At 60.3% G+C, this 922,746-nt stretch carries 744 protein-coding genes, 21 tRNA genes, 12 rRNA genes, 1 other RNA gene, 6 pseudogenes and 2 riboswitches (2 of these 786 only partly in view); of the genes and pseudogenes, 463 read left to right on the forward strand and 321 right to left on the reverse strand.

From position 1 onward, the window contains the following. Window positions 1-744: the 5' portion of an SIS domain-containing protein gene (locus tag OIL77_03490; protein HJI44482.1), read on the reverse strand. The gene continues 249 nt to the left of window position 1, outside the view; 744 of the gene's 993 nt are visible here — the first part of the coding sequence; it begins with the start codon at window positions 742-744; its stop codon lies off the left edge, out of view. Window positions 745-949: 205 nt separating this feature from the next. Between OIL77_03490 and OIL77_03495 the strand changes: the two genes are divergently transcribed. Further along, entirely contained in the window at window positions 950-1,672 is a 723-nt protein-coding gene (locus tag OIL77_03495) for a GntR family transcriptional regulator (protein ID HJI44483.1), read from the forward strand. A 21-nt stretch (window positions 1,673-1,693) separates the two neighbouring features. On the opposite strand, the gene OIL77_03500 is transcribed toward OIL77_03495, so the two are convergent. The 23 genes from OIL77_03500 to OIL77_03610 all read right to left on the reverse strand — a co-directional run bounded on the left by OIL77_03500 (window position 1,694) and on the right by OIL77_03610 (window position 28,393). Then, window positions 1,694-2,284, reverse strand: a complete 591-nt coding sequence (locus tag OIL77_03500) for a GNAT family N-acetyltransferase (GenBank protein HJI44484.1) — start codon at window positions 2,282-2,284, stop codon at window positions 1,694-1,696. A gap of 77 nt (window positions 2,285-2,361) precedes the next feature. Next, window positions 2,362-3,387, reverse strand: coding sequence for an aminotransferase class V-fold PLP-dependent enzyme (locus OIL77_03505; protein ID HJI44485.1), 1,026 nt, complete (start codon window positions 3,385-3,387; stop codon window positions 2,362-2,364). A gap of 45 nt (window positions 3,388-3,432) precedes the next feature. Continuing rightward, window positions 3,433-4,296: a phosphatase PAP2 family protein gene (locus OIL77_03510; GenBank protein HJI44486.1), complete on the reverse strand. Its 864-nt coding sequence runs from the start codon at window positions 4,294-4,296 to the stop codon at window positions 3,433-3,435. Window positions 4,297-4,352: 56 nt separating this feature from the next. Further along, window positions 4,353-7,985, reverse strand: a complete 3,633-nt coding sequence (gene mfd / locus OIL77_03515) for a transcription-repair coupling factor (GenBank protein ID HJI44487.1) — start codon at window positions 7,983-7,985, stop codon at window positions 4,353-4,355. Between the two features lie 157 nt (window positions 7,986-8,142). Next, window positions 8,143-8,808: an endonuclease III gene (gene nth, locus OIL77_03520; GenBank protein ID HJI44488.1), complete on the reverse strand. Its 666-nt coding sequence runs from the start codon at window positions 8,806-8,808 to the stop codon at window positions 8,143-8,145. Between the two features lie 63 nt (window positions 8,809-8,871). Beyond that, window positions 8,872-10,674 carry an ABC transporter ATP-binding protein/permease gene (locus OIL77_03525; GenBank protein ID HJI44489.1) on the reverse strand — a complete coding sequence of 601 codons (1,803 nt, stop codon included), beginning with the start codon at window positions 10,672-10,674 and terminating at the stop codon, window positions 8,872-8,874. A 127-nt stretch (window positions 10,675-10,801) separates the two neighbouring features. Beyond that, window positions 10,802-12,157, reverse strand: a complete 1,356-nt coding sequence (gene rmuC / locus OIL77_03530) for a DNA recombination protein RmuC (protein HJI44490.1) — start codon at window positions 12,155-12,157, stop codon at window positions 10,802-10,804. Between the two features lie 124 nt (window positions 12,158-12,281). After that, the gene (locus OIL77_03535; GenBank protein ID HJI44491.1) at window positions 12,282-12,716 is read right to left on the reverse strand and encodes a hypothetical protein; all 435 of its coding nucleotides are present in this window, start codon (window positions 12,714-12,716) and stop codon (window positions 12,282-12,284) included. A 465-nt stretch (window positions 12,717-13,181) separates the two neighbouring features. After that, on the reverse strand, window positions 13,182-13,814 hold the full coding sequence (locus OIL77_03540; GenBank protein HJI44492.1) for a hypothetical protein: 633 nt from the start codon (window positions 13,812-13,814) through the stop codon (window positions 13,182-13,184). A 278-nt stretch (window positions 13,815-14,092) separates the two neighbouring features. After that, window positions 14,093-14,632: a rubrerythrin family protein gene (locus OIL77_03545; protein ID HJI44493.1), complete on the reverse strand. Its 540-nt coding sequence runs from the start codon at window positions 14,630-14,632 to the stop codon at window positions 14,093-14,095. Window positions 14,633-14,746: 114 nt separating this feature from the next. Then, complete coding sequence (locus tag OIL77_03550; protein HJI44494.1) at window positions 14,747-15,652, reverse strand: adenine glycosylase; 906 nt, start codon at window positions 15,650-15,652, stop codon at window positions 14,747-14,749. A gap of 21 nt (window positions 15,653-15,673) precedes the next feature. Continuing rightward, window positions 15,674-16,159, reverse strand: a complete 486-nt coding sequence (locus tag OIL77_03555; GenBank protein ID HJI44495.1) for an Rrf2 family transcriptional regulator — start codon at window positions 16,157-16,159, stop codon at window positions 15,674-15,676. A gap of 358 nt (window positions 16,160-16,517) precedes the next feature. Beyond that, window positions 16,518-16,595 (reverse strand) — tRNA-Asp (locus OIL77_03560). A 211-nt stretch (window positions 16,596-16,806) separates the two neighbouring features. Then, entirely contained in the window at window positions 16,807-17,274 is a 468-nt protein-coding gene (locus OIL77_03565) for a YfcE family phosphodiesterase (GenBank protein HJI44496.1), read from the reverse strand. A gap of 95 nt (window positions 17,275-17,369) precedes the next feature. Continuing rightward, window positions 17,370-18,086 carry a response regulator gene (locus OIL77_03570; GenBank protein ID HJI44497.1) on the reverse strand — a complete coding sequence of 239 codons (717 nt, stop codon included), beginning with the start codon at window positions 18,084-18,086 and terminating at the stop codon, window positions 17,370-17,372. Between the two features lie 72 nt (window positions 18,087-18,158). Then, complete coding sequence (locus OIL77_03575; GenBank protein ID HJI44498.1) at window positions 18,159-19,502, reverse strand: histidine kinase; 1,344 nt, start codon at window positions 19,500-19,502, stop codon at window positions 18,159-18,161. Continuing rightward, the gene (locus OIL77_03580) at window positions 19,499-20,686 is read right to left on the reverse strand and encodes a glycosyltransferase family 2 protein (protein ID HJI44499.1); all 1,188 of its coding nucleotides are present in this window, start codon (window positions 20,684-20,686) and stop codon (window positions 19,499-19,501) included. Before OIL77_03580 ends, OIL77_03575 begins: the two co-directional genes overlap by 4 nt. A 171-nt stretch (window positions 20,687-20,857) precedes the next feature. Continuing rightward, a complete protein-coding gene (locus OIL77_03585) occupies window positions 20,858-22,117 on the reverse strand; it encodes an MFS transporter (GenBank protein ID HJI44500.1) in 1,260 nt (419 codons plus the stop codon). Window positions 22,118-22,218: 101 nt separating this feature from the next. Further along, window positions 22,219-23,163, reverse strand: a complete 945-nt coding sequence (locus OIL77_03590; protein HJI44501.1) for a zinc dependent phospholipase C family protein — start codon at window positions 23,161-23,163, stop codon at window positions 22,219-22,221. A gap of 92 nt (window positions 23,164-23,255) precedes the next feature. After that, window positions 23,256-23,990, reverse strand: a complete 735-nt coding sequence (locus OIL77_03595) for a response regulator (protein ID HJI44502.1) — start codon at window positions 23,988-23,990, stop codon at window positions 23,256-23,258. Window positions 23,991-24,028: 38 nt separating this feature from the next. Next, a complete protein-coding gene (locus OIL77_03600) occupies window positions 24,029-25,420 on the reverse strand; it encodes a histidine kinase (protein ID HJI44503.1) in 1,392 nt (463 codons plus the stop codon). A 112-nt stretch (window positions 25,421-25,532) separates the two neighbouring features. Next, window positions 25,533-26,810: an amidohydrolase family protein gene (locus OIL77_03605; GenBank protein ID HJI44504.1), complete on the reverse strand. Its 1,278-nt coding sequence runs from the start codon at window positions 26,808-26,810 to the stop codon at window positions 25,533-25,535. A 131-nt stretch (window positions 26,811-26,941) separates the two neighbouring features. Continuing rightward, on the reverse strand, window positions 26,942-28,393 hold the full coding sequence (locus OIL77_03610) for an APC family permease (protein ID HJI44505.1): 1,452 nt from the start codon (window positions 28,391-28,393) through the stop codon (window positions 26,942-26,944). Between the two features lie 565 nt (window positions 28,394-28,958). Here OIL77_03610 and OIL77_03615 point away from each other — a divergent pair. From OIL77_03615 to OIL77_03630, 4 genes and pseudogenes are all read left to right on the forward strand, one after another. Continuing rightward, complete coding sequence (locus OIL77_03615; protein HJI44506.1) at window positions 28,959-29,348, forward strand: hypothetical protein; 390 nt, start codon at window positions 28,959-28,961, stop codon at window positions 29,346-29,348. A 24-nt stretch (window positions 29,349-29,372) separates the two neighbouring features. Next, on the forward strand, window positions 29,373-29,789 hold the full coding sequence (locus OIL77_03620; GenBank protein HJI44507.1) for a C39 family peptidase: 417 nt from the start codon (window positions 29,373-29,375) through the stop codon (window positions 29,787-29,789). A gap of 470 nt (window positions 29,790-30,259) precedes the next feature. After that, a pseudogene (locus OIL77_03625) lies at window positions 30,260-30,580 on the forward strand (IS110 family transposase). 337 nt (window positions 30,581-30,917) lie between these two features. Beyond that, window positions 30,918-31,301, forward strand: a complete 384-nt coding sequence (locus OIL77_03630) for a transposase (protein ID HJI44508.1) — start codon at window positions 30,918-30,920, stop codon at window positions 31,299-31,301. 496 nt (window positions 31,302-31,797) lie between these two features. On the opposite strand, the gene OIL77_03635 is transcribed toward OIL77_03630, so the two are convergent. From OIL77_03635 to nifJ, 7 genes are all read right to left on the reverse strand, one after another. Next, on the reverse strand, window positions 31,798-33,252 hold the full coding sequence (locus OIL77_03635; GenBank protein HJI44509.1) for a family 1 glycosylhydrolase: 1,455 nt from the start codon (window positions 33,250-33,252) through the stop codon (window positions 31,798-31,800). A gap of 1 nt (window position 33,253) precedes the next feature. Then, window positions 33,254-34,603 (reverse strand): PTS transporter subunit EIIC, encoded by a 1,350-nt coding sequence (locus OIL77_03640; protein ID HJI44510.1) that lies wholly within the window; start codon window positions 34,601-34,603, stop codon window positions 33,254-33,256. 9 nt (window positions 34,604-34,612) lie between these two features. Then, complete coding sequence (locus OIL77_03645) at window positions 34,613-34,906, reverse strand: PTS sugar transporter subunit IIB (GenBank protein ID HJI44511.1); 294 nt, start codon at window positions 34,904-34,906, stop codon at window positions 34,613-34,615. Window positions 34,907-34,952: 46 nt separating this feature from the next. After that, entirely contained in the window at window positions 34,953-35,279 is a 327-nt protein-coding gene (locus tag OIL77_03650; GenBank protein ID HJI44512.1) for a PTS lactose/cellobiose transporter subunit IIA, read from the reverse strand. A 119-nt stretch (window positions 35,280-35,398) separates the two neighbouring features. Next, window positions 35,399-37,294, reverse strand: a complete 1,896-nt coding sequence (locus OIL77_03655) for a BglG family transcription antiterminator (protein ID HJI44513.1) — start codon at window positions 37,292-37,294, stop codon at window positions 35,399-35,401. 433 nt (window positions 37,295-37,727) lie between these two features. Then, the gene (gene arcC, locus OIL77_03660) at window positions 37,728-38,690 is read right to left on the reverse strand and encodes a carbamate kinase (protein HJI44514.1); all 963 of its coding nucleotides are present in this window, start codon (window positions 38,688-38,690) and stop codon (window positions 37,728-37,730) included. Window positions 38,691-39,345: 655 nt separating this feature from the next. After that, entirely contained in the window at window positions 39,346-42,885 is a 3,540-nt protein-coding gene (gene nifJ, locus OIL77_03665; GenBank protein ID HJI44515.1) for a pyruvate:ferredoxin (flavodoxin) oxidoreductase, read from the reverse strand. 464 nt (window positions 42,886-43,349) lie between these two features. On the opposite strand from nifJ, the gene OIL77_03670 reads away from it, so the two are divergent. Continuing rightward, window positions 43,350-44,651, forward strand: a complete 1,302-nt coding sequence (locus OIL77_03670) for an IS30 family transposase (protein HJI44516.1) — start codon at window positions 43,350-43,352, stop codon at window positions 44,649-44,651. A 345-nt stretch (window positions 44,652-44,996) separates the two neighbouring features. Here OIL77_03670 and OIL77_03675 read toward each other — a convergent pair whose 3' ends face one another. Next, window positions 44,997-45,470: an FHA domain-containing protein gene (locus OIL77_03675; GenBank protein HJI44517.1), complete on the reverse strand. Its 474-nt coding sequence runs from the start codon at window positions 45,468-45,470 to the stop codon at window positions 44,997-44,999. 516 nt (window positions 45,471-45,986) lie between these two features. Here OIL77_03675 and OIL77_03680 point away from each other — a divergent pair. The 3 genes from OIL77_03680 (at window position 45,987) to OIL77_03690 (ending at window position 47,928) form a co-directional block, all read left to right on the forward strand. Continuing rightward, window positions 45,987-47,345 (forward strand): SPASM domain-containing protein, encoded by a 1,359-nt coding sequence (locus OIL77_03680; protein HJI44518.1) that lies wholly within the window; start codon window positions 45,987-45,989, stop codon window positions 47,343-47,345. A 169-nt stretch (window positions 47,346-47,514) separates the two neighbouring features. Next, window positions 47,515-47,718 (forward strand): hypothetical protein, encoded by a 204-nt coding sequence (locus OIL77_03685; protein ID HJI44519.1) that lies wholly within the window; start codon window positions 47,515-47,517, stop codon window positions 47,716-47,718. Window positions 47,719-47,748: 30 nt separating this feature from the next. Then, window positions 47,749-47,928: a hypothetical protein gene (locus OIL77_03690; GenBank protein ID HJI44520.1), complete on the forward strand. Its 180-nt coding sequence runs from the start codon at window positions 47,749-47,751 to the stop codon at window positions 47,926-47,928. An 886-nt stretch (window positions 47,929-48,814) separates the two neighbouring features. Here OIL77_03690 and OIL77_03695 read toward each other — a convergent pair. The 6 genes from OIL77_03695 to OIL77_03720 form a co-directional block, all read right to left on the reverse strand. Further along, on the reverse strand, window positions 48,815-50,467 hold the full coding sequence (locus OIL77_03695) for an ABC transporter ATP-binding protein/permease (GenBank protein HJI44521.1): 1,653 nt from the start codon (window positions 50,465-50,467) through the stop codon (window positions 48,815-48,817). A gap of 1,265 nt (window positions 50,468-51,732) precedes the next feature. Continuing rightward, window positions 51,733-52,671, reverse strand: coding sequence for an FHA domain-containing protein (locus tag OIL77_03700; GenBank protein HJI44522.1), 939 nt, complete (start codon window positions 52,669-52,671; stop codon window positions 51,733-51,735). A 3-nt stretch (window positions 52,672-52,674) separates the two neighbouring features. Continuing rightward, window positions 52,675-54,516, reverse strand: a complete 1,842-nt coding sequence (locus OIL77_03705) for a hypothetical protein (GenBank protein HJI44523.1) — start codon at window positions 54,514-54,516, stop codon at window positions 52,675-52,677. Then, window positions 54,516-55,421 carry a hypothetical protein gene (locus OIL77_03710; protein HJI44524.1) on the reverse strand — a complete coding sequence of 302 codons (906 nt, stop codon included), beginning with the start codon at window positions 55,419-55,421 and terminating at the stop codon, window positions 54,516-54,518. Before OIL77_03710 ends, OIL77_03705 begins: the two co-directional genes overlap by 1 nt. A 245-nt stretch (window positions 55,422-55,666) precedes the next feature. Continuing rightward, complete coding sequence (recR, locus tag OIL77_03715; GenBank protein ID HJI44525.1) at window positions 55,667-56,263, reverse strand: recombination mediator RecR; 597 nt, start codon at window positions 56,261-56,263, stop codon at window positions 55,667-55,669. Window positions 56,264-56,276: 13 nt separating this feature from the next. Then, entirely contained in the window at window positions 56,277-56,597 is a 321-nt protein-coding gene (locus OIL77_03720; GenBank protein HJI44526.1) for a YbaB/EbfC family nucleoid-associated protein, read from the reverse strand. Between the two features lie 339 nt (window positions 56,598-56,936). Between OIL77_03720 and OIL77_03725 the strand changes: the two genes are divergently transcribed. Continuing rightward, on the forward strand, window positions 56,937-57,410 hold the full coding sequence (locus OIL77_03725; GenBank protein HJI44527.1) for a hypothetical protein: 474 nt from the start codon (window positions 56,937-56,939) through the stop codon (window positions 57,408-57,410). 21 nt (window positions 57,411-57,431) lie between these two features. Here the strand turns inward: OIL77_03725 and dnaX are convergent, their stop codons facing one another. Then, window positions 57,432-59,930 carry a DNA polymerase III subunit gamma/tau gene (dnaX, locus tag OIL77_03730; GenBank protein HJI44528.1) on the reverse strand — a complete coding sequence of 833 codons (2,499 nt, stop codon included), beginning with the start codon at window positions 59,928-59,930 and terminating at the stop codon, window positions 57,432-57,434. A 115-nt stretch (window positions 59,931-60,045) separates the two neighbouring features. Here dnaX and OIL77_03735 point away from each other — a divergent pair, with 115 nt between their 5' ends. The 7 genes from OIL77_03735 (at window position 60,046) to pknB (ending at window position 71,051) form a co-directional block, all read left to right on the forward strand. Then, window positions 60,046-60,762, forward strand: a complete 717-nt coding sequence (locus OIL77_03735; GenBank protein HJI44529.1) for a hypothetical protein — start codon at window positions 60,046-60,048, stop codon at window positions 60,760-60,762. 144 nt (window positions 60,763-60,906) lie between these two features. After that, the gene (locus OIL77_03740; GenBank protein HJI44530.1) at window positions 60,907-62,760 is read left to right on the forward strand and encodes a serine/threonine protein kinase; all 1,854 of its coding nucleotides are present in this window, start codon (window positions 60,907-60,909) and stop codon (window positions 62,758-62,760) included. Next, entirely contained in the window at window positions 62,757-63,767 is a 1,011-nt protein-coding gene (locus tag OIL77_03745) for a DUF3662 and FHA domain-containing protein (GenBank protein ID HJI44531.1), read from the forward strand. Before OIL77_03740 ends, OIL77_03745 begins: the two co-directional genes overlap by 4 nt. 6 nt (window positions 63,768-63,773) lie before the next feature. Continuing rightward, complete coding sequence (locus tag OIL77_03750; GenBank protein HJI44532.1) at window positions 63,774-64,190, forward strand: FHA domain-containing protein; 417 nt, start codon at window positions 63,774-63,776, stop codon at window positions 64,188-64,190. After that, the gene (locus tag OIL77_03755) at window positions 64,187-66,085 is read left to right on the forward strand and encodes a Stp1/IreP family PP2C-type Ser/Thr phosphatase (protein ID HJI44533.1); all 1,899 of its coding nucleotides are present in this window, start codon (window positions 64,187-64,189) and stop codon (window positions 66,083-66,085) included. The genes OIL77_03750 and OIL77_03755 overlap by 4 nt, the downstream gene beginning before the upstream one ends. A gap of 16 nt (window positions 66,086-66,101) precedes the next feature. Next, window positions 66,102-68,972, forward strand: coding sequence for an FtsW/RodA/SpoVE family cell cycle protein (locus tag OIL77_03760; protein HJI44534.1), 2,871 nt, complete (start codon window positions 66,102-66,104; stop codon window positions 68,970-68,972). Window positions 68,973-69,104: 132 nt separating this feature from the next. Further along, window positions 69,105-71,051 (forward strand): Stk1 family PASTA domain-containing Ser/Thr kinase, encoded by a 1,947-nt coding sequence (pknB, locus tag OIL77_03765; GenBank protein ID HJI44535.1) that lies wholly within the window; start codon window positions 69,105-69,107, stop codon window positions 71,049-71,051. A gap of 493 nt (window positions 71,052-71,544) precedes the next feature. Here the strand turns inward: pknB and OIL77_03770 are convergent, their stop codons facing one another. The 5 genes from OIL77_03770 to OIL77_03790 all read right to left on the reverse strand — a co-directional run bounded on the left by OIL77_03770 (window position 71,545) and on the right by OIL77_03790 (window position 76,851). Continuing rightward, window positions 71,545-72,417 (reverse strand): PfkB family carbohydrate kinase, encoded by an 873-nt coding sequence (locus OIL77_03770; GenBank protein ID HJI44536.1) that lies wholly within the window; start codon window positions 72,415-72,417, stop codon window positions 71,545-71,547. Between the two features lie 99 nt (window positions 72,418-72,516). Next, on the reverse strand, window positions 72,517-73,485 hold the full coding sequence (locus tag OIL77_03775) for an SIS domain-containing protein (protein ID HJI44537.1): 969 nt from the start codon (window positions 73,483-73,485) through the stop codon (window positions 72,517-72,519). Window positions 73,486-73,585: 100 nt separating this feature from the next. Continuing rightward, a complete protein-coding gene (locus OIL77_03780; protein ID HJI44538.1) occupies window positions 73,586-74,443 on the reverse strand; it encodes a sugar phosphate isomerase/epimerase in 858 nt (285 codons plus the stop codon). Window positions 74,444-74,455: 12 nt separating this feature from the next. After that, window positions 74,456-75,919: a YfcC family protein gene (locus tag OIL77_03785; protein HJI44539.1), complete on the reverse strand. Its 1,464-nt coding sequence runs from the start codon at window positions 75,917-75,919 to the stop codon at window positions 74,456-74,458. Between the two features lie 197 nt (window positions 75,920-76,116). Further along, window positions 76,117-76,851: a GntR family transcriptional regulator gene (locus OIL77_03790; GenBank protein ID HJI44540.1), complete on the reverse strand. Its 735-nt coding sequence runs from the start codon at window positions 76,849-76,851 to the stop codon at window positions 76,117-76,119. A gap of 780 nt (window positions 76,852-77,631) precedes the next feature. Here OIL77_03790 and OIL77_03795 point away from each other — a divergent pair. Further along, a complete protein-coding gene (locus OIL77_03795) occupies window positions 77,632-77,952 on the forward strand; it encodes a hypothetical protein (GenBank protein HJI44541.1) in 321 nt (106 codons plus the stop codon). Between the two features lie 24 nt (window positions 77,953-77,976). Continuing rightward, a pseudogene (locus tag OIL77_03800) lies at window positions 77,977-79,177 on the forward strand (iron-containing alcohol dehydrogenase). 89 nt (window positions 79,178-79,266) lie between these two features. On the opposite strand, the gene OIL77_03805 reads toward OIL77_03800, so the two are convergent. The 7 genes from OIL77_03805 to OIL77_03835 form a co-directional block, all read right to left on the reverse strand. After that, window positions 79,267-79,342: transfer RNA gene (locus OIL77_03805), tRNA-Arg, on the reverse strand. A 229-nt stretch (window positions 79,343-79,571) separates the two neighbouring features. Continuing rightward, complete coding sequence (locus tag OIL77_03810; GenBank protein HJI44542.1) at window positions 79,572-79,970, reverse strand: DUF956 family protein; 399 nt, start codon at window positions 79,968-79,970, stop codon at window positions 79,572-79,574. Between the two features lie 120 nt (window positions 79,971-80,090). Next, a complete protein-coding gene (locus tag OIL77_03815) occupies window positions 80,091-81,011 on the reverse strand; it encodes a PTS system mannose/fructose/sorbose family transporter subunit IID (GenBank protein HJI44543.1) in 921 nt (306 codons plus the stop codon). Window positions 81,012-81,027: 16 nt separating this feature from the next. Next, a complete protein-coding gene (locus OIL77_03820) occupies window positions 81,028-81,846 on the reverse strand; it encodes a PTS mannose/fructose/sorbose transporter subunit IIC (GenBank protein HJI44544.1) in 819 nt (272 codons plus the stop codon). A gap of 18 nt (window positions 81,847-81,864) precedes the next feature. Further along, the gene (locus tag OIL77_03825; GenBank protein ID HJI44545.1) at window positions 81,865-82,854 is read right to left on the reverse strand and encodes a PTS sugar transporter subunit IIB; all 990 of its coding nucleotides are present in this window, start codon (window positions 82,852-82,854) and stop codon (window positions 81,865-81,867) included. A 337-nt stretch (window positions 82,855-83,191) separates the two neighbouring features. Beyond that, window positions 83,192-83,620: a hydrogenase maturation nickel metallochaperone HypA gene (locus OIL77_03830; protein ID HJI44546.1), complete on the reverse strand. Its 429-nt coding sequence runs from the start codon at window positions 83,618-83,620 to the stop codon at window positions 83,192-83,194. A gap of 197 nt (window positions 83,621-83,817) precedes the next feature. Continuing rightward, a complete protein-coding gene (locus OIL77_03835) occupies window positions 83,818-86,595 on the reverse strand; it encodes an FAD-dependent oxidoreductase (GenBank protein ID HJI44547.1) in 2,778 nt (925 codons plus the stop codon). A gap of 188 nt (window positions 86,596-86,783) precedes the next feature. On the opposite strand from OIL77_03835, the gene OIL77_03840 reads away from it, so the two are divergent. The 3 genes from OIL77_03840 (at window position 86,784) to OIL77_03850 (ending at window position 90,251) form a co-directional block, all read left to right on the forward strand. Continuing rightward, entirely contained in the window at window positions 86,784-87,446 is a 663-nt protein-coding gene (locus OIL77_03840) for a TetR/AcrR family transcriptional regulator (GenBank protein HJI44548.1), read from the forward strand. A 63-nt stretch (window positions 87,447-87,509) separates the two neighbouring features. Beyond that, window positions 87,510-88,517 (forward strand): DUF5692 family protein, encoded by a 1,008-nt coding sequence (locus OIL77_03845; GenBank protein ID HJI44549.1) that lies wholly within the window; start codon window positions 87,510-87,512, stop codon window positions 88,515-88,517. Between the two features lie 237 nt (window positions 88,518-88,754). Further along, complete coding sequence (locus tag OIL77_03850) at window positions 88,755-90,251, forward strand: hypothetical protein (GenBank protein HJI44550.1); 1,497 nt, start codon at window positions 88,755-88,757, stop codon at window positions 90,249-90,251. A 73-nt stretch (window positions 90,252-90,324) separates the two neighbouring features. Here OIL77_03850 and OIL77_03855 read toward each other — a convergent pair whose 3' ends face one another. From OIL77_03855 to clpB, 3 genes are all read right to left on the reverse strand, one after another. Beyond that, window positions 90,325-91,677, reverse strand: a complete 1,353-nt coding sequence (locus tag OIL77_03855) for an ATP-binding protein (protein ID HJI44551.1) — start codon at window positions 91,675-91,677, stop codon at window positions 90,325-90,327. 245 nt (window positions 91,678-91,922) lie between these two features. After that, on the reverse strand, window positions 91,923-92,117 hold the full coding sequence (locus OIL77_03860; protein ID HJI44552.1) for a hypothetical protein: 195 nt from the start codon (window positions 92,115-92,117) through the stop codon (window positions 91,923-91,925). A gap of 131 nt (window positions 92,118-92,248) precedes the next feature. Next, window positions 92,249-94,876, reverse strand: coding sequence for an ATP-dependent chaperone ClpB (gene clpB / locus OIL77_03865; protein ID HJI44553.1), 2,628 nt, complete (start codon window positions 94,874-94,876; stop codon window positions 92,249-92,251). 624 nt (window positions 94,877-95,500) lie between these two features. On the opposite strand from clpB, the gene OIL77_03870 reads away from it, so the two are divergent. Beyond that, on the forward strand, window positions 95,501-96,148 hold the full coding sequence (locus tag OIL77_03870; GenBank protein ID HJI44554.1) for a hypothetical protein: 648 nt from the start codon (window positions 95,501-95,503) through the stop codon (window positions 96,146-96,148). Window positions 96,149-96,559: 411 nt separating this feature from the next. Here OIL77_03870 and OIL77_03875 read toward each other — a convergent pair whose 3' ends face one another. From OIL77_03875 to dnaK, 5 genes are all read right to left on the reverse strand, one after another. Continuing rightward, window positions 96,560-98,860: a hydratase gene (locus OIL77_03875; protein HJI44555.1), complete on the reverse strand. Its 2,301-nt coding sequence runs from the start codon at window positions 98,858-98,860 to the stop codon at window positions 96,560-96,562. 378 nt (window positions 98,861-99,238) lie between these two features. After that, the gene (locus OIL77_03880) at window positions 99,239-99,655 is read right to left on the reverse strand and encodes a helix-turn-helix transcriptional regulator (GenBank protein HJI44556.1); all 417 of its coding nucleotides are present in this window, start codon (window positions 99,653-99,655) and stop codon (window positions 99,239-99,241) included. Window positions 99,656-99,727: 72 nt separating this feature from the next. Next, on the reverse strand, window positions 99,728-100,693 hold the full coding sequence (locus OIL77_03885; protein HJI44557.1) for a DnaJ domain-containing protein: 966 nt from the start codon (window positions 100,691-100,693) through the stop codon (window positions 99,728-99,730). A 108-nt stretch (window positions 100,694-100,801) separates the two neighbouring features. Next, window positions 100,802-101,644, reverse strand: a complete 843-nt coding sequence (locus tag OIL77_03890; protein ID HJI44558.1) for a nucleotide exchange factor GrpE — start codon at window positions 101,642-101,644, stop codon at window positions 100,802-100,804. Between the two features lie 2 nt (window positions 101,645-101,646). Then, a complete protein-coding gene (gene dnaK / locus OIL77_03895; GenBank protein HJI44559.1) occupies window positions 101,647-103,539 on the reverse strand; it encodes a molecular chaperone DnaK in 1,893 nt (630 codons plus the stop codon). A gap of 662 nt (window positions 103,540-104,201) precedes the next feature. Between dnaK and OIL77_03900 the strand changes: the two genes are divergently transcribed. Beyond that, on the forward strand, window positions 104,202-104,453 hold the full coding sequence (locus OIL77_03900) for a 4Fe-4S binding protein (GenBank protein HJI44560.1): 252 nt from the start codon (window positions 104,202-104,204) through the stop codon (window positions 104,451-104,453). A gap of 190 nt (window positions 104,454-104,643) precedes the next feature. On the opposite strand, the gene OIL77_03905 is transcribed toward OIL77_03900, so the two are convergent. The 5 genes from OIL77_03905 to nadA form a co-directional block, all read right to left on the reverse strand. Further along, complete coding sequence (locus tag OIL77_03905) at window positions 104,644-105,861, reverse strand: IS3 family transposase (GenBank protein ID HJI44561.1); 1,218 nt, start codon at window positions 105,859-105,861, stop codon at window positions 104,644-104,646. A gap of 95 nt (window positions 105,862-105,956) precedes the next feature. Then, window positions 105,957-106,502: a transcription repressor NadR gene (locus OIL77_03910; protein ID HJI44562.1), complete on the reverse strand. Its 546-nt coding sequence runs from the start codon at window positions 106,500-106,502 to the stop codon at window positions 105,957-105,959. Beyond that, window positions 106,502-107,362, reverse strand: a complete 861-nt coding sequence (nadC, locus tag OIL77_03915; protein ID HJI44563.1) for a carboxylating nicotinate-nucleotide diphosphorylase — start codon at window positions 107,360-107,362, stop codon at window positions 106,502-106,504. The genes OIL77_03910 and nadC overlap by 1 nt, the downstream gene beginning before the upstream one ends. A gap of 3 nt (window positions 107,363-107,365) precedes the next feature. Continuing rightward, on the reverse strand, window positions 107,366-108,742 hold the full coding sequence (locus OIL77_03920) for an FAD-binding protein (GenBank protein HJI44564.1): 1,377 nt from the start codon (window positions 108,740-108,742) through the stop codon (window positions 107,366-107,368). 53 nt (window positions 108,743-108,795) lie between these two features. Next, window positions 108,796-109,821, reverse strand: a complete 1,026-nt coding sequence (nadA, locus tag OIL77_03925) for a quinolinate synthase NadA (GenBank protein ID HJI44565.1) — start codon at window positions 109,819-109,821, stop codon at window positions 108,796-108,798. A 293-nt stretch (window positions 109,822-110,114) separates the two neighbouring features. On the opposite strand from nadA, the gene OIL77_03930 reads away from it, so the two are divergent. Both OIL77_03930 and OIL77_03935 read left to right on the forward strand, forming a co-directional pair. After that, complete coding sequence (locus tag OIL77_03930; GenBank protein ID HJI44566.1) at window positions 110,115-110,837, forward strand: LytTR family DNA-binding domain-containing protein; 723 nt, start codon at window positions 110,115-110,117, stop codon at window positions 110,835-110,837. Then, window positions 110,837-112,114 (forward strand): GHKL domain-containing protein, encoded by a 1,278-nt coding sequence (locus OIL77_03935; GenBank protein HJI44567.1) that lies wholly within the window; start codon window positions 110,837-110,839, stop codon window positions 112,112-112,114. Before OIL77_03930 ends, OIL77_03935 begins: the two co-directional genes overlap by 1 nt. Window positions 112,115-112,174: 60 nt before the next feature. Here OIL77_03935 and OIL77_03940 read toward each other — a convergent pair whose 3' ends face one another. Beyond that, the gene (locus tag OIL77_03940; protein HJI44568.1) at window positions 112,175-112,750 is read right to left on the reverse strand and encodes a hypothetical protein; all 576 of its coding nucleotides are present in this window, start codon (window positions 112,748-112,750) and stop codon (window positions 112,175-112,177) included. 136 nt (window positions 112,751-112,886) lie between these two features. Between OIL77_03940 and trxA the strand changes: the two genes are divergently transcribed. The 8 genes from trxA (at window position 112,887) to OIL77_03980 (ending at window position 120,380) form a co-directional block, all read left to right on the forward strand. Continuing rightward, window positions 112,887-113,207 (forward strand): thioredoxin, encoded by a 321-nt coding sequence (gene trxA / locus OIL77_03945; GenBank protein ID HJI44569.1) that lies wholly within the window; start codon window positions 112,887-112,889, stop codon window positions 113,205-113,207. Between the two features lie 221 nt (window positions 113,208-113,428). Next, complete coding sequence (locus OIL77_03950; protein ID HJI44570.1) at window positions 113,429-113,677, forward strand: hypothetical protein; 249 nt, start codon at window positions 113,429-113,431, stop codon at window positions 113,675-113,677. Window position 113,678: 1 nt separating this feature from the next. After that, window positions 113,679-114,203, forward strand: coding sequence for a nickel-responsive transcriptional regulator NikR (gene nikR, locus OIL77_03955; protein HJI44571.1), 525 nt, complete (start codon window positions 113,679-113,681; stop codon window positions 114,201-114,203). 103 nt (window positions 114,204-114,306) lie between these two features. Then, entirely contained in the window at window positions 114,307-117,000 is a 2,694-nt protein-coding gene (gene hypF, locus OIL77_03960; GenBank protein ID HJI44572.1) for a carbamoyltransferase HypF, read from the forward strand. Between the two features lie 131 nt (window positions 117,001-117,131). After that, a complete protein-coding gene (locus OIL77_03965; GenBank protein HJI44573.1) occupies window positions 117,132-117,392 on the forward strand; it encodes a HypC/HybG/HupF family hydrogenase formation chaperone in 261 nt (86 codons plus the stop codon). Next, a complete protein-coding gene (hypD, locus tag OIL77_03970; protein ID HJI44574.1) occupies window positions 117,392-118,504 on the forward strand; it encodes a hydrogenase formation protein HypD in 1,113 nt (370 codons plus the stop codon). The genes OIL77_03965 and hypD overlap by 1 nt, the downstream gene beginning before the upstream one ends. Before the next feature lie 47 nt (window positions 118,505-118,551). Beyond that, a complete protein-coding gene (gene hypE / locus OIL77_03975) occupies window positions 118,552-119,586 on the forward strand; it encodes a hydrogenase expression/formation protein HypE (GenBank protein HJI44575.1) in 1,035 nt (344 codons plus the stop codon). Window positions 119,587-119,711: 125 nt separating this feature from the next. After that, entirely contained in the window at window positions 119,712-120,380 is a 669-nt protein-coding gene (locus tag OIL77_03980; protein ID HJI44576.1) for an HAD-IA family hydrolase, read from the forward strand. A gap of 317 nt (window positions 120,381-120,697) precedes the next feature. On the opposite strand, the gene OIL77_03985 is transcribed toward OIL77_03980, so the two are convergent. The 6 genes from OIL77_03985 to OIL77_04010 all read right to left on the reverse strand — a co-directional run bounded on the left by OIL77_03985 (window position 120,698) and on the right by OIL77_04010 (window position 126,455). Then, on the reverse strand, window positions 120,698-121,255 hold the full coding sequence (locus OIL77_03985) for a hypothetical protein (protein HJI44577.1): 558 nt from the start codon (window positions 121,253-121,255) through the stop codon (window positions 120,698-120,700). Window positions 121,256-121,571: 316 nt separating this feature from the next. Next, window positions 121,572-122,042, reverse strand: a complete 471-nt coding sequence (tnpA, locus tag OIL77_03990; protein HJI44578.1) for an IS200/IS605 family transposase — start codon at window positions 122,040-122,042, stop codon at window positions 121,572-121,574. Window positions 122,043-122,339: 297 nt separating this feature from the next. After that, the gene (gene tnpA / locus OIL77_03995; protein HJI44579.1) at window positions 122,340-122,810 is read right to left on the reverse strand and encodes an IS200/IS605 family transposase; all 471 of its coding nucleotides are present in this window, start codon (window positions 122,808-122,810) and stop codon (window positions 122,340-122,342) included. Between the two features lie 213 nt (window positions 122,811-123,023). Continuing rightward, on the reverse strand, window positions 123,024-123,560 hold the full coding sequence (locus OIL77_04000; GenBank protein ID HJI44580.1) for a PTS glucose transporter subunit IIA: 537 nt from the start codon (window positions 123,558-123,560) through the stop codon (window positions 123,024-123,026). A gap of 266 nt (window positions 123,561-123,826) precedes the next feature. Beyond that, window positions 123,827-125,275, reverse strand: a complete 1,449-nt coding sequence (locus tag OIL77_04005) for a glycoside hydrolase family 1 protein (GenBank protein ID HJI44581.1) — start codon at window positions 125,273-125,275, stop codon at window positions 123,827-123,829. Window positions 125,276-125,447: 172 nt separating this feature from the next. Further along, entirely contained in the window at window positions 125,448-126,455 is a 1,008-nt protein-coding gene (locus OIL77_04010) for a helix-turn-helix domain-containing protein (protein HJI44582.1), read from the reverse strand. A gap of 115 nt (window positions 126,456-126,570) precedes the next feature. On the opposite strand from OIL77_04010, the gene OIL77_04015 reads away from it, so the two are divergent. Next, window positions 126,571-129,171, forward strand: a complete 2,601-nt coding sequence (locus OIL77_04015; protein ID HJI44583.1) for a glycosyl hydrolase — start codon at window positions 126,571-126,573, stop codon at window positions 129,169-129,171. Between the two features lie 42 nt (window positions 129,172-129,213). Further along, window positions 129,214-130,068, forward strand: coding sequence for a MurR/RpiR family transcriptional regulator (locus tag OIL77_04020; GenBank protein HJI44584.1), 855 nt, complete (start codon window positions 129,214-129,216; stop codon window positions 130,066-130,068). 138 nt (window positions 130,069-130,206) lie between these two features. Here the strand turns inward: OIL77_04020 and OIL77_04025 are convergent, their stop codons facing one another. Then, window positions 130,207-130,788, reverse strand: a complete 582-nt coding sequence (locus OIL77_04025; protein ID HJI44585.1) for a helix-turn-helix domain-containing protein — start codon at window positions 130,786-130,788, stop codon at window positions 130,207-130,209. Window positions 130,789-131,275: 487 nt separating this feature from the next. Beyond that, window positions 131,276-131,959 carry an orotate phosphoribosyltransferase gene (gene pyrE / locus OIL77_04030; protein ID HJI44586.1) on the reverse strand — a complete coding sequence of 228 codons (684 nt, stop codon included), beginning with the start codon at window positions 131,957-131,959 and terminating at the stop codon, window positions 131,276-131,278. Window positions 131,960-132,397: 438 nt separating this feature from the next. Here pyrE and mgtA point away from each other — a divergent pair, with 438 nt between their 5' ends. Next, window positions 132,398-135,166, forward strand: a complete 2,769-nt coding sequence (mgtA, locus tag OIL77_04035) for a magnesium-translocating P-type ATPase (GenBank protein ID HJI44587.1) — start codon at window positions 132,398-132,400, stop codon at window positions 135,164-135,166. Window positions 135,167-135,335: 169 nt separating this feature from the next. Here the strand turns inward: mgtA and OIL77_04040 are convergent, their stop codons facing one another. The 8 genes from OIL77_04040 to OIL77_04075 all read right to left on the reverse strand — a co-directional run bounded on the left by OIL77_04040 (window position 135,336) and on the right by OIL77_04075 (window position 143,897). Beyond that, window positions 135,336-136,013, reverse strand: coding sequence for a hypothetical protein (locus tag OIL77_04040; protein ID HJI44588.1), 678 nt, complete (start codon window positions 136,011-136,013; stop codon window positions 135,336-135,338). 35 nt (window positions 136,014-136,048) lie between these two features. Continuing rightward, a complete protein-coding gene (locus OIL77_04045; protein HJI44589.1) occupies window positions 136,049-136,804 on the reverse strand; it encodes a hypothetical protein in 756 nt (251 codons plus the stop codon). 74 nt (window positions 136,805-136,878) lie between these two features. Next, window positions 136,879-138,441, reverse strand: a complete 1,563-nt coding sequence (locus OIL77_04050) for a hypothetical protein (protein HJI44590.1) — start codon at window positions 138,439-138,441, stop codon at window positions 136,879-136,881. 17 nt (window positions 138,442-138,458) lie between these two features. After that, window positions 138,459-138,746, reverse strand: a complete 288-nt coding sequence (locus tag OIL77_04055) for a hypothetical protein (GenBank protein HJI44591.1) — start codon at window positions 138,744-138,746, stop codon at window positions 138,459-138,461. A 310-nt stretch (window positions 138,747-139,056) separates the two neighbouring features. Further along, a complete protein-coding gene (locus OIL77_04060; GenBank protein HJI44592.1) occupies window positions 139,057-139,344 on the reverse strand; it encodes a helix-turn-helix transcriptional regulator in 288 nt (95 codons plus the stop codon). After that, on the reverse strand, window positions 139,283-140,602 hold the full coding sequence (locus OIL77_04065; GenBank protein ID HJI44593.1) for a hypothetical protein: 1,320 nt from the start codon (window positions 140,600-140,602) through the stop codon (window positions 139,283-139,285). Before OIL77_04065 ends, OIL77_04060 begins: the two co-directional genes overlap by 62 nt. Before the next feature lie 342 nt (window positions 140,603-140,944). Continuing rightward, on the reverse strand, window positions 140,945-142,258 hold the full coding sequence (locus OIL77_04070) for a DUF4038 domain-containing protein (GenBank protein ID HJI44594.1): 1,314 nt from the start codon (window positions 142,256-142,258) through the stop codon (window positions 140,945-140,947). Between the two features lie 211 nt (window positions 142,259-142,469). Next, complete coding sequence (locus OIL77_04075) at window positions 142,470-143,897, reverse strand: PTS transporter subunit EIIC (GenBank protein HJI44595.1); 1,428 nt, start codon at window positions 143,895-143,897, stop codon at window positions 142,470-142,472. A 491-nt stretch (window positions 143,898-144,388) separates the two neighbouring features. On the opposite strand from OIL77_04075, the gene OIL77_04080 reads away from it, so the two are divergent. The 6 genes from OIL77_04080 to OIL77_04105 all read left to right on the forward strand — a co-directional run bounded on the left by OIL77_04080 (window position 144,389) and on the right by OIL77_04105 (window position 152,120). Then, window positions 144,389-145,726, forward strand: a complete 1,338-nt coding sequence (locus tag OIL77_04080) for a prolyl oligopeptidase family serine peptidase (GenBank protein HJI44596.1) — start codon at window positions 144,389-144,391, stop codon at window positions 145,724-145,726. A gap of 264 nt (window positions 145,727-145,990) precedes the next feature. Then, window positions 145,991-147,502, forward strand: a complete 1,512-nt coding sequence (locus tag OIL77_04085) for a DUF1593 domain-containing protein (protein ID HJI44597.1) — start codon at window positions 145,991-145,993, stop codon at window positions 147,500-147,502. Between the two features lie 326 nt (window positions 147,503-147,828). After that, a complete protein-coding gene (locus OIL77_04090) occupies window positions 147,829-148,566 on the forward strand; it encodes a DUF4428 domain-containing protein (protein ID HJI44598.1) in 738 nt (245 codons plus the stop codon). Window positions 148,567-148,590: 24 nt separating this feature from the next. Next, a complete protein-coding gene (locus tag OIL77_04095) occupies window positions 148,591-149,913 on the forward strand; it encodes a hypothetical protein (protein ID HJI44599.1) in 1,323 nt (440 codons plus the stop codon). Between the two features lie 48 nt (window positions 149,914-149,961). Next, window positions 149,962-151,197 carry an SPFH domain-containing protein gene (locus tag OIL77_04100; protein ID HJI44600.1) on the forward strand — a complete coding sequence of 412 codons (1,236 nt, stop codon included), beginning with the start codon at window positions 149,962-149,964 and terminating at the stop codon, window positions 151,195-151,197. 80 nt (window positions 151,198-151,277) lie between these two features. Then, complete coding sequence (locus OIL77_04105; protein HJI44601.1) at window positions 151,278-152,120, forward strand: hypothetical protein; 843 nt, start codon at window positions 151,278-151,280, stop codon at window positions 152,118-152,120. A gap of 109 nt (window positions 152,121-152,229) precedes the next feature. Here the strand turns inward: OIL77_04105 and OIL77_04110 are convergent, their stop codons facing one another. From OIL77_04110 to OIL77_04125, 4 genes are all read right to left on the reverse strand, one after another. Then, window positions 152,230-152,850 (reverse strand): response regulator transcription factor, encoded by a 621-nt coding sequence (locus OIL77_04110; GenBank protein ID HJI44602.1) that lies wholly within the window; start codon window positions 152,848-152,850, stop codon window positions 152,230-152,232. Further along, window positions 152,847-154,340: a hypothetical protein gene (locus OIL77_04115; protein HJI44603.1), complete on the reverse strand. Its 1,494-nt coding sequence runs from the start codon at window positions 154,338-154,340 to the stop codon at window positions 152,847-152,849. Before OIL77_04115 ends, OIL77_04110 begins: the two co-directional genes overlap by 4 nt. A 2-nt stretch (window positions 154,341-154,342) precedes the next feature. Then, complete coding sequence (locus OIL77_04120; GenBank protein HJI44604.1) at window positions 154,343-156,226, reverse strand: hypothetical protein; 1,884 nt, start codon at window positions 156,224-156,226, stop codon at window positions 154,343-154,345. Between the two features lie 141 nt (window positions 156,227-156,367). After that, the gene (locus OIL77_04125; protein HJI44605.1) at window positions 156,368-157,798 is read right to left on the reverse strand and encodes a 6-phospho-beta-glucosidase; all 1,431 of its coding nucleotides are present in this window, start codon (window positions 157,796-157,798) and stop codon (window positions 156,368-156,370) included. Window positions 157,799-158,254: 456 nt separating this feature from the next. Between OIL77_04125 and OIL77_04130 the strand changes: the two genes are divergently transcribed. Beyond that, a complete protein-coding gene (locus OIL77_04130; GenBank protein ID HJI44606.1) occupies window positions 158,255-159,361 on the forward strand; it encodes an ATP-binding protein in 1,107 nt (368 codons plus the stop codon). A gap of 195 nt (window positions 159,362-159,556) precedes the next feature. On the opposite strand, the gene OIL77_04135 is transcribed toward OIL77_04130, so the two are convergent. From OIL77_04135 to OIL77_04200, 14 genes are all read right to left on the reverse strand, one after another. Beyond that, the gene (locus OIL77_04135; GenBank protein ID HJI44607.1) at window positions 159,557-160,201 is read right to left on the reverse strand and encodes a DUF4867 family protein; all 645 of its coding nucleotides are present in this window, start codon (window positions 160,199-160,201) and stop codon (window positions 159,557-159,559) included. A gap of 135 nt (window positions 160,202-160,336) precedes the next feature. Then, complete coding sequence (locus OIL77_04140; protein ID HJI44608.1) at window positions 160,337-160,825, reverse strand: S-ribosylhomocysteine lyase; 489 nt, start codon at window positions 160,823-160,825, stop codon at window positions 160,337-160,339. A 271-nt stretch (window positions 160,826-161,096) separates the two neighbouring features. Then, on the reverse strand, window positions 161,097-162,056 hold the full coding sequence (locus tag OIL77_04145) for an ROK family protein (GenBank protein ID HJI44609.1): 960 nt from the start codon (window positions 162,054-162,056) through the stop codon (window positions 161,097-161,099). Between the two features lie 5 nt (window positions 162,057-162,061). Continuing rightward, complete coding sequence (locus OIL77_04150; GenBank protein ID HJI44610.1) at window positions 162,062-162,370, reverse strand: hypothetical protein; 309 nt, start codon at window positions 162,368-162,370, stop codon at window positions 162,062-162,064. Window positions 162,371-162,511: 141 nt separating this feature from the next. Next, window positions 162,512-163,999, reverse strand: coding sequence for a glycerol kinase GlpK (gene glpK, locus OIL77_04155; protein ID HJI44611.1), 1,488 nt, complete (start codon window positions 163,997-163,999; stop codon window positions 162,512-162,514). A gap of 56 nt (window positions 164,000-164,055) precedes the next feature. Beyond that, window positions 164,056-164,997: a transketolase family protein gene (locus OIL77_04160; GenBank protein ID HJI44612.1), complete on the reverse strand. Its 942-nt coding sequence runs from the start codon at window positions 164,995-164,997 to the stop codon at window positions 164,056-164,058. Continuing rightward, window positions 164,990-165,826, reverse strand: a complete 837-nt coding sequence (locus OIL77_04165; protein ID HJI44613.1) for a transketolase — start codon at window positions 165,824-165,826, stop codon at window positions 164,990-164,992. The genes OIL77_04160 and OIL77_04165 overlap by 8 nt, the downstream gene beginning before the upstream one ends. A 2-nt stretch (window positions 165,827-165,828) precedes the next feature. Continuing rightward, window positions 165,829-167,229 carry an L-fucose/L-arabinose isomerase family protein gene (locus OIL77_04170; protein ID HJI44614.1) on the reverse strand — a complete coding sequence of 467 codons (1,401 nt, stop codon included), beginning with the start codon at window positions 167,227-167,229 and terminating at the stop codon, window positions 165,829-165,831. Window positions 167,230-167,487: 258 nt separating this feature from the next. Beyond that, window positions 167,488-168,498 carry a LacI family DNA-binding transcriptional regulator gene (locus OIL77_04175; GenBank protein ID HJI44615.1) on the reverse strand — a complete coding sequence of 337 codons (1,011 nt, stop codon included), beginning with the start codon at window positions 168,496-168,498 and terminating at the stop codon, window positions 167,488-167,490. A 182-nt stretch (window positions 168,499-168,680) separates the two neighbouring features. Next, complete coding sequence (locus OIL77_04180) at window positions 168,681-170,099, reverse strand: 6-phospho-beta-glucosidase (protein ID HJI44616.1); 1,419 nt, start codon at window positions 170,097-170,099, stop codon at window positions 168,681-168,683. Between the two features lie 146 nt (window positions 170,100-170,245). After that, window positions 170,246-171,694: a PTS transporter subunit EIIC gene (locus OIL77_04185; GenBank protein HJI44617.1), complete on the reverse strand. Its 1,449-nt coding sequence runs from the start codon at window positions 171,692-171,694 to the stop codon at window positions 170,246-170,248. Window positions 171,695-171,764: 70 nt separating this feature from the next. Then, entirely contained in the window at window positions 171,765-172,604 is an 840-nt protein-coding gene (locus OIL77_04190) for a PRD domain-containing protein (GenBank protein HJI44618.1), read from the reverse strand. A 249-nt stretch (window positions 172,605-172,853) separates the two neighbouring features. Beyond that, the gene (locus OIL77_04195; protein HJI44619.1) at window positions 172,854-173,828 is read right to left on the reverse strand and encodes a nucleoside hydrolase; all 975 of its coding nucleotides are present in this window, start codon (window positions 173,826-173,828) and stop codon (window positions 172,854-172,856) included. A 30-nt stretch (window positions 173,829-173,858) separates the two neighbouring features. Continuing rightward, window positions 173,859-174,821 (reverse strand): ribokinase, encoded by a 963-nt coding sequence (locus OIL77_04200; GenBank protein HJI44620.1) that lies wholly within the window; start codon window positions 174,819-174,821, stop codon window positions 173,859-173,861. Between the two features lie 187 nt (window positions 174,822-175,008). On the opposite strand from OIL77_04200, the gene OIL77_04205 reads away from it, so the two are divergent. Next, window positions 175,009-177,225, forward strand: coding sequence for an acyltransferase (locus OIL77_04205; protein HJI44621.1), 2,217 nt, complete (start codon window positions 175,009-175,011; stop codon window positions 177,223-177,225). Between the two features lie 543 nt (window positions 177,226-177,768). On the opposite strand, the gene OIL77_04210 is transcribed toward OIL77_04205, so the two are convergent. The 8 genes from OIL77_04210 to OIL77_04245 all read right to left on the reverse strand — a co-directional run bounded on the left by OIL77_04210 (window position 177,769) and on the right by OIL77_04245 (window position 186,998). After that, window positions 177,769-178,965, reverse strand: a complete 1,197-nt coding sequence (locus tag OIL77_04210) for an Nramp family divalent metal transporter (protein ID HJI44622.1) — start codon at window positions 178,963-178,965, stop codon at window positions 177,769-177,771. A gap of 74 nt (window positions 178,966-179,039) precedes the next feature. After that, window positions 179,040-180,884: a CBS domain-containing protein gene (locus OIL77_04215; protein HJI44623.1), complete on the reverse strand. Its 1,845-nt coding sequence runs from the start codon at window positions 180,882-180,884 to the stop codon at window positions 179,040-179,042. A 328-nt stretch (window positions 180,885-181,212) separates the two neighbouring features. Then, window positions 181,213-182,619, reverse strand: a complete 1,407-nt coding sequence (locus tag OIL77_04220) for a polysaccharide deacetylase family protein (GenBank protein HJI44624.1) — start codon at window positions 182,617-182,619, stop codon at window positions 181,213-181,215. A 72-nt stretch (window positions 182,620-182,691) separates the two neighbouring features. Then, window positions 182,692-183,447, reverse strand: coding sequence for a PRC-barrel domain containing protein (locus tag OIL77_04225; protein HJI44625.1), 756 nt, complete (start codon window positions 183,445-183,447; stop codon window positions 182,692-182,694). Further along, window positions 183,447-183,836, reverse strand: coding sequence for a YtxH domain-containing protein (locus OIL77_04230; GenBank protein ID HJI44626.1), 390 nt, complete (start codon window positions 183,834-183,836; stop codon window positions 183,447-183,449). Before OIL77_04230 ends, OIL77_04225 begins: the two co-directional genes overlap by 1 nt. A 136-nt stretch (window positions 183,837-183,972) precedes the next feature. Next, window positions 183,973-184,806 (reverse strand): hypothetical protein, encoded by an 834-nt coding sequence (locus OIL77_04235; protein HJI44627.1) that lies wholly within the window; start codon window positions 184,804-184,806, stop codon window positions 183,973-183,975. 24 nt (window positions 184,807-184,830) lie between these two features. Further along, window positions 184,831-186,204, reverse strand: a complete 1,374-nt coding sequence (locus OIL77_04240) for a hemolysin family protein (GenBank protein ID HJI44628.1) — start codon at window positions 186,202-186,204, stop codon at window positions 184,831-184,833. 110 nt (window positions 186,205-186,314) lie between these two features. Next, entirely contained in the window at window positions 186,315-186,998 is a 684-nt protein-coding gene (locus tag OIL77_04245; GenBank protein HJI44629.1) for a hemolysin III family protein, read from the reverse strand. Between the two features lie 186 nt (window positions 186,999-187,184). On the opposite strand from OIL77_04245, the gene OIL77_04250 reads away from it, so the two are divergent. Then, window positions 187,185-188,150 (forward strand): alpha/beta hydrolase, encoded by a 966-nt coding sequence (locus tag OIL77_04250; protein ID HJI44630.1) that lies wholly within the window; start codon window positions 187,185-187,187, stop codon window positions 188,148-188,150. Between the two features lie 163 nt (window positions 188,151-188,313). On the opposite strand, the gene OIL77_04255 is transcribed toward OIL77_04250, so the two are convergent. The 6 genes from OIL77_04255 to OIL77_04280 form a co-directional block, all read right to left on the reverse strand. Next, a complete protein-coding gene (locus OIL77_04255; GenBank protein HJI44631.1) occupies window positions 188,314-189,510 on the reverse strand; it encodes a DUF362 domain-containing protein in 1,197 nt (398 codons plus the stop codon). 109 nt (window positions 189,511-189,619) lie between these two features. Further along, window positions 189,620-192,286, reverse strand: a complete 2,667-nt coding sequence (locus OIL77_04260; protein HJI44632.1) for an ABC transporter permease — start codon at window positions 192,284-192,286, stop codon at window positions 189,620-189,622. Window positions 192,287-192,294: 8 nt separating this feature from the next. Beyond that, window positions 192,295-193,008 carry an ABC transporter ATP-binding protein gene (locus OIL77_04265; GenBank protein HJI44633.1) on the reverse strand — a complete coding sequence of 238 codons (714 nt, stop codon included), beginning with the start codon at window positions 193,006-193,008 and terminating at the stop codon, window positions 192,295-192,297. 325 nt (window positions 193,009-193,333) lie between these two features. Next, window positions 193,334-194,539, reverse strand: a complete 1,206-nt coding sequence (locus OIL77_04270; protein HJI44634.1) for an ABC transporter permease — start codon at window positions 194,537-194,539, stop codon at window positions 193,334-193,336. Further along, window positions 194,526-195,713 carry an ABC transporter permease gene (locus OIL77_04275; GenBank protein ID HJI44635.1) on the reverse strand — a complete coding sequence of 396 codons (1,188 nt, stop codon included), beginning with the start codon at window positions 195,711-195,713 and terminating at the stop codon, window positions 194,526-194,528. The genes OIL77_04270 and OIL77_04275 overlap by 14 nt, the downstream gene beginning before the upstream one ends. A gap of 9 nt (window positions 195,714-195,722) precedes the next feature. After that, window positions 195,723-196,661 carry an ABC transporter ATP-binding protein gene (locus OIL77_04280; GenBank protein HJI44636.1) on the reverse strand — a complete coding sequence of 313 codons (939 nt, stop codon included), beginning with the start codon at window positions 196,659-196,661 and terminating at the stop codon, window positions 195,723-195,725. Between the two features lie 197 nt (window positions 196,662-196,858). Here OIL77_04280 and OIL77_04285 point away from each other — a divergent pair, with 197 nt between their 5' ends. Together OIL77_04285 and OIL77_04290 are read left to right on the forward strand one after the other, a co-directional pair. After that, the gene (locus OIL77_04285; GenBank protein ID HJI44637.1) at window positions 196,859-198,004 is read left to right on the forward strand and encodes a histidine kinase; all 1,146 of its coding nucleotides are present in this window, start codon (window positions 196,859-196,861) and stop codon (window positions 198,002-198,004) included. After that, window positions 198,001-198,630 carry a response regulator transcription factor gene (locus OIL77_04290; GenBank protein ID HJI44638.1) on the forward strand — a complete coding sequence of 210 codons (630 nt, stop codon included), beginning with the start codon at window positions 198,001-198,003 and terminating at the stop codon, window positions 198,628-198,630. The genes OIL77_04285 and OIL77_04290 overlap by 4 nt, the downstream gene beginning before the upstream one ends. 607 nt (window positions 198,631-199,237) lie before the next feature. On the opposite strand, the gene OIL77_04295 is transcribed toward OIL77_04290, so the two are convergent. The 13 genes from OIL77_04295 to OIL77_04355 all read right to left on the reverse strand — a co-directional run bounded on the left by OIL77_04295 (window position 199,238) and on the right by OIL77_04355 (window position 218,572). Next, the gene (locus OIL77_04295; GenBank protein HJI44639.1) at window positions 199,238-205,603 is read right to left on the reverse strand and encodes a hypothetical protein; all 6,366 of its coding nucleotides are present in this window, start codon (window positions 205,601-205,603) and stop codon (window positions 199,238-199,240) included. Between the two features lie 48 nt (window positions 205,604-205,651). Further along, window positions 205,652-205,849 carry a type II toxin-antitoxin system RelB/DinJ family antitoxin gene (locus OIL77_04300; GenBank protein HJI44640.1) on the reverse strand — a complete coding sequence of 66 codons (198 nt, stop codon included), beginning with the start codon at window positions 205,847-205,849 and terminating at the stop codon, window positions 205,652-205,654. A 46-nt stretch (window positions 205,850-205,895) separates the two neighbouring features. Further along, a complete protein-coding gene (locus OIL77_04305; GenBank protein HJI44641.1) occupies window positions 205,896-206,951 on the reverse strand; it encodes an IS1595 family transposase in 1,056 nt (351 codons plus the stop codon). A 72-nt stretch (window positions 206,952-207,023) separates the two neighbouring features. Next, complete coding sequence (locus OIL77_04310) at window positions 207,024-207,962, reverse strand: VWA domain-containing protein (GenBank protein ID HJI44642.1); 939 nt, start codon at window positions 207,960-207,962, stop codon at window positions 207,024-207,026. A gap of 491 nt (window positions 207,963-208,453) precedes the next feature. After that, window positions 208,454-208,795: a 4Fe-4S dicluster domain-containing protein gene (locus tag OIL77_04315; protein HJI44643.1), complete on the reverse strand. Its 342-nt coding sequence runs from the start codon at window positions 208,793-208,795 to the stop codon at window positions 208,454-208,456. 7 nt (window positions 208,796-208,802) lie between these two features. After that, window positions 208,803-209,891, reverse strand: a complete 1,089-nt coding sequence (locus tag OIL77_04320; GenBank protein ID HJI44644.1) for a nickel-dependent hydrogenase large subunit — start codon at window positions 209,889-209,891, stop codon at window positions 208,803-208,805. Window positions 209,892-209,896: 5 nt separating this feature from the next. Further along, the gene (locus OIL77_04325) at window positions 209,897-210,616 is read right to left on the reverse strand and encodes an NADH-quinone oxidoreductase subunit C (protein ID HJI44645.1); all 720 of its coding nucleotides are present in this window, start codon (window positions 210,614-210,616) and stop codon (window positions 209,897-209,899) included. Further along, window positions 210,616-211,215, reverse strand: a complete 600-nt coding sequence (gene nuoB, locus OIL77_04330) for an NADH-quinone oxidoreductase subunit NuoB (GenBank protein ID HJI44646.1) — start codon at window positions 211,213-211,215, stop codon at window positions 210,616-210,618. Before nuoB ends, OIL77_04325 begins: the two co-directional genes overlap by 1 nt. 12 nt (window positions 211,216-211,227) lie before the next feature. Next, on the reverse strand, window positions 211,228-214,110 hold the full coding sequence (locus tag OIL77_04335; protein ID HJI44647.1) for a proton-conducting transporter membrane subunit: 2,883 nt from the start codon (window positions 214,108-214,110) through the stop codon (window positions 211,228-211,230). A 285-nt stretch (window positions 214,111-214,395) separates the two neighbouring features. Then, entirely contained in the window at window positions 214,396-214,791 is a 396-nt protein-coding gene (locus tag OIL77_04340; GenBank protein HJI44648.1) for a transposase, read from the reverse strand. 449 nt (window positions 214,792-215,240) lie between these two features. Continuing rightward, on the reverse strand, window positions 215,241-217,271 hold the full coding sequence (locus tag OIL77_04345; protein ID HJI44649.1) for an FAD-dependent oxidoreductase: 2,031 nt from the start codon (window positions 217,269-217,271) through the stop codon (window positions 215,241-215,243). Between the two features lie 556 nt (window positions 217,272-217,827). After that, a complete protein-coding gene (gene tnpA / locus OIL77_04350) occupies window positions 217,828-218,298 on the reverse strand; it encodes an IS200/IS605 family transposase (protein ID HJI44650.1) in 471 nt (156 codons plus the stop codon). 197 nt (window positions 218,299-218,495) lie between these two features. Next, window positions 218,496-218,572 (reverse strand) — tRNA-Met (locus OIL77_04355). A 175-nt stretch (window positions 218,573-218,747) separates the two neighbouring features. On the opposite strand from OIL77_04355, the gene OIL77_04360 reads away from it, so the two are divergent. Then, the gene (locus OIL77_04360; protein HJI44651.1) at window positions 218,748-219,542 is read left to right on the forward strand and encodes a type III pantothenate kinase; all 795 of its coding nucleotides are present in this window, start codon (window positions 218,748-218,750) and stop codon (window positions 219,540-219,542) included. An 85-nt stretch (window positions 219,543-219,627) separates the two neighbouring features. Here the strand turns inward: OIL77_04360 and OIL77_04365 are convergent, their stop codons facing one another. From OIL77_04365 to OIL77_04380, 4 genes are all read right to left on the reverse strand, one after another. After that, window positions 219,628-220,824, reverse strand: coding sequence for an ATP-binding protein (locus tag OIL77_04365; GenBank protein HJI44652.1), 1,197 nt, complete (start codon window positions 220,822-220,824; stop codon window positions 219,628-219,630). A 250-nt stretch (window positions 220,825-221,074) separates the two neighbouring features. Continuing rightward, complete coding sequence (locus tag OIL77_04370; protein HJI44653.1) at window positions 221,075-221,776, reverse strand: hypothetical protein; 702 nt, start codon at window positions 221,774-221,776, stop codon at window positions 221,075-221,077. Continuing rightward, on the reverse strand, window positions 221,777-223,513 hold the full coding sequence (gene folP / locus OIL77_04375; GenBank protein ID HJI44654.1) for a dihydropteroate synthase: 1,737 nt from the start codon (window positions 223,511-223,513) through the stop codon (window positions 221,777-221,779). Window positions 223,514-223,607: 94 nt separating this feature from the next. After that, window positions 223,608-224,360, reverse strand: coding sequence for an NAD-dependent protein deacylase (locus tag OIL77_04380; protein ID HJI44655.1), 753 nt, complete (start codon window positions 224,358-224,360; stop codon window positions 223,608-223,610). 113 nt (window positions 224,361-224,473) lie between these two features. Between OIL77_04380 and OIL77_04385 the strand changes: the two genes are divergently transcribed. After that, window positions 224,474-225,292, forward strand: a complete 819-nt coding sequence (locus OIL77_04385; GenBank protein HJI44656.1) for an exodeoxyribonuclease III — start codon at window positions 224,474-224,476, stop codon at window positions 225,290-225,292. A gap of 148 nt (window positions 225,293-225,440) precedes the next feature. On the opposite strand, the gene OIL77_04390 is transcribed toward OIL77_04385, so the two are convergent. Genes OIL77_04390 through OIL77_04400 form a run of 3 tightly spaced genes read right to left on the reverse strand, consistent with a single transcriptional unit; the run spans window position 225,441 to window position 228,689 of the window. Beyond that, window positions 225,441-226,154 (reverse strand): ECF transporter S component, encoded by a 714-nt coding sequence (locus OIL77_04390; protein HJI44657.1) that lies wholly within the window; start codon window positions 226,152-226,154, stop codon window positions 225,441-225,443. Between the two features lie 4 nt (window positions 226,155-226,158). Then, a complete protein-coding gene (locus tag OIL77_04395) occupies window positions 226,159-227,751 on the reverse strand; it encodes an ATP-binding cassette domain-containing protein (GenBank protein HJI44658.1) in 1,593 nt (530 codons plus the stop codon). A gap of 50 nt (window positions 227,752-227,801) precedes the next feature. Continuing rightward, the gene (locus OIL77_04400; protein ID HJI44659.1) at window positions 227,802-228,689 is read right to left on the reverse strand and encodes an energy-coupling factor transporter transmembrane protein EcfT; all 888 of its coding nucleotides are present in this window, start codon (window positions 228,687-228,689) and stop codon (window positions 227,802-227,804) included. 199 nt (window positions 228,690-228,888) lie between these two features. On the opposite strand from OIL77_04400, the gene glmU reads away from it, so the two are divergent. The 5 genes from glmU to gltA all read left to right on the forward strand — a co-directional run bounded on the left by glmU (window position 228,889) and on the right by gltA (window position 234,951). After that, window positions 228,889-230,301, forward strand: coding sequence for a bifunctional UDP-N-acetylglucosamine diphosphorylase/glucosamine-1-phosphate N-acetyltransferase GlmU (gene glmU, locus OIL77_04405; GenBank protein ID HJI44660.1), 1,413 nt, complete (start codon window positions 228,889-228,891; stop codon window positions 230,299-230,301). Between the two features lie 192 nt (window positions 230,302-230,493). Beyond that, on the forward strand, window positions 230,494-231,480 hold the full coding sequence (locus OIL77_04410; GenBank protein HJI44661.1) for a ribose-phosphate pyrophosphokinase: 987 nt from the start codon (window positions 230,494-230,496) through the stop codon (window positions 231,478-231,480). Window positions 231,481-231,722: 242 nt separating this feature from the next. Continuing rightward, on the forward strand, window positions 231,723-232,352 hold the full coding sequence (gene pth / locus OIL77_04415) for an aminoacyl-tRNA hydrolase (GenBank protein HJI44662.1): 630 nt from the start codon (window positions 231,723-231,725) through the stop codon (window positions 232,350-232,352). 359 nt (window positions 232,353-232,711) lie between these two features. Beyond that, window positions 232,712-233,551 carry a sulfide/dihydroorotate dehydrogenase-like FAD/NAD-binding protein gene (locus OIL77_04420; GenBank protein ID HJI44663.1) on the forward strand — a complete coding sequence of 280 codons (840 nt, stop codon included), beginning with the start codon at window positions 232,712-232,714 and terminating at the stop codon, window positions 233,549-233,551. Continuing rightward, a complete protein-coding gene (gene gltA, locus OIL77_04425) occupies window positions 233,542-234,951 on the forward strand; it encodes an NADPH-dependent glutamate synthase (protein ID HJI44664.1) in 1,410 nt (469 codons plus the stop codon). The genes OIL77_04420 and gltA overlap by 10 nt, the downstream gene beginning before the upstream one ends. Window positions 234,952-235,278: 327 nt before the next feature. On the opposite strand, the gene OIL77_04430 is transcribed toward gltA, so the two are convergent. Continuing rightward, a complete protein-coding gene (locus tag OIL77_04430) occupies window positions 235,279-236,763 on the reverse strand; it encodes an LPXTG cell wall anchor domain-containing protein (protein ID HJI44665.1) in 1,485 nt (494 codons plus the stop codon). A gap of 215 nt (window positions 236,764-236,978) precedes the next feature. Between OIL77_04430 and OIL77_04435 the strand changes: the two genes are divergently transcribed. Beyond that, window positions 236,979-237,755, forward strand: coding sequence for a LuxR C-terminal-related transcriptional regulator (locus tag OIL77_04435; GenBank protein HJI44666.1), 777 nt, complete (start codon window positions 236,979-236,981; stop codon window positions 237,753-237,755). A 165-nt stretch (window positions 237,756-237,920) separates the two neighbouring features. Here OIL77_04435 and OIL77_04440 read toward each other — a convergent pair whose 3' ends face one another. The 14 genes from OIL77_04440 to OIL77_04505 form a co-directional block, all read right to left on the reverse strand. After that, on the reverse strand, window positions 237,921-239,036 hold the full coding sequence (locus OIL77_04440; GenBank protein ID HJI44667.1) for an AAA family ATPase: 1,116 nt from the start codon (window positions 239,034-239,036) through the stop codon (window positions 237,921-237,923). Window positions 239,037-239,222: 186 nt separating this feature from the next. Continuing rightward, window positions 239,223-239,846 carry a cytidylate kinase-like family protein gene (locus OIL77_04445; protein ID HJI44668.1) on the reverse strand — a complete coding sequence of 208 codons (624 nt, stop codon included), beginning with the start codon at window positions 239,844-239,846 and terminating at the stop codon, window positions 239,223-239,225. 171 nt (window positions 239,847-240,017) lie between these two features. Then, on the reverse strand, window positions 240,018-240,656 hold the full coding sequence (locus tag OIL77_04450) for an amino acid ABC transporter permease (protein ID HJI44669.1): 639 nt from the start codon (window positions 240,654-240,656) through the stop codon (window positions 240,018-240,020). 3 nt (window positions 240,657-240,659) lie between these two features. Further along, the gene (locus OIL77_04455; GenBank protein HJI44670.1) at window positions 240,660-241,406 is read right to left on the reverse strand and encodes an amino acid ABC transporter permease; all 747 of its coding nucleotides are present in this window, start codon (window positions 241,404-241,406) and stop codon (window positions 240,660-240,662) included. 25 nt (window positions 241,407-241,431) lie between these two features. Continuing rightward, entirely contained in the window at window positions 241,432-242,307 is an 876-nt protein-coding gene (locus tag OIL77_04460) for a transporter substrate-binding domain-containing protein (GenBank protein ID HJI44671.1), read from the reverse strand. Between the two features lie 8 nt (window positions 242,308-242,315). Beyond that, the gene (locus OIL77_04465) at window positions 242,316-243,038 is read right to left on the reverse strand and encodes an amino acid ABC transporter ATP-binding protein (GenBank protein HJI44672.1); all 723 of its coding nucleotides are present in this window, start codon (window positions 243,036-243,038) and stop codon (window positions 242,316-242,318) included. A gap of 347 nt (window positions 243,039-243,385) precedes the next feature. Further along, window positions 243,386-243,856, reverse strand: coding sequence for an IS200/IS605 family transposase (gene tnpA / locus OIL77_04470; protein ID HJI44673.1), 471 nt, complete (start codon window positions 243,854-243,856; stop codon window positions 243,386-243,388). A 217-nt stretch (window positions 243,857-244,073) separates the two neighbouring features. Further along, the gene (locus OIL77_04475; GenBank protein ID HJI44674.1) at window positions 244,074-244,517 is read right to left on the reverse strand and encodes a GatB/YqeY domain-containing protein; all 444 of its coding nucleotides are present in this window, start codon (window positions 244,515-244,517) and stop codon (window positions 244,074-244,076) included. A gap of 54 nt (window positions 244,518-244,571) precedes the next feature. Further along, entirely contained in the window at window positions 244,572-245,795 is a 1,224-nt protein-coding gene (locus OIL77_04480) for a peptidylprolyl isomerase (GenBank protein ID HJI44675.1), read from the reverse strand. 224 nt (window positions 245,796-246,019) lie between these two features. Beyond that, entirely contained in the window at window positions 246,020-246,487 is a 468-nt protein-coding gene (locus tag OIL77_04485) for a PTS sugar transporter subunit IIA (protein ID HJI44676.1), read from the reverse strand. A 30-nt stretch (window positions 246,488-246,517) separates the two neighbouring features. Next, complete coding sequence (locus OIL77_04490) at window positions 246,518-247,984, reverse strand: putative DNA binding domain-containing protein (protein HJI44677.1); 1,467 nt, start codon at window positions 247,982-247,984, stop codon at window positions 246,518-246,520. Window positions 247,985-248,259: 275 nt separating this feature from the next. Further along, complete coding sequence (purN, locus tag OIL77_04495; protein HJI44678.1) at window positions 248,260-248,958, reverse strand: phosphoribosylglycinamide formyltransferase; 699 nt, start codon at window positions 248,956-248,958, stop codon at window positions 248,260-248,262. Beyond that, window positions 248,948-250,051 (reverse strand): phosphoribosylformylglycinamidine cyclo-ligase, encoded by a 1,104-nt coding sequence (gene purM / locus OIL77_04500; protein HJI44679.1) that lies wholly within the window; start codon window positions 250,049-250,051, stop codon window positions 248,948-248,950. Before purM ends, purN begins: the two co-directional genes overlap by 11 nt. 156 nt (window positions 250,052-250,207) lie before the next feature. Continuing rightward, entirely contained in the window at window positions 250,208-251,878 is a 1,671-nt protein-coding gene (locus OIL77_04505) for an amidophosphoribosyltransferase (protein ID HJI44680.1), read from the reverse strand. Between the two features lie 285 nt (window positions 251,879-252,163). On the opposite strand from OIL77_04505, the gene OIL77_04510 reads away from it, so the two are divergent. Further along, window positions 252,164-253,393 carry a putative ABC transporter permease gene (locus tag OIL77_04510; GenBank protein HJI44681.1) on the forward strand — a complete coding sequence of 410 codons (1,230 nt, stop codon included), beginning with the start codon at window positions 252,164-252,166 and terminating at the stop codon, window positions 253,391-253,393. 107 nt (window positions 253,394-253,500) lie between these two features. Here the strand turns inward: OIL77_04510 and OIL77_04515 are convergent, their stop codons facing one another. The 9 genes from OIL77_04515 to OIL77_04555 form a co-directional block, all read right to left on the reverse strand. Continuing rightward, window positions 253,501-253,917 carry a molybdopterin biosynthesis protein gene (locus tag OIL77_04515; GenBank protein ID HJI44682.1) on the reverse strand — a complete coding sequence of 139 codons (417 nt, stop codon included), beginning with the start codon at window positions 253,915-253,917 and terminating at the stop codon, window positions 253,501-253,503. Window positions 253,918-253,972: 55 nt separating this feature from the next. Further along, on the reverse strand, window positions 253,973-254,971 hold the full coding sequence (locus tag OIL77_04520; GenBank protein HJI44683.1) for a sortase: 999 nt from the start codon (window positions 254,969-254,971) through the stop codon (window positions 253,973-253,975). A gap of 36 nt (window positions 254,972-255,007) precedes the next feature. Beyond that, on the reverse strand, window positions 255,008-255,472 hold the full coding sequence (gene purE / locus OIL77_04525) for a 5-(carboxyamino)imidazole ribonucleotide mutase (protein ID HJI44684.1): 465 nt from the start codon (window positions 255,470-255,472) through the stop codon (window positions 255,008-255,010). Between the two features lie 613 nt (window positions 255,473-256,085). Continuing rightward, window positions 256,086-256,994, reverse strand: a complete 909-nt coding sequence (locus tag OIL77_04530; GenBank protein HJI44685.1) for an ROK family protein — start codon at window positions 256,992-256,994, stop codon at window positions 256,086-256,088. A 24-nt stretch (window positions 256,995-257,018) separates the two neighbouring features. Next, entirely contained in the window at window positions 257,019-258,506 is a 1,488-nt protein-coding gene (locus OIL77_04535; protein ID HJI44686.1) for a family 1 glycosylhydrolase, read from the reverse strand. An 85-nt stretch (window positions 258,507-258,591) separates the two neighbouring features. Continuing rightward, window positions 258,592-258,933, reverse strand: a complete 342-nt coding sequence (locus tag OIL77_04540; protein ID HJI44687.1) for a PTS lactose/cellobiose transporter subunit IIA — start codon at window positions 258,931-258,933, stop codon at window positions 258,592-258,594. 2 nt (window positions 258,934-258,935) lie between these two features. Next, window positions 258,936-259,232, reverse strand: a complete 297-nt coding sequence (locus OIL77_04545; GenBank protein ID HJI44688.1) for a PTS sugar transporter subunit IIB — start codon at window positions 259,230-259,232, stop codon at window positions 258,936-258,938. 48 nt (window positions 259,233-259,280) lie between these two features. After that, window positions 259,281-260,543, reverse strand: a complete 1,263-nt coding sequence (locus OIL77_04550; GenBank protein HJI44689.1) for a PTS transporter subunit EIIC — start codon at window positions 260,541-260,543, stop codon at window positions 259,281-259,283. Window positions 260,544-260,727: 184 nt separating this feature from the next. Next, entirely contained in the window at window positions 260,728-261,531 is an 804-nt protein-coding gene (locus OIL77_04555) for a ChbG/HpnK family deacetylase (GenBank protein ID HJI44690.1), read from the reverse strand. A gap of 252 nt (window positions 261,532-261,783) precedes the next feature. Here OIL77_04555 and OIL77_04560 point away from each other — a divergent pair, with 252 nt between their 5' ends. Further along, a complete protein-coding gene (locus tag OIL77_04560) occupies window positions 261,784-262,605 on the forward strand; it encodes a MurR/RpiR family transcriptional regulator (GenBank protein HJI44691.1) in 822 nt (273 codons plus the stop codon). 20 nt (window positions 262,606-262,625) lie between these two features. Here the strand turns inward: OIL77_04560 and OIL77_04565 are convergent, their stop codons facing one another. The 3 genes from OIL77_04565 to OIL77_04575 all read right to left on the reverse strand — a co-directional run bounded on the left by OIL77_04565 (window position 262,626) and on the right by OIL77_04575 (window position 265,971). Further along, complete coding sequence (locus tag OIL77_04565; GenBank protein HJI44692.1) at window positions 262,626-264,014, reverse strand: glycoside hydrolase family 1 protein; 1,389 nt, start codon at window positions 264,012-264,014, stop codon at window positions 262,626-262,628. Between the two features lie 362 nt (window positions 264,015-264,376). Continuing rightward, the gene (locus OIL77_04570; protein ID HJI44693.1) at window positions 264,377-264,625 is read right to left on the reverse strand and encodes a hypothetical protein; all 249 of its coding nucleotides are present in this window, start codon (window positions 264,623-264,625) and stop codon (window positions 264,377-264,379) included. Between the two features lie 203 nt (window positions 264,626-264,828). Continuing rightward, the gene (locus tag OIL77_04575; GenBank protein ID HJI44694.1) at window positions 264,829-265,971 is read right to left on the reverse strand and encodes a PDDEXK nuclease domain-containing protein; all 1,143 of its coding nucleotides are present in this window, start codon (window positions 265,969-265,971) and stop codon (window positions 264,829-264,831) included. Window positions 265,972-266,091: 120 nt separating this feature from the next. On the opposite strand from OIL77_04575, the gene OIL77_04580 reads away from it, so the two are divergent. Next, on the forward strand, window positions 266,092-266,982 hold the full coding sequence (locus OIL77_04580; protein ID HJI44695.1) for a DMT family transporter: 891 nt from the start codon (window positions 266,092-266,094) through the stop codon (window positions 266,980-266,982). Here the strand turns inward: OIL77_04580 and carB are convergent. Together carB and carA are read right to left on the reverse strand one after the other, a co-directional pair. Next, complete coding sequence (gene carB, locus OIL77_04585) at window positions 266,913-270,227, reverse strand: carbamoyl-phosphate synthase large subunit (protein ID HJI44696.1); 3,315 nt, start codon at window positions 270,225-270,227, stop codon at window positions 266,913-266,915. The two genes, OIL77_04580 and carB, sit on opposite strands and share 70 nt — an antisense overlap. A 1-nt stretch (window position 270,228) precedes the next feature. Beyond that, on the reverse strand, window positions 270,229-271,668 hold the full coding sequence (gene carA / locus OIL77_04590; protein HJI44697.1) for a glutamine-hydrolyzing carbamoyl-phosphate synthase small subunit: 1,440 nt from the start codon (window positions 271,666-271,668) through the stop codon (window positions 270,229-270,231). Between the two features lie 249 nt (window positions 271,669-271,917). On the opposite strand from carA, the gene OIL77_04595 reads away from it, so the two are divergent. Beyond that, the gene (locus OIL77_04595; protein HJI44698.1) at window positions 271,918-272,973 is read left to right on the forward strand and encodes an IS1595 family transposase; all 1,056 of its coding nucleotides are present in this window, start codon (window positions 271,918-271,920) and stop codon (window positions 272,971-272,973) included. A gap of 46 nt (window positions 272,974-273,019) precedes the next feature. Further along, a complete protein-coding gene (locus tag OIL77_04600; GenBank protein HJI44699.1) occupies window positions 273,020-273,217 on the forward strand; it encodes a type II toxin-antitoxin system RelB/DinJ family antitoxin in 198 nt (65 codons plus the stop codon). Window positions 273,218-273,304: 87 nt separating this feature from the next. On the opposite strand, the gene OIL77_04605 is transcribed toward OIL77_04600, so the two are convergent. The 10 genes from OIL77_04605 to rpsF all read right to left on the reverse strand — a co-directional run bounded on the left by OIL77_04605 (window position 273,305) and on the right by rpsF (window position 283,139). Beyond that, on the reverse strand, window positions 273,305-274,270 hold the full coding sequence (locus OIL77_04605) for a hypothetical protein (protein ID HJI44700.1): 966 nt from the start codon (window positions 274,268-274,270) through the stop codon (window positions 273,305-273,307). 19 nt (window positions 274,271-274,289) lie between these two features. Beyond that, on the reverse strand, window positions 274,290-276,062 hold the full coding sequence (locus OIL77_04610) for an ABC transporter ATP-binding protein/permease (protein ID HJI44701.1): 1,773 nt from the start codon (window positions 276,060-276,062) through the stop codon (window positions 274,290-274,292). 247 nt (window positions 276,063-276,309) lie between these two features. After that, window positions 276,310-277,005 carry an NUDIX hydrolase gene (locus OIL77_04615; protein HJI44702.1) on the reverse strand — a complete coding sequence of 232 codons (696 nt, stop codon included), beginning with the start codon at window positions 277,003-277,005 and terminating at the stop codon, window positions 276,310-276,312. Between the two features lie 21 nt (window positions 277,006-277,026). Next, on the reverse strand, window positions 277,027-278,331 hold the full coding sequence (purD, locus tag OIL77_04620; GenBank protein ID HJI44703.1) for a phosphoribosylamine--glycine ligase: 1,305 nt from the start codon (window positions 278,329-278,331) through the stop codon (window positions 277,027-277,029). 121 nt (window positions 278,332-278,452) lie between these two features. Then, complete coding sequence (locus OIL77_04625) at window positions 278,453-279,739, reverse strand: adenylosuccinate synthase (GenBank protein ID HJI44704.1); 1,287 nt, start codon at window positions 279,737-279,739, stop codon at window positions 278,453-278,455. Between the two features lie 93 nt (window positions 279,740-279,832). Continuing rightward, window positions 279,833-281,230: a replicative DNA helicase gene (dnaB, locus tag OIL77_04630; protein HJI44705.1), complete on the reverse strand. Its 1,398-nt coding sequence runs from the start codon at window positions 281,228-281,230 to the stop codon at window positions 279,833-279,835. Window positions 281,231-281,450: 220 nt separating this feature from the next. Next, window positions 281,451-281,990: a 50S ribosomal protein L9 gene (gene rplI / locus OIL77_04635; protein ID HJI44706.1), complete on the reverse strand. Its 540-nt coding sequence runs from the start codon at window positions 281,988-281,990 to the stop codon at window positions 281,451-281,453. A 15-nt stretch (window positions 281,991-282,005) separates the two neighbouring features. Then, window positions 282,006-282,272: a 30S ribosomal protein S18 gene (gene rpsR / locus OIL77_04640; GenBank protein HJI44707.1), complete on the reverse strand. Its 267-nt coding sequence runs from the start codon at window positions 282,270-282,272 to the stop codon at window positions 282,006-282,008. A gap of 72 nt (window positions 282,273-282,344) precedes the next feature. After that, the gene (gene ssb, locus OIL77_04645) at window positions 282,345-282,797 is read right to left on the reverse strand and encodes a single-stranded DNA-binding protein (GenBank protein HJI44708.1); all 453 of its coding nucleotides are present in this window, start codon (window positions 282,795-282,797) and stop codon (window positions 282,345-282,347) included. Between the two features lie 48 nt (window positions 282,798-282,845). Continuing rightward, window positions 282,846-283,139, reverse strand: coding sequence for a 30S ribosomal protein S6 (gene rpsF, locus OIL77_04650; protein ID HJI44709.1), 294 nt, complete (start codon window positions 283,137-283,139; stop codon window positions 282,846-282,848). Window positions 283,140-283,643: 504 nt separating this feature from the next. Here rpsF and OIL77_04655 point away from each other — a divergent pair. From OIL77_04655 to OIL77_04675, 5 genes are all read left to right on the forward strand, one after another. Further along, window positions 283,644-283,734, forward strand: a tRNA-Ser gene (locus OIL77_04655). A gap of 48 nt (window positions 283,735-283,782) precedes the next feature. Continuing rightward, a tRNA-Ser gene (locus OIL77_04660) sits at window positions 283,783-283,873 on the forward strand. Between the two features lie 417 nt (window positions 283,874-284,290). Then, on the forward strand, window positions 284,291-285,298 hold the full coding sequence (locus tag OIL77_04665; protein HJI44710.1) for an endonuclease domain-containing protein: 1,008 nt from the start codon (window positions 284,291-284,293) through the stop codon (window positions 285,296-285,298). A gap of 222 nt (window positions 285,299-285,520) precedes the next feature. Continuing rightward, complete coding sequence (locus OIL77_04670) at window positions 285,521-286,192, forward strand: TRIC cation channel family protein (GenBank protein ID HJI44711.1); 672 nt, start codon at window positions 285,521-285,523, stop codon at window positions 286,190-286,192. 107 nt (window positions 286,193-286,299) lie between these two features. Then, window positions 286,300-287,445, forward strand: coding sequence for a polymer-forming cytoskeletal protein (locus tag OIL77_04675; GenBank protein HJI44712.1), 1,146 nt, complete (start codon window positions 286,300-286,302; stop codon window positions 287,443-287,445). A gap of 127 nt (window positions 287,446-287,572) precedes the next feature. Here OIL77_04675 and typA read toward each other — a convergent pair whose 3' ends face one another. The 14 genes from typA to OIL77_04745 all read right to left on the reverse strand — a co-directional run bounded on the left by typA (window position 287,573) and on the right by OIL77_04745 (window position 302,799). Then, complete coding sequence (gene typA / locus OIL77_04680) at window positions 287,573-289,411, reverse strand: translational GTPase TypA (GenBank protein ID HJI44713.1); 1,839 nt, start codon at window positions 289,409-289,411, stop codon at window positions 287,573-287,575. 117 nt (window positions 289,412-289,528) lie between these two features. Further along, on the reverse strand, window positions 289,529-289,978 hold the full coding sequence (locus tag OIL77_04685; GenBank protein ID HJI44714.1) for a hypothetical protein: 450 nt from the start codon (window positions 289,976-289,978) through the stop codon (window positions 289,529-289,531). Window positions 289,979-290,008: 30 nt separating this feature from the next. Next, complete coding sequence (locus OIL77_04690) at window positions 290,009-290,398, reverse strand: hypothetical protein (protein ID HJI44715.1); 390 nt, start codon at window positions 290,396-290,398, stop codon at window positions 290,009-290,011. Beyond that, a complete protein-coding gene (locus tag OIL77_04695) occupies window positions 290,399-290,899 on the reverse strand; it encodes a bifunctional nuclease family protein (protein ID HJI44716.1) in 501 nt (166 codons plus the stop codon). 183 nt (window positions 290,900-291,082) lie between these two features. Beyond that, window positions 291,083-291,159: transfer RNA gene (locus OIL77_04700), tRNA-Ile, on the reverse strand. 4 nt (window positions 291,160-291,163) lie between these two features. Then, window positions 291,164-291,239, reverse strand: a tRNA-Ala gene (locus OIL77_04705). Between the two features lie 67 nt (window positions 291,240-291,306). Next, window positions 291,307-291,383, reverse strand: a tRNA-Ile gene (locus tag OIL77_04710). Between the two features lie 300 nt (window positions 291,384-291,683). Next, on the reverse strand, window positions 291,684-294,164 hold the full coding sequence (gyrA, locus tag OIL77_04715; protein ID HJI44717.1) for a DNA gyrase subunit A: 2,481 nt from the start codon (window positions 294,162-294,164) through the stop codon (window positions 291,684-291,686). 416 nt (window positions 294,165-294,580) lie between these two features. Further along, window positions 294,581-296,611 (reverse strand): DNA topoisomerase (ATP-hydrolyzing) subunit B, encoded by a 2,031-nt coding sequence (gene gyrB / locus OIL77_04720; GenBank protein ID HJI44718.1) that lies wholly within the window; start codon window positions 296,609-296,611, stop codon window positions 294,581-294,583. A 105-nt stretch (window positions 296,612-296,716) separates the two neighbouring features. After that, entirely contained in the window at window positions 296,717-297,280 is a 564-nt protein-coding gene (locus tag OIL77_04725) for a DUF721 domain-containing protein (GenBank protein HJI44719.1), read from the reverse strand. Beyond that, a complete protein-coding gene (gene recF / locus OIL77_04730) occupies window positions 297,267-298,373 on the reverse strand; it encodes a DNA replication and repair protein RecF (protein ID HJI44720.1) in 1,107 nt (368 codons plus the stop codon). The genes OIL77_04725 and recF overlap by 14 nt, the downstream gene beginning before the upstream one ends. 9 nt (window positions 298,374-298,382) lie before the next feature. After that, window positions 298,383-299,486 (reverse strand): DNA polymerase III subunit beta, encoded by a 1,104-nt coding sequence (gene dnaN, locus OIL77_04735; protein HJI44721.1) that lies wholly within the window; start codon window positions 299,484-299,486, stop codon window positions 298,383-298,385. Between the two features lie 238 nt (window positions 299,487-299,724). After that, complete coding sequence (locus OIL77_04740; GenBank protein HJI44722.1) at window positions 299,725-301,431, reverse strand: DnaA/Hda family protein; 1,707 nt, start codon at window positions 301,429-301,431, stop codon at window positions 299,725-299,727. Window positions 301,432-301,446: 15 nt separating this feature from the next. After that, entirely contained in the window at window positions 301,447-302,799 is a 1,353-nt protein-coding gene (locus OIL77_04745; protein HJI44723.1) for an ATP-binding protein, read from the reverse strand. 345 nt (window positions 302,800-303,144) lie between these two features. Here OIL77_04745 and rpmH point away from each other — a divergent pair, with 345 nt between their 5' ends. The 9 genes from rpmH (at window position 303,145) to OIL77_04790 (ending at window position 308,182) form a co-directional block, all read left to right on the forward strand. Next, window positions 303,145-303,279, forward strand: coding sequence for a 50S ribosomal protein L34 (gene rpmH, locus OIL77_04750; protein ID HJI44724.1), 135 nt, complete (start codon window positions 303,145-303,147; stop codon window positions 303,277-303,279). 20 nt (window positions 303,280-303,299) lie between these two features. Further along, the gene (gene rnpA, locus OIL77_04755) at window positions 303,300-303,638 is read left to right on the forward strand and encodes a ribonuclease P protein component (protein HJI44725.1); all 339 of its coding nucleotides are present in this window, start codon (window positions 303,300-303,302) and stop codon (window positions 303,636-303,638) included. Then, window positions 303,635-303,859, forward strand: a complete 225-nt coding sequence (gene yidD, locus OIL77_04760) for a membrane protein insertion efficiency factor YidD (protein HJI44726.1) — start codon at window positions 303,635-303,637, stop codon at window positions 303,857-303,859. Before rnpA ends, yidD begins: the two co-directional genes overlap by 4 nt. Before the next feature lie 29 nt (window positions 303,860-303,888). Next, entirely contained in the window at window positions 303,889-304,659 is a 771-nt protein-coding gene (locus OIL77_04765) for a YidC/Oxa1 family membrane protein insertase (protein HJI44727.1), read from the forward strand. A gap of 44 nt (window positions 304,660-304,703) precedes the next feature. Then, a complete protein-coding gene (locus OIL77_04770; GenBank protein ID HJI44728.1) occupies window positions 304,704-305,273 on the forward strand; it encodes a KH domain-containing protein in 570 nt (189 codons plus the stop codon). Between the two features lie 101 nt (window positions 305,274-305,374). Further along, window positions 305,375-306,106 carry a 16S rRNA (guanine(527)-N(7))-methyltransferase RsmG gene (gene rsmG, locus OIL77_04775; protein HJI44729.1) on the forward strand — a complete coding sequence of 244 codons (732 nt, stop codon included), beginning with the start codon at window positions 305,375-305,377 and terminating at the stop codon, window positions 306,104-306,106. A gap of 133 nt (window positions 306,107-306,239) precedes the next feature. After that, window positions 306,240-307,040: an AAA family ATPase gene (locus OIL77_04780; GenBank protein HJI44730.1), complete on the forward strand. Its 801-nt coding sequence runs from the start codon at window positions 306,240-306,242 to the stop codon at window positions 307,038-307,040. Further along, entirely contained in the window at window positions 307,033-307,938 is a 906-nt protein-coding gene (locus tag OIL77_04785) for a ParB/RepB/Spo0J family partition protein (protein ID HJI44731.1), read from the forward strand. Before OIL77_04780 ends, OIL77_04785 begins: the two co-directional genes overlap by 8 nt. Continuing rightward, a complete protein-coding gene (locus OIL77_04790) occupies window positions 307,928-308,182 on the forward strand; it encodes a hypothetical protein (GenBank protein ID HJI44732.1) in 255 nt (84 codons plus the stop codon). Before OIL77_04785 ends, OIL77_04790 begins: the two co-directional genes overlap by 11 nt. A 192-nt stretch (window positions 308,183-308,374) precedes the next feature. On the opposite strand, the gene rlmN is transcribed toward OIL77_04790, so the two are convergent. Continuing rightward, complete coding sequence (gene rlmN, locus OIL77_04795) at window positions 308,375-309,427, reverse strand: 23S rRNA (adenine(2503)-C(2))-methyltransferase RlmN (protein HJI44733.1); 1,053 nt, start codon at window positions 309,425-309,427, stop codon at window positions 308,375-308,377. A gap of 85 nt (window positions 309,428-309,512) precedes the next feature. Here rlmN and OIL77_04800 point away from each other — a divergent pair, with 85 nt between their 5' ends. Both OIL77_04800 and OIL77_04805 read left to right on the forward strand, forming a co-directional pair. Continuing rightward, window positions 309,513-310,478 carry a D-alanine--D-alanine ligase gene (locus OIL77_04800; GenBank protein HJI44734.1) on the forward strand — a complete coding sequence of 322 codons (966 nt, stop codon included), beginning with the start codon at window positions 309,513-309,515 and terminating at the stop codon, window positions 310,476-310,478. After that, window positions 310,472-313,366: an exonuclease domain-containing protein gene (locus OIL77_04805; protein ID HJI44735.1), complete on the forward strand. Its 2,895-nt coding sequence runs from the start codon at window positions 310,472-310,474 to the stop codon at window positions 313,364-313,366. The genes OIL77_04800 and OIL77_04805 overlap by 7 nt, the downstream gene beginning before the upstream one ends. On the opposite strand, the gene OIL77_04810 is transcribed toward OIL77_04805, so the two are convergent. Together OIL77_04810 and OIL77_04815 are read right to left on the reverse strand one after the other, a co-directional pair. Beyond that, a complete protein-coding gene (locus OIL77_04810) occupies window positions 313,363-314,280 on the reverse strand; it encodes a WYL domain-containing protein (GenBank protein HJI44736.1) in 918 nt (305 codons plus the stop codon). The two genes, OIL77_04805 and OIL77_04810, sit on opposite strands and share 4 nt — an antisense overlap. Next, window positions 314,267-315,322 carry a WYL domain-containing protein gene (locus OIL77_04815; GenBank protein HJI44737.1) on the reverse strand — a complete coding sequence of 352 codons (1,056 nt, stop codon included), beginning with the start codon at window positions 315,320-315,322 and terminating at the stop codon, window positions 314,267-314,269. The genes OIL77_04810 and OIL77_04815 overlap by 14 nt, the downstream gene beginning before the upstream one ends. Window positions 315,323-315,486: 164 nt before the next feature. Here OIL77_04815 and OIL77_04820 point away from each other — a divergent pair, with 164 nt between their 5' ends. Together OIL77_04820 and OIL77_04825 are read left to right on the forward strand one after the other, a co-directional pair. Beyond that, window positions 315,487-318,576: a hypothetical protein gene (locus OIL77_04820; GenBank protein ID HJI44738.1), complete on the forward strand. Its 3,090-nt coding sequence runs from the start codon at window positions 315,487-315,489 to the stop codon at window positions 318,574-318,576. Between the two features lie 21 nt (window positions 318,577-318,597). Continuing rightward, entirely contained in the window at window positions 318,598-318,816 is a 219-nt protein-coding gene (locus tag OIL77_04825) for a hypothetical protein (GenBank protein HJI44739.1), read from the forward strand. 61 nt (window positions 318,817-318,877) lie between these two features. Here the strand turns inward: OIL77_04825 and OIL77_04830 are convergent, their stop codons facing one another. Next, window positions 318,878-322,309 (reverse strand): SpaA isopeptide-forming pilin-related protein, encoded by a 3,432-nt coding sequence (locus OIL77_04830; GenBank protein HJI44740.1) that lies wholly within the window; start codon window positions 322,307-322,309, stop codon window positions 318,878-318,880. Between the two features lie 297 nt (window positions 322,310-322,606). On the opposite strand from OIL77_04830, the gene OIL77_04835 reads away from it, so the two are divergent. The 19 genes from OIL77_04835 (at window position 322,607) to rrf (OIL77_04925) (ending at window position 347,617) form a co-directional block, all read left to right on the forward strand. After that, a tRNA-Gly gene (locus OIL77_04835) sits at window positions 322,607-322,681 on the forward strand. A gap of 293 nt (window positions 322,682-322,974) precedes the next feature. Next, on the forward strand, window positions 322,975-324,321 hold the full coding sequence (gene purB / locus OIL77_04840) for an adenylosuccinate lyase (GenBank protein ID HJI44741.1): 1,347 nt from the start codon (window positions 322,975-322,977) through the stop codon (window positions 324,319-324,321). Window positions 324,322-324,459: 138 nt separating this feature from the next. Next, on the forward strand, window positions 324,460-325,296 hold the full coding sequence (locus tag OIL77_04845; GenBank protein ID HJI44742.1) for a transporter substrate-binding domain-containing protein: 837 nt from the start codon (window positions 324,460-324,462) through the stop codon (window positions 325,294-325,296). Further along, on the forward strand, window positions 325,293-327,092 hold the full coding sequence (locus OIL77_04850) for a GGDEF domain-containing protein (GenBank protein ID HJI44743.1): 1,800 nt from the start codon (window positions 325,293-325,295) through the stop codon (window positions 327,090-327,092). The genes OIL77_04845 and OIL77_04850 overlap by 4 nt, the downstream gene beginning before the upstream one ends. A 113-nt stretch (window positions 327,093-327,205) precedes the next feature. Further along, window positions 327,206-327,469, forward strand: coding sequence for a TIGR03905 family TSCPD domain-containing protein (locus OIL77_04855; GenBank protein HJI44744.1), 264 nt, complete (start codon window positions 327,206-327,208; stop codon window positions 327,467-327,469). After that, window positions 327,469-328,680, forward strand: coding sequence for a twin-arginine translocation signal domain-containing protein (locus tag OIL77_04860; protein ID HJI44745.1), 1,212 nt, complete (start codon window positions 327,469-327,471; stop codon window positions 328,678-328,680). The genes OIL77_04855 and OIL77_04860 overlap by 1 nt, the downstream gene beginning before the upstream one ends. 153 nt (window positions 328,681-328,833) lie before the next feature. After that, a complete protein-coding gene (locus tag OIL77_04865; GenBank protein HJI44746.1) occupies window positions 328,834-329,556 on the forward strand; it encodes a response regulator transcription factor in 723 nt (240 codons plus the stop codon). A 12-nt stretch (window positions 329,557-329,568) separates the two neighbouring features. Then, window positions 329,569-331,134, forward strand: a complete 1,566-nt coding sequence (locus tag OIL77_04870) for a HAMP domain-containing histidine kinase (GenBank protein HJI44747.1) — start codon at window positions 329,569-329,571, stop codon at window positions 331,132-331,134. Between the two features lie 118 nt (window positions 331,135-331,252). Next, entirely contained in the window at window positions 331,253-332,131 is an 879-nt protein-coding gene (locus OIL77_04875; protein HJI44748.1) for a phosphoribosylaminoimidazolesuccinocarboxamide synthase, read from the forward strand. After that, window positions 332,132-332,707 (forward strand): hypothetical protein, encoded by a 576-nt coding sequence (locus OIL77_04880; protein HJI44749.1) that lies wholly within the window; start codon window positions 332,132-332,134, stop codon window positions 332,705-332,707. It begins immediately after the preceding gene. 89 nt (window positions 332,708-332,796) lie between these two features. Beyond that, window positions 332,797-334,077 carry an aminopeptidase gene (locus tag OIL77_04885; GenBank protein HJI44750.1) on the forward strand — a complete coding sequence of 427 codons (1,281 nt, stop codon included), beginning with the start codon at window positions 332,797-332,799 and terminating at the stop codon, window positions 334,075-334,077. A 28-nt stretch (window positions 334,078-334,105) separates the two neighbouring features. Continuing rightward, window positions 334,106-334,181: transfer RNA gene (locus OIL77_04890), tRNA-Lys, on the forward strand. A gap of 772 nt (window positions 334,182-334,953) precedes the next feature. Beyond that, window positions 334,954-336,459 (forward strand): 16S ribosomal RNA (locus OIL77_04895). A 400-nt stretch (window positions 336,460-336,859) separates the two neighbouring features. Continuing rightward, window positions 336,860-339,835: ribosomal RNA gene (locus OIL77_04900) — 23S ribosomal RNA — on the forward strand. Window positions 339,836-339,986: 151 nt separating this feature from the next. Continuing rightward, window positions 339,987-340,102, forward strand: a 5S ribosomal RNA gene (gene rrf / locus OIL77_04905). The 16S, 23S and 5S rRNA genes sit together here, the layout of an rRNA operon. Window positions 340,103-340,348: 246 nt before the next feature. Then, window positions 340,349-342,043, forward strand: coding sequence for a phospho-sugar mutase (locus OIL77_04910; GenBank protein HJI44751.1), 1,695 nt, complete (start codon window positions 340,349-340,351; stop codon window positions 342,041-342,043). 425 nt (window positions 342,044-342,468) lie between these two features. Then, a 16S ribosomal RNA gene (locus OIL77_04915) occupies window positions 342,469-343,974 on the forward strand. A 400-nt stretch (window positions 343,975-344,374) separates the two neighbouring features. Continuing rightward, window positions 344,375-347,350, forward strand: a 23S ribosomal RNA gene (locus OIL77_04920). 151 nt (window positions 347,351-347,501) lie between these two features. Then, a 5S ribosomal RNA gene (gene rrf, locus OIL77_04925) occupies window positions 347,502-347,617 on the forward strand. Between the two features lie 133 nt (window positions 347,618-347,750). On the opposite strand, the gene OIL77_04930 is transcribed toward rrf (OIL77_04925), so the two are convergent. Then, a complete protein-coding gene (locus OIL77_04930) occupies window positions 347,751-348,218 on the reverse strand; it encodes a hypothetical protein (protein HJI44752.1) in 468 nt (155 codons plus the stop codon). A gap of 277 nt (window positions 348,219-348,495) precedes the next feature. Here OIL77_04930 and OIL77_04935 point away from each other — a divergent pair, with 277 nt between their 5' ends. Next, complete coding sequence (locus tag OIL77_04935; protein HJI44753.1) at window positions 348,496-348,927, forward strand: Hsp20 family protein; 432 nt, start codon at window positions 348,496-348,498, stop codon at window positions 348,925-348,927. Window positions 348,928-349,009: 82 nt separating this feature from the next. Here the strand turns inward: OIL77_04935 and OIL77_04940 are convergent, their stop codons facing one another. Next, the gene (locus OIL77_04940) at window positions 349,010-349,819 is read right to left on the reverse strand and encodes an MBL fold metallo-hydrolase (protein ID HJI44754.1); all 810 of its coding nucleotides are present in this window, start codon (window positions 349,817-349,819) and stop codon (window positions 349,010-349,012) included. Window positions 349,820-349,963: 144 nt separating this feature from the next. Here OIL77_04940 and tilS point away from each other — a divergent pair, with 144 nt between their 5' ends. The 5 genes and pseudogenes from tilS (at window position 349,964) to OIL77_04965 (ending at window position 356,606) form a co-directional block, all read left to right on the forward strand. Continuing rightward, window positions 349,964-351,409, forward strand: coding sequence for a tRNA lysidine(34) synthetase TilS (gene tilS, locus OIL77_04945; GenBank protein ID HJI44755.1), 1,446 nt, complete (start codon window positions 349,964-349,966; stop codon window positions 351,407-351,409). Between the two features lie 147 nt (window positions 351,410-351,556). Beyond that, on the forward strand, window positions 351,557-352,105 hold the full coding sequence (gene hpt, locus OIL77_04950; GenBank protein HJI44756.1) for a hypoxanthine phosphoribosyltransferase: 549 nt from the start codon (window positions 351,557-351,559) through the stop codon (window positions 352,103-352,105). Window positions 352,106-352,184: 79 nt separating this feature from the next. Then, window positions 352,185-354,245: pseudogene (ftsH, locus tag OIL77_04955) on the forward strand (ATP-dependent zinc metalloprotease FtsH). 189 nt (window positions 354,246-354,434) lie between these two features. Continuing rightward, on the forward strand, window positions 354,435-355,619 hold the full coding sequence (locus OIL77_04960) for a pyridoxal phosphate-dependent aminotransferase (protein ID HJI44757.1): 1,185 nt from the start codon (window positions 354,435-354,437) through the stop codon (window positions 355,617-355,619). A 165-nt stretch (window positions 355,620-355,784) separates the two neighbouring features. Continuing rightward, window positions 355,785-356,606, forward strand: a complete 822-nt coding sequence (locus OIL77_04965; GenBank protein ID HJI44758.1) for a phosphatase — start codon at window positions 355,785-355,787, stop codon at window positions 356,604-356,606. 79 nt (window positions 356,607-356,685) lie between these two features. Here OIL77_04965 and rlmD read toward each other — a convergent pair whose 3' ends face one another. Further along, window positions 356,686-358,134, reverse strand: coding sequence for a 23S rRNA (uracil(1939)-C(5))-methyltransferase RlmD (rlmD, locus tag OIL77_04970; GenBank protein ID HJI44759.1), 1,449 nt, complete (start codon window positions 358,132-358,134; stop codon window positions 356,686-356,688). A gap of 341 nt (window positions 358,135-358,475) precedes the next feature. Here rlmD and OIL77_04975 point away from each other — a divergent pair, with 341 nt between their 5' ends. From OIL77_04975 to OIL77_04990, 4 genes are all read left to right on the forward strand, one after another. Further along, window positions 358,476-359,336: a transporter substrate-binding domain-containing protein gene (locus OIL77_04975; GenBank protein HJI44760.1), complete on the forward strand. Its 861-nt coding sequence runs from the start codon at window positions 358,476-358,478 to the stop codon at window positions 359,334-359,336. A gap of 153 nt (window positions 359,337-359,489) precedes the next feature. Further along, window positions 359,490-360,128: an amino acid ABC transporter permease gene (locus OIL77_04980; protein HJI44761.1), complete on the forward strand. Its 639-nt coding sequence runs from the start codon at window positions 359,490-359,492 to the stop codon at window positions 360,126-360,128. 7 nt (window positions 360,129-360,135) lie between these two features. Next, window positions 360,136-360,885 carry an amino acid ABC transporter ATP-binding protein gene (locus OIL77_04985; protein ID HJI44762.1) on the forward strand — a complete coding sequence of 250 codons (750 nt, stop codon included), beginning with the start codon at window positions 360,136-360,138 and terminating at the stop codon, window positions 360,883-360,885. A gap of 310 nt (window positions 360,886-361,195) precedes the next feature. Continuing rightward, the gene (locus OIL77_04990; protein ID HJI44763.1) at window positions 361,196-363,271 is read left to right on the forward strand and encodes an elongation factor G; all 2,076 of its coding nucleotides are present in this window, start codon (window positions 361,196-361,198) and stop codon (window positions 363,269-363,271) included. A gap of 114 nt (window positions 363,272-363,385) precedes the next feature. Here the strand turns inward: OIL77_04990 and OIL77_04995 are convergent, their stop codons facing one another. Together OIL77_04995 and OIL77_05000 are read right to left on the reverse strand one after the other, a co-directional pair. Next, complete coding sequence (locus OIL77_04995) at window positions 363,386-364,366, reverse strand: DNA/RNA non-specific endonuclease (GenBank protein ID HJI44764.1); 981 nt, start codon at window positions 364,364-364,366, stop codon at window positions 363,386-363,388. 129 nt (window positions 364,367-364,495) lie between these two features. Next, window positions 364,496-365,506 (reverse strand): LacI family DNA-binding transcriptional regulator, encoded by a 1,011-nt coding sequence (locus tag OIL77_05000; GenBank protein ID HJI44765.1) that lies wholly within the window; start codon window positions 365,504-365,506, stop codon window positions 364,496-364,498. A gap of 415 nt (window positions 365,507-365,921) precedes the next feature. Here OIL77_05000 and OIL77_05005 point away from each other — a divergent pair, with 415 nt between their 5' ends. From OIL77_05005 to OIL77_05030, 6 genes are all read left to right on the forward strand, one after another. Beyond that, window positions 365,922-367,394 (forward strand): fructose-specific PTS transporter subunit EIIC, encoded by a 1,473-nt coding sequence (locus tag OIL77_05005; protein HJI44766.1) that lies wholly within the window; start codon window positions 365,922-365,924, stop codon window positions 367,392-367,394. Window positions 367,395-367,538: 144 nt separating this feature from the next. Further along, on the forward strand, window positions 367,539-368,813 hold the full coding sequence (locus OIL77_05010) for a class II D-tagatose-bisphosphate aldolase, non-catalytic subunit (protein HJI44767.1): 1,275 nt from the start codon (window positions 367,539-367,541) through the stop codon (window positions 368,811-368,813). A gap of 125 nt (window positions 368,814-368,938) precedes the next feature. After that, window positions 368,939-369,622 carry a fructose-6-phosphate aldolase gene (gene fsa, locus OIL77_05015; GenBank protein HJI44768.1) on the forward strand — a complete coding sequence of 228 codons (684 nt, stop codon included), beginning with the start codon at window positions 368,939-368,941 and terminating at the stop codon, window positions 369,620-369,622. Window positions 369,623-369,685: 63 nt separating this feature from the next. Then, window positions 369,686-370,516, forward strand: coding sequence for a transketolase (locus OIL77_05020; GenBank protein ID HJI44769.1), 831 nt, complete (start codon window positions 369,686-369,688; stop codon window positions 370,514-370,516). After that, window positions 370,516-371,454, forward strand: coding sequence for a transketolase family protein (locus tag OIL77_05025; protein ID HJI44770.1), 939 nt, complete (start codon window positions 370,516-370,518; stop codon window positions 371,452-371,454). The genes OIL77_05020 and OIL77_05025 overlap by 1 nt, the downstream gene beginning before the upstream one ends. Before the next feature lie 12 nt (window positions 371,455-371,466). Then, complete coding sequence (locus tag OIL77_05030) at window positions 371,467-371,919, forward strand: PTS sugar transporter subunit IIA (protein HJI44771.1); 453 nt, start codon at window positions 371,467-371,469, stop codon at window positions 371,917-371,919. 805 nt (window positions 371,920-372,724) lie between these two features. Here the strand turns inward: OIL77_05030 and OIL77_05035 are convergent. After that, the gene (locus OIL77_05035) at window positions 372,725-373,603 is read right to left on the reverse strand and encodes an ATP-dependent sacrificial sulfur transferase LarE (GenBank protein ID HJI44772.1); all 879 of its coding nucleotides are present in this window, start codon (window positions 373,601-373,603) and stop codon (window positions 372,725-372,727) included. 173 nt (window positions 373,604-373,776) lie between these two features. Between OIL77_05035 and OIL77_05040 the strand changes: the two genes are divergently transcribed. Continuing rightward, on the forward strand, window positions 373,777-374,427 hold the full coding sequence (locus tag OIL77_05040; GenBank protein HJI44773.1) for an HAD family phosphatase: 651 nt from the start codon (window positions 373,777-373,779) through the stop codon (window positions 374,425-374,427). Between the two features lie 113 nt (window positions 374,428-374,540). Here OIL77_05040 and OIL77_05045 read toward each other — a convergent pair whose 3' ends face one another. Next, entirely contained in the window at window positions 374,541-375,653 is a 1,113-nt protein-coding gene (locus OIL77_05045; protein HJI44774.1) for a LacI family transcriptional regulator, read from the reverse strand. Window positions 375,654-375,970: 317 nt separating this feature from the next. On the opposite strand from OIL77_05045, the gene glmS reads away from it, so the two are divergent. Continuing rightward, window positions 375,971-377,818 carry a glutamine--fructose-6-phosphate transaminase (isomerizing) gene (glmS, locus tag OIL77_05050; protein ID HJI44775.1) on the forward strand — a complete coding sequence of 616 codons (1,848 nt, stop codon included), beginning with the start codon at window positions 375,971-375,973 and terminating at the stop codon, window positions 377,816-377,818. Window positions 377,819-377,935: 117 nt separating this feature from the next. On the opposite strand, the gene OIL77_05055 is transcribed toward glmS, so the two are convergent. Further along, window positions 377,936-378,637, reverse strand: coding sequence for a GntR family transcriptional regulator (locus OIL77_05055; protein HJI44776.1), 702 nt, complete (start codon window positions 378,635-378,637; stop codon window positions 377,936-377,938). A 193-nt stretch (window positions 378,638-378,830) separates the two neighbouring features. Between OIL77_05055 and OIL77_05060 the strand changes: the two genes are divergently transcribed. From OIL77_05060 to OIL77_05070, 3 genes are all read left to right on the forward strand, one after another. Beyond that, window positions 378,831-379,865, forward strand: a complete 1,035-nt coding sequence (locus OIL77_05060; GenBank protein ID HJI44777.1) for a YeiH family protein — start codon at window positions 378,831-378,833, stop codon at window positions 379,863-379,865. A gap of 265 nt (window positions 379,866-380,130) precedes the next feature. Then, window positions 380,131-381,348, forward strand: a complete 1,218-nt coding sequence (locus tag OIL77_05065; protein ID HJI44778.1) for a hypothetical protein — start codon at window positions 380,131-380,133, stop codon at window positions 381,346-381,348. Between the two features lie 240 nt (window positions 381,349-381,588). Further along, entirely contained in the window at window positions 381,589-382,008 is a 420-nt protein-coding gene (locus OIL77_05070; GenBank protein HJI44779.1) for a hypothetical protein, read from the forward strand. A gap of 228 nt (window positions 382,009-382,236) precedes the next feature. Here the strand turns inward: OIL77_05070 and OIL77_05075 are convergent, their stop codons facing one another. Continuing rightward, window positions 382,237-382,758 carry a nitroreductase family protein gene (locus tag OIL77_05075; GenBank protein HJI44780.1) on the reverse strand — a complete coding sequence of 174 codons (522 nt, stop codon included), beginning with the start codon at window positions 382,756-382,758 and terminating at the stop codon, window positions 382,237-382,239. Between the two features lie 294 nt (window positions 382,759-383,052). On the opposite strand from OIL77_05075, the gene OIL77_05080 reads away from it, so the two are divergent. The 4 genes from OIL77_05080 to OIL77_05095 all read left to right on the forward strand — a co-directional run bounded on the left by OIL77_05080 (window position 383,053) and on the right by OIL77_05095 (window position 387,751). Further along, window positions 383,053-383,343 carry a CDP-alcohol phosphatidyltransferase gene (locus tag OIL77_05080; GenBank protein ID HJI44781.1) on the forward strand — a complete coding sequence of 97 codons (291 nt, stop codon included), beginning with the start codon at window positions 383,053-383,055 and terminating at the stop codon, window positions 383,341-383,343. A 181-nt stretch (window positions 383,344-383,524) separates the two neighbouring features. Continuing rightward, window positions 383,525-384,025 carry a MarR family winged helix-turn-helix transcriptional regulator gene (locus tag OIL77_05085; GenBank protein ID HJI44782.1) on the forward strand — a complete coding sequence of 167 codons (501 nt, stop codon included), beginning with the start codon at window positions 383,525-383,527 and terminating at the stop codon, window positions 384,023-384,025. Continuing rightward, window positions 384,025-385,749, forward strand: a complete 1,725-nt coding sequence (locus OIL77_05090; GenBank protein ID HJI44783.1) for an ABC transporter ATP-binding protein/permease — start codon at window positions 384,025-384,027, stop codon at window positions 385,747-385,749. The genes OIL77_05085 and OIL77_05090 overlap by 1 nt, the downstream gene beginning before the upstream one ends. Before the next feature lies 1 nt (window position 385,750). Beyond that, window positions 385,751-387,751 carry an ABC transporter ATP-binding protein/permease gene (locus tag OIL77_05095; protein ID HJI44784.1) on the forward strand — a complete coding sequence of 667 codons (2,001 nt, stop codon included), beginning with the start codon at window positions 385,751-385,753 and terminating at the stop codon, window positions 387,749-387,751. Window positions 387,752-387,861: 110 nt separating this feature from the next. Here OIL77_05095 and cysE read toward each other — a convergent pair whose 3' ends face one another. Then, window positions 387,862-388,566: a serine O-acetyltransferase gene (cysE, locus tag OIL77_05100; protein HJI44785.1), complete on the reverse strand. Its 705-nt coding sequence runs from the start codon at window positions 388,564-388,566 to the stop codon at window positions 387,862-387,864. Window positions 388,567-388,789: 223 nt separating this feature from the next. Between cysE and OIL77_05105 the strand changes: the two genes are divergently transcribed. Further along, window positions 388,790-389,428, forward strand: a complete 639-nt coding sequence (locus tag OIL77_05105) for a VTT domain-containing protein (protein ID HJI44786.1) — start codon at window positions 388,790-388,792, stop codon at window positions 389,426-389,428. A gap of 297 nt (window positions 389,429-389,725) precedes the next feature. Continuing rightward, complete coding sequence (locus tag OIL77_05110; protein HJI44787.1) at window positions 389,726-390,778, forward strand: branched-chain amino acid aminotransferase; 1,053 nt, start codon at window positions 389,726-389,728, stop codon at window positions 390,776-390,778. A 479-nt stretch (window positions 390,779-391,257) separates the two neighbouring features. Here OIL77_05110 and OIL77_05115 read toward each other — a convergent pair whose 3' ends face one another. Continuing rightward, entirely contained in the window at window positions 391,258-391,809 is a 552-nt protein-coding gene (locus tag OIL77_05115; GenBank protein ID HJI44788.1) for a LemA family protein, read from the reverse strand. Between the two features lie 211 nt (window positions 391,810-392,020). Here OIL77_05115 and OIL77_05120 point away from each other — a divergent pair, with 211 nt between their 5' ends. Continuing rightward, entirely contained in the window at window positions 392,021-392,605 is a 585-nt protein-coding gene (locus OIL77_05120; protein ID HJI44789.1) for a TetR/AcrR family transcriptional regulator, read from the forward strand. 3 nt (window positions 392,606-392,608) lie between these two features. Here OIL77_05120 and OIL77_05125 read toward each other — a convergent pair. Further along, window positions 392,609-392,698: transfer RNA gene (locus OIL77_05125), tRNA-Ser, on the reverse strand. Window positions 392,699-392,749: 51 nt separating this feature from the next. Here OIL77_05125 and tadA point away from each other — a divergent pair. Beyond that, window positions 392,750-394,531, forward strand: coding sequence for a tRNA adenosine(34) deaminase TadA (gene tadA, locus OIL77_05130; protein ID HJI44790.1), 1,782 nt, complete (start codon window positions 392,750-392,752; stop codon window positions 394,529-394,531). 226 nt (window positions 394,532-394,757) lie between these two features. On the opposite strand, the gene OIL77_05135 is transcribed toward tadA, so the two are convergent. Beyond that, a complete protein-coding gene (locus OIL77_05135) occupies window positions 394,758-395,996 on the reverse strand; it encodes an IS110 family transposase (GenBank protein ID HJI44791.1) in 1,239 nt (412 codons plus the stop codon). A gap of 493 nt (window positions 395,997-396,489) precedes the next feature. Here OIL77_05135 and OIL77_05140 point away from each other — a divergent pair, with 493 nt between their 5' ends. Together OIL77_05140 and ffs are read left to right on the forward strand one after the other, a co-directional pair. Continuing rightward, complete coding sequence (locus OIL77_05140; protein HJI44792.1) at window positions 396,490-397,809, forward strand: IS256 family transposase; 1,320 nt, start codon at window positions 396,490-396,492, stop codon at window positions 397,807-397,809. 252 nt (window positions 397,810-398,061) lie between these two features. Next, window positions 398,062-398,157, forward strand: an RNA gene (gene ffs, locus OIL77_05145) — signal recognition particle sRNA small type. A gap of 403 nt (window positions 398,158-398,560) precedes the next feature. Here ffs and OIL77_05150 read toward each other — a convergent pair. The 3 genes from OIL77_05150 to OIL77_05160 all read right to left on the reverse strand — a co-directional run bounded on the left by OIL77_05150 (window position 398,561) and on the right by OIL77_05160 (window position 400,389). Continuing rightward, window positions 398,561-399,826, reverse strand: a complete 1,266-nt coding sequence (locus OIL77_05150) for a DUF4143 domain-containing protein (GenBank protein HJI44793.1) — start codon at window positions 399,824-399,826, stop codon at window positions 398,561-398,563. Between the two features lie 144 nt (window positions 399,827-399,970). Next, on the reverse strand, window positions 399,971-400,093 hold the full coding sequence (locus OIL77_05155) for a helix-turn-helix transcriptional regulator (protein ID HJI44794.1): 123 nt from the start codon (window positions 400,091-400,093) through the stop codon (window positions 399,971-399,973). 41 nt (window positions 400,094-400,134) lie between these two features. Then, window positions 400,135-400,389, reverse strand: a complete 255-nt coding sequence (locus OIL77_05160; protein ID HJI44795.1) for a hypothetical protein — start codon at window positions 400,387-400,389, stop codon at window positions 400,135-400,137. A gap of 59 nt (window positions 400,390-400,448) precedes the next feature. On the opposite strand from OIL77_05160, the pseudogene OIL77_05165 reads away from it, so the two are divergent. Next, a pseudogene (locus OIL77_05165) lies at window positions 400,449-400,733 on the forward strand (ATP-binding protein). A gap of 46 nt (window positions 400,734-400,779) precedes the next feature. Here the strand turns inward: OIL77_05165 and OIL77_05170 are convergent. Continuing rightward, window positions 400,780-401,007 carry a hypothetical protein gene (locus OIL77_05170; GenBank protein HJI44796.1) on the reverse strand — a complete coding sequence of 76 codons (228 nt, stop codon included), beginning with the start codon at window positions 401,005-401,007 and terminating at the stop codon, window positions 400,780-400,782. Between the two features lie 410 nt (window positions 401,008-401,417). On the opposite strand from OIL77_05170, the gene OIL77_05175 reads away from it, so the two are divergent. Beyond that, window positions 401,418-402,152, forward strand: coding sequence for an ATP-binding protein (locus OIL77_05175; GenBank protein ID HJI44797.1), 735 nt, complete (start codon window positions 401,418-401,420; stop codon window positions 402,150-402,152). A gap of 214 nt (window positions 402,153-402,366) precedes the next feature. Here the strand turns inward: OIL77_05175 and OIL77_05180 are convergent, their stop codons facing one another. From OIL77_05180 to OIL77_05195, 4 genes are all read right to left on the reverse strand, one after another. Continuing rightward, window positions 402,367-403,380, reverse strand: coding sequence for an LPXTG cell wall anchor domain-containing protein (locus OIL77_05180; GenBank protein HJI44798.1), 1,014 nt, complete (start codon window positions 403,378-403,380; stop codon window positions 402,367-402,369). A gap of 28 nt (window positions 403,381-403,408) precedes the next feature. Beyond that, a complete protein-coding gene (locus tag OIL77_05185) occupies window positions 403,409-404,152 on the reverse strand; it encodes a hypothetical protein (GenBank protein HJI44799.1) in 744 nt (247 codons plus the stop codon). A 63-nt stretch (window positions 404,153-404,215) separates the two neighbouring features. Next, complete coding sequence (locus tag OIL77_05190; protein HJI44800.1) at window positions 404,216-405,535, reverse strand: IS256 family transposase; 1,320 nt, start codon at window positions 405,533-405,535, stop codon at window positions 404,216-404,218. 101 nt (window positions 405,536-405,636) lie between these two features. Further along, window positions 405,637-405,966 (reverse strand): hypothetical protein, encoded by a 330-nt coding sequence (locus OIL77_05195; protein ID HJI44801.1) that lies wholly within the window; start codon window positions 405,964-405,966, stop codon window positions 405,637-405,639. A gap of 177 nt (window positions 405,967-406,143) precedes the next feature. Between OIL77_05195 and OIL77_05200 the strand changes: the two genes are divergently transcribed. From OIL77_05200 to OIL77_05220, 5 genes are all read left to right on the forward strand, one after another. Continuing rightward, entirely contained in the window at window positions 406,144-407,985 is a 1,842-nt protein-coding gene (locus OIL77_05200) for an ABC transporter ATP-binding protein/permease (protein ID HJI44802.1), read from the forward strand. Next, window positions 407,986-409,845, forward strand: coding sequence for an ABC transporter ATP-binding protein/permease (locus OIL77_05205; GenBank protein HJI44803.1), 1,860 nt, complete (start codon window positions 407,986-407,988; stop codon window positions 409,843-409,845). A 493-nt stretch (window positions 409,846-410,338) separates the two neighbouring features. After that, window positions 410,339-411,532, forward strand: a complete 1,194-nt coding sequence (locus OIL77_05210) for an ATP-binding protein (protein HJI44804.1) — start codon at window positions 410,339-410,341, stop codon at window positions 411,530-411,532. Window positions 411,533-411,986: 454 nt separating this feature from the next. Further along, on the forward strand, window positions 411,987-412,538 hold the full coding sequence (locus tag OIL77_05215) for a flavodoxin family protein (GenBank protein HJI44805.1): 552 nt from the start codon (window positions 411,987-411,989) through the stop codon (window positions 412,536-412,538). 873 nt (window positions 412,539-413,411) lie between these two features. Next, window positions 413,412-417,428, forward strand: coding sequence for a fibronectin type III domain-containing protein (locus tag OIL77_05220; protein HJI44806.1), 4,017 nt, complete (start codon window positions 413,412-413,414; stop codon window positions 417,426-417,428). Between the two features lie 685 nt (window positions 417,429-418,113). Here OIL77_05220 and OIL77_05225 read toward each other — a convergent pair. Further along, the gene (locus OIL77_05225) at window positions 418,114-420,414 is read right to left on the reverse strand and encodes an LTA synthase family protein (protein ID HJI44807.1); all 2,301 of its coding nucleotides are present in this window, start codon (window positions 420,412-420,414) and stop codon (window positions 418,114-418,116) included. 214 nt (window positions 420,415-420,628) lie between these two features. On the opposite strand from OIL77_05225, the gene OIL77_05230 reads away from it, so the two are divergent. The 5 genes from OIL77_05230 to OIL77_05250 all read left to right on the forward strand — a co-directional run bounded on the left by OIL77_05230 (window position 420,629) and on the right by OIL77_05250 (window position 426,393). Beyond that, the gene (locus OIL77_05230; protein ID HJI44808.1) at window positions 420,629-421,486 is read left to right on the forward strand and encodes a nitroreductase family protein; all 858 of its coding nucleotides are present in this window, start codon (window positions 420,629-420,631) and stop codon (window positions 421,484-421,486) included. Window positions 421,487-421,645: 159 nt separating this feature from the next. Then, window positions 421,646-423,673 (forward strand): KUP/HAK/KT family potassium transporter, encoded by a 2,028-nt coding sequence (locus tag OIL77_05235; GenBank protein HJI44809.1) that lies wholly within the window; start codon window positions 421,646-421,648, stop codon window positions 423,671-423,673. A gap of 69 nt (window positions 423,674-423,742) precedes the next feature. Beyond that, window positions 423,743-423,937, forward strand: coding sequence for a hypothetical protein (locus OIL77_05240; protein HJI44810.1), 195 nt, complete (start codon window positions 423,743-423,745; stop codon window positions 423,935-423,937). Between the two features lie 112 nt (window positions 423,938-424,049). Beyond that, a complete protein-coding gene (locus OIL77_05245) occupies window positions 424,050-425,675 on the forward strand; it encodes an ATP-binding protein (GenBank protein ID HJI44811.1) in 1,626 nt (541 codons plus the stop codon). Window positions 425,676-425,679: 4 nt separating this feature from the next. After that, on the forward strand, window positions 425,680-426,393 hold the full coding sequence (locus OIL77_05250; GenBank protein ID HJI44812.1) for a response regulator transcription factor: 714 nt from the start codon (window positions 425,680-425,682) through the stop codon (window positions 426,391-426,393). 94 nt (window positions 426,394-426,487) lie between these two features. On the opposite strand, the gene rlmKL is transcribed toward OIL77_05250, so the two are convergent. Then, window positions 426,488-429,055: a bifunctional 23S rRNA (guanine(2069)-N(7))-methyltransferase RlmK/23S rRNA (guanine(2445)-N(2))-methyltransferase RlmL gene (gene rlmKL, locus OIL77_05255; GenBank protein HJI44813.1), complete on the reverse strand. Its 2,568-nt coding sequence runs from the start codon at window positions 429,053-429,055 to the stop codon at window positions 426,488-426,490. A 75-nt stretch (window positions 429,056-429,130) separates the two neighbouring features. Between rlmKL and OIL77_05260 the strand changes: the two genes are divergently transcribed. Beyond that, complete coding sequence (locus OIL77_05260) at window positions 429,131-429,958, forward strand: HAD-IIB family hydrolase (protein ID HJI44814.1); 828 nt, start codon at window positions 429,131-429,133, stop codon at window positions 429,956-429,958. A gap of 193 nt (window positions 429,959-430,151) precedes the next feature. Next, a complete protein-coding gene (locus OIL77_05265) occupies window positions 430,152-430,856 on the forward strand; it encodes a transaldolase (GenBank protein HJI44815.1) in 705 nt (234 codons plus the stop codon). Window positions 430,857-431,238: 382 nt separating this feature from the next. On the opposite strand, the gene OIL77_05270 is transcribed toward OIL77_05265, so the two are convergent. The 4 genes from OIL77_05270 to OIL77_05285 all read right to left on the reverse strand — a co-directional run bounded on the left by OIL77_05270 (window position 431,239) and on the right by OIL77_05285 (window position 437,110). After that, complete coding sequence (locus OIL77_05270) at window positions 431,239-433,386, reverse strand: RNA-binding transcriptional accessory protein (protein HJI44816.1); 2,148 nt, start codon at window positions 433,384-433,386, stop codon at window positions 431,239-431,241. Between the two features lie 411 nt (window positions 433,387-433,797). Then, the gene (locus tag OIL77_05275) at window positions 433,798-434,838 is read right to left on the reverse strand and encodes a Gfo/Idh/MocA family oxidoreductase (protein HJI44817.1); all 1,041 of its coding nucleotides are present in this window, start codon (window positions 434,836-434,838) and stop codon (window positions 433,798-433,800) included. Between the two features lie 67 nt (window positions 434,839-434,905). Continuing rightward, window positions 434,906-436,162, reverse strand: coding sequence for an MFS transporter (locus tag OIL77_05280; GenBank protein HJI44818.1), 1,257 nt, complete (start codon window positions 436,160-436,162; stop codon window positions 434,906-434,908). Window positions 436,163-436,228: 66 nt separating this feature from the next. Beyond that, a complete protein-coding gene (locus tag OIL77_05285) occupies window positions 436,229-437,110 on the reverse strand; it encodes an SDR family oxidoreductase (protein ID HJI44819.1) in 882 nt (293 codons plus the stop codon). Window positions 437,111-437,343: 233 nt separating this feature from the next. On the opposite strand from OIL77_05285, the gene OIL77_05290 reads away from it, so the two are divergent. Both OIL77_05290 and OIL77_05295 read left to right on the forward strand, forming a co-directional pair. After that, complete coding sequence (locus OIL77_05290; protein HJI44820.1) at window positions 437,344-438,222, forward strand: LysR family transcriptional regulator; 879 nt, start codon at window positions 437,344-437,346, stop codon at window positions 438,220-438,222. 63 nt (window positions 438,223-438,285) lie between these two features. Next, window positions 438,286-439,434: a GGDEF domain-containing protein gene (locus OIL77_05295; protein ID HJI44821.1), complete on the forward strand. Its 1,149-nt coding sequence runs from the start codon at window positions 438,286-438,288 to the stop codon at window positions 439,432-439,434. A 180-nt stretch (window positions 439,435-439,614) separates the two neighbouring features. Here OIL77_05295 and OIL77_05300 read toward each other — a convergent pair whose 3' ends face one another. From OIL77_05300 to OIL77_05310, 3 genes are read right to left on the reverse strand one after another with little or no spacing between them, the layout of a single operon-like run. Next, window positions 439,615-441,534, reverse strand: coding sequence for an ABC transporter ATP-binding protein/permease (locus OIL77_05300; protein HJI44822.1), 1,920 nt, complete (start codon window positions 441,532-441,534; stop codon window positions 439,615-439,617). Then, window positions 441,527-443,341, reverse strand: a complete 1,815-nt coding sequence (locus OIL77_05305; GenBank protein ID HJI44823.1) for an ABC transporter ATP-binding protein/permease — start codon at window positions 443,339-443,341, stop codon at window positions 441,527-441,529. The genes OIL77_05300 and OIL77_05305 overlap by 8 nt, the downstream gene beginning before the upstream one ends. Further along, the gene (locus OIL77_05310; GenBank protein HJI44824.1) at window positions 443,334-443,840 is read right to left on the reverse strand and encodes a MarR family winged helix-turn-helix transcriptional regulator; all 507 of its coding nucleotides are present in this window, start codon (window positions 443,838-443,840) and stop codon (window positions 443,334-443,336) included. Before OIL77_05310 ends, OIL77_05305 begins: the two co-directional genes overlap by 8 nt. 501 nt (window positions 443,841-444,341) lie before the next feature. Between OIL77_05310 and OIL77_05315 the strand changes: the two genes are divergently transcribed. From OIL77_05315 to OIL77_05325, 3 genes are all read left to right on the forward strand, one after another. Next, entirely contained in the window at window positions 444,342-445,166 is an 825-nt protein-coding gene (locus OIL77_05315; protein HJI44825.1) for a PfkB family carbohydrate kinase, read from the forward strand. Next, a complete protein-coding gene (locus OIL77_05320; protein ID HJI44826.1) occupies window positions 445,159-445,488 on the forward strand; it encodes a TIGR04076 family protein in 330 nt (109 codons plus the stop codon). Before OIL77_05315 ends, OIL77_05320 begins: the two co-directional genes overlap by 8 nt. A 182-nt stretch (window positions 445,489-445,670) precedes the next feature. Further along, window positions 445,671-447,032, forward strand: coding sequence for an ATP-binding protein (locus OIL77_05325; protein HJI44827.1), 1,362 nt, complete (start codon window positions 445,671-445,673; stop codon window positions 447,030-447,032). A 95-nt stretch (window positions 447,033-447,127) separates the two neighbouring features. On the opposite strand, the gene OIL77_05330 is transcribed toward OIL77_05325, so the two are convergent. Further along, window positions 447,128-447,574, reverse strand: a complete 447-nt coding sequence (locus tag OIL77_05330) for a low molecular weight phosphotyrosine protein phosphatase (protein ID HJI44828.1) — start codon at window positions 447,572-447,574, stop codon at window positions 447,128-447,130. A 308-nt stretch (window positions 447,575-447,882) separates the two neighbouring features. Next, window positions 447,883-449,145, reverse strand: coding sequence for an MFS transporter (locus tag OIL77_05335; GenBank protein ID HJI44829.1), 1,263 nt, complete (start codon window positions 449,143-449,145; stop codon window positions 447,883-447,885). 250 nt (window positions 449,146-449,395) lie between these two features. Here OIL77_05335 and OIL77_05340 point away from each other — a divergent pair, with 250 nt between their 5' ends. The 27 genes from OIL77_05340 to OIL77_05470 all read left to right on the forward strand — a co-directional run bounded on the left by OIL77_05340 (window position 449,396) and on the right by OIL77_05470 (window position 482,666). Next, window positions 449,396-450,235, forward strand: coding sequence for a hypothetical protein (locus tag OIL77_05340; protein ID HJI44830.1), 840 nt, complete (start codon window positions 449,396-449,398; stop codon window positions 450,233-450,235). Between the two features lie 77 nt (window positions 450,236-450,312). Further along, the gene (locus OIL77_05345) at window positions 450,313-451,206 is read left to right on the forward strand and encodes an aldose 1-epimerase family protein (protein ID HJI44831.1); all 894 of its coding nucleotides are present in this window, start codon (window positions 450,313-450,315) and stop codon (window positions 451,204-451,206) included. 306 nt (window positions 451,207-451,512) lie between these two features. After that, window positions 451,513-452,439 carry a transporter substrate-binding domain-containing protein gene (locus tag OIL77_05350; GenBank protein ID HJI44832.1) on the forward strand — a complete coding sequence of 309 codons (927 nt, stop codon included), beginning with the start codon at window positions 451,513-451,515 and terminating at the stop codon, window positions 452,437-452,439. Between the two features lie 9 nt (window positions 452,440-452,448). Beyond that, window positions 452,449-453,597 carry an amino acid ABC transporter permease gene (locus OIL77_05355; protein ID HJI44833.1) on the forward strand — a complete coding sequence of 383 codons (1,149 nt, stop codon included), beginning with the start codon at window positions 452,449-452,451 and terminating at the stop codon, window positions 453,595-453,597. Between the two features lie 22 nt (window positions 453,598-453,619). Then, a complete protein-coding gene (locus OIL77_05360; GenBank protein ID HJI44834.1) occupies window positions 453,620-454,405 on the forward strand; it encodes an amino acid ABC transporter ATP-binding protein in 786 nt (261 codons plus the stop codon). Between the two features lie 57 nt (window positions 454,406-454,462). Beyond that, window positions 454,463-455,890: a M20/M25/M40 family metallo-hydrolase gene (locus OIL77_05365; GenBank protein ID HJI44835.1), complete on the forward strand. Its 1,428-nt coding sequence runs from the start codon at window positions 454,463-454,465 to the stop codon at window positions 455,888-455,890. A gap of 343 nt (window positions 455,891-456,233) precedes the next feature. Next, window positions 456,234-463,319, forward strand: coding sequence for a SpaA isopeptide-forming pilin-related protein (locus OIL77_05370; protein HJI44836.1), 7,086 nt, complete (start codon window positions 456,234-456,236; stop codon window positions 463,317-463,319). Between the two features lie 298 nt (window positions 463,320-463,617). Further along, a complete protein-coding gene (locus OIL77_05375) occupies window positions 463,618-464,916 on the forward strand; it encodes an ATP-binding protein (GenBank protein ID HJI44837.1) in 1,299 nt (432 codons plus the stop codon). A 231-nt stretch (window positions 464,917-465,147) separates the two neighbouring features. Further along, window positions 465,148-466,215 (forward strand): peptide chain release factor 1, encoded by a 1,068-nt coding sequence (gene prfA, locus OIL77_05380; protein HJI44838.1) that lies wholly within the window; start codon window positions 465,148-465,150, stop codon window positions 466,213-466,215. Between the two features lie 671 nt (window positions 466,216-466,886). Next, window positions 466,887-468,161 (forward strand): peptide chain release factor N(5)-glutamine methyltransferase, encoded by a 1,275-nt coding sequence (locus OIL77_05385; GenBank protein ID HJI44839.1) that lies wholly within the window; start codon window positions 466,887-466,889, stop codon window positions 468,159-468,161. Between the two features lie 221 nt (window positions 468,162-468,382). After that, window positions 468,383-468,877, forward strand: coding sequence for a type II toxin-antitoxin system HicB family antitoxin (locus OIL77_05390; protein HJI44840.1), 495 nt, complete (start codon window positions 468,383-468,385; stop codon window positions 468,875-468,877). Between the two features lie 109 nt (window positions 468,878-468,986). After that, window positions 468,987-469,382 carry a type II toxin-antitoxin system RelE/ParE family toxin gene (locus OIL77_05395; protein HJI44841.1) on the forward strand — a complete coding sequence of 132 codons (396 nt, stop codon included), beginning with the start codon at window positions 468,987-468,989 and terminating at the stop codon, window positions 469,380-469,382. Continuing rightward, window positions 469,369-469,671, forward strand: a complete 303-nt coding sequence (locus OIL77_05400; GenBank protein ID HJI44842.1) for a helix-turn-helix domain-containing protein — start codon at window positions 469,369-469,371, stop codon at window positions 469,669-469,671. Before OIL77_05395 ends, OIL77_05400 begins: the two co-directional genes overlap by 14 nt. A 148-nt stretch (window positions 469,672-469,819) precedes the next feature. Next, a complete protein-coding gene (locus OIL77_05405; GenBank protein HJI44843.1) occupies window positions 469,820-470,563 on the forward strand; it encodes an L-threonylcarbamoyladenylate synthase in 744 nt (247 codons plus the stop codon). Window positions 470,564-470,576: 13 nt separating this feature from the next. Next, entirely contained in the window at window positions 470,577-472,118 is a 1,542-nt protein-coding gene (gene glpK / locus OIL77_05410; protein HJI44844.1) for a glycerol kinase GlpK, read from the forward strand. A 122-nt stretch (window positions 472,119-472,240) separates the two neighbouring features. Then, a complete protein-coding gene (gene upp / locus OIL77_05415; protein ID HJI44845.1) occupies window positions 472,241-472,888 on the forward strand; it encodes a uracil phosphoribosyltransferase in 648 nt (215 codons plus the stop codon). A gap of 280 nt (window positions 472,889-473,168) precedes the next feature. Then, the gene (locus tag OIL77_05420) at window positions 473,169-473,480 is read left to right on the forward strand and encodes a hypothetical protein (GenBank protein ID HJI44846.1); all 312 of its coding nucleotides are present in this window, start codon (window positions 473,169-473,171) and stop codon (window positions 473,478-473,480) included. Between the two features lie 3 nt (window positions 473,481-473,483). Beyond that, the gene (gene atpB, locus OIL77_05425) at window positions 473,484-474,287 is read left to right on the forward strand and encodes a F0F1 ATP synthase subunit A (protein HJI44847.1); all 804 of its coding nucleotides are present in this window, start codon (window positions 473,484-473,486) and stop codon (window positions 474,285-474,287) included. Window positions 474,288-474,411: 124 nt separating this feature from the next. Then, complete coding sequence (locus tag OIL77_05430; GenBank protein HJI44848.1) at window positions 474,412-474,606, forward strand: ATPase; 195 nt, start codon at window positions 474,412-474,414, stop codon at window positions 474,604-474,606. 15 nt (window positions 474,607-474,621) lie between these two features. Further along, window positions 474,622-475,224: a F0F1 ATP synthase subunit B gene (gene atpF / locus OIL77_05435; GenBank protein ID HJI44849.1), complete on the forward strand. Its 603-nt coding sequence runs from the start codon at window positions 474,622-474,624 to the stop codon at window positions 475,222-475,224. Next, complete coding sequence (locus tag OIL77_05440) at window positions 475,214-475,690, forward strand: F0F1 ATP synthase subunit delta (protein HJI44850.1); 477 nt, start codon at window positions 475,214-475,216, stop codon at window positions 475,688-475,690. Before atpF ends, OIL77_05440 begins: the two co-directional genes overlap by 11 nt. Beyond that, entirely contained in the window at window positions 475,690-477,288 is a 1,599-nt protein-coding gene (gene atpA / locus OIL77_05445) for a F0F1 ATP synthase subunit alpha (protein ID HJI44851.1), read from the forward strand. The genes OIL77_05440 and atpA overlap by 1 nt, the downstream gene beginning before the upstream one ends. 5 nt (window positions 477,289-477,293) lie before the next feature. Further along, complete coding sequence (gene atpG, locus OIL77_05450) at window positions 477,294-478,202, forward strand: ATP synthase F1 subunit gamma (GenBank protein HJI44852.1); 909 nt, start codon at window positions 477,294-477,296, stop codon at window positions 478,200-478,202. After that, on the forward strand, window positions 478,202-479,656 hold the full coding sequence (gene atpD / locus OIL77_05455) for a F0F1 ATP synthase subunit beta (GenBank protein HJI44853.1): 1,455 nt from the start codon (window positions 478,202-478,204) through the stop codon (window positions 479,654-479,656). Before atpG ends, atpD begins: the two co-directional genes overlap by 1 nt. 3 nt (window positions 479,657-479,659) lie before the next feature. Continuing rightward, on the forward strand, window positions 479,660-480,052 hold the full coding sequence (gene atpC / locus OIL77_05460; protein ID HJI44854.1) for an ATP synthase F1 subunit epsilon: 393 nt from the start codon (window positions 479,660-479,662) through the stop codon (window positions 480,050-480,052). Between the two features lie 88 nt (window positions 480,053-480,140). Then, window positions 480,141-481,424, forward strand: coding sequence for a UDP-N-acetylglucosamine 1-carboxyvinyltransferase (murA, locus tag OIL77_05465; GenBank protein HJI44855.1), 1,284 nt, complete (start codon window positions 480,141-480,143; stop codon window positions 481,422-481,424). A gap of 96 nt (window positions 481,425-481,520) precedes the next feature. Further along, window positions 481,521-482,666, forward strand: a complete 1,146-nt coding sequence (locus tag OIL77_05470; protein HJI44856.1) for an LCP family protein — start codon at window positions 481,521-481,523, stop codon at window positions 482,664-482,666. Window positions 482,667-483,001: 335 nt separating this feature from the next. On the opposite strand, the gene pepT is transcribed toward OIL77_05470, so the two are convergent. Next, on the reverse strand, window positions 483,002-484,249 hold the full coding sequence (gene pepT, locus OIL77_05475; protein ID HJI44857.1) for a peptidase T: 1,248 nt from the start codon (window positions 484,247-484,249) through the stop codon (window positions 483,002-483,004). A 120-nt stretch (window positions 484,250-484,369) separates the two neighbouring features. On the opposite strand from pepT, the gene OIL77_05480 reads away from it, so the two are divergent. The 17 genes from OIL77_05480 (at window position 484,370) to OIL77_05560 (ending at window position 510,870) form a co-directional block, all read left to right on the forward strand. Further along, window positions 484,370-484,792, forward strand: a complete 423-nt coding sequence (locus OIL77_05480) for a metal-dependent transcriptional regulator (GenBank protein ID HJI44858.1) — start codon at window positions 484,370-484,372, stop codon at window positions 484,790-484,792. Between the two features lie 10 nt (window positions 484,793-484,802). Continuing rightward, a complete protein-coding gene (locus OIL77_05485; protein HJI44859.1) occupies window positions 484,803-485,696 on the forward strand; it encodes a homocysteine S-methyltransferase family protein in 894 nt (297 codons plus the stop codon). A gap of 158 nt (window positions 485,697-485,854) precedes the next feature. Beyond that, window positions 485,855-487,255 (forward strand): phosphoglucomutase/phosphomannomutase family protein, encoded by a 1,401-nt coding sequence (locus tag OIL77_05490; protein ID HJI44860.1) that lies wholly within the window; start codon window positions 485,855-485,857, stop codon window positions 487,253-487,255. Between the two features lie 405 nt (window positions 487,256-487,660). Beyond that, window positions 487,661-489,166 (forward strand): 16S ribosomal RNA (locus OIL77_05495). A 397-nt stretch (window positions 489,167-489,563) separates the two neighbouring features. Then, window positions 489,564-492,538: ribosomal RNA gene (locus OIL77_05500) — 23S ribosomal RNA — on the forward strand. A 151-nt stretch (window positions 492,539-492,689) separates the two neighbouring features. Continuing rightward, window positions 492,690-492,805 (forward strand): 5S ribosomal RNA (gene rrf, locus OIL77_05505). 846 nt (window positions 492,806-493,651) lie between these two features. Continuing rightward, window positions 493,652-495,157: ribosomal RNA gene (locus tag OIL77_05510) — 16S ribosomal RNA — on the forward strand. A gap of 398 nt (window positions 495,158-495,555) precedes the next feature. Further along, window positions 495,556-498,530 (forward strand): 23S ribosomal RNA (locus OIL77_05515). 151 nt (window positions 498,531-498,681) lie between these two features. Next, window positions 498,682-498,797: ribosomal RNA gene (gene rrf / locus OIL77_05520) — 5S ribosomal RNA — on the forward strand. 174 nt (window positions 498,798-498,971) lie between these two features. Continuing rightward, window positions 498,972-499,511, forward strand: coding sequence for a holo-ACP synthase (acpS, locus tag OIL77_05525; protein ID HJI44861.1), 540 nt, complete (start codon window positions 498,972-498,974; stop codon window positions 499,509-499,511). Next, complete coding sequence (locus OIL77_05530; protein HJI44862.1) at window positions 499,512-501,128, forward strand: NAD(P)H-hydrate dehydratase; 1,617 nt, start codon at window positions 499,512-499,514, stop codon at window positions 501,126-501,128. A 2-nt stretch (window positions 501,129-501,130) separates the two neighbouring features. Continuing rightward, on the forward strand, window positions 501,131-502,276 hold the full coding sequence (gene alr / locus OIL77_05535) for an alanine racemase (protein ID HJI44863.1): 1,146 nt from the start codon (window positions 501,131-501,133) through the stop codon (window positions 502,274-502,276). 8 nt (window positions 502,277-502,284) lie between these two features. Next, window positions 502,285-502,905 (forward strand): uracil-DNA glycosylase, encoded by a 621-nt coding sequence (locus OIL77_05540; GenBank protein ID HJI44864.1) that lies wholly within the window; start codon window positions 502,285-502,287, stop codon window positions 502,903-502,905. A gap of 12 nt (window positions 502,906-502,917) precedes the next feature. Continuing rightward, on the forward strand, window positions 502,918-503,424 hold the full coding sequence (gene tsaE / locus OIL77_05545; GenBank protein HJI44865.1) for a tRNA (adenosine(37)-N6)-threonylcarbamoyltransferase complex ATPase subunit type 1 TsaE: 507 nt from the start codon (window positions 502,918-502,920) through the stop codon (window positions 503,422-503,424). Next, window positions 503,411-505,795 carry a tRNA (adenosine(37)-N6)-threonylcarbamoyltransferase complex transferase subunit TsaD gene (gene tsaD, locus OIL77_05550; protein ID HJI44866.1) on the forward strand — a complete coding sequence of 795 codons (2,385 nt, stop codon included), beginning with the start codon at window positions 503,411-503,413 and terminating at the stop codon, window positions 505,793-505,795. The genes tsaE and tsaD overlap by 14 nt, the downstream gene beginning before the upstream one ends. Window positions 505,796-506,604: 809 nt before the next feature. Beyond that, window positions 506,605-508,494, forward strand: coding sequence for a carbon starvation protein A (locus OIL77_05555; protein HJI44867.1), 1,890 nt, complete (start codon window positions 506,605-506,607; stop codon window positions 508,492-508,494). 183 nt (window positions 508,495-508,677) lie between these two features. Continuing rightward, entirely contained in the window at window positions 508,678-510,870 is a 2,193-nt protein-coding gene (locus OIL77_05560) for a hypothetical protein (GenBank protein HJI44868.1), read from the forward strand. A gap of 741 nt (window positions 510,871-511,611) precedes the next feature. Here the strand turns inward: OIL77_05560 and OIL77_05565 are convergent. The 4 genes from OIL77_05565 to OIL77_05580 all read right to left on the reverse strand — a co-directional run bounded on the left by OIL77_05565 (window position 511,612) and on the right by OIL77_05580 (window position 516,325). Beyond that, window positions 511,612-511,686, reverse strand: a tRNA-Gln gene (locus OIL77_05565). Window positions 511,687-511,724: 38 nt separating this feature from the next. Next, on the reverse strand, window positions 511,725-512,630 hold the full coding sequence (locus OIL77_05570) for a peptidoglycan-binding protein (protein HJI44869.1): 906 nt from the start codon (window positions 512,628-512,630) through the stop codon (window positions 511,725-511,727). A gap of 138 nt (window positions 512,631-512,768) precedes the next feature. Continuing rightward, on the reverse strand, window positions 512,769-513,794 hold the full coding sequence (locus OIL77_05575; GenBank protein HJI44870.1) for a polyprenyl synthetase family protein: 1,026 nt from the start codon (window positions 513,792-513,794) through the stop codon (window positions 512,769-512,771). Window positions 513,795-513,907: 113 nt separating this feature from the next. After that, window positions 513,908-516,325 carry a PTS transporter subunit EIIC gene (locus tag OIL77_05580; protein HJI44871.1) on the reverse strand — a complete coding sequence of 806 codons (2,418 nt, stop codon included), beginning with the start codon at window positions 516,323-516,325 and terminating at the stop codon, window positions 513,908-513,910. A gap of 262 nt (window positions 516,326-516,587) precedes the next feature. Between OIL77_05580 and OIL77_05585 the strand changes: the two genes are divergently transcribed. From OIL77_05585 to ugpC, 5 genes are all read left to right on the forward strand, one after another. Continuing rightward, complete coding sequence (locus tag OIL77_05585) at window positions 516,588-517,307, forward strand: GntR family transcriptional regulator (protein ID HJI44872.1); 720 nt, start codon at window positions 516,588-516,590, stop codon at window positions 517,305-517,307. A gap of 306 nt (window positions 517,308-517,613) precedes the next feature. Continuing rightward, a complete protein-coding gene (locus tag OIL77_05590) occupies window positions 517,614-518,930 on the forward strand; it encodes an ABC transporter substrate-binding protein (GenBank protein HJI44873.1) in 1,317 nt (438 codons plus the stop codon). Between the two features lie 87 nt (window positions 518,931-519,017). Next, entirely contained in the window at window positions 519,018-519,872 is an 855-nt protein-coding gene (locus tag OIL77_05595) for a sugar ABC transporter permease (protein ID HJI44874.1), read from the forward strand. Beyond that, window positions 519,872-520,711, forward strand: a complete 840-nt coding sequence (locus tag OIL77_05600) for a carbohydrate ABC transporter permease (protein ID HJI44875.1) — start codon at window positions 519,872-519,874, stop codon at window positions 520,709-520,711. The genes OIL77_05595 and OIL77_05600 overlap by 1 nt, the downstream gene beginning before the upstream one ends. Window positions 520,712-520,779: 68 nt before the next feature. Next, entirely contained in the window at window positions 520,780-521,979 is a 1,200-nt protein-coding gene (gene ugpC / locus OIL77_05605) for a sn-glycerol-3-phosphate ABC transporter ATP-binding protein UgpC (GenBank protein HJI44876.1), read from the forward strand. A gap of 457 nt (window positions 521,980-522,436) precedes the next feature. On the opposite strand, the gene glgP is transcribed toward ugpC, so the two are convergent. The 3 genes from glgP to galE all read right to left on the reverse strand — a co-directional run bounded on the left by glgP (window position 522,437) and on the right by galE (window position 527,622). Further along, window positions 522,437-524,704 carry a glycogen/starch/alpha-glucan family phosphorylase gene (gene glgP / locus OIL77_05610; protein HJI44877.1) on the reverse strand — a complete coding sequence of 756 codons (2,268 nt, stop codon included), beginning with the start codon at window positions 524,702-524,704 and terminating at the stop codon, window positions 522,437-522,439. 129 nt (window positions 524,705-524,833) lie between these two features. Beyond that, the gene (malQ, locus tag OIL77_05615; GenBank protein HJI44878.1) at window positions 524,834-526,339 is read right to left on the reverse strand and encodes a 4-alpha-glucanotransferase; all 1,506 of its coding nucleotides are present in this window, start codon (window positions 526,337-526,339) and stop codon (window positions 524,834-524,836) included. A gap of 221 nt (window positions 526,340-526,560) precedes the next feature. Further along, the gene (gene galE / locus OIL77_05620) at window positions 526,561-527,622 is read right to left on the reverse strand and encodes a UDP-glucose 4-epimerase GalE (protein HJI44879.1); all 1,062 of its coding nucleotides are present in this window, start codon (window positions 527,620-527,622) and stop codon (window positions 526,561-526,563) included. Between the two features lie 266 nt (window positions 527,623-527,888). On the opposite strand from galE, the gene OIL77_05625 reads away from it, so the two are divergent. Continuing rightward, window positions 527,889-529,094: a hypothetical protein gene (locus OIL77_05625; protein HJI44880.1), complete on the forward strand. Its 1,206-nt coding sequence runs from the start codon at window positions 527,889-527,891 to the stop codon at window positions 529,092-529,094. A 218-nt stretch (window positions 529,095-529,312) separates the two neighbouring features. Here OIL77_05625 and murB read toward each other — a convergent pair whose 3' ends face one another. Further along, window positions 529,313-530,275 (reverse strand): UDP-N-acetylmuramate dehydrogenase, encoded by a 963-nt coding sequence (gene murB, locus OIL77_05630; protein HJI44881.1) that lies wholly within the window; start codon window positions 530,273-530,275, stop codon window positions 529,313-529,315. 183 nt (window positions 530,276-530,458) lie between these two features. Here murB and OIL77_05635 point away from each other — a divergent pair, with 183 nt between their 5' ends. The 5 genes from OIL77_05635 to OIL77_05655 all read left to right on the forward strand — a co-directional run bounded on the left by OIL77_05635 (window position 530,459) and on the right by OIL77_05655 (window position 536,631). Beyond that, window positions 530,459-531,487 carry a LacI family transcriptional regulator gene (locus OIL77_05635; protein HJI44882.1) on the forward strand — a complete coding sequence of 343 codons (1,029 nt, stop codon included), beginning with the start codon at window positions 530,459-530,461 and terminating at the stop codon, window positions 531,485-531,487. Window positions 531,488-531,691: 204 nt separating this feature from the next. Then, complete coding sequence (locus OIL77_05640; protein ID HJI44883.1) at window positions 531,692-534,220, forward strand: phosphoketolase family protein; 2,529 nt, start codon at window positions 531,692-531,694, stop codon at window positions 534,218-534,220. A 418-nt stretch (window positions 534,221-534,638) separates the two neighbouring features. Beyond that, on the forward strand, window positions 534,639-535,127 hold the full coding sequence (locus tag OIL77_05645; protein ID HJI44884.1) for a hypothetical protein: 489 nt from the start codon (window positions 534,639-534,641) through the stop codon (window positions 535,125-535,127). A gap of 38 nt (window positions 535,128-535,165) precedes the next feature. Beyond that, window positions 535,166-535,933: a GntR family transcriptional regulator gene (locus OIL77_05650; protein HJI44885.1), complete on the forward strand. Its 768-nt coding sequence runs from the start codon at window positions 535,166-535,168 to the stop codon at window positions 535,931-535,933. Next, window positions 535,918-536,631, forward strand: coding sequence for a GntR family transcriptional regulator (locus OIL77_05655; GenBank protein ID HJI44886.1), 714 nt, complete (start codon window positions 535,918-535,920; stop codon window positions 536,629-536,631). The genes OIL77_05650 and OIL77_05655 overlap by 16 nt, the downstream gene beginning before the upstream one ends. 151 nt (window positions 536,632-536,782) lie before the next feature. Here OIL77_05655 and OIL77_05660 read toward each other — a convergent pair whose 3' ends face one another. Then, window positions 536,783-536,980, reverse strand: a complete 198-nt coding sequence (locus tag OIL77_05660; GenBank protein HJI44887.1) for a type II toxin-antitoxin system RelB/DinJ family antitoxin — start codon at window positions 536,978-536,980, stop codon at window positions 536,783-536,785. A gap of 46 nt (window positions 536,981-537,026) precedes the next feature. Further along, window positions 537,027-538,082 carry an IS1595 family transposase gene (locus OIL77_05665; protein ID HJI44888.1) on the reverse strand — a complete coding sequence of 352 codons (1,056 nt, stop codon included), beginning with the start codon at window positions 538,080-538,082 and terminating at the stop codon, window positions 537,027-537,029. 171 nt (window positions 538,083-538,253) lie between these two features. On the opposite strand from OIL77_05665, the gene OIL77_05670 reads away from it, so the two are divergent. From OIL77_05670 to hisE, 27 genes are all read left to right on the forward strand, one after another. Next, window positions 538,254-539,369, forward strand: a complete 1,116-nt coding sequence (locus tag OIL77_05670) for an SIS domain-containing protein (GenBank protein HJI44889.1) — start codon at window positions 538,254-538,256, stop codon at window positions 539,367-539,369. 60 nt (window positions 539,370-539,429) lie between these two features. After that, entirely contained in the window at window positions 539,430-540,491 is a 1,062-nt protein-coding gene (locus tag OIL77_05675) for an SIS domain-containing protein (protein HJI44890.1), read from the forward strand. A gap of 46 nt (window positions 540,492-540,537) precedes the next feature. After that, window positions 540,538-540,957: a PTS fructose transporter subunit IIA gene (locus OIL77_05680; GenBank protein ID HJI44891.1), complete on the forward strand. Its 420-nt coding sequence runs from the start codon at window positions 540,538-540,540 to the stop codon at window positions 540,955-540,957. Window positions 540,958-541,014: 57 nt separating this feature from the next. Then, window positions 541,015-541,497: a PTS sugar transporter subunit IIB gene (locus OIL77_05685; protein HJI44892.1), complete on the forward strand. Its 483-nt coding sequence runs from the start codon at window positions 541,015-541,017 to the stop codon at window positions 541,495-541,497. 58 nt (window positions 541,498-541,555) lie between these two features. After that, the gene (locus OIL77_05690; protein ID HJI44893.1) at window positions 541,556-542,329 is read left to right on the forward strand and encodes a PTS sugar transporter subunit IIC; all 774 of its coding nucleotides are present in this window, start codon (window positions 541,556-541,558) and stop codon (window positions 542,327-542,329) included. Further along, the gene (locus tag OIL77_05695; protein HJI44894.1) at window positions 542,310-543,143 is read left to right on the forward strand and encodes a PTS system mannose/fructose/sorbose family transporter subunit IID; all 834 of its coding nucleotides are present in this window, start codon (window positions 542,310-542,312) and stop codon (window positions 543,141-543,143) included. Before OIL77_05690 ends, OIL77_05695 begins: the two co-directional genes overlap by 20 nt. Window positions 543,144-543,234: 91 nt before the next feature. Then, entirely contained in the window at window positions 543,235-544,449 is a 1,215-nt protein-coding gene (locus tag OIL77_05700; GenBank protein ID HJI44895.1) for an MFS transporter, read from the forward strand. Between the two features lie 170 nt (window positions 544,450-544,619). Then, window positions 544,620-545,681 carry an SIS domain-containing protein gene (locus OIL77_05705; protein ID HJI44896.1) on the forward strand — a complete coding sequence of 354 codons (1,062 nt, stop codon included), beginning with the start codon at window positions 544,620-544,622 and terminating at the stop codon, window positions 545,679-545,681. A 46-nt stretch (window positions 545,682-545,727) separates the two neighbouring features. Then, window positions 545,728-546,147: a PTS fructose transporter subunit IIA gene (locus tag OIL77_05710; protein HJI44897.1), complete on the forward strand. Its 420-nt coding sequence runs from the start codon at window positions 545,728-545,730 to the stop codon at window positions 546,145-546,147. 57 nt (window positions 546,148-546,204) lie between these two features. Next, window positions 546,205-546,687 (forward strand): PTS sugar transporter subunit IIB, encoded by a 483-nt coding sequence (locus OIL77_05715; protein ID HJI44898.1) that lies wholly within the window; start codon window positions 546,205-546,207, stop codon window positions 546,685-546,687. 58 nt (window positions 546,688-546,745) lie between these two features. Then, the gene (locus OIL77_05720; GenBank protein ID HJI44899.1) at window positions 546,746-547,519 is read left to right on the forward strand and encodes a PTS sugar transporter subunit IIC; all 774 of its coding nucleotides are present in this window, start codon (window positions 546,746-546,748) and stop codon (window positions 547,517-547,519) included. Continuing rightward, window positions 547,500-548,333, forward strand: a complete 834-nt coding sequence (locus OIL77_05725; protein HJI44900.1) for a PTS system mannose/fructose/sorbose family transporter subunit IID — start codon at window positions 547,500-547,502, stop codon at window positions 548,331-548,333. The genes OIL77_05720 and OIL77_05725 overlap by 20 nt, the downstream gene beginning before the upstream one ends. Before the next feature lie 88 nt (window positions 548,334-548,421). Beyond that, window positions 548,422-549,312 carry a DMT family transporter gene (locus OIL77_05730; GenBank protein HJI44901.1) on the forward strand — a complete coding sequence of 297 codons (891 nt, stop codon included), beginning with the start codon at window positions 548,422-548,424 and terminating at the stop codon, window positions 549,310-549,312. A gap of 225 nt (window positions 549,313-549,537) precedes the next feature. Further along, window positions 549,538-550,311, forward strand: a complete 774-nt coding sequence (locus OIL77_05735) for a PTS sugar transporter subunit IIC (GenBank protein HJI44902.1) — start codon at window positions 549,538-549,540, stop codon at window positions 550,309-550,311. Then, on the forward strand, window positions 550,292-551,125 hold the full coding sequence (locus OIL77_05740; GenBank protein HJI44903.1) for a PTS system mannose/fructose/sorbose family transporter subunit IID: 834 nt from the start codon (window positions 550,292-550,294) through the stop codon (window positions 551,123-551,125). Before OIL77_05735 ends, OIL77_05740 begins: the two co-directional genes overlap by 20 nt. A gap of 91 nt (window positions 551,126-551,216) precedes the next feature. Continuing rightward, complete coding sequence (locus tag OIL77_05745; GenBank protein ID HJI44904.1) at window positions 551,217-552,431, forward strand: MFS transporter; 1,215 nt, start codon at window positions 551,217-551,219, stop codon at window positions 552,429-552,431. A gap of 170 nt (window positions 552,432-552,601) precedes the next feature. Continuing rightward, on the forward strand, window positions 552,602-553,663 hold the full coding sequence (locus OIL77_05750) for an SIS domain-containing protein (protein ID HJI44905.1): 1,062 nt from the start codon (window positions 552,602-552,604) through the stop codon (window positions 553,661-553,663). Between the two features lie 73 nt (window positions 553,664-553,736). Then, window positions 553,737-554,573 carry a sugar phosphate isomerase/epimerase gene (locus OIL77_05755; GenBank protein HJI44906.1) on the forward strand — a complete coding sequence of 279 codons (837 nt, stop codon included), beginning with the start codon at window positions 553,737-553,739 and terminating at the stop codon, window positions 554,571-554,573. A 169-nt stretch (window positions 554,574-554,742) separates the two neighbouring features. After that, on the forward strand, window positions 554,743-556,458 hold the full coding sequence (hisG, locus tag OIL77_05760; GenBank protein ID HJI44907.1) for an ATP phosphoribosyltransferase: 1,716 nt from the start codon (window positions 554,743-554,745) through the stop codon (window positions 556,456-556,458). Window positions 556,459-556,563: 105 nt separating this feature from the next. Then, window positions 556,564-558,000, forward strand: a complete 1,437-nt coding sequence (gene hisD, locus OIL77_05765; protein HJI44908.1) for a histidinol dehydrogenase — start codon at window positions 556,564-556,566, stop codon at window positions 557,998-558,000. Window position 558,001: 1 nt separating this feature from the next. Further along, on the forward strand, window positions 558,002-559,117 hold the full coding sequence (gene hisC, locus OIL77_05770; GenBank protein ID HJI44909.1) for a histidinol-phosphate transaminase: 1,116 nt from the start codon (window positions 558,002-558,004) through the stop codon (window positions 559,115-559,117). Further along, the gene (gene hisB / locus OIL77_05775) at window positions 559,118-559,705 is read left to right on the forward strand and encodes an imidazoleglycerol-phosphate dehydratase HisB (GenBank protein HJI44910.1); all 588 of its coding nucleotides are present in this window, start codon (window positions 559,118-559,120) and stop codon (window positions 559,703-559,705) included. Between the two features lie 79 nt (window positions 559,706-559,784). Then, window positions 559,785-560,480 (forward strand): imidazole glycerol phosphate synthase subunit HisH, encoded by a 696-nt coding sequence (locus OIL77_05780; GenBank protein ID HJI44911.1) that lies wholly within the window; start codon window positions 559,785-559,787, stop codon window positions 560,478-560,480. Then, window positions 560,477-561,220, forward strand: coding sequence for a HisA/HisF-related TIM barrel protein (locus tag OIL77_05785; GenBank protein ID HJI44912.1), 744 nt, complete (start codon window positions 560,477-560,479; stop codon window positions 561,218-561,220). The genes OIL77_05780 and OIL77_05785 overlap by 4 nt, the downstream gene beginning before the upstream one ends. 3 nt (window positions 561,221-561,223) lie before the next feature. Beyond that, window positions 561,224-562,006: an imidazole glycerol phosphate synthase subunit HisF gene (gene hisF / locus OIL77_05790; protein ID HJI44913.1), complete on the forward strand. Its 783-nt coding sequence runs from the start codon at window positions 561,224-561,226 to the stop codon at window positions 562,004-562,006. A gap of 142 nt (window positions 562,007-562,148) precedes the next feature. After that, window positions 562,149-562,478 carry a phosphoribosyl-AMP cyclohydrolase gene (gene hisI, locus OIL77_05795; GenBank protein HJI44914.1) on the forward strand — a complete coding sequence of 110 codons (330 nt, stop codon included), beginning with the start codon at window positions 562,149-562,151 and terminating at the stop codon, window positions 562,476-562,478. 45 nt (window positions 562,479-562,523) lie between these two features. Continuing rightward, a complete protein-coding gene (hisE, locus tag OIL77_05800; GenBank protein ID HJI44915.1) occupies window positions 562,524-562,841 on the forward strand; it encodes a phosphoribosyl-ATP diphosphatase in 318 nt (105 codons plus the stop codon). Between the two features lie 29 nt (window positions 562,842-562,870). Here the strand turns inward: hisE and OIL77_05805 are convergent, their stop codons facing one another. Further along, the gene (locus OIL77_05805; protein ID HJI44916.1) at window positions 562,871-563,782 is read right to left on the reverse strand and encodes a PHP domain-containing protein; all 912 of its coding nucleotides are present in this window, start codon (window positions 563,780-563,782) and stop codon (window positions 562,871-562,873) included. 342 nt (window positions 563,783-564,124) lie between these two features. Here OIL77_05805 and OIL77_05810 point away from each other — a divergent pair, with 342 nt between their 5' ends. From OIL77_05810 to OIL77_05835, 6 genes are all read left to right on the forward strand, one after another. After that, the gene (locus OIL77_05810) at window positions 564,125-564,610 is read left to right on the forward strand and encodes a LarC family nickel insertion protein (protein ID HJI44917.1); all 486 of its coding nucleotides are present in this window, start codon (window positions 564,125-564,127) and stop codon (window positions 564,608-564,610) included. A 55-nt stretch (window positions 564,611-564,665) separates the two neighbouring features. Beyond that, the gene (yfcE, locus tag OIL77_05815; GenBank protein ID HJI44918.1) at window positions 564,666-565,214 is read left to right on the forward strand and encodes a phosphodiesterase; all 549 of its coding nucleotides are present in this window, start codon (window positions 564,666-564,668) and stop codon (window positions 565,212-565,214) included. 2 nt (window positions 565,215-565,216) lie between these two features. Beyond that, window positions 565,217-566,077, forward strand: a complete 861-nt coding sequence (gene mazG / locus OIL77_05820; protein ID HJI44919.1) for a nucleoside triphosphate pyrophosphohydrolase — start codon at window positions 565,217-565,219, stop codon at window positions 566,075-566,077. Window positions 566,078-566,268: 191 nt separating this feature from the next. Then, window positions 566,269-567,558 (forward strand): phosphopyruvate hydratase, encoded by a 1,290-nt coding sequence (eno, locus tag OIL77_05825; protein HJI44920.1) that lies wholly within the window; start codon window positions 566,269-566,271, stop codon window positions 567,556-567,558. A gap of 196 nt (window positions 567,559-567,754) precedes the next feature. Continuing rightward, complete coding sequence (locus OIL77_05830) at window positions 567,755-568,513, forward strand: hypothetical protein (protein ID HJI44921.1); 759 nt, start codon at window positions 567,755-567,757, stop codon at window positions 568,511-568,513. A gap of 28 nt (window positions 568,514-568,541) precedes the next feature. After that, window positions 568,542-569,543, forward strand: a complete 1,002-nt coding sequence (locus tag OIL77_05835) for a hypothetical protein (protein ID HJI44922.1) — start codon at window positions 568,542-568,544, stop codon at window positions 569,541-569,543. A 345-nt stretch (window positions 569,544-569,888) separates the two neighbouring features. Here OIL77_05835 and OIL77_05840 read toward each other — a convergent pair. Both OIL77_05840 and OIL77_05845 read right to left on the reverse strand, forming a co-directional pair. Beyond that, window positions 569,889-569,973, reverse strand: a tRNA-Leu gene (locus OIL77_05840). A 31-nt stretch (window positions 569,974-570,004) separates the two neighbouring features. Beyond that, a complete protein-coding gene (locus OIL77_05845) occupies window positions 570,005-570,628 on the reverse strand; it encodes a hypothetical protein (GenBank protein ID HJI44923.1) in 624 nt (207 codons plus the stop codon). Between the two features lie 163 nt (window positions 570,629-570,791). Between OIL77_05845 and OIL77_05850 the strand changes: the two genes are divergently transcribed. Beyond that, window positions 570,792-571,079 carry a PTS sugar transporter subunit IIB gene (locus tag OIL77_05850; protein ID HJI44924.1) on the forward strand — a complete coding sequence of 96 codons (288 nt, stop codon included), beginning with the start codon at window positions 570,792-570,794 and terminating at the stop codon, window positions 571,077-571,079. Between the two features lie 11 nt (window positions 571,080-571,090). After that, window positions 571,091-571,465 (forward strand): VOC family protein, encoded by a 375-nt coding sequence (locus tag OIL77_05855; GenBank protein HJI44925.1) that lies wholly within the window; start codon window positions 571,091-571,093, stop codon window positions 571,463-571,465. Between the two features lie 76 nt (window positions 571,466-571,541). On the opposite strand, the gene OIL77_05860 is transcribed toward OIL77_05855, so the two are convergent. Genes OIL77_05860 through OIL77_05870 form a run of 3 tightly spaced genes read right to left on the reverse strand, consistent with a single transcriptional unit; the run spans window position 571,542 to window position 574,167 of the window. Beyond that, window positions 571,542-572,837, reverse strand: coding sequence for a HAMP domain-containing histidine kinase (locus tag OIL77_05860; GenBank protein ID HJI44926.1), 1,296 nt, complete (start codon window positions 572,835-572,837; stop codon window positions 571,542-571,544). Then, window positions 572,821-573,606 (reverse strand): response regulator transcription factor, encoded by a 786-nt coding sequence (locus OIL77_05865; protein HJI44927.1) that lies wholly within the window; start codon window positions 573,604-573,606, stop codon window positions 572,821-572,823. Before OIL77_05865 ends, OIL77_05860 begins: the two co-directional genes overlap by 17 nt. Before the next feature lie 18 nt (window positions 573,607-573,624). Then, window positions 573,625-574,167 carry a DUF4342 domain-containing protein gene (locus OIL77_05870; protein HJI44928.1) on the reverse strand — a complete coding sequence of 181 codons (543 nt, stop codon included), beginning with the start codon at window positions 574,165-574,167 and terminating at the stop codon, window positions 573,625-573,627. A 558-nt stretch (window positions 574,168-574,725) separates the two neighbouring features. Here OIL77_05870 and OIL77_05875 point away from each other — a divergent pair. Beyond that, window positions 574,726-574,965, forward strand: a complete 240-nt coding sequence (locus OIL77_05875; protein ID HJI44929.1) for a hypothetical protein — start codon at window positions 574,726-574,728, stop codon at window positions 574,963-574,965. 85 nt (window positions 574,966-575,050) lie between these two features. Then, complete coding sequence (locus OIL77_05880) at window positions 575,051-575,776, forward strand: metallophosphoesterase (GenBank protein HJI44930.1); 726 nt, start codon at window positions 575,051-575,053, stop codon at window positions 575,774-575,776. A gap of 15 nt (window positions 575,777-575,791) precedes the next feature. Here the strand turns inward: OIL77_05880 and gluQRS are convergent, their stop codons facing one another. Beyond that, the gene (gluQRS, locus tag OIL77_05885) at window positions 575,792-576,811 is read right to left on the reverse strand and encodes a tRNA glutamyl-Q(34) synthetase GluQRS (protein HJI44931.1); all 1,020 of its coding nucleotides are present in this window, start codon (window positions 576,809-576,811) and stop codon (window positions 575,792-575,794) included. A 514-nt stretch (window positions 576,812-577,325) separates the two neighbouring features. Between gluQRS and OIL77_05890 the strand changes: the two genes are divergently transcribed. Beyond that, window positions 577,326-579,272, forward strand: a complete 1,947-nt coding sequence (locus tag OIL77_05890; GenBank protein ID HJI44932.1) for a DUF2207 domain-containing protein — start codon at window positions 577,326-577,328, stop codon at window positions 579,270-579,272. A 138-nt stretch (window positions 579,273-579,410) separates the two neighbouring features. On the opposite strand, the gene OIL77_05895 is transcribed toward OIL77_05890, so the two are convergent. Beyond that, complete coding sequence (locus OIL77_05895; protein HJI44933.1) at window positions 579,411-580,052, reverse strand: GNAT family N-acetyltransferase; 642 nt, start codon at window positions 580,050-580,052, stop codon at window positions 579,411-579,413. A 277-nt stretch (window positions 580,053-580,329) separates the two neighbouring features. Here OIL77_05895 and purH point away from each other — a divergent pair, with 277 nt between their 5' ends. The 6 genes from purH to OIL77_05925 all read left to right on the forward strand — a co-directional run bounded on the left by purH (window position 580,330) and on the right by OIL77_05925 (window position 586,414). Further along, a complete protein-coding gene (gene purH, locus OIL77_05900; GenBank protein ID HJI44934.1) occupies window positions 580,330-581,937 on the forward strand; it encodes a bifunctional phosphoribosylaminoimidazolecarboxamide formyltransferase/IMP cyclohydrolase in 1,608 nt (535 codons plus the stop codon). 81 nt (window positions 581,938-582,018) lie between these two features. Beyond that, window positions 582,019-582,750 carry a hypothetical protein gene (locus OIL77_05905; protein HJI44935.1) on the forward strand — a complete coding sequence of 244 codons (732 nt, stop codon included), beginning with the start codon at window positions 582,019-582,021 and terminating at the stop codon, window positions 582,748-582,750. Between the two features lie 179 nt (window positions 582,751-582,929). Next, window positions 582,930-583,601: a response regulator transcription factor gene (locus OIL77_05910; protein HJI44936.1), complete on the forward strand. Its 672-nt coding sequence runs from the start codon at window positions 582,930-582,932 to the stop codon at window positions 583,599-583,601. Between the two features lie 9 nt (window positions 583,602-583,610). Beyond that, a complete protein-coding gene (locus OIL77_05915) occupies window positions 583,611-584,654 on the forward strand; it encodes a sensor histidine kinase (protein ID HJI44937.1) in 1,044 nt (347 codons plus the stop codon). 186 nt (window positions 584,655-584,840) lie between these two features. Further along, window positions 584,841-585,122 (forward strand): helix-turn-helix domain-containing protein, encoded by a 282-nt coding sequence (locus OIL77_05920; protein HJI44938.1) that lies wholly within the window; start codon window positions 584,841-584,843, stop codon window positions 585,120-585,122. Then, window positions 585,122-586,414, forward strand: coding sequence for a HipA domain-containing protein (locus OIL77_05925; protein HJI44939.1), 1,293 nt, complete (start codon window positions 585,122-585,124; stop codon window positions 586,412-586,414). Before OIL77_05920 ends, OIL77_05925 begins: the two co-directional genes overlap by 1 nt. A gap of 197 nt (window positions 586,415-586,611) precedes the next feature. On the opposite strand, the gene OIL77_05930 is transcribed toward OIL77_05925, so the two are convergent. Next, entirely contained in the window at window positions 586,612-587,049 is a 438-nt protein-coding gene (locus OIL77_05930; GenBank protein ID HJI44940.1) for a universal stress protein, read from the reverse strand. A gap of 248 nt (window positions 587,050-587,297) precedes the next feature. On the opposite strand from OIL77_05930, the gene OIL77_05935 reads away from it, so the two are divergent. Beyond that, entirely contained in the window at window positions 587,298-588,272 is a 975-nt protein-coding gene (locus OIL77_05935; protein HJI44941.1) for an undecaprenyl-diphosphate phosphatase, read from the forward strand. A gap of 356 nt (window positions 588,273-588,628) precedes the next feature. Next, entirely contained in the window at window positions 588,629-591,523 is a 2,895-nt protein-coding gene (locus tag OIL77_05940) for a UvrD-helicase domain-containing protein (GenBank protein HJI44942.1), read from the forward strand. A 281-nt stretch (window positions 591,524-591,804) separates the two neighbouring features. Here OIL77_05940 and OIL77_05945 read toward each other — a convergent pair whose 3' ends face one another. Continuing rightward, complete coding sequence (locus OIL77_05945; protein ID HJI44943.1) at window positions 591,805-592,737, reverse strand: class I mannose-6-phosphate isomerase; 933 nt, start codon at window positions 592,735-592,737, stop codon at window positions 591,805-591,807. A 74-nt stretch (window positions 592,738-592,811) separates the two neighbouring features. Then, window positions 592,812-593,531 (reverse strand): GntR family transcriptional regulator, encoded by a 720-nt coding sequence (locus tag OIL77_05950; protein ID HJI44944.1) that lies wholly within the window; start codon window positions 593,529-593,531, stop codon window positions 592,812-592,814. Between the two features lie 304 nt (window positions 593,532-593,835). Here OIL77_05950 and OIL77_05955 point away from each other — a divergent pair, with 304 nt between their 5' ends. From OIL77_05955 to nhaA, 7 genes are all read left to right on the forward strand, one after another. Next, on the forward strand, window positions 593,836-595,236 hold the full coding sequence (locus tag OIL77_05955) for a glycoside hydrolase family 1 protein (GenBank protein ID HJI44945.1): 1,401 nt from the start codon (window positions 593,836-593,838) through the stop codon (window positions 595,234-595,236). Window positions 595,237-595,356: 120 nt separating this feature from the next. Continuing rightward, a complete protein-coding gene (locus OIL77_05960; GenBank protein HJI44946.1) occupies window positions 595,357-596,700 on the forward strand; it encodes a PTS transporter subunit EIIC in 1,344 nt (447 codons plus the stop codon). 161 nt (window positions 596,701-596,861) lie between these two features. Then, the gene (locus tag OIL77_05965; protein ID HJI44947.1) at window positions 596,862-597,164 is read left to right on the forward strand and encodes a PTS sugar transporter subunit IIB; all 303 of its coding nucleotides are present in this window, start codon (window positions 596,862-596,864) and stop codon (window positions 597,162-597,164) included. Window positions 597,165-597,173: 9 nt separating this feature from the next. Then, window positions 597,174-597,506 (forward strand): PTS lactose/cellobiose transporter subunit IIA, encoded by a 333-nt coding sequence (locus OIL77_05970; GenBank protein HJI44948.1) that lies wholly within the window; start codon window positions 597,174-597,176, stop codon window positions 597,504-597,506. A gap of 241 nt (window positions 597,507-597,747) precedes the next feature. Continuing rightward, window positions 597,748-598,701, forward strand: a complete 954-nt coding sequence (locus tag OIL77_05975; GenBank protein HJI44949.1) for an ROK family protein — start codon at window positions 597,748-597,750, stop codon at window positions 598,699-598,701. A 147-nt stretch (window positions 598,702-598,848) separates the two neighbouring features. Then, entirely contained in the window at window positions 598,849-599,772 is a 924-nt protein-coding gene (locus OIL77_05980; protein ID HJI44950.1) for a manganese-dependent inorganic pyrophosphatase, read from the forward strand. Window positions 599,773-600,039: 267 nt separating this feature from the next. Continuing rightward, the gene (gene nhaA, locus OIL77_05985; protein HJI44951.1) at window positions 600,040-601,398 is read left to right on the forward strand and encodes a Na+/H+ antiporter NhaA; all 1,359 of its coding nucleotides are present in this window, start codon (window positions 600,040-600,042) and stop codon (window positions 601,396-601,398) included. A gap of 373 nt (window positions 601,399-601,771) precedes the next feature. On the opposite strand, the gene OIL77_05990 is transcribed toward nhaA, so the two are convergent. Further along, window positions 601,772-602,026 carry a hypothetical protein gene (locus tag OIL77_05990; GenBank protein ID HJI44952.1) on the reverse strand — a complete coding sequence of 85 codons (255 nt, stop codon included), beginning with the start codon at window positions 602,024-602,026 and terminating at the stop codon, window positions 601,772-601,774. A gap of 150 nt (window positions 602,027-602,176) precedes the next feature. Between OIL77_05990 and OIL77_05995 the strand changes: the two genes are divergently transcribed. The 7 genes from OIL77_05995 (at window position 602,177) to OIL77_06025 (ending at window position 609,147) form a co-directional block, all read left to right on the forward strand. Next, window positions 602,177-603,481, forward strand: a complete 1,305-nt coding sequence (locus OIL77_05995) for an aminotransferase class I/II-fold pyridoxal phosphate-dependent enzyme (GenBank protein HJI44953.1) — start codon at window positions 602,177-602,179, stop codon at window positions 603,479-603,481. A 51-nt stretch (window positions 603,482-603,532) separates the two neighbouring features. Next, on the forward strand, window positions 603,533-603,847 hold the full coding sequence (locus OIL77_06000) for an STAS domain-containing protein (GenBank protein HJI44954.1): 315 nt from the start codon (window positions 603,533-603,535) through the stop codon (window positions 603,845-603,847). A gap of 153 nt (window positions 603,848-604,000) precedes the next feature. Then, window positions 604,001-604,588, forward strand: coding sequence for a twin-arginine translocase TatA/TatE family subunit (locus OIL77_06005; protein HJI44955.1), 588 nt, complete (start codon window positions 604,001-604,003; stop codon window positions 604,586-604,588). Then, window positions 604,588-605,382, forward strand: coding sequence for a twin-arginine translocase subunit TatC (gene tatC, locus OIL77_06010; protein HJI44956.1), 795 nt, complete (start codon window positions 604,588-604,590; stop codon window positions 605,380-605,382). Before OIL77_06005 ends, tatC begins: the two co-directional genes overlap by 1 nt. A 6-nt stretch (window positions 605,383-605,388) precedes the next feature. Continuing rightward, window positions 605,389-605,745, forward strand: coding sequence for a hydrogenase maturation nickel metallochaperone HypA (gene hypA / locus OIL77_06015; GenBank protein ID HJI44957.1), 357 nt, complete (start codon window positions 605,389-605,391; stop codon window positions 605,743-605,745). A gap of 54 nt (window positions 605,746-605,799) precedes the next feature. Further along, the gene (gene hypB / locus OIL77_06020; protein ID HJI44958.1) at window positions 605,800-606,483 is read left to right on the forward strand and encodes a hydrogenase nickel incorporation protein HypB; all 684 of its coding nucleotides are present in this window, start codon (window positions 605,800-605,802) and stop codon (window positions 606,481-606,483) included. 54 nt (window positions 606,484-606,537) lie between these two features. Next, window positions 606,538-609,147: a DNA topoisomerase I gene (locus tag OIL77_06025; GenBank protein ID HJI44959.1), complete on the forward strand. Its 2,610-nt coding sequence runs from the start codon at window positions 606,538-606,540 to the stop codon at window positions 609,145-609,147. A gap of 151 nt (window positions 609,148-609,298) precedes the next feature. Here OIL77_06025 and OIL77_06030 read toward each other — a convergent pair whose 3' ends face one another. Further along, a complete protein-coding gene (locus tag OIL77_06030; protein ID HJI44960.1) occupies window positions 609,299-610,279 on the reverse strand; it encodes a zinc-ribbon domain-containing protein in 981 nt (326 codons plus the stop codon). A 240-nt stretch (window positions 610,280-610,519) separates the two neighbouring features. Between OIL77_06030 and tmk the strand changes: the two genes are divergently transcribed. From tmk to OIL77_06095, 13 genes are all read left to right on the forward strand, one after another. Further along, complete coding sequence (gene tmk, locus OIL77_06035; GenBank protein HJI44961.1) at window positions 610,520-611,203, forward strand: dTMP kinase; 684 nt, start codon at window positions 610,520-610,522, stop codon at window positions 611,201-611,203. Between the two features lies 1 nt (window position 611,204). Next, on the forward strand, window positions 611,205-612,332 hold the full coding sequence (locus OIL77_06040) for a DNA polymerase III subunit delta' (protein ID HJI44962.1): 1,128 nt from the start codon (window positions 611,205-611,207) through the stop codon (window positions 612,330-612,332). Beyond that, entirely contained in the window at window positions 612,323-614,023 is a 1,701-nt protein-coding gene (gene ricT, locus OIL77_06045; protein ID HJI44963.1) for a regulatory iron-sulfur-containing complex subunit RicT, read from the forward strand. Before OIL77_06040 ends, ricT begins: the two co-directional genes overlap by 10 nt. Before the next feature lie 102 nt (window positions 614,024-614,125). Further along, window positions 614,126-614,932, forward strand: coding sequence for a phosphoribosyltransferase family protein (locus tag OIL77_06050; GenBank protein ID HJI44964.1), 807 nt, complete (start codon window positions 614,126-614,128; stop codon window positions 614,930-614,932). A gap of 11 nt (window positions 614,933-614,943) precedes the next feature. Continuing rightward, complete coding sequence (locus tag OIL77_06055) at window positions 614,944-616,053, forward strand: hypothetical protein (GenBank protein ID HJI44965.1); 1,110 nt, start codon at window positions 614,944-614,946, stop codon at window positions 616,051-616,053. A gap of 752 nt (window positions 616,054-616,805) precedes the next feature. Continuing rightward, window positions 616,806-617,813 carry a transporter substrate-binding domain-containing protein gene (locus OIL77_06060; protein ID HJI44966.1) on the forward strand — a complete coding sequence of 336 codons (1,008 nt, stop codon included), beginning with the start codon at window positions 616,806-616,808 and terminating at the stop codon, window positions 617,811-617,813. A gap of 317 nt (window positions 617,814-618,130) precedes the next feature. After that, window positions 618,131-618,715, forward strand: a complete 585-nt coding sequence (raiA, locus tag OIL77_06065; GenBank protein HJI44967.1) for a ribosome-associated translation inhibitor RaiA — start codon at window positions 618,131-618,133, stop codon at window positions 618,713-618,715. A gap of 80 nt (window positions 618,716-618,795) precedes the next feature. Further along, the gene (locus tag OIL77_06070; protein HJI44968.1) at window positions 618,796-619,749 is read left to right on the forward strand and encodes a DegV family protein; all 954 of its coding nucleotides are present in this window, start codon (window positions 618,796-618,798) and stop codon (window positions 619,747-619,749) included. A 98-nt stretch (window positions 619,750-619,847) separates the two neighbouring features. Next, entirely contained in the window at window positions 619,848-620,927 is a 1,080-nt protein-coding gene (locus OIL77_06075) for an NAD(P)-binding domain-containing protein (GenBank protein HJI44969.1), read from the forward strand. 5 nt (window positions 620,928-620,932) lie between these two features. Further along, window positions 620,933-621,361: a hypothetical protein gene (locus OIL77_06080; GenBank protein ID HJI44970.1), complete on the forward strand. Its 429-nt coding sequence runs from the start codon at window positions 620,933-620,935 to the stop codon at window positions 621,359-621,361. A gap of 15 nt (window positions 621,362-621,376) precedes the next feature. Beyond that, on the forward strand, window positions 621,377-622,075 hold the full coding sequence (locus OIL77_06085) for a hypothetical protein (protein HJI44971.1): 699 nt from the start codon (window positions 621,377-621,379) through the stop codon (window positions 622,073-622,075). Between the two features lie 6 nt (window positions 622,076-622,081). Then, window positions 622,082-623,167, forward strand: a complete 1,086-nt coding sequence (locus OIL77_06090) for an isocitrate/isopropylmalate family dehydrogenase (GenBank protein HJI44972.1) — start codon at window positions 622,082-622,084, stop codon at window positions 623,165-623,167. A gap of 126 nt (window positions 623,168-623,293) precedes the next feature. After that, window positions 623,294-624,379, forward strand: coding sequence for a hypothetical protein (locus tag OIL77_06095; protein ID HJI44973.1), 1,086 nt, complete (start codon window positions 623,294-623,296; stop codon window positions 624,377-624,379). Between the two features lie 112 nt (window positions 624,380-624,491). On the opposite strand, the gene OIL77_06100 is transcribed toward OIL77_06095, so the two are convergent. Continuing rightward, window positions 624,492-624,704 carry a helix-turn-helix transcriptional regulator gene (locus tag OIL77_06100; protein ID HJI44974.1) on the reverse strand — a complete coding sequence of 71 codons (213 nt, stop codon included), beginning with the start codon at window positions 624,702-624,704 and terminating at the stop codon, window positions 624,492-624,494. Window positions 624,705-624,737: 33 nt separating this feature from the next. Beyond that, window positions 624,738-625,376 carry a DUF2975 domain-containing protein gene (locus OIL77_06105; protein ID HJI44975.1) on the reverse strand — a complete coding sequence of 213 codons (639 nt, stop codon included), beginning with the start codon at window positions 625,374-625,376 and terminating at the stop codon, window positions 624,738-624,740. Between the two features lie 701 nt (window positions 625,377-626,077). Here OIL77_06105 and OIL77_06110 point away from each other — a divergent pair. The 8 genes from OIL77_06110 (at window position 626,078) to nagA (ending at window position 632,769) form a co-directional block, all read left to right on the forward strand. Further along, window positions 626,078-626,521 (forward strand): PTS fructose transporter subunit IIA, encoded by a 444-nt coding sequence (locus OIL77_06110; GenBank protein HJI44976.1) that lies wholly within the window; start codon window positions 626,078-626,080, stop codon window positions 626,519-626,521. Further along, on the forward strand, window positions 626,521-626,802 hold the full coding sequence (gene yajC / locus OIL77_06115) for a preprotein translocase subunit YajC (GenBank protein HJI44977.1): 282 nt from the start codon (window positions 626,521-626,523) through the stop codon (window positions 626,800-626,802). The genes OIL77_06110 and yajC overlap by 1 nt, the downstream gene beginning before the upstream one ends. Before the next feature lie 36 nt (window positions 626,803-626,838). Beyond that, a complete protein-coding gene (gene agaV, locus OIL77_06120) occupies window positions 626,839-627,321 on the forward strand; it encodes a PTS N-acetylgalactosamine transporter subunit IIB (protein HJI44978.1) in 483 nt (160 codons plus the stop codon). A 90-nt stretch (window positions 627,322-627,411) separates the two neighbouring features. Beyond that, window positions 627,412-628,212, forward strand: coding sequence for a PTS sugar transporter subunit IIC (locus OIL77_06125; GenBank protein ID HJI44979.1), 801 nt, complete (start codon window positions 627,412-627,414; stop codon window positions 628,210-628,212). After that, window positions 628,202-629,284, forward strand: a complete 1,083-nt coding sequence (locus OIL77_06130; protein ID HJI44980.1) for a PTS system mannose/fructose/sorbose family transporter subunit IID — start codon at window positions 628,202-628,204, stop codon at window positions 629,282-629,284. The genes OIL77_06125 and OIL77_06130 overlap by 11 nt, the downstream gene beginning before the upstream one ends. Window positions 629,285-629,469: 185 nt before the next feature. Continuing rightward, the gene (locus OIL77_06135) at window positions 629,470-630,201 is read left to right on the forward strand and encodes a GntR family transcriptional regulator (GenBank protein ID HJI44981.1); all 732 of its coding nucleotides are present in this window, start codon (window positions 629,470-629,472) and stop codon (window positions 630,199-630,201) included. Between the two features lie 114 nt (window positions 630,202-630,315). Beyond that, window positions 630,316-631,482 carry an SIS domain-containing protein gene (locus tag OIL77_06140; protein HJI44982.1) on the forward strand — a complete coding sequence of 389 codons (1,167 nt, stop codon included), beginning with the start codon at window positions 630,316-630,318 and terminating at the stop codon, window positions 631,480-631,482. 117 nt (window positions 631,483-631,599) lie between these two features. Beyond that, window positions 631,600-632,769: an N-acetylglucosamine-6-phosphate deacetylase gene (gene nagA, locus OIL77_06145; GenBank protein HJI44983.1), complete on the forward strand. Its 1,170-nt coding sequence runs from the start codon at window positions 631,600-631,602 to the stop codon at window positions 632,767-632,769. A 75-nt stretch (window positions 632,770-632,844) separates the two neighbouring features. Here nagA and OIL77_06150 read toward each other — a convergent pair whose 3' ends face one another. Beyond that, window positions 632,845-633,429: a hypothetical protein gene (locus OIL77_06150; GenBank protein HJI44984.1), complete on the reverse strand. Its 585-nt coding sequence runs from the start codon at window positions 633,427-633,429 to the stop codon at window positions 632,845-632,847. A 156-nt stretch (window positions 633,430-633,585) separates the two neighbouring features. Between OIL77_06150 and OIL77_06155 the strand changes: the two genes are divergently transcribed. The 4 genes from OIL77_06155 to OIL77_06170 are packed head-to-tail and all read left to right on the forward strand — an operon-like array spanning window position 633,586 to window position 636,140. Further along, on the forward strand, window positions 633,586-634,467 hold the full coding sequence (locus OIL77_06155) for an aldose 1-epimerase family protein (GenBank protein HJI44985.1): 882 nt from the start codon (window positions 633,586-633,588) through the stop codon (window positions 634,465-634,467). A 59-nt stretch (window positions 634,468-634,526) separates the two neighbouring features. Next, complete coding sequence (locus tag OIL77_06160; protein HJI44986.1) at window positions 634,527-635,462, forward strand: hexose kinase; 936 nt, start codon at window positions 634,527-634,529, stop codon at window positions 635,460-635,462. 31 nt (window positions 635,463-635,493) lie between these two features. Beyond that, window positions 635,494-635,634, forward strand: coding sequence for a hypothetical protein (locus OIL77_06165; protein HJI44987.1), 141 nt, complete (start codon window positions 635,494-635,496; stop codon window positions 635,632-635,634). A gap of 32 nt (window positions 635,635-635,666) precedes the next feature. Further along, a complete protein-coding gene (locus tag OIL77_06170) occupies window positions 635,667-636,140 on the forward strand; it encodes a YhcH/YjgK/YiaL family protein (GenBank protein ID HJI44988.1) in 474 nt (157 codons plus the stop codon). A gap of 150 nt (window positions 636,141-636,290) precedes the next feature. Here OIL77_06170 and OIL77_06175 read toward each other — a convergent pair whose 3' ends face one another. Both OIL77_06175 and OIL77_06180 read right to left on the reverse strand, forming a co-directional pair. Beyond that, the gene (locus tag OIL77_06175) at window positions 636,291-636,656 is read right to left on the reverse strand and encodes a hypothetical protein (GenBank protein ID HJI44989.1); all 366 of its coding nucleotides are present in this window, start codon (window positions 636,654-636,656) and stop codon (window positions 636,291-636,293) included. A gap of 429 nt (window positions 636,657-637,085) precedes the next feature. Beyond that, a tRNA-Thr gene (locus OIL77_06180) sits at window positions 637,086-637,161 on the reverse strand. A gap of 157 nt (window positions 637,162-637,318) precedes the next feature. Here OIL77_06180 and OIL77_06185 point away from each other — a divergent pair. Further along, window positions 637,319-637,801, forward strand: coding sequence for a PTS sugar transporter subunit IIB (locus OIL77_06185; GenBank protein HJI44990.1), 483 nt, complete (start codon window positions 637,319-637,321; stop codon window positions 637,799-637,801). Between the two features lie 326 nt (window positions 637,802-638,127). On the opposite strand, the gene OIL77_06190 is transcribed toward OIL77_06185, so the two are convergent. Beyond that, a complete protein-coding gene (locus OIL77_06190) occupies window positions 638,128-639,180 on the reverse strand; it encodes a galactose mutarotase (protein HJI44991.1) in 1,053 nt (350 codons plus the stop codon). A 205-nt stretch (window positions 639,181-639,385) separates the two neighbouring features. Here OIL77_06190 and OIL77_06195 point away from each other — a divergent pair, with 205 nt between their 5' ends. Beyond that, complete coding sequence (locus OIL77_06195; protein HJI44992.1) at window positions 639,386-640,150, forward strand: DeoR/GlpR family DNA-binding transcription regulator; 765 nt, start codon at window positions 639,386-639,388, stop codon at window positions 640,148-640,150. On the opposite strand, the gene OIL77_06200 is transcribed toward OIL77_06195, so the two are convergent. The 3 genes from OIL77_06200 to OIL77_06210 all read right to left on the reverse strand — a co-directional run bounded on the left by OIL77_06200 (window position 640,151) and on the right by OIL77_06210 (window position 645,423). Then, window positions 640,151-641,407, reverse strand: coding sequence for a putative DNA binding domain-containing protein (locus OIL77_06200; GenBank protein HJI44993.1), 1,257 nt, complete (start codon window positions 641,405-641,407; stop codon window positions 640,151-640,153). A 740-nt stretch (window positions 641,408-642,147) separates the two neighbouring features. Beyond that, window positions 642,148-643,569 carry a 6-phospho-beta-galactosidase gene (lacG, locus tag OIL77_06205; GenBank protein HJI44994.1) on the reverse strand — a complete coding sequence of 474 codons (1,422 nt, stop codon included), beginning with the start codon at window positions 643,567-643,569 and terminating at the stop codon, window positions 642,148-642,150. Window positions 643,570-643,644: 75 nt separating this feature from the next. Continuing rightward, the gene (locus OIL77_06210; protein HJI44995.1) at window positions 643,645-645,423 is read right to left on the reverse strand and encodes a PTS lactose transporter subunit IIBC; all 1,779 of its coding nucleotides are present in this window, start codon (window positions 645,421-645,423) and stop codon (window positions 643,645-643,647) included. Between the two features lie 284 nt (window positions 645,424-645,707). Here OIL77_06210 and OIL77_06215 point away from each other — a divergent pair, with 284 nt between their 5' ends. Next, complete coding sequence (locus tag OIL77_06215) at window positions 645,708-646,709, forward strand: LacI family DNA-binding transcriptional regulator (protein HJI44996.1); 1,002 nt, start codon at window positions 645,708-645,710, stop codon at window positions 646,707-646,709. 252 nt (window positions 646,710-646,961) lie between these two features. Here OIL77_06215 and OIL77_06220 read toward each other — a convergent pair whose 3' ends face one another. Beyond that, the gene (locus OIL77_06220) at window positions 646,962-648,722 is read right to left on the reverse strand and encodes a PTS lactose transporter subunit IIBC (protein HJI44997.1); all 1,761 of its coding nucleotides are present in this window, start codon (window positions 648,720-648,722) and stop codon (window positions 646,962-646,964) included. A 176-nt stretch (window positions 648,723-648,898) separates the two neighbouring features. Further along, entirely contained in the window at window positions 648,899-650,341 is a 1,443-nt protein-coding gene (gene lacG, locus OIL77_06225) for a 6-phospho-beta-galactosidase (protein ID HJI44998.1), read from the reverse strand. A gap of 350 nt (window positions 650,342-650,691) precedes the next feature. Between lacG (OIL77_06225) and OIL77_06230 the strand changes: the two genes are divergently transcribed. Beyond that, window positions 650,692-651,720, forward strand: a complete 1,029-nt coding sequence (locus OIL77_06230; protein ID HJI44999.1) for a substrate-binding domain-containing protein — start codon at window positions 650,692-650,694, stop codon at window positions 651,718-651,720. Window positions 651,721-651,996: 276 nt separating this feature from the next. Here OIL77_06230 and lacG (OIL77_06235) read toward each other — a convergent pair whose 3' ends face one another. Beyond that, window positions 651,997-653,436, reverse strand: a complete 1,440-nt coding sequence (lacG, locus tag OIL77_06235) for a 6-phospho-beta-galactosidase (GenBank protein ID HJI45000.1) — start codon at window positions 653,434-653,436, stop codon at window positions 651,997-651,999. Window positions 653,437-653,502: 66 nt separating this feature from the next. Then, window positions 653,503-655,278 (reverse strand): lactose/cellobiose PTS transporter subunit IIB, encoded by a 1,776-nt coding sequence (locus tag OIL77_06240; GenBank protein HJI45001.1) that lies wholly within the window; start codon window positions 655,276-655,278, stop codon window positions 653,503-653,505. A gap of 357 nt (window positions 655,279-655,635) precedes the next feature. Between OIL77_06240 and OIL77_06245 the strand changes: the two genes are divergently transcribed. From OIL77_06245 to tnpA (OIL77_06280), 8 genes are all read left to right on the forward strand, one after another. Next, window positions 655,636-656,640, forward strand: coding sequence for a LacI family DNA-binding transcriptional regulator (locus OIL77_06245; protein ID HJI45002.1), 1,005 nt, complete (start codon window positions 655,636-655,638; stop codon window positions 656,638-656,640). Window positions 656,641-656,854: 214 nt separating this feature from the next. Further along, window positions 656,855-657,193, forward strand: a complete 339-nt coding sequence (locus OIL77_06250) for a PTS lactose/cellobiose transporter subunit IIA (protein HJI45003.1) — start codon at window positions 656,855-656,857, stop codon at window positions 657,191-657,193. A 286-nt stretch (window positions 657,194-657,479) separates the two neighbouring features. Continuing rightward, entirely contained in the window at window positions 657,480-658,502 is a 1,023-nt protein-coding gene (locus OIL77_06255) for a hypothetical protein (GenBank protein ID HJI45004.1), read from the forward strand. A 307-nt stretch (window positions 658,503-658,809) separates the two neighbouring features. Next, window positions 658,810-659,238, forward strand: a complete 429-nt coding sequence (gene lacA, locus OIL77_06260) for a galactose-6-phosphate isomerase subunit LacA (protein HJI45005.1) — start codon at window positions 658,810-658,812, stop codon at window positions 659,236-659,238. Window positions 659,239-659,301: 63 nt separating this feature from the next. Continuing rightward, window positions 659,302-659,826, forward strand: a complete 525-nt coding sequence (gene lacB, locus OIL77_06265) for a galactose-6-phosphate isomerase subunit LacB (protein HJI45006.1) — start codon at window positions 659,302-659,304, stop codon at window positions 659,824-659,826. A 119-nt stretch (window positions 659,827-659,945) separates the two neighbouring features. Next, the gene (locus tag OIL77_06270; GenBank protein ID HJI45007.1) at window positions 659,946-660,827 is read left to right on the forward strand and encodes an aldose 1-epimerase family protein; all 882 of its coding nucleotides are present in this window, start codon (window positions 659,946-659,948) and stop codon (window positions 660,825-660,827) included. 53 nt (window positions 660,828-660,880) lie between these two features. Next, a complete protein-coding gene (locus OIL77_06275) occupies window positions 660,881-661,816 on the forward strand; it encodes a hexose kinase (protein ID HJI45008.1) in 936 nt (311 codons plus the stop codon). Window positions 661,817-662,075: 259 nt separating this feature from the next. Beyond that, a complete protein-coding gene (gene tnpA, locus OIL77_06280; GenBank protein HJI45009.1) occupies window positions 662,076-662,534 on the forward strand; it encodes an IS200/IS605 family transposase in 459 nt (152 codons plus the stop codon). A gap of 286 nt (window positions 662,535-662,820) precedes the next feature. Here tnpA (OIL77_06280) and OIL77_06285 read toward each other — a convergent pair whose 3' ends face one another. The 3 genes from OIL77_06285 to OIL77_06295 all read right to left on the reverse strand — a co-directional run bounded on the left by OIL77_06285 (window position 662,821) and on the right by OIL77_06295 (window position 667,258). Beyond that, window positions 662,821-664,122 (reverse strand): AAA family ATPase, encoded by a 1,302-nt coding sequence (locus OIL77_06285; GenBank protein HJI45010.1) that lies wholly within the window; start codon window positions 664,120-664,122, stop codon window positions 662,821-662,823. Between the two features lie 311 nt (window positions 664,123-664,433). Beyond that, on the reverse strand, window positions 664,434-666,062 hold the full coding sequence (locus OIL77_06290; protein HJI45011.1) for a UDP-glucose--hexose-1-phosphate uridylyltransferase: 1,629 nt from the start codon (window positions 666,060-666,062) through the stop codon (window positions 664,434-664,436). Then, window positions 666,053-667,258 (reverse strand): galactokinase, encoded by a 1,206-nt coding sequence (locus OIL77_06295; GenBank protein HJI45012.1) that lies wholly within the window; start codon window positions 667,256-667,258, stop codon window positions 666,053-666,055. The genes OIL77_06290 and OIL77_06295 overlap by 10 nt, the downstream gene beginning before the upstream one ends. 383 nt (window positions 667,259-667,641) lie before the next feature. Here OIL77_06295 and OIL77_06300 point away from each other — a divergent pair, with 383 nt between their 5' ends. Continuing rightward, window positions 667,642-668,628: a LacI family DNA-binding transcriptional regulator gene (locus tag OIL77_06300; GenBank protein ID HJI45013.1), complete on the forward strand. Its 987-nt coding sequence runs from the start codon at window positions 667,642-667,644 to the stop codon at window positions 668,626-668,628. 129 nt (window positions 668,629-668,757) lie between these two features. After that, window positions 668,758-669,918, forward strand: coding sequence for an FprA family A-type flavoprotein (locus OIL77_06305; protein HJI45014.1), 1,161 nt, complete (start codon window positions 668,758-668,760; stop codon window positions 669,916-669,918). Between the two features lie 74 nt (window positions 669,919-669,992). Here the strand turns inward: OIL77_06305 and OIL77_06310 are convergent, their stop codons facing one another. Next, window positions 669,993-670,796 (reverse strand): DeoR/GlpR family DNA-binding transcription regulator, encoded by an 804-nt coding sequence (locus OIL77_06310; protein ID HJI45015.1) that lies wholly within the window; start codon window positions 670,794-670,796, stop codon window positions 669,993-669,995. Between the two features lie 334 nt (window positions 670,797-671,130). Here OIL77_06310 and OIL77_06315 point away from each other — a divergent pair, with 334 nt between their 5' ends. Further along, window positions 671,131-671,988, forward strand: a complete 858-nt coding sequence (locus OIL77_06315) for a class II fructose-bisphosphate aldolase (protein ID HJI45016.1) — start codon at window positions 671,131-671,133, stop codon at window positions 671,986-671,988. A 430-nt stretch (window positions 671,989-672,418) separates the two neighbouring features. Here OIL77_06315 and OIL77_06320 read toward each other — a convergent pair whose 3' ends face one another. The 4 genes from OIL77_06320 to OIL77_06335 form a co-directional block, all read right to left on the reverse strand. Beyond that, window positions 672,419-673,042, reverse strand: a complete 624-nt coding sequence (locus OIL77_06320) for an HAD family hydrolase (GenBank protein HJI45017.1) — start codon at window positions 673,040-673,042, stop codon at window positions 672,419-672,421. A 56-nt stretch (window positions 673,043-673,098) separates the two neighbouring features. Continuing rightward, the gene (locus tag OIL77_06325) at window positions 673,099-674,028 is read right to left on the reverse strand and encodes a helix-turn-helix domain-containing protein (protein ID HJI45018.1); all 930 of its coding nucleotides are present in this window, start codon (window positions 674,026-674,028) and stop codon (window positions 673,099-673,101) included. A gap of 497 nt (window positions 674,029-674,525) precedes the next feature. After that, window positions 674,526-674,654, reverse strand: a complete 129-nt coding sequence (locus OIL77_06330; protein HJI45019.1) for a very short patch repair endonuclease — start codon at window positions 674,652-674,654, stop codon at window positions 674,526-674,528. A gap of 33 nt (window positions 674,655-674,687) precedes the next feature. After that, complete coding sequence (locus OIL77_06335; protein HJI45020.1) at window positions 674,688-675,512, reverse strand: NUDIX domain-containing protein; 825 nt, start codon at window positions 675,510-675,512, stop codon at window positions 674,688-674,690. Between the two features lie 163 nt (window positions 675,513-675,675). On the opposite strand from OIL77_06335, the gene OIL77_06340 reads away from it, so the two are divergent. Next, on the forward strand, window positions 675,676-676,446 hold the full coding sequence (locus tag OIL77_06340) for an ABC transporter ATP-binding protein (GenBank protein HJI45021.1): 771 nt from the start codon (window positions 675,676-675,678) through the stop codon (window positions 676,444-676,446). Beyond that, window positions 676,436-678,637, forward strand: a complete 2,202-nt coding sequence (locus OIL77_06345) for an ABC transporter permease (GenBank protein HJI45022.1) — start codon at window positions 676,436-676,438, stop codon at window positions 678,635-678,637. The genes OIL77_06340 and OIL77_06345 overlap by 11 nt, the downstream gene beginning before the upstream one ends. A gap of 182 nt (window positions 678,638-678,819) precedes the next feature. Here OIL77_06345 and OIL77_06350 read toward each other — a convergent pair whose 3' ends face one another. The 4 genes from OIL77_06350 to OIL77_06365 form a co-directional block, all read right to left on the reverse strand. After that, window positions 678,820-679,851, reverse strand: a complete 1,032-nt coding sequence (locus tag OIL77_06350) for a 3-deoxy-7-phosphoheptulonate synthase (protein HJI45023.1) — start codon at window positions 679,849-679,851, stop codon at window positions 678,820-678,822. A 578-nt stretch (window positions 679,852-680,429) separates the two neighbouring features. Next, window positions 680,430-682,286 (reverse strand): ABC transporter ATP-binding protein/permease, encoded by a 1,857-nt coding sequence (locus OIL77_06355; GenBank protein HJI45024.1) that lies wholly within the window; start codon window positions 682,284-682,286, stop codon window positions 680,430-680,432. Beyond that, on the reverse strand, window positions 682,286-684,652 hold the full coding sequence (locus tag OIL77_06360; protein HJI45025.1) for an ABC transporter ATP-binding protein/permease: 2,367 nt from the start codon (window positions 684,650-684,652) through the stop codon (window positions 682,286-682,288). The genes OIL77_06355 and OIL77_06360 overlap by 1 nt, the downstream gene beginning before the upstream one ends. Continuing rightward, entirely contained in the window at window positions 684,649-685,098 is a 450-nt protein-coding gene (locus tag OIL77_06365; protein HJI45026.1) for a winged helix DNA-binding protein, read from the reverse strand. Before OIL77_06365 ends, OIL77_06360 begins: the two co-directional genes overlap by 4 nt. 550 nt (window positions 685,099-685,648) lie before the next feature. Here OIL77_06365 and pflB point away from each other — a divergent pair. The 13 genes from pflB to OIL77_06430 all read left to right on the forward strand — a co-directional run bounded on the left by pflB (window position 685,649) and on the right by OIL77_06430 (window position 700,411). Further along, window positions 685,649-687,700: a formate C-acetyltransferase gene (pflB, locus tag OIL77_06370; protein HJI45027.1), complete on the forward strand. Its 2,052-nt coding sequence runs from the start codon at window positions 685,649-685,651 to the stop codon at window positions 687,698-687,700. A gap of 85 nt (window positions 687,701-687,785) precedes the next feature. Then, window positions 687,786-688,037, forward strand: a complete 252-nt coding sequence (grcA3, locus tag OIL77_06375; GenBank protein ID HJI45028.1) for an autonomous glycyl radical cofactor GrcA3 — start codon at window positions 687,786-687,788, stop codon at window positions 688,035-688,037. A 300-nt stretch (window positions 688,038-688,337) separates the two neighbouring features. Further along, window positions 688,338-689,348: a LacI family DNA-binding transcriptional regulator gene (locus tag OIL77_06380; protein HJI45029.1), complete on the forward strand. Its 1,011-nt coding sequence runs from the start codon at window positions 688,338-688,340 to the stop codon at window positions 689,346-689,348. Window positions 689,349-689,532: 184 nt separating this feature from the next. Next, on the forward strand, window positions 689,533-690,915 hold the full coding sequence (locus OIL77_06385; protein ID HJI45030.1) for a family 43 glycosylhydrolase: 1,383 nt from the start codon (window positions 689,533-689,535) through the stop codon (window positions 690,913-690,915). Between the two features lie 45 nt (window positions 690,916-690,960). Further along, window positions 690,961-692,412 (forward strand): PTS transporter subunit EIIC, encoded by a 1,452-nt coding sequence (locus tag OIL77_06390; protein HJI45031.1) that lies wholly within the window; start codon window positions 690,961-690,963, stop codon window positions 692,410-692,412. A gap of 101 nt (window positions 692,413-692,513) precedes the next feature. Continuing rightward, complete coding sequence (locus OIL77_06395) at window positions 692,514-693,956, forward strand: glycoside hydrolase family 32 protein (protein HJI45032.1); 1,443 nt, start codon at window positions 692,514-692,516, stop codon at window positions 693,954-693,956. A gap of 276 nt (window positions 693,957-694,232) precedes the next feature. Further along, the gene (locus OIL77_06400) at window positions 694,233-695,087 is read left to right on the forward strand and encodes a DegV family EDD domain-containing protein (protein ID HJI45033.1); all 855 of its coding nucleotides are present in this window, start codon (window positions 694,233-694,235) and stop codon (window positions 695,085-695,087) included. 173 nt (window positions 695,088-695,260) lie between these two features. After that, window positions 695,261-696,079 (forward strand): pyruvate formate-lyase-activating protein, encoded by an 819-nt coding sequence (pflA, locus tag OIL77_06405; GenBank protein HJI45034.1) that lies wholly within the window; start codon window positions 695,261-695,263, stop codon window positions 696,077-696,079. A 503-nt stretch (window positions 696,080-696,582) separates the two neighbouring features. Further along, window positions 696,583-697,527 carry a class A beta-lactamase-related serine hydrolase gene (locus tag OIL77_06410; protein HJI45035.1) on the forward strand — a complete coding sequence of 315 codons (945 nt, stop codon included), beginning with the start codon at window positions 696,583-696,585 and terminating at the stop codon, window positions 697,525-697,527. Window positions 697,528-697,592: 65 nt separating this feature from the next. Next, on the forward strand, window positions 697,593-698,333 hold the full coding sequence (gene mtnN, locus OIL77_06415) for a 5'-methylthioadenosine/S-adenosylhomocysteine nucleosidase (protein HJI45036.1): 741 nt from the start codon (window positions 697,593-697,595) through the stop codon (window positions 698,331-698,333). Window positions 698,334-698,371: 38 nt separating this feature from the next. Further along, window positions 698,372-698,962, forward strand: coding sequence for a ribosome biogenesis GTP-binding protein YihA/YsxC (yihA, locus tag OIL77_06420; protein ID HJI45037.1), 591 nt, complete (start codon window positions 698,372-698,374; stop codon window positions 698,960-698,962). Window positions 698,963-699,063: 101 nt separating this feature from the next. Next, entirely contained in the window at window positions 699,064-699,747 is a 684-nt protein-coding gene (locus tag OIL77_06425; protein HJI45038.1) for a DUF3990 domain-containing protein, read from the forward strand. Window positions 699,748-699,778: 31 nt separating this feature from the next. Then, window positions 699,779-700,411, forward strand: a complete 633-nt coding sequence (locus OIL77_06430; GenBank protein ID HJI45039.1) for a helix-turn-helix transcriptional regulator — start codon at window positions 699,779-699,781, stop codon at window positions 700,409-700,411. 1,243 nt (window positions 700,412-701,654) lie between these two features. Here OIL77_06430 and thrB read toward each other — a convergent pair. Together thrB and thrC are read right to left on the reverse strand one after the other, a co-directional pair. Continuing rightward, on the reverse strand, window positions 701,655-702,536 hold the full coding sequence (gene thrB / locus OIL77_06435) for a homoserine kinase (GenBank protein HJI45040.1): 882 nt from the start codon (window positions 702,534-702,536) through the stop codon (window positions 701,655-701,657). A gap of 203 nt (window positions 702,537-702,739) precedes the next feature. Continuing rightward, window positions 702,740-704,257, reverse strand: coding sequence for a threonine synthase (thrC, locus tag OIL77_06440; protein ID HJI45041.1), 1,518 nt, complete (start codon window positions 704,255-704,257; stop codon window positions 702,740-702,742). Between the two features lie 103 nt (window positions 704,258-704,360). Between thrC and OIL77_06445 the strand changes: the two genes are divergently transcribed. From OIL77_06445 to OIL77_06455, 3 genes are all read left to right on the forward strand, one after another. Beyond that, the gene (locus OIL77_06445; protein ID HJI45042.1) at window positions 704,361-705,749 is read left to right on the forward strand and encodes an aspartate kinase; all 1,389 of its coding nucleotides are present in this window, start codon (window positions 704,361-704,363) and stop codon (window positions 705,747-705,749) included. A 173-nt stretch (window positions 705,750-705,922) separates the two neighbouring features. Further along, on the forward strand, window positions 705,923-706,948 hold the full coding sequence (locus tag OIL77_06450; protein ID HJI45043.1) for an aspartate-semialdehyde dehydrogenase: 1,026 nt from the start codon (window positions 705,923-705,925) through the stop codon (window positions 706,946-706,948). Between the two features lie 428 nt (window positions 706,949-707,376). Then, the gene (locus OIL77_06455; protein HJI45044.1) at window positions 707,377-707,928 is read left to right on the forward strand and encodes a methylated-DNA--[protein]-cysteine S-methyltransferase; all 552 of its coding nucleotides are present in this window, start codon (window positions 707,377-707,379) and stop codon (window positions 707,926-707,928) included. A 144-nt stretch (window positions 707,929-708,072) separates the two neighbouring features. On the opposite strand, the gene OIL77_06460 is transcribed toward OIL77_06455, so the two are convergent. Then, a complete protein-coding gene (locus tag OIL77_06460; protein HJI45045.1) occupies window positions 708,073-708,267 on the reverse strand; it encodes a hypothetical protein in 195 nt (64 codons plus the stop codon). Between the two features lie 539 nt (window positions 708,268-708,806). After that, window positions 708,807-709,445, reverse strand: coding sequence for a GyrI-like domain-containing protein (locus OIL77_06465; protein ID HJI45046.1), 639 nt, complete (start codon window positions 709,443-709,445; stop codon window positions 708,807-708,809). Between the two features lie 271 nt (window positions 709,446-709,716). On the opposite strand from OIL77_06465, the gene OIL77_06470 reads away from it, so the two are divergent. Both OIL77_06470 and OIL77_06475 read left to right on the forward strand, forming a co-directional pair. Next, on the forward strand, window positions 709,717-710,418 hold the full coding sequence (locus OIL77_06470; protein ID HJI45047.1) for an ABC transporter ATP-binding protein: 702 nt from the start codon (window positions 709,717-709,719) through the stop codon (window positions 710,416-710,418). Window positions 710,419-710,423: 5 nt separating this feature from the next. Further along, window positions 710,424-713,189, forward strand: a complete 2,766-nt coding sequence (locus OIL77_06475) for a hypothetical protein (protein ID HJI45048.1) — start codon at window positions 710,424-710,426, stop codon at window positions 713,187-713,189. 514 nt (window positions 713,190-713,703) lie between these two features. Here the strand turns inward: OIL77_06475 and OIL77_06480 are convergent. From OIL77_06480 to OIL77_06490, 3 genes are all read right to left on the reverse strand, one after another. Further along, complete coding sequence (locus tag OIL77_06480; protein HJI45049.1) at window positions 713,704-714,624, reverse strand: helix-turn-helix domain-containing protein; 921 nt, start codon at window positions 714,622-714,624, stop codon at window positions 713,704-713,706. 392 nt (window positions 714,625-715,016) lie between these two features. Further along, complete coding sequence (locus tag OIL77_06485; protein HJI45050.1) at window positions 715,017-716,096, reverse strand: 6-phosphofructokinase; 1,080 nt, start codon at window positions 716,094-716,096, stop codon at window positions 715,017-715,019. Window positions 716,097-716,235: 139 nt separating this feature from the next. After that, on the reverse strand, window positions 716,236-717,321 hold the full coding sequence (locus OIL77_06490; GenBank protein HJI45051.1) for a linear amide C-N hydrolase: 1,086 nt from the start codon (window positions 717,319-717,321) through the stop codon (window positions 716,236-716,238). 161 nt (window positions 717,322-717,482) lie between these two features. Here OIL77_06490 and OIL77_06495 point away from each other — a divergent pair, with 161 nt between their 5' ends. Both OIL77_06495 and tnpA (OIL77_06500) read left to right on the forward strand, forming a co-directional pair. Further along, window positions 717,483-718,868, forward strand: coding sequence for a M18 family aminopeptidase (locus tag OIL77_06495; GenBank protein HJI45052.1), 1,386 nt, complete (start codon window positions 717,483-717,485; stop codon window positions 718,866-718,868). 405 nt (window positions 718,869-719,273) lie between these two features. Continuing rightward, entirely contained in the window at window positions 719,274-719,732 is a 459-nt protein-coding gene (gene tnpA, locus OIL77_06500) for an IS200/IS605 family transposase (GenBank protein HJI45053.1), read from the forward strand. Window positions 719,733-719,855: 123 nt separating this feature from the next. Here tnpA (OIL77_06500) and OIL77_06505 read toward each other — a convergent pair whose 3' ends face one another. The 3 genes from OIL77_06505 to OIL77_06515 all read right to left on the reverse strand — a co-directional run bounded on the left by OIL77_06505 (window position 719,856) and on the right by OIL77_06515 (window position 722,765). Further along, on the reverse strand, window positions 719,856-720,803 hold the full coding sequence (locus tag OIL77_06505) for a D-2-hydroxyacid dehydrogenase (protein HJI45054.1): 948 nt from the start codon (window positions 720,801-720,803) through the stop codon (window positions 719,856-719,858). 133 nt (window positions 720,804-720,936) lie between these two features. Further along, window positions 720,937-721,824 carry a type I methionyl aminopeptidase gene (map, locus tag OIL77_06510; protein ID HJI45055.1) on the reverse strand — a complete coding sequence of 296 codons (888 nt, stop codon included), beginning with the start codon at window positions 721,822-721,824 and terminating at the stop codon, window positions 720,937-720,939. A gap of 164 nt (window positions 721,825-721,988) precedes the next feature. Beyond that, window positions 721,989-722,765 carry a radical SAM protein gene (locus OIL77_06515; GenBank protein ID HJI45056.1) on the reverse strand — a complete coding sequence of 259 codons (777 nt, stop codon included), beginning with the start codon at window positions 722,763-722,765 and terminating at the stop codon, window positions 721,989-721,991. 175 nt (window positions 722,766-722,940) lie between these two features. On the opposite strand from OIL77_06515, the gene OIL77_06520 reads away from it, so the two are divergent. The 8 genes from OIL77_06520 to OIL77_06555 all read left to right on the forward strand — a co-directional run bounded on the left by OIL77_06520 (window position 722,941) and on the right by OIL77_06555 (window position 729,869). Continuing rightward, window positions 722,941-723,747 carry an alpha/beta fold hydrolase gene (locus OIL77_06520; protein ID HJI45057.1) on the forward strand — a complete coding sequence of 269 codons (807 nt, stop codon included), beginning with the start codon at window positions 722,941-722,943 and terminating at the stop codon, window positions 723,745-723,747. Window positions 723,748-723,949: 202 nt separating this feature from the next. Continuing rightward, window positions 723,950-725,830 (forward strand): response regulator, encoded by a 1,881-nt coding sequence (locus OIL77_06525; protein HJI45058.1) that lies wholly within the window; start codon window positions 723,950-723,952, stop codon window positions 725,828-725,830. 24 nt (window positions 725,831-725,854) lie between these two features. Beyond that, window positions 725,855-726,211: an Hpt domain-containing protein gene (locus OIL77_06530; GenBank protein ID HJI45059.1), complete on the forward strand. Its 357-nt coding sequence runs from the start codon at window positions 725,855-725,857 to the stop codon at window positions 726,209-726,211. 251 nt (window positions 726,212-726,462) lie between these two features. Beyond that, window positions 726,463-727,002 carry a hypothetical protein gene (locus OIL77_06535; GenBank protein ID HJI45060.1) on the forward strand — a complete coding sequence of 180 codons (540 nt, stop codon included), beginning with the start codon at window positions 726,463-726,465 and terminating at the stop codon, window positions 727,000-727,002. Between the two features lie 8 nt (window positions 727,003-727,010). Beyond that, on the forward strand, window positions 727,011-727,340 hold the full coding sequence (locus tag OIL77_06540; protein HJI45061.1) for a helix-turn-helix domain-containing protein: 330 nt from the start codon (window positions 727,011-727,013) through the stop codon (window positions 727,338-727,340). Between the two features lie 144 nt (window positions 727,341-727,484). Beyond that, entirely contained in the window at window positions 727,485-728,246 is a 762-nt protein-coding gene (locus tag OIL77_06545) for an ABC transporter ATP-binding protein (GenBank protein ID HJI45062.1), read from the forward strand. Beyond that, window positions 728,243-729,067, forward strand: coding sequence for a hypothetical protein (locus OIL77_06550; GenBank protein HJI45063.1), 825 nt, complete (start codon window positions 728,243-728,245; stop codon window positions 729,065-729,067). Before OIL77_06545 ends, OIL77_06550 begins: the two co-directional genes overlap by 4 nt. Continuing rightward, a complete protein-coding gene (locus tag OIL77_06555; GenBank protein ID HJI45064.1) occupies window positions 729,051-729,869 on the forward strand; it encodes a hypothetical protein in 819 nt (272 codons plus the stop codon). Before OIL77_06550 ends, OIL77_06555 begins: the two co-directional genes overlap by 17 nt. A gap of 110 nt (window positions 729,870-729,979) precedes the next feature. Here OIL77_06555 and OIL77_06560 read toward each other — a convergent pair whose 3' ends face one another. From OIL77_06560 to OIL77_06585, 6 genes are all read right to left on the reverse strand, one after another. Continuing rightward, a complete protein-coding gene (locus OIL77_06560; protein ID HJI45065.1) occupies window positions 729,980-730,789 on the reverse strand; it encodes a gamma-glutamyl-gamma-aminobutyrate hydrolase family protein in 810 nt (269 codons plus the stop codon). Between the two features lie 54 nt (window positions 730,790-730,843). Beyond that, window positions 730,844-731,572, reverse strand: coding sequence for an amino acid ABC transporter ATP-binding protein (locus tag OIL77_06565; GenBank protein ID HJI45066.1), 729 nt, complete (start codon window positions 731,570-731,572; stop codon window positions 730,844-730,846). 72 nt (window positions 731,573-731,644) lie between these two features. After that, a complete protein-coding gene (locus OIL77_06570) occupies window positions 731,645-732,478 on the reverse strand; it encodes an amino acid ABC transporter permease (GenBank protein ID HJI45067.1) in 834 nt (277 codons plus the stop codon). After that, window positions 732,475-733,134: an amino acid ABC transporter permease gene (locus OIL77_06575; protein ID HJI45068.1), complete on the reverse strand. Its 660-nt coding sequence runs from the start codon at window positions 733,132-733,134 to the stop codon at window positions 732,475-732,477. The genes OIL77_06570 and OIL77_06575 overlap by 4 nt, the downstream gene beginning before the upstream one ends. Window positions 733,135-733,272: 138 nt before the next feature. Further along, window positions 733,273-734,268: a glutamate ABC transporter substrate-binding protein gene (locus OIL77_06580; protein HJI45069.1), complete on the reverse strand. Its 996-nt coding sequence runs from the start codon at window positions 734,266-734,268 to the stop codon at window positions 733,273-733,275. A gap of 376 nt (window positions 734,269-734,644) precedes the next feature. Then, on the reverse strand, window positions 734,645-736,426 hold the full coding sequence (locus tag OIL77_06585) for a 1-deoxy-D-xylulose-5-phosphate synthase (protein ID HJI45070.1): 1,782 nt from the start codon (window positions 736,424-736,426) through the stop codon (window positions 734,645-734,647). Window positions 736,427-736,654: 228 nt separating this feature from the next. Here OIL77_06585 and OIL77_06590 point away from each other — a divergent pair, with 228 nt between their 5' ends. The 10 genes from OIL77_06590 to OIL77_06635 all read left to right on the forward strand — a co-directional run bounded on the left by OIL77_06590 (window position 736,655) and on the right by OIL77_06635 (window position 749,710). Beyond that, window positions 736,655-737,212, forward strand: a complete 558-nt coding sequence (locus tag OIL77_06590) for an HD domain-containing protein (GenBank protein ID HJI45071.1) — start codon at window positions 736,655-736,657, stop codon at window positions 737,210-737,212. A gap of 3 nt (window positions 737,213-737,215) precedes the next feature. Continuing rightward, the gene (locus OIL77_06595) at window positions 737,216-738,235 is read left to right on the forward strand and encodes a putative ABC transporter permease (protein HJI45072.1); all 1,020 of its coding nucleotides are present in this window, start codon (window positions 737,216-737,218) and stop codon (window positions 738,233-738,235) included. A 198-nt stretch (window positions 738,236-738,433) separates the two neighbouring features. Next, window positions 738,434-739,711 carry an ammonium transporter gene (locus OIL77_06600; protein HJI45073.1) on the forward strand — a complete coding sequence of 426 codons (1,278 nt, stop codon included), beginning with the start codon at window positions 738,434-738,436 and terminating at the stop codon, window positions 739,709-739,711. Window positions 739,712-739,923: 212 nt separating this feature from the next. Continuing rightward, window positions 739,924-740,262, forward strand: a complete 339-nt coding sequence (locus tag OIL77_06605) for a P-II family nitrogen regulator (protein HJI45074.1) — start codon at window positions 739,924-739,926, stop codon at window positions 740,260-740,262. Between the two features lie 74 nt (window positions 740,263-740,336). Continuing rightward, entirely contained in the window at window positions 740,337-740,999 is a 663-nt protein-coding gene (locus OIL77_06610) for a TetR/AcrR family transcriptional regulator (protein ID HJI45075.1), read from the forward strand. Window positions 741,000-741,099: 100 nt separating this feature from the next. Further along, window positions 741,100-742,362 carry an MFS transporter gene (locus OIL77_06615; GenBank protein HJI45076.1) on the forward strand — a complete coding sequence of 421 codons (1,263 nt, stop codon included), beginning with the start codon at window positions 741,100-741,102 and terminating at the stop codon, window positions 742,360-742,362. Between the two features lie 115 nt (window positions 742,363-742,477). After that, complete coding sequence (locus OIL77_06620) at window positions 742,478-743,335, forward strand: Cof-type HAD-IIB family hydrolase (protein HJI45077.1); 858 nt, start codon at window positions 742,478-742,480, stop codon at window positions 743,333-743,335. Window positions 743,336-743,806: 471 nt separating this feature from the next. Then, window positions 743,807-743,932, forward strand: a complete 126-nt coding sequence (locus tag OIL77_06625; protein ID HJI45078.1) for a hypothetical protein — start codon at window positions 743,807-743,809, stop codon at window positions 743,930-743,932. Window positions 743,933-744,206: 274 nt separating this feature from the next. Further along, window positions 744,207-744,917, forward strand: coding sequence for a TetR family transcriptional regulator C-terminal domain-containing protein (locus OIL77_06630; protein ID HJI45079.1), 711 nt, complete (start codon window positions 744,207-744,209; stop codon window positions 744,915-744,917). 11 nt (window positions 744,918-744,928) lie between these two features. Then, window positions 744,929-749,710, forward strand: a complete 4,782-nt coding sequence (locus OIL77_06635) for a 2-hydroxyacyl-CoA dehydratase (protein HJI45080.1) — start codon at window positions 744,929-744,931, stop codon at window positions 749,708-749,710. A 345-nt stretch (window positions 749,711-750,055) separates the two neighbouring features. On the opposite strand, the gene OIL77_06640 is transcribed toward OIL77_06635, so the two are convergent. Then, a complete protein-coding gene (locus tag OIL77_06640) occupies window positions 750,056-751,012 on the reverse strand; it encodes a LysR family transcriptional regulator (GenBank protein ID HJI45081.1) in 957 nt (318 codons plus the stop codon). A gap of 540 nt (window positions 751,013-751,552) precedes the next feature. Between OIL77_06640 and OIL77_06645 the strand changes: the two genes are divergently transcribed. From OIL77_06645 to OIL77_06670, 6 genes and pseudogenes are all read left to right on the forward strand, one after another. Beyond that, complete coding sequence (locus OIL77_06645; protein ID HJI45082.1) at window positions 751,553-752,812, forward strand: radical SAM protein; 1,260 nt, start codon at window positions 751,553-751,555, stop codon at window positions 752,810-752,812. Continuing rightward, window positions 752,790-754,364, forward strand: coding sequence for an ABC transporter ATP-binding protein/permease (locus tag OIL77_06650; protein ID HJI45083.1), 1,575 nt, complete (start codon window positions 752,790-752,792; stop codon window positions 754,362-754,364). Before OIL77_06645 ends, OIL77_06650 begins: the two co-directional genes overlap by 23 nt. Continuing rightward, window positions 754,348-754,947 carry a hypothetical protein gene (locus OIL77_06655; protein ID HJI45084.1) on the forward strand — a complete coding sequence of 200 codons (600 nt, stop codon included), beginning with the start codon at window positions 754,348-754,350 and terminating at the stop codon, window positions 754,945-754,947. The genes OIL77_06650 and OIL77_06655 overlap by 17 nt, the downstream gene beginning before the upstream one ends. Before the next feature lie 39 nt (window positions 754,948-754,986). Further along, window positions 754,987-755,133: a hypothetical protein gene (locus OIL77_06660; protein ID HJI45085.1), complete on the forward strand. Its 147-nt coding sequence runs from the start codon at window positions 754,987-754,989 to the stop codon at window positions 755,131-755,133. A 541-nt stretch (window positions 755,134-755,674) separates the two neighbouring features. Then, window positions 755,675-756,485: pseudogene (locus OIL77_06665) on the forward strand (transposase). A 538-nt stretch (window positions 756,486-757,023) separates the two neighbouring features. Further along, on the forward strand, window positions 757,024-757,473 hold the full coding sequence (locus OIL77_06670) for a hypothetical protein (protein HJI45086.1): 450 nt from the start codon (window positions 757,024-757,026) through the stop codon (window positions 757,471-757,473). A 122-nt stretch (window positions 757,474-757,595) separates the two neighbouring features. Here OIL77_06670 and OIL77_06675 read toward each other — a convergent pair whose 3' ends face one another. Together OIL77_06675 and OIL77_06680 are read right to left on the reverse strand one after the other, a co-directional pair. Next, entirely contained in the window at window positions 757,596-758,735 is a 1,140-nt protein-coding gene (locus OIL77_06675) for a DUF389 domain-containing protein (GenBank protein HJI45087.1), read from the reverse strand. 215 nt (window positions 758,736-758,950) lie between these two features. Next, window positions 758,951-760,654 carry an OPT/YSL family transporter gene (locus tag OIL77_06680; protein HJI45088.1) on the reverse strand — a complete coding sequence of 568 codons (1,704 nt, stop codon included), beginning with the start codon at window positions 760,652-760,654 and terminating at the stop codon, window positions 758,951-758,953. Window positions 760,655-760,929: 275 nt separating this feature from the next. Between OIL77_06680 and OIL77_06685 the strand changes: the two genes are divergently transcribed. From OIL77_06685 to OIL77_06740, 12 genes are all read left to right on the forward strand, one after another. Beyond that, window positions 760,930-761,781 (forward strand): type III pantothenate kinase, encoded by an 852-nt coding sequence (locus OIL77_06685; protein HJI45089.1) that lies wholly within the window; start codon window positions 760,930-760,932, stop codon window positions 761,779-761,781. A gap of 82 nt (window positions 761,782-761,863) precedes the next feature. Continuing rightward, the gene (locus OIL77_06690; GenBank protein ID HJI45090.1) at window positions 761,864-762,388 is read left to right on the forward strand and encodes a dCMP deaminase family protein; all 525 of its coding nucleotides are present in this window, start codon (window positions 761,864-761,866) and stop codon (window positions 762,386-762,388) included. Window positions 762,389-762,563: 175 nt separating this feature from the next. Beyond that, complete coding sequence (locus tag OIL77_06695) at window positions 762,564-762,842, forward strand: NifU family protein (protein HJI45091.1); 279 nt, start codon at window positions 762,564-762,566, stop codon at window positions 762,840-762,842. Between the two features lie 109 nt (window positions 762,843-762,951). Then, window positions 762,952-763,773, forward strand: a complete 822-nt coding sequence (lgt, locus tag OIL77_06700) for a prolipoprotein diacylglyceryl transferase (GenBank protein HJI45092.1) — start codon at window positions 762,952-762,954, stop codon at window positions 763,771-763,773. 143 nt (window positions 763,774-763,916) lie between these two features. Then, window positions 763,917-766,100: a DUF6020 family protein gene (locus OIL77_06705; GenBank protein HJI45093.1), complete on the forward strand. Its 2,184-nt coding sequence runs from the start codon at window positions 763,917-763,919 to the stop codon at window positions 766,098-766,100. A gap of 165 nt (window positions 766,101-766,265) precedes the next feature. Further along, on the forward strand, window positions 766,266-767,072 hold the full coding sequence (locus OIL77_06710; GenBank protein HJI45094.1) for a YebC/PmpR family DNA-binding transcriptional regulator: 807 nt from the start codon (window positions 766,266-766,268) through the stop codon (window positions 767,070-767,072). 166 nt (window positions 767,073-767,238) lie between these two features. Next, a complete protein-coding gene (locus tag OIL77_06715; GenBank protein HJI45095.1) occupies window positions 767,239-767,784 on the forward strand; it encodes an alkaline shock response membrane anchor protein AmaP in 546 nt (181 codons plus the stop codon). Continuing rightward, entirely contained in the window at window positions 767,777-768,154 is a 378-nt protein-coding gene (locus OIL77_06720; GenBank protein ID HJI45096.1) for a DUF2273 domain-containing protein, read from the forward strand. Before OIL77_06715 ends, OIL77_06720 begins: the two co-directional genes overlap by 8 nt. A 44-nt stretch (window positions 768,155-768,198) precedes the next feature. Continuing rightward, window positions 768,199-768,714, forward strand: coding sequence for an Asp23/Gls24 family envelope stress response protein (locus OIL77_06725; GenBank protein HJI45097.1), 516 nt, complete (start codon window positions 768,199-768,201; stop codon window positions 768,712-768,714). Between the two features lie 208 nt (window positions 768,715-768,922). Further along, the gene (locus OIL77_06730; GenBank protein ID HJI45098.1) at window positions 768,923-769,945 is read left to right on the forward strand and encodes a YitT family protein; all 1,023 of its coding nucleotides are present in this window, start codon (window positions 768,923-768,925) and stop codon (window positions 769,943-769,945) included. Window positions 769,946-770,095: 150 nt separating this feature from the next. Then, window positions 770,096-771,334 (forward strand): DUF4013 domain-containing protein, encoded by a 1,239-nt coding sequence (locus OIL77_06735; GenBank protein ID HJI45099.1) that lies wholly within the window; start codon window positions 770,096-770,098, stop codon window positions 771,332-771,334. Window positions 771,335-771,344: 10 nt separating this feature from the next. Continuing rightward, the gene (locus tag OIL77_06740; protein ID HJI45100.1) at window positions 771,345-771,518 is read left to right on the forward strand and encodes a hypothetical protein; all 174 of its coding nucleotides are present in this window, start codon (window positions 771,345-771,347) and stop codon (window positions 771,516-771,518) included. Between the two features lie 140 nt (window positions 771,519-771,658). On the opposite strand, the gene OIL77_06745 is transcribed toward OIL77_06740, so the two are convergent. Then, the gene (locus OIL77_06745) at window positions 771,659-773,122 is read right to left on the reverse strand and encodes a M20 family metallopeptidase (protein HJI45101.1); all 1,464 of its coding nucleotides are present in this window, start codon (window positions 773,120-773,122) and stop codon (window positions 771,659-771,661) included. Between the two features lie 162 nt (window positions 773,123-773,284). On the opposite strand from OIL77_06745, the gene OIL77_06750 reads away from it, so the two are divergent. Continuing rightward, window positions 773,285-774,928, forward strand: coding sequence for an amidohydrolase (locus OIL77_06750; GenBank protein ID HJI45102.1), 1,644 nt, complete (start codon window positions 773,285-773,287; stop codon window positions 774,926-774,928). A gap of 72 nt (window positions 774,929-775,000) precedes the next feature. On the opposite strand, the gene OIL77_06755 is transcribed toward OIL77_06750, so the two are convergent. Next, window positions 775,001-775,222, reverse strand: a complete 222-nt coding sequence (locus OIL77_06755; protein ID HJI45103.1) for an IS3 family transposase — start codon at window positions 775,220-775,222, stop codon at window positions 775,001-775,003. Between the two features lie 283 nt (window positions 775,223-775,505). On the opposite strand from OIL77_06755, the gene OIL77_06760 reads away from it, so the two are divergent. From OIL77_06760 to OIL77_06815, 12 genes are all read left to right on the forward strand, one after another. Then, on the forward strand, window positions 775,506-776,231 hold the full coding sequence (locus OIL77_06760; GenBank protein HJI45104.1) for an amidohydrolase family protein: 726 nt from the start codon (window positions 775,506-775,508) through the stop codon (window positions 776,229-776,231). A 493-nt stretch (window positions 776,232-776,724) separates the two neighbouring features. Further along, window positions 776,725-777,018 carry a co-chaperone GroES gene (gene groES, locus OIL77_06765; protein HJI45105.1) on the forward strand — a complete coding sequence of 98 codons (294 nt, stop codon included), beginning with the start codon at window positions 776,725-776,727 and terminating at the stop codon, window positions 777,016-777,018. A gap of 96 nt (window positions 777,019-777,114) precedes the next feature. Then, window positions 777,115-778,752, forward strand: coding sequence for a chaperonin GroEL (gene groL / locus OIL77_06770; GenBank protein ID HJI45106.1), 1,638 nt, complete (start codon window positions 777,115-777,117; stop codon window positions 778,750-778,752). A 367-nt stretch (window positions 778,753-779,119) separates the two neighbouring features. After that, window positions 779,120-779,312: riboswitch (FMN riboswitch) on the forward strand. A 5-nt stretch (window positions 779,313-779,317) separates the two neighbouring features. Continuing rightward, the gene (locus tag OIL77_06775) at window positions 779,318-779,908 is read left to right on the forward strand and encodes an ECF transporter S component (GenBank protein ID HJI45107.1); all 591 of its coding nucleotides are present in this window, start codon (window positions 779,318-779,320) and stop codon (window positions 779,906-779,908) included. Beyond that, window positions 779,905-781,809, forward strand: a complete 1,905-nt coding sequence (locus tag OIL77_06780; GenBank protein ID HJI45108.1) for an energy-coupling factor transporter ATPase — start codon at window positions 779,905-779,907, stop codon at window positions 781,807-781,809. Before OIL77_06775 ends, OIL77_06780 begins: the two co-directional genes overlap by 4 nt. Further along, on the forward strand, window positions 781,809-782,609 hold the full coding sequence (locus OIL77_06785) for an energy-coupling factor transporter transmembrane protein EcfT (protein HJI45109.1): 801 nt from the start codon (window positions 781,809-781,811) through the stop codon (window positions 782,607-782,609). The genes OIL77_06780 and OIL77_06785 overlap by 1 nt, the downstream gene beginning before the upstream one ends. Window positions 782,610-782,639: 30 nt before the next feature. Next, on the forward strand, window positions 782,640-783,086 hold the full coding sequence (locus tag OIL77_06790) for a pyridoxamine 5'-phosphate oxidase family protein (GenBank protein ID HJI45110.1): 447 nt from the start codon (window positions 782,640-782,642) through the stop codon (window positions 783,084-783,086). A gap of 44 nt (window positions 783,087-783,130) precedes the next feature. Next, window positions 783,131-783,541 carry a pyridoxamine 5'-phosphate oxidase family protein gene (locus tag OIL77_06795; GenBank protein HJI45111.1) on the forward strand — a complete coding sequence of 137 codons (411 nt, stop codon included), beginning with the start codon at window positions 783,131-783,133 and terminating at the stop codon, window positions 783,539-783,541. A 257-nt stretch (window positions 783,542-783,798) separates the two neighbouring features. Continuing rightward, a complete protein-coding gene (gene argC, locus OIL77_06800) occupies window positions 783,799-784,869 on the forward strand; it encodes an N-acetyl-gamma-glutamyl-phosphate reductase (GenBank protein ID HJI45112.1) in 1,071 nt (356 codons plus the stop codon). Between the two features lie 135 nt (window positions 784,870-785,004). Further along, window positions 785,005-786,273: a bifunctional glutamate N-acetyltransferase/amino-acid acetyltransferase ArgJ gene (argJ, locus tag OIL77_06805; protein ID HJI45113.1), complete on the forward strand. Its 1,269-nt coding sequence runs from the start codon at window positions 785,005-785,007 to the stop codon at window positions 786,271-786,273. Window positions 786,274-786,354: 81 nt separating this feature from the next. Beyond that, complete coding sequence (gene argB / locus OIL77_06810) at window positions 786,355-787,335, forward strand: acetylglutamate kinase (protein HJI45114.1); 981 nt, start codon at window positions 786,355-786,357, stop codon at window positions 787,333-787,335. Window positions 787,336-787,404: 69 nt separating this feature from the next. Further along, window positions 787,405-788,688 (forward strand): aminotransferase class III-fold pyridoxal phosphate-dependent enzyme, encoded by a 1,284-nt coding sequence (locus OIL77_06815; GenBank protein ID HJI45115.1) that lies wholly within the window; start codon window positions 787,405-787,407, stop codon window positions 788,686-788,688. Window positions 788,689-789,301: 613 nt separating this feature from the next. Here OIL77_06815 and OIL77_06820 read toward each other — a convergent pair. After that, window positions 789,302-789,377 (reverse strand) — tRNA-Val (locus OIL77_06820). A gap of 187 nt (window positions 789,378-789,564) precedes the next feature. Between OIL77_06820 and asnB the strand changes: the two genes are divergently transcribed. The 13 genes from asnB to lysS all read left to right on the forward strand — a co-directional run bounded on the left by asnB (window position 789,565) and on the right by lysS (window position 801,602). After that, window positions 789,565-791,445, forward strand: a complete 1,881-nt coding sequence (gene asnB, locus OIL77_06825; GenBank protein HJI45116.1) for an asparagine synthase (glutamine-hydrolyzing) — start codon at window positions 789,565-789,567, stop codon at window positions 791,443-791,445. 112 nt (window positions 791,446-791,557) lie between these two features. Beyond that, window positions 791,558-793,120 (forward strand): UDP-N-acetylmuramoyl-L-alanyl-D-glutamate--2,6-diaminopimelate ligase, encoded by a 1,563-nt coding sequence (locus tag OIL77_06830; GenBank protein ID HJI45117.1) that lies wholly within the window; start codon window positions 791,558-791,560, stop codon window positions 793,118-793,120. A gap of 107 nt (window positions 793,121-793,227) precedes the next feature. Next, window positions 793,228-794,139, forward strand: coding sequence for a Cof-type HAD-IIB family hydrolase (locus tag OIL77_06835; GenBank protein ID HJI45118.1), 912 nt, complete (start codon window positions 793,228-793,230; stop codon window positions 794,137-794,139). Between the two features lie 51 nt (window positions 794,140-794,190). Then, on the forward strand, window positions 794,191-795,075 hold the full coding sequence (gene murI, locus OIL77_06840; GenBank protein HJI45119.1) for a glutamate racemase: 885 nt from the start codon (window positions 794,191-794,193) through the stop codon (window positions 795,073-795,075). A 54-nt stretch (window positions 795,076-795,129) separates the two neighbouring features. Next, on the forward strand, window positions 795,130-795,855 hold the full coding sequence (rph, locus tag OIL77_06845; GenBank protein ID HJI45120.1) for a ribonuclease PH: 726 nt from the start codon (window positions 795,130-795,132) through the stop codon (window positions 795,853-795,855). A 141-nt stretch (window positions 795,856-795,996) separates the two neighbouring features. After that, window positions 795,997-796,638, forward strand: a complete 642-nt coding sequence (rdgB, locus tag OIL77_06850) for an RdgB/HAM1 family non-canonical purine NTP pyrophosphatase (GenBank protein ID HJI45121.1) — start codon at window positions 795,997-795,999, stop codon at window positions 796,636-796,638. 3 nt (window positions 796,639-796,641) lie between these two features. Beyond that, on the forward strand, window positions 796,642-797,088 hold the full coding sequence (dtd, locus tag OIL77_06855; GenBank protein HJI45122.1) for a D-aminoacyl-tRNA deacylase: 447 nt from the start codon (window positions 796,642-796,644) through the stop codon (window positions 797,086-797,088). 183 nt (window positions 797,089-797,271) lie between these two features. Next, window positions 797,272-797,568, forward strand: a complete 297-nt coding sequence (locus tag OIL77_06860; GenBank protein ID HJI45123.1) for a Veg family protein — start codon at window positions 797,272-797,274, stop codon at window positions 797,566-797,568. 2 nt (window positions 797,569-797,570) lie between these two features. Beyond that, window positions 797,571-798,467, forward strand: a complete 897-nt coding sequence (gene ispE / locus OIL77_06865; protein ID HJI45124.1) for a 4-(cytidine 5'-diphospho)-2-C-methyl-D-erythritol kinase — start codon at window positions 797,571-797,573, stop codon at window positions 798,465-798,467. A 49-nt stretch (window positions 798,468-798,516) separates the two neighbouring features. Beyond that, window positions 798,517-798,593: transfer RNA gene (locus OIL77_06870), tRNA-Pro, on the forward strand. 112 nt (window positions 798,594-798,705) lie between these two features. Further along, the gene (gene tatA / locus OIL77_06875; protein ID HJI45125.1) at window positions 798,706-798,981 is read left to right on the forward strand and encodes a twin-arginine translocase TatA/TatE family subunit; all 276 of its coding nucleotides are present in this window, start codon (window positions 798,706-798,708) and stop codon (window positions 798,979-798,981) included. A gap of 106 nt (window positions 798,982-799,087) precedes the next feature. Further along, window positions 799,088-799,558, forward strand: a complete 471-nt coding sequence (gene greA / locus OIL77_06880) for a transcription elongation factor GreA (protein HJI45126.1) — start codon at window positions 799,088-799,090, stop codon at window positions 799,556-799,558. Window positions 799,559-799,637: 79 nt separating this feature from the next. After that, window positions 799,638-801,602: a lysine--tRNA ligase gene (gene lysS / locus OIL77_06885; protein ID HJI45127.1), complete on the forward strand. Its 1,965-nt coding sequence runs from the start codon at window positions 799,638-799,640 to the stop codon at window positions 801,600-801,602. Between the two features lie 548 nt (window positions 801,603-802,150). Here lysS and OIL77_06890 read toward each other — a convergent pair. After that, the gene (locus OIL77_06890) at window positions 802,151-803,263 is read right to left on the reverse strand and encodes an IS110 family transposase (GenBank protein HJI45128.1); all 1,113 of its coding nucleotides are present in this window, start codon (window positions 803,261-803,263) and stop codon (window positions 802,151-802,153) included. Window positions 803,264-803,540: 277 nt separating this feature from the next. Between OIL77_06890 and OIL77_06895 the strand changes: the two genes are divergently transcribed. From OIL77_06895 to OIL77_06920, 6 genes are all read left to right on the forward strand, one after another. Then, a complete protein-coding gene (locus OIL77_06895; protein ID HJI45129.1) occupies window positions 803,541-805,109 on the forward strand; it encodes a threonine/serine exporter family protein in 1,569 nt (522 codons plus the stop codon). A 313-nt stretch (window positions 805,110-805,422) separates the two neighbouring features. Continuing rightward, a complete protein-coding gene (locus OIL77_06900) occupies window positions 805,423-805,971 on the forward strand; it encodes a DUF2798 domain-containing protein (protein ID HJI45130.1) in 549 nt (182 codons plus the stop codon). 281 nt (window positions 805,972-806,252) lie between these two features. Then, window positions 806,253-810,692, forward strand: coding sequence for an acyl-CoA dehydratase activase (locus tag OIL77_06905; protein ID HJI45131.1), 4,440 nt, complete (start codon window positions 806,253-806,255; stop codon window positions 810,690-810,692). Beyond that, window positions 810,676-811,365, forward strand: a complete 690-nt coding sequence (locus tag OIL77_06910; GenBank protein HJI45132.1) for a TetR/AcrR family transcriptional regulator — start codon at window positions 810,676-810,678, stop codon at window positions 811,363-811,365. Before OIL77_06905 ends, OIL77_06910 begins: the two co-directional genes overlap by 17 nt. A gap of 192 nt (window positions 811,366-811,557) precedes the next feature. Then, on the forward strand, window positions 811,558-814,200 hold the full coding sequence (locus tag OIL77_06915; protein ID HJI45133.1) for an ATP-dependent Clp protease ATP-binding subunit: 2,643 nt from the start codon (window positions 811,558-811,560) through the stop codon (window positions 814,198-814,200). Between the two features lie 214 nt (window positions 814,201-814,414). Continuing rightward, entirely contained in the window at window positions 814,415-815,872 is a 1,458-nt protein-coding gene (locus tag OIL77_06920; protein ID HJI45134.1) for an aminoacyl-histidine dipeptidase, read from the forward strand. Window positions 815,873-815,952: 80 nt separating this feature from the next. Here the strand turns inward: OIL77_06920 and OIL77_06925 are convergent, their stop codons facing one another. Further along, window positions 815,953-816,531: a manganese efflux pump MntP family protein gene (locus OIL77_06925; GenBank protein ID HJI45135.1), complete on the reverse strand. Its 579-nt coding sequence runs from the start codon at window positions 816,529-816,531 to the stop codon at window positions 815,953-815,955. Between the two features lie 347 nt (window positions 816,532-816,878). Here OIL77_06925 and disA point away from each other — a divergent pair, with 347 nt between their 5' ends. The 6 genes from disA (at window position 816,879) to OIL77_06955 (ending at window position 822,367) form a co-directional block, all read left to right on the forward strand. Continuing rightward, a complete protein-coding gene (gene disA, locus OIL77_06930) occupies window positions 816,879-817,946 on the forward strand; it encodes a DNA integrity scanning diadenylate cyclase DisA (protein HJI45136.1) in 1,068 nt (355 codons plus the stop codon). Next, window positions 817,946-818,674 (forward strand): 2-C-methyl-D-erythritol 4-phosphate cytidylyltransferase, encoded by a 729-nt coding sequence (gene ispD / locus OIL77_06935; GenBank protein HJI45137.1) that lies wholly within the window; start codon window positions 817,946-817,948, stop codon window positions 818,672-818,674. The genes disA and ispD overlap by 1 nt, the downstream gene beginning before the upstream one ends. Further along, window positions 818,664-819,158, forward strand: coding sequence for a 2-C-methyl-D-erythritol 2,4-cyclodiphosphate synthase (ispF, locus tag OIL77_06940; protein ID HJI45138.1), 495 nt, complete (start codon window positions 818,664-818,666; stop codon window positions 819,156-819,158). Before ispD ends, ispF begins: the two co-directional genes overlap by 11 nt. Window positions 819,159-819,161: 3 nt before the next feature. Continuing rightward, window positions 819,162-820,628, forward strand: coding sequence for a cysteine--tRNA ligase (gene cysS, locus OIL77_06945; GenBank protein ID HJI45139.1), 1,467 nt, complete (start codon window positions 819,162-819,164; stop codon window positions 820,626-820,628). Between the two features lie 143 nt (window positions 820,629-820,771). After that, window positions 820,772-821,686 carry a 23S rRNA (guanosine(2251)-2'-O)-methyltransferase RlmB gene (gene rlmB / locus OIL77_06950; protein HJI45140.1) on the forward strand — a complete coding sequence of 305 codons (915 nt, stop codon included), beginning with the start codon at window positions 820,772-820,774 and terminating at the stop codon, window positions 821,684-821,686. A 3-nt stretch (window positions 821,687-821,689) separates the two neighbouring features. Continuing rightward, window positions 821,690-822,367 (forward strand): NYN domain-containing protein, encoded by a 678-nt coding sequence (locus OIL77_06955; protein HJI45141.1) that lies wholly within the window; start codon window positions 821,690-821,692, stop codon window positions 822,365-822,367. Between the two features lie 27 nt (window positions 822,368-822,394). Here the strand turns inward: OIL77_06955 and OIL77_06960 are convergent, their stop codons facing one another. Further along, a complete protein-coding gene (locus OIL77_06960) occupies window positions 822,395-823,777 on the reverse strand; it encodes a DNA-binding protein (GenBank protein HJI45142.1) in 1,383 nt (460 codons plus the stop codon). A 182-nt stretch (window positions 823,778-823,959) separates the two neighbouring features. Here OIL77_06960 and OIL77_06965 point away from each other — a divergent pair. The 11 genes from OIL77_06965 to rplA all read left to right on the forward strand — a co-directional run bounded on the left by OIL77_06965 (window position 823,960) and on the right by rplA (window position 829,099). Further along, window positions 823,960-824,034, forward strand: a tRNA-Thr gene (locus OIL77_06965). 683 nt (window positions 824,035-824,717) lie between these two features. After that, window positions 824,718-824,799, forward strand: a tRNA-Tyr gene (locus tag OIL77_06970). A 10-nt stretch (window positions 824,800-824,809) separates the two neighbouring features. Then, window positions 824,810-824,885: transfer RNA gene (locus OIL77_06975), tRNA-Thr, on the forward strand. A 3-nt stretch (window positions 824,886-824,888) separates the two neighbouring features. Beyond that, window positions 824,889-824,965: transfer RNA gene (locus tag OIL77_06980), tRNA-Met, on the forward strand. Window positions 824,966-825,061: 96 nt separating this feature from the next. Continuing rightward, the gene (gene tuf, locus OIL77_06985; GenBank protein ID HJI45143.1) at window positions 825,062-826,252 is read left to right on the forward strand and encodes an elongation factor Tu; all 1,191 of its coding nucleotides are present in this window, start codon (window positions 825,062-825,064) and stop codon (window positions 826,250-826,252) included. A gap of 279 nt (window positions 826,253-826,531) precedes the next feature. After that, a complete protein-coding gene (rpmG, locus tag OIL77_06990) occupies window positions 826,532-826,681 on the forward strand; it encodes a 50S ribosomal protein L33 (protein HJI45144.1) in 150 nt (49 codons plus the stop codon). A gap of 13 nt (window positions 826,682-826,694) precedes the next feature. Continuing rightward, window positions 826,695-826,770 (forward strand) — tRNA-Trp (locus OIL77_06995). A 76-nt stretch (window positions 826,771-826,846) separates the two neighbouring features. Further along, entirely contained in the window at window positions 826,847-827,185 is a 339-nt protein-coding gene (gene secE / locus OIL77_07000) for a preprotein translocase subunit SecE (protein ID HJI45145.1), read from the forward strand. Window positions 827,186-827,188: 3 nt separating this feature from the next. After that, complete coding sequence (gene nusG / locus OIL77_07005) at window positions 827,189-827,725, forward strand: transcription termination/antitermination protein NusG (GenBank protein ID HJI45146.1); 537 nt, start codon at window positions 827,189-827,191, stop codon at window positions 827,723-827,725. Window positions 827,726-827,845: 120 nt separating this feature from the next. Beyond that, a complete protein-coding gene (gene rplK, locus OIL77_07010) occupies window positions 827,846-828,274 on the forward strand; it encodes a 50S ribosomal protein L11 (GenBank protein HJI45147.1) in 429 nt (142 codons plus the stop codon). Window positions 828,275-828,391: 117 nt separating this feature from the next. Continuing rightward, window positions 828,392-829,099, forward strand: a complete 708-nt coding sequence (gene rplA / locus OIL77_07015) for a 50S ribosomal protein L1 (protein ID HJI45148.1) — start codon at window positions 828,392-828,394, stop codon at window positions 829,097-829,099. Window positions 829,100-829,224: 125 nt separating this feature from the next. Here the strand turns inward: rplA and OIL77_07020 are convergent, their stop codons facing one another. From OIL77_07020 to OIL77_07065, 10 genes are all read right to left on the reverse strand, one after another. After that, entirely contained in the window at window positions 829,225-829,935 is a 711-nt protein-coding gene (locus OIL77_07020; GenBank protein ID HJI45149.1) for a metallophosphoesterase family protein, read from the reverse strand. Further along, window positions 829,932-831,848, reverse strand: coding sequence for a BMP family ABC transporter substrate-binding protein (locus OIL77_07025; protein ID HJI45150.1), 1,917 nt, complete (start codon window positions 831,846-831,848; stop codon window positions 829,932-829,934). The genes OIL77_07020 and OIL77_07025 overlap by 4 nt, the downstream gene beginning before the upstream one ends. Before the next feature lie 91 nt (window positions 831,849-831,939). After that, entirely contained in the window at window positions 831,940-832,707 is a 768-nt protein-coding gene (locus OIL77_07030) for a mechanosensitive ion channel family protein (GenBank protein ID HJI45151.1), read from the reverse strand. 128 nt (window positions 832,708-832,835) lie between these two features. Continuing rightward, window positions 832,836-834,863, reverse strand: a complete 2,028-nt coding sequence (locus OIL77_07035; GenBank protein ID HJI45152.1) for a 5'-nucleotidase C-terminal domain-containing protein — start codon at window positions 834,861-834,863, stop codon at window positions 832,836-832,838. A gap of 158 nt (window positions 834,864-835,021) precedes the next feature. After that, window positions 835,022-835,816 (reverse strand): ATP-binding cassette domain-containing protein, encoded by a 795-nt coding sequence (locus OIL77_07040; protein HJI45153.1) that lies wholly within the window; start codon window positions 835,814-835,816, stop codon window positions 835,022-835,024. Continuing rightward, window positions 835,809-836,732, reverse strand: coding sequence for an ABC transporter permease (locus OIL77_07045; GenBank protein ID HJI45154.1), 924 nt, complete (start codon window positions 836,730-836,732; stop codon window positions 835,809-835,811). The genes OIL77_07040 and OIL77_07045 overlap by 8 nt, the downstream gene beginning before the upstream one ends. A gap of 204 nt (window positions 836,733-836,936) precedes the next feature. Continuing rightward, window positions 836,937-837,917, reverse strand: coding sequence for an ABC transporter substrate-binding protein (locus OIL77_07050; protein ID HJI45155.1), 981 nt, complete (start codon window positions 837,915-837,917; stop codon window positions 836,937-836,939). A 160-nt stretch (window positions 837,918-838,077) separates the two neighbouring features. Continuing rightward, window positions 838,078-838,863: a hypothetical protein gene (locus OIL77_07055; GenBank protein HJI45156.1), complete on the reverse strand. Its 786-nt coding sequence runs from the start codon at window positions 838,861-838,863 to the stop codon at window positions 838,078-838,080. Window positions 838,864-839,121: 258 nt separating this feature from the next. Continuing rightward, window positions 839,122-840,525 carry an asparagine--tRNA ligase gene (asnS, locus tag OIL77_07060; GenBank protein HJI45157.1) on the reverse strand — a complete coding sequence of 468 codons (1,404 nt, stop codon included), beginning with the start codon at window positions 840,523-840,525 and terminating at the stop codon, window positions 839,122-839,124. A gap of 181 nt (window positions 840,526-840,706) precedes the next feature. Further along, a complete protein-coding gene (locus tag OIL77_07065) occupies window positions 840,707-841,270 on the reverse strand; it encodes a PTS glucose transporter subunit IIA (protein ID HJI45158.1) in 564 nt (187 codons plus the stop codon). 243 nt (window positions 841,271-841,513) lie between these two features. On the opposite strand from OIL77_07065, the gene OIL77_07070 reads away from it, so the two are divergent. From OIL77_07070 to OIL77_07080, 3 genes are all read left to right on the forward strand, one after another. After that, window positions 841,514-842,413: an alpha/beta hydrolase gene (locus tag OIL77_07070; protein HJI45159.1), complete on the forward strand. Its 900-nt coding sequence runs from the start codon at window positions 841,514-841,516 to the stop codon at window positions 842,411-842,413. Window positions 842,414-842,835: 422 nt separating this feature from the next. Continuing rightward, window positions 842,836-845,247, forward strand: a complete 2,412-nt coding sequence (feoB, locus tag OIL77_07075; GenBank protein ID HJI45160.1) for a ferrous iron transport protein B — start codon at window positions 842,836-842,838, stop codon at window positions 845,245-845,247. Between the two features lie 120 nt (window positions 845,248-845,367). Further along, window positions 845,368-846,564, forward strand: coding sequence for an MFS transporter (locus OIL77_07080; GenBank protein ID HJI45161.1), 1,197 nt, complete (start codon window positions 845,368-845,370; stop codon window positions 846,562-846,564). Window positions 846,565-846,777: 213 nt separating this feature from the next. Here the strand turns inward: OIL77_07080 and OIL77_07085 are convergent, their stop codons facing one another. Genes OIL77_07085 through OIL77_07100 form a run of 4 tightly spaced genes read right to left on the reverse strand, consistent with a single transcriptional unit; the run spans window position 846,778 to window position 853,851 of the window. After that, window positions 846,778-847,134: a hypothetical protein gene (locus tag OIL77_07085; GenBank protein ID HJI45162.1), complete on the reverse strand. Its 357-nt coding sequence runs from the start codon at window positions 847,132-847,134 to the stop codon at window positions 846,778-846,780. A 4-nt stretch (window positions 847,135-847,138) separates the two neighbouring features. Next, window positions 847,139-847,828 (reverse strand): HNH endonuclease, encoded by a 690-nt coding sequence (locus OIL77_07090; GenBank protein ID HJI45163.1) that lies wholly within the window; start codon window positions 847,826-847,828, stop codon window positions 847,139-847,141. Then, a complete protein-coding gene (locus OIL77_07095; GenBank protein HJI45164.1) occupies window positions 847,828-851,259 on the reverse strand; it encodes a DUF87 domain-containing protein in 3,432 nt (1,143 codons plus the stop codon). Before OIL77_07095 ends, OIL77_07090 begins: the two co-directional genes overlap by 1 nt. A gap of 9 nt (window positions 851,260-851,268) precedes the next feature. Continuing rightward, on the reverse strand, window positions 851,269-853,851 hold the full coding sequence (locus tag OIL77_07100; protein HJI45165.1) for a dynamin family protein: 2,583 nt from the start codon (window positions 853,849-853,851) through the stop codon (window positions 851,269-851,271). Window positions 853,852-854,183: 332 nt separating this feature from the next. On the opposite strand from OIL77_07100, the gene OIL77_07105 reads away from it, so the two are divergent. Both OIL77_07105 and OIL77_07110 read left to right on the forward strand, forming a co-directional pair. Beyond that, the gene (locus OIL77_07105) at window positions 854,184-855,560 is read left to right on the forward strand and encodes an alpha-amylase family glycosyl hydrolase (GenBank protein ID HJI45166.1); all 1,377 of its coding nucleotides are present in this window, start codon (window positions 854,184-854,186) and stop codon (window positions 855,558-855,560) included. Window positions 855,561-855,563: 3 nt separating this feature from the next. Then, window positions 855,564-856,127 carry a uracil-DNA glycosylase family protein gene (locus tag OIL77_07110; GenBank protein ID HJI45167.1) on the forward strand — a complete coding sequence of 188 codons (564 nt, stop codon included), beginning with the start codon at window positions 855,564-855,566 and terminating at the stop codon, window positions 856,125-856,127. Between the two features lies 1 nt (window position 856,128). Here OIL77_07110 and OIL77_07115 read toward each other — a convergent pair whose 3' ends face one another. Beyond that, window positions 856,129-856,791: a hypothetical protein gene (locus tag OIL77_07115; GenBank protein HJI45168.1), complete on the reverse strand. Its 663-nt coding sequence runs from the start codon at window positions 856,789-856,791 to the stop codon at window positions 856,129-856,131. 93 nt (window positions 856,792-856,884) lie between these two features. Here OIL77_07115 and OIL77_07120 point away from each other — a divergent pair, with 93 nt between their 5' ends. From OIL77_07120 to OIL77_07155, 8 genes are all read left to right on the forward strand, one after another. Then, window positions 856,885-858,021: an aminotransferase class I/II-fold pyridoxal phosphate-dependent enzyme gene (locus tag OIL77_07120; protein HJI45169.1), complete on the forward strand. Its 1,137-nt coding sequence runs from the start codon at window positions 856,885-856,887 to the stop codon at window positions 858,019-858,021. Window positions 858,022-858,528: 507 nt separating this feature from the next. Then, a complete protein-coding gene (rplJ, locus tag OIL77_07125; GenBank protein HJI45170.1) occupies window positions 858,529-859,050 on the forward strand; it encodes a 50S ribosomal protein L10 in 522 nt (173 codons plus the stop codon). Window positions 859,051-859,152: 102 nt separating this feature from the next. After that, window positions 859,153-859,530 carry a 50S ribosomal protein L7/L12 gene (rplL, locus tag OIL77_07130; GenBank protein HJI45171.1) on the forward strand — a complete coding sequence of 126 codons (378 nt, stop codon included), beginning with the start codon at window positions 859,153-859,155 and terminating at the stop codon, window positions 859,528-859,530. 314 nt (window positions 859,531-859,844) lie between these two features. After that, window positions 859,845-860,753 carry a UTP--glucose-1-phosphate uridylyltransferase gene (locus OIL77_07135; protein ID HJI45172.1) on the forward strand — a complete coding sequence of 303 codons (909 nt, stop codon included), beginning with the start codon at window positions 859,845-859,847 and terminating at the stop codon, window positions 860,751-860,753. A gap of 287 nt (window positions 860,754-861,040) precedes the next feature. Beyond that, window positions 861,041-864,532 carry a DNA-directed RNA polymerase subunit beta gene (locus OIL77_07140; protein HJI45173.1) on the forward strand — a complete coding sequence of 1,164 codons (3,492 nt, stop codon included), beginning with the start codon at window positions 861,041-861,043 and terminating at the stop codon, window positions 864,530-864,532. A 6-nt stretch (window positions 864,533-864,538) separates the two neighbouring features. Continuing rightward, complete coding sequence (locus OIL77_07145; GenBank protein ID HJI45174.1) at window positions 864,539-869,014, forward strand: DNA-directed RNA polymerase subunit beta'; 4,476 nt, start codon at window positions 864,539-864,541, stop codon at window positions 869,012-869,014. A gap of 248 nt (window positions 869,015-869,262) precedes the next feature. Then, entirely contained in the window at window positions 869,263-869,781 is a 519-nt protein-coding gene (locus OIL77_07150) for an RNA polymerase sigma factor (protein ID HJI45175.1), read from the forward strand. Continuing rightward, on the forward strand, window positions 869,732-870,808 hold the full coding sequence (locus tag OIL77_07155) for a DUF4179 domain-containing protein (GenBank protein HJI45176.1): 1,077 nt from the start codon (window positions 869,732-869,734) through the stop codon (window positions 870,806-870,808). Before OIL77_07150 ends, OIL77_07155 begins: the two co-directional genes overlap by 50 nt. A gap of 666 nt (window positions 870,809-871,474) precedes the next feature. Here OIL77_07155 and OIL77_07160 read toward each other — a convergent pair. Further along, window positions 871,475-872,587 carry an IS110 family transposase gene (locus OIL77_07160; GenBank protein HJI45177.1) on the reverse strand — a complete coding sequence of 371 codons (1,113 nt, stop codon included), beginning with the start codon at window positions 872,585-872,587 and terminating at the stop codon, window positions 871,475-871,477. 304 nt (window positions 872,588-872,891) lie between these two features. Here OIL77_07160 and rpsL point away from each other — a divergent pair, with 304 nt between their 5' ends. The 4 genes from rpsL to rpsJ all read left to right on the forward strand — a co-directional run bounded on the left by rpsL (window position 872,892) and on the right by rpsJ (window position 876,304). Next, window positions 872,892-873,269, forward strand: coding sequence for a 30S ribosomal protein S12 (rpsL, locus tag OIL77_07165; protein ID HJI45178.1), 378 nt, complete (start codon window positions 872,892-872,894; stop codon window positions 873,267-873,269). Window positions 873,270-873,342: 73 nt separating this feature from the next. Beyond that, the gene (rpsG, locus tag OIL77_07170; GenBank protein HJI45179.1) at window positions 873,343-873,816 is read left to right on the forward strand and encodes a 30S ribosomal protein S7; all 474 of its coding nucleotides are present in this window, start codon (window positions 873,343-873,345) and stop codon (window positions 873,814-873,816) included. 19 nt (window positions 873,817-873,835) lie between these two features. Continuing rightward, window positions 873,836-875,935, forward strand: coding sequence for an elongation factor G (gene fusA / locus OIL77_07175; protein ID HJI45180.1), 2,100 nt, complete (start codon window positions 873,836-873,838; stop codon window positions 875,933-875,935). A 60-nt stretch (window positions 875,936-875,995) separates the two neighbouring features. Continuing rightward, complete coding sequence (gene rpsJ, locus OIL77_07180) at window positions 875,996-876,304, forward strand: 30S ribosomal protein S10 (GenBank protein ID HJI45181.1); 309 nt, start codon at window positions 875,996-875,998, stop codon at window positions 876,302-876,304. 116 nt (window positions 876,305-876,420) lie between these two features. Here rpsJ and OIL77_07185 read toward each other — a convergent pair whose 3' ends face one another. Beyond that, the gene (locus OIL77_07185; GenBank protein ID HJI45182.1) at window positions 876,421-877,197 is read right to left on the reverse strand and encodes a biotin--[acetyl-CoA-carboxylase] ligase; all 777 of its coding nucleotides are present in this window, start codon (window positions 877,195-877,197) and stop codon (window positions 876,421-876,423) included. Between the two features lie 176 nt (window positions 877,198-877,373). On the opposite strand from OIL77_07185, the gene OIL77_07190 reads away from it, so the two are divergent. The 27 genes and pseudogenes from OIL77_07190 (at window position 877,374) to OIL77_07320 (ending at window position 898,327) form a co-directional block, all read left to right on the forward strand. Further along, window positions 877,374-878,333: a ketoacyl-ACP synthase III gene (locus OIL77_07190; protein HJI45183.1), complete on the forward strand. Its 960-nt coding sequence runs from the start codon at window positions 877,374-877,376 to the stop codon at window positions 878,331-878,333. Window positions 878,334-878,384: 51 nt separating this feature from the next. Next, a complete protein-coding gene (locus tag OIL77_07195) occupies window positions 878,385-878,621 on the forward strand; it encodes an acyl carrier protein (protein ID HJI45184.1) in 237 nt (78 codons plus the stop codon). A 2-nt stretch (window positions 878,622-878,623) separates the two neighbouring features. After that, window positions 878,624-879,568 (forward strand): enoyl-[acyl-carrier-protein] reductase FabK, encoded by a 945-nt coding sequence (gene fabK, locus OIL77_07200; GenBank protein HJI45185.1) that lies wholly within the window; start codon window positions 878,624-878,626, stop codon window positions 879,566-879,568. Continuing rightward, window positions 879,556-880,482: an ACP S-malonyltransferase gene (locus OIL77_07205; GenBank protein HJI45186.1), complete on the forward strand. Its 927-nt coding sequence runs from the start codon at window positions 879,556-879,558 to the stop codon at window positions 880,480-880,482. Before fabK ends, OIL77_07205 begins: the two co-directional genes overlap by 13 nt. Before the next feature lie 30 nt (window positions 880,483-880,512). Beyond that, entirely contained in the window at window positions 880,513-881,286 is a 774-nt protein-coding gene (gene fabG / locus OIL77_07210; protein HJI45187.1) for a 3-oxoacyl-[acyl-carrier-protein] reductase, read from the forward strand. A 39-nt stretch (window positions 881,287-881,325) separates the two neighbouring features. Continuing rightward, complete coding sequence (fabF, locus tag OIL77_07215; protein HJI45188.1) at window positions 881,326-882,573, forward strand: beta-ketoacyl-ACP synthase II; 1,248 nt, start codon at window positions 881,326-881,328, stop codon at window positions 882,571-882,573. A gap of 3 nt (window positions 882,574-882,576) precedes the next feature. Next, complete coding sequence (gene accB / locus OIL77_07220; protein ID HJI45189.1) at window positions 882,577-883,053, forward strand: acetyl-CoA carboxylase biotin carboxyl carrier protein; 477 nt, start codon at window positions 882,577-882,579, stop codon at window positions 883,051-883,053. Window positions 883,054-883,062: 9 nt separating this feature from the next. Further along, on the forward strand, window positions 883,063-883,485 hold the full coding sequence (fabZ, locus tag OIL77_07225; GenBank protein HJI45190.1) for a 3-hydroxyacyl-ACP dehydratase FabZ: 423 nt from the start codon (window positions 883,063-883,065) through the stop codon (window positions 883,483-883,485). A gap of 10 nt (window positions 883,486-883,495) precedes the next feature. Then, window positions 883,496-884,839: an acetyl-CoA carboxylase biotin carboxylase subunit gene (locus tag OIL77_07230; GenBank protein HJI45191.1), complete on the forward strand. Its 1,344-nt coding sequence runs from the start codon at window positions 883,496-883,498 to the stop codon at window positions 884,837-884,839. Further along, window positions 884,832-886,550 (forward strand): acetyl-CoA carboxylase, carboxyltransferase subunit beta, encoded by a 1,719-nt coding sequence (accD, locus tag OIL77_07235; protein ID HJI45192.1) that lies wholly within the window; start codon window positions 884,832-884,834, stop codon window positions 886,548-886,550. Before OIL77_07230 ends, accD begins: the two co-directional genes overlap by 8 nt. A gap of 40 nt (window positions 886,551-886,590) precedes the next feature. Continuing rightward, window positions 886,591-887,805 (forward strand): hypothetical protein, encoded by a 1,215-nt coding sequence (locus OIL77_07240; protein ID HJI45193.1) that lies wholly within the window; start codon window positions 886,591-886,593, stop codon window positions 887,803-887,805. Between the two features lie 150 nt (window positions 887,806-887,955). After that, complete coding sequence (locus OIL77_07245) at window positions 887,956-889,110, forward strand: cation diffusion facilitator family transporter (protein ID HJI45194.1); 1,155 nt, start codon at window positions 887,956-887,958, stop codon at window positions 889,108-889,110. A gap of 39 nt (window positions 889,111-889,149) precedes the next feature. Continuing rightward, window positions 889,150-889,776: a histidine phosphatase family protein gene (locus tag OIL77_07250; protein HJI45195.1), complete on the forward strand. Its 627-nt coding sequence runs from the start codon at window positions 889,150-889,152 to the stop codon at window positions 889,774-889,776. 451 nt (window positions 889,777-890,227) lie between these two features. Continuing rightward, window positions 890,228-890,848, forward strand: coding sequence for a 50S ribosomal protein L3 (rplC, locus tag OIL77_07255; GenBank protein ID HJI45196.1), 621 nt, complete (start codon window positions 890,228-890,230; stop codon window positions 890,846-890,848). Window positions 890,849-890,894: 46 nt separating this feature from the next. After that, window positions 890,895-891,521 carry a 50S ribosomal protein L4 gene (gene rplD / locus OIL77_07260; protein ID HJI45197.1) on the forward strand — a complete coding sequence of 209 codons (627 nt, stop codon included), beginning with the start codon at window positions 890,895-890,897 and terminating at the stop codon, window positions 891,519-891,521. After that, on the forward strand, window positions 891,522-891,809 hold the full coding sequence (rplW, locus tag OIL77_07265) for a 50S ribosomal protein L23 (GenBank protein ID HJI45198.1): 288 nt from the start codon (window positions 891,522-891,524) through the stop codon (window positions 891,807-891,809). Window positions 891,810-891,988: 179 nt separating this feature from the next. Further along, window positions 891,989-892,819: a 50S ribosomal protein L2 gene (rplB, locus tag OIL77_07270; protein ID HJI45199.1), complete on the forward strand. Its 831-nt coding sequence runs from the start codon at window positions 891,989-891,991 to the stop codon at window positions 892,817-892,819. A 32-nt stretch (window positions 892,820-892,851) separates the two neighbouring features. Then, complete coding sequence (gene rpsS / locus OIL77_07275; protein HJI45200.1) at window positions 892,852-893,112, forward strand: 30S ribosomal protein S19; 261 nt, start codon at window positions 892,852-892,854, stop codon at window positions 893,110-893,112. A 14-nt stretch (window positions 893,113-893,126) separates the two neighbouring features. Next, on the forward strand, window positions 893,127-893,498 hold the full coding sequence (gene rplV / locus OIL77_07280; protein HJI45201.1) for a 50S ribosomal protein L22: 372 nt from the start codon (window positions 893,127-893,129) through the stop codon (window positions 893,496-893,498). A gap of 6 nt (window positions 893,499-893,504) precedes the next feature. Next, entirely contained in the window at window positions 893,505-894,215 is a 711-nt protein-coding gene (gene rpsC, locus OIL77_07285) for a 30S ribosomal protein S3 (protein ID HJI45202.1), read from the forward strand. Next, window positions 894,215-894,628: pseudogene (gene rplP / locus OIL77_07290) on the forward strand (50S ribosomal protein L16). Before rpsC ends, rplP begins: the two are co-directional and overlap by 1 nt. Window positions 894,629-894,717: 89 nt before the next feature. Next, the gene (gene rpmC / locus OIL77_07295; GenBank protein HJI45203.1) at window positions 894,718-894,933 is read left to right on the forward strand and encodes a 50S ribosomal protein L29; all 216 of its coding nucleotides are present in this window, start codon (window positions 894,718-894,720) and stop codon (window positions 894,931-894,933) included. A gap of 16 nt (window positions 894,934-894,949) precedes the next feature. Beyond that, the gene (gene rpsQ, locus OIL77_07300; GenBank protein HJI45204.1) at window positions 894,950-895,210 is read left to right on the forward strand and encodes a 30S ribosomal protein S17; all 261 of its coding nucleotides are present in this window, start codon (window positions 894,950-894,952) and stop codon (window positions 895,208-895,210) included. Window positions 895,211-895,328: 118 nt separating this feature from the next. Beyond that, complete coding sequence (gene rplN / locus OIL77_07305; GenBank protein ID HJI45205.1) at window positions 895,329-895,697, forward strand: 50S ribosomal protein L14; 369 nt, start codon at window positions 895,329-895,331, stop codon at window positions 895,695-895,697. 13 nt (window positions 895,698-895,710) lie between these two features. After that, entirely contained in the window at window positions 895,711-896,016 is a 306-nt protein-coding gene (gene rplX, locus OIL77_07310) for a 50S ribosomal protein L24 (GenBank protein ID HJI45206.1), read from the forward strand. A gap of 481 nt (window positions 896,017-896,497) precedes the next feature. Then, complete coding sequence (locus OIL77_07315; protein HJI45207.1) at window positions 896,498-897,577, forward strand: Gfo/Idh/MocA family oxidoreductase; 1,080 nt, start codon at window positions 896,498-896,500, stop codon at window positions 897,575-897,577. Between the two features lie 3 nt (window positions 897,578-897,580). Continuing rightward, on the forward strand, window positions 897,581-898,327 hold the full coding sequence (locus OIL77_07320) for a DeoR/GlpR family DNA-binding transcription regulator (GenBank protein ID HJI45208.1): 747 nt from the start codon (window positions 897,581-897,583) through the stop codon (window positions 898,325-898,327). Between the two features lie 377 nt (window positions 898,328-898,704). On the opposite strand, the gene OIL77_07325 is transcribed toward OIL77_07320, so the two are convergent. Then, complete coding sequence (locus OIL77_07325; GenBank protein HJI45209.1) at window positions 898,705-899,364, reverse strand: RluA family pseudouridine synthase; 660 nt, start codon at window positions 899,362-899,364, stop codon at window positions 898,705-898,707. Between the two features lie 15 nt (window positions 899,365-899,379). Next, entirely contained in the window at window positions 899,380-901,872 is a 2,493-nt protein-coding gene (locus OIL77_07330) for a U32 family peptidase (GenBank protein HJI45210.1), read from the reverse strand. Window positions 901,873-902,251: 379 nt separating this feature from the next. On the opposite strand from OIL77_07330, the gene OIL77_07335 reads away from it, so the two are divergent. Then, the gene (locus tag OIL77_07335) at window positions 902,252-902,629 is read left to right on the forward strand and encodes a RidA family protein (protein ID HJI45211.1); all 378 of its coding nucleotides are present in this window, start codon (window positions 902,252-902,254) and stop codon (window positions 902,627-902,629) included. 112 nt (window positions 902,630-902,741) lie between these two features. On the opposite strand, the gene OIL77_07340 is transcribed toward OIL77_07335, so the two are convergent. Next, window positions 902,742-903,398: a PAS domain-containing protein gene (locus OIL77_07340; GenBank protein ID HJI45212.1), complete on the reverse strand. Its 657-nt coding sequence runs from the start codon at window positions 903,396-903,398 to the stop codon at window positions 902,742-902,744. 352 nt (window positions 903,399-903,750) lie between these two features. Here OIL77_07340 and OIL77_07345 point away from each other — a divergent pair, with 352 nt between their 5' ends. The 5 genes from OIL77_07345 to xdh all read left to right on the forward strand — a co-directional run bounded on the left by OIL77_07345 (window position 903,751) and on the right by xdh (window position 913,127). Continuing rightward, the gene (locus OIL77_07345; GenBank protein HJI45213.1) at window positions 903,751-905,145 is read left to right on the forward strand and encodes a purine/pyrimidine permease; all 1,395 of its coding nucleotides are present in this window, start codon (window positions 903,751-903,753) and stop codon (window positions 905,143-905,145) included. Window positions 905,146-905,341: 196 nt separating this feature from the next. Next, window positions 905,342-906,697, forward strand: coding sequence for a putative aminohydrolase SsnA (gene ssnA / locus OIL77_07350; GenBank protein ID HJI45214.1), 1,356 nt, complete (start codon window positions 905,342-905,344; stop codon window positions 906,695-906,697). A 149-nt stretch (window positions 906,698-906,846) separates the two neighbouring features. Next, window positions 906,847-909,846 (forward strand): putative selenate reductase subunit YgfK, encoded by a 3,000-nt coding sequence (gene ygfK / locus OIL77_07355; protein HJI45215.1) that lies wholly within the window; start codon window positions 906,847-906,849, stop codon window positions 909,844-909,846. An 11-nt stretch (window positions 909,847-909,857) separates the two neighbouring features. Then, a complete protein-coding gene (locus OIL77_07360; GenBank protein HJI45216.1) occupies window positions 909,858-910,337 on the forward strand; it encodes a 4Fe-4S binding protein in 480 nt (159 codons plus the stop codon). 12 nt (window positions 910,338-910,349) lie between these two features. Then, window positions 910,350-913,127, forward strand: coding sequence for a selenium-dependent xanthine dehydrogenase (gene xdh / locus OIL77_07365; GenBank protein HJI45217.1), 2,778 nt, complete (start codon window positions 910,350-910,352; stop codon window positions 913,125-913,127). A 344-nt stretch (window positions 913,128-913,471) separates the two neighbouring features. Here xdh and OIL77_07370 read toward each other — a convergent pair whose 3' ends face one another. Further along, a complete protein-coding gene (locus tag OIL77_07370) occupies window positions 913,472-914,470 on the reverse strand; it encodes a hypothetical protein (protein ID HJI45218.1) in 999 nt (332 codons plus the stop codon). A gap of 1,133 nt (window positions 914,471-915,603) precedes the next feature. After that, window positions 915,604-916,713 (reverse strand): IS110 family transposase, encoded by a 1,110-nt coding sequence (locus tag OIL77_07375; protein ID HJI45219.1) that lies wholly within the window; start codon window positions 916,711-916,713, stop codon window positions 915,604-915,606. 441 nt (window positions 916,714-917,154) lie between these two features. Between OIL77_07375 and OIL77_07380 the strand changes: the two genes are divergently transcribed. Next, window positions 917,155-917,889 carry an exonuclease domain-containing protein gene (locus OIL77_07380; GenBank protein HJI45220.1) on the forward strand — a complete coding sequence of 245 codons (735 nt, stop codon included), beginning with the start codon at window positions 917,155-917,157 and terminating at the stop codon, window positions 917,887-917,889. Between the two features lie 103 nt (window positions 917,890-917,992). Here the strand turns inward: OIL77_07380 and OIL77_07385 are convergent, their stop codons facing one another. The 3 genes from OIL77_07385 to OIL77_07395 form a co-directional block, all read right to left on the reverse strand. After that, window positions 917,993-918,415: a hypothetical protein gene (locus tag OIL77_07385; GenBank protein ID HJI45221.1), complete on the reverse strand. Its 423-nt coding sequence runs from the start codon at window positions 918,413-918,415 to the stop codon at window positions 917,993-917,995. Window positions 918,416-918,423: 8 nt separating this feature from the next. Beyond that, window positions 918,424-918,514, reverse strand: a riboswitch (SAM riboswitch). A 233-nt stretch (window positions 918,515-918,747) separates the two neighbouring features. After that, the gene (locus OIL77_07390; protein HJI45222.1) at window positions 918,748-919,773 is read right to left on the reverse strand and encodes a hypothetical protein; all 1,026 of its coding nucleotides are present in this window, start codon (window positions 919,771-919,773) and stop codon (window positions 918,748-918,750) included. 95 nt (window positions 919,774-919,868) lie between these two features. Further along, on the reverse strand, window positions 919,869-920,522 hold the full coding sequence (locus tag OIL77_07395) for a helix-turn-helix transcriptional regulator (protein ID HJI45223.1): 654 nt from the start codon (window positions 920,520-920,522) through the stop codon (window positions 919,869-919,871). A 277-nt stretch (window positions 920,523-920,799) separates the two neighbouring features. Here OIL77_07395 and dpaL point away from each other — a divergent pair, with 277 nt between their 5' ends. Next, window positions 920,800-922,014, forward strand: a complete 1,215-nt coding sequence (dpaL, locus tag OIL77_07400; protein ID HJI45224.1) for a diaminopropionate ammonia-lyase — start codon at window positions 920,800-920,802, stop codon at window positions 922,012-922,014. Between the two features lie 72 nt (window positions 922,015-922,086). Beyond that, window positions 922,087-922,746: the start of a YgeY family selenium metabolism-linked hydrolase gene (locus OIL77_07405; GenBank protein ID HJI45225.1), read on the forward strand. The gene runs 726 nt beyond the window's last position; only the first 660 of its 1,386 coding nucleotides appear in the window; the start codon lies at window positions 922,087-922,089; its stop codon lies off the right edge, out of view.

A 922,746-nucleotide genomic window follows, 5' to 3' on the forward strand; every position in this document is an offset into this window, starting at 1 on the left:
GAGCTGGAACAGCGAGGTGCGCTTGTCCAGGATCTCGAAGGGGCCGTGGAAGAAGTCGCAGGTGTTGATGGTGCAGGAGTCGATCTGCAGCATCTCCTGCACGTTGCAGATGCTAAAGACGTAGGCGGCACCAAAGAGCGGACCCTGAGCCATCACGTTGATGCAGGGCTTGTCGGCGTTTTGCTCGGCCCACTTGGCGGCGAGCGGACGGGTGTACTCGACGGCCTTGCGATAGATGGGGTCAACCAGGTCGAAGGCGGCCATAGCGGTCTCATACTCGGCATAGCCCTCGGTCTGCTGCGTAAGCTCCATGGCGATCATGGTCACGACGGCGGAGTTGGTACGGCCCATGCAAGACTCGTCGACGGCCAGGCTGTCATACTGAATCTTGTAGTCGCAGACCTCGGTGAGGCCGGACTCATCGACATAGATGGCGATGGTGCTGGCGCCGTGGTCCTTGGCGACCTGGGCGGCGACGATGGTCTCCTTGGTGCCGCGCATGGACACGACGACGGCCAGGGTGTTCTCGTTGACATAGGCGGGCGTGGCGTGCACGAACTCATTGCTGGTGTAGCTGGAGCTCACGACCTGCGTGGCCTCGTGCTCCATAAAGTACTGGGCAGGATAGTTGCCGCCGTTGGATCCGCCGGCGCCAATCCACACGACGCGCTTGATGCCGCCCTTGTCTGCCTTGTCGGCCAAAACCTGGGAGACGACGTCCTTAACCTGTTCCTGAGTAGTCATCGTGCATCAGCCTTTCTTCTCGTTTGATGCTCTCGATGGCATACAAGTTACATACATGTTTTGGTTATGTCGACTAGTTGTATGCTATATTTGTCTTAAAAAATTTGCTGATACGGTTTTCGATAACTTGATACCAGCGGTTTTGTTGTTGTATTGAATACATGCTTGATTAGATACGCATACAGGTTAGATACAGGTTGATCGCATGAACGCTTCATCTAAAAAGAGACTGACCCAATACGAGCGCTTGGCGGGCATGCTGCGCGACCGCATCGCCTCCGGCACCTACGCGCGCGGAGACAAGCTGCCGTCCGAGATGGAACTCATGGACGAATCGGGGCTGTCGCGCAGCACCGTACGCCACGCCCTTAAGGTGCTCGTTGACGAGGGCCTGGTGCGCACCGAGCGCGGGCGTGGCGCCTTTGTGGCCGACACGCCGGCACTCCACGAGAACAACCTGGTGTTTTCGAGCTACACGACACAGGTCCAGGGTCAGGGTATGAAGCCCACCACGCGCACGGTGGACTCGGGCTTTGCCAAGGCCGCGGGCAATGCGGCCAAGTTCTTCGATGTCGCCGTGGGCAGCAAGCTCGTCAAACTTGTCCGCCTGCGTTATCTGGACGATGCGCCGCTGTGCCTGGAGACCACCTATCTACCACCGAGCTTTGAAGCACTCATCGATCGCGATATCAACGGTTCGCTCTACGCCACGCTGCGCCAGGAATTCCATCGCGCGCCGGCACAGGGACATAAGACCTTTGAGGTGTGCTATGCCTCGCAAAACGAGGCGTTTTTGCTCAACGTTGGGCGCGGGCAGGCGCTGATCCTGATCACCGACTACGTGTACGACACCGACGGCCGACCGCTCCATGTCTCCAAGCGCATCCAGCGCACCGACCGTGCCAAATACACCGAGCCCATCGGCTAACCTGCCAAAATAAACCTGTCCCTAAATGGTAGGTTTGAGGAGGTCGGGGAACCAGGTTGGTTTGGGTTGGTTGGGGACGCGCTCGGCTAGGACCAACTCCATCCAGCACATGTCGTACCAGCGGCCGAACTTTTGGGCGCAGCGATCGAAGGCGCCCACCAGGCGATACCCCATATGGGCATGGAAGTCCTGGCTGTTGTGCGTCAGGTACTCATCGTCCTTGTCGTGCGGCACGGCGATGAGGGCGCACATGTTGGTGATACCCATCGCGATCAGGCATTGCTTAAGCGCGTCATGCAGCTTGCGGCCCAGCCCGCCGTGGCGCACATCACGCGCCAGGTAGATCGATGTCTCGACCGACCAGTCGTATGCCTCGCGGCTGTTGAGCGGACTCACATAGGCATAGCCTACCGGACGCCCGTCCAGTTCCATCACCAGATACGGATAGCGCTTGAGCGTGCGCTCGATGCGCCCGGCGAACTCCTCAACGCTCGGCACCTCGTATTCGCAGGTAATCGCCGTCTGGCGCACATACGGCTCATAGATGGCAAGCAACGCCGGCGCATCATCGGGCGTCGCCAGACGAATCGTCGGATCGGACATCTCGGTCATACAACCCTTCCCCCTCAAAAACAAAGGCCACCTTGCGCCAAACCCAGCGCAAGGCGGCCCCTTGTCATTACATCAGGCTACAGAACAGCCGCCAACGCGTCGATGTCCTCCTGCGTCGTGGCCCAGCTGGTGCAAAAGCGCACCACCGTGTGAGTATCGTCGTACTTTTCCCAGTACTCGATCGAGGCATGCTCGCGAATGCGGGCCATATCCTCGTTGGGCAGAATCACAAACTGCTGGTTCGTGGGCGTCTCCAAAAAGAACTGGTAACCGCGCTCGTGCAGCACACGACGTAGCGTCTGGGCCGTCTCGATCGCCTGTCGACCAATCTCAAAATACAAGCCATCGGTAAAGAGTGCCTCAAACTGCACGCCCGTCAGGCGGCCCTTGGCCAACAGCGCGCCGTGCTGCTTAATGCGCGGAATGGGATGTGCCGGAGCGTGCATGCCGCAGAACACCACAGCCTCGCCGCAGAGCGCGCCGCACTTGGTGCCGCCGATGTAGAACACGTCGCACAGCTGCGCCAGCTCGGGCAGGGTAATGTCGCACTCATCGGCCGCCAGCGCATAGGCCAGGCGAGCACCGTCCACAAACAGCGGAATCTCGCGCTTCTGGCATACCGCATGAATCGCCGCGAGCTCGGCCTTGGAGTACAGCGTGCCGTACTCGGTCGATAGACTCACGTACACGGCGCCCGGGAACACCGTGTGCTCGTAGCTCTCGTTTTCGTAGAACACCTGGATATAGTTCTCGAGGTCCTCGGCGTGCATCTTGCCCTCGTAGCCGGGGATGGTGAGCACCTTGTGGCCACCAAACTCGATGGCGCCCGCCTCGTGACAGGCGACGTGGCCAGTCTCGGCAGCAACGACGCCCTCGTAGGGCGCAAGCAGCATATCGATCACCGTCGCATTGGCCTGCGTGCCGCCCACCAGAAAAAACACGTCGGCATCGGGGACCTGACAGGCCTCGCGGATAAGCTGCTTGGCACGCTCGGTGTGTGCATCGGTACCGTAGCCGGGCTGCGGCTCCATGTTGGTGTCGACGAGCGCCTGCAGCACTGCCGGATGTGCACCGTGGGAATAATCGTTGTTAAACGCGAGCATGGCAATCCTCTCTTACCGGGTATCGGCCAGATGATTCAAACGGAGCTATTGTACGCCGTTGGGATAGGCAATGCGCGCGGCAAGGCACTCAAGCGCCAGCACCAGGGCAAAGCCGCAGCTCACGTCACTCAAAAAGTGCGCTCCGATCACGATGCGGCCAAAGGCGACGAGCGCCGCGACCATAGCCGCCGTCCAAAAGACCACCCGGCGGCGCGACGGTTTTTCCTTAAAGGCCGCCGCGGGAAGCCCGGCGAGCATAAGGCCGATCGCCGCATGCGCCGTGTGTCCGCTCGCAAACGACTTGAAGCCGTCCTTGATCACGCCGGCGGCGATAAAGGCCCACTTGTCGGGGTTGCCAATCACCCACCACGGCTGAAAATCGAGCCCCTGCGTCACCTCGATCACGCGCATGCGCGGGCGCGACCACAGCGGCTTAACAATGACGTTGAGGATGATGGCTTGAGCGGCCCACACGGCCAGCACCATCAACGCCCAGCGCATAAGCTCGTCGGGCGCGGTGTCGCGCGTGAGACGATAGACGATAAAGTTAGCAGCAATCACCAGCACAAACGTCAGCACCAACTGAGCCGCGATGAGTTTGCCGCCAACCCTCAGGGACGAAACGATCTCGTAGCCGGTCAGGCCAACGTTGACGAGGATGCCGAGCACGGCGAGCCATTTGCTCCCCCTGGAGTCGGGACGCACCGCGCGCACGAGCATAACGCCCGCGATGCTCGCCGTCAGCTCGAACGGCAGCTCACCGGCCGCCTCGACAAAGCGACCGTACATGCTGCCGATATTGAACAGCGCGCTCGAGATCTGATAATCGAAGAAACTGCCCACGCCCAGACAAAGACACAGGACAACCGCGATAATGGCGACATCTTTCTTATAGATGTATCCGAACATGCTTTCCTTTCGATGGAGCCAGAGTGCCCAAATGGGGTGTTTGCAGCGTCGACTCGCTAGTCATCATCACTAGCGCCCAGCTGTTGCAGCAGCATGAGCGCCGCGGCCACCGGGCCGGTGCCGTCGTTGGCGTCGAGACCGCGACCCAGGCCGCTGCCCGCACCGGCGCCTGCCTTGTAGGGTACCGACAGCTTGCGGCTCTTGGGGAAGTTCACCGCGCCATAGCGGGTCTTAAGCTCAAAAGCCACCTTCTTGGGCACGTCGACGCCCAAAAACGTGATGCGACCGCCACTGAGCGTGACGCTCTCGAGCCCCAGGCGCTCGCCGCGAATGCGGATTCGTGCGCGATTGAACAGGTTGAGTCCCGCCAGCGGCAGCTCGCCATGCGCAGCCTCGGTCTCCTCCTGCACCTCATCGATGCTCTCCAGGTCCTCGGCCGCTGCAAGCTTACGGTACACGAGCACGCGCTGATCCACCGCCGGCAGGTACTCCTCGGACAAGAAGTAGTCGGCCGGCAGGTTAATACCCACGCTCGCCGCCTCCACGCCGGCATCGTCATCGCCGCGCGCCTCGGCCACGGCCTGTCCCAGCATCTGCGTAAACAGGTCAAAGCCCACGCTCGACAGGTTGCCGTGCTGCTCGGCGCCCATAAGCGAGCCGGCACCACGGATCTCCAGGTCGCGCATGGCGATGCGCATGCCGCTGCCCAGGTCCTGGAACTCGGAAAGTGCGGTCAGGCGCGCCGTCGCCTCCTCGGTGAGAGGCAGCTCGCCCGGGAACATAAAGTACGCGTAGGCCTGCGTGGCAGAGCGGCCCACACGGCCCTTGAGCTGGTAGAGCTGTGCCAGACCCAGGCGCTGCGAGTCCTCGATGATCAGCGTGTTGGCGGTCGCGTTGTCTATGCCGCTCTCCACGATGGTCGTGGCGATGAGCACGTCGATCTTTTTGGTCGCGAACTCGATCATCACGTCCTCGACCTCGCGCGGGCTCATCTTGCCGTGCGCCACGCCCACGCGCGCCTCGGGCGCGGCCTCATGCACGCGCGCCACGGCGTCGTCGATGGTCTTGACGCGGTTGGACACGTAATACACCTGACCGCCGCGGCCCACCTCCAGGCGAATCGCCGCGCTCACCACATCGGGGTCGTACTCCCCCACGTGCACGATCACGGGACGACGCCCGGTCGGCGGCGTCGTGATCAGGCTCATGTCGCGCACGCCACTCGTGGCCATCTGCATGGTTCGCGGAATGGGCGTTGCCGAAAGCGTGAGCACGTCGATCTGCTCGCGCAGGTTCTTGAGTTGCTCCTTGTGCTGCACACCAAAGCGCTGCTCCTCGTCGATGATCACCAGGCCCAGGTTCTTGGGGTTCACATCGGCCGAAAGCAGGCGGTGCGTGCCGATGAGCACATCGATCGTGCCCTCGGCAAATGCCTTGAGCGCGCGCTTCTGCTGCGCCGGCGTGCGGAAGCGGCTGAGCACCTCAACCTCGAGGCCAAACGGAGCAAAGCGCTCAAAGAACGTCTCGTAGTGCTGCTGGGCAAGAATGGTCGTGGGGCAGAGCACCATGACCTGGCGGCCGGAGTCCACGCACTTAAACGCCGCGCGCAGGGCAACCTCGGTCTTGCCGAAGCCCACGTCGCCGCACAGCAGGCGGTCCATGGGCTTGGGCGCCTCCATGTCGGCCTTAATGTCGGCGATGGCCTCCAGCTGGTCGCGCGTCTCGTCGTAGGGGAAGCTCTCCTCCATCTCAATCTGCTCGGGCGTGTCGGGCGGACAGGCGATACCGGCAATCGACGAGCGGCGCGTATACAGGTCGACCAGATCAAACGCCAGCTTTTTGGCGTTCTTGCGCGCCTTGTTGGTGGCACGCGTCCAGTCGGCGGTATTGAGCCTGGTCAGGCGCGGCTTGTCGCCGTCGGGGCCAACGTAGCGCGTGATGCGGTCGACCTGCTCGAGCGGCACGTAGAGCTTGTCGCCATCGGCATATTCCAGCAAAAAGTAGTCGCGTTCCTTGCCGCCCACTTCCTGGCGCGCGATCTCGCTAAAGAGCGCGATGCCGTGGGTAGCGTGCACCACGTAGTCGCCCGGCTTAAACGGGAAGGTGATCTGCGTAATGTCAACCTTGCGGCGGCTGCGCGCGCGGTTGGCATCCATGCGGGCATTGAGGTCGGCGATCGAGAACACGGCCAAATTGGCGTCGGGCACCACCACGCCCTGCGGCAGGGCAGCGTCCACAAAGGTCACGCGCCCGCGCGAGATGGTGGGCACGGCAGCGCCGGCGGCAGCCTGCGCGGCGCCCGCCTCGAGCGAACGGGCGTTGAGCGCGTCGGCCTTACGCTCGCGAATGGAAGCATGGGCCTCCTGGCGTGCGGCACGGTCGGCGGAATCCGCCGCCGCCACGCGCACACGGTCGCCGATAACACCAGCGTTTTCGGGGGCGGACGTCAGCGACTCCTCAAAGGTAATGCCCTCGTCGCCAAAGGTGAGCTCCATCGACTCGCGCGCACCGCGGTCGGGAATGGCAAACACGCAGGCGTAGCGCTTGCCCACGACTTCCTGAATGCGCGTCATAAAGCGATTGTCCGAGCCCGCAATGGCCGGCTGCTCAATCTTGAGCTCCGCCGTCACCGCGCCGCCGGCACGGATGAGGCTCACGTAGTTCAGGCGCTGCTGGGCACCAAAATCGAGCTGCTGGGCACGTACATACAGGCCATCCAGCCGGTCAATCCCTGCCTCGCCAGCACGCGCCTCGATATCCTCGTAGGCACGCAGGCAATCGTCGAACAGCGAGCGCGGCTCGGACAGCACCACGAGCGCCTTGCCGCTCACGTGCGCCAGCGGGCTCACGGTCTGGCCGTACATTACCGGCAAAAAGCGGTCGAGCTCGGGTGTAACGATGCGCGCATCCACCATCTCGAGCAATGCGGCCAGCTTGTTGTCGTCCTGGCTAGCGCGATAGAGCGCCACATGCATGTTGTGGACGGCCTCGTCGGTAAGCGCCAGCTCACGGCAGGGGAAGATCTCGATGCTGTCTTCGTTACCGATGGTCTGCCCCGTTGAGCTCACCATGCGACGGATGCGGTCGATCTCGTCGCCAAAGAACTCAATGCGCACGGGCGCTTTTTCCTGCGCGGGAAACACCTCGACGGTGTCACCGTGCACGCGGAACAGGCCGGGCGCGTCGGCGGCGCCGGCATTGGTGTAGCCCATGCCCACCAGACGCTGCGGTACCTCATCAAAAGGAATCTCCTCGCCCACTGCAAAAGTAGTGGACTCCCAGTAGCGACTCTCGACCGGCGGCACGCAGCGCAGCAACGCGCGAGCCGAGGCAACCATGATGCAGTTGTCCCCGCGCACGATGCGTCCCAGGGCCTCGCATCGCTGCGCTACCACGGCGTCGTCGGGCGCCTGCTCGCGCCACGGATAATCCTTGCGCTCGGGGAAACGGCACACATGCGCCAGGCCCACGTAGGCGGCAAGGCTACGAGCGGCGCGATCGGCCGCATCCTCGCCGCTCACAACGTAGACCGTCGGGCGCGGACGGCGCGCAAACTGGGCGGCCGCCATAAGCGTGCGACCCGACTGCGACACGGCCAGCGTCACGTCCTCGCCGGCATCGAGTCCGGCCTCGACGGTCTGCAGCGTCTCGGCAGTGTAGAGCTGCGCGGCTATACGGTGAATGAGCATGCTGTTCCTCCGGCATCGCAACGCCAAAAGCCCGCCGGGGCAAGCTCGGCGGGTCGTACGTCAAATACATTGTCTGTCATGGTAGCGCATGGAGAGGACTCCGGCTCAAGGGCAAGCCCAGCCCCGCAAAAAACGCCAGACGAAAATGCGCTCCGCCCTACCCCGCTACGCGCACGCTGGGGCACAAATCTGCCAGCGGACACTCGTCACACTTGGGTTTGCGGGCGTCGCAGATCTCGCGACCGAAGGTGATCCACTGATGGTTGACCGACTCCCAATACTCGTGCGGCAAAATCTTGAGCAGATCCTGCTCGGTCTTGAGCGGCTCCTTGGCATGCGTCTTGGGACTCAGCATCAGGCGGTGCGCAATGCGGTTGACGTGCGTGTCCACCGCAATGCCCTCCACGATGCCATACCCCACGTTGAGCACGATGTTCGCCGTCTTGCGTCCCACGCCCGGCAGCTTCACGAGTTCCTTCATGTCGGCCGGCACCTCGCCGCCATAGTCGGCGACGATCATCTGCGCGGCCTCGACGGCATGCTTGGCTTTGCTCTTGTAGAAGCCGAGTGACTTGATGGCGTCTGCCACGTCAGCCACGCTCGCCCCGGCCATGGCCTCGGGCGTGGGCCACTGGGCAAACAGCTTCGGCGTCACCTTGTTGACCTGCGCGTCGGTCGTTTGCGCCGAGAGCAGCACCGCGATCAGCAGGCGGAAGGGATTCTCGTGGTCCAAAAAGCACTCGACCGGGCCATAGCGACGGTTGAGGCGCTCACACACCTCAACGGCGCGCTCGCGTTTGGCGGCATTGGTCTCGCGTGGCATAACGGCTCCTCGGCTCAACGGCACAATAAACTTATGGGCACAATTGTCCCACGTCCGAGACGCTTACGCCTCCAAGAATGCGCCGGTCTGACGGCTCCACAGGCTCGCGTACTCGCCACCCGCCTCGACGAGCTGCGCATGCGTGCCGTCCTCGACAATCTCACCATCGGCCAGCACCACAATGCGGTCGAGCGCCGCCACGGTGGACAGGCGGTGCGCCACCACAATGGAGGTGCGCCCGCGCATCAGGTTCTCGAGCGCCTCCTGCACCAGCGCCTCGGACTCGCTGTCGAGGGCAGAGGTCGCCTCGTCGAGCACTAGAATCGGCGCGTCGGTTAGGATGGCGCGGGCGATAGCCACGCGCTGACGCTGGCCGCCCGAGAGCTTGACGCCGCGCTCACCCACCATGGTGTCAAAGCCACGGGGCAATCGGTCGATAAACTCCAGGGCATTGGCCAGGCGCGCGGCTTCGCGAATCTGCTCATCAGTGGCGTTGGGACGACCGTAGGCAATGTTTTCGCGAATGGAGCGGTGGAACAGCAGCGCCTCCTGCGGCACGTAGGCAACCTGGCGGCGCAGGCTTTGCTGCGTGCAGCGCGAGACATCCTGACCGTCCACGAGCACGCGGCCGCCCTGGACATCGTCCAGGCGCAGCAGCAGCTTGGTGAGCGTCGTCTTACCCGAGCCCGATTTGCCCACCAGGCCCACGCGCTGGCCCGCCGCCACATGAAGTGTCAGGTCATCGAACACGTTCTCGCCCGCCGCAGCGTCACGGTACGCAAAGCTCAGGTGCTCAAAATCAATCGCGCCCTCGGTTACTTTGAGCTCAGGGGCGTCCGGGTCGTCTGCCACCAAACGCGGCTCGTCCAGCACGCGCGTCATCTCGGCCGCATCGCCGAGCGCGCGGTTGATGCGCTGCATCATGGAGCTTACGTAGTTCAGGCGCATGGTGAGGTTATAGGTGTAGGTAAAGATCATGACGAGCGAGCCGGCCGAGATGCCAAACCACGCGTTGCCGCCCGCCACGAATACACTCACCACGGCCATGGTAATGACGATAAGGCCCGAGGTCGTAAAGTTGCGCTGCATCATGGCGTGCATCGAGACTGTCTCGGCATCGCGCGCGGCACGATCGGCGGCGTCGAACAGATCGCGTTCAAAGTCCTCGCGCCCGCAGGTCTTGACGGCCAAGATGTTCGTGACCGCGTCGGAGAGCACACCCGAGAGCTTGTTCTGCGCGGCGGACGTCGCGGCCGAAAGCGGCATGATGCGTTTGTACATAAGCCAGACAAACGCGATGTAGACGACCATGATGCACACCAGGATCACGGTAAACGTCGGCACCACCGGGGCGAGTGCGGCCACGGTGCAGATGACCGAGGTGATGGTGGGGATGAGCGAATACACCGTCACGTCGACCAGACCCGTGTAGCCGCTCATAAAACGGCTCGTCTGGCTCACGAGCGATCCGCCAAAGCGGCTGGTGTGAAATGTCATGGATTGATTGGAGAGCGTGTCGAAGCACAGGCGCGCCAGGTGATAGTTGCCCGCAATCTCGAGCTTGTAGACGGTGTAGTCCTGCAGCTTGGAGAGGATTTGGCCCACCAGGTTAACGAGTACGAGCGCCAGGATATAGGGGCCGAAGACCTCAAACACCTGATCACCCGCCACGGGACCGGCTTGAACGCGGTCGACAATGAGGGCCATCACATAGGTATTGGCAAACGTCAGCAAAAAGATGTAGCCCGCCGACGAGAACACCGAGAGAAAGACAATCAGCGGCTGCGTACGCGTGACACCCCAAAACCGCTGCAGCGTGCGGCGCACGGTGGAGCGTTTCAGCGGACTGGTGTTTCTCTGAGACATGGGCTTCCTTTCGCGTCTGATAGGGCGAAACGCCATTGTTGCACACTAAAGCGCACTTCAGGCAAGCGCGATGTGAAAGGCAGCGGGGTGCCCGCGTTTGCGCCGGTGCCCCGCTGCCTTGTTGCAATTAGTCCTCGTCTTCTTGGTCTGTGGAAAGGCCCGCGGGCGTGAGTCCCAAGATCTCATCGGCTTGGTCGGCGTCTTCCAGCGCGTCGATATCCTTGAGTTTGCGCTCCATGACGTTGGTGCGCGTGGTGATAATGCCCTCGACCGTTTTACCCGCGGTCTCGATCTGCTGCTGGGCGCGGCGCAGCGCCTTTTGATAGCGCGGCAGCTCGGCCTTGACGGCGGAGAGCACTCGCAGTACATCGTCGGTGCGTTTTTGCAGCCTAAACGTCTGGTAGCTCATCTGCAGGCTGTTGAGAATGGCCGCCATGGTGCTGGGGCCGGCAACGTTGACGTGATAGTCGCGGCCCAGGGTCTCGATAAGCCCGGAGCGGCTGACGACCTCGGCGTACAGCCCTTCAAACGGCACGAACATGATGCCAAAGTTGGTCGTTGCCGGCACACTCAGGTACTTTTCGCAAATGTCCTTTGCCTCGCGCTTGACCATGGTGTCGAGCGTCTTGCGCGCAGCCGCCACGGTCTCCGCATCGCCCGACTCCTGCGCGTCGAGCAAGTGCTCGTACGCGTCGCCCGGGAATTTGGAGTCGATCGGCAGCAGCACGGGATCGCCCTCGTCCACCGGCAGCTTGACGGCAAACTCAACGCGCTCCGAGGCACCGGGCTTGGTGGCGACGTTTTCCAGATACTGGTCGGGCGTAAGGATGTCCGCCAGAATTGCACCCAGCTGCACCTCGCCCAAAATGCCACGCGCCTTCACGTTGCCCAGCACGCGCTTAAGGTCGCCCACGCCGGTGGCGATAGATTGCATATCGCCCAGGCCCTTGTACACGGCCTCGAGCTGGTCGCTCACCTGCTTAAACGATGCCGACAGTCGGTCGTTGAGCGTGCGGGAGAGCTTCTCGTCCACCGTCGCACGCATTTGATCGAGCTGCACGTTGTTGTCTTTGCGGATGGCGCCCAGCTGAGCATCGACCGTTTCGCGCACCTTGTCCAGGCGATGCTCGATACCCTCGCGGTTGGCACCGAGCTGTTGGGCCGTCTCGCGGCGCAGGTCATCCATCCGGTCACCAGCTTGCGAGAACTCGCGTGCGATGGTCAGGTAACGTTGCTGCTCCACGGCCGCATCTGTCGTCTGCTGCTGCGCGATGGCATTGGCCGTGCGGCGAGTTTCGGCCAGCGCGACGTTCAGGGCATCGAGCGCGTTGTTGGCCTGCTCGAGTGCTGCCAGCGTTTCCGCGCTACTGTCGCCACGCTCCCGCAACTCGGCACGCAGGCTCTTGAGCTGGAGGGCGCAAGCCACAGCAACCCCCACCGCCACCAAGGCGATCACAACAAGCACGATATCAATAGCAGACATAGACTCCGCCCAACAAACTCAATCGGTCATCAATCAAAACCGCGATCAATCTTACCCCGCCACACACACGGATCACTCACTGCCTTGCAGACAAATTTCTCTTAGAGCCGCGGACGCTAAAACGCTAGCTCTCCCAGCCGGTGCGGATGGTTGTTATGACGTCGCCTAGGTGCTGGCCCAGGGCTGACAGATGTTGGAGCACCTCGTTGGGCGATGCGCCGTTGAGGATGCACGTGAGGGCATACGACGCCAGAAAGATGGCCGCAAGCCCTAACGGGATGAGCACGATCATCGCCAATATGCGCAAGCGCTGGCCCACACGGCGACGACGCGCACGACGCTTGTCGAACGCGAGCTCCTGCGCATATGAATCTTGCTGTACGGAATAGGCCTCTGGCGCCGATTTACACCCGGGCACAGCTGCAGGTACAGCAGCGGGCACGACATTTTGCGCAAAGGGCTGGGCTGCCGCCCCTTGCATTTGCATCTCCATGAGTCGTTGCTGCTGACGCAGCATGCGCTCAGCTTGTTGCTGCGGAGTCTCAAGAAACAGGTCCATGTTGGCCTCCAAAGTCGGAGCATTCGACGCTTACGACCAGCATCCCGCACCGCCATGACCGCGACAACGCAATCGCCGGCAATAGCCACAAAGTTTCTTTTGCTCAAAAGCTGTCGAAAAGCTCAACAACACCCCTACCAGCACTTTCTCTGAGCTTTTTTCGCCAGCAATCTTTTGGCCTTCCGCCTTTACGCCAACTGACCAAAATCTAACCAAAAGCTTGACGAAAATTGTGAAGACAGGGACCCCACACAAAAACGTGCCGCCCCAAAAGGGGCGGCACACAAACCAATCTATTAGTCAAAACTCGTTGGCAAGCTCGCGCCGTCAGACCCGCGGCGTATGTCTTTGCCTCGCGCGACCCTGCGAAGCCGTGAGCGAGAGGGAAAGGGATGCGCCGCGGGTCTGACGCCCGGAGCGGTAAAGCCAGCAGTTGCCCCGCGCTCCGCAGTCGGTGATAGCAGGCTACATGCCCGCGAGACCTCGAGCTGCGGTGGCACACATAAACGCCAGGACTAGGATCACGAGTGAGCCCGCGATGTCGACTAGCACGCCCATTGCGCGACGCTCAAACAGCCAGCTCTCAAAGTGCGGAGCAACATTGCGCCAAACACGCCACAACAAGATGCCCATGCCGATGACGCCGGGAATATTGAGCAGCAAAATCTCGGAGCACAAGAGGCCAATCAGGTTGCCGGCGGCAAAGCCCGCATCGCCCTCGCAGTATTTGCGATAAATCATGTACAACATGTATGCCACAAACGGCTGCAGGCACGCAGAGATAAACGTAACCACCATCGAGGGGTCCTGAGAAAAGACATCGGTGAGCTTATCCACGCTCGTGGCATCCTTAGAGGCCAGGAACAGGCCAATGACCACCACGGGCACCACGCCCAAGATGACCTCGACCAGAGTAAATAACTTGGCAGTCAAATCCTCACTAGCCGAATTCAAATAAGGCGCCCACTCAGGATGAGCATGCGCGCCGACCTTCTTGTCTTTCTCGGCACGATCGGCCTTTTTACCCTCGGCAACCCGACGGCCAGGATCCTTGCGAGTTCCCGCCGCAGCCACCCGAGCCCGAGACTTCTTACCCATACAAAAACACCCCATCAGGTAGTAGATAAACTAAAAGTCGCTACCCAGTGTACCCCACCCATGAACGGTGCCGTCCCAACCAGCCCCCATACAAAAACGTGCCGCCCCTATCGGGGCGGCACACAAACTTCTTATCAGCTTTTCTGTATCGAGCACGCGACGACCCAAAGCGGGCCGGGAGGGCCGGACTACCTTCCCTCAACGCGACCCTGCGAAGCCGTGAGCGAGGAGGGAAGGTAGTCCGGCCCTCCCGGCCCAGCTCACGCTAGCGCCACGCGCTAGTAGTTCACCACCTGCTCCTCAAAGTACGCCTTGGGGTGGTTACACACCGGGCACACCTCAGGCGCCTCGGCACCCACATGCAGGTGCCCGCAGTTCAGGCACTTCCACACCTTCACGCCCTCACGCTCAAACACCTCGCCCGACTCGATGCGCTCGACGAGCTTGTTGTAGCGCTCCTCATGGGCCTTCTCGACTGCGGCGACACCACGGAACTTTGCGGCAATCTCGGCAAAGCCCTCTTCCTCGGCGGTCTTGGCAAACTCGTCGTACATCGTGGTCCACTCGTAGTTCTCACCCGCGGCGGCATCGCGCAGATTGTCCAGGGTATCGGGGACGGCGCCATCGTGCAGATACTTAAACCACAGTTTGGCGTGCTCGGACTCGTTGCCAGCCGTCTCGGCAAAGATGTTCGAGATCTGAACGTAGCCGTCCTTCTTGGCCTTGGAGGCATAGTAGCGATACTTGGTGTGTGCCTGGGACTCACCGGCAAAAGCAGTCTCGAGGTTCTTCTTGGTTTGGGAGTTCTCAAAATCCATAGGTGTACTTCCCTTCAACGCATACCGCCCGTAGGCTTCGAGCGGCCTCGTCTTTAGGATGCCCTCATGCCGGAAATCTAAACCTTACAATCCTGTTCTTCAGATTTGCACAGGCTAGATGCTCAGCCAGCGATCGCCCTCGGCTCGGCAAAAGCCCTCACGCTCCAGGTCGGCTAGAATGCCCGCGACAAGCTCGCGCTCGACCGGTCCACGCCCAGCCGCCGCTTCCATCTCGTTAACGCCCACCACGACATCAGCAAGCGTAATCCCCGCCGGCTGGCCATCGCGCGCTGCCAGCAACATGCGCACGATATGCGCGCGCTTTTGGCGACGTGAGCCCTCAAACTTTGACTGACGGCTATAGCCCGCCGAACGCCTAGACGGATTGGGCAACGTCTTTTTTAGATATGCGCCGTAATCCAGCAACGCGTAATACCACGCGCGCGGCGTGTCGGCATCATCGAGCGGCACGGCAAAGGGAGCGGTCTCGTCCGCCAACGCACCAGGGGCCGCCGGACAGGCCGCCTGAATCAGCGGCACCAGCTCGCGATCGGGAACAGCCGGTACATCGGGAAAGAAATGATGCAAAAAGACCGTGCGCACATTGGTCTCTAGATACACGCCTGGAAGATCAAACGCAAACGAACGGATGCCCTGCGCCGTTGCCGGGCCAATGCCGGGCAGAGCGACCAAGTCACGCGTCTCACGCGGAAACTCCCCGTCCCAGTCCTCTACAACGCGCTGAGCGGCCCCATGAAGCGCCAGAGCGCGTCGGTTGTAGCCCATGCCCTGCCAAGCGTCCAAAACATCGGAAGGCGCGGCCTGGGCAAGCGCCTGCACAGTCGGAAAACGATCGAGCCACGCCGGCATGCGCGTCTCCACGCGCGGCACCTGTGTTTGCTGCAGCATGACCTCGGAAAGCCAAATGATGTACGGATCGCGCGTGCGGCGCCACGGAAGGTCGCGATAACGCAGGACCCCTTCCGAACGAATCATCGAACGAAAGGGGTCCTGAATCATATCTATGCTCCTTATGCGGCGCTATTCCTCCCGGCAAGCACATGCACAGGCGGCGTACTCGGGAAACGCGTCGCGGTCGGCGAATTTGGAATCGACGGCCGGGAACTGGCGGTGAGCGACGATGTCGCCGAGCGAAACGGAATCGAGGTAGTCGCGCATCAACGCTTGAGCTCCGGCCCACAGGGGATGATAGCAGCACGTGCCCATGCGCGCACAGTCACCATCGGGCGCGGTGCAATCGTTCATAACCATAGGGCCCTGAACGGCCTCGACGACCTGGCGGATAGTAACATCGTCCGGACTGACCTTTAGACGCATGCCACCGTGGACGCCACGCAGGCTCTCCACAATACCGGCCTGGACCAAACCGTGCTGAATCGAGCGGGCAAACGAATACGGGACATTGACCTCTTCGGCAGCGGTGCGAACAGAAAGCAAACGCTCCGGATCCTCGGCAAGCATCGCCAGCATGCGAAGGGCGTAATCAGTCTTCCTCGATATGTCCATTTTTCCCCTTTCAAGGAATACGAACAGCTCGAACGAGCTCCGGGGCCGAGCTTGTGTCGAGACGCTAAATGACCGCAGGACATCCAAATGGTAAATCGGATATCCACTGAGTGCCGCGCTTGGAGCGAAATGCATCAGATGCGGCCTACAGTGCAATTTAGTATAACCTAACCCCCTGTCTCGTTGAACAGGTGTTGCGCAACAAAGCTGTTGTTTAGACAGATATGCTTATTAGATTTTACTTGCGTTCCTGAAGGGGCGGGGATTCTGGGCGAAGATGCGCTAGGGCGATCGTTCTACCGAAACAAAGTGCATCAAACGCAAAAAGCCACGTCCGAAGACGTGGCTTTAATTGCGTTGGCGGGAAGTACGGGGCTCGAACCCGCGACCTCCGACGTGACAGGCCGGCGCTCTAACCAAACTGAGCTAACTCCCCAGACAGTCGTTCGCGTTTGTTTCCGCTCGCGTGCGCTGCGGGGATTAGTATACACAGAAGTCTGTCCGGTGCGCAACAACTTTTTTGAAAAAATTTTTGGGCCCTCCGGGAGGGTCTCCGGGGCGGGGTTTGTCTAAGGATCTTGCTGAAGCTCCGCCTTTGGCTCAAATGGAAACGAGGGACGCATCTGCATCCCCCGTTTTTGTTGCGGTTACTCCAAGTCAATAAACTTGGTGCTTAGGATCTTGCCGTCTTTTACTAGCATTCTGGCCATGGTGGGACCTCTGCTGCCTCTGGGGTAGCTGGCGCTGCCCGGGTTGAGGACTAAGCAGCGGCCTACTTGGGCTTCTTTGGTTACGTGGGTGTGGCCGTTGATGGCTACGTCTACGGATCCCACTGGGAGGTCTTCGCGGTAGTGGGCTACGGCGAACTTGAGGCCTTCGTAGGTGAAGAGGGCCAGGCGATCCACATCGGGGCCGTAGTCGCGGTAGTAGTCGTTGTTGCCCAGAACCGCTCGCACGGGGGCGATGGTGCATAGGTGCTCGTAGTCCATCTCGGATGTGAGGTCACCGGCGTGGATGATCAGGTCTGCGCCCTTAAGCTCGTCCAGGAGCGCAGGCGAAAGATAGCCGTGGGTGTCCGAGATGATGTCGATGCGCTTGGCGCTTGCACTGTTCATGGGATCCCTTCCGCAAAAAACGATTCGGCAGATACATACAAAAAGGCCCCACGGCTCCGCAGACGATGGGTCTACAGGGCTGCGGGGCCAGTGTGCTAGAGACTCAGAGCCTTCTTGAGCGGCACGACGCGGCGGCGCGAAACCGGCACGCGTTCGTCGACGCCCGTAATGCCCAGCTGGATGGCACCCGAGGGCACCGTCTCAACGTCCGTGACGCACGCCAAGTTGACGATATAGCGGCGGTGAACACGGAAGAAGCCAAAGTCGCAGAGCTTGGCCTCAAACTGCGCCAGCGAGGTCGTCGACAAAAAGCGATCATCGACGGTATAGATGCAGGAGTAATCGTCCTTGGCCATGATAAAGCGGATGTCGTCCACGGGAATGAGTACCTTGCGGCCGCCCTTTTCCACCGGGATTCGCTCGATGGTCACCTTGCTGTCCGTAACCGGCTTGGCGCGTTGCATGACCTTCTCGATCGCGCGATCCAAGCGAGCTTCCTCGACAGGCTTCATCAGATAATCGACGGCATCCACGTCGAATGCCTCGACCGCATGGTCGCTATACGCAGTCACAAATACGATCGCCGGCGGATTTTTGAGCTTATGCAGTGCCTCGGCAAGTTGCAGGCCCGAGGCACCGGGCATCGAGATATCGAGAAACACGACATCCACGCGACTTTCCATAAGCATCTCGATGGCGGAGCGGACGCTCGACGCCTCCGTGATCGTGCCGATCTTGCCCGTTTGCTCGAGCAAGAAGCGAAGCTCCGAGCGAGCCGGCGCCTCATCATCCACAATCATCGCACGCAGCATAGGGATAAAACCTTTCGTCAACTAACTACGCCGGGCATCCGTCGCATGACGTTGAGCCCGTAGCCTTTTATTCTACTCTTGAATGTCAAAGATGCTCTCTGACAAATCAAGATGAAGGAGCACTTTGGTGCCCTTGCCCGGCGCCGATTCGACACGCGTATAGGAGTGCGGCCCATAAAAGCGATGGATGCGCTCCGAAATATTGTGCATGGCCACACCGGCGCCGCCACCCTGGGGAGAGCTGGCGTCGGGACGGGCAGAGCGCTCGTCAAACAGTCTGGCGGCGGTACCCTCATCCATGCCCACGCCATTATCGGCCACGGCAATCAAGATTGCATCCTCGCCGTCTTGGTGAACGGTCACGTCGATCCTCAGGGCGTCGTCATCGCCCATACCATGACGTACGGCGTTCTCGACAATCGGCTGGATCACGAACGCCGGCACCAGCGTATCTTCCACGTCCTCGGACACATCGAACGTCGCAAGCACGCGGTCCTCGCCAAAGCGGGCCTTCTCAAAGGTAAGGTAGCGCTTGGTCTGTGCAACCTCGCGCGAGACCGGAATAAGCGATCCCGAGTTGTCGAGCGTGGCACGATAGAACGATGAGAACTCACGAAGCAGTTCGCGGGCCCGCAGCGGGTCGGTGCGCGTAAACGATGCAATGGTGTTCAGCGTGTTGAACAGGAAGTGCGGGTTAATCTGCGCTTGCAGCGCACGCACCTCGGCGCGCGCCGTGAGTTCCTTTTGCACCTCGAGCTCGTGGATGGCGAGCTGCGTGGACAAGATCTCGGCAAAGCCCGAGGCAAGCGCGTACTGGGTACGGTCGACGGCGCGCGGGGTCTTGTAGTAGAACTTGAGCGTGCCGACGGTACGATCGCCCACCTTGATGGGGGCGATAATGCCGGCGGGGACTTGGTTGTGCGAGCCATCCGAGCCCACGACATTCACCATACGGTTGAACGACTGCACGATGCCATGTTCGATAACGTAGCGTGTGGCAAGCGTGTGGATGGGAGAATCTGGCAGTAGTTTTTCCTCAAACTCGCCTGCGCAGGCCAACACGTTGCCCTCGTCGGTGATGGCCACCGTCATGGCGCGCGTCTCGGGCAAAATGCGCCGGCACACCAAACGCGCCGACTCCTGCGTCAGACCGCCCTTAATGTCCTCAAGCATGGCCGAGGCCACCGAGAGCGTCTCCTCGGTGTACTGGGAGCGCACCGAATCGGGATTGAGCGTCAAGAAGATAAAGATGCACAGAAAGATGCACAGCAGCGCGCAGGCAATCACCGTGGGGATCGGCTCGATACCGGTCACCAAGGCAAAAATAAAGTACACCAGCACGCAAATGGCGCAGGCAACGGCAATGATGCGAAAGATTGATATTGAACTATCGCGCTGGGCGCGGCGGTCGATCATTCGGCCCCCTCCAGGATACTGATCAGTTGTGCGTCACGCCAAAGCCCGTCCATGATCTTGGGCCAAAAGCTCTGGAAACGCAGGTAGCTTGCAGCGTTTTGGCGCGCATAGGCCTTTGCCTCGTCGATACCATGGCGCCAGATGCGCAGGTAGCCCTCATGCTCGCGGGTAAACACGCTGCGGACCATAGCGGTCTTGCGCACGCGGTCGTCGAGCTCGCGCGAAATCCACGGGCCCGGGTAGGGCATGAGCGATGCCGCCGTAACGGGAATGAGCTCCTTTTGATGCGCGGCGAATGTCAACTTTGCCCTTTCGTAGTACCAACGGTATACATCCTGCATAAAGCGCGGTGAGCGCTTTTCGGACTCCGGAGGCAGATGGCGCACGGTCCACTCGTTATCGAACCACACGTCGTAGCCAAACATGCGCATGTTAAAGAGGTAATCCAAGTCCTCGCCACGGGTGATAAACGGGTCGAAGGCCACACGGGTAAAGGCGCGGGCATGCAGGGCCATCAGGCCACCGCACACGTAGTTGGAACGCGAGATGCGGGTACCCGAAAGCGCCTTTTTCATCCAGCGATTGAACTCGATGCGCTTGGTCCACCAGCGATGACAGATACCCGCCTTGTCCGTAGGGGCCAGCGGCGATCCATCGCGATCGTAGAAGTAGCCGCTTTTGACCAAGATCGGCAAGCCCTGGCGCGTCTGCTGCCCCAGTGCATACGTCGCACGCTTCATAAAGTCGGCGTCGATGACGGTCTCGTCGTCATCCAAAAAGACAACCGCATCGTGCCCCAGCACCGCCGCGCAGGCAAGGCCCATGTTACGGATGGCACCGTAGCCTCGCAGGCTCACGCACTCGCCCGAACCCTTGGGCGCAATCTGCGCCACTCGGTCGGCGATACGCGATGCCTGAGTATTGGTGACAACGGTGACCTTGAGCGTAGGATGTGCGTTGACGATATCGTGCACGCGCAACGACACATCGGCTGTGGCAGAAACGGGGCAAACCACCAGCAAGATAATACGTGGAATGTCGCGCACCTGCTCGAGCGAGGTCAGGCAGCGGTCGAGTTCGGGATTGTCGGCGTTGAGTCGCGTCGAATGATCATAGGTGCCAGGGGCGTTTGCGCAAGCGTCATCGCCCGCCCAATACGTTGGAATCACGACCGTGGCGTTCATGCCTTACCCTCCCTGCAACACAAAAACGGGACGCCGCCAAACACAGGCGACGCCCCGCGACCTAGCTGATTCCATCATACCCACTTGGGCAAATCATTGCTCGCAAGTCGCAATGTTTATTGCGGATAACCCCAAAAGAGTACCGTGGACAGGCACAATAGCCGCTCGCTCCTATGCGGCATGCTCTGCCGCCCGAGTCATGCGGGACAGGCGGACCAGCAGCATAAAGCCAACGATCAGCAGCACGCCAATGGAAAGGACGCCCAGCGACGGGTTGCCGGTCAGCGAGGTGACGACCGACACCAGGAAGGTGCCCATAACGCTTGCATAACGACCAAAGATGTCAAAGAAGCCGTAGTACTCGTTGGACTTTTCCTTGGGGATAATGCGGCCAAAGTAGCTACGGCTGAGCGCCTGCACGCCGCCCTGGAACAGGCCGACCATAATGGCAAGCACCCAAAACTCAAAGGCGGTCTTTAGGAAGAACGCGGCGAACAGCACAATGCCCATATAGGCGGCGACTGCCACCAAGATCATGTTGAGCGTGCCCACGCGGCCGGCGAGCTTGCCGTAGATGATGGCGGACGGAAAGGCCACGAACTGCGTAACGAGCAGCGCCAGGACCAACTGGGTCGAATCGATGCCCAAGGCCGATCCGTAGCTGGTTGCCATGGAAATGACCGTGTGCACACCGTCGATATAGAAGAAGAACGCGATCATGTAGACCAGCACGGTCTTGTTGTGGGCGATCTCGCGCATGGTGTGTCCGACCTCGGAGAACACACCGCCCACGATGTGGCCGATAGTGTCCTCGGGACCGCGCTCGCGACCGTACTTTTGCTTATAGGTGCGAATGAGCGGCAGGGTAAAGACGAGCCACCAGGCACCAGTGATGATAAACGACAGACGCGTTGCCAGCATGGTAGGGACGCCAAGAGCGGGGCCACCCATGATGAGCGCCAGGCAGATGACGAACGGCACGGTGGAACCGATGTAGCCCCAGGCATAGCCCGAGCTGGACACGGCGTCCATGCGCTCGTCGGTGGTAATGTCGGGCAGCATGGCGTCGTAGAACGTCATAGAAGAGTTAAGGCCGATGGTGCACAGCACGTACACGGTCAAAAATGCCATGGCGGACATTGGGATAGCCTGCGCCAGGCAAAGCACCAGGCCCGTGAGGAAGAAGCCCAAGAAGAACTTGATCTTGTTGCCGGCGTAGTCGGCAAGCGCGCCCAGAATGGGCATGAGCATGGCGATGACCAGCGAGGCAATCGTCTGCGCATTGCCCCAGGCGACCACCAGGTCGGCCGAAGAAGCGCCGGTATTGATGGCGTTAAAGTAAATGGGCACCACCGAGGTATTGAGCAGCACGAGGGCCGAATTGCCCACATCATACATAACCCAGTTACGCTCGAGCTTGGTGTATTTCATGGACAGGGACCCTTCGTATTCGCCCGATATGCAGTTAGTTCATCGTACCCCAATTGTCCAGAACCGCCGGTAAGGATTCGGCAAAGGGGCACGCACGGGCCCTATTCCTCGCGGTCGAACTCCTCATCGGCATTGAGCACGCGACCGCTGTAGTTGACGTGACTGGTCACGGCATCCATGTCACCGGTCTCGATAAAACGTGCGACCGTGCACTCGTAATCGACCAGCGCGCGATCAAAGACCTCGGGGAAACTCTCGTTCGAGACCTCGTCGGTAAAGGGATTCTTCCATGTCAGATGGCCCAGGTTACCGGTGCGCTCGGGCAGCTCCGTCGTCACGCGATGGGCAAGGCCGTCGAGCAGCGAGTAGTCGTGCACCAAGCCCTCAACCAGCGAGATCGCGCGCGTCTTTGCGGAGCCGGCCGGCTCAATCGCGCGGTAAAGTCGCTGCATATTGGCAACGGCAGCACCGTACTCCCCCGCCGGAATGTCAATGCCGTACACGCGTCCGGCAACATAGCTCATCAGCACGCCGGCCACGCGATTGATGCGATCGGTAGTGACGATCTCGCCCGCCGGCGGGTAATCGTCGACCGTAGCGCCATCGCGTTTAAGCTGCAGCATCAGTACATCCAGGTCGCTCTCGATCACGGCATGGACCTGACTGCTCGAATCCTCAAGCTCTGAATCGGACTCCACGATGCCAAACTGCTGCTCATAGACAAAGGGATGGGCGTTGCGGTCGAGCACGTAATGAGACAGCAGGCCCAGCGCAAAGGCGCGACCCAAGCTGGCGTCGCGCGGCAGCAGATGCGACACGCCGTCGCGCAGGCACGCGAACTGGCGAGACATACGCGACCGATGCATGACCTGCGCCAGCAGCGTGCAGTCGGAAACACGCGGTGTCAGAATGTGAAAGAAAAACGGGTCGGGGCCTTGGTTGCCCAAGATAAAGGCAATGCGCTCTTCATCGGACGTGATGACGCCCTGCGGAAGACGGTCGATGCTTTCCTCGCCAAACAGATGATGGGTGATAAGCGCGGGCATAATGATCCTTTCGATTTCATTCGATGCCACCCATTATGCCCACCGCGCGCCCATGCCAAACCTGCGATGGTAAACGACGGCATGCAGACCGTCTACGCAAGCCCCAGGTGCGACTTGACCTCGGCGGCACGACGACGGGACACCGGTACCGTCGAGTTCACGCGGTCGAGCCTGAGCTCCATCAACCCCGTGGAGCCAATCTCAACATTGTGCACGTCTTCCAAATTGACCAGGTAGCTGCGATGAACGCGAATAAAGCCCTCGGAGTCCAAGCGACGCTCGAGCGAAGAGATCGACTCATTGATCAGGTACGTTCCCTCGGCGCAGATGGCGTTGCAAAAATCGGCGCGCGCCTCAAAGTAGCAGACGTCTGCGGCGGGAATGAACACCTTTTTGCCCCCGCGGTCCACCGTCAGACGCAAAGGTTGGCGCGGAGCATGGATAACACGACGGGCACCCAAGGCTGCCTCGATCTTGTCGAGTGCCTTTGACAGGCGTGCGTCCTCGACCGGCTTGACGACATAGTCGACCGCATCGAGGTTATACGCATCGGCGGCAAATTCGGCAAACGCTGTCACAAACACAACCACCGGCGGCGTCTTTAGGTTCTGCAGCGTCTCGGCAAGCTCAATTCCCGAGCGACCGGGCATGGTAATGTCTAAAAACAGCACGTCGGGCTTGTTCGACAGAATCGACTCCACGGCTTCGGTGACATTGCCCGCCTCGGCAATCTGACCCACACGCGCATCCTTTTCCAACAGATAGCGTAGCTCAGCCCTAATGGGAGACTCGTCATCAACCACCAAGATGTTCCAGCCTTCGGACATATGTGCTTCCCCTCTTTTTCTCTCAATCCAACCGCGTGCTACGCCGTCAACGGCGCCGGCTCATGCGGCTCGCCGTTCAGCTCGACGATGACCTGCGTGCCAACGCCCTCCTGGGACTTCACGCGCATGCCAGAATCTTCTCCGTAAAAGAAATGGATGCGCTGAAGCACGTTGAAGAGCGCCAAGCCGCAGCCTCGTTTGATGGAGCCGTCGGCGGTAATGCTCTCGGGCTCCTCTCGGCGATGCTGCTCAAACAGATGCGCGCAGACTTCTTCGCTCATACCGATGCCATCGTCCTCGACGATGATCTCCAAACCGTCATCGGTCTCGAAAGCCCTAACATGAATAGAAAGCGGCTCGGTCTCGCGCTGCGCGTGCTTGATGCAGTTTTCGAGCAACGGCTGCAAGATAAACGGCGGTACCATGCAATCGCGCACCTCAAAGTCGATATCGACCGAGACGCGCAGACGACCGTCGCCATAACGAGCCTGCATAAGATTGATATAGCGAGTGCCCTGTTCCACCTCGTGCTCGAGCGTTGTGAGGGTATCGGAATCAGAAAGCGTCTGACGGTAGTAATTGGAAAAGTCAATCAGCAGCGACCTGGCCTTGTCCGGCTCGGTACGTACGAGCGACACGATGGTGCTGATGGTGTTAAACAGAAAATGAGGATCGACCTGCGATTGCAAGGCGCGCAGCTCCACGCGGGCCGTAAGCTCGTCCTGGCGCTCAAGCTCAAAGCTCGCAAGTTGCGTGGAAATGAGGTCGGCAAAGCCCGAGGCAAGCGCCGTCTGGCGCATATCGATGCTGCTCAGACGGGGATAATACAGCTCGAGCGTGCCCACGCAATGCCCGCGCACGGTAAGCGGTGCGACAATACCGGCGCGCAGGCGCGGAAAGTAGCCACCCGTCTCGGTCGAGGCATCGCGCGAGAACACGCTTTGCTCGCCGCTGTTGATCACGTTGAGCGTAGTCCGCAGTACCACCGGGGTGCCCGCGGGGCATTTTGCCGAGTCCTCGCCCCAGCTCGCCAACACCTGCTTGCCGTCGGTAAAGCAGATGGCAGAGGCGATAGTTTCAGACAGGATGATCTTAGAGGCGCCCAAGGCAGCTTCGGGCGTAAGGCCGCGCGACGTATAGGCGAATATTTTTGAAGCGATGGCGAGCGTGCGGTCGGTTGCGCTCGATGTGAGGTCGTCGGGAACGACAAAGACGTACGAGAAGAAGAAGCACAGCATGACCAAGCCGGCAATGACGACAACGGCCGGAACGGGATTGGGATTATCGGTTAGATCCCAGATGAGCAGCAGGATAAGCAGCGGGACGACAATACCGAGCAAGATGGCTTGAACCACATGCTGAGCGGTACGAAAGACCTTGGTAGAGTTGTAGCTCTTGCCTAGAATCAGCCTATTGAGATCCACCGTCATCTCCTTCTTACTGACGCACCCCATAGCAATAAAGAGGGCCGCAAGCGACCCTCTCCATTGCATTATGCAATCAAATACTGTGTTTTACATCAAGCCATCGACAAACGGTATCTTAGGCGCTGTACTTGTTTGCCTCGCCGAAGGTGCCGGCCTCGACAATCCAGCCGTCCTTCATGATGACGTCCATGTTGTCAGTGTTGAGCACGTGGATGTCGGCAGCGACGTCACCGTTGACGACCAGCAGGTCGGCGCACTTGCCGGCCTCGATGGAACCGGTCTCGTCCTCGATGTGGCACATCTTGGCACCGTTGAGGGTTGCACAGGTGATGGTCTCGACCGGGGTGAAGCCGATCTTGTCGACGAACTCGTACATCTCCTCGATGGAGCAGGTGCCGTACGGGGTGACGAAGGAGAAGGAGTCGGAGCCGATCGTCATGACGACGCCGCGCTTCTTAGCCTCGCGCAGGCAGTCGTAGTTGCGCTGCAGCTCCTTCTCGACCAGGGTGCCCTCGTACTTGTCGTGCAGCTCGGGGACGTAGACGGGCGGATAGGTGGCGTACCAGGTGGGCAGGAAGGCGATCGTCGGGGTGAAGAAGGTGCCCTGCTCGGCCATGAGGTCCATGGTGCGCTCATCGATATCGAAGCCGTGAATCAGCTGCTCGCAGCCAAAGCGAACGGAATCGTAGGCAGCGGCGTGGTTGTTGTAGCAGTGGCTCCACACGGGGATGCCGACCATCTTGGCCTCTTCGACCACGGCCTGAATCTCCTCGGAGCAGTAGTGCTGGTCGCGGCCGGAGTCCCAGCGCCAGATGCCGCCACCGGTAGCCCAGATCTTGATGGCATCGGGGTTCTCGCGCAGGCGACGACGGACGGCCTTGCGCAGATCCCAAGGACCGTCGACCTGATCGCCCCAGGGGTGCGATTCCTTGTTGAGCTCCTGGCTGCAGTGGTGGGAGTCGCCGTGGCCGGCAACGCGGCAGAAGCCAAGGCCGGTGGCCAGAACGCGCGGGCCCTTGAAGACGCCCTTGTCGATGCAGTCACGGATCTGGATACCAAAGCGGCCGATCTCGCAGACGGTGGTGAGGCCGTGGGTGAGGCAGTCATAGGCCTGCTTGACGGCGACGGCCTGCTTCTCGAGGAGCGGCTGCATGACCCAGTCGGTGTCATCGTCAGTCAAGTTGCCCGAGAAGTGCAGGTGGGTGTCGATCAGGCCGGGAAGGACAGTCTTGCCGGCGGCGTCGATAACCTCAACGCCCTCGGGAAGGTCCTGCATAGCACCGGCGTACTCGATCTTGCCGTTGTCGTCGACGAGAACGAGGGAGTTCTCGACCGGCTCGGCACCGGTACCGTCGATGAGCTTACCGCCAACGATTGCATACTTAGTGGACATGGTTCCTCCTTATGGATCCATATAGTGGGCGAGGCCGTGTTGGGTTAAGGCCTCACAAAGCTACCCAAGTGGCGCCGGGTTCGGTGCGCGGAAGAGAGAATTCCGCGCACCCGATCCGCCCCGGCTAGGCGTTACTTTTTGCGGGAATTGGTGAAAGCCATGAGGGCCAGGCCAATAGCCAACCAGCCGATCACGATGCTCCACTCCACCATGTTGAGGGAGGCGGGAGAGAACGGGATCACGAGCAGGCCAATGATGGTGCCGCAGGCAACGATAGCGAGGCTGATGCCAAACTTGCCGCCGGGCACCTCGTAGGGACGAGGCAGGTCGGGCTCGGTGAAGCGCATGCGCAGGCAAGCGAGGGCGACCATGCCGCAGGAGAAGATGAAGGCGAGAGCCGACACGTTGGTCAGAGGGATGAGCATGTTCTTGCCCAGGAACGGACCGACGACGGTGATGACGCCCAGAACGACGCAGGCGAGCTTGGGAGCGCCGGACTTGGGATCGACCTCGGCGAACTTCTCGGGCAGCTGGCCCTTTCGGCCCATGGCGAGCATGATGCGGCTCGTGGCGCCGTAGAAGGAGTTCATCGGGCCCATGGGTCCAAGCGTGGCGATGACGAGCATGGCCAGGTACAGGAGCATGTTGATGCCCTTGAGGCAGGCAAGCGCGGGAACCGGGCTCTTAACGAACTCATGCCAGTCGAGGATGGTGCCGAACGAGTAGATGCAGACCATGTAGAAGCCGCCTGCGGCCAGCAGGGCCAGGGAGATGATCTTGCCGAACTTGTTCCAGTTGAGGCCCTCGGCCGCTTCCTCAGCCTGCTGAGGAATGGTGTCGAAACCGGCGTAGAAGAACGGGGTCAGAACCAGGACCGAAACGATGCCTGCGAACAGGCTGGTGCCCTCGGTAGCAGGCTTGCCGCCGCCAGCACCGGTGACCTGGGAGAACACGGGCATGGCGTTGTCCGGCGAGCCGGTGAACAGCGAGACGCCCATGGCGAGCAGCATGCCGCAGAGCAGGGCCTTGGTCAGGAAGGCCTGCAGCTTGGCGGCCGAGCTGGCACCGCGGAAGTTGAGGAAGATGACGTAGGTTGCAAAGCCGAGCGCGATCAGCGTCGGGAACAGGTAAACGTCGGCGCCCAGGATGGTATAGAGCTTGACGGCACGCAGCCACTCAAGACCGGGCAGGCTGCCGAACATCTCGGACACGAGGGTCGAGATAGCGATTGCCTCCCACGGGCACAGGATGCCGTTGCCCAGGGCCAGGAGCCAACCGGTGATATAGCTCAGCGTACGGCCAAAGCTACGATCGACATACTCGACGATGCCGCCCGAGATGGGGATAGCAGCCGTGAGCTCACCGAAAACAGCTCCGACGGGCACGAGAAAGATTGCACCCAAGAGGAATGCGATCATAGCGGGAACGGGACCGCCGCCCACGACCATCCAGTCGCCGACCTGCAGAACCCAGCCAGTTCCGATGATGGCACCGAAACCGATGGTGAAGAAGTTCCAGAGCGAAAGCGTTTTCTTCATGCCGCCGTTACCTTCGACTGCAACTTCTGCGTTCTTGTCCGCCATTGTTCCCCTCCTTTCCTTATTGACGCCTCTTTGGCGTCACCCCTTGCGCGGTCTGTTTTGCCGCGCGCTTTTATTTCATGGCTTTAAGATACGGCCTTGGCACAGCAGCGCCGCTTGTGGCTCGACCGAAGGCAGAACTGCAAAACGAGCGGCGCCGTTTTTGGGACGAACGGCACGGTTTGCCGCTCATTGTTGTCGCCCGTCCGACGGGCGTACGCTCATCGGACGCATATAGAGATGTTTTTGAGGCCGTGTGTTTTGCGCCTTTCGTACCGTTTACCGAGCTTTTGACGCGCGGACCCATTTGTTGCACATCTTTTTTGTAGGATAGACAGGTTATACATGAGACAAGGCGGTACGAATGGCATACGGATACAACGACGGTGATCAACGGCGACAAAGCGTTCGCCTTGCTGGCCGCACCACGCCGACGCCCAGAAGTGCCACGAGCAGCAATCCGCAACGCCCTCAAGAGCAACCCAGGCCTTCGTCTCGGCAGCAGACAAACAGAACACGGCAGAGTGGCCGTCCGAGCACGGGCACAAGCGCACAGCAAGATAGCCGCTTGGGCGCGCGCACTCGACAGCGCCAAGCCGAGGTTCCGCAACTGCGCCGCAACGGCGCACGTCAGCCCGGCAGCCATATCAACCGCTTCTTTTCGCATCCCCAAGGCGGACGCGACGGCAAGCCCTACCGCTCGACATCGTACGTGAATGCCCCCGCCCTGCCGGCTCGTCGGCTTTGCCTCGCACTGTGCTCTATCCTCATCTGTCTGGTCTTTGTGCTTATGAGCTCCTGTATGTCCCACGGCTCGGCCGGTCTCGAGCCCACCGCCGAGGACAAGCTGCTCAAGGCCCCCGTCGCGCCCGGTTATTCTTTCGCCTTTTCGACCCCGCGCTCGCAATGGCAAGCCGGCACGATGCCCCATATCTATCAGATCGACCCTGCATGGTAGGAGCTGCCTTACGCCGGCGGTACCATCCGCCAAAATGCCTGCGGGCCTACGTGCCTCACCATGGTCTATATCTTTAAGACGGGACGCACCGATATGACCCCCGTCAATATGTGCGCGCTTTCCGAGGCAGGCAATTACGCCCCCACCGGTGCAACCGAATGGTCGTTTATGACGAGCGGTGCGTGGCAGTTGGGACTTAACGGAACGGAGCTTCATAACAATCGCGACTCGATGACTCAGGCGCTGCGTTCGGGAGCGCCCGTCATCGCCGCCGTTCGGCCGGGCACCTTTACCAACGTGGGCCACTACATTGTACTTTACGGTATTGACGACGCCGACCAGATTGAAGTCTTCGATCCCAACTCGGCCAGCCGCAGCGCCCGCCGCTGGGGCGTCGTAGAGGTCCTCAACGAAGTCGAAGCCATGTGGGCCTACTACTAGTCGTTGGGGACAGACTTAAATGAGTGGTCTCTGGTTGCCCGGAACTGCTGGCACGGAAAATGCATCCCGCTTTGAAGTTCGATAGCGAGATGCACTTTCCGCGCACGGCCTGTTTGGGAAACTACGTTCCACTTTCCGGCAACATTCCGGGATGTATTTTCCGGTTGAGGCCCTCAAGGGAAACCATGTCCCATGTTGGACGCTCATTCTGGGATGCGCTTTCCGCAGTTGATTGATGCGGGCTTTAAGGACTGTTCCAAGCTGCCGGCAGAGACGATATGAGCAGGACATAAAAACATTGAGAGCCCCTGCTGCATGAAAGACCGCGGATTAGGCCGACAATGGTGAGTGTCTAATTCAGCCGCGGCGGCCACGCCGCATTCATGGAAGGGGCTCCCATGCTCGATACTACCACCTTCGTCGGCCTCGACGTCCACGCCCGTTCGATAAAGGCCGTCTCCCTCGACGTCATGACCGGGGAGGTGCGCTGCGCGACCTTCGGCTACGACGCCGGCGCCGTCGCGGGGTGGGTCCGCTCCGTGGACCCTAAGGCCAGGTGCGTGTACGAGTCCGGGGTCACGGGATTCGACCTGCAGAAGAGGCTCTCCGGCCTTGGGGTCGACTGCGTGGTCGGCGCCGTCTCGAAGATGATCAAGCCCAGCGCGGACAGGCGCAGGAAGAACGACCGCAACGACGCCGAGTTCCTCGCCCGCATGCTGTCGGTCGGCAACGTGGTCGAGGTGTGGGTCCCCGACGACGAGTGCGAGGCCGCCCGCGACCTGACTAGGGCGCTCGAGGACGCGAGGGACGACCTCTCGCGCTCGAAGCAGCGGCTCTCCAAGTTCCTGCTCAGGCACGGGCTCGTCTTCGACGAGAGGACGCCCACCGGCCGCAGGAAGGGCAACTGGACCCGGGCGCACTGGTCCTTGGATCGAGTCGATAAGGTTCGCGGAGGGGGCCGACAACGAGGCGCTCGCCTACTACGTCGACGCGGTCAGGCGGGCGGCGGAGGACAAGGCGCGGCTCGAGGGGCTCGTCGAGGCCGAGACCCGCAAGCCCAGGTGGAGGAAGAGGGTCGACTCCCTGCGCTGCCTCAAGGGCGTCGACACCGCGACGGCCGCCGACCTCGTGTTCGAGGCCGGCGAGTTCTCGAGGTTCAGGAATGCCCGGTCGTTCGCCGCATGGGTCGGCTTGACGCCCTCCGAGCACTCCAGCGGGGAGAGCGACCGCAGGGGCGCGATCACCAAGGCGGGCAACAAGCACCTGAGGAAGGCGCTGGTCGAGGCCGCGTGGCACTACCTGACGTGCTCCGCGCGGCCGAAGGAGCCCGCCAGGGGCCAGGCCCCGGACCCGGGCGCCCGCAGGCATGCCGCCAAGGGCGTGCGGAGGCTGGTCGAGAGGCGCGGGGCCCTGCTCGCGCGCGGGGTCCACAACAACAAGGCGAACGTCGCCACGGCGCGCGAGCTCGCCTGCTGGGTGTGGGCGGTCGGTCTCATGGCCGAGGAGGCGTAGGGGGAGGCTCCCCCGCACATAAGCCGATCACCCCGGAAGCGGTTGGATCCGAAGCCGTTGAGGCGAACCTCAGGTCCCTTTTCTGCGAGCGCCCAGGGCGCCACACGCGTGCACAGACTGTCGGTTCGACGAAGAAGCCTCAGCCGTAGCAACGGATTGCCCAGCGAGAGATCGCCACGGGCGGATATTAAACTGCAAAGACGAGCGTCGGGAAGACACGCCGAGGTCGCCGCGGACGGGTTGATATAGGGAGAGGGCCTGACCCCATATCGTTGGGGCCAGGCCCGATTTTGCCTCTTGACAATGTCCTGCTCATATTAAAAGGAACGTCCCCAGGTGCCGGGTTTCCGCAGTCATTGGGGACAGACTTAAATGACTAGTCGTTTAAGAACGTCCCCAATGACTACCCACAGAATGAGGGTCTCATCGGGGACTAGGTAAATAGCAAAAGCCCCCGCGGCCGAAACGGGCCGCGGGGGCAGCAGGCTTGCAAGGGTTAACTCAAGTCCTCGCCATTTGATGCAATGACCTTTTGATACCAGCAGAAGCTGTCCTTTCGGTAGCGATCGAACGTGCCTTTGCCCATATCATCGGCATCAACATAAACAAAGCCATAGCGCTTCTTCATCTGCCCCGTCGAGGCCGACACCAAATCGATACAGCCCCACGGCGTGTATCCCATCAGGTCAACACCGTCCTCGACAATTGCATCGCGCAGCGCAAGAATATGCCTTCGCAGGTAATCAATATGATACGCATCGTGGACTTTGCCGTCTTCCAGCGCATCGAGTCCGCCCACACCGTTCTCAGCGATAAAGAGCGGAAGATGGTAACGATCGTGGTAGCCGGCAAGCGTCACGCGCAAACCCAGCGCATCGATCTGCCATTTCCAGGCAGTCTCTTTATCCTTGAGGTACGGATTGCGCAGCGTCGGGAACACGTTGCCCTCCGCCTTCTCGGCGATCACCTGATCATCGGCGCACACCAAGCGCGAGCAATAGTACGAGAACGAGATGAAGTCGACCGTATGCTCTGCCAGATACTCCGTATCGCCCGGCTCAAAGGGCACGTGAACACCCTCTTTCTCGAGTGCACGCAGCTTCCAAGCAGGATAGGCGCCCGCAGCCATCACGTCTGTGTAGAAGTAGCGGCCGCGGTCCTCCTCATACGCAAGCCATACGTCCTCGGGCGCACAACGGTACGGATAGGTCGCACCGGCAGCGACCATGCAACCCACCTTGTTTGCAGGATCGATCTTGTGCAGAATCTCGACAGCGCGAGCGCTCGCCATAAACATATGGTGCGAGAACGCCGCGGTCACGGCTGCACGGTCACGCTCATCCTCGAGCGTGACACCCGCGTTGAGATAGGACAGCGCCACGCTGTTGATCTCGTTGAACGTAAGCCAATAACGCACGAGGCCCTGGTACGCGCGTCCGACGGTCTCGACGTAGTGCGCATACCGCTCGATCATCTCTCGGCTTTGCCAGCCACCATAGCGCTCGACCAGAGCCAACGGATAGTCGTAGTGCGACAGCGTCACAAGCGGCTCGATTCCATGCTCGCGCAGCGCCTCGAATACCTGACGGTAAAACTCCAAGCCCTCGCCGTTGGGCTCGGTCTCCATCCCTGTGGGAAAAATACGGCTCCAGCAAATTGAAAGACGCAGGCACTTAAAGCCCATCTCGGCAAAGAGCTCGACATCCTCGTGCCAATGATGGAAGAAGTCGTTGCCCCAGCGGCATGGATACAGCCTGTCCGGATCGTCCACGGGCTTTTGCCTGCCAAACATTACATCCCAGCGGTCGGAACCCTGTGGGATCAGGTCGGAGTGCGACATGCCGCGGCCGCCCTCGTTCCAGCCCCCTTCGGCCTGGTTGGCGGCGAGGGCACCACCCCACAAAAAGCCCTCGGGCATACCGGCGGCAGACGTTCTGTCAAAGTAACTCATGCTACTCAGCATCCTCGGCAGAAGCTGCCGCGGCGTTCTCCTGCTCCTGAGCCAGGAGCTGGTTATCGTACACCTTAAAGAACGGGTACCAGACCACAGCCATGACCACGATCAAAACGATCGTAAACACCCAGATGCGCGGGTCGAGGCACTGGACAAAGCCCTGAACGAAGATGGGGAACGTGCCGCTCACCAAGATGTAGAAGTTAGAGACAAGACCCAGTGAGACCGCACCCCAATACAGCAGGGCCGAGATCATGCCGCCTAGCACAAACGGAATCATGAGGATCGGGTTGAAGATGATGGGCGCGCCGAAGATCGCGGGCTCGGAGATACGGAAGAAGCTCGGCACGATCGATGCCCTGCCAAATGCCTTGAGCTGCTGCGACTTTGCCCTAAACGCGCAGAGCGCCACAAAAGAGAACGTATTACCCGTGCCGCCGATGAGGTTGATGGCCAACGACATGAGCGCCGGGTGGAACTCAAGCGGCTGCCCGGCAGCATAGAGCGAGGCGTTGGCGGCAAAGGCGGCAAGCGTGACCGGGGCGGTGATGGGCATTACGATCATGTTGCCGTGGACGCCAAAGCACCAAAACAGCAGCGTCATGAAGCAGATAAGCAGTGCGCCGGGCACAGAGTCAACTGCGACGGAAAGCGGGGCAGCGAGCAGCTTCTCGATAACCGAGGGGATGGACAGCGCGGGATCGATCATCTGGATCAGCAGGTTGCCGCCAAAGAAGATGAGGATGTTGGCGAGCATAGGTACGATGGCGCCAAAGGTTTCGGACAAAAACGGCGGCACGCCATCGGGCATCTTGATGGTGATGCCCTTGGTCTGGCAGAAGCGCGTGACCTCGACGGAGACCAAGGCAACGATGATGGCGGTAAACAGGCCCTGCGCACCCAGATAGGTGCAGGGGACCGCCTGGAGCACGGACTCGTCAGCAAGCTGGTAGTAGGACGACGGCGCCGCGGCGATCAGGAACATCACCAGCGAGGTCATGCCGGCGTTAAGCTTGGGCATCTTGTAGGTGCCCGCCAGGTTATAGGCGATTGCGAACGTCACGATCACCGACAGTATGCCCATCGTCATGTTGAAGGGAATGAGCAGCGTGAGCTTATTGGCCGTGGCAAAATCGAGCCAAGGGCCAAAGACGGACCAGAACCCGCCCTGCGCCACCAGGTCGGCCGTGACCGGCGGGTTGGCGAGGATCATAAAGACGGCAGATACCAAGATGAAGCTGATCGCGCTCATAAAGCCCTTTTGCATGGAGGCAAAGTGGCGCTCGGTGCCGCAGAAATTGGCGATAGGGGTCAGTTTTTCCTGAAGCAGGGTCATGAACTTCTCCATGGTTGCCTCCTAACCCAACAGCGACTGGGCGAGTGCCAGCACGTTGGCGGCGTTGCCCATGCCGTAGTCCTGTGCGGGGATGACCGCGGTCGGCTTACCGCTCCCCTGCTTGACGGTGTTGAGCTGGTAGGACACCTGCGGCCCCAAGAGCAGCACGTCATAATTGGCGCACGTCTCCTGATACTCGCCGATACCCACCGCATCGATATCGAGCTCGATGCCGTTTTGCTCCGCATATTTCTCGAGTTTCTTCATCAGAATGCTTGTAGACAGACCAGCTGCGCAAACAAGAAGGATCTTCATAAGGGATTCCCTTCGCATTGATTGGTTGGATAGTCACCGCACGCCGCTAGGCGTTCTTGGTTGCAGTGCGCTCATACAGGCAGATCAGCTCCTGCACGAGCTCCTGAGCAAGCATGGAGCACATGAGGTGGTCCTGAGCATGGACCAGCAACACATCCACCGACAGATGCTCGCCCGCTGCCTCAGTCGAAAGCAGCTGCGTTTGGATGTGGTGAGCCTTGATTCCCGCATCCTTTGACTGCTTCATGAGTTTGGCGGCGGCGTCAAAATCCCCCGCCTTTGCCTTTTCAAGGGCTTCGAAGGCAAGGCTGCGTGCCTCTCCCGCTGCAGCGACCAGCTGAAACGAAACCATCTCGGTTCCCTGATCGTCCATAACGGTCTCCTCTCCCGTGATGTTTGGTTTGTACTTGAATATTCGAAACGCCTATCTCCCGCCCGCAATCCTCGAGGTTTATTGCAGGTAGACTGACAGGGTCATCGACAAAAGAAGTCTTAAGCCGTATGCGCTTGCACAAGCGCCATCAGCTCATGCCAGGACCGGCGCTCGCGTAGGCGCTCGACCCCCTGGCGGTCCATAAAGATCTCGGCGAGCAGTGAGCTCAAGATCCGCGCCTCATCGCCGCCCGACCGGGCAAACGACACCATAAAGACGATATCGACCTCATGGCCGTATTCGTCCCAAAGAATGGGATGTTCGAGCAGGCCCACGGTAACAAAGGCCTCGGCGCTCAAGGGATGCATCCCATGGGGCATGGCTACCCCATTGCCAAACGAGGTGGCGCTCGCGCTCTCGCGCTCGGCGACCTCTTGGGCAAACTGGGCATCGACACGGCCGCTCTCGACGGCGCGCTCGGAGAGATATCGGAGAACGGCCTGCTTCGACGACGCCTCAACGCGGTTGAAGAACAGGGCACGGCTAAAGAAAGAGCTCACGGAGTCCGATTGCGCAGTGTCGTCGCTCAGCACCTTGCGGATAGCGTTGACATCGCTCGTCTCCAAGAAGAAATCGGCCTCGCGGACGGGCACGGGCAACTTGACGTTGAGCGGCACCGTTGTGAACACGTAGTCGATATGCGAAAAATCGAACGTTCCCACGCGGGCGACATCGCATGTCTCAATCGAATCGATATACATGCCAAACTGCCTGCGGTACTGGTGCTCGAGCATACGGGCGCTTCCCGCTCCCGAGGCGCACACGATCAGGATGCGTTTGCGACGCGGCTGGTCGGCTTGCTGCTCGAGGGCCAGGGCAAATGCCATGGCGATGTAGCCGAGCTCTTCATCAGAGGGCTGGCTGCCAAAATGACGCTCGAGTACCTGCGAGGTGCCAGCTGCCATCGAATAGGCCAACGGAAACCTCGTCTTGATATCGGACAGCATGGGGTTATCCATATGCATGTGATATTCAAGGCGATAGCCCAGAGGGCCGATATGCCGAGCAAGGTTCATGCGAAGTTCAAGATCGCCGCTAAAGTCAAACCTAAACTCATCGTTGACCGCACGTACCATCTCGGAAGCAATCTCCCACATCTCGTCCGAGATAACGGCAGAGCCCTTCTCGGGCACGCCCGTGCCCCTGCCGAGCAAATGGATTGCGATAAAGGCAACCTCTTCTCGGGGCATGCTCACGCCCAGGGCATCCTTGATGTTTGCGGCAATCTGGAAAGCCGCGGCGTATTCGCGCGTTCCCTCCAGTTTTTGAACGTCCGATTCTGCAGCTGGGACATAGCAGCCCTGCTCGATGCGGCCAAGAGCAATGTAAAGATGCATGATGAGATTGCGGGATGCCAGCGAGCTCACCGTGACGGGCGAGGCCGTCAGAGCATCGTCCACACATGCGGCGATGGCCCGCAGGCGCTCGGCGAGCTTTGCATCGTCGGTGTCGGGCAACACGGGCCTCACCAGCGAGGCCAGGCACAGGCGCCGCTGCGACTCCCCGCCCGCAACGCGGATTCCGTAGCGTGGGCGCTTTTCGAGCGTTAAGTCAAATTGGGCGAGTTTCTGCTCTACCAGACGCATGTCATTGGACAGAGTTCGCGCCGAAACGTAGAGTAAATCCGCATACTCCTCAATCGTCACCCACTGGGACCGCATGAGGAGGTCGTTAAGAAGGAAGGACACACGGCCGTCGCGCGTATCAGGAATGCCCGGATGGGCCAGAGCCGCACCGTCTAGCAAGCGAGCAAGCTCATCTGCACGTGCAACATCGATACGATACTGCCCCTTGCTGCCAACGATGCGTGCAACCCCTGCAAGGTTGTCGTTTGCGCGATGGATATAGTTTCTCACGGCGCGCTCGCTTACCTCGAGACGCTTGGCAAGTACCGCGACAGCGACAGGCTGAGCGTCCTCGATCATATTTACAAGCTGCTTGACGCGAGCATCCATGTCCTCCTCCTTTCCCTGCGTCTAGTCTAACGCGGTAAAGAATGACACTCCACGTCACGCTCGTTCCGCCAACTCGGAACAGGTTGCGGGGAGTCCAGCTGAGCTATGGAGAGCCTGGGGAGAGGGCCCGAAGGCAATGCGTCGGTGTGGGATGCGCCTTCCCAGCCATTGGGCAGTCATTGGGGACAGACTTAAATGAGTAGTCGTTGGGGACGTTCTTGTTTGGCTAGTCGTTTAAGAACGTCCCCAATGACTATTAAGGACTGTCCCAAGCTGCCGGCAGGAAAGGACCGTCCCCAAGTGCCGGGTTTGTCCCCAATGACTAGGTGAATAGCAAAAGCCCCGCAGCCGGAGCGGACTGCGGGGCTCATGAAGAGAGGCTAGTTTGTGGGCGCTTTGCCTGGCGCCCACGAGAGAGGCAACAGAGTAGAGACTACTCGTGGATGCGGGTACCGGAGAGACCGGCCATGGTCTCGGCGGCCTTGTCCAGAGCACCGATGATGCAGGTGCGGCCCTTGCGGGAACGGGCGAACTTGATGGCAGCGCGGACCTTGGGCTCCATGGAACCCTTGCCGAACTGGCCCTCGTCGGCCAGGCGCTCGGCCTCGTCGGCGGTGAGGTCCTCGAGCTCCTCCTGGTTGGGCTTGCCAAAGTTGATGGCGACATGCTCAACGGCAGTCAGCAGGAACAGAACGTCGGCGTCGCAGTCCTCGGCCAGCAGCTCGCCGCCCAGGTCCTTGTCGATGACGGCGGGAACTCCCTTGTAGCAGCCCTTGTTCTCGTAGTCGCGGACGACGGGGATGCCGCCGCCACCGCAGGCGATGACGATGAACTCGTTGTCGAGCAGGTTAAGGATGGAGTCAGCCTCGACGATCTTCTTGGGATCGGGGGAGGCGACGACGCGACGCCAGCCGCGGCCGGAATCCTCGACGAAGACCTTGGAGGGATCCTCGGCCATGAACTCCTTGGCCTGCTCCTCGGTGTAGAAGGGGCCGATCGGCTTGGTCGGGTTCTTGAACGCGGGATCATCCGGATCGCACTCGATCTGGGTGACGACGGTGGCGGCGTGCCAACGCTTATAGCGCTTGTGCATCTCGCGGCCGATGCCCTGCTGCAGGTGATAACCAATGTAGCCCTGGGACATGGCGCCGCACTCGGGCAGCGGCATCTCGGGGGTACCGATGGCATCGTGGGCAGCGGCGAAGGCGTTCTGGATCATGCCGACCTGCGGGCCGTTGCCGTGGGTGATGATGATCTCATTGCCCTGCTCGATGAGACCGAGGAGAGCGTGGGCGGTGTTGCTCACGGCCTCGATCTGCTCGACGGGGTTGTTGCCGAGGGCGTTGCCGCCAAGGGCGACGACAATACGATCGGGCTTGCCAAGAGGCTTAGACATTGCTGGAATCCTTTCTGTAAAAGGCCTACAACCCATTAATAACCCGCGTCCGTGCGATACGCGAGTTTATTAAGGTTTATATTCTCTTTATCGCTCATTTTATTCATTTTGAAAATAGCGGAACGGTGAACGGTCGTTTTTGTCCGCTCAGCGTACAGAACTCCAGCTCAGACATATCTACGTAATTTACGTGCGACTTTATTTAAATGAAGCGAGGATTATGTCGGATTATGCAAACTACATCTCTGCTAAACACAAAACGGACAGCGCAATATCTTACTCGCGCTATACGAGATTCTATGCACTTATAAGTCGAGTATGCACCCCTGCAAAAACAAGGGGCTTTTCATCCAGCAAAAGGAATAAAGAAGCGCTCCGAAAAGGCGGCAACAGCCAAGTCCCCCATCCATCCCCAAAGTGGCGCGAGGTTTCGCGGCAAAGCCGCGAAACAGCGAAAGGGACGGAATACCCGGCCAACTACGTCCTTCATCCGCCCACACAATCTGAGGACGTAGTCGTAGCAGGATCTGAGGGCTGACCTTCGCGGACACTCCGCAGGACGAAAGAACCCCCGCCGCACGTAGTGCGCAGCGGGGGTTCTTTCATGTCCGAGGACGTCCGCGAAGGTTAGCCCTCAGATCCTGCGGTGGGAGACTTAGGCCTCGTTGTACACCGTCTTGAGCTTCAGCAGGTGCTGATAGCGGTCCATAGCGGCCTGCTCATTCTCCTTGAAGAGCTCCTCGGCGCGCTCGGGGAAGGAACGCGTCAGCGAAGCGTAACGGGCCTCGTTCATCAGGAACTCCTGATAACCGCCCGCGGGCTCCTTGGAATCGAGCGAGAACTTCTTGCCGGCAGCAGCCTCGGGGTTGAAGCGGAAGAGGTTCCAGTAACCGCACTCGACGGCCTTCTTCATCTCGGCCTGGCAGTTCTGCATGCCGCCCTTCTTGATGGAGTGCATCTCGCAGGGGCTGTAGCCGATGATGAGGGACGGGCCGTCGTAGGCCTCGGCCTCGTGGATGGCCTTGAGGGTCTGAGCCGGGTTGGCGCCCATGGCGACCTGCGCCACGTAGACGTAGCCGTAGCTCATGGCGATCTCGGCCAGGGACTTCTTCTTGGTCACCTTACCGGCAGCGGCGAACTGAGCGACCTGACCCAGGTTCGAGGCCTTGGAGGCCTGACCGCCGGTGTTGGAGTAGACCTCGGTGTCGAAGACGAAGACGTTGACGTTGTGGCCGGAAGCCAGGACGTGGTCCAGGCCACCGAAGCCGATGTCATAGGCCCAGCCGTCGCCGCCGAAGATCCAGAAGGACTTCTTGGTGAGGTAAGCCTTGTCGGCGAGGATCGCCTTGGAGGCGTCGCAGCCGCACTTCTCGAGCTCGGCAACGTAGGCGGCGGCAGCGGTCTTGGAGGCCTCGGCGTCGTTGACGGAGTCGATCCAAGCCTGGCCGGCAGCCTTGAGCTCATCGGACGGACCATCGGCAGCGATGATGTCCTGGGTAGCGGCGATCAGCTTCTTCTGGACGGCCTCATAACCGACGGCCATGCCCAGACCGTGCTCGGCATTGTCCTCGAACAGGGAGTTGTTCCACGCCGGGCCGTGACCGTCCTTGTCCTTGCAGTAAGGAGCGGTGGCAGCGGGGTTGCCCCAAATGGAGGAGCAGCCGGTGGCGTTGGAGATGAACATGCGGTCGCCGGCGACCTGGGTCACCAGACGTGCATAGGCGGTCTCGGCGCAGCCGGCGCAGGAGCCGGAGAACTCCAGGTAGGGCTGCTTGAACTGGCTGCCCTTGACGTTGGCCGCGATGAGCTCCTTCTTCTCGGAGACGTTCTCGACCATGTAGTCCCAAACGGGCTGCTGGTCCATCTCCTGCTCGGTGGGAACCATCTCGAGGGCGCCCTTGGGGCAGACCTTGACGCAGTTGGTGCAACCCATGCAGTCGAGCGGGGACACAGCCATAGTGAACTTCATGCCCTTGGCCTTGGGGCCCATGGCGTCGAGCGTGCGGGTAGCCTCGGGCGCGGCGGCAGCCTCGTCCTCGGTCATCGCGAACGGACGGATGGTGGCATGCGGGCACACATAGGCGCACTGGTTGCACTGGATGCACTTGGTCTCGTCCCAGTGGGGAACGACCACGGCGACGCCGCGCTTCTCGTATGCGGAGGCGCCCAGCTCAAACTGGCCGTCGGCGCAACCGACGAAGGCGGAAACGGGCAGGCTGTCGCCATCCATGCGATCGATGGGCTCGAGCAGGTTCTTGACCTGCTGGGCGATGGCGGACTTGGTCTCCTCGGAGAGCTCGACGGGAGCGGCATCCTCGGCGGTAGCCCAGTCGGCCGGAACCTCGAACTTACGGAAAGCGGTAGCGCCGGCATCGATGGCCTTGTGGTTGGCGTCGACGATGGCCTGGCCCTTCTTCATGTAGGACTTGGTGGCCGCGTCCTTCATGTACTGCAGGGCGTCCTCGGCGGGCAGGACCTTGGCCAGCGCGAAGAAAGCGGACTGGAGCACCGTGTTGGTGCGCTTGCCCATGCCGACCTTGGCAGCCAGGTCGATAGCGTCGATCAGGTAGACGTTGACGTTGTTGTTCGCGATGTAGCGCTTGGCCACGGCGGGCATGTGCTCGGCGAACTCCTCGTCGCTCCACTGGCAGTTGACCAGGAAGGTGCCGCCCGGCTTGACGTCGCGGACCATCTTGAAGCCCTTAACGATGTAGCTGGGGTTGTGGCAAGCGACAAAGTCGGCCTTGGTCACGTAGTACGGCGAACGGATCGGAGAATCACCAAAGCGCAGGTGCGAGACGGTGACGCCGCCGGTCTTCTTGGAGTCGTACTGGAAGTAGGCCTGGACGTACTTGTCGGTGTGGTCGCCGATGATCTTGATCGAGTTCTTGTTGGCGCCGACGGTACCGTCGCCACCCAGACCCCAGAACTTGCACTCGATGGTGCCGGGGGCTGCGGTGTTGGGCGCATCCTCGGCCTCGGGCAGGCTCAGGTTGGTCACGTCATCGACAATGCCGATGGTGAACTCGCGCTTGGGCTCGTCCTTCTTGAGCTCCTCGAAGACAGCGAACGCGGACGCGGGAGGCGTGTCCTTGCTGCCCAGGCCATAACGGCCGCCGACGACCTTGATGCCCGTCTTGCCGGCCTCGTAGAGAGCGGAGACGACGTCCTGGTAGAGCGGCTCGCCGATGGAACCCGGCTCCTTGGTACGGTCCATGACGGCGATCTTCTGGACGGTCTCGGGGAGAACGTCGACGAAGTGCTTGATGGAGAACGGACGGAACAGACGAACCTTGACCAGGCCGACCTTCTCGCCGTGAGCGTTGAGGTAGTCGATGACTTCCTCGAGCACGTCGCAGAAGGAGCCCATGCACACGACGACGCGGTCGGCATCGGGAGCGCCGTAGTAGTTGAACAGGCCGTAATCGGTGCCGAGCTTCTCGTTGATCTTCTTCATGTAGCCCTCGACGACGGCGGGAAGCTCGTCGTAGACCTTGTTGCAGGCCTCGCGGTTCTGGAAGAAGATGTCGCCGTTCTCGTGGCTACCGCGGGTGTGCGGGTGCTCAGGGTTGAGCGCGTGGTCGCGGAAAGCCTGAACGGCGTCCATGTCGCACATCTCGGCCAGATCCTTGTAGTCCCACATGGCGACCTTCTGGATCTCGTGGCTGGTGCGGAAGCCATCGAAGAAGTTAAGGAACGGGGTCTTGCCCTCGATGGCGGCAAGGTGAGCCACCGGCGAGAGGTCCATGACCTCCTGGACGTTGCCCTCGGCGAGCATGGCGAAGCCGGTCTGGCGACAGGCCATGACGTCGGAGTGATCACCGAAGATGTTCAGGGCGTGGGAAGCGACGCAACGCGCGGAGACGTGGAAGACGCCCGGGAGCTGCTCGCCCGCGATCTTGTACATGTTCGGGATCATCAGGAGCAGACCCTGAGAAGCCGTGTAGGTGGTGGTCAGAGCACCGGCGCCCAGCGAACCGTGAACGGTACCGGCTGCACCTGCCTCGGACTCCATCTCGACGACCTTGACCGGGGTGCCGAAGATGTTCTTGCGACCCTGGGCCGCCCACTGGTCGACATGGTCGGCCATCGGGCTGGACGGCGTAATGGGATAGATTCCCGCTACCTCGGTGTACGCATACGAAACATATGCGGCCGCCTCGTTGCCGTCCATAGACTTAAACTTACGCGCCATATACCCCTCTCCTCTCATATAGGTATACAGGCCCCGGCGATCGCCGGGATGTTGGCGTGATGGGATTTACGCTGTTGCTTCCAATCATCTGGCAGGCAGGCTCAGCAGCAGGTACGTGGCGTGGAGAGAAGACATGCCGAGGCGAGGGACAGCTGATGCGCCCCACAGACCCGACCGCCCGTCTTGCACATGACCGAGCGCCGCAAAGGCCGCATGCCGGATGCTCCCGGGCACGCCCCGGCGATGGGAAGCGCCCGCAACGGAAATCCGCATGCGGGTTTATTGTACCCCGCCGTTAAGTGTAATTTCGACAAATATAGGCGGGCGGTAAAGGTTTACCTCGGGTCCTTGAATATCAACTTCATCCGAACACCTCCCATATTCATCCGTACATGTACGGATGAATATGGGAACCCGATACCCTGAGGGCCGGATCGGCCGGCCCCGGGAGATCGGAGGACGTCATGTCCGGAAAGAGCGGAAAGAGCGGGAAGGGCGCCGCGAGGGCGGTCCCGAGGGCCTACGGCAGGCTCACGAGGCACGAGCGGGACACGGTCCAGAGGATGCTGGAGCGCGGGGCCTCGTGCAGGGAGATCGCGAGGGAGCTGGGCAGGTCGCCCTCGACGGTGAGCGCCGAGGTGGCGTCGCACAGGTTCGTGACGGCGCCGAAGCCCAGGCGCGGCGAGCGCGTGGACGCCTCCGCCGACCTGTCGGCGGCCTGCCCGCGCCTGGCCGCGTGGCCGCGATGCTGCAACGGCTGCGGCCGGTACCGCGCGATCGGCTGCAAGCGCCGCCCCCACGTCTTCTACGAGGCCCGGGCCGCGCAGCTGTGCGCGGACTCGGTGCTCGTCTCGTCCAGGCGCGGGATCGACGCCGACGAGCCGGCCGCGGCGGCCAGGCTGGAGGCCATCAGGGACTGCCTGCGCCGGGGGCTCTCGCCCGAGCAGATGGCCGCATGCAACGGAGGGCCGGTGGACCTGTCGCCGTCGACCATCTACCGCTGGGTCGCGGCGGGCTACGACGGCATGACCAACATGGAGCTCAGGCGCAAGGTCGGCTACAGGCCGAGGAGGCGCGCCGCCGGGCGGGCGGCCACGCGCCACTCCGCCCGCAGGTCGCATGCCGCGTTCCTCGCCCTCGGGGAGGACGCGTGCGCCGCGGCCTGGGAGATGGACACCGTCGAGGGCGCCCGGGAGGACTCGGCCTGCCTGCTCACGCTGCTCCACCGCCCCAGCAGGCTCCAGCTGGCGCTCCTGCTCGGGGAGAAGACCTCCGGGTGCGTCGCGGCCGCCCTGGAGGGCGTCCGGGCGGTCCTCGGCGCAGACGGGACGCGCCGCGTGTTCCGCGCCGTGCTCACCGACAACGGCGCCGAGTTCTCCGACGAGGGCGCGATCGCCGCGCTCCTCGGCGAGGGGCCCGGCGAGACGAGGCTGTTCTACTGCGACCCGCGCCGCAGCGACCAGAAGGGCGCCTGCGAGCGCAACCACGTCGAGATCAGGAAGCTGCTGCCCAAGGGCGCCGGGCTCAGGTTCGACCGGCTATCCCCGGCCGACATGGCGCTCGCCATGTCGCACGTGAACTCCGAGCCCCGCGGCGCGCTCGGCTTCTCGACGCCCGCGCGCGCCTTCAGGGCGATGCTCGGGGACGACGCGGCGGCGCTGCTTGACGCCTACGGCGTGGAGGATGTGCCTCTGGCCGAGCTCGACCTGACGCCGGGACTCATCGAGAGGGCGCGCGCAGAGAGGGGCGATGCCCCGCTGTCCTAGCCTGAAGGGAAAAAAGGAATAGGCGGACCGACCGTCCGGCTGAGTCTGGGAAGAGGCGCCGGACGGAGGGCGGAGCATGGCCACCGGACCCATCGAAACACATCTCCACCGTTCCTTCAACTGGGAAAATGCCGCCCCCGGGGCCCGCGAGGGGCCTCGGGGGCGTTCGGGTAGCTGCGGGAACGGCCTGTCCGCCTAATGTGTTCGGCTGAGATCGGAAATCAACCGTTTACCTCGGGTGACCGCCAAAGGCCAGAATGGTCCCTCCATCCCCGGACGACTGGCTCTGACGCGCCAAGGAGTGTCCCCAAGTACCGGCAGGAAAGGAACGTCCCTAACTGCCGGCTAGAGGGCGCCGAGCAGGATGGCGTAGGTGGTGGATTCGCCGAGTTTGAGCTCGTCGCCGGGGTTGAGCTGGGCGGAGCGGCCGGGCTCTACTTGAATACACACACTCGTGGCCCCGTTTACCACCACGGTGCCGTTAGTGGACGACAGGTCCTCGACAAACCATGCGCCAGACTCGTCGCACCAGATATGGGCATGGCGGGCCGAGACGTCGTCGGTGATGCCGCCCTCCCCCGTTGCCAGCGCGCCGATCTCAACGCCTTCCTCACTCGGCTGAATCCAGCGCGGGACGCTCACCACGTAGCCGTTTTGCACGCACAGCAGTCCCAGCGGATGCGCCGGCGCGACCTCGTGCTCGCCCGCGACCGAAGATGTGCTCAGCGAGCGCGGCGTCGACGTGTCGCCGCCACGGGTCGCATGAGCGCGGCGGCTCGCCCGACTTGGAACTAAGGCGGGCGTGAGAGCAAACGGCATAGGGAACGAATCTTGCGGATGTACTCCTCGACGTCAGGCAGGTAAGCCCCACGAAGTCACCGGGGAGGCCCAAGCGGCCCGGCACCACTTCCAGATTCTGACCAGGGCGAGTCGTTCGCCGGTGGCTGAAGGCTCGCTCCCACCCAAAAGGGGAGATTCGCGTTGTTCCCCAATCGCTCTCGCATCTTTCATTTTGCTCGAGGTGGGCTATAAAAACTTTCCTGGTGAAAGGCGGCGATTGGTTTCCTTTCTTTCTAGAGGAGCGCGCCTGTAATCTGTTTTCATCCTAAATCAAGTTAAGATCGGACCTTCCAGAGGCAAGTCGACTCAAACTGCGAGGCTCCATGTTGGAATAAAGAGCGCTGTCGAAGTGCCAACAACACAAAGCTTGCCAGTCTCAAATAGAACCTTTTGGGAGTCCGATTGGGCCGCACACCGAATCCCCGCTGGTGGTTTTTTATAGCTGCGCAACAATAAACAAGGTTAGTGCCAGTCCAGCATGAAATTGAGGAACGTATGCATTTTTTCTCAGTAAGTGATCGTCGTTACTGCTTCGATGAGGTCACTCGCAATTGCTTTCAGGTTGACCAAGCATCAGAAGATGCGCTTCGCATATTTGAAGCATCGGGAAGAACGGTCAACTCGAAGTTGCTAACAAAGTCACTTGCTGCGAAAGGCTACGACCAAACGACCATAGCAGAACTTGAAGACGACATTGATGAGTATCAACGATTGTCTGAGCGGACTTTCTTAACAAAAGACACGCCTCGACAACTCAGATCCATCGAACTCCACGTTTCACATGCATGCAACCTTGGTTGTAGTTACTGTTTTGCCGGTAAAGGAGATTATGGAACGTCTCCTCTGCTGATGACAGACGAGATAGCCTTCAAGGCGGTCGACTACCTCGTCGCAAGTTCATCGGAAAACGAAACGCTTGCGATCGTCTTTTTTGGTGGGGAACCCATGATTAACGAGCCGCTGATATGGAAAACGGTCGACTATTCAAAAAGAATATACCCCAATAGAAACTTTACCTATTCTATTACGACCAACGGAACGCTTTTGAATGACACTGCTGTGAATTCTTTCAAGGAGCACGGGTTTTCTGTTCTGATTAGTCTCGATGGTACAGGATGCAAGCACGATGCATCGCGCCCGTACAAGACGGGAGGCGGCTCTTTCTCCGATATCGACAAAAACGTTCGTCGTTTTTCCGAGTCGTTCCCCTTCGGCGCAAGAGCGACCTTAACAAATAATAACTGTAACCTTGTTGAAGACTATCTTCAGTTTAAAGAGATGGGCTTCAGAAGGATTTACTTCTCGCCCGTGAGCTCATTCGATGAGAATATCAAACTCGACGAACACTCATTAAACAAAATCAGGGCGGGCCTAATAGATTTGGCGGATCAATATCTCAAACAGATTGATCAAAGGGAAAAGCCCTTGTTTAGAACATTGAAAACTGCAGTTGATTTGATTATGAGCAACAGGATCGCCTTTGTCGGATGCGGGGCTGGCAGGCGTTTTATTTCCGTGACTCCCGAAGGGGACGTATACCCCTGTCACAGGTTTGTCGGGATGATGCGATTCAAAATGGGCAACATCGTCACCGGAATTGACGAAACTAGGTATATTGAAAACTGGAGTCAGGGTGTCGAAAAAAGAATTGACTGTACGGACTGTTGGGCTCGGTCTTTCTGTGGTGGGGGCTGTAGCTGGGAGGCTGCAGACGAGCACGGCTACTTGCCCAAGAGTCTACACCCTGCATCATGTGAATATAGAAAAATGTGCTACGAGATGGCTTTTGACCTTATTTCCCGCCACTCATCTTCGCAGGAGAAAAATCAACGAGAAGCTACTGTATCGGAATAAGCGGTTCAGCGCATTGCTGTCACCATTGTGGAGGTGTTCGTTCTTCTGATTACCGTCTGCGAAGCTTATTGCTACGTTCGCCGAAACCATTCTAGAAATATGGTGAACTAGACATCTTGGTTTGTTATACACAATATTGAGGTTTTTCTGCACTCAAAGGGAGGTAGTCGTGAAGCATATTCATCCGATTAATCCAGGAAGTGGCAACGAGGCAGGCGTGAAGCCGATGTCTTTTGACTGCCTCTTGGGCATTACTGACATCTGTACTGTTTATGATAAAGCAGATGGCTGTGGTGCATACGATTACTGCGACTATGACATGGATGGCGGCAGCATCTGCGTTGTAGATCACTGTGGCATTGATCAAACGTAGTCTCTAATTGGATTAAGGTGAGGAGCTGTTATGAAGCATATCCATCCTGTTGGTTCAAATGAACATCCTCCCGTTGAGCCTTGTTGTCTTGGAGTTGATATATGCAATTTTTACGACATCGCCGAGTGCCCTGTTGCGGATTGGTGCTATGTCGATAAAGAATCAAGCTGTGTTTTGCCAGCAGATTGGTGCGATCCAGTTGACGAGTAGTTTTGTGGCTAGGAACTACTTGGTCCAAATCAGAATAAGATGGGAACAAATACCAAAATCTCGTGTCTGGGAGGAGTTATGCCATTATTGCAAGGTCTCGTTGGATTAGCCTTTATACTTGCGTTATATCTGGCACCTTTTTTAATTCTATTCTTCATTATCCGACTCTTTCTTCGGAGAAAATAGGAGTGTCACGCAAACATTAGCGTAGCTTTCTTCCAATATGAGCCGAGCATTGGCAAGTGGAATAAGAAGCCCGACCGTTCGCCACATGAAAGTGATCGGACGGGCTTCTCTATTTAACCCGGGCCGCCACCCATAGCGGCTTTCCAAGCGTATTCTCAGTGCAAAGCAATCGTCAGTTTAATCCTATGCGCTGATACCGCATTTCATTTGTTCGGCTCGAATTCTACGGCCTGGCAACCCTCGCACTCTCCGGCAAATGGATTGAACGCGAAGGCAGAGATGATGTGTGCGTGGACATCGAGGCTGCTGTAGGCAACATACTGGGACATGGACCCCCGCTGCGCGTGGTATGCGGCCCGGCATATTCATTGCCGTCCAACCCCGTGTAGTTGCAGCAAAGGGTGGAACCTCAATGCTCAGCTCATGTTGTCCGTGGGACACGAGAATCGTAAGTACACTTTGGTGCGATTCTCACGCTGATACTGAGCCACCTGGAATAAGATACGTCGCGACAACACTTCGCTTCACCTCTGTCTCGACAAGATGACGTAGACTAAAGTTTCCTTTAGTAAGAGAACGAGAACTATATCTGAAAGCGTTGCGATGGCGTGAAGGCACCGAGTCCGAACCGCCTGAATGCTACGTGCATCTGCATCGCCTTTTTGTTATCTCTGCCAGTTGGGTAGCACTACACTTGTCATCATTTACCCTGGTACATGCTGCCTAAATCCACTACCCCTTCTACCGCGCCGACCATCTCGTCATCGTGAGAGACAACGATGATCAGCTGGCTTTGCTTGTTGCGCTTAACATAGGCCGCAAGCTCGGCGCGGCTTACAGCGTCTAACCCAGTCGTGGGCTCGTCGAGTACCAAAACTGACGACTTGCGTGAAATCGCCGACCATAAGTACACTCGGCGCAGCTCACCGCCCGAAAGCGCGGAGCAACGCTTCCCGAGCAACTCCTTCACGCTGTTTTCCAGCGAAAGTAGGCCATCTACACCCCGGTGATAGGAAGAAAAGGGCGTGTCGAAATACTCTAACAGCTCTTTCACCGTTTCGTCCGGCGCGAAGCACGACTGTGGGCAGCACGATATCTCTCTCGCACGTATGTAATCCAAGTCGCATTCTTCGATTGGCACGCCGTTGTATTTTACTTTGCCTTTCGATGAGTATAGCCCGAGCATCAAGTAAAGAAGTGACGTCTTGCCTCTTCCGTTTTCCCCAACTATGCAATATGTACCAGGACCGGAAAACTTGAAAGAAAACCCGCCGAGGACCTCTCGGACAGATCCGTCTGGAAGGGCAACCGAGAATTCCAAATCAGATACCGAAATGTCATTTATTTCATCGAGTTTAGCTAAATCGGTCCGATTCCACCCCGATCTCTCCTTTTCTCTCGTCGCGATAGCCGTCCTATCCCATGATGCTTTGGCATCTTGATAGGATTTGAACAATGACATCATACTTTTCAAAGTCTTAAAGAGAACCGCGAAGTATGTACCGATGATAGTGTACTCGCCTATTGACATAGTTCCGTTAATGATTCGTACTCCGGAAACAACAAGTATCACCGCTTGAAACAACGCTGCGAAAAGACCATCGAGCGATGTCAGAGAATATGATAGCTTTCCGGAGCGCAAAACTTTGGGAAAATAGCTCTTAAACCCAGCGTCGAGCGCTTGTTCGCTCTTGCCGTACGAAGATGTCAGTTGAATGTTGAGAATCTGATTAAGCTGCGATGCAATTGCGGCGTAAAAGGCGCTGTCCGCCTCTTTCTTCTCATACGTGACCCTATACAAAAGTTTCCTCAACCCAGTAATTACACAGAAATACACGATGAGGAGAATGATGGAAAACACCGCGAGAGTTGAATCAATTGACCATATGATAAGCAATACGATGGGAATGGCTACAATGGACAGCGGCGCACTGATAAAATTCGCCAAAACGAAGGATGAGACCACGCTGGAGTCGGAAATAATCCGTTGCGTTGTATAGGCTGGATCGATGGTCCGACTCACCAAGTAATCGTCTCTTTCAAAACGCAAGACGGCCTCCCTGAGAAGATCAAAGGAAAGTCTCGTGGTTATGCGAATGGAAAGTGTTCCTGCAAAATAAGTAAAGAGGGTGGAGAAAACTCCTATTGACGCAACCAGGAGCGCGAAGAGTACGGCGTCTCTTTCGCTGCGGTTACCGAGAAGAAAATCTAAGAATTTCCCGTTCACGTATGGCATGGCATAGGAGAGAGCGGTTCCAATCACCGTGATAGCAATGAAGACGAAAGCCCCTTTTGCTCTGATGAACCTCGAGAGAACGCATCGAATCAAGGAAGGCCCCAATCTACCCGCCACAAAACATCAATCACTGATACCTTACACCTCAACACAACAGGAGCGAAGATTTGCCAATGAGACTGCTTTAAGATTGCCTTGGGCCAATACGATCTCAAGCTCTTCCTACAAGAGAGTCGGAATCGGACATCTCCTCCGACGAACCTGGCAATCGGGCGGTTGAAATATCTTTTTCAACCGCCCGATTGCCACAATAGATTTGAGCATCCGCCCACAAACGTCCGCGTTTTATACCCATCAAATCCTTTGCCTTTTGTCGTCTAGACTAGAAAAATCGCTCGAAATAACGCAACCGGCCTGCTCGCTTGAAGAAACCTAAGCCCGTAACGTAGATGTGCAAACTTCCGAAACGCCTTGCGCGGCATAGTGCGTATAAACTTCGTCAACCGCCTCAGAAATATCTGAGTATCGCGCCGGGTCAAAAGCATACGATGTCGCAGCTATACCCTGCACCCATTCGGAACGCGGATTAATTGAATAGCCACACAGCATCATCATACATGCATCTAGACCTGATTTCCCAAGTATCCGACGTATTGATGAGAGCATCGCGGGTCGCCCCTGCACCATCGTCGTCACCCCTATTAGCAGTATTTACCGTTTTTCTCTAAATGCGTATCGCCACCCTTAAGAATACGAAGTGTTTTATCCAGACCCGATTGTCCTCCATCTCAAACGAAGGGATAAGGAATCTCATCCGGAATCGGCAGTAACGGAGGATTCACAACGACAAGCGAAAAACATGAGTCATCTCTCAGAGGGGAGTAAAGGCTCCCCTCAAGCACCCTAGTTTCGTCATCCAAAGAGTTGATGGCAGTGTTTTTCTTACAAAGGTCGACAACAAAAGGGTTGATTTCTACAGATGTTACATCCATGCCACAGTTGGTAAGTATCAGGCCCTGTATTCTGGGGCCAGAACACAAATCGAGAGCCTTCCGTGCGCTCTGCGGTGTAAGGCGCCAATCTCAGCAAATCTGTCCCACAATACTGCGCTGAAGAACAAGACGGAACCCCTGAGCCAAACTCCCCTATACCTTATTAGGGCTAAGACAGGCAAGTTCACGCACCCGGCATATTCCAGAATAACATCCTATTGTTTTAGATGCTCTACAAGCATGAACAGCCGCGAATCGGAAAGATCTTCTAGTTTCGCCCCGACTGACCGCCAAGGGCCAAAATGGCCCCTCCATCCCCGGGCGACTGGCTCTGGCGCGCCGAGGAGTGTCCCCAAGTGCCGGCAGAAAAGAAACGTCCCTATCTGCCGGCTAGAGAGCACCGAAGAGGATGGCGTAGGTAGTGGATTCGCCGAGCTTGAGCTCGTCGCCGGGATTGAGTTGGGCGGAACGGCCGGGCTCGACCTGAATGCAGACGCGCGTGGCCCCGTTTACCACCACGGTTCCGTTGGTGGACGACAAGTCCTCGACGTGCCAGATATTTTGAGCATCGCACCAGATATGAGCATGGCGGGCCGAGACATCGTCGCCGACGTCGGTAATATCGCCCTCACCAGTGGCCAGCGCGCCAATCTCAACACCCTGCTCGCTCGGCTGAATCCAGCGCGGGGCGCTCACGACAAAACTGTTTTGTACGCGCAGCAAGCCCAAGGGGTGCGCCGGGGCGGGTTCGCGTTCGCCCGCGGTCATCGACATGCCAAGCGAACGCGGCGTGGAGGTGCCTCCGCCACAGGTCGCGTGCGCGTAGTCGATGGCATAGTTCACCGAGGACCGCACATCCGCCGAACAACCGACGGCGACAAACAGCACCAGCACGGCCTCGGCGCGCTCGGCGGGCATGAGTTCCGCCGCCTGGGACAGGCGATCGAGCGCGTTGCGATAGAGATTCGTGTCCTGGTGGCACTCTTCGAGCGCGCGTACCATCGGTTCACCTGCAGGACCGCACACCATATTGATCACAGCCGTGGAGTCCATGGGATTTCGCTGGCGCAGGGCCAGTTGCGACATAATACGCGCAGCCGAGGTACCGTATTCGGCAAAGTAGCGATGCTGAAGCGTGCCGACCGGCGCGCGAACGATAAAGCGGGAAACCCAAGAGCGATCGGCGGCTCGGCTCTGCGGGCTGCGGCCGTCGGCGAGCGGACGGGACGAAAGCACCAAGCCGCACAGCTCGATATGGCTCAGATGCGCCGCGCGCTTAAAGATGTCAAACATGGCCCCGCATGGGGTGAGCTCAACTTGAGATGCCATGACCTAGGCCTCCTTGGTCGTAGAAATAGAATCGGACGATACTTCGACAGGTCCGCCAAAAGTACGGGCAGCTGCGGCTCCACCGGCAAGCGGAGTCGCCATCTGGGCTTTTGTGCGTCGCGGTGCCGAAACGGGAAGTTCAAAGGCAAAGCCCATCGCAAGCAAAAACCACGTAAGCGTATAGGTTGCAACCAGAGCGGCAACAAGGCCGCCCGTCACGGCGCGTTGGGAAAATACGCTACATGCAGCCACAACCAGCACCGGAACCTCGCAGGCAGAAAGCGCAAGCACACCCTGCAGGAACCCCGAGCGCCGATCGCGCGCAAGTGCCCCCGCGGCAACGCCGGCTATGCCTGGCAGCGCCAACGCCAGTGCGGCAATAATACCCGGTAGCGATCCAGACCACACGAGCGATCCCAAAGTCGCCGTCACGCGAGCGCCCGACGCCAGCAGCGCTGCCGAAACCACGACCACAGCCCAAACCACGCTGCAAACGACCGCCGCACCGATCATCGCCGCGCGACGAACCGCGCGGCCAGACGCATCCATGGGGCACGGCGTGAGCGGCTCGCCGCGAAGCGAACGACCGACATTTTGCGCATAGTGGTCACAAAACGCCGAGAGCGCCGCCTCGACCGCCGCCGGCTCGGGACGATCTTTTTGATGGCTGGACAGACAGGTCATCACCACGTCGAACAGCTGGGCATCGACAAACGCCAGCGCATCGCGTAGCTCTTCGGAATCCGGCTCAAGCCCCAGCTGCTGGGCCTGCTCGGCCGCGGCGAGCGCCACATCGGGCTCACGACGAAGCAGCTGAGTCAAATCGCAACCGGGCGCATGGGCACCAATGGGATAGTCGGGCCGCGTGTCCATCTTGAGACGGTAGGGGCTCGCGATGTCGCGCGTCTTTTTGCGCGAACCCGAGGTGCCCGAAGTGCTCGGCGCGGCTTCGTATGGTGCGACGCCGACAATGAGCTCGTAAACCGTGCTTGCCGCGGCATAGACGTCAATCGCCGGCGACATACGCAAAGCGCGCAGGTCGGGAATATCGTCGGTGAGCATCTCGGGCGGGGCATAGGCAACCGTCGCGCGACGCAGCGTGGCATAACGCTCCGTAAACGACGCCTTGCCGCCGGTACCGGCCACGGCCGACGCAGGCTCGAGCGCCAGCGACGAGCCAAAGTCGATCAGGCACAGGTTAAAGGTGCCCTCGGCAAGCTGCCGATCAAGCGGCAGACGCGCCGTACGCACCATAATATTAGCGGGCGAGATATCGCGATGGACAAAGCCCTCGCCCACCAGGCTCATACGGCAGAGCAGATCGAACAGGTCGCGACCCAGACGCGCCGCCACAAGCGGCGACAGGCGTCCGGCATCGTCCACGGCGAGTCGCGAACGCAAGCGGGCAAGTGTCTCGCCCTCGACCCATTCCATGACAATTGCAGGCACACCGTCGACCTCGCCCCAGCCATAGAGGCGGGGAAAGCCCTTAAGGCCCGAAAGGGCGCGATGGCATTCGTATTCCTCGCGAAACGCCGCCTTGAACTTGGCGACCAGCGCCTCGTGAGCGGCATCGTCATCAAACTCATCGCGCGTCGGCAAGATGAGCTGCTTGAGTGCCACTGCCTCGCCTTGGGCGTTGACGGCACGCGTCACGCGGCCGATACCGCCACGGCGCATGGTGGCATCGTCGGCAAACAGCATCGTAAAACGACGCAGATAGGTAGGCAGTTCGTCCTGACCGAGCGCAATGGCCGGCTCAAACCCGTCGACACGCGCCAGGCGCAGGCCGACCATGGGATCGCGACCGAGCGATTGTGGTGTGGTGGATGCAAGATCGGTCATCATAGGGCAAGCGCCGCCACGTTATTGTTGAAGTTACCGAGCGCGACGTCATCATCGCCGTAATGGCCGACCCATTGACATAGGTTGGTGTAACAGCCCCACAGATTGGCATACTGCTGATACCACCTTGACCGGGGCGAGAATGTCTGACGACCGAACTCGGCTCGAATGACAAACATCTCCCCGACCAGGCTGTCGCACGGCCTGGGATCTCCCGTAGAGTTATAGGTCGAGACCACGTCATTGGCACGAGAAACATAGCCGTCGAGCATGTTGTACTTGGTCACAAGCCAACTGTGAATGCTCTCTTCCTCAGCAGCGGAAAGGCCGCCGGAGTTTGCATCGTTGTCAGTGTTGCCGCCCGTCGAGCCGCCGTTTCCAGGCCCTCCGGTAGAGGAACCCGACCCAGAGCCGCCGCCCGAACTCGATGAATCCGAGCCGGAGCCAGAAGTATCCGAGCTACCGGGCTTTCCGGACTGCTGGGCGTCCTGCTCCTTTTGCTGCTCGACCTTATTCACCGTTGCCGCCACGCTATTGTTGGACAATCGATCGATGATCTTGGTGTTGGTGAGCACGATGGTTTTGCCATTGGCAAGCGTGACTTCGTTGTCCGGGGCCTCGGCGCCGTCCGCATCGTCGGTGCCAAACACAATATGCCCGACCACACTTGCCCAAGCATATCCAGTCGTGGTGCCCAGATCGCTTTTGACCTCATGCCCCACGCGCGGCTCGCGTGCGGCATGCGCCTGCATCATGGACGGCACGGTCATGCCATAGGCAGAAACGCCAGCTATGACCAGCACCAGCGAGCACGACAGCAGTGCGTACGCCCGCGGTGCCAAGCCCAGTCGGCGTCGCATGCGCACCGCGGCGCCGCGCTTTATCTGAGTGCCACCGGGCCGCATGCGTTCTCCTCCAACAAAAACACGCCGCTCGGGAGCGGCGCATTCATTCGAATCCATATTTGAGTGTATCAGCGAACCCAAAAGGTTGCGCAACGAATGGGCAAATTAAGGATGCGAGCGGAAGCATCCATGCGATAAGCGGATACGAAGCATCTTTGTTGCACAACAAACTCACAGTCGCACGGGGAAATTATGACTACCCCGTGCATCGCGAGGAAAACATACGGCAGGAGCAGGCTCGCCACCTAAATCGTGCGACGGGCCTCGATGGCGCGCCCAAGCGTAAGCTCGTCGGCATACTCCAGGTCGCCGCCCACGGGAAGGCCGCTTGCCAGACGCGATACCTCGACGCCCAGCGGCTTGATAGTGCGGGCCAGGTAGCTCGCCGTGGTCTCGCCCTCGATGTTGGGGTTGGTGGCGATGATGACCTCGTGGATGTCCTCGTGGCCCAAGCGTGCCAGCAGCTCTCGAATGTGCAGCTGCTCGGGGCCAATCTTGTCCATGGGACTGATCACGCCGCCCAATACGTGGTAGAGGCCGTGGTAGCTGCCCGTGCGCTCGATCGCCTGGACATCGCGCGGCTCGCCCACCACGCAAATGCGAGTGGTATCGCGCATCGGGTCCTGGCAGATGGAGCACTCGTCGGCCGTGGCGTAGTTAAAGCAGCGGCTGCAAAAGTGGACCTCCTGCTTGACCTCCAGGATGGCCTCGGCCAGGCGGCGCGCCTCCTCGGCGTCGGCCTCCAACAGGTAATAGGCGATGCGCTGGGCCGACTTGGGACCAATGCCCGGCAGACGGCCCAGCTCATCGAGCAGTTTTTGCAGACTGTGGTTGGCACTCATATATATGCGTGTCTTAGAACGGCATGCCCGGGATGTTGAGGCCGCCGGTGATGGCGCCCATCTGCTTGTTGGCGAGCTCGTTGACGCCGCGGACGGCCTCGTTGACGGCAGCCATGATCATATCCTGCAGCATATCGACGTCCTCGGGATCGAGCGCATCGGGATCGATGGTGAGGTTGACGAGCTCCATCTCGCCGTTAACGGTCACCTTGACCATGCCGCCGCCGGCAGAGGCGTCGACGGTCTGGGACTTGAGGTTCTCCTGCGCGGCGGCAAGCTGCTCCTGCATCTTGCGAGCCTGCTTCATCATCTGCTGCATGTTCATACCGGCCATGATGGCTCCTTTACGTGCGGCCGCACGCCGAGCTGCAAGGGCAGCCGGAGCACGGCGGGACTTTCAAACTCAAAAATCGTACCACGGCGCGCGGCGAGAGAGCGGGGCGGACGTGTTACCTCAGTCGATATACATGTCCTCCAATACAAACCGCACTCAAAGATTATGCAAGGTCGAATTATGCAAGGTTGCATAATATCGCACACTCAATCTAGTAGAGCCGAATCCGGCATTTCATGTGCGCCACTAAATAGCTAAATGCCGAACCGCTGCTCGAGGCGGCGCACATGGCGGCAGGGTATAATTTGATTGCCATAGATAGTAATTTGGAGGTGCCCCATGAATGCCCCCAACGCGCTCCAAAACATCCGCTCAAAACACCCCGTTGCATATGTGGTTCTCTATCTCTTTGTCGGCTGGGCATTGCTGGTTGTCATCACCCATGCCATAGCTTTTGGAGCAGAACTGCTGATAGCCAGCTCGGACCAGCCCGTCGTCAAATGGGAGACGACCGATGAGTGCACCGACGGAACCCGAACCGTCTACTACAACAGCCCGTCCCTCTATCAAGAGTTCAAGGTCAAGATAAAGGACTTCAAGATTGTCGATGCCGAGCTAGGCGTTTATTTGGCAATCGGAGCAACCATTAACGCCGAGCAAGTCGAGTACACGGACAGCCATGCGACGTATCGTATCGACCTCAGCATCCTAGGCCGACCGTCACGCACCTGTCTGCTCAAATGCGACATACGCGGCACCACACTACACATGTCCGAAATACAGATGCGCCCGGACAAGGGGTCCTCTTCTTGAGCAGTATACCCGCCTGCGCAGCTACTCCACCGGCTTGAAGATGGTGGCCTGGCCAAAGACGCTGCGGATGAGGTCTTTGGCCTCGTCCTCGGTCTGCGGGATGCTCGGGGCTGCGCCCTGGTGGCCGAAGGGGCTGCCGGCGCCGGGGTTGGACTCCCAGGGAGCTGCAGAAGCGTCCTCCTCTTTGGGGGCAGCTACAGCGGACTTGGGCGCGGGCGTCGCACCCGGCACGTCGAACGGAGGAAGATCGTCCCCGCCAGCATCGGCAGCAAAGCCGCCGACCATGGCGTCGTCGTAGGGTACCTGCTCGGATTCCCACGGCGCGGACTGCGCGACAGGCTGAGCCTTGGGGGCAGCCGAGCGCTCGGGCGCACGGGGTGCGGGCTCGGTCGGGAGCTTACCCGTGGCAGGAGCACCGGCGGGGTTGTCGGAGCGTAGCCAGGGGGCTTTGCCCAGGTCAGACGACTTGGGCGCGGGCGAGACGGGCTTGGGCGCGGGTGTCGGAGCAGCCGGTTTGGGCGCCGCGGGCTTAGGCGCCGACGGGGTCGATGCCGCTACCGGTGCCGTTTGCTGCTGCGGCGCGCTGGCGCTCGAGGATACAGGGGCCGCCGAGGACACGGGTTGCGGGTCCGCAGATGCCGCAGCCCGTGCAGATGGAGAATGCTCCTCATGTTGAGGAGCCGGCGTGCCACCCCCATCCAGGACATAGTCGACGGTACGACGACCGAAGACCGCGCAGACCGTCGGCAGGACCACCGACTGCGTATCGGCGCGACCGAGCATCTTAATGGCAAAAGTCGAACCCGCGGGGAACGAGACCGTGAGCTTGGAGCCGTCGTCGGCCGTGGCGCGGGCGTTGAGCAAAAGCCCTGCGTAGGAAGCCTGACGTGCCTTGACACGCTCGACAACCTCGGCCCATTTGCGCTGCAGCTCTCCGGCATCCTCGACCGCGGGCGTCTCGGCAGCACCGGCGACGGCAACCTGGGCGGCATTGTTGGACTGGGGCTTAGGTGCCGGAGCTATGGCAGGCGCGGGGGCCGCAACGGGCTGAGGCGTCGGAGCCGGCGCAGGCTGAGGTGCAGGCGCAGGCTGAGGTGCAGGCGCTGCAGGCTTGGAAGCTGACACGGACGCAGAACGGGGCGAAGGCTGGGCAGCCGGAACAGCAGCACCACGGTCCCAAGGCATACCGCCCTGGCGCGCGGACGTAGCAGCGGGGGCAGCGGATGCCGCCGGGGCGGCAGCGCGGGCGCCCGAAATGAGCGTCGGCTGTTGGGCAGCAGCGGGTACGGATGCTGCAGGCGCGGCGGCCTGAGCAGCAGCCACGCTCGCCGGCACGGCGGCGTTGGCAACCATGGCCTCCAGGCGTGCCACGCGCTCGGCCAATGCCTCAATCGTTAAATCAGCCTCGGGACGCGCCAGACGCGTGCAGGCAATCTCGAGCACCAGGCGCACGTCGCTCGCGCCCCTCATCTCCAGTGCGGCATCGTCGAGCACTGTCAGCACACGAGCCAGGCGGTCGGCAGGATGCTCGCCAAAGGCAGCGGCCTCGGCAGCAAGCGCCTCGGCCTGCTCGGAGCCGCCCTCAAACAACTCGGCACGGGCACCGGTAACGCAGGCAACATACACGTCGCGCGCGTGCGCCACCAGGTCGCGCGTCAGCTCCAGCAGATCGTTACCTTCCTCGACCTGCGCGCGAATAAGCCCATACAGCTCGGCAACATCGCGATCGGCAATGGCGCGGGAAAACTCGCCCAGAATCTGGTCCGAAACCTCGCCTAAAAGCGAGCGGGCGTCGTCCGCATGCACAGAACCGTTGCCAAAGACGCTCAGCTGCTCCAGCGTGGACAACGCGTCGCGCATGCCGCCCTTTGCATGGCGCGCCACGATAGCCAGCGCCTCGTCGTCGTAATCGAAGCCCTCCTGCTCGCACACGTATGCCAGGCGATGCTCGATATCCTCGTTGCCGATGCGATGGAAATCGAAACGCTGGCAGCGTGAGAGGATGGTCTCCAGAATCTTTTGCGGGTCGGTGGTGCACAGCACAAAGATCACGTGTGCCGGCGGCTCTTCAAGCGTCTTGAGCAGCGCGTTGAACGCCGCCGTCGTGAGCATGTGGACCTCGTCGATGATATAGATCTTGTACTTGCCGCGCACCGGGGCAAAGTTGACGGAGTTGATGATCTCCTCGCGCACATTGTCCACGCCCGTGCGGCTTGCGGCATCGAGCTCGTAGACATCCGGGTGGTTGCCCTCGGCAATGAGCTCGCACTCCTCGCAAGTACCGTCGGGCATGCAGCCGCTTGCACCCTCGGCGCGCGCTGCCTCGGCATTACGGCACAGCAGCGCCTTGGCCAGAATGCGCGCCATGGTGGTCTTGCCCGTGCCGCGCGGTCCGCAGAACAGGTACGCGTGGGACAGGCGTCCCTCGGTGATGGCGTGCTCGAGCGTCGAGACGATATGCTGCTGGCCCACCACGGAGTCGAAGGTGAGCGGGCGATACTTTCGGTACAACGATTCCATGGGTGCTCCCCCGGGTATACTGAGTCTTGTTGCCGCGACGGCCATGCGGTCGCACGGCATACTGCATTCATAATAACCCGTACGGCGAGCCCGCCGCGATAGGAGTCCAAAGAGCATGGCAGACGCAGAGAGCAACCTCGTTCCCTCCGAAGCAGCCGACCAGGTCGAGGTCGCGCTCGAGGAGCAGGCCGCAGCCGATGACGGCATCCTGTACCTCAACGAGTACCAGTACGAAAACGACCTGGTCACCGACTTCGCCCGCCTGGTCGCCTCGCCCAGGCGTCGCGGCTCGCTGTATGTCGCCGCGGCAATTGCCGCGCTCATCGGCATCGGCATGCTGGTGGCCGGCGGCAACTGGATCAAGTTTGGCGTCGTGTTGATCGTGTTCGGCGCCTTTTTGGCCTGGTGGAGCAAAAACCTGCACCACACCCTCGCCCGCGACTTTATCGATTCCGTCGAGGCCGACGAGTCCATGGGTGGCCGCTATCGCCGCGTCGCCGCCAACGAGGACGGCCTGATGGTTTGGGGCAAGAGCGGCAAGTCGCAGTTTTTCCCGTTTGAGAAGCTCGACCACGTGCTCGACGGCGAGCGCATCTTTGTGGCCATGTTCGCCGACCAGGGCGTGACGATCCCTAAGGACACCTTTGTCCGCGGCGATGCCGAGCAGTTTGGCACCTTCCTTAAGGCGCGCATCAACAAAAAACTCCGCATCGAGACCAAACGCAAGAAGATGAAGGCTGAAAAGGCCGCCGCCGAGGCCAAGCAGGGCGACAAGCCCCAGGAGACCAAGGGCAAGCAGCGCAAGCAGAAGAAGAACAAGAAGAAGCGCTAAGGCCAAGACAGACAGGCAGCCTCGCATCCCGTTATCCTCGCCATCCGCCCGAGCGTGCTACACTAGCAGCATCTATGCCACCGCGAATGGCTCGGCCCCGCGCCCGCCGCTCGCAAACGAACTTTAAACGCACGAGGGTTGGCCATGCCGCTTTTCCCGCAACATACCGCCCGGTTCTCGCCGGACGTTCCTTTGGAGGGCACCAGCTCTCGCGAGCTGCTCAAGCGGTACCAGCCGCTCGAGACACTTGCGACCGGCGGTTTTGGCTCCATCGAGATCTGCCGCGACACGCACCTGCGCCGCCGCGTCGCCATTAAGCGCATCCCCCTTATCAACGGCGCCGGCATGCCCGCCAGCGACATCATGGATGTCCTGCGCGAGGCACACACCGCCGCCATGCTTCAACATCCCAATATCGTGCAGGTTATCGACTTTACGCACGATACCGCCTATGCCTACCTCGTCATGGAATATGTCGACGGCATGTCGCTCGCCGACTTTTTGCATCGCGTGGACGGCCATTCGCTCACCTTTGACGAGGCCGCGGCAATTGCCGACGCGCTGGGCCAGGCGCTCACCTTCGCCCATAGCAACGGCGTGCTCCACCTGGATATTAAGCCCGCCAACGTGCTCATCGACCACTCGGGCAACGTAAAGCTCACCGACTTTGGCATGGCGCGACTGTCGTCTGCCGGCGGCTTTGGCGGCTCGCGCGGCGGCACCATCGGCTACATGCCACCCGAGCAGCTCGATATCGAGACCGGCACAGTCGACGAGCGCGCCGATGTCTTTGCCCTCGCCTGCGTGATCTACGAGGGCCTGTGCGGCAGCGCCCCCTTTATGGCCGCCACGCCCGGCGACTCGCTCGGCCGTATCATCGGCGGTGCCACCTACCCCAGCGAGCTCATCCCGCACTTTCCCCCGGGAGCCGAGGCTGCGCTCATGAGCGCCCTCTCCCCCATGCCGCAAGACCGCCCCAACAGCATCGAGGCATTTTGCGACCAGCTGCTCGCCGGCTTGGGCAGCGTGCGCGAGGGCCGTCGCAGCCTGGAGCAGATGGTGGGCGAGCTGTCGGATGACGAGCGCGCGGCAGACGATATCGAATCGTTACCCTATGAGGACGACACCATCGAGGTCGACCCCGCACTCGGCTGGGCCGGCACGCGCTGGAGCCACGCGCGCGATTACACCATGCGCGCCATCTCGGCGCTAACGTGCGGTGCCTTTAGCTTTTTGATCATGCAGACGGCTGGCGTCGCGGCGCTTCCCGGACTTATTGCCGCGGCCATCGCAATTGGGGCGGCCGCCGGCCTGGCCCCGCAAATTGGCTCGGCCATCTCGGCCGTGGGCTTTTTGGTACTTATGGCCAACGCCACCATGCAGACGCAGGGCATCCTGTCGATGCTACCCGTCGCGGTGCTCTTTGCCGCCACCATGTCCGGTTGGTGGATCGCCTGGGGCCGCACCGAGGCTGCCGCGAGCGCCGCGCTCACCTGCGCGGTGGCACTTGGCTGTCTAACGGGCGACGCCCTCCTTGCCGCCGGGGTCGCCGCCGGCATCGCTGCCTTTTGGCTCGACCCGGCAAGCGCCGCGGCCGCCACGGGGATGGGCGCACTTTTTGGCCGCCTGGCTACGGTTGCGCTTTCCGCCGGAGGCGTGCTGGGGCTCGGCAATGTTGCCGCGGCGCTGGGAGACATGCTCTTCTGGGCTGCCGTTGTGCTTGTCGCGGCGACAGCTGCACTGACATCTCTGCTGCTCAACGCCCATGCCAGGCGTGCCGAGCAGGGCTCGAACCTGGCTGCAATCGCTGCCATCGCCGGCTGCGGAATAGGCACCGCGGCGTCGCTCTGTCTTGCACACCATATGGAAATTGCCAGCCTTGCGGCCGCGGTCGTCGTCAAGGCGGCGGTTGCGGGAACCCTATCCTCTATAATCGTTGGGATATGCCTATATTTGCTCGGATACCAAAGAACCTATACGGAGAGTGATCTTTCGTGAACTTCCTGAACATCTTCGAGGACCACGTGGCCGGCATCTTCGGTGCCACCCGTGCCCCGTTCTCCTTTAAGAAGCTTGCCAAGCAGGCCGCTCGCGACATGGAGGATCAGACTCTGGTGATCAACGGCGTCAACACCGCGCCGGCACTCTATACCATCCTGATCGCCGCCGACGACGATCCCATGCTCGCCCCGTTCTACCCCGAGCTTTCACGCGAAGTCCGCGAGTTTGTGAAGGCACAGGCCGAAAAGCGCCGCTATGTGTTTGTCGGCGAGCCCCTCGTTCGCTTTATGATCGACCCGCAGCTGCGTGCCGGTAAGTTCTCGGTCTTTGCCGAGAACGTCGACGCCCCCACGCTCGGTCGTCTGTACGAGGAAGAGCGTGCCTACCAGAATGGCCTGGGCCAGAACAACTCTGCCGCAAGCCGCGCCGCCAGCGCTCCCCGCGCCGGCAAGCAGCAATTCGCAGCTCCGCAGCAACAGCACCCCGCCGCCATGCCCCAGCAGCCGACGCCCCGTGCCGCCGCTCCCGACCCGCTCGCCGTGGCCGATCCCTTTGCGCCCAACGCCCCCGACCCCGCCGCCGCGCCCATCCCCGTGCCGCAGACCGTCTCTCGTGACGCCCTCGCCGGTATGGGCGGAGCCGCCGCGACCGGTGCCGCCGTGGGCCTTGGCGCCGCGGCCGGTATTGCCTCCAACATGGCGAGCACCCGCGCCCCGCAGCGCCCGCTCGCCCAGCTCGTCGATGTCGTGAGCGGCGAGAGCCACAGCATCACTTCCGCGCAGGTGACCATCGGTCGCGAGCGTTCGGTTTCGGACATCGCCCTGCGCGACCCCAACGTGTCGCGCCGCCACGCCCAGCTCACCTTTACCGGTTCGGACTGGTCGATCGAGGACCTCAATTCCACCAACGGCACGCTCGTCAACAACCGCCGCATCACGCGCTGCCCGCTGCGCAACGGCGATCTGCTGACGTTTGGCCTGAGCACCTTTGAATTTAGGGGATAGTCGCTTATGAACATCGATATCGTCCTTTTTGCAGGCCGCATCGTCCTGGTCGCCCTGCTCTACATCTTCCTGTTCGCCGTCATGAAAACCGGCGTGGGACTCGTACGCGGCCAGCGCCGCGACTCCGCTATCTGGACGATCGATGTGGACAAGGGTCCGCGCGGCATCCGTGGCATCCATGTAGACATGCTCGGCCCCGTCATCGTTGGCCGCTCGCCGTCCTCGGACATCTGCATCAACGAACCGTTTGTCTCGGCCTCGCACGCACGCTTTTCGCTGCAGGGCCCGGCACTCATCATCGAAGACCTCAACTCTTTGAACGGCACGCTCGTTAACGGCCGTCAGCTGGTGGAGCCCGCAACGCTGCGCGAGGGTGACGAGGTCCAGATTGGCGACGTGGTCATGAAGGTGAACCGTCGATGATCGACGAGGAGAACAAGTCCGCAACCATGCCCGAGACGCCAACTGTCCCCGCAGCTGCGCCGGCTCATGCCGCTCCGGCGCGCCCTGCGACCGTGGAGCCCGAGGACACGGTGTTCTCCCTGCCTCTTTCGCATGTAACTCAAGAATATCCGGCACTCGTCGATGACGAGGACGCCGGCACCGAGCAGCTCGACGCCCCCATCGGCGCGCACGCTGCCGAGCAGCCCGCGGAACCGGAGCCAACGCCCGCACCGGCTCACTTCGCCGAGCCCGTCGCCGAGGCGATTAACGAGAGCGCTGCCGTGTTTGCAGCCCCCGAGCCTGCCGCGCCGGTATTCCCCGTCGCCCCGGCAAGCGAGGCGGCACCCGCATCTGCAACGCCTGCCGAAGTCGAGCAGCCCGTTGCCGCGCCCGCCGCAGCTCCCGAGCCCTCTGCTCAACCCCAGAGCACGCCCGCGCCGTCGCACTTTGCGACGCCCGAGCCGACGGCTGTCGAGCCGCAGCAGGACGGCGACCCCGCCGACCGCGTAACCGAAGATCTCAACCTTCCGGACGTCTCCGATGCCGAGTCGGGCAACGATGCCGACACCGTCTCCCCCGGCGACACCGCCGAGATCGATGTCGCCGCCGTGGAGGCAAAGCTCAAAGATCCCGGCTCGACCATGAGCTTTGAGCCGCTGACCGACGAGCGCATCGAGACCGACTCGACCTACGACGCCGGCACCACCACGCAACTTATGTGGGGCGCCCGCTCCGACGTCGGATGCGTACGCCCGCACAATGAGGACTCCTATCTGGTGCAGTCGCCGCTCTTTTGCGTGTGCGACGGCATGGGAGGACACGCCGCCGGCGAGGTGGCATCCTCCATCGCCGTCGAGACCATCGCCAAGACGGCACCGCAGTCCGCCGACGCCGCGCGCCTGGCCGCAGCCGTCGAGGCCGCCAACGCCGCCGTGATCGAAGCCGCCCTCAACGGCCTGGGCAAACCCGGCATGGGATGCACGGCCACCTGCGCCTACATCGAAAACGACACGCTCGCCATCGCCCATGTGGGCGACTCGCGCGCCTACCTGCTCCACGAGGGCACGCTCATCCGCGTGACCCGCGACCACTCCTACGTGGAGGAGCTCGTGGATGCCGGCGAGATTACGGCCGACGAGGCCCGCGTCCACCCCAACCGCTCGGTCATCACCCGCGCGCTGGGCTCGGATCCCGCCATGTATGCCGACCACTTTACCCTGCACATCGAGGAAGGCGACCGCCTGATTCTGTGCTCCGATGGTCTTTCGAGCATGATTCCCGATAGCGATATCGAGAACATCGCTACGCAGTCCTCGAGCGCACAGATCTGTGTCGACAACTTGGTGGACGCGGCGCTCGCCGCCGGCGGCCACGACAATGTGACCGTGGTGGTCGTCGACCTAGTCGACGACGGCGTCATGCGCGAGGCAAAACGCGTCCGACGCCGCAATGTCACCATCGCCACCGTCTTGGCCCTTGTCTTTGTGCTGGTAGCAGGCATCTGGGCATACACGGGCGTCACCGGCTCCTATTACTTGGGAACCTACCACGGCAATGTCGCCGTCTGGCGCGGCCTGCCCGGCAAGACGCTCGGGGTCGAGCTCCACTGGCTCGAGAGCGAAACCAGCATCAAGCTGTCCGACCTGCCCGAAGACACGCAAAACCGCCTGAAGGCAGGCATTCCGCAAACGAGTGTCGACGATGCGCAGGACACCATTTCCAAGTACCGCCATCAGATTGACGAGGAGCAGACCCGTCAGGTGATTGACGCGCAAACGATTCGCAACAACACCGATCAGGAATCCACCTCCGAGTCAGATTCCGAGAAAACCGCCGAACAGTCAGCCGAGGCCGAAGCCTCTGATAAGAATTAGAAAGGGAGTGCCGCTTATGAGTCGCCGCAACACCGAACTGCTCTTGCTCATCGCCTCGGCGTTCCCCGTCATCCTGCTCTATGCGATGTACGTGCTCACCGCGGGTGCCACGATTTCCTTTGAGACGCTCGCCGTGCCGATCGGCCTGTTCGCCGCCTTCGCCGCGGCGCATATCGCCGTGCGCATCCTGGCGCCCGGCGCCGACCCCGCCATCCTGCCCATCGTCTTTGTGCTCTCGGGCATCGGCATCACATTCGTGACGCGCCTGGCCCCCGACCTCGCCATCTCGCAGCTCATCATCTTGTTTGTCTCGGTGGCGCTCATGGTGGGAACGCTCGCACTGGTCAAGAACCTCGACGTGGTCATGCGCTACAAGTACACCTTTGGCATTATCGGCATCATCCTGCTGATGCTGCCGATCTTTATCGGCACCACGATCTCGGGCTCCAAGCTGTGGATTCGCATCGCGGGCTTCACCATCCAGCCCGGCGAGTTCGCCAAGGTCTTCATCGTCTTGTTCCTGGCAGGCTATCTGGCCGAGAACCGCGAGCTGCTCTCCATCTCCAACCGCAAGATCTTGGGCCTCAAGATTCCGCGCTTCCGCCTGCTGCTGCCGCTGTTTGCCGTGTGGGGCGTGTGCCTGCTCATCGTCGTCTTCGAACGCGACCTGGGCTCGGCCGTCCTGTTCTACACCATCTTTTTGCTGATGCTCTATGTTGCCACGGGACGCTTTTCGTACGTCATCATCGGCCTTGCGCTGCTGGCCGTTGGAGCCGTGGGCGCCTACAAGTTCCTGTCTCACGTGCAGGTGCGCTTTCAGGTCTGGGTCGATCCGTTTAAGGACGCCCAGGGCCAGGGCTACCAGATTGTCCAGTCGCTCTTCTCGCTCGCCGACGGCGGCCTGGTTGGCGTCGGCATTGGCAACGGCATGGCAAACAACATCCCCGTCGTCGAGTCCGACTTTATCTTCTCGGCCATCGGCGAGGAAATGGGCCTTTTGGGCGGCGGCGCCGTGCTCATCCTGTTTATGCTTTTTGCCGTGCGTGGCCTCACCACGGCCGCCCGCGCCAAGTCCGACCTTGCCGCCTTTAGCGCGACCGGCCTTACGGCGGCCATCAGCTTCCAGGCATTCTTAATCGTTGGCGGCGTAACCCGCCTGATCCCGCTGACCGGCGTCACCCTGCCCTTTATGAGCCAGGGCGGCTCCTCGCTGCTGGCGAGCTTTATCATCGTCGCGCTGCTGCTGCGCGCCGGCGACGAGGCAACCGGACGCGAAGCCGAGCTCACCGGCACCGGCACCATGGCCGCCATCACCGATGATCAGGTCGCATCCGCCGCTGCCCCGACCGGTACGCGTTTTGCCAACGCACCTTCCTACAGCCACGGCAACCACTCTGCGGGTTCTCGCATGCGTCGTCGCCTGCTCGACACGCCAGAGTCCGGCGTGCTCGGCCGCGTTGCACTTGCCAACCGTCTGACTCGTGCCGTGTTTGCTTTCACGGCGCTGTTCGCCATCCTTATCGGCAACCTCACCTATGTCCAGGTCATCAAGGCGAAGGACTATCAGGACATGCCGACCAACAACCACACCATCGCCCGCTCCAAGTACATCCAGCGTGGCTCCATCATCACGTTCGACGGCGTGACACTAGCCGAGTCGCTGCAGCAGGAGGACGGCACCTACGCCCGCTCCTACCCCAACGGCAACATGGCCGCGCACGTGGTGGGCTACGTGAGCCAGCAATACGGCACCGCCGGCATCGAGAGCGTCATGAACGATACGCTCACCGGCTCCAAGGATTACTCCAGCTGGAACAACGCCATCGCATCGCTCGCGGGGCAGACCCAGCCGGGCAATACCGCCAAGCTCACCATCGACTCGCGCATCCAGACGGCTGCCGAGCAGGCGCTCAAGGGCTTTAAGGGCGCTGTGGTGGTCATGGATCCGCGTACCGGTGCGGTCCTCGCGTGCGCGAGCTCGCCCACCTATGACAACACCAACATCGATGCCCTGATGCAGTCGGGCGGTGGCGAGGACGGCTCCATGTACGACCGCGCCATGGACGCGCTCTACACCCCGGGCTCGACCTTTAAAGTCGTCACGCTCTCCGCGGCGCTCGAAACCGGCACCGCCAGCCTTACCAGCACGTACCAGGCGCCCGGCTCCATGGATATTGGCAACGCGCCGGTCACCAACGATGCCAACGAGAGCTACGGAACCATCAGCCTGCAGCAGGCCTTCGCCGTGTCGTCCAACGTCGTCTTTGGCCAGGTGGCCAACGAGGTCGGCGCCAACTCGCTCGTCCAGTTTGCCAACGCCTTTGGCTACGGTCAAAAGCTCGGTCAGGATCTGACCACCGCGGCTTCCATCATGGCCGACCCGTCGCTTATGACCGAGTGGGAGACCGCTTGGGCAGGCGCCGGCCAACCCGTCGGCATGGACCACACACCTGGCCCGCAGACCACCGTCATGCAGAATTGCGTGATCGCTGCCGCTATCGCCAACAGCGGCGTGGTCATGAACCCGTTCTTTGTGTCCCAGATACTCGCCCCGGACGGAACCGTGGTTAAGACCACGCAGTCCCGCTCGCTGGGCCAGGCTGTCAGCTCTGCCACGGCCGACCAGGTCAAGCAGGCCATGCTCGCCGTCGTCCAGTCCGGTACCGGCACCGATGCCCAGATTCCGGGCGTCAAGGTTGCCGGCAAGACCGGTTCGGCCGAGACCGGCGGCACCAACGTCAACTCTATGTTTGTTGGCTTTGCGCCTTACGATTCACCCACGGTTGCCATCTCGGTGGCCCTGGAGGATTACGACAAACACGACGTCGAGGCGGCCAAGATTGCCGGCATCGTCCTGACCGCGGCGCTCGCCGCACAGGGAGCGTGATGCCCGTGATCAAAGCGGATACTTGGGGCGCGCCGCGGCCGATGAGCTAGCGGCAACGCGCCACACGGCCCCAGCGGCCACACATTTGGTACTACACACATCGTTGAGCGAATAGTTATGTTAGGAGCAGGAATGGAACAGAGGGTCCTCGGGGGAAGATACCTCCTCAAGGATAAGGTGGGAACAGGCGGCATGGCGACCGTCTACCGTGCACAGGACCAGGTCCTCGACCGCACGGTAGCCGTCAAGATCATGCTGCCGCAGTATGCTGGCGACGCAACCTTCGCCGCACGCTTTAAGCAGGAGGCCCAGGCAGCAGCCGGTCTCTCCTCCCCCTATATCGTGGGCGTCTACGATTGGGGCAAGGACGGCGACACCTATTACATCGTCATGGAGTACTTGCGCGGCACCGACCTTAAGAGCGGCATCAAGAGCCACGGCGCCCTCGACCCCAAGAAGGTCGCCCAGATCGGCTCGCAGATCAGCTCCGCGCTTTCGGTCGCCCACAAGCACGAGATCATCCACCGCGACATTAAGCCGCAGAACATCATGGTGCTGCCCGACGGCAACATCAAGGTGATGGACTTTGGCATCGCGCGCGCCAAGAACAGCCACCTCACGCAAGACAACAACGTGCTGGGAACCGCCCACTACGTCAGCCCCGAGCAAACCCGTGGTCAGGACCTCGGCCCCACCTCGGATATCTACTCGCTGGGCGTCGTGATGTATGAATGCGCCACCGGCCGCGTTCCCTTTGACGGTGACGACGCCATTTCGGTCGCACTCAAGCAGGTCAACGAGTTGCCTATTCCGCCGAGCCAGATCAACTCCGGTGTCGACGCCGACCTTGAGCGCATCATCCTCAAGTGCATGGAGAAGGACCCGGCAAACCGCTTCCAGACCGCCGACGAGCTGCGTCAGGTGCTCAACAGCTACCTGTCGGGCCGTGCCGTCAACGTCTCGGAGCCCACGCGCATCATCGGTGCCCCCGGTGAGCTGGGCGCTACCCAGACCCGTGAGCTGTCTGACTCCACGCGCGCTATGGTTCGCCCCGTATCGGGCGTAAGCGGACAGACCAACCCCCGCAGCGCCGTCTCGGGTTCCACCGGTTCCTACGAGGTCGATCAGCCCAAGTCCAACAAGAACAAGATTATCGCCGCCGTAGTCGCCGCAATCGCCGTGGTTGGCGTTGTGGTGGCCTTCGCCACCGGGCTCTTTGGGGGCGAGCAGGTTACGGTGCCCGATGTGCTTAACAAGGACCAGCAGACCGCTATCGAGCTGATCAAGGAGGCCGGCCTTGAGGTCGGAACTGTCGACCAGAGCTATAACGACGATGTCGACGAGGGCAAGGTTGCCGAGCAGACCCCCAACGGCAACACTAAGAAGCCCAAGGGCTCCAAGGTGAACCTGGTGATCTCCAAGGGCCCCAAGCCCTCCGAGAAAGTTGAGGTTCCGCAGCTCGTCGGCCTGACCAAGGACCAGGCCGAGGCCGCGCTGGCAAGCGTGGGCCTGAAGGGCAACGCAACCGAGGAGGCCAACGAGGCCGACGAAGGCCAGGTCTTTGAGCAGGGCACTGATGCCGGCAAGGAAGTCGAGAAGGGCACGACCATCTCGTATAAGGTCTCCAGCGGTCCTGACACCACCTCCGTCCCCGATCTGACCGACATGACCGAGGCCCAGGCACGCAACGCTCTCGACATGGCTGGCTTTGGCGTCGACGTGAGCTACCAGGAAAACGACTCGGTTACCGAGGGCACCGTAATTAGCTGGAACCCTAGCGGCAAGCAGAAGCCCGGTGCCACGATCACCGTCGTCATCGCCAAGAAGTCCGGCAAGGCCAGCGTCCCGGGTAACCTGTACGGCAAGAGCATCTCCGCCGCCGTCACCGCGCTCAACAACGCCGGTTTCTACAACATCGCATTCTGCGATCAGAACGGCAACCCCGTGAGCGGCAACGAAAACGCCACCGTTACGGGCGTCTCCCCCACCGGCAAGCAGTCCACCGACAGCACGATCACGCTGACGGTTTCGCTTTCTGGCTCTGCCTCGGGTGACGATTCCGACACGACGACTAACTAGTCGACAACCCATCACCTGCAGCGGCTATGGCCGCAAACATATTCGCTCAACGGCGCCCGCTTGCTCCCCAGCAAGCGGGCGCGTTATTTATCGACAGGCCAGGGCTCCATAGCAACGCAAAGAGGCCCGCAAAAGCGAGCCTCTCAGGTAACAACAGATATGTGATGCAGTAATTACTAGCCGCAGAACTTCACCATGGTCTCGACCATGGACTCTTGCCTATAGACAAAATGTCCAGAAGCAAGGAGATGAAAGAGTAAGGACAACGCCCTCTAAAAGAAGGCCGTATATGAAGATTGCATATCCCTTTTGCCTTCATATACTCAAGAAGCACCCCTCGAAGCGCTCCTGAGAGGCCCCCTTGGATGCAACCCAGGGGATCCAGATTCTGGTAGACATCGGCACAGCAAAATCCTGCCGCGCAGGCACGAACGGACATCTTGACTCCCAACGCAATGCGGGGCGCCCCAAGACACCCCGCCACGACAAAAAACTAGTTCTCGTAGACCAGCGGGTGGCCCCAACTGCCCTCGATCTTGCAGGTCTGCGCTGCAAAACCGGCAGCGAAGTCCAAGCTCTCGCGAATTGCGGCCTCGCCGCACTCGCCGGCCTTCTTCTTGGAAAGATAGGTGACCAAAAACGCCGTCAGCAGTGAATCGCCGGCCGCCATAGCGTCTTTGAGCTCCTCGGGCGCCACGGGCTTGATGCCCTGCTCGTAGAAGTTTTCGCCGTCATAGGCGACGGAGCCCTTGCTCCCGCGCGACGCGCATACGATTTGAGGGCCAAGGGCCTTCACCCACTCGAGCTTCGCCTTGATATCCTCCAGGGAAGCGTCGCCCATGGACATAAAGGCGTACGTCACAAATGGCGCAATCTGCTCGAAGTACTCGTCGGTGGAGTCATCGGAGAAGTCGAAGCTGATAGGCACGCCGGCAGCCTTGATCTTGGGGAGCTCGCGCTCGGTGAAGCAGTAGTTGCCGCTGTGCACCAAATCGAAGCCGCTGACGTACTCGGCGGCGAAGCGGTCTATCACGTAGCGCATGTCGCCACGTATGCCGCCTTCATTGGAGCCCAGGAAGATACGGTCCCCGGTCTCGTCAACGGTCACGCGAGCGGCGCCGTTGACGCCCAGGACCTGCTGGCAGCGAAGAAGCTCGACGCCCTCGTCCTCGAGCGATGCTATAACGTGCTCGGCCTCCTCATCTGATCCGAAGATTCCCATGTAGGCGCTGCGATCGACGCCGAGCTTCTTGGCGAAGACGGCGAAGTTAACTGCATTGCCGCCGGGATACATGGTCTTGATGTGCTCGTACTTATCGACAACGTTGTCTCCAAAGCCAAGCACGCTTATAGGATAGGCTGCCATGGTTATCTCCATTCAGGTAAACCGCCGTGGTTACGGCGAGCAGACGGGGCGCGAGGGATTCGCACGTCTCAACGCGCCTCGCGCCCCGTTTTAAAATCGCTAGTACTTCTCGATGCCCATGTAACGACGCACGTCCGGGTGATGGTCGAACACCTTGCCGCGAGCGGAGCGCAGCTCACAGTTCATCGCGTAGAACAGGATTGGATCAAGGAACGCGCGAACGCTCGCCGGTACTTGGTCCATGCCGTACTCCATGGCGTCGAGCACCATAAGAGTGTCGGTATGGGTCTCGAGGAATGCGAGGGCGCGCTCATCCATGGCTCGGCACTCACTAGAAGACATCTGCAGGAAGTAGAAGACTCCGGGCTCGGTCACCTCGAAGGGGCCGTGGAAGTACTCGCCGGAGTGGATATAGGCGCAGCTCTGCCACTGCATCTCCATAAGCGAGCAGATAGCGAAGCCATAGGCCTGGCTAAACACGGGACCGGACCCCAAGATATACAGGAACTTGTGGTCCTGGCACAGGGCGGCAAAACGGTCGCAGAGTTCGGCGTTGACCTTCTCGCGAGCTGCAGGCAGGATCTGGTCCATCTTGGCGATGCCTTCGTACATGTCGGCAAGGTCGGCATAACCTTCCTGCTGATCCAGGAGCTCGGAAGCGAGAGCCAAAGAGATGCCGGCGGGCACCTCCGCCTGCGGAACTCCCTCGCCCCACGGATATACCCAGCACGTCCACTCACCGTTATCGATGCCGGAACCCGCGTTGTCCGTCTGCACGATAACGGTCGCGCCCGCCGCCTTGGCGATCGAGCACGCATCGATTACCTCGGGGGTGTTGCCGGAGTGGCTGCAAGCGATGACAAGGGACTTTTCGCCCAGGCGCTTGGGACGCATGATATCGAACTCGCGGGCGGTATACGCCTCGCTGGCAAACGTAGTCGCCTCGCGCTTGAGCAGCTCGTGGGCGGGCAGCAGGTCGATGAGGGAGCCGCCGCAGGCAACCCAGAAGACGCTATCGAAACCGCCCTTTTCAGCGATTGCGTCGGCGATAAGATCATGTGCGTTCATTGTTATTCTTCCTTTCGATACGGCGGACGAATCCGCCAACGTTTACTGCGAGTCTTCTCGTCAAGCGTGTTGACTTCCCCACGCGAATGGGAGCTACGCGCTAGTCGACAAAATACCTCTCGAAGGCGTCCATGTTGTGCCGGTCCGCTGCTGCGGGATCATCGAAATACCTTCCATCGGTGATCTCCTGACCAAGATAGCCCTCGAACCCATGCGCGTTGAGGACGCGTACGAAATCGTCCATACTGTGCTTTCCATCGCCCCAAACCAGATGGCCATATGGGTCGCCATCAATGAAGCGCATGTTCCTTATGGCACCATCGCCAAACTCAGCAAACCACTCTTCAAGGCTCTCGCCGGCGACTCCCATAGCGGTAGTGTCCACCATTGGAGTAAGGTGCGGGCTGGCTACTTGGTCAAGCATGCGCCTGGCGTCCGCGAGTGTAACCACCAAGTTGCTCTCTTCCGGCCTCAGGCTCTCCATGCAGAGGGTCACGCCGTGCTCGCCGGCATAGTCCGCAAGAATCGCCAAGTGCTCGGCAGAGCGCTTCCAAGCCTCCTCGCGGTCCTCGTCCCAATCGCCCCAACCGGAGTTGATGGACATATACGGGGCGCCGAGCACCTCGGCGAGCTCGATGCCGTGCTTAAAGTAAGCGAGGCTCCGCTGCGCGTGGAGGGGCTTTCTGGCAGCGTACTGCCACGGATACACCACGTTCTCCGGACACAGGGAGCTCACGGAGAGTCCGCGGGACTCGATCTTGCGGCGAAGCTCGTCGGCCTCGAAATACCCCGTGTGGTCCAGCGTCACGTGCGGCTCGGCCGCCCAAAGCTCGATGGTTTTGAAGCCAAGGCGCTGCTGAGCATCAAGGAAGTAATCGAGCGACCACATGATGTAGTGAATGTTCATGCCGGCGACCTGCTCGCGACGCAGACGGGGTGTGGAAGCGCTTAAATCCATGCTGGGCACCTCCTACATCGGCAGTAGGCCGGAGATCACAGTCGCGACCAATCCGAACAGAACCATGAAGATAAAGAACTTCCAGATGGTCTTCCACCATTGCCCGAAGGAGATCTTCGCCACGGCAAGACCCGCGACGGTCATGCCCGCAACGGGGCTGATGGTGTTGACGGTCTGGTTCGCGAACTGCAGAGCGGTGACGGCAGCCCCGGGATTGAGGCCCATAAGCTCGGTCAGCGGGCCCATGACGGGCATGGTGAGTGCAGCGAGGCCGGAGCTGGAAGGAACCAGCAGCGAAAGCAGGCCGAGGACGATGTACATGAAGGTGGTATAGATGAAGGACGGAGCGCCCGCAAGGAGTCCGACGAGCCAGTTAAGAATAGAGTCGATGATCATTCCGCCCTCTGCGACGACCAGGATGCCGCGGGCAATGCCGATGATGCAGGCTGCGTAGGCGAAGTCGGCGATTCCGCGGACGAACTCCTCCGCAATGGTCTTCTCGTCCAGGCCGCCGAGTATGCCGGCAAGAAGGCCCATGGCCAGGAACACCATGGAGATCTCGTCCATATACCAGCCCTGGGTAACGAGGCCCCACACGATAACGCCCATGCCGACCGCGAAATCAATGAGGACGAGCTTGTGGCGAAGCGTGAACTCCTCTTCGATAGAGGCATCGGTGACAGAGAACTCGATGCGCTTCTGCTTATCGTCCTCATAGGTGATGGAGGACTTGGGATCGAGCTTGACGCGGCGCGCGTAGCGCATGGCCCAGAAAATGCCCGCGGCGGTGAAGATGACCCACAGGATGGCGCGGAGCCAAAGCTGGGGATTTCCCTCGATGCCGATAACGCCCTGGGCGATCAGCACGTTGAAAGGATCAATAGTGGATGCGCAGTAACCAAGGTTGGGGCCGAGGAAGCAGATGATGAACGCGGTCATGGAGTCATACCCGATGCTCAGCATGATGGGGATGAAGATCGCGTAGAACGGCAGCGCCTCCTCGGACATGCCGAACGTGGTGCCGCAGATCGAGAGCAGGATCATGGAGATGGGGATGATCAAGATGTCCTTGTTCTTCAGCTTCTTGATCACGCGGCTCATGCCGGCGTTTAGGGCGTTGGTCTTGGTGACGATGGCGAACGATCCGCCGATCAGCAGGACGAACGCGACGACATCGGCCGCAGCCTGAATGCCCTTGGCGGGAGCCTGCAGGACGGCATCGATGCCCTGTCGCAGATCGACGGTCTCCCCCGTCTCCGAATCGGTGTAGACCTTGTCGACCTCTTGGTACGTTCCGGCTACGGCGACTTCTCGCTCGCCCGCGGCCGTCTGAATGGTCTGGCGGTCGAACTGACCCGATGGGACGATCCATGTGAGCACCGCGAAGAACACGATCAGCATGAACGCGATGGTGTACACATGGGGAAGCTGGAGATGGAATCTGCGCTTGGGCTTCTCCTGTTTGGCATCCGGCATTCTTAACCTCCTGCCAGAGCAACGATGCTTGCCAAAAATCCTTCACGTATAGGCAAACATCTTAGGTTGTTCTATGTATAACCTGCATGAAGGCGTCGGTCAAGAAACATATTAGGTTGTTCTATAAGTGGTAACTTTTACGCGCTAAACGGACCTGCCGCGGCAATACGAGAACAGCGCTGTGTGAGACAGAGCCGCTAGATATCGAAGCTGTAGCGCGAACCCACGTAGTACTGTCTGCCATAGCAGAAGCGCTCTCCGTTGGAATCGAGAAAGCCCGCGTTCATGAAGAACAGCGGCTCCCCTACTGGGACCTTGAGCTCGCGGGCGGCATCAATTCCCGCACGGGCGATCTCCAGCCTGCAGGGATCGGACGAGCAGGGATACCTACCCGTACGCTCCCCCACGGCCTCGAATATCGAACAATTGGAGAGACCGATATCTTTGAGAAATTCGAATCCATCGACAGGATAGTAGTTGTTCTCGAACAGGACCGGCACGCCGTCTGCGGTACGCACGCGTGAGACCAAGATGAGGTCAGAGCCTTCATCCAAGCCAAAGAAAGAAGCGAGGTCGCGATCGGCGGCAACGGTCTTGCGGGCAACGACGCGAGCGCCCGCCTTCATGCCGTTTTCAGCGCATGCTTGGGTAAAACTCTGAACATCGTCCTTCTGATGCACCTTGCGAATTATCTTTGTCGCGGTCACAAACGTACCACGCCCCTGCCGCTTGGTGAGATACCCCTCGCCCACAAGCTCCTCTATTGCGCGGCGAACCGTGACCCTTCCCACGCCGTACATCTTAGAAAGCTCAAGTTCCGTTGGAATCTGCGAGTCAACGGGATATGTCCCCTGTTCGATATCGCTCTTAAGCAAATCGAGCACCTGTTGATACAGCGGGGCGGAAGAGCCCCCATCCAGATGCGCATCCACAAAAACTCTCCCTTTAAGGCGTTCGCGATCTCAACGACTCCATTCTACCGCACACGGAAAAATGAGGTTAAACACATAGGGGCCCTGCATGTTTGAGCGTATCGGGAATCTGGTCGCTGATTTCGTCCGCATTTGCTTGCGAAAAACCAAAACGCTCCTCGCGCTTGGCGAACACGGTGAGGCCCGCCGCCTTGCACGCAGCGATCGATGATGCTCGTGTGATGTTGGCTTCCTTCCTTTGCTTGCGAGGCGCGTCACTCGTCCTGCTGAGCCGCGGGCCCATCGTTCGGCGTGGCCTGCCTGCGCGGGGCATGCCGGGAATTGATGTAGTCGTATGCGTAGGCGATCTCCGTGACGGGGACCTCCACGTGGTAATGGGCGGAAATGTCAGAGAAGCTCGTGCGGAATGCGATCGAGGTAGGCTCTGTGTCTCGGGGATGTTCATGCGGCTGGTCCTCCTTTCGCCACACACCTTACGGGCGGGGTGGTGCGCGGAACGGGTTGGCGCCAGTGTTTCGTCACGGGCGCGTGCACTTCGGCACTCCATGCTACATCTGAGTGGCATATGGCGACTTCTCGACACTCGCGCTCGACACAGCGAGCGGAAATGGCGCTGCCTGCCGAGCGCCTCGCGGGCGCATCCCGACCGCAGAAGTGAGCGCGAAGGCTCGTCGAAGTGCTGGGTGGGGGACCGGCGGTCTGGATACGCGGTTTCGTTCGGCGAAGGCGGCGAGGCGAATGGCATGGCGAACGTACGGGTTTGACGTGAACGGGTTGCCCGTGGCGGCGTGGTATCGGGAGGAGACGGTCGAGCAGGTGCTCGCGCCGCTGCTCGCCCGTCTCGCGCGCTCGCATCAGGAGAAGGGGTCGCAGGCCCATCTCGGCAACCCGGTGCGCATACGCTATTGCGACCGGGACGGCCACGTGTCGCGAACGGATATCGTCCGCCAGGTGGACGTCGCGCCGCGAAATGCAGACTCGCCTCAATCGTCGGTAAGGGGTGCCGCGGGCGATACGATGGAATCCACGGACCGCACCGCGCCGCCGAGATTGCGACGCGAACGCAGGCGATGCGCCCGAAAAACTCCTCCGCGCATGTAGGGCGAAACGCCAGATTGGAGCTCCATGAACGATTTCTCCTTCTACTCCCCCACCCGCTTTGTCTTTGGGCGAAAAGCGACCGACAAGGTTGGGGGACTCTGTCCGCCTCCGGCTACCGCTGAGCGCTCATTGTCTACGGCAGGGGTTCCGCAGTTCGCTGCGGAACGCTCGTCCGCGTGAGGGCATCGCTCGATGCCGCGGGCGTGGAGCACATCGGGCTTGGAGGGGTGCGTCCAAACCCCGAAATAGGCTTGGCACGAGAAGGCGTCGAGCTCGCACGGGCAAACGACGCCGACATCATCCTGCCCGTGGGCGGCGGCTCCGTCATGGACTGCGCGAAGGCCATCGCACTGGGGCGGTATACGACGGCGACGTATGGGACTTCTTCCGCAAGCGCGCCGTTCCCGCCGACCGCATCGACGTCGCCTGCGTGGTGACCATCCCCGCATCCGGTTCCGAGGCCTCTAACTCCTGCGTTATCAGCAACGACGAGGAGCACCTCAAATGCAGCATTAACACGGACCTCAACCGCCCGGCCATCGCCTTCCTCGACCCGGAGCTGACCTTCAGCCTGCCCGCCTGCCAGACCGCCGCGGGAGTGACCGACATGATCGCCCATATCATGGAGCGACTCTTCTCCGGCGAGCCCGCCGTGGGCGTAACCGACAACATCGCCTGCGGGCTAGTGCGCGCCGCGAGGGAGGCGGCGCCCAAGGTGATGGAGAACCCCGATGACTACGACGCCCGCGCCGAGATCATGTGGGTGGGTACGCTCGCCCATAACGCCCTGCGCGACGGCGATTGGACCTGCCGCGGCCTTGAGCACGAGCTATCCGCACTGGACACCAAGATCACGCACGGCGCCGGCCTCGCCGTCATCTTCCCCGCCTGGATGCGCTACGTATGGCGAGAGCACCCTGAGCGCTTCCTGGAGTTCAGCGCCCAGGCCCTTGGCATCGAACCCATCGATTCGGACGCGGACGAGCTCGATGTGGAGGTAACCCCCGAGCAGGCAATCGAGTACGCGGTCGAAGCGACCATCGACGAGCTGCAGGATTTCTTCGTCTCGCTGGGAATGCCGCGCGCGCTATCGGAGTTCGGAGTCACCGAGGACGATATCGAAAAGATGATTCCGGGCCTCAAGATCAACCGCGGAGAGCTCTTCGGCAGCTTCAGGAAGCTCACGCTGGACAACGCGAGAAAGATTTACCGCAGCGCACTCTAGGAAACAGATGCCAGTCCCCCACGGGCGAGCAGCACGGCGGCCCCCGCAAACCAGAAACGGCGCCGCTCCCGCGACGCCGTCATATTCCCTGGTGCCCCCGGGCGGATTCGAACCGTCGACACCCGCTTTAGGAGAGCGGTGCTCTATCCCCTGAGCTACGGAGGCATGTTGTACTAGTGTAGCAGATTTACCCCTTTGCCATGTAGCGCATGGCCACTCATCGAGAAGGCTCTATAGCGAATAGTTTCCGAGGGCAATCCTCAATATCGGAAAGAATAACCCGGAATAACGCGAAATAATGGGACAAGCTTTCCCAACTGGCCCTCAAAAGGAAAATGCATCCCGGAATGAGAACAAATTCCGGGATGCATTTTCCGCCATCTATCGCCAACGATTAGCTGTCTCTGTGGAAAAGGCTCTTGATGGCAGCGGGGATGCTCTTGGCGCCCTTGGTCGTTACGTCGATAAAATCGGGCGAACGCACGAGCTTATCCTCATCGACGTACTTACGGACCGCACGAAGCGTCTCTTTGTCATCGCGCGTCGTAAACGTAAAGTGGCCGTTATCCTTGGTAAAGATGGCAAAACGCGTGATCTTCTTGGTGCCGCGCAAAACCTCGGCGGCAATATAGTCGACCTCGTCCCACGGGATTTGAATATAATCCTCGGGATTGCGCTCGTTATAGTACTCGAACGCCTTATTGCCCACCATCACGTTACCGTGGCTGGTAAGCCCCATCAGGCAGGTTGCCGGCGTTGCCAGATCGACCGTGCTGTTCTGAGATTGCGCCATACGCGCCTCGCCCTCCAATTAAAACAATCGGACCGCATCCAGTGTACCCACCGGGTGCGGTCCGTTTCAATGGCTCAAAAGCCCTTACCTAGCAACTCTCGGTCTTAAGCCGAAGCGTGCTTACATGAAGCCGCAGAAGCGACCGATGATGCCGACGGCGAAGAGAGCCAGGATGATGACGATCGGGCTAACCTTCTTCTTGAGGAGCTTGCAGACCAGCAGGGTCAGGCACACGGCGGCAAGGCCGGGGATGAGCTGATCGAGGTTGGCCTGAAGCGTGGTGACCTTCATCTGATCAAGGGCGGTAGCACCGACGGAGTTGTACATCGTCAGCGCTTCCTTGATACCCTCGGAACCGGAAGGCAGGCTAGCCCAGTCGATAAAGGCGCCAGCAGACTGCTTGACCGTGGAGACGATCGGGGTGAAGGAAATGGACACCCAGCGCTCGACCAGGGCGCCGATGATGAACATACCCAGGATGGAAGCGCCCTCGGTGACCTTGCCCATCAGACCGCCGGAGAGGTCCTTGGCGATAGAGGAGCCGACCTTGTAGCCAAACTCCTGCGTGTACCACAGGAAAGCGTAACGGATGATGTTCCACGCGAAGAAGAACAGCAGCGGACCGACGATGCTGCCGGACATGGCCAGGGAAGCGCCCAGAGCGCCCAGAATCGGGCGAAGGGTGAACCAGAAGACGGGGTCACCGACGCCGGCGAGCGGACCCATCATACCGACCTTGACGCCCTGGATGGCGACGTCATCGATCGGAGCACCGTTGGCGCGCTCCTCCTCGAGGGCGAGGGTAACGCCAATGACGGGGGCGGAAACATAGGGGTGGGTGTTATAGAACTCCAGGTGGCGCTTAAGCGCGGCAATCTGGTCATCCTTGCTGGTGTAGAGCTTCTTGATCGCAGGGATCATTGCGAAGCACCAGCCGCCGTTCTGCATACGCTCGTAGTTCCACGAGCCCTGAAGGAACTGATGACGGAAGCAAACCTTCTTACGGTCAGCCTTGGTGAGCTGAATCTTGTTCTCTGCCATATGTATCACTCCCCTCCTACTCGTAATCGTTCAGAATGTCGCCGAGCGGGTCGCCGGAGCCACCGCCCGTGCCGCCACCCTGCTTGGCCAGATCCTTAAGGCCAAGGTAGATGAGGGCAAGGGAGATGCCGATGAGGCCAAGGGCGATCAGCGTGAGCTGAGGGATGGCAGCAAGGACAAAGCCGAGGATGAAGAACGGCCAGGTCTCCTTGGTGGCCATCATGTTGATGACCATGGCGTAACCGACGGAAGCGACCATGCCGCCGCCGACGGCCATGCCGCCGGACAGCCAGTCGGGCATAGCGTTAAGCGCGTTGGTAACAGCCTCGGCCGGGATAACGCACAGAAGTACTGCCGGGATGGCGATACGAAGGCCCTGCATGAGGATGGCAGCGTACTGCCAGCGCTCGATGCCGGAGAAGTCGCCCTTCTCGGCGCAACCGTCCATGGCGTGAGCGATAGCGGTAGCAATGGTACGGCAGATCATGGTCAGGAACAGACCAGCGACCGACAGCGGGACGGCGACGGCGATGGCCGCGGTAACGGCCTTGGCCGAATCAGTGGCGCCACCGTTGAGGGCGAGCACCATGATGATCGAAGAAGCGACCGAGGCCAGAGCGGCGTCAGGCGCGACGGCGGCGCCGACGTTAGCCCAGCCAAGGGCCATCATCTGGAGCGAACCGCCCAGGAGGATGCCCTCCTGAAGGTGACCGGTTACGAGACCGATAAGCGTGCATGCCACGAGCGGCTGATGGAACTGGAACTCATCCAGAATGCCTTCCATACCGGCAAGCAACGCGACAATCGCAACAAGCAGAATAGTGATTGCAGACATGTATCGGACCCTCCTTTACTATGCTTGAGCGGCCAGTTCGGCCTTAGCTTTCTTCAACATGGCGTCGAGATCCTCGGAGGAATCCGAAGGAACCTTGCGGACCTCGAACTTGACGCCCTTGGCCTTGAGGGCCTCGAGAGTCTTAACGTCGTCATCGCCCATGGCGACGGCGTTGGTGACGACGACCTTGCCCTTGGAGTGAGCCATGGAACCGATGTTGACTTCCTTGATGTCGACGCCGGCCTCGATGGCCTTGAGCAGATCCTGCGGGTTCTCGAAGAGCAGCATCGCCTTGGTGTCACCAAAGCGCGTGTCCTTGACGACCTCGGCCATCTTCTTGATGGGCACGACGTTGGCATGGACTCCCGGAGGGGCAGCCTGCTCGATCATGGTCTTGCGGAGCTCGTCGTGAGCAACGCCGTCGGAAACCACGATAATGCGGTTGGGGTTGATCTGCTTGGTCCACGTGGTGGCCACCTGACCATGAAGCAGACGGGTGTCGATACGGACATGGGCAATCTTGATGTGCCCATCGCCGATGACCGTTCCCGGAGGAATGGCGCCTGCAGGAGCAGCGGCGGCCGCAGCCGGCTTCTTCTCCTCGGGCTCCAGAGACTCGGGCTTGACGCGCACGCCAGCCTTAGCCTCAGTCACGAGATGTTTTGCGATCGCATGTGCAGTGTTCTTTGCGTCAAAGCGCTGCGAATATGCCTCGATGAGCATAGGCAGGTTGACACCGGTGACGATAGCCCAGGAATCGTGGCCCTCGATGAGCCCGCTGATCTGGTTGAACGGCGTGCCGCCCCACAGATCAACGAGGAAGAGCACCTGCTCCTGGTCCTCGAAGGAAGCGACTGCTTCCTCGACCTTGGCGCGGAAATCGTCGGGGCCCATGCTCGGCTCGAGCGAGACCACGGCAACAGACGGCTGATCGCCAAAGACCATCGAGCCCGTCTGCTTGATTCCAGCTGCCAAGTCCCCGTGGCTAGCAAGAACAATACTTACCATCACATAACCTCCTTTTTGTCTACGTATTTCCTACACGACATGAAAGGAGTATACCTGTTTGGATTGTGGAATTATAGCTAAATTCGCAAAAGGTTGGATTATTTGTTTAAACGTCTAAGTTTGTTACAAATTGATTACATTGCTGGTTTACAGCTCATTGCCTGATAAAACGTGATTTGCCGATTGTTTCCAAAGACATATACAGGCGCACTGTTCGTTAAAACCGCTTTTAGGTGGATCCCAATGCGCCTGCGTGCCGCCATTTTGTTTAAACAGACATGACTTGACTAACCGAAGCAAATATGTTTAGAACTCTAGCCCATGCAGTCATTGGATGTTAGGCGATGTGGAGTGGGTTGGCGGCGTCGACGGCATCGGGTGCGTCGGAGAGGCCGTCAGGAGCAGCGTCTGCCGGGTCCTCGTCGGGAGTCTCGATCTGTTTGATCATTACCTCTTGGCCCTGCAGCAAATAGGTCTCGCCGCTACCGCAATGGGGACAGGTCTTGCCGTGCTCGACCGTCGCGTAGTCGCAGCCGCACGCCTCGCAATGTGTCACGGCCTCGACGGGCTCCACGATAAGCTCCGCGCCCTGCGCGATAGGCTTTTTATCTGCTGCCCAGCGCCAAGCGTCGAGCAGCAAGTCGGGAACGACGCCCGAGACCTCGCCCAGTAGCAACGTCACGCTCGAAACGCGACGCACGCCATGAGCGCGCGCCACATTCTCGACATCGCGAATGATGTGGTAAACGATTCCCAATTCATGCAAGGTAGAAACCTTTCAACAACGGTTGATGCGATGTCAGCCAAACGTCAGCGAGCGGCGATCCAGGTGCCCCAGGTTGCCCCGAAACAAGGCGTCCGCTGGGCTTTTGCCCGCGGCGCCGAAGTTGAGGGGCAAGATGGGGTGCTTGGGCGCCGCGCAGCGTCGGCAGTGCCGCCGTTCGTTAGAACGGCGGAACCTCATTACTTGCGACCGAACTTGATTTTGATTGCACGCTTTAGAGCGTACTTGCCGAGGCTTGGGAGCTTTTGCTCGTATTTGACCATCGTGGAGCACTCGGGGCGGTCGCGATCCAGATGGATGGCGTCAAACGCGCACTTGGTGGTGCACAGGCCGCAGCCAATGCACTTGTTGGGGTCGACGATCGAGGCGCCGCAGCCCAGGCAGCGGGCGGTCTCGGCGCGCACCTGCTCCTCGGTAAAGGTCTCAACATACTCGCTAAACGGCGCAGCCTTCTCGCGTTCGCGGTCCACATGCGCAACCTCGCGGCTCGCGTTGTCGTAGCTCTCGAGCACAACGTCGTTGCGGTCGAGCGCGGTGTAGCGGCGCTGGTTGCGGCCGATGGTGAGCGTGGAGCCCGGCTGCACAAAGCGATGGATGGACACGGCGGCCTCGTGGCCGGCGGCGATGGCATCGATGGCAAAGCTCGGACCGGTGTAGACGTCGCCTCCCACAAAGATGTCGGGCTCAGCGGTCTGATAGGTCTGGGGATCGGCAAGGGCGCCCTGGCCGCGGCCAAGCTCCACCTTGGAGCCAGCCAGCAGGTCGCCCCACACAATGGACTGGCCAATCGACATGACGACGCGGTCGGCATCGACACGGCGCAGATCGTTCTCGTCGTACTCGGGCGCAAAACGGCCCTCGTCGTCAAAGACACGCGTGCAGCGCTTGAAGGTGATACCGCACACACGGCCGGTCTCGTCCAGATGGACCTCCTTGGGGCCCCAGCTGCAGCTGATGTGCGCGCCGTCCTCGATGGCCTCGCGACGCTCCTCCTCGCTCGCGGGCATCTGGGCCTCGCTCTCCAGGCAGAACATCTCAACGTGCTCGGAGCCCAGGCGGCAGGCGTTGCGGGCCACGTCGATGGCCACGTTGCCGCCGCCCACCACGATGGTGCGGCCGGGCAACGCGTCGATCTTGCCACTGTTGACCTCGCGCAAGAAGTCGACGGCCACGGTCACGTCCTCGGCATCCTCGCCCGGAATACCGGCAAGGCGGCCACCCTGGCAGCCAATAGCCACGTAGAAGGCCTTAAAGCCCTGCTCGCGCAGCTCGTCGAGCGTCACATCGCGACCGACCTCCACGCCATAGCGGAACTCGGCGCCCATCAGGCGAATGACCTCGACCTCCGCCTCGATAACATCCTTCTGCAGCTTAAAGCTGGGAATGCCGTAGGTGAGCATGCCACCCGGGCGCTCGTTTTTCTCGAACACGACGGGTTTATAGCCCTTCTCGGCCAGATAGAAGGCGCAGGACAGACCGGCCGGACCGGCGCCGATGATGGCAATCTTCTGATCGAAGCCGCCGGCGCGCGTCGGCGTCACCACGGGCGGAACGTAGCGGGTCGCGGCGTCCAGATCGCGCTGGGCGATAAACTTCTTGACCTCGTCGATAGCCACGGCGGCGTCCACACGGCCGCGGGTGCAGGCATCCTCACAGCGGCGGTTGCACACACGGCCGCAGATAGCGGGCAGCGGGTTCTCGCGCTTAATGAGTGCTAGGGCCTCGTCATAGCGACCCTGAGCCGCGAGCTTCAAATAGCCCTGAACGGCAACGTGCGCGGGGCAGGCCGTCTTGCAGGGAGCGGTGCCGGACTCATGCGTCTCGATGCGGTTGTCGTTGCGGTAGTTGGGCGACCACTTGGTGTGATCCCATTTGGTGGCATCGGGCAGCTCCTGGCGCGGATACTCGGGCACGCGGCCGCCGGCCTTTTTGCTGCAGAGCTTCTGGCCCAGTTTGGCGGCGCCGGCCGGACACACCTCAACGCAGCGACCGCAGGCCACGCACTTGTCCTTCTCGACCTTGGCGACATAGGCCGAGCGCGACAGGTTGGGCGTGTTGAACAGCTGCGAGGTGCGCAGGGCATAGCACACGTTGACGTTGCAGTTGCAGATGGCGAAGATCTTGTTCTCGCCGTCAATGTTGGTAATCTGGTGCACAAAGCCGTTGTCCTCGGCCTGGCGCAGGATGTCGTAAACCTCGTCGCGCGTTACATAATGGCCGCGGTCGGTCTCGACCACGTAGTCGGCCATATCGCCCACGGCGATGCACCAATCGGCCGGGTCGTCGGCGCAGCCCTCACCCATCACGCGACGGCTCGCGCGGCAGCTGCAGGTGCTAGCGGCATATTTGCCATCGTATTTGTCGAGCCAATGCTCGATATGCTCGATCGGCACCGAGGTGCTCGAAGCATCGATAGCCTTCTCGACCGGAATGACGTGCATGCCGATACCGGCGCCTCCGGGCGGCACCATCGGCGTAGCCTTGGACAGCGGGCCTTTGGATGCCTGTTCAAAGAACTTGGCGTAGACCGGGTGCTCTTCGAGCTGGCTCACGCGCATGTTGAGGAACTCGGCAGAGCCCGGCACCAGCATGGGCAGCACCCACTGCTTGGCGCGCTCGGGGTTTTCCCAGTTGTACTCGAGCAGACCCGTGTAGCTCATGTCGTCGAGCATCTTCTCGATATCGGCCTCGGGCATGCCGGTGAGCTTGACCATCTCGGGCAGCGTATAGGGACGGCGCATCTTCATCTTGCAGAGCACTTCGGCCTGCTCGTCGGTTGCGGCCTCGGCAAACGACCAGTACTCGTAGCCCAGCAGCTCGTCGCGATGCAGCAGACGGTTGGTGCAGTGCTCACACAGTTTGACGATTGCCTCGCGCGGATGCTCCGGCAGCGGCGGCACGAACTCCGAACCGATGTCGGGCTCGGTGTAGCTAATTCCCGGTCCGTTGAGAATCATGTTTGTCCCTTCTCTTGCCGCAGCCCGACGAGGCCGCAGCGCCCCTCTTTTTTTGCAGGCCGGGCATGCCCCATGCCGTTCACCCGCCATTGTTGACATTGTGTCAAAAATAGTATTGACGAACCGTCAACAATATTCAAGACTGTTAGGCGAACGGTCAGGCAAAAGAGGATGAAAGGCGGCAAAACATGGGCAACAACACAGCAGGTACCTCTGTAGTCAATGCCGTCCCCGCATCCGATAGCGCGGCAAAGCGCCTGACGGGCGACGAACGCCGTCGCGAGATCCTCGATGCCGTGCGCACCGTAAGCTCCGAGCTGGGCGTGTCCCACCTATCGGTATCGGCCGTGACCAAGCGAGCCGGCTGCACGCGTTCATTGTTCTACCACTACTTCGCCGACATGGACGCCGCCGTCACCGCCGTCATGGACGAGGCGATCGACGGTTTTATCTCCGAGCTCGAGCAGTGGAATGCCAACCGCATCGTCGGTGATATCGAGGGCGCACTCGACACCGTCGCCCCGCTCTTTAAGCGCCTGGTCGCCAGCGGCCACGAGCTGCCGAGTACGCTCACCTCAAGCAGCGGCGCGCTCTACGGCGGCTTTTTGCACAACGTGGTCCAGCGCGTGGCGCAATATATCTGCGACACCACCGTGGTGGACTTTGTCGCCCATCATGAGCTACGCATCGACCATGTCTACGAGACGTTCTACACCCTCATCATGGGGTTGTTGATGTATATCCGCACGCACCCCGATGTGCCCGACGAGACGGTCAAGGAAATCATCGCCTCGACACTCCACATCGAGGGCTATACCGCCAAGTATCCGGAGCGCAAGCCCCAGAACTGACGACATTTGGCCAAACTGCCCGCGATCAGAAGAGGGGCCGCGGGCGTGTGAAAGGAGAGCAGCATGCTGTTCGATGTTTGGGGTAGCGATACCCTTATCCACTGGGCCGGCTGGGCCATAGTCTTTATTGGCCTGATCGTGCTCAACGAGGTCGGCCGCCGCACCAAGCTGGGCGCAGCAATCATCTTTGGCGTGGCTCCGCTGGCCATGACCATCTACTGCGTCGCCATCGCCGTGGGCGTTTCGCAGGGTGCCGAGTGGGCGCTCACCAACCCCACCCATGTGTACCAGAACAGCTGGTTCCACTACGCCAAGGTATACGCGGCGCTCGCCGGTTGCTGGGGCTTCATTGCCATTAAGTACCAGTGGGGAAAGATCGGCAAGGCGCATTGGTTCCGCGCATGGCCGTTTGTGATCGTCGCCATCAACATCATGATTGCCGTCGTGTCCGACTTTGAGAGCGCCTATCACTTCTTTGTCCTGGGCGAGTCCACCTGGGTCACCTCCGAAGGTGCTACGCAGCTGGCCGGCTGGAACAACGTGTTCAACGGCATCGCCGGTATCATCAACATCTTCTGCATGACCGGTTGGTGGAGCGTCTACGCCTCCGAGGACAAGACCGACATGCTGTGGCCCGATATGACCTGGGTCTACATCATCGCCTACGATATCTGGAACTTCTGCTACACCTACAACTGCCTGCCCACCCACTCCTGGTTCTGCGGCTTTGCACTGCTGCTGGCGCCCACCGTCGCCGCCTTTATCTGGAACAAGGGCGGCTGGATCCAGAACCGCGCCTTTACGCTGGCCATTTGGTGTATGTTTGCCCAGGTGTTCCCGTACTTCCAGGAGGAGTCCATCTTTGTGACCCACTCCACGCTCGACCCCGGCGCCGCTACCGCGGTCTCGATCGCCGCTCTGGTCGCCAACGTCGCCGCGATCATCTACATCGCCTACCGCGCCAAGAAGCTCGGCCGCAATCCCTACAAGCAGGATGTCTTTGAGGGCACCAGCGATTGGGAGAAGGCTACCGCTCGCCGCGCCAAGGTTGATTACGCGCACGCCGAGTAACATGTTTATTCCGTCCACATTTGGATGTAGGCAAACTTAGCCGATGCCGCAATCGCGCGTCATGCGCAGCCCCGGAAAGCGATTCGTCCGCTTTCCGGGGCTTTTTGTTGTTGCGCGCATTCACGCACATATGCAAAACCTCTCTCACAGATAAAATCAGATTTCCAACCGCCTGACAGCTCTATGTGACCCCAATTTTGGGTACATTGTTGTCCCGATATTGAGCTTGGGGGATGTATGAATGATGAGACGATGGGCCAAGAGGATGCGGCCCAAGATGCAGAAGCTTGCGCTGAGGCCTTGGAGAGCTTAGACCGGATTTCACTCGATGAGATTGCGTTTGACGATTCGGGCATTGATGTGCAGGATGAGCCAGAAGCCGAGGCGCAGTCCGATGATCAGGATGCAGGCGACGTTGAGCCTGCTGAAGATGAGGCAGGTCACGAAGACACCGAAAGCGAGGCCGGCAATCAGCCCGAATCCGACACGGGCGAGGAAACCGTCTTGCTCGACAGCTTGCCGGCCGAGGATTCGCTGACCCGCGAACTTCCTGGCCTGGGCTCTGCGCCTGCCGTGGACGAGACCATCGCCATGGGCGATATCCCCCTACCGTCCGTTCCCTCAGCACGCGAGGCCGAGGTTCGCCATCGCAAGATGTCGCCCAAGCGCCGCAATCTGATGGTCGCCAGTGTCGTGGCCGTCGCGCTCGTCGCCGGCGGCGCAGGCTATGCCGCCTGGAACGGATATCAGCAAGAGCAGGCTGCCGCTGTCGCCGCCAATGCCCACACGATGATGTCAGTGCAGATTGGCGTGCATGCCGCGGGCCTCGACTGTTCCACCGGCTCCAAGATTCCCGTACAGGTAAGCGGTCAGGACGCTGATGGCTCCTCCGTGAGCGAAACGCTCTATGTTGACGAGCACGGCCGCGGCATCAAACTGCTGCCCGGCGATTACACGCTCTCCATCGCCGCCTCCCCCATCGCGGCCGACGGCACCATCTATACCGTCCCGACCACCAAGACGCAGGTCACCGTTAAGAGCGATGGACAGGATTTAAGTGCCCAGGCCACCTTTAAGCTCAAGGTGCCTTCGGCCGACACGGTGACTGACGACCAGATCGATGCCGCCGCCAAGTATGCCGAAGAGGGCGGTGCGAGCTCCGCCGCGGCTGCCAAAGTGCTCCAGCAGGCAGCAACCGCGCGGCGCGACGCCGCCGTCAATGCCGTGAGCGCGCAAAAGGCACAGGCATCCCGTGATGCTGACGCTCGCCACAAGGCAACCGACCTTTACCAGCTCGATATCCCCGTCGAGTGGTACGGCAAGGTCGAGACTTGGCAGAATGGCAGCACACTATGCATCTATCTTGCCGGCGACAGCGATACGCCGATCGTGACGCTCGTCGCGGTGCGCGAGGGCGAGAGCTTTACGCCCGATGAGGGCGATACGGTTTTGGGTGCGGCCAATCTAGGCAACGGTTATACCGTCTATGCCAGCGGCCCCGTCTATCCGTACGTGGTGCCCCAGACTATCAACGGGCGCACCCAGGATCCAGTGTCGACCTACCCCATGGACACGGCCATTGAGCTTGTCGAGCTCACGACCGGTAACCGCTACACCTATAGCCAGATCAAGAACGTACTGGTCGGCAAAGACGGCAAGGCAGACGCCGCGACCAAACTCGAGACCGACTACCTCGCCCAGATTCTCCTGCCGAGCATCAAGGCCCAGGACTAGCCTGGCGCAGCAAGGTGCACCCCAACCGTGATGAAGGAGCCAGGAGGTCCTGACCCCACAGGTCCATAGATGATTAGGCAAGGAGCCACTTCCATGCGGGCATAACGTGTACCACACCGTGCTCGCATGGAATATCGGTCTGTTCATCCATGGTAACGATTGCCGACTCGCCAAGATCAAACTGGGCCATCGAGGCATCAAGCGCGGCAATTTCGCGCTCGCGCGTTTTCTCACCTGCCATATCCGTACTCACCTGAATCAGGCTATAAGCCCGCATGAGAAGCGCGTCCCCAGCCACAAAGTCCACCTCATGGCTTTTGCTCTTCTCTTTGATTAGCAGGCGGCAGACCGAGCCGGTCCTCACCGCGGGAGTCCTTCTTCTTAGCGCATTGAACACTGCGGTCTCGAGCCTCTGGCCCTGGTCCAATGCCGATGCGGGAGAGAATGCTCCAAACATCGCAGGGTCGACAGCGTAGACCTTAGACGCAGACCGCATGTTATTTGCCAGTGAACGCGTGAACTCCGGCACAGAAAATAACAGGTAGGCGTCCTCATAATACTCAAGTAAATCGCTGAGCGAATTACGACTGACGGGTATCTGTCTGCTCTTGAACTCGTTGTACACTTTGTTCACTGACAGCTCTCGTCCCGAAGATGCCATACACCGCGTCAGAAACAGCGATGCCAGGCGAGGGTTCTTGACGTCGTAACGTTCAACGACGTCCATGGCGACCGTTCGCGAAGCATATTCCTGTAGCAGCTGAATCGCGTCTGCAGGCGTCTGCTCAAGTGTCGCGATGAATCCCCCTTGTTCAAGATACCCGATCAGATGATGTCGAAGCAGCGCTGCATCGCTCGGGGAAAAGGTCGCATCTGGCTCGGGAACGCTCCCCGTCTTATATCGAACGTATTCCGAAAAACTCAACGGAAAAAGCTCTCGCACAAGAGAACGACCCCTGAACTCGCTCTTAAGTTCTGAGGACAGCATCTTGGAAGAAGATCCCGTCACATAGACGGTCGCTTTCTCCGTATCGACTACACGCCGCAGAAACGCACCCCATTCGGGAATTTCCTGGATCTCGTCAAAGAAAATGTAAGCGCCCTCGGTTCGAGCAACAGGATACAGCGCATAGAACGTGTCGAGCACGTCCGCCAGCAGCGATGGCTCATACGGGCGCAAGCGCTCATCCTCAAAATTGAAGTAAAGCATCCGGTCAAGCTCGACGCCCCGGCTCTGAAGCCGCCGCATCTCCTGATACAGGCGATACGTCTTTCCACAACGGCGGGCCCCCACAATCACATTTACGATGTTGTCGCGCTTTGGCTCCTGTGGGTTTCCTAGATCAAGGTCTCGCTCAAAGACCTGCGGAACCCCCTGTTGTTCAAAGTCCTTTATTTTTTGGGCCACCAAGTCGTTGAATGCCATGATTCTCCAATCTTGCTCTCTTGCTAATCAAGATTATACTGCCTCTTGATTAGCAAGAGAGCAAGATTGCGTGTAACTTGATTAGTAGATAATCAAGTTTTTCTGCTGCAAAGCATCAAGGCCCAGAGCTAGTCGCCCGCGACACCCAGGACAGTCTTTTGGGACGGGGCTCTTTTAGCTACTTTGAGGATGGGCAGGCAAGACGGCAAAAGTAGTTAAAAAAGCCCCGTCCTAAATTAGCTACTTTAGCGCCAGGGATCGGCTTCGAACATCGGCTCGCGCTCGGGGCGGCGATCGCTGTAGGGATCGTAGCCGTCGTCGTCCTCGTTCTCGGCACGAATGAAAGGGTCGCGCGGCTTGGGTGCCGGCTTAGGCGCAGGCTTGGGTGCGGCGGGCGCAACATCGGTCGTCGGCACGTTCGTCTCGTTCTCGTTTTTCATCTGCATATCTCCTTGCCATGTGCTCATGTTCAACATCATCGATTGTCGCACGAAAAAGGGCGGCAGACCCAATTGGATCCGCCGCCCTTGGCGTTTTGCGATGAGGGGCAATTTAAAGCCGGCCCCAAAATCTACTCGGCGTCGGGGACCTCGTAGGTGGCCGCCGGCGTGTTGTCGCACACGACGGTAAAGCCGCCGTCCTTGTCGACATCGACCGTCACCTGATCGCCCTCGCGCACCGTGCCGTCGATAATGGCGGCCGCGATGGCATCCACGACCTCGCGCTGGACCAGGCGCTTGAGCGGACGGGCACCAAACACGGGGTCCAGACCGCCCACGGCGAGCATCTGCTTGGCCGCCGGGGTGATGGCAAGCGTCATGCGCTCCTTGGCCAGACGCGCGCGGACGTCGGCAAGCTGGATGTCGACGATCTTCTCGATCTGCGCCATGTCGAGCGGATGGAACACCACGATGTCATCGATACGGTTGAGGAACTCGGGGCGGAAGGTCTGAGCCATGGCCGCGTCGACCTGATGGCGCATCTCCTCCTCGTCCTTGCCGGAAAGCTCGGCGATAGCCTTGGAGCCCACATTAGACGTCATGATGATGATCGTATTCTTGAAGGACACTTGGCGACCCTGGCCATCGGTCAGACGGCCGTCGTCGAGCACCTGCAGCAGCACGTTAAAGACATCCGGATGAGCCTTCTCCATCTCGTCGAGCAAGATCACGGAGTAGGGCCTGCGGCGCACGGCCTCGGTGAGCTGACCGCCCTCGTCGTAGCCCACGTATCCCGGAGGCGCACCAATCAGACGCTGGACGCTGAACTTCTCCATGTACTCGGACATGTCGATACGCACGAGCGCGCGCTCGTCATCGAACAGGCACTCGGCCAGCGCCTTGGCGAGCTCGGTCTTGCCCACGCCGGTGGGGCCCAGGAAGAAGAAGCTGCCGATGGGCTTGTCCGGATCGGAGAGGCCCGCACGGCTGCGGCGCACAGCTGCGGCGACGGCGGAGACGGCCTCGTCCTGGCCGATGACGCGCTTATGCAGCTCGCCCTCCAAGCCCTTCAGCTTGTCGAGCTCGCCCTGCATCATCTTGGACACGGGCACGCCGGTCCAGGCGCTCACGACCTCGGCGATCTCATCGGAGGTCACCTGTTCGTTGAGGCCCTCGCCGTCCTGCTGCTTTTGTGCCTCGAGTGCGGCCTCGGAATCCTGAATCTGCTGCTGCAGGCCCGGAATCACGGAGTAGCGCAGCTCGGACGCACGGCCCAGGTCGCCGTTGCGCGTCGCACGTTCCTCCTCGCTCTTGGCCTCGTCGAGCTGTCCCTTGAGCTCCTGCACGTGGTCGATGGCGTTCTTTTGGTTGAGCCAGCCGGCCTTTTGCACATTGAGCTTTTCCTGGACCTCGGCAATCTCTTGGCGCAGGGCCTCCAGACGCTCCTTGGAGGCGTCGTCGGTCTCCTTCATGAGCGCCTGCTCCTCGATCTGCAGCTGGGTGAGCTGACGCGTGGTGGCGTCGATCTCGACCGGCATACTGTCGAGCTCCATGCGTAGGCGGCTTGCCGCCTCATCGACCAGATCGATGGCCTTGTCGGGCAGGAAGCGGTCGGCGATGTAGCGATCGGAGAGGTCGGCGGCGGCCACGAGCGCGCTATCGGTGATGTGCACGCCGTGGAAGATCTCGTACTTTTCCTTGAGGCCACGCAGGATCGAGATGGTGTCCTCGACGGTGGGCTCGCTCACCATCACGGTCTGGAAACGACGGGCGAGCGCCGCGTCCTTCTCAATGTACTTGCGGTACTCGTCGAGCGTGGTCGCGCCGATCGCGTGCAAGTCGCCACGGGCAAGCGCCGGCTTCAGGATGTTGCCGGCGTCCATAGAGCCCTCGGTGGCACCCGCGCCCACGATGGTGTGGAGCTCATCGATGAACAGGATGACCTTGCCCTCGGATTTTTGCACTTCTTTGAGCACGGCCTTCAAGCGGTCCTCGAACTCGCCGCGGTACTTGGCGCCAGCGACCAGCGCGCTCATGTCGAGCTCGATAAGGTCGCGGTCGCGCAGGGTGCTCGGCACGTCGCCGGCCACGATACGCTGGGCGATACCCTCGACGATGGCCGTCTTGCCGACGCCTGGCTCGCCTATGAGCACGGGGTTGTTCTTGGTGCGGCGGGACAGGACCTGAATAGTACGACGAATCTCGTCGGTACGGCCGATGACCGGGTCGAGCTTGCCGGCGCGGGCCAGATCGCAGATGTTGCGACCGTACTGCTCCAACGCCTCAAACTGAGTCTTGTCCTCGGCAGACGTCACGCGGTCATCGCCGCGCAGCTCCTCATAGACCTGCTCGATGCGCTCCTTGGTCACGCCGGCGTCGCGCAGAACGCGGCCGGCCTCGCCCTTGTCCTCGGCAAGTGCCATCAGCAGATGCTCGGTCACCACAAAGCTGTCGCCCATCTTGGTGGCCTTCTTCTCGGCCTTCTCGATGACGCGGACGAGCTCATTGGAAAGACCCATCTGCTGACCCTCGCCCGAAACCTTAGGCGCGTGGTCGATGGCGTCCTGCGTGGAGCGTGCGAGCTGGGCCGGGTCGGCACCGATGCGCTCGATGATCACGGAGATATTGCGCTCGCCGGCACCGAGCAGGGCAGACAGCAGGTGAATCGGCTCTACCGCGCCGGCCTGCGCATCGGCAGCCGTGCTCATGGCGGTTTGCAGCGCCTCGCGCGACGTCATTGCTAGCTTATCGATTCTCATGGAATCACCTCTCTTGGGGCGGCCGCCCTACGGGGCGGCTTCACGTTGTTCGAGAAGTATTGTTGCCAGCTTTGCGCGATCTTATACACAAATCTAAGTCTCTATATATAAGATTTTATGAGTGCTCTCATGACATGCAAACCACCACAAAGGGGACAGGCACCTTTGTGGTGGTCCAGAGAAGAATCAGCCCCGATTAAAAGAGGCGACATCAAGCCCAGTCTACGTTTGGCGATCCCAAGATCCAACGAGAACACAGCGACAAAATCGAGAGCCACCGATAGCCCGTTCGCGCAGATATAGATGGAGATTCAAGACAAGGATGCCGGCTTAAACGGCTTGGTTATCGTACGCCACAATACTCTCGTCATCGTCCCTGTCGTTTTTATAGTGCTTATAGTGAAAATAGCGGGTTTAGTGAGAATAGTATTGCGCAAAACTCGTGAACTCAATTTTGACCCCTCGCCCAGAATGAGTGGGGCAATTATTTCTATTAGAGGTCAAATCGAAGCCCAATAGGGCCTTTTAGCCCTCTCATTCCGGGCGGTCGCTTTCTTTTGAATATTGTCGTAAGCTTGTATCATCTATCTTAATGATTGCATATTGCATGAGAGGTGCCCCACCGTGAAACGCTCCACCTATATCGGCCTGCTCGTCTTAGCGTTTGCAATTACCGCAGTCGGCGTGGGCATTATCTATCTCGCATTTCTCCCTGCCTCGGCAACGCAGGCGGCGGTTGAAACCGTAAGCTACCCCATCGAAATCCTCACCGATATCGTCAAACCCGATTCAATCACCGTCGATTTCGACGGTACGCCCGCAGCGCTTGGGGTCAGTAACTATCCCCGAATCGAACTTGGAGCCACGCGCTATACCCAAGATGAGCAGCTTATCGGCAAGGCAACCAGTTTACTCAAAGGCAAGACGTTTAAGCGATGGTACGGCGCCGCAATATATCGAGCCAAGAAAGGCCAAATGAATGGCGGGTATTATTCGACCCTTGAACTCGATGCGGCAAACGGGAGCAGACTGTGCAACGTTTCATACGACCCCGGCTACGTGGACAACGAAGGGCCGGGAGTCTATATCTCGGATGGCAACGTGATCTACGTCATGGAAGGCGACCAGACGGCAGTCGTCGATTTTATGGATCGGTGTACCGAGGATGCCTACGAACAAACTTGCGAGCCCGATCCACAGACAGCGCGCGACAGTGGCTCAGCACGCACTTGGCTATTTGACGATGAAATAACCTGGGCCCCATCGAAATAAGGACCCGCCAGGCAGGCACCTTTGTGGTGGTTTCGGTTCCGATGTTCCACTGTCTCGATCTGTAACATCTAGCGGCCCTTTTCAATCCTAGATGTTACAGATCGAGATGAAATGATCGGCGGCGATTGTTTGTCTCAATCTGTAACAGCCGCTCGTCAAATAGGGGCCCAGATGTTACAGGTCGAGACAAACGGAACCACCGCAAAGGCACCTACCCCTTCATGGTGGTTTTCGACAAAAGAAGCCGCCCCGATAACAGAGGCGGCATCAAGCAAGTCTATTTTTTGCGTCCCTCAAGGCTCAACGAGAACGCAGAAATGTAGCCCGGGGCTTACCCTTTGCCGAACGCGACCCTCGCGAAGCGCGTGAGCGGACGGAAAAGGGTAAGCCCCGGGCGGACAAGTATGTGCGTTACTCGGCAGCGGCCTTGAACTTGTTGTAGTTGATCAGGCAGCCGGCCTTGACGATGGCACGCTCCTCGGCCGTCATATCGGCAATATAGAGCTCAATCTGCTCGACCGCACCGTCGGCGCGCACCACGTAGGCAGCAATGTTCTTGAGGTCGCCATCGAGTGCGGCACGGATACCCGGCACAAAGACGTAGTCGCCCACCTCAAAGTTGGGCTCGGCCTCCATCTGGAAGGGCACCATGCCCCAGTTCATCACGTTGGAGCGATAGCGCTTGGTGGCGTACTCGTGGACGATGTTGGCCAGGCCGCCAATTACGCGCTGGCAGCTCGCGGCCTGCTCGCGGGCAGAACCGTCACCGGGCTTCTTGGCATAGAGCATGGAGCCGTACTCAGTCGCCTTGGCATCGGCCGCGACGCCCGCGCCGGTCAGCGCCTCAAACACACCGGCAAGCTCGGCATCGAGCGCGGCCAGGTCACCCGCGGCCTCACCGGCAACGCGGCGCTTCTCCACGGCGTCGACCTCCTTGGAGCGGCCCACGTAGGCAGGATCGCGGCGGCTGAGCGTAAACTCGGCCAGACCCAGCGGGTTGGAGCGGAAGGAACTCGTCTCGCCCGAGGGAATGAGCTCGTCGGTCGTGGTGACCGGGTCCATGATCTTGGAGCACGCCTTGAGCAGGATGTCGTCGCCGAGAGGCTCCATCGCGGGCCATGGCTTGATGTTGGGACCCTCGACCAGCTCGTCGGCCGGCTCAGCCTTGCCAAAGCCCCAGTACACGCGCTTTTTGTACGGCGCGTCGTCAAAGGCGTACTCGCAGGCCTCGTCCCAAGTCTCCTCGGGCAGGTCGGTCGCCGACGTCAGGACGCCGCCGTTGGCAGCCGTCGCCGCAATGGAGCGGGCGTCCATCAGGGCCACGGCGCTCAGCTGGCCATTACCCGGCTTGGAACCCTCGCGGTTGGGGAAGTTGCGCGTGGTGTGGCGAATGGACAGGCCGTTGTTGGCAGGCGTGTCGCCGGCGCCAAAGCACGGGCCGCAGAATGCCGTGCGCACGATCGCGCCGGCCTCCATAAGGTCGTAGATATAGCCGCGGCGTGTAAGCTCGAGCGCCACGGGCTGGCTCGTGGGATAGACCGACAGCGAGAACTCGCCGCAGCCGGTGTTGGCGCCCTTGAGCACGCGGGCAGCCTGGACCACGGAGTCGTAGTTGCCGCCCGAGCAGCCGGCGATAACGCCCTGCTGCACGTGCAGCTTGCCGTCGACGATCTTGTCGAGCAGGCTAAAGTGCGTCTTGCCCTCGCCGATCTTGGCGGCCTCGAGCTCCACCTCGTGAAGGATGTCCTCGAGATTCTCGTTGAGCTCGTCGATCTCAAAGCCGTTGGAAGGATGGAACGGCAGCGCGATCATGGGCTTGATGCTCGACAGGTCGACCTCGACGCAGCCGTCGTAGTAGGCGACATCGGCGGGCTTGAGCTCGCGGTAGTCGTCGCCGCGGCCGTGCATGGTCAAAAACGCGTGCGTGTCCTCGTCGGTTGCCCAGATGCTCGACAGGCAGGTGGTCTCGGTGGTCATGACGTCGACGCCGTTGCGATAGTCAGTCGTCATGCTCGCGATGCCGGGGCCCACGAACTCCATGACCTTGTTCTTGACGTAGCCCTTGGCAAAGACGGCGCGGATGATGGCGAGCGCCACGTCGTGCGGGCCGACGCCGGGGCGCGGGGAACCCGTGAGGTAGATGGCGACGACGCCGGGATAGGCGACATCGTAGGTGTCGCGCAGCAGCTGCTTTGCCAGCTCGCCGCCGCCCTCGCCCACGGCCATGGTACCCAGGGCACCATAGCGGGTGTGCGAGTCGGAACCCAGGATCATCTTGCCGCAGCCCGCGAAGTTCTCACGCATAAAGGAATGGATGACCGCGATATGGGGCGGAACGAAGATGCCGCCGTACTTTTTGGCAGCCGAGAGGCCAAAGACGTGGTCGTCCTCGTTGATGGTGCCGCCCACGGCGCACAGCGAGTTATGGCAGTTGGTGAGCACGTAGGGCAGCGGGAACTGCTCCATGCCCGAGGCGCGCGCCGTCTGGATGATGCCGACAAAGGTAATATCGTGGCTCGCCATGGCATCGAAGCGAATCTTGAGCGCCTCGGGGTCGCCGGACGTATTGTGTGCCTGGAGGATCGAATACGCGATGGTTCCGCGCTTGGCATCCTCAGGCGTCTGCGTAATGCCGCGCTCAGCAGCCTCGGCCTCAGGCACAACCTCGCTACCGCCGCGCAGGTAGATGCCGTCCTCGTACAGCTTAACCATACTGTCTCCCACTCTGCCCGAAAGGCTCGGGCGCATAGCATACATTCGTTCAATATCGTGCCATAGAACGGTTGCGAGTGGGTTACGAATCTACACGTTCACTTTATCTCAGTAAAGCACAGGACGAGCCCAGCGTGGGGTCGGCAGATCTGGCGCAAGAGTGTCCCTTTCGACTAGTCATTTAAGAACGTCCCCAATGACTACCCATAACAACGTCGATGTTTTGGCGCGGACAGCGAAAGCCCGCCAGAGCGAGCAAGGTGCCTTGAAACAAGGCGGCATTGATCTTTTGATCATGCCGCCGAAGTTGAAAGGCAGATTGCCGCTCTGGCGGGCTTGCAGCGTCGACTGGTTACGCGGTTTGATAAAACCGCGTAACTACAAATCCCCGCCGGCGCCCAAAAGTTTGCGCATGACTTGCTCGGGGTTGACTGAGCCGTCGCGCGGGGCCAGGGCGGTGATCTTCTTCTGCATCTTGTACTCGTGCAGCTCGTCCTCGAGCTGGCGCACGCGAGCACGGAGCTTTTCGTTCTCGCGCTCGCGTTCCTCGGCACGCTCCTTCATATCGAGGATGCGCACCACGCCGGCAAGGTTGATGCCCTCGTCGGTCAGCTGGTTGACGAGCTCCAGGCGCTCGATATCGGCACGCGAATACAGACGCGTGTTGCCGCCCGAGCGCTGGGGGTTCACCAGGCCCTTGGACTCGTAGACGCGCAGAGTCTGCGGATGCATGCCGGTCAGCTCGGCCGCCACGCTGATCATGTACAACGGTTTGTTCCTATTGTCCTCGGCCATGCTACCTGACCCCTTTCCGTCTCGTTATCGTCCATCATAAGCCCGCGGGCGCGGTCGTGCGTCACGACCGCCCTAGTACGTCGCCTTGTAACGGTTGACCTTCTCGCGGTAGTCGCGCGTGTCGGCCTCGCGCAGCTTGGTCATCGCGTCGCGCTCGTCATCGGATAGGTTCGTGGGAACCTGCACCTTGATCTCGACGAGCAGCGCACCCGTGCGGCCACGATGCTTAACGTCGGGCGCACCCATCTCCTTAAAGCGGAACTTCTTGCCCGTCTGGGTACCCGCGGGCACCTTCAAACGGACCGTCGCACCGCCGGGCGTGGGCACGTCCACCGTGCAGCCGAGCGCCGCCTCGTAGACCGAGACCGGTACCTCCATGGTCACGTCGGCACCCTTACGCTTAAACAGCGGATGCTCCTCCACGTGCGTGGTCACGACCAGGTCGCCGCGCTCGCCGCCGGCAACGCCATACTCGCCGCGACGTTTGTAACGCAGCTTACCTCCGTCGACCGCGCCCGCAGGCACCGAGACCGTAATGGTCTGCTGCTCGCCCGTCGAGGGAATGCGGTAGGTAACCTTGTGCGTCACGCCGCGAAACGCGTCCTCGGCCGTCACATCGACGGTCAGCGACAGGTCGCCGCCCTTGCGTGCGCGGTTGCGGCCCGCGCCCGCACCGGCAGCACCCGCGGCACCGGCAAAGCCCGAGCCCCAGTCGCTGCCCCAGGCGCCGTTGCCGCTGAAGATGCTGTCGAAGATATCGCCCCAACCGCTCGCGCCGGCACCGGCGCCGTAGCCACCGCTATACGCGCCGCCCGCGCCCGGCATGCCGCCGAACATGAGCATCTGGTCGTACTCTTTGCGCTTCTTCTCGTCCGAAAGCGTCTCGTAGGCCTCGCTAATCTCCTTAAACTTGGCCTCGTCGCCGCCGGCATCGGGGTGATATTTTTGCGCGAGCTTGCGAAACGCGCTCTTGATCTCTTTGTCGGAGGCGCTCTTGGATACGCCCAGGATGTCATAGAAGGTTTTGCCTGCAGCCATCGTAGCTCCTCTCCTGTTACGTCCGCCGCCCATGCAGACGACGGCTCATGCTTTCATATGGCACTAGGCCAGAAAGGGCCCCGGGTGTTGCCCCGGGGCCCTTCTCAATTACTCCTCGGTGCTCTCGGCCGTATCGGCCGTAGCATCCTCGGGCGCCGCTTCGGGCTCCGGTGCGGGGCGCTTCTCGCCACCGTAGGTCACCGTCACCATCGCGGAACGCAGGATGCGATCCGCCATGCGGTAGCCCTTCTGGTACACATCGTTGACGGTCTCGTCATACTGCGATGCGTCCTCGACGCGACCCACGGCCTGATGCTCGAGCGGATCGAACGCCTCGCCCTTGGGATCGATGGGCTCAACGCCCTCGTGCGCAAACACATCAAGCAGCTTGGCATGAACCGCATCGACGCCGTCGACGAACTGCTTAAAGTCGTCGGAAAGCTCTTGGCTGCGGGCATGGTCGATCGCGCGCTCGATATCGTCGATCACCGGCAACAGCGCGGTGACAAGCTTCTCGGTCGCGCGCTCGCGCTCGGCGATACGCTCGTTTGCGGTGCGGCGACGAAAGTTCTCCCAGTCGGCCTGCAGACGGGCGGTGCGCTCGGTGGCGTCCTTTGCCTTGTCCTCGGCGGCCTTCTGAGCCTCTGCCGCAGCATCAAGCTCGTTGCGCACGTCGGTAAGCTCCTTCTGAGCCTGCTCGAACTTAAGCTTAAAGTCGTTGTCGGCGGCTTCCTCACCGGCGCGGATAGCGGCTTCCACCATCTCGTCCTCGGTCATCGTCGCCTCCTTGTTGGAATCCTCTACCTGGTTCTCGGCAGCCTCGGCGGCCTCGGCCTCGTTGGCCTCGGTATCGTCGACGGCCTCTACGGGAATCTTCACGTCCTTCTCCTCAGAGTCAACGGGGGCGGCGCCAGCGGCAGCCGCCTCCGTGCGAGCTTTACGGGCGGACATGATTACTTGTCCTCGTCGTCCACAACCTCGTAGTCGGCGTCGACGACGTCATCGTCGGCAGGCTGGGCACCGGCGGCACCGTCGGTCTGCTGCTGAGCGTCGGCGTAGACAACCTGAGCCAGCTCGTAGGCCACAGACTGCAGGGACTCGCCGGCGGCCTTGATGGCCTCGACGTCAGAGCCCTCGAGCGCCTTCTTGGCGTCGGCGATAGCGGCCTCGGCCTTGGACTTCACGTCGGCGGAAACCTTGTCGCCCAGCTCGTTGAGGGTCTGCTCGGTGGAGTAGCACAGGCTGTCGGTCTGGTTGCGGACCTCGACCTCTTCCTTCTGCTTCTTGTCCTCCTCGGCATGAGCCTCGGCGTCCTTGACCATACGATCGACTTCGTCGTCGGACAGAGCAGTGGAGCCGGAGATGGTGATCTGCTGCTCCTTGCCGGTGCCCTTGTCCTTAGCGGAGACCTTGACGATACCGTTGGCGTCGATGTCGAAGGTGACCTCGATCTGCGGCACGCCGCGGCGGGCAGCCGGGATACCGGTCAGCTGGAACTTACCGAGCGACTTGTTGTCGCGGGCAAGCTCGCGCTCGCCCTGGAGCACGTTGATCTCGACGCTGGTCTGGTTGTCGGCAGCGGTGGAGTAGACCTCGGTCTTGGAGGTCGGGATCGTGGTGTTGCGGTCGATCATCTTGGTCATGATGCCGCCCATGGTCTCGACGCCCAGCGACAGCGGGGTAACGTCGAGCAGCAGGATGCCCTCGACGTCGCCGGTGAGCACGCCGCCCTGGACGGCAGCGCCGTCGGCAACGACCTCGTCGGGATTCACGGACATGTTGGGCTGCTTGCCGGTCATGGTCTTGACGAGCTCCTGGACGGCGGGCATACGGGTGGAGCCGCCGACGAGGATGACCTCGGTCAGATCGGAGAGCTTAAGCTTGGCGTCGCGCAGGGCGTTGGTGACAGGCTGCTTGCAGCGCTCGAGCAGGTCGCGGGTGATCTTCTCGAACTCGGCGCGGGTCAGCGTGTAGTTGAGGTGCAGCGGGCCGGACTGGTTCATGGTAATGAACGGCAGGTTGATGGTGGTCTGCTGGGCGGCAGAGAGCTCCTTCTTGGCGTTCTCGGCGGCCTCCTTCAGACGCTGCAGGGCCATGGGGTCCTGACGCAGATCGACACCGTTCTCCTGCTGGAACTTATCGGCCATCCAGTCGATGACGCGCTGATCCCAGTCGTCGCCGCCCAGGTGGTTATCGCCCGAGGTGGACAGAACCTCAAACACGCCGTCGGCGAGGTCGAGGATGGAGACGTCGAAGGTGCCGCCGCCCAGGTCAAAGACCAGGATGCGCTGGTCGGTGCCCTGCTTGTCCAGGCCATAGGCAAGAGCAGCAGCGGTCGGCTCGTTGACGATACGCTTGACGTTGAGGCCGGCGATCTTACCGGCGTCCTTGGTGGCCTGACGCTGGGCGTCGTTGAAGTAAGCCGGGACGGTGATGACGGCGTCGGTGACGGTCTCGCCCAGATACTTCTCGGCGTCGGCCTTCATCTTAGCGAGCGTCATGGCGCTCACCTGCTCGGCGGTGTAATCCTTGCCCTCGATGTCGACGACGGCACGGCCACCCTGGCCCTCCTTGACCTCATACGGCACGGTCTTGATCTCGGAGGTGCACTCGGAGTACTTGCGGCCCATGAAGCGCTTGATGGAGAACACGGTGTTCTTGGGGTTGGTGACAGCCTGGTTCTTAGCGGCCTTACCCACGACGCGGTCGCCGTCGGCACGGAAGCCCACGACAGACGGCGTGGTGCGGTCGCCCTCGGCGTTCACGATGATGGTCGGAGAACCGCCCTCGAGAACGGCCATTGCGGAGTTAGTAGTACCAAGGTCGATACCAAGAATCTTACTCATTAGAAATTCCCTCTCTCTTGTGCGTTTGCACCGACTCGGCGGTCTGCCGCGCGGTGTTTCGGCTTGTCTTTCAGGATGTAGTGTATCCCCTTATGGGCCGGAATATACAAAATCTAAGTCAATTCATATAAGATTTCTTATCTCTGAGAGTTTAGGTTCGTAAAGGCGCAGGTAGACGGCTTGTTTGAGTTCTCGATAGATCTATTGAGATCTATGTAGAGTTGGCTGAGGTTTGAGCTTGGAGCCGCGCAGGAGACTTTGGGGCGACCCCGGGGAAAGCGCGTCCCGTTTTGAGCGGCGATTCTGGGATGCAGCTTCCGCTTGAAGGCTCAACCGGAAAATGCAGCCCAGTTTGAGCGTAGATTCCGGGACGCAGTTTCCCGCGGAGCGCTCAACTGGAAACTGCATCCCGTTTTGAGAGCGAATTCTGGGACATAGTTTCCGCTAAACGTCCATCGGGAAAGCGCGTCCCAGTCTGAGCGTCAATTCCGGGTCGCGCTTTCCGTAAGCACGCTCAATCGCCCTATATTTCAAGTCACCTTTAGCTAACATTTGCGCAGCTCAACGGCCCCACCTGCGTGTTTTTTAGTAAGCCGTGGCATACTCGGCGAACGGTATGAAGATGCCGGTCAGAGGGTATTGCAAACGGTCGCTCCCGTGGTATGTTTTTGCCCGAATCAAACCGACGCGCATCGCCTGTAGCGTCGGTCAACAGAGAGGAAACTACCATGGCTCATCCCGTAATTGATGCCGACGAGTGCATCGCTTGTGGCGTTTGCGTCGACTCCTGCCCCGCTGGCGTTCTGGAGCTCCAGGACGTCGCTACCGTCGCTGACGAGGACTCCTGCGTCGCCTGTGGCGCTTGCCAGGACGCTTGCCCCGCTGGCGCGATCACCGAGATCGTCGAGGAGTAATAACTCCCCCACTTGCACACTCAAAAGTACACCGTGCACAAAAAAGGAGGCCTCCGCATCGCCGCGGAGGCCTCCTTTTGCTTATATGGGCAGCTAATTTGGAGCGGGACCCTTGGCAGTTGCGGTGGAATAGTTCCTGTTTTATGTCTTGGATGCCGATTGGGGGTGCGGACGATTTCTTGGACCGCGCCTAGGCGTATCCAAGCTTCCTGCGGTACTCCATCGGGCTCAGCCACCCGAGGGACTTCTTGATCCGCTCCTCACGATAGTACACGAGGTAGGCCTCGAGCCTTCCCATGAACTCCTCGGCCGTCACGCCCTCCCAGTCCCTGTAGTGGAAGAACTCGTTCTTGAGGCGCCCGAAGAAGCCCTCGCAGGCCGAGTTGTCCGGGCTGCAGCCCTTCGCGGACATGCTCCTGATCAGGCCGTTCTCCTCGCAGATCCCGATCCACTCCGGCCAGCGGTAGTGGCCGCCCCGGTCCGAGTGGATCGTCGTGCGCGCGCCCGCCGGCCTCGCCGCGCAGGCCTTGAGCAGGCTCGAGTTCGCGAGGCGCTTGTCGGGGTGCAGCCCGATCGACCAGGCGACGGGCATCCCGTCGAAGCAGTCGACGATCGGGCTCAGGTAGACCTTCTCGCCGCCCGGGAGCCTGAACTCGGTGATGTCGGTGAGCCACAGCCGGTTGGGCTCGTCGGCGTGGAAATTCCTGCTCACGAGGTTCTCCGGCGCCTTGGAGACCTCGCCGGCGTAGGAGCTGTAGCCCCGGGCGCGCCTCTTGTTGTAGACGACCTCGAGGCCCTCCTCGCGCATCACGCGGGCCACGCGCTTCTCGCTGGCGCGGACCCCCTCGCGGCGCAGGCGCGCCCAGACGGTGCGGTACCCCCAGCACCCCGAGCCCTCGCGGAAGATGCGCACCACGCGGTCGCGTATGTCGGCGTCGCGGTCGCGCGGCGCGGCGACGCGGGGCCTCCAGTACTCATAGGAGCTCTTCGATATCCTCAAGAAACCTGTGATCGAGCGGAGGGGCAGGGCGGTCGCCCGCCTCAATCTCTCGCCGAGCTCGCACTTGCTCCTGTTCGAGATCGAAGCCGGGTCCCACCCTTCCGCTTTTAGGTCGGCCAACACCGCCCTGAGCAGCAGGTTCTCTATCTGGTCCTCGTTGAGCCCGGCGAGCGGGCCGGTCGCCGGCGGGGCGTAGGTCGACTTGTCGGGGCCCAAGCTGGCCTCCTTCCGTGGCGGTTTCCTCGCCCCGATTCTACAGCGCGCCCCGGTGTAGCTGTGCGGGAGGTGCCCCGTCGCCCACTTCTTGGCCGCGCCCACCGAGACCCCCGCGAACTTCGCGGCGGCGGTCGGCCCCATGCCGTCCTCCGTCGCCAGGAGGAAGAGCTCGACCTTCTCCCTGCTGTACATGCGAACCTCCAGTCCGGACCGCTTCACGGTCCAACTTTCTGTCCGCACCCCCATTTTAGGAACTATTTCACCGCAACTTATAGATGCGGCGTCGACTAGGACAAATCGTCTTCGTAGGGCATCAGGTCTGCCAAGTAGCCTTTCTCCTTGAGCATAGCCTCGATCTCGTCGAGGGTTTGCTCGTCCTCTGCCGCAATGCGATGGAAGTGATAGCCGCTCGTCACCGTTAGTAGTGGAAAGCTCTTGCCGCTCTCGATATCGTGCAGGTAGCGCTCAACATCGCGACGGTTGCGAATGTCCAGATCGGCTGTGATCTTGCCATACACGCGGTGGTTGACGATTACATTGAGCACGGCACCGCCCACGTCGACGATACTCGTGAGCTCATCACCTGCCTGCTCCACGCTGTGGCGAACCTTGACCAAGCGCGTGGGCACGGCGGGGCTGCTGGGGGCCTCCTGCAGCACATAACCACGGTTGGTCGCCACGATATCGTGCCCATCGGCGCGCAGCAGGGCGATGTCTTGCACGACAATCTGGCGGCTCACACCCACCTCGCGAGCAAGCGCGCTGCCCGAAACGGGCTCCGTGGCCCCCTCGAGCACGCCCATGATGGCACGGCGACGCTCGCGGGCGTCCATTATTTACCGTCCAGCAGACGCAGGTGCTTGAGCGAGAGGTCGAGAATCGGCGCAGAGTGCGTCAATGCCCCCGAGCTAATAAAGTCAACGCCCAGGTCGGCGAGCGCGCGGATATTGCTGACATCCACATTACCCGAGCACTCGGTCTTGGCGCGGCCGGCGATAAGCTCAATCGCGGCAGCCATGTCGTCGTGGGTCATGTTGTCGAACATGATGATATCGGCACCGGCCTCCACGGCCTCGCGTACCATGTCCAAGTTCTCGCACTCAATCTCGACCGTCGTGGTAAACGATGCGTGGGCACGTGCCATCTCGATCGCACGCGTCACACCACCGGCGGCGTCGATATGGTTGTCCTTAAGCATAACGGCCGTCGACAGGTTGTAGCGGTGGTTGCTGCCGCCACCGATCTCGACCGCGGCCTTCTCGAAGACGCGCATGCCCGGCGTGGTCTTGCGTGTGTCGACGAGCACGGTCTTGGTGCCCTCGAGCGCCGCGGCCATCTGGTGCGTATAGGTGGCGATGCCGCTCATGCGCTGCAGGTAGTTGAGTGCCACGCGCTCGCCCGAAAGCAGCACGCGCGCGTCGCCGCGCACCTGGCCCACATGGTCGCCGGCGTGCACCTCGTCACCGTCGGCAACATCAAACAGCACCGAGCTCTGCGGATCCAGCAGCTCAAAGGTGCGAGCGAACACGTCCAGGCCCGCGATGATGCCGTCGGCCTTGGCGATGAGCTCCACCGTGGCGGGACGCGCCGTGGGGCACACGCTCGCCGTGCTCACGTCCTCAAACGTAATGTCCTCGCGCAGAGCCTGCAGAATCAGATCATCGACGACGAGCTTCATGGTAATGGGATTCATGGTCTACTCCTCCACGGCCTGCGTACCGGCGGCACGGGCCAAATCATCGATTGCCAGGGAGTCGGCGCTCAGGGCGCGATGACGGCCATCAAGCGCGGGCTCGCCCGCCTGCTCCACGGCAAGCGACTCGCCGGTGCGCATACGCCAAGCGGCGCGACGGCCCCAAACCAGGGACTCGAGCAGACTGTTGGAAGCCAGGCGGTTTTTGCCGTGAACGCCGTTGCAGGCCGTCTCGCCCGCGGCGTAGAGCTCGGGCATCGAGGTGCGGCCGTCCTTGTCGACCCATACGCCGCCCATAAAGTAGTGCTGCGTAGGCGTGACGGGAATGGGCTCGTCCAGGATGTCGCGGCCATCCTCCAGGCAGCGCGCGCGGATATTGGCAAAGTGTCCGGTCACCACGTCGCGATCGACGGGGGCAAAGCTCAGCCATTCGTGCTCGGTGCCGTCCTGCTTCATCTGCTCGCGGATGGCGGCGGCAACAACGTCGCGCGGCTGCAACTCGTCGGTAAAACGCTCGCCGGCGGCATTGAGCAGAATCGCGCCCTCGCCGCGGCAGCTTTCGCTGATCAGAAACGTGCGACCCGGCTGCGGCGAGAACAGGCCCGTGGGGTGAATCTGCACGTAGTCCAGGTGCTCCATCGTGATGCCGTGCTCCTGCGCGATATAGCAGGCGTCACCGGTGAGCTGCGGGTAGTTGGTCGAATGGTCGTACACGCCACCGATACCGCCCGTTGCCCACAGCGTATGGCGGGCATGGATCTTAAACGGCTTACCGGTATGCACGTCCTTAGCGGCATTTGCCAGCTCGTCGGCGGGGCGAGCTGAATCGTCCTCGTCCACGGCGACGGCGACGACGCCGGTGCACACCGTGGCGCCATCGCGCTCGGCAGTCAGGATGTCGGTCATGGCAACGTGTTCGAGAATCTGCACGTTGTCCAGTTTGCGGACAGCCTGGAGCAGCTTGGTCGTAATCTCCTTGCCCGTAATATCGGCATGGAAGGCAATGCGCGGGCGGCTGTGCGCGCCCTCGCGGGTAAAGTCGAGGCTGCCGTCGGCCTTGCGCTCAAAGTCCACGCCCATGGCCAGCAGGTCGTTGATGACCGAACGGCTCGAGCGGATCATGATGTCGACGCTCTCGCGGCGGTTCTCGTAATGGCCGGCGTGCATGGTGTCCTCAAAGAAGGCATCGTAGTCAGAACCCTCGGGCAGCACGCAGATGCCGCCCTGCGCGAGCATCGAATCGCACTCATCGACGGCGCCCTTGGAGAGCATGATTACGCGCGCGCTCGTCGGCAGATTGAGAGCCGCATACAGGCCCGCCACGCCGCAACCGGCAATGACGACGTCACACTCCATATCGGGGTATTGTTTGGTTTCCACAGGAATCCTCTCCCTTGAATGTGACAAAGGGACTGTCCCTTTGTCACATTGTTTTAGCGCGCTGCGTACTCGAGCATGCGGTCGAGCGTGAGCTTGGCCTGGTCGGCGGCCTCGTCCGAAACGCCGATCTGCACCTCGCCCTCGCCCGTCTCCAGGCAGCGCACGAGCTTTTCGAGCGTGATGAGATCCATGTTGACGCAGGTGGGCTGTACCGCGGGGAAGTAGAACTTCTTGCCGGTACCCTGGCAGCGGCGCTCGAGCTCGTAGAGCACGCCACGGACCGTCACGATAATGAACTCGCTCGCGTCCGACTCCTCGGCGTACTTGATGATGCCGGCGGTGGAGCCGATGTAGTCGGCCTCGGCCAGGACATCGGCCTTGCACTCGGGGTGCGCCAGCACGAGCGCGTCGGGGTGGGCCTCCGTCGCGTCGACAATCTGCTCGACGGTGATGATGTGATGGCGCGGGCAGTAGCCGTTGTTGAGGATGACGTGCTTTTGCGGCACCTGCTCGGCTACGAAGCGGCCCAGGTTTTGGTCGGGAATGAACAGGATATGCTGCTGCGGCAGCTCAGACACGATCTTGACGGCGTTGGAGCTGGTGACGCACACGTCGCTCCAGCTCTTGATCTCGACCGTGGAGTTGACGTAGCAGACGACAGCCAGGTCGTCACCATACTCGGCGCGGGCGGCGTCGACCGTCTCGCGCTTGACCATGTGAGCCATGGGGCAGTCCGCGCCCGGCTCGGGCAGCAGCACGGTCTTAGTGGGATTGAGCAGTTTGGCGCTCTCGCCCATAAACTCCACGCCGCACAGCACGATGGTCTGCTGCGGCAGGCTTTTAGCGAGCTTAGCCAGGTAGAAGCTGTCGCCGACGTAATCAGCCACGGCCTGCACCTCGGGCGCCACGTAATAGTGCGCCAGGATCACCGCGTCGCGTTGGATTTTTAGTTGCTGAATGGCCTCGACGAGCTCTGCGGGCACCAGTGCCGCGCGCTCCGTTGCCGTCGTTGCCGATGCCAGGCCGGCCGCGATATCGCGTGCAAGCTCCGACGCATCCATGTTCGCGCTCTGTGCCATCAAGGCCCCTCTCTTTTGGCGAATCTTGGGGCTTTAGTATGACACCTAGGTTTACAGCTGACAAGACAGCTGTAAACCTAGGTGTAAAGTTGAAATAAAGATTCGATCTTGGGTCGGGTCCATTTTCGAACTGGCAAGCTGAGAATAGCCGAGCTCTCGATAGCGCAGGAGGCATCTTTCGCCACCGCAATACCGCTCGGCGCGAGTTGCGCGACGTGGGGCGCAAATGGGACACGCCTCCGCGAGCGGTCCGCACCCAATGTGGCAAAATCGAACTACTAAGGGGGCTCAGAATGCTCAAGATTATTGCCTGCGACGACGACGTCGCTTTTCTAGATAGACTGCACCGGATGATCGACCGTTGGTCGAGCGAGACGGACACGGCGGTCGATGTTGCGCTCGTCACGCGCGGCGAGGACCTGCTGGCCCGCCATGCCGCATCGCGCGCCGACATCATCCTGCTCGACATGATCATGCCGCTCGTCAACGGCATGGACACCGCGCGCGAATTGCGCCAGGCCGATACCGCCGTGCGCCTGGTGTTCCCCACCTCGTCGCCCGAGTTCGCACTGGAGTCCTACGAGGTCCGTGCCTTCGACTATCTGCTCAAGCCCGTGACTTACGAACGCCTGGCGCAGTTGCTCGACGAGCTTTCGAGCATGCGCCCGGCGGCAACCGACGAGCTCGTGATCAAAACGTCCTTTGGCTACCACGCCCTGCGCCTGTCCGACATCGAATATGCCGAGGCGCGCAACAAGCACGTGGTCTTCCACCTGCGCGACGGACGCGATATCGAAGCACTCGAGTCGTTCCGCAGCGTCGAGGACCGCTTGGAGCAAAACGCAGGCTTCTTTAAATGCCACCGCAGCTACCAGGTCAACCTGCGCAATATCGATCACTTTGACCGCACGGACATCGTCATGCGCTCGGGTGCGTGCATCCCGCTTTCGCGCAGCTGCAAGCAGGGATTCCAAGACGCCTACTTTGCGGTGCGCTTTGGGGGTGGGAGACACTGATGGTCTCCTCGGTCGAAATGGTCCTTTGGGCAATCCACCACGCCACGACGCTGCTCTTTGGCGTCTTTGCCTCGGCGGCGCTGTGCGGTGTCGAGATCAACCGGCGTCATGCGCTTGAGCTGCTGGGGGTCGGCGTCGTGACCGGTGCCGCCTTCTCGATCGCCAATGCCGTCGGCGGCGAGCTTTTTGCCCGCCAGGTATATCCACTCGTCGTGCATCTGCCGCTCGTCATCTATTTGTGCGCGCGCTACCGCCTGAGCCCGCTGCTTGCCGTGCTCGGCATTACGAGTGCCTATCTGAGCTGCCAGTTCAGCAATTGGATGGGCATCGCCGCATTTGCCGCAACCGATTCTCAGATCGCGTACTATCTGGCGCGCATCGCGACCACACTCGCCGTCTTTGCCGTCCTGTTGCATTGGGCCGGCGACATCGGTCCACGCTTGGCGATTAAAAGCACCACCGAGCTGGGCATCCTTTTAATCCTGCCGCTCGTCTATTACGTCTTTGACTATGCCACCAACGTCTACACCACGCTGTTCCACTCGGGCTCGGTGGTAACGGTTGAGTTTTTGGCATTTGCGCTCTGTGCCTTCTATCTTATGTTTCTTGCCGTTTACCTGCGCGAATACGAAGAAAAGGAAACCGCCGAGCGAGAGCGCTGGATGCTCGAAACCCGCGACAACGCCGCCATCAAAGAGCTCGAGGCTTGGCGTCAATCTGGGCGCGAGCTGTCGATTCTTCGCCACGATATGCGCCACTTCCTACGCGGCCTGGCCGCTTTAATTGAGGAGGGCCACACCGACGAGGCGCTCAAACGCATCGATGAACTCTGCGAAGCCGGCGATCGCACCGCCGTACGCCGCTTCTGCGCCAACGAGACCGTAAACATCGCGCTTTCGTCATTTAACTCGGATATCAATAGAAACGGCATTACCGCCAACCTGCGCGCCGCCGTACCCGAAACCATCCACGTAGGTGACGCCGACCTGTTTAGCGTGCTCTCAAATGCCTTGGAAAACGCTATCACCGCCGCAAGCGCCGCACCCCAAGGAAAGCGATTCGTCGACTTTGACCTGCGATTAGAGGACGGCCAGCTGCTGCTGTTAGTTTCCAACACGTTTGACCGCGCGCCGCGCATGGTCGATGGCATGCCCGTGACCCGGCATGCGGGCCACGGCTTTGGCACCAGGAGCATCAAACTTGCCGTGGAGCGCATGAACGGCAACTGCCAGTTCCGCATTAACGGCGATCGGTTTGAGCTGCGTGCCGTGATGTAGGGACGCGACAAGCTGCCGGCATGCTCGGCCCGCCGGGGCCACCTTGCCAGCGCCGGTCCGCTACAGCGGCGCGGCGGCCGGAGTCAGCTGTTTAATGTAGGCCCACATGCGCTGCTTGGCGGCCTTGTCGGTGAGCGCCGCCTCAAAGCCGTCGAGCGCGAGCACGCGGCGCCCTTGCACATGGGCGACCAGGCCGGGCTTGAGCATGGCGGTGTCGAAGTCGTCGATCGCCACGAGCATATCGGCATAGGTCTCGCGCATGGTATCGGCCGCACGATCATCCAGCAACAGCACCGCCTCGGGGTCCAGCGCCTCGAGCGCCTCGCGGAACAGCTCGCACGGCAGGGCATGGCCCACCGCCACCGTTCCGTCGCCCGCACCGGCGACGCTTGCCAGCACGCAAAAATCCTCGGGCGCATAACCGATGGCCCCGAGCGCCTTACGCAGCGCCGCGCCATCCGCGCCTGCGGCAAGCTCGCCGCCCGAGCGCTCGGCCTCATCCAAATCGCCTTTTACCAGCACAATCGGCGAGCACGCGTTGCCTGCGATGCGCACGCCACGACCCGCAAGCGATGCGAGCTCCTGCTCGGCCGCCTGGGCGATGGCTTCTTTTTTCTGGCTTTGTGACATAGGTATGCGCTCTCCAATCGTTTGCGTGGGCACCATTATATAAAAGAGCCGCCCGCGAGTGGTTGCTTTGCGGGCCGCTGGGTATAAGCACGGTCGTACTGAGTTTTACGCGGCCGAGCCGCGTCGCATTATGGAGGTCACCATGGCTGACATTAAGCAGATTACCCCCGAGAACTTCGACGCCACCGTCAACGGCAGCCTTCCCGTGCTGGTCGATTTTTGGGCTCCCTGGTGTGGGCCCTGCCGTTCGCTGTCGCCCATCGTTGACGAGGTTGCCGATGAGCTGGCGGGCAAGCTTGCCGTTGCCAAATGCAACGTCGACGACAACCAGGACCTGGCCATGAAGTATGGCGTCATGAGCATCCCCACGCTGATTGTGTTTAAGAACGGCGAGGAGATTGACCGCTCGGTTGGCGCTCTGCCCAAGGCGAGGCTGCAGGCGCTGCTGGAGAAGCATCTGTAATACGCTTGTTACTTACCCGCCGTCCATGAGCGCTTTTGCACCGCTCGCCGGACTGCCGGGCGCGGCGCGGACGACCACGGATAGTATGGTAGTTACAAACAGCCCCCAGTGAACGGGTGCGAGTCACACAGACTCGCACCCGTTTTCTTATGCAGCTGCGCACAGAGCGGGCGTAGTAAAATCTGAACCACTGAACTGCCCCATACAAAAGGAGATTTTCCATGCATGATGTTGGAATGAACATGAGCCAGCTTGCCATGAGCGTCAAGCAGGTCGACGACACCATCGAGCTCGCTCACGAGTGGAGCCATCAGCTGCTGCATGCGACCGAGAACTTTGACATGGAGCGTATTGGCGCCAAGCTCGAGGCCGCCATGGCTGCGCTGCACGAGGCGCATGACGCGCTCGAGGGCTACGAGGACGCCATCGAGGCCGACCATAACTCCGTCGGCTCCGTGAAGCTGGTGTAGCGTGACCGAGCACGAGCACGAGCACGAGCACGGCTGCGACCACAAGCACGAGCATCCGCACGGTCCGGCCGACCAGGCGAGCTGCCGTTGCGCCGGCTCCAGCTCCGAGCTGGTCCGCTTTTCGGTGACCGCGCCCGACGATCTGCTGCGCCGCTTTGACGAGCAGATCGCACGCCGCGGTGACGTGGCCAACCGCTCCGAGGCCGTACGCGACCTGATTCGCGCCTCGATCGCGAAGGAGCAGATGCGCACGCCCGACGAGCAGGTCATCGGTTCACTCACCATGATCTATGACCACCATACCGGTGATCTGACGCGCCGTCTGGACGAAGTACAGCACGACTACACCGACGAGATCGTATCGACCATGCACGTGCATCTGGATCACCACAACTGCTTGGAGATTCTGGCGCTCAAGGGTCGCGGCGAGCGCGTCTACGAACTAGCCGACCGTCTGCTGGGACTGCGCGGTGTTAAGCACGGTGAGCTCACCTGCGCTGCCACCGGACAAAGCCTAGGACTGTAGCGGGATTTCCCGCAGCGCACCTGCCAAAAAGGGACAGGTTTGTTTTGGCGGGTTTAGAAGTTTTACCTACCAAAATAAACCTGTCCCTTTTTGGTCGGTTTTGATGAGGGAGAGCCGCATGCGGCATGTGCATATTCATGTGACGGGCATTGTGCAGGGCGTTGGCATGCGGCCGTTTGTGTATCGCGAGGCCATGGCGCATGGCATCTGCGGCTGGGTGCTCAACGCAGGCGACGGCGTGCATGTCGAGGCGCATGCCTCGGGTGCGGCCGTCGACGGCTTTGTCGCCGCGCTGTCGGAGCACGCACCCGCGGCTGCCCGCGTGGAGCGCGTCGACGTTGCGGATTTGGAGCCCGGCACTTGGGATGACGCCAATGAGCAGGACTTTCGCATTGTGGCGTCACAGGATAAGACTGCACATACGACGCTCATCTCGCCCGATATCGCCACCTGCGACGACTGCCTGCACGAACTGTTCGACCCCGCTGATCGACGCCACCACTACCCCTTTATCAACTGCACCAACTGCGGACCGCGCTTTACCATCATCCGCTCGCTGCCTTATGACCGAGCGGCCACCTCTATGGATCGCTTTCCCATGTGCCCCGAATGCGCCGCGGAGTATGCCGGCCCACTTGACCGGCGCTTTCATGCGCAGCCCGATGCCTGCTTTGACTGCGGGCCGCATATTACCTGGCGCGAGGCGGCAGGCGGCATGGTGCTCGAGAGCTCAGAGGCGACGCCGGCTGTCGGCGACACGCGCGAGTCTAGCGACGCTATTATCGAGCGCTGTGTCGAGCTGCTCGAGGCCGGCGGCATTGTTGCCATCAAGGGCCTGGGCGGATTCCATCTGGCTTGCGACGCCGCCAACGAGCAAGCAGTAGTCGAGCTGCGCCGTCACAAGCGCCGCAGCAACAAGCCGCTTGCCGTTATGGTGCGCGACCTTACCGATGCCGAGCGCCTGTGCCGTGTCAACGACGCCGAGCGCGACTTGCTGGCCGGCAGCATCCGCCCCATCGTGCTGCTGCGCCGGCGTGGTGTTGGCATGGGAGATTCCTTCGATGCTCTCGAACTTGCGCCGTCCGTTGCGCACGATCTGCCCGAGCTCGGCGTCATGCTCCCCTATACCCCGCTTCAGCATCTGCTGCTTGCCGCGGCAGAAACGCATGGCATGCACGCGCTGGTTATGACCAGCGGAAACTTGAGCGAAGAGCCCATCGAGACCGATGACGATCTTGCCTGGGAGCATCTCGTTGCCGCCGGCATCGCCGACGCGCTGCTCGGCAATGACCGCGCGATCCTCTCGCGCTACGACGACTCCGTGGTACGTGTGGTCGACGGGGTCGTTATGCCCGTGCGCCGCGCTCGCGGGTACGCCCCGCAGCCGTTGCCGCTGCCGGCACTCGCCAGCGCCGCGCCCTGTGTGCTCGCCTGCGGCCCGCAGCAAAAGGCCACGATCGCACTCACGCGCGAAGACGCGAATGGAACGTCGGCCTGTTTTGTGTCGCAGCATATCGGCGATGTCGAAAACGGTGCGACTTTCGATGCGTGGAATGCGGCACGCACGCGACTGGAAGACCTTTTTGACCTAGCGCCCGCCGCGCTGGCCTGCGACTTGCACCCCAGCTACCTATCGAGTCAGTGGGCACGCGAACAGGCGCGCGAGCGCAATCTGCCGCTTATCGAAGTCCAGCACCATCATGCGCATATCGCGAGCGTGATGGCTGAGGCTATCGCCACAGGACAGCTTGCACCCAATGCGCGCGTACTTGGCATCGCCTTCGATGGAACGGGCGCTGGCACCGACGGAACCATTTGGGGCGGTGAGTTTCTTGTCGCCGGCCTCGCCGATTTTGAGCGCACCGCGCACCTGCGTACCTGGGCACTCCCCGGTGGCGCCGCATCTGTGCGCCACGCCCGCCGCAACGCCTTTGCCCTGCTGAGCGAGCTCGACCTGCTCGAGCACCCAGGCGCCGCTCGGCTTTTGGACAGCCTCGACGAGCAAACGCGCAGTATCACGGCTACGATGATCGAACGGAATATCAACAGCCCGCGCACGAGCAGCATGGGCCGCTTGTTCGACGCTGCGGCCGCGATCCTGGGCATCTGCGGCACCGCAACCTACGAGGGCGAACCCGCCATCGAGCTCGAGGCCGCCGCTTGGCGCGCTCTCAACGACGAAAACAGCCATTTCACTGACAATCAAGCGGGTGTATCCGCATCCGCCTCAACATCGCTGGACAGTTTGTTCAGATACGTATTAACTACTGACCCCCTATCCCGCATTTTTGCCTCAGATTTGGCCAAAAAAGGCTCTCCAGACACCCTATTTGCGGCAAATATGTCTGCCGAACACCCCAAATCAACCCATTTGGGATCATCGCAGACGGCTTTTGCCACCCAGAACCCATCACAAAAATACGTATCTGAACTAACCGTCCAGGCGGCCTCGGACAACCCCCTCATTTTGGATCCCAAACCGCTTTTTGAGGCGCTTTTGAGTGGAATCGAGGCCGGTGTGCCGGCCGACAAGCTCGCGCTCGACTTCCATATCGCCATTGCACGCGCATCGGCACGTATCGCAAGCGAAATCTGCGCTCGCGAAGGCATCGACATCGTCGCGCTCTCGGGCGGCGTGTTCATGAACCGACTTTTGCTTCGGCTCCTCACGCGCGAGCTCAAAGACGCCGGTCTTGCCGTCTTGGTTCCCCACACCGTGCCCGTCAACGACGGCTGCATCGCCTACGGCCAGGCGGCGGTCGCCCGCGCTCGCCTCACGCAGATCGCATCGCGGTAGGCTGCTTGGCCAGCCCATGCGCCGCCGTCTCACAGGTGTAACGCGTTTGCCCGCAACCCCCGCGAGCGCTACCATCAACTGATGGATTATTAAGCGCCCATCCAGCGCAAAGCGTATAAAAGGGAAACATTATGTGCCTTGCCGTTCCCGGTAAAGTGGTCAAACGCGACGACGACCTAAAGGCGATCGTCGACATGATGGGCATCGAGCGCCCCGTATCGCTGCGACTTGTGCCGACGGCACAGGTGGGCGACTATGTTCTCGTACACGCCGGCTTTGGCATCCAGATTGTCGACGAGCAGGAAGCCCAGGAGACGCTCGAGCTGGTCAACGCCATGACCGAGCTGGTCGAAGAGGACCAGCTCGCCACCAACCCGGCCGAGGCATACTAGTGGCGGCGGCGCAACCGGTTCACTCCGGTATCGACTTTTCGGCATTTCGCGACCCACGGCTCGCTCGCGAGCTCATCGACCGCATTCATGAGCTTGTCGGCGACCGCACCATCAACCTGATGGAGGTCTGCGGTACGCATACCGTGAGCATTGGCCGCTATGGTTTTCGCTCCATTATGCCGGCGGGGCTCAAGCTGTTGAGCGGCCCGGGCTGCCCCGTCTGCGTTACCGCAAACCGCGACATCGACCACGCAATCGCACTCGCCAAGATGGACGGCGCCATCATCACTACCTTTGGTGACATGATGCGCGTGCCCGGATCGTCCACCTCGCTTGCCGCGCAAAAGGCAGCCGGACGCGACATCCGTATCGTCTACTCGCCGCTCGACGCGCTCGATATCGCCAAACACAGCCCCGACCGCCCGGTCATCTTTATGGGCGTGGGCTTTGAGACTACGACGCCCACCATCGCCGCCGCCATCCTGGAGGCCGATGCACGCGGACTCCAGAACTTCTCGGTCTATTGCGCCCACAAGACCACGCCACCGGCGCTGCGCGCGATTGCCAACGACCCCGAGACCACTATCGACGGCTTTATCCTGCCGGGCCACGTCGCCACCATCACAGGCCTGGTACCCTTTGGCTTTTTGGTCGATGAGTTTAGGACCCCAGGCGTGGTCACGGGATTTGAGCCGGTCGATATTCTGCAGGGTATCTGCATGCTGGTGCAGATGGTCGTTGAGGGGCGGCCCGCGATCGACAACGCGTACCGTCGCGGCGTCAACGTGGACGGCAACCCCGTGGCGCGCCAACTGGTCGAGCAGGTGTTTGAGCTGTGCGATACCACATGGCGCGGGCTGGGACCGATTGCCGCCTCGGGCCTTTCCATCCGCCCCGAGTTCTCGCGCTTTGACGCCGGCGCCCGCTATGACGTGCCCGTTGAACCGACGGTCGAGCCGCGCGGATGCCGTTGCGGCGACGTGCTGCGCGGGGCCATCGCACCGAGCGACTGCCCACTTTTCGGCCACGCCTGCACGCCCGGGCATCCTGTTGGCCCGTGCATGGTGAGCTCGGAAGGCAGCTGCGCTGCGTACTTTAGATACCAAATCTAGCCCGAACGCCCCCACGCACCAGACGCACCACGATTGGAGTTTTCGATATGTCCCATAGCGTCACCGATAGCACTGTCCTGCTGGGCCACGGCTCCGGCGGCCAGATGATGAAGCGCATTATCGACGAGGTCTTTCTGGATGCCTTTGGGTCGCCCGAGCTGCTCGAAGGCAACGATGCCGGTGTCGCCGCCCTGCCCGCGAGCGGGCGCATCGCCATGTCGACCGACAGCTTTGTGGTGACGCCGCAGTTCTTCCCCGGCGGAAATATCGGCAGGCTCGCCGTGTGCGGAACCGTCAACGATGTTGCGACCTCGGGTGCCAACGTGCGCTTCCTTTCGTGCGGCTTTATCCTCGAAGAGGGCTATCCTATGGATAAGCTGCGCCAGATTGTGCAGACCATGGCCGAGACGGCGCGCGAGGCGGGCGTCAAAATCATCACCGGCGACACCAAGGTGGTCGAGCGCGGCGGAGCTGACGGCGTCTACATCAACACCGCCGGCGTGGGCGAGGTTCCCGCGGGCGTGACGCTCAGCGGCGCCAGCTGCCAGCCCGGCGACGTCGTCCTGGTCTCGGGCACGCTAGGCGACCACGGTATCGCCATCATGAGCCAGCGCGAGGGCCTGGCGTTCTCGAGCAGCATCGAGAGCGACGCCGCGCCGCTCAACCACCTGATTGCCGACGTGCTGGCCGCCGCCCCCGACACGCGCTGCTTCCGCGACCCCACGCGCGGAGGCCTGGCCTCCACGCTCAACGAGTTTGCGCAGGCCAGCGGCATTGCCATGGAGATTGACGAGGGCGCCGTACCCGTGCGCCCCGACGTGCAGGCCGCCTGCGAGATGCTCGGCTACGACGTGCTGCAGGTTGCCAACGAGGGCAAGATGGTCGCCGTGGTGCCAGCCGAGCAGGCCGACGCGGCGCTAGCGGCCATGCGCGCCGCCCGCTACGGCAAGAACGCCGCCATCATCGGTCGCGTGATGCCGCTTGCCGAAGGCGCTCGACCCGCCGTTCGCGTGCGCACCGGCTGGGGATCGACCCGCATCCTCGACATGCTCGTGGGAGAGCAACTGCCCAGGATCTGCTAGCGGCAAAGGCTTGCGCTGGCGCGATGCGCCCCGATGCCGTTAAAGATGTTCAGATTCCAAACGCGCCCGACACGCAAGCCCAGTATCATGGGGTGCGCTTTACAACTCAAACGGCAGGAGCACCCATGGCAGCAGCCTATTCCCATGTGATTTTTGATCTGGACGGCACCATCCTCAATACGCTCGAGGACCTGGCGGCAGCCGGCAACCATACCTGCGAGATGCACGGCTGGCCCACGTTTGCCGTAGACGAGTACCGCTACAAGGTGGGAAACGGCATGCTCAAGCTGGTCGAGCGCTTTATGCCCGCCGAGTATGCGGGCGACGGCCGCATGTTTGAGCAGACGCTTGCCGAGTTTAGGGCTTATTACGGCGAGCACAAGGAAGACCACACTGCACCGTACGCCGGCACGATCGAGATGCTCGACCGTCTGCGCGCCGCGGGCGTGCAGCTTGCCGTACTCACCAACAAGGACCATGTCTCGGCCGCTCCGCTTATCGAGAGGTATTTTGGTTCCGAGCGCTTTGCACTGGTGCAGGGCCGCGTCGATGCGTTTCCTCCCAAGCCCGAGGCGCCTGTTACGCTGCATGTGATGAAAGAGCTAGGCGCCGACCCGGCAACCACACTCTATGTGGGCGATTCCAATGTCGATATCCTGACCGGTCACAACGCCGGCCTTAAGAGTGCGGGCGTCAGCTGGGGCTTCCGCGGCCGAACAGAGCTCGAAGCCGCCGACGCCGACTACGTAGTGGACACCCAGGACGAACTCGCCGCGCTGATCTTGGGCGAGTAGCGAGCCGCCCACCAATAAGTTGCGGTGAAATAGGGACTGATTACCGGCCTACTGCCCCCAAACAGTCCCTATTTCACCGCAACTTAGATGGGCACGGGGTAGCTAAAAGAGCCCCGTCCCAAATTAGCTACCCCTCAACAATGGCGACACCACAGGTAGAGGACGGACAGCGAGCGACGTCCAAGCCGAACAAGTTGGCATAAAAAAGGCGAGGCATAGACCTTCTGGTCATGCCTCGCCTTTTGAATGACAAATTGTCGGCTTGGGCGGCGCGCAGCGTCAACTGGTTACGCGGTTCGTAGAACCGCGTAACTCCCCTAGCTCAGCATTGCATCCATCATCTCGGAGTTGACGGAGTCGTCAGCAGACCACTCGCCGTCATCGTTGCAGGTGTACTTGAAGATAACCGTGGTCTTCCTGGGCTCGGTGGCCTTGGTCACATCGACCATCACCTGGCCGGCCATCTTGTACAGCTCGTCATCGGAAGGAACCGTGTCAAGCGCAGCGACCTTCTCCTGATACTGGGTGGAGAAGTCCTCGACGATCTTGTTCATAGACTTGCAGGTGATGGAGACCTCGGCGGTTGCAACGCCCTTGTCCTCGTCGACCGTCACGTCGCCGATCTCGTAATCAAAGCCCTCGAGATAGGTCTTGGCATACTCCTTGGGATCGATGCCCAGCTGCTCGAACTCGTCGCCCGAAGCCTCTTCCAGACCAGAGAGGAAATCGTCGCCACCGTTTTTGACCTCATCGAACTGAGTCGTAAGGTCCTCGGTGATGAGCTCTTCGATCGAGGGGCCTCCGCAGCCGGAAAGCACGACCACACATGCAACCAAAACGGCCATGAGGGGCGCAAGCAGCAGCTTCTTTTTCATGATGTTCCTCCCAATGAGCGGCACCGCGCTTCCCAGACACGGCGCACGTTGTGATAGTAAGCACATACTATCCACTTATGAACACCCTCGGCAGCACGAAGGCGCGGTCGGTTCGTTTTAACGTCCGAACGGTCTGCGAGTCCGCTCAGCGTGCAATAAAACGCATCCGTACCGTGCAATCAAAACCACCCCTAAAAGGGGTGGTTTGCTCTTAGGGTATAACCCTTGGATTTCCGGCACGCGTCTAAAGGCGCCGGCCCTCACGGGGTTCGGGCCGCACTGCAGATTGACCCGTGGCGGGCCGGTCAAACCGGCGCTATTTACGCCCCGGCCCCCTGCCGAAGGGGTCCTCGTACTCCTTGACGCTCAGCCGGTCGAGCGCGATGTCGGCCTTCTCCTGCTCCCGGATGTACTTCGCGATCGTGGCCTCGTTCAGGCCGACCGTGGACACGTAGTAGCCCTCGGCCCAGAACTTCCTGTTGCCGAACTTGTACTTCATGTTCGCGTGCTTGTCGAATATCATCAGCGAGCTCTTCCCCTTCAGGTAGCCCATCACGCTCGATACGCTGTACTTCGGCGGTATCGCCAGCAGCATGTGGACGTGGTCGGGCATCAGGTGCCCCTCGATGATCTCTATCCCCTTGTACTGGCAGAGCTTCCTGAAGATCTCCCCAAGGTCGGACCTTATTTGGTTGTAGATGACTTTGCGCCTATACTTCGGCGTGAACACGACGTGGTACTTGCACATCCACTTCGTGTGCGACAGGCTGTAGGCCTTCTGGGCCATACGCCACCACCGCCCTCTCGACTCGGATTCCTTGCGGCCTGAACAATCGCAAGTGTCCGGCGAGGGGGCGGCTTTGTAAAGCCGTTTGGCCCCACCCGCATAGCGGGTGGTTTCTGATGCGGCGCGCTGCGCGCCCCGCACAGGCTAAAGCCTTTAATCATCAAAACCACCCCTAAAAGGGGTGGTTTGCTCTTAGGGTATAACCCTTGGATTTCCGGCACGCGTCTAAAGGCGCCGGCCCTCACGGGGTTCGGGCCGCACTGCAGATTGACCCGTGGCGGGCCGGTCAAACCGGCGCTATTTACGCCCCGGCCCCCTGCCGAAGGGGTCCTCGTACTCCTTGACGCTCAGCCGGTCGAGCGCGATGGCGGCCTTCTCCTGCTCCCGGATGTACTTCGCGATCGTGGCCTCGTTCAGGCCGACCGTGGACACGTAGTAGCCCTCGGCCCAGAACTTCCTGTTGCCGAACTTGTACTTCATGTTCGCGTGCTTGTCGAATATCATCAGCGAGCTCTTCCCCTTCAGGTAGCCCATCACGCTCGATACGCTGTACTTCGGCGGTATCGCCAGCAGCATGTGGACGTGGTCGGGCATCAGGTGCCCCTCGATGATCTCTATCCCCTTGTACTGGCAGAGCTTCCTGAAGATCTCCCCAAGGTCGGACCTTATTTGGTTGTAGATGACTTTGCGCCTATACTTCGGCGTGAACACGACGTGGTACTTGCACATCCACTTCGTGTGCGACAGGCTGTAGGCCTTCTGGGCCATACGCCACCACCGCCCTCTCGACTCGGATTCCTTGCGGCCTGAACAATCGCAAGTGTCCGGCGAGGGGGCGGCTTTGTAAAGCCGTTTGGCCCCACCCGCATAGCGGGTGGTTTCTGATGCGGCGCGCTGCGCGCCCCGCACAGGCTAAAGCCTTTAATAAAAAAGGGTGGCCGGATAATCCGACCACCCTTAGACATTATGCGATGCCGCGATTTACTTGCGGACAACCTTGACGATGGCATCGCCGGCGGCGACAGCGGAATCAGCCTCGACGGCGAGCTCGACATCGGCGAACTCGGCGGTGTTGGACACGGCCACGACGACGCAGTCCTTGTAACCGGCAGCGGCAATCTTGGCGCGGTCGATCTTGAGCATGGGCTGGCCGGCCTTCACGACGTCGTCGGCCTTGACGAAGCCCTCGAAGCCGTCGCCGTTCATGTTGACGGTATCGACGCCAACGTGCACCAGGACCTCGATGCCGCTATCGGACTGCAGGCCCACGGCGTGACCCATGGTGACGGTCACCTTGCCGTCGCAGGGGGCATAGACCAGATCGTCCTCGGGCCACACGGCGCAGCCCTTGCCCAGGACCTCGCCACCAAAGACGGGATCGGGCACATCGGCCATCTTGATGACCTTGCCCTTGACGGGCGAGCACAGCACGTCGGCGCCGGCAGAAGCAGAAATGGAGGCAGGAGCAGCGGCAGCCGCGGGCTCAGCCTTCTTCTTGAACATGTCAAACAGACCCATACGTTTTCTCCTCTTGATTAAGCGCAACGTAGTGCGCATGCCTATGGTGATTATAGTGCCAATTGGACCAAAACTAAGGTGGGGAGTCGAATCGAAAACTCTGCCGACGTCTTTGTCCATCGGCACCCGTTTTGTTGATTAACCCTCGATGAGCCCCAGGCGCACGAAGGCGTTCCAGATGCCGTCGTCGTCGACATTCGTGGTCACGAAATCGGCCGCCGGTCCGGCGTTCGTCAGAACGCCGGAACTCAATCGCCGGAACTCAATTACTCCAAGCCCTCAGCGCCGTTGGACTTGATAATCTTCTGGTATGCGAAGAAGCTGTCCTTGCGGCGGCGCTCGTAGGTGCCGGTGCCGTCGTCGTACTTGTCGACGTGGATGAAGCCGTAGCGCTTGCGCATCTCGCCGGTGCCGGCGGACACCAGGTCGATGGGGCCCCACCAGGTGTAGGCAATCAGGTCGACGCCGTCGGCAACGGCCTCGCCCATGGCCTTGATGTGACTCTGCAGATAGGCGATGCGGTACGGATCGTGAATGGAGCCGTCCTCCTCGACCTCGTCGTAGGCACCCATGCCGTTCTCGACCACCATCAGCGGAATCTCGTAGCGGGCGTAGATCTCGTTGAGGGCGATACGCAGGCCCAGCGGGTCGATCTGCCAACCCCAGTCGGTGGACTCCAGGTAGGGGTTCTTGCCGCCAAAGGTCATGTTGCCCTCGGTCATCTCGTGGTCCTTGTGGGTGCCCACGGTACCGGACATGTAGTAGCTAAAGGTGTAGAAGTCGACCTTGCCGTCGGCGATATCCTGCAGGTCGCCGTCCTCCATTGCGAGCTCGACGCCGTTCTCGGCCCAGAAGCGCTTGGCATAGAACGGGTACTTGCCGCGCACCTGCACGTCGGAGCAGTACCAGTTCATGGAGTTCATCTGCTGCTGCGTGGCGAACACGTCGACCGGATCGCACGTAGCGGCGTAGGAGAGGATGAAGCAATCCATGTTGCCCATCTTGAACTGCGGATAGTGCTCGTGGGCGTAGCGCACGACGCGGCCGCTGGCCACGAACTGGTGATGCAGGGCCTGGAAGCGCTGCTGGGCGGTGGTCTTGATGGCGCTCGCCGGGCCCTCGAATCCCTGGATCAGGCCGGTCTCCATCATGGCGCCCATGTCCATGGTGCCGCAGTTGATCTCGTTGAAGGTCAGCCAGAACTTCACCTTGTCCTGATAGCGGTCAAAGACGGTCTGGCAATACTTCTCAAAGAAGCCGATGGGCTCGCGGCTTGCCCAGCCGTTGTACTTCTCGACCAGGTGATAGGGCATCTCGTAGTGCGAGAGGGTCACGAGCGGCTCGATGTTGTGAGCGCGCAGGCAGTCGAAAACGCGGTCGTAGAAGGCGAGGCCGGCCTCGTTGGGCTCAGCATCGTCGCCGTTGGGGAAGATGCGGCTCCAGGAGATGGACATGCGGAACATGTTGAAGCCCATCTCGGCGAACAGCGCGATGTCCTCCTCGTAGTGATGGTAGAAGTCGATGCCGTCATGGTTGGGGTAGAAGCGGTTGGGATCGATGTCGATCGTGATCTGGCGCGGCTCCTTGTAGCTGCCGCCCAGGAAGTGGTCGTCGACGGAAGCGCCGCGGCCGTCCACGTTCCAAGCGCCCTCAAACTGGTTAGCGGCGGTGGCGCCACCCCAATAGAAACCCTCGGGGAACTTGATGTTTGCCATGAGCATCTCCTTTGCATCGTGGGTCGATAAGCCGAGTATCGCCCACGCGCGGGGAATGCGGGAGCGGCCGCGCCAAACCCGACACTTCTTTTCGCGCCCGCGGCCTGCCGCCGTCCCGCCCCTGACACTTCCTGATACCCGCCAAAAAGGGACAGGTTTATTTTGGTCGGTTTTATCTGGGCAAACGCTGACGATGGGCCGCCGGCGTGCAGCCATAGCGCTCGGCAAACTTTTTGTAGAAGAAGCTCATGTTGGCATAGCCCGCCTCGTGCGCTGCGACCTCCGCGGTGGCGCCGGCGTCGAGCAGCGTCGCCGCGCGCGCCAGGCGGCTCTCCTGCACGAGCTGCATAAACGTGCGGCCTGTCTGACGCTTGAGTAGGGCGCTTGCGTAGTTGGGGCTCAGGTGCAGGTGGCGGGCGAGGTCATCGAGCGCGCAATCGCAGGCGTGACGCTCGATATAGCCCATAGCAGCCGCGACCTGCGCCGATGGCAGCGCGGGTGCGTCCGTTTGCAGCAGGCCGGCTTCGTAGCTTTGCATGAGCTCAACCAGCAGCAGCTCGAACAGCCTCGAGACAATCTGGGGGCTCGCCGGCGTGGGGTCCAGGCGCTCGCACAGCATCTCCTGCATATAGCGGCGCACGCGACGGCTACCGCCCGTGTGGAAATGAACGTGGCCGCGGTGGTCGGTTTCATCGTTGAGGGCGTTGAGCAGGAACCGCGACACCGCGCTTGCGGGCGAAAGGCTTTGCTCCAGGCTACGGCGCAGCATTGGCCGCGAGATGATGACGCTCAGCATTATGTCGTGCTCACCGAGCTCGCCAACAGCATGCGGGCAGGCGGCATCGAGCAGGAGGACCTCGTTTTGAGCGAGCATGAGCGGCGCGCCGTTGACGATCTGCGGCGCTCGTCCTCGATAGACATAGCTGATTTCGACATAATCGTGGACATGTTCCGGCACGGGATTGAAGCGCGAGTTGCGAACAATCGATAGCCCCTCGGGCATGCTTTCTTGTCGTAGGACGAGCGTTGGGTTGCCGATTTTACGAATGTATCGGCCATCAATATCTGCTTGACTACCTTGACCGAGTGCATCGCTCCAGTCGTAATGGGCGCCCGCGCGATAGGCTCGCTCACTGTTGGTCAGCTCGAGCAGAAGGTTGTCCAGCCGTGCGATATCCATTACATCACCATCGTTGATTCGGTCATATTCTGCCGTGGTTTTGATATTAGCAGGGCTGCGCGCTCGGCGTACTCTGACTTCAATGAATTTGAAAGGCTGTTTTGGAGGAGCGTATATGGCGGCGTATTTTGAGCAGGTGCTTGGCGGCATCTACGACAACCACGTGCTTCCGTTCTTGTGGCTCAAGGGCGAGGCGCGCGAGACGATCACCGAGTATCTGGAGCAGATCGCTGGGGCGGACATCCGCGAGGTCTGCCTGGAATCGCGCACGCATCCCGATTTCTGTCGCGACGGCTGGTGGTCTGACCTGCGCTTTATCATCGGCGAGTGCAAGCGCCTGGGGTTAAAGATCTGGCTGCTCGACGACGCCCACTTCCCCACAGGCTATGCCAACGGCGCGCTTGCGGGCGATGGCGTCGACCCCGCGCTCAAGAAAACCGTGCTCAAGCATCGCACGATTACGGTCGTTGGTCCCCAGCCGTCCACGACTATCAAGCTCGGTAATCTCATGGACCCCACCGAGCGCTTTGTGGGCGCAGCGGCTTTTGATGCCGCCGGTGCGCCACTCGATCTTGCGCTTGCTGTTGAGCATGGTGACGATGGCGCACCCGCCCGCCTGCGTTTTGACGCCCCCGCCGGCGTCACCACGATCGAACTCTACATCACCAGCCAAAAGACCGGCTTTCGCGATGAGTACATCAACATGGTCGACGCCGCCTCGTGCCACGTGCTCATCGACGCCGTCTACGAGCCCACGTTTGAGCATCTGGGCGACGAGTTTGGCAAAACGATCTTGGGCTTCTTTACCGACGAGCCCGGCTTTATGAACGAGAAGGGCACCACGCTCGACGATGCCTCTACCAGCAGCTTTATCGGGCGAAACGACTTGGCGCTGCCGTGGTCGGACGAGCTTGCCCGCCGCCTACATGATGCGCTTGGCGAGAATTGGCTTACCAAGTTGCACGGCCTTTGGACGCGCGAGGCAAACGGCGCCCAGGTTCGCCACGCCTATATGGACCTTGCTACGCAGCTCTACCGCAGCTGCTTTGACGAGCAGATTGGCGATTGGTGCCGCGCGCACGGCATTATGCACATTGGCCACGTGATCGAGGACAAGAGTTGCCACACGCGCCTGGGCCAGGGCGCCGGACATTACTTCCGCGCGGTCGCGGGGCAGGGCATGGCTGGCGTGGATGTGGTCATCAACCAACTTGCCCCCGGAATTGACCGCGGGCGCTACAGCTACTTCCACGGCGCATGGAACATGGAGTTCTTTACGTACGCGCTCGCCAAGTTGGGATCTTCGGCAGCGCGCCTCGACCCCAAAAAGCAGGGGCGCTGCATGGCCGAGGTCTTTGGCGCCTTTGGCTGGCACGAGGGCCTGCGCGAGATGAAGTGGATCGCCGACCATATGCTCGTCCGCGGTATTAACTGGTTTACGCCGCACGCGTTTAGCATGGCGCCCTTCCCCGATTGGGACTGCCCGCCGCACTTTTACGCGCACGGCAACAACCCGCAATGGCCGCACTTTGGCCAGCTCATGCGCTATATGAATCGCACGGCGACGCTCCTTTCGGAAGGCGCTGCCGCTCGCCCCGTCGCCATTCTGTACCATGCCGACGCCGAATGGGCCGGCAACGCCATGCCCGTCGAGCGCGTGGCGGCCGAACTCACGCGCGCGCAGATCGACTTTGATTTTGTGCCGGCAGAGGCTTTTGAGAATGAGGAGCGTTACGAGGTTTCGATTGCCGATGGAATGCTGGCTGTTAACGGCTGTCGCTACCAGGCGTTTGTCATGCCAGGCGCCTCGTTTATTGGCGCGGCTACAGCGGAAGAGGTGAGGCGCATGATGGCCGCGGGTGTCACGGTGCTCGCTGCTGACGAAGTGCCCGGCGCTCTTTATGACGCGGATGGCGCAGCCGATCTGGACGGGCTTACGGCAACGCCACTTGCCGATGTGGCGGACGCGCTGGCAGACGCGGGGCTGCAGACCGTTGTGACCGATAGGCCACAGCCCTGGCTGCGCGCACTTCGCTACGAGCGTGCCGGCGAGACCTACGTCATGTTGGTCAACGAGCACCCACGTGAAAGCATTTGCTGCACGGTTTCGCTTCCGCAAGACAAGTGTCTTTGCGGAACGCGCCTCGACCTGCTGAACAGCACCAAGCCCGTTGCGCTTGACGGCGTGCTGGAGCTGGCGCCTTACGAGAGCTGCGTTGTTGTTCTGGAGGCAAGCGGCGCAATCGAGCCCGCGGACTGTACCGACACGAGCACACGTGCAACGCTCGCCCTCGACATCAGCCACCCCTGGACCGTTGCCCTCTCCCCTGCCGGCAGCGATGGAACCTTTGGCGAGCCGCAAAAGCTCGAGCAGCTGTGTGACCTCACGGCCGAGCAGTTCCCCGGCGTATGTGGTACGTTCCGCTATCGCACGTCGTTCGAGCTGGCCGACGACCTCGCCCACACCGTCATTGACCTAGGGGATGTCTACGAAGTCGCAACGCTCACGCTCGACGGACAAACGCTCGGCACGCGCATCTGCCCACCCTATCGCTTTGCGACAGGCACACTTGCCGCCGGCACGCACGAGCTCACCATCGATGTCATCAACACGCTCGACCATGCGATTCCCGACATCTTCGCCCTCACCGAGCCCGTCGCGCCCAGCGGTGTCCTCGGCCCCGTTACCCTTCGCGGGCAAAACCTGCCAAAATAAACCTGTCCCTTTTTGGCAGGTTTGGCGAGTGCGGGAGTTCGAATGGATATCAAACGCAAGATTACCGAGGCGCAGGGCCTAACCCCTACCGAGCAGCAGCTCGGCATCTCGGCCCTTGCCATGGGCGGGGAGATCCGTGGACTACCCATTAAGGAGTTTGCTGCCCGCACCAACGTTTCGGTCGCGAGCGTGCACCGCTTTTGCAAAAAGCTCGGCCTCGAGGGCTTTAAGGACCTCAAGGTCGAGCTCATCCGCCTGGCGACCGAGGCGGGCAACCGCCGCGACGTGGATATCAACTTTCCCTTCGATGCCACGTCCACGCCTGCACAGGTTATGGAACGCATGGAAGGGCTCTACCAGACCACGCTGGCCGAAACACAGGAGCTGCTCGACCCCGCGCAGCTCGACCACGCCGCCAAACTGATCGCGAAGGCACGGCAGGTCGATATCTACACCGGCTCGCACAACCTCTATCCAGCGGGGATGTTCCACGACCGCTTGCTTTCGTCCGGCAAGAGCGCCACATGCTACAGCAGCACCGAGGCCCAGGTGCGCACGGCGCTCGCCTCGGATTCCGGCAATGTGGCGATCGTAATCTCCTACAGCGGCCTTGCGCCCAACCTCAAGGAAATCTTGCCGATCCTCAGCAGCCGACATGTTCCCGTCATTGTCATCGGCACACCTTATTGTGCGCGCCTGCACCCCGGCTTTGCCGCCTACCTCACGGTGAGCGACCACGAGAGCATGACGCACCGCATCACGCAGTTCGCCAGCCACATCGCCGTGCAATACGTGCTCGATTCGCTCTACAGCAGCTACTTTGCCAAAGACTACGCCCGCTGCGCCGAGTTCCTAGAGCGCTCGTTCCCCTACACCCGCCTCCCCGGCCTCAAATAACAATCCGGCCCCACCGCGCCTCCAATCGCCCTCCTAAGTTGCGGTGAAATAGCTCCTGTTTAGGCTCTAAACCAGCACTTTCAGGAACTATTCCACCGCAACTCGTTGGCGCAGGGGCATCGGGCGGACAGCGGGCTTTTACTTGCGAGGCGTCGGCAAAACAAAGAGTCCGTGCTGGTTGCAGTAGAGGTACATTCTGCCGCGTCCGGTGATATGAAAACGCGGTTGCACCGATTGCTCTGGATAGAGCTTCTTGAGGCAGATGCCATCCATAGTCGCATATGCCACAAAGCTAATGTAATGATCCTTGGTCATGGGATGGTCGAGCGTGACGTACCAATCGTCCTCGATGCGCTCGATGGAAAAGGCGTGGTCCGCGTCCGGCTCTTCGGCCTCCTGGGGAAACATCGTGGAGCCGCAGCAGCTAAAGCTGCCTTCTCCGAGCGCGTGCACAACGTTTCCGCAGATAGGGCAAACGTAAAAGACGCCTTTGAGCATATTGCCTGCACGGTTGGCGTTGGCCCGAATGTCACCAGCCAAAAGCTCAGCCACGCTTATGCCGAGTCTCTGGGCCAAAGGCTCAACGAGGGAAATGTCGGGAAGGCCGCGGCCGGACTCCCACTTGCTGACGGCTTTATCGGTCACGCCAAGGCTTTCCGCCAGGGCGCGCTGGGTGAGGCCGCGATCTTCGCGCAGCCGCTTGATGGCATGTGCTGCCAAAAAAGTATGGGGGACATTGCTTTGCGGTGTCTGGTTCATGAGATGTCCGATCAGATTGGAAGAATGGAGCGAACCGGTTCAAGAGCCAGTATCCATTTGAAGACAGCCCTCGACAACCTACGCTGCGTAGACATGCACCGACCAAACGAGCGTGGATTTTCAGACACTAACCTAACGAGCGTGGATAATCTCCCACTTTGAGACCGTCACCGAGCCAAAAACGGGAGATTATCCACGCTCATTTCAGACTGATCATTGGGGACGTTCTTAAACGACTAGTCAAACAGGAACGTCCCCAAGTGCCGCATTTGGAGCAAGATGACGCCGCAGGTAGAGGACGGACAGCGAGCGACGTCCAGAGCGAACAAGTTGGCATGAAAAAGGCAAGGCATAGACCTTCTGGTCATGCCTTGCCTTTTGAATGACAAATTGTCGCTCTGGGCGGCGCGCAGCGTCGAGCCGTTACGCGGTTTGGAAAACCGCGTAACTACTCCCGGGCTCCGTACTGCTCGTAGTAGGCGTCGATGGAGGCCTTGAGCTCGTCATCGATGACGACCTTGCCGTCGATCTCGTGGTTGTAGAGGGTCTCGACGACCTCGGCCATGGAGACGATGCTCGCGACGGGGAAACCGTACTTGGCCTCGATCTCCTTCTGCGCGGTGGTCACGCCACCCTTGCCGACTTCCATGCGGTTGAGGGACACAATCAGGCCCTTGATCTCGACATCGGCAGCAGCCTTGACCTTGGGATAGGTCTCGTCGATGGACTTACCGCTGGTGGTGACGTCCTCGACCATGACTACGCGGTCGCCGTCCTGGGGCTCGTAGCCCAGCAGGTTGCCCTTGTCGGCGCCGTGGTCCTTGGCCTCCTTGCGGTCGCAGCAGTACTTGACCTCCTTGCCGTACAGCTCGTGGTAGGCAATCGCGGTCACGACGGCCAGGGGAATACCCTTGTAGGCAGGCCCGAACAGCACGTCAAAGTCGTCGCCAAAGTTATCGTGGATGGCCTGGGCGTAGTACTCGCCCAGCTTCTTGAGCTGATAGCCCGTCACGTAAGCGCCGGCGTTCATAAAGAACGGGGACTGACGGCCGCTCTTGAGCGTAAAGCTGCCGAACTTAAGAACGTCGGACTCGACCATAAACTTGATGAACTCTTGCTTGTAAGCCTCCATGCGGGCTCCTCTCGTAATCGCGTACGTGCTTCACAGTTTAGCGCAGGTAGGACGTCGATGCGGGCGCGCTTTGAAGCCATGGCGCTCTGTAAGGGCTTTGTCAGGGGCGATGATTTTCCGAACAATGGGGTTGACACGGCAAACCCCCTCGTCAAAAATACCGGCGGATTGAAACGGGTACGAGATACCCAAAGCGCGCTGCGCCCGGCCTTAAGGAGGTGTGCCATGGAAGGCAGCCATAGTCGAAAAACCTGCATGTCGCCCTCGGCACGCCGCGAGGATTCCGCGCACGCATAAGCGCCAACAGTCGATCACCAAAACCACCACAAAGGTGCCTGCCCCCCTTGTGGTGATTCGCGAGCATGACGTGAGCGACATCTAGGTTTTTTGCAATTCAATACGACACGTACGCTAACTCCCTTTAACAAGGAGGACCCTATGCTGATGCTCAAAACCGCCACGGTACTCGAAGTCATCTCCAAGCGCCGCCGCACGGCGCGCCCTGCCGCTCACGCCGGCCTTGCCAAGAACACCATCTTTGCCGCAACCCATAGCGCCGAGGACTCCCTCGTGCTGCTCGACGCCACGGCTGACGGCCTCACCGCCGGGCAGGCCGCCGAGCGCCTGGACGCCGCCGGTCCCAACACCATCGAGGCGCCGACCAAGACACTTGCCCGCCGCATCGCCGACGCCTTCATCGACCCCTTCGCCGGCATCCTCGCCGCGCTCGCGCTGGTCTCGCTCTACATCGACGTGCTCGCCGTGCCCGAGCCGCAGCGCGACCCCTCCACGGTCATCGTCATCGGCATCATGCTACTGGTATCGGGCGGCATGAAGTTTATCCAGGAAGCACGCAGCGGCAATGCGGCAGAGGCCCTCAAGGACCTGGTCTCCAACACCTGCACCGCCCTGCGCGACGGCAAGCGCATCGAGATACCCTTCGATGAGCTCGTCCCCGGCGACGTGATCCGCCTCTCCGCCGGCGACATGGTGCCGGCCGATGCCCGCATCATCACCGCACGCGACCTGTTTGTGATCGAGTCCGCCCTCACCGGCGAAAGCGAGGCCGTCGAGAAGACCGCCGTCGCCACCGTCGTCGAAGGCGCCGACAGCTCCACGCTGCCGCTCTCCGCCTGCAAGAACATCGTCTTTACCGGCACCTCCGTGCAAAACGGCACCGCCATGGCGCTTGTCGTGGCCACCGGTTCGGACACCTACCTGGGCGGCATCGCCAAGATGCTCAACGGGCGCGGCGAGAAGAGCGCGTTCGACCGCGGCGTCTCGAGCGTCTCGATGCTGCTGGTGCGCCTGATGCTCGTCATGGCGCCGGCAGTCTTTGCCATCAACGCCGCCACCAAGGGCAACGTCATCGATGCGCTGCTGTTCGCCACGAGCGTGGCCGTGGGCATCACGCCGCAAATGCTTCCCGTCATCGTGACCACGAGTCTGTCGCAGGGAGCCAAGGACCTCGCCCGCCGCCAGGTCATCGTCAAGGAACTGTCTGCGATCCAAAACCTCGGCGCCATGGACGTGCTGTGCTGCGACAAGACCGGCACCCTCACCGAGGACCGCATCGTGCTCGAGCGCTACCTCAACACCGACGGCAACGAGGATACGCGCGTGCTGCGCCATGCGTTCTTGAACAGCTTCTTCCAGACCGGCCTCAAGAACCTCATCGACCTGGCCGTTATCGACCGCGCCGATGTTACGCTCTCGACCGTCGTGCCCGATTCCATGCTGGGCCAGAGCCTGCGCGACCGCTACGCCAAGGTCGACGAGGTGCCCTTCGATTTCTCGCGCCGTCGCCTGAGCGTAGTTGTCGCCGACGCCCAGGGCAAAACCCAGATGGTCACCAAGGGAGCTGCCGAGGAAATGCTCGAGATCTGCTCCTTTGTCGAGGTCGATGGTGCCGCCCAGCCGCTCACCGAAGAAAAGCTCGCCCAGATTCGCAAGCAGGTCGCCGGGCTCAATGCCGAGGGCCTGCGCGTGATTGCCGTGGCGCAGAAGACCAATCCGCGCTGCGTGGGCGAGTTTGGCATCGCCGACGAGTGCGACATGGTGCTGATGGGCTTTTTGGCCTTCCTCGATCCACCCAAAGCAAGTGCCGCGGGCGCCGTCGCCACCCTCGAGGCCAAGGGCGTAGCCGTTAAGGTCCTGACCGGCGACAACGACCGTGTCGCCGCCACCGTCTGCGAGCAGATCGGCATCGACGCGAGCAACGTCTTGCTAGGCTCCGAGATCGATGCGCTCGACGACGCCGAGCTTGCCGAGCGCGCCGAGAACACCTACCTCTTCGCCAAGCTCTCGCCGCTGCAGAAGGCGCGTCTGGTGCGCGTCATGCGCGAGCTGCTCGGCCACACCGTGGGCTTTATGGGCGACGGCATCAACGACGCCGCCGCCATGCGTGCGAGCGACTGCGGCATCTCGGTCGATTCGGCCGTCGACATCGCCAAGGAATCCGCCGACATCATCTTGCTCCAGAAGGACCTGGGCGTGCTCGAGCGCGGCATCATCGAAGGCCGCCGCACCTACGGCAACCTGCTCAAGTACCTCAAGACCACGGTGAGCTCCAACTTTGGCAACGTGCTATCCGTGACCGTCGCGAGCCTGTTCTTGCCATTCTTGCCCATGAGCGCTCTGCAGCTGGTGCTGCTGTCGCTGGTCTACGAGATCGTATGCATCGCGCTGCCGTGGGACACCGTCGATGACGCCTGGACTGTCCGTCCGCGCGCCTGGGATGCCGCGTCCATTAAGGGCTTTATGCTCGAGTTGGGTCCCGTGAGCTCACTGTTTGATATCGCGACTTTCGCCGCGCTCTTCTTTGTGGTGTGCCCCGCCGCCGTGGGCGCAAGCTGGGCAGAGCTTGCCGCTGTAGGCGACGTCGCAGGCATGGCGGCCTTTACGGCGCTCTTCCAGAGCGGTTGGTTTGTCGAGTCCATGTGGTCGCAGACGCTCGTGGTCCACATGCTGCGCTCCCCGCGCCTGCCGAGTCTGCGCGACCACGCTGCGCCGGCACTGTGCGCCCTCACCGTGTTGGGTCTGGTACTCGTCACCTGGCTGCCGGCAAGCCCCATCGCCGATGCGCTGGGTCTCATGCCGCTGCCGCCGAGCTTCTTCGCGCTGCTCATCGGCATTGTCGCCGCCTACATCGCGCTCACCCAACTGGCCAAGCGCCGCTACATCGCCCGTCACGGTGAGCTGCTGTAACAGACAGCCCGAGTCCACCACGGCAGCCGTTTCCACAACCCGTCCCCTCAGCAGTTGCGGTGAAATAGTTCCTGTTTTAAGACCCCCAAGCCTTATTCAGGAACTATTCCACCGCAACTTATTGAACCACCACAAAGGTACCTGTCCCCCTTGTGGTGGTTTTGGGGCGTTACGAGGCGTTGGTCAGGCGACTCCAGAGCTCATCGATATCGATCTGGTCGCCGCCGCTCAAGTAGCCGGTTCGAATAAAAGCCTCATTGTAGATATAGATGTCATGAGCGCTATCGCCATCGTCTTCGGTGTCGTTGGCCATAATCACGTAGCGGTGGCCGTCAAGCGCCTTGACCAGCCAATACTGGGTATCATCGATCGTGCATTTCTCCTGCACCATCGCCGCATCGCCAATCGCGCCGATGAGCGCCCGCTCGCCCTTCGTATAGCCGCCCACCGAGAGTAGAATCGCGACGTTTTCGTCTCCGCCGCCCGGTTCAAGCTCCTCGTACTCGGACTCCGAAAGCGGTATCGCGCTGTTCGCAAGTTCGTCCACATCGTCCGAAACCTTGGAAAAGGTAAAAGCGAAAAATCCCGCGTCATCGACGGCGCCGTAGCCCACGTTCTCGCCTTGCCACTCATTATTTTGATGTTTGAGCAGGCGCACCATATCGGCACCCGCCAAGTTGATCGCGGCATAGACCGTCACGTTAGCATTGTCGTCCACGCAGGCGGCGTCCGCCGTGCTCGCTGCTTTGGCGCCGCCCGTTGTGCCCGAGCAGCCAGCCAGCGCGCAAGCCGCCGCGCCCGCGCCCGCCACAAAGACCGCACGGCTCATCGTCATCTCGTTCATCATGTTCGTCCCTCGCTATGCTATTGGCCGCATCGCACTTAGCCGAGCGCGCGCCCGGTCTTCTCCTGCCAAAATTCGTTAATCGTGGGGGCACCGCCGCCTTGGGTAAACGTACCGGTTTTGATGGCCTCCTCGGTAATGAGGTCCAGGCGGTAGTCGCCGTTTTCCATTGGGCTCACCATGGCAACGTGACGCGCCATGTTGGAACCGTAGACGCACGCAATCCACGAGCCCGAGGTAATCTGCGCGCGGTCCTCAACCGGAACGGAAAAGCCCGCGATAACATCCTCGCAGCTCGAATAGCCCGCAAGCTGCAGCGTAAACATCACGGTACTCCCGGTGCCGCCCTTGTCGAGCTTTCCGATTTCATCCTCGCCGAGCCATTCGGTTGCGCCATCCTTGCTGATATTGCAGACGCTGAGCACGCGACCTGCCTCGTTCTCGTACATCTCGAGCGCATCTTGCCAGGTATAACCCTGTTGCGACGCAAACTCCTGCAACTGCCAGCCCCTAAGCTCGAGCAACGCTGTGATGCTGATGTTGCGGTGCGCATCCCAGCAGTCATCCGACCACGTATCGAACGCGTCCGCCGAGCCGCTGTCTGTGTCCGCACCGCCGCCCGCATCACCGGAATCACCCGATGACGAGCCCGCATCCATCTTGTCCTTTACCGGGCGATCGTCGTTAAAACCCGTCGTGTCCTGCGCCTGCTGTCCGCCGCATCCCGCAAGCGTCAGCAACGCCGTTCCCGCCGCCGCGACAAACGCCGTGCGCGAAATAACCGTCTCCCTCATCGTTGTTCCTTTCCCGTTTCTTATCACAGCGCCGAGCAACGCCTCGACACCGATCCTCCCGTAGCCCACTCACGCTATTGACGGGGCAGCTCCGTCCAGCCAAAACCGGGCTCAAAGCCATCGCGCGTGCCGATCACGTCGCCCAAGCCGTTCACCCAAGCTTGATCCGCCATCACCGAAACCTCGACATCGGTACCGTCGGGCCTGGTGTAATGGTTGACCCCGCGGATGGCATCGGAATACGACGCCGCGCCCGTTCCCACACCTGCACTGGAGAAATTGGCCGCGCTGGCGGCCATATTCGCGGCGTGTTGACGATCGCTGCGCTCAAACCAAGCCTGCTGGTATCTGTCGAACGCCGCCTGCTGCGAGGCATGCATCTGCTGCCAGGCCGCGAACTGCTGTTGCTGCTGGGCGATGTTCATCTGCGTGCGCTGACGCTGCTCGAGCACCATCTGCTGCTTTTGAGCGCACGCTTCGCGCGCAATCGACGGGTTGAGCCGCAGAGTCGACGCCATTGAGGCAAGCGCCGTGGAGGCCGCCTCGTCCAGACGGCCTTCCGGCGCAACCAGGCAGAAGCTGTCCCTGATACGCCACTGCAACAGGTCTGCCGCGCCCAGCTTGAACGGCGCCCCGTCTGGGCAATCGCCTTGATCCGGAGCCTGATCTTTCGCGGCGCGCTGACCCGCCGCCGCAGCCGCCTGGCGCTCGCGCAGGCGCTTACCCAGAACGCCACCGATCAGTCCGCTCGAAAGGCCCGCGCCCAGCAGCGCCTCGGCCCCGGCGGCAACGCCTTTACCCACAGAACCCGCGACTCCACCGATCGAGACTACATAGCCCTCGACCTTTGCCGCCACCGCAAGCTCGGTAGGCGCCGGGACGCCCGCGAGCCGATATCGACGCATGCGGCACTCATAGACCACATCGCTCGGTTCCATCGAAAAGCCCTGAATCGCAAAGTCGTTTGCAGCCTCGCGCTTTACGCGAGCACGCTCATGTTCAATATCGCCTGCCGCGCTCGACGGATAGGGTTGCTCGGCCACAACCTCCGCCCGTGCGCCCAATTGCGCCGCGCAGGCTTGAGCTAACTCGTCGCACGCCGCCTCCACGTGCACAAACGCCTTGCGCTCGGTTTGCGTGGGGATACGCTTGGCAACGGCGCCCGCGTCCACGTAGCAGAGCTCGGAGCGATACATGATGCGTTCGCCCGCCGGGCCTGCCGCCGTCACGCCAACTGAAATCGGGCAGTCGAAACTACTGCTGCGCTCAAGATGCGCCTCTTCGATACGCCAACCCCGCGGCAGCGCCACTTGCGCGAGCGCTTGGCCGCCAGAGGCATCGCATGCGGTGTGGAGTTCAAGGTCGCCGACGCGGGGAGCATCCGCTGCGGCCACGTCGCGGACCGGCGACGCGGCGTCGGCATCCTGCATCGGCACATCGACCGGCGCGTTCGCGCTCGGCTCACAACCTTCGCCCGCGCCATCATCGGCAGCCGCCCCATTTGCGTGTTCCGCGACACCCGGGTCATCCTCAACGCTCTCAAGCCGAACACCGCAGCCCGGGCAAAATCGCACCGGCACGCCGGCGACCCGCGGCAGCTGCATCCCGCACGCCGGGCAGAATCTCAAATCACTCATCCCGTACACCCCTCATTTCATTGGCTGTTCTTGATGGCGACTAGCTGTCGCCACAGTTCATCGGCACCGTCAAGGCGATATGCCGTCTTGTCGAGCACAATATTCCCGCCCTCGAACTCCACCGATTGCTCCGAGCCGTCTTCATAGACAAAGACGAGCGTGCGACCGGCATCGCTCATCCGCTCATCCACCGCACCTCCCACGGTGCAATCGTCGAGCGCGGCAAAAGTCGATGCGACCAGCTCGGCATCGTCGGTCTCATAGATCGTCCGCGCCTCGCCGTCCTCGATAAGCTTGACTGCCACCGGATCGGCAGCACAATCGTTCAGCAACGCTTGCGCGGCGTTCTTTCCCTAGTCGGCACGGGCACCAAAGCCGTATGCCCGCACAAGCGTCACCGCCGCAGCAAGGACCACCACGGCGATAAGCGCGCCCGCAATTTTATTAGACGAGCAACCACGAGACGCCATAGGCCCACCCCTTCCGCTCTGCTCCGCTCAACATCACATTCATATGCCTTTGAGCGCCAAAACGGCAGGTGACAAATGTCTCATATTCATATTTTTGCAGGTAAAACCACCACAAAGGTGCCTGTCCCCTTCGTGGTGGTTTTGGCTAGTCTTGGGGCGTCCAGGACCAGAAGAAGTTGATGAGGGCCACGCGCGAGGCGGCACCGGTCTTTTTGTTGATCGAGGCGATGTGGCGATAGAGCGTAGAGCGCGAAAGGAAGAGCGCCGCCGCTACGTCCTGCACGCTGTCATCCGAAACGACCAACGCCTCCAGCACATCGCGCTCGCGCTTCGTAAGTCCAAAGGCGGCTACAAAGCCGTCGAGTCGATCGTCAAACGAAAGCTCCGGCGTCTCCAGGGGCACCGCATCGGCCTGATCGGGCGCACGGCTCACGCCAAGATCGTCGGTGGCAAACGTCAGCCCCCCTGTGACCCGCTTCGTCCTCAACGCCTTGTCCAAACTGCCCCAGCAGCGAGATCGCAATGCCGACAAACAGCACGAGCACGACGCCCACCGCCATCAGCACGTTTTGACTCGAGATAATCGCCACCGCCGGAGCCGTCACAAGCATTGAGCAAATGTTGTTGATGGCGCGGCCCATGCACGGCCACAGATACGACCAGCGGGCATACATCGAAATCGCGGCGAACTTCGCGGTGAAGAACACCACGAAAAAGCCCGTGCCCAGGTAAAAGATAATCGTGGCGGCGAGCGCATTGCCGCCGTTGCCATCGGTGATAAGCACAAAGAACGAGAGCGTGGACAGCATGGCGGCGCACGTCATGATGATATTCATATACGAGCGTCCGCGCAGGTCATACAGGGCGCCGGCAGCAAGCGCACTCACAACCAGCAGCAAGCGCGGCCAGTCACCCAGATCGATAGCGCCGGCGGCATGCGAGGTCGTAAGACCGGCATTGAGAGCCGCGAATACGCCGGTGAGGCAGGCGGTCGCCACCGTCAAGCGCACTACGGCACCCTGGAAGGCCGCCTTTGCCTCGGGATTATCGCGCCACTTGGCGCCATGCTCCGACGCATCGACCGATAGCTCGGCAATCTCGGCTTCGAACTCGGGCGCGGACTCATCGCGTAATTTAGCTCGGCGGGTACCGTGAAGCAGCCCAACCAGCGCAATCGCACAGGCAATAAGGACAAACTGTTGAGGAATGCCCGCAGGCATCACCATATGGTTGAGCACCTGTACCAAAATGCCCGCAGCATAAGAAACCGCCACGGCACGTGCCAGACAAGGCGTCTGCGCAAAACGCCGCGCCAGATTGGCATGAGCGGTCGATCCGCAGTAGCCCAGGGCGCAGCACGCCACCAGACCGCCCGCAATCACAACCTGAAACTGCGCCGCCATAATCAGCAGCAGCAATGCCGACACCAGCAGCACGCCCGTCATATCGCTCGTTGCATCGATTGTCTGGGGACGGCGATAGTACAGGAGAGGACGCACAAAATAGCCGATCACGCTCGCGCCGACGACGATGCTCTCGTAGATAACGACCTCGTTCGCTGGCACAAACTCGGCCACGCGTACGTCAAAGAAGTACTCGCCGGCCAAAAACGTGAAAAAGAAAAGCGCCAGGCACAGAATCTCCCGTATGCCCCGGCGCAAGTATGCGGTTGTGTCTCCCAGGTCCCTCATGGTAACCCCCACTCGCTTAGATGTCCGGAGAACCATTTTAATAGAGAACGGGTCTTACTACCCACGCAATAGCCGAAGTGTTACGCAATTGCCCTCAACCGCCCTCAACACAAGTTGCGGTGGAATACGGACTGTTTACAGCCAAAAAGGCTGGATTTAGACCGTATTTCACCGCAACTAAAGGAGCCCTTCTCCGATCGCACGCTCAGTTGCGGTGGAATAGTTCCTGTTTGTCCGGCTGGGGGTGCTTTTTAGGAACTATTTCACCGCAACTTATTGAGGGACTGGGTTGCGTGCGATGGAGAAGGGGATGGAGGGATCGGAAGTGTTGGAGCTCGGGCGTTAGTGCTCGGGCGTCAGGATCACCAGGGCGTCGTGCTCAAAGGAATGCTGAGCCACGCGCACGGTGCCGTCGCCATTGTCGCGAACGGGCAGCTTGGCGATACGCTTGGCCTCCATGTCGAGGGCCGTCGCCGACCAGCCGCGCGCACTATCGAGCTTAAACGTAAGTGCCGTGGTGCGCGGCAGATAGGTGACGACACGCTCGCCAATACGCGCCACACGGATGGACTCGCGCGCGTCATCGAGCAGCTCCTGTGCCGGGATAACGGCGAGAGCGTCGTCGCTAGCCGTGGCACCCAGGCCGGCAAGCACGTGCTCGATGGCGGCAAAATCCCACACGCCCGCAAACTGCAGACACTCCTGCCAGCGGAACGGCATGTCAAAGCCCTCGCCCAGCACCGAACCCTGGCTGCGCGATGTCTGCCAGTTCCAAACGCCGTGGGCGCCGTAGGTCACGCCCGCGCTGGCGCCGGCAAGGATCGAAGACCACACGCTCGCGCGACAGTCCTGCGCGGTAAAACGCCAGTACACGTTGCGCGACGCACCCATCTGCTCGTAGCAGGGCTCGGAGTTGACCATCGGCTTTTTGGGATAGCTGGCGATAAAGTCCTGCGGCAGGTGCCAGGCCTCGGGCTGGCCTTCGTAGTTGTGGCCGGGCTGGAACATATAGAAGTCCAGGCGGTCCAAATACTGCGCGGGAATCGTGCGGTTACCGCGATTGATGTGCATGGTACGCAGGGCCTCGGGCGCGCGCTTCGCAACCTCGTCGAGCGCATCCTCGTAATAGGCAATCGCCTCGTCACCGGCAAAGTCCGTGTCGCCCGTCACCACATAGACGGGATCGAACTCGCCCAGGTTCTCGACGACGCGGGCAACGTGGGCACGGACCTCCTCGCGCGGCATAACCTCGGCACCGCAACGCTCGGCGATCTTAGCGCCCCAGGTACCGGGCACGTAGTTGCACCACATGAGCACGAGCGCCGGACGAATGCCGTGCTCGACGGCAGCGCGGCACATGGCGGCGGCGCGATCCCAATACGCCTGGTTGGGTTGAGACCAATCAAAGCGCACGCCATCCTCGCTGGCATAGGGCCAAATGCCCAGATCGGGGCAGCAGCGATCCCACTGCGGCAGCGTGTTGATCTGCAACACGTTCATGCCCTGCTCGGCGCGGCGGGCCAGATAGTAGTCCCAGTCGGCCTCGGGGATGCTGGTAAACGCACTCCAGCACGTGTCGGCAAACCAAAAGAACGGCTTGCCCTCGCACAAAAAACCGTCATGACGACCGTTGACGGTCAGTTTTCCCAAACTCATCTGCATGTCCTTTCGCTCGATAAAGGAATTGCGAACCGGCAGAAGCTTTCGCGGTAACCCCTGATGCGAAAGCCCCCGCCGTTTAACAAACCCCTGCGGGCGGACACCACTTGCCCACTCCAGTCTACCTTGCAAGAAGGGCCCCGCCGGGCTTGCGCCTGACGGGGCCCTGTCGTGTAGGTAAGGTCGTATGCGACCGAATGGCTTGGCCTTAGGCCTCCATCTCGGCGAGCTCCTCCTTGGAGAAGCCGGCGACGAAGACGACGGCAGCGGCGATGACAAAGGAGATTGCCATACCGACGATAGCCCAGACGGTGTTCATCTGGCCACCCTGCAGGTAGTTGGTGAAGACCAGGAAGTTGGAGGCACCACCGGCGAGGTAGTAGGTAACACCCATGAGGCCGGAGAACACGGCGCCGATGGCACCGCCGATGAACATACCGAACATGGTGCGACGGAAGCGCATGAGGATACCGAAGAGCGCGGGCTCGGTGACGCCGCCGGCGATGGCGGAGATGACGTAGCCCAGGGCGAGACCCTTCTCGTCGGGGTTCTTCATCTTGAGGAAGGCACCGAAGGCGCAGCCCCAGACAGCGGCCATAGCGCAGTTGGTGGAAACGAAGACGAAGGGATCGTAGCCGGCAGCGATGATCTGAACCTGAGCGAGCAGGATGACGGGCATGTGCATGCCGCAGACCACGAAGAGCTGCCAGAAGGCGCCGAGGACGGCCATGACGATCAGGATACCGACGCCACCCATGTCAGCGAGACCGAAGAGGGCGTTAGCGATGAGGCTACCGATCTCGTTGCCGAGCGGGGCGAGGACGATAAAGGCAATGGGGATGGTGACGATCATGGTGCAGAACGGCGTGAAGACCGTGGAGAGCACGTCGGGCATGACCTTCTTAAAGAACTTCTCGACGAAGTAGAGGACAGGCACCGAAAGGATGATCGGCAGGACGGACTGCTGATAGTTGGCAGCGGCGATCTGAATGCCGTAGACGGAGATGATTCCGCCGCCATCCTGGGTCGCGACACTCACGACGGACGGGGCCATGAGGGCGCCGCCGAGGAGCATGCCCAGAACCGGGGAGGCGCCGAGCTTCTTAGCGGCGGCATAGCCCAGGTAGATGGGGATAAAGGTGAACGTGGCCTCGTACAGGGTGGTGTAGAGGAACGTGTAGGTCGGATCGGTGTCAGAGAGAACGCCGAGCATGGTGGGACCGAGGACCGCAGCGATGGTGCGGAACAGACCGCCGGCCATGAGCAGCGGGATCAGCTGGGTCATGGAGCCCGACAGATAGTCGAGGATGATGTTCGGCAGGTTCTTGAGCTCGAACTTCTCCTTGGGAGCATCGAGGTTCTCGTCGACCGCGGCACCCTGCTTGACGCCGGACATGGCGACGAACTCGGCGAGCACCTTGGGCACGTTCTGGCCGATGATGACCTGGAGCTGGCTGCCGGCGAACTGGCAACCCAGAACACCCTTGACCTTCTTGATCTTCTCCACGTCGGCCTTGTTGTTGTCCTTGAGCGTCAGACGCAGACGCGTCATGCAGTTGGTGGCGATGGTGACGTTTTCCGCACCACCCACGAGCTCGAGGACATCGGTGGCAATCTGCTTGTTATCTACTGCCATGGGACCCCTCCCCATATCTTCGTGTGCCCGATTACCTAGATGCGGGCACGCCTTTGGCTCGGCGACTATAACCCCTTACGGTTGCCGAACCCTTGGACACGCTGTCGTAAACAAGGTGTTTACTGAACGTTTATGGGCTTTAGTTTACACGGAACGCCTAATTTGTGGCAATTTTGCCGTCTATAGTCCGGTGAACGGTAGGAAATCGGGGGTGAACGTATCTAAATGGATGAGGACCGTCTCTTTGCCAACGTTTAGCTATATGGCTGTTTACGTGGGTTTTTCCTTTAACTAGCACCTCATAGCCTTGTTGATGTCTTAACAAAAGCCCTGATAGACGATAGTAAACATACGTTTAGTAGTTCATTGGGTGTTCAATTCGACCGTTTACCGAGTTCATCTGCCTGTTCTGAAGCTCTGTGTTAAACTAAACATGTTTAGATTGTATTGCCGCAGATGTTTACCGCTCGCGGCGCAAAGGAGGCCGCCTCATGGAACTCAAATCGTGCACCTACGCAACCGTCACCACGCTGGGAGACTTTGGCCCCTGGATCAGCAAAGTCGTGCTCGACCTGCCGTGCACCGTTCGCGCCAACGATATCGATGCGCGCACCTTCCATATATATGTAGAGCGCCATGAACGCACGGGCGAGATCCTGATGCGCAAAGAGCGCGGCGCCGACCACGCCGCACCTTCCGTAGGCTATGTCGACGTCCTCGCCGCCTATCCGTGCGATGAGTGCGGACGCAAGCTCGCCTTTGGCACCCATGTGGCGCTCGAGATCGCCGAGCAGCGCCTGACCAAGAAGATCGAGGGCAGCGTGATGGGCTCGCGCTTGCTCGACGACCAGCTGCGCATCACGCAGCTCGCGGCCCTTCCCGGCAATGACGGTGACGATCCAACCTGCGGCCTGGTCTTTGACACCTGCCGCGGCGACATCTGTCCCGCGCTCAAGGGCTGGAGCAATGCCACGCAAAAGACCGCCGTCAACGGCATCGCGCTCGAGTACGGCTTCTTTGAGCCCAGCTTTAAGGCCGAGGACTCCGCCTGCTTCAACCCCTTCGCGCCCGAAACGACAGTCGTGCCCCAGAAGGCCCCGCTCGTGGTGTACCTGCACGGCGCTGGCGAGGGCAAGGGCGCTACGCAAGGCGAGGGCGCCACGCGCGCTTATATCGGCAACCGCGTGACGGCCATCAGCCAGGCGCAGATCCAACGCTACTTTGGCGGCTTTGCCTGGGTTCTCGTGCCGCAGTCGCCCACGTTTTGGATGGACAACGGCACTGAGCAGCTCGGCCACTCCAACCAGAGCATCTACTCCCCCGTCATTAAGGCGCTCATCGACGAGTTTGTCGCCGAGCATGCCGACCGCATCGACACCGACCGCATCGTGGTCGCTGGCCTTTCCAACGGCGGCTTTATGACGCTGCGCCTGTGCGCCGACTACCCCGAGTTCTTCGCCGCGGGCCTTCCCTGCTGCGCGCCGTGGTACAACGCCACGGACGAGGACGTTGCTGCCCTTGCCAAGACACCGCTGTGGTTTACGCACTCCAAGGGCGATGAGCTCGTGATACCGCAGGAGACCGTGCTGCCGCTCACGGCTCGCCTGCGCGCTGCCGGCGCCAACGTGCATCTCACCTACTTTAGCCATGTCGAGGACCTGACCGGGCGCTACCGCGAGGCCGACGGCTCGCCCAAGAAGACGTTCAACCATGGCGTGTGGATCCACCAATTCAACGACCTGTGTTATCAAGACTTCGACGGGGGCAACGTACTCATCGACGGCGAGCCGGTGGGCTGCTGGGAGTGGTCGGCCAGGGTCGACAGGTAATCTATCCCATCACGGGGCCGAGGGCTTACCTCTGAAAATGTCCTCGGGCATGCGGCCCGGTTGCACCACGCGCTTCGCGCTGTGCAACCGGGCCGCCCCCTGCGGAATATTTTCAGAGGTAAGCCCTCGGCCCCGCTGCGTTTCCGTTGCTGTTGACCCTGGGTGAGCGCTTCCGGCGGGCCGCCGGGTTGACGGCGATGGGGACGTGGGTCCCGTCTTGCCTTGCGCGTAACTGGCTGAAATGATTTTGGTTGGAGCTTTCTTATGACTCGCGATTTAACTCGGGTGATTGTTACTACTGATATGGAAGTCGATGATATGAACTCGCTCGTTCATTTGGCTCTGTATCTTAACTTGCTTGATGTGCAGGCTGTGGTGTATACGGCTTCGCAGTATCACTTTCTTGGGGATGGCGTCCATACGCTCGGCGAGGTGAATCCGCATTGGCGGACTAAAGGGCGTCGCTCTTATGAGTGGAATGTTGTGCCCCATGAACCTGATCCCACGGCTGGGGAGCTTCGTGAGTATCGACCGTTTCCTGAGCATTGGATCGAGAGCCTCTGGAGCAATGAATATGCCCAGGCTTGGCCTCAGCTGCAGGCTAATGCGGCCGCTGCCGGTGAGCCGCCGTTTCCTTCGCCGGCTCAGATGATTGAGCGTACCTTTGTGGGCAACGTTGCCTTTGAGGGCGATGTGCGTGAGGAGACTGAGGGTTCGCGCGTGATTGCTCAGGCAATCTTGGATGATGACCCGCGTACGCTTTGGCTGCTCAGCTGGGGCGGCATGAATACCATTGTTCGTGCGCTCATGAGCATTGCTGAGCGCTATCGTGATACGCCCGAATGGCCTTCTGTGCAGCAGCGTGTCTATCAGAAGGTGCGCGTGATGGGCGTTGCCGATGGCGTGGGGCAGGACAATTCCTGGCTCGACCATGGGCATGAGCTCTTCCCCGATCTCATCTTTTGGTGTGTGCCCTATATGTATGGCGGCTATGTCGATGCCAAGATGGCTCAGCCCGATACACTGCCGCTGTTCCAGGCTCCCTGGCCCGAACAGAATCTCACGCAGGGCAACGGTCCCCTTATGGCGCGCTATATGCTCTATGGCGATGGCAAGGTGTACGAAAACGAGCCCGAGCGCTTTCAGTTTGGCAAGCATGCGCGCTTGGACTGGGGCCTGGAGGGCATGCCTGCGATGCAGTTTGAGCGCGGCGACTTTATGGCCGAAGGCGACTCAATGACCTATATCCCGCTGCTGCCGTTTGGCCTGCGCGGCATCGATAACCGCGACTTTGACACGTTGCTCGGCCGCATGTTCCTCGACGGGCATCCCGACTCGGACGCACCTGCCGGCTTTGCAGCCATAGGCACGCCCGTCGATGGCAATCCTAATCCCCATCTGCGCGCCTATCAGGAAGACTTCGCCGCTCGTGCGCAGTGGTGCGCCCATGGGCCCGCGGATTGCTCGCATCCGGCGTATGTTGCCGAGGTCACGGGCGACATGAGCGCCGCGGCCGGCGAGCGCGTTGCTCTTGCAGCGACCATCGTCGACCCCGATGGTAGGGGCTTCGACGCGCACTGGGATGTCGCCGTGGAGCCGTCGCGCTATGCAGGCGCTCAAGATCTGTCGCTGTGGCAGGAATGCGCGACGAACGCCACGTTCACCGTACCCACCGATGCACAACCCGGTGACCGCATCGTGCTCACCCTCGGCGTGCAGACGCGCGCCGAGCGTCCCTGCACCCGCTACGCCCAGGTCGCCATCACCGTCGCGTAGCAAGCGGCGGCACCCACATTCGGCACGGAGTGTCCCCAACCGCCACTCATTTAAGTACGTCCCCAATGAGTGGCCGAAGACTGCCCCCAACGACTAGTCGTTTAAGAACGTCCCCGATGACTACCCAGAAGTTGCGGTGGAATAGTTCCTGTTTGGCCTTCTATGGCCCACATTTAGGAACTATTTCACCGCAAGTTATTTGGGGATGAAAAATGGGCCATGTGTCCCAGTTGTGGAGACCTCTTGAGCCGTCTGGGTATCGTGAAAGGTTGCCTGCTCCCCCATCATCAAAAGTGACACACGCTACCTGTTGATGGGAGGCAGCCATGGGCTTCTTTGACAAGATGTTCGAGAAGAAAGAATGCGCGATTTGCGGTACCGAGCTGGGACTTCTAGGTAAGACCAAGATCAACGAAGGCTACCTGTGCAAAGAATGCGTCGGCAAGCTCTCTCCCTTCTTTGGCGGTTATCGCTCTAGCACCGCGGACGACATTCGCGAGCAGCTCGCCTATCGCGAGGCTAACGCCGAGCGCCTGGCATCGTTCAACCCCACGCGCACGCTCTCGGCCGGGCGCACCAATATTATGCTCGACGAGGACGCGGGCCTGCTGATCATTACCTCGCAGACGCGCTGGCGCGACGCCAACCCCGACATCATCGAGTTCTCGCAGGTGCTCGGTTGCGATATGGATATCGACGAGCATCGCACCGAGATCTATCGCGAGACCAAGGACGGCGAGCGCGAGAGCTACAACCCGCCGCGCTACGACCTGGATTACGACTTTAATCTGACCATCCACGTCAACACGCCGTACTTTACCGAGATCAACCTGCGCGTGAACGACTCCACCATCGATCAGCGCGGATCCATCGAGTACCGCGAGGCCAAGCGTCAGGCAACCGAAGTCCGCGACGCGCTGGTGCAGCTGCGTCAGGAGACGCGCGATAGCGTCGTTGCCGCCAAGGCCCCCAAGACCGCGGTGACCTGCCCCTTCTGCGGCGCCACCACCATTCCCGATGCCAGTGGGCGCTGCGAATACTGCGGCGGCGCCATCGGCGCATAGCCCTCGGCACGGAAAGGACCGATCATGGCCTTCGAAAGCGTTAACTATCAGTGCCCCGCGTGTGGCGGCCCGCTGCATTTTGCCAGCGCCGAGCAAAAGCTCGTCTGTGACTACTGCGACTCGCGCTTTGAAGTCGAAGAGGTCGAGGCTCTCTATCGCGAGCGCCAGGACAAGGCAGATGCCAAAGCCGATGCGGCGGCCGCAACATCCAAGCCCGCATCCGACGATGCGGTGCAGGAACTGGCCCAAAACGCCGGCTATATCTGCTCGTCATGCGGCGCCGAGCTGATCTCGGACGGCACCGTCGCCGTCACCACCTGCCCGTACTGCGGTAACCCCGCCGTGGCACCTGGCCAGCTCTCAGGCGACTTCTCACCCGATCTGGTGATCCCGTTTAAGCTCGGGCGCGACGATGTCATGGCCGCGCTCAAGGAACACTACAAGGGCAAGATCCTGCTGCCCAAGAGCTTTGTCACCGGCAACCATATCGACGAAGTCCAAGGTGTCTACGTGCCGTTTTGGCTCTACGGTGCCCACGTGGACGGCGAAGTGCACTTTGATGCGACCAACGAGACCGTGACTGAGGAATCCGACCGCACCGTCACGACCACCGACCACTACGACGCCTACCGCAAGGGAAACATCTCGTTTAAGCGCGTGCCCGTCGACGGATCCTCCAAGATGCCCGACGGCCACATGGACGCCATCGAGCCGTTTGACTACGACGCGCTGCGCCCGTTCTCGGTCGCCTATATGCCCGGCTACATCGCCAACCGCTACGACGAGGACTGCGAGACCTGCAAGGCGCGCGCCGAGCGCCGCATGGAGGAGAGCACGATCTCGGCCCTGCGCGAGACCGTCGTCGACGAATACGACGACGCCACGGTCGAAAGCAAGCAGCTCGACTACACCTGGGAAGACAGCGACTACGCCCTGTTCCCCGTGTGGATGCTTTCCACCTCGTGGAACGGCAAGAGTTATCTGTTTGCCATGAACGGCCAGACCGGTCGCATGGTCGGCGAGCTCCCCTGCTCCAAGCCCAAGCTCGCCATCGCCTCGGTGCTGTTCTTTGTGATCGGGTTTGTCCTCTCCCAGATTCTCTTTATGGGTGGGAATGCCTTCGATCCGGACTACCTCACCTTTGATGTCGAGGGCATCCTCATCAACATCGTCGCGCCGTTGATCATCGTGGTCATCGTAGACGTGCTGCTGGTGGGCCAGCTCAAGACGGCCAACGAGGCCACCCACGCCGACTGCTACTGTGGCGAGCTCGACCTGACCGAGAAGCACGACGCCTTCAGCCACACCGAGACCACCGTTGTCATGAAGGACAACAAGGACGATTAGCCATTCTGACCAATACCACCCGGCCTTTGACGAGAAAGGAAGATCACCATGGGACTCTTGAGAGCTGGATTGGGAGCTGCCGGCGGCGTCATGGCCGACCAGTGGAAAGAATTTATCTATTGCGAATCGATGCCCGCTGACGTCTTAGCCTGCAAGGGCAGCAAGCGCACCGGCGGTCGCAGCTCCAACACGCGCGGCGAGGACAACGTTATCTCCAACGGCTCGGTCATCGCCGTCAACGACGGCCAGGGCATGCTCGTGGTGCAAAATGGCAAGATCATCGAGGTCGCGCTGGAGCCTGGCGAGTTCGTCTTTGACACCGGCAGCGAGCCGAGCGTCTTCAGCGGCAACCTGGGCGACTCCATCAAGGAAACCTTTGCCAATATCGGCAGCCGCTTTACCTTTGGCGGCGACGCGGGTAAGGACCAGCGCGTCTACTTCATCAACACCAAGGAAATCATCGGCAACAAGTACGGCACCGCCTCGCCCGTGCCCTTCCGCGTGGTCGACAACAACATTGGTCTGGACGTCGACATCTCCGTGCGCTGCAACGGCGAGTATTCGTACCGTATCACCAACCCGCTGCTGTTCTACACCAACGTGTGCGGCAACGTGACCGATAGCTACACGCGCGATAAGATCGACAGCCAGCTTAAGTCCGAGCTGCTCACCGCTCTGCAGCCCGCCTTTGCCAAGATCTCGGAGATGGGCATTCGCTACAGCGCCATCCCCGGTCACACCACCGAGCTCGCCCGCGCGCTCAACGAGGTCCTCTCGGCCGACTGGCGCGACCTGCGCGGCGTCGAGATCGTGAGCTTTGGCGTCAACTCCATCGCCGCTTCGCAAGAAGACGAGCAGATGATCAAGGACCTGCAGAAGGCCGCAGTCATGCGCGATCCCACCATGGCGGCCGCCAACATCGCCAGCGCCCAGAGCGACGCGATGCGCGCGGCAGCCGCCAACCCCAACGGTGCGATGGCCGGCTTTATGGGCATGGGCATGGCAGGCGGCATGGGCGGCATGAATGCCAGCCAGCTGTTCGCCACCGGTCAGGCACAGCAGCAGGCCGCCCCGCAGCCGGCTCCGGCGCCCGCCCCGGCTCCCGCCGCCGCGCCTGCGGCCGGCGCATGGACCTGCAGCTGCGGCGCCACCAACACTGGCAAGTTCTGCTCGGAATGCGGCAGCCCCGCACCCGCCCCGGCACCGGCCAAGTGGTTCTGCCCCAACTGCGGCAGCGAAAACGGCGGCAAGTTCTGCAGCAACTGCGGAACGCCCAGGCCCTAACCCCTCTATCTGGTAATTGGCGGGGGGTCCGCCACCCCCGCATTTGCTTCTATGGGTTTCGTTCGATAAAGGAGGACACCATGAAGACAACGTTCAAAAAGTCCGTACTCGCATTTCTGACATGCGTCCTGGCGCTCGCCTTTGCCCTGACGGGCTGCAGCGGCGGCGGCAAAGACCCCAAGGCCAACTTCGTCGGCAGCTGGGAACTCTCGGGTGGAACCCTGGAGGGCGAAGAGCTGACCGATGAGTACATGAAGATGCTCGAGGATTGGGGTGTCCACTGCGTCCTGATTCTCGATGAGGACGGCACAGGCGCCCTCGACCTGTTCCTTGAGGTTGTCGACCTTAAATGGGAGGCAAAGGACGCCACCACCGTGACGATCACCGCCGAAGATGAGTCGCACGACATGAAGCTCAAGGACGGCAAACTCATCCTCGAAGAGGATGACGGCAACCTCGTCTTTACCAAGTCCGACAAGGATCTGTCCGGCACGGTGAAGAAGGATCGCGAGGCTGCCGAAAAGGAAGAGGAGATCGATGAGGCCGTCGAAGACGACGACGTCCAGCGCGCCGAAATCTCCCCCGCCGTCACCGTCGCCGATGACGATCTGTGCACCATCACCGTCACCGAGAAGTTCAAGGACGACTGGGGCGACATCGGCTTTGTCGTCAACATCACCAACAAGAGCGACAAGGACCTGACCTTCTACGCTCCCAGCGGTAAGACCAACGTCAACGGCACCATGAAGGAACCCTGGTTCTCGGCTCACCTGATGCCCGGCACCAACGCCACCGAGGAATTCACGTTCTCGAGCGGCGAGCTCGATAGCCTCGACGACCTGGTCAACACGACCATTGGCATCGACGCCTACCTGACCGATTCCTACGAGGACGTCGCCTCCTACAGCGCAACCATCGCGTAACGGCATGTAACATCAGCCGCGGATTGGCGGACACATCCGCGCACACCAGACGGGGCCGCAGGAGTTAATCCTGCGGCCCCGTCGCTTTTATGCCGATGCGTACCGAGCGTTAGCGCTCCATGTTGGGAACAATGCTGCCCTCCGTTACCGCGTGCACGGCCAGGCGCATGATGTTGTCGTAGCCGGTCTTGTTGAGAATCTCCGAGATGCGGCGCTTGATGGTGCCCTCGCTCATAAACAACTCGGCCGCGATCTCGCGACGGCTCTTGCCTTCGCAGGCAAGGCGCAAAATCGACAACTCAACGTCGTCGAGCGCCGCCGTGCCCGAAAAGATGCTTTCGGGCGGCTTGGGAAACGTGCAATAGCCCGCCAGCGTGGAGCGCATCACGGCAAAGAGCTCATCGATGCCGACGTTCTTGTACACAAAGCTGTCGACGCCTGCCTCGCGCGCCTGATCCACAAACGTAATCTCGGGCATGCCCGTCATGATAATGACGCGGCACTCGGGCAGCTGCTCTTTGATGCGCGCCGCCGCCACGATGCCGTTGGAATCGTGCTCGGTGCACACGTCCATCAAAATCATGTCCGGATGCTCCTTGAGCGCGACGTCCAAGGCATCTGAGGCATCGGCGATGGCGGCAACAACGGTCATGTCGGGCTGGTCCCCAACGGAGCGCGCGAGGCTCTCGCGCAGGATGGCCTGGTCTTCGACGATAAGGATACGAATCATGAGCTTCTCCTTTGGACCGTTGCGTTGGAGTTCAGCGGAATGGACACCGCAAGCGTAAAGGGCGGGGCGGCATGGACCTCCAGGCTGCCGCCCAGATTTTGCGCGACATGCCTCATACCAGGAATACCCGTTCCCTCGCGATACGATACGGGAGCAGGCGCGCCGTCGTTTGATACCGTCATGTGGGCAATGGCACCGCCATCCGACCCCTCCTGCCACAGGCGCACTTGGACTTGGTGAGCCTGCGCATGCTTGGTGGCATTGGTCGACGCCTCGCGGATAATCTGCAAAAAGGCGGCAGCGACGTGTGCATCGTCCGGAAGCGATCCATCCACATCGATCTGCACGCTCACCAGGCCAAAGGCATGAACGATATCGCCGAGCTGCTCCGCCGGCTCGCTGTCGCCACCGCTACGCAGGTCGGCGGCAATCGAGCGCAGCAGCGGGTCAATCTGCTCGAGCGACTCGTCATCCAGACGCCCCTCCTCCAAGTATCGATGGAGAATGGACAGGCGCTGCCCGATCACGTCGTGTACGCGGGCGCGCATACGCAGGTAGGCCGCATTGTCGGCAACCTTTTTGACTTCTTCGATCTGGGCCTGGAGCTCTTGGCCCGCAAGCTCGAGCAGGTGGTTGGCCTGCGCCAGACGGTCGTGGGCATGTGCGTACTCCGTCACGTCCAAGCCGATAATGCGCTCAAAGGGGCGGCCCGAAACCATAACCTCATCGCACGCGAACAGACGAATCTCGGAGGGGGAAACCTCGACCACCGCACGTGCCTCCCCAAAGCGGTCCAGGTCGATTCGAACGCGGTTTTTGCTGCTCTCGGGCATCTGCGCACTGAGTTTTCGAAGACCGCCCCACGTATCGCTCATGTCGTGCAGGTCGGTGGGCATGTGAAGCTCCACAAGGTTCCTGCGCATGCAGCGGTTCATGAGCAGCGGGCGGCCCTTCGAATCCAGATACAGAATGCCGACGGGGATCACGTTAATAGTCTCGATCGTCGAAAACGCCGTGATGTCCTCCTGGCGGTTGCGCACGTCCATCAAAAGCGCCGCGACGGAGCGGAACAGGAAGAACGCGCCCTCCGCGATAAGGACTGCGGGCCACGCCGAACCCATGACGTAAACAACCGGCGGCGTCGCGGCGGCAACAAGCAGCAGCTCAACCATCATGACGGGACGACGATAATGCACCATAAGGACTACGCCATAGGCGGCAATCGCGGCGTTGAGCCATAGCAGCGCGCCCGCCGCCTCGGCGACGACATAGAGCGGCGCCACCAGATACGACCCGCTCGACGCGAACAAGATGACGGCCGAGATAATCAAGTGCAGCACAAGGCTCGACTCATAGACGCAAATCACTTTGCGGTTGTAAGACGAACGACGCGATGCGATGAGCGGAACATGGATGGTCTGCAGGCATGCCACCAAGGCAAAGAGCACATCGAGCGCAACGATCTGGGGAAGGATAAGCGGCATCTGCATCATCACTCACCCGCCCGCGGCATCAGCACGATCATACGCAGCCGACCGGCCTCGCCCTCAAGACGATACGCCACGTTACGCCCCTGCAGTGCAACCTCGAGCTCGTGCGCGGCGGGCGTCTGCGACAAGTCTTCCTCGTCGTTGGAAAAGAGTGTGGCACGCAGCTCCACGCTGCACGAATCGTGTTCGCTCAGATGGTACATGAGTGCCGGATGATCGGTGGTGTAGGCGAAAAACGCAAAGTCATACACGCAGTCGTACAGCGCGCTTACCGTACTGGCATGCATCGGACGCTGTATGGCGATGATCGAAGCGCAGTCGACATCGATGGTGCGCAAGTCACTTGCCAGCTCGTTGGCAATGAGTTGGATGCGATCGCGGTCAAATCCGCTTTCCCCATGCCGCGCCAACGTGAGCGAGCCCTTGCGTTTGCAATAGGCGACGAGCATCTTGGCACATTGCAGCATGCGATAGCGCTCATGCGAGGATGCCTCATCGGTTAACGGCGGCAGCGAGCCCAGCAGCCCATACATCTCATCGAGCGCGCGGGCAAGCGCCTGGTCGACATCTTTGACCAGCAAGGCCTCGGCCTCCTGGTCGGCAAGATGCGTCTTAAGATCGTAGTCGGCCGTAAGTAGCTCGTTTTGGCGCTGCAATTCCATGCGCCGGTACGCCAGCTCGCGATTGAGCTCGTTGAGCTCCGATACGTCTTGGGCGAGCAATGCCGATCCGCCTAGCAGTGGGAAGGCGCGGTACATCACATCGGGATCGGACGCCACGGTAAAGGCGTGGGCATGCCCGTGCTCCTGAGCGCGCAGCTCTTCGCGCACACCCGCCGGAATCGGCTTTGATACCGGCGTGGCATAGACTTCCTGCAGGTCGCGCGTTATAACTTTAAGATCGAGCGGCAGGGTGTCGAAAATGTTGGCAATGCCGTGGTACGACGGAATGACGCCGCAATCGAGGCAAATCTCGAGCGTCACCACGCACAGCACGCAATAGACGAGCGAAAAGTTGAGCTTCCATGCCCAAGGCGCGCGCAGGGCGTACGAAATGGCAAAGAACGCGCCGCCCAGCAGCACGAGTGCCGCCGTGCCCGAAAAACGTTGGATACGGAAGGACGATGACCGACCCACCAAAATGAAAAAGGCGACAAAGTTAAAGGCCGTCCATATCAGAACGGCAAAATAGCCCCAGCCGTACGTGTAATCGTTACTCCAGGTTTCACTCGAGCGATCGAAATGAAAGACCTGTTGGTGAAAATCGTTGGTAAGCACAAACCCAATGAGCAGGATGGCCGCGATCCACAGGGCTGTGCGGTAGCGGCGACCCGCACGATGTTGCTCCAACCCTGCAAGGCGCAGGCCGCACAGCTGGTAGAGGAGCGGAATGAGCGTCATGGGCACGTAGTACAGGTACCACAGCACGGTGGCATAGAACGGCGTGAACGACTTGTACTTGAGGATGACCTCGATCATCCACGAGGCGCTGATGGTGGCAACGGCAACGAGGCGCCGGCGCAAGACGTAATCCAGACAGCGCAGATAGACCAGCACACCCCAGATTGAGAACGCGACGGCAGCGAGGAGCAGCGGAATCGAGCTCGAATGGATAAGCCCGTCCACGACTTCTTTGGACACCTCGTTATAGATGGGCACGGTGTTGGAGAGCTTGGGATCGGAAGCGAATGACGCCGGCAAGACCGCCAAAAGCAGAAGAAACAGTGCGGTTATGACGCCGGCAATGACGAAGGCGCGGCGACGGTACACCAGGTGCGTTATGCCAACGAGGAATCGCGGCATGGCGAAGAGCCTGCCGCCCCTGGGATCCGCCACCGGCGCGGATCGGGCGGCCGCATGGCCGATATGTCGCTCGCGGGTACCCATAGTGCTTTTAGTGTACCGACAGGCGGGCTCAAAAAACGGGCCGCATGTCCCAAAATCCGCGGACGGCAAAGCGCCCGGCAAGCACAAACTACTCGCCGGGCGCTTTGGTTAGGAGACTATGAGGTTGGGGGCTCGGTGCCCTTAGGACAGGTCCTCGCCATTCGAAGCAATGACGCGCTTGTACCAGTCGAAGCTCTTCTTCTTGGAGCGCTTGAGGGTACCGTTGCCGGCGTCGTCGCGGTCCACGTAGATGAAGCCGTAGCGCTTGGACATCTCGCCCGTGCCGGCCGAGACCAGGTCGATCGGACCCCAGGTGGTGTAACCCAGCAGGTCGACGCCGTCCTCGGTCACCGCGTCGCGCATCGCGGCGATGTGCTGGCGCAGGTAATCGATACGGTAGTCGTCGTTGATGGAGCCGTCCTCCTCGACAACATCCTTGGCGCCCAGACCGTTCTCGACCACAAACAGAGGCTTCTGATAGCGGTCGTACAGGTCGTTGAGAGTAATGCGGAAGCCTAGCGGATCGATGGCCCAGCCCCACTGGCTCTGCTGCAGGTAGGGGTTCTTGGCACCGGCGAAGGCGTTGCCCTGGGTCTTCTCGACGTCGGGATTGTCAGCGCCCGCGGAGCAGCGGGTGCTGTAGTAGCTAAAGCTGATGAAGTCGACGGTGTTGTCGGCCAGGATCTCGCGGTCCTCGTCGGTCATGCCCACATCGATGCCCAGGCGCTCGAGCTTCTTGACGGCATAGGCCGGGTAATAGCCACGGCTCTGGACGTCGACGAAGAAGTAGTTGTCCTGGTTGTCGAGCTGGGCCTGGCGCACATCGCCCGGGCGACAGCTGTAGGGGTAGTAGGTGCCGGCAGCGAGCATGCAGCCGATCTTGACCTCGGGGTCGATCTCGTGGGCGATCTTGGTGGCCCAAGCGCTGGCGACGAGCTCGTTGTGGGCGGCCAGATACTCGACGGCCTCCCTGTTCTCGCCCTCCTCAAAAACCAGGCCGGCACCCATAAACGGCAGGTGCAGGATCATGTTGATCTCGTTAAAGGTGAGCCAATACTTCACCAGGCCCTTGTAGCGGGTGAAGATCGTGGTCGCGAGGTTCTTGTAGAAGTCAATGAGCTTGCGGTTGCGCCAGCCGCCGTATTCCTTGATGAGGTGAATCGGGCAGTCGAAGTGCGTGATGGTCACGAGGGGCTCGATGCCGTGCTTCTGGCACTCGCGGAACACGTCCTCGTAGAAGGCCAGGCCGGCCTCGTTGGGCTCGGTCTCATCACCGTTGGGGAAGATACGGGTCCATGCCAGGCTCATGCGGAAGGTCTTAAAGCCCATCTCGGCAAAGAGGGCGATGTCCTCCTTGTAGTGATGGTAAAAATCGATGCCGGTCTGCGCGGGATAGTAGTAGCCGTCCTCGAAGTCGAGCATCTTGCGCTGGCCGGAGACCACCGCGAAGCGCTCGGAGCCGTGCGGGGCCACGTCCACGTTGGCCAGGCCGCGGCCGTCCACGTTGTAGGCGCCCTCGCACTGGTTGGCAGCCGTCGCGCCGCCCCACAGGAAGTCATTACGGAAAGCCATACATCGATCCTTTCACACGCTGTTTGTCGTGATTTCAGTATCCCTGCAAACAGCGCGTCGCTCAACGGCAACGGCGCAGGTCGACACTTCTTTTCGCACGCGGGCACCCGCCAGCCGCCCCCGTCTGATACTTTTTGATACCCGCCTGCCCCGACCACCACAAGCACCTTTGTGGCGGATTGGGCCCGTTTGTCTCAATCTGTAACAGTTAGGCCGTCAAAACCGGGCTTGGCGTTACAGATTGAGATTGTCCGGGCGGCCCCCGCGGTTCGTCTTGATCTGTAACAGATAGAGACGATTTAGCGCGCCAACTGTTACAGACCGAGACGAAGGACCCTAATCCACGGTGATGTCGAGGTTCTTGCCGACGAGGCCCACGTAGCCGCCCTCGATTGGCAGACAATTTGACTGAATAGGAAAGAAAGGAAAAAATAGGAAAGAAAGGAAAGGAGACTTATGACTGAAACCATCTTCTCCCCCTCATTTGGAAATCGCCCATCCTATCTCGTCGGGCGCGAAACTGTAATTTCGACATTCATATCCGGCCTTGAGCAGGAACCGGGCAATCGCGACCGAGCCATGCTCATGCTTGGACAGCGAGGCAGCGGCAAGACAGTTCTTCTGTGGGAACTTGCCGACCGCGCACGCAAGCTCGGCTTTGTTGTCGCCACGCCTACCGTAGCCTCCGAGGATATGCTCGAGCGCATTGTCGAGAAAATCCAAGAAGCAGGCAAACCTTACGTCAACAAACGCCGCCTTCCCAAACTCGCGAGCGGCAGCCTAAGTGTTTTCGGGCTCTCGGCAGGCCTCGAGTTCACACGAGACGTGCAGGAGACCAAGAGCTTTCAGTTCAAGCTCACGCAGCTCGCGCGCAAACTGACCGAGCAGGGGCACGGCATCCTCATCCTCATCGACGAGCTCCAAGCAAATTCACCCGAGATCAGACAGCTCGTCACCGCCTATCAAGAGCTGGTCGGCGAACGACTCAACGTCGCGCTCGTCATGGCGGGCCTTCCGGGAGCCGTCTGCGCAACACTCAATGACCGTGTGCTGACATTTCTCAACCGCGCTCGAAAGGTCACGCTCGAGCCACTTTCGGTCGGAGATGTCGATACCTATTACCAGCGGGCTTTCGATGAGCTCGGCCTTGATATTCCAAGCGATCTTCGCCTCCGTGCCGCTCGCGCAACCCAAGGCTCGCCCTATATGCTGCAACTCATCGGCTATAACATCGCCAATCGCTGCAGGACAGGCGAACGTGCGACGCAAGGGTTAATCGACGGAGCCATCGAGGCGTCGAAAGTCGATTTCGAAAACGATGTGTGCGAAACGACGCTCGCCGCGCTGTCAGACCAAGACGTCGCGTTTCTCTCCGCAATGACTGATGACGAAGACGCTGTGTCTCGCATTTCTGATGTTGCGAAGCGCATGTCAGTCACACCCGACTATGCGCAAAAGTATCGCCGGCGCCTCATCGACGCCGGCGTTATCGAGCAGGCGCGCCGCGGCTACGTGCGCTTCGCCGTCCCCTATATGGCCGATTACCTGCGCAGCCAGCTCTAGGCAACCACCGCAAAGGGGACAGGCACCTTTGTGGTGGGTTGGGCCCGCTTGTCTCGATCTGTAACAGTTAGGCCGTCAAAACCGGGCTTGGCGTTACAGATTGAGATTGTTCGGGCGGCCCCCGTGGTTCGTCTTGATCTGTAACAGATAGAGACGATTTAGCGCGCCAACTGTTACAGATTGAGACGGAAGACCCTAGTCCACGGTGATGTCGAGGTTCTTGCCGACGAGACCTACGTAGCCGCCCTCGGCAGCCTTGGGACTATCTGCGTGGCAGAGAACCCACTTGTCGGCCTTCCAGTAGCAGTAGCTATCACCGGCCGCGGGCATGTCGGCCGCAGCCTCGGGGCGCGGACCGTTGGTGCCGGCGGGCAGCGCAACCATCACCTGGAAGCCGCCGCCGTCGACCATGCACGGCGTGTAGTGCAGCGTGGTGGCGTAGACCTCAACGAGCGTGCCGGCGGGCGCGCGGAACGCCTTGACCTGCGCGGTGTCGAGCTTGCCGTCGACAATCTGCTCGCGCTTGGCCAGCAACAGGATAAAGTCGCGAGCACCCAGGTTGAACTCGCTCGCGCGGTGATACTCCAAGCAGTTGAGCTTCGTGTTGTGGCCGTTGCACCAGCCCAGCTGGAACGGACGGCCGCCATACATGAGCAGGCCGAGCGTGTCGGCGCCCTCGACCTGCTCCAGCTCGGGCGCGGAGGCCACGTACTTGCTGCCCTCGGGGACGGGCGTTGCGGAGAGCACCTCGACGAGCGGGGCGGTCAGGCTGGACGGAACGTCGTCCCACACGCGGCCATAGGGCTTGAATTCGGGGTCGGTAACAGAGTAGATTTGCATGTTCGCTCCTGTTCGTTTGTGTGACAGTATGAACATTCTAGAACAATTTCTTCCTGTTTTGAGCACTCGGTATGAAAAAGCGCCCCCACACGAGCGGGGGCGCTTCTGGTACGAACGATATTCCCGCGAGCAGCCTTACGCCTGCTGATAGTGCAGGTGAGCCTCGTCGATATCGATCAGATCGCGGTCGAGGTAGCGGCGCGCGAGCCAATTTGCCATGGGGAGGTTCTGGTCCAGGTAGTTGCCGCATTCCTCGGGCGCGGCGCCGGGAACTTCGCCCTCAAACCCGGCAACGAACTCGAACAGCTCGCGCACGAGCGGCAGGATCTCCTCACTCGTCACCTCGCCAAACACAACCAGGTAAAAGCCCGTGCGGCAGCCCATAGGGCCAAAGTAGACAATACGGCTCGACCACTCGGCATGGTTGCGAAGGAACGTCGCGCCCAGATGCTCGATGGTGTGGCACTCGGCCGTGTTCATAACCGGTTCTTTGTTGGGCGTGGTCAAGCGCAGGTCAAAGGTGGTGACGGCGGCACCGGTCGCCGGATCGCGGTCGACGCGGCTCACATACACGCCGGGCTCAAGCAGCAGATGGTCAACGGAAAAACTCGCGATGCGCTCCATGGCAGATCCTCTCGGTAGTCAATTTGGGACAGGGCTCTTTTAGCTGGTCGCAACAATCCCACCCATGATAGCAGTCAAAAAAGCCCCGTCCCAAATGACTACTTTGGGACGGGGCGCCGCGCAGCCGATAATATCGACCGTTCAGCATCTAGTTTTCTGACCCCTCACCTATTGATGCTGCGTCGTCCGCAATGCAGAGCGTGCGAGCAGCTCAACAGCCAAAAACCCGGCAGCGACTGTAATCGCCACCAGACCAATAGATGGCCTGCACTTACAGCACCTGCAAACAAGTTGCGACGGCACCGTAGATATTGGCGTCGTTACCCAGCTGCGCCGGGACCACGTGCGGACGAGGCATATCTTTCAGAAAACCAGTGTAGTGCGCCATGACGTCATCCATCTTACGGTCGAGCGCCTCGAACAGCGCGGGATGGCAGCTGATGCCACCACCAATCGCGAAGACTGCCGGGTCGATGACGCACTGCAGATTCACAAGCACACGATCAAACAGCTCAGCATAGGCATCCAATCCGCGCTGCACGGCGGCGACTTCGGACGCGCTCCCGTGCTCCAGTAGCTCGAAGATCCGTCGGCCATCGAGGGCCTCCAGTTCAGCTTCATCCGAAATGCCAAGTTCGACTGCCACGAGATTCTGCAGGCCGTGCCATCCGCTCGAAGTCGCGAACGTATCACGATGATCAAGCGGTTCGCTTACGTTGTTGGACAGGAAGCTGAACTCGCCCGCGAAGCCGCCCGCACCTGTCAGCACCCGGCCGTCAACCACGATGCCTCCGCCGATGCCCGTACCGATTACCGCCACGCAACCCACGTCCACGCCGCGCAACGCGCCGGCAGCGTACTCGCCAAGCGCACAGCTTTTGCCGTCGTTGACAACGGTCACGGGCAGCCCCAGCCGTTCGCGCAGCGCTCGGCCAAGCGGAAACCCGTCCATGTACGGCAGCGCACCACCGCGATGGATCGTCCCGTCTGGATCGACCTCGTAACCGAAGATGCCACCTGGGGCCGAGATGCCCACGCCTACAACCTGTCCGCGATACGGCCCTACGAGTGCCGCGAGCGCGTCGACCAGCTGATCGGCCGAGACGAACGCCGTCGGAATCGAACCACGGTCACCAAACTCGTAGTTCTCATTCACAATCGCCCATTTGACGCTCGTTCCGCCGATATCAATTCCAAACAGCTGCCTCATGGCCGCTCCCCTCTCGCTCAATGCGTCTACATGCTCGCAGGCTCTTCCATAAAGGCCATGAGCCTGCAGTTGAGCAGACGACCCCAAAACGTGCAGATACCGCCCGCCAGGAGCGCGGCGGCTACGGTGCCGATACCGATGCCCACCGCAGCACCCGTACGCACAAGCCCGTAGACCAGTGAGATGCCCACACAGCTCCCGTCAAAGAAATACTTCGCCTTACCAAATTCACAGTGAAACACCTGGGAGAGCGTCTGCACCATGCCGTCGGGCGCAACGGGAACGAGCCGCGCGGAGACGATCGGCGTCACGCCGAGCGCTGTGCGTGCATTCATTACAACGCCGCAGCTCAGGAATAGAATCCCACATACGTAGACCATCATTCGACGCGTTGGACTCTACCGCATCACATCACTCTCTCGTTCGCATCTTCACCTATCGGCACGAATAGCGCTCCGTAACATCGCCCCAAGGCGTCACTCGTACGCAATCGTCGCCTCGACGGCATGGCGCCAGCCGGCGATCTTTTTGGCTCGCTCGTCAGCGGGCATCGACGGCTCCACGATGCCACGGGCGCCGTAGACGTCGACGACATCGCGCGTATACATGCCCAGCGCGATACCGCAGGCCCAAGCCGCGCCCAGACCGCTCATCTCGTCGTTGCTCGCAATGCGGATGGGCGAGCCGACCAAATCGCTCTCAAACTGCATCAGGTACGCGTCGCGCGTGGGGCCGCCGTCAACACGAAGCTCGGCAAGCGCCGCGCCCGAATCCTCGACCATCGCATCAATGACGTCAAAAATCTGATAGGCGATCGACTCGTCGGCAGCCTTTACGAACTCCGCGCGGCCCGTGGTGCGTGTCATACCAAAAACGCATCCCTCGGCATCACTTGCCCAGTGCGGCGCACCCAGGCCGGTAAACGCCGGCACAAAGTAAACATGGCTCGCCGGGTTGGCGGCGTAGCACAGGTCGGTGACCTCCTCGGGGTTGTTGATGAGCTCCAGGTCGTCGCGCAGCCAGGTCTTGACGGCGCCGGCGTAGCTCACGTTGCCCTCGAGTACATACTCGGTCACGCCATCCATACGCCACGCAAGCGAGCTCGAAAGCCCGTGCGAGCTGGCGACAAACTCGTTGCCGACGTTCATCATGACCGAGCTACCGGTGCCATAGGTCGCTTTGGCCATGCCGCGGCTGTGGCAACCCTGCGCAAACAAGGCCGCGTGGCTGTCGCCCAGCACGCCGTGAATGGGCACGGGCGCCGGCAAAAAGCCGCCCAGATCCGTCGTGCCGAACAGTCCATCGGAATCGGTCACCTGCGGCAGGCAGGCCACGTCAACGCCAAAGGCCTCGCACACTGGCTCGCTCCAGCAGCCACGGCGCAGGTCAAAGAGCTGCGTGCGGCTGGCGTTGGACCAGTCGCAGCGGAACTCTGCGCCGCCCGTGAGCGTCCAGACCACCCAGGCATCGATGGTGCCCAGGCACAGTTCGCCAGCCGCCGCGGCCTCGGCAGCAGCGGGAACGTTCGCGAGGATCCAAGCCATCTTGCCCGCCGGGTAGTAGGGCGAGAGCACCAGGCCCGTCGTGTCACGCACCAGCTCGGCCGCACCCTCGCGCGCGGCCAGCTTGTCGCACAGCTCGCGGGCGCGGGCGCACTGCCACACCACGGCGTCGCACAGCGGCTCGCCCGTCGTGCGGTTCCAGGCAACGGTGGTCTCGCGCTGGTTGGAGATGCCGATACCGGCGACGTCGGCCGGATCGACCCCGGTCTCCTCCACCACGGCACGTGCCACGGCCAGCACATTGGTGGCAATCTCGGCCGGATCATGGCTCACCCAGCCGGCCTCGTTGACAATCTGGCGATGCGAACGGTCGGCACGATGAATCAAATGGCCGCCCTCGTCTACCAGCAGCGCCTTGGTGCCCTGCGTGGATTGATCGATTCCGATGATGTAGCGGCCCATGGCCACCCCTTTCAAAACGAATGTGACAAAGGGACGGTCCCTTTGTCACATTCCAATTACTCTGCGGGCAGGAATTCGGCAACGGTCTTGGCGATTCCGACACCCGTCAGGCCGTAGTGTGCAAAGACCTCGGGGCTCGTGCCGGTGATGACCGGCGCGTCGGGCAGGGAGAGGCACTTGACCGGGCGCGGGCAATGCTCACCCACCACCTGCGCGACCATAGAGCCCAGACCGCCGAAGGGGCTGTGCTCCTCGACGGTCACGACGGCGCGCGTGGCACCGGCGGCCTCAATCACGGCCTCGGCGTCGAGCGGCTTGACGCAGTACATGTCGAGTACCGTTGCCGAGATGCCCTGCTCGGCCAGCAGGTCGGCAGCGTCCACGGCATGGCGGACCATCTCGCCGGTAGCGACGAGCGTCACATCGGTGCCGCGGCGTACCCAGGTGGCGCGATCCATCTGGAACGGGCACTCGTCCTCGGTGTACACGTCCTCGACCGGGTTGCGGCCCACGCGGATGTAGGCCGGTTTGTTATCGGCGACCAGGGCCCGCACGAGCTCGGCGGTCTGGAAGCGGTCGCTCGGCAGATACACGCGCATGTTGGGAATCGCGCTCATGGCGGCGATATCCTGCGCGGAGTGATGGCTCATGCCCAAGGCGCCGTAGGACACGCCGCCCGAAATGCCGATGAGCTTGACGTTGGTGTTGGAGTACGAGACGTCGACCTTGCACTGCTCATACGAGCGCGTGGTCACAAAGGACGCCGGCGAGGCGGCCCAGGCCTTCTTGCCGCACGAAGCCATGCCGGCGGCGATGCTCACCAGGTCCTGCTCGGCAATGCCGACCTCGACGGACTGCTGGGGATACTGATCAAAGAACGGCGTGAGCGATGCGGAGCCGCGGGAGTCGGAGCACAGGACGACGATATCCTTATCGGTCTTCGCGGCCTCGAGCAGCGTGTCGCAGATAACCTTGCGATTGGCAATCTTGTTAGCCATTGATGGCCTCCTTATGGGCAGCGAAATCGGCGATGATCTGGGCATATTCCTCATCATTGGGCAGGTGATGATGCCAGGCGGCCTTGTCCTCCATAACAGGCGAGCCATAGCCCTTCACCGTGTTGAGGATGATGACCGTGGGCTTGCCGCAGGTCTCGGCCGCAAGCGTCAGCGCGGCGTCGATGGCCCGGACGTCGTTGCCCGGAATGGAGAGCACGTTCCATCCGAAGGCTGCCCAGCGCTCCTCCTGCGAGTCCTGCTTCATAACGTCCTCGGTGCTGCCGCTGATCTGCAGGCGGTTGCGGTCCACGAGCGCGCACAGGTTATCGAGCTGGTAGTTGCCGCCGCTCATGGCGCCCTCCCAGACCGAGCCCTCGGCAAGCTCGCCGTCGCCCATGATGGTGTAGACGCGATAGTCGCGGCCGTCCATCTTGCCGGCGAGCGCCATGCCCACGGCCACGGGCAGGCCGTGACCCAGCGAGCCCGAGTTCATCTCGATGCCCTTGAGCTTGTTGTTGGGGTGGCCGATGTAGGGGCTGCCGAACTTGGAGAAGCGGGCCTTGACGTCGTCGAGGTCAAGATAGCCCTCGTGGCAAAGCACCGCGTAGTAAGCCTCCATGGCGTGGCCCTTGGAGAGCACGAAGCGGTCGCGATTGGGATCGTCGACGGTCTCGGGCGAAATGTTGAGGTGGTTGGCGTAGAGGGTCATGAGGGCGTCGATCACCGACATGTCGCCGCCGATGTGGCCGCCGGCGCCAGCCATGATGATATCGACGCAATCACGGCGAAGGTCCCAGCGCAGGGACTCAAGCTCTTCGATAGTTGCCATTTCTACTCTCCTCGCAGGTAGGCTTTGACGTCTTCTTCAATGGGGTCGTACAGGTCGGGAGCGATGCCGATATACTTGCACGCCTCGTAGAGCACCGGCACCACGTTGGCGTGGATGGCCACGCAGTGGTGGATGTAGGGACCCTCGACGATCTTGGCCTCGAGGCGCTTGAGGTTGTCGACCTCGACCCACAGGTAGGTGCCCATGCCGGCCGGGCCGTCGATGCCGCGGGCGTTGCCCAGTAGCAGCGAGTACTCGCCGTTGTCACCGTCAAAGCGGGCAAGGGTGAGGTCGCCGTGCTTGGCCTCGGCCGTCAGCGCGCCGGGGTGATCGAAAGCCAGCGGGTAGGTGAGCTTGGGCTTGACGGCCGCGCAGCTGCAGGGCCAGGGGCCGCAATGCTGCAGCAGCTCGCCGTTCTCGTTATCGGGATGGCGCACGGTCCAGTCGGCGAACATGCCGCGGTGACGGCCCAGGTCGGCGGCCTCGACCATCAGCGCGGTGATGGCGCCGTGGATATCGGTCTCGCATACGATAGGAATGCCCATCTCGTTGAGGATGGCGTTGGCGGCGCAGGGCATAATGCCCAGCTCGTCCTGCAGAGCGTTCCAGCACTGAATGGCACCGGCGTTGCAGCCATACTTCTCGACCAAGCGCTTCATGGCGATGGCAAGACCGGCGACCGCAGGGACCTTGTCCTCGGGGATGCAGATCTCAAAGCTGTCGTTGATGTGGGCAAGCATGGCGGCCATGGCCTGCTCGTCGGCCTGGGCGTCGCGCACAGCCTGGACAAGTTCGGTCATGGGGATAGGCGAAAGCTGGATGTTGAACTTCTCGAGCAGCTCGCCCTCGTTGCACATGGTCGACCAGAAGTCGAATGGACGGGTGGCCATCTGCAGGATGCGGGTGTGCTTGAAGGTCTTGACCACGTTGCAAACGGCCAAAAAGTCCCAAACGCCGCGCTCGAACTCGGGGTCGGTCAGGCGGCAGTTGGTCATGTAGGTGAAGGGAACCTGGAAGCGGCGCAGGACCTTGCCGGTGGCGAACAGACCGCACTGGCTATCGCGCAGGCGGGTGCCATCGGGCTCGGGGCGCTCGTCGCGCGGGCCCCACAGCAGCACGGGCAGGCCGAGCTCGCGGGCAAGGCGAGCGCAAACGTACTCGGTGCCAAAGTTGGCGTGGCACAGCATAATGCCATCGACGCCCTCGGCGCGGAATTTCTTGACGATAGGCTCAATGTGGCTGTCGTCGAACAGCAGGCCCTCGTCATTGATGTCGTCGATATCCACGATGTCGACGCCGATCTCGCGCAGGCGATCAGCCGTCAGGCCGCGATACTTGATTGCGTCCGGCGCGCTAAAGATGCTGCGGCGCGTGGGCACAAAGCCGAGCTTGATCTTGTCCATGTACGTCCTCCCCTAATCACATGTTCAGTAAACAGACGCATGTTTCGTTTTGTTCTGTTTACTAAATGTTTTACTCTTTTGTTTAATAGTCTAGCGCGAAAGTCCCGTAAACGGTAGAGAAATCAGCCTAAACGGTATGTAAACAAACTGAACATACAAGGGAAACAAAAAGAGGGCCCCGAAGGACCCTCTCTTAGTAGCGTTAGATATGGCTGCCTTAGCGAGCTTTGCCGCCCTGCGCCCCGGCGTTTTCTTCGCCTAGATCTCGCACACGCTCTGGCGCTCGACAAAGTAGGTCGACACGGCCGTCTTGCAGGTATAGCTCTTGGGGTTGCGGATGTTGCCCACCAGGCGACGCACCGCGATCTCGCCCACCTCGTGCTTGGGAACATGCACCGTGGTGAGCGGCGGGTTGGAGAAGGCGCCCAAAGACAGGTCGTCAAAGCCGATGATCGAGACATCCTCGGGCACGCGAATACCGTGCTCGTTGAACGCGCGCATGGCGCCCACGGCGAGCACGTCGTTCTCGGCAAAGAAAGCCGTCGGCAGATCGTCGCGCGAGACGTTGTCGAGCCACACGCCCATGTCGCGATAGGCACCCTCGAGCGTGGTGCCCAACGTGACACGCCATGCCGGATTGGCCTCGAGGCCCGCGTCCTCAAGCGCTTGGCGATAGCCGCGCTCGCGGTCCTTAAAGTTGCGGATCCGAAGGTCGCCCGCCAGATAGCCGATTTGCCTGTGGCCTTTCTCGATAAGGTAATCCACGGCACGCAGCACCGAATCGGTGTTGGCGATGACTACGGCATCGAAGTACTGGCGATCGCTCCAGCCGTCGAGCACAATCAGGTGGGCGGCAGCGTCGGCGAACAGGGCGTAGTCCTCCTCGCCCAGCTCGGTACCCATCAGCACGATGGCGGCCGACGGGTCGGCGATCAGGCCCTCGACCTGCGGGCGCACGGCGTCCAGGTCGCTAAAGTCGAGCGAGACAAAGCTCGTGCTCATGCCGTGGCGACGCGCCTGGCGCTCCACGCCCTCGATGACCGCGGGATGGAAGGTGCTCTCGTCCAGGATGGCGCCCGTCTTGCGCGCAAGCACAAACTGGATGCTCTCGAGCTGCGTCGACTGCTGATAGCCAAGCGACTGCGCGCACTCCAGGATGACCTTGGCGGTCTCCTCGCTCACGCTGCGCTTGCGGTTGAGCGCGTTGGACACGGTTGCGGGCGAAAAGCCGGTAATGCGGCTGATCTCGCGGACGCTTGCTTTAGCCATCGTTCCCCCTAGCATCGGTCGCGGCCGAGCATCGTGGCTTGACCGCCCCGTGGCTCGGCAACTAAACGACCGCAAATTCAATCTAAACAGAATAGTAAATGTTTAATAGCTAGTTTAGCCTGTTGTCAAGCGAAGTGGCACGACTATTCCCCCAACGGGCGCATTTGTCCATCTTAACGTTATTACGCAAGGTCTTCGCCATTGCTTGCTATTACGCGTCGGTACCATTCGAAGCTTTTCTTTTTACGTCTCTCAAACGAGCCCGCACCGCTATCGTCTCGATCGACATAGATAAACCCGTAGCGCTTACGCATCTGTCCTGTGGCGACCGAAACCAAATCGATCGGGCCCCAACAGGTATATCCCATGAGTTCCACCCCGTCGAGCTCGACGGTCTCCCTCATCGCCTCGATGTGGGCCCGCAGGTATTCAACTCGATAGTCGTCTTCTATTTCACCCGAATCTTCCGGCACATCAGGAGCACCCAAACCGTTTTCGACGATGAACAGCGGCTTTTGATAGCGATCCCAGATTTCATTCATGGTGACGCGCAGCCCTTTGGGGTCGATAAACCTCCCCCAAGGCTCCTGTTTTAGATACGGATTAGGCGCCGAGCGAAGAAGGTTCGAATCGAACTGACCTTCCGCATGCGCTTTTGCGACGCGCGTCGAGTAATAAGAAAACGAGACGAAATCGACCAGGTTTGCAGCCAGTACTTCGCGGTCATCATCCCGATAGGGCACCTCAAAACCATGGCGGGCGTATTCCTTGAGAACATAGCTCGGGTACGCACCGCGCACCTGGACGTCGGTAAACATGTAATGGCTGCGATTCTCAGCCTGCGCAGCCAGCACATCGTCCGGATCACATGTAGCCGGATAGAAGACACCTGCGTTGAGCATGCAACCGATCTTCGCCCCAGGGCACAGTTCATGACACGCCCCGACCGCACGGGCGCTCGCAACCAATACATGGTGCACGGCCGTGTGAACCGTTGCATAGCGATTCTCCCCTTGCTCGAAGATGATCCCCGCCGCCATAAAGCACGCCTGCGTCATGATGTTGATCTCGTTAAAGGTCAGCCAATAATTGACCAATCCCCGATAGCGCTCGAACACGGTACGCGAATATCGCTCGAACAGGTCGACCAGCCTGCGATCGCGCCATCCGCCATACGCATCGACGAGATGCATGGGGACATCATAGTGGTTGAGCGTCACCAAAGGCTCAATGTCATGCGCGCGACACGTCCTAAAAACATCCTCGTAAAAGGCAAGGCCTTCTTCATTGGGCTCGGCTTCGTCTCCTTTGGGAAAAATGCGGCTCCAGGCGATTGATAAGCGCAGGCATTTAAAACCCATCTGGGCAAACAGTTCAATATCCTGCTTGTACCTATGGTAAAAATCAATGCCCTTGCGAGCGGGATAGAAGCTGTCGGGTGCCAACGCACGCGGATCAAGGTCTCCCCGCATGACGTCCATGCGTTGATCGCCAAACGGCAGCATGTCGGAATTGGCTAAACCGCGACCGCCTTCGTTCCATCCTCCCTCGCACTGGTTTGCAGCCAGAGCCCCGCCCCATAAAAAATCTTCTCTAAACATTATGGTGTCGTCCTTTCTATCAAATTCCCGGCCCACACTGTCGAACGCAACGGACTCGGCAAGTGCCGCGCAACAGCACAGTACCGTTGCGCGGCCAAGGGGTCGGACCGCGCAACGGCTGGGGAGCATATTTGTGTAGTAGCCTCTTATGCCTCGACGGATTCAACGGCCTCAGAATCGCCGTTCTTGGACTTCAACGGCATCTTCTCCTGTCCTTCAAATCCAAAAATCATCGCCAACGCAAACGTCACGGCACCGCCAGCAAGACACCCGATGGTGCCAGGGATGATATCCTGAGCAAACATGAGCACGTTCATCCATGGGAAACCAACGCCAGTGAAGATATAGACGTTGGCATGAAGAAGGCTTACCAGCAGACCACCGACAGCACCACCAATCATGTTCCAGGCAAGAGCCTTCTTGTCGCGAAACAGGATGCCGTAGATGATGGGCTCACTCACGCGACCGAAGGCATAGGTGATGAACAAGTTCCAGCCCGTGGCTCGACTCTCCTTGTCCTTAGCGCGCAGGCCATAGGCGAGCGCGATGGCAAGCGTGGTGTAGGCTACAACCGCGGTGCCGGGGTATAAGATGGCGTCGTAACCGTTCTGGAGCGCGGCGGGCAATATGGCGGTATAGATCGGCACGTGCATGCCGGTGGCGATGATCAGATTCCAGAATGCGCCGATAACCGCGGTCGCAGCGGGACCGGCAACAGAGGCGAGCCAAATGATGAAATCGGCCACAAGGCCCATGACAAATTGGACGGCAGGGCCGCAGAGGCACAGCGCGACCGGCAACATCACGAGCACCGTACCCACGGGTACGATCAGAATGCGCAACATATCAGGCGAGATCTTCTTAAAGAAGCGCTCAACATAGGACTGGGCCCAGGTGATCAAGATGACCGGAAGAACAGCCTGGGTGTAGTTGACGAGCTGCATGGGGATGCCGAAGACGCTGAAAGGCTTTCCGTCCTCAACAATAGCGAGCATGTCGGGATAAATCATCACAACAGCGATGAGCAGTGCCAGCACAGGACTCGTTTTGAACTTCTTAGCCGAGCTATAGGCGGCAAACACCGGGAAGTAGTAATACGCCGCATCGCCCACCAGGGAAAGGATCCGATACAGGTCGCTCGTTTCGGACATAAAACCGGCGCCTTCGGGCCCAAACAGAATAACGAGCATCTTGAAGATACCGGCGACACAAAAGATCGGAAGGATCGGGGTGATAGCGCCGCTCACGGCATCGAGCAGCTGATTGAAGAGGTGCTTGGGCGCCAAGCGCTCCTTCCAGCTAAGCTGAGGGCCATCGAGTTCCTCGTCAATCGATACCGTGACCTCGAATCCGCCCTGCTTACAAACCTCGTCGTAGACCTTGTCGACCGTGGGCCCGACCACCAGCTGCACCTGCCCTCCGGCGTGCACGACGCTGATGATAGACGAGATGTCCTCAAGCTTCTCATCATTCGAGAGGCTTTCATCCTTGAGGTTGAAGCGCAGGCGCGTCATGCAATGCGTAACCGAAGCCACGTTTTCCGCCCCGCCCACAGTGGAGAGAATCTGCTCTGCCACCTTTTTGTAATTTGCCATCATTGGCTCCTTTGCACAATCTTGGCTTACTGTTCGAATCGGCAAAGGTCATGCCCCGAATGGCTACGGGTTACAATCCTTTTTTGGAGATGATCCGGTTGAGATGGATCATCAGATAGAGTTCCTCCTCCTCGGAGAGCGTGGCGTCCCACGTTTCACGACAATAGGAACCGATATGCTTCACGCACTCTGCCAACTGCGGAAACTCCTCACGAAAGTTCTTGTACATCTGCATGTTGGCGCTGTTCAGCGACTCGCCGGCTTGAATGCGCTTGAACAGGTACCGCAGATGCGTGGCGAAGCGGGTGAAATCAAAGGAATCGCGGTCGACAATAATGCGGAAATCGCTTTCGAGAATCTCGATAACGTCCTCGAGCATATCGTCGAACTGCTTTGCGGGCTCGGCCGTGGCTTTGACGGCTTCAACAACCCGTGCGTTCACGAGATTCATCGCAATACTGGCAATCTCATCCTTGGGAAGCCGCTCTCCGAGCTCCTTCTCGAGTCGCATGACGATAAACTGGGCAGCCTTGTATTCCTTCGGATACGTCTCCCGCACTTCATAGGCAAGAGGCATCGCGATGCGGACCCCCTTTTGGGCTCGCGCAACGGCAAACGACAGGTGATCAGCCATGAACAGCGTCGCATTGGTCGAGAGGTCGTAGGGCAGTTCGTTGGCAACGATGTCCATAACTTTCGCCGCAAACATCACGATATCCGAGGGAAGATCCCTCATGACATCTTGTCCTTTAGGATCAATGTCGTAAAACGTATGCTCGATTTTAGAAAGAGGGAGCTCTCGAGGAAAATCTCCGCCGAAACCGACGCCCCTGCCCATGGCGATGACATCTCGCCCCTGTCCGTCACGGCAAAGAACCGCGTTGTTGTTAAGCTTTTTAATTGCAAGCATGGTGAACCTCCTTTCAAGAACACTCACAGAAAAAGGCATGATAGCCAATAGCAGTGCTATTGCGGTCATGCCTTACGTAACAATCCGTGTTGTATTGCTCTTGGGCATGCCTCCACACAGGAGTAACAATCCAAGATGCAGAATGCATTATAGCGCTCTCCCCGCCCCGGGGACCATCGGGCTGGCGAACGGTAGATGTCGGCCCGCCAGCGGCCACATCGAGCAGATGGGCGTGCTTCGATCCCGAGCCTAGCCTAGGATGCGGGCCATGCGCGCCTTGAACTCGGACAGAAAGCGCGGGGCGTCCACGGTGAGTGCCACAAGCGCGCTCTTGTCGGGGTCGGACAGGCGATGCTCGTCGCAGATAGTGCGGCCGCGATACTCGCCGAGCAGGTCGACGCGCAAGTTGCAACCAAGTGCGCCCACGAGCGTGGGATCAATCGCCACGGCAACGGCAAGCGGATCGTGCAGCGCGCAGCCGCCCAGGTAAGGGGCGTTCATCTCGTACGAGCCAATGTAGTGCTCGACCATGCTCGCAAATGCGCAGCCCGCCATGGTGCCCGAGCCCGTCCAGCCGGCAATGTCGCGGCGTGTGAGCACCACGCGATGCGTCACGTCCAGACCCACCATGGTGAGCTTACGGCCCGAGCGCAGCACTGCGTCGGCTGCCTCGGGGTCGCTCGCCATATTGGCCTCGGCGCCCGCGCTCACGTTACCGGGCACGGTAAGGGCGCCGCCCATTACGACCACGCGGCCGATGGACATCATCGCCGCCGCATCGCGCTCCAGGGCGAGCGCCAGGTTGGAGAGCGGGCCAGTCGCTACGTAGACCAGATCGGGACCATAGGTGCGCGCGGCATCGATCAGATAATCGACCGCAGCGTTGCCGTCGGCCGAGGTCGCCCCCACCGGCTCGTAGGGCGACGCGGGCACGCTCGCGCCGCCGATGCCGTTCTTGCCGTGAATGAGCGCGGTGGACGCCGGCGGCGTATAGGGCTCAGTCGCCTGCAGAGGACGGTCGGCACCCAGGTACACCGGAACCTCGGGGCGACCCAGCAGATCGAGCACCGCCAGGCAGTTGTGCGCCGATTGCTCGACGCGCACGTTGCCAAAGCACGTGGTGATGCCCACGAGCTCCACCTCGGGGCTCGCGATGGCATAGGCCAGCGCCATCGCATCGTCCACACCCATATCCAGATCAAGGATCAGCTTCTTGATTGCCATTGTTCTACTCCGCTTCTCCGTCTTTATCGTTTAACTAAACCAATGTTCAACTTCGGCGCGCGTGGGAATCGATTGCTGAGCGCCCAGGCGCGACACCGTCACTGCCGAGGCGCGAGCACCCGCGGCCATGCACTCAAAGAGCGGCAAGCCCTCTAGGCGAGCCGCCGCCAACGCGCCGATAAACGTATCGCCGGCGGCCGTGGTATCGACTACCGTACTCGAAAGTGCCAGCATGCGCAGCAGCTCACCGCCATCGCCGAGCGTAACCGAGCCGGCACCGCCCAACGTGATGACCGCAGCGCCGGCGCCCTTGTCGAGCAGCGCATTGAGCGCGGCGACGCAACTCACATCATCCGTGGGCAGAATGCCCGTCAGAACCTGGCACTCGGTCTCGTTGGGACAGACCAGGTCGACCGCAGGCCAGACCTCCGCAGGCAGCTCGCAGGCAGGCGCCGGATTAAAGACCGTATAGAACCCCAGCCCATGAGCGCAAACAAGCGCCTCGGCCGTCGCTGCAAGGTCACATTCACCCTGGGCGATAAAGACGCTTCCGGCAGCCGGGGCAATCTCGCTGGCGTCGCCGTCGAGCTCATGGGCCACCAGACGCCTCAGCGCGCAGGCAACGTCCGCGCCCGCAAGCGCATGGTTGGCGCCCGGTGACAGTATGATGCGGTTGTCGCCCTCGCAGCGAATGATGGTCGCGGTACCGGTCTCCACGTCATCGCGAAGCGCCACGAACTCAACGCCCACGCCAGCATCCTGGAGCCCTGCCACAAGCGCATCGCCAAAGGTATCGCGCCCAACAGCGCCGATCATGCACGTGCGCGCACCCATGCGCGCAGCGGCGACGGCCTGGTTGGCGCCCTTACCGCCGGCGTTGGTGATAAAGCCGCTACCGCCGACGGTCTCGCCCGCGCGCGGCATGCGCTCGCACGCCACCGAAAGGTCCATGTTCATGCTGCCGAACACCGCAACGATGCCGCGATCTGCCATGGAAACCTCCTCATCTGCGGGCCTTATACCCACCGCCAGTCGTCGATCGTGCACTCTCGCACCCCCTATAACTTTAGTTCACTTTGATGTGGACGCGCGCTTGAGCTTGCGCCAGCAGCAAGCATTCACAGGAGCAGGCAGCTACAATGAAGGCGTGCTGATTATTCTCGTCATTGGATGATGTTTTATGGAACAATTCTCGCAATCGGGCTCGCGCGGTCGACGCCGCACGGGCAACGAGCCGGCGCCGCACGAACGCGTGAAGAGCGAACGCCGTGCCAACGAGCCGCGACGCACCGCGAGCCCCCATCGCACTTCTGCCAACAACGCGGGCCGCGCCAACACTCCCGCCGCGGAGCAGACGCCTGCTCGCCCCAAGTCCCGCTACATCCCTGCCCTTGACGGCCTGCGCACGCTTGCCGTCGTCGCGGTGGTGCTCTATCACCTCAACCTCACGTGGGCGCAGGGCGGTCTGCTCGGTGTCACGATTTTCTTTGTGCTTTCGGGCTATCTGATCACGCGCCTGCTGCTCAACGAAGTCGCTAAGACCGGACGCATCGACCTCAAGAGCTTCTGGATTCGCCGCATCCGTCGCCTGGTCCCCGCCGTGGTGACCGTCGTGGTGGTGACCTGCGCGCTGTGCACCATCTTTAACCACGTGATGCTCACCAAGATGCGCCCCGACATCCTGCCGTCGCTGCTGTTCTTCAACAACTGGTGGCAGATTGCCCAAAACGTCTCGTACTTCAATGCTCTGGGCGACCCCTCGCCACTCACGCACTTTTGGTCGCTTGCCATCGAGGAACAGTTCTACCTGATTTGGCCGCCACTGCTGTTTGCCATGGTATCCATGCATGTGAGCAAGCCCAACACGCGCCGCGTGGTTCTGGGCCTAGCTGCTGTCTCCGCCATCGCCATGATGGTGCTCTATAACCCTGCCGCCGACCCCAGCCGCGTGTACTACGGCACCGACACCCGTGTGTTCTCGCTGCTGCTGGGTGCCTGGATGGCCTTTATCCCCGATCGCGACCTGGCGCCGGTGCGTCTCGCTCGTCGTTTGGGGCTCAATCGCCTAGCTGGCGCCGCCAAGCACGGCAAGAACGCCGAGGGCAAGCCTGGCGAGAAGGCCGACGAAGCAGCCGAGACCGCCCCGGCACAGCCGAGCGCCCTCGTGCGCTTTTGGTCCTCGCCCGCATCCATCGATGTGTTGGGCCTCGTGGGTCTGGTTGGCCTTGCCGCCATGGTCGCGCTCACCAACGGCTACACCGCGTTCCAGTATCGCGGAGGCACGCTGCTGTGCTCCATCCTCACGCTCATGGTCATCGCGGCCTGCGTGCAGCCCCAGGGAATGGTTGCCCGTGCGCTGTCCGCCGAGCCGCTCGTGTGGATTGGCAAACGCTCGTACAGCATCTACCTGTGGCACTATCCGCTGCTGTTGCTCATGAACCCGGTCGCCAACATCAACGATACGCCCTGGTGGCAGTACATTTTGCAGGTGCTGCTGGTGGTCGCCGTAGCCGAGTGTTCCTATCGCTTTATCGAAACGCCATTTAGGAAGGGTGCCTTCGGCCGCACCGTCGCCGAATTCCGCGATGGCACCACCACGCCCGCCAACTGGGCACGCGCGCACGTCCCTGTCTGCGCAGCCTGCGCTGTCGTGTTGGTCGTTGCACTGGGCGGTCTGATCTTTGTGCCCGAGACGTCTGCGCTGAGCGGCGAGGGCGCCGAAGTTCTGAACAAGGAAGCCGAAAACACCGCGCCCACCGACCAGCAGGCGGCCGACGACACCGACAAGGACAACGACGGCTTCCCCGATGGCTCCTACGACCTGTTGATGATCGGTGACTCCGTGTCACTGCGCGCCGTTGATTCCTTTGACGGCGTGTTCCCGCACAGCCATATCGATGCCGAAAAGGGCCGCCAGTTTGATGCGGGCCGCGCGACATTTGAGGGCTATATCCAGCAGAACCTTGCCGGCAAGATCGTGGTCTTTGCCCTGGGCACCAACGGTTTGGTAACGGACGCCCAGGTCGACGCGATCATGGCCGACGCCGGCGAGCAGCGTATTGTCGTGTTTGTAAACACGCGTAGCCCGCAGCCGTGGGTCGGGTCCACGAACCAGGCCATCGCCAACGCCGCCACGCGCTACAAGAATGTACGCGTTATCGACTGGTACGGGCACAGCGCCAACCGCAACGACCTGTTCGACGGCGACGGCACGCACCTGTCGACTACCGGCGTGACCGAGTACCTCAACCTGATCCACGATGCGGTCATGAAAGACCTGCCCGTGCACCCCGAGGACCATGTCAACGATCCGCAGCCGGCAGCCGTCAAGTCCGCCGCCGACGCACTCGTCAATGCCCTCGCCTACAAGCCGCACAAGCTGGGCACCGACAAGTAACGCGCAGCAAAATCTGTTTACACCCGCAGGGGGCGTCGGCCGTGGCCGACGCCCCCTGCGGCAGTTAGGGGCGCTCCTTAACTACCGGCACCTGGAGGCACTCCTGGCGCGGCCAATGAAGACCTCTGCGGATGAATTCCAAGCCGCTCCGCCGCTCCAGACATCGTTTCCGCGCCTCGCGCCTGCCCCAAACAATCAAAACAAGCCCTTTTCGCCGCGACCTCAAAGGTCCGTGGGCAAAAAAGGGCAAATATGAGTACTGTTACCATTTTAGTCGCAGGCAAAACCACCCAAAAAGACGTCCGAGCATCCCCTACAACCCCCTAAAGCAGCCAACCTGACTGGTTTAAGGCGTATTGGAGCCAATTTAATGAACATACTATGGGTTATGTTCATTATCTTCTTGGATGTAAATGCTATTCACTTAGCAACAGTACTCATATTTGGCATTTTTTGCCCACTGCCATATAACTAACACTCTATAGCAGACAAAATACAGGCCGCAGCCCATGGCGGCGGCCTGTTAAGAACCAAAAGTGAGCGTTAAGCACTGTAGCCCATCGCTTGCAGCGCAAACATGACGACCGTCAGCACCGTAATCACGCCGATAGTCGCCCAAGTGAGCACGTTCCATACGCGGCCGTTGCGGTTGGCGCCCATAATGTGGCGATCCGCCGCGATAACCACCTGGAATACCAAGACTACGGGCAGCAGCACGCCGTTGATGACCTGCGAGGTCATCATAATCTGGAACAAATCGACGCCAGGCATGAGCACCAACACGGCAGAGATGCCAATGATAGCCGTAATGATGCCGCGGTAAACCGGGGCCTCGTCCCAGCTGCGGTCGGCGCCGCGCTCCCAACCAAATGCCTCGCAGATAGCACTCGACGTAACGCCCGGCAGCACGCAGGCGGCCAAGAAGCTCGCCGCGACCAGACCTGAGGCAAACAACACCGTGGACCACTGACCCGCGATGGGCTCCAGCGCGCGGGCGGCATCGGCGGCATCGCTAATCTGAATACCCGCCGGAAACAGCACCGTACCGGTCGTGATGATAATGAAGCCAGCAATGATATCAGCGGCGATCGAGCCGCTCACGGTATCAATACGCTGCAGCACGATGTCGTCCTCGCCCGCATTCTTATCGACCACGTTGTTCTGAGCCAAGAAGATCATCCACGGTGCGATGGTAGTACCGATCGTTGCGACCACGAGCGACACGTAGCTGGGATCGTTCTGAATATTGGGGACGACCAAGTCGACCGCGACCTCGCCCCAGTTGGGGCCGGCCATAAACGCGGCGACGATGTAGGTCACGAACACGCAGCTTACCAGCAGCAAAATCTTCTCGATGCGCTGGAAACTGCCCGACATGGTAAGCATCCACACCAGCAGCGCCACGAGCGGCACCGAGATGCTCGCCGGAACGCCAAACAGAGCAAGGCCACTCGCGATACCCGCGAACTCCGAGATGGTCACCGCCGTGTTGGCGATCAACAGCGCCGCCATGGCCAGCACGCTCTTGCGCACGCCAAAGCGCTCGCGAATGAGCGACGCCAGGCCCTTACCCGTGACGCATCCGCAGCGCGCCGCGGTCTCCTGCGTCACGATAAGCAGCACGGTCATGACGGGAAGCATCCAGAGCATCTTATAGCCATAGCTGGCGCCCGCGCTGGAATACGTGGCGATGCCGCCGGCGTCATTGCCCGAAAGTGCCGCCAGCAGACCGGGGCCCATGGCGCCAAAGATGGCGGCGATGGTCAGCTTTTGCTTGATGCTCGGCTTTTGCTTCGTATTTTGCACGCGACCACCTACCCCATGACCGACATGGTGAGCAGCACCGCGGCGATGCAGTACGCCACACACGAGATCATGACGGCGATGACGTTCATGGCAGTACCCGACGTATTGAGGTCGTGCTCATCGCGCCAGAACAGCATCATCAGATAAATCACAGCGCTCATGTTGCCAACCAGGCAAATGACGGCAGCGATGTTAAAGCAGCCGGTAAAGAGCTGCTCCTCAAACATGGTGGCATCGGGGAACGCGGCAGTGCGCACCAGCTGCGCGCACAGGTAAGTAACAAGCGAAAGGATCAGGCCCATACCCGTGCTCTGGAAGAAGAATCCCAGGTACGGTTTGGGCTCGTCGTCGTGACCGTCGTACTCGAGGAAGTAGTTCTTGACGAACGACACCATGCGCGAGGCAGCCAGCAGCACGAGCGGCATGGCGCACATGGGGAACACCACCAGATGCGCGGAGCCCAGCGCCGTCCCCAGCACGGTCGCCATAATGCACGAGGCGATGCCCCACACGACGACCCAGTACTGACGATGCACGAACCAGCTGAGCACGTTCGTCGAGTCGTCCGACGCGCTATCGCCCGAGCCGACACCGGCGATCTGCAGGTCCTCCTGATGCTCCTCGGCGATAACGTCCATGGCGTCGTCGAAGGTCACGATACCCAGGATATGACGGTTCTCGTCGCAGACAGGGATGGCAACCAGGTCGTACTTGGTCATCTCGTCCGTCACGTCTTCCTGGTCCTCGTCGGGCGACACGTAGACCAGATCGCGATAGGCGAGCTGGCCCAGCGTGGCGTCGCGGTCGGCCACGATCAGCGTGCGCAGCGAAAGCACGCCCGTCAGCATGCCGCTCGGGTCCTCGGTATAGACGTAGTAGACGCTCTCGAAGTCCTCGTCGAGTTTGCGAATCGCCTCGATGGCATCGCCGACCGTCGCCGTGGCGGGCAGCGAGACAAACTCCGAGGTCATGATGCGGCCGGCGGTGTTGTCCTCGTAGCCCAACAGATTACGAATCGCCTTCTCCTCCTTGACGCCCATCAGGCGCAGGAGCTTCTCAGCCTTCTCATAATCGAGCTCGTCGATCAGGTCGGCAGCGTCGTCCGGGTCCATCATGGCCAGCATCGACGATGCGTCGGTATCGGACAGGCCCTCGAGCATCTCGGTCATAAGCTCGTCGTCATCGAACTCCGAGATGGCCTCGGCGGCCTGGGCAGTATCGAGCTGTGCAAACACCTGCGCACGCAGGCGCGGGTCGAGCTGCTCGATAATGTCGGCGATGTCGGCAGGGTGCAGCTCGCCGAGCGTCTTGTGCGACACCGAGAGTTGAATGTTCTTGGTCGAGCGGTCGAGCAGGTCCATGTAGGACCAAGCGATGATGTCCTCACTGAGTGGCTTGCCCAGGTGCTTCATAAAGCCTTCGACGATATGCTCGAGCGCGGGGCTGATGGCGCGTAGCAGACCGCGAGCACCGACCTCGGCGCCCAGCAGGCGCAGCTGGTTTTCGCCCGACATGGAAAACTTGATGTCGTTTACGCGCACGACCTTCATGCCCTGCGTGTCGACAATCTGCTTGTTGAGCACGTCGCGGGCAAGCAAGAGTTCGGTCGGCTGCAGGTACGAAAAACGGATTTCGGTGGCCGACGTCTTAAGGTGTACACCCGTCTCGTCGATACGGTCGACCCATTTGCGCCAGCTGATCATAAACGGCGTCTTGCCGGGTCCGCGGAACGCGAGCGACGTCACGTGCGGAAAAACTTCGCCGGTAGCAATGCCAAAATCGTTGACCACGCCGAGCTTTTCGCCATCGACGTCCAAGACCGGCAATTTGAGCATCTCACTCAGATAATTCAATGGTGCTCCCCATCATTATTCCTCCGAACGCGGCCGCATGTGCGACGTCCGGGGGCTTCTGGATATGTATACGCATGCGCGGGCGGCACGCCGCTCGACGCTTACACCCCGTGCATGCGCAAAAAGCACCTGCATGGGGTCATCGACTGTATGGTCGAGGTTTGGATTTCACCTGTAACCTTTCTCTTGACCCTCATTAACCGCAGTAACTATAGCATCAGCATCGCCCTGCGGCATCGAATTTATGCGCTGCACATTGCAGGCATACCAAACGCTGACGTATCCGTGACATAGCCATTGGGGACGTTCTTAAATGACTACCCAATAACTACTCTGTGGTGTCATTGTCCTCGGCAAGTTGGGGGAGCACAGCGTCCTTGGGCATGGTGGCCTTCGTCAGCGAGGTGAGCTTTTTGCTCAGCGACGTGTCCGTCTTGACCAGGTCGCTGAGCGTCACGATCTTGTAGCCGTCGGCGATGAGGCCGTCGATAATCTGCGGCAGCGCCTCGAGCGTCTGCTCGGCGCATTCGTCTCTATCGGTGAGCAGCACGATATTGCCCGGCGTCACCGAATCGAGCACCGTCGAGACCTGCTCGTCGGCACCGTTGAGTAGCCAGTCGCCCGAGTCGATATTCCACGAGACCACGGCGGAGACCAGGTCCATCGCATCAATCCAGTTTTGCTCGTCAAAGGCAGCGTAGGGAGCACGCAGTAGCATCGTCTTCACGCCGGTCGCCGACTTAATCGCATCGGTGCCTTTCGTGATCTGTTCGCGTACCGCCTCACGGTCCTGACCCTTGAGCGAATCGTCGCTGTAGCTGTTGGATCCGATCTCGCACCCGGCATCGACAATCGCCTTGGCCGTGGCAGGCGAGGCCTCGACCGCATCGCCCGAAAGGAAGAACGTCGCGGTGACGCCCTTTTCCTTGAGCACCTGCAAGATCTGTTTGGTGGCGCCGCTCGGACCCTCGTCAAACGTCAGCGCCACGTACTTTTTGTTGCCCTTGGGCGCCACGCTGGCGCACGCAACAACGCAATCGGTGGCGGGCACAACCTCGCCGCGATCCTGCGTCTTGCCCGACTGCTCACCAACCCACACCTCGGAGCGGCCCTGGACACCCCACGTCTGCACATACTCGATAGCACCCGTGCCCTCGACCTTGAGCTTGGGCTCGATAACCGTAGCCTGAACCTCGTGTTTCTCGTAGGTGTTACGGCCATCCTTGACCGTCACCTTCTCGCCACCCTCGAGTTCGCGGCTATCCCATTTGCCCTGCTTCACGCGCTTGCCGTCGACCTTCACCGACAGCTTTTCGCCCCCATGGCGCTTGAGCACACTGTCATCGACGGCCAGCAGGTCGCCTGCGTCGTAGGTGTCAGTCAAATCCTGTTCGTCGATGAGATTCTGCAGCGTAGAGCCCACGCGCACCGCGGTCTTCTGGCCGTTGAGCTCCACGTCCACGCTGCGGTTGACGTAGCCCACGACGGCAGCGATAAACAGCACGAGCGCGCAACCCACGGCGATGAGCGCATAGGGCAGGCGAGACGAACGACGGGGTGTGCGGCTGTTGCCGATGCGCGCGCTGCGATCGCTAAAGCCGCGGCTATGGTTGAGATACATCGCGCCGGGCTTACGGTGACGCTTGCGCTGACCGCTAGGCAGCTGCCCCAGGTCGCGGCGCGCCGTCGGACGCGCACCCGAACGCCCGTTTAAGTTGGATCCGTTTTGGCGCATGTGCCCTCCCCCATAAACACAGCAAGCCGGAGCAACAGGTCTCCGGCTTGCCTCCCATCATTTGGTACGTCGCTATTTTGTAGCTTTTGACGAGCCTCCGCTCGCCTTTTGGTATTCGTCCTTAAAGGCCTTGAACATGCCGCGCGTCTTGCCGAGCTGCTTGCCCAGTGCGCGACTGCCCTTGTCCACGGCAACCGATCCCTTGTCGTCGAGCACCTTGGCGCCCTTTTTGACCTTGTCGCCCACCACGACGCTGGCCTCGGCGGCCTTGGCAGCCGCACCGCCCGAATACCCGAGCGACTTGACCTCGTCCGAGACGACCATCGCGCCGTTCTCGTAGCCGCGCAGCATCGTCGGCGGCACCTGCGTGTCACCAACCAAAACACTCGAAGCAGCACCGGCGGTCACATAGAATGCCTGCACGATGCCCGAGCGTGGCTTGAACTCAACATCCGAGCAATAGCCCACGACGTCGCCCGATTCCGTGCGCACGTCCATACCGACCCAGATGATGCAATCGTCCAGGTTGATGTCGAGGCGCTTGGCGGCGGCGGCATCGTACGTGTCCTTGACGTCATCAACCGCAATGGCGCCCTCGTAGACACCAATGGCGTCGAGCGCCACGAATCGGTCGGGACGCTCGATCATGCCCGCGATATCGGACTGGCGGACCATAAAGCCGACCACGCGCGTACCGCCCGGGGTAAAGACCGGAAAGTGAATCTTTCCGAGCTTTTTAGGGCTGCGCGGCGTGCCGTCCTTTTTGGTGCGCTTGTCCTCGGTAGGCTTGCGATAGATCTTGGCGCCGACAAAATCCCCAGCGCGCATTATGCCTCGGTCGAGGGCTCCGCAGCCTCGGTATCAGCCTCGACGGCGTTCTCGACCACGACGTCGGCGGCAGGCGTCACGTTGCCGCCCGAAATGGCGTCGTTGAGCTGCTCGCGCAGCTGGTCCATGCGCTCGCGGGCCAGGTCGACCTTGGCGCGCAGGTCGTCGGTCTTGGCGTCGACCATCGGGCCAAAGTCATTCACCGCAGCACGGGCCTCCTCGGCGCCGTGCTCGTAGGTGTCGCGCATATTGTCCCAGGCGTCGTTGGCGATATCGGCAGCCATGGCGCGGGTCTCGGCGCCCGAGCGCGGGGCCAGAGCAACGCCGATAATAGCGCCGGCAGCGGCACCAAAAAGTGCGCCGGAGACAAAGCTGAAAGTCTTACCCATGATCATTCCTCTCCTGCGGGCACGTCGGTGCCCACCGTTTGAATGCTGTCCATTATACCCGCAGCGCATCACTTGCCGCTCCGCTCATCTGCGTACGGCAAAAGCGCAGGTACGTGATGGTGATAAACGAGTAGGCCTACTCCTGAGGCATAGCCGGCATGGCCACTGTGGCACCCGGGTCCTCGCCGGCGCCGTCCACGAGCGGCAGGCCGCCCTCATGCGCAGGTCCTGCCGGAACCGTCGCCGCGCCGCCAAAGACAGCCGCGGAAGCCTCGTGGTTCTCGGCAACCGCGCCCTCGGTATCGATCGCCACCTGGGGCTCGTCGTCAAAGTTGGGGACGCCCTGGGGCTCGGTGGGAACGGGCTCGGCGGTCACATCGGCAGCGGGCTCGGGGTCGACCGGCACATCGCCCTCGTCAGCGCCCTCGTCCTCGGCAGCATCTTCGCCGTTCGCAGCGGCGACGGCCTCGTGAGGATCCTTGCCCTCGGCCTCGGCGCGCATGCCCAGCACCAGGTTGCGCAGGCCCGCGACCGTGCCTTCCACGTCGGGGGTAGGCTGGTCGGCGTGCAGATAGGCCCAATCCATCATAAAGGTGGCCGAAGACAGCGCGCCGATGGCCAGTGCGTCGTCGGGGCACGAAAGCTCAACCTCAAAGACACGCTCATCGTGTTCGCTTACGCGGGTGCGGCCGCACGAGATGCTACCGGCAAGACCGGTCTCGTTCATGAGCTCAACCGTCACGTGCTCCAACAGGTGGCAGAGCTCGGTCTGGCCCATGCAGTCTTGGAACTCGCGGCCGGAATCGCCCAGGCACAGGTGCTTGGCAATCGCGGGCACCAGGTAGTACACGCGCGCCGTGGCCTCGATGTCCTCCGAGGTCATGAGCGGCATGCCGGGGTTCACCAGCACATGCGCGCAGATCTTGTCCTCACTGACGGTGACCTTAAGGATGTTGAACAGGCCTGCCATAACTCTCCCCTACTCTTCCTTGTCCTACTCGTCGCCGTCGTGCGGATTCGCGGAACCCGCACCCGACGTCGTCGGCTCGTCTACCGAAGACTCGGAATCCTTCTTATCGGTTTCGGCCGGAGCGATCACGCGAATGAGCGAGATGCGCTGGCCACGCATCGACTGCACTTTAAACTTGTACCCCGCGACCTCAAACACCTCTCCGATGTCGGGCACCGAGTCACAAAGCTCCAAGATCCAGCCGGCGATGGTCTCATAATCATCGCTTTCCTCGAGCGGCCAACCAAGCTCAATCGCGTCATCGCACGAAAAACGCCCATCAACGAGCCACTCGCGGCGCGAAAGGCGCGTGAGATACTTGTTGTCGGGGTCGAACTCGTCCTCGATCTCGCCGACGATCTCCTCGACGATATCCTCGATGGTGATAATGCCGGCCGTGCCGCCGTACTCGTCCACGACCACCACGATCTGGTCGTGCGAGGTCTGCATCTCGGACAGTAGCGGCAGGATGTCCTTGGTGTCGGGCACAAAGGTGGCGTCGCGCAAAAAGCCGGCGATGGGCTGGTCACCCTTGCCGTCGAGCGCGGGTTGGATCAGGTCCTTGATGTGCGCAATGCCGGCGACGTTGTCGGGATCCTCGTGATAGACGGGGATGCGGCTGAAGCCGGTCTGGCGCATGGTGGACAGCACGTCGGCGACCGTCTCGTCGTCCTCGCACATGGTGGTGTCCACGCGCGGCACCATGACCTCGCGGGCAACGGTGTCGCCCAGGTCGAAGATCTCGTGGATCATGCGCTTTTCCTCGTCGAGCAGGTCGTCCTGCTCCGAGACCATGTACTTGATCTCTTCTTCCGAGACGTTCTGACGGTCGTCGGCACTCTTGATGCGCAGGATGCGGGCCAGGCCATCGGAGCAAGCGCCGGTCAGCCACACGAGCGGACGAGCGATCTTTTGGAAAAACGACAACGGCCCCACGACCTGCTTGGACACGCCTTCGGCGTTGGCCAGGCCGATGCGCTTGGGCACAAGCTCGCCGATCACGATGGACACGAAGGCGACCGCGACGGTGATGATGACCGGCGCCAGGCCGCGCGCGATGGCGGAGAGCGGCGCGATGCCAAAGCTCATGAGCCACGTGGCGAGCGGGTCGGACAGACTCGTCGAGGCGACGGCGGACGAGGCGAAGCCCACGAGCGTGATGGCGACCTGGATGGTGGCGAGCAGCTGGTCGGAGTCGGCAGCCAGCTTAATGGCACGCTCGGCGCGCTTGTCGCCTTCCTCGGCCTCGTGCTCCAACACGGCGCGCTTGGCCGTGGTGAGCGCCATCTCGGACATAGAGAAGTAGCCGTTGATGAGGGTCAAAACGAGGGTGGTGATAAGGGAGATGGTTATGTCCATCGGGAGTTTCTCGAACCTCCAAGATTCGGGACGTCAGGTTAAAACGTTGATGGCGGATACGGCAATTGCACCGGCGCCCAAACGAGAACGCGGGCGCGCAGGCATGGTCGCTAGATTACGAAGAGGATCACCGCCATGAACTGGAAGATGCTGCCGGCGAGCACCCACAGGTGAAACACGCTGTGCAGATAGCGCACGTTTTTGGCGATATAGAACGGCACGCCCGCGGTGTAGCACACGCCGCCGACGGCGAGCAGGGCAAGTGCCACGGGGTTGAGCAGCGCAACAAGTTCGGGCAGCTTAAAGACAACGAGCCAGCCCATCAGCAGGTAGACCAGGCCGCTTACCCAATGCGGCTGGCGCTCGCGTAGGAAGCACTCGAGGGCGATGCCGATGATGGCGATGGCCCATACGGCAAAGAACAGCACAGCGCCGCCGTCGTTTGCGAGCGTGATGAGGCAAAACGGCGTATAGCTGCCGGCTATGAGCAGGTAGATGCAGCTGTGGTCGATGATGCGAAACACGCGCTTGGCGCGCGCGGGCTGAATCGCGTGGTAGAGCGTGGAGGCTAGGTATTCGAGGATAATGCTGACGCCATAGACAATCGCCGCGGCCATATGGGCCGGGCCTCCGCCGCGCAGGGCGGCGAATACGATCAGGAGCACCAGGCCCGCGATACCCAGCAGGCAGCCGACACCATGGGTGACGGAGTTCATGATCTCCTCGCCCACTGTGTAGTGTGGAACGACCGCGGTCTTGGGTCGCGGCTTAGAACTGTCGCTCGAATCGGACATGCCGGTTACATCCTCCAACGTAAAGAGTTCTCAACACTATATCAAAGCGTCTAGGTACGTGCGAAATTTGCACCATACGTGACCCTTTGTTTACCCATTCTTTGCCTGTTGACGCATCAACGGCGAACGTCCATAATGCGCTTGCATTAAATGTTGATGTATTAACATCTTATAGGAGAATACCGCATGGCTCAAAACGCACGTTCCCATCGAAAGCTCAAGATAGCCGGCATCGTTGCACTAGTGGTTGTCGTTGCGCTGCTCGGATTTGCCGGCAACTTTCTGTTTGACTTCGCGCTGAATCCCCGCGCGCCATACACCATGAAGATGATGCAGGATAGCAAGAACGACAAAGAAGGTGAGCAGCCGGATGCCGAGGATACCGAGGCGCGGGCGTGGTTTAAGGAGAACCGCGAGAGCAGCAGCCTCACCGCGGACGATGGGACCGAGCTTGCCGCCTGGTATTTTGCTGCGTCGGAGAGCGCACACGACTACGCCGTCTGCCTGCATGGATATACCAACGAGCCCATCGGTATGGCCCGATACGTCAAGCGATTCCACGACCGCGGCATGAACGTACTCGCACCCGCCGCCCGCGCCCACGAGCGCTCCGGCGGCGACTATATCGGCATGGGCTGGCCCGAACGCCTCGACATCGTCGCATGGATCGAGCGAATCGTTCAGGCTGACCCCAAGGCGCGCATCCTGGTCTTTGGCGAATCCATGGGCGCGGCGACCGCCATGAACGTCGCGGGGGAATCTCTGCCCGCAAACGTGAAATGCATTATCGAGGACTGCGGTTATACGAGTGTTTGGGACGAGTTTTCTCTGCAGCTCAAGGACGTGTTCGGCCTGCCCAGCTTTCCCTTGCTCGATGTAGCAAACTTGGTGTGCAACGTGCGCGCGGGCTACGACTTTCATAAGGCGAGCAGCGTGGAACAGCTCAAGCGCGCGACGGTTCCCATGCTGTTTATCCACGGTGACCAAGACACCTTTGTGCCGTACAGCATGCTCGACCAAAACTACGACGCGTGCGCCAGCAAGGTCAAGCAAAAGCTCACCGTCCATGGCGCCACCCACGCCAAGAGCGCGCAGGTCGACCCCGAACTCTACTGGAACACGGTCGACGACTTCCTCGACGAGTATTTTTAGGCAAAAAGCAACGTCTGGGGTTTTGTTGCCAAAAATCGGTTTGTGGTCGGCGCTATTCGATTTTCCTCGCACTTCCAAAAAGCCGCCCGTGGGCGCTGTGCTCACGGGCGGCTTTTGCTCAACTTACGCTACAAAGGCGCTTATTTTGTCCAATAGCTAGGCGCTACTTGACCTCGATAAGCTCGTACTTGCTCGTGCCCAGGCCGATCTTCTCGGCATGCGCGATGCACACTCGCCAGTCGGTGTCGGGATGCGTGATGCAGAAGGGATCCTTGGCCTGCTCGCCCTCCAGATGCTCGTGGTTGTGCTCCATCTTGGCCGCGCTATCGGTGAGCTCGGTGTTTGGCAGCGGCTCGGATGCCATGACGGCATCGGCGCAGGCCTGGTCGATGGCGACCGGGTCGAAGCTCGCGAACATGCCGATGTCGTTGACGATAGGCGTATCGTTTTCGGGATGGCAATCGCAATTGGGGCTGATATCCATGGCAAGCGAGATATGGAAGCTCGGGCGACCGTCGACGACGGCCTTGGTGTACTCGGCGATCTTGCAGTTGAGCACGTCGGCCGCGGCGTCATAGCCGGGCTTGATGCAGTCCTGGTTGCATGCCGCAATGCAGCGACCGCAGCCCACGCAGCGATCGTGGTCGATGGTGGCCACGTGCACCGTGCGGGTGTTGCCGTTGGCAAGCTCGCGCTCGCGGGTGTCGTTGAACGAGACAGCGTCGTGCGCGCAGATCTTTTCGCAGGCACGGCAGCCAACGCAGTGCTCGGTCGAGACGTTCGGCTTGCCGGCGGCATGCTGCTCCATCTTGCCGGCGCGGCTGCCGCCGCCCATGCCCAGGTTCTTCATGGCGCCGCCAAAGCCGGCCTGCTCATGACCCTTAAAGTGGGTGAGGCTGATCACGATATCGGCATCCATGAGCGCCTGACCGATCTTGGCCTCGTGCACGTACTCGCCGCCCTCGACCGGAACAAGCGCCTCGTCGGTGCCCTTGAGGCCGTCGGCAATGATGATCTGGCAACCCGTAGCATACGGGGTAAAGCCGTTCTGGTAGGCGGTATCGATGTGCTCGAGCGCGTTTTTGCGGCTACCGACATAGAGCGTGTTGCAGTCGGTGAGGAAGGGCTTGCCGCCCAGCTCCTTCACGACATCCGCGACGGCGCGGGCGTAGTTGGGGCGCAAAAAGCTCAGGTTGCCCAGCTCGCCAAAGTGAATCTTGATGGCGACGAACTTGTTCTCGAAGTCGATCTGCTCGATACCGGCGTGACGGATGAGGCGCTTGAGCTTGTCGAGCTGGCTCTCGCGAGCATGCGTGCGCAGGTTGGTGAAGTACACCTTAGCGGGTGCAGTTGCGGTCATAGATCTATCCCCTCGGTCTATATGGCGTTACAGACATAGAGGATGGTACCAGTTAAAGCAGAGTTAAAGTCAAGTACGGCACCTAGTCATTGGGGACGTTCTTAAATGACTACTCTTGGACTTTGAGGGCTTCGGCCAGACTGACGCGCTTGATGGAGCGCGTGTGCAGCAGCGCCACGACCAGGTAGGTCGCAAAGCCGATTCCTGCGCACGCCGCCATGGACCAAGCGGGCACGTAGATCTCGATATTGCCGTTATAGGCGAGCAGCATCGAGCGGAAGATGGCCGTTAGCGAGCCAATAATGACCGGCAGGCTCAGCACGAGTGACGCTGCCACGCACAACGTGATCGAGCGGATGTACAGATGCGAAATCTCGCTATCGCGATAGCCAAAGACTTTCATGTAGCTGATCGAACGGGCGCTGTGGTCGATCACAGCCTTGGTCAGCAGGTACATAAACAGCAAGAAGATGAACACCGCAAGCCCAACCATCATGCCGATCATTTTGCTCATCATGCCGATGAACTGGTCGCCCACGGCGCGCATGTCGTCGGGCGTGGTATCGCCGGCAAAGTAGCGCGCGTCGAGGTCGAGCTTCTCATCGCTCACATAGCCGTTAAAGTAGGCCGCATCGTTGTCAAACAGCTCGTTAAAGTCTTCGATACTCATATAGACATTCATATCCGACTTAGAGCCCCAAACGCAGTCCTTGCCCACGTACTCAAAGGAATAATTCTCGCCCTCGTACTTGTCGCGAAGCTTAACCTTCTGGCCCTCGCTCCAGCCAAACTTGTCGAGTAAGCCACCGCCAAAGACGACGCGTCCGTCGCCGACGTCCAGCCCTTTCCAGTAGCGCGAATCGGGCGAGATGCCGTAGACAGAAATCGTCTCCTCGCCATTACCATCGCCGCGGTCGTATTGCAGCTGGTAAACGGCATATTTCTCGGCCTGCGCGATTGCGCCCGCGCCGTTGTCAATCGTGTTGACCGGGTGAATGTCGTCGTTGTCGGTGTCGATCTTAGAGGCCTTGTCAATCAGGTCGATAGCCTCGTCGCGGTTGCAGCCGAGGATATCGGCAAGGTCATCGAGGCGCGCATAAAGCGCATCCTTCTTGTCCTGAACCTTGGCGAGCGCGTCCTGCGCCGCGGCCAAGCTCTCGGCAGACGGAGCGCTGGTCGCGGCATCGGCTGCCGCCTGCGCCGCATCGGCCGCGTCGTCAAGCTCGTCATCGGCATCCTGAGCGGCGGAAAGCAGCGCGCCGTCAACCGACTGCAAGCGCTCGAGTGCCGACCACTGCTCGCGCTCCTCGGCAGTACCCTCGAGCTCCAGCGGCGCCTTGAGCGTGTACTGGTGTTCGGCGACCAGGCTTGTCTCGAGGTTATCCGCATAGTGCGTCATCGTGGGCAAAATCGCCAGGCCAAAGAGCAGCAGCAGCGACGCAAACGCAATGCCCACGAAGAGCGTGGCGAAGTTGCCCAGGTTGCGCAGGAAGATACGCAGGCGGAAGCGGGAAACAAAACCCATGCGCTCCGGCAGCTGCAAGCCGCGCTTGGTGCCCGATTTGCCGCTCGCCTCGTGACGAAGGAACTGCAACGGCGTCTTGCCCATCTTGCGAAGCAGGCCCACCAGCGTGATGAGGATGAGCGCGGCGGCGGGAACCACGGCGCACTTCACAAAGATCTCCCAGCTCCAGTACACCTGGAAGGGCGGCAGGCTATACGAACCGTAATAGAGGCTGCGCATGGGCTCGGTAAAGAACACAACGCCGAGCGCAGTGCCCAAAAGCGCCGCGACCACGCCCACGATAGCGGGAAGCGCAAGGTAGTGCAGCACGATCTCGCGTCGACGATAGCCGCTGGCGAGCAGCGTGCCGATGATGGCGCTCTCCTCCTCGATGGTGGCGTCGGTAAGGACCACAAAGACGAACGCCATGATCACGATGATGATGTCGAGCAGCGTCATCCACATCATGGAGTCGCCGTCTACGTCGTCGCGCGCGTAGCCAATGCCCTGGTTGGAATCGGCGTCGATGAGGTCATCCACGCGCGCATCGGCGTCGGTCAGCGCCTCGACCATATCCTGCTCGGCGTCGATGCGGTCTGCGGTGGAGAGATCGCGATCGGTAAAGGTGAAGGAGTAGGTGTAGGCAGGCGCGCCGCCGGCATCCTCGAGCGCGGCAAAGCCGGCGTCGGTGACCTCGGCCACGCCATAGGTGATGGTGTTGACCGTAAAGTCCGAGTTGTTGAGGAACAGCGCCTGGCTATCGGGCTGGGTCATGATGCCGCAGATGGTGTAGGTGCGACCCTCGAGCTCGACTTTATCGCCCACGGCGAGGTCGTTGTTGGTGGCGAAGACACGGTCGATTGCCACCTCACCGTCCGTCTTGGGCTCCTTGCCCTCACAGTAGGACGCGATATCGACCTTGGTGCGGTGCGCATAGGTGCGCAGCGTGCGCTTGGTGCCGTCGTCGCCGGACGCCTTTTTGATGATGGCGTCGATGGAGAAATTCTTGTAGAGCGTGACGCCGCCGACGTCACTGGCGGCATCCTCGGCAGCCTTGAGTTGATCGTCGGTAGCCTCGAAGGAGGTGGTCACGCGGCCGTCCTCAATCGTGTACGCATCGCGCATGTCGTCGATAAGGCAGCCGATGGAATGCGCCGCGAGCAAAAAGCCCGATGTAAGGGCAATGCTTCCGCACATAAGCAAAAAGATGCCCAGGTACTTGCCGATATTGCGGCGCAGCTCGCGCGGGAGACGTTTTGCGAGAGGTGTCATGGCGCCGCCTACCAATCGAGCTCGGCAGCCGCGACGGGCGACTCATTGAGCTCGTCCTCGACGATGCGCCCGTCGCGCAGGCGCAGCACGCGATTGGCCATGCGGGCGATGGCAGCATTGTGGGTGACGATGATAATGGTGCAGCCGTACTCGCGGTTGACGTCCTCCATGAGCTGCAGGATTTCCTTGGATGTCTTGTAATCGAGCGCGCCCGTGGGCTCGTCGCACAGCAGCAGGCCCGGGTTTTTGACGAGCGCGCGACCGATGGCGCAGCGCTGCTGCTGGCCACCCGAGACCTGGCGCGGGAACTTGTTGCGGTGCTCGTAGAGGCCCAGCGAACGCAGCAGGTCGTCGACATTGAGCGGGTTTTTGGACAGGTGCGCCGTGACCTCGATGTTCTCCTTGATGGTGAGATCGGGCACCAGGTTGTAGAACTGGAAGACAAAGCCCAGCTCGCGGCGGCGATACTCACCCAGGTCGGTAGGCTTGAGCGCCGTGAGATCGCAGCCGTCCACCAGAATAGAGCCGGCGTCGGCATCCTCCAAGCCGCCGATCAGGTTGAGAAAGGTCGACTTGCCCGAACCCGAAGGCCCCAGCATGACGCAAATCTCGCCGCGATTGATGGACGTGTCGATGCCGTCGAGCACCGTCAGGCGCGCATCGCCGTCGCCGTAGTGCTTCTTGAGCCCCTTGACCTGGACGTAGGCTTGCTTCGTCGCCATGCTATCCCCCATTGTTAGCCTTGTACTACTTTATGAGGGTAATAGTAAACCTTGGCGAACTATTTTTGGGCGAGGCCTGAAATTTATTTCAGACTAGTCATTGGGGACGTTCTTAAATGACTAGTCGCTGGGGACACTCTTTCGCCGCCCGGCAGTTGGGGACGTTCCTTTCCTACCGGCAGTTGGGGACAGCCCTTGGCAACCCGGCCGGCAAGCCGGCGGTTCGGCAAAGACTGTCCCCAATGACTAGTCGTTTAAGTCTGTCCCCAATGGCCACTCTTGGTCGTTTAAGTCTGTCCCCAATGAGTACCCAGTGACTAGGTGGCTAGGCGCGGGACTTGGCGCGTGCGAGGGCCAGGCCTGCGGCGGCGATGGCCATGGCAAAGAGCGCCGTGACGCCCAGGTCGCAGGCGATGTCGCCCAGCACGGTGGACGTCAGGTCCGCGGCGAGCGCCTTGCCGATCGCGTCGTTCACCCAATATGTCGGCACAAAGTGCGCCACGGTCTGCACGGCCGGGCCCATCAGCGACAGCGGCATCCAGGCGCCGCCCAAAAACGTCATGAGCATGCCGAGCAGGTTGCCCACACCGTTGAGCAGCTCCTCGCGCGCGCCCAGGCTCGAAAGCGCAAAGCCAACGGCCAGCGGCGTGCACGCCAGGGCAAACGTCGCCGCCAGTGCCAGACACACGCGACCCACGCCGACCTCGACAACCGCGCCGGCAAAGCCCACGACGCCCATCATGCTCGACACAAACCAGATGCAGACGGTGAGCACCGCGGCAGCCGCAAACACGGCAAGCGAACGCTGGCGCCCGGAGATTGGGCCGGCCTCCATGCGGCGCACGCGCTCGGGCTCGTTCATGCCCGAGAACACCAGCCCCACCGACACGATGACAGACGAGATGATCGCGTACGCACCAAAGTTGAAATACGACTCGAGCGTGGCGGCGGCTGTCGAGTCGACCTTGACCTGCTCGATCTCGACCTCGGCACGCTTGGTGGCCGCATGTTCGGCAGCCTTGGCGACGTCGCCGTTGGAGGCAGTGGGCTCAAGCGCGGCCGCAGCACCCGCGAGCGAGATCCAGCGCGAGGCCTCGGCAGACGAAAGCGCTGCCGCCATGGTGCCGGAACCATAGGTCACGTCGAGCTTGGGCAGGGCCTCCCCCGCGCGAGCGGCTGCGACGAGGTCGTCCTCAAACCCCTCCGGGATAAAGAACACGCAGTCAGCGCTGCCCTTGGCGCTGTTGCTCTTGGCGAGCGCATCCGCAAGGTCGTACGTGTCGTCACCAACGCCCGTGACCAGCTCGAAGCGCGACCCCAGGTGCTTGGTAAGCGCCCGCGAAAGGTCGCTATTGTCGCGGTCGACCACGATCACGTTGGTGTCGTAGGGCTTGTACTCGGTAAGCTGCGACGAGTTCCAGCTCACCGAGGCCGCGATGAATACGCCCATGAGCGAGATGAACACCGTATAGATAAGCAGGTAGAATGGGTGCGCCAGCGCCATGCGAAGCGCGGTCTTAAAGGTGCTCATAGCGGCTCCTTCCAAAGATCAGCGTGGCGGCGGCAACGAACAGCAGCGCCATAAGGACGAGCGCGCCGGCGCGAACGGCAAAGGGGCCCAGGTCCTCAAAGAAATACAGGCGGTTGAACATGTCGCAGATAAGCTTGACGGGGTTGAACCAGCACTCGGCCGGGCAGGCGCGGGCGACGTCGTCGGCAAGCGCCATCGCCGGCTCGCCGTAGAGGCCGGCAAACAGGGCGCACGTGGTGGCGAAGCCCGTGAGGATGCCCGACTTGGACGCCTTGCCGCCCTTAACGGGAAGCGTGCCCACAAAGAGCCCCAAGCCCGTGGCGGCAAGCGCGGAAGCGGCACCGCCCACCAGACACAGTCCCTCGCGCCCGCCAAAGTCGACGCCCACGACCAGGCGCACGTAGCCAATCGCAATCGCCATCGAGGCAAAGGAGACCAGCCACGAGCCCACAAAGATACCGGCTAGCGACGCCGTCTTGGAAAGACCGCCCACGCAGCGGCGCGCGCCAAGGCCCGACAGATTGGGCTGCAGGTCGACGACGCTCAAGGCGGCAAACTCGGCAGACATCATCGCGACCAGGCCAAAGAGCGCGTAATAGTAGATGACCGTGCCGTCGGGCGTGGTGCGTGTCAGGCTCACGCGGCGAGTTCCGCCCTCGAGCGACAGGGCGCGCGCAACCGCCTCCGGGTCGGCGAGCGCCGCCGGGTTGTCCTGGGCAATCTGGCGCATGAGCTCGGCATTTTGTGTATACGAGCTTGCCACCGTCTCCAAAATGCTGCGGTCGGTGAGCACCGACGACGCACGCGAGTTGTCATAGCTCGAAAGCAGCGTGAGCTTGGGCGTGCCCGCGTCGTCGACCGTATAGATGCCCGCGACTTCGCCGGCCTTGAGTGCACAGTTCGCATCGGCTGCGTCGTCGCACTCGTGGATTTCGAGCAGCTGATCGTCGCCCTCCTTGGCAAGCGACGTCGCCACGTCCTTAAAGGTCGAGGCGTCCCAGGCCTCATCCGCTACGACGGCAACCGGCACCGGGTCGACCGTGCCGTCGGAGCTCAGATTCGCAAACATAAACATGAACATCGTGGAAAGCGCAACGGGAAAGATCGCGCCCCAGACCCACGTGCTCGGCCGGCGCAGCAGCGTCTTGACCGTAATGATAATGGTGTTGAACATAGCTGCCCCCTAGTCGCGCAGCTCGCGGCCGGTGATCTCGAGGAATACGTCGTTGAGGGTCGGCGGCTCGCTCCACACGCGGCCGAGCGCCACGTCGGCGGCGCGCAGCGTGTCGAGGATGTCAACCAAATTGTGCGGGCTCGCTTCGCAGGTACAGATGAGCTCGCCGCCGGACAGCTCGACGCTGAGCACGTGCTCGAGGGCGCGCAGCCGCTCGATCGTGGCAGCCTCGACGGCGCCGACCTCGACAGTCACGCGCTCGCCCATCTGAATCATGCGCTTGAGCTCGTCGTTGGTGCCCTGCGCCAGCACGCGCCCGCCGTCCATGATCATGATGCGGCTGCAGATCTGCTCGACTTCCTCCATGTAATGGCTGGTATACACCACCGTGGCGCCCTCGTCGCGCAGGCGGCAGATGCCCTCCAGGATGGCGTTGCGGCTCTGCGGATCGACCGCCACCGTGGGCTCGTCAAAAAAGATGAGCTCGGGCTTGTGCGCGATGCCGCAGGCGATGTTGAGGCGGCGCGCCAGGCCACCCGAGAGTTTGCCGGGGCGGAACTTGGTAAAGTCGCCCAGCCCGACAAAGTCGATGGCCTCGTCGACTGGCGCGCGACGGCGCTTGCGGTCGTTGACGTAGAGGCTGCAGAAATAGTCGATGTTCTCGCGCACGGTGAGTTCGTCGAACACCGCCACCTGCTGCGGCACCACGCCGATGCGACGCTTGAGGTCGTAGCGGGCGGGCGTCATGGGCTCGCCGAACAGCTCGATGGTGCCTTTGTCGTAGGCAAGCAGCTGCAGAATACAGTTGATGGACGTGGTCTTGCCCGAGCCGTTGGGACCCAGCAGACCAAAGATCTCGCCGGGGGCGATGCTCAGGTTAAAGTGGTCGAGCGCGATAAGATCGTCGTAGCGCTTGACGAGGTTTTCGACGTGGACGATGTCTGTCATGAGGCGGCCCTTCCGTTGATTGCGGCCCGGTACGATTCCATCATCGCAGGAGCCGCCGGCGCGCACCAGTGAGCTTTGTCACGAGTGCGGGGCTCGGTCGCGCGGCCTGCCGACGTCCCCGCTTTGCCGCACGGGAGGAATGTCACGGTTGCGCAGGCGGCCCCTCCACCACGCGCGGCTTCGCGTACAATACCCGTATGAACAGGCTTTTCGACAAATCGATTGTGCTGGCGTGCTGCATTGCGGCCGCCATGGGCCTTGCTGCGGACGCTCGCCTGGTCGCGGCCTTTTGCCTTGGCGTTATCGCCACCTCGCTGGCCGAGGTCGCACAGGGGGAACGCACGCACCGTGTAAGCGAAGCCGCGAGTTACGCTTACATCATCGTGGCCGTCTTCGCGCCGCCGTTTGTGCCGTTTGCACCTCTCGCCCTCTATGACATCGCACGACGCGTGCGCCGCGAGCACGCCTGGGTCGCACTGGGCATTGGCGTCGCTTTTGTCTTTGCGCTCGTCGCGGACCTTCGCGCCGGCGTGCTCACCGCCCGAACACTTCTGCTGACCGCCATCCTTTCGGTTGCCGCCACCTTGCTATCGCTACGTACTGCCCAGCTGGAGCGCGAGCAGCAGCGCATGCGCCGCACCCGCGACGAGCTGCAGGAACGAGCCCTCTCGCTCGAGGCGCGCAACCGCGATCTTGCCGACCGCCAGGACTACGAAGTCGAGCTCGCGACGCTCGCCGAACGCGCCCGCATCGCGCGCGAGATCCACGATAACGTCGGGCACCAGCTCACGCGAGCCTCGCTGCAGGCCGAAGCCCTACGCGTGGTTCACGCCGACGAGCCCAGGGTTGCCGCCGATTTCGCCGACGTCAAACGCACGGTTGACGAGGCGCTCCAGCTTGTGCGCACCAGCGTCCACGCGCTCAACGACAACGCCGTCGACCTTTCCGTGCAGCTCGAACGCATTGTTGAAGGCGCGCGCTCGGACGGCGGCCCGCAGATTGAGCTTGAAGTTTTGGCCGAGCATGCACCCGCAAACGTCGCCAACTGTTTTGCGGCGGTCCTGCGCGAGGCGCTTTCCAACGCCATGCGCCACGCTTGCGCCCAGACCGTCACCGTACGATGCATGGAGCATCCGTCGTTTTACCAGCTCATCGTTACCGATGATGGCGCGGACGCGACCCCGGCGAGCAGCAGCAACGTCGTAGAAGGCATGGGGCTCGCCTCCATGCGCGAGCGCGTCGAGGCGCTTGGCGGAACCTTCACCGCCGGCCTGCGCGCCGGCGCCCCCGGCTGGCGCGTGTTTGCCACCGTCCCCAAACAGCAAGGAGATGAGGACCGATGAGGCTCATCGTTGTCGACGACGACCGCTTAGTGGTCGATTCGCTCAAGATTATCCTGGGCGCCCAGCCGCAGATCGAGGTAGTGGGTACCGGCGCCAACGGCAACGACGCGGTTTCGCTCTATGCCGAACACGCACCCGATATCGCGCTGCTCGACATTCAGATGCCGGAACGCGACGGCCTATCGGCGGCACGCGAGATCCTTGAGCACGAACCCACGGCACGCGTGGTGTTTTTGACGACATTCTCGGATGACGAGTACATTGTGTCGGCGCTTAAACTGGGCGCCCGCGGCTACCTGATTAAAACCGATGTCGCCGCCATTCCACCAGCGTTGGCGCAGGTCATGGCTGGCAAGCGCGTGCTCGAGGGCAAGGCGATCGAGGACATCGATTTTGACGGAACGGACGTCGAGGCGGGCACGCCCCGCCGGCCCGCAGCCTTCGCCAGCCTGACCGACCGCGAGTTCGAAGTCGCCGAACTCATCGCCCGCGGCCTCGACAACAAAGAGATCGCCGCCACCGCCTACATGGGCGAAGGCACCGTGCGCAACCACATCAGCTCAATCCTGGCAAAGATGGGCCTGCGCAACCGCACGCAGATCGCTATCGCCTACCTGCGAGGGTAGTTGCCCGAAGACCGACCGTTCCGGCATAGCAAAATGGCTGCTACCGATTTAAGGCCATTTCAAAACTATGCCGGTTTACGGGGCCAAACTCAGGACCCCCATCCATACCCGCGTTTTCTGCAAAATGACGGCTCGTCTACCTGCGGTTTTATTTTCACGAATATCGGCATGGTTGGAGACTCGTAACTCAGCCCCGTAAACCGGCATAGTTTTGTTCGGGCGGCCCTGCACGAGTGCCTCCGCCAGCCTCACGGGACCAAAATGATCCGTTTTCCTCCGCCCCCAAGGGATCAGCCGGAACCGCGCGCCACGAAACCGGCCCATCTACTACGTTTGACTCGACACCCCTGACCATACCTTCGTTTTGAGCATAACCGCAGGCGTTCTACCTGCGGTTATGTTTTGGCGTTTTTTGGCATGGTTGGAGGTAAGGGGCCAAACGTAGTAGATGGGCCGATTTCGTGGCGCACCCACCTCCCCCACGCACAAAAATGCCGCCACGGAGGAGGGAGATGCCTCCGTGGCGGCTGGGGGTGGGGTGGGGGCTACATTTCTGGCTCCCCGCCGGCCGCCCGGGGCCTTTTGGCCCCGGGCGCTACCAGCGTGCCTAACGCTTACGGATACCCCAGACCAGGGCACCGACACCGGCCATGGCGATGACAAATGCCATAAGCAGAGCGGCAGCCTGCTGGTCGCCTGTGGTGGGCAGGAAACCCTTGACCGTCTTGACGATGTTCGTCACGGTCTTGGGCGTGCCGGGATCGGGCGTCGGCACGGGCGTCTCGGGCTTCTTGTACGTGTTGTTGAACACGATACCCTCGACGCTCTTATCGCCCTTGGCAAAGGCGACATTCGCCTTGAGGTTACCCTCGCCGTCATCGGCCACGTTGACGGTCGCGGTAAAGACGGACTTGTCGTAGGTCATACCGGCCTCGTCGCCCTTGACCTCGCTGATGGTGTAGACGTACGTACCAGGCTCGTCGTACTCGAACTTGTCGAAGTTGATCTTGCCGTCGGCATCGTTGGTGACGGTGGACTCGATGCCCTCGCCAACGAGCTTAAAGCTAAACTCGTCCTTCTTGAGCTCGCGTCCCTCGAGCACCTTGACCGCGCCGATGGAAACCTGCGTAGGCATGGCGTGATACTTGTTGGTAAAGCCAGCCGACTCGGTGGTTCCCTCGAGCTTGTGCGTCGCGGTCAGCGTGCCGTCGCCGTTGTCGGAGACGGTGGTCACGACGGTGTAGGTCGTGCCGTCATAGGTGACGCCCTTGTACAGGCCGAGCGCGTTGGGGCAAGCCTCGCGCAGCATGTACGTGTGCGTGCCGGGTGCCTCGTAGCGGATCGGGCTCAGCGTAACGTTACCGTTGACGTCGTTGGTACCGCTAGCGACAACCACACCGTCCTCGAGCAGCTCAAACGTGAACTCGCCAGCTGCAAGGTCGCGGCCGGTCAGACGCTTAACCGTCTTGACCTGATCGGTCACGGAAGAATCGGTAGGTGCCACGCCGTACGTGTTGGTGAACGTAAAGGCCGCACCGTCGCCGCCGTCGCGCTTGACGATCAGATGTCCGGCACCGTCATCGGTCACGGTGTAGGAAACCTTGCGCGTGGCGTTGGTGTCGTTGGTCACGCCAGGGGCGCTACCGGACTCGGCCACCGTGTAGGTAAAGGTGTGCGAGCGCGGGGCAGCGGGATCTGCGGGCTCGGACTCGTCGCTGGGCTCGTCGGCGTTGGCATCAGCGTCGGCGTCGGCCTCTTCAGCCTCTGCCTCGTCGGCCTCAGCCTCGTCAGCTTCGTCTGCCTCGGCCTTATCGGTCGCATCGTCCGTCACGCCCAGGGCGCGGTTGAGGTCCTCGAGCGTAAAGTGGATCTTGCCAAAGTCCACGTTGCCGGCCGCGTCGTTGGTTGCGGTCGTGCGCTCGGGCATCGGGGCACCCGCCTCGTCAGCGGTCACGGTAAAGGTAAACTTACCCGCGATGTCGGCCGGGGCCAGGCCCTCGGCTGCCTGGAGCTTCTTGGTGCCGATGAGTGCGGCATCCACGGCCTCGGCGCCGTAGACGTTTTCGAACAAGGGCTCGACGCCACCGTAGTCGACCGTTGCCGTCAGGGTACCGTCACCGTTGTCGACAACGATAACCTTAAAGCCAAAGCTCCACGTTGTAGCGGAAACGCCATTCGGCAGCCCGAATAAATCTTCGTAGGCCGTGTAGTTAATGGTCCAAGCGAGCTTACCGTCCTTGTCGGTACGATGGGCAAGCCCAGCCGCCTCAAGATTGGCAAGCATCTCGGTGTCGTAGTGCAGCGCATCAAAGCTCACATGCCCGCCGATATTAGGCTTGAGGTTTTCGTAGCCCACAAGCTCGCCCTGATAGGCAATGCCGAACCAGAACTCGCCGTCGGCCATCGGACGACCGGTCAGGGTCTTGGTGGCGACAACCTGAGCAGCGGTACCACCAGGCGTATTGGTCGTAGCGCTGTAGCTGTTGTGGAACGGAACCAGGGCACTCTCGACCTTGTTCTCACCGCTCTTGTAGACCGTCGTATGCGTACCCTCGGGACCGCCGGAGACGGTCGTCGTGGCGGTAAGCGTACCGGCACCGTCATCGGCGACGGCGATCGTCACGGTACGCACGGCGTCGTCGTAGGTGTAACCGGGCTTGCCATCATTCTTCTCGGCTACGGTGTACGTGAAGGTCTTGCCGGCGTCAGCCTGCGTAAACTTGACCTCATGGCCAGCCAGGATGTCGATCAGGCCGACCGTTGCCTCTGCCGTCGCAGGGGACTTGAAGTTGTTGGCTCCGGGCAGCAGGCCAAGCGCGTTGGCCGAGGCCTCGTCGGCAGGCGTCACGGTAAACGTGAACTGACCCTCGGTCATAGGACGTCCGGAGAGGCTCTTGCTGAGCTTGAGGCCGCCGGCCGCGGTGTAGTTAAGCTCAGTGCGGTACGTGTTGGTGAAGCGTCCGTTTTCCTTCTTGGTGACATTGGCGGTCAGCTTGCCCTCGCCGTCCTCAGTCACGGTCACTTCGGCGGTCGCGACATGCCCGTCATACGCCATGCCGGCCGCGTTACCCGCGTTCTCGCGGATCTCGTACGTGTAGGTTCCGGCAGCCGTGTAGCGGATCTTGCCGAACTTGACGGCAGCGATGCCATCCTTCGCATCGTGCTTGTTCACGGTCACGGTTGCAGGATCGGGCAGCGGGGTGCCCTCGGCGGCGGTGATGGTAAAGCTGAACTCGTCGGAGTCCGTCCAGTCGCGACCGTCGATAGCCTTACTCAGATCAAAGTCGAGCTCTGCGTCGAGCGGGGTCACGCTGTAGGTGTTCTTGAAGGTCGCAGCCGTGGCGTCCTTCAGGACATGCTCAGCCTTGAGCGTGCCATCGCCCTTGTCGGTAATGGTGGTCTCGATGGTGTACTTGGCGTCGCCGTACGTGATGCCCTTGCTGGTGGTTCCGCCGTTGACCTCGCGCAGCGTGTAGGTATGCTTGCCGGCCTCGGTGTACTTCACGGCGTTCATCGTGATGTTGCCTTCGGCATTGTTGGTGCCGGTGGCGACGACCTTGGCGTCCTCGCCCTCGCCCTCGACGAGCTCGAAGAAGAACTCGCCGTCCTTGAGGTCGCGCCCGGTCAGGAACTTGGTCGCGGTGACCTGGTCGGTGACACTGAACTCGCCAGGATTCGGCTTGTAGCTGTTGTTGAACTTCGCCTCGTCGGCTCCATTCAGCTCATGCTTTACCACGAGCTCACCCTTGCCGTTGTCGGTGACGGTCGTCTCGATGGTGTAGGTCTTGCCGTCGTAGGTGATGCCGTTGCCGGCGTCGCCCGGGACCTCGCGCAGCGTGTAGGTGTGCTTGCCGGCAGCGGTGTACTCGATGGGGCTCATCGTGATCTTGCCGCGGGCGTCGTTCTTGCCGGTGGCGACGACATCGTTACCCTCGACGAGCTCGAAGGAGAACTCGCCCTCCTTGAGGTCGCGCCCGGTCAGGAACTTGGTCGCGGTGATCTGGTCGGTGACACTGGAGCTCTTGGGGGCCACCGTGTAGGTATTCTCGAAGATCGCCTCGTCGGCGTTCTGCAGCTTGTGCTCCACGCTAAGGGCGCCGTCGCCGTTGTCCTTGACGATGGTCACGATAGTGTACTCAGAGGTGCTGTAGGTAATGCCGTTTTCGGTGGCGCCGGCCTTGGTCTCGCGCAGCATGTAGGTGTGCTCGCCAGCCGCGGTGTAGGTGACGGAATCCATCACGATCTTGCCGTCGGCATTGTTGGTGCCGGTGGCGACTACGTTATTGCCCTCGACGAGCTCAAAACGGAACTCGCCGGCCTTGAGGTCACGGCCGTCCAAGGACTTGATCGCGGTAATCTGGTCGGTGACGCTGGAGCTCTTGGAGCCAGGCTCGTAGGAGTTGGTAAACTTCGCCTCGTCGGCGCCCTTCAGCTTATGCTCTACGCCGAGCGTGCCGTCGCCGTTGTCCTTGACGACAGTCTCGATGGTGTAGGTCGCGGCATCGTAGGTGATACCACCGACGTTGCCCCTGACCTCGCGCAGCGTGTAGGTGTGCTTGCCGGGCTTGTCGTACTTCACGGCGTTCATCGTGATGTTGCCTTCGGCATTGTTGGTGCCGGTGGCGACGACCTTGGCGTCCTCGCCCTCACCCTCGACGAGCTCGAAGGAGAACTCGCCGTCCTTGAGGTCGCGCCCGGTCAGGGACTTGGTCGCCTTGACCTGGTCGGTGACGCTGGACTCAGTGGGGGTCAGATTGTAGGAATTCTTGAACTCAGCGGTCTTGGCATCCTTCAGGACGTGCTCGGCCTTGAGGGTGCCGTCGCCGTTGTCCGTGATGGTGGTCTCGATGGTGAACTTGGCATCGCTGTAGGCGATGCCCTTGCTGGTGGTTCCGCCCTTAACCTCGCGCAGCGTGTAGGTGTGCTTGCCGGGCTCGTTGTAGGTGATCTCGCTCATCGTGATCTTGCCGCCAGCGGCGTTCTTGCCGGTAGCGACAACCTTGTCGCCCTCGACGAGCTCGAAGGAGAACTCGCGGGCTTTGAGGTCGCGGCCGGCCAGAACCTTGGTCGCCTTGATCTTGTCGGTGACGCTGGAGCTCTTGGGGGTCACGTTGTAGGAGTTCTTAAACTCAATCTTCTTAACGTCCTCGGCGCCCTGCAGCTTATGCGTAGCCACCAGCTGGCCCTTGCCGTTATCGCTGATGGTCGTCACGATGGTGTAGACCGTATCGTCGTAGGCGATACCGCCGGCGTTGCCTGCAACCTCATGCAGCGTGTAGGTATGCTGACCGATCTCGGTGTACTCGATGGCGTTGAACGCAACGTTGCCCTCGGCGTCATTCTTGACAGTCTCGATAAGCTCAGAGTCCTCGCCCTTAATCTCGCGCAGCTCAAAGCTAAACTCGTCGGCCGTAAGGTCGCGCCCGGTCAGGGACTTGGCCACGGCAATCTGGCTGGTAACGCTGGACTCAACAGGATCCGCAGCATAAGTGTTCTTGAACTCGACCTCGCCCGAGGTCTTCTTCACAGAAGCCTCGAGCTTTCCCTTTGCGTTGGGTGTCACCGTTACGGTGAACTCTGCAACGTTCTTGCTGTAGGCGATGCCGTCGACCGTGGTCCCGGCATGCTTCTCGCTAACTTTGTAGACATACGTGCCCGGCTTGTCATAGGCAATCTCGCCAAAGCTAATGTCCGCATGGCCCTTGGTTGCAAACGCAGTCGTGGACCTGGGCATCGGGGCGTTGTCCTCGGACGTCAGGCCAAACTCAAACTTGTCCTCATCCGTCCAGTCGCGGCCCTCGAGCACCTTGGTCAGGCCAAAGTCGGCAGTTATCAACGTTGTCGGCGTGGTATTGAGCGTAAAGCTAATCTTGCCGTTATTGCCCAGGTAGACATTGACCTTCGTCGCACCAGAAACAACCTTCGTGTTGTTCCACTGGGGATTGATCACGTCGCGTGCGGTGTCCGTCGGGTTTCCGCCCACACGCTCCTTGGTGGTGTGAAGCTGGTTGATAAAGGCGAGGCGCGCGGTGCCAGCCTTAATCGACCAGTGATCGCCATCCTTTACCAAAGCACCTTCAAAGTTTTCGAGCTCGCTTCCCTTAACCGGGATCGAAACGGAATCATCGTACGGCGCGCCCGACGAGTTCTGCGCCATAAACTCATCTTTGTACCAATAGGTCTTAGAGCCCGAAGGCTTTTCCGTTGCGAGCTTGGTGCAAGCCGCGTCTGTGTAGACGGGCGTTAGCTTTTGGAAGTAGTAGTAGCTGTTCATAGCAGCAGGCTCAAAGCTTGCGACCGTATCGCCCGCATCGTCGCCGGTCCACTTGTTGGCGTAGAAGCTAACGGTATTGGAATCGGCGTCCTTGTGCTCATTGATGTAATCCTGCAGTCCCGGTACGTTATTGGGAGTAAACAGGTTTTTGCGTGCAATAGCCTTTACGCTCGATGCATACGCAACGCGGATAGGCGAGATGGCATCCGTGGAGTCAACCACAAACGTGCCCGCAGACTCGTCAACGGTAAAACGGCGCAGCGGAATGAGCGATGCGGGGACCTTGACCGTCACGATGTCGCCGCGCTGCGGATTGTTCTCGTCCGCGCGATCAACCGTAATTACAAGATGGGCGAGCTCGCCATCAAACGTATAGGTATCGATGTTGCCATCGGTCGACTTGGTGGCGGCCCCATAGGTCTTGCCGTTGTACTCGGCACCGGTAAAGCTATCGACCTGCATAAAGGCGCCCAGCTCGTCCTCGAATGTGATGTAACCGGAGCCGTTGGGATTGTTGCCCTCGATCTTGGTCGGGAAACCCTTACCCGACGTAATGGCACTCGAGATGTCTGCGAAGACTTGATCTAGCTCTGCAGCGTTGGCTGCAGACTTGTAATAAGTAGCACCGGCAACGCGATCGTCCAGCTTTCCGCTCGTATACGAAGTCGCCTTGGGATAGTTGCTCGACATGGCGTGCATGAATTTATTTGGCTCTGTTAGACCAGGATTGACATGCCGACCTGCCGGCTAACTCGCCGTCTTCCCGTCGGGCACCGGCGTCTTGACCCTCATCTCGAACGGCATCCCGCCCTCCCGGACGAGCGCCCTGAGGAACGCGTTGACGGCGGTGGACATGGACAGGCCGAGCTCGTCCAGGATGGCCGTGGCCTCCTTTTTGGCCTCCGGGTCGATCCGGATCGTCGTGGCCGGTATATTCGACGGCATGGCCTCACCCCTCCTCGTATATCGCGATGCGACCATTCTACCGCCTCTATGCGGCGGGCGCGGCCCAGTAGTCCATGTAGGGCGGCTCCACGTTGAACATGTCGCGGACGCGGCTCCTGCAGACGCCGTGCGCGAGCTGCCGCGCGACCGTGCGCCCGGCGGCGCCGGAATCGGTCGCCATGAAGGTTCGGCACCACCTGAACCAGGCGAGGTAGGCATCGAGGTGCTTCGTCGACACGCCCTTGAACGGCTCCATGAAGGCGCCGAGGAGCGAGTGGACGGTGTTGACCCGGTTGATGGTTCCCCCGGAGCGGTCCTTGGGGTCGTAGGCCGCGTGCGCGGCGACCTCGAGTTCCGCGAGGACGCCGACGTAGGCGGCCGCCCTGTCGGTCGCGACGACCGAGCCGGCCGCGATGCGGCCCCTCAGCGCGTCCATGGCGCGCTCCCTCGAAAGGGCGCCCCGCCCCGTGACCTCGAGGAACGTCTCGTTCGAGTCGTTCACTCCGGTCATAACGCAGATCCGCTCGCGCGACAGCCCGCGTCTGTGCACCTGCTTGCCGCGGTGCCGGGAGGGGCGCGGCATCGTGAACGACCCCTTCGCGTGGTTGCCCTTGAACGACTCGGGGAAGTAGGTCTCGTCGAGCTCGCAGCCGCAGCCCCGCTCGACCCTGAACGAGGGGGAGTAGGCCGAGAGGCACTCGATCAGCCTGTGGCGCATGGTGTAGGCGGTCTTGAGGCAGACGCGGCAGCGCCTCGCGCATTCGCGCAGGGGCAGCATGAGCGCGAAGCACTCGGCGTAGGCCATCCAGGTCTCCTTCGGGAGCCTGCTCGTCCCCAGGATGCGCTCGCTGCCCATGCCGAAGGTCCTGCCGCAGCCCCGGCAGAGGTAGCGCTGCTCGCCGTTCTTCGATTTGCCCTTCTTCACGACCGCGGCGGACCCGCAGCGCGGGCAGCGCTCGATTTCGCAGGCGGAGCCGGCCGCGTCGTCGAACGCCGCCGCGCGGATCACGTCCCTGACGGACTCGATAGCGCGGCGGCGCTCGGTCTTGCTGAGGTTCGCCATGCCCTTCTTGAAGTTGAGGACCAGGTCTTCGGCGTTCATGCTGCCCCCATCATCGCGGTCTATGGGGTCAACGATATGGCACCGTGAGGACACATATATGTCAATCCTGGTCTAACAGAGCCATTTATTTTCATCGCTTGTCTTGTAGCTCGTAGGATCGGCACTGGGATCCGCACCGTCAAAGATGCCGATGGTGTAGACGGTAGCGCCTTTATCTTTCATGCCCTTGGCGGCAGCTATGGCATTGTCGGCAACAGTAGAGCTGAAGTCACGGAAGTCTGTGGGCGTGCCGTCCGTAAAGAACACAACGATCTTCTGGGCATCTTCGCGTTTGGAAGTAATTCCCTCGGCCAGTGCCATGCCGTTATCGGCACGAGTAGCACCAGCAGGGTCAATGGAATTGATTGTTTTCTTGAGGCTCTTTGCGCCATCACCCGAGCACGCCGTCAACTCTTGCATTGTCTGAGAGTAGTTATAGTCATGGCCACCGGAGGTGTATAAATTGTTGCCAACGATACTGGTCGACTTGCCCGCAAACTTTACGATGGCAACCTGGTGCTGCTTGCTCGCGTCCTTAACATTCTTGTTTTGCTCGGCAATGGTATCGATAAAGTGGTTGGCAGCATTCTTGAGCGCATCGATACGCTTGGTCGAACCTCCACCACCCATCTCACCATCCATCGAGCCAGAGGCATCCAGCACCATCACGATGTCGAGCGGCTTGGAAACCAGCGACGTTGTATCGGATGTCGAAGACATCGCCGAAAGCGTGGTCAAAAAGTCCGATTTCCCGTCATCGATTGCCTGGACCGTCTTATCCGTCCAAATTCGGCCGACGTTTTGCGTCGTGACCTTGCTGCCGTCATAGCCGCCGGCCCAGAACTTCCAGTGGTTGCTGGTGTCGTAGTCGACTATCTTTGTCGCTGTCGGTCCGTCCATTCCGGTGCTGGACCTGGCGTTGGCCTCGGGCAGCATGGCAAATGCTGCAGCCGGCAATACCAGCACTACGGCCAGTATCACCGCCAAGAAACCCCTCGTGTACTTACTCATCGCGTCTCCCTTCTCGCGGGCTCAGACCTTGCATCAGCCTAAAGTTACGGAATGAGACACAATTAGGGCAGGTGACACATGTTCCAGATTCTGTTTTGGGCGTGAGACAAATGTCTCACCAAAGTTGAGACACGAGCGTTTTCGCAGGAAAATAGGTGCGACTCAGAGCCATCGGGCCAAAATGATCCGTTTTCCTCCGTCCCCGGGGGCTCAAGGGCTGTCACCGATATGGCGCCATTTCAAAACTATGCCGGATTACGGGGCTAAGCTCGGAGACCTCATCCATACCCCCTATTTTTGAAAAACAGCAAGCGATCTACCTGCGGTTTTGTTTTTGCGATTTTCCGTATGGTCGGAGGTTCGCTATCCAGCCCCGTAATCCGGCATAGTTTTGTTCGCGACGGCACAGCCGCGCGTTTAAGCGCGGGGCCGGTGGGGCATTTTTGCCCCGCCGGCCCCCATTCCAGCGCAATGCCAGCCCCATTCCAGAGCTACTCCGGTTTGGTTTCTACCGTGGGAGTCTTGTCCGCCGCGACTGGAGTGCGCGCGGTGTCCATAGTCAGGCAGTGCTTGGGGCAGCTCTCGATGCACTCACCGCACACCACGCAGGCATACGGGTCGATCGACCAGGTACCACCCTTGCGATCGACCGCAAGCGCGCCCGCCGGGCAACGGCGCGCGCACATGCCGCAGCAGATGCACACGTCCATGTCGTTGACGATATGTCCGCGCAGGCGCGCAGGCGCCGCGAGCTTCTCCTGCGGATAGCACACCGTTACTGGCCGCTTGACCATAGAACCCAAGGCCGTCTTGGCAAATGTCAGCAAACTCATGCCGCGCCTACCTTTCCGTGCAGCTAATGCAGGGGTCGATGGTCAGGATAATCATGGGCACATTGGCAATGAGCACACCCTGCAGCGCATGCGTCAGACCCGCCAAGTTCTGCGACGTCGGCGTGCGCACGCGGAAACGGTCCAGATTTTTGGTGCCGTTGCCGCGCACATAGTAATAAGCCTCGCCGCGCGGCTGCTCAATCACAACCTCGCCGCGCGCGCCGTCGGCCGGCGTAAGCTTGGTGCGCCCGCCAATCCCGTCGTGCGGAATCTTGCCCACAAGCTCCTTAATGATGTCCATGGCCTGCGTGACCTCGGCGCAACGCACCTGGCAGCGGGCATAGCAATCGCCATCGGTAGCAACGATGGGCTCAAACGCGGCCAAGTCCGCATAGGCGCCGTCACCGAACATGCGCACGTCGTAGTCCACGCCCGAGGCGCGGCCGAACGGACCGACCATCGAAAGCTCCAGCGCGTCTTTCTTGCTAATCACGCCCACGCCATGCAGGCGCTCGCCGCAGCTGTTGTCGTCCAAAAACGTATGCACCAGGGCCTCGTAGTCAGGACGCATGGCATCGAGCGTCTGGACAATGCCCGCCAGCTCGGAGTCCTCGATATCGTGCTTAAGGCCGCCGATCTCGTTAATCGACAGAATCACGCGCCCGCCGCAAGTGCTCTCAAAAATCTTGAGTATCTGCTCGCGCAGGGTCCATGACCGATAGAACAGCGCCTCGAAGCCAAAGGCGTCGGCGAGCAGGCCCAGCCACAGCAGATGCGAGTGAATGCGCGAAAGCTCGTGCAGAATGGTGCGGATATACTGCACGCGACCAGGCACCTCGATGCCGAGCATGCGCTCGCAGGCGCTGGCATAGCCGCAGCTGTGGCCCACGGCGCAGATGCCGCAGATGCGCTCGGCGATGTAGCCAAACTGATGCATGTCGCGCTTTTCGGTGAGCTTCTCGAGCCCGCGGTGCACAAAGCCGATCTGCGGAATTGCCTCGATGACGCGGTCGTCCTCGATCACCAGGTCCAGATGAAGCGGCTCGGGCAGCACCGGGTGCTGCGGGCCAAACGGAATAACGGAGCGATGTGCCATGGGCCTTACGCCTCCTTTTTCTGCTTGTCGCGGGCGGCCTTGGCGGCAAGCGCCGCGCGGACCTTGGCCGCTTTCTCGGGATCCATGGCGGCGAGCTTTGCCTCCATCTCGGCAGCCTTGAGCGCGGCCTTCGCAGCAGTTTCATCGTGCTGAGCATCGGAGCCGGCAGCCGCAGCGGGCTGAGCGACGGCAGCGCCCGCAGCATCGCCAGCGCCCGCAGTGCCCTCCCCCGCAGCGGCCGTGGCAGTAGCAGCCTTCTCGGCCGCGGCCTTGCGCGCCTTGGCCTCGGCAGCGGCACGGACCTTCATGGCTTTCTCGCGCGCGGCCTTCACCTCGGGCGTGATAACGCTCATGGGCTCGGCAGTCGAGACCTGGTAGAAAAAGCCCTTAAAGTCAATCTGCATATCGGTGATGGCAAGACCAAACAGGTCGTGCGCTTCGTTTTCAAACGGGAATACTGCCGGATAGTACGAGCTGATGGACGGAATCTCCTGGTACTGATTAATTCCCTCAACCACCAGGTTCTCGATCGCATAGCTGCCGTCCTGCGCAATCTGCTCCTGAGCAACACGAACGTTGATAAACGTATAGACCAGGCGATACGTGCCGTCGTCGACGTTGCGCTCGGCGTGCATTTGCACAAAGCGCGCGCCGACGCCCTTGAGCGCCTGGACATGCGACAGGAGCTCGTCGATCCCGACGGTGGTATAGATAGCCTTTTGCATTACTCGGCCTCCTTTGCAGCGGCGGGCGCGGCGGACCTAGTGGACACGTTGGCCTCGACACCGTCACCGGCACCATCAGCCCCGGCCCCCGCAGCCACAAACCCGTCCTCGCCCAGCTCAACGCCACCGTCCCAGGTTGCGGCACCGCCCACGGTGAGCGGATCGCCACCGGCGCGCATCACGGCCTCTTTCTGGTCCAGGATGCCGCACGCCTCCACGATGGCATCGATCACGGTCTCGGGGCGAATGGCGCACCCGGGCGCGTACACATCCACGGGAATCGCGCGGTCCACGCCGCCGATCACGTTGTAGGCATCGCGGAACACGCCGCCCGAACACGCGCAGATGCCGCAGGCCACCACGCACTTGGGCTCGAGCATCTGGTTGTAGATCTGGCGCACGACGGGCAGGTTCTGGGCATTGACCGACCCCGTCACCAAAAAGATATCCGCATGCTTGGGGTTGCCGGTGTTGACCACGCCAAAGCGCTCCGCATCGAACAGCGGCGTGAGCGAGGCCAGCACCTCGATATCGCATCCGTTGCAGCTCGAACCGTCGTAATGAATAACCCACGGCGAGCGCGACATTTTATGATCCATGGATGCCGCCTCCTAAATAAACACGTCGACGAGGATGGGCATAAGGTTGAGCAGGCCAAACACCAGCGCCACGCCCCATCCGAGCCTAAAGCAGCTGCGCCAGGTGCTGCGTGCGAAGGTGTTGTCGATCAGGACCTCGACAAAATACGTCGCGGCCATCACGACCAGGGCTACAACCCAGCTCACGGGGTTGTCCCAAACAAAGAACATGCCCACCCACATCAAAAACAGCACGGTCTCGCACCAGTGCATAAGGGTCATCTTGGCCAGCGTGCCGCCGCTCATCTCGGTGGCGACGCCCTGGACGATCTCCTGATGCGCATGATGCGAGTACGAAAGGTCAAACGGCGACTTGCGCAGCTTGATGGTGAGCACCGCGAGCAGCGCGAGGAAAATGGGCGCGCTGTACACGATGATGGGGACCGACTGCCCCGTCACGGCGATGGAATCAAAGCTGTCGGTGGCAAGGTACAGGCCCACGCTCATCAGCAAAACGGCGGGCTCGTAACTCATAACCTGCAGTAACTCACGATCGGCGCCAACCTGGGCAAACGGGCTTTGCGTCGAGGCGGACGCCAGCACCACAAAGATCGCGGCGAGCGTCACCATAAAAGCGCACAGTAGCGTGTTAGAGCCCGACACAAAGATGCCGCCGCCCACCACGGTAAAGATGAGCGCGCACGCCATATAGGTATCGTCCATGGTGTTTACGCTGGCGGGGGCCTTGCGCAGCAGCTTGGCAACGTCGTAGAAGGGCTGCAGCAGGCGCGGGCCCACGCGGCCCTGCATGCGGGCGGACAGCTTGCGGTCGATGCCGTCGATCATGCCACCCACAAGCGGCGCCAGCAGGGCAAACGCCACGGTGCCAATAAAAATGCCCACGACACCCGAACCTTCAAAATACTTGCCGCGCAGCACCGAGGGCGCACTCATGGCAAGTCTCTCGGGCCCAATCCATGCGCAACACAGCAGCGCAAACAAGATAATGCTGCAGCACACGACGCTACCCGCGGGGCCAATACGCTTCTCGCCAAGGGCGTCCTCCGAGTACCAATTGCGCTTTTCGGCCTTTACCTCGTGTCCCATCGAGCCGCGGAAATGGCGATATTTGTCGGTTCCCACACCCGAAAGATATACGTTTACATGCGGTTTGTTGCTCACGCGGAATGAAGTCAGCAACACCACGGCAATAAAAGCCACGATAACCACCATCAGATACATGGCGTCCTTGCCAATAACGTACGGCACACGGCCAAACACCATGGCCAAGTAAGGCGACACCAAACCGCTCGAGATGAGCGGGAACGCCACGCAGCACAGAATCAGCAGCGCGGCGATGGTGTTGAGCGCCATCCATTCGGTCTTATGGACATTGACCTCAACGTTTTGAGCCGTGGGGTCGACGCCCGAAAGCTTGGCAAGCCACTTGCCCCAGAAGAAGAACGTCGCGGCAGAGCCAAAGGCAAGCACCATGATCATGAGCACGTTGCCGGTCTGCGCAAACGCCACCAGGGCGCCCCACTTGGACACGAGCATGCCAAACGGCGCCACGAACATGCCCATGATGCCCAGCATCATCAGGCGCGTCAGGTGCGGCATGCGGCTGAACATACCGTCCATGTCCTCGATATTACGGCTGCCGATATGATGCTCGGCCGTGCCCACGCACAGGAACAGCAGCGACTTTGCCACCGTGTGGAACAGGATCAGGAAGATGGCCGCCCAGACGGCCTCGGGCGCGCCGACACCCAAGCAGGCACTGATGAGGCCCAGGTTGGAAATGGTGGAGAACGCGAGCACGCGCTTGGCATTGCTCTGCGAGATGGCCATGAGGGCAGCGAGCAAAAACGTGATGGCACCCACACTCGTAACCATAAAGCCGGTCACGGGATAGATGGCATAGAGCGGGCTCAGCTTGACCATTAAGAACACGCCAGCTTTGACCATGGTTGACGAGTGCAGCAGGGCGCTCGTGGGCGTGGGGGCAACCATGGCGCCCAACAGCCAAGTGTGGAACGGCATCTGTGCGGCCTTGGTGAGTGCGGCGAGCGACAGCAGGATGACCGGCATCACCAGTAGCGCGGATTGCACGGTTCCGGCGCCGGAAAGCTCGATCATGCCCGAGATGGTCAACGGCATACCGTTAACGTGCAGGAACATGAGTCCGGCCAAAAACGCGATGCCGCCCAGCATGTTAAGGATGATCTGGGTGAAGGCGTTCTTGATGGCCTCGGGCGTGCGCGTGTAGCCAATCATGAGGAACGAGCACACAGTGGTGATTTCCCAGCCGCAGAACAGCCACTCAAGGTTATCGCTCGTCACGATGACGAACATGGCCGAGAGGAACAGGAACATAAGCGCCAGGAACTGCGGGCGACGGTCGGGCGCGGTCTGCCCGCGCAGCGCGGCCTCGTGCTCGTCATGAGCCTGGAAGTCCTTCATGTAGCCCAGGGCATACACGCAGATTAGGCTGCCGACAATGCCGACGGCGAGGACCATGATCACGCTCATGTAGTCCAGGTAGAGCGGCGTCGCCGTGACGGCTTCGGCCGCGGGCAGCGTCATGGCTGCAAAGGCGAGCGAGCCCACCAGCTGGACTATGCCGAGCACCGTGGTGAGCGCGTTCCTATATTTATACGCGTTGTACAGGATGACGGCGCACAGGATGGCATCGATGGCGGAGCTGATGATCGAGAGCACATGCGAGGTGCCGGGGGCAACCTCAAAGCTCTGCGGACCCGTGCCAAAAAACAAGACGGCGACTACAACTGTCACCGCCATAATAATGCCGGAGCCTACAAGCCCCACCGCATCGCGGGCGCGGTCACCGCGCGCGAGCAGCATGCCCAGCGCCGGTACCAGCGGAAACAGGGTAAGGAAATACAGTAGCGTCATACCATCACTCCCCCATGCAAAAACGCTGCAATTGTTTAACGTTATAGCTCAATTGAGGAGCAGCGGCGGCAGGTTTTCGGTCAACTGGGGAGTTTTAGGCGTACGGGGTAAGGGCACGTCCGCTTTGGAGCAGTGGGGCGACGCTCCCCTATCGCAGCGACAGGCACGCGGGCCACTGCGCGCAGTTTATTGGCCACTTTGGAGAATGTCCCGACAGGCTCGCGCCGGTCCAAAAAGTTGGCGCGGCAAGAAAAATGCGCCCCTGTGGGCGCACCATCCCGTTTGCTATTCCGCCTTTTTAACGCGCGGCTTGCGACCGCGCGGCTTATCGACCAGTGCGGCCTCACCGCTCTCGCGGTACTGACGGCACCAAGCCTTGACCGAAGACTCGCTGGGAATCTTGTGCTTGATCATGGCCTCGCGAACCGTCAAGCCGTTTTCCAGACGGTCCTTAACCACAGCGAGCTTTACGTCGTACGAGTAGGTGTGATGATGCGAACCGGCATTGAGAACGGCGTCGGCACCGCCCACGGCATACGCGCGGGCCCACTGACGAGCCGTGGCCTGGGGAATGCCTAGCTCCGCGGCGAGGGCGCGATGACCGACCCCCTCTTGGAGGATCTCGACGGCGCGCTGCCTAACCTCGGGCGCATGCGTGCGAGTCCTAGTTGCTTCCGACATACCTGCCACTTCTTAGCCTTAACCGTTAATCTGCTTTCTTACGTGCAAGTTAGATAGTAGCATTTTACTGTTTGCTCAAAGCAGTTAATTAAAATAGACGCGGCGTTATCTGGGCATTTGGCACCAAATTACGACATTTCTTTATCGATTATTTACGCTGGTAGCTGACTCGCAGCTAATCGTCATTCGCTTGTCAACAAAATTGGCATCTCTTTATGTCCTTTGGTATAGAGGATATAGTTATTAACCCCTCCCCCAATATTTTTGAGTGATCTGCAAGGCAGTAGACGTCCTCACTCCTCATGATTACCGCGCATTGCCATCCACCGGAGCAAAACAAAAAGGGCGGGACCTGCTGCGATTGCAGGCCCCGCACCGGTTGACACCCGACGGGACACAGCCGGGCGAGACGGATCCGTGCTACCGCCCCGCCTGGCCGCGATGTTCAACTACAGCTCGTTGGCCGCGTGATACGCCGTGCGAATGGCGCTCGCGATGTCGGCGGTGCGCTCGCCCGAGCAGTCGCCCACGCAGGTCACGGGCACCGTCACGCCATCCAGGTCAAACGCGTTGGCCTTGGAGCCCACGGCCATCACCACGTAATCGCAGACGATCTTCACCGGCTCCTCGGCGCCGTCCTCGGTGGTGCGAACAGCCTCCACGCCCTCGTCGGTAATGGCAGTCAGGCGGGTCTTAACATGCTGCTCCACGTTGTGCTCTGCAAAGTCGCTCATAATCAGCGGCAGAATGGTCTCGGACTCGCCCGCGGCAATCTTGTCGAGCATCTCGACGATCGCCACCTCGCAGCCGTGCTGTAGCAGGTACTCGGCAGTCTCGGTGCCCACCAGGCCACCGCCAATGACGGCGACGCGCCCGCTGAGCTCCACCTTGCCGGCCAGCACGTCCCAGCTCGAGACGACCTTCTCCGAGTCGGCGCCCGGAACGGGGATGACCACGTCGTGCGCGCCCACAGCCACAATCGCGGCATCGGCGGCGTTGAGGTCCTCAGCGGTAGCGGCATGGCTGAGCTCGACCTTCACGCCTAGGCCAGGCAGAATCTTCTCATAGTACTCAACCGAGCGCATGATCTCGTCCTTGCGCGGAGGCGCAGCCGCCAGCACAATCTGGCCGCCCAAGTGATCGCTCGCCTCGTAGACGGTCACGTCGTAGCCGCGCTTGGCCGCCACGCGCGCGGCCTCCAGGCCGGCAATACCGCCGCCCACCACGGCGATCTTCTTGTCGCCCTCGCCCGGCTTGATAGCGACGGTCGCCTCGTCACCGTTCTCGGCATTGAGCACGCACGAGATGTACTTGCGGTTTTGAATCGCGTCGACGCAGCCCTTGTTGCAGTTGAGGCACTCGCGGATGGGCTCGCCCGTGGCGGCCTTCAGCGCAATGTCGGGGTCGCACATGAGCGAGCGGCCGTAGGCGATGATGTCGGCCGCGCCGTCTTCCAGAATCTTCTCGCCGGCCTCGACCGAGACAACACGGCCGACGGTTGCCACCGGCACGGAGACCAGGGCCTTGACGCGCTCGGCCACGGGCAGCGTCCAGTTGTAGGGCATGGCGCCCATGGGCGGAATGGTGTCGCCCATGTTGCCGGTGTGGTTGGCCTGCGCGACCTGGATCATGTCGATGCCCGCGCCCTCGAGCAGCTTGGCAAACTCACAGGCCTCGTCGGGCTGCAGGCCGCCCTTGCCGCGCGGCGTGCCGTCGGGGTTCTCCATGATCACGGGGAGCTTGTACTCCACCATCAGCTGCGGCGCGGCCTCCTTAATGGCGGCGACGACCTCCAGCGCGTAGCGAACGCGGTTCTCGAACGAGCCGCCGTACTCGTCGGTGCGATGGTTGAGGATGGCCGAGCACAGCGAACCCACCAGACGGTCGCCGTGGACCTCGATGGCATCGATCCCGGCCTGCTGCGCGCGAGCGGCCGAGGCAGCGATGGCCTCCTTGATCTGGGTGAGCTGCTCCACGCTGGCCTCGTTCACAAAGTGCTGCATGTCGTGGTGCAGCTTGGCGTATGCCTGGTTGCGGATCTCGTTGGACTCGGCCATCTTGGCGGCAAAGGTCTCCTCGTCGCCGGCGGCCTTGGCCTCCTGCGCGGCCTTGGCGGCGGCCATGGATCCCATGACCATGCGGCCGACACCGGGCACATCGTACTCGGGGTGGAACAGCTGCAGCGCGACCTTGGCGCCGTGCTTGTGGACGACGTCGGCCAGGGCCTTAAACGTGGGGATCTGGGCGTCGGTCGCCAGCTTGGGCGTGGGGCTTGCGGTCATGACGGGGGCAACGTCACCGATGACGATGTAGCTCACGCCGCCACGGGCCAGGCGCTCGTAAAAAGCCAGGCTGCGCTCGCCGATGGAACCGTCGCGCTCCTCGTAGCCGGTGGTCAGCGGCGGGAACATAATGCGGTTTTTGAGCTCAAGGGGGCCAACCGTAATGGGCTGAAGCAGCTTGGATGCAGGTGCGGTCATGGACATTCCTCTCTTGTAGGCGCGGCGGCGATGATGCCGCGTAGTTGTCTAGAGGATATGGCATAGGGGTACAGCGGCACAACGGAAATCGGCGAATATCAGGTGCCGGCAGGTGGATGGGGGTGGGCGGCCCGTCGGTTTGCCCGCCGGTTTATCTCAATCTGTAACAGTTGCGCGGCAAAACCGGGTCTTACTGTTACAGATCGAGACAAACCAAACCCGCCTGCTAGAAAATCTCAATCTATAACAACAACTCGGCAAAATCCGTCCCTCGTGTTACAGATTTAGACAAACCGTCCAGGCGGGGACTCAACATCTCAATCTGTAACACCTAGCCGCCCAAATCGGGTCTAGATGTTACAGATCGAGATTTTGTTTGAGAGGCTGAGAATTGGACCGAAAACACGGTCCCGGAATAATCAAAACCACCCCTAAAAGGGGTGGTTTGCTCTTAGGGTATAACCCTTGGATTTCCGGCACGCGTCTAAAGGCGCCGGCCCTCACGGGGTTCGGGCCGCACTGCAGATTGACCCGTGGCGGGCCGGTCAAACCGGCGCTATTTACGCCCCGGCCCCCTGCCGAAGGGGTCCTCGTACTCCTTGACGCTCAGCCGGTCGAGCGCGATGTCGGCCTTCTCCTGCTCCCGGATGTACTTCGCGATCGTGGCCTCGTTCAGGCCGACCGTGGACACGTAGTAGCCCTCGGCCCAGAACTTCCTGTTGCCGAACTTGTACTTCATGTTCGCGTGCTTGTCGAATATCATCAGCGAGCTCTTCCCCTTCAGGTAGCCCATCACGCTCGATACGCTGTACTTCGGCGGTATCGCCAGCAGCATGTGGACGTGGTCGGGCATCAGGTGCCCCTCGATGATCTCTATCCCCTTGTACTGGCAGAGCTTCCTGAAGATCTCCCCAAGGTCGGACCTTATTTGGTTGTAGATGACTTTGCGCCTATACTTCGGCGTGAACACGACGTGGTACTTGCACATCCACTTCGTGTGCGACAGGCTGTAGGCCTTCTGGGCCATACGCCACCACCGCCCTCTCGACTCGGATTCCTTGCGGCCTGAACAATCGCAAGTGTCCGGCGAGGGGGCGGCTTTGTAAAGCCGTTTGGCCCCACCCGCATAGCGGGTGGTTTCTGATGCGGCGCGCTGCGCGCCCCGCACAGGCTAAAGCCTTTAACAAAAAAGCTCGCCGGCTAGGCCGACGAGCTGCAAGTTCTTGGTCGCGGGGGCAGGATTTGAACCTACGACCTCCGGGTTATGAGCCCGGCGAGCTACCAGACTGCTCCACCCCGCAATGTCTGGGCGCCTCATGTGCGCAAGAAAGAATATTACGCGGGAGTTCGGTAAACGGCAAGGAAAATCTCGTGGAGCATAATTCCTTCATATTTAAACCCCTCGGCCCCTATCACCGTAAACGAATCGCAGCCGAGTGCCGTCGGCGGCGCGTATACAATGGTGCGCGTCCTTTTATGCCAACACTGGGAGTAGACATGCTGCTCGCTATCGATATGGGAAACACGCAGACGGCCATGGGGCTGTTTGACGGAGACGAGCTGGTGCAGTCGTGGCGCATGCCCACCGACCGCTCTTATACCGCCGACGAGATTCATGTGCGCCTGATGGGTTTCTTTAAAATGTACGGCCTTTCGCTCGACGCGGTCGACGCGATCGCCTTTGCCGGCGTGGTGCCGCAGCTCTCGCGCGAATGGCACGCCGTGGCCGACCGCATCGCGGCAGACGCCATCGTTATCGGGCCGCAGACTGCCGACGTGACCAAGCTGCGTGCGGCACGCCCTCAGGCCGTGGGTGCCGACCGCATAGCCAACGCCGTCGCGGCCGAGACCTTCTACGGCGCGCCGGCGATCGTGGTGGACTTTGGCACTGCAACCAATATCGATGTCATCGACAAGGACGGCTATTACATTGGCGGAGCGATCGCGCCGGGCATCCGCATCTCCATGGACGCGCTTGCCGCCCGTGCCGCCAAGCTCGCCAGCGTGCCGCTCGAGGCGCCCGAGCATGCCATCGGCCGCGATACCGAGGAGTGCATCAAGGTGGGCGCCGTGACGGGCGCCGCCGCCATGGCTGAGGGCCTGGTCGCACGCATGAAGCGCGAGCTGGGCCGCGATGACGCCACCGTCATCGCCACGGGCGGCCTCGCCGGCATCGTCGCCGATTCGACCGACGCCTTCGACGTGGTCGATGGACAACTCACCATCAAGGGTATCTGCGAAATCTACCGCCGCATGCAGGAGCTGGGATAGAGTAAACGCCAGGTCGCAGCAACCAGCCGCCAATCCTATTCCTCAAAATCGAAAATTTTTCAGTTTTGAGGAATAGGATTTTTTGCTAAGCCTCGCCGCACAACCACCTCGCCAGGTCCACGATCTGCACCCCATCGCGATCCGTGGCCTCGTGATGCGTGCGGGCAAGAATCATCTTGGGATACGCATCGCCAATGCTCAGCAGTGGCGAAATCTCGCGTTCAAACGTCTTATCCGAGCTGATGTCGTCGCTCACCTGAATGTAGAGCTTCTCGCTTCGCTTGATTGCTACAAAGTCTATTTCCTTTTTATAGAGCACACCGACGTATACCTCGTATCCGCGGCGCAGCAGCTCGATGGCCACCATGTTCTCGTATACGCGTCCCCAATCCATATCACGTGTACCAAGCAGTGCGTATTTGAACGCGTGGTCTGCCAGGTAATACTTCTCGCCGCTCTTAAGGTATTTTTTGCCGCGAATGTCGTACCGACGAACTTTATAGAAGGCAAACGCATCGCACAGGTACCCCATGTACGTGCCGACCGTCTTGTTCGTAATCTTTAGCCCATCCGCATTCAAAACATCTGTAATGTTGCGTGCCGACGTTATGTTGGAGACGTTGTCCATCATGTAATCGGCAATGCGCAGCAGTGCCGATTCGTTTCTCACGTTATGCCGCTGCACGATATCCCTCACGATGAGCGTTTTGAAGACATTGGAGAGATATTGGTAGCGCTGCTCCTGCAGTGGATAAGGGTAAGAGCCGGACATACCGCCGGTTCTCGCGTACTCATCGAAGTCGCGATCGACCTCGCCCTCGTCACTATAGAAGCGATACTCCTCAAACGAGAATGGGAAAACCTCGATCTCGAACGTGCGCCCCGTAAAGAGCGTCGACAGATCGCTCGACAGCAAAAAGGCGTTCGATCCGGTGATGAAGATGTCGTACTGCTCGGATGCATGGAGGCTGTTGATCGCGCGTTCAAAGCCGTCGCACATCTGAACCTCGTCGATAAGCAGGAAGTTTTGCTTGTCGGACACTCGATGCTCTTTCACATAGGCGAGCAGGGCATGATATTCGAGCAGGCCCTCGAACTCGTCGAGGTTGTAATTGATATGGATGACATTCGAATTGGACAGATTTGCCTCCACGTAATCGCGGAGGGCCTCGAGCAATTTTGACTTACCGCTACGGCGAATGCCCGTTATGACCTTGATGTCCGGTACGCCAATAAGGCTCGTCAACGTGTCCATATATGACGTTCTATTGATGAGTTTCATTGGTGCCTCCCTGCGGTCTTCTATCGCTATTCCTCAAAAACGAAAATTATTCAGTTTTGAGGAATAGACTCTGCAACGAATATACCTCGTTAAAGGCCGAGCTGGCTTAATTCTATTCCTCAAAATCGAAATATTTTCAATTTTGAGGAATAGGGTGCTGACAACCCATTCCCCAGACAACAAGACCCTCCCCGGCACAGCCGAGGAGGGTCTTGTTGTCATCGCTATCTTTGAGCGCGGGCGCCTCGCGTTACAGTCCGCGAATCCGTACGGCCTCGGGCGGAAACTCCTGCTCGCCGGCGTCGGTCTTTATGGTCGCGCGACCCCAAATATCCAGGCCTGCGAACACGCCCACCGCGAGCGGCAAGCCGTTGGGCGACACCGCCGCGACCTGACGACCCAGCAGCGGCACCATGTCGAAGTAGTCACCCAGCACCGGAGCCAGCGGGCCGGCAGCTCCCTGTGGCGTGTTGGCGACAACCGCCCAGGCGTCCACGCGGGCGAGCACCGCGGCGGCCAGCGCCTCGACCAGTGCCTCGTCTGCCATATCAACGCCAAGCCCACTCAACGCCGCGCGCTCAATATCCACCGTCACCGCGGCAAACATGCCCGCGGCACCTGCACCGCCGTTGACGGCGACACGCGCGAGCGACGTCTCAAATGCGGGCGCGCCGCACACGATGTCGCTCGGCCACTGGATACCCACCTTGCCGGCAAGCCCCAGGCCCGGCGTTGCGGCCGTGCCCGCGAGCGCATCCATCATGCCCATCGCGGCCACAAACGGCAGGCCGTGGAACGCATGCATGTTCACATCGGGGCGCACGACCAGCGAAAACGTCAGCGAAGCATCGCCCGCGCTCCACGCGCACCAGCCCGCGGACACGCCCTCACGACCCGCATTACGTGCGACGTCCAACTCGGTGCCGGCGGCAACAGCACTCATCTCAATCATCTACATACGCCCCAATTCGCCCACGATATGGCCCACGCGATCCTCGGGCTCCTTGACCTCGACGCCGTTGTAACGGAAGAATCGCGCCGGGTCGTGCATCAGGTCCTCGAGCGGCACCAGCACAAAGTCGCGCTCGCCAATGAGCGGATGCGGCAGGCGCAGCTTCTTGCCGCCGTGGGTCTCGCCGTCCATCCACAGCAGGTCCAGGTCGATGGTTCGCGGACCGTTGGCCTTGGCCTTTTTGGAACGGTCTCGGCCCAGCTCGGCCTCGATCTTCATGAGCTCGTCGAGCAGCACCAGCGGCGCCAACTCGGTCTTGATCTCGATGACGGCGTTGGCAAACGCGTCCTGGCGCGTCTCGTAGGCCGGCTCGCTCTCGTAGATGCGCGAGCAGTTGGACACACAGGTGAGCGGGATCTCGGCAATCATGTCGCGCGCGGCGCGGATGTTGTCGCAGCGGTGACCCAGATTGGAGCCCACGGCCACAAACGCGCGGCGCGGCTGCGGCTTGGCGACGGCCCAATAACCGTTCAAGAACTGCGCAAAGCCGGCAACATCGTGCACGCGCACGATGTTGGCACCGGCCTGGATGGCGCCCAGGCACACGCCAAACGTGGCGGCATCGCGCTCAGCGGCCTCGGTCACGCCCGAAACGGCGCCCACAAAGCGCTTGCGCGACACGGCGCACATGAGCGGATAGCCCAGCGACGCCATCTTGGCGGTCTCGCGCTGAATGACGATGTCCTCGTTAGCCGACTTGCCAAAGCCTGGGCCGGGATCGATGCAGATGCGGTCGCGCGACACGCCGGCATGGATGAGCGTGCGGGCTTGGTCGGACAGAAAGCCCATGACGCGGCGCATGATGGGCGCCGAATCGGGCAGGGTGAAGCGGCGGAGCTGTGAGGTGGGCACATACGCCTCCTCGCGGCGGGCGCTGCGGCGCATCATGGCGGCCAGGTGGTCGCTGGGTTCCGGCGTGGGCTCGGCGGGTGCAGGTGCGGCCTCGGGCGCGGCGGTCGCAGCGGCAGCAGTCTGCTCGGCGGCCGGCGTCTCCTGTTCGGCTGCGGGCTCGGGCGCGGGCTCCGGTTCGCCAAACGGCAGCGAGGGCTGTACCACACCGCCCGGGAGTTTGGCCTCCGCCTTGGGTTCGCCCAACAACTTGCCACGACGACGGCGGGCCGGCTTCTCGGCCTCGCGCGCAGCCTCGGCAGCCGCCTCGCGTGCCTTCTCGGCAACAAACGCCGCGGCCGAGGTATCGAGCTGCACCGTCGCATGCGTGCGCGCAGGCGCGGCAACCTCGCCGGCATGCATCACGATGACGCCGCAAGTGCTCGTCTTAACAAACTCAATCATCTTGGGATCGGTGAAACCCGTCACATCGTTGACGATCGAGGCTCCGCAGCGCACGGCCGCCTTGGCAACCGCCACATGACGCGTGTCAATCGAGACGATGGCGCCCTCCTTGGCCAGTGCGCGCACCACGGGCAGCACGCGGCGGGCTTCCTCGTCGGGGTTGACCGGGGTAAAGCCGGGACGCGTGGACTCGCCGCCCACGTCGATGATGTCGGCACCGGCGTCGAGCATCGCCAAGCCGTACTCAATCGCGGCATCCGGATCGAAGTGCTCGCCGCCATCGCTAAACGAATCGGGCGTCACGTTGAGGACGCCCATGATGCGCGGACGGTCAAAGCTGAGCTCGTACTTTCCGCACCGCCATGTCTTGCTGTCGTTCGCCATGAACATCCTCCTAAAATGCCCACGCCGCCGCGCTCGGGCGCTGGCGGCGGGGTCGCTTTGCAATCAGTCTTTCTATTGTATCCGCGCACGCGGGCTAGAACGCAAACGCGGCCGCGATGTCGCAAGAAATCAGCAGGTCGGCATTTGCATCCTGATCGGTGGGCACCAGATTGCAAATGGCCAGCGTATCGCCGGTAAAGTAGCGCGTGAGGCCCGCCGCCGGGTACACCACGAGCGAGGTTCCGCCCACGATGAGGGCGTCGGCCGCGGCAATAGCGGCATCGGCGCCGGTGAGCACGCGCTCGTCGAGCGGCTCTTCGTAGAGCACCACATCGGGCTTGATGCGGCCTCCGCATGCGGGACACACAGGCGCGCCCTCGGCGTCCTCGTGCTCGCGAGCGCAAATCCATTCGGCGCTATAGACCGCACCGCACGCTTGGCAAATGTTGCGATGAACCGAGCCGTGCAGCTCGAACACGCGCTGCGAACCGGCTGCCTGGTGCAGACCGTCGATGTTCTGCGTCACCACGGCATCGAGCTTGCCGGCGCGCTCCAGCTCGGCCAGTTTAGTGTGGCAGCGGTTGGGCTTGGCGCCAAGCGCGATCATCTTGGTGCGGTAGAAGTCGAAAAACTCGGCCGGATGCGTCTCGTAGAAGCTGTGCGAGAGCATGGTCTCGGGAGGATAGGCAAACTGCTGGTGATATAGGCCGTCTACGCTGCGGAAATCAGGAATGCCGCTTGCCGTGGAAACGCCCGCGCCGCCAAAAAACACCACGTGATTATGGGTGTCGAACAGCTCCTCCAGCGCGGCGGAGGCCTGCTTGGGATCCGATATTGCCTGCGTCATATGTGTCCTCCGTCCGTGTCGCCGGAGCGGCGACGTTCACACCGTCGCTCGCGGACTCCGCCCCGCTCTTGTTGCGTTAATCTTAAGCCTGCCAACCCCGTCGAAAGGACACCATGCCTCAGACTTATACCTTTGCTTCGTGGAACGTTAACGGCCTGCGCGCCGTGCTCAAAAAGGACCCGAGCTTTATTCAGATCGCGCAGGAGCTCGACGTCGATATCCTGGCGCTGCAGGAGACTAAGCTGCAGGAAGGCCAGGTGCAGGTCGACCTGCCTGGCTATCACCAAACCTGGAGCTACGCCGAGCGCAAGGGCTACTCGGGCACCGCGGTCTTTAGCCGCCAGGAACCGCTGCGCGTGTTGAACGCCGATGCACTGCTGCCCTATGCCGGCGAAGGCGAGGCTGCCGAGCTCGTCGCCCAGGCCGCGACTGAGGGTCGCGTCTGCGCGCTCGAATTCAACAAGTTCTGGTTTGTGGACGTCTACACGCCCAACGCTCAAAACGAACTCGCCCGCATCGACGTTCGCATGGCCTGGGACGACGCCTACCGCGGCTTTTTGAACGCGCTCGAGCACGAGACCGGCAAGCCCGTGGTGACCTGCGGCGACTTTAACGTAGCGCACGAGGAGATCGACCTTAAGAACCCCAAGTCCAACCGCGGCAACGCAGGCTTTTCGGACGAGGAGCGCGGCAAGTTTACCGAGCTGCTCAATGCCGGGTTTACCGATACCTGGCGTGCGGCAAACCCGGACGTCGAGGGCGTCTACAGCTGGTGGAGCTATCGCTTTAATGCCCGCAAGAACAACGCCGGCTGGCGCATCGACTACTTCCTGGTAAGCGACGCAATCGCCGACAACGTACGCGACACCGGTATCCGTGGCGACATCTTCGGCAGCGACCACTGCCCTGTCACCCTCACGCTAGAGCTCTAGCGCCAAGTAATTCCTGGGGGACAGAGGAAAGCAGATCATGTGACCCCTCTCCCCCTATAAGTTGCGGTGGAATAGTTCCTGTTTGGGCAGCAAATAGCCAAAAACGAGAACTATTCCACCGCAAGTTCGTGTGGGAACGCGAAATGCCCTACAGTCCGTATTTCACGACGACACGGTTAATGCGACGACACCAAGGCTTGTACAAGGCGGCCAAAAACACGCAGGTCGCAAGGCCGTGCGTAATATCGAACGGTACGGCAGTGGCAAGACGCGCCACGGCACCCGCCCAAGTAAGCGGCTGTACAAAACCGATAATGTCGTACGCGTTGATCACCACGCCGTACAGCAGACCCGAAGCAAAGCCGTACGCCATCAGCGCCGGCATGCGCACGGTTCCATCCGCACGGTCGAACGCACCGGCATGCGCCAGCGCACCGCCAACGTATCCCACGAGCCCCCAGGCATACATCTGCCATGGCGTCCACATGCCCTGCCCAAAAAAGAAATTGCTGGTCAGTGCTGCCAACGCGCCGACCATGAAGCCGTTGCGACGCTCGAGCGTCGCCCCGGCGATGATGGCGATGGCGCTCACGGGTTTAAAGTCGGGAATGGGGCCGAACAAGATGCGGCCCGCCGCAGCCAGCGCCGCCAACACTAGCGTGGGCATAATCTGGCGCAGGCCCGGTCGCGACGCCTCGTAGCCTGCAAAGAACAGCGCGAGCACGAGCGCCACCACAATCAGCATGGCAAGTGCTGCCTGCTCAATGCCCGCCAGCAATGCTGCGGCCATTACCGCCGGCACCGCCAACAACAGCGGAATCTCCAGTTTTACAAGTAGGCGCGAGCCGCGATAATCCGCCATTCCATCACGCCCTATAAAACACGTTGTCGGCAAAGAAATCTGCCGGCGGCTCCATGCAAGCAATTTCGCCGTCGAACATCATGGCAACGTCGTCGGCAACCTGCTCGGCGAAGTCCAAGTCGTGCGTGGCCATGATGACGGTGCCGCCGGCTTGCGCATGCTCGCATAGGGCGCGAGCGATAATGCGGCGGCTCGTCAGGTCCAGCCCCTTCGCGGGCTCGTCGAGCAGCAACAGCTCCGGACCAATCAACAGCAGCTTTGCCAACGCGAGCAGCTGACGCTGACCACCCGAAAGATCGTACGGATGGCGCGCATCCAGGCCGTCCAATCCCAGCTGCGCCGCGCGCTCCCGCGCCACAGCCTCGTCATATCCGCAGGTCGAAGCCCATTCCATCAGCTCGTCGTGCACTGTCTCGGCGACCAGCAGGGCCTTGGGATTCTGAGGCAGCAGCGCCGCCGAGGCCGCCCTGCGCACCATGCGGCCGCGCTGCAGCTTGGCGGTCTTCGCCAGCACCGAAAGCATTGTCGACTTGCCGCAGCCGTTACCGCCCACAACCGCATGCACCGCGCCAGCCGAAAACGACGCATCGAGCCCGCGCAGCACCCAACCGCCCGCGCGATCGTAGCGAAACCAGCTCCCTGCCAGGGTGGTAGCCGACCCAGCGTGCATTTTTTGGAGTATTCTGCTTCCATCCGTGCGCGGGAAGGCTTCCGAGCCGTTCTCGAGCGACGTTTGCGCCACAAATTCGGACGATTTGTCCAATTCCGAACTTTTTTTCGCGCTCGATACGTCCCCGGGCGGCTCCAGAGAGCCCAAATTGTCCTCACGCCTGCTGAATACTCCTTTTTTTGCACATCGGATGGCACCCCACCCCAACATATCATCGGAAACCAGCGATTCTCGGCGTCCCAAAGAAGCCATATCCGCCACCTCGCGCACGCGACCGTCCTCAATCCGGTACGCACACGTCGCGTATTCGAGCATTGGGCGCGGCTGATGCGTCGCCACAACAACCGTGCAGCCCAGCTCGCGATTCACACGAAACAGCGCGTGCAGGAAATTCTTCTCGACAACGGGATCGAGCTGAGACGTGGGCTCGTCGAGCAGCAGCACACGCGGACGCAGCGCCAGGACGGCGGCAAGCGACAGCAGCTGTTTGCGACCGCCCGAAAGCGTGTCAGTATCGCGGTGAAGCCAGTCTTCCAGCCCAAAGAAATAGCTGGTCTCAGCTACGCGACGGCGCATCTCATCACGCGCTAGCCCCAAGTTTTCCAGGCCAAACGCCATCTCGTGCCACACGGTTTCGCACACGATCTGGTTCTCGGGATCCTGGAACACATAGCCCACGCGCTCCGCCGATGCCCGCACATCCATGTCGGCGACGTTCTCGCCCAGCACGCGCAGTTCGCCAGTGCGCTCGCCCGCCGGAGCGATCTCGGGTTTGAGCAGCGACAGCAGCGTCGACTTACCCGATCCGGTACCGCCAACAAGCAGCGCAAATGCACCTTGGGAAACAGACCAGTCGAGCCCCTCGAGCACCGCAGCATCAGCATCGGGGTAGGCAAAGCTCAGGCTCCGCACCTCAATCGCCGGCATATCCGGGCCGCACGCCGCGCCCGACACCGGGCCCCTATCCAACCGAGCCATCAGCCAAACCTCTTCTCATCAATCGCATGCAACGCACAAGGCAGCACCATCCAGGCAGCGTACACGACATAGCCCGGCCACGGCGCCGGCACCGAGAGCTGCGGATAAAACGAATACTGCGTCGTCGCGGTCCACGCCACTGCCGCCGTGGCCACGCCAAACAACGCAAGCCCAACCAGCGCGGCAACGTCGCTGCGCCCCAGTCGATACCGCGCATACGTCGTACGACGCGTCGCGGCACCCCACCCGCGCGAGCGCATCGCGTCCGCGCACTCCAGCGAATCTTCCATGCCCCAGCCCATCAACACACTCGATGCCCGCAAGCGCGAACGCACGGGGTCGGCCGGCGCGCGGCCCGGCACATCAATCGCATCCTGCACCGCCAACACCGTACGACCACGGCGCAAAAACTGCGGGATAAGCCTCATGCACATCGAGATCATGAGCGCAATCACCGGTGCGGCATTGCCCAGCAGCGCGAGCACCTTGTCGTATTCGAGCATCGACGCCGCGGCCTCAAACCACAACACGCTCGCCACAAACAGCCCGCCCATGCACAGGCCGTACACCATGCTCTCCAAATACACCGCGCGCATGCCGATGCGGAACAGCTCCGTCGAGCCTGAGGCGCTAAATAGCGGGTTGACCAGCGCGATAATCAAAATCACCGGCAGCTGCCAGCGAAGTGCGCCCAACGTACGGGCAGCCCCGCGCGTCGCAAATCCATACGCCAGCCCGCCCGCAAGTGACAGCGCAATCAGTACCGGCTGCATCGAGAACATAGTGAGCCCCAGCGTCAGCACTATATAGAGTGCCGGCACAGCCGGATGCGACATCGAGAATGCCGCGACGGGCTCGCCGCCAAACCCCTCTCGTATGTTGTCCACGGGTACCCCCGTCCCCTCGCTCAAACGACAGCTCCGCAGCACCGCCAACGCCGCACGCAAGCAGCGCAAACGCCACGCCGGCGGCGCAAGCCTCAACCGCCGCAAACCAATCGTTACGCGCTCGTCATATGCCTGCGGTATCATATTGCGCCGTGTATCGTTTCCAAACACACGTCTCTATAACGTAACAGGAGATCACATGGACGCAACCGCAATTATCCTCGCTGCCGGCGAGGGCACCCGCATGAAGTCGAACCACTGCAAGGTTTCGCACAAGATCCTAGGCAAGCCCATGGTTCAGTGGATCGTCGACGCCACCATCAAGGCCGGCTGCAGCCGTGTCGTGGTCGTCATCGGCAGCCACGCCGACGAGATGCGCGCCCTCATCGACGGCGCCTACGCCAACAGCGCCACCAAGGTCGAATGTGTCGAGCAGACCGAGCGCCTGGGCACCGGCCACGCCGTAAAGGTCACGCTCGAGGCCTGCGGCATCACGCAGGGCCCGGTCGTCGTGCTCAACGGCGACCTGCCGCTCATCACCGCCGACACCGTCGCCAAGTTCGCGCAGACCGTCGCCACCGGCGAGCTCGCCTGCACCGTCATGACCATGACCCCGCCCGATCCCTTCGGCTACGGCCGCATCAAGCTGGGCGCCGATGGTCAGATCGAGCGCATCATCGAGCAGAAGGACTGCACGCCCGAGCAGGCCGCCACGCTGCTCGAGTGCAACGCCGGCTGCTACGCCTTCGACGGCGCGCAGCTCGCCGCCCACATTAACGAGATCGGCAACGACAACGCGCAATCCGAGTACTACCTGCCCGACATGCTCGAGATTCTCAAAAGCCACGGCCAGGCTGTCTCCATCTTCCACTGCGATGACTACCGCGATGGCCTGGGCGTCAACAGCCGTATCCAGCTCGCGCAGCTCACCGCTATCGCGCGCGACCGCATCAACGAGCACTGGATGGCCGAGGGCGTTACCTTCATCGACCCCACGCAGGCCTGGATCGGCCCCGATGCCGTTATCGGCCGCGACACCGTCGTGTGGCCGCAGACGCACCTGATTGGCCACGTCACCGTGGGCGAGGAGTGCCAGCTCGGCCCCAACAGTCGCCTCACCGACACCACCGTCGGCAGCGGCTGCGTCATCGATGAGACCATCGCCATCGAGGCCGTCATCGAGAACGGCGTCGACTGCGGCCCGCGCGCCTACCTGCGCCCCGGCACTCACATGCTCGACGGCTCCAAGGCCGGCACGCACGTGGAGATCAAGAAGTCCACGATCGGCGAGGGCTCCAAGGTGCCGCATCTGTCCTACATCGGCGATACCACCATGGGCTCCGGCGTCAACGTGGGCGCGGGCTCCATCACCTGCAACTACGACGGCGTCCACAAGCACAAGACCGTCATCGGCAACGACGCCTTCATCGGTTCCGACACCATGATGGTCGCGCCCGCCCAGATCGGCGACGGCGCGCTCGTGGCAGCCGGCTCCGTCATCACCGAGCCGGTCCCGGCCGACGCGCTCGGCCTGGGTCGCGCCCGTCAGGTTAATATTGAGGGCTGGGCCGCCGATTATCGCCGCCGTCTGCACGAGGGTGACGAGGTATAACGTTTTACCAAGCACAAAAGGAGCTGTTCCATGGGGACGGCTCCTTTTTCTATCGTGACCTGCGCGACCGGATGAGTGGTCGGTTCGTGTCCGTTGGCGGTAAAGACGTTATCAAGACTCGATAAACCCCGCCGCGCGGTTACAATGCAACAAGGCATCTATATGGCATTCGATGTATAAAGGAGAAGGGTAATGCCGATTAATGATCCCGAGAAGTCGGAGAATATGCGCAAGTCCATCCGCGTGTATTCCGGTTCCTCCAACCGTCCCCTCGCTCAGAAGATTGCTGAGTACCTTGGGGTCGAGCTTTCGGGCCTTACGCTTAAGCAGTTCGCCAACGGTGAGATTTACGCCCGCTACGACGAGACCGTCCGCGGCGCCGACGTCTTCCTGATTCAGTCCGTGGCCGGCGGCAACGTCAACGACATGCTCATGGAGCTGCTCATCGCCACCGACGCTGCCAAGCGCGCATCCGCCCGCTCCATCACCGCCGTCATCACCCACTACGGCTATGCCCGCCAGGACCGCAAGGCCGGCCCGCGCGAGCCCATCACCGCCCGCCTCGTCGCCAACCTGCTCGAGCGCGCCGGCGTCAACCGCATCATCACCCTCGACCTACACCAGGGTCAGATCCAGGGCTTCTTCGATATCCCGGTTAACCACCTGTCCGCACTGCCGCTGTTTGGTCAGTACTACAACGACATGCACTTCGACACCGACAACCTGGTTGTCGTCTCCCCCGACGTGGGCCGCGCCAAGGCTGCCAAGAAGCTGTCCGACATGCTCGGCTGCGACCTGGCCATCGCCCACAAGGGCCGTCCGCGCCACAACGCCGCCGAGGTCATGGGCATCATCGGTGACATCAAGGGCAAGACCTGCATCATCAATGACGACATGATCGATACCGCTGGCACCCTGTGCGCCAACGTCAAGGAGCTCAAGGCCATGGGCGCCGGCGACATCTACGTGTGCGCAACCCACGGCATCTTCTCCGGCCCGGCCATCGAGCGCCTGAACGACGCCCCCATCGTCGAGTGCGTCGTCACCGACGCCATCCCCGTCGAGGTCGGCGGCAAGATCAAGACCATCTCGGTCGCCGAGGAGTTCGCTCAGGCCATCTCCGCCGTTTACCACGAGGAGCCCGTCTCCACGCTCGTCGGCGGCGACTTCGCGCTGTAGTCGCTCGACCCTCGCATCCCTCCGGAAGCCCCGGACACGCCTGCGGGGTTATCACGCGAACGTCCTCGCCGCTTTGCGGCTGCGGGATGTTCGCTTTGATAACCCCTCCCGGCGTGTCCGGGGCTTCCTGCTGTCTCGGGGCAGCTGTTTTCTGAAATGACTTTGCTGCAACCTTTCCTCGCCCTCGGCGGGCGTGGTAGCCTTTGTCGTTGATTGAACTATTTACGTAACGGAGGACAAACATGGCAGCTGCACAGCCGCTTAAGATTCGCATGGTTGCCGGGCTTGGCAACCCGGGCGAGGAATATGCCGAGACCCGTCACAACGCCGGCTTTAAGGCGATCGATGAGCTGGCCCGTCAGGCCGGCGTCACGTACTGGAAAAACCAGGCAGGCGCCGAGGTCGCGCTCATCAATATCAACGATGCCGAGGAAGAGGGCGGCAAGCGCCAAATCGTGCTGGTCAAGCCGCAGTCGTATATGAATACCTCGGGTGGCCCCATCTCCAAGCTCTGCCGCGAGTACAAGATCAAGGCCGAGGAGCTGCTCGTGGTCCATGATGAGCTCGACATTCCCGCCGGCGACGTACGCGTCAAGGTAGGCGGTGGCCACGCCGGCCACAACGGCCTGCGCTCCATCATCGACAAGATGGGCAGCCGCGACTTCAGCCGCATCCGCACCGGCATCGGCAACCCTCCCGGCAAGATGGCCGTGGCCGACTACGTGCTCAAGCAGCTGCGCGCCCGCGAGGCCGAGGACTTCCAGGACACCTGCGTCCGCGCCGCAGATGCCGCCGGTTTGGCCATCGTCCACGGCGTAATCTACGCCCGCGATCACGTCAACGGCGCCGCCTCCGCCAACGGCAAGCACTAAAACCTGCCATTTAGGGATGTTTATTTTGGCAGGTTTTATATGCGGAAACGCCGCGGCAGCCGCGTCGCAATAAACCCTGTGCCGCCATACATACGCAACGCTCCAAAGGGGGCCGGCCTCACCGATGCGCGAGGCCGGCCCCCTTTGCCGTTTTGCCTGATAAAACCTGCCAAAATAAACCTGTCCCTAAATGGCAGGTCACTTTTCCCGCCTGCCAAAGACACACGTAAGCGACATGTCCATGAGGGTATAATTTGCACCGTATGTCTGCACAACGCCTGTGCGCGTACGGTTTTATTCGGGCTACCGTCCATTTCCGTGGAGGCACGGTTCGGCGGCCCTAACAAGAGAGGGGTTCTATGTATAAGATCCTGGAGAAGACGCAGTTCTCGGAGAAGGTGTTCAAGTTCCGCATCGAGGCGCCTGCAATCGCCAAGCATGCGCACGCTGGACAGTTCCTCATGGTCCGCGCCAACGAGACGGGCGAGCGCGTCCCGTTTACCCTGGCCGGCTGGAACGGTGACGAGGGCTGGGTCGAGTTCATCTTCATGGTGATCGGCAAGACCACCGAGATGCTGTCCACCTACGAGGCCGGCGAGTCGCTGCGCGACGTCGTGGGCCCGCTGGGCGTTCCTACCGAGATGGCCGAGGGCCCCTGCGCTGTCATTGGCGGCGGCGTCGGCCTGGCAATTGCCTTCCCGGTCGCCAAGCACCTGGTCGAGACCGGTCACGAGGTGCACGCCATCATGGGCGCCCGCACCAAGGACCTCCTGCTCATGGAGGACCAGTTCCGCGAGCTCCTCGACGAGGACCACATCCACATCACTACCGATGACGGTTCCTACGGCGAGCAGGGCGTTGTCACCGCTCCGCTGGAACGCCTGCTGCAGGACAAGGCCGTGAGCCAGGTCTTCTGCGTCGGCCCCGTTCCGATGATGAAGTTCTCGACCCTCACCGCCCAGAAGTACGACACCCCCATCACCGCGTCGCTCAACCCCATCATGGTTGACGGCACCGGCATGTGCGGCTGCTGCCGCGTCGAGGTGGGCGGCGTGACCAAGTTCGCTTGCGTCGACGGCCCCGACTTCGATGCCACCCTGGTCGACTGGGATGACCTTCGTGCCCGCCAGGCCGCTTACCGTTCCGAAGAGGGCGAGTCCCTCAAGGCCTATGAGGAAAAGAGCTGCGCATGCCACTAGTTAACGGTCGTTTCGTTGCCGATATGAAGTCGCCCCGCACCCCCGATAACGAGGAGCCGGCTGCCGAGCGCGCCTGCGACTTCCGCCCCGTCGACAAGGGCTTCACCGAAGAGATGGCGCTGGCCGAGGCCGAGCGCTGCCTCAACTGCAAGAAGCCGTTCTGTGTTGAGGGCTGCCCCGTCAACATCAACATTCCCCGCTTTATCGAGCAGATCCGCGCGAAGGACTTCGGCGGCGCTCTCGATACCATCCGCGAGGACTCCATGCTTCCCGCCATCTGCGGCCGCGTCTGCCCGCAGGAGAACCAGTGCGAGGGCAAGTGCATCCGTGGCAAGAAGTCCGAGCCCGTGGCCATCGGCCAGCTCGAGCGCTTCCTGGGTGACCGCCCCGAGCTCGCTTCCACGCCCAAGATGGCCCCCAAGAACGGCAAGAAGGTCGCCGTCGTCGGCTCCGGCCCGTCCGGCATCACCTGCGCCGGCGAGCTCGCCCGTAACGGCTTTGACGTTACCGTCTTCGAGGCCTTCTTCACCGGCGGCGGCGTGCTGGTCTACGGCATCCCCGAGTTCCGCCTGCCCAAGGCAGTCGTCAAGCGCGAGATCGACGGCTTGGAGGACATGGGCGTCAAGTTTGAGTACAACTCCGTCGTGGGCAACATGGCCACGGCCGAGGAGCTGTTCGAGCAGGGCTTCGACGCCATCTACGTGGCGACCGGCGCTGGCCTGCCCAAGTTCCTCAACGTCCCCGGCGAGAACCTGCCCAACGTCTTCTTCGCGAACGAGTACCTCACCCGCGTGAACCTGATGAAGGCCAACAAGTTCCCCGAGTACGACACCCCCACCAAGCACGGCAAGAACGTCGTCGTCTTTGGCGGCGGCAACGTGGCTATGGACGCCGTCCGTACCGCCAAGCGCCTGGGCGCCGAGCATGCCATCATCGCCTACCGTCGTACCGAGGACGAGATGCCCTGCCGTCGCGCCGAGCTGCACCATGCTAAGGCCGAAGGCGTCGAGGTTCTGCCGCTCGTCTCCCCGCTCGAGTTTGTCGCTGGCGAGGACGGCTCCGTGTGCGCCGTCAAGGTCCAGAAGATGGAACTCGGCGAGCCCGACGAGTCCGGCCGTCGTCGCCCGGTGCCCATCGAGGGCGCCATCGAGGAGATCCCCTGCGACGTCGCTATTTCGGCTATCGGCACCAACGCCAACCCCTTCGCAAAGAAGATCGGCGGCAAGATGGAGCTCAACAAGTGGGGCTACATCGTCGCCGACGAGGAGACCGGCCAGACCACCGATCCCCGCATCTGGGCTGGCGGCGACATCGTCACCGGTGCCGCTACGGTCATTCTGGCGATGGGCGCCGGCAAGAAGGCCGCCGCTTCCATCACCAAGAGCCTGTTGGGCGAGTAATCACCTACAGCACTAGCCACCAAACGGCAAAGTCCCCGTCGAGCACACGCCCGGCGGGGACTTTTTTCTACGCCGCCCGCCCGACCACCACGATGGGGACAGGCACCTTTGTGGTGGTTGGGGGCCTGGTCGGCGAACCGATTCCGACGTTTGTCTCAATCTGTAACAGTTAGAGACCAAATTCCTCGCTACGTGTTACAGATCGAGACGTTAGGTTAGCGGCTGAACAGTTCGTCTCAATCTGTAACACCTAGAGCCCAACTATCAGGTTTGGTGTTACAGATTGAGATTTTGTAAAAGCCGAGAATGGGCGCTGCCACCAAAAGCCTAGCGCTTGCGGCACTTGGTTGCGACGATGCCGGCAGCGGCAACGGTTGCGCCGGCGATGCCAAGGGCGGCGGCCGCCGTCGCGGCGTTGTCGCCCGTGGCGGCCAGAGTGCCCACGGACTTCTGGGCAGCGGTGGCCTTCGCGGCCGGCTTGGAGGCAGCAGCCGTGAAACTCGCCTGAGTCGGCGTCACGGACGGCACGGCGGTCCCGCTGCCGCCGCCCGGCTGTGGCGTGGGGGCCGGGGTGGGCTCAGGCTGCGGGGTGGGCTCGGGTTCGACCGCATCTCCGGAGCTGATTACCACGCTGCGGGCGACCTCGTCGGAAGTTCTAATGTCCTGGATGACAGACGACCCGGGAACACCGATGACGAGTCCGTTTCCCGTAGCTTCTCGCACAGTGCCGCCGGCGGGAGTCGCAACTACCGATCCGCCATCAATTGAGAGACAAGGGGCTGCATCACCTTGATTGACAGCGTAGATTGCCGCCGCATTACCCGACACCTCAACATTTGAATTAATGATGTCAATTCGAGGGATGGCGGACTGGGAGCCGGACTGGGAATATATTCCGTAGCCATGTTTACGACTGTGGCCAGTTCCGTCACCGCATCGAACTGTAAGGCTCGAATTCTCGACGAGCACCCGCGACACGCCGTCCCCCGCGCGCATCCAAACACCATCCAAAACGTCGGCCCTATCACTCGCCACGAGCGTAACATCCGCTCCGTTGGTAACACTCAAATATGTATCCTTACCCCCGGACGAATACAGGGCGACCGACACACTGCATCCATTGCGCGCCGCCGCATCTAATTTTGCGTTATCCACCGCGATGCATCCTCCATGCTCGGAGGAGATGTTTTCGGCATAGACTGCAACGGCGTTGAGCCCCCCATTCGCCTCCGCCTCGACGTGGACGTCGGCGCCCTCGTTAATGGTTATGTTGCCTGCCCGCGTGTGAATGCCGATGGTATGAGGCGCTTTGTTCGTTGCCGTCACGTTAACGTTGGCACCGCGGATGTCCATGTCGCCGCCGGTCTTGCCGTCCCCCGAAACCGCTATCGTATCGGTCCCGGCCGTCGCGTTGAGGGTTCCCTCCCCCGTGATGGCAAGGTTGCCGTCCTTGACCTCGATAGCGCTCCGCAAGGAATCGGCCGTTACGGTGTTGGCGCCCGTCACGCCGATATTGAGGTTGCCCTGAGCACTGATGCCGGCGCCGTCGTAGCCGTTGAGCTTCATGTCGTCGGCGCCGTCCCAGGACCACGTTCCGGCCTCGTCGCCGGCGGCCGTGCCCCTGTTGTACTGCGTGCCACCCACGTTGACCCAGTCGGCGGCGAGTGCCACGCTCGGTAGCAGCAGCTGGCCGACCATGAGCGCGCAAGCCCCCGCGCAGGCGAGCTTGGCGCCCACGCGACGCCACGTTCCGTGGGAGAGAGCGCACGCGCGGTCGTGGTCGATTGGGTTGTCATGGATTTGCTTTCGCATGTGAGCCTCCTTGTCGTAAGGGGTGCTTCTGTAACACCATGTTACGGGAAGATATCCGGATCCCGGGGCACAAATTCTCATGTGGCGCACCTGCCAGCGCAAAAGGCAACGAGCATGCGATTGCCAAGCGCCCCCCCGAAAGGCCTGCCATCAATCCCTTTATTGAGCCCTCTCATGCCCTCGCCAAACAGTCATGCTGGAGCATCGCGCTCGTCATGATTCTTGCCTGCTTGTTCTCGACCCTCGACAACGTGGTCACACTCTCCAACGCCCACGGCACCATTGCCGTGCAAACCTGGCCGCGCCTCTTTTTGGCGGCAAGCGGCCTTGCCGCCGGTCTTATCTTTGACCTTGCCGAGCGCCGCTACATGGGACTTGTCATGCTCGGCATCGCCGTGCTCTCGACCATTTCCATCCTGGCCGTGGAGGCCGGCGCCGATCCCAACCTGGGCCTTGTCGTCTTTTATCTGAGTTCGGGCTTTTTTGTCACGTTCTTTACCGCCACCTTTACACAGCTGGCACCGCGCATGCATGCGCCCGCCCTCTGGGCCGGCATGGGACGCGCCGCCAACAATGTATGCGCATTCACTACATCGGGCCTCTCGCTTGCTCTCGTAACCTCGGACAACGTTGCCCTCATTATGATCGGCGCGCTCGTTTTGCTCGTCGCCGCCTGCGCGGCATTCGTGGCAGCCGGCCTGTTTCGCCTGCCCCAAACCGAGCAGGAGCGCGAGCGCGAGCAACTGGCAAAAGAAGCACTCGCCGCCCCCACCATCGAAGAGCAACGCCAGGCCTTCATCGCCGACCACGCTCTCACCCCGCGCGAAGTCGACGTGCTCATAGCCGTGACCCAGGATGAACGCCCGCTCAAGCAGGTCGCCGAGGAACTCGGCATCTCGATGCGCATGGTACAGCGCCACCTGAGCTCTATCTACCAAAAGACCGACACGCAGACGCGCGCCGGTCTCGCCAAAGCCTTCCCCTCTGCCTAAAACAAAAACCACCACAAAGGCCCCCTTTGCGGTGGTTTGAGCGGAGCAGAAGGCCACTCTGCCAGTTTGTCTCAGTCTGTAACAGATAGGCCCCTAAAAGCAGGCTTATTGTTACAGATCGAGACAGTAAAGGGACACGAAGCGATCCTTCGCAGCAACGACCCTCTAGTAAAGCGATGCGACATATCGGCCAAAGCCTGGCAATGCAAACTCAAAACGTCCTTGTAGAGGCTCTTCAATTACCCCAGCCTCTACCAGACGCTTTTTATACGTTGAAATCGAACCGGAACTCTTCTTAAGCCTCGCTGCCAGCTCTTGCCTGGTCGTCGTCCCAACCGGATTCATTGCACGAAGAAATTCAAGGTCCCCTCGTGAAAGTTCCGCCGCTGTTGAAGCGAAAACTCGCGACTCCAGCTCCTCTTGCGCAAGTTTCGCGCCTCGTTCGACATCCTCAATAGAAACCTCGGAGGCTTGGCGCGAAGCATTCCATGCCCGATACCCCACCAACTGGAACATAAATGGAAAACCATCGATCGCCTTGGCAGCGAGGTCGATCGCCTCATCAGAAATCGTCTTGCCGCCGTCCTCAATCGTTAGTCGAAACGCTTCTTTTACCTCAGTCGGTGAAATTGATCCCAGCGAATGTTGAGCCGCGCGACGAAGAAACGATGTCGATTTCCCCGTCAGCAGCGCCAGCACGCGAAACGGCAGCCCCGCCATAAGCAAAGCTACCTTTTTATTCTCGCTTACAAAGTGCTGGTAGGTAGTAACAAGCTCCGTCATTTGCGCAAACGATGCATCCACTTCGTCAACGGCGATAAGCACCCCGGTGTCAGTCGCTTCAAGCTGAGCAAACAAAGCGTTCATCTTAGTACGCCAGTTAGCGCCCTCAAATTCAACATCGATGTTTTCCCAGCTCATGCTTCCTACGGGGGCAATGCCGACACTGTTCACACGCCTAGAAGCGGGCTTTTCGATCAGATGGGCGGCTGATTCGTTGAGGCGCTGCAAAATGTCTTCGAGCATCCCCTCCGAGGCCGTCACATTCGCTGTAATCCAGCCCTCTTGCTGGGCGCGGTACGACAGATATGCCAAAAGCGCCGTTTTACCTGTACCACGCGCACCATAGAAAACCGAGCAAAGATTGGGATCGGAGTCGTCATTTTCAAACGCCAGCACCATATCATCGATGATTTGCTCACGGCCGGCCATATACGCCGGTACACGTCCGAACATCGGCGTGAATGGATTTGCCTGCCTGTACGCCGTCGGTGCCGCCATAAAGCCTCCCTTTAACTCATATAACTTAATTATGCCCCTACTATCTATAATTTATTTGAGTATCTTTGAGTTTTTTGAGCATCCTTGAGTTCTTTGAGCGATCGGCCACGGCAGAACCAGTTGACTTTCTCTACCTAAAAAAAACCACCACAAAGGTGCTGTCCCCTTTGCGGTGGTTTTGATCGGCTAGCCTTCGAGCTGCGCCACTTTGTAGCGGTAGGCAGCGGCGATAACGTCTTTGCAACCCTCGCGTCCCAACTTGGCGCGATTGACAACGATATCCTTGCCGCTCGTCATCTTCCACTTTCCGGCACTGTAGCGCTTGTAAAATGCCTCGCGCGCCTTCTGCTGCTGTTTGACCAGCTTGGCGCCCTTCTTTTTGTTAAGGCCACGCTTCTTGCGCACGATCTCGACGCGATCCTCAAAGGGAGCGGTCACCAGCACGGCAATGTGGTTGGGATTGTTGCGAAGCAGGTAATCGGACAGGCGGCCTTCGATAATGCAGCTCTCGGTCTCGCCCAGATCCAAAATCACCTGACTCATCTTTTGGAACAACTTATCCGAGTACGAACGCGCATCGTAGCGGTCGGGCAGAAACGCCATGTTCTCCACGGCCAGACGCTCGTCGTAGGCGGCCATCTTGTCGAGCGACTCGCCCGCGCGCAGCGACGCACGCACCAGCAGCTCGTTATCGTACAGTGGAATCCCCAACTCGTCGGCAAGCATGCGACCAATCTCGTGGCCCTCGGCGCCAAAGTCGCGCGCGATGGTAATGACCACAGGATTCTTCTTATTCTCCAGATCGCTCATCGCGATTCCTTTCTAACAAATGAGAAATAGGCGATTCCTGATTCCCATTTTGTCACTTACGACCGTCCTGGTTTCCCAAGTGCGGCAGATTGCCCCGAAAGAGGAGCGCCGCGTACTAAATGTACGCAAGCGACGATTGAGGGGCAAGGTGCCGTGCTTGGGGAAGCAGGACTATGCGGCTACGATGCGGCGTTGATACGCCCTCACCAGCAGCGAGATACCAAAGTTGAGCACAAAGTACATCGCAAACACCAGGCCGTAGAGCATAAGCACCTGCGACAGGTCGATCGCGTGGGCCATCACGACGTTTGCCGTGTACATGAGCTCGGCCACGTTAATGCCCGAAAGATACGAGCTGTCCTTGATGACAGTCGTGCACTGGCTAAACAGCGCCGGAATGATCGTCTTAAACGTCTGCGGCAGAATGATGTAGCGCATGGTGGCAAAGAAGCCGAAGCCCTGGCTCTGCGCTGCCTCAAACTGGCCTCGTGGAATCGAATTGAGGCCGCCGCGCACAATCTCGGCCATAACGGCGCTGGTAAACAGCGTAAAGGCGATGGTCGAAATCACAATGTCCAAACCCTGCACCGTAAAGTAAATAAACAGGATCCACAGCAGGTTTGGCGTGCAACGGAACAGCTCGATGTAGGCGCTCACCAAAATACGGAATGGACGGGGCGCATAGCTTTTAACGAGCGCCAGCACCGTGCCAAAGATGAGCGAGAAAAAGATCGACAGCGCCGAGATCTCGATCGTCTTAACAAAGCCGCCCCAGATGTAGAGCAGGTTGGTCGCGTTGAAGATTTCCATGCGCTAGGCCTCCTCTACGTTGTCGAGCCCCAGCTCGGCCAGGCTCACACCGCGCGGACGCTCCTTGGAGCGGCGCTCGAGCCACTGCACCAGCATGGCGAGCGGAAAGCAGATGATGAAGTACATAAGGCAGCAGACGATGTATCCCTGCAGGTAACCGTACAGACTTACAAAGTTGTCGGAACGGTACATAAGGTCACCGCCGGCCACAAGCGCCAGCACCGACGTGTTCTTGACCAGGTTGAGCGCCTGGTTACACAGCGGCGGCAGAATGATTTTGAACGTCTGGGGCAGCACGATGTACCAGTACGCCTGCGCGCGGGTGAAGCCCTGGCTCTGGGCCGCCTCCATCTGACCGCGCGGAACCGCCTCGATACCAGTGCGGATGACCTCCGAAATGTAGGCAGCGTGATACAGGCCCACGCCCAAGAAGCCCAGCATGAACGGCGCGATACGCACCGGCTGATCGGCACCAGTTATGGCCTGCAAAAACTGCGGACCGGCCATGTACATAAAGAGCACCTGCACGGGCAACGGGGTGTTCTGGTAAAACTCCACGTACACGCGGCTTATGGCGCGCAGCACGCGCGAGCGAGTGGTAGAGAACACACCCAGCAGCGTGCCCAGCACCAGCGACAGCAGCAGGCCGGCAACGACCACCTGCAGCGTCACGCCAAAGCCCTCCCAGAAGGGCCCCATGTTTTGGAATGTCGTCGACCAACGGTCGGCGTCAAATAATCCTTCGAGCATTTGATTCCTTCCTTGGACGATGCGCCTATACAAGACCCCAGGTCTTGACCTCTTGGTCGAGCCAGCCGTCGGCCAGGCGATCGCAAATCACCTGATCGACCACGGCCGAAAGGTCGCAGCCCTTCTTGGTCGCCACGCCGTAGCCCTGCTCACCAAACTTGACCTCGGGCTGCAGCAGCTCAACGGTCTCGTTCATGTAACCGGCCAGCGTGGAGCGGTCCATGGCAAAGACGTCGATATTGCCGGCGTCGAGCGAACTCTTGATGATGGGGTAGCCGCTAAAGGCCCTAAACTCGGGCTTGCAGCTAAAGCCGTTGTCCTTGATCATCTGCTCGATCAGGCCCTGCGTGGTGGCACCCTGGCTCACGCCAATGACCTTGCCGTCCAGGTCCTCAATCGAGGTAAAGCCCGAACGCTTCTTGACCATGAGTCCCACGTAGTCGGTGCGGTACGGCGTCGAGAAATCCCAGCTCTTCTTGCGCTCGTCGGTTATGGTGTAGGTCGCCGCGACCACGTCGAGTTGGCCGTTGTCGATCAGCGGGCCGCGCGTCTTGGGCGTTACGTCGGTAAACTCGACTAGCCCCTGGGCGCGAGCATCCTTGTAGCTCACACCAAAGACGGCAGCGGCGATCTGGTAGCACAAATCGACTTCCATGCCCTCAAAGCGGCCCTTGGCGGTGTCGTAATAGCCGTAACCGGGAACGTCCTTCTTAACGCCGGCATTCAGATGTCCACGCGACTTAATGGCCGCAAGCTTGGACCCCTTGTCGGAGCCCTCGCCGCTGGCGGAGTTGCCGCAACCGGTAAGCGCGGCCCCCGTCAGCGCAAGCATACCGGCGCCCGCCAGCTGCAAAAAGTGACGGCGCGATACAGCCGCCCTCGTCATATCCGTCATGTCCATCACCGCGCCTAGTGCAGAATCTTGGACAGGAACTCGCGACAGCGCGGGTTCTCGGGGTTATCGAAGAAGTGCTCGGGCGTGCCCTCCTCCAGAATGCGGCCGTCCTCCATAAAGATGACGCGGTCGGCCACCTGGCGCGCAAAGCCCATCTCGTGCGTCACGCAGATCATGGTGATGTCCTCCTGCGCGAGCTCAATCATAACGTCCAGGACTTCCTGGACCATCTCGGGGTCGAGCGCCGAGGTCGGCTCGTCAAACAAGATGATGGGCTGTTTGGTGCACAGGGCACGGGCGATGGCAATGCGCTGCTGCTGACCACCCGAGAGATTCTGCGGATACTCGCCGGCCTTATGCGCCATGCCGACGCGCTTGAGCGCGGCGATGGCAATCTCGGTCGCCTCCTCCTTGCTCTTCTTTTGCAGCTTGATGGGCGCGAGCGTCAGGTTGCCGAGCACCGTCATGTTGGGATACAGGTTGAACTGCTGGAACACCATGGAACTATACTTGCGAGCCATCTCCAGGTGGTTCTTTTTGGTGAGCGGCGTACCGTCGATGACGACCTCGCCCGACGTGGGCTCCTCCAGATAATCGACGCAACGGATGAGCGTCGACTTACCCGAACCGGAAGGCCCGATCATTACGAGCTTCTCGCCGCGCTTGACGGTGAGATTGATATCTTTGAGCACATGCAGGTCGCCAAAGTACTTGTTGAGATGCTTGATCTCGATCATGTCTGCCATGAATGTCCCTTTCCTGCGCTTACACGAATTGCACTATTGTACGGAAAGAACCACGTTTCCGCAGCCCACACTACATTCCCGTAAAGAACCCGCAACCTTTCACCCACTCATTGGGGACAGACTTAAATGAGTGCCCGCTCATGGGGTACTCATTTAAGTCTGTCCCCAATGAGTAGCGGGGGACGCCCTTCATCGCCCAAATCAAAACCACCCCTAAAAGGGGTGGTTTGCTCTTAGGGTATAACCCTTGGATTTCCGGCACGCGTCTAAAGGCGCCGGCCCTCACGGGGTTCGGGCCGCACTGCAGATTGACCCGTGGCGGGCCGGTCAAACCGGCGCTATTTACGCCCCGGCCCCCTGCCGAAGGGGTCCTCGTACTCCTTGACGCTCAGCCGGTCGAGCGCGATGTCGGCCTTCTCCTGCTCCCGGATGTACTTCGCGATCGTGGCCTCGTTCAGGCCGACCGTGGACACGTAGTAGCCCTCGGCCCAGAACTTCCTGTTGCCGAACTTGTACTTCATGTTCGCGTGCTTGTCGAATATCATCAGCGAGCTCTTCCCCTTCAGGTAGCCCATCACGCTCGATACGCTGTACTTCGGCGGTATCGCCAGCAGCATGTGGACGTGGTCGGGCATCAGGTGCCCCTCGATGATCTCTATCCCCTTGTACTGGCAGAGCTTCCTGAAGATCTCCCCAAGGTCGGACCTTATTTGGTTGTAGATGACTTTGCGCCTATACTTCGGCGTGAACACGACGTGGTACTTGCACATCCACTTCGTGTGCGACAGGCTGTAGGCCTTCTGGGCCATACGCCACCACCGCCCTCTCGACTCGGATTCCTTGCGGCCTGAACAATCGCAAGTGTCCGGCGAGGGGGCGGCTTTGTAAAGCCGTTTGGCCCCACCCGCATAGCGGGTGGTTTCTGATGCGGCGCGCTGCGCGCCCCGCACAGGCTAAAGCCTTTAGCAAAAAGGGGCGCGACCACGTGGTCGTGCCCCTCACTATCAGCTGTTTGTCGATTGCACCTTACGCTAATTTGCCGCCGATAATCTTTGCTGCCGCAGGCTTGTCGAAGTTGCCGCCGGTGGCCTTGCCGAGTGCCCCCATGACCTGGCCCATCTGCTTCTTGGAGGTCGCACCCAGCTCGGCGATAACCTGCTCGATCAGGGCCTCGAGCTCCTCGCCCGAAACCTGCGCGGGCAGCAGGCTCTCCAGAATCTTGACCTGCTCGGTCAGGTTGTCGGTACGCTCCTGGTCGGTGCCGGCCTTAATGGACATCTCCAGTGTCTCGCTCGTCTGCTTAATCAGACGCTTGATCATGCTGTTGACGTCTTCCTCGGTCACATCGCGGCGCTCGTTGACCTCGATGTTCTTCACCTCGGCCTTAACCTGGCGAATGATGGACAGGCGGACCTTGTCCTTGGCCTTCATGGCCGCGATCATTTCCTTCTGCAGCTCTTCGTTGGTCATCTGCAAATCCTCCTCAATAGCGTGGGCGGCACTCACGCGAGCACCGCCCCATGATTACTCAGTCGTCGACGAATCGTCGGTCGAACTCTTGGTGACGCCCTTCAGACTGACGTTATACGGCACGTCCTTGGGCATGGGGTTAACGGTGATGTCGGCGTCCTTCTTATACTGCTCCAGCCACTCGCTGTATGCGGTGCTGGCCGCCTGCGTCTTCACCACGTTGGAGACATACTTCTTAATGGCCTTGGGCACCTGCTTGATGTCATCAACCTGGTTATCGACGTGGAAGTAGTCGGTGCACTTGATGATGTGGTAGCCGTACGTCGACTCGACCACATCGCTCACGTCGCCCTTGTTGAGGCCCTCGAGCGCCGTCTGGTAGCTGTCGACGAAGGTGGTGAGCTTGTCCCAGCCCACGTCGCCCTTCTTCTCCTTGGAACCGGTGTCCTCGGAGTACTGCTCCACGGCGTCCTCAAAGCTCAGCTCGCCGGAGTTGATCTTGTCCAGGCACTCCTGCGCCTTGGCCTTGGCGGCAGCCTTGTCCTCGTCGGACGCATCGGAATCGACCTTGATCAGGATGTTCGACGAACGACGGGCGTCGTTGTAACTGGACAGGTTCTCGTTGATGTAATCGACAATCTCGCTGTCCTTGGGCTTGCTGGTGGGTGCCACGGCGTCCTTGAGCTTCTGCTGCGCCAGACTCTCCTTGAGCGAATCCTTGTAGGTGTCCTCGGTGTAGCCGTAGGTCTTGAGGGTCTCCTTAAAGGTCTTGGCGCCGCCCGCGCTCTTGCATGCGTCCTTCCAAGCCTTCTCGACTTCCTCGTCCGAGACGGTCACGCCGTTTTCCTTCTGTGCCTGCTGAAGCAGAATCTGCTGCGTATAGGAATCGATGAGCTGCTTGCGGTACTTCTTGGGCGTAAGATCGTTGTCGACCAGGTACTGTGCCCAGTCCTCGTCCTTGGTGTAGCCGTAGGACGTGCGCATGCTCATGATCTGCTTGGTCACGGTGTCCTCGGTGAGGTTGGTGCCGTTGATGGTGGCAGCCACGCCGCCGGTCAGCTTGTAGCCCGTACCGGTGTCCTCGGTCTGCGACATCAGGCCGGAGCACGCCATCGCCGAGACGGAAAGCAGCATCGCCAGCACGCCGATGACCACCAAAACGATCTTGACGGTCTTGGACACGTAGATCTTACGCTGCTTCTTACGAGAGCTGGAGGCGGCACGAGCCTGCTGCTCGGGTGTCGGCGCGGCCTCGGGGTTCTTTTTCTTGTTTGCCATATTTGGCCTTTCACAAAACGAATCGAACAAACGCCATTGTGTCACAACGCAGCCCCCACGACACGCTTGGTGCATTGGGGACAGGTTAATCTGCACCATTTTGGTGCAAAGGGGACAGGCCTGACAGTTGGCAGTTAGGGACACTCCTTTTCTGCCGGCACTTGAGGACTGTCCCTAACTGCCGGCAGAAAAGGAGTGTCCCCGGGTGCCACCTTAGCCCGACCTTAGAAGTGACGGCGGATGGCGTCGACCATGCCCTGGGGCGTGGTCTGGCCGAGTACATCGGCTGCGGCGTCGGCATCCATAAAGATGTTCATGAGCGCCTGCAGCGCCTCGACCTGACCGCCCGGCTCGGAAATGCCTAAGTTGATGATGATCTGCGCCGGCACCGGAGCGCCCATGCCCGCCATGGCGTTAAACGCCACAGGTGCGGCGGGCTTTACCACCGCGATATAGGGCTTGGACACAAACCCCGGGTCGGTATGCGGGATGGCAATGTTGGCAGCCGGCATGGCAAGCCCCGTGGGATAGGCATCCTCGCGCGTGCGGACGGCGTCAAGCCAGCCCTCGGCAATGTAGCCGCGCGGGGCGAGCTCGTTCTCGAGCAGCGCAAACACCTCATCCGACGTCGCACACTCCCAATCAAAAAACACCAGCTCAGGCGTAAACAGCGCTTCGTTATTACCAGACATAAGCCGCCTCCTTCTTTTCATTCCCTGTCTTTAGGCCCAATACGGAATATACCTTTTGTATTTGGAACCCGCGTCCTCGTCCTCTTCCTTTATCAATGCCTCTTCCAGACACTCTTTGATTAGACGAGACATCGCCACCGTGTTTTTCTTTTCATCGGAAAGTCCAAAACGCTCTCGCAGCGACTGATTGCTCATCGACTCACCTTGGGCATACAAAAGACAGGCATGCCAGTACACGGCGTTTTTTCGCTCACTTTTTTTCATTCGAGTATACGGACAGTCGCAATAGAGTGTCACGAGCGTTCCCAGCCCGCCCTCACTCTTGATAACCGGTGAAGGCATGCCGGCTTTTTCGAGCGAATCTACGATTAAATCCCAGCCCGTACCGCCTTCTTCGCAAAGATCCATTTGGCGCATGAGGGACGCCATCATCGAATTTCGCGTTTTCGGCTGAGCGTTGAGCACTCGTTCTGCCGGAATAAGCGTTGTCCCGGGATTAGAGAACTCAATGCGATTGTCGTAAATCGCAACAAGAGGCCCCGCCGTATTGTCAGCAATGTCTTGATGAATCACGGCGTTTGATAGCAACTCGCGAATCGCCCTTTGAGGATAAGCCGTCTGAATACGTCGAAATGCGCCATCCAGTGCCTCAACAGCCGGAATCATCGACATGACCAGCTGTTCAGCCTGTGGAAGCGCCAAAGCGTAGCCCTTGTCGATTTCAGTATCCCCGACAATGTCAAAACTGCCTTTTCCCGCATATCGCACGATTCGCAGCATGCGTTTCCTGAGCTCCGGGTAGCGAGAGACCTTTTTTCCCACCAGAAGCATTCCCAAGCGCGTCACACTATATCGGCCGTTATCTTGACGACGAATCAGCTCTTGTTCACAAAGAGCAAGCATCACTCCGTCCAAATCGACAGGTCTTCTCAATCTGCACAACTCAAAATACGCATCAACATCTAGTATTTCGGCGACCTCTCGAGATGTCAGATCTCTCTCAACTACAGCGAGCTCCGCGTTCCCTGACTGTAAGCGACGCCACAGCTCCGCCTCTCGTGCACTACCGGGAACCAGTTCTGCCGTCGAAGAGCCCTCTCGAATGTAGGCTGTCTTATCAAAATAGACCGGCTGAGCGCTCGCGGCGTGCACTTTCAGCACCACAAAGTGCTTTGTCTCATGATCAATAACCGCAAACTCGTAATTCGCATTGTTTGAGAGCGCAAGCTTGAGCCACATCAAAAGCTCTTGGTTTCCCTTACCCTTTGCGTGATATGGGTTGAACTGGGTGCCCACAAGCTCATGCGTACCGTCGCTCACGCCCCAGATCTTATAGGCATATGCGCGGCCGCAGTAAGCGGCAGCATTGGCAAGCGCCGAGATGTCACGCCCCGTTCTAACGGGATCGCTATTGCCTTCTTTAAATTCAAGCCACTCGGTTTCATCAGGATAACCGACGAGTGAATAAATCAGCTCCATGCCATCTGCTTCACCCATTGAGCCAGCCTCCTTGCGCTCATTTTTGATAACAAAATGTTAAATAGATGATAAATAGAATTATGCGCAATTTGAAGCCGAAGGCCAAGTTTTCTGGTCGTTTTCCCAGATAATCTCATGCCGGAAGCTCGGCATTCCACATGAGAGTCGACTACTGTAATTGACAGGCAAGAAGAGCAGCCCATTCAATTCCAGCTAAATCAAACAACATAAAGCGCAATAAAAAAGGCGGTTAGGCGTCTTCGATGTGCCTAACCGCCTTTACAAGCGGGTAATTATTTCACAGGATCCACGGCGACCTTGCCGCTCTCCAGCACGTGAACGCGGCCGTCGGCGAGCATCTGCACGACCTCGGGATACAGCACGTGCTCGATCGCATGGATGTGTTCCTCGAGCGTGTCGACATCCCAACCCTCCTCAACAGCCAGCGCGCGCTGGGCGATGATGGGACCGTTGTCGTAAATCTCGTTGGCAAAATGCACGGTCACGCCGGTCACCTTGACGCCGCGCGCAAAGGCGTCGTCAATCGCATGCGCACCGGTAAAGCTCGGCAGCAGCGCCGGATGCAAGTTGACCACGCGATTGGGGAATGCTGCCAGCAGCGGCGTGTGCACCATGCGCATGTAGCCGGCCATGACCACGTACTCGCAGCCGCGCTCGAGCAGCTCGTGCGCGATGATCTCGTCGGCGGCAATAGGGTCGGCATAGACATCCTTGGACAGCGTGAGCGTCTGGATGCCCGCGCGCTCAGCGCGCTGCAAACCCTTAGCCGAAGGACGGCTCGACACCACAAGCTCAATCGAGGCGTTGAGCTTGCCGGCGGCGATCAGGTCGATCAGCGCCTGCAGGTTCGTACCCGAACCGCTGATGAGCACGCCGATCTTGAGCGGCTCGGCCGTATCGGTGCCGGTCGGACGGGTGTAGGGCACAAAGCCCAGGCCATCGGCGGCAGTCATCTGCTCGTTAGCGCTCATCGGAGTACACGACCTTACCGGAACCCTCGACGCACTCGCCCACGCGGAACGGCTTCTCGCCGAGCGCGACCAGAGCCTCGGTCACAGCGGCCTCGTCCTCGGGGGCAACGATCAGGCACAAGCCAACACCCATGTTGAAGGTCTTGCACGCCTCGTTGGGCGCGAGCTCGGCCTGGCGCGACACGTAGGTGATGACGGGCGGAACGTCCCAGCCCATCTCGGCGCCGTTGCGGGTGACCACGGCGTCGACGTCGTCGGCAAGCGCGCGGTTGAGGTTCTCGGTGATGCCGCCGCCGGTGATGTGGGCGATGGCGTGAACGTTGGAGCCGCCACGGAGCAGCTCCAGAATCGGCTTCACATAAATGCGCGTAGGAGCCAGCAGGGCGTCGGCCAGCGAAGCGCCACCGAGCTCCTCGAGCGGGCGGCTCAGTTCCTCGGCCTTAGCGGCGGCCTCGGGCGTGCCCGGCTTGATGTCGTCGACACCGATGACCTTGCGCACGAGCGAGTAGCCGTTGGAGTGCACGCCGGTGGAGGGCAGGCCCAAGATCACGTCGCCGGGGCGGACGTTCGCGGGATCGAGCATCTTGGGACGATCGACGACGCCCACGGTAAAGCCGGCGAGGTCGTAGTCGGCCGGGGCCATGACGCCCGGGTGCTCGGCCATCTCGCCGCCCACGAGCGCGCAGCCCGCGAGCTTGCAGCCGTCGGCCACGCCCTTGATGATCTTTGCCATGTGCTCGGCCTCAATATGGCCGATGGCAACGTAGTCCAGGAAGAACAGCGGCTCGGCGCCCGAGGCCAAAATGTCGTTGACGCACATGGCGACCAGGTCCTGGCCCACCGTCTCATGACGGTCCATGATCTGGGCGAGCACGAGTTTGGTGCCCACGCCGTCGGTGCCGCTGATCAGGATCGGGTCTTCCATATCCTTAAGCGCGGCGGCCGAGAACAGGCCACCGAAGCCGCCGATGCCGCCGATAACCTCGGGGCGATTGGTGTCCTTGACCATCTGCTTAATCGCGTCGACGGCGCGGCCGCCCTCAGCGGTATCGACGCCGGCATCCTCATACGTCACATGCTTGCTGTCGCTCATCTGAGCCTTCCTCTCCCACTACCGTGGCGCCGCGCGGGCGCCAAACGGTGCTCATAGTTGCATTCATTTCGGCGCGCGCCATAACAGCACACGCCGTCATATCAACAAAACAGCAGGTAAAACCTACCAAAAAAACCTGTCCCCACATGGCAGGTTTTAGGCCTCGCCGTGCTCCTCTTCCCAGCTGCGGTCGTCGTATTTCTCGACCACGGCGTCGTCGTCAAAGTGCAGCGGCTTGTCCAGGTTGCGGGGCTTAAAGCCCTCCATGAACTTATCGCGGCCAAAGCTCTCGGGAATCGCCACGGGGTAGCGTCCGGTAAAGCACGCATCGCAGTAGCCGCCCTTGGGCATGACCTTCAGCAGGCCCTCGACCGAAAGGAAGGCCAGCGAATCGGCGCCGATATACTCGCAGATCTCATCGACCGTCTTGTTGGCACTGATGAGCTGCGACTGCACGTCGGTATCGATACCGTAGAAGCACGGCCAGATGACCTCGGGCGAGTTGATGCGAATGTGAATCTCCTTGGCGCCGGCGTTGCGCAGCATCTTGACGAGCTGCACCATGGTGGTGCCGCGGACGATGGAGTCATCGATGACGACCAGGCGCTTGCCCTCTATGTTGTCGCGCAGCGGGTTGAGCTTCATGCGCACGCCCATGGCACGCAGCTCCTGCGTAGGCTCGATAAACGTACGGCCCACATAGCGATTCTTGATGAGGCCCTCGCCAAAGGGAATACCGCTCTCGTGCGAATAGCCCTCCGCGGGCGGCAGGCCGGAGTCGGGCACGCCGATGACCAGGTCGGCCTCGACGGGCTCCTCATGTGCCAGCTGACGACCCATGTCATAGCGGCAGGCATAGACGCTCTTGCCGTTCATGATGGAATCGGGGCGAGCGAAGTAGACCTGCTCAAAGATGCAGTTAGCAGGCTCTTCGGCGGCAGGCACGCCCTGCTCGGACACAAGGCCCTCGGCGCTGATGCGCAAAATCTCACCGGGACGGACGTCGCGGACGTACTCGGCGCCCACAATGTCGAGCGCACAAGTCTCGGAGGCGACGACCCAGCCGCCGGCGCGGGTGACATGGGTGGCGGCGTCGACCGTCGCGGCGCCGTCCTGCGACGGCAGCTGCGAAACGGATGCGGCATCGGCCTGGTCCAGGCCCTCGTCCACCAGCTTGCCCAGCACGAGCGGGCGAATGCCGTGCGGATCGCGGAATGCGTAGAGCGCCTGCTCGTTGATGAGCGTCATGGCGTAGCCGCCGCGCACGAGCTCCATGGTCTTGCGAATGCCCTCGCGCAGATGGCCTGTACGCTGAGTAAAGTAGCCGATGAGTTTGGTCGCGACCTCGGAATCCGAGTTGGAGAGGAACGGCACGCCTAGCTCGATCAGCTGGCGGCGCAGCTCGTCGGTGTTGACGAGGGTGCCGTTGTGCGCGAGCGCGATAATGACGCTATTGATGGTAGAGAGGTGCGGCTGAGAGGCTTCCCAGCTCTTGGCGCCGGCGGTGCCGTAGCGCACATGACCCACGGCCAGCTGACCGGAGAGCGTCGACAAGTCGGCATTGGAGAACACGCGGTCGAGCAGGCCCAGATCCTTGCGGACCATAACCGTGCCGCCGTCACCAACAGCAATTCCCGCCGATTCTTGGCCACGGTGCTGCAGTGCACGCAGGCCAAAGTACGTCAGTCGAGCCACGTCGCGATCGGGCGCCCAGACACCAAAAACGCCGCATTCCTCATGCAGCTGGTCAGAGTCCGGATCATACGTCGACATGGCGTTCACCTGTCCCGCGGCACGCTCGGCCGCGCGGATGGTTTCTTGAGACATGGCATCCCCTCAGAGCCTCGTATTTTGGCGTTACCCGCCTTATTATACGCACGGCGCGACGCGCTCCCCAGCGCATGAGCAGCGCTTTTTAAAAGCCCACCGAGCTAATAATCCGTTTTGCGGCCAAACATTTTATTGGTCTGCCCAGTGCAAGCGTCCGCGCCCCCATATGGCCGCCGCGTCCACCGTTGGGGATTACAAAGTTGCAATTGGGACGTTCGTCCTGTCTTTTGGCAGGTCGGCGGCGTATCCTAGTAACCTAGGACAAAGCGAGAAAGGTTCTGTATGGATCGAAACGGACTCGACCCCAGCGTCCCCAGCGCCACGGAGGTCAAGAAGATTCCCCTCATCATTAAGGTGTACGCCGTCCTGTGCATCCTGTCCGGCGTGGGTACACTCCCGTCGGTCGCCGCCTTTATGTGGCAGGTCATCACTGCGCTCATTAACGGCAACGCCGCCGCCAAGCTCGGCGACAATATGCTGGTCTCGGTTGGACTCATCGTCGCCGGCATCATGCTCTCTGCGGCAAGTGCCGTCATCCTGATCATCTTTGGCCTGGACCTTATCAAAAACCAGCGCCGCAACGCCGCCCGCCTGTCCTACATCCTTATTGCATTCACCGTCGTCGAGCTTTTGGTCGACGTGATGCTCCAAGGTATCGGGCTCTTCTTGCTTCGTCCCGCTATTCAGCTCGGTATCCTCATCGCGCTTTCGGCAACCGTCGATCCTACGCTTCGCCAGGAGCGCGAACTGCAGCGCCGCCTGCAGGAGATGCTCGACCGCGACGCCGCCGCCGAGGGCATGCTCGGCCGCGATGAAACCGGCGAGGGCTACATCAAGCTCAACTACTTCAACCTGTTCTGGGTATTCCTCGTCTGCTGCGTGCTCGGCCTGATCGCCGAGGACATCTGGCACATGACGGTCGACGACCCAGGCGTCTACCAGGACCGCGCCGGCATGCTGTTTGGTCCCTTCAGCCCCATCTATGGCTTTGGCGCCGTACTCATGACCATGGTGCTCAACCGCTTCTATAAAAAGAACCCCATCATCATTTTCCTGGTAAGCGCTGTACTCGGCGCGAGCTTTGAGGTGTTCGTGGGCTGGTTTATGCAGACCTCATTTGGCGTGGTCTCGTGGAGCTACTCGCACATGAAGCTGTTCGGCATGCCCGACCCACTCGCCGTCCTTACGGGCGGACGCACCTGCACGGGCTTTGCCTGCCTGTGGGGCTTGGGTGGCCTTATCTGGATCAAGCTGCTGCTGCCGAGGCTGCTCAAGCTCATCAACATGATTCCGTGGAAGAGTCGCTACTCGGCTACCGTCATCTTTACCGTCATTATGCTGGTCGACGGCGTCATGACGCTGCAGTCGCTCGACTACTGGTACCAGCGCGTCAACGGCACGGAGCCGGATATTCCCGTCGCGCAGTTCTACGGCAAGTATTTCGATAACGACTACATGGAGAACCGCTTCCAGAGCATGACCATGAGCCCCAAGGATGCGACGCGCGTGTAGCGCCACGCAATGCCGAGATTTTCCAACGCACAGAAAAGCCCGCTGGCAGACTGATTGAACTGCCAGTGGGCTTTTGCTATAGATGGACTCGAATTGATCGCAAAGTCCTATGCCTCGCGCTCGACCTCGCTCACACACTCATTTTTGATGGTACCGACGAGTGCCTGCAGCGCATCGACCACATGCGGGCGAATGTCTCCGCCAATGAGCACGAGCATGATGTCGTCGCCCACGGCAAGCTCGCCGCTCGCCAACCACACGCGCACGTAGCCGATACCCGGCATCGCGCGCGTTGCCTCGATAGCGGCCTGCACCTTATCGGCATCGAAGCCAAACACCATGCCGCCTACCTTATGTCCAGGCGCCACACCATCTGTCTCGACCCCACGCACCTCGGACTTAGGCGTCGCACGCACCACGCCGTTGTGTGTCAGGTACATTCCGCAATCAGCCGCCGAAACATCGGCCTTGGCTTCGCGCAGCCAAGCATCAACCGAAGGCATCGATTTGCCGCTTTCAAGCATCATTTCTCCTTTTGATTTCCAGGGTAGTCTTTTTGGGACAGGGCTCCCGGACACTTTATTCCTCGACCGGCGTGAGCACCATGACTGCGCGCGTATTGCTAAATGACAGCGAACGGCAGGTCACAAGCGTTACGACCTTGGTTGCCGAAGCGGCGCGATCAGTGGCATCGCTCGCCACGGCAGAGGCACCGTCGAGCATCTCGGACAAGTAATTCTTCAGTCCGTCATCGCCCTCAAAGTTGGGCGTGCGCGCCTTGGCATACGTGTCCTCGACCACCTTGGTCGCCAGCGGACGCAGCTTATACGTCGCATCGCGTGTGATGTAGTACACGTATTCCATGCTGTCGAACGTCGCTTGATCGGTCGTATCCGAAATCACGTTGAACATCGAACCGTCGTTCATATGATAACCGTAAATCGTGGTCTGCTGATCCACCATGCCCGGCGCGGTGTCGTCGCTATCCAAGAAGATGGCTCCCGAGGCATTGGCGGTGCCGTCGAACAGCGTGTTGAGGTACTTGGAGTTGTTGTTGGTCTGCACCACGGGGTAGTTGATGTTGGTGCCGGGCGCGTAAATCCAACCCACAACCTCGGGATTTGTCTGGGCAAGCGCATTGAAGTCGATAATCGGCACGCCACTGGCGTCCTTATCGCTCACATATTGCTTTTCGATCTTTTGATACGACTCGCTCGCCTGCTTGTAGCCAATCTGCGCGTTGATAAAGATGGCGGCGGCGGCAACGATCAGGCCAATGCCGATAATGATGAGCAGTATGGGAATGACGGAGCGGCGCTTTTTGCGCGGCGGCTCGGTATAGCTCGATGGCGCGGTATGCGCCGAAGAGCGAGGTGGCTTCTTGGCCGTACTGTATGACGAGGGGCGATATGCAGCAGGCGTATCCTGACGGCGATGCTTCGCCGGCGTCACGGGGCGCGGCGCGCGCGGCTGCTGAGGAGAGGATGTCCGACCCTGCTGCGACGCGCGGGCTGCTCCCGACTTGGCTGAATCGGGAATCCGAGACGCCGAAAAACGCTTTCCCTGATAGTCGGACATGGCTCTCCTTATGCTGCAAATGGACTGGCAGAGCGCTTAGGCGTCAGCCATCTCCTGCTTCATCTTCTCGATAACCTTGCGGTACTCGGGGTCGCATGCGCCCAGAATCTGCGTGGCGTAAATGGCAGCGTTCTTGGCACCGTTGATGGCCACACAGGCAACGGGCACGCCCGAAGGCATCTGCACCATCGACAGCAGCGAGTCCATACCACCCAGATCGCTCGTCTTCATAGGCACGCCGATAACCGGCAGCGGCGTAAACGCAGCCACGACACCGCCCAGGTGAGCAGCCTTGCCGGCGGCAGCGATAATCACCTTGATGCCGCGGTCGGCAGCAGTCGAGGCCCACTCATGGACCTTCGCCGGCGTGCGGTGCGCGCTTGCAATCACGAGCTCATAGGGCACGCCCAGCGCCTCGAGCTCGGCGGTGCAACCTTCCATAACGCCCAGATCGGACTTGGAGCCCATGATGATCCCGACAACCGGCTTCTGATCTGCCATAAACAAAGACCTCCTGTTGAGAGCGGTGACGCGGCGAATCCGCGACCCTTAACTACTGAGAGTAGTATAGCTGCTCCCGTCCCTGCGGTCTGCGGGTGCCCCGCGGCGGTCTGGTGTTTTCATCTTCACTCCGGTTGCTTCGCAAAGTCGTTCAGATGAAAACACCAGACCGCCGCGGGGCACCCTCGACCTACCGGGGATTGCTATGACGTACGTTGGCTGATTTGGGTTGGAATGAAAGGTTTGCGGAGGGTGGTGGACAGTTAGTTCAGATACGTATTTTTTGACCGTGCCTCTTGGCGCTAATAGAGTGGTTTGAAGTCACTTTGAGCCCCATAACGACCTTTCTCACCCATATATGAGCGTCTCCACCGGTTCAGATAGTCAAATTCAGCCCAATCGGGCTCAGGTCGGCCTTTACACACCCTCTGAAAAATACGTATCTGAACTAACTGTCCAGCGACATTCTCGATCAACAGCAAAAGGCCTCCTGGCGAATGAAAATTCGCCAGGAGGCCCCTTACAAAACGTAGGCTCCTTCGTTCGAATGAACGAAGGAGCCCATACTCTTTTTTTAGGACAGGAGGCCGCGAGTCGGGCCACCAGCCGCCAATCAATCGCACTCGCCAAGCGAGCGGCGCAGCGTGCGCGCAGCGCCAAGCAAATTGGCATCGTTGCCGTTCTGTGCTGGCTTGATGCAGGGCCTCGGTATGATGGGAAGAACGTGAGCCTGATCCATCATGCGCTCAAATGCCTCAAACAGCTCGGGACGGGCGCTGATTCCGCCGCCGACCACGATGACCTCAGGGTCGATGACCGACTGCAACCCCATCAGCATGTTGTCGAAGACCAACGCGTATGCATCCAGACCGCGACGAGCGTCCTCATCCCCCTCTTCAATCCAAGAGAAAATCCGATATCCGTCGATATCATCGGTCGGATCAATCCCCTTCGCCGCACACACCTGGTCTCGGAGCGCCCGCCAGCTGGTGACATCACCGTACACCGACCCAAAGGTCACGGGCTTGCGCACATCGTTGCTCACAAAGCACACGGTGCCGGCGAGATTGTGCGCGCCTCGCAAGATGTGACCGTCAACAACGATGGCACCGCCGAGACCCGTACCGATCACCACCATCAACCCCAGGGAGACCCCCTTCAGCGCGCCGACGGCATATTCTCCCAGTGCCGCGCACATCGCATCGTTCTCGATGGTTACGGGAAGCCCCGTGCTCTCGCGCAAGATGCGACCGAGCGGATATCCGTCCAAACAGTGAAGGGCGCCGCCTCCCCCAACCACGCCATCGGAATCGCCTTCGGAAAAGACTCCGGGCATACTTATTCCCACACCCCTCACCCGGGCGCGATGGGGCTCGATCACCGAGCGGAACGTTTCGATAACCTGGTCGGCGGGCGAGGTGCATGTTGGGATACTTCCGTGCTCCTCAATGTGGTAGTCGGCGTTCACCACCGCCCATTTCACCTGAGTGCCGCCCGCATCTATACCGAAATAGCAGTCCATAATCTTATCCCCTGTCCCATAGGGTTAGTCCAGGTCCTCGCCGTTGCTCTCGATGACCTTCTTGTACCAATAGAAGCTGTCCTTGCGGCTGCGCGCGAGCGTGCCCTTGCCCTCGTCGTCGCGGTCGACGTAGACGAAGCCGTAGCGCTTGCGCATCTCGCCCGTGCCGGCGCTGACCAGGTCGATGCAGCCCCACATGGTGTAGCCCATGAGGTCCACGCCGTCGAGTTCCACGGCATCCTCCATGCTCTGGATGTTCTTGCGCAGGTAGTCGATGCGGTAGCCGTCATGGATGGAGCCGTCGGCCTTCACCTCGTCGCTCCAGCCGATACCGTTCTCCACGATCCAAAGCGGCTTGTGATAGCGGTCGTAGAGCTCGTTCAAGGCGATGCGCAGGCAGTACGGATCGGTCGCCCAGCCCCAGGCGTTGGTCTCGAGGTAGGGGTTTTTCACCATGCCGAAAGCGAGATTGCCGGACGCGACCTCGAGCTCCTTCTGGCGCAACGATACCGTCGAGCCTCCGTAGCACGAGAACGACAGGAAATCTGCCGGATAGGTTGCGAGAAGCTCGAGGTCGTTCTCGCCCATTTCCAGCTTGATGCCCGCGCGCTCCATCTCCCTCAAGCGATAGGCGGGATAGTGGCCGCCCACCTGCACGTCGGCATACCACAGCGCGTCACGCTCGCGTTCCATGGCGAGCAGATGATCGGCGGGGTCGGCGGAATAGGAGTAGATGGGGTTGTACGCGAGCATCTGACCCACCATGATCTTAGGGGAGATTTGGTGCGCCGACCGAACCGTAAGGGCAGACGCCACGAACTGGTTGTGCGCCGCCTGGGCCTTCGCATGGGGGCTCCCATCCGTAAGCCCGCCCGCCATGAAGCTCCCCATGCTCATCATGTTGATCTCGTTGAAGGTGAGCCAGTACTTCACCTTGCCCTGATAGTGCTTCATGACGCAGGTGGCGTAGCGCACGAACAGGTCGATGAGCTCGCGGCTCTTCCAACCGCCGTACTTGTTCACGAGCGCGAGCGGGGTCTCGTAGTGCGAGAGCGTCACGAGCGGTTCGATGCCGTACTTAGCGCACTCGTCAAACACGGCGTCGTAGAACGCTAGACCCTCGGTGTTGGGCTCAGCCTCCTCGCCCGTGGGGAAGATGCGCGCCCAGTTCATGGACAGGCGGAAGCACTTGAAGCCCATCTCGCCCATGAGGGCGATGTCCTCGGCGTAGTGGTGGTAGAAGTCGGTGGCCGTGTGGCTGGGATAGTAGTAGCCATCAACCACCGCCACCTCCAGCCCTTCAGGAAGTCCCTCCTCGCAAACCGCATACACGGGAAGCGCGCCGGTTTCCCCTGTCGCGGTATTACGCCACGTTATCTGCCGTGACACCGTATGGCTACCGCTGGTCATGGCGTCCGAGGTGTTCGGTCCTTTGCCGCCCTCTTCCCAGCCGCCCTCATACTGGTTGGCGGCGGTGGCGCCACCCCACAGGAAACCTTCCGGAAATGCCATTGGGTACCTCCTCGATCGTGAAAACATCTTCATGAAACGGGAAGACGGGCTGCATGGCAGTCCCGGCTTCCCGTCAGATAATCAGTTAGGCGCTTGCACCCATGCGTTGATAGACCGTGATGAAGCGCTCGGCAAGGATACGGAAGCCCTCAGCGCTCATGAGCTGATCCTCCGCATGCAGCAAGATGATGCGAAACGGCAGCTCCTCGCCGCTGGCCTCTTGCTGAAGCAGTTTCATGTGAGCGTCGTGGCCTGCGTTGAACACCACGTTGCCCTCGTCGATAAGTTTCCGGGCGGCCTCAAAATCACCATTCTCGGCACAGGTTATCGCTTCGAGGTAGCAGCTGCGCGCGCTCCCCACCTGAGCGACGATAGAGAAGCACGTCATTTCAAACTGATCGATCGCTTTTTGTTTGATCTCTGACATGGCTATGCCCCCAGCAACTTTCGAGCCTGTTTGAGCACGGCCTCGCCGTTCATTGTCCCATACGCTGTCATATCAATCGGCTCCACCGGACAGTTCACTTGATTCTTCACCTTGTTGAGTTCAAAGCGAACCTGCGGTCCCAGCAGGATAACGTCGCTATCCGCATATTCCGCCGCTTGGTTGACAGGGTGCGCCTCGATGGTGCACACGAAACCGTCTTTTTCAGCCGCCTGTTGCATGCGCTGTACCAGCATGCTCGTCGAAGCGCCCGCGGCGCACATAAGTACGATATGTTTCATCCTACGCTCCCAACCTCATGGAAAATGATGGTGTGAATATGAAAATCCCTATGCGGCCGATTCCTCGAGAGCGGCCTGCTCCTCTCGCAACGCCTGGCGATCAGCCATAAGGGTGAAGGGGGTATACATGAGCACCGACACCGCCAAAACCGCAACCGAGATCACCAGGCACCCGATGCCGCCCTGCATGAATGCGATGACCGGCTGGGGAAGCACCCAGGGAAGCTGAATCGTGGGATTGAACGCAGCCCCAAGACCGAGGGCGTAAAGCGCCTGGACCACGATGGCGCAGACCGGGATGTTCAGCACGAACGGGATGAAGTACGTGGGATTCAGCACGACCGGCAGACCGAACATGAGCGGCTCGGAGATATTGAAAAGCGACGGAACAAGCGCGATGCCGCGAATCGCCTTGAAGCGCTCGGACTTGGTGAAGAGCAGCGAGATGCTGATGCCCAGGGCGTTAGCCTGGCCACCGATGGCGGTGCCGAGCGCGACGACGGCCCAAGCGCCATAGGGCAGTGCCTCGCCCGCGATGATGGCCTCGGTGTTAGCAGCGCTGCAAGCCATGATTACCGGAGCGTAGAAGTTGAGCATCACGTTGGGGTGGACACCGAAGAACCAGAAGATCGACTGCAGCGAGCACACGATGATATAGGCCAAAGGAGAGGCACCGACCATCGTGACCGGCGTGCCGATCAAGGTGTTGATCATATCGAACAGGTTGCCCCACGGGGTGAAAGAAAGACCCCACTTGGCGAACCACACCGCAGTGAATAGCACGATGGCGGCAAACATCGGCGACAGCGAGTCTGCAACCATGGGCGGAACCATATCGGGGAGCTTGATTTCAAGCTTGCTCATCAAAATGGCTGTCACCTTCGGCACGATCAGGCCAAGCAGAATGGCGACGAAGATGCCGTTCGATCCCATGTACGACGTGTTGATGAAACTCGCCATGGGAATATCCTCGAACGATTGCTGCGGCATGAATGCCAAAAACACCGCGCCGCTCACGATGCCACCGGTATAACCGCTAAGGCCGCATACCTTACCCCACCTCAAACCGATGAAGAAGGAGATGTATATACCCATCATGTTCATGGTAACGGTGAGGATGGAGTTGCCGGTCGCCATGAGACCGCTCGAAACCACCCAATCGGAGAACCCCGGAATGGGGAAGTTGATGAGAATCGCGATAACCGAGACGCCAAGGGTCATGGGCAGCGTGCACATCATGCCGCCCATGAGGGCGTCGAGCATCTTGCTGTCAGCAACCTTGCTTGCCACAGGTGCGATTGTCTTATCCATTATGTTTTGGATCTTGTCGAATACCGCCATGTTTCAGCTCCAATCTTTGCAGTGAACTCTATCGATGCCCGTGTGCGGCATCTTCCCCTCTAGATAGCGCATCCACCTCTCTTCAAAATCACAACGACGTGCTTCAGGCAGTACGCCATTCAGCGTGAATTGGCGAGATTGCCCCAGCGGACGCTTACGTCAGGTCCGCGTACGTCACGAGCCCCACGTCCTGCTCTGCAAGCCATGCGGCGACATCAGGGTCGACAAGCATCGCGGCTTCCCGGATGCGGGCCTCGAGCATGGTCGAGTTATCTCGCAAGTACGCGTCGATATAACCTGGGTGAAACACCATGAGACGGCATATCCCTTCCGGTGTCGTTTCAAGCGCCTCTCGAAGCGCCGCAAAGGGATCCGCTTCATATGACGAGAAATCCTTGGGAACATAGGAAAGCACCGGCGTCGAGCGAAAGGTGACTGGCTCGCCCGGAGCACCCATCGCGAAATAGGGCAGGCCGTGACGCTCGGCAACGATCTCAAGGCCGCGGAAGAACATGGGGCTTGCGACCGCATGTCCCTCGAAGTAATCGGGCTCACGCCCGACGAGCTCAAGGAATCGCCGATACTGCGCCTCGATTTCGATAATGACCTCGTCAAGCACCACGAAGTCCTCCCCAGCCCGCGCGGCGGCGCGATATGCTGAGCTCCGCTTGAAATTGCCATCATCGTCAACGATGCTCGAGATGAGCGAGGAATCGCTGAGGGGCCTACCCGTGCAGATATTGGTGTGCTGACCCAAGCAGAGATCCTTGATTTGCAGGCGCGCCAAACCGCTTTCTGCAAGCGGCATGTTGGTCATGACGCCCACCGAGCGAATGAGCCCCGCTTGGACCGCGGCCGCTATCCCGCAATTAACACCGTCGCTGTAACCTAAATCGTCGGCGCGCAGCAATAACCGCTTCATCCGATCCTCCTCAACCGATATCTCGTCGAGCGGCAAAGCAACGAAGCGATGCCCTGTGTAGAGCCGATGCCGTGTTCCGGCGGGGCGGCAAGCTTCGTCGTCTCTTCTTGCATTAAGTATGACGCCGGCTATATCCAAAATCGGTTACATGCTGTGCCACAAGGTTGCGAGATGGCTACGCGAGTTTCATAACGTGAAACTCCGCAGGAATACCGGCATGTTTGAGCTATAGTTTGGTCAAATGAGGCCCTCTTATTCGGGCCACTGAGCATAAAGGGGACAGCCATCATGGAAAAATCCATCTCGATGGGATCGGTTGCCGAACGGTTGCTTGACTACATCGACACCGCAATGCAGCACGACACCAACTACGAGATAGCGACCACGCTGGTGAAAAACTACAGCAAGCTGAGCGAGCTCTCGATTGGAGAAATCGCCGACATGTGCTTCGTCTCGAAGGCTTCAGTGTCGCGATTCTGCCGGTTTATGGGTTTCGCTGATTTCAAGGACCTGCGCAACCAGCTTGAACATGACGTCCTCAAAACCGGGTTGTTTCCACATGCCTTTGTAGAACAGCTGTCAAACGACACGGAAGGCGCTCTGGCATCCTACCGGGAGGCGATCCTGCTCAATATCGAAACGACCATCTCGGCGGCAAACATCGCGAAACTGCCCGCCATTGTCGATGATTTGCACGACAGCGGGCATGTCGCGTTCTTCTCCCACCACTTCCTCTGGGACGTGGGCCGCTACTTCCAAAGCAGGCTCACCATCATGAACCGCCTCATCGAGCTTTACCTCGATTATTCATCGCAGCTCGCCTGCGCGCAATCGCTCACCAAATCCAGCCTCGCCATCATTTGCAGCATAGGGGGAACATACCCCATTCGTTATCCAGAAATCGTCAACGCACTCGCCGCCTCCGGCTGTCGTCTTCTCGCCATCACACAAAACACCTCAAGCGCCTACTGGAACCATGCCTCCTGCATACTGAGCTGCGGAGTGACCAACAACATCGACACGGGCAAGTTCGGTGCGCTTGCCGCCATCGACTTGATAGTCATGGAATACCTGAGGCGTTATGGAGCCGATTCCGGTACTGGCGAGTAATCTCGTCGGACCACCGACGCTCAGCAGGGCAAGCCGTTTTCTCTAATCACGTCCTGATACCAGAAGAAGCTGTCCTTCCTGAAACGAGCGCATTGCTTCGCATCGGTTTCCGTGCGATCGACATACAGAAGGCCGTAGCGCTTAGTGAACCCCTGATGACTTGAGCATAGATCCATGAGGCTCCAAACGCAGTAGCCGAAGACGGGATAGCCTTCGCGAATGAGCTCCTCGACCTCGCCCAAATGTCGTGAAAGGTATTCGATGCGCACGGCATCATGCACCCTGTTCTCCTCGTCAAGTGACTCGGAAAGCGCCATACCGTTCTCCGTGACGATCATCGGAAGCTGGTAGCGATCGTAGAGCTTGCGCATGCCCACGCGAAGCCCAAGGGGGTCGATGCCGTTCGACATCCACTCGGTCGGCGCGATCGCAGGGTTATCGCAGAGTTCGAAATCCCCGCCCGACCACGGAGGGAACCGGTCGAAGCGGATGGGCTCCGTGCGCTCATGCGCACAATTGCTGAAATAGTAGTTCACCCCAAGAAAATCGGGCCTCGTCGCGACCAGGATGTCGTGGTCCCCGCACTCAACAACAGGGTAGAAACCTTCGCGCTCCAGGTAATAGCGCGCATAAGGCGAGATGTCGCCGCGCACACTCAGGTCGAGCAGGTAGTTCTGCATCATCTCCTCGGCGTTCATGGCCGCAAGCACATCCGCCGAAGCGCTCGTCCGCGGGTTGACCACCTGCATGGCGACAACGGGGCCGATCTGCGCATCGGGGTCGATCTGTCGCAGGCACGCGATGGCGCGATGCTCGGCAAGAGCGACATGATAGCTCATCTGGTAGGCGTTCTTCTGCCGTTGGCGCGGATCGGTTTCGGTGTCACCCGTGTTGCTGGGCGCGGAGGTCGCAATTAGCTGTTCATTCACGGTAACCCAGCGCTTGACGCGCCCCTTGAAGTGCGTGAAGCAGATTTCGGCATAGCGCACATAGAAGTCGATCATCTTACGGCTCTTCCAGCCGCCGAAGGCCTCGACCAACGCACTCGGACATTCGAAGTGATACAGGGTGACCAAGGGCTCGATCCCTCGCTCCAGCAGGTAGTCAATCAGCTGGTCATAAAACGCCAAGCCCTCAGGATTGGGATCCCCCGAGGCATCGGGCATGATGCGGCTCCAAGCGAAACCCATCCGGTAGACCTTGATGCCGAGCTCGGCCATGAGGTCGACATCCTCACGCCAGTGATGATAGTGGTCCGAGGCGATCTTGTTATCGGCGATGCCGGGACGCCCCGGGCCGCGATCGGTGGTTGCCGGACCTTTGCCTCCTTCATCATACCCACCCTCAACCTGAAAAGCGCTGGTGGAAGCACCCCAGAGGAAACCTTCGGGAAACCGGTGCTGAGTCATGAGTTCAACCTCTCGTCACGGATGTCACTTCTTGCAACTCCCGTTATAACGGATGTACGAACCAAAGCCTGTTACTCATTCCCGGGCAATGTTTCACGATTTGAAAACGGCCGTGCCATCATGCACCGCAAACTCTAAAGAACATGCCGTCGCGAAGGCCAAGCCTCATGCCCGCCACCGTCACGTGCCGGCGCCGCACACCGCCAAGCCGCTACTCCCCGTCGCGGAAGGTCAGGAGGTCGCGGTAGTCCGTGTCGCGCGTGCTGCCCGTCTTCGAGAACGGGTTCACCGAAGCAGGACACCTCATCCTCAAGATCTACCTCCTCGACGAAACCAAGGTCGATTTAGGAGACGCAACGTTACTACAGCGCAGGGAAAACGGCCCGCCGAATAAAATCGGATCGATCCCCCGTCTTTCGGTCGATTGCCACCACCATGGATGCCGGAAAGCGCACGGTAACTGCAACAAGCGGCTCATCAGCAACAACGCCAGGCCTGACATGGATGCGCTCAAGACGACCCGTCCAAGTCTCTTGCTCAAACTCTACGCTCTCGCGCTCGATATCTTCGTCTGTCAGGACCGATCCATCAGCTAGTTTGTACTCAGTCATTATCTAGAACCTCCCTCTCAGACAAACCATGCTTGAGAGCATTGCGGTGGACAATTGCCATGGAAGTATTCTCTCCTCCAGGCAGAGTTTGTCATACTCATTGCATGACAAACTCTGCCTTGATACGTTCCCCACCCCATGCTCATCGGCAAAGCTCAAGGCCATAAGCGAAATAAGCTTCTAACACCGAACAATTCCTACCGCTACCCATCAGACCTCTCCAGCAACATCCGTAAGTCATCGATGGGCGGCAGAGCATCGAGCAACTCTCGTGGCATATCCTTCGACGTCTTATAGGTGGCCACACCCATGGGTTTTGTGAAGTCTTGGATCACATAGTCAACAAATCCCTTGTCCATGCCTTTGCAAAGCACAAGGCCTATGGAGGGATTCTCGTGCTCGCGACGCTCAAAGTCGTCCAGGATGCGTAGATAGCCAGAGAGCTGGCCGAGATAGGCCGGCTTGAAGGGGCCGCTCTTGAGCTCGACTGCAACTAAACAGTTGAGGTCGCGGTTGAAGAACAGGAGGTCGATGTACTGATCGATGCCAAAGGCGTCGAGATGGTACTGGTTTCCCACAAACGCGAAGGCTCGACCGAACGTCATGATGAACTGCTTGATATTCTGCACGATGCCTTGCTCTAACACGCGCTCGTCGACATCCTCCGCATCGCGCACCCCGAGTTCCTCAACATTGATAAAGTCGAGCAGATACTCGTCCTTGAACGTGGCGATAGCGCGCAGCGCCTGCTGACCCTTTGGCAGCGTTGAGAGGAAGTTGTTGGAGACCTCTCCTTGATGATGAAAGTCGTCCGCCTTCAGCGAGCGTTTGAGCGCCTCCACACTTAAGTGTTCAAATGCGCACTTGTGAATGTAGAAGAGCCGCTCGTCAAGGGTCTTAGCACCTGCAAGGATATACCGATGATGGGTAAACCCAATCGCTAAAAAATCATCGAGAGAACATGTGTTTGAATTCGGCACTTGCAAGTGACGAATTTGCAGAAGGCCACCGTCTGAAGATTCGTCACTCACGAGTGACGAATCGAGAAACGCCTGTTCATCGCCCGGAGCAGACCAAGCTTCAAAGAAGATTCGCATATATTTGAGACTTGTTGTGGAGAAGCCCCTGAGTCCTGGCAGCTCCTTCCGCAATTGTTCGCTGATGGTTTTGAGCGCGTTGGTTCCCCACGTGCCATTGCGCGTGTTGGCGGAGACGTAGCCTCCCACGGCGAAATAGAGCTGCAGCTGCTGAGCGTTGGCGCTCTTCGCCGCAGCATACTGCGCACGCAATATCGCCGTCTTGATGGTCTGAACTTCCTCACGATAGCCCGTAATCTCTGACATCATGGCGTCCTCCTCTTCTTACGAACTTGTGTTCCATGACGCGTTCTATGCTATCAACGCGTGCGGACACAAAATTGCGCGTACCATAGAGGCGTTTTCTGCTTCGCCTCGTTTGGGAGATGTATGTCCAAACCCTCATCCGCACTCGACGCCAGCTCTTGCGATGTTTACGCCGACTCCGCGCGCCACCCTCTCACGCGCGCATGGTGCGTAGCTGCGCTCGCCCTCATCTGCTGCGCGCTCTGGGGCAGTGCGATCCCCTGCATCAAGATCGGCTACGAGCTTCTCGGCATCCAAAACGGCGACGTACCATCGGAGTTTCTCTTCGCTGGCGTGCGCTTTATGCTTGCCGGCGCTATCGCACTTGCCGCTGCAGTCATAACAAGACGTCGCTTGCCTCGCGTCTCACGCACGGGATGGCCACTCGTTATCAGACTCTCGCTTGCCCAAACTATCGTGCAGTACGCCTTCTTTTATATCGGCGTTTCAAACGCTTCGGGTGTGCGCGGCTCAATCGTCAACGCTATGAACACGTTTCTCTGCGTGTTGATGGCAGCGCTCGTGTTCCGGCAAGAACGGCTTACTGCGCGCAAAGTCCTCGGCTGCGCTATAGGTTTTGCCGGAGTCGTTATCGTCAACCTCACCGGTGGCGATAGCGGCGGCGCCGTCACGCTCACAGGCGAGGGCTTCATCCTTATTGCCGCTGTCTCCTACGCTGTCTCGTCTGCCCTCATCCACACCTACTCCCAGCGCGAGGACCCCGTGGCGCTCAGCGGCTACCAGTTTATCAGCCCTAGTCATCGCTCAAAGCCCCTTCGGCAGCACACGGTGCTACCGAGTCACCGCAGGCCGGGGCGGGAGGCGGTCCTTTCTCTCGGAAAACTTCGCGAAGCCCAGTTTCCGAGAGAAAGTGTCCGGCTGACGCCCCGGCCGACCAGGTCACACTACACCGTGTGCTGCGGCAGGTCCTGCAGGGCGATGACGTCCATGCCCATGTCGTTGGCGCTGCCGTGACCCTGCTGGTCCTCGCGCACCGCCTCGATGGCACTCACGTACGTGTTGGCGGCAGACATCGCGGTCACGCAGGTCACACCGCGTCGCACTGCCTCGGTGCGCAGCAGATAGCCGTCGCCGCGCGAGCCCGGACCGTACGGCGTGTTGATGATCACCGCGATCTTGCCATCGGCGATGAGGTCGCCGATGTTGGGGCGCTCGCCGTCGTGCGGGCCGCTAATCTTCTCCACGATCTCGCACGTCACGTTGCCTCCACGCAGCACGCGCGCCGTACCCTCGGTGGAGCAGATGTCAAAGCCCAGGTAACGCAGGATACGCGCGACCGAAAGGATGTGACGCTTGTCGCGGTCGCACACGCTGATGAACACCTTGCCGCAGCTTGGATCGGGCAACTTGTAGTCAATCGCCAGCTGCGTCTTGGCGTATGCCTCGGGGTAGCTCTTGGCGATACCCATGACCTCGCCCGTCGACTTCATCTCGGGCCCCAGGATAACGTCGGCTCCCGGGAAACGGCCCCAGGGCATAACGGCTTCCTTCATGCAGAACCAGTCCAGCTGACGCTCGTCACTCGGCAGGCCCAGGCTCGCGATGGAATCGCCGGCCATGATGCGCGCCGCGCACTTGGCCAGCGGCACGCCGGTGGCCTTGGAGATGAACGGCACGGTACGGCTGGCACGCGGGTTGGCTTCGATCACGTAGACGGTCTCGCCCTTAATGGCATACTGCACGTTAACCAGGCCGCGAACCCCCAGCGCCATCGCGATGCGGCGCGTGGTCTCGCGGAGCTTGGCCTGCAGGCTCTCGCTAAAGCTGAACGGCGGAATGCAGGTCGCGGAGTCGCCGGAGTGAATACCGGCCTCCTCGATGTGCTCCAGAATACCGCCGATGTAGACCTCCTCGCCGTCGCACAGGGCGTCGACGTCGGACTCGATCGCACCCTCCAGGAAGCGGTCCAGATACACCGGGTAGTCGGGGCTGATGCGCGCAGCCTCTGCCATGTAATCGCGCAGATGCTCGGCATCGTAGGCGATCATCATGCCGCGGCCGCCCAGCACGTAGCTCGGACGCACCAGCAGCGGGTAGCCAATGTGCGCGGCAACGGCCTCGGCCTCCTCAAACGAGGTGGCCTGGCCCGCCGGCGGATACATAATGCCCAGCTTGTCGAGCAGGGCGGCAAAGCGCTCGCGGTCCTCGGCAAAGTCGATGGCATCGGGCTTGGTGCCCATGATGTTCACGCCGCTCTCCTCGAGCATGCGCGCCAGCTTAAGCGGGGTCTGGCCGCCGAGCGTCACCACGACGCCGTCGGGGCGCTCAACATCGATGACATCCATGACGTCCTCGTAGGTGAGCGGCTCAAAGTACAGGCGGTCGGACGTGTCGTAGTCGGTCGAGACGGTCTCGGGGTTGCAGTTGACCATGATGGTCTCAAAGCCGCGGGCCGCCAGCGCGTAGCTCGCGTGCACGCAGCAGTAATCGAACTCGATACCCTGGCCAATGCGGTTGGGGCCGGCGCCCAGAATCATCGCCTTGGGCTTGCTCGCCGGCGTGGTCTCGTCGGGAGCTACGCACTTCTTGGCATCCGGGCTCGTGCGGTAGATGTTCTCGTACGTCTTGTAATGGTACTCCGTGGCGCTCGAGAACTCCGCAGCGCAGGTATCGACCGTCTTCATGCTGGGAACCACGCCCAGACCCTTGCGATAGGCGCGCACAAAGCGCTCGTCCGAGCCGGTCAGCGCGGCGATCTCGGCGTCGCTCGTGCCGTACTGCTTGAGCAGGCGCATCGCGTCGGCGTCGATATCCTCCACACGCAGGCCACGGATGCTCTCCTGGACCTGCACCATATCGTTGATACGGTTGAGGTACCACGGATCGATACCGCAGATGGCATGGATGCGAGCGATGTCCCAGCCACGGCGCAGGGCCTCGACCACAAAGAAGATGCGATGCTCGGTCGGGGTTGCCACGGCCTGAGCAAGCTCGTCGTCGCTCAGCTTATCGGCACCCTCTTTGCCACCGGCGCAAATGCCCTGGTGGCCATCCTCCAGCGAGCGCATAGCCTTGCCAAAGGCCTCCTCAAAGGTGCGGCCGATCGCCATGATCTCGCCCACGGCCTTCATGCGCGTGGTGAGCGTGGGGTCGGCACCCTTGAACTTCTCGAAGGCAAAGCGCGGCACCTTGACCACACAGTAGTCGATCGTGGGCTCAAAGCAGGCGGGCGTAGCCTTGGTAATGTCGTTGACGATCTCGTCGAGCGTGTAGCCCACGGCCAGGCGCGCGGCGGCCTTGGCGATGGGGAAGCCCGTGGCCTTGGAGGCCAGTGCGGACGAGCGGCTCACGCGCGGGTTCATCTCGATGACGATCAGGCGGCCGGTGTTGGGGTTCACGGCAAACTGCACGTTGGAGCCACCGGTCTCGACGCCGATCTTCTCCAGAATGGCGAGCGAGGCCACGCGCATGCGCTGATACTCAAGGTCGGAGAGCGTCTGCGCCGGCGCGACGGTGATGGAGTCGCCGGTATGCACGCCCATGGGGTCGAGGTTCTCGATGGAGCACACGATGATGCCGTTGCCGGCGTGGTCACGCATGACCTCCATCTCGTACTCTTTCCAACCCTCGATGGACTCCTCGACCAGCACCTCATGGGCAGGCGAGAGCTCGAGGCCCTGGCTCACGATGGAGGCGAGCTCCTCGTGGGTGTGCGCGATGCCGCCGCCGGCGCCACCGAGGGTAAAGCTCGGACGCAGCACGCAGGGATAGCCCACGCGCTCGGCGATGGCCTCGGCGTCAGCCACGCTGTAGGCATAGCCCGAGCGCGCGACCTCCAGGCCGATCTCGGCCATAGCCTCGTTAAAGAGCTTGCGGTCCTCGCCGCGCTCGATGGCGGCCAGGTCGCAGCCGATCATCTCGACGCCGTACTTGTCGAGCGTACCGTCTTTCGCCAGCTCGACGGCGGCGTTCAGACCGGTCTGGCCGCCCAGTGTGGGCAGCAGCGCGTCCGGGCGTTCTTTCTTGATCACGCGCTCGATAAACTCGGCGGTGATGGGCTCGACATAGGTGCGGTCGGCAAGACCCGGGTCGGTCATGATGGTCGCCGGGTTGGAGTTGACCAGGATGACCTCAAAGCCATCCTCCTTGAGCACCTTGCAGGCCTGGGCGCCAGAGTAGTCGAACTCGCAGGCCTGGCCAATGACGATGGGGCCCGAACCAATAACGAGGATACGCTTGATGTCAGTACGTTTCGGCATGTTAGTTCTCCTCGGTCTCAGTCGCGGCGGTCTCGGCGAAATTCCAGCCAGCCAGGCGGTCCTTCGCGGTGTCGATGTCCAGGTAGTTCTCCTCGCCGTCCATGAGTCGCGTAAAGGCGGTAAAGAGATAGTGGGCATCGGTGGGGCCAGGCGAGGCCTCGGGGTGGTACTGGACCGAGAAGCACGGGGCGTCGAGCAGCTGGATGCCCTCGGCGGTGCCGTCGTTGAGGTTCACATGTGTTAGGCGAATGCGGCCAAAGCGCTCGTTCATCACGACCGGCGCGATTCCGCGGCGCACCCAGACGCGCAGATCTCCATCGGCCGCATGCTCGGTCTCGCCGCCGGAAAGCTCGGGGACAAGCTTGCCCAAGCTGGGGAACAGCAGGCCAAAGCCATGGTTTTGCGCGGTGATCTCCACGCGACGGCTTACCAGGTTCATGACCGGCTGGTTGCCACCGCGGTGACCGAACTTAAGCTTTTCCATCTTGGCACCGCAGGCCAGGCTGATCATCTGGTGACCAAGACAAATACCAAAGACCGGCACCTTGCCGATCAGCTGCTGCACCTGCTCGTAGGTCTCCACCACGGCGTCGGGGTCGCCGGGGCCGTTGGACAAAAAGACGCCATCGGGATTCATGTCGAGCACCTGCTGGGCAGGCGTATCCCACGGCACGACAGTAAGGTCGCAGCCGGCGCGGACGAGGCCCTCCAGAATGCCGCGCTTGACGCCGCAGTCGTAGGCGACCACTTTGTGACGGGCAGGAGCGGCAACCGCAAGTGCAAAGTCATGCGTGGCAGGCAGGTCGGCGGCCACAAACTCGTGAGGCGCGGGGCAACTTACGGTCTTCACCAGGTTCTCGCCTACCAGCGTGGGCGCTGCGGCCAGACGCTCGGCAAGCTCGTCGACGTCGAAGATCTCGGTCGAGATAATGCCCATCTTGGAACCATTGTCGCGCAGATGGCGCACCAGAGCGCGGGTGTCGACACCCTCGATAGCGACGATGCCGTGGGCGCGCAGGTACTCCGGCACGCTGACGGCCGAGCGCCAGTTAGAAGGCGTGGCGCACATATCGCGAACGATCATGCCGCGCATAGCCGGAGCGCTCGCGGGGCGCACGTCGTCGCCGGGGAAGGCCGACTGGACGTCGGTCTCGTCGATACCGTAGTTGCCGATCTGCGGATAGGTCATGGTTACGATTTGGCCGGCATAACTCGGGTCGGTCATGACCTCAAAGTAGCCCTCGAGCGAGGTGTTGAAGCAGACTTCGCCGGTCGCGGTGCCCTCGGCGCCGCATGCACGTCCATAAAAAATGGTCCCATCCTCAAGATACAGGATGCAGGGACCGCAGGTGCCCTTGCTGGTTTTGGCCAGCATACGCTGGCAAAGCTCGCTGGGCGCGAAGGTGCGGGCGACAGCGCCCGCGGTATGGTTGTTCGCCATAATTCTCCTTCCCGGTCTCACAGGACCGGCTTAAAGGTGTGTAGTTAGGCCTCGCGGTATTGTAACCGCAAGTATGCCTCATGGCGTTAATTTCATCGAAATGTTTACGAAATGATAATTATGACTTTCTATGCATAATGATTTTTCTGGGACGGGGATTAAAAAAGGCTCTGTTAGACCAGGATTGACATATATGTGTCCTCACGGTGCCATATCGTTGACCCCATAGACCGCGATGATGGGGGCAGCATGAACGCCGAAGACCTGGTCCTCAACTTCAAGAAGGGCATGGCGAACCTCAGCAAGACCGAGCGCCGCCGCGCTATCGAGTCCGTCAGGGACGTGATCCGCGCGGCGGCGTTCGACGACGCGGCCGGCTCCGCCTGCGAAATCGAGCGCTGCCCGCGCTGCGGGTCCGCCGCGGTCGTGAAGAAGGGCAAATCGAAGAACGGCGAGCAGCGCTACCTCTGCCGGGGCTGCGGCAGGACCTTCGGCATGGGCAGCGAGCGCATCCTGGGGACGAGCAGGCTCCCGAAGGAGACCTGGATGGCCTACGCCGAGTGCTTCGCGCTCATGCTGCCCCTGCGCGAATGCGCGAGGCGCTGCCGCGTCTGCCTCAAGACCGCCTACACCATGCGCCACAGGCTGATCGAGTGCCTCTCGGCCTACTCCCCCTCGTTCAGGGTCGAGCGGGGCTGCGGCTGCGAGCTCGACGAGACCTACTTCCCCGAGTCGTTCAAGGGCAACCACGCGAAGGGGTCGTTCACGATGCCGCGCCCCTCCCGGCACCGCGGCAAGCAGGTGCACAGACGCGGGCTGTCGCGCGAGCGGATCTGCGTCATGACCGGAGTGAACGACTCGAACGAGACGTTCCTCGAGGTCACGGGGCGGGGCGCCCTTTCGAGGGAGCGCGCCATGGACGCGCTGAGGGGCCGCATCGCGGCCGGCTCGGTCGTCGCGACCGACAGGGCGGCCGCCTACGTCGGCGTCCTCGCGGAACTCGAGGTCGCCGCGCACGCGGCCTACGACCCCAAGGACCGCTCCGGGGGAACCATCAACCGGGTCAACACCGTCCACTCGCTCCTCGGCGCCTTCATGGAGCCGTTCAAGGGCGTGTCGACGAAGCACCTCGATGCCTACCTCGCCTGGTTCAGGTGGTGCCGAACCTTCATGGCGACCGATTCCGGCGCCGCCGGGCGCACGGTCGCGCGGCAGCTCGCGCACGGCGTCTGCAGGAGCCGCGTCCGCGACATGTTCAACGTGGAGCCGCCCTACATGGACTACTGGGCCGCGCCCGCCGCATAGAGGCGGTAGAATGGTCGCATCGCGATATACGAGGAGGGGTGAGGCCATGCCGTCGAATATACCGGCCACGACGATCCGGATCGACCCGGAGGCCAAAAAGGAGGCCACGGCCATCCTGGACGAGCTCGGCCTGTCCATGTCCACCGCCGTCAACGCGTTCCTCAGGGCGCTCGTCCGGGAGGGCGGGATGCCGTTCGAGATGAGGGTCAAGACGCCGGTGCCCGACGGGAAGACGGCGAGTTAGCCGGCAGGTCGGCATGTCAATCCTGGTCTAACAGAGCCTTAAAAAATCATCCCGCGAGGCTTGTGTCTCACGCAGGATGATGACGTCTTACTTTCTCTTGTCCTGCTCCATCAAATCGGACGGTGAGCGATCGGGCTTGCCGCCGCGGAAAATCTCGCGGCCATGCAGACGATGCTCCAGGTCACGTTCGGCCTTTTCCTCGTCAATCTTGGTCTGGCTCACCACCGGGTCCTCAATCAACGACGACACCGAGTTCACCTGCTTCTGAATGCGCTCGGCGATGGTGTCATCCATACTCACGATGCGCATCTTCCAGTCGATACTCGTGGCGTTGGATGAGCTCTTGGTCCACACGAACGTCAAAATGGCGCTCTGGTGGCCGCGTGCGGGAAACATGCCAAAGAAGGAATCGTGCTGAATGTTGCTATCCTCGTCGATATAGGCGTGAACGTTATACACCACGCGGTCGATCTTGTCGTTGAGCAACGCGTTGGTCGCAAGCGCCGCGGCCTGAATCTGCCCGTTGGACAACAGCTCGAGCTCGTTGGCAGAAGACGTGTCCAACACCGTCACCTCGACCGTGCCCGTGCGTTCATCGGCTTCATCGACGGTGAAGTCGAGCGGGAACTGTGTAAAGCCGTTACCCCATTCAAGTCCACCCTTGAGCGCAGTCGAGACGGTATCGACCGAAACGCTCTCGGACAGGTTGGCGGTGTTCAGACGACGCATCACGCCGTAACCAATCTGCATGCCCACGATCAGCACCAAAATACCGATGACCACGGCCATCGCGGTCTTCGTAATGGTATGGCTCACCTGCGAGCCCGAAGGATCGTCCTCGGACAGCGGGTCGATATGTTTTGCCTGGCTCGCGCGGTCCTCGCTGCGCAGCTGCGCTAGCGCCGCTTTGTCACCGCGCTTGGCCGCAGCCTCCTTCTCACGCATGCGCTCGGTACGCTTTTTGGCGAGCGTGGGATCCAAGACGCCGGATGCATCGATTTCGGAGAATAACTCCGTCACTTCTTCCGGAGTCAAAGGGTTCTTGTCAGCCATAAACTTCCTGTCATATCAATCAGTCGAGCTCGTGCGCACGCGCACCTTCGAACTGCATTCGATAGTAACGGGCATAGGTGCCGCCACGGGCGAGAAGCTCCTCGTGCGTGCCACGCTCCACAACGCGACCATGCTCAACGGTCGCAATCTCATCGGCATGCTTAATGGTCGAAAGACGGTGGGCAATGATAATCGTGGTGCGGCCGCGTGCCAGCTCTTCGAGCGACTCCTGCACCGCCTCCTCGCTCTCGTTATCCAAAGCACTCGTCGCCTCGTCCAAAATCAGGATCTTGGGGTTCTTGAGAAACACACGCGCGATGGCAACGCGCTGCTTCTGCCCGCCCGAAAGACGGCTGCCGCGCTCGCCCACGACCGTGTCATAGCCCTGTGGAAGCGACTCGATAAAGGTATCGATATTGGCGCGACGGGCCGCCTCAGCGATCTCTTCTGCCGTAGCACCCGGCTTGCCGTAGGCGATGTTCTCGCCAATCGTACCGTCAAACAGGTAGACATCCTGCTGCACCAGGCCGATGGCACGGCGCAGGCTATGCTGCGTCACGTCACGCACGTCCTGGCCGTCGATGCTAATGGATCCGGCAGCCACGTCATAAAAGCGCGGCAGCAGCGAACAGGTCGTGGACTTGCCGCCGCCCGAGGGGCCAACCAGCGCGATGGTCTGCCCGGGCTTGATAGACAGGTCCATATGGTCGATAACGGGACGCTCGTCGGCATCGCCCTCGCCCAGCTCAACGTCCTCGTAGTTAAAGCACACGTCGTGATACTCCACGGCGCCGGCAGTCACCTGCAGATCAGTGGCGCCCGGCTTGTCCTGGATATCCGGCGCGGTCGAGAGCACCTCGTCCATACGCTTAAAGCCGGCGATAGCCTTCTGATACGTTTCGGCCGAATTGACGAGCGTCTCAAGCGGCGTGCAGAACAGCGAAATATAGAGTGCAAAGGTCGCCATATCGACCGCCTGCAGCTGTCCCTGGGCGACCAGCCAGCCGCCCAGCAGCACTACGATCACATAGAGCACACCCGAGAGCAGGCCATACGTCGCGGTATAGACGCCCATGGCGTGATACATGTTCTCCTTGGACAAAAGGTAGCGGTCGTTAGAGGCACGGAACTTGGCACGCTCGGTCTCCTCATTGGCAAAACTCTTGACCACGCGCATGCCCGCCAGCGAATCCTGCAGCTGCGCATTGATGCCGCTGATCTTTTTGCGGTTGTCGCTAAAGACCTCGCGCATGCGCATGTTCTGCCAAAACATGACGACCGCAAACGCCGCCGTCACCACGGCCATGGCAAGCGCCAGCACCGGGGCGATGGTAAAGAGGATCACAAACGAGCCGATGATCTCGATGCCGCAGATGATGATCCACTCGGGCACGTGGTGCGCCGCCTCGCAGATATCGAACAGGTCGTTGACCACGCGGCTCATCATGTCGCCCGAGCTGTTGCGGTCGAAGTACGCAAAGCTAAAGCGCTCATACTGGTCGAACAGGTCCTCGCGCATCTTGGACTCCATGCGCGCGCCCATCACGTGACCCCAATAGCTCACAAAGTAGCGGCAGGCACAGCGGACGGCATACATCAGCACCAAGCCCACCGCGATCATGCCGAGCGCCTGCATAATGGCAGCCTGGCCCTGGGTAAACAGTCCACCGGTCAAATTGCGCAGGATAATGGGGAACGCCAGGTCAATGGCGGCAAGCACCAGAGCACAAACAGTATCAGCAACAAAAAGCCCCATCTGGGGCTCGTAATACGAAAGAAACCTCTTAAACATGCAGTCCTCGAAGAGAAATAAATAGCGTGAGAAATCCGGTTGAACCGGTCAGGCTGAAAACAAAGCGTCCCAACAAGCATAACGCCGATGTTCTGGCAGCGTCAGCGAAAACGTCCCTAAGCGAGCAAGGTGCCTTGAAAGAGGAGCGATGCGTACTTCGGTACGCGAGCGACGATTGAAAGGCAGATTGCCGCTTAGGGGCGTTTGCAGCGTCGACTCGTTACGCGGTTTGGTAAAACCGCGTAACCTAGAGCTCGGCCCCACCCAAGCGGTGCGCGATGCTGTCACAGGCAAGCGCGCCTACGACGGTCTTGGCGTCTTCGATCTTGCCGTCGAGCACGGCGTCGATCAGCTCGTGCAGCGGCACCAGGTCCACGTTGACAAACTCGTCATCATCGGGGTTGGGCGCATCAAACTCGAGCTTGGTAGCCAAGTAGATGTGGATGATCTCATCGCAAAAACCGCAGGACGTGACAATCGACGTCAAAAAGCGAATACGACCAGCCCTAAAGCCCGTCTCCTCATGCAGTTCGCGCTTGGCGCAATCGAGCGGGTCCTCGCCTGGATCGAGCTTGCCGGCGGGAATCTCGACCGTCACGCGGTCGATGGCGGTGCGGTACTGACGCACCAGTATGATCTTACCGCTCTCGGTCAGTGCTACAACGGCCGCCGCACCCGGATGGCGAACGATATCGCGGGCGCTGCGGTGACCGTTGGGCAGCTCAACCTCAAGACGGTGGACGTCGAGGATCTTGCCCTTCCAGGCGCACTCCTCCGAAAGAATCTTCTCGTGCAGCTCGGTATCGTGCGGGTCGTCGTCGCCCAGCACCAGCGCCGGCTCGTCAGCGACCTCGCCACCAGGCTCGCCCTCGGCGTGCCCATACATGCGGCTGTCCTCTTCGACGATCTGCGCGTCCACGAGCTCTTCGTTCTTCTCGTCCATCCGTCTCATTCCTCTCGGATTTTAGGCATCCCAGGCGTCGCGGCCGCGCAGCGCGCGCAGGCCGATGTCGTGACGCAGGGTCTTGCCCTCAAAATCAATCTTCTCGCAGGCCTCGTAGGCAAGGTTGCGAGCGTTCTCGAACGTGTCGCCCAGAGCGGTCACGGCAAGCACGCGGCCACCATTGGTCACGAGCTGGCCGTCCACCACGGCAGTGCCCGCGTGGTACACGGTCACGTTCTCCATGGCCTCGGCATCGGCGATACCGGTGATGACTTTGCCCTTCTCATAGCTGCCGGGGTAGCCCGCGCTCGTCAGGACAACAGCCACAGCCCACTCGTCACGCCAATCGAGCTCAATCTGATCGAGCTCGCAGTTGGCACAGGCAAGCATGACCTCGACCAGGTCGTTCTTAAGACGCGGCAGCACGACCTGCGTCTCGGGGTCGCCAAAGCGGGCGTTGAACTCAAGTACCTTGGGGCCGGCGGGGGTGAGCATGAAGCCGCCGTACAGGCAACCGCGGTAGTCGATGCCCTCGGCGGCAAGCTCGGCCACGGTCTGCTCCATGACCTTCACCATGGTGGCGTGCTCCTCGTCGGTCACGATGGGCACCGGGCTGTAGACGCCCATGCCACCGGTGTTGGGGCCCTTGTCGCCCTCGAGTGCACGCTTGTGATCCTGCGAGGTGGCCATGGGGCGCACGGTCTTGCCGTCGGTAAAGGCCAGCAGCGAGCACTCGGGGCCAACCAGCATTTCCTCAATGACAACGGTGTTGCCGGCATCGCCAAAGGTGCCGCCAAAGCACTCGCGCACGGCCTCCTCGGCCTGCTCGAGCTCAGTCGCCACGATAACGCCCTTGCCTGCAGCCAGGCCGTCAGCCTTCACGACCAGCGGGGCGCCCTGCTCGCGCACATAGGCAAGAGCCGAAGCCTCGTCAGTAAACGAGCCGTAGGCGGCCGTCGGAATGCCGGCACGCTCCATGAGCTGCTTGGAGAATAGCTTGGAGCCCTCCATCTGAGCGCCCTCGGCACCCGGGCCAAAGCAGGGAATACCCGCCGCGCGTACGGCGTCGGCCACGCCCGCCACGAGCGGAGCCTCGGGGCCAATTACCACGAGTCCGCATCCGTGGCTCTGTGCAAACGCCGCCACGGCCGCAGGATCGCAATCGTCGAGAACCACGTTCTCGCCGCAGCTCGCGGTGCCGCCGTTACCCGGCGCAATGTAGAGCTTGCCGGCGCGCGGTGATGCTGCGAGCTTAGCTGCCAGAGCATGCTCGCGGCCGCCGCTGCCCAACAACAGGATGTCGATGGTTTGAGTGTCCGCCTTCAAGGGTGCCTCCTCTATGGATGAACGGCCCGCCAACCATGCGGACCCATTACAAAGCAAATATACCCCTCGGCCGCCCGCCTGGGCTGCAAAGGGGTATATCGCAATAACCGGATAGTGCCGATTACTTCCAGAATCGGTTGATGATCTGCTCGCGATCGGCGCCGACGCCAATGAACGTCACGCGGGTGTGTGCCAGATCCTCGATAAATGCCACGTAGTCCTGAGCCTCCTGCGGCAGCTCGTCAAAGCTGCGGCAACCGGTGATATCGCACTTCCAGCCAGGGAGCTCCTCGTAGATGGGCTTGGCGTGCTCAAAACGAACCTGATGCTCAGGCACGCTCGTGTAACGCTCGCCGTCAACGTCGTAGGCAACGCACACCTTGATGGTATCGAAGGCCGAAAGCACGTCGAGCTTGGTCATGGCGATATCGGTGAGGCCGTTGACACGCGAGGCGTAGTTGGCGATGGGGCCATCGAACCAACCGCAGCGACGGCGACGGCCGGTGGTCACGCCGTACTCATAGCCTTCCTCGGTCAGCGTATGGCCGGCCTCGGACTCATAGGAAAGCTCGGTGGGCATGGGGCCCGAACCGACGCGGGTGATATAGGCCTTCATGACGCCCAGCACGCGGTCGACGTTCTTCATGCCCACGCCGGAGCCGGTGATGGCGCCGCCGGCGGTGCAGTTGGAAGACGTCACGTACGGATAGGTGCCGTGGTCGATGTCGAGCAGCGTTGCCTGGGCGCCCTCGAACAGCAGGTCCTTGCCCTCGTCGATCATGTTGTTGAGCAGCAGGCTCGTCTCGGTGATGTAGGGGCGCAGGCGCTCGGCCATGGGCAGGTACTCGTCGCAGATCTGGTCCACGGTGTAGGTGGGCAGATGGTAGATGAGCTCGAGCTCGGGATTCACGCGGGCAAGAGCGGTCTCCAGCTTGTCGCGGAACAGCGCCTCGTCCAGCATGTCCTGCATGCGCAGGCCGATGCGGGCCATCTTGTCCTGGTAGCACGGACCGATGCCGCGCTTGGTGGTACCGATGTTCTTCTTGCCGAGCTTCTGCTCAAAAGCACCATCCAGATCGATGTGGTACGGCATGATGATGTGCGCGTTGCCACTGATCTTGAGGTTCTTGGTGGTGATGCCGTCGGCCTCGAACATGTCAATCTCCTCAAGGACAACCTTGGGGTTGACGACGCAGCCGTTACCGATCACCGACACATGGTCGGAATACATGATGCCGGAGGGCACCTGGTGCAGGCCGTACTTCTTGCCGTTGACGACGATGGTGTGGCCGGCGTTATTACCGCCCGAATAGCGCACGACGGCATCGAAGTCGCCGGCGACCAGGTCGCAGATCTTACCCTTGCCCTCATCGCCCCACTGGGCACCGACCAAAACGGTTGACGGCATGTTTACTCCTTACATTCATGGACTGTCTACGCGCCACGCCGGCACGCAGAAGCACAAAACATTCCCAGTATACCCGTGCAACGGGCGCCTGTCCTACTCCTCGGTATGCGCCCCATCAAGCTCATAGAACTTGGTGGATGCCGGCAGGAACATCAGGTCGACGTCACCGATCGGGCCCGAACGGTTCTTGGCCACGACGATACGCGTAACGCCCTCGTCGGGTCGATCGTCACGCGAGGCCTCGGCCTCATCGGCGGAGCGGTCCAAGAACATAACGATGTCGGCGTCCTGCTCGATGGAGCCCGATTCACGCAGGTCGGACAGCTGCGGGCGCTTGCCGGTACGGGACTCAACCTGACGCGACAGCTGCGACAGTGCAATGAGCGGGATCTTGAGCTCCTTGGCCATGATCTTTAAACCACGCGACATCTCGGAGACCTCGACGGTACGGCTCTCGGAGCGACGCCCCGGCGGAGGACTCACCAGCTGCAGGTAGTCCAGGATGATGATCGCCTTCTCCTTGTTATGGAGCATGCGGCGGCTCTTGGCGCGAATCTCGGTCACTGTGGTGCCGGGCGTATCGTCGATCAGAATATCGAGCTTGGACAAGGTCTGCGTGGCCTCGTTGATGTTGGCCCACTGCTCGGGGCTAATGCGACCCATGCGGAAGTCACTGATCGAGATCATGGCATAGGCGCAAATCAGACGCTGGGCAATTTCCTTGCCCGACATCTCCAGCGAGAAGAAGCCGACCGTATAGCCCGCGGCGGCAGCGTTGAGCGCCAGATTCAGGGCGAACGACGTCTTACCCACGGCAGGACGGGCGCCGATAATGATGAGCTGACCCTCGCGGAAGCCCATGAGCATGCGGTCGAGCGACGGGAAGCCCGTGGGCACGCCCGCGGCCTGGCCACCGGCCTGGCACACTTCCTCGGCCTCGTTATAGGCCTCGACCATAAACTCGGTCAGCGTCTTGTAGCTCGACTTGACCTCGCGTGCCGTGACCTTGAGCAGCTTGCTCTCGGCCAGCTCGACAACCTCTTTGGTGTCGGTGGGGGCGTTATATGCCAGCGCGTTGATCTCGTTGGTGGCGCCGATCAGCTCACGCAGCATCGAATCGCGGCGAACGATGGCGGCATGGTGCTGCCAGTTGACGAGCGACAGGGTCTGGCCCATCAACTCCAAAATGTACGCTTCGCCGCCCACGGCATCGAGCTTGTTGATGCTTCGCAGGTAATCGATCAGCGAGATGGAGTCGATGGGGATGCGGCTGTTGTACATATCGACCATCGCGGTATAGATGGTCTTATGAATGGGCCGGTAGAAGTCATCGGGCTGCAGCTCGACCTGGGCCTCTTCGACCACCTCGGGCGATAGCAGCATAGCGGCCAGTACATTGGCCTCTGCATCTTGGTTTTGGGGAAGACCCAACTTTGAGCCGCGGTCCTCAACCGTCAGCCCGGTCTCCCTATCGTCATATGCCATGAGCATCCTCATTCATATCGCTTGCGAGCATCCATAGTATCAGCCACGGTCCCAAAACGCGCCGCGCGCCGCCAATCATCACCGAACCAAACGGATGAACGGTCCCGTATATAGGACTTCGACGCAACGTTCACCATGACACTCACTCAGCGCAAAAAAAATAAAAGGGCGCCCCGGTTTCCCAGAGCGCCCTTCTTAGAACAAGATTGTTGCGTTGCAGCAAATGCTACTCGGCAGCAGCCTCAGTCTCGACCTCGGCGGTCTCGGCCTCGGCGACCTCAGCGGCCTCCTCGACCTCAGCCTCGGCAGCGAGCTCCTCGGCGGTAACGCCGACGAGAACGACAACTTCGGCCTTGATCTCGCGGTACAGCGAGATGGCAACGGTGTGGGCACCGGCAACCTTGATGGGCTTACCGAGCTCGACGCGCTTGCGGTCGATGTCCATACCGAGCTGAGCCTTGATGGCGTCAGCGATCATAGCGGCGGTAACGGAGCCAAAGAGGATGCCCTCGTCGCCGACCTTGACGTCAACGGTGACCGTCTTGCCCTCGAAGGCAGCCTTGGTCTCGTTGGCGGTAGCCAGACGGACGGCCTCGCGCTTGGCGATGTTGTTGCGACGCTCGTCAAGCTGCTTGAGGTTGCCCTTGGTGGCGGCAACAGCGAGCTTCTTGGGGAACAGGAAGTTCTCAGCGTAACCCTGAGCGACCTCTACGACGTCACCCTCGCCGCCCTTGCCCTTGATCTCATCGAGAAGAATAACCTTCATGATGCGTCTCCCTTCTTAGCCGCGGTCGCGGTTGCCACGAGAGGAAACCACGGGGACGGTGTACGGCAGGAGAGCCATCTCGCGGGCGCGCTTGATGGCGTTGGCGATGTCATGCTGATGCTGCGTGCAAGCGCCAGTGACGCGACGGGGCTTGATCTTGCCACGGTCGGTCATGTACTTACGGAGAAGCTGAGTGTCCTTATAGTCGATGAACTCAGTGTTCTCCTTGCAGAACTGGCAGTACTTACGACGCGGCTGACGTGCAGAAAAATCATTAGCCATGTCAAAATACCTTTCATTTGGCAACTTCGGCGAACCGAAGCCGCCTCTCACTCAAAAATAGGTGAACAACCCTTAGAACGGGATGTCCTCATCGTAGACGTCGACCGCGGGCGACGTAGCCACCGGCGCGGCAGGACGTGCTGCGGGCGCGGGAGCTGCGGGGGCGTAACCGCCCTGGTCGTAGCCACCCTGGCCACCACGGGAGCTCATAAACTCGATCTCATCGACGATGACCTCAAGCTTGCTCCGGCGCTGGCCGTCGCGCTCCCAAGAGCTGTAGCGCAGCTTGCCCTCGATCGCGACCTTGTTTCCCTTTGCCAGGAAACGGCTCACGGCCTCGGCGCGGGTGCCGAACATAGTGCAGTCGACAAAGTTGGGATAGTCCTCCCACTCGCCAGTCTGCGCGTTGCGGCGACGATCGTTCACGGCGACGCCAAAGGACAGAACCTGGGTTCCGCCGGCAGTGGCGCGCAGCTCGGGATCGCGGGTGAGATTACCGGTGATGTTCACTCGATTGATGCTCATAACTCACTACTTCCTCTTGGGGCACAAGCCCAGTCCAAAACGACAGTCTTACTCCTGGTCGTCGCGACGGACGATCATGTGGCGGACCACAGCGTCGGTGATGCGCAGGACGCGATCAAGCTCGGCGATCTGGGTAGGATCTGCGTGGAAGTTGATGAGGGTGTAGTCACCATCGGTGAGGTCGTTGATCTCGTAGGCGAGCTTGCGCTTGCCCCACTCGTCAACGGAGTCGACCTTGCCAGCGCCCTCAGCGATCGTGGTATCGATACGCTTCATAACAGCGAGACGAGTCTCGGGGTCGAGCGACGGGTCAACAAAGAACAGCAGTTCATAAGCCTTCATATTGTCACCTCCTCTGGGCAAATGTGGCTTCAGGTCGTGAAGGTGCGCCTGAAGCAGGAAAAGACTTGGTAATAATATCTTTCAACCTCCTAGGCTGCAAGAATATGCAGCTACAACCTCATGACCTCCACATATGTCCATGCTCGCACCACGTTTCATGCGCATTCCAACCAAATGCCGACCAAGAGCTTGACGGATTTGTGGACAAGATACGGTGCTGCTGGGACAAGCAAAGCCAATCCGCAGGTCAACGGGCACAAGGTTGTGGTCGCAAAATGCATACCAGTGGTCCACAGCACCACCCAAAGATTTTTAAATTCATTGCCAAGTCGCTTATGAATACCCCTTTTGAACAATTGAGTTGATCAACCACGCTGGTCGGAAGCCGTTTTTTGGCACCTCAAACCCCACTGCAACGCCAAGCGCGGCCAAGCGTTTTAAAAAATGCCAACTTTTCTGTTTGCACTTTGCGATTCCTCGTGTATACTGACTTTCGCATTTAACGGAGAGTTGTCCGAGTGGCCGAAGGAGCACGATTGGAAATCGTGTAGGCGTCAAAAGCGTCTCCAGGGTTCAAATCCCTGACTCTCCGCCAGTTAATTCCAAAGCAGGCCTTCGAGCCTGCTTTGTTTTTACCCCACGCGGAGGGGTGGCAGAGTGGTTGAATGCGGCGGTCTCGAAAACCGTTTGGCCTGTATAAGGTCACGAGGGTTCGAATCCCTCCTCCTCCGCCATTTTGGTTGAGAAAGCTCCCAAGAATGGGAGCTTTTTTGTTTTGAGTCCCTAACAAGCAAATACGGCGGAGGGGGAGGGATTCGAACCCGCCAGGGCGCGGAGCGTAAAGAAAACGCGCCAGTGGCGCGTTTTTAGCGCAGCGCGGTCGGCGTAAGCCGACCGGATAAATTTTGAGCGCTGCTCAAAATTTGGACATCCCTCCTATTCAGCCACGCCCCCATCGCTTTCGATTTCACCTTGAATCTCAAACATGTACGTCACCCTCCAAAACCGACATTTTTTGACATCTTTGGAGTGTGATGTACACGTTTGCATATGACGCGCACCGAGCATGAGTCGATTTACTCACATCCGGTATATTTCCCCACTTCAACGGACATAAGAGTTGGGTGTCAGCTCGAAGCGAGAGGTCCCCAATGGATACTCCTGTTCTCATTTCGCATAAAACGGCGTGGCTCGTCCATCATGCACCGCGGAATCTGGTTCAAGCCGTCGCACAACGCGACTACCAGATAGGTGTGCGGGGCCTCTCTACCCAGCAACGCATCGTGCGCATTCGGCAGGCACTTACCGACTGCGGCATTCCGTCCACCATGCTCAAGACTATCGACATCTCCGTAGTATTTGCTTTCGAGCGAATTCGCGCCAACGGTGTCACTTGCCACGTTCTCGGCCAAAACCTACCCTACGACCATATTGTCGAGCTTGCGCCCGGCATCTTTATCACCGACGAAGCCTTCACCTTCGTGCTCGCTGCCGAGTGGATGGACAGGATCGAATACCTCGAGTATGGTTACGAAGTTTGCGGCGACTATCGCATGGGGCTCAATCCCTCTGACCCTTACACTGAGCAACCAGCCACCACCTCCAAGGACGAAATTGTCGAGCTACTCGATCGGCACCCTGGCAAACCCGGCGCCACACGCGCCAGACTCGCGCTCAGACACATCTACGACCACTCAGCCTCGCCCATGGAGACCGCATCGTCCATCGCCCTCTCACTCCCAACAAGCGAAGGCGGCGTTGGTATCCGAGGTATCGAACTCAACAAACCGCTCGAAATCCCTCAGCGTCTCTGGCATTGCACAAAAGCCCGAACGCTCAAAATCGACGCTCTTGTTACTTATCAGCGCAGAGAACTCGGCATCGAATATAAGGGCGGCTTTCACGATGAGACCGAGCGCAAGGGAGCAGATGCGGAACGAGAGGCCGTGCTCGCCCAAATGGGATATCGAATCGTTACGCTCACCTCGGCACAGTTCGCGAATCAGCTTGCCTTTCACCGCGCCATGAACAGCATTCGCGAAGCACTCGGTATGCCCCGCTGCACGGACGCCGAGTACCAGCGAAAGCAGAACGAACTGCGCAAAACACTTATCCGCAACTGGAAGAGTGCGCAGGGCGAAGACACGCCTTCCGAGTAGCGTCATCCCAGCACGCCCCAACCAAAACATGTACATCACCCTCCAAAACCGACATTTTTTGACATCTTTGGAGGCTGATGTACATGTTTGGTACCTACGCCCCCGCCCAGTCCCGACCGTTTACCGAGCAATAGGGTCGCCACGCCCACCAACCATGTACTATGTACGGGCATTGTCTAAACCCACAACCCAAAGGACCCCATCTTGCCCGTCGTCGCCGCTATGACCGTTACCTCACACGCCACGGATGCCATGGTCGCCATCCCGTTTTGGCTCGAAATGTTCGCCGTCGTCGCGGCTTCAATCTCGGGTGTGCTGGTTGCGCGCGAGCACAAGCTCGACCTGGTGGGCGCGGTCGCGCTCGCGGTGGTCTGCGGTCTGGGCGGCGGTCTCTTGCGCGACATGACGCTGCAGGTGGGCAGCGTCTACATCCTCAACCAGCCGATGGCGCTGCCGCTTTCCATTGCCACGGCAGCCATCATCTATATTTTCCCGGCAATCGTCGACAAGCCCGAAAAACTCATTCCCCTGCTCGACATCATCTCGGTTGGCATCTATGCCGCAACCGGCGCGGACAAGGCACTGGTCTACGGCTTTGCGCCGGCGGTGTGCATCATGATGGGCTTTTTCACCGCGGTGGGCGGCGGCATGTTGCGCGACGGCTTTATGGGCGTGGTTCCGGGCATTTTCCAACGTACTAACTTTTATGCCATCGCCGCCATCGCCGGATCGACAAGCTACGTGTGTCTCGTTATGAGCGGCATCATGAGCAATGTCGCCGCGCTGATCGTATGCGTTGTCGTGACCATGGGTCTGCGCTGGCTCTCGCTGCGCTTTGACATCAAAAGCCCCACCGAGGAAGACATCGCACGCTTTTTGCACCGCAAAAAATAGGTGGCGCGGGCCCATCCTTCGAAATGCAACCGAGAGGTTCTTTTAGAGCGCCCGCGCGTTGGGTACCCTGTTAGGTATATGCCGAACACCTAGCAAAAGGATCAACCATGGCTTTCAATCAAACCGCGGCGGCGCCGTCACACAAGATGCGTCGCTGCCTGCTTATGGCATTCGCGCTCATCGCGCTGGCGCTCACTGCACTTCCCACGGCGTCGTTCGCCGGCACAGACACCGCCGGCAACGTACTTGCAACCGAAGCTGACTCGGATCCGTCCAGCGCCGAGGGTGACCTGTACTGGGCCGGCCAAAGCCTTAACCTAGACGATGCCTCCATCGGCCGCGATATTATCGCGGCGGGCGAGAGCCTATCGATTCGCGACTGCACCGTAGGCGGCGCTATTCGCCTGGCGGCGCGCACCATCGATATCTCCAAAACCGCAATCGATGGCAGCGTGACGGTAGCCGGTCAGCATGTCGTGCTCAACACCGGTAGCACCGCCAACTGTTTTTACGCGATGGGCGAGACGGTTGCCCTGCGCGGCTCTACCAAGTCGGCAGCGCTCGCGGGCGACACGGTGACCATCGATGGCACCGTCGAGGGCGATGTCGAGGTTTGGGCCGACAAACTCATCCTAGGCAAGAACGCCCACATCACCGGCACCGTGAACGCGCACGTCTCCGAGGACCCCGAGCGCGCCGCGGGAGCCGAAGTCGGCGCGCTCAAGATCGACCGCACCGAGAACGAAGATACTTCCACCGTTAACGATGTCATCGGCGGTATCGTCGCCGCGGCACTCTCGACCTGCTTTGTCGCCCTGCTACTCGAGCTCGTCTTTCCGCGCGCGACCGCCAGCGCCGCCGGCATGCTCCACCAGCGCCCCACGCCCCTGTGGGTGAGCGGTCTTCTGGGTACGATTGCTATAGCCCCCGCCGTCCTACTGTTGATTATCTCTATCGCTGGCCTGTCGCTTGCCGGAGCCCTCATGTGCGGCGTTATCGGCATCGCATTGGTGTCGAGCGCCTTTGCGGGGTGCGCGATCGCCCGCATGGTCGGACACAGCCAAAACCGCTACGCCATGGCAGCCGTGGGTGGCATCGCCGCAGGCGCCCTCACAGGGCTTCCCCTCGTAGGCGGCTTCATCAGCGGCGTGGCCTTTGTCTTTATGCTCGGCTACATCATCCAGATCATCTGGCGCAACGCCCGCCTCAAGCCGCAGCAGCCGACTAACACGCCGGGACTCCCCACCGCTTAGCAGCTAACCGCCACAAAGATGCCGAGCACCTTTGTGGCGGCGCAAACGAACCTGCCCCGTGCACCAAAAAGGGCGCCGACCATTGCGGTCGGCGCCCTTTCTTGTTAGTCGCTATAAAGCTCAGCGCTTATTTGTTGACCTGACCGGCGCGGACGGCGGCCTTCTTGCGGTCGGTGGCATTGAGCAGACGCTTGCGCAGGCGGATGTTCTTGGGAGTGATCTCCACCAGCTCGTCGTCGGCGATGTACTCCAGCGCCTCCTCCAGCGAGAAGGTGCGGGGCGGCACCAGCTGGACGGAGATATCGGAGGTCGAGGAGCGCTGGTTGCCCAGGTTCTTGGTACGGGCGATGTTGACGACCATGTCGCCGGCCTTGCTGCGCTCGCCCACGATCATGCCCTCGTAGCACTCGGTGCCCGGCTCAACGAACAGCTGGCCGCGCTCCTGCAGCGTACCCAGAGCGTAGGCAACGGCCTTCTCGGTAGTCATGGAGATCATGGCGCCGTTCTGGCGGTTGCCGATCTCGCCGGCATAGGGGCCGTACTCCAGGAAGGTGTGGTAGAACACGCCCTCGCCGTGAGTGACGTTCATGATGCGGTTCTTAAGGCCCATGATGCCGCGGGTCGGGATCTTAAACTCGAGGTGCGTCACGATGCCCGAGGTATCCATACTCGTCATGATGCCGCCGGAGGTGCCGAAGACCTCAACGACCTTGCCCGAGTACTCGTCCGGGCACTCGACGACGGCCTGCTCGACGGGCTCCATCTTGTTGCCGTTCTCGTCCTTCTTAAACAGAACGCGGGGACGACCGACCTGGAACTCAAAGCCCTCGCGGCGCATGGACTCCATCAGAACGGACAGGTGCAGAATGCCGCGGCCCGAGACCTCGACGCCGCTCTTGTCCTCGAGCTCCTCGATCTTCATGGTCACGTTGTTCTCGGCCTCGTTGAACAGACGCTCCTTGAGCTGACGGGCGCCCACGATATCGCCGTCGCGGCCGACGAGCGGGGAGGTCGAGGCCTCAAAGACAATGGACAGGGTCGGCGGGTCGATCTCGATAGGCTCGAGCTCGACGGGGTTCTCGGGGTCGGTGTAGACATCGCCGATATCGGTGCGGTCGATGCCCACGACGGCGGCGATGTCGCCGGCGCCGACTTCCTGGCACTCGGTACGGCCCAGGTAGTCGAAGGTAAAGAGCTGCTTGACGGTAGCGGTGGCGCTGGAACCGTCGTTCTTGACGACCAGGATCTGGTCGCCCTGGTGGATGGCGCCGGAGTACACGCGACCGATGCCGATGCGGCCAACGAAGTTGGAGTGATCGATGGTCACGCACTGCATGGCCAGCGGGGCGTTCTCGTCAACCTCGGGTGCAGGCATGTCGTCGATGATCATATCGAGCAGCGGATACATGTCCATGTTTCCGTCGTTGGGGTCAAGGCGGGCAAAGCCATTCATGGCACTAGCGTAGACCACGTGCTCCATGACAAACTCAAGCTGGTCGTCGGTGGCGCCCAGGTCGGCCATCAGGTCCAGGCAGTCGTTGTAAGCCTTCTCGGGGTTGGCGCCCGGACGATCGATCTTGTTGATGACGATCATGATCTTGAGGCCGGTGTCGATGGCATGACGCAGCACGAAGCGGGTCTGGGGCATGGGGCCCTCAAAAGCGTCGACCAGCAGCAGGGCGCCGTCGGCCATACGCAGCACGCGCTCGACCTCGCCGCCAAAGTCGGCGTGACCCGGGGTGTCGATAACGTTGATCTTGACGTCCTTGTACTCGATAGAGATGTTCTTGGCGAGAATCGTAATGCCACGCTCGCGCTCCTGGTCGTTAGAATCCAGGACGCGGTCCTCGACCTGCTGGTTGGCACGGAAGGCGTCCGTGGCACGCAGGAGCTTGTCGACCATCGTCGTCTTGCCGTGGTCGACGTGAGCGATGATAGCGATGTTCCTCAGATTGTCTACGCGCATGTAGTTCCCCTATCTTCTATCTATATACAACCGGCACGCGTATGCGACCCGCCCAGCAACACAACGCTCAGCGGGAATATTGAGCCTTTTACCGAAAACTCGTTTATTTTAGCGATTTTAGATTAGAGGGGTTTCCTCACCTGCAGGTTCAGGGTCGCTCCACATAAAACCATCGCCGGCGCCCACACCCTCGTACAGTACGTATGCCGAAAAGCCGCTCTCGAGCGTCGTCTCAAAGAAACTCACGAGCAGGGCGTCATGGTAGCCGCCGTCAATTTCGACACACCCGGTGTAACCGATGGCATAGCGGGCGATGCGGCCCAGGCCCTCGTCCTTAAGGCCCATCTTGTGCTCGGAGATAAAGTTGGTGGCAGCCTCGAGGCATGCCTCCTCGCCGTCCTCGTCGAGTGCCGCCAGATAGCGGTTGGACGCAGCGTCCTCGATCGCAACGACAACGCCGGGGTTCTCACCAGCGGCGAGATCGTCCAAAAAGGCCCCGATGAGGTCGCACACCATGGCGTCGAGCTCGGCGGAGACGTTTCCGGCGTCCTGCATATCCTGTGCCATTTTTAGACCTTCCCATCGAGTCCGGCGTCGTTACATCTCTTGTGCCTCGGCAGCGATCTTGGCGGCGGCGTCGCGGGCGCGCATCATATCGGCCGCGCGCTTATCGAGTACCTTGATCTGGTTGGTCAGCATCACGGCATCGACCACGCCCCAGATGACCAAGCCCGTCGAAATCGAAAACCCAAGCGCACCAACTGTACCACGAAGGCGCGATGAGATTGCCGCGACAAGTGCGGAGACGGCAACCATCTTGATAAAGGAGGCACGGCGTTCGCGAAGCGTGCGGGCCTGCGTCACATAGGCGATGCGTGCGGCCTCGGATGCCTCCGAGCGCATCTGGGCCTCGCGGGCAATGGCGGCGGCCTCGGCCGAGACGCCACGCTCCATCAGTGCACACTCCGTCTCATGGCTACCCGTCATTTAAAAATCATCGGGCGAGAGCGTATGGACGAACTCGTCGAACTTCTCAAATTCCTGCTCGTCATCGATTTCCTCGGCAACCGGAGATACGGTCCCCAGGCGGTTCATGATGTCATCCTCCACAAACATGGGAGCATTGCTGCGCACGGCGAGAGCGATGGCGTCGCTCGGGCGCGCATCGATCCTATGCTCGCTACCGTCGGCCAGAACGACGACTGTCGCGTAGAACACGGGAGGCTCGGCGCGGACGATCTCGATACGCTCGAGTTTTGCATCCAGGGCATCGAGCGTGTCGAGCAACAGGTCATGGGCAATCGGGCGCTCGGCACGACCGCTGTCGATACCGCGGCTAATGGCCGCAGCCTCAAACGAACCAGTTTGGATAGAAAGGGAGCGCAGCGGCGCAGGGGAGTCCGATTTGCTGCAGCGCTCGCGAAGTACGATAAGCGATGGCACGGGACCGGCGGCCATGACGATAGTCTCTATGTCGACACGAACCATGGAACACCTCCGGTACGTAGCGGTTAATACGCGGCAGCCCGCCGCATTGAATAGCTATACTACCCAAACTTTCGCACGGCACACAAAATCAAAGTAGTTAATTTGGGACGGGGCTTTTTGACTACCTTCAGTAGGCAAGAAAAAAGCCCCGAGGCAATACCTCGAGGCTCTTCACAGTTTTGATGGTGGACCTGACAAGATTCGAACTTGTGACCTCCCGGTTATCAGCCGGACGCTCTAACCAACTGAGCTACAGGTCCATCATGGTGGAGGTTAGGGGGATCGAACCCCTGACCTCAGGCTTGCAAAGCCCGCGCTCTCCCAGCTGAGCTAAACCCCCACGGAGACAGTAATAAACACCCCAGCGGCGACTCGGCTCTCGCTGGGGTGTTTATTGCGAAAGAAAGTGGTGGACCTGACAAGATTCGAACTTGTGACCTCCCGGTTATCAGCCGGACGCTCTAACCAACTGAGCTACAGGTCCATCGCGCAAGGGATATATTAGACGAGTCGTTACGCGCGCGTCAACAACTTTTTTTGAAAATCTTTGGGGGTGTCGGCCCCGGCCGCCCGGCGGCATGCGAAGTCGCCTGCTCGGGCAGTCCTGCTCGCACGGAGAGCACATTAAGTGCTCTCCGGCTCGTGCGGAACTCGCGATCGACTTCGCATGCCGCCGGGCGGCCGGGGCCGACGTGGGGTTCAAAGATTTTCAAAAAAGCGGTCGGCGCGCAGTGCGCCGACCGCCGATATAAGGGGTCTGATGATTTTTACCAGCTAGGGCCCCTTACTCGTCTAGGAGATCCTCTGGCATGTCGTTGCCGTCGCCTAGGTCGACTGGGGCCTCTTCGGTGTCGGCTGCGGCCTCAGCGCCTTCGCCTTCGGGTTTTTCTTCGGCTGCCGTCATGCGGGCAACAGCGCATACGCGGTCGTTGTCGTCGACGGTCATCATCTTGACGCCCTGGGTGGCGCGGCCGGTCTGGCTGATCTCGTCGGTCTTGACGCGAATGACCGTCGCGCCTTCCGTCACGATGAACAGCTCGTGCTGCGGGCCCACCGTCTTCATGGCCGCAAGGTTGCCCTTGCGCTCGGTCATCTGGATGGTGTAGACGCCCTGACCGCCGCGGTTCTGCTCCGGGTAATCTGCGACCGGCGTGCGCTTGCCGTAACCGCGCTCGGTAATGACGAACAGATCGCCGTTGCCGTTGGTAACTTCCATGCCCAGAACGCTCACGCCGTCCTTCATGCTAATACCGCGAACGCCGCTGGTGTCGCGGCCGGTGGCGCGAACCTGCTCCCCGGAGAACATAATCGCCTTGCCCGCAGTGGTGGCCAGGATGATCTTGTCGCCCTCGCGCACACGGCGCACGGCGAGCAGCGCGTCGTCGTCCCTCAGGTTGATGGCGATCAGACCATCACGGCGGCTGCGGTCGTAGGCGCTCATCACGGTCTTCTTGACCATGCCACTCTTGGTGGCAAACATCAGGTACTCGTCGGCGGGGAACTCACGGCAGCTGATGACACTCGCGATCTTCTCGCCTTCCTCAAAGGGCAGCAGATTGACGATCGCGGTGCCGCGCGCCTGGCGCGTACCCACCGGCAGCTCGTGCACCTTCAGGCGGTAGACCTTGCCCTTGCTCGAGAAGAACAGCACGTACTCGTGCGTGGATGCGATAAACATCTCGTCGATGACGTCGTCCTCTTTAAGGTTGACGCCCGACACGCCCTTGCCGCCGCGCTTCTGGGCGCGGTAGGCAGCCACCGGGATGCGCTTCACGTAGCCGGTGTGGGTGATGGTCACGACCATGTCCTCGTCGGCGATGAGGTCCTCGACATCCAGATCCTTTTCGACATGACTGATCTCGGTGCGGCGTTTGTCGCCGAACTTCTTCGAGATCTCACGCATCTCCTCCTTGATGACGCCCAGGATCTTCTCCTCATGCGCCAGCAGGTCCTCGTAGTAGGCAATGGCGCGGCGCAGGCCGTCCAGCTCTTCTTGGATCTTGTCGCGCTCCAGGCCGGTCAGACGACGCAGCTTCATCTCGAGGATGGCCGTGGTCTGCTCGGGTGTAAAGCCAAAGCGCTCGATCAGGCGGCCGCTTGCCTCGGAGTCGGTCTGCGAGGAGCGGATAATGCTGATGACCTCATCGATATGGTCGAGAGCCATCAAGTAGCCCTCGAGGATATGGGCGCGCGCCTGGGCCTTCTTAAGGTCAAAGCGGGTGCGGCGGGTAACGACGTCGACCTGGTGGTCGATGTAGTGCTGCAGCATCTCGCGCAGGCTCAGGCATTTGGGGACGCCGTTGACAAGCGCCAGGTTGTTGGCGCCAAAGGTCGTCTGCAGCGAGGTGTACTTATACAGGTTGTTGAGCACGACCTGCGGAATGACGCCCTTCTTGAGCTCGATGACCAGACGGATGCCCTTCTGGTTGGACTCGTCGCGCATGTCCGAGATGCCTTCGATGCGCTTGTCGTTTACGAGCTGGGCGATCTTCTCCTGCAGGGTGCCCTTGTTGACCATGTAGGGAATCTCGGTAAAGACCAGACGGCTGCGGCCGGTCTTGGTGGATTCCACATGGGCCTTGGCGCGCACGGTAATGGAGCCGCGACCGGTCTCGTAGCTCTGCCTAATGCCGGCGCTGCCCATGATGATGGCGCCGGTGGGGAAGTCCGGACCGGGCATGATTTGCATAAGCTCGTCGACGGTGGCATCGGGATTGTCGATCAGGTAGCAGGTGGCCTCGATCGCCTCGGTGAGGTTGTGCGGGGCGATATTGGTGGCCATGCCGACGGCGATGCCCTGGCTGCCGTTGACCAGCAGGTTGGGGAAGCGCGCGGGCAGTGCCACGGGCTCGGCGAGCGACTCGTCGTAGTTGGGCTGCCAGTCGACGGTATCCTTTTGCAGGTCGCGCAACAGCTCCATGGCGGGCTTTGCCAGGCGGCTCTCGGTATAACGCATGGCCGCCGCGCCGTCGCCGTCAATGTTGCCGAAGTTACCGTGGCCGTCGATGAGCGGCGTGCGCATGGAGAACCACTGCGCCAGACGAACCATGGCCTCGTAGACCGCGGAGTCGCCGTGCGGATGGTACTTGCCGATAACTTCGCCGACCGTCCAGGCCGACTTCTTATGCGGGCGGTTGGGGTAGATGCCGCTCTCGTTCATGGCGTACAGGATGCGGCGGTGCACCGGCTTTAGGCCGTCGCGCACGTCCGGCAGGGCGCGCGCCGTGATGACCGACATCGAGTACTCGATGAACGACTGCTTCATCTCGCGGCCGAACTCCGAAATCTGGAGCTGACCGCCGTTGATGTCCTCGCCGGCCGAGGCGCCGCGATCGACCGCACCGAAGCTCTCCTCGAGCTCGGCGTCGTCATCCTCATCCTCTTCATCCTCGGCGTCGGGGTTATAGGAATCCGGATCGCCGTCCTCGCCCTGCTCAGCGCGGGCGAGCAGGCGCTTCAGATCATCGGGCATGCCGGCGTCGCCGGCCTCGTTCATACCCTCGTTGTTGTTGATATCGTCTGCCACGTTACCTCCTCATGGTTTGCGTGGTCCATTAGTTCCCTACCACGGAGACGGCTTTTCCAGGTGCCGCAGATTCGCTCGAAAGAGGAGGGAAGCGTACTTGGGTACGCGACCGACGATTGAGGGCGAAGGTGCGGTGGCTGGGAAAGCCGAACAGGTTAGGCATCTAAGAAGCGTGCATCATGCGCATGTTTTTCAATGTACTCGCGGCGATAGCCGACCTCCGAACCCATGAGCTCGCGCACGGCGCGGTCCGCCACCACGGCGTCCTCAATCGACACGCGCTGCAGGATGCGGGTCTTGGGGTCCATCGTCGTCGAGGCAAGCTGCTTGGGGTCCATCTCGCCCAGGCCCTTGTAGCGCTGGACGGTATAGCCTTTGCGCTTCTTGGTAATCTTGCCGTCCTTGGCCTTGCCGTCCTCGTCGTTGTCGTCGGGGTTCAGGCCCAGGCTCTGAATGGTGTCGCGCAGAATCTCGTCTTCGGGCTGGCGGCCGTTGGGATACACGTAATGGATCTTGTTGCGCACCTTAATGCCAAAGATGGGCGGGCAGGCGACATAGACATAGCCGGCATCGATCAGCGGGCGCATGTACTTGTAGAAGAACGTCAGCAGCAGGATGCGGATATGCGCACCGTCAACGTCTGCATCGGTCATGATGATGATCTTGTGGTAGCGCGCCTTGGTGATATCGAAGTCGCCGCCGTCGCCGGCACTCGTCGTGACGCCGCAGCCGATCGCGGTGATGAGCGACTGGATGGTGTCGCTCGAGAACGCGCGGTGGTCACCCACGCGCTCGACGTTCAAAATCTTGCCGCGCAGGGGCAGAATCGCCTGGATGTCTCGGCGACGGCCGTCCTTGGCCGAACCGCCTGCCGAGTCACCCTCTACGATAAAGAGCTCGGTCAGCTCGGCATCGCGCACCGAGCAGTCGGCGAGCTTGCCGGGCAGCGAAGCCGTCTCGAGCAGACTCTTGCGACGGGTCGCCTCGCGCGCCTTGCGGGCAGCGTTGCGGGCCTTGCAGGCCTGCTGGGCCTTCTTGACGATCTCGCGGGCGGGCTTGGGGTGCTCCTCCAGATAATCGGTCAGTCCATCGGTCACGATCTTGAGCGTGAGCGCGCGCATGTAGGAACTGCCGAGCTTGGCCTTGGTCTGTCCCTCAAACTGCGGGTCGGGTAGCTTGACCGAGATGACGGCCGAAAGCCCCTCGCGCACGTCGTCGCCGCTCAGGTTGGCTTCCTTCTCCTTGAGTAGGTTCTGCTTGCGGGCGTAATCGTTGATCACACGGGTGAGAGCGGTGCGGAAACCCTCGAGATGCATGCCGCCCTCGGGGGTGTAGATGTCGTTGGCAAACGACATGACGTTCTCGCCGTAGCCGGCATTCCACTGCAGGGATACCTCGACCTCGCCCATCTTGGTCACGGGCGAATCCGGATCCGATTTGCCCTCGATATAGATGGGCTCCTTAAAGGCCTCGGGGACGTCCTTGCCGTCGTTGAGGAACTTGACGAAGTCGATGATGCCGCCCTCGTAGCAGAACTCCTCCACGTGGGGAGTCGCCTCGCGCTCGTCGGTCAGCACGATCTTTAGATTCTTATTGAGGAACGCCGTCTCTTGCAGACGGTTGTGCAGCGTATCGAAATCGTAGACACAGGTCTCGAAGATCTCGTCGTCGGGCCAGAAGCTGACGGTGGTACCCGTCGAATCCGAGGTGCCCACGACCTCCATCTTCTTGACGGTCTTGCCGCGCGAGAACTCCATCTCGTAGACGCTGCCATCACGGCGCACCTGCACGACCACGCGCTTGGACAGCGCGTTGACGACGGAGATGCCCACGCCGTGCAGGCCGCCCGAGACCTTGTAGGCCGAGTTATCGAACTTACCGCCGGCGTGCAGGATCGTCATAACGACCTCGAGCGTCGGGATCTTTTTGATGGGATGCTCGTCGACGGGGATGCCTCGCCCGTTGTCGACGACCGTGATGGAGTTGTCGGCGTGGACCGTCACCTGAATCTCGGTGCAGAAACCGGCCATGGCCTCGTCAACGGAGTTGTCAACGATCTCCCACACCAGGTGATGCAGGCCGCTGGCGCTCGTCGAGCCGATGTACATGCCCGGGCGCTTACGAACGGCCTCGAGACCTTCGAGAATCTTAATCTCGCCGCCATCGTAATCGTTTTCGTTTGCCACACGTCCTCCTTCAGCTAAGAAAATGTGTACAGCCTTACTAGTTTATCGTAAAAAAATACCCTCGGGAGCGAGGGTATTTGGCTCTACAAGGCCACCAGATGCGATTTAAGGCTCTTTCTTGCTTTGCACGCCCTTGGCCCACTCGGCACTGGCTCTCATGGCATTCTCGAGGGCCTCGCGCAGTTTTTGATCTTCGATGGGCGCCACTTGGCGCTCGATCTCGCCGCGTTCGTCTTCACTGAGATCGGCGTGTGGGGCCGGCGGGCGCTCGGTCACGGCTGGGCGCAAGCGCTCCTTGGCAGCCGGCGGCGTGTGACCGGGCGCGGTCGTTTTGAACACCAGGCCGTCCACATGCGCGCCGGCCCGCTCCATGCGTGCCCGGATGATCTCGCGCAGCAGCGTCATCTCCTGAGTCCACGAGGGCGAATCGAGATACACCAGCAGCTCATTGGACTCGGGCAGGTAGCGCAGGCCCGTCACGTGGCGTCCCTCGCGCGTGCCCGAGCACACCGCATTCCAGGCACGATAGACCGCACGAGATTCCTCTGCAGCCTCCATTTGCGCGCGGCGCTCAGGTGTCGCGGCGGCCAGGATGCGCTGACGCTCGGCATCCAAAAAGCCGCCAAAGGCAACCGTTCCGTTCTCGCGCTCGTAATTAACACGTCTCACCCATGCTCACCACCTTGGCTCGATCAAGCAGGTCATCGGTAAAATACCCCAGATTGGTGGTGGTTATGACAGTCTGGATATCATCACCGATCAGCTGCAGAAAAGCGCCTCGGCGCCCGGCATCGAGCTCGCTCATCACGTCGTCCAAAAGCAGCAGTGGCGCGGTGCCCAGGATATCGCGCGCCACGGCCACTTCTGCCACCTTCCAGGCAAGCACCAGCGTTCGCTGCTGGCCCTGGCTGGCAAATGAACGGGCCAATCGGCCCGCGACGGAAAACTCAATCTCGTCGCGATGCGGACCCACGAGCGTCACGCCGCGGCGCATCTCCTCATCGGCACGCTCATCGAGGGCCGCGAGCATATGCTCGTACGCCCAGCCCTTAAGTTCCTCGCGCCCTTCGGCTTGGGGCAAATCCCCCAGCGTGGACACATAGGACACGCCTGCGTCCTCACCGGATGCCACCTGCCCATACGCGGCGCGCACATGGCCCGCCAGTCGGTCGAGCAGGGCCAAACGATGCACGAGCAGGGCTGACCCGGCGCGGGCGATGGAGTCATTCCACGCACCGAGCATCTCGCGGCAGCACCAGGTCTCCTTGAGCAGGGCGTTGCGCTGCGTCACACAACGCCCGTAGGTGCTCGCCAGGTCGGCGTAACGGGCGCTCAGTTGTACGCCAAAGTCGTCGAGGGCGGCGCGGCGCACGCTGGCACCGCGCTTGACCATATCCAGATGATCGGGGCAAAACAGCACGCTCGGCATAACCCCTCGCACGCCGGCAGCCGAGCACCTCTTGCCGTTACGGCTAAACGAGCGCTTGCCGTCCTCAACGCCCAACCCCATATCGAGCACGCGGCCATCGCCCTCGAGCCTCAACTCGAGCTTGCACGAGCCCGTGCCGTCGTGCACGAGCTCGGCAGCTGTGGGATGCCTAAACGAGGTGCCGCTCGTCAAAAGCTGCAGCGCCTCTATGAGGTTGGTCTTTCCCGCCGCGTTGGGCCCCGCAAGCACCGTCACGCCTTCGTCCAGGTCAAGACGGTAGCTATCGAAACTGCGGTAGCGCGCGACGGAAAGGTTGCGGGCAAACACGGTCATGGCACAGCGCTAGATGCGAACCGGCATAACCAGGTACAGGTAGTTGATCTTGTCGTAGGACTTAAAGATACCCGCCTGCGAGTAGCTCTTGAGCTCCAGCGTGATCTCCTTCTCCTTGGACAGGGCATTGAGGCAGCCAAAGATGTAGTGGTAGTTAAAGGCGATGGTGCCCGACTCGCCCTCGGCCTCGACATCGATTGTCTCCTGCGCCAGATCCTGGTCATTGGAGATGGAGGACAGGCCCATCTGACCGTTCTCGACATCGATCTCGAACTTGACGGCGGGGTTCGCGCTCGCGATGACCGCCACGCGCTTAAGGGCGGCATTAAAAGCCGCCACGTCGATCTTGACGCTCGTCACGCATGAATCGGGGATGAGCTGCTTGTAGTTGGGGTACACGCCCTCGATACGGCGCGACACGTAGGTGGTGTTGCCGGCCTCAAAGACGACCTGGGTGTCGGTGGCGCCGATCATGATGGTCGCCTGGCTGGCCATGATGCTCAGGGCGTCGTTGAAGGCGTCGGCCGGAACGTTGAGCTCAAAAGAGCCCTCGAGCGTCGAGGTCTCGACCTGGGTGTCGCATACGGCCAGGCGGAAGGAGTCGGTTGCCACCAGGCGCACGGTGTTGTTCTCGACCTTCATGTGCACGCCTCCCAGGATGGGACGGGCCTTATCGGTCGAAGTGACACGCCACACGCGGCCGACCATCTCGGACAGGATGTCGGTCGGGAGCTCCACCGCGCTCTCGATGGCATAGGCCGGGAACTCGGGGAAATCGTTGGCATCGAGCGTGTTGAGGCGGAAGGAACTCTTCTCGCACCCAATCAGCACCTGACGCTCCGAGAGCTCAAAGGTAACCGGAGCGTCGGGAAGGGTCTTCGTAATGTTCGAGAGCATCTTGCAGGGAATCACCATCTCGCCCTCTTCTTCGACATGCGCGGCAATGCGATGACGAATCGAGATGGTGTAGTTAGAAGTTTGGAATTCCAAGATGCCGTCCTGCGCCTTAACGAGCACGCCCGACAGGATGGGAAGGGTAGATGCCGAAGCGACGCCTTTCATAACGACGCCGATGGCTTGCGTGAGCGAGCTTTGGCTGACGGTGAACTTCATCTTTTAATACCTTTCTATAGATATAAATATCTTAATAATAGTAATAGCACTGACGAAACTGTTGATTACTCCCAAAAGCGCTGGTCAACCCCAAAAAGAGAATCGACAGCATCCTGTGCGCAACCGACCGTGTTTTCCACGTTCAAAACCTGCGGAAAACTTTTCGTCGCCTTGGGGTGAGTTTTAGACACGTTATGCCCGGCGTTTCGACAAGTTTTCAACAGGTGTCTCTATTTCCCTACGAACGCAGTGTAATTTTATCTCGTAGCGATTTGAGATCCTCGGTTACGGTACGGTCTTCCTGAATCATCTTCTGAACCTTTTTATAGCTCGTGCTGACGGTTGAATGGTTGCGGTTGCCAAACTCCGCGCCCACCGCCGTAGTCGTCATCTCACACATCTCGATGGCCAGATAGATGGCGATGTGGCGGGCTTTGGCAATGTTGGCGTTGCGGCGCGGGCCGATGAGCTCCTCGTGCGTCACGCCGTATTGCTCCTCGATGACAGACTGGACCGTCTGCACGTTGATCTTCTTGGCCGACGTATCGAAGTATTGGCTTGCGATGGCGTCGATGTCGTCGAAGCTGAGCTCGCTGCCCTCACGTTCGCGGTCTCCCGCCTCGCCTGCGCAGCGTTCACAAAAGCTTTCGAGTTCGCGAATGTTGGTTCCCGACACCTCCGCCATGTGCTTAAAGTGCTCGTCGGTCAGATGCCCGCCATCGCCACCGTAGGCCGCCAACAGCGAGTCATCACCCGCCTCGGGTGCGGCGGCTATCGTGTTCTCGTAGTAGCGCTGCAAGATCTTGTATTTCATCTCGTAGCTGGGCTCTGCCACTAAACAGAGCATGCCGGCGTTAAAGCGGCTGGTCAGGCGTTCGTCCATGCTCAGGTCTTTGGGTGCGCGGTCGGCTGCGATGACGACTTTTTTGTTATTGCGGATAAACTCGTCCATGAGCTGGAAAAAGTAGTCCACGCTCGCGCGCTTGCCGATGATGTTTTGAATGTCGTCGATAATGAGCACGTCCACGCCGTGGTATGCCTGCATGATGGGGGCGTTGCTCTTCTTTTGGCGGTCGAACTCCGTCATCAGGTCATCGAGGTATGCCTGTGAGTTGGCGTACTTCACCTTGATCTCGGGCGACTTTTCGGCGAGCTCGTTTTTGATGGCGAGCAGCAGATGGGTCTTGCCCAGCCCCGATTTGCCGTAGATGAACAGGGATGTGCATGTGCCGCGTTCGTCCGCGAGCGCGGCAAACTTGAGCGCCGAGCGATAGGCATGGCTGTTTTCGGGGCCGTAGACAAAGTTTTCGAAGGTGAATTTTGAGTTGGCCGCGAGCGGCGCGCCATCGGGGTTCTGCTCGACCGGTGCCACAGCTGCGGGGACGCTCATGGGCGATGTGGAGGCTGGTTTTGCACTCTTTGCAGGCGCCCCGCCTTTCATCTGGTTCATCATGCGGCGGAAATCGTCGGCCGAAAGCGTGTTTTTGATTGCGATGCCCGAATCCTCGCCCGGTGTTGCGTCGTGCGCGATAGGCATGTGTGTGGTAGCGGGCATGGGGGCTGCCGACGTCGAGACGGCGGGCATGGTTTCACGGGAAACATCGCCGGTTTGATGCTCGGGAGCTGGCACCGCGGCGGCAGCTGGCGCCACTGGGGGGACGACGGGTGCCGCAGGCGCGGCGTTATCTGCCGCGGAGCCCTGTGGCGCCACGATGTCGAGCGCAATCGGTGCAAAGGCGATCTCTTCCAGGTACGCCTCGATGGTCGGCTGATGCTTTTTGAGCTGAGCGATAGCGAATCGTGAGGGGGCCTCAATCGTCAAGGTGTCCTCGGTCAGGCTCACGGCGCGCGATTGCCCCAGCATGTTGATGAGGCGCGCATCTTGGCCGTCGCGCTGACAAAAGGCGATGGCATCCCCCAGGATGATGCTTGCTTCCTCGTCCACTGTCTCTCCCGTTCCTTAAGCTTGGGCCCGCACGCGAGCGCTTCCGATTTCGGTCAGATGATATTTCTGCCCATGTTTGATTACCAAGCCCGCCTGCGCCAAATCGTTGAGCGTGCGCGACCAGGTGGGTGCGGAGTTTCCAAACGCCCGCGCCAAGTCCGTTGCGCCGCACTCTTGATGTTGGGCCAGATACCCTAATGCGGCGTTGCCGCGTTCGCTTACAAACACGTCCGACTGCGGTTGTGCGTATTGATTCGTCGCATTAGGATACATCATTTGAGCTGCTGGTTGTTGAGAACTCTGCATGGGTGGCATCTGCTGTTGAAAACTTTGCGGCCACTGTTGGTAAGGCTGCGGCGGCATCTGCTGGGCCCAAGGGTTAAATTGCCCCTGCGGCATCTGCTGATACGTCTGTTGATACCCCTGAGGATACTGCTGCGGATACGGCTGGGCGTATTCCTGCTGCGGCATATATTGGGGAGGATACCCTTGCGGGTACGGTTGGTAGCCCATTTGCGGGACGTTTGGCATGGCCGCCGTCTGCTGCACGATGCCTGTGTCCAGATCTGCCGAGCCTATGCCCTCCGGCATGTTTTGCGCCGTGTGGCTCAGCGGTGCCTGGGGATCTTGCGCGGGAAAAGCTCCAGGCTGCTGCATGTGCGCCATGGGCTGCTGCATCTGCTGTGCCGCCATGGGCTGCTGTGTAAAAGCGCTAGATGGGGGATATGCCGGTTGCTCCGTCTCGGGGCGCACGGCGGCGCCCCGCCCTCCGGCTCGCTCGATTTCCTGCACGCGCTTGGGGTTCAGGCTTACCGTGACCACGGTCCCGTTGCCCATGTTGTCCTCGATGGATACGGCGCCGCCGGCGTTTTCCAAGTACTCCTGCACCATGGGAAACCCTGCTCCGGTTCCGCGGATGTATCGCTTCATGTTGCTGTTTGCGCTGGTAACGCCAAAGTCGAAGGCGCGCTCCTTGTCGTCGATCCCCGGTCCCTGGTCTGCGAATCGGATGGTGTCGCCGCCGTCTAGGATCGAGATGATGGGCTCTGCAAAGTGGGCGTGGATAAAGTTTTCGACAATCTCGCGGATAACCATGAGCGAGATGTGCCCGCCCTGCTCTTTCATGCACTGGTAGACGGTGTTGGTTGTCTCTTCCAGATAGGTGCGCACGTCCTTCGGTTCGATGACGATGACGCGCGGCGTCGACAGCATGTCGTCATAGACCGCGATGCGTGCCGCATACATGGCACCCTGCGCTTTCGCAGCGGCCTGCTCTTCCTGGCCGCGCTTTTCGCGCACGCCGGTGATGTGCTCGTTGTCAGGTGCCGGGTCTCCGGAATCGACCATGGTGTAAAAGTCGTCAGACATGCTGCTCGCAATCTTTCATAAGGTTTCGAACAAATAGTAGCTCACCGTGCAATGTTTCTCATCTTTCGACAACTTTTCAAAACCTGTTGAAAACTTTGGAAAACGGGCGAAAAGTTCTTAACATTGCCAACATGACCTGTTGAAAACTTGGTGAAATATCGTGAAAAGTTGCCGCACCCTGCAAATTTCAGTTGGGCTTATGGGGGAACCGTGTGAACTACGCAACCTTTTACCTTTGATTTCTTGACATTTGAACATTGATTTCCCTACAATCTTCAAGCTCACGTGTCTATATCTGCGTCCGCGCTCCCGCGGACACTCGAAATGCAGCAGGAGGAACTTAAGATGAAGCGTACGTATCAGCCTAATAAGCGTAAGCGTGCCAAGACCCATGGCTTCCGTGCCCGTATGGCCACCAAGGGTGGTCGTGCCGTGCTCGCCCGTCGTCGCGCCAAGGGCCGCAAGCGTCTCACTGTCTAGCAGCGATACACACATCTCGCATGAAGACTATTAAGTCTCGGCAAGATTTCGAGCATGTGTTCAGTCAGGGGCGTCGTTTCAATCACCCTCTGATTCGAATGACCATATGTGAATCGGTTGGCGAAGGCGACTCCGGAAGGGTCGCCTTCGTTGGTGCTAAACGGCTCGGTTGTGCAGTTGTGCGCAACCGTTCTAAGCGTGTGATGCGCGAGGCCGCCCGCAGCTGCGGATTTCCCGTTGCGGGTTATGACATCATCTTGTTCGCGACTCCCAAGACGAGGATCTCCTCGCCGCAGGAGATGGACAAGGCATTGCGTTCGCTTATGAAACGCGCCGGCGTTGCCGGGGAGGAGCGATGAGCAATCACGTTTTGCGACGTGTTGCCATCGCTCCTATTCGCATATACCAACAGGTTATTTCGCCCTTATTACCTGACGCCTGCATTTATTACCCAACGTGCTCGCAATATGCCGTTCAGGCGATTGAGAAGTACGGTGTTTTGAGAGGCTGCTGGCTTGCCGTGAGGCGCATCGCTCGCTGCAATCCCCTGCACGTCGGCGGTTATGACCCTGTGCCCTAGTTGGCACTCGCTATCGGAGGAAAACTTACATGTGGGATTGGATCGTTAACATCCTTTTCGAGCTGCTCAAGCTCATCCAGACCTTTGCGGTCGACTGGGGCCTGTCCATCATCATCCTGGTGGTCATCATCCGTCTGCTGCTGACGCCACTCATGCTCAAGTCGACAAAGTCGACGGCGCGCATGCAGGTGCTTCAGCCCAAGATGCTCGAGATCCAGGAGCGCTACGCCGACGACCCCCAGCGTCAGGCCGAGGAGATGCAGAAGTTCTACAGCGAGAACAAGTTCAATCCGCTGGCCGGCTGCCTGCCGCTTCTGATTCAGATGCCCATCCTTATCGCCCTGTTCACGCTTCTGCGCAACCTGCCGCAGTACTTTAACGAGGGCACGTTCTCGTTCTTTAACATCCTGCCCGATCTGACCACCACGCCGAGCGCCTCTTTTGCCGATGGCTTTATGGTTGCGCTGCCTGCGCTGATCTGCCTGATCCTGTTTGCTGTCTTGACCCTGATTCCGCAGCTGTATATGTCCCGCAATCAGACCGGTCAGCAGGCCCAGAGCATGCGTATGATGGCTGTTGTCATGACCGTCATGATGCTTTGGATGGGCTGGAGCCTGCCCGTCGGCGTTCTGCTGTACTACGATGTGTCTTCTGCCTGGCAGGTTATCCAGCAGATCTTCGTGACGCAGAAGGTTATCGATAAAGCCAAGGCCGATGAAGAGGAACGTCTTAAGAACGCCCCGCTGCAAGTCGAGGTTACTCGTCGCGAGAAGAAGCCGCGCCCGCACAAGAAAAAGTAGTGGGATAGTATTCTTATTTAGGTACCTAACTTTTGGAGTTCGTTATGTCTGAAGAGATCGTCGAGGATATGCTTGAGGAGGTTGCCCCGCAGGTCGCGGGCGATTATCCCGAGATTGCACAGCGTTACAAGGCTGGTGAAGAGCTGACCGATGAGGAGCTCGACACCATTGCCGATGTTGCTATTTCCATTCTGCGTTCCATCCTTTCGCACTTCGATGCGGCGAACTCTCCCATCGATGAGTATGAAGGCGATGAGGGCGAGTTGATTCTGGACGTAACCGCTCCGGATCTTGCTGTTCTTATTGGTCGTCATGGACGTACCCTAGATGCTCTTCAGGTTATGTTTTCGCTGCTGGTGAGCCGCAAGCTTGGCTTTAGGTATCCGGTCGTCGTTGACGTCGAGGGCTATAAGAGCCGTCGACAGGACAAGGTTGCCTCTATGGCACAGTCCGCCGCCGAGCGCGCTATTCGCACTCATAAGAGTGTTTCGCTGCCGCCTATGAATGCCTATGAACGTCGACTGGTTCATATTGCCCTTCGTGGTAACGATGCTGTCGACACGCATTCTGAGGGCTCTGATCCCGATCGCCATGTTGTGATTGTTGCTCGATAAGCTTCTCGAGTCTATGCTAAGGGGACGTGGTTTCCACGTCCCCTTTTTTTGTCAAAAGTTCTCGATACACTGTTTTTTGTCAGAAAGGAGTCGTCTTGTTTGTGTTAACTAATGAGCAGGCAAGCCTGATGCTGTCCCGTCTCATATCGTATTGTAAAGACTATTCTTTGAAGGTCTCCGACGATAGTCTTCGTGTCTGTATCCAGCATCTTGATCTTGTTCTGGAAGCCAATAAGAGTACTAATTTAACACGCATCCTAAATGTCGATGATGCTGCTATCCTCCATATTCTTGACTCACTTGTTCTGCTTCCCTATATTAATAAAGCTCCTGAAGGCGCTTTGCTGGATATGGGTACCGGTGCTGGCTTCCCCGGTATTCCGCTGACTATTGCAAGCGGACGAAAGGCTACCTATATCGATTCGGTTGGCAAGAAGGTTGATGCCGTTAATTCCTTTGTTAAGGAGCTTGGCCTTAAGCATGCTCATGCCGTTCACGATCGTCTTGAGGAATATGCCCGATCCCATAAGAAACAATTTGCTGTCGTTACTGCTCGCGCGCTTGCACCGTTACCAGTTCTCGTTGAGTACGCTTCTCCTTTCTTAAAAGATGGAGGCTTCTTTGTCATTACTAAGGGGAACCCGTCGGACGATGAACTTCAGTCTGGCATGGCTGCTGCTAAGATATGCGGGTATACCACGCTTCTGACGGATGATTTGAATTTGCCAAATGACTTGGGTCATCGTGAGTTCATAATTTTAAAAAAGTCTCGTCCGTCATCCGTTTCTCTTCCTCGTGCTAATGGCATGGCGAAGAAGAATCCGCTTGCCTAGATGTTTCACGTGAAACATAATGGATAGTGTCGAGTCGTTATGTTTCACGTGAAACATAATAGTCGATATCGAATCGGATTGTTTCACGTGAAACATCCTCCGTTTAACAGCTTTAAATACACCAGGAGGGACCGTGGGATTTCGCGACGTTAAGCGTTCTAAGAGCGCAAAAGACACGCGTATCATTGCTATCATCAACCAAAAAGGCGGCGTAGGTAAGTCCACCACAGCTGTAAACCTTGCAGCAGCGTTGGGTGAACAGGGACGAAAGACGCTCATTGTTGATTTTGACCCACAGGGTAATAGTACGAGTGGTTTTGGAATCGAAAAAGAAGAACTCGATCACTGCATCTACGATGCATTGTTGAATGATGTGCCGGCCGAATCACTTGTTCTTGATACGAATTGCAAAAAGGTATTCGTAATTCCAGCTACCATCCAGCTTGCAGGCGCTGAAATCGAGCTCGTCAGTGCGATTGCACGTGAAACTCGCTTAAAGGATCTGCTTGAACCAATTCAGGATGAGTTTGACTTCATCTTTATCGATTGCCCGCCTTCACTGGGTTTGCTAACGATTAATGCGTTGACAGCGGCAGACAGCGTTTTGATTCCGATACAGTGCGAATATTACGCACTCGAAGGTGTCACAAAACTGCTTGAATCGATGAAGATGGTTAAGACACGCCTAAATAAGAGCCTTGGTACTTATGGCGTGCTTATGACTATGTACGATTCGCGCACATCGCTTTCGAACCAGGTTGTCGAAGAGGTTCAATCGTATTTTGGCGACAAGGCGTTCAAGACTTTGATTCCACGTACCGTTAAAATTTCAGAAGCACCGTCGTTCGGTGAGCCTGTAATTACCTATGCGCCACAGAATAAGGGCGCAAAGGCGTATATGAACCTTGCTAAAGAGGTGATTAAACGTGCCTAGCCCTAAGAAGCGCGGCGGCTTGGGTCGTGGACTCAATGCACTGGTCTCGGAAGCTGAATATGAGACTGGTGGATCTGCAACGTCAGCATCAAATGCTGCTTCGGAAACTAAACTTCCGATTGAGGATATCGTTCCGAACCCAAATCAGCCACGAATTCATTTCAATGAGACAGAACTTCGGGAGTTGGGTGAGTCAATCCAGGAACATGGCGTTTTGCAGCCGCTTCTTGTGCGTAAGCACGGTAATGGCTATGAAATTATTGCTGGTGAACGTCGCTATCAGGCTTCAAAGCTTGCTGGTCTTGAAGAACTTCCCGTTATCATTAAAGACGTTGATGATGAGGAGATGCTTGCACTCGCGCTAATCGAAAACCTTCAGCGCTCAGACCTCAACCCCGTCGAAGAGGCTAAGGGATATCGACAGCTCATCGATTCGAGCGGTATGACTCAAGAAGCCTTGTCAAAGGCTGTCAGCAAGTCTCGTTCTGCAATCACCAATTCGTTGCGCTTGCTTGATCTTCCAGAGGTAGTTCAGCAGATGATTTTCGAAGGCAAGCTCACCGCTGGTCATGCTCGTGCAATTCTTGCGGTTCCGTATGAAGAAGCGCGCATTAAGCTTGCTGAGAAGGTTGTTGCCGAGGGATTGTCTGTCCGCGCGACAGAAAATCTTGCTCCATTGTTTTCTGCCGGAGAGACGCCTAAGACACCTCGCCCTGCAACGCCTCAGTCTTTTAAGAAGGCTGCACGCGTTCTGCGTCAGGTGTTTAACACGAACGTTCGCGTTAAGAGCTCGCGCGGCAAGAATAAAATCGAGATTGAGTTTAAGGATGAGGAAGAACTGTCTCGAATTCTTGGTGAAATGATTCAATTTGATCAGGGAGGCCAGGATGAAGAATAAAGTTCTGGCTGCTCTTGCTTTGGCTGCAACTGTAGCGGTCGGCGCATTTGTGGGATTTAAGGTCGCAACAGATGATGAATTGCGTGGTCGTCTGCTTCGCGGGGCGCAGGATATCGTCGATACATCCAAAAAGAAAATGGACGTTATGACCGAGGATGTCGCTATGCGTACAGCTCAGGTAACTAAGAATCCCAAGATTAATCAAGATTGGGTTAATCATCAATGGGAAAATGTAGGCTTTTAGGTACCTAACAATTACTAGCCTTTTTGAAGGGGTTCTTGTCTGAATGCCAGAACAGGGACCCCTTATTTCTTGCGAAAAAGTTGTCGAACAATCGCGCGATGCAAATTAGTGATAGATATGAAACAGCCCCGGTTGCAATTAAGCAACCGGGGCTGTTCGATGTTTCACATGAAACGTTTAGGTTGGTCTTTCCTACGCGTTTTTCTGAACCTTGAAGCGCTGCTTGAGTTGGCCGCAAGCAGCGTCGATATCGTTGCCGCGAGAGTTACGGATGGTGGTCTCAATACCACGGGACTCAAGACGACGCTGAAGGTCTTCAACCTTATGAATCGGCGAGGGCTTGAGAGGGCTGCCCTCGATATCGTTGAGCTGGATCAGGTTGACGTGGCACAGCGTGCCCTCGCAGAAGTCGCAGAGCGCCTGCATCTCGGGGTTGGTGTCATTGACGCCTTCGATCATGGCATATTCGTACGTCGGTCGGCGGCCGGTCTTTTCGGTGTAGAGCTGAAGAGCCTCGTGAAGGCGCAGAAGTGTGTACTTCTTAACGCCCGGCATGAGTTTATTGCGGGTGGATTGAATGGCAGAGTGCAGCGAGACAGCGAGCGTGAACTGCTCAGGAATGTCTGCAAACTTACGAATACCAGGAATAACGCCGCTGGTGGAGACAGTGAGGTGGCGCGCTCCAATACCGATACCGTCAGGGTCATTAAGAATGCGCAGCGCCTTGAGGACCTCGTCGTAGTTGGCGAAAGGCTCACCCTGACCCATGAACACTACGCTCGTCGCGCGCTCACCAAAGTCGTTAGAAACATGGAGTACCTGGTCAACGATTTCCTGAGCGGTCAGCGAACGCTTGAGGCCGTTCAGGCCGGTAGCGCAAAAAGCGCAGCCCATGCCACAGCCGGCTTGGGTGGATACACAGACAGACAGCTTGTTTCGACGAGGCATGCCGACGGTCTCGACGGAGATGCCGTCGTGGTACTCGAGTAGGTATTTACGAGAGCCATCCTTAGACACCTGTTTGGCGAGCTCGGTCGGCGTGTCGAAGGCAAATGCCTCCTTCAGCTGCTCGCGGAAGGCCTTGGGAAGGTTGGTCATATCATCAAACGAACAAACGTTCTTCTCAAAAACCCATTCGATGAGCTGCTTTGCGCGAAAAGCGGGTTGGCCGAGTTCGGCGACAAGTTCACGAATATCGTTTTGGCTCAAGTCGCGAATGTCTTGAGATTTAGTCCTGGGATTCATGGAAGCCTTTCGATTTTGGGGAAACGTTGAGGGTATCGCTACAATATGGTATCAGCTGCAGGAATTATAGAGGAGGAGTCTGCCCATGCCGGGTAAAAGCCTAGAGAACATGCACGTAGCGGTCTTGGCGGGCGGCCATTCCGCCGAACGCGAGATTTCGCTCAATTCGGGAAAGAATGTCGTGGTGGCACTGAAGGAGGCTGGCTACACCTCGGTGGAGCTGCTCGATACCGCCGCCGATGACTTTATGGTGACCATGGCGACGGGCGGCTTCGACGTGGCGTTTATTGCCATGCACGGCGCCGGCGGCGAGGATGGCGCCATGCAGGGGGCCATGGAGACGCTGGGTATCCCCTACACGGCGTCGGGCGTGCTCGCCAGCGCATGTGGCGCCGATAAGGAGGTTTCAAAGCTTCTGTATGCCAAGGCGGGCATCCCCATTGCCCCTGGCCTGGCACTTGAGGCGGGCGACGAGATCGATATCGATCGTATCGTCGAGATTTGTGGCGAGCGTTGCTTTGTAAAGCCCGCCGTCAACGGCTCTAGCTACGGCATTTCGCTTGTACACGAGCCCTCCGAGTTGCCGGCGGCAATCGCCAAGGCTTTTGAGTACGGCGATAAGGTGCTGGTCGAAAAGTGCATCGAGGGAACCGAGATCACCGTGGGCGTATATGGCGAGGACGACGTGCGCGCGCTGCCGATTGTGGAGATTCGCAAGCCTGAGGACTGCGAGTTCTACGACCTGGATGTAAAGTACGTCGATCCCACGGATATCCACCGCATTCCGGCGCAGATTTCGCCCGAAAACTATGCGCGTGCCCAGGAACTTGCCTGTGCGGCCCATAAGGCCCTCGGCTGTCTGGGCATTTCGCGCAGCGATTTTATCGTGAGCGAGGACGGCCCTGTCATTCTCGAGACCAACACCATTCCCGGCATGACCGATACGTCGCTGTATCCTGACGAGATTCGCCATACCGACGACATGACGTTCCCGCAAGTGTGCGACAGCCTGATCCGTATGGGTCTCCGTCGAGCAGGCGTTGCATGCTAATTGAGGACGCCGTATCTCCTGGAACGCCGCAGTTTGTCATCGATTCTTACGCCACGCTCGCCGAGCGCGCCAAGACGCAGTCGTTTGGCCTCATCGAGGAGGATGTAATCGTCCTCGATACCGAGACCACGGGTCTTTCGGTGCAGGACAACGAGTTAATTGAGATTTCCGCGGCCCGTCTTTCGGGCCGCGAGGTCATTGACCGCTTCGATACGTTCGTGCATCCCAAGCAGCTGATTCCTGCAGAGATTACCGAGCTCACGAGTATTACGAACGCCGATGTGGCAGATGCCCCGTCGGCCGTCGAGGCCGTCGCGGCACTCGCCGATTTTGTGGGCGGCTGTCCTGTTATCGCACATAACGCCACGTTTGACCGGTCGTTTATCGAATCGGTCAAAGGCGGTGTCAACGTGAGCGATATCTGGATCGATTCGCTGGCGCTATCGCGCATTGCGCTTCCGCGCCTGATATCGCACAAACTGTCCTTTATGGCCGACTTGTTTGGGTGCGATTCAGTATCGCACCGTGCGAACGCAGACGTTGATGCCCTGTGCGGTGTGTGGCGCGTGCTGTTGGTCGCACTTACCGACCTGCCTTCGGGCCTTATGGCGCGCTTGGCGGACATGCACGCGGACGTGCCTTGGTCCTATCGCCCCATTTTTTCTTTTTTGGCTGGCCAGAACCCGGGTTCGATATTTTCACTCAGCGCCGCTCGTGCCGATGTGCTCAAGGCCGATCGCGCGGACGATCGCGTTGATGCGGACGAGCTGTCGGTCCTTAAGATGCCGAGCCGTGAAGAGATCGAGGCAGATTACGCCCCCGGCGGCCTGGTCAATCGTATGTACCCCACCTATGAGCCGCGCGACGAGCAGATCGCGATGGCGGTTGAGGTGCGCGATGCGCTGGTCACGGGTACCCATCGCGTGATCGAGGCGGGCACGGGCGTCGGTAAGTCGATGGCGTATCTCGTTCCCTTTGCCGAGGCCGCTCGCCGAAACAACATCACCGTTGGCATTGCGACCAAATCGAATAATCTTGCCGACCAACTTATGTACCACGAGCTGCCAAAACTCGCCGAACAGCTGGACGGCGGCCTGTCATTTTGTGCACTCAAGGGCTATGATCACTATCCGTGCCTGCGCAAACTCGAACGCATGAGCCGTAGTCAGGTCGAGATAACCACCAAGCGCGATCCTGCCGACACGCTCACGGCGGTTGCGGTGATCATGGCGTATGTGTGCCAATCTGCCGATGGCGACCTCGATTCGCTCGGCATTCGCTGGCGCAGCGTCAACCGTCCCGACTTTACGACGGCTTCGCGCGAGTGTGCTCGTCGTCTGTGTCCGTTCTTCCCTGACAAATGCCTGGTCCACGGGGCGCGCCGCCGTGCGGCACATGCCGACGTGGTGGTCACCAACCATTCTCTGCTGTTCCGCAACGTGGCCGCCGAGGGAAGGATCTTGCCTCCAATTCGTCACTGGGTGGTCGACGAGGCCCATTCCATCGAGCGTGAAGCTCGTCGCCAATGGGCGCGCGTGGTTTCGGCAGATGAGTCGCGCGTACTGTTTGAGCGCTTGGGTGGGTCGAGTGCCGGCGCGCTGAGTCAGGTTTCCCGCGATCTGGCCACTTCCGAGGGCTCTACGCTCTACCTGGGACTCACCGCCAAAGCGACGTCGACGGTTGCCCGCGCGAGCATGGCGATTGCCGATGTGTTCGATGGTGTGCGCGAGCTTGGCCGCCGTGCCCGCGGGGGCTACGACAACGCGAATCTGTGGATTGGCCCCGAGCTGCGCGAGTCTGATGACTGGCACGATTTTCTGCAGTCGGCCCATACCGCAATTGATGCGCTGGACCAGGCGGATAAAAGCGTAGACGCGCTGGTGCAAGCCGTCGCTGCCGATAAGCCCGAGGTCGTCGTCGACCTGGGCGACATTTCGCGCCGTCTGCACGAACTGGCCGAGAATCTCAAGCTCATCATTGGGGGTACGGATGAGCACTATGTGTACTCGCTGCAGGTGAACCGTCGGCTGCGCGCGGGCGGGGAGTCTATGACCGCCGAGCGCATCGATATCGGCGAGGCCCTGGCGAACGAGTGGCTGCCTGAGGTGCACACGGCCATCTTCGCTTCGGCGACCATGACGGTGTCCAAGAGCTTTGAGCATTTCAACCATGCCGTCGGCCTCGATCGCATCGGTGCGTCGACATCCTCATCGCTGCACCTGGATTCGAGCTATGACTTTGACTCGAATATGGCCGTGGTCGTGGCGGGGGACATTCCCGATCCGCGCGATCGTGAGCGCTATCTGTCAGCACTCGAGCGTGTGCTGGTCGATGCCCATCTCGCCATGGGCGGATCGGTGCTCACGCTCTTCACTAACAGGCGCGACATGGAGGATCTGTATGCCCGTGTCGAGCCCAAATTGGCGCGAGCGGGCCTGGAGCTCAATTGCCAACAGCGCAACTCGTCCCCACGTCGTCTGCGCGATCGGTTTATCAACGAGCCGACTTCATCGCTCTTTGCGCTCAAGGCCTTTTGGGAGGGCTTTGACGCCAGCGGCGAGACACTGCGTTGCGTCATTATCCCCAAGCTGCCGTTCTCGAGCCCCACGGATCCTCTTTCGTGTGAGCGCAACCTGCGCGAGGACCGCGCCTGGGCGCGCTACTCACTGCCCGAGGCGGTACTCGAAGTCAAGCAGGCCGCCGGCCGTCTCATCCGCTCGTCGACTGATTGCGGCGTGCTCATCTTGGCAGATCCGCGCTTGGTGACAAAGGGCTACGGCAAGAAGTTCTTGACGTCGCTGCCCACGACTTCCTACCAGCGTATCGAGTCGGCGCAGATCGGTCATTATTTACAGCTGTGGCGTGCACGCCACGAGCGGCGCCGTTAAACCGGGCAGGTCAGGCTCTTCGCCATATCGCATAGACGCTTTGCCGAGGCGGGGTCATCCAGTATGCGGATGGCTCCGCCCGCTGCGATTACCTGACAGAACAGCCAGTGCTCTGACCCATAACGCACGGTCACCGTTGCCATGTCTGCCCCGTTTGGCTCAATCGACATGATGCCGGCCCAATCTAGGCGCTCCGCCATGTCGAGCGGCATGAGGAGTTTCGCGCTCTGCTCCGCCCGGGAAAGGGATTCGTGGAGGGACACGGAAGCGGGCGCGTGGTGCTCCACGGAATCGTCGGTGAGGGCAAGGTCCTCGATTTTGTCCATGCGGTAGGAGCGCTGCCCATCAACTTCGACATCCCAGGCAATCAGGTAGGTTTGATCGCCATGTGTCGTGATGCGCAAGGGGTCGATGAGGCGCTCGCGCGGCTGTGCGTCGTCCATCGAGCGGTAGGTGATGCGGCATCGAACGCCGTCTTGAATCGCGCAGTTCAGCTGTTGCCAGTGCGATCCTCGGGCAACGGTGTCGACGACGCGCTGGTTGTAGCCGAGCTCCTCGGGTAGGAGGGCATGCCGGATGCGCTCCGCTGCCCGAGAGTCGATCCCCATCGATTCGAGCTCGTGGTTGAGTACGGCGCCTTCGGCGGCACTCAGGCGCAAAGGTAGCACGCGCCCCGCATCGCCTGTCAGGATGATGCACTCGCCGTGGCGTTCGCAGATGATGCGTGCGCCCGACTCACGGTCGGCGAGGGTCGAGATGATATCGATAATTTCGTCGAGTGCCGCACCCGTGATATCAAAACGGCTGCAGATATCCCCTCGTGTCATACCGGTCTCGCCGGCAGCGTAGAGGGCCTCCATGATGTCAATCGCACGCGAGAGCCTTTGCTCGCTGGTGAGTTTACGCGCGGGCATGCTCGTGCACCGTCCTTTCGATGAGGTGGTTCCACGCCAGTTTGAGTGCATCGGGGGCAACGGGTCTCATGCCGTCCATGGCGTGCTCCATGCAAAACGTGGCAGCGGCATCAAGGTCGCGCACGTCGACGGTCCATGTCCAACCCTCTTCGGTGCGTGTGAGCTCTCCGCGACCGCGCGTAAGGCCGCTGACCATGTCGGCCTGGGCTTGCGGGGCAAACGAAAAGGTCGCCATAACGGGCTTGCAATCGGCAAAATCAAACTCAAAGAACAGGCGATCGTTCAGGTTGAAGTCGGCGGGGATGGAGTAGGCCTTCGAGGGGCGCCATGCGCGAACGATACGGTCGCAGCGAAACGTCCTGATTTCATCGGTGGCGTTGTCGAGTCCGCAAAAATACGCCACGCCCTCGTGCTCGAACATGCCGTATACGCAGACAGTGCGCTCTCTTTGCTCTCCGTGCCCGCTTTGATACAAAAAGCGCAGTGCGCAGCGTTCGGCAAAAGCGCTCCACACAGCATCGACGGCGGGCGAGCGACGGGCGGGCGGCTCTTCTGCCGTCGATGCGCCGGTGAGGTAGGCGATCTTGGAGCGTATGTCTGCAAGCGGCGTGGCAAACGCGGCCGAGCCGGTCGCAAGGGTCTGGTCGATAGCGTCGAGCAAGATGTCCGCGTCGTCTGCGGTGATGAGGCCACCGGCCGCAAACGTGTGCTCGCGATCGATGGTCCACGCGCTTTCTTCGGTTTCTTGTGCTCCTGTTGCGCGGACTTCCTTGATCGTGATTCCGCGTTCGAGGAGTTTTTCGCGATCGCGGCGAAACTTGCGTTTATCCGAGTCGATATTGCCCGACCCGTAGCCAAGATCGGAATCCAGAACAATTTGCTCTGTGGTCAATGGCTCGGGAGAGCTGTTAAGGACAAAGAACAGATTGAGGATACGCTGGGCGGTCTTGTCGAAACCGGGCTCCGGCGCCCCCTTTTTATTCGTTACGGTTGTATCGCTTGCCGTCATAGAATCCTCGCATGGGAAGGTGTCTGATGCCATGATTTTAGTCCGATATGGAGATTAGGCTATATCCTTGTCCGCTTGGGGCGTTAAGATGTCCAGAATTCGGCCGTTTGCGCCCGCTCGGGGTATACTTTCGACTATATACGGTTCTAATGTGCATGCATTGGGCCTATTTGTCGGATTATGGATGTGGAGCGCACATGGCGAACACCCAGAACTATATTAACCACCTGCTGCAGAACACCGGCATCACGCCGGCGTGCAGCGAAGAAGAGCGCTTGGCTGCCGAAGATATCGCTCAAATTTTCCGCAACCACGGCTTTGATCCTGAGGTGCAGGAGTTTAATGCTCCCGCGCCGAGCAGGATGGCGTTTGCCGTTACGGGCATTCTGACATTTGCCGGTGCCCTGCTTATGGGCATTGGCGGCGGTATCGGCTTAGTCGGCACCCTGTTGGCCATTGTCGGAGCCGTGCTCTATGTGCTCGAGCGAACCGGTCGCCCCGTGATCTCTCGCCTGGGTAAGACGGGCGTGAGCCAAAACGTCATCGCCTACCACAAGGCGTCGGGCCCGCTTGCCTCTCCGCGCAATCGCCCGGTTGTCGTCGTCGCGCACTATGACTCACCGCGCGCCGAGCTGCTCGCTCGCGAACCCTATGCGCCGTATCGAGCACTGATCGCCAAATTGCTCCCGATTGCCACGATTGCTCCCGCAGCTATTGCCATCCTGCGCATCTTGCCGCTTCCCGGCGCGTTGAAGGTCCTGCTGTGGATTGTCGCGATCCTTGCCTCTCTCGTGGCTCTCGCCAATGCCGCCAATATCATTTCCAATCGTTTTATCCTCCCCTATACGTCCGGCTCGGTTTGCAACAAGTCGTCTGTTGCCGCCATGCTGGGTGTCATGGATAACGTCGCCCCCTATCAGGGCGAGAACGAGTTCCCTGACGATATTCCGTTCGACACGTATTTTGGCGAGCAGAAGCGTCGCGCCGAGGAGATGGCGCGTGCGGCGGCCGAGTATGCCGCGGCCCAGCAGCAAAACGATTACGGCAATACCATCGAGTACGAAGAGCCTGCCTATACCGAGGATGAGTATGGCCAGCCGGTCGCTCCCGAGGGTGAGCAGGACGAGGCTTTTGATGAGCAAATCGATGGGTTCGAAGGTGCCTCTGCCGACGAGACCCTGATTGGCGTCATCGCACCCGAGCCCCAGGTCCAAGATATTCCGGACGAGGAGCCCGTTGCGGACGAGTCCGCTGCCGAGTCGGCAGAGGAGCCTGCCGCGGCTGAGCAGACCGAACCCGAGCCCAAGCTTTATCGCAATGCCGCCGGCAACATCCGATTTGGCTCGGATGCCATCCGTGCCCTGGGCATGCTTCCCGAGTCCTGCACGCTCGATTACGAAGAGGGCGAGGAGCCGACGTTTGAGCCCGCGCCCCAGCCCGATCCGGTCGTGGCTGCTCAGTCCGATGATACCAACGGCATCGAGGCGGAGACCGATGCAGAGCCCACTATCGATTCCGCAGCCGGTCTGGACGTCATGGCGCCTGCCCCGGCACCCGAGGAGCTCGATAATACCGAGGACGATTACGATGCATGTCCGCAGCGCGTGTCCTATGAGAGCGACACCGATTTTTCTGCCGAGTTCCCGGTGACGACGCCCCATGCCGATATCGCTTCCGCGTTTTCTTCGATCGGTGCCAGCGCCTCCCATTTCTTTAAGGGGGCATTCGAAAAGGGCAAGAAGCTCGTTGACGACTTTGAGGAAAAGCGCGCTGCTGCTCGCGAGGCAGCCGAGCGCGAGGCTGTGGCTCAACAACAGGCGGTCGAGGCCGAGCGTGAGCGCGCGGCACAGGAATTTGAGCAAAACGACGCCGAGCAGCCGGCATCCGTTGATGTTGCCGACGCCACGACGTCTTTCGAGGCGCCGCAGCCTTCGTCTGCGGATGGTGCCGGGGAGACGACGACCTTCGAAACCCAACAGCCGGTCGACAGCACTGTGTCGTTTGATGCCACGATGACGTTTGAGAAGCAGGGCACCGCTATCGCCGAGCCTCTTTCCGCTCCTGTCGAGGACGAGCCCACTGCGCCCGATACGGTCGAGGATCAATCCCCGGCGGAACAGGTCGCTGCGGACAACTCCGAGAAGGAGTCTGAGCCCGTGGCCCCCGAAGCTCCACAGGCGGATGAGTCGAGGCCCTACTCTACGCAGATCTTCACCATGCCCGCACCGAGTGATCCCAGCGCTACGGTTGCCAACGTTGCTCCGTCGCAGGCCGAGACGGTCGATGCCCTGATGGCTCAGATTTCGTCTCAGGCGTCGCCGCGCCCGAACATGAACGTTCCCGACCCAGCATCCGCGCCGACCCCCATGCCCTCTGCGTCTCCGCTGGCCTCGGTCCCCGATCCCTCGATGCCTTCGATGCAGCAGGCCAATGTCGCCTCGCGCACCTCGCTGTTCGACCTTCCCGACCCTTCGGCTCAGGTTAACGATCCCTTCGCGACGGCACAGGGTCCCGAGCCCACATCGGCTCCGGCTGTTCCTCCCATGCCGGCTACCTCGGATGTTCAGCCGTTTGAGACCATCTCGGCCCCTGCCGCTTCGGCCGCCAAGCCACAAAAGCGCGGCTTGGGGGGTCTGTTCGGTCGTAAAAAGAAGAACGAGCAGGGCAGCATGAGCGATTGGCTTGGCGTCGAGGATGATTACGACGCCAAGAAGTCTGGTCGCGGCATCGGTTCGTGGGATAACTTCGAGGATGACGACGACGGCTGGAAGGGTGGTGCCACGTCTTCCGATGGAGCTTCCGCCGAGGATATGCTCGCTGCCGTTGCCTCCATGGGTGATGACGAGCTGCTTGGCCACGACATCTGGTTTGTGGCTACAGGCGCTTCCGATTGTGACGGCGCCGGCATGAAGGCGTTCCTGGCCGCACATCGCGACAAGCTCCGCGGCGTGTTCTTTATCAACCTTGAGTCCATTGGTGCCGGCAGGCTTTCGGTCGTGACGGTCGAGGGCGAGCAGCAGTTGCTCAAGGGCGACCGACGCATCATGAACTTGGTCAATAAGGTGTGCAAGTCGTTCCATGTCGATTGCGGTGCATTTGAGATGCCCTATGCCAAGACCGACGCCTATGCTGCGCTCGAGGCAAGCCGACGCGCCCTTACCATTGCCGGCGTTGACGGTCCGCGTCTGGCGTGCGCTTACACCGAGGACGATCTGCCGCACAACGTCAATCCGACAAATATCGCTACGGTGTCCGAGGTCGTGACCGAGGTCATTCGTCGTTCGTAGGTTGACCTCTAAGGAGTCTGCGTGTTTTCGTACATCAAGCGCCACTGGCCCATCTATCTCATCTTGGCCCTGATCGCCATTGCCCTTGGTTTTGGGGCCGCGTATATCGTGGGTGTTAAAGGCTCAACGCCCGAGTCCACGATTAGCGAAGAAGTGGAGCACGAGCAGAGTTTGGGAGCCGATGGCATCTCCGAGTCCGAACAAGCGCTCATCGACGGTGGGTCTGCATCTGGGGAATAGCCATTTCGCCATGCACGAAAAAGAGGCGAGCCGGGAGACGGGCTCGCCTCTTTTTATTGCGTCAGCGACGTTTCGACGCCAGCTTTAGATGGGCAAACCAGATTGCCGCGGCGCCGGAGGTCATGAAGGCGGTGAGGCAGGCGACGATGGGAAGGGACCCCGTTGCAGGTAAATCTTGCGGTCTGGCGCATCGCTGGATGATGCGATCCTCGTCATGCGATTCAAGGTTGCTACCGCCGCCATTGCGACAGAGGTCAACGCGAGCGCTGTTGGCGAGTGCGGTCTGGGGTGTGTAAGACGATGCGGCCTGCATATGGATGACGGCGCCGTGAATATCCGAGTCAAGGACGGCGTTCACATCATCAAGGTCGTCATGCTCGTTTTTGAGGTCCTCGCGGGTCCAAGATTCTGCAGTGTCTCTTGTCGTGAAATCGGCCGATACTGCCCCGTACTCAAGACGAACGCCTGTGATGGTGGTGCCGCCCAAAAGAGCGAGTTCTTTTGCCTCGAGGGTGACTGATTTCGTTGTTGGAATATCTGCTTTCCAAAGATGCCAATTGCTGTAATCGACTATGCGCAAATCGTCGCCTAGGAGATTTTTGACTTCATCCGTTTCGAGCCAGGGGTTGTCATGCCCGTCGCTGAGCGTTGCGTTGACCTGTTCGCCCGTATCGGTGCCTCCCGCTGGCGACGTTCGATACCACACGTTGCAAAGACCGTCGAAATCTCCGGCGGCAATAGGGGTTTCAATGGCAACAAGTTTCGCTGCGCCATCTTTGGCACACTCGAGATCGTCTGTGATGGTGAATTCATCAACCCAGGTACTCGACTCATTTTTAGCATCGAGCGTATAGGAGAAGGAGCCGTCCGTATCGGATTGTGTCACCGCTCGGTTTTTGCCATCACCATTGGCGACGAGACCCTTACCGATAGGGCGGGCGATCTCTTGCCGCTTGTCGACTCTGCCCTCGACCTCGATGGGTGTGTCCTTCATGGACGCCGTCTGCACTTCTCCCGTCGCTTTAATTTCAAACGTCATGTCTTGAGCGAGGTCGTAGGTGCGCGGGGACATCATTTCGCGCAGGATGTAGGTGCCGGGTGAAAGATGCTCGATGCGATGCGGCTTGTCAGAAGAGGTCCAAGCGTCAATTTCGATTCCGTCAGCATCGTGGAGGGAGAGCCTGGCGCCTTCCACTTCTTGGTTGCCCGTCAGATCGACTTTGGAGATGTCGATTTTGGTGTAGTCGTTAGAAACGTCGAGGTGCACATTGATCACGGGTGTTTCCTGGTTGGTATATGACAGCTTGACGGCGTGGGTGCTTTGGTCGAGCAGGTATCCTTCGGGTGCCTGCGCCTCGATAACCTCATAGTTGGCTGTTCCGCACCCCAGTGAAAGATGATTCGCGCACGCAAATCCCCGCTCGTCGGTCGTGATGGTGGTGACGGTTTCGCCGTCCAGGGCAACAATGCTGCCGTCGGGGCGCACGATATCGCCCGCGGCGCGGATATCAAAAACAGCGCCGGCAAGGGCGTGTCCGTCTACGGTATCGTTCTTAACGATCTCGATGCTTCCTGTTGCCGCGTCGTCGTTAAACGAGGCGACCGCGACGGGCGTTAAGTTCATGTCGGCGGGAATCGTTATCTCCAGATCTTCTCCAACAAGATACGGTTCCTTGGCGGAAATCTCTCGTATGTAATACGTGCCCGGGTTAAGCGATTCGGGTAGGGTGACGGTGCCGGTTTCATCGGACGTAAAGGTATTCATAACGGTATGGGCGGGATGCCAGGATGTTTGCGAGATGGGCTCACGGTTGCCATTGAGCAGCTGAAAGGTGAACCCGGCGAGTGGTACGGCGGATCCAGTCTGAGCATCGCGCTTCACGATTTGAAGATGTGTCGACAGGGCGTGGTTGTCTACGATGTACTGAAGTTCTGCGCCGTCCGAGATCTGCTCTGCCGTGATGGTCCATTCCCCTGCCTGCTTAAAGCCGTCGGGCACGGTGCCGGCAACCTCACGAACGGTGTAGCCGGCACGGTCATACGGTATGGTTCCGCTGACTCCATCGGGGCGCCCTCCTGCGCCAAACCATGCTCCAGCCTGGTCTTTGGTCGATGCGAAGCCGTAGATATTGGTGGTCAGCGTTCCAACAACCTGCTGCGAAGTGTTGCTTACCACTTCAAAGACCACGCCTTCCGCCGGCTGCTCTATACCAGACCCATCGCTATTGCCGTAGTCCTTGAACTTTGAAATCTCAAGGTCAAAAGCGATAGGGGTGTTGGGGATGCGGCGCTCGAGCTCAACGACGCCTACGTCTCCGAGCTGGTCGGCCCCGATGGTGTAGCTCCAGGTTTCATCGGAGGGCAGATAGCCCTCGGGAGCTCTCGACTCATAGATGGTAAAGGTGCCCAGGGGGATGTCGGTAAGTATTGCCCAGCCGTCCTCATCCGTCGTGAGGGTGTGCGTCCAGCCCGGGGTAGACTGTGAGACGCAGGTGAACTCAGCGCCGGCAAGTGACGCGCCGACTTGAGGACCTGCCCCTGTCGCGGCATCGACCTTTGCGATGCGCAGGGTAATGGTACCGGGTTGCTCATCGATGACGACATTCCCGCCGTCATTGCTGGTGGAAAAGGCGATGCGGTCACTCCTGGGGATATAACCCGCCGGAGCTTTGGTTTCGACCAGATAATATGCCGTGTTGGGCAAAAGTGTCGCCTGTGCGCGACCGCTGCTGTCCATCTTGATGGTAGCAACGCGTGTGTCGCCTGCATTTTCAAAGATATCGAAGGTCGCGCCATCGAGCTTGTAGATGCCGTTTCCGGCGGTGATGTCGGCTTTGGACGACTGTTTTTGGAACGATACGGAGACGACGGGCAAAACGTAGAGCATGTCCTGATGTCGGCCCTCGCCCGAGACCGGGCCGTGATAACGCCTGGCTCGATGCGGGGCTGCCTTAATGGATCCGGACTTGGCGCTGTCGTAGAGCCAACGTGCAGCCGCTACGGCCTCAGCGTTTTCGTAAAACCTACCGCTCCTGGCAACTCCCTTGCTATTTGTATACGAATAGGTGCCGTCGGGGTGCGTGGTTCCCTTGAGCATCCACACGGCAATCTGGGTGGCGGCACGGGCGAGATCGGGCGACAGGTTGTGGCCGCCAAAGGATGTATTGGAGGGGTATCCGTGACAGACGATGGCGGCAAATTCGTCATCGAGCCATGTCCAGCCCTGGTTATATGTACGCCATGGCCCTCCCGGCTTGCTGGGGCCGGGGCAGTCTTGATTCATGCAGTACGAAATTGAAGTGTCCTGTGCCTCGTATTTACCGACACCGAAGGGGCCACAGCCGTCGCTTATGGTGCGGAAATTAAGGGCGTCACTCCCGTCGACGGCGAGTGCGGTCCCTGGGGCCAGGCAGCCGATCAGAAAAAAGAGGAGCAGGAGCAGCGGACCTGTTGCGATTGCGCTGTGGACAGAGTGCGTGGGTGCGTTGGACATGGCTGCTCCTTATCCCTCGTGCGCCGCACGGGGAGGCCGCGGCGCTTGGGATGAGGCTACCGCCATGGTTCATGCGGGTAAGTACCGGAAGCTGACCAAAAGCTTGCCCGATTTCTGACAAATCGAGTTCAAATACAATAATCAGACAAAAGCGCAGGTAGAAGATGGTAAGAAAAGAAAGACAAAGGTCCTCATCTCCACAATTGGCGCGGTTTTCAAACGATTCTCCACAGCTAAAACAAGCATCGACACCCTTGTATCAAACAAGATAACCGCGTTATACTAGCCAACACACAAGCGGGCATCGCCAAGTGGTAAGGCATCAGCTTCCCAAGCTGACACTCGCGGGTTCGAGTCCCGTTGCCCGCTCCATTCGAATTTCAGGCACGGTAACGTTTCGTTACCGTGCCTTTTTCAATAAAGTGCCGGGACTCGAACCCGACAGGGTGCGAGCGTAAAGCAAACGCGAAGCGTTTGTAGCGAGCAGGCGAAGGCGCCGGCAGGCGCCTGAAGCCGGTGCGTATTTGCAAAGCAAATACGCGGACGTCCCCATGGCCGCTCCTGTTTCAAAATGTTAGGTTAATGCCTGCTGCCCATACTCGCACCCGCGCACGGTACAATGGTTGGGTTACGACCAACGTGCCAATAACCAAAAAGGAGCCGCTATGATCGATCGCTATACCCGCCCGGAGATGGGACATATCTTCTCCCTCGAGAACAAGTATGCCATTTGGCAGGAGATTGAGGTCCTGGCCTGCGAGGCTCAGGCGGAGCTCGGCAAGATCGGTATTTCCAAAGAAGAGGCCCAGTGGATTCGCGACCACGCCAACTTTGAGAAGGCGAAGGTTGACGAGATCGAGGAGGTCACGCGCCACGATGTCATCGCCTTCCTGACCAACATGAAGGAATATGTCGACGCCGATGTTCCCGAGGGCGAGCCCAAGCCTAGCCGCTGGGTTCACTACGGTATGACCAGCTCCGACCTGGGTGATACGGCTTTGTGCTATCAGCTTACTCAGGCGTGTGACCTGATTATCGAGGACGTTAAGAAGCTCGGCGTGATCTGCAAGCGTCGTGCCTTCGAGGAGCGCAATACGCTCTGCGCCGGCCGCACCCATGGCATCCATGCCGAGCCGATGACCTTCGGTATGAAGTTTGGCTCTTGGGCATGGGAGCTCAAGCGCGATCTCGATCGTCTTGAGGATGCTCGCAAGAACGTTGCCTTCGGTGCTATCTCCGGTGCCGTTGGCACCTACAGCTCCATTGACCCGTTCGTCGAGGAGTATGTCTGCGAGCACCTGGGCCTGGTCCACGATCCGCTGTCCACGCAGGTCATCAGCCGCGATCACCACGCCTACCTTGCCGGCGTGCTTGCCACTACAGCGGCCACCTGCGAGCGCATCGCGACCGAGGTCCGCAACCTGCAGAAGACCGATACGCTCGAGGCCGAGGAGCCTTTCCGCAAGGGCCAAAAGGGCAGCTCCGCCATGCCGCACAAGCGCAACCCCATCACCATGGAGAAGGTCTGTGGCCTGTCGCGCGTCGTGAAGTCCAACGCTCAGGTCGCCTTTGACAACGTCGCCCTGTGGCACGAGCGCGACATTTCGCACTCTTCCGCCGAGCGCGTCGCCCAGGCCGATAGCTTCATCGCGCTTGACCACATGTTCCAGTGCCTCATTCGCGTTATCGACGGCCTGCAGCTGTATCCGGCCCGCATGATGGCCAACCTCAACAAGACCCGCGGCCTCATCTTCTCCTCCAAGGTGCTGCTTGCCCTCGTCGACACGGGCATCACCCGCGAGGACGCCTACGCTATCGTGCAGGAAAACGCCATGGCCACCTGGCACGAGGTGCAGGATTGTGTCTCTGGCCCCACCTTTAAGGAGCGTCTCGAGGCCGATCCGCGCTGCACCGTCAGCCAGGAGAAGCTCGATGAGATCTTTGATCCGTGGGACTTCCTCACCCGCATCGATACGGTCTTCGACCGCCTGGAGCAGCTGAACTTCGAGTAGGGTTAACCTAATTCGACCGCTTGCGGATGCATTTCAACCTTTGGCGCCTTGCCCATCTTGGGCGAGGCGCTTTTTTATCGCCGCATCGGCCCCGGGTATAAAATGAAATCCGACTGCTGTTTCGATGAAGGGAGGCGCGTGCCCGGACGCATCAAGCGAGCCGCCATCGTCTCGTTTACGCTCATACTCCTTGTTGCCGTCTGTGCGGGCGCCCTGACGTATACCGTTCGAAGCAGTTCTTCCTCCTCGAATGAAGGCGACAAAGATCTCCCGGTACTCAAAATCGGCGTTACGGATAACGACCCCTATGTGTATGTCGATACCACGGGCGATTACGCCGGTATCGATGTCGACATCGCCCGCGAGGCCTGCAGGCGCGCGGGGCTCAAGCCACAGTTTGTCGATATTGACTGGAACGATCGCGACCGGCTGCTCAAAAACGGTGATATCGATTGCCTGTGGTGTGATTATTCTCCCTGTTATCGCGAGGATAAGTATTACTGGACCGAGCCGTATCTAACCGTGACGGTTTCGGTTGTCGCCAAGAAAACGAGTGGCATCAAGTCCTTGGCGCATCTCGATGGAAGCAAGACCATCGCGGTGATTGCGGGCTCGGTGAGCGAACGCCGATTGCTCGCAGGGGATCTGGAAATCTCGCCGGACGTGCAAATCAAATCGTATGGTTCTGCCGAACTCTGCAAGGCCGCTCTCGCCAAAGGGTATGTCGACTGTTGGATGGCGGACGTTCAGTCGCTTGATCGACTCGTTGCCCAGTATCCTGGCGTTTATCGTGTGTTCGCCGGCAACGTTATGACGGTTGACCTGGGCGTCGCGTTTGATGATAGCTATGAGGGGGAGTACGTCAAAAACCTCGATACCGCACTGTCCGACATGGATCGAGACGGCACGATAGAGCACATTGTGGACAATTACAAAGCAGGAGCGACGACAGGCGGGCAAGGAGCGGAATCATGACAAATGACGAGCGCCGCTTTCGCCGAAAGAGTTTAGCCGCAGTGGGCATCGGCATCGTGGCCAGCGTTGCCCTACTGAGTCTGCTCTATATGGTTGGCACGCATCGCTGCCTTGATAAAACGCTTGGGTTCGGCCAAGAAACCATGGTGTTTTTAAAAAATGCCTGCGAAAAATATGACCGATATGAACAGGGAAGAAAAACCGAGGCGACGCACAATTTGGATGCGGCGCTCGAGTCGTTTGCGACGTTCTTGCCGCCTGATCGATTTGAAGTCAACGACGATCTGGTCGAGGAATATGTCCATACCGAGAGCCTTTCGGGAATGTTGGTCATGGACGCCGATGGTCATATGGTCGCCCATTACGATATCGACGGCCGCGATCCACTCATGCTGTGGCGAGAGGAGCTGGCCTGTTCGTCGATCGCATCGATGTATCGAGGGTCCAAAGTTTCCTACTCGACCGCTGTCGAGCGCCGCGGTGTCGACTTTGCCGTGAGTGCCGTTCCATACGGTGATGGGGTGGCGTTGGGGTATCGATCCCTTGCGGCTGAGCCCGCCGATGACTATTCATACACGATCGCCGACGTCCTTGTGAACAACACGTTCCATCAGAGTCCAACGGTGCTTGTGATGCGCGATGCGCAAATCGTTTCTTCAAACGATTCGACCGTCGATATAACCCTTGCCCGGCTTCTCGCCGATAGCGGAATTGACTGGAAAGACGAGGGCGTAACACGTATCGAATATCGGGGGACCACCTTATATGCCGTGCGTGCGGCATATAAGGGCTACCGCCTGTTTGCGCTATATCCCAAATCTGAGGTCATGTCTGACAGGATTTCATTTGTCGCCGTCGGCGTCTTGGTGTGCCTTGCGTTTTGGGTCGTGGTACTGTTGGCTCGAAATATCGCTGACCACCGCAATTTGGTCGAAAAGGATAAACAGCTCGGCATTATCAATGCCATAAGCGCCATCTACGATTCGACCTTCCTTTTGCATCTTGACACCCTCGAGATCGAGGGAATCAATATGTCGCCGGCGATAGCGAAGATGTTTGCCGAGCATAGCGAGGCATATGACTTTATGGACACGGTCTGCCGGGATATCGTGAGCCCCGAAAGCCGCGAAGCGGTTGTGGGGCTCGTAGATATAAGTACGCTTCGTGAACGCATGGAGGGCGTACCGTACTTGGCTGCCGAGGTGCGAGATTGTCGAGGCACTTGGTACTCGCTACAGGTTGTCCCCCAGCATCGCGATGAGCAAGGCCGCCTGGATTCGGTCGTCGTGGCGACGCACAACATATCGATGGTCAAGCATGCCGAGGAGCTGTCATACCAAGATAAACTGACGGGGCTTCGCAACCGCAACTATCTGGAATCGCGTGGAGATAGCCTGGTAAACGAGGACTTGCCAGTGAGCGTGATTATGGTGGACTGTAATTATCTCAAGCGGACCAACGACATTTATGGTCACGAGATGGGGGATGAACTGCTGCGACGGACGGCGTCCGTGCTGCGGCGGGTGGCTGGTGCGGATTACCTGCCGATGCGCGTTGGCGGCGACGAGTTTTTGCTGGTTTGCCCCCATACTGACAACGAGTCTGCGCTCGGGCTGGAACAGGATCTTCGTCTCGGTCTTGCCGCGGTAAGCGATGAGACCCTGACGGTCAGCGCATCGATTGGCGTGGCGACCGTCGAGACGGCTGGAAATACGCTGGCCGATGTATATCGCGTCGCCGACCACAATATGTATCGGGAGAAGCGCATGGTCCACGTACAGGGTGCGGACTGCTAATCTTGCCCCCGCCAGTCCAAGCATCGTAGGATGTTGAATCGGTGCTTGCGATAATAAGTCGGTCCAGGTGGGGATAATAGACGTCTGAAATTTCTTTCTGAGAGGGGATCTCAATGATTAGTTTTGACTACAAGCCTCAGGGTGTATGCTCTCGCAATATTCACCTCAATCTCTCTGACGATGGCAGCAAGGTGCTGGGCGTCGAGTTTACCGGCGGCTGCGATGGCAACCTCAAGGCCATCTCCAGGCTGGTCGAAGGCGCTCCCGCCGATCGCGTAATCGAGGTTCTCGCCGGTAATACCTGCGGTATGAAAAAGACCTCTTGCGCCGATCAGCTTACGCGCGCTATCGAGGCCGCTCGCGCAGAGATCGCCTAATGAGCATCGCTGATCGCTTTAAGAATGGAATAACGCGTCGAGGTTTTGTGCTGGGTGGCGCCGCTACCGGTGCTGCTGCCGTACTGGCCGGTTGCTCGAAAAAAACGGGCACGAGTGATGACGCCGCTGGCGAGCCGCAGGTTATCAAGGACGATTCGAAGATTGTCTCGATCACTGATGAGTACGAGGCTGTCGATATCGATCTTGAGCCCGCAGCCTCGTGGACGCTGCCGCTGGGCACGCTGCTGTACTACTGCGATGGCGACTACGCTGCCGCGATGATGGCGCCTGCTTCTGCCCTGCATGCCAATACGCTTGGTGTGCTCAACCTGGGCGATGGCTCGCTTACCACACTTATCGAGGATCCCATTGAGGGAACCGGTTATGCGTTTTACGACGTTCGCGCGGGTGATGGCGTGTTCGCGTGGGTCGAAATGAACTTTGCCAATGCGTCCTGGAAACTCTATGCGCAAAACCTTGCAGGCTCCTCCCTTACCGGCAACGCTGTCGAGCTCGACCGCGGTGGCGAAAACTACGATCCGCCGCTCTTCACAGCGTATGGGTCGTCGGTCATCTGGTATAAGATGCCTTCGTCCGGCGGCACCAAGACGAGTAACGATTCGTACTGCTACCGTCAGTCGCCCAGCGAGTCCAAGCCTGAGGTTATTTGGAAGTCGACGGGCCGCTTCGCATCCGCCCCGCGTGTGAGCGACGGCATCCTGACCATCTCGCCCCGCGTGCACAATGATGAGGGCGTCTATTACGGTATGACGGCGATCGACCTGACTGACGGCAACAACACGAAGCGAGCTCAGCTGGTGCTGCCTTCGTCGGTTTCGCCTTTCGAGGCCGTGTATATGGGCGACACCTTCGTGTTCTCCATCGAGGCGACGTATAGCGGTGTGGGTAGCCTGGGCAATATGGGCACCTATATCGGTAGCGAGGGCGGGCCGTACCTCTTCCTTTCGCGTGAGCCGCTCGCGTGCGCCGCGGGAAGGAAAAATAAATACCTGGTTAAAGTTCAGGCGTCGCATTTTTTGATTGACACTTCGGCTAAGACCTACGGCTCGCTTCTGTCGCCCGACCGAGCCTTGGAGTATGGCGATTATCCTGCTACGGCGGGTAAATCGAACTCGTTCTTAACGTACGCAACGGTGCGTAACAGTCAGGGGATTCCCGAGACGGTTACCGCTCGCTTGTTCTCTCTTTAGTCTCCGAGGGGTTAAAAAGGCGTCGACAGGGGAATAAGCGCGTTGTGACTATGAGTACCGCCCGCCGAGCTATCGCACCCATGCGATACCCGGTGGGCTCAGATGCGTTAAAATGAGCTTGTTCTTAGCTAATTGAGACAGGGGGGCCGTGTTATGGCTTCAGATGCAAAAAAGATTCTGCTGGTCGAGGATGAGAAGGCAATCCGTGACGCTGTCGCTGCCTATCTCGAGCGCGAGGGCTATTGGGTTGTGGGCGTGGGCGACGGCCAGTCCGCTATCGAGGAGTTCGAGAAGCATCAGTTCGACCTGGTCGTGCTCGACCTCATGCTCCCTAAGATTCCCGGCGAGCGCGTTTGCCGCACCATTCGCGACACCTCGGATGTCCCCATCATTATGCTGACGGCCAAGGGCGAGATCGAGGACCGTATTATCGGTCTCGAGCTCGGTGCCGACGACTACCTGATCAAGCCGTTCTCGCCGCGCGAGCTTGTCGCGCGCGTGCGCGCCTTGTTCCGCCGTGCCCACCAGGCCGATGAGCCGGCCGTCGAGGTGCTCGACTTTGGCGATCTGGTCATTGACATCTCGGGCCACAAGATTTTGGTCGAGGGCAAGGAAGTCGACCTGACGGCTTCCGAGTTCAAGCTGCTCACCACGCTTGCCCGTCACCCCGGCCGCGTCTACAACCGCATGGAGCTGGTCGAGAAGGTGCTCGGCTACGACTTTGAGGGTTACGAGCGCACTATCGACAGCCACGTGAAGAACCTTCGCGCCAAGCTGGGCGACGACCCCAAGAAGCCCAAGTGGCTCTACACCGTCCACGGTGTCGGCTACCGCTTCGAGGCTCCGACCAAGACCGATAAGTCGGACGAGAAATAAAGGAAATCACATATGACACCTGCGCGCTTTGAAATCGGGCAAAAGCATAAGCAGGAGAACGAGGCGGGTTCCAAGGCTAGTTGGAACACGCCTCGTTCCGATTCACGGCCAACGATGAGCTATCCCTCGCGCATGGCCCTGGCTTTTGCCCTGACATCGCTCATGACGGTATTGGTATTGGTGGGCGTAGTCTCCGTTGTATGGGGCACGGTTTTTACGGATTACACGCGCTCCAATATTGTCGAAATCGCCAATTCCGCTGCCGAAAAGTTGGCAACGTCATATGAGGAAAACGGTTCTTGGACTGCGGGGGAGCTGCGTACGGTCGCGACATCGAGTTTGGTGTCCGACGATCTTGGTATGCAGGTCGTCAATAAAAAGGGCGTCATCGTCTACGACGACTCGTGGCCCTCGGCAAGCGCTACTGCCGATGTGCGCGAAAATCAGGCGACGACCGACGATGCGAGCGGAAAGAGGGCATCGCACAGCCCAGTCTCGTCTGCTCCCACCGATTCCAATAGCGTTGCCAACGTTGAGATCGTGACGTCCTCCGGCGAGCACGTGGGTCAGGTCAAATTGTGGGCGGTTGGCTCCGATGCCCTGCTCACCAGGGCAGACTCGGCATTCAGAGAGAAGACCTTTAACGCCATGGCCCTTGCCGCGGTTGTGGCCGTCTGCATCTCGGTCGTTATCGGAGCGCTCATGTCGCGCATGCTCACCAAGCCGATTCATCGTATTACCAGCACCGCCAAGCAGATTCGCGATGGAGACCTGTCCGCTCGTACGGGCTTGCGCGGCGATGATGAGATCGATCAGCTGGGAGAGACCTTCGACGAGATGGCCACCTCACTCGAGAAGGACATGAAGCACGAGAAGCGCCTGACCTCTGATGTTGCCCACGAGCTGCGCACGCCGCTCATGGCCATGCTTGCAACGGTCGAGGCCATGCAAGACGGTGTGTATCCCACCGATGACGAACACCTGGAAACGGTCGCATCCGAGACGCGTCGTCTGGCCCGTCTGGTGCAGCAGATGCTCGACCTGTCGCGCATGGAAAACAGTACCGCGCCACTCAACCTGGAGCCGGTGGATATGGTGCCGTTTGTGCGTTCGATTGTGAATGGCCAGGAGCGCTTGTTTGCCGACCGTGACTTGCGTTTGCGCTTTGCAGATGAGACGCAGGGCCACGATGACGTTGTCGAGGCGGATCCCGACATGATCACGCAATGCGTCATCAACCTCTTGAGTAACGCCATGCGCTATACCCCCGAGGGCGGATGGGTCGTGGTGTCGGTGCTCAGTGACCGTAAACACGTCGATATTGCGGTCTCGGACACGGGCATTGGAATCGCCAAGGAAGACCTGTCGCGCATCTTCGGTCGTTTTTGGCGTGCCGACGCCAGTCGCGCCCGCGAGGCGGGTGGCCTGGGCGTGGGCCTCGCCGTGACCAAGCAGATTGTCGAGCGCCACCATGGCTATATATCCGTGGAGTCGGAGCTTGGAAAGGGTACAACTTTTACGATTCATCTGCCACGCGAGCACACGGCGGACGCGGCATCTACTACAATGGAGCACTAGCTTTTCGCTACTCGGTGAAGGAGGGGTTTCGTCCCTGCCGCTCCGAGTTTGCGAAAACGTGCGGGGGAGAACCCGCATTACTGTCGTATTTAGGTAAGGAGTGACTCACGTGACAACGATGGAGCGTCGTCCGGATTCCCGTGGCAAGGTTCGTGATATCTATGATGCCGGTGAAAACCTGCTGATGGTCGCCACCGACCGCATTTCTGCGTTCGACTTTATTCTCCCCGACGAGATTCCGTTTAAGGGAGAGGTGCTCAACCGCATCTCGGCATTCTGGTTCGATAAGTTTGCCGACATCGTTCCCAACCACCTCGTCTCCATCGACCCGGCGGATTTCCCCGAGGAGTTTGCCGAGTATCGTGACTATCTCGCTGGTCGCGCCATGCTGGTCAAGAAGGCCCAGACGATTCCTATCGAGTGCATCGTCCGCGGCTATCTGACCGGTTCGGGCAAGAAGACCTATGACGAGAACGGCACCGTCTGCGGCATTCAGCTGCCCGAGGGCCTGACCGAGGCCTCAAAGCTTCCCGAGCCGCTGTTCACGCCGTCCACGAAGGCCGAGATCGGCGATCACGACGAGAACATTTCGTTCGAGCGTTGCTGCGAGATCGTGGGTGAGGACGTCGCCGCGCAGATTCGCGACCTGTCCCTCAAGATTTACAAGGCTGCCGCCGAGTATGCAGCGACCCGTGGCATCATCATTGCCGACACCAAGTTCGAGTTCGGTGTCATCGATGGCAAGGTTACGCTGATCGACGAGTGCCTAACGCCCGACTCCAGCCGTTTCTGGCCCGCCGCCAGCTACGAGGAGGGCAAGATTCAGCCCAGCTACGACAAACAATTCGTCCGCAATTGGCTCAAAGCCAACTGGGATATGACGGGGGAGACCCCGCACCTGCCCGCCGAGGTCATCGATGGCACGTCCGAGCGCTATCGCGAGGCCTTCCAGATCATCACGGGCTCCCAGTTCACAAGCATGAAGGAGAACGCATAAGTGAGTACCCGTAGCGCCACGAACAAGCGCACGCAATCCCACGAAGTTACCGGGGTTGCGCGCAAGTCCGCCGCATCTGCTAAGCCCGCCCGCCAGGCAGCGAGCTCCGTTCGCGTCGTGCCGGCATCATCCAAGGCACGCCGCAAGGAGCTCGAGAAGGGCGAAAACCTGGAAGGTCTTTCCAAGGAGGAGAAGCGCGCCCGCAAGGCGAAGCAGCGTGCTCGTGAGGATCGTATCTACACGGTGTCGAATATCCTCCTCAAGCAGGATGAGGACTACACCAAGCGCCGTCGTATCTGGTGGGCCGTGCTCGCCATCGGCATGGTACTCGTCGTGGCAATTTGGGCTTCGCTCTACTTCGCTCCCGGCGGTACGGTGTCCAGTCCCGTCCAGATGGTCGGCATCGTTTTGTCCTATGTCATCATTCTGGGTGATTTTATCTACGACTTCGTTCGTATTCGTCCCCTGCGCAACATGTACCGCGCGCAGGCCGAGGGCATGTCCGAGAACAAGCTTAACGCTCTTATTGAGCGTGCGGCTGCCGAGGAGGACAAGAAGGACTCCAAGAAGAAGTAGCGTTTGCATTCATACTTATCGCTAAGATATAAGGCGCGTCGTTTTTGCGGCGCGCCTTTTTACTGTTCTATAGATAGATGGAGTGGCACATGATTCGAGCTGCCCTGACGGTCGAAGAGGCTCTGGAGGGCATGAAGGCCCTGGAGCCCAAGATTAAAAACTACGCGCGCCTGGTCGTCTGCAAGGGCGTAAACGTCAAACCCGGCCAGGAGGTTGTCGTTCAGTCTCCGGTCGAGTGCGCGCCTTTTGCCCGCGTGGTGGTCGCGGAGGCTTATGCCGCCGGCGCTGGCCACGTGACGGTCATTTGGGCCGATGATGCCGTGACGAGGCTCACGTACGAGCATGTCGATAAAAGCTATTTTGAGCAGACGCCCGAGTGGAAGCGCCTGCAGCTGGATTCCCTGGCCCAGGACGGTGCCTGCTTTATCTTTATCGAGGGTGCGGATCCTGCGGCTCTCAAGGGTATCGATCCCGCCAAGCCCGCTGCAGCTTCTAAGGCAAGGAACACGCAGTGCAAGGTCTTCCGCCGTGGACTGGACTACAACATCAACCCGTGGTGTATCGCCGGCGCTCCGGTCGTGGCTTGGGCGCGCGAGGTGTTCCCGGGAGACGCCGATGAGGTTGCAATCTATAAGCTGTGGAATGCGATTCTGCACACCGCTCGTGCCGATGGCCAGGACCCGGAGAGCGACTGGGAGCTTCATGACGCGGCGTTCGAAAAGAACTTGCGCTTCCTGAACGACAATCGTTTTGACCGCCTGCATTACACCTCGGCAAATGGAACCGATTTGACGATCGGTATGACGAAGGGTCACGAGTGGGCCGGCGGCAAGGGTAAGACGCCCGATGGGCACCCCTTCTTCCCCAACATTCCCACCGAGGAAGTCTTCACCTCGCCTGATCGTATGCGTGCCGACGGTATCGTGTATTCGGCTATGCCGCTCATTCACCACGGTAACAAGGTTGACGATTTTTGGATTAAGTTCGAGGCCGGTCGCGTAGTGGACTACGATGCCCGTGTGGGCAAGGCGACGCTTGCGAGCATTATTGACACCGATGAAGGTGCCGCTCATCTGGGCGAGGTCGCGCTCATTTCCAAGAACACTCCGATCCGCGAAAACGGCGTTCTGTTCTATGACACGCTCTATGACGAGAACGCTAGCTGCCATCTCGCGCTAGGTGTCGGTTTCCCCGAATGCATCGAGGGTGGGTACGACATGTCCAAGGAAGAGCTCCTGGAGCATGGCGTTAACGTCTCGAGCACGCACGTCGATTTTATGATCGGCACGGACGACATCGATATTACGGGCATTACGCCTGATGGACGTGAAGTTGTGATTTTCCAGAACGGCCAATGGAGTTGGGAATAGTCCCAGACCGTGGTACAATGCCACCCGCGGGCCGTTAGCTCAGCTGGCAGAGCAGGGGACTTTTAATCCCAAGGTCCAGGGTTCGAACCCCTGACGGCCCACCATAGAAAAGAAAGCGATCGACTCCGGTTGGTCGCTTTTTTGTTGCCAAGGCATGGGTTCGAACCCGTCGGGGCGCGGAGCTGAGTAAACGCGTGAGCGTTTGCCAGCGCAGCGCGCAAGGCGCGAAGCGCCGCAGCGGCCGCCTGCGGAGCAGGCTGAACCCCTGACGGCCCACCATAGAATAGAAAGCGATCGACTCCGGTTGGTCGCTTTTTTGTTGCCAAGGCATGGGTTCGAACCAGATCTTCTCTATATATAAGGACGTCTGGCGGCCAAAACCAGCCTTTTACCGACAGGAAACCAAAACCTGATGTCTTTAGAGTAAAGTAGCGCACCAGAGATGACCGATGCCTCAACACCTATAAACCAGCTGGTCATCGCCAATACCAGAAGCCGACGCTTCAGACATGACTTCAGTGGAACAACTGAAGGATCAATTCGTTTGTGAACAAAATATGGAGTGCTGGATTCCCGCCCGCGGGGGCCCTCCGGTCTGGCAATATATCTCCTTGCCGCGCGGCCCGGTCGGACCGGGAACCAGCGCAGGCGTGCACCTTGAGAACCGGATACTGCGAGGATGGACACTTACTTCAGTGTCGCATCCGGGCAGACATCGAACCATTTGAAATGGTCTAACTTGGATTTGTTTTTCGCAAGGCCGCCGAGAGGCGGCCCCGAGAAATTCCTTTTCCTATCTAATAGAACCATATGAATCGAACGGAACCGATCAGCGATGGACTGAGAGGACCGGACGGGCTCGAAGCCCATTTATTTTGGACGGAGAGTTCGATCCTGGCTCAGGATGAACGCTGGCGGCGCGCCTAACACATGCAAGTCGAACGGCACCCCTCTCCGGAGGGAAGCGAGTGGCGAACGGCTGAGTAACACGTGGAGAACCTGCCCCCTCCCCCGGGATAGCCGCCCGAAAGGACGGGTAATACCGGATACCCCGGGGTGCCGCATGGCACCCCGGCTAAAGCCCCGACGGGAGGGGATGGCTCCGCGGCCCATCAGGTAGACGGCGGGGTGACGGCCCACCGTGCCGACAACGGGTAGCCGGGTTGAGAGACCGACCGGCCAGATTGGGACTGAGACACGGCCCAGACTCCTACGGGAGGCAGCAGTGGGGAATCTTGCGCAATGGGGGGAACCCTGACGCAGCGACGCCGCGTGCGGGACGGAGGCCTTCGGGTCGTAAACCGCTTTCAGCAGGGAAGAGTCAAGACTGTACCTGCAGAAGAAGCCCCGGCTAACTACGTGCCAGCAGCCGCGGTAATACGTAGGGGGCGAGCGTTATCCGGATTCATTGGGCGTAAAGCGCGCGTAGGCGGCCCGGCAGGCCGGGGGTCGAAGCGGGGGGCTCAACCCCCCGAAGCCCCCGGAACCTCCGCGGCTTGGGTCCGGTAGGGGAGGGTGGAACACCCGGTGTAGCGGTGGAATGCGCAGATATCGGGTGGAACACCGGTGGCGAAGGCGGCCCTCTGGGCCGAGACCGACGCTGAGGCGCGAAAGCTGGGGGAGCGAACAGGATTAGATACCCTGGTAGTCCCAGCCGTAAACGATGGACGCTAGGTGTGGGGGGACGATCCCCCCGTGCCGCAGCCAACGCATTAAGCGTCCCGCCTGGGGAGTACGGCCGCAAGGCTAAAACTCAAAGGAATTGACGGGGGCCCGCACAAGCAGCGGAGCATGTGGCTTAATTCGAAGCAACGCGAAGAACCTTACCAGGGCTTGACATATGGGTGAAGCGGGGGAGACCCCGTGGCCGAGAGGAGCCCATACAGGTGGTGCATGGCTGTCGTCAGCTCGTGTCGTGAGATGTTGGGTTAAGTCCCGCAACGAGCGCAACCCCCGCCGCGTGTTGCCATCGGGTGATGCCGGGAACCCACGCGGGACCGCCGCCGTCAAGGCGGAGGAGGGCGGGGACGACGTCAAGTCATCATGCCCCTTATGCCCTGGGCTGCACACGTGCTACAATGGCCGGTACAGAGGGATGCCACCCCGCGAGGGGGAGCGGATCCCGGAAAGCCGGCCCCAGTTCGGATTGGGGGCTGCAACCCGCCCCCATGAAGTCGGAGTTGCTAGTAATCGCGGATCAGCATGCCGCGGTGAATGCGTTCCCGGGCCTTGTACACACCGCCCGTCACACCACCCGAGTCGTCTGCACCCGAAGTCGCCGGCCCAACCGAGAGGGGGGAGGCGCCGAAGGTGTGGAGGGTGAGGGGGGTGAAGTCGTAACAAGGTAGCCGTACCGGAAGGTGCGGCTGGATCACCTCCTTTCTAGGGAGATAAATCTTCTAGAGAGACAAACTTTAACTCGAATAGAGGGCAGGAGCCCGTCCGGTAGATGTCCGCCACGGATATGTCCCCGCAGCACCCGGTCCCCGGGGTCGCACCCGCGTACCTTGAGAGCCGCATAGCGATAGGAGAGAGATGGAAGATCCAATTCTTCCAGACTCGATTCTTTTCTGCGATTAAAGACAGAATGATAGCAATCATTCATCCGATCCAAACAAGAAGAATTCACTTATATATGAGTGAGGAGCATCTGATCGCGAGCACAGTCAACTACTGTGCCGCGGTATGAGATACCCGAATTGCGACATACGAGCGCTATTCATGATATCGATTAATTAGATTAATTAGCGACACGTGGATATCCCGCGGGCCCGGAGCGGTCCCGCAAGATACCACGGGCGCACGGCGGATGCCTTGGCACAGGGAGCCGATGAAGGACGCGGCAAGCTGCGATAATCCCCGGCGAGGAGCACACATCCTTCGACCCGGGGGTCTCCGAATGGGCGAACCCATCCGTAGAGGTACGGATATCCCGGCCCTGAACGCATAGGGGCCGGGAGGACAACCCGGGGAACTGAAACATCTAAGTACCCGGAGGAGAGGAAATCAATCTCGAGACTCCCCGAGTAGCGGCGAGCGAAAGGGGACCGATGGCCAAACCGTCGAGCGGGGATACCCGGCAGGGGTTCCGCCGGCGGGGTTGCAGGGCCGCGCATCCGGGGGCTGCCGCCCCCGGGCGCAGGTCCGGCTGGGGAGCGGAACGGCATGGGAGGGCCGGCCGCAGCGGGTGACAGCCCCGTACGCGAACCCAGACCGGACGGCGCGACGCGGTCCCTGAGTAGGGCCGGGCACGTGAAACCCGGTCCGAACCTGGGTGGACCACCATCCAAGCCTGAGTACTACCCTGTGACCGATAGCGCACCAGTACCGTGAGGGAAAGGTGAAAAGCACCCCGGGAGGGGAGTGAAACAGTACCTGAAACCGTGCGCCCACGAGCAGTCGGAGCACCCTTCGGGGTGTGACGGCGTGCCTTTTGTAGAATGAGCCAGCGAGTCGCTGGCGCGGGGCGAGGTTAACCGAAAGGGAGCCGAAGCGAAAGCGAGCCTTAACAGGGCGACTTGAGTCCCGCGCCGCGGACGCGAAGCCGGGTGAGCTATCCGTGGGCAGGCTGAAGCGGGGGTAAGACCCCGTGGAGGGCCGAACGCACGTCGGTTGAAAACGGCGGCGATGACCTGCGGATAGGGGTGAAAGGCCAATCAAACCCGGAGATATCTCGTTCTCCCCGAAATAGCTTTAGGGCTAGCGTCGCGCGTTCACCGCCGGAGGTAGAGCACCGGATGGACGAGGGGGCTTCGCCGCCTACCGAATCCAACCGAACTCCGAATGCCGGCGGCCCAGAGCGCGGCAGTCAGAGCATGTGGGCTAAGCTGTGTGCTCGAGAGGGAAACAGCCCGGACCGCCCGCTAAGGTCCCCAAGTTCCAGCCGAGTGGCAAAGGATGTGCGTCCGCCCAGACAACCAGGATGTTGGCTTAGAAGCAGCCATCCATTCAAAGAGTGCGTAACAGCTCACTGGTCGAGTGGACATGCGCCGACAATACACGGGGCTAAGCTGGACACCGAAGCGGCGGGATTTTAATTCATTAGAATCGGTAGGGGAGCTTCCCATGGGCGGAGAAGCCGGAGGGCGACCGACGGTGGAGCGCATGGGAGTGAGAATGCTGGCATGAGTAGCGAGAGACGAGAGAGTAACTCGTCCGCCGTGAACCCGAGGTTTCCTGGGCAAGGCTAATCCTCCCAGGGTCAGTCGGGGGCTAAGGCGAGGCCGGAAGGCGTAGCCGACGCGCAGCAGGCAGACATTCCTGCACCGCGCACGCGGCGCTACGACCGACGGGGCGACGGATGGGGGTGGCTCGGCGGGGTTCTGGACGTCCCCGTGATGGAGCGCGGCCCGCGGACCAGGGAAATCCGGTCCGCACGAGGGCGAGGCTCCGGACGAAGCGATCAAGCGAAGCGAGTGAGCCCGAGGTCCCTAGAAAAACCCCTAGGCAGGCGCGTGCGCGCCCGTACCGCAAACCGACACAGGTGGGTGGGTAGAACATACCGAGGCGATCGGGTCAACCATGGTCAAGGAACTCGGCACAATGGCCCCGTAACTTCGGGAGAAGGGGTGCCCGCGCGTACGTGAACGGACTTGCTCCGGGAGCGGAGGCGGGCCGCAGTGGAGAGGCCCAAGCGACTGTTTACCAAAAACACAGGACTCTGCAGAAGCCGCAAGGCGACGTATAGGGTCTGACGCCTGCCCGGTGCCGGAAGGTCACGCGGAGGAGTTAGCCATTTCGGCGAAGCCCCGAAGCCAAGCCCCGGTAAACGGCGGCCGTAACTATAACGGTCCTAAGGTAGCGAAATTCCTTGTCGGGTAAGTTCCGACCTGCACGAAAGGCGCAACGACTTGGGCGCTGTCTCGACCATGGACCCGGTGAAATTGCACTGGTCGTGAAGATGCGACTTACCCGCGGAAGGACGGAAAGACCCCGTGAACCTTCACTGCAGCTTGGCATTGGCCGCTGGTCCCGCGTGTAGAGGATAGGCAGGAGGCATCGATCCGGAGGCGCCAGCCCCCGGGGAGCCGCCCTTGGAATACTGCCCTCGCGCGACCGGCGTCCTAACCCGAGGCCGTCAACCGGCTCGGGGACCGTGCCAGGCGGGCAGTTTGACTGGGGCGGTCGCCTCCTAAAGGGTAACGGAGGCGCGCGAAGGTCCGCTCGGGACGGTCGGCAACCGTCCTTTTGAATGCAAGAGTACAAGCGGGCTTGACTGCGAGGCCCACAAGCCGAGCAGGTGCGAAAGCAGGCTCTAGTGATCCGGCGGCCCCGAGTGGGTGGGCCGTCGCTCAACGGATAAAAGGTACTCCGGGGATAACAGGCTGATCTTGCCCAAGAGTCCACATCGACGGCAAGGTTTGGCACCTCGATGTCGGCTCATCGCATCCTGGGGCTGGAGCAGGTCCCAAGGGTACGGCTGTTCGCCGTTTAAAGCGGTACGCGAGCTGGGTTCAGAACGTCGTGAGACAGTTCGGTCCCTATCCTCCGTGGGCGCAGGAGAATCGATGGAGGCTGCCCCCAGTACGAGAGGACCGGGGTGGACGCACCTCCGGTGAACCGGTTGTCGACCAACGGCACGGCCGGGTAGCCGCGTGCGGCGCGGATAACCGCTGAAGGCATCTAAGCGGGAAGCCGTTCCAGGGATTAGTTCTCCTTCCGGTAAGGGCCCAGGTAGACTACCTGGTCGATAGACGGCAGGTGCAAGGCTGGCGACAGCCTCAGCCGAGCCGCACTAATCGCCCGAGCTCTTCCGGAACCGCACCTCGCGGCCCGCGGGACATGCGCTCTGAAGCGCGGTCCGGGCACGAGGATGCCCCCGAGTCACATCTTTCCTATGCGCCATGCGGCCCCCAGGGCACGCAGATATCGACCCAGGACACCGAAGATACGGTGGGCGCCGCCCACCGGTCAGCGGCCAGAGCATGGGGGGCACGCCCGGTCCCGTTCCGAACCCGGAAGCTAAGCCCCATCGCGCCGAGAGTACTGCGGGGTCAGCCCGTGGGAGGCCAGGGCGCCGCTGACCGGTGGACGGCACCGAGCCGTCGATCGACTTGAAGAAGGGGGAGGCCTCGCGGCCTCCCCTTTTTTTGCGTTAAAGGCGGCATTCACTAAGCAATTAAATCAATCCAATCATCCACCGGTGAATATAAACGTTCACCGTTCTGTGGCCGGTTCTCTGTTCTCAATGGACTAATATTTGCTTTAGCGCGCTGATGCGCTTGTCCTGTTTTACACGGATAGTTTTATTGATTGTGACGGAAGGACTCACATGGCAGATGTTCATGAGCTGCTTGATACTTGGATTGCCAATGTCAAGGACGAGGAGCTCCTCGCTGAGCTCAACACGATGAAGGAGCAGGGTGACGAAGACGCCATCACCGACGCTTTCTTCCAAGATCTCGCCTTCGGTACTGCCGGTCTACGTGGCACTATCGGTGCAGGCACTAACCGTATGAATATCTATACGGTCGGTCGCGCGACGCAGGGTTTTGCTGACTATCTCAATGCGACCTTCGAGCATCCGACGGTTGCCATCGCTCGCGATAGCCGCAATAAGGGTGAACTGTTCGTTAAGACGACGGCTGCCATTCTTGCGGCAAACGGCGTGACGGCTCTCGTGTATCCTAAGATTTCTCCCGTGCCGACGCTTTCCTGGGCCGTCCGCGACCTTAAGTGCTCCGGTGGCATTTGCATGACCGCTAGTCATAATCCGGCGCCTTATAATGGCTATAAGGCCTATGGCCCCGACGGCTGCCAGATCACCAGTGAGGCCGCCGATGCAATTTCTAAGGCTATCGCCGAGACCGATACGTTTACCGGCGTGAAGTCCATGGACTTTGATGAGGCTCTTGAGCAGGGTCTGGTTAAATGGATCGACGACTCGTGCCTCGAGCGTTATTATGACGCCGTTCTCGCCCGCGGCGTGACTAACCTTTCTGCCGAGGAGATTGCCGGCGCACCGCTTAAGCTCGTCTACACTCCGCTCAACGGCACCGGCCTCATTCCCGTCACGACGGTGCTCGAGCGCGCTGGCATCACCGATGTCACGGTTGTTCCCGAGCAGAAGGAGCCTAACGGCGATTTCCCGACCTGCCCGTATCCTAATCCTGAGATCCGTCAGGCCATGCAGAAGGGCATCGATCTCTGCGAGCAGGTTCACCCCGATCTGTTGCTTGCAACCGATCCCGATGCCGACCGTGTCGGCGTTGCCGTCAAGAATGGTGACGACTACCTGCTGCTGACCGGTAACGAGATGGGCGTCCTGCTGCTCGACTATATTTGCAAGACTCGTGCCGCCCGCGGCGAGGATCTCACCAAGAAGGTTGCCGTTACTACCATCGTTTCTTCCGCTATGGTTGACGCACTGGCCGACGAGTACGGCTTTGAGCTCCGTCGCTGCCTGACGGGCTTCAAGTACATCGGCGACATCATTACCTCGCTTTTCGATGCTGGCGAGGTCGATCGCTTTATCTTCGGTTTTGAGGAGAGCTACGGCTATCTGGCCGGCGACCACGTGCGCGACAAGGACGCCGTGAGCACTTCGCTTTTGATTTGCCAGATGGCACAGTATTACAAGCTCCAGGGCAAGAACCTCGCCGATGCGATGCACGAGCTGTACGAGAAGTATGGCTACTATCACAACAAGACGATTTCGCTGAGCTATCCGGGCGCTGAGGGTGCGGCAAAGATGGCCGGCATCATGGCCGGTCTGCGCGAGAACCCGCCCGCGGAGCTCGCCGGTTCCAAGATTGAGGCCGTCGTGGATTACAACACCTGCGTGAACGGCCTGCCGAAGGCTAACGTCATTGAGTTCGATCTTGAGGGTGGCAACAAGGGTATTGTTCGTCCTTCCGGCACCGAGCCCAAGATCAAGCTGTATATCTTCGCTAAGGGCGCGGATGCCGCCGAGGCAGATGCAGCACTTGACGCGATCGAGGAATCCGGTCGCAAGCTGCTGGCATAAGGTATTTAAGAGTCTATTGCTATAGATGGGCGAAAGAGGGGATCTCGGATGCGGTCCCCTCCTGTTTTTAACCAGCCAGCCGAGAGTACTTATATGTGTAGGAAATATGTACGGCCAGATTCCCGCCCGCGGGGGCCCTCCGGTCTGGCAATATATCTCCTTGCCGCGCGGCCCGGTCGGACCGGGAACCAGCGCAGGCGTGCACCTTGAGAACCGGATACTGCGAGGATGGACACTTACTTCAGTGTCGCATCCGGGCAGACATCGAACCATTTGAAATGGTCTAACTTGGATTTGTTTTTCGCAAGGCCGCCGAGAGGCGGCCCCGAGAAATTCCTTTTCCTATCTAATAGAACCATATGAATCGAACGGAACCGATCAGCGATGGACTGAGAGGACCGGACGGGCTCGAAGCCCATTTATTTTGGACGGAGAGTTCGATCCTGGCTCAGGATGAACGCTGGCGGCGCGCCTAACACATGCAAGTCGAACGGCACCTATCTTCGGATAGAAGCGAGTGGCGAACGGCTGAGTAACACGTGGAGAACCTGCCCCCTCCCCCGGGATAGCCGCCCGAAAGGACGGGTAATACCGGATACCCCGGGGTGCCGCATGGCACCCCGGCTAAAGCCCCGACGGGAGGGGATGGCTCCGCGGCCCATCAGGTAGACGGCGGGGTGACGGCCCACCGTGCCGACAACGGGTAGCCGGGTTGAGAGACCGACCGGCCAGATTGGGACTGAGACACGGCCCAGACTCCTACGGGAGGCAGCAGTGGGGAATCTTGCGCAATGGGGGGAACCCTGACGCAGCGACGCCGCGTGCGGGACGGAGGCCTTCGGGTCGTAAACCGCTTTCAGCAGGGAAGAGTCAAGACTGTACCTGCAGAAGAAGCCCCGGCTAACTACGTGCCAGCAGCCGCGGTAATACGTAGGGGGCGAGCGTTATCCGGATTCATTGGGCGTAAAGCGCGCGTAGGCGGCCCGGCAGGCCGGGGGTCGAAGCGGGGGGCTCAACCCCCCGAAGCCCCCGGAACCTCCGCGGCTTGGGTCCGGTAGGGGAGGGTGGAACACCCGGTGTAGCGGTGGAATGCGCAGATATCGGGTGGAACACCGGTGGCGAAGGCGGCCCTCTGGGCCGAGACCGACGCTGAGGCGCGAAAGCTGGGGGAGCGAACAGGATTAGATACCCTGGTAGTCCCAGCCGTAAACGATGGACGCTAGGTGTGGGGGGACGATCCCCCCGTGCCGCAGCCAACGCATTAAGCGTCCCGCCTGGGGAGTACGGCCGCAAGGCTAAAACTCAAAGGAATTGACGGGGGCCCGCACAAGCAGCGGAGCATGTGGCTTAATTCGAAGCAACGCGAAGAACCTTACCAGGGCTTGACATATGGGTGAAGCGGGGGAGACCCCGTGGCCGAGAGGAGCCCATACAGGTGGTGCATGGCTGTCGTCAGCTCGTGTCGTGAGATGTTGGGTTAAGTCCCGCAACGAGCGCAACCCCCGCCGCGTGTTGCCATCGGGTGATGCCGGGAACCCACGCGGGACCGCCGCCGTCAAGGCGGAGGAGGGCGGGGACGACGTCAAGTCATCATGCCCCTTATGCCCTGGGCTGCACACGTGCTACAATGGCCGGTACAGAGGGATGCCACCCCGCGAGGGGGAGCGGATCCCGGAAAGCCGGCCCCAGTTCGGATTGGGGGCTGCAACCCGCCCCCATGAAGTCGGAGTTGCTAGTAATCGCGGATCAGCATGCCGCGGTGAATGCGTTCCCGGGCCTTGTACACACCGCCCGTCACACCACCCGAGTCGTCTGCACCCGAAGTCGCCGGCCCAACCGAGAGGGGGGAGGCGCCGAAGGTGTGGAGGGTGAGGGGGGTGAAGTCGTAACAAGGTAGCCGTACCGGAAGGTGCGGCTGGATCACCTCCTTTCTAGGGAGATAAATCTTCTAGAGAGACAAACTTTAACTCGAATAGAGGGCAGGAGCCCGTCCGGTAGATGTCCGCCACGGATATGTCCCCGCAGCACCCGGTCCCCGGGGTCGCACCCGCGTACCTTGAGAGCCGCATAGCGATAGGAGAGAGATGGAAGATCCAATTCTTCCAGACTCGATTCTTTTCTGCGATTAAAGACAGAATGATAGCAATCATTCATCCGATCCAAACAAGAAGAATTCACTTATATATGAGTGAGGAGCATCTGATCGCGAGCACAGTCAACTACTGTGCCGCGGTATGAGATACCCGAATTGCGACATACGAGCGCTATTCATGATATCGATTAATTAGATTAATTAGCGACACGTGGATATCCCGCGGGCCCGGAGCGGTCCCGCAAGATACCACGGGCGCACGGCGGATGCCTTGGCACAGGGAGCCGATGAAGGACGCGGCAAGCTGCGATAATCCCCGGCGAGGAGCACACATCCTTCGACCCGGGGGTCTCCGAATGGGCGAACCCATCCGTAGAGGTACGGATATCCCGGCCCTGAACGCATAGGGGCCGGGAGGACAACCCGGGGAACTGAAACATCTAAGTACCCGGAGGAGAGGAAATCAATCTCGAGACTCCCCGAGTAGCGGCGAGCGAAAGGGGACCGATGGCCAAACCGTCGAGCGGGGATACCCGGCAGGGGTTCCGCCGGCGGGGTTGCAGGGCCGCGCATCCGGGGGCTGCCGCCCCCGGGCGCAGGTCCGGCTGGGGAGCGGAACGGCATGGGAGGGCCGGCCGCAGCGGGTGACAGCCCCGTACGCGAACCCAGACCGGACGGCGCGACGCGGTCCCTGAGTAGGGCCGGGCACGTGAAACCCGGTCCGAACCTGGGTGGACCACCATCCAAGCCTGAGTACTACCCTGTGACCGATAGCGCACCAGTACCGTGAGGGAAAGGTGAAAAGCACCCCGGGAGGGGAGTGAAACAGTACCTGAAACCGTGCGCCCACGAGCAGTCGGAGCACCCTTCGGGGTGTGACGGCGTGCCTTTTGTAGAATGAGCCAGCGAGTCGCTGGCGCGGGGCGAGGTTAACCGAAAGGGAGCCGAAGCGAAAGCGAGCCTTAACAGGGCGACTTGAGTCCCGCGCCGCGGACGCGAAGCCGGGTGAGCTATCCGTGGGCAGGCTGAAGCGGGGGTAAGACCCCGTGGAGGGCCGAACGCACGTCGGTTGAAAACGGCGGCGATGACCTGCGGATAGGGGTGAAAGGCCAATCAAACCCGGAGATATCTCGTTCTCCCCGAAATAGCTTTAGGGCTAGCGTCGCGCGTTCACCGCCGGAGGTAGAGCACCGGATGGACGAGGGGGCTTCGCCGCCTACCGAATCCAACCGAACTCCGAATGCCGGCGGCCCAGAGCGCGGCAGTCAGAGCATGTGGGCTAAGCTGTGTGCTCGAGAGGGAAACAGCCCGGACCGCCCGCTAAGGTCCCCAAGTTCCAGCCGAGTGGCAAAGGATGTGCGTCCGCCCAGACAACCAGGATGTTGGCTTAGAAGCAGCCATCCATTCAAAGAGTGCGTAACAGCTCACTGGTCGAGTGGACATGCGCCGACAATACACGGGGCTAAGCTGGACACCGAAGCGGCGGGATTTTAATTCATTAGAATCGGTAGGGGAGCTTCCCATGGGCGGAGAAGCCGGAGGGCGACCGACGGTGGAGCGCATGGGAGTGAGAATGCTGGCATGAGTAGCGAGAGACGAGAGAGTAACTCGTCCGCCGTGAACCCGAGGTTTCCTGGGCAAGGCTAATCCTCCCAGGGTCAGTCGGGGGCTAAGGCGAGGCCGGAAGGCGTAGCCGACGCGCAGCAGGCAGACATTCCTGCACCGCGCACGCGGCGCTACGACCGACGGGGCGACGGATGGGGGTGGCTCGGCGGGGTTCTGGACGTCCCCGTGATGGAGCGCGGCCCGCGGACCAGGGAAATCCGGTCCGCACGAGGGCGAGGCTCCGGACGAAGCGATCAAGCGAAGCGAGTGAGCCCGAGGTCCCTAGAAAAACCCCTAGGCAGGCGCGTGCGCGCCCGTACCGCAAACCGACACAGGTGGGTGGGTAGAACATACCGAGGCGATCGGGTCAACCATGGTCAAGGAACTCGGCACAATGGCCCCGTAACTTCGGGAGAAGGGGTGCCCGCGCGTACGTGAACGGACTTGCTCCGGGAGCGGAGGCGGGCCGCAGTGGAGAGGCCCAAGCGACTGTTTACCAAAAACACAGGACTCTGCAGAAGCCGCAAGGCGACGTATAGGGTCTGACGCCTGCCCGGTGCCGGAAGGTCACGCGGAGGAGTTAGCCATTTCGGCGAAGCCCCGAAGCCAAGCCCCGGTAAACGGCGGCCGTAACTATAACGGTCCTAAGGTAGCGAAATTCCTTGTCGGGTAAGTTCCGACCTGCACGAAAGGCGCAACGACTTGGGCGCTGTCTCGACCATGGACCCGGTGAAATTGCACTGGTCGTGAAGATGCGACTTACCCGCGGAAGGACGGAAAGACCCCGTGAACCTTCACTGCAGCTTGGCATTGGCCGCTGGTCCCGCGTGTAGAGGATAGGCAGGAGGCATCGATCCGGAGGCGCCAGCCCCCGGGGAGCCGCCCTTGGAATACTGCCCTCGCGCGACCGGCGTCCTAACCCGAGGCCGTCAACCGGCTCGGGGACCGTGCCAGGCGGGCAGTTTGACTGGGGCGGTCGCCTCCTAAAGGGTAACGGAGGCGCGCGAAGGTCCGCTCGGGACGGTCGGCAACCGTCCTTTTGAATGCAAGAGTACAAGCGGGCTTGACTGCGAGGCCCACAAGCCGAGCAGGTGCGAAAGCAGGCTCTAGTGATCCGGCGGCCCCGAGTGGGTGGGCCGTCGCTCAACGGATAAAAGGTACTCCGGGGATAACAGGCTGATCTTGCCCAAGAGTCCACATCGACGGCAAGGTTTGGCACCTCGATGTCGGCTCATCGCATCCTGGGGCTGGAGCAGGTCCCAAGGGTACGGCTGTTCGCCGTTTAAAGCGGTACGCGAGCTGGGTTCAGAACGTCGTGAGACAGTTCGGTCCCTATCCTCCGTGGGCGCAGGAGAATCGATGGAGGCTGCCCCCAGTACGAGAGGACCGGGGTGGACGCACCTCCGGTGAACCGGTTGTCGACCAACGGCACGGCCGGGTAGCCGCGTGCGGCGCGGATAACCGCTGAAGGCATCTAAGCGGGAAGCCGTTCCAGGGATTAGTTCTCCTTCCGGTAAGGGCCCAGGTAGACTACCTGGTCGATAGACGGCAGGTGCAAGGCTGGCGACAGCCTCAGCCGAGCCGCACTAATCGCCCGAGCTCTTCCGGAACCGCACCTCGCGGCCCGCGGGACATGCGCTCTGAAGCGCGGTCCGGGCACGAGGATGCCCCCGAGTCACATCTTTCCTATGCGCCATGCGGCCCCCAGGGCACGCAGATATCGACCCAGGACACCGAAGATACGGTGGGCGCCGCCCACCGGTCAGCGGCCAGAGCATGGGGGGCACGCCCGGTCCCGTTCCGAACCCGGAAGCTAAGCCCCATCGCGCCGAGAGTACTGCGGGGTCAGCCCGTGGGAGGCCAGGGCGCCGCTGACCGGTGGACGGCACCGAGCCGTGCGCTTGAACTTAAAAGGGGGAGGCCTCGCGGCCTCCCCCTTTTTTGCGCTAACACTTCACAATGTAGTTGCATTTCACCTGTAACCCGATTGGGCTTATGGGTAATGAGCTTTTATTTAAAGACAATAAATCGAATAACAAGGGCAACTGCTATGGCCACAATGATCAAAAGCAGGATTGTCAGTCGATGCTGCTTGCGTCGTTTGCTTGACGAAACGAAGATTGATTTTCCCTGTTTTGGCGTTTCGAGATAACGAGCCGAATGCGTTAAGGTTTGCTTAGGTCGGGGGCCTCTTTGCTGCCGAGTTATGGGCGTTTTCGCCGGGTCGTCATTGATTGCGCTGTTTTTTGATAACGGTGCATCTTTCAGATATACGGGATCGCTCGATGCGACGCCCATATGCTTACGCCCCGTTTGGGCATCCTCGAGCGTTTGATATCGATTTCTCGTCACATACTCGGGCTCTGGATCATTAATGGGCTCTTGCGAGATGTGGGGGCGATGGAACCGTGGCGGCTGCGTGGAAGTATTTTCCCCCTGCGTCGGCATAAACATATTGTTCTGGTTTTGGTCGTCCATGATGCCCTTTAGCTCGTTACCAACAACGTGTATGCGCTCATTGTAAGCCCCTTGTTATTTGTAGCTGGGGACATACTCGTTATTTAAGCTCTGGTTCAAAGAACCTTAACCTTCTAAAAACCTGAGTCTTACGCACTTAGATATGCTTATAGTACTGGACTCAAAAAACTTTATAGTCGATGTATATATGAGCATCGGGTGGGCATATATAAGAGCGTCAAAAGAAGTCCCAGTCACCTAGAAGATGACTCGGCAGTCCTATAAAGGAGTGGTAAACATGGCAAGCATGGTTCCTTATCGTTCGGTTTTTGGCGTTCGTCCCTCTGCAAGCTCGCTGTTCGATCTGTTTGATGATATGAGCGACCTGGCGAACAACTCGATTGCCTCTAAGGCGTTCCCCGTTGACGTTGAGGATAAGGGCGATGGCTATGAGGTTAAGGCTTATCTTACCGGCGTCGCCAAGGACGATATCGATGTCGAGCTTAACGAGGGCCGTCTCTCCATTAGCGTGAATGTCGAGGAAGACGAGGAGAACGAGGGCAAGAACTTCCTGCAGAAGGAGTTCAGCTCGTACAGCGCGACGCGTGGTGTGTACCTGAAGGATGCTTCGAGCGAGGGTCTCTCGGCTAAGTACGCCGACGGCATCCTTACCGTTACGGTTCCCAAGATCGTCGAGAAGAAGAACGTTACGAAGATCTCCATCGACTAACTTCGTTGGTGTTCTGCGCTATTAAAAGATAACAAAAGGGGCTGGGAAGCGATTCCCGGCCCCTTTTGCTGTCTAGGACAGTCTATTGAATGGTTGCTGGCCGATGCTGGCTTGCGGGGCGTATCGAGAGTTTTCGCGATCCTTGGAGAAGGGTGGCGGAGCTGCCGACCTCGTCATCCAGGGTTGCTGCTAGAGCTTTGGCATAGCTTTTGACGGTAAGGCTCGGACGATTGTTATCTTGACTGATATGCATGGCAATGAGCTGTTCGGTGCGCTCGGTAACAAGTTCGCGCGCGGCTTCGGCGGCTTGGTCGTTGGAGAGGTGTCCCCTTGCAGACAGGATGCGCTCCTGAAGAAAGCGGGGATATTCTCCCTCGCGCAGCATGGTCACATCGTGGTTGCTTTCGAGCGCGAGGACTCGACAATCTTTGAGGGTGTTCATGGCTTGGCTCGATAGCTCTCCGGTGTCGGTGGCAAAGCCAATGGAATCATCGGGGGCGTCGAATCGATAGCCGACTGGATTGATGACATCGTGTGATGTTGAGTAGGTTTGCACGTGGATGCCGGCAATGGACAGGGTGTCACCGGGATCGAATTCCTCGACAGGCAGATGCGAAAGATTTTCTTTGCTCGAAAGTGTGCCCCTGCTGGCAAAGAGGGGACCGTGCCAGTGCTTGCACCAAACATCGAGGCCCTTGATGTGATCGCTATGCTCATGAGTAATGAGAAGAGCCGAGACGTTGTCTGCCGAGAGTCCCAGTTCTGCCATGCGCTTTAATGTCTCGCGGCGAGAAAGACCGTCGTCAATCATGATGAGCCCTCGGGGGCCTTCGATGAGTGCGCAGTTGCCTTTTGAGCCGCTGCCAAGGATGTGAAGGTGCAGACGAGACATAAGATTCCAAAGGATACAATGGGTGCGAACGAATAGAGGAGGAAGCAAATGCCAACGGTATCTCAGCATTATGGACACCATGCTGCGTCGTGGGCCGATGATAAAGCCCTGGCAACGCGGCAGACGGCTGCCCCCGTGGTGCTCATGGTATCAGGTGGTGCGGACTCGACGGCTTTGCTCCTTATGGCGTGCACATCAAAGTTGGATATTCTGGATGGGCGTGGTGTAGCCCCCATCGCGCGTGAGCGACTGCACGTGCTGCACGTGAACCATCATCTGCGCGGCGAGGCATCCGATGGCGACGAGGCCTTTGTGCGCGGCCTATGCGCGCAATATGGTCTACCGCTGTGTGTTGAGCATGCCTATTTTGATGATGAATCGGGCAATATCGAGGCGGCTGCCCGCGAGGTGCGCTATGCCGCGGCGCGGAGGTATGTTCGCGAGCTCTGCGCCCAGACGGGGGCACCGCGAACGGCGGCTCGTATCTGCACTGCGCACACGTCTTCTGATCGGGCGGAAACGTTTTTGATGAACGCGATTAAGGGTTCGGGGTCCGCTGGTCTATCGAGCATTCCTCGCCGGAGGAATATCGTGGTGCGTCCCTTGCTCGACCTGACTCATGATGAGCTCGTAGGCTATCTGCAGGTGCATGGTCAGCCGTGGCGAGAGGACGAGAGCAACGAGGACGTGTCGTACTTGCGTAACTACGTGCGCCATCGGGTGATGCCGGTGGTGGCGCAGCGTAACGCGAGCGTCTGTAAGACGATTGGCGCCGCCTGCGAGATCTTAGGCGATGAGGACGCCTTTCTTTCCCAGCTTTCCGCGCAGGCGTTTCGAAGCTGCCTGCGTAAGGAGGCGGCGGGTGCACTGGTCCTTGACGCTCGCCGACTGGCCGCGGCCGAGGTGGTGATTGCTCGGCGCATGGTGCGACTGGCAATTAAGCGTATCGACCCCGACGCTCGCCCGGAGATGCGGCATGTGGAGCGCGTGCTTGCCTGTGTCGCCGAAGGCTCGGGTTCGGTCACGCTGCCGGCGGGAATCGATGTGCGCGTGGAGTTTGGCATGCTGTCATTCAAGGCCCCGGCGGCGCGCGAGGGGTTAGTTGCCGATTGGGTCACCATTCCCGGTCGATTGCCGCTGGGGGCGGGCCGCATCCTGGTGGCAGAGCCGATAGCCGTCGAGCCGGGGTGTGATATTGTGCGCCGTGCCCGCGAACTTGCGGGTGCCGGAGGGGTGGTCGCTATGGTGGATGCAGCGACGCTGGGCTTTGCCGATCGCGATAGCGAACGGATGCTCGCCGGCTCGCGCGGGGAGATTCCCGCCGAGGCGCGTTTGGCGCGTCTGTGGGTAGACGGTCCCGCGCCGGGGGATGTGATGTGTCCGTTGGGCATGAGTGGGCGAAGTAAGAAGGTGTCCGACCTGCTCAACGAGGCTCGTATTCCCGTTTCTGAGCGCGCAGGCGTTCCTGTGGTGAGAACGGCTCCGGGAGGTGCCGTAGTATGGGTCGCAGGCGTTCGCACGGACGAGCGTTTTAAATGCACGGCCGCAACGCGCGTGGCGTATCTGCTTCGCGTGGTCGATGCGGAATAGCGTCCCACGCCAGCTATTCTGTGCGACGTTGACGGTATTCCCGCGCTGATGGCGTATGGGCTGGAAAATATACCCCGTGCGCTGCTAGAATGTGAAGTTCGCGTCCGTACGGCGGTGTGTGGGCGATAAGCACAAGAAAGGGTTGTCATGGCTTCTCAACATCCGGATATCGAGAAGGTTCTGTTTACGCAGGAGGATATCGACGGTATCGTCTCTCGCCTAGGCGAGCAGATTACTCGCGACTACGCGGGTAAGGATCTGGTGCTGATTGCGGTCCTGCGCGGCGCCGTGGTCTTTATGGGCGACCTGATGCGCAAGATCGAGCTGCCGACCAACATCGATTTCATGGCTGTTTCGAGCTATGGCGACGGTGTGAAGTCCTCGGGTATCGTGCGTATCATTAAGGACCTGGATATCGACATCCGCGGTCGCGACGTGCTGATCGTCGAGGACATTCTGGACTCGGGCCTGACGCTCAAGTATCTGATGAAGAACCTCGAGAGCCGCAAGCCCGCTTCTCTGGAGGTCGCCGCCTTCCTGTGGAAGGACGTTGAGGACCGTACCTCGGCCATCACGCCCAAGTATGTTGGAACCCATTGCCCCGATGCCTTTGTGGTGGGCTACGGCCTCGATTATGCCGAGCGCTATCGTAACCTTCCGTATCTGGGCATTTTGAAACCGGAGGTTTATTCGTAAGATGCCCGACGACCGTAACGATAACAATTCCCAGACTCCCCGGGAGCCTAAGATCCCGGGGGTGCCCGGAGGCAAGAAGCCCACGCGTACGGGCTGGCTGTATTTTATTTTGGCTTGCGCGCTTCTGGGCTACGCCTTCTTTAACATGGGCTCCGGCTTTGCCAATTCCAGCAATACCGTAAAGCTCGCAACGAGCGAGATGGTCAACGCCATTAAGCAGGATCGCGTCGAAGATTTGACCTATACGGTTCAAGACGGAAGCGTGACGGGTCATTACTGGAAGACGAAGAAGGACAAGGGCGATACGAGCGAGCTCAAGGGCTTCTCCTCGACCTATGTCGGCTCCGATTCGCTTGCCGAGCTTATGGCGGAGCACCCCGATACCAAGTACATCGTCAACACCAATGACCCCGATTTTTGGGGCGACTTGGCGATGAGCGTGCTTCCGACGATTGCCCTGATCGCCATCATGTTCTACTTTATGCGCCAGATGATGGGCGCCAACAACAGGAACATGCAGTCTGGCAAGACCAACGCCAAGACCAACGAGGCCACGCGCCCCAAGGTCAAGTTTGAAGACGTTGCCGGCGTGGACGAGGCAGTCGAGGAGCTCGAGGAGATTCGTGACTTTTTGAGCGATCCAGATCGCTATCGCAGGCTGGGCGCCAAGATCCCGCGTGGCGTGTTGCTGGTGGGCCCTCCGGGCACCGGTAAAACGCTGCTGGCCAAGGCTGTTGCCGGCGAGGCGGGCGTGCCGTTCTTTAGCATCTCGGGTTCCGACTTTGTCGAGATGTTCGTGGGTGTCGGCGCCAGCCGCGTGCGTGACCTCTTTAAGGAGGCCAAGTCCCAGGCTCCGTCGATCATCTTCATCGATGAGATCGATGCTGTGGGACGCCAGCGCGGAGCTGGCTTGGGCGGCGGTCACGACGAGCGCGAGCAGACGCTCAACCAGCTGCTGGTCGAGATGGACGGTTTTGAGGAGAGCGAGTCGGTCATCCTGATTGCTGCGACCAACCGTCCTGACATCTTGGATCCGGCATTGCTGCGTCCCGGTCGTTTTGACCGTCAGGTCACGGTCGACCGTCCGGATGTGAAGGGCCGCGAGCAGATTTTGCGCGTGCATGCCGAGAACAAGCCGATGGACGAGGACGTGAAGTTTGAGAAGCTCGCCCAGATGACCGTTGGCTTCACCGGCGCCGATCTGGCAAATCTGCTCAACGAGTCTGCGCTGCTGGCCGCTCGCCGTCATCGTTCCGTGATCTCGATGGACGAGGTCGAGGAATCGATGGAGCGCGTGATTGCCGGACCGCAGCGCAAGGGTCGCGTGATGACCGAGGCCGAGCGCACCACGATTGCCTACCACGAGAGCGGTCACGCCCTGGTGGGCCACATCCTGGAGCACTCCGATCCGGTTCACAAGATCTCGATCGTCAGTCGCGGCCAGGCGCTGGGCTACACGCTGCAGCTTCCGCAGGAGGACCACTTCCTCAAGACCAAGAACGAGATGCTCGACGAGCTTGCCGTGTTCTTGGGCGGTCGCGTTGCCGAGGAGCTCATGTGTGACGACATCACGTCGGGCGCGAGCAACGACCTGGAGCGCGCGACCAAGATGGCGCGCGAGATGGTCACGCGCCTGGGCATGAGCGAGGAGCTTGGAACGCAGGTGTTTGGTGAGGCGCAGCATCAGGTATTCCTGGGCCGCGACTATGCCGATCATCAGGATTACTCCGAGGAGACGGCGCGCCGCATCGATATCGAGGTTCAGCGCATTATGCGTGAGGCCCATCGTCGTGCGGCCGAGATTTTGGATGCCCGTCGCGATCAGCTTGACCTGATGGCGAAGGTGCTGCTTGAGCGTGAGACCGTCGAGGGTGACGCCGTAAACGCCCTGCTCGACAACAAGTGGGACGCCTACCTTGAGCGTGAGGGCGATATCCTGGCGGCCAAGGAGGAGCGCAATGCCAAGGCGGCCGGCATGCCGGCCAAGAAGCGTGCGCCTCGCATGAGCGAGGAGGAACTGGCGGCTGATGCTGCGGCCTTTGCACAGGCGGCCATGCAGGAAGATGCCGAAGCCGCATCCGATGATGCCGGCGATGACTGTGCCGCCAATGCCGGTGCCGACACCGACGCCGACAAATAGCCTTTGTGGCGAAAGCCTCTGCGGGGAAACCTGCGGAGGCTATTTCTTTTGAGCGATATGGGGCCATCTGTTGATTGGGGACAGACTTAAATGAGCGTTTTCACGCATTTAAGTCTGTCCCCAATCAACATTGCTGCGGCGCTTTGCTCGGCTAAAGCGTACAATAGCGCCTATGCGAAAGGGGAACAGATGATCAACGAAACTATGTATGCTCGCGGTGCGGAAAGCTCCATCATCCGCGAGATTTTTAGCTATGGCCTTGAGCGCAAGGCGCAAATCGGCGCGGAAAACGTATTCGATTTTTCGCTGGGTAATCCGAGTGTTCCGGCGCCCGCTGCCGTGGCGGAGTCCATAAAGAAGGCCCTGGAGCTGCCAAGCGACCAGTTGCACGGCTACACCCCCGCACCGGGCTTGCCGCAATGTCGAGCAGCCGTCGCCGAATCGCTCAACCGCCGCTTTGGCACGAGCTATGAGGGCAAGGACGTCTTTATGACGGTGGGCGCCGCGGCTTCGCTCACCTGCACGCTCAATGCCGTTACGAACCCGGGCGACGAGGTTATTGTTATCGCCCCGTACTTTCCGGAGTATCGCGTGTGGATTGAGAAGGCAGGCTGCACGTGTGTCGAGGCGCCTGCCGATGAAGACACGTTCCAGCTGAGCGTGGACAACGTGCTCAAGGCGATTAGCGATAAGACAGCGGCCGTCATTATCGATTCGCCCAACAACCCGACCGGTGCCGTGTATACGCGCGACACGCTGACGCGACTGGCCGATGTTTTGCGCGAGGTTAACGCCAAGCGCGATCCCGAGAATCCGATTATGCTCATCTCGGATGAGCCGTACCGCGAGATCGTGTACGGTGCCGAGGTGCCCTGGGTGCCCTCGATCTACGAGAACACCGTGGTGTGCTACTCGTATTCTAAGTCGCTATCGCTGCCTGGTGAGCGCGTGGGTTGGATCTTGGTTCCCAACACTAATCCGCAGGCTGCGCGTCTGATGCCGGCTGTTGCAGGTGCTGCCCGTACGCTGGGTTTTGTATGCGCACCGGCGCTCTTCCAGCGCGTGATTATCGATTGTATCGATGAGCCGAGCGATATCGATGCCTATGCCCGCAACCGCACGGCGCTCACCGACGCATTGGCGGAGTACGGCTACACCTACGTTGAGCCGGACGGTGCTTTCTACCTGTGGGTGAAAGCGCTCGAGCCCGATGCGAATGCGTTTTGCGAGCGCGCAAAGAAGTATGAGTTGCTTGCGGTTCCCTCGGACAGCTTTGGTATGCCGGGTTGGTTCCGCCTGGGCTATTGCGTGAGTTACGAAACGATTGCCAATTCGCTACCTGCTTGGAAGCAGTTGGCGGACGAGTATCGTTAAAAGTAAAGCGCTCTGCCTACAATGTTTTACGTGAAACGGGGTTTGGTGCTAAGCCGAACCCCGTTGTCATGGACGTTGTGTCTTTGGGATGGAGTGGTTTTACGACTATCGAAGGCTATGCGTACAATGAATATAAGCGACGGCCGTGCCAGATAAGGAGACCCGATGCCCTACCTGCTTTCTTGTGATATTCATACTCATACGATGTTCTCTGCGCATGCGTATTCAACTATCGAAGAGAACATATATTGGGCGGCAGAGCGCGGCCTTCAGGTGCTCGGTTCCGCCGACCATTTAAGCTCGATGGTTACGCCTTGCCCCAATGACCTGCGCAGTTTCCAGTTCTTTATTAACCAGGATATCTGGCCGCGCATTTGGAGCGGCGTGCTGGTGCTTCGCGGCGCCGAGGTCGATATCGTTTCGCTGGACGGAAGCTTGTTTGGCGAGGATATTCCCGTCGACTTCGATATCGCCGGCGATTCGTACAGTCGTCAGCATTCGCTGTTCGATTTGGTGACGCGCAATTTGGATTATTTGGTGGCAAGCGTGCATAACCCGCAGTTTGCCGAAGGCGCGACGCTCGCCCAAACGACCCAGATGTACATCAATGCCCTGGAGCACCCCAAGGTGTTCATGCTTGGGCATACGGGTCGTTCGGGCGTGCCGTTCGATATCGATGAGGTGCTGCTGGCGGCCAAGGCCAAGCACAAGATTATCGAGATCAACAACCATAGTCTTGAGCATGGCGCGGATGCCGAGCATTGGAACGCGTGTCGCAAGATTGCCGAGCGCTGCGCCGAGCTGGGCGTGGGTATTGGTGTGTCGACCGATGCCCACATTGGTATGGCCATTGGCAAGCTCGAGCACGCCCGCAAGTTGCTCGACGAGATTCACTTCCCGCTGGACCTGATCGTGACGCGCGATCGCGAGACGCTGCTGCGCGAGATGGCGGCAGCCGGCGTGTGCGACCTGCGCAAGGGGATGTAACGAGACTCATATGTCCAACGAAAGGGGGCGGTTCAGACGGGCCGCCCCCTTTCTAGTCCCAAAAATCTGCCGGGGCTGGTTAGCGGCGCTCGAGGACCGCGACGGTCTCGGTGTGGTCGGTGTGGGGGAACATGTCGACCGGCGTGATCTTGAGCAGTCGGTAGCCACCGTCGAGGAGCTGGTGTAGGTCGCGCTCTTGGGTGGCGGGATTACAACTGATATAGGTGATACGGCGCGGCTTAAGTGCGCAGGCGGCCTCAAGAAACTCGGGCGTGGAGCCGGCGCGCGGCGGGTCGATGGAGAGAACGTCAACACGCTCGTTGTTATCGGCGGCATCGAGGATATAGTCAGTGGCATCGTCAGCCATAAACCACGCGTTACGGGTAAGGCCGTTGAGCTCGGCGTTGCGACGTGCGTCGGCAATGCCGGCGGGGTTGCGCTCAACACCGAGCAACATAATGCCGGCGCCTTTGTCCTGGGCGTCTTTTGCGGCGCACAGACCGATGGTTCCGCTGCCGCAGTAGGCATCCATGAGTACGTCGCCCTGCTGCAAATCCATGCCGTCAATGGCGAGTCGATAGAGCAGTTCGGTTTGCTGCGGATTAGTCTGATAGAACGCGGTGGGGGAGATGTCGAATTCGCAGCCGAGCAGCTGATCGCGCATGCATTCGGCGCCATAGACGATGCGGGTCTCCTCGCCCAGGATGGCATTGCCGGGGCGGCCGTTGATATTCTGCGCAACGGTGACGATATGTGGATCGAGCGAGGCGACGGCCTCAAAGAATTCCTGTGCATGCGGCAAGTCGCGCTGGGCGGTCACGAGCGTGACCATGATCTGGTCGGTGCGCCAGCCGCAGCGCACGACGGCATAGCGAAGCAAACCAAGATGCTTGTCCTCATTAAAAGCGGGAATATGCAACCGCTCAGCTTCGCGTGCGATGCCGTTGAGAATCTGGCGCGCACCCGGGGCCTCGACAGGGCATTCGGGAACGGCGACGATCTTGTGCGTGCCGCGCTCAAAAAAGCCGCAGCGGACAGCGCCCTCCTTGCCGGGAGCAAAGGGGGTGGCAGCCTTATGACGAAAACCACGCGGCGCAGGATACTTGCCCGGGTCGCCCAAAGTGACACCCATACCACGAATGGGATCGACAGCAATGCCCTCACGCTCGCAAAGCGAAGCAAAAAGCTCCTCCATAGCAGCTTGCTTAGCTGCCAGCTGCTTTTTATAAGGACGATTGATCGCCGTGCACCCACCGCAAGATTTCATGATTGAACAGGGAGACTTGGGATCCACAACCTTACGTGTAGACGAAATCGGATCTTTATGCGGGCGCTTGGTGCGAGTCTGAGATGCCTTATCCCCGCTCCGACGAGAGCTGGGACGCTTGGCCTTAGCCTTGCTCTTGGCCGACTTACCCTTCGCGTCCTGAGACGACTTGGATTTCTTAGAAGATTTTTTCTCCTCTGACCCCTCAGCTGCCTCGATCAAAGCACGACGAGCCTTACGCTCCGCACGAGATTCTGCCATGAATTAACCCCACTAATTATACAAATTGAAATCTGAAAGCATTGTACCGTGCTGAGCTAACGGACGATATACAAGCGCCCATTTCATATCAGTGATAAGCCCAACGACGGTTGCCCGCCGCGTGAGGGGTGTGGGGGTTAAGTTTATCGCGAGTTCCGCACGAACAGGAGGCCACTTAATGTGGCCTCCGTCGTGAGCAGGACTGTAGAGCAGGAAACTTAACCCCCACACCCCTCACGCGGCGGGCAAACTCGCCTTGTGCTCTATCACGCTAAAGTGTATGATTCTGAACGTTACATGATTCACTTTACTTAACTAAAGTGCCATCAAGGGGGAATACCATGAATACCGATATATCTCGTCGTCAGTTTGTTGGTCTAGCTGGTTCGCTTGCCACGGTGCTTGGCCTTGGTCTTGTCGGCTGCGGCGGTGGTGCCGGCAAGGGCTCCGCTGCCGGTTCTGCCGCAGCCAAGGACGTGAAGGGCGCGGCGGAGTCCAAGAAGCTCGTCGTGGGCTTTGACAAGTCCTATCCTCCGTATGGCTTTGTAGGCGACGATGGCGAGTACACCGGTTTTGACCTCGACCTTGCCAAGGCCGTTGCCGACAAGCAGGGCTGGGACGTTGAGTATGAGGCTATCGACTGGGATGCCAAGGACACGCTGCTCAACTCGGGTGCCATCAACTGCATCTGGAACGGCTTTACCATGGAGGGCCGCGAGGACGACTACACGTTCTCCGAGCCTTACATGCTTAACGAGCAGGTGCTCGTGGTCAAGAAGGACGCGGGTATCAAGAGCTGGGACGATCTTGCCGGCAAGACCGTGATTACCCAGACTGATTCCGCCGCACAGGATGTGCTCGAGGGCGACCAGAAGGATCTGGCCGCGACGTTTGCCACGCTCGATACCATCGGTGAGTACAACACGGCGTTTATGCAGCTCGAGAGTGGTGCAGTCGATGCCGTTGCCTGTGACCTCTCGATCGCCCAGTATCAGCTTGCCGCTAAGCCCGATGCCTATACGCAGCTCGACAAGCCGCTGTCCAGCGAGCACTACGCCGTCGGCTTTAAGAAGGGCGACACCAAGTCGGCCGACGCCGTGACCGAGTCGCTCAAGGCACTCTATGAGGACGGCACGGTCAAGGACCTGTGCGATAAGTATTCAAGCTATGGTCTATCTTTCGATAATTGGGTTTTGAAATAGCCACAGCACCCAACCTTGCGGCTCCAACCCTCCTCGCGTACCAAAGTACGCTTCGTCGGGCTTGTCGCTCGCAATCTTGGGCACTGTGCCTATTTCAATTAACGCCCGCTGTTCTGTTGCTGTGAAAGAGAGGGTAGGTTGTCTATCCAAGTCATGATGCAGATGCTTGGCCAGGGATTCTTGGTCAGTTTGCAGTTGTTTGTGCTGACACTGCTGGGGTCGATTCCGCTGGGAATCCCCGTGGCGTTTATGCGCATGAGCAAAATCGCGCCGCTGCGTTGGATTGCGCGCATCTACATTTCGGTCATGCGCGGCACGCCGCTCATGCTGCAGATGTTCGCCATCTACTTTGCCCCGTACTACGTGTTCGGCATTTCACTCACGCCCGATTCCAAATGGACGGCGTGCGTCGTGGCGTTCATCATCAACTATGCCGGTTATTTTGCCGAGATCTATCGCTCGGGCCTGCAGTCCATTCCGCGCGGTCAATACGAAGCCGCCGAGGTGTTGGGCTATTCGCGCATGCAGACGTTTTTGTATATCGTGATGCCGCAGGTCGCCAAGCGCATCTTGCCGGCGATGGGCAACGAGATCATCACGCTGGTCAAGGACACGTCGCTGGCGTTCGCCATCGGCGTGGGCGAGATGTTCTCGACGGCCAAGGCGCTGGTCGCCTCGCAGGTGAGCATGGTACCGTTTGCGATTGCGGCGCTGATCTACTGGGTCTTTAACTTTGTGGTCGAGATGCTGCTGGGTGCCGCCGAGAAAAAATTGGATTACTACCATGACTAGTTCGGTAATGAATATAGCGAACGCACGCAAGGCGTTTGGTGGCAATGAGGTGCTCAAGGATATCTCGCTCGAGGTCAAGCGTGGCGAGGTCGTGGCGATTATCGGGCCTTCGGGCGGCGGTAAGTCCACGCTGCTGCGCTGCGCCACGCTGCTCGAGACGCTCGACGGTGGATCGCTCTCGTTTGGCGACCTTGCCGTCGCGACGGATGCGGGTTCGGGCGCGGTGTACGCAAAGGGTGATGTACCTAAGCAGGCGCGCTCGCGGTTTGGTCTGGTGTTCCAGAACTACAATCTGTTCCCGCACTATACCGTGATGAAAAACATCACCGATGCACCGATCCGCGTGCTTAAGCGCCCGCGCGAGCAGGCGGAGGCCCGCGCTCACGAGCTGATTGCGCAAATGGGACTGACGGGCAACGAGAACAAGGTGCCCTGCGAGCTTTCGGGCGGTCAGCAGCAGCGCGTGAGTATTGCCCGCGCCCTGGCGCTCGACCCGGAAATCTTATTCTTTGACGAGCCGACCTCGGCGCTCGATCCCGAGCTGACGGCCGAGGTTCTGCGCGTCATCAAGGACCTGGCGGCGCAGAATATGACGATGGTGATCGTGACCCATGCGATGCGGTTTGCGCGCGATGTTGCCGATCGCGTGGTCTTTATGGACGGCGGTCGCATTGTCGAGGAGGGTCCGGCCGAGCAGGTTATCGATCATCCGCGCGAGCAGCGTACCCGTGAGTTCTTGAGCCGTATCGAGGGGTAGGTTCAACTATTTGCTCAACTATTAATTGAGGCGAAGCCGCCGCAGGTCTTACAGCCTGGGGCGGCATTTTATTTGAATCGGCGGGGTTCAATAATCGCCTCGCCAGCTCGCCTCCTCCTCTCGCCGCCCGTATTCATACGCGTGCCGAAAGGTCTGCATGGACAGGCGACTGCAAGGGTAGGGTGGTGGCATAGGACATTTGGAGGGTGAGTCGGCTCGGCTGCCGACCGTGCTGCTCCCGGGACGGCATCGACCGCGAACTCTCCCCGTTGGCGTCGCGCATCGCGCGCGACCCTGCAAGGAGGTCATCATGGGTGCTCCCAAGACCGGCAACGTAAGGAACGTGGTTCTCGTAGGCCAAGGCGGGGTGGGCAAGACTTCACTCGCCGAGGCCATGCTCCACCTTTCCGGTAAGACCGCCCGCCTGGGCGGCCACGACGGCACCAAGCCCACGCTCGACTATGACCCCGAAGAGGTCAAACGTGCGTTTTCCATCTCGACGACCATCGCGCCGATCGATTGGAAGGGCGCCCGCATCAACGTGCTCGATGCCCCGTGCTACCCCGATTTTATCGGCGACGCCTTTGCCGCGATGAGCGTCTGCGAGACGGCGCTGTTTGTGGTCGACGCCGAGGCCGGCCCGCAGCCGACGACGGTTAAGCTTTGGTACGCCGCCGAGGACCTGCGCCTGGCGCGCGCGGTATTCGTAAACCGCCTGTCGCGTCCCGAGGCCAGCTTTACGACCACGATGGGCCTGCTGCAGGAACGTTTTGGTACGCGTTTGGGCGCCGTGACCCTCCCCTGGGGCGAGGGCGAGGACTTTGACGGCATTATCGACCTGGTGCGTATGAAGGCGCGCCACTGCAACGGCGCCGAGGCAGTTGAGTCGGAGATTCCCGAGGAGTATCGTGCCCAGGCCGAGGAAGCCCACGACCACCTGTGCGAGCTGGTGGCCGAGGCCGACGATGAGCTGATGATGAAGTACCTGGAAGGCGAAGAGACGCTGACGCAGGAGGAGCTCGAGGGCCTGTTGTCCAAGGCGATCGCCGAGCGCATCTTTGTGCCGGTCTTTGCGGGCGATTGCATTAAGGAGCAGGGCGTCAACTCGCTGATGGACGACATCGCCACGTACTTCCCGGCGCCGACGGACTACGGCGAGATGCCGCTCATCGACGGCGATTCGCTTAAGATCTCGAGTGACGATGACCGCCCGGTGGCGTTTGTGTTTAAGACCCTGGCCGATCCGCAGCAGGGTCGCATCAGCTTTATCAAGGTGCTGACGGGCACGCTTGAGCCGGGCCTTGAGCTGATCAACGCGCGCACCCGCAAGAGCGATCGTCTGGCTCACCTGTATGTGATGTGCGGCCGCGACATGACCGAGGTCGGTCACGCTTATGCCGGCGACATTATCGTGGCGCCCAAGTTGGCGGCAGAGACGGGTGACACGCTCTCCATTACCGGTAAGGTCGAGGCGGCGGCGTTTAAGTTTCCCAACTCGCAGTACCGCATTGCCATCGAGGCCGAGAACCGCGGTGACGAGGAGAAGCTCTACACGTTTATCGAGAAGGCGTGCAAGGCCGATCCGACCATGAGCATCGATCGTGACGAGGAGACCGGCCAGACTATCATCTCCGCCGTGGGTGAGGCGCAGGTTTCGGTCCTGCTCAACCGTTTGGAGGATCGCACCAAGGTCGTGGCCAAAAGCGTGCCAATCCGCATTCCGTATCGCGAGACTATCCGCCGCACGGCGAGCGCACAGGGCCGCCACAAGAAGCAGACTGGCGGTGCCGGTCAGTATGGCGACTGCTGGCTGCGCGTTGAGCCGCTCATCGGGCCCGACGGCACGAGCGATGGCTATGAGTTTGTGGACGAGGTCGTGGGCGGCCGCATTCCGCGCTCGCTGATCCCCGCCGTGGACAAGGGTGTCCAGGAGACCATGAAGGACGGCATCATTGCCGGCTACCCGCTCACGGGCATTCGCGTGGCTGTGTACGACGGCTCGTATCACAGCGTCGACTCCAACGAGATGGCGTTCCGCGCGGCGGCTCGCATCGGCCTGCGCAAGGCGTGCGCCGATGCCGATCCGGTGGTGCTGGAGCCCATCGAGGAAATTACGGTGACTATCCCCGAGAGCTACGCCGGCGCCGTGATGGGCGACATCTCGGCATCGCGCGGTCGCGTGACGGGCATGGAGACCGATGAGCGCGGCGATACCGTGGTCATCGCCCAGGCGCCGCTGGCCGAGCTGACGGATTATTCGACGCGTCTGCGCTCTATCACGCGCGGCACGGGCGACTTTACCATGAAGCCCGCCGGCTACGAGCAGGTGCCTTATGACGTTCAGGCCAAGCTGGTCGAGCGCTATGAGGAGGGCCGCGCCAAGTAGCGTGGGGCTTTGCCTGCAACATACATGCTGATGCAAGGGCCGCTCTGGGCAATCCAGAGCGGCTCTTTTTGATCCCCAGTGGGGTTGCAAATCGGTTCTTGTCGTGGCTTGGGGCTAGTCCCCCGAGGCCTGGTTGCGGCCGGTGGTGTAGTCGATCTGCACATGCGGCTGCAGGTTGTAGCAATATACGTGGAAGCAGAGGGTCTTGCCGTGGTCCTCGACCGATTGCGCCTCAAGGCGCACGCCGCGGCAGACAAGTTCCTCTTCGTTATACATAGGCGTGACGCGATAGAGCACGTGGTTGCCCGTGTCGCGGATGTAGCCGAGAATCTGCTCCTCAAACGGCAGCATGCCTGTCTCGTTGAGATAGCGCGTGCCGGTGAGGAGATTTTTGCGGTTGGCGTTTTCGCCGCAAAGCGACCAGGCGATGAGATGGCAGCGGTTGTAGAGACTCTGGCCCGGAATAAAGTCGTAGCGCTGCTGGCGCCATCCAGCGGGATGGATACGCGAGATATCGCCGCGCTCGCCTTGACCGAGTGATTCGGGGCCCACGCAGGCGAGCGCTTTGCGGGTGCGGCCCAGGCCGTCGAGCTTGGAGAACTTCTTAAAGCAACCCTCTTCTGTAGCGCGCTCGTATTCATCGAGCGTGAATGACGGCGTGCCGAGCGGGTGCGTGCTATCGGCGCGCAGGGCAACATAGGGGTTACCCGCGTAGTCAGGAATGCTGCTGAGGTATACGCCACGGGCGCGGTCGAGGTCGGGGTTTTCGACCTCGTCGATGGGGGTGGCGCTGTTTGCGGATGCGTCGTCACCGGTGTCGGTTGCGGCGGAATCGGAGCCATCGCCAGAGTCTTGGCTATTTTGAGAGTCCGAGGAGCTCGCTGTTCCCGATTCGAGCCGGGCAACCAGGTCTGCCTCGTCGTCAGTGCGGCTGGGACTCTCGTCTTGCTTCTCGGCCAGGGCTACCGCCTGCTCATCACTTTGCGGCGAGAGTAGTCTGGGCGCCCCGTCGAGCGACCCTGTGAACAACGCAAACCCCAGCACCACGGCGGTGCCGATGGAAAGTGCTTGCTTGTAGGCGGACTTGCGCGACATGGAGGCTCCTGGATGGACGGTTGGGAATCTACCAGTCTAGCAGGAGCCGGCAGGGGCCGTTCTGTCGAACAAATACTTAAGATTTGGGACAAACGCTACGGATTCAATTGCCTCATATTTGACGTATGGCTAGATCGAGGTGGAATCGAGCCAATTGAGTTTACATTCGAGAATGCGCTGCTCACCTGGCGTGCTGCTGCCATCGAGTAGCGCGAGGAGCATCTCGGCCGCCTCTCTGCCTTCCTGGTCGACGGGCTCGATGATCGTGGAGACGGTCGGCGTGGTGAGGTTGGTCCAGTCTTCGCAGTTGAGTCCCAAAAGACCGATTTGCTGCGGAAGTAGATGGGCCATGGGCTGGAGAGCCTTGTAGACACGGGGAAGTGCCCACTGATTTTGCACGAAGATAAGGGTTCGCTTGGCGGGGTTGAACTTGTATTTAAAGTACTCGGTAAGCTCACCGACCGACGGCTTGTTGTGGTCGATGGGAATCGCTTTGTAGAGCTGTCCGTTCGCTGCCAGCGCCTCGGCATACCCCTGAAAGCGCTCCATGCGGGTGCGCATTTCGGTCATGTTGGCGGCAATGGAAAAGAAATCTTCGTAACCGGCGTCGAGGAGTGCCTGCGTGGCGTTGTACACACCGTCGTAAAGGTTGGTTTTGATCCAGCTGGTACCTGGGCTATAGATGGCCGCATCGAAAAAGACAACGGGCTTACCGGCGCGCTTGATGCGGTCATGGACGGCCTTGAAATTTGCCGTGGGCTGGATGATAAAGCCATCGACGCCCAGCGAGAGCATTTTGTCGACATACATGAGCTCGGTTTCGGGGTTAAAGTTGCTCGTGCAAACGACCGTCTGGTAGCCCGCGGGGAGCATGACCTGCTCCATGCCGTTGAGGACGAGGCCCGCCCACTTGTTGGTGTTATCCAAAATGATAATGGCGATGACGTGGGTCTGTTTGCCGGTGAGTGTTTGCGCCTGGGCGTTGGGGACGTATCCCAGCTCCTTGATGACGCGCGCAATCTTTGCCTGCGTCTTCTCGCTAAGCTTTTCTCGTTTGTCGTTGAGGTAATACGAGACGCTTGCCGTCGAGGTTCCCGCCTCTCGAGCGACGTCTGCGATCGTAACGCGCTGTTTTGCCACAGCGACTCCTTCCGACAGATGAGCATTTTCCAACATGATGACTTTGAGTCTTGGTGTGGGATGCGCTTCGGTGAGCGACCTTTTCCTTTCATATGAGTATGCAACAAATGCGGTATACGGGTGGGGTTGAAATTTGTGACCAGCATGCGCATCTGCCGTCTACCGAGAAAATCAAATACTTCTTGACTTTTGAAATCGAGGGTAAAATCGCAGGATTCATTTTTGGTTAAACGTATAACTAAATCGCATAACCAACGCTCTGACCTACGCGTTTACCGAAATAAGCTGGCATTAAGAAAAACGAGCACCTATATTGGTCTTGTCGAAAAGACAGCAAGTCCAAACGGCAGGGGATGCTCCGGAGGCCTCCGCAAACGGTGTCTTGCGCACGCAACTCTATGAAAAGAGGGAAGCAATGAAGATCGTAGGCGTTGCCGCCTGTACCGTGGGTATCGCCCACACGTATATGGCCCAGAAGGCGATTCAGGATGAATGCGCCGCTCGTGGCATCGAGTGCAAAGTCGAGGCTCAGGGTGGCTTGGGTATCGAGAACGAGCTGACGCAGGAAGACGTGGATTCCGCCGACCTGGTGCTCGAGTCCGTCGACGTGGGCGTCGAGAACGAGGATCGTTTTGAGCAGAAGATGGCCGAGGGCAAGTTCCTGAAGGTCGGCACCTCGGATGTAATCGCCGATCCGGTAAAGATCATCGACCAGGCCGTTGAGATCATCAAGGCGACGGGTGGCGCCGTTGACGCGCCCAAGGCCGAGGCCAAGGCAGAGAAGAAGGCCGTCTCCGCTGCCCCGCAGGCCCCGACACCGGCGTCCAAGCAGTCTATCTTTGCCGATCCTGGTAAGACGCTGCTCAATGCATTCAATACCGGCGTTTCCTATTTTATCCCCATCGTCGTTATCGGCGGCGTGTTCCTCGCCTTCTCGCTGGCATCCGGTACCGCCGGCGCCAACGGCATGGAGGTTACGAACCCGCTGATGGTGAGTCTTAACACCATTGGCATGGCCGGCATCTCCATGATGATCCCGGTGCTTGCGGCATACATCTCCTACTCGATGGCCGGCAAGCCCGCGCTCGCCCCCGGTTTTGTCCTGGGCTACCTGGTCAACAATGCGGTCGTTACCCCTAACGGCAACAGCGTTTCGACCGGCTTCTTGGGCGCCATGATCATGGCAGTTATCTGCGGCTACTTTGTCCGCTGGATGAAGACCTGGAAGGTCAACAACACCATCCAGACCATCATGCCCATCCTGATCATCCCGATTCTGACCTCGCTTGTCCTGGGCATGGCCTATATCTACATCCTGGCCACGCCGCTTGGCTTTGTGATGGACTGGCTTACCGGCGTGCTCGGTAGCCTGCAGGGCGGCTCCGCAGTTGTCCTGGGTCTGGTCATTGGCGTTATGACCGCCTTCGATATGGGTGGCCCCATCAACAAGACCGCCTCGACCTTCACCATGGCCATCATGGCCTCCGGTATCTACGGTCCTAACGGTATGTTCCGCGTCGCCGTCGCCGTTCCCCCGATCGCCTGTGGCCTCGCTGCGCTCATCGCCAAGAACAAGTTCGATGACGCCGACCGTCAGATGGGCATCTCCGCGCTGTTCATGGGCTGCATTGGTATTACCGAGGGCGCTATCCCCTTTGCGGTCAAGGACCTCGGTCACACCCTTCCCGGCATTTGCATCGGCTCTGCCGTGGGTGCGGCGCTTGCCGCCTTCCAGGGTATCGACTGCTACGTCCCGCACGGTGGCTTTATCGTCGCCCTTGCCACCAACAACGTCGCGCTGTTCTGCCTGGACATCGTGATTGGCGCCGTGGTCGCCGCTGCAATCCTGATTGCCATGAAGCCCACGCTCGACAAGCAGGCCAAGTAAACCTTTAAGGACTCCGGTTGTGCGGAGGGATGGATTTGACTCCGCACAGCCGCCCCTACACAACAAAATCCATCCGTACTGATAGGGCCCACATCTGGGTCCCAGGGAACTTTTGTCAAAAATCCTCTGGAGAAGGAGAACAAAATGTCCAACCTCACCATCCGTCAGGCCGTTCAGGGCATGCTCAAGCTGCAGGATAGCGGCGATCACGCAACCATGGTCGGCATTGGCCCCATGAGCCCCAACCTGATTCAGGCCGTGTTCGAGCTTGCCAAGGACGAGGATTTCCCGCCCATGTTTATCGCCAGCCGCAACCAGGTCGATATGGACGAGATGGGCGCCGGCTACGTCAACGGTTGGGACCAGACGCGCTTTGCCGCCGACATCAAAAAGGTCGCCGACGAGGTGGGTTACACCGGTCCGTACTACCTGTGCCGCGATCACGGCGGTCCGTGGCAGCGCGACGAGGAGCGTAACGCCCACCTGCCCGAGGACGAGGCCATGGAGCTCGCCCGCAAGTCCTTCGTCGCCGACATGGAGGCAGGCTTTGACCTGCTGATGGTCGACCCCACCAAGGACCCCTATCAGATCGGCAAAGTTATTCCGCTCGACGTGGTGCTTCGCCGCACGATCGATCTTATCGACTACCTTGAGCAGTACCGTCGCGAGCATAACCTGCCCGAGGTTGCCTATGAGGTCGGTACCGAGGAGACCAATGGCGGCCTGACCTCCACCGACAAGTACGAGGAGTTCATTTCTCAGCTGCAGCCCGAGCTCGAGAAGCGCGGCTGCCCCATGCCCACCTTTATCGTCGGTCAGACCGGTACGCTCACCCGTTGGACCGAGCAGGTCGGCCATTACAACTTCAAGAACGCCCGCGAGCTCGCCGACATGGCCAAGCGCTACGGCGTGGGCCTGAAGGAGCACAACGCCGACTACCTGGACGACGCGACGCTGCTCGAGCACATCCCGGCACACGTGACCGCTTCCAATGTCGCCCCTCAGTACGGCACCGAGGAGACCCGCGCTTACCTCAAGCTCTGCGCTACCGAGCAGATTCTGGTCGACAACGGCCTGTGCGGCGATCCCTCCGACCTGTATCACACGCTGCTGGTCAAGGCTATCAAGACCGAGCGCTGGCGCAAGTGGATGACCGGCGACGATGTCAACCTGCAGGTTGACGACATTCTGGCCGACGACGAGCTCAGCCTGAAGATTCTGGATGTCTCCGGCCACTACGCGTTCAACGATCCCGAGGTCAAGGAGCAAGTCGAGAAGCTCTACCGCAACCTCGCTGCCCAGGACATCGACGGCAAGCGCTTTGTGATCGAGCACATCAAGCGCCCGATCAAGCAGTACGTCGTCGGCCTTAACCTCAAGGGCGTCACGAGCCGCATCGAGAAGGCTCTCGAGAACTAGGTAGTTTTTCCTACACGACGCCGGGCCTGGGGCATGTCCCAGCCGCAGGCCCGGCACATAGGACAAAGGGACATCCCCTTTGTCCTATTTTTTGAGTTTTGGATTCCTTAGAAGGAGTTTGCACCATGAAGTTCTTTATCGATACCGCCAACCTTGACGAGATTGCTGAGGCCAAGAGCTGGGGCTGCCTGGCCGGTGTTACCACCAATCCGTCCCTGTACGCCAAGACCGGCGGTAAGCTCGCCGACTTTGAGCCCCATATGCTCAAGATTGCCGAGCTCTGCGAGGGTCTGCCCGTGTCTGCCGAGTCTACCGCCACCACGGCCGAGGGCATGATCGAGGAGGGCAAGCGCCTTGCCGCCCTTGCCCCCAACATTGTGGTCAAGCTCCCCGTCTGCGAGGCCGGCCTCGCCGCCTGCCGCGCGCTGGCCGATGCGGGCGTGCGTGTCAACATGACGCTCGTCTTCTCACCGACGCAGGCCCTTATGGCCGCCAACGCCGGTGCCCGCTACATCAGCCCGTTTGTCGGACGCTTTGACGACATCGCCGAGGACGGCATCTCGCAGCTCGACAATGTTGTGACCTGCATCAAGAACTATGACTGGACCGGCAAGAACGTCGACGACACCGTCGAGATTATCACCGCTTCGGTCCGCACGCCCAACCACGTGACCCAGGCGGCTCTTCTTGGCGCCGACATCGCGACCGTGCCCATGGCCGCTCTCAAGAAGTGCCTGCATCACCCGCTGACCGACCAGGGCCTTGCCTCGTTCGAGGCTGACTGGCAGAAGGTCGTCGCTCAGGCTTAACGAGTGGATTGCCCCGGCATCGCGTCATCCGGTGCCGGGGTTGTTCTCAAGAGAGGAATTCGTATGACCAACCAGGAGCTGGCGAAGGTCGCCAATGAGGTCAGGAAGGGTGTCGTGACTGCGGTTCACGCGGCCAAGTCGGGACACCCGGGTGGATCGCTCGGTGCTGCCGACATCATGACGTATCTGTACTTTGAGGAAATGAATATCGATCCTGCCGACCCTCACAAGGCCGATCGCGATCGCTTTGTGCTCTCCAAGGGTCACGCGGCGCCGGGCCTGTATTCGGTGTTGGCAAATCGCGGCTATTTTCCCGTCGAAGAGCTCGAGACGCTCCGTCATATCGGCAGCCGACTGCAGGGCCATCCCAACATGAACGACACCCCGGGCATCGATATGTCCACCGGATCGCTCGGTCAGGGCATCTCTGCTGCAGTTGGAATGGCGCTTGCCGCTAAGCACTGGGGCGACGGCTACCGTGTCTACACGTTGCTGGGCGACGGTGAGTGCGAGGAAGGCCAGGTGTGGGAGGCGGCCATGTTTGCCGGCAACCATGCGCTCGACAATCTTGTTGCCGTCGTCGACCACAACGGCTTGCAGATTGACGGCACGATCGATGAAGTCAACTCGGCCATGCCGCTCGCTGACAAGTTCCGCGCCTTTAAGTGGCATGTGATCGAGCTAGCCGATGGCAACGACATGGCGCAGATTGAGGCGGCTTTCGCCGAGGCTCGCGAGGTGACCGGCGCGCCCGTCGCCATCATCGCCGAGACGGTGAAGGGCAAAGGCGTCTCCTTTATGGAGAACCAGGTTGGCTGGCATGGCAAGGCGCCCAACGATGAACAGTTTGAGCAGGCCATGGCCGAGCTCGCAGCAGCAGGGGAGGAGCTCTAATGGCAGACGTCAAAAAAGTCGCCACGCGCGTTAGCTATGGCGAGGCGCTCGTCGAGCTGGGCAATGAGCGCGATGACTTTGTGGTTCTCGATGCCGACCTGGCCGCTGCCACGCAGACCGGTAAGTTTAAGGCCGCGCACCCTGGGCGCTTCTACGACGCCGGCATCGCCGAGAGCAACCTGATGGGTCTTGCCGCCGGCATCGCGACCACGGGCCACGTCGCCTTTGCGAGCACCTTTGCCATGTTCGCCGCCGGCCGCGCGTACGAACAAGTCCGCAATTCCATTGGCTACCCGCACCTCAACGTCAAGATTGGCGCCACGCATGCCGGCATTTCGGTGGGCGAGGACGGCGCCACGCACCAGTGCTGCGAGGATATCGCGCTCATGCGCACGATTCCGGGTATGACGGTGGTCGTCCCCGCCGACGATGTCGAGGCTCGCGCCTGTGTGCGCGCCGCCTATGAGTTTGAGGGGCCGGTTTACATGCGCTTCGGCCGCCTGGCAACACCGGTCATCAACGATCACGAGGACTATGAGTTCAAGATTGGTCGCGGTGTGGTCGTGCGCGAGGGGTCCGATGTGACCATCATCGCTTGTGGTCTTATGGTCGCCGAGGCGCTTGAGGCTGCCGAGGCGCTCGCTGTCGATGGCATCGACGCCGAGGTCATCAATATGCATACCATTAAACCGCTCGACGAGCGCCTGGTGGTCGCCAGCGCAAAGAAGACCGGTCGCGTGGTCACCGCCGAGGAGCATTCGATTATCGGCGGGCTTGGCGAGGCCGTTGCCTCAGTGCTCGCGGAGCAGCATCCAGTGCCGATGCGTCGCGTCGGCGTGCGCGATGTGTACGGTGAGTCCGGCCCTGCGGTTGATTTGCTGCATAAGTACGGTTTGGACGCCGACGGCATCGAAGCCGCGGTCAGGTCCGTGTTGTAAGGAGGGTTCTACATGGGATTTGTATCTGCCAACCAGGTGACGATTGGACATGCATCGGCCTCACGCGAGGACGCGCTGCATTATTTGTCCGAGCAGGCTGTTGAGCTTGGCTTTGCCGATGACGCGTCCGCTGTTGAAGCCGCGTTCATTGCTCGCGAAAACGAGGCCGAGACTGGCCTCGTCGCCGGGTTTGCCGTTCCGCATGCCAAGAGCGATGCGATTCATACGCCGGGTGTGGCCGTGCTCAAACTGGCCGAGCCCGTTGAATGGCCGAGCTTTGATGGCGTACCCGTCGATGTTGCGCTCGCGCTGTACGTGCCCGCCGGCGAGGCTGGAACCACGCACCTGCGTCTGCTCTCCAAGGCTGCCGTGATGCTGATGGACGCCGGTTTCCGTGACAAGGTGCGCGCGAGCACCGATCCCGTTGAAATTGCGGAGCTCATCAATAGCGGACTCGAAGACTAGAACGGTCATCCCGTTCAATCAATTGATCCTTCTCCAAGGAAAAGGGCCGCGACGCCGTATGGGTGTCACGGCCCTATTTGCGTTTCCCCAGATAAAACCTGCCAAAATAAACCTGTTCCTTTTTGGCAGGTTAATCGGGGACTATTTCACCGCAACTTAGGGCACGGTTAGGAAGTGTGCACCTTAAAGAGTGGAGCCCATGATTAGAGAGGTCGCGCTCGTCTCTCTAAATGTCTCTCTAAAGAGAAGGTTGGTTAGAGAGATAGCATTAGGCAATCTAGCAGCGAATTCGATATATCTCTCTAAATGTCTCTCTAAAACAAGGCGCTTATCTCTCTAAAGTTAGAGAGATATACGAAACGTTAGAGAGAGATAAATCTATTGTTTTAGAGAGACGGAATGCCAAAATTCGTCCGTCCGCTACCATCTGCCAAAAATGGAGGATAAAGGACTCATCGAAGTAATGGGTTCGTCGACGAGCCGCAACCGCCGCTATCGGAAGAAGTAGATGCAGCCGAATTGCCCCTCTATCGTCTCTCGAAGTTTGATGGGTGCTAGAGGGGCGACTGCCTCGCGATATTTTCCCAAGATAAAACCTGCCAAAACAAACCTGTCCCTTATTGGCAGGTCAGTTAACGCAGTCCAGGTTGAGCATATGCGAGCGAGCGGGCTCCGGGTGCGGCAAGGTGGCGTGAAACAAGCGGGCGCTGACCTTTTGGTCGCGCCCGTGAAGTTGAACGTCAGATTGCCGTGCCCGGAGCCCGTGCAGCGCCGAGCAGTTACGCCGTTTGTAAAACGGCGTAACCTAAAGGTTCATGTTGCCGTGGATGTAGGGGGTGACCTCGGGGGAGATGTGGCCGCATCCCAGCTCTCGCAGCGCGGATTCGATGGCGGCGGGCAACGGGGTCTTGCCCCCGCCGTCGACGGTAGCACCGCCGAGGGCGGCGATCTTGGCGACATCCGCGGGCGCGGCCTCGATATGCATGCAGCCGCCGACCAAGCGCGCGCGAACCTGCGCCAGGCCAAGTTCGTGCAGGTAATCCTCGCAGGCGCGGATTAAATCGACCTTCTCGCGCGTAAGCTCCTCGCCCGTGGGGACGCGCGTGGCAAGACAGGCTCCCGCCGGCAGGTTCCAAACGGGATAGCCCCATGCGCGCAGCAGCTCGCGCTCCTCGTTCTTGGTAAAGCCGACCTCCATGAGGGGGGAGCGTACGCCGAGCTCTTCTGCCGCTCGCATGCCAGGGCGGTAGTCACCGCGATCGCTTGCATTGCTGCCGTCGATGACGGTGGGAAAGCCGAGCGACTTGGCGTGGTTGACGATAGCGGTAAAGCCGGCGTGCTTACAGTGGTAGCAGCGATTGGCGTCGTTGCAGGCTACTTGGGGGAGCTGCAACTGATCGACCGAAAGATTGAGCACAGGGAGCTTAAAGTGCGGCTCCTCATTGGTTTGCCCGTCAACGGATCGCTCAAACGAAGCCTGTTCAGGCGTGCCGATGAGCGGCGTGGTGAGGTGGACGAGAAGCGTGCTGGCAGGCATGATGCGGGCGCAGACCGCGGCCAAAAAGCTGCTGTCGACGCCGCCGGAAAAGCCGATGGCAACGCGTCCGTATGCCAAAAGCAGCTGCTCGAGCTCTGCGAGTTTGTCCTGAAGCTCCTTTGCAGGTGCGGTGGTGTCTGAAAACATGAATCGATCCTTACCAATATGTACTCGGTCAAAAACTATAATCCTACCGGGCTGCTTGTCATAATACTTCTACCTATGTAACGAAAGTGCAATATGGCATATACGTTATATACAAGTTGCCAAATGCGGTAGAGTTGCGGTAATGCGATAGCGAGAGCCGATGGGGGACCGATATGATCAAGGCTGTTATTTTTGACATGGATGGAACGCTGGTCGATACCGAGCGTTTGGGCATTAAGGCGTGGAAGGCGGGCACTGCCGAGTTGGGGGTCGCGATTGATGAGGCACTGATCCATCAGTTTATCGGCCGCACGCTACCCGATGTTATGGACATCCTCGACAAGCATTACGGCAGCCACGAAACCACCGAGGCAGTCTATGTCCGCCACAAGGAGATTCGCGACGAGATGGTCAAGACCGAACTGGAGCTTAAGGCCGGCGCCGCCGAGTGCATAGACGAGCTGCTGGCTGCGGGCTATCACGTGGGCCTTGCGACGTCATCGCGCCTCGCTACGGCCGAGCGCAACCTTAAGATGGTCGGCCTCTTTGACAAGTTTGAGACCGTGACCTGCGGCGAGGACGTTGTGCATGGCAAGCCCGACCCCGAGATGTACCTGCTTGCTTGCGAACGCGCGGGCTTTGCCCCCGAGGAGTGCGCCGTGGTCGAGGATTCGCGCAACGGCTGTGTCTCGGGCATCACGGCCGGCTGCCATGTCTTTGCTGTGCCCGATATCGTGCCGCTGCCGCAGGACGTGGTGGATGGCTGCGAGGCCGTGCTCGACACGTTGTTCGATCTGGCGGCGGCGGTCAAGGCCGTACGCTAGGCAATTGCGGCGTTGAAGCGAGCGATTGCCCACGTTTGCGTTTAAGCAAAAGGGGCCCGGCAATGGTCGGGCCTCTTTTGCTTAGGCGGAGTTTTGGCATACTGGCCGACGTGCTATAGATACGCGCCGAGGTTGATGGCCGTAGCGTCGGTCTGGGTGTTTGCCTGGGTGCTGGCGCGCTCCAGTAGGAACGGACGTACCAATTCTTGGCGGTTGATATCCTCGGCGGTGGTGGCTGCGGTGACGGTGCGCGCTGCAGAGCCGACGCGGATATGCTTGGTCTTTGCCGGGGCCTTGTTCTCGATTTGCTCCATGAGCAGTTGGACACCCTTGCGGCCAATCTCGTAGCCCGGGGGCGCTACCGTAGTGAGCGGGACCGATCCGCTCCAAGCGAGCGGGTTGCCATCGCAGCCCGCTACGCGTACTTGCCCGGGGACAGAGATGCCCTTGTCGACCAGTGCCGAAACGACACCCGAGGCCAGCACGTCGGTTAGACCGACGACAAAATCGGGGCGTTCGTCGGCGGGACGCTCGGCGATTTGGCTGCCGATACCATAGCCGTCGGCCGCCGTGTCCCACTCGCCGGCGTCAATGACTTCGATCTTGATGTCGGGATGTAGGGCGAGCGCCTTATGAATGCCAAGGACGCGCAGGGTGAGTTGCATAAATGCTGCTCTACCCACAACGGTGATATGGCGTGCACCGCGGGCGATGGCGAGTTCGGCAATGATGCGACCCTGGGCCTCGTTGTCGGCCGCTACGTAGTAGCCGGGCCCGGAGCAATGGATGTCCAGATGGACGATCGGCACGGGCATCTTGGTCATGGCGGGGTGCCAGTCGGGGGACGCCATGGGCTGAACCATGACGCCGGACATTTGCGTGCCCATAAAGTAGCGCAGGTAATGGTCCTGGAGAATATCGTCGTTATCGGCGTTGGCGATGAGCAGGTCGTAACCGTGCTTGCGGGCCTCGTTATGGGCGCCGCTGGCAATTTGGAGCGAAAAACCGTGGTCGAGACGGGGGAGCACCAGGCCAAAGGACTTGGTGGCGCCGCCCGCGAGCTGACGAGCGCTTTGGTTGGGCAGGTAGCCAAGGCGATTGATGGTCTCGTTAATGAGCTTGAGGGTCTCGGGGCGCAGCTTTTCGGGATGGTTGAGCGCGTTGGAAACCGTGCCCAACGAAACCCCGGCCTCGCGCGCGACGTCGCTGATTTTAACCTTTGCCATAGCGGCCCCTTTGATGCGTTTCAAGTACAAGCCAGATTGTAGCATCGCCCGCCCCTAGGGTGTCAAAACCTGCCAATTAGGGACAGGTTTATTTTGGCAGGTTTTATCTGGGCAAACGCTGGAGCCCAGGCCACCACAAAGGCGCCTGTACCCATCGTGGTGGTTTGGGCATGTGTGCATCGAGTGGTATCTAAGTTGAGATACCACTTCTGGTATATCAGCTTGCGCTTGCGTGAGTACAATACTCGAACGTTATACGTCTCAGCGCCCCCTGTGCGTGGACGTCTTGCAGTCACGCGAGCGAAGGGATTTATCCTATGTGCGGAATTGTCGGCTACACCGGCTCTGATATTGCAAAGAACATTCTGGTCACAGGCCTTAAGCGCATGGAGTATCGCGGCTATGACTCCTCGGGCGTCGCGCTCGAGGTGGGCGAGGGCGCCGCGGCGCACCTCGACGTTATCCGCCGCGTGGGTAAGGTCGCGGGTCTGGAGAGCGAGCTTTCCAATATCGATAGCGACGCAACCTGCGGTATCGGTCACACCCGTTGGGCCACTCACGGCAAGCCTTCCGTCGTTAACGCTCATCCCCACACCAGCTGCGACGGTCGCATCGCCATCGTCCACAACGGCATTATCGAGAACTTCGCCGAACTGCGCGAGGAGCTGGAGGGCCGCGGCCATCACTTTAAGAGCGAGACCGATACGGAGGTCTTCGCGCATCTGATCGAAGAGGCCTATGCCGAGACGCACGACCTGATGGCCTCCGTGCGCGAGGCTTGCACCCACGTGGTAGGCGCCTATGGCTTGGCCGCCGTGTGCGCCGACGAGCCTGGCGTGATCGCCGTTGCCCGCAAGGACTCCCCGATTGTGGTCGGCGTGGGCGAGACCGGCTCCTACGTTGCTTCCGACGTCATCGCGCTCATCGACGCCACCCGCGATGTCGTGGTGCTCGAGGACGGTCAGTTTGCCAAGCTTACGCCTGCGGGCGTCGAGTACACCGACGAGGCCGGCAATGTCATCGAGCCCAAGGTCACCCACATCGATTGGGATCTGGACATGGCCGAAAAGGGCGGCTATCCCGACTTTATGCTCAAGGAGATTCACGAGCAGCCGCGCGTCGTGCGCGACACGCTGGTTGGCCGTATGACGCCTGCCGGCGAGCTCGATATCGATGAGCTGGGCCTTTCGCTCGAGGAGCTCAACGATATCGACCGCGTGTATGTGATTGCCTGCGGCACCAGCTACCATGCCGGTCTCATCGCCAAGAACCTTATTGAGGGCTGGGCTCGCATTCCTACCGAGGTTGAGGCGGCTAGCGAGTTCCGCTACCGCAACCCCATCATTACGCCGACGACGCTCGTCGTTGCCGTGTCCCAGTCGGGCGAGACGGCCGATACCCTTGCCGCCATTCGCGATGCGCGCATCAAGGGCGCCAAGGTCTTTGGTATTACCAACGTGGTGGGCAGCCCCGTGGCGCGCGAAAGCGACGGCGTTATCTACACCAAGGCCAATAAGGAGATCGCAGTCGCCTCGACCAAGAGCTTCATCGGTCAGGTCGTGAGCCTCACGCTTTTGGCCTTGCTGCTGGCGCAGGTGAAGTACCGCCTGACCACCAAGCAGACGCGCATGCTGTTTCGCGAGCTTTCCGATACGGCCGAGCAGATCCAGTGGATCCTGGATACACAGACCGAGGCCGTGCACGAGGCCGCGCTTGTGTGCAAGGACGCGCAGTCTGCACTGTTCGTGGGTCGCGGCATGGGCGCCGCCATTTCCTACGAGGGCGCGCTCAAGCTCAAGGAGGTCAGCTACCTACACGCCGAGGCATATGCTGCCGGCGAGATGAAGCATGGCCCCATTGCCCTGATCGACCCGGGCTTCCCTGTCATCGCGGTGGCAACCAAGAGCGCAACGTACGATAAGACGGTGTCGAACCTCATGGAGTGCAAGGCGCGCGGCGCCAAGGTCATCGTCGTTGCTACCGAGGGCGACGAGGAAATCAACAAGATTGCCGACTGCATCATTCGCGTGCCGGCCGTCCGTGACGTGTTCAGCCCCATCACGGCGAGCGTTCCGCTGCAGCTGCTCGCCCGCGAGGTTGCCATTCTGCGCGGCTGCGACGTCGACCAGCCTCGTAACCTCGCGAAAAGCGTTACTGTCGAATAATCGAGTTCCGTTATCCTTACGATTAAGGCCCGGCTCCGCGTCATCAGGCGGAGCCGGGGCCTTGTTGCATTTGCCCAGATAAAGCCTGCCAAAATAAACCTGTCCCTTTTTGGCAGGTTAGCGGAGCTTGCTGGTCTCGAAGTACTTGGGATATTGGTCCAGGACCTCGGTTTGGTTGCGGAACATCATATGCAGGTGCTTACTGACCAAAAAGCTTGCCTCGATAGGATCGCGACCGGCGATGGCGCGGCGGATTTGCTTGTGCTCGTTAACAGTCTCCTGATTGTCGAGCGTCTGCGTAGCGGCGCGCAGCCAGCGGAAGCGCTCCAGGTCGGCATTTGTCTCCTCGAGCCATGACCACACGGTGCTGCGGCACGCAATGCTAAAGATCATACGGTGCATGAGGTTGTCGCTTAAAAAGAATCCGATGCGATCCTCTTCGGCCATGGCCTTTTCCTGCAGCGCGATGGCACGGTCGAGCTGCCCGATGCCTGCCGAGGTGGCACGGGCGCAGCACTCCACAATCACCTGTTTTTCCAGGTGTTCGCGGATATAGCAGGCACTCTCGGCAAAGGTGAGGTTGATGGGCGAGACATAGGTGCCGCTTTGGGGCACGGTGCGCACTAGACCCTCTTGCGCCAGACGCACCAACGCCTCGCGCACGGGGGTGCGCCCCATATCCAGGTCGTCGCAAAGCTGTTTGACGCCCAGCTTTTCGCCCGGCTTGTAGTCCAGGTAGACGATTTTGCGTCGAATGGTGTGGTAGGACTGGTCCTGTAGACTCGTTTCCTGCTCGCCGACGTGCATCGATTCTTCCATAGCGCCTCGCAACTGTTCTATCAAACTCATATGTCAGTTGTTAATTATGCCGCGAATCAACTCTCTACGGTGGGTAATTCGGCTGTTGCCTAAGAACTATTGCGGCATCTTAGTCTGTGTTTGCGCAGGGCTGTGCTCAATGTTGCCGTATCATAAGCCGTCGCAAACGTGAAATAGAAAGAAGGAATCTCATATGCAACTGGCGAATATCGTACGCGAGCGCTGGAAGGGTATCTTGTTCTGCCTGGCCATCGCCATCCCCGCGACGTTGCTCGGCAAACAGATTGAGGTGGTCGGCGGTCCGGTATTTGCCATCCTCTTTGGCATGGTCCTGGCGCTCGTCTTTCCTAAGAATCGTCGCGAACAGCTCGCTGCCGGTGTCACCTATACGTCTAAAAAAGTCTTGCAGTACGCGGTTATCCTGCTTGGCTTTGGCATGAACCTCTCGCAGATTCTGTCCAAAGGCGCCCAGTCGCTGCCGATTATCGTGGCGACGATCTCGACCTCGCTTGTCATTGCCTTTGTGCTCTGCCGCGTTATGAACGTGCCAGGCAAGATCGCGACGCTTGTGGGTGTGGGTTCGTCGATTTGCGGCGGTTCTGCCATCGCCGCGACCGCGCCCGTCATCGATGCCGACGATCGCGAGATTGCCCAGGCTATTTCGGTCATCTTCCTGTTTAACGTTATCGCGGCGCTCGTGTTTCCGACGCTCGGCGGCATGCTCGGGCTGACCAACGAGGGCTTTGGCCTGTTTGCCGGCACCGCCATCAACGACACCTCGTCCGTGACGGCTGCGGCGAGCGCTTGGGACAGCATGCATCCCGGCGCCAATGTGCTCGAGAGTGCCACCGTGGTCAAGCTCACCAGGACGCTGGCCATCATTCCCATCACGTTGGTCCTCGCATGCTGGCAGATGCATCTGGCGCGCAAGGCCGGCGGCGACGCCAAAAGCACGTTCTCGCTTAAACGCGCGTTTCCCATGTTTGTGCTGTTCTTTGTGCTGGCGAGCGTAATCACCACGGTGTTTCAGCTTCCCGCGTCCATTACGGCGCCCATCAAGGAGCTGTCGAAGTTCTTTATCGTGATGGCAATGGCGGCTATTGGCTTTAATACCGATATCGTCGAGCTGGTCAAAAAGGGCGGAAAGCCCATTGCATTGGGCTTTTGCTGCTGGATTGGCATTGCGTGCATGAGTTTGGGAATGCAGCACGTGCTGGGAATCTGGTAGAGAAGTAGCTTATTTGCGTGCTGGTTGCTAGTGAGCGCATGCCTGCGGTGGAGCGATAGGAGCTCTTGCGGGTATGGCTTGTCCGCAGGTTGATAGGTCCCGAAGAGCTCTTATCGCCCCGCCAGGATGGCGATGCGGGGCAATTCATATATTCGCAAGAAGGCGCCGCAGGCCCTATAGTGTTTGGTGAACATTATCGTTCAATTTTGAAACACTTGAGATGCCAGGTCGCAGATAGGGGCTGTGGCTAGAGACGGGACGAACCATGGACAGCGATGCCAAGCTGCAGATTCTGATTGAGGCATTGTCCGCAGCCGGAGCATCGGCGCTGGCAATCGACGAGCGCGGTGGCGTTGTAATCTCGACTGTGAGTGACGCTGCGCTCGAGCAGGATATCGCCGCTTTTGTTTCCGAGCGTCTCGCTCGCGTGGGCGATGGATCGCGCCTGGTGATGGGACGCGAGGGCATGCGGTTGAGCTTGACGGTGCGACCGACGGCCAAGGAGCACGGGGCGCTTTGGGTAGTCGTGGCGCACGAAGTGCGCGCCGCCGCGGCGCATGCGGGCATCGAGTGGCTCAATGCCGACGAAGTCGAGGCTCGCTACGAGTCGAGCACGTACGGCATCGTCGAAGACGCGGCGGCGGTCGCTGCCCCCGTACGGGAGAGTTACGCACGCGGGGTACCCCTTATGCTCGAGGGCGAACTGGGCGCGGGGCAGGACCAGATTGCAAAACGTTTGTACCTGGATGGACCCTATGCCGATCAGCCCTTTGTGTCCGTTGCGCTCGATGAGCTTACGGATCGCGGCTGGCGCCATCTGCTCAAAAGTTCCGAATCGCCGCTATTCCAAACGGGGCTGACACTTTGCATGGGTGGCTGGCATGCTGTTGGTCCCCAACGCCTGCGCGAGCTCGTGTCCGCAATGATCGATACGGCGTTCGCAACGCGTTGCCATGTGGTGTTGACGGCAAACGATATGCCGGGCGGCGGCGAAAGCGATCAGGCTGCCTTTGTTACCGAGCGTCTGGCCTGTGCCGTGAGTGTGGCGCCGGCGCTTGCCGAGCAGGGCGGCGCGTCGCATAAAATTACGGGCTATTTGAAGTATCTGGCAGATATGTTTGAAACGGATGCCCCATGGCTGTCCGCCGCCGCGGCGGAGACGCTCGATGCGTACCGCTGGCCCCGCAACTACCTGCAGCTGCGCGAAGTCTCTGAACGACTTTATATATTAGTGGGGACGGGCACGGTGGAGCGTGCCGTGGCGAAAGAGGTGCTTGCCCAGGAGGACGTTATCAAGACCGCGACTTTTGGCGCCCCGACACTCGAAAGCGATTTATATATCTTGCGTCCTCTGGCCGATACCGAGCGCGATATCGCACGGTTGGTCCTGCAGCACCTTCACGGCAACAGGACACGTGCGGCAGAGGTGCTCGGTATAAGCCGCACGACCTTATGGCGCCTGCTGAAGGACAACGACCGCTGAGCGAGGCGCCCGTGACCGCGTGCAGGGCGTGTGATACAGTCCAAAGCAGTAATGTTTCGATTGCGTTACGGCGTGCGGGGGCGTATGGCGGAAACCTCAAAAACGAACCGAACAAAACGAAGTGCGGCGCCGGTCAGCCGACGTACGACTTCGCGGACGTGGGGCAAAAGCGCCTCGGGGTTCGACGGCTCGTTCAAGCGCACAAAATATGGCTATCCTTCGGCAAGCGCTCGCTTGGCCATGCAGGCCGAGTCCTCGTTGTGGGGACGAAGACGCGTGGTGGGCTCTAAGCTCAAGCACGACGGCACGCTTGGCTACATTAGCCGCGGTGCGGCTCGCCGCAGTGGGCTCAATCCTGCTGGCTGGCATCGTTATGTGCCGATCGTGGTCGTTGCCGCGATAGTCGTCATCGCGCTCGCTGCGCTCGGATATGCCGGCGGTGGCGCCAACTTGGACGCAATGTTTAAATCGCCCGAGCTCGCGCATGTAGGTACAGAAGTTGTCGAGGGCGCTCAGGCCCAGACGAGCGTCGCGCCCCAGCGCGGTATCGTTGCGGCGGCCTCCACCATCGCCGATGTGCAAAAGGACGAAGACAAGCAAGGCGACGACGTCGATGCGAATCAGACGAGCGAAACGGCAATAACTCCATCGGCGGGATAAGTTGCGAGTGGGGCAGCTAATTTGGGACGGGGCTTTTTTAGCTGCCCAAGACAGTGGCTCATTCGATGTCAGTCGCCAAAAGCGAGCGAGCCGCATTTGCGCCAAGGTGACGTGAAATGAGAGGGCGCTGACCTTCTGGCCGCGCCCTCGAAATTGAACGTCAGATTGGCGTGAATGCGGCCCGCGCAGCGTCAACGAGCCCGCCGTTCGGTAGAATGGCGGAACTAATTACCTTACGTAGACCACGTTGTCGCGGCGGGGTTTGGGCTCGGGCAGCGTGTCCTCGGCATAGCCCAGAATGCAGTGACCGACACCGCGCAGGCTGCCGTCGGCGGGTAGACCCCAACTGGCCAGTAGCTCCAGGCCCTCGGGCGAATCGAAAACCTCGTGGGCGCGATGAATCCAGCACGAATCAACGCCCAGCGCATAGGCAGCGTTGAGCAGGTTGCCCATGGCGAGCGAGCCGTCTTCCAGATGTGTGGGCACGCTGCGGTCAACCAGCACCACCACAACGGTCTTGGCGCCATAGAAGGGGTCGCTGTTGCTGCCCATGACTTGCGCGTTGAGCTGCGAGAGACGCTCGACGGTCGCGGGGTCGGTGACGGCGACAAACGTCACCGGCTGGCGGCCCATGCCGCTCGGTGCATATTGGCCGGCTTCGATAATACGTGCAAGCTTTTCGGCCTCGACGGGACGATCGCTGTAGTTGCGGCAGCTGCGGCGGTGAATGAGTGCTTCGATAGTCTCCATGGTGTCTCCTTGCGGTGGCGTTGCAGATGCCCCGTTCATACCCGTCGGGCTCAAACGATAGACGGTCAATTGCCCGGCCAAAAGGATAGATTCCAATTGGGAAAGTAGGTTTGCATAAAAGTACCTTCAGAATGTGACAAACAAATGGGATGGTTAAACGTTTTATCCCGTCTACCCTGCGGTTTTTTACCACTTGCCTAAATGACGAACGCATAACCTCTGATAAGGGTTTTACTAAAGGAGTACCAACGTTTATCAATGCGCCGTGGTGGCGCCGGGCCAGGAGGTAACATCATGTTCCAGGCTGGAGATGTCGTCGAGACCGATTTCGAAGGATTTCTGAAGCTGCTGCGTTCCAAGACGCGCGCTTTCGTGTCGATCAACGATCACGAGTACTACATCACGCACACCGATGGCTATTGGCGTGTTCAGGATTGCGAGGCCCTCAACGACAAGGGCCACTTTACTGACTGTTCTGAGTTGGTCAACACGGTCTGCGAGGTCGTCGAGCTGCCGTGGATTGCCGGCAAGAGCCTGCATGACAGCTTCTCGGGCGCTACGGTCTATGAGGCCGTCGCCGCTTAACAGGCAATAAAACCCGATTTTCACGTGACCGCTGGCGCCGCCCCCGCGCCGGCGGTCTTTTTCTGCCGATAGGCCATAAAAATGCACGCATTTGCGGAGAGCCTGTTGACGATAGTCAAAACTCGGACTAATCTAGAGACACATAATTGGTCAAAAATCGGACAATTGAATGGTGGGATAGATGAATAGTGCGGTTACGCTGGTCGACTTCGATCGGTTGCTCAATGGACTCGACCATATCTATTCGGAGTTCTCGCGCGCCTGCGGCCTTTCGGACTGCGCCTACTGGATGCTCGTCGACACGAGTGCAGCGGGCGGAAGCGTTGCCGTGAGTCGGCTGACGAGTGAATGGTTCTACAGCAAACAGACCATCAATTCGGCGATTAAAACGCTTAGGGCGCGAGGGCTTGCGACGTTGGAGTTTGCCGAGGGCAGTCGTAAAAACAAGGTTGTACGACTGACCGAAGAAGGCGTGCGGTTTGCCAAGCGCTACGCGTTGCCGGCGCAAAAAGCCGAGCAACAGGCATTCGAGGCGCTCGAGCCGTGGGAACAGTGCGAGATCATGCGCTTGGTCGGTAAGTTCTCCCATGTTCTTAACGAAGAGTGCGAGGCATTTAAACGGCAAGTGGCCGCCGAGAACGAGACTGACGATAAGGGCGAGGGGGACGCATGCGACTCTTAATGAGGTTTATGAGGCCGTACCGCGGTCTGATTGCGGTGACGCTGTTTGCGGTGCTGATAGATAACGTCGGTACGCTGTTGGTTCCCACGATGCTGGCGAACATGGTCAACACCGGTATTACCACGGGTGATGTCGACTATATATTACGCAACGGCCTGTACATGCTTATCGCGACCGGCATGGCCAGCGGCGGCACGGTGCTGGGCTGCTATCTTTCGGCGCGCCTGGCCGCCAACGTGGCCTGCGATATCCGCAATGCCGTGTACGACAAGTCGCTCGAGCTGTCCGCCAGCGACTTTGAGCGCTTTGGCACGGGTTCGATGATCACGCGCTCGCTCAACGACATCAACGTGATTCAGCAAGCTGTCCTTCAGACGATTCAGCTGGTGCTGCCGGTGCCGTTCTTGGCCGTGGCAGGCATCATTTTTGCTTGGTTCATCGATCCCGCCATGGGTACGCTGCTGGGCGTGGTGGTTGCGATCGTGCTGGTGGCGGCGGTCTTTACCGTTGCCAACGCCGCGCCGATCTTTATGCGCCTGCAGAGCTTTATCGACCGCATGAACGTGGTGCTGCGCGAGAACATCGTGGGCGTGCGCGTCATCCGCGCATTTAACAAGGAGCGCCACGAGGAGCAGCGCCTGGACGAGGTGTTTAGCGATTACGCGGCCAATGCCATCAAGGTCAACCACCTGTTTGTGGGTCTCGACAGCTCCAGCTTCTTTTTGATGAATATCGCCGAGGTGGCGGTGCTGTGGGTGGGCGGCAACCGCGTGGGCGTCCACGCCATGCAAATCGGTAGCATCTCGGCCGTGCTGGAGTACGCGATCCTGATCCTGTTCTTTGTGATGACGGCGCAGATGGTGATTCTGACGCTCCCACGCGCCGCCGCATGCCTGAACCGTGCGCAGCAGGTGTTGGAGATTGAGCCGAGCATCGTGGACGGCAAGCGCACGCTGGACACGTGCGCGGCGGAGTCTGTTGACGGTGCCGACGCGGTGGCCGTGTTCGACCACATGTCGTTCCGTTTTGACGATGCCGACGAGGATACCCTGTGCGACCTGAGCTTTGCCTGTCGCCGTAGCCAGACCACGGCGATTGTAGGCTCGACGGGTTCGGGCAAGTCGACGGTGGCCAAGCTCTTGCTTCGCTTCCACGATGCCACGAAGGGCGCCATTCGCCTGAATGGCATCGATCTGCGCGACCTTTCGCAAGACGACATCCGCGGGCGTATCGCCTATGTGCCGCAGAAGGCATGGCTGTTCTCGGGTACGGTGGCGAGCAACCTGCGCTTTGGCAACGAAGACGCGACTGAGGCTGACATGCTCCATGCGCTGGAGGTTGCCCAGAGCACCTTTGTGCTCGACCAGCCCCAGGGGCTCGATACGCCGGTGGCCCAGGGCGGCACGAACTTCTCGGGTGGTCAGCGCCAGCGCCTGGCGATTGCCCGCGCACTCATGAAGCATGCCGATCTATATATCTTCGACGACAGTTTTTCGGCCCTGGACTTTAAGACCGATGCGGCACTGCGCCATGCGCTGCAGGACGAGACGTGCGATGCCGCGGTGCTCATCATCGCCCAGCGCATCTCGACTATTTTGCATGCCGATCAGATCGTGGTGCTCAAAGACGGCGAGATCGTGGGCCTAGGCACGCACGACGAGCTCATGGAAACCTGCGAGGTGTACCGCGCAATCGCGGAATCGCAGATGAAGGGAGGTGAGTAGCATGACCGAGGAGCTCAAGAAGCAGGGCATCGTCGATGGCGCTGCGGTTGTAGAGACAGTCGAGGAGACGGGCGTCGCGCCCGACCTGGACGAAGCCGCCAAGGCGGCGGAGCGCGAGGCTCGCCGCCAAGCGCTCTACGAGGAAAACGAACGTGCCGAGGACGAGCGCGCCCGCGCCGAGGCAGAGCGTATGCGCGACGTGGACGACGAAGACGAGGACGAGACGCCTCGGGATACCTGGGCGACGGTGCGCCGCCTGTGGAGTGAGGCTGCCGGCGACCATTGGCGCTTCTATATCGTGTTCGCGAGCATTGTGTTCTATGTCATCTTTAACACCGCCGCGCCGGCATATAGCGCCCGCGTGATCGATGAGCTGTGGGGCCACATTCAGGTGGCGTTTGCCAACGACACCACTTTCAGCATCACCTGGGAGAACTGCGGCAAGACCATTTTCGTCTACTTTATGATCTGGACTGCCGCTGCCTCGTTCTATGCGCTCCAGAGCTTTTTGATGTCGAGCGTCGCTGAGCGTCTCAATCTGCGCCTGCGCAACCGCATCGCGCAAAAGCTCAACCGTCTGCCGCTCGCCTATTTTGACGCGCATCGTCCCGGCGAGGTCGTCAGCCGCGCGACCAACGACCTGGACAAGATGTCCGAGAGCATGCAGCGCGGATTGCTGCAGCTGCTCGTGTCGATCGGCACGGTTGTTGGTGCTGTGAGCGTGATGTTCGTGTTCAGCGTGCAGCTTACGCTCGTCTTTCTGTTCTTTACGGCACTGTCGCTGCTGGTGACGAAGGTCGTCTCGCGCCGCACACACGATGTGACGGGCGAGCGCCAGGAGTGGGTGTCCAAGATTACGAGTGCGGTCGAGGAAGGCTATTCGGGCCGTCTGGTGATCCGCGCGTTTAACCGCGAACGCCAAAGTTCTGCCGAGGTGCACCAGGCCTCGGGCGAGCTGGCACGCGTGAGTGCCAAGGCCGACTTTATGATCAATGCCGTCGGCCCTGCGGTGCGCTTTATCGGCCGTTTGGCGCAGATCGTGATCGCGCTGGTGGGCTGCAGCATGCTGGTTGCCGGTCACATGACCGTCGGCGTGTTCCAGGCGTTCTTCCAGTTTATCTACGAGGCGTCCGAACCCATGACGCAGCTGTCGTTTACCTTCAACTCGCTGCAGAGCGCGTTGGCGAGTGCGGAGCGCGTGTTCGACCTGCTCGATGAGCCCGAGATGGAGGCCGATCCGCTGCCGGACGAGGCCGCCAAGCTGCCGGGTCGCGTTGAGGGTCGCGTCTCCTTTGAGCACGTGCGCTTTGGTTATTCGCCCGACAAGCCGCTTATGCACGACGTGTCGTTTACCGCCGAGCCGGGCCAGAAGATTGCCGTGGTGGGAACCACGGGCGCGGGCAAGACGACGCTCATCAACCTGCTCATGCGCTTCTACGAGATTGACGGCGGGCGTATTACGCTCGACGGCGTGGATACGAGCCGCATGGACCGCGGCGAGCTACGGCAGCAGTTTGGCATGGTGCTGCAGGACGCCTGGCTGTTCGATGGCACGATTGCCGAAAACATCGCCTACGGCTGTCCCGAGGCGACGCGTGAGGAGATCGTGGCGGCTGCGCGCGCCGCGCAGGTCGACTTCTTTGTGCGCACCATGCCGCAGGGCTATGACACGCGCGTGGCCAACGATGCCGAAAGCATCAGCCAGGGCCAGCGTCAGCTGCTGACCATCGCACGCGTGCTGCTCAATAACCCGGCGATTCTCATCCTGGACGAGGCGACCTCAAGCGTGGATACGCGTACCGAGCTTGCCATCGGTCGTGCCATGGACGCGCTCATGCGCGGGCGCACGAGCTTTGTGATCGCGCACCGCCTGTCGACGATCGTGGACGCCGACCTGATCTTGGTCATGGATCACGGCAACATTATCGAGCAGGGCACGCATAAGGAGCTGCTGGCTGCCGAGGGTGCCTACGCCGACCTCTATCTGAGCCAGTTCGCATAATGTGACAAAGGGACAGTCTCTTTGCCACATCACAAATAAGGCGCGCCGGGGATGAATTCCCTGGCGCGCCTTTGCGTTGATGCCGATGTCGTTTTGTGCCGCTTGCGTTCCTAGCGTTCGTCCACGAGCTTGGCGACGAGGGCCTTGAGCTCGGCCACCTCTCGCTCGAGTTCCTTGACGCGGCGGGCATTCTCGGTGATGCCCTGGCGGTTGAGGGCGGACTGCTCGGCGGCGTCATCGGGCATGTACTCGCGATGCTGCTTGGCGTCGAAACTCTCCTCGAACACACGGCAGCCGTTGCGCTTGATGATGCGTCCCGGCACGCCCACGACGGTGCAGTTGTCGGGGACGTCCTTAACGACGACCGAGTTGCCGCCGATCTTGACGTTGTTGCCGATGCGGATGTTGCCGAGCACCTTGGCGCCCGTGCCCACCGTGACATTGTTGCCCAGGGTGGGGTGACGCTTGCCGGTCTCGTTGCCGGTGCCGCCGAGCGTGACGCCCTGGTAGAGCACACAGTTGTCGCCCACAATGGTGGTCTCGCCGATGACGACGCCCATGGCGTGGTCGATAAAGAAGTGCTTGCCAATCTGCGCGGCAGGGTGAATCTCGACGCCGGTGATGTGGCGGGTGATTTGCGAGAGCACGCGGGCGAGCGAGCGATGACCGTGCTCCCACAGCCAGTGCTCGGGCACGTGGTTCCACTTGGCGTGCAGGCCAGGATAGGAAAGAAAGATGACCAGACCGTTTTGCGCGGCGGGGTCCTGCGCCTGGACGGTCTTGATGTCCTCGCGAATGGTATTGATAAAGCTCACCGGCCGCCCTCCCTTAGCGCCATGGCAATGCGATTCAATAAAGTATAGCGATTCGCTAGGGATTAAAAAGGACAATCTTGGCGGCTTTGCGCTACAAGTGTCAGTTATGCAAACTTGCTGGTAATGGAGTCATGCTTTTGTGGGGTTGCGCACGAGGGGGCACCGCAACCGTATACTGGTCAACTTGGACGTATCCGCGCCCACAACTGAGAGGTTTTACTTCATGGGTTTCATCAATTTTATTGCCGAGCTGCTTAAGGACCCGCGCACCGCGATCGCCAGCTGGATCGCCGCCGGCCTGCTAATGGCCTACGGCTGCGTGTTCCTGATCATCTTTATCGAGACGGGCGTGGTGTTCTTCCCGTTCCTTCCCGGTGATTCGCTGCTGTTCGCCTCGGGTTTCTTTGCCCACAACGGCGGCTTTAACATCGTGGCGCTTCTGGCCACCGCATGGGCCGCTGCCATTTTGGGCGATCAGTGCAACTTTATGATCGGTCACTTCTTTGGCCGCAAGATCATCGCTTCGGGCAAGGTCAAGGCCATGACGCCCGAGCGCATCAAAAAGTCCGAGGACTTCTTGGACAAGTGGGGTCACCTGGCCATCTTCCTGGGTCGCTTCTTCCCGTTTATCCGCACCTTTGTGCCCTTTATCGCTGGCATGGGCGGCATGCACTGGCGCAACTTTGTCGTCTTTAACGTGCTGGGCGGCATTACCTGGTCGACGGTCTTTACGCTGCTGGGCTACTTCTTTGGCGGCATTCCCTTTGTGCAAGAGCACTTTGAGCTGCTGATTATCGGCATCGTTGCCGTGTCGATCATCCCGACCGTGGTCGGTCTGGTTAAGGCCAAGCTGGGTAAATAGAACGCCTAGCTCGAGCCAGCGCGCAGACCGTACAGTTGAGGCCCGTCACCGCTTACGGTGGCTGGCCTCTTTGCTTCGGTCAAATGAAAATACTTTACTTAGTTAAAGAAAAGCGTTTTATCAGACGCGTGCGGGGAGTACAATCTCGTGCATGCGAATCGACGTGCCATCGGCTTTGATGCTGCTCGCGTGTCCCGTCCGGCTCTACGCTCCGGGCGTGCGACGTTGCGACGCGGTCGGCCTCGGTCCTTGCGTGCGGGTTCGCGAGTATGCAACTGTGTATGTAAGGAGCGACATATGACTGTCGAGAAGAAGGATATCGATTGGGGTAGCCTCGGCTTTGGCTACATGAAGACCGATTACAGCTACGAGGCTCATTGGAAGGATGGCGAGTGGGACGAGGGCGGCCTGACCACCGACCACACCCTGCATGTCTCCGAGTGCGGCGGTATCTTCCATTACTGCCAGGAGGTCTTTGAGGGCCTGAAGGCCTACACCGCCGAGGACGGCAGCATCGTCTGCTTCCGTCCCGACATGAACGCTGAGCGTATGTATAACTCTGCCCAGCGCCTCGAGATGCCCCCGTTTCCCAAGGACAAGTTCGTTGAGGCCGTCAAGCAGGTCGTTTCTGCCAACGCCGCCTGGGTTCCGCCCTTCGGTTCCGGCGCGACCCTGTACGTGCGTCCGTTTATGATCGGCTCCGGTGACGTGATCGGCGTGGCTCCCGCTCCTGAGTACACGTTCCGCATTCTCGTGACCCCGGTCGGTCCGTACTTTAAGGGCGGCCTCAAGCCCGTCAAGCTGCGCGTTTCCGAGTATGACCGTGCTGCACCGCACGGCACCGGCAACATCAAGGCCGGCCTGAACTACGCCATGTCCCTTAAGCCCACGATGGAGGCCCATCGCGAGGGCTATGCCGAGAACCTGTATCTCGACTCCGAGTCCCGCACCTATGTCGAGGAGACCGGTGGCGCCAACGTCCTGTTCGTGAAAGAGGATGGCACGCTCGTCGTTCCGCAGTCGCACACCGACTCCATCCTGCCCTCTATCACCCGTCGTTCGCTCGTTCAGGTTGCTCAGGACCTGGGCATGACCGTTGACCAGCGCCCCGTCGAGTGGGCCGAGGTCAAGGCCGGCACCTTTGTGGAGTGCGGCCTGTGCGGCACCGCTGCCGTCATCTCTCCGGTTGGCGAAATCGACAACAAGGTTTACGGCGCCGACGAGACCGTGACCTTCCCGGCTGGCTACACCGAGATCGGCCCCGTGATGAAGAAGCTCCGCGAGACCCTGACCGGCATCCAGTCTGGTGCCGTTGAGGATAAGCACGACTGGGTCTACGTCGTCGCGTAATCTGTCTTAGCTGTCCGGCCCGAGCGCGGCCTTCCTTTCCGGCGCGTCCTCGGACATGAAAGAACCTCCGCTGCGCACTTCGTGCGGCGGAGGTTTTTTCGTCCCGCGGAGTGCGCCGGAAAGGAAGGCCGCGCTTTTGTTTTGGTTTGCGCCATGTGGGGGTGGTGGCGACGTGCATTTTTGCGAGTATTCTGCAATCGAAGGCCCCTGCATACCGACCTCGGGCAAAAAATCGGGAGTTCTCGATGTTTTCTACGGATGATGGGCGGGGTTATGGGCTGGCAGCGCTTGATTTGCAGGGATATTCGCGGTCTTTGGCATTTATCGTGGCGCCCGAAGCCCTTGGTTATGTTGAATACTCCTAAAAATGCACGACGCTTAGAGGGGGACCTTCGCGAAAAAGGAAACCGCCCCGTCGAAGTATGCATTCGACGGGGCGGTTTATGCATTTAGCCGATTAAGGATGCGCTGTCAAACTACTAGAACTTGACGGTCGGGGCCTGACGGGCTGCTTCGGCGGCCTCGAAGCCCTGGCGCTCCTTAAACTGGAAGATGCCGGCAAAGATGACAGCCGGGAACGTCTGAATGGCGTTGTTGTAGCTGAGCACGCAATCGTTGTAGCTCTGGCGTGCATAGCTAATCTTGTTCTCGGTATCCTCGAGCGATGCCTGCAGCTGCGTAAAGTTGGTGTTTGCCTTAAGATCGGGATAGGCCTCGGCTACGGCGAAGAGCTGGCGCAGCGCACCGGTCAGCACGTTGTCGGCTTCCATCTTGGCCTCGGGCGTGGTGGCCTTGACGGCGGTGTTACGCGCGCTGATCACGGCGGAGAGCGTCTCCTGCTCGTGCTTGGCGTAGCCCTTGACGGTCTCGACCAGGTTGGGGATCAGGTCGTTGCGGCGCTGCAGCTGCGTATCGATGTTCTGCCAGGCGTTATCGATGCGGTTACGCTTGGTGACCATGTTGTTGTAGATGCCGGCGATGGCGCAGACAATCACAATGACAACAACGATGCCGATGATGACGGTAATCATGATGTCTCCGTTTCGAATGGCCGCGGCGGCATGCGCCAGCTGCCGTTGGTATAACGCTACTAGTATACCCGCAACGTTTTGCCGTGCCGAACTTTCCGGCAAGCGTTATGTTTTCGGCGGGGTTGGCACCAGGGCAAAGCGCGCGAGGTACAGGTGTAAGATATGCGACAGATTGACGAGTGTTGTCTTTGCCCTGAGGATGGCGATACCAGTGGACCTTCGCATTAAGAAAACCTACCGCGCCCTGTTCGATGCTTTCACCGAGCTTCTCGAGGAGCATCGTTTTGAGGACCTGACGGTTGCCATGCTGTGCGACCGCGCCATGATTCGCCGCACGACGTTCTACAAGCACTTTCGCGACAAGAACGATTACTTTGCCTTTTATATCGATGAGCTCATGTCGGGCTTGCCGCAAAAACAGCCCGATGAGGCCGGCGCGGTATCTGCCGAGGACGTGCGCGCGCTTCGGCACGCGATTTTGGACGATGCTATGGATTTGATTCTGACGCACGAGCGGCTCATGGATAACATTTTGGCAAGCAGCATGTCGGGCATGTTGACCAACGTTATTTGCGACCGTATTGCCCGCTCCATCCGCGAGCGTGTGATGAACGTGCTTGCCGAGGATGCCCTGGCCCCCGTGTCACTCGAGACGACGTCTGAGTTTGTCGCCGGCGGTATTATTCGACTTTTCACGATATGGTGGGAATCGGGCCACGATCTTGAGCGTCGACCCGAGATGGCCGACGTGGTCGATGCGCTGTTTGAGCGGACCATGACGCCGGTGCATCACTAAAAGTGGCGGAGAGAGGGGGATTCGAACCCCCGGAACGCTCTCGCGCTCAACGGTTTTCAAGACCGCCGCATTCAACCGCTCTGCCATCTCTCCGTGAGTCGTAATGATAGCATCGTTTTGAATTTGCAACAGGGAAGGCGAACGATGACGATCACCGAAATCGACGAGAAGTTCATGCGCGAGGCGCTGGCGGAGGCGCGCGCCGCCGCGGCGGTGGGCGAGGTGCCCATCGGTGCCATAGTGGTGCGCGACGGCGAGATCGTCGCGAGGGCGCACAATCGGCGCGAGCTCGATCAGGATCCTTCGGCTCATGCAGAGTTCGCGGCCCTGTGCGCTGCCGCTCGGTCGCTCGGTCGCTGGCGCCTTTCCGATTGCACGGTCTACGTGACGCTCGAGCCCTGCTGCATGTGTGCGGGGCTTATGGTCAACGCGCGCGTGGGGCGCTGCGTGTATGGCGCGGCTGATGCCAAGGCGGGCGCGCTGGGATCCCTATACGATTTGAATGCCGACTCGCGCCTGAATCATCGGTTTAACGTGACGGCTGGGGTCCTGGCGGATGAATGTCGCGAGCTGCTGAGTAACTATTTTGGCGGTCTGCGCGGAGCGGGCGGCGCTGATTGCGGTTGTGGGGCCGATCTTGAAGCACACGCCGCTCACGCCGCAGCGCTTGCAGGTGCCGGTGAGGATGCTGACACGGCGGTTGACTTTGGTCCTGCGTGCCGCCGGCCCCGCCGTGTGCTGCTGGCGATCGACTCCTTTAAGGGCAGCGTTTCGAGTGCGCAGGCGGAGGCGGCGGTTGCCGAAGGCGTGCGCCGTGTGTGGTCCGATGCCGAGGTGCGCGCATTGCCGCTGGCAGATGGTGGCGAGGGAACGCTCGATGCCGTTGCCGCGTGCGGCGGTGAGATTGTGACCTGCGAGGTGGCAGGCCCCTTGGGCGACCGCGTGTCTGCCCGGATGCTGGTGGACGGCGAGCGCGACTCGGCTGTAATTGAGATGGCCGAGGCGGCGGGTATTGGGTATTCACCCTGCACGGAATCGGCGGCGCTCGCGGCTTCGACCTATGGCGTGGGCGAGCTGATGCTCCGTGCGGTTCGCGCCGGGGCAAAGACTATCTATATTGGTCTGGGCGGCAGTGCCACCAACGACGGTGGCGCCGGCATGCTGCAGGCGCTGGGCGCGCGTGTGGTCGATGATCAGGGATGCGATGTCGCCCCCGGTCTTGCCGGCCTTGAGCAGGTGGCGAGCGTTGATTTGGCGCCAGCTCTGCAGGCTTTGGATGATGCTCGTATCGTTGTGCTTTCCGATGTCGAGAATCCGCTCGTGGGGCGTCGAGGCGCACTGGCGGTGTTTGGCGGGCAGAAGGGCCTGCCGGCGGATGATGTCGAGGTGCTGTGCAGATACGACGGCTGGATGGTCGGCTACGGTCGCCTGCTCGATGCGGCAATTTTCGAGGCGCGAGCCCAGGGGTTGTTGCGCACACCCGAGAACGCACGGACATTTGGCTCGGTGCTTGGCGTGCCCGGCGCGGGCGCTGCCGGTGGCTTGGGCGCGGCGTTGCTGGTGCTCGGTGCGGAGCTACGCTCGGGCGTGGAGACGGTGCTCGATCTGATTGGGTTTGACGAGCGCGTATGCGATGTCGACCTAGTCATAACGGGCGAGGGCAATATGGACGAGCAGTCCGCCGCCGGTAAGGCGCCGGTTGGTGTGGCTCGCCGCGCCAAGCGATATGGCAAGCCGGTGGTCGCCGTCGTGGGCGGTCGCGCCGTCAACCTGGATGCGGTGTGTGAGCATGGCATCGACTTGGTGCTTCCGATCTGCCGCAAGCCCATGCCCCTCGACCAGGCGCTCAATCCTCAAGAAGCCACAACCAACCTCATCTTCGCCGGTGAGTCAGCCGCCCAAGCCTACGACCTCGCTCGCCTCTAAAACCCATCCCCTCGATAAGTTGCGGTGAAATACGGAGTGTTATTGCCTTTAAGGTGCCAATTCAGTCCGTATTCCACCGCAACTTCGAGAATGGCCATTCGAGGTTGGCTGCCTTGGGTCTTGGGTCGGACCGTTTGCCACGAAATGCGACCATCTACTACGTTAAACCGGCCACCTTCGACCATCCCGGAATTTGCAAAAACAAAACCGACGCTCCTATAAGTTGTCAAGAGGCAGTTTGCGGGAGCGCTCTCTCCAATTCGCACAGGAGCTCGTAATACCTCCTCTCCAGTTTCGTCGACCGCCGTTTCCCCCGTTCCAAGTGCCCGAGTGTGGCTGCGGACAGGCCGAGCTCCGCGGCGGCTTTCTTCTGAGTCACCCGCATCGCCTTGCGCATCTTCGCGAGCTCGGGGCCCTCCGGCGCGGCGCCGTCGGGATTCGGGTCCATGAGCACGCGGTACACCTCCCGCGCTATGTAGCGCTTCAGGCAGCGGACCGCCTCCCGCCGGGACTTCCCCTCGGAGGTCCGCCTCGCCACGTACCTCCTCGTCCTCTCGTCGTACGTCATGCGCTTGATCGCGATCTCGTAGAGCGCCCAGTTCGCCTGCCGGTTGCCGCCGCGGTTGAGCCTGTGCCGCTCCGTCTTCCCGCTCGACGCGGGGATCGGGGAGACGCCGCACAGCATCGAGAACGCCGCCTCGCCCTTCAGCCTGCCGGGGTTGTCGCCGGCGGCCACGACCAGGGCGGCGGCGGTCGTCGTGCCGCAGCCCTCGATGCCGAGCAGCGCGGGCGCGTTCGCCTCCAGCAGCGCGCGGATGCGCTCGTTGAGGGACTCGACCTGGCTGCGGGCCTCCTTCCAGACCGCCGCGACGGACCGCAGCGAGGCCAGCACGCTCTCCTCGAGCGCGTCGCCCGCCTTCCTCCCGCGCGCGAGCAGCGGCATGAGGTCCTTCGGCCGCTCGCGGCCCCTGAACCGCTCCCTCAGGGCGCCCGGGGCCGTCGTGAGCATCGACTTCGCGCAGGCCACGCAGGACGTGGACGTCGCGACGGCCAGCCTGCGCGCGACGTAGAGCTGGCGCACCGCCTCGACCCAGCCGTCCTGCGACTTCGGCACGGAGCAGCCCCTCCCGGACGCCGCCTTGCGCGCCGCGCGCTCGGCGTCCAGCGGGTCGCTCTTCCCCTCGCCGGGCCTCGCCTTGTCCCTCTTGGGCCTGAGCACCTCGACGACGTTGTACCCGAGCTCCACGAGCCTCCTCGTCAGCCCGGCCCCGTACGATGCCGTGCCCTCGACGCCGACGACCATGCAGCTCCCCGGGTCGCCTATCGCCTCCGCCAGCCTGTCGTAGCCCTCGGGGTCGGCCCCGAAGCTCCCGCTCCAGATCTTCCTCCCGAGGCCGTCGAGCAGGCACAGGACATGCACGTCCTTGTGCGTGTCGACGCCCGCGATGACCGTTTCGCCTTCCATTTTCGCTCCCCTCGGTCTGCCGCCTGCCCCGCGCCCGGGTCTCCCAGACATTGCACTGACGGGAGCGCTACAATCCAATTGGCTTGTCCGATTGTCCGCGCTCATGCTCCTATTAGGTCATGGCAGGACTCCGGGACGCGGATGCCGGGGCGAGACAGGTCGGATTTGAGGACGGCCGAAGAGGCGTCAGCAGGTCAGTGGGTCATCGTCCCGGCATTCAGCATCAGGGTAGCGCTGCGACGCGGAAATCGCGCGCCGTTGCCGCGCCCCGCAGTGCCCGCTTCCCCCAAGGACAATTATCAGTGCAGGTAGAAAGCTTGCCGATTTTCGAAAAAGCACGCTATGGTTGACCTCTGTGACCAAAACGGGTAGCGCACAGAGATGTGGTGTAAGAGGCGGGGCATGCCCCGCCTCCGCCCTTTCAAGAAAGGACGGGGACACCGCCTAGAATTCGTCGTTGGAGTAATGAAGGTGACGAATGGAAGGAAAGGCGATGCCCCAAGAAGAGAGTGTACTGCGCCTCGGCCGCGACGAGGCCCTCGAGGCGGCGAGGCTTTGGCAGGAGTGCGGCGACGCGCGCGAGTTCGCGTGCAGGGTGCTGGGCGGCGTGATGAACGCGCTGATGGACTCCGAGGCCCAGCAGATGTGCGGCGCGGGCCGCAACGAGCGCAGCGACGGCAGGGAGAACAGCCGCAACGGCTACCGCCCCAGGTCGCTCAAGACCGCCGTGGGCGACGTGGAGCTCGAGATACCCAAGCTCAGGCACGGCACCTACTACCCCGAGGGCATGCTCGCGCGATGGTCGCGCGTCGACACCTCGGTGGCCTCCATCGTGCAGGAGATGTACGCGTGCGGCGTGTCCACCCGCAAGGTCGAGCGCGTGGCGTCCAGGCTGGGCATATCCTCGCTGTCGAGCTCGGAGGTCTCGAGCCTCTGCTCCGACCTCGACGCCGAGGTGGAGGAGTTCCGCCGCCGCGACCTTTCGGGCACGCCGTGCTGCTACCTGTGGCTCGACGCCACCTACATGAGCTGCAGGGTCGGCTCGTCGGTCGTCTCGCAGGGCGTCGTGACCGCGATCGGGCTGGGCGCCGACGGGCGCAAGCACTTCCTGGGCTGCGACGTGGTCGACACCGAGAGCGAGGACTCCTGGGCGGCATTCCTCGGCGGGCTGCGCGAGCGCGGGCTGGCCGGCGTTCGCCTCGTGGTCTCCGACAGCCACGCCGGGCTCGTGGCCGCCGTCTCGCGCCTGTTCCAGGGCTGCGCCTGGCAGCGCTGCGTGACGCACCTGCAGCGCAACCTCCAGAGCGCCTGCTCGGGCAGGCCCGAGGACTCCAAGGCGGCCGTCAGGGACCTCGTGCACGCCGCGGTCTACCAGGACGACCCCGACCTCGCGCGCTGCGTGTGGGCCGAGGCGGCGCCCTGGGTGGCGTCGGTGTCCGCCAGGGCCGGCGAGGTCTTCGAGCGGGCCGAGGACTCCGCGCTGGCGTTCACGGCCTTCCCCAGGGCGCACTGGGCCAAGCTCCGCACCAACAACGTCCAGGAGCGCGCCAACCGCGAGATCAAGCGCCGCTACAGGGTCGTGCAGTCCTTCCCCTCGAGGGAGTCGATGCTGCGCCTGACGTGCGCGAGCCTCATGGAGACCGAGGGGCAGTGGTCCCAGCAGCGCGTGTTCTCCGAGGCCTCGGCCGCCGAGGGCTTCGCCGGGCCCGCGGACAGGCCGGCCCCGACAGAGGGGAGGCGCCGCGCGCTCGGGCGGCGCGCCGGGGAGATAGTGGACGAGATAGTCGAGAAGCGCGGTCTCAAGAAGGAGTAACATCGGGACTTGCAGCGACGGACCTCAGGACACTCTTACACCACGTCTGCGCGCGCCACCCCAAAACGTAGTAGATAGGCCCTTTTCGTGGCACGGCACCAGATCAGTCTATTTAGGATGGGGCTTACTTGACTACTTTCGCCACCCTGATGCCCCTCCAGTCAAAAAAGTGGTCAAAAAAGCCCCATCCCAAATTAGCTACCTTGCTCTGGTGGGCGGGAGCAGGTAAGATATACCGAGCGCCTAGCGCGTTCGATGGGTTCGGATGACGACATGTTCCGAATCTGGTCAGGTCCGGAAGGAAGCAGCCATAAGGAGCCTCTGTCGGGCATCCGAATCCATCGAACGCACGGGCGCTTTTTTGTTACCGCGACATGGCCCGGCCGGCGGCGAGGCATTTGGTGTCTCGCTGGTCCTCGGCTGCGCCTGCGGGATCGCTCGACTACCAAATATCGTGCCGCCGGCCGGGCCAAATCGTCCAAAAATCACCCGTAAAGGCGCATTTATCTGAATAATTTAATCCCGTGCTTTGTGCTGCTTGCTGGCGTTGCCGGAAGCGCGGTGGCCACGTGGTTCATGAGACGGCGGTGCTGTCTCCTTTTTTGCAAGTAAAGAGGTCCGTTTGCGAACGAGCTTCGACTACTGAAGATGCGATGTTCGCACTAACGACATAGCGTAATTACGGCATTGTTGGTTTACGCACAAATTGAAGAAATCTAAAAGATGCGTCGATTTCACTTCGCCCGCAGCGTTACGGCGCGAGAACGTCCAATGGAACAACTTGGACGCCGCGGTCGGTAACATAGGCTTGTGAACCAAATCCAATAATCGCTACTTTAGAAACCGGCGGGGTGTTTCCGGCAGCAACCATCCGCTCTTCGACGGCAACAAGATTGTCAGATGCCTCTTCGATTTGAGCGGAACTGAGCTTGACCTCAACGGGAATCCACATCCCACCTGGAGCCGCTATGACAGCGTCGACCTCAAGATCGCGGGAATCGTGATAGTGATAAAGGCCCATTCCGTTTGCCCTCGCATAGACCCATAGATCATGGAGCGCCAACGATTCGAAAAGCAGCCCAAGTGTCTTGAAGTCTGACAACAACGTCTCCACAGTCGCCCCGAGCGCAGCCGCTGCAAGCGACGGGTCGGCAAGATGATGCTTACGCGCCTCCCTCAGATGCACCGGAGATCTCATCGCGGGATTCCATGCGGGGATATCGCAGACGAAACTCAATCTGCTAAGAAGGGATATGTATGATGCCGCTGTTTGTCTCGATACGTCGCCACCCAAATCGGCCACAAGCGTCTTGAGCGTCGCAAGAGTGGATTCGTTGCGCGCCAACGACGCGATGACGGCTTTCACTTTCTCAGGATCTCGTCGAGAGCCATCGACGCGGGGGATGTCTTCCTCAGCGACTATCTCGATATATCGTTTTGCCGTCGCGGACGCAATTCGCGCGTCACGCCCAATCGACGCCGGCCATCCACCGCAAACGATGCGCTCGGCGATCTCGGCAGAACCCATCGATCCGAAGGCGCCCCTGAACTTTTCGCCAGAAATGATGCCCGACAGCTTAACCGCACCGCTAGATTTCCCAAGTTCGAAAAGCGTCATGGTGTCCATGCGCAATTTAGCGAACCTTCCAGCGCCACTGTGCATCGGCCGCTCATTGTCTCGCGGTGTCGCCGACCCCGTAAATATGAACTGGCCAGGCTCGCCGCCGCGGTTGTCGCACTCAAACCGCGCCGCGTCCCAAAGTTTCGGAACCTCCTGCCATTCGTCGATCAGCCGCGGCACCTCGCCGGAAACGGCAAGCGCCGGGTCCGTCTCGGCACGGAAGCGATTCTCGAAGTTGCGCGACGGGTCCATGAGGAGGAGCCTGGACGCCGCACGGGTCCCGGCCGTGGTTGTCTTCCCGCACCATTTAGGTCCTTCGATGAGAACGGCACCGAATATCCCAAGCATCTGGTCGAGCTCATTTTCGATAATTCTAGCGTAGTACTTATTTGGCATAGTTTTCACCATTGCTTACCAGCGCGTTTAACCAAATTTACAGTTTTCATTTAACCAGATTCCAATTATTTGATTAACCAGATTTGCATATTTCGGTTAACGAGACAGATTAAACATGAACGAGCCAAGTCAGATGAGAATCATCTACTCGACACCGCGCATGAGCTCCGAAATGGTGATGTGAAAGCCGTCGGCAATCTTCTTGAGATTTGAAAGGCTGACATTGCGCTGCCCGACCTCAATGTTCGCGTAGTAGGAGCGATCCATCTCAATTAAATTAGCGGACGGAGTGCCCGGGCTCGTTGCGCCTAGGGCGCGGCGGGGTCGGCGACGTCGGAGGTGTCGATCTCGCCAAGAATGGCGAGCCGGCTGATGAACGGGATGCCCTCGGGTTCGTCCACCTCGACGCCGCCGAGCACGATGGTGTTGTCACGCATGTCGATTTGGGTCGTGAGCACGGCCTGATCGCGGCCTGAGGCGATAAAGCCGATGCCCGCGAGAACGATGCCCGCGGCAATAAGCCCGCCCGCCACGGCGAGGTAAATCTTCTTCGCGCTGGTCATGGTACTCACTCCTTTCTACGCCGCGAGATACGCGGCAGCAGCCCGGAGAGCGTCGCCCCCGCCGCGAACTCCTCATCCTGGACGAGCAGGGCTACGTGCCGCTGGACATCGAGGGCGCGAGGCTGCTGTTCCAGGTGATGTCGGTGCCGGAGGGCAGGCAGAGCATGATCGTCACGGCCAACATAGAGTTCAGCAAGTGGGTGACCGTGTTCGGCGACGACAAGATGGCGGCGGCTGTCGTGGACAGGCTCGTCTACACGGGCAGGCTCGTGGAGTTCAACGGCGCAAGCTGCAGAATTGAATCCCGTGTTTTGTGCTGCTTGCTGGCGTTGCCTGGGCATTGATGGCTACGTGGTTCAAGAGACGGCGGTGCTGTTGCTTGAATGAGTCCTAGGCCCTTTCGACACCACCTATATTGCGAATCAGCACCGCCGCCCACCCGACCGAATATTGCCGTTCGGCACCGCCATTAAATGCCTTCCCGCGCATCCCGTTACGCTCGGGCTGCCATGCAGTCCAGAGAACGAGGAGGTTCCACATGGCGAGAAGGATCAGGGCCAGGGAGGTCCTGAGGCTGAGGTCGGTGAACGGGCTTTCGCAGAACGCGATCGCCCGCACCGCCCACGTCTCGAAGCACAGCGTCCAGGACGTGCTGGAAGCCGCGAGGGAGCGGGGCGTCTCCTGGGAGGACGTCGAGGGGATGTCCGAGGAGGCCGCCTACGCGCTGCTGTTCCCCGGCAGGGGCGACGCCGGGCCGGTGCACGCCGACCCCGACTGGGCACGCGTCCACCGCGAGCTCGCGAGGACCGGCGTCACGCCGCGCTCGCCGTGCTCAGGCTGTCCAGGCGCTACACCCCGGCGAGGCTCGAGCGGGCGTGCGGGATGGCGCTCGCGACCGGGAAGAGGTCGCCGCGCTACCGCGACGTCGAGCCCGTGCTGAGGTCGGGGCAGGACAGGGCGCCAGCCGGCGAGGCGTCCGGGGACTGCGGCTACGTGCGCGGCGCCGGCTTCTACGGGGAGGAGTGAGCATGGACGTCAACGCGGAGACCGCCCGCAAGCTCAGGGAGATGGGGGCGGCCGAGCTGCTCGCCGCCCTCTCCGCCCAGGACGAGGCCGTGTGCGCCGGGATGGCGTTCGCCGAGCGCGTCCAGATGGCGGTGGACGAGGCGCACTCCGACTTCATCACGCAGAAGGTCCGCAACCTGACGAGGAGGGCCGGCCTCAGGTACCCCGAGGCCGACGTCCGCTCGGTCGACTTCTTCGAGGGCCGCGGCCTCGACAGGGTGGCGGTGGCCGAGCTCGCGACCTGCGGGTTCGTCGGGCGCGGCGAGAACGTGGTTCTCCAGGGCCTCACCGGCACGGGCAAGACCTACCTGGCCTGCGCGCTCGCGAAGGCCGCCTGCGCCAGGAGGGTGAGGTCGTGCTACGTCCGCCAGCCCGACCTCGAGGACCTCTGGCGCGAGAGCCGTGACCGGCCCGGCGGCGAGCGCAAGCTCGTCCGCAAGTACGGGGCGTTCGGCCTGCTCGTGATAGACGAGTGGCTGCTCGACAGGCCGGACACCGAGTTCAGGTCGATGCTGCTGGAGCTGATGGAGCTGAGGTACGGCACGGCCTCGACCGTATTCTGCACCCAGTTCAAGAAGAAGGACTGGCACCCGAGGCTCGGCGGCGGGGTGCATGCCGACGCCATCATGGACAGGATCGTGCACAACGCGGTCTGGGTCGACATGGGCGAGGCCAACATGCGGCAGCGCCGCGGATAGACCGGTAGCAATAAAAAAGCACCGGGGCCAGTGTCGGCCCCGGTGCCCAAGCGCGATATCGGCGGTGCTGTTTCGCGATATTCAACAGTGCTCAAGCGAGCAAATACTCAGCTTGAATTTTTGCAGTTAAAGAGGCCCGTTTCCCTGGGTTGGGGAAACGGGCCTCTTTTTGTCTCTTGGCTTGTGGATTGGCGAAGACAATAACCGTTGGCCGCTATTTTGAGTTCTTGAGGCGGCGTGTGGCTGTGGCGGTTATTCCGAGGCCTGCGGCGGCGATTCCTGCTAGTGCGATTGCGCTTGGCGTTGTGTCGCCTGTGTTTGCGAGCTTGCCGGCGGTCGTAGTTGCTTGCTTGCCGTTGCTTGTGTTCGCTTGCTTGGCGGAGCTCGGTGCGGCGTCTTTGCCGGTCGCGGGCGAGCCGGCGGGCTGTGCCGTCTCGTCCGGTTGCGCCGAGCCGGAGGGAGGTGTTGTCTCGGTCGGTCGCGTTATCTCGGGCGAGGCGGCCTTATCAGCTGCTGCTTTTGCCTCTTCGTATGCCTTGCAGGCGTCGTCATAGGCCGCCTGTGCCTTTTCCAAATCGTCGGTGAGCGCATTTCGCTTGGCTATGTCCTCGTCGATGCGGGCTTTGACTTCCTTCGCCTCACTTTCGAAATGCTGAACCTGTTTTTCCTGGCTTTCGAGCCGGCGTTGGTAGTGGTGAAGATCATCTTCACAAGATTTTTCTCGCGTTTCTGCCGCCATGATCTCACTGCGCAACTGCTTAATATGCTCCTTAATAGCTGTGCTGGGCTCCTCGTCGCCGAGTGCTTCAAGTGCCTTATCTAATTCTGCCTGAAGGCCGCTTGTCCGGTTGTGGGCCTCATCGTATTTGGCTTGGGCTGCATCGACATTCGCCTGCATGGCGGGAAGGGGTTCCCTCCATTTGGCGGCTTCCGCCACTATCATGTCGTAGAGTTCTTGAAATGCGGCAATGTCATCATCGATTTCCGCAAGTTTCTCGGGACTTGCGGCCTCTTTTGCGGCTTCGAGGTTTTTGAGCGCTTCCTGCATGGCTGCATACGCTTTGTCTTTTGCGGCGGCCGCATCTTCCGTCTGCAAGGCAACTGCATCGATGGGGGAGCTCGTTTCTGCCGCAATCGCCGTTACGGGGGCGATTCCTGCGACAAGCGCCACGGAGAGGGCGATGCCCATAGTTGCTCGTCTTGCTCTTCTTGCGAGAATGTCGTTCATCTCGGCACCTCATTTCAAGGGTCGGAGGCTATTTTGAGCACTTGATGCGGCGGGTGGCTGCGGCGGTTATTCCGAGGCCCATGGCGGCGATTCCTGCTAGTGCGATTGCGCTTGGCGCTGGGTCGCCTGTGTTTGCGAGCTTGTCGGCGGTCGTATTCGCTTGCTTGCCGTTGCTTGCGTTCGCTTGCTTGGCGGAGCTCGGTGCGGCGTCTTTGCCGGTCGCGGGCGAGCTGGCGGGCTGTGTCGTCTCGGCCGGTTGCGCCGAGCCGGAGGGAGGTGTTGTCTCGGTCGGTCGCGTTATCTCGGGCGAGGCGGCCTTATCTGCTGCGGCTTTCGCCTCTTCGTATGCCTTGCAGGCGTCGTCATAGGCCGTTTGCGCTTTTTTCAAATTGTCGAGGAGCGTATCTCGCCAGGCTATGAACTGGTCGCTATGGGCTTCATATTTCTCTGCAGAACGTTCACAGTCATTAACTCGTCCTTCCTGACTTCTGAGGCAGCGCTGGCACTCTCTTAGCTCCGTTTCGCAATGGCCTACATGCGATTTCGCCCCTACCATCTCATTTTGCAACTGCCTTATTTGCTGTTTAGTAGTTTCGACAAACTCCTCGTAGCCGAGTGCTTCGAGTGTCTTAAGCATCTCAAGTTTTTTGTCTAATTCTGCCTGGAGCTCGCTTACCCGGTTGATGGCCCCGTCGTATTTGGCTTGGGCAGCATCGACGTTCGCTTGCATGGCGGGAAGGAGTTCCCTCTCTTCGGCGGCTTGCGCCACCATCTTGGTCGCGCGCGCAGACGTGGTGTAAGAGTGTCCTGAGGTCCGTCGCTGCAAGTCCCGATGTTACTCCTTCTTGAGACCGCGCTTCTCGACTATCTCGTCCACTATCTCCCCGGCGCGCCGCCCGAGCGCGCGGCGCCTCCCCTCTGTCGGGGCCGGCCTGTCCGCGGGCCCGGCGAAGCCCTCGGCGGCCGAGGCCTCGGAGAACACGCGCTGCTGGGACCACTGCCCCTCGGTCTCCATGAGGCTCGCGCACGTCAGGCGCAGCATCGACTCCCTCGAGGGGAAGGACTGCACGACCCTGTAGCGGCGCTTGATCTCGCGGTTGGCGCGCTCCTGGACGTTGTTGGTGCGGAGCTTGGCCCAGTGCGCCCTGGGGAAGGCCGTGAACGCCAGCGCGGAGTCCTCGGCCCGCTCGAAGACCTCGCCGGCCCTGGCGGACACCGACGCCACCCAGGGCGCCGCCTCGGCCCACACGCAGCGCGCGAGGTCGGGGTCGTCCTGGTAGACCGCGGCGTGCACGAGGTCCCTGACGGCCGCCTTGGAGTCCTCGGGCCTGCCCGAGCAGGCGCTCTGGAGGTTGCGCTGCAGGTGCGTCACGCAGCGCTGCCAGGCGCAGCCCTGGAACAGGCGCGAGACGGCGGCCACGAGCCCGGCGTGGCTGTCGGAGACCACGAGGCGAACGCCGGCCAGCCCGCGCTCGCGCAGCCCGCCGAGGAATGCCGCCCAGGAGTCCTCGCTCTCGGTGTCGACCACGTCGCAGCCCAGGAAGTGCTTGCGCCCGTCGGCGCCCAGCCCGATCGCGGTCACGACGCCCTGCGAGACGACCGACGAGCCGACCCTGCAGCTCATGTAGGTGGCGTCGAGCCACAGGTAGCAGCACGGCGTGCCCGAAAGGTCGCGGCGGCGGAACTCCTCCACCTCGGCGTCGAGGTCGGAGCAGAGGCTCGAGACCTCCGAGCTCGACAGCGAGGATATGCCCAGCCTGGACGCCACGCGCTCGACCTTGCGGGTGGACACGCCGCACGCGTACATCTCCTGCACGATGGAGGCCACCGAGGTGTCGACGCGCGACCATCGCGCGAGCATGCCCTCGGGGTAGTAGGTGCCGTGCCTGAGCTTGGGTATCTCGAGCTCCACGTCGCCCACGGCGGTCTTGAGCGACCTGGGGCGGTAGCCGTTGCGGCTGTTCTCCCTGCCGTCGCTGCGCTCGTTGCGGCCCGCGCCGCACATCTGCTGGGCCTCGGAGTCCATCAGCGCGTTCATCACGCCGCCCAGCACCCTGCACGCGAACTCGCGCGCGTCGCCGCACTCCTGCCAAAGCCTCGCCGCCTCGAGGGCCTCGTCGCGGCCGAGGCGCAGTACACTCTCTTCTTGGGGCATCGCCTTTCCTTCCATTCGTCACCTTCATTACTCCAACGACGAATTCTAGGCGGTGTCCCCTCCCTTTCAAGAAAGAGAAGAGGCGGGGCATGCCCCGCCTCTTACACCACATCTCTGCGCGCTACCACCATCTTTTCGCGGAACTCTTGAAAACGGGCAATGTCATCATTGAATCTCGCAATTTTCTCTGGACTTGCGGCGTTTTGTGCGGCTTCGAGGTTTTTGAGCGCTTCCTGCATGGCTGCATACGCCTTGTCTTTTTCGGTGGCCGCGGTTTCGCTCGAGGCCGCCGTCTGCAGGACAACTGCATCGACAGGGGAGTTGGTTTCTGCCGCTATCGCCGTTGCGGGGGCGATTCCCGCGGCAAGTGCCAGGGAAAGGGCGATGCCCATGGTTGCTCGTCTTGCTCTTCTTGCGAGAATGTCGTTCATCTCGGCACCTCATTTCAAGGGTCGGCGGCTCAACTTGGTAGCACTAAGGTAAGTATATCAGGCGATTGACCTGCTCTTGAATCTCGCCAGAAATGACTCGTTGTTTACGCATGCTCTAGGGCGACAGTACTATCATGGTTCGAATTGAGTGTGAATGATGATAGGGAGCGCCTTTTTATGATTGAGTTGCTCAGGCGTTTTGGCGGTAAGTTTCGCCGGTATATGGTGATTGGCCCTGCGTGCAAGCTGATCGAAGTGGTATTCGACCTGCTGACGCCGCTGGTGATTGCCCAGATGATCGATAAGGGCATCGGCGCGCACGATGTGAATGCCGTCGTCCACTACGGTATGCTGCTTGGCGCCATGGCTGTGATCGGCATCTCGTTTACGCTCGTCTGCCAAAAGATGGCGGCGCTCACCTCGCAGGGCATGGGCACCGATATTCGCGGCGCGCTCTATGGGCACATCAATAAGCTGAGCTATGCCGAGCTCGATCGCTTTGGCACGCCGTCGCTCATCACACGCATCACCAACGACGTCAACCAGGTGCAGCTGGCCGTGGCGTTGGGCGTGCGCATGCTCATCCGCTGGCCCTTCCTGGCGGTGGGCTCCATGGTCGCGGCTCTCGCCATCGACCTTAAACTCGGTATTATCTTTTTGATTTGCACGCCCGCCATCGGCCTGGTGTTTTGGTTTGTCATGGCGCGCTGCATCCCGTACTACAAACAGCTGCAGGCAAAGCTCGACCGCATCGCGCTTATCTGCCGCGAGGGGCTTTCGGGCGCTCGCGTGGTCCGTGCGTTTGTGCGCGAAGACCACGAGCGTGAGCGTTTTGCCCAGGCTGCCGATGACCAGGCGCATGTCGCCATCGCGGTGGGCAGGCTCTCGTCGATTCTCAACCCCGTCACGTTTCTTGTGATGAACCTGGGCGTGTGCGCCATCCTGTGGGTGGGCGGCATCCAGGTCAACGTGGGCGAGCTCACGCAGGGTCAGGTCATGGCGTTTGTCAACTACATGACGCAGACCCTCACCTCCATCGTCTACGTCGCCAACCTGGTCGTGGTCTTTACCAAGGCGAGCGCCAGCGCGTCGCGTATCAACGAGGTGCTTAACTGCGCGCCGAGTATCACCGACGAGGGCAACCAGTCGGTCGCGCTGCCCAAGCCGGGCAATGTCGCTCCCGTTCCTGCGCTGGGCTTGAGCCATGCGAGCTTCTCGTTTGGCGCCGGCGCTGCCAACGCCGTCAACGATGTGACCCTGGAGCTGCCGCTGGGCAAGACGCTCGGCATTATCGGCGGCACGGGCAGCGGTAAGTCGACGCTCGTCTCGTTCATCCCGCGCCTGTACGATGCGAGTACCGGCAGCGTGAGCGTGATGGGCGCCGACGTGCGCACCTGGCCGCTCGACCAGCTGCGCCGTGTGGTCGCGACCGTCCCACAGCGCGCGTCGCTGGTGAGCGGCACCATCCGCAGCAACCTGACCTGGCGCGACGAGGCTGCGACCGACGAGGAGCTCTGGGTGGCGCTCGACATGGCGCAGGCGAGCGAATTCGTGCGCAACAAGCCGCAAGGCCTGGATGCCCCGGTCGAGGCGGGCGGCAAGAACTTCAGTGGAGGCCAGCGCCAACGCCTGACCATTGCCCGCGCCCTGGTGGGCTCGCCGCAGATTCTCATCATGGACGATTCTGCCTCGGCGCTCGACTTTAAGACCGACGCGGCGCTTCGCCATGCCATCCGCGAGCGCAGTGTGCGCGGTGCCGCCGAGGGCGGGCTGCCGCTGACCACCGTCATCGTAAGCCAGCGCGTTTCGACCGTGCGCGACGCCGATATGATCTGCGTACTTGACCACGGTTCGGTCGCGGGCCTGGGCGCGCACGATGAGCTCTACACGACCTGCCAGCTCTACCGCGAGATTTGCCAGTCGCAGCTTCGCCGCGAGGAGCTCGAGGGCCAGCAGGGGAGTGCGACGCCCGCTTCGGACTCCGCCCCTGCATCCACCCGCGCAAAGGAGGGCTGCTAAATGAATCCGTATACTTCTTCCGGTTCGGTCGCCACGATGACGGCCAATGTGTCCGGTAGCGATAACCTCAACGATCTGGGTGACGGCCCGCGCCAGCCCGGCGACCCCGAGCGCTACCCCGTGGGCGCGGTGACTCGCCGCCTGATGGGCTACGTCCGTCCGCACCGCATCTCGTTTGCGGCGTCGTTTGTGAGTGCCGCCATCTCGGTGATTCTGCAACTCTATACGCCCATCCTCGTCGGCGAGGGCATCGATCTCATCGTTGCCGCCGGACAGGTGGACTTCGATGCGCTGCTGCCGCTTGTCACCAAGCTCGCGATTGTCGTGATGGGCGCTGCGGCGTTCCAGTGGCTGCAGGGCTACTGTGTTAACCGCCTGTCCTACGAGACGGTGCGCGACATGCGCGTGGAGGCGAGCGACAAGCTCAGCCGCATGCCGCTCAGCTTTATCGACAGCCATGCCCACGGCGACCTTATGAGCCGTGTGGTCAACGACGTCGACCAGGTGGGCGACGGCCTGCTGCAGGGCTTTACCCAGCTCTTTACCGGCGTCATCACTATCGTGGGCACGCTTGCGTTTATGCTGTCCATCAACCTAACCATGACGCTCGTGGTGGTGCTCGTCACGCCGCTCTCCATCTTTGCGGCCGGCGCCATCGCCAAGCTCTCCAACAAGAGCTTTACGGCTCAGCAGCGCATTCAGGGTCAGCTCGGCGGCCATATCGAGGAGTACGTGGGCGAGCAAAAGCTTGTGGATGCGTTTGCCTACGGCCCAAATGCGCAGCAGCGCTTCGATGCCCTCAACGCCGAGCTCTATACGGCGGGCGAGCGCGCACAGTTTATGGGTTCGCTTTCCAACCCCGGCACGCGCTTTATCAACAACATCATCTACGCCGTGGTCGCCGTGATCGGCTGCGTGGGCGTGATCACGGGCGTGCCCGCGGCGCTCACGGTGGGCGGCGTGCAGATCTTCCTGTCCTACGCCAACCAGTACACCAAGCCGTTCAACGAGGTCACCAACGTCATTACGCAGATCCAGACGGCCTATGCCTCGGCCCGCCGCATGTTTGCGCTGCTCGATGCGCGCGAGCAGGAGCCCGACGCTGTGGATGCCATTGAGCTCACTGCTCCGCAGGGCGAGGTCGCCTTTGAGCATGTGGACTTTAGCTACGTGCCCGACCGCAAGCTGCTGCAGAACATCTGCATCGACGCCAAGCCCGGCATGCGGTTTGCCCTGGTCGGTCCCACGGGCTGCGGCAAGACGACGCTCATCAATCTGCTGCTGCGCTTTTACGATATCGATGCCGGGCGCATCGTGGTCGACGGTCGCTCCTCGCGCGACTACACGCGTGAGAGCCTGCGCCGCGCCTTTGGCATGGTGCTGCAGGACACCTGGCTGTTCGAGGGCACGGTGGCCCAGAACATTGCCTACGGTTGCCCCGACGCCACGCGCGAGCAGATTATCGAGGCGGCTAAGCGCGCGCACGCGCACAAGTTTATCGTGCAGCTGCCGCAGGGCTACGACACGGTGATCGGCGAGGACGGCGGCACGTTTAGCCAGGGCCAAAAGCAGCTGCTGTGCATCGCGCGCGTCATGCTCACCGACCCGGCGATTCTGCTGCTGGACGAGGCAACCTCGAGCATCGATACCCGCACCGAGCTACAGGTGCAGGCGGCATTCGACGAGCTCATGGCCGGCCGCACGAGCTTTGTCGTGGCGCACCGCCTCTCGACAATCCGCAACGCCGACTGCATCCTGGTCATGCGAGACGGCGAGATTATCGAGCGCGGCACACACGACGAGCTGCTGGCGGCAGACGGCTTCTACGCCGAACTCTACCGCAGCCAATTCGCCCAGTAAGCACGGTCATGGGACAAATTAATCAGAAGTGTTTGTCCCAAGATTATGCATTCTATCTGCGGCGTGGTGACGATTGACGAAATAATGTGGTGACGATTGATCTCGATTGGGGGCGCTGGGAAACTTAACTGTTTCAAAGCGTATACCTTTTGAGACGTCGGGGCCTTGAATATGAACAATAAGATGCGTATCAGTTCTCGATTTGTCGCGAATCTCCGCGAAAGCTTGCGAACCATCGCGAAATCCTGTGGCCCATTCGCGATGGTTCGATGATGGGACCGGCTATACCGGTTTTTCGATATGGCTATGGCAGTTTTTATATATCGAGTGAGCACGAAGAGCCAGAAACTCGACTCGCGGAGGGGGCGGCGGCAACCCGCTGGTGAAGGGAGTTAAGTTGGCGGGTTCGATCTCCCGGTTCTAAAAATACTCAGTATACTGAGTGATTTTACTCAGTATACTGAGTATTTAAGAAACAAGGAGGTAGATTGACATGTTTGAGCGCCATCAAGTTGCCGTGATAGCCCAGAGGATGCGGGAAACGAATAATCCGTTGATGCAATTTATAATCGGGCCCCGCCAAACGGGAAAGTCGACCATGTTCGTGCAGGCGTTGCACCATGCAGACATGCCCTGTCACGTGGCCAATGCGGACGATGTTGTGAATCCCGATGCCAGCTGGCTGCAAATCGAGTGGCAACAGGCAAGAAACCTCACGTCTGGAGGTAAGGTCCCGGCCGTTTTCGTTGTTGATGAGATTCAAAAGGTGCAGAGTTGGTCCACGGTCGTCAAGGGATTGTACGACCGGGATCGCCGGGAGGGGACGCCGCTCAAGGTCATTTTGACCGGATCGTCGTCGCTGCTGCTGCATAAGGGCTTGGAAGAATCCCTTATGGGCCGTTACGAGCTCATTCGGTCGCCGCATTGGTCCTATCGCGAGTGCAGCGAGGCCTTTGGCTTTTCTTTTGAAGACTATCTCTATCACGGTGGATATCCGGGTGCGGCGCCGCTGGTTTCCGATGACGCCCGTTGGCGAAACTATATCCGAGATGCGATCGTCGAGCCGGCGATCTCGCGCGATGTTCTCTCGTTGGAGAATATCCGCAAACCGGCGCTGATGCGCGCGCTCTTTTGGCTCGCGGCGAGCTATTCGGGGCAGGAGCTTTCGTATTCAAAAATGGTAGGCCAGCTGCAGGATGCCGGTAACACGGTCACGGTCGCCGGGTATTTGGACCTGCTGGGCAAGGCCGGTTTGGTTACGGCGATTCCCAAGTTCAGTGACAAGGAGCTCGCAAAGCGCCGAAGCACCCCGCGGCTCATGGTTTATGACACGGCGTTTATGACGGCGCTCGGCGATAAGGGCCGAGCAGAATGGCTGGAGGATTCGGCGCGGCGGGGTCATTTGGTGGAATCGGCAGTGGGTGCACGACTGCTTGCGCGCGCGCCGGAAGAGGGTTTTGAGGTCATGTGGTGGCGTGAGGGCGTCAAAGAGGTCGACTTTGTGCTGCGAAGGGATGATGCGCTGAGCGCCATCGAGGTCAAAAGCGGTGGAGAGTCCGGCCAGAGCGGCATGTCGACGCTCCTAAAAAAGTATCCGCGAGCCAAGCGGATCGTCGTGGGAGGGGCGGCGGCCGGGGCGTGCACCGTGGAGGATTTTCTGCTCGATAAGGTGACGCTGTTTAACTAGCCTGAGCAAATTGAGAAAATACTCAGTATAGTGAGTGAAATCACTCAGTGTACTGAGTATTTTGACTTGGGCGTTGGATGGGTGCTCGGCCGCCGCGTGCGATGGTGAAAACCGGGCCAGGCCTTACCAGCGGATATGCATGCAGGAGGGGCTTCCAATTTTCATGTCCCGCTCATATCGTCTGTCAGAAACCTGACGAATGACCTGTCCCCCTGTCATGCCCTTGTCACAAAATCTATTAACGGGACCGTCAAATTTCCTCATGCATTTTCTGACGGTACCGCGGTTCCCGCATGATTTTTGGCGCTTGCGCTTCAGGCGGCTTTATCCATTGATGTCAGCTGTGCCCTCAATCAGCAGAAGTTGGTTTACATCTGTCACGTTAGTACTAAGATATTCATCTAATAAATTGCATTAGTGGCTTTAGTTTTGGGGGAAACGAGGCAACGTGACTATGACATGCTCTTTGGTGGTTAACAGCAAGAGCGGTAATACCAGGATGGTTTCGGGCGCGATCAAGCGCGCTCTGCAGGCTGCGGGTGTTGAGTTTGTCCATGCCGCGGCGTTGAGCGACGATGCGGATGCAAATCAGGTTGCGCTCGAGGCGCAGGGCGCCTGCGCGGCCGACACGGTGCTCGTCGGTTTTTGGTGCGACAAGGGCGCGTGCACGCCTTCGGTCGCGGCGCTGCTCTCCGCCTTGCACGGCAAGCGCGTCTTTCTGTTTGGCACCTGCGGTTTTGGCGCCGACCAGAGCTATTACCAGCAGATTATCGACCGCGTATCGTCTAACTTGGCCAATGATGCCGAGCTTGCGGGCTGGGCGATGTGCCAGGGCAAGATGGGCCCCGCGGTCAAGCAGCGTTACGAGGCAATGCTTGAGCAAGAACCCGAAAACGCGCGCTATAAGATGCTGCTCGACAACTGGTTTGCCGCAAAGGACCATCCCACCAAGGAAGATTTGGACAACATGGCCACAGCCGCAAAGAAGGCCGTGCTGGGGGAGTAGCTCCCATCGCTGACGGCGGTCGGTCCATCTTTCTAAATGTAACGTCCTCCCGGGCGTCGGGGCACGAAGTTCCCTGCTCTACAGTCCTGCGCAAGACGAAGGCCACATTAAGTGGCCTTCTTTGCGTGCGGAACTCGCGATGAACTTCGTGCCCCGCCGTCCGGGAGGACGCCTCTTTATTGATGGGAGGCCTGATAGGTCGATGGTTCCGTGCCCGGATGCGTCCAAAGTGGGACGGGCTTTCCGGATGGGCAGGCTTTCGAAAAATGCGTCCCGGAATTTGCCTTTGGAATGGGACGTAGTTTCCCGTTGAGGTGCTTTGCGGAAAGTGCATCCCACTCTGGGCGGCCGAAGTGGGACACACTTTCCCAAAGGCGCTCCAACGGGAAATTGCGTCCCATTATTCGGTCAAGAAACGGGATGCATTTTCCCAATGAGAGCAAAACCGGAAAATGCATCCCACAATCAGCCCTCAAAGTGGGACGCCGTTTCCCAATGAGGCTCAAGCGGAAAATGCATCCCGGAATTTGCGCTCAAAGTGGGATGCGGTTTCCGGTTGAGGGTCTAAGGGGAAAGTGCGTCCCAGAATCGACGCTTGAAATGGGATGCAGTTTCCCGATGAGGCACTCGACGGAAAATACATCCTAGAAATGGCCTTTGAGCTGGGATAAGATTTCCGCGGCATCTCGGATTCTCAAAAATGAGACACGCCGTTGGCGAAAATGAGACACGTGATATCGGGCATCGGACGTATCATTTGCAAAAATGAGTCCACTCCACTCGAGTAAAGCGAGGTCCCTCATGTACGTTCCACACCCCCGTATCCGTAGGCTGTCGAAAATCCCGCTTGTTGGGACGGCGGCGCTTGCTGCGTTGATTGCCACGAGCGTCGCCTGCTTCACGGCCACGCCCCAGGTTGCCCAGGCGGCAGACGCGCCCGCAATCACCGATATGACCGAGCAGGATTATCAAGCCCTGGGTCTGGGCACGAGCGAGGACATTCCGGCCGATACCGTTGGCCCCTATTCCACTGATACCCCCACGACGTTTGCCACGCGCAGCGAGGTCTATATGGCAGCTAACGGTAGCCATGGCAATCGCTACACTCTGCGCGACAAGCTCGAGAACGTCGAGCGCGGTGACATTGGCGGCAGCAGCAAACTCACCGATGGCTATGGAAGTGTGTGGGGCGCCGCAAAGTTCTGGCAAAACGTCAACAACTTCGATACGAACAGCGATCTCTACAAGCATAGCGACTACGGTGGCGGCACCTGGTCGTACCTAAGCAACAATGAGTCCTCAACAGTACTCGCCAACGACAACAACGGTTTCTCGGGCATTCACGCCACGAGTGTTGAGTTCTGCAGCGACGCCAGCACGGGCAAAAAGAGCCGCGTTGCCGAGCTCCGTGCCTACGGCGACAGTTCCTCCACGACGATTGACGGCAAGTCATACGCCGGAAAGGTTGAGCTGGTCCTCTACTCGTTTAGCAACGGGCGCACGCGCACTCTCGACACACACCTGCCGGTGACGGTCAACACTAATATGATGTACGAAGGCCGTTTTAAGTACCTGGATGCCGGTTACCTGCAAGAGCACGACGCCGTCTTTGATGTCGAGGCGGGCGATGTCGATGGCGACGGCGTCGACGAGCTTTTTGTCTACGCGGGCTGCTATGTCGACGAGAACGGCGTGCGCAAGGCTGTAGTCGACATGTATGACTTGGAGGGCGGCAACTGGAAGCAAAGCGTCGTCAAGATCGATGCCGGTAACGCCGCGGACTACACCACGCACAACAAGGGCGGGAACGACTCCTGGACGCAGCTTCAGTCAGCTCCTGTCGTTTCGCTAGCGGCCGGCGACCTCGATCGCGATTTTTGCGATGACCTCGCCATCGTGGTCTCGGCACCCTACGGCAAGAAGAATATTGATAAGTCGACGCATTGCGAGCTGTTTTCGTGGGATGCATCCAAGGGTGCGCTCGTCCATGTCGATGCTCTGGGCGACGCGGGCGCAATCTCCCTCTCCGCGAACGGCAAGACCATGGTCGCTGCGAATGCGACGTTCGGCACGTTTGCCGCCTACGATGAAGAAGGAAAGAAGACGGGTGAAACCGTCACGGGCCTTATTCTTGCGGGCTATGACTGGCAACGCAGCGCTTTTGATTACGGCGCTTCTGACGGCAGCAAGGGGCTGTACGGCGCGCTGTACCGCTACGCGTATTTTGACTCGGAGTCTGGCGAGTTCAAGCTTTCCGATTGCAAGGAATACAGAGACGGGCTCCTCGCCTCCTATGGGCTGATGCATGTGCCCAACAGCGCATGGAAGGATAGCGCTCAGGATAAGCGCTATCCGTGCACCTTGGCGCCTATTGCCCTTGCCACTGCCAACCTTGACGGCCTGTCCGAGCAGCTGGCGGTCGACGAGGTGCTCGTGGGCGGCGATGTGTTCCGCGACTTTGCCTGCAACACGGCACAGAGCGGGGCTCAGGGCTTGGGGTCCATGGTCGGAACCATGAGCATGAGCGGTCAGCAATACAACAGCAGCAACAAGCAGGACCACAAGGGTATAGAGCAGGTGTGGATCAGCGACGTCAAGGCGGGCAGCGTCTCGGGTTCGGACCGCTATAACGAGAGCTTTATCGCCGTGGTGGGCAAGCACCGCGACGAGGACCTGCGCAAGAACGATGACTACTATTGGATGACCGCCTCGCATTTTTCGCTCGACGAGAACGGAAAGGTGCGCCGCGGCGAGGAGCAGGTGATTAGCGAGAGCAACCGTCGCGGCACTACCTACGGCACATTTATCTCGCTCGCGCTGCCCGATGTCGACAACGACAGCGTCAAGATCACGTACAAGGACCGCTACAAGGTCTATACCAACCCGCGCGTGCTTGCCGTGCTGCAGGATGCGCCCTATGTTGAGGATCTGGAGCAGGCATACGGCTATCTGGTGTTGGGCGGCACGTCATACGGAGAGGAAAAGGGCACGGGGACATCCCAGGGCTATACCATTGGCGCCGAGTTGGGCGTTGCCGTCGAGGTGCAGACCGGTCCGCCCCTGGTCGCGATGAATGCTTCAGTCGATTTTGCCGCCGAGGGATGCTATGACTACCGGAGCGAGCGCACGGTCAGCGCAAGCGTAAGCTATGAGTCGCATGCCGGCGAGGGTGACAAGGCCGTGCTCTACACGATTCCGATGGTCTATTACGAGTATGAGATCGAAAATGAGGAAACTGGTGGCAAGGGCGTGATGGCGGCGCCCGTGTCGCTCGGCGCGCAGACCTCGGTCGTTAATGTCGAGGCCTATGACCGCATTGCCAAACAGCACAATATGACGCCGCTCAGCTACTTTTTGACCAACCGGTCGGGAGAACCCGGAACCTATCAAACGACGCTCAACGGCGAGACTCCCGTTGGGGATTCCTTTGGCCTGGGCAAGCCTGGCGTAACGCGCGCCTACACGCACGATGGGTTTAACGGCGCCGTCGCGCAGTCGGGGGCGAGCATTGAGCAGACCATCGAAGTCGAGGAGGGCAAGGAGCAGGAGCTCGAGCTCGGCTTGACGCTGAACGGCAGCGTTGTCATGGGCGCGAAGCTCGCAAAGCACGAGTTGTTTGGCGGCCTGTGCTTTGGTGCCAACGCCGGCTTTACTACGGGTAACTCCTCGAGTGAATCGACCGAATACGGCGGCACCGTCGACAACCTGCCCGAGGCCGCGCAGGGCAAGTACGGTTTTGTGTGGCGTCTGGGCGTCAACGCGGTGGATGTCGACAAGTTCGAGGCAGGCTCGGGCGACAAGCTCGGCACCAAGGACACCGACCAGTTCTGGATCGTGGGCTATGACGTTAAGGACGTCGAGATGCCCGACGCGCCGGCCGTGACGGGCTTTACGGCAAACGCCGTCGATTCGACCAGCGTTACGTTTAGCTGGGACGATGTACTCGCAAACAAGAGTGGCTTTAGCTACGGCGTGGGCATGCTGCAGAGCAATGCGGCGGATGCGGTCGTCAATAGCTGGAAGATTGCCGACAACACGCAGACCTCGCTCAAGTGGGATGGGCTGCAGCCCAATACGGAGTATCGATTCGCCATCGCCGCCGTTAAGAATGGATCCACGACCGAAACAGGTATTCGCTCGGCAATCATCACGGTCAAGACCATGCCCGATGGCATGACGATGACCGTGAGCGGACCTGCGGCGGATGCTGCGGAGGGGTCGGATCTTGGATACGACTCTTCGGTTGAGCGCACGGCGGGAAGCCACCTGACGCTCTCGGCGATTGGCCATGTGAAGCAACTCGGTGCCGACGATAGCGAAACAGGGCTGGCACCGACCTATATGTGGTACCGCAAGGGCCGCGGCGAGACGGAGTTTAAGCTCGTGGGTGCCGATGGCAACCTCGCGGCTGGAACGGCCTCAAAGCTCGAGATTGACCTGACCGCAGACGATGACGGTGCGCAGTATTACTGCCACGTGGGATACAACGACGTGGGCCTCGACACCGGCACGACGCTCGTGAATATCGAGGCCGAGGAGACGGCGCCCACAACGGTGAACGCCACCCCGATCCGCACGCGCCGCCTGTTCTCACAGGCAAGTGCGGGCGCCAAGAAGTTCCTGGACCATACGCTGGTAAACACCGCCGGCCCAACCGATTCCGAAGGCTCAAAGGACCCCGAGACTCCTGAGACCCCGACGAACCCGGACAAGCCCAAGTCCGACAACGGAGCTAAGACCGACACCAAGGTCAAGACTACGACCACAGCGAAGAACCTCGCAAACACCGGCGACCAAACATTCGCCCTAGTCGCCACCGCAGCAGCAGCGGGAGCAACGCTCGTAGTGATAGCCCTCATCATGCTGATCAAGCGCCGCAAGACCCACTAGTAGCCAGTCGAACATATCGACAACCCAAAAACCCGGGTAGCCAAAAAACAGGCCACCCGGGTTTTCTGTTGAGTGGAGACTCCGCAAGCGGAAACTGCATCCCACAATTAGCGCCCGGAACGGGACACATTTTCCGTCAAGCCCTCATCCGGAAAATCCATCCCAGTTTGAGCGCCCAGACCGGGACGCACTTTCCCAAAGGTTCCTCAACGGGAAACTGCGTCACATAATTAGGCCGAGAAATGGGATGAACTTTCCCAATGAGAGCCAACCGGAAGCCACGTCCCAGAATCAGCCCCCAAAGTGGGACGCACTTTCCCAACGAGCCTCAACCGGAAAATACATCCCGGAATCCAGCTGAATAGTGGGACACACTTTCCCAATCGGGTCCCAAGCGGAAACTGCATCCCATTCCAGACAAGAATTCCGGGACACACTTTCCGCAAACAAAGAAGGCCACATAACGTGGCCTTCAACTTATATATGTTCGGCGATACACCCAAGACAAGCCACGCCCCAACATCAGGGCGTCTGTCCAAGCGGAGGCATATAAGGTTCATCGCGAGTTCCGCACGCAAAGGGGGCCACTTAATGTGGCCCCCGTCTTGCGCAGGACTGTCCGAGCAGGGAACCTTATATGCCTCCGCCCGGACAGACGTTTCAGTTATGAACTCGCAGCTGGTCGCTACTTGATCTTGGTCGTACCCGGTGCCAGGTTGGGGTCGGTCTCGTTGGCCTCGGTCTGGAAGTGCTCAGTGTACACGTTCTTGCCGTCGCGGAACATCTCGTAGTACTGCATCTTGGCGTAATCCTCGCGCGCCTTGGTGGCGGCTGCGGCTTCGGCGTCGTCACCGGTGACGTTGGAGGAGAGCGCCCAACGCAGGCTGGCGTCCTCGTAGCCCACGGAGTTGATAGCGGGCAGCGACTCGCGCAGCGTCACGTGCGCTTTCTGGTAGTCGGTCAGCGGCGCGCCGATTAGCTGCATCAGCTGCGTGGACAGGTAGTTGGTGGACAGGTCGTCGACCTCGCTCGTCTGGTCGCAGCCGGCAACGTCGTAGTTGGCCCAGATGATGTAGTCGGTCTGCCACAGACGTTCCTGGTGCGTGGCGTCGTCCTCGCCGGTAAACCACTTGTCGTTGAACTTGGACGGGAAGAACGGCTGGTGATCGCCCCAGAACACCACGACCACCTTGCGGTCGAGCTTGCTCAAGGCGTTAAGGAAGTAGCGCAGCGCCTGGTCGGACTGCTCGATGCACGAGACGTACTCGTCGACATCGGAGAGCGTGCCGTCCTCGACGGTCTTGGCGTCCAGATCGGTCGTGTCGATGTTCAGGTGCATCTGCTTGTCGACCGGCAGCAGGCCCGTGTCGTAGCCCGAGTGGTTCTGCATGGTCACGTCGAAGATAAACTGCGGATCGGCGTTCTGGTCGAGCAGCTCAAGAATCTTGTCATAGGTCGCCTGGTCGGTCACCATACCGCGCAGAGTGTCGGCTCCCTGGAAGTCGTTGATGGACAGGAACCGGTCAAAGCCAAAGTCCTTGTACACGTTCTCGCGGTTCCAGTTAGTGGCGTGGTTGGGGTGCATGGCCGTGGTGGAATATCCGAGCGACTTGAACTGCTCTGCCAGGTTCCCGGTCGTTTCCATGTTGTAGATGGTGTAGGGGTACACGCCCGAGCCCAGGTTGGCCATGGAGTTGCCGGTCATAAACTCAAACTCGGTATTGGCGGTACCGCCGCCGTAGGCGCTCACGTAGAGCTTGCCGCGGCTGAGGCAGTTGGACAGGTTCTTAAAGTACTGCGGGCCCTCGTAGCCGGCGCGCATGTTCTGATAGATGGACAGGTCCGAGAAAGTCTCGTTCATGATGGCGATGACCGTGGGCTTCTCGCTGTCGAACTGCTCCTTTGCGGCGGCGCGCTCGTCGCTCTTGGCGGCATCGGACTTGTCGTAGGCCTTGGCGTACTTTTTGAGCGTGGCCTTGGCATCGTCGACGGAGTAGTCGGCGGGTTTGGGCGGCTTGATGGACTGCGCCGCGCTAATGAAAGCGGGCAGGTAGCCCTCGCGCCAGTAGCTCTCGAGCGGACGCCAGGTGTAGACGGTTATACCGAGGGTGTTGTAGTAGTCGATGAGCGTGACGTGCGCGGTCACACCGCCCAGGCACAGCACCGCTACGAGCAGGTTGGTGAGCAGCATGCGCTTGGCGTTGGCGGCGCCCTTCTGGCGATGCGGCGCGACCAGGCCGGCGTACTCGCACAGCAGCATGGCGATGGCGGTAAAGCCCATGGACAGCACGCAGAACAGCGAGATGGAGAAGGTGTAGCCGGTGCCGGCGACCGCGGCGGCAGTGGAGATGGCCGAAAGGTCACCCGGCTGGATGGGCATGGATTTAAACGTGATGACGAAGAACTCGGCAATGCCCAGGACAAAGAGGGCAAAGGCCAAGACCGCGGGGGCTGCGCCGTGGCGCTGGAACAGGAAGAACAGGCCGACCATGAGCGTGGTGATGATGGCCCACTCGAGCAGGATGCACAGGGGGTAGACCCAGGTAAAGTCGTGGTTGGACGAGACCTCCATGCCCAGCAGCGCAAAGACGCCGGCGAGCAGCAGGCACAGGACGGCGGCGACGAGCGGTTTACCCACAAAGGCTCCGCGCAGGCGGGCGAGCTTGCCGGTGGGGGCGGGGGCGTCGGGCCCGGCGAACGCAAAGACGCGCGGGGCGATGCGGTCGCGGGCGATGCTGGCCCAAGCGCAGCCGGTGAGGATGGCGTTGGTCAGGATGAGCATCACGAAGGCGAGCGGCTCGTTCTGCGCGACGAGGCCAATAGCGCCCCAGACGGTCAAAAAGAGCTGGAACAGGCCGAAGGCGACGCTCCACCCAAGAGCGCTTTTGGCAACGGTGCCCGACTGAGCGCGAATGGCCTTGGCCTCGCGCAAAACAAGGTAGACGGTCGCCGCAAGACCGACGAGCGAGATGGCGGCAGCGAACATGCTGAGACTCCTCACAAACTTAAAACCTACGAAAGCGGGGGTTTACCCGATTGTTACCTAAAAATGCGCTGCAATTGGTGTCTGCGCACAACAACCAGCCATATTAACGCGCACGTGTGGCGGTGTGGCGCAATGTAGTGGCGACCTGCGCGATAATGGACGGGAATTACACGGAAACGTAAAGGCTTCTTAAAGAATTAGCGAGGATGAGGCGATGAACGAACGGGCTTGTATGACGAGTGCGGGTGACGTGGACGCGGGCGGCTATCCGGTCGAGACGACGGGCAATGCGGTGCTGGACACGTTGGAGCACCGTTCCTCCACGCGTGCCTTCGCGCGTGATGACGACGACCGTCCCGTGGCGGTGACCGACGAGCAGCGTGCAGCGATTTTGCATGCGGCGAGTCGCGCACCGTCGGCGGGCGCCATGATGATGTACTCCATCGTGAGCATCCGCGAGCAGGCTACGCTCGACCGCCTGGCCGACCTGTGCGACCACCAGCCCATGATTGCCAAGGCGCCCTGGGCACTCATATTTGTGGTCGATTATGCCAAGTGGATCGATCTGTTTGAGCACGTGGGCTGCTTTGAGTCCGAGTTTGTCGAGCGCACGGGTAAGGAGCCCCGCCGCGCGCCGGGTTTGGGCGACTTTGCCATCGCGGCCCAGGACGCCGTGATCGCCGCGCAAAACGCCGTGGTTGCCGCCGAGGCTCTGGGCCTGGGGAGCTGCTACATCGGTGATATCGTCGAGAATGCCGAGGAAGTTGCCGAGCTGCTGGACTTGCCGCCCTATACCATGCCGCTGTCGATGCTCATCATCGGCACGCCCCGTAAGGAGCGTCCGGCCATTGCGCATCCCGTGGTGAACCTGGTGCACGAGGAGCGCTACTGCCGCGCCGATGCTGCGACCATGGACGCGCAGGTGGCCGAGATGGACGCGATGTTTCGCCCGCATGCCCGCGAGGTGGGCGAGCGCGTGGTGGATATCTACACCCGCAAACACACCAGTCCCTTTATGGCCGAGATGAGCCGCTCCATGGAGTGGTGGTTCAAAAATTGGCTTGGAAAATGACGAATGTGACAAGGGGACAGTCCTTTTGTCACATTTCATATCGCCGTGGTGGCCTAAAGGCCGTATAAATGTTTATCTAGCTGGGAAAACGGTGCCGTGCAAGTGCAGGCCGATTACCTATAATCCCTTCGAACATTAAAGTTGGGAGGAAACCGGCTTATGGAACAAAAGGCCAAGGAGGCAGCCTCGCACGCTGCGATTCCTGTGAGCATCTCGGCGATGCTCGTCACGCTGGGTGTGGTGTATGGCGATATCGGCACCAGCCCCATGTATGTAACCAAGGCGCTCGTTGCCGGCAACGGCGGCATCGGAAGCGTGACGGAGGAGTTCGTGCTCGGCGCGCTCTCCCTTGTCGTGTGGACGGTCACGCTGCTGACCACCATCAAGTATGTGCTCATCTCGCTGCGCGCCGATAACCATGGTGAGGGCGGCATCTTTGCCCTGTACAGCCTGGTCAAGCGCTGCGGCAAGTGGCTTATCATCCCCGCCATGCTGGGTGGCGCCGCGCTGCTCGCCGACGGCATCCTGACGCCAGCCGTTACCGTTACCACGGCCATCGAGGGCCTGCGCACCATCCCGGCGGTCCATGCCGTGCTGGGCGATGACCAGGGCCGCGTCGTCGCCATTACGCTCGCCATCATCATCGTGCTCTTCTTGGTACAGCGCATCGGTACGGCCAAGATCGGTCACGCCTTTGGCCCCATCATGACGCTGTGGTTCCTGTTCCTGGGCGGCACGGGTCTGTTCTTTGTCTTCCAGCACCCCGCCGTGCTGCTGTGCCTCAACCCGGTGCGCGGCATCGCCTTTTTGCTGAGCCCCAACAACCACGCGGGCATCATGATTCTGGGCAGCTGCTTCCTCGCCACCACCGGTGCCGAGGCGCTCTACTCCGACATGGGCCACGTCGGCCGCGGCAACATCTACGCTACCTGGCCGTTCGTTAAGTGCTGCCTGCTGCTTTCCTATATGGGCCAGGGCGCTTGGCTTATGAACAACGCTGCCAACCCCGAGCTCATGGGCATTGCCGACCTCAACCCGTTCTACCAGATGCTCGCCCCGGGCCTGCGCCCGTTTGCCGTCGGCCTTTCCACCGTCGCGGCCATCATTGCCTCGCAGGCGCTCATCACCGGCGCATTCTCGCTGGTGTCCGAGGCCAGCCGTCTGGATCTCATGCCGCACATGCAGGTCTTCTACCCTGCCGAGACCAAGGGCCAGCTCTACATCCCCATGGTCAACAACGTCATGCTTGTCGGCTGCGTCATCGTGGTGCTGCTGTTCCAGAACTCGGCGCATATGGAAGCCGCCTACGGCCTTGCCATTACGCTGACTATGATGTGCACCACGCTGCTGCTCTTCTTCTACCTGCACGAGGAGCGCAAGCTCAAGGTTGCTCCGTGGATCTTCGCGGCCTTCTTCCTTTTGCTTGAAGGCTTCTTCTTCGTGAGCTCGCTCACCAAGTTCTTCCACGGCGGCTACTTCACCATCCTTATGGCTGCACTCATCATGGGCATTATGGTGTGCTGGTACAACGGCACGGCGGTCGAGCAGCGCCAGTTTACGCTGCTGCCGCTGCGCAGCTACCTGCCGCAGCTCAAGCGCCTGCGCGACGACGACCGTTACGAGCGCATGAGCGACAACGTCGTGTACCTGACCAAGGACACCCATACCGACTACATCGACCGCGATATCGTCTATTCGATCTTGGACAAGCATCCCAAGCGCGCCCGCGCCTGGTGGTTTGTGAATGTCGAGACCATGGACGAACCGCACACCTTTGCCTATTCGGTCGAGACGTTCGGCACCGACTACGTGTTCCGCGTGCATCTGTACCTGGGCTACAAGATTAACCAGCGCGTCAATGCCTATCTGCGTCAGGTCGTTCAGGACCTGGCTGCCACCGGCGAGCTGCCGGCGCAGACGCATGACTACTCGGTCTACAAGGATCCGGGCAACATCGGTACGTTCAAGTTCGTCCTGATTCGTAAGCTTCTGGCGCCCGAAAGCGATGTGGAGCCGAGCGAGCGTACGGCCATCACGCTCAAGTACATCATCCGCCGTGCCGCCGGCACGCCCGCACGCTGGTACGGCCTGGAGAACTCCAACGTGAGCTTTGAGTACGTGCCGCTGTTCACCAAGTTCAAGGCTGTGAATAAGATGCAGCGCCTGGCCCCCAACGAGCGGCCGTAGTCGACGCTTGAGGTTTGCCTGCGAACGGGCGGGTTTGTATTGACGGGGATTGAGTCCTGGGAGGAAACCATGGATGCAAAGGTGCTTGACGGTTGCGATTTTGCGACCGAGCTGGTGCGTGAGGCGCGCGTCGACGCCGCCGAAGATCGGTTCTTTACGAATCGGGCCAACATGGACATGGCCGACCGCGTGATTTCGATCGTGGTGACGGTGCTTGTCGCGGCGTGCGTGTGCGCACTGCTCGCGCACGTGCTGTTTGTCTAACGACCGCAGGTTGCAAAGGCTTTACACTTGGAACCACCACAAGGGAAACCACCACAAAGGTGCCTGTCCCCTTTGTGGTGGTTTTTGTTTTTGAGAGAGGGGCGGGACGCTGATGGACGTCCGTACGGACGGCGATATTGCCGATAGCTTTTGGTGGCGGCGCACAACGCTGACGCGCCGCACTCCTCTGTATGACGCCTGCGTATCGGTGGGGCTGCTGGTCGCGGCGACGATTGTGGGCGCGCTGCTCGACCATCCGGGTCTCGCGCCGAGCATCATGATCGTCTATGTGTTCGCCGTTCAGCTGTGCGCATTCTTTACCTGGAGTCGCCTGTATTGCTTGTTGAGCTCGGCTGCCGCCGTGGCGCTCTACAACTTTTTGTTTGTCGACCCGCGCTACTCGCTGTCGCTTATCGACCGCGGCTATCCCGGCATGTTCTTCATCATGTTCGTGGTCTCGCTTGTGTCGAGCTCGATTGCGTTGGCCCTGCGCCGCGCCTTGGCACAGGCTGCCGCTAGCGACCGCCGCACGCATATGGTGCTCGAGACCAATCGCATGTTGCAGCGGTGCGCCGATCAGCAGCAGATCGTTCACGCCATGGCCACGCAGCTGGCGCGTCTTTCGGGCTGTCCGGTCGTGTGGTACAGCGCCGACGCCGAGGGCGATGACCTGCTGCCGCGTGCGACGTACACAGCCGTGGGCGATGCCGCCCCGGTGCACGAGCTGGCGCCGCAGATGTCGCCGCGGCTCTCGGCGTCCGCCTATGTGGGAACGCCGCTCGATGCCACCTATGGCGGCTCGGCGTTTTATGGCATCTACCTGACGGTTCGCACAGGCGACGGCTTCGTGCGCTCGGGCGACCCCACCTCGGTGGTGGGCGTGCTGGCTATCGTTGCCGAGCCCGACGTGCTGACGCACGAGGAGCGGACGCTTGCCGATGCCATCGTGAGCGAAGGCGAGCTGGCACTCGATCGCGCCCGCGCCATGGAGGCCCGCGAGGAGGCGGCGGTGCTCGCCAAAAACGAGCAGCTGCGCGCCAACCTGCTGCGCTCCATCTCGCACGACCTGCGCACGCCGCTCACCAGTATTTCGGGCAATGCCGATGTGCTGCTCGACCAGGGTTCGACCGGCACCGCGGTGCTCGATGCCCAGACGCGCCGCTGCCTGCTTCTATCCATTCGCTCGGATGCGCTGTGGCTCAACGCCACCGTCGAGAATCTGCTCGCTATCACCAAGCTCGAGGGTAGCGGCACGCATCTGTCGACCACGCTCGAGCTCATGGACGATATCGTCGAGGAGGCGCTGCGCCACGTAAGTCCGGCCGTGCGTGAGCACGATCTTAAGGTGGTGCCGTGCGACGAGCCGGCGCTCGTCAACGTCGATGCGCGCCTGATGGTGCAGCTGGTGGTCAATCTGGTGAACAACGCCATCACCTATACGCCCGCAGGCTCGCATATCGTGATTTCGATTGACGTCGACGATGGACGCGTGGCGTGCTCGGTGGCCGATGACGGCCCGGGCATTGCGCCCGAGGACCGCGAGCGAATCTTTGAGTCGTTCTACACCGCCAACCACGGTCTTGCCGACAGCCATCGCAGCGTGGGCCTGGGTCTTTCGCTTTGCCGCTCCATTGCGCTGGCGCATGGCGGTAGCATAGAGGTTGCCGCGGCGGACCCGCACGGCTCGGTCTTTACGATTGAGCTTCCCGTCGCCGACGTTTCGTTTGATAAGGAGTAGCGCTGTGCCGAACTCTGCCGTAAAACCGCTCATCTTGGTCGTTGAGGACGACCCCGCCGTTCGCAATCTTATTGTTGCCGCGCTCGAGGCGCACGGCTTGCGTCATATGGCCGTGGAGACCGCCCATGCCGCCATCGCCGCCGCCTCATCGCAGGCACCGAGCATTGTGCTGCTCGACCTGGGTCTGCCCGATATGGACGGCGTCAAGGTGGTGGAGTCGGTGCGCGCATGGTCGGGTATGCCGATCATCGTGGTCTCGGCGCGCAGTGAGGATGCGGACAAGATTCGCGCGCTCGATGCTGGCGCCGACGACTACCTGACCAAGCCGTTTTCGGTCGAGGAGCTGCTCGCGCGCATTCGCACGACGCTCAGGCGCCTCTCGTATGCGCAAACGGGCGGTGTTGCCTCCGAGGGCTCGTTCGATACCGGTGAGCTGCATATCGATTTTGATGCCGGCATCGCCACGATGGATGGCGAGGAGCTGCATCTGACGCCGATTGAGTACAAGCTCCTGTGCCTGCTGGCGCATAACGCCGACAAGGTGCTGACGCACCAGTCTATCCTGCACAAGATTTGGGGCACGGCGACCAAGAGCGACCTGGCGAGCCTGCGCGTCTTTATGGGTACGCTGCGCAAAAAGATCGAGTCCGACCCCGCGCATCCGCGCTATATCCAAACGCACGTGGGTATCGGCTATCGCCTGGTCACCCAAGGCTAGATCGCCAACCACCATCCCAATATGAGTTGCGGTGAAATACGGTCTAAATTTGCCTAATTCCAGGCAAAACAGTCCGTATTCCACCGCAACTTTGTTATTTGCCCTTGGGCTTGCTGGCGTAGAACTTCTTCTTTTTGGGCTTGCCGGCGGGGGAGGGTTTGCCGGCAAAGTTGGACTTGCCGTTGCCGGCCTGCGCGTGCGCGGGTGCTGCCGCACGGGGCTTGCGGGCCTCGGAGTTGCGCAGTTCCTCGACGCGCTCGGCAATTTCCTCGGCGCTAAAGCCGACCTCCGCCATGGCGTCCTCGATGGGCAGGCGGCGCACGATGTAGCAGTGATGCACCTTCTGGTTGCGCGCGAAGTCCTCGGGGATGGTCTGTGCCGTAATGTCCTCCAGCACCACGCCCGCGCGCGCGAGTTTGCGCGTCTCGGGGCGGAAGCCGCGCAGGTTGCAGCTAAAGATGGCATGGCCGCCCTGCGCGAGCAGACGCGATACGCCGGCCAAAAGCTCAACATGGTCGCGCTGGACATCCCAGGTGCGGCGGCCCATCTTGGACGAGTTCGAAAACGTGGGCGGGTCGACAAAGATCAGGTCCCAGCGGTTGCGCGTCTGGCGCTGGTCGCGAATCCAGGCGAGCACGTCGTCGCGCACAAAATGATGCTGAGGCCCCACAAAGCCGTTCTGGCGCATGTTGCGCTCGGCCCAGTCCAGGTAGGTGTTGGAAAGGTCGACTGTCACGGTTTCCTCGACGCCGCCGTCGGCCGCATAGCAGGTGGCGGTGCCGGTATAGGCGAACAGATTGAGGAAGCGGCGTGCCTGTTTGGCGTGTTCGCGCACCAGGTTGCGGGTGACGCGGTGATCCAGGAAGATGCCCACATCCAGGTAGTCGTCAAAGTTGACGGCAAAGGTGAGCCCGCCTTCTTCGATGAGCGGCAGACGCCGGCGCGCGATGTTGGCGCGCTCGCCCGATCCGCCCTTGCCGGCGCCCTGCTTGCCGTACTGCGAGCCGCCGCGCGAACGCATGCGGGCCTTGGCGTGCACATGCTCGGCCGGAACATCAAGGATGCGCGGCGCGATGGCCAAGATGTCGAGCATGCGGGCCTGGGCCAGCGCGGGATCGATGGTCTTGGGCGCGGCGTATTCGGCGATGACGAGCCAGCGGCCCGGCGTCTGCGGGCAACCCTCGTACAGGTCGATGGCAGCGGAGTAGTCGGGCAGGTCGGCATCGTAGACGCGATAGCAGCTCACGCCCTCGCGCTTGGCCCACTTGCGGCGCAGACGGGCATTCTTGCGCAGGCGGTTGGCGAACTGCTCGGACTCCGGGATGAGCACGGGCAGCGGCTTGCCGTCGCCCAAGTCGAGCGTGGCGGCAGGTTCGGGCATGGAGGAAGCGGCGGCTTCGTCGTTGGCTTCGTTGGCATCCGCAACCTCGGCCTCGGCATCCGCGCTGGTCGCAGCCTCAAACGCTGCAGCGGCGTGGTCGAGTGAGGGCCAAACCTCAATAGTTGCCTCCTCGTTATTGGGCATGACGGCGATCGAGCGCTCGGGCTCGGCGTGGAGCGCGCGGGCCAGCAATCCATCGCGGGTGAGCGCGGCGACCGGCGCCGCGGAAAGCTCGGGCGCGCGGCGCAGCTCACCGACCAGCGTCATGGCGTCGTGCATGAGCGAAAGCGGGGTCTCGGTGGTGTCCGCGACCACGGCGGCACCGGCGACGGCGCCCGCGTGGTCCAGCACGGTGGCTGGCTTGGCAGCGCAAAAGTCGACAAAACGCTTGTAGCCGGCGCACTTGACCATGCGCTCGGCAGTCTTGCGGGCGGCGGGGTCAATGTCCACGGCGACGATGCGCGCCTGGCGCTCACGCGCCGCGGTCTCGCGCTCGCGCGCCTCGGCAAGCAGCTGCTCCCACAGGGCGGCGTCGTGCAGCTGCCAGCCCTCAAAGCCCCAGCGCTCGCGTGCGGCGCCCGGGGCGCGGTCGGTCAGAATGTTCACGGCCTCCAGCAGCAGACCGCCGCCGGCGCACGAGGCGTCGATCAGCGTAGGCAGCGCTTCGTTTTCGTAATCATCGGCCGTCAGCTCGCGCTCGCACAGTGCGGTCCAGCCGACCTGCGCCAGCACCAGGGCGGCGTAGTCGGGGCGCAGCACGTGCGCGCCCTCGCCGGCGCGGGTCGCTGCGGGCGGCAGGCGTTTGAACAGCGGGTCGCCTGAAAGGTCCAGGCTGATGCTCGCGCGGCGCTGGCGCAGCGAAAGCAGCAGGTGAACGTCGGGGTCGGCAGCATCGACGTCGGCGCGACGGCCCGTGGTCTCGGCCAGACGGTCGCACAGCGCGTCTTTGGCGCGCAGGGCCGAGAAGCGCGTGTTGCGCAGCTGCTCGGTCACGCCGCGGGCTGTGATGGCGATGGTGGCGCCGGGGCGGACGATGCTCTCCCAGGCGATGTCGTAAACGCTATCGTACAGTTCATCGGCATTCTGCGCCTCAAAGCGCCCGAGCACCACGAACACGCGGCTCGCCAGGCGCGACCACAGACAGGCGCGGTAGCCTTGCTCGAGCTCGCCCTCAAATGTAGCGCGGCCCTTCAGCCGGCGAACATGCGAAAGCCCGAGGCGTTTAAGCTCATCGGCGAGTGCGGACTCAAAGCCCTCGGGGCAGCTTGCGTAAAATTCCATGGGTGACCTCTCTGGTTGCGTCGCTCCATTATATGATGGATGCTTCGTTTGCCCTTATCCTCGAAAGGAACCCATATGATTGATGCGTGCCCCGAACCCGCTGTGCTCTTTTTTGACGTGGACGGCACGCTGACGTCGTTCGATCCCGACGATATGACCGATAAGGACTTTTCGGCGGTTCGCCCCTCGCAGATGGTCGTCGAGGCGTTTCATCGTCTGCGCGACGCGGGGCACAAGGCGTTTATCTGCACGGGTCGCCCCCTGTGGCTCATCGCGGACAGCTTGCGTGCGCTCGACCCCGCGGGTGTTGTTGCCATGGCGGGCGCCACGCTCGAGGTCGAGGGCCGCGTGGTGCATGAGGACTGCTTTGACGAGGACGTTATCGAGGAGCTTGCACGCCGTATGGCCGCGGCAGGGATTGAGGCCTTTTTCGAGACCAACGTGGCTACTTTTGCCCTGGAACCCGCGGGTGTTGAGCAGTCGTCTCTGATCGGCACTTCTGTGGTGCACAGCGCCGAGGAGATGCGCGTCGACGGCAGTCTGCGCGTGGGCAAGGTATGCCTCAATGTGCCCAGTTTGGCTCGCGTTGCCAACGATGACGGCTTTATCGATCGCGAGTTTGAGCTGTGCAACACCGGTGGTCAGAATCGCGAGCTGAGCCCCAAGGGCATCAACAAGGGCGTGGGCGTGGCGCGAGCGCTGGCGTATCTGGGCCGCGAGGGAAATGCGCGCACCTTTGGCTTTGGCGATTCGGGCAACGACCTGGGCATGCTCGCTGCCGTCGAGACGGCTGTCGCCATGGGCAACGCCATGTCCGAGGTCAAAGCGGTCGCCGACTACGTGACTGACGATGTCGCACACGACGGCACCGTCACCGCCATGCAGCATTTCGGCCTCATCTAATGAATCCCGCATTCTGACGTTTGCCTAAACTATGGCTCTTTGCTTTTGCATGCTCAATCGATTTATCAAACCAAACACTAAAGCGTTTATACCGTTCGCCGAGAAGATAAAAACCCGCAGCTCACGCCTTGATAAACATAGGTAAAGTGTTTAGCAGTTTATCGGCCGTATGCTAACGAAAGGAATCAGGCAGATGGCAATCAAGGTGTTCGCTGACGGTGCAAACCTCGAAGGCATGCTCGACATGTACGAGAACGGCAACGTTCAGGGTTTCACGACCAACCCGTCCCTTATGAAGAAGGGCGGCGTGACGGACTACCGCGCGTTTGCCAAGGAGGTCCTGGCTCACATCACCGGTGTGTCCGTGTCGTTTGAGGTCTTTGCAGATGACGCCGAGACCATGGAGGTCGAGGCCCGTGAGATCGCTACCTGGGCCGAGAACGTCTACGTCAAGATTCCGTGCGTGACCACCAAGGGCGAGTCCACCGCCGAGCTGGTCCGCAAGCTTTCGGCCGATGGCATCAAGGTCAACGTCACTACCATCTTTACGCCCGAGCAGGTCGATGAGATGGTCGAGGCCGTTGACGCCGAGACGCCGTCCATCATCTCGCTCTTTGCCGGCCGTATCGCCGATACCGGCGTCGATCCCATTCCGTTTGTGACGGAGTCGGTCAAGAAGGCCGCCGTCAAGCCCAACTGCGAGGTCCTGTGGGCATCCACGCGCGAGCTCATCAACATCTACCAGGCCGAAGCCTGCGGTTGCCAGATCATCACGGTGCCTAACAGCATCCTGGCCAAGCGCAAGAACATCGGCCGTGACCCCTACGAGGTCTCGCTCGACACCGTCCGCGGCTTTGCCAAGGATATCGCCTCGCTCGGGTTTCATATCCTGCCGTAACGCGAACACTGGCTGCGCCGCAGGTTGTTCGCCCCGGCCTTTCCTTCCCCTATCGCTCACGCGCTTCGCGAGGGTCGCGCTAGGCAAAGGAAAGGCCGGGGCTGCCGACACGAACTTGCCAGTAGGTTAGTGATTGGCTTCCATATTCTGCCGTAAGCAAGGGTGCCCCCTGCAGCGACGTGCAAAATCGCGAGTATTCAGCAAGGTAAAGGCTTTTACCAGTTAACCGCAGCACGGAACAGCCCCCGTTTTGGCTCTGACGACGCTAAAACGGGGGCTGTTTGTGACTTTATTGCCTCTGAGGGGCATCCGGAACGGCGGAATTTGCAGAATACTCGCGATTCTGCACGTCGCGAGAGGGGGGACCCTTGCTTTAGGCGGTTTACTTCCCCTGCACCATGGTGAGCGAGATCTTCTTGCGGTCGCGATCGACTTTTTCGACCCACACCTTCACCGTGTCGCCGACGCGCACGACATCACTCGGGTGCTTGACGAAGCGGTTGGCCAGCTTGGAGATGTGCACGAGGCCGTCCTGGTGCACACCCACGTCGACGAAGGCGCCAAAGTCGACGACGTTGCGCACCGTGCCCTTGAGTTCCATGCCGGGCTCCAGGTCGTCGATGGAAAGCGCTGAGCGGCTAAAGACCACCTCGGGCGCGTCGTCGCGCGGGTCGCGGCCGGGCTTTTTGAGTTCGTTAACGATGTCGATGAGCGTGAGGGTGCCGCAGTCTAGGTCGCTTGCCAGCGCCGAGATGCTGCCCAGGCGGCGCTCGATATCGGGTACGCCGCCACGGCTGAGTTCGCTGGCGGCAACGCCGGCACGCTCCAGGACGGCCGTTGCCACCTCGTAGCTTTCGGGGTGGACGCTCGTCGCGTCGAGCGGGTTCTTACCGCCGCTGATGCGCAGGAAGCCCGCGGCGTTGAGGTATGCCTTGGGCCCCAACTTGGGGACCTTTTTGAGCTGGCGGCGATCGGTAAAGGCGCCGTTTTCCTCGCGGTACGCCACGATGTTCTTGGCCACGCTCGGCGTGATGCCCGATACGTATCCCAGCAGGCTCGCGCTCGCGGTATTTACGTCGACACCCACGCGGTTGACGACGTCCTCCACCACGTGGCCCAGGGTGCGCGAGAGCTCGGCCTGGTCAAGGTCGTGCTGGTACTGGCCCACGCCGATGGACTGGGGCGGAATCTTGACGAGCTCTGCCAGTGGGTCCTGCAGGCGGCGGCCCAGGCTCATGGCGCCGCGCACGGTGACGTCCAGGTCGGGATACTCCTGGCTCGCGAGCTCGGAGGCGGAGTACACCGACGCGCCGGCCTCGTTAACAATGGTGTATCGCAGCCCAGGCGCCTGCTCGGCAATGAACTCCGAGACGACTTCCTCGGTCTCGCGGCTGGCGGTGCCGTTGCCGATGACGACGGTGTTGACACCGTCCTTTTTGACGAGGCGGGCGAGCTCGCGTTTGGTGCCGGCGACGTCATGGCGCGGCTTGGTGGGGTAGACCACGCCGTGGTCGAGTAGCTTGCCGGTCTCGTCCATGACGGCGACCTTGCAGCCGGTGCGGTAGCCCGGGTCGAGCGCGAGCACGCGGGCGCCGCGCACGGGACGGGCCGAGAGCAGGCCCTCGAGATTCTTGGCAAAGACGTTGATGGCCTCGGTCTGGGCGCGGACGGTGAGCTTGGCACGGGCCTCGCGCTCCAGCGAGGGGGCCATGAGGCGCTTGTAACCATCAGCGATGGCGGCATCGAAGATGGGAGCAAACACGCCCTGGCGGCGGGGCCAGCGGCTGCCGAGGCGTGCCGTGGCAGCGGCGCCGTCGACGTTCACGCGCACGCGGAGCTTGCCCTCGCGCTCGCCGCGGTCGATAGCCAGCACGCGGTGGTTGGGGATGCGGCGCAGCGGCTCGTCAAAGTTGTAGTAGGGCTCGTAGGGAGTCTTCTCGGCGGGGTCGGTGGCCTCGACGACGATATCGGCGGTGTTTTGCGTAAAGGCGCGCAGGTCGGCGACGTTCTCGGGGTCCTCGGCCACCGTCTCGGCCACGATGTCGGCGGCGCCGGCGAGTGCCTTCTCGGGCGTGTCGAAGCCGGCGTCCTCGTTGACGTAGGCCGCGGCGGCGTCGAGCGCGCTGCCCTTGGCGGATGCCTGCATGATGATCATGTTGGCGAGCGGCTCCAGGCCGGCCTCGCGGGCCTTCTGCGCGCGGGTCATGCGCTTTTTGCGGTAGGGCTTGTAGAGGTCCTCGACGCGCTGGAGCTGCGTGGCCTCGCGAATCTGCTGCTCGAGCTCGGGCGTGAGTTTGCCCTGGGCGTCGATGAGCAGGATGACGTCCTCTTTGCGCTGCTCGAGATTGCGCAGGTAGGACAGGCGCTCGTCGAGCGCGCGCAGGGCGACGTCGTCCATGCCGCCCGTTGCTTCCTTGCGGTAGCGCGAGATAAAGGGGATGGTGTTGCCCTCGTCGATGAGCTTGACGGCCGCCTCGACGTTGGCGGCCTTAAGGTTGAGCTCGCGGGCGAGCTGGGCGATAAGATCCATGGGACTCCTTGCGTTTAAGGTGCGTTTGCAGCACAGGGCTACCAAGGATACCACCCGTCCCAAAAGACTGTTTTGGGGTTGCGCCACGAAAGGGGCCTATCTACTACGTTTGAACCGTATGGGTCGACCATCCCCCGGTTTTCCGAAAATCGGCAAGCCGTCTACCTGCGGTTTTAATTTCGCGAAATTCGGCATGGTTGAGGGTAATCGGTTAAACGTAGTAGATAGGCCCATTTGGTGGCGAACGAATCAAGCCGAGGTACAAAATAGCCCCCGCCCTAGAAAAATCGTCGGCAAGGTAGCAAAAAGCCCCGCGGGCAGGAGGCTGCTCGCGGGGCAAAGAAGAGGGGCTTATTGGTGGCGGACCGAGGGGTTCGGCATGGGGTATCTGCCGCGGCCGCTCTTAAGGCATTACAGCTCGACGAGCTGGCCGGTCTCGGCGGCCTCCTTGATGGCGTTGAGAAGCGTGAGCGTCTTAACGTTGTCGGCGGGAGTCACGACGGGCTCGACCTCGCGGCGAACGACCTTCACAAAGTGCTTGAGCTGCATCTTGTGCGGCAGCGCCGGGTCCACGGCCGGGATCTCCATCTGCAGCGGCTTGTGCCAGTTGGAGGCGCCGTCGTAGGAGAACCGGTGCAGGCGGGGCAGCGAAAGGGCGCCCTTAGTGCCGCCGATAAAGTAGGCGTCGGCGTCGAAGGGGCGGTACTGCGGATCCTCGCGAGCGGTGGCCTCCCAGTTCCAGGGGCTGGCGGTGGCGTCAGAGATGGTCATGCTTGCGAGCGCGCCATCGGCAAAACGGACGTTGACCACGGCGGAGTCCTCGGTCTCAAAACCGCGGGCGGCGCTGGACTGCATGCCCTGGACGGCAACGGGCTCGCCCAGCAGGTAGCGGAGCAGGTCGACGTCGTGCACCAGGTTGACCAGGATCGGGCCGGCACCCTTCTTGCGGCGCCACTCGACATCGAAGTACTCGTCATTCTTATAGATCATGTAGTGGAAGCTCGACACGGTGAGCTTGCCCAGCTCGCCGGACTCGATGATCTCCTTGGCCTTGTTGACGAAGGGATTGTGGCGACGGTGCTGACCCACGAGTACGGGCACGCCGGCGGTCTCGGCCTCGGCGGCAAAGGCCTGGGCATCCTCGAGGTCGTTGGAGATCGGCTTTTCGACCAGCGGCACGATGTTGCGCTTCACAGCCTCGCGGGCAACGCCCAGGTGTAGGTCGTTGGGCGTGGCGATGATGACGGCCTCGGGCTTGACCTCGTCCATCATCTGGGCGGGATCGGTATAAAACGGCACGCCGGCGGCCTCGGCCGTGGCGCGGGCGCCCTCAAAGGCGTCGGCGATGGCGACGAGCTCGGCCTCGGGCTCCTCGGTGACAAAGCGGATGTGGTTGCGGCCCATGGCGCCGGCGCCGATAACGGCAATGCGGACGGGGTTGAGCTCAGACATTTCGACTCCTTAATACTGGTGGCGGTGGAATGCGGCAAGGGGGCGGTCCTTGCCGCATCAAGCAAAACTAGGCGGACTTCTTCTTGCTGTCGGAGACCATCATGTAGACGGTGAGCACGACGGCGATTGCGGCGATTACGATGGCACCGTAGAAGGACTGCTGGTAGGCGGCGCTGCCGGCCTCGGCGTGATACAGCACGGCGGTGATGGGCTGGCTGATCCAGGTGGAGGCGGCGTAACCCAAAAACATGATGCCGTAGTTGACGCCGATGTTGCTGGTGCCGAAGGCGCCACCAGTGAGCGGCGGGTAGATGACGAGCAGGGCGCCAAAGCTAAAGCCGAGCAGGGCGAGCGCCACAAAGAACATGCTCTGCGTAAAGCTCATCGACATGATGACGAGCGCGACGATGGTGACGACAAGGCTGATGAGCAGCGACTTATAGGCGCCGAGCTTGTCGATGATCTGGCCAAAGGACAGACGACCGACCAGGTTGGCGCAGGTGTTGACGGAGACGACCACACCGCCGAGGGCGACGGCCGCGGCACTCGTGGGGTCGGCGAAGAGCTGGACGGCGGCGATGGAGGCAACCTTGCCCACGAGCAGGGTGCCCGCGGTGGCGGCAAAGGCGAAGGTGACGATGAGGACCCAGAAGCGCGGGGTCTTGACCATCTCGCCCGGGGTGAGGTCACCGAAGGTGCCGGCATGCGCGCCGCCCTTGGGGGCCTCGAAGCCCTCGGGCAGCCAACCGGCCTCGGGGGCCTTCAGGAACAGGGCGGAGGCGGCGATCGTCACAAAGAAGATGACGCCGAGTGCCTTGAGGGCGTCAAAGATGCCCAGGCTCGGGATGAGCAGCGAAGCGAGCACCGGGGACAGCACGGCGGGGCCGGCGGTCGAAGCGGCCAGGGTGATGCCGGAGGCGAGACCCTTCTTGTCGATGAACCACTTTTGGCCGGTGGTGAGCGCCGGGTTGTAGCCCAGGCCGTTGCCGACGGCGGCGACGAGCGAGAACCACAGGTAGAACTGCCACGGCTCGGTGACGGTGCCGGACATGAACCAGCCCACGCCGTAGCACACGGCGGCGGCGATCACGACGTTGCGCGGGCCGATCTTATCGGAGATACGGCCGGCGAAGATGCCCGTCACGGCCATGATGGTCTGAAAGACCGGGAAAGCCCAGGTAAGGGCGCTCGACCACTCGGGGTAGACGGCGAGCAGGTTCTTGCTCACGACGGAATACAGCGCGATGGAGCTGATGAAGAACATGGTGACGCACGCGGCGGAAAGCACGACGGCGCGGCCCTTGTTGGAGTTGGTGGAAGCCATTGGACTCTTTCTAATCGATACGGGGGAGGAGCGGGCGTGTCCGCGGGGCCTCCCTGTCAGGTTGGTTTACTGGTCAGTCGGCTTGGCGACGCCGGACTCATCGGACCAGAGCTCGACACCCTTGTTCTTAAGGTAGTTGTCGGCATAGGCGCGACGGCCGCCGGGCTTGGCGGTGAGGTCGCCCATCATGTTGGAGAAACCGCCGTCGACCTTGATGGCATCGCCGGTGGTAAAGTCCGAGCGCTTGGACGCCAGGAACATGACGGCGTTGGCGATATCGCTGACCTCGCCGATGCGGCGCGTGGCGATCAGACGGCTGCGGCTCTTTTCGACCTCGGGGTCGGCGTAGAAATTGGCCGACATCGGGGTCTTAACGAAGCAAGGCTCGACGCAGTTGGAGCGGACGCCGTAGGGGCCCCACTCGGCGGCGAGCATCTTGGACATCATGTTGACGCCGGCCTTGGTGGAGCTGTACACGCCCGAGAACGTCTCGGGGGAGTGGCTGGCGACGGTCGAGATGTGCACCAGGCGACCCTGGCCGGCCTTGATCATCTCGCGACCAAAGCGCTGCGAGGTGATGAAGTAACCGGTGAGGTTGACGTTGAGCACCTGCTCCCAGTCGCTCAGCGGCAGGTCCTCCATGGCGGCGAAGCGCAGGATACCGGCGGTGTTGACGAGGACGTCGACGCGGCCGAAGTTGGCGATGGTGGCGTCGACGGCAGCCTGAACCTCGGCCTCGTCGGTGGCGTTCATCTTGTAGCCCTCGGCGTGGATGCCAAATTCGGCAGCGAGGTCGGCGGCAGCGGCCTTGACCTTCTCCTCGTCCAGGTCGAGCATGACGACGTTGGCGCCATTGCGGGCGAACTCGCGGCAGATCTCGGCGCCCATACCGCCGAGCGCGCCAGTCACGGCGCAGACATCGCCCTCGAGCTTAAGCCAATTGCTCATAGGAACTTCCCTTCTTGTGCCTCCCGGTGGGCCGCTCCCATTAATCGACCCACGTGGTTTTCGCTGGTTATCGTATGCTTTGCATTTGCGCAGGTGAATTGCATATTTGTTAGAATAGCGTTAACCGTAGGTTTACACTGTGCGATGCAGATTATCCTCAATTGAGCGCGTGACCTGCGAAAACAACCCCCTGTGGCACCATGCGGTCACAGGCGCGAAAACGGGAGATTGACGTGTACGATCGACGACTTGAGGCCATATCGGCCGCCGCGGAGCTGGGAAGCTTCTCGCGTGCGGCGGCAAAATTGCGTGTGTCGACGCCGGCACTCGTCAAGCAGGTATCGGGTTTTGAGGCGGAGTTCGGTATTACGCTGTTCGAACGCTCGCACTCGGGCGTCAAGGTGACGCCGGCGGGCGCTCTGCTGGTGGACGACGCGCGCTCGATCATGCGGCAGTCCGAGGACGCGCTGCGCCGTGCCCGACGCGCGGCGGGCGATGGCGGTGCCGTGCGCCTGGGCGTGTCGATGATGTGCCCGGGGCGCCAGACGCTGTCGATGTGGACGGGTGTGCACGAGCTGGAGCCATCGTTGCGATTTGAGATCGTGCCGGTAAGCGACCTCTATGACGAGCGCGAATCCGTCATGCGCAGCCTCGGTCGAGAGGTTGATGTAGTGCAGTCGAGTTTTTCGACCCCACGCTGGGGCGACACTTGCCAAAAGCTCCGCATCGTCAACGTGCCGTTTTATATCGACCTGCCGCGCACGAGCCCGCTGGCGCGCAAGACACGCATTACGGTCGCCGACTTGGAGGGCATGCGCCTGCGCGTACTGCGCCACGGCAACGATGCCATGGACAGCCTGCGCATCGACCTGTTGGCCGACGGCGGTGTGGACGTGATCGATGCGGATAGCTTTGACTTCGCGCTCTTTAACGAGGCGGAGGAAAAGGGCGACGCGGTGCTCACCTGCGGCGCATGGTCGGGGGTGCACCCGGCCTTTGTGGGCGTGCCGTTCCTGTGCGGCCGTGAGGTACCGGTCTTTCTGCACTATCCGCTCGAGCCCACCCTCCAAGTCCAAAAATTCGTCAACGCAATGGCTCAGCTTCTCAAATAGCTATCGTGTCGATGATTCTTTAATCCCCGTCCTAGAAAAATCATCTGGTAGAGTTGACCCCGCATGATTTACAAGACGCTATGCGCCACCTACTCTTTTGCCATTTGGGGGATTGAACTTGTGAATACTTCTGTCGCCAAGAAGGCCAGCCAGGCGGTGCGCCTGCTCATGATGGTGCTCACGGCAGTTCTCATCTTCTTCTTCATCAATGTTATGCTGCTCGTCTCCGATATCCAGGGCACGGCGCGCGTGGTCAACTACGCCGGTCTGGTGCGCGGTACCACGCAGCGAATCGTTAAGCTCGAGGATGCGGGCCAGCCTCAAGATGACCTGCTCAAAGCCGTGGATTCATACATCAACGGTTTGCGTTACGGAAGTGACGACCTCAACCTCGTCCGTCTCGACGACGACGAGTATCAGGCAAAAATGACCGAGCTTGCTAATTATTTTGATGAGCTTTGCACCGAGATCATCCGCGTGCGCGAAGTCGGCTATGAGAACACCGACATCATCTCTATGAGCGAGGAGTTCTTTGGCATTTGCGACGATGCTACGCGACTCGCAGAGGACTACTCTCAGGAGAAGGCGTCGGCGCTCAACTATCTCGAGGGCTTGGTGATCATCGACATCATGGGATTGGTGGCGGCCTTTGCGGTTGAACTTGTTCGCGCGGTGCGAACTGCCGCGCTCAATCGCGAACTGCAGAGCAAAGTCTATCTCGACGGAGCCACGGGACTGCCCAACAAGAACAAGTGCGAGGAGATCTTGGGGCAGGAGCAGCCTGTTTCCGTGGAGGCGCCCGTTGCGGTGTGCGTTTTCGACCTTAACAATCTGCATGCGGTCAATAACAGCTTTGGTCACGAGAAGGGCGACGAATACATCTGCTCTTTTGCCCGGCAGCTGGGGCGTGTGTCGTCCGAGACCTGCTTCGTGGGTCGCGACGGCGGCGATGAGTTTATCGCGGTGCTGTGGGATGCCGATCGAGCTGCCGTGGAGTCCTGTCTCGCTCGGGTTCGTGCGAACGTGAACGAGTATTCCGAGGCTCACCCCGACATGCCTATTAGCTATGCGGTGGGCTATGCGCTTTCCAGTGATTTTGATGAACCGCCTACGATGTGCGAGCTCTTTTCCCAAGCCGACAAAAACATGTACATCGACAAGAACCGCGTAAAGACAGCCGAGGCAGCTGGGCCGCAACGCGAGGAGCGGTAAGCCTGTAACAGAGGGCATAGAAAAGCCTCCGCAGCCCGTGTGGCTGCGGAGGCTTTATTCGTTGCGGCGCATTGTGTTTGGGTCGCTGATATGAGTCGATTTGCCCCGAAAGAGGAGGGCATTGACCTTAGGGTCATGCCCGACGAATGAGCGGCAAATCGGCCGTCTCGGCGGGCCGAACTACTCCAGCTCAAACGCTCCGGTGTAGAGCTGGTAGTAATACCCGCGCTTGGCGATCAGCTCGTCGTGGTTACCGCGCTCGATAATGCGGCCATGGTCCAGACAGATGATCGCGTCGGAGTTGCGCACGGTGGACAGGCGGTGCGCGATGACAAACGTCGTGCGACCCTCCATGAGCTTGTCCATGCCCGCTTGCACGATGGCCTCGGTGCGGGTGTCGATGGAGCTCGTGGCCTCGTCCAGAATCATCGCCGGCGGATCGGCGACGGCGGCGCGTGCGATCGAAATCAGCTGGCGCTGGCCCTGCGACAGCTGCGCGCCGTTGCCGGTGAGCATCGTGTCGTAGCCGTCGGGCAGGCGGGTGATAAAGTCGTCGGCGCCCGCGAGCTTGGCTGCCGCGATGCACTCCTCGTCGGTGGCGTCCAGGTTGCCGTAGCGGATGTTGTCCATCACGGTGCCGGTGAACAGGTTCACGTCCTGCAGTACGACGCCCAGCGAGCGGCGCAGATCGGCCTTGCGGATCTTGTTGACGTTGATGCCGTCGTAGCGGATCTTGCCGTCGGCGATGTCGTAGAAGCGGTTGATGAGGTTGGTGATGGTCGTCTTGCCCGCACCGGTGGCGCCGACAAACGCGACCTTCTGGCCCGGCTTGGCAAACACGGACACGCCGTGCAGCACCTCGTGGTCGGGCGTGTAGCCAAAGTCGACGTTGTCCATGACCAGGTCGCCGCGCAGCGGTACGTACTCGATCTCGCCGGTTGCGCGGTGCGGGTGTTTCCATGCCCACATGCCGGTGTGGTGGTCGGCCTCCTCGAACTCCCAAGTCTCGGGGTTCACCTGCGCGTTGACGAGCGTCACGTAGCCTTCGTCGGTCTCGGGCTTCTCGTCGATGAGCTCAAAGATGCGGTCGGCGCCGGCGAGGCCCATGACCACGGCGTTGATCTGCTGCGAGATCTGACCGATCTGTCCGCAGAACTGCTTGGTCATGTTGAGGAACGGCACCACGACGGCGATGGACAGCGTCATGCCCGAGATGCTCAGGTTGGGCACGCCCAGCGCCAGGAAAATGCCGCCGGCAAGGGCCACCAACACGTAGAGCAGGTTGCCCAGGTTCATAAGGATAGGCATGAGGATGTTGGCGTACATGTTGGCCTTCTGCGAGACCTCGAAGAGCTTTTCGTTGCGCTCGTCAAAATCGGCCTCGGCGGCAGACTCGTGGCAGAATGCCTTGACGACCTTCTGGCCGTTCATGACTTCCTCGATATGGCCCTCGACCACGCCGAGCTCGGACTGCTGCGCAATAAAGAAACGCGCAGAGTTGGAGCCGAGCAGCTTGGTCATAAAGGTCATAAAGACGACGCCGGCCACAATGACCAGGCACATCCACACGCTGTAGTACAGCATGATAAAGAATACCGTGACGATGACGATGGTCGTCATGAGCAGGTTGGGCAGCGACTGGCTGATCATCTGGCGCAGCGTGTCGATGTCGTTGGTGTAGTGGCTCATGATGTCGCCGCGCTGGTGCGTGTCGAAGTAGCGAATCGGCAGGTCCTGCATGCGGTTGAACATCTTCTCGCGCAGCTTCTCGAGCGAGCCCTGCGTGACGATGGCCATGGCGCGGTTCCAGAAGAGCGAAGACAGGATGCCGACGCCGTAGATGCAGGCGAGGGTAGTCACGAGCTGTGCGATCTTGGGCTGTGCGGCTTCCCAATCGCCCGACTGCCACGATTCGCTAATAATCTGCAGGGCGCTCTGAAGGAAGGTCGCGCCGATGGAGTTGATGATGGCGCAGAGCACCACGCCGACGACGACGAGGGGCAAAAGCACGGGGTAGAAGCCAAAGAGCGTCTTGATGAGGCGCGACATGGTGCCGCCCTTGCGGTTGAGCGCGCGCTCGGCGGTCGTTGCCTTACTCATGTGCCTCGCCTCCTTCCTGGGTCTGAGCTTGCGTTGCGGATGCCTCGGTGTTGGCCTCGACGGCCCCTTCGCCCTCGGCAGACATCTTGTTTTGCGAGGTAAAGGTCTCGCGGTAGATCTCGCTTGTCTTGAGCAGCTCGTCATGGTTGCCGATTTGCGCGATGCGGCCACCTTCCATGACGATGATGCGGTCTGCGTCCTGCACGGAGCTAATGCGCTGGGCGATGATGAGCTTGGTCGTGTTAGGCAGATAGCTTGCCAGCCCTGCGCGAATCTTGGCGTCGGTCTTGGTGTCGACGGCGCTGGTGGAGTCGTCCAGGATCAAGATCTTGGGGCGACGCAGCAGAGCACGCGCAATGCACAGGCGCTGCTTCTGACCGCCGGAAACATTGGAGCCGCCCTGCTCGATCCAGGTGTCGTAGCCCTTGGGGAAACCGTCGACAAACTCATCGGCGCAGGCCAGATGTGCCGCCTCGCGGACTTCCTCGTCGGTGGCGTTCGGGTCGCCCCAGCGCAGGTTCTCGGCAATGGTGCCGCTAAACAGCACGTTTTTCTGCAGCACCATGGCGACCTGGTGGCGCAGTGCGTCCAGGTCGTAGTCGCGCACGTCCATGCCGCCCACGCGCACGGTGCCTTCGGTGGCGTCGTACAGGCGGGCGATGAGGTTTACAAGCGTGGACTTGGCCGAGCCAGTGCCGCCGATGATGCCGATGGTCTCGCCGCTCTTAATGTGCAGGTCGATATCGTCGAGCGCCTGGCGCTTCGCATGCGCGGAATACTTAAAGCTCACGTGGTCAAAGTCGATGGAACCGTCGGCAACCTCGAGCACGGGCTCGGCGGGATCGGCGATCGTGGGCTCGGCGGCCAGCACCTCGGTAATGCGGTGCGCCGATTCGTCGGCCATGGTCACCATGACAAAGATCATCGACAGCTGCATCAGGCTCATGAGGATCTGGAAGCCATAGGTAAAGATCGAGGAGAGCTGGCCCACGTCGAACAGCGTGCCCTGGCTCGTGATGATGAGCTTGGATCCCAGGTAGATGATGACGACAAATGCGCCGTTGACGCAGATGTTCATCATGGGGTTGTTAAAGGCGAGCAGCTTCTCGGCGCGGGTGAAGTCCATCTGGACGTCGCGCGCGGCGGTGGCGAACTTCTCCTTCTCAAAGTCTTCGCGCACGTAGCTCTTGACCACGCGCATGCCGGTGACGTTTTCCTCGACGGACTCGTTAAGGGCGTCGTACTTGTGGAACACGCGCGAGAAGATGGGGCGTACCTTAAAGATGATAAAGAACAGTCCAAAGCCCAGCAGCGGAATGATGACCAGGTAGACCATGGCGACGCTGCCGCCCATGATAAATGCCATGGTAAAGGCGAAGATCAAGACCAGCGGCGCGCGCACGGCGATACGGATGATCATCATAAAGGCCTGCTGCACGTTGTTGATGTCAGTGGTCAGACGCGTGACGAGCGAGGAGCTCGAGAACTCATCGATGTTGGCAAAGCTGAACGTCTGGATCTTGTAGAACAGGTCGTGACGCAGGTTCTTGGCGAAGCCGCAACTCGCATGGCTGCAGGTGACGCCGGCAGCGGCACCAAAAGCAAGCGACGTCAGCGCGATGAGCACCAAAAAGCCTGCGGTGGGAAGCATCTCGGCTACGGTGGTACCGTCTTTGATGGCGTCGATCAGGTTGGCGGTGATAAATGGAATCAGCATCTCGCAGAGCACCTCGCCAAGCACGAGCAATGGCGTGGCAACAGCGACTTTCATATAGTCGCGGATGCTGCCCATGAGGGTTTTAATCATCCAGTTCCTCCCAGGTTACACGGATTTTCTCGAGCATTTCGGCGAGCTGCTCGCGCTCGTCGTGAGTGAGGGCACTAAAGGCCCGTTCTCTAAAGCGGATGCGGGCCGCCTGGTCGATGCGGGCGTTTTCCCGGCCGGTTTCGGTCAGGCGAATGGTGAGTTGCCGTCGATCCTTGGGGTTACGGCTGCGCTCGATGAGGCCGTTGACCTCGAGCTTGGACAGGATCTCGGAAAGCGACCCCGGCTTGAGGTCAAAGTGCATGCCGAGTTCCTGCTGCGACATCTCGCCGCCGGGCTGCTTGGCCAGCAGGCAGATGATGGGCGCCTTGCCGGACACGCCTCCGCCATGAAAATGCATGTAATGGCCGCAAAAACCCAGGCCGCTCAGGATGCGCTTGGCGAGTTTGTCTTCGGCGCTGACCGCTTCGGGTATGTCTACCGGTTGCGACGGGTCACCGCCGGGCTCGTGCGAACAAAGGTTAAGAGGTTCATCGCACATGAATTAGTGTTGCTCCTTTCTTTAGTTAGGTAGTGGAATTGTTTTGTGCCTAACCAATTTAGGAGCGTGAGAAATCAATGTCAAGGTACCAAACTTATTAAGTTACGGCGTTTTGCCAAACGCCGTAACCGCTCGACGCTGCAAACCCGCCAGAGCGGCAATCTGCCTTTCAACTTCGGCGGCATGACCAGAAGGTCAATGCCGCCTTGTTTCAAGGCACCTTGCTCGCTCTGGCGGGTTTTCGCTGACTTCGCCAAAACATCGGCGTTGCCTTGATTCAAACTTGCCAAAAGGTAGTCGTTGGGGGACGTTCTTGTTTGACTAGTCGTTTAAGAACGTCCCCAACGACTACTTGGGGACGGAGGAAAAGGGATCATTTTCCGAAACCTTTCCGCAACAATCTGCTCTTCGCACTGCTCGACTCCGCTCGCAACGTCCCCTGCGCTACACTTAGTTGCACTGTGGCGCCGTTGCGCCGCGCCCGATCCAAGGGGGGCACTCATGAAGAATACTCAGCTGCTGCTGATTAACGATATGTGCGGCTACGGCAAGGTCGCGCTTTCCGCCATGCTGCCGGTGCTGTCGCACATGGGTTACCGTATCCATAATCTGCCGACGGCACTTGTGTCCGATACGCTCAACTACCCCAAGTTCTACATCCACGACACCACCGAGTACGTGCGTCAGAGTCTTGCCATCTGGGAAGAGCTCGGCTTTGAGTTCGACGCCATCTCGACCGGCTTTATCGTGACCGAGGAAGAGACGCGCATCATCTCGGACTTTTGCCACCGCCGTGCGCAAAAGGGCACCAAGGTGTTCGTCGACCCCATCATGGGCGACAACGGCAAGCTCTATGCGGGCGTGCCCGAGTCCACGATTGGCCTTATGCGGCACCTGCTCGAGTGCGCCGACTACGCGGTTCCCAACTACACCGAGGCCTGTTTGCTCACCGACACGCCTATCGTCGAGCAAATCACGCCCGATGAGGCCCGCGCCCTTGTGGACGCCGTGCGCGAGCTGGGTGCCAAGTCGGTGGTCATTACGAGCGCCGTAGTCAATGGCACGAACGCGGTTATCGGTTACGACCATGTGGCGGGGGAGTACTTTACGATTCCCTTTGAGCTCATTCCGGTCTATTTCCCGGGCACGGGCGACACGTTCTCGGCGGTGCTCGTCGGCCGCGTTATGGCAGGCTGGAGTCTGCAGTGCGCGACGTCCGATGCCATGCGTGTGGTGGCTGAGCTTATCGAGCGCAATGCCGACCAAGAGGACAAGTCGGCCGGCCTTCCCATCGAGGCCTGCCTGGATGTGGTTGACCATGAGTAACGCCGACGAGAGCAGCACCGAGGCAGCGGGCGAGAACAGGCCGCTCGGCGCGCCGCGTGGCAAGCGTCCGCGTATCCGTATTAGCTGCGTGGACCAGCTGGGTGCGTGCCGTTGTCACCACGGGCACAAGCCGGGCGATGTCTTCGACTTCGATCGCGATCGCGGCAAGATGTGCGCCATGGCCTGCCACGTGGGCTTTCCCTATATCGATATCCTGCGCTATGGCGGGACCGTGCCTGGCAACGAGCCCGGCACGGCAAAGTTCTGCTGCCCCGAAGTCGATACACTGAACGTCTGGCTTGCCAAGATCGTTGACGAGTAGTCGAGCGCAATGTGTCAAAGGGACAGCCCCTTTGACACATTCGCCGGTGGTGCCCCTTCTTTTGCTTATAATCTCAAATCTCTGCATTTCATCAGATTTTAGGTTCTAAAAATTCTGCGTTTCATCGATAATCAAGCATATAAAACTTTGCATTTCATTCGATAACACCGAGGGGAGAGCCTATGCTGCGCAGGAAAATAGCGGCAGAGCTGGAGCGTTGGCTGAAGTCTTCCGAGCAAAAGGCCTTGTTCATTACGGGTTCTCGCCAGATTGGCAAAAGCTATTCGATTCGCGCATTTGGCAAAGCCAACCATGCAACCTACATCGAGCTTAACCTCATGGAAAACCGCCAGGCAAAAGATGCTCTTCTCGAGGCGCGGAATGCCGATGATTTCATCAGCAGGGTGACGCTTCTTTCGGGAAAGTCGATTGCACCAGGCAAAACGCTCGTGTTTATCGATGAGGTCCAAGAGGCCCCCGACATCATGACGATGGCAAAGTTCCTTGTTGAGGACGGGAGGTGCCGCTGGGCGTTTTCGGGGTCAATGCTCGGGACCCAGTTCAAGGGCGTCAGGTCCTATCCCGTGGGGTATGTTCGCGAGCTTAGGATGTTCCCGCTCGATTTTGAGGAGTTTTGCTGGGCAATCGGGGTGAGCGAGGGGGCTCGTCAAACGATACGTGACGCGTGTATCAGCGAGAGGCCCATTCCTGATTACATTCATGACGCGATGATGGCAAACTTCAGGACCTATACCGTTGTCGGCGGAATGCCGGAGGTCGTGCAGCGTTTCCTTGACACGCAGGGCGACCTTGCCTCTGTTCGTCAGCTACAGTCAGAGCTCAACGAACAGTACCGGCGGGATATCTCCAAGTATGCAAGCGGGCGAGCCCTTCAGGTGCAGAGCATCTACGATCAGCTCCCTATTATGCTCGAGGGCGAAAACAAGCGCTTCGTGCTCAATTCCATTGACCCCAAGGCTTACTACGAGAAGTATCAGCGAGATTTTGTATGGCTTGTCGATGCCGGCGTTGCTCTCAAAGCCGATATCGTAACCGAGCCAAAATCGCCCCTGCTCAAGACGGCGCGGCCATCGCAGTTCAAGCTATATCAATCGGATACGGGCATGTTGATGGCGCGCTACCCCGTTGGAGTCGCCCAAGCGGCGTATCTTGATAGCAAGGAGCCCAATCTGGGCGGCATTTACGAAAACGTGGTGGCCCAGCAGCTGGCCGCCCAAAATCGCCAGCTTTACTACTATCAGACAAAAAAGCGCGGTGAAGTGGACTTTGTGGTCGATGGACCGGATGGGACGGCTGTTCCGATCGAGGTTAAATCGGGCTCCTATTACCACGCGCACGCTGCGCTCGGTCATGTGCTTGATACGGCTGAATATGGCGTAAGGCTCGGGATTGTTTTCTCGAGAGGCAACGTTGAGCGCAACGGAGCGGTTCTCTATTTGCCGCTATATGCGACCTGGGCCCTTTCGGATGTTTTGGGCGACTCCTGCGCCGAGGGGATAAAGCTGGAGGTCAAGCCGGTCTAGGGCCAGTCCCGGATGTGACAAAGGGGCAGTTCCTTTGTCACATTCATGAGCGTGGATTTTCTCCCGTTTAGAGCGTGGTTCGTGCGCCCACGAACCTACAGCTGCTCGAGCATGGCGGTGCAGCCGGCGATCACGTCGCGGTAGGTGGCATCGAAATTGCCGGTGTACCAGGGATCGGCCACGTTGCCGGGGCGATCAGTCCAATCGAGCAAGCGCGTAATCTTGCCGTCAGGGTCGTCGCCAAAGATGCGACGCAGGCCACGCGCGTTCTCAGCATCCATATAGACAATATGGTCCCAGTCGCCATACTCCGCGCGACGCACCTGACGTGCACGATGTGCGACGACGGGAATCCCGACTTCGCGCAGCTTGGCGACCGTGCCATGATGCGGCGGGTTGCCAATCTCCTCGGTCGAGGTCGCAGCGGAATCGATGACAAATTCGCCCTCGCGCCCGGCGCGGCGCACCAACTCGGTAAACACCGACTCAGCCATCGTCGAGCGACAGATGTTGCCATGGCAGATAAAAAGAACGCGTTGCACAGGGTTTCCTTTCTAGACAGGGCCGTACGGCCTGCGGTGGCACTGTAACACAGCCCTTTCCAATGAAGCCAACTGCGCAGAGTGGAGGATGACGCAGCTCACGCCCATCGTCTGATGTAAAGCGGGCAAAAACGTTTTCCACGAAGACAGAGGTGCTCAAGATTTCATGTGTTCCAGATACATGAAATCGAAGAAAAACGTGTATCTGAAATACACGAAATTGCACTGCTGAAGCTTCCAGGCGGATAAACACTACTTGTATGGGACGGTTTTCACCGGTTGCTCGCCACCTTGGGCTATGTTCGCTCCTATGCCTGCATCCGGAGCTGTGCTGATTGACGACGGCGCTCCCAGCGAGCCAGCTTAATCGTCACCAGCGTGAGGGCCCAGGCCACAAGCGAGAACGCGGCGCCCACTGCGCCCACGTACGCAATGCCAACGCTGCTTACCACGGCGCCGCCCACTGCGGTGCCAAACGAGATGCCGACGTTAAACGCCATGGGTTCAACCGAACTTGCGAGTACCATCGACTTGGGATGGCGGCTGCGTGCCACGTCCATAAAGTGCGTGATGCACGATACCGAGAACAGGTACATGAGCAACGCCAAGCTAAAGACAAAGACCAGCGCGAGCGGCATGGTGCCGCCCACAGCAAACAGTCCGAGTAACGCCGCAGCCTGCAGCACAAACGTCACAAGCAGCGCCTTCATGCCAAAGCGCGCGTCGATCCATCCGCCCAGGATGTTCGAGATTAGGCAGAACACGCCGTAGGCCATAAGCGTGGTACTGGCTTCGACCGTGCCCATGCCCAGCACCTGTTCAAGATAAGGCGTCACGTAGCCGTAGAACACATAGACCGAGCCCACGCCAAACAAAAAGATGAGCATGCCGGTGATGATGCTCGGCTCGCGCAGCAGCCCCGCCTGCTCGCGAAAGGTGGCAGGCTCGTCGGTTTGCCCAGCGCGCGGCATAAACGCCACGAGCGCTCCGCAGATCAGAACGGCAAAGGTCAGCGTGCCGTACATGGCTACGTGCCAATCGAGCGTGTCGGCTACAAACTTGCCGATCGAAGTGACAAAGACCATTGCCACGGAAAACGCACCATATACCACCGAGATTGCAAGTGAAGTTTGCTGCGGGGACAGAAGCTCGGGGATGTACGTCACACCCACGGCGAGCAGTGCGCCCGAGACGGAGCCCAAGATGATGCGCGAGGCGAACAACACCTGGAAGTTGGGCGCCAACGCCATGACCAGGTTGCCGAGCACAAAGACGATGCTATAGCACACGAGCAGCTGGTAGCGGCGGAATCGCCCCGTGCTGAGCGCAAGCACCGGCGTCGCGATGGCGTAGACGAGCGCGAACACGCTGATGAGCTGGCCCGCAGTGGCAAGCGAGATGCCGAGCTCCGTCGCCAGGTCGCTTTCGATGCCGATGACCACGAACTCGGAGCAGCCGAGCGAGAATCCCAACAGCACGAGCAGCGCCAGGCAGAGCTTGGTGCGCGCGGGGGAGAGCGCGGCGGCGGTTGACTTACTTTTGGGCGTGGTTGCGGCGGTCAAGGTTGTCACTCCAATGTCGCATGAATAAGCGGGATTCAATCCCTGCAACTCTAACAGAATGTGACAAAGAGACAGTCCCTTTGTCACATTCGCGGCGTGGCTGCCGCCTAAACCGTCACAACATTCGATGAAAATCTCAAAAACGAGAAAAACCGTCGAATGTTGGGACGGTTTTCCTGTCTGTGCCGGCGAGCTCCAACGCCGTCTGGGGGTATAAGGCTGGCAAGTGTTTACTTGCGAGGCTTAAGGGGCGCCCCGTATGGATATCGATAATTTTGAATGGTGGTATAGCGAAGGCGAGGCTCCGGACGAGTCCTGGGATGAGCCGTTGACGGACGAAGCGTCGAGCAACGAGGCCGAAACCGGCAACGATGCCGCCGAGCCTCAGACCTTCGAACAGGCCTGGGCCCAGGCCGAGGCCGACGAGGCAAAGGCCGATGCCACGGCAACGCTTGATGAGCCGGCAGATATGTCAATTTCGCCGGCAAAGACGCCGCAGCCACGTCATACCATCGACCCTGACAGCACGGCATCTTTCAGCATCCTCGACGTGCCCTCGCAGGGCGCCCAAGCCCCTGCGCCCACGCATCGTCCCAACCTAGCTCGTGAGGAAGACGCGGGCCGCCGCTCGCCACTCGGCCCCATCCTCAGCGCCTTTATGGCCGGTGTCATCGCCTGCTCGGCGATCGGCAATGTTTGGAGCCATGTCGAGCAGCAGCGAGAAGATGCCGTCAAGGTCGAGATGTCTGTCGAGCAATCGCTCAGCCGTACGCGCTCGGTGCATGTGTCGGTCGAGGTCAAGGACGGTGCGACATGGGACACCGCCCGCGGCGACAGCCAAATGCTCATCCATATCGTGGGTCGCACGCTCAAGGGCCAGGCAATCGACGAGTACCAATATGTCAACTCCACTGGCGACGGCATCGAGCTCAAGCCCGGCGACTACGAGCTCACGGTCGACGAGCCGCCCGTCGCCACCGATGGCACGCGTTTCCGCGCCTCGAAGCGCATGGTCCCCGTGAGTTTTAACTCGCAGGCGCCCGATACGGTTGACAGCACGCCGCAGGGCGGGTTCGACCTTTACGTGGATGCTCAATAATTGCGTGCCGCCCCTTCCCACAGCCAAGAGTGGGACAATAGCCCTCGACACCGTTGTTTACTTTTGGAGGAAGTAGCATGTCCACCGTCACCACCATCAAGCGCGGCGGCCTCACCGCGGCCATCGATTCCATGGGCGCCCAGCTCACGAGTCTCGCCCTCAACGGCAACGAGTATCTGTGGCAGGGCGACCCGGCCTTTTGGGGCAAGCACGCACCCATTCTGTTCCCCATCGTGGGCTCGCTGCGCAACAACACGGCGACGTCTGCCGCCGGTACCTGCGAGATGGCGCGCCACGGCATCGCGCGTATCGTCGAGCACAAGTTGGTCGAGGTCTCCGAGGACGGCTCCTCGGTAACCTACGAGATCACCGATACGCCCGAGTCGCTCAAGGCCTTCCCCTTCCACTTTAAGCTCAACATGACCTATGCCCTGACCGGCGACGCCACGCTCACGCAGACCTTTGCCGTCACCAACACCGGCGATGTGGACCTGCCGTTCTCGGTGGGCGGCCACCCTGCGTTTAACGTGCCCGCTCCCGGTGCCGAGGACGAGGCATTCGAGGATTACGAGCTGGCGTTTACCGAGGTTTGGACCAACGAGGCTCCCATCATCACGCCCGATGGTCTCATGACGTTCGAGGGTTCCTACAAGGCCCCCGACAATTCGGACGTTGTGCCCATCACGCATCGCAGCTTCGATAACGATGCCATCATGTTCACCGATACCCCGGGCTCCACGCTCACGCTGCGCGGTCGCAAGTCGGGCCACGGCGTCAAGATCGACTTTGAGGGCTTTAAGTACATCGGCGTGTGGTCTGCCGCCAACGACGCGCCGTTTGTGGCGCTCGAGCCCTGGACCGGCCACACCACCATGGATACCGAGGACGACGTCTTCGAGCACAAGGTCAACACCATCACCTTGGCGCCGGGCGAGACGGACGAGCGCAGCTTTAGCGTTACGCTGCTCTAGGGGTTCCGCACGGAGCGGTCATAACTTGAGCGTGGATGATCTCCCGTTTTGAGCCCGTGTGCGAGCCAAAAGTGGGAGATTTTCCACGCTCATTCCGATGCATGGGTCGGGGCAGCTAATTTGGGACGGGGCTATTTTGACTGCTTGCATGTGAAAGCAGTCAAAATAGCCCCGTCCCAAATTAGCTGCCCTTGCATCAATCAGTCATTTTCCAGTTCGTAAACTTGTATGTATGCATACAAGTGGATAGCGGCGTGCGGTATCCTGTTAAGTCGTCAGCATACGATTCAACAGGGAAGGCAGATTATGCATTCTCCCCAACAGTGCGATGCGCATACCCAGCCGGTGTGCAGCCGCCGCATCTTCTTGGGTAGCGCTCTCGCTGCGAGCGCTTCTGTCGTCGCCGGCGCACTTGCCGGCTGCCAGCGTCCCTCCACGCTGGAAGTAGTTCAGCCCACGACGGGCGGCGGTCGCGATGACCTGTCCGATTCCGTTATCGGCAAGGATAAGATCCGCATCGGCATGGAGGCGGCCTACGCCCCGTACAACTGGCAGGTTTCCGAGGCCAGCGAGTTCACGATCCCCATCGACAACGTGCAGGGCGCCTATGCCGATGGCTACGACGTGCAGATCGCCAAGATCGTCTGCAAGGCTCTCGGCGGCGAGCCCGTTGCCGTCAAGCAGAGCTTCTCGGGCCTTATCGACTCGCTCAACAACGGCCAGATTGACCTCATCATCGCCGGCATGAGCGCCACGCCCGAGCGCGAGGAGTCCGTCGACTTTTCCGACCCGTACTTCATTGGCTACTTTGGCCTGTTCGTAAAAGAGGGCTCGCCCTACCAAAACGCCACCAAGCTCAGCGACTTCAGCGGTGCCACGGTGCTCGGCCAAAAGGACACCATGCTCGATACCGTCATCGACGAGATTCCGGGCGTTGTGCACAAGAACCCGGTCGATTCGGTCCCCACGGTGTTCTCGAATCTGCTGCAGGGCACGTGCGACGCCGTGACCTACAACACGGAGAACGAAAAGGGCTATATGGCCCAAAATCCCGGTATCGTCCCCATCCACTTTGCCGAGGGCGAGGGCTTTAAGCAGGAGGTCACGGCAAATGTCGGTTGCCGCAAGGGCTCGGACAAACTGCTTAAGCTCATCGACAAGACACTCAAGGGCATTAGCCAAGAGGAGCGCGACCAAATGTGGGACGCGTGCCTCGACCGTCAGCCGGCATAGGGAGGCAGCATGAAAGGCATCAATCGTCTGGCCTCCTTTATCAAGGCCGACCACCGTTATGTGTACCTGGGCACGAGCGTTATCGCGGCGCTCGGCTTGGCATTTAGCCAGCGCAACCCCACGCCGCTGAGCTTTTTGGCGCCCACCGGCATCTTCCAGGATTGCCTCTGGGCGATCCTTTGGGCCTGGCTCGTCGTGTCGGCGGCGGCGCTCGTCACCAAGCTCATGCACTGGAACGACTATCGCGAAAAATCGCCATTCGCATCCGAGCGTTTCCGTCGCGGCGCGCGCCTGGGCAGCTATGTCGTCGTCGCCATTGCAGCGATCTTCTTTATCGACCGCTGCGTCATGTCGTTTATCGACCTGGTACAGGTGAGCATTGTCTCGGACTCCAATCCCAGCGACTTTTTGCCGAGCCTGGTCTACATGACCTATAAGAGCGGCGACTTCTTTATTCGCGGCATCGAGATCACCATCGCGCTTGCCACCTTCGGCACCGTCATCGCCTTTTTCCTGGCGCTGCTTTTCGTGTTCCTGCGTATCCAGACGTTCGACCGCGTGGACAATGACCTCACGCGCTTCTTTAAGAGCATCGGCCGAGGCTTTGCGACCGTGTACTCCACCGTCGTGCGCGGCACGCCCATGATGGTGCAGGGCCTGCTCATCTACTACGCGGGCTTTACCGTTCTGCGCGGCATGGGCTTCGAGACGGCGCAGGCCAACCAGATCTGGAGCACCTTTACCGCGGGTCTCGTTACCATTTCGCTCAACTCCACCGCCTATATGATGGAGGTCCTGCGCGGCGGCATCGAGTCCATCGACCCTGGCCAGGCCGAGGCGGCGCGTTCGCTGGGTCTTTCGCAGTGGCAGGCTATGCGCAAGGTTGTGTTCCCCCAGGGTATTAAAAACGCTATTCCGGCGCTCACCAACGAGCTCATCATCAACATCAAGGATTCGTCGGTGCTCTCGGTCATCGGCGTGTTCGACCTTATGTACGCTACTACCACGGTCGCCGGCGTGTACTACCGCCAGATGGAGGTCTACTGCGTGGCGCTCGTGGTCTACCTGATCCTGACACTCGTGGCGAGCCGCCTGCTCGAAGCCTTTGGCAAAAAGCTGGGCGCCGAGGCCCCTGCCACGCTGCCCAGCTCTAACTAGGCTTAAGACGAGGAGAATCATCATGGCAGATACCGCCACTACCGGCGCTGCGGCCGCCGCGCAAAACCAAGAGCCGCTCATCCGCGTCGAGGGCCTGCGCAAGAGCTTCGGCTCGCTCGAGGTACTCAAGGGCATCGACCTCGCTGTCAATCCCGGCGAGGTCGTCACCATCATCGGCGCCTCGGGCTCGGGCAAGTCGACCTTCTTGCGCTGCCTCAACCTGCTCGAGACCCCGGACGCGGGCCATATCTGGTTCCACGGCCAGGACCTCACGGCCGAGCGCTGCAACATCAATAAACTCCGCGAGGACATCGGCATGGTGTTCCAGGGCTTTAACCTGTTCAACAACATGGATGTGCTCGACAACTGTACCCTCGCGCCCGTCACGCTCAAAAAGATGAGCAAGGCCGAGGCCGAAAAGGTCGCGCTAGAGCATCTGGCAAGCGTGGGACTCGAAAAGTTCGCACACGCCGCCGTGGGTCGCCTGTCCGGCGGCCAAAAGCAGCGCGTTGCCATTGCCCGCGCCCTGTGCATGAACCCGCAGATCATGTTGTTTGACGAGCCTACCTCCGCGCTCGATCCCGAGATCGTGGGCGAGGTGCTCGACGTTATGCGCAAGCTCGCCGCCGACGGCATGACCATGGTCGTCGTTACCCACGAGATGGCCTTCGCGCGCACCGTGTCCGACCGCGTGGTCTTTATGGACCAGGGCGTGGTGCTCGAGGACGCCGCGCCGGCTGAGCTCTTTGGCAACCCTAAGCACCAGCGCACCCGCGAGTTCCTCTCGCGTTATCTCAACGACAAATAATGCAAGCGAACGTGGCAAAGGGACCTCCTCTTTGCCACGCTGTTTTTGGAGGAAGGCATGGCCGAGGTTTGGCGCTTCTTTGCGCACGAGGATGATTTTGCCGATATCGACGAGGTCGGCGCGTGCGAGCGCCTGGGCCGCGTGCTGTCGTTTCCGACGATTTCGAGCATGGATGCCCAGACGGTGGACTGGCAGGCGTTTGACGACCTGCGCGCCTATATGCAGCAGGGCTGGCCGCGCGTGTTTGCGACGGGCGAGGTCGAGCTCATCGACCATTCGCTGCTCGTGACGCTTGCCGGCACCGACCCCGCCCTCAAGCCGGTCATGCTCATGGGCCACATGGACGTGGTTCCCGTGGTGCCGGGCACCGAGACGGACTGGACGCACGATCCCTTTAGCGGGCACGTGGACGACACCTATATTTGGGGTCGCGGCGCCATCGATATGAAAGACCAGGTTGCGGGCATCCTGGAGGCCGTTGAGTATGCGCTGGCGCACGGTTGGCAACACGAACGAACCCTGCTGCTGGCCTTTGGCCAGGATGAGGAGACCACGCAGTACGGCGCGGGTGCCATTGGTCGCGCGCTCGAGGAGCGTGGCGTTGAGCTTGAGTACCTGATCGACGAGGGCGACTATCGTATCGTTGCGGCTGCCGAGTACAGCGCAGGTGAGGGTTGGCTTATGCATGCCGATCTTGCCGAGAAGGGCTATGCCGATATCGTGCTCAAGACGAGAAGCGAAGGCGGGCATTCTTCCAACCCCTACGGTGGCACGTCGCTCGAAGTGCTCAGCCGCGCTATTGCCGCGATTTGCGATATCGAGTGGCCGGCGCGTGTGACCGACCTGCTTGCCGCGCAGCTCGTCGAGCTGGGGCTTTATACCGCAGACGAGATTGCTGCCAGCAAGGATGCCATCGTGCGCGACTGCCTCGCCAGCAAAAAGCTGTACCCGCTTGTGACCACCACCTGCGCGCCCACGCAAATCGAAGGCGGCAGTACCGGTGCCAACGTAATGCCGCAGGATATGTGGGCTAATATCAACTTCCGCATGCTCGAGGGCACGAGCGTGGCCGATGTCGTGGCCTGCTGCCGCGAGGCCGTTGCCACCCCTGGGCTCGCTGGCCGAGTCGAGGTCGAGCTGGGCCCCGGCAGCTCCGAGCCCTCGCCGTCCCCGCGCGTGGGCGGTCCGGGGCTCGAGGCCGTCCGCGCCATCGCCGCCCGCTATTTCCGTGGTCCCAAGGGGACAGAGGAAAACGGATCGTCTGCGGTGGGCCAAGAGCCGATGAGCATCGTGCCCTCGACCGTGATTGGTGCAACCGATGCCGCCAACTACCAGCGCATTTGCCACGAGTGCATCCGCTTCTCTGCCTTTGTGGTCGACGATGACGAATGCGACCGCGGCGTCCACGGCACCAATGAGCGCATCACCCGTCGCGCCTACCTCCAAGGCATCCGCTTCCTCATCGCCCTGCTCCACACGCTCTAGAATGTGACAAAGGGACTGAGCCGATTTCATCGGTAATGAGACAAAAACTGTCATAGAAAAAGACTAAGATATCTTAAGAGACATATGCTGGGGTTGGTATTTCTTGAACGACTGCGGGCATGTGCCAGACTGCCTCGGCCCCCCCGGGGGGTGCCCAGGCGGGTCGCCGTGTGACGGGGAGGGAAATTATGCAGGAGCTCAGAGAGGCGACGTCTCTACTCATGAATATGGTTACCGGGGGGGGTGTCCCAGCAGGGAACTTCTTGGTGGACATCGGCCGCGCGAGCGGTGGTCCGTCATGTCTTATGGCCGTCGTCGCGGGCTGCGCCCGGTCTCGCCATATGTGATTGTTCTGGCCCTCGCCGTCGTGCTGACGGCGAGTTTCTTCCTGCCGACCCGCGCGGAGGCGGCGGTTTCGGACCACACGGTTCCGACGATTTCGCCTTCGGGGACAACAATCAACCTGTTTGATTACTGGGTGAATCCGGATAACCATCTGTCGGTTTCCGGCAACGGCGGCATCAACGCAAGCCACCGGTTCCAGTTTAACGATGGCAAGGGTGATGCACCGCTCAACCATTGGACGGGCAACACGAACCCGCAGCCCGGCATTGTCAGCAACACGCTTTCAGACGGCTACCCGCAGCTTTCCGGTACCTATGGCGGCGACTCCCTCCGCTATCTGTTCGATTCCTCTGCCCAGACCGGCAAGACGTCCCATTTTGGCGTGACGGGCCTCCTCAAGGCTCAGGACGGCTACTACGTCTATGACAGCTCCGAAAACTACGCAGCCTACAACGCTGACAAGAATGCCTTCGACGTCTATGACACCTGGGGCATTGACAAAGTGGGCGATTCGTCCCATCGGGGTCAGTTCTTCCCGTTCGATGCGGCAGACAAGGTGTTCAAGGAGGAAAGCGGCCGGCTCGTCCAAAATGGCATCACGGCAGACAACGCCGGTAACCACGTCAACCACCACTTCGGCCTCTCAATGTCCACGCGATTCGTGCAGCCCAACGGCGGCCTGACGAACGATAAGAAGGACATGACCTTCGAGTTCGCCGGCGATGATGACGTCTGGGTGTTCATCGATGATGTCCTCGTGGGTGATATCGGCGGTATTCACAGCCGTGCGAGTCTGAGTATCAACTTTCATACGGGCGACATTAAGGTAAACGACAATTACAACGGCACGCTGAAGAGCAAGTACCAGGAGGCGGGCAAGGCCGGCGACACGAGCTGGGAAGGCAACACCTTCGCCGACGACACCAACCACACCCTCAAGTTCTTCTACCTGGAGCGCGGCGCCACCGACTCCAACATGGAGCTCAAGTTCAACCTCGTGACGGTGCCCGAGTCCGACATCATAAAGTTCGACCAGGACGGCAAGTTCGTACAGAGCGCCGAGTTCGCGCTGTACAAAACAGACGAGAACTTTACAGATACGACCAATGACAAGAACGCGCTCCTCGGCTCCGGCACCACGGACGAGGCCGGCCACCTAACGCTCACGAACGACGATGACAACGGCGTCATCAACTTCGACGATCTCTACAACAAGAATCACGGTAACAAGTACTACCTCCTGAAGGAGACGCGCGTGCCGGAGGGATACCGCTCGAGTCTCACGGCGACAGGTGGCAGCATGCAGCTCGAGTACGTGCCCGCGAGCGCTGAGAACGGCGCGGGCGGCGTCATCATCAACCGCGGCGGTATGGATGCGGACAGCGTCGTGTGGAAGACTGGTGCGTTTGCCGGCGCGAAGGAGACCATCACCGCACCGGTGAACGTGTACAAGGCGAATGATGACCTGACGAAGTCCAACGAGACCGTCAACCTGAAGTCTGGCATACTGTTCGCTGTGGTGCTCAAGCGCGATAAAAGCGCAAACGCAGATATCAAAAATCAGAACAATTGGTACGCCGTGTCGGGCGACCCATCGACGGGAATGGGGTACACCCTCGCCGAGAAGCCGAGCAAGGCCGGCGCTATCGAGGCGGCGAAGAAGGACCTGCACGCCTTCACGCTCAACACGAGCGGCCAGTACCAGGTAGAGATTCAAAATCTGCCCGGTGACATCTCCAGCTACTACTACATGCTGAGCGGTGATGCCCGCAAGGATGCCGAGTACGCGGTGGCCATCTACCACACGACGGCAAGCTCTATCGCCAACGCGAATACGGACAACACGGTTCACGTGTTCAGCGATGACCTCCCCAGCGGCGAGAAGAATTTCCAGCGCCAGTTTGCCACGCGCTTGCTCGTCACGAACATCCAGAATCGCCTGTTCGTGCAGAAGACCGATACCGAGGGCAAGCCCGTTGACGGGGCGAAGTTCGGCCTGTACAAGGCCGATCAGGTGAAAATGGACGCGAACGGCAAGGTCATGCTCAATGGCGAGCAGACCCCCTTTGACACCCTGACGACGGGGTTGGTCGGCAACCCGGTTCCGCTCGAAGGTGCGGGCATATTCCCGAATACGAGCGACGGTAACAGGCCGCTCGTGAAGGGGACCTACTTCCTAAAGGAGGTCTCGGCCCCCAAGGGCTTCCTGCTTAACGACACGCTCACCAAGGTGATTGTGGACGATTACGGCGTCCATGCCGATGCTGGTACGGCCGATGACGGTGTTTCGACGTTCGTGGGCCCGGGCGCGCTCATGAAGAGCCTGGGCCAGTTTGGCGCAGAGGGCGACATCGACAACACGCTCACGTGGATCAAGGGCCAGCGCCAGACGTCTGACGGGACGCTCGACGACAACGGCAACCTTTCCTGGAACAATGACGCCAAGGGCGGCGAGGATGAGGTACATCTCAAGTACGGCGCCAATGGACGTGTCTACCAGTATGGGCCCACCGAGAAGGGCAAACCCTACCGCCTGGAGACCGAGACGGGCTGGATACGTATGGGCATCACGCAGGACGTGCCTGGTGACACTAATGCGAAGGTCGCCCGCGCCGACCTGGGCGACATGAATCTGAACGCGCTGTTCACCGGCGCCACCTGTGTGCGCGTGGCGAACAAGCGCGAGGCGAGCCTCGAGGTGACGAAGAGGGTCGTGGTGCCGGCGGGACTGACGGGAAAACCGGACGCGGGGTTCACCTTCAAGTTCACCGTGCCCGAAGGGAAGACCTACAAGGCCGCAGTGTTCAAGAACGCTGGGGCCGGAAAGCAAGCCGGCGACGTGTTCGATTTGAAGAACGGCGACACCCATGCCATCAAGGCCGACGAGACGATTCGCGTGTACGGACTTGGCGAGGGCGACGAGTACACGGTGCGGGAGCTGACCGGCGCAGACAAGATGCCCGCGGGCTATAAGCTGACCGGCCGCAAGCAGGGTACCACGAATCTGACCGGCGCAGGCGATAGTATCACCGGTGAGATCGAGAAGCAAAAACCCGACGGCACGTTGGCCGAAGCCAACAAGCTGGTGTTCACAAACACCTACAAGGCGGAAGCTAGCGACGAACTGACCCCGCAGGTAACGAAGAAGGTCTCCGGTGTTGAGAGCACGGAGAAGGCGTTCTCGTTCACGCTGACCGCCACGGAAGAGACGCAGAAGCAGATCGATGATGATGACCTCAAAGTCTCGGATGCTCTGGCGGGCAATGAGCATGCCGAGTCCAAGGCCACGAGTGGCAAGATCATCAAGGACAAGGGCCAGACGGTCGACTTCTCCGGCATGAAGTTCAACAAGGCCGGTACGTACACGTTCACGCTCACCGAGGTGCACGACGCCGACGACGACGCGGCGGCGGACGGCGTGCAGAACTCCGGCTGGACGATGGACGCCTCGACCTATACCGTCACGGTGAGGGTCGAGGATAAGAACGCCAAGCTGACTGTCACAGGCGTGACGGTGGAGAAGAGCGGCGATGACAAGCGCGAGACGCTTGAGGTCAAGAACGGCAAGGTGAACCTCGCCACCTTCAACAACAGCTATGCTGCGAAGGGTTCCGTGACCCTGGCGGCGAAGAAGCAATTTACGGGCGGCACCCTTGAGAACCAGCAGTTCTCATTCCAGGTGAAGGAGGGCGATAAGGTTGTCGCCGAAGAAAAGAACGATGCCAATGGCGACATCACCTTCCCGGCCATTGATTACACCGAGGCTGGTGAGCACGACTACGCCATCAAGGAGGTCGAAGGCACCGACCCGACTATCGTTTACGATGGCAAGACGGTGAAAGTGCACGTTAGCGTCACCGATAACAAGAACGGCACGCTGAGCGCGGCCGCCACCTACGACGGCGAGAAGGCCGTGCCGACCTTCACCAACTCGAAGCCGACGGCCGACGCCACTATCGAGGCGACGAAGATCCTCAAGGGCAAGGACCTGACGGCTGGTGCGTTCACTTTCGGCCTATATCAAGGCGACACGACTACGGTTGATCCCATCCAGACTGTCCAGAACGACAAGGACGGCAAGATTAAGCTCATCCTCACCGGTCTGACCATAGGCGAGTACGACTACACGCTCAAGGAGGTCGCTGACAGCGATTCGACCATCACCTACGATTCCACGGCGGTGAAGGTCCACGTCTCGGTGAAGGCGGACGGTGACAAGGCAAAGGCGACTGTCACCTATGACGACAAGAATGATGCCCCGACCTTCACTAACAAGTATCAGCCTGCCGAGACCTTGGCTACACTCACGGCGAAGAAATCGTACGTGAAGTCCGACAACACGCAGGCCACGCTCAAGGGCGGCGAGTTCACCTTCGACCTGTACGAGGGTGATCTGACGGCTGAGCAGCTGAAGGGCAAGCAGCCCATCCAGACCGCTAAGAACGGCGAGGACGGAACCGTTACCTTCCCGGCCATCAACTACACCAAGGCCGGCGAGTACAAATACACTATCGTGGAGCAGAAGGGCGACCTGCCCCACGTGGTCTACGACGATGCGGTTCACCACGCCGTGGTGAAGGTCGTGGACAACGCCGGCCAGTTGGAGGCGAGCGTCACCTACGATGACGGCAAGACGGTCGCCCCCACCTTCACGAACACCTACACCGCAAAGGGATCCGTGGAGCTGACGGCGACCAAGATCGTTGCGGTCGCGGACGGCTTCAAGCACGATGTCAAGCTGAAGGGCGGCGAGTACACCTTCGAGCTGAAGGATGCCGCCGGCAACGTGCTCGGCACCGCGAAGAACGACGCCGACGGCAAGGTCAGCTTCACGCGCGAGTTCCAGCTCTCCGACTTGGGCGGCGCCGCGAGCAAGGACTTCACCTACACCATCGTGGAACAGTCGGGCACGGAGCCGGGCATCGTCTACGACAGCCATGCCCTCACCTATACGGTGACGGTCACGGACGGCGGGACCGGAGCGCTGAATGCGAAGGCGATCGTGACGAGCGTATCCGGCTCGGAGACCTTCACCAACACCTACCAGCCGGCCGCGACCGGCCTGGCCCTCGGTGCGCAGAAGAGCTATGTGAAGAAGGACGACAACACGCCGATCGTCCTCAAGGGCGGCGAGTTCACCTTCGATGTGTACGAGGGCAACCTGACGGCTGAGCAGCTTGCCGGGGCCAAGCCCGTCCGGACCGCGACCAACGGCGCGGACGGAAGTGTTAACTTCGACGCCTTCTCCTACGCGAAGCCGGGCACGCACGAGTACACCATCGTGGAGCGGAAGGGTGATCTGGCCTACGTGACCTACGACGCCGCGGTGCACCATGCCGTGGTGACGGTTGCGGACAATGCCGGCACGCTGCAGGCGAGCGTCGCCTACGACGGCACGAATGTCACGAAGCCCAGCTTCACCAACACCTATGAGGCACAGGCGACGGACTCCGGCGCGATCGCCCTCACCAAGAGCGTTGACGTGCACGACGGCAGCTATCAGCTAAAGGCGGGAGACTTCGCCTTCGAGCTGGTGGGGTCTGACGGCTCGGTGATCCAGACCCAGAAGAACGATGCGCACGGCAAGGTTGCCTTCGACAAGCTGACCTTCGACCATGCGGGCACCTTTATCTACACGGTCCGCGAGGTGCAGCCGACGGACGACGCTCCGGGCGTGCCGGGCGTGACCTACACCGGCAAGACGTACACCCTGACCTACGTGGTGAAGGACAACAACGACGGCAAGCTGGTGGTGGAGAGCTCCACGGTGATGCCGAGCGAGGGTACCGAGAACGGCGTCACCCCCAACACCATGACGTTTACGAACAGCTACCAGCCGGGCGCGACCTCCTACCAGATCTCTGGCACCAAGGTGCTTGAGAATGCCGACCCGTCCACCACGCGGACGCCCGCCGATGGCGAGTTCACGTTCGCGCTGATTGACGTGGCCACGGGGCAGGAGATCGACCGGACCAAGAACGTGGGTAAGGCGTTTACCTTCAAGGCCATCTCGTACACTGCGACTGGTTCGCATGCGTACCAGGTGAAGGAGGTTGCGGGCCAAGATGGCACCATCACTTACAGCGATGCGGTGTTGGATGTGACGGTGAGCGTGACCGACGACGGCAGCGGCCAGCTGACCGCGACGGCGAACAAGACGGCTGCGGATCTGACCTTCACCAACACCTACACGCCGACGGCAACGACGGCGACGATTACCGGAACGAAGGCTCTGACCGGCCGCGACTTGGCCGAGGGTGAGTTCTCCTTCGACCTGAAGGACGCCGACGGTAACGTGGTGCAGACGGTGCAGAACGGCGCCGACGGCACGTTTGGCTTCGCGCCGCTGCAGCTGGACAAGGTGGGGACGTACGTCTACACCGTGTCCGAGCGGGCAGGGGCGACGGCGAACGGCGTCACCTACGACACGACGGTCTTTACCGCGACGGTGACGGTGACGGAGAATGCGGAGACGCACGCGCTGGAGGCACAGGTTGCCTACAGCAAGGGCGGCAAGGCTGCGGATGCGGTGGCATTCAGCAACAGCTACGCGCCGGCCGCGACTGAGGTGAAGCTGGGGGCCTCCAAGGTGCTGAGCGGCGAAGACCTTAAGGAAGGGCAGTTCTCCTTCCAGCTGAAGGATGCCGACGGCAAGGTGCTGCAGACCGCCAAGAACGCGGCGGACGGCACGGTGGGCTTCGAGGCGATCTCGTACGACAAGCCCGGGACGTACGCCTACAGCATCTCCGAGGTGGACGACGGTCAGAAGAACGTGACGTACGACGCGGCCGAGCACCGGGTAACGGTGACGGTGACGGACGACGGTGCGGGCCATCTGGTGGCGACGGTAACCTATGACGGCGACGTGGCGCCGGTGTTCAAGAACACGTACACGCCGCCGACCACCCCGCCAGTCAACCCGCCGACGAATCCTCCGAGCAAGCCGCCGGTGCCGAAGGAAGAGAAGCCGGGTCTGCCGAATATGGGCGATACCAGCTTGTCGCCGATGGCCCTGGGTGGCATCGCGGGCGGCGCGGTGGTGCTGATCGCCGCAGGCGTAATCCTGCGGCGCCGGAACCGGTAGCTGCGGCGGCCGAGAAGGGCTTTGATTGAGGGCGGGTGGTCGCAGGGCGCGGCCGCCCGCCCTTTTCGGTGAAAGGCTATGTTAGCCCGCCGTTTGCACGCGATTATGATTCTGCAGCTCCTAAGCGCGCCGCGCCCTCTAGAAGTCCGGAAAAGCTGCACAAAGCGGCTATCTGGACCAGGAAAAGCTGCAAATCTAGGCCAAATACACCCGGAAAAGCTGCAAAAGTTGGTAAAATCCATCCTGAAAAGCTGCAAACAGCAGGTGAAGGATGGTGCGTAGTGTGCTGAAGCGAAAGATGCTCGACACCCTCCGTTCGTGGCGGGCGGAAAAGGGCGCCGAATGCCTTCTCATCAAGGGCGCGCGACAGGTTGGCAAGTCGTACATCGTCGCCGAGTTCGGGCGGCAGGACTACGAAAGCTTCATCTCCATAGACTTCATTGGGTCCCCGGACCTTAAGCGGGTGTTCGATGGCCCAATCGATGCCGACTCGATCTACCGGCAGATATCGCTCGTCGTGCCCGGCGTGCGCTTTGTTCCAGGACGAACGCTTCTTTTCCTCGACGAGATTCAGGAGTGCCCGCGTGCTCGCGCTGCGCTTAAGTATCTCGCTCTCGACGGCAGGTGCGATGTCGTTGCGTCGGGCTCGCTTCTGGGCATTCGGTTCAAGGAGGAGGCTGCGCTCGCCTCCATTCCCGTTGGGTACGAGCGAGAGGTCGAAATGGGCCCCCTCGATTTTGAGGAGTACCTTTGGGCACGCGGGTATGGGGAGGACGATATCGCCAATTTGCGGGAATACTATGAGTCGTTGATACCCGTGCCCGTTGCGGTGAATCAGAAGATGATGCAGATGCTGCGCGAGTACCTCGCGGTCGGCGGTATGCCTGCGGTGGTGGACGCCTTTGCGCGGACGGACAACTTCGCCGTTGCTTTCGACGAGCAAAGCAGGCTGCTCGCCTCGTATCTCGACGACGTGGCTCGATACGCGCAAGCCCCCGAGCGCGGGCGTGCGCGGGCGTGCTTTGAATCGTTGCCGCGCCAGATCGCAAAGGAGAATACGAAGTTCCAGTATTCCGTGGTCGAGAACAGGGGAACGGCGCGCAAATTTGGCTCGTCCGTGGATTGGCTCGTGGGAGCAGGTATGGTGCGACGGTGCCAGTCGGTGAGCGCCGCCCAATTCCCTCTTGCCGCCTATGAAGATGGGACGAAGTTTCGCCTCTATGCCGCCGATACGGGCGTGCTCATGGCCATGTACGGCTTTGAAATGCTGGAAGCGGTGGTGAACAACAAGCTCGCGGGTCCCATGAAAGGCGGCCTCTACGAGAACCTGGTCGCCTGCATGCTTTCGGCGCGGGGCGTGGCTCTGCGCTATTGGCGGTCGCAGAAGGGCGATAGGGAAATAGAGTTTCTCGTCGACTCGCCCGACGCGAGCGTTGTGCCCATTGAGGTGAAGGCCTCGCGCGGATCTACGGTATCGCTCAACGACATGCTCGAGCGGCAGGACGTGAACCTTGGGTACAAGCTGATAGACGGCAACGTCGGCCGAGACGGCAAAAAGGTGACGCTTCCGTTATATATGGCCATGTTCTTAAAGTAGAGCCTTACGTTGGCGGACTGACCCTGTGTCACATTCCGTGCGGGTTATATGCAGGTATGCCTGCGCACGCTATCATGTATGGGTTAGACCGCAACTATGTACCCCATACGCGAAGGGATGCGCATGTATCTGAAGATCGACATGTTCTAGCTGGGCTTACCCCCGCAGTGGCGCCGCGCGCCCCATCAACTCTGCCGATTTTCACCTTCACGCACATAAAGGAGTCCCGCCATGCGCGACAAGCTCGAAAAGATCATCAAGGCCTACGAGGAGCTCGAGAAGAAGCTTTCCGACCCGGCCGTCGCCTCCGACATCAAGGAGTTCACGCGTCTCAACAAGGAGTACGCACACCAGTCCGACCTCATCGCTGCCTCGCGTGAGTACATCGGCGCGCTCGATGACATCGAGGCCGCCAAGGAGATGCTCCGCGACACCAGCGATGCGGACGAGAAGGAGATGCTCCAGATGGACATCTCCGAGAACGAGGAAAAGCTCCCGCAGCTCGAGGAAGATATCAAGTACATGCTCATCCCGAGCGATCCCAACGACGACAAGAACACCATCGTCGAGATTCGCTCCGCCGCCGGTGGCGACGAGGCTGCCATCTTTGCCGGCGATCTGTACAAGATGTATCAGCGCTTCTGCGAATCGCGCGGCTGGAAGACCACCGTGCTCGATTCCAGCCCCAGCGAGGCTGGCGGCTTTAAGTCCATCGAGTTCAAGGTCGAGGGCGACCGTGTCTACTCCGTCATGAAGTTCGAGTCCGGCGTGCACCGTGTCCAGCGCGTTCCCAAGACCGAGTCCCAGGGTCGCATCCAGACCTCCACGGCTACCGTCGCCGTGCTTCCCGAGGCCGAGGAGATTGACGTCCAGATCAACCAGTCCGATCTGCGCATCGACACCTACTGCGCTTCGGGCCCTGGCGGTCAGTGCGTTAACACCACCTACTCCGCCGTGCGCATCACCCACCTGCCCACCAACACCGTGGTGCAGTCGCAGGAGCAGCGCTCCCAGATCCAGAACCGCGAGGTCTGCATGCAGATGCTGCGCGCTCGTCTGTACGAGATGGAGCTCGAGAAGCAGCAGGCAGAGCTCGGTGCCGAGCGCCAGAGCCAGATCGGCCACGGCAACCGTTCCGAGAAGATCCGCACCTACAACCAGCCCCAGGACCGCGTGACCGACCACCGCATCGGTTTCAACTCCACCTACAACGGCGTGCTTCTGGGCGACCAGCTCGGCACCGTCATCGAGGCCCTCGCCGCCGCCGAGCGAGCCGAGAAGCTGGCACAGGCCGTTTAGGTTACGGCGTTTTACCAAACGCCGTAACTGCTCGATGCTGCAAACGCCCCTAAGCGGCAATCTGACGTTCAATCGTCGGTCGCGTACCAAAGTACGCTTCCCTCCTCTTTCACGTCACCTTGCTCGCTTAGGGGCGTTTTCGCTGACTTATGCTCAACCTGCGGCGTTGTCTTGCTCCATGCGGCAGTTAGGGACGTTCCTTTTTTGCCGGCAGTTTGGGACACTCCTTGGGTAGTCATTGGGTGTTTGACTAGTCGTTTAAGAACGTCCCCAACGACTAGGTTGTGTATATTACTTTGCGAGTTTATTCAATCGATATTGTTGGTTATTAAGCTGCTTGCCTGCTCAAAGTAATTATCAGTATTCCTCTGCTATCAAAATTAATGCTCAAAAAATCGTCCAAGAAGTCGCAAGCCATTTTTTGACGTGTCGCTCGTCAAGCGATTCGGCAAGTGTTTGGTTAGATATTGGTCAGTTTTGGGGCAACCTTGCCAAAAGCTTGACGGATGCAAATCTAGACGTCGACAAATGAGCACTTCGATTGCGCCGCGAGCAAAATTCTGGGCTGATTCTCGATAATCGCTTCCAATCGTCCCTTGCCGCGTGCCACCCTCGCGTACAATCTGCTCCGACATTCGCGCGCCGCCTGGCGCTCAAGAGGGGAGGACCCCATGGCAAACGAGATCTGGACCATCAAGCGTTGTCTCGAGTGGACCAAGGAGTACCTGGCCGAGCGCGGCGAGGAGCATCCCCGTCTTTCTGCCGAGTGGCTGCTGTGCGCGGCTACGGGCCTGGCGCGCATCGACTTGTATATGCGCATGGACGAGACGCTCGACGCGGCCCAGCTCGAGACCATGCATGCGGCTGTCGTCCGCCGCGCCAAGGGCGAACCGCTGCAGCACATCACGGGTAGCACGCAGTTCCGCATGATCGACGTAGCGTGCGCCCCCGGCGTGCTCATCCCGCGCCCCGAGACCGAGATGCTCGTCGAGGAAGTTCTGAACTATCTGGATGCCGAGGTGCTGAGCCCCGAGGCCGCCGCCCGTCAGCGCGTGGAGTTGCCCTGGAACGATGAAGTCGAGCAGGCCCGCAAGGCCGAGGCAGCACTGGCCGATGAACGCGCGACTGCCGAGCGCCGTGCCGCCAACCTCACGGCTGCCGACGAGGCGGCGCTGGGCAGCGACGTACTTGGCAGCCGCGCCTATGCCGAGGAGCTGGCCGATCGCGAGGCCGAGGAAGCCGCCGCGCGGGCAGCAGAAAGCGAAGCGGCAGAAGCCGAGGCCATGGAAGCCCCCGAGCCCGAGCTCGACGAATACGGCATTGCCATCGAAGGCGACGACCAGGAGACGACCTCCGCGCAGAACGCCGCCGAGGCCACCGAGCCCGCTCCCGCCGAGCCCCGCGTCGCCCGCGTCCTCGAGGTCGGCTGCGGCACGGGCTGTATCTCGCTCTCGCTTGCCTGGGAGCGCCGCGGCCACGTCACCTGCACCGCTACCGATATCGAGCCGCGCGCCATCGACCTGGCAACCAAAAACCGCGACGCCCTAGGTCTCACGGCAGACGAGGTCGCATTCAGCCTCACCAACCTGGTAAGCTCGATTCCCCGCGAAGAGTGGGGCACCTTCGACGTCCTCGTCTCCAACCCGCCCTACATCCCCACCGACGTCATGCGCTCGCTGCCGCACGAGGTCAAGGATTTTGAGCCCGACCTGGCGCTCGAAGGCGGTGCCGACGGCCTCGACATCTTCCGCCGCTTGCTCAACGCGGCGCCCTACATGTTGCGCGCCGGTGGCCTCTTTGCCTGCGAGCTCTACGAGGGCGCTCTCGACGCCGCCGCCGAGCTCTGCCGCCAAGCGGGCCTGTCGGATGTGCGCATCGTCCGCGACCTCACCGATCGTCCCCGCATCGTCCGAGCCATCGTCATCGAGCCCAAACAGCGTCAGTAATATTTATTAACTGATTTATCAAAAACTATAAAGTAGTTTATAATTAGGACGGCTGAAAGAGGTCGGCCCATGCAACCTCCTACCTTTCGGGAAATCATTGCCCTGCTCAAACACGATGGATTCGTGAAAGTCGCGCAGGTCGGCAGCCATGCTAAGTATGTTTCTGGTGATCGCGTTGTGACCGTAAATGGCTCTGGTGGCAATCGGCCGAAGAAGGGGACATGGGCAAGCATTCGCCGGCAAGCTGGTTGGTAGCCGAAGGGGTCATAATGAAACAACGATTTACCTATGACTGCGTTCTCATAAAAGAAGACGATGGTTACTGTGCCAGCTTCCCGCAGGTCCCCGGGGCCTTTGCCGATGGCGATACGCGCGAAGAAGCAATAGCTCATGCCATCGAGGCGCTGATGGCGTTTTTGGCCGACGATCTTAACAATGGTCGGGCTCCGGCTGGGTACGAGCGTTCGGCCGAGGTCGTGGCCCTTTCAGTCGAAATCGACCACGAGGACGCTCGGGAAGCGGCGTGTCGAACGTTTAAGGACGCGGCGGCGGACCTCAGGGTTTCCGCACCGCGAATCACTGCGCTGGTCAAAGCCGGCAAACTCGATGTTGAGCTTGTCGACGGCCGTCGGATGATTACGATCGACAGCATCGAGCGTTACGCCGCTCAGGAACGCCATGCCGGCAGGCCAAAGAAGTTCGTCGCAGTCCAATAACCCCTCGTTGCCTACTGATCTCGGGCTTCACTTCTGCAAAAAAGACCCTTCGAGCCTATTTCCGCTCTTGCAATATACCGTAAAACTTCTACTATAGAAGGAGAAAGGTATGTCAAATCAGCTGCATCGGTACCGTATCGTGCTTGATTACATTGAACCTTGGCTTGATGAGCAGGATGAAGCTACGCTGAAGCAGATTTATGCAGACCTTTTGGTGCTCGAGAAGGAAGGTCCCAGCCTTGGTCGTCCACTGGTTGACCGTGTCAAGGGCTCGAAGCTTCATCATTTAAAGGAGCTGAGAGTGACTTCATGTGGTGGGCAGGTGATCCGCATCCTCTTCGCCTTTGACCCCAAGCGCCAGGCGGTATTGCTATTGGCGGGTGATAAGTCGCGAGCGGGATCGTCAAGGGCAAAATGGAACGGCTGGTATGCGATCAACATTCCAAAGGCCGAGCAAATATACCGTCGCCACGTAAGGAGGCTCGATCGAGATGGAACTGCATGAGTATATGGAATCTCGCGGGATAACACGCGACTCCATTACCGCCGAGCAGGAGAGGACTCGCGATCGTATCGAAGCCTATAAGCTTGCTCAGATTCGCAGGCTAAAAGATCTAACACAGGCGTCGGTCGCCCAATCGATGGGCGTTTCTCAAAAACGCGTATCCGAGCTCGAGCGTGGGGAATTGGGTTCGATGAGGCTTGACACGCTGAGCAGGTACGCAGAGAGCCTCGGCGGAAAACTGGTTGCAAGCATCGAGTTTCCCGATCGTACCGTTACGCTTGCGCGCTAAAAATCTTCAATTAACCCCCTCACTTTCACCGACTACTAGAGCCGCTCACCAAACCAACATGCGCTCTGGGCAAATAGGTTGAACGTTTCGTGCGAGAATGCCCCACAGTAAACAAACTTGCACCAGAGCGTAAGGGGCTGGCATACACATGCAGACGGTCTATCGGGTATACGAGGGAGCGCGCGAGCCGCATCGGCTTGCAGTCGAGCGCACGGCCGAGCTACTCGGTCGCGGCGGCCTGGCGCTTATTCCAACCGAGACGGTCTACGGTGTTGCAGTGGCGGTCAACGCTTTCTCGGATGCCGTTCCACAAGATACAAGTGAGCCTCTGCCGTGGCCGCGCGATCCGCAGGCCACCGTCAACGGCGCCGCGGTCCCTGCACTCGGTACCGGCTATCGTCGTATCTTTACTCTCAAGCAGCGCGAGCTCACCCAAACGGTTGCCTGGCTGGTCGATGATGCCGAGGCACTCGACCGCTATGGCGTGGATATTCCCAATGAGGCCCGCGTGCTCGCCCGACGATGCTGGCCGGGCGCCCTGACTATCGTGGTCAAGGCGGCCCCCTGCGTGCCGACCTTTATGCGCGCCGCCGACGACACGGTGGCACTTCGCGCTTCGGCCTCGCCCGTGGTGCAAGCGCTCATCCGCACCTGCGGCAGCCCTCTTGCCTGCACTAGCGCCAACACGCATGGCGCGCCCGCGCCGGCAAGTTTTGTCACGGTGGAGGAGCGCATCCTGGAGGGGGTCGATGTGGCTGTCGACGCCGGTGAGACCCCGTGTCGCGACGCCTCAACCATCGCGTCGTTTCAGCACGGCGAGCTCCGGATCCTGCGCCAAGGCGCGCTTCCCGCATCAGAGATCGAACGGGTCCTGTCCGACCCGATGCAATAGAAAGGTGTAAGCGATGTCGTTGAATCTAGGTAGCCTGGGTATGGAAGACGCCTCGTTTAGCTTTGGCGGTTCCTACATCATGGCGCTCGACTGCGGCACCACCTCGGTACTCGCGACCATCGTCGACGAGTACGGCTGCATCGTCGCCCAGGCGCGCCGTAGCGTCAAAACCAGCTTCCCGCGCCCCGGCTGGGTGGAGCAGGATCCCACGGAGGTGCTTGCCAGCCAGATCGGCGTGATGATGGAGGTCCAGTTTAAGAGCGGCATCCATTCTGACCGCATCGCCGCCATCGGTATCTCCAACCAGCGCGAGACCACGGTGGTGTGGGACCGCATAAGCGGCCAGCCCATCTATAACGCCATCGTGTGGCAATGCCGTCGCACCGCACCTCTGATCGACGAGCTGGTCGAGCAGGGCGCAGAAGAACTGGTGCGCTCCCGCACGGGACTCACGCTCGATCCGTATTTCTCGGCCTCCAAGGTGCAGTGGATCCTCGACAACGTCGATGGTGCGCGTGAGAGCGCGGCGGCGGGCGACCTCATGTTCGGCACCATCGACACCTGGCTCATCTACAACCTCACCGGCGGTCAGGTCTTTGCCACCGACTACACCAATGCCAGCCGCACCGCGCTCTTTAATATCCATACGCTCGATTGGGACGACGATCTGCTGGCGCTTTTCGACGTCCCGCGTTCCATGATGCCCGAGGTTCGTTGGAGCTCGGGCGACTACGGCCGCGTCGCGAGCGACATCATGACCAACATGCCACCCATCATGGGCGTGGCGGGCGACCAGCAGGCGTCGCTGTTCGGCCACTGCTGCTTCCATCCCGGCCAGACCAAAAACACCTATGGCACGGGTTGCTTTATGCTCATGAACACCGGCGACGAGATCGTCGAATCCAAGAACGGTCTGGTCTCCACGATCGGTATCGCCGCGGACGGCAAAATCAGCTATGCGCTCGAGGGTTCTATCTTTGCCGCCGGCTCAACCATGAACTGGCTGCGCAACAACATGGGCATCATCTCGAGCGTGAGTGAGTCCGCGCAACTCGCCACTTCGATCAGCGACAACGAGGGCTGCTACTTCGTCCCCGCCTTCGCAGGCCTGGGCGCTCCCTGGTGGGACCCGCGTGCTCGCGGTATCGTGTGCGGCCTGACCGGCGCCTCGAGTCGCGCGACCATTGTACGTGCGGCCTGCGAGTCCATGGCTTACCAGAGTTATGACGTGCTACGCGCCATGGAGCAGGACGTGGGACTTTCGATTGAGCGCCTGTCCGTCGATGGCGGTGCCTCGCGCAACGAGTTCATCATGCAATTCCAGGCCGATCTGCTGGATATCCCCGTGCTGCAGTGCGAGACGGTGGAGACCACGGCGATCGGCGCCGCGTACTTGGCGGGCCTTGCTGTCGGCTATTGGGAGGATTTGGAGGAGCTGGAGCAAAACGCTCAGATCGTCAAAGTCTTCCATCCTCACATGTCCGCCGAGCGCCGTGAGAGCAACCTCGCTGGTTGGCGTGATGCCGTCAAGCGTTCGCTCAACACCGCTCAGTAGGGTTGCGACGAGCTGCTCGATACAACAAACCGTTAAACTTATGCACGGCGCGCGGCAACAACGTCGCCATGCGTCTTGTCAGCAAGGCCATCTTCCGGCCGCAATGAAAGGGGCATCAACCCATGACCGTCACCTACGATACGTCCCGTGTGACGCTTGTCGACCATCCGCTCGTCCAGCACAAGCTGTCGATCCTGCGCGACAAGAGCACCGGCACCAACCAGTTCCGCCAGCTCGTGCGCGAGCTCGCACTTTTTGACGGCTACGAGGCCATGCGCGACCTGCCCATGGAAGACGTCGAGGTCGAGACCCCCATCACCACCGCAACGTTTAAGCAGCTCGCCGGCAAAAAGCTCGCCATCGTTCCCATCCTGCGTGCGGGTCTCGGCATGGTCGACGGCATCCTCGACTTGGTACCCTCCGCTCGCGTGGGCCACATCGGCATGGAGCGCGACGAGGTCACCCACGAGCCGCATGAGTATTACTGCAAGATGCCCAAGGATATCGACCAGCGCATCTGCCTGGTTGTCGACCCCATGCTCGCCACGGGCGGTTCGGCCGAGATGGCCATCAGCTACCTGCGCGAGCGCGGTGTCAAGGATATCCGCATGCTGTGCATCGTCGCCGCGCCCGAGGGCCTCAAGTCACTGACCGAAAAGGACCCCGACGTACATATTTATACCTGCGCCATCGATGACCATCTCAACGAGGCCGCCTACATCGTTCCCGGCCTGGGCGACGCCGGCGACCGCATCTACGGTACGCTCTAGTCGTTGGGCCTTGTCGGCTACGGTCACAAATACGAAGAAATGGTGCGCGCGGGCGAGCAAAAGTCGTCCACGCGCACTTCTGTTAACGGACGTTTTGCGCTGAGGGGTTCGAAAAAACGTATTACCGTACCTGCGGCATAAAGAAGGCCTTAAGAAAACGTACAGGTGCGTATTAACCGTTTGTTTTACGGTTGTACTTTAGCGATTGGCTCGTACAATAGTCACCAATGTTTGGCTGGGACTGTGCTGTGAGGCGTTAAAAAGGAAAGCGAGGAAGCCAGTGTTTCAGATAGCCGATCTGCTCGCTATCGTTGCAGGCGCCATCGCGGGCGCAATTGCCTTCCTTCCCTTTGTCTTTACGCTCAAGCCGGTTCTTGACGATAAGCAGAATGCGGACATGCTCAAGGGTATGGTGAGTCTGGCGGTCTCGTCAGTCGCCCTGCTCGTCTTTACCTTGGTTGTGTTTGCGTTGTTCGGAGAGGCATTTCGCATGTTCCTCCTGGGCGAGGCGATCGGCTTCGTGGCCTTTATGGCCGCCTGCACGGTTCGCGTCGCCAAGGCGCTGCGAGATCCTCATGAGGTCGAAAGGTAAGTCGTGGAAATTTTTGAAAAGCTGCCTGATGAGATTAATCATCTGGTCAGCGAGTTCAGCTCCACCCCTGTCGTGGGCGATCTGAGCTGCGGCATCACGCAGTACTCGTTTTGGCTGATCGTCTCCACGATCGTGCTCCTGATCGTCCTGGCCGTGTTCAAGAAGAAGCAGACCCTGGTTCCCAAGGGCTTCTTCGTCAACGGTTTCGAGTACATCATCGAGTACGTCGAGAACGATATCGGCAAGGGCGTCGTGGGTGAGAACTGGAAGAAGCACTTCCCGTTCCTGTGCTCGCTTTTCCTGTTCATCCTGATCAATAACATGATCGGCCTGATCCCGGGAATGAAGCCCGGCACCGGCGCAATCGGCTCCACCGCTGCGCTCGCCATCTTCGCCTTCGTGTACTTCATCTACTACGGATGCAAGGCTCACGGCGTGATCGGCTACATCAAGAGCCTCGCCCCGCAGGGCGTGAGCTTCCCGATGAACGTGCTTGTGTGGGTCGTCGAGCTTTTCTCGACCTTCCTGCGCCTCATCACGCTCGCCGTCCGTCTGTTCTGCAACATGTTCGCAGGACACGTGGTCATGGGCTCGTTCGCCATCATGGCGAGCATGTTCATGCAGCCGCTGCTTCAGCAGGTTTCCGCGGCCCACGCCGTTGGCGCCCTGCCTTCGCTGGCCTGGCTTGCCATCCTCATCCTGATCTATGCGATCGAGCTTGTGGTCGGCGCCATCCAGGCTTACGTCTTCACGGTCCTTACCGCCGTGTATGTCTCCGAGGCAGAGGAGGTCGCGGAGGAGGAGTAGTCTTCCGTTCGCGCCTTAAAGGTAAGGCAATTCGTTAAACCGCCGGTGCCCGTACCCATGGAGCCCGGCAGTTATAAAAAGGTTATCCTGCGTGAAATAAGACACGCACGACAAAGGAGGAATCGTGGGAGTTATCGGTTACGGTCTCGGTGTTATCGGCGCTGGTCTTGCTATCGGCCTGTCTGCTCTGGGTGCTACGGGTGCTATGGCCCGTCAGCCTGAGGTCCAGGGCCGCGTGTTCACCGTCTTCATCATGGGCTCCGCTTTCGGCGAGGCTCTGGCTCTGATCGGCTTCGTTGTCGCGCTGATCGTTAAATAGCACGGAGCGTCAAGTATGAATCTTTCATCCCAGAAGAGCGCGATCGCACTCTCCGCGTCCGCGGCCGCGCTGCTCATGCCGGTTTCCGCGTTCGCCGAGGACGGCGCCGCCGGTGCGGACATCCTCATCCCTAAGATGGCGGAGTTCATCCCGGCGCTTATCGCCTTCCTGATTATCTGGATCGTGCTGGCCAAGGTCGCCCTGCCGGGCATCATGAAAACCATGGAGGAGCGCGGCAAGAAGATCGAGGAGAGCCTCGACGAGGCCGAGAAGACCAAGCAGGAGGCTATCGCCAAGCGCGCTGAGTCCGACTCGATCGTCACCGACGCCCGTCGTCAGGCTGCCGACATCGTTCTCGAGGCCCGTAAGGACGCCGAGTCCGAGCGCGCCCGTATCATCGAGGCTGCTCACAAGGAGGCCGAGGAGATCATCGCCAAGGCCCATACGACCGTCGAGGACGAGCGCAAGTCCATTTACGCCGGTGCCGCGAGCTCCATCGCCGACCTGTCCGTTGCCGTCGCCACCAAGATCGTGGGCGAGGCACTCGAGGACGATGCCGAGCAGAAGAAGCTCATCGAGCGCTACATCCAGGAAGCAGGTAGCCTGAATGCCGACTAGCCGCTATCAGGACAAGGTGCTCGAGACCTACGCGCGCTCCCTTCTGGAAGCCGCCAAGGCCGAGAACCATGTGTTCGAGGACCTCGAGATGATCGAGCGCCTGGCTTCTGCCAGCCCCGAGATCATCGCCGTGCTCGACACCATGTCCAAGCGCGACCAGCTCGACCTTCTTCCCAAGGTGGCAGCTGCCTTTAAGTATGTTGCCGAGGAAGACGAGGATGTAGTGGGCGTGACCGTCACCACGGCGATCCCGCTCGACGACGAGCTGCGTCAAACCATCACTAAGAAATGCGAGCAGGACTTCGGCCGCAAGGTATTCCTTATCGAGCAGGTCGACCCGTCTATCGTGGGCGGCCTGGTGCTCGAGGCCCGCGGCGAGCGTCGTGACATTTCCGTCAAGACGCAGCTGCGCATCGCGCAGGAGACCCTCGCAAACTCTGCTAATTCGTACGGAGGTGAAGCCTAATGTCCGAAACCCTCAATGCCCAGGATATCGCCAAGAAACTGCAGGAGCAGCTCACGAGCCTCTCCGCGACGGTCGATACGCATGAGGTTTCAACGGTCGACGAGGTAGGCGACGGCATCGCGCGCGTCTCCGGCCTCAAGAGCGCCATGGCAGGCGAGCTTCTGGAGTTCAAGAGCTCCGATACCGGTGAGACCGTCTTCGGCCTTGCCCAGAACCTTGACCGTGACGAGGTCGGCGCCGTTCTGTTCGGTGCCGTCGACTCCATCAAGGAAGGCGACGAGTGCCGCACCACTGGCCGCATTATGGATATCCCCGTGAGCCGCGCCATGCTCGGCCGCGTCGTCAATCCGCTCGGCCAGCCTATCGACGGCCTGGGTGACATCGTCGCCACGCATCGTCGCCCCATCGAGTTCAAGGCCCCCGGTGTCATCGACCGTACCCCGGTGTGCGAGCCGGTTCAGACCGGCCTGCTGGCTATCGACTCTATGGTGCCCATCGGCCGTGGTCAGCGTGAGCTCATCATCGGCGACCGTAAGACCGGTAAGACCGCCATCGCCATCGACGCTATCCTCAATCAGCGCGGCAAGGGCATGGTCTGCATCTATGTCGCCATCGGCCAGAAGGCCTCCACGGTTGCCAACATCCGCGAGACCCTCGCTCAGCACGGTGCGCTCGACTACACCATCATCGTTTCGGCCACCGCTGCCGATTCCGCCCCTATGCAGTACATCGCGCCTATGGCCGGTGCCGCTATCGGCGAGTTCTTTATGTACAACGGCGAGGACGGTAAGCCCGCCAGCGAGACCAACCCCGGCGGTCACGTGCTCGTCATCTACGACGACCTGTCCAAGCAGGCCGTGGCCTACCGTCAGATGTCGCTGACGCTGCATCGTCCGCCCGGACGCGAGGCCTATCCTGGCGACATCTTCTACCTGCACTCTCGTCTGCTCGAGCGTGCCGTCAAGATGTCCAAGAAGAACGGCTACGGCTCCATGACGGCACTGCCGATCATCGAGACCCAGGACGGCGACGTCTCGGCCTACATTCCGACCAACGTCATTTCCATTACCGATGGTCAGATCTACCTGCAGTCCGAGCTCTTCTTCCAGGGTCAGCGCCCGGCAGTCGACGTGGGCATCTCCGTGTCCCGCGTCGGTGGCGATGCACAGACCAAGGCCATGAAGCAGGTCGCCGGCAACCTTCGCCTGGACCTTGCTTCCTATCAGGAGCTCGCTGGCTTTACCCAGTTTGGCTCCGACCTTGACGAGGCTACTCAGAAGCAGCTGACCCATGGTGCCCGCATGACCGAGCTCCTGAAGCAGCCGCGCTACCAGCCGTTTGAGGTTGGCGAGCAGATCGTTACGCTGTTTGCCGGCAACGAGGGCTTCCTGGATGACCTGGAGATCGCCGACGTGCTGCCTTTCCGTGCCGAGCTCATCGAGTACATGGACAATGGCTTTGGCTCGCTGCTCGACAAGGTTCGCGCCAAGAAGATCGACGACGACACCAAGGCCGAGCTCTTGCGGGTCATCGGTGACTTCAAGCAGCAGTTCATGGCCAAGCACCATGCCGATACGACTGGATCAGAGGAGAACTAAGCCCTATGGCCAACCTTCGCGACATTAAGAAGCGAATCTCCTCGGTTACCACGACCAAGCAGATCACGCGCACGATGGAGATGGTCTCTACGGCCAAGATCCGTCGTGCCCTCGATCGCTCCAAGCAGGCCGAGCCCTATAAGGAGGCGCTGACCGACGTCATGTTGACGGTCGCCGGCGACGCCTCCTGTTCGGGCACCGATCCCATGCTGCAGAAGCATGAGAGCGTCAAGCATGGCCTGATTGTCGTTATTGCTTCGGACCGCGGCCTTGCCGGCGGTTTCAATACGACGGTGGAGCGCACGGCCGAAAAGCTCGCCGCTTCTTGGGCGAACGACGGCATCGAGTGCGAGATTATCGCGTGCGGGCGCAAACCGGCCACGTATTTCCGTGACCGTGCAAACGTCGTCATGCAATTTGAGGGCAACTCCTCTGAGCCCGATTTCAATCAGGCCCGCATGATCTCCTCTCATATCTGCGATGCGTATCGTGCCGGTGAGCTTGACCGTGTCGAGCTTGTCTACCACCACGCCAAGAACCGCGTGGATCAGGAGCTTCGCGTCGAGCATCTGTTGCCGCTCGACCCCGAGATGATCGCTATGGCCCACGGTCCGCGTAAGAACGAGACCGACGCCCCTAAGCGCATCTCGTCCACGTTCGAGTTCGTGCCCTCTCCCGAGCATGTTCTCGGCAAGCTTGTGCCGTCTTATATCCTGACGGTCATCTACCAGGCCCTGATCGATTCGGCGGCTGCCGAGCAGGGTGCACGCCGCAAGGCCATGCACTCCGCGACGGAAAACGCCACCGCGATCATCTCGACCCTTACCCGCACGTATAGTCGCGTGCGCCAGGCTTCGATCACGACCGAGATTAACGAGATCGTCGGCGGAGCCTCAGCATTGGAGGAACAGTAATGGCTAATAACACCGTAAAGCTTGCGGTCGAGGAAGCCACCAAGAAGACGACTGCCGGTGATGGTCGCATCGTGCGAATCATCGGTCCTGTCGTCGACGTCAAGTTTGACGGTGCGGTGCCCCCGATCTACAACGCGCTCACGGTCGAGGCCGAGACCCCGATCGGTCATCTGAGCACGATCCTCGAGGTCGAGAGCCAGCTTCCGGGCGGCGTTGTCCGCACGGTCGCCATGTCCTCGACCGACGGCCTGCAGCGCGGCCTCATCGCCGCCGATACCGGTGAGCCCATGAAGATGCCCGTTGGCCCCAAGACGCTCGGCCGTATTTGGAACGTCATGGGCAAGCCCGTCGACGGCAAGCCCATGCCCGAGGTGGAGGAGTTCTACCCCATCCACCATGCAGCGCCCCGTTTCGACGAGCTCACCACCAAGACCGAGATCTTCGAGACCGGCATTAAGGCCGTCGACCTGCTCGAGCCCTACATCCGTGGCGGCAAGACAGGCCTGTTCGGCGGCGCCGGCGTCGGCAAGACCGTTTTGATTCAGGAGCTCATCAACAACCTCGCCCAAGAGCACGGTGGCACCTCGGTGTTCACCGGCGTCGGCGAGCGTACCCGTGAGGGCACCGACCTGTTCCTCGAGATGAGCGAGTCTGGCGTTATCGACAAGACCTGCTTGGTCTATGGTCAGATGAACGAGCCGCCCGGAGCGCGTCTGCGCATCGGTCTGGCCGGCCTTACCACCGCTGAGTATTTCCGTGATCGTGGCCAGGACGTTCTGCTGTTCATCGACAACATCTTCCGCTTCTCCCAGGCAGGTTCCGAGGTTTCCGCACTGCTGGGCCGTATGCCGTCCGCCGTTGGTTACCAGCCCACGCTGGCAACCGAGATGGGCGACCTCCAGGAGCGCATTACCTCGACCAAGACGGGCTCCATTACCTCCGTCCAGGCTGTCTACGTCCCCGCAGACGACCTGACCGACCCGGCGCCTGCCACGACGTTTACGCACCTCGACGCCACCACGGTTCTTTCGCGTAGCATTTCGTCGCTCGGCCTGTTCCCGGCTATCGACCCGCTCGCGTCTTCCTCCGACGCTCTCGATCCCTCGATCGTCGGCGAGGAGCACTACCGTGTCGCCGTCAAGGTCCAGGAGCTCCTGCAGGAGTACTCCGACCTTCAGGACATCATCGCCATTCTGGGTATGGACGAGCTGTCCGAGGAGCAGCGCCTTACGGTCAACCGTGCCCGTAAGATTCAGCAGTTCCTCTCGCAGTCCTTCCACGTCGCCGAGAAGTTCACCGGCAACCCCGGTGTCTACGTCCGCGTCGAGGATACCGTCCGCTCTTTCGCCGAGATTGTCGACGGCAAGGCCGATGACCTGCCCGAGCAGGCTTTCCGCTATGCTTCCACGATTGAGGACGTGCGCGAGCGCGCCCGCAAGATGGGGGAGAAGTAGGTTATGCGTATCCGCATCGTGTGCCCCGTGAGCTGCGCCTATGAGGGCGACGCTGCGTTTGTGTCGATTCCGTCCACGGATGGCGAGTTTGGCGTTCTGCCTGCTCACTCCAGCGAGATCTGCACGATCGACCGCGGTTACGTTCGCGTTTCCGATAAGGCCATGGGCACTGTCGACCACACGTTTGCCGTGGCCGGCGGCTATGCCCAGGTTGCGGACGATGTCGTGACCGTTCTCGCCGAGCGCGCTTGCGATTTGGCGACCGTCGATGCCGACAAGCTTAAAGCTGATATTCAAGGTTTTGAAGAGAAGCTGGGTAATTTGTCGGAGGATGATGCACGCCGCGCCTACCTCTATAATGAAATCGCATGGTGTAAGCTCAAGCTTGCCCAATAGTCAAACGATTTAGCGTTCGACCATTTGCGAACACATCATGCCCGGGATGGCCTAGCCACCCCGGGCATGCTTTTTGAAAGGGTAGACCTTGGATATTATCCGCGTTGAGGGTGGCCACGCCATCGGAGGCTCCGTGCCCGTCTCGGGCGCCAAGAACTCCGCGCTCAAACTCATGGCGGCAACGCTTCTGGCGCCGGGCAAGACGACGCTGCAGAACGTGCCCGATATTTCCGATGTCCACGTGATGGGCAAGGTGCTCAAGGGCATGGGCGCTACGATCGATGTTCTCGACGAGCACACGCTCGAGATTGATACCTCTCAGGTCGATTCATGGGAGGCCCCCTACGAGCTCGTTGCCAAGATGCGCGCTTCCACCGCCGTCATGGGACCCCTGCTGGGCCGCTTCCATCGCGCCAAAATTGCCATGCCGGGCGGCTGCAACCTGGGTGCTCGCAAGATCGATATGCACATTCTTGGTCTTGAGGCCCTGGGCGTTGAGTTCGATACCGCCCACGGCTACATCAACGCCAGTGCGCCCCAGGGCCTGCGCGGCACGACCGTCACGCTCGAGTTCGCCAGTGTCGGCGCCACCGAGAACCTCATCATGGCCTCCGTGCGCGCTCAGGGCACCACGGTTATCGATAATGCCGCTCGCGAGCCCGAGATCGTCGATCTCGCCAACATGCTCAACGAGATGGGCGCCAAGATCGTCGGTGCCGGCACACCCGTCGTGACTATCGAAGGCGTGGAAGAGCTGCATCCCGTTACCCATCGCGTGGTGGGCGATCGCATCGAGGCCGGTACCTTTATCGTCGCCGGCGCGTTGATGGCCGACGATCGCGGTGTCGATGTCACGGGTTTTTGCCCCATCCATCTGGGTATGGTGCTCAAGAAGATGGAGCTCATGGGCATCGAGTGCGAGCGCACCGATGATGGCGTCCATGTGAATCGTGCCGAGCGCATCAAGCCGGTCGATATCCAGACGCTTCCGTTCCCCGGTTTCCCGACCGACATGCAGGCGCAGATTATGGTGCTCTCCGCCCTCGCCGACGGCAGTTCCGTTATTACCGAGAACATCTTCGAGAATCGCTTTATGTTTGCCTCTGAGCTGGTGCGCATGGGTGCCGACATTCGCATCGAGAGCCATCATGCCATGATTCATGGCGTCAAGGGTTTCTCGGGTGCACAGGTTACCTCGCCCGATCTGCGCGGCGGAGCGGCCCTCGTCGTAGCGGGCTTGATCGCCGACGGGACGACCGAGGTTTCGGCTATCCATCACATCAAGCGCGGCTACGAGCAGTTTGTCGAAAAGCTGCAGGCGCTTGGCGCGCATGTCGAGCATGCTACCGTCCCCGATCCCGTCATCTACTAATACAGGTTGCCTATGTTTAATAAAAAGCCCCTCGCGGATACCACCACCCGAAGACCCTCAACTGGTGCGCAGGCCAAAATCTACAGTCGCGATAACGTGGCTCGCTATTCCGAGCGCGCTCGTCAACGTCGCCGTAGCCACACGATTCGTCACGTCGCGCTCATTGTCGTGCTTGGCGTGCTGCTGAGTGCCACTACCGCTGCCGGCCTGTGGTTTGCCACCATTATGGGCAAGCTCGGCGATTCTAATGTCATTACTGACAATCTGCGTCGGGTTCTGGTTGACACCGATGAGGCAAAGGATCCGTTCTACGTGCTGCTTCTTGGCACCGACGGCCGTCCGGGCGAGGATACGTATCGTGCCGACTCGATTATCCTGGCACGCATCGACCCCACGCAAAAGCAGGCAACGCTCATTTCCGTTCCGCGCGACACCAAGGTCGAGTACAAGGGCGAGACCATGAAGATCAACGCCTGCCATACCGTTGGCGGCGCCGAGGCCATGGTCGAGGCGGTCAACGAGCTGTGCGGTGTTCAGATTTCCCACTATGCCGAGGTCAGCTTCGACGGTATGCAGGCGCTGATTGATTCGGTTGGCGGTATCGACATTAACGCAACCGATGATGTTGACGACCCCGAGCACCTGGATATTAAGATTACCGCTGGCCAGCAGCATATGGACGGTGCCACCGCCCTTACCTATGCCCGCTGCCGCTACACCTATGCCGACGGCGATTACACGCGCATGCGCCACCAGCGTCAGGTGCTTGGCGCCCTTGCCAACCAGATTCTCAATAACTTCGATGCCACGAAGATTTTTGGCCTGGTTAATTCGCTGTCCGATATGCTCGTAACCGATATGAGCGTTCAAGATATCGTGGCTACGGTCAACGCCATGCGCGGTATGGATGTCGACGGTATCTACTCGGCCAACCTGCCCTCGTACGCCGACGACAGCACCATGATCGACGGTGTGAGCTACGTCTTTGTCTACGAGGACGAGCTTAAGGAAATGATGGCCCGTGTCGAAGCCGGTGAGGATCCCAAGGGCCCCAACACCATGGGCCTTTCCGACGGCTCCAGCTCCACGATCGGTGACCTCAACAACAATACGTCCGAGGACTACGCATATGGCACGGCGACCTCGTCGGGTGGCTCGGACGATTCCGACGATTCGGGCGACGGCTCCGATAACTACGAAGAGCCCACCGGCGACGGCAACGGCTACGAAGCCAACTATTAGAGTTACGCGGTTTTACCAAACCGCGTAACCAGTCGACGCTGCAAACCCGCCAGAGCGGCAATCTGCCTTTCAACTTCGGCGGCATGATCAAAAGATCAATGCCGCCTTGTTTCAAGGCACCTTGCTCGCTCTGGCGGGTTTTCGCTGTCCGCGCCAAAACATCGGCGTTGCCGGAACACTTGGCGCTTGGGGGCGTTCCTTATGTGTCGGCAGTTTGGGACACTCCTTGCGTCAAGAGGCTGGCGCGCGTCAACCTGGTCTCATTGCAGCAAAAAAATCGCCCCGTTCTCGATTGAGGACGGGGCGATTCGTCTTTTGGGCTTATGCGGCCAGTCTTATGCGAAACGGGCGACAAGCTCCTGCAGGACGTCGGTCATCTTGACGAGTGAGCTGACCGGGACAAACTCGTTGACGCCGTGGTAGCAGTAACCGCCTGTCGAGAGGTTGGGGCAGGGCAGGCCACGGAACGACAGCTGGGCGCCGTCAGTGCCGCCGCGAATCGGCAGCACCTGGGGCTCGACGTCGCAGGCAAGGAAGGCATCCTTGGCGACATCGATCAGCTCCGGGTAGTCGCGGACGATCTCGGCCATGTTGCGGTACTGGTGCTTAATCTCGACCGTTACGCACTCCTCGCCCAGTCGCTGGTTGAGCAGTGCGGCGGCGGCATCCATCAGCTCGAGCTTCTGCTGGAACTTGGCGGCATCGTGATCACGGACGATATAGCGCGCCGTGGCATGGTCGACCGTTGCCGAGACGCCCTCAAGGTGATAGAAGCCCTCGTAGCCCTCGGTGTATTCCGGACGCTGCTCGTAGGGGAGCAGGGCATTGAAGTCGCAGAACAGGTTGCTCGCGTTGACCATGCGGCCCTTGGCGTCGCCGGGGTGAATGGACTGGCCCTCAAAGCGAACGGTTGCCTCGGCGGCATTGAAGCACTCCCACTCAAGCTCGCCAACCGGACCGCCGTCTACCGTGTAGGCGTACTTGCAGCCGAAGGCCTCGATATCCAACAGCTCAGCACCGTGACCGATTTCCTCGTCCGGGCAGAAGCAAATGCCGAGCGCGGGGTGGGGCAGGGAGGGATCCTGCGCGATGCGAGCGACGAGTGCCATGATTTCGGCGACACCCGCCTTGTCGTCGGCTCCCAGCAGCGTAGTTCCGTCGGAGCAGACAAGGTCCTCACCCACCAGATCGTTGAGGGCGGGAAGCTTGGCGGTGCTCATGGACACGGGCTTGCCGTCAACGATGCCACAAACCAGGTCGCCGCCCTCGTAGTGCACGATGTGCGGCGCTACGCCGGCGCCCGGCGCGACCTCGGTGGTATCGAGGTGCGCGATCAGGCCCAGGGCGGGCTTATTCTCGGAACCGGCGCTAGCGGGAATGTGCGCGCAGACATAGGCGTTTTCGGTTACATGGGCATCGGTCGCACCCAGCTCGCGCAGCTCCTCGGCAAGCACGTTGGCAAGGTCAAACTGGACGGTGCTCGACGGCACCTGGTCGCAGTTGGCATCCTCGGACTGCGTGTTGATCTGGACGTAGCGCAAAAAGCGCTCGAGGACATCGGGGTTCGTGGTGGTGTTTTCCATAAAGACCGCTCCAATCTTGGTCGTCGTGTGCAACAAGAACTCTAGCACGGTATGCCACGGCATACCGCGACGCTTGGATGGGGTAGAATCAGCCATTGAATGCAGAAGGGACGGAAGATCATGGATACGACAAATAGCTCGCGCGAACTACATCTGACGGTGGCGAACGAAGACTACTTGGAGTGCATGGTTCGCATTGAAAGCGAAGAGGGGGAAACCAACGGCGTTCGATCGGTCGACATCGCGCAGCGCCTTGGCGTCTCCAAGGCATCGGTCAATAAAGCGGTTTCGGCTCTCAAGGCATCCGAGCTTGTCGAGCAATCGCACTACGGCAAGGTGATCCTGACCGATCGCGGCCGCGAGGTTGGCACGGCTATCTGGTACCGTCATCGCCTCATCCGCACGTTTTTGGTTCAGGAGCTCGGTGTCGAATTTGAGCGAGCCGATTCCGAGGCCTGCATGATGGAGCATGCGCTATCCGAGGACACGATGAGCCGCTGGCTCGCCTATCTCGAAAAGCAGGGAATCAGCGTCGAGGAATAGCGGGATATATATGGATACGAGTTATTACAACCGCTTTGGTGCCGAGGAACTTACGCGCCGCTTGTCGAGCGAGACCTTGTTGGCGCAGGGCCCCATGGGCAGTGTTTTGTTGAGTGAGTACGATGCCGCCGACATTCCACCGGCGTTTTGGAATCTGGCAGAGCCGCAGACCGTTTCTCGTATCCATCGCTTGTATGTCGCCGCCGGCGCGCAGGTGCTCATTACCAATACCTTTCAGGCATCGAGCTATGCCCTCAAGCACGACCAGATTGCGCCGTCCGTGGCGGAGGTCAATCGCGGGGCCGTCGACGATGCCCGCCAGGCGCACCCTCAGCTACTGCTGGGCTCGATGGGCCCGATCGGTATTGAGTGGTTTGCCGAGGACTCTGTCGAGTATCGTGAAATCCGCGGCATTGCGCGCGAACAGGCGCACGCCTTGCTCAATGCTGGTGTTGACGGTCTGCTGATCGAGACGGTGACGTCTATCCGTAATCTGCAGCCCATGCTTGCCGGCGCCCGAGATGCCGCCGACGGCATGCCTGTTCTGGTGAGTTTTGTCGTTGACGATAAAGGCGACCTGTTGGGCGATGGCCTCAACATCGAGGCAGCCGTTTTGTACGCCGAAAAACACGGCGCAAACTCGGTTGGTGTTAATTGCTGTTCGCTTGCGGCCGCGAATGCGGCGGTGCCCAGGATGGTTGCATCGGCGACTACTCCCGTCACGGTGCGTCCCAACGTGGGCGATCCGGTCCAGACTCAGGATGGCCCCGTATGGCACGAGAACCCCGAAGCTTTCGCGCGCGCATGCATCGAATGGAGGCATGCCGGTGCCGCAATGGTGGGCAGTTGCTGTGGAACCACGGCAATCACTACGGCAGCGATGGCCGAGGCGCTCGATATATAAAGGGCAAAACCGCTCCATACGGGGCGGTTTTTTTATTGCCTGCATGTCCTCGGCAGCATTTGCCCAAATGGTGAATGCTGGTGCCGGCAGGTTGCCGAGTGTGTATCGCGGGTATACCTCATGCGTACCATGATCCAAACACTGTGAGGTGTCTGCGCGTGTGCGCGATAATTCATTTTGGAACTGACGGTTGGCGCGCTCGCGTCGATGAGGACTTCACTGCCGATAACGTTGCCCGTATCGCCGATGCCGTCGGCGAGTTGTGGCAAAAGACCAATCCGGGCAAAACGGTATATATAGGGTTCGACACTCGGCCCCTGGCGCGCGAGTTCGCTGAGCTTGCGGCGGGTGTGCTAGCAGCGCACGGGCTAGACGCCGTGCTCGCTTCGCGACCTGTTCCGACCCCTGCCCTTACGTGGGCGGCGGCTTATGACGGTGAGGCGTGCGGCGCGCTCATGGTGACGGGGTCCCATCATCCGCAGGGTTATCTGTGTCTCAAGATTCGCATGGGTGACGGCTCGACCGCCAACCAGGATGTCATCGAAGAGCTCGAAGAGACCATGGCTCCCGAGCCAATGGGGATCGAGGGGCAATATCGCACCGCGGATATCATTCCTGACTATATGCAAGCGGTGACATCGTTTGTCGATGCCGAAGCCATCCGCGCCGCGCACCTGCGCGTGGTTGTTGACCCCATGGGCGGCGCAGCCCAGGGCTATCTAGCTGACTTGCTGCGCGAGCTTGGCGTTGAGGTGCACGAGATTCACGCCGGGCAGGCGCCTGACCAAGAGGATATCTGCCCCGACCCCGTTGAGCCGTGGGTGGACGCTTGCGAGCATACGGTTATCGAGGACGGAGCTTGCGCTGGCCTGGTGACCGACGGCGACGCCGACCGTATCGGCGCGGTTGACGAGCGCGGCAGATATATACATCCGCATCAGATTATGGCGCTCGTTTTGGGCGACTTGGTTCAATTTCGTAATTTGGAGGGGCGCGTCGTCGTCAATCTTTCGTGCTCGACGCTCGTGCGTCGCATTGCCGAGGCGCTTGGCTGCCGCGTGACCGTCAAACCAGTCGGTTTCAAATATATAGCGGCAGAGATGAAGAAGGGTGGCGTCCTCATAGGCGGCGAAGAAGCCGGTGGTATCGGCATCGCCGCGCATATGCCCGAGCGCGATGGAATCCTCGCCTGTCTGATTCTGTGTGAGCTTATGGCAAAGACGGACGCGCCTTTGGGCGTTCTGGTCGACCAACTCGAGGACAGTTTTGGTAAGACGAGTTACGGTCGACGCGATTTACGCCTTGAGGCCGAAGATGCCGAAACGTTACGAACCCTGCTGCCGGGCGTAAACCCCAAGTCGATTTGTGGCAAGGTGCCGCAAAACGTTAGTCATATGGATGGATTGCGTTTGGCATTCGAGGATGACACGTGGCTGCTGGTCCGTCCTAGCGGGACCGAACCAGTGGTGCGCGTCTACGCCGAGGGGTTCTCGGTGGAAGAACGTGATGAGTTGCTCGATGCTGGCTGTGCTTTAGCTAGGGGGACGTATCCGCTTTAACCATGAGACTGCCTTATATAAAGAGATGCTCGGCGAGCGGTAGTTAACGGCTGGCAAACGTTAGTCGGATTCAAAGATGTGTAGGAAATGTGTACGCCCAGATTCCCGCCCCCGGCGCCCCTCCGGTCTGGCAATATATCTCCTTGCCGCGCGGCCCGGTCGAACCGGATGAGCCGCCAGGCGTGCACCTTGAGAACCGGATACTGCGAGGATGGACACTTACTTCAGTGTCGCATCCGGGCAGACATCGAACCATTTGAAATGGTCTAACTTGGATTTGTTTTTCGCAAGGCCGCCGAGAGGCGGCCCCGAGAAATTCCTTTTCCTATACTAAAACCATATGAATCGAACGGAACCGATCAGCGATGACTGAGAGGATCGGACGGGCTCGAAGCCCATATATTTTGGACGGAGAGTTCGATCCTGGCTCAGGATGAACGCTGGCGGCGCGCCTAACACATGCAAGTCGAACGGCACCCCTCTCCGGAGGGAAGCGAGTGGCGAACGGCTGAGTAACACGTGGAGAACCTGCCCCCTCCCCCGGGATAGCCGCCCGAAAGGACGGGTAATACCGGATACCCCGGGGTGCCGCATGGCACCCCGGCTAAAGCCCCGACGGGAGGGGATGGCTCCGCGGCCCATCAGGTAGACGGCGGGGTGACGGCCCACCGTGCCGACAACGGGTAGCCGGGTTGAGAGACCGACCGGCCAGATTGGGACTGAGACACGGCCCAGACTCCTACGGGAGGCAGCAGTGGGGAATCTTGCGCAATGGGGGGAACCCTGACGCAGCGACGCCGCGTGCGGGACGGAGGCCTTCGGGTCGTAAACCGCTTTCAGCAGGGAAGAGTCAAGACTGTACCTGCAGAAGAAGCCCCGGCTAACTACGTGCCAGCAGCCGCGGTAATACGTAGGGGGCGAGCGTTATCCGGATTCATTGGGCGTAAAGCGCGCGTAGGCGGCCCGGCAGGCCGGGGGTCGAAGCGGGGGGCTCAACCCCCCGAAGCCCCCGGAACCTCCGCGGCTTGGGTCCGGTAGGGGAGGGTGGAACACCCGGTGTAGCGGTGGAATGCGCAGATATCGGGTGGAACACCGGTGGCGAAGGCGGCCCTCTGGGCCGAGACCGACGCTGAGGCGCGAAAGCTGGGGGAGCGAACAGGATTAGATACCCTGGTAGTCCCAGCCGTAAACGATGGACGCTAGGTGTGGGGGGACGATCCCCCCGTGCCGCAGCCAACGCATTAAGCGTCCCGCCTGGGGAGTACGGCCGCAAGGCTAAAACTCAAAGGAATTGACGGGGGCCCGCACAAGCAGCGGAGCATGTGGCTTAATTCGAAGCAACGCGAAGAACCTTACCAGGGCTTGACATATGGGTGAAGCGGGGGAGACCCCGTGGCCGAGAGGAGCCCATACAGGTGGTGCATGGCTGTCGTCAGCTCGTGTCGTGAGATGTTGGGTTAAGTCCCGCAACGAGCGCAACCCCCGCCGCGTGTTGCCATCGGGTGATGCCGGGAACCCACGCGGGACCGCCGCCGTCAAGGCGGAGGAGGGCGGGGACGACGTCAAGTCATCATGCCCCTTATGCCCTGGGCTGCACACGTGCTACAATGGCCGGTACAGAGGGATGCCACCCCGCGAGGGGGAGCGGATCCCGGAAAGCCGGCCCCAGTTCGGATTGGGGGCTGCAACCCGCCCCCATGAAGTCGGAGTTGCTAGTAATCGCGGATCAGCATGCCGCGGTGAATGCGTTCCCGGGCCTTGTACACACCGCCCGTCACACCACCCGAGTCGTCTGCACCCGAAGTCGCCGGCCCAACCGAGAGGGGGGAGGCGCCGAAGGTGTGGAGGGTGAGGGGGGTGAAGTCGTAACAAGGTAGCCGTACCGGAAGGTGCGGCTGGATCACCTCCTTTCTAGGGAGATACGTTCTTAGAGAGACAAACTTTAACTCGAATAGAGGGCAGGAGCCCGTCCGGTAGATGTCCGCCAGGATAAGTCCCCGCAGCACCCGGTCCCCGGGGTCGCACCCGCGTACCTTGAGAGCCGCATAGCGATAGGAGAGAGATGGAAGAGATTCATCTTCCAGACTCGATTCTTTTCTGCGATTAAATCAAGAATGATAGCAATCATTCATCCGATCCAAACAAGAAGAATTCACTTATGAATGAGTGAGGAGCATCTGATCGCGAGCACAGTGAAGACACTGTGCCGCGGTATGAGATACCCGAATTGCGACATACGAGCGCTATTCATGATATCGATTAATTTTTATTAGCGACACGTGGATATCCCGCGGGCCCGAGAGCGGTCCCGCAAGATACCACGGGCGCACGGCGGATGCCTTGGCACAGGGAGCCGATGAAGGACGCGGCAAGCTGCGATAATCCCCGGCGAGGAGCACACATCCTTCGACCCGGGGGTCTCCGAATGGGCGAACCTATCCGTAGAGGTACGGATATCCCGGCCCTGAACGCATAGGGGCCGGGAGGACAACCCGGGGAACTGAAACATCTAAGTACCCGGAGGAGAGGAAATCAATCTCGAGACTCCCCGAGTAGCGGCGAGCGAAAGGGGACCGATGGCCAAACCGTCGAGCGGGGATACCCGGCAGGGGTTCCGCCGGCGGGGTTGCAGGGCCGCGCATCCGGGGGCTGCCGCCCCCGGGCGCAGGTCCGGCTGGGGAGCGGAACGGCATGGGAGGGCCGGCCGCAGCGGGTGACAGCCCCGTACGCGAACCCAGACCGGACGGCGCGACGCGGTCCCTGAGTAGGGCCGGGCACGTGAAACCCGGTCCGAACCTGGGTGGACCACCATCCAAGCCTGAGTACTACCCTGTGACCGATAGCGCACCAGTACCGTGAGGGAAAGGTGAAAAGCACCCCGGGAGGGGAGTGAAACAGTACCTGAAACCGTGCGCCCACGAGCAGTCGGAGCACCCTTCGGGGTGTGACGGCGTGCCTTTTGTAGAATGAGCCAGCGAGTCGCTGGCGCGGGGCGAGGTTAACCGAAAGGGAGCCGAAGCGAAAGCGAGCCTTAACAGGGCGACTTGAGTCCCGCGCCGCGGACGCGAAGCCGGGTGAGCTATCCGTGGGCAGGCTGAAGCGGGGGTAAGACCCCGTGGAGGGCCGAACGCACGTCGGTTGAAAACGGCGGCGATGACCTGCGGATAGGGGTGAAAGGCCAATCAAACCCGGAGATATCTCGTTCTCCCCGAAATAGCTTTAGGGCTAGCGTCGCGCGTTCACCGCCGGAGGTAGAGCACCGGATGGACGAGGGGGCTTCGCCGCCTACCGAATCCAACCGAACTCCGAATGCCGGCGGCCCAGAGCGCGGCAGTCAGAGCATGTGGGCTAAGCTGTGTGCTCGAGAGGGAAACAGCCCGGACCGCCCGCTAAGGTCCCCAAGTTCCAGCCGAGTGGCAAAGGATGTGCGTCCGCCCAGACAACCAGGATGTTGGCTTAGAAGCAGCCATCCATTCAAAGAGTGCGTAACAGCTCACTGGTCGAGTGGACATGCGCCGACAATACACGGGGCTAAGCTGGACACCGAAGCGGCGGGATTTTATTTATTAGAATCGGTAGGGGAGCTTCCCATGGGCGGAGAAGCCGGAGGGCGACCGACGGTGGAGCGCATGGGAGTGAGAATGCTGGCATGAGTAGCGAGAGACGAGAGAGTAACTCGTCCGCCGTGAACCCGAGGTTTCCTGGGCAAGGCTAATCCTCCCAGGGTCAGTCGGGGGCTAAGGCGAGGCCGGTAGGCGTAGCCGACGCGCAGCAGGCAGACATTCCTGCACCGCGCACGCGGCGCTACGACCGACGGGGCGACGGATGGGGGTGGCTCGGCGGGGTTCTGGACGTCCCCGTGATGGAGCGCGGCCCGCGGACCAGGGAAATCCGGTCCGCAGAAGGGCGAGGCTCCGGACGAAGCGACTGAGCGAAGCGAGTGAGCCCGAGGTCCCTAGAAAAACCCCTAGGCAGGCGCGTGCGCGCCCGTACCGCAAACCGACACAGGTGGGTGGGTAGAACATACCGAGGCGATCGGGTCAACCATGGTCAAGGAACTCGGCACAATGGCCCCGTAACTTCGGGAGAAGGGGTGCCCGCGCGTACGTGAACGGACTTGCTCCGGGAGCGGAGGCGGGCCGCAGTGGAGAGGCCCAAGCGACTGTTTACCAAAAACACAGGACTCTGCAGAAGCCGCAAGGCGACGTATAGGGTCTGACGCCTGCCCGGTGCCGGAAGGTCACGCGGAGGAGTTAGCCATTTCGGCGAAGCCCCGAAGCCAAGCCCCGGTAAACGGCGGCCGTAACTATAACGGTCCTAAGGTAGCGAAATTCCTTGTCGGGTAAGTTCCGACCTGCACGAAAGGCGCAACGACTTGGGCGCTGTCTCGACCATGGACCCGGTGAAATTGCACTGGTCGTGAAGATGCGACTTACCCGCGGAAGGACGGAAAGACCCCGTGAACCTTCACTGCAGCTTGGCATTGGCCGCTGGTCCCGCGTGTAGAGGATAGGCAGGAGGCATCGATCCGGAGGCGCCAGCCCCCGGGGAGCCGCCCTTGGAATACTGCCCTCGCGCGACCGGCGTCCTAACCCGAGGCCGTCAACCGGCTCGGGGACCGTGCCAGGCGGGCAGTTTGACTGGGGCGGTCGCCTCCTAAAGGGTAACGGAGGCGCGCGAAGGTCCGCTCGGGACGGTCGGCAACCGTCCTTTTGAATGCAAGAGTACAAGCGGGCTTGACTGCGAGGCCCACAAGCCGAGCAGGTGCGAAAGCAGGCTCTAGTGATCCGGCGGCCCCGAGTGGGTGGGCCGTCGCTCAACGGATAAAAGGTACTCCGGGGATAACAGGCTGATCTTGCCCAAGAGTCCACATCGACGGCAAGGTTTGGCACCTCGATGTCGGCTCATCGCATCCTGGGGCTGGAGCAGGTCCCAAGGGTACGGCTGTTCGCCGTTTAAAGCGGTACGCGAGCTGGGTTCAGAACGTCGTGAGACAGTTCGGTCCCTATCCTCCGTGGGCGCAGGAGAATCGATGGAGGCTGCCCCCAGTACGAGAGGACCGGGGTGGACGCACCTCCGGTGAACCGGTTGTCGACCAACGGCACGGCCGGGTAGCCGCGTGCGGCGCGGATAACCGCTGAAGGCATCTAAGCGGGAAGCCGTTCCAGGGATTAGTTCTCCTTCCGGTAAGGGCCCAGGTAGACTACCTGGTCGATAGACGGCAGGTGCAAGGACGGCGACGTCCTCAGCCGAGCCGCACTAATCGCCCGAGCTCTTCCGGAACCGCACCTCGCGGCCCGCGGGACATGCGCTCTGAAGCGCGGTCCGGGCACGAGGATGCCCCCGAGTCACATCTTTCCTATGCGCCATGCGGCCCCCAGGGCACGCAGATATCGACCCAGGACACCGAAGATACGGTGGGCGCCGCCCACCGGTCAGCGGCCAGAGCATGGGGGGCACGCCCGGTCCCGTTCCGAACCCGGAAGCTAAGCCCCATCGCGCCGAGAGTACTGCGGGGTCAGCTCGTGGGAGGCCAGGGCGCCGCTGACCGGTGGACGGCACCGAGCCGTACGCTTGAACTGAGAAGGGGGAGGCCTCGCGGCCTCCCCCTTTTTTGCGTTATATGCGATATTTGCCCTATCCGTTTTAGGAGTGCTCGGATTGACGTTAGTCGAGGGCATCGTTGTCATCTGCGTTGGGGTAGAGCCGATCTTTTTGTTTATGTCGCTTTCTGTTGGCGCTCAGTCGACTCTAGGGTTCTGTCGCCACGTATATCCGGACGGTTCTTTTGCTCCTTATTTCCAGTAAATCAGTTAAGGGGTATTGTTTCAATTAAATACACTCCGCCAGCGGGGGCTCTATCTAATTAGTGATAGAGCCCCCGCTGGCGTTTTATGGGTTTGTTAACGTTGTCCTTCTATTTATGACGGGCTAACTAGCAGAGACCGACGAGGGTATAAAGATGCTATGTCTACAGTGGACAGCAAGATTCCCGAGGTCATACGGTCTGTCCATGGTTTATGACCATATGTGTGACTCTGAGCAACTCGGAGCCAGCTAATTCATTTGTGAACAAAATATGGAGTGCGCGATTCCCGCCCACGGGGGCCCTCCGGTCTGGCAATATATCTCCTTGCCGCGCGGCCCGGTCGGACCGGACCAGCCGCCAGGCGTGCACCTTGAGAACCGGATACTGCGAGGATGGACACTTACTTCAGTGTCGCATCCGGGCAGACATCGAACCATTTGAAATGGTCTAACTTGGATTTGTTTTTCGCAAGGCCGCCGAGAGGCGGCCCCGAGAAATTCCTTTTCCTATACTAGAACCATATGAATCGAACGGAACCGATCAGCTAATAGTTGTGAGGACCGGACGGGCTCGAAGCCCATTTATTTTGGACGGAGAGTTCGATCCTGGCTCAGGATGAACGCTGGCGGCGCGCCTAACACATGCAAGTCGAACGGCACCCCTCTCCGGAGGGAAGCGAGTGGCGAACGGCTGAGTAACACGTGGAGAACCTGCCCCCTCCCCCGGGATAGCCGCCCGAAAGGACGGGTAATACCGGATACCCCGGGGTGCCGCATGGCACCCCGGCTAAAGCCCCGACGGGAGGGGATGGCTCCGCGGCCCATCAGGTAGACGGCGGGGTGACGGCCCACCGTGCCGACAACGGGTAGCCGGGTTGAGAGACCGACCGGCCAGATTGGGACTGAGACACGGCCCAGACTCCTACGGGAGGCAGCAGTGGGGAATCTTGCGCAATGGGGGGAACCCTGACGCAGCGACGCCGCGTGCGGGACGGAGGCCTTCGGGTCGTAAACCGCTTTCAGCAGGGAAGAGTCAAGACTGTACCTGCAGAAGAAGCCCCGGCTAACTACGTGCCAGCAGCCGCGGTAATACGTAGGGGGCGAGCGTTATCCGGATTCATTGGGCGTAAAGCGCGCGTAGGCGGCCCGGCAGGCCGGGGGTCGAAGCGGGGGGCTCAACCCCCCGAAGCCCCCGGAACCTCCGCGGCTTGGGTCCGGTAGGGGAGGGTGGAACACCCGGTGTAGCGGTGGAATGCGCAGATATCGGGTGGAACACCGGTGGCGAAGGCGGCCCTCTGGGCCGAGACCGACGCTGAGGCGCGAAAGCTGGGGGAGCGAACAGGATTAGATACCCTGGTAGTCCCAGCCGTAAACGATGGACGCTAGGTGTGGGGGGACGATCCCCCCGTGCCGCAGCCAACGCATTAAGCGTCCCGCCTGGGGAGTACGGCCGCAAGGCTAAAACTCAAAGGAATTGACGGGGGCCCGCACAAGCAGCGGAGCATGTGGCTTAATTCGAAGCAACGCGAAGAACCTTACCAGGGCTTGACATATGGGTGAAGCGGGGGAGACCCCGTGGCCGAGAGGAGCCCATACAGGTGGTGCATGGCTGTCGTCAGCTCGTGTCGTGAGATGTTGGGTTAAGTCCCGCAACGAGCGCAACCCCCGCCGCGTGTTGCCATCGGGTGATGCCGGGAACCCACGCGGGACCGCCGCCGTCAAGGCGGAGGAGGGCGGGGACGACGTCAAGTCATCATGCCCCTTATGCCCTGGGCTGCACACGTGCTACAATGGCCGGTACAGAGGGATGCCACCCCGCGAGGGGGAGCGGATCCCGGAAAGCCGGCCCCAGTTCGGATTGGGGGCTGCAACCCGCCCCCATGAAGTCGGAGTTGCTAGTAATCGCGGATCAGCATGCCGCGGTGAATGCGTTCCCGGGCCTTGTACACACCGCCCGTCACACCACCCGAGTCGTCTGCACCCGAAGTCGCCGGCCCAACCGAGAGGGGGGAGGCGCCGAAGGTGTGGAGGGTGAGGGGGGTGAAGTCGTAACAAGGTAGCCGTACCGGAAGGTGCGGCTGGATCACCTCCTTTCTAGGGAGATAAGTTCTTAGAGAGAAAACACTTTAACTCGAATAGAGGGCAGGAGCCCGTCCGGTAGATGTCCGCCACGGATATGTCCCCGCAGCACCCGGTCCCCGGGGTCGCACCCGCGTACCTTGAGAGCCGCATAGCGATAGGAGAGAGATGGAAGAGTATCCTCTTCCAGACTCGATTCTTTTCTGCGATTTAAAGACAGAATGATAGCAATCATTCATCCGATCCAAACAAGAAGAATTCACTTATATATGAGTGAGGAGCATCTGATCGCGAGCACAGTCAACTACTGTGCCGCGGTATGAGATACCCGAATTGCGACATACGAGCGCTATTCATGATATCGATTAATTAATTTTAGCGACACGTGGATATCCCGCGGGCCCGGAGCGGTCCCGCAAGATACCACGGGCGCACGGCGGATGCCTTGGCACAGGGAGCCGATGAAGGACGCGGCAAGCTGCGATAATCCCCGGCGAGGAGCACACATCCTTCGACCCGGGGGTCTCCGAATGGGCGAACCCATGCACAGCAGTGTGCATATCCCCCCGCTGAACACATAGGCGGGGGGAGGACAACCCGGGGAACTGAAACATCTAAGTACCCGGAGGAGAGGAAATCAATCTCGAGACTCCCCGAGTAGCGGCGAGCGAAAGGGGACCGATGGCCAAACCGTCGAGCGGGCATACCCGGCAGGGGTTCCGCCGACGGGGTTGCAGGGCCGCACATCCGGGGGCTGCCGCCCCCGGGCGCAGGTCCGGCTGGGGAGCGGAACGGCATGGGAGGGCCGGCCGCAGCGGGTGACAGCCCCGTACGCGAACCCAGACCGGACGGCGCGACGCGGTCCCTGAGTAGGGCCGGGCACGTGAAACCCGGTCCGAACCTGGGTGGACCACCATCCAAGCCTGAGTACTACCCTGTGACCGATAGCGCACCAGTACCGTGAGGGAAAGGTGAAAAGCACCCCGGGAGGGGAGTGAAACAGTACCTGAAACCGTGCGCCCACGAGCAGTCGGAGCACCTTTATGGTGTGACGGCGTGCCTTTTGTAGAATGAGCCAGCGAGTCGCTGGCGCGGGGCGAGGTTAACCGAAAGGGAGCCGGAGCGAAAGCGAGCCTTAACAGGGCGACTTGAGTCCCGCGCCGCGGACGCGAAGCCGGGTGAGCTATCCGTGGGCAGGCTGAAGCGGGGGTAAGACCCCGTGGAGGGCCGAACGCACGTCGGTTGAAAACGGCGGCGATGACCTGCGGATAGGGGTGAAAGGCCAATCAAACCCGGAGATATCTCGTTCTCCCCGAAATAGCTTTAGGGCTAGCGTCGCGCGTTCACCGCCGGAGGTAGAGCACCGGATGGACGAGGGGGCTTCGCCGCCTACCGAATCCAACCGAACTCCGAATGCCGGCGGCCCAGAGCGCGGCAGTCAGAGCATGTGGGCTAAGCTGTGTGCTCGAGAGGGAAACAGCCCGGACCGCCCGCTAAGGTCCCCAAGTTCCAGCCGAGTGGCAAAGGATGTGCGTCCGCCCAGACAACCAGGATGTTGGCTTAGAAGCAGCCATCCATTCAAAGAGTGCGTAACAGCTCACTGGTCGAGTGGACATGCGCCGACAATACACGGGGCTAAGCTGGACACCGAAGCGGCGGGATTTTAATTCATTAGAATCGGTAGGGGAGCTTCCCATGGGCGGAGAAGCCGGAGGGCGACCGACGGTGGAGCGCATGGGAGTGAGAATGCTGGCATGAGTAGCGAGAGACGAGAGAGTAACTCGTCCGCCGTGAACCCGAGGTTTCCTGGGCAAGGCTAATCCTCCCAGGGTCAGTCGGGGGCTAAGGCGAGGCCGGTAGGCGTAGCCGACGCGCAGCAGGCAGACATTCCTGCACCGCGCACGCGGCGCTACGACCGACGGGGCGACGGATGGGGGTGGCTCGGCGGGGTTCTGGACGTCCCCGTGATGGAGCGCGGCCCGCGGACCAGGGAAATCCGGTCCGCAGAAGGGCGAGGCTCCGGACGAAGCGACTGAGCGAAGCGAGTGAGCCCGAGGTCCCTAGAAAAACCCCTAGGCAGGCGCGTGCGCGCCCGTACCGCAAACCGACACAGGTGGGTGGGTAGAACATACCGAGGCGATCGGGTCAACCATGGTCAAGGAACTCGGCACAATGGCCCCGTAACTTCGGGAGAAGGGGTGCCCGCGCGTACGTGAACGGACTTGCTCCGGGAGCGGAGGCGGGCCGCAGTGGAGAGGCCCAAGCGACTGTTTACCAAAAACACAGGACTCTGCAGAAGCCGCAAGGCGACGTATAGGGTCTGACGCCTGCCCGGTGCCGGAAGGTCACGCGGAGGAGTTAGCCATTTCGGCGAAGCCCCGAAGCCAAGCCCCGGTAAACGGCGGCCGTAACTATAACGGTCCTAAGGTAGCGAAATTCCTTGTCGGGTAAGTTCCGACCTGCACGAAAGGCGCAACGACTTGGGCGCTGTCTCGACCATGGACCCGGTGAAATTGCACTGGTCGTGAAGATGCGACTTACCCGCGGAAGGACGGAAAGACCCCGTGAACCTTCACTGCAGCTTGGCATTGGCCGCTGGTCCCGCGTGTAGAGGATAGGCAGGAGGCATCGATCCGGAGGCGCCAGCCCCCGGGGAGCCGCCCTTGGAATACTGCCCTCGCGCGACCGGCGTCCTAACCCGAGGCCGTCAACCGGCTCGGGGACCGTGCCAGGCGGGCAGTTTGACTGGGGCGGTCGCCTCCTAAAGGGTAACGGAGGCGCGCGAAGGTCCGCTCGGGACGGTCGGCAACCGTCCTTTTGAATGCAAGAGTACAAGCGGGCTTGACTGCGAGGCCCACAAGCCGAGCAGGTGCGAAAGCAGGCTCTAGTGATCCGGCGGCCCCGAGTGGGTGGGCCGTCGCTCAACGGATAAAAGGTACTCCGGGGATAACAGGCTGATCTTGCCCAAGAGTCCACATCGACGGCAAGGTTTGGCACCTCGATGTCGGCTCATCGCATCCTGGGGCTGGAGCAGGTCCCAAGGGTACGGCTGTTCGCCGTTTAAAGCGGTACGCGAGCTGGGTTCAGAACGTCGTGAGACAGTTCGGTCCCTATCCTCCGTGGGCGCAGGAGAATCGATGGAGGCTGCCCCCAGTACGAGAGGACCGGGGTGGACGCACCTCCGGTGAACCGGTTGTCGACCAACGGCACGGCCGGGTAGCCGCGTGCGGCGCGGATAACCGCTGAAGGCATCTAAGCGGGAAGCCGTTCCAGGGATTAGTTCTCCTTCCGGTAAGGGCCCAGGTAGACTACCTGGTCGATAGACGGCAGGTGCAAGGACGGCGACGTCCTCAGCCGAGCCGCACTAATCGCCCGAGCTCTTCCGGAACCGCACCTCGCGGCCCGCGGGACATGCGCTCTGAAGCGCGGTCCGGGCACGAGGATGCCCCCGAGTCACATCTTTCCTATGCGCCATGCGGCCCCCAGGGCACGCAGATATCGACCCAGGACACCGAAGATACGGTGGGCGCCGCCCACCGGTCAGCGGCCAGAGCATGGGGGGCACGCCCGGTCCCGTTCCGAACCCGGAAGCTAAGCCCCATCGCGCCGAGAGTACTGCGGGGTCAGCTCGTGGGAGGCCAGGGCGCCGCTGACCGGTGGACGGCACCGAGCCGTACGCTTGAACTGAGAAGGGGGAGGCCTCGCGGCCTCCCCCTTTTTGCGTTTACGGGCTTTTGTCTCACATAGTAGCTGTGTTTTATAACCCTCGTTTGTCGCATCTTCTGTGAACGGGCTACAATAACTTAGTCTGTGCGATATGGAGGTGAACATGGCTGAAGCTGGTATCGGCGTTGATATCGTCGAGATTTCCCGGATGAAATCAATTCTTGAAAAGACGCCGTCGTTTGCTCGGCGTGTGTTTACCGAAGAAGAGCGTGCGTATTGCGATGTATCATCGCGTCCCGCTGCTCACTATGCGAGCCGCTTTGCTTCGCGCGAGGCGGTGCTTAAAGCTCTCGGCACGGGTTTTAGTCAAGGCGTGGGTCGCAAGGATGTTTCGGTAACGCGTGATAAACTCGGCAAACCGAAGGCGCTGCTTTCGGGCCGTGCACTCGAGATCGCTCATGAGCTGGGTGTTGTTGAGGTCGCTCTTTCCATTACGCTTACAGGAGACTTAGCCGTTGCGAATGCCATCGCGATTACCGAAGATGCTCGGCCTAAGCCAAAAGATGAAAAGGTGAGCACCAAGAAACGCGTAGCGCAGACATTTAAAGAGGCTCGCTCTGTTTTAGATGAGCTTGAGCAGCTGCAGAATTCAGCATTGACGGAGCACCTGAGCGATGCTTCGCAAGATACGCTAGGAGCATAGATGAAACCGGTTTTGAGTACCGAAGAAGTCGTTCGTCTCGAGGATATCATCGAACGCGAAGGGACTTCGAAGGCCGAGCTTATGGAGCTAGCGGGTGAGTTTGCCGCCAACGAGGTCTTGAAGCTCAATCCCGATCGGGTTCTCGTTCTGGTCGGTTTTGGTAATAATGGCGGCGACGGTTGGGTTGCCGCCGATATCCTGAGCCATAAGGGTGTGGACGTCGATATCGTTTCTCCGGTTGAGCCGGATGAGATTCCTGCTGCTCTGGCACGTCATGTTGCTCGTCGTACTGCCGGCCGCGATGTGCACGTTTGCGTCGGCCCCTCGCGTGACGAACTCGAGGTTTTGATCGATAAGGCCGATGTTGTTGTCGATGCCATTTTTGGTACCGGTTTCCATGGGAATCTGCGTGCGCCGTTCTCCATCTGGATTCCTACGGTCAATGAATGCGCCGATTGTGTCGTATCCATTGATGTCCCCTCGGGCCTGAATGCCGAGACGGGCGTTGTTGATGACGACTGCATTCGTGCCGAACATACGGTGACGATGATTGCGCCCAAGATTGGTCTGTATAGCGCTGATGGCCCTGAGTATGCTGGCGATTTGATCTGCGGCAATCTTTACGACCGTCTTGACGAGGTCATCGATGATGTCGACCACGCCGCCGAGATTGTCGAGCCCGGTGACTTAGTTGATTACTTTGCCCCACTACCTACGAATATCGATAAGTATTCCCGTGGCTCTGTGCTTATTGTCGCCGGATCTGCACAATATCCTGGTGCTGCCATTATGGCGGCCAAGTCTGCAGCTCGCGCGGGTGCTGGTTACGTGGCAGTCGCGGCTCCTGACGCCTGCGCTAATCTTATTCGCATTGCACTTCCTTCGATTCCCGTCTTTGCTATTCCGTCTGATTCCCGCGGCTCCTTTGGCGCCGCTGCGCGCATGACGGTGTGCGAGATTGCAAAGAAGTACAGCTGCGTACTGTGCGGTCCCGGTATGACGACGTCTGCCGGCGCTATGCAGGTGGTTTCGGGCTTGCTCGAGCTTGATGTACCGCTTATTTTGGATGCCGATGCACTCAACTGCCTTGCTAAGATTGCCATTGACGGTATTGATAGTAACCCCGAGATGTATCGTCGCGAGCAGCCGTTGGTTATGACACCGCACTATCGTGAGCTTTCGCGTCTGGTTGCCGGTGACGAGGTGAACGACCTTGGTACCGCGATTGCAGCCGCGCAGAAGGTTGTCTGGGCTGCAGGCTCCGACAATCTGGTGGTCATTGCCAAAGGGCCGACGACGGCTATCTGTGGCGTTGAGCGTGTACTGCTGCCGCTCTCGGGTCCGGCTTCTCTGGCAACTGCCGGTTCAGGTGATGTTCTCGCGGGTATTTTGGCCGGCACGCTTGCCACCATGCGCGACGAGATGGATCGTTGGGAGTTGCTGTATTCGTACGCCGTCGCACTTCACAGCTACGCCGGTTTTGCCGCGGCGACGGAGTATGGTGAGAAGAGCGTCATCGCGACCGATCTTATCGACTTGATCGGTCCCGCCATGGAACTGGCGGCAAAGGATGCGCTCGAAGATCTGGGAATCATGGACGAAGGGTCGGATGACTAATCATGAATAAAGCCGATTTGACGCGCTGGTCCTGGGTCGAGATCGACCGCGGGGCGCTCCGTCGCAACACGAGGGCCTATAAGAACTTGTTGAATCCACGTCAGCGCCTGTGCTGCGTGGTCAAGGCCGATGCTTATGGTCATGGAGCTGTTGAGTGCGCCAAGATCATGTATTCGGCCGGTGCCGACATGTTTGCCGTGGCGACGGTTAACGAGGGCGTTGAGCTCCGACAGGGCGGGATTACGAAACCCATCCTCATCCTAAGCGAGCCGCCTATCGAGGCCATTCCGACGTTGCTCGAGTTTGATATCATGCCCTCGGTCTATACGTCTGACTTTGCTCTTGCGTATGGCGAATGTGCCGTCGCGGCGGGCAAGGTGGGCAAGTATCATCTCGCCATCGAGACGGGTATGAATCGTATCGGCGTACACTACACACAGGTGCTCGACTTTGTCCGCGGTATTAATTTCCATCGCGGTATTCAGTGCGACGGCGTATTTACGCACTTCGCCACGGCCGATGAACCTTCGGGCTGGGACTACAAGCTGCAGTGTCAGCGCTTTACCGAGGCCGTTCAAGCCATTAAGGATGCGGGTTTTGAGTGCGGTATCGTGCACTGCGCCAACACGCCGTCCTCGATGCTCGACCCCTCGATGCATTTTGATATGATTCGCGCCGGCGTTGGCTTGTATGGCATGCAGCCGTGCGAGCTGAGTGGCCGCGTGATGCAGCTTGATCCCGTTATGAGCGTCCATGCGCGCGTGACGCGCGTGGCACACCCTGCGATGGGTGAGGGCGTGGGCTACGGTTTTACCTACCGCGTACCGCGCACGCGCGTTCAGATCTGCACGCTGCCGATCGGTTATGCCGACGGCCTATCGCGTACGCTTTCCAATCGTATGGATGTGCTGTATCGCGGCGAGCGCGTGCATCAGGTTGGCAATATCTGCATGGACCAGTTTATGGTCGCCATTCAGTCCAACCCGGCACACGAGATTCCCGAGGCCGAGTATGGTGACGAGATGATCATTGTCGGCCGCGATGGCGATGCCGAGATCACTATGGACGAGATGGCCCGACTGCGCGGAACGATTAACTACGAGGTCGCCTGCGGCTTTGGCATGCGTCTCGACAAGGTCTACGTGTAGGAGCCGCTATGGGCGTCATGCACATCCCCGGCCATACCCATCAGGCACCACGTGAGGTCGCACTCGAGGAGATCGAGGCCGTTCTGGGCGATTGTCACCTCTGCCAGCTCTACCAGTCGCGTCACAATATCGTGTTTGGCGTGGGAAACCCCCGCGCTCGCGTGATGTTTATTGGTGAGGCGCCGGGCCGCAATGAGGATTTGCAGGGCGAGCCCTTTGTGGGGGCGGCAGGCGAGGACCTCAACGGCATTTTGTCGCTGGCGGGCCTCAAACGCGAAGACGTCTACATTGCCAACGTGCTTAAGTGCCGCCCGCCGGGAAACCGCAATCCGCGTCCCGAGGAAGTGCTGGCTTGCTCGCCGTTTTTGCGTGAGCAGATTCGAAGCATCTGGCCCGATATTATCGTGACGCTCGGCAACCCCGCGACGCACTTTGTGCTTAAGACCGAGATTGGCATTACTAAGCTGCGCGGCAGGTTCCACCAGATGGGGCATTTTGTAGTAATGCCCACGTTCCATCCGGCAGCAGCGCTGCGCAATCCGGCGTGGCAGGAGCTGCTGGAGGAAGACTTTAAGATGCTGGGCGACTATCTGGAGCGACATCCCGCACCAGAGGACGCCTCGGAATAATAAGGAGCATATATGTCCCTGGAGCGCCTGGGGGTAGGTACTTACAAAACGACTTGCGCTGCCGATACGGAGTACTTTGGCGAGCTAATTGCACCGTGCCTTGAGGACGGCGATGTGCTCATCCTGACCGGTGGCCTGGGAGTGGGCAAAACTCACTTTACCAAGGGCGTCTCGCGCGGGCTGGGCGATGGGCATATGGTTACGAGCCCTACGTTTGCGCTCATGGCCGTTCACGATCAAGGTCGTATTCCGCTGTTTCACTTTGATCTATACCGCCTGGAGCATGCCTACGAGCTCGAGGATACGGGCATTTTCGATGTGCTGGGCTATGAGGGTGCTTGCCTGCTGGAATGGGGCGAACAATTCCAGGACGAGCTGACGGATGAGTATCTTTCGGTGACGCTCAAGCGTGATGAGGGCGACAGCGATGTGCGAACGATAACGCTTGAGGCGCACGGTGACCGCGCAATGGAGCTTTCCCATTTGATTGATAAGGCTGTACAAGATGAGCTTGCATAACGACAACGCGCTGGTGGTGGCGCTCGATACCTCGACCGACATGCTTGCCTGCGCGGCAAGCTGGATTGATGGACAGACGGGCGAGACGAAGCTCGTGAGTGGCGACCACATGTGTCGCCGCCACGCCAACGTTGAGCTCGTGAATACCGTTGATGGCGTGCTGGCTCAAGCCGGTCTGGATCGCAGCGATGTTGGTTACTACGTGGTCGGCCGCGGCCCGGGGTCGTTTACGGGTGTGCGTATCGGCATCTCCACTGCCAAGGGCCTCGCGCGTGGTGCCAATGTTCCGCTGCTGGGCGTGTCGACGCTCGACGCTTGCGCTTGGACGGCGTGGAAGGCTGGCGTGCGCGGCAAGCTTGGTATCTTGGCCGATGCTATGCGCGGTGAGGTATATCCGGCGCTGTATATGCTGGTCGATGAGGGTCCCGAGCGCCAATTTGAGCGCGAACACGTGGTCAAGACCGCCGTGGCGCTCGATGAGTGGCGCCAAGCGGCGGACTGGGACCAGGTTCAGCTGACCGGTGACGGTCTCGTGCGCTATGGCAAGCTGCTGGGTGAGGACGAGACCGCCCGCTGCGTGGAGCGCGACCTGTGGTGGCCTTCGGGCGAGGGCTTGCTGCTCGCGCACGCTGCGGGTGACGGCGATCCGGCTCGCGTCCTGCCGATTTACACGCGCCTTTCGGATGCCGAGGAAAACGAGCGCAAGCGTCTTGGTCTTGCCGAGAGTGCGCAGAGTGAAATTACGGGCGTTGCCGATGAGCTCGCCGGTCGTCATCTGCAGTTCCGTCCCATGGGCGCGGCGGATGCCGAGGGCGCGAGCGCGCTGGAGGCTGCCTGCTTTGAAGGTGCCGGACACGAGGCGTGGACGCCGGGCATGTTCCTGTCCGAACTGGGCGAGGACGTCGCTGTGCCGCGTAGTTGGTGGGTAGCACACGACGACGGCAAGCTGCTGGGCCTTGCCGGCGGTATGGTCGTGGACGGTGATGTGCAGATTCTGGATGTCGCCGTCGACCCGGTACATCGCCGTGAGGGCATTGCCCGCAAACTGCTGTCGCACGTGAGCTATGATGCCCAGATGCTCGGCTGCACCACGGCTTCGCTCGAGGTCGAGGACGGCAACGAGGGAGCGATTGCGCTTTATAACGCTCTGGGCTTTACCGAGGCTGGCCGTCGCCGCGGCTACTATGGTGCCGGCAAGGATGCCATCGTCATGACGGCTCCGCTGCCCCTCGTGCTTCCGGTCGACAATGCTTCGCCCGAGCCGACGGCGGCAGAGCAGCGCGTATGGCCGCTGCCTGCGCCTGGGCGCTCCGAGGGGGAGCGTGCCGAAATTGAGCGCCGCCGCCTAGTGCTCGCTATCGAGAGTTCCTGCGACGAGACGGCCGTGGCGATTATCGATGCGGATGGCAATATGCTGGCCAACCAGGTGTCGACACAGATTGATTTTCATGCCCGCTTTGGCGGCGTGGTGCCCGAGATCGCCTCGCGCAAACACGTTGAGGTGATTGTGAGTGTCGTGGATGCGGCGCTCGAGGATGCCGCAGCATCGCTTGGTCTTGAGGGTGGAGCCATTGCCCCCAGCGAGCTTGCCGCCGTGGGCGTGACACAGGGTCCGGGCCTGGTGGGCGCCCTCGTGGTGGGCGTTGCCTTTGCCAAAGGCTTTGCCTACGCTGCCGGCAAGCCGCTCGTATGCGTCAACCATCTGGAGGGGCACCTGTTTGCCAACCTGTTGGCGCAGCCCGACCTCAAGCCGCCGTTCATCTTCACGCTTGTCTCGGGCGGGCACACCATGCTCGTGCACGTGAAGGCGTGGGGCGACTACGAGGTGCTCGGTGAGACGCTCGACGACGCCGTGGGCGAGGCCTTCGACAAGGTGGCCAAGGCGCTGGGCCTGGGCTATCCCGGTGGCCCCATCATTTCCAAGCTGGCCGAGACAGGCAATCCCCGCGCGATTGATTTCCCCCGTGCGCTCAACAGCAGGGGAGACTATCGTTTCTCGCTTTCGGGCCTTAAAACGGCCGTGACGCTCTACATCGAGCAGGAGACCAAGGCCGGGCGCACGATTCACCTGCCCGATCTGGCAGCTTCGTTTGAGGCAGCTGTCTTTGACGTGCAGTACAAGAAGGCCAAAAACGCATTGCACGCTACCGGATGCAAGGAATACTGCATCGGCGGCGGCGTCTCGGCCAACCCGCATCTGCGCGAGATGATGATCAAGAAGCTTGGGCGTCAGGGGATTCGCGTAACGGTGCCGCCCTTGTCTGCCTGTACCGATAACGCAGCCATGATCGCGGAGGTCGCCCGCCGTAAATTCGACCGAGGTGAAATCTCGCCGTTCGACGTCGACGCCGATCCGAACATGACGCTGTAGCTGGTACGGCGCGGTCCCCGGACGGAGGGGCCGGATATAAGGTTTCCCGCTCTACAGTCCTGCGCAAGACGAAGGCCACATTAAGTGGCCTTCTTTGCGTGCGGAACTCGCGATAAACCTTATATCCGGCCCCTCCGTCCGGGGACCTTTCTGTATCGATGCGGCTTCTGAGCCGGATTGGCGTCGACAACGTCCAACAAGGTTAACAAGCCAGCGTCGAATTTTCGGCGTTCTTTAGCTGAAAGAAAAAGTTGGTGTGCGGAGCTTTGCTCCGCATTTGGGATGGGAGCCCCTGAGAGCCGCGGGAGCCGGGCGGCGCATATGAACTTTATCGCGAGTTCCGCACGCAAAGGAAAGCACTTAATGTGCTTTCCGTCTTGCGCAGGACTGTAGAGCAGGAAAGTTCATATGCGCCGCCCGGCTCCCGCGGCTCTCAGGGGCATCTCTCATGCAAAAACTGTCGTGGGGTAAAGTCCGAGGTCAGTGGCGTTTTATACCGAGAAATTCAAAAAAAGTTGAAAATTCATTACATATTTGCGTTGACTTTAGGTAACTAAAGTTTCATACTCCTTTTCAACCACTGGGGGATGTGAACACGCACGGATCGTTCACATCATGATTGAAGAGGATTTCTTAGACATGTTCACGCATCAGCTAAACATTATCAGCGTAGTAATTATCTGATGCGGGTTAGCACATACAGCTAGCCCGTACGATAACGGGCGGCTGATGAAGATGAGGGCCGTCGAGCGCAACCGACGGCCCTCATTTTTTATGTCTAGGAAGTTCTTTTTAGAGGAGGAAATGTAATGAACGGAGTTTTGCTCATGGTTGTGGCCGCGGCGGTGCTCGCCTGCGGCTATCTGGGCTACGGCCGCTGGCTGGCCAACAAGTGGGGCGTTGACAAAGAGGCCCTCACGCCGGCCAAGCGCATGAAGGACGGCAACAGCTTCTCGCCCGTCTCCGCCTTCACCGCGTTTTCGCACCAGTTCAGCTCGATCTGCGGTGCTGGTCCTGTCACGGGTACGATCGTCGCCATGGCCTTTGGCTGGCTGCCCGTCGTGCTCTGGGTCCTCGTCGGCGGCATCTTCTTTGGCGCCGTCCACGACTTTGGCGCCCTGTACGCCTCGATGAAGAACAACGGCAAGTCGCTCGCTCAGCTCATCGAGAAGTACATCGGCAAGACCGGCCGTCGCCTGTTCCTGCTGTTCTGCTGGCTGTTCTGCATCATCGTCATCGCCGCCTTCACCGACATGGTCTGCAAGACGTTCATGTTCACCCCGGCCGTTGACGCTTCTGGTGCTGCTACCGGTGCCATCGACTTCACCAAGTCCTATGCCGCCGGCTGCGCTGGTACCATCTCCATCCTGTTCACCTTCGTCGCTATCGCCTTTGGTTGGGCCCAGAAGAAGTTCAACCTCACCGGCGCTGCCGAGTTTGTCACTGGCGTGGTGCTCATGGTTCTCATGTTTGCCGTCGGCATGCAGTTCCCGGTCTACCTGGACAAGTTCCAGTGGTTCGCCGTTGTCATGGTCTACCTGGTCTTTGCTGGCGCCATGCCCATCCAGATGCTCAAGACCCCTCGCGACTACCTCACTTCCATCATGATGATCGTCATGATCGCCTGCGCTGTCCTCGGTATCGTCGTCCTGGGTGTTAACGGCCAGGCCACCATCACCGCTCCGGCCTTTACCGGCTTCTCCAGCGCTTCTGGCATGATGTTCCCGGTCCTGTTTGTTTCCGTTGCCTGCGGTGCCCTCTCCGGCTTCCACAGCCTCGTTTCTTCTGGTACCTCCTCCAAGCAGGTCGAGAAGGAGCAGGACGCCGTCAAGGTCGGTTATGGCGCCATGATCGTCGAGTCCTTCGTCGGCATCCTTGCCATCATCGTCGCCGGCATCATGTTCTCCGATATGAACACCGCCGGCACCGGTGCCCTCAACGCCGGCGTCGCTTCCACCCCGTTCCAGATCTTCGCCGCTGGCATCTCCCGCGGTATGCAGGCCTTCGGTGTTGACGGCACGCTCGCTACCGTCTTCATGACCATGAACGTCTCCGCTCTGGCCCTGACCTCGCTCGATGCCGTCGCCCGCATCGCCCGCACCTCGTTCTCCGAGTTCTTTGCCCAGACCAACGACGCCCTGGCCATCGAGTCCAAGGCCGGCTACATGAAGGTTCTCGGCAACCCCTGGTTCGCCACGGTCGTCACCCTGCTTCCCGGTCTCGCCCTCGCCTTTGGCGGCTATGCCAACATCTGGCCGCTCTTTGGTGCTTCCAACCAGCTGCTCGGCGGCATGACCATGATCACCCTCGCCGTGTTCTGCAAGTGCACCGGCCGCAAGGGCTGGATGCTCTACGTGCCCGTCGCCTTCCTGCTCTGCTGCACCTTCACCTCGCTGGTCCAGAGCGCCATGGGCTGCATGACCGCTGTCCAGGCTTACGGCTTCTTCGGCACCATCCCGGCTACCGCCACCACGGCCGCCGTCTCCGTCGCCGCCACCAAGGGCTTGCAGCTCGTTTTCGCCGTCCTGCTGATGGTCCTGGGCCTCATCGTCGCCGTCAACTGCCTCAAGGAGTTCTTCGGCAAGGAGGCCGGCTCCATGCCCGACGAGGAGCCCGAGTGGTCCGAGATGGGCAAGGCCGAGTACGGTCGCGCCACTGCCGCTGAAGCTCCTGCCGACGCCGAGGCCGCCAAGGCCTAGTCGGTCGGACGGGTTGAATCTCCCATCTATTTGACTCGGAAAGACCGGGTCCGCAATCAAGCGGACCCGGTCTTTTTTCTTGTGAGAACAGGTGGTGCAAGGGCGTTCTCGCAGATGTTTTGCGTGGATAGGCTCGTGCGTTGTACCATAAGGACGTATATGTGTGCATATGAAAGGGGCCCCGTGGCCAAGACGGTATATTCCGATAATCAAAACAATGTCGATGCTCTGGCTGAGCGTCTGAGCAGCCAGACGTCGCTTTCTGCCGAGCGCGCCAAGCTGGTTGCCTACGACCTGCTCTGCCGCAAGGCGCTCAAGATTAAGTCGAGCGCGCTGGCGCAGATTTTCCGCTCCGTCGATAAGGAATGCGACACCAAGGCGATGCGCGATGAGCTTATCGCGGCAAATATCGTGACCAAGATCGAGGGCAGCGGCATTAACGGGCGCCCGGCGTTCTATACCATCAATGTCGAGATCCGCGATGCCCAGGAGCAGCCTGCCGAGTCCGTCGAAGATTTTGTCGTCGAGGATTCCGCTGACGTGCCTGCTGTGGAAGAAGCTGCTCCGCGTGAGCATGTTGATACCGATGAGTTGCTCGATGAGAACGTCGTGCGTGCCTTTACGGCCAAGGCAGGACGCGGCGGTTTTGGCGGGGGTGGCAAGCGCGATGCGCAGCGCCGCGCCCAGCAGGAGCGCTTCCGTCGTGCCGTTGCTCAAAAGGGTGAGACGGATGCCGAGGCTGTTGAGAACGAGGTTGCTGCCGAGTCGCAGAGGCCCGCGAAGGAGCAAAAGCCCGTGGAGGCCCAGGAGCCCCAGCGTCGCCGTGGTGCCCACTTTAAGGCTGCGCAGCAGGATGTCGCGCATGAGGTTGAAGAGCTTTCCGAGGCTGCAGACGATGTTGAGGAGTCTGTCAAGAAGGCCCCGGGCTCATGTCGTCCCGGACGTGGTTTTGCGAGGCGCGCGTATCCCGTAAGGCGTCAGGAGAAGGGCGAGCCGGCTTCGACCACTCAGGACAAGAAGGCCGAACAAACCGAGAAAACCGTTGAGCCGGCGGCTCGCGAGCAGCAACCTTCCGAGTCGCAGCCTGCGGCTGACACTGAGGTCAAAGCTCAACAGACCGCTGATAAGCAGGCGGGGGAGAGCGCCTCAGGCAAGCCCCGCCGTCGTCGTCACCGCGGCGGTCGTGGCTCAAATGCCGAGGCCGCGGCCGAGAAGACAGCGACACAAAACGGAGATGAGAAGGCCGAGACTCCGGTGGATCAGGTCAAGCGCCAGCCGGCGAAGGAGAGCAAGTCCGATCGTCCGCAGAAGCAGGCGTCTATGCCGAAGCGCGAGCGCAATCCCCAAGGCGATTCTAAGCGCAAGTCTCAGAAGAAGCCGGAGTCTGCCGCAGTAGATACTGCTGCCCAGCAGCCCGAGTCGGCCGCCCACGGCGAGGTCTCGGCGCTTGCCCTTGCCCGCGTTTTAGGCAGGCAGCTGTTCAAGGTTGTCCCCACGCCTATGGCGCTCTCCAAGATCAAGGAGCAGCAGACACAGATCGTAAAGGTCGAGGGCAAGGACGGCAAAAAGGCTCCGCAGCGCACTCAGCACAACGAGATGTCCAACCGCAAGATTGCCGAGGAAATCGCAATCATCCAGGCTTGGATCGAGCAGAACCGAGGTGCCGATACGCCGGTTGCCTCGCGCCGTCAGCGTGCCTACCAGATCTTTAACGACGAGAAGGCTTTTGACGGCAAGCACGGTGAGCGCCTGATCAGGCGTATGACCGAAAAGGGCATCAGCATGCAGGCGATCAAGGTCGCCCCCAATCGCCCCGTGCATTTTACGGGCTTCTTTACGCTGGGCGCCGACAAGCCGTTCATTATGGTCGAGAACCTGGACACCTACGACGAGATCGTCAAGCTGCTGCGTGGCCGCAAGCACGCCAAGCTCTTTGGCATCAAGGTGGGCGGCGTGATTTTTGGCGGCGGATGCAAGGCGAGCGTCTCGCATGCCTTGGACGATTATCTGGCCGAGATTGGCTATCGCTTTAACTACGTCTACTACGTAGGCGATATCGATCGCGAGGGCGCGCGCATCGTCGAGCAGGCTCGCAATGCCAATGTGGTTGAGATTCGCCTGCATGCCGGCATGTACCGCGCCATGCTCGCCGAGCATAAGCGTCGCGTGAAGGCCGGCGGCGAGTGCGAGCCCGCGGCTGCCAACCAGGGCGTGCCGCAGAACTTGGCGGCGACGATCAAGGATCTGCCCATGGTCACGCGCGTGCAGTTCCGCAATGTGCTGCGCGAGGGCGGGCGCATTCCGCAGGAGATTCTGATGACCGCCGACTATCGGGATGGCGACTCGGGAAGCTTCGACCGCATGCTGAACAACTAAATTCCGCCGGCCCCGGGAGAGCGGGGACACCGGCTTAGGTTTCCTGCTCTACAGTCCTGCTCACGACGGAGGCCACATTAAGTGGCCTCCTGTTCGTGCGGAACTCGCGATAAACCTAAGCCGGTGTCCCCGCTCTCCCGGGGCCTGTCGTGGCTTGGCCGTTGCATGCGGCTCGCTTTTCGGAACGGGGCTGACGGACACGTTCCGAAATCTACCACCGTCGCTGTGCAGGGTGTCTATAAAGAGCCGTGGCCAAAAAACATCAAATATGAGTACTGATACTCTTTTAGTAGCAGTAATTTTGACCACATTTAAGGTGATTTGACGTGTCGATCGAGCAGATAAGCTGCCGTATCTCCTCAAGTGTTCATTAAAGGAAGACCTTGATGCGAATAAATCTCATTAAGATCTTCTTTTATTAACGAAAATAATGTAGCTACAACGGTAACAGTACTCATATTTGCCGTTTTTTGGCCACAGTCCTTCGGAGGGTCCTCGAAAATAGTCCCGAGCCGGCACTTGGGGACGTTCCTATAATGTCGGCACTTAGGAGCGTCCCCAAGTGCCGACACCGCGTCTGCCTGCGGCGGCCGCGCCCCGCTGCGTCGCTTCGCTCCTTGCGTGCTGCGCTGGAAAACGCTTCGCGTTTCCTCAGCTCCGCACCCTTGCGGGTTCGAATTCCTCCGCTTGCCCACAAGAAAGCGCCCTGGGCCGTTATGGGCTTAGGGCGCTCAGTTTTAATGGCTGGGACGGAGGGATTCGAACCCCCAACAGCCGGCACCAAAAACCGGAGTTCTACCGTTGAACTACGTCCCAATGTGTGGTGTTGCCCAAAAGCAACTCGTTTAGTTTACCTAATCTGCGAGGGCATCGCAAACGCCATCGAGCAGGCGCACAGCGAGTGTCTGCGCGTCGCTGGCCGTGAAGGTGCCGTTGTAGCGCGTCATGCCCGTGAGCTCAATGCGAATGCGAGCCGGCTTCTGCTGCGCGGCGACATTGGCAGTGCGGATGCGCTGGGCCAGGTTGTGGCACTCGGCGAGGGCAATCGTGGCGCGCGGTGCGGCGTCGGCGGGCAGCTCATCGCTTGCGATCTCGAGCACCAGGTCAACGTTGGTTGGGACCTCGGAGTCGCAGAGCATCATGCCGCTGTTGTCGGTCGTTGCCGTGGCGATATTCCACATGCGCGACGCAACGCTGCGTGCGATGGGGTCCTCGCCGATAACGGCAATCTGGAAGCGCTCGAGCACGTTGGCGGCGCGAGCAAAACCGATACGGGACTCGGCTTCGGTGACCGAGGGCTTGCCCTCCCACACATGGTGCAGGCGGTTGATGTAGGCGTAGGTGTCCTGGAAGGCCATGCCGTCGGCAAACAGGCCGACATTTTCCTGGAACTGCTGCAGGGCGGCCTCGGTATGCGGACCAAAGTAGCCGTCGTCTTCGCCACAGGCAAAGCCCAAAACGTTGAGAGCGCGCTGCAGGGCCTGCACATCGGCGCCATGGAAATTGGGCATGCGCAGATAGAGAGTGCGGTCGCCCAGCTTATACGAAGCGTCTACAAGGGCGCTCCAGCAGGGGATATCGACGGCATGACCGGCAGCAAGGCCGCTGTCGAGCCTGAAGGTGCTGACGGCCTGCTCAGTGGTGGCTCCAAAGTACTTGTCGGTGACTTCGGCGGCATCAATCGTGTAGCCGAGCTGCAGGAGACGAGACTGCACGTCCTCGACGGCTGCTCCTTGCATGCCCGTTGTAATAGGTTCCATGAACGAACCCCTTTCGGCGTACCATTCGTACTATTTGAGCGTCTGTCGGATAGACAACGCAAAGGGATGCATAAACATGCACTCAACAGTGTAGCAAGTTGTGCCTAAATACGCTGCTGACAGGTTTTATAACCCCCGTTAGTTAAGACGCTCCACAAAGAAATCTGCCATGGAGAGGAACAGCTCGCGTGCGTGCGGATCAAGCTCAACGTTCTCGATGGCCGCTTTGGCCTTAGCGGTCAGGTCGAGCGCGTAAGTGTGGGCGTAATCGATGGAGTCGGTCTCCTGGAAGATCTCCACGGCGCGTGCGAGCTGCGCGGGATCATCGGTGCCCGAGGAAAGAATCGCCTCGACCTCGTCGTGGTGGCGCTCATCAGAGAGGGCGTGTACGGCGACAAGCGTGCGCTTGCCCTCGGTGATGTCGGTGCGGAAGTCCTTGTTGGCGGCTTCCTTAGTGCCGACAAGGTTGAGCAGGTCGTCCTGAATCTGAAAGGCAAGGCCTGTGTGCAGGCCAAAGGCGCGCAGCGCTTCGATTTGCTCATCGCTGCCGCCGCCGATAATGGCTCCGGCGGCAAGCGGCGTGGCTCCGCTGTAAAACGCGGTCTTGTGCGTCGCCATGTCCAGGTAGTCATCAACCGAGATATCAAAGCGCCCGTCACGGACCCAACCCAGGTCGAGCGCTTGACCCTCGATGGTGCGGACGATCATCTCGGTAAGCTCGTGGAGCACGCGCAGCTTCACGTCGGACTCCAGCGTGGGGTCGTCGAGAACCGTCTTGGTGACCATAGTGAGCGCCAGGTCGCCGCAATTGATGGCAAGGCCCGTGCCCTCGGTAAGGTGCATGCAGGGCTTGCCTCGACGAAGCTGTCCGTTGTCGGCGATGTCGTCGTGGATCAGCGCGCCCGACTGGAAATGCTCGATGGCTGCCGCGGCGCTGCGGGCGCTCTCAAAGCTACCGCCCACTGCGGTTGCGGCGAGCATACAGATAAGCGGGCGGTGGCGCTTGCCGGCGTTGGCCGTAAAAGCCGAGAGCGGCGCATACAGGTAGCGCTCGATATCGGCAGAGGTCGCCTGTCCGTCAAAGAACGTGGCCAGATAGTCGTTAATCTGGTCAAAGTGCTGGGCTAAAAAGCTGGTAAACGGACTGGACACGGGTTCTCGCATTCTTTCTGAGGTTGCGTTGATGCAATATGCAGACAACATATTGCCACATTAGGGCGTTTGGCGCGGCAGTTTTGGCGATTTGGGACAACGGGCGTGCGTTTGATGGAGCGCGCCTAAATCAGCCCAAAATGCTCGAGCGCCGCAACGACACCGTCGTGATCGACGGTGTCGGTCACGTAATCGGCCTTATCCTTGAGATAGTCCGGCGCATTGCCCATGGCGATACCGACATCGACGGCGTTCATCAGCGAGACGTCATTGCTGGCGTCGCCAATGCCGTATACGGTTCCGTGGTGGGGATCGAGGGCGTCGAGTACAGACTGGATGCCCCCGCGCTTCGTGCATTCGCGGGGCGAGATTTCGGTTACCTCGAGTTCGAGCTCGTTAAAGCACAGTAGCGGCTCAAGTGCCTTATCTTGAGCGATGTGGTTGGCGAGTGATGTAGACATCAAGATCTTGTAGACACTGTAATGTTGCAGCTGCGTGACTGCGTCGCCCAGGGTGCGCGCGTATCCGGGAGCATCGGGCGCATCGGCACTCATGCGCACGACGCCGTTGAGGCCCTCAAAGCGGATGACCTCGCCCGATTGCTCAAGATAGGGGGCAAGATGCTGCAGCATGCTGGGTGTCATCGACAGATCGCGAATTGCGTGTCCGTTGATCTCGGCGTAACCGCCCGCAAGACAGACGATGCCGGTCCAGGGCAGCTCAAGAAGTTTGGGGTGGATGCAGCTCAGGGTACGTCCCGTGCAGATAAAGGCCATGTTGCCGTTGGCGACAAACTCGCGGATTGCCTGCGAAACCGCCTCGTTGGGATAGGGGGAGAGGTCCCGCTCGTCTTCGGGAAGGTCTTGGGCGAGCCTGGGGTCTTGCCAGGCGAGCGTTCCGTCGATATCGAAGAAGCAAATATCGCCGCGCTTATGGGCTGCGCTGGCGGCAGGGGAGGCCGAGGTGGTGGGCACAAATTCCGGCTCGAGGCCCATGATCTGGTCAAAATGCTCTTTAACGCGGGGAACGGAGATGCCGATGATCACCTGGGCGGTCTTGCCCGTAATGATGAGGCCCTTGGCGCCCACCGCGACAAACGACGCGTTATCTGCAACGATGGAAGGGTCTGCGACCTCGACGCGCAGGCGCGTGGCGCAGTTGGTTGCGCCCACGATATTGCCAACGCCACCTAAAAGCTGAATTACCCGCTCAGCGAGGACGTGATCTTGATCGGTTCGACTATTGACCTCGTCATTGGGAGATTGCTCTTTGGCAAAGTTGCTTCCCGTTAAACAATCGATTGCCGCGCGATTGGCGACATGATCCTCGCGGCCCGGAGTCTTAAGGTCATAGACCAAGATGAGTGCTCGAAAACTAACAAAAAAGATGAGGCTAAAGGCAAGGCCGATACCGAGCGCCAAAAGATAGGCACCGGCATGCGTGCGCATGAGCGGAATAAAGTTGAAGGCTGCCATCTCCATCAGGCCGCCCGAGAAGATGCCGACGATGCCAAAGAGATTCATGGTTGTGGCAAGGCAAGACGATAAGACGGCGTAGAGCAAAAAGAGCCCGGGGTGGGTGAACATAAAGAGAAACTCGAGTGGCTCGGTAACGCCGCAAACCACCGAGGCGATGATGGCGGGAACAAGGATGACCCTGAGGCCGGCGCGGCGCTCGGGTTTTGCGGTGGAGTAGAACGCAGCTGCGATGGCAGGAAGGCCAAAGAGCTTGACCCAGCCGGTGGCGGTAAAACCGGCCCACGGCGCAAGCTCATTAAGGGGGCGCGTGCTATGGGAGAGGATGGGGAGCAAACTGCTCCACGTGGCGTAGATGCCGTCGTTAATGACCAGGTTGTCGTAGTAGATCGGCATGTAGAGCAGGTGGTGCAGGCCAAAGGGCTCGAGTGCTCGTTCTAAAAAGACAAAGATACCCACGCCAAAGGGACCGACGCCTGCAAGCGCGTGACGCAGCGTATCAGTTACATCGTATACGTAGGGCACGATGGCGGCCGAGATAGCGGCAAGGGCAAACACGGCAAAAAAGCTGATGAGGTAGACCAGCGAGGAGCCCGAGAAGGTGCCGAGCCAATCGGGAATTTTGGCATCGTAGAAGCGGTCATGGATGGCGACGACGGTTGCCGATACCGCCAGCGGGCCGATAATGCCGGTGTCGAGCGTCTTGATGCCGTCGATGACGGTGATACCGCTGGCGGAGGTCAAAGATGACGGGTACTCAAGTCCAAGGTTGTCTCCGCTCAGCTTAATGATCTCGCTCAAAAAGAAGCAGTAGGCAAAATAGGCGACGAGAGCCTCGAGGCAGCAACGAGCCGGTTGTTTTTGGGCAAGACCGATGGGCAGCGCTACGGCAAAAAGGAGCGGGAGGCGTTTAAAGACCGTCCACGAGCCGCGCTGGATGATGGTCCAAAAAACGTACCAAGGGGTTCCGTATACGGCGAGATCGCCGACGATGTCCGCAGTCGTTGCGAGAGCGGAGACGCCGACCATGAGGCCTGATATAGAAAACAGCATGGCGGGCGCGAACATTGCCCCGCCAAAGCGTTGGATTTTTTGCAGCATGTTCTGCCTTCCGAATATCGAGGCGCGTTGCGCGTGGGGAAACGTTTAAACAATGGATTCATTGTAGAGGACCAGACGATTGTCGTACCGGCAGTTTTGAGCGAAACCGATTTGGGCATGACAGAAACCGTCAACGGTTAAATCCTGTCGCTTTACCGATATTCGGTTTAAACAACTTTAAGAAATGCTATCGTGCCTAGCCGGAAATGAATAATGTAGAGGTGAAACAATGCCAAAAGCGATATACGAAGGAATCTACCGAGAAATACGCTCGCGCATCATTAATGGGACCTATGCGTTTCAGGAGATGCTGCCAACCGAAGCCGAGCTGACCGCGGAATTTGGCTGCACGCGCAATACCGTCCGCCGCGCTTTGAGCATGCTGGCCGACGGGATGTTTGTGCAGCCCATACACGGCAAGGGCGTGCGCGTTATTTGGCTTAAGGGCGAAACCGACATGTTGGGCGCACTCGAAGAGGTTGAGTCGTTTGGCGAGTTTGCAAAGCGCAACAATGCCGTTGCATCGACGGACGTTAAGTCTTTTGAACATCTGGTCTGCACCGAGCAACTCTCTCGTCGCCTGGGCTTTAAGGTGGGCGAGAAGTTGATTCGCGTGGTGCGCGTCCGTAGCCTTAACGGTAACGCTCGCCAGGTGGACCACGGCTATTTTCTGGAGTCGATCGCCAAAGGCCTGACACCCGAGATCGCCGCAAGGTCAATTTACGACTATCTGGAGCACAAGCGCGGCGTCAAAGTGATGGCGAGTCGTCGTACGGTGAGTGTCGAGCTCGCCAACGATGAGGACTGCAGCTACTTGGACCTTGGTAAGTACAACTGCGTCGCCGTTATGGAGAGCCAATCGTACACCTCGGACGGCATCTTGTTCGAGGTCACGCACGCCCGTACGCACCCCGAGATCTTCCACTACCGCGTCAACTCCAAGCGATAGCCGGCTAGCTCGCAGCCTGACGAGACTCATGCCCTCAAAGCGAAAACGCCCGGTCAAACCGACGATGTATCGGCTTGACCGGGCGTTTTCTCTATATTCGATAACAAATAATTGTTTATACAAAACTTGTCAAGTATCAAGTTGAAATTACCGTTCACCGATGTTTTTCTACCGCTCTAGTAATACTTGTTCAAACAACTAGCCAAATAGCGTATTGTACAAATCAGCAAAAGGGGCAAAGTCCCCGAGCCAATCTCCGAAGGCGGCGGCAAAGGGTGCCGCCACGGTGTGAAAGGGTGGATTGTAATGAAGAACGAAATGAGCAGAAGGCAGTTCCTGGGCTTTGCTGGTTCCGCGGCTGCGGTGCTTGGTCTGGGTCTCGTGGGCTGCGGTGGTTCTGCCGGCTCCGGCTCCTCTGCTTCTGGTGACGCTGCCGAGGTCTACTTCCTCCAATTCAAGCCCGAGGTCGACAAGGAGTGGAAGGAGATCGCCAAGGCCTATAAGAAGGAGAAGGGCGTCGAGGTCAAGATCGTGACCGCCGCCTCCAACACTTACGAGGAGAAGCTCAAGTCCGAGATGTCCAAGAGCTCCGCTCCGACCCTGTTCCAGGTCAACGGCCCCACCGGTCTTAAGAACTGGAAGGATTACTGCGCCGACCTGTCCGATACCAAGCTCCGCGGTGAGCTCATTGACGACTCCCTGGCTCTGCAGTCCGATGGCAAGGATCTGGGTATCGACTGGGTCCAGGAGAGCTACGGCATCATCTACAACAAGCAGCTGCTCGAGAAGGCTGGTTACAAGGCCGAGGACATCAACTCCTTCGACAAGCTGAAGGCTTGTGCCGACGACATCCAGGCCCGCAAGGACGAGCTTGGTGTTGAGGGCGCCTTCACTTCCGCTGGCATGGACGACTCCTCCAGCTGGCGCTACACCACCCACCTCGCCAACCTCCCGCTCTACTACGAGTTCGAGAAGGAGCACAACCAGGAGGACGACGAGATCAAGGGCGAGTATCTCGACAACTTCAAGCAGATTTTCGACCTGTACATCACCGACTCCACCTGCGATCCTTCGCAGCTTGCCTCCAAGACCGGCGACGACGCCACAAACGAGTTCGCAACCGGCAAGGCCGTCTTCTATCAGAACGGTTCTTGGGCCTACGCTGACCTCACCAAGGCTGGCATGACCGACGATCAGATTGGCATGATGCCCATCTACATCGGTGTCGACGGCGAGGAGAACCAGGGCCTGTGCTCCGGCGGCGAGAACTACTGGTGCGTCAGCTCCCAGGCTTCCGAGGATGCCCAGAAGGCCACCGAGGACTTCATGTATTGGTGCGTCACTTCTGACACCGCCACCAGCATCATCGCTGACAAGATGGGTCTGACTGCCCCGTTCAAGAGCGCTAAGGAGACCACCAACGTCTTCTCGCAGCAGGCCGTTGCCATGGCCAAGGACGGCAAGAAGACCGTCGCTTGGGACTTCGTTTACATCCCCTCTGAGGAGTGGAAGAAGAACCTCAAGCAGGCTCTGATTGCCTATGCTGCCGACAACAGCAAGTGGGACGGCGTCAAGAACGCCTTCGTCGATGGCTGGAAGACCGAGAAGGCTGCTTCCGAGTAAGCAGTTGCTGCCCAAGCTATCTGATTAGCGACAGGGGGCGGGCAGACGTTGGTTTGCCCGCCCCCTGCATATTGAAAGGACCCTTCTATGGGCAAAGCACTCAAGCGCTGGTGGCCGCTCTTTATGCTGCCCACGTGTCTGGCGTTTATGATCGGGTTCGTGATCCCCTTTATCCAGGGTTTCTATCTCTCGTTCTGCCAGTTTATTACCATCAACAACACGCACTTTGTCGGTATCGAGAACTACGTGCGCGCACTGTCCGATCCGCAGTTTGCCACGTCGTTCTTCTTTACCGTGGCGTTTGCCTTCCTGTCGACGGTGCTCATCAACGTGATCGCCCTCGCCATCGCGCAGGCGCTCACCCGCAAAGCGCTCAAGGGCACCAACATCTTCCGTACGATCTTCTTTATGCCTAACCTGATCGGCGGCATCGTGCTGGGCTACATCTGGCAGATTCTGATCAACTGCCTGCTCTCCAACGTGGGCGCCCAGCTCATCGCCCTTAACTCTGCTGCTGGCTTCTGGGGCCTTATCATCCTGACCCTGTGGCAGCAGGTCGGCTACATGATGATCATCTACATCGCTGGTCTGCAGTCCATTCCGTCCGACTACATCGAGGCCGCCAAGGTCGACGGTGCCACGGCATGGCAGACGTTTTGGAAGGTTAAGATCCCTAACCTGATGCCGACGATCACCATCTGCCTGTTCCTGTCCATCACCAACGGCTTTAAGCTGTTCGACCAGAACCTCGCCCTTACCGGTGGTGCCCCCGCGCACTCCACCGAGATGCTCGCCCTGAACATCTACAACACGTTCTATTCGCGTGCTGGTATCGCATGGCAGGGCATTGGCCAGGCCAAGGCAGTCATCTTCTGCATCCTGGTCGTCGCTATTTCTATGATCCAGCTTAAGGCCACGAGGTCCAAGGAGGTGCAGCAGTAATGAAACGCGATAAGGCTATTAACCGCGCGCTCTCGATTTTCTTTACGATTCTGTCGCTCGCATGGATCTATCCCGTGTTCATGATTGCGCTCAATTCCTTTAAGAAAGCGACCGCAATCAGCACCACCACGGCATTCGATCTGCTCACGCCCGAGACGTTCGACGGCCTCGCAAACTACATGCACGCCCTTAATGAGCAGGGCTTTGCCTCGGCATTTATGTACTCGCTCATCATCACGGTCACGTCGGTCGTGCTGATCTTGGTGTGCTGCTCCATGTGCGCTTGGTACGTGGTTCGTGTCAACAGCAAGATCTCGAACTTCTTCTATTACCTGTTCGTGTTCTCGATGGTTGTACCGTTCCAGATGCTCATGTTCACGCTGTCCAATTTGGCGGACCGCATCGGCTTTAACACGCCGTTCAACATCTGCTTTATCTATCTGGGCTTTGGCGCGGGCCTGGCGGTCTTTATGTTCGCCGGCTTTGTAAAGAACATCCCGCTCGAGATCGAGGAGGCGGCCATGATCGACGGCTGCAACCCGGTCCAGGTGTTCTTTAAGATCGTCCTCCCCATTATGAAGCCCACCTATCTTTCGGTCGGCATCCTCGAGACCATGTGGGTCTGGAACGACTACCTGCTGCCCTACCTTACGCTCGACTCCACCAAGTACAAGACCATTCCTATCTTGATCCAGTACTTCCGCGGCGGCTACGGCCACGTCGAGCTCGGCCCCATGATGGCCTGCATCATGATGGTCGTTGTCCCCATCGTCGTCATGTACATCCTCTGCCAGAAGTACATCATCGACGGCGTGGTGGCAGGTGCCGTCAAGGGCTGATGCCGTAACTGTTTTGCAAGTTTCTGCGGCGCCCCTCAGCGTGGCGCCGCATATCGAAAGGTAAAGACATGGCCGAGATCGTTCTCAAACATGTTCAGAAGGTGTATCCCAACAACGAGTCCAAAAAGAAGGGCTTCTTTGGCAAAAAGAAGAAGACCGAGGAGAAGAAGCACAACCTCAAGGTTACCGAGGACGGTGTGCTCGCTGTAGAGGACTTCAACCTCACCGTTCACGACCAGGAGTTCATCGTCCTCGTTGGCCCCTCTGGCTGCGGTAAGTCCACGACGATGCGCATGGTCGCCGGCCTGGAGGACATTACCTCGGGCGACGTGCTCATCGATGGTAAGCGCGTCAACGACGTGGCGCCCAAGGACCGCGACATCGCCATGGTGTTCCAGAGCTATGCTCTGTACCCCAATATGACGGTGTACGAGAACATGGCGTTTACGCTTGAGCTCAAGAAGGTCCCCAAGGACGAGATCGACCGCAAGGTTCGCTCCGCTGCCGAGATCCTGGGCATTACCGAGTACCTCGACCGTAAGCCCAAAGCGCTTTCGGGCGGCCAGCGCCAGCGCGTCGCCATCGGCCGCGCCATCGTGCGTGACCCCAAGGTCTTCCTGATGGACGAGCCGCTGTCCAACCTGGATGCCAAGCTTCGTAACCAGATGCGTGCCGAGCTCATTAAGCTGCGCCACGAGATCAAGGGCACGTTCATCTACGTCACTCACGACCAGACCGAGGCCATGACCCTCGGCGACCGCATCGTGGTCATGAAGGACGGCGTCGTCCAGCAGATCGCCACGCCGCAGGAGGTCTTCAACCATCCCGCGAACATCTTCGTCGCCGGCTTCATCGGCGTGCCGCAGATGAACTTCTTCGATGCCCAGCTGGTGCGCTCGGGCAACGGCTTTACCGTCAAGACCGAGGACATGAACGTTGCTCTCGCCCCCGAGACCTGCGCTCAACTCGCTCTTAACTGGGACGGCGGCGACGTGAAGGAGATCACGGCCGGCGTGCGCCCCGAGCAGATCCTGCTTGCCGACAAGGGCGAGGAGGGTGCGCTCCAGGGTACCGTCGAGGTGACCGAGCTCATGGGTTCGACCGAGCACGTCCACGTGACCGCCCCCGACGGCCAGTTTGTCCTGATTATCCCCGTCGTCGACCTCGAGGCCAAGGGCGCGCTCAAGGCTGGCGACACCATCTGGTTCAAGTTCGAGAAGAACGCGACCCATCTCTTCGATAAGGTGTCTGGCAAGAACCTTATCTAGGCCCGGTGCATCCAGGCCCTCCCTTTGGGCGACTGCGGTATTGCCATCCTTTTGCCGCGGTCACATATAAGGCTCCCCTCCCGTCCGCTGGGCGAGAGGGGGGCCTTTCTTTGTGCTGGGGGTGTCTGACCGGTCGTTTGTCTCGATCTGTAACGGGTAGGGCCGATTTCGGACGCTAGGTGTTACAGATCGAGACGGTTCCGCCGAGCTAACCATTTCATCTAAATCTGTAACACCAAAGGCGAATTTCAGTTGCTAGATGTTACAGATTGAGATAAACCCAAGGGGAGGGGCCGGTATGTCTCAATCTGTAACAGCTGGGGCCGTTTTTACCGAGTAGCTGTTACAGATCGAGATTGTTTGGTCGAGTCGGGTCACAGGGTAACGTGCGGGCACAAAAAACGGAGCCGTGTTGCCACGACTCCGTTTCTCAAGAGGATGGGTAAGGGAAGCGAAATTAGTTCAGGTGCCAGATCTCGTCGTTGTACTGGGAGATGGTGCGGTCGGACGAGAAGGCGCCGGCGTTGGCGATATTGATGAGCGCCTTGCGCATCCAGGCGTCCTGGTCCTCGTAGTCGGCCAACACGCGCTCCTTGGTCTGGATGTACTCCTCGATGTCGAGCAGGGCCATAAACCAGTCCTTGCCCTTAATGTCGTCGTGCAGGCGCTGCAGGCGCTCGGCGTTGCCGGTCGCCATAAAGGCGGGGTTGGTGATGAAGTCCACCAGCAGTTTAATGCCGGGCTTGCGGTAAAGTGCACCGGCGCTGTAGGTGCCGTCGGCATAGAGCTGCTCGACCTGCTTGGACGAGGCACCAAAGGTATAGATATTCTCGTCGCCCACGAGCTCGGCAATCTCCACGTTGGCACCGTCGAGCGTGCACAGGGTTAGGGCGCCGTTGAGCATGAACTTCATGTTGGAGGTGCCGCTCGCCTCCTTGGAGGCCAGGCTGATCTGCTCGGAGATGTCAGCGGCGGGGATCACGCGCTCGGCGGCGGTGACGTTGTAGTTCTCGATCATGACAACCTGCAGGTAGGGAGCCACGTCGGGGTCGTTTGCAATCCACTGCGACAGCGTCAGGATCAGATGGATGATGTCCTGCGCGATAGTGTAGGCAGGCGCCGCTTTGCCGCCAAAGATGATGGTGACGGGGTGCTTAGGTCTGTTGCCGTTCTTGATATCGAGGTACTTCCAGATGATGTAGAGCGCGAGCATCTGCTGGCGCTTGTACTCGTGGATGCGCTTGACCTGGACGTCGATGATGGCGTTGGAGGGAATGGTCACGCCCTGCTCGAGCGCCATGAACTGGCGCATGATGACCTTGGCCTCGACCTTGGTGGCGGCCAGGCGCTCAAGAACGTCCTTGTCGTCGGCGAACTTGGCGAGTTTGCTCAGATCGCCGGTGCTGCGCCAGTCGGTGCCGATCACATCGTCGAGCAGGCTGGCGAGCGCGGGATTGGCCCCATGGATCCAGCGGCGGAAGGTGATGCCGTTGGTCTTGTTGGAGAACTTCTTGGGATAGATCTCGTAGAACGGATGAAGCTCGGTGTCCTCCAGGATCTTGGTGTGGAGGGCGGCTACGCCGTTGATGGAGAAGCCAAAGTGGATGTCCATGTGGGCCATGTGGACGGTGTCGTGCTCGTCGATGATGGCGACGTGCGGGTCATCGTGCTCGGCCTTCGCGATCTCATCGAGCTTGACGATAATGTCGGCGATGGCAGGGGAGACCTTCTGCAGGCTGGCGAGCGGCCACTTCTCGAGCGCCTCGGCAAGAATCGTGTGGTTAGTGTAGGCGACCATGGAGCGTACGATGGTCACGGCCTCGTCAAACTCGATGCCATGCTCGGTGGTGAGCAAGCGAATGAGCTCGGGGATGACCATGGTGGGGTGCGTGTCGTTGATCTGGACAACGGCGTAATCGGCCAGATCGTGCAGGTTGCTGCCGCGCTCGATGGCCTCGTCGATTAGGAGCTGGGCGGCGTTGCTCACCATGAAGTACTCCTGGTAGATGCGAAGCAGGCGGCCCTGCTCGTCGGAATCGTCGGGGTAGAGGAACAAGGTGAGGTTCTTGGCGATCTCGGTCTTATCGAAGTCGATGGAGCTGCCGGGGACCAGGCCGTCGTCGACGCTCGCCAGGTCGAAAAGGCGCAGGCGGTTCTTGGTGGGCTGGCCGTAACCGGGCACATCGATGTTGACGAGCTTGGAGGTAACGGCAAAATCACCGAACTCAACGGTGTAGGAGCGGTCGTCATCGATTACGATATCCTGCTCGCCGAGCCACTCATCGGGAACGGCCTTCTGCTGGTTGTCGACAAAGCGCTGACGGAACAGGCCGTAATGGTAGTTGAGGCCCACGCCGTCGCCGGTGAGGCCCAGCGTGGCGATGGAGTCTAAAAAGCATGCAGCCAGACGGCCCAGGCCGCCGTTGCCCAGCGAAGGCTCGACTTCAAACTCCTCGATTTTGTTGAGGTCGTGGCCGGCGGCGGTGAGTTGCTCCTTAACCTCGTCATAGATGCCGAGGTCGATCATGTTGTTGATAAGCAGCTTGCCGATCAAAAATTCGGCAGAGATGTAATAGAGCTTTTTCTTGCCATTGTTGAGCGGGCAGGCGGCAGAGCGCTCCTGTACGAGCTTGGCGAGCAGCTTGTAGATGCTGCGATCGTCGAGCTGCTCGAGCGATTTGCCAAAGGCCTGCTCGGCAAGATCGGAAAGGTTAATGTGGGGCATGTTTCCTCCTGTGATGAGTTGTTAGACATGTCTTAGATACAAAGAAGCCCGCGCGAGGGGATTGGGGTGCCCTCGCGCGGGAAAGCGAGCACGTCCGATGTGTTGGGGTGGCGTCGGACGTGATTGCCCTTATTGGGGAAGCTCGATATCGCCTTCCGAGGGAATGCGGAAGTACGTCTCGGTCCAGTCGGTGAGCTTATGCTCGAGCTCGCGGGTGATGGCGCCATCGAGCATGCGCCAGGTCCAGTTGCCGCCAAGCGTGGCGGGCGTGTTGATGCGTGCCTCATTGCCCAAGTTGAGCAGGTCCTGCATGGTATAGATGCAGGTATCGCTCACGCTGGCGGCGATGGTGCGATTGAGGGCATCGGTGATGGGCTCGCCGTCGCGCTGATGCGTATACAGGGCGGCCTGCTCGCGCTGACGCGGGGTGGCCGTTCCCTCAAACCAACCGCGCGCCGTCTCGTTATCGTGGGTGCCCACATAGGCGACGGTGTTGGCGATGTAGTTATGCGGCAGGTAGTACGAGTTGGTGCCCTCAAAGGCAAACTGCAGGATCTTCATGCCGGGGAAGCCCGAGTTGTCGCGCATGTCGATGACGCCGGGGGTGAGGAAGCCCAAGTCCTCGGCGATGATGGGCAGCGTGCCGAGCTTTTCCTCGAGCGTCTTGAAGAACTTGAGGCCGGGACCCTGCGTCCACGAACCGTAGGACGAATCGGGCGAGGAGAACGGCACCTCCCAATAGGCCTCGAAGCCGCGGAAGTGATCCAGGCGGATGACGTCGTACATGTCGAGGGCGGCGCGAATGCGGCCCTCCCACCAGGAGAAGCCGTCGGCCTCCATGGCGTCCCAGTCGTAGATGGGGTTGCCCCAGTACTGGCCGGTAGCCGAGAACTGGTCGGGCGGCGTGCCGGCGACGCTCACGGGATTGCCGGCGGCGTCGATCTTAAAGAGCTCAGGTGTCGCCCACATCTCGACGGAGTCACGCGAGACATAGATGGGCAGGTCGCCGATGATGAGAATGTCGCGCTCGTTGGCATAGGCCTTGAGGCGGCTCCACTGGCGATCGAAGAAGTACTGCGCCATCTGGTGGTAGAGCATACGCGCCGGATGGTCGGCGCAGACCTTGGCGGAAGCCTCGCCGCGGGTGCGGAGCTCCGCGGGCCACTCCCAAAACGCCTTGAGACCGCACTCCTCTTTGACGGTCATGAACTCACAGTAGGGGATGAGCCAGTCCTCGTTGGCCTGGACAAAGTCATCGAAATCGGCCGGCTTGTCGGCAGCAAAGCGCTCGGCGGCGCGGTCGAGAATCTGACGGCGGCCGCCAAAGATAGCACCGTAGTCGACATTGCTGGGGTCGGATCCCAGATACACGCCATCGATATCGCGCTGCTCCAGATACCCTGCCTCGATAAGCTCGGCAAAGTCGATAAAGTTGGGGTTGCCTGCGCGGGCCGAGAACGACTGATAAGGCGAATCGCCATAGCTGGTCGTCGTAAGGGGCAGAATCTGCCAGTAATGTTGTTTGCACGAGGCGAGAAAATCGACGAAGTCGTAGGCATTCCAGCCAAAGCCGCCGATTCCGTATGGTCCGGGCAGAGATGAGACGGGCATGAGGACGCCGCTTGCACGCTCCATGAATGCGCTCACCAACCTTCTTGTTGTGGGGTCGGCCTGCCGATGGGTGTGCAGTCCGCCTCCGATGTTCTGATCCGATACGCCTATTGTAAAACATGTTGTTTAAACATGTACAGGCAAGATAAAAAAGTTGGTCGATTTTCGGCGAATGGCTACATGCCATGAAAAAAGCCCCGACCTCACAACGTGAGATCGGGGCAAGAACGGTATGTAGGTTTTTGCTACTCGGCGTCGGCGAAGCCGTTGGGGTTGTGGCTCTGCCAGTTCCAGCTATCGCGGCACATGTCCGCGATGTCGTACTGGGCCTTCCAGCCCATCATGCGCTCGGCCTTGGAGGCATCGCACCAGTTGGCAGCGATGTCGCCGGCGCGGCGCTCGCGGATCACGTAGGGCAGCTCCTTGCCACAAGCCTTGGAGAAGGCGGCGACGACCTCGAGTACCGAGGTGCCGGTGCCGGTGCCCAGGTTAAAGATCTCGACGCCGGTCTTGCCGTTCATCCAGTTAAGGGCGGCAACGTGACCAGAGGCCAGATCGCACACGTGGATGTAGTCGCGCACGCCGGTGCCGTCGGGGGTGGGGTAGTCGTTGCCAAAGACCTGAACGGCCTCGAGCTTGCCCACGGCGACCTGGGCGACATAGGGCACCAGGTTGTTGGGGATGCCCTTGGGGTCCTCGCCGATCAGGCCCGACGGATGAGCGCCGATGGGGTTGAAGTAACGGAGCAGCACGACGTCCCACTCGGGGTCGGCGGTGTGGACGTCCATAAGGATCTGCTCGATCATCCACTTGGTCCAGCCATAGGGGTTGGTTGCGGGCTTCTTGGGGTCTTCCTCGGTGACGGGCGGGTTGTCCGGGTCGCCGTAGACGGTCGAGGAGCTCGAGAAGATGATGGACTTGCAGCCATGGTTGCGCATGACGTCGATGAGCACCAGGGTGTTCTCGATGTTGTTGTGGTAGTACTCGACGGGCTTGCTCACCGACTCGCCGACGGCCTTAAAGCCGGCAAAGTGGATGACACGGTCGATCTGATGGGTATCGAAGATCTTGTTCATCGCATCGCGGTCGAGCACGTTGGCCTCGTAGAAGGTGAGGTTCTTGGCGGCCTCGTCGCCCACGATGGTCTTGACGCGGTCGACGGCGACGGCGCTGGAGTTGGAGAGATCATCGACGATGACGACCTGGTAGCCACCCTCGAGCAGCTGAACGACGGTGTGCGAGCCGATAAAGCCGGCGCCACCGGTAACGAGGACGCAGGTGTCTTTGGGGTCGAGTGCTTTGGACATGTAGTCTCCTATCGAATCAGGAACACTTCTAGAGGGGAGTATAGCGCAGGCGGGGACGCCCAAATGGTGCACTGTAGGAAAAGCAGAGGATTATGTTAACGTACTCATATCAGAGCTTGCTCAATTGTTACCTCAAATTTGACAATTGCTTACGAGCCGCCGACCTTGTAGTTTCCTGCCGTTCGTGGAAATCGTTGGGACGCGCCATATGTACGCTAATATGTATGAGTTGAGCGACATATAAATAAGCATGTAACGGAGTACATATGTCACCAAACAGCGATTCCATCCTTTCCCAGGAGCTCTCGCGCCGCACTGCCCTTAAGGCCCTGTTCGGCGCCGCTTCTGCGGCAGTTCTTTTTGGCCTGCCCACTCGCGCCCATGCGGCGGAGGCTTCCAAAGAAACCACCGATAAATTGAATGCCGCCCAGGCCCAACTCGACGAGGTTCAGGCCCAGCTCGACAGCATCGCAAATGAGTATGCGGCGCTGGCCAACAAGAATGCCCAGACCCTCAACGACATCGAGAATGTCCAGGGCAAGATTGACGACACGCAGGCCCAGATCGATGAAAAGAAGGCCGAGCTCAAGAAGAAGCGCAACGACCTTTCCGATCGCGTGGCCGCCAGCTACAAGTCCGGCGGCACGAACATCCTGTCGCTGCTGCTGGCCTCTGGCTCGTTTGAGGAGCTCGTTGCCAACGCGCATTACGTTGAGAAGATCAACAAGAGCGACCGCGATGCCATCGAGGATATCCAGACGATTCAGGCTGAGCTCGACGCACAGAAGACCGAGCTCGAATCACAAAAGGCCGACCTGGAGAAACTCAAGGACCAGCAGACGGCTCAGATGCAGGATATGCAGGCCAAGCAGCAAGAAGTCCAGACCGTGCTGAACGGTCTTTCCGACGACGTCAAGGAACTCATGGCTCAGCGCGATTCCGAGATCCTCGCTGCCGCCCAGGCCGAGGAGGCCGCTAGGAAGGCCGCCGCTGCCGCGGCCGCCGCGAACAAGAACAATTCCTACTCGGGTGGTTCGAGCTCGGGTGGCGGATCGTATGCGCCCGGAACTCCGCAGCAGAATGCCGGCTCGGGCAAGCAACAGGCCGTCGTCAACGCGTGCTACTCCACGCCTTCGCCGGGCCAGAACTGGTGCGCGGCGTGGGTTACCAATGTCTTCCGTAACGCCGGCGTTGGCTACTTTGGCGGCAACGCCTGCGACATGTTCAACGCCTGGTGCTATAGCTCCGACCGCTCGGCGCTGCAGGTGGGCATGATCGTGGCCGATTCCTCGCACAGCGGCACAGGTGCTCCGGGCCTTATCTACGGTCATGTGGGTATCTACGTTGGCGGCGGCATCGTTATGAGCAACGAGGGTGCCATTACGTCTAAGTCGCTTGATTCGTTTATTAGCTTCTATGGCACTGGCTCTGGCGTGCGTTGGGGCTGGCTCGGCGGTATCGCGCTGTCGTAACTGCGGCTTGGTCCGGGACAGTCCGAGAGGCATAAGGTTGCCTGCTCGGGCAGTCCTGCTCGCACGGAGAGCACATTAAGTGCTCTCCGGCTCGTGTGGAATTCGCGATCAACCTTATGCCTCTCGGACTGTCCCGGCCCTCTCGGGTCCTGAGCGCGACACACCGGACTGGGTTATCTGAATAAAGATGGTGAAGGCCCCTTTCGGGGCCTTCTTTGTTAAAGGAATTCGCCGACTCGGTGGACTTCGGGTTCGAGGTCTACGTCGAATTGGTCTTTGACGGTTGTTTGGATGTGGCGGATGAGTTCGTCGACATCGGCGGCGGTGGCGTGGTCGGCGTTGACGATGAAGCCGCAGTGCTTTTCGCTCACCTGCGCGCCGCCAATGGCGTGTCCTCGCAGGCCGGCGTCCATGATGAGCTTGCCGGCAAAGTGGCCCTCGGGGCGCTTGAAGGTGGAGCCGGCACTCGGCATGTCGAGCGGCTGCTTGTCCTCGCGGCGCTGGCGGTAGTCGTCCATGTCGGCCTTGATCATCGCGGCGTTGCCCGGGGCGAGATTGAAAGTGGCCGAAAGCACGATAAAGCCGTCGTCGGCGATGCGGCTCTTGCGATAGCCCAGGTTGAGTTCGTCGGCATCGAATTCGATGATGTTGCCGCTGCCGCGGGTGCCGTCGTCGAGCTGGCGAGCGGGTTTGTAGACGCGCACGGACTCTAGCACATCGGCCATGCAGGCACCGTAGGCACCGGCGTTCATGTAGCAGGCGCCGCCGACCGATCCGGGGATGCCCGAGATGGGCTCCATGCCGGTGAGGCCGGCCTCGGCTGCCGCCGCGGCGACATCGGAAAGCAAGGCGCCGGCTGCCGCCGTGACGTGCGTGCCGTCGACCGTAATGTCGGAGAGGCCTTCGCCCAGCGCCACGACGACGCCGCGGATGCCCTTGTCGCCGACAAGCAGGTCGGAGCCGTTGCCCACGATGGTAAGCGGCAGGTCGCAGCGATAGCAGGTATCGAGCGTGGCGACGAGGCCCTGCTCGGTATCGGGCGTGACAAAGACGTCGGCCGGGCCGCCGATCTTAAACGTGGTGTGCTCGCGCATGGGCTCGCTCATCAACACGTTGTCCTCGCCGGCAACGCCAGCGAGCGCGCACAGCAGGTCCTCGTTAAAAAAGTCGTTCTCGTGCATATGAATATCCGCCTTTTGGTGGTCGTCGTCATCAATCGATTGCAATATACCCCACCCGGACGGATTTGGTGCGCTGACGGCGATAAAACAGCCGTCTACCGGATTGGTAAAGTGTTTATCACCGAGGTAGAGGGGTAGTCGCTATACTTTCAAGAGATTGCGCGTAAACCCGGAAGGAGCGAGATGGCCAACAAAGTCACCCTCAAGCAGATCGCCCAGGAGGTGGGGCTTTCCCCCTCGTCGGTCTCGCTTGTGCTCAATAATCGGCCCTGTCGCATCTCGGAAGAAAACCGCAAACTCATCAAAGAGGTCGCGGCGCGCAACCACTATGTTCCCAACCAGATCGCGCGCAGCCTGGTCATGCGCGAGTCGCGCACGCTGGGCCTTATCGTCCCTAACATCGAGAGCCGCTTTTTTGCCTCGCTCGCCGGCAGCTTGGAAAAGCGCTGCCGCGAGGACGGCTACGCGCTCTTTATTACCAGCTCGGGTGGAAGTGCCGAGGACGATCTGGAGCTCCTGCGCCAGCTGGTGACGCGCGGCGTCGACGGCGTCTTTCTGGTGGTAGGTGACGAGTTCTCCGACGATCGTGCCCTGCGCGAGGAAGTGAGCCATCTGCCTATCCCTGCCGTGATGGTCGACCGTGCCATTGAGGGGCTCGAGTGCGACAAGGTGATGTTCGACCACGAGATGGGTGGCTACATGGCCACCCGCTACCTGATCGAGCAGGGCCACCGTCGCATTGCCTGCTTGGTTAATGCGCGCCGTTCCAATACGGGTCGTAAGCGTCTTGCCGGCTACGAGCGTGCGCTGCGCGAGGTTGGCCTGCCTATTGACGCGCGTTTGGAGTTTGAGAGCGAGTACTACATTCCGAGCGCATACGAGGCCTCGGAGGCGGTGCTCGCAACTGACGCCACCGCCGTGTTCGCAAGCTCGGACAACATTGCCCTCGGTCTGCTCAAGCGCTTGCACGAGATGGGGAAGAGCATTCCGAGCGATATCTCGGTCGTAAGCTATGACAACTCGGCGGCCGACGTTCTCTTTGAGCCGGCGCTGACCGCGATTGAGCAGGATCCTGGTGTCCTTGCGGAGCATGCTTTTGGCTGCATGTCCAAGCGTCTTGCCGGTAGAGGCGGTAGGCGTGCCGAAGAGGTCGTTCTGGAGCCGGCGCTTATCGTGAAGGGCAGCGTGCTTGAGCTTACTAAACACAACTAAACACGTTTATCAATTTGCAGAGACCGAATGTGGAGCACCTGTGACGGGCAATGCCGCAGGTGAATGTCGCGTTTTGCTAATCGATGGGATTGATAAGGGTGGTAAAACGTTTTTTCACCATGATAAAACGTTTTAGCAAATATACTAGTCCCAACGAAAGGTTGCCGTATTGGAGGGTGACCGCACAGCGAAGGGACATAAACAATGGCTAAAACACTGGGGACGCCGTGGCAAAAGCTGGGCCACGAGGTGCCGGCTTCCGAGCTCGAGGGCGTCGACCTGTATTGGCGCGCATCGAACTATCTGTCCGTCGGTCAGATCTACCTTCGCTCTAACCCGCTAATGCGCCCCGACTTTGTCGACGAGAAAACCGGTGAGGTGCGCGACTTTGGTCGTCCGGACGTTAAGCACCGCTTGGTTGGCCACTGGGGCACCACGCCCGGCATCAACTTCCTGTTCGGTCACGTCAACCGTCTGATCGCCGACCACAACCAGAATGCTATCTTCTTGATGGGCCCTGGTCACGGTGGCCCCGCCGGTACTGCTCAGTCGTTGCTCGACGGCACCTACCGTGAGATCCGCCCCGACATCACCAATGACGAGGCCGGCCTGCAGAAGTTCTTCCGCCAGTTCTCCTATCCCGGCGGCATCCCGAGCCACTTTGCGCCCGAGACGCCCGGTTCCATCCACGAGGGCGGCGAGCTCGGCTACACGCTCAGCCACGCCTACGGCGCCGTTATGGACAACCCGAGCCTGTTGGCCGTGGCCGTGGTGGGCGACGGCGAGTCCGAGACCGGCCCGCTCGCGACCTCTTGGCAATCCAACAAGCTCGTGAACCCGGCAACCGACGGCATCGTCCTGCCGATCCTGCACCTCAACGGCTACAAGATCGCCAACCCCACCATCCTTGCCCGCGTGTCCGATGAGGAGCTCACCAAGTTCTTTGAGGGCATGGGCTATAAGCCGCACTTCTTTGTCGCCGGCTTTGACGACGAGAGCCACGCAAGCATTCATGCGCGTTTCGCTGCCCTGTTTGAGCAGGTCTTTGACGAGATCTGTGACATCAAGTCCACCGCGCAGGCTCAGGCCGCCTCAGGCGAGACCGTGGTCCGCCCGGCCTACCCCATGATTGTGTTCCGTACGCCCAAGGGCTGGACTTGCCCCAAGCACATCGACGGCAAGAAGACCGAGGACTCCTGGCGCGCGCATCAGGTGCCGCTGGCGAGTGCCAAGGACACCCACGAGCACTTCCGCGTGCTGCGCGAGTGGCTGCGTTCCTACAAGCCCGAGGAGCTCTTTACGCCCGAGGGCCAGGTGCGCCCCGAGGTGACGGCCTTTATGCCGACTGGCGAGCTGCGCATCGGCGCCAACCCCAACGCGAACGGCGGTAAGGTGCGTCGCGAGCTCGAGCTGCCCGATATCCACGCCCACGAGATTCCCGTCGCCGAGAAGGGCCATGGTTGGGGCTCCACCGAGGCTGCCCGCGTCTTTGGTGAGTACACTGCCGACGTTCTGGCCAAGAACATGGACGACTTCCGCATCTTCGGTCCCGACGAGACCGCGTCCAACCGCCTGCAGGCCGCTTATAAGGTGACCAAGAAGCAGTGGGATGCCGGCTTCTACGAGGACGAGGCCAACGACGAGCTGCTCGCTGGCTCCGGCAAGGTTGTCGAGCAGCTGTCCGAGCACCAGTGCGAGGGCTTCCTCGAGGCCTATGTGCTCACCGGCCGCTCCGGCGTGTGGAGCTCCTACGAGAGCTTTGTCCATGTGGTCGACTCCATGGTCAACCAGCACTGCAAGTGGCTCGAGGCTACCAAGCGCGAGATTCCGTGGCGTGCCCCCATCAGCGGCCTCAACATTTTGCTGTCGAGCCATGTTTGGCGTCAGGACCACAACGGCTTCTCGCACCAGGATCCCGGCTTTATCGACCTGCTACTCAACAAGGCCAACGACACGCATATCGTGAACGCTTACTATCCGGCCGACGCTAACATGGCTCTCGCCGTGGCCGAGCGCGTCTACCAGTCCACCGACTGCGTCAACGCCATCTTCTGCGGCAAGCAGCCCGCCCCGACCTTCCAGACGGTCGACGAGGCAAAGGCCGAGCTCGCCGAGGGCGTCGCAAATTGGGAGTGGGCATCGACCGCCGACTCGCTCGGCGAGGCCGACGTCGTGGTCGCCACGTGTGGCGACGTGCCGACGCTCGAGGCTCTGGCTGCAACCGATATGCTGCGCGAGCTGGGCATCAAGGTATGGTTCGTCAACGTGGTCGATCTGCTCAAGATTCAGAACGTCTGCGAGAACGACCAGGCTATAAGCGACGAGCGCTGGGCTGAGCTGTTTGGCTGCGGCGAGAAGCCCGTGCTCTTCGCGTTCCACGCCTATGCCGGCACGATTCGCCGCCTGATCTGGAACCGCCCCGGACACGACGCGTTCCGCGTCCACGGCTACGAGGAGAAGGGCTCCACGACCACGCCGTTTGACATGCTGCGCCTGAACAACATGGATCGCTGGGCCCTGGCCGCCGACGTGCTGCGCATGGTTGACTCCGATAAGTTTGCCGAGCAGATTGATGAGTGGGAGGCCTTCCGCACCGAGGCCTTTGAGTTCGCGTGCGACGAGGGCTTCGATCACCCGGCCTTTACCGACTGGGTCTGGCCCGACGCCGCAGCCGCAACTGCTGCCGACGGCGCGCTCTCCGCAACGCAGATGACCGCAGGCGACAACGAGTAGGTAGGCATCCGGGACGGTCTCGCGCTGGGGCCGCCTCCAGGCGGGTTGCCTTGGTCTGAGAAGTGGGCTTCGCGAACTTCTCAGACCAAGGCAACCCGCCTGGAGGCGGCCCTCTCGACTGTTTCGATATGCGGGGGCTGAATTTTTTAATGTAATGGGGACTTTGCTGATGCTGCCTTGGAGACTGCATATCTGACTTTGGGCAGCCAAGATTACATTGCCGGGGCCGGGGTGACTTGGTTAGGTTTTGGAAGTTCGCGAAGCCCACTTCCAAAACCAAGCACCCCACCCCGGCCCTCGTCCGTATGTTCTTCCGCTGGGCGAGCCATAGACGCCGCGCACCGATCTACTAAAGCATGAGCTTGAAATTGGTGCTATATTCAGCTTGAGTTGTTTAATGCTAGTACGGGAGGCTGATATGGGGCTGTTCAAGAAGAAAAACCCGCAGGATGCCTTTGATCCCGATGTGTTTACCATCACGGATACGATTTTGGACCCGCCGCGGTTTACATTTTTGCCGGCCATCTACCAGGATGCCACGCGCCGCAAGTGGGCCGTGCATCAGCGCGGCGGCGAGCCGAAGATTTTTGACTATGCGGACGTGTTGCAGTGCGAAGTGGCCGAGGCGGGCGATCCGGAGGCCGAAGAAGCGGTCTCTAAACAGGAATTTGCCCAGCGTATCCTGGCAAATCCTGCCAAGGCAGCAAAAATAAATGCTGCCAAGCGTAATATGTGTCTTGGTATGGGCGTTGTTGTGGCGGTTCAGACGGGAAAAGACGAGGTTTCCAAATTAGAGATTCCCGTTATGACCGACGAAGTCAAACGCGATTCAAGTCTATATAAGTCGTATCGGAATGTCGCCGAGAAGATCAAGGCAGAATTTGATGCCATGGGAGGGCTGGCCTAATTTTGGCGGCATACGTTTCTGAATGAGGAGTCTGTGCAATGGCAGGCGAATCTTATGCAATTCCCCCCAAAGATTATGCTGTTGAGGGAATTCTTTGGTATATCCAGCACCATCAGCTTGCCGGCGGCGATCGCCTGCCGGCCGAGCGCGTGCTGTGCGAAGAGATTGGCGTTTCGCGTACGGCGTTGCGTGCCGGTATCACGCGGCTTATCTCGTGTGGAACGCTCGAGAGCCGTCGCGGATCGGGCACGTATGTGTGTCCTCCCAAGCCGCTGAACATCTTCCAGGAAACGTATAACTTTTCCGATGCTGTGCGGACTGCCGGCCTGCACCCCTCTTCTCGTCTGGTTTCCACCGGGACCATCGAGGCGGATGAGGCGCTTGCCGACAAGCTTGGGGTGGCTGTAGGCGCTCCCTTGCTCCGCATGCAGCGCGTTCGACTTATTGAGGGCGAGCCGGCGTCAATCGAGACCGCTCACGTTAACCTGTCCCTGTGCCCATCGCTTCCCGAGCACGATTTTGAGTGTGAGAGCCTTTACGATGTCTTGCTCAAAGAAGGTGGCGTGCGCGTTGAGCATGGACGTGAGCATATCTCCATCTCGCGTTTGAACGTCGAAGAGGCCGAGCTGCTCCAGCAAGAAGAGGGAACGCCGGTGTTCTATGAGAGCTCGATCGAATTTGATAAGGACATGCGTTTTGTGGAGCATTGCAAATCGGTGATTTTGCCCACAAAGTTCCGCTTTGCCGATAACGGCGAAGAGAACGGCATGAGGAGCGTGGCAGGTGAACAATGGCTGAAACAGTAGATGCCACCCCGGTTTATATGCGCATTCGACGCTGCATCGAGGAACGTATCGAGCGCGGTGCATATCCCACGGGTTCCATGATTCCGTCCGAAAAAGACCTCGCCGAGGAATTTGGTACGACACGCTTGACCATCCGAAGCGCTGTCGATGAGCTGGTTCGACGCGGGCAGATTCGCCGTGTTCGGGGAAAAGGTGCCTTTGTGGCGCAGAAAGTACCTGCTTTTTTTGAACGCACGGTCGGTTTCCGTGAATCGGTCCGTGCTTCGGGCGGCGAGCCGTCCGTCCGTATTCTCGCGCGTTCCAAGCGTTATGCGGGGCCATATTACGCCGACCTGTTTGGCATCGCCGAGGACGACCTGCTCTATTCCGTTCGACGCCTGAACTGCATAAACGGTAGCCCCGTATCGATTGAGACGGCGCTGATTCCCTGCCTGCTGTTCCCAACCATCGAAGATATTGACGTGTCGGTCTTCAGTTTGTACGAGACCTATGAGATGCTGGGCCGAAAGCCAGTCATGGCACAGGAAAAGCTCGATATCGAGGCACTGGGCGCACGAGATGCCGGCCTCCTTGGACTGGAACAGGGCGATCTTGTTTTGCTTTTGGAATGCGTGAGCTATGACGCGAGCGGTCAGGCTATCGAGTATGTAAAGTCCTTCAATCGTGGCGATACGGGCGGCTACACCTATACGTACTAGCTGGGGCTTTGCATCGCGCGCGGTAACAGCCGGTCTGTTTGGGCAATTTGACCGACTGTATATACAACCTTACATGGCTCAAAATCGACCGTTCGCCGAAGGGGATAAATTAAGGCTCTGTTAGACCAGGATTGACATGCCGACCTGCCGGCTAACTCGCCGTCTTCCCGTCGGGCACCGGCGTCTTGACCCTCATCTCGAACGGCATCCCGCCCTCCCGGACGAGCGCCCTGAGGAACGCGTTGACGGCGGTGGACATGGACAGGCCGAGCTCGTCCAGGATGGCCGTGGCCTCCTTTTTGGCCTCCGGGTCGATCCGGATCGTCGTGGCCGGTATATTCGACGGCATGGCCTCACCCCTCCTCGTATATCGCGATGCGACCATTCTACCGCCTCTATGCGGCGGGCGCGGCCCAGTAGTCCATGTAGGGCGGCTCCACGTTGAACATGTCGCGGACGCGGCTCCTGCAGACGCCGTGCGCGAGCTGCCGCGCGACCGTGCGCCCGGCGGCGCCGGAATCGGTCGCCATGAAGGTTCGGCACCACCTGAACCAGGCGAGGTAGGCATCGAGGTGCTTCGTCGACACGCCCTTGAACGGCTCCATGAAGGCGCCGAGGAGCGAGTGGACGGTGTTGACCCGGTTGATGGTTCCCCCGGAGCGGTCCTTGGGGTCGTAGGCCGCGTGCGCGGCGACCTCGAGTTCCGCGAGGACGCCGACGTAGGCGGCCGCCCTGTCGGTCGCGACGACCGAGCCGGCCGCGATGCGGCCCCTCAGCGCGTCCATGGCGCGCTCCCTCGAAAGGGCGCCCCGCCCCGTGACCTCGAGGAACGTCTCGTTCGAGTCGTTCACTCCGGTCATGACGCAGATCCGCTCGCGCGACAGCCCGCGTCTGTGCACCTGCTTGCCGCGGTGCCGGGAGGGGCGCGGCATCGTGAACGACCCCTTCGCGTGGTTGCCCTTGAACGACTCGGGGAAGTAGGTCTCGTCGAGCTCGCAGCCGCAGCCCCGCTCGACCCTGAACGAGGGGGAGTAGGCCGAGAGGCACTCGATCAGCCTGTGGCGCATGGTGTAGGCGGTCTTGAGGCAGACGCGGCAGCGCCTCGCGCATTCGCGCAGGGGCAGCATGAGCGCGAAGCACTCGGCGTAGGCCATCCAGGTCTCCTTCGGGAGCCTGCTCGTCCCCAGGATGCGCTCGCTGCCCATGCCGAAGGTCCTGCCGCAGCCCCGGCAGAGGTAGCGCTGCTCGCCGTTCTTCGATTTGCCCTTCTTCACGACCGCGGCGGACCCGCAGCGCGGGCAGCGCTCGATTTCGCAGGCGGAGCCGGCCGCGTCGTCGAACGCCGCCGCGCGGATCACGTCCCTGACGGACTCGATAGCGCGGCGGCGCTCGGTCTTGCTGAGGTTCGCCATGCCCTTCTTGAAGTTGAGGACCAGGTCTTCGGCGTTCATGCTGCCCCCATCATCGCGGTCTATGGGGTCAACGATATGGCACCGTGAGGACACATATATGTCAATCCTGGTCTAACAGAGCCTAAATTAATCGACAAAGAGGTATCAAAAAGCCGTAACCTATAACTGTGATTGGTATCAAATACTAATGATTTGTAACGAGGTGAGACGATGAAGATGCTCGATTACGTTCAGCTTGCCCATGTGCGTATGGGGGAGAACCTCGAGCGTTCGTCTGAGCTGGTAGCGCAGCTCGTTGATATTTTCCAGTCCGGTTCTTTTGACGCACTGCGCATCGTTGCTTCGGGTTCGTCGCGCCATGCCGCCGATTGCGCCCGCGATTACCTGCAAGATGCGCTGCAGATGCAGGTGTCCGTTGTAACGCCCGAGGCCTTCGTCGATTTTGAACACACCTATCCGCAGCATGCGCTCAACATCGCCGTCTCGCAGAGTGGCTATTCGACCAATACGATTGCGGCGCTCGATTACATGCGCGCACACGATATGGCTGCAGTTGCGCTCACGGCAAACGTCGAGGCACCCATCAAGGAACAAGCTGACATCGTTCTTGACTACGGTGTGGGCGTCGAGTCGGTGGACTTTGTAACTCTGGGCGTCGAGGTTCTCGTTGAGTATCTGGTGCTCTTTGGTATTTACGGCGGTCAGGCGCGCGGAACGGTTGACGCCAAAGGCGTTGCCCAGCGTCTTGACGACCTGCGCGAGGCTATCCAGGCCAATGCCGTGATGTGCAAGACCGCCGAGGCATATGTCCAAGACCACATGCTCGAGCTTTCTGAGCACACGCCCGCTATGGTCGTCGGCAACGGCCCCAACTATGGTGTTGCCGAGGAGGCAGCGCTCAAGCTGAGCGAGACCATCAAGATTCCTGCCATGCATCACGAAGGCGAGGAGTTCGTCCACGGTCCCGAGATGCAGATCGTTCCGGGCTATCTGGTGTTTATTGTCGACGATCCGCAGGGGTCGGAGCGTCTTGCGAATATCGCCGATGCGCTATCGAACGTTACGACAAAAACGGTGCTGCTCACGGCCCATCCCAAGGGTGGGGCTCACGAGGTTGTGGTGCCTCAGGTGGCTCCGCTGCTCAGCGCAATTCCCAATCTCGTGTTCTTCCAGACGATTGCGGCAATAATCGCCGAGCGTCTGAAGTCATGGGACGTTCACCCGTATCTCGATGCCGTCTCCAAGCAAATGGAGGTCAAGGCAGAGGGCTACGAAGAGTCAGTCAATGCGCTTAAGGCCAAAGCGGCTGAGTGTTACGGAATATAAGCGGGTTTTGATGCCCGTTGGCATGGGGGATGTGGAAACAACCCCAGAAAGGAGAGACAAATGAAGGAAACCGAGAAGATCGAGATCATGCATTTCGACCAGGAGGGCTATCTCGAGGACGGCAAGGCGCTCTACGAGGCCGGCAAGAAGATGACCGCGCTCGCCGACAAGGTCGCCGACGAGGGCTACGACGCCGTGTTCCTGATGGGCGTCGGCGGCACCTGGGACGAGCTCATGCAGCTCGAGTACCTCATGAACAAGTTCGGCGACCGCGACCTCGAGGTCTACCTGATCCACGCCGCCGAGTGGAACGCCATGGGCCACAAGCGCATGACCGAGAAGTCCGTCGTGCTCACCGCCTCCGAGTCCGGCACCACCCCCGAGGTCCTCGAGGCCGTCAAGAAGATGAAGGACATGGGCGTGCGCGTCTACGCCATGACCAAGCCCGAGGGCCCCATCGGCCAGGCTGTCGGTGCCGAGAACTGCGTTGCCATGGCTTCTGATCATGGTTCGGGCGGCTGCGAGAAGGGCTACTACCTCGCCGACTGCTTCGGCCTGCGCCTGCTCAACCGCCGCGGCTGCTTCCCCAAGTTCGACCTGTTTATCGAGCAGACCAAGGACATCTGGAAGGACATGCTCGACATCCGCAAGCGCTTCGAGCCGCGCGCCGAGGAGCTCGCCAAGAAGTACGCCCTGGCCCCCTACACCATGTTCATCGGCTCCGGCGCCCTGTGGGGCGAGACGATCCTGTTCTCGATGTGCATCTTGGAGGAGATGCAGTGGAAGCGCACCCGCTACATCACCTCGGCCGACTTCTTCCACGGCACCCTCGAGCTCGTGGAGCCCGGCGTCCCGGTCTTCCTGTTCATGGGCGAGGACGAGAACCGCAAGCTCGACGAGCGCGTCCGCGCCTTCCTGACCCGCGGCGTGACCGGCGACACCGACATCAACATCATCGACACCGCCGAGTTCGCGATCCCCGGCCTTGACGACGAGTTCCGCGTCATCGTGTCCCCGTGGATCCTGACGGTGCTCGTTACCGACCGCCTGGCTCGCTACTACGAGACGGTCACCAAGCACAACCTCAAGTATCGTCGCTACTATCACCAGTTCGACTACTAAAGAAAACGGGTGCGGGAACGTGCCGGGCTATTGAGAGGAACACAGAATGAGACAGTACATCATCGCCAGCCATGCGCACTTCGCTACCGGCATCAAGGAGAGCGTCGAGCTGCTCTCGGGCGCTCGCGACAACGTCCACGATCTTTCGATGTTCGTCGATGGCCGCATGGACGTGGCCGAGGAGGCCCAAAAACTGCTGGCAGGCATGTCTGCTGACGATGATGTCGTTGTCTGCACCGACCTCTTTGGCGGCAGCGTCAACAACGAGTTTACCAAGATCGTCCAGACGCGTCCCCGCACGTACCTCGTTACCAACATGAACCTTCCTCTCCTCATCCAGTTGCTGTTCTCTGACGAGTCGGCGCCGGTTGAGGAGACGATTCGCGCCATCGTCGCTGCGGACGATACGCGCGTGAAGTTTGTCAACGATCTTTTGGTCGATGACGACGAGGAAGAAGAGTTCTAATCCGCAGCACCTACTGACACGCCGTAAGACGGCACAAGACCTTTGGGGGGTCACATTATGATTCAGCTACTTCGCGTTGACCATCGCCTGCTTCATGGCCAGGTCGCAGTTTCCTGGGTTCAGGGCCTTGGCTCCAACTGCATCTTCTGCGTGGGCGATAAGGTCGCTAACGACCCGGTGTGGAAGACGACGCTCAAGATGGGCAAGCCTGCCGGCTGCAAGCTCGTCATCAAAGATATGGAGCATGCAATCGAAGCTATCAACTCGGGCGTGACCGACAAGTACAAGATGATCATCTGTGTCGCCACTATTGCTGAGGCAAAGCAGCTTGTTGAGGGCTGCCCGCAGATCAAGTCGGTCAACCTGGGCAACACCAAGCCCAAGGACGAGAAGCGTCCCGATGCTCGTCAGGTCTCTCGTCAGATCTTCCTGACCGCGGCCGAGGAAGCCGATGTGCGCGAGATGCTGGATCGTGGCGTTGAGGTCGAGATTCGACCCCTGGCCGATGACCCCAAGGTTGACTGCGCCAGCGTGCTCTAGGCGTTCAATTTCGAAGAGTCTGAGCTCTTCGTAGTGTCCTATTAGGAAAGGGGGATATATGCTTACCCAAGCAATCCTCATCGGACTTATCGCCGCATTTGGTAAGTTCGACTGCCAGCTCGGTACGCTCTATGCGTTCCGCCCCATCGTCCTGTGCCCGCTCGTGGGCCTGGTGCTGGGGGACCTGCAGTCCGGCCTCGCGATCGGCGCCAGCCTGGAGCTGCTGTTCATGGGCTCGATCTCCATCGGCGCCTACGTGCCGCCTGATGAGACGATCGGCGGCGTGCTCGCCTGCGCCTTCGCTATCCAGCTGGGCCAGAGCACCGAGGCAGCCATCGCGCTTGCCATGCCCATCGCCACGCTGTGCCTTGCCATCAAGAACATCCTCAACGCCGCCCTGCCGATCCTGGTTGACCGCGCTGATGTCTTCTCCGGCCAGGGCAACCTTAAGGGTGTCTATGCGATGCACTTCCTGATCGGTTTGACCGGTATCATCATGGCGTTCCTGCTGTGCTCGCTGTCGTTCTATCTGGGTGCTGACGCCATCCAGGGCATGCTCAACTTCATCCCGCCCTTTGTCCTTGCTGGCTTTGGCGTTGCCGCCAACATCCTGCCGGCCATGGGCTTCGCCATGCTCGGCCGCCTGGTGCTCACCAAGCAGCTCGTGCCCTTCTACTTCCTGGGCTTCCTGCTGTGCTCCTACGCCAACGTGCCCGTCCTGGGCGTCGCCCTGATCGCCATCATCATCGGCATCGACAAGTTCGACCTGCTCGGCCTGGGCGGAGCCCAGCCCCAGCTCTCCGCGGAAGGGGATGAGGACGATGACTTCTAGTCCCGAGAACAAGATCACGCGCTCCGACCTCGTCAAGAGCGCCGTCAACGTCGGCGCCCTGGGCATGGAGTTCTCCTGGACCTACTACAAGCAGATGAACATCGCCTTCTGCCTGATGGTCGCCAACATGCTCAAGAAGATCTACGCCGGCCGCCCCGACGACTACGCCGAGGCCCTGCACCGCCACTGCGCGTTCTTCAACATCACCGTCCAGTTCGCCCCGTTCGTCGGCGGCATCGCGATGGCCATGGAGGAGAAGGTCGCCCGCGGCGAGATCGAGCCCGAGAGCGTCAACGACGTCAAGGCCGCCCTCATGGGCCCGCTGTCCGGCATCGGCGACTCCATCTTCCTGTCGACGCTGCGCGTGGTCGCCGCCGCGGTGGGCATCAGCCTGTGCCAGGCCGGCAACCCCTTCGGCCCCATCGCCTTCCTGCTCATCTACAACGTCCCCGGCTTCGCGCTGCGCGTCTGGGGCGCCGTCAAGGGCTACGAGCTGGGCGTGGGCTTCCTGGACGAGGCCCAGAGGACCGGCCTCATGCAGAAGATCATGACCTGCGTGGGCATCGTGGGCGTCATGGTCGTGGGCGCCATGTGCAAGGACATGTTCTGGGCCAGCATCCCGGTGGCCATCGGCTCGGGCGACGACGCCCAGACCCTCCAGGACATCCTGGACGGCATCATGCCCGGCATGCTCGGCATGCTCGCCTTCTGGCTGTACTACTGGCTGCTGTCCAAGAAGATCAACCCCATGGTGCTGATCGTGGCCACCATGGCCGTGGGCATCGTCGGCGCGTTCTTCGGCGTGCTGGCATAAGGGCCCGGCTGCATAGATTTTCGTTGCAACCTGGAAAGGGGATGGAGCAGGCCTATGCCCTCCATCCCCTTTTTGTATAGAAGGAGTTCGTATGTTCGCGAAGGATCGCGAAGCAATGCGCCTGACGCCGGCAGAGGTCAGGCTGATTCTTATTGAGTCCCTGCAGTGGTGCGCCAACAACGCGGTCTACTTTTTGGGGCTTATCGGTGCGGCCACGTATGATCTGGCTGGCACGGCCTTTTTGGTTGCCGCCATTACGCTCGTGCGCAATCTTATGACGTCGGTGGGCAATATGGTGTCGGGCTCGGTCATCGATCGCTTTGGACCGCGCCGGACGTCGTTTGTGACGTGCGTGATTACGGCAGTGCTATCGCTTGGCGTGGGGTTGGCGCCGTTGTCTGTCCCCGGGCTTGTGTTTGCCGCGTGCGTCTTGGGACTTGCGGGCGGCTTTATCAACACCTGCACGCATGCGTTTCCGGGATACCTGGAGTCGACCACCGAGGGCCGTACCCGCGTGAACGGCCTCATGGTGTTCTACAGCAATATCGCCTATACCGCTGGCCCGCTGCTCGGCGGTGCCATCGTGAGCTGTTTTGCCACGCAATCGGTCTATCTGCTCATGGCGGGCATGATGGGTGTGGCGGCCGTGCTCTCCTTGGGCTGTCACGAGTGTGTTGCTCCCGCAAAAGGGGAGAAGCCGAAGGGCGGTATTTTGGGAGGCATGGCCGAGGGTGCGCGACTTACGTTTCGCGACCACGACCTGCGCCTCATCTTTATCTCGGGCTTTTTGGGTTTCTTTGCGTTTGGCGCGTTCGATTCGCTGGAGTCGTTGTTCTATCGCGATGTGCTCAACGTGGATATCGTCTGGCTGGGCTGGCTGTCCTCGGTCGTGGGCCTCACTTCCTCGGTGGGCGCGTTCATCCTGACCAAGCTTTCTGCCCGCCATGTCAACCTGCGATTGCTGCTCGGCGCGCTCATGGCCGTGGGCATTGGGTCCATGGTGTACGTGGGCACCGATATGCTGGGGGTCGCGATTATCGGTCAGGCGATTAACGGTCTGGCCTGGGGATTCCTGGAACCGCTGCAGATGATCTTGATTCAGGAGCGCGCCGACATCAAATACCTGGGGCGCATTACCGGCTTTGTGCGTTTTGGCCTGATGAGCGCCGGCGTGCTGCCGCTGCTGGCGGCTCCGTTTTTGGCGGAGGCTTTGGGCGTTCAGGCGGTGCTGTTTGGGGCATCGACCATTATTGCGCTGGTAGGAACGCTGTTCTTTGTCACACAAGGGAGGCGCCAGAGGCGTTAGCTATACATTCAATTCTAATTTAATACCACTCACCAGAGAATTTCGACCGTTCACCGAGGATTGGAGCAGATTGATAAGTGGTATTAAAAACACATTAGGTGTATGTCTATAATTGATATCGAAAAGAAACGCGATGTATAGAGTTGCGTGCAGGACAGAAAGGAAAAGCCATGAAGGAAACCGAGAAGATCGAGATCATGCATTTCGACCAGGAGGGCTATCTCGAGGACGGCAAGGCGCTCTACGAGGCCGGCAAGAAGATGACCGCGCTCGCCGACAAGGTCGCCGACGAGGGCTACGACGCCGTGTTCCTGATGGGCGTCGGCGGCACCTGGGACGAGCTCATGCAGCTCGAGTACCTCATGAACAAGTTCGGCGACCGCGACCTCGAGGTCTACCTGATCCACGCCGCCGAGTGGAACGCCATGGGCCACAAGCGCATGACCGAGAAGTCCGTCGTGCTCACCGCCTCCGAGTCCGGCACCACCCCCGAGGTCCTCGAGGCCGTCAAGAAGATGAAGGACATGGGCGTGCGCGTCTACGCCATGACCAAGCCCGAGGGCCCCATCGGCCAGGCTGTCGGTGCCGAGAACTGCGTTGCCATGGCTTCTGATCATGGTTCGGGCGGCTGCGAGAAGGGCTACTACCTCGCCGACTGCTTCGGCCTGCGCCTGCTCAACCGCCGCGGCTGCTTCCCCAAGTTCGACCTGTTTATCGAGCAGACCAAGGACATCTGGAAGGACATGCTCGACATCCGCAAGCGCTTCGAGCCGCGCGCCGAGGAGCTCGCCAAGAAGTACGCCCTGGCCCCCTACACCATGTTCATCGGCTCCGGCGCCCTGTGGGGCGAGACGATCCTGTTCTCGATGTGCATCTTGGAGGAGATGCAGTGGAAGCGCACCCGCTACATCACCTCGGCCGACTTCTTCCACGGCACCCTCGAGCTCGTGGAGCCCGGCGTCCCGGTCTTCCTGTTCATGGGCGAGGACGAGAACCGCAAGCTCGACGAGCGCGTCCGCGCCTTCCTGACCCGCGGCGTGACCGGCGACACCGACATCAACATCATCGACACCGCCGAGTTCGCGATCCCCGGCCTTGACGACGAGTTCCGCGTCATCGTGTCCCCGTGGATCCTGACGGTGCTCGTTACCGACCGCCTGGCTCGCTACTACGAGACGGTCACCAAGCACAACCTCAAGTATCGTCGCTACTATCACCAGTTCGACTACTAAAGAAAACGGGTGCGGGAACGTGCCGGGCTATTGAGAGGAACACAGAATGAGACAGTACATCATCGCCAGCCATGCGCACTTCGCTACCGGCATCAAGGAGAGCGTCGAGCTGCTCTCGGGCGCTCGCGACAACGTCCACGATCTTTCGATGTTCGTCGATGGCCGCATGGACGTGGCCGAGGAGGCCCAAAAACTGCTGGCAGGCATGTCTGCTGACGATGATGTCGTTGTCTGCACCGACCTCTTTGGCGGCAGCGTCAACAACGAGTTTACCAAGATCGTCCAGACGCGTCCCCGCACGTACCTCGTTACCAACATGAACCTTCCTCTCCTCATCCAGTTGCTGTTCTCTGACGAGTCGGCGCCGGTTGAGGAGACGATTCGCGCCATCGTCGCTGCGGACGATACGCGCGTGAAGTTTGTCAACGATCTTTTGGTCGATGACGACGAGGAAGAAGAGTTCTAATCCGCAGCACCTACTGACACGCCGTAAGACGGCACAAGACCTTTGGGGGGTCACATTATGATTCAGCTACTTCGCGTTGACCATCGCCTGCTTCATGGCCAGGTCGCAGTTTCCTGGGTTCAGGGCCTTGGCTCCAACTGCATCTTCTGCGTGGGCGATAAGGTCGCTAACGACCCGGTGTGGAAGACGACGCTCAAGATGGGCAAGCCTGCCGGCTGCAAGCTCGTCATCAAAGATATGGAGCATGCAATCGAAGCTATCAACTCGGGCGTGACCGACAAGTACAAGATGATCATCTGTGTCGCCACTATTGCTGAGGCAAAGCAGCTTGTTGAGGGCTGCCCGCAGATCAAGTCGGTCAACCTGGGCAACACCAAGCCCAAGGACGAGAAGCGTCCCGATGCTCGTCAGGTCTCTCGTCAGATCTTCCTGACCGCGGCCGAGGAAGCCGATGTGCGCGAGATGCTGGATCGTGGCGTTGAGGTCGAGATTCGACCCCTGGCCGATGACCCCAAGGTTGACTGCGCCAGCGTGCTCTAGGCGTTCAATTTCGAAGAGTCTGAGCTCTTCGTAGTGTCCTATTAGGAAAGGGGGATATATGCTTACCCAAGCAATCCTCATCGGACTTATCGCCGCATTTGGTAAGTTCGACTGCCAGCTCGGTACGCTCTATGCGTTCCGCCCCATCGTCCTGTGCCCGCTCGTGGGCCTGGTGCTGGGGGACCTGCAGTCCGGCCTCGCGATCGGCGCCAGCCTGGAGCTGCTGTTCATGGGCTCGATCTCCATCGGTGCCTACGTGCCGCCTGATGAGACGATCGGCGGCGTGCTCGCCTGCGCCTTCGCTATCCAGCTGGGCCAGAGCACCGAGGCAGCCATCGCGCTTGCCATGCCCATCGCCACGCTGTGCCTTGCCATCAAGAACATCCTCAACGCCGCCCTGCCGATCCTGGTTGACCGCGCTGATGTCTTCTCCGGCCAGGGCAACCTTAAGGGTGTCTATGCGATGCACTTCCTGATCGGTTTGACCGGTATCATCATGGCGTTCCTGCTGTGCTCGCTGTCGTTCTATCTGGGTGCTGACGCCATCCAGGGCATGCTCAACTTCATCCCGCCCTTTGTCCTTGCTGGCTTTGGCGTTGCCGCCAACATCCTGCCGGCCATGGGCTTCGCCATGCTCGGCCGCCTGGTGCTCACCAAGCAGCTCGTGCCCTTCTACTTCCTGGGCTTCCTGCTGTGCTCCTACGCCAACGTGCCCGTCCTGGGCGTCGCCCTGATCGCCATCATCATCGGCATCGACAAGTTCGACCTGCTCGGCCTGGGCGGAGCCCAGCCCCAGCTCTCCGCGGAAGGGGATGAGGACGATGACTTCTAGTCCCGAGAACAAGATCACGCGCTCCGACCTCGTCAAGAGCGCCGTCAACGTCGGCGCCCTGGGCATGGAGTTCTCCTGGACCTACTACAAGCAGATGAACATCGCCTTCTGCCTGATGGTCGCCAACATGCTCAAGAAGATCTACGCCGGCCGCCCCGACGACTACGCCGAGGCCCTGCACCGCCACTGCGCGTTCTTCAACATCACCGTCCAGTTCGCCCCGTTCGTCGGCGGCATCGCGATGGCCATGGAGGAGAAGGTCGCCCGCGGCGAGATCGAGCCCGAGAGCGTCAACGACGTCAAGGCCGCCCTCATGGGCCCGCTGTCCGGCATCGGCGACTCCATCTTCCTGTCGACGCTGCGCGTGGTCGCCGCCGCGGTGGGCATCAGCCTGTGCCAGGCCGGCAACCCCTTCGGCCCCATCGCCTTCCTGCTCATCTACAACGTCCCCGGCTTCGCGCTGCGCGTCTGGGGCGCCGTCAAGGGCTACGAGCTGGGCGTGGGCTTCCTGGACGAGGCCCAGAGGACCGGCCTCATGCAGAAGATCATGACCTGCGTGGGCATCGTGGGCGTCATGGTCGTGGGCGCCATGTGCAAGGACATGTTCTGGGCCAGCATCCCGGTGGCCATCGGCTCGGGCGACGACGCCCAGACCCTCCAGGACATCCTGGACGGCATCATGCCCGGCATGCTCGGCATGATCGCCTTCTGGCTGTACTACTGGCTGCTGTCCAAGAAGATCAACCCCATGGTGCTGATCGTGGCCACCATGGTCGTGGGCATCATCGGCGCGTTCTTCGGCGTGCTGGCGTAAGGGCCCGGCCTATTATCTGCCCCCAAGGGAAACGGCGACCCATTGCGGTCGCCGTTTTTTATTACCGAAAGCTAGTTGGAGGTGCTTCGTGATTCGATCTGACAATCCACCCGATAATGGCGTGAGCGGGGCGATGTATCTATTTGGCACGGCGCTCTTGTGGAGTTTTATCGGCATCCTCGTTCGCGCCAATTCGCAGTCAGCTCTTTTGATCGGTGCCGTCACGGCAATATTTATGGCGCTCTTTATCCTGCTCGTCGGCAGGCCCGTCCTTCGCGTCAGCCGTCTTATTGTCCTTGTGGCCGTCTGCAACTTCGTGACGGGCACCACGTTTAACTTTGCCAACCAGCTCACGACGGTCGGCAACGCGATCGTCCTGCAGTACACCTCGATGATTTTCGTTATCGTGTATCAATCGCTCGCAGCTCGCACATTGCCCTCGCCTGCGAAGATTGCCTCCGTGGTGGTTGCTTTTACGGGTATGGGACTTTTCTTTTTAGGCGATTTGAGCGCCGAGGGCATGCTCGGAAATCTGCTTGCCGTCATTTCGGGCGCCACCTTTGGGCTGTGTTTCTTTTTAAACTCTCGCCCCGATGCGTCGCCCATGGTGTCCTCGCTCATCTCCTGCGGCATCTCGATACTTCCGATCGTCTATTTTGCCGGCGACCTAGGCTCCGTGAAACCCTTTGAGTGGGGGCTTATGCTGGTGCATGGCCTTTTTTGCAGCGGCCTTGCGAGTGTGCTGTATGCCAAGGGGATTGCGCGCACCAACGCGTTTGCGGCCAACTTGGTTTGCATGAGTGAGGTCGTGCTCGCTCCCTGCTGGTCGGCGCTCCTCTTTGGCGAGGTCTTTCGCTGGAACGAGTTTTTGGGCGCAGCGATGATCGTTTTGGTGATTGTGGCCAACTTGGCATCCGATGCTTTTGGCGACGGCTTTCTGGTGGCGCTTGTCCGCCATCGAAACAAAGAGCGTGCCTAATGGGATGCGCCTGCCGTTTACGGTAAAAAACACCCCGCTGAGCGACTGGTATTAAATAGTAAGAACCTGCATACCTATAATTGGTATCAAATCATTTGTGCCTGGAATGGGTGTTAGCAGCACACCAGGTACGCTTCGAGCCGTGGAATCGAACTCCCGGAATTGATATCAACAACGCGCGCGACGGGAGTGACGACGGTTCGAGATTCCTTATTGGGAGGAATTATGCTTGTCCAAGCAATCCTCGTCGGCTTAGTCGGAGCGTTTGGATGCCTCGACTACCAGCTCGGCACCCTCTACGCGTTCCGCCCCATCGTCCTGTGCCCGCTCGTGGGCCTGGTGCTGGGGGACCTGCAGACTGGCCTTGCCGTTGGCGCCAGCCTGGAGTTGCTGTTCATGGGCTCGATTTCCATCGGCGCCTACGTGCCGCCTAACGAAACCGTCGGCGGCGTGCTCGCCTGCGCGTTTGCCATTCAGCTCGGTCAGGGTACCGAGACGGCCATCGCGCTCGCCATGCCCATCGCCGTCCTTGCGCTGACGATCGGCAACATTACCAATGCCTTGTTCCCTGTGTTTGTCGATATGGCAGACAAGTTCGCCCTCAAGGGAAACCTCAAAGGCATCTACGCCGTTCATTGGGGAATTGGAATCTGGGGCTGCGTCGAGTACTTCCTGCTGTGCGGCGGCGCCTTCTATTTGGGTTCCGACGCCATCCAGGGCCTGCTCGACTTCATCCCGCCCTTCATCATCGACGGTTGCGGCGTTGCCGCCAACATCCTGCCGGCCATGGGCTTCGCCATGCTCGGCCGCCTGGTGCTCACCAAGCAGCTCGTGCCCTTCTACTTCCTGGGCTTCCTGCTGTGCTCCTACGCCAACGTGCCCGTCCTGGGCGTCGCCCTGATCGCCATCATCATCGGCATCGACAAGTTCGACCTGCTCGGCCTGGGCGGAGCCCAGCCCCAGCTCTCCGCGGAAGGGGATGAGGACGATGACTTCTAGTCCCGAGAACAAGATCACGCGCTCCGACCTCGTCAAGAGCGCCGTCAACGTCGGCGCCCTGGGCATGGAGTTCTCCTGGACCTACTACAAGCAGATGAACATCGCCTTCTGCCTGATGGTCGCCAACATGCTCAAGAAGATCTACGCCGGCCGCCCCGACGACTACGCCGAGGCCCTGCACCGCCACTGCGCGTTCTTCAACATCACCGTCCAGTTCGCCCCGTTCGTCGGCGGCATCGCGATGGCCATGGAGGAGAAGGTCGCCCGCGGCGAGATCGAGCCCGAGAGCGTCAACGACGTCAAGGCCGCCCTCATGGGCCCGCTGTCCGGCATCGGCGACTCCATCTTCCTGTCGACGCTGCGCGTGGTCGCCGCCGCGGTGGGCATCAGCCTGTGCCAGGCCGGCAACCCCTTCGGCCCCATCGCCTTCCTGCTCATCTACAACGTCCCCGGCTTCGCGCTGCGCGTCTGGGGCGCCGTCAAGGGCTACGAGCTGGGCGTGGGCTTCCTGGACGAGGCCCAGAGGACCGGCCTCATGCAGAAGATCATGACCTGCGTGGGCATCGTGGGCGTCATGGTCGTGGGCGCCATGTGCAAGGACATGTTCTGGGCCAGCATCCCGGTGGCCATCGGCTCGGGCGACGACGCCCAGACCCTCCAGGACATCCTGGACGGCATCATGCCCGGCATGCTCGGCATGCTCGCCTTCTGGCTGTACTACTGGCTGCTGTCCAAGAAGATCAACCCCATGGTGCTGATCGTGGCCACCATGGCCGTGGGCATCGTCGGCGCGTTCTTCGGCGTGCTGGCATAAGGGCCCGGCTGCATAGATTTTCGTTGCAACCTGGAAAGGGGATGGAGCAGGCCTATGCCCTCCATCCCCTTTTTGTATAGAAGGAGTTCGTATGTTCGCGAAGGATCGCGAAGCAATGCGCCTGACGCCGGCAGAGGTCAGGCTGATTCTTATTGAGTCCCTGCAGTGGTGCGCCAACAACGCGGTCTACTTTTTGGGGCTTATCGGTGCGGCCACGTATGATCTGGCTGGCACGGCCTTTTTGGTTGCCGCCATTACGCTCGTGCGCAATCTTATGACGTCGGTGGGCAATATGGTGTCGGGCTCGGTCATCGATCGCTTTGGACCGCGCCGGACGTCGTTTGTGACGTGCGTGATTACGGCAGTGCTATCGCTTGGCGTGGGGTTGGCGCCGTTGTCTGTCCCCGGGCTTGTGTTTGCCGCGTGCGTCTTGGGACTTGCGGGCGGCTTTATCAACACCTGCACGCATGCGTTTCCGGGATACCTGGAGTCGACCACCGAGGGCCGTACCCGCGTGAACGGCCTCATGGTGTTCTACAGCAATATCGCCTATACCGCTGGCCCGCTGCTCGGCGGTGCCATCGTGAGCTGTTTTGCCACGCAATCGGTCTATCTGCTCATGGCGGGCATGATGGGTGTGGCGGCCGTGCTCTCCTTGGGCTGTCACGAGTGTGTTGCTCCCGCAAAAGGGGAGAAGCCGAAGGGCGGTATTTTGGGAGGCATGGCCGAGGGTGCGCGACTTACGTTTCGCGACCACGACCTGCGCCTCATCTTTATCTCGGGCTTTTTGGGTTTCTTTGCGTTTGGCGCGTTCGATTCGCTGGAGTCGTTGTTCTATCGCGATGTGCTCAACGTGGATATCGTCTGGCTGGGCTGGCTGTCCTCGGTCGTGGGCCTCACTTCCTCGGTGGGCGCGTTCATCCTGACCAAGCTTTCTGCCCGCCATGTCAACCTGCGATTGCTGCTCGGCGCGCTCATGGCCGTGGGCATTGGGTCCATGGTGTACGTGGGCACCGATATGCTGGGGGTCGCGATTATCGGTCAGGCGATTAACGGTCTGGCCTGGGGATTCCTGGAACCGCTGCAGATGATCTTGATTCAGGAGCGCGCCGACATCAAATACCTGGGGCGCATTACCGGCTTTGTGCGTTTTGGCCTGATGAGCGCCGGCGTGCTGCCGCTGCTGGCGGCTCCGTTTTTGGCGGAGGCTTTGGGCGTTCAGGCGGTGCTGTTTGGGGCATCGACCATTATTGCGCTGGTAGGAACGCTGTTCTTTGTCACACAAGGGAGGCGCCAGAGGCGTTAGCTATACATTCAATTCTAATTTAATACCACTCACCAGAGAATTTCGACCGTTCACCGAGGATTGGAGCAGATTGATAAGTGGTATTAAAAACACATTAGGTGTATGTCTATAATTGGTATCGAAAAGAAACGCGATGTATAGAGTTGCGTGCAGGACAGAAAGGAAAAGCCATGAAGGAAACCGAGAAGATCGAGATCATGCATTTCGACCAGGAGGGCTATCTCGAGGACGGCAAGGCGCTCTACGAGGCCGGCAAGAAGATGACCGCGCTCGCCGACAAGGTCGCCGACGAGGGCTACGACGCCGTGTTCCTGATGGGCGTCGGCGGCACCTGGGACGAGCTCATGCAGCTCGAGTACCTCATGAACAAGTTCGGCGACCGCGACCTCGAGGTCTACCTGATCCACGCCGCCGAGTGGAACGCCATGGGCCACAAGCGCATGACCGAGAAGTCCGTCGTGCTCACCGCCTCCGAGTCCGGCACCACCCCCGAGGTCCTCGAGGCCGTCAAGAAGATGAAGGACATGGGCGTGCGCGTCTACGCCATGACCAAGCCCGAGGGCCCCATCGGCCAGGCTGTCGGTGCCGAGAACTGCGTTGCCATGGCTTCTGATCATGGTTCGGGCGGCTGCGAGAAGGGCTACTACCTCGCCGACTGCTTCGGCCTGCGCCTGCTCAACCGCCGCGGCTGCTTCCCCAAGTTCGACCTGTTTATCGAGCAGACCAAGGACATCTGGAAGGACATGCTCGACATCCGCAAGCGCTTCGAGCCGCGCGCCGAGGAGCTCGCCAAGAAGTACGCCCTGGCCCCCTACACCATGTTCATCGGCTCCGGCGCCCTGTGGGGCGAGACGATCCTGTTCTCGATGTGCATCTTGGAGGAGATGCAGTGGAAGCGCACCCGCTACATCACCTCGGCCGACTTCTTCCACGGCACCCTCGAGCTCGTGGAGCCCGGCGTCCCGGTCTTCCTGTTCATGGGCGAGGACGAGAACCGCAAGCTCGACGAGCGCGTCCGCGCCTTCCTGACCCGCGGCGTGACCGGCGACACCGACATCAACATCATCGACACCGCCGAGTTCGCGATCCCCGGCCTTGACGACGAGTTCCGCGTCATCGTGTCCCCGTGGATCCTGACGGTGCTCGTTACCGACCGCCTGGCTCGCTACTACGAGACGGTCACCAAGCACAACCTCAAGTACCGTCGCTACTACCACCAGTTCGACTACTAAGAGCAAATAACGTTTGTGCAATTGTGCCTCGCTCCTATATGGAGCGGGGCCTCGTTTAGGTTGGAGAGTAACTATGAGCTATCCCCAGCTTGCCGTTATGAATATCAGCCATCGCTACTTTAGCCTTGAAGAGTTCTTTTCTTCGGCGGCGGCCTCGGGCTACACGTGCTGCGAACTTTGGACGGGGGCGATGCACCTGTATGTGGACTGCCATGGTTACGATTCGCTCGAGCAGGTGCGTGAGCTGTCACAGCGGTATGGGGTTCGGATTGTGGGGCTTTGTCCCGAACAGAACAACCCCAAGCCGTGGAATATCGCGGCGCGCGGGAATGAGGCGCGTGCCCGCACGCTCGCGTACTTTAAGAACGTTATAGATATCGCGGCGGAACTTGGAGCCGAGCAGGTCATGGTCTCGAGCGGCTGGGCATTTTTGAACGAGCCGATCGAGGACGCGTGGGGTCGCAGCGCCTCGATGCTGCGTGCGATTGCCGAGCATGCGGGAGAGCGCGGCGTGCGACTGGTGCTCGAGGCCCTGCAGCCAGTTGAGTCGATGATCGTGAACTCGGCGGCCGACACGAAGCGCATGATCGAGGCAGTTGATCATCCGGCACTTAAGGCATGTCTGGATATGGGCGCCATGGCGGTGGCGGGGGATACCATCGACGATTATTTCGATCTGCTTGGCGATGATGTCGCCCACGTACATTTTGTCGATGTTGCGGCAGACGGCACCACGCACCTTGCCTGGGGTGACGGCGGTCGCGATATGCGCGCCGACTTGGATAGACTGGTGGCGCGCGGCTATCGCGGAGTTGTTTCGGCCGAGACCTATGACGGGCGCTATTTTGCCGACCCCGCAGCTGCCGATGCGCAGGTAATGGCAGAGTATCGTCGTGCGATTGGCGCCTAGGTGGGGTCGGGCTGCGGCAACCTACCCTATGTTTCCAAATGAATACGGTGTGAGCGGCTGCGACGTATTTTCCCCGCAAGCACTCTAGTATGCTAAAGTACCCAGAAGACCGGCGGAGCTATGCCGGTCTTCTGTTCTATGCGAAGCACAGCATGAGGAGGCTCACCAGATGACGGCCACACCGTGGGGATTCCGGGACATATTGCCCGAGGAGGCTCAGGCACGCGAGGAGATCGCATGTACGGTGAAGGGCTGCTTTAGGGAGCATCATTACCTGCCGGTTGAGACGCCGCTGCTCGAGGACAAGGGTTCGCTCGAGGAAGGCGGCCGCATTGCGGACACGCCGTTTAAGCTCTTTGACGATGATGGGCGTTTGCTGGTGGTCCGTCCCGACAACACGCTGCCGATCGTGCGCTTGGTTTCGACCCGCATGCGCGCGGCCGATCTGCCACTGCGTCTTCGCTACGAGGCGCCGGTGGTTCGTGAGTGCCAGCGCAATGCCGGCGGCTCGCGCCAGTTTACACAGCTGGGCTTTGAGCTTATCGGTGCGGGAGATACCGCGGGCGATGTCGAGATTGTCTCGCTGGTAGCCGATGCCGTGCGCAAGCTGGCGTTGCCCGATGCGCGCATTATCGCAGGTAGCGTGCGTCCTTTTAAGGAGCTGCTCGCGGCGTGCGAGGATCGCGAGCTGGCTGCCGAGGCCCTGCGCTGCGTGCACTCCAATGACTTTGTGGGCCTCGATGCCCGCGTGGCGGCAAGCGCCGAGTCCGAGGCCGTCAAGGCCGCCATTAGCGAGCTGCCGCGCTTGCACGGCGGTGCCGAGATACTCGACCGTGTGGATGCGCTGCTGGAAGCTGCCGGTATCGTCGCGCCGCTGACGCGCGAGCTGCGTGCCCTGGTCGAGGGCCTGGCTCCCGAGGACGCCCAGGTGCTGTCCTTCGACTTCTCCATCATGAACTCTTTTTATTACTACACGGGCCTGGTCTTTAAGGCCTATGCCGGTGGCCTGCCCGATCCGGTGGGCTCGGGCGGTCGCTACGACTCCATCTTTACCGGCGCGTTCGGCGATGGCATCGAGGTACCGGCGGCGGGATTTGCCTTTTCGCTCGAGCGTCTGGAGGCCGCGCACACTTCGGCTGAGGACGCCGCTTCCGACGGCGACCACGCCGCGGGCCGTGGTGCTGAGGGTCCGCTGCGCATCGCCGTTCCCAAGGGCTCGCTTAAGGCCGACACGCTCGACGTGCTCGAGGCCGCGGGCCTGGACGTCTCCGAGCTGCGCGACCCCGGCCGTCACCTGATCGTGCGCGGTCGCGATACGCGTGCCGGCGAGGGCGCGGTCGGCGATATCGAGTTTGTCATCGTGCGCCCCAGCGATGCGCCCGCTTTTGTGGGCTGCGGTGGTGCCGATTGCGGCATCTGCGGCTGGGATTCGCTTATCGAGGCCGACCTCAACCTGCTGCAGCTGGTCGATTTGGGTTACGGCCTGTGCACCTTTATTGAGGCTGAGCCCGTTTGGCGCGCCGGTCAGGCCGAGCGCAACTATGCCCGCCGCGGTTCGCTTCGCGTGGCAACCAAGTACCCGCGCATCGCGAGTGCCTGGTATGCCGAGTGCGGCGTGAACGCCGACATCGTTTCGCTGCACGGCAACATCGAGCTGGGACCCATCGTCGGTATGACCGATCGCATCGTGGATATCACCGCCACGGGCGCCACGCTGCGCGACAACGACCTGGTCATCACCGGCCGCATTATGGACTGCACGGCCCGCTTCTTCGTCAACCCGGGTGCCGCGCGCCTGGATCCGCGCGTTCGCAACCTGGCCGATCGCCTGGCGGCTGCCGTGAAGGACAAGCATTTTGAGCCCGTTGCGGGCTCGGCACAATAGCGCGAGCACGCACGGGCGCCCCAACGTCTGGGCTGCGGGCCGATGGGCGCCGCTGCCCGGCATCTCGTTTTCCAAACGCAACCTCGACCGATAGGGGATACCGATATGAAGACCATCAAGCTTGCTCCCGGTGAGCGCCTCGTTACCAACCAGCTCAACCGCAAGGGTGTGCTGCCGCAAAACATCGTCGACGCCGCCCGCGATATCGTGGCCAACGTGCGTGCCAACGGCGATGCTGCGGTGCGCGATTACTGCCAGCGTTTTGACGGTGTCGAGCTGCAAAGCTTTCGTCTGCCGCAAGAGCAGATCGATGCTGCGCTCGAAGGCCTCGACCCGGCCTTTGTCGCCGCGCTCGAGAAGGCTGCGCGCCAGATCCGTGAGTTTCACCAGCGCGAGGTCGAGCAGAGCTGGTTTGCCACGCGCCCGGACGGCACGATGCTCGGCGTTAAGGTGACCCCGCTTGCCGCGGCCGGCATCTACGTGCCGGGCGGTCGCGCGCAGTATCCCTCCACCGTGCTCATGAACGCTATCCCTGCCAAGGTGGCCGGCGTCAAGCGCGTGGTCATGGTGACGCCGCCACAAAAGGACGGCCTGATCAGCCCCTACACGCTCGCCGCGGCCAAGCTTGGCGGCGTGGACGAGATCTATATGGTGGGCGGCGCCCAGGCCGTGGCCGCGCTGGCGTACGGTACCGAGACCATTCCGCGCGTCGACAAGATCACCGGCCCGGGCAACGCCTTTGTCGCCGCGGCCAAGCAGATTGTCTCGGGCGACGTGGGCATCGACATGGTCGCCGGCCCCTCCGAGGTCTGCGTGCTGGCCGATGCCACGGCCAAGCCCATGGTGGTCGCGGCCGACCTGATGGCCCAGGCCGAGCACGATCCGCTTGCCGCCTGCTATCTGGTGACCTGCGACGAGCAGTTTGCGCGCGAGGTCGAGGCGGGTATCGACATTCTGGTGGCGCAGTCGCCGCGTGCCGAGATTACGCGCGCCTCGCTCGACAACGAGGGCACCATCGTGGTGGCCGCCGATATGGCTGCCGCCGTCGAGGCCGTGAACACCGTGGCGCCCGAGCACCTGGAGCTGCACTGCAAGGATGCAATGGGCCTGCTTGGCGGCATTCGCAACGCCGGCGCCATCTTTGTGGGCGCTTGGAGCTCCGAGCCGCTCGGCGATTACGTTGCCGGCCCCAACCACACGCTGCCGACCGGCGGCACGGCCGTGTTCTCCAACCCGCTTTCGGTGGAGGAGTTCGTTAAGCGCTCAAGCGTTATCTGCTATACGCCCGAGGGCCTGCTCTCCGACGCTCCCGCTACGCAGCGCTTGGCCGAAGCCGAGGGCCTGTGGGCGCACGCGCTTTCTGCCGCCCTGCGTCGTCGCGTGCTGGAACAGGGCGAGGATTCCGTGAGCGCCGAGTCGCTGGCGGCGGCCGACCTGACCAAGGTTGCCTGGCCGGGCGACGCCGCGGCGACGGTCGCCGAGGGTGTGGACTTGGCGGCTGCGGGCGCGGATGGCGCTAACGCGACCGGCGGGGAGGCCTAATATGGCCGAGCTGACGCCTCGCATGAAGGAACTCGTCCAGCCCTACTTGGCCGGCATTGAGCCCTACGATCCCAACTTTACGCCCACGCGCATCAACCTTTCGGCCAACGAGAACACCTATCCCGTGCCGGCCGGCGTGCGCGAGGCGGTCGACGCGGCGCTCGCCGCCACGCCGCTCAACCGCTATCCCGACCCCATGTCCAACGACCTGCGCGACGAGCTTGCCGCTTGGCATGGCGTGGCACGCGAGAACATCTGCGTGGGCAACGGCGGCGACGAGCTGCTCTATAACTACCTGCTGGCGTTTGGCGGCGCGGGGCGGACCCTGCTCAACTGCCCGCCATGCTTTAGCGAGTATGCGTTCTTTGCGTCGCTCTGCCAGACCGAGGTGAGCGACGTGTGGCGCGATCCGGTGACCTTTGAGCTCGACCAGGCTGCCGTGCTTGCGGCAGCGCCCGAGTGCAACCTGGCGATTGTGACCTCGCCCAACAATCCCACGGGCGACGTGGCGCCGCTCGACTTTATCGCGGCTCTGTGCGATGCGTGTCCCGGCATGGTGATGGTCGACGAGGCCTACGTGGAGTTTGCTGACGATTCGTTTGGCGCGGCCACCACGGCGCAAGGGCTTATCGCCGAGCATTCCAACCTGGTGATTCTGCATACGCTGTCCAAGGCGTTCGGCGCCGCCGGCACGCGTCTGGGCTATGTGATTGCGTCACCCGAGGTTATTGACGTGTTCGCGGCGATTCGCCAGATCTATTCAGTCAGCGTGCTGAGCCAGGCCGCGGCGCTTGCCTGCGTGCGTGCCCGCGATGCGTACGCGCCCGTGGTGGCACAGGTTGTATCCGAGCGCGTGCGCGAGCTGTGCGCCCTGCGCGCAATGGCTGCCGAGGGCCTGCCCGTGGAGGCGTGGCCGAGCGCGGCGAACTTTGTGCTCGTGCGCACGCCGCACGCCACGCGCGTGCGCGAGCGCCTGCGCGACGAGTATTCAATTTTGGTGCGCGACTTTAGCTACGCGCCGGGGCTTGCGGACTGTCTGCGCATTACCGTGGGTACCCCGCAGGAAAACGACGAGGTGCTGGCAGCGTTTGCCGCGCTGGTGAAGGAGGAGATGTAGATGGGCCGTTATGTCGAGGTGACCCGCAAGACGGGCGAGACCGACATTGTCGTTAGGCTCGATCTGGACGGATCCGGCGTGTGCGATATCTCGACCGGCGTGCCGTTTTTCGACCACATGCTCAACGCCCTTGGCCGCCATGGCCTGTTCGATCTGACGGTACATGCGATGGGCGATGTGGAGGTCGACGCGCACCACACCGTCGAGGACACGGGCATTGTGCTGGGCGAGGCGTTTTGCCAGGCACTGGGTGACAAGGCGGGCATTACGCGCTTTGCCGATGCGGCGATTGCCATGGACGAGACGCTCGTGATGGCCGCCGTTGATATCTCGGGTCGCGGGCAGGCCTATTGCGATCTACCCGTGCCGACCGAGCGCGTGGGCACCTTTGATACCGAGCTGGCCGTCGAGTTCTTCTACGCTTTTGCGCGCGACGCCAAACTCACGCTGCACGTGCGCGAGCTGGCGGGCGGCAACTCGCACCACATTATCGAGGCCGCCTTTAAGGCCGTGGGACGCACGATGCGCCACGCCTGCGAGCTTGATCCCCGCGTCCAAGGAATCCCCAGCACCAAGGGCTCACTGTAACCGCCACAAGGGTAAAAACCACCACAAAGGGGACAGGCACCTTTGTGGTGGTTTTGGATGATGGAAAAAGGAGGGTCGCGTGGGCGAACCGAAGATCGTGGTGGTCGACTACCACAAAGGGAACTTGTCGAGCGTCGTGCGCGGGCTTGCGCGCGCCGGTGCCGCTGCCTGCACGTCGGATGATCCGGAACAGATCCGCAAGGCCGATGGCCTGGTCATCCCGGGCGTGGGCGCGTTCTATGACGCGATCGCCTTTATGCGCCAGAGCGGCGAGGAGGCGGCCGTGCTTGACGCCGTTGCCGCCGGAACTCCTCTGCTCGGCATCTGCCTGGGCCTTCAGCTGTTTTTTGAACGCGGCGACGAGGGCGTGCCGGCGGACGAGGGCGCGGACGACGATGCCTCCGAGCAGGCTGGCGGTCCCTGGGTCGATGGCCTGGGCATTATGCGCGGCTCGTGCACGCGCTTGGAATCGAGTCGCCTGAAGGTGCCGCACGTGGGCTGGGACCAGGTGCACATGACGCCCGCCGGCGCGGCCGATCCATTGCTCGCCGGTTTTGCCGAGGGCGCCAACATGTACTTCACCCACAGCTATGCGGTGGCCGACGATGTCGATGCCGCCGATGTTCTGGCGCGCACGCACTACACGCGGAGCTTCCCGTGCATCGTGCGCCACGGCAACGTGTGGGGCTGCCAGTTCCATCCCGAGAAATCCTCCGCGCTGGGACAGCGCATCCTTAAGAACTTCGTCAACATCGTCGAGGAGGCCGGCCGATGATTCTGTTTCCCGCAATCGATTTGATCGGCGGCAAGGTCGTGCGCCTGGAGCGCGGCGACCGGAGCCGCTGCAAGGTATATTCCGACGACCCCGTGGCCGTTGCCCGCTCCTTTGCCGAGCAGGGTGCGAACTGGGTGCATGTCGTCGACCTGTCCGCTGCCTTTGGCGAGGATGAGGACGCATGCGCTGCCAACTCGACGGCGATCAAGGCTATCTGCGGCGTCGACGGTCTGTCCGTGGACGTGGGCGGCGGCGTCCGCTCGCTCGCACGCATCGACGAGCTGGCCGGCTATGGCGCGCGCCGTATTGCGCTGGGGACCGTGCTGGTGACCGAGCCGGGTTTTGCCGAGGTGGCAGCGCGCGGCTTTGGCGAGCTGCTGGTGGCAGACATCGCCGCCCGTGACGGCCAGGTCAAGGTGAACGGCTGGCGCGATGGCGCGGGCGTGGCGCTCGATGATGCGGTGGCGCAGCTTTCCGAGCTGGGCTTTAAGCATTTGGTGTACACCGACATCGCGCGCGATGGCATGCAGACGGGCATCGACGTGGCGGCGTATCGCCATGTGGCCGAGGTCGCGGGTTTTCCCGTCGTGGCTTCGGGTGGCATCTCGACACTCGACGATATCTGCGCGCTTGCCGCGGTGGGTGAGGATGCTATTGAGGGTGCGATCACCGGTCGCGCGCTCTACGAGGGCAACTTTACGCTGGCACAGGCGCTGGCCGCCGCCCGAGGGGAGGAGTAGCCCATGCTTACCAAACGCGTGATTCCCTGCTTGGACGTTAAGGACGGCCGCGTGGTCAAGGGCGTCAACTTTGTGAGCCTGCGCGATGCGGGCGATCCGGTGGAGCTGGCGCGCGCCTACGACCGCGAGGGCGCGGACGAAGTCGTGTTCCTGGACATCACTGCGACGAGCGACAACCGTGCGACGACCATTGAGATGGCGGCGCATGCGGCCGAGGAGTTGGCCATTCCCTATACCGTGGGCGGTGGTTTTCGTGACCTGGCGGGCATGCGAACCATGGTGGCTGCCGGTGCCGATAAGGTGTCGCTCAACTCTGCTGCCGTGCGCGATCCGTCGCTGGTCAGCCAAGCTGCCGCTGCATTTGGCAGCCAGGCCGTGGTCGTGGCGATCGATGCCAAGCGTGTTGGTTTGCCCGGTGAGCCGGGAGCCGACAAGTGGGAGGTCTTTACCGCGGGCGGCCGTAACGCCACGGGTATCGATGCGGTGGCGTGGGCCGAGGAAGCGGCTCGTCGCGGCGCCGGTGAGATCTTGCTCACCAGCATGGATCGCGACGGCACCAAGGCTGGCTTCGACCTGGCACTCACCCGCGCCGTGGCGCGCGCGGTGCCGATCCCGGTGATCGCAAGCGGCGGCGTGGGCACGCTCGAGCATTTTGCCGAGGGCGTGATCGAGGGCGAAGCCGATGCCGTGCTGGCAGCAAGTGTCTTTCACTTTGGGACCTTCAGCATTCGCCAGGTGAAGGAGTATATGGCGTCGCAGGGCATTCCTGTGAGATTGGACTTCTAATGCTGCGGCTTGTCCAGGCACCCGACCTTCCGGCTCCAACCCTCCTCGCGTACTTAAGTACGCGTCGTCGGGCTTGTCGCTCGGAATCTCGGGCACCTGGACAACCCTCGCCGACCGGCGATGTTTAAATTGGGGAATTGAAATGAGAGAAATTACTACTCCAGCGGATCTTAAATACGACGCCAAAGGATTGATTCCTTGTGTGGTTCAGCAATATGACACCGGCGAGGTGCTTATGGTTGCTTGGATGAACGAGGAGTCGGTGGGGTTGACGCTCAAGACCGGCACCACGTGGTTTTGGAGCCGCAGTCGCCAGGAGCTCTGGAACAAGGGCGCGACGAGCGGCAATATGCAAGCGGTCAAGGAGCTCTGGGCCGACTGCGATAGCGATACGCTGCTGGTCAAGGTTGACTCGCCGGGCCCGGCTTGCCACACCGGCAACCGTACCTGCTTCTTTAAGAAACTCGCGTAGGGCGGGCGCTCGATTAGACGCTCGGCCACCAGAAAGGATTGAACTATGGGTGTGCGCACCGCAAACATTCAGGATGGAAATATCGGTGAGACGCTGACAGGTCTGGCCGAGGTGATTCACGGCCGTCGCGACGCATCGCCGCAGGAGAGCTATACCGCTCGCCTGCTGACCGATGTCGAGGACGAGCTGCTCAAGAAGCTTGCCGAGGAGGCGAGCGAGGTCATCATGGCCTGCAAGGATAACGATCACGACCACATCCGCTACGAGGCCGGCGACCTGATCTACCACCTGCTCGTGACGCTCGAGCGCTACGGCATCACCCTCGATGAGCTGGCCGGCGAACTCAACGCCCGCCGTCAATAGTTGTTTAAGAACGTCCCCAACGACTGGTCTTAGGCGAGGGGCGTGGGTTCCCATTCGTCGGTGGCGTGGGGGATATCGAAGGTTCGGTAGCCGCAGTCGTAGGCGTGTGCCTGGGCCTCACGGATGTTCCAGCAGATGTCGCAGGCGCGGTGTGCGTCCGAGCCAAAAGTGATCGGCACCTCGGCGTGGGCAAAGCAACGCAGCAATCCGGTCGCGGGATAGTAGTCGTCGAGGCCCTTGCGCGGTGCGGCGGTCGAGACCTCAACGCGGCGGCCCGTATCGTGCGCGCACTCGGCCATCTGCTGCCAAAACGGTGCGGGGTCAAAGTCGGGCGCAAAGCCTTCCTTCGAAAAGCGCATGACCAGGTCGGGGTGAGCCATTACATCAAAGTTGAGCGGGCTCTCGCAGGCGCGGCACCAGTCGTCGACGTAGCGCTCCCACACGCCGCGTACCCCCAGGGTTTCCCAAACGTGCAGGTTGGTGTCGTCGTCGATCCAACCGCAAAGGGAATCGGGTGTATCGGGACGAGCGACGTTTTCCGTTCCCGCCGTACCCGCGGCACCGGCCATGATATCGCCTGGGTTGCCAATCCAATGCACACTGCCCAGGCGCACGACGGCGCCCTGGGACCAGCGCTCAACCAAAGGCTCGCAGCCCTCGTACCAATCGCATTCAAAGCCATAGATAAAGCTGAGCTCCGGCGCAATCTGCGCGGCAAGCTTGCGGGCATCCTCAAAAGCCAGACGATGTGTCGGCAGGTCGCCCTCAGTAACCTGCACTTCGCAGTTGGCGTCCATGCTGGCGGGCAGGGTGAGATGGTCAGTTGAGACCATGGCGCGGCACCCGGCCGCGGCAGCGGCACGGACGTTGTCCTCAAACGAGGCATGCCCGTCCGAAAACGAGGTGTGGGTGTGGCAATCGGCTAGCGGGCAAGCAGACATGGCGGCTCCTTTGCGTCAAGCGAATCCGCTCCATTGTAATGGCGCAGCTCTCAACACGCCGGGCACGCGGGGGGTCGAAATCGATTGGAAAGGCTGCGCGGCGCGCGGTGCGGCCTCGCTTGTGCTCTCAAAACGTGTACGTCAGCCTCCAAAAGCTGCAAAAAATGACGTGTTTGGAGGCTGCCGTACACGTTTGGATAGGGGCGAGGACGATCCCGGCGCACGCCGACGTCCGCGACGGGCAAAAGTCCCGCCCATCCCATGACGCCGCCCCCACGCCGCCCGCGATGTGCTAGCGTTTGGATGAACAAAACGAGCCCGTGCGGAAAGGACCCGGACCGTATGCCATGCGATAGCAAATCCCCGCTGTCTCGCGAGATCGATGCGCCCGAAACTATCGTCAAGCTTGAGTGCGACATCGATGACGCGTCGCCCGAGGTGCTCGCCTACGCCGCCGACCGCCTGCGCGAGGCGGGTGCGCGCGAGGTGCATTGGCTGCCCCTCTATTGCAAGAAAGGCCGCCCCGGCTGGCAACTGCAGGTAATCTGCACCCACGAGGATATCGAGCGCCTGCAGACGATTATCTTTTTGGAAACCACGACCAATGGCATCCGCCGCCAAGTCATGGAGCGCGTCTGCCTGCCGCGCCGCTTTGAGCAGGTGGCGACGCCTTGGGGCGAGGTGGCCGTCAAGGTGGCAACCCTGCCCGACGGCAGCGAGCGCGCGGCACCCGAGTACGAGGACTGCTCCCGCCTCGCTCGCGAGCATAACGTGCCGCTCCAGCGCGTGATGCAGGCGGCACAAGCCGCGGCGCTGCGATTTGAGTGACACAGGCCAACGACGTGCCGCACCAATCCTATTAACCCCACCCGAAAGGACCACCATGAAATACCTCATCGCCTCCGACATCCACGGCTCGGCATACTGGACCGAGCGCCTGGTCGCCGCCATCGAATCCGAGCAGCCCGACCGCATCGTGCTGCTGGGCGACCTGCTCTACCACGGCCCGCGCAACGACCTGCCGCGCGACTACGCCCCCAAGCGTGTGATTCCGCTGCTCAACGCCCTGGCCGACCGCATCATCGCGGTGCGCGGCAACTGCGACGCGGAGGTCGATCAGATGGTCCTCGACTTCCCCGTCATGGCCGACTACGCCACGCTGTTTGACGAAGCCGGCCGCGAGCTGTTCCTGACGCACGGCCACGTCTTTGGCGCCGGCATGCACAACAGCGTCGACCACGCGCCCGCACTGCCCGAGGACTCAGCGCTCGTCTACGGCCACACGCACATCAAAGTCAACGAGGCAAGCGAGGCGCACCCGGGCCTGTGGCTCTTCAACCCCGGCAGCGTGAGCATTCCCAAGGACGGTACGCACAGCTACGGCATCTACGAGGGCGGTACGTTCCGTCACGTGGTCCTGGAGGAGGAATAACCATGGCGCAGCACATGGCTCAGCAAAATGCCGAGGGCTCGCGCGATCTGTCCACGCTGGTCGACGCGTCGGCCGAGCTGCAGCATCTGGTGCAGACCATCTGGCGTCTGCGTCAGCCCGACGGCTGCCCATGGGACCGCGAACAGACGCATCAGAGCATCGGCAAGAACATGATCGAGGAAGCCTACGAGGCGCTCGATTGCATCGAGGCGGACGACGTGGCACATCTGCGCGAGGAGCTCGGCGACGTGCTTATGCAAGTTGTGCTGCATGCGCAGATTGCTGCCGACGCCGGCGAGTTTACGCTGGCCGACGTGGCGCGTGACATTGACGCTAAGCTCATCCGGCGTCATCCGCACGTGTTTGGCGATGCGGATGCCGACAGCTCTGACGAGGTGCTCAAGATTTGGGACGAGGTCAAGCTCGCCGAGAAAGCCGCCAAGGACAAGGCCGTGGCAGCGGGCGAGACCGCGCCCGAGGGCCTGCTCGACGGCGTGCCCACGCATCTTCCGGCGCTGATGCAGGCGCAGAAGGTGTCGCGCAAGGCGGCGGCCGTGGGCTTTGAGTGGGAGACGGTCCAGGACGTGTGGGACGAGGTCGCCGAGGAGCGGGCCGAGTTTGAGGCCGAGGCTCCTGGCTCATCCGAGCGCGAGATGGAGTTTGGCGACCTGCTCTTTGCCCTGGTCAACGTTGCGCGTAAAGAGGGGATTGATGCCGAGAGCGCCCTGCGTGCCAGCACGGCAAAGTTCCGCCGCCGCTGGGCTGCGATGGAGCAGATGGCGGCTGACGCCCACGTGGATCTGGCCGAGCTTTCGACCCACGGCCTCAACGACCTGTGGGACGCCGCAAAGGCGGAGGAGTAAGACTGCGGGAACGATGGGCTGACACGCCTCATCGTTCCCGCTTAATTTTTCGAAAAACAAGTGTATCCCTCGGCTAACTTAGGGCATAATGCAAAAAGTGCGACAGGGCTAACTTATGGAGCGGCGCGCCCCGGCGGTGCGCAAGTCCTGTCGCAATCATCCGACACGTTTCCAAGTGAGAGGGAGACAACATGAGCGATATTTTGGACGTCTACGGTCGCGAGGTGCTCGACAGCCGCGGCAACCCCACCGTCGAGGTCGAGGTCGTGCTTGAGGACGGCAGCTTCGGTCGCGCGATGGTGCCTTCGGGCGCTTCGACCGGCGCCTTTGAGGCCTGCGAGCTGCGCGATGGCGACAAGGGCCGCTACCTGGGCAAGGGCGTCTCGCAGGCCGTCGAGCACGTCAACAACGAGTGCGCTAACGCTGTCGTGGGCCTCGACGCCTTCGACCAGCGCGCCGTCGATGCCGCGCTGATTGCCGCCGACGGTACCCCCAACAAGACCAAGCTCGGTGCCAACGCCATCCTGGGCGTGTCGCTGGCCGTCGCCCGCGCCGCTGCCGAGTCGGCGGGCCTGTCGCTGTACCAGTACCTGGGCGGCGTCAACGCTCATCTGCTGCCCACACCTATGATGAACATCCTCAACGGCGGCGTGCATGCCGACAATAACGTCGACTTCCAGGAGTTCATGATCATGCCGGTGGGCGCCCCGAGCTTTGCCGAGGGCCTGCGTTGGTGCGCCGAGGTCTATCACACCCTCAAGGGCGTGCTGCACGAGGCCGGCCTGGGCGGCGGCGTGGGCGACGAGGGCGGCTTTGCGCCCAACCTCAAGACCAATGCCGATCCGTTCGAGTACATCACCAAGGCCGTGGAGAAGGCCGGCTTTAAGCCCGGCGTCGACTTCATGTACGCCATGGACCCGGCCTCGACCGAGTTCTACAACGCCGAGACCGGCATGTACGAGCTCAAGGGCGAGGGCGTGGAGTACACGAGCGCCCAGATGGTTGATTACTGGGAGAAGCTCGTCGACACCTATCCCATCATCTCCATCGAGGACGGCATGGCCGAGGAGGACTGGGACGGCTGGGTCGAGCTTACCCGCCGCATTGGCAACAAGGTGCAGCTGGTGGGCGACGACCTGTTCGTCACCAACACCGAGCGCCTCAAGAAGGGCATCGAGCTGGGTGCCGCCAACGCGATCCTGGTCAAGGTCAACCAGATCGGCACGCTCACCGAGTCGCTCGAGGCCATCGAGACCGCCAAGGAGGCCGGTTACGCCTGCATCGTGAGCCACCGTTCCGGCGAGACCGAGGACTCCACGATCGCCGACCTGGTCGTGGGCGTTAACGCCGGCCAGATCAAGTCGGGCGCCCCGTGCCGCAGCGACCGCATCGCCAAGTACAACCAGCTCATCCGCATCGAGGACGAGCTCGAGGGCAGCGCGCGCTACGCCGGCAAGGCCGCGTTCTACAACATTCGCTAAACGGGCGAATTTGGCGAGGGGGAGGCTGACTCGGTTCCGCCCCCGCCTTGGCTGGACGCCGCAAAGCGCTGTGGGCGCTGGGCCATATGGCTCAGCGCCTTTTTTATGTCGAGCAAAGGCTGGCGAAGGCGGTGCGCGCGCTCGTGCTATAACTAGAATACTTAGCGCAAACAAACCTCAACCGCACAAGGCGCATATGGATCAGATTTACGACAACAGGTACTATTCCGCCGGTTCGCGTGAGCCGTCGCCTCGCCGTGCGCGCACGGTGCAGCTCGGTGGGTCCGCCTACGCCGGTGCCGACCGCTCCACGCAGCGCCCGACAAGTACCTCGCGTCCCAATGCTCAAGTGAATACTTCGGCAGATGGACCGGTGCGCCCGGCACGTTCGTCGCATGCGTCGCGTCCCTCGGCCCAGACGCACGACAGGTCGAGCAGGCCCTCGAGCCGTCTTTCGGGCTCGGACTTTATGCGCTATGCCAACGACAATGCGGTGGTCAAGGCGATCTATGACTTTACGCATGGCTCTCTGCGCCCGCTATTCATCGGCATTGTCGTTGCTCTGGTGCTCGTGAGCCTGTACTTTCCCGTGCGCGACCTGTACGTGGCTAAGCGCTCGAGCGACATCTTGGCCAAGCAGGTCGAGATTCGTCAGCAATACAATGATGAGATGAAAAAAGACACTGATAAGTGGTTCTCGGAAGAGGGCATTAAGGATTCGGCACGGGGCCTGGGCCTGGTGATGCCCGGCGAGAAGAGGATTGAAGTGCAGGGCCTGGACGACGATTCGGATGCCTCGTCGAGCCAGAAGTCGTCGAACGCCAAGAAGGCCAGCGAAGTTGCCAAGGAAATCGAAGAAGTCGGCAAGGACGCGCCGTGGTACATTCAGACGCTCGACATGCTGTTTGGATTTAACGGCGTCGAGGGCCAGACGGTCGCGTCCAGCGGCGAGTAGGCGAGTAGCGCCCGGAGGGGAGCCCGCAATGGCAGATTGCAAACGATATAAGGTGGCCGCGATTGACCTGGGAACGGTGTCGTCGCGACTGGTGCTGGCGCAGGTCGAGGCCGGGGCGATCGTGGAATCGTCCAAGCATACCGAGATCACCGACTTGGGCGAGGGCGTGGACGCGACGGGGCGCTTTTGCGAGGCGGCCGTTGAGCGCGTGCTCGCTGCGTGCCGCATGTTTGTGGACGAAGCCCGTACCTTTGGGGCCGCGTGCGTCTGCACCACCTGCACGAGTGCCGCGCGCGATGCGTCCAATGCCGCGCTGCTGCTGGACGGTCTGCGCGAGCTGGGGCTTGAGCCGCAGGTGATTCCGGGTGAGGTCGAGGCGCGCCTGACGTTTTTTGGCGTGGCGCACGACTTTGCCGGCAAGCGCATCATTGTTGCCGATTCGGGCGGCGGCTCCACGGAGCTCGCGACGGGCGTATACGCGCCGGAGTGCGGGGTCTTTGCGCTGGAGGGAACGCGTTCGCTGGACATTGGTTGCCGTCGTGTGACGGAGCGTTTCTTCTCGGCGTTGCCGCCTTCGGACGGCGAGCTTGCTGCCGCTGCCGACTGGGCGGGCGAGCAGTTCTCCGCCTATTTTGAGAGCCTGCCCAGCGACTTTGAGCGCGCCGAGCGCCTCGTTGCGGTGGGCGGTACCGTCACCACGCTCGTGGCGCTGGTTCACGAGCTGGAGCCGTACGACTCGAGCTTTGTGCACCTACGCGAGCTTTCGATGGAGCAGATCTCGGCCGCCATCGATCGTATGTCTACGCTGGATGTGGAGGGTATCGCTGCGCTGCCGGGCGTGCAGCCCAAGCGCGCGGGCGTGATTCTGGCCGGCGCCGTGGTGATTCACGAGCTCATGCGCGCCGGTGGCTACGATGCGCTCACCGTAAGCGAGAACAGCCTCCTCGCCGGCATGGCCGCCACCATCAACGAGGTTCTCGACGGCGTGACCCCCACCATCGCCTGGACCCCGAGCCTGAGTGCTCTTTAACCGTCTTCCTCTGAGTTGCGGTGAAATAGTTCCTAAATAAGCTGGTAAACGGTATAAACAGGATCTATTCCACCGCAACTTAGAGCTCCGCTGGCGTGTAAAAGAAACGAGCCCGAATCCCTGGGGGACACGGGCTCGTAAACAATACGTGGTAGGGGCGGTGGGACGTCTGCGTATTTGCTGCGCAAATCCGCACCGGCTTCGGCCGCCTGCCGGCGCCCTCGCCGGCTCGCTGCGGACGCTGCGCGTCCGCTTGACGCTCGCCCCCTCGCGGGTTCGAGTCCCGCCGGCATCTAAAAGAAATGAGCCCGCACCCCTTGGGGACACCGGCTCGAAAGCTCCATATGGTAGGGGCGGTGGGACTCGAACCCACAATCCTTGCGGCGAGAGATTTTAAGTCTCCTGCGTATGCCAATTCCGCCACGCCCCCGTGAGACTAGAAGTCTAGCACAAGCCGTCCGTTACGCGTTGACGGCCATCGAGTGTTGGCCCGACTTCTCAAGGAACTCTTGGAACTTGGCTTCATCGCCCTTGTTTTGGTATTGCAGGGCCAGCAGGTACTCCAAGCGGCAGCGCTTGACCGGGTCGTCGCCGACGTCCTCGAGCATGCGCTCCAGCTCGGGAATGTCATTGTGGCGCTTGAGGATCATCGTGTCGTACATCAGCTGACACTCGTGCGCAACTGCCTCGGCCTGACCGCCCTCAAAGCCCTTGATTTCGTGCAGCAGCTCCTTGGACTTTTTGCGGTCCTCCTGGCCAACGTAGTAGTTAAAGGCCTTGATCACCAGGTCGACGCGCTGCATTTTGGGCAGATTGAGCCCCAGCAGCAAATCGAACATCTCGTCGGCGCGCTTGTGGTCCTCGCGCAGCAGATAGGAGTTCAGGCGCAGGTAGTCGCGGTTGTAGCGCGGGTACAGCATGCTGGTGAGTTTGCCATCGAGCAAACGATCGAACTCGTCCCACTGCTTGGCAGCCATAAGCTGTTGCAGGCGCTTAAACGTGGTGCGTTTTTTTACGCTAAAGAACACCGATATGGCGATACAGATGATGACGACGGCGGTCCAGAGGGTGCGGGAATCGGGCATATTGGGGTCCTTAGTCGCTCATAAAGCGAGCGGTATGACAACACGTACTAGATGTATTATACGCAGCGCGCAAGCAAACTGGCATAAAAGCTCATCGAGGCTGAGTGCCATCGCTCGCTGCGGTACACTTACCTAAAGTAAACCACGAAGGGAGACATTACCTATGAAGAAGATCGTTTTGGCTTGCGGTGCTGGCGCTGCTACTTCCACGCTCGTTGCCCAGAAGGTCGCCACCATGCTCGACGCCAACGGTTACGCCGACAAGTACGAGATCGTGCAGTGCGCCATCTCCGAGGCCAAGGACGTTTGCGACGAGGGCGCCGATCTGCTGATCGCCACCACCGTTGCCCCCGAGGGCCTTACCTGCCCGTACGTGAGCGGCGTGCCCTTCATGACCGGCATGAACCGCGTCGCTGCCGAGAAGGCCGTTCTTGACGTCATGGCTCAGTAGGCGCTGACTGCATGAGTGAGCAGAACGCCAACCCGGTAGAGCTCTTTGGTATGCGCGTTGCCCATGTGGGCATTAACGCCACCGACCCGGCAGACGCCCTGGAGATCGCGGAGCTGTTCTCGACGATGATGGGCCTGCCCGTCATCGAGACCCCGGTTTCGTACTTCAACGATTCGCTGGTCGAGATCATGAAGCAGAACGGTCGTGGCACCAAAGGCCACATCGGCTTTGCCGTTAACGACATCGATGCAGCTGAGAAGTGGTTTGCCGAGCGCGGGCTCGAGGTCAACGAGGAGTCGCGCGCGCTGCTACCCGACGGTGGTACCAAACTCGTGTACTTTAAGCGCGAGTTCGCCGGCTTCGCCGTGCATCTGTGCCGCGAGTAGCGCACAGGCTGCTATAGCTAGCAAAAAGGGATGGGGCCGCATGGCCTTATCCCTTTTATTTATGCCGAGGGGCTTTCTATCGTGGCAGGCGAATCGTAAAGCGGCTGCCGACGCCCTCGACTGAGGTCACACCGATGACGCCGCCATGGCTGTCGACGATCCACTTGGCGATGGCGAGCCCCAGACCCGAGCCCTGCGCGCCGGCATCGCGCGCGTTGTCGGCGCGGTAGAACCGTTCGAACGCGTGAGCTGCGGATTCCTGGTTCATGCCGATGCCCTCGTCCTCAACACTTATGTCGATCGTGCCCGCGCCCGCATCCGGCGTCACGCCAAACGAGATGGGCGTGCCCGCGTCCGAATACTTGGCGGCGTTTTGCACGATCACGCGCAGAGCCTGCTTCACGAGCGCCACGTCGACGGGCGCGTCGCAGCGCGGGTCGCTGACAAGCGCGGCGTCGTACGCCAGCCGATACGTGTGCGCGGCATCGATCATCTGTGACTCCTCGCATACCTCGTCGACCAGTGCGGCCAGGTTGGTATTCGCACGCCGCAGGACCGTGCGCCCGGCATCGCCGCGCGCCAAAAACAGCAGCTGCTCCACAAGCTCTTGCATGTGCTCGCTTTCGGCCTTGAGGGACGCGATGGACTCCGCCAGCACGTCCGGATCGTCTTTGCCCCAGCGGTCGAGCATGTTTACGTAGCCCTGAATCACCGCGATGGGCGTTCGTAGCTCGTGGCTTGCATCGTTGACAAAGCGCATCTGCTGCAGCTTTGCCTCTTGCATCTGGCGCAGCAGGCGGTTGAGCGCGACCTCGATGCTTGCCAGGTCGGCGTCGCCGGTGGTGACGCTCGGCGAGTCGACGCTTGCGCGCTCGATGGCCTGCTCCAGTGTTTCCATCTTGCCGCCGGAGAGCTGTATGCGGCCGAGTTCGTCCACGCGCAGGGCCAGATCGTTGAGCGGCGCCATGGTGCGGCGCACGCGGCGGGCGCCGCCGAGCATGTTGAGCACGCTGATGACCTGCCAACCCACAACGACAAGGTAGAGAGGCCATAGCGTGACGAGGTCCTGCGCGAGGGGGAAAGTCTTGGTGGTACGCGCAAGCTCGACGGTATAGGTGAGCGTTGTCAGGTCCCAGCCGCGCGCGGGCGTCAGCGACATGCCGCGAACGGTGGCGCTGGGGATCCATCCTGCGGTAAACGCGCCGTCGGGCAGCGTCTGGTTGTATCCATAGACGAGGATCGCCGCCGCAATAACCAACAGTAACAGATCGAGCCAGATGTGGCTCATCAAGCGGCGCCACATATAGCTCCAGTTGATGGCGCGGGCGATGGAGGTGACGCGCTTGGTCTCGGCGTTACGCGCGGCAGACATAGCCCACCCCGCGCACGGTCTGGATGATGCGGGCGCTGCCGGCGTCCTCGATCTTGGCGCGCAGGTGCGCGATGTGCACGTCGACGTTGTTGGTGTCGCCCACGTATTCGTAGCCCAGCGCTTCGTGCGCGATGCGCTCGCGCGTGAGCACGGTCTCGGCATGCGCCATAAGCAGGGCGAGGACATCGAACTCGCGGGCCGTCAGCGCGATGGGCGAGCCGCCGACCGTGACTTCGCGGCGGTCGGGGTCGAGCGCAACCGAGCCCACGGCGAGCGCAGCGGGGGAGGGCGCGGCAGCGGTCTGGGCCGTGTCGGTTGCCGGGGACATTGTGGCGATACCGGCGGCCGTGCCGCTCGCTACGCCAACCCCGGTGCTGGCGCCGCCAACGCCCGAAGCCGCCCGTACGGCTTCCGAGCGCTTCAGCGCCACGCGGATCCGTGCGAACAGCTCCTCAATCGCAAACGGTTTGGTCAGGTAATCGTCAGCACCGGCATCGAGCCCGGCCACTTTGTCCATCACGGCATCGCGCGCGGTGACCATAATCACCGGCACATCCTTGTGCTTGCGGACACGCCGCAAGACCTCCATGCCGCTGAGCTGCGGCAACAGCACGTCGAGCAGAATCAGATCGTAGTCGCGCTCCAGCGCCAGGTCCACGGCGGTGCGGCCATCGGCGGCGTGTTCCACCTGGTAGCCCTCGTGCTCCAGCTCGAGCGTCACAAAGCGGGCGATTTTCTTCTCGTCCTCTACGATCAGGATCCGTGCCATGCGTGCCCCCGTCTGCGATTACTTGTCGTCGTTCAGATTTTGCTTGATGTCGTCCGCGGCGTCGGCGGCGTGATTCATAAGGTTGTTGATGCTGCCGGGCACGTCGCCGTCGCTGTCGATGCGGTAGCGCATGCCAAAGAACAGGCCAATCAGCATCAGCCAAATCGTAGCGCCCCAGGCAAACAGCGCGACGATGGGGATCAGGATGGGAATGTTGAGGATGATCGCGTCGCGGCGCGTGGCGATAAACTTGGTGTCCAGGCTCAGGCGGAAGAGCTTTTTGAGGTACTCCCACACGCTGTCCATCTTCTTGGAGAAGTCGGTCTTTTCGCTCGACTTCTCGTAGGCGGCCTGCGCGGCGACCATCTCGGTTGAGGGCTCATCGACTGGCGCGGACTCGGTGGCGGCGTGCGCCGACGTGGTCTGGGTCTTGCCCTGCGACTCGAGCCAAATGATGGCATCCAAGACGTTGCCGTCGGCGGCGTCGAGCGCGGCCTTGGCATCGGTGTAGCTCACGTTGCACTTGGTGCGGATGGTTTCAACTTTTTCGAGGTCGTCCATGACCTGTCCTTTCGTTCGATGGGCGCGACGCCGGGCGATCTTCCCGGGCGCGAGCGTTGCGTTCGGCGGCCTGCGTTGCGCGGTGCCGCCCCGCCCTTGGTCGAACTCTATAGTGCAGGTTATAGATTAAGCGATTCTTGAGCCAAGATTAATGTTGGATGAGTTTTTGCGCGGCGGTGGGGAAGGGGGAGGTGTCTTTCTGGATAGCTAGCAGCGAGGTCTAATACTTTTCCCGAGAAGTGAACGAGCTAAAACGGACCCCCGAAGCATCGACACTTTAAAGGTGCCGTTTCCCGCGGTTTCAATGCTGAAATCCCACGATTTTGCCGCCGAAAAATGCGGCTGTTTCAGGGGTCCAAAAACAGCCGTTCACTTCTCGGGAAAAGTATTAGACCTCGACAGCGGGGGATGGGGTGCCGGTGCAAAACGGCGTCAAGGGTTGGTCGAGCAGGCGGTTTCTCCATTGATGTCTGCACGGCATGTGACACTTACTCTGCCGCTTCGTTCTGCCACGGCGGCATGCATCTGAACAACGACCCTCTAAGGAGTTCGATATCGATGGGTGACAACGCAAAGCATCTCGCAAAGAAGTGCGTTAAGGACGCAGGACCGTGCCTTGCGCTGTGCGTAGCCGGCGCAGCGGTCGCGCTGCTGGCTGTTCTGGGGCCGTTCGACGTGCTCCGAAGTGCCAGCTCTCTGCACATTTGCATGGCCCTTGCCGGTGCCATGATGACCGGCGGTGTGCTAGATTTGATTTTTTGGGTACTCGACCCGTTTGGATGGAAGAACGAGGGGTAAGCCCTAAGGGATGGAAGGACTGGAACGGTTGGCTTAGTGATCGTGCAGAATGTGGGCTAGCGACTTACAGGGAAGTGGTGATCCGGTGACAGTCTATGTGACGGGCGATATTCACGGCGGCGTCGACATGCAAAAGCTGCGCGATTGGGAGCTTGGGGATAGCCTGACGAGCGACGACTATCTGATTGTCGCGGGCGACTTTGGCTTTCCGTGGGATTTCTCTGCCGAGGAATGCGCCGATATCGCTTGGCTGGAGTCGCGCCCCTATACGTTGCTGTTCGTCGACGGCAACCACGAACGTTTCGATCACTGGGCGGAGCGTCCCATGGAACTGTGGCACGGCGGTCTGACGCAGCGCCTGTCGGATACCTCTCCCATACGGCGCCTGACGCGTGGCGAGGTTTTTGAGCTCGACGGCTCAACGATCTTTACCACGGGCGGCGCCACGAGCGTGGATAAGGAATACCGCATTCCGTATTCCAGCTGGTGGCCGCAGGAGCTGCCGGACGAGCGCAACTTTGAGGAAGCGCGGGCAAAGCTCGAGAGCATGGGCTGGAAGGTCGACTACGTGATCACCCACACCTGCTCTACGCGCATGCTTTCGCCCACGCTTTATCCGGCACCCGGCTGGAATTGTCCCGGCGTTGACCGACTCACGGCATTTTTCGATGAGCTGGAAGACCGCTTGGATTACAAGCGCTGGTATTACGGGCATTTCCATCGGGATGCCAACCCGGCCGAGCGCCATACCGTGCTCTACGACTGCATCGTTCGCCTGGGCGACGAACTCCAACCCTGGGACGTTGCGTAGGGGCGGGGTGGCTGGCTACTCGACCGTTACAGTGATGTTCTCCCGATGCGCACGGATAACATCCCAGCTAAAGTGCTCGACCAGCTGCTCGGCAGAACGCGGCGTGGTGTCCGGTGCGATGCCCGTTTGCCCGGCGAGCCAGCCCAGCAGTGCCTCGGGTGTGCCAAAGCGGGTACGGAGCTCGCCCAGGTCTAGGTCGCGGTCGCGCTTGGAAAGGCGGCGGCCGTCCGGTGACATGAGCAGCGGAATATGTGCGTAGTGCGGTGTGGGCAGTCCCAGCAGATGCTGCAGGTAGATCTGGCGCGGCGTGGAGCCCAGCAGGTCGCATCCGCGCACGACCTCGGTGACGCCCATGGCAGCGTCGTCGACTACCACGGCTAGCTGGTAGGCAAAAACGCCGTCGCTGCGGCGCACCAAAAAGTCGCCGCACTCGGTGGCGAGTGCCTCGCATTGGGCTCCGTATGTGCGGTCAACGAATTCGATCACGTCGTCTGCGAGGTCGTCGACGGTGGGCACGCGCAGGCGTGTGGCCGGGGCGCGCAGGGCGCTGCGGCGGGCAACCTCCTCGGCAGAAAGGCCTCGGCAGGCGCCGCGGTAGATGGGCGTGCCGTCGCTGGTGTGCGGCGCGCTCGCGGCGTGGAGCTCGGCGCGCGTGCAAAAGCAGGGATAGGTGAGGCCGGCGTCTTGTAGCCGGTGCAGGGCGTCCTCGTACAAGTCCAGGCGATCGTGCTGGTAGTAGGGGCCTTCGTCCCACTCAAGCCCCAGCCAAGCTAGGTCGTCAATCAATTGGGCGGCAAGTTCCGGGCGCTTGCAGCGATCGTCCAGGTCCTCGATGCGCAATACGATGCTGCCGCCCTGGCTGCGGGCCGAAAGCCACGCACACAGGCAACTGAACACGTTGCCCAGGTGCATGCGGCCCGAGGGCGACGGGGCAAAGCGGCCCACGACGGGCGCGAGGGCGGGGGCGAGCTTGCTGTTGGACGCCGTCGACGTGGCCACGGCGTGTGTTGCTATGTTGCATGCGTTGATATCCATGCGGACGAGTATAGCGCGGGGTGAGGTGGGGGGCGTCGTCGATGCTCGCGAGTTGCCGAGGCTGCGTGTTGTGCGCGGCGGGCACCGACTCAACACCTCGATTACCGCCCCAAGCTCAGCCCCTTCAACCCCTCAAACGACAGAAACCCCGGCAGCTCTTCGCAACTGCCGGGGTTTCCGCGGAAAAGGGGGACATGATCCTCAAGCGAACGGCAAAGGGGCAAACCGTTTTCGCTCAACTGCTTTATGCCCCTTGCTCGCGGACTCAATCAGTGCGCGTCGCGGCAACACAAAGCCGCTACACCTGTGACGGAGCTATGAAGTGGTATCTATTGCCGGAGCGGGCTATGCCAAGGAGTGTCCCAGATTGCCGGCAGATAAGGAACGTCCCCATGTGCCGGCCGCGGGCGTGACTTTCGTCCCGTTTGATACTCCGCTGGCCTAGATGTTCGTCATGTGCGCCCGTAAACGTGGGACAATGGCGTTGCTGGTATCACAGACAAAGGATGTGCCTATGAACGCCCCCGTTGCCAAAACCTGTCGGCAGCGCCGCCTGTTTGCGCGATTTGCTTCCGTCTGCGCACTCGTCGCGCTTGCATTGCTGCTACTGCCCGCCGCCGCACACGCCGACGGTTATTCCATGACCCAAACCTACATCAGTGCCACGGTCGAGGCCGATGGATCGCTGACCGTTGTCGAGGGGCGCCAGTTTGAATTCGATGACGACATCAACGGCGTGTTTTGGGAGATTAATACGGGTACCAACCAGCAGGGTGGCACGGCGGGCGTCGATGTGCTGAGTGTCGAGGAAGGGGACACCGCGTTTAACAAAGTCGATAGCGCGAACAAGGGCGACTCTGGCGTCTATACGATCGAGCAGGCCGGTGACGGCGTAAGGATTAAGGTGTTCAGCCCTCACGAGAGCGGTGACAGTGCAATCTATTACGTGAGCTACACCATGACCGGTGCGGTTATGAACTGGGCCGATACCGCCGAGCTCTACTGGAAGTTCGTGGGTGACGGCTGGTCGGCGGATTCCGACGATGTCGAGATGGAAGTGTACTTCGCAAATGCCGCTGCCGGGACGGCGGCCGTCAAGGGCGATAACTTCCGCGCATGGGGCCACGGCCCGCTGACGGGCGATGTATCGCTCGATGCGGACGAACCCATGGTCACCTATACCATTCCCTGCGTGCATCAGGGCGAATTCGCCGAGGCACGCATCGCCTTCCCCGGCGACTGGGTGCCGCAGCTTGCCGCTTCGGGCGAAGAGCGCATGTCAACGATCCTGAGCGAAGAGAAGGAATGGGCCGACGAAGCTAACGCCCGCCGCGCTCACGCTCGCATGATTGCCAATGCACTTGCCGTGCTAAGTGTTGTTGCGGCGGTGGCCTTTACCGGCACAATCGTTATGCTCAAGCTGCGCAAGCGCAAGCCCAAGCCGCTTTTCCAGGACGAATATTTCCGCGATGTGCCCTCGGCCGACCATCCCGCCGTGCTTTCGGCCCTCATGAGCTGGAACGAGGTGCCCGATCAGGCATATATCGCCACACTGATGAAGCTGACCGACGACCGCGTGATCAAGCTGGAAGAAGCGACCGAGACCAAGAAGAAGGGTCTGCTCCGTCGCGAAAAAGAGGAGCAGACGTATCGCATCACAGTGACCGACGAGGCCTGGAAGGCTGCCAAGAAGGACGGCATCGATCGCGATGTGCTCAAGGTCTTCTTCGCCGGCGTTAAGCCCGATAAGGACGGAGTCCGTTCGCGCACGTTTAGTGAGCTGGAGGAGTACGCTAGCGAGCGTACCACATCTGTTGGCGACAAGCTCGAGGACTATCAGAGCACAGTTAAGGGCAAGCTGGAAGCGCGCGAGCTTATAGCATCGGATGGCACTATCGCGATGGTGGCCGGCCTGGTTCTCGGCATCATCATTGTCTTTGGCATTCTGGGCTCTCTGTTCTATACCGACTTTGCGGACGCCAACGTCGGTGCCGCTATGATCTCGATCCCCGTCACGATCGTGGGCTTTGTCCTGAGCTGCACCTTCCGCCGTTACACGCCGGAGGGCGCCGAAGTGGCGGCTCGCTGCAAGGCGCTTAAGCATTGGCTCGAGGACTTTACGCGCCTGAAGGAGGCCATCCCCAGCGATCTGATTCTGTGGAACAAGCTGCTGGTGATGGGCGTTGCCCTGGGCGTTTCGAAAGAAGTGCTGCGACAGCTGGCCGAGGCCGTGCCTGCGGACCTGCGCAACAGCGACGATTTCTACGACAACTACCCCTGCTACTGGTGGTATTACCATCACTACGGCAACGAGTCTCCGCTCGATTCGTTCAATGATGTGTATCACGAGACCATCCGCGAGCTGGCTTCGAGTTCCGATAGCTCGAGCGGCGGCGGTGGCGGTGGCTTTTCCGGTGGCGGCGGTGGCGGCGTCGGCGGAGGCGGCGGCGGAACGTTCTAGCGCGCTCTGATTTTTGGGATGAATCTTCTCCGGCGACTGCCGACGGATCCATCCCTTTTTTATGCGCTACCTACGAAGACTGTCCCCAACGACTAGTCACTGGGGACGTTCCTAAATGACTAGGTATGGCTGCTGGGCCTAGGCTGTTAGGTCGAGTTCGTAGAGGAAGCTTTCGCGCGGCATGTCGTGACGGCGCTCTTCGCGGTTGGCGCGGTGCGTGGCCGTGCGCTTAAAGCCGTGCAGCTCGTAGAACTTCCACGAGCAGTTGGAGTCGGTGTACAGGTGCGCCCTCGTCGCTCCAAGCGAGGACAGGTGCGAGACCGCGGCATCGAGCAGAACCGTGCCAACGCCCAGGCCATGGACATCGCGATCCACGGCAAGCAGCGTGACCTCGTTGTCGTGCGGCAACGGGCTGCTCTCGAGCAGGCGGTTGTTGGTTCGGATGGTTGCGCGCACAAACGAGAGATATTCGGCGCAGGCATCAGGCTCCAGCTCACGCATCTGCGACAGCAACGCGCGTTCGGTATCCATCCAATGCTCGTTGATAGTGACGCCGGAGTTCTGTCCTGCGCGTGCAAGTGCAATGCCGCGCGCCTCGCCGTCAATCACCGCAACCTGCGAAAACGTCGATGACGAAAGGCAATAGGCGAGGTCGCACGCGGCCTCAAGGCGGTTGTACTCATCGTTATCCGAATTGTTATGCCAAAGCTGTTGTAGAATCAGCGCGATGGCGTCGAAGTCTTCGGTATCAAACGGTCGGTAGAGAACCCGCGAGACCATGGTGCCTCTTTCTTTTGCGGATGCATATCGAGCACAGTTCTACCACGCCATTGGCATCAAATTATGGTGCCCCTGTGTTCCATGAACTCACCGTGCCCAGTGCCGTGCCCATCCCTTCCGCTCACAAACTTTTTCTGCACATGCGCCCGTTGCGGGGTGCATCGATGCGCTCGATGCGCTACATTGAATCAGTATTTTCAATGCCGCTGCGCGAGCGCTGCAGATCGACGTATCACCGACTCACAGAGCACGGCGGCGTACCAGACAGGAGGACTGCATGGGATCTGATGTGAAGATCGCACGCGCGTTGATCTCGGTTACCGATAAGACGGGCGTCGTCGATTTCGCACGGACGCTGGTCGATGACTTTGGCGTCGAGATCATCTCTACGGGCGGCACGGCTCGTGCCATTGAGGACGCGGGCGTTCCCGTAACCCCCATCGAGGAGTTCACGGGCTATCCCGAGATGATGGACGGCCGCGTTAAGACCCTGCACCCCAAGGTTCACGGCGCGCTGCTGGCCCGCCGCGATTCCGAGCAGCACATGCAGGAGGCCGCTCAGCACGGCATTAAGCTGATCGACCTGGTCGTCGTCAACCTGTACGAGTTCGAGAAAACCGTCGCCAACCCCGAGGTCACCTTCGCGGACGCCATCGAGCACATCGACATCGGTGGCCCCTCCATGCTGCGCTCCGCCGCTAAGAACGCCGCGAGCGTTACCGTCATCTCCGACCCGGCCGACTATGATGCCGTCCTGGCCGAGATGCACGAGACCGGTGGCTGCACCACGCTTTCCACTCGTCGTCGCCTGCAGGTGAAGGTCTACCAGACCACCGCCGCCTACGACACGGCTATCTCCCGTTGGCTTGCCGCCCAGGCAAGCGACGTGGCGGACACTTCTGCCAAGCTTGAGATCTCGCTGGAGAAGGTCGACGACCTGCGCTATGGCGAGAATCCTCAGCAGAAGGCTACGGTCTATCGCTTTGCCGAGGGCTGCGAGAACACCGCGAGCTCGCAGTTCCCGCTCGTTGGCTCCGAGCAGATCCAGGGCAAGCCGCTCAGCTACAACAACTATCTGGATGCCGACGCCGCTTGGAACCTGGTCCGCGAGTTCGACGAGCCTGCCTGCGTGATCCTCAAGCATCAGAACCCCTGCGGCTCCGCCGCGGCCGAGGACATCACGGCCGCCTACGACCGCGCGTTTGCCTGCGATCCCAAGAGCGCCTTTGGTGGCATCATCGCCTGCAACCGCGAGGTTCCCTATGAGCTGGTCGAGCACTTCGCCGATCAGAACAAGCAGTTCGTCGAGGTTATCATCGCCCCGAGCTACACTGCCGAGGCGCTCGAGCGCATGGCCAAGCGCCCCAACCTGCGCGTGCTGGCTACCGGCGGCGTGGACCACGGCGCCCAGGTGGAGCTGCGCTCCGTCGACGGCGGCATGCTGGTGCAGGAAGTCGACCACGTGACCGAGGATCCCGCGACCTTCACGTTTCCCACCGACCGCAAGCCCACTGACGCCGAGATGGCCGAGCTCGAGTTTGCCTGGAAGGTCTGCAAGGGCGTCAAGTCCAACGCCATCCTGGTCTCCAAGGGCAAGGCCGGCATTGGCATGGGCCCGGGTCAGCCTAACCGCGTTGACTCTGCGCTGCTTGCCTGCGAGCGCGCCGAGGACTTCTGCGAGCGCGAGGGCGTGGAGAAGGGCGGCTTTGCCTGCGCAAGCGACGCGTTCTTCCCGTTCCGCGACAACGTCGACGTGCTTGCCGAGCATGGTGTGACCTGCATCATCCAGCCCGGCGGCTCCAAGCGCGACGACGAGAGCATCCAGGCCTGCAACGAGCACAATATTGCTATGGTGTTTACGGGCGCTCGCCACTTTAGGCACTAAGTTTCGCCCCGGGACAAAATAATCTCTGCAAAAGACGGTCGCTCCGTTTGGAGGGCCGTCTTTTTGGTATAAGAGGACGGAATGACTAACACGAAAGGTATGACCATGCCCCAGATTGATGATGCCGAGCTGTTTGGCAATGCCGAGGATCAGCGTGCGTACGAGGACTTTTGCGCCAATCAGGAGGCGGTCGAGAAGTTTACGCTCGACAAGCCCGCGCTTGTCTGCCGTTGGCGCATGTCCAACAAAAAGGTGCCCATGCTCAACCGTCACATTCGCGCGCTGTCCGAGCGTCTGGTGCAGGGCGAGCCGCTTACCCATAACATGCTCAGCTGGGCAAAGCAGCACGTTGAGTGGTCGCTTGCCGAGGGCGATTACACCGCGCGCGACGGCGTGCTCATGCTGGTGATCGACATCAACGGCAACGCCGCCATGACGGTGGGGGAGTACGAGCCGCTCGCCGATACGTCGGCCAAGGCGCTGCGCGCCCGCTCCGCTGAGGCCCGCTCCGAGGCCGACGAAACCGGCGTGGCGCCCGAGCTGCTCGCCGCCGTCAACAACGGCGAGCTTGCCTTTGTGGCGCCGGCGGACGAGTGCCTGTGCGGCATGGCGACGCTCATCGAGCAGCTGGCCCAGACCAAGGGCATCCCGGTCACGCGCGTAGACATTCCCGCGCAGCTTAAGGGCGCGCTGTTCCTAGTGAGCGACGAGCACGGCGTGGTCCCCGCGACCGAGACAGACGCCACCGAGGCCGACGCCGCTACGGTTGCCTTCTTCGCCGAAGGCTACGAAAAGCTCCGCGCCCGCCGCTAAATGATTTTCTGGGACGGGGATTAAAGAATCATTTTGGTCCCCGCCACCGCTACGAGTGCGAGGCGGACAAAACGCCCCCCGCTCGCGAACAGTTCTGTCACCTTGGCACCGCGCGCGGTGCACACCTGCAGTTTCGCAGCCATAATGGTGGCAAGACAACCAAGAGGGGAGCGGAACCCATGCCGCTGATCTATATCGTTGAGGACGACGAGCCCATTCGTCGTGAGCTTGTCGACATTCTTGCCCGCGCCGGGTTTGAAATCGAGGCCTGCGAATCGTTCGAGCACGTCTCGCGCGATATTCTCGCCGCCGCTCCCGACCTGGTGCTGCTCGACCTCACACTCCCTGTCAAAGACGGCCAGCACATCTGCCATGAGGTTCGCCGCGAATCCGAGGTTCCCATCATCGTCCTCACGTCGCGCACGACCGAGATTGACGAGGTCATGGCCATGACGCTCGGCGCGGACGACTTTGTTCCCAAGCCCTACAGCGCCCGTGTGCTCGTGGCGCGCATCAACGCACTACTGCGTCGCACCGCGGCGGCGGGCGAGCGCAGCACGCTCGTCCACAAGGGACTGGAGCTCGACCTCGCACGCTCCATGGTCACCAACACGCAAACGGGCACCAGCACCGAGCTCACCAAAAACGAGCTGCGTATCCTCTCGTTGCTTCTGAGCCGCGCGGGCAAGATCGTCTCGCGCTCGGCCATCATGCAGGACCTGTGGGACTCCGATGCCTTCGTGGACGACAATACGCTCACCGTCAACATCAACCGCCTGCGTACCACGCTCGAAAAAATCGGCATCAAGGGGTATTTGACGACGCATCGCGGCCAAGGCTATTCGGTCTAGGGGCCGGCTATGTCGTTTGGCAAGTTCTTTAAAGATGCGCTGCTTCCCGTCGCCGTGTGGACGTGCGGCGTGCTGCTGAGCTGCTTTGTGCTGACGGTCGCCGGTGCTTCGACATCTATTGTGGTCGTGGCGGTCGGCGTGTCCTTTATCTTTGGTATGCTCGGCATCGTGGTCGAGTACGCGCGCCGTCGCCGTTTTCTGCGTCAGCTGGAGCGTGCGGCCGAGGAGCTCGAGAGTCCCGCATGGGTGCAGGAGATGGTGCAATGCCCGACCTATGCCGAGGGCGAGCTCGAGTACGAGGTCTTGCGTCGCGTGGGCAAAGCTGCTTGCGACGAGGTTGCCGAAGGCCGGCGTCAGACCGATGACTATCGCGACTATATCGAGAGCTGGGTCCACGAGGCCAAGCTGCCCCTGGCGGCGGCCCACCTGATTTTGGAAAACCTGGACGGCAGCGAAGACGACCTGTCGCGCGTGGATGACCTGGGCCGTGAGCTGGCTCGCGTGGAGCGCTATATCGACCAGGCACTGTACTACGCGCGCTCGGAAGTCGTGGAGCGGGACTACCTGATTCGCCGCTGGGATCTCAAGACCTTGGTGACGGGCGCGATTAAAGCCAACGCGCGCGAGCTCATCGCGGCGCACGTGGCCCCGGTGTGCGAGAACCTCGACTTTGAGGTCTTTACCGACGAGAAGTGGCTCGAGTTTATCTTGGGGCAGCTCATCCAGAACAGCATTAAATACGCGTGCGAGGACGGCGCGAAGATCGTGTTTTCGGGCGCGTTGCTGGACGAGAGTCTGGCGAGTGAGCGCATTGAGCTCACTGTTGCCGATAACGGCTGCGGCGTGAGTGCGGCAGACCTGCCACGCGTGTTCGAGAAGGGCTTTACCGGCGACAACGGCCGCACCACCAAGCGCGCAACGGGCATCGGCCTCTATCTGGTGGCACGCCTGTGCTCCAAGATGGGCATCGACGTCACCGCGGCATCCGATTCCGGCGAAGGCTTTGTTGTCACGTTTGCCTTCTCAACCAACAAGTTCCAATACTTTGAGTAGTCAGCCCGTATAGCGTAGACGTTCAGGATCTTCCCATTTAAGAAGAAATCAGGCTTTTCGGCAGCTATATTCCCGAACGGGAACATTGCTAATGTAGTCAACACTATATTCCCGTACATGAACATAGTGCTACAGTTTTATACTATGTTCACGGGCAGGAATATAGCTGGAGGCGTTATGAGAACGGTGACAACGATTAAAAAGCTGGATGGGCGCGTCAAGCTCAAACCGTCGGAAGCCGCTTTCTCGGAGCGCACGGTTTTCGATCCCTCTGAGATAGGGAAGGCCCTTAGGCTCAGAAGGCGTGAGCTCGGCTTGACTCAACGTGACGTCGCGACTATGACGGGTCGCAGCCTTCGTGTGATTGGTGATATCGAACGGGGGCGGACAACGGTCGAAATTGGTGTCATTTTCGATTACGCCTCCATCGTGGATATTGATTTTATTCTGAAGGTGAGGGGGAAGTAATGGATGGCACGCTGTTCGTTCACCGTGAGTTTAATGGGTCTTACCAGCTGGTCGGCATATTGGAGGAAAATGCGGGGTTTCCGATATTCACCTATAGCCCCAAATATCTCGAGAGCGGTGATGCGGCGCCGATTTCGATCTCGCTGCCGTTGACGGCCGAGACATTTAGTCCGGATGCAACGGGTTCCTTTTTCTCCGGCATCATTCCGGAGGGGCAGCTCAACAGGGACCTTGAGAAAAGGGCGCGAGCGGAACGCGGAGATTACTTCAAGGTACTCGATTTGGTCCGCGATGAACCCGTCGGCGCCCTGGTTCTGACGCGAGAGCCTTCGGGCGACAGCCTCGAAATGGACTATGAAGAGATAGGTGCGGAACAGCTAAGCGGGCTGGCATACGCACCGGCGGAGGTTGCTTTTGATTTAGCGCTAGAGAGTCGAATCTCCCTTGCAGGTGCTCAGGCGAAGATCGGTCTCTACCATACGGGCGATGACCCATGTGGTGGATGGTACCTGCCTCATGGAGCGGCTCCATCCACGCACATTCTCAAGGCGGGGTCGAAAACGTTCCCGGGCGAGACAGTGTGCGAAGCGATGTGCGTGAGAGCCGCCTCTCTGATGGACCTATCGGCCGAAGAGTGTTTTCTTATCCGAGTTGAGGATGCCGAGCCAATTATCGCCGTGAAGCGATTTGACCGAGTAACGTCTGATGCCGGACGCTCGGTTGACGGATTGCCAATTCCATACCGTTTGCATCAGGAAGATGTTTGTCAGGCCAAGGGCGTCTCGCGTGAGCTTAAATATGAGCCGACGGGCGTCAATTACCTGGGGCTTATCGTCGATGCGGTGCGAAGGGCGTCGACGAATCAAATGGAGGACAGGTTCCTTGTCGGCTATAACCAGCTGTTCGACTATGCCGTAGGTAACTGTGATAACCATCTAAAGAACTGGTCGCTCGTATGGGACGAAAGTTGGAAGCAGGTGAGGTTGGCGCCGCTCTATGACGTGCTGTGCACAACGGTTTACCCCAGTCTCGTTCGTGAGATGGGCGTCTCGTTTGGTGGGAGCCGCAAGATTGACGAAGTAACGCGCGGGTCGGTGATGAGCCAAATGATTGGGGCGGGTTTGCCCGGGGGAATTGTCGCCGGAATGATTGCTGATACCTGCAATGAGGTTCCAGACGCGCTAAGAGACGCGGCGCGCGGTCTCAAAGAAGAGGGTTTTCCCGAGGCGGAGGTAATGTTCGAGAAGATCATTCCAGAAGTGCAAGCTCGTCTAAGCAGGATCGCCTTATAACAAAAACGTGCCGCCCCAAACAAAACGTGCCGCCCCAAACGGGGCGGCACGCCATTCCTCTATTCAGATAACTCGCTGAAGTACGGTGACGAAGGCGCAAGGCCGGGAGGGGTTATCAAGGCCGACATCCCGCAGCCGCGAAGCGGCGAGGACGTCGGCGTGATAACCCCGCAGGCCTTGCGCCGGCGGGAAGGAACCTACTTCACGACCAAGATGTCGCAGTCGGTATTGCGCAGCAGGAACGTCGAAATCGAACCCAGGAGCGCATACTTGATCGAGGACAGGCCGCGAGCGCCGCAGAGCACCAGGTCGGGCTTGACCACGTCGAGCATCTCGTCCTTGAGCGTCTCGCGAATACGGCCGGCGCGAATCATAACCTCGACCTCGGGAATATCGGGATTGGCCTTGGCCTCTTCGAGTTGCTTGGCGATGGAGTTCTTAAATGCCTCCTCTAGGCCGTTGACCAGATCGACCGGATAGGAACCGGCGCTCTCGAGTGCCGTGGAATCGATGACGTGGCCGATAATCAGCTTGGCGCCGTTGTTCGCGGCGACCTTGATGGCGCGTGCGAGCACAAAATCCTGCTGCTCGGTACCGTCGAGTGAAACAAATACCTTGGTATAGCCCTCGTTCATGGTTTCCTCCTTGGTCTATCGCACGGGCGCGGGGCTCGTGCGTCGGGCGGGCGCGGATGCGTGACCGCCGGACACTTTATCTTGTTGCAGTTATACCCAAGGATTTGGGTTTGACCGCTCGCAATTCTGTGAACGGGCGAGTTTTTTGGTAAGGGTAGGCGCAGGCGCGCCGCCAACGGTTGATAATGGGACATCGCCCGCACCGTCCGCAGAACAACTATCGGTGGGTGTCTAACGAGGGGGTCCCTTTGGATATCATTGAGCTTCTAAAATCTGCCTTCATGGGCCTAGTCGAGGGCATTACCGAATGGCTGCCTGTTTCGTCGACCGGTCACATGATCTTGGTGGACGAGTTCGTCAAGATGAACGTGAGCGAGACGTTCTGGAATATGTTCCTGGTCGTGATTCAGCTTGGCGCCATTTTGGCCGTCTGCGTCCTGTTCTTCTACGACCTCAACCCGTTTTCTCCCAGCAAGGGCAAGGAGGGCCGTCGCGACACCTGGGTGCTGTGGGGCAAGATTGTGCTCGGCTGCATTCCCGCCGCGGCGATCGGTCTGCCGCTTAACGACTGGATGGAGGAGCATTTCTATAATGCTCCCGTCGTGGCGCTGGCGCTCATTGTGTACGGCGTGCTGTTTATCGTGATCGAAAACTGGCGCGCGAACAAGCGCGACCAGGCCGCTCTTGCCGGTTCGTTTGGCGCGCGTGCCGTGGTGGCGGGCGGACGACCCGCTGGTGCGCATTTTGCCGCGCCCGCTGCGACTGCCGCTGCAGACGATGACGATAACCTGGACTTTGGCTCCATCACTACGCTCGAGGACCTGAGCTGGAAGACCGCGCTGGGTATTGGTTGCTTCCAGGTGCTCTCGCTGATTCCTGGCACATCGCGTTCCGGCTCTACCATCATCGGCGGCCTGCTGCTGGGCTGCACGCGCTCGGTGGCGTCTAAGTTCACGTTCTTCCTGGCTATTCCCGTTATGTTTGGCGCAAGTGCGCTCAAGCTGGTCAAGTACTTCGTTAAGGGTGGCACCTTCGGCACCAACGAGATCGCCATCCTGGGCGTGGGCTGCATCGTGGCCTTTGTGGTTTCGCTTATCGCCATCAAGTGGCTTATGGGTTTCGTCCGCCGTCATGACTTCAAGTGCTTCGGCGTCTACCGCATCATTCTGGGCATCGTGGTGCTCGCGTACTTCTTCGTCCTGGAGCCTATGCTCGGCCTGTAACTTGGTTGATGCTGCGCGGCGGCCAGAACGACAACTTGTCATTCAAAGAGGGCGACATGGCCAAAAGGTCTATGCCGCCCTCTTTTCATGCCAATTTGTTCGTTCTGGCCGCCGCCCGCTACCGTTGCCATGGCATTGGTGGCTCCCCGATTGGTGCAATGGGGTCAGGTTACTTTGCAGCAACATGGTGCAGGCTAACCTGACCCCATTGCACCAAATCCGCTGGGGCGGGCCTGACAGTGGCGCACGGAGTCGTGGTGTGATTTGCGTCGGTGTCCGCGCGGCTCGGTATACTGGTACGGCTCAAACTATGGCGCTGCCCGCAGGCGCGCCGTCCGTCAGATGAGGAGTCGCCCATGACCCAGCCCCTGCCCTGGGAAAAGAACGCCGCGGTACCCGTGCCGCCCGCGCCGGAACCCGTGCCGCTCGATGCATACACCGCCCCTGCAGCGCCGGAGCCCGAGCTCGTCCCGCTCGACATCTACGACGCTCCCGCGCCGGCGCCCAAGCCCGCCAAGCCGCTCGTCGACATTGACAGCCTTAATCCCGCCCAGCGCGAGGCGGTCCTGTCCACCGAGGGTCCGTTGCTGGTGCTCGCCGGCGCCGGCTCGGGCAAGACCCGCGTCTTGACCTTCCGCATCGCACATATGCTCGGCGACCTGGGTGTTAAGCCTTGGCAGGTTCTTGCCATCACGTTTACCAACAAGGCCGCGGCCGAGATGCGCGAGCGTCTGGCGGCGCTCATTCCCAGCGGCACCCGCGGCATGTGGGTGTGCACCTTCCATGCCATGTGCGTGCGCATGCTGCGTGAGGACGCCGACTTGCTGGGCTATACCGGTCAGTTCACCATCTACGATGATGATGACTCAAAGCGCATGGTGCGTGACATTATGCAGGCGCTCGGCATCGAGCAAAAGCAGTTCCCCATCAACATGATCCGCAGCAAGATCAGCTCGGCCAAAAACGCCATGATCGGCCCCGAGGACATGCTCAAGTCCGCCGATAGCCCCAACGATAAAAAGGCCGCACAGGTCTACTTGGAGCTGGAGCGCCGCCTGCGCGCTGCCAATGCGATGGACTTTGACGACCTGCTCGTGCGCGCGCTCGAGCTGCTGCGCACCCGCCCCGAGGTGCTCGACAAGTACCAGGAGCGCTTCCGCTACATTAGCGTCGACGAGTATCAGGACACCAACCACGTCCAGTACGAAATCGCTAACCTGCTGGCCGCCAAGTACCAAAACCTCATGGTCGTAGGCGACGATGACCAGTCCATTTATAGCTGGCGCGGCGCCGACATCACCAACATTCTGGACTTTGAGAAGGACTTTAAAAACTGCAAGACGGTCAAGCTCGAACAGAACTACCGCTCTACGGGCCACATCCTGAGCGCCGCCAACGCCGTGGTGCGCCACAACTCTCAGCGCAAGGACAAGCGCCTGTTTACGGCCGAGGGCGATGGCGAGAAGATCCAGGCCTTCCAGGCAAGCGATGAGCGCGACGAGGGCCGCTGGATTGCCGGCGAGATCGAGAAGCTGCACTCCAAGGGCACGAGTTACGATGACATCGCCGTGTTCTACCGCACCAACGCTCAGTCGCGTATTCTCGAAGATATGTTCCTGCGCGCAGGCGTGCCCTACAAGATCGTGGGTGGCACGCGATTCTTCGACCGTGCCGAGATTCGTGACGTCATGGCCTACCTTAAGATGATCGTGAACCCGGCCGACGAGATGAGCGTCAAGCGCGTCATCAACACACCTCGCCGCGGCATCGGCTCCACCTCGATCCAAAAAATCGAGCAGCTGGCGCGCGACAACCGTTGCTCGTTCTTCCAGGCTTGCGAGATCGCGTGCGCCGAAACCGGCATGTTTAGCGCCAAGGTGCGCAACGGCCTGTCGAGCTTTGTGTCGCTGGTGCGCGAGGGCCGCCGCATGGACGGCGAGCTCAAGGACGTCGTCGAGATGATTGTCGATAAGACGGGCTTGCTGCAGGCATTTCGCGCCGAGGGCACCATGGAGTCCGAGAGCCGCGCCGAGAACATCCAGGAATTCCTGGGCGTCGCTGCCGAATTTGAGGAGACGCACGAGGACATCGAGGGTACGCTCGAGAGCTTGGAAGAGCTGCGCGCAGCCGGTGTTGCCGATGTGCCTGCCGAGCCCGAGTCCGTCGTGGTGAGTGCGCCCGCGCCCGAGCCGGGGCCGTCCGCCCCGGCATCCTCGTTTGAGGCGCTTGTCGGCGCCCGTGACGCCGCGGGCGCCAATCCGCTCGATAGCCTGGCCGCCCCGGCGCTCTCGCCGCAGGATGCCCTGGCCGCCGCCATCGCGGGCAACGCGTATGCCGCGCCGACGGAGATACCGGCGGGTGCCGTGCATGCCGACGAGATCGAGCGCACCTACGGTCCGCTCACCTGTAAGGCGCTGCCGGCACTCATGGAGTGGCTGGCCCTGCGCTCCGACTTGGATTCCCTGGCCGGCGAGACGCATGCCATCACAATGATGACCATCCACTCCGCCAAGGGCCTGGAGTTCCCGGCGGTGTTCGTGGCCGGCATGGAGGAGGGTATCTTCCCGCACGTGCACGACTTTGGCGGCAGCGATGACCCGGGTAAGCTCGAGGAGGAGCGTCGCCTGGCCTACGTCGCCATCACGCGCGCCCGTAAGCGCCTGTTCTTGACCTATGCGGCCACGCGTCGCACCTACGGCTCGACCTCTGCCAACCCGCGCTCGCGCTTCCTCAACGAGATTCCGTTTGAGGATATCGAGTTTAGCGGTATCGGTTCTGCCGGTTTTGAGGGAACGGGCTGGGAGAAGCGCGGCGACCGTCGCGGCACCTTTGGCTCGGGCATGGGCTCGGATATGTATGGCGGCAAGGTGTTTGGTTCGCATACGCGCTCGACCGGCGGTTCCGGTTCGCGCGGCGGATCGAGCTTTGACGATTTCTTTGGCGGTAGCAGCCGCGGGACCGAGCGCCATCGTGGGGTCTCGCCCGATGCCGGCCGTGTTGCCTCGACCTTTGGTTCGGGTGCGCCGCGAGCAAAAAAGCCGTCGTCCAAGGTGTCTCCGACGGTGGAGCGCAAGGTCGATCGTGCCAGCGCGTCGCAGGACTTTGCCGCAGGCGATACCGTGAGCCACAAGACCTTTGGCACGGGTACCGTGATCTCGGTCGCTGGAGACATGATCGAGGTTCAATTCGAAAAGACCGGCCAGACCAAAAAGCTAATGAAGGGCTTTGCTCCGATCGTCAAGCTGTCGTGATCCTGGCGGACCTGGGCGGGCGTATAGGGCAACATCGCCTGCTCGGGCAGTCCTGCGCAAGACGGAGAGCACATTAAGTGCTCTCCTTTGCGTGCGGAACTCGCGATCGATGTTGCCCTATACGCCCGCCCAGGTCCTTGGGTAACGGTGCTTGCGAACGTCGCTCTGCTCGTTCGCTTTTTGATCTGGAGAGCCGGGTGGGCTGATAAATAGATATGGCAAGGGGCTCTCCCGCACATGGACGGGAGAGCCCCTTGTTGCGTTTGGGTTGTTGGTGCGACCTACAGGTGGCTGATGATCAGTTCCATCTTGCCTTCGAGGTCGATGGAGCTGACGGTGCTCGGGGCCAGCAGGTGGCTTCCCTTGTGGACGGGGTCGCCGCAGACGGTGCCTTCGCCGTCGATGACCGACAGACACATGAAGGGCCAGCGCTGGTCGAGGGTCTTGCTGCCGTCGACACGCACGCGATCGACGGTGTAGCAGGAGTTAGACTCGAGCTCGGTCACGCCATCGACCTCGGGTGCGGTTACCGTGCCGTCGGTCGGAGCCTGAGCATCAAAGTTGATGCAATCGAGGCTCTGCTCAATGTGCAGTGGGCGCAGCTTGCCGTCGGTGCCGGGGCGGTCGTAGTCGTACAGACGATACGTCACGTCGCTCGACTGCTGCGTCTCCAAAATGAGCGTGCCGGTCTTGATGGCATGCACGGTACCGGAATCAATCTGGAAAAAGTCGCCCTTGTGGATCGGCAGCACGTTGAGCATGTCGTCCCAACGGCCTTCCTCGATCATCTGTGCGGCCTCGACGCGGTCCTTGGCGCGCTGGCCGACAATGATCGTGGCACCGGGCTCGCAGTCCAGCACATACCAGCACTCGGTTTTGCCCAAGCTGCCGTTCTCGTGCTTGGCGGCGTACTCGTCGTTGGGGTGAATCTGGATCGAAAGGTCGTCCTTGGCGTCCAGAATCTTGATGAGCAGCGGGAACTCCTTGCCTTCACAGTTGCCAAAGAGCTCGCGGTGCTCGGCCCACAGCCACGACAGCGTGTGGCCGGCGTACGGGCCCTCAGCGATCTGGCAGTCGCCGTTGGGGTGGGCCGAGATGGCCCAGCACTCACCGATGGGACCATCGGGAATGTCGTAACCAAATACGGTTTCGAGCTGGCGGCCGCCCCAGATCTTCTCGTGAAAGATCGGCGTCAGCTTAATCAAATCGGACATGTTTATACCCCCATTGTGTTGTGCGGGCGCTGCACAAAACAGCTCAAAGCGAGCGCCCGGATGACTACAAAAACCTATGCCAACGTTACGTTGTGCAACTCAAAGCGGTCGCCAACGTTGCGCGAGACCGAATACTCAAAGGCGGCGCCGCTGTCCAAAAAGCCAATCTGGGTGAGCTCGAGCAGGGGAGAGCCAGGTTTGGTGTCCAGGCGATTGGCTTCTTCCTCGGTTGCTGCCACGGCGCGAATGGTACGGTGGAAGCTCGAAATTTTCAGCCCGCATTGCTCGCGGATGAAATGGTAGACCGATCCGTACAGGTCCTTCTTTTTAAGGCCTGGAATCAGCTCGAGGGGCATGTAGGTGTACTCGATAACGATGGGCTTCTCATCGGCCTGACGCACGCGCACGATGTGATAGGCAAAGTCATCCTCGGCAATTCCCAGCTGGGCTGCGATGTCCGCTGGTGGATTAACAATCGAGAAATCGTAGACCACCGAGGTCACCTTCTCCCCGCGGTGCTCATACGAAAAACCCTGGGCACGGTCGTTTTTGCCCTGGAAAAACGCCTGGCCGGGAAGTCCCGCCGTGTCCTTAACGTAGGTACCCGATCCACGACGGCTGGTAATAAGACCTTCCTCGGTGATTTGCTCGATAGCTCGTTTGACGGTGATTTTGGAAACGCTATAGAGCTCGCAGAACTCAACGACGGTGGGAAGCTTGTCGCCCGGTTTAAGAGCACCATCCTCGATACTTCGACGAATATCTGCAGCTATTGCCTCGTATTTGGGAATCAAGGAACCTCCTTTCCGACATATATGAATACAAAAAGTAAGTATAACCCTCAACAGGGCATCCATATTACTTTTATCTAAGAAGTTCGAGAAAGAAAAAAGAAAAAGACGCTTTACTTTTAAAATTAGAGCGCTATAGTTTAAGCAACGAACGGAATCCTTCCGCACAACAGGATCGACCGTTTGGGGACGGTTTTGTTTTGGCGGGTTGGATATCGGTATGGCCGGTGCGCGCCCGCGCTGGATAACCTGCCAAAGCAAACCCGTCTCCAACCGGAAGCTCTAGAACACGAAAGCGAGGACTTTGATGGCACGGTATCAGCTGCCCAACGACTTCTTCTTTGGCGCTGCTATGTCCGGCCCGCAGACTGAGGGTCAGTGGAACCAGGGCGGCAAGCTCGAGAACCTGTGGGACACCTGGTCCATCCAGGATCTGGGTTCGTTCTACAACCGCGTTGGCTCTTACGCCGGCAATGACTTTATGGCCAAGTACCAGGAAGACCTTCGCATTTTGAAGGACTTGGGTCTGGATACCTATCGCACTTCCATCCAGTGGAGCCGTCTGCTCGATGCCGACGGCAACCTCAACGAGGAAGGTGCCGCGTGGTATCACGAGTTGTTCCGCGCCTCTCGCGAAGCCGGCTTGGAGCCGTTTGTCAACTTGTACCACTTTGACATGCCCACCTACCTCTTTAACCGTGGCGGCTGGGAGAGCCGTGAGGTTGTCGAGGCTTACGCACATTACGCCGACGTCGCCTTCCACGAGTTTGGCCAGGAGATTAAGTACTGGTTCACCTTTAACGAGCCCATCGTCGAGCCCGAGCAGCGCTATCAGGAGGGCGTGTGGTTCCCGCAGCTCCACGACTTCAACCGCGCCCGCACCGTGCAGTATCACATCTCGCTGGCGCACGCGCTGGCCGTGGCCAACTATCGTCGCGCCTATGACGAGGGCGCTATTCGCGCCGATGCCAAGATCGGCATGATCAACTGCTTTACCCCGGTCTACACCAAGGAGAACCCCAGCGAGGCGGACCTCGAGGCCGTGCGCATGACCAGCGGCATCAACAACCGCTGGTGGCTCGACCTCATCACCAAGGGCGAGCTTCCTGCCGACGTGCTCGACAGCCTGGCCGAGGGCGGCGTTAAGCTCCCGTTCCGCGCCGGCGACCAAGAGATCCTCAAGCAGGGTGTTGTCGACTGGCTCGGCTGCAACTACTACCACCCCACGCGTGTTCAGGCGCCGGCGAGCAAGGTCGACCAGTACGGCCTGCCGCACTTTGCCGACGAGTACGTATGGCCCGACGCCGTTATGAACGAGAGCCGCGGCTGGGAGATCTACCCGCAGGGCCTCTACGACTTTGGCATGGACTGCGCTAAGAACTACCCCGATCTTGAGTGGTTCGTTTCCGAGAACGGCATCGGCATCATGGACGAATACAAGAACCGTGACGCCGAAGGAACCATCCAGGATGACTACCGCGTCGACTTTGTACGTCAGCACCTGGAGTGGGTGGCCAAGGCCATCGACGAGGGCGCCAAGTGCCGGGGCTATCACTACTGGGCCGTCATCGATAACTGGTCTTGGGCCAATGCCTTTAAGAATCGCTATGGCTTTGTCGAGGTCGATCTGATGGATGGCTATAAGCGCCGTCTTAAGAAGTCGGCGGCCTGGCTCAAACAGGTCGCCACGACCCACGTGGTTGATTAGCGACCGGACGAACGTCCAGACCGCGCGCCGCCGCGCGCAACACATGGCACATCTGGTGGCAGAGGGCGACAGACCACCGTGCGCATAGGAAAAGGCCGGATTTGAAAGTTAGGAGCAATCATGGCCAGTGACAACGGAAAGAGCTTCCTCGACAAGTTTGCCGAGGTCTCTGCGAAGGTGGGAAACCAGGTTCACCTGCGTTCCCTGCGTGACGCCTTCGCGACCATCACGCCGCTCTATATCCTTGCGGGTATCGCGGTTCTTATTAACAACGTCGTGTTCCCTCTGTTCCCGCTCGATGCGGCGGGCCTTGCCAACCTTCAGACGTGGGGTTCGGCGATTACGCTGGGCACCCTCAACGTCTCTGCCATTATCTTGGCCGGATTGATTGGCTACAGCCTCGCTAAGAACAAGCGCTTCGATAACCCGCTCGCTTGCGTGGTCGTCGCCATCTCTGCCTTCGTCATCATGATGCCGCAGCAGATCACCGCCTCGCTTGCCGCCACGAGCCCACTGCTCACCGACAAGATCACCTCCGCCGAGGTCACGGGCGCCCTTTCGACTGCCAACACCGGCACCAACGGTCTGTTCTCGGCTATTATCATCGCCCTGCTTTCCGTCTCGCTCTTCATCAAGATTTCTGGCGTCGAGAAGCTCAAGGTTAAGCTGGGCGAGGGCGTGCCTCCCGCGGTCTCCAACTCCTTCAACGTCATGATTCCGATGCTGCTTAACCTCGCGGTCTTCGCTCTTGCCGCAGCCCTGCTCGCCGTGGGCGCCGGCACCGATCTGTGCACCATCATCTCCACGTGCATCTCCAACCCGCTCAAGAGCATCATGAACGCTGGTCCGTGGGCTGTTATCCTCATCTACACCCTTGCTAACCTGCTGTTCTGCGTCGGTATTCACCAGTCCACCATCTCTGGCGCTACCGTCGAGCCGATCCTGACCATGCTCATCGTCGACAACATGGCTACCTTTGCCGCCGGTGGCACCATCCAGCCCGATCACTACATGAACATGCAGATCGTTAACAGCTTCGCCCTCATCGGCGGCTCGGGCTGCACCCTCATGCTCCTGCTCGACACGCTCCTGTTCTCCAAGAACAAGGCTTCCGAGACCGTTTCCAAGATGGCTATCCTGCCTGGTCTGTTCAACATCAACGAGCCGGTTATCTACGGTTACCCCATCGTGTACAACCTGCCGCTCATGATCCCGTTCGTTCTTCTTCCCGATCTGTTCATCGGCATCACCTATGGCCTTACCTGCGCAGGCATCATCAGCCCCTGCATCGCCCAGGTGCCCTGGACCATGCCTCCCGTCATCAATGCCCTGCTCGCTACGGGCTTTGACTGGCGCGCCGGCGTGTGGCAGGCTATCGAGATTGTCATTGGCATGGCCGTCTACCTGCCCTTTATGAAGATTTCCGAGAAGGCAATCGCCAAGCAGGAGGCTCTCGCCGAGTAGAACGCCTAACGTTCGTCCCTTTCACCTTTGCGGGCGCCGGTACGCGGTGCCGGTGCCCGCAGCTCTCTCCCTTGTGTAAAGATGCAGGGGGGTGGGCACAATAGCCGCAAGGAATAAAACCAGTTGTCGTCTGCGCGCCGCGCAGTTATAAGGAGGAAACCATGAAGAAGATCATGCTCTGCTGCAATGCCGGTATGTCCACGAGCCTGCTGGTCCAGAAGATGCAGGCCGAGGTTGCAAACCGTGGTCTGGATATTGAGGTCGAGGCTCGTCCCATGAACGAGGCCCACGATCACCTGGACGAGTGCGACATGTTGCTGCTTGGTCCGCAGATCGGCTACACCAAGGGCGATTTTGAGAAGGAGGCCGCCGGCCGCTTCCCGGTCGAGGTTATCAACATGGTCGACTACGGCCGCATGAACGCTGCCGGCATCATCGACCACTGCGTCAGCGTGATGGGCTAGGTGCTCTGCATGGAGGATATGAACGAACTGCAGATGACCTGCTTTGAGATCATCAGCTACGTCGGTACCGCCAAGAGCATGTACATCAATGCCGTGCAAAAGGCCAAGGAGGGCGATTTTGACGCCGCCGAGGAGCTTATCAAGCAGGGCGACGAGGCCTATAACGGTGGCCACGATGTTCACATGGGGCTTCTGAAGAAGGAGGCCAACGGCGAACATAACGGCGAGGCCCCGTTGATTTTGCTGCATGCCGAGGACCAGATGGCCGGCACCGAGACCATGCGCGTCATGGCGACGGAGCTCATCGAGGTTCACAAGCAGCTGCAGGCACTTCAGGCCTAGTCGGCGTTATCGCCGCGACGGACCGTGCGGTCCAACAGACAACATAGTCCCTTTGACGGGCGCCGGGAGCCTCCGCCTCCCGGCGCCTTTATTTTTGGGGATGGTCTTGCGCGGCCTGTTGGGCAGCCAATTGCGTTACCCCAGATAAAACCTGCCAAAACAAACCTGTCCCTTTTTGGTAGGTTTTTGCCTTGAGAGCGGTACCATACAGGCAATGTTTAAACGAGAAAGGTGGGCTCCCATGGAACCTAAGCAGTACTACATCGGCATCGACGTCGGCGGCACTTCGGTTAAGGAGGGCCTGTTCGACGAGGACGGCAACCTGCTTGCCAAGGCCAGCGTGCCCACGCCTCCTATCGTTGACGCCGCGGGCTTTGCCGCGGTGACCGAGGCTATCGACCAGGTGGTCGCCAAGGCACAGATTCCGCGTGCCTTTGTGGCGGGCATTGGCCTGGCCGTTCCGTGTCCCATCCCGGTGTCGGGCGATGCCAAGGTCAAGGCCAACATTGCCATTAACCTGCCCGAGCTGAGGGTCGCCATTCAGAAGCACTGCCCCGATGCGGTCGTTAAGTATGAGAACGATGCCAACGCCGCTGCCATGGGCGAGGCCTGGCTCGGTTCTGCCAAGGGCGTGCAGAACGTGGTGATGGTCACCATCGGTACCGGCGTGGGCGGCGGCGTTATCGTTAACGGCGACGTGGTATCGGGCGTTGTGGGCGCCGGCGGCGAGATTGGCCACATGTGCCTGAACCCGGCCGAGGAGCGCACCTGCGGCTGTGGCGGCCATGGCCACCTAGAGCAGTATTCCAGTGCCACCGGCGTGGTGAGCAATTACCTGGCCGAGTGCAAGAAGGCGGGCGTCGACCCCATCGAGCTCACCGGCCCCTCCGATTCCAAGGACGTGTTCCAGGCCTGCCGCGAGGGCGACAAGCTCGCGCTGGCCGCGGCCGACACCATGGCCGACTATCTCGGTCGTGCTCTGGCACTTATCGCCAACGTGGTCGACCCCGAGATGTTCCTGATCGGTGGCGGCGCCTCCGCCTCGGCCGATGTCTACCTCGACAAGGCTCGCGAGTACTTCCAGCGCTACGCGCTCTCTGCCTCGCGCGAGACGCCCATTAAGGTCGCTTCGCTCGGAAACGACGCCGGCATCATCGGTGCCGCCTACGTAGCCCTGCGCGCCGCCGGTAAATAGTCGGTGCAGGAGGGCGGTGGTACAAGGGGGCAGACTTCGCCCCCAGGCTCGCCCCAAATTGCGCCGCGGCCCTTGCGTCTCATAAGGTTCAGCGCCAGCGTGCTACCATAGCTACGTCCAAGTACACATATCAAGTGGAGGATATCCATGGCAAACGTTCTTGTCTTTGGTCACCAGAACCCCGATAACGACGCCATCATGAGCGCCGTCGTCCTGTCCCAGCTGCTCAACCAGGTTGAGTATGCCGGCAACACCTACGAGGCCTGCGCCCTTGGTCAGCTTCCGGCAGAGTCCGCCAAGCTGCTCGCCGACGCCGGCATCGCCGAGCCTCGCGTGATCGAGTCCGTCGAGGCCGGTCAGCTCGTCGTCCTCACCGACCACAACGAGTCCGCCCAGTCCGTCGCCGGCCTTAAGGACGCCACGGTCTTTGGCGTTGTCGACCATCACCGCATCGGTGACTTCGAGACCGCCGGCCCGCTGCACTACATCTGCCTGCCCTGGGGCTCCAGCTGCACCATCGTCACCAAGCTCGCCGGCGTGCTCGGCGTTGAGCTTTCCGACGTCCAGGCCAAGCTGCTGCTCTCGGCCATGATGACCGACACGCTTATGCTCAAGAGCCCCACCACCACCGATGTCGACCGCGCCGTCGCCGCCAAGCTCGGCGAGCAGGTGGGCGTCGACCCGGTCAAGTTTGGCATGGAGGTCTTCCTCACCCGTCCGTCCGGCTCCTTCACCGCAGCCGAGATGGTCGGCAACGACATCAAGATGTTCGAGCCCGCCGGCAAGAAGCTGCTCATCGGCCAGTACGAGACCGTCGACAAGAGCCGTGCGCTTGGCATGATTGACGAGATTCGCGAGGCCATGCGCGCCTACGCCGCCGAGAAGGGTGCCGACGGCATTGTTCTGTGCATCACCGACATTATGGAGGAGGGCTCGCAGGTCCTGCTCGAGGGCGAGACCGAGGCCGCTCAGAAGGGCCTGGGCATTGCCGACGAGCACGACGGCGTCTGGATGCCGGGCGTCCTCTCCCGTAAGAAGCAGGTCGCTGCCCCCATCATGGCCGCCTGCTAGGTTCTTTTGACCAAATGCCACGACCGGATCGCGGACGCCCCGCGCTCCGGTCGTTTTTTGTGCACGGCGCCGCGTCGTCTCTTGGACAGGCGTGCCCGTGCCGTTGAGCAAATAATGTTCAACCTGTGGTTCCGCTTTTCGGCCACGCCTGCGTGCTTGTCGTGCAGGGTAGGCTAGATGCAAGCGTAATACGTTAGAGCGCGGCGCCGCCACTTGGGCGGGCCGTGCTTTTTTAAGACGGGAGCTTTCCCGTGAAAGGAGCCGCCCATGGCAGCAACTGAGCAGCTGTTCAACGTTCGTGAGCGCAAGCGCTTTGAACGTCACGACATTTGGGAACGCATCACCGAGAACGGCACGATTTCCGCCGCCGTCATGGTCTTCGCCGCCATCGCCGCCGTCATTTGCGCCAATACCGATGCCTACGAGGCCGTCCATCACTTTTTGGAGACCCCGCTGTATGTGGGTCTGGGAAACCTTACGGCCGGTCTCACCGTTGAGCTTTTCGTCAACGACTTCCTCATGGCGATTTTCTTTTTGTTGGTGGGCATTGAGCTTAAGTACGAGATGACGGTCGGCGAGCTCAAGAATCCGCGTCAGGCCATGCTTCCCATGCTGGCGGCCGTGGGCGGCGTCGTCGTTCCCGCCTGTATCTACCTGATCTTCAACCATGCCGGCGCCCGCAACGGTTGGGCCATCCCCATGGCAACCGATATTGCCTTTGCGCTGGGCGTGCTATCGCTTTTGGGCAATCGCGTTCCCAACGGCGTGCGCGTGTTCTTCTCGACGCTCGCCATCGCCGACGACCTCATCTCCATCGCCGCCATCGCCATCTTCTACGGTCAGAGCCCCAATCCGTTTTGGTTGGGCGCCGCCGCGCTTGTGACCTGCGCGCTCGTGTGGCTCAACAAGACGCAGCATTACCGCCTTGCCCCGTATTCGGTACTGGGTCTGCTGTTGTGGTTCTGTATGTTCAAGAGCGGCGTGCACGCCACGCTTGCTGGCGTTATCTTGGCCTTTACCATCCCGGCTAAGTGCGGCGTCAAGCTCGATAGCCTCACCGATTGGTTGGGCGAGTGCCTGCCGCTGCTCGATGACCGCTACGACGACGAGGCACACATCCTGGGCCAGCATGACTTTACCGTCTCGACCACCAAGGTCGAGCGCGTCATGCACCGCGTAACCCCGCCGCTTATCCGCATGGAGCGTCTGATCTCCACGCCGGTCAACTTTGTGATTCTGCCGATCTTTGCGTTCGTGAACGCACAGGTTCGCCTGGTGGGCGTGGACATGAGCACACTGCTCACCGACCCGGTGACGCTCGGCGTGTACTTTGGCATGCTGCTGGGCAAGCCGATTGGTATTTTTGGCATGACATTTACCCTGGTCAAGCTCAAGGCTTGCCAGTTGCCGCGCAACGTCAACTGGCACATGATTGCCGGTGTGGGCATTCTGGGCGGCATCGGCTTTACGATGTCGATCCTCATCAGCGGCCTCGCTTTCCCGACGGCCCAGTTCGAGGTCCTGGCTGCCAAGGCCGCTATTCTCGCCGGCTCTGTTACCGCGGCCGTACTTGGCATGATCTACATGAGTGTGATCTGCAAGCACCCCGCGCCCAAGGACGAGTAAGAGCGCGAAAACCGGCTCCAGAACCGATTCGGGCGCGTTCAAAATGCGGATTCGGGTGGTGCTTGCCGCCTGCCAGACACGCCAGTGGTCAAAAAACGCCGTTTGTGAGTACTGTCACAAACGGCGTTTCATTTTAGGTGCGGAAAATAATGAACACAATCATGCTATCTGTATGTTAACGAGTAATCGCTTGACTCCAATTTGGCGATAGCTACTACTCGGAAAGAAAATCCAGGCGAAAAAACGCCGATTTGGGGGCTTAATCGCTGCTACTAAAAAGGTAACAGTACTCATATTTGCCCTTTTTTGGCCACAAGCCCTAAAACAAGCCTCGCCAGGGTCGGGAAACGGGCCAAATCGTCGGCCTCGAGGTTTATTCCACGGTGCCGTAGACGGCGCCCCAGCCGTGGGCGGCCAAGGCGGAGTTGAGCTGGTCGCAAAGTGACTGGCGGTCGTAATAGCCGGGCGGTAGCAGGTTGACGATCTCCATGAGATCGGGCGCCAGGTCCAAGATTTCGGCCTGTACGATCAGATCCAGGCGGTCGATGGCGTGGCGGTCGTAAAACAATCCGTCGACCAGGCGCTGCAGGTCGCCGAATTCCTCGGCCTGGAACGATCCGTACTCCATAGTGCCTCCTTGGGCGCCCCACGCCGGCATGCGCGGCGATTCGTAATTCATTGCGATGGACTTAATCTATCACGGCTTCATAACGTTGCGACGGTGGCGGTCTATACTTAGACGAACTGCAACGTACCGCTTCGCGAAAGGTCGCATCCCATGCAGACGATCTACCAGAAGATGGAAACCACCGAACTCGATGCCGCCATCGAGGCGCTCAAAGCCGAGGTCTCCGAGGTCAAGGCCAAGGGCCTGGCGCTCGATATGGCCCGCGGCAAGCCATCGCCCGCCCAGGTGGACATCTCGCGCCCCATGCTCGATATCCTCAATGCCGATGCCGATCTGCACGACGGCAACGTCGACTGCTCCAACTACGGCTGCTTTGAGGGCATTCCCTCGGCACGCAAGCTGGCGGGGGAGTTCCTGGGTTGCCCTGCCGAGCAGACGCTCGTGCTGGGCTCGTCGAGTTTGCTGATTGAGCACGACATCGCCGGCATGTTCTGGCGCTGTGGCTCGTGCGGCAGCGAGCCCTGGGACGCCTACGAGGCCGCGCACGACGGCAAGAAGGTCAAGTTCCTGTGCCCCGTTCCCGGCTACGATCGCCACTTTGGCATCACCGCCGATCTGGGTATCGAGAATGTCCCCGTTGCGATGACCGACAACGGCCCCGACATGGACGAGGTCGAGCGCCTGGTTGCTGCCGACGACTCCATCAAGGGTATCTGGTGCGTGCCCAAGTATTCCAACCCCACGGGCATCACCTTTAGCGAGGACATCGTGCGCCGCCTAGTCGAGATGCCCACGGCCGCGCCCGATTTCCGCATCTTCTGGGACAACGCCTACTGCGTGCATGACCTGTACGACGAGACCGACGAACTTGCCAACATCTTTGACCTCGCTCGCGCGGCGGGCACCGAGGACCGTGTGGTGGCCTTTGCCTCGACGTCCAAGATCACCTTCCCGGGCGCCGGCATCGGCTTTATCGGTGCGAGCCCCGCGGTTATCGCCGAGTTCTCCAAGCGCCTGAAGGCCGGCCTCATCAGCGCCGACAAGCTCAACCAGCTGCGTCACGTGCGCTTCCTTCCCACCATCGAGGCGGTTAAGGAGCACATGAAAAAGCATGCCGAGTTCCTGCGTCCGCGCTTTGAGGCCGTCGAGCGCAAGCTCACCGAGGGCTTGGGCGACACGGGCTGCGCCACCTGGACGCACCCCCGCGGCGGCTACTTTGTAAGCTTCGATGGTCCCGAGGGCTCGGCCCAAAAGGTCGCCGCGCTTTGCGCCGACCTGGGCGTCAAGCTCACGCCGGCCGGTGCCACCTGGCCCTATGGCAAGGACCCGCGCGACACCAACATCCGCATCGCGCCGAGCTATCCCACGGTCGAGGACCTGGAGGCCGCGCTCGATGTGCTGGTGCTGGCCGTCAAGCTCGTCGCTGCCGAGCTTGCGCGTTCCGAGCGCGCCTAACGCCCGGCTTCCCGTACTATCCGCACTTTCGATACGTAAAGGAGCGTATACATGGATTTGGGTATTTCCACCAACCCCACGCCAGAGCTCTACACCATTAAGGTAACCGGCGAGATCGATATCTCTAACGCCGATAGCCTGCGCAATGCCATCGACCTGGCGCTCGAGCAGCCCACCGAGGCCGTTGAGCTCGATTTTGCCCAGGTGAGCTACATCGATTCGACGGGCATTGGCGTGCTCGTGGGCGCCGCGCACCACGCGGTTGACCACGGCAAGCGCTTTAGCTGCACGAATGTGCAGCCCCCGGTGATGCGCGTGGTTCAGCTGTTGGGTGTCGACCAGGAGATTTCGATCACCGCTGCATAATCTTTGCCCCCAAAAGGGCGTGCCGTTTGGCATATGTTTGTGATGCGCTCGGACGTTTTGGCGTCCGGGCGCTATACTTGATCGAATGAATAGACGAGTTCCGGCCGAATGGCGCGGTGCGGGCTCGACTCACATCGAGCCTTGGAGGTATGTGTGTTTGGTATTGGAGAGGGTGAGCTCGCGATCATCGTGGTCTTCGGCTTTTTGCTGTTTGGCCCGGATAAGCTCCCGCAGATGGGCCGCACGATCGGCCGTGCCATCCGTCAGTTCCGCGAGACGCAGGAAAAGATGACGGCCGTTGTTCAGTCCGAGATTATCGATCCGGTGAGCGAGGCCGCGTCGGCCCCGGTCAAGCCCAAGAAGACTGCTGCGACCGACGACGATTCCGATGCGGACGAGGATGCCGCCGAGACGGCAGCGCCCGCCAAGAAGGAGACCTTTGCCGAGCGTCGCGCCCGTCTTGCTGCCGAGAAGGCCGCAAGCGAGGGTGCTGCTGAGGGCGAAAGCGCTGTTGAGGAGCCTGCGACCGAGGGCGCCGACGCCGGGTCCGCCGATGCCGCCGCCGAGTCCGCTTCCACTGCAGAGCCGGAGCCCGAGCCCGAGCCGGCAGAGCCCACGACGGCTGACCTCTACGCCCGTCGTCCCCGCAAGCGCAAGGCCGTCGTCGACCAGCTCGCTCGCGAGCTCGAGGCCGAGGACGACGCCGCTGCCGCCGATGCCCCGAAGGGAGGCGATGAGTAATGCCTATCGGACCTGCTCGTATGCCGCTCTTCGATCACTTGGGAGAGCTCCGTCGCCGCCTGACCATCGTGGTCGTGTCGGTGTTTGCCGCCGCCATCGTGCTGTATTTCGCCACGCCCGTGGTGCTCGACATCCTGGAAGACCCCATCCGCTCCTTTGTGCCGGACGGTAAGTTCTACATCACCACCACGCTCGGCGGTTTTGGCCTGCGCTTCTCGCTGGCCATCAAGATGGCCGTGGTCATGTGCACGCCCATGATCATCTGGCAGATCCTGGCATTTTTCCTGCCGGCACTGCGCCCCAACGAGCGCAAGTGGGTTGTGCCCACGGTGCTCGCCTCGACGGTGCTGTTCTTCCTGGGCGCAATCTTTTGCTACTTCATCATCATCCCTGCGGGCTTTGAGTGGCTCATTGGCGAAACTTCGGCCGTCGCCACGGCGCTGCCCGACCTGGAGAACTACGTCAACATGGAGCTGCTCTTTATGATTGGCTTTGGCGTGGCGTTTGAGCTGCCGCTCATCATCTTCTACCTGTCCGTCTTCCACATCGTGTCCTACGCGGCCTTCCGCAGTGCCTGGCGTTATGTATACGTTGGCCTGCTTGTGGGCTCGGCTGTGATTACGCCCGACGGCTCGCCCGTTACGCTGGGGCTCATGTATGGCGCCCTGCTCTCGCTCTACGAGATTTCGCTCGCCATCGCTCGCGTGGTCATTACCGCGCGCGAGGGCAAGGAGGGCTTGTTTGTGAGCCGTCTGGACCTGTTTTCGGACGACGAAGAGGACGACGAGGAGTAAATCGGTATGCACGAGGTTGGCATTGTCAACGGCATACTCGATACAGTGATTCGCGCGGCGCGTGGGGCGGGGGCCTCGCGCGCCGTTTTGGTAACGCTGCGTATCGGGGATATGACCGAGGTCGTGCGCGAAGCACTCGACTTTGCGTGGGAGACATTTCGCGACGAGGACCCGCTCACGCGCGGCTGCGAGCTTGCCGTGGAGGAGGTCCATCCACAAAGCGAGTGTCTGGACTGCGGCGAGGTCTTTGAGCACGATCGCTTCCATTGCCGCTGTCCCCAATGTGGCGGCGCCAACGTGCGTCTGCTGCACGGCCGCGAACTCGACATCGCAAGTATCGAGATCGAGACCCCCGACGATTAGCCCGCCAGCAACCTGGGGACGGGGTATAAATGGTAGAAGTAAGGAGCGCCGAGTATGGCCGAGAAAACGATTGATATCGCGTCGCCGATCCTGTCGCGCAACGAGCGCCTGGCAGATCAGCTGCGTCAGCGATTTAATGAGACAAACACCTACGTGATCAACGTCTTGTCGAGCCCCGGTTCGGGCAAGACCACCACGATCCTGGGCACCAACGAGCGCCTGCGTGACAAGGCCGGCCTGCGCTGTGCCGTCATCGAGGGCGATATCGCCTCGGATGTCGACGCCATCACCATGAAGGAAGCCGGCATGTCCGCCATTCAGATCAACACGGGCGGCCTGTGCCACCTCGAGGGCAACATGATCATGGAGGCCGTCGACGCGTTTGACCAGGCCGTGGGTCTGGAAAACATCGACGTCATCTTTATCGAAAATGTGGGCAACCTGGTCTGCCCGGTCGACTTTGACCTGGGCGAGAACCTGTCCATCATGATTCTCTCGGTGCCCGAGGGCGACGACAAGCCCATCAAGTACCCGGGCATCTTCCAACACGCCGGCGCGCAGCTGCTCAACAAGGTCGACGTGGCTCCGGCTTTCGATTTTGACATGGATAGGTATACTAAGACACTCGATGACCTCAATCCGCAGGCGCCGCGGTTTGCCGTGAGCGCGCGCAAGGGCGAGGGCATGGATGCCTGGTGCGATTGGCTCATCGGGCAGATCGAGCAAGCAAGGGCGTAAATCGGCCGCCATACGGGCGGGCGTAGCCGCAGAGACACGAGATAGGAGCCTCTTTTGAAGCTCATCATCGCCGAGAAAAACGACGCTGCGCGTCAGATCGCCGAGCGTCTGTCCACGGGTAAACCCAAAAAGGACAAGGTGTACAACACCGCCATCTACCGTTTTGAGTGGAAGGGCGAGGAGTGCGTGACGATCGGTCTTGCCGGTCACATCCTTGCGCCCGATTTTTGCGACAGCGTGCTGTTCGATAAAAAGCTGGGCTGGTATTCGGTTACCGAGGACGGCGAGATGCTACCGGCCGACATGCCCGATGGCCTGGCACGCCCGCCCTACGACACCAAGCGCAAGCCGTTTCTTGCCGACGGCATCTCCATCAAGGGCTGGAAGCTCGAGAGTCTGCCGTATCTCACCTGGGCACCCGTCATTAAGCTGCCGGCCGAGAAGGAACTCATCCGCTCGCTTAAGAACCTCGCCAAAAAGTCCGACAGCGTCATCATCGCCACGGACTTCGATCGCGAGGGCGAGCTGATTGGTTCGGACGCCCTCAACAAGGTGCGCGAGGTGGCGCCCGACTTGCCGGTCGCCCGCGCCCAGTATTCTTCGTTTACCAAGGCCGAGATCACGCAGGCCTTCGATAATCTCGTCTCGCTCGACCAGAACCTGGCCGATGCCGGCGAGAGCCGTCAGCACATCGACCTCATTTGGGGTGCGGTGCTCACGCGCTACCTGACGCTCGCCAAGTTTGGCGGCTTTGGCAACGTGCGTTCCGCCGGCCGCGTGCAGACGCCGACGCTTGCCCTAGTGGTCGAGCGCGAGCGCGAGCGCATGGCGTTTGTGCCCGAGGACTATTGGCAGATCCGCGGCATGGGCGCCGCACAGGGTGCTGCCGAGGATGACCGCTTTAAGATCGCGCACAAGACGGCGCGCTTTACCGACAAGGATGCTGCTGAGACGGCGTACGGCCATGTTGACGGCGTCGCGACGGCAACCGTTGCCGCGGTGACCAAGCGCTCCCGCAAGCAGCAGCCGCCCACGCCGTTTGCGACCACCTCGCTGCAGGCCGCCGCCGCTGCCGAGGGCATCTCGCCTGCGCGTACCATGCGCATCGCCGAGTCCCTCTACATGGCGGGCCTTATCAGCTACCCGCGTGTCGACAACACCGTGTATCCCGCGACGCTCGATTTGGGCGCCGTGGTGAGTGACCTGGCAAAGATTAACCCGGCGCTGGCGCCCGTGTGCAAAAAGGTGCTCGCTGGCCCCATGAAGCCCACGCGCGGCAAGGTCGAGACCACCGACCACCCGCCGATCTACCCTACGGGCGAAGGCGACCCGTCCACGCTCGATGGCGGCCAGCGCAAGCTCTACGACCTCATTGCCCGTCGCTTCCTGGCGACGCTTATGGGTCCCGCGACCATCGAGAACACCAAGCTCGAGCTCGACGTGAACGGTGAGCCGTTCGTGGCTTCGGGCGATGTGCTCGTGACCCCGGGTTTCCGCGAGGCGTATCCGTATGGACTTAAGCGCGACGAGCAGATGCCGCCGCTGGAGCAGGGCGATACGGTCGACGTGTTCGACATTAAACTCGAGGCCAAGCAGACCGAGCCGCCCGCGCGCTACAGCCAGGGCAAGCTTGTGCAGGAGATGGAAAAGCGCGGCCTGGGCACCAAGTCCACGCGCGCGAGCATCATCGAGCGCCTATATGCCGTGCGCTATCTCAAAAACGATCCCGTGGAGCCGAGCCAGCTGGGCATTGCCATCATCGACGCGCTGACGCAGTTTGCCCCGCGCATCACGAGCCCCGATATGACCAGCGAGCTCGATGGCGACATGACCCGTGTGGAGCGCGGCGAGGATACCGAAGAGCATGTCGTGACGCACTCGCGCGCGCTGCTGGCCGGCGTGCTCGACGAGCTGCTCAAGCACACGCAGGAGCTGGGCGACGCCATCAGCGACGCCGTCACGGCCGATGCGCGCGTGGGCGCTTGCCCCAAGTGCGGCAAGGACCTGGTTATGAAGACGAGTGCCAAGACCCGCGGCAGCTTTATCGGCTGCATGGGCTGGCCCGACTGCGACGTGACCTATCCGGTGCCGAGCGGCGTCAAGGTAAGCCCGCTCGAGGGCGAGGCGGCCGTGTGCCCCGAGTGTGGCGCGCCGCGCATTAAGTGCCAGCCGTTCCGCCAGAAGGCTTTCGAGATCTGCGTGAACCCGACGTGCCCCACCAACTACGAGCCCGACCTTAAGGTGGGCGAGTGCAAGGTGTGCGCCGAGGCAGGACGCCATGGCGACCTGATCGCGCACAAGAGCGAAAAGAGCGGCAAGCGCTTTATCCGCTGCACCAACTACGATGACTGCGGCGTGAGCTATCCGCTGCCGGCGCGTGGCAAGCTCGAGGCGACGGGCGAGACCTGCCCCGAGTGCGGCGCCCCCATCGTGGTGGTCAACACGGCGCGCGGCCCGTGGCGCATCTGCGTGAACATGGACTGCCCGACCAAGGAGAAGAAGCCCGCCCGCGGCCGCAAGACCACGACCAAGGCGAGCACGGCGAAGAAGACGACCGCGGCCAAGAAGACGACGGCGGCAAAGAAGACTGCTGCCAAGAAGACGACCGCCAAAAAGACGACGGCCAAGAAGTCGACTACCAAAAAGACCGCTGCCGACAAGTAACCGAGCACATATAGACACGGCGGGGCCGGGCGCGCAAATGCAAATGCGCGCCCGGCCCCACTTCTAAGTTGCGGTGAAATAGGGACTGTTTTTGCTGGTAAAAGGCCTAATTAATCCCTATTTCACCGCAAGTTTTGATCAGTTGTTGGGATCACTTCACTTCGACGGGTGCGGCGCCGGGGTAGCGGTCCTCAAAGTCCTGACGGTACTTGTTGCTGTTGGTTCCCGGCTCGTTGTCGCCTGCCAGCGGCGCCACGATTTCGTCCTTATGGTCCGCGGGCTTTGCGTACTTTAGGCTGATCTCCCAGGCATCGCAGATCGCGTCGATGCGGTGGTCCAGGTCGTCATACAGGGCAACGATGTCTTTCCAGGAGCTGTAGTTCTTAGAGCTCATGGGGACGTCCAGGTCCTCGACGATATCGTAGTACTGTTCGATGGTGTCTTCCGTGCGCTCGGCGACATCAGCGAGATTTTGACGGGTGGTACGGTCCTCTTCCAGATAACCGCCATTGAACGCCTCTGCGCAGGCACGGACCCGGCTATCGAGATCTTCGAGCAGGTCGTAGTATTCGCTCAGGCGACGGTAGAGGTTTTGCTCGGAGAGGGTTGCTTCGCCGTCATCATCATCGTCGTCGTCATCGTCGTAAAGGCTATTGAGGTCGCCGAGGGGCTTAAGGTCGTCGGAGTCGACATCATGGTGCAGCTTGGTAACCTCGGCAGTCGTCTGCGTGGCAGCGTTGTCGAACGGCTTGATCACAAAGAAAATGACCAGGGCGATGATGATTGCCACCAGCACAACGATAACGGCGACAAGCGCCCTGGTAGCACTCTTTTTTGCGGCGGGGGCCTGCGGTGAATCAGACGCGTACGCAGACGCCGGTTGCTGTTGGGGCGGGGTATCCGCGACGGGTATGCGCTGCGTCGTTTCGACCGCCGCGGGACCGGCGGCGGGGTCGGGGCGATAGGCGAGGGGGTCGTCCGGCTTAGCTTGCGGCGTATCGAGGGAGCCGGTTTGCTCAAACGCGGGTTGGCCATTGCTTGCGGTTGTCTGCTCAACGGGTGCACCGCACGAAGTGCAGAACTTGGCATCATCTGCAAGAAGCTTGCCGCACGAGGCACAATACCGAGACATTGCCACTCCTTTCGCCACATTTCAATGCAATACGACGATTATACCCAGCGTTCAAAATTCCCCATCATAAGTTGCGGTGAAATAGGGACTGTTTGGCGGTCTCAGGGCTTCAATCAGTCCCTATTTCACCGCAACTTTGGAAAGGCGCCTTTAGCCATTGGGGACGCGCCGAGCACTGGGGTATCATGGCTTGGTTGCTATAACTTGCATTTTCGCGCCTTGTAGGAAGGGGCTGCGCCCATGGCTTTTGAGCCCGCTCAACATAGCTTTATCACGCTCGAGGGCGTCGACGGCGCCGGCAAGTCCACGCAGGCGCGCCTGCTGGCCCGCGCGCTCGACCTCGCTGGCTATCAGGTCGTAACTCTGCGCGAGCCGGGCGGCACCGCCATCAGCGAAAAGATCCGCGCCCTGCTGCTCGACCCCGCCAATACGGCGATGGGCGACACCTGCGAGCTGCTGCTCTACGAGGCCGCGCGTGCCCAGCTGGTGCACGAGGTCATAGCTCCCGCCCTCGCTGCCGGCAAGGTGGTCCTGTGCGACCGTTTCTACGATTCCACGACCTGCTACCAGGCGTTTGCCGATGGCCTTGACCGTCAGATGGTGCGCGATGCCAACAACCTGGCTGTCGTCGGTGCGCATCCGGCGCTCACGCTCGTCTATCACATCACGCCCGAGCAGGCGGCGCTGCGCATGGCCGCCCGTGGTGCGGCCGATCGCATGGAGGCAAAGGGCATGGCCTTCCAGGAGCGCGTCTATCAGGGATTTTGTGCCATTGCTGCCGAGGAGCCAGACCGCGTAAAGCTCATCGACGCCACCGCGTCGATCGCAGACGTCTTCACGCAAACGGTCGAGCTGGTTCGCGCGCACGGTTTCGATATCCCCCAGGATGCCGTCGCCGCTGCGCTCGCCCAGGAGGCTGAGTAACATGGCCCCCGCGCAGACAAGCCTGCTGGCCAAGCTCGACACCCAACAGCGCGTGCGCGACTTTTTGACCAACGCCATCGCAAGCGGCCGCGCATCGCACGCCTACCTGTTCTTGGGCGCGCCCGGCGCCGGTAAGCTTGACGCCGCATGGGCGCTTGCCCAGGCATTCCTGTGCGAGCGGGACGGCTGTGGCTCGTGCGACAGCTGCGTGCGCGTCGCCCGCCATACGCATCCCGACGTGCACTATTACACGCCCGAAAGTGCTACGGGCTACCTCATCGCGCAGACCCGCGAGCTGCTCGACGACGTGCCCCTGGCGCCCATCCGCGCCAAGGCAAAGGTCTACATCATCGACCGTGCCGAGCAGCTGCGCGCCAACACCGCCAACGCGCTGCTCAAAACGCTCGAGGAACCGCCCGAGGGCGTCATGTTCATCCTGTTGGGCACCTCGGCCGACGTGATGCTGCCCACCATTGTGAGCCGCTGCCAGTGCGTGCCGTTTCGGCTGGTGTCGCCCACTGTGGCCGCGCAGGCCGTGAGCCGCGCGACGGGCCAGGATATCGCGCGTTGTCGCATGGCCGTCGCCGTGGCGGGAAGCCCTACGCGTGGTATCGAGTTCCTCAAGAGCGCCGAGCGCCAGGACGCCCGTCGCCAGATGGTCCGTGCCATCGACTCGCTCATCGCCGCCGACGAGGCCGATGTGCTCAGTCGCGCCAAGTCGCTCATCGTCGCCGTCAAGGCGCCGCTCGCCGAGGTCAAGTCCACGCAGGAAAAGGTGCTCGAGCAAAATGCCGACTACCTGTCGCGTGGAGCATTGAAGCAGCTTGAGGACCGCAACAAGCGCGAACTCAACGCGCGCGAGCGTTCGGGTATCATGGAAGCGCTGGCGAGCGCGCGGACGCTCATGCGCGACGTGCTGCTGACGCTTCAGGATGAGGCGGCAGACGTTGTGAACGAGGACGTGCGCGACACGATCGGGCGGCTTGCCGCGGCGACGAATGTTGCGGGTGCCACCCAGGCGCTCGAGGCGGTTGCCACCGCTGAGCGCAACATCGCCAGAAACGTTACTCCCCAGCTGGCCATCGAGGTCATGCTGTTCGATATCAGGAAGGCACTGAAATGCCGTTAGTCGTACCCGTTAAGTTTACCTACGCCTCGCGCGACCTGTGGTTCGACCCACAGGATCTGGATATCCTCGAGGCCGATTATGCCATCTGCTCCACCGAGCGCGGAACCGAGATCGGCCTGGTCACGGCCGACCCCTTCGAGGTGCCGCAAGACGAGATCGGTCAGCCGCTCAAGCCCGTGTTGCGCGTGGCGAGCGACATCGACCTGCAGCTTGCCGACGACCTGGCCATCCAGGGCGATGAGGCCATGGTCGACTTCCGCCGCCTGGTCAAGGAGCTCGACCTCGAGATGAAGCCGGTCGGCGTCGAGTACCTGTTCGGCGGCGAGAAGGCTGTGTTCTACTTTGCCGCCGAGGAGCGCGTCGATTTCCGTCAGCTCGTCAAGGACCTGTCCTCGACGCTGCACATTCGCGTCGACATGCGCCAGATCGGCGTGCGTGACGAGACCCGCCTGGTGGGTGGCTATGCCCAGTGCGGTCAGGAGCTCTGCTGCACGCGCTTTGGCGGACAGTTTGAGCCGGTTTCGATCCGCATGGCAAAAGAGCAGGACCTGCCGCTCAACTCGTCCAAAATTAGCGGCGTCTGCGGTCGCCTGATGTGCTGCCTGCGCTACGAGTTCGAGGCGTACAAGGACTTTAAGAGCCGCGCGCCCAAAAAGAAGACGCTTATCGATACGCCGCTTGGCAAGGCGCGCATCCAGGAATATGACACGCCGCGTGAGCAGCTGGTGTTGCGCCTGGAGAACGGCAAAGTCTTTAAGGTCAACCTGGCCGACATGACCTGCTCTGAGGGCTGCAAAAAGAAGGCCGCCGAGCAGGGCTGCAACTGCCGCCCCGACTGCGTGACGCGCGATGTGCTCGAGCGCATCGAGTCGCCCGAGATGCGCCTGGCGCTTATGGAGCTCGACCGCGAGAACGGCGTCGACGTGGGCGATGGCCTGTCGAGCGCCGACCGTCTGGCGGGGACGACGATGCCCAAGCGCCGCCGTCGCGATGCGGACGCCGATACTCGTGCCGGTCAGAGCCAAGGCGAGGGTCGCGGCCGCGGTAAGGGTCGCGGCAAGGCCGAGGTACCCGAGGCTGAGGAGGCTGCCGTTGGACGTCGCCGCCGCAAGCGCTCGGGTTCGGTCGATGCCGGCGAGACCGCTCCCGCAGGCAAGAACTCCTCCCGCGAGCGCGAGGCTCAGCAGCCTCAGCAGCAAAACCGCGGCGGTGGCATGAATCCCACGCGCCGTCGCCGTCGCCATTTGTCGAGCGAGGAACGCGAGGACGCCTTCCGCGCCGCAGCCGCTCGCGAAGCCGGTGCCGCCCCCAAGGGTGGTTCGGGTTCTGATACGCCTGCCGACAAGGGTGGCAAGCAGCGCAACGATGACGATCGCGCCCCGCGTCCGCGTCGTCGCCATTCCTCGGGCACGCAGCAAAAGCCCTCGGTGCCCTCCGTGGCCGATCAGGTCTCGGATGGCGAGGTCAAGGTCACGCGCCGTCGCCCCGGAGATGGCGGAGGGGCGGCCGCCAAGGCCGTGCGTGGCGCTGCTCGTGACGAACGCGAGCCGCGCGAAGATTGTGGTGGCGAGGGTTCGGCTGATCAGGGCCAGAAGCGCCGTCGCCGTCGTCGTTCCCGCAAGCCGCGTCAAGATGGTGGTGAGGGCTCGACCCAAAACTCGTCCGCACCGCAACCGCCCACCGGCGAATAGCGCCCGCAAACGGATTTAACCTTCCTGACCCCAAACGCGTCGGGGTACCATGGCACTGAATCAACAACCCTCCCTGCGACCGAGCGTAGGGAGGGTTGTGTCGTGAAGAGACATTTGAATGTGTTGGGATGCCTGCAAGGTGCTGGCATCCTACCGTTTGCGGACGAATTGTTACCGTTTGCCGAGCAGGCGGCGCACGGGGCGCTTGAGGCGTTGTCGCCCACGCGATGTGCTGGCTGCGAGCGCGCCGGCGCGCTTATTTGCCAAGACTGCCTGGCCGCGCTTGCGCTCATTGACCCACGTTATAGCTGCACCCGATGCGGAGCCCCGTTTGGAGACTTGCTGTGCACCGAGTGCTCGGTCGAGGGTGCGTCTTCGGCGATGGCCGAAGCTCTCGACCGGTGCCTGGCATGTGCCGTTTACACGCATCCGCTGCCGCGGATCATTAAAGCGTACAAAGACGCGGGCGAGCGACGCCTGGCGCCGTATCTGGCAGAGCTGCTATACGATACCGCCTTACATGCCCAGGTCGCGGCACCCGAACGCTTAGGCGGTGTGTTGTCCGGTGCCGATGCGGTGGTGTTTGTGCCCGCGACGGCGGCGGCGTTTCGGCGACGCGGCTTCGATCATATGGAAGCCATCGCGCGCCCATTTTGTGAGCTGTCGGGTGTTCCGCTGCTCGACGCCCTCGTTAAGTACGGCCGTGGCGACCAGCGTGAACTCGGTCGTGAAGAACGCCGTGAACGCGCCCGAGGCATGTACGAGACCGTTGAGGACGTGCGGGGCCGCCGCCTGCTGCTTATCGACGACGTTATCACCACGGGTGCGACGATGGCAGCGGCTTCGGCGGAACTCAAACGCGCCGGTGCCGCGGCCGTTGATGGCCTCGCTATCGCACGCGTTTGGTAGGGGTGATTCGTGTGGCGGTAACAATCAGGCAGTGCAACAAACCGACAAAAGAGCAGCTAGCGGCTTCCGTGATCCTGACGGGCACCTCGGCGTTGCGTATGATTCGAGCCGAGCGCCGGCAGATGGGCTACATCGGCTGGAAGGACCTCAATCCCGATGAAGAGCGCCGCGTGCTGTGTACGTCATCGCCTTCGACCGAGGATATCTATCTTCCCGACCTGGTGCGAATTGGAGCCAAAAGCGGCGAGGTGCAAGAAGATCTGTGCTTGCTGGTGGGATCTGCGGCGCAGCGCCGACGCATGCCTGGCGTGGGCTGGTCCGTGTGTTCCGGGTTGCCTGTCGGCTCGATTCTAGAGGTGGAACCGGGGGTGTACAGCCTATCTCCCGAGGCCCTTTGTGTTGCCGTCGCCCGCGAGGTCGGCTGTATCCAGGCGTTTGCACTGGCCCAGGAACTGTGCTCTAAGATTTCGCTGAGTGACCGCGGGAAGTATCTGCCTCCCTACACCTCGCCTGTTACGAATAAACTTGCAAAGGACAAGGACCAGCCAGCAGATGTGGGCTACTTTGAGGTTGAGCCGGTGTTGACGCCCGATCGTCTGGCAGATTACCTCGCGGTATGCAAGGGGAACGCGGCCAAACAGCTGCAGCGTCTGTGTCCCTATCTTTCGGAAAACCTGCGCTCACCCATGGAGTGCATCATGCTCGCCCTGTTTTCGCTTCCGTTTTCCTATGGCGGATTTGCCTGCGGTCCCTTTAAGACCGACTACAAGATTGAGTTCGATGACCGCGCGCAGGCAATCTCGGGGATGCCGCATGCAGTTTGCGATGCGTACCAGGAAGCAGCCCGGTTTGACCTGGAATACAACGGTGAGCTGGGCCATTCATCCCGGAGGGGACGTATCCATGATGAAAAGCGCAACACAGGCTTGATTACTATGGGAATCGAGGTCGCGACGGTCAACAACGAAATGCTCTGTGACATGGAAGCGATGGAAGCACTCGCATGGCGCTTGCACCAGCGTATGGGTAAGCGATATCAGAATCGCGTAGAGGCTCGTCGAAAGAGGCAAGATGCTCTGCTGAATACGCTCCGAGCGTGCTTTGGGCTCAAACCAGCGTAAAACTATGGCTTTATAGGGGGTCTGTTTATATGCTCTGTGCAAAAAACGGCAAATATGAGTACTGTTACTAGATTAGTGACAGCAAAAACAAAGAAACTTGGGCCGATAATCTGGATTCAGCGAAGAGATAATAAACGAATGTGGAATATCTTGGCGCCAAGCAGGCTGTGCGGAACTCAAAAAGGGCTCGTGAGGCGGTAATACTCTGCTACTAAATTGGTAACAGTACTCATATTTGCCGTTTTTTGCACACGGCACCCTGAGACGGGTGCCCCGGAGCTCCCCATAGGGGGAGCTCCGGGCTTCACAGGGGCACGAATAGCCCGCTCCGACCTGCGAAATCTGTACTCGCGATGCGAATGACGCCCCTAACCTTAAACTTTAGCTTGAACTTAGCTATAATGCGCTTCGTTCCTACCAGGCTGTGGTTGCGGACGGACGAAATGCCCGTCCTAGTCCAAGACAGACGCGGTCAAAGGGATCCACGTAAGCGACCGCGTGTGCGCGGCGCGATCATGGCGCGTCCTAGATGTAAGCCGCACCGTCCGTTCTACTTTCTTTGGGGCAATACCGCCTCGCGGGCGAGCGGGTCAGTCGTGAAGGTGGCTGCGGCCTCCCGAGCAAACACCCCGGTGCGCAAGTGTGGGGTCAAATACCAGGTCAGCTGGTGGGAACAATCTGATATTCCGCGCAACGCACGGATTGTATACGACACAGAAGGCAGGGTAGTGGACATGGTGAGGGGCAGCTTGATGCACGCGGCTCGGTTAGGTGCTGGGACCGCAGCGGTCATTGCCGTTTTGGGCCTGAGCGGATGCGCGTTCAACCCGCTGTCTACGTTCACGACTCCCACGATCGACCAGATCGAGTACGAGACCGTCACGCCGGCGGTGTCGGACGATGCCCTGGTCACTCCCGGAACCCTGACGGTCGCCCTCGATACTTCCGATGCGCCGCAGGCCATGCAAGGCGCCGACGGCGAGCTCACGGGATACGCGGTTGACGCCGCCCGCGCCCTCGCAAGCCGCATGGGCCTTAAGGTCGCCTTTGTCGATGCGTCCTCGGCAGGTTCCGCGCTCGGCGACAAAAAGGCTGATATCTTTATCGGCGAGATCAACTCCACAGACGGGGACGTTAGCTCGCTCGGCACCTGCCTGTACGATGCCGCTTCTGTGTTCGGTAAAACCAGCGATGGTGGGTCGCTAAGCGTTTCCACCGATACCCTTAACACGTCTACCCTGGGTGTCCAGATGTCCTCGGCCTCGCAGGAGACGCTTGCTAAGCAGAGCATTACCGCCAACCAAAAGACCTACTCCAACATCAACGAGTGCTTTGAGGCGCTCGAGTCCGGCGAGGTCGACTATGTGATCTGCGACTCCACGGCCGGCGGCTACCTTGCACGCCTGATGAGCGAGGTCTCCTATGTCGGTGCGCTCGAGGCGCCCTCGACGCTTGGTGTTGCGGGCCTCTCGTCCAATGACGAACTGTGCCGTGCCGTGAGTGATGCCCTCGACGACATCACGGTCGACGGTACGCTCGAGGCGGTTCACTGCGTCTGGTACGGTCAGATTCCCTACGACCTCACCACTAAGACGGTTTCGGGCGCTAACGTGCAACCGGGCGACTCTGAGTCCAGTGAGACCACGTCCTCCGGCAGCGAGTCTTTCGATTCCAACAATGAGACCGCATCCTCCGAGGACAAATCGTCCAGCCAGGAAGGCACCATCACTGACGATGACATTAACAAACTCAATAGCTAGTTATTGCCAGGGGTGGTGTCTCCTATACGTTGGAAAGGGCACCTCTTCACGGTTTCAACATGCACTGCCGGGCTTCCCCAATAGGGGAGCCCGGCTTTTTCATCCCTATAAAACCAGCAGTTCAAAGCCAATTTTCGGGACCAAATACAAATCTGTCGGCTCCCTCCTATAGCGCACTTTGCCATGGAAAAGTACGAGACTTCGGTATGCGGTATCAAGCAATCGTTATTCGGGTCTTTAGGAATCCGCGTGATTAAATGCACGGCAATGGGTACATAGCCAGTACAGTAAGTCCCCGAGGCAGATTGGAGCCACGTATGGATATCAAGGTTTCTGGACGCAAGACGACGGTAACCGATGCTCTGCGTGCGCATGTGGATGAGAAGATCGGCGAGGCGCTCAAGGTTTTCGACATCGAGCCCATGACAGTCGACGTCGTGCTTCGTTATGAGAAGAACCCCTCGAACCCCAACCCGGCAATCGTCGAGGTCACGGTTCGTGCCCGCGGTTCGGTGATTCGCGTTGCCGAGCACGGCGCAGATATGTATGCCGCCATCGATCTCTCCGCCGATAAGGTTACTCGTCAGCTGCGCAAGTTCAAGACCAAGGTCGTGGACAACCGCCAGGGCGGTGCCAGCGCCGCGGATGTCGCACCGGTCGAGCGCGTCGAGGATCTGGCCGACCTGCTGCTGCCCGAGGAGGAGGACGACCTGCTCGTCCGCGAGAAGGTCATCGATGTCACCCCGATGACTGAGGAGCAGGCGCTGGTGCAGACCGATCTGCTGGGCCACGACTTCTACGTGTTCGAGAACGCGACGACTGGTCTCATCAATGTGGTGTATCACCGTAAGAATGGTGGATATGGCATCATCAAGCCCCGCATCGAAACACTTGACGAGTAAAATACGTTAACTTGCATGAGTTAACGGTTGGCGGCCATCCCATGCGGGTGGTCGCCTTTTTTACGTAAGGAGTCGCTTTGATGGACAAGGCTGCATCTACCGGCCATTCTGACCGCTGCCGCATCGTCGTCGATACCTGCTGCGACTTTAGCCCCGAGGTCGCCGCGAACCTCGATGTCGATATCTTGGGCTTCCCCTTTATCATCGATGGCGAGGAGCGCACGGACGATATCTGGTCGAGCATCACGCCCAAAGAGTTCTACGACCGCATGCGCGCCGGCGCTCGCGTGTCTACCTCCGCCGTGTCGCTCGGTCGCTATATCGAGTTCTTTACCGAGTGTGCCAAAGAAGGTACTCCCACGGTCTACCTGTGCTTTACCTCGGCGCTGTCGTCGAGCTACAACTCCGCGTGCCAGGCGGCGGACGCCGTGCGCGCCGAGTATCCCAACTTTGAGCTCTACGTGGTCGACAACGCTCTGCCCTGCGCGACCGGCGCGCTCTTGGCGCTCGAGGCCGTGCGCCAGCGTTCGGCGGGACTGACCGCCAAGCAGCTGGTCGATTGGGCAAACGAGGCAAAGACCTACGTCCACGGCTACTTTACGCTCGAGAGCTTTGACGCGCTGGCTGCCGGCGGCCGCATTCCGCCCGCGGCGGCGCAGCTCACGGCAAAGCTCGATGTCAAGCCCGAGCTCTCCTACGACCTTGCCGGCTCGCTGTCGCTGATCGGCGTCAACCGCGGCCGCAAGAAGGCGCTCAAGTCCATTCTCAAGTCGTTCCGCGAGAACTACGTGCCCGACCGCACCATGCCCATCGCCATCATGACGGCCGATGCCGAAAAGGACGGCGACTGGCTCGAAGCCGCCATCCGCAAGGAGGAGGGCTGCGCCGACGTCACGATCATTCGCAGCTCCGTGGGTCCCACCATTGGCTCGCACGTGGGCCCCGGCATGGTGGCCTGCGCGTTTTGGGGTAAGAACCGCGCCGACAAGGCGTCGCTTTCCGACCGCATCGCCCGTCGCGTGCGCGGTCAGTAGGCAAGTAACGCAGCCGTAATCGATCCCAGCTCGCTGCCCAAACGCTGGCATCGAGTATTCAACCTGGTAACAACACCCAACCCAAAAGGAAAGGTTTCATGGCAAACAAGCTCTCCGTCGCATTTATCGGCACCGGAATCATGGGTGCCCCCATCGCCGGTCACATCCTGGATGCTGGCTATCCCGTCACGGTCAACAACCGCACCAAGTCCAAGGCTGCCGCGCTTATCGAGCGCGGCGCTGTTTGGGCCGATACGCCGGCCGAGGCCGTGGCGAACGCCGATGTCGTCTTTACCATGGTGGGCTATCCCTCCGAGGTCGAGGAGCTCTACCTGGCGGGCGACGGCCTGCTCGCGTGCACTAAGCCCGGCGCGGTCTTGATCGACCTCACCACGAGCTCGCCCGAGCTCGCCCGTGACATTGCCGAGGCCGCCCAGGTTTCTGGCCGCATGGCGTTTGACTGCCCCGTCACCGGCGGCGAGTCGGGCGCTATCGCCGGTTCGCTCACGGCTATCGTGGGTGCTACCGAGAACGACATCGCGCCGGTCCGCGACATCCTTGCCACCTTTGCGGCCAACATCTGCTGCTTCGATGGCGCCGGCAAGGGCCAGGCTGCCAAACTCGCCAACCAGGTGTCGCTGGGCGCCTGCATGGTCGGCATGGCAGACGCCATGGCATTTGCCGAGCTGAGCGGTCTTGACCTGGAGAAGACCCGCCAGATGATCCTGGGCGGTACCGGCAAGTCCGGCGCCATGGAGAGCCTGGCTCCCAAGGCGCTCGACGGCGACTACAAGCCCGGTTTTATGGTCGAGCACTTCATTAAGGACCTGCGCTTGGCGCTCGCCTATGCCGACGATCGCGAGCTTGCGCTGCCCGGCGCCGACGTGGCCTTTACGCTCTACGACATGCTCGACGCCATTGGCGGCGCCAAGCTGGGCACCCAGGCCATCACGGTACTCTACAAGGAGGAGGCCGACGCCATCGCCGCCGGTCTGGACTGGTCGCAGTATCGTCCCGAGGAGCACGGTGCTCACGAGGAAGGCTGCGGTTGCGGCGAGCACGGCGACGACCACGAGTGCGGTTGCGGCCACCATCACGGCGAGGACCACGAGTGCTGCGGCGGCCACGGCCATGATGCCGGCCACGAGTGCTGCTGCGGCCATCATCACGAGGAGTAGCGACCATGAGCTGGACGTTCGTGGTGCTTGCGCTGGTGCTCTTTCTCTTTGCGATCTACATCGGCTTTTTATGCGGCCAGTGGGCGTGCGAAAAGCGCGTGATCACCAAGCGCGACTACTGGATCGCCAATTTTGCAGGTGCGGCGGCAGTCGTCCTGCTGACCTGGGTGTTTTCGCTGTTCCCGCTGGTGCAGTTTGCGCCGATCGGCTGGCTCGGCGGCTTTATCGCCGGCCTTAAGATGAGTTTTGGCGAGTCCGTCGGCCCGTGGCGCAAGCACGACGAGGTCTTTAACGTCAACAAGGCTCACCGCGCCGCCGCCGACGCGGGCGACGCCGAGGAACGCCGCCGTGCGCGTCGCAATGGCGCGGCCGACCGACAGCTCATCTCGGTCACCGATGACAGCAAGGGTGCTGGCAAGCACGCTAAGAAATAGTAAGAAGAGGTAACTATGGCAGAAAACAAGGAAGAACAGCTCACCGACGAGGAGCTGGCACAGCTTCAGCTGGCAGAGGAGAACGAGAACGCCGTCGACCGTCTGGTCAAGGAGCTCGGCTGCCCCACGCGCCGCATCCGCCAGTTTGCCGCCCGCGTGTTGCATCTGCTGGCCGAGCGCGATCCGCAGCGCGTCGTGCCCTGCGTGCCCGCGCTGATCGAGGCGCTCGACCGCCCCGAGGCGCAGACCCGCTGGGAGGCCCTCGATGCCCTGACGGCGCTCGCCACCACCTGCCCCGAGCAGCTGGGCGATGCCTTTGAGGGCGCCGAGACTGCACTGTTCGACGAGATCTCCTCCACGCTGCGCTATGCCGCCTTCCGCCTGCTGTGCGTGTGGGGTGCCACGAGCGTCGAGCGTTCGCGCGAGGCTTGGCCCATCCTGGATGAGGCCATCCAGTGCTACCACGGCGACCTTGAGTATCGTGACATGCTCGGTTGCCTGTACGAGTTTTGCCAGGGCGAGATCGACGCCGAGGTTGCCGAGAAGCTCGCGCTGCGCCTTAAGTTCGATGCCGAGAACGGCAAGGGCAGCTATCTCAAGGCCCGTTCGAGCGAGATTTGCGAAATGCTTGTTAAACGTTTTGGCCTGGATCTCTCCAAAAAGAAGAAGCGTGCTAGCGTTAAAAAATCTGACGACGCCGAAGACGAGGAGTAACAGATTATGGCGCACGATGTAGTCCTGATTCCCGGTGACGGTATCGGTCCCGAGATTACGCAGGCCATGCGCCGCGTGGTCGAGGCTGCCGGTGTCCAGATCAATTGGAACGTCCAGGAGGCCGGTGCCGGCGTCATGGACGAGTTTGGCACGCCGCTGCCCCAGCACGTGCTCGATGCGGTCGCCGAGACCAAGGTTGCCATCAAGGGCCCCATCACCACGCCGGTCGGCACGGGTTTCCGCAGCGTCAACGTGGCCCTGCGCAAGCACTTCGACCTGTACGCCTGCGTGCGCCCCTGCCTGTCGCAGCCGGGCGACGGCTCGCGCTTCCGCGACGTCGACCTGGTCATCGTGCGCGAGAACACCGAGGACCTCTACGCCGGCATCGAGTTCGATGAGGGCGCTGCCGAGGTCGAGGAGCTCTCGCAGCTCGTCGAACGTTCGGGCCAAAAGACCTTCGCCGCCGATTCCGCGATCTCGATCAAGCCGATCTCTATCGCCAAGAGCCGCCGCATTGTGGAGTATGCCTTTGAGTATGCCCGCCGCTGCGGCCGCAAAAAGGTGACGGCCGTGCATAAGGCCAACATCATGAAGGCGACCGACGGCCTGTTCCTGCGCGTGGCGCGCGAGGTGGCCGCCAACTATCCCGATATCGAGTTCAACGACAAGATTGTCGACGCCACCTGCATGGGCCTGGTCCAGAACCCCAACGACTTCGATGTCCTGGTGCTGCCCAACCTGTACGGCGACATCGTGAGCGACCTGTGCGCCGGCCTGGTGGGCGGCTTGGGTATGGCCCCCGGCTCCAACATCGGTGCCGACTGCGCCATCTTTGAGGCCACGCATGGCTCCGCACCCGATATCGCGGACAAGGATATCGCCAACCCCACGGCCGAGATCCTCTCTGCCGCGATGATGCTCGATCACCTGGGCGAGAACGATGCTGCCAATCGCATTCGTGCCGCCGTATCTGCCACGCTCGACGAGGGCGAGCAGGTTACCGGTGACGTGCGTCGTGCCCAGACCGGTTCCGTCGAGGGCGCGGTGGGCACGCAGGCCTTTGCCGATGCCGTTATCGCGCACCTGGCCTAAGGCATGCACACTGCAAACGCCTAAATAGTACTTAAGTGTTTGCGTATAACCTAAGAATCAATACGCCCGGCGCTCTGCCGGGCGTATTCTATTGGGGACTATGTTTCCTAACAAGGAGTAACTGATATGGGTCTGATTCAAAAGAAGGACGAGAAGGACGAGATCGACGGCATCCAGATCATCGAGCGCGGCGAAGGCCCCGACGGTGACGAGGACGAGAAGATCGACCTGGTCACCGGTACGTCTGCCGAGCACATTGCTGCCGGTACGACGGCCGAGGAGGAGGACGCCCGTCTGGAGGCTCAGATTGCCGCGGATGCCGCTGACGAGGATCTGATGCCCGAGGAGCAGGACGAGGACGACGACTCCGACGTGGATGACCACACTTGCAAGCACAAGAAGACGATGATTGCCGCCTTTGTGGTTGCCGTCGTGATTGCTGCCGTGATTGGCTTCTTTATTGGCAATGGTGGTTTTGGCGGCAAGGGTGTCGGCTCGTCGACCCTGACCGAGGACCAGCTCGATTCGACCGTGGCAAGCTACAGCTACAACGGCAAGAAGAGTGACATCACCGCGCGCGAGGCCATCGAGAGCCAGTACAGCCTCGACACCGTCAAGGACGACGACGGCAACTATACCGCTCCGTCTGCCGACGTCATCCTGTCCTACGTGCGCAACAAGATCCTGCTCGATGCTGCCGAGGACGAGGGCATCACCGTCTCTTCTAAGGAGATGAAGAAATACGCCGAGGATTCCATCGGCACTTCGGACTACAAGACCATGGCCACGCAGTATGGCGTGTCCAAGGACCAGGCCAAGCAGATCGTCCGCCAGTCCGCGACGCTGCAGAAGCTCTACAAGAAGAAGGTGGGCGATAGCTCCGCAAGCATGCCGACCGCTCCGACCGAGCCTGCTGACGGCAACGAGGAGACCGCGAGCAAGGACTACGTCGACTACATCATCAACCTTGCCGGTGACGAGTGGGATAGCGAGAAGGGCACTTGGAAGGACGCCGACAGCACCTACGCTAAGGCCTTTGCCGACGATGCCTTTACGGCCGATAGCGCTACCTATAAGCAGGCCATGACCGCCTACTACACTGCTTACCAGCAGTACTCTTCGCAGGCTTCAAGCGCCAGCTCCAAGTGGACCGAGTATGCTAACGGCCTCTACGCCAAGGCCAACATCAGCATCTACGGCCTGTTTGCGTAAAGATTTGTCTGAGCCACCGAGCTCGTAGCCGAAATATCTGAATAGCCCGCTAGAACGGATGTTGTTCTAGCGGGCTATTTGCGTTTGGGCGCTGGTGGCTACATTATGCCTATTAATCTTTAAGCCCAAAGAGGCTATCGGCTTCATCGTCAGGTATGTATTCCAGAACATCGCCCGGTTGGCAGTCGAGTGCCCGGCATATCGCGTCAAGAGTTGAAAAACGTATGGCAGAAACCTTGCCTGTCTTAATGCGTGACATATTGACCTGGGAGATGCCCACGCGTTCCGCAAGCTCTTTGGATGAGATCTTGCGTTCGGCGAGCATGCGGTCAAGCCGCAGAATAATCATGGATTCCCCCTAGAGCAACTCGTCATCTTGTTTTTGCAGGATACACCCGTACTGGAAGACGCTGGCAATCAGGCTAATAATCAGGCCTGCAAAGACCATAGAGAGGTCGAGGTGCTGGCCGCCAAGCGCATCCGTAAAGTTGCCGCCAAATCCTGAGAGTATCAGCCCCGTGACTATGGCACCAAGAAGCTTCACAGCAACGCCGCCAATAAGGAACAAATGTCCTATTTGACGTAGTATGCGGATGCATTCGAGGTCAAAGGGCCTGCCCGCCTTTTCAATGGCGGAGAAAAACTTGTATGCGCTTAGCACGATGGCAAACGCAAGGCATGTCATCATGGCGCTCCCTATGGCAGTATGACCGTCGTGCGCGACAAGCATAAGAGGGGTGTGTTCATCGGCGCCGACGAGAGCGAGAATTGGCCCTTCGCCAGCCTCAAGCTCTACGGATTGGAGACAGAACCCTTGGGAGAGGCTAGGCAATATGAGTAGATCGTAGATTGCAATGACTGCGAGGAGTCCCAGAGCGAGCGCCACGGCGGTGCAGATTGTGGCCCATTTGCAGTAGCGAGTGAGCTTCCTCAGTTTGGCTATTGCCTGTTCACGGTCGATGGCTTCATTCGATTTGGATGCGTTCCAGCGGATCATAGCTCCTCCAACCAATGTCTTGGATGATACTAAATTTTATAACATACTTAACGATAAACGATAAACAATTACAGATTAGAGTAAGTAATGTTTATAAGACGAATAGCGAGAGCTTATGGCACATTCAGGGAGTGGGAGTTTGGCGCGCGGGGGATGGACGAGTATTGAAATATCCTGCAACCGCGCAAGTGCTTCATCGGGTCTCCCCAATTCATCTAGAAAAACGGCTGCAAACGACTGCAAATAACCGGTGAACGGTCAAAAACTACCGTTCACCGATAATTTTTAAACTGGTTCTAACTGGTATTAAGTCAAAAAGACCAATTCACATATCTTCACAATGACCTGCAATTTTTCTACACGCTATTTTTAGCCGCCCTGCGTTGTTTAGGGACAGGAAAAGTTCCGATCTTTTGCCAAAGCATTTCGAAACGGTTTCAAAACCGCAGGTAGAAGTGTTAACGACCGGTAAACGGTCGATTTATCACCGTGAGCGGTGCAAAAACGTTTTACCGTATGAATCAACGAAAGCGATCTCTTCTGGGGTGATATAGTGACAACAACACGTCACGTGGTTACTACCAGGTTAGAAACCACTGGTCTTCAAAGAACGCTTTCTAAGAAGCTTTAAGGGCGAGCGCCCGCTGGCTTCCGAAAATCATCGGACTCAGATTGTACACACCTTCGGAAGGGAAATTTGAATGGTTGGCTTTATTCTTACCGGTCATGGACAGTTCGCACCCGGCCTAGCTAGCGCTATCGCTATGGTTGCCGGCGACCAGCCCGTTTTTACCGTCGTTCCTTTTGAGGGCGACCAGGCTGCTTCCTACGGTGAGGATCTCCGCGCCGCTATTACCGCCATGCGCGAGGAGTGCGATGGCGTGCTCGTCTTTACCGACCTGCTTGGCGGCACCCCGTTCAACCAGTCGATGATGATTGCCCAGGATGTCGACAACGTCGAGGTTCTGACTGGCACCAACCTTCCCATGGTTATTGAGCTTCTGTTCCTCCGCGGCAATGCCACGCTCGCCGAGCTTGGCGAGCAGGCCGTGACCGTTGGCCAGACGGGCGTCACCGCCCAGACGGTCGCATCCGTTGCCGGCTCCGAGGAAGAGGATATCTTCGGCGACGAGGACGGCATCTAATGGCCGATTTCGGAGCCAACGTCCTGAGCTCCTCGGTCGCCCTTTTAGGCCTGCTTGTCATCATGGGCTTGATTTACACCATCTGGTCGCAAATCAACATGAAGAAGAAGCAGAAGTACTTCAAGGAGCTGCACACCGAGCTCAAGCCGGGTCAAGAGGTTCTTTTCGCCGGCGGTATCTACGGAACCGTCAAAGGCATCGAAGGCGAGAAGGTCCAGATCAAAGTCCGATCCGGAGCCGTCGTAGATGTTTCGCGTTACGCGATTCAGGAGATCAAGTAACTGTCGTCAGCAAATAACGAAAGGAAGCTGATCAACATGGCAGAACCCAACATTCTTCTTACCCGCATCGATAACCGACTGGTTCATGGTCAGGTTGCCACCCAGTGGAACTCCACCCTGGGCTCCAACCTCATCCTCGTCGCCAACGACGACGTGGCGTCCAACACCATGCGCCAGAACCTCATGAAGATGGCCGCTCCCGCCGGCGTCGCTACGCGTTTCTTCTCTCTGCAGAAGACCATCGACGTCATTGGCAAGGCGAGCCCGCGCCAGAAGATCTTCATCGTGGCCGAAACACCGGAAGACGTGCTTACGCTCGTCAAGGGCGGTGTGCCTATAAAGAAGGTAAACATCGGCAACATGCACATGTCGGAAGGAAAGCGCCAAGTCGCCACCTCCGTCGCAGTTAACGACGAGGATGTCGCTGCGTTTAAAGAGCTGCAGGAATTGGGGGTGGAGTTGGAGATCAGGCGCGTTCCGAGCACGCCTGTTGAGGACACGAGCAAGCTCTTCTCGTAATCCTCGTGATCCACGTTGTCAGGAGTGAAACCCTGACGTTCTGTACGTGAAATCCAAAGTGCGTACATACATTTTGAAAGGAGGAGCAAGATGGAATACTCGATCATCCAGATCGCTCTGGTCTTCGTCGTCACGTTCATCGCGGCAATCGACCAGTTTGACTTCCTCGAGTCTCTCTATCAGCCCATCGTCACCGGCGCCGTCATCGGTCTTATCCTTGGCGACCTCAACACCGGTCTTCTCGTGGGTGGTACCTATCAGCTCATGACGATCGGCAACATGCCGATCGGAGGCGCTCAGCCGCCTAACGCCGTCATCGGCGGCATCATGGCAGCCATTCTCGCTATCGCCACGGGCCTCGAGCCCAACGCGGCAGTCGGCCTCGCCATTCCGTTCGCTCTGCTTGGCCAGCTTGGCGTTACCCTGGTCTTCACGCTTATGTCCCCGCTTATGTCCACGGCCGATAACATGGCTCACAACGCGGACACCAAGGGCATCGAGCGCCTGAACTACTTCGCCATGGCTCTGCTCGGCCTGATCTTCGCTGTCGTCGTCACCCTGTTCTTCATCGCTGGCGCTACCATCGGTCAGACCATCGCTTCTGCCATCCCGACTTGGCTGCAGACCGGTCTCTCCGCTGCAGGCGGCATGATGCGCTTCGTCGGCTTCGCCGTCCTGCTCAAGGTTATGATGAACCGCGATATGTGGGGCTTCTTCCTCATGGGCTTTGGCCTCGCGCTCATCACCGTTGCCAACGATTCGCTGGCAACCCCTGCTCTGCTCATCCTCGCTCTCATCGGCTTCGGCATCGCTTTCTGGGACTTCCAGCAGCAGACCGAGCTGAAGGGTGCAGCTGTTTCTGACGGAGGTGACTTCGAAGATGGCATCTAATGAGTATGTGATCCCGGAGCACTACGAGGATCTCACTCCTGCTCCGCAGCTCGACCAGAAGACCCTCAACAAGATGGCTTGGCGCTCCTGCTTCCTGCAGGCATCGTTCAACTACGAGCGCATGCAGGCCGCTGGCTGGCTTTACTCCATCATCCCCGGTCTGGAGAAGATCCACACCAACAAGAACGACCTCGCGGCTTCCATGAGCCACAACCTGGAGTTCTTCAACACCCACCCGTTCCTTGTCACCTTTGTTATGGGCATCGTGCTTTCGCTCGAGCAGAACAAGGTTGACATCCCCACGATCCGCGCCGTCCGCGTCGCCGCAATGGGCCCGCTCGGTGGTATCGGTGACGCCCTGTTCTGGCTGACGCTTGTGCCTATCACGGCCGGCATCACCTCTAACATGGCCATCAACGGCAACGCCGCTGCACCGATCATCTTCCTGGTGATCTTCAACGTCGTCCAGTTCGCTCTGCGCTTCTGGCTCATGAACTGGTCCTACAAGCTTGGCACCAGCGCTATTGACGCTCTGACTGCCAACATGCAGGCCTTCACGCGTGCCGCTTCCATCATGGGCGTCTTCGTCGTCGGTTGCCTGGTCGTCACCATGGGTGGCACCCAGATCAACCTCCAGATCCCCAACGGCACCACCCGTGGCCTCTCCGCTACTACCGTGATCGTCTCCGAGAAGGAGGCCGAGAACTTCACCGGTATGGAGGGCATCGATACCGAGACCGCTGAGGCCGGCACCATCGCCATGACCGATGAGGACGGCAACGCCCTCACCGCTTCCGATGCCGACGGCAACGCTGTCGAGTGCGGCGTCACCGATTTGGGCAACGGCATGGAGTCCGTTACCTACGGCACCGTCACCGAGGATCCGGTCAACTTCTCCGTTGCCGACACCCTCAACACCATCGTCCCGAAGCTCGTCCCGCTTATGCTTACGCTGCTGCTTTACTACATGTTCGCTAAGCACAGCTGGACCCCGACCAAGGGCATTCTCCTGCTCTTTGTCCTTGGCATCCTGGGCGCTGGCCCGCTTGGTCTCTGGCCGAGCATCTGGTAAGGCTCTAGCTTGAGGGGTGTGTCCCTACGCGGCTCACACCCCGACCCCTTAAGCCATGTGTATGTTAAAAGCCGCGTGCTCGAAAGAGCGCGCGGCTTTTGTTTTCTTGATGATTCGGGTGTTGCGGACTGATAATGCTTAACACCCTAGGTAGTTAGCCGAATTCGAGCAAAAGGGAGGATAGGATGGCGATCGGAGCGCGTAAGCAACCGCTGTACGATCAGCTGGTCGATATTCTGACCGAAAAGATTGACCATGAATATCGCGCCGGTGACATGATTCCTTCCGAGCGCGAACTTTCGGAGCGCTATGGTCTCTCGCGCACTACGGTACGCCTGGCTCTACAGGAACTGGAGCGTTTAGGACTGGTGGTTCGGCAGCACGGTCGCGGTACCTTTGTGACCGACCGTTCGGCAAAGGCAACCAATCTTATGCAGTCCTACAGCTTTACTGAGCAGATGCGCGCGATGGGTCGCGACCCCGAGACCACGATTCTCGAGTTTTGCGAGATGGAGGCCGATAAGAATCTGGCCGAGCATATGGGATTGCGTATCGGTGATCGCATTTTTAAGCTTAAGCGCCTTCGTTCTGCCGATAACATGCCCATGATGGTCGAACGCAGCTATCTACCGGTTCGTCAATTTCTGTCCCTAAAGCGACCACTGCTGGAGCGTAAGCCGCTTTACGATGTGATTGAGCAAGACTTTCAGCAAAAGATTCGCGTGGCCGAAGAGGAGTTCTATGCGAGCATAGCCCGTCCCACCGACGCCCACCTTTTGGGAATTGTCGAGGGCTCGCCTGTGCTCGATTTGGTCAGGACTACGTATAACGAGTCAAACGAGGTTGTGGAGTATACACTCTCGGTTGCTCGTGCCGATCAGTTTAAATACAAGGTTTACCACCAGCGCAGTAACTAGTGCTCGCATCGTTTCCATATGGTGATTCTTTGCATTTAACTGGTTACTACCAGATAACCAACCGAAGTGTATAATTGCACGTCAGAGGATTACTTCTAGAGAGAGGTATTAGAAATGTTCGAGAAGAGTGTCGAGGAGCTCACCGAGCTCGGCGCCCAGATCACCACGGCCGAGATTGCTCAGCAGCCCGAGCTTTGGCGTGATACGCTCAACATCTATCGCGAGAACAAGGAGGCCATCGAGGCCTTCCTGGCCGAGGCTCGCGCTATGGGCGAGGGTCGTCTGTCCGTTGTCTTCACCGGTGCCGGTACGTCCGACTACGTTGGCGATACCTGCGCCCCGTACCTGCGTCACGCTGGCAACACTGATCTCTACGACTTTAAGCCCATCGCCACGACCGACATCGTGAGCGCTCCGCGCGACTTCCTGCGCGCCGAGGATCCCACGCTCGTGGTTTCCTTTGCCCGCTCTGGCAACAGCCCCGAGAGCCTTGCCGCCGTTGCCGTTGCCAAGGAGCTCGTCCACAACGTCAAGTTCCTCAACATCACCTGCGCTCCCGAGGGCAAGCTCGCTGTCGAGTCTGCCGATGATCCCAACGCGCTGACGCTGCTCATTCCGCGCGCCAACGACAAGGGCTTCGCCATGACCGGTTCTTATTCCTGCATGACCCTGCTCTCCACCCTTATTTTCGACACTGCCTCTGACGAGCAGAAGGCCGAGTGGGTCGAGACGATTGCCAAGATGGGCGAGGAGGTCATCTCCCGTGAGCCCGAGATCGCCGATTACCTGGCTGGCGACTTCAACCGCGTGACCTACTTGGGTTCTGGCTCCTTCGGTGGCCTTGCCCAGGAGAGCCAGCTCAAGATCCTCGAGCTCGCTCACGGTCTGGTTGCTACTTCCTACGACACCTCCATGGGCTATCGTCACGGACCCAAGTCCTTCGTCGACGATAAGACGCTCGTCTTCGTGTTCGTCAACAACGACGCCTACACCCGTCAGTACGACATCGACATCCTCAACGAGATCGGTGGCGACGAGATCGCTCAGCACACCATCGCCGTTCAGCAGGAAGGTGCCACTGTCTATGAGGGTGAGTCCTTCACCTTTAAGGGCTACGAGGCGCTTCCCGAGGGCTACCTTGCTCTGCCGTTCGTGATGTTTGCCCAGGCTATCAGCCTGCTCAACTCCGTGCGCGTGGGCAACACGCCCGATACGCCGAGCCCCACCGGCACGGTCAACCGCGTGGTCAAGGGCGTGACGATTCACCCCTTCACCGCTTAATCGCGTCCCCCTGTAAGGGCGCCCGTCCGCTCATAACGGCGGGCGGGCGCTTTTTGTTTTACGTGAGCTGGGTATAAGCATCACCACAGTCAACTGCTTTAGAAGCAAGGAGTGCATATGAGCACGTACGCAATTAAGGCTGACAAGTTCTTCTTGCCGGCAGGCCCGCAGCTGGGCGGCTATCTCATGGTCGAGGATGGCGTTTTTGGCGCCTGGCAGGCCGACGAGCCCTCTTGCGAGATCAAGGACTACACGGGATCGTGGATCGCGCCGGGCATGGTCGACACCCACATCCATGGCTTTTACAACCACTCAACTACCGATAACGACCCCGAGGGAATCGATATCAGCTCGACCGAGCTCGCCCGTCGCGGTACCACCAGCTGGCTGCCTACGACGTTCACCGATGGCGTCGAGCAGATCAAGGACGCCTGCGCCGCTATCGCTCAGGCGGACGAGGGTCGCGGCCCCGACTTCTGCGGTGCACGCATTCAGGGTATCTACCTGGAGGGCCCCTTCTTTACTATGAAGCACGTGGGCGCGCAGAACCCTGCTTATCTGATCGATCCCTCCAAGGAGGTCTTCGACCAGTGGCAGGAGGCTGCGGGTGGTCGCATCGTTAAGAGCGCCATGGCGGCCGAGCGCGACGGTGCCGCTGCTTATGCGGCTGCTCTGAACGCCAAGGGTATGGTGACCAGCATCGGTCACTCCGACGCCACCTACGATGAGTGCATCGCCGCCATCAACGCCGGTGCCAGCTGCTTTACGCATACCTATAACGGACAGCGCGGGCTGCATCACCGCGAGCCCGGTGTCGTGGGTGCTGCCATGTCCACGCCCGAGACCTACGCCGAGATCATCTGTGACGGCAAGCACGTAAACCCTGCCGCCATCAAGGCGCTGCTGCAGGCAAAGGGATGGCAGCACACGGTGCTTATCACTGACTGCCTGGGTTGCGGCGGCATGCCCGAGGGCAGCTACACCAGTGGTGGCATGGACGTCATCATGAAGGACAACCTGTGCTGGCTCGCCGACGGCAAGAGCATCGCCGGCTCGGTGCTCACGCTTGCCCAGGGCGTCAAGAACATCGTCGACTGGGGCATTGCCAGCGCCGATATCGCCATTCGCATGGCAACCGAGGTGCCGGCACGCTCCGCGCACATCGAGGATAAGTGCGGCAGCATCATGCCGGGTCGCGACGCCGACTTTGTCGTGTTCGACCATGAGCTCACCCTCGTCGAGACGTATGTTGGCGGCCAGAGCGTCGGCAATGCCTTTACCGAGTAACGATAGAAAAAGACGGCGGGCCCGAATCTGCTCGGACCCGCCGTATGGGTTAAACGCTCAAAAGTACCTTAACAGTTACAGCTTGTTAGCGATCTTCTTTGCCGTGCGCTTAACGCCGGCCACCAGGCCTCCTGCAGGATGCTCCTTCTCATATGCTAGGCGCTTCTCGCGCTTGGCGTACTCTTCGACGATGATGTCGCCATACTCGTCTTCGATCTTGTCGAAGAAGTCGACAGCGCCCTTAATTTCCTCAGCGGTCGGGTGTCCCTTTTGGACACCACCGGCGAGCTTGAACGGCCCCCACGTATCAAAGCCGGGGCAGCCGTAGACACCCATAAAGATGGCCTGCCTCATGCGGCAGATGCCATCGATATCCTTGCCGTACCACTTGTTTTTGCCACCGTAGGTCATAAGGCCAAACACCTTGTCCTGCGGCTGCAGCACGTTAGTGAGCACGCGTGCCATGTCCTTGTCGATCTCGGAGTAATAGATGCCCGTGGCGACGCCGATCAGATGGTATTCGTGCAGGTCGGGGTACTCGTTTTTACCGAGCGCCTTGACGTCGAGGGTATCGATCTCGGGGTGTGCCTCGACGATGGCGTCCACGAGCTTTTTCGTATTGCCGTGGTGGCGCGAGGCGTAGAGGATGATGGTTCGCATAAGAAGGCCTTTCAGCTGTAATTGCATCAATGTCTGTATGGTACCCCGTTGCATGGCTGGGATACCGGACGTATCGATGAACGTGCGGGTTTGTCCTTTTGTCAGGGCCGAGACGGGTTCTTGCGAGCAAAAAGCAGTTGTTCGAAAGGATGGGCAATGGAATACGCTCTCTCCAACGATTTGATTTCTATTAAGGTGTCCACGGCTGGTGGTTCGTTTACCTCGATTGAGGCCGGAGGTCGCGAGTATCTGTGGCAGGGCGATTCTGCCGTGTGGTCCGGCCAGGCACCGATTTGCTTCCCGATTTGCGGAGGCTTGCGCGACAACAGCGCCATGACGTTCGCCGGGCATCATGTAAAGCTCGCTCGCCACGGGTTTGCGCGCAAACAGGAGTGGAAGCTGCTGAGCCAAGGTGAGAACGAGTTGGCGATGTGCCTGGCTTCGGAGGATAACGCCGCGCTGCTGAGCGATTATCCGTACCCGTTTAAGCTTGTCGCTCGTTATACGCTTGAGGGGGATGCCGTGCGCGTCTCCTATGAGGTGACCAACGAGGGAACCGAGGACATGCCGTTCTTTATCGGCGGTCATCCCGGCTTTAGGTGTCCGCTCGATGAGGGCGAGGCCTATACGGACTACGAGTTGCGCTTTGAGAAAGACGAGGCTGCGGAGTTCTGCACCGCCGTTCCCTCGACTGGATTGATTGACGTGGCAAACCGCTCCAAGAACCCCATGGTGGGAAAGACGCTGCCCCTGTCGCACGAGCTCTTCGATTTTGCGGAGACCATCTTTGACGTGCTCGAGAGCCGCCAGGTCACGCTTTCCAAAAAGGGCGAGGACAAGGGCGTCCGCCTGAGCTTTGAGGGCTTCCCATATCTCATTGTGTGGAGCAAGCCCGAGGGCGATTTTGTGGCAGTTGAACCCTGGGGCGGCCTCTCGACCTGCTCCGATGAGGACGACGTACTTGAGCATAAGCGCGGCTGCCTTGTCGCCAAGCCCAAGGAGACCATCGTTCGCTCGTTCACGATTGAGATTCTGTAATTCCGTTTTGTCGACTCGTATCGCGAGGCATAAGGAGCCTGCGAGATAAGGAGCTAAAAATGATCCTCACCGTTACGATGAACCCGTCTGTCGATACGCGCTATCAGCTCGATGAGCTCATTATCGACGACGTCAACCGTGTGACGCCCGAAAAGACCGCTGGCGGCAAGGGCCTCAACGTGGCCCGCGTGCTGGGTCAGCTGGGCGACGACGTTGTGGCAACCGGTCTGCTCGGCGGCCACATGGGCGCCTACATGGCTGAGCTCATGGACGCCAACGGTATTAACAACGACTTTGTGCCCATCAAGGGCGAGACTCGAATTTGCCTCAACATTCTCCACGCCGGCAACCAGACCGAGCTGCTCGAGAGCGGCCCGACAATTGCCCCCGAGGAGCTCGATGCCTTTACCGCCAAGTTTACTGAGCTTGCGGGCAAGGCCGACGTTGTCACCATTTCGGGTTCTCTGCCCCGCGGTGTCGAGGCAGGCTACTATGCCAAGATCACGGGCATTGCCGAGAACGCCGGCGCCAAGGTGCTGCTCGATACCTCGGGTGCTTCGCTCGAGGCCGCCCTTAAGTCCGAAATTAAGCCCGAGCTGGTCAAGCCTAACCTGACCGAGATCAACGGCCTTCTGGGCACGAGCTTTACCACCGACGATGTGGACGAGCTCCGCGCCGCGCTCGCCTCGGACGCCCGCTTCTCCGATATCCCCTGGGTCGTCGTATCCATGGGCGCTGCCGGCTCCGTTGGTTTCCACAATGGCCGTGCGTTCCGCGCAAAGACACCCGATATCCCCGCCGTTAACGCCACGGGCTCTGGTGACTCCACTATCGCAGGCTTCGCACATGCCATCGCTGCCGGCGCAGACGACGAGACGGTGCTGCGTACCGCCAACACCTGCGGCAAGCTCAACGCCATGGATCCCATGACCGGCCATCTGGTCATGGATCGTTGGGACGAGGTTTACAACGGCGTTGTCGTGACCGAGCTGTAGGAGCTTGGGCGACGGCCCCGGTATCGGTTGCTTGCTTGTGGTTAGAGTCGACGACAAGTGCGGTAGCATTATGCCGGGGCGCGACGCCGACGCTGTCGTGTTCAATCCCGACCTTACCCTGGTCGAGACGTATGTGGGCGGCAACAGCGTCGGCAATGCGTTTGCAGAGTAGCCGCCAAAGAAACGATCCGAGAGGGGATTTAGATGATTTACGGTGCATTGGGCGATATCGAGGAGTACCGCGGAATGCTCAAGGGCCTCGACGTGCTGATCGACTGGCTCGAGGAGAACGACCCGGCGGAGCTCGAGGTTGGCAGCCATCCGATTCTGGGCGACAAGGTCTTTGCGAACGTCATGGCACCCACGACGCGCCCCGAGTCCGAGGCTCACTATGAGACGCATCAGCGCTATCACGATCTGCAGATCGACGTCGAGGGTCGCGAGGCCTTTAAGGTGGCCACGGGCAGCCTGACGCTGGTCCAGGAGTTTGACGAGAAGGACGACTACGATCTGGTCGATTCCGACGCTTCGATCGCCGGCGATCTTGCCGACGACAAGTTTGCGCTGTTCGTTGCCGGCGAGCCTCATATGCCCACGCTCGAGTTCCCGGGCGATGGCGCGCAGCCGGTCAAGAAGATCTGCTTTAAGCTGCTTGCAGACGCTTACTGGGAAGAGTAGCGAGCTGCCCGGTAGGGCCATTCGTCTGATGGCGTGATTCCCCTAGGGAAATCACGCTAGGACCCCGCCAAGCGTGTTTCCCTAGGGGAATTACGCTTGGCGGGGCTTTTTTGTTGAGTAGGGGAGTTGCCGGCGGCGTTTTGCTTGGATTTATTTGCGAAGAACATCGGCTAGCCGCAGGATTGAAATCATCGACCGATAAGTGAGTTCCACTTTTTCGCCCGCAAGCAGTCGTTTCGAGCCAATCTCATCTAGCCCCACAAGCCGAGAAAACAGCGGGCCGCTCATCGTGCCATCGTCAATTGATTCCCTTATGGTCTTCAAAACGTCCGTATCATGAAGCGATGCCGAGCTGTAGGGGGCAACACGAGCGGAACTCTCAATTAACGACGAGACAAAAGGATGGAGATGCTTTGGACATAGTCCATCAAACACCACATCCCCATTGTCGTTCGAGCCGACCAGGCGCCAAGTATAATGATCGACCCAGTCATCTCCGTCATATATGGCGTCCATGAGCAACTTCCCGTCTAGAGAGAGAAACCTATTTGGACATCGGGGCGCAAGACCGCAATCCATATCGGGCCTGCAGCAGCTCCAACCCAACGCACCACATAGGTTCCCTTTCGTACATGTGTATCAATCTGCCCCGAAATGCCGGTGAATGCAATTCCAGACCCGTTTGTCGGATAGCAATCGACGTATTTTTGTTTTCCGCTCACAACCTTGTATAGATATATCGTTCCAGCAAAAGAGAAGGTATCGTGGCTATTTTAAATCTATATGGCCAATTCGAGCCCTCACCATGGCAATTGTTGCAGCTGGGTTTCTTTTCATTAAAATCTCACTTTGGTAAATCCCCGCCCCCTAAGCATTAAATCCGAAGTCCACCGAGTGGGCGAATCGGCAACAAAAAAGCCGCCCGAAGGCGGCTATCTTGTGCAATGGAGCCAGCGACCGGGCTCGAACCGGTGACCCCCGCTTTACGAGAGCGGTGCTCTACCAACTGAGCTACGCTGGCGGCCATGTGGTGACGCAACTGAGGCGTCAACGGCTGTCTATGATACGGGACATCGCAAATCCGCGCAAGTGTTCTGACGGCTTTTCTCACTTTAAATGCACTAAGATTGGAGACGTGATGTCTCGCTCTTACGAGTCTCAAACAGAATGGGACTGCCATGGCTCAACCCAAGATCCTTCTCACGCGTATCGATGACCGGTTTATTTACGGGCAAGACGTCGAGCTGTGGAACGAGGCTATGGGTTCCAACCTCGTCCTAATCGTCAACGACGAGATTGCGGCGGATTCGCGCAAGTGGGCGCCTATGAGGGTCGCGGCGCCCGAGGGCGTGTGGACGCGGTTTTTCTCGGTGCAAAGGACCATCGACATCATTCATACCGCAACGCCGCGCCAGTTGATTCTGATCATGGTGGCCTCACCCGCCGATGCGCTCGCGCTGGTTAAGGGTGGTGTGCCAATCACCAAGATCAGCATTGGCCATATGCAGGCAGGGAAGGGCAAGCGCCCCATAACGCCCGCGGTTGCCGTGAGCGACGCAGACGTTGCTGCCCTCAAAGAACTGCAGGCGCTCGGCGTAGAGCTAGAAATCCGCTATCTCCCCAGCTCCAATCCCGACCCCATCGGCAATCTGTTCAAGTGATCCCTTGGGGACGGAGGAAAACGGATCATTTTGCCCTTGCGAGGGATGCGAGCGATGCCGTCTGTCAAAAACTATGTCCATTTACTACGTTTGATCGGCTATCGCCGAGCATGTCGAATTTGAGAAAAACAAAACTGCAGGTAGACGGCTCGAGAGTTTAACAAAAACCGGTGCATGGTCGAGCATCCCAGGCTAAACGTAGTAAATGGGCATAGTTTTGATATGTCACTCATACAGTCACAGCGAAAACAAGCCCAAAAGATGAAAAAACGCCCGCTGGCGGTGGTGCCGGCGGGCGCTGCTGTGCGATATGTTGCGTTGTGGGCTTAGTGCCTCATAAAGTGGTATTCGATCACATTGCTGTAGGGGTGACCCGGGCCCACAATGCCCTGCGGGAACAGCGGCTGGTGCGGCGTGTCGGGGTACATCTCTGCCTCGAGGGCAAAGCCGGCGCCCCAGCTATAGTTGGCATCGTCCTTGGCGTGCTCGTCGCCCAGCCAATTGCCAGTGTAGAGCTGCACGCCCGGGGCGGTGGTGTAGTAGTCCAGCTCGCGGCCGGTCCACATCTCCTCGACATGCAGGGCGCGGCGCAGGTTGCGACCGTATTGATAGTCATCGATGCACAGGCAGTGGTCGTAGCCACGGGCCTGCTTAATCTGCGGATCGTCGGTCTCCATGCCAGGCGCGACGGGGCGCAGCTCGCGAAAGTCAAACGGCGTGCCCTCGACCGGAGCAATCTCGCCGGTGGGGATGTTCTGCTCGTTGATGGGCAGGTAGTGGGCAGCGTTGGCAACAAAGAAGTGCTCGCAGTCCATGCCGGCGTTATGGCCGGCAAGGTTAAAGTACGTGTGGTTGGTCATGGACACGTAGGTGGCGCGGTCGCTCTCGCAGCCGTATTCGATACGGAAGCGGCCGGTGCGTGTCACGGTAAACACGGCCGTAAAGGTGCGGTTGCCGGGCAGGCCCAGCTCACCGTCCTCAAGCGAGGTGGTCATGCGCACGGCGTTATGGACCTCGTCGAGCTCAACATCCCACACGCGCTTGTGCAGACCATGCTCAAGATCGCTGTGCAGGTTGTTGACGCCTTCGTTGGCTGGCATATGCCAGTCCGTGCCGGCGATGGTGATCGTGGCGCCCGCGGTGCGGTTTGCCACGGGGCCGATGGTCGCGCCAAAGCAGGCGGGGTTGTCAAAGTAATCCTCGAGCTTATCGAAGCCCAGCACCACATCGCGCACGTTGCCGGGAATGTCGGGCACGTCGATGCCCAGCACGGTGGCGCCATAGTCCATAATGCGAACGCAGATCTCGGGCCCGTTGAGGGTGTAACGATGAACGGGGGTACCGCACGGCGCGGTGCCGAAAAGCTCGGAAGTGATCATTTGGTTCCTAACATCGAGGTATTTCCGACAAACTGTAGCGCGAACAGGCGAGATTATCACTACACCCCACTAAAGCAGGGGGTATTTTTCTCAAAAAAGTGATGATTGGAGCTGTGCGGGCGTTCATTTCTGACGCGCGCGAGTCTGATACAATTTGTTCGTTATTGTTTGAATTGACGTGAGCGTGGAACAGCGAGGACTCATCGTGATTAAAGCGGAGCGACAGGATAAGGTTCGGCAGCTGCTCGAGGAACAGGGAACGGTCTCGGTCAAGGAGATTTCGGATGCGTTAGGTGTCTCGGATATGACGATCCGCCGTGACCTTGAGGAGCTTGCGAGCCTGGGCGAGATCGAGCGCGTGCACGGCGGAGCCCGCAGTGCGCAGAGCCGTCCACACGCTATGCTGCGCCATGAGTATTCGCACAGCGAAAAGCGCACGAAGCATGCCGAGGAAAAGTTGCAGATTGCGCGCCGTTCTGTGGAGCTTATCGAGGAAGGCTCGACCATCTTTTTGGGCACGGGCACCACGGTTGAGCAGATGGCCTCGATGCTGCCGGCGTTTCGCCTGCGCATTGTGACCAATTCGCTTTCGGTGTTTAACCTGCTCGAGGCGCGCGAAGACTGCGACCTGTGCCTCGTGGGCGGTATGTACCGTCGCCGCACCGCCGCTTTTGTGGGGCCAACGGCCGAGGATACTCTGCGAGCGTTGGGTATCGATGCGGCGTTTATCGGCGCCAACGGCATCTTGGACGGTGACGTATCTACGTCCAACATGGACGAGGGCCGTATCCAGCAGCTCGCTTTTAGCAAAGCAGACTCGCGCTATCTGATCGCCGACTCCAGCAAGATCGGCAAGCGCGACTTCTACACCTTCTGTCGTCTGGACAACCTGGACGCCGTAGTATGCGAGCCGAGCATCTCGGCAGAAGACCGCGCCGCCATCGAAGAACACACGCAGGTCATCTGCTAGCTAGCGCAGCAGGCGATACTTCTGCCCCCTGCCGGTGCCTTCAACTGTCGCCAGGCCTGTCTCAACAAGTTTTTTGAGGATGCGAAGCAGCTTCGAGCGGCTAAAGGTAACTTTGGCCGCAAGCTCGCTTGTCGATTGAGGGTGTACTCCGCTCAGCAGTCCGAATACGGTAAGTTCGTCGCCTTCGAGCCCGGGGTTATCCATGAGTAGGGGAAGCGTGACCACAATAGCGTTATCCGATACTTGAAAACGAGGCTTTTTGATGCTGTCTTTATAGGTGTCTCGAATTCGCATAATGCCCGTTCCGAATGCCTCGATAAGGCCTAGGCGCAAAAAGACTTCGGCAAGAATACGATTGCGTCTAACGGACAGCATGTCGGACAGGTATTCATCGACGGTCATGCTTGCTGGCAAGCCGCCGGGCGAAGCGACTTCCACGCGGTCGTCGAACATCGAGATGCGAATGTGCGCGGGCGCATCCCAAGTCCTATGAACGACTGCATTGGTAATGGCCTCGCGGAATGCTTCGAGCGGAATGAGCTCCTTGCGGATCCGCTCCATCCCCTGGATCTCTTCGTAGCAGTACTGGGCTTCGAAAAGCTCAAGGGCTCCGTCAATTTCCGCTAGAACGGATGCATGTTCAAGAGTCTTGCGCTGCTTAATGAGGTTGATAGTTTCACCAAACACTGCGATGTCGATACCCGGGAAGCCATTCTCGTCCGCGAGCAGTTCTGCCGCGTTGTTGTAGGTTCCGGTTTCATCAAGCAGGCCAAGGGTTTTGAGAGTATCGGTTGTGAATGACTGAAGCGAAAGTTTTGCTGTTAGACGATTCTCTAAAACGGTGAAAGATAAATCTTGTTTGTTTGCCGGGAGCTGCTCAAAGGAGAGGTTTTGACCCTCGAGTACAAGACGCGAAAGGCCTAGGGTATCAACTGGAATGGTCGCGGTGTCATTGCGCTTGTATGCCTTCGAGCGGTATAGGTAAGGCTTCGATCTGCCGGGAAAGACCGTAAGCTCCACGGTTGCATCGGGCTCGTCGATCTTTAGGGAGTAATCGGGCTGGGGGATGATCGAATCGTTAATCTTGTTTTCGATATCCAGGCAGGTCTGCTTGGGGTCATCGAGGCCAACGGCTTCTCCGTCGTCGTTAATTCCAAATAGAACGCGTCCTCCCGTGCCATTTGCATAAGCGGAGACGGTTTTAAGGAACGAATTGGTGACGCATTCCTTGAATTCAAGATCTTTGGATTCTTGCATTGTGATGCTCCGTTTCGCTTCAATTTGACGTGAAAAATAACACGTAAAAATTTTACACGTCATTTTACGCGTCAAAATTATGACACGAAAAAATTTGCGTGTCATTATGCGCGTCAAAGTGACGCGAAATGACGCGCAAACGCGAATGCATTGGCATTCTGAACAATAACGGAGTTTGTAAGCCTGGGGCTTGATTGGGCTAACGCATGGAATTATCCGTATTCTCGAACACGCTTTCGGTATCATTTTGGCATTAAAAGATACCGAAGTGTGTTCGTGATGCCGATAATAATTAAGAAAGAGGAGCGCTTCGTAGCTGCCTGGAAAGTGAGGATTTGACCATCTGATTGTCTCGATCTGTAACAACTAGGCGATCAAATGCTCGTTAGATGTTACAGATTTAGATTTTCTGCCTGGCCGATTCCGTTTGTCTCAATCTGTAACAACTGGGACCGAAAAGCTCGGCTAGATGTTACAGATCGAGATTGAGCGGATTGACCTGTGCGTTTGTCTCGATCTGTAACAGGTAGATGGTCAAAAGTGGGCTAGGTGTTACAGATTTAGATTATTCGGACCGGCCTGCGCGTTCGTCTCAATCTGTAACAATTAGGACCGAAAATCCCTGCTAGATGTTACAGATCGAGATGAACGGCCCGCACGGGCTCACCAAAAACAAAAAAGGCCGCATGCGAACCCGTGGAGGGATTCGCATGCGGCCGACAGGGGGTATGCGGCAAAAGTTAGGCCATGAGCAGGCCGGTCTCCGCGACGTTCTTGTACCAGTACGCGCTCGCCTTGGGATAGCGCTTCTGGGTCTCAAAGTCGATGTAGAACAGGCCATAGCGCTTGTTGTAGCCGTTGGTCCAGGAGAACTGGTCCTGCAGCGACCACACAAAGTAGCCGTCAACGTTCACGCCGCCGTCGATTGCCTTGAGGATCCACGCGAGATGCTGACGCATGTAGTCGATGCGAGGGGCGTCGTCGATAAAGCCGTCCTCGAAGTCGTCCTTATAGCCCATGCCGTTCTCGGTGATGTAGATCTTCTTGTAGTTGGGGTAATCGTTCTTAATGCGGAGCAGCAGATCGTACAGACCCTCGGGATAGATAATCCAGTCCCAATCGGTGGTGGGTACGCCTTCGCGCACGCATGACTCACCAACGCCCTTGAGGAACCAGCGCGAGGAGCCCTTGTCGCCAGTGCCATTGTGGTTGATGTCGTTTTCGCCCTCGGCGGCACGCAGGAACTGGCACTTGTAGGTGTTGACGCCCAGGCAATCGTTGTAGGGGAGCGCGGCGGTCAGCGCGGCGATGTCCTCGTCTCGGACGTCGAGCTCGCCGCCGGCGATATGGGCCAGCTTGGTTGCGGCTTCCATGGTGTCGGCTGCATAGTGGCCGCGGAAGGTGGCGTCGAGTACCCAGCGGTTGTTGATGACGTCGGCCATGCGAGCCGCCTCGCAGTCGGCGGCGTTGTTGGGGTCGAGGGGATACTTGGGCTCCAGGTTCTGGACAATGCCGATCTCGCCCTCAAAGCCGCCCTCATGGAAGGCGACGACGGCCTTGGCGTGGGCCACCATCATGTTGTGCATGAGCTGGAAGGCCTTGTCCAAGCGATACTTCTCGCCGTGCGGCCAGTTGCCGACGATAAAGCTGCCCTCGGCGGTCGCGGGAATCTCGTTAAAGGTAAACCAGTGCTTGACCTCGGGGAACTCGGCAAAGCAGAACTTGGCGTACTCGACAAAGGCGTCGATCGTCGTGCGCGTCAGGAATCCCTCGCCGCCGTTTTGGTAAAAGGCCTCGGGCGTATCAAAGTGATCGAGCGTGACATAGGGGATAACGCCGGCTTTGTTGCAGGTGGCAAAGAGCTCATGATAGAAGGCAACACCCTCGGGGTTGATCTCGCCGGTGCCGTTGGGGAAGATGCGGCTCCAAGCGATGGAGACACGGATGCCGTTGATGCCGAAACGCTGGCACAGGTCGATATCGACCGGGTACTTGTTGTAGAAATCGCTTGCGGGATCGGGGGAGAAGCGACCCTGGGCTGCCAGGAAATCGTCCCAGGGCACTTTGCCCTTGCCGTGCGTGCGGGTCTCGCCCTCAACCTGGTAAGCGGCGGTGGCGCCGCCAAACACAAAGCCGTCGGGGAACTGCATGGGGTTGGTCATGAGTCATCCTTTCTGTGGGATACGAATAGGGAGAGGTGCCCGAACCGGGAATCCGGGCACCAACAGAGGGAGGAACTAGTCGAGGTTCTCGCGGAGCCACTTGATGGCGCCAGCGGGGTCGCGAGTAAGGTCGATATATTCCTTACCGCGGGGAGCGAGCAGCTTAATGCCCAGGCGATCGGTGTCGGCCTTCATGTCGTTGTAGTAGCTACGAACCTGCGGGGCGAGCACGATAACGTCGTACTGATCCATGATGGCAGTGTGCTGGCCATAGGCGCCTGCGGAGGAAGCGATGTTCTCTCCGGTCTGCGCAGCACCTTCCTTGATGGCGTTGGCAAGCATGGCAGAGGTGCCGGCGCCGGCGCACAGGACGAGGACCTTCAGGCCATCGACATCCTTCTTAGCGGATGCGTCGGCTGCGGGCTCGGGCTGATCGGCGACAGGCTCGCTGTCGGCGGCAGCGGCGGTCGGCTCGACGGAAGCGGTGGTCTGCTCGACAGCGGGCGCAGGGGTGCTGGCGGCGATGGTGGCAGCACCATCGGACTCGAGACCCAGCTCGGCGGCGCGCTCGGCCTCCTGGTCGCAGAGCAGCTTATCGTATGCCTTCAAGAATGGCAGGTAAATGATGGCGTCCAGCAAGATGATGATTGCGACAAACACCAGGGCGATAAGCTGGAAGTTCGTGGTGATGAAGATGCCGATGGGGGCAGGGGTGGCCCAAGGCACCACGAAGGAGAAGCCGTTCATGCCCACGTTATCGATAAAGAACTTGGCAACACTCACGTTGACGCAGCCGGCGGCAACAAAGGGGATGAGCATGTAGGGGTTAAGAATCATCGGCGCGCCAAAGAGCAGCGGTTCGTTGACGGCGAAGGCAACAGGAACAATCGAGGCCTTACCGACGGCTTTGAGCTGCTTGGACTTCATAAAGAGAATCAGCAGAAGCGGCACGATGAACGTGGCGCCGGTGCCGCCGAACTCACCCACGAGCGACATGTTAAAGGTGAGGGAGTGGGCGGGGTGGCCACCGGCCAGCAGAACCTGCAGGTTCTCGGCCTGGTTGGCAAGACGGATGGGGTCGATGCCCGGCTGGACGATCGAGGGGCCGTGGACGCCGATGAACCAGAAGAACGCGGTGGCTGCCTGGATAAGGATAAGGCCAGGATAGGTTTCTGCAGCGGTAAAGAGCGGGGAGAGCAGCTTGATGAGCAGCTCGGAGAACGGAACGCCCATAAGGTTGCGCACAACCACATCGATGATGCCGCAGATGATGACGGCGCCGCCAAAGGGGATGATGTCGCGGAAGTTCTGAGCGATGGCGCCCGGGACCTCCTTGGGCAGCTTAATGGTCAGATCGCGCGAGACGCAGAACTTATAGACCCACACGGTAATGAACGCGGCGATATAGGCCGAGAACAGACCGCGCGTACCCATGCTGGTGCAATCGAAGACCGAAAGCTCGGAGCCGTCGAACTTGGTGGTGAACTGCGTAACAGCGAGCAGCAGCATGCTGCACTGGGCGGCAACCATGGTGGAGCCGTCGTTGAGCACCTTGCCGGCGGGCATGCGACGGTTCATGGAAGCCGTAAAGTTCTTGGCGGTGGTGCCGGCAACCATGATGCCCATGACGCCCATGGTGAAGTTGTACAGCTTATTGCACCAGTCGATGAGCGGTTGGGGCAACGTGATGCCGACCACGCCGGGAAGCGTGGCGATCAGCAGAAAGATCGAAGAGGTGAGGACGATGGGCATGCACCCAAGGAATCCGTCCTTAATGGCCTGGAGGTAGATGTTCCTCGAGATCTTCTCAAAGAACGGTTGATGCTTTTCGAGCATCTTTACGATGGCGTCCATGAAGCTCCTTTGCTACTTGATGCGCGATGCATGTGGATGGAACTGGTCGTCGATGGATGGTCAGGACTGCCCGGAAACCTTCCTGTTTAAGGAAGGCATTGCGAAATGACAACGTTGTCATTTCGTTAATGACAACGTAAGACATTTTTGGAAGAGCAACAAGGTTATACGGGTGAGTGGTCGATATTGTCCGGTAAACGGTTGATTTATCAGTCAGGCAGGTAGTATATGCTAGAACACAAAAAACAAGCGATAGAGAACCGAGCGGAGAAGCAGTGGCAACGATGGACAAGAAAAATGTCTCGATGAACGATGTGGCAGTTGCCGCGGGTGTTTCTCTCAAGACGGTTTCGCGTGTGATCAACGAGCCCGATAGCGTGCGAGAGTCGACACGCGATAAGGTTCATTCGGCCATGGAGGCGCTCGGGTTTCGAGTCAACTTTGCCGCGCGTTCGCTCAAGTTGGGCCGTTACGGGTGCATCGGCGTCGTGCTGTTCCACTTGTCGGGCGGTGCCGTGGACATGATCGACGGTATCGCCGATGCCGCCGAAGAGCGAGGCTTTGCTCTTACGATGATCAAAAAGCGGGCGGGGGAGAAGATGACCCTTGCCGAAGCGGCGCGTAGGATGTCGCAGCTCCCCGTCGACGGCATGATTTTCAACCTGCGCCAGATGGTCGATGACTTTGATACCTTTGAGGCGCCGAAAGACCTCAAGACGGTGATTATCACACCGATGGAACATCCTACCTGCTCTACCGTCAGTGACGACCAAGAGGGCGGCGCGCGCATGGCGTGCGAGTACTTCTTGAACCACGGGCACAAGAACGTGTACTTCGTCTCTGGTAAGAAAGAGTCACTGTCGAGCCAGTGCCGTATGAAAGGTTGGCGAGCGGCACTCGAGGCACGTGGCATTGAGCCGCCCGAGCCTCTGCAAGGCGATTGGAATGCGGATAGTGGCTATGCCGCGGGCCTTGTGCTTGCCGATAAGCCCGATTGCACGGCGGTCCTCGCTGCTAACGACTGCATGGCAAACGGCGTGATGATGGCTCTACGTGACAAAGGGCTCAATGTGCCCGACGACGTGTCCGTGATCGGCTTCGACGATGAGCTCTACAAGACGATTCCCAACTCGATTCTGACGTCGGTGAAGTTTCGCCACCGCGAACTGGGCATCCGTGCGCTTAACGAGGTCGTCGCAGGTCTGGAAGCCCCGAGCTCCAGAAGCCGTACGCTCGTCTCGGGTGTGCTGGTCGAGCGTTCCAGCGTGAAGGACCTGCGGGCGTAGGGTTTTTCGGCCCGTTCGTCTCAATCTGTAACAGTTAGGACCGAAAAACTCAGCTAAATATTACAGATTGAGATTTTCGGCTTGGTCTGTGCGTTCATCTCGATCTGTAACAGCTAGGACCGAAAAACTCGGCTAGATGTTACAGATTGAGATGAACAGGAGGACGGGTGCGGTCTAAACAAAATGGCCCGCGCATCACGCATCGATGCACGGGCCATTTTTTGTCTGCGAGCGGCAGGTGGCGTCAGCGTCTTATGCCTTGAGGTTTTCCTCGATCCAGGCGACGGCACCCTTGGGATCCTTAGTGAGGTCGATGTACTGTTTGCCCTTGGGCGACAGCAGCGTGATGCCCAGGCGGTCGGTGTCGGCCTTCATCTCGTTGTAATAGGTGCGAACCTGCGGAGCCAGGACGATGACGTTGTACTGGTCCATGATGGCGTAGTGGCTGCCGTAGGCACCGGCGTTGGCGGTAATGTCGATGCCCAGCTCGTCGGCGCCTTCCTTAAGCGCGTTGGCGAGCAGTGCAGAGGTGCCGGCGCCAGCGCACAGAACCAGAACCCTCAGATCCTTGCCCTTAAGGGCGGACGGAGCTGCGGAGGCCTCAGTGGCAGAAGCGGTCTCGACAACAGGAGCCTCAACGGCGGGGGCGGCAGCGGTCTTGACGGCCTTGGTCTCCTCGGCCTCTTCTTCGGCCAGGGTCTCGGCCTCCTGCTTGCACAGGACGTTGTCGTAGGCCTTGCAGAACGGGTAGTAGATCAAGAAGTCAACGACCAGCAGGACGACAACCAGGACCAGAGAGATCGGCTGGAAGTTGGTGTCGATGAAGGTGCCGATCGGTCCGGGGAGTGCCCACGGCATGGCATAGATAAAGCCGTTCATGCCCAAAAAGTCGATGAAGAACTTACCAATGAGGACGTTGGCCACGGGGGCAAACAGGAACGGGATCAGGAAGTACGGGTTGAGGATGATGGGCGCGGCGAACAGCAGCGGCTCGTTGACGGCGAACATCACGGGCACGACAGAGGCTTTGCCGACGGCCTTGAGTTGCTTGGAGCGCATAAAGAGCAGGAAGATAATCGGGACAATGAACGTGGCGCCGGTGCCGCCGAGTTCGCCGATGTAGTTACCGAAGTTTTCGGTCAGGGCGAGGGCGGGGTGACCGCCGGCCTGCAGCGTGGCGAGGTTGGTAGTGATGTTGCCAAACAGCGCGGCGTTGAGGGCAGGCTTAACGACCGAGGGGCCGTGGATGCCCATGAACCAGAACAGAGGGATCATGAACCAGATGAGGGCGAGGCCGGCGTAGGAATCGGCAGCGGCGAACAGCGGGCTCACCAGCGTGGAGATGACGTTGGCAAACGGGACGGCCAAGCAGGTGCGGCAGATAACGTCGATGACGGCGACAAACAGGATGGAGAAGCTGAAGGCGAAGATGTCGCGGAAGTTCTGGGCGATGGCGCCGGGGACTTCTTTGGGCAGCTTGATGGTGATGTCTCGCTTAATGCAGAAGGCATAGATGTTGACCGTGGCAAATGCGGCGACAAAGGAGCTCAGCAGGCCCTTGGTGCCCATGTTGTCGGTAAAGAACACCGAGACATCGGCGCCGTCGATCTTGGCACTCGTCTGGGTAACGGCCAAGATGAGCATAGCGCACATGGCGGCGACCATGGTGCTCGTGGCGTTGATGGCCTTGCCGGCAGGCATGCGGCGGTTCTTGGAGCCGGTCAGCGCGCTTGCGGTGGTGCCGGCGACCATGATGCCCACGACGCCCATCGTGAAGTTGTAAACCTTGTTGCAGAAGTTCACGACGTCGACGTTCCACCAGTCGGGCAGCGTAAAGCCGCCGACCGTGGCGACAACGCCCGGCAGGGTCGAAATAAGCAGGAAGACAGAAGAAGACAGGATGATGGGCATTGCTGCCAAAAAGCCGTCTTTAATGGCCTGAAGGTAGATGTTCTTAGAGACCTTGTCGAAGTACGGCTGACCTTTCTCCAAGAACTTAACGATCGATTCCATAGTTCACGCTCCTCTTTGCATGAAATCTTAATGGCATGGACGTTGAAAACCTATATGGTCTCCCGCTTGCTAAAAGCCCGGGTGCAGGCGGGGTCGGTCCCAGGGGGAGAGAGGGGAGCGGCTGGGTTTGTATCGCATAGGGCCGCTCCCTTCTCGGGGGAAAGCGAGGCGATGCGCTACTGCGCGTCCGCCATAGTGTCGGCGAGCTCCTTGTACCAGAGTGCCGACTGCTTGATGTAGCGTTTTTGCGTGTCGAAGTCGATGTAGAACAGGCCGTAGCGCTTGTTATAGCCATTGGCCCACGAGAACTGGTCCTGCAGGCTCCAGATAAAGTAGCCCTGGACGTCGACGCCCTCGGCGCGCGCCTGGAGCACCTTCTCCATGTGCTGGTCGACAAAGTCGATGCGCTCGGGATCGGCGACGATGCCGTTTGCGTCGGGCTCGGGGTCCTTGTGGCCCAGGCCGTTTTCGGTGATATAGATGACGGGGAGGTTGGGATAGGTGGCGCTGATGTGCTTGAGCGTGTCGTAGAGGCCTTGCGGGTAGATGAGCCAATCCCAGTCGGTGGTGGGGATACCCGGCATATCGACCTGCTGCCCGACGCCCTTAAACTTAAAGCACGAGGTGCCCTTGTCTCCGGTGCCGTTAAAGCTGTTGGTGGACTCGCCATCGTAGGCGGCGATAAACGCCGACTGATAGTAGTTGAGGCCGAACATATCGTTGCGGGGCGCCGCCTTGGCGAGCTCCTCCATGTCGCTGTCCTCAACCGTAAGTGTGGCGTTGTTGGCACGCAGAATCTCGTTGATGAGTGAGAGGGTGCGCGCGGAGTAGTGACCCAGGAAGGCGCCGTCCATGATGAAGTCGGTGTAGAAGGCGTTGTACAGGTCGGCGGCGTGCTGGTCGGCGGGCGAGTCGGTGGCAGGATATGCCGGCGTCAGGACGTTGACCATGCCAATGCGTCCGCCCAGGTGCTCGGTCTCGTCAAGATCCTTATACAGGTTGACGGCGCGGGCGTGGGCAACGAGCTCGTTGTGCTGGCTCTGGATGCCGCTCGTCACATCAAAGTGATGGTTGGGCGGGAAGTTGCCTTGGATGTATTGGGAGTGCGAGAGGCTGATGAGCTCGTTGATGGTGAACCAATTCTTGACCTCGCGGAACTCGCGGAAGCAGAACTCGGCATAGCGCACATAGGCGTCGACGGTCTTGCGGTTGAGCCAGTCGCCCTGGTTGAACAGGGCGGCGGGGGAGTCAAAGTGATGCAGGGACACATAGGGCTCGACGCCATACTTTTTGCAGCAGGCGAACAGCTCGTGGTAGTGCTTAACGCCCTCGGCGAGGGGTTCGGCATCGTCGCCGTTGGGGAAGATGCGGGTCCAGGCGATGGACACACGAATGGCGTTGAGTCCATGCTCGGCAGAAAGGCGGATATCCTCCTCGTAGCGGTTGTAGAAATCACTGGCCGGGTCGGGCAAAAAGCGACCCTGGGCGACAAGGTAATCGTCCCACATGGTCTTACCCTTGCCTGCCACCTTCGTGGAACCTTCCGTTTGGTACGCGGCGGTTGCGGCGCCCCAAACAAAGCCCTTCGGCAGCTGCTGTACGCGGTTTAGCAAAGACATATGCATACATCCTCTCGTCTCGCTGTTCGATATTGTGCGTTTGCGCTCAGGAGGCTCCCTGGTTAGCGTTCAGCGGTGAAAAAGCCCGATAAACACTATCTTAAAATGATTAGAACCAAAATGAGCACGTGAACATTTGACAATGAGCACGTTAACATCCGGCTGGGATGTATAGAAACAAAACAACTTCAAACAGCTGCGAACGGTTGTATTTGTTCGGTAAGCGGTTTTGATTGACAGAAGTTTTCATGTTGTGGTATATGGCTCGGGTATCATGAGCACGTTATCAATGTATGTACGATGCGCCATGGGCGCGGGGAATAGTTGGGAAGCAGGTTAGCGTGGAAGGCATGGATCAGCAGACAAGGAATGGTCGTTCGGCGAGCGCGGCAGAGGTTGCGGCGCTCGCTGGCGTGAGCCGCCAGACTGTGTCTCGCGTGGTCAACGGTATGCCCAACGTGACGGAAAAGACGCGCAAGCGTGTGCTGGCCGCCATGGAAGAGCTGGGCTTTCGTCCCAATTTTGCTGGAGCGGCGTTGCGCGGCGGGTCGTATCGTTCTATTGGCCTGTGCATGTACAACATCACACGTGTCGGTAACCTGGCGACGCTCGAGGGTATCATGCAAGCGGCGCGCGAGCATGATTTTGCCGTCACTATGATCGAGATGGGCGGCGACAAGCCCTATGCACTTGCCGATGCCTCGCGCCGCATGGTCGAGCGACCCGTCGACGGCATGATTCTCAACATGAACCGCATGGCTCCCGATTTTGAGGAGTTTGTTCCCCAGCCGGGAGTGCGAACGGTCATCCTGTCCATGTATGCGCATCCGCGCTGCACGACGATCGACTCCGACCAGTATGGTTCGTGCGAGCTGTTGACCAATTATCTGCTGGAACATGGTCACTCGAATATGCGGTTTGTGGCGGGTCCGGAAAACTCGATTTCCTCGCGTTTTCGTGAGGCCGGTTGGCGCGATACGCTGGGTCGTGCTCATGTCGATGCCGCTCCGATGCTGCGTGGCGATTGGAGTGCGGACAGTGGGTACGCCATGGGCGAGCGGATTGCGGCCGAGGTGCTTGCCGGCGGGTCGCAGACGCCGACTGCCGTGCTTGCGGCAAATGACCAGATGGCGCTGGGCGTTATCGCCGCGCTCGAGAACGCGGGCCTGTCCGTGCCCGACGACGTGAGCGTGGTTGGTATCGACGACGCACTCGAGGGACTTGTTCCTCACAATCGGCTGACGACGCTGCGATTTGATTTGCGCGGTGTCGGTAAGCTTGCGTTTGAGGCGGCGATTGGAGAGAGCTCGTCTATCGAGGCGATTCATGTGCCGAGCACGCTGGTCGAACGCTCGACTGTTAGGGACATACGGGGTTAGGTCCTACTCCGTCTGTCTCGATTTGTAACAGGTAGACGGTCAAAAGCGGGCTACGTGTTACAGATTTAGATTCTTCGGAAAGAGCAATCCTGTTCGTCTCAATCTGTAACAGCTAGGACCCAAAAACTCGGCTAGATGTTACAGATTGAGACAAACGGACCCTGAACCGCCCAAAAAGGCCGGGGGCGGCGCGCCGTGTGACGTGCCGCCCCCGGCTGAGAAATGGGGACAGGTTATGTGGGCGGGGCAATTCCGCCAACCGCTAGTTGAAAGCCGCTAGTCCAGACGACGGGTCTGCGCCACGTGCTTATACCAGTATGCGCTTGCCTTGGGCGTGCGCTTCTGGGTTTCAAAGTCAACGTAGAAGAAGCCGTAACGCTTGTTGTAGCCATTGGTCCAGGAGAACTGATCCTGCAGGCTCCACAGGAAGTAGCCGCCCACGTTGACGCCCACCTCCATAGCCTTGAGCAGCCAACGCAGGTGCTGCTCGATGTAGTCGATGCGCGGCTGGTCGTCCACAAAGCCGTCTTTGTAGGGATCCTTGTAGCCCATGCCGTTTTCGGTAATGAAGATCTGCTTATAGTTGGGGTAGCGCTGCTTAATGTAGACGAGCAGATCGAACAGGCCCTCGGGATAGATGATCCAGTCCCAGTCGGTGGTGGGGATGCCAGGCTTGTTCACATGCTCGCCAATACCCTTAACGCGCCAGCGGCCGGTGCCCTTCTCGCCCGTACCGTTGTGGTGCAGGTCGTTCTCGCCATCGTAAGCCTTCAAGAAGCGGCACTGGTAGTTGTTGACGCCCAGGTAGTCGTTGTAGAGCGCGGCCTCGCGCATAATCTCGAGGTCCTCGTCCAGGATCTCGATGGTGCCGCCCGAGACGGCAGCCAGACGGTTGGCGCACTCGAGGGTGTCGGGCGCGTAGTCGCCACGGAAGGTGGCGTCGAGCAAGAACTGGTTCTGCAGCACGTGCTCGTTGTTGGCGGCTTTGATGTCGGCGGGGTCGTTCTCGTTGAGCGGATACTTAAACTCCAACGACTGAATGACGCCGATCTTGCCCTTAAAACCGCCGTTGTGGAAGGCCAGTACGGCCTTGGCGTGGGCGAGCATCATGTTGTGCTCGCACTGGAAAGCCTCGGCCAGATGCGCCTTGACGCCGCCGGGGAAGGTGCCCTCGATGTAGGTGTTGGAGGCATCGGCCCAAATCTCGTTAAAGGTGAACCAATAGGTCACCTGGTCGGCGTACTCCTTAAAGCAGAAGGTGGCAAAGTCCACAAAGGCGTCGATGGTCTCGCGGTTGAGGAAGTCGCCCTTCTCAAAGAGGGGAAGCGGCGTGTCAAAGTGATGCAGCGTGACAAACGGCTCAACGTGATGCTTGTGACATTCGGCGAAAAGGTCGTGATAGAACTGGACGCCCTCGGGGTTAATCTCACCGGTGCCGTTGGGGAAGATGCGGCTCCAGGCAATGGAGAGGCGGATGCCGTTGATGCCAAACTCCTCGCACAGCTCCAGGTCGACGGGGTACTGGTTGTAGAAGTCCGAAGCGGGATCGGGGGAAAAGCGCCCCTGGGCCTCCAGGAAGTCGTCCCAGGCGACCTTGCCCTTACCGTGAGTGCGGGTCTCGCCCTCTACTTGGTAGGCAGCGGTGGCGCCGCCAAAGACAAAGTCCTCGGGAAACTGCGCAGGCGGGTTAGTGACGCTAGCAGGGTTAACGGACATGATGATCCAATCGTCTAAATCGAAGGGCCAGCCGGTCTTGGATGGTCGGCTGGCCCTGAGCGTTACTTACTTCGAGAGTTGCTCGCTTACGAAGGCGAGAGACTTGTCGCCGTTCTGGGAGAGCTCGATGTACTGCTTGCCACGGCAGGCGACGCACTTGTTGCCCACGCGCTCGCAGTCCTTCTGCAGGTCGGCCAGGTAGCTGGCGGCCTGCGGGGCCAGGACGACCAGGTCAAAGTCGGGGAGCATGTCGACGTGGTTGCCATATGCCTCGGCAGCGGTCTCAAGATCGATGCCGCGCTCCTTGGCAGCCTTGGCCAGTGCGTTGGCGAGCAGGCCCGAGGTACCGCCGCCCTGGCAGAGCACGAGCACGCGCTTGCCGTTGAGGTCGCTGGCGGTCGTTGCCTCGGCAGCGGGTGCTGCGGAAGCGGCGGGGGCATCGGCCTTCACGGCCTCGGCAGCAGCGCCGGCGGCAACGCTCTTGGCGTCAGCCTTGCCCTGGAAGGCATCGTTGAGCTTGGCGGCCTTCTCGGCGTTCTTGGCGGCGAGCTCCTCCTGGGAAATCTCGGCCTCCTCGGCGCACTTCTGGGCGTCATAGGCACGGAAGAACGGGTAGTACAGAGCGAAGTCGACGACCAGGATAAGGGCGAGCATCACAAAGGCGAGCGGCTGGAAGCCCAGGCCCATGATGGTGCCGATGGGGCCGGGGACGGTCCAGGGCAGGGTGTACATAAAGCCGTTCATGCCCAAGAAGTCGATAAAGATCTTGAGGATCCAGATGTTGGCGATCGGGGCAAAGACAAACGGGACAAAGAAGACGGGGTTGAGCACGATGGGCGCGGCGAACAGCAGCGGCTCGTTGACGGCAAAGCAGACGGGGACAATGGCGGCCTTGCCGACGGCGCGCATCTCCTGAGACTTGGCCAGGAAGCAGAACATAAAGACCAGGACGAGTGTGGCGCCGGTGCCGCCCATGCAGACGACGAAGTACTGGGCACCCTGGGTCAGGACAGCGGAAGCGTGCTGGCCAGCCTGGAATGCGGCCAGGTTGTCGGTCATATTGGCAACGAGAGCGGCAGCGATGGCGGGCTCGACGATCGAGGGGCCGTGGACGCCGACGAACCAGAACAGGCTCATGGCGCCGTAGATCACAGCGAGGCCGATGTAGCCGTCGGCAGCGGTGAACAGGGGCTGGAACACCTGGATAACGCCCTGGGCAAAGCAGAAGCCAAAGGCAGCGCGGAAGACGATGTCAAAGACCCAAAAGACGGTGATGCAGACGGAGAAGGGGATGATGTCCTTGAAGGTCTGCGAGATGTTGGGCGGAACCTGCTCGGGCATCTTGACGGTGATGTTGCGCTTAATGAAGAACTTGTAGATGATGCCGGTCACAAACGCAGCGATAAAGGCGGTCAGCAGGCCCTTGGAACCAAGGTAGGTCGTGTTGAAGCCGCTGGCGGCGTCCGTGGCGATGGTGTCGCTCGAAAGGAGCAAGAAGCCGATGATGGCCGCGCACATGCACGAGATGAAGTTGATCTGGTTGTTCTTGGGCAGATCGCGGTTCTGGGCGTCGGCGAAGTGCTTGGCCGTGGTGGCGGCGCAGGCGATGGCCAGGATGCCCATGGAGTAGTTGTAGCACTTCCACAGGGCGTTGTTGATGTCATCGGGCCAGTAGAAACCCCAGATGTTGGGGACCGAGGCTACCAGGCAAAAGATGGACGAGAAGATGATGATGGGGATGACGGAGATAAAGCCGTCGCGGATCGCCTTGAGGTACTTGTTGCGGGCGATCGCGTTGAAAAAGGGCTGGCCCTTTTCGATGATGGCGATGAGTTGCTCCATGCAATGCTCCTAAGAGTCGGTGGGTTAGCAACGATGGTAGTTTTTGGCGTTCGGTTGCCAAAATGTTGACGTTGCCATTTTGCGATACAAAAAAAGACGCGAACCGGTGGTTCCTGTGCCTGCGAACCGTCGATTCCTTACGCGTAAACGGTTGAGCCGCCCGGTGGCTCTGTGTTTGCGCAATGGCAACGTTAACATTTGGTCGACAAAAGCCGTTCGGGGAGGCAAAAATGTCGGTGAACGGTAGGTTTTGGGTGGTGAGCGTATGGTGGGGGAGGCGTTAGATATACTTGAAGACGTTTCATTTGACTGCGTAGGGTGTCACCAATGGCATCGTTGACATAGAAAGATCGACCTATGGCCGCTGTTAAAAAATCGGTATCCGTCAAAGACGTAGCGCGCCTCGCGGGCGTCTCGGAGCAGACGGTCTCGCGCACCGTGCACGATTCGCCCAGCGTGCGCCCCGAGACCAAGGAACGCGTGCGTGCCGCCATGCGCGAGCTGGGGTATCGCCCCAATTTTGCCGGTCGATCGCTGCGCCGCGGCAAGTTTAAGACCGTCGGCGTCGCCATGTTCAACATTACCGGTACCGGCAACCTCGACCGTATGGAGGGCTTTGCCGCCGCGGCCGACAAACATGGCTATGCCATCACCCTCACTAAAGTAGACGGACACCCCTATACCCTTGAGAGCGCATCGTCGCGTATGAGTGCACTGCCAGTGGACGGTATGGTTGTAATCATGAACCGCATGCCGGCGGACTTTGGAACCTTTGAACCGCTGCCCGGTATGCAGACAGTGCTCGTTACCATGCTGGAGCATCCGCTGTGCTCGACGGTCGATAACGATCAGTTCGATTGTTCACGCCAAGTGGTCGAGTACTTGCTGGGGCAGGGACACAAGACCGTGCACTTTATCTCGTGTCCCGAGCGCTCGCTTTCGGGCATGCGGCGCGAGGAAGGCTGGCGTGAGACATTGCGTGTGCATGGCATTGAGCCCCCGCAGCTCGTGCGCGGCGACTGGACGGCGCAGAGTGGATATGCTGCCGGCCAGGTGCTTGCGGATGATCCGACCTGCACGGCCATTTATGCCTCCAACGACGCCATGGCCTACGGCTGCATCCGTGGGCTCGAGTCGCGCGGGAAGTGCGTGCCCCAGGACGTGAGCGTGGTGGGTGTTGACGATAGCCTGGGCGATATCGTGCCCGACCGTCGCCTGACCACGGTGCGCTTTGACAACAAGCGCGTCGGCATGTGGGCGGTCGACAAGATTGCCGGCGCCGATGGGGGTGCGTCTGGCGTGGAGCACATGCTGATCCCCGGTGTGCTCGTAGAGGGCGATACGGTGCGCGATTTGCGTTAGGGTGCGGTCCTGTTTGGGTTGTCACTAACTGTGTTCGATATTGTTCAGATTGGTTTAAAAGCCGTTCACGGGCGAAAAGTGACCGTTCATAGCTTGAAATTACGTTTTGCGCTGTTCTTTTTTGTTTGAATGTTAATGTTTCTGTCATACAGAACGCAACGCGTATGCCCGGACGCGATGCTCTCCATTGGTTCATATGTGAAAGGAACGCAACATGGCAACCAAAGAAGAAATCTCGATGGTTGGATTCGAGATTGTCGCATACGCAGGTGACGCCCAGACCGATCTGCTTGCAGCGCTCGATGCTGCTCGCGAGGGTGACTTTGAGAAGGCCGAGCAGCTGCACAAGGATGCCAGCGATGCGCTCATCGGTGCCCACGACACGCAGACCAAGCTGCTTTCGCAGGAGGCCGGCGGTGGCGAGATGGAGATGACCTTCATCATGGCTCACGCTCAGGACACCCTCATGACCACCATGATCCTGGAGAAGCAGGCCCGCTTTACCATCGATGCCTACAAGCGCATCGCCGAGCTCGAGGCCAAGCTCGCCTAACGAGTCCGCACAACCTCGTCCCCTTCCAAAAGCTCTGCCGCAAACCCGCGACAGGGCTTTTTCTGTTCTTCTCCAAGTTGCGGTGAAATAGGGACTGAATAGGGGCCGGCGGGCGCAAAACAATCCCTATTCCACCGCAACTCATCCGGAGATAGTCATTGGGGCGTTCTTAAACGACTAGGCATTGGGGACAGTCTTGGTGCGCTCCGTTCGTCTTGCCGTTCGGTTTTTCGATGGGTGGGTATACTTCCATCCGCAATACAGGCCGGAATGAGGAGGTATCCAAATGCCGGACAACGGATCGATTCAAAAGAGAGACGCACATGAGATGGCCCATGGGCGTCCTGTCCAGATAACTGAGCATACGACGGTAACCGAGCTGCAGCCCAGCCTGTCCGATGTCGTGTGCGCAAACAAAAAGCTGCAGATTGGCTTTATCGTTGCGCTCGTGGTGCTGGCGTTGCTGTCGGGCTTTGTAGCGCGACCGCATTTCGCCGATACCAAAACTTGGGACTCTACCATCGAGGTCATCGATCAAAAGAAAGGTAACGTATTGGCGCTCACGACCTCGTGCGTGGCGCTGTCTGCGGGCATTACCGCGCTGCCTGGTGATACGGGAACGCCGGTCGCCGAGCAGCTCGCACAGCTTTCAGGCAACCTTGGTATCGTGCTTGCCGTGCTATACCTAGAGAAATATCTGCTGACTATTTTGTGGTCGGTTGGCTTGGGCATCTTAATCCCGTTTGCGTTGGTGCTCTTTGCGGTGTCGCTCGGCATTCACGGGCGCTGGAGTACGAGCGCCGTCCTGCGCCGTGTGGCGACACGCGTGCTGGTGGTTGCCGTGATCGGCATGGCGCTCGTACCCGCGAGCGTATGGGTGTCGCAGAAGGTCGATGAAACGTATCGCGTAAGTATTGAGCAAGCTGAGCAAAAGGCTGCGGACGCAGCCGACACCACGGACAAGTCAGCCGAGACCAGCTCAAAATCGAACAAGAAAAAATCCGAGGCCACGGAGTCCAAAAACGTGCTCGAGCAGTTGACCGATGGGGCATCGAGCCTTGTTACGTCGGTGACCAGCGGCGCCAAGCAGATGACCGATGAGATCGTGCAGCAGGTGACCGACCTCATCGAAGGCGTCATCGTGATGATCGTGACCTCGTGCGTTATCCCGCTGCTGGTGCTCGTGGCGTTCCTATGGCTAGGACACGTGCTGCTGGGGATTGATATTTCCGGCCCGGCGAACTATTTGACGGGCCGCTTTCTGAGTGCTCCGTCCAAGCACGCCAAGAAGGGCAGGCAGTCTGAGTAGGCGGCAAAGCGTTCTTTGGAAGATCAACTGTAAGAAGGGCGGCCGAGACACGTTCTCGGCCGCCCTTTTGTTTGTTGAATACGCGGTCGCTACGTCCGCGCCGGGTCCAGACGGTCGGCAATCATCCGTGAACGGTATTTGTTCAAAAAAGAACAAAGATAAACAAATAATTCTTGCAGTTACTGTTCGAATGTGTTCAAATAAACATGAACAGTGAAGAACCGCACATTCAGATGCCCGGACCTGAACGCGATTCAACACTTCCAAACAGAAACTACGCACCTGCGTATCTCTCAAGGAGGATGTCATGAGGGTTGTAATCGCTTCCGATGCCGACGGTATGTCGATGAAGGAGTCCATCAAGGAGATGCTCATCGCCGACGGTCACGAGGTCGTCGACTATTCTGAGACCCCTGCCGCGGACTTTGTCGATTCCGCGACCGCCGTTGCCAAGGACCTGCTGGAGCACAAGGATTCCCAGGGCTTCGCATTCGATAAGTACGGCGTCGGCTCCTATATGGCCGCCGTCAAGATTAAGGGCATGGTCGTCGCCAACATTTCCGACGAGCGTTCCGCTTACATGACCCGCGAGCACAACGGCTCGCGCATGGTCACCATGGGCCCGGGCGTTGTGGGCACCGAGGTCGCCAAGAAGATCGCCCGCGAGTTCCTGCGCGCCCAGTACGCCGGCGGCCGTCACCAGATCCGTGTCGACATGCTCAACAAGATGGCCTAACGAGAGCCACCGAGAACTCGAACTTCTACCTCAACTTGTGAATTCAGACGAAAGGACGTTCTGATGAAGAAGACCATCGCAATCGGTTGCGACCATATCGTTACGGACGAGAAGATCTATCTGGCCGACCGCCTGGAGCAGGCTGGCTACAAGGTGCTCGACTGCGGCACCTACAGCCACACCCGTACGCACTATCCCATCTACGGTAAGGCCGTGGGTGAGGCTGTTGCCAGCGGCAAGGCCGACTTTGGCGTGGCCCTGTGCGGCACCGGCATCGGCATCACCAACGCCGTCAACAAGGTTCCCGGCGCTCGCTGCGCTCTGGTCCGCGACATGACCTCTGCCCTGTATGCCCGTCGCGAGCTCAACGCCAACATCGTGGGCTTTGGCGGCAAGATCACCGGCGAGTTCCTGATGGCCGACATCATGCTTGCCTTCCTGGAGGAGCCCTACGAGAAGACTCCCGAGCACGATGCCCTGATTGCCAAGATCGATGCCTGCAACAAGGCTGACGCCGAGGCTCAGGCCGACCCGCACTTCTTTGACGAGTTCCTCGAGAAGTGGGACCGCGGCGAGTACCATGATTAGCGGGTATCCGGCGTAATTAACTAGTCCGTTGACGGCTCGCGTTTCTGTGAGGGGGCGCGGGCCGGTTTTCTATCAGCCCTATTGACTTGGCGGGCTGTCGTAAGAAAGGGAAGGCTCCTATGGAGTTTGTTCTTGATAACGGTTCTATCCGCGTGGCACTGAGCACGGCGGGCGGGTCGTTCACTTCTATTACGGCCAACGGCCGTGAGTACCTGTGGCAGGGCGACCCGGCGGTGTGGTCGGGCCAGGCACCCATTTGTTTCCCGATCTGCGGCGGCCTTCGTGACGGTCGCGCAATGACCATGGGCGGCCGCGAGGTCAAGCTCGCCCGCCACGGCTTTGCTCGCAAGCAGGAGTGGAAGCTCGAGGAGCAGAGCGACAACATGGTTGTGCTGAGCTTAAGCTCTGCCGACCATGCCGAGTTGCTCGAGCAGTACCCGTATCCGTTTAAGATCGTTGCTCGTTACACGATCGATGCGGAGAAGGTGGCCGTGTCGTACGAGGTGACCAATGAGGGCACCGAGGACATGCCGTTCTTTGTGGGCGGTCACCCTGGCTTTAAGTGCCCGCTTGACGAGGGCGAGTCCTATGACGACTACGAGCTCCGTTTTGAGCAGCGCGAGGCCGCCGAGCTCTGTACTGCCGTTCCCTCGACGGGCCTGATTGATGTTGAGCATCGCAGCAAGAACCCGATGGTTGGCCATGACCTGCCGCTGACCCACGAACTCTTTGACTTCGCGGAGACCATCTTTGACGTGCTCGAGAGCCGCGTGGTTACGTTGACCAAGAAAACCGAGGACAAGGGCGTGCGCCTGACGTTCCCCGATATGCCGTACCTGATTGTGTGGAGCAAGCCCGAGGGCGACTTTGTGGCCGTGGAACCGTGGGGCGGCCTGTCCACCTGCTCCGACGAGGACGATATTCTGGAGCACAAGCGCGGCTGCCTGGTGGCCAAGCCGGGAGAGACCGTCACCCGCGGCTTTGAGATCGAGATCCTTTAACGAGTTATCGTATGTTTGGGGCGGGTTATGCCGCCCCGGAACAGGAGTTCAACATGATTCTGACCGTTACCATGAACCCGTCGATCGATACGCGCTATCAGCTCGACAAGCTGATCATCGACGATGTTAACCGTGTGACACCCGAAAAGACCGCTGGCGGCAAGGGCCTCAACGTGAGTCGCGTGCTGCTGCAGCTGGGTGACGACGTGCTCGCGACCGGCCTGCTCGGCGGCCACATGGGTGCCTATATGGCCGAGCTTATGGATGCCGACGGCGTCAAGAACGACTTTGTGCCTATTGCTGGTGAGACGCGCATCTGCCTGAATATCCTGCATGAGGGCAATCAGACCGAGCTGCTGGAGAGCGGCCCGCAGATCGCCCCGGCCGAGCTCGAGGCCTTTACGGCCAAGTTTGCCGAGCTTGCAGCGAAGGCGGACGTCGTGACGCTTTCGGGCTCGCTGCCGCGTGGCGTCGATGCCGGCTACTATGCCGAGCTCGTCAAGATCGCCGAGGAGGCGGGCGCCAAGGTGCTGCTCGACACCTCGGGTGCATCGCTGGAGGCCGCGCTGGAGTCCGACGCTAAGCCTGAGCTCGTAAAGCCCAACCTGACCGAGATTAACGGCCTGCTGGGTACGTCCTTTACGACCGATGATGTCGATGCCCTGCGCGAGGCGCTCGCCGCCGATGACCGTTTTGCCGGTATCCCCTGGGTTGTCGTTTCGATGGGCGCTGCCGGTTCGGTTGGCTTCCATGAGGGTCGCGCGTTCCGCGCCAAGACGCCCGCGATTGCGGCTGTGAACGCAACGGGTTCCGGCGACTCGACCATCGCCGGCTTTGCACATGCCATTGCTGCTGGCGCCGACGACGTCACGGTGCTCAAGACCGCCAATACCTGCGGCAAACTCAACGCTATGGATCCCAAGACCGGTCACCTGGTCATGGACCGCTGGGACGAGATCTACAACAACGTTGAAGTAACGGAGCTTTAGGGTTACGCGGTTTTACCAAACCGCGTAACGGCTCGACGCTGCGCGGGCCGCATTTGGACAATCTGACGTTCAACTTCAAGGGCGCGACCAGAAGGTCAGCGCCCTTTCGTTTCAAGACTTTAGTCTGCTGGCCGCGCAGCGGCCAGCTTTAAACCACCCGCTACGCGGGTGGAGACAAACGGCTTTACAAAGCCACCCCTCCGACCGATATTGACGATTGTTCAGGCCGTCAGGAATTCGAGTCGAAGGGGTGGTCGCCATGGCCCAGAAGGCCTACAGCCTTTCCCACACGAAGTGGATGTGCAAGTACCACATCGTGTTCACGCCGAAGTATAGGCGCAAAGTGATCTACAACCAAATCAGGAGCGACATAGGGGAGATCCTCAGGAAGCTGTGCGAGTACAAGGGGATCGAGATAATCGAGGGGCACCTGATGCCCGACCACGTGCCCGTGCTGCTGGCGATTCCGCCGAAGTACAGCGTCGCGAGCGTCATGGGCTACCTGAAGGGGAAGAGCTCGCTGATGATATTCGACAGGCACGCCAACCTCAAGTACAAGTTCGGCAACAGGAAGTTCTGGGCGGAGGGCTACTACGTGTCCACCGTCGGCCTGAACGAGGCGACGATCGCCAAGTACATCAGGGAGCAGGAGTCCCACGACATCGCGCTGGACAAGCTGAGCGTGAAGGAGTACGAGGACCCCTTCAAGAGGGGGTGATCCCGCCGGTTCGACCGGCGCGCCACGGGTCAAGATGCACTAGGCCTGGACGAAGTCCGGGCCCGCGCCTTTAGACGCGAGCCCGGGGCCCGTGGGTTATACCCTAAGAGCAAACCACCCTTTTTAAGGGTGGTTCTGATTCACGTCACCTTGTCTCAAATGCGGCCCGCTCGCTGCCGTTGCCAAAACATCGGCGTTGCCTTGCTTCGGGAATGCGGCAGATAGAGACGTTCCTTTTTTGCCGGCAGTTTGGGACACTCCTTACGGGGCACCCCCTCCACAGCGCCTATGCCAGCTTGTCGATTTGCCCAATCTCCCAGAGCGGAATATTGACGAGCGTGCCTTCGTCTCTATATGCCGCTAACGATGTTCTCACGCAGCGCTCGAGCTTGAACTTCTCGCAGGCAATCCTCAGGCTCTTTGCTTTGAGATTCTCTGCCGCCTTGACCTCGAGCGGAAGCACGGTCCCCGCATGGTCGACGGCAAAGTCAGTCTCTGCATTGCCGGAGGAGGATGACCAATACGCGGGAGTATTGCCTTGGAGCAAAAGCTCCTGTGCGACGTATTGCTCGGTCAGCGAGCCTTTGAACTCCGTAAAAACAGCGGGCCCGTTCAGAACAATGGCTGGCGTGAGGCCGGAGAGTGCTCCGAGGATGCCGGTGTCGATGCAGAACAGCTTGAAGCCCGAGAGATCCTCGTAGCTTGTGAGCGGTGCTCTTAGGGCGGAAACACGTGGTACCTTATGAACGATTCCATAGTCCATGAGCCACTGGAGGCTTTCCTCAAAATCGCGTGCGCGCGCCCCGGGACGAAGCGCGCCGTAGACGAACTTCTTGTTTTCCTTTGCGAGCTGGGCGGGAAGGGATTTCCAAACCAGCCTCATGCGCTCGACGATGCGGGCTGGCGCATGCTTGCCAAAATCGGATTCATAAGCTTCGATGATTTGCTGCTGAAGCCTGCGGGCCTCGATGAAATCGTGGGAGGCGGCGAAAGCGGAGACAACTTCTGGCATGCCACCGACAACGAGGTATTCCTTGAGCAGGCGCTCGAGCTTTTCGGAAACATTCGCCAGCAGGTCCATGTCTGCGGCAAGGATGGCATCTGCGAGCGGATCGCCATCGACGGCACGAACGAACTCGACAAACCCCATGGGGCGCATGGTAAGCTGGTCGATCTTGCCGACGGGGAACGACTCGTTTTCGCGTCGGAGCGCGAGCCCCATATAGGAGCCGGCTGCCATGATATGGTATTCCGGCGCCAGCTCGTTGAAGTATTTGAGCGAGGTGATGCCACGCGGTGCCTCTTGGATTTCGTCGAAGATGATGAGCGTGTCTGTCGGCGTTATGGTCTGGCCGCGCAGGAGCTCTATCTGGGAGATGATGCGTTTGGGGTCAAGGCTTCCGTCGAACAGCGAACGTGCGCCCGGTTCGAGCATAAAGTCAAAACGGATGACGTTTTGATACTGCTGGCCTGCGAATTCGTTGAGAAGCCAGGTTTTTCCCGTCTGGCGGGCCCCCTTAAGCAGGAGGGGCTTGCGGTTTGCCCTAGATTTCCAAGCGATGAGTTCGTCCATTAGCTGTCGCTGCATACTGCCTCCTAACGATCATGGTTAGTATAAGACCGTTTCGGTCTTTCCATCGAAAAATGTGGGAGTAAACCACGCTTTTCCATCGAATAATGTGTGAGGCAACCACGTTTTTCCATCGAATAATGTGGGGGTTTAGGTCGGCACCTGGGGCGCTCCTTCTCTGCCGGCAGTTTGGAACACTCCTTGTTTTGGTGCAAATTAGCTACCCTTGCATCAGAAAACGGCGCCCGCCGGCGATGTTGCCGGCGGGCGCCGTTGTCGTGTAGGTGGCTATGTCGTGGGGGCTGCCGTTGAGCGTCCGGGTCTGTGCTCTACAGCGAGTCGATAAAGCGCTGCTGGGCGGCACGTCCTGCCTCGTCCCACTTAAAGACGCCGGCGTTGTCGAGCACGTGGCCAAACACCACGCCGACCTCCTCGTGCAGGATATCGATGGCGTTGTCGGCCGTAAGCTCGTCGGCGCGGCGGGCAAAGACGTCCTCAGCCCATGCGGCGTGGCTGCGGCAAAGATCATCGCCCTCGAGCGCACCGGCAAGGTCGTAGCTGGCATCGACCTTGGCTGCCAGCAGATGCTCACGGACAGCGCCAAGCTCGGGAACCAGGCGCGGCGGCAGAATGGCAAGGCCCATGACTTCGATCAGGCCGATGTTCTCCTTCTTAATGTGGTGGTACTCGGCATGTGGGTGGAAAACGCCTAGCGGGTGCTCGTCGGTCGTGATATTGCAGCGAAGCGCCAGGTAGGCCTCGTAAATCTCGCCGCCGGCGTTGCCGCGGGAGTCCACGCGGCGAATGACGGGCGTCACGGTGTTGTGGGCCACGCCGTCGGCTGTGTGCGCGACGATGCCAACCGACTCATCGGTCCACTCGCGCCAGGCGAGGATAATCTTCTCGGTGGCGTCGAGCAGCTGGGCGCGGTCGTGCGAGCGCAGTCGCAGCACCGAAAGCGGCCACTGCAACACGGTACCGCTGACCTGGTCAAAGCCGGGCATGCTAAACTGCGAGACCTCGGCGGCGTGCATCATGGGGAACTCGTGCGCGCCGCCCTGGAAGTGGTCGTGCGACAGAATCGAGCCGCCCACGATGGGCAGGTCGGCGTTGGAGCCAATAAAGTAGTGCGGGAACAGGTCGACAAAGTCGAGCAGGCAGGTCAGCCCCTTGCGGTCGACGTGCATCGGACGATGCTCGGAGCTCATGGCAATGCAGTGCTCGTTAAAGTACGCGTACGGGCTGTATTGGAAGCCCCAGCGCTCGCCGTCGAGCTTAATGGGGATAACGCGCAGATTCTGGCGGGCGGGGTGAGCGCCACCGTCGGCTGCGGCGGAGCGTCCGGGGTAGCCCTCGTTTTCAATGCAGAGCTGACAGGCGGGATACTTCTCGCCCGTGTTCTTTGCGGCGCCGGCCGCGGCAATGTCGCGCGGATCCTTTTCGGGCTTTGACAGGTTGATTGTGATCTCCAGGTCGCCCCAGTTGGTGGGGGTGCTCCATTTGATATTGCGCGCGATGGCGGCACGACGCACGTAGCCGGCGTCGCAGCACAGACCGTAGAACCAGTCGGTCGCGGCGCGGGGCTCGTTGACGCCCATACGGCCGTTGAATTCCTCGTTTACAACCGAAGGCCTCGGCATCAGCACACCCATGATGCGCATGGCGATGCGATCGCGGCCCGATGCCGTATCCTCGGCAGCACCGTTGGCAACGGCGGCCTCGGAAAGCGCGGCAAGCGTGCCTTCAAGGTCAAAGTTGGGCAGGGTGTCGGGGTGCAAGAGCGAGAGTTTCTCGACCTGGAGCGCCCAGGCCATGTCGAGCGCCGGGCCCGTAGCACCGATGCACTCGAGAATGGTGTTATACGCCCAGATGCGATCGTCCTGGCCGATCATCGATCGGTGGATAGCGTACTCGATCAGGTTCTGCGCGGCCTCGCGCACGTCAGTCATTACAGCCATGCCGCGTAAGCCCCCTTGTCAGAAATTGCGTAGTGGCGGGCAGAGCCCTCGCCCAGCCAGCCGTTCATCTTGGTGATAAAGGTGTCGACCAGGTCGAGCGGCACGAAGGCCTGGATGGTGCCACCAAAGCCGCCACCGTGGATACGGACGGCGCCACGGCCGTCGAGTACGTGCTCGGCCAGTGCCAGGGCATACATCGAGGGCTGCTCGGAGCCCAGCTTGGCAACGACATTCTGTAGGTACATGGCAGAGCTGGCGCCGGACTCGCGCGTCAGGACTAGGAACTGGTCAATGTCGCCGGCGTTCAGAGCTGCCCAGCGCTTGTCGACCAGACCGTTCTCGTACCAGTAGTGAACGGCGCGCAGGCAGGCACGGTCGCCCAGCTTGGCGCGCAGCTCGGGGAGCTTGGCGTCAAAATCGGCAACATCGACCTCGCACAGGCGTGCCTTGCCAAACTCGGCGGCGACGTCTTGCATCTCGCGCGGAACGGCAGCGTAATCGTCGGTGGCGGCCACGTGGTCGGCACCAACCTTAACGAGCACGAGCGCATAGCCGTGATCCTCAAAGTTGAGTTCGAGCTTCTGGGTTTTAGGCTGAGCCTGGTCCTCAAAGTCCATGTAGGAAAGGCCGCCCAGGCACACAGCGGCCTGGTCCATCAGACCGCAGGGCTTGCCATAGTAGTTGTTCTCGGTGCGCTGGCTCATCTGGGCGAGCGCGACGGGCTCGATGGCGGGTGCGCCCCAGAGCGTCTCCATGGCGCGACCGTATGCCGCCTCGACAGCAGCAGAGCTCGAAAGGCCGCCGCCCGAGGGGACAGAGCAGGTGAAGGCGAAGTCGAAGCCCTGGGGCTCAACGCCCAGAGCAGCGATTTCGTGGGCCATGCCGCGGACGAGGCTCGCAGACGTGCCCTTCTCGGACTCTTGAATACCCAGCGTGTCGAGCGTGATCTCAAACGTGGGATAGCCCTCGTCGGCGACGCGAATCTTGTTGGTGTCGGTCGCTACGGCAATGCCGTCAACGGCGACATCGAGCGAGCCGGCGATGACGTGGCCGCCCTCGTGGTCGGTGTGGTTGCCGCTGATTTCGGAACGGCCGGGCGCGTGCACATAGAGCACCTGGCGATCGCCGATGGGCCCAAACTCCTCCTCAAACAGCTTGGTGAGCGTGGCGAGTGTCTTTTCGTCGGGGGTGGTCATCGGAGTCCTTTCCTTGGCGCGTACGGGTAAGTTTTGCGCCGTTATGAGTACGTTAACAACTTGAAGCGGCATGAACCAAGTGTTCACGATGCCGCACGTTACGGGCTATGTTAACGTACTCATAACACAACTCTTGTCACTTTTTGAGAATCTGGTAATCGGTAGAAATTCAGCCGTGAACGGTATTGCCGTATGGACTTATAAAGCAGAAGAGATGCGGATTGAAAAAGTAGAGTACGTTAACATGCGTCCGACGATAGCGGGCCTCGGCGCGGGCTAAACTCCTGCCCGGGCCGGCATTCACACTATTCAGATCTCGCAAGGGTGAAGGTGATCCTGTGGCAAGGTGCCCGTCCAACGATACAGGTACGCGTCCGGTCTCCATGGCCGACGTTGCCCGCGCTGCCGGTGTTTCGCAGCAGACGGTTTCGCGCGTTGCCAACGGATTGCCCAATGTGAATGAGCAGACGCGTCAGCGCGTGCAGGCAGCCATGCAGGAGCTCGGTTTCCGTCCGAGCTATGCCGGTCGCTCGCTGCGCGACGGCCGCTACCATTCGGTCGGGCTGTGCGTTAACGACGTCACCAAGTTCGGTAACCTGACGATGATCGACGGCATTGCCAGTGCGGCCCGCGAGCGCGGTTGTGCTATCACGCTGGTCGAGATGTCCAAGACCGAGGAGTTTTCGCTTGCCGAGGCAACGCGTCGTATGGCAGCGCTGCCCGTGGACGGCATCATCATCGGCATGAGCCGCATGGCGCCCGATTTTGAGACGTTTGATCCACTGCCGGGCATTGGCACGGTCATCGTTACCATGTACGCGCACCCGCGGGTGACCACGGTCGACTCCGATCATTACGGCTGCTCGCTCTTGCTTATGGATCACCTGTTTGAGCTGGGTCACGAGCAAATTCGCTATATTGGCGGCCCGTCGTTCTCGGTCGACGAGCAATTTCGTCGCGCCGGTTGGCAGGATGCACTCGAGCGTAAACACATCGAGCCGGCTGAGCCGCTCGAGGGCGACTGGTCTGCCAACAGCGGTTACGAAGCCGGCAGGTACCTGGCCGAGCATGACCGCAGTATGACGGCGATTTACGCGGCAAACGATCAGATGGCAAATGGCGCGATTGCCGCGCTGCGTGATAGCGGCCTGCGCGTGCCCGAGGACGTGAGCGTGGTGGGCGTCGACGATTCACTCGATGATTTTGTGGCACACAACGAGCTCACGACCGTGCGATTCGATCTACATCAGCGCGGACGCGAGGTATTCGAGCATGCGGTTCCCGAGGCGGGTACGGCGGGCAAAACCGTTGCCATTCGTATTCCCGGCCAGCTCATCATTCGACATAGCACAGCGATGCTGCGCGCATAGTTTGTGCAGGTCAACGGCAGTATATTCCGCCTCAATTACAATCGGTAAGGATGCTGACGGATAGCCGTGGCTATGAAGGCGAGTGTTATGATAGACGGGTTCTTTTGTCTATCTAGGAGGCTTTGCCTGATGGAGATCACCAAGGATATCCGCTACATCGGTGTCGACGATCACGACATTGACCTGTTCGAGGGCCAGTACGACGTGTCCGAGAACGGTATGGCATACAACAGCTACGTTATCTTGGGCGATAAAATCGCTGTCGCCGATTCGGTCGACGCCGGCTTTGTCGACGAATGGCTCGGCAACCTCGAGGCCGCGCTTGACGGCCGTACGCCCGACTACCTGGTCGTCCATCACATGGAGCCCGATCACTCCGCCGGCATCGCCGCCTTTATGGAGCGCTACCCCCAGGCCCAGATTGTGGCTAGCATGGGCGCCTTCCGCATGATGGTCAACTACTTTGGCACCGACTACCCCGAGCGCAAGATGGTCGTCAAAGAGGGCGACGTGCTCGACCTGGGTGGCCACAGCCTGACCTTTATCGGCGCCCCCAACGTTCACTGGCCTGAGGTGATCTTCTCCTACGAGTCCACCGACAAGGTGCTCTTTAGTGCCGACGGCTTTGGCAAGTTTGGCGCCAACGACATCGAGGATCCCGAGGGCTGGGCTTGCGAGGCTCGCCGCTACTACTTTGGCATCGTCGGTAAGTTCGGCAAGTTCGTGCAGGCCGTGCTCAAGAAGGCCGCCGACCTGGACATCCAGATCATCTGCCCGCTCCACGGCCCCGTACTGACCGAGAATCTGGGCTATTACCTCGATACCTATAACACCTGGTCGAGCTATCAGCCCGAGGACGAGGGTATCACGATTGCCTATGCGAGCGTGTACGGGCATCTGAAGGCTGCCGTCGAGGAGCTCGCATCTGCGCTTGAGGCTCGCGGCCAGAAGGTCTCCGTCTTTGACCTGGCTCGCGACGACATGGCCGAGGCCGTTGAGGATGCGTTCCGCTACGACCGTCTGGTGCTCGCCTCCATTACCTATCAGGGCGAGATCTTCCCGTGCATGAGCACCTTTATCCACACGCTCGCCGAGCATGCCTACCAGAACCGCACCGTGGCGCTTGTCGAGTCCGGTTCCTGGGCGCCCGCAGCTGCCAAGGTTATGACCAAGGAGCTCGAGGGCATGAAGGACATCACCCTGACGCAGAACAAGGTGACTGTGCTGGGCTCGCTCAACGACGCCTCGCGCGCCCAGATCGAGGCCCTCGCCGACGAGCTCTCCAAGTAGCGACACGTTCACTTTTGGCGCTCAACTATCACAACCACCACAAAGGGGGCAGGCACCTTTGTGGTGGTTTTTGTTTAAGCGCCGGCGATGATGAGGGCTGGACGTGCGCTGTCGGTGGCCTTGGCGATTGAGGTGGCGACGGCATGATCGGGGTCACGGTCCATCACGATGGTGTCGACATCGGTCAGCTCGGCAAAGCGGTACATGCCGCGTCCGTTAACCTTGCTGGCGTCCATGAGGGCGACGCTTTGATGGGCCGCGGCGATCATAGCCGTTTTGGTCTCGGCCATCTGGGGAAAGTCGGTCGTAAAGCCGCAGCTGGAGACAAAGGCGCCGGGGCACATGACGGCCAGATCGGCATGGACCATTTGGAGCGCCTGCATAGTGAGCGGTCCGTACAAATAACGATGGCCTTTGCGCAACGCCCCGCCCAGCATGACGACATCGACCGAGGGCATGCTCTCGTCGATGTAATCGGCAATGGTAATGTCGGCCGTGATGACGGTGATGCCGTTGCGTTGATCGAGGAGCCGGACGAACTCGAGCGCCGTGGTGCCCGAGTCGACGAGCAACGTGTCGCCGTCATTGACGAGCTCGATGGCGCTTTGCGCGATGGCCTGCTTGGCGGCGACGTTGACGTTGATGCGGCGATCCTGCGTGGAGACGGTCAGGCGTTTGTGGAGCGAGACGGCACCGCCGTGCGTGCGGCGCAGCTTGCCTGCTTCGGCGAGCGCGTCCAGGTCGGCGCGGGCGGTGACGGAGGACACGCCAAAGGTCTGGGCGATTTCTGCTACCTGCACCGAGGCATTATGATCGAGCATTTCCAAAATGGCGGTACGGCGTTCGTCGGCAAAGGCACGGTTGGTGGCTTGGGCCATGCTTGCTCCATTCTCGGCTAAATTTGCAGGAATTGTGTTGACTCTATTTTCGTTCATTTTCTTTTTGAGTAAGAAAACACCTTTCGATTACTTATCTTTTCTATAAAAGAAAGACGCTGAACGCCCAAAATTCAATATCGAACATGTCCACTCGGCTCATATTCCTTCCGTTTACTTTTCAAAAACGACGGTATTGACCTGCATGGGCTCAATATCTCGCACGTGCAAAGCCGCTGAATTTCATACAATGAACGCAGTAAAACGCAAGGTAAAACACCTTGTGAACAACTACGCCCGATGTCCAGATGCGGGCGAGGGAGAGGAGCAAACGCTCATGGCACTTGTTACCACCGAAAAGATGCTCAAGGACGCTCAGGCCGGCCACTACGCCGTCGGCGCGTTCAACGTCGAGAACCTCGAGTTTGTTATGGCCGTTCTGGCCGCTGCCGAGGAGACCAAGTCCCCCGTCATCATGCAGACCACCCCGGGCACCATCAAGACCGCTGGTCTGGACTACTTCTACGGCATGGTCAAGGCTGCCGCCGAGCGCGCTTCCGTGCCCGTCGCTCTGCACCTCGATCACGGCGATGGCTATGACCGCTGCATGCAGGCTTTCCGCACTGGCTACACCTCTGTCATGATCGACGGTTCGCACGAGTCCTTCGAGGACAACATCGCCCTGACCAAGTCCGTCGCCGATGCTGGCCGCGCCATGGGCGTGCCCGTCGAGGCTGAGCTTGGTAAGGTTGGCGGCAAGGAGGACGACGGTCCCGCGGTTGAGGGCGAGAGCCCCTACACCGATCCCGCCGAGGCCAAGGAGTTCGTCGAGCGCACTGGCTGCACGTCGCTGGCCATTGGCGTTGGCACCAGCCACGGCGTGTACACGAGCGATCCGCACATCGAGCAGTCCGTGGTCAAGGCCATCCGCGACGCCGTCGACGTGCCGCTGGTCCTGCACGGCACCTCTGGCGTGCCCGATGAGCAGGTTGCCGAGGCTGTGAAGAACGGCATCTGCAAGGTCAACTACGCTACCGAGCTGCGTCAGGCCTACACCAAGGGCTTCATGGCATACATGGCCGAGAACCCTGCCTGCTTCGACCCCAAGAAGCCGGCCAAGGAGGGCATGCGCGAGATCACCGAGCTGGTTAAGATCCGCATGACCAACCTCAACTCTGTGGGCAAAGCAGAGTAACAGCAAGGGTACTCCGACTCGCTACATATCCCGGGGAGGGACGAGGGCTTAGTTCCCCAATCGTCCTCGGGCATGCAAAAAGCCTCGCTGCGCACTTCGTGCGGCGAGGCTTTTTGCCCCCTGCGGAAAGATTGGGGAGCTAAGCCCTCGTCCCTCCCAGGTTGACCTACTCGAGGTCGTCGCCCTTGTGGCGTTAGGGCGGAAAAATAATAAGAAGCCTTCGCGCTGCGGAATGATTTTGGAAACTAAGTACGGGACCCGCCCAAACCGTCCTGCTCAATCGCCCTTGTGGCGTTAGTGTCGGAAAAATAAGGCGAGGCTTTTTGCCCCCTGCGGAAAGATTGGGGAGCTAAGCCCTCGTCCCTCCCAAGTTGACCTTCTCGAGGTCGTCGCCCTTGTGGCGTTGGGCTGATAGGGTGGGGCGCGTGGGTTACTTGGTTGTTAGGGTTAGTAGGTCTTTGGGGGTTTTGAGGTTGTAGGTGGCGTTTGGGATGTCTTGGTGTGATCCCCATGCTGCTCGGGCAAAACTGACCCCTGCTGAAGTTGCGCATTGTTCGTCGTAGACGGTGTCGCCAACGTAGATGACGCTGTTGGGGTTTGCGCCCGTACGTCGGAGATATTCGAGCATGGGTGCGGGTGCGGGTTTGTGTTCGGTTGTGTCTTCGACAAGGATGATGTGCTCAAAATACGTATCGAAGCCAAGAGGTGCTATTTCCTCTGCGTATTCGTCGCGCGCACGTGAGGAGACAATGCCAAGATTGCAACCGCTATCGGCGAGTTTTGCGATGACTTCAAGCAAACCTGGAAACACGCTGATGGTGCTTTTAAAGCTGGCGGCAACTTGGCACCAGCGATCCAACGTTGCTTGCGAGTAGATTCCAAGTTTCTCAAGGGCATTCTTGCCGGGTATGCCGAGGGCAAATTCAAGCTCGTTTCGTGGGAGCGTTTTGCCGGTCTTTTCTTGGACAATCTGGGCAAGCGATGACAGAACGCTTTCTTCTGTATCTGCCAATGTTCCATCAACATCAAACACGATATGGTCAAAGTGCTTCATATGGTTGCTCCTATCTGTTGTTTGCCTGCAAGTTTGATGCAGTGACAGAAGAAGGGCTAGCGGGATTTCTGCCTGGTGCTATCGAGATTCTGCCTCGCTGCTCGATAGCTCGAAGGAGTGCACCCCATTTGTTCTTTAAATACCTGGCCAAGATGGCTTGCTGTCGCAAAGCCGCATTGGCGCGCGACTGTCTGGACCGTTCGCGTGGTGTGTGCCAAAAGTTCGCAAGCACGGTTTACGCGGTATGCGCGCAGATATGCCGCCGGGGTCGTTCCTGCGCAAGCTTCGATAATGCGGTAACACTCTCTTTCGCTTACGCCGGCTGCAGATGCTATCTGGGGCACATCTACAGCGGCTGCATAGTTTGCGCGGATAAAGTCCAGGATTGCCTTGAACTGTACGTCGCGGCTGGTCATCCAAGAGGCGTTGTCGGAGGAAAAGAGCGGTTCGGCCTTGGCGTAAATCTGAATCCAGAGCTCTGACAAGCTATTCCGAAGCGCCATCTCGTTCTGCGGCCGTTGAAGGTCGTGGTTAAAGGAACTCTTTAGCAAATCGATAAAGGGCATATCGTCGGGGTTGGTGGGCGACCATTTGAGCACATCGACGCCTCGACATTGCAGCAAGGGATTGATATAGCGCTTTTGAAGGCGTCCCGCGGGATCGCCGAGCATCGACGGCTGAAAGATATGCAACATTTGAATGGCCGGTGCCGAATTGGGTGATTGCAGCGTGCTGTGCAAAACGCCGCCGTTGATAAAGCCGGCGGACCCTTCCTCAAAGCGTACGTGCTCATGAGCCGCGCGCGTTCGATAGTCAATCGCTCCCTGCTCCATGTAGAAAAGCTCAACTTCGGAATGCCAGTGCCAGGGGACGGAATTGCCCGGATAGCGAGCGAATTCTGCGCGTTCGGCAATATAGGGCCAGTCTTCGGCGGTCTCGGGAAACGCTTCCTCGCGTCCTCCGCGGTGCAATTCTATGTGATCCATGTTTCGCATGGCATCAGTATAAAGCGCGATGGGCTTAGATTGCTCTTGCCTGTTCGGGGAACGCCTTGTCTAGGGATGCTTGGAGCTTTTCGAAGGATGCTCGCAAGTTGAGGCTCTGATTGGTTGACCGGTTGGTTTTTGTGGTGGGGGAGTCGAGGAGGCCGTCTCTCTGTGTCGGGGGGAAGGAGAAAAGGTTTGCATGTTTTAGGGATGGCTGCTGTGCTGCGTCATTGGAAGAATGCATGCTTATGCGGCCTCCTCGATGTCCACCAAAAGGTTGCGCACGGGGTGTGCTGCTAGGTCCCGTGCGTTGGCAGTATTATGCCGCGGCTGTTGCAAAGAAGCGCTAAAGAAAGGCTTAATCAGGTTTAATGTAACCATGAAACCGCAGGTCAAAGCCATCGAGTAACACTCTTGAAAGGTTTTGAGCTTAAGGGCTTTCTAAGGTTTGTGACGTGGATGTGGCGCGGACGTGCGGAGCGTGTGAATGCTCGCTGTTAGCGCTGCGGCTCTGCGGCGCGCACCTGCTCGATGACCTTTTCCATCGTGGTGTCGATGCGGTCTTTTTTGAGCTCGCATTCCCAGATGGTTATGGGCGTCCAGCCCATTTGAGTGAGCGCTGCCACGGCGGCGCGATCGCGCTCGACGTTGCGACGGAATTATGCTTCCCAAAACTCAACGTTGCGCTTGGGCTGGCTAGGGTTGCACTTGGGACAGCGGTGCCAAAAGCAGCCGTTGACGAAGATGGCAATCTTGCGCCCAGGAAAGGCGATGTCGGGCTTGCCGGGAACCTTCCATTCCAGGCGATAGCCGGTGAGGCCCGCTGCGCGCAGGCGCTGGCGAACGAGCAGCTCTGGCTTGGTATTGGCGCGCTTGTTGCCCTTCATGGACTTTTTGATGGCGGCGCGACGGCGGACCAGTTCGCGCTCGTCAGCGGAGAGGTCCGAGGTATCGATGCCGTCGAGCAGACCGGGCTTGGGACGCTTCTTGCTGCGGCGCTTAGGTGCGCGCTTGGGTTTGGTGGCGGGTTTGTCGGCTGTGTTGGGCACGGCGTCATCGGCGGAGCTTGTCTCGAGTCGGTCTTCCTTCAGCTCAATCAGGGCATCGATAAGCCCCTTGTCGGCGGGCATCCATTCCACCGTGGCAAGCGAGGCGCGCGGAATCCAGCGGATATCGAGCTGTCGGTCATGTTTCTGAGGCTCATCGGATTCATCGGCGAGCGAGCAGTAGTAGCACTCCATGGAGAGATGAAAATCGGGGTAGTCATACTCAACGGTATAGAAATCGCGCAGGTTGGTAACTTTTACCTGCAGCTCTTCCATGAGCTCGCGGCGCACGGCGTCTTCGGGTGTCTCGCCGCGCATGAGCTTGCCGCCCGGGAATTCCCACAGTCCCTGCATGTCGCCGTAGCCGCGCTGCACGGCAAGCAGCTCATCGGATCCTTCTTTGCGAATGATCCCAGCGGCAACATGAACAGTCTTCAACAGGAGTCCTCTCTCAATATCATCACGTGGCAGGCTAGCTACCCCTACCTTACACAACGGTAAGGCAAGCGTAAGCCATATCGATGGTAGCCGACTCGTCTTCTTGCGACTATAGATGCCGTAGACTAATTGCAAGAAAGGACTCGGTATGCAAACCACGCACATGGCGACCCCGGTACTGGAGGTCGCGCATCTCGAAAAGGTATATGGAGCGCTGGGCAACGTGACCCGTGCGCTCAACGACGTCAGCTTTACCGTCAACCGCGGCGAATTTGTGGGCATCATGGGCGCTTCGGGCTCGGGCAAGTCGACGTTGCTCAACTGCGTGTCGACCATCGATAGCGCCACAAGTGGCACGATCCGCATCAACGGGCAGGACGTAACACGCATGAAGCAGGCTAAGCTTTCGCAGTTCCGCCGCGAGGAGCTGGGCTTTATATTCCAGGACTCCAACCTGCTCGATACGCTCACGGCACGCGAGAACATCGCCCTGCCGCTCACCATCGCCCGCACAAACTCGGCAGAGATCTCGACCCGCGTGCAGGATGTGGCAGCGCGCCTGTCCATCAGTCAGGTGCTCGACAAGTATCCCTACCAGATGTCCGGCGGCCAGCAGCAGCGCGTTGCCGCAGCTCGCGCGCTCGTCACCGACCCCACCATGATCATGGCCGACGAGCCCACCGGCGCCCTCGATTCCAAGAGCGCCCGTCTGCTGCTCGAGAGCCTGGATGCCCTTAACCGCCGCCTGCGCGCCACCGTGCTCATGGTCACGCACGACAGCTTTGCCGCCAGCTACACGAGCCGTGTGCTGTTTATCCGCGACGGCAAGATCTTCACCGAGCTGCGCCGCGGCGACACCGACCGCCGAGAGTTCTTCGACCGCATTATGGAGGTCGTTGCCATGATGGGCGGTGAGGGCTCCGATGCTCTGTAAACTCGCTTGGGGCAACGTCCGCCGCGCCGGCCGCGACTACCTCGTCTACCTTTTGACGCTCACCCTGGGCGTCACGGTCTTCTATGCCTTCAACACCATCTCGATGCAGGTCGACATCGCCGGAATCGATGAAAAGGGCTTGGCGCAGGTTATGGGCAGCATGCTCGGCGACCTGACGTACTTTTTGGCCGGTGTCATGGCCTTTTTGATGGTGTATGCCAATAACTTCATCATGAAACGCCGCAAGAAGGAGTTTGGCCTGTACCAGGTGCTCGGCATGGGGCGCGGGCGCGTCGCCACGATCATGGCGCTCGAGACCGTGATAGTATCGGTCGTGGCCTTTGCCGCCGGCATTGTGCTGGGTGTGGGACTCTCCCAGCTCATGACGTTCTTTACGGCCTCGCTCTTTAAGACACAGATCGCCAATTTCCACTTCTTTTTCTCGGTGCATGCGTTCAACCTGACCCTTGTCTGCATGCTCGTGATGTTTGTGCTCACGCTACTGCTGAACCTCCGCGCCGTGCGTCGTACCAAACTCATCGAGCTTATGGGTGCCGAGCGTCGCAACGAGAGCATCAAGACACGCAACCCCTGGATCGCGATTGCCATCTTTGCCGTGGGTGCGGTGCTTGTGGGCGTGGCCTATTACCGTCTGCTACGTGATGGGTTCCCGCTAACCGCGACGGACAGCAAGCTGCAAGAGGCCATGAACCAGTTTGGTATTACGACCGCTATGGTTACCGTGGGCACCTTTGCCCTGTTCTGGGGACTCTCGGGCATGCTCATCAAGCTGCTGCAGAGCCTGCGCGGCGTGTATTGGCGCGGCCTCAACATGTTTACCGTGCGCCAGCTTGCGGCCAAGGTCAACACGGTGTGCTTTTCGATGGGCGTCATCGCGATGCTCCTGTTTTTGGCCATCACCTCGGTGACGTGCGGTATGTCGATTGCCAATGTGATGAACGAAAACCTGGAGCGCTATACGCCGGCCGATATGTCGCAGACGTATGTCTATTACACGCCCGATACGCTCGACTACTACAAAGAATATGTCAATCCGTCTGAAGCCGACCGCATGGTGCTAGCCGATACAACGGTCGATTTGTACTCCGCATGGCACGGCAAGGGCAAGTCGGCGGACAACAACGACGAGACCGGCAAGAAGGTCAATATCGCCGATGTTGCCGGTGAGCATGTTCAGATCGATTCGTATCTGAGTTACCCGTTTGGCGGTTCGAATCCTTCGGTGTCTGCGGGTGAGATGTGCAAGACCATGGGCGAAAAGCTCCCCAAGGCGCTCGGGGGTAGCAATGCCGATACGATGGGTCTGTTTGTGACGCCGGCGAGCCAGTACAACAAACTGCGCCAGATGATGGGCGAGGAGCCGGTGAGCATTGGCCGCGACCAGTACCTGCTTACGTGTGATATGGGCGGTGAGCTGGGCGACCTGTACACCAAGTACATGGCCGGCGGCCATACCCTCACCTTGGGCGGGCATGAGCTCAAGCCCGCAACCGATAAGTCGGACAAGGACACGGCGGCCATCGCCAACTCGGCGATGGGCAGTAACCCGGGTACCGTCGTCGTTGCCGACGAGCTGTTGTCCCAACTTAATCTGCAGCCGTATTCCAGTAGCCTGCTCGTTAATTACAAACAGGGGATGGATACGACCGAGGCAGACGAGAGCATTAAATACACTTTGCTCGACAATCTGCTCGTTGACGGCAAGGAGCCAGGGTCATGGGGAATCTTCATCACACGCTCCGAGATGTACACGCAAGCAGCGCAAATGAACGGCATGATTAGCTATCTGGCCATCTACATTGGCTTTGTACTGGTCGTTGCGTGCGCGGCGATACTGTCGATCCAGCAGCTCTCCAATGTGGCCGACGGCAGCCGCAGCTATCGTGTGCTGGCGCAGATTGGCTGCGATGACCGCCAGATCCGTCATTCGGTGATGGCGCAGCAGGCGGTGTTCTTCCTGTTCCCGCTGGCAGTGGGCCTGGCGCACTCCTTTGTGGCACTTAAGGTGATTATCGAGCTGGTGAGTACGTTTGGCGACATGAGCATCGGCGGCACGGTGGGTCTCACCTGCGCGATCTTCCTGGCAGCCTACGGCGGCTACTTCCTGGTGACCTACCTCATGAGCACCGGCATGGTACGAGCCACCATCGCCACCCGCTACAGCGAATAGGTGACCTAAAGCAAAGCAATCGCAGGTTGAGCATAAGTCAGCGAAAGCGCCCCTAAGCGAGCAAGGTGACGTGAAAGAGGAGGGAAGCGTACTTCGGTACGCGACCGACGATTGAACGTCAGATTGCCGCCTAGGGGCGCTTGCAGCGTCGAGCCGTTACGCGGTTTGGTAAAACCGCGTAACTAAATACGTTCCGCGATCTCGTGGATGAGGTAGTCGGTCTTTTCCCAGCCCAGACACGGGTCGGTGATCGACTTGCCAAAGACGCCGCCGTCGACCGGCTGGTTGCCGTCTTCCAGGTAGGACTCGATCATAAAGCCCTTGACCAGCTTAGAGATGGACTCGTTGCGGCGGCAGCTGTCGAGCACCTCCTTGCAAATGCGATACTGCTCCAGCGGGCGCTTACCCGAGTTGTCGTGGTTGCAGTCGATGACCGCTGCCGGATTGGCATAGCCGGCGTGCTCGGTGTAGCGCTCGGCCAGGCGCTCCAGGTGCTCGTAGTGGTAGTTGGGGTAGGTACGACCGTCGAGACCGATGTAGCCACGCATAACGGCGTGCGCGAGCGGATTGCCGTCGCACTCGACCTCCCAGTTGCGGAAGATGAAGCTCTGGTGCGCCTGCGCGGCGTAAATGGAGTTGAGCATAACGGTGGTAGAGCCAGCAGTGGGATTCTTCATGCCGACGGGTACCGAAATGCCGCTCGACACCAGACGATGCTCCTGGTTCTCGACCGAGCGTGCGCCCACGGCAACATAGCTCAGCAGGTCAACGAGGTACTGGTAGTTGGACGGATAGAGCATCTCGTCGGCGGTGAAGAAGCCCGTTTCCTCAATAACACGCAGGTGCATATGGCGGATGGCCTTGACGCCCTCGAGCAGGTCGTCGGGAGCCTCGGGGTTGGGGTTGTGCAGAAGGCCCTTGTAGCCGGTGCCCTTGGTGCGCGGCTTATTGGTGTAGACGCGCGGAATGATGATGAGCTTGTCCTTGACCTCCTCGGCGGTCTTGGCCAGTCGGTTCATGTACTCAAGTACCGAATCCTCGCGGTCGGCAGAGCACGGGCCGATGATGAGCACCTTGCGTGCGTCCTCGCCGGTAAAGACTTTGGCGACCTCGGCGTCAAATGCCTGCTTTTTGGCGGTAAGCTCGGCAGAAAGCGGCATTTCCTCGCGGATCTCCATGGGGATTGGCAACTTGCGTTTGAATTCCATGGCCATAGGGGCCTCCTCAATCTATAGAAAGAGCAATAAGCGTATTGTCGAGTGTCCGGAATTATCCGCTGTCGCACGCTAAAGTGCAAGCCCTTGTCACCCCGAAACCTGCCAAAAAGGGACAGGTTTATTTTGGCAGGCTTTATCTGGGGAGACGTCGGCGGATGCCGGGAGCGAGTGGCGCCGCGTGGGGCCCTAAGGCTGTTGTCGGTTCCCCGGGAAACACCCTGTGGGCAAAAAATGCCAAATATGAGTACTGTTGCTAACCTAGTAACATATCCGTCTAGCGAGATAATAGACAAAGTGATAAATATGCTCATTAACGTTGGCAGGCAGAAGCCTGCTAACGGGCGTTTTGATTAATTTGAAGGCGAATAGAGGCCGCAAAGAGGTCGTTTGAGGCGGTTTTGGCTGTTACTAAAAAGGTAACAGTACTCATATTTGCCCTTTTTTGCCCACAAGGTTCGGGAGGGGCCGTCAATGAGGTCTCAGGGAAGGCGCTTCGAGGGCTGCAAAACAAAAACGGGGGCGCAGGTTGCCCTGCGCCCCCGTTCTCGGGCGTTATTCGTTCTCTGCGGCCGTATCTACGCCGCCTCGTCGAACTGCGAGTTGTACAGGTCGGCGTAGAAGCCGCCCTGGGCGAGCAACTCGTCGTGTGTGCCCTTCTCGACGATGTCGCCGTCGCGGATCACCAAGATCACGTCGGCGTTGCGAATCGTGGACAGGCGATGTGCGATAACAAAGCTGGTGCGGCCTTGCATCAGCGCATCCATGGCACGCTGAATAAGCTCCTCGGTACGAGTGTCAACGTTGGAGGTCGCCTCGTCCAAAATCAGCGCCGGACGGTCGGCCAAAATGGCACGGGCGATGGTCACGAGCTGGCGCTGACCCTGCGACAGGTTAGTGCCCTCCTCGTTGATCATAAAGTCGTAGCCGCCGGCGAGCGTATGGATAAAGTGGTCGCAGCGTGCGGCGCGTGCAGCGGCTTCGACCTCGGCATCGCTTGCATCGGGGCGTCCGTAGCGGATGTTCTCGCGGATGGTGCCGTTAAACAGCCAGGTGTCCTGCAGCACCATGGCAAACTCGCCGCGCAGCGCCGCGCGGTCCCAGTCGCGCACGTCGACGCCCTCGACGCGCAGCGAACCGCCGTCCACGTCGTAAAAGCGCTGCAGCAGCTTGATGAGCGTGGTCTTGCCGGCGCCGGTGGGGCCGACGATGGCGATGGTCTGGCCGGGCTGCGCCTCGCAGCTAAAGTCGTGGATGATGGTCTTGTCGGGCGTGTAGCCAAACTTGACACGGTCAAACTCCACGTGGCCGGGGCGCTTCTCGGGAATCTGCGCGTCGGCCTTCTGCTCCTCCTCGGGCGCGGCCAGGAACTCAAACACACGCTCGGTGGCAGCTGCCATCGACTGCATCGTGTTGCTCACGTTGCCCAGCTGCTGCACGGGCTGCGTAAAGTTGCGCACGTACTGGATAAAACTCTGAATGTCGCCGGGCGTGGCGTTGCCGGTCAGCGCCAGCTGCGCGCCCACCACGACGACGCCCACGTAGCCCATGTTGCCCACCAGGCTCATGAGCGGCATCATCAGGCCCGAGAGGAACTGCGAGCGCCAGCCGCTAATAAACAGGCGGTCGTTTTGACGATCGAATTCCTCGATGGACGCCTCGGCGCGGTCGAACACCTGGATAACGTTCTGACCGGCAAAGTCCTCCTCGATAATGCCATTGACGGTGCCCAGGACCTGCTGTTGCTCGCGGAAGTACGGCTGCGAGAAGTGGACCATCACCATCAGGATGATTGCGGCGGCCGGCAGCGTGAGCACGGTGACACCCGTGAGCGGCAGGCTGATCGACAGCATCATGACGAGCACGCCGATGATCTGCGTGACGGACGTAATAAGCTGCGTCACGCTCTGGTTGAGCGATTGCCCCAGCGTATCGACGTCGTTGGTGATGCGGCTGAGCACGTCGCCCTTGCTGTGGCCGTTGAAGTAGCTCATCGGCACGACGGCGATCTTGGCGGCGATCTCCTTGCGCATGCGGTAGCAAATCTTTTGCGTGACGCCGGTCATGAGCCAGCCCTGGATGAGGCTGCAGGCAGAGCTTGCCAGATACAGGCAGAGCAAAAAGCCGAGCGTCTTGGCGATCCAGTTAAAGTCGACATCGCCGGTGCCGTTGACCTTGGCAACCAGGCCCTCAAACAGCTTAGTCGTAACCTGGCCGAGCACCTTGGGCCCTACAATGTTAAAGATGACCGAGCACACGGCAAAGGCGACGGCGGCAAACACGGCAATCTTGTGCTGGCCGATATAGCCGAGCAGCTGCCTCATGGTGCCTTTAAAGTCCTTGGCCTTTTCGCCGCGACGCATGCCGCCCATGCGGCCCATGGGTCCACGCTGACGGGTGGGCTTGGGAATTTGGGTCTTGGTCTCGTCTGCCATTAGCGCTCGCCTCCTTCCGTAACGGCTGCAATTTCTTCTTGGGTAAGCCCCAGTTCCTCGGCGGAAAGCTGCGACTGTGCGATTTCCAGGTACGCCGGGCAGCTGCGCAGTAGCTCCTCGTGCGTGCCGGTGCCCACTACGTGACCGTCGTCGAGTACAATGATCTGGTCGGCGTGCATGATGGTCGCGATGCGTTGTGCCACGACCACGAGAGCGGCGTCGGTGACGTTTTTGGCCAGCTCCTCGCGCAGGCGCGCGTCGGTCTTGTAGTCAAGCGCGCTAAACGAATCATCGAACACCACGACCTCGGGCTTCTTGGCCAGGGCGCGGGCGATGGCCAGACGCTGGCGCTGACCGCCCGAAACATTGGAGCCACCCTGGCTGATGGGGGAGTCGTAGCCGCCCTCGCGCTCGGCGATAAAGTCCTCGGCCTGGGCGATGCGTGCCGCCCGGTACATGTCCTCGTCGCTCACCATGTCGCCGGCAAACTTAAGGTTGCTCTCGACGGTGCCCGAGAACAGGCGTCCCTGCTGCGGGATATAGCCAATGCGGCGGCGTAGCTCGGAAAGGGTCATATCGCGCACATCGATGCCGTCGAGCGAAATGCTGCCGCCCGTGACGTCGTACAGGCGCGGAATCAACTGCACGAGCGTGGACTTGCCCGAGCCCGTGGAGCCAATGATGCCGAGCATCTGACCGGCATGTGTGGTGAAGTTCACGCCGCTGATGACATCGGCGCGGGCGTCGGGATACTGGAAGCTTACGTCGCGGAAGGTGAGCTCGCCGCGCGGCGCGCTGGCAGCAGGCAGTTTGGGCGAGACAGGGTCGTTGATACTCGTGGGGCAGGTGATGACCTCTTCCACGCGCTCGGCTGCGACCTCGGCGCGGGGCAGGATGACCGAAACCATGGTGAGGATCATAAACGCCATGACGATCTGCATGGTGTAGGAGATGAACGCCATCATGTTGCCGACCTGCATCACGCCGTCGGACACGCCCTGCGCGCCAAACCAGACGATAAGCACGGTGATGCAGTTCATGACGAGCATCATGAGCGGCATCATAAAGCTCATGGCGCGGTTGGTGTAGAGCTGCGTAGTCATCAGGTCGAGCGACGCCTTGTCAAAACGTTCGAGCTCATGCTCCTCGCGGTTGAACGAGCGGATGGGCATAAGGCCGTCGAGCAGCTCGCGGGCGGTAAGGTTCACGCGGTCCACAAAGCTCTGCATCTTTTTGAACTTGGGCATGGTGAGGCCCATGAGCACGCCGACGACGGCCGAAACCGCGATGATGGCCACAGCGATGGTCCACTCCAGGCCGGTGTGGTTGGCTAGGACGCGCATGACGGCGACGATGCCCATGACGGGGGCCATCAGGCACATACGGATAAACAGGGTTGCGGCCATCTGGATCTGCTGAATGTCGTTGGTGCAGCGGGTAATGAGCGAGGCCTGGCTAAATTTGCCCACCTCGGCTGGCGAGAAGTGCATAACCTTGTTGAAGGTCTCGCGGCGCAGGTCGCGGGCGATGGAGCAGGCGGTGCGCGAGGCCACGGCACCGGTCAGGATGGTGGCGACGAGCGACACCAGGCACAGCCCAAACATCGTGGTCGCCATGCGGCCCAGGTAGGCGTTTTGCACGTCGGCGGGGTCGATGCCCTGTGCCTTGTACTCGTCCTGTACATAGCTCACGGCGCGCTGGGTGACGATGGAGCCCGACATGGAGCCCATTTTGTCTGCCATATCGTTGGCGCCCTCGACGAGCTTGCCCTGATCGATAAGACCGCCTTCAACGCCCAGACGCAGGCTCTTCATGGTGATCTTACCGCCGTCGGCATCAATCTGCTTTTGCATGTTCTGCGCCGCTGCGGCCTTCTGCTGCATCTCGGCGAGCTGCTCGGGCGTCATCGCTGCCATTTGCTCGGGGGTGGGCATGGCCTGGGCGGCGTTGTTGTCTTTCTCGCTGGACGAGCCCATCATGTCGCCCATGGAGTTGGCGTCGATGCCTTGGTTGAGCGAAAGGACGACGGTCTCGGGCAGGCTCATAATGTCAGCGAGCTTGCTGCCGTCGGCGCGCTCGTCCTCGGTGCCCTTGTACGTGCGAATCCCGTTTTTGTCTGCCTTGCTAAACACGGCCTCCACAGCCTTGGCGTCCTTGGCGCTCATAAAGAGTTCGAGGTCGTCGAGCGATTCGGCGCGAATGGTGTCAGGCACGGGCGAGGCGATGCCGCCTTGCTGTACGCCCACGTCGACGATGTCGCTCATATAGGTAGGCAGTGCCAGGTCGGCGTTGCAGCTGATTACGATGAGTACGATAGCTGTGAACAGTGCCAGGATATGCTTTTTAAAGAGCTTGAGAATCCTCACTCGGCATCTCTCCTTTCTTGATTGCGGTCGATAATTTCGTTGGCACGTCTAAGAAGGCGTACCATCTCTTGGGTATCTGTTTCGCCGAGCTGCTCGAGGAAAGCCGCGGTGCGGTCCTCGAATTCCCGGCGTTTGATTTCGAGATCCTGGAATCCCTTGTCGGTCACTATGACGTGTACGCGACGACGGTCGGTCTTTGAGTGCTCACGCTCAACCCAACCCTTGGCCTCGAGGGCGCGCAAGATATTGGCGATGCGAGCGCTCGAGACCCAGGCGCGATCAGCGAGTTCGCTCGGCGTGAGCGAACCGCCAGCGAGCATGAGGGCGCGCATGACGGCCATCTCGCCGCCGAGGGCTTTGTCCGCGAAGCGCGAAATGCGCTGATGCATACTGCCGAACTCGGTAAGGAGCTGACGCCCAAGCTCACGGAAATCGGTATCTTCCACCGAAAACCCCTAACACTAGAAACTATTTTCGGTGGAAGATGATACCCCTGCACGCGCGCCCTATACGGTAGATTTTGGGACATGCCTAGAAAACTACCTTTAGGCGACCTCCGTACACCGTCGGTGCCGGTAAAGTTTGGGGCAGATCGTTAGGCATGTCCTAAAGCCTACTCAGAGGCACTTTACCCTGCTAAAGCTGGCATAACAGCTAGAGTGAACGTCGTACAAAGGCAAGGAAAAATACCAAACAAATCGGTGAACGGTAGTTGTTCGCGCTCGCATTTCCTGCGGATTTGTTAAAAACGCCCTAATGGTATAAAAAAAGAAACATATAACAGCCCTGATGAAGGGGGTAGCTATGTTATCCTTCTCAAACGGGTGAAATCTTGGGTTTTGGGTTGCAGTTCCAAGGTGGACAAACGTTTTTCCCTGTACCAACGTGTGGTGAAGAACGGAAGAAGCCGGTAGTGCAAGCCGATAATTCAAGAATTCAATAAGCAGCGGTGTGAGAGAGCGCCGCATTACACGTAACTAGGAGCGTGGTTACACAATGCAGGAGGCATGGGAAGGCTTCAAGGAAGGCATCTGGACGGGAGAGGTTGACGTCCGAGACTTCATCCAGAAGAACTACACCCCCTACGAGGGCGACGAGTCGTTCCTCGCCGGCCCGACTGAGCGTACCAAGGAGCTGTGGGGCGAGGTTCTCGACCTGCTGCTTAAGGAGCGCGAGCAGGGCGGTGTCCTCGATATGGACACCAAGACCGTCACGGGTATCGTGAGCCACCCCGCTGGCTACATCGATAACGCCCACCGCGAGAAGGAGACCATCGTCGGCCTCCAGACCGACAAGCCGCTCAAGCGCGCGCTGCACGTCAACGGCGGTATCCGCATCGCTTGCCAGGCTGCCAGCCAGCACGGCTATAAGGTCGATGAGAACGTTGTCGAGCGCTACACCTTCGAGCGCAAGACCCACAACGCTGGCGTCTTCGATGTCTACACCCCCGAGATGCGCGCTTGCCGCTCGGCTCACATCATCACCGGTCTGCCCGATGGCTATGGCCGCGGCCGCATCATCGGCGACTACCGTCGTGTTGCCCTGTACGGCGTCGACTACCTGATCAAGGACAAGGAGGCCCAGAAGGCTTCTACCCCGACGGTCATGACCGCCGACAACATCCGCGATCGCGAGGAGCTGCAGGAGCAGATCCGCGCCCTCGGCGAGCTCAAGATGATGGCCGAGACCTATGGTTTCGACATTTCTAACCCTGCTACCAACACGCAGGAGGCCATCCAGTGGATGTACTTCGCCTACCTCGCTGCCGTTAAGGAGCAGAACGGCGCCGCTATGTCCATCGGCCGTACCTCTACGTTCATCGACATCTACGCTGAGCGCGACCTTGCCAACGGTACCTTCACCGAGGAGCAGATCCAGGAGTTCGTGGATCACTTCATCATGAAGCTCCGCATGGTCAAGTTTGCCCGTACCCCCGAGTACCAGGCCCTGTTTACCGGCGACCCGCAGTGGGTCACCGAGTCCATCGGCGGCATGGGTGTCGACGGCCGTACGCTCGTTACCAAGATGAGCTATCGCTACCTGCACACGCTCGAGAACATGGGCACCAGCCCCGAGCCCAACATGACCGTTCTGTGGTCGACCCGTCTGCCCGAGAACTTCAAGAAGTTCTGCGCCAAGACTTCTGTCGCCAGCTCCTCGATCCAGTACGAGAACGACGACCTCATGCGCGTCTATCATGGCGACGACTACGGTATTGCCTGCTGCGTGTCCTCCATGCGCATCGGCAAGGAGATGCAGTTCTTCGGCGCCCGTGCCAACCTGGCCAAGTGCCTGCTCTACGCACTCAACGGCGGCGTCGACGAAGTCTCCAAGAAGCAGGTCGGCCCCAAGTATCGCGCCGTCGAGGGCGATACCCTCGATTACGACGACGTTGTGGCCAAGTACAACGACATGATGAAGTGGCTCGCCGGCGTGTACGTCAACTCGCTGAACATCATTCACTACATGCACGACAAGTATTGCTACGAGCGCATCCAGATGGCTCTGCATGACAAGCACGTGCACCGCTGGTTCGCTACGGGCATCGCTGGCCTTTCCGTCGTGGCTGACTCCCTGTCCGCCATCAAGTACGCCAAGGTCCACCCTGTCCGTGATGAGAACGGCATCATCGTCGACTTCGAGACCGAGGGCGAGTTCCCCAAGTACGGTAACGACGACGACCGCGTCGACCAGATCGCTCACGACGTTGTGCACCAGTTCATGGAGTACATCCGCATGAACGACACCTACCGCAACTCCGTGCCCACGACCTCGGTTCTGACCATTACTTCCAACGTCGTGTACGGCAAGAAGACCGGCTCCACCCCCGACGGCCGCAAGGCTGGCCAGCCGTTCGCCCCGGGTGCTAACCCCATGCACAAGCGCGATAGCCACGGCGCCATCGCTTCGCTGTCTTCGGTTTCCAAGCTCCCGTTCCGCGATGCTCAGGACGGCATTTCCAACACCTTCTCCATCATCCCGAGTGCGCTCGGCAAGGAGGACCAGGTGTTCTTTGGCGATATCGACCTTGATCAGCTGGGCGAGTAACTATTGTTAGTGCTATACTAACAATAACGATTACTGATTAGCGCGCCGGTTTCGGCCGGCGCCTATCAATCGAAGGAGACACATTATGAAGGTTTCTGAAGTTTCCGAGACTCAGGCCGATAACCTGGTCCACATGCTCGACGCTTACGCCGAGAAGGGTGGCCACCACCTGAACATCAACGTCTTCAACCGTGAGACGCTGCTCGACGCTCAGGCTCACCCCGAGAAGTACCCGCAGCTGACCATCCGCGTTTCCGGCTATGCCGTGAACTTCCACACGCTCACCAAGGAGCAGCAGGACGAGGTCATTGCGCGTACCTTCCACAACAAGTTCTAAAGGGGTTTAACTCCCGCAGGATCGCCGGGCCGTCTTGGGTTACTTTCCAAAACGTCCTCGGACATGCAAAGGGCTCCGCTGCGCGCTTCGCGCGGCGGAGCCCTTTGCGTCCTGCGGGATGTTTTGGAAAATAACCCAAAACCGGCCATGTGGGGTCCTTTGGAGTCACCCTTTAGGCGGAACTCTCCTAATTATTTGGATGAGTCGTTTACTTACTTGTACTGTTACCGTCTTCCCGCTCTTGTTGGGGTATGCTTTGTTCGTATGTAAACGTATGACATGTTGATGGGGGAGGGTGCTATGGCTCGCGAGAGTTCTCGTTCTAAGGATACGGCTAAGCCTGGCATCAAGGAAGTTGCGGCGGTGGCGGGGGTTTCGCCTACTACGGTATCTCGCGTGCTTAATAATCGCGGCTATATTAGCCAAGAGACCCGCGATAAGGTCCATGCCGCGATGAAGCGCATCAACTATACGCCCAACGATATCGCCCGTGCCATGCTCAACGGTCGCCTGAATCTTATCGGTATGATCGTCCCCTATGTCAGCAGTCCGTTTCATGCCCAAGTGGTTCAAGTCATTGAGCATACCCTGGCCGAAAACGGTTTTAAGATGCTGCTGTGCAATAGCGCCAATCGACCCGAGCTTGAGCGCTCTTATATCGACATGCTTCGACGCAATATGGTTGATGGCGTCATCGTCAACTCGCTTAATATCGGTGCCGAGGCGTATGCCGAGATGGGCTTGAGTCTGGTTGGTATCGACTGCGACCTTGGCGAAGCCTCTGTTCAGATTGCGAGCGACAGCTATAGCATCGGCGAACTTGCCACGCGTCGCCTGATCGATGACGGATGTTCACGCATCCTGTGCCTGCGCAGCAATAGCCGCATGCGCATGCCTGCCAATAAGCGTACCGATGCCTACCTCGATGTTGTTGAGCAGGCCGGTTTGCCCGCGCTTGTCCGTGAGGTTGAGTTCGTTAAGCCCGACGACGAAAAGAGCGCGGTCGTTGCGAAGATCCTCGATGAGAACCCCGATATTGACGGCATCTTTGCGGGAGACGACACGATGGCGGCTATCTGTCTTAACGTGATGAAGCAGCGCGGCTTGAGCGCTCCGGGCGATATTAAGGTCGTGGGCGCGGATGGTGCCCGCCGCACTATGACGTTTATGCCTGACTTAACAACCGTACGCCAAGATATCGATCGCATCGGAGAGCTCGCGGCGCAATCCATCATTGCTCTTATTAACGGCGAAAAGCCCGAATCGAATATCAAGCTCCCCGTTGAACTCATTGAGGGTAAAACCGCGTAGTTCATCCCGTGCCAAAAGAATTCCTCAAACACCTCTGATGACCGTTCGCCGGCATATGTCAACCGTTTGCCGACGACTAGAACTGCGAAAAGACGTATTGGTGTGAAAACGTTTGACATATGAAAACGATTGACATATCTTGCAGTTGTACCGAGTTAGTATCTCGTGAGAAAGGAAGTCTCGGATGCACAAGGTGTATTACCAGCCTGAGGGAATTTGGGTAGGCGACATCATGCCGTACGGCGAGGACGGCACGTTCTATCTCTATCATCAGCGTGACACGCGAAACCCCGGACCTTTCGGAGAGCCGTTTGGCTGGGCACTCGCGACAACCAAGGACTTCGTCAATTACAAAGACTTTGGCGAGAGCCTTGAGCGTGGCGGCGACGAGGAAGTCGACCAGTATGTTTATGCCGGCACGGTGTTTAAGGTGGGCGACAAGTACCATGCGCTCTACACTGGTTGCAATCGCGATAAGGTCAAGGCACGCTTGATGAAGCAGGTTCTTCTTCACGCAACGAGTGACGACGCCGTCAAGTGGGAGAAGAACATCGCCGAGACGCTGCTTCCGCCCCAGGAGGGTTACGATGACCGCAACTGGCGCGATCCCTTTGTGCTTTGGGATGAGGAGAACGAAGAGTACATGCTCATCCTCGGCACGCGTGTGGGCGAGGACAAGCGTCTGATGACCGGTCGTCTGGTCAAGTTCACCTCCAAGGACCTGGATACCTGGGAGTTCCAGGGCGACTGGTGGAATCCGGGCCTGTACACCATGTTCGAGATGCCTGATCTCTTTAAGATGGGCGACTGGTGGTATCTGGTGTTCTCCGAGTACAGTGATGGCAACAAGACCCGTTACCGCATGTCTCGCTCTATCAACGGTCCTTGGATCACTCCTGCGGACGATTCCTTCGATGGCCGCGCGTACTATGCCGCGCGTACCGCATTTGATGGTGAGCGCCGCGTTCTCTTTGGTTGGGTTCCTACGCGTGACGAGGGCGGTGACCCCAGCTCTTACCTGTGGGGTGGCACCTTTATGCCCCTCGAGATCGTTCAGCGTGCCGACGGAACGCTCGGCACCAAGCTCCCCGACAGCATGCTTGGCGCCTTTGGCGAGGGCAAGGCTGTCGAGACCTTTGAGCTTTCCTGCGAGTCGGGCAAGGTCGAGCAGGTGCTCGCCGCGGATGCCGGCTCCACCTACTTGCTCGATGCCGACATTGAGCTCGGCGGTAACGCTGCCGGCTTCTCGGTCAAGTTCGCCGAGGACGCCGAGACTGGTCTTGCCTATGAGTTCCGCGCCAACCTGCGCGAGGGCAAGCTCGAGTTCACGCCGGCTCCCCAGTACCCGTGGTTCCAGGTCAACAACATGGGCCTCGAGCGTCCGTTGTTCTTTAAGGGCGAGGGCACTCACCATGTGCGTCTGGTCGTCGACGACGACATCGCGACCATCTTTGTCGATGATGTTGCGCTCAACGCTCGCTTCTGCAACAAGCAGGGCCAGGGTGTGGCGCTTACCGTCACCGACGGTGCGCTCAAGTGCGCAAACGCAACGATCGCGTCTCTGTAGCGGCAACGAACCGTTTTATGATTTAGAAAAGGAATGGAGAGGAACATGGACTACAAGGCAGTGTCCCAGCAAGTCGTCGACAACGTCGGCGGACTGGAGAACATCGAGGGCGCCACGCATTGCGTGACCCGTCTGCGTCTGGTGCTCAAGGATACGAGCAAATACAACAAGGCCGAGCTCGAGAACATCGATGGCGTCAAGGGCGTGCTGTACAACAGCGGCCAGCTCATGATCATCTTCGGTACCGGTACCGTCAACAAGGTTTACGATGAGTTTATGGCTCTGACGGGCGTTAAGGAGATCAGTGCTTCCGAGGTCAAGGGCGCCGAGGCGGACAAGAAGGGCAAGTTCTTCTCGGTCCTCAAGGTATTCTCGGACATCTTTATCCCCATCATTCCCGCCTTCGTCGGCGCTGCAATCATCATCGGCCTTAAGTCGCTGATCGTTGCCAACGGCCTCTTTGGCATGGAGGGCAGCCTCGCCGATCACAGCGAGTTCCTCAAGAACCTCGCAAGCTTCTTTGCCATTATCGCCACCACGTTCGACTACCTGCCTGTCCTGGTTATGTACAGCGCGGTCAAGCGTTTTGGCGGTAACCCGATCCTGGGCATCCTCGTCGGTATCGTCATGGTTCACCCGAGCCTTATGAACCGCAACACGTTCGTTATGGACCCGACGGGTGCTGAGTACTGGAACTTCGGTCCGCTATCCATTCCCATGGTTGCTTTCCAGGGTGGCGTGTTCCCTGCAATCCTGACTGCCTGGTTTATGGCCAAGGTCGAAAAGATTGCCCAGAAGTACATCCCCGAGGTCGTTTCGTTCGTCTTTGTCCCGACCGTTACCCTGATTCTTGCTAACGTCGCCCTGTTCACCGTGTTCGGCCCGCTCGGCAACCTGATCGGCGACGTCCTCGCCGGCGTAATCGATATCCTGTACAACAGGATGGGCGTCTTTGGTGCCTTTGTCTTCGCCGCGTTCCTGCAGCCGCTTGTCGTTACCGGTACGCATCAGTTCATCCAGGGTATCGAGGCAAACCTCGTTGCCACGACTGGCTTCAACTACATCCAGGCCATCTGGTCGGTTTCCATCATCGCCCAGGGCGGCGGCGCCATCGGCATGTACCTCATTCACAAGAAGCATTCCAAAGAGCGCAACATCTGCATGTCTTCCTTTATCCCGACGCTGGTCGGTATCTCCGAGCCCGCTATCTTTGCTGCAAACATGCGCTACTCGATTATTCCGTTCATCTGCGCATGCATCGGTGCAGGCTGCGGCGGTGCCTTCGTCAAGCTCTTTGAGGTGCGCGCTATCGGTCAGGGTCTGACCGGCGTGCTTGGCCTGCTCATCGTCACGCCCGAGACCCTCGTGTGGTATGTGGCTGGCAATCTCATCGCCTTTATCGTGCCGATCGTCTTGATCTTTGCCTACAACAAGGCAAAGGGCGTTCCGACCACCGATGAAGAGGGCGCTGGCGCTGGCTTCGATGTAAGCTTCTAGTTGAGCCGCTCAGTGTAATGTGCGGATAAGTCCATTTGAGGAAGGGCGTTCGGCTCGTGTGAGTCGAGCGTCCTTTCCTATAGACGAGAAGGTCAATGGCGATGTTTAATCAAAAAAATAAGGTGACACGCGCGGACTATGAGCAGTGGCGTGCCGGACAAGATGAGACGGCGGCTCGCATCGCGTCCGACCCCGATAGGCTTCTGTTCCATGTGGAGCCTGAGCTTGGCTGGCTCAATGACCCCAACGGTTTGGTGCAGATTGGTGATACGTATCACATCTATCATCAATACGATCCGTTCGATGCTGCGCATGGCGGTCCAGTGCTTTGGAACCATCTGACGACAAAGGATTTTGTGACGTACGAGAATCACGGCCCTGTGCTGTTCCCCGATTCCGATTTGGATTCGAACGGAGCGTATTCTGGTTCTGCCTTTGTACGCGATGGCAAGATTCACTACTTCTATACCGGCAACGTCAAGCATTTTGACCGCGATGATTACGACTACGTGTTGACGGGCCGTGAGCAAAACCAGATTCATATGGTTGCCGAGAATCCCGACGAATTGGGCGAGAAGTGCATAGCTGTTGGACCGGTCGATTACCCCGACGATATCGGTACGCACGTGCGCGACCCCAAGATCCTTGAGCGCGACGGTATCTACTACATGGTTCTGGGCGCTCGTACGAAAGACGATCGCGGCTGCGTGCTTGTCTATACCTCGCGCGATCTAGAGGACTGGAACTATGCGACGCGTATTGAGCTGGGCGAGAAGTTTGGCTTTATGTGGGAGTGCCCCGATCTGTTTGAGCTCGATGGTGAGCTTATTCTCGTTTGCTGTCCGCAGGGTGTGCCTGCCGATGGTTGGCGTTACCGCAATCCGCATCAGTGCGTGTGGTTCCCCATCGAGGCCGATTGGGAGGCGCCGAGCTTTAAAATCGTCGGGCAGGGCATGCCCCCGATGGTCGATGCCGGTTTTGATTTCTATGCTCCGCAGTCCTTTGAGGATGCTGCAGGCCGGCGTTTGATGATCGGATGGTCGGGTTGTCCCGATGCGACGGCAGAAAGCCCGACGGTGGCGCGCGGGTGGCAGTGCGCGTTGACGGTGCCGCGAGAGCTGAGCATGCGCGATGGTAAGCTCTGCCAGCAGCCGGCGCACGAGATTGAGAGGATGCGCGGCGACTGCGTTCGCGCGACAGGCGGTGAAACCGTTGAGGAGCCGGGCCGCCTGTTTGATCTTGTGGTTTCCTGTGAGGGCACCAAGATGGTCGAGCTCGAAATCCGCAAGGGTGTCTTTGTGCGCTATGCAGGCGGGATGCTTACCCTCGACATGGGTGACGAAGGCTATGGGCGCGACCAGAGGTCGATCGAGCTCAGCGAGCTTCGCGACCTGCGCGTGCTTTCGGACACTACGATTGTCGAGATTTTTGCAAATGGCGGCGAGGCGGCACTTACGAGCCGTACCTATTCGCCGGCGGTTTCGGCGATGGGGTTGCATGCCGAGGGTGCGGCATCGATGAATTTCTACCGCCTCGTGCATTAACCGTGCATGGGGCACGATTGGACTTGCTGGGCGAAATGAATCGCAGTTGCCGCGGCTAGCTACCGTTTATCGCGTATAGCGACCGTTTGCGGAGTAAGTAACACTTAGTAATAAACCGTGTAGAATCTCAGGTTAGCACGGAGTTTTCCAGGGAGACGCTGTCCTTTGTTGTGCGCAAGGGGCGGCGTCTCTTTGGCGCTTGGACGCCGTTGTGCAACAGTGCGGCGGCGCGTGCCATGTATTGAAAAGCCAATGTCGAGATGGGTCGTGATAATAATGGGCAAGTACGTAATCGTGGTTGAGTCTGGGTCGGATGTGACGCCGGAGCTCTGCGAGCGCTACGGCATCGTGCGCGTGCCCATGCATGTCACGATTGGTGACGAGACCGTCGAGGACGGCTCCATCGATCCACTCGAGATTTACTCGCGCTGCAACGAGTTTGGCGTAATGCCCAAGACCAGCGGCTGCGCGCCTGCAGATTTTGCGCACGTATATGACCGTATCCATGCCGAGCAGCCCGATGCGACCATTCTGCATCTTGCGTACTCCGAAGTCACGACTTGCTCGCATCAGTCCTCCAAGATTGCGGCTAAGGGCCGCGACTACGTATTCTCCATGGATACGCGTTTTGTCTCGGTGGGCCAGTCGCTCGTTGCCGTCGAGACCGCCAAATACATCGAGGCTCACCCCGACGCCACCGTCGACGAGATCTTTGCATTTACGAACTCCGTCATGGACCGCGTGCTGCTGGGCTTTGTTCCTACCGACCTGGCCTTTCTTAAGGCGGGCGGTCGTCTGTCCAACGTCGCGTTCCTTGGCGCCCACCTGCTCAAGATTAAGCCCTGCATTGAGGTGACGGGCGGTAAGTTTGTGGCGACCAAGAAGTTCCGCGGCTCTATGCTCAAGTGCGCCCGCGCCTTTATTGACCACATGGTTGAGAAGGGCGAGATTGACTACTCGCACATTGGCCTGGCGTATTCGGTAGGCCTTTCCCAGGAGCTGCGCGACGACATGGAAGTCTATGCGCACGACCTGGGCTTTAAGGACGTTACCTGGACTCAGGTCGGTGGCGTCATCTCGAGCCATTGCGGCCCGACCGCCTTCGGTGCGGTGCTCACGCTTAAAGCGTAAAGGCTGTAGGCGAGCATTCTTCGGCTTCACATCTCGACATGGGCTCCCGTCACGGTAATGGGGGATAGATTAAAACGTGCCATTCTAGCCCGAGACGTTTAAACGCAAACGTATGGGCTAGAATGGCTCTGGCATTTATGTAGCTAAAACCAATGAGAGGCAAGGTAGCGGGAATGGCTGAGATGACGCTCGAGGGTGTGGACGCTCGTCCCGAGGACTCTGCGTTTGCCCTGGGCCGCGTACATTCGATTGAGACGATGGGAACGGTCGATGGACCTGGCATCCGCTTTGTGGTGTTTGTTCAGGGCTGCCCCATGCGCTGTGCGTATTGCCACAACCCCGATACCTGGTCGGTTAACGGCGGTACCATGGTGACCGTCGAGCACCTGATGGACGAGTTCCAGAGCAACCATGAGTTTTACCGCAGCGGTGGTATTACGGTATCCGGCGGCGAGCCGCTCCTGCAGCCCGCGTTTTTAGCCGACCTGTTCCGCGCCATGCACAATAACCCCGATGGTCGCGTGCATACCTGCTTGGATAGCTGCGGCTATGCGTTCGATCCCGCGCATCCCGAGAAGTTCGATGCCGTACTCAACGAGACCGACATGGTGCTGCTTGACATTAAACACGCCGATCCCGTCGAGCATAAAAAGCTGACCGGTTGCGATCCCGCACGCATCCTGGCGTTTGGTGATGAGCTTGCCCGTCGCAAGATTAAGGTCGTTATCCGCCACGTGGTGGTGCCCGGCATTACCGATACGGTTGAGGAGTGCGAGGCACTCGGTCGTCTGATTGCCCCGTGGCATAACGTGGTGGGCCTGGAGATGCTGCCGTATCACACGATGGGCGTCGTCAAGTATGAGCAGCTGGGGATTCCCTATAAGCTCGAGGGCGTTCCCCAGATGGATACCGCGCGCATGCCCGAGCTACGCAACGCCGTCATGATGGGCATGAAAAAGCGCCGCGCGGAACTCAAAAACGCTATCGGCTAGCGAGCCATTTTCGCTCCCCAAGGGCACTCATTGGGGACAGACTTAAATGAGTGCCCCTGGGCGCCAAGTTGATTGCCAAAGAGCCCCGTCAAGTTGCGGTGGAATAGTTCTTGTTTTTTGGCTTATGCCGCCCAAACAGGAACTATTCCACCGCAACTGCGTTTTGGGCGGAGATGCGCAACAGAATCGGTGTATTTGCATAGAAACGCTTGTGGTTTCTTTAAAGACGCCTTAAACGCCGCTGAATATCTTTGGAAAGAAATGCCTGCTCGGTATTATGCTGCTCGTATATAAAACGGTAGCAATCAGGAGACCGCGTGCGAAATAACGCATCGCGGGACGAGTATGTGCCGCAGCATAGCAGCAGATATGAGACGAAGGGCACGTCTTCGCGTGGCCTCGCTGACGCTCGCATCCGCGTGACGAAGATTGCTGCCATTGGGATGCTAACGTTGGCGGTTATTATCCTCGGAATTACCGCCAAAACCTACGCGTCGGAGCGAATGGCACACTCAGATGCGTCAACGGTGCAGACGCAAAACAAAAAGGTCTCTGAATCTAAAGCCACCGCAAGTCAAACCCTGTCGACAGCGAGCCTCAAGACGAGGCTTTCGAAGGCGGACTTTAACGATATTCCCTCAGGCGATACCGTGCAGACCTTCTCACTGGTTGATGACCAGATCCCCGCCCTGGAGGATGAGAGCCTCGCCGCGCTCCAAGATGCCCTTGACCAGGCCAAGGAATTGGGCGATATGGGCGTGGTGTTTTACGATCTGTCGAGCGGCAAGGGCGTGACGTATAACGCGGACGCCGAGGTGTACGGTGCGAGCAGCTATAAGGCGCTCTATGTGCTCTACGTCTGCGAATCTCTGGTCGAGACGGGCCAGGTCTCACTCGATGATTCCCTTGGCACCTATGGCGGCTACAACATGGGCTGGCAGACGGTGCGCGACCTGATCGAGGCCGCGGTCGTTAATTCGGACAACGATTCGTTTATCGCGTTGCGTGCGGCGTTTGACCGTGTCGGTTACGAGGATTGGATTGCCGCACTCGGCGTCGAAGACGAGGTCGCGCTCGATCCGATGAGTGATTTTCCCACTTATTGCCCGCGCACCTCGGCCAAGTTGTGGTGCGAGATGAGCGAGTATCTGAGCCATGATACCGAGACGTCACAATGGCTGTCGGGCCTTCTGGCCTCTACGGCCCGATCGTTTATTCGTGACGGCATTGCGGACGACCAAGCCTTGGTGCGCAACAAGGCAGGCTGGATTAGCGAGGATGGTTGCTATTCGACATGCGATGCGGGCCTTATCGACATCGATGGCCGTACCTATGTCATGAGCATCATGACATCGATGCCGTGGAGCGACCGCTCGAGCGAGGTCACGGCTGCGATGCAAAGGCTCTGTTTGATACGCGAGCTGCGCTGGCCTAGCGTGTTCGTTTGACGAGGTCAAACAAAATGCTGGTACCATACCGTGGTTGAGAATTTCGTATAGGTTTGGGGAATGGCATGGCTACCATCGCGATTATCGGTGCACTCGAAAAAGAGATCATGCAGATTAAGGAAGAGCTGAGCGACGTTTGCGAGGCACAGGAGGCAGGCTTGACCGTTGTGAGCGGTGAGTTCGACGGCCTGACGCTTGTCGCCACGACGGCGGGCATGGGCACGGTAAACGCCGCTGCTGCGACGCAGCACCTCATTAGCAAGTATGCTCCACAGGCAGTTGTGTTTTCGGGCATTGCGGGCGGTTTGAACCCCAAGCTCCATATCGACGACGTGGTCATTGGCAAACGCCTACGCTATCTGGATACCGATACCGCGCTTATCGCCGAGTCTGCACCGGGGCTCGAGGAGTTTGGCTCGACGTCTGCGCTGGTTGATATCGCTGCCGATGTACTTGCTGAGCATGGGTTTGTTGATGCTTCGACAAATGCGGCCGCCTCGAACGAGGGCGCAAAGCAGTTCCTGGTCGGCACGATTGCCACGGGCAACCGTTTTGTGACGGGCGCCGCCATGCGCAACGACGCTATCGAGGCGACGCACGCCGATTGTGTCGGCATGGAGGGCGCGGCGATTGCCCATGTCGCAACTAAAAATGGTGTCGATTGCCTGGTGTTGCGCGCTATCAGCGATAATTGTGATGAGGCGTACGATGCGATTTGCGACCGCGAGTTCGACCTGTTCGAGTATGCTCGCACCGCGAGTGGCATTACGCTCGATATCGTTCGCCGTATCGCTGCTATCTATTAGCGCGCTCTTTTGTAAGAACCTACGACCAAGGAGTGTCCATGGCCGATTCCATTAACTACCAGCTTGCCAAGTTCGTTGCCAGCTATGGCAAGGTTTCGCAGATTCCCGAGTCCACCTGCCCCGAGGTGAGCTTCGTCGGCCGCTCCAACGTGGGCAAGTCGTCGATCATGAACAAGCTTTTTGGCCGCAAGAACCTCGTCAAGGTCTCGAGCACACCGGGCAAGACGAGCAACATCAACTTCTTTGAGGCTGACGACGTGCACTTCGTCGACCTGCCGGGTTATGGTTTCGCCCGTCGTTCCAAGGCCGAGCGTGACCGCTGGGCAGAACTTATCGGCGACTTCTTCGACTCGGAGCGCAGCTTTAACCTGGTCGTGTCGCTGGTGGATATTCGTCACGACCCGAGCAAACTCGACCATGACATGATCGACTACCTTCAGGGCAACGAGTTCAACTTTATCGTCTGCCTCACCAAGGCAGACAAACTCAGCCGCACCCAGCAGGCCCGCCAGGCAGCAGCCATCAAAAAGCAGCTCAACGTCCCGGCCGAGAACGTAATCATCACAAGCTCCCAAACCGGCACCGGCATCGACGAACTCAAAAAGCGCATCGCCGAGGCCTGCCTCTAGTAAGGGCTCTTGGCAGGCAATAGTTTGCATCTATCTATATCACCCCAGTGATAGTTGTTGGTACACTATCACTGGGGTGATATTTGTATTTGGAGGTCACAATGGAGCTTTGGCACGGGTCGGAGGTTGTTGTCGAGCATCCGTCGTTGGATAAATGCAGACAATTCAATGACTATGGGTGTGGGTTTTATTGCACGCCACATGAGGAAATGGCAATGGAGTGGGCATGTCGGACTGAGTCTGATGGCATTGCAAATCGATATGAACTTGATTTAGATGGCCTTTCGGTCTTGGATTTAGAGTCTGGGGAGTTTTCAATCCTCAATTGGCTTGCGATTTTGGCCGACAACCGGGAGTTTAATGTCTCGACGCCGCTAGCACGCGACGGACTTCGATTTCTGCTTGATAACTGTTTGATTGATATTTCTTCTTACGACGTTATTCGGGGCTATCGTGCCGACGACTCGTATTTTTCTTTTGCAAGGCAGTTTGTTAATGGCATGATTTCGCTCCGACAACTTCAGCGCATTATGCGCCTGGGCGATCTAGGCATTCAATATGCTCTTATGAGTGAGCGCGCATTCTCGGCGATTAGATTCTGCGATTGGAAGCCGGCTTCGGGATCTGAGTTTTATCCCAAGCGTTTTGAGCGAGAGCAGAACGCTCGGCGCAAGTACTTGGACACGGTAAATGGATTTGATTCTGAAGGTATCGACATCAAGGATTTAATGGCGGGGAGGGTTGATTTGGATGATCCAAGAGTTAACGAGTTGTGGTCCGAGTAGGACGTACCCCGTCTACTACCTCGAGGACGCAATGAACAACCTTGGCGACTGCTTTGACTATGCCGTGAACGACTATGGAGCGGAAGGGTCCGAGATCGCTGAGCTCTTTTGCCTGAGCGGCGTAGCTCGCGAGTTTGAGCGCGGCAACGCATGGGTCGTATCGGGAAAATCAGGTGTTGAGCTGTTCGCACTTATCGCCGAAAGGTCGGGATATCAAAGCGGGTCTATACCGGACCGCACCTATCGTTTTGAGAAGACGCCGGAGTATTGGACGGGCTGGATATTGGCATATCTGCAATGGCGTCTGGGCGAGTCTTTCGAAGACCTGCTGCATGCCGTTCCGTTCGATGCGCTGTGCAATATGTATTACCCCTGGCACGAAGCCTCAGAGGAGCGTGTGGCGCGTCTTGTTTGCGATATAGCGAAGAAAACACCTCGTCAAACCAAACTGGCGCTAGCAAGAAAGAAGCTTAAGAAAACCCAACAAGATCTAGCATACGAATCGGGTGTGTCACTCCGCTCAATCCAAATGTACGAGCAGCGCCAGAGAAACATCAATGAAGCTTCGGTAACAAGCGTAAGAGCCATAGCAAAAGCCCTCCACTGCAACATCGAAGATCTCCTAGAGCCAGTCTTCGAATACAAAGAAACCAGCGCCGCCTAAACCAATATATTGCCAAGGTTTGTATCTAGTAAGCGCTCCTTACCAGCAAGAGTCCCTACCAATAGATAGCGGCTTAAAGGGCCGAAATCGTATGAATGGCATTGCGACTTCCAAATGGGTGACTGCTGCTTGAAAAGCTATAGAAATAGGGGCCGATTTAACGGCCCCAAGCATCGCATAAATGGCATATACGTTTTATCAACTATTTCTTGTTTTTAACCCATTTGCAGATACGCCAAATAAGCACTCCGACGAGAATCCAAACGAGAGCGATCATAATGTCTGAGCGTGCAGGAATTGGGATCATTGAACTTCCTCAATTGATGTGAGTCTAGTTTGCATAGGTGTGGAGCGTGCTGCCTTCCATGGTCGCTTGCAACACGGCGATACCGGACGTCATCCCCATCGATTCATAGTTGAGTCGATATGTCGCCTGTTTCGAGTTCCATATAAAGGACTCGTTAGTTACCGTACAGCCGATAGTCGTATAGTTTTGTCCCCAAGCGCTGGTAATGAGCGAGTTCGCTATCTTGATCTTGAATTCGCGATAAATAAAAGGACTGTTGTAATAGATAGTCCAAGTTCCAGATGCGTTGTTGTAGTAACTGTCCCATATCAGGCTGGGTTCATTGGTTTTTTAATTCCTATTACTGCAACGGTCCCATCCTTAAGCTTGACTTGATGAGACTGCTCGGGACCTTTCGTTAAATCAAAATCTTGGGTTGCGCCAGAAATTGCGACAGCATCGCTTTCTGCAGCATAAGCAGTCGAAGGGCTAAACGAGAAACATATCGGTAATATCAAAAGTATCGAGAGGAAAAACGAAGCTTTGAGTGTGCGTAACACTTTGACCACCTCCATACTGCGATGCCTAGTTAAATAGTAGCATGGATAAACAGTTTATTATGTAACCTAAAAAGCCCCTATCTGCCCGGCGCCCCTTCAAAGCGTGGGTCCCTGTAGACATCCTCAGCAAGGTAAACGCAGAGATGGTCGGGGTGTTCCCCTCAAAATTATTCCGCAGCGCGAAGGCCTCTCGTCTGTGGCTCCGTTGGAGCACAAGATTAAATCAGCGAATGCGATTATCCTGTCGAGGCTGCGCAGGTCCCCTTGGGGCTTCCCCTGAAAACAATCCGCAGATCGAATTGCCCCGTCGCGCGAAGCGCACGACGGGGCAATTCATGATCGAGGACGTTTTCAGGGGAAGCCCCAAGGGGACCGGTGAGAGCAATGAGGCAGGGCGCTACAGGTACTCGATTTGAGCGCCCTCGGTGTCGCACGTCAGAATATGCGTGTCACACTTGGGGAACTGTTCACGCAGCTTGACCTGTAGGAACTTTGCCACGATGGTGTCGTCAGTCACGGCCATGAGGGTCGAGCCGGAGCCACTGATCCAGATGGTCTTGGCGCCTCCGTTAAGGCAGGTGTCGCGCACGGCGTTGTAGTCGGGAATCAGACGGCGACGATAGGGCTCCTGGATGCGGTCGTCGTTGGCGGCGGCAATCAGGTCAAGGTCGCCGGTCTCCAGGCCGCGCGTCATGCCGGCGATGCGGCCCATCTGCCACACGGCGGTGGAGAGCGGAATCTCCTGCGGCACGACCTTGCGCGCCTCGCTCGTGTGTACCTCGTAGGGCGGAATCACGGTAATAAAACGCAGGCGATCGCTCACCTCGTAGCGCAGGCACTGGGGGAGCGAATCGGTCGGCGTAAAGGAGCAGACGGCGCCGCCCAGGATAGCAGGGGCGACGTTATCGGGATGGCCCTCGACCTCGGTGGCAATGCGGACGAGCTCAGCGCGGTCGACGGTGTGGCCCGTCAGCGCGGCGGCAGCCATGATGCCGGCGACGACGCAGGTGGAGCTGGAACCCAGGCCACGGGCGACGGGCACGTCGGTCTGAATGTCGATAGCGACGGGGAAGGCCGGCTCGCCCCAGGCGGCCAGAGCATCGACAAAGCTCACATAGACCAGGTTATTCTCGTTTTGGAACTCCTCGGGGCAGCCCGTGATGGTGAGCTTGTCGGCGCGCTCGAAGGTGAAGTGCGAGTAGAGGCTGACGGCCATGCCGAGGGTGTCGTAGCCAATGCCTAGGTTGGCGCTTGTTGCTGGGACGGTGATCTTGATCATGTGAGTCCTCCTGGCGTGCCTGGCTGTTTAGTTCGCTGCTCGGGCAGTCCTGCGCAAGACGGAAAGCACATTAAGTGCTTTCCTTTGCGTGCGGAACTCGCGACGAACTAAACAGCCAGGCACGCTATGCACGTTCGTCATCATCCCGGTAGGTATCTGATAAAAGAAGGTGCGCCGGCTTTCGCCGGCGCCTTATAAGGGGTTTAGTTGGTAGCCATCTTTTTTGCAGCCTGCTCTACGTAGTTGGCCATGTCGGCAACGTCGCAGACGTCTTCGAAGCGGACGGGCTTGGACTCGAGCTCGGCGAGCTGAGTCGGGGCGACCGTGTTGGTGGCCTGCTCGAGTACACGCATAGCCTCAAAATCATCCTCGGGAACGTCGAGGCCCAGGGCGTCGCAGCAGGCGCGCGGGAACTTGTAGGGGCTGGCGGTCGAAAGCAGCACGCGGGCCTTGGCGCCCTCGGCGGGGGCGACCTGCTCAAAGACGTGATAGCCGCAAGCGGTGTGCGGGTCGATCACGTAGCCATTTGCGTCCCAGCAGCTCTTGATGGCGGCGCGGACCTCGTCCTCGCTGGCCCAGCCGCAGCCAAACACGCTCTGGATCTTGGCCAGCAGCTCGGCAGGCACCTCGTAGCGACCCGTCTGGGCAAGCTGCTCCATAAGGCCGGCAACAAGCTCGCAGTCGCCGTCGGACAGGAAGTAGAGCATGCGCTCCAGGTTGGAGCTAATAAGGATGTCCATCGACGGCGAGATGGTCGTGAAAAACGGACGGTTACGGTCGTAAACGCCGGTGGTCAGGAAGTCGGCAAGCACGTTGTTCTTGTCGCTCGCCACGACGAGCTTGGCGACGGGCAGATCCATGCGCTTGGCGTAGTAGCCGGCCAAGATATCGCCAAAGTTGCCGGTGGGCACACAGAACTCTACGGCGTCGCCGGCCTCGATGGCGCCGGCGCGCAGCAGCTGCGCATAGGCGGCAAAGTAGTAGACGACCTGCGGTACCAGACGGCCGACATTGATGGAGTTGGCACTCGAAAGCACCGTGCCTGCGGCCTCCAGACGCTCGGCAAGCTCCTTATCGGCAAAGATGCGCTTGACGGCGCTCTGGGCGTCGTCAAAGTTGCCGCGGATGCCGCAGACGGCGACGTTATCGCCCTCCTGCGTGGACATCTGCAGATTCTGCACGCGGCTGACTTTGCCCTCGGGATAAAAGACGGTGATGCCCGTGCCCGGCGCGTCGGCAAAACCGGCGAGTGCGGCCTTGCCGGTGTCGCCCGACGTGGCGGTGACGATCATGATGCGCTCGGCGCCGCCGTCCTTGGCGGAAGTGCGGGCCATCAGACGGGGGAGCATCTGCAGGGCGACGTCCTTGAAGGCGCTTGTGGGGCCGCCAAAGAGCTCCATCACATAGGTCTGAGGGGCGTCAGCGCCCGGCGCAGCGTCGAGTTTGACGAGCGGCGTAACCTCCTCACTCGCGAACGTGCCGCGGTATGCCTCGTCGACACACGCCGAAATTTCTTCGGCCGTGTAATCATTCAGTAACATTCCCAACACATCTTGAGCGATTTCAAAGTACGATTTATCTGCAAGCGAGCTGATATCGACCTGCTGGGTGCCGAGCTCGTCCGAGACAAACAAACCCCCGTCGGGAGCGATGCCGGTGCGGATTGCCACCTTGCTTGAGCACGATAAAGTGCGTCCTCGTGTACTATGATAAGTTCCCATATAACACTGCTCCTCGGATGCCTTGGTCCCAATCGGTGAAACCATGGTATCAGAGCGCGCAAAACAGGTTTGCAGAGGCTTTTAGAAAGGTAACCTCAAGCCCATGATTAAGATTGCCAAGTTTGGCGGCTCGTCGGTCGCCGACGCCGAACACTTCAAGAAGATCAAGGCCATCGTCGATGCCGACCCTGCCCGCCGTTTTGTGGTGGTTTCTGCCTGCGGCCGCCGCTTTAAGGGCGACACCAAGGTGACCGACCTGCTCTACCTGGTTAACGCGCACGTTAAGTATCACGTTTCGTGCGAGGAACTGCTCGAGGACATTGGCCAGCGCTATTTTGATATCGCTGACGAGCTGGAGCTCACCTATCCCATCCGCGAGGAGTTTGCGGCCTTTGCCGAGCGCGCCCGCTCGGGCGGCTACTCTACCGAGGAGCTCGTGAGCCGTGGCGAGTACTTCACCGCTCGCCTGATGGCTGAGTACCTGGGCCTACCGTTCCTGGACGCCGCGACGGTTGTGGCGTTCCATCACGACGGTACGCTCAGCATGAATCGCACCTCCGAGCTGGTGCAGGAGTATGGCCAACAGGGCGGCTTCGTTATGCCTGGTTTCTACGGCGCGACGCGTGAGGGCCAGATCAAGCTGCTCGATCGTGGCGGCGGCGATATCTCGGGCTCGATTCTGGCCAAGTGCCTGGGCGCTGATCTGTACGAGAACTGGACCGACGTCTCGGGCTTCTATTCTGCCGATCCGCGTATTGTTCCCGAGGCCCAGCCCATTGCGCGCGTTACCTACGAGGAGCTGCGCGAGCTTTCGTACATGGGCGCGAGCGTCCTGCACGAGGAGGCTGTGTTCCCCGTGCGCGAGGCCGGCATTCCGCTGGTCATCAAGAACACCAATGCGCCACAGGACCCCGGCACCATCATTAGCGAGACGGCTGATGAGGGCGAGGCAGAGCCCATCATTACCGGCGTGACCGGCAAGCGCGGTTTTGTTGCCATCAACGTTGCCCGCGACCGTACCAAGCCCCGTGTCGGCTTTATGCGCCGCGCACTTTCGGTGTTCGAGCGCTATGACGTTTCCGTCGAGCACATGCCCACCGGTGTCGACCGCTTTGGCGCCGTGGTGCAGGAGAAGGATGTGCACGATTCGCTGTACTCGCTCGTGGGCGACATCCAGCAGGAGGTCGAGCCGCTCGAGATCGAGGTTGTCGAGGGCTTGGCGCTTATCGCGACCGTCGGCCGCAACCTGCGTGGTCGTGCCGGCATCTCGGGCCACCTGTTTGGCATGCTTGGTCAAGCTGGCGTGAGCGTGCGCATGATTTCGCAGAGCTGCGACGAGATCAACATCATCATAGGTGTCGAGGAGAAGGACTTCGACCTAGCGATTCGGACCATTTACCGTGCCTTCTCCGATGAGAACGGCATTGTGAAGGTCTCCGACCTGGAGGCTTCCGCGCCGGTCGATCCCGCTCTGGCTGCGCTCCACAAGTAGCTGCTATCTCGCTAGATTTTTGGGAGTTGCCTCAAAATCTACGGCGGGGCGTTTCGTTTCGGTTTCGTTTCGACGGGGCGGGTTTCGTGCCCGCCCTGTTCTTGTATACACTGGCAACAATAATCGGACTGCTCGGCGTGCGGGCAAAAGCCACAACCTTTAAAGGGGGAAGCATGAAACAGTACACGGTTGCTATTTTGGGCGCGACGGGAGCCGTGGGCACCCAGATGCTTGAGTGCCTCAACGAGCAGGAGTTCCCGGTCGGCAAGCTCAAGCTGTTGGCAAGTGCACGCTCCGCGGGCAAAACCGTTGAGTTCCGCGGCGAGCAGGTTGTGATTGAGGAGGCTTGCCCCGAGGCCTTTGAGGGCTGCGACATTGTGCTTGGCGCCGCCGGCGACGACATCGCGAAGGAGCTGCTGCCCGAGGCCGTCAAGCGCGGCGCCGTCGTGGTCGATAACAGCCATGCCTTCCGCATGGATCCCGAGGTACCGCTGGTCGTGCCCGAGATCAATGCCGACGACATCAAGTGGCATCACGGCCTTATCGCCAACCCCAACTGCGCGACCATTATCGGTCTGGTTCCCACGTGGCCGCTGCACCAGCTTGCCGGCGTTAAGCGTATGATCGTGTCCACGTATCAGGCGGCTTCGGGTGCCGGCGCTCCCGGTATGGCCGAGCTCGAGGCTCAGCTGGCCGCCCTGGGCCGCGGCGAGGAGATTCCCGAGCCGCGCGCTTTTGCCGCCCAGCTGGCGAGCAACCTGATTCCGCAGATTGGCGGCGTCAAGGAGGAGGGCTTTACCTCCGAGGAGATGAAGCTACAAAACGAGGGCCGCAAGATTATGCATCTGCCCGAGCTGCGCGTGAACTGCACCTGCGTGCGCGTGCCCGTGCTGCGTTCGCACTCCGAGAGCATCACGCTCGAGTTCGAGCGTGACATTACGGTTGACGAGGCCCGTGCTGCGCTGGCTGCCGCTCCCGGCGTCAAGCTGGTTGACGATATGGCTGCCGAGGATGCGCACGACCGCTTCCCCATGCCGATGGATACGTCCGACCAAGACCTGATTTGGGTCGGCCGCGTGCGTCGCGACATCTCGAACCCCGAGGCCGCGCGCGGTATCACCTTCTGGTGCTGCGGTGACCAAATCCGTAAGGGCGCGGCAACTAACGCCGTCCAGATTGCTAAGCTGCTCTGCGAGTAGTGTGACCTGTCCGGCGGGGGCCGGGCTAGTTTTCAGAACGTCCTCGACCATGTGTGGCGCCTTGTCCTGCTCCTCCGGAGCCGCGGACAAGGCGCCACACTGGTCTGCGGAGTGTTCTGAAAACTAGCCCGGCCCCCGCCTGCGGTGACGCTGCTGCAAGCGGCCTGCGATGGGGCCGTTGTTGGTTGGGGCCGCTGGGCTGATATGGGGGCGCGTGGCTGTTGCGGGCCCTGGTCCCGGCGGCGGCCTCGGCGCTTTGCGCCTGCCGCCTTTGGGGACTGTGGGGCGCGGCCGGCAGCTGCGACGCTGTCGCGCCTACTGCCTTGGGTGACTTTGGGGTCGATTGGGGTTGTCTGCACAATTCGCGGTATTATGGTGCGGAGTTTTGAAAGGAGCCGCTGGTGGTCACGACGACGTTTGCTTCGCCTTTGGGCGAGATTTTGCTTGCCGCTGATGGCCGTGGTTTGACAGGGCTTTGGTTTGAGGGACAGGAGCACTTTGGCGCTACGCTTCTCAAAGAAGATGCAGAGCATGTTGAAGGTACCGATGCGGTTTCCGGTATTGGTGGCATGTCTTCGGCGAATCCGGCCCATGGTGCGGCTTCTTCGGTGCTTGAGCGTTCGTGGGCTTGGCTGAATGCTTATTTTGCAGGGCAGGAGCCTCGGTATACGCCGCCGTTACATATGATCGGCACGGCGTTTCAGCGTGAAGTTTGGTACGAGCTGCTTTCTATTCCGCGTGGCGAGGTTGCTACGTATGGTGAGATCGCCCAGCGTGTTGCGGCTCGACATCGTGTACCGGGAAATGAAACGCCCGTTGTGTCTCCCCGTGCCGTGGGGGCCGCAGTCGCGCGTAATCCCATTTCGATTATCGTGCCGTGCCATCGCGTGGTGGCGGCCGACGGATCGCTCAACGGATATGCCGGCGGGCTTGATCGCAAGGAGTGGCTGCTGCGGCTTGAGGGCGCGTACGAGGAATAACGCTCGAACACTTTGCATAACTAGGACGCCGTGAAAGAACGGGACACGCTTTCCGAATGGCGTCCCAAACGGAAACCGTGTCCCGGAATACAGCCTTAGAGTGGGATGCCGTTTCCGGTTGAGACCACTTGCTTGGACATCTTTCTACGCCCGCTTCTGCAGGGCATAGATCGACTTATCCATGTTGAACAGGTAAGCCGCGACGCAGACGATGAAGAATGCCGGCAGATTACCGAAACCGAAGACTTCGCAGCCAATCAGGATGGGTGCGAGCAGCGTATTGGTGGCGCTGCCAAAGACGGCTGCGTAGCCCAGCGCGGCGCAAAGCGCGATGGACATGCCGAGTTGAGTCTCGTTATGGCGACATCTGGGTAACAGAAAGGCCCGCGTTCCTCAGAGGCAAGATAGGCAATTCTGCTTTTGAGGTAGATCTCAATTCTGCCGACCGCATCAAACATTAACTGCCGGAGGGCTCGGTCAAATTCATACGTGTAGATGATGGTTTCGAATGTTGTGCCTTCGCGAAAGATGGTAATCCCGGACTTGCATTTGGTTTTGTAGGGAAACCAGTAGGCCGACAGTCTGTAGTGGCCGACTTCGACCAAAGCTCGCTCGAGTTCGCTTTGATCAGAGCACTTAAGACCCCTGTATTCTGTCAATAGTGCTATTTGTTCGTTGATGGATATCCGCGACTTCCGGTATTTCATTTAAGCCTCTTGATAGAAAAAGAGCTGGAGTTGCGCATCGTTGAGAGGCTTTCCAGCTTTAGCAAAACAAACTTATAAGATGCGACGGGCCGCGTCAAGATAATTACCGGACGGCCCAGGAGGCGGCTGGTTGGCTGGCTTAAAACCTAGCGCGTGAAATGACGCCCCACGCTATTCAGCGCGCTTGATAGGATGACGAACCACAGTCTTAAGTTTCTCCGGCGCACATTTGCGTGGATCGGAGAGATAGATTTCGTGATGTAAACGGTTGTCTGAGAAGTCGGGGACATAGCCCTGCTCGGTCGCGTATTCATGCATGGCGTCTACGGTTGTCGGCTCGCTGTCATAGGGTCCGGTATGCATGCATTGAACGCAGAGACCCTCGTCAACTTTAAGCAGCTCGACGGCAGAAAAGTCCAGTTTCTTTTTGGCCGTGGCTTCCGCGACCGCCCAGTCAAAGTCATCCTGAGTGACGAAATCGGGCAGGCGGATGCACGAGATAAAGTTGAAATCGTCCTTGCGTACATAATCGATGTCGCCGCTCGGGGAGTCTTGCCACCAGAAGCCCTCGAGCGGCGGTACCACAAAGTCGAAATAGCCCTCGATACTCCTTGAGCCTTTCTTTGACATCTTGACGGTATAGGCGATGCCGTAAAGCAGCGGCAGGGCATTTTGATACTCGCCACCTTCGGTATTTGGGTCGCCCTTTCCGCGAACGGCAACGTAGCTCATAGGCGGGACAGTTACGATACTCGGCTTGCTCGCAGGTCTGTAGAGCTCCTTGCATTCCTTCTTAAAGTCGAACGCCATGTTGGCCGCCTTTCTGCGTATTGGCCTGCTTAGATAGCTGAATCATATCATAGAAACGAACAGCTGTTCGAATGATTTGGCTGACAGATTGAGATGCGTGCGTTGTGTTTGGCGGTCGGCCTGACCCCATCGATGATTTCTCTGCCTCCCCGGCGCCTCATCTATAGCTGCCGTTTCCCCATATAGAACCTGCCAAAATAAACCCGTCCCTTTTTAGTCGGTGCGAAATGGGTAATACTAAAGAGTTATCCGACCAGATGGGAACCGATCGATGGCTTATATCGAATTCAAAGACGTCATCAAGGCATACGGCGAGGGCGACGCCCGCATTCACGCACTCGACGGCGCGAGCTTTACGGTCGAGCGCGGCGAGCTCGCCATCATTTTGGGTGCTTCGGGTGCCGGCAAGACCACGGCGCTCAACATTCTGGGCGGCATGGATACGGCGACTTCCGGCACCGTGACGGTGGACGGGCGCGATGTGAGCTCCGCTAACGAGGCGCAGCTCGTGGAATACCGCCGCGCCGACGTCGGCTTTGTCTTCCAGTTCTACAATCTGGTCCCCAACCTGACGGCGCTCGAAAATGTTGAGCTTGCGGCGCAAATCTGCCCTGATTCGCTCGATGCCGAGCAAACGCTTTGCCAGGTTGGCTTGGGTGAGCGCCTCGCCAACTTCCCCGCGCAGCTTTCGGGCGGCGAGCAGCAGCGCGTGTCCATTGCCCGCGCACTGGCAAAGAACCCCAAGCTGCTTTTGTGCGACGAGCCCACGGGCGCACTTGACTATAAAACCGGCAAGCAGATCTTGCAGCTGCTGCAGGACACTTGCCGCAAGCAGGGCATTACGGTCATCATCATCACCCACAACTCCGCGCTGGCGCCCATGGCCGATCGCCTGATCCGCTTTAAGAACGGTCGCGTGGAGAGCGAGACGGTCCAGCAAAATCCCGTGCCTATCGAGACGATCGAGTGGTAGCGCCCATGGACCAAGACCGCCAAAACAGCCTACGCCGCGACGCGCAGAACACGGAGCGCGAGCAGGATTTTACGACCTACCGCACTGCCCAAAGCTCAAACGATATGGTGCCGACGGTTTTTCGCCGTGGCATCTACCGCACAATCCGAGGCAGTCTTAAGCGCTTTTTGTCAATCGTGGTCATCACCGCGCTTGGCGTGAGCGTGATGTGCGGCCTTAAGGCGGGTTGCGAGGACCTGTGTGATTCGGTTGATGCCTACTTCGACCAGCAAAATGTCTATGACATTAACGTGCAGTCGACCTATGGCCTGACTGACGATGATCTCGACGCCATACAAGAGGTCGATGGCGTCGAAACGGCCGAGGGCATCTACACCGAGACCGCCTACACCGCCGTGGGCACAACGCGCGAGCGCGTGGTCGTGCAGAGTCTCTCCAAGGAGAACATCGATCAGCCGGTGCTCGTGAACGGCGATTTGCCCGAGAGCGCTGATGAAGTCGCGGTGACTTCGAAGTTCCTGAAGGCATCGGGCAAGAAAATCGGCGATACGGTGAGTTTTGCCGCCAATGACGCGAGCTCGTCCAATCAAAGCGCCAAGGACCAGTTTGCCGCGGGCGATTACACCATTACGGCTGAGGTCCTCGACCCCACTGATGTAAGTTCTGACTCGACAGTCAACGCCTTTCGCGCTGCTTCGGCGGCGGACTATAAGTTCTATGTGAGCGAGGACGCCGCGACATCTTCTTCCTACTCCGCGGTCCACGTGATCGTCGAGGGAGCCAAGAGCCTCAACTCCTATTCGGATTCCTACGCGGCAAAGATCAATGAGGTCAAGGGCAATATCGAGAAGATCCGCGAGGAGCGTGAGAAGGCGCGCGCCCAGGAGCTGACGGTCGACACGCCGGCGAGCTTGGACGCGGCTGAGCGTCAGGCGAATATGCTCTTTGGGATTGAGCAGGACAACATCAACCGCATGGCCGAGGGCAGCGACGAGCGTGCGCAGGCGCAAGCCGACCTGGATCAGCGTCGCGCCGCCGCCGATCAACAGTTTGCCGATGCCCGCGCCGAGCTTTCCGATCTGGGCGAATGCACCTGGTACATCCAGGACCGCGGCAACATCGCAAGTTACTCGAGCGTGGAGAGCGACAGCTCGTCAATTGAGGCCATCGCCACGGTGTTCCCGTTCATCTTCTTTATCGTCGCCGTGCTCATCAGCCTCACCACCGCCACGCGTATGGTCGAGGAGGAGCGCACGCTCATCGGCCTGTATAAGGCGCTCGGTTATTCGCGCGGATGCATCCTGTCCAAATACGTGGACTATGCGCTGTGGGCTTGTCTGATCGGCGGCGTGCTTGGCAATATCATCGGCTTTGTGGGCCTGCCGCTGTTCTTGTTTACGGTGTTCGACGACATGTATTCGCTGCCCCAGATGCTGCTTTCGTACGACATCGTGTCGTCGATTGTGTCGGTGGCGCTGTTTGCCGTGGGCGTGGTGGGCGCCACGATTGTCGCCTGCCGCCACGAGATGGCCGAGACCCCTGCCTCGCTCATGCGCCCCAAGGCCCCGCGCGCTGGCTCGCGCATCTTGCTCGAGCGCATCGGCTTTATCTGGCGCCGCATGGGCTTTTTGAACAAGGTGGCGGCGCGTAACCTGTTCCGCTACAAAAAGCGCGCCTTTATGACCATCTTCGGCATCGCGGGTTGCACCGCGCTTGTGATCTGCGGCATGGGCATCCGTGATACGTCGGTCGCGCTGTCGCCCAAGCAGTACGGCCACATCACACGCTACGATTTGCTGGCGGTCGCCAACCCCGATGATTTTTCGCAGACGTGCGCGGCGTTGGATGAGCGCAGTGCAGCCAAGGATTCCAACGTGACCGTGACTTCGACGCTGCCGATTATGACAGACAACGTCACCTTTACATTTGGCGGTAAGAGCGAGACCGTGCAGCTCATCGTGATTCCCGACGACCGCACGGGCGACTTGGGCGATTACGTGCGCCTGGAGGATGAGTCCAAAGAACCGCTCGCCCTGCGTGACGGGGATGTGTATTTGAGCAAGAGCTCTCAGCTGGTGCTGGGGATCAAGCCGGGCGACACGGCTCACGTCCAGGATTCGTCGCTCAATGTTGCCAAGGTCAAAGTCAGCGACATCTCGCTCAACTATCTAGGCAACACGCTTTACATGACGCAGGGCACCTATGAGCGCGCGTTCGGTCGAAGCGCGCGCCTCAACGGCATCCTTGCGCTGCTTAAGGGTTCGTCGGCCGATCAGATTGCGTTTACCAACCGTCTTAAGAGCGATGGTTGGATTACGCTGTCGAGTACCGCCGAGCATTGGGAAAACTATGAGGCAAACTTTACGATTATCAATTCGGTCGTGGTGCTTGTGACCTTTATGGCGGCGTGTCTGTCGTTTGTGGTGGTATTTACGTTGTCTAACACCAACATCTCGGAGCGCGAACGCGAGCTGGCGACTATCAAGGTGCTGGGCTTCCGCCGTGGCGAGGTGCACCACTACGTCAACAAGGAGACGTTGATTCTTACGGCGATCGGAGCCGCGCTGGGCGTACCGCTGGGTGGTGCGCTGGCCGAGAGCTTTACGTACATCTTGCAGATGCCGTCGCTGTACTTTGACGTCGAGGTCGAGCCGCTGAGCTATGTGCTGTCCGTTCTGCTGGCATTTGGCTTTACGTTTATCGTCAACCTCGCCACCAACCGTACCCTCAACAAGATCGACATGGTCGGCGCCCTCAAGAGCGCCGAGTAACCTGCCAAAAAGGGACAGGTTTATTTTGGCAGGTTTTATCTGGGCAAACGCCGGACAACCATTAGGTGGCCCGGCGTTTGCCCCGTCAAACGGGCTTTCCATTTGCCTTTCATTCTATTTGGTTTTCGCTCACAGGCGTGGATGAGAGGCTCTCTTTAGCCTTCGAGATTGGGCTTGTATGGGTCGTATGCCACAAAATGGGCCTATCTACTACGTTTGCTACCACACCCTCGACCGTGACAAAGATTATGAAATTAAAACCGCAGGTAGAGGGCTTGCCATTTTTCGGAAAAGGCGGGTATGGTCGGCCCTCTCGAGTTAAACGTAGTAAATAGGCCCTTTTCTTGGCGCGCGGTCAGCTCAATGCTAATCTCCGTGCCGGAACTGACCCAGTTGTTTGTAAGTTGCGGTGATATACGGACTGTTTGGCGCTTTGGAGCTTCAAAACAGTCCCTATCTCACCGCAACTTAGGAGAAGGGCGGGGGCGGTTGGGTGCTGCTGGGTCGGAGCGTGTTAGGCCTGTTTGCGGTGCTTCCATTGTTTGCGGCGCCAGCGCATGAGCGCCTTTACGATGGGAATCGTGATGAGGACGATCCATGCAGGATGGGGCTGTCCCAAACAGAGCCACATGTAGAGGAACCAAGCGATGGCGGCTGCCGGGTAGATGACCTCGATCAGCTTAGACAGGTGGCGTCGATCGATGAAGTCACCAATCGCGTAGTAGACGGGAACCAAAAAGACGAGGAAAAGCCCCATGCCCCATGTGCCGTAGACAATGCCGAGCACCAGATAGGCAAGAGTGACAAGTGCGGGGAAGGGGAATTTGTTCCATGCACGTCCGACCTTGGTGTGGAAATGCTTGCCATGATGGTCGAGCTTGTCGTGTGCTTCTTTCCAGCTGGAAAACGTCTCGCCGTCGATGGTGACGGTGCCGTCGTCATTGGTGCGCACGCTATGTCCATCGTCCTCAAGCGTATCGATATGCACGCCGCCCGGCCCCACATGCACCTCTTCGCCCTTGCGCTCATTGGTCACATGGATGCCGCTCCAGCCAACATGGACTTCCTCGCCTTTATTGGGATCAATGACGTGGATACCGCGCGCGAGGGAAATGTCGACAAGTGGTTTGTCGCCGCAATCGGCGTGCTCGGCAGAATCCTCAGCCTCGTCAGCCACATCCGCCGTCTCGGTGTCGGCGCTACCGTTCTCCAGGTCGTCGGCATCGTTGGCCGCCTCCCCATATAGCAGCTCGTCCAACGGCACGCCATACAGCGCGGCGAGCGCAATGAGGTTATCGGTATCGGGTGAGGACTCGCTGCGCTCCCATTTACTAACAGCCTGGCGGCTTACGCCCAGCTGGGCAGCAAGCGCCTCCTGAGAAAGGCCGGCAGCTTTACGGCGATCGACGAGGCGCTGTGCCATCGCAAGATCCATGGTGGTTCCTTTCGTTTGATGGTCGAATCGAATGAGCCGAGTATGCCGAGAACAACCGGTAGCGACCACCATTTCTAGTTAGAATCTGCCCCAACCCTACCGCAACTACCGGTAGCAACCCCTAACGACCAGCCATTTCAGGACAAATGTCAGTGCTACTCTCAGCTAAGAGCCTGCAACATCCCAAAATCTCAGCCCACGCATTTGCAGCAAGAAGACGAATAGCCTCGGCCTCCCTAGTTACCGCAGGAGGCCCCAGGGCTTTCCTCCCAAATCGTCCTCGGACATGTCAGGACCCCGCCGTGCGCTTCGCGCGGCGGGGTCCTTCCGTCCTGCGGAAAGATTTGGGAAGTAAGCCCTGGGGCCTCCGATGAGAGCAGTTCCAACCGAGGCTATTCGTCGCCGAAGCTGATGCCCAACGCCTTGGCCTCGCGCACCAGATCGCTCTGGGGGTCGACATACTTGAGCTTGCCGGCGACCTCCTCGAGCGGCATGTGGCACATCTTGCCGTCGCGCAGGGCGATCATGTAGCCAAATTCGCCGCGCAGGCAGCCCAGTGCCGCCTCGACGCCGCACTGGGTCGCAAAGATGCGGTCCTGGGCGTCGGGCTGACCGCCGCGCTGCGTGTGGCCGGGGATGGCGACGCGGGTCTCGCGACCGGTCTTGGCCTCGATCTCCTTGGCGATGTCGTACACGATTGACGGGCTCGTGCGCTCGGCAAGCTTCTTCTTGTATTCCTTCTTGGACAGCGCCGCGTCCTCCTTGGAGATAGCGCCCTCGGCGACGGCCACGATGGTAAAGCGGCTGCCGGTCTCCATGCGATGCTCGATGGTCTTGATGACGTTGTCCATGTCGTAGGGGATTTCGGGAATCAGGATGACGTCCGCGCCGCCCGCGACGCCGGCATACAGCGGAATCCAGCCGACCTTGTGGCCCATGATCTCGATGACAAACACGCGGCCGTGACTCGAGGCAGTGGTGTGGATGTCGTCGATGCACTTGGTGGCGACGTCGATGGCGCTCGTAAAGCCAAACGTCAACTCGGTGCCCCAGGTGTCGTTATCGATGGTCTTGGGCAGGGCGATAACGTTGAGGCCCTCTTCGCGCAGGCGGTTGGCGGTCTTGGTGGAGCCGTTGCCGCCCAGCATAAACAGGCAGTCGAGCTGCAGCTTGTGATAGGTGTGGACCATTGCGGGCACCTTCTCGACGCCGTCGGCCTCGGGAATATCCAGGCGCTTGAACGGCGTACGGCTCGTGCCCAGGATGGTGCCGCCACGGGTAAGGATGCCGCTAAAATCGGCGGGCGTCATGACGCGGAACCGGCTGTAGATAAGGCCCTGGTAGCCGTCCTCAAAACCATAGATCTCAATAGGCTCTTCGCTATTGGTCATAAGCGTTTTGACGATGCCGCGCATGGTGGCGTTGAGCGCCTGGCAGTCGCCGCCACTGGTAAGAAGACCGATCCTGAGCATGATGAATCCTTCCGGGCAAGTTATAACATGCGCATAAGTTTACCCCCGCACACTGTTGATACGGGGGTAAAACGTGTTAGCTCAAGCGTATGGAAATGTAAGCAACGTCAGGGAACGTAAGGTCGACGGGCCTGGCTCCTTACAGCGCAAAGGCGTCGACGTCGCCCCAGTGGCGGCGCAGAGTGATGGCGGCAGCGGGCTCGGTATTGTCAAAGATGACCGACCATTGCGTATTGCTGGTGATGTCTTCCGGATTGGGCTCTTGGGCTGCGGCGCGAAGGGTCTTCCAAGCGACTGCCTCGTCCTGGGCACCGGCGTGGGCGTCAAGGACATCGGCGATTGCGACGGCGCGCTCTTTACCATGGCCCAGCTCGTCATTCTTTTGGTCGGGCAGCACTTCGTCGCCATAGCAAGCGTAGAAGTTCGTAACCTGGCGTACGGGAGTCGCTTTGAAAGCACGGTTCGGATCGCGCGGATCCCACTCTACTACGCGCGCGTCACCGGCGGCGTCGTTGATAAAGAAGTGGTAATCGCGTCCTGCCATGGCGTGCATGTCGTAGGCGGAAAGCAGGTCGACAGCTTCTTGCGTGGTGGCGGCACGGTCGAGCACCAGGCGGATGGCGAGCGAGGTATTGATGACGGGGCGTTGCGTGTCCTGGTCACAGGGCTTGGAATCCAGAGTGAGTACGGCAATGGACACGCCGCATTCGTTAACACCGTCGAGCTGGGCAAACGGGCCCATGAGTGCGGCGGCGCGTCCGCCGACGGAGTCAAACGGAGTGTTATCGCCCAGGTTGTTAAGGGCAGCAAACCCGATGGAGGCATAGCCGTTGCGTGGGTGATTGCGCACCAGCAGCGCCGAGGTGTCGTCCTTAAAGTCGTAATTGCGACCGGTGCGCACGCGGCCTTCGGCATCTACGGCGACAAAAGCGCTGCAGGCAAACTGGGGCGCCTGGACATGTGCTGGCACGCCGGGCAACACCTGTGCCACCACAGCATCGATGTAGGCCTGGTCGTCGCGCACATCGGCGGCGATGATGCAGTCGAGGTCGTAGTCGTAGGCGATGTCGATTGCGTACAGGTCATAGCCATCCGCGTAGCCGGTCAAGCGTTTGAGCGACGCAGCGGATTTGATTTGCTTGCGGTAAACGATGCCGGCGGCAGCGGCAAGGCCGACGGCGACGCCCGCGACACCGCAGGCGATGGCAATGTTACGTGGCTTCATGACGGCTCCTCTCGTCCTGTTAGCGTAATTGTCGCAAAAGGAGCGCGGGCATGATGGCTCAACTTGGTGAGCGGCGCGGGATTAAACACGGAATGAAGAGTGCGGCGCTGGCGTGGCGGGGTATGCTGGAGGGGACCATCAACCCAGCGAAAGGGGAGAGCATGACGGATCAGGAAACGCCCGAGCGCGCGCATGTGACGGCCGACGATATCGAGGCCGCCAACGACCTTATCGACTTTATCGAGGCATGCCCCAGCATGTTCCATACGGCGGCGACCATTATGGCCGAGCTCGACGAGGCGGGCTTTACCTACCTGCCCGAGAACGCGGCATGGGACATCGAGCCGGGCGGGCGTTATTACACGCAGCGCAACACCTCGAGTGTCGTTGCCTTTAAGGTGGGCGAGGACCTGGCTGCTACGTGGGGCGAGGACGGCGTTGCCGGCGACTATCATTTTCAGCTCACGGCGTCGCACAGCGACTCGCCGACGTTTAAGGTCAAGGCTGTGCCCGAGCTCGATGGCGCAGGTGAGACGTTGCGCCTGAACACCGAGGCCTACGGCGGCATGATCGACTACACCTGGTTCGATCGCCCGCTGGCGCTCGCGGGCCGCGTGTTGGTGCGCGAAGGCGACCGTATTGAGAGCCGCCTGCTTGCCACCGAGCGCGAGGTCGCTATTATCCCGAGCCTTGCCATCCATATGAATCGTGGCGTTAATGAGGGCTTTGCGCCCAACCGCGCCGTCGACCTGTGCCCGCTCATCAGCGCTGGTGACCTTAAGCAGGGCGACTTTGATGCTCTGATCGCCGACGAGCTGGATGTTGAGCCCGAGCAAATTCTGGGCCGCGATCTGTTCCTGGTCAATCGCCAGGATGCGCGCATTTGGGGCTGGGCCGACGAGTTTATTTCGACGCCCAAGCTCGACGATCTGGCCTGCGCCTACACCTCGCTGCAGGCATTTTTGGGTGCCGAGAACGCGCACGACGTTTCGGTCTTCTGCTGCTTTGATAACGAGGAGGTTGGCTCCGAGACCAAGCAGGGCGCCATGTCGACGTTCTTGGCCGATGCACTGCGCCGCATTAACGGCTCGCTGGGCTTTGACGACGAGTCGTACCATCGTGCACTTGCCGCATCGATGCTTGTAAGTTGCGACAATGCACATGCCGTGCACCCCAACCACGCCGAGAAGTGCGATGCTCGCAATCAGGTGGTGCTTAACGGCGGCATCGTCATCAAGGAAGCCGCCAACCAGCACTACTGCACCGATGCCTTTAGCCGCGCGGTGGTCCAGGCCATCTGCGATGACGCCGACGTGCCCACGCAGGCCTTCGCCAACAAGAGCGATATGGCCGGCGGCTCCACGCTCGGTAACCTGTCCAATATGCAGGTGAGCATGCATGCCGTGGACGTGGGCCTGCCGCAGCTTGCCATGCACTCGAGCTACGAGACCGGCGGCGTGCGCGACGTGATGTACGCCATCCGCGCCCTCACCGCCTTCTACGAGCGCAACCTAACCATCAACGGCGCCGAAAGCGTGGAGCTCTAAAACCTGCTAAAAGGGACAGGTTTATTATGCAGGTTTTATCTGGGAAAATGCCGCAATGCCAACAGCTGGACGGAATTGTTGAGACACCGCAGGTTGAGCAAGCGTCAGCGAGCGATGTCCAGAGCGAACAAGTTGGCATGAAAAAGGCAAGGCATAGACCTTCTGGTCATGCCTTGCCTTTTGAATGACAAATTGTCGCTCTGGGCGGCGCGCAGCGTCGACCGGTCCGCCGTTCGTTAGAACGGCGGAACCCTAATTCAAGACTTTAGTCTGCTGGCCGCGCAGCGGCCAGCTTTAAACCACCCGCTACGCGGGTGGAGACAAACGGCTTTACAAAGCCACCCCTCCGACCGATATTGACGATTGTTCAGGCCGTCAGGAATTCGAGTCGAAGGGGTGGTCGCCATGGCCCAGAAGGCCTACAGCCTTTCCCACACGAAGTGGATGTGCAAGTACCACATCGTGTTCACGCCGAAGTATAGGCGCAAAGTGATCTACAGCCAAATCAGGAGCGACATAGGGGAGATCCTCAGGAAGCTGTGCGAGTACAAGGGGATCGAGATAATCGAGGGGCACCTGATGCCCGACCACGTGCACGTGCTGCTGGCGATCCCGCCGAAGTACAGCGTCGCGAGCGTCATGGGCTACCTGAAGGGGAAGAGCTCGCTGATGATATTCGACAGGCACGCCAACCTCAAGTACAAGTTCGGCAACAGGAAGTTCTGGGCGGAGGGCTACTACGTGTCCACCGTCGGCCTGAACGAGGCGACGATCGCCAAGTACATCAGGGAGCAGGAGTCCCACGACATCGCGCTGGACAAGCTGAGCGTGAAGGAGTACGAGGACCCCTTCAAGAGGGGGTGATCCCGCCGGTTCGACCGGCGCGCCACGGGTCAAGATGCACTAGGCCTGGACGAAGTCCGGGCCCGCGCCTTTAGACGCGAGCCCGGGGCCCGTGGGTTATACCCTAAGAGCAAACCACCCTTTTTAAGGGTGGTTCTGATGTTCGATCCAACAACGTAAAGTTTCGCCGGCTTGCAGGTGACGCAGATTCTCTGCGGCAATGTCGACCACATTGTTGAGCGTAGCCTCCAAGTGGAACCAACCGGAGACGTGCGGCGTGATGAGCATGTTGGGCGCATCCCACAGCGGGCTTGCGGCGGGCAGCGGCTCGGGGTCGGTGACGTCGACCGCGGCGCCGGCGAGATGTCCCGACTCCAGAGCGGCAACCAAGTCCTCGGCGACCACAAGATCGCCGCGACCGCCGTTGGCAAAGAAGGCGCCCGGCTTCATCGCGGCGAAGAACTCGGCGTTCGCCAGGCCGCGGGTCTCGGGTGTGCTGGGCATAAAGGATGCGACGACATCGGCCTCGGCCAGGCGCTCAGACAGGGCATCCATGCCGTCCATGTCCTCAAATACAATGGGGTAGACGAGCGGATGGCGCTTGATGCCGCGGACGTGTGCGCCCATGCTGCGGCAGAGCGTGGCAAAGTGGCCGCCGATATCGCCTGCGCCCAGCACCAGCACGTTGGCATTTTTGAGCGAGGTAACCGGCCCCAAATCCTCCCAGCGATGCTCGCGCTGCAAGTCGTGATAGCCGGGCAGGCGCTTCATCATTGACAGTACCATGGCAAACATGTGCTCGCTTACGGCCTGACCGTAGGCGCCGATCGAGCAAGACAGCTTGGCGTCAGCCGGCACGGTGCCAGCAGCAAGGTAGTCGTCATAGCCGGCGGTCTGCAATTGCAACAGCTGGAGATGCTCGCATGCCGTGAGCATGTCAGGGTCGATGTTGCCCAGGATCACGTCGGCATCGGCGACCTGCTCGTGCGTGGCGGCGTCGGCGCTCGTGTAGATAAAGTCTTCGCCCGGAGCGCTCGACTCAAGAATTGCGCGATGACGGTCGTTGACGGGCAACAAAACCAGAATGTTCACAAGCAGTCCTCTCCGCTCGACCTACCAAAAAGGGACAGGTTTATTTTGGCAGGTTTTATCAGGCAAAACGCTATAAAAACGCCGGGCTTCGCGATGGTTAACATATCCATCGTGAAGCCCGGCGCATCCACGGCTACCAGCTCAGCAGCTCGTAGCCGTCCTCGGTCACCACGAGCTGTACCTCGCACTGGGCCGAATCGCTGCCGTCCTTGGTGCGCACGCACCAACCGTCGCCCTTGCTAATCTTGATGTCGGGCGCCCCGGCGTTGACCATGGGCTCGATGGTAAAGACCATGCCCGGAGCCATGATGGTGTCCACATCGGGCGCCTCGGTGGTAAAGCCCACAAACGGGTCCTCGTGGAACTCCTTACCGATGCCGTGTCCGCCGTACTCGCGCACCACGCTAAAGCCGGCGTCCTCGACGGTCTTTTGCACGGCCTCGGCCATAACGGACAACGGCAGCCATGGCTTGACGGCCGCCAGACCCGCCTCCACGCTGGCACGGGTGACGTCGACTAGGCGCTGGCGCTCGGCCGAGACCTCGCCGATGCAGAACATGCGGCTCGAGTCGCTAAAGTAGCCGTCTAGGATTGTGGAGCAGTCCACGTTGATGATGTCGCCCTCGTGCAACACGTCCGCATCGCAGGGGATGCCGTGGCAGACCACGTCGTTGATCGAGGTGCACACGCTCTTGGGGTAGCCCTCGTAGTGGAGGTCGGCCGGCGTGCCACCGTGCTCGACGGTATAGTCGTAGATCATCTGGTCGATCTGGTTGGTGGTCATACCGGCGGCGATATGCTCGCCCACGTAGTCGAGCACACCCACGTTGATGGCGGCCGAGCGCTTGATGCCCTCGATGTCGGCGGGCGTCTTGTAGAGCGTGCGGGGCAGAACCTCCCAGCCCTCCTCCCACAGGCGCTCGAGGCGCTCGTCGAAGGCGCTGTGACATTTCTTATATTTTTTGCCGCTGCCGCACCAGCAGGCGTCGTTGCGGCCGGGCACGGGTCCGTTGTCATACATGGCTAACTTCCTTTCATCCGCAGCTAGTATAGCCCACTAACATGCCTATATGAGTTGCGGTGATATAGTTCCGATTTAAGCGGTTTAACGGCATAAACAGGAACTATATCACCGCAACTGATGGGGTGAGAGGGGGCGCTGGCTGCCTGGATCGTGGCCTCGTGCTAGTAGCTCACTTGGCAGGGGATGCCGAGGGCTTGGACGCGTGCGGCGATGGCGTCGAGCACCTCGGGTGCTGCCTTGGCAAGGCCGGCGACCGGCGTCTCGCGCGCCACCGTGTAAATGGTTGCTTCCTGCGGGCGAATGCGCTCAAGCGCTGCGAGCCAAGGACCAACGTATTCCTCGCCGGTGTTGTCGATGGACTTACCCTGGTACTCGCCCGTCAAAAAGATCGTCTGGATAATGACGTGGCCGTCAAAGCTTGCGAACGTCTCGATCTGATGTTCAACGTCGTACGGGCCGACGGGCTGGTCGAGCAGCTGGATAAATGTCGGGTCAACGGTATCAAGCTTGAGGATGTTGTCGTCGACCATCATGAGCGCATCGTGCACCTCGGGGCGATCGGCGCGCGTGCCGTTGGAGAGCACGGCGATCTTGGTGTTCGGGGCGAGCTCGTCGCGCAGTGCAACGGCACCGGCAATCGCTTGGGGAAACTCCGGCGCGGCGGTGGGCTCGCCGTTGCCGGCAAACGTGATCACATCGGGCAGCTCGCCCTCGGCCGACATCTCACACAGCTTGGCCTCGAGCGCGTCGAGCACCACGGCAGCGGTGTTATACGGCTCGTGGCAGGGGCGCTCGGCGTTGAGACCGTTCTCGCAGTAGATGCAGTCAAAGGTGCAAATCTTGCCGCTGGCGGGCATCATGTTGACGCCGAGCGAGAGGCCAAGACGACGGCTGCGGACGGGCCCAAAGATGGGGCTGGCATTTAAAAACGTAGACATAGAAATATGCTCCTCAAGATAGTTGTGCCTAAGCATAGCATCGGCGCCAACGTATGGTCCGGGCTTGTGCTTTGCAGGTTTCGATTTTTAACTCCGCCCTCGATACCGCGCCATGAAAGGTATCGGGTCGGGTACAGTTAATGTGTTAACAAGGCACAAGACGATGAGGCGCAATATGGATTTTACGGTTGAGAATGCGGGCACCACGATTGCCTGTCGCGAGTATGCCGGCCCGGACGTGCCGTCCGACGCGCCTGCCCTGGTATGCGTGCACGGTGCCTGCGTCGACGGTGTCTTTTTTGACGGCATCGCCCGCGAGCTCAGCCGCGACTATCGCGTGATTGCCTACGACCGCCGCGGCTGCGGCGAGAGCGGCGATGCTGCGGACGGCCGCTACGACCTCACCGTTCAGGCAGCCGACCTGCAAGCCGTTATCGAGCACATCGGTGCTCCGGCAAACGTGCTCGCGCACAGCGCCGGTACGCTGGTGGCCCTGGAGCTTCTTCGTACAAACCCCGCCGTCGTCTCGCGTGTGATCCTTCATGAGCCCGCCGTTACGGACGAGGGCGCTGGTCTGGGCGTGGCCCCCGTTTTGCTTGACATGATTGCGGCGGGGAAGGTCTCGAGGGCATTGAGGGTCTTCTTGGGCGCCATCGGAGATCCGGACCCCGAGGCTCCCAAGACAACTGAGGCGGAAGCCAGACATGCCCTGCGCAACGGTCGTTGTTTCATGGCAAACGAATATGGGCTCGCCATGACCTATGCGCCCGAATGGGATAGCGTGCGTGCTTCGAGGGCCGTGGCGGCTGTGTTCCTGGGTGAGCTTTCGATTGGCACGTCCCGCGAGGCGGGCACGCGAGCAGCTGCAGAGTTCCTGGACTGCCCGCTCGTGACGATTCCCGGAGCGCATAACGGTCTTCGAGATCGCCCGACGGCAGCGGTTCGGGCCGTTCGCGATGTCCTGGAGCTCCAACGCATTTAATGACCCTGGCGGCCGACACCCACAAGCGTTTCTGCGATGTTAACAAACGCCCTCCAAACCTTGCGTCTGCAGCTCCAAATATACCGTTTGCCAACTCATGAAAATGTAACGATATTCATGCGCTTACCTGCATCAACAAGATGCTACCCTTGTACCATTTGATACCAACTGCTATCAAACGCAACGATTGAAAGGGCCCTATATGCTCAATAATCACGAGGCCAATCTAACCGACGAAGAGGCTGCCGCCGAGGTTGCCCGTGTCGCGAAGGTTTACCCCGTGGTCCGTCTGATGTCGGCCGATCAGGTCAAAAGCGAGCGCAACTGCCTGCTCGCCGGCGATCGGTGCCCTTGCCTGCGTCAGTCAAGTCTTGAGGCCTTGGCGACTTCGGATGAGATATCGGAGCGGCTGCTCAACGACGGCGTCGAGTACCGTGCTCGCGTGCGCTCTTTGACGGTCGAGGGCGAGCCTCACGTTTTGCTGATGGTGCGCCCGATCGATGAACAAGAGGTCGCAGAAGAGGACCTTGTCTACACCGATGTGCTGACGAGCGTTCGTAATCGCCGCTATTACGAGGAGAAGCTTCGCAACGCCCGCATGAACGCGGGCGTTGCGATGATTGACCTCGATGATTTTAGGGTCTTCAACGATACCTGTGGTCGTCATGCCGGCGACCTCGCGCTCGGCGCCGTGGCGGCGGCGATTCGGGGCGGCATTCGTTCGACTGACGAGCTTGTGCGCCTTGGCTGCGACAAGTTCGTGGCCGTCATGCCCAATATCCCCTCCGATGACTTTGCCCGTCGTCTGCGTCATGTATCCGATGCCGTCCATGCCACGATTGTCCCTGGTCACGAGCATGTAAGCCTTACGGCATGCGTGGGCGGTGTTCGCATCAATGGCGAGACGGTCGATGAGGGCGTAAACCGTGCCGTCCAGCTTTTAAGCCATGCCAAGGCAAAGCCCGGTACGGTTGTGACCGACAGCGATGCAATCGAGACCTTCCAAAGCGAAAAACCCTCGGTGCTTATCGTCGATGACTCCGAGATGAACCGTATTATCCTCAACGAGATGCTCAAGGACGAGTATCGCGTCTTGGAGGCGGACAACGGCCGTACGGCGCTCGATTTGGTTGACCGCTACGGCGATGAGCTGTCGCTTGTGCTGCTCGACATCATCATGCCGGGTATGAACGGGTTTGAGGTACTGGGCGAACTGTCACGCCGAACTGTTGCCGATAGCCTGCCCGTCATCATGATCTCGAGCGAGGATTCCGATGATGCGGTTCTGCGCGCGTACGAGCTGGGCGCCTCGGACTATATCAACCGCCCGTTTGACTCCCGTGTCGTGCGCCGCCGCGTAAGCAACACCATCCGCCTGTACGCCAAACAGCGCCGCCTGACGAACCTGCTGTCACAACAGTACAACGAGCGCGTCAAGAACAGTCGCATGCTCATCGACATCATGGCCGGCGTCATGGAGCTTCGCAACGGCGAGAGCGGTAGGCACGTTACGAACATCGAAAAGCTGACCGAGCTGCTGCTTGGCTATCTGGTCCAGCGTAGCGGCACGATCTTCCTCGACAATGAGGAACGCTCCACGATCGCCCTGGCTTCGGCGCTGCACGATATTGGCAAGATGTCGATTGACGATGCGATCCTCAACAAGCCCGGGCGCCTCACGCCCGAGGAATTCGAGATTATGAAGACGCATACCACGATTGGCGCCAACATGCTGCTCGAGCTGGGCAGCCATCACGCCGGCAATGCGCTTATGGAATATGCGTACCAGATTGCGCGTTGGCATCACGAGCGCTGGGACGGCAAGGGTTATCCCGATGGCCTTAAGGGCGACGAAATTCCCATCGCCGCGCAGGTGGTTTCGGTGGCTGACGTGTACGATGCACTGACGAGCGTGCGCGTATACAAGGACGCTATCCCGCACGAGGAGGCGATCCAGATGATCCTGGACGGTAAGTGCGGCACCTTTAACCCGCTGCTGCTCGATTGCCTGCTCGAGGTGCAAGACCAAATTGCCGAGACGTTGGCACGCCCCGCCGACGTCGTCGCGTTTCCCACGATTTAGTTTGACCAAAGGAGTTTTTAATCCATGATTTCCATGCGTGAGGCGTATGAGAAGATCGGCGCTAATTATGACGACGCGTGCGCTCGGCTGATGGGCGGGGAAATGCTTGCCCGCTTTGCCCTCAAGTTTTTGGATGACGAGAGCATGGACAAGCTGGAGGCCGCCATGGCGGCAGGAGACGCCGAAGGTGCGTTTATGGCAGCGCACACGCTCAAGGGCGTGAGCCAGAACCTGGGATTCGATAATCTGTACGAGCCGGCGGTCGTGGTAACCGAAGCGCTGCGCGGCGCCGATGCCGTTGACGGCGCCCGCGAGGGGATGCATGCGTTGCAGCAGCAATATGCGGCTACGATGTCGGCTCTGCGCGAGGCGGCCGAGTAAGAGGCTGTGAGCCTTGATGACTATGAGCGTGGATAATCTCCCGTTTTAGGCCCGGTGGCGGCCTCAAAGTGGGAGATTATCCACGCTCGTTCGATACGTGTCCAAAAATCCACGCTCACCTCTTCTGACTAGTGAATGGCCTATGCGCACTGGCGGGGCTTTCCGCATGCAATCCATATCGTTGTTCGATAAACTGTTCGAATAACGATAGAGCCGATGAGGGTGAGTGTATGTCCAACAGCGTTCAGCGTATGGCCAAGGCGGGCGAAAATATCAGGAAGCTTGGTTTTTGCATGGCAGCCGTTTTTGCAGGGATGCTCGTTGCTTTTGCCGCGTTGGTTGTTTACGTGATCTGGTATGCGGTTGCAAACGTTGCTTCTGTTGATTCTTTCGGTGTCGTGACGCTTCTCGATGGCGGGTGCATCGTTATCCCAAGCGGACTGTGCCTGGCACTCGTCGTGGGTATTTCGCTTGTCGTTTTGTGCGGGATCAGCCGTAACATCTCGCGAGGCGTCTCGCCCTTTACCAAGACGCATGTGCGGCTTATCCGTGTTCTCGCGCTTGCCTTTGCTGTTAACGCCGCGGTTTCGCTTGTTGGTGCCTATGGATCGGTCGATCTCACCATTGGCGGACTGGAGCTTTACATCGTGCCTCATTCCTTCGTTATTGAGATTTGCCAAGGCGCTACCTTTGATGCGGGGTCGTTTATCGGCGCAGTTGTCTGTCTGTTTATCTCGGCGATCTGGAGTTATGCCTCGCTGCTCCAAGAGCAGTCTGACGAGCTTGTGTAGGAGGAAACATGAGCTATCTCATCATCGAGCTTGAGACGCAGCTGCTTAAGACCGGAAAGACCAGTGCTGATCTGATTCGGGCGACGGGGCATACTCCGGCTAATATTTCAAAGCTTAGAAACGGAAAGATAAAAGCTATTCGCCTAAAGACGCTCCTCGATATCTGTGATGAGCTTGATTGTCAACCGGGAGATATTATTAAGCGCGTGAGTGAGAAAGAGCTTGAGGAGCTTATTGTTGAGCGTGCAAAAAACGTTGTGAGGCAGATGCGGGACGGCGGAGGCAATGAGGCGTCGCTTCCGACATCAGTCTTTGCTGTCGATTTGAGCGACGAGTAGCTTAAGACGAACAACTAAAACGAAATATCAGCGTGAAGGGACCCGTGTCTAACACGGGTTCTTTCTTTTAGATTATCTTGACAAATATGAGTTATCGAAAAACAATAACAACTATGGAAAACGATAAAGTAAAGAAGGAACGATATGAGCGGTTTTGCTATCAAGCGGAACGGGAGGCCAATGAACGTATCAACGATAAGGCTATCAAGGGTGTCAAAGCGCTATGGGAGGCGCCGCGTTTTGCATGACGTTTCCTTCGAGGTGCATCAGTCTGAGCTCTGCGCCCTTGTTGGTGCAAACGGGGCGGGCAAAAGCACGCTTATTAAAATCGTATTGGGCCTCTGTGAGCCATCGTCGGGGAGCGTGGAGCTCTTTGGAGGCAAGTCGAAAAAAGAGCTGAGCCTGATGCGGACGCGTGTCGGCTATGTGCCAGATTCCTGCGGAGCATACCAATCCCTCAGTGCGGCTGAGAATCTTCGGATCCGATGTGCGGAATGGGGGCTCGATGAGAAACGTGAGGTTCCTCGCGTCTTGGGCCTAGTCGGGCTGGACATCGATGAGAAAAAGAGCGTAGGCAGTTTTTCTCTGGGAATGAAACGGCGGCTGGATATAGCTACAGCTTTGTTGGGTGACACTGATCTGCTTATTTTTGATGAGCCAGCAAACGGGTTGGACCCGCTGGGCATTGAGAGCATATGGACCCTTATCGGCCGATTGAATCGGGAGCAGGGCAAAACCATGCTTATCTCTAGCCACGACTTGGATGAGCTGGCATCGGTTGCAACAAGTTGCGTGTTTATTCATGACGGTGAACTGCTGAAAAAGGAATCGATGGATGTCATAAGGGATGAGGCGTCGTCCCTAAAAGAGTATTACAGGCGCTTGATGAAGGCGGTCTCGCTATGAAGCGGGCGATCCATCCCATAAAGGCAGATATGATGCGTTTGCACAGGATATTTCCGGCGAAGTTTGGTCTTGCGCTTATGCTGGCGTTCGGCCTTCTCTTCGGCATCTTTCTAAAAAACGGAACAACGTTGCTCGCCTTTGGCTATGGCGTTTGTGGGGAGGATATTGGTTTCCTCTGGAATGCAATCGATCCTTCTGCGCCTGATGAGTCCCTTGCGCGCAGCGCTTTTGCCGGTACATCCCTGTTCGTTCCACTCATCGTTTGTTTGGTGCTTTTACAGGAGCATGGCTATAAAGAGGGGCACCGAATTTCTTCGGCAAGAGGTCTCAACCGCTTTTATGGGGCTCTAGCCCATGCATTTTCGTCTGCTTTAATAATTGGCGCAGCGTATAGCGCGCTTTGCCTTCTTCTTTTTGCAATAGCCATAATACGTGGAGGGCATAACTACTCGCACAACATACTAACTGCATTTTTGCCTGCAATGATAGTCAACGCTGTATTGGTGATATCGGTTGCGCTGGAGACGGTGACCATCTATCGGATTACAGGCAGCGCTGTATTGAGCGGGGCTGCGATAATTATTGGATTTGTCATGAGCTTGACGCTCTACGGAACCTTCCTCCAGGCGCCCATACCATCCTTGCGATGGATTTTCCTCCTTCCGGGGCCGTACCTTGGAGTCGGATGTGCCCTTGGGTATAGAGATATGGGTCAGCTGACACTTCTGGGATATGGCGTGGCAGCCAGCTGTCTATCGGTATTGATTTATGCTCTCGTGAGCTTTCGCGCTGGGGGTGTGCTCAATGACTCGTCAGATTAAAAGACTTCTCCAGTCAGAATTGAAGCATGTGAGCAAATGGGCGTACGCCTTAATCCTGGTAATTTATGCGTGCATGGTGGTATTGCAGCTTAATTCTTTCCCGATGTGGTTCTGTAGCCTCCGTGAGAACAGTTTCTTGGGCTTTTTCCCAGACCCGACGCTTCGGCTATCGGCAGAGGATGTCCTTCTATTTGGTAATGCAGAGGTTTTCCGCGGTTTGCTGTTCAACGTAGCCCCGTTGGCTCATGCATTGTTCTTTCCGTTCATCGCGGCTTGCATTGTGCCGCGCTTTGTCAGTTCGGGCTTTATTGAGGAACCGTGGGGGTTGTCGGAGGCTCGGGGAGGGAAGCGTGTGTGCGCTATCGTTGCGCGAGTGGTGCTGTCTTCTTTTGCCCTTTTGGGCGCGTTTATCTTGTCGAGTGTCGTTTTGTACTGTCTTAACTGCGTAATCGTTTTGGATGCTCAGCAGTATTTCAACCTGAATATTTTTTGCTATCGACTTCTTCTGGCGAGTGTCGTCTGCCTTGCATACGTGGTCTCTTGCGTGATTGCTGTTTCCTATTTTGGATCCGGCTTCGGTCCGATTGGCATGCTGCTGCTTGTCAACGTTGTAGCGATCTACATACAGCTCGGGGCCATTTCCATGCTTCCGCTTCCGTCCTCGATGCTCATGTGGATTTGTGGCGTGACCCCGTTGGGGAATGGTCAATGCATCTCGATTTTAATTGACTGCCTCATAAACGTAGCAAGCGTTTTTATCATTTGCTTTACTGTCGACCGATTGCGGTCGAGATTTCTCTGATTGTTTGTGAGGGATAATCATACCGAGCATATCAAATACAGGGGGGGCGGGCACCGTAGCTGGTGTCCGCCCCCCCGGCTTAGGAGGCTTTAACCTGAGTGGTTCGCGAGCTAGCGGGCCTGCTTTACCTTTGCCGCCGCCTCGACAAACGACTTCCACAGGTTAAAGTCGGTTTCGAGCGTCTTCCACGTGTACTCGGGATGCCATTGCACGCCTAGACAGAATGGTTGGCCTTCGACCTCGATGCACTCGGGAACACCGTCGGTTGCCTTGGCGACCAAGCGCGTGCTTTTACCCAGACGATCGACGCAGCAGTGATGTGCTGAGTTGGTCTGGATCAGTCTGTGGCCGCCAAGCGCGCGCTCCAGCAGCGAGCCCGGCATGACCTCGACAGGGTGCACGGGATCGTTGAGCACGTGGGTATGGCGCCACTGTGTGCGGCCCTCGCGAGCGCCCAGGCTCGGCACGTCCATGCACAGAGTGCCGCCAGTGGCGACATTGAGCAACTGCGTGCCGCGGCAGGTGGTAAAGAGCGGCTTTTTGGCGCGGAGCACCTCGCCGACCAGCTTAAACTCAAAGCTATCGCGGATCTCACAGCAGAGGGTGGGGTCGTAGGGTCGATCATCGCCCCAACGTTTGGGATTGACATCGGGGCCGCCGGGAATGGCGATGCCGTCGGCGATATCGACGTAATGACGGATAACCTCGATGTCCTCGGTGATGGACATCTGAAGCGGCAGGCCGCCGGCGGCAAGGATGGCATCGACAAAGACGCTGGCAATTTCCTCGTTGGGGGAGAGCGTCTCGCTCAAAAACGGCTTCGCCTCTTCCCAGCGCGGCGCGACGAGGATAAGCGGGCGGTCGGCAGGGGCGACGTCGACATGCGGGGTAAAGGACGATGAAGTGCGAGTTCCGATCATAGGTGTAACTTTCGAATCCGGATGGTCATGGCAAACGGGCGAGCGCGCAGCTGGTTAGTGGCCCTTAATGGAGTTGAGGAAGTCCTGGGCGCGCTTGGTCTGGGGATGGTCGAAGAACTCGTCGGGCGTGCCGGTCTCCGCGATCTGGCCGTCGGCCATAAACACGACGCGGTCGGCCACGCGGCGGGCGAAGTTCATCTCGTGCGTGATGACGATCATCGTCATGCCCTGCTGGGCCAGACGAACCATGACCTCGAGCACCTCGTTGATCATCTCGGGGTCAAGGGCGCTCGTGGGCTCATCAAAGAGCATGGCCTTGGGCTGCATGGCGAGCGAGCGGGCGATGGCCACGCGCTGCTGCTGGCCGCCCGAGAGCTGAGCGGGCACCTTGTCGGCCTGTTCGGCAACGCCCACGCGGCTCAGCAGGTCCATGGCGCGCTCACGAGCTTCCTCCTTGGACACGCCCAGCACGTCGACCGGCCCCAGCATGACGTTCTGCAGCACCGTCATATGCGCGAACAGGTTGAACTGCTGAAACACCATGCCCAGCTCGGCGCGCATGCGGGCAAGATCCTTGCCTTCCTGCGGCAGAGGCTCGCCCTCGATGAGGATCTCGCCCGAGTCGATGGTTTCCAGGCGGTTGATGGTTCGGCACATGGTCGACTTGCCCGAGCCCGAGGGGCCGATCACGACGACGACTTCGCCGCGGTCGACCGAGAGATTGATGTCGTTGAGGACGTGCAGATCGCCATAGTGCTTATCGACGTGCTTGAGCTCGATCAGCGGCTGATTACCGGTAGAAGAAGTGCTCTGTGCCATGGTGCTCGGCTCCTTATGACTCGAAATGGTAAATCGTTAGCGAATGATGGTCGCGCCGGTCTTGTGCGAAACGTAGACAGCGGCCTTGTTGATCGCGACGTTGATGAGGATGTAGATGACCGCGATAACCAGGTAGACCGACACGAGGGCGTCGTAGTTGGTAATGAGCACGCGGGCATTTTGCATGAGGTCGGGGTAGCTCACCACGTAGGCGACGGTGGTGTCTTTGACTACGACCACGAGCTGCGAAATCAACGACGGAATGATAAACCGAATCGCCTGGGGCAATACGATTTTAAAGGTGATTTTGGCCTTGGAGAGACCGAGCGCCTGGGCTGCCTCGACCTGACCACGCGGCACGGCGTTGACGCCTGCGCGGAAGATCTCGGCAAGTACGCCGGCTGCAGCGAGCGCGACGGGAAGCGTGAGCATCCAAAACGACGGCAGTGAAATCTTGTACTGAGGCAGCACCAAAAAGAAGAAGTAGATGAACAGCAGGCTCGGCACGCCACGGAAGAAATCGGTGAGCACGCGGCAGACCAGCTGCAGCGGCTTGATGTCGCTGGTACGGCCGAGCATGAGGGCTAAGCCCAGTACCAGCGCGATGGCGCCGGCGGTGAGCGCGACCTTTACCGTGCCCTCAAAACCGGCAAGCAGGAACTTCCAGGTGGTGAGGTGCGTAAAGAAGTACCAGTAATGGACCGAAAGCTGGCCGGTCACATAAAAGCGCTGCAGTACCAGAGCGATGAGCGCGGCCACGGCAACAAGTGAGATAGCGGTGCCGACGCGAATCTTGGCGCGCATCTTGGGGCCGGGAGCCTCGTAGAGCGCATCGCGCATGGTGAGCGCGGAGGTGGAGTGCTTGCTCATCGGAGGATCCTCACCTTCTTATCGATATAGTTGCCAATGTGGCTCACCACAAAGGCCGTGCCCAGGTAGCCGAGCGCCGAGATAAAGAACGCGGCGACGCCGCCGAGCGAGCGCGTGTTGATGTAGCTCACCACGCCGGTGAGCTCCTGCGGTTTAAGCGGCACCTGACTGCCGAGCGCGGTGGTGAGCATGACGGCGATAAAGAGGTTGGTCATGGGCAGCACGCTCGAGCGCAGCGCCTGCGGAATCACGATCTTGGCGAGGATACGGCTGAAGCTCATGCCCAGCGAGCGGGCGGCTTCCACCTGGCCGACGCCGACGGTGTTGATGCCGCTCATAAAGTTTTCGGAGCCAAAGGCCGAGCCCAAAAGGACCGTGGCGACGATAACGCAGGTGCGGTAGGGCAGGACGACCTTGAGCGGCGGCAGCGCGTAGACGACGATGATAAGCAGCGCGATGCCGGGGATGTTACGGAAGACCTGGACATACAGGTCGCCAAAGACGCGCAGCGGCTTGAGCGGCGACACGCGCATCACGGTGACGGCGACGGCCAGCACCATGGCGATGGCAAACGACTCAAGCGTCATGCCCCAGGTTGCGAGCAGCGCGTCGATATAGTTCTGGCCATAGAGCGACCAGAGCTCGGAGAGACTCATGCGGACCTCCCGCCGGTAAGGAAAGGGGCTCCCGTGTGTACGGAAGCCCCGACAACTCAGTGAGGAAACAGTTTACCGCAATAAAGCGCATCGTGCGTTTCCGTATGGTTTCGTTGCGGCCGTTACCAGGCTCGCTGCCTAGGCGCCGATCTCGGGCAGCTCGGGAACGTTGGTGTCGCCCGTACGGTCGCCGATGCAGATCTGCCACAGCTCGGTCCAGGTGCCGTCGTCCTCGATCTTCTTAAGGAAGTCGTTGACAAAGGCGACGCCGTCGGAATCGAGCGGCAGACCGATGCCGTAGGGCTCCTTGCTGCCGAAGGGCTTGCCGGCGATCTTGTACTTACCGGGCTCGCGGACCAGGGCGCTCTGCTGCATGTTGTTATCGATGACGTAGGCGTCGACGCGGCCCTGCTGGAGTGCCTGGCGGGCCTCCTCGTCGGTCTTGAACTCCTGCTGGCTGGCCTTGGGGGCGAACTCCTCCAGGATGGCGGGGCCGTTGGAGCCGGACTGGACGGCGACGTTCTTGTCGGCCAGGTCGTCGACGCTCTTGATGTCGTCGTTATCGGCGAGCACCAGGATGGCCTGCTGGGTGTAGTAGTAGGGGCCGGCGAAGGAGACGAGCTTCTTGCGCTCGTCGGTGATGGTGTAGGTGGCAAAGACGGCGTCGACCTGGCCGTTCTGCAGGACGGACTCACGCGTGTCCGAGGTTACCTGGGTGATCTCGACCTTGTTCTCGCCCAGGATGTAGTTGGACAGGAGCTGTGCGATACCGGCATCGAAGCCGCGGGTCTGACCGTCTTTCTCGTTGAGGAGGGAGAAGAGCGTGGAGGTCTGAACGCCACCGATCTTAAAGACGCCGGCGTCCTTGACGGCCGTGGCCCAGGTGCTGGCGGCGATGGCGTCGTCATCGGCCTTGGGGCCGTTGTCGACGAGCTTGTCGAATGCCTTGGCGTCGAGCGTGGTGGAAGCCTCGGTATCTTCGGAGCTCTTGGAGGAGCCGGCGGCGGAACCCTTGTCGGCCTCGGCGCTGGTGTCGGAGCAGCCGGCAAGACCAAGGCCGGCGACGGTTGCGAAGGTGGCGGCAACGAAGCCGCGGCGGTCGAGAACGACCTGCTGGGAGAGGTTCTTGCTCATAGGTGAACACCTTTCTCAATAAAATCCCTAGCGGTTGAGTAGAGTTATACCCTATCGCGCTCAAATGGGTCAACACGAAATAACTCAGAAACATACTTGTCTTATGGGTTATTCTACCTACCAAAAAGGGACAGGCACCTTTGTGGTGGTTCTTGCAGATGTGGCGGCCTGCCTTGCTGCTTTGTCTCAATCTGTAACATCTGCAGCCGTTTTTGCCGAGTAACTGTTACAGATCGAGATTTTCTCTTCAGGGGAATTTGAATGTCTCAATCTGTAACATCTGGAAGGCCAAAAGGTCTCTATCTGTTACAGATTGAGATAATTGAGCTGTGAAAACAAAAACCTCCACGAGGGTGCTTCCCTTGCGGAGGTTTTCTTACTCGTTGAGCAGTCTCACGGTTTCGGCGGCCATGTTCTCGACCGTCATGCCGTTCTGTGCGAGCAGTTCGTTGGGGTCGTAGCGGTCGGGGAAGCCCTTGGCGATGCCGAAGGTGCGCGTGCGCACGGGCGTGCAGGCCAGGTAGCACGCCACGCACTCGCCCCAGCCGCCGTCCAAGATGCCGTCCTCGAGGGTGACGACGACGCGATGCTCGGCGGCAAGGCTGTCGAGGAACTCGCGGTCGAGCTCGGTCGCAAAGCGCGGGTTGACGAGTGTGGCTTCGATGCCGTACTCGGCGGCCAAGCGGTTCGCCACGCGCTCGCCCAGCTCAAAGAAGTCGCCGAGTGCAAGCACGGCCACATCGCGGCCCTGACGCACGACGCTGTAGCGCGCGACGCCGTAATCGGCGTCCTCGGCAGGTGCCAGATCGGGGCGGCTTACCAGGCCGATGCCCGGTACACGAATCGCCACGGGATGCTCGCGGTGGTCGAGCGACCAGCTCAGCATGGACAGATATTCCTCCATGCAGGCAGGTGCAAGGTAGCGCATGTTGGGAAGTCCGCCCAGCATGGAAATATCAAAGAACGAGAGGTGCGTCTCGGATGTGGTGCCAAAGATCGACGCGCCAAATACCAGGATGGTTGCGGGGGCGTCGTTGAGGCACAGGTCGTGCCACAGTTCGTCGTAGGCGCGCTGCAAAAACGTGCCGTACACGCCAAAGACTGGCTTGGCGCCCGAGCGCGCAAGCGCGGTGGCAAAGGTCACGGCGTGCTCCTCGGCAATGCCCACGTCAACAAACTGCTTGCCTGCCGCGGCGCGAAGCTCGGGTGTAAAGCCCATGATGTAGGGCGTGGCGGCCGTGATGCCCACGACCTGCGGATCGTGCTCGATGGCGGCGCTGAGCGCCTCGCCCGTAATGTCGGCATAGGTGCGCGGCGCAGGCTCGCTCGGATGGCCCGGGCAGAGCTTGCGCCCAGTCGCCATGTCAAACGGATCCACGTGGTGCCAGCGCTCGGGGTCGCTCTGGGCCGGCTCAAAGCCCTTGCCCTTGGCGGTGGAGACATGCAGCACGATGGGATGATCGATATCGCGCAGTTCCTGCAATGCGTCGACCAGGGCCAACACATCGTTACCGGCGTCCAGATAGCGGTAGTCGAGCCCCATCGCGCGGAAAACGTTGCGCTCACAGGTACCGTTGCTGGCTCGCAGCTCGGCCAGATTGCGATACAGGCCGCCATGGTTCTCGGCAATGGACTGGTCGTTATCGTTGACGATAATGATCAGGTTGCTGTCGAGATCGGCGGCATTGTCGAGACCCTCAAACGCCAAGCCGCCCGAAAGCGAGCCGTCGCCAATAACGGTAATGACGTTGTACGCATCGCCCGCTAGGTCGCGAGCATGCGCCAAGCCACAGCCTAGGCTCACGGACGTAGAAGTGTGGCCCATGGCAAACAGGTCGTGCTCGGACTCGTCGGGGTTGGCAAAGCCGGAGGCCTCGCCAAAACGATTCGGATCGATATAGGTATATGCGCGCCCGGTCAGCGCCTTGTGGGCGTAGGTCTGGTGCGACACGTCAAAGACGATCTTGTCGGTGGGGGAGTTGAACACGCGATGGAGCGCGACCGTGAGCTCAACGACGCCCAGGTTGGGGGCAACGTGTCCGCCGACGGCGGCGGAGCTTTCGAGGATGGCGTGGCGGATCTCGCCGCAGAGCAGCGGAAGCTCGGCGCGATCGAGAGCCTTGACGTCCTCGGGCGTTGTCGTTTGCGTAAGCAGCATCGTTGTGGGTTACTCCATGCGAATCGAGCGCCGGCGCTCCCTCGGCCGGCACAATTGCACAAGACAGTCTCGCACATTTTGGCGTTTGATATGTGACGGCGGCGCGGTAATTCGCCAACTGGTGGGGCAAAACGTTTTGTCCGATGCCATACTGGTAAATTCGATGATGATTTTATTCAATGTGTGCAGGCCGTGGCTTGCCGCCGTGAGCCGCTGGAAGGAGGCAGCATGTCCGATACCGTTCGTGCCGAGAAAATCGCGCGCGAGGTCGACGATGCCGCCCGTCAGCTTGCCCAGACGGGCCGCTTGGGCCTGACGCATGAGTTTATCCAACATGGCGATGTGACGGTCTATACGCATGTGACCTCGGTAGCGCGGGCAAGTCTGTCCTTTGCCGAGCGCTTGGGCCGTGCTGGCATTTCGATCGACCGCGCCTCGCTGCTGCGCGGGGCCCTGCTGCACGATTACTTTCTCTACGATTGGCATGACCCCGACCCGAGCCATCGACTGCACGGATTTCGGCATCCGTTTTTTGCCCTGGCGCGTGCGGAGGAAGATTTTGAGCTGACGTCGCGCGAGCGGAATATCATCGCGCGCCATATGTTTCCGCTGGTACCGGTGCCGCCGACGTGTCGTGAGGCATGGATTGTGTGCCTGGCGGATAAATGGTGCGCGCTGCGCGAGACGATTGCCGGCCGTCTGCCGCGCAAAGGCGGCGCGAACGATTTGAACGAGGGCCCGAGTGACGGCTCGAGCAAAGAATCGAACGAAAAGAGGAGTGAGTAGACGGTGGGAACCGCGATCGACATGGCATTTGGCGGCGCGACGCTTGCCGCCTGCCCACTCTCGGCGCTGGTGCTCTCGTTTGCCTTTTACGGGTTTTGCGGCTGGGCATGGGAGTCGACAGTCTGCGCCATGCTTAATCACGGACGATTTGCCAACAGCGGCTTTTTGCTGGGGCCGTGCTGCCCAATCTATGGCGCGGGCGGCATTGCCTGCTGGCTGCTGTTGCGCGGGATTCCGGATGCCTCGAGCCAGTTTGTCGCTGCCGCGCTCGTATGCAGCGTGATCGAATATAGCGTGGGCGTGCTGTTGGAAAAAACGACGGGTGCCCGGTTTTGGGATTACTCGCATCTGCCGTTTAACCTGCACGGACGCATCTGCCTGTACTGGGCCTGCGCGTTTGGCTTGGGCGCGTTGTGTATTTGCCGCTTAGTGGAGCCGGCATTGCTGGGGCTGCTTGGCCATCTGCCGGTGCTGATTGTGCGGCTGTCCGCCTTTATCGTCGCGGTCGCGATGATGGTCGATGCGGTGTGCTCGTTGGCCAGCTGGCGCCGCCTGTCCGATCAGCTTGAGCGTGTGCGTGCCGACCTTGCCGACCGCATCAATGAGTCGCTTGCCGACGCCTCCGACTCTATGCTCGAACGTATTCCCGATTCGGCGATTGACTCGGTGGCGCAGACGCATATCCGCGGTCGCGCCGTTAACGCTTGGCTGGCCGAGCTGGGCGACGCGGCGCTCGATGCCCTGCGCGAGAAGGCTTCGATGCCGACGTTTATCTCGGATGGTGCTCGCGGCCTGGCGCTCGCTGCCCGCCGCGTGGCCGATGCCGCGCCGAGCGTGCCCCGTCCGTCGCTCAGCCGTCGCCTTGCCGGCAAGCGCATGAGCCGTCCGGTGCCAAGCGTGTCGCTCAGCCGACGCGACCTGCGCTTCTTCAATGCCTTCCCGCGCTTGCGCATCAACCGCTACGAGGGCGTCATCCGAGCTACCGACCTCCGTGACCGAGCCCGCGAGCTGTTCCGCCGCTAGCCAGAACGGAGCCAAGCGCGCCCTTCTCGTTCGCACGTTTCCCGTTCGTTTCGCGCCCGTTGCCGTGCCGTTTCCAAGATTGCGGCACCGTTTCCATTCGACAACGCAGCGTTTAACAACGCCGTATCTGGTCTACACCAGTTGGCCCTCGGCCGCATCATGAGCGCCGACAACGTTCATGCGACCAAGGGGGAGCGAATGTACGATACGGGATCGACAACGTTTATGCTCATCTGCACCATGCTCGTGTTTTTAATGACACCGGGTCTGGCGTTTTTCTATGGCGGCCTGTCCAGGCGCAAAAATGTCATCAACACCATGCTTATGTGCTTTGGCGCCATTGGCCTGGTTGGTGTACTGTGGATTGTTGCTGGCTGGTCGCTGGCCTACGGCGGCGACGGTTCCAGCCCGTTTATTGGAGGCCTTGACCAGTTGCTGTGCCTACCGGTGCTCAACCAGGTGCTGCAGGCGGCCGAGGGCAATGCCACGGACGGTGCCGTCTATCCTCAGATCATCAACATCGCCTTCCAGATGGCGTTTGCCATGATCACCGCCGCTATCGTCACGGGCAGCCTGGCAGGTCGCGTTAAGTTTGGTGTCATGACGGCTTTCCTGGGCATTTGGCTGCTCGTGGTTTACGCGCCGCTCGCCCACATGGTTTGGGGCGGCGATGGCTCCTTTATCGGCGACATCATCGGAGCGCTCGACTTTGCCGGCGGCGACGTGGTGCACATTTCGTCCGGTCTTACGGGCCTGATTCTCTGCTTAATGCTCGGCCGTCGTCGCGGCTTTGGCATGGTGAGCTATCGTCCGCATAACGTGCCGTTTGTAGCACTGGGCGCCGGCCTGCTTTGGTTTGGCTGGTTTGGATTTAACGGCGGCAGCGAGTTTAAGGCCGACGCCGTGGCGGCGCTCGCCATCCTCAACACCGTGACGGCCAGCGCGGCGGGCATGGTCTCGTGGCTTGCCGTCGAGCGCGTGCACACCGGTCGTCCCACGCTGGTGGGCGCCAGCACCGGTCTGGTTGCGGGCCTTGTGGTGGTCACGCCGGGCGCGGGCTTTGTCGAGCCGTGGGCGGCGCTGGTCATGGGCCTGATCGTCTCTCCCGTCTGTTACCTGGCCATCAGCCATCTCAAGACCAAGTTCGGCTACGACGATGCGCTCGACGCGTTTGGCTGCCATGGTATCGGCGGCATCTTGGGCGGCGTGCTCACGGGCCTGTTCTGCGTGCCGGAGCTTTCGTGGACCGGTAAGGGCGGCCTGTTCTACACGGGTGATATGTCGCTGCTCATCTCGCAAATCCTGGGCATTGTGGTGACGGTCGCTATTGTGCTGGTGCTCGACTTGGTGATTGCCGCGGTGGTCAAGGCGCTGTTCCGCGGCAGCCTGCGCGTGGACGAGGCCGATGAGGCGCTGGGCTTGGATGCCAGTCAGCACGGCGAGAGCGCCTACCCTTCGTTCTCCGGACTCGATTAGCAGCTTCCCCAAGCACCGCACCTTGCCGCTCAATCGTCGCGCACGTACTTAAGTACGCTTCGCTCCTCTTTCACGGCAATCTGCGGCACTTGGGAAACCTGCTAAGACCAGTCAGTTGAACTTTTTGATTTCTGAGGTTGGTTTGCGGCATTTGGAAAACCCGTGCCACATGAATGAGCAATTCATTTCTTTATTAAAGAGAGGAATTCATTATGAAAAAGATCACGGCTATCGTGCGCCAGGAGAAGCTTGAGGTTCTTAAAGATGCGCTGTTTGCTGCTGATGTTCGCGGTATGACTATCAACCAGGTCCAGGGCTGCGGCGCACAGCATGGCTGGAAGGAATACGTGCGCGGCAACGAGTTGCTTGTCAACACGATCCCTAAGGTGCAGTTCACGCTCATTTGTGCCGACGAGCATGTCGATGGAATTGTCGACATCATCTGCAACGCCGCTCGCACCGGCGCCGTCGGAGACGGCAAGATTTGGGTCGAACCGGTCGAAGAAGTCATCCGTATTCGCACCGGCGAACACGGCCCGGCCGCGGTGTAGAATCGACCGTCTGCCATCCGCAACGTTAAAATGCTGCAATGAGGCACAAGACTTGCGTTGCGGATGGGCGGATTATGGGTCGCAATAAATATCCCGAGGAGACGGTCGCGAAGATTCTCGACGCGGCACTGGAGCTATTCTGCGCACAGGGTTATGAGGGGACGAGTATTCAAGATATCGTTGACCGTCTCGACGGCATGACCAAGGGCGCTGTCTATCATCACTTCAAGAGCAAAGAAGAGATTTTCAACGCCGCGTTTGATCGGGCGATGACTCCGATTGTTGAGCACCGCCGCTCGATGCTTGGCGTCGGTAATATGACCGGAGCCCAAAAGCTCAGGCGGCTGTACGCGCCCGAGTCCGTTGTTCCGCAAATTGAGCTATGGGCACGCATGCATCCTGCGGCGGATCCGGTAAAAAGCTCGCGTCTACTGGCGATGCAGTACCAGGGCTCGTTTGACGAGTCAGCCGAGGACTGTCTCTTGCCAGTGATCGAGGAGGGCATCGCCGACGGCTCCATTGCGTGCGAATGCCCGCGCGAAGCGGCGGAGGCCGTATCGTTGCTGGCGAATCTCTGGCTGCTGCCGCTGTTCCGTCCGCTCGAGCCCAAGGAGCGAATGCTCGCTCGCGCACAATGTTTGGCGCAGATGGCTGCCGCGGTGGGGCTCGATTTGGGTAATGAAGTGCTTCAGACAACGGCGCGAATTTGGGACGTATGGGACCGCGCCGGGTGGTAATATAGATACCAACGGTATGTAATTGATTTGTGAGGGTAGCCACGGCTGCCCTTTTCAAGTCATTAAATACATACTAGTGGTATGTATAGGGGGTGGGCTTATGGCTGGGCTGAGAGACGTCGGCGTCTCGTTGAAATCAAAAACAGTGCGGTCAATCAGGCTCGCGGAACTTCTGGTTGCGCAGCTGTGCACGTATTCGATGCTGTCGGCGCTGTGCTTTGCGTATCCGCTTTACTTGTTCGATTGCAGCGGATCGTCAACGTTATATGGCGCCGCCGTGGCGATAGCGTTCATACCCGGCGTACTCGCAACTCCGATTGGCGGAATCTTGGCGGATAGGGGAAGACATCGCGAGGCCCTCGTGGCCCTCGGCATTGCTCTGATGACTGCATCACTGCTGTCTATCCCCATGAAGCACTCATTGCCTCTTGCGGTCGTCGTAGTAGCGATACTTTGTGTTCAATATGGTGTTCAATCGCTGCTAAAGCCAATGCTCCAAATTGAGAAGGTGCGTATGGCGGGTGAAGAGAAGGTTGAGCGGGCCACTGCATTGGTTTCGCAGATGACCATGGTGAGCAATATCTTGGGTCCTGTGGTCGGGACGGCAGTCTATGGGTGCTTTGGCATCGATGCTCTTTGCACAACCGCGTCGGTGGCGTTTGCGATTTCAGCTCTCTTGTTTGGGGTCGCACTCAAGCAAAACGCCTCATCTGAAACGATGAGAGACGGCGCGACTCGCACGACATGCCGAAACGATTTTCGGGAGTCGATTCGGTATCTGTTGCAAAATGCATCATTGGTCGCTGTGATTTTGCTTGCGGCAGTTTTGAACCTTGCGTTGGTTGGGCTAACGATTGGCGCTCCCATTATTGTTACAAAGCATCTCGGCATGCAATCGTCCTGCGTTGGGATAGTTGAGGTTGCTCTGGGCCTGGGTGGTCTTACCGGCAGTGGCTTGGTCGGCATTTGGCCGCATCGTTTTTCTTTCAATGGCATATGCCGATATGTTGCGATGATCTGTTTTGGAGTCGCGCCGATTATTGTTACGCTGCTGTTCGGCGTAGATGTATGCGTGTTCACCGTGTTTGCGGTTGGTTCGGCATGGGTCATGGTGTGGGCGAGCATTACGTCGGTTGAAATCATCGCGTTTGTTCAGCGGGTAGCGCCGACTGAGCTCTGCGGAAAAGTGCTTTCGGTCGTTTACATGGTCCTTTCCTGCGCAACGCCTATCGGCCAATTGACGTACGGGGTTGCATATGATCGATGGACACCGGCGATTGTATTCGCAGCCATGTTGGCGGTGCTGACGTTGACGACGGCTCTGTTTTATCGGCTGAAAAATCGATTGCGGCGATTGTCTTAACGCGCTGGGGCACCGTGAATTTGTGAAGGCGGTGGTACGCCGCGCCGGGACGGCATTGTTTGGACATGCCTCTCCTTCGTCTACAATATCGGGCAGACGAAGGAGAGGCATGTCCATGATCAAGATGTTCGCGAGTGACTTAGACGGAACGCTGCTGAACGCCCTGCATGAGGCGGATGGGACCATCCGCCGTGCCATTCGCGAGCTGACCGAGGCTGGCCTGCATGTGGTTCCCGCGACCGGACGCTCGACGCTTCCGATCGGCGAGCATGGCTTTACGGGGCTGGCGCTCGATGCCTGCTGCTCCAATGGATCCATCGTGCGCGACAGCCATGGCGAGGTGCTCAAGACTTGGACCATCGATCCGCAGGTCACTGAGGAACTGCTCAAGGCGTTCCCGGACATTTGCTTTGATTGTTCCACGCCCGATGGCATGTACTCGAGCGGTTCGTTCGAGATGCATCAGGCGGGCTTTAAAAAGGACAGTCCCATCAAGCGCATCGTGATGCGCGGCATGCGTGCGCGCGGCGGGTATCACGAGGAGCAGTATTTCGACCAGTCGATCGGCGATATCTTGCGTCACGATGTATGCAAGATCAATTGTCGCGTGACCTCGCCCGAGCTGGAGCGTGACCTTAAGTCGTATCTTGCCGAGCGCTCGGACCGTGTGGTCAACGCGCCGTTCGATCCGGTGATGTTCGAGATCACGGACGTGGCATGCAACAAGGGCGAGAGCGTGGCCTGGCTGGCGGGCTACTACGGTATTGCCGAGGACGAGGTCGCGGTCTATGGAGACGGCGGCAACGACATCGCCATGCTCAAGCGTTTCCGCCACAGCTACGCGACCAAAAACGCAAGCGATGCAGCTAAGGCCGCCGCGACCGCGACCATCGGCGGCTGCATGGTCCACGCCGTCCCCAAACACATGCTCGCCACCATGCGCGAGCAAAACTCCCGCACCGTCATCGAATAATGTGACAAAGGGACAGTCCCCCTGTCACTTGGGAGATGCCGGCTTTTGGCGTATGGGACTGTTACGCTTTCGCCACCAACAAATTTCGAGTTATTCGGCCTGCCGGAGGCCGTTCAAGGGCTAAAGTTGCCGTCTCGGGAACATTCACACCTCTAATGGTGTTTGATTCGGCGACGTAAGTGTGCAAATGGGCATGTATGCACTCAAATAAGGACAAAAACCCTCAGATAATCCCAGCGGTGCAGTTATACAGAACCAGCAGCGTGGCCGAATAACTCGAAAAATGTAGGTGACAGTCCGGCAACAAGCTCGGGCATGGCAAAGGAACTGTTCCTCCGCCATGCCCGAGCCCCAATCTTCTTATATACGAACAAACATTCGCATATCTAACTGCGCTTTGATAGAATCGGTATCGTTGACGGCAGTTCCATGTGCCGGGCAGCGCCCTCCATCTGATGGGAGGTGATGCCCATGACCGATTTGATTGATTTCGTGAGACTTCTGACCGCTCTGGTCTCGTTCTTCACGGCGCTTGTCGGCCTTTCCGAGGCACTCAAGCAGCGTTCGAAGCGCAACAGAAGGGGTCGCCGCCGCTAAGGCGTTGACCCCCTAATGCAAACAACGGCGCTGCCCAGCTAGCTACAACTTGGGCTGCCGTCGACACTATTCTAACCACGAATGACATTTTGGACAATCGGTAATGCCGCTTCAAAAGCCAGGCACAACTGGCACAACCTAGGCGGTCGCTGAATGTGACAAAGGGACTGCCCCTTTGTCGCATCCAAATATTGCCTTTACGTGTTGATGCACACGGTGTGCAATAATACTCGCACTGTGCAATAGCGCACAGACTGAGTAACAAGGAGGACGCTTGTCCCAGCTCGAGAAATGCGATCGCCGGTCCCTCCGCTCGCAGCGTGCCCTTCGCCAGGCGCTTGCCAGCGAGCTTGCGGAGAGCGGCGACCTTTCGCGCATTAACGTCGCGTCGCTCACCGAGCGCGCTGGTCTTACGCGCCGCACGTTCTATTCGCACTACCGCGATATCCCCGACTTCATCAATCAAATCGAAGACGGCTTGCTGGCCGAGATCCGTGAGCGCATTGAGCTCATCACCGCAGCTCAGCTGCCCGATCTCTATCACAACATCGATGAGCTCGAGCCGGCGCCCGGTTCGGTTGAGCTGCTGCGCTATCTTGCGGCCAACCGCGACTTAATCGGTGCGCTGCTGGGTCCGGGCGGCGACCAGGCCTTCATTAAAAGGATTATCGACACCGCGCGTGAGGCTGTGGTGCCGCGTGCGCAGACGGGCATTTTGGGCCTGGCGCTGGGCACGTTCTTTGACTACTACGTCACCTACGTTGTGAGTGCCGAGGTCGGCATGATTCAGCGCTGGTTTGAGCGTGGGCTCACCGAATCGCCCGAGGCCATGGCGCGCATTATGACGGTGCTCGCTTTTGTGCGCCCCGGTGACCTGTATGGCCAACCCATCGATATCAACGTGCCGGAATACGGCATGAAGTTATTGAATTTGCAGCTCGAGGATGCGGTCGACACCGCCGCAACCGTCGAGTCCAACAACTAAGAGGAGAGACAATGAGCAAACTCGTCGAGGGCATCAAGGATCGCATGGTCGCTGCCGCACGCGAGGCCGCGCCTGCCGTGGTGGACGCCGCACAGAAGGCAGCGACCGCGGCTGCCGAGAAGGTTGCCGAGGCAGTTGCCGAGGCCAAGAATACGGCGGGGGAGACGTCCGTCGCTAGCGAGCCCGCCACCGCCGCTGAGCCTGCCACCGCCGCCCAGGCCCCCGAAGGAGCGATCTTTAACCCCGAGAACGCTCGCGGCAACCTGCACCTGGGCATCGACGTGGGCTCTACCACCGTCAAGCTCGCCGTGCTCAACGACGACAACCAGATCGTCTACGCCAAGTACCAGCGCCACCACACCGACGTCCGCGCCTGCGCCCGCGACCTGTTCGAGGGCGCTGCGACCGTGCTGCCGGCTGCCCAAATGACCTGCGCCATCACCGGTTCGGGCGGCCTGCTGCTGTCCCAGTGGCTCGACCTGGAGTTTGTCCAGGAGGTCATCGCCAGCAAGCGTGCCGTCGAGACCCTCATCCCGGCCACCGATGTCGCCATCGAGCTGGGCGGCGAGGACGCCAAGATCATCTACTTTGACAACGGCATCGAGCAGCGCATGAACGGCACCTGCGCCGGCGGCACGGGCGCGTTCATCGATCAGATGGCCACCCTGCTGCACACCGATGCCAGCGGCCTTAACGAGCTCGCGGCCAACGCCACCACCATCTATCCCATCGCCAGCCGCTGCGGCGTTTTTGCCAAGACCGACGTGCAGCCGCTGCTCAACGAGGGCGCCCGCCCCGAGGACGTGGCCGCCTCCATCTTCCAGGCTGTCGTGACCCAGACCATCTCGGGCCTGGCGTGCGGCCGTCCCATCCGCGGTAACGTCGCCTTCCTGGGCGGCCCGCTGCAGTACCTCTCCGAGCTGCGCCACCGCTTCTACCTCACGCTCAACCTGGACGAGGAGCACCGTATCGTGCCCCAAAACGCCCACCTGTTTGTGGCGAGCGGCGCCGCCATGGCGCACGAGTCCAACAAGCTCAGCACGTTCCCGCAGCTCATCGAGGCCATCGACAGCCTGGGCGACACGCAAGGTGCCGAGGTCGAGCGTCTGGATCCGCTCTTTGCCACCGACGAGGACTTTGCCGAGTTCAAGACCCGCCACGACACCGAGGTCGTCCCCAAGGGCAAGCTCGACGGCTACACCGGCCGCGTGTTCATCGGCATCGACGCCGGCTCCACCACCATGAAAGCCGCGCTCGTGGGCGAGGACGGTCAGCTGCTGCACACCTGGTACGGCAACAACAACGGCGACATCCTAGGCACGGCCAAGGTCATCATGGCCGATTTCTACAACCACATCCCCGCCGGCTGCACCATCGGCCACGTGACTACCACGGGCTACGGCGAGGCGCTGCTCATCGAGGCCCTCAAGGCCGACTCCGGCGAGATCGAGACTGTCGCGCACCTGCGCGGCGCCAAGGCGTTCCTGCCCGGCGTCGAGTTCATTCTGGACATTGGCGGCCAGGACATGAAGTGCCTGCGCGTCAAGGACGGCGTCATCGAACACATCATGCTCAACGAGGCCTGCTCGTCGGGCTGCGGCAGCTTTATCGAGAGCTTCGCCGTCTCTATGAACATGGACGTGCGCGCGTTCGCCGATGCCGCCATCCATGCCAAGGCCCCGGTCGACCTGGGCAGTCGCTGCACGGTCTTTATGAACTCGCGCGTCAAGCAGGCGCAAAAGGAAGGCGCCACGGTGGGCGACATCGCGGCCGGCCTGTCCTATTCCGTCATCAAGAATGCCCTGTTCAAGGTCATTAAGCTGCGCGACCCCAAGGAGATCGGCAGCCAGGTGATCGTCCAGGGCGGCACCTTTATGTCCGATGCCACGCTGCGCGCATTTGAGCAGCTCACCGGCGTTCATGCCGTGCGTCCCGACATCGCCGGCTGCATGGGCGCCTACGGTGCGGCCCTGCTCGCCCGCGATCGCGCCGGCGCCGACGGCACCTCGACCATCCTCTCGGCCGAGGACATCGCGCGCCTCACCGTGACGCAAAAGCACGTCCGCTGCGGCCGTTGCTCCAACAACTGCCAGCTTACCGTCAACGACTTTGGCGGCGGCAGGCGCTTTATCACCGGCAACCGCTGCGAGAAGGGCGCCGGCCACAAAAAGCAGAAGACCGAGGCCCCCAACCTCTTCAAAAAGAAAAACGAGCTGCTCTTTAACCGCGAGGTCCTGAGTCCCGACGAGGCCCCGCGCGGCACCGTGGGTATCCCGCGCGCACTCAACATGTACGAGAACTACCCCTTCTGGCACGCGTTCTTTACGCGCTTGGGCTTTAGCGTGCAGTTGTCCGACCAGTCGAGCAAGAAGACCTACCAGGCGGGCATCGAGTCCATGCCGTCCGAGAGCGTGTGCTATCCGGCCAAGATGAGCCACGGCCACGTGATGAACCTTATCGACCGCGATGTCGACTTCATTTGGATGCCGTGCGTACGCTGGGAGCGCAAGGAGGATCCGACCGCCGGCAACTGCTATAACTGCCCCATCGTCATGAGCTACCCCACGGCGTTGGCGCTCAACATCGACGAGATCCGCGAGCAGAACATCGAGTTCCTGTACCCGTTTGTGCCCTATCACGACAAGACCGAGCTCAAGCGCCGCCTGTACCAGGTGCTCGCCGTCGACCGCGTGGCCGATGCCGAGGCTGGTCGCGGTCGCGTGCGTGGACCCAAGATCACGCGCTCCGAGGTCGATGCCGCCGTCAACGCCGCCTTTGAGGCCGATGCGCGCTTCCACGAGGACATCCAGACTATGGGCGAGGAGGCTCTTAAGTGGGTCGAGGACCACGGCGGTCACGGCATCGTGCTCGCCGGTCGTCCCTACCATAACGACCCCGAGATCAACCACGCCCTGCCCGAGCTTATCTCGAGCTTTGGCTTTGCGGTCTTTACCGAGGATTCGCTCGCGCATCTGGTAAAGCCCGAGCGTCCGATTCGCGTCGTCGACCAGTGGATGTACCACAGCCGCCTCTACGCCGTCGCCCGTTTTGTGACCATGCGCAACGATCTGGACCTGATCCAGCTCAATTCCTTCGGCTGCGGCCTTGATGCCCTGACCACCGATCAGGTGCAGGAGATTCTGGAAGCCAGCGGCAAGATCTACACCGTGCTCAAGATCGACGAGGTGTCCAACCTGGGCGCCGCGCGCATCCGCATCCGCTCGCTCATGGCGGCGCTCAAGGACCAGGAGGCCGAGCGCTTGGCCGAGGCCACGGCCGCAGGCGAGGCCTACGAGCAGTGCGATGCCGCGCCGGTGGCGCCCTCCACGGATGCCCCCGCGTTCGCGAGCCGCAAGTACACGTTTGAGGCGCAGCGCGAGAGTGCTTCGACCGCGTGGCCCAAGGTGCCCTTTACCGAACAGATGCGCGACGAGGGCTACACCATCCTGTGCCCGCAGATGGCGCCGATTCACTTTGACCTGGTCAAAGAGGTGTTCCGCGGTGCCGGCTACAACTTGGAGCTGCTGCCCTCGACCGACCACGATGCCGTCGAGGCCGGTCTGCGCTACGTGAACAACGACATCTGCTATCCGTCGATCCTGGTGACGGGTCAGATCATGGAGGCCATCGAGAGCGGTCGGTACGACCTGTCCAAGACGGCCGTGGTCATCAGCCAGACCGGCGGCGGCTGCCGTGCCACCAACTACATCGCGCTCATCCGTAAGGCCCTGCGCGAGAGCGGCCACCCCGAGATCCCGGTAATCTCGCTTTCGGCCGTGGCGCTCGGCGAGGACAACCCCGGCTTTAAGATTACGCCAGCGCTGCTTAAGCAGGCAGTTTACGCGGTGCTCTTTGGCGACGTGATGATGCAGATGCTCTATCGCTGCCGCCCGTACGAGGCCACGCCCGGTGCCGCCAATGCGCTCTACGAGGAGTACATGGCGCGCGCCCGCAAGCTGGCGCCCAAGTTCAACCGCCACAACTACACCAAGCTGTGCCGCGAAGCCATTCGCGCGTTCGACACCATGCCGCTCGTGGGCGAGGGCACCAAGCCGCGCGTGGGCGTGGTCGGCGAGATTCTGGTCAAGTTCCATCCCACGGCCAACAACCATGTGGTCGACGTTATCGAGCGCGAGGGCTGCGAGGCAGTGGTGCCGGGCTTGCTCGACTTCTTCCTCTACTCCATGAGCAGCGCCGAGCTGCAGAAGGACGAGTTGGGAAGCTCTGCTACCACGCGCGCTGGCATGCAGGCGCTCATCAAGCTCGTGGACTGGATGCGCACGCCGGTGGAGGAGATGCTCGAAAAGTCTCGCCGCTTTGAGGCTCCCGAGCGCATCGGCACCATGGCCGACAAGGCCCGCACGGTGCTTTCGGTGTGCAACAACATGGGCGAGGGCTGGCTGCTCACGGCCGAGATGCTCGACCTGATCGACCACGGTGCGCCCAACATCATCTGCACGCAGCCTTTCGCGTGCCTGCCCAACCACGTGGTGGGTAAGGCCGTGATCAAGGAGCTGCGCCGCCAGCATCCCGAGAGCAACATCGTCGCGGTGGACTACGACCCCGGTGCATCCGAGGTCAACCAGCTCAACCGTATTAAGCTTATGATCAGCGTGGCAAAGGAAAACATGCGCGCCGGCAAGGGCTTTAAGCTCGAGAAGGTGGCGCCGCTCGCGATGGACGAGGTCACCGGCCAGATGCGTGCCCATGACGGCTGCACGAGCTGCGGGCCGGCCAGCGAGGAGGCCGTGGCATCGGTCGCCAAGCGTCTGGGACGCGGTATTAAGAAGTAACTAAATTATTCCGACGCTAACAGCGGCTTGCCGAAATAACGTGTGAGGCGCGGTGGCGGCCATCTGGCTGTCGCCACGCCATCTTTCTCTGGCTTGGTCTGGGGCGGTGCTGACAATGAATGGTGCGGTCAGTGCTCGGCTCAACCCGCTGAGAAGGGGGCTGAGCCATTTATTTCGGAAGTGGGGCACAGGCTTGCGGGTGGTGAGTGGGTCACTGATTTGGCAAGAGTCTGTCAGGCCCTCGTTGTTTTCTCTCGGAATACTTCAAAAAACACGGGCTGACCCACGCTTCTGTTCTGGCGGAATACGTTGCTGTTTTGCATGGAATTAGCATGCCCGTCATATTCAGCTGGAAAGGTCTCCTCTTTCAGCGCTTTTTAAACATCGAGAGAGCTGGCGTGCCTCAAGTTGAATGCAGCTTATCGCGTGATGAGTCTGCGCTTGGGTATCGTTTGAATTTGAAACGCAGTAAAAAGGGATTGATATTCTGTCTTGTTCGCCTAGGCAAACGATTTTTGCTGGATAGCCTATCCTGAATTGAGACGCTTGTGAGGCTATGGTCAGAATAATCCCATGCTTATGAATCAGAAAATCGGACAAATTTTGCTGGTCTGCTAAGTTAATATTCTCGTAGGAAGGGGAAAGGCCCAGATGGTTAAATGCTGAGTTTATTCTCTTTCGACAATATCGAATGTCACAGGTGTTTGCAATTGGATATCGAGCCACCGCGTTTAGATTTGCCGTTGCGCGACTAGCTAATGGGTGACTGCTTTCAACTAAGAGGTTGACTTCGGCATTCAATAAAAAATGTGATTCAAAAAGATTGGTGTCTACTTGTCCAGCGACAATTGCAATGTCGATTTGTCTGTCAAGAAGAAGGGATAAACACGTTCCGCCGTCGTCATATCTGGAAACAGTAAACTTACCGCCCTTATACTTTTTCGAAAGCCTGTTCAGTGTGGGCTGGTTGAACCAGCTTGCGAGTATTGGTGCTAGTCCGACTGCAACGCGTGTCAAACGTGTCTGGGTTATTTTTATCTTTTCACGCATGATTTGCGCATACGCTTGAATTCCCTCAACTGAAGCTAGTACATCTAATGCTATAGGAAGGATTTCCTCTCCATAGTTTGTTAGATGTAGAATACTGCCTCTTTTTTCGAACAGCTTCAGACCAAGTTCAGATTCCAATGCTCGAATGCCTTTTGAAACAGCTTGCGGCGAAACGCTTAATATAGTTGCTGCATCCGAGTAATTCTGATAATCAAATACCTTTATGAAATACTGCAGCTGAACAACATTCACCAGAATTTCCTTAGGTTGAATTTTTAATCTGTCTAAGTGTAAATTAAATAATGTTAAACAAGGCAAACAAATTGTTTCATCTAGTACAAAAAGTTATCAAACAGCTTTTGACTTTTTGACCAAAGTATAACTAGGCCTAGAACGAGAAAGGAGCCATTGTGGATTGGATACAGCCAACTCAAACACCTAACGATATTGCTTTGCTATCAAGTTGGTGTCCTTGTCAGGGCGCAAAATGTCAAGGGCGCTGTAATCCCTGGGGGATGTGTGCCGTGTACACGGGCGGGAATTGCCGCGCATTTCAACATTGCGGTATACACGTTAGCTAGGAGCTCCGATGGAATATATTCAAAAGCCAGTGAATACTCAGATGCCTGCTTCGTCTCGAGATATTTCTACGTGTGTGTCCTGTGCAGCACATATTTGTTGGAGTTATTCAGGGGGAGGACCGTGTGGCCTGAGGATCTGCATTACCAAATTTTGTGGCTGGAATTACTCCTAATGGCAGGTTGAAATATTGAAATATGCAACGGAGTAGAAATGAAACAGTCTCGCTTTAATGTAATCGATAAAGGGAATCAACCTACGCTGGCATATAACTCGTACTCTGGTGCAATCGTTGCGTTGGATGCAGAATACGAGAAGGGGCTTTTTGAGAATGGAGCTAATTGCCCTTCGGAAATTGTCGATAATTTGACGGACGCGGGGTTGTTGGTTCCCGACGGACTTGACGAGATCGAACATTTAAAAGAGATATCGTTGGCCTGTCGCATGCAATCAAAATCGCTTTCATTTACGATAGCCCCGACATTGAATTGTAACTTCAGATGTCCGTATTGTTATGAGAACGGCAAGCGTTATGGCTCAATGAGCGACCGATGCGTCGATCAGGTAATAAAGCATATCAATGGCATGGTTATAGACAATCAGGCGGAAAGTTTGCAGATTGCCTGGTATGGCGGCGAGCCTTTATTGGCGATTGAGACTGTGGAGAAGATTACGCGCGGAATCCGAAGTGATGAAATCTTATTTAACGCCAGCATGGTGACCAATGGCTATTTCTTAGATGGGAAAACGGCGGAGTTGCTTGCAAAAAATGGGGTTACGCACGTTCAGGTAACTGTCGATGGTCCGCCTGAGATACACAATCGAAGAAGATGTCTTCCTTCTGGCGGCGATACGTTCAACCGTATTATTGATAACGTAAAAAGGGCTAGTGCGTACTTTGATGTCATCTTAAGAGTCAATGTTGATCCGTCGAACGGTGATCAGATTGATCGTTTGGTTGATTCGCTTGATCGTAAAGGTCTTCGTAATAAAGTAAAACTATATTTAGCGGCAGTAGATGATATAAATGGGACGTGCGCTAACTCTCCATGCTATTCAGAGGATGAATTTGCTTCGATTGAAGCATCCTGTCTGTCTCGCTACAAAATGACAGGGTACATGGATCCATTTCTTCCAGGCTTTAATCCGACCATATGCGGAGCCGTCAATAAATATTCAGAAGTTATTGGACCAGACGGTTCCTTATATAAATGCTGGAATGAAATAGGATATTCCGACAGAAGCTATGGGAGCATCTTTGAAAATGTAACGAGTAGCGCATCCGAAGTTTCCATATGGAATGCTTACGACTTTTGTTCAGATTCAGAATGCCTTAACTGCTCACTTCTTCCTATGTGCATGGGTGGCCGTCCCTTCACCAGGCTGTATGAAAATAAGACAAGCTGTGTATCCGCAAGAAAGAACTGTATAAAAGTAATGAGGGCGGCCTATGATCTCAAACATAAGAAGTGATGCGGATTCAACGGCGATCTTCGACTATCTGCCATATTTCAGACTTGGGTTTTCTTCCCAATTGCTTCTGGTTATAGCCTTTACGTTGTGCTTAATAATATCTGGAATGATGGCCTCTGTATCCCCGCTGCTCACGAGCGCTCTGGTTGATAATATATCTAAAAAAGCTCCTTATGGTGCTATTAAGATTGACAGTGCGTTAATTGGTTTCGCGGCATTAATCGATATTGTTGTCAGCTATTTAAGCACCCTTCTTTCAATGCGGATAACGACCGTGGCTGCATTCTCGATTGCTCGAAGGAAAATCGATGAGCTCGTGCGGATGCCTTTTGAGTTGTTTCTTGAGCAGGAGTCTGCTGAAAAAACTCAACAGATTTGTTCAGATGCCAATACTGTGGCGTCCTTCGGATTGTCGATGCTCCAGACGGTACTTCTTGCGATTGTCCAGCTAGGTATCAGTTTATTTTTTCTCTATGGATGTTCCACAGCGCTCTTTTGGGTTTCCGTGACATTTTGCATCTTGTATGCAATTGCATATGCTTCATTTAAAAAACCGCTTTTTGTTTCAGGTCTGACCTTTAAGGAAGAGCAGTCCCTGTATTTCGGAAAAGTGGAGTCCCTACTTGCGCATCAGAGATTTTTGTATGTTAATGCGCTGTTCGAAAGAGCATTGAAATCCATAGATAGCTATTTTTCGTCTTTGCTGCACGCCGGAGTCGCCTATCAAAGTGTCGTTTCGAAATTTCAGGCAACTGATTCCTTTGCTGCGGCTGCGTCCCAGGTGACCATTCTTTTGATTTCGGCTTTTTATGTAATGCATGGAAGCATGAGTGTAGGCCAACTTGTTGCTGTTTCGAGCTACATGGCTTTAATGCTATCTGCCGTGAGGTCAATCTACGGTATAGGTAGCAGCGCACAAGACTGCTTCTCATCGATATCCCGTCTAAATGCCTCTAAATTGCCTTCGGCTGCTGCTGGAGAGGAGCTCTTGGAGATCGATTACATCGAACTGCATAATTTCGGCTTTACATTAAATGGAAAGTGTCTCTACAGCAACTTGAATGTCAGGTTTGAAAAAGGAAAGCTCTATGCTCTTGTAGGGATTAATGGCTCGGGCAAAACGACCCTTGCGTACTTATTGATGGGTTGTTTCAATTCGGATTACGTTGGGACTATTTCCTACAATGGTAAGGCCCAAGAAGAAATCAACTGTGAGCTCCTTAGGCAGAAGCTAGTTTCGTTTGCTGAACAAACTCCGATATCAGTAAAGGATATTCTTTGCGATAGAAACTTTCCTTCTATCGAAAGGAAGAGGTGCGGAGGAATGTCTCCCGGGGAACTGGAACAACTGGAAATTAGGCGGGTCTTAGAAAAGAAGGCAGACGTCTATTTATTCGATGAGCCAACAGCATCACTCGATATTGCTCATAAAGAAGCTCTGATAAAAGCTTTGAAGGAAATGCGAAAGCACAAGATTGTCATTGCAATTACACACGATATGGACCTAATAGATGCTAGTGATGAGGTGGTAGAGCTTGGGAAAAGCGACTGAAATAATGCGCCTGGGGGCACGTTATCTACTGGGCACGATGGTTGCTAGCGTGCCGTGGGCTATTTGGGTTATTGCAAAAGGATCCCCCGCTTGGCTGTGCTCTACAGGGGCGCTCTTTTGTGCGTTGGTAGTCTATCTTTTTGCAACTCGGGGCGCTGTTTCTTGTGATAAGCCCAAACGGCGTGGGATTCTTTTGGGATGGCAGTTTATTTTCATCGTATTTATTATTATGGCCTCTATGCTCGATATAGGTGGAAAATCAATATCCAGATGGGTATTGGTCTGTTCGGTTTCAGTTTTGCATGAGCTGTTATTTAGGTACGTATTTTTATTTGAATACACAATCGTCGGAATAGTTCGGCCGTTTTGCATAAGGGCATTTATACAGTCGATGCTATGGTCATTGCTTCTCGTGACTCAACAGTGTTTAATCGGGGCACCCACAAATTACATCATTGCAATGATGGGGGGCTATCTTTGTCTGGGTCTTATTTTTGCGCTGCTCGTGCGAAAAACAGGGACAGTGTGTCCGTCTCTTTTAGCCATGATGTCTCTGGATTTTATCAACATCCTGGCTCTTTGAGTTACGGACAAAACTTCAAAATCTTCAGGTGTTGGTACCATGGCAGATAAAGCCCGCACGGTGCTTTCGGTATGCAATAACATGGGCGAGGGCTGGCTGCTCACGGCCGAGATGCTCGACCTAATCGATCACGGTGCGCCCAACATCATCTGCACGCAGCCCTTCGCCTGCCTGCGATTCGGTTAGCGAGGATGCCGTGGCATCGGTCGCCGAGCGTCTGGGGGCGGCATTAAGAAGTAACATGCCTGCTTTAGGCTGGTATGAGAAAAACGGGTGGCAGCCATACCGGCTGCTACCCGTTTTTACTGGATACATGTTGCGTAATTGGCCTTGCCGGCACCTTTCGCGGACTCGGATTTCGGAAGTGCGGGGAAAAACTCCGAATCTCCGAGCACACTGCTCTTTTGCACCCTTGTGACCTGCACTGATAATTGTCCTTGGGGGAAGCGGGCACTGCGGGGCGCGGCAACGGCGCGCGATTTCCGCGTCGCAGCGCTACCCTGATGCTGAATGCCGGGACGATGACCCACTGACCTGCTGACGCCTCTTCGGCCGTCCTCAAATCCGACCTGTCTCGCCCCGGCTTCCGCGTCCCGGAGTCCTGCCATGACCTAATAGGAGCATGAGCGCGGACAATCGGATAAGGCAACTTGATTGTAGCGCTCCCGTCAGTGCAATGTCTGGGAGACCCGGGCGCGGGGCAGGCGGCAGACCGAGGGGAGCGAAAATGGAAGGCGAAACGGTCATCGCGGGCGTCGACACGCACAAGGACGTGCATGTCCTGTGCCTGCTCGACGGCCTCGGGAGGAAGATCTGGAGCGGGAGCTTCGGGGCCGACCCCGAGGGCTACGACAGGCTGGCGGAGGCGATAGGCGACCCGGGGAGCTGCATGGTCGTCGGCGTCGAGGGCACGGCATCGTACGGGGCCGGGCTGACGAGGAGGCTCGTGGAGCTCGGGTACAACGTCGTCGAGGTGCTCAGGCCCAAGAGGGACAAGGCGAGGCCCGGCGAGGGGAAGAGCGACCCGCTGGACGCCGAGCGCGCGGCGCGCAAGGCTCGCGCGCGGGAGGAAGGCGGGCGACGCGCTCGAGGAGAGCGTGCTGGCCTCGCTGCGGTCCGTCGCGGCGGTCTGGAAGGAGGCCCGCAGCCAGGTCGAGTCCCTCGACGAGCGCATCCGCGCGCTGCTGGAGGCGAACGCGCCCGCGCTGCTCGGCATCGAGGGCTGCGGCACGACGACCGCCGCCGCCCTGGTCGTGGCCGCCGGCGACAACCCCGGCAGGCTGAAGGGCGAGGCGGCGTTCTCGATGCTGTGCGGCGTCTCCCCGATCCCCGCGTCGAGCGGGAAGACGGAGCGGCACAGGCTCAACCGCGGCGGCAACCGGCAGGCGAACTGGGCGCTCTACGAGATCGCGATCAAGCGCATGGCGTACGACGAGAGGACGAGGAGGTACGTGGCGAGGCGGACCTCCGAGGGGAAGTCCCGGAGGGAGGCGGTCCGCTGCCTGAAGCGCTACATAGCGCGGGAGGTGTACCGCGTGCTCATGGACCCGAATCCCGACGGCGCCGCGCCGGAGGGACCCGAGCTCGCGAAGATGCGCAAGGCGATGCGGGTGACCCAGAAGCAGGCCGCCGCGGGGCTCGGCATGTCCGCGGCCTCACTCGGTCACCTGGAACATGGGAAACGGCGGTCGACGAAACTGGAGAGGAGGTATTACGAGCTCCTGTGCGAATTGAAGGGAGCGGTCCCGCAAACTGCCTCTTGACAACTTATAGGAGCGTCGGTTTTGTTGCTAAAAAAGTCGGTCTGGTCGGCGGGGCTCAGTTTTTCACCGCACTTCCGAAAACCGCGGTCTCGCAATATGAAAAACGGTCTCCATAACTCTGGGCTAATGGATAAGTGTGGCCTTTCGCCGTATATCACTGTCCGTTTATGGAACCTATCTCCAACGAGTCGTAGCCATATGGTTTAATGTTAGAAACACATAGTTGTCGGCGGGCCGCGGGTGACGTTTGCTTTGATATCGGAGGTACCAAGTATGTTTTGCACTCCGTTCAACAAGTATTGGTCCGGCTAACATGGGTCGCCGTGCTATTTCGATAGCCCTTGCAGTGGTCTGCCTGGCTGTGCTCCTGGGCGCTACAGGGCTGTTTGCTATAAGCCGAGAAACGTCCTATATGCAGGAATGCGCTTCCGAAGGGTTTGCCATTGATGGTTTCTATCGGGATGACAAAACGAGTCGGGAAACCCTGGCTTTTCTTGAGGAGGACAACTGTCGATGGCAGCTGGTCGATCAAGACGGAATCTGCACAGACGGGCAGTTTAAGCGTACGGATGACCCCAACATCCTGATATTAAAGAAGGAAAACGGTGAAGAATTCGGTACGGTCCACGTGGCGTATATGTCACGCCGACGCGAGCAGGGCCAGCTCTATCTATTTAGAGATACCAGGGTGACCCGTTTTTATCTGGTGAGTACCGGTCCGGCGTTTACAGTGGAGTCTGGCGATGTCGATCCGGACAGTTGATTCACGGCAATTAAACAGCGAGCGGGGTGCGGGTGAACTGCACCCCGCTATTTGCTCGTGTCCGTATCGCGTCTGCGCCTCGTCATAACTTGCGTCCGTGCGAGCATTCATCCCGCCCCGCATCACTTCACGTCAAACTCCACGCGATCGAGTTCGGGCACGTTGAGATCGATGAGCTTGCGAGCGACGTGGCGGTCGTGTGCCCCGAGCGCCTCGCTTGTCGTCACATGGGCGACAATCTCGCGCTCGACGATGCCCCTCTCGTCGCCTTCGGTGGCCGAGGTCTCGACGGCGACGGTGTAATCCTTAAAGCCCGGCAGTACCGCGGCAAGCTCGCGCGTGGTTTCGGTGACGCCGTAGCCGTCCTGCACGCCGGCCTGCGCCGAGCCAATAGACCCCGCCGTCATAACGATGCAGGGGATGGCAAAGACTACCGTGCCTACAATGATGCGGCGGCGCACCTTGCGTGACAGCTCGTCGACCTCGGCGTTTTCTTCAGCAGTCACAATACCGTCGCCGTTCAGGTCGCGCTTGAGCGGCACGCGCAAAAGAAGCAGCACGGCCTCGGCGGCCAGTGCGATAAAGACCACGTTGATGCCAAACTCGTAAAGCGCCGAGAGAAACAGCGACCCGCTTGCGATGGCGATGCCATAGCCCGCCGCGCACAGGGGTGGCATAAGCGCGGTCGCCACGGCCACGCCGGCGATGAGCGTGGCGGGCTCCTGGTCGCGCGAGTTGCCCAGGCAACCCGCAAAGCCGCCCGCGAGCGCGACGGCAAGGTCCCACACAGTCGGTGTCGAATTGTCGACGATGGCGGCCGTGGTGGTGCCAAGGGGCGAGAGCTTAAAGTACAACGTGGACGTGACCAGGCAAAAGGCCATCTGTAGAGCCAAGCCCGCGACAGCCTCGACGGTAATCTCGCGGTCGAGCGTGGCGATGCCGTATGCCATGGCAAGGACCGAGCCCATGAGCGGGCAGATGAGCATGGCGCCTACAATGGCGATATCCGAGTCGATATCGAGGCCGATGCTCGCAATCAACATGGCAATGATCAGGATGCATAAGTGCGAGCCGGTCAGGCGCGCCCCGTTTACAAAGCGCTTGCGAATCACGTGATAGGGCGCACGACCCTCGCGAATGTTGAATGCCTGCTTTAGAAAGCGGCTTGCGTTCTCCATGGCCTCGCTGTGAGCGGGGCGGATGCCATGGCGCCGATGATGGCGCTCACGCAGTCGCTTGAGCTGTTGTTTGTCGAGTTCCATGTCCACCTCGTATTGCCGCAGGAACGCGGGTGCGTTCGCAGCATGTACTCTACACCGTGACGGGCGGGGCGGTCATCTTGACATGGAACTTAGGCCAGCAGGCAAAGGAAGACAGGCCACATGCGAGTGCTGCTGAGGGTTTCGGCAGATACAAAAAAGCGCGGGGCCGGATAGTCTCCGACCCCGCGCTCTGTACGGGTACGTTGTTGTTGGGTTTAGCCCAGCAGGCTCAGGCCAACAGAGACAAACGCCAGGATAACGCCGACGATAGACTCGCCACCGAGCAGGCCGCTGGCGACGACCAGGCCCTGCTCCTGGAAGGCGGCATCCTTGGCGGCCTTCTCCTCGTCCGAAAGACCGGCCTCGGCGTCGCGGTGAGCGGCCCACTTGTCGTAGGCGAGCTTAACGCAGGAGCCCAGGAAGGCCGTAAGCGACATGTAGAACGGCAGGTACACGCCTAGGCCGATCATCATGGCAGGAATGCCGAGCCAGTACATGACGATGCCGGCGATAAAGCCGCCTGCGAACCACGGTACGCTCGGGATGCCCGAGACCATGGTGGCGACCACACTTGCCTGCGCGGCAACGAAGCTCTTGTCGGGACCAAAGGCGTCCGGACCATAGGCGGTGACGAGCGCGACCATGACGGCGGCGGCGACCAGGGCGCCCACGATGCCGCCGATGGCCTGACCGACCCACTGTGCGCGCGGGTTGGTGCCCAGCACGGCGCCGGCCTTAAAGTCGTTCATGACGTCGCCCGCAAGGCCGCACGCCACGGCTACGATGCCGGCGATAAAGAACAGTTTGACCTGAGCGAGCTGTGCGAAGGCGGCAACGATGAGCATGACGATGAGGCCGAAGATCTCCATGGGGTCGATGCCCGTCTGGCCGCAGCTCTGCGCGCTCATGATGGTGGTGACAAAGGTGAACAGCGTGACGATGACGGCTGGAACGGGACCAAGGTCGAGCGCGATGGCGACGATCACGGCGATGGCGGCGGCGCCCAGGCCGATGATGCCGGCGTCGAGCTTAAGGGAGCCCGAGATGAGCGACTGCTCGTCGGTGTCGGTGGAGCTGTCGGCGGCGAGGCCGCGGACGATACCGGCGACCTGCGGCAGGATGTCCTTGAGGACGACGGCGACGCCAAAGCCCATCATGAGGCCCATACCCAGGGACTTGACGATGCCCTGTGCGGTCATAACGTCAAACAGACCGGCAGCGGTGCCGCCGACGATGATGCCAAAATTGCCCAGCAGCGCGCCGGCAAACCAGAACGCGACCGGGGCGAAGCCCACGAGGAAGCCGACGGAGAGCAGCATGGGCGAGTTGTAGATGGCAAAGGTCACGCCGGGGATGTTGAGCGTGCACAGCATACTGGGCACAATGCCCAGGGCGTCGCGAAGCACGCTGTAGATGCCCGCGATGGCCATGGAGCCAAAGAGCTGCTTGCCGGTCTTGCCGCCGGCCTCGGTGGCGCGCAGGGTCTGAGCTGCGGCGTTGCCGGTGGGGAACTCAAGCGCGGCGTCCACGATAAAGTGACGGTGGATGAGCGCCGTGGCCAGCAGGCCCAGGATGGTGCCGGCGAGTGCCACGATAAACATGTCGAGCCAGCTGATCTGGTCGGCATAGCCCAGCATCCAGGCACCCGGGATGGTAAACGCTAGGCCGCCGGCGACCATGGCGCCCGCGGACATGATGGTGTGGGTGACGTTGGCCTCGTTGAGGCTGGCATTGCCCATGAGCTTAAGGAAGAACAGCGAGATGACGGCAGCGAAGACGATCGGCCAGGGGAGAGCGCCCATCTTGAGGGCGGTGTAGGCCGAGCTTGCCGTGATGATCACACAGCCAAGGACGCCGATGACGACGCCGCGCAGCGTGAGTTGCCCGCGCATCGAGGCGCGGTTCGAGGGGTTGCTCATATATAACTCCTTTGCGTATATCCGCTTCCCCCGGGAGCGCCGCTACGGATACGACGCGGGAAGTCGGGTTACCAAGGGCCGCCGCGTGAGCTCGCAAGCGACCGCGCACCAGTATAGCGATGTCGACCGTCTAGCGCCCCGCCAAAACCAGCTAATTTGGGACGGGGCTTTTTTAACTGCTTGTAGACGTCTGATACAAGTCAAAAAAGCCCCGTCCCAAATTGACTGGTTTGGGTACGGGATATACTGCTGGGCAGACGAAAGGAGCGCCGGCGATGCTTAATGGGTGCGCATATATATTGACGGTCGACGTGGGCAACACGTTCATTCGCTTTGGCCTGTTTGCAGAGGATTCGGCCGCGGCGCAGGAATGTCCGCTTGCGACGTGCGAGATCACCACGCCGTCGAGCATCACAGCGGACGAGGCGCGCATGCGTCTCGTGCAGGTCATGGCCGCACTGGCGGCCGATGCGGGCATGCCGGGTGCGCTTGTGCCCGCGGCTGCCGTGCTGAGCTGCGTGGTCCCGGCGCTCGAGCGCCCGTGGAAGGTAGCGCTTTCCCGTACCTGTACGGGGCGCGTGCTCGCCGTAGGGCCGGGACTTAAGACCGGCATGCCCGTGCACTACGATGACCCGGCCGAGATCGGCCCCGACCGCATCGCCGATGCCGTGGCGGCCCGCGCCGTCTACGGCTCGCCGTGCATCGTGATCGACCTGGGCACGACGACCAATATCGAGGTCATCGACGCGCGCGGCACCTTTGTCGGCGGCGTTATCGCGCCGGGGCTGGCCCTCGGCGCCCGCTCGCTCTCGGCGGCAGCAGCGCGCCTACCCCAGGTTGAGCCCTCGGCGCCGACGCACGTCATCGGCCGCAACACGCGCGAGGCCATGCGCTCGGGTGTGGTTTTGGGCGAGGTGGCGCGCATCGACGGCATGCTCGACATGGTGCTTGCCGAGATGCGTGCGACCAAGGCCGCGGGGGAAGGCAGCGTGCCCATCGTCATTACTGGCGACGATGCCGAGGCGCTTGCGGCGCTGGTCGGCCATAGCCTGACGGTCGACGATGCGCTGACGCTGCGGGGTCTCGCCGAGCTCTACCACATCAATCAAAAGCCCCGCCGCGCGTAGGGCGAGGGGCTGGTGGGATAAGCGCCCCTACCTTCCACCTGCTACAATGGGTCAAACTATTGCGATTTCGGAGGTGTCTGCCATGTCGGACGATCTTCATCAAACCACGTCGGGCAAGCGCCGCGACGTTATTAGCTGGGACGAGTTCTTTATGAGCGTGGCCATCGCCGCGCAGCGCCGCAGCAAGGATCCCAATACGCAGGTGGGCGCGTGCATCGCTAGCACCAACCACCGTATCCTTTCGGTGGGCTACAACGGCACGCCCTCGGCACTCAATGACGACTTTTTCCCGTGGGGCACGAGCGATGACCCGCTGCAGGACAAGCATAACTACGTAGTCCATGCCGAGGCCAACGCCGTGCTCAACTACCGCGGCTCGCTCAAAGACCTTGAGGGTTCCACGGTCTACGTCACGCTGTTCCCGTGCCACGACTGCGCCAAGATCCTGGCGCAGGTGGGCGTGGGCGAGGTTGTCTACCTGGACAATAAGTACGCCGACACCGACGACGGCTGCATCAGTCGCCGCATTCTCGACTCCTGCGGCATCAGCTACCGCCAGGTTATCGTCGATGTCCACATCGGCACCGGGGAACAAACTCAGCAGTAGCGGCAGCGTGTGCTAGCGCCGGGCGTCGGCAAAAGCAGCTAAAAAGCCCCGTCCCAAATTGACTGCTCGTGAAAGTCGTGTCCGCGCGCATGGACGGCTCGTGAGCGGGTACATGGCTGTAGTAACATAGCTCTGTCCGCGGGCGCGCCCGCGTTATTGTGAGAAAGGAGCCCCTGTGGCTGTTAACGAAGAGCTGCTTAAGAAGGTTCTTGAGGAGATCCGCCCCAACCTGCAGGCTGACGGCGGCGATATGGAGTATGTGGGCGTCGACGACGAGGGCGTCGTCCAGCTTGAGCTTCAGGGTGCCTGCGCCGGCTGCCCTATGAGCGCACTGACCCTGTCCATGGGTATCGAGCGTATTCTCAAGGAGCACGTACCCGGCGTTACCCGTGTCGAGCAGGTCAATGCCTCCGGCGAGACCGAGGACCTGTACGACGAGTACGCGCCGTTCTAAGATGCGAAAGCTGCGGACGGCGTACTCCGCATAGACGTTACGCCCAAATATGCGGCTGCGAGCGCAAGGCCCGCGGCCGCATTTGTATGTAGGGAGCAAGGGGACCGATATGCTCAACGACCTCTACCATATGCTTGATCCCGTCGCGATTTCGGCGGGGCCCATCACCATCTACTGGTACGGCTTGGCCTACGTGGTCGGCGCTCTGCTCACGGCGGTCGTCATGTATCGCACGCAGCGTCGCTGGGGTTTCGACATTACGGTCGACGACCTGACGAGCGTCGTGGTCGGTGTGGTCTTTGGCCTTATCATTGGCGCCCGCCTGTTCTACGTCATCTTTTACGGTGATGGCTACTACTGGGCGCATCCGCTCGAGATCTTCGCCACCAACGAAGGCGGCATGAGTTTCCACGGCGGCCTGGTGGGCGGCATCATCGGTGGCGTGCTCGTGTGCCGTATGTACAAGCTCGATGCCTGGACTATCGCCGACCTTGCCGTTATCGGTGCTCCGCTGGCCTTATGTCTGGGACGCTGCGCCAACTTTGTCAACGGCGAGCTGTGGGGCAAGCCGACCGATTTGCCCTGGGGCGTGATCTTCGGCGGCGCCGCGGGCGATATGCCGCGCCATCCCTCCCAGCTCTACGAGGCATTTCTTGAGGGCATCGTGCTCTTTTGCATTCTGCAGGTGCTCAGCCGCAAAAAGCCGCTACTGCCCCAAGGCACGTTTATGGGCGTGTTTGTGATGGGTTACGGCATCGTCCGCTTCCTCATTGAGTTTGTGCGCGTGCCCGATGCGCAGCTGGGCTATCTACTGGGTGGCGTTATCACCATGGGCCAGTTGCTGAGCCTGCCGCTCGTAATCGCGGGCCTGGCGCTCATCATCTTTGCCCGTCGCCGCAACCAGCCCCAGCGCGTCTACCTGGACGCCTAACCACCAAAACCACCACAAAGGGGACAGGAACCTTTGTGGTGGTTCGCTGGGCGACGATGACAGAACCGTAACGTTTCCCCAGATAAAACCTGCCAAAATAAACCTGTCCCTTTTTGGCAGGTTTCTAGAAAGGCTTTCGGACTGTGAAGGATTCCGACCTCTCCACAACGGCTGCGCGCGACGCTGCCCGCATCGTCTGGTTTAAGCGCTACCCCGCCAAGCAGACGCTCATCGCATTTTTGCTCGCGCTGTTGGCGACCACGGCGTTTTCCATCGATCCCGCCCCGGTGTCGAGCAACGCAGTCTTGGCGATTGACCCCAAAGCCTCGGGCATGCTGTACGTGTGCTACGAGGTGCTCCTCTCGTTTGCCGGCCATACCGACGCGGTCATGTTGCTTGCACTTGCCTGCCTGCTCACCTTGCCGTTTCGCTACGTGTTCTTTGGCCGTGGCGACGCCTGGCGTCCATCGATCATTCTGCCGTCGCTGTTCTTCGCCATCTGCATGGTGTTCGGCCGCAGCTACGATCTCACCGACTCGGCCGAGATTGTCCTTGGCGACAAAGCCCGCATCATCTGCGCCTGGATTGGCGGCGCGGGCTGGATGCTCTTGGCGGTCGTTGCCTTCTACCTTGCCTTTGAGTGTCTAGATTGGCTGAGCTCTCGGCGCATTCCGTTTTCCGAAGCGCACTTTGGCCGCGTATGGCGTGTGACTCACGCCGTGCTCTCGGTCCATCCCTTTGCCGGGCCCTTCCTGGTGCTTATGATCGCCTGGGCGCCCACGCTCATCGCTTCGCTGCCCGGTCTTTTTATGGGAGATACGGGCGCGCAGATTCGCCAGTGGTTCAACTACCCCAACGGCACGAGCGACTACCTGCGCCTACTCAACCCCAACGTGCTGCTCAACGGGCATCATCCCGTAGTGCACACGGCCATTATCGGCTCGTGCGTTCAGCTGGGGCTTTCGCTGTTCAACAGCGCTAACGCGGGCCTCATCATCTATACCTGCGCTCAATTTGTCATCACGGCTGCCTGCATGGCCTATTCCATTTCGTCGCTGCGCAAACTGGGCGTGAGCCTGCCGGTTCGCGGTGCGATCCTGCTGTTCTTTGCGTTTATGCCGATGTTCTCTAACTACGCGGTGTTGCTCACCAAAGACGTGCTCTTTGCCGACGCGTTCTTGGTGCTGCTGGTACAGACCGTCAAGCTCGTGGCATGTGGCTTGCCCCGTCGTGATGCCAATGCCGAGCGAGCGGGCGAGAAACCCCCCGTGCTCTTTGCGCGCCACGACTGGCTGTTGCTTGCGCTGGCTGCTATGGGTTCCACGTTTCTGCGCAATGGAGGCCTGGTGTTTCCCCTGGCGGCATGCGTGATCGCGGCGGCGTTTAGCGCATGGGACGCGCATGTGGCTCGTCGTGCAGCCAAGCAGGCTGGTACTGCGCCTTCGGGCGCCATCCCACGTTTCCGCTGGGTGGGAGTTCTTGCTGTGCTTGTGCTCTGCCTTGCCTCTAATATGTACTTCACCAAGGTGTTTATGCCGGCGCACGACATTACGCCCGGCTCCAAGCGCGAAATCCTCTCGATTCCATTCCAGCAGACGGCTCGTTTCGTCCAAAAGCACGACGGCCTCAACTCGGGCGTCAACCCCACGGTTAAGGAGGACGGCACCATCGTGGAGGCTCCTTGCGACGGTTCGGTGACCGACGAAGAGCGTGCCGTGATCGATCGCGTACTCAAGTACGAGAACCTGGGCCGCCGCTACAACCCCGACAAGTCCGATGCCGTCAAGAACTACTTTAACGAGTACGCCTCGCAGGAGGACATCGATGCCTATTTTGAGATATGGGCCCAGATGTTTAAGAAGGATCCCGAGTGCTATATTTCGGCGCTTATCAATAACTACTATGGTTATTTTTATCCGAGCGCGCGCGATGCCTGGATCTACAGCACGGCGCGTAGTGCCGAGATCATGGCGCGTCCCGACAACCTCAAGTACTTCGACTTCCATCCGGTTGACAGCAACGTGGTGCGCTGGTGCGACCACCTGATCAACCTGTATCGCGTGGCAGTACAACGCATCCCGTTTATCTCGCTCACCATGAGCTCGGCCACCTATGTGTGGATCATGATCGCCGTGGTGGTCTACCTGCTGCGTCGTCATTCATGGCGTGCGCTGGCGATCTGGGTGCCGCTGTTGGGCGTGCTCGCCGTGTGCCTGATTGGTCCGTGCAACGGCTCGACCTACATGCGCTACCTGTATCCGGTCATCGCCTGCATGCCCTTCGCCATCGGCACCACCGTCACCCGCAGCGACTTCCTCTGGTTCTAACTTGGTACATTGGGGGTCAGGTTTCTTTGCACCAAAGGGGCCATCATCACGACGCCTTCATTTTGGGGTTTATCTCGCAGGCCAGTAGGTATATCATAACGACGTTTGTTTATATTGCCCGAGCATCTGCGCTGGGCTTTAGGTCGAAACCGATAGGAGACACGTATGTCCGGACACTCTAAGTGGGCCACAACCAAGCATCGTAAGGGCGCGCAGGACGCCAAGCGTTCCGCCCTCTTCTCCAAGCTGAGCCGCAACATCACCGTTGCTGCCCGTCTCGGCGGCGACCCGCTGCCCGAGAACAACGCCAGCCTCGCCGCTGCCGTTGCCAAGGCCAAGGCTCAGTCCATGCCTAAGGACAAGATCAAGTCCGCTATCGACAAGGCTTTTGGTTCGGGTGCCGATGCCGCCGTCTACGAGAACATCGTGTACGAGGGCTACGGTCCTGCCGGTGTCGCCGTCTACGTCGACTGCCTGACCGACAACCGCAACCGCACCGCCGCTGATGTCCGTTCCGCCTTCTCCCACGCTGGTGGCAACCTGGGCACCTCCGGCTCCGTTGCCTTCCAGTTTGAGCGCAAGGGCCAGATAGTCGTCGCCAAGGAAATCCTGGACGAGAACGCCAAGAAGGAGACCATGATCGCCAACGGTGCTGCCGGTGACGAGGATGAGTTCATGATGGCCATCGCCGAGGCCGGTGGCGAGGACTACGAGGATGCCGGCGAGGAGTGGATCGTCTGGACTACTGCCAACGAGGTCATGGCTGTCTCCAAGGCGCTCGAGGAGCAGGGCGTCCAGGTCAAGGGCTCCGAGACCACCATGGTCCCGACCACCCCGACCGAGGTCTCCGGCGCCGACGCCAAGAAGGTTCAGCGCCTCATCGACCGTCTTGAGGAGCTCGACGACGTCCAGGATGTTTACAGCACCATGGACATGACCGACGAGGTCATCGCTGCCCTCGAGGAGGAGTAGCGCCCGCACGGGTTAAGCCGTGCATATCTGGGCATAATGAAGCGAGCATGCAAGCCTCGTGGAATAGATGAGCCGGATCCGCGTGCGTAGAGCACCGGACCCGGCTCTTTTATAATGATGCGAACCGTTTTGCATTTCGAGAGCCGAGATTTGAAGGGAGCGCCACGTGCGCGTACTCAAACGAGCCCTAGCGATCGTGTATCTTGCCGCCGCCATCGTGGCGCTGGGTACGCTTGTCTGCCAGTTTTGGGGGCCGTATACGTATCGCTTTATGCTGCTGATGCGCGACCCCATGCCGCGCATTGTCGTGACGGCATGCGGTGGAGTTGTGGCGATTGGCGTGCTGGTAAGCTTCTTCCGCCTGATGTTTGCTCGTCGCGAGCCGTCCTGTGTGCATCCGGCGGGGGAGCGCAATATCGAGGTCACCCTTGCGGCGCTTTCTTCGTGTGCTAGGGCTGCTGCCGAACGCGACAACCGCGTGATGGTCGAGCACGTCGAGGCCCGCGTCCAAGGCCCCGACGATTCGCACGTCCGATTTAAGGTCGAGGCTATCGCGCTTGACGATAAGGACGTGGCATCTCTGGCTACCGCGATGCAGCAGCGCATCGAGGAAGCCTGCGACACCATGCTCGGCACGCCGGGTACGACCACGCGCGTCCGTTTTTTGCCGTCCAAGACTACCGTCCAGACCGTGGAGGTTTCCGGTGAGTGATACCAATCAAGATAAGACCGCTCGTACGCCGCGCCTGACGATTGACCAGAGCGCCACGCCGGCGAGCGAAACTGTTGATTCCAAAGCAGAGGCAACTGAGTTACAAGACGCGGCGGCCGCGGATTTTGACGAGGCTATGGGTCTCATCAAGGGTACGGGCGCTGCCATCTGGAGCTATGCTGTGCGTCATCCCAACACCACGCTCGGTGCCGTCGCTGGCTTTATCCTTGCCGTGTTGGTGCTCACGCTCGGCCTGTGGGACACGCTCGTCATTGCATTCTTCGTGCTGATCGGCGCCGTGATCGGCCAAATTCGCGACGGCGAAAACGGGATCGTCAACTTCTTCGGCCGTCTGTTTAGCGGCCGCTAATATGTATTCGACTGTCGCATCCGCGGCAGGCATAAGGAGGAACCATGGCTTTTAATACGAAGGTCGATGTGGCCGATACCGAGCTCGAGGCAGACGAGACCGTCACCGCCGAGGCCGAGGACGTAACGCTCGAGGACGAGGCCCTCGTCGAGGCCGAGTCCGATGCGGATGAGGACGACGAGGAAGCGGACGAGTCCGAGGACTCGCTGACCTATTCCAACGGCGTGATCGAGAAGATCGTTGCCATGGCCACCCGCGAGGTTCCGCACGTTCTGGGCATGAAGGGTAACCTCATGCACTTTGTGCAGGAGCAGTTCGGTGCCGAGAATCTGACCAAGGGCGTGACGGTCGAGGTCACCGATGACAATCGCGTGGTCGTCAACATCTCTGTCATCATCGAGTACGGCGCCTATGCGCCCGCGATCTTCGACGATGTCAAGGCACGCGTCACCGAGCGCCTTGCCGCGATGACCGGCCTTGAGGTGGCGGGCGTCAACCTGCGCATCGAGGACGTCATCACCCCCGAGGAGTACGAGCACCGCACCAGCCAGCACGAATAACCTTCCAAAAAGGGACAGGTTTGTTTTGGCAGGTTTTATCTGCGAAAACGTTAAACGGCCGACCGCGCAAGCAAAAGCGTGGCCGGCCGTTTTTTGTATGCCCCCCGATGTAGGCATACCGCTCGTCTAACTAGGGGTTGCAATCGTCGCGTTCCGCGTTACCCTAATGGGCGCATTGTTTCCAAATTGTTAACGAGGAGTTGCCGTAATGGCCGACGAGCACGAAACAGAAAGCAAGGCATGGGCGATTGAGGCCGCCGCGGCAGAGGCGGCGTCGCGTGCTGCCGAGGAGGTGCATCGTCCTCCCGTAGTGCCGATGGAGCGCGTGGTCGATCGCGATGTTATCGAGCGTGGCGAGCGTGCTGGTCGCAAGCGCAGCCAGGAGCCGGGCTTTCCGCGCTTTTTTGCCGAGCTCAACCTGGGCCTAATTCTCACGGCGTTCGCCATCGTGGCCTTTAAAACCCCTAATCACTTTGCCTTCGGCGGCACCTCGGGCGTTTCGGTCATCCTATCCACACTGTTCCCGACTCTGCCCGTCGGTGTCTTTATGTGGATCATCAACGCGGTCCTGGTCGTCCTGGGTTTTATCTTTTTGGAGCGCAAGGCAATCCTTTGGAGCGTCTTTGCCTCGTTTGCGCTTTCGGCCTACGTTTCGCTGTTTGAGATTTTCATTCCGACCGATGTTTCGCTCACAGGCGACATGTGGCTCGACCTGTGCTTTGCCGTGATCCTGCCGGCGCTCGGCAGTGCCATCGTCTTTGACATCGGCGCCTCGACGGGCGGCACCGACATTCTCGCCATGATCCTTAAGCGCCGCACCACGCTCGAGATCGGCCGTGCCCTACTTCTGGTCGATATTGGCATCGTAACTATCGCGGCCTTTTTGTACGGCCCGCGCGTCGGTCTGTACTGCGTGCTCGGCCTGTTTGCCAAGACACTCGTGGTCGACAAAGCCATCGAGAGCATTCACCTGCGCAAGGTTTGTACCGTTATTTGCTCCGAGCCGCTTAAGGTCGAGGAATTTATCGTTAAACATCTCAACCGCACGGCGACCATCAGCCGCGGCTATGGTGCTTTCTCGGGCAAGTGCGTGACGGTGATCATGAGCGTGCTGAGTCGTCGCGAGGCCGTGCAACTGCGTCGCTACGCGCGCGAGATCGATCCGGGTGCCTTTATCACGATTGTCGACAGCTCCGAGATCGTCGGCAAGGGTTTCCGCGGAACGAACTAACGCGGTCGAGCTCATCAAACAATCGAATAGCGCCCTGCGCGTTGCAAATACGTCATGTTGGAGCATTTGTCCCCACATTGGGTGATAATGATGCTAAAGACATCGTTTGCGATCCAGACGATTCGCTCATGATACGAAGGGATGATTTCGATGTTCTGTTCGCAGTGTGGTGCCCCCATGGGCGACAACGACAAGTTCTGTGGCGCGTGCGGTGCTCCTAATGCCGGTGCCGCAGCCTCTGCCCCTCAGGGTCAGCCCCAGCAGTTTGTTCCGCAACCGCCCGTGGCGAATGCGTCCAAGGGCTGTGTGGCTCAGGCGTTTGAGGACATGACCAAGACGCCGGGCGTGTTGCAGCGCGTGTGCCAGATCGCCTTTTTGCCGGCGCTTATCTGCGTCGTGTCGGTGCTCGTGCTGTTTATCCCCGTTATCGGCGGCATCGCGGCTGCTATCGGTTTTTTGGCTGCCTGCGTGGCAAGCGCATGCGGTTCTGGCTTTGGCATCGAATGGGGCCGCGACCTGTCGCTTAAGGTCGATGACGGCATGGATCGTCCGCTGATGCGCTCCACGTCGTTTGGTCTGGGCGTCTTTTCGGGTGTTATCTCGGGCGTGCTCAAGGTTATCGCTGCCATTCCCGTTATCGGTGTGGCGCTTTCGCTGGTGGAGAGCGTGGTAATTGGCGCCGCGGGTTCGTATTCATATTACGGCTCTTATGCGCTCGAGGCCGCGCTGATCGGTTCGCTGGGCCTGTTTGTTCTGGCTATGATTGCCGCGGCGGTCCTGGGCGTCTTCTTTACCATGTTCGCCGACATCGCCGTGATGCACTTTGCGGTGACCGGCCGCGTCGAGAGCGCGTTTTCGCTCGATAAGGTCTGGGCGGCCTTTAAGAACAATAAGACCAAGCTGTTCTGCGCTTCGTTCCTTCCCGAGTTTTTGACGGGCCTGGTCGCCAACGTTGTCACCTGGATCCTGACGTTCGTCTTTGGCACCATTGCCTCTGTCGGTATGTATAGCTACTACTACCGTCCTACGGCTATTGAGGCGCTTGTTACCGGCGGTGGCATCACGCTCGTATTGTTCTTGGTGCTGACGGCGTTTGTCACGGTATTCCTCACGGTCTTTGGCAACATGCTCAAGCATCGCGCCGTTGGCTATTGGGTTGCACGCTACGCAAGCGAGTGGGCCGACGAGGACAAGGACGACGTCCTGACTTTTGTGCTGCCGTTTGAGAAGAAGTCTGCTCCGGCTGGTTTTAGCGCCGACGCAGCGCCCGTATCCGATTCCGCTGCGGCGCCGGCGCCTGCGCCCGAGCCTGAGCCTGAGCCCGTGCCTGAGCGACGCAGCGCCCGTATCCGATTCCGCTGCGGCGCCGGCGCCTGCGCCCGAGCCTGAGCCTGAGCCCGTGCCTGAGCCCGAGCCCGCGCCCATGCCGGAACCGGAGCCCGAGCCTGCGCCTGAGCCCGAGCCTGCGCCTGAGCCCGAGCCTGCGCCTGAGCCCGAGCCTGCGCCTGAGCCCGAGCCTGCGCCTGAGCCCGAGCCTGCGCCAAGCTCCGACGAGGACCCGCAGGACGAGTAACCCTGCCACCTGCCATTTGGGGACGGGGTAGAAACGGTAGGAATAGCGCTTGACAAATAAGCGGGGGCGGACGTGCCGAAGCGTCCGCCCCCGCTTTGATATCGCGATGCGGCTATGACTGCGAGATGGTCGTGGATCGACTACTCGTCGTGCTTCTCCTCGCGGCGGGCGGCGGCGCGAGCGTCGTGGATGCCCTTGATTGCGGCGTGTCGGGCGGTGCGGGCATCGTGCATGGCGTCGCGGGCCTCGGCGGCCGTGGCCTTGGCAGAGCGCAGTTTGGCTGCCAGGTCGGGATTGGTCTCGGCGACCGCGGCAATCGTGGGGCCGTCGAGCTCTTCTTGTGTGGGCTCGGCCAAAAAGTCGATGGCATATTGGGCGGCCACCATGGAGCCCTTGGCCAGTACCGACTCGTCAATCTTGTAGAAGCAAGAATGTTGGGCGTACGTGGCGCCAATCTGGGGGTTGCGCGTGCCAACAAAGGCGAGCACGCCCGGTACGCGGCGCAGGTACTCCGAAAAATCCTCACCCGAGAGTGTGCCGCGATAATGGCCTTGGCCGGTGGGGCCCAGGCATTTGATTACTGCCTGGCGGCAGCGCTCGCTCGAGGCGGCATCGTTTTCGACCTTGTAATTGGCGATGGTGTAGTCGGTGAGCTCTGCCTCGGCGCCCAAGGCGGCCGCGGTATGCTCCACGATGCGGCGCATGAGCTCCGGCATTTCCTCGTGGGTCGAATCTCCGTAGGTGCGCACCGTGCCGGCGAGGTAGGCCGTGCCGGCGATAACGTTGCGCGCGGTGCCGCCGTGCAGCTCGCCGACGGTAATGACGGCCGGCTCGTAGGGACTGATCTCGCGCGAAACGATGGTCTGCAGAGCGTTGACGATCTCGGCGGCAACCATAACGGCGTCGTGACCGCGCTGGGGCATGGCGCCGTGGCACGAGGTGCCGCGGACGTCGATGCGGAACCAGTCGGTATTGGCCATGCGCGGTCCGGGCTCGCAGCTCACAGTGCCGGCGTCGACCTCACTCCAGATGTGCGCGGCGTAGGCGCCATCGACGCCGTCGAGCACGCCCGTGCCGATCATGAGTTTGGCGCCCTGGCCGTTTTCCTCACTGGGCTGGAAGACGATGCGGACTTCGCCGTGGATGTCGTCGGTCATATGGCGCAGGATCTGCAGCGTGCCGAGCATCATGGCGATGTGGCAGTCGTGGCCGCAGGCGTGCATGCAACCCTCGTTGACGCTGGCGAAATCCTCGCCGGTCTGCTCGGTGACGGGCAGGGCGTCGATATCCGCACGCAGCAGGATACGGCGGCGCGGCGTGCCGTCCTCGCGGTAGGCGTCGGGCGCGGTGCCGCGAAGGGTCGCCACCAGGCCCGTCTTAAGGGGACGCTCGTAGGGGATATTCATGGCATCGAGCTGGTTGGCGATGTCAGAAGTCGTGCGCTCCTCGGCAAGGCTCAACTCCGGGTGCTTATGGAAGTGGCGGCGCTGCTTAATGATGTAGGGCTCAAACTCGGCGGCGATATCCTGGATAGCCGCGGTGACGTCGTCTGCCGCGCGAACCTCGGTTGCCGCCATAATCTGCTGTGCCTTGGTCTTCGTCATGGTCGATTTGCTCCTTGCTGGCTCGATCGCAAAATCGTACAGGCTCTCTCCAGTATGCCACCTGCCGCTAGGGCTGGTAAAGTTGCCGTTTGCCGCTTAGGGTTTTGTAACAAGAGTGGGGGAGTACACTCGGGGGTGTTGAATTTCCTGCCAGAGATGGGGATGCCCATGCAACATATCGATCGGATTATCCGCTCCAAGAACGTCTTTACCGCGCAAGACGGCGTCGATATCGCCCGCGAGCTGGCGATTGCTATCGCAGGCGACCGTATCGTCGCAGTCGGCAAGCCCGATGACGTGATTGCCGCCGCTCCCGCCGCCACGCCGGTTATCGACTACGGCGAGCAGTTTGTCTGCCCCGGTTTCCATGACGCTCATCTGCACTTCTTCCATACCTCGGTCGGTTCCTCGCCGTACATGCTCATGGATATGGGCACGTCCGAGGCGGCGCTGGTGCAACACGCGCTCGAGTTTTCCCAGGACCTGCCCGACGACGCTTGGGTTGTGACTCAGGGCTGGCGCGACTACCGTTGGGACCCGCCCGAGCATCCTACCAAGGCGTCGCTCGATGCGGCATTCCCCGATCGCCCCTGTGTTATGTATTCGGGCGACGGGCACACGCTGTGGCTCAACAGCCGCGCACTCGAGGCGCTCGGCGTCACGCGCGACAGCGAGCCTCCGGCGGGCGGTAGCTACGACAAGGACGCAAGCGGCGAGCTCACGGGCATTGCTCACGAGGCGGCTGCCATGCAGCTGCTACCGCGCTGCCTTGAGTGGCTGGGGGAGGATCGCATTGCAAGCGCTTATGCCGATCAAATGAGGCGTATGGCCGAGCAGGGTATCACCTCGATCTGCGATATGTCGCTCATGCCTATGCCGGGCTGCGATTTTATCCGCGACGATGTCTACGACAAGCTACAGGCAGCCGGCAAGCTGGGCATCCGAGCCCATCTGTTCCCCACGTTGCTGGATGACCAATCGCGCTTAGAAGAACTGCAGACCCGCTACGCGAACAACGCGCTGCTCTCGGCGCCTGGTTTTAAGCAGTTCTTCGACGGCGTCTCGAGCGAACACACGGCCTATCTCACCGAGCCCTATACCAACCCGCGCTTCCCGGGCGATCAAGGTCGCCTGACGGTTCCCGTCGAGCGCATGCGCAAGCTGGTTCTGGCTGCTGCGGAGCGCGGGCACACCGTTCGCATCCACGTCATCGGTGACGGTGCGATTCATGCCGCGCTGGATATCTTTGAGGAGGCCGCCGAACTGCACGGCCTGCCCCAGCACGGTCATAACACGCTTGAGCATCTGGAGAACCTCTTGCCCGAGGACCTCGATCGTCTACGCAAGCTTAACGTCGTTGCCTCGAGCCAGCCCTGTCACATTACACTCGACCCGGGCGGCCCCGAGCGCGATCTGGGCCTGGAGCGCAGCCGCATCATGTGGCCGTTTGCGACCTATAAGCAGCGCGGCATTCGCCAAGCCTTCGGCACCGATAGCCCCATAACAGCTGTTACCAGCATGAACGTGCTCTACACGGCCATCACGCGCCAGGACCCCAAAAGCCACTGGCCCGAGGGCGGCTGGTTGCCGAGCGAGCGCATCGATGCAGCAACAGCCCTGCGCAACTACACCCTGGGCAGCGCCTATGCAGCGGGCGACGAGCAAAACCTCGGCAGCTTGGAGCCCGGCAAGTATGCCGACCTGGTAGTCCTGGATCAAAACCCGCTCATCGTTGACCCCCAAGACCTCCAGGCCACAAAAGTTCAGGCCACCTACCTGGCAGGCAACTTGATTTACGAGCGTTAACTCCACATCCCACCCCTCAGTTGCGGTGAAATAGTCCCTAAAAGGGGGTGCGGACGATTTCTTGGACCGCGCCTAGGCGTATCCAAGCTTCCTGCGGTACTCCATCGGGCTCAGCCACCCGAGGGACTTCTTGATCCGCTCCTCACGATAGTACACGAGGTAGGCCTCGAGCCTTCCCATGAACTCCTCGGCCGTCACGCCCTCCCAGTCCCTGTAGTGGAAGAACTCGTTCTTGAGGCGCCCGAAGAAGCCCTCGCAGGCCGAGTTGTCCGGGCTGCAGCCCTTCGCGGACATGCTCCTGATCAGGCCGTTCTCCTCGCAGATCCCGATCCACTCCGGCCAGCGGTAGTGGCCGCCCCGGTCCGAGTGGATCGTCGTGCGCGCGCCCGCCGGCCTCGCCGCGCAGGCCTTGAGCAGGCTCGAGTTCGCGAGGCGCTTGTCGGGGTGCAGCCCGATCGACCCAGGCGACGGGCATCCCGTCGAAGCAGTCGACGATCGGGCTCAGGTAGACCTTCTCGCCGCCCGGGAGCCTGAACTCGGTGATGTCGGTGAGCCACAGCCGGTTGGGCTCGTCGGCGTGGAAATTCCTGCTCACGAGGTTCTCCGGCGCCTTGGAGACCTCGCCGGCGTAGGAGCTGTAGCCCCGGGCGCGCCTCTTGTTGTAGACGACCTCGAGGCCCTCCTCGCGCATCACGCGGGCCACGCGCTTCTCGCTGGCGCGGACCCCCTCGCGGCGCAGGCGCGCCCAGACGGTGCGGTACCCCCAGCACCCCGAGCCCTCGCGGAAGATGCGCACCACGCGGTCGCGTATGTCGGCGTCGCGGTCGCGCGGCGCGGCGACGCGGGGCCTCCAGTACTCATAGGAGCTCTTCGATACATTACACTCGACCCGGGCGGCCCCGAGCGCGATCTGGGCCTGGAGCGCAGCCGCATCATGTGGCCGTTTGCGACCTATAAGCAGCGCGGCATTCGCCAAGCCTTCGGCACCGATAGCCCCATAACAGCTGTTACCAGCATGAACGTGCTCTACACGGCCATCACGCGCCAGGACCCCAAAAGCCACTGGCCCGAGGGCGGCTGGTTGCCGAGCGAGCGCATCGATGCAGCAACAGCCCTGCGCAACTACACCCTGGGCAGCGCCTATGCAGCGGGCGACGAGCAAAACCTCGGCAGCTTGGAGCCCGGCAAGTATGCCGACCTGGTAGTCCTGGATCAAAACCCGCTCATCGTTGACCCCCAAGACCTCCAGGCCACAAAAGTTCAGGCCACCTACCTGGCAGGCAACTTGATTTACGAGCGTTAACTCCACATCCCACCCCTCAGTTGCGGTGAAATAGTCCCTAAAATCGGCCTTCAAGCCCAAATACAGGAACTATTCCACCGCAACTTAAAAGAGCGCGTCCCAACAACGTGCCCCTATCTTGTGCATTCCATCCGCATCGCCATTTTGCTGCACTGACTTTTCCGAATGCCGGGCCCGAATTAGTCAACCTGGCTCCCGGGGCGGACCGGAGGGCATGAAGTTTGTCGCGAGTTCCGCACGCAAAGGAAAGCACTTAATGTGCTTTCCGTCTTGCGCAGGACTGTAGAGCAGCAAACTTCATGCCCTCCGGTCCGCCCCGGGAGCCACTGCCGAGTTATCCCTCGGCATTCAGAAAATCTAAGTGCCAAAAAATAAGATTTTTTGACTCCGTGTTGTATAACCCGCCATTCGTGGGTACCATTCAACGCGTACGCAAACAAAAAGGGTTAACCCGCGCGGCATGACCGCGCGGCCCAAAAAGGAGGAAACAAGCATGTCGTCTTTGAAGCCGCTTGCAGATCGCGTCCTGGTCAAGCCCGACGAGGCCGAGCAGAAGACCGCTTCTGGCCTGTACATCGCCAGCAACGCTCAGGAGAAGCCGCAGCGCGGCACCATCGTTGCCGTTGGCGCCGGTAAGGTCAACGACAAGGGCGAGCGCATCCCCATGGACGTTCAGGTCGGCGACGTTGTCATCTACGGTAAGTTTGGTGGCAACGAGGTCAAGGTCGACGGCGAGAAGTATCTGCTGATGCGCGCCGACGACATCTACGCCGTCGTCGAGGCCTAGCCTCGTCAGAATCTCTGATTCGTCTTTGAACGCGCCTGCCGCATAGGACTCGGAAGCGGCGACGCGAGTCACATTTCTTTTGGAGGATTACCTACCATGGCAAAGAACATTACGTTCAACACCGATGCCCGCGCCAAGCTCGCAAAGGGCGTCAACACTCTGGCCGATGCCGTTACCGTCACCATGGGCCCCAAGGGCCGTTACGTCGCTCTGCAGCGCACGTTCGGTGCCCCGACCATCACCAACGACGGCGTTTCCGTCGCTAAGGAGATCGAGCTCGAGGACAACATCGAGAACATGGGCGCTCAGCTGGTGAAGGAGGTCGCCACCAAGACCAACGACACCGTGGGTGACGGCACCACCACCGCAACCCTGCTCGCTCAGGCTATCGTCAACGACGGTCTGCGCAACGTCGCCGCTGGCGCCAACCCGCTGGCCATCCGTCGCGGCATCGACAAGGCCGTCAACGCCGCCGTCGCCGAGATGAAGAAGCAGGCCAAGCCGGTCGAGACCAAGGAGCAGATCGCTTCCGTCGGCACCATCTCCGCTGGTGACCCCGAGGTTGGCGAGAAGATCGCCGAGGCCATGGAGGTCGTGGGCAAGGACGGCGTCATCACCGTCGAGGATTCCCAGACGTTCGACATTACCATCGACACTGTCGAGGGCATGCAGTTCGACAAGGGCTATGTCTCCGCTTACTTCGTCACGGACAACGACCGCATGGAGGCCGTGATGAAGGATCCGTACATCCTCATCACCGACCAGAAGATCTCCAGCGTCCAGGACATCATGCCTGTTCTCGAGGCTGTCCAGCGCGCCGGCCGTGGCCTGCTCATCATCGCTGAGGACATCGACGGCGAGGCTCTGCCGACCCTGGTCCTCAACAAGATCCGTGGCGCTCTCAACGTCTGCGCCGTCAAGGCTCCGGGTTACGGCGATCGCCGCAAGCGCATCCTCGAGGACATCGCCGTCCTCACCGGTGGCCAGGCCGCTCTGGATGAGCTGGGCGTGAAGGTCGCTGACATCACCGCCGATATGCTCGGTACCGCTAAGTCCGTCACCATCTCCAAGGACAACACCGTCGTCGTCGGCGGCGCTGGCTCCAAGGAGGCCATCGACGCCCGCATCGCTCAGATCAAGGGCGAGATGGAGAACACCACCTCTGACTTCGACCGCGAGAAGCTCCAGGAGCGCCTGGCCAAGCTCTCCGGTGGCGTTGCCGTCATCAAGGTCGGCGCTGCTACCGAGTCCGAGCTCAAGGAGATCAAGCACCGCGTCGAGGACGCCCTGCAGGCTACCCGCGCTGCTGTCGAGGAGGGCATTGTCGCTGGCGGCGGCGTCGCCTTCATGGACGCTGCTCCTGCGCTCGACGCTGTTGAGATCGACGACCCCGAGGAGAAGATTGGCGTCGATATCGTCAAGAAGGCTCTGACCGCTCCGGTCGCTACCATCGCCAAGAACGCTGGCTTTGAGGGCGCTGTCGTGGTCGACAAGGTTGCCGAGCTGCCCGCCGGCCAGGGTCTCAACTCTGCCAACGGCGAGTGGGGCGACATGATTGAGATGGGCGTCCTCGACCCCGTCAAGGTCAGCCGCGTCACCCTGCAGAACGCTGCTTCTGTCGCCAGCCTGATTCTCATCACCGAGGCCACCGTCTCCGATGTGCCCAAGAACACTCAGCTTGAGGATGCTATCGCTGCTGCTACCGCTGGTCAGCAGGGCGGCGGTATGTACTAAGGCCGACAAGGTCTAGAACTCCCACCGGGAATCCGGGGGCGTGACGGGGTTTCTCTCCGGAACGTCCTCGGACATGCAAAGAGGCTCCGCATCGCGCTTCGCGCTGCGGAGCCTCTTTGCGTCCTGCGGAATGTTCCGGAGAGAAACCCCGTCACGCCCCCGGATCCCCTGCGTTTACGGCCTTGAGGTCGGCGTGGGCGGAGAATGTGGTTGATGGGGATACGTGTCCCTTTCGCTGTTTCGCGCTTTGCGCGAAAGGCGCGCTACTTTGGAGCGAACGGAGAACGTGGTTGTTGCGGCAACTGATCCCCACCATAAATTACCCTTGGCATACTTGCGCGAAAGCCTGCCCGTGCTACACTTGCAATTGCTGTTTCAGGGCGGGGTGAAATTCCCCACTGGCGGTAAATCGGGCGGTGCCAAAGGGGTACCGTGGCGCAGGAAACGTGCCTGCGACCGGGCCGATGAGTCCGCGACCCGTGTGTGCGTTGGTTCGCATGCCGGCTGAACTGGTGAGATCCCAGTACCAACGGTTAGAGTCCGGATGAAAGAGGCAGGTGATCTTATGTCTGAACAGTCGCAGCATATCCATTTTGAGAACACGAATAGGTGGAGCACCAAACAGCTCGTTACCATGGCGTTGATGTGCGCCTTGGGAGCACTGTTTATGTATGTGCAGCTGCCCATCCTCCCCTCGGCGCCGTTTTTGACGTATGACCCGTCGCTGGTGCCGGCGATGGTGTGTGGATTTGCGTATGGCCCTGGTGCCGGCACCGCTGTTGCCGCTATGGCGATCGTTATCCATGCGCTTACCACGGGCGACTGGGTCGGCGCGCTTATGAACTTGGTTGCCACGATGGGCTATATTCTGCCCGCGGCTATCGTCTATCAGAAGATGCATACCTATAAGGGTGCCGTGATTGGCCTGGCGCTCGGCGTCATTGCCGCTACGGTGCTGTCTATGGTCGCAAACCTGACCATCGGCGTTTGGTTCTGGTATGGCTCGGCCGATGTGATTTTGCCACTCATGCTTCCTGCTGTTCTGCCGTTCAACCTTATCAAGACCGTGCTTAACTCGGTATTGACGCTTGCAGTGTACAAGGCGGTCTCTAATCTCATCACGCCCAAGAAGGACCAGGTCAAAGGTCGCGCATGATTGAGTGTCGGGGCGTTTCCTTTAGCTATGACGGTGTTGCACCGGCGCTCGATGGCATCGATCTGAACATCGAGGAGGGGGAGTTTTTCTGCATCCTCGGCGGCAATGGGTCGGGCAAGTCGACGTTTGCCAAGCATTTGAACGCGCTGCTGCAGCCCGATGCGGGAACGGTGTGTGTCAACGGCATGGACGCGTCCGATCCCGAGCTGGTCTACGATATCCGCTCGACTGCGGGCATGGTGTTCCAGAATCCCGACGACCAGCTTGTGGCGACGCTTGTCGAGGACGATGTTGCGTTTGGTCCCGAGAACTTAGGGGTCGAATCGGCCCAGATCGCGCAGCGCGTGCGCGAGGCGCTGAAGGCCGTGGGTCTGGTGGGCTTTGAGCGCCACGAGACCCACGCTCTCTCGGGCGGACAAAAGCAGCGCGTGGCGCTTGCCGGCGTGCTCGCCATGGAGCCGCGCGTGCTCATTTTGGACGAGGCGTCCTCGATGCTCGATCCGCGCGGGCGCAAGGGCCTTATGAAGGCCTGTCACGCGCTGCACGAACGCGGCATGACCATCGTGATGATTACGCACTTTATGGAAGAGGCCGCCGAGGCCGATCGAGTCGCGGTGTTTCGGGCGGGGCGCGTTGCCATGTTGGGCACGCCCGATGAAATCTTGACGCAGGCGGACGAACTCGCGCGGCTGAACCTGGATATGCCGGCATCGTGCTGTCTTGGCAGGGCGCTTCGTGCGAAGGGCGTGCCCGTTCACGCGCAGGTGCGCGAGGCGGATATGGTTGCCGAGGTTGCGCAGGCCTATACCGAGCGAAGTGAGGCGGGCACCGCGGGGCAGTCTTCCGCATCCCAGTCGGAAATCGCTGACGGCGCTGTTCCGGCAGACAATGAGGACAACGCGTCAGAGCCCGTCATCGAGATTTCGCACCTTTCGTATAGCTATTCGCTGAGCGCCCGCGAGCGTCGCCGTTGGCACAAGCGTTCAGCCGCCGAGGGCGCATCGAACAAGCAGACCCTCTGGGGCAACGACCCTAGCAGCCCTTGGGCGTTGCGTGATGTGTCGCTAACGGTGTGTCGTGGCGAGTTCCTGGGCCTTGCGGGCCATACCGGTTCGGGTAAATCGACGCTGGTTCAGCATCTCAACGGACTGATTCGTCCCCAGGAGGGTTCCGTTTACGCGTTGGGGCTCGACCTGGTAAACAAGAAAGATGCCGCCGCGGTTAAGGCAAAGGTCGGCGTGGTGTTTCAGTATCCAGAGCGTCAGCTGTTTGCCGAGACCGTGGCACAGGACGTGGCATTTGGTCCGCATAACCTTGGCTTGTCGCAGGCCGAGGTTGCCCACCGCGTTGAGTCATCGCTCGCGCGCGTGGGCCTCGACCTGGCCACGGTGGGCGACAAGAGTCCCTTTGAGCTCTCGGGCGGGCAGCAGCGGCGCGTGGCGTTTGCTGGCGTGCTTGCCATGGAGCCCGAGGTCCTGGTACTCGATGAGCCCATGGCGGGGCTCGATCCGGCAGCCCGCAGGGATTTCCTGGAGCTCATCGGCCATCTTCATGACGAGGGCCTGACCGTCGTCATGGTTTCACACAGTATGGATGACCTTGCCAATTGCTGCGACCGTATTGTCGTGATGAACGAGGGCACGGTGTTTGCCGAGGGTACGCCCGCTCAGGTTTTTGCGTATGCCGATGAGCTCAAGTCGATCGGCTTGGGTGTTCCCGCTGCCCAGCGCATGGCGCTGGCGCTTGCGAAGGCAGGCGTGCCGCTGCGCTTTGACGGCCTCTATACGGTTGAGTCGCTGGCAGACGAACTGGTGGACCTGCTTATCGGTCGCTCGGACGGTCCTTCTAACGTCGCGGACATTGCTAAATCCAAGACGGTCGCGCGAGAGGAGGGCTGCTAATGGAGGCGTTTTCGTTTGGCAGCTACTATCCCGGCGATAGTGCAATTCACCGCCTGGACCCGCGAACCAAGTTGCTCTTGGGCTTTGTGTTTCTGATCACGACGCTCACGGTCAGCAGCTTCCGCGGACTAGTCCCGGTCGCAATCTTCGTTGTCCTGATCTATGCCGTGTCCCGGGTGCCGGCTCGTCGCGTCCTGTCATCGATGGCGCCGCTGCTGGCGATCGTCGCGGTGGTCGCGATGCTCAACCTGTTTTCCGACCAGAGCGGGCGCATTCTGTGGCAGCTCGGCTTTTTGCAGATAAGCGAGGGCTCGCTGCATTCCGCCGCCTTTATGGCGTGCCGCCTGACCTTGATGATGGCCGGCATGAGCGCTATTACGCTCACCACGCCCACGCTCGATCTCACCGCGGGCTTTGAGCGCCTGCTCGCGCCGTTTGCGCGTGTGGGACTTCCTGCGCACGAGCTCGGCATGATCATGGGTATCGCGCTGCGCTTTATGCCGCAGTTTGCCACCGAGATGAAGCAGACGGCCGATGCACAGGCGAGCCGCGGTGCGCGCGTGACGGGAGGCCCGCTCGGCGGCGTGCGTATGCTCGGCAGTGTGGCGATTCCGCTGTTCACGGGCGTGTTCCGTCATGCCGAAACGCTGTCTGCCGCCATGGATGCCCGTTGCTATCATGGCGAGCAGGGCCGCACACGTCTGCATGCGCTTGCATTTGGCCGCGGCGATGCGCTGGCGGCGGTGGTGACGGCGTTGCTGCTCATCTGCGTCATCGTCATCAATCTTCAACTTGTTTAGGCGCGATTCGAGCGCAGGAAAGGGGTCCCTATGACCGATAACGACCGCACGGCGCAGCTCGAGCGCGCCTGTTCGTATCTTAGGCGTATTCCGGCGTGGTATCTCGCCACGATCGACGTGACGGACGGACATCAGCCGCGCGTGAGGCCGTTCTCGTTTGCCATGGTCGATGATGGCAAGCTGTGGTTTTGCACCTCGCGCGATAAGGATGTGTGGGCCGAGCTTAGCGCGAACCCCAAGTTTGAGGTTTCGGGTTGGAAACCGGGGGAGTGCTGGATCGTATTAACTGGCGAGGCCGCGCTCGAGGACGACGCGGTCGTGAGTGACCGGGTGCGCCAAGCCGGCTTTAAGCACATGGTGGGCATCGGCGAAGATCACGAGAGCGCCAACGACGGTCGCCTTGCGTTCTTCTCGGTGCGCAATATCGCCGCGCGCTTCTGTGATATCGACGGCAGCGAGGAGCGCCTGGAGCTCTAGCTCGCACAAACCAGGTTCCCAAACTAACTAGTACAGGAGGAAACGTGGACGGATTGAATACGGTGTTGGAGTATCTGACGTCGGTGCCGGCATGGTATTTGGCGACGAGCGTTGACGGACAGCCTCATGTGCGTCCGTTTTCGTTTGCGCAGATCCAGGATGGCAAGCTGTGGTTTGTAACAGCGCGCACCAAAGATGTGTGGCAAGAGCTGCTGCAAAACCAGCGCTTTGAGGCCACGAGTTGGTGGCCGGGCCATGGCTGGCTTATCTTGCGCGGGCGTGCCGGCTTGGATGACCGGGCTTTAGACGAAATGCGCGAAGCCGGGTGGAAGCATCTAGAGCACCTGGGCGAGCACTATGAGGGGCCTAACGACCCCACGCTCGTCTTCTTTAGCGTCGAGGATCCCGAGGCTTTTATCTGCAATCACGACGAATGGGTGCCGGTCGAGCTCTAGCCGGCTGGCTCATCCTAACAACTTGGTTTTCGCATGGGCGGGCCCCGTATTGCCCGGTGCCGTTAGGAGCGCCGGTCAATACGGGGCCCGCTCCATTTGTCAATTCCTTCAAGCGAATGTGTCGGGAATGTTTCAATGCATGAATATGCAAGCCATTTACGTATTCATGCATCTTTTGGTGCTAAAGTTTCAACCCACTTCATAACGGCCGCTGCGAAATGCGCATCGGTGCATAAATCGCAGACAAGGAGTCTGATATGTCTTTGAAGGCTGGAATCGTCGGCGCGGCTGGATATGCCGGAGCCGAGCTCATTCGCCTCGTGCTCGGTCATCCCGAGTTTGAACTTGTTGCCATTACGTCCAACGCCGATGCCGGCCAGCCGCTGTCCGCGGTGTATCCGAGCTTTGCTGGCGTGAGCGATCTGGTTTTCACCACGCATGACGCCCCCGAGCTTAAATCCTGCGACGCCGTCTTCTTGGCCGTGCCGCACACGGCTGCCATGGCACAGGTGCCCGCACTGCTTGCATCTGGCGTGTCCTGCTTCGATCTTTCGGCCGATTACCGTCTGAGCGACGCGTCTGTCTTTGAGGCATGGTATGCCGTCGAGCACACGAGCCCCGAGTTGCTCAAGACCCGCGCTTTCGGCCTGCCCGAGCTGTTCTGCCAGGACTTGGAGACCGCCGCATCCGATTATGCCGCCGGAAAGCCCGTGTTGGTCGCCTGCGCCGGCTGCTATCCCACCGCAACGAGCCTTGCAGCCGCTCCTGCCGTGCGTGCGGGCTGGGTGGCCGAGAGCGGTCCCGTGATCGTTGACGCTATCAGCGGCGTGACGGGTGCCGGCAAGTCCTGTAACGCCCGCACCCATTTTTGCAGCGCGGACGAGAACCTGGAAGCCTATGGCGTGGGCAAGCATCGTCATACGCCCGAGATCGAGCAGATACTCGGCCTGGCCGACCGCATCGTCTTCACCCCGCACTTGGCACCGCTCAAGCGCGGCCTGCTTTCCACGGTGACGATGCCGCTCGCGCCGCAGGCTCTCGACGCGCTGGTTCTTGAGGATGTCGTCGACCATTACAAGAAGTTTTACGCCGGTCGCACCTTTGTGCGCGTGCTCGATGCCGGCCAGCAGCCCAAGACGGCTTCGGTCGTCGGTACCAATGCCGCCCAGATTGGCCTTGCGCTCAACAAGCGTGCAGGCGTGCTGGTGGCGACGGGCGCCATCGACAATTTGTGCAAGGGTGCTGCGGGCCAGGCGGTCCAGTGCGCCAACATCGTTTTTGGCTTTGACGAGCGACGAGGCTTGCTCACAGTGGCGTGCCCGGTGTAGCACATTCGATTGTTAGCGATTTGGTAGTCGGGTATCGAGTTGGGCGCCACTTTTAAGCTGGTCTAGTAGTTGCGACCGGTATGGCGTGCCAGCCGATGCCCGCTTTTTTATTTGATATAGGGAGTCGTAGGGACGATGAATACCGACCTGATTGATATTAAGATACGCGCCGTCGAGGGTGGCGTTACGGCGGCAGCTGGCTTTAAGGCCGCAGGCATCCATGCGGGATTCCGGAAGAATCCCGAGCGCTTGGACTATGCGCTCGTCGTGCCCGATAAGCCCTGTCCCGGCGCCGGCGTGTTTACGACCAACCGCTTTTGCGCGGCGCCCGTGCAGGTGAGCCGTGTCAACCTAGGCGGTGCGGACAAGGGCTATGGCATCATCGCCGGCGTTTCAATCAACTCCGGCAACGCGAACGCTGCCACGGGCGAGACCGGCCTAACCTGCGCGCGCGAGACGTGCAACATCGCCTCGCAGGTTATTGGCTGCGAGCCCCAGCAGATCCTGGTTGCCTCGACGGGTGTGATCGGACAGATTTTGCCGATCGACACGTTTGAGGCAGCCGTCCCGTCCGCCTACGAGGCGCTCTCTGCCCATGGCGGTGCCGATGCGGCCCGTGCCATCATGACGACCGATACGCATTCCAAGGAGTATGCCGTTCGCTATCGCAGCGAGGCTGCGGGCCATGCGGGCAACGCTTATACGGTGGGCGGTATGTGCAAGGGCTCGGGCATGATCATGCCCAACATGGCCACCATGATCGCAGTTATCACCACCGATGCCCCCGTCGAGCCTGCGGCACTTCATGCCCTGCTGCTCTCGACCGTCAAGCAGACCTTTAACAAGGTAACGGTCGATTCCGACACCTCGACCAACGACACCTGCATCATGCTTGCCTCCGGCGCCGCTGCCGCAGATGCCGAGCCTATCGTCGAGGGCTCCGATGCCTTTGACGAGTTGGCATTTGCCGTGCACGAGGTGTGCGAGAGCCTGGCGCGCAATATCGCCGCCGATGGTGAGGGCGCATCCAAGCTTGTTACGGTCAACGTTACCGGAGCCGCCAACGACGAGGAAGCTGATATCGCCGCCCGTGCCGTCGCCAACTCGCCGCTCGTTAAGACCTGCATCGCCGGCCACGACTGCAACTGGGGCCGTGTTGCTATGGCGCTTGGCAAGTGCGGCGTGAAGTTTAATCAGGAAGACGTTTCCATCGACATGATGGGCATGCCTGTCTGTCGCGACGGTCTGACTGTTCCCTTTGACGAGGACGAGGCTCTACGACGTTTCGAGGCGCCCGAGATCGTGATCTCGGCCGACCTGGGCGCAGGCGACGCGGCAACGACTGTGTGGACCTGCGACCTCACGCATGAATACATCTCCATCAACGGCGACTACCGTTCCTAGATTCCAGGCATGCTGCGCATCTTGCCGCGATTGCGGACGGCGGAGTACGGCGCGATAACGATACGAAAGACGAGGCAGATTATGAAATTCGCACGCGATTGTCGTTCGAGCGAATCCAACGAAGCAACCGCGCAGCTGCTGTTCGAAGCGCTGCCGTGGATTAAGAACCTGACCGGCAAGACGGTTGTTATCAAATATGGCGGAGCCGCCATGGTTGATGAGCAGCTGCGCCGCGACGTGATGAGCGACATCGTTTTGCTCAAGATCATCGGTATGCGTCCCGTCATCGTGCACGGCGGCGGCAAGGCTATCAACGAGGCGCTCAGCCACTACGACATCCCCGTCGAGTTTAAGAACGGCCAGCGCGTGACTACGCCTGCCACCATGGACATCGTGCGCGAGGTACTGGGCGGCAAGGTCAATCAGGAGCTGGTCGCGGCGCTCAACCACCACGGCAACCTGGCCGTGGGCGTGTCGGGCAGCGATGCCGGCACGCTCATCGCCGAGCCGCTCGACCCCGAGCTCGGTCGCGTGGGCAAAGTGACGCACGTCAACACCGACTATATCGAGCGCTTACTCGATAGCGAGTACATCCCCGTCATCGCTACCGTCGCGGCGGGGGAGGACGGCGGTTTCTTCAACATCAACGCCGACACCGCCGCCGGTGCCGTTGCCGCGGCGCTCCACGCGCATAAGGCGATCTTTTTGACCGATGTCGATGGCCTGTACAAGGACTTTAGCGACAAGGACTCGCTTATCTCCAACCTAACGCTCGACGAGGTTAACGAAATGCTCTACGGCGGCGAGGTCGATAAGGGCATGATTCCCAAGCTGCGCGCGGCCGTCGATGCGCTTACCGGCGGCGTATTTCGTGCCCACATCATTAACGGTACTACGCCGCATTCGCTGCTCCTGGAGCTGCTGACCGATGCCGGCGTCGGCACCGTGATCCATTCCACCGAGACGGCTTACGAGTTCGATACGCATCCGCATCCGCTTTCGACGTTTGCTGCGCGTCTGACCGAAAACCTTGACGAGGTCGAGAAGCTTCAGACGGTCTAGCTGACCCGCAGCCGCCCCATTCCTGCACCCATAGCCCCGCGCCGTCTGGCGCCCAACGAAAGGCATCCCATGTCACTTGCAGCTCAGCAATCGCTTGAATCCCATTACGTTATGCATACCTTTGGCCGCTCTCCGGTCGAGTTTGTCGAGGGTCACGGCATGAAGCTCACCGGCGACGATGGCCGTGAGTACCTCGACTTTCTTGCCGGCATCGGCGTGTGCAGCCTAGGTCATGGCGACCCGGCTGTGCTCTCGGCGCTCGAGGCACAGACCAAAAAGCTCATGCATGTCTCCAATTACTTCTACATCGAGCAGCGCGGACAGGTCGCGGCGCTGCTGTCCAAGCTTGCTAACGACGACGTAGATGGTGCGCGCGTGCTTGCCGATGCCGTTGTCGCCGGCGATGAGACCACGGCAGCTGCTCTTGGTGCCCCGGCTGCGGATGAGCAGGTTTGGGAGACCTTCTTTGCCAACTCTGGCGCCGAGGCCAACGAGGGCTCGATGAAGCTCGCGCGCCTGTACGCCAAGCGTGCCGGTAATGGCGGCAACACCATCGTGTGCATGCGCGGCGGCTTCCACGGCCGTACGCTCGAGACCATTGCCGCCACCATGCAGGATTGGCTGCAGGACAGCTTCCGCCCGCTGCCGGGTGGCTTTGTGGCCTGCACGCCCAACGATGTGGACGAGCTGCGTGCAATCTTTAAGCAGCTGGGGAGCGAGATTTGTGCCGTGATGCTCGAGCCGATCCAGGGTGAGAGTGGCGTGCACCCCATGACCGAGGAGTTTATGGCGGCGGCGCGCGACCTGGCACACGAAGTGGGCGCCGTGCTTATCGCCGACGAGGTCCAGTGCGGTATCTTCCGCACGGGTAAGCCGTTTGCGTTCCAGACCTATGGCGTGGAGCCCGACATCATGAGCCTTGCCAAGGGCATTGCTGATGGCGTGCCCATGGGTGCCGTCGTGGCAAAGAAGGAGATTGCCGACGTGTTTAAGCCGGGCGACCACGGCTCGACCTTTGGCGGTAGCTGCTTGGCCATCGCGGCGTGTGCCGCGACGCTCTCCGCGCTTGTGCGCGGCGATTATGCCGAGCATGCTGCCAAGGTGGGTGCCTATATGGAGCAGGCGCTGGCTAAGCTTCCGCATGTGGTAGAGGTGCGTGGCCGTGGCCTGATGCTCGGCTGTGATTTGGATGATGCCGCGGGCGACGCACATGATATTGTTGCCCGCGCGCTGGCCGCCGGTGTCGTGATTAACGCTACGGGTGCCCATACGCTGCGTTTCTTGCCGCCGCTCGTCTGCGAGGAAGCCGACGTGGACAGCCTGATCGAGATCCTGTCGGGTGTCTTGGGCTAACGCAGCGTAATAACTCAATTTGGACCGGGTTCCGGACTGCTGGGTGTGTCATATGCGGCATGATTTGGCGATCCGGAGCCCGTTTTGTTGCTGATTTGCGATGGTCAAAAGTCCCTCTGGTCAAAAAATGCCAAATATGAGTACGGGCACTAATTCTGTAGCATATAAATTAGACACAATTTGACGAATTGGACCGCATATGTCCAGTTTTGCTGTCAGAAAACATGCTCATCTGGACCGTTAGCCGTTGCTTTGATGTCAGATTTGCCCTTTGGGACCTCGAAAATGCTGTTACAAAAGAGGTAGCAGTACTCATATTTGGCATTTTTTGACCACTGCCCTTGAAACGAGTGAGCTGTGGGGTTCGAATCCCCCTGCGATGGGCGCAAACAAAAACGGTCCCCTTGCGAGGACCGTTTCCAATTCGGTGGTGGGCGATGAGGGATGTCGCGTGCGGCTGACGCCGCCCGCTTTCGCTTCGGGCCTACGGCCCTCGCGTGCTGCGCTGGAAAACGCTTCGCGTTTCCTCAGCTCCGCACCCTGGCGGGTTCGAATCCCTCTGCGATGGGCCCAAAAAAGAAAGGCTCCCATTGCTGGGAGCCTAACAATTCAGTGGTGGGCGATGAGGGATTCGAACCCCCAGCCTTGTGCGTGTAAAGCACCTGCGCTAACCGTTGCGCCAATCGCCCGTGCGGAGAGAGTATAGCAAAACAATCGCCTCATTCACCTCATATCCATTAAAGGTAACTCGCGCGTGTCACAGCGGAGCTGATTCAGTTGAGATTGCCTGAACATTCCGCCCCTCTTTACGCCCTCGGGTATACTCAAAAGCTACTGATTCGATTTGATGCCCAGCAACAGCAGAGGGGATAGTATATGTGCGGTTTTGTCGGTTTTGTCGGTGGGACGGATAACCAATCCGAGGTGCTCACCAAGATGATGGACCGCATCGTCCATCGCGGTCCCGACATGGGCGGTCAGTTTATCGACGGCCGCGTTGCCCTCGGCTTCCGCCGCCTGTCGATCCTCGACCTGACCGAGGCTGGCGCCCAACCCATGGCCAACGAGGACGGTAGCGTCGTCATTGTCTTCAACGGCGAGATCTACAACTTCCAAGAACTCCGTTCCGAGCTCGAGGCCAAGGGCTACAAGTTCCACTGCGGCGCCGACACCGAGAGCCTCCTGCACGGCTACGAGGAGTGGGGCGAGGCCGTACTCGATCGCTTGCGCGGTATGTACGCCTTCGTCATCTGGGACAAAAAGAAGAACAAGCTTTTTGGCGCCCGCGACATCTTTGGCATCAAGCCGCTTTACTACTATCCCATGGCCGATGCGGGCGACGGCGCTCCGGGCGTGCTCTTTGGTTCTGAGATCAAGAGCTTCCTGGACTACCCGCACTTCCACAAGGCGGTCAACAAAAAGGCCCTGCGTCCGTACATGACGCTGCAGTATTCGGCAACCGAGGAGACCTTCTTCGAGGGTGTCTACAAGCTGCCTCCGGCGCACTACTTTACCGTCGATATCCCGACCGGCAAGATGAACATCGAGCGCTACTGGGATTGCGATTACTCTGCCGTCGAGAAGCCGTTCGAGGAGTACGTCGACGAGCTGGACGAGGTCGTGCACGAGAGCGTCGAGGCCCATCGCATCGCCGACGTCAAGGTCGCGTCGTTCCTCTCCGGTGGCGTCGACTCTAGCTACATCGCCGCTTGCCTCATGCCCGACAAGACCTTCTCGGTGGGCTTTGACTACAAGAACTTTAACGAGACCAACTACGCCAAGGAGCTTTCCGATAAGCTCGGCGTCGAGAACGTTCGCAAGATGATTACCGCCGACGAGTTCTTCGGTGCGCTCGAGGACATCCAGTATCACATGGACGAACCGCAGTCCAACCTGTCTTCCGTGCCGCTGTGGTTCTTGGCCGAGATGGCCCGCAAGGACGTTACCGTCGTGCTTTCGGGCGAAGGCGCCGACGAACTCTTTGGCGGCTACGCCTACTACGAGGATACGGTCCCGGTGCGCAAGTACAAAAAGATGGTGCCGCTGCCCGTCCGTCGCGCGCTCGGTAACCTGGCGCTGCATATGCCGTACTTCAAGGGACATAACTTCCTGGTCAAGGGTGCCGAGATCCCCGAGAAGTCGTTCCTGGGACAGGCTCTGGTATGGCCGGAGCGCGAGGTCGACGGCGTGCTCAAGCCCGAGTACAACACCGGCGATGGCGCCTTCGAGCTTGCCGCTCCCATCTATGCGCGCGTGAAGGGTCAGCCCGAGCTGGTCAAGAAGCAGTACCTGGACATGAACATGTGGCTCCCGGGCGACATTCTGCTCAAGGCCGACAAGATGTGCATGGCACACTCACTGGAGCTGCGCGTGCCCTTCCTGGACCGCAAAGTCATGGAGTTCGCCGAGCACATTCCCGACCGCTACCGCATCAACGAGAACGGCAACAAGCAGGTACTCCGCCACGCTGCCAACAAGTCGCTGCCCGATGAGTGGGCCACCCGTCCCAAGGTGGGCTTCCCGGTGCCGATTGTCTACTGGCTGCGCGAGCAAAAGTGGTACGACTATGTCAAGGAGTACTTCACCGCGCCGTGGGCAAGCGAGTTCTTCAATACCGACGAGCTCATGCACCTGCTCGATCTGCACTTTGCGGGCAAGGGCGATTTCCAGCGCAAGATCTATACGCCGCTCGTGTTCCTGGTGTGGTACAAGCGCTTCTTTATCGACGAGGGCCAGCCTTCTGTTCAGGCTGCCTAGTCTCGGCCTACGAATGCCTGCGCGTAACGGCTCCTCCGGGAGCCGTTTTTGCGCGAGCACGTTTCAGTTACTATGAAAACCGTCCCTGCCAAATGGCTGAGAAAGGTGAAAGATGCACCATTCGGATTCCGCGACCGTGACCACGGTCGATACGCTTGCCAAGCTGCTCGATGTGTGCGGCGAGCTGCGCGCATCAGAGCAGGTTGACGAGCGTGCCGTGACCGGTTGCTCGTTTGATTCGCGCGCGGTCTCGGCAGGTGACGTGTTCTTCTGTAAAGGTGCTGCCTTTAAGCCCGCGTTTTTGAGCATGGCGCTCGATGCGGGCGCCGTCGCATTTGTGTGCGAGGAGTCGCTGGTCGAGTCTCTGGAGCCGCTGGCGCAGGAGAGCGGTGCTGCGATGCTGGTTGTTGATAGTGTTCGCACGGCCATGGCCCTGTTGCCGCCGGAGGTCTACGACCGTCCCGACCACGACGTCAAGATCGTGGGCATCACCGGCACCAAGGGAAAGACCACGGCCGCTTTTATGCTCCAGTCCATCATCAAGGCGGCGGGCGAGTCCTGCGGCATGATCGGCTCGGTGAGTACCGACGATGGTATCGAGTGCTACGAGAGCACCAATACTACGCCCGAGGCCCCCGAGGTTTGGCGCCATATCGCCAACTGCCGCACGTCCGGTCGCCAGTCCATGGTCATGGAGGTCTCGAGCCAGGCGCTCAAGTACCAACGCGTCGAGAATCTGCCGTTTGACGTGGCGTGCTTCCTCAACATCGGCCGCGACCACATCTCGCCGATCGAACACCCCACGTTTGAGGATTATTTTGAGAGCAAGCTCAGGATTTTTGACCAGGCAAAGACCGCCGTGGTGAATCTGGGCACCGAAGAGGTCGACCGTGTGCTGGAGGCAGCGTCGACGGCCGAGCGCTTGGTGACCGTTGGCGTCGAGCATCCCGAGGCAAGCCTGTGGGCGAGCGACGTACGCATAGTCGGCTTTAGCATCGAGTTCAACTTGCATGGCCTGTGTGCCGACGAGTCCGAGGCGGGGGAGAAGGTCCTGCTGGGTATCGCGGGAGACTTTAACGTGGAAAACGCGCTGGTCGCTATCGCCGCTGCGCGCGAGATCGGCATCGGTATCGAGGCTATCAAGAAGGGCCTCTCAAAACTGCGTGTGCCGGGCCGTATGGAGGTCGTGGAGTCGAAGGACGGCCGCGTGATTTGTGTCGTCGACTACGCGCACAACCAGCTTTCGTTCCGCTCGCTTTTCTCGTCGGTCAAGCGCGCGTTTCCCGCTAGTCCGGTCATTGCGGTGTTTGGCGCTGCCGGCGGCAAGGCGCAGGAGCGCCGCGAGCAGCTTCCGCGCGAGGCCGCACCGTATTCCGACCTGATGATCTTTGCCAATGAGGACCCGGCTCACGAGGACCCGATGAAGGTCTGTCGCGAGCTTGCCGAACATGTTCCCGACGATACGCCGAACAAGATCATCCTCGATCGCGAAGCCGCTGTGCATGCGGCGTTCAAGGCGGCGCGCGAGGAGTACGTCAACCCCGATGCTCCCACCATTGTCTTGCTGCTGGCAAAGGGTGACGAGGAGCTCATGCACGTGGGCGACGAGTTCGTGCCCATCGAGAGCGACCTTTCGCTGGCCAATCGCCTGATCGATGTTGCCCAGTTTGACTAATGAACCATGATGGCGGCGGCGTCCTGAGTGCGCTGTCGCCATAAGCGTGTTCCCTCAATCAAAACATGCCGTCCAAGTCCAAACCCTTCTACGTAAACGGAGTAACCATGTCCCACAATACCCTGCCGACCGTCGCCGAGCTTTCGGGCGAGATGCGCGAGCGCTTGGCCAAGGTCAAGTACGTCTTTACCGACCTGGATGCCACGATGCTTGCACCCGGCTCGTGCGTGCTGCGCGACAACGACGGCAACCCCTCGACCAAACTCGTCGAGGCCGTCGTGGCGCTCGCTCGCGCTGGTATTCAGGTGGTTCCCACCTCGGGCCGCAACCGTACCATGATCCACGAGGACGCGCGCGTGCTCGGCCTCAACTCCTACATTGGCGAGATGGGCGGTCTGGTTATGTACGACCTCAAAGCCAACGATTGGGAGTATCTGACCGGCGACATGCCCTACGACTCCTCTTGCGGCCTCACGCCGCACCAGGTGATCGAGCAGACCGGCGTGTGCGAGAAGATCCTCGCCCGCTGGCCGCACAAGATCGAGTATCACAACGACATGTCGACCGGCTACAAATACCGTGAGGTCACCGTCGGCATGCGCGGCGATGTGCCCGACGATGAGGTTCAGGCCATCCTGGACGAGGCCGGCTGCGGTCTGATCTGGGCTTGCAACGGCCATCTGACTCACCTGTCCAAGCCGACGACGCTCGAGCTCGATCGCGTCGAGGACGGTCGCGCATTCAACATCAACCCCGCGGGTCTCAACAAGGGCGTTGCCATCGCGCGCTTCTGCGAGCACCTGGGGATCGAGCGCGAGGAGACGCTCGCGCTCGGCGATTCCGAGTCCGACTTCTACATGGCCGATCACGTGGGCACGTTCTGCCTGGTCGAGAATGGCCTGACGAGCGCCGGCGCGCCCGAGTTCCTGGCTGCTTGCGAGAACGCTTTCGTTACGCGCGGCAAAATTGTCGATGGTTGGGCGGCGACGGCAGAGCTGCTGGTCGCGGCGCGTTCGTAGCGCGGCGTCGCCGCACTTGGACATGTCTTTTCGAGAGAGACTGGTGAGGTAATGTCCGATATCGAGAATTCGGCAGGTGACACGCGCCCGATTGGCGTGTTCGATTCTGGGTTGGGCGGTCTGACGGTTGCGCGCGCGATTGCGACGGCGTTGCCGCACGAGTCCGTCTACTACTTTGGCGACACCAAGCGCTGCCCCTACGGCACCCGTACCGAGGATGAGGTGCGCTCGTTTGCGTTGCAGGCGGGTCGTTGGCTTTCGAAGCATGACGTCAAGATTATGGTCATCGCCTGCAACACGGCGACCGCTGCGGCCTTGCGTCTGGCCCAGCAGGTGCTCGACGTTCCCGTGATCGGTGTGATCGCGCCGGGTGCCCGTGCGGCAATCAACAGCACGCGTACGCGTCGCGTGGGCGTGCTCGCCACCAACCTCACTATTCGCTCGGGCGCCTACACGCGCGCCATTCAGGACCTGGATGCCGGCGTCGATGTATACGGCTGTCCTGCCTCGAGCTTTGTCGAGGTTGTCGAACACGAGCTCGCCTCGGGTGCACATCTGCAGGAACAGTGGCTTGAGAACGAGGACATCTTCGATACGCCTGCCGTGCGTGCGCTGGTGGGTGCCACGGTTGAGCCGCTGCGCGACCACGGTATCGATACCGTGGTGCTCGGCTGTACGCATTTCCCGCTGTTGGTGGGACCTATCCGGCATGCGCTGGGGCCTGGGGTGCGCGTCGTGAGTTCCGCCGAGGAGACCACACGCGAGCTGACCGATATCCTCACGCGCCGCGAGCAGCTGGCGGGCGACGCCGCCGAGCCGCAGCATCGTTTTGCCACGACGGCCGATAACATTGCCGAGTTTGCGGTGGCGGACAGCTTTATCTTTGGTCAGCCGCTCAAGAGCATCGAACATATCGATATCGATGAGCTGAAATAGATGTAAGGCAGCCGCCAAAGCCTTCGCCACATATTTTGCCGAAAGGATATTTCTATGGAGTACATGCAGGTCAACCGCGCCAACGGCCGCGCCGCCAACGAGTTGCGCCCCGTTAAGCTCACCCGTGGCGTCATGAAGCACGCCCACGGCTCGTGTTTGGCCGAGTTCGGTGACACGCGCGTGCTGTGCGCCGCCACTATCGAGGAGGGCGTGCCGGGCTGGCGAAAGGGAGCTAAGGCCGGCTGGGTGACCGCGGAATACGCCATGCTGCCGGCGTCGACCGGCAAGCGCTGCAAGCGCGAGCACGCCAACCGCAAGGGTCGCTCCATGGAGATCGAGCGCCTCATTGGCCGCAGCCTGCGTACCGTCGTCAACATGAAGGCGCTCGGCGAGTACACCGTCACCGTCGACTGCGATGTGATTCAGGCCGATGGCGGCACGCGTACAGCGAGCATCACCGGCGCCTGGGTGGCGCTGCACGACGCCCTCGCCATGTGGGTCGAGGCGGGCAAGATCGAGCGCATCCCGCTTACCGGCCAGGTGGCTGCCATCTCTATGGGCGTTGTCGACGGCAATACGCTGCTTGACCTCGATTATTCCGAGGACAGTCATGCCGAGGTCGACATGAACCTCGTCGCCACCGATACCGGTGAGATGATCGAGCTCCAGGGCACCGGCGAGCAGGCGCCCTTCGACCGCAAACGCCTCAACGCCCTGCTTGACCTGGGTGACAAGGGTGTCGCCGAGCTCATCGAGCTTCAGCGCCAAGCCATCGCCTAACCTGCCAAAAAGGGACAGGTTTATTTTGGTAGGTTTTATCTGCTGAAATGCTGCGTTGAAAGGTCCGATCGCCTGAGAGGGGAGAGGTCAAGTGCCCAAACGCCCCTCACGCGGCTTGCTATAGAGACAAGGAGGCCAGTCATGGCACTTGAGAAGATTGACATCGACACCCTCGACCCGGCGGCGACCATCGTCGTGGCAACGGGCAACGCCCATAAGCTCACCGAGATCGAGGCCATTTTGGGCAAGGTCATGCCCGAGGTGCGCTTTGTGGCGCTCGGCCAGCTGGGTGATTTTGAGGATCCCGAGGAAAACGGCACGACGTTTTTGGAGAACGCCATCATCAAGGCCCAAGCCGCGGTTGAGGAGACGGGCCTTATGGCCATTGCCGACGATTCGGGCTTGGTCGTCGACGCGCTGGACGGTGAGCCCGGTGTGTATAGCGCGCGCTATGCGGGCGTGCACGGCGACGATGCCGCCAACAACGCCAAGCTTCTCGTTAACCTGGAAGGCGTGGCAGATGAGGACCGCACCGCGCGCTTTATGAGCGTCGTCGCGCTCATCGACACGGACGGTCTGGTTACCTATGGCGAGGGCGCCTGCGAGGGCGTTATCGCGCACGAGGGCCGCGGCGATCACGGCTTTGGCTACGACCCGCTGTTCCTGCCGGTCGACACGCCGGGCAAGACCATGGCCGAGCTGACGGCGGACGAGAAGAACGCCATCAGCCATCGATTCCATGCGCTCGAGCACCTATCCGCCAAACTGACGGGCGAGGAGTAGGCCGTGCGTGCGGTGGTGCAGCGCGTACTCAACGCCGGCGTGACGGTCGACGGCGAGTGCGTGGGCCGCATTGGACGCGGCTACCTGGTGCTGCTGGGTGTGGGCCATGGCGATACGCGTGCCGAGGCCGATAAGCTGTGGGGCAAGCTCCGCGGGCTGCGCATCAACGAGGACGAGAACGGCAAGACCAACTTGGCGCTTGCCGATGTCGACGGTGAGGTGCTCGTGGTGTCGCAGTTCACGCTGTTCGCTGACTGCCGCCACGGTCGCCGCCCATCGTTTACGGATGCCGGCGCGCCCGATGTTGCCAACGAGCTCTACGAGTACTTCCTGACGCTCGTTCGCCAAGATGTCGAACACGTGGCGCACGGCATTTTTGGCGCCGATATGAAAGTCGACTTGGTCAACGACGGCCCATTCACCATCGTCTTGGACACCGATAACCTTTAGGTTACGCGGTTTTACCAAACCGCGTAACAACTGGTCATGCGAGATTGTCGTCTGGTACGTATTCGAGACCGGGCTTTTTTAGCTACTTGCGTATGGCCACAACAGGGTGCTATAGTATTAGAGTTTTGTCTATCTTAGGGGTATTATCCCCTTTTTGAATTGCACCTTCTGGAGGCCCTGTTCATGGAAGAGATGGAAGTCAATCACGTCGACGACATCCACGAGAAGCTGACCGATATGGTGGGCGATCGCGTCAAGGTTAAGGCCAACATGGGCCGTACCCGCGTCGTCGAGCGCATGGGCACCATCAAGAGCGTCCACCCGGCCGTCTTCATTGTCGAGGTTGACGAGCGTCGTGGCCGCAAGTCGCGTCAGTCCTACCAGTATATCGATGTGCTCACCGGTCAGGTCGAGCTGTTCGACCCCGAGAGCGGCGAGCATATCTTTACCCCGCTCGGCAATCAGCTCGAGGAGCATTAACGGTGACCGATCGGTCCCTGACTCTTTCCGCGCCGGCAAAGATTAACCTCTACCTGGGGGTTCATACCGAGCGCGATGACCGCGGCTACCACAGGGTCGATTCCCTGATGGCGGCCGTCGGTCTTTCCGATACCGTGACGGTCACGCCGGCGCAGGCGCTGACCGTCCAGACGGTTCCGGCATCAGATTTTCCCATGCAAAAGAATACGGCGTATCGGGTTGCGGTTGCTATGGCCGAGCATTATGGTCGCGAGGCAAACATCTGCGTGACGATTGAGAAGCGCATTCCATTGTGCGCCGGCTTGGGCGGCCCCTCGACGGATGCGGCCGCGGTCATTGTCGCCTTGGCAGAGCTCTGGGGCATTGATCGCACCGACCCAGCGCTCGACGATATTGCGCGGGGCATTGGTGCTGACGTCCCGTTCTTTTTGCACGCGAGTCCTGCGTTCTACGTAGGTGGGGGAGACGTGCTGGCAACTGAGTACCCCGCGCTGCCCGCGACGCCCGTCGTGCTGGTCAAGCCGCGCGAGGCAAGCGTTTCGACAATTGAAGCCTATCGACGTTTTGACGAGGCCCCGGTGCCTGCGGACAAGCCCGGCGCGATAGCTTCTGCCTTGCGTGCTGGTGATGCCGAGACGGCATATGCACTTATCCATAACAATCTGGGTGTCATTTCCGCACAGATGGAGTCGCAGATTCAAACGGTCCTCGACTGGCTGCGTAAACAGGACGGAACCGTTGCTGTAGATGTGTGCGGATCGGGTGCCTGCTCGTTTGCCATTTGCGACACCGCTGCCACGGTCGAAAGGCTTGCCGATGCTGCCCAGCAAAATGGCTGGTGGGCCTGCGCGACTGAGTTTATTCCCAACACGGTTCAAATCGACGCGCCAAAGAAATAAAAATTTCTCTAGCACGCGGCGAAAATCTTTGTTACTATAGTCGAGCTAACGGGTTGTGGCTCAGTTTGGTAGAGCACTGCGTTCGGGACGCAGGGGTCGCTGGTTCAAATCCAGTCAACCCGACCAGAGCATGAGGAGGGACCGCTTCTTGCGGTCCCTTTTTTTAGCTAGTGTTGTGATACCGCGATACCCGCGGTATACTCATTCGAGCTTGTCTCGCTGTATTGTGGAGGTCTACATGTTTGGACTGAGGGCTCCTGAGCTCATCATTATTCTCGTCGTTGTCCTGATTATCTTCGGGCCCAAGAACCTGCCGAAGCTCGGCAAGTCCCTCGGCTCTACCGTCAAGAATATCCGCGAGGGTATGGAGGGCGACGATAAGGCCGAGACCAAGCAGGCCGAGGAGGTCGTGGTCGAGCAGTCCGAGGAGGACAAGGAGATCGCTGAGCTCGAGGCCAAGCTCGCTGCTGCCAAGAAGAAGCAGGCAGAGGACAGCGACGCGGACGCAGAGTAGTCCCATCCCTTTGGGGTGAGCACCTGACCGGCTTGCCCGCAGGCTAGCCGGTCTTTTTCGTTTTGTTGACAGTTGATTGTTTGATCAGAGTTGGGGAGATATCCGTATGGACGCAAGCCAGATCGTACTGACCGCTGAGGGCCGCCAGAAGCTCGTCGAGGAGCTCGCCTGGCGTGAGGGCGATTACGCCAAGGAGATCGTCGAGGACATCAAGGAAGCCCGCGCGTTCGGCGACCTTTCGGAGAACTCCGAGTACGATGCCGCCAAGGACAAGCAGGCCCAGAATGCTGCTCGTATCGCCGAGATCCAGGCCATTCTTGCCAACGCTCAGGTTGCTGCCACCACGGGCGATCTGACCGTCTCCATCGGTTCCACCGTTTCGCTGATTGATCCCAACGGCGAGGTCATGGAAGTCACGCTCGTTGGTACCACCGAGACCAACTCGCTCGAGCACAAGATCTCCAACGAGTCTCCGGTCGGTCACGCCATCATCGGTCACGGCGAGGGTGATTCCGTCGAGGTCGTTACGCCTTCCGGCAAGACTCGCGTCTACACCATCGCCAAGATCGCACGCTAGACCACGGTCCCGCGTAAAGGTATGTTTTCGCTCCCTGGGACCGAATCCTGGGGAGCGTTTTAGTTTGAGGAGCTAACTTATGGCAGAGAACCAGAACGCCGCCGATCAGGCATCGACGCTCAACGACGAGCGCGCCACCCGCCTGGCCAAGCGCGCCGCCCTGTTCGAGGCGGGCCAGAACCCCTATCCCGAGCACTCTGAGCTTGAGGACTACGTCGCCGATATCGAGGCTAAGTACGCCGAGCTTGCCGATGGCGAGGACACCGAGGACGTCGTGAAGATCGCCGGCCGCGTGGTCGCCAAGCGCGGTCAGGGCAAGATCATGTTCATCGTCGTGCGCGATGCGACTGCCGAGATTCAGCTGTTCTGCCGCATCAACGACATGGACGAGGCCGCCTGGAATACGCTCAAGGCCCTCGACCTGGGCGACATCCTGGGCGTGACCGGCGTGGTCGTGCGCACCCAGCGCGGCCAGCTTTCCGTTGCCCCTAAGAGCGCGACCCTGCTTTCCAAGGCCGTTCGTCCGCTGCCCGAGAAGTTCCACGGTCTTTCCGACAAGGAGACCCGCTATCGCCAGCGCTATGTCGATCTGATCGCCAACGACGACGTTCGCGAGACCTTCCGTAAGCGTTCGCAGATTCTCTCTACCTTCCGTCGCTTTATGGAGTCCGACGGTTACATGGAGGTCGAGACCCCCATCCTGCAGACCATCCAGGGCGGCGCTACCGCCAAGCCGTTCATTACCCACTTCAACGCGCTCGATCAGGAGTGCTACCTGCGTATTGCCACCGAGCTGCACCTCAAGCGCTGCATCGTCGGTGGTTTTGAGCGCGTGTTCGAGATCGGCCGCATCTTCCGTAACGAGGGCATGGACCTTACCCACAACCCCGAGTTCACCACGATGGAGGCCTACCGTGCCTTCTCAGACCTCGAGGGCATGAAGGCGCTCGCCCAGGGTGTCATTAAGGCGGCTAACAAGGCCATCGGCAACCCCGAGGTCATCGAGTACCAGGGCCAGACCATCGACCTTTCTGGTGAGTGGGCCAGCCGTCCCATGACCGACATCGTCTCCGACGTGCTCGGCAAGCAGGTCACCATCGACACGCCGGTCGAGGAGCTTGCTGCCGCCGCGCGCGAGAAGGGCCTGGAGATCAAGCCCGAGTGGACTGCCGGCAAGATCATCGCCGAGATTTACGATGAGCTGGGCGAGGACACCATCGTCAACCCGACCTTCGTGTGCGATTACCCCATCGAGGTCAGCCCGCTTGCCAAGCGTTTTGAGGACGACCCGCGCCTGACGCACCGCTTTGAGCTGGTTATTGCCGGTCACGAGTACGCCAACGCGTTCTCCGAGCTCAACGACCCGGTCGACCAGGCCGAGCGCTTTGCCGCCCAGATGGCCGAGAAGGCCGGCGGTGACGACGAGGCCATGGAGTATGACGAGGATTACGTGCGCGCCCTCGAGTACGGTATGCCTCCCGCGGGCGGCATCGGCATCGGTATCGACCGCGTGGTCATGCTGCTCACCAACCAGGCTTCTATCCGCGACGTGCTGCTGTTCCCGCACATGAAGCCCGAGAAGGGTTTCCAGTCCGGTGCCGCTGCCGCCAAGGCTGCCGAGGCCGGCAACGCCGCGAGCCCGTTCGTTAAGTCGCTTAAGCCCACGCTCGATTACTCCAAGATCGCCGTTGAGCCGCTGTTTGAGGAGTTCGTCGACTTTGATACCTTCTCCAAGAGCGACTTCCGCGCTGTGAAGGTCAAGGCATGCGAGGCCGTCAAGAAGTCCAAGAAGCTGCTGAACTTTACGCTCGACGACGGCACCGGCACCGACCGCACCATCCTCTCCGGTATTCACGAGTACTACGAGCCCGAGGACCTGGTCGGTAAGACCCTGCTCGCCATCACCAATCTGCCTCCGCGCAAGATGATGGGCATCCCCAGCTGCGGCATGCTGATCAGCGCTGTCCACGAGGAGGAGGGCGAGGAGCGCCTCAACCTGATCCAGCTCGATGCTTCCATCCCCGCCGGCGCAAAGATGTACTAACTAGTTACGCGGTTCTACGAACCGCGTAACGGCTCGACGCTGCGCGACGTCCAGGGCGACAATTTGTCATTCAAAAGGCAAGGCATGACCAGAAGGTCTATGCCTTGCCTTTTTCATGCCAACTTGTTCGCCCTGGACGTCGCTCGCTGTCCGTCCTCTACCTGCGGCGTTGCTCTGGCTGGCACTTAGGGACGTTCCTCTTGTGCCGGCACTTAGGGACGTTCCTTTTAATATGAGCAGGACATTGTCAAGAGGCAAAATCGGGCCTGGCCCCAACGATATGGGGTCAGGCCCTCTCCCTATATCAACCCGTCCGCGGCGACCTCGGCGTGTCTTCCCGACGCTCGTCTTTGCAGTTTAATATCCGCCCGTGGCGATCTCTCGCTGGGCAATCCGTTGCTACGGCTGAGGCTTCTTCGTCGAACCGACAGTCTGTGCACGCGTGTGGCGCCCTGGGCGCTCGCAGAAAAGGGACCTGAGGTTCGCCTCAACGGCTTCGGATCCAACCGCTTCCGGGGTGATCGGCTTATGTGCGGGGGAGCCTCCCCCTACGCCTCCTCGGCCATGAGACCGACCGCCCACACCCAGCAGGCGAGCTCGCGCGCCGTGGCGACGTTCGCCTTGTTGTTGTGGACCCCGCGCGCGAGCAGGGCCCCGCGCCTCTCGACCAGCCTCCGCACGCCCTTGGCGGCATGCCTGCGGGCGCCCGGGTCCGGGGCCTGGCCCCTGGCGGGCTCCTTCGGCCGCGCGGAGCACGTCAGGTAGTGCCACGCGGCCTCGACCAGCGCCTTCCTCAGGTGCTTGTTGCCCGCCTTGGTGATCGCGCCCCTGCGGTCGCTCTCCCCGCTGGAGTGCTCGGAGGGCGTCAAGCCGACCCATGCGGCGAACGACCGGGCATTCCTGAACCTCGAGAACTCGCCGGCCTCGAACACGAGGTCGGCGGCCGTCGCGGTGTCGACGCCCTTGAGGCAGCGCAGGGAGTCGACCCTCTTCCTCCACCTGGGCTTGCGGGTCTCGGCCTCGACGAGCCCCTCGAGCCGCGCCTTGTCCTCCGCCGCCCGCCTGACCGCGTCGACGTAGTAGGCGAGCGCCTCGTTGTCGGCCCCCTCCGCGAACCTTATCGACTCGATCCAGGACCAGTGCGCCCGGGTCCAGTTGCCCTTCCTGCGGCCGGTGGGCGTCCTCTCGTCGAAGACGAGCCCGTGCCTGAGCAGGAACTTGGAGAGCCGCTGCTTCGAGCGCGAGAGGTCGTCCCTCGCGTCCTCGAGCGCCCTAGTCAGGTCGCGGGCGGCCTCGCACTCGTCGTCGGGGACCCACACCTCGACCACGTTGCCGACCGACAGCATGCGGGCGAGGAACTCGGCGTCGTTGCGGTCGTTCTTCCTGCGCCTGTCCGCGCTGGGCTTGATCATCTTCGAGACGGCGCCGACCACGCAGTCGACCCCAAGGCCGGAGAGCCTCTTCTGCAGGTCGAATCCCGTGACCCCGGACTCGTACACGCACCTGGCCTTAGGGTCCACGGAGCGGACCCACCCCGCGACGGCGCCGGCGTCGTAGCCGAAGGTCGCGCAGCGCACCTCCCCGGTCATGACGTCGAGGGAGACGGCCTTTATCGAACGGGCGTGGACGTCGAGGCCGACGAAGGTGGTAGTATCGAGCATGGGAGCCCCTTCCATGAATGCGGCGTGGCCGCCGCGGCTGAATTAGACACTCACCATTGTCGGCCTAATCCGCGGTCTTTCATGCAGCAGGGGCTCTCAATGTTTTTATGTCCTGCTCATATCGTCTGTGCCGGCACTTGGGGACAGTCCTAGTCGTTGGGGATCTACCGACGCATTGGGGGTTTGCGCCTTCCATGCATGACAGCCGTCTCTTTTATGTTTCCTTTAGCCGTCGCTGTCTAGGATGGGGGTTAGTCGATAGGAAGGGAGCACCGGGATGGACGACGCGAGCGAGTGCGCAATCGAAGAGGACATGCTCGATCAGTTCAACTACTTTGATGATGAGGACGAGGAGCTGATCGACCGTCGCGAGCCAGCGCCGCTTGATTCCTTTGATCTGGTCGATGAAGAGCCCGACGAGGACGAGGGCGAATCGGCGGAGCCCTCACAGCCTTCGCGCCTTAACTCGCTGCTTTCGAGAGCCCCCATGCACCACGGCGTTCGTGCCGGCGCGCTCCATATGAAAACTGACTGGCACCAGATCGTGACGGCAGGCGATGAGCTTGCCGTCGATGCGCCGCTCACCGATAAATCATCCATCATCTGCCGCACCGGCATGCTTATGCTGGCAAGCGGAACGGGTGCCTGGCGCGTGCGCGATACCATGAATCGTGTTGCCGCCGTACTCGGTGTCACCATCCACGTTGACTTAAGTCTTCTGTCGTTTGAGTGCACCTGCATCGAAGATGGTCACTGCTTTAATGAGGTCGTCAGCTTGCCCACAACGGGCGTCAATACCCATCGCATTTGGATGATGGAGAGTTTCCTCAAGGAAATCGAGACCTATGGTCGTCGCTTCACGGTGCACGAGTATCACGAGATGCTCAAGACCGTTGAGAGTTCAAAACCTGATTACGCGCCTTGGCAACAGGGCCTTGCGGCGGCCTGCGCCTGTGGCGCCTTCGTTTTTTTGCTCGGCGGCGGCCCTATCGAGATGGCCTGCGCGTTCGTGGGCGCGGGTGTCGGCAACTTTGCCCGCTCCCATATTCTCAAGCAAGGCCTTGGTCAGTTCAGCGCGCTGACGACCGGCGTTGCGCTCGCTTGCGTTTCGTATCTGCTGGCATTGCTCGGCCTTGGCCAGGTCATACCGGGGGCAATGTCGCACCAAGAAGGCTATATCGGCGCCATGCTCTTTGTGATTCCCGGCTTTCCGCTCATTACGGCGGGCCTCGACATCGCCAAGCTCGACATGCGAAGCGGTATCGAGCGCCTTTCATATGCCGTATCGATTATTGTGATGGCGACGCTCGTAGGTTGGATGGTTGCCGAGTGTGTTGGCCTGGCGCCGGACGACTTTGCCCCACTGGGCCTTTCGCCGCTTGCCCTTACGCTCCTGCGCGTGGTGATGAGCTTCGTTGGCGTATTCGGCTTCTCGGTGATGTTCAACAGCCCGGTAAAGATGGCCGCGGCAGCTGGGTTGATCGGCGCCGTGTCCAATACCCTGCGTCTGACCCTTGTCGATGCGCCGACGATGATTCCCTTCCTGGGCCTCAGCACGGGAATGCCTCCCGAGGCAGCAGCGTTTATCGGCGCGCTGGTATCGGGTCTGCTGGCAAGCTTGGCCGAAGTCAAGCTCACCTACCCGCGCATCGCCCTCACGGTGCCTTCGATTGTCATTATGGTGCCGGGCTTGTATCTGTATCGCTCGATGTATTACATGTGCACCTTCGACACGGTCAATATGCTCGGCTGGTTTGTGCGCGCAGTGCTCATCGTAGCGTTTCTGCCCGTTGGACTGGGTGTGGCGCGTACGCTCACCGACCCTCGCTGGCGCCACACCAGCTAATTGGTACAAGGGGGACAGGTTACTTTGCACCAAATGAGTTGCGGTGAAATAGGGACTGAATTGCTGCTTAAAGGGTCAAAACAGTCCGTATTCCACCGCAACTTATGGGGTCGGGGGATTATCGGTGCCCTGCATCTTCATAAACTCAACGCTTACGAAGCGCATGCGTTTCGTGCTAGGCTGGTTCCACCACATAAGTAGTCGCAGACGCGCGTACCACGGGCGGGCGAGATGAAGTTCCAACAGCTCCATCTTGCCCGCCCGTTTTTGTTGCGTGGCGCCGCGGTACAACACAGAGAGGAATCTGCCCTTTATGCCTATCAACAAACGAGAGAGCCTGCTGTTCACCTTTATCATGTGCTTTTGCATGGTGCTCTGGATGAGCATCTACAACGTTGCCCTGCAGCACGGGGCCATCAACGGCGAGGTCGTTGCCACTGCGTGGCTCGGCTTCCCCGTTGCCTACATTTTTGCCATGTGCTGCGACTGGTTCGTCGCCAGCCCGCTCGCCAAGGGTTTCGCCTTTAAGTACTTGGTCACGCCGGGCAAGAGCTCGCCACTTGCCATGACGCTCGCCGTCAGCTCCTGCATGGTCGTTCCCATGGTCATCATCATGTCGCTGTACGGTGCCTGTGAGGGTCTGACGCACATGCCCGGCGGCATCCTTGCGAACCTGTATTCCGTGCCCGCGATCTGGATGATCAACATCCCGCATAATTTTGTGATGGCGCTGCCGTGGAACCTTTTGGTAGCCGGTCCGATTTCCCGCTTCGTCTTCCGTCGCGCCTTCCCTGTGGGGACGGTTTTCGAGGAGGAGCATGCCGAGCTCTTGGAGCAGGCTATGGCTCCTGAGTGCGAGTAGCTCGCTTAGGGATCTGCTGAGCGCGGGCGACTTGCTTGGTTGGAGCCCAAAGCGTGGATAGCTCTCTCGGCGACATCGCGGGCGTGAGCGGTGCGCATGACCGGAGGGCCCGTGCTGCTCCGTTGCCCGACGTGCTAGCGCGCAGAACAATCTGTTGGTGCATTCGGCGGCTGCTGAAGCGTTTCGGCAGCCGCTTTTTATACGGAGTTTAAATACAACAGTCTGTTGTATTACGTAGAGTGGTATATCTCTAGCGGGAAAAATGCGAGAGATGGAGCATTATGGCGTTGCTAGTAGGACTGGACGTAGGGTCGACGACGACCAAAGTTTACGCGATGCACGAGGATATGACCGAGGCGTGGTGGGGATATCGCCGCCACGGGGCGTGTCAGACAGCGAGCGTGCGCGCCATGCTCGGCGAGCTCGCCGAGCGCTTTCCCCATGAGTCGCTGCGCGTTGCGGTGACCGGCTCGGGTGCGCGCGATATCGCGACCGCGCTGGGCGCCTCGTACGTTCAGGAGGTGGTCGCCAACGCGCTCGCGATCAGCAGGTTCTATCCGCAGACGCGCTGCGCCATCGAGCTGGGCGGCCAAGACGCCAAGATGATCTTCTTCCGCACCAACGATAAGGGAGACATCGAGGTTGCCGACATGCGCATGAACGGCTCGTGCGCAGGCGGTACCGGTGCATTTATCGACGAGATGGCAAAGCTCATGGGGGTCGGCACCGAATCGGGCGAGTTCGAGCAGCTCGCAAGCCGGGGAACGACCGTCCACGAGGTCTCGGGCCGCTGCGGCGTGTACGCAAAGACCGATATCCAGCCGCTGCTCAACGAGGGCATTCCTGCCACCGACCTGGCGCTTTCGGCGCTTCACGCGGTCGCCCGCCAAACGATCGGCGGTCTGGCCCAGGGTATCGACATCGAGCCGCCGGTAATCTTCGAGGGCGGTACGCTCGCCTACAACCCCACACTGGTCCGCGTGTTCCGGGAGCAACTGAATCTATCGGACGATCAGGTTATCGTCCCGCGCGATCCGCAGATCATGGTCGCGCGCGGTGCCGCCCTGTCGCTGACCGACATGTTCGCATCGTCCCAACCGATCGACCTTCCCGACGCTTTTGTCCGGCTGGATAAGCTCGAGACGGTCGCGCCCGCAAGCGGGGAGGGACGTCTTGCCCAGCCCTTTTTTGCCACACCTGCCGAGCAGGCGGATTTTACGGCACGCCATGGCAAAGAGACGCCGGCAAAGGGTCCGGATGCGTATGCGCCCGGAGAGACGGTGCGTGTGGCGCTCGGTATCGATTCGGGGAGCACGACGACCAAGTTCGCCCTGGTCGATGAGGCGGGTGAGCTTGTCGATTCGTTCTACGCGTCTAATAACGGCAGACCGCTCGACGTCGCCCAACAGGGTCTTGTCAGCTTGAAGAACCGCTGGGAGACAGCGGGAGTCACGCTTGCGATCGATGCCGTGGGCACCACGGGATACGGCGAGGAGCTTTTCGCGCGCGCGTTCCACGCCGACTACCATACGGTCGAGACGGTCGCGCACGCCCGCGCCGCGTGCGCATGCGTTCCCGATGCGACCTTCGTGCTCGACATCGGCGGACAGGATATGAAGGCCATCTGGCTCAACCACGGCGTGCTGACCGATATCGTCGTCAACGAGGCGTGCTCTGCGGGCTGCGGCTCGTTCCTCGAGGGTTTTGCCAAAAACCTCGGAATAGCCGTTGAGGATATCGCGACCGAGGCATTTTCGTCCAAAGCCCCCGCCGTTCTCGGCAGCCGCTGCACGGTGTTCATGAACAGCAGCGTCGTTTCCGAGCAGCGGCGCGGTAAGGGTCCGGGCGACATCATGGCCGGTCTCTGCCGTTCGATTATCGAGAACGTGTTCACCAAGGTCATTCGCGTTTCAAATCTCAACCGTCTGGGCGACAAAGTCGTCGTCCAGGGCGGCACGTTCCGAAACGACGCGGTGCTGCGCGCATTCGAGCAGTATCTGGGCAAACCCGTCACGCGTGCGCCCCACCCGGGGCTGATGGGCGCTATCGGTATCGCCCTGCTCGCGCGCGAGGAATGCCGCAAGGGCGACGCCGGCACGTCGTTTATCGGGCTCGATGCCGTGGAGCGCTTCGAGCATCGCGAGTTCGGCGGCGTTACCTGCCGTCGGTGCAACAACCGCTGCCAGCGCGCGGTCGTGGCATTTGGCGACGGCTCGCTTTACGTCACGGGCAATCGCTGCCCGCGCGGCGGCGCCATCTCATGGGATGAGCTCGTGCGCGAGGTTCCCGCGGCGGAGGAGCTGCGTCCGCAGGGTGCTTGCGAGGCACAGGCACCCGGCACGGGGCGCGACCGGACCGCGGCTGCCCCCAATCTCTTTGTCGACCGCGAGAAGCTGCTGTTCGAGTCGTACCCCACGGTTCCCGTCTGCGGGGGGCGCGATGTCACGATCGGCATTCCCCGTGTGCTCGAGTTCTGGGACACCATGCCGTTCTGGTCGACGTTCTTCAGCACGCTCGGCTTTAAGGTGCGCGTCTCGGGACGCAGCACCAAGGCGATGTACGAGCGCGGTCTGGCGCACGTCACATCCGACACCGTGTGCTTCCCGGCCAAGCTCGTCCACGGGCACATCCGCAATCTCGTCGACGCCGGCGTCGACCGCATCTTCATGCCCATCATCACGACGGTGCCCACCGAAAACACCGCCTCTACCAGCGAGTGGATGTGCGCCGTCGTAAAGGGATACCCCTACGTGATGCGCAATTCCGATAACCCGGAGGAGCGTTTCGGCGTTCCGTTCGATACGCCGCTGTTCCACTGGTACGACGAGGGCGACCGAAACCGCCAGCTCAAGGCGTGGTGCAAGGAGACCTTCGATATCGATGCCGACCTGGTTGCCAAGGCGACCGAGCAGGCGGACCGCGCGCAGGAGACGTTTGAGAACCAGCTGCAGCTGCGCGGCAGGCAGGTGCTCGAGAACGTGCACGAGGACGGCGGCTGCGCGGTGGTGATCGCTTCGCGCCCGTACCACAACGACCCGCTGGTCAACCACGGGCTGCCCAAGCTCTTCTCTGAGCGCGGCATCCCCGTGCTGACGCCCGATGCGGTGCCGGGGGTCTGCAACGTCGATCTTTCCAACAGCCGCATCGACATCGTGAACAACTACCATGCGCGCATGCTGTCGTGCGCGGTCATCGTCGCATCGACGCCCGAGCTCGAGCTCGTGCAGATGGGCAGCTTCGGCTGCGGCCACGATGCGTATCTCACCGACGAGATCGCGCGCATGATGGGCGAGATGGGCTCCAAGGTTCCGATGATGATCAAGCTCGATGAGAGCGACGTCGCCGGTCCCATGGGCATTCGCGTGCGTTCGTTTATCGAGTCGGTCAACCGTCGTCGCGCGGAGGAGCGTGCCGAGGGCGCCCGGGTGCACGCGGTCCATCCGCTCGACGACCCGTATAAGGTCAAGTACACCAAGCGCGACCGGCACGACAAGATCGCGCTGGTCCCCAACACCTCCCATGCGTTCTGCAGGCTCATGACCGCGGCGATGCGCAATCAGGGCGTGCGCGCCGAGGCCCTTGATATCGGGCGCGAGGATGCCATCCGCCTGGGCAAACGCTATGTGCACAACGACATCTGCTTCCCCGCGCAAATCGTGATCGGCGAGGCGCTCGCGGCACTCGAGAGCGGTAAGTACGACCCGCACGACGTCGCCGTGGTGACTGGCAAGTATATCGGCGACTGCCGCCTGACGCACTACATGCCCCTGCTGCGCCGCGCGCTCGACGACGCGGGATACGACTATGTCCCGGTGCTCACCAACGACGACGTCGATGCCCACAATGCGCATCCGGGCTTCAAGCTCGGCCTTGGCCCGAGCATCCAGATCGCCTACGGTCTTCCCATGATCGATGCCCTCGAGGCCATGCTTAGGCGCATCCGTCCCTACGAGCTCGAGAAGGGCGCGGCGGACGCTGCGTTCGACCGCGCGCTCGATGAGGTTATCGAGGGCATGGAGCGCTCCGGGCTGAGAGGCCAGGCGACGGGCTTCAAACGCGCGCTTGCGATCATGGACGCCGTTCCGTACGACCGCTCGAACCCGCATCCGACCGTTCTCATCGTGGGCGAGTACCTGCTCAATTTCCATCTCGGCGCCAACCACGAGATCGAGCGCTACCTCGAGGACAACGGGCTCGAGGTCATCGAGGCGCGCATGACCGACGTGATCCGCAAGACCTATTTCTACAAGCATGCGCAGTCGCGCGAGTTCCACGTCGACCTGTCGCTGCCCGAAAAGGCCTGGTACGCCACGGCGGACAACCTGTTCGAGCTCGCGCACGACCGTTGCGACCGCCTGGGCGCGGCGAGCCCGCTCTACGAGCCGCCGACGCGCATGCCCGAGCTCGTGCGCGCGAGCGATAAGATCCTGCACCATACGTTCGATGCGGGCGAGGGCGTGCTGATTCCGGCGGAGATTCTCGAGCACGCCAAGCGCGGCTGCCGCAACTTCGTGATCCTGCAGCCGTTCGGGTGTCTGCCCAACCATGTCGTGGGGCGCGGGCTCATCCATGCGCTCAAGGAGCAGTATCCCACGGCGCAGTTCCTGCCGCTCGACTACGATCCCGACGTGAGCTTCGCCAACGTGGAGAACCGTCTTCAGATGCTCATCATGAACGCCAAGGCGCAGGGGTGCGGTGAGGCGCATGGCGAGACCGCGTAAGGACGCCGATGCGCCCGATGCACGCACCCGTATCATCGAGGCGTTTTGGGAGCTCATCGAGAACAACAGCATCTTCGAGCTGTCGGTTGGCGAGGTGACCCGCGCCGCCCAGTGCAATCGCGGAACGTTTTACTACTATTTTCACGATTTCGATGAACTCGTCGCCATCGCCATAGCCCAGCTGCTGCAGGATAACGAGCTCATCACCGATGCCCTCTGGCATTTTTCGAGCGAGGGCGACCTTTCGGCGTTCGACCGGCGCGACGTCCGCTGCCTGCTGCAGCGCATCGTCATCACCATGAGGGCGGGTGCCGCCGAGCAGGTCGTGCAGGGCATCCATACGATCATCATCGACCGCGTGAGAGAGATCGTCCACCCCGACGGAGAAGAGCTCAAGGCAGATTCGAGCTTTGCGGTGGGCTTTCTGGTCTCGGGCATCATGGGCTTTGTGATGGCGGTCGGCTTTGCCCGGGAGGGCGGCGAGGAGATAGACCTCGAGCAGCCGGGGGACAGCGCGTGCGCGTACCTGAGGGCGGTCGCCATGCAGACGGTGGAAACGGTCGCGCAAGTCGAGGGCGTCGATACATCCGAGCTGCTCGAACGCGTCTCCAAGGAGGCCGATGCCTATCGCGCATCGCGTGCGACGAGTCCCGACGTGGTGAAAGACGCCTAGGGTTTCTCTTGCGGGGCGCCTGTCGCGCATCGCGCGGTGAGTCCCGCGATGCGGTCATAACCTGCATTCATGTGAGCCGGGTTTATAGATATTCCTCCAGCTGTTAACATAGACAACCTGTGGGTAAAGAGACAAAAGCGCCGCCGACGGGCGGGCGTTTTGATTTCGATGAACTCATGTAAGGAAACGAGCATGTTAGATAGATTTACCGATCGAGCGCGCAAGGTCATGTCGATGGCCAAACAGGAGGCGCTCGATCTGCACTCAAATAAGGTGGGCACCGAGCACTTGCTGCTCGCGCTTGCCAAGGAGGACGAGGGCATTGCCGCCGAGGCGCTGCGCTCGCTCGACATCTCCTACGATGACATCATGGATACTCTCAAAGAGGTCCAGACCACGGTTCCCGAGCCCAGCGAGGAGACCGAGGCGGCCAAGCTTGCCTTTACGCCGCTCGTCATTAGCGTGATGGAGCGCTCCTTCCGCGTGGCGCGTGAGAACAACCAGACCTATGTGTCGACCGAGCACTTGCTGATTGGCATCGTCGAAGAGGGTAACGGCATGGCCATGGACATCCTCATGCGCCTGGGTGTGTCGTCCGCCTCCATCAAAAAGGCTATCGAGAAACTTACCGCCAAGGACCAGGACAAGAAGCGTCCGCTCGCCGGCGCCGGTGCCGGGCGTCCCGGTGCGGGCCTGCCGTTCTTTAGCGGCTCGGACGCGTCGCAGCAAAAGGGGAGCGGCACCGATACGCTTAAGCAGTTCGCCACCAACCTTACGCAGAAGGCGCGCGACGGCGAGCTCGACCCTGTAATTGGTCGCGAAAAGGAAGTCCAGCGTATGATGGAGATCCTTTCGCGTCGCACCAAGAACAATCCGCTTATCTTGGGCGACCCCGGCGTGGGCAAGACGGCCATCGTCGAGGGTCTGGCTCAGCAGATTGCAGCTGGCAACGTGCCCGAGAACCTTATGAACCAGAACATCTGGACGCTCGACCTGCCGGGCCTCGTTGCGGGCGCCAAGTATCGCGGTGAGTTTGAGGAGCGCCTCAAGAACGTGATCCAGGAGGCCACCGAAGCTGACGACGTCATCCTGTTTATTGACGAGATGCACACCATCATCGGTGCCGGCTCTGCCGAGGGCTCCATCGACGCGAGCTCCATGCTCAAGCCCGTGCTCGCGCGCGGTGCCTTCCAGATTATCGGCGCCACCACGGCCGAGGAATTCCGCAAGTACCTCACCAAGGACCCGGCCTTCGAGCGTCGCTTCCAGACCATCGATGTCGAGGAGCCGAGCGTCGAGGACACGGTCAAGATCCTGACCGCGCTCAAGCCGCGCTACGAGGAGCACCACCATGTGCGCTATACGCAGGGTGCTATCGAGGCCGCCGCGAACCTCTCCGACCGCTACATCCAGGATCGCTTCCTGCCCGATAAGGCCATCGACCTCATTGACGAGGCCGGCGCCCGCGCCCGCATCGCCGCCAACCGCGCGCCCGAGCCGGTGCGCGAGGCCGAGCATCGCGTGGAGGAGCTTAAGGCCGCCGCGCAGGAGGCCACCGAGAGCGACGACATGAACAAGGCCGCCGAGATCACCGAGCAGCAAAAGGCTGCCGAGATTGAGCTCGCCGAGGCCAAGGCTGCCTGGACGGCCGAGCTCGACGCCAGCCCGCTCACCATCGATGTCTCCCAGATTGCCGACATCGTGTCCGTGACCTCGGGCGTGCCGGTTTCCTCGCTCACCGAGAGCGAGAGCCGGCGCCTGCTGCAGACCGAAAGCGTGCTCAAGACGCGCATCATCGGCCAGGATGAGGCAGTCGAGGCCGTCGCCAAGGCCGTGCGCCGCAGCCGCTCGCCGCTCAAGGACCCGCGTCGTCCCGGTGGCAGCTTTATCTTCCTTGGTCCCACCGGCACAGGCAAGACCGAGCTCGCCAAGACGCTCGCCGAGTATCTCTTTGGCAGCAAGGACGCGCTCATCAGCTTCGATATGTCGGAGTTTGGCAGTGAGTTCGAGGTCTCCAAGCTCATCGGTAGCCCCCCGGGCTATGTGGGCCACGACGAGGGCGGCCAGCTCACCAAGGCTGTTCGCCGTCACCCGTACTCGGTCGTGCTGTTCGACGAGATCGAGAAGGCGCACCCCGACATCTTCAATATCCTGCTGCAGGTGTTGGAGGAGGGCCGTCTGACCGATAGCCAGGGCAAGACGGTCGACTTCCGCAATACGGTGATCATCATGACGTCAAACGTGGGCGCCCGCGAGATCGCGCAGGATGCGAGCGTTGGCTTTGGCACCACCGGCGAGCAGGGCCTCACCTCGAGTGAGATCCGCGGCCGCGCGATGGGCGAGCTCAAGCGCCTGTTCCGCCCCGAGCTGCTCAACCGTATCGACGACATCGTGGTGTTCCAGAAGCTCTCGGGCGAGAACCTGACCAAGATTGCGCACCTGCTGGTGGACGATCTGCGCCAGCGCCTGATCGCAAACGGCATGAACATCAAGCTTACCGATGCGGCCTACGACAAGATTGTGGCGGAGGGTACCGACCTCACCAACGGCGCGCGTCCGCTGCGTCGTGCCATCCAAAAGCTCATCGAGGATCCGCTGTCCGAGGAACTGCTGGCTGGCGAGTGGGGCGAGGGCGATACCGTCCTGTGCGACGTGGCCGATGGCAAGTTTGTCTTTAGCCGCGGCACGGGCGAGATCCCGGCACCGCGTCCGGCGGGCACGCTTGGTGGCGATACCGCCCCGGCGGTACCGCACACCGGCAACGCCGCGCCCGTGAGCGGCGGCGTGACCTCGGGCCCCGGCGGCATGATGCAAGCCGGTTCCGGCGCGCTGTAGGGCGTGGCGACAATTTGATACGCGCAATCGAGGCGCTCTGGAAAGGGCGCCTCGATTTGTAGAGCTGCGGAAGTTGTGACCGTTACGCTATACGGTCCACCGTTAGCCGATGATGCGAGGGCGCTCGGCGTTTTCGACTGGTTTATGCACGCAAAGTCTGGGAATATACAAGTCGCATGTCTTACTGTCTAACCAGTTGCGCCAAGGAGGCACCATGGACTACAAGATTACCGGCTACGAGCCCGCCCAGCTGTTCCATTTCTTTGAGGAGGTCAGCGCGATCCCCCGTGGGTCTGGCAACGAGAAGGGCATCAGCGATTTCCTGGTTGCGTTTGCCAAGGAGCGCGGTCTCGATGTGTACCAGGACGAGGTCTACAACGTCATCATTCGCAAGCCCGCATCTGCCGGTGCCGAGAATGCCCCGACCGTGATGCTGCAGGGCCACATCGATATGGTGTGCGACAAGTTGGGCTCCGTTGAGCACGACTTTACGACCGATGGTATCGACCTGGTCGTCAAGGACGGCGTCCTCACCGCTAACGGCACCACTCTGGGCGCCGACAACGGTATTGCCGTCGCGCTTATGCTTACCGTGCTCAACGACGATTCGATTACCCATCCGGCCCTCGAGTGCGTATTCACCACCGACGAGGAGACTGGCCTGGTCGGCGCCGAGACGCTCGACAAGTCCCAGATTAGCGCCCGCACCATGATTAACCTTGACTCCGAGGAAGAGGGCGTTGCCACCGTCAGCTGCGCCGGCGGCGTCGTCGTTACCTACACCTGCCCGATCGTGCGCGAGCACAAGACCGGTAGCACCCTCACGCTCGACATCTCCGGCCTGCTGGGCGGTCACTCCGGCAGCGATATCCACCTGGAGCGCGGCAATGGCAACCTCATCATGGCCCGCATCATCGACCGCCTGATGGTTGCCGGCGAGCCCGCCATCGTTAGCTTTAACGGCGGCACCAAGGACAACGCCATCAACCGTGAGTGCAAGGCTGTTCTGGTCTACGCCGACCACGCTGCCGCCGAGGCCGCGGCCCAGATTGCAAAGGGCATCATCGCCGACGTCACTGCCGAGCTCGAGGTCTTCGACCCCGGCTTTACCTGCACCGTCGAGATTGCCGACGACGCCGAGGTCGAGGCCATGGACCGGAAGTCCGCGCTTGCCCTCATCCGCGCCCTGCGCCTTGCCCCTAACGGCGTGATTCGCCGCAACGTCGCCACCGACGGCTCCGTCGAGGTTTCCTCCAACATCGGTGTGGTTGCCACCTCTGACGACGAGGTCAAGATCATGCTGTCCCCGCGTTCCTCGATCACCTCGCTGCAGAACGAGTTCAAGGATCGTCTGCAGACGCTGGCCGATGTCCTGGGCTTCGACGCCAAGTTTGAGTTCGAGTATCCCGGCTGGAGCTATGCCGAGCATTCGCCGGTCCGCGACGTCTTTGTCGAGAGCTATCGCGAGCTCTTTGGCTCCGAGCTGCGCATCGAGTCCATTCACGCCGGCCTTGAGTGCGGCCTGTTTGCCGAGGCCCTGCACGGCCTGGACGCCATCGCCGTGGGTCCGACGCTCTCCGATGTTCACACCCCGGACGAGAGCATGGAGCTCGCTTCTGCCGAGCGCTTCTACGAGCTGCTCATCGATGTCCTCAAGCGCCTCGCTGCGTAAAGGTCGCCTTAGTTAAGCCGCTCTAAAACGGCTGGCTATGAAAACGGCCGCTTGGCGTAATGCCGGGCGGCCGTTATTCGTTACAGTGCGAGAATCCCCAGATGCTCAAGCAAGATCTTAAGCCCGATGAGGATGAGCACGACGCCGCCCACGATGGTGGCGGGTTTTTCGTAGCGCGCGCCAAAGGTGTGGCCGATCGCTACGCCGGCAACGGAGAAGACAAAGGTCGTGATGCCGATGAGCGATACAGCTGGAACGATGTCGACCGAGAGCGCCGCAAACGAGATGCCCACGGCCAGCGCGTCAATCGAGGTGGCGATGGCGAGGATCAGGTACTCGCCTAGGTCAATCTTTTCGGCATCCTTGCCGTCGCCTTCATCCTCGTCCTCGGTAAAGGCCTCCCACAACATTTTGCCGCCGATAAAGGCCAATAGGATAAAGGCGATCCAATGGTCGATGGGTCCGATGATGCCCATGAATTGACTGCCGAGCGCCCATCCGATTACGGGCATGCCGGCCTGAAAGCCGCCAAAGAACAGACCGAGCACCACGGCGACTTTAAGGTTGATTTTCTTCATGCCAAGGCCCTTGCAGATGGAAACGGCAAAGGCGTCCATCGAAAGGCCAACGGCGAGCAACACGAGCTCTGCGAGTCCCATAGTCTGGCTCCCTCTCTGCGGGCGGGCCCGCGTGTACCTCTTGGGGGAGTAACAAAAAAGACCCGTGGCGTACGCGTTGCGCGCACAGCCACGAGTCTCGTTCATTAAGGCAAGCCAGGCCGCATCGGCCAGTGTGTTGACTTACCGCGCCACCGGAGGCGAACCCGATCACGCGACTACTCCCTCATTTATGTGAATCCCGATGCTATCACATAAGCAGCTCATTTGGATCGGGGCTCTCAGCTGTGTTCGCTCATTCTGTAAGCATAGGATTTTGCGGGCGTCACAGGGGCAAACCGTGAGAAACTTATTGACGTTTATGGAGCGTATACGATGGGAGCGATGCCTTGGATAAGAACGAGCTGCAAAAGCGTATGGAACAGGCCATTCGCCTGACGGCACCTGGTCAGCCGATCCGCACCGCCCTCGACATGATCATTGCCGGTCACCTGGGTGCCCTTATCTGCGTCGGCGACACCGAAAACGTGCTCGCTGCCGGTAACGACGGCTTCCCGCTCAACATTTCGTTTACCTCGAACCGCCTGTTCGAGCTTTCCAAGATGGACGGCGCCATCGTTATCGATGGCGACCTCACCCAGATCCTGCGCGCCAACTTCCACCTCAATCCCGATCCCTCGCTCGCCACGAGTGAGACGGGCATGCGTCACCGTACTGCCGCTCGCATGTCGGTGCTCACCGACGCCATCGTGATCTCGGTTTCGGCTCGTCGTGCCGTCGTCAACGTGTACGTCCACGGTAAGAGCTACGAGATCCAGCCTGTCACCACCATCATGAGCTCGGTCAACCAACTCGTTGCCACGCTCCAGACCACCCGTCAGTCGCTTGACCGCTCCCTGCTGCGCCTGACGGCCCTTGAGCTCGACGACTACGTTACGCTCGCCGACATTACCGGTATTTTCTCGAGCTTCGAGATCATGCAGCAGGCAAAGACCGAGCTTAAGGATTGCATCGTCAAGCTGGGCAACCAGGGCAAGCTCGTGCAGATGCAGCTCGAGCAGCTCGCCGGCTCCAGCATGGATACCGAATACGACTTGATGATCCGCGACTACGCAAGCGATTCCTCTGAGGCCAATGCCGAGAAGATTCGCGCTGAGCTTGCCCGCATGACGCCTAAGGACCTGTCCGACCCGCAGCACGTGGCGGCAGTTCTGGGCTATGACGACCTGGACGAGGACTCCGTCATGACGCCGCTGGGCCTGCGCACGCTTTCGCGCGTGTCCGTCGTGCGCGACGGCGTGGCCGAGAAGATCGTCGACGAGTACGGCTCGCTGCAGGAGCTCATGGACGACATCAGCGAGGATCCGGAGCGCCTGGGCGACTTTGGCGTCAACAACCCTGCCATTCTTGCGGACTCGCTGTACCGCATGAAGGGCACCAAACAGGGGAACGCATAATGGCGCCCGTATGCGCCGTGGTCGTTGCCGGCGGCAGCGGTCAGCGCTTTGGAAATCCCGGCGGCAAGCAGCTCGTTGACGTGGCGGGCCGTCCGCTTATGAGCTGGTCCATCCGCGCGTTTGACCGTAGCGATAAGGTCGGCCACATCGTGGTGGTTTGCCCTGCCGAGCGCCGTGCCGAGATGCGCCGTCTGGCCATCGACCCGTTTGACTATGACACGCCCATCAGCTTTGCCGATGCCGGCGATACCCGTCAGGATTCCACCCGCGCCGGCGTGCACGCGGTGCCGGCGGGCTTTGAATACGTCGCCATTCACGATGGCGCTCGTCCGCTCATTACGACCGAGGCCATCGACCACGCTATCGACGTGCTCGTGAGCGACCGTGCTCTCGACGGCGTCGTGTGCGGTCAGCCCGCGATCGACACGCTCAAGATCGTTGACGGCGATAATATCGTCGAGACGCCGCCGCGTGAGCTCTATTGGGCCGCGCAGACGCCGCAGATCTTTAGTGTCGACGCCATGAAGCGCGCCCATGCCGCGGCGATTGCCGAGGGCTTTATCGGTACGGACGATTCGTCACTGGTCGAGCGCATGGGAGGACGCGTCCGCTGCGTCCAGAGCCCGCGCGATAACCTTAAGGTGACGGTGCCCGAGGACCTGCGTCCTGTAACCGCGATTCTGCTCGGTCGCATGGCCGAGGGAGAGGACCTTCCCCATGTTCAGTAACCTGCGCATTGGCCATGGCTACGACGTCCACCGTCTGGTGGAGGGGCGTCGATGTATCATCGGCGGTGTCGACATTCCCTACGAGCGCGGCCTGCTGGGCCACTCGGATGCCGATGTGCTCGCGCACGCCTTGGCCGACGCCATTCTGGGCGCCTGCCGCGGGGGAGACATCGGCAAGCTATTCCCCGACACCGATCCCGCCTACGAGGGCGCCGATTCGATGGTACTGCTCGCTCGCGTGATGGACTACGCGCGCGAGCTGGGCTTTGAGTTTGTCGATGCCGATTGCACCATTGCCTGTCAGCAACCCAAGATCACCCCGCACCGCGATGCCATGCGCGCCAACCTTGCCCATGCCCTGGGCGTCGACGTCGAAAACGTGGGCGTCGCCGCCACTACGACCGAAAAGCTCGGTTGGGAAGGCCAGGGCGAGGGAATCGGTGCCTGGGCCGTCTGCCTGCTACAGAAAACCGTTAAGGAGTAACGAATGCGTATCTACAACAGCGCTACCCATAAAAAGGAAGAGTTCCAGCCCATCGAGTCCGGCAAGGTCCGCATGTACGTGTGCGGCCCCACGGTCTACGACAACATCCACATCGGCAATGCCCGCACGTTCATCAGCTTTGACGTGATTCGTCGCTGGCTCATCGCGAGCGGCTACGAGGTCACGTTCGCTCAGAACCTCACCGATGTCGACGACAAGATCATCAAGCGCGCCAACGAGCAGGGCCGTACGGCCGCCGAGGTCGCGACGGAGTTCTCCGACAAGTTCATCGGCGTCATGCGCGCCGCCAACGTGCTCGATCCCGATGTGCGCCCCCGCGCCACCAAGGAGATCGGCCCCATGATCGCTATGATCAAGACGCTTATCGAGCAGGGCCATGCCTACGCCGCCGATAACGGCGACGTGTACTTTGCCGTGCGCAGCGATCCCAACTATGGCCAGGTCTCGGGCCGTAACATCGACGACCTTATGGTGGGCGCGCGCATCGAAGAAAACGAGGACAAGAACGACCCGCTCGACTTTGCCCTGTGGAAGGCCGCCAAGCCCGGCGAGCCTAGCTGGCCGAGCCCCTGGGGCGAGGGCCGTCCCGGTTGGCACACCGAGTGCGCCGCCATGGTGCACCGCTACCTGGGCACCCCGATCGATATCCACGGCGGCGGCTCCGACCTTGCCTTCCCGCATCACGAGAACGAGTGCGCCCAGGCCACCTGCGCTTGGCACCAGGGTTTCTCTAACACTTGGATGCACACGGGCATGCTGCTGGTCGACGGCGAGAAGATGTCCAAGTCGCTCGGCAACTTCTTTACGCTGGCCGAGGTGCTCGAGCAGCACTCCGCTGCCGCCCTGCGCCTACTGATGCTGCAGACGAGCTATCGCTCGCCGCTCGACTTTTCCTGGGAGCGCCTGGAGGGTGCCGAGAACTCGCTCACGCGCATTGCCGGCACGGTCGAGAACCTGCGCTGGGCCGCGAACCACGCGACGGCCGCTGCCGATGAGGCTGCTGCCGAGGCATTTGCCGCCAAGGCCGCCGAGACCCGTGCCGCCTTTAAGGAGTGCATGGACGACGACTTTAACACCGCCGGTGCCATGGGTGCCGTCTTTGGCTTCGTGACCGAGTGCAACCAGTACTTGGAGCAGGCGGGCGACGCAGCCGACAAGGCCGCCGCGCTTGCCGCCGCCGACACGCTGGCCGAGCTACTCGACACCTTTGGTGTTGAGCTCCCCGAGCCCAAGGTCGAGCTGCCGCTGGGTCTGCTGGGTGTTGCCGCCGGTCTGGTTGCCTATACGGGCGACGACGTGGACGAGGCTGCTGCCAAGATTCTCGAAGCCCGCGCCGAGGCCCGTGCCGCCAAGAACTGGGATCTGGCCGACGCCATCCGCGACCAGCTCAAGGACCTGGGCCTCACCATTGAGGATACGGCCGCGGGCACTCGTATTAAGAGTCTCTAGTATTTGTCGACCGTTCGAGGTGCGGCAGATTGCCTTGAAAGAGAAGGGCATAGACCTGGTGGTCATGCCCGACGATTGAAAGGCAAGGTGCCGTGGCTCGGACGGTCGATTCTTGTTCGTTATCTATTTAAGGAGGCCGCTTTATGGCCGACAATCGCAAGCGTGCGCCTCGTGGCGGCAAGCAGGCCGCTTCTGGCTCGCGTCCGATTCGCCGCAATGACCGCGCTGCCGCTCCCAAGGGCCAGCGTGATCGCACTCAGGCCGCACGTCCGCAGCGCGATCGCAACCGCGACGCTGTCCAGGCTCCCAAGGGCGAGTTTATCGAAGGTCGCCGTGCTGCCGCCGAGGCGCTGCGCACCGGTTTTCCCGTCAAGTGTGCGCTCATCGCCGAGGGCGGGGAGCGCGATGCCGCCTTGTCGCGCCTGGTCGACGACCTCAACGCTGCGGGCGTCCGCATTAAGTATGTGCCGCGCGCGCAGCTCGATGCGCTATCGAGCCATGGCGCTCACCAGGGCATTGCGCTCGAGGTGGGCAACTTCCCCTATGCCGATGTCGCCGATATTCTCGACCGCGCGGGCGACGGTCCGGCGCTCGTCATCGTGCTCGACCATGTGACCGACGACGGCAACTTTGGTGCCATCGTGCGCTCCGCCGAGGTCGTGGGCGCGGCAGGCGTCATCATTGCCAACAAGCGCGCCGCCGGTGTGACCGTCGGCAGCTACAAGACCTCTGCCGGCGCCGTCATGCACCTGCCTATCGCGCAGGTTCCTAATATCGCCCGTGCGCTCGACGACCTCAAGGCCGCTGGCTTTTGGGTGGGCGGTGCTTCCGAGCACGCCGAGGGCAGCTGCTGGGATGCTCCCTTCGAGGGCCGCGTGGCGCTCGTCATGGGCTCCGAGGGCGACGGCATCTCGCGCCTGGTGCTTGAGAAATGCGACTTTTTGACCAAGCTTCCCCAGCGCGGCATGACCGAGAGTCTCAACGTTGCCCAGGCGACAACGGCGCTGTGCTTTGAGTGGCTGCGCCGCAACGCCGGCGAGCTCATGGGGGAGGAGTAGCGCATGTCCAAAAAGAACCGTGCCAAGTCCAAGGCCAAGCGCTTTGGCGAGGGCTCGGCCAAGCCGATTGTTTCGGCCGCGACCTACGGCGTGGGCGGCAATGCGTTTGCGCAGGCTATCGCCGACCCAGTCTCGACGGTGCACTCCAACAAGCCCGAGCTGCTGGTGGTCGACGGTTACAACGTGATTCACTGCACGCCGCGCTACGAAAAGCTCGTGTACGACCATTCCGACGATCCGTATTCCAGCGACGTTCACGATATGGCGCGCACGGCGCTCATTAATGACGTAGCTGCGTTTGCCCAGGGCCGCTACGAGGCCGTGATCGTATTTGACGGCGCGGGCAATATCTCCAGCGAGCGCCCCAACCTACCGGCCCGCGGTGTGCGCATTGAGTTTTCGCCGACGGGTGTTTCGGCCGATACCGTGGTGCAGAAGCTCTGCATCGAGGCACGTGAGGAAGGCCGCGCGTGCTCCGTGGTATCGAGCGACGGCACGATCCAGGCCGTCGTCATGGGTAAGGGCGTCACGCGCATCTCGAGCCGTATGCTGGTGGACGAGATCAAACAGATCGATAACGACGTTCACGAGGCAGAGGAAGCTCCGCAGATCAAGATGACTCTGGGCAGTCGCCTGAGCCCCGATGCCCTGGCCAAGCTCAAGGCCCTGCGCGGGAGGTAGGGAAGTTGGCGGGGCAATGCTGCCTCGCTAACTCCATTCAGCGATATCGATCATTCTTTCGAGGCGCCACGTTAGCGCCTCTTTTAGATATGGCAGCCTTGCCGTGAGCGCGTCGTTTCTGGAAAGAATCTCGATTGCCTCGTCAACGAAGCCTTCGAGTTTGTCGCCGTCAAACCAGCCCATGTCCTCGACGAGCAACATTTGTTTGGCGGGGCTTGAATGAAATTGTGCGCTGGTAAAACTGTGCTCTCCCGCCCTAAGCTCCTCTAGTGATATGTTGCACCAGAGCGATGAGCCCGAATCGAAGATGGGGGCAGGTCTGCAGGCTTGCGTGTTTACGTTTCGCACGAGGCCGAAGTTGCGCCAATGACGATCGTAGTTGGCAATGATGTCGTCACATACGATCATGCGGTCAAGGGCATCCTTGACGCCTGTCACCCCGAGCTCCTCGCAGTTTGCTACATATCGCTCGTAGTCGGTTAGCCGTTCATCTGCGTTTGCGTGCTGGTTTACATAGAATGCAGGGACATACTCTTCTTCATCAGTTAAGAAGACATCGCATGTGCTCAGGGCGGAAGTGCCCGTGCCCTCGAGCGAGTAAGGCACATAATCGCAGGCGTTTAGAATGCGACGGTGGAGCGCGGTCGCCACCAGCTCGTTATAAGGTTCCTGGTCCAGGTGCGCTCCTGCCTTATGCAGAATTCGACGTTCGCCCTCGCACGTCCAGTACTTTTGAAGATTGCCGTCCGAGGTGTTATCGGGCTTTGCGGCAGCCGCTTTTCCCTCTGGGGCAAAGGGTGCAATGGACAGTGAGACGTCATCAAAGGCGTTATTGAAGAAGTTGATATCCTCCCAGGTGAGACCGGAACCTTGGGGCCTAATCCAATACTGGTCGGATAAGGAGAGGCCGAGATTTCGCTGGACGAGTTCATCGGGAACATCGACTGCGGCTTCTGCAAGCAGGGAGGCTAGCCCAATGCGTGCGAGCGGGATACCGCGGCCGCGCCACCAGATGCGGAAGGAGTCTAGCGATATGGGGCTATTAGGGCCAAATACTCCAATAGGGGCGTGGGCGTAATCGATGTCGGCACCGATGTGGGTAAAGTCTTTTCGCGATGTGCTGTAGACCAGCTGAGCGACTTCGTACGTGCGGTTCATGAGGGTGAACGCGATCTCGCTCTTACCGTGGCCGCGGCGGGGACGTCCCCCCGTTTTGGTCACAGAGCGGAGTCGCGTGTCGACGCTGTCTTTGTCGATGAGCCATACACCAGAAGCCTTGCGGGCCTCAAGTGCTCCGTTTTTTATGAGCTCCTGCACCCTGCGCGGAGTGATGCCGAGCAGCTCGGCGGCTTCTTTGGTAGTAAGCATCGCGAAACCCTTCGCCAGAACGAATAGTTTTATATATAGCAATTGTAATTAAAACTATTCGTTCTGGCGAATGGTTTTAAGATTGAGGGCGCACTGACAGAAATGAACGGGCCTGGTATGCGTTGTTGCTGGATTTTGCATATTTGTATAACGCCGTGCGGCCTGTTGCGCCCCGTCCGCAATTCCTTTATTCTTAACTGGCTTCGCGTGAAAGCGCCAAGTGTGCCAGTGTGGCGCAACGGTAGCGCAACTGATTTGTAATCAGTGGGCTGCAGGTTCGATTCCTGTCACTGGCTCCATGAGAGTTTCGGGCTCTGTTCCTTGTGGGACAGGGCCCGTTTCTATTTATGTCGATAAGTCAGTAGGTTTGGTGCCAACCAAGCTTCAGGTTTGTCTCAATCTGTAACATGAAGAGGCTGAAAACCGTTCTAGCTGTTACAGAATGAGACGTAAGCTGGGGTCTCTGCGTAATATCTCGATCTGTAACAGATGGGGGAGGAATAACCCTCTTACTGTTACAGATCGAGACAAAGGCCGGACCGGTCCCAGTCATCCTGCCCGAGCGAGGATTTCCGGACATACGAGCGTGGAATATCTCCCACCTGGAGGCTGAGCGTGGATAATCTCCCACTTTGGGCTCGAAGCCACGCCAAAAGTGGGAGATTATCCACGCTCGATTCTGTCTGGGAAGCCCGATCTCGACCTATATATAGGTGCAAATGAGTCGTTATCGAAGTAATATTCTACAGGCTCACTCCACTACGCCAAAGTGTTCCCTCGGGAAATGTCACCGCAATATGCAAATTCACCGTCCTTCATATCCAAACTCAGCAAAACGGCAGGTCAAAGCTATATGGATACGCCCGGAGCCGTGTATCTAGAGGTTTTCGTTGACAGCCCCCAAGGTGGCATCGTATTATCTTCTTCGTTCGCGGGGGCGGCGGTCCAAAAGACCAAAGGACCTGCGGATACTTGAACGATTGGGAGTTTGCCCGAGTGGTTAATGGGGACGGGCTGTAAACCCGTTGGCTCTGCCTACATAGGTTCGAATCCTATAGCTCCCACCCGTCAAGTGCCTGTATAGCTCAGTCGGTAGAGCACTTCGTTGGTAACGAAGAGGTCACCAGTTCAAGTCTGGTTGCAGGCTCCATCCGGCGGTGTAGCTCAGTTGGTTAGAGCACACGGTTCATACCCGTGGCGTCACTGGTTCGAATCCAGTCACCGCTACCATAGGTAACACGGTGGCTTCTCAATAATATGTTGAGAGGCCACTATGGTATAAAGGCAAAGTCCCGTCCGGGGACGACCTGTTTAGAGGAGGGCTTTATGGCCAAAGAGAAGTTTGAGCGCACTAAGCCGCATGTTAACATCGGCACCATTGGTCACGTCGACCACGGCAAGACCACGCTGACCGCTGCCATCACCAAGGTTCTCTCCGAGACCGAGGGCTGCAAGGCTGACTTCACTGCGTTCGAGAACATCGACAAGGCTCCCGAGGAGCGCGAGCGCGGCATTACGATCTCCGTCTCCCACGTCGAGTACGAGACTGCTGCCCGTCACTACGCTCACGTTGACTGCCCGGGCCACGCTGACTACGTCAAGAACATGATCTCCGGTGCTGCTCAGATGGACGGCGCTATCCTGGTCATCGCCGCTACCGACGGCCCCATGGCTCAGACCCGCGAGCACATCCTGCTCGCCCGTCAGGTCGGCGTTCCCTACATCGTCGTCTTCCTGAACAAGTGCGACATGGTCGACGATGACGAGCTCATCGACCTCGTCGAGATGGAGACCCGTGAGCTCCTCTCCGAGTACGATTTCCCCGGCGACGACATCCCCGTCATCCGTGGTTCCGCTCTGGGCGCTCTCGAGGGCGACGCCAAGTGGATGGACGCCATTCGCGAGCTCATGAACGCTGTCGACGAGTACATCCCGACGCCTGCTCGTAACAACGACCTCCCGTTCCTGATGGCCGTTGAGGACGTTATGACCATCTCCGGCCGTGGTACCGTTGCTACCGGCCGTGTCGAGCGCGGTGAGCTCAAGCTCAACGAGCCCGTCGAGATCGTCGGCATCAAGGATACCCAGAACACCGTTGTTACCGGTATCGAGATGTTCCGTAAGTCCATGGACTTCTGCGAGGCTGGCGACAACGTCGGTCTGCTGCTCCGCGGCATCAAACGTGAGGACATCGAGCGCGGCCAGGTTCTCTGCAAGCCCGGTTCGGTTACCCCGCACACCAAGTTCACCGGCGAGATCTACGTTCTGACCAAGGAGGAGGGTGGCCGTCACACCCCGTTCTTCGATGGTTATCGTCCTCAGTTCTACTTCCGTACCACCGACGTTACCGGTACGGTCAAGCTCCCCGAGGGCACCGAGATGGCTATGCCTGGTGACCACATCACCATCGAGGGCGACCTCATCCACCCGATCGCCATGGAGGAGGGCCTGCGCTTCGCTATCCGCGAGGGTGGCCACACCGTCGGTTCGGGCATCGTCTCCACGATCATTGAGTAAATTAGCTCTTTGATATAGCTGACTTAGAGAACCCGGCACTTATATGGGTGCCGGGTTCTTTTCTGCAATGGATATTGAGCCGTTGCTGGTGTCGAGAGGATCGATAATGGTCCTGGATGCACCGTCGATTAGCTCTCGATGGCTTCATTGATGTGTTCCAAATATGAATGGATCCACCGAGAACCAATTGACTCGAGGTTTTCATTGACAGCACTTACGTGGAGCTGATAAAGTAACAACTCGTGCCCGTACGGGGCGGAAATGAAAGGTTCAGGATACATGCGTACTCTAGTTACTCTTGCGTGCACTGAGTGCAAGCGCCGCAACTATACGACCACCAAGAACAAGTCGACCATGCCTGATCGTATGGAGATCAAGAAGTATTGCCCCTGGTGCCGTCACCACACGCTGCACAAAGAGACTCGCTAGTCTCTAGTCACATACGCCAGTAGTTCAATTGGTAGAGCATCGGTCTCCAAAACCGAGTGTTGAGGGTTCGAGTCCTTCCTGGCGTGCCAGTCATTATTCCGTAAGCTCCCACTTGGGGGCTTACGGTTTACTCATGTATAAGCGCATTGCGCGGAGGTAACCCAAATGGCCAACAAGAAGAACAAGAAGAAGGCTCAGCAGCCGGCACCTGCCAACAACGCTGCCGCCAACTCCAAGGTTGAGGCCAAGAAGGCCGTTGCCAAGAAGAACGAGAAGGCTGCGAAGTCCAAGAAGAACGAGAAGCCTGGTTTCTTCGCCCGCACCAAGAAGTATTTCGCTTCGGTCAAGTCCGAGATGAAGCGTGTCACGTGGCCCGATAAGAAGGAGCTCGTGAACTACTCGGTAGTCGTTTGCGCTTCTCTGGTCGTCGTCGGCGTCGTCATCGCTCTGCTCGATGCTGGCTTTGGCGAGGCTCTTGCTCTGTTCTCTGGATTGAGGGGCTAAACCATGTCTAAGCGTTGGTACGTCGTTCACACTTACTCCGGATACGAGAACCGCGTAAAGTCCGATCTCGAGCATCGTATCGAGACCATGGGCATGCAGGACCGTATCTTTGATATCGAGATTCCTATGGAGCGCGTCACCGAGATCAAAGAGGGTGGCAAGCGCGAGACCAAGGATTCCAAGATCTTCCCGGGTTATGTCTTGGTCCGCATGGAGATGGATGACGATGCTTGGACGTGTGTTCGCAACACGCCCGGCGTCACCGGTTTCCTAGGCGGCAACGGTAAGCCCGCTCCGCTTTCCCGTGACGAGTACAACAAGATGACTCGTCGTCCCGGTAAGGGCGATTCGCCCAAGCGCACCTCGGTTGATATTCAGGTCGGCACGTCCGTCCGTGTCACCGATGGCCCGCTTACCGACTTTGATGGCAAGGTCTCCGAGGTTAATACCGAGGCTGGCAAGCTCAAGGTCACGCTGATGATCTTTGGCCGCGAGACGCCGGTCGAGCTCGACTTTAACCAGGTCGCTGTCATCGCTTAAGTTTTCGTCCGTTCGCGCGAGCGTGCTTCTTCTGTGACTGCTCATCTCAGGAGTGCTTCTAACACGTGCGTGCTTACGATATAGCAAGTACTTCACACTCGTGATTCGAAAGGAATGACCATGGCTGAGAAGAAGGTTGCCAACGTCATTAAGCTCCAGATTCCTGCTGGTGCAGCTAACCCCGCTCCTCCCGTCGGCCCCGCCCTGGGCGCTGCTGGCGTGAACATCATGCAGTTCTGCCAGGCCTTTAACGCCGAGACGCAGGACAAGAAGGGCGACATCATCCCCGTTGAGATCTCTGTCTACGAGGATAAGTCCTTCTCCTTCATCACCAAGACCCCGCCGGCGGCTCACCTCATCAAGAAGGAGCTGAACCTCAAGTCTGGTTCCGCTAAGCCCCAGGCCGACAAGGTTGGTCAGCTCTCCCAGGAGCAGCTCACCAAGATCGCCGAGATCAAGATGCCGGACCTCAATGCCAACGACATTGACGCCGCCAAGAAGATCATCGCCGGTACCGCCCGTTCCATGGGCGTCACCATCGCTGAGTAGCGATTTCTTATGGTAACGACGGGTGCTCCGACCGGGGCGCCCGTTAAATGTGTGCAATAGGGCACACGATACGATGTGGGAGGGCTCACGCCCGTTTAACCACAGGAGGTAATGCACATGGCTAAGCATGGTAAGAGCTATAACGCCGCTGCCGAGAAGATCGACCGCGCCACGCTCTACACCCCCCTTCAGGCTGCCAAGCTCATCAAGGAGCTCGACACCGCCAAGTTCGACGAGACCGTCGAGGCCCACTTCCGTCTGGGCATCGATACTCGTAAGGCTGACCAGAACATCCGTGGTTCCATCTCCCTGCCTCACGGCACCGGCAAGACCGTTCGTGTTGCCGTCTTCGCCGAGGGTGAGAAGGCCCGCGAGGCCGAGGCTGCCGGCGCCGACATCATCGGTTCCGACGAGCTCGTCGCCCAGATCCAGAAGGGCGAGATCAACTTCGACGCCGCTATCGCTACGCCGAACATGATGGCCAAGGTTGGCCGCATCGGTAAGATCCTTGGTCCCCGTGGCCTCATGCCGAACCCCAAGCTCGGCACCGTGACCATGGACGTCGCCAAGATGGTCTCCGAGCTCAAGGCTGGCCGCGTTGAGTACCGCGCCGACCGCTACGGCATCTGCCACGTGCCCCTGGGCAAGAAGTCCTTCTCTGAGCAGCAGCTCGTCGAGAACTACGCTGCCCTGTACACCGAGATTCTGCGCGTCAAGCCCTCTTCTGCTAAGGGCAAGTACGTCAAGTCCATCTCCGTGTCTTCCACCATGGGCCCTGGCGTCAAGGTCGATCCCGCTGTCCAGCGTGACTTCCTGGCTGAGTAACTGCTAGTTACTGCCTGAGTACAGCAAGCATTGCTAAAGAAACCCGGTTCTGCCTTGTGCAGGACCGGGTTTCTTGCTATCGCGTCAAAACCACCATAAAGGGGACAGTGTCCCCTTTATGGTGGTTACCAGGGTGTTCTGGCTGTTGAAGACTCGATGGCTTCGTGGCGTTTGAGCTCGCGGCGCATGGTTTGTGAGTTGAGCCAAGCTGCTTGCCAGCCGCGGATGGGGTAGTGCGTCTGGTCGAGCTCAAACTGCGTATAGCCGCAGGCGTTGATGATCGTCGTTCCACACACATGCTGACGCTCGCGCTGAAAATCGCAACCGTAGCTTTGGTGCACATGCCCGTGCACCATGTAGTCGGGATTCCAGGATTCGAGTGCTGTGTTAAAACACTCGAATCCTCGATGCGGCAGATCGTCCAGATCACCCATACCGGCGGCGGGTGCATGGGTAAGCAGAATGTCGCACCCGCCGACCATCCTAACCTTACGCGACAGCTTACGCATGCGCTTGGACATCTCGCGTTCGGTGTACATGTTGGCGCCGTCGCGATAACGCATGGACCCGCCAAGGCCCGCAATGCGAATCCCTCGGTACGTGTACACGCTGTCCTCTACGCAGATACATCCACCCGGTGCATGACGTGCGTAGCGGTCATCGTGATTGCCGCGCACGTAGATGAGCGGTTTGTTGATGACCGTAACCAAAAACTCAAGATAGTCCGGGTCCAGATCGCCGGCGGACAAAATCAGGTCGACGCCCTCAAAGCGTTCCTTGCGAAAGCACTCCCAAAGGCATCGTTCTTCGGTATCGGCTATGGCAAGGATTTTCATAGGGCAGGGACTTTCGGCTCATCGTCGAGCTGCGGAATGGTGCCTACCACGTTATCCGCCAGCCAATTCATCTCGACAATCTGCGTGCTCGGCAGCGGAGGGAAGCCTTCGATCTGTACCACGCCGTTCTGACTGTGGAGCTCGCCGCCAAAGGGGTTGATGGATCCCTCGACAATGCCGTTGCGGAGCAACTGCACGAGTTTGCGCGTCTGGTAGGGTAGGCCCGGAGCGTAACGGATGTCGATAACGCCGGAGCTCATGCCGTACCAGTAGTTGACGGCGCGCACTTGGTTGTCATCGCTGGTCTCGTCCCACGTGCCGTGCAGAAGGCTGCGAACGATGAGCTCGTAGTAACGGCCCCAGTTCCATACCGGCATGGCGATGCCGGTAACCTTGCCATCGACCAGGCGGTGGAGTCCGTAGGCCGTAGGGTCTTCGAGCGACTTTGACATGTCAGCGCCGGTCATGACGCTCACGCCTTCGCGGCACATGGCCTCGGCGAGACCGCCGGCGGGCACATCGCCCCAGGTGAGGATAATTTGCGCGCGGGGGTCGAGCAGCGAGGCACCGATGGCAAAGGCATTGATCTCGCTGAGCGCGCCGGATGCGAAGACCGACGCGTGGTAGCCGATGCGATGGTTGTCCGCCATGCTGGCGGCAAGGGCGCCCAGGAGGAACTTGGCCTCGTACATCTTGCCAAAGTACGAACGGACGCTTTGGTGGGGAAGGCCGATAGAGCAGTTAAGGAACCGAACCTGGGGATACTCAACGGCAGCTCTGAGCGTGTATTCCATCAGGCGGTGCGAGGTCGAGAAGATGACGTTGTCTCCATGTTTGACAGCCGTTTCCACGGCGGCGTAGAACACGTCCGGATCGTGACAGTCTTCGAACGCCTCGGTGCGCACGATACCGTCAAAGTGCTCATCGAGATACTGACGTCCTTGGTCGTGCAGACTGTCCCAGCTCGACGCCGCACAGGGGAACTCATGGATAAAGGCGATACGCAGGGGGTTGGCCGCCGAATAGACAGTCTTGCCCATAAAGAAGTTGAGCATGCCGGAGGTGGACTTGGCGGGCGACTCCTCCTCATCGACGCTCGGCGCTTCGACAAGATCGACCTTGTCCTCGTCGTTTTTGCCGGCAATGACCAGCTCGCGCCAAATCTTGCACAGGCGGTTTACGACGATATCCGTCGGCGTATCCAGCAGGCGGTCCTGGTTGTACACATTGAGGTAGACGAGCATGGCGTCGGCGGGCGTAATGTCCAGGTGGTCGCCGCCTGCGCGAAGGTAGGCGCGCTTAAAGAGCAGGAAGGTGTGGCGCAGGTAGTCGACCTTTTTCTGCGGCCATTTTTCGATAAGGTTCCGACCGAGCATCTTGGCGAGCGTCTCGTAGCTCCCCTCACGCGAGAACTCGATTTCGTATAGGGGGCAGACGCGCCAAAACGCGCAGAATTCACCGTACAGGCGGCTTTCGACGGAATCCCATGTGCCGGGGTAGAGACGGGTGACCCTGGCCGAAACCGTTGGAGCGTCCAGGAATTTGAGGACACTGACGCGTTTGTTGCCTTCCTGGACATAGAACCGATGCATGAACTCGGTGACGATGATGGGATCGCGATAGCCTTCGGTTACCTGGATGTCGTAGAGGTTGGACCACTTGCGGGCGAACTCAGTGTTAAACGGCAGCAGGGGCATAAAGTTGCATGAAAAGGCGGACTGACGGCCTTTGGTGACTGTGCCGACGACCATTTCGAGCGGAATATCCCTTAGGCCGACATTCTCTCGCTGACCTAAGGGGAGCTGGGCAACGAGGCTGTCGAGGTCCGTAAGGTACGGGTGCTCGCTTTGGCTGATGGCGCGACGGCGTCCCTGCTCGCCGCGCTTGCGTGCTTGACGATAGGCCTCTTCCATGATGTTGCTCCCTTAGTCGTTTAAACAACTATATGAACCATGGTACCACGAATGAAAACCACCACAAAGGTGCCTGTCCCTTTTTGGCGGGTTAGGCGATGATGGGGGCGATGGCACGGATGCAGGCGTCGGCTGCCGTGAAAGTAGTGCTGTCGTCGCTGACGATAAAGATGATCTTTCCTTTGATGCCAAAGTCGCCGATTTCGCTAAAGAGTACGTAGGGCTCCTTGTCAAAGCCCGAGATGGGAAGCACGGCGGCCTTGGTGGCGCTGGTCAGGTCGTCTGCCAGCACGTCAAGGGAAGCCCACTTGGACGTGTCCTTTACGGCAACGGGCACGGCCACGCGCCCAAAGGGCATCAAATGCACGAGTGTGTTCTTGGAAATGTTGGAGTTGGGCACAATGATGGTCTGTCCACAGGCATCCTCAATCGTTGTATGGCGCCAAGTGATGTCTTGGACCACGCCGGATACGCCGCCGACCTCGATATTGTCGCCGGGCTTGATGATGCCCATAAAGGTCACCTGCATGCCGCCGATAAGGTTTGACAGCGTGTCCTGAAAGCCGAGCGAAATGGCGATGCCGCCGACGCCAAGAGCGGCAACGAGGGCGTTTGCGTTAATGCCAAAGCAGTTGTCGAGGATAAAGCTGCCGCCGATCATCCAGATGACGGCGCGCGCGATGTTGATGAAGATACTCGATGCCGGAAGCGGGTTATCGTCTCGGTTAAGCAGATGGTTCAGGGTCTTGGATACGACCTTGGCGGCGACGGCGGTGCCTATCGCCAAGATGACGGCCCAGATGATGTTGTGGACCCACCGTTGCTCAAAGAAATGAAGAATCGGCTCAAACAATTCCATGTAGGGAAACCTCCTCATGATCATCCAACCATGATACCCACCAAGAAGCCCGTCCGATCAAATTCGTACGGGCTTCTGTGCTCGATATAAGGTTTATGCGGCGGGGCTGCAAGGCCCGGCGGTGTAGCTTAGCGTCGACGCTTCCAGATAATGCCGAGAATGATGACGATGATGCCGCCGATAAGGCACGTGCCAACTACTGCCAGCGTGCGGTCTCCCGTTGCGGCGAGCTTGCCGGTCGTCTTCTTGGTGATGACCTTCGTGGTCGTCGCGTCCGTCTTAGGCGAGGGCTCAGGCGTCGGGGCCGGTGTGGGCGTGGGGTCCACGGCAGCGGAGCCAAAGCTGATGGTGCCGGCGAGTCCGGCCATCTTGCTCTCCCAGCCGTTTTGCCCAATCAGCGCCCTCAGCGCCGCCTCACACGTGCCCCACTCGGTGCGCTTGGTGGCGTGTGCGAAGGTGGGGAAGTCGGTCGTGTTGGTAATGATGTAGTTGTTGGTGGCGACGGTATAGGTCTTGGTGGGATCGAGCGTGCTGCCGTCCTTGGCGAGTGTGGCACTCACAATGCGCTTGCCTTCGGGCTGCGTCCAATCAATCGTCACGTTGATGCCGCCAAAGGAGAGAACGCTGCCAGAGTCATCGCGCCACTTGTACTTGTCTTGCGCTTCCTGCTCGGTATGGCCGGCTGCCACGTAGGCTTGCTGAAGCTCATAACTGTGATTGCACTCGTCGCTGATCTGCAGCGAATGCTCGAGCGCTGCGAGGAAGTCCGCACCGGTCATGGTCCAGGTCTCCACGGTGTTGCCGTAGGGCGAGATAGCGATGACGTTGCCTGCGGTCACATCGCCTGCAGCGATGCCGCCGCGGATGCCACCCGCGTTCTCGATGGCAAGGTCTGCGCCCGTCAGGTCAAGATAGGAGCCGCAGATCACATGGCCGATGGTCTGGGCCTTGGTGGTGTCGCCCTCCTTGCTGGGGCGGAAATCGGTGGTGCGCACCATTTCCCAACCATGCGTGCCTGCGGCGTCCTCGCCGTAGAAATAGTTGGTGGTGGATGTGCCGAGCACCTTGTTCGATTCGTTTTCAAAGGCCTCGTCGAGCGGCTTGATCTTGTTGCGGACGGCTTCAAGGCGGCTTTGGTAGTCGGAGCCCTTGTCGGGGTCTGCCAAAAGGTCGTTGACGTTCTTGGCGGTGTAGAGCTTCTCGTCACTGCCGTCTGCAGGGACCGTGACCGTGTCATCGTCGGTCGTCTCGGTGCCATTCGTGTCGTACTTGTACGGAATGGAAAGCAGCCCCACCTCGGCAAAGGCGCTGCCCGCTTCGACGACGCGGACCGACTTGCCGTCAGCCCCCGTCACGTTTTCGTCTAAGTTGATGTGCTCGTGGCGCGCGACCAGTGCATCGACCCCAACGAGCTTTGCAGCAAAGGTCTTGGCGTTGAGCGTGTGCGCGATACAGACGACAACGTTGCAGCCCTCTGTCTCGCGCAGTCGCTTGGCCTCGGCATTGATGGCGTTCGCGGCACTCGAGAAGCTGGTGCCCGCGACCAGGTCCGCGCGCAGCGAGGAACCTAGCGACTCATCCATGGCTCCGACGCCGCCGACCTTGATTTTGTAGTCGAATGTGGAGTGATCCTCGCTATCCTCCCAGGTGCGATCGAGCGTCTTCGTGATGCTCGAGCTCCATGCGCCGTTCGAGGACGTTGCATTCGCGCAGAGCATGGCGAAGGGCGTGCCGGTGGTGCTGTAGCCGGTCATGGTGCGGAGTTTGTCCGCGCCGTAGCTCCAGTCGTGGTTGCCTGGCGTGGTTGCGTCGTAGCCGTCGGCGTAGAAGGTGTCCATGAGCTCGGCGATGCTCTTGCCCTCGCTCATGGTGGCGAAGGACTGTCCGTGGAAGGTGTCGCCCGCATCGAGTAAAAGATCGGGGGCGCTGCTTTGGGCGCTATAGAGAACCGCCAGTCCGTCAAAGCCCACAGTGCCGGTGCCCTTGCTTGCGTTGTAGCTGTACTTGTAGCTGCCGTGGATATCGTTGGTGTGCATGACGGCCACGGAGCCGTCAATAGCGGCGGGCAGGTTTCCCGCGAAAGCGAGGCTTGGGATGCCTGCGAGCGCGCCGGCAAACAACGCGGCGGCCAACGCAAAGCGGGGGAGTCTTTTCATGGCAGTTTCCTTAGTCCTTAGCCAGAATGTCTGGTTGAATATCGGATTATCGACATAATATGCGAAAACCGCCGCAAGGGCCTCTGTCCCTTTGCGGCGGTTTTGGCGTTTGCGCAGATAAAACCTACCAAAATAAACCTGTCCCTTTTTGGCAGGTTTTAGCTCAGCAGCATGCGGTCGTTGGCGAGCTCGCCGCCCGAGACCTCCTCGAACTTCTGCAGTAGGTCGGCGACGGTAAGCGACTTCTTTTCATCGCCCGCCACGTCGTAGATCACGTGGCCCTCGTGCATCATGATCAGACGGTTGCCCAGACGGATGGCGTCGTTCATGTTGTGCGTGACCATGAGCGTGGTCAGGTGGTTCTCGTCGACAATCTCCTCGGTCAGGTTGAGCACCTTAGAGGCCGTCTTGGGGTCGAGGGCCGCGGTGTGCTCGTCGAGCAGCAGCAGGCGCGGCCTGGTGAGCGTGGCCATCAGCAGGGTGAGTGCCTGGCGCTGGCCGCCCGAGAGCAGGCCGACCTTGGCGTTGAGACGCGTGTCCAGACCAAGGTCCAGGCGCTTGAGCAGCTCAACGTACTCATCTTTCTCGGCCTTGGTGACGCCCCACGAAAGGCCGCGACGCTGGCCGCGACGCTTGGCGAGGGCCAGGTTCTCGGCGATCTGCATGTCGGCAGCGGTACCGCGCATGGGGTCCTGAAACACGCGGCCCAGGTACTTGGCGCGCTGCGACTCGCTCAGGCGCGAGATGTCGGTGCCGTCGAGCTCAATAACGCCCGAATCGAGCGGGTACACGCCGGCGATCATGTTGAGCAGCGTGGACTTGCCGGCGCCGTTGCCGCCGATCACGGTTACAAAGTCGCCGTCATTCAGGGTGAGGTCGACGCCGGTGAGCGCGCGCTTCTCGGTGACGGTGCCCTTGTTAAAGGTCTTCTTGACGTGCGAGAGCTTAAGCATCTGCCTCATCCCCCTTCGTGTAGGAGCTGCGGAGCTTATAGCGCTCCCAAACCACGGGTACGCACAGGGCCACGGCGACGATCACGGCGGAGAGCAACTTCATGTCGTTGGCGTCCATGCCCAATTGCAGCACGATGGCGCGGATAAGGAAGTAGACCACGGAGCCAAAGACGGCGGAGGCAAGACGGACGCTAAACTGCGTGAGGCCACCGGGCAGCAGGCGACCGAGCACCTCGCCGATGACGATGGCTGCAAGACCGATAACGATGGCGCCGGTGCCCATACCAATGTCGGCGTACTTCTGGCTCTGGCAGATGAGTGCACCCGAAAGGCCAATGAGGGCGTTGGAGAGCACGAGGGCGATCATTTTGGTGGTGTTGGTGTTAACGCCCAGGGCGCGGATCATGTACTCGTTGTTGCCGGTGGCACGCAACGCCGAGCCGATCTCGGTGCCAAAGAACCAGTACAGGATGGCGACGATGGCCACGGCCAGCACAATGCCTAGGATAATGGCAACAGTGGACTGCGGCAGGCCCGTCATGTTGCTGACGGATGAGAAGATAGTGCCCTTGGCAAGGATGGGCGTGTTGGACTTGCCCATGATGCGCAGGTTGATGGACCACAGACTGATCTGCGTAAGGATTCCGGCGAGGATTGCGGGAATCTCAAAGACGGTGGTCAAGATGCCCGTGACGGCGCCCGCGATGGCGCCGGCGCACATGCCGGCCAGCACGGCGAGCAAGGGGTCGACGTTATTGTTGACGATGAGTACGGCGCAGACACAGCCGCCGAGGGCAAAGCTGCCGTCGCAGGTCATATCGGGGATGTCGAGCAGGCGGAACGTGATAAACACGCCAAGCACCATAATGCCCCAGAGGACGCCCTGCGAAACGGCGCCCTGCAATGCAATGAGCATGCTTCATACCTCCTAGGATAGGGTGGACACGTGATTTTCCATAATAGCGGTACCAATGCATAAAAGAGCTGCGGACGGATGTTTTGTCTCATCCGAAACAAGCAGGGCGAACGCCGGTCTTTAGCGTTCGCCCCAAGGACTCAGATATTGAATAACGCGGCTGTGGCGCGCGTGCGGGCCCTAGACGCGTTACCGCGCATGGCGCTACTCGTCCAGAGCGGAAAGGTCGATACCCAGGGCCTCGGCCATCTCGTCGTTCTTGACGACGACCAGGTCCTTGCTCGAGAGGTGCTTGATCGGCATATCCTCGGGCTTGGCCTCGCCCTTCAGGATCTTAACGGCCATCTCGCCCGCGGCGTAGCCCAGGTCCTTATAGTTGATGGAGAGGGTGAACAGGCCGCCGGCCATGCACATACCCTCCTCGCCGGTCACGAAGGGGAGCTTATTCTCCTTGCAGATCTGGCCGACCTGCGAAGCGCCCGCGGCGATGGTGTTGTCAGTGGGGGAGTACAGCGCGTCGACCTTGCCCACGGCAGACTCGACGACGGACTGAATCTCGTTGGAGCTCGAGACGGTGAAGTCAGTGTACTCGAGGCCCAGCTTGTCGAGCTCCTTCTTGGCGGCCTTGATCTGGACGTCGGAGTTGGACTCGGCGGTGCAGTAGAGCAGGCCGACCTTTTTAACGTCGGGCAGGACCTTCTGCATCATCTCGAGCTGCTCGGCGACCGGGGTGAGGTCGGAAGCACCCGTGACGTTGGTGCCGGGCTTGTCGTTGTCCTGGACCAGGCCGGAGGCGGCGTAGTCGGTGATGGCACAGCCCACGATGGGGATATCGGCCGTGGCGCCGGCGGCAGCCTGCGCGGCGGGCGTGGCGATGGCATAAATCAGGTTGACGTTGTCGCCCACAAACTTGTCGGCAATGGACTTACACGTGGACTGGTCGTTCTGGGCGTTCTTCTGGTCGATCTTGACCTTAAGGCCGCTCTTCTTGATGGCCTTGACGAAGCCGTCGTTGGCGGCATCGAGCGCGGAGTGCTCGGTGAGCTGCAGAACGCCGATGGTGTAGTCGGAACCGGCGGCAGCAGAGCCGGAACCAGAGTTGCCGCCGCATCCGGCGAGCGGGGCGAGCGCGAGCAGGCCGGCGGAGACCAGAAGGCTCCTGCGGCTGATGGTGATGTCCTTCATATCATTACCCCCAGTATAAAAATGGCTGGAAACACTGCACTGGGACAAAGTGCAAGTGGGACTATAGTAGCGCTGATGTCCATTTTTACAACAGCCTGGCGGGTTTTTTAATACAGAATCGGATGGGCGGTACGGGTAGTCGAATGGGCGGCGGAGGGTCTTATGCGGCGGAGGAGGCGTCGTCCTCGTCCAGGGCGGCGAAGAGCTTCTTGCCGTCGAGCAGGCGCGTGCTGACGTTTCTCATTCGGCCAATCTCTACAGTACGCAACGTGTCATCGGCGCCTCGGGCGTCGTAGACCGTTCCCAGCAAATACGAGATGCCATCGCGCTGCCTGATGGCAAAGGGACGGAGTGTCATCCGTGCTGCTTCGGTTTCGCCGCGTGTCGTGACGCTCGAAATATCAAAACTCACCGTGGTTCCGTGGTCGATGGCCTGCTCGACGAGCTCGCACGTGTCGATGCGCTTGATGGGCGTGCGTGTTGCCTTGGTAGCCTTGCTGCCTGCGCTTGGAGCGGGTTCGGGTGTATCGAGGTAGCCGCGAACGTCGGCGCTCGCCATGGCAACTAAGTGCTGCGCCATGCTCTTGCGGATAGCGATAGGCGTGGAGCGGTTGCGCATGACCATACCGTGGAGCCGGATGATCTCTTCATCGGTGAGCGGGCGGGTAAGAAGTTTGTAGCCCACGCCGCGTTTGTATTCAATTTCGTATCCGGCATGGCGAAGCGCGGAGATGGCGGTGTAGATGCTGCGCCGCGCCGCCGAGATGGGCATGCGGGCGGGGTCGTCGGGATGGGCGAGGCGCCGGATCAGCTCATCGGAAAGCATGGCCTTGTCTTCGCCGGTGTTTTCGCTCAAGAGCTGCAGGATACGAACGGCGCGATAGGCTGCCATCGAGGCGGCGCCCCTCGTCGTGGTGTCGTAGGTTTCAACAGCGGCTTCGGTCATGGTGCCCACGTCCTTTCCGTTTTGGGTGGCGACGGTATGGAGCCTAGGACGCGGGGCTTTCCCAGGGGCGCAGGGCGCTCTGGGCGGTCGGTAGTCGTCGGCAAACGGCGGGTCGAGTTTTCAACAGCCCTGCTCAACTGACCAAAAACTTGCCAAAAGCTTGACGGATGCTGTTGAAAAAAGCGTCTCTCGACCGATGTCGAGAGACGCTTGTGCGATGAGCGTTGGCGTGTGGCGACGCGAGCTAGCGTTCGACGATTAGAAGTCGGCGTTGCCCACGGTGCGCGGGTGCGGCAGGACGTCGCGGATGTTGCCCACGCCGGTCAGATACATGACCAAGCGCTCGAAGCCCAGACCGTAGCCGGCGTGCTTGCAGGAACCGTAGCGGCGCAGGTCAAGGTAGTACTTGTACTGCTCGGGATTCATACCCAGGTCCTTGATGCGGGCCTCGAGCAGATCCAGGCGCTCCTCGCGCTGGGAGCCACCGATGATCTCGCCGATGCCCGGCACCAGGCAGTCGGCGGCGGCGACGGTCTTGCCGTCCTCGTTCATGCGCATGTAGAACGCCTTGATCTCGGCCGGGTAGTCGGTCACGAAGGTCGGGCGCTTAAAGTGCTCCTCGGTCAGGAAACGCTCGTGCTCGGTTTGCAGGTCGATGCCCCAGCTCACGGGATAGTCAAACTTGTGACCGGCGGCGACGGCCTGCTCCAGGATCTCGACGGCCTCGGTGTAGGTAACGCGGGCAAAGTCGGAGTTGGCGACATGGTCCAGGCGCTCGAGCAGACCCTTGTCCACAAACTTGTTGAGCATATTGAGCTCGTCGGGGCAGGTTGCCATGACGTCCTTAAGGACGTACTTGAGCATGGCCTCGGCGTTATCCATGTAGTCGTTAAGGTCGGCAAAGGCCATCTCGGGCTCGATCATCCAAAACTCGGCGGCGTGGCGCGTGGTGTTGGAGTTCTCGGCACGGAAGGTGGGGCCAAAGGTGTACACGTCGCCAAAGGCCATGGCAAAGTTCTCGGCATTGAGCTGGCCGGACACGGTGAGGCTTGCATGCTTGCCAAAGAAGTCCTGGCTCCAGTCGACCTCGCCGGACTCGGTGAGGGGCGGATTTTTGGGGTCGAGCGTGGTCACGCGGAACATCTCGCCGGCGCCCTCGCAGTCACTCGTGGTGATGATGGGGGTGTTGACGTAGACAAAGCCCTGCTCCTGGAAGAAGCGGTGGATGGCGGCAGCCGCGACAGAGCGGATGCGGAACACGGCGCGGAACAGGTTGGTGCGCGGACGCAGGTGCTGCTGGGTGCGCAGGAACTCGACGGTTGCGCGCTTCTTCTGCAGCGGGTAATCCGGGGCGCTGACGCCCTCGACCTCGATGGAGGTGGCAGAAAGCTCGAAAGGCTGGGGCGCATCGGGGGTCAGCTTGACGGTGCCGGTGCAAATGAGTGCGGCCGAGACGTTTTGATGGGCGATCTCGTCGTAGTTGTCGAGTGCCTCGCGGTTCATGACGACCTGCAGGTCGCGGAAGCAGCTGCCGTCGTTGAGCGTAACAAAGCCAAAGTTCTTCATGTCGCGGACGGACTTGACCCAGCCGGCGACGGTGACGGTCTGGCCGCCGAGCGACTCGGCATCGGCATAGAGCTGCGCGATTTTGGTGCGGTTCACGTATCCTCCCATAACGGTTGAATGATAGTTATCCATACAGTTCGATATTTTAGCAGCTCGGCTCATTTGGGCTATACAGATAAGGCATTGGCGGGATGGTTTTTCAAACGAAAAGCGCCCGCGGCCAAATGGTCGTGGGCGCTTGACGAGGTGCCTTTTGGCTGTGTGGCGTGGGGCCTGGCTACTTGGTCTTGGCAACCAGCAGCGGGTCGCCAAGCTTGACGAGCGGGTTGCCGCCGATAAGCGTTCCAGACTCGCCGACATGGTCGATGCTCTTAAGACGATCGAGCTCGGAGACGATGACGGTCACGATGTCCTCGTGACCAGCGGCCTTAATGGCCTCGCGGTCGAAGCTGATGAGCGGCTGGCCTGCCTTGACCACATCGCCCATCTCGACAAAGCGGGCAAAACCCTTGCCGTTCATTTCCACGGTGCCCAGGCCAACATGGATGAACACGCGCAGACCGTCCTCGGTGATCATGCCGATGGAGTGGTTGGTGACAGTGGTGGCACCGATGCGGCCGTTGGCGGGCGCATAGATGGTGCCGGTAATGGGCTCGATGCCATAGCCCTGGCCAAGCATGCCCGAGGCGATCGTCTCGTCGGGAACCTCGTTCAGGTTGACGAGCACGCCGTTGACGGGGGCATAGATGACGCCTTCGCGGGTAGCGAAGCTTGCTGCGGGCGGAACGGACGCCTCGCCGGTCGAGGTGAAGGTGGACTTAAGCGAATCGAGCAGACCCATAGTTGCCTCCAACTTAAATAGGCGCATATCGCGCGTTTGGTTTGCCGGAAACGTTTCACATGTGTTTCGCGGCTTGGTCAACGCCCCTATTCTACGCTGCTCAACGATACCTCTGAACTGGGATTATGTGATATATCAGTTGAAGGGAAACTTATTGCCGGAGTGTTTCTGCGCCACGGGTTCAAGTGGGGTACGCTTGAAGGCGAAAAATAAGGGCGCATAATTTGCGCGAAGGGAGCACATATGATTGTCGAGAACCATGCGCTGTGGGGCGAGGAGCCGACCGAGGATTATCCGGCGACGTTTACGTATTTGGGTGCCGAGCCGTTGCCCGATAAACCGAATGGCCGCCGCCCCGCGGTGATTATCTGTGGCGGAGGTGCGTTTACGCATATCGCTCCGCATGAGCAGGATCCTGTGGCGTTTGCGTTTTTGGATCACGGTTACCAGGCCTTTGTGCTCAACTATGTCACGAGTTCTACGGGTGACGTGAGCTTTCCGCATCCCCAGGCAGATCTTGCCAAGATGGTCGCCACGGTGCGCGCCAACGCCGACGAGTGGCATGTCGATCCTAAGCGCGTGTGCGTCGTGGGCTTTTCTGCTGGCGGCATGATTTGCGCCTCGCTGGCAACACAGTGGAAGACCGGCCCCTTTGCGGCACTTGCCGGGGCGCGTCCGGACGACATTCGTCCCGATGCCGTGGTGCTGGGCTATCCATTGCTCGACTTTGCCTATGTGCGCGACATGCAGACGCGCGATCCGCGCATTGACTTGCGTGTGCCCAAGACGGGTGGCAAGACGGGGCGCGATTTGCTCAACGACTACCTGTCGATGGTGACGGGCGGCGAGGCAACTGACGAGCATCTGGCCGACATCTGCCCCACCACGCATGTTTCGCGTCAGATGCCACCGACCTTTGTGTGGGGCGTGTCCGACGACAAGACGGCGCCGATCGCGCAGGTCTACCCGTTTGCGCAGCGCATGGCCGAGGAGGGCGTTGCATGCGAGATGCACGTCTTCGACCAGGGTGGTCATGGCCTTTCGCTCGGCAACGCCAACACCGCGGTCGACAACGAGGACAAGCAGGTTTCCGTCCGTCCCTGGATCCGCCTGGCCTTCCGCTTCCTCGAGCGCCATCTGTAAGAGTCCCGGCATCCAAGCTCTTCAATAACTTGCGGTGAAATAGCTCCGATCTGGGGCATCAACCAGCCCATCCAGGAACTATTCCACCGCAACTTCGTTTTTGATGCCCCGCCCGGAAACTGCGTCCCAGTTTTGCCTTTCAAGGTGGGACGCAGTTTCCCATAGGGCCTCGACTGGGAAAGCGCGTCCCGTTTCGAGCGGGGATTCTGGGATGCATTTTCCGTAAGAGGCCTGTTAGGGAAACCATATCCCGTTTCGAGCCAGAATTCTGGGATGTAGTTTCCCCGAGAGGCCTCATCGGGAAACTATGGCCCTGAACTCTCCTGCCTGTCCCCATCGCACCGATCTGTCGATTGAACGTCGTTGTGTGTTCGCGCTATCATGCATGGTTACAATTGGTTAGCCATGGCAAACGGTTAGCCATGGTGAACATAAATACAACGCCCTGTGGGCGCCGGGGGAGGAACACGGACGTGAAGCTCGATACACTCGAGATTGGAAAGGACGCCGTTGTCGCATCGGTGGCATCGGACGATCAGGCACTCCGACAGCATATTTTGGACATGGGTCTAACGCCGGGCACCGAAGTCACCATGATGAAGTACGCCCCCATGGGTGACCCGCTCGAGATCCGCCTGCGTGGCTACGAGTTAACACTGCGTAAGGACGATGCCGCACGCATCGAGCTCGTGGGTATTCACGACACCGATACGGGTCCGCGCGCTAACGCCGCAATCGGCACGACGGAGCATCCGGCCCTGGGCGAGGGGACGTATTCGCCCCGTGCGGCAAAGACGGCCGTGCCAGAGGGCGCGCCGCTGCACTTTGCCCTCGCCGGCAACCAAAACTGCGGCAAGACCACGTTATTCAACCAGCTGACGGGCTCCAACCAGCATGTCGGTAACTTTCCCGGCGTGACGGTCGACCGCAAAGATGGCACCATCCGTAACCATCCCGAGGCGAGCGTTACCGACCTGCCCGGCATTTACTCCCTGTCGCCGTACACAGGCGAGGAGGTCGTGAGCCGTCAGTTCATCCTCGACGAGCGTCCGGACGCCATCATCGACATCATTGACGCCACCAACATCGAGCGCAACCTGTACCTGACACTGCAGCTCATGGAGCTTGACCGTCCTATGGTCATCGCGCTCAACATGATGGACGAGGTGACCGCCAACGGCGGCGCCGTGGACGTCAACTTGCTCGAGAGCCTGTTGGGCGTGCCCGTTGTCCCCATTAGCGCTGCCCGCAACGAGGGCATCGGCGAGCTGGTGGACCACGCCCTGCACGTGGCGCGGTTCCGCGAGCGCCCTGGTCGCCTGGACTTTTGCGCGCCCGACGGTCCGGACGGCGGTGCGCTGCATCGCTGCATCCACGGTATTGCTAACCTGATCGAGGACCATGCCGTGACGGCGCACATCCCGGTGCGCTTTGCGGCGACCAAGCTGGTCGAGGGCGATGAGCTGGTAACCGAGGCGCTTCACCTGGATCGCAATGAGCTCGACGCTATCGAGCACATCATTACCCAGATGGAGGGCGAGGCCGGCACCGACCGCCTGTCCGCGCTGGCCGATATGCGTTTTAGCTTTATCGGCGACGTGTGCGGGCGTTGCGTCGTTAAGCCGCACGAGAGCCGCGAGCACGTGCGCTCCGTCAAGATCGACCGCATCCTGACGGGTCGTTACACAGCCATTCCGGCGTTCCTGGTGATCATGGGTCTCGTTTTTTGGCTGACGTTTGGCGTGATCGGCGCGGCGTTACAGGGACTTATGGAGGACGGCATCGCTGCCATCATCGCCTCGGCCGATGCGGGCCTCAAGGCATTCGGAACCAACGACGTGGTGCGCTCGCTGGCTGTCGACGGCGTGCTGACGGGCGTGGGCAGCGTGCTGACCTTCCTGCCGATTATCGTCGTGCTCTTCTTGTTCCTCTCCATTCTGGAAGACTCCGGCTACATGGCGCGCGTGGCCTTTGTCATGGATAAGGTATTGCGTCGCTTTGGCCTGTCGGGCCGCAGCTTCGTGCCCATGCTCGTCGGTTTTGGCTGCACCGTGCCGGCTATCATGTCGACCCGTACGCTTCCATCCGAGCACGACCGCAAGATGACGGTCATGCTCACGCCGTTTATGAGCTGTTCGGCCAAGTTGCCGGTCTACGGTCTGCTGTGCGGGGCGTTTTTCCCGCAGGCGACAGTTCCCGCCATGGTCTCGCTCTATCTGATCGGCATTGCGGTCGGTTGCATCGCGGCTTTGGTGCTTAACCGCACGGCATTTAAGGGCGACCCGGTGCCGTTTATCATGGAGCTTCCCAACTACCGCCTGCCGAGCGTCAAGACGACGGTGATGCTGGCATGGGATAAGGCCAAGGACTTTATTACCAAGGCCTTTACCATTATCTTTGCCGCTACGGTGGTCATCTGGTTCCTGCAGACGTTCGATATCCGCTTTAACGTGGTCGCCGATCAGTCGCAGAGCCTACTTGCCGGTCTGGGTAGCATTATCGCACCGGCGCTGACGCCGCTTGGGTTTGGCGACTGGCGTGCATCCACGGCGCTCGTCACCGGACTTATCGCCAAGGAGAGCGTCATCTCGACCCTTACCGTGCTTTTGGGTGCAACCTCGCCCGCGGCACTGTTGACCATGTTTTCGCCGTTTACCGCCTACGTGTTTCTGGTCTTTACGCTGCTGTACCCGCCCTGCGTGGCGGCAATCGGCGCCGTCAAGAGTGAGCTGGGCGCGCGCTATGCCGTTGCCGTGTTCGCGTTTCAGGTGACGGTCGCCTGGATCGTGGCGTTTGTCGTGCATTCGGCGGGCATATTGCTGGGGTTGGCTTAGTTATTTATTGACGGCGCAACCTCTGTGTATTGAGTTGATTGCGGCCCCGCATCTGTACTGACGGATGCGGGGCCGTTGCTATATAATCGCCTCCGCTCAAAATGATTGGAGACGTTATATATGAGTCAGGCAAGGCAAGATGGCATCACGCTCAAGCAGTGGCTCCCGCTTATCGGGCTCACCTGCTGCGCGTTCGTGTTCAACACGTCGGAGTTCATGCCCATCGGTCTGCTGACCGACATCGCCGCATCGTTTTCGCTCACCGAGGCCCAAGCTGGCATCATGATCTCGGTCTATGCCTGGGGCGTCATGCTGCTGTCGTTGCCGCTCATGGTGTTCGCTTCGCGCTTTGAGTTCAAGCGGATGCTGCTCGGCGTGCTTGCCGTGTTCTCGCTGGGCCAGTTCCTGTCCGCCGTGGCGCCGACCTATCCCATTCTGGTCTGCGCACGCCTGGTGGTTGCCTGCGCGCACGCCGTGTTCTGGTCGGTCGCCTCGATCATGGCGTCGCGTCTGGTTGACACGCGCCATGGGGCGCTCGCCATCAGCATGATCGCCACGGGCTCTTCCATCGCACAGATCTTCGGCCTGCCGCTCGGCCGCGCCATTGGCCTGGCCGTGGGCTGGCGTATGACGTTTGCCGTGGTTGGGGCCCTCTCTGCCGCTGCGGTGGTGTACCAGGCCACGGTGTTCCCCACCATGCCGGCGGGCGAGCGTTTTACGCTCAAGCAGCTGCCCGAGCTGCTCAAGAGCCCGTTCCTCATCGCTCTCTACGCCGTTACGGTGTTCATGGCGACCGGCTATTACGCGGGCTATAGCTATATCGAGCCTTTCCTGGCCCAGGTCGCGCATGTCGACGCAAGCGCTATCACTATGACGTTGACGGCGTTCGGCTGCTCCGGCCTGGTGGGCAGTTGGCTGTTCGGCCGCCTGTTCGACGGGCACCGTTTTCCGTTCCTTGCGATCACGCTCTCCGGAGTGCCGGTCGCCTTGCTGCTTATGGGATCTGTCGCGTCATCGCTCGCGGCGGTGCTTGCCGTCTGCGCGCTATGGGGCTGCTGCTCCACGGCCTTTAACGTGGCGTTTCAGGCCGAGCTCATCAAGTACACGCCGGTGGATTCGTCGGCCGTCGCCATGTCGATTTTCTCGGGCCTGTTTAACCTCGGTATTGGCACGGGTACCGCGATCGGCGGAGCCGTGGTTTCGGGTCCCGGTATCGCCTTGATCGGCTACGCGGGCGGTGCGATCGCTGCCGTGGGCGTCATCCTCGCTATCACGGTGATGTTCCCGGCCATTCGTCGCGCAAAGCCTGTCGCCTAACCACGTCCCCTCATCAGTTGCGGTGAAATACGGACTGCTGGGCCCAATAAACCCGGCAAACAGTCCGCATTTCACCGCAACTTAGAAAGGGACTGGGGTAGCTAATTTGGGACGGGGCTTTTTTAGCTACCTCGCTGAGCATACGTAAAAGAGGCCGAGGCCGCTCCGGTGTGTGCTGGAGTGGCCTCGGTTTTGTGTCTGCGTATGATCGACCTAGAGCTCGTCTTGGGGGACGACAGCCGTAAGTTGCTCGTTCTCAAATACCGCAGCAAGTCCGTGTTCGGGGTCAAAGCGATAGTTGCACATGAGCGCTGCTTTGCGAGCATCATCGCTCCGAAGTACCACGATACTGGTCGGAATAACGTATCTAAAGATGTTTGTAATGGGGCCCTCGATCTGATCGCCGTCTCTTTCGAGACAATAATCTTCGATCGCTTCCTTGCTGTCCTCAACGGTATCCCAGCTTGCAAGCAGGGCGCCCTTTGCTTCCTTTTGAATGTCGAGGACGCCTTGGTCCGAGTCACACTCGTAATAGACGGGGAGCGAGAAATCCCTGCCCCACAGATTCATGCCGTTAGTCATCGAAGCCGCCAATCTGATTCAGTATGTTTTTGATTTCGCTTACGCCGCCGAGATGGCTGCACACCTTGTGAACTTCGGTCGGAACAAGAGAGCACGTCTTCATATCATTGTGTTCGTGCCAGGTGTACTCATTTACCTCGCGCCATTTCTTGACATCCTGGTGCGTCCAATCATCTTTGCCATCGCGTTGCTCAAGGTTCCAAGCTTTTGCGCATTCAGTGTCTGCCTTTTCATAGTTGCCGACAATGCGTTCGCCGTTCTCGCCCATCTGCGAAAGCCTATGCTGGCTCATGCCTTGTATGGTTACTTTCGCTTCAGAGATAGGGTTGAAGTCAGGAATTCCATCCTTGTAATTGATGCCCTCAAGACCTTTGTTTCGAAGAATCTCGCGGACCCTATCGGCTGTGGGAATAAACATCGATTCCCCTCGGTCACCCGACCATTTTCCGTTTGGATTCTCGATGCTCGGTGTACGGTCCAGCCTCTCCTTATAGCTCGAAGGATAATCGCACGATTCCACCGAGGGTCTAATCAATTTGTCGGGATCGATGGATTCGTTACGGCCGGCATTTTTAACCTCTGCCTTGGTTTCCTTTGATTCGGGGCCAATGAGTTTATCAGGATTGAACCCAAGTTTATCGCCTAGCTTGGCCACGCCGCCTTTCATTTGCTTGAACTCCATTAGCTCACCTCGCTATTCTCGTTCCAGTTGTGCCAATCGGAATATGCTTGGGTATCTTGCATTTGCAGACACAAGACATCGGTCATGATGCCCTGGATGATGACCTGCCTGGTGCGGCTGTCGATATCGCGGTCGATTGAGGACCTGAGTGCCGCGTCCGCCGCCATTGTCCATTGTTCGGCTTCATCGCTGCACTCGCGTTCGTCCTCGACCGCTTTGGCAACGTTGGGAAACAGTGTGCTCATTATGGGTCCCAGCTTGGTCATGCGCGGTTCGGCGGGTGGGTTTTGAACGGTGCGCAGGATCTTGACCTTTGTAGACGCGTCGATATGGAGGCGATCGAGCCGTTCGCGAATGCTGTGCAGCTCCGTCTTGGTTCCGATGCTGATTCCGTAGGCCAGCATGCGCGCTACGGCAAGGGCATCATCGCTCTGGTTGCTTGCGACATCGTCGATGGGGCGGCTGTATGCAAAGTGCGCGCCATCCTCTGCTTTGGCGATCTTGCAGAGCACCGGCTCAACCCAATCGTTTTGGTAAATGGCCGCAACGCCTTTAGGCAGGCGTGCCAGTTCGACGATCTGTTGGTCGTTGAGGTTGGCGGCGCGACCGGCGAGCTCGCGGTCCGAAAGATCGGGCAGGCGATGGATGATCTTGGTATTTGTGTTGCGAATGGCTGCCATATCGAGAAGTCCGGGCGCCTGGTCGGCGATGATGAAGCCTTCGCCGTATGTACGCATCTCGGCGATGGCATTTGAGATCATCTCGACGCTCTTGCCTGTCAGGTCGCCGCTTTCCGAGCCTTGGCTGCTCGACGATCGCTTAAGCAGGTTGTGCGCCTCTTCAAGCACGGTCAGATGGCGAAGTGGCTGGTTCATGCCCTTTTTCTCGGCCATGCGATGTTCTTGAAGTTTGAGTACAAGAAGACCCATGAGTAGGGATTTTGTTTCGGCGGAGCCAATGCGCGATAGGTCGATGACTGTGTTGGCGTCAAAAAGCACGGTGGCGTCGACTTCGTTCGACGAAAGCATCATGCCGTTGAGCCCGTTGGTGAGTGAATTGAGACGTGTGAGCAGCGAACCCTTGTAGGCGCCCTTATTTTCGGCGTCGTACTCGCTGGAATCGAGAATCTCGCGGACGTTGCGGGCAACATCTGCAAAGCAAGGAAAGAGATCGGCTCCATATGGGTTATCAGAAGCGGCAAGGTCCCATCCACAGTCTTCGTATGACCTGGCGACGGCGTCTTTAAGGACGGCGGGCATGGCGGCGTACATGGGCCAGCAGACATTAAAGATCTCAGCGAGTCGGTCGAGGTGTTCCAGCACATGGATGCCGGACGGGAAGCTAAAAGGATTGATACGCAGGAGCGGCGTGAATTCTGGATTGGTTCCAAAGACGTTTACGTCTTCGCGGGCTCCATACACGTCCTTGTATTCGCCCTTGGCAGGTTCAATGACAAGGAAGTTGACTCGCTGATCGAGCGCTTGGTCGAGGATGCGACAGACGGTATTGGTCTTTCCTGCGCCGGTGCTGCCCGTAACAAAGGTGTGCGAGGCAAGTGAGTCCTTTGACAGGAACGTTTCGATGCGTTCCTCGCGATGCATATGGAAAACCTTGCCTATGCAAAGGCCCTGCTGAGGCTGCGTACCATCGAACGTAGAGACGTTGCGCCCAAAAGAAGCGCATTCGATAACGGGCAACCCTGGGACGGACTTCTTGGGAAAGTTGAGCGAATAGGCCAGCTCCTTGCCCGAAAGGGCAGTCGTTGCATCGACCGTTGCCGGATAGACCGAAAAGCTCGGATGTTGATCGAGCAGGGCGGGGGAGAGGGCAAAAGCAGGATGGCGCAAATCGCGAAGGTAGGAGCAGATTGCCGTGGCGTCGGCGCTTTGCTCTCCAAGGTCTCCGCGCCAGAGGTTTACTGCAGCCTGAGACATATAGGATTCTTTGCCCTGGGTGAGGGCGAGATAGGTGTGGGCAACGTTATTCGCGACGTTGTGGTCTTCTGCTAGCACGTAGGCGCAAAAGTCCCACATGCCGAGTGCCGAGGCAAGGTCGTAGCGCTTCATTTGCAACTCAAGTATTTCGAGCGCGTGTTGGATGGAGTAATTCTTGAACGTCTGCGTGATGCCTTCGTCGGCGCCGATGGTAGCGGTGACCGTGCTTGAGCGTGCGAACGATCCGCCAAAGTTGGCACCTAGATTTACTGCCTGCGAAACACCGGAAGTCACGGAAGCTCCCTTAGAGACAGCCTTGCCAACACCGCTGGTGACGGCTTTGCCGAGCGTGTTGGATATGGCCTTGCCGGTAGATGAGCTTGTACCTGTTGCCGTGGACGTGGAGTGCGACGAACCCTCCGTGTGACTTGCGGATACGCCTAAGTCAACGCCTCCGCTCGAGGACTCATTCCTGCCGTCGGTGACCGTATCCGTGATGCTTTCGGTCGATGTGGACGAGTCGGTTACGCTCTCGTTGCTCGATTCCGAGGTCGACTCGTTTGTCGAGTCCGTTTCGTTGTAGTTTTGAGCAACAGCCTGATTATTTCCCACCTGTCTGCCGGCGCTCACACCTGCATTGATGCCAATCGTCGCGGACGATCCGATGGAGTCGTTCTGGTGATGGGTGTAGTTGGTCGTCCATGAGGCATAAGGCGTTAGCAGTGAGTGGAGTTCGGCGAGGCGGAGTTTGCGCGATTCGATATCATGGATCGGGGTTGCGAGCAGCACGATAGTGTAGTCTTCGCTCGGCCTACCGGGCACAATGCCGTCGAGAACCTTCTCAATAGTTTGCGTGACGAACTTCTCGTTCTTTTCGGCTGGAATATTCGAAACGGCGGCAACCGAAGACGGGCGTCGATTGTCTAGACACGGAATGGGACCGCGGTTGGCGGGCCCCACTTCGGAACCGGGGAAGTTGCCCCTCAAGGCATCCGACATGCGCCGGGAAAAATTATCGGCGTCGATGTTGTCGCGAGCATTGTCGCTATTGACGACTGCGAGAAATACCTCGGTGCTTGCGCTGGTTCGATTAAAGATCAGCGCAATGTTGCATTCTTCGTCAGAAAGAACGTCGTACACATTTACAAGCTTCTCGAGACTGTCCTCGTTGGGATCGACGATCCACTTCGTGATATTCATGAAGCGGATGTTGTTGTCGGCGTTAAAGCCCATGGGGTATTCAATGGAGGGGTCAATCGGCGCGTAAACATTTCGCAGCTGCGGCAGATAGGCGTTGTGAAGCTCAACGGCGGCAGTTGCCAAGAGCCGATTGGTGAGCTCGACAGCTTGCTCGTCTGCCGGATTCGGCTTTTCTGACAAGTATGCTGTTCGCTTTTGGTCGACCTCATCGAGCTGGGAGCTGCTGAGTACCGAGACGGTTGCGACCGCGTTGCCGGCTTTATCGGCAGCGCGCATAATCGCGTTTTTGATGCCCATACGATCAGCCTATTCCTTCCAATTAATGACGCGCGCAATGTATTCTTTTCGATTGTTGAGTGTCTCGAGTTTTGCCTCGAGAGCGTTGATCTCCGCGGTTTGCCTGTTGATGTCTTCGACATGGCCATGGAGCACCGGGTTGTAGTCGGTGATATTGCTCGTAATTTGGCCAAGCAGCTCGTTGAGCCATTCGGTAAAGCCGTAGGTATGCTCGCGCTCTATTTCGGCGCGTGCTTCGCAGAAACACCGTGAGATTTCGCGGTTGAATTTATCTTCGACTTTCCTAAGCAAAAGCTTGTCGGATTTAAAGATGACACGGTCCATGAGCTTCAGTTCGGTAAAGTCTGCCTTGCTGAAAATGGGGCCCTTTGTCTTATCGAGCGCGAGGCCACGATATTTAAGAATGATATCGCCGACCTCTTGGCGCTTTTCTTCGGAAAGAGGATTGTCACTGCTGGTAGCGATGCGATAGAGGGCATCGCGGCTATGCTCCGCACAATCCTTCCAATAGCTTTGCGACAGCTCATCGATGGTCTGAGCTATTTGCTCGGTACATTCGTCATAGTGATTGATGACCTCGTTAAAGAGTTGGTCAGCGGCATCTTTGTCGGCTGTTCTTTCGGCAGCCTTTGCATCGGATCTTTTGTGAAATGCATCGGTTATGTCATCGCAAAGACCCTTGCCAACGTCCGCAAGGCCACCCGTTGGACAAGGTTCACTATCCTTTTGCGCATTGACCTGGCTTCCCTTTATGGAGTCGCCGAGCCTATTGAAGAAGTTGGGTGCAATCGAATCAAATGCTTTCGCTGCCGCGATTGAGCGTTTTGAGTACTCGAGCCCCTCTCGCTTTTCCTCGGTAATGGCGTTTTGGCGTGCCTGGAGCGCATCAAGACTGGTCTCCCATTGTTTGGCCGAAACCCTCTTGTCGATTGTTTCCCTATAGCTTGCCGAAGCATCCTCCTTTGCATGCTCCTTGCAGGCTTCGAGCTGATCGATAAGAGCGCGCTTATCCTCTTCGAGTTCGGCTTCTCGCTGCGCTTTCTTTTGTTCAAGGTCGGTTTTCTTGTCGGCAATCTCTTCTTCGGTTATGCCGACAATTTCTTGCAGAAGTGATTCCGACCTGCTGCATTTGTTATATGCGGAGTACCGTTCGGCAAACAGGCGTATTTCGTTCTCGATGCAAAAGAGTCCGCTATTGGCAAGAAGGAGGTCCTTGCAAGCCTCGGATTCGCGATTGGTTCTGCGCGAGATCTGTCCCGGAAGGATATCGTAACGGTAGAGCGTTTTGTAGAAGCGGCTTGTCGGGTCGGTGTATTTACGCTGCTGGTCTTCGAATCTTTCGGCATAGTTGTCGCTTATAAACTCGCCGGAGTTCTTTGAGCCTAGGCCGAGGATGGAAGAAACAAAGTAGATACCTTGACCATAGAGCCTGGACGGAATGAACTGGCGCATGATGTCCGAGACTCGTTCGTCGTCAAACCCGCCTTTGGGAAGGTCGGCGGAATCCGCCTTGTTGACTACGATCATGGCAAAGCGTTCATCGATTGCGGGGATCTCCTTTATTTCGTTGGAGAGGTTCTCGTTGTCTTTCGTGTCGAGTGTGGTGTACTCGGCAACGAAAATGGGAAGACCGTTCGAGAGGCCTTCCATGGCTTGTTTGAGCACTCGGGCGTGATCGACGTTGGAGGCAGAGTTTGACCCCGGGGTGTCAAAGATGACAAACTCCCTGTCGTGAGGCCATGGATCGGTATCGCTAAAGGGCACTTCGATTCTGATCAGATCGGAGATGGTCCGGTCGTCTTCATCGGCATGGTATGAGTTAAGAACCTTGAGGGCGCTGTTCATATGAGAGGCCATGCCGGGCATGGAGTCGGCGACTTTGGCCGCGATCTTGTCGTATAGGGGCTCCCCCACAAGCTCTTTGTTTTCCATGAGGCCATCAAGATCAAAGCGCAGCAAGAACCGCCTGCTGCCACAGGAGAATTGAACCATCGCGCGATCTCGGTCTTTTGAACGTTTGATTTGAAATATGCGGGCCGTTACAGGCTCGTCGCCGCTGGGAAGGATCTCCATGCCAATGAGGGCGTTGATGAGCGTCGATTTGCCTGCACTATAGTTGCCGAGCACACACAGCGGGATGATGTCGCTCGAGACATCGGTGAACTTCCTAATTTGCTCAGAGACTTTTGTTCGCTCGGAGACTGCTTCGTCTACAAGCCCCTGGATTTCTCTGAAGACTTCGACAATTTCCGGCAAGACGTCACGGGCGTTTGATAGATAGCGCTCGTCTCGTATGACCTCGTATGTATTGGCACGTGGCCCTTCGGTGCAGATGGCGAGCAACTCCTGCCATTCGTCGTCTGCTCCTTCAAAATGCAATTCAATTCTGTCGCCACCACCAAACTCTTTGGCGAGGATGTCGATGATCTCTTCGGCCTTAAAGGGGAAGAAACCATTAACGATCTTCGTGCTATGGAGCGCGCTATTGGGATTTGTAGATGTCGTTATTTCTTGCCAGCCGTTATCCCATCGGAAGAACCGGACAATTTCTTGATATGGATTGCTGACGATCTTGATTTTAATGTCTGCCATCGTTCAACTACCTTTAGTAGATCAGGTGCGGGAATATGCCGCCTTTATCATAGGGTAGCCGCCCGTGCGGACACCCCTCTATTCGCTCGGCGGCATCTCGGCAGTACCATTTATTTGGCAAGATCCTCGCCATCGCCGTAATGTTCCCGGCCATACGCCGCGCAAAGCCCGTCGCCTAATCACGTCCCCTTATCAGTTGCGGTGGAATAGTTCCTGTTTAAGGCCTCTGAAGGCCCAGGCAGGAACTATTCCACCGCAACTTATTTTGGGGGAGAGGATACAAGCCGGGCATACAATGGATGTCGTTGTGTTGAGCTTATCGGGAGGTTGCTATGTGGGCATACGAGACGACGTTCTATCAGATCTATCCGCTGGGCTTTTGCGGGGCTCCGCGCGAGAACGTCGCGCCCGTTGCCGAGGATGAGCTCGCACAGGCCGCCGACGCCGCGTCCAACCCCGATGCTCCCATCATGAAAATCGCCCAATGGGCCGATTACCTGCAGGAGCTCGGCGTTGGCGCTGTGCTGATCAACCCTCTGCTTGAGTCCGATAGCCATGGCTATGACACGCGCAGCCTGCGCCACGTTGACCGTCGTCTGGGCTCCGATGCCGATTTTGCGGCCGTATGCGAGACGCTCCACGCCCACGGTATCCGCGTGGTGCTCGATGCGGTCTTCAACCACGTCGGCCGCGGCTTTTGGGCCTTCCGCGATGTACAGGAGCGCAAGTGGGATTCTCCCTACAAGGACTGGTTCCACATTAACTTCGATGGCGACTCCTGCTATGGCGACGGTTTTTGGTACGAGGGCTGGGAGGGCCATTTTGAGCTCGTCAAGCTCAACCTGCAAAACCCCGCCGTGGTCGATTATCTGCTCGAGTCCGTGCGAACCTGGGTCGATGTTTTTGGCGTCGACGGCCTGCGCTTGGACGTCGCCTACATGCTCGACCGCGATTTCATGCGTCGTTTGCATAGCTTTGCCCGTGAGCTCAAGCCCGGCTTTGTGCTCATTGGCGAGACGCTCCACGGCGACTACAACCAGATCGTCAACGACGAGATGCTCGACTCCTGCACCAACTACGAGTGCTACAAGGGCCTGTACTCCAGCTTTAACTCGGTCAACATGTTCGAGATCGCCCATTCGCTGCACCGCCAGTTTGGCGGCGACCCCTGGTGCATCTACCGCGGCAAGCACCTGCTGTCGTTTGTCGACAACCACGATGTGCCGCGCCTGGCAAGTATCCTCACCGACAAGTCGTGCCTGCGTCCCTCCTATGGCATGCTCTTTGGCATGCCGGGCATCCCGTGCGTCTACTATGGCAGCGAGTGGGGAATTGCTGGCGAAAAGGGCGGCCCCGATGGCGACTGGGCGCTGCGCCCTGCGCTCGATGAGCCTGCGCCCAACGAGCTGACGGCGTTCATCACGCAACTCGCACACCTTCGCTCGGCCGACGACGCGGCTGCCCGTGCTCTCAACTACGGTGCCTATCGCAACGTGGTGATCCAGAACAAGCAGCTGCTGTTCGAGCGCGCCTGTGACGGCGCGACGGTACTCGTGGCGGTGAACGCCGTGGGCGAGCCTTACACCTTTGGCGCCGGCGAACTCAACGGCTCCTTCGTCGACCTGCTTGCCGACGATGCTCCCACGGTCGAGCTGACGGGCACCCTTGAACTTGCACCCTACGAGGTGCGCTATCTGTTGAGAGCCTAGCCCATGGCCGTGTCTGACGAGGACTATCAACATATTGAGCATGGGTTTGAGCCTGTGTTCGACCAGCGCTCGCGCGTTTTGGTGCTGGGGTCGTTTCCCTCGGTGCTCTCGCGTGCCAATGCCTTCTACTATGGCAATCCGCAGAACCGCTTTTGGCGTGTGATGGCCGCGTGCCTCGGTGTATCCGTGCCGTCCAACGAGGGCGATCCTTTGGCAAACGGTGAGCCCGCGACGCTCGATGCCTCCATTGCCGCCAAGCGGGCCATGCTGCTGAACGGCAGCGTGGCCCTGTGGGATGTGATCGAGAGCTGCGACATTAAGGGCTCGAGCGACGCCAGCATCAAAAACGTCGTTCCGGCACATATTGAGCGCATTACGGGCAATGCGCCTATTGAGCTGGTGGTGTGTAACGGAGGTACGGCGGGGCGCCTCTATAAGCGCTATCTAAAGGAGCGGACAGGCCTGCCCGCTGTCGTATTGCCGTCAACTAGTCCCGCTAACGCGGCTTGGCGTCTGGAACGTCTTGTTGAGCGTTGGCGCGAAGCCGTTGACTGGATCGCACGGTAGTCTAGATCCTTGATTGAGCATGGGTGCCGAGGCGTTTCATGATGGCATGCCAGATCGGTGTGGGCAGCGCGGGCTCGACACGCACCATGCCGTCGGCGTCGACGCTACCGGCATTGCCACCGCCAAGCAGCTGCGCATGCTCAATGGAGCAGCCCATGCGCACAGCGCCCACAAGCTTATCCATCGCTTCCGAAAATGGTCGGCGCAAGAGGCCCATGCGTGGGGAATGGCGAAGCGCCGCAATGCCGCTGCCGGCACAGATGACAACGCCGTCGCACCATGGCAGGTCACGTAGAATACATGCCCGGTACAGGCGGTCGAGGACTTCGTCCGTCTGCTTGTTGTTCTTGGACAGGGCCTGGACGACGACATAGATGCGTGTCTCTGTATTCCTAAGGCGATCGAGTATCTGCTCGACAGCGATCATCGTCTCATCATCAAATGCATCATCAACAGCGAGCACCATGCCGTCCGCAACGCTGCCGGCATCATCCGCCTCCAAATCGACCGGGTGGGGGAGTGCGGTGCCGGAAAGCCGGGCATAGGCCGCGATGGCATCTTGCAGGTCCCAAAGCAAAAACTCCAGATCGGCGCTATCGGGAATACTGATATACGCAATGGTCTGCAGCGTTTTGGGCTTATCGCCGCGCGCGGTCGTCTCCATGCCGCCTCCTTTCCGGTTGGTTTCCGTTTAGGTTACACCGTCCGGCGGCGCCTAGCCGCGCTATCCTAGTGCAACCCTTACGAAAGGAACGCCATGCGTCTGCCCATGAATACCTCGCTTGCCACGCTCAAGCCCTCCGGCATCCGCCGAATCAACGCACTCGCCGCTCAGCATCCGGGATGCATTGCGCTTGCGCTCGGCGAGCCCGATTTTCCCACGCCCGACGCGATTAGCGCCGAGGTGACTGCTTCGTTGGACCGCGGCGACACGCACTATCCGCCCAACAACGGTCGCCCCGCCCTGCGCGAGGCGTTGTCTGCCTACATGGGGGACGCGGGCCTTACGTTTTCGGCCGACGAGGTCATCCTGACCGACGGCGCGACCGAGGCCCTGTCGGCTACGTTTATGGCCATGCTCAACCCCGGCGACGAGGTCATTATCCCCACGCCGGCCTTTGGCCTGTACGAGAGCATCGTCGTGGCCAACCACGCCCAGGCGGTCTTTTTGGATACGGAGCCTGCGCAATTCCAGATTGACGAGGAAGCGCTTCGCGCCTGTGTGACCCCGGCGACCAAGGCCATCGTTATCTGCTCGCCCAACAATCCTACAGGCTGCATTCTCAACGCGGCATCACTCGACGCCGTGGCACACGTAGCGGAGCAGGCTGGCATCTACGTAGTCTGCGACGACGTATACAACCGCCTCGTCTATGTGGACGGCTACGAGCGCTTCGCCCAGCGACACCCGGAGCTGCGCGAGCAGACAGTCGTCATCGAGAGCTTCTCCAAGCCCTGGGCCATGACCGGCTGGCGCTTGGGTTGGCTCGCAGCCGCAGCCCCCGTCATCGCCGAGATCGCAAAGGCCCACCAATACTTAGTATCGAGCGCCGTCTCCTTCGAAATGGACGCCGCAGCTCGAGCCCTGACCGTCGACCCAACCCCCATGCTCAAAGTCTACCGAGCCCGCCGCAAACGCGTGCTCGCAGCCTTAGACGCCATGGGCCTCGACGTAGTAGAGCCCGCAGGAGCCTTCTACACTTTCCCGAGCATCAAAAAGTTCGGCCTAACCAGCGAAGACTTCTGCATCAAAGCCATCAAAGAGGCCAACGTAGCCCTAGTTCCCGGAAACTGCTTCGGAACCGAAGGCCATATCCGCCTAAGTTACTGCGTCTCCGACAAAGACCTAGACGAAGGCCTCCACCGCCTGTCCACCTTCATTTCAACCTTATAGCCCAACGGGACGCAACACATCAGCCCACCGACATAAGGGTTATGCGTGGGGCGCGCCGGCCAACGGCAACCCTGGCTGCCCCAAAGTCAACACAGGTCGCGCCGCCAAAGGCCAGGCGCAAGCTTTTCGTAGATTCCGCACGAGCCGAAGAGCACTAAATGTGCTCTTCGTGCGAGCCCAGGACCTGACCGAGCGAAAAGCTTGCGCCTGGCCTTTGGCGGCGCGACCGAGATGGTGGAATTGTGTGCAGCCAGAGTTGCCGTTGACCGACGCCGGGGTCCCCGCCATAATACTTTCGGTTCACGCACGAATCCGCTGCCAGAGACAGCCGGTGCAAACGGGCATCGCCCGCGAGCTTAATGGGATATCCCGCCAGCCGAGGTGGTCGAGTAGATATGTCTTCTCGCCCCCGTCGCTCATGCAGCGCGGGGGCTTTCTTTTTGGACATGCCCCCGTCACGTCCTTGTGGCGGACCGTGCCCGGAAAGAATTCGAGGAGGTGTAATTCATGCCCCAGCAGTACAAAATCGACAAGGTTGCAGAGATCGAGTCCCGTATCGCCGAGAACGCCGGTCTGTTCGTCGTCAACTACAACGGTCTGACGGTTAAGCAGGCTCAGGAGCTGCGTCATCAGCTTCGCGAGTGCGGCGCCGAGATGAAGGTCTACAAGAACAACCTGGTCAAGATCGCTCTCAAGAACCAGGAGCAGCCCGAGATCGACGAGATCCTCGCCGGCCCCGTCGCTTATGTGTTCTACGAGACCGAGCCGGTCGAGGCCGCTAAGGCCCTTAAGGACTTCTCCGCTAAGTCCAAGGGCGTCCTTGAGATCAAGGGCGGTATCTCCGACGGCAAGGCCGTTTCCGCTGATGATGTTAAGGCTATCGCCGAGCTGCCCACCAAGGATCAGCTTCTCGGCCAGATCGCCGGTCTCATCTCCGGTTTCGCTCGCGACATCGCTGTCTGCGTCAACGGCGTTTCCTCTGGTCTCGCTCGTTCGATCCAGCAGGTCTCCGAGCAGAAGGCAGCCTAGTTGCTGTTTTCACCCGCGGCGGCAACGCCGCACCCCTGGCGCATTCGCGCCGTGTTTTAACTGATCTCCGTGCACAGACACGGAAACCGAAAGGACTTAGAAATGGCTAAGCTTACCACCGATGAGATCATCGATGCTCTTAAGGAAATGACCCTTCTCGAGGCTTCCGAGCTCGTCAAGGCTATCGAGGACACCTTCGGCGTTTCCGCCGCTGCTCCTGCCGCTGTTGTCGCCGCTCCCGCTGCTGGCGCTGCTGAGGCCGAGGAGAAGACCGAGTTTGACGTCGTGCTCGAGGGCTTCGGCGACAACAAGATCCAGGTCATCAAGGCCGTCCGTGAGCTCACCAACCTTGGCCTGAAGGAGGCCAAGGAGGTCGTCGAGGGCGCTCCCAAGGCTGTTCTCGAGGGTGCCAAGAAGGAGGACGCCGAGGCTGCCAAGGAGAAGCTCGAGGCTGCTGGCGCTGCTGTCACCCTCAAGTAATCAGGCTTTCTCGCCAGATTTCTTTGCAGGCGGGGTTCGCATTGCGAGCCCCGTCTTTTTTGTTTTTCAGTCCCTCGACATCGGTAGCTCAAACTGCCGTATTCTGTGATTTGCGTCGTATCGGGTGCCCTGCCGTTGGGCAATAAAATTGCACCATTCGAGCAATAATTTGCGTTGACCTGCTGAAGAATTGTCTCTGCTTTGTAGCGACATATAGTTCCAGCGGTAAGATGCTTGGGTATCGCAATTTGGTCTGCGGCCGTGCGCCGCACGCATGGGGCGCTTTTGCGCCTGCGAAAGGATCTTTGAATAACATGAAGGCAATCATCCCCGCCGCCGGTCTTGGCACGCGTTTTCTGCCTGGCACCAAGTGCACGCCCAAAGAGATGCTGCCGGTGCTCGACAAGCCCGTCATTCAGTACGTCGTCGAGGAGGCGCTCGACCCCGAGGAAGTCGACGACGCCATCATCGTTACATCTCCCGGTAAGCCCGAGCTACTGAACTACTTCCAGCCCGATCGCTCGCTCGAGAACCTGCTGCGCGAGCGCGGCAAGAACGCCTATGCCGATGCCGTCGCCCACGCTGGCGGTATGCCGGTCGACTTCCGTTATCAGTACGAGCCCAAGGGCCTCGGCCATGCTATCCGCTCTGCTGCCGACGCCGTGGCAGGGGAGAACTTCCTGGTTCTTCTGGGCGACTACGTTGTGCCTAATCGCGACATCTGCGACAAGATGCTCGCCGTTTCCAAGGAGCACGGTGGAGCTTCGGTTATCGCCGTCGCTGCTTGCTCGCCCGAGGAAGTCAGCCGCTACGGCGTTATCGCCGGCGAGCGCGTCGGTTCGCTCGAGGGCGCCGAGGACGTTGCCGATGCAGAGCCGGGCGCTGTCTGGCGCATCGGCGGTCTGGTCGAGAAGCCCGCTCCCGAGGCGGCTCCGTCCAACCTGTACATTGTCGGCCGTTATCTGCTGAGCCCGCTGGTCATGGACCTGCTCGCTGATCAGCAGGCCGGCAAGGGCGGCGAGATTCAGCTTACCGACGCCATGGCCCGCTCGCTCGACCGCGAGGCCATGTACGCGGTCGTCATCGACCCGCTGTCGGGCTACGACACCGGCACTCCCTCTGGCTGGATGGCCACCAACGCCCTCATGGCTGCAAGCGATCCCCGCTTTGCAAGCGCCTTCTGGGACGCCATCGACGAGCGCGGCGGATTGATGCGCAAGTAAGCCTTCGGACATCGACATTTACGGGCGCGGACCTCGGTTCGCGCCCGTTTTTTATAAGAGCTGCGATTGCCGGCTCTCTGTTCACAGAAAATATATGAACAGATGTTCGATACACACCCATCTACCTGCGTGTTTTCTGTCAAAAAACTTTGCTACTCCAAAAACTCAATCGCGTCAAGGCTTTTCTTGCCCAACGGTCGGTACCTGATAAACTATTAGGTTGCGATAACTGGCGAAGCTATGCCTCGCCAACCCACCGAGCATTTCCGTGAAGGAGGAAAAACCTGGTGACCTACGCATACACTGCCACTGAGCGCAAGCGCGTCAGCTTCGGGAAAATCCCGGAGGCCATGGAGCTCCCCAACCTTATCTCTGTTCAAAGGGAATCCTTTGAGCGTTTTAAGGACGAGGGCCTTCGTGAGGCGTTCAAGGAATCCAGCCCCATCCAGAGCCAGAACCATGTTCTCGAGGTTACCTTCGGCGAGCATCAGTTCGGCGATCCCGCGCACACCGTCGAGGAGTGCCGCGAGAAGGACATGACCTATCAGGCTCCGCTCCTGACCGACGTCCGTCTCACCAACAAGGAGACCGGCGAGATCAAGGAGCAGCTCGTCTTTATGGGCGACTTCCCCATGATGACCGATCAGGGCACCTTCATCATCAACGGTACCGAGCGTATCGTCGTCTCGCAGCTCGTCCGTTCCCCGGGCGTGTACTACAGCTCCGAGATGGATTCGGGCAAGCAGATCTACAAGGCCCAGATCATCCCGTCCCGCGGTGCCTGGCTTGAGTTTGAGGTCGACAAGCGCGACCAGCTCATGGTCTCCATCGACCGTAAGCGCAAGCAGAGTGCCACGATGTTCCTGCGCGCCCTTGGCATTGCCGTCACCAACGACGACATCATCGAGTTGCTCGGCAACTCCGATGTGATCAAGCGCACCCTGGAGCGCGACACCGCCCTCACTCGCGAGGACGCCCTCATCGAGATCTACCGTCGCCTGCGCCCGGGCGAGCCTCCCACCGTGGATGCTTCCCGCAGCCTGCTCGAGGGCCTGCTCTTTAACCCGCAGCGCTACGATCTGGCCCGCGTCGGTCGTTACAAGGTCAACAAGAAGCTCAACCTCACCACCGAGGAAGAGGTCACGGTGCTCACCGACGAGGATATCGTCGCGACGCTGCGCTACCTGCTGTCCCTCGCTGCCGGCGAGCAGGGCTTCAAGGTCGACGACATCGACCACTTCGGCAACCGCCGCATCCGCACCGTCGGCGAGCTCGTCGCCAACCAGTTCCGTATCGGCATGAGCCGTATGGAGCGCGTCGTCCGTGAGCGCATGAGCTCCCAGGACATCGACGAGATCACCCCGCAGTCGCTCATCAACATCCGCCCGATCGTGGCCTCCATCAAGGAGTTCTTCGGTTCCTCGCAGCTCTCGCAGTTCATGGACCAGGCGAACCCCCTGACCGGTCTGACCCACAAACGCCGTCTGTCCGCACTCGGCCCTGGTGGTCTTGCCGGCCACAAGTCCGGCTCCAGCCGCCGTACCAACGTGCCGACGGCCGTCCGCGACGTTCACAACTCGCACTACAGCCGCATGTGCCCGATCGAGACCCCCGAAGGCCCCAACATCGGCCTGATCGGCTCGCTCGCCCTCTACGCCCGCGTCAACGAGTACGGCTTCATCGAGGCCCCGTTCCGTCGCGTCGAGAACGGCGTTGCCACCGACCAGATCGACTGGATGACCGCTGACGAGGAAGAGAAGCACGTCATCGCGCCGGCCAACACGCCGCTCGATCCCAAGACCAACGAGTTCATCACGACCGACGCCGAGGGCAAGATCGTCCGTCCGCACAGCGTGATCGCCCGTACCCGCGACTTCGACGGCTCCTTCGGCGCTCCCGCCGACGTGCCCGTCGAGGACGTCGACTACATGGACGTCTCGCCGCGTCAGATGCTCTCCGTCGCAGCCACGCTGATCCCGTTCCTGGAGCACGACGACGCCAAGCGTACGCTGATGGGCGCTAACATGCAGCGTCAGGCCGTGCCGCTGGTTCACCCCGCCGCTCCCTATGTCGGTACCGGCATGGAGCGCCGCGCCGCTCTGGACTCCGGCGAGGTCACCCTGGCCAAGAACGCCGGCGAGGTCATCTTTGCCGACGCCGCCAAGATCATCGTCAAGCATGCCGGCGGCATGGACGAGTATCACCTGGCCAAGTACCAGCGCTCCAACCAGTCCACCTGCATCAACCACCGTCCGCTTGTGCGCGTTGGTGACACCGTTGAGCAGGGCGAGCCCCTGGCTGACGGTCCTTCGACCGATCATGGCGAGCTCGCACTGGGCCAGAACCTCACCGTGGCATACATGCCGTGGGAAGGCTTTAACTACGAGGACGGTATCGTCGTGTCCGAGCGCCTGGTGGCCGAGGACCTGCTGACGACCATCAACATCACCCGTCACGAGATCGACGCCCGCGACACCAAGCTCGGCCCCGAGGAGATCACCCGCGAGATCCCGAACCTCTCCGAGGACATGCTTGCCAACCTCGACGAGGACGGCATCATCCGCATCGGCGCCGAGGTCGGCCCTGGCGACATTCTGGTCGGCAAGGTCACGCCTAAGGGCGAGAGCGCTCTGACCGCCGAGGAGCGCCTGCTGCGCGCCATCTTCGGTGCCAAGGCCCACGACGTCCGCGACACCTCCCTTAAGATGCCTCACGGCGCTTACGGCCGCGTCATCGACGTCGTCCGCTTTAGCCGCGAGAACGGCGACGACCTGGCCCCCGGCGTCAACGAGCAGGTGCGCGTCTACGTCGCCCAGCGTCGTAAGATCCAGCAGGGCGATAAGATCGCCGGCCGCCACGGCAACAAGGGTGTTATCTGTAACGTTCTGCCGGTCGAGGACATGCCCTACATGGCTGACGGTACCCCGATCGACGTTATCCTCAACCCGCTGGGCGTTCCTTCGCGTATGAACGTCGGCCAGCTGCTCGAGTGCCACCTTGGCTGGGCTGCTGCCTGCGGTTGGGATACCGAGCAGGCCGACTCCGACAAGTACGTCCCCGGTCCGTTCTTCACCGCCACGCCTGTCTTCGACGGCGCCAAGGAGGACGAGATCGCCGAGGTCATTCGTCGTGCCAACAAGAACATGCTCAACAAGGCCACCGCTGCCTTTGGCGATCACATGCGTCCCGAGTTCGTCACCCAGCTTGACGAGCGCGGCAAGACCCGTCTGTTCGACGGCCGCACCGGCGAGGAGTTCCGCGAGCCCATTACCGTGGGTACGTCCTACATCCTCAAGCTCGGCCACATGGTCGACGACAAGATTCACGCCCGTTCGACCGGCCCTTACAGCTTGGTTACCCAGCAGCCTCTGGGCGGCAAGGCCCAGTTCGGCGGCCAGCGCTTCGGCGAGATGGAAGTTTGGGCACTGTACGCGTACGGTGCGTCCAACGTCCTGCAGGAGATCCTGACCGTCAAGTCCGACGATACCGTGGGCCGCGTCAAGACCTACGAGTCCATCGTCAAGGGCGAGAACGTCCCGGTTCCGGGTATCCCCGAGTCCTTCAAGGTTCTCGTCAAGGAGATCCGCTCCCTCGCGCTGGACATCGAGCCCATGCACGATGCCGACGAGGACGCCTCCGCCCCTGTGACCGCCGAAGAGACCTATGCTCTCGACGACCTGGCTGCGCTCGCCGGCGTTGACGCCGACGTCGAGGCCGAGGATGCCGAGACCGCCGAGGCACCCGAGGCTGTCGCCGCCACGACCACTGATAAGGAGTAGTTGACTGTGGCAGATTTCGAAGCTACTGATTTTGACTCGGTAAAGATCTCCCTTGCCTCCGCCGACCAGATCCGTTCCTGGTCGCACGGTGAGGTCAAGAAGCCGGAGACCATCAATTACCGTACCCTCAAGCCCGAGAAGGACGGCCTGTTCTGCGAGAAGATCTTCGGTCCCGCCAAGGACTGGGAGTGCTCCTGCGGCAAGTACAAGGGTATCCGCTTTAAGGGCATCGTCTGCGAGCGCTGCGGCGTCGAGGTCACCTCGGCCAAGGTGCGTCGCGACCGCATGGGCCACATCGAGCTCGCCGCTCCCGTGTCCCACATCTGGTACTTCAAGAGCCCCACGAGCTTCCCGATGAGCCGTATGCTCGACATCAAGTCCAAGGACCTCGAGAAGGTTCTGTACTTTGCCAGCTACATCATCACCGAGGTTGACTACGAGGCTCGCGAGGCCGACGCCGACGACCTGCGCGAGGAGCTCGCCGCCGATCTGGAAGAGATCGATGCCGAGTGCGCCCGCCAGATCGAGTCCCTCAAGGAGCAGGGCGACCCCGAGAACTTTGACGAGTTCTCCGACGAGGAGCCGCTGACCCCCGAGGAGATCGCCTCCGGCATCGTCGATATCGAGGAAGAGTGCAAGGACGAGAAGCAGCTCCGCACGGACGCCTTCAACGCCTTCATGAAGCTCACCGAGCGCGACCTCATCTCCGATGAGCCGCTGTTCCGCGAGATGACCCGTTACTACTCCATGTACTTCAAGGGTGGTATGGGTGCCGAGGCCGTCCGCGACCTGCTTGCTGCCATCGACCTCCCCTCCGAGGCCGAGAAGCTCAAGGCCATCATCGCCGACGAGGATTCCCAGAAGCAGAAGCGCGAGAAGGCCGTCAAGCGCCTCGAGGTCGTTGACGCCTTCCTGAAGGGCGGCAACAGCCCCGCGAACATGATTCTGGACGTCATCCCGGTCATTCCGCCCGATCTGCGCCCGATGGTCCAGCTCGACGGCGGCCGCTTCGCCGCGTCCGACCTCAACGACCTGTATCGTCGCGTGATCAACCGTAACAACCGACTCAAGCGCCTGCTCGACCTGGACGCCCCTGCGATCATCGTGAACAACGAGAAGCGCATGCTCCAGGAGTCCGTGGACGCCCTGTTCGACAACGGCCGTCGTGGTCGCCCGGTCTCTGGCCGTGGCGGTCGTCCGCTCAAGTCGCTCGCCGAGGCCCTCAAGGGCAAGCAGGGTCGTTTCCGCCAGAACCTGCTGGGTAAGCGTGTCGACTACTCCGGCCGTTCGGTTATCGTTACCGACCCCAAGCTGCTGCTGCACCAGTGCGGTCTGCCCAAGACCATGGCGCTGGAGCTCTTCAAGCCCTTCGTCATGAAGCGCCTGGTCGAGCTTGGCAAGGTCGAGAACATCAAGGGCGCCAAGCGCGCTATCGACCGCGGTGCCACCTTTGTGTGGGACATCCTCGAAGAGGTCATCGACGGCCGCGTCGTGCTGCTCAACCGCGCACCGACCCTGCACCGTCTGTCCATCCAGGCCTTTGAGCCGGTGCTGGTCGAGGGCAAGGCTATCCACCTGCACCCGCTGGTCTGCTCGCCCTTCAACGCCGACTTCGACGGCGACCAGATGTCTGTCCACGTGCCGCTGTCCAGCCAGGCTCAGGCCGAGGCCCGCGTGCTCATGCTCTCTGCGAACAACCTGCGCTCGCCGGCATCCGGCAAGCCGGTCAACATCCCCTCGCAGGACATGATCATCGGTGTGTACTACCTCACCCAGGTCCGCGACGGTCTGCCGGGCGAGAACCACGTGTTCGCCAGCTTCGACGACGCGCTGCACGCCTATGACTGCCGCTCCGAGGTCGACATGCAGGCCAAGATTCAGGTCCGCGTGTCCGCTGCCGACGCCAATGTCATCAACGAGGACGGCACCCGTATCTTCCGCGTCAAGAACGGCAAGAACGAGTTCGTCGACTACGACGTCACCGGCAACAAGACCGCGCGCTTCGAGACCTCCATCGGCCGCATCATCTTCAACCGCCAGTGCCTGCCCGAAGACTATGAGTTCATGAACTACAAGATGGTCAAGGGCGATGTGGCCAAGCTGGTTGCGGACTGCTGCGATCGCTATCCCGAGGCCAAGGTCGGTCCGATCCTCGACGCCATCAAGTACTCCGGCTTCCACTACGCTACCCGCGCCGGCCTCACCATCTCGGTGTGGGACGCTCTCATCCCTGCCGAGAAGCAGGAGCTGCTCGACCGCGCCCAGGCCAACGTCGACCAGATCAACGAGTACTTCGAGGAGGGCTTCATCAACGAGACGGAGCGCCACATCGAAGTCGTTAACGAGTGGACCGCTTGTACCGATAAGGTCGCAGCGCTCATGCTCGACTTGTTCGACGAGGAGAACCCGCTGTACATGATGGCCGACTCCGGCGCCCGTGGTTCTAAGACCCAGCTGCGTCAGCTCGGCGGCATGCGTGGCCTGATGGCAGACATGTCCGGCGAGACGATTGACCTTCCCATTAAGGCGAACTTCCGCGAGGGCCTGCTGCCGCTCGAGTACTTCATTTCGACCTACGGCGCCCGTAAGGGCCTGGTCGATACCGCATCCCACACCTCGGACTCCGGTTACCTGACCCGTCGTCTGGTCGACGTGGCCCAGGACGTCATCGTCCGCGAGGAGGACTGCGGTACGCACGAGGGCGTCACCTACAACCTCATCATCCCCGGCACCACCGATCTCAACACCGACCTCGTCGGCCGTTGCTTCATCGAGGACGTCGTGGCTCCCGATGGCACCGTGCTCTTTGAGCAGGACGGCTACATCGAGAAGGTCGCCGACATCCAGAAGATGGTCGATGCGGGCCTCAAGAAGGTCAAGCTTCGCGCACTGCTCACCTGCCGCTCCAAGTACGGCGTGTGCCAGAAGTGCTACGGCTGGGATCTTTCCACCCGTCGTCCGGTCGCCATCGGTACCGCGGTCGGCATTATTGCCGCCCAGTCCATCGGCGAGCCCGGTACGCAGCTTACGATGCGTACCATTCACTCCGGCGGCGTCGCTGGCGTCGACGATATTACGCAGGGTCTGCCTACGGTCAGCCGTATGTTCGATATCGTCGGCAACGTCAACGAGAAGATCCTGGGCCGCGAGGCCGAGCTGGCTCCGCACTCCGGTCACCTCTCGATTAAGCCCGAGAAGTCCGAGTACGTGCTGACGCTCACCGACTCCGAGGATCACACCCGTGTCCTCGACGAGCGTCGCGTCCCCGCTTCGGTGCGCTTCATGCCCGAGATCGAGGACGGCTGCGAGGTTCGCGCCGGCGACCAGATCACCAAGGGCTTCGTCAACTTCCGCAACCTGCGCAAGCTGACCGACATCGAGTCGACGATGCACACCTTCGTCGAGAGCGTTAAGGACGTCTACACCAGCCAGGGCGTTGACCTGAACGACAAGCACATCGAGGTGCTCGCACGTCAGATGCTGCGTCGCGTTCAGATCACCAACCCCGGCGACTCCAAGTACCTGCTTGGTCAGTACGTCGACCGCTACGAGTTCGCCGACGAGGTCGAGCGCGTTGCCCGTCTGGGCGGTCAGGCTCCCGTGGCCGAGCCCGTCATCCTGGGTACGCTCAAGGTCGCGTCCAACATCGACTCCTGGCTGTCGAGCGCTTCGTTCATCCGTACCGCTGGCGTCCTTACCGAGGCTGCCATTGAGGGCAAGGTCGATCACCTGCTCGACCTTAAGTCCAACGTCATCGTCGGTAAGAAGATCCCGGCTGGTACCGGCCTCAAGCCGTACGCCAACGCCAAGCTGACGTATCGTACGGCCGACGGCTATGTCGACATCGACGGCCCGGCTTCGCCCAACGCCAAGTCGCTGCCCGAGTGGGCTCCTGTGGAGCTCAAGGACCTGGACGAGCAGCTCCCGCAGCAGCTCGACTGGGCCGGCTACGACGAGTTCGGTGGTGCTGACGGTTCGTTCACCCGCAACGGCCACACCATCTCCGCCGAGAAGGCTCGCCTGTACCTGTTCGACGACCTGGGCGTGTCGCAGCGCTGGACCAACAAGTTCAGCGAGGTCGGTATCGAGACGGTCGGCGACCTGGTTGGCAAGTCCGAGGAGGATCTGCTGCGCATCGACGGCATCGGTGCCAAGGCGATCGAGGAGCTCCGTGACGGCCTCGAGGCCCACGATCTGCTCTACATCCTCGAGAACAATGACGACGTTGCCGACGAGGAAGACCTCTCGCAGCTGCTGCAGATGGTCTTTAGCCCCGACGGTCCGGACGACATCCTGCTGGGTACCTCCGCTCCGACGCATCACGCCGACGCCGACGAGGAGCTCCTGGGCGCCCCGATCGACGACAAGAAGGCTCCCGCCAACGGCGCGATCAACGAGGACATGGCTTCTCTCGACGAGCTGCTCAACCAGCTTGTGGACACCGACGACGCCGAAGAGGCCAAGGACAACGACGAGGAGTAATTTCCTAGTACGTTAACCGCCCTTATAAAGGCTCGCTTCCCAACAGGGGGGCGGGCCTTTTTTGATGAGGAACGTTGCCCCGACGAGTACGTCGGATTCCCGGGACGGGAGGGGATTCCTTTATGCCAAAAAGGGACAGGTTTATTTTGGTCGGTTTTTCATGCTTGAATTTGAAACATTTCGCCCGACAAGAGCGTATCTAAGGTGAGGGCCTCACCAAGAATTATTAACGTCACCGGGAGGTGATTATGGAAGAACAAGCATTTAGACAGGCGGTTGAAGATCACAGAGATGTCGTGTTTCGAATCGCATTGACGTATCTGCGCGATCGTGCCGATGCCGACGATGTCGCTCAAGACGTCTTTCTGAAGTTACTCAAAAGCGATGCGCAATTTGAAAGCTGGGAACATCTTCGTCGATGGCTTATCCGGGTCACGATCAATGAATGCAAATCTCTCTTTCGAAAGCCATGGAGGCGTGTGGAGGATATTGAGAACCTGGCCGATTCGCTTTCGACGGCGCAGGAGGAGACCAAGGCGGTCCTGTCAGACGTTATGCGACTTCCGGAACGATTCCGTGTTCCCATCATGCTCTATTACTATCTGGGCTTTTCGACCTCAGAGATTGCCGAGTTATTGCATGTGCCAGCCGCGACTGTTCGAACGCGTTTGGCTCGCGGCAGATCGAAGCTCAAGTTCATCCTAGAGGAGGGCGACCGTGAAATCCAATCAAATCAAGCAGGCCTTCGAGTCCGTCCAAGCCGATAGCGATCTTGCTGACCGTGTTCTTTATGCCGCTGCTGGTGAGCCGCTTCGCCGAAAGGGTCACGCGAAGCCTCTGTATGTTGCCGTGATCGGATGCCTTGCCGGAGTGCTGGCGACCGGAGGGGTCGCCTACGCCGTCGTCAATTCCAGCTATTTTGCCTCTGCCTGGGGAAACCACGGCAACGGGGATTCCATTACCTGGACCAACGGCGGCTCATCGGGAACTAAATATACCTACACCAGAGAGTTTGGCGATGGCATCGCGCCCCAAAGCCTGGAAGGCGCAGTCCAGGAGGTTAATCTGTCCGTCGAGGGCAACGGCTATACGCTTGATATCCATGAGATGGCAATCGACCAAAACGGCTGCGGAGCCGTGACGTTTACGTTGTCCAATCCAAATGGAGTTAACTACTACAAGCCAGCAGCAGAGATTGGCGAACTTGTTCTCTATGGTGAAGAAGAGCAGGGCATCGGCACGCCCGATATGAAGTTCGGAGAGGAATGGCCTGACACACGCAGCACAATTGATAAGGACACATCAAGCGATACTGTCATTAATGGCACGATGTACTTTGCCGCTATGGATCGCGAGCGAGATTTGCAACATGCTGTCACCTGGAATATCCACTGGACCGAGGGTGAAGGTGAGAGTGCGAGGCGGTTTGAGGCGTCGACACCCGAGTTCAATATTGGAGCGTACGTCGATACAAAGGAACTCCGCTCCGGTGACTCGCCTCTTGAGATTAGCCCGTTTTCCATCCAGACGCACATCGATGATTTGGGCTATGAAGCAGTTGATAATAAGCTGACCGTCAGCTACAAGGATGGATCGGAGCAGATTATCGAAGATGACGACGCAGGGGTGTTCAACTTATATTTTTCTTATGGGCGCAATAGCGGAGAGAACATCTGGGTGCCAACGAAGTTGATTGATGTCGATCAAGTTGTCTCGGTAACCCTTGAAATTGTGAGGTATACATCAACAGGGGAGACCGAAACGAAAGAGCCCTTTACCATCGTCTATTCGTAAGATTTGGGGCCGCTTCCTACTAGGGGAAGCGGCCTATTTTGCGTTAAATGGAAACGCCGCCGATTTCCATGCGACAGATGAGAGCAGATTACCGCTGGAGTGCGACATTTCCCCAGATAAAACCGACCAAAATTAACCTGTCCCTTTTTGGCAGGGAACGTTGCCCCGACGAGCACGTCGGATCCCCGGCCCGGGCGGCCCAGGTTTTAAGTTTGTCGCGAGTTCCGCACGCAAAGGAAAGCACTTAATGTGCTTTCCGTCTTGCGCAGGACTGTAGAGCAGCAAACTTAAAACCTGGGCCGCCCGGTCCGGGAATCCTCCCAAGCGCACAGGAGGGGATTCCTTTTAATATGAGCAGGACATTGTCAAGAGGCAAAATCGGGCCTGGCCCCAACGATATGGGGTCAGGCCCTCTCCCTATATCAACCCGTCCGCGGCGACCTCGGCGTGTCTTCCCGACGCTCGTCTTTGCAGTTTAATATCCGCCCGTGGCGATCTCTCGCTGGGCAATCCGTTGCTACGGCTGAGGCTTCTTCGTCGAACCGACAGTCTGTGCACGCGTGTGGCGCCCTGGGCGCTCGCAGAAAAGGGACCTGAGGTTCGCCTCAACGGCTTCGGATCGAACCGCTTCCGGGGTGACTGGCTTATGTGCGGGGGACCGCCCCCCTACGCCTCCTCGGCCATGAGGCCGACCGCCCACACCCAGCAGGCGAGCTCGCGCGCCGTGGCCACGTTCGCCTTGTTGCCGTGGACCCCGCGCGCGAGCAGCGCCTCCCGCCTCTCGGCCAGCCTCCGCACGCCCTTGGCGGCATGCCTGCGGGCGACCCGGTCCGGGGCCTGGCCCTTGGCGAGGTCCTTCGGCCGCCCCGAGCACGTCAGGTAGTGCCACGCGGCCTCGACCAGCGCCTTCCTCAGGTGCTTGTTGCCCGCCTTGGTGATCGCGCCCCTGCGGTCGCTCTCCCCGCTGGAGTGCTCGGAGGGCGTCAGGCCGACCCATGCGGCGAACGACCGGGCGTTCCTGAACCTCGAGAACTCGCCGGCCTCGAACACGAGGTCGGCGGCCGTCGCGGTGTCGACGCCCTTGAGGCAGCGCAGGGAGTCGACCCTCCTCCTCCACCTGGGCTTGCGGGCCTCGGCCTCGACGAGCCCCTCGAGCCTCGCCTTCTCCTCCGCCGCCCGCCTGACCGCGTCGACGTAGTAGGCGAGCACGTCGTTGTCGGCCCCCTCCGCGAACCTTATCGACTCGATCCAGGACCAGTGCGCCCGGGTCCAGTTGCCCTTCCTGCGGCCGGTGGGCGTCCTCTCGTCGAAGGCGAGCCCGTGCCTGAGCAGGAACTTGGAGAGCCGCTGCTTCGAGCGCGAGAGGTCGTCCCTCGCGTCCTCGAGCGCCCTGGTCAGGTCGCGGGCGGCCTCGCACTCGTCGTCGGGGACCCACACCTCGACGACGTTGCCGACCGACAGCATGCGGGCGAGGAACTCGGCGTCGTTGCGGTCGTTCTTCCTGCGCCTGTCCGCGCTGGGCTTGATCATCTTCGAGACGGCGCCGACCACGCAGTCGACCCCGAGGCCGGAGAGCCTCTTCTGCAGGTCGAACCCCGTGACCCCGGACTCGTACACGCACCTGGCCTTTGGGTCCGCGGACCGCACCCACTCCGCGACTGCCCCGGCGTCGTAGCCGAAGGTCGCGCAGCGCACCTCCCCGGTCATGACGTCGAGGGAGACGGCCTTTATCGAACGGGCGTGGACGTCGAGGCCGACGAAGGTGGTAGTATCGAGCATGGGAGCCCCTTCCATGAATGCGGCGTGGCCGCCGCGGCTGAATTAGACACTCACCATTGTCGGCCTAATCCGCGGTCTTTCATGCAGCAGGGGCTCTCAATGTTTTTATGTCCTGCTCATATCGTCTGTGTAGGCTTTGCGGAAATGTGCCAATTTTAGGATACGCCCGGCGGCGTGGTCTGTTGACGGCACAGCTAACGCCACGTATCCTATCGAACTGCGTGTTTCGTAGGGGGATGCTGACCCCTCGATTCAAGCCGTTGCACTTTACAGAAAGCTGGAATCATTCGAGAAGGAGTACGCTTTGCCTACTATTAACCAGCTGGTTCGCCAGGGCCGCCGTTCCGTGCCCAAGAAGTCCAAGAACGCTGCTCTGCAGCACAACTCCCAGAAGCGCGGCGTGTGCACCCGCGTCTTCACCACGAGCCCCAAGAAGCCGAACTCGGCTCTTCGTAAGGTTGCCCGTGTTCGCCTCGTCAACGGCATCGAAGTTACCGCCTACATCCCGGGTGAGGGCCACAACCTGCAGGAGCACTCCATCGTGCTCGTCCGCGGCGGTCGTGTCCGTGACCTCCCTGGTGTCCGTTATCACGTCATCCGTGGCGCCTACGACGCTGCTCCGGTCCAGAACCGTATGCAGGCCCGTTCCAAGTACGGTGCTAAGCGCCCCAAGGCTAAATAAGCCAGATAACGTTTTGATACTTTCGCCGTGTGCCGCCTAAGCGCCGCACGGTAGACACTTAAGGAGATTTCACATGCCGCGTCGTGCAGCAGCTAATCGTCGTGAGGTTCAGCCTGACGCCGTTTACAACAACCGCCTGGTGACTCAGCTCATCAACAAGGTCCTTCTTGACGGCAAGAAGGCCACCGCTGAGCGCATCGTTTACACCGCTTTCGAGATCGTTGCCGAGAAGTCCGAGGGTGGCGACGCTCTCGCTACCTTCAAGAAGGCTATGGACAACGTCAAGCCCACGCTCGAGGTTAAGCCCAAGCGTGTCGGTGGCGCTACCTATCAGGTCCCGATGGAGGTCAACTCCCGTCGTTCCACCGCTCTGGGTATCCGCTGGATCGTCAACTTCTCTCGCGCTCGCAAGGAGAAGACCATGGCCGAGCGTCTCGCCAACGAGATCCTCGACGCCTCCAACGGCCTGGGCGCTTCCGTCAAGAAGCGTGAGGACGTCTTCAAGATGGCCGAGGCCAACCGCGCGTTCTCTCACTATCGTTGGTAAGTTAAGGTAAGGAACTAACATGGCTAAGCCTAAGTACAAGCTTTCCGATACCCGTAACATCGGCATCATGGCTCACATCGATGCCGGTAAGACCACCACGACCGAGCGTATTCTTTACTACACCGGTAAGACCCACAAGATCGGTGAGGTCCATGAGGGCGCTGCCACCATGGACTGGATGGTTCAGGAGCAGGAGCGCGGCGTAACCATTACCTCCGCTGCTACCACCTGCTTCTGGAACAAGGACGGTAAGGACTACCGCATCCAGATCATCGACACCCCGGGCCACGTTGACTTCACCGCCGAGGTCGAGCGCTGCCTGCGCGTCCTCGATGGCGCTGTCGCCGTCTTCGACGCCGTTGCCGGCGTTCAGCCCCAGTCTGAGACCGTTTGGCGTCAGGCTTCTACCTTCAACGTCCCCCGCATCGCCTTCATCAACAAGTATGACCGCGTGGGCGCTGACTTCTTCAACGCTATCGAGACCATGAAGGATCGTCTCGACGCTAACGCCGTGGCCGCTCAGGTCCCGATGGGCGCCGAGGACAACTTCTGGGGCGTCATCGACCTGGTCACCATGACTGCATGGGACTTCAAGGCCGACGAGAAGGGCATGACCTACCCCGAGGCGATGGACGAGATCCCGGCTGAGTTTGCCGACATCGCTGCCACCAAGCGCGAGGAGCTCCTCGACGCTGCTGCCAGCTTTGACGACGAGCTCATGGAGAAGATTCTCATGGAGGAGGACTTCACCGTCGAGGAGCTCAAGGCTGCTCTGCGCAAGGGCGTTCTGGCCAACGAGCTCAACCTCGTCTTCGTGGGTTCCGCCTACAAGAACAAGGGCGTTCAGGAGCTGCTCGACGCTGTCGTCGACTACCTGCCCAGTCCGCTCGACGTCGAGGCCGTCACCGGTACCGATCCGGACACCGGCGAGGAGATTCAGCGTCATCCTTCCTTCGACGAGCCCTTCTCCGGCCTGGTCTTCAAGATCATGACCGACCCGTTCGTCGGTAAGCTCACCTATGTCCGCGTTTACTCCGGCCGCGCCGAGTCCGGCTCCTACGTGGTCAACGCTTCCAACGGTCAGCGCGAGCGCCTCGGCCGCATCCTCGAGATGAACGCCGCCGAGCGTATCGACCGTGACGACGCTGCCGCTGGCGACATCGTCGCTTGCGTCGGCTTCAAGAACTCCACCACCGGTGACACCCTGTGCGCCGAGGGCAAGGAGATCGTCCTCGAGAAGATCGAGTTCGCTAAGCCCGTTATCGACGTTGCCATCGAGCCCAAGACCAAGGCCGAGCAGGACAAGATGTCCCTGGCTCTGACCAAGCTCGCCGAGGAGGACCCGACCTTCCAGGTGTCCACCAACCACGAGACCGGCCAGACCATCATCGCCGGCATGGGCGAGCTGCACCTCGAGATCATCGTCGACCGTCTGCTCCGCGAGTTCAAGGTTGACGCTAACGTTGGTAAGCCCCAGGTTGCCTACCGCGAGACCGCTGGTCACGACGTCGAGAAGGCTGAGGGCAAGTTCGTCCGTCAGTCCGGCGGTCGCGGTCAGTACGGCCACGCCGTCATCAAGCTCGAGAAGATGGAGGAGGGCTTCGGCTACGAGTTCGTCAACGCTATCGTCGGCGGCGTCGTGCCCAAGGAGTACATCCCGTCCATCGACAAGGGCATCCAGGAGGCCCTGAACACCGGTGTTATCGCCGGCTTCCCGGTCCTCGACGTTAAGGTCACCCTGTTCGACGGTTCTTACCACGAGGTCGACTCCTCCGAGGCCGCCTTCAAGATCGCCGGTTCCATGGCTATCAAGGACGCCCTCAAGAAGTCCGATCCGCAGCTGCTCGAGCCGATCATGGCTGTCGAGGTCGAGACCCCTGAGCAGTACATGGGCGACGTTATGGGCAACCTCTCCGGTCGCCGCGGCAAGATCGAGGGCATGGAGGATCGCAAGAACAGCAAGCTCATCCGTGCCAAGGTGCCGCTGGGCGAGATGTTCGGTTACGCTACCGACCTTCGCTCCCAGACCCAGGGCCGTGCATCCTACACGATGCAGTTCGACTCTTATGAGCCCGCGCCCAAGTCCATCGTGGACGAGGTCATGAGCAAGAACGCCTAAGTTCGAGCTCCCTGTTACGTAATCCGCGAGAACATCTCTCGCACTCTTTGGAGGTTTAAGTTGGCTACCCAGAAGATCCGCATTCGCCTCAAGGGCTATGATCACGAGGTCGTCGATCAGTCCGCGAAGCTCATCGTCGAGACCGCTCAGAAGACCGGCGCTCGCGTTTCCGGTCCTGTCCCCCTGCCCACCGAGCGCAACCTGTACACGGTTATCCGCTCGCCGCACGTGAACAAGGACTCCCGTGAGCAGTTCGAGATGCGCACCCACAAGCGCCTCATCGACATCCTCGACCCCACCTCGGGCACCGTTGATTCGCTCATGCGTCTCGACCTCCCCGCTGGCGTCGACATTGACATCAAGCTCTAAGCGATATCGCTCATAGCTTATAGAGCCCCGCTGCCATCTTGGTAGCGGGGCTCTTTTGTTTTGAGTTTAGATTTTGGGATAGCGAATTCGTCTGCCGAGCTGATGGCTGCGGCGCCCTATTCGCTCAGGGGGCGCAAGGACGCTTCTTCGAAGTGGAAGACGCACAAGCCGCTCTCGGTCTCAATGCTTGCGCGGCCGCAATCGTCGACCGTTCTAAATATACCGCGTGCCAGCTCGTCTCCAGCGGGGGAGCGGGCGATAACGTGCTCCCCAATCCAATTGAGGTGTGCGACATATTCGTCGTGGACGGGCGCGAGCGGTCCGGCGTTTTCTTCCATGGCGTTGAGGCGCTCTGCCCAGGTATCTACAGCGTCTATAACTGCGTGATAGACCTCATCGAGGAGCATGTCGACGGCGGGAACGCTCTCGTTGAGGTCCGAGAGGCCAATTGCCGCCAGGCCGCCATCGGGCACCTCTTGGGGCGTGTAGTTTACGTTGACACCAATGCCGCAGACGGCGAAAGGTTTGCCTTCGTTATCGCGTGCGGCCTCGACCAGAATGCCGCCGAGCTTGCGTCCTCGCGCGACCAGGTCGTTGGGCCACTTGAGGGCTATTTCGCTTGCAAGGCCTTGCTTTTCGAGTGCTTCGAGCACCGCTAGGCCGCTGACGGCGGCAAGACCAGAGTACTTTGCGGGATTAACGCATGGACGCAGGACAATCGAAAGCAATAGGTTGCCGGCGGTCGAATCCCACTTGTGGCCGCGCCGGCCGCGTCCTGCCGTTTGCGCGCGGGCGGCAAGTCCTGTGCCGTGCGGCGCACCCTGTTTTCCTGCCTCGAGCAGGTCATCGTTGGTCGATCCGGTTACATCGACAATCGTTAATTGGGCATCCATAGCGGCTGCTACCTCCTTATTGAATAAGTGAATGACGCAATGGTGTCGAGAGATAGACACAATGTGAAGCCTTTGTCGCATTTGGACAATTTAATGTTAACACGTCAACAAAGACTGAAATGCGTTATCCTCTCTTGGTCGATGTAAACACGTCAACAACTCAAAGGAGGTTAGTGATGGGTTTCACGATTCTTGGAACAGGTTCGGCACTTCCTGAGCGCAGTGTTTCCAATGACGAGCTGTCTGAGTTCCTCGATACCTCGGATGAGTGGATTTTTACTCGCACAGGTATCAAGAGCCGCCACGTCTGCACCACCGAGTCACTTGACGACCTTGCCGTAGCAGCGAGCGAGCGGGCACTCCAGGTGTCCGGAATCGACGCGAGCCAGCTGGATCTGATCGTCTGCTCGACGACGACGGGTGACCACCTTGTTCCCGCCGAGGCGTGTGCCGTTGCTGAGCGACTAGGCGCGACGTGCCCTGCCTTCGATGTCTCGGCGGCTTGTGCCGGCTTCGTATTTGCGCTCGATGTCGCCGAGGGCTATATCGCCCGCAGCCGTGCCGAGCGCGTGCTTGTTGTTGCTGCCGAGCAGATGACGCGCGCGCTCGAGTGGACCGACCGTGCCACCTGCGTGCTATTTGGCGATGGGGCAGGCGCCGCAGTGATTGAAGCTGGGGGAGACAACCCCCTTGCCGTTGAGCTTTCGACGGCGCCCGACGTCGAGACGTTGCGCGTTCCCGGTCTGGTCGGTACCTCGCCGTTTAAGGCTTCCGCAGATAGCGCGAGCGTGCTGTCCATGAATGGCCGCCGCGTGTTCAAGTTCGGCGTCAACGCCATCTGTGACACGGTCCATAAGCTTGCGATCGATGCGAGCATTTTGGTCGAAGACATCGATCATTTTGTATTCCATCAGGCTAACGAACGAATCCTGAGCCAGGCGGTCAAGCGTCTGGGCGTGCCGGACGAGCGTGTGGTTCGCACGTTGCGCGAGACCGGCAACATTTCGAGCGCATGCATTCCGCTTGCCCTCGACCGGCTGGCAAACGCCGGTGCACTTCACACGGGCGACACGATCGCCTTGGTTGGATTTGGCGCCGGTCTGGATATAGGTGGCTATCTGCTTCGTTGGAAGTAGTCGCACATAGGAAATAAAAACGCCCTAGGGCACAACCAAAGGAGAACTACCATGGCAGATCAGAAGACCTTCGAGCGCGTTTGCGACGTTATCCGCGAGACCGCTGGTCTTGACGACGTTGAGATGAAGCCCGAGTCCACGCTCGAGGAGATTGGTCTCGACAGCCTGGGCACCGTCGAGATCCTCGTTGCCGTCGAGGACGAGTTTGGCATCCAGCTCGATACCGAGGAGAACCCCAAGACGGTCGGCGAGTTCGCCGATACGGTCGAGGCGGCATTGGAGAAGTAGAGATGCTCAAGACTCCTCTCTGCGATCTGCTCGGCATCGAAAAGCCCGTGTTCCAGGGCGGTATGGCCTGGATTGCCGATGCCTCGCTGGCGTCCGCAGTGTCCGAGGCGGGTGGCTTAGGCATCATTGCGGCCATGAACGCCGATGCCAACTGGCTGCGCGACCAGATTCACGAGCTGCGCGCCAGGACGGATAAGCCCTTTGGCGTCAACGTCATGCTCATGAGCCCGTTCGCCGACGAGGTTGCACAGGTCGTGATTGACGAGCGAGTGCCGGTCGTCGTGACGGGCGCCGGCAATCCCGCCAAGTACATGAAGGCGTGGAACGAGGCGGGCATCAAGGTCATCCCGGTCGTTGCCTCGGTGGCGCTGGCGCGCCTCGTGGCACGTCGTGGAGCCACGGCGGTTGTTGCCGAGGGTACCGAATCGGGCGGCCATATTGGCGAGACCTCGACGATGGCACTGGTGCCGCAGGTCGTCGATGCGGTTGACATTCCCGTCGTGGCCGCCGGCGGTATTGCCGACGGCCGCGGCGTGGCGGCCGCCTTTATGCTGGGCGCCGAAGGCGTGCAAGTGGGTACGCGCTTTCTGGTCGCAGACGAGTGCACCGTCTCGGAGCAGTACAAAGAGATGGTCCTGAAGGCCAACGACACTTCAACGCGTGCGACCGGTCGCTCGACGGGACATCCAGTGCGCGCCCTCAAGAGCCCCTTCACCAACGCCTATGCCAAGAGCGAGGGTTCCGGCGCGAGTGCCGAGGAGCTCGGTGCTATGGGAACCGGTGCGCTGCGTAAGGCCGCCAAGGACGGCAACTACGAAGAGGGTTCGTTTTTGTGTGGACAGATTGCCGGCATGGTCAACGAGCGCCAGAGCGCACGCGAAATCGTTGACGATCTGGTCGATGGCGCCGAGCGCGTCCTGAAGGGTGCGTCCGCATGGGTAGCGTAGCGTTTCTGTTTGCCGGCCAGGGTGCCCAACACCCCGCGATGGGCGTCGACCTGATCGAGACATCGCCGGCGGCCGCCGAGGTGTTCACCATTGCCGACGAGGTGCGCCCGGGGACGAGCGAGCAGTGCCGGAGCGCCTCCAAGGAGGAGCTCTCGCAGACCGAGAACACGCAGCCTTGCGTGTTCGTGCACGACTTGGCTGTCGCCGTCGCCCTGCGCGAGCGCGGCGTGGTGCCTGCCGCCTGTGCGGGATTCTCGCTGGGCGAGGTCGCTGCACTCAGCTTTGCGGGGGCATTCGATACGCGAGCGGGTTTTGAGCTCGTGTGTGAGCGCGCGGCATTGATGGCCACGGCGGCCGAGCGTCACCCTGGCGGCATGCGCGCCGTCATCAAACTTGATGCTGCGCAAGTCGAGAACCTGGCTGCGCAGGCCGGCGAGGACTGCTGGCCGGTCAACTACAACAGTCCCCAGCAGACGGTTGTGGCCGGAGCGCCCGATGCGCTGCAGACCCTCGACGTCCTAGTAAAAGAGGCTGGCGGCCGCGCCGTGAAGGTCGCGGTGTCGGGTGCATTTCATAGCCCCTATATGGCCGAGGCGACCTGTGGCCTTGCCGCATATATTGAGGCCGGTCACGCGCCGTCCCCGTTGCTCATTCCTGTTTTGGCAAATATGACAGCGGCGCCCTATCCGGCGGACCCCCAGACGGCATCGGATGTCTTGGCCAATCAGGTGAGCAATGCCGTGCGCTGGGTCGATACGCTGCATGCTCTGCAGGATCAAGGCATCGACACATTTATTGAGGTCGGCCCCGGCAAAACGCTGTCCGGCCTGGTCAAGCGTACGCTGAGCGACGTTCGTGTGTATTCGTGCGAAACGGCCGAACAGGTCGCAGCTATTGCCGACGAGCTCGTATAGCCCACAGGGCTGTAACCCGAAAGGAATGACATGGGCAATTTGAACAACGATGCGCTCGAGTTCGACGGATCGCGCCGCGTGGCACTGGTCACGGGCGGCTCGCGCGGCATCGGTCGCGCTTGTGCCGTGGGCCTGGCGGAGGATGGCTACGATATCGCCGTCGTCTATGCCGGCAGCGTCGATGCGGCGCACGAGACGTGCGAGGCCTGCGAGGCGGCTGGCGCCACGGCGCGCGCATATCAATGTGACGTGGCCGACCCCGCTGCCGTCAACGCATGCGTGGAAGCGGTCCTCAACGACTTTGGCTCCATTTGGGCGCTCGTCAACAACGCCGGCATCACGCGCGACGGCCTGCTCATGCGTATGGGTGACGATGCCTTCGACCGCGTGCTCGATGTCAATCTCAAGGGCACGTTCAATATGACGCGCGCGCTCACCAAGACCTTTATGCGTCAGCGCGGCGGTTGCGTCATCAACATGAGCTCGGTTGTGGGCCTGATGGGCAATGCCGGGCAGGCCAACTACGCCGCCTCCAAGGCGGGCGTCATCGGCCTGACCAAGGCGGTGGCGCGCGAGCTTGCGTCCCGCGGCGTACGAGTGAACGCGGTCGCCCCCGGGTTTGTCGAGACCGATATGACGGCAAAGCTTTCGGAGAAGGTTCGCGCGGCAACCGAGGAGCAGATTCCCCTAAAGCGCATGGCGCGCCCCGAGGAAGTGGCCGGCGTGGTGCGCTTTTTGGCGAGTGATGCGGCTGCCTACATTACGGGCGAGGTCGTGCGCGTCGACGGCGGAATGGCGATGTAGAAACTAGGGCCGAACAACGGCTTGAATGAGGAGACCATGATGGAACAGAGAGTTGCAATCACCGGTATCGGTGCCGTATCGCCGCTCGGTAACACGGCGCTTGCTACCTGGGCGGCCATGTGCGCCGGCACGTGCGGCATCGGCCCGATCACGCACTTCGATACCGATGCGTTTGCCGTTAAGGTGGCGGCCGAGGTCAAGGGTTTTGACGGCAACGAGTACTTTGGCAAGCGTGACGCCAAGCACCTGGACCCCTGCGTTCAGTTTGCCCTGGCAGCGTCGGACGAGGCCATGCACGATGCGGGCTTTGATGTCGAGGGCGCCATCGATCGCGAGCGCCTGGGCGTCTACGTGGGTTCGGGCGTGGGCGGCATGCAGACACTCGTCGACAACGTCCACACGATCGCCGATCGGGGGCCCCGCCGCGCATCGCCCTATATGATCGCGATGATGATCCCCAATATGGCTTCGGGCAATATCGCAATCCGCCACAAGGCAAAGGGCCCGACCCTGCCCGTGGTGACCGCCTGCGCGACCTCGGCCCATGCCGTGGGCGAGGCGTTCCGCGCCATCAAGCACGGCTATGCCGATGCGATTCTCGCCGGCGGTGCCGAGGCCGCAATCATCCCCGATGCCGTTGCGGGCTTTACATCCTGCCGTGCTCTCACCACTAATCCTGACCCGTCGACGGCTTGCCGCCCGTTCGATGCAGACCGCGACGGCTTTGTGATGGGCGAGGGCGCCTGCGTGCTGGTTCTCGAGGGCATGGAGCATGCGCAGGCGCGCGGTGCGCACATTTATGCCGAGGTCGTGGGCTACGGCAACACCGATGATGCCTATCACATCACGAGCCCCGATCCCGAGGCTGCCGGCATTGCCCGCGCGATATCGCTGGCGGTGGCTGAGGGCGACGTTAAGCCTTCCGAGGGCCTCTACATCAACGCTCACGGCACCTCGACCAAGCTCAACGATTCGTCCGAGACGGCGGGCATCAAGCGAGCGCTCGGCGAGGACGCGGCGCGCGCCGCGCACGTCTCGTCGACCAAGTCGATGACCGGCCACATGATCGGTGCCACGGGTGCCATCGAGGTCATGGCCTGTGCCATGGCGCTCGAGCAGGGCGTGGTGCCTCCGACCATTAACTACCACACGCCCGATCCCGCCTGCGATCTTGACTACACGCCCAATCGCGCGGTTCGCGCCGACCTTACCTGGGCGCTTTCGACCAACCTGGGCTTTGGCGGGCACAACGCCGCCATCGCGCTGCGTAGATATACGAGGAGCTAGAGCATGGATTCCAAAAGACTTGCCGAGATAGCCGATGTGATGGAGGACCGCGGCCTCACGCGCGTGCGTGTTGAGGAGCCCGATGGCACCGCGGTCGAGCTCGAGCGCGCGAGCGCCGCACAGCCGGTTGCCGTGCCCATGCCTATGCCGGGTGCCGTGACTGCTCCGGCGGTGGCTCCTGTCGCCATGCCTGCTGTCGCACCGGAGCCCGCCGCGCAGGCGCCTGTCGCCGCACCGGAGCCCAAGGGCACCGAGGTGACCGCTCCCATGGTCGGCGTTTTCTATGCTGCCCCGGCGCCGGGCGACGAGCCGTTTGTGCACGTAGGCTCCAAGGTCAAGGCCGGTGAGACCCTCTGCATCATCGAGGCCATGAAGGTTCTCAACGAGGTGACGGCCGAGGCAGACGGCGAGGTGCTCGAGATCTGCGTGGCCGACGGCGACCTCGTGGAGTTTGGCAGCTGCCTCATGAGGATCGGATAGGTGATATCCATGAACAAAGAAGAGCTCAAGAAGCTGTTGCCGCATCGTGAGCCGATGCTTTTGCTCGACGAAGCCGAGCTAGTGGGCGACGAGGCCCACGGCAAGATCACGATTACGGGCGACGAGTACTTTTTGCAGGGGCATTTTCCGGGAAACCCGGTCGTCCCCGGCGTGATCCAGTGCGAGATGCTCGCCCAGAACTGCTGCGTGCTGCTGATGGGCGATGAGGAGGCGCGCGGCGCGACGCCGTTCTACACGAGTCTGGACAAGGTGCGCTTTAAGCGTCCGGTGCGCCCGGGCGACACGGTTGATCTGGTGTGCTCCATCACGCGTGCGCGCGGGCCGTTCCGCTTTGCGACGGGTACTGCGAGCGTCAACGGTGAGGTTTGCTGCCGCGCCGATATGTCTTTTGCACTCATGCACGAAAGTTAAGGAAGGCTTCATGTTCGACAAAGTGCTCATCGCCAACCGCGGCGAGGTCGCGGTCCGTGTTATCCGCGCGTGCCGCGATATGGGCATCAAGACCGTCGCCGTCTACTCCACGGCCGATGCGGACGCGCTGCACGTGCAGCTTGCCGACGAGGCGTATTGCATCGGCGGCCCGCGTCTTGCCGAGAGCTACCTCAACGACGATGCTGTGCTCACCTGTGCCGTGAAGTCGGGGGCTAAGGCAATTCACCCCGGCTACGGTTTCTTTTCTGAGAAGGCGAGCTTCGTGCGCGACTGCGACAAGTATGGCCTGGCGTTTGTCGGTCCTTCGGCCGAGGTGATCGACAGCATGGGCGACAAGGATGCCGCACGTCGAACGGCTGCCGCGGCGGGCGTGCCCATCGTGCCGGGCTGCGATTTGCTCAAAAGTCCCGAGGAGGCAACGGCCGAGGCCGAGCGCATTGGCTGCCCCGTGCTTATTAAGGCGCGGGCGGGCGGCGGCGGTCGCGGCATTCGCAAGGTCGAGCGCGTGGAAGACGCGGCAAAGGCCTTTATTGAAGCACGTGCCGAGGGTGAGGCCGTTTTTGGCGACGGCGAGTGCTACATGGAGAAGTTCGTCGCGCCGGCGCACCACGTCGAAGTGCAGATTATGGCCGATAAGCAGGGCCATGTGTTTTCGCTCGGCGAGCGCGAGTGCTCGGTGCAGCGTCGCAACCAAAAGCTGATCGAGGAGAGCCCCGCGCCGTGCCTCGACGGACACGACGACATTCGTGCTCGCATGCACAAGGCAGCGCGTGACCTGGCTCGTGCCGTCGGCTACGAAGGAGCCGGTACCATCGAGTTCCTGTATTCGGACGACGGCAATTTCTACTTTATGGAAATGAACACGCGCTTGCAGGTGGAGCATCCGGTTACGGAGTTTGTGACCGATACCGACTTGGTCAAGTGGCAGCTGCGCGTGGCAGCCGGCCAGCCTTTGCCCTTTGAGCAGGAGGACATGCCGGTCCGCAACCACGCCATGGAGTGCCGCATCAATGCCGAGACGCCGGACTTTCTGCCGTCATGCGGAACGGTCACCGCGTTGCGTGTGCCGGGCGGTCCGCGCGTGCGCTGGGATTCCGCCATGTTTACCGGCGCGAACGTTCCGCCGTACTACGACTCCATGCTCGGCAAGCTCATCGTGTGTGCGCCCACGCGTGACGGCGCCATTCGCAAGATGCGCTCGGCCCTGGGCGAGCTCGTGATTGAGGGCGTGAGCGAAAACAGCGAGCTTCAGCTCGACGTGCTGGCAAACGACGAGTTCTTGTCGGGCATGTATCACACCGATCTGATGGGGCATCTCTATGCTGATGAATAGAAAAGCGAAGACGGTCAACGTCCTCGAGGGACCGATGACCGAGTCGTGCGCCGAGTTTCCCGCGCGCCACGTGTTTATCAAGTGCCCGGAGTGCCGCCGCGTGATCGATGAGGCACGCCTACACGACAACCTCGAGGTCTGCCCTCGTTGCGGCAAACACTTTCGCGTGAGCGGTCGCGCGCGCATGCGCATGACGGTCGACGAGGGCACGTTTGAGGAATGGGATGCCAATCTGGCGTCGGAGGACTTCCTCTCGTTTCCCGGCTATGCCGACAAGCTCAAGAGCGTGAGCGAGCGTTCGGGCGAGCGCGATGCCGTTGTGTGCGGCAGGGGCAAGGTCTGCGGCTGCGATACCGCGCTCTTCTTTATGGACGCCAACTTTATGATGGGCTCGATGGGCTCCGTGGTGGGCGAGAAGATCTGTCGCACATTTGAGCGTGCGACCGAGCTGGGATTGCCGGTTGTCGGCTTTACCGTTTCGGGCGGTGCGCGCATGCAGGAGGGCGTGACCTCGCTTATGCAGATGGCCAAGATTTCTGCGGCGGTTAGGCGCCACAGTGAGGCGGGCGGCCTGTATGTCACGGTGCTCACCGACCCCACGACCGGAGGCGTAACCGCGAGCTTTGCTATGGAGGGCGACATTATCCTGGCCGAGCCCGATGCCCTGACGGCATTTGCAGGCCCGCGCGTGATCGAGCAGAACATGCACAAGCGCCTGCCCAAGGGATTCCAGCGCTCCGAGTTTTTGCTGGAGCACGGCTTTTGCGATGCCGTTGTACCGCGTGGCGAGGTTGCGCTCACGGTAGGCGAGCTGCTGGCGCTGCACGAAGGGCACGCGCCCGGCCTGGGGGCACCGCACGAGATTGTGCATACGGGCCGCCGCGGCAAAAAGCTGGGACATTTGTTCAAGCGCTCGGCCGCACCAAAAACCGCGCTCGAGATTGTCAAGCAGACCCGCTCGGCAGATCGCGCCACGGCAGGCGAGATGATCTCGCTGGGCCTGGATGGATTTGTGGAGCTACACGGCGACCGCTACTTTGGCGACGACGCCGCTGTGGTGGCTGGCATTGGCTGGAAAGACGGGCGCCCCGTAACGGTCATCGCCATCGAGCGCGGCACCACGACTAAAGAGCGCATGCGTCGCAACTTTGGCATGGCACATCCCGAGGGCTACCGCAAAGCGCGTCGCCTTATGCGCCAGGCCGAAAAGTTTGGTCGACCGGTTCTGTGCCTGGTCGATACTTCGGGCGCGTTTTGCGGCATCGGTGCCGAGGAGCGCGGCCAGGGCGAGGCGATTGCCCAGAACCTCATGGAGATGAGCGGCCTCAAGACGCCGATTGTCTCGGTGGTGACAGGCGAGGGCGGCTCTGGTGGCGCGCTGGCGCTATCCGTGTCCGACCGCATCCTGATGCTCTCGAGCTCGGCCTATTCAGTCGTGAGCCCCGAGGCCTGTGCGTCGATCCTGTGGAAGGATACCGAGCGCGCGAATGAGGCCGCCGAGGCGCTTAAGCTCACGGCCCCCGATCTGTTGGCGCTCGGCATCATCGACGGCATTGTTGACGATAGGGGCCTGTCGCATGAGGAGATCGCCGGCGCCGTCATGTCCTCGGCATTCGATGCCTTCGATACGCTTGGGCGGCTCGACGACGCGACCCTCACAAACCTCCGCTACGAAAAGTACCGTGCAATCGGTCAGTACCGCACGATGTGATAAAGGGACAGCCCACATGTCACATTGGGAAAGGCGTTCCATGCCACAAGTTTCTAACACCTCGTTTACAACGACGGTTTCATCAAACGCCATGGCCGTGGTGGACTATCTGTCCAAAAGCATGATGTCGGCGTTGCCGTTTATTGTCTGCGCGGCGTTGTTCCGCACCGTCGCCGTCATTATGGGCGAAGGCATGCTGGGCCTATGGTCTGCCGATTCCGAAATCTATCGCCTGTTCTACAGTTGGCTCTATAACGCCGGTTACTACTTTTTGCCCATTTATCTTGGTTGGGCGGCCGCCCGCCAGCTCGGTTGCTCGGAGCAGCTGGGCATGATGCTGGGCGGCGTATTGATTGCGCCCGATCTGCTTAAGCTCGTCGATGCCGCATCGACGACGGCGGCATCGATGACTTCCGTGTATGGCCTGCTTCCCGCGCCGGTCAACGATTACACGACGACTGTTATTCCGGTTCTCATCTCGGTGCCCGTGCTATGGCGAGTGGAGTGTTTCTTTCGGCGCGTTATCCCTAAGGCCGTGGCGTTTTCGTTCGTTCCGTTTGCGACCATGCTCGTCATGGTTCCGGTTTCGCTGTGTATTACGGCGCCGGCGGGCAGCTATCTGGGCATGCTGTTGGGCCAGCTTATGTTTATGCTTGGCAATTCCGGTGGCATCGTGTCGCTGCTCACGCTCATGGGGCTTGCTGCGGGCTGGGAGTTCCTAAAGATCGCCGGCGTCAGCAACGTTGTCCTATCGCTCGCCTATGCGCAGTTTATGAGTGTGGGAACGGATTCGTGCATCCTGATTGCCGCGACGATGGCGACGTTCGCCGTTTGGGGCATGCCTTTTGGCGCGTCGCTCCGCGTTGCGGATAAGGACGAGAAGGCGCTCATGCTGGGCTACTCAATCTCGGGCGTTCTTGGCGGCGTAAGCGAGCCGGCGCTGTACGGTTGCGGCTTTAAATATGGCAGGTGCCTGACGTGCATGGCCATTGGCGGCGCCGTCGGAGGCCTTGTTGCAGCCGTGGGCCACGTTACGGCCTATACCATCGGCATGACGAATGTTCTCATGGTCATTGGCTTTGCCACGGGCGGCATCTCGAACCTGCTGTGGTGCTGCGCTGCCGGCGGTGTGGCATTTGCGGTGTCTGCGGCGCTGAGCTACTGCTTTGGCGTGGTGCCGGCGAAGGGGCGGGCGGCAGAAGACGGAGCCGATTTGCCCGAAACCTCGAAGAGCGCGGCCGAAGCAAGCGCATAAATCGATCGACAAAGGGACAGTCCTGCATGTCACATTCCAAGGTCGTGGCCCATGTGGGTTGCGGCCTTTTTGTATCTGGGGGACAAAGTGGCTACACTACAATCCGTTTGAGCAATAGATATATAGATAGCATCGTGGGGGCGGATGTAGATGGTTGAGTGGATTGTTAAGCGTGCGCAGGGCGACCGTGCGCGCGTGGGCACGTTGACGGGCGTGGTGTGTATTCTCGCCAATGTGGCACTATGCGCTGCAAAGGGCGCAATTGGCGTGCTGTCGGGATCGGTTTCGATCGTGGCGGATGCCATGAACAACCTGTCCGATGCCAGCTCGAATATCGTGAGCGTGCTGGGCTTTAAGCTGGCGAGCAAGCCGGCCGACCCCGAGCATCCTTACGGCCACGGTCGCTATGAGTATCTCTCGGGTCTGGTCGTGGCGGCGCTCGTGCTGCTGATTGGCGTTGAGCTGGTGAAGTCCTCGGTCGAGCGCGTCATCCACCCCGAACCTGTCGAGTTCTCGCTTGCCCTGGTGGCAGTTCTAGTGCTTTCGATGGTCGTAAAGCTCTGGATGGCGGCCCTCAACCAAAAGCTCGGCGATCGCATTGAGTCCGAGACGCTGCATGCGACCGCGCAGGATTCCAAGAACGATGTCCTTGCTACGGGCGCCGTGCTGGCGTGCGCAATTGTTTCGCAGGTGACGCATATCAATCTTGATGCATGGGTCGGCCTTGCCGTTGGCGCTTATATTGGCTGGAGCGGCTTTGAACTCATCCAGGATACGGTGAGCCCGCTTTTGGGCCAGTCACCCGATCCTAAGCTGGTCAAGCACATTCGAGACAAGATCATGAGCTATCCCGGCGTTTTGGGCGTTCACGATTTGATGGTTCACGACTACGGCCCGGGCAGGAAGTTTGCAAGTGCGCACGCCGAGATGGCGGCCGAAGCCAGCCCGCTGGAAAGCCACGACACGCTCGATAACATCGAGCAGTCGTTTAGGGACGAAGACGGCATGATCGTCACGCTTCACTACGATCCCATCGTGACCGATGACCCCAAGGTGGCGAGCATGCGCTTGCGCATTCACGCCATGGCTCAGGAGATCGATAACCGCCTCTCGATTCATGACCTACGCTGTGTGCCGGGTCCTACGCACACCAACGTGATCTTTGACTGCGTGCGTCCCTCGGATCTGCAGATGAGTGCCGAAGACTTAAAGCACGCGCTGGCACAACGGGTCGAATCGGAATATCCCAAGTCGATTGCCAAGATTACGATCGACGAAGACTACGTAGGCCATACCCACGAGTAAGGCCACGCCGATAAAGCAACTGATGCAGAAGGGGAGAGCATGAAGAAACTGTATCTACTCCGCCACGGTCAGACGGAGTTCAACGTCAAAAAGCTGGTCCAGGGTCGCTGCGATTCACCGCTCACCGACTTAGGCCGTCAGCAAGCCGGGATGGCAGCCGCATGGCTCAAAGCCCACGGCGTCGTCCCCGACAAAGTGGTCTCTTCACCCTTAGGCCGAGCCATGGACACAGCTCGGCTCGTCGCAACCGAACTCCTTGGCCCGGACGCAGCAGTCGAGCCCTGCGAAGGCATCATCGAGCGCTGCTACGGCTCCTTCGAAGAAGGCCCCCACGACGCGCTACCCACCGACGTCTGGGATCCGGGCGAGGACCTGGTCCCCTTTGGAGGAGAAGGAAGCCGCGCGCTGCAAGAACGCATGGTAGACACCCTCACCAATCTCATGGGAGCCGAGGGCATCGAAACCCTCCTAGCAGTAAGCCACGGCAGCGCCAGCCGCCAATTCATCAAGGCTGCAACCCCAGAGGGCTTCAAGCTCCCAACAAAACTTCCCAACTGCGCCATCATGATCTTCGATTTTGACGAGGAAAAGCCACAAGCAGAAGGCGAGCCAATGCAATGTAGGTTCACCCTTCAGCAAATAGTGGATCCCCAACAAAGTCATTAGCCTGAGCGAGCAGAGTTAAGCAGACATCAACGTGTCGTCTCCCGAGCACGGCGGAGGGCCGGAGAAATATATTAAGGTCATCGCGAGTTCCGCACGCAAAGAAGGCCACTTAATGTGGCCTTCGTCTTGCGCAGGACTGTAGAGCAGGGACCTTAATATATTTCTCCGGCCCTCCGCCGTGCTCGGGAGACGTGCCACGCACTTTACCTGCGTAAACAATGTGAGTGAAATATGAATCTCGATGGATACGCCCGCAGCCGTGTATACTAAACAGCTGTGTGAAACCAGGGGAGTATTCTGGCTGGACAAAATGCCTGCTTAATAGGGTTGTCAGGTAGTCCGGACGCAATACAAGGCTGGGGAGCACGTCGTGTAAGTAGTGGTCCTCTAGGGGCGTACGCTCGGTGGTGTACGCATTGTCCCAAGACCACGCGAGAGTTGGGATCATATCTTGATCAGCATGATTCTCGGCCGCAAGATTGGCATGACCCAGGTTTGGGACGAGGACGACAACGTCGTTCCCGTCACGGTCATCCAGGCTGGCCCCTGCGCTGTCTCGCAGGTTAAAACTCAGGCAACCGACGGCTATGACGCCGTCCAGATCGGTTTCGGCGACATCAAGGCCAAGAACGTGAACAAGCCCATGGCTGGTCACTTCGCTAAGGCTGGCGTCGAGCCTGTCCGTTTCCTTCGTGAGGTCCGCGTCGAGAACGGCGAGGAGCACAAGGTCGGCGAGGTTGTCACCGTCGCTGATTTCGCTGATGTCGAGAAGGTCGACGTCATCGGTACCTCCAAGGGTAAGGGCTTCCAGGGTCGCATCAAGCGCTGGGGTCAGCGCCGCGGTCCTATGACGCATGGTTCTCACTTCCAGCGTCACCCCGGTTCTATCGGTCAGTGCGCCTATCCTGCGCGCGTCCTCAAGGGCGTCAAGATGGCCGGTCACATGGGTAACGAGCGCGTTACCGTCAAGAACCTTTCCGTTGTCCGCATCGATGCCGAGCAGAACCTCATCTTGGTCAAGGGCGCTGTCCCGGGTGCCAAGAATGGTCTCGTCGCCATCCGTATGGCCTAAGGGCCCAGCCCATTTAGCCCAGCGTCATACCAAGGAGAACACTTAAATGGCAAAGTTTGAAGTAAAGAACAGCGAGGGCAAGAAGGTCGCCGAGGCCGAGCTCGCCGCTGAGGTGTACGGCATCGAGCCGAACATCCACGTTATGCACCACATCGTCAAGTGCCAGATGGCCTCTTGGCGTCAGGGCACCCAGTCTGCTAAGGGTCGCTCTGAGGTTTCCGGTGGCGGCAAGAAGCCTTGGCGTCAGAAGGGCACCGGCCGTGCCCGCCAGGGTTCCATCCGTGCTGCCCAGTGGCGTCACGGTGGCGTTGTCTTCGCCCCCAAGCCCCGTTCCTACGCTAAGCGTATGAACAACAAGGAGGTCAAGCTGGCTATGCGCTCCGCGCTGTCCGCCAAGCTGGCCGATGGCGAGCTCGTGCTCGTCGACGACTACGGCTTCGAGAAGCCTTCCACCAAGGCTGCCGTCGCCATGCTCAAGGCTCTCGGCCTTGAGGGCAAGCGTCTGACCATCATCGTTCGCGATGAGGACGTCAACGCCTACCTGTCGTTCCGCAACATTCCCAAGACGTTCATCATCACTGCCGACGAGGCCAACACCTACGATCTCGTCAACAACAACGCTGTGCTGATGCCCGCCGACATCGCCGCTCACTTCGGGGAGGTGCTTGCATAAATGACCGCCCACGAGATCATCATCCGTCCGATCGTGTCCGAGCGTTCCTTCTCCGGCATGGAGCAGAACAAGTACACGTTCGAGGTCGCCAAGGATGCTAACAAGTATCAGATCAAGGACGCTGTCGAGGAGATCTTCGGCGTCAAGGTCGTTCGCGTGAACACCCTGACGGTCAAGCCCAAGACCAAGCGCGTGCGCTATGTCGCCGGCAAGACCCGTTCTTGGAAGAAGGCCATCGTCACGCTGGCCGAGGGCGACACCATCGAGGTCTTTGGCAACCAGGCCTAAGACTCGCTGCTGTTGAGTGAGCTCATGCCTCCCAAATAGGGGAGGCGAGAGCTCAAGGTTTTGGGCGTATAAAATGGACACGCCCGGAACCGTGTATTCGTCCGGTGTCATCGCACCCGAGGCAGAACCTCGAATCCCTGTCTGCGATGGCTAACGGATTCCTATTGAAAGGGATTGTAATGGCTGTAAAGCACCTTAAGCCGACCTCCGCTGGTAGGCGTTGGCAGACGATCTCCGATTTCTCCGAGATCACCTGCACCAAGCCCGAGAAGTCTCTTCTCGAGCCCCTGCCCAAGAAGGCTGGTCGTAACAACAACGGCCGCATCACCACCCGCCACCAGGGCGGCGGCGTGAAGCGTCGTTACCGCGTGATCGACTTCAAGCGCAACAAGGACGGCGTGCCCGCCAAGGTTGCCACGATCGAGTACGATCCGAACCGTTCCGCTCGCATCGCTCTGCTGCACTACGCAGACGGTGAGAAGCGCTACATCCTGGCCCCCAAGGGCCTCGAGGTCGGTCAGACCATCATGTCCGGTTCTGACGCCGACATCAAGCCGGGCAACGCTCTGCCCCTCGCCGACATCCCCGTCGGTACGCTCATCCACGCTGTCGAGTTCCAGCCGGGCAAGGGCGCCGCTATCGCCCGTTCCGCCGGTAACTCCTGCCAGCTGATGGGTAAGGAGGGCAAGTACGCTATCGTCCGTATGCCTTCCTCCGAGATGCGCCGCATCCTCGTTACCTGCCGCGCCACCGTCGGTGAGGTCGGCAACGCCGATCACGCCAACATCGTCATCGGCAAGGCCGGCCGTAAGCGTCACATGAACGTGCGCCCGACCGTCCGCGGTACCGTCATGAACCCTGTCGACCACCCGCACGGCGGTGGCGAGGGCAAGAACCACACCTCTGGTCGTCCCTCTGTTACCCCCTGGGGTAAGCCGACGAAGGGCCTTCGTACGCGCAAGAAGAAGAAGGTCTCGAACCAGCACATCATTCGTCGCCGTAAGAAGTAATTTCGGATACCGAGTTTTAGGAGAAAGCACTTATGAGCAGAAGTCTCAAAAAGGGCCCGTTCGTGGAGACTCGCCTTCTCTCGCGTATCACCGCGATGAACGAGGCTGGCAAGAAGGACGTCGTGAAGACCTGGTCCCGCGCGTCCACCATCTTCCCCGAGATGGTTGGTCACACCATCGCCGTCCACGACGGCCGCAAGCATGTGCCCGTGTATGTTACCGAGTCCATGGTTGGTCACAAGCTCGGCGAGTTCGCGCCGACTCGTACGTTCCGTGGCCACAAGGCCAAATAGGGGGTTAACCGTAAATGGCAACTAAGTCTATTGAAACTGAGGCCACCGAGGTTCGCGCCGTCGCTAAGTACGTGCGTGTTTCCCCCAGCAAGGCCCGCCTGGTGGTCGATCTGATCCGCCGCAAGCCTGTCGCTCAGGCCTTCGACATCCTCCACTTCTGCGACCGCGCCGTCGCCGTGGATGTCGAGAAGGTTCTCCGTTCCGCCGTTGCGAACGCCGAGAACAACAACGGTCTGCGTGCCGACAACCTGGTTGTCGCCGCTGCCTATGTTGACGAGGGTCCGACGCTTAAGCGCATCCGTCCCCGCGCCAAGGGTTCCGCTTCTCGCATTCTGAAGCGTACTTCCCACATCACCGTCGTCGTTGCTCCTCGAAAGGAGGCGTAAAGCTGTATGGGTCAGAAAGTCTACCCCACCGGCTTCCGTCTTGGCATCACCGAGAACTGGCGCTCCCGCTGGTTCGCAGAGAAGGATTACGCTAAGACCCTCGGTAACGATCTCGAGATCCGCAAGTACCTCGAGAAGCGTCTTTCCCGCGCAGCTGTCTCCCGCGTCGAGATCGAGCGCGCTGGCGACAAGGTGAAGGTCATCATCCTCACCGCTCGCCCCGGCGTTGTCATCGGTAAGAAGGGTGCCGAGATCGATACCCTCCGCACCGAGCTCGAGAAGGTCGCTGGCGTCTCCAAGGGCCAGCTCTCCGTCGACGTTGTCGAGATCAAGCGCCCCGAGCTCGACGCCAACCTCGTTGCTCAGTCTATCGCCGAGCAGCTCGAGGGCCGCGTTGCCTTCCGTCGCGCTATGCGCAAGGCTGTCCAGTCCGCCCGCAAGGCCGGCGCTAAGGGCATCCGTATCCAGTGCTCCGGTCGTCTCGGCGGTGCCGAGATGGGCCGTCGTGAGTGGTACCGCGAGGGTCGCGTGCCTCTGCACACCCTCCGTGCCAAGATCGACTACGGCACGGCTGTCGCCAGCACCACCATGGGCGCTTGCGGCGTGAAGGTCTGGATCTACCTGGGCGAGAAGCTCCCGGGCCAGCCTGTTCCCAACCCTGCACTCGAGGGCTCTTCACGTCCTCGTCGTCGTAACTCCGAGAGGAGGGGTCAGTAGTGCTTGCCCCTAAGCGTATTCTTCACCGCAAGGTGCAGCGTGGCTCCATGAAGGGCCAGGCCAAGGGTAATACCGAGCTGCATTTCGGCGAGTTTGGTATCCAGGCTCTCGAGGCCCATTGGATCACCAACCGTCAGATCGAGGCTGCTCGTATTGCCATGACCCGCTACATGAAGCGTGGCGGTCGTGTCTACATCACGATCTTCCCCGATAAGCCCATCACCAAGAAGCCTGCCGAGACTCGCATGGGTTCTGGTAAGGGTAACCCCGAGGAGTGGGTGGCCGTCGTCAAGCCCGGCCGCATCATGTTCGAGGTCAAGGGCGTGCCCGAGGAGGTCGCTCGCGAGGCTCTGCGTCTTGCACAGCACAAGCTTCCCATCAAGACCAAGATTGTTGCTGCTAAGAACGCTGAGCAGCGCATCGAGAAGGAGATGGCTGAGGAGGCCGCTCTCGAGGCCAAGTGGGCTGCTGAGGACGCCGCCGCCGCCAAGGAGGAGAACTAATGAAGCCCGCAGAGATTCGTGAGCTCTCGGACGCTCAGCTCGTTGAGAAGCTGAAGGAAATGCGCGCCGAGCTCTTTAACCTTCGTTTCCAGATGGCCACCAGCCAGCTGGACAACACCGCTCGCGTCAACACCGTGAAGAAGGACATCGCTCGCGTCCTCACGGAGCAGCGCGCCCGCGAGATCGCAGCGGAGAAGTCCGCTGTCGCCGAGTAGGACCTAAGGAGAGAACATGACTGAATCGCGTAACTCGCGTAAGGTCCGTACGGGTGTCGTTACCTCCGTCTCCGGTGCCAAGACCATTGTTGTCACCATCACCGAGCGCAAGCGTCACCCCAAGTACGGCAAGATGATGACCAGCTCCAAGAAGCTGCACGCTCACGACGAGGAGTGCACGGCTGGCGTGGGCGACACCGTCCGCGTTATGGAGACCCGTCCTATGTCCAAGATGAAGCGTTGGCGCCTCATCGAGGTCGTCGAGCGCGCTAAATAAGCAGTCGCTCTTACGACTTGTACGTTTCCGAAGATGTGCGTATGCCTGGCTTGCATACCACGGGCCGCATAAAGGCTGCGCACCTCTCTTCGGTTCTTAGTTCGGAGGAACATCTACCATGATTCAGATGCAAACCATGCTGAACGTCGCCGACAACTCCGGCGCTCGCAAGATTCGCTGCATCAAGGTGCTTGGCGGTTCCAAGCGTCGTTATGCAGGCATCGGCGATGTGTTCATCGGTGCTGTCCAGGAGGCTACCCCTGGCGCCAACGTCAAGAAGAAGGACGTTGTCCGTTGCGTCGTCGTTCGCACCGTTAAGGAGATCCGCCGCAAGGATGGCTCCTACATTCGCTTTGATGAGAACGCCTGCGTTGTCATCAACAACGATGGTTCGCCCGTCGGTACCCGTATCTTCGGGCCCGTCGCTCGCGAGCTTCGTGACAAGAAGTACATGAAGATCGTCTCGCTCGCTCCCGAGACCCTGTAGTTAGGGGAGATATATGTATATCAAGAAGGGCGATAAGGTCCAGGTTCTCTCTGGTAAGGATCGCGGCAAGCAGGGCGTTGTCCTGCGTGCTCTCCCCGCCGAGAACAAGGTCGTTGTCGAGGGCGTTTCGGTCGTCAAGAAGGCCGTCAAGCCCAACGCTGCCAACCAGCAGGGCGGCATCGTTTCGCAGGAGGCTCCCATCGACGCCTCCAACGTCAATCTCGTTTGCCCCGAGTGCGGTAAGGTTACCCGCGTCGGTCACGAGAAGGACGGCAAGAACAAGCTGCGCGTCTGCAAGAAGTGCGGCCACAAGTTCTAAGCTGCCCGCAACATCAAGTTGCTAGCAAAGGCCCGGATGCCACGGCACCCGGGCCTTTTTCTATCCCTACTCATTGGGGACAGACTTAAATACTCATTGGGGACAGACTTACATGAGTGATTGTGCTCATTGGGGACAGACTTAAATGAGTAGTCCCGGCAGTTGGGGACAGTCCCCATGTGTCGGCAGTTTGGGACGGTCCATTGATGCCTGATGCCCCTAGAGGGGAAGAGTAAGACAGCCTGCTCTGCCTTTTTGGGCTTTGGTGTTCCGCCTCTTTATCCTTTACAAGGATCCTCGCATGCGCATTATCGCGCATAGCATTGCGTGTTAATGCGTATGACCGCGTAAAAATGTGCAAAATATGGCTAAATAATGACCGATAAACAAATAAACACGCAAATACAAGCAAATGCGCGCGCATTTGTGCGAATATAAGGCTGTTGGAAATGAAGAACTTCCGATGACTCAGGAGGCACATATGGCAGATTCCAAGCAGGCTCCACTCGACTCCGCGGCAGCCGCAAAAGCAGCGTTCGCTTCGGTCCAGGATAAGCCGTTCCCTAACGACATCTTTACGGCTCCCGAGCTTCGCTGGGCTGTGATCGGTTGTGGCGTTATCGCCAACCAAATGGCCCAGTCCCTCGCGCTGGCCGGCCGCAAGCTTGCGGGCGTCGCCAACCGCACGCTGTCCAAGGCCCAGGCTTTTGCTGAGCAGTATGGCATCGAGAAGGTCTATGAAACGGTTGAGGACCTCTATGCCGATCCGGATATCGACGCCGTCTATATCACCACGCCGCACAACACGCATATCACCTATCTGCGTGCCGCGCTGGCCGCCGGCAAGCACGTGCTCTGCGAGAAGGCCATTACCCTCAACTCTGCCGAGCTCGACGAGGCCCGTACCATCGCCGACGAGCACAACGTGGTCCTTATGGATGCTACCACGGTGCTCCACATGCCGCTGTATCAGGAGCTGCGCCGTCGCATGGATGCAGGCGACTTTGGCCGCATGAACCTCGCCCAGCTCAACTTTGGCAGCTATAAGGAGTACGGCGACCTGACCAACCGCTTCTACAGCCGCAGCCTTGCCGGCGGCGCCATGCTCGATATTGGCGTGTATGCCCTGTCCGTCATGCGCCTCTTTATGGCAAGCCAGCCCGCTGAGGTCGTTTCGCTGGGCAATACCTGCGAGACTGGCGTTGACGTCGCAGGTGGCATTGTCTGCCGTAACGCCGAGCAGCAGCTGGGCGTCGTGAGCCTTACGCTCCACTCCAAGCAGCCCAAGCGCTCGGTTATCAGCTTCGACAAGTGTTATATCGAGGTCAACGAGTATCCGCGTGCCGACCATGCGACCATCGTGTGGACTGCAGACGGTCACCGCGAGGAGGTCCACACTGGCACCGAGGCCTACGCACTGTGCTACGAGATGGCCGACCTGGAGAAGGCCGTTGCCGGCGATGATTCTAAGCGCGAGCTTCTGGGCTATGCTTCCGATGTTATGGAGCTGATGACCAAGCTCCGCGCCGATTGGGGAGTCGTGTACCCCGAGGAGGAGTAAGCGATGCTTGCGGAAGATAGGCTCAACGAGATCGTGTCGATGGTGCAGCAGACCGGCTCGGTTACCGTGCCGGAGCTTGCTGAGGCCCTGGGCGTGACGGCGTCTACTATTCGGCGCGACCTGCAGACGCTCGACCGAGCACACCGTATCGCCAAGGTGCACGGAGGTGCGACAAGTCTGGAGCGCGCGCACGTGACGCGCGACCTGACGATCAGCGAGCGCAGTGATCTCCATAACGATGACAAGGAGCGCATCTGCGCCCGTGCCGCGGCCCTGGTGGAGCCCGAGAGCTTTGTGTACATCGATTCAGGTTCGACGACGCTTAGGCTCATCGAGCATCTTCCGCGCCTTGAGGGCGTCACCTATGTGACCGACTCCGTGCTCCATGCTCAGCATCTCGCTCTGCGCGGCATGCGCACCGTGGTGCTGGGCGGCGAGCTCAAGCCCGAGACCGAGGCGCTCGTCGGTCCCGACGCCTTGGCAACCCTGGACCGCTATAACTTCAACTGCGGCTTTTGGGGTTCCAATGGCATCGCCGTCGAGCAAGGTCTCACCACACCGGATATCGAGGAAGCGCAAGTCAAGCGTATCTCGATGCGCCATACCGCCAAACGCTTCGTAATCTCGGACGCCAGTAAGTTTGGCATGGTGGCTCCCGTAAAATTCGCGGACTTCCGTGACGCAACGGTTATCACCGCGGGCGAGGTGCCAGCCAAGTACCAGTCGATGGACAACGTCATCACGGTCTAGCGACAGGGCAAGGTCAAAACCATTTAGGTTCCTCAATAGAAAAGCGGCAACACCCTCGATGGGCGATGCCGCTTTTGTTGTCTGCCGTTTTGTCTAAGTCTGTAACAACTAGACCGTTAAAAGTGGGTTAGATGTTACAGATTGAGATTCTTCCGAACCGCGCCGTCCCTTTGTCTCGATCTGTAACATCTGGGACCGATTTTGCCGAGTTATTGTTATAGATTGAGATTTTTCCTTGAGGGAGATTCGAATGTCTCGATCTGTAACAGATAGACCGGAAAACGGGTTCTAACTGTTACAGATCGAGACGTTTTGGGACCGTGGCTGGGCCATTGCGGCAAAACCACCACAAAGGTGCCTGTCCCCATTGTGGTGGTTTAGGGCTCCCAGGGGCAGGGGGCTTCGATGTGGATGTGCTCGCCGGTTACGGGATGCGTGAAGGACACGCTGTGGGCGTGGAGCATCAGGCCGCAGGGGCGCGGCGTTCCGTACAGGTCGTCGCCAACCAGGGGGTGACGCTCGCTGGCCAGGTGCACGCGAATCTGATGCTTGCGGCCGGTGAGCAACTCGACATCGATATACGAGCGCGTGGGTAGGCCGCGGCGGCCCTTAAGGCGCTTGAGCACCTTCACGCGCGTCTGAGACGGCTTGCCGCTGGCGCCGACGCGCATCTTGCGGCTGTCGTGACGGTCGCGGGCGATGGGCTTTTCGATGAGCTTTTCGTTCCAGTCGATCTTGCCCTCGGCGAGCGCCAGGTAGTGCTTTTCGAAAGCGTGGTCGATGACCATCTGGTCAAAGGCGGGCTGCGTCTGCTTGTCGAGCGAGAACAGCACCACGCCGGTGGTGTCGCGGTCTAGGCGGTTGAGCGGCTGCATATCGGTCGCGGCAAAGCCGTCGCCCATCGCCAGCAGCAGGTCGCTGGCGTAGTCGGTGAGTGTGCGCTCGCCGGTGCCGTCGCCGTGGACGATCATGCCGGCGGGCTTGTCGATGGCCATGAGCCAGGCGTCGCAGTAGAGGACTTGAGGTTCTTCGTTCACGTGTAAGCCTTTCGGTTAGCTGATTCCCACAAACATGCAGCCCGAGGTCGCCCCGCGTAGGCGGGCGGCGGGCTTGCGGCCGGCCTGCGCGGCTTCGACGGCACGACGGACGCGGGCGACGGCACGGCCCACCTCATCTGCCTCGAGCAGCGTTCCGTCCACCATGAGACGACGCACGCCGGCATCGAGCAGCTGAGGAATCTGCGGCGTGAGGTCGATGGGGTAGGCATCGTACAGGCGAGAGCGGCCGTGGATGTCGGTGCGGACGGGCATGACCTTTCCGTCGATATTCTTGAGCGAGAGCTTGCGGGCACGCAGACGGCAGTTGACACAATCGTGGATGCAGCCGTTGGCAACCTGCAGAATGCAATGCTCGCTTGTCATGACGCGCGGGCGGCCAAAGACGGTGATGCCCAAAGCCGCGGGCGCGGCGGCACCGAGCGAGACAATCTCGTCGAGCGTGATTTCGGGCGAGAGCCAAAACGCACCGGCTCCGCGCTCGGCAAGCGCCTCCATGCAGGGCGTGTTGTGCACCGGCAGGCAAGAGCGAATTTCGGCCGTGGCGCCGGCCTGCGCGGCTACGGCGAGCTCGGAGATATTACCGACGGCGACGGTAGCTCCGGCATTGATCCAGGGATCGACGCGCTCGTGGTCGACGGCGCGGCAGACCTCGTCGAGTACGGGTACGATGCCCTGCTCAAACGCATCGGCGGGGGAGAGCTCGGCCGCATCGAGCGCATCGGTGGTCATGTAGATGCGCGTGGCGCCCTCGGCGCGAGCTGCCTCGGCGGCTTCGAGCGTGGTGACGGCGGCGCAGATCTGCGGCTCATCGCGGTAATGCTCGGGCATAGCGCGCGTACATTTGTCGAGCACCGGAATCTCGAGAGTTTTCGCGCGCTCCTCGTACGGCGCCAGAATGGCCTCTTCCAGCGCCTTGCAAGCGGCGGCGCGCACCTTGTGCACGGCGGAGAAGCCCATGCCGCAGCCCTCATCGAGCGCCACATCAAAGCTCGCGGCCTCAAAGGGCGAGGAGCCCATGCGGCCCACATGCTCAACCAGGTCTGCCGCCTCGACGGCGCGGGTCTTGGCGGCCTCGACGGTGAAGCCTGTGGCGGTGGCGGTGAGCGCGGGGCTGTCACAGCAGGTGAGTGTGACGGTAAACGGCTCGCCCAGGCGCGCCACGACGGACGCATCAACAGCTCGGCGGCGCAGCACATCGCGCTTGAGCGCGGCGCCGGCGGCGTCGATGGCACGCTGGCTGCGAATCACGCGGACGCGGCAGCCCTCGGGCATGCTGCGGGGTACGCGACATTCGATGATGTCGCCTGCGGCGGCATCATCGGCAGCAATGGTGGTCAGGAACTGGTCAAACTCGTTATCGTGGCGAAGCTCCAGCAGGTCGCCTTTGCCCACGGGCTCAAACAGCTCAATGCGGGCGATGGCGGCGCGGCGACGGCGGTCGTCGGGCTTGAGACCGCGCACATCGCGGTTGGCCGGGCGGCTGCCCAGCACCGTGCCCACGATCTGGCCGCGGTTGTTGGAACGCTCGTAGCTCATCATTTCGTCGCCCGAGGTGCCGTCCTGATAGGCGTGCGTAAAGTCGCGGTTGAAGCAGCGCTTGAGCTGGCGCTGGCGGGCGGCTTCCTCGTCCTTGGCAACGGTGGCTCCGGATAGCATGTCGTCAATTTCGTGACGATATACATCAACGATGGAGTACACGTAATCGGGCGCCTTCATGCGGCCCTCGAGCTTGAGCGACGCGGCGCCGGCGTCATACAGACGGCGAACAAGCTGTGAAGTGTTGGTGTCACGCGGGCATAGCGCACGCTCGCGGCCGGCGGGGGAGAGTGCGCGACCGTTCTCGTCGATCAGCTTGTAGGGCAGGCGGCAGGGCTGGGCGCACATGCCACGGTTGGCCGATCGTCCCGCCATGGCAAAGCTCGAAAGCAGGCACAGGCCCGAGTAGCAAAAGCAGATGGCACCATGGCTAAAGACCTCAAGGTCCACATCGGGCGCGGCATCGTGAATGGCGGCAATCTCGTCGATGGAAAGCTCGCGCGAGAGGGTCACACGGTCGGCGCCCTGCTCGCGGCACCAAAGGGTTCCGCGGTCGTCGTGGATGTTTGCTTGGGTTGAGATGTGCGTCTCGATGCCGGGCATCGTGCGCTTGACCTCAAAGAACAGGCCCCAGTCCTGGATGATGAAGGCATCGGCGCCCAGCGTGGAGCAGCGATGGATGAGTTGCAGCGCATCGCTCATCTCGGACTGCTTGATGACGATGTTGACCGTGACGTAGACGCGCGACCCGGCTAGATGTGCGGCGCGGCAGGCTTGCTCAAAGGCCTCGTCGGTAAAGTTGGTGGCCTTGCGGCGGGCGTTGAAGCTGCCCATGCCGCAGTAGATGGCGTCTGCCCCGGCGGCGAGTGCGGCGGCAAAGGGCTCGGGCCCTCCGGCGGGCGCCAAAAGCTCGGGTCTGCGGTTGGTGGTTCGACTGGCGGTTGCGGTCATATCCTGCCTTTCAAAATGCTCAGATATTCAAAAGTATAGTGGTGCTGTTGCGGCGGGCGATGCCCGTGCTCCAAGCGGGATAAAGTCTTCAGCAGTCCTTGCAGCAAAAATGACCCGTTTCCCTCCGTCCCCTATGGATTACCTGATCCGATGGGGACGGAGGGAAACGGATCATTTTGAGCTTCACCGTCCGGTCGTGCCGTTCAGCGGCCGACAGGTGCCGTTGGGCGATAAATTATTCTCGCAACGTGATAATAATCTTGCATCGCGCGGAAACCTTGAGTACTATCCCAAATCAAGCGCGGTGTTCAGACCGAATTGTGCCTCCCGGTGTGAACACCGCGCTCACGCTCTCTCAATTGATCGTAAGGAGAAAAACATGAGCAAGACCGTCGTGTCTTCCGATAACGCACCCGCAGCCATCGGCCCGTATTCCCCCGGTATCCAGGCCGACAACATGGTGTTCCTGTCCGGCCAGCTGGGCATCGATCCCGCGACCGGCAAGATGCCCGAGGGCGTCGAGGCCCAGGCCAAGCAGTCCCTCGCCAACGTCGAGGCCCTGCTGACCGCTGCCGGCGCCACCTTTGCCGATGTCGTCAAGACCACGGTCTACCTGGCCGACATTGCCGACTTCGCTGCCGTGAACGAGATTTACGCCTCCAGGTTCGAGGCTCCGTTCCCCGCGCGCAGCGCTTTCCAGGTTGCCGCCCTTCCGGCCGGTGGTCTGGTCGAGATCGAGGTCGTCGCCGCTCTCTAAGGCGTTGGCCACAACTAAACATGACATGCAAAAAGACCCTGCAGCGCGTGCGAGCTGCAGGGTCTTTTGTCAAGTGACGGATCGCTTGTGGAGCCGCGCTCCATTTTGCTCGTTAGCCCTCCTTGCGGACTTTTTGCAGGTAGCGGTAGACGCTGGGCTCCGAGATGCCCAGCGCGGTGGCAGCGCAGGCCACGGCACCCTTGAGCATGAACACCCCGTTGCCGTTGAGGTGGCGAATGACGTCCACGCGGTCGCTCTGACCAAGCGACGCTACATCCAGCCCTCGCGCGCTCAGCAGCTCGGCAATACTGCGGTCGATGAGCTCCTGTGTGGACTCCGAAAGGCTTTCGACCTCGATAGGGGCGGGCTCCGTGCGCGTCGGCGCCGCGTCGAAGCACGCCATGAGCTGCTGCGCCATGGCGTTGATGGAGCGCACGGTCGAGAGGTCGGTGTTGACGCAGAGCATACCGACGATCTCGTCATTCTCGCGGATAAAGTACGTCGCTGACTCCAACGTCTTGCCGCCGGCACCGCGCCCCTCGTAGCCCGTAATAAACGGCAGGTCGCGATACTTGGGGTCGTGCATGATCTTGAGTGCCAGATCGGTGGCGGGGCCGCCGACCTTGCGGCCGCTCACGATGCCGTTGCGAATATCGACGATGGCGTGGTCGGGATCCGAGAAATCGTGCAGCACGATTTCGCTGTTTTTGCCGAGTATCTGCTCCAGAAAATCGACCATCGGCAAAAAGCGGCGTACGGTCTCGTTCACGGGCAACTCCTTTGGGTGAAATCGGAAATGTTCATAACAATTTTTTCTCATGGTAACACGCTGCCCATCATCTCGTATATCCGCAGGTATATTGCGTAATACAGATGAGCGGTAGATATTTGGCGGTAAACGGTTGACCAAAAGAAAAGTTAGATGTTATTTTGACCAGACACTTTCCTGACCTGCGGAAATGCGTTATTTCAGCTGAAGAATAGTCTGATAACAAAAAATTATTATTGAGAATGAGAATCATCTTTAATACGATATGCAATGAAGGCACAACCTCAACCCCGCACTGCGTCACAATAGAGCGTTAGATGCGAAAACAACTACTTCGAGGATTGGTGGTCAAATGACCCAGGAGACGGTTACGAACGGCACTGAAGCCCTGTTCACTCGTGAAGGCATGCCTCCCGTTAAGGAAATGATCCCGTGTGCCCTTCAGCACGTACTGGCTTCGTTTGCCGGTATCATCACCCCGGCTGTCATCATGGCTGGCGTCTACGGCTTTAATAGCCAGCAGAGCACCGACATCATCCAGGTCGCGCTCATTCTTTCGGCAATCGACACGGCCCTTCAGGCCTTCGCTCCCTTCCGTCGCATCGGCGGCGGCCTGCCCATCGTCATGGGCGTTTCGTTCGCGTTCCTCCCGGCCCTCCAGGCCATGGGTGCCTCGGGCTTTAGCTTTGGCGCTCTGCTGGGCGGCGAGATCGTCGGCGGCGCCGTCGCGGTCCTCTTTGGTCTGGCCTACAGCAAGATTAAGTGGCTGTTCCCGCCTGTCGTGACCGGTACGGTCATCTTCTCCATTGGCGTCTCTCTCTATCCCACGGCCGTCAAGTACATGGCCGGTGGCATGGGCACGCCGCTGTGGGGCACTCCGCAGGCCTGGTGCGTCGCTCTTATCACCTTCGCCGTGGTCTTTGCGCTCGCCAACTTTGGCAAGGGCACGCTCAAGCTGGGATCCGTGTTCTTTGGCATGATCGTTGGCATGATCGTTTCGATTCCCTTTGGCATGATCGACTTCTCCAGCGTTGCCACCGCTCAGGTCTTCGCCCTTCCCAAGCTCATGCCCTATGCGCTCGAGTTTGATCCCGAGGTCTGCATTACCCTCGCCGTCGTGTTCCCCATGGTTGCCATCCAGGTTATCGGTGACGTCTCCGCCGCCTGCCTGGGCTCCATCGACCGTATGCCCACCGAGCGCGAGCTCTCCGGCGCTATCGTGTCCCAGGGTCTCACCTCTATGGTCGGCGGCCTGCTGGGCGGTCTTCCCACCAGCGCCCTTGGCCAGAACGTGGGCATCATCTGCTCCAACAAGGTCGTCAACAAGTGGGTCTTTGTGATCATCGCGGCCGTCTTTGCCATCGCCGGTCTGTTCCCGCAGCTCTCTGCTGTCCTTTCCGCTATCCCGCAGCCCGTCATCGGCGGCGCGACCGTCGGCGTCTTTGGCACCATCACTATGAACGGCGTGCGCATGTTCACTCGCGAGGGCCTCACGCAGCGCACTACCACCATCGTCGGTACCTCCGTCGTCTTTGGCCTGGGTATCTGGATGGCCAGCGGTTGCCTTGCCGGCGAGGGTATGCCCGCCTGGGTGTCCACCGTCATCGGCTCCAATGCCGTAACCCCCACTGCCATCATGGCCATTGTCCTTAACCTGATCCTTCCGCAGACGCCGGTCGTGGCTCAGCACATCGATGCCGCCAAGGATGCCGCTGTGGATCTGGTCCTGCCCGAGAGCAAGAAGTAACCAATTCGGTGCTATTCGCTGGCGGACGCATCGCCTCGTCCGCCGGCGCCATGCGGCGCCAAGCCGCACTTCAAAGGGCTTGTCCCTTTGGTGAAGCGTTGACGGGAGAGGGCCCGTTTCCGGTGTAGGCCGGCGCTTCGCACTTCCGCCATGTCAGAGGTGTCAAACCCCGCCCCTGATGTTGAAGGGAGCATTTATGCTTCTGGTCGCTAACGGTTCCGTCTTTACCCGCAACGCTCAGACTCCGTTTATTCCCAACGGTGCGGTCGCCATTGACGGAGATACGATCGTCGAAGTGGGCCCCGAGCGCGAGCTCAAGGCCAAGTACCCGGATGCCGAGTACGTCGACGCCCAGGGCAACCTCATCATGCCCGGACTTATCAACTGCCACACCCACATCTACTCGGGTCTGGCCCGCGGCCTTGCCATTAAGGGCTGCAACCCCACCAACTTCCTGGAGAATCTTGAGCAGCAGTGGTGGAAGATCGATGACAACCTGACGCTCGACGGCACCAAGGCCAGCGCCTATGCCACGATTCTTGACTCCATCCGCGATGGCGTCACCACGATCTTCGATCACCATGCGAGCTTCTGCGAGATCCCGGGAAGCCTCTTTACCATTAAGGACGCAGCTCAGGAGCTGGGCATGCGTTCGTGCCTGTGCTACGAGGTTTCCGACCGCCGTGGCCAGGAAAAGTGCGATCAGGCTATTGCCGAGAACGCCGAGTTTGCCCAGTGGGCCGCCAAGGAGCGTCGCGATAACGACAACCACATGATCGCCGCAATGTTTGGCGGTCACGCCACCTTTACGCTGTCGGATGAGACCATGGATAAGATGGCCGAGGCCAACAACGGTCTGACCGGCTTCCACATCCACGTGTGCGAGGGCATGAACGATGTGTGGGATTCCCGCCTCAACCGCGGCGGCATCAGCCCCGTCGAGCGCCTGCTGCAACACAACCTGCTCGGCCCCGACACCATGCTGGGCCACTGCATCCACGTGACGCCCGCCGAGATGGATATCGTCAAGGAGTCCGGCACCTGGCTGGTTAACAACCCCGAATCCAATATGGGCAATGCCGTGGGCTGCGCCCCCGTGCTCGAATTCTTCCGCCGCGGCATCCCCGTGTGCATGGGCACCGACGCCTACACCCACGATATGCTCGAGAGCCTTAAGGTCTTCTTGATCATTCAGCGCCACAACGCCGCCATGCCCAACGTGGGCTGGTGCGAGGCCATGACCATGCTGTTCGAGAATAACGCCAAGATGGCCAGCAAGTACTTCGATCGCAAGCTCGGTGTGCTTGAGCCCGGCGCTGCCGCCGACGTCATCGTTATGGACTACAAGCCCTTTACGCCGCTGAGCGAGGAGAACATCGACGGCCACATGCTCTTTGGCATGATGGGCAAAAACTGCCGTACCACCATCATCAACGGCCGCGTCCTGTACAAGGATCGCGAGTTTGTCGGTATCGATGAGGAAAAGATTAACGCGTGGACCATGGCTGAGTCCAAGAAGCTCTGGAGCGCGCTTAACAATCGCACCTACTAATTCACAAGTAGATTCACGCGCGTCGGATGTTTCGCCGCATCTGACGCGCGTATAGGCGGCCTCCGCGGGGTCGCCGGCGCTGTGCTAGCGCTACACCGTATTTGCGCCCGCCGCGCGGTCTCGCCGGGCGTTACAGAGAGGAGCTCATTATGAGCGACATCATGAGGCCGATCCCGTTTTCGCAGCTGATGAACTGGATCATCGAGGAGCACAAGACTCAGGGCGCCGTCTTTGGCGTGCGCAAGATGGTCACGACCAACCAGGAGGGCGCGCTTCCCATTTTTGACGAGCGCATCGAGACCCCGTTTGGCCCGGCCGCCGGCCCCAACACGCAGCTTGCCCAGAACATCGTGGCATCCTATGTGGCCGGTTCCCGCTTCTTTGAGCTCAAGACCGTTCAGGTTATGGACGGCGAGGAGCTCTCCAAGTGTGTGAACAAGCCCTGCATCGTGGCGCAGGACGAGTGCTACAACTGCGAGTGGTCGACCGAGCTCGAGGTTCCGCAGGCCTTTGCCGAGTACGTGAAGGCATGGTTCGCCTGCCACCTGATCGCTCGCGAGTACGGCCTGGGAAGCCCGGACGGATTTGTCTTCAACATGTCCGTGGGTTATGACCTGGAGGGCATCAAGAGCCCCAAGGTCGATGCCTACATCGAGGGCATGAAGGATGCCAGCGGCTCCGACGTCTGGAACGAGTGCCGCGCATGGGCGCTTGCCAACCTGGACAAGTTTGAGCATGTCGACGCCGCGTTTGTCGAGTCCATCCCGGCACGCGTCTCCAACTCCATCACCGAGTCCACCCTGCACGGCTGCCCGCCGGCGGAGATCGAGCGCATCGCGACCTACCTCATCACCGAGAAGGGCCTCAATACCTACATCAAGTGCAACCCCACGCTGCTGGGCTATGAGTTTGCACGTCAGCGCCTCAACGAGCTGGGCTTTGACTACATCGTCTTCGATGACACGCACTTCCGCGAGGACCTGCAGTGGGCCGACGCCGTGCCCATGTTCGAGCGCCTGATTGCCCTGTGCGCCGAGCGCGGCCTGGAGTTTGGCGTCAAGCTGACCAACACGTTCCCCGTCGACGTGACGAGAAACGAGCTGCCTTCCACGGAGATGTACATGTCCGGCCGTTCGCTGTTCTCGCTGACCATCGAGGCTGCCCGCCGCATTACCGAGCAGTTTGACGGCAAGCTGCGCATCAGCTACTCCGGCGGTGCCACGGTCTACAACATCCGCGCCCTGTACGATGCCGGCATTTGGCCCGTCACCCTGGCGACCGACGTGCTCAAGCCCGGTGGCTACGAGCGCTTTAGTCAGATGGCCGGCGAATTTGGCGATCTGGACGGCAAGCCGTTCGCGGGCGTCTCTCTCGAGGCTGTGACTGCGATCCAGGCTGACTCGCTCACCAACCCGCTCTACAAGAAGCCGCTGCGTCCGCTGCCCGACCGCAAGGTCGCCGGCAAGAGCCCGCTTTCCGACTGCTTTACCACGCCGTGCCGCACGAGCTGCCCCATCCAGCAGGATATTCCCGCCTACCTGGCGGCTGTTGACGAGGGCCGCTACGAGGACGCACTCAACATCATCATCGAGCGCAACGCCCTGCCGTTCATTACCGGCACCATCTGCCCGCATCCCTGCGGCCGTGCCTGCGAGCGTGCGTTCTACGAGCCCGAGGGCGCCCAGATCCGCGCCAGCAAGCTCAAGGCCGCCCGCGAGGCCATGACCGCCGTGTTGCCCAAGCTGCGCGCCCAGGCCATCGCCAACGACGGCGAGCGCAACGTTGCCGTTATCGGCGGCGGCCCGGCCGGCCTGGCGACGGCGTTCTTCCTGACGCGTGCCGGCGTGCCCGTCACCATCTTCGAGGCCCGCGATTCGCTCGGCGGCGTGGTCCGTCACGTGATCCCCGAGTTCCGTATCGCGAGCGACGATATCTCCCACGATGCCGAGCTCTGCTTGGCCTTTGGCGCCAAGGTGCGGCTCAACGCTCGCGTGGATTCCATCGACGAACTCAAGGCCCAGGGCTTTACCGACGTGGTCGTGGCCACCGGTGCCTGGATGCCCGGCTCTGCAGGCTTGGGCGAGGGCGCCGAGCTCGACGTGCTGGAGTTCCTCGAGGCCGCCAAGAAGGGCGAGAAGCTCGAGCTGGGCGAGGACGTCGTCGTCATTGGCGCCGGCAACACCGCCATGGATGCGGCTCGCGTGGCCAAGCGCCTGGCCGGCGTGAAGAACGTGCGCCTGGTGTATCGCCGCACCAAGAAGCAGATGCCCGCCGACGAGGAAGAGTTCGATCTTGCTCTTGCCGACGGCGTTGAGTTCTGCGAGCTGCTGGGGCCCAAGGCACTCAACGGCGCTGTGCTAACCTGCGACGTTATGGAGCTTGGCGAGCCGGATGCAAGCGGCCGTCGTAGCCCCGTCGCCACGGGCGAGACCGTCGAGCTTTCCGCCACCACGGTGATCTGTGCCGTGGGCGAGGGCATCGATGCCAGCCTGTACGACGCCGCGGGTGTTGAGCACGACCGTCGCGGCCGTCTTGCCGCCACCTCCACCGGCGTCGAGGGCGTCTGGGCTGCGGGCGACTGCCGTCGCGGTCCTGCTACCGTGGTCGAGGCTATCGCCGACGCCGCCGAAGTCGCCCGTGCCATCGCCGGCGTGGACTTTAACAAGTACGCCGACCAGAATGCTCAGGCCGGTCGCGAGGATACCTGCTACGAGCGCAAGGGGTCGCTGTGCCGCGACAAGCGCAACTGCACCAAGACTCGCTGCCTGGGCTGCGGCTCGGTGTGCGAGGTCTGCTGCGACGTGTGCCCCAACCGCGCCAACGTGGCAATTAAGGTGCCGGGCCTGGCCAAGCATCAGGTCGTCCATGTCGACGGCATGTGCAACGAGTGCGGCAACTGCGCCGTGTTCTGCCCTTACCAGGAGGGTCGTCCCTACAAGGACAAGCTCACCCTGTTCTGGAGCGAGGAGGACATGGAGAACTCCGAGAACGAGGGCTTCCTGGCCGTGGACGAGGACCACTTTAAGGTTCGCGTCGCCGGCACGGTCCGCACCGTCTCGGTCGATGCCGTCAACACCGGTCTTCCCGAGGCCGTCCGCCTGACCATCAGGGCTGTGCGCGACAACTATTCGTACCTTCTTAAGAAATAGGCGAGTCTCTTATGGCCAAATCCATTCAACATAACGTGGCCTACGTTGCCTGCGGAAGCGGTTGCGCCTCCGCAGGCGGCGACGCCCACTGCAGCGAAGGCTGCATTGGCTGTGGCGCCTGCGTCACGGCCTGCCCCCACGGCGCCATTGCGCTGGTCGATGGCATCGCCCGCGTGGACCGCTCCAAGTGCACGGGCTGTGGCCTGTGCAGCATGGCGTGCCCGCAGCGCGTGATTGCCTTCGTTCCCGGCTACCAGAACATCCTGGTGCGCTGCAACAACACCGATAAGGGCGCCATCGCCCGCAAGATCTGCGACACGAGCTGCATCGGTTGCGGCATGTGCGCCAAAAAGTGCCCTGCCGGCGCTATCCGCATCGAGGACAACTGCGCCCATATCGACGGCGCGGACTGCCTGTCGTGCGGCATGTGCGCCGTCATCTGCCCGCATGGCGCCATCCACGACCGCACCGGCATCGCCGCCGGCGTGTAGAAGGGAATCACCATGGCACAGGAATTCACTTTTACCGTTAACGGCGTCGAGCGCACGACGACCCAAAACAAACCGCTGCTGCGCTACCTGCGCGACGACCTGCACATTCACTCCGCCAAGGACGGCTGCTCCGAGGGTGCCTGCGGCACCTGCACCATCCATGTGGACGGTGCGGCCGTCAAGGCGTGCGTACTGACCACCGCTCTTGCCGCCGGTCGCAACATCGTGACCGTCGAGGGCCTGCCCGAGGACGTGCGCGAGGCCTTTGTGTACGCCTTTGGTGCCGTGGGCGCCGTGCAGTGCGGTTTTTGCATCCCCGGCATGGTCATGGCGGGCGCGGCGCTCATCGCTGAGGACCCCGAGCCCACCGAGGAGCAGATCAAGTACGCCATTCGCGGTAACGTCTGCCGCTGCACCGGCTACAAGAAGATCATCGAGGGCATTTCGCTGGCAGCTGCGGTGCTCCGCGGCGAAAAGCAGATCGACGAGGACCTGGAGCGCGGCGACGACTACGGTGTGGGCAAGCGCGCCTTCCGCATCGACGTGCGCAAGAAGGTGCTCGGCGAGGGCAAGTATCCCGACGACATCGACGAGCTCGATCAGCCGGGCCTGACCTATGCTAGCGCCGTGCGCTCCAAGTATCCGCGCGCCCGCGTGCTCTCCATTGATACCTCCAAGGCCGAGGCCCTGCCCGGTGTGGTGGGCATCCTGCGCGCCGAGGACGTGCCGGTCAACCAGGTCGGCCACCTTATCCAGGACTGGGATGTCATGATCGCCCAGGGCGATATCACCCGCTGCGTGGGTGACGCCATCGTGCTGGTGGTTGCCGAGGACGAGGCGACGCTCGAGAAGGCTAAGAAGCTCGTAAAGATTGATTACGAGCCGCTGGAGCCCGTGCGCAACATTGTCGAGGCTAGGGCTGCCGACGCCCCGCGCCTGCATGACAGTTTCTTTGCCTTTGGCAACACGGTGGAACTCAAGGACAACGTGTGCCAGAGCCGTCACGTGACGCGCGGCGACGCCGCCAAGGCGCTAGCGGAGAGCGCGTTCACCGTGACGCAGCGCTTTACCACGCCCTTTACCGAGCATGCCTTCTTGGAGCCCGAGTGCGCCGTCGCCTTCCCGTACAAGAACGGCGTCAAGGTGCAGTCGACCGACCAGGGTGCCTACGATACGCGCAAAGAGTGCGCCCACATGTTTGGCTGGGACAACGAGCCCGAGCGTGTGGTTGTCGAGACCATGCTTGTGGGCGGCGGTTTTGGCGGCAAGGAGGACGTTTCGATCCAGCACCTGGCCGCGCTTGCTGCCTATAAGCTCCAGCGTCCTGTGAAGTGCAAGCTCACACGTGCCGAGTCGCTCGCGTTCCATCCCAAGCGCCACGCCATGGACGGCACCTTTACGCTGGGCTGCGACGCCGAGGGCAACTTTACCGGTCTGGACTGCGAGATCAACTTTGACACCGGCGCCTACGCGTCGCTGTGCGGCCCGGTGCTCGAGCGCGCCTGCACGCATGCCGTCGGCCCCTACAAGTACCAGAACACCGACATTCGCGGTTTTGGCTACTACACCAACAACCCGCCCGCCGGTGCGTACCGAGGCTTTGGTGTTTGCCAGTCCGAGTTTGCGCTTGAGAGCCTAATCGACCTGCTGGCAGAGAAGGTCGGCCTGGATCCGTGGGAGATTCGCTACCGTAATGCCATCGAGCCGGGCGAGGTTTTGCCCAACGGCCAGATTGCCGACTGCTCCACGGCGCTTAAGGAGACGCTGCTCGAGGTCAAGGATGCCTACTACGCACATCCCGGCCACGCCGGCATTGCCTGCGCCATGAAGAACGCCGGTGTGGGCGTGGGCCTGCCCGATGCCGGCCGCTGCAAGATTCGCGTTGAGAACGGCGTGGCTGTGGTCTATGCCGCCACGTCCGACATCGGCCAGGGCTGCAACACCGTCTTTTTGCAGGACGTTGCCGAGGCCTGCGGTCTGCCGCTGAGCTGCATTGCCAACGGCGAGTGCTCCACCGAGAACGCTCCCGACTCCGGTACCACGTCTGGCTCACGTCAGACGGTCGTGACCGGCGAGGCCGTGCGCGGCGCCGCCTTCCTGCTGCGCGACGCCATGCTTGACATCGAGGCCGGCAAGCCCGCACCCGATGCTCCCGTGAGCGCGCATGGCGACGGCGTCAAGATCGAGTACGACGACGGTCGCGCCTACCAGCTACGCACGCAGGAGCTCGTCGCCGGCCAGGGTATGCATCCTCAGGATCCCGCGGCCGCCATCAAGGCGCTCGAGGGCTGTGAGTTTAGCTATGTGTACCTGGAGCCGACCGACAAACTGGGCGCCGACGTTCCCAATCCCAAGAGCCACATCTGCTACGGCTTTGCCACGCATGTGGTCATTCTGGATGATGACGGTCGCGTGAGCGAGGTCTATGCCGCGCACGATTCCGGCAAGGTGGTCAACCCCATCTCCATCCAGGGTCAGATCGAAGGCGGCGTGCTCATGGGCATGGGCTACGCGCTTACCGAGGATTGGCCGCTCAAGGACTGCGTGCCCCAGGCAAGGTACGGTACGCTCGGGCTGTTCCGTGCGCCCGAGATTCCGGATATCCACGCCATCTACGTGGAGAAGGACGAGCTGCTGCCCGTGGCATATGGCGGCAAGGGCATTGGCGAGATCGCAACGATCCCCACGGCGCCCGCCGTGCAGAACGCCTACCGTGCATTCGACGGCAAGCTGCGTCCGGATCTGCCCATGGTGGATACCCCGTACAGCCGCGCCCGTCGCCGCGGGTAGAGTAGAGCGCGGACGGCCATTGCTGACTGCCGTCTGCGCTTGCCATCAACTGTATAAGCTGCGCCTTTGGCCCCAGCTCCATCGTGAGCCGGGGCCTTTTGCTTGGAGCGGAAAGCGTGTCCCGAAATGAGCGCTCAGAATGGGATGCAGTTTCCCCTTGGAGCCCTCGGCGGAAATTACATCCCAGAATCGATGCTCAGAATGGGATGCACTTTCCGGTAGAGCCTCTGGCGGAAAGCGCATCCCGGAATTCGGCTCCAGAGTGGGACACACTTTCCGGTTGGAGCTTCAACCGGAAAGTGTGTCCCGGTTTGGCAGGCAGACGGGCATAAGCTCAACAGCTCCTACAATTCCACCTCGTTGAGCCATGCCGGCAGAGCGGTCTGCCGGATGCCTGCCGTCTGCAGCCTTTTCGCGAGCAGACCCGCCGAGCGGACTTCGCTCATGGTAAAGCGCAGCAGAGGGTGACCGTAGAGCGATAGGTGCGCCTCGCGCTGTCGTTCGGCAACGAGCGCCTCGGCGGTGGTGCGTCCGGCCAACATGGTCTGGTCGGTATATTTGATGAGCCCGTCGAGCTCGCCCAGTGTGAGTTCCCGCGTCTGGCGCTCCCAGGCAAAGTCCGTTCGTATGGGCTTGGCCGAATCGAAGGGGTCCGTCAGCTCGTATTGAAGCCAGTCGGGCGCAAAGCCCGTCTCGATCATGACGGCTCGGGCGACCGATTCTCCACCGCTCTCGGCGCGGGCGTCGGCATATCGAAGTGTCGTGAGGGCAGTGCGAATCGCGCGACCATTGCGGGCGGTCGCTCGTTGTTCGACGGCCTCCATCAACTGCTCTCGCGTAAGGCCGAGCTTTGAGATCGCCGAATCGGCAATGGGCATGCCGTCTGCAAAGCCAGTTTGCAGCAGGCAATCTGTAGCCGTTTGGATGGGCGGCGTTACTGATGTGCCGGATAGACGGATTGCTCCGGCCGGCTCGATCTGATGCCGCTGAATATGCGCGCCCGGGCGAGCCGACGGCTTTGTCGAGCTGCAGACATGCACAACGTTCAGATGTCGCCACGAGACCTCGAGCCCCAGCAGGCAGGCGGCCGAAAACGAGCAGAACGTCCAATCGGGGTGGATGATCGCAAGGGCGCGAATAATCTCGCAATGACGCTGTGCCCGGTTGAGTTCATCCCAGCGCATTTTGCGCGCGAACAGTCCCGGCATGGGCGAGACGACCGCGCTGCCGATGCGCCGAAGGAGCGCTTTTCGGATTGCCGTGCTCGGGGGAATCAGACAGCGCCCCTCTTGTTCGGCTTGAGTGAGCAGTTGGTCGATGAGTTGGTCATTGCAATGGGTCATGAGCTACCGCCTCCTTTTGGGTAGCAAAAAACGTATCAGCCGCAACTTGCCGCCCAACTGACCAAAAGCTGACCAAAATCTAACCATGCAGGTAGATGGCCTGTTTTCGGCGACATTTTTACATTCGAATCGGTGGGCGGTGATCGGCTCCCGTGAACGGCAACAAGTTATGAAGACCTGGTAAGTTTAGGGACGTGTACTTTTTCGAAAAACGGTAGTCTCTCCGCGGAAAGTGCATCCCAGAATTAAGCCTCGGAACGGGATGCATTTTCCAGTAGATGCTTCAGTGGAAAGTTCATCCCAGAATTCAGGCTCAGAACGGGACACGCTTTCCGGATGGCATGCTTGGCGGAAACTACGACCCAGTATTTGGCTCCAGAACGGGACAACCTTTCCGAATCGGTCTTCAAGCGGAAACTACGCCCCGGATTTGACCTTCAGACCGGGATGCCGTTTCCGGTTGAGGCCTCGAGCGGAAAGCGCATCCCATAATCCCCAATGGCACCGCAGCGCATTTCGTGTCCGCGTGGGCGTTTGCGCCGGTCGTCGAATGACGTTATAGCTGGCTATATTATGGGTAGCTATAATGTTCGACTTTTCGACAACCCTCAGCCTGTGGCAGAGCATGGGTCGCCAATCAAGGCGGCGGTTGTCGAGGCCTCGTTACCGAAAATCCATTTGTTAAACCTGGCACCCGTGGGTAGAATAAAGTCGACGGCAGCCCAAGTAGTGAAGAGCTGGGCAGCGCCGTTACTCAGTTTAAGGGGTCAATGCCTTAGCGGCGGCGACCCCTTTAATATGAGAAAGCCATTGTCAATAGGCGTGTTTGTTCGAGCCCGGTTTTAAACCGGGCTTTTTCGTTTCCCGTCGGGAGGGCCCGCGCACGCTGCACGTTTAGTCGACGCTTGCCTGGCAAGCTAATATCCGCGGGCTCTTGCGGGCGCGCTGCCGGCGGTCAGCCCGGTATGTCCGCGCACCCCACCGCATTTCGATTCTCCGTCCGGCGCGCTCGTCCGAAACCAGTCTTGTTCACGGGCGCGGCCCTTGGGCTGCCCAAAAAGGGTTCGTGAACGCGCGCCGGCGATGCGTCGAGGCGCGGGCCCTCCCGGCGGGAGGCCTGTTGTCCGACGGGGTCAGCCGAGGGTCCCCTCCGCCCGGCGCCCGATCTCCCAGACCCAGCAGGCGAGCTCGCGCGCGACGGCGGCGTTTGCCTTGCACGAGCTCTTGCCCGCCGCCGCCAGCGCCTCGCGGCGGCGGCAGAGCCTGGCGGTGCAGTCGTCGGCGCGCGCCCGGATCGCCGCGGGGACGTCCGCGCCGGGCGCCGGGGCCTTCGGGCGGGGCGTGCACGTCAGGTAGTGCCACGCCGACTCCACCAGTGCCGTCCTGGCGAGCCGGTTGCCCGTCTTGGTTATCCCGCCGCGCCGCTCGGTCTCGCCGCTCGAGCGCTCCGACGGGACCAGCCCGCACCAGCTCGCGAAGGCCGGGGCCGTCCGGAACCTCGTGAAGGAACCCGCCTCGGCTGCGAGCCTGAAGGCCGTCAGGGTGTCGATTCCCTTGATGCAGGAGAGCGCCTCGACGGCCGGGCGCCACCGGTCGGTCCGGGCGAGGGCGAGCACCTTCTTCTCGAGCTGCCGGCGGTCCGACTCCGCGCACCTCGCGGCCGTGACGTAGTACTCGAGCACGTCGCGCTGGGGCCCCTCGAGCCTGATCCCGGATATCCACCTCCAGTGGGCGCGCGTCCAGGATCCCTTCCTCGTCCCGTCGGCGTTGCGCTCGTCCCAGACGTGGCCCAGCCTGATCAGGAACATGTTGAGGCGCTGCCTGGCGCGGCGGTACTCCACCGTGGCGTCGTCGAGGGCGCGGTCGAGGTCCCGGGCGGCCTCGACGGCCGTATCGGGCAGCGGGACCTCCACGATGTTGTGGGTGGCGAGCATGCGGGCGATGAACTCGGCGTCGCGCCGGTCGTTCTTGCGGCGCGCGTCCGCCGCCGGCCTCTGCATCTTGGAGACGGCGGCCACGGCGCAGTCGAGGCCGAGCGCGCGCAGCTCGCGCGCCATGTGGAAGCCGGTGGGGCCGCTCTCGTAGCAGGCCCTGGGCTCCTCGAACCCGAGGGCCCACTCCGCGATCTCGGCGGCGTCCGTCCCGAAGTCACGGTGCACCACCTCGCCGGTGAAGGGGTTGAACGCCGCGGCGGCGACCGATCGCGCGTGGACGTCCAGGCCGATGGAGGTAACATGGGGCATGGGAAGCCTCCTCCCCGCAGGTGCGGTAAGGGCTACCGCACGGGCCGATACTCAAAGCCCATTGTGGCATCCCGAGCCCGCGGAAAGAAGCTGCGCCGCGGGGGAGGCGACCCAAATGGCTTTCTCATATCGTCTTTTTATGCTTCGAATGCTGCTTGAGTGCCTCGGAAAGTTCGATAAGCGCCGTGAAGAGCGAGACCAAAGCAACCAAGAGCTCTACGAGCTCTGATGGGCCCGGGATGACCTCTGATTCAAGTCACCGGGCCTAAATCTTTTTCAGGCATTTGAATAGAGCGGGCGATTCTCTTGGGGCCGTCTGCATGGCGTATGCCTGGCGCGCGTGGCATTGCGTCCCGCTTTTGTGTCCGCACGGGCGCTTATCCTTACGGCAATCTAGCCGTCTATGTACCGAGTGGCAGTTGACGGAGAAAGGCCCTGACCGTGCCAGACAAAAAGACGTCGGGTATCTTGGCTATCGATACGACGAATTTTGCGCGCCAGATTGTGCTCGACTTTGAGTTTGCGCCGGTGCCAAAGCAGCGCCAGCGCCGTGGACTGCGCAACGAGATTATCGAGGTCGGCGCCGTCAAGCTCGATAGCCGCGGCAACGTGATGGGCGAGTTCTCGCAGTTTGTGCAGACGGAATATGCCGAAGGCGTTGCGTATCCCGTCCGCGAGCTCACGGGAATATTGGCCGTGGATACCGCGATGGCCGATCCGCTCTACATGGTGATCAAAAGGCTCAGCGAGTGGATTGGTCGCTACTCCGCTCAAGTGGTCTGTTGGAGCGGGGCGGACCGCCGACAGCTTTTGACCGAGTGCGGGGCGAAACGCATCGACCTTGCTGGCTTTCCCGTGGACTGGGCCGACCTGCAGGCGTTTTACACCTCGATTATGGACGTGGGCAGCCATGGATGTGTCTCGTTGGACGACGCGGCAACGTGGTTTGGCGTCGATTTTGATGAGTCGACCGGTCACGCTCACAGCGCCCTCGCCGACGCACGCGTGACCGCCAGGTTGCTCAAGCAGGTGATAGATGGGAGCTATCACGTGAGCCCGCGCGCCCAGGTGATCCGCCAGCGATGGGGGATGGGCGAGCGAACCCAGACGCGTCTCTCCAGTAAGTGCCCCGAGCTGAGCGATCTGCTGCTGAAGCTGAAGGCGGAGGGGAGGTAGGTTTTGAGAACGCCATTCGGTTTAGTGGGACGTGCGAGTGCGGTTTCGCCCTACTGTTTGAACCAAAGCATCAGACGGTATGACGATTTGCCCTGCCTGCCGTCTATACCCCCGCAACCCTGCGCGCTGCGCTCAGCAGCTCGTACTCCCTCTGGCTCCACTGGTGTAGCTTCGTCGCGCGTACGGCATCTCGGCACAGGTCCAAAAACACCTCGGTCCCCACGCAGAAGCACTTGCGAACATAGGCACCGGATCCGTCCGCGACACACTCGCCGTCGGCAAACAACTTCCAGCTAGACGGCTCGCGCGAATCGTTTCCGGACAGCTTGATCTGCAGTACGTGCGGGCTGTCAGCGGCGCAGAGCTCTTCCTCGAGCTTCTGTACTGTAAAGCGCATCTGGTGGGAGAGACTGCTCTTGACCATGGCCGAGGCGTAGCCATTTGGCTTATCAAGAAGATGCATACGATTTGGTTTGACGACCAGGTTGTGGAAGTTGCGCTCGCTGCGCACGGAGAAATTGTCCATACGGGCTCCTTTCATCGGTGTTGGCAGGGCCACCGTGCCTCTTGGCCGGTTGGCGTCGGGATCGTGGAGCCAACTCTCTACCCCGACTCTGGATAAAACGCGCCCGCTCCTTGCAGGCAAGAGGAAGTCTATCAACGTGTACGGACAGAAATCAAGCGCCGCCTGCGAAATGACGCGTGAACGGCGTTGGTTTCCCAAGTGATTATTCGGCTTTCATCCGGAAAAGTGTCGAAATAGGCACCTTAAAACTTCGGAAAAGTGTAGCTGGATGACAAAGCAGCACGCAGAGGTCATTACTAGACGCGGGATCCTGTAGCCGCCTTCAGCCCTCTCTACTCGTCGTCTCCGTCGTTGGGGTCACCCTTGAGGGTGTTGATGTCCAGATGCTCGTTGTCGTTCTCTTGTTGCTGCGTTGCCGATTCGGATGCGGTGGGACCACGGAACAGCTGGAATCCCTCAAACGCAATGACGCCGAGCAGCGCCACAACAATGACAATAAAGGCAATCTTGACTGCCTGCGGAAACTCCGAGAAACGCATGGACTTTTCCTCGGCGTAATAATCGGAGAAGCGCCCCTCTGCCGCGCTTTTGGTGTATGCCGGCGCGGACGCGGCCTCCGCTTGAACATCCGATTCGTAAACGGGTGCAGACGGAGCGGCGAACGGATCGTTAACGTAATCGCTCGACGTTGCGCCATAGTCCTCGGTTTCAATGCGGGCGGCATCGGAGTATTCATTGGAATAATCGGTATATGCTGCATCGCCGCCATATCCCATGGTACTCGTACCGCCAGCAAAAAGCGGGTTTACCGGGCCATCGAGTGCAGACATGCCGGTAGAGGTCTCGTCCAGATCGGCCGCTGCCCACGAGTCGTAGGCAACCTGATGGGCAGTGGGCTCATCGAGTCTTGTGATCGGAGACTTTCGTGCCGCAGGAACAGGTAGCTGCTGGGCGCTGTACATAACGGTGCTGTCGGTCGATTTGCCCTGCGCCGCCGCGGCAAGAAACGCCGCCGTCTCGGACGGGTCGCTTGCGGGGCGGGGAGCGGGCATGGTTGCCGGAGCAGGTGTGGGTATCGGTGCAGGCGCAGGTGCCGAAACAGGCACAGGCGCAGGTGCCTGCGCGGGTTTCGGCGCGAGCGAGGGATTCGGGCTTGACGGGCGAGTCCCGCCGCCCATGAGTTCCTCGGCGGTCCAGGGGCGGTCGCTCATCACGTCGTCGAGGCTCAGCGCAAAAAGGCCCTCTTCGCCCTCGTCAAACGCGTGTTTCGCATGCCTGGCGCCAGGAGCGGTGCCTCCGCGGCCGTTGCGTGATGCGTTGCTCGACCCCATCTTGTTCCATCCTTTCGAAATACTCACATCCATCGATTATATGGAACTTGCCTTGCGGCCGACTCTCGGATTCGTGCATTCCAGAACTCGCGCCCAAAAGGGGAGAGGTGCAGGCGCGCTGACTATTTGTCGCCGGCGGCAGCCTTTGCCTCGTTGAGGTAGCTATAGAAGCTGTACTTAGAGATGCCAAAGAACTCGCAGGCGCGTTCGCTCGACTTGGAGATGAGGAAGGCGCCGCGACGGTCGAGGTAGCCAATGGCGCGGATGCGCTCGTCTTTGGTCATGAGCGCCGCGGGCTTGCCCACAAACTGTTCGCACTCGCGCAGCAGGTCTTCGAGCAGATCGCCGATGTTTTTGGTAATGGGCTCGGGCTCGGTGTAGCCCGTGCTGCCGGTGCCGGTAAAGGCATCGAGCGAGCGCTCAAATGCCTTCATGAGCGTAATGTCAAAGTTAATACCCAAAATGCCGACGGGCTTGCCCTCGTCGTTGCGGATAAAGATGGTCGAGGACTTGAGCAGCTTGCCATCAGCGGTTTTGGTGAGGTATGGCTCGCGGTCGTGCACGTCGGCGGTGTCCTCGTGCATGGACTCAAGCACAATATGGCTGGGGCCGTCTCCCAGTTTGCGCCCGCTGACGTGGCCGTTTTCGATCACTACGATGGAGTGGTCCACGTCCTCGGTCTCCAGGTCGTGGACGACGACTTCGCAGTTGGGACCAAATTGGAGCGTCAAGCCGTGTGCAAGGCGCTTGTAAAACTCAATCTGTGCGGGGGTCATGGGTGCCTTCCTAAAAATTAGTTTGGGCTCACTTTGCCATAAACCCCACTTGTTCGCAAATAACGAAAGCGTCGCTGCGTTATGTAACCGTTCGTCGGCGAAAAGGTACCGATTACGGCAACAAACAATTTGTTAGGTTTACCAATCAAAAAGTGTGATAGAACATTGCTAACAAACTTTTTGTTTGGCATCCACATAAAAGTTCAGTCGCATGAATGGGAATGGGCTGAAACGCGTATGCGGGGGCCGGCAAGAGAGAACTTAAGGAGTTCACCGTATGGCCGATAAGATCCAGTGGGCGGGCAACACGATGCCCAAGAGCGATGACAAGCACTTGGGAATCATGAGCCTCGACCACGTGAAGAAGGCCCGCGCCTTCCACCAGTCGTTCCCCCAGTACACCGTCACTCCGCTTGCCCGCCTGGACGGCCAGGCCGCGCGCCTGGGCCTGTCCAACCTGTGCGTTAAGGACGAGAGCTATCGCTTCGGCCTCAACGCCTTTAAGGTTCTGGGCGGTTCGTTTGCCATGGCCAATTACATTGCCGGCGAGACCGGCAAGGACGTTGCCGAGTGCACCTTCGATTACCTGACCTCCGATCAGCTTGCCAAGGACTTTGGCCAGGCTACCTTCTTTACCGCCACCGACGGCAACCATGGCCGCGGCGTGGCATGGGCTGCCAACAAGCTGGGCCAGAAGGCCGTCGTGCACATGCCCAAGGGTTCCACCAAGCCCCGCTTCGATAACATCGCCGCCGAGGGCGCCACGGTGACCATCGAAGAGGTCAACTACGACGAGTGCGTGCGCATGGCCGCCGCCGAGGCCGATGCCTGCGAGCGCGGCGTCATCGTTCAGGACACCGCCTGGGAGGGCTACGAGAAGATTCCGTCTTGGATCATGGAGGGCTACGGCACCATGGCTTCCGAGGCTGCCGAGCAGCTGCGCGAGATGGCCATCAACCGCCCGACGCACGTCTTTGTCCAGGCTGGCGTGGGCTCGCTGGCCGGCGCCGTGGTGGGCTACTTCACCAACCTGTATCCCGATAACCCGCCCACCTTCGTTGTGGTCGAGTGCGCGCCTGCCGCCTGCCTGTACAAGGGCGCTGCCGCCGGCGACGGCGATCCGCGCATCGTGGACGGCGACATGCCCTCCATCATGGCGGGCCTGTGCTGCGGCGAGCCCAACATCCTGGGCTGGGATATCCTGCGCAACCACACCACTGCCTTCGTGTCCTGCCCCGACTGGGTCACCGCTCGTGGCATGCGCACCCTGGGCGCTCCCGAAAAGGGTGACCCGCGCGTTATCTCCGGCGAGTCCGGCGCGGTGACCACCGGCCTGGTCGAGACCCTCATGCTCGATCCCGAGTACGCCGAGCTCAAGGAGCTCATCGGCCTGGACAAGACGAGCTCCGTGCTCTGTTTCTCCACCGAGGGCGACACGGATCCGGATCAGTACCGTCGCATCGTCTGGGAAGGCGAATATCCCACTTGCTAATACTGGGCGGAGTAAATAGGTATCGCTCCGCCACCCCACAGGTAGATTCCTTCGTTTGAAAGGTTATGAACAATGGCTAAAGAACTCGATTTCGACGCTATCAAGGCTGCTGCTGAGTCCCATCGTGCTGATATGACGCGTTTTCTTCGCGCTATGATCTCCCACCCCTCTGAGTCTTGCGAGGAGGGTGAGGTTGTCGCCTGCATCAAGGCCGAGATGGAGAGCCTTGGCTATGACGAGGTCAAGGTCGACGGCCTGGGCAACGTTATGGGCTTTATGGGCGAGGGCGACAAGATCATCGCCATCGACTCCCACATCGACACCGTCGGCATCGGCAACATCGAGAACTGGGATGCCGATCCCTATGAGGGCTACGAGACCGACGAGATCATCTACGGCCGCGGCGGCTCCGACCAGGAGGGTGGCATGGCTTCTGCTACCTACGCTGCCAAGATGATGAAGGACATGGGCCTCATCCCCGAGGGCTACAAGATCATGGTCGTCGGCACTGTCCAGGAAGAGGACTGCGACGGCATGTGCTGGCAGTACATCTACAACAAGGACGGCATTAAGCCCGAGTTCGTCATTTCCACCGAGCCCACCGACGGCGGCATCTATCGCGGCCACCGCGGCCGCATGGAGATCCGCGTCGACGTTCACGGCACCTCCTGCCACGGCTCCGCTCCCGACCGCGGCGACAACGCCATTTACAAGATGGCCGACATCATCGCC

This window comes from Coriobacteriaceae bacterium, assembly GCA_025993015.1.
Taxonomy (GTDB): domain Bacteria; phylum Actinomycetota; class Coriobacteriia; order Coriobacteriales; family Coriobacteriaceae; genus Collinsella.

What these genes read in the sequence shown, in the direction of transcription:
- OIL77_06140 (HJI44982.1), top strand. Translation starts at nt 630,316, where the DNA reads ATGTTCGAGAAGAGTGTCGAGGAGCTCACCGAGCTCGGCGCCCAGATC.
- OIL77_07150 (HJI45175.1), top strand. Translation starts at nt 869,263, where the DNA reads ATGGAAGAACAAGCATTTAGACAGGCGGTTGAAGATCACAGAGATGTC.
- OIL77_06755 (HJI45103.1), bottom strand. Translation starts at nt 775,222, where the DNA reads ATGTCCGCGAAGGGCTGCAGCCCGGACAACTCGGCCTGCGAGGGCTTC.
- greA (HJI45126.1), top strand. Translation starts at nt 799,088, where the DNA reads ATGGACGCAAGCCAGATCGTACTGACCGCTGAGGGCCGCCAGAAGCTC.
- OIL77_05720 (HJI44899.1), top strand. Translation starts at nt 546,746, where the DNA reads ATGCTTACCCAAGCAATCCTCATCGGACTTATCGCCGCATTTGGTAAG.
- OIL77_07190 (HJI45183.1), top strand. Translation starts at nt 877,374, where the DNA reads ATGGGTTTCACGATTCTTGGAACAGGTTCGGCACTTCCTGAGCGCAGT.
- asnB (HJI45116.1), top strand. Translation starts at nt 789,565, where the DNA reads ATGTGCGGTTTTGTCGGTTTTGTCGGTGGGACGGATAACCAATCCGAG.
- OIL77_06540 (HJI45061.1), top strand. Translation starts at nt 727,011, where the DNA reads ATGAGCTATCTCATCATCGAGCTTGAGACGCAGCTGCTTAAGACCGGA.
- rplK (HJI45147.1), top strand. Translation starts at nt 827,846, where the DNA reads ATGGCTGAGAAGAAGGTTGCCAACGTCATTAAGCTCCAGATTCCTGCT.
- OIL77_04185 (HJI44617.1), bottom strand. Translation starts at nt 171,694, where the DNA reads ATGGCAAATTACAAAAAGGTGGCAGAGCAGATTCTCTCCACTGTGGGC.
- OIL77_03880 (HJI44556.1), bottom strand. Translation starts at nt 99,655, where the DNA reads ATGGCCGAGGACAATAGGAACAAACCGTTGTACATGATCAGCGTGGCG.
- OIL77_06250 (HJI45003.1), top strand. Translation starts at nt 656,855, where the DNA reads ATGGCAACCAAAGAAGAAATCTCGATGGTTGGATTCGAGATTGTCGCA.
- OIL77_06240 (HJI45001.1), bottom strand. Translation starts at nt 655,278, where the DNA reads ATGGAGCAACTCATCGCCATCATCGAAAAGGGCCAGCCCTTTTTCAAC.
- OIL77_03740 (HJI44530.1), top strand. Translation starts at nt 60,907, where the DNA reads ATGCCGCTTTTCCCGCAACATACCGCCCGGTTCTCGCCGGACGTTCCT.
- OIL77_05705 (HJI44896.1), top strand. Translation starts at nt 544,620, where the DNA reads ATGAAGGAAACCGAGAAGATCGAGATCATGCATTTCGACCAGGAGGGC.
- OIL77_04515 (HJI44682.1), bottom strand. Translation starts at nt 253,917, where the DNA reads ATGCTTGAAAGCGGCAAATCGATGCCTTCGGTTGATGCTTGGCTGCGC.
- OIL77_05710 (HJI44897.1), top strand. Translation starts at nt 545,728, where the DNA reads ATGAGACAGTACATCATCGCCAGCCATGCGCACTTCGCTACCGGCATC.
- OIL77_06470 (HJI45047.1), top strand. Translation starts at nt 709,717, where the DNA reads ATGGCTTATATCGAATTCAAAGACGTCATCAAGGCATACGGCGAGGGC.
- yfcE (HJI44918.1), top strand. Translation starts at nt 564,666, where the DNA reads ATGAAATACCTCATCGCCTCCGACATCCACGGCTCGGCATACTGGACC.
- OIL77_03770 (HJI44536.1), bottom strand. Translation starts at nt 72,417, where the DNA reads ATGGCAGCCTATCCTATAAGCGTGCTTGGCTTTGGAGACAACGTTGTC.
- nusG (HJI45146.1), top strand. Translation starts at nt 827,189, where the DNA reads ATGTCTAAGCGTTGGTACGTCGTTCACACTTACTCCGGATACGAGAAC.
- tilS (HJI44755.1), top strand. Translation starts at nt 349,964, where the DNA reads ATGGTATCAGGTGGTGCGGACTCGACGGCTTTGCTCCTTATGGCGTGC.
- OIL77_06380 (HJI45029.1), top strand. Translation starts at nt 688,338, where the DNA reads ATGGCTCGCGAGAGTTCTCGTTCTAAGGATACGGCTAAGCCTGGCATC.
- OIL77_03580 (HJI44499.1), bottom strand. Translation starts at nt 20,686, where the DNA reads ATGAACGCCACGGTCGTGATTCCAACGTATTGGGCGGGCGATGACGCT.
- OIL77_03775 (HJI44537.1), bottom strand. Translation starts at nt 73,485, where the DNA reads ATGAACGCACATGATCTTATCGCCGACGCAATCGCTGAAAAGGGCGGT.
- OIL77_05375 (HJI44837.1), top strand. Translation starts at nt 463,618, where the DNA reads ATGCTCGACACCCTCCGTTCGTGGCGGGCGGAAAAGGGCGCCGAATGC.
- OIL77_06110 (HJI44976.1), top strand. Translation starts at nt 626,078, where the DNA reads ATGGTTGGCTTTATTCTTACCGGTCATGGACAGTTCGCACCCGGCCTA.
- tsaD (HJI44866.1), top strand. Translation starts at nt 503,411, where the DNA reads ATGAGCTTGCATAACGACAACGCGCTGGTGGTGGCGCTCGATACCTCG.
- OIL77_05105 (HJI44786.1), top strand. Translation starts at nt 388,790, where the DNA reads ATGGGTTTCATCAATTTTATTGCCGAGCTGCTTAAGGACCCGCGCACC.
- OIL77_06080 (HJI44970.1), top strand. Translation starts at nt 620,933, where the DNA reads ATGAGCTGGACGTTCGTGGTGCTTGCGCTGGTGCTCTTTCTCTTTGCG.
- purB (HJI44741.1), top strand. Translation starts at nt 322,975, where the DNA reads ATGATCGATCGCTATACCCGCCCGGAGATGGGACATATCTTCTCCCTC.
- atpG (HJI44852.1), top strand. Translation starts at nt 477,294, where the DNA reads ATGGCCAACCTTCGCGACATTAAGAAGCGAATCTCCTCGGTTACCACG.
- OIL77_06690 (HJI45090.1), top strand. Translation starts at nt 761,864, where the DNA reads ATGTCGGACGATCTTCATCAAACCACGTCGGGCAAGCGCCGCGACGTT.
- tnpA (HJI45053.1), top strand. Translation starts at nt 719,274, where the DNA reads ATGGCCCAGAAGGCCTACAGCCTTTCCCACACGAAGTGGATGTGCAAG.
- OIL77_03875 (HJI44555.1), bottom strand. Translation starts at nt 98,860, where the DNA reads ATGGTTAAGCTGTACGAGGACGGCATCTACCTGCGCGGCGGTAGCGAG.
- OIL77_06550 (HJI45063.1), top strand. Translation starts at nt 728,243, where the DNA reads ATGAAGCGGGCGATCCATCCCATAAAGGCAGATATGATGCGTTTGCAC.
- ygfK (HJI45215.1), top strand. Translation starts at nt 906,847, where the DNA reads ATGAGCGACATCATGAGGCCGATCCCGTTTTCGCAGCTGATGAACTGG.
- OIL77_06610 (HJI45075.1), top strand. Translation starts at nt 740,337, where the DNA reads ATGGGTCGCAATAAATATCCCGAGGAGACGGTCGCGAAGATTCTCGAC.
- tnpA (HJI44650.1), bottom strand. Translation starts at nt 218,298, where the DNA reads ATGGCCCAGAAGGCCTACAGCCTGTCGCACACGAAGTGGATGTGCAAG.
- OIL77_06290 (HJI45011.1), bottom strand. Translation starts at nt 666,062, where the DNA reads ATGGCTGTAATGACTGACGTGCGCGAGGCCGCGCAGAACCTGATCGAG.
- OIL77_04690 (HJI44715.1), bottom strand. Translation starts at nt 290,398, where the DNA reads ATGACGGGTAGCCATGAGACGGAGTGTGCACTGATGGAGCGTGGCGTC.
- OIL77_05205 (HJI44803.1), top strand. Translation starts at nt 407,986, where the DNA reads ATGAATCCGTATACTTCTTCCGGTTCGGTCGCCACGATGACGGCCAAT.
- OIL77_04040 (HJI44588.1), bottom strand. Translation starts at nt 136,013, where the DNA reads ATGATGAACGAGATGACGATGAGCCGTGCGGTCTTTGTGGCGGGCGCG.
- OIL77_04110 (HJI44602.1), bottom strand. Translation starts at nt 152,850, where the DNA reads ATGATTCGTATCCTTATCGTCGAAGACCAGGCCATCCTGCGCGAGAGC.
- OIL77_05945 (HJI44943.1), bottom strand. Translation starts at nt 592,737, where the DNA reads ATGTCCGATTTGATTAAGCTGACGCCGATCTTTCACGAGAAGATCTGG.
- OIL77_03980 (HJI44576.1), top strand. Translation starts at nt 119,712, where the DNA reads ATGGCAGCAGCCTATTCCCATGTGATTTTTGATCTGGACGGCACCATC.
- OIL77_06835 (HJI45118.1), top strand. Translation starts at nt 793,228, where the DNA reads ATGTCCCACAATACCCTGCCGACCGTCGCCGAGCTTTCGGGCGAGATG.
- murI (HJI45119.1), top strand. Translation starts at nt 794,191, where the DNA reads ATGTCCGATATCGAGAATTCGGCAGGTGACACGCGCCCGATTGGCGTG.
- tnpA (HJI44578.1), bottom strand. Translation starts at nt 122,042, where the DNA reads ATGGCCCAGAAGGCCTACAGCCTGTCGCACACGAAGTGGATGTGCAAG.
- OIL77_05135 (HJI44791.1), bottom strand. Translation starts at nt 395,996, where the DNA reads ATGGAAGGCGAAACGGTCATCGCGGGCGTCGACACGCACAAGGACGTG.
- glmU (HJI44660.1), top strand. Translation starts at nt 228,889, where the DNA reads ATGGACGCAACCGCAATTATCCTCGCTGCCGGCGAGGGCACCCGCATG.
- OIL77_06625 (HJI45078.1), top strand. Translation starts at nt 743,807, where the DNA reads ATGACCGATTTGATTGATTTCGTGAGACTTCTGACCGCTCTGGTCTCG.
- atpC (HJI44854.1), top strand. Translation starts at nt 479,660, where the DNA reads ATGCGTATCCGCATCGTGTGCCCCGTGAGCTGCGCCTATGAGGGCGAC.
- OIL77_06615 (HJI45076.1), top strand. Translation starts at nt 741,100, where the DNA reads ATGGCTGGGCTGAGAGACGTCGGCGTCTCGTTGAAATCAAAAACAGTG.
- OIL77_04115 (HJI44603.1), bottom strand. Translation starts at nt 154,340, where the DNA reads ATGCAGATGCCGCTTATCCTTCCCCAGATCGTTGCGCTCGATGTGCTC.
- OIL77_06580 (HJI45069.1), bottom strand. Translation starts at nt 734,268, where the DNA reads ATGAGCAAGAACCTCTCCCAGCAGGTCGTTCTCGACCGCCGCGGCTTC.
- OIL77_06410 (HJI45035.1), top strand. Translation starts at nt 696,583, where the DNA reads ATGGCACACTCAGATGCGTCAACGGTGCAGACGCAAAACAAAAAGGTC.
- OIL77_05295 (HJI44821.1), top strand. Translation starts at nt 438,286, where the DNA reads ATGATTTACAAGACGCTATGCGCCACCTACTCTTTTGCCATTTGGGGG.
- OIL77_06070 (HJI44968.1), top strand. Translation starts at nt 618,796, where the DNA reads ATGGACAAGGCTGCATCTACCGGCCATTCTGACCGCTGCCGCATCGTC.
- OIL77_03815 (HJI44543.1), bottom strand. Translation starts at nt 81,011, where the DNA reads ATGGCAGAGAACAAGATTCAGCTCACCAAGGCTGACCGTAAGAAGGTT.
- OIL77_04285 (HJI44637.1), top strand. Translation starts at nt 196,859, where the DNA reads ATGAACAGGCTTTTCGACAAATCGATTGTGCTGGCGTGCTGCATTGCG.
- OIL77_04820 (HJI44738.1), top strand. Translation starts at nt 315,487, where the DNA reads ATGGCGAACACCCAGAACTATATTAACCACCTGCTGCAGAACACCGGC.
- OIL77_05215 (HJI44805.1), top strand. Translation starts at nt 411,987, where the DNA reads ATGACATGCTCTTTGGTGGTTAACAGCAAGAGCGGTAATACCAGGATG.
- OIL77_06445 (HJI45042.1), top strand. Translation starts at nt 704,361, where the DNA reads ATGATTAAGATTGCCAAGTTTGGCGGCTCGTCGGTCGCCGACGCCGAA.
- OIL77_03535 (HJI44491.1), bottom strand. Translation starts at nt 12,716, where the DNA reads ATGGACCTGTTTCTTGAGACTCCGCAGCAACAAGCTGAGCGCATGCTG.
- trxA (HJI44569.1), top strand. Translation starts at nt 112,887, where the DNA reads ATGGCTGACATTAAGCAGATTACCCCCGAGAACTTCGACGCCACCGTC.
- OIL77_04810 (HJI44736.1), bottom strand. Translation starts at nt 314,280, where the DNA reads ATGCCCGCGCGTAAACTCACCAGCGAGCAAAGGCTCTCGCGTGCGATT.
- OIL77_05440 (HJI44850.1), top strand. Translation starts at nt 475,214, where the DNA reads ATGCCGACTAGCCGCTATCAGGACAAGGTGCTCGAGACCTACGCGCGC.
- OIL77_06190 (HJI44991.1), bottom strand. Translation starts at nt 639,180, where the DNA reads ATGATCACTTCCGAGCTTTTCGGCACCGCGCCGTGCGGTACCCCCGTT.
- OIL77_06895 (HJI45129.1), top strand. Translation starts at nt 803,541, where the DNA reads ATGGACGACGCGAGCGAGTGCGCAATCGAAGAGGACATGCTCGATCAG.
- OIL77_04770 (HJI44728.1), top strand. Translation starts at nt 304,704, where the DNA reads ATGTCTGAAGAGATCGTCGAGGATATGCTTGAGGAGGTTGCCCCGCAG.
- OIL77_04165 (HJI44613.1), bottom strand. Translation starts at nt 165,826, where the DNA reads ATGGCAACTATCGAAGAGCTTGAGTCCCTGCGCTGGGACCTTCGCCGT.
- pyrE (HJI44586.1), bottom strand. Translation starts at nt 131,959, where the DNA reads ATGGAGGCTTACAAGCAAGAGTTCATCAAGTTTATGGTCGAGTCCGAC.
- OIL77_07105 (HJI45166.1), top strand. Translation starts at nt 854,184, where the DNA reads ATGTGGGCATACGAGACGACGTTCTATCAGATCTATCCGCTGGGCTTT.
- OIL77_04065 (HJI44593.1), bottom strand. Translation starts at nt 140,602, where the DNA reads ATGAGGGACCTGGGAGACACAACCGCATACTTGCGCCGGGGCATACGG.
- lacA (HJI45005.1), top strand. Translation starts at nt 658,810, where the DNA reads ATGAGGGTTGTAATCGCTTCCGATGCCGACGGTATGTCGATGAAGGAG.
- OIL77_06575 (HJI45068.1), bottom strand. Translation starts at nt 733,134, where the DNA reads ATGAGTCTCTCCGAGCTCTGGTCGCTCTATGGCCAGAACTATATCGAC.
- OIL77_05540 (HJI44864.1), top strand. Translation starts at nt 502,285, where the DNA reads ATGGGCGTCATGCACATCCCCGGCCATACCCATCAGGCACCACGTGAG.
- rplJ (HJI45170.1), top strand. Translation starts at nt 858,529, where the DNA reads ATGCCCCAGCAGTACAAAATCGACAAGGTTGCAGAGATCGAGTCCCGT.
- rplA (HJI45148.1), top strand. Translation starts at nt 828,392, where the DNA reads ATGGCTAAGCATGGTAAGAGCTATAACGCCGCTGCCGAGAAGATCGAC.
- pepT (HJI44857.1), bottom strand. Translation starts at nt 484,249, where the DNA reads ATGGAAAACACCACCACGAACCCCGATGTCCTCGAGCGCTTTTTGCGC.
- OIL77_07070 (HJI45159.1), top strand. Translation starts at nt 841,514, where the DNA reads ATGATTGTCGAGAACCATGCGCTGTGGGGCGAGGAGCCGACCGAGGAT.
- glpK (HJI44611.1), bottom strand. Translation starts at nt 163,999, where the DNA reads ATGGGCCGCTACATCATCGGAATCGATCAATCCACGCAGGGCACCAAG.
- OIL77_07030 (HJI45151.1), bottom strand. Translation starts at nt 832,707, where the DNA reads ATGGAATTGTTTGAGCCGATTCTTCATTTCTTTGAGCAACGGTGGGTC.
- mazG (HJI44919.1), top strand. Translation starts at nt 565,217, where the DNA reads ATGGCGCAGCACATGGCTCAGCAAAATGCCGAGGGCTCGCGCGATCTG.
- OIL77_03835 (HJI44547.1), bottom strand. Translation starts at nt 86,595, where the DNA reads ATGATTCTCAACGGACCGGGAATTAGCTACACCGAGCCCGACATCGGT.
- acpS (HJI44861.1), top strand. Translation starts at nt 498,972, where the DNA reads ATGGCTGAAGCTGGTATCGGCGTTGATATCGTCGAGATTTCCCGGATG.
- OIL77_04605 (HJI44700.1), bottom strand. Translation starts at nt 274,270, where the DNA reads ATGGCTGACAAGAACCCTTTGACTCCGGAAGAAGTGACGGAGTTATTC.
- OIL77_03700 (HJI44522.1), bottom strand. Translation starts at nt 52,671, where the DNA reads ATGGCATCTCAAGTTGAGCTCACCCCATGCGGGGCCATGTTTGACATC.
- OIL77_05140 (HJI44792.1), top strand. Translation starts at nt 396,490, where the DNA reads ATGCCCCAAGAAGAGAGTGTACTGCGCCTCGGCCGCGACGAGGCCCTC.
- OIL77_06135 (HJI44981.1), top strand. Translation starts at nt 629,470, where the DNA reads ATGGCGATCGGAGCGCGTAAGCAACCGCTGTACGATCAGCTGGTCGAT.
- OIL77_03500 (HJI44484.1), bottom strand. Translation starts at nt 2,284, where the DNA reads ATGACCGAGATGTCCGATCCGACGATTCGTCTGGCGACGCCCGATGAT.
- OIL77_06155 (HJI44985.1), top strand. Translation starts at nt 633,586, where the DNA reads ATGGAATACGCTCTCTCCAACGATTTGATTTCTATTAAGGTGTCCACG.
- OIL77_04800 (HJI44734.1), top strand. Translation starts at nt 309,513, where the DNA reads ATGCCGGGTAAAAGCCTAGAGAACATGCACGTAGCGGTCTTGGCGGGC.
- OIL77_06925 (HJI45135.1), bottom strand. Translation starts at nt 816,531, where the DNA reads ATGGGACTCGCAGAGCTCGTGTTGCTCGCCGTTGGCCTTTCGATGGAC.
- OIL77_07395 (HJI45223.1), bottom strand. Translation starts at nt 920,522, where the DNA reads ATGACCCCCGCACAGATTGAGTTTTACAAGCGCCTTGCACACGGCTTG.
- OIL77_05385 (HJI44839.1), top strand. Translation starts at nt 466,887, where the DNA reads ATGGCAAACGAGATCTGGACCATCAAGCGTTGTCTCGAGTGGACCAAG.
- OIL77_06745 (HJI45101.1), bottom strand. Translation starts at nt 773,122, where the DNA reads ATGACGAAGACCAAGGCACAGCAGATTATGGCGGCAACCGAGGTTCGC.
- map (HJI45055.1), bottom strand. Translation starts at nt 721,824, where the DNA reads ATGTATGACAACGGACCCGTGCCCGGCCGCAACGACGCCTGCTGGTGC.
- OIL77_07055 (HJI45156.1), bottom strand. Translation starts at nt 838,863, where the DNA reads ATGACCGAAGCCGCTGTTGAAACCTACGACACCACGACGAGGGGCGCC.
- OIL77_04380 (HJI44655.1), bottom strand. Translation starts at nt 224,360, where the DNA reads ATGACGCAGGCAATATCGGATCCCAAGCAGGCCTCCGCCGCGCTGGAG.
- OIL77_03590 (HJI44501.1), bottom strand. Translation starts at nt 23,163, where the DNA reads ATGCCCGCGCTTATCACCCATCATCTGTTTGGCGAGGAAAGCATCGAC.
- rpmG (HJI45144.1), top strand. Translation starts at nt 826,532, where the DNA reads ATGCGTACTCTAGTTACTCTTGCGTGCACTGAGTGCAAGCGCCGCAAC.
- OIL77_06170 (HJI44988.1), top strand. Translation starts at nt 635,667, where the DNA reads ATGATTTACGGTGCATTGGGCGATATCGAGGAGTACCGCGGAATGCTC.
- OIL77_05190 (HJI44800.1), bottom strand. Translation starts at nt 405,535, where the DNA reads ATGCCCCAAGAAGAGAGTGTACTGCGCCTCGGCCGCGACGAGGCCCTC.
- OIL77_06605 (HJI45074.1), top strand. Translation starts at nt 739,924, where the DNA reads ATGAAAAAGATCACGGCTATCGTGCGCCAGGAGAAGCTTGAGGTTCTT.
- lacB (HJI45006.1), top strand. Translation starts at nt 659,302, where the DNA reads ATGAAGAAGACCATCGCAATCGGTTGCGACCATATCGTTACGGACGAG.
- OIL77_05810 (HJI44917.1), top strand. Translation starts at nt 564,125, where the DNA reads ATGCCATGCGATAGCAAATCCCCGCTGTCTCGCGAGATCGATGCGCCC.
- OIL77_05645 (HJI44884.1), top strand. Translation starts at nt 534,639, where the DNA reads ATGGGGCTGTTCAAGAAGAAAAACCCGCAGGATGCCTTTGATCCCGAT.
- OIL77_05750 (HJI44905.1), top strand. Translation starts at nt 552,602, where the DNA reads ATGAAGGAAACCGAGAAGATCGAGATCATGCATTTCGACCAGGAGGGC.
- OIL77_04485 (HJI44676.1), bottom strand. Translation starts at nt 246,487, where the DNA reads ATGTCTGGTAATAACGAAGCGCTGTTTACGCCTGAGCTGGTGTTTTTT.
- OIL77_04685 (HJI44714.1), bottom strand. Translation starts at nt 289,978, where the DNA reads ATGGCACAGGATATGCAGGACGCCGGAAACGTCTCCGCCGAGCTCGAC.
- nagA (HJI44983.1), top strand. Translation starts at nt 631,600, where the DNA reads ATGAGCACGTACGCAATTAAGGCTGACAAGTTCTTCTTGCCGGCAGGC.
- OIL77_06635 (HJI45080.1), top strand. Translation starts at nt 744,929, where the DNA reads ATGAGCAAACTCGTCGAGGGCATCAAGGATCGCATGGTCGCTGCCGCA.
- OIL77_04005 (HJI44581.1), bottom strand. Translation starts at nt 125,275, where the DNA reads ATGGCAAACATCAAGTTCCCCGAGGGTTTCTATTGGGGTGGCGCCACC.
- OIL77_04450 (HJI44669.1), bottom strand. Translation starts at nt 240,656, where the DNA reads ATGGAAATCTTCAACGCGACCAACCTGCTCTACATCTGGGGCGGCTTT.
- OIL77_03545 (HJI44493.1), bottom strand. Translation starts at nt 14,632, where the DNA reads ATGGATTTTGAGAACTCCCAAACCAAGAAGAACCTCGAGACTGCTTTT.
- OIL77_05035 (HJI44772.1), bottom strand. Translation starts at nt 373,603, where the DNA reads ATGTTTTCAGACACCACCGCACCTGCAAAGGAGCTTCAGGACAAACTC.
- OIL77_04045 (HJI44589.1), bottom strand. Translation starts at nt 136,804, where the DNA reads ATGAGGGAGACGGTTATTTCGCGCACGGCGTTTGTCGCGGCGGCGGGA.
- OIL77_06000 (HJI44954.1), top strand. Translation starts at nt 603,533, where the DNA reads ATGGATTTGGGTATTTCCACCAACCCCACGCCAGAGCTCTACACCATT.
- OIL77_03650 (HJI44512.1), bottom strand. Translation starts at nt 35,279, where the DNA reads ATGGACGATCAGGGAACCGAGATGGTTTCGTTTCAGCTGGTCGCTGCA.
- OIL77_04080 (HJI44596.1), top strand. Translation starts at nt 144,389, where the DNA reads ATGGAACTCAAATCGTGCACCTACGCAACCGTCACCACGCTGGGAGAC.
- OIL77_04125 (HJI44605.1), bottom strand. Translation starts at nt 157,798, where the DNA reads ATGGCTTTCCGTAATGACTTCCTGTGGGGCGGCGCGACGGCTGCCAAC.
- OIL77_04200 (HJI44620.1), bottom strand. Translation starts at nt 174,821, where the DNA reads ATGGCAGATCGCGGCATCGTTGCGGTGTTCGGCAGCATGAACATGGAC.
- OIL77_06285 (HJI45010.1), bottom strand. Translation starts at nt 664,122, where the DNA reads ATGCAGCGACAGCTAATGGACGAACTCATCGCTTGGAAATCTAGGGCA.
- tatA (HJI45125.1), top strand. Translation starts at nt 798,706, where the DNA reads ATGTTTGGACTGAGGGCTCCTGAGCTCATCATTATTCTCGTCGTTGTC.
- ssb (HJI44708.1), bottom strand. Translation starts at nt 282,797, where the DNA reads ATGAGCATCAATCGAGTGAACATCACCGGTAATCTCACCCGCGATCCC.
- OIL77_07100 (HJI45165.1), bottom strand. Translation starts at nt 853,851, where the DNA reads ATGGCAGACATTAAAATCAAGATCGTCAGCAATCCATATCAAGAAATT.
- OIL77_06215 (HJI44996.1), top strand. Translation starts at nt 645,708, where the DNA reads ATGGACAAGAAAAATGTCTCGATGAACGATGTGGCAGTTGCCGCGGGT.
- OIL77_05340 (HJI44830.1), top strand. Translation starts at nt 449,396, where the DNA reads ATGGATATCGATAATTTTGAATGGTGGTATAGCGAAGGCGAGGCTCCG.
- OIL77_05990 (HJI44952.1), bottom strand. Translation starts at nt 602,026, where the DNA reads ATGGAGTACGGATCGTTCCAGGCCGAGGAATTCGGCGACCTGCAGCGC.
- rpsF (HJI44709.1), bottom strand. Translation starts at nt 283,139, where the DNA reads ATGAAGGCTTATGAACTGCTGTTCTTTGTTGACCCGTCGCTCGACCCC.
- OIL77_04365 (HJI44652.1), bottom strand. Translation starts at nt 220,824, where the DNA reads ATGAAACTCATCAATAGAACGTCATATATGGACACGTTGACGAGCCTT.
- hypF (HJI44572.1), top strand. Translation starts at nt 114,307, where the DNA reads ATGAGGGAGAGCCGCATGCGGCATGTGCATATTCATGTGACGGGCATT.
- OIL77_07360 (HJI45216.1), top strand. Translation starts at nt 909,858, where the DNA reads ATGGCCAAATCCATTCAACATAACGTGGCCTACGTTGCCTGCGGAAGC.
- OIL77_07120 (HJI45169.1), top strand. Translation starts at nt 856,885, where the DNA reads ATGCGTCTGCCCATGAATACCTCGCTTGCCACGCTCAAGCCCTCCGGC.
- OIL77_05160 (HJI44795.1), bottom strand. Translation starts at nt 400,389, where the DNA reads ATGACCAGCGCGAAGAAGATTTACCTCGCCGTGGCGGGCGGGCTTATT.
- OIL77_06275 (HJI45008.1), top strand. Translation starts at nt 660,881, where the DNA reads ATGATTCTGACCGTTACCATGAACCCGTCGATCGATACGCGCTATCAG.
- OIL77_06955 (HJI45141.1), top strand. Translation starts at nt 821,690, where the DNA reads ATGTCCAAAAAGAACCGTGCCAAGTCCAAGGCCAAGCGCTTTGGCGAG.
- tnpA (HJI45009.1), top strand. Translation starts at nt 662,076, where the DNA reads ATGGCCCAGAAGGCCTACAGCCTTTCCCACACGAAGTGGATGTGCAAG.
- OIL77_03755 (HJI44533.1), top strand. Translation starts at nt 64,187, where the DNA reads ATGATCGACGAGGAGAACAAGTCCGCAACCATGCCCGAGACGCCAACT.
- OIL77_07110 (HJI45167.1), top strand. Translation starts at nt 855,564, where the DNA reads ATGGCCGTGTCTGACGAGGACTATCAACATATTGAGCATGGGTTTGAG.
- OIL77_04535 (HJI44686.1), bottom strand. Translation starts at nt 258,506, where the DNA reads ATGGCATTTCCGGAAGGTTTCCTGTGGGGTGGCGCCACCGCCGCCAAC.
- OIL77_06340 (HJI45021.1), top strand. Translation starts at nt 675,676, where the DNA reads ATGGCGACCCCGGTACTGGAGGTCGCGCATCTCGAAAAGGTATATGGA.
- tatC (HJI44956.1), top strand. Translation starts at nt 604,588, where the DNA reads ATGCCTATCGGACCTGCTCGTATGCCGCTCTTCGATCACTTGGGAGAG.
- OIL77_05360 (HJI44834.1), top strand. Translation starts at nt 453,620, where the DNA reads ATGGCAGATACCGCCACTACCGGCGCTGCGGCCGCCGCGCAAAACCAA.
- OIL77_07185 (HJI45182.1), bottom strand. Translation starts at nt 877,197, where the DNA reads ATGGATGCCCAATTAACGATTGTCGATGTAACCGGATCGACCAACGAT.
- OIL77_05685 (HJI44892.1), top strand. Translation starts at nt 541,015, where the DNA reads ATGATTCAGCTACTTCGCGTTGACCATCGCCTGCTTCATGGCCAGGTC.
- OIL77_03610 (HJI44505.1), bottom strand. Translation starts at nt 28,393, where the DNA reads ATGGCGGACAAGAACGCAGAAGTTGCAGTCGAAGGTAACGGCGGCATG.
- OIL77_05725 (HJI44900.1), top strand. Translation starts at nt 547,500, where the DNA reads ATGAGGACGATGACTTCTAGTCCCGAGAACAAGATCACGCGCTCCGAC.
- OIL77_05975 (HJI44949.1), top strand. Translation starts at nt 597,748, where the DNA reads ATGGAACCTAAGCAGTACTACATCGGCATCGACGTCGGCGGCACTTCG.
- OIL77_06530 (HJI45059.1), top strand. Translation starts at nt 725,855, where the DNA reads ATGATTTCCATGCGTGAGGCGTATGAGAAGATCGGCGCTAATTATGAC.
- upp (HJI44845.1), top strand. Translation starts at nt 472,241, where the DNA reads ATGACCGTCACCTACGATACGTCCCGTGTGACGCTTGTCGACCATCCG.
- atpA (HJI44851.1), top strand. Translation starts at nt 475,690, where the DNA reads ATGTCCGAAACCCTCAATGCCCAGGATATCGCCAAGAAACTGCAGGAG.
- OIL77_04205 (HJI44621.1), top strand. Translation starts at nt 175,009, where the DNA reads ATGGAACAATTCTCGCAATCGGGCTCGCGCGGTCGACGCCGCACGGGC.
- pflA (HJI45034.1), top strand. Translation starts at nt 695,261, where the DNA reads ATGGCTGAGATGACGCTCGAGGGTGTGGACGCTCGTCCCGAGGACTCT.
- OIL77_06735 (HJI45099.1), top strand. Translation starts at nt 770,096, where the DNA reads ATGTTCTGTTCGCAGTGTGGTGCCCCCATGGGCGACAACGACAAGTTC.
- OIL77_04490 (HJI44677.1), bottom strand. Translation starts at nt 247,984, where the DNA reads ATGGGTGAAGCAGATGGCATGGAGCTGATTTATTCACTCGTCGGTTAT.
- tuf (HJI45143.1), top strand. Translation starts at nt 825,062, where the DNA reads ATGGCCAAAGAGAAGTTTGAGCGCACTAAGCCGCATGTTAACATCGGC.
- OIL77_04430 (HJI44665.1), bottom strand. Translation starts at nt 236,763, where the DNA reads ATGCGAAAGCAAATCCATGACAACCCAATCGACCACGACCGCGCGTGC.
- OIL77_05150 (HJI44793.1), bottom strand. Translation starts at nt 399,826, where the DNA reads ATGCCAAATAAGTACTACGCTAGAATTATCGAAAATGAGCTCGACCAG.
- OIL77_06815 (HJI45115.1), top strand. Translation starts at nt 787,405, where the DNA reads ATGTCACTTGCAGCTCAGCAATCGCTTGAATCCCATTACGTTATGCAT.
- OIL77_04195 (HJI44619.1), bottom strand. Translation starts at nt 173,828, where the DNA reads ATGGCAATCAAGAAGCTGATCCTTGATCTGGATATGGGTGTGGACGAT.
- ricT (HJI44963.1), top strand. Translation starts at nt 612,323, where the DNA reads ATGCCGTTAGTCGTACCCGTTAAGTTTACCTACGCCTCGCGCGACCTG.
- OIL77_06485 (HJI45050.1), bottom strand. Translation starts at nt 716,096, where the DNA reads ATGCTCAGGATCGGTCTTCTTACCAGTGGCGGCGACTGCCAGGCGCTC.
- yidD (HJI44726.1), top strand. Translation starts at nt 303,635, where the DNA reads ATGAGCAATCACGTTTTGCGACGTGTTGCCATCGCTCCTATTCGCATA.
- purE (HJI44684.1), bottom strand. Translation starts at nt 255,472, where the DNA reads ATGGCAGATCAGAAGCCGGTTGTCGGGATCATCATGGGCTCCAAGTCC.
- OIL77_07160 (HJI45177.1), bottom strand. Translation starts at nt 872,587, where the DNA reads ATGCTCGATACTACCACCTTCGTCGGCCTCGACGTCCACGCCCGTTCG.
- OIL77_07020 (HJI45149.1), bottom strand. Translation starts at nt 829,935, where the DNA reads ATGAAAATCCTTGCCATAGCCGATACCGAAGAACGATGCCTTTGGGAG.
- rlmKL (HJI44813.1), bottom strand. Translation starts at nt 429,055, where the DNA reads ATGGAATTTTACGCAAGCTGCCCCGAGGGCTTTGAGTCCGCACTCGCC.
- OIL77_04300 (HJI44640.1), bottom strand. Translation starts at nt 205,849, where the DNA reads ATGCCGTCGAATATACCGGCCACGACGATCCGGATCGACCCGGAGGCC.
- rmuC (HJI44490.1), bottom strand. Translation starts at nt 12,157, where the DNA reads ATGTCTGCTATTGATATCGTGCTTGTTGTGATCGCCTTGGTGGCGGTG.
- rpsC (HJI45202.1), top strand. Translation starts at nt 893,505, where the DNA reads ATGGGTCAGAAAGTCTACCCCACCGGCTTCCGTCTTGGCATCACCGAG.
- OIL77_05025 (HJI44770.1), top strand. Translation starts at nt 370,516, where the DNA reads ATGGCAGACGTCAAAAAAGTCGCCACGCGCGTTAGCTATGGCGAGGCG.
- dpaL (HJI45224.1), top strand. Translation starts at nt 920,800, where the DNA reads ATGGCCGATAAGATCCAGTGGGCGGGCAACACGATGCCCAAGAGCGAT.
- OIL77_06590 (HJI45071.1), top strand. Translation starts at nt 736,655, where the DNA reads ATGTCCGATACCGTTCGTGCCGAGAAAATCGCGCGCGAGGTCGACGAT.
- OIL77_04265 (HJI44633.1), bottom strand. Translation starts at nt 193,008, where the DNA reads ATGGCGACGAAGCAAGCCTACGTCCAGGTCAAGGGGCTCAAGAAGCAC.
- ispD (HJI45137.1), top strand. Translation starts at nt 817,946, where the DNA reads ATGGCGCCCGTATGCGCCGTGGTCGTTGCCGGCGGCAGCGGTCAGCGC.
- OIL77_03690 (HJI44520.1), top strand. Translation starts at nt 47,749, where the DNA reads ATGAAGCATATCCATCCTGTTGGTTCAAATGAACATCCTCCCGTTGAG.
- OIL77_05575 (HJI44870.1), bottom strand. Translation starts at nt 513,794, where the DNA reads ATGCGAGAACCCGTGTCCAGTCCGTTTACCAGCTTTTTAGCCCAGCAC.
- OIL77_06660 (HJI45085.1), top strand. Translation starts at nt 754,987, where the DNA reads ATGGCAGATAAAGCCCGCACGGTGCTTTCGGTATGCAATAACATGGGC.
- nadC (HJI44563.1), bottom strand. Translation starts at nt 107,362, where the DNA reads ATGAATCCCATTACCATGAAGCTCGTCGTCGATGATCTGATTCTGCAG.
- hisD (HJI44908.1), top strand. Translation starts at nt 556,564, where the DNA reads ATGAAGACCATCAAGCTTGCTCCCGGTGAGCGCCTCGTTACCAACCAG.
- OIL77_06160 (HJI44986.1), top strand. Translation starts at nt 634,527, where the DNA reads ATGATCCTCACCGTTACGATGAACCCGTCTGTCGATACGCGCTATCAG.
- pflB (HJI45027.1), top strand. Translation starts at nt 685,649, where the DNA reads ATGCAGGAGGCATGGGAAGGCTTCAAGGAAGGCATCTGGACGGGAGAG.
- tsaE (HJI44865.1), top strand. Translation starts at nt 502,918, where the DNA reads ATGTCCCTGGAGCGCCTGGGGGTAGGTACTTACAAAACGACTTGCGCT.
- OIL77_07040 (HJI45153.1), bottom strand. Translation starts at nt 835,816, where the DNA reads ATGCTTAAGCTCTCGCACGTCAAGAAGACCTTTAACAAGGGCACCGTC.
- OIL77_05285 (HJI44819.1), bottom strand. Translation starts at nt 437,110, where the DNA reads ATGAGCAATTGGCTTAAGCTCGAGGGCGATGTCTGCGCCGTGACTGGC.
- OIL77_04395 (HJI44658.1), bottom strand. Translation starts at nt 227,751, where the DNA reads ATGCCGGCGATTGAGGTGCGGAGCCTGAGCTTTGCCTACCCCGATGCT.
- OIL77_07090 (HJI45163.1), bottom strand. Translation starts at nt 847,828, where the DNA reads ATGGAGTTCAAGCAAATGAAAGGCGGCGTGGCCAAGCTAGGCGATAAA.
- OIL77_03540 (HJI44492.1), bottom strand. Translation starts at nt 13,814, where the DNA reads ATGGGTAAGAAGTCTCGGGCTCGGGTGGCTGCGGCGGGAACTCGCAAG.
- OIL77_06710 (HJI45094.1), top strand. Translation starts at nt 766,266, where the DNA reads ATGTCCGGACACTCTAAGTGGGCCACAACCAAGCATCGTAAGGGCGCG.
- OIL77_04695 (HJI44716.1), bottom strand. Translation starts at nt 290,899, where the DNA reads ATGGTTCGTGTCGACATAGAGACTATCGTCATGGCCGCCGGTCCCGTG.
- OIL77_06560 (HJI45065.1), bottom strand. Translation starts at nt 730,789, where the DNA reads ATGATCGGAACTCGCACTTCATCGTCCTTTACCCCGCATGTCGACGTC.
- OIL77_06200 (HJI44993.1), bottom strand. Translation starts at nt 641,407, where the DNA reads ATGCAAGAATCCAAAGATCTTGAATTCAAGGAATGCGTCACCAATTCG.
- OIL77_07240 (HJI45193.1), top strand. Translation starts at nt 886,591, where the DNA reads ATGCCACAAGTTTCTAACACCTCGTTTACAACGACGGTTTCATCAAAC.
- OIL77_05905 (HJI44935.1), top strand. Translation starts at nt 582,019, where the DNA reads ATGACTAACACGAAAGGTATGACCATGCCCCAGATTGATGATGCCGAG.
- OIL77_03705 (HJI44523.1), bottom strand. Translation starts at nt 54,516, where the DNA reads ATGACCGATCTTGCATCCACCACACCACAATCGCTCGGTCGCGATCCC.
- OIL77_05910 (HJI44936.1), top strand. Translation starts at nt 582,930, where the DNA reads ATGCCGCTGATCTATATCGTTGAGGACGACGAGCCCATTCGTCGTGAG.
- mfd (HJI44487.1), bottom strand. Translation starts at nt 7,985, where the DNA reads ATGCTCATTCACCGTATAGCCGCGCAGCTCTACACTGCCGAGACGCTG.
- argB (HJI45114.1), top strand. Translation starts at nt 786,355, where the DNA reads ATGAAATTCGCACGCGATTGTCGTTCGAGCGAATCCAACGAAGCAACC.
- OIL77_06175 (HJI44989.1), bottom strand. Translation starts at nt 636,656, where the DNA reads ATGGACGCCATATATGACGGAGATGACTGGGTCGATCATTATACTTGG.
- fabF (HJI45188.1), top strand. Translation starts at nt 881,326, where the DNA reads ATGGAACAGAGAGTTGCAATCACCGGTATCGGTGCCGTATCGCCGCTC.
- OIL77_03675 (HJI44517.1), bottom strand. Translation starts at nt 45,470, where the DNA reads ATGCCGTTTGCTCTCACGCCCGCCTTAGTTCCAAGTCGGGCGAGCCGC.
- OIL77_07045 (HJI45154.1), bottom strand. Translation starts at nt 836,732, where the DNA reads ATGCTCATTGCATTGCAGGGCGCCGTTTCGCAGGGCGTCCTCTGGGGC.
- OIL77_07250 (HJI45195.1), top strand. Translation starts at nt 889,150, where the DNA reads ATGAAGAAACTGTATCTACTCCGCCACGGTCAGACGGAGTTCAACGTC.
- rplV (HJI45201.1), top strand. Translation starts at nt 893,127, where the DNA reads ATGGCAACTAAGTCTATTGAAACTGAGGCCACCGAGGTTCGCGCCGTC.
- OIL77_04455 (HJI44670.1), bottom strand. Translation starts at nt 241,406, where the DNA reads ATGCTCGAAGGATTATTTGACGCCGACCGTTGGTCGACGACATTCCAA.
- gluQRS (HJI44931.1), bottom strand. Translation starts at nt 576,811, where the DNA reads ATGGATATCAACGCATGCAACATAGCAACACACGCCGTGGCCACGTCG.
- OIL77_05835 (HJI44922.1), top strand. Translation starts at nt 568,542, where the DNA reads ATGGCAGATTGCAAACGATATAAGGTGGCCGCGATTGACCTGGGAACG.
- OIL77_04410 (HJI44661.1), top strand. Translation starts at nt 230,494, where the DNA reads ATGCCGATTAATGATCCCGAGAAGTCGGAGAATATGCGCAAGTCCATC.
- OIL77_03720 (HJI44526.1), bottom strand. Translation starts at nt 56,597, where the DNA reads ATGGCCGGTATGAACATGCAGCAGATGATGAAGCAGGCTCGCAAGATG.
- OIL77_05590 (HJI44873.1), top strand. Translation starts at nt 517,614, where the DNA reads ATGAAGAACGAAATGAGCAGAAGGCAGTTCCTGGGCTTTGCTGGTTCC.
- OIL77_04255 (HJI44631.1), bottom strand. Translation starts at nt 189,510, where the DNA reads ATGACCGCAACTGCACCCGCTAAGGTGTACTTCACCAACCTGCGCACG.
- OIL77_06495 (HJI45052.1), top strand. Translation starts at nt 717,483, where the DNA reads ATGACGGATCAGGAAACGCCCGAGCGCGCGCATGTGACGGCCGACGAT.
- OIL77_04815 (HJI44737.1), bottom strand. Translation starts at nt 315,322, where the DNA reads ATGGCATCAGACACCTTCCCATGCGAGGATTCTATGACGGCAAGCGAT.
- murB (HJI44881.1), bottom strand. Translation starts at nt 530,275, where the DNA reads ATGCACGAGAACGACTTTTTTAACGAGGACCTGCTGTGCGCGCTCGCT.
- OIL77_05745 (HJI44904.1), top strand. Translation starts at nt 551,217, where the DNA reads ATGTTCGCGAAGGATCGCGAAGCAATGCGCCTGACGCCGGCAGAGGTC.
- OIL77_03750 (HJI44532.1), top strand. Translation starts at nt 63,774, where the DNA reads ATGAACATCGATATCGTCCTTTTTGCAGGCCGCATCGTCCTGGTCGCC.
- accB (HJI45189.1), top strand. Translation starts at nt 882,577, where the DNA reads ATGGATTCCAAAAGACTTGCCGAGATAGCCGATGTGATGGAGGACCGC.
- OIL77_04600 (HJI44699.1), top strand. Translation starts at nt 273,020, where the DNA reads ATGCCGTCGAATATACCGGCCACGACGATCCGGATCGACCCGGAGGCC.
- OIL77_05595 (HJI44874.1), top strand. Translation starts at nt 519,018, where the DNA reads ATGGGCAAAGCACTCAAGCGCTGGTGGCCGCTCTTTATGCTGCCCACG.
- hisF (HJI44913.1), top strand. Translation starts at nt 561,224, where the DNA reads ATGCTTACCAAACGCGTGATTCCCTGCTTGGACGTTAAGGACGGCCGC.
- OIL77_06355 (HJI45024.1), bottom strand. Translation starts at nt 682,286, where the DNA reads ATGGCAGACGAGACCAAGACCCAAATTCCCAAGCCCACCCGTCAGCGT.
- OIL77_05180 (HJI44798.1), bottom strand. Translation starts at nt 403,380, where the DNA reads ATGAACGACATTCTCGCAAGAAGAGCAAGACGAGCAACTATGGGCATC.
- OIL77_06905 (HJI45131.1), top strand. Translation starts at nt 806,253, where the DNA reads ATGGCGTTGCTAGTAGGACTGGACGTAGGGTCGACGACGACCAAAGTT.
- OIL77_06515 (HJI45056.1), bottom strand. Translation starts at nt 722,765, where the DNA reads ATGTCTACGTTTTTAAATGCCAGCCCCATCTTTGGGCCCGTCCGCAGC.
- OIL77_04105 (HJI44601.1), top strand. Translation starts at nt 151,278, where the DNA reads ATGAAGACAACGTTCAAAAAGTCCGTACTCGCATTTCTGACATGCGTC.
- OIL77_07315 (HJI45207.1), top strand. Translation starts at nt 896,498, where the DNA reads ATGGCAGATTCCAAGCAGGCTCCACTCGACTCCGCGGCAGCCGCAAAA.
- OIL77_03985 (HJI44577.1), bottom strand. Translation starts at nt 121,255, where the DNA reads ATGAAAAAGAAGCTGCTGCTTGCGCCCCTCATGGCCGTTTTGGTTGCA.
- OIL77_04440 (HJI44667.1), bottom strand. Translation starts at nt 239,036, where the DNA reads ATGGCGGCACCGACGGCGTACAGGCAGGCAAATCCATTCACGCCGATG.
- OIL77_05085 (HJI44782.1), top strand. Translation starts at nt 383,525, where the DNA reads ATGAATAGTGCGGTTACGCTGGTCGACTTCGATCGGTTGCTCAATGGA.
- OIL77_05865 (HJI44927.1), bottom strand. Translation starts at nt 573,606, where the DNA reads ATGGCACGGATCCTGATCGTAGAGGACGAGAAGAAAATCGCCCGCTTT.
- OIL77_06730 (HJI45098.1), top strand. Translation starts at nt 768,923, where the DNA reads ATGGCCGACGAGCACGAAACAGAAAGCAAGGCATGGGCGATTGAGGCC.
- hypA (HJI44957.1), top strand. Translation starts at nt 605,389, where the DNA reads ATGCACGAGGTTGGCATTGTCAACGGCATACTCGATACAGTGATTCGC.
- OIL77_04240 (HJI44628.1), bottom strand. Translation starts at nt 186,204, where the DNA reads ATGGACATAACCATCTCCCTTATCACCACCCTCGTTTTGACCCTCATC.
- OIL77_07035 (HJI45152.1), bottom strand. Translation starts at nt 834,863, where the DNA reads ATGAAAAGACTCCCCCGCTTTGCGTTGGCCGCCGCGTTGTTTGCCGGC.
- OIL77_03525 (HJI44489.1), bottom strand. Translation starts at nt 10,674, where the DNA reads ATGTCTCAGAGAAACACCAGTCCGCTGAAACGCTCCACCGTGCGCCGC.
- OIL77_06315 (HJI45016.1), top strand. Translation starts at nt 671,131, where the DNA reads ATGGCACTTGTTACCACCGAAAAGATGCTCAAGGACGCTCAGGCCGGC.
- OIL77_03855 (HJI44551.1), bottom strand. Translation starts at nt 91,677, where the DNA reads ATGGCATTCAACGACTTGGTGGCCCAAAAAATAAAGGACTTTGAACAA.
- OIL77_05965 (HJI44947.1), top strand. Translation starts at nt 596,862, where the DNA reads ATGAAGAAGATCATGCTCTGCTGCAATGCCGGTATGTCCACGAGCCTG.
- OIL77_06570 (HJI45067.1), bottom strand. Translation starts at nt 732,478, where the DNA reads ATGAGCAAGCACTCCACCTCCGCGCTCACCATGCGCGATGCGCTCTAC.
- OIL77_03550 (HJI44494.1), bottom strand. Translation starts at nt 15,652, where the DNA reads ATGATTCAGGACCCCTTTCGTTCGATGATTCGTTCGGAAGGGGTCCTG.
- OIL77_06385 (HJI45030.1), top strand. Translation starts at nt 689,533, where the DNA reads ATGCACAAGGTGTATTACCAGCCTGAGGGAATTTGGGTAGGCGACATC.
- OIL77_06460 (HJI45045.1), bottom strand. Translation starts at nt 708,267, where the DNA reads ATGTCCATCGCGCTTTGCGCCGCGCTGGGCTACGCAGCCGTCTTTGGC.
- OIL77_04530 (HJI44685.1), bottom strand. Translation starts at nt 256,994, where the DNA reads ATGGACTGCTATTTCGGTATAGATGCGGGCGGCACTCAGGTGAAATGG.
- fabG (HJI45187.1), top strand. Translation starts at nt 880,513, where the DNA reads ATGGGCAATTTGAACAACGATGCGCTCGAGTTCGACGGATCGCGCCGC.
- OIL77_04250 (HJI44630.1), top strand. Translation starts at nt 187,185, where the DNA reads ATGGCTCAAAACGCACGTTCCCATCGAAAGCTCAAGATAGCCGGCATC.
- OIL77_07330 (HJI45210.1), bottom strand. Translation starts at nt 901,872, where the DNA reads ATGACCGCAACCGCCAGTCGAACCACCAACCGCAGACCCGAGCTTTTG.
- OIL77_03735 (HJI44529.1), top strand. Translation starts at nt 60,046, where the DNA reads ATGGCAGACGCAGAGAGCAACCTCGTTCCCTCCGAAGCAGCCGACCAG.
- nth (HJI44488.1), bottom strand. Translation starts at nt 8,808, where the DNA reads ATGCCACGCGAGACCAATGCCGCCAAACGCGAGCGCGCCGTTGAGGTG.
- OIL77_06915 (HJI45133.1), top strand. Translation starts at nt 811,558, where the DNA reads ATGTTAGATAGATTTACCGATCGAGCGCGCAAGGTCATGTCGATGGCC.
- OIL77_05240 (HJI44810.1), top strand. Translation starts at nt 423,743, where the DNA reads ATGGATGCAAAGGTGCTTGACGGTTGCGATTTTGCGACCGAGCTGGTG.
- lacG (HJI45000.1), bottom strand. Translation starts at nt 653,436, where the DNA reads ATGTCCGTTAACCCTGCTAGCGTCACTAACCCGCCTGCGCAGTTTCCC.
- OIL77_05055 (HJI44776.1), bottom strand. Translation starts at nt 378,637, where the DNA reads ATGGAAGAATCGATGCACGTCGGCGAGCAGGAAACGAGTCTACAGGAC.
- OIL77_07095 (HJI45164.1), bottom strand. Translation starts at nt 851,259, where the DNA reads ATGGGCATCAAAAACGCGATTATGCGCGCTGCCGATAAAGCCGGCAAC.
- OIL77_06920 (HJI45134.1), top strand. Translation starts at nt 814,415, where the DNA reads ATGGACTACAAGATTACCGGCTACGAGCCCGCCCAGCTGTTCCATTTC.
- OIL77_05235 (HJI44809.1), top strand. Translation starts at nt 421,646, where the DNA reads ATGGAACAAAAGGCCAAGGAGGCAGCCTCGCACGCTGCGATTCCTGTG.
- raiA (HJI44967.1), top strand. Translation starts at nt 618,131, where the DNA reads ATGGATATCAAGGTTTCTGGACGCAAGACGACGGTAACCGATGCTCTG.
- OIL77_06675 (HJI45087.1), bottom strand. Translation starts at nt 758,735, where the DNA reads ATGGAACTCGACAAACAACAGCTCAAGCGACTGCGTGAGCGCCATCAT.
- lacG (HJI44998.1), bottom strand. Translation starts at nt 650,341, where the DNA reads ATGTCTTTGCTAAACCGCGTACAGCAGCTGCCGAAGGGCTTTGTTTGG.
- OIL77_04260 (HJI44632.1), bottom strand. Translation starts at nt 192,286, where the DNA reads ATGACACCTCTCGCAAAACGTCTCCCGCGCGAGCTGCGCCGCAATATC.
- rnpA (HJI44725.1), top strand. Translation starts at nt 303,300, where the DNA reads ATGAAGACTATTAAGTCTCGGCAAGATTTCGAGCATGTGTTCAGTCAG.
- OIL77_04765 (HJI44727.1), top strand. Translation starts at nt 303,889, where the DNA reads ATGTGGGATTGGATCGTTAACATCCTTTTCGAGCTGCTCAAGCTCATC.
- OIL77_04940 (HJI44754.1), bottom strand. Translation starts at nt 349,819, where the DNA reads ATGTCTCGTCTGCACCTTCACATCCTTGGCAGCGGCTCAAAAGGCAAC.
- OIL77_04885 (HJI44750.1), top strand. Translation starts at nt 332,797, where the DNA reads ATGATTCGAGCTGCCCTGACGGTCGAAGAGGCTCTGGAGGGCATGAAG.
- rplW (HJI45198.1), top strand. Translation starts at nt 891,522, where the DNA reads ATGACCGCCCACGAGATCATCATCCGTCCGATCGTGTCCGAGCGTTCC.
- OIL77_04170 (HJI44614.1), bottom strand. Translation starts at nt 167,229, where the DNA reads ATGGACAAGATCAAGCTCGGCTTTGTGCCCACGCGCCGCAGCATCTTT.
- OIL77_04230 (HJI44626.1), bottom strand. Translation starts at nt 183,836, where the DNA reads ATGGGTAAGACTTTCAGCTTTGTCTCCGGCGCACTTTTTGGTGCCGCT.
- OIL77_04965 (HJI44758.1), top strand. Translation starts at nt 355,785, where the DNA reads ATGCCCTACCTGCTTTCTTGTGATATTCATACTCATACGATGTTCTCT.
- OIL77_06890 (HJI45128.1), bottom strand. Translation starts at nt 803,263, where the DNA reads ATGCTCGATACTACCACCTTCGTCGGCCTCGACGTCCACGCCCGTTCG.
- OIL77_05980 (HJI44950.1), top strand. Translation starts at nt 598,849, where the DNA reads ATGGCAAACGTTCTTGTCTTTGGTCACCAGAACCCCGATAACGACGCC.
- OIL77_03640 (HJI44510.1), bottom strand. Translation starts at nt 34,603, where the DNA reads ATGGAGAAGTTCATGACCCTGCTTCAGGAAAAACTGACCCCTATCGCC.
- OIL77_05655 (HJI44886.1), top strand. Translation starts at nt 535,918, where the DNA reads ATGGCTGAAACAGTAGATGCCACCCCGGTTTATATGCGCATTCGACGC.
- OIL77_06090 (HJI44972.1), top strand. Translation starts at nt 622,082, where the DNA reads ATGGCGCACGATGTAGTCCTGATTCCCGGTGACGGTATCGGTCCCGAG.
- OIL77_06525 (HJI45058.1), top strand. Translation starts at nt 723,950, where the DNA reads ATGCTCAATAATCACGAGGCCAATCTAACCGACGAAGAGGCTGCCGCC.
- OIL77_06490 (HJI45051.1), bottom strand. Translation starts at nt 717,321, where the DNA reads ATGAAGCCACGTAACATTGCCATCGCCTGCGGTGTCGCGGGCGTCGCC.
- typA (HJI44713.1), bottom strand. Translation starts at nt 289,411, where the DNA reads ATGCGCGTAGACAATCTGAGGAACATCGCTATCATCGCTCACGTCGAC.
- OIL77_06100 (HJI44974.1), bottom strand. Translation starts at nt 624,704, where the DNA reads ATGCTCGCCGAACGCAAGATCTCATCCAAAGAGCTTGCGGAACGCGTG.
- OIL77_06900 (HJI45130.1), top strand. Translation starts at nt 805,423, where the DNA reads ATGCCTATCAACAAACGAGAGAGCCTGCTGTTCACCTTTATCATGTGC.
- OIL77_06790 (HJI45110.1), top strand. Translation starts at nt 782,640, where the DNA reads ATGACCGATAACGACCGCACGGCGCAGCTCGAGCGCGCCTGTTCGTAT.
- OIL77_07370 (HJI45218.1), bottom strand. Translation starts at nt 914,470, where the DNA reads ATGACCCATTGCAATGACCAACTCATCGACCAACTGCTCACTCAAGCC.
- OIL77_05195 (HJI44801.1), bottom strand. Translation starts at nt 405,966, where the DNA reads ATGAACGACATTCTCGCAAGAAGAGCAAGACGAGCAACCATGGGCATC.
- rpsR (HJI44707.1), bottom strand. Translation starts at nt 282,272, where the DNA reads ATGGCTAATGATTTTTCTGCACGTCAGCCGCGTCGTAAGTACTGCCAG.
- OIL77_04505 (HJI44680.1), bottom strand. Translation starts at nt 251,878, where the DNA reads ATGTCTCAAGAAACCATCCGCGCGGCCGAGCGTGCCGCGGGACAGGTG.
- OIL77_05570 (HJI44869.1), bottom strand. Translation starts at nt 512,630, where the DNA reads ATGGAACCTATTACAACGGGCATGCAAGGAGCAGCCGTCGAGGACGTG.
- OIL77_06270 (HJI45007.1), top strand. Translation starts at nt 659,946, where the DNA reads ATGGAGTTTGTTCTTGATAACGGTTCTATCCGCGTGGCACTGAGCACG.
- OIL77_06725 (HJI45097.1), top strand. Translation starts at nt 768,199, where the DNA reads ATGGCTTTTAATACGAAGGTCGATGTGGCCGATACCGAGCTCGAGGCA.
- OIL77_04085 (HJI44597.1), top strand. Translation starts at nt 145,991, where the DNA reads ATGACTCGCGATTTAACTCGGGTGATTGTTACTACTGATATGGAAGTC.
- OIL77_06535 (HJI45060.1), top strand. Translation starts at nt 726,463, where the DNA reads ATGGCCAAGGCGGGCGAAAATATCAGGAAGCTTGGTTTTTGCATGGCA.
- OIL77_04510 (HJI44681.1), top strand. Translation starts at nt 252,164, where the DNA reads ATGGATCGAAACGGACTCGACCCCAGCGTCCCCAGCGCCACGGAGGTC.
- OIL77_05355 (HJI44833.1), top strand. Translation starts at nt 452,449, where the DNA reads ATGAAAGGCATCAATCGTCTGGCCTCCTTTATCAAGGCCGACCACCGT.
- OIL77_07345 (HJI45213.1), top strand. Translation starts at nt 903,751, where the DNA reads ATGACCCAGGAGACGGTTACGAACGGCACTGAAGCCCTGTTCACTCGT.
- OIL77_05755 (HJI44906.1), top strand. Translation starts at nt 553,737, where the DNA reads ATGAGCTATCCCCAGCTTGCCGTTATGAATATCAGCCATCGCTACTTT.
- rlmB (HJI45140.1), top strand. Translation starts at nt 820,772, where the DNA reads ATGGCCGACAATCGCAAGCGTGCGCCTCGTGGCGGCAAGCAGGCCGCT.
- OIL77_06785 (HJI45109.1), top strand. Translation starts at nt 781,809, where the DNA reads ATGGAGGCGTTTTCGTTTGGCAGCTACTATCCCGGCGATAGTGCAATT.
- recR (HJI44525.1), bottom strand. Translation starts at nt 56,263, where the DNA reads ATGAGTGCCAACCACAGTCTGCAAAAACTGCTCGATGAGCTGGGCCGT.
- OIL77_05830 (HJI44921.1), top strand. Translation starts at nt 567,755, where the DNA reads ATGGATCAGATTTACGACAACAGGTACTATTCCGCCGGTTCGCGTGAG.
- OIL77_04675 (HJI44712.1), top strand. Translation starts at nt 286,300, where the DNA reads ATGGCTTTCAATCAAACCGCGGCGGCGCCGTCACACAAGATGCGTCGC.
- OIL77_06430 (HJI45039.1), top strand. Translation starts at nt 699,779, where the DNA reads ATGAACAACCTTGGCGACTGCTTTGACTATGCCGTGAACGACTATGGA.
- OIL77_03820 (HJI44544.1), bottom strand. Translation starts at nt 81,846, where the DNA reads ATGTCTGCAATCACTATTCTGCTTGTTGCGATTGTCGCGTTGCTTGCC.
- rlmD (HJI44759.1), bottom strand. Translation starts at nt 358,134, where the DNA reads ATGGCAGAATCTCGTGCGGAGCGTAAGGCTCGTCGTGCTTTGATCGAG.
- carB (HJI44696.1), bottom strand. Translation starts at nt 270,227, where the DNA reads ATGCCGAAACGTACTGACATCAAGCGTATCCTCGTTATTGGTTCGGGC.
- OIL77_03710 (HJI44524.1), bottom strand. Translation starts at nt 55,421, where the DNA reads ATGCGGCCCGGTGGCACTCAGATAAAGCGCGGCGCCGCGGTGCGCATG.
- OIL77_05925 (HJI44939.1), top strand. Translation starts at nt 585,122, where the DNA reads ATGGATGGCACGCTGTTCGTTCACCGTGAGTTTAATGGGTCTTACCAG.
- OIL77_04090 (HJI44598.1), top strand. Translation starts at nt 147,829, where the DNA reads ATGGGCTTCTTTGACAAGATGTTCGAGAAGAAAGAATGCGCGATTTGC.
- OIL77_06220 (HJI44997.1), bottom strand. Translation starts at nt 648,722, where the DNA reads ATGGAATCGATCGTTAAGTTCTTGGAGAAAGGTCAGCCGTACTTCGAC.
- OIL77_04100 (HJI44600.1), top strand. Translation starts at nt 149,962, where the DNA reads ATGGGACTCTTGAGAGCTGGATTGGGAGCTGCCGGCGGCGTCATGGCC.
- OIL77_04745 (HJI44723.1), bottom strand. Translation starts at nt 302,799, where the DNA reads ATGTCTGACGACTTTTACACCATGGTCGATTCCGGAGACCCGGCACCT.
- OIL77_03570 (HJI44497.1), bottom strand. Translation starts at nt 18,086, where the DNA reads ATGCTGCGTGCGATGATTGTGGATGATGAGGCGCCGGCTCGCTCGGAG.
- OIL77_06350 (HJI45023.1), bottom strand. Translation starts at nt 679,851, where the DNA reads ATGGCCATGGAATTCAAACGCAAGTTGCCAATCCCCATGGAGATCCGC.
- fabZ (HJI45190.1), top strand. Translation starts at nt 883,063, where the DNA reads ATGAACAAAGAAGAGCTCAAGAAGCTGTTGCCGCATCGTGAGCCGATG.
- OIL77_05665 (HJI44888.1), bottom strand. Translation starts at nt 538,082, where the DNA reads ATGAACGCCGAAGACCTGGTCCTCAACTTCAAGAAGGGCATGGCGAAC.
- rplB (HJI45199.1), top strand. Translation starts at nt 891,989, where the DNA reads ATGGCTGTAAAGCACCTTAAGCCGACCTCCGCTGGTAGGCGTTGGCAG.
- thrC (HJI45041.1), bottom strand. Translation starts at nt 704,257, where the DNA reads ATGGGAACTTATCATAGTACACGAGGACGCACTTTATCGTGCTCAAGC.
- alr (HJI44863.1), top strand. Translation starts at nt 501,131, where the DNA reads ATGAATAAAGCCGATTTGACGCGCTGGTCCTGGGTCGAGATCGACCGC.
- OIL77_07245 (HJI45194.1), top strand. Translation starts at nt 887,956, where the DNA reads ATGGTTGAGTGGATTGTTAAGCGTGCGCAGGGCGACCGTGCGCGCGTG.
- OIL77_06830 (HJI45117.1), top strand. Translation starts at nt 791,558, where the DNA reads ATGCACCATTCGGATTCCGCGACCGTGACCACGGTCGATACGCTTGCC.
- OIL77_06475 (HJI45048.1), top strand. Translation starts at nt 710,424, where the DNA reads ATGGACCAAGACCGCCAAAACAGCCTACGCCGCGACGCGCAGAACACG.
- OIL77_03505 (HJI44485.1), bottom strand. Translation starts at nt 3,387, where the DNA reads ATGCTCGCGTTTAACAACGATTATTCCCACGGTGCACATCCGGCAGTG.
- OIL77_07385 (HJI45221.1), bottom strand. Translation starts at nt 918,415, where the DNA reads ATGGACAATTTCTCCGTGCGCAGCGAGCGCAACTTCCACAACCTGGTC.
- clpB (HJI44553.1), bottom strand. Translation starts at nt 94,876, where the DNA reads ATGAGAATCGATAAGCTAGCAATGACGTCGCGCGAGGCGCTGCAAACC.
- OIL77_06295 (HJI45012.1), bottom strand. Translation starts at nt 667,258, where the DNA reads ATGACCACCCCCGACGAAAAGACACTCGCCACGCTCACCAAGCTGTTT.
- OIL77_05860 (HJI44926.1), bottom strand. Translation starts at nt 572,837, where the DNA reads ATGTCTGCCGCGCGTAACGCCGAGACCAAGCGCGTCACCTCCATCGCC.
- OIL77_05585 (HJI44872.1), top strand. Translation starts at nt 516,588, where the DNA reads ATGCCAAAAGCGATATACGAAGGAATCTACCGAGAAATACGCTCGCGC.
- OIL77_04000 (HJI44580.1), bottom strand. Translation starts at nt 123,560, where the DNA reads ATGGGTCTGTTTGACATGTTCAAGAAGAAGGCTGAGCCCGCGGCTGCC.
- OIL77_04580 (HJI44695.1), top strand. Translation starts at nt 266,092, where the DNA reads ATGTCCAAACCCTCATCCGCACTCGACGCCAGCTCTTGCGATGTTTAC.
- OIL77_03605 (HJI44504.1), bottom strand. Translation starts at nt 26,810, where the DNA reads ATGTCCACTAAGTATGCAATCGTTGGCGGTAAGCTCATCGACGGTACC.
- OIL77_06600 (HJI45073.1), top strand. Translation starts at nt 738,434, where the DNA reads ATGTACGATACGGGATCGACAACGTTTATGCTCATCTGCACCATGCTC.
- OIL77_05260 (HJI44814.1), top strand. Translation starts at nt 429,131, where the DNA reads ATGATTGATGCGTGCCCCGAACCCGCTGTGCTCTTTTTTGACGTGGAC.
- OIL77_04520 (HJI44683.1), bottom strand. Translation starts at nt 254,971, where the DNA reads ATGTCCGACTATCAGGGAAAGCGTTTTTCGGCGTCTCGGATTCCCGAT.
- OIL77_05090 (HJI44783.1), top strand. Translation starts at nt 384,025, where the DNA reads ATGAGGTTTATGAGGCCGTACCGCGGTCTGATTGCGGTGACGCTGTTT.
- groL (HJI45106.1), top strand. Translation starts at nt 777,115, where the DNA reads ATGGCAAAGAACATTACGTTCAACACCGATGCCCGCGCCAAGCTCGCA.
- OIL77_07085 (HJI45162.1), bottom strand. Translation starts at nt 847,134, where the DNA reads ATGAATCTGTGGGGCAGGGATTTCTCGCTCCCCGTCTATTACGAGTGT.
- yihA (HJI45037.1), top strand. Translation starts at nt 698,372, where the DNA reads ATGGCCGATTCCATTAACTACCAGCTTGCCAAGTTCGTTGCCAGCTAT.
- argC (HJI45112.1), top strand. Translation starts at nt 783,799, where the DNA reads ATGTCTTTGAAGGCTGGAATCGTCGGCGCGGCTGGATATGCCGGAGCC.
- OIL77_05680 (HJI44891.1), top strand. Translation starts at nt 540,538, where the DNA reads ATGAGACAGTACATCATCGCCAGCCATGCGCACTTCGCTACCGGCATC.
- OIL77_06325 (HJI45018.1), bottom strand. Translation starts at nt 674,028, where the DNA reads ATGGATCACATAGAATTGCACCGCGGAGGACGCGAGGAAGCGTTTCCC.
- ispF (HJI45138.1), top strand. Translation starts at nt 818,664, where the DNA reads ATGTTCAGTAACCTGCGCATTGGCCATGGCTACGACGTCCACCGTCTG.
- OIL77_06780 (HJI45108.1), top strand. Translation starts at nt 779,905, where the DNA reads ATGATTGAGTGTCGGGGCGTTTCCTTTAGCTATGACGGTGTTGCACCG.
- OIL77_04070 (HJI44594.1), bottom strand. Translation starts at nt 142,258, where the DNA reads ATGAGTTTGGGAAAACTGACCGTCAACGGTCGTCATGACGGTTTTTTG.
- OIL77_06395 (HJI45032.1), top strand. Translation starts at nt 692,514, where the DNA reads ATGTTTAATCAAAAAAATAAGGTGACACGCGCGGACTATGAGCAGTGG.
- OIL77_05095 (HJI44784.1), top strand. Translation starts at nt 385,751, where the DNA reads ATGACCGAGGAGCTCAAGAAGCAGGGCATCGTCGATGGCGCTGCGGTT.
- OIL77_05270 (HJI44816.1), bottom strand. Translation starts at nt 433,386, where the DNA reads ATGGATCTTATCGCCCAGCTCGCCCGCGAGCTCAACCTTAAGGCCGCC.
- arcC (HJI44514.1), bottom strand. Translation starts at nt 38,690, where the DNA reads ATGTCTAAGCCTCTTGGCAAGCCCGATCGTATTGTCGTCGCCCTTGGC.
- nuoB (HJI44646.1), bottom strand. Translation starts at nt 211,215, where the DNA reads ATGGATCATAAAATGTCGCGCTCGCCGTGGGTTATTCATTACGACGGT.
- hypE (HJI44575.1), top strand. Translation starts at nt 118,552, where the DNA reads ATGTCCCATAGCGTCACCGATAGCACTGTCCTGCTGGGCCACGGCTCC.
- OIL77_06400 (HJI45033.1), top strand. Translation starts at nt 694,233, where the DNA reads ATGGGCAAGTACGTAATCGTGGTTGAGTCTGGGTCGGATGTGACGCCG.
- feoB (HJI45160.1), top strand. Translation starts at nt 842,836, where the DNA reads ATGGTGAACATAAATACAACGCCCTGTGGGCGCCGGGGGAGGAACACG.
- gltA (HJI44664.1), top strand. Translation starts at nt 233,542, where the DNA reads ATGCCACTAGTTAACGGTCGTTTCGTTGCCGATATGAAGTCGCCCCGC.
- OIL77_05400 (HJI44842.1), top strand. Translation starts at nt 469,369, where the DNA reads ATGGAACTGCATGAGTATATGGAATCTCGCGGGATAACACGCGACTCC.
- OIL77_04610 (HJI44701.1), bottom strand. Translation starts at nt 276,062, where the DNA reads ATGTTTAAGAGGTTTCTTTCGTATTACGAGCCCCAGATGGGGCTTTTT.
- OIL77_05245 (HJI44811.1), top strand. Translation starts at nt 424,050, where the DNA reads ATGGACGTCCGTACGGACGGCGATATTGCCGATAGCTTTTGGTGGCGG.
- OIL77_07080 (HJI45161.1), top strand. Translation starts at nt 845,368, where the DNA reads ATGAGTCAGGCAAGGCAAGATGGCATCACGCTCAAGCAGTGGCTCCCG.
- OIL77_04370 (HJI44653.1), bottom strand. Translation starts at nt 221,776, where the DNA reads ATGATTGAGATGAGTGCTGTTGCCGCCGGCACCGAGTTGGACGTCGCA.
- OIL77_05390 (HJI44840.1), top strand. Translation starts at nt 468,383, where the DNA reads ATGGGCAAGCATTCGCCGGCAAGCTGGTTGGTAGCCGAAGGGGTCATA.
- OIL77_05940 (HJI44942.1), top strand. Translation starts at nt 588,629, where the DNA reads ATGACCCAGCCCCTGCCCTGGGAAAAGAACGCCGCGGTACCCGTGCCG.
- OIL77_06860 (HJI45123.1), top strand. Translation starts at nt 797,272, where the DNA reads ATGGAAGAGATGGAAGTCAATCACGTCGACGACATCCACGAGAAGCTG.
- OIL77_06300 (HJI45013.1), top strand. Translation starts at nt 667,642, where the DNA reads ATGGCCGACGTTGCCCGCGCTGCCGGTGTTTCGCAGCAGACGGTTTCG.
- OIL77_04550 (HJI44689.1), bottom strand. Translation starts at nt 260,543, where the DNA reads ATGGATAAGACAATCGCACCTGTGGCAAGCAAGGTTGCTGACAGCAAG.
- OIL77_06150 (HJI44984.1), bottom strand. Translation starts at nt 633,429, where the DNA reads ATGCGAACCATCATCCTCTACGCCTCGCGCCACCACGGCAATACGAAA.
- cysS (HJI45139.1), top strand. Translation starts at nt 819,162, where the DNA reads ATGCGTATCTACAACAGCGCTACCCATAAAAAGGAAGAGTTCCAGCCC.
- OIL77_06670 (HJI45086.1), top strand. Translation starts at nt 757,024, where the DNA reads ATGGGTCGCCGTGCTATTTCGATAGCCCTTGCAGTGGTCTGCCTGGCT.
- rph (HJI45120.1), top strand. Translation starts at nt 795,130, where the DNA reads ATGGAGTACATGCAGGTCAACCGCGCCAACGGCCGCGCCGCCAACGAG.
- recF (HJI44720.1), bottom strand. Translation starts at nt 298,373, where the DNA reads ATGACCGTGTTTGCCCGCAACCTTTCCGTCGCGCGCTACCGCAGTTTC.
- hisB (HJI44910.1), top strand. Translation starts at nt 559,118, where the DNA reads ATGGGCCGTTATGTCGAGGTGACCCGCAAGACGGGCGAGACCGACATT.
- OIL77_06650 (HJI45083.1), top strand. Translation starts at nt 752,790, where the DNA reads ATGATCTCAAACATAAGAAGTGATGCGGATTCAACGGCGATCTTCGAC.
- dnaX (HJI44528.1), bottom strand. Translation starts at nt 59,930, where the DNA reads ATGGAATCGTTGTACCGAAAGTATCGCCCGCTCACCTTCGACTCCGTG.
- OIL77_05080 (HJI44781.1), top strand. Translation starts at nt 383,053, where the DNA reads ATGTTCCAGGCTGGAGATGTCGTCGAGACCGATTTCGAAGGATTTCTG.
- OIL77_05580 (HJI44871.1), bottom strand. Translation starts at nt 516,325, where the DNA reads ATGTTCGCGCCCGCCATGCTGTTTTCTATATCAGGCCTCATGGTCGGC.
- OIL77_04095 (HJI44599.1), top strand. Translation starts at nt 148,591, where the DNA reads ATGGCCTTCGAAAGCGTTAACTATCAGTGCCCCGCGTGTGGCGGCCCG.
- glpK (HJI44844.1), top strand. Translation starts at nt 470,577, where the DNA reads ATGTCGTTGAATCTAGGTAGCCTGGGTATGGAAGACGCCTCGTTTAGC.
- OIL77_05325 (HJI44827.1), top strand. Translation starts at nt 445,671, where the DNA reads ATGCTGCGCAGGAAAATAGCGGCAGAGCTGGAGCGTTGGCTGAAGTCT.
- OIL77_05320 (HJI44826.1), top strand. Translation starts at nt 445,159, where the DNA reads ATGAGTAACGCCGACGAGAGCAGCACCGAGGCAGCGGGCGAGAACAGG.
- OIL77_03655 (HJI44513.1), bottom strand. Translation starts at nt 37,294, where the DNA reads ATGGATGCTCGCGTCAAGCAGCTTGTAAATATGATCGAGGACGCTCAG.
- rpsS (HJI45200.1), top strand. Translation starts at nt 892,852, where the DNA reads ATGAGCAGAAGTCTCAAAAAGGGCCCGTTCGTGGAGACTCGCCTTCTC.
- OIL77_04010 (HJI44582.1), bottom strand. Translation starts at nt 126,455, where the DNA reads ATGGATATCGCACGGCTGGACAACCTTCTGCTCGAGCTGACCAACAGT.
- OIL77_06520 (HJI45057.1), top strand. Translation starts at nt 722,941, where the DNA reads ATGGATTTTACGGTTGAGAATGCGGGCACCACGATTGCCTGTCGCGAG.
- rpmH (HJI44724.1), top strand. Translation starts at nt 303,145, where the DNA reads ATGAAGCGTACGTATCAGCCTAATAAGCGTAAGCGTGCCAAGACCCAT.
- dnaB (HJI44705.1), bottom strand. Translation starts at nt 281,230, where the DNA reads ATGCTCATGGCATATGACGATAGGGAGACCGGGCTGACGGTTGAGGAC.
- OIL77_05690 (HJI44893.1), top strand. Translation starts at nt 541,556, where the DNA reads ATGCTTACCCAAGCAATCCTCATCGGACTTATCGCCGCATTTGGTAAG.
- OIL77_04360 (HJI44651.1), top strand. Translation starts at nt 218,748, where the DNA reads ATGCCAACACTGGGAGTAGACATGCTGCTCGCTATCGATATGGGAAAC.
- OIL77_04150 (HJI44610.1), bottom strand. Translation starts at nt 162,370, where the DNA reads ATGAATGCACGCACAGCGCTCGGCGTGACGCCGATCGTCTCCGCGCGG.
- xdh (HJI45217.1), top strand. Translation starts at nt 910,350, where the DNA reads ATGGCACAGGAATTCACTTTTACCGTTAACGGCGTCGAGCGCACGACG.
- OIL77_03860 (HJI44552.1), bottom strand. Translation starts at nt 92,117, where the DNA reads ATGAAAAACGAGAACGAGACGAACGTGCCGACGACCGATGTTGCGCCC.
- purH (HJI44934.1), top strand. Translation starts at nt 580,330, where the DNA reads ATGGGATCTGATGTGAAGATCGCACGCGCGTTGATCTCGGTTACCGAT.
- OIL77_04340 (HJI44648.1), bottom strand. Translation starts at nt 214,791, where the DNA reads ATGTCGGAAGCAACTAGGACTCGCACGCATGCGCCCGAGGTTAGGCAG.
- OIL77_03725 (HJI44527.1), top strand. Translation starts at nt 56,937, where the DNA reads ATGAATGCCCCCAACGCGCTCCAAAACATCCGCTCAAAACACCCCGTT.
- OIL77_07230 (HJI45191.1), top strand. Translation starts at nt 883,496, where the DNA reads ATGTTCGACAAAGTGCTCATCGCCAACCGCGGCGAGGTCGCGGTCCGT.
- OIL77_07050 (HJI45155.1), bottom strand. Translation starts at nt 837,917, where the DNA reads ATGAAGGACATCACCATCAGCCGCAGGAGCCTTCTGGTCTCCGCCGGC.
- OIL77_05915 (HJI44937.1), top strand. Translation starts at nt 583,611, where the DNA reads ATGTCGTTTGGCAAGTTCTTTAAAGATGCGCTGCTTCCCGTCGCCGTG.
- nifJ (HJI44515.1), bottom strand. Translation starts at nt 42,885, where the DNA reads ATGGCGCGTAAGTTTAAGTCTATGGACGGCAACGAGGCGGCCGCATAT.
- OIL77_04345 (HJI44649.1), bottom strand. Translation starts at nt 217,271, where the DNA reads ATGACCGCACCTGCATCCAAGCTGCTTCAGCCCATTACGGTTGGCCCC.
- dnaK (HJI44559.1), bottom strand. Translation starts at nt 103,539, where the DNA reads ATGAGTAAGATTCTTGGTATCGACCTTGGTACTACTAACTCCGCAATG.
- OIL77_06345 (HJI45022.1), top strand. Translation starts at nt 676,436, where the DNA reads ATGCTCTGTAAACTCGCTTGGGGCAACGTCCGCCGCGCCGGCCGCGAC.
- OIL77_06425 (HJI45038.1), top strand. Translation starts at nt 699,064, where the DNA reads ATGGAGCTTTGGCACGGGTCGGAGGTTGTTGTCGAGCATCCGTCGTTG.
- OIL77_04935 (HJI44753.1), top strand. Translation starts at nt 348,496, where the DNA reads ATGGCAAGCATGGTTCCTTATCGTTCGGTTTTTGGCGTTCGTCCCTCT.
- nadA (HJI44565.1), bottom strand. Translation starts at nt 109,821, where the DNA reads ATGGCACAGAGCGCGAACATGGATGCGTCGGAGCTTGCACGCGATATC.
- ugpC (HJI44876.1), top strand. Translation starts at nt 520,780, where the DNA reads ATGGCCGAGATCGTTCTCAAACATGTTCAGAAGGTGTATCCCAACAAC.
- OIL77_06465 (HJI45046.1), bottom strand. Translation starts at nt 709,445, where the DNA reads ATGGCGTTCGACTTTAAGAAGGAATGCAAGGAGCTCTACAGACCTGCG.
- rplL (HJI45171.1), top strand. Translation starts at nt 859,153, where the DNA reads ATGGCTAAGCTTACCACCGATGAGATCATCGATGCTCTTAAGGAAATG.
- tadA (HJI44790.1), top strand. Translation starts at nt 392,750, where the DNA reads ATGACGATCACCGAAATCGACGAGAAGTTCATGCGCGAGGCGCTGGCG.
- rplN (HJI45205.1), top strand. Translation starts at nt 895,329, where the DNA reads ATGATTCAGATGCAAACCATGCTGAACGTCGCCGACAACTCCGGCGCT.
- OIL77_05785 (HJI44912.1), top strand. Translation starts at nt 560,477, where the DNA reads ATGATTCTGTTTCCCGCAATCGATTTGATCGGCGGCAAGGTCGTGCGC.
- OIL77_05855 (HJI44925.1), top strand. Translation starts at nt 571,091, where the DNA reads ATGAGTGAGCAGAACGCCAACCCGGTAGAGCTCTTTGGTATGCGCGTT.
- rplI (HJI44706.1), bottom strand. Translation starts at nt 281,990, where the DNA reads ATGAAGGTTATTCTTCTCGATGAGATCAAGGGCAAGGGCGGCGAGGGT.
- OIL77_04015 (HJI44583.1), top strand. Translation starts at nt 126,571, where the DNA reads ATGGCGGCGTATTTTGAGCAGGTGCTTGGCGGCATCTACGACAACCAC.
- OIL77_04290 (HJI44638.1), top strand. Translation starts at nt 198,001, where the DNA reads ATGAGGCTCATCGTTGTCGACGACGACCGCTTAGTGGTCGATTCGCTC.
- OIL77_03930 (HJI44566.1), top strand. Translation starts at nt 110,115, where the DNA reads ATGCTCAAGATTATTGCCTGCGACGACGACGTCGCTTTTCTAGATAGA.
- OIL77_04540 (HJI44687.1), bottom strand. Translation starts at nt 258,933, where the DNA reads ATGTCAGAGATCAAACAAAAAGCGATCGATCAGTTTGAAATGACGTGC.
- OIL77_05695 (HJI44894.1), top strand. Translation starts at nt 542,310, where the DNA reads ATGAGGACGATGACTTCTAGTCCCGAGAACAAGATCACGCGCTCCGAC.
- OIL77_05625 (HJI44880.1), top strand. Translation starts at nt 527,889, where the DNA reads ATGTCACCAAACAGCGATTCCATCCTTTCCCAGGAGCTCTCGCGCCGC.
- gyrA (HJI44717.1), bottom strand. Translation starts at nt 294,164, where the DNA reads ATGAAGCAGTCGTTCATCGAGTACTCGATGTCGGTCATCACGGCGCGC.
- prfA (HJI44838.1), top strand. Translation starts at nt 465,148, where the DNA reads ATGCGCGACAAGCTCGAAAAGATCATCAAGGCCTACGAGGAGCTCGAG.
- OIL77_05845 (HJI44923.1), bottom strand. Translation starts at nt 570,628, where the DNA reads ATGCCCGATTCCCGCACCCTCTGGACCGCCGTCGTCATCATCTGTATC.
- OIL77_06390 (HJI45031.1), top strand. Translation starts at nt 690,961, where the DNA reads ATGGACTACAAGGCAGTGTCCCAGCAAGTCGTCGACAACGTCGGCGGA.
- OIL77_05635 (HJI44882.1), top strand. Translation starts at nt 530,459, where the DNA reads ATGGCCAACAAAGTCACCCTCAAGCAGATCGCCCAGGAGGTGGGGCTT.
- OIL77_05115 (HJI44788.1), bottom strand. Translation starts at nt 391,809, where the DNA reads ATGATTACCGTCATCATCGGCATCGTTGTTGTCATTGTGATTGTCTGC.
- OIL77_03785 (HJI44539.1), bottom strand. Translation starts at nt 75,919, where the DNA reads ATGCCGGATGCCAAACAGGAGAAGCCCAAGCGCAGATTCCATCTCCAG.
- OIL77_05930 (HJI44940.1), bottom strand. Translation starts at nt 587,049, where the DNA reads ATGAACGAGGGCTATACCAAGGTATTTGTTTCACTCGACGGTACCGAG.
- rdgB (HJI45121.1), top strand. Translation starts at nt 795,997, where the DNA reads ATGGCACTTGAGAAGATTGACATCGACACCCTCGACCCGGCGGCGACC.
- OIL77_06095 (HJI44973.1), top strand. Translation starts at nt 623,294, where the DNA reads ATGGGTCTGATTCAAAAGAAGGACGAGAAGGACGAGATCGACGGCATC.
- OIL77_04445 (HJI44668.1), bottom strand. Translation starts at nt 239,846, where the DNA reads ATGAGCGATCTGGAGAATAAGAAGAATCCTGTGGTCATTACCATCGCG.
- fabK (HJI45185.1), top strand. Translation starts at nt 878,624, where the DNA reads ATGCTCAAGACTCCTCTCTGCGATCTGCTCGGCATCGAAAAGCCCGTG.
- OIL77_05065 (HJI44778.1), top strand. Translation starts at nt 380,131, where the DNA reads ATGGACAGCGATGCCAAGCTGCAGATTCTGATTGAGGCATTGTCCGCA.
- purM (HJI44679.1), bottom strand. Translation starts at nt 250,051, where the DNA reads ATGAGCGACAGCAAGCATGTGACGTATGAGGATGCCGGCGTCGATACC.
- OIL77_05310 (HJI44824.1), bottom strand. Translation starts at nt 443,840, where the DNA reads ATGTGCGATGAACCTCTTAACCTTTGTTCGCACGAGCCCGGCGGTGAC.
- OIL77_05970 (HJI44948.1), top strand. Translation starts at nt 597,174, where the DNA reads ATGGAGGATATGAACGAACTGCAGATGACCTGCTTTGAGATCATCAGC.
- OIL77_03780 (HJI44538.1), bottom strand. Translation starts at nt 74,443, where the DNA reads ATGGATTTAAGCGCTTCCACACCCCGTCTGCGTCGCGAGCAGGTCGCC.
- lysS (HJI45127.1), top strand. Translation starts at nt 799,638, where the DNA reads ATGGCAGAGAACCAGAACGCCGCCGATCAGGCATCGACGCTCAACGAC.
- OIL77_03600 (HJI44503.1), bottom strand. Translation starts at nt 25,420, where the DNA reads ATGACGGTGGATCTCAATAGGCTGATTCTAGGCAAGAGCTACAACTCT.
- OIL77_05280 (HJI44818.1), bottom strand. Translation starts at nt 436,162, where the DNA reads ATGGCTTCCACCAACTCCAACAAGGGCCGCGCCGTCGTGCTTTCCGCC.
- OIL77_06030 (HJI44960.1), bottom strand. Translation starts at nt 610,279, where the DNA reads ATGTCTCGGTATTGTGCCTCGTGCGGCAAGCTTCTTGCAGATGATGCC.
- OIL77_03965 (HJI44573.1), top strand. Translation starts at nt 117,132, where the DNA reads ATGTGCCTTGCCGTTCCCGGTAAAGTGGTCAAACGCGACGACGACCTA.
- OIL77_04860 (HJI44745.1), top strand. Translation starts at nt 327,469, where the DNA reads ATGAGCATCGCTGATCGCTTTAAGAATGGAATAACGCGTCGAGGTTTT.
- OIL77_04310 (HJI44642.1), bottom strand. Translation starts at nt 207,962, where the DNA reads ATGAGTAAGTACACGAGGGGTTTCTTGGCGGTGATACTGGCCGTAGTG.
- OIL77_04910 (HJI44751.1), top strand. Translation starts at nt 340,349, where the DNA reads ATGGCAGATGTTCATGAGCTGCTTGATACTTGGATTGCCAATGTCAAG.
- OIL77_05275 (HJI44817.1), bottom strand. Translation starts at nt 434,838, where the DNA reads ATGTCTGAGCTCAACCCCGTCCGCATTGCCGTTATCGGCGCCGGCGCC.
- OIL77_03575 (HJI44498.1), bottom strand. Translation starts at nt 19,502, where the DNA reads ATGATCGACCGCCGCGCCCAGCGCGATAGTTCAATATCAATCTTTCGC.
- OIL77_06310 (HJI45015.1), bottom strand. Translation starts at nt 670,796, where the DNA reads ATGGCCCAAGCCACCAACCGTGCCTTTGCCGACGAACGCCGTACCGCC.
- OIL77_05555 (HJI44867.1), top strand. Translation starts at nt 506,605, where the DNA reads ATGAACGGAGTTTTGCTCATGGTTGTGGCCGCGGCGGTGCTCGCCTGC.
- OIL77_04210 (HJI44622.1), bottom strand. Translation starts at nt 178,965, where the DNA reads ATGGGCCCCGGTCTGCTGGCGGCACTTTCGGGCAATGACGCCGGCGGC.
- OIL77_05345 (HJI44831.1), top strand. Translation starts at nt 450,313, where the DNA reads ATGTCCACCGTCACCACCATCAAGCGCGGCGGCCTCACCGCGGCCATC.
- OIL77_04790 (HJI44732.1), top strand. Translation starts at nt 307,928, where the DNA reads ATGAAGAATAAAGTTCTGGCTGCTCTTGCTTTGGCTGCAACTGTAGCG.
- OIL77_04990 (HJI44763.1), top strand. Translation starts at nt 361,196, where the DNA reads ATGGGTGCTCCCAAGACCGGCAACGTAAGGAACGTGGTTCTCGTAGGC.
- OIL77_07205 (HJI45186.1), top strand. Translation starts at nt 879,556, where the DNA reads ATGGGTAGCGTAGCGTTTCTGTTTGCCGGCCAGGGTGCCCAACACCCC.
- glgP (HJI44877.1), bottom strand. Translation starts at nt 524,704, where the DNA reads ATGCCCCACATTAACCTTTCCGATCTTGCCGAGCAGGCCTTTGGCAAA.
- OIL77_05110 (HJI44787.1), top strand. Translation starts at nt 389,726, where the DNA reads ATGACTGTCGAGAAGAAGGATATCGATTGGGGTAGCCTCGGCTTTGGC.
- OIL77_05225 (HJI44807.1), bottom strand. Translation starts at nt 420,414, where the DNA reads ATGTTCGCTGCCGCCATCTCGCTCGTCGGTCTTGCGGCGACCGTCTAC.
- OIL77_07195 (HJI45184.1), top strand. Translation starts at nt 878,385, where the DNA reads ATGGCAGATCAGAAGACCTTCGAGCGCGTTTGCGACGTTATCCGCGAG.
- fsa (HJI44768.1), top strand. Translation starts at nt 368,939, where the DNA reads ATGAAGTTCTTTATCGATACCGCCAACCTTGACGAGATTGCTGAGGCC.
- OIL77_04050 (HJI44590.1), bottom strand. Translation starts at nt 138,441, where the DNA reads ATGAGTGATTTGAGATTCTGCCCGGCGTGCGGGATGCAGCTGCCGCGG.
- OIL77_04130 (HJI44606.1), top strand. Translation starts at nt 158,255, where the DNA reads ATGACTGAAACCATCTTCTCCCCCTCATTTGGAAATCGCCCATCCTAT.
- rpsQ (HJI45204.1), top strand. Translation starts at nt 894,950, where the DNA reads ATGACTGAATCGCGTAACTCGCGTAAGGTCCGTACGGGTGTCGTTACC.
- rplD (HJI45197.1), top strand. Translation starts at nt 890,895, where the DNA reads ATGGCAAAGTTTGAAGTAAAGAACAGCGAGGGCAAGAAGGTCGCCGAG.
- OIL77_04075 (HJI44595.1), bottom strand. Translation starts at nt 143,897, where the DNA reads ATGGCAGTAGATAACAAGCAGATTGCCACCGATGTCCTCGAGCTCGTG.
- tnpA (HJI44579.1), bottom strand. Translation starts at nt 122,810, where the DNA reads ATGGCCCAGAAGGCCTACAGCCTGTCGCACACGAAGTGGATGTGCAAG.
- OIL77_05955 (HJI44945.1), top strand. Translation starts at nt 593,836, where the DNA reads ATGGCACGGTATCAGCTGCCCAACGACTTCTTCTTTGGCGCTGCTATG.
- OIL77_06185 (HJI44990.1), top strand. Translation starts at nt 637,319, where the DNA reads ATGGCTCAACCCAAGATCCTTCTCACGCGTATCGATGACCGGTTTATT.
- OIL77_04875 (HJI44748.1), top strand. Translation starts at nt 331,253, where the DNA reads ATGGAGCGTCGTCCGGATTCCCGTGGCAAGGTTCGTGATATCTATGAT.
- OIL77_04615 (HJI44702.1), bottom strand. Translation starts at nt 277,005, where the DNA reads ATGGACGAGAAGAACGAAGAGCTCGTGGACGCGCAGATCGTCGAAGAG.
- OIL77_05350 (HJI44832.1), top strand. Translation starts at nt 451,513, where the DNA reads ATGCATTCTCCCCAACAGTGCGATGCGCATACCCAGCCGGTGTGCAGC.
- OIL77_06620 (HJI45077.1), top strand. Translation starts at nt 742,478, where the DNA reads ATGATCAAGATGTTCGCGAGTGACTTAGACGGAACGCTGCTGAACGCC.
- OIL77_03910 (HJI44562.1), bottom strand. Translation starts at nt 106,502, where the DNA reads ATGGACGCCCGCGAGCGTCGCCGTGCCATCATGGGCGTGCTCGAGGGG.
- OIL77_04245 (HJI44629.1), bottom strand. Translation starts at nt 186,998, where the DNA reads ATGTCCGATTCGAGCGACAGTTCTAAGCCGCGACCCAAGACCGCGGTC.
- OIL77_07115 (HJI45168.1), bottom strand. Translation starts at nt 856,791, where the DNA reads ATGGAGACGACCGCGCGCGGCGATAAGCCCAAAACGCTGCAGACCATT.
- OIL77_04140 (HJI44608.1), bottom strand. Translation starts at nt 160,825, where the DNA reads ATGGAGCGCATCGCGAGTTTTTCCGTTGACCATCTGCTGCTTGAGCCC.
- rpmC (HJI45203.1), top strand. Translation starts at nt 894,718, where the DNA reads ATGAAGCCCGCAGAGATTCGTGAGCTCTCGGACGCTCAGCTCGTTGAG.
- OIL77_05305 (HJI44823.1), bottom strand. Translation starts at nt 443,341, where the DNA reads ATGATTAAAACCCTCATGGGCAGCATCCGCGACTATATGAAAGTCGCT.
- OIL77_05185 (HJI44799.1), bottom strand. Translation starts at nt 404,152, where the DNA reads ATGGTGGCGCAAGCCGCCGAAGAGAGGGAACTCCTTCCCGCCATGCAA.
- OIL77_04565 (HJI44692.1), bottom strand. Translation starts at nt 264,014, where the DNA reads ATGACTCAGCACCGGTTTCCCGAAGGTTTCCTCTGGGGTGCTTCCACC.
- OIL77_03845 (HJI44549.1), top strand. Translation starts at nt 87,510, where the DNA reads ATGCTGTTCGATGTTTGGGGTAGCGATACCCTTATCCACTGGGCCGGC.
- OIL77_06910 (HJI45132.1), top strand. Translation starts at nt 810,676, where the DNA reads ATGGCGAGACCGCGTAAGGACGCCGATGCGCCCGATGCACGCACCCGT.
- hisC (HJI44909.1), top strand. Translation starts at nt 558,002, where the DNA reads ATGGCCGAGCTGACGCCTCGCATGAAGGAACTCGTCCAGCCCTACTTG.
- OIL77_03510 (HJI44486.1), bottom strand. Translation starts at nt 4,296, where the DNA reads ATGTTCGGATACATCTATAAGAAAGATGTCGCCATTATCGCGGTTGTC.
- OIL77_03840 (HJI44548.1), top strand. Translation starts at nt 86,784, where the DNA reads ATGGGCAACAACACAGCAGGTACCTCTGTAGTCAATGCCGTCCCCGCA.
- mgtA (HJI44587.1), top strand. Translation starts at nt 132,398, where the DNA reads ATGCTGATGCTCAAAACCGCCACGGTACTCGAAGTCATCTCCAAGCGC.
- OIL77_04235 (HJI44627.1), bottom strand. Translation starts at nt 184,806, where the DNA reads ATGGCAGGCCTGTTCAACATCCTTAAGGTCACCGTCAGTGAGGACAAG.
- OIL77_05740 (HJI44903.1), top strand. Translation starts at nt 550,292, where the DNA reads ATGAGGACGATGACTTCTAGTCCCGAGAACAAGATCACGCGCTCCGAC.
- OIL77_03905 (HJI44561.1), bottom strand. Translation starts at nt 105,861, where the DNA reads ATGTACAGCAGGGAGAAGGTCGAGCTCTTCCTCCTGGCGACGGAGGAC.
- OIL77_05805 (HJI44916.1), bottom strand. Translation starts at nt 563,782, where the DNA reads ATGTCTGCTTGCCCGCTAGCCGATTGCCACACCCACACCTCGTTTTCG.
- OIL77_04595 (HJI44698.1), top strand. Translation starts at nt 271,918, where the DNA reads ATGAACGCCGAAGACCTGGTCCTCAACTTCAAGAAGGGCATGGCGAAC.
- OIL77_05670 (HJI44889.1), top strand. Translation starts at nt 538,254, where the DNA reads ATGAAGATGCTCGATTACGTTCAGCTTGCCCATGTGCGTATGGGGGAG.
- OIL77_05395 (HJI44841.1), top strand. Translation starts at nt 468,987, where the DNA reads ATGTCAAATCAGCTGCATCGGTACCGTATCGTGCTTGATTACATTGAA.
- OIL77_06255 (HJI45004.1), top strand. Translation starts at nt 657,480, where the DNA reads ATGCCGGACAACGGATCGATTCAAAAGAGAGACGCACATGAGATGGCC.
- OIL77_06450 (HJI45043.1), top strand. Translation starts at nt 705,923, where the DNA reads ATGAAACAGTACACGGTTGCTATTTTGGGCGCGACGGGAGCCGTGGGC.
- OIL77_05895 (HJI44933.1), bottom strand. Translation starts at nt 580,052, where the DNA reads ATGGTCTCGCGGGTTCTCTACCGACCGTTTGATACCGAAGACTTCGAC.
- OIL77_03595 (HJI44502.1), bottom strand. Translation starts at nt 23,990, where the DNA reads ATGTCCGAAGGCTGGAACATCTTGGTGGTTGATGACGAGTCTCCCATT.
- OIL77_06685 (HJI45089.1), top strand. Translation starts at nt 760,930, where the DNA reads ATGCTTAATGGGTGCGCATATATATTGACGGTCGACGTGGGCAACACG.
- OIL77_05155 (HJI44794.1), bottom strand. Translation starts at nt 400,093, where the DNA reads ATGGATCGCTCCTACTACGCGAACATTGAGGTCGGGCAGCGCAATGTC.
- hisG (HJI44907.1), top strand. Translation starts at nt 554,743, where the DNA reads ATGACGGCCACACCGTGGGGATTCCGGGACATATTGCCCGAGGAGGCT.
- OIL77_04855 (HJI44744.1), top strand. Translation starts at nt 327,206, where the DNA reads ATGATTAGTTTTGACTACAAGCCTCAGGGTGTATGCTCTCGCAATATT.
- OIL77_06545 (HJI45062.1), top strand. Translation starts at nt 727,485, where the DNA reads ATGAGCGGTTTTGCTATCAAGCGGAACGGGAGGCCAATGAACGTATCA.
- accD (HJI45192.1), top strand. Translation starts at nt 884,832, where the DNA reads ATGAATAGAAAAGCGAAGACGGTCAACGTCCTCGAGGGACCGATGACC.
- OIL77_06775 (HJI45107.1), top strand. Translation starts at nt 779,318, where the DNA reads ATGTCTGAACAGTCGCAGCATATCCATTTTGAGAACACGAATAGGTGG.
- OIL77_05650 (HJI44885.1), top strand. Translation starts at nt 535,166, where the DNA reads ATGGCAGGCGAATCTTATGCAATTCCCCCCAAAGATTATGCTGTTGAG.
- OIL77_06305 (HJI45014.1), top strand. Translation starts at nt 668,758, where the DNA reads ATGGAGATCACCAAGGATATCCGCTACATCGGTGTCGACGATCACGAC.
- OIL77_04220 (HJI44624.1), bottom strand. Translation starts at nt 182,619, where the DNA reads ATGCGCCAAAACGGATCCAACTTAAACGGGCGTTCGGGTGCGCGTCCG.
- OIL77_03635 (HJI44509.1), bottom strand. Translation starts at nt 33,252, where the DNA reads ATGAGTTACTTTGACAGAACGTCTGCCGCCGGTATGCCCGAGGGCTTT.
- OIL77_03645 (HJI44511.1), bottom strand. Translation starts at nt 34,906, where the DNA reads ATGAAGATCCTTCTTGTTTGCGCAGCTGGTCTGTCTACAAGCATTCTG.
- OIL77_05265 (HJI44815.1), top strand. Translation starts at nt 430,152, where the DNA reads ATGGCAATCAAGGTGTTCGCTGACGGTGCAAACCTCGAAGGCATGCTC.
- OIL77_05315 (HJI44825.1), top strand. Translation starts at nt 444,342, where the DNA reads ATGAAGAATACTCAGCTGCTGCTGATTAACGATATGTGCGGCTACGGC.
- OIL77_05200 (HJI44802.1), top strand. Translation starts at nt 406,144, where the DNA reads ATGATTGAGTTGCTCAGGCGTTTTGGCGGTAAGTTTCGCCGGTATATG.
- OIL77_05875 (HJI44929.1), top strand. Translation starts at nt 574,726, where the DNA reads ATGGGTGACAACGCAAAGCATCTCGCAAAGAAGTGCGTTAAGGACGCA.
- OIL77_05075 (HJI44780.1), bottom strand. Translation starts at nt 382,758, where the DNA reads ATGGAGACTATCGAAGCACTCATTCACCGCCGCAGCTGCCGCAACTAC.
- rlmN (HJI44733.1), bottom strand. Translation starts at nt 309,427, where the DNA reads ATGAATCCCAGGACTAAATCTCAAGACATTCGCGACTTGAGCCAAAAC.
- carA (HJI44697.1), bottom strand. Translation starts at nt 271,668, where the DNA reads ATGGCGAACAACCATACCGCGGGCGCTGTCGCCCGCACCTTCGCGCCC.
- OIL77_04805 (HJI44735.1), top strand. Translation starts at nt 310,472, where the DNA reads ATGCTAATTGAGGACGCCGTATCTCCTGGAACGCCGCAGTTTGTCATC.
- grcA3 (HJI45028.1), top strand. Translation starts at nt 687,786, where the DNA reads ATGAAGGTTTCTGAAGTTTCCGAGACTCAGGCCGATAACCTGGTCCAC.
- OIL77_04960 (HJI44757.1), top strand. Translation starts at nt 354,435, where the DNA reads ATGATCAACGAAACTATGTATGCTCGCGGTGCGGAAAGCTCCATCATC.
- OIL77_04865 (HJI44746.1), top strand. Translation starts at nt 328,834, where the DNA reads ATGGCTTCAGATGCAAAAAAGATTCTGCTGGTCGAGGATGAGAAGGCA.
- tmk (HJI44961.1), top strand. Translation starts at nt 610,520, where the DNA reads ATGGCTTTTGAGCCCGCTCAACATAGCTTTATCACGCTCGAGGGCGTC.
- OIL77_06085 (HJI44971.1), top strand. Translation starts at nt 621,377, where the DNA reads ATGGCAGAAAACAAGGAAGAACAGCTCACCGACGAGGAGCTGGCACAG.
- OIL77_06210 (HJI44995.1), bottom strand. Translation starts at nt 645,423, where the DNA reads ATGGACGCCATCGTAAAGATGCTCGAAAAGCATCAACCGTTCTTTGAG.
- rpsG (HJI45179.1), top strand. Translation starts at nt 873,343, where the DNA reads ATGCCGCGTCGTGCAGCAGCTAATCGTCGTGAGGTTCAGCCTGACGCC.
- OIL77_03935 (HJI44567.1), top strand. Translation starts at nt 110,837, where the DNA reads ATGGTCTCCTCGGTCGAAATGGTCCTTTGGGCAATCCACCACGCCACG.
- atpD (HJI44853.1), top strand. Translation starts at nt 478,202, where the DNA reads ATGGCTAATAACACCGTAAAGCTTGCGGTCGAGGAAGCCACCAAGAAG.
- OIL77_04560 (HJI44691.1), top strand. Translation starts at nt 261,784, where the DNA reads ATGGAAAAATCCATCTCGATGGGATCGGTTGCCGAACGGTTGCTTGAC.
- OIL77_03680 (HJI44518.1), top strand. Translation starts at nt 45,987, where the DNA reads ATGCATTTTTTCTCAGTAAGTGATCGTCGTTACTGCTTCGATGAGGTC.
- OIL77_04225 (HJI44625.1), bottom strand. Translation starts at nt 183,447, where the DNA reads ATGCGCGCTGGGGATTTTGTCGGCGCCAAGATCTATCGCAAGCCTACC.
- OIL77_06075 (HJI44969.1), top strand. Translation starts at nt 619,848, where the DNA reads ATGGCAAACAAGCTCTCCGTCGCATTTATCGGCACCGGAATCATGGGT.
- OIL77_05675 (HJI44890.1), top strand. Translation starts at nt 539,430, where the DNA reads ATGAAGGAAACCGAGAAGATCGAGATCATGCATTTCGACCAGGAGGGC.
- mtnN (HJI45036.1), top strand. Translation starts at nt 697,593, where the DNA reads ATGGCTACCATCGCGATTATCGGTGCACTCGAAAAAGAGATCATGCAG.
- OIL77_05010 (HJI44767.1), top strand. Translation starts at nt 367,539, where the DNA reads ATGTCCAACCTCACCATCCGTCAGGCCGTTCAGGGCATGCTCAAGCTG.
- OIL77_04180 (HJI44616.1), bottom strand. Translation starts at nt 170,099, where the DNA reads ATGTTTAGAGAAGATTTTTTATGGGGCGGGGCTCTGGCTGCAAACCAG.
- OIL77_05735 (HJI44902.1), top strand. Translation starts at nt 549,538, where the DNA reads ATGCTTGTCCAAGCAATCCTCGTCGGCTTAGTCGGAGCGTTTGGATGC.
- OIL77_05700 (HJI44895.1), top strand. Translation starts at nt 543,235, where the DNA reads ATGTTCGCGAAGGATCGCGAAGCAATGCGCCTGACGCCGGCAGAGGTC.
- OIL77_04475 (HJI44674.1), bottom strand. Translation starts at nt 244,517, where the DNA reads ATGACCAACGAAGAGCTGCAGAAGGAAATGATCGCGGCCATGAAGGCC.
- OIL77_04575 (HJI44694.1), bottom strand. Translation starts at nt 265,971, where the DNA reads ATGATGTCAGAGATTACGGGCTATCGTGAGGAAGTTCAGACCATCAAG.
- OIL77_05870 (HJI44928.1), bottom strand. Translation starts at nt 574,167, where the DNA reads ATGGACGACCTCGAAAAAGTTGAAACCATCCGCACCAAGTGCAACGTG.
- OIL77_03495 (HJI44483.1), top strand. Translation starts at nt 950, where the DNA reads ATGAACGCTTCATCTAAAAAGAGACTGACCCAATACGAGCGCTTGGCG.
- OIL77_06480 (HJI45049.1), bottom strand. Translation starts at nt 714,624, where the DNA reads ATGGATCTTGCGATGGCACAGCGCCTCGTCGATCGCCGTAAAGCTGCC.
- hypB (HJI44958.1), top strand. Translation starts at nt 605,800, where the DNA reads ATGGCCGAGAAAACGATTGATATCGCGTCGCCGATCCTGTCGCGCAAC.
- OIL77_06680 (HJI45088.1), bottom strand. Translation starts at nt 760,654, where the DNA reads ATGAGCAACCCCTCGAACCGCGCCTCGATGCGCGGGCAACTCACGCTG.
- rplX (HJI45206.1), top strand. Translation starts at nt 895,711, where the DNA reads ATGTATATCAAGAAGGGCGATAAGGTCCAGGTTCTCTCTGGTAAGGAT.
- OIL77_05995 (HJI44953.1), top strand. Translation starts at nt 602,177, where the DNA reads ATGCAGACGATCTACCAGAAGATGGAAACCACCGAACTCGATGCCGCC.
- OIL77_05300 (HJI44822.1), bottom strand. Translation starts at nt 441,534, where the DNA reads ATGAGTAAGGCAACGACCGCCGAGCGCGCGCTCAACCGCAAGGGCGGC.
- OIL77_04545 (HJI44688.1), bottom strand. Translation starts at nt 259,232, where the DNA reads ATGAAACATATCGTACTTATGTGCGCCGCGGGCGCTTCGACGAGCATG.
- OIL77_07135 (HJI45172.1), top strand. Translation starts at nt 859,845, where the DNA reads ATGAAGGCAATCATCCCCGCCGCCGGTCTTGGCACGCGTTTTCTGCCT.
- OIL77_05020 (HJI44769.1), top strand. Translation starts at nt 369,686, where the DNA reads ATGACCAACCAGGAGCTGGCGAAGGTCGCCAATGAGGTCAGGAAGGGT.
- atpF (HJI44849.1), top strand. Translation starts at nt 474,622, where the DNA reads ATGAATCTTTCATCCCAGAAGAGCGCGATCGCACTCTCCGCGTCCGCG.
- dnaN (HJI44721.1), bottom strand. Translation starts at nt 299,486, where the DNA reads ATGAAGTTCACCGTCAGCCAAAGCTCGCTCACGCAAGCCATCGGCGTC.
- galE (HJI44879.1), bottom strand. Translation starts at nt 527,622, where the DNA reads ATGTCCAAAGCACTCGACCCCAAAGACACCTGCGTCCTCGTTACCGGT.
- OIL77_06320 (HJI45017.1), bottom strand. Translation starts at nt 673,042, where the DNA reads ATGAAGCACTTTGACCATATCGTGTTTGATGTTGATGGAACATTGGCA.
- OIL77_04830 (HJI44740.1), bottom strand. Translation starts at nt 322,309, where the DNA reads ATGTCCAACGCACCCACGCACTCTGTCCACAGCGCAATCGCAACAGGT.
- OIL77_06060 (HJI44966.1), top strand. Translation starts at nt 616,806, where the DNA reads ATGCACGCGGCTCGGTTAGGTGCTGGGACCGCAGCGGTCATTGCCGTT.
- OIL77_04280 (HJI44636.1), bottom strand. Translation starts at nt 196,661, where the DNA reads ATGACAGACATCGTCCACGTCGAAAACCTCGTCAAGCGCTACGACGAT.
- OIL77_04160 (HJI44612.1), bottom strand. Translation starts at nt 164,997, where the DNA reads ATGGCTAACAAGATTGCCAATCGCAAGGTTATCTGCGACACGCTGCTC.
- OIL77_03885 (HJI44557.1), bottom strand. Translation starts at nt 100,693, where the DNA reads ATGGCTGCAGGCAAAACCTTCTATGACATCCTGGGCGTATCCAAGAGC.
- OIL77_04435 (HJI44666.1), top strand. Translation starts at nt 236,979, where the DNA reads ATGATTCTTGCCTGCTTGTTCTCGACCCTCGACAACGTGGTCACACTC.
- OIL77_04980 (HJI44761.1), top strand. Translation starts at nt 359,490, where the DNA reads ATGATGCAGATGCTTGGCCAGGGATTCTTGGTCAGTTTGCAGTTGTTT.
- purN (HJI44678.1), bottom strand. Translation starts at nt 248,958, where the DNA reads ATGAGCGCTAACGAGCAGATGACTGCCGCCGATGGCCTGGGCTTTGTG.
- OIL77_05030 (HJI44771.1), top strand. Translation starts at nt 371,467, where the DNA reads ATGGGATTTGTATCTGCCAACCAGGTGACGATTGGACATGCATCGGCC.
- OIL77_05175 (HJI44797.1), top strand. Translation starts at nt 401,418, where the DNA reads ATGGACGTCAACGCGGAGACCGCCCGCAAGCTCAGGGAGATGGGGGCG.
- OIL77_04625 (HJI44704.1), bottom strand. Translation starts at nt 279,739, where the DNA reads ATGCCGTCAACCGTTTTGGTCGGTGCCCAGTGGGGCGATGAGGGCAAG.
- OIL77_04295 (HJI44639.1), bottom strand. Translation starts at nt 205,603, where the DNA reads ATGCACGCCATGTCGAGCAACTATCCCAAGGCGACTTCGTATACGAGC.
- yajC (HJI44977.1), top strand. Translation starts at nt 626,521, where the DNA reads ATGGCCGATTTCGGAGCCAACGTCCTGAGCTCCTCGGTCGCCCTTTTA.
- hisI (HJI44914.1), top strand. Translation starts at nt 562,149, where the DNA reads ATGAGAGAAATTACTACTCCAGCGGATCTTAAATACGACGCCAAAGGA.
- OIL77_04270 (HJI44634.1), bottom strand. Translation starts at nt 194,539, where the DNA reads ATGAGCACCTTTAAGACCGCGCTTCGCATGGCGCTGGCGCACCCATTC.
- OIL77_03555 (HJI44495.1), bottom strand. Translation starts at nt 16,159, where the DNA reads ATGGACATATCGAGGAAGACTGATTACGCCCTTCGCATGCTGGCGATG.
- OIL77_06245 (HJI45002.1), top strand. Translation starts at nt 655,636, where the DNA reads ATGGCCGCTGTTAAAAAATCGGTATCCGTCAAAGACGTAGCGCGCCTC.
- OIL77_06555 (HJI45064.1), top strand. Translation starts at nt 729,051, where the DNA reads ATGACTCGTCAGATTAAAAGACTTCTCCAGTCAGAATTGAAGCATGTG.
- OIL77_06130 (HJI44980.1), top strand. Translation starts at nt 628,202, where the DNA reads ATGGCATCTAATGAGTATGTGATCCCGGAGCACTACGAGGATCTCACT.
- OIL77_06585 (HJI45070.1), bottom strand. Translation starts at nt 736,426, where the DNA reads ATGCTGCTTACGCAAACGACAACGCCCGAGGACGTCAAGGCTCTCGAT.
- argJ (HJI45113.1), top strand. Translation starts at nt 785,005, where the DNA reads ATGAATACCGACCTGATTGATATTAAGATACGCGCCGTCGAGGGTGGC.
- OIL77_04335 (HJI44647.1), bottom strand. Translation starts at nt 214,110, where the DNA reads ATGACGCTACTGTATTTCCTTACCCTGTTTCCGCTGGTACCGGCGCTG.
- pknB (HJI44535.1), top strand. Translation starts at nt 69,105, where the DNA reads ATGGAACAGAGGGTCCTCGGGGGAAGATACCTCCTCAAGGATAAGGTG.
- OIL77_04870 (HJI44747.1), top strand. Translation starts at nt 329,569, where the DNA reads ATGACACCTGCGCGCTTTGAAATCGGGCAAAAGCATAAGCAGGAGAAC.
- OIL77_04850 (HJI44743.1), top strand. Translation starts at nt 325,293, where the DNA reads ATGACAAATGACGAGCGCCGCTTTCGCCGAAAGAGTTTAGCCGCAGTG.
- OIL77_04390 (HJI44657.1), bottom strand. Translation starts at nt 226,154, where the DNA reads ATGGCGGATTATCGCGGCTCGCGCCTACTTGTAAAACTGGAGATTCCG.
- OIL77_03585 (HJI44500.1), bottom strand. Translation starts at nt 22,117, where the DNA reads ATGAAATACACCAAGCTCGAGCGTAACTGGGTTATGTATGATGTGGGC.
- OIL77_04995 (HJI44764.1), bottom strand. Translation starts at nt 364,366, where the DNA reads ATGTCGCGCAAGTCCGCCTACAAGCAAGCACTTTCCATCGGCACCGCC.
- folP (HJI44654.1), bottom strand. Translation starts at nt 223,513, where the DNA reads ATGGCGAACGACAGCAAGACATGGCGGTGCGGAAAGTACGAGCTCAGC.
- OIL77_05890 (HJI44932.1), top strand. Translation starts at nt 577,326, where the DNA reads ATGAACGCCCCCGTTGCCAAAACCTGTCGGCAGCGCCGCCTGTTTGCG.
- agaV (HJI44978.1), top strand. Translation starts at nt 626,839, where the DNA reads ATGGCAGAACCCAACATTCTTCTTACCCGCATCGATAACCGACTGGTT.
- OIL77_07065 (HJI45158.1), bottom strand. Translation starts at nt 841,270, where the DNA reads ATGGGTCTGCTCGATTCGCTTAAGTCCACCTTCACCTCGACCGGCGAG.
- OIL77_06230 (HJI44999.1), top strand. Translation starts at nt 650,692, where the DNA reads ATGGATCAGCAGACAAGGAATGGTCGTTCGGCGAGCGCGGCAGAGGTT.
- OIL77_04465 (HJI44672.1), bottom strand. Translation starts at nt 243,038, where the DNA reads ATGATCGAGATCAAGCATCTCAACAAGTACTTTGGCGACCTGCATGTG.
- OIL77_04985 (HJI44762.1), top strand. Translation starts at nt 360,136, where the DNA reads ATGAATATAGCGAACGCACGCAAGGCGTTTGGTGGCAATGAGGTGCTC.
- lacG (HJI44994.1), bottom strand. Translation starts at nt 643,569, where the DNA reads ATGACCAACCCCATGCAGTTCCCCGACGGCTTTGTGTTTGGCGGCGCC.
- OIL77_05480 (HJI44858.1), top strand. Translation starts at nt 484,370, where the DNA reads ATGGATACGACAAATAGCTCGCGCGAACTACATCTGACGGTGGCGAAC.
- OIL77_04315 (HJI44643.1), bottom strand. Translation starts at nt 208,795, where the DNA reads ATGAGTTTGCTGACATTTGCCAAGACGGCCTTGGGTTCTATGGTCAAG.
- OIL77_04385 (HJI44656.1), top strand. Translation starts at nt 224,474, where the DNA reads ATGCCTCAGACTTATACCTTTGCTTCGTGGAACGTTAACGGCCTGCGC.
- lgt (HJI45092.1), top strand. Translation starts at nt 762,952, where the DNA reads ATGCTCAACGACCTCTACCATATGCTTGATCCCGTCGCGATTTCGGCG.
- OIL77_06645 (HJI45082.1), top strand. Translation starts at nt 751,553, where the DNA reads ATGAAACAGTCTCGCTTTAATGTAATCGATAAAGGGAATCAACCTACG.
- glmS (HJI44775.1), top strand. Translation starts at nt 375,971, where the DNA reads ATGTGCGGAATTGTCGGCTACACCGGCTCTGATATTGCAAAGAACATT.
- OIL77_07375 (HJI45219.1), bottom strand. Translation starts at nt 916,713, where the DNA reads ATGCCCCATGTTACCTCCATCGGCCTGGACGTCCACGCGCGATCGGTC.
- OIL77_05530 (HJI44862.1), top strand. Translation starts at nt 499,512, where the DNA reads ATGAAACCGGTTTTGAGTACCGAAGAAGTCGTTCGTCTCGAGGATATC.
- OIL77_03760 (HJI44534.1), top strand. Translation starts at nt 66,102, where the DNA reads ATGAGTCGCCGCAACACCGAACTGCTCTTGCTCATCGCCTCGGCGTTC.
- OIL77_04975 (HJI44760.1), top strand. Translation starts at nt 358,476, where the DNA reads ATGAATACCGATATATCTCGTCGTCAGTTTGTTGGTCTAGCTGGTTCG.
- OIL77_05960 (HJI44946.1), top strand. Translation starts at nt 595,357, where the DNA reads ATGGCCAGTGACAACGGAAAGAGCTTCCTCGACAAGTTTGCCGAGGTC.
- secE (HJI45145.1), top strand. Translation starts at nt 826,847, where the DNA reads ATGGCCAACAAGAAGAACAAGAAGAAGGCTCAGCAGCCGGCACCTGCC.
- OIL77_03565 (HJI44496.1), bottom strand. Translation starts at nt 17,274, where the DNA reads ATGAACAGTGCAAGCGCCAAGCGCATCGACATCATCTCGGACACCCAC.
- OIL77_05060 (HJI44777.1), top strand. Translation starts at nt 378,831, where the DNA reads ATGCAACTGGCGAATATCGTACGCGAGCGCTGGAAGGGTATCTTGTTC.
- groES (HJI45105.1), top strand. Translation starts at nt 776,725, where the DNA reads ATGTCGTCTTTGAAGCCGCTTGCAGATCGCGTCCTGGTCAAGCCCGAC.
- OIL77_07320 (HJI45208.1), top strand. Translation starts at nt 897,581, where the DNA reads ATGCTTGCGGAAGATAGGCTCAACGAGATCGTGTCGATGGTGCAGCAG.
- OIL77_03890 (HJI44558.1), bottom strand. Translation starts at nt 101,644, where the DNA reads ATGTCCGCCCGTAAAGCTCGCACGGAGGCGGCTGCCGCTGGCGCCGCC.
- OIL77_05485 (HJI44859.1), top strand. Translation starts at nt 484,803, where the DNA reads ATGGATACGAGTTATTACAACCGCTTTGGTGCCGAGGAACTTACGCGC.
- OIL77_03670 (HJI44516.1), top strand. Translation starts at nt 43,350, where the DNA reads ATGTCCGGAAAGAGCGGAAAGAGCGGGAAGGGCGCCGCGAGGGCGGTC.
- OIL77_04420 (HJI44663.1), top strand. Translation starts at nt 232,712, where the DNA reads ATGTATAAGATCCTGGAGAAGACGCAGTTCTCGGAGAAGGTGTTCAAG.
- OIL77_04570 (HJI44693.1), bottom strand. Translation starts at nt 264,625, where the DNA reads ATGACTGAGTACAAACTAGCTGATGGATCGGTCCTGACAGACGAAGAT.
- OIL77_04320 (HJI44644.1), bottom strand. Translation starts at nt 209,891, where the DNA reads ATGGCACATCGCTCCGTTATTCCGTTTGGCCCGCAGCACCCGGTGCTG.
- OIL77_04665 (HJI44710.1), top strand. Translation starts at nt 284,291, where the DNA reads ATGGATACTCCTGTTCTCATTTCGCATAAAACGGCGTGGCTCGTCCAT.
- OIL77_05045 (HJI44774.1), bottom strand. Translation starts at nt 375,653, where the DNA reads ATGGCAAAGGTTAAAATCAGCGACGTCGCGCGCGAGGCCGGGGTTTCG.
- nhaA (HJI44951.1), top strand. Translation starts at nt 600,040, where the DNA reads ATGGCAGCAACTGAGCAGCTGTTCAACGTTCGTGAGCGCAAGCGCTTT.
- OIL77_04275 (HJI44635.1), bottom strand. Translation starts at nt 195,713, where the DNA reads ATGTTCAACACCATTATCATTACGGTCAAGACGCTGCTGCGCCGGCCG.
- OIL77_06125 (HJI44979.1), top strand. Translation starts at nt 627,412, where the DNA reads ATGGAATACTCGATCATCCAGATCGCTCTGGTCTTCGTCGTCACGTTC.
- OIL77_04325 (HJI44645.1), bottom strand. Translation starts at nt 210,616, where the DNA reads ATGCAAAAGGCTATCTATACCACCGTCGGGATCGACGAGCTCCTGTCG.
- OIL77_06040 (HJI44962.1), top strand. Translation starts at nt 611,205, where the DNA reads ATGGCCCCCGCGCAGACAAGCCTGCTGGCCAAGCTCGACACCCAACAG.
- OIL77_05005 (HJI44766.1), top strand. Translation starts at nt 365,922, where the DNA reads ATGAAGATCGTAGGCGTTGCCGCCTGTACCGTGGGTATCGCCCACACG.
- malQ (HJI44878.1), bottom strand. Translation starts at nt 526,339, where the DNA reads ATGGAGCGTGCAAGCGGCGTCCTCATGCCCGTCTCATCTCTGCCCGGA.
- OIL77_05660 (HJI44887.1), bottom strand. Translation starts at nt 536,980, where the DNA reads ATGCCGTCGAATATACCGGCCACGACGATCCGGATCGACCCGGAGGCC.
- OIL77_05600 (HJI44875.1), top strand. Translation starts at nt 519,872, where the DNA reads ATGAAACGCGATAAGGCTATTAACCGCGCGCTCTCGATTTTCTTTACG.
- OIL77_04120 (HJI44604.1), bottom strand. Translation starts at nt 156,226, where the DNA reads ATGGGTACCCGCGAGCGACATATCGGCCATGCGGCCGCCCGATCCGCG.
- OIL77_05365 (HJI44835.1), top strand. Translation starts at nt 454,463, where the DNA reads ATGGCCGAGGTTTGGCGCTTCTTTGCGCACGAGGATGATTTTGCCGAT.
- fusA (HJI45180.1), top strand. Translation starts at nt 873,836, where the DNA reads ATGGCTAAGCCTAAGTACAAGCTTTCCGATACCCGTAACATCGGCATC.
- OIL77_05070 (HJI44779.1), top strand. Translation starts at nt 381,589, where the DNA reads ATGCAGGCCGAGTCCTCGTTGTGGGGACGAAGACGCGTGGTGGGCTCT.
- OIL77_04175 (HJI44615.1), bottom strand. Translation starts at nt 168,498, where the DNA reads ATGGCTAAAGCAAGCGTCCGCGAGATCAGCCGCATTACCGGCTTTTCG.
- OIL77_04135 (HJI44607.1), bottom strand. Translation starts at nt 160,201, where the DNA reads ATGCAAATCTACTCTGTTACCGACCCCGAATTCAAGCCCTATGGCCGC.
- OIL77_05210 (HJI44804.1), top strand. Translation starts at nt 410,339, where the DNA reads ATGTTTGAGCGCCATCAAGTTGCCGTGATAGCCCAGAGGATGCGGGAA.
- OIL77_06750 (HJI45102.1), top strand. Translation starts at nt 773,285, where the DNA reads ATGCCCATGCAACATATCGATCGGATTATCCGCTCCAAGAACGTCTTT.
- OIL77_03825 (HJI44545.1), bottom strand. Translation starts at nt 82,854, where the DNA reads ATGGTAAGTATTGTTCTTGCTAGCCACGGGGACTTGGCAGCTGGAATC.
- OIL77_04190 (HJI44618.1), bottom strand. Translation starts at nt 172,604, where the DNA reads ATGCTTGCAATTAAAAAGCTTAACAACAACGCGGTTCTTTGCCGTGAC.
- OIL77_05850 (HJI44924.1), top strand. Translation starts at nt 570,792, where the DNA reads ATGAAGAAGATCGTTTTGGCTTGCGGTGCTGGCGCTGCTACTTCCACG.
- thrB (HJI45040.1), bottom strand. Translation starts at nt 702,536, where the DNA reads ATGATCAAGATCACCGTCCCAGCAACAAGCGCCAACCTAGGCATTGGC.
- hpt (HJI44756.1), top strand. Translation starts at nt 351,557, where the DNA reads ATGGCTTCTCAACATCCGGATATCGAGAAGGTTCTGTTTACGCAGGAG.
- OIL77_05040 (HJI44773.1), top strand. Translation starts at nt 373,777, where the DNA reads ATGATCAAGGCTGTTATTTTTGACATGGATGGAACGCTGGTCGATACC.
- OIL77_04930 (HJI44752.1), bottom strand. Translation starts at nt 348,218, where the DNA reads ATGGACGACCAAAACCAGAACAATATGTTTATGCCGACGCAGGGGGAA.
- tnpA (HJI44673.1), bottom strand. Translation starts at nt 243,856, where the DNA reads ATGGCCCAGAAGGCCTACAGCCTGTCGCACACGAAGTGGATGTGCAAG.
- OIL77_04670 (HJI44711.1), top strand. Translation starts at nt 285,521, where the DNA reads ATGACCGTTACCTCACACGCCACGGATGCCATGGTCGCCATCCCGTTT.
- OIL77_03950 (HJI44570.1), top strand. Translation starts at nt 113,429, where the DNA reads ATGCATGATGTTGGAATGAACATGAGCCAGCTTGCCATGAGCGTCAAG.
- OIL77_07335 (HJI45211.1), top strand. Translation starts at nt 902,252, where the DNA reads ATGAGCAAGACCGTCGTGTCTTCCGATAACGCACCCGCAGCCATCGGC.
- OIL77_06105 (HJI44975.1), bottom strand. Translation starts at nt 625,376, where the DNA reads ATGATCCGCTGGAACGCATCCAAATCGAATGAAGCCATCGACCGTGAA.
- hisE (HJI44915.1), top strand. Translation starts at nt 562,524, where the DNA reads ATGGGTGTGCGCACCGCAAACATTCAGGATGGAAATATCGGTGAGACG.
- OIL77_04460 (HJI44671.1), bottom strand. Translation starts at nt 242,307, where the DNA reads ATGGACATGACGGATATGACGAGGGCGGCTGTATCGCGCCGTCACTTT.
- OIL77_05405 (HJI44843.1), top strand. Translation starts at nt 469,820, where the DNA reads ATGCAGACGGTCTATCGGGTATACGAGGGAGCGCGCGAGCCGCATCGG.
- pth (HJI44662.1), top strand. Translation starts at nt 231,723, where the DNA reads ATGGCAGCTGCACAGCCGCTTAAGATTCGCATGGTTGCCGGGCTTGGC.
- OIL77_05230 (HJI44808.1), top strand. Translation starts at nt 420,629, where the DNA reads ATGAACGAACGGGCTTGTATGACGAGTGCGGGTGACGTGGACGCGGGC.
- OIL77_07025 (HJI45150.1), bottom strand. Translation starts at nt 831,848, where the DNA reads ATGGAAGAGGCCTATCGTCAAGCACGCAAGCGCGGCGAGCAGGGACGC.
- OIL77_04020 (HJI44584.1), top strand. Translation starts at nt 129,214, where the DNA reads ATGGATATCAAACGCAAGATTACCGAGGCGCAGGGCCTAACCCCTACC.
- OIL77_03850 (HJI44550.1), top strand. Translation starts at nt 88,755, where the DNA reads ATGAATGATGAGACGATGGGCCAAGAGGATGCGGCCCAAGATGCAGAA.
- OIL77_04305 (HJI44641.1), bottom strand. Translation starts at nt 206,951, where the DNA reads ATGAACGCCGAAGACCTGGTCCTCAACTTCAAGAAGGGCATGGCGAAC.
- OIL77_05715 (HJI44898.1), top strand. Translation starts at nt 546,205, where the DNA reads ATGATTCAGCTACTTCGCGTTGACCATCGCCTGCTTCATGGCCAGGTC.
- OIL77_05640 (HJI44883.1), top strand. Translation starts at nt 531,692, where the DNA reads ATGGCTAAAACACTGGGGACGCCGTGGCAAAAGCTGGGCCACGAGGTG.
- OIL77_04480 (HJI44675.1), bottom strand. Translation starts at nt 245,795, where the DNA reads ATGGCAAACAAGAAAAAGAACCCCGAGGCCGCGCCGACACCCGAGCAG.
- OIL77_03900 (HJI44560.1), top strand. Translation starts at nt 104,202, where the DNA reads ATGTTTTTGCCCGAATCAAACCGACGCGCATCGCCTGTAGCGTCGGTC.
- ssnA (HJI45214.1), top strand. Translation starts at nt 905,342, where the DNA reads ATGCTTCTGGTCGCTAACGGTTCCGTCTTTACCCGCAACGCTCAGACT.
- eno (HJI44920.1), top strand. Translation starts at nt 566,269, where the DNA reads ATGAGCGATATTTTGGACGTCTACGGTCGCGAGGTGCTCGACAGCCGC.
- OIL77_03810 (HJI44542.1), bottom strand. Translation starts at nt 79,970, where the DNA reads ATGGCGCAATCTCAGAACAGCACGGTCGATCTGGCAACGCCGGCAACC.